Annotated in this window: 876 protein-coding genes, 39 tRNA genes, 3 rRNA genes, 1 other RNA gene, 18 pseudogenes, 11 riboswitches and 10 other annotated features (2 of these 958 cut by a window edge); of the genes and pseudogenes, 552 read left to right on the top strand and 385 right to left on the bottom strand. The window is 35.9% G+C overall.

What is annotated here, in order from left to right; genetic code table 11:
- A protein-coding gene (locus tag UtA1_RS14530; RefSeq protein WP_096551763.1) for an IS1182 family transposase crosses the window boundary here: on the top strand, nt 1–931 show its 3' portion. Its footprint begins 425 nt before the window's first position; 931 of the gene's 1356 nt are visible here — the last part of the coding sequence; the start codon falls outside the window, past its left edge; its stop codon occupies nt 929–931.
- Nucleotides 932–999: 68 nt separating this feature from the next.
- Here the strand turns inward: UtA1_RS14530 and UtA1_RS14525 are convergent.
- A pseudogene (locus UtA1_RS14525) lies at nt 1000–1335 on the bottom strand (sigma factor-like helix-turn-helix DNA-binding protein); the annotation flags it as partial.
- A 63-nt stretch (nt 1336–1398) separates the two neighbouring features.
- Between UtA1_RS14525 and UtA1_RS17700 the strand changes: the two are divergent.
- Nucleotides 1399–1683 carry a hypothetical protein gene (locus tag UtA1_RS17700; RefSeq protein ID WP_096551759.1) on the top strand — a complete coding sequence of 95 codons (285 nt, stop codon included), beginning with the start codon at nt 1399–1401 and terminating at the stop codon, nt 1681–1683.
- 315 nt (nt 1684–1998) lie between these two features.
- On the opposite strand, the gene UtA1_RS14515 is transcribed toward UtA1_RS17700, so the two are convergent.
- Complete coding sequence (locus UtA1_RS14515) at nt 1999–3201, bottom strand: transposase (protein ID WP_096550268.1); 1203 nt, start codon at nt 3199–3201, stop codon at nt 1999–2001.
- 228 nt (nt 3202–3429) lie between these two features.
- On the opposite strand from UtA1_RS14515, the gene UtA1_RS14510 reads away from it, so the two are divergent.
- The 8 genes from UtA1_RS14510 to UtA1_RS17930 all read left to right on the top strand — a co-directional run bounded on the left by UtA1_RS14510 (nt 3430) and on the right by UtA1_RS17930 (nt 13490).
- Complete coding sequence (locus UtA1_RS14510; protein ID WP_096551757.1) at nt 3430–5742, top strand: HelD family protein; 2313 nt, start codon at nt 3430–3432, stop codon at nt 5740–5742.
- Between the two features lie 646 nt (nt 5743–6388).
- A complete protein-coding gene (gene ltrA / locus UtA1_RS14505) occupies nt 6389–7645 on the top strand; it encodes a group II intron reverse transcriptase/maturase (RefSeq protein WP_096552558.1) in 1257 nt (418 codons plus the stop codon).
- Between the two features lie 239 nt (nt 7646–7884).
- On the top strand, nt 7885–8397 hold the full coding sequence (locus UtA1_RS14500) for a hypothetical protein (RefSeq protein ID WP_096551755.1): 513 nt from the start codon (nt 7885–7887) through the stop codon (nt 8395–8397).
- Between the two features lie 44 nt (nt 8398–8441).
- Nucleotides 8442–9062, top strand: coding sequence for a hypothetical protein (locus tag UtA1_RS14495; protein WP_096551753.1), 621 nt, complete (start codon nt 8442–8444; stop codon nt 9060–9062).
- On the top strand, nt 9062–9259 hold the full coding sequence (locus tag UtA1_RS14490; protein ID WP_096551751.1) for a hypothetical protein: 198 nt from the start codon (nt 9062–9064) through the stop codon (nt 9257–9259). Before UtA1_RS14495 ends, UtA1_RS14490 begins: the two co-directional genes overlap by 1 nt.
- A gap of 65 nt (nt 9260–9324) precedes the next feature.
- On the top strand, nt 9325–11874 hold the full coding sequence (locus UtA1_RS14485) for an AAA family ATPase (RefSeq protein ID WP_096551749.1): 2550 nt from the start codon (nt 9325–9327) through the stop codon (nt 11872–11874).
- 1 nt (nt 11875) lies between these two features.
- Nucleotides 11876–12907, top strand: a complete 1032-nt coding sequence (locus UtA1_RS14480) for an McrC family protein (protein WP_096551747.1) — start codon at nt 11876–11878, stop codon at nt 12905–12907.
- Nucleotides 12908–13409: 502 nt separating this feature from the next.
- Nucleotides 13410–13490 carry a hypothetical protein gene (locus tag UtA1_RS17930; RefSeq protein WP_331855368.1) on the top strand — a complete coding sequence of 27 codons (81 nt, stop codon included), beginning with the start codon at nt 13410–13412 and terminating at the stop codon, nt 13488–13490.
- Nucleotides 13491–13724: 234 nt separating this feature from the next.
- On the opposite strand, the pseudogene UtA1_RS14470 reads toward UtA1_RS17930, so the two are convergent.
- Both UtA1_RS14470 and UtA1_RS18075 read right to left on the bottom strand, forming a co-directional pair.
- Nucleotides 13725–14198: pseudogene (locus UtA1_RS14470) on the bottom strand (transposase); the annotation flags it as partial.
- A 28-nt stretch (nt 14199–14226) separates the two neighbouring features.
- Nucleotides 14227–14364, bottom strand: coding sequence for a hypothetical protein (locus UtA1_RS18075; RefSeq protein WP_408647299.1), 138 nt, complete (start codon nt 14362–14364; stop codon nt 14227–14229).
- A gap of 364 nt (nt 14365–14728) precedes the next feature.
- On the opposite strand from UtA1_RS18075, the gene UtA1_RS18070 reads away from it, so the two are divergent.
- From UtA1_RS18070 to UtA1_RS14460, 3 genes are all read left to right on the top strand, one after another.
- Nucleotides 14729–15259 carry an accessory gene regulator ArgB-like protein gene (locus tag UtA1_RS18070; protein WP_172597881.1) on the top strand — a complete coding sequence of 177 codons (531 nt, stop codon included), beginning with the start codon at nt 14729–14731 and terminating at the stop codon, nt 15257–15259.
- On the top strand, nt 15234–15398 hold the full coding sequence (locus UtA1_RS17310; RefSeq protein WP_172597880.1) for a hypothetical protein: 165 nt from the start codon (nt 15234–15236) through the stop codon (nt 15396–15398). Before UtA1_RS18070 ends, UtA1_RS17310 begins: the two co-directional genes overlap by 26 nt.
- Nucleotides 15399–15597: 199 nt before the next feature.
- Nucleotides 15598–16917 (top strand): sensor histidine kinase, encoded by a 1320-nt coding sequence (locus UtA1_RS14460; protein WP_096551743.1) that lies wholly within the window; start codon nt 15598–15600, stop codon nt 16915–16917.
- A gap of 78 nt (nt 16918–16995) precedes the next feature.
- Here the strand turns inward: UtA1_RS14460 and UtA1_RS14455 are convergent, their stop codons facing one another.
- The 3 genes from UtA1_RS14455 to brnQ all read right to left on the bottom strand — a co-directional run bounded on the left by UtA1_RS14455 (nt 16996) and on the right by brnQ (nt 19831).
- Nucleotides 16996–17349: a PilZ domain-containing protein gene (locus UtA1_RS14455; protein WP_096551741.1), complete on the bottom strand. Its 354-nt coding sequence runs from the start codon at nt 17347–17349 to the stop codon at nt 16996–16998.
- A 26-nt stretch (nt 17350–17375) separates the two neighbouring features.
- On the bottom strand, nt 17376–17909 hold the full coding sequence (locus tag UtA1_RS14450; protein ID WP_232019955.1) for an EAL domain-containing protein: 534 nt from the start codon (nt 17907–17909) through the stop codon (nt 17376–17378).
- A gap of 569 nt (nt 17910–18478) precedes the next feature.
- Nucleotides 18479–19831, bottom strand: a complete 1353-nt coding sequence (gene brnQ / locus UtA1_RS14445) for a branched-chain amino acid transport system II carrier protein (RefSeq protein WP_096551737.1) — start codon at nt 19829–19831, stop codon at nt 18479–18481.
- 275 nt (nt 19832–20106) lie between these two features.
- Between brnQ and UtA1_RS14440 the strand changes: the two genes are divergently transcribed.
- Nucleotides 20107–20766: a hypothetical protein gene (locus UtA1_RS14440; RefSeq protein ID WP_096551735.1), complete on the top strand. Its 660-nt coding sequence runs from the start codon at nt 20107–20109 to the stop codon at nt 20764–20766.
- A 136-nt stretch (nt 20767–20902) separates the two neighbouring features.
- On the opposite strand, the gene UtA1_RS14435 is transcribed toward UtA1_RS14440, so the two are convergent.
- Nucleotides 20903–22264, bottom strand: a complete 1362-nt coding sequence (locus UtA1_RS14435) for an IS4 family transposase (protein ID WP_096550514.1) — start codon at nt 22262–22264, stop codon at nt 20903–20905.
- A 272-nt stretch (nt 22265–22536) separates the two neighbouring features.
- Here UtA1_RS14435 and UtA1_RS14430 point away from each other — a divergent pair, with 272 nt between their 5' ends.
- The 4 genes from UtA1_RS14430 to UtA1_RS14415 are packed head-to-tail and all read left to right on the top strand — an operon-like array spanning nt 22537 to nt 26459.
- Nucleotides 22537–23580 carry an iron-siderophore ABC transporter substrate-binding protein gene (locus UtA1_RS14430; protein WP_016838627.1) on the top strand — a complete coding sequence of 348 codons (1044 nt, stop codon included), beginning with the start codon at nt 22537–22539 and terminating at the stop codon, nt 23578–23580.
- A 1-nt stretch (nt 23581) separates the two neighbouring features.
- Nucleotides 23582–24619 (top strand): FecCD family ABC transporter permease, encoded by a 1038-nt coding sequence (locus UtA1_RS14425; RefSeq protein ID WP_408647298.1) that lies wholly within the window; start codon nt 23582–23584, stop codon nt 24617–24619.
- The gene (locus UtA1_RS14420) at nt 24616–25647 is read left to right on the top strand and encodes a FecCD family ABC transporter permease (RefSeq protein WP_096551733.1); all 1032 of its coding nucleotides are present in this window, start codon (nt 24616–24618) and stop codon (nt 25645–25647) included. Before UtA1_RS14425 ends, UtA1_RS14420 begins: the two co-directional genes overlap by 4 nt.
- Nucleotides 25647–26459, top strand: a complete 813-nt coding sequence (locus UtA1_RS14415) for an ABC transporter ATP-binding protein (RefSeq protein ID WP_016838630.1) — start codon at nt 25647–25649, stop codon at nt 26457–26459. Before UtA1_RS14420 ends, UtA1_RS14415 begins: the two co-directional genes overlap by 1 nt.
- 326 nt (nt 26460–26785) lie before the next feature.
- Here the strand turns inward: UtA1_RS14415 and UtA1_RS14410 are convergent, their stop codons facing one another.
- Complete coding sequence (locus UtA1_RS14410; RefSeq protein WP_096551731.1) at nt 26786–27343, bottom strand: glutathione peroxidase; 558 nt, start codon at nt 27341–27343, stop codon at nt 26786–26788.
- A 127-nt stretch (nt 27344–27470) separates the two neighbouring features.
- Nucleotides 27471–27671, bottom strand: a complete 201-nt coding sequence (locus UtA1_RS14405; protein WP_096551729.1) for a cold-shock protein — start codon at nt 27669–27671, stop codon at nt 27471–27473.
- 272 nt (nt 27672–27943) lie between these two features.
- Between UtA1_RS14405 and UtA1_RS14400 the strand changes: the two genes are divergently transcribed.
- Complete coding sequence (locus UtA1_RS14400) at nt 27944–28522, top strand: nitroreductase family protein (RefSeq protein ID WP_016838633.1); 579 nt, start codon at nt 27944–27946, stop codon at nt 28520–28522.
- Between the two features lie 156 nt (nt 28523–28678).
- Here UtA1_RS14400 and UtA1_RS14395 read toward each other — a convergent pair whose 3' ends face one another.
- Together UtA1_RS14395 and UtA1_RS14390 are read right to left on the bottom strand one after the other, a co-directional pair.
- On the bottom strand, nt 28679–28951 hold the full coding sequence (locus UtA1_RS14395) for a hypothetical protein (protein ID WP_126434519.1): 273 nt from the start codon (nt 28949–28951) through the stop codon (nt 28679–28681).
- Between the two features lie 142 nt (nt 28952–29093).
- Nucleotides 29094–31190 carry a carbohydrate-binding domain-containing protein gene (locus UtA1_RS14390; RefSeq protein ID WP_096551727.1) on the bottom strand — a complete coding sequence of 699 codons (2097 nt, stop codon included), beginning with the start codon at nt 31188–31190 and terminating at the stop codon, nt 29094–29096.
- Nucleotides 31191–31632: 442 nt separating this feature from the next.
- On the opposite strand from UtA1_RS14390, the gene UtA1_RS14385 reads away from it, so the two are divergent.
- Entirely contained in the window at nt 31633–32856 is a 1224-nt protein-coding gene (locus tag UtA1_RS14385; RefSeq protein ID WP_408647297.1) for an IS110 family RNA-guided transposase, read from the top strand.
- A gap of 99 nt (nt 32857–32955) precedes the next feature.
- On the opposite strand, the gene UtA1_RS14380 is transcribed toward UtA1_RS14385, so the two are convergent.
- A protein-coding gene (locus tag UtA1_RS14380; RefSeq protein ID WP_408647289.1) for an IS3 family transposase occupies nt 32956–34091 on the bottom strand; the annotation gives its coding sequence in 2 pieces (ribosomal slippage) (nt 32956–33857 and nt 33857–34091; 1137 coding nt in all).
- Nucleotides 34092–35511: 1420 nt separating this feature from the next.
- On the opposite strand from UtA1_RS14380, the gene UtA1_RS14375 reads away from it, so the two are divergent.
- Nucleotides 35512–36651: an IS110 family RNA-guided transposase gene (locus UtA1_RS14375; protein WP_096549889.1), complete on the top strand. Its 1140-nt coding sequence runs from the start codon at nt 35512–35514 to the stop codon at nt 36649–36651.
- A gap of 571 nt (nt 36652–37222) precedes the next feature.
- Here the strand turns inward: UtA1_RS14375 and bioB are convergent.
- Genes bioB through bioD form a run of 4 tightly spaced genes read right to left on the bottom strand, consistent with a single transcriptional unit; the run spans nt 37223 to nt 40836 of the window.
- Nucleotides 37223–38221, bottom strand: coding sequence for a biotin synthase BioB (gene bioB, locus UtA1_RS14370; protein WP_096551725.1), 999 nt, complete (start codon nt 38219–38221; stop codon nt 37223–37225).
- Nucleotides 38218–38796, bottom strand: coding sequence for a biotin transporter BioY (locus UtA1_RS14365; protein ID WP_096551723.1), 579 nt, complete (start codon nt 38794–38796; stop codon nt 38218–38220). Before UtA1_RS14365 ends, bioB begins: the two co-directional genes overlap by 4 nt.
- On the bottom strand, nt 38793–40163 hold the full coding sequence (gene bioA / locus UtA1_RS14360) for an adenosylmethionine--8-amino-7-oxononanoate transaminase (RefSeq protein WP_096551721.1): 1371 nt from the start codon (nt 40161–40163) through the stop codon (nt 38793–38795). The genes UtA1_RS14365 and bioA overlap by 4 nt, the downstream gene beginning before the upstream one ends.
- A complete protein-coding gene (bioD, locus tag UtA1_RS14355) occupies nt 40135–40836 on the bottom strand; it encodes a dethiobiotin synthase (protein WP_096551719.1) in 702 nt (233 codons plus the stop codon). The genes bioA and bioD overlap by 29 nt, the downstream gene beginning before the upstream one ends.
- Before the next feature lie 353 nt (nt 40837–41189).
- Here bioD and UtA1_RS14350 point away from each other — a divergent pair, with 353 nt between their 5' ends.
- From UtA1_RS14350 to UtA1_RS14335, 4 genes are all read left to right on the top strand, one after another.
- A complete protein-coding gene (locus UtA1_RS14350; protein ID WP_096551717.1) occupies nt 41190–42890 on the top strand; it encodes an S-layer homology domain-containing protein in 1701 nt (566 codons plus the stop codon).
- A gap of 276 nt (nt 42891–43166) precedes the next feature.
- A complete protein-coding gene (locus tag UtA1_RS14345) occupies nt 43167–43514 on the top strand; it encodes a hypothetical protein (RefSeq protein ID WP_096551715.1) in 348 nt (115 codons plus the stop codon).
- 44 nt (nt 43515–43558) lie between these two features.
- On the top strand, nt 43559–44548 hold the full coding sequence (locus UtA1_RS14340; RefSeq protein WP_096551713.1) for a ketoacyl-ACP synthase III: 990 nt from the start codon (nt 43559–43561) through the stop codon (nt 44546–44548).
- Nucleotides 44549–44787: 239 nt separating this feature from the next.
- Nucleotides 44788–45468 carry a DUF554 domain-containing protein gene (locus UtA1_RS14335; RefSeq protein WP_016838643.1) on the top strand — a complete coding sequence of 227 codons (681 nt, stop codon included), beginning with the start codon at nt 44788–44790 and terminating at the stop codon, nt 45466–45468.
- A gap of 365 nt (nt 45469–45833) precedes the next feature.
- On the opposite strand, the gene UtA1_RS14330 is transcribed toward UtA1_RS14335, so the two are convergent.
- Nucleotides 45834–47585 carry a B12-binding domain-containing radical SAM protein gene (locus UtA1_RS14330; RefSeq protein WP_016838644.1) on the bottom strand — a complete coding sequence of 584 codons (1752 nt, stop codon included), beginning with the start codon at nt 47583–47585 and terminating at the stop codon, nt 45834–45836.
- Nucleotides 47586–47697: 112 nt separating this feature from the next.
- Nucleotides 47698–48189 carry a hypothetical protein gene (locus tag UtA1_RS14325; protein ID WP_016838645.1) on the bottom strand — a complete coding sequence of 164 codons (492 nt, stop codon included), beginning with the start codon at nt 48187–48189 and terminating at the stop codon, nt 47698–47700.
- A 265-nt stretch (nt 48190–48454) separates the two neighbouring features.
- Between UtA1_RS14325 and UtA1_RS14320 the strand changes: the two genes are divergently transcribed.
- The 3 genes from UtA1_RS14320 (at nt 48455) to UtA1_RS14310 (ending at nt 52458) form a co-directional block, all read left to right on the top strand.
- On the top strand, nt 48455–49225 hold the full coding sequence (locus UtA1_RS14320; RefSeq protein ID WP_096551711.1) for a metallophosphoesterase family protein: 771 nt from the start codon (nt 48455–48457) through the stop codon (nt 49223–49225).
- A gap of 150 nt (nt 49226–49375) precedes the next feature.
- Nucleotides 49376–51367, top strand: a complete 1992-nt coding sequence (locus UtA1_RS14315) for an ABC1 kinase family protein (RefSeq protein ID WP_016838647.1) — start codon at nt 49376–49378, stop codon at nt 51365–51367.
- A 203-nt stretch (nt 51368–51570) separates the two neighbouring features.
- Entirely contained in the window at nt 51571–52458 is an 888-nt protein-coding gene (locus UtA1_RS14310) for a 5'-3' exonuclease (RefSeq protein ID WP_096551710.1), read from the top strand.
- 44 nt (nt 52459–52502) lie between these two features.
- Here the strand turns inward: UtA1_RS14310 and UtA1_RS14305 are convergent, their stop codons facing one another.
- Nucleotides 52503–53021: a C39 family peptidase gene (locus UtA1_RS14305; protein ID WP_096551708.1), complete on the bottom strand. Its 519-nt coding sequence runs from the start codon at nt 53019–53021 to the stop codon at nt 52503–52505.
- Between the two features lie 323 nt (nt 53022–53344).
- Between UtA1_RS14305 and UtA1_RS14300 the strand changes: the two genes are divergently transcribed.
- The 6 genes and pseudogenes from UtA1_RS14300 to UtA1_RS14275 all read left to right on the top strand — a co-directional run bounded on the left by UtA1_RS14300 (nt 53345) and on the right by UtA1_RS14275 (nt 60494).
- Complete coding sequence (locus tag UtA1_RS14300) at nt 53345–54823, top strand: methyl-accepting chemotaxis protein (protein WP_016838650.1); 1479 nt, start codon at nt 53345–53347, stop codon at nt 54821–54823.
- 174 nt (nt 54824–54997) lie between these two features.
- Nucleotides 54998–56212 carry an MMPL family transporter gene (locus tag UtA1_RS14295; protein ID WP_096551706.1) on the top strand — a complete coding sequence of 405 codons (1215 nt, stop codon included), beginning with the start codon at nt 54998–55000 and terminating at the stop codon, nt 56210–56212.
- Between the two features lie 120 nt (nt 56213–56332).
- On the top strand, nt 56333–57688 hold the full coding sequence (locus UtA1_RS14290) for a transposase (RefSeq protein ID WP_096551704.1): 1356 nt from the start codon (nt 56333–56335) through the stop codon (nt 57686–57688).
- A 78-nt stretch (nt 57689–57766) separates the two neighbouring features.
- Nucleotides 57767–58657 (top strand): annotated as a pseudogene (locus UtA1_RS14285) (MMPL family transporter); the annotation flags it as partial.
- A 327-nt stretch (nt 58658–58984) separates the two neighbouring features.
- A complete protein-coding gene (locus UtA1_RS14280) occupies nt 58985–60007 on the top strand; it encodes an NAD(P)H-dependent flavin oxidoreductase (RefSeq protein ID WP_096551700.1) in 1023 nt (340 codons plus the stop codon).
- A gap of 70 nt (nt 60008–60077) precedes the next feature.
- Nucleotides 60078–60494, top strand: coding sequence for a hypothetical protein (locus UtA1_RS14275; protein WP_016838652.1), 417 nt, complete (start codon nt 60078–60080; stop codon nt 60492–60494).
- Between the two features lie 54 nt (nt 60495–60548).
- On the opposite strand, the gene UtA1_RS14270 is transcribed toward UtA1_RS14275, so the two are convergent.
- Complete coding sequence (locus UtA1_RS14270) at nt 60549–60869, bottom strand: thioredoxin family protein (protein WP_016838653.1); 321 nt, start codon at nt 60867–60869, stop codon at nt 60549–60551.
- 327 nt (nt 60870–61196) lie between these two features.
- Here UtA1_RS14270 and UtA1_RS14265 point away from each other — a divergent pair, with 327 nt between their 5' ends.
- The 5 genes from UtA1_RS14265 to UtA1_RS17300 all read left to right on the top strand — a co-directional run bounded on the left by UtA1_RS14265 (nt 61197) and on the right by UtA1_RS17300 (nt 67860).
- Nucleotides 61197–63581, top strand: a complete 2385-nt coding sequence (locus tag UtA1_RS14265; protein ID WP_096551698.1) for a 3-hydroxyacyl-CoA dehydrogenase/enoyl-CoA hydratase family protein — start codon at nt 61197–61199, stop codon at nt 63579–63581.
- A gap of 30 nt (nt 63582–63611) precedes the next feature.
- A complete protein-coding gene (locus UtA1_RS14260) occupies nt 63612–64787 on the top strand; it encodes an acetyl-CoA C-acetyltransferase (protein ID WP_016838655.1) in 1176 nt (391 codons plus the stop codon).
- Between the two features lie 38 nt (nt 64788–64825).
- On the top strand, nt 64826–66607 hold the full coding sequence (locus tag UtA1_RS14255) for an acyl-CoA dehydrogenase family protein (protein ID WP_016838656.1): 1782 nt from the start codon (nt 64826–64828) through the stop codon (nt 66605–66607).
- Nucleotides 66608–67076: 469 nt separating this feature from the next.
- The gene (locus UtA1_RS17305; RefSeq protein WP_172597780.1) at nt 67077–67220 is read left to right on the top strand and encodes a hypothetical protein; all 144 of its coding nucleotides are present in this window, start codon (nt 67077–67079) and stop codon (nt 67218–67220) included.
- 496 nt (nt 67221–67716) lie between these two features.
- Nucleotides 67717–67860: a hypothetical protein gene (locus UtA1_RS17300; RefSeq protein ID WP_172597780.1), complete on the top strand. Its 144-nt coding sequence runs from the start codon at nt 67717–67719 to the stop codon at nt 67858–67860.
- A gap of 284 nt (nt 67861–68144) precedes the next feature.
- Here UtA1_RS17300 and UtA1_RS14250 read toward each other — a convergent pair whose 3' ends face one another.
- From UtA1_RS14250 to UtA1_RS14225, 6 genes are all read right to left on the bottom strand, one after another.
- Nucleotides 68145–69017, bottom strand: coding sequence for an IS3 family transposase (locus UtA1_RS14250; RefSeq protein WP_096550742.1), 873 nt, complete (start codon nt 69015–69017; stop codon nt 68145–68147).
- On the bottom strand, nt 69014–69307 hold the full coding sequence (locus tag UtA1_RS14245; protein WP_172597841.1) for a helix-turn-helix domain-containing protein: 294 nt from the start codon (nt 69305–69307) through the stop codon (nt 69014–69016). The genes UtA1_RS14250 and UtA1_RS14245 overlap by 4 nt, the downstream gene beginning before the upstream one ends.
- Nucleotides 69308–69706: 399 nt before the next feature.
- Nucleotides 69707–70579 carry an IS3 family transposase gene (locus UtA1_RS14240; protein WP_096550421.1) on the bottom strand — a complete coding sequence of 291 codons (873 nt, stop codon included), beginning with the start codon at nt 70577–70579 and terminating at the stop codon, nt 69707–69709.
- Nucleotides 70576–70869, bottom strand: coding sequence for a helix-turn-helix domain-containing protein (locus UtA1_RS14235; RefSeq protein ID WP_172597841.1), 294 nt, complete (start codon nt 70867–70869; stop codon nt 70576–70578). The genes UtA1_RS14240 and UtA1_RS14235 overlap by 4 nt, the downstream gene beginning before the upstream one ends.
- Before the next feature lie 481 nt (nt 70870–71350).
- On the bottom strand, nt 71351–72457 hold the full coding sequence (locus tag UtA1_RS14230) for a hypothetical protein (RefSeq protein WP_096551696.1): 1107 nt from the start codon (nt 72455–72457) through the stop codon (nt 71351–71353).
- Nucleotides 72458–72468: 11 nt separating this feature from the next.
- Nucleotides 72469–73770, bottom strand: a complete 1302-nt coding sequence (locus UtA1_RS14225; RefSeq protein WP_016838658.1) for an SPFH domain-containing protein — start codon at nt 73768–73770, stop codon at nt 72469–72471.
- 191 nt (nt 73771–73961) lie between these two features.
- Between UtA1_RS14225 and UtA1_RS14220 the strand changes: the two genes are divergently transcribed.
- The 7 genes from UtA1_RS14220 to UtA1_RS14190 all read left to right on the top strand — a co-directional run bounded on the left by UtA1_RS14220 (nt 73962) and on the right by UtA1_RS14190 (nt 78506).
- Nucleotides 73962–74318 (top strand): arsenate reductase family protein, encoded by a 357-nt coding sequence (locus tag UtA1_RS14220; RefSeq protein ID WP_016838659.1) that lies wholly within the window; start codon nt 73962–73964, stop codon nt 74316–74318.
- A gap of 79 nt (nt 74319–74397) precedes the next feature.
- Complete coding sequence (gene gcvH, locus UtA1_RS14215; RefSeq protein ID WP_016838660.1) at nt 74398–74778, top strand: glycine cleavage system protein GcvH; 381 nt, start codon at nt 74398–74400, stop codon at nt 74776–74778.
- 114 nt (nt 74779–74892) lie between these two features.
- Nucleotides 74893–75234, top strand: a complete 342-nt coding sequence (locus UtA1_RS14210; protein WP_016838661.1) for a toprim domain-containing protein — start codon at nt 74893–74895, stop codon at nt 75232–75234.
- 12 nt (nt 75235–75246) lie between these two features.
- Nucleotides 75247–75549: a thioredoxin family protein gene (locus UtA1_RS14205; RefSeq protein WP_016838662.1), complete on the top strand. Its 303-nt coding sequence runs from the start codon at nt 75247–75249 to the stop codon at nt 75547–75549.
- A gap of 62 nt (nt 75550–75611) precedes the next feature.
- A riboswitch (SAM riboswitch) is annotated at nt 75612–75724 on the top strand.
- 178 nt (nt 75725–75902) lie between these two features.
- Entirely contained in the window at nt 75903–76928 is a 1026-nt protein-coding gene (locus UtA1_RS14200; RefSeq protein WP_096551694.1) for a methionine ABC transporter ATP-binding protein, read from the top strand.
- On the top strand, nt 76921–77589 hold the full coding sequence (locus UtA1_RS14195; RefSeq protein ID WP_016838664.1) for a methionine ABC transporter permease: 669 nt from the start codon (nt 76921–76923) through the stop codon (nt 77587–77589). The genes UtA1_RS14200 and UtA1_RS14195 overlap by 8 nt, the downstream gene beginning before the upstream one ends.
- A 62-nt stretch (nt 77590–77651) precedes the next feature.
- Nucleotides 77652–78506 (top strand): MetQ/NlpA family ABC transporter substrate-binding protein, encoded by an 855-nt coding sequence (locus tag UtA1_RS14190; protein ID WP_016838665.1) that lies wholly within the window; start codon nt 77652–77654, stop codon nt 78504–78506.
- Nucleotides 78507–78651: 145 nt separating this feature from the next.
- On the opposite strand, the gene UtA1_RS14185 is transcribed toward UtA1_RS14190, so the two are convergent.
- A complete protein-coding gene (locus UtA1_RS14185; RefSeq protein ID WP_026019096.1) occupies nt 78652–79554 on the bottom strand; it encodes a LysR family transcriptional regulator in 903 nt (300 codons plus the stop codon).
- Between the two features lie 553 nt (nt 79555–80107).
- Here UtA1_RS14185 and sufC point away from each other — a divergent pair.
- The 5 genes from sufC to sufB are packed head-to-tail and all read left to right on the top strand — an operon-like array spanning nt 80108 to nt 85291.
- The gene (gene sufC, locus UtA1_RS14180; RefSeq protein ID WP_016838667.1) at nt 80108–80893 is read left to right on the top strand and encodes a Fe-S cluster assembly ATPase SufC; all 786 of its coding nucleotides are present in this window, start codon (nt 80108–80110) and stop codon (nt 80891–80893) included.
- Between the two features lie 19 nt (nt 80894–80912).
- A complete protein-coding gene (sufD, locus tag UtA1_RS14175; RefSeq protein WP_016838668.1) occupies nt 80913–82217 on the top strand; it encodes a Fe-S cluster assembly protein SufD in 1305 nt (434 codons plus the stop codon).
- Nucleotides 82217–83443 (top strand): cysteine desulfurase, encoded by a 1227-nt coding sequence (locus tag UtA1_RS14170; protein WP_016838669.1) that lies wholly within the window; start codon nt 82217–82219, stop codon nt 83441–83443. Before sufD ends, UtA1_RS14170 begins: the two co-directional genes overlap by 1 nt.
- Nucleotides 83430–83873 carry a Fe-S cluster assembly sulfur transfer protein SufU gene (gene sufU / locus UtA1_RS14165; RefSeq protein WP_016838670.1) on the top strand — a complete coding sequence of 148 codons (444 nt, stop codon included), beginning with the start codon at nt 83430–83432 and terminating at the stop codon, nt 83871–83873. The genes UtA1_RS14170 and sufU overlap by 14 nt, the downstream gene beginning before the upstream one ends.
- 20 nt (nt 83874–83893) lie before the next feature.
- On the top strand, nt 83894–85291 hold the full coding sequence (sufB, locus tag UtA1_RS14160; RefSeq protein ID WP_096551692.1) for a Fe-S cluster assembly protein SufB: 1398 nt from the start codon (nt 83894–83896) through the stop codon (nt 85289–85291).
- A gap of 162 nt (nt 85292–85453) precedes the next feature.
- Here sufB and catA read toward each other — a convergent pair.
- From catA to UtA1_RS14130, 6 genes and pseudogenes are all read right to left on the bottom strand, one after another.
- Nucleotides 85454–86208 (bottom strand): annotated as a pseudogene (gene catA / locus UtA1_RS14155) (type A chloramphenicol O-acetyltransferase).
- 139 nt (nt 86209–86347) lie between these two features.
- Nucleotides 86348–87676, bottom strand: a complete 1329-nt coding sequence (locus tag UtA1_RS14150; RefSeq protein WP_096552554.1) for an MATE family efflux transporter — start codon at nt 87674–87676, stop codon at nt 86348–86350.
- Nucleotides 87677–87821: 145 nt separating this feature from the next.
- Complete coding sequence (locus tag UtA1_RS14145; RefSeq protein ID WP_096551690.1) at nt 87822–88406, bottom strand: helix-turn-helix domain-containing protein; 585 nt, start codon at nt 88404–88406, stop codon at nt 87822–87824.
- Between the two features lie 686 nt (nt 88407–89092).
- Nucleotides 89093–89689, bottom strand: a complete 597-nt coding sequence (gene cysC, locus UtA1_RS14140; protein WP_096551688.1) for an adenylyl-sulfate kinase — start codon at nt 89687–89689, stop codon at nt 89093–89095.
- A 12-nt stretch (nt 89690–89701) separates the two neighbouring features.
- On the bottom strand, nt 89702–90841 hold the full coding sequence (gene sat, locus UtA1_RS14135; RefSeq protein WP_096551686.1) for a sulfate adenylyltransferase: 1140 nt from the start codon (nt 90839–90841) through the stop codon (nt 89702–89704).
- A gap of 12 nt (nt 90842–90853) precedes the next feature.
- A complete protein-coding gene (locus UtA1_RS14130) occupies nt 90854–91558 on the bottom strand; it encodes a phosphoadenylyl-sulfate reductase (RefSeq protein WP_016839276.1) in 705 nt (234 codons plus the stop codon).
- 337 nt (nt 91559–91895) lie between these two features.
- On the opposite strand from UtA1_RS14130, the gene UtA1_RS14125 reads away from it, so the two are divergent.
- The 11 genes from UtA1_RS14125 to UtA1_RS14075 all read left to right on the top strand — a co-directional run bounded on the left by UtA1_RS14125 (nt 91896) and on the right by UtA1_RS14075 (nt 102774).
- Nucleotides 91896–92972 carry a sulfate ABC transporter substrate-binding protein gene (locus tag UtA1_RS14125; RefSeq protein WP_408647296.1) on the top strand — a complete coding sequence of 359 codons (1077 nt, stop codon included), beginning with the start codon at nt 91896–91898 and terminating at the stop codon, nt 92970–92972.
- A 189-nt stretch (nt 92973–93161) separates the two neighbouring features.
- Complete coding sequence (gene cysT / locus UtA1_RS14120; RefSeq protein WP_016839279.1) at nt 93162–93995, top strand: sulfate ABC transporter permease subunit CysT; 834 nt, start codon at nt 93162–93164, stop codon at nt 93993–93995.
- A 15-nt stretch (nt 93996–94010) separates the two neighbouring features.
- Nucleotides 94011–94886: a sulfate ABC transporter permease subunit CysW gene (cysW, locus tag UtA1_RS14115; protein WP_232019854.1), complete on the top strand. Its 876-nt coding sequence runs from the start codon at nt 94011–94013 to the stop codon at nt 94884–94886.
- Between the two features lie 14 nt (nt 94887–94900).
- Nucleotides 94901–95971: a sulfate/molybdate ABC transporter ATP-binding protein gene (locus tag UtA1_RS14110; RefSeq protein ID WP_016839281.1), complete on the top strand. Its 1071-nt coding sequence runs from the start codon at nt 94901–94903 to the stop codon at nt 95969–95971.
- Between the two features lie 333 nt (nt 95972–96304).
- Nucleotides 96305–97159, top strand: coding sequence for a DUF72 domain-containing protein (locus tag UtA1_RS14105; RefSeq protein WP_096551682.1), 855 nt, complete (start codon nt 96305–96307; stop codon nt 97157–97159).
- On the top strand, nt 97159–97980 hold the full coding sequence (locus UtA1_RS14100) for a sulfite exporter TauE/SafE family protein (protein ID WP_016839283.1): 822 nt from the start codon (nt 97159–97161) through the stop codon (nt 97978–97980). The genes UtA1_RS14105 and UtA1_RS14100 overlap by 1 nt, the downstream gene beginning before the upstream one ends.
- Before the next feature lie 22 nt (nt 97981–98002).
- A complete protein-coding gene (locus UtA1_RS14095; protein ID WP_016839284.1) occupies nt 98003–99367 on the top strand; it encodes a bifunctional metallophosphatase/5'-nucleotidase in 1365 nt (454 codons plus the stop codon).
- Between the two features lie 90 nt (nt 99368–99457).
- Nucleotides 99458–100555: an HD-GYP domain-containing protein gene (locus UtA1_RS14090; protein WP_016839285.1), complete on the top strand. Its 1098-nt coding sequence runs from the start codon at nt 99458–99460 to the stop codon at nt 100553–100555.
- Nucleotides 100556–100624: 69 nt separating this feature from the next.
- A complete protein-coding gene (yunB, locus tag UtA1_RS14085) occupies nt 100625–101380 on the top strand; it encodes a sporulation protein YunB (RefSeq protein WP_026019140.1) in 756 nt (251 codons plus the stop codon).
- 119 nt (nt 101381–101499) lie between these two features.
- Nucleotides 101500–102399, top strand: a complete 900-nt coding sequence (gene lipA / locus UtA1_RS14080) for a lipoyl synthase (protein ID WP_016839287.1) — start codon at nt 101500–101502, stop codon at nt 102397–102399.
- A gap of 42 nt (nt 102400–102441) precedes the next feature.
- Nucleotides 102442–102774, top strand: coding sequence for a YutD family protein (locus UtA1_RS14075; protein ID WP_016839288.1), 333 nt, complete (start codon nt 102442–102444; stop codon nt 102772–102774).
- A gap of 41 nt (nt 102775–102815) precedes the next feature.
- Here UtA1_RS14075 and UtA1_RS14070 read toward each other — a convergent pair whose 3' ends face one another.
- Entirely contained in the window at nt 102816–103082 is a 267-nt protein-coding gene (locus tag UtA1_RS14070) for a DUF3055 domain-containing protein (protein WP_016839289.1), read from the bottom strand.
- A gap of 87 nt (nt 103083–103169) precedes the next feature.
- On the opposite strand from UtA1_RS14070, the gene UtA1_RS14065 reads away from it, so the two are divergent.
- Entirely contained in the window at nt 103170–103619 is a 450-nt protein-coding gene (locus UtA1_RS14065) for a DUF86 domain-containing protein (RefSeq protein ID WP_016839290.1), read from the top strand.
- On the top strand, nt 103619–104383 hold the full coding sequence (locus UtA1_RS14060; protein WP_096551680.1) for a TIGR01457 family HAD-type hydrolase: 765 nt from the start codon (nt 103619–103621) through the stop codon (nt 104381–104383). The genes UtA1_RS14065 and UtA1_RS14060 overlap by 1 nt, the downstream gene beginning before the upstream one ends.
- 246 nt (nt 104384–104629) lie before the next feature.
- Here UtA1_RS14060 and UtA1_RS14055 read toward each other — a convergent pair whose 3' ends face one another.
- Nucleotides 104630–104866, bottom strand: coding sequence for a YuzB family protein (locus UtA1_RS14055; protein ID WP_016839292.1), 237 nt, complete (start codon nt 104864–104866; stop codon nt 104630–104632).
- 174 nt (nt 104867–105040) lie between these two features.
- Here UtA1_RS14055 and UtA1_RS14050 point away from each other — a divergent pair, with 174 nt between their 5' ends.
- On the top strand, nt 105041–106111 hold the full coding sequence (locus UtA1_RS14050) for an NAD(P)/FAD-dependent oxidoreductase (protein WP_016839293.1): 1071 nt from the start codon (nt 105041–105043) through the stop codon (nt 106109–106111).
- Between the two features lie 70 nt (nt 106112–106181).
- Here UtA1_RS14050 and UtA1_RS14045 read toward each other — a convergent pair whose 3' ends face one another.
- Nucleotides 106182–106511, bottom strand: coding sequence for a YuzD family protein (locus UtA1_RS14045; RefSeq protein WP_016839294.1), 330 nt, complete (start codon nt 106509–106511; stop codon nt 106182–106184).
- Between the two features lie 83 nt (nt 106512–106594).
- On the opposite strand from UtA1_RS14045, the gene UtA1_RS14040 reads away from it, so the two are divergent.
- Complete coding sequence (locus tag UtA1_RS14040) at nt 106595–106831, top strand: NifU family protein (protein WP_016839295.1); 237 nt, start codon at nt 106595–106597, stop codon at nt 106829–106831.
- Nucleotides 106832–106903: 72 nt separating this feature from the next.
- Here UtA1_RS14040 and UtA1_RS14035 read toward each other — a convergent pair whose 3' ends face one another.
- Nucleotides 106904–107617, bottom strand: a complete 714-nt coding sequence (locus UtA1_RS14035; protein WP_016839296.1) for a DUF2225 domain-containing protein — start codon at nt 107615–107617, stop codon at nt 106904–106906.
- Between the two features lie 145 nt (nt 107618–107762).
- On the opposite strand from UtA1_RS14035, the gene UtA1_RS14030 reads away from it, so the two are divergent.
- The 4 genes from UtA1_RS14030 (at nt 107763) to UtA1_RS14015 (ending at nt 111348) form a co-directional block, all read left to right on the top strand.
- Nucleotides 107763–108134 (top strand): HesB/IscA family protein, encoded by a 372-nt coding sequence (locus tag UtA1_RS14030; protein WP_016839297.1) that lies wholly within the window; start codon nt 107763–107765, stop codon nt 108132–108134.
- Nucleotides 108135–108315: 181 nt separating this feature from the next.
- Complete coding sequence (locus UtA1_RS14025; protein WP_016839298.1) at nt 108316–108813, top strand: NUDIX domain-containing protein; 498 nt, start codon at nt 108316–108318, stop codon at nt 108811–108813.
- Between the two features lie 272 nt (nt 108814–109085).
- Nucleotides 109086–110888 carry a carbon starvation CstA family protein gene (locus UtA1_RS14020; RefSeq protein ID WP_096551678.1) on the top strand — a complete coding sequence of 601 codons (1803 nt, stop codon included), beginning with the start codon at nt 109086–109088 and terminating at the stop codon, nt 110886–110888.
- A 130-nt stretch (nt 110889–111018) separates the two neighbouring features.
- Nucleotides 111019–111348: a YuiB family protein gene (locus UtA1_RS14015; protein ID WP_016839300.1), complete on the top strand. Its 330-nt coding sequence runs from the start codon at nt 111019–111021 to the stop codon at nt 111346–111348.
- Nucleotides 111349–111394: 46 nt separating this feature from the next.
- Here UtA1_RS14015 and UtA1_RS14010 read toward each other — a convergent pair whose 3' ends face one another.
- The gene (locus UtA1_RS14010) at nt 111395–111871 is read right to left on the bottom strand and encodes a divergent PAP2 family protein (protein ID WP_016839301.1); all 477 of its coding nucleotides are present in this window, start codon (nt 111869–111871) and stop codon (nt 111395–111397) included.
- A gap of 262 nt (nt 111872–112133) precedes the next feature.
- Here UtA1_RS14010 and UtA1_RS14005 point away from each other — a divergent pair, with 262 nt between their 5' ends.
- The 4 genes from UtA1_RS14005 (at nt 112134) to UtA1_RS13995 (ending at nt 115040) form a co-directional block, all read left to right on the top strand.
- Nucleotides 112134–113639 carry a leucyl aminopeptidase gene (locus tag UtA1_RS14005; protein ID WP_096551676.1) on the top strand — a complete coding sequence of 502 codons (1506 nt, stop codon included), beginning with the start codon at nt 112134–112136 and terminating at the stop codon, nt 113637–113639.
- A gap of 77 nt (nt 113640–113716) precedes the next feature.
- Complete coding sequence (locus UtA1_RS14000; protein WP_096551674.1) at nt 113717–113923, top strand: hypothetical protein; 207 nt, start codon at nt 113717–113719, stop codon at nt 113921–113923.
- Between the two features lie 262 nt (nt 113924–114185).
- On the top strand, nt 114186–114335 hold the full coding sequence (locus tag UtA1_RS17295; protein ID WP_172597788.1) for a hypothetical protein: 150 nt from the start codon (nt 114186–114188) through the stop codon (nt 114333–114335).
- A gap of 141 nt (nt 114336–114476) precedes the next feature.
- Nucleotides 114477–115040 (top strand): DUF5366 family protein, encoded by a 564-nt coding sequence (locus UtA1_RS13995; RefSeq protein ID WP_096551672.1) that lies wholly within the window; start codon nt 114477–114479, stop codon nt 115038–115040.
- A gap of 210 nt (nt 115041–115250) precedes the next feature.
- Here UtA1_RS13995 and UtA1_RS13990 read toward each other — a convergent pair whose 3' ends face one another.
- Nucleotides 115251–116939, bottom strand: a complete 1689-nt coding sequence (locus tag UtA1_RS13990; protein WP_232019852.1) for a transglycosylase domain-containing protein — start codon at nt 116937–116939, stop codon at nt 115251–115253.
- Nucleotides 116933–117100, bottom strand: coding sequence for a hypothetical protein (locus tag UtA1_RS17695; RefSeq protein ID WP_232019851.1), 168 nt, complete (start codon nt 117098–117100; stop codon nt 116933–116935). The genes UtA1_RS13990 and UtA1_RS17695 overlap by 7 nt, the downstream gene beginning before the upstream one ends.
- Before the next feature lie 264 nt (nt 117101–117364).
- Between UtA1_RS17695 and UtA1_RS13985 the strand changes: the two genes are divergently transcribed.
- Together UtA1_RS13985 and UtA1_RS13980 are read left to right on the top strand one after the other, a co-directional pair.
- Complete coding sequence (locus UtA1_RS13985; protein WP_016839493.1) at nt 117365–117952, top strand: peptidylprolyl isomerase; 588 nt, start codon at nt 117365–117367, stop codon at nt 117950–117952.
- Between the two features lie 17 nt (nt 117953–117969).
- A complete protein-coding gene (locus tag UtA1_RS13980) occupies nt 117970–118197 on the top strand; it encodes a hypothetical protein (protein WP_040764878.1) in 228 nt (75 codons plus the stop codon).
- A gap of 80 nt (nt 118198–118277) precedes the next feature.
- Here UtA1_RS13980 and UtA1_RS13975 read toward each other — a convergent pair whose 3' ends face one another.
- The 8 genes from UtA1_RS13975 to UtA1_RS13940 form a co-directional block, all read right to left on the bottom strand.
- The gene (locus tag UtA1_RS13975; protein ID WP_096551670.1) at nt 118278–119480 is read right to left on the bottom strand and encodes an MFS transporter; all 1203 of its coding nucleotides are present in this window, start codon (nt 119478–119480) and stop codon (nt 118278–118280) included.
- Nucleotides 119481–119543: 63 nt separating this feature from the next.
- On the bottom strand, nt 119544–120815 hold the full coding sequence (locus UtA1_RS13970) for a TRAP transporter large permease (RefSeq protein ID WP_016839488.1): 1272 nt from the start codon (nt 120813–120815) through the stop codon (nt 119544–119546).
- Complete coding sequence (locus UtA1_RS13965) at nt 120796–121293, bottom strand: TRAP transporter small permease (RefSeq protein ID WP_096551668.1); 498 nt, start codon at nt 121291–121293, stop codon at nt 120796–120798. The genes UtA1_RS13970 and UtA1_RS13965 overlap by 20 nt, the downstream gene beginning before the upstream one ends.
- A gap of 108 nt (nt 121294–121401) precedes the next feature.
- Nucleotides 121402–122439 carry a TRAP transporter substrate-binding protein gene (locus UtA1_RS13960; protein WP_096551666.1) on the bottom strand — a complete coding sequence of 346 codons (1038 nt, stop codon included), beginning with the start codon at nt 122437–122439 and terminating at the stop codon, nt 121402–121404.
- Between the two features lie 65 nt (nt 122440–122504).
- Entirely contained in the window at nt 122505–123548 is a 1044-nt protein-coding gene (locus tag UtA1_RS13955) for a DctP family TRAP transporter solute-binding subunit (RefSeq protein ID WP_096551664.1), read from the bottom strand.
- A gap of 182 nt (nt 123549–123730) precedes the next feature.
- Nucleotides 123731–124399, bottom strand: coding sequence for a response regulator (locus UtA1_RS13950; RefSeq protein ID WP_016839484.1), 669 nt, complete (start codon nt 124397–124399; stop codon nt 123731–123733).
- The gene (locus UtA1_RS13945; protein WP_096552548.1) at nt 124396–125880 is read right to left on the bottom strand and encodes an ATP-binding protein; all 1485 of its coding nucleotides are present in this window, start codon (nt 125878–125880) and stop codon (nt 124396–124398) included. The genes UtA1_RS13950 and UtA1_RS13945 overlap by 4 nt, the downstream gene beginning before the upstream one ends.
- Nucleotides 125881–126106: 226 nt before the next feature.
- A complete protein-coding gene (locus UtA1_RS13940) occupies nt 126107–127294 on the bottom strand; it encodes a MalY/PatB family protein (protein ID WP_096551662.1) in 1188 nt (395 codons plus the stop codon).
- A gap of 99 nt (nt 127295–127393) precedes the next feature.
- Here UtA1_RS13940 and UtA1_RS13935 point away from each other — a divergent pair, with 99 nt between their 5' ends.
- On the top strand, nt 127394–127654 hold the full coding sequence (locus UtA1_RS13935; RefSeq protein ID WP_016839481.1) for a DUF1871 family protein: 261 nt from the start codon (nt 127394–127396) through the stop codon (nt 127652–127654).
- A gap of 204 nt (nt 127655–127858) precedes the next feature.
- Nucleotides 127859–128230: a S1 domain-containing post-transcriptional regulator GSP13 gene (gene yugI / locus UtA1_RS13930; protein WP_016839480.1), complete on the top strand. Its 372-nt coding sequence runs from the start codon at nt 127859–127861 to the stop codon at nt 128228–128230.
- Between the two features lie 35 nt (nt 128231–128265).
- Here the strand turns inward: yugI and UtA1_RS13925 are convergent, their stop codons facing one another.
- Nucleotides 128266–129567: an AAA-type ATPase lid domain-containing protein gene (locus UtA1_RS13925; protein WP_016839479.1), complete on the bottom strand. Its 1302-nt coding sequence runs from the start codon at nt 129565–129567 to the stop codon at nt 128266–128268.
- 149 nt (nt 129568–129716) lie between these two features.
- On the opposite strand from UtA1_RS13925, the gene pruA reads away from it, so the two are divergent.
- The 4 genes from pruA (at nt 129717) to UtA1_RS13905 (ending at nt 134695) form a co-directional block, all read left to right on the top strand.
- Entirely contained in the window at nt 129717–131273 is a 1557-nt protein-coding gene (pruA, locus tag UtA1_RS13920; protein ID WP_172597921.1) for an L-glutamate gamma-semialdehyde dehydrogenase, read from the top strand.
- Nucleotides 131274–131732: 459 nt separating this feature from the next.
- Complete coding sequence (locus tag UtA1_RS17290) at nt 131733–131876, top strand: hypothetical protein (protein ID WP_172597779.1); 144 nt, start codon at nt 131733–131735, stop codon at nt 131874–131876.
- A 267-nt stretch (nt 131877–132143) separates the two neighbouring features.
- The gene (locus UtA1_RS13910) at nt 132144–133388 is read left to right on the top strand and encodes a Glu/Leu/Phe/Val family dehydrogenase (RefSeq protein WP_096551656.1); all 1245 of its coding nucleotides are present in this window, start codon (nt 132144–132146) and stop codon (nt 133386–133388) included.
- A gap of 143 nt (nt 133389–133531) precedes the next feature.
- On the top strand, nt 133532–134695 hold the full coding sequence (locus UtA1_RS13905; protein ID WP_096551654.1) for an iron-containing alcohol dehydrogenase: 1164 nt from the start codon (nt 133532–133534) through the stop codon (nt 134693–134695).
- Nucleotides 134696–134794: 99 nt separating this feature from the next.
- Here UtA1_RS13905 and UtA1_RS13900 read toward each other — a convergent pair whose 3' ends face one another.
- Both UtA1_RS13900 and UtA1_RS13895 read right to left on the bottom strand, forming a co-directional pair.
- Nucleotides 134795–135769, bottom strand: a complete 975-nt coding sequence (locus tag UtA1_RS13900; protein WP_096551652.1) for a cation diffusion facilitator family transporter — start codon at nt 135767–135769, stop codon at nt 134795–134797.
- A 14-nt stretch (nt 135770–135783) separates the two neighbouring features.
- Nucleotides 135784–136428 (bottom strand): MgtC/SapB family protein, encoded by a 645-nt coding sequence (locus UtA1_RS13895; protein WP_083839557.1) that lies wholly within the window; start codon nt 136426–136428, stop codon nt 135784–135786.
- A gap of 153 nt (nt 136429–136581) precedes the next feature.
- Here UtA1_RS13895 and UtA1_RS13890 point away from each other — a divergent pair, with 153 nt between their 5' ends.
- The 42 genes from UtA1_RS13890 to UtA1_RS13685 all read left to right on the top strand — a co-directional run bounded on the left by UtA1_RS13890 (nt 136582) and on the right by UtA1_RS13685 (nt 146249).
- Nucleotides 136582–137487 (top strand): DMT family transporter, encoded by a 906-nt coding sequence (locus UtA1_RS13890; RefSeq protein WP_096551650.1) that lies wholly within the window; start codon nt 136582–136584, stop codon nt 137485–137487.
- Between the two features lie 260 nt (nt 137488–137747).
- A 16S ribosomal RNA gene (locus tag UtA1_RS13885) occupies nt 137748–139300 on the top strand.
- Between the two features lie 304 nt (nt 139301–139604).
- A 23S ribosomal RNA gene (locus tag UtA1_RS13880) occupies nt 139605–142531 on the top strand.
- Nucleotides 142532–142654: 123 nt separating this feature from the next.
- Nucleotides 142655–142730: transfer RNA gene (locus UtA1_RS13875), tRNA-Thr, on the top strand.
- A 4-nt stretch (nt 142731–142734) separates the two neighbouring features.
- A tRNA-Lys gene (locus UtA1_RS13870) sits at nt 142735–142806 on the top strand.
- A gap of 65 nt (nt 142807–142871) precedes the next feature.
- Nucleotides 142872–142946, top strand: a tRNA-Gly gene (locus UtA1_RS13865).
- Between the two features lie 5 nt (nt 142947–142951).
- Nucleotides 142952–143040 (top strand) — tRNA-Leu (locus UtA1_RS13860).
- Nucleotides 143041–143056: 16 nt separating this feature from the next.
- Nucleotides 143057–143133: transfer RNA gene (locus UtA1_RS13855), tRNA-Arg, on the top strand.
- A gap of 12 nt (nt 143134–143145) precedes the next feature.
- Nucleotides 143146–143222 (top strand) — tRNA-Pro (locus UtA1_RS13850).
- 11 nt (nt 143223–143233) lie between these two features.
- A tRNA-Ala gene (locus tag UtA1_RS13845) sits at nt 143234–143309 on the top strand.
- A gap of 24 nt (nt 143310–143333) precedes the next feature.
- Nucleotides 143334–143407: transfer RNA gene (locus UtA1_RS13840), tRNA-Met, on the top strand.
- A gap of 6 nt (nt 143408–143413) precedes the next feature.
- Nucleotides 143414–143490 (top strand) — tRNA-Ile (locus UtA1_RS13835).
- 29 nt (nt 143491–143519) lie between these two features.
- A tRNA-Ser gene (locus UtA1_RS13830) sits at nt 143520–143612 on the top strand.
- A 20-nt stretch (nt 143613–143632) separates the two neighbouring features.
- Nucleotides 143633–143709, top strand: a tRNA-Met gene (locus UtA1_RS13825).
- A gap of 4 nt (nt 143710–143713) precedes the next feature.
- Nucleotides 143714–143789, top strand: a tRNA-Asp gene (locus tag UtA1_RS13820).
- A gap of 7 nt (nt 143790–143796) precedes the next feature.
- Nucleotides 143797–143869 (top strand) — tRNA-Phe (locus tag UtA1_RS13815).
- Between the two features lie 6 nt (nt 143870–143875).
- Nucleotides 143876–143949: transfer RNA gene (locus tag UtA1_RS13810), tRNA-Gly, on the top strand.
- A gap of 2 nt (nt 143950–143951) precedes the next feature.
- Nucleotides 143952–144028: transfer RNA gene (locus UtA1_RS13805), tRNA-Ile, on the top strand.
- 5 nt (nt 144029–144033) lie between these two features.
- Nucleotides 144034–144108 (top strand) — tRNA-Asn (locus UtA1_RS13800).
- A 3-nt stretch (nt 144109–144111) separates the two neighbouring features.
- Nucleotides 144112–144204 (top strand) — tRNA-Ser (locus tag UtA1_RS13795).
- 11 nt (nt 144205–144215) lie between these two features.
- Nucleotides 144216–144287 (top strand) — tRNA-Glu (locus UtA1_RS13790).
- Between the two features lie 77 nt (nt 144288–144364).
- Nucleotides 144365–144480 (top strand): 5S ribosomal RNA (gene rrf, locus UtA1_RS13785).
- The 16S, 23S and 5S rRNA genes sit together here with 38 tRNA genes alongside, the layout of an rRNA operon.
- Before the next feature lie 7 nt (nt 144481–144487).
- Nucleotides 144488–144563 (top strand) — tRNA-Val (locus UtA1_RS13780).
- Nucleotides 144564–144571: 8 nt separating this feature from the next.
- A tRNA-Thr gene (locus tag UtA1_RS13775) sits at nt 144572–144647 on the top strand.
- A 4-nt stretch (nt 144648–144651) separates the two neighbouring features.
- Nucleotides 144652–144723: transfer RNA gene (locus tag UtA1_RS13770), tRNA-Lys, on the top strand.
- Nucleotides 144724–144736: 13 nt separating this feature from the next.
- Nucleotides 144737–144821 (top strand) — tRNA-Leu (locus UtA1_RS13765).
- 12 nt (nt 144822–144833) lie between these two features.
- Nucleotides 144834–144908 (top strand) — tRNA-Gly (locus tag UtA1_RS13760).
- A gap of 5 nt (nt 144909–144913) precedes the next feature.
- A tRNA-Leu gene (locus UtA1_RS13755) sits at nt 144914–145002 on the top strand.
- Nucleotides 145003–145018: 16 nt separating this feature from the next.
- Nucleotides 145019–145095, top strand: a tRNA-Arg gene (locus tag UtA1_RS13750).
- A gap of 12 nt (nt 145096–145107) precedes the next feature.
- Nucleotides 145108–145184 (top strand) — tRNA-Pro (locus UtA1_RS13745).
- Between the two features lie 11 nt (nt 145185–145195).
- A tRNA-Ala gene (locus UtA1_RS13740) sits at nt 145196–145271 on the top strand.
- Between the two features lie 24 nt (nt 145272–145295).
- A tRNA-Met gene (locus UtA1_RS13735) sits at nt 145296–145369 on the top strand.
- Between the two features lie 6 nt (nt 145370–145375).
- Nucleotides 145376–145452, top strand: a tRNA-Ile gene (locus tag UtA1_RS13730).
- 29 nt (nt 145453–145481) lie between these two features.
- Nucleotides 145482–145574 (top strand) — tRNA-Ser (locus UtA1_RS13725).
- Between the two features lie 20 nt (nt 145575–145594).
- A tRNA-Met gene (locus UtA1_RS13720) sits at nt 145595–145671 on the top strand.
- A gap of 4 nt (nt 145672–145675) precedes the next feature.
- A tRNA-Asp gene (locus UtA1_RS13715) sits at nt 145676–145751 on the top strand.
- A gap of 7 nt (nt 145752–145758) precedes the next feature.
- Nucleotides 145759–145831, top strand: a tRNA-Phe gene (locus UtA1_RS13710).
- A gap of 6 nt (nt 145832–145837) precedes the next feature.
- Nucleotides 145838–145911 (top strand) — tRNA-Gly (locus tag UtA1_RS13705).
- Between the two features lie 2 nt (nt 145912–145913).
- Nucleotides 145914–145990 (top strand) — tRNA-Ile (locus UtA1_RS13700).
- A gap of 5 nt (nt 145991–145995) precedes the next feature.
- Nucleotides 145996–146070 (top strand) — tRNA-Asn (locus UtA1_RS13695).
- 3 nt (nt 146071–146073) lie between these two features.
- A tRNA-Ser gene (locus UtA1_RS13690) sits at nt 146074–146166 on the top strand.
- A gap of 11 nt (nt 146167–146177) precedes the next feature.
- Nucleotides 146178–146249, top strand: a tRNA-Glu gene (locus UtA1_RS13685).
- A gap of 101 nt (nt 146250–146350) precedes the next feature.
- Here UtA1_RS13685 and UtA1_RS13680 read toward each other — a convergent pair.
- Nucleotides 146351–147625, bottom strand: a complete 1275-nt coding sequence (locus UtA1_RS13680) for an ISL3 family transposase (RefSeq protein WP_096551648.1) — start codon at nt 147623–147625, stop codon at nt 146351–146353.
- Between the two features lie 417 nt (nt 147626–148042).
- Here UtA1_RS13680 and UtA1_RS13675 point away from each other — a divergent pair.
- The 7 genes and pseudogenes from UtA1_RS13675 (at nt 148043) to UtA1_RS13645 (ending at nt 156882) form a co-directional block, all read left to right on the top strand.
- Nucleotides 148043–149167: pseudogene (locus UtA1_RS13675) on the top strand (IS4 family transposase).
- Nucleotides 149168–149354: 187 nt separating this feature from the next.
- Nucleotides 149355–150296 carry a dipeptidase gene (locus tag UtA1_RS13670; protein ID WP_096551646.1) on the top strand — a complete coding sequence of 314 codons (942 nt, stop codon included), beginning with the start codon at nt 149355–149357 and terminating at the stop codon, nt 150294–150296.
- 243 nt (nt 150297–150539) lie between these two features.
- A complete protein-coding gene (locus tag UtA1_RS13665) occupies nt 150540–151919 on the top strand; it encodes an isochorismate synthase (RefSeq protein WP_016837030.1) in 1380 nt (459 codons plus the stop codon).
- The gene (gene menD / locus UtA1_RS13660; RefSeq protein WP_096551644.1) at nt 151912–153633 is read left to right on the top strand and encodes a 2-succinyl-5-enolpyruvyl-6-hydroxy-3-cyclohexene-1-carboxylic-acid synthase; all 1722 of its coding nucleotides are present in this window, start codon (nt 151912–151914) and stop codon (nt 153631–153633) included. The genes UtA1_RS13665 and menD overlap by 8 nt, the downstream gene beginning before the upstream one ends.
- A complete protein-coding gene (menH, locus tag UtA1_RS13655; protein WP_096551642.1) occupies nt 153621–154430 on the top strand; it encodes a 2-succinyl-6-hydroxy-2,4-cyclohexadiene-1-carboxylate synthase in 810 nt (269 codons plus the stop codon). The genes menD and menH overlap by 13 nt, the downstream gene beginning before the upstream one ends.
- Before the next feature lie 20 nt (nt 154431–154450).
- Nucleotides 154451–155269 carry a 1,4-dihydroxy-2-naphthoyl-CoA synthase gene (menB, locus tag UtA1_RS13650; protein WP_016837033.1) on the top strand — a complete coding sequence of 273 codons (819 nt, stop codon included), beginning with the start codon at nt 154451–154453 and terminating at the stop codon, nt 155267–155269.
- A 176-nt stretch (nt 155270–155445) separates the two neighbouring features.
- Nucleotides 155446–156882: an o-succinylbenzoate--CoA ligase gene (locus UtA1_RS13645; protein ID WP_096551640.1), complete on the top strand. Its 1437-nt coding sequence runs from the start codon at nt 155446–155448 to the stop codon at nt 156880–156882.
- 145 nt (nt 156883–157027) lie between these two features.
- Here UtA1_RS13645 and UtA1_RS13640 read toward each other — a convergent pair whose 3' ends face one another.
- The gene (locus tag UtA1_RS13640; RefSeq protein WP_016837035.1) at nt 157028–157981 is read right to left on the bottom strand and encodes a metal ABC transporter solute-binding protein, Zn/Mn family; all 954 of its coding nucleotides are present in this window, start codon (nt 157979–157981) and stop codon (nt 157028–157030) included.
- Nucleotides 157982–158089: 108 nt separating this feature from the next.
- A complete protein-coding gene (gene yidD / locus UtA1_RS13635; protein WP_096551638.1) occupies nt 158090–158323 on the bottom strand; it encodes a membrane protein insertion efficiency factor YidD in 234 nt (77 codons plus the stop codon).
- A 342-nt stretch (nt 158324–158665) separates the two neighbouring features.
- On the opposite strand from yidD, the gene UtA1_RS13630 reads away from it, so the two are divergent.
- The 4 genes from UtA1_RS13630 to UtA1_RS13615 all read left to right on the top strand — a co-directional run bounded on the left by UtA1_RS13630 (nt 158666) and on the right by UtA1_RS13615 (nt 160819).
- On the top strand, nt 158666–159109 hold the full coding sequence (locus UtA1_RS13630) for a Dps family protein (protein WP_016837037.1): 444 nt from the start codon (nt 158666–158668) through the stop codon (nt 159107–159109).
- Between the two features lie 100 nt (nt 159110–159209).
- On the top strand, nt 159210–159530 hold the full coding sequence (locus UtA1_RS13625) for a hypothetical protein (protein WP_016837038.1): 321 nt from the start codon (nt 159210–159212) through the stop codon (nt 159528–159530).
- Between the two features lie 46 nt (nt 159531–159576).
- A complete protein-coding gene (locus UtA1_RS13620) occupies nt 159577–160044 on the top strand; it encodes an NUDIX domain-containing protein (protein ID WP_016837039.1) in 468 nt (155 codons plus the stop codon).
- A complete protein-coding gene (locus UtA1_RS13615) occupies nt 160028–160819 on the top strand; it encodes an alpha/beta hydrolase family protein (protein WP_096551636.1) in 792 nt (263 codons plus the stop codon). Before UtA1_RS13620 ends, UtA1_RS13615 begins: the two co-directional genes overlap by 17 nt.
- Before the next feature lie 299 nt (nt 160820–161118).
- Here the strand turns inward: UtA1_RS13615 and pckA are convergent, their stop codons facing one another.
- A complete protein-coding gene (gene pckA / locus UtA1_RS13610) occupies nt 161119–162705 on the bottom strand; it encodes a phosphoenolpyruvate carboxykinase (ATP) (protein ID WP_096551634.1) in 1587 nt (528 codons plus the stop codon).
- 251 nt (nt 162706–162956) lie between these two features.
- A riboswitch (SAM riboswitch) is annotated at nt 162957–163068 on the top strand.
- 232 nt (nt 163069–163300) lie between these two features.
- Between pckA and metK the strand changes: the two genes are divergently transcribed.
- Nucleotides 163301–164497 carry a methionine adenosyltransferase gene (gene metK / locus UtA1_RS13605; protein WP_096551632.1) on the top strand — a complete coding sequence of 399 codons (1197 nt, stop codon included), beginning with the start codon at nt 163301–163303 and terminating at the stop codon, nt 164495–164497.
- A gap of 91 nt (nt 164498–164588) precedes the next feature.
- Here metK and UtA1_RS13600 read toward each other — a convergent pair whose 3' ends face one another.
- Entirely contained in the window at nt 164589–165101 is a 513-nt protein-coding gene (locus UtA1_RS13600; RefSeq protein WP_016837043.1) for a gamma carbonic anhydrase, read from the bottom strand.
- A gap of 123 nt (nt 165102–165224) precedes the next feature.
- On the opposite strand from UtA1_RS13600, the gene UtA1_RS13595 reads away from it, so the two are divergent.
- Nucleotides 165225–166019 (top strand): alpha/beta hydrolase, encoded by a 795-nt coding sequence (locus UtA1_RS13595; protein WP_096551630.1) that lies wholly within the window; start codon nt 165225–165227, stop codon nt 166017–166019.
- 163 nt (nt 166020–166182) lie between these two features.
- Complete coding sequence (locus UtA1_RS13590; protein WP_096551628.1) at nt 166183–167673, top strand: alanine/glycine:cation symporter family protein; 1491 nt, start codon at nt 166183–166185, stop codon at nt 167671–167673.
- Between the two features lie 19 nt (nt 167674–167692).
- Here UtA1_RS13590 and UtA1_RS13585 read toward each other — a convergent pair whose 3' ends face one another.
- Together UtA1_RS13585 and UtA1_RS13580 are read right to left on the bottom strand one after the other, a co-directional pair.
- Entirely contained in the window at nt 167693–168274 is a 582-nt protein-coding gene (locus tag UtA1_RS13585; RefSeq protein ID WP_096551626.1) for a class I SAM-dependent methyltransferase, read from the bottom strand.
- The gene (locus UtA1_RS13580) at nt 168271–169227 is read right to left on the bottom strand and encodes a TIGR01212 family radical SAM protein (RefSeq protein ID WP_016837047.1); all 957 of its coding nucleotides are present in this window, start codon (nt 169225–169227) and stop codon (nt 168271–168273) included. The genes UtA1_RS13585 and UtA1_RS13580 overlap by 4 nt, the downstream gene beginning before the upstream one ends.
- Before the next feature lie 212 nt (nt 169228–169439).
- Between UtA1_RS13580 and UtA1_RS13575 the strand changes: the two genes are divergently transcribed.
- The 7 genes from UtA1_RS13575 to cysI all read left to right on the top strand — a co-directional run bounded on the left by UtA1_RS13575 (nt 169440) and on the right by cysI (nt 178244).
- Complete coding sequence (locus UtA1_RS13575; RefSeq protein WP_016837048.1) at nt 169440–169643, top strand: hypothetical protein; 204 nt, start codon at nt 169440–169442, stop codon at nt 169641–169643.
- A 115-nt stretch (nt 169644–169758) separates the two neighbouring features.
- Nucleotides 169759–169971 (top strand) — a binding site (T-box leader).
- 143 nt (nt 169972–170114) lie between these two features.
- Complete coding sequence (gene leuS / locus UtA1_RS13570) at nt 170115–172529, top strand: leucine--tRNA ligase (protein ID WP_096551624.1); 2415 nt, start codon at nt 170115–170117, stop codon at nt 172527–172529.
- 465 nt (nt 172530–172994) lie between these two features.
- Nucleotides 172995–173762, top strand: a complete 768-nt coding sequence (cobA, locus tag UtA1_RS13565) for a uroporphyrinogen-III C-methyltransferase (RefSeq protein ID WP_096551622.1) — start codon at nt 172995–172997, stop codon at nt 173760–173762.
- Between the two features lie 15 nt (nt 173763–173777).
- Nucleotides 173778–174524, top strand: a complete 747-nt coding sequence (locus tag UtA1_RS13560) for a sirohydrochlorin chelatase (RefSeq protein WP_016837051.1) — start codon at nt 173778–173780, stop codon at nt 174522–174524.
- 34 nt (nt 174525–174558) lie between these two features.
- The gene (locus UtA1_RS13555) at nt 174559–174672 is read left to right on the top strand and encodes a DUF2292 domain-containing protein (RefSeq protein WP_408056479.1); all 114 of its coding nucleotides are present in this window, start codon (nt 174559–174561) and stop codon (nt 174670–174672) included.
- A 31-nt stretch (nt 174673–174703) separates the two neighbouring features.
- Complete coding sequence (locus UtA1_RS13550; RefSeq protein WP_096551620.1) at nt 174704–176500, top strand: assimilatory sulfite reductase (NADPH) flavoprotein subunit; 1797 nt, start codon at nt 174704–174706, stop codon at nt 176498–176500.
- Between the two features lie 13 nt (nt 176501–176513).
- Nucleotides 176514–178244 carry an assimilatory sulfite reductase (NADPH) hemoprotein subunit gene (gene cysI, locus UtA1_RS13545; protein ID WP_232019850.1) on the top strand — a complete coding sequence of 577 codons (1731 nt, stop codon included), beginning with the start codon at nt 176514–176516 and terminating at the stop codon, nt 178242–178244.
- 94 nt (nt 178245–178338) lie between these two features.
- Here the strand turns inward: cysI and UtA1_RS13540 are convergent, their stop codons facing one another.
- On the bottom strand, nt 178339–179589 hold the full coding sequence (locus UtA1_RS13540; RefSeq protein ID WP_096551616.1) for a BaiN/RdsA family NAD(P)/FAD-dependent oxidoreductase: 1251 nt from the start codon (nt 179587–179589) through the stop codon (nt 178339–178341).
- Between the two features lie 289 nt (nt 179590–179878).
- Here UtA1_RS13540 and asnB (UtA1_RS13535) point away from each other — a divergent pair, with 289 nt between their 5' ends.
- The 3 genes from asnB (UtA1_RS13535) (at nt 179879) to UtA1_RS13525 (ending at nt 184351) form a co-directional block, all read left to right on the top strand.
- Nucleotides 179879–181732, top strand: coding sequence for an asparagine synthase (glutamine-hydrolyzing) (gene asnB, locus UtA1_RS13535; RefSeq protein ID WP_096551614.1), 1854 nt, complete (start codon nt 179879–179881; stop codon nt 181730–181732).
- Nucleotides 181733–181999: 267 nt separating this feature from the next.
- Nucleotides 182000–183613 carry a putative polysaccharide biosynthesis protein gene (locus tag UtA1_RS13530; RefSeq protein ID WP_096551612.1) on the top strand — a complete coding sequence of 538 codons (1614 nt, stop codon included), beginning with the start codon at nt 182000–182002 and terminating at the stop codon, nt 183611–183613.
- 12 nt (nt 183614–183625) lie between these two features.
- The gene (locus UtA1_RS13525; protein ID WP_096551610.1) at nt 183626–184351 is read left to right on the top strand and encodes a pseudouridine synthase; all 726 of its coding nucleotides are present in this window, start codon (nt 183626–183628) and stop codon (nt 184349–184351) included.
- 68 nt (nt 184352–184419) lie between these two features.
- Here the strand turns inward: UtA1_RS13525 and UtA1_RS13520 are convergent, their stop codons facing one another.
- The gene (locus UtA1_RS13520; RefSeq protein ID WP_026018962.1) at nt 184420–184641 is read right to left on the bottom strand and encodes a DeoR family transcriptional regulator; all 222 of its coding nucleotides are present in this window, start codon (nt 184639–184641) and stop codon (nt 184420–184422) included.
- Nucleotides 184642–184933: 292 nt separating this feature from the next.
- On the opposite strand from UtA1_RS13520, the gene pepV reads away from it, so the two are divergent.
- The 5 genes from pepV to UtA1_RS13495 all read left to right on the top strand — a co-directional run bounded on the left by pepV (nt 184934) and on the right by UtA1_RS13495 (nt 190144).
- Nucleotides 184934–186325 (top strand): dipeptidase PepV, encoded by a 1392-nt coding sequence (gene pepV / locus UtA1_RS13515; RefSeq protein ID WP_096551608.1) that lies wholly within the window; start codon nt 184934–184936, stop codon nt 186323–186325.
- A gap of 13 nt (nt 186326–186338) precedes the next feature.
- Nucleotides 186339–187190: a D-amino-acid transaminase gene (gene dat / locus UtA1_RS13510; protein ID WP_096551606.1), complete on the top strand. Its 852-nt coding sequence runs from the start codon at nt 186339–186341 to the stop codon at nt 187188–187190.
- Between the two features lie 161 nt (nt 187191–187351).
- Entirely contained in the window at nt 187352–188329 is a 978-nt protein-coding gene (locus UtA1_RS13505; protein ID WP_096551604.1) for a nuclease-related domain-containing protein, read from the top strand.
- Between the two features lie 204 nt (nt 188330–188533).
- Entirely contained in the window at nt 188534–189187 is a 654-nt protein-coding gene (trmB, locus tag UtA1_RS13500) for a tRNA (guanosine(46)-N7)-methyltransferase TrmB (protein ID WP_096551602.1), read from the top strand.
- Nucleotides 189188–189283: 96 nt separating this feature from the next.
- Nucleotides 189284–190144: a YtnP family quorum-quenching lactonase gene (locus tag UtA1_RS13495; RefSeq protein ID WP_096551600.1), complete on the top strand. Its 861-nt coding sequence runs from the start codon at nt 189284–189286 to the stop codon at nt 190142–190144.
- A gap of 45 nt (nt 190145–190189) precedes the next feature.
- Here UtA1_RS13495 and UtA1_RS13490 read toward each other — a convergent pair whose 3' ends face one another.
- Nucleotides 190190–190504, bottom strand: a complete 315-nt coding sequence (locus UtA1_RS13490) for a hypothetical protein (protein ID WP_016837067.1) — start codon at nt 190502–190504, stop codon at nt 190190–190192.
- A gap of 225 nt (nt 190505–190729) precedes the next feature.
- On the opposite strand from UtA1_RS13490, the gene UtA1_RS13485 reads away from it, so the two are divergent.
- The 9 genes from UtA1_RS13485 (at nt 190730) to UtA1_RS13445 (ending at nt 200534) form a co-directional block, all read left to right on the top strand.
- On the top strand, nt 190730–191803 hold the full coding sequence (locus UtA1_RS13485) for a M42 family metallopeptidase (RefSeq protein WP_096551598.1): 1074 nt from the start codon (nt 190730–190732) through the stop codon (nt 191801–191803).
- Nucleotides 191804–192019: 216 nt separating this feature from the next.
- Nucleotides 192020–192541 carry a DUF84 family protein gene (locus tag UtA1_RS13480; protein ID WP_096551596.1) on the top strand — a complete coding sequence of 174 codons (522 nt, stop codon included), beginning with the start codon at nt 192020–192022 and terminating at the stop codon, nt 192539–192541.
- 110 nt (nt 192542–192651) lie between these two features.
- Entirely contained in the window at nt 192652–193167 is a 516-nt protein-coding gene (locus UtA1_RS13475; RefSeq protein WP_096551594.1) for a hypothetical protein, read from the top strand.
- 111 nt (nt 193168–193278) lie between these two features.
- Nucleotides 193279–194094, top strand: coding sequence for a DUF1444 domain-containing protein (locus UtA1_RS13470; protein WP_096551592.1), 816 nt, complete (start codon nt 193279–193281; stop codon nt 194092–194094).
- Nucleotides 194091–194708 (top strand): YtpR family tRNA-binding protein, encoded by a 618-nt coding sequence (ytpR, locus tag UtA1_RS13465; protein WP_096551590.1) that lies wholly within the window; start codon nt 194091–194093, stop codon nt 194706–194708. The genes UtA1_RS13470 and ytpR overlap by 4 nt, the downstream gene beginning before the upstream one ends.
- A 228-nt stretch (nt 194709–194936) precedes the next feature.
- Nucleotides 194937–197978 (top strand): DNA translocase FtsK, encoded by a 3042-nt coding sequence (locus UtA1_RS13460; protein WP_096551588.1) that lies wholly within the window; start codon nt 194937–194939, stop codon nt 197976–197978.
- 175 nt (nt 197979–198153) lie between these two features.
- A complete protein-coding gene (gene murC, locus UtA1_RS13455) occupies nt 198154–199461 on the top strand; it encodes a UDP-N-acetylmuramate--L-alanine ligase (RefSeq protein ID WP_096551586.1) in 1308 nt (435 codons plus the stop codon).
- A 138-nt stretch (nt 199462–199599) separates the two neighbouring features.
- A complete protein-coding gene (locus UtA1_RS13450) occupies nt 199600–200076 on the top strand; it encodes a DUF948 domain-containing protein (RefSeq protein ID WP_016837075.1) in 477 nt (158 codons plus the stop codon).
- Between the two features lie 17 nt (nt 200077–200093).
- Nucleotides 200094–200534, top strand: coding sequence for a YtxH domain-containing protein (locus UtA1_RS13445; protein WP_096551584.1), 441 nt, complete (start codon nt 200094–200096; stop codon nt 200532–200534).
- Between the two features lie 84 nt (nt 200535–200618).
- Here the strand turns inward: UtA1_RS13445 and UtA1_RS13440 are convergent, their stop codons facing one another.
- Nucleotides 200619–202775, bottom strand: coding sequence for a cell division protein FtsA (locus UtA1_RS13440; RefSeq protein ID WP_096551582.1), 2157 nt, complete (start codon nt 202773–202775; stop codon nt 200619–200621).
- A 174-nt stretch (nt 202776–202949) separates the two neighbouring features.
- Here UtA1_RS13440 and UtA1_RS13435 point away from each other — a divergent pair, with 174 nt between their 5' ends.
- The 3 genes from UtA1_RS13435 to UtA1_RS17285 all read left to right on the top strand — a co-directional run bounded on the left by UtA1_RS13435 (nt 202950) and on the right by UtA1_RS17285 (nt 205840).
- A complete protein-coding gene (locus UtA1_RS13435) occupies nt 202950–204035 on the top strand; it encodes a bifunctional 3-deoxy-7-phosphoheptulonate synthase/chorismate mutase (RefSeq protein WP_016837078.1) in 1086 nt (361 codons plus the stop codon).
- A gap of 181 nt (nt 204036–204216) precedes the next feature.
- On the top strand, nt 204217–205230 hold the full coding sequence (gene ccpA, locus UtA1_RS13430) for a catabolite control protein A (protein WP_096551580.1): 1014 nt from the start codon (nt 204217–204219) through the stop codon (nt 205228–205230).
- Between the two features lie 466 nt (nt 205231–205696).
- Nucleotides 205697–205840 carry a hypothetical protein gene (locus tag UtA1_RS17285; protein WP_172597787.1) on the top strand — a complete coding sequence of 48 codons (144 nt, stop codon included), beginning with the start codon at nt 205697–205699 and terminating at the stop codon, nt 205838–205840.
- A 74-nt stretch (nt 205841–205914) separates the two neighbouring features.
- On the opposite strand, the gene UtA1_RS13425 is transcribed toward UtA1_RS17285, so the two are convergent.
- The 3 genes from UtA1_RS13425 to UtA1_RS13415 are packed head-to-tail and all read right to left on the bottom strand — an operon-like array spanning nt 205915 to nt 208373.
- Nucleotides 205915–207081 carry an acetoin utilization protein AcuC gene (locus UtA1_RS13425; RefSeq protein ID WP_096551578.1) on the bottom strand — a complete coding sequence of 389 codons (1167 nt, stop codon included), beginning with the start codon at nt 207079–207081 and terminating at the stop codon, nt 205915–205917.
- Nucleotides 207078–207725: a CBS and ACT domain-containing protein gene (locus UtA1_RS13420; protein ID WP_096551576.1), complete on the bottom strand. Its 648-nt coding sequence runs from the start codon at nt 207723–207725 to the stop codon at nt 207078–207080. The genes UtA1_RS13425 and UtA1_RS13420 overlap by 4 nt, the downstream gene beginning before the upstream one ends.
- A gap of 15 nt (nt 207726–207740) precedes the next feature.
- Nucleotides 207741–208373, bottom strand: a complete 633-nt coding sequence (locus UtA1_RS13415) for a GNAT family N-acetyltransferase (RefSeq protein ID WP_096551574.1) — start codon at nt 208371–208373, stop codon at nt 207741–207743.
- Between the two features lie 166 nt (nt 208374–208539).
- Here UtA1_RS13415 and acsA point away from each other — a divergent pair, with 166 nt between their 5' ends.
- The 5 genes from acsA (at nt 208540) to UtA1_RS13390 (ending at nt 214630) form a co-directional block, all read left to right on the top strand.
- The gene (acsA, locus tag UtA1_RS13410; protein WP_408647295.1) at nt 208540–210270 is read left to right on the top strand and encodes an acetate--CoA ligase; all 1731 of its coding nucleotides are present in this window, start codon (nt 208540–208542) and stop codon (nt 210268–210270) included.
- Nucleotides 210271–210474: 204 nt separating this feature from the next.
- Nucleotides 210475–211509, top strand: coding sequence for an N-acetyl-gamma-glutamyl-phosphate reductase (argC, locus tag UtA1_RS13405; RefSeq protein ID WP_096551572.1), 1035 nt, complete (start codon nt 210475–210477; stop codon nt 211507–211509).
- A 31-nt stretch (nt 211510–211540) separates the two neighbouring features.
- The gene (gene argJ / locus UtA1_RS13400; protein WP_096551570.1) at nt 211541–212761 is read left to right on the top strand and encodes a bifunctional ornithine acetyltransferase/N-acetylglutamate synthase; all 1221 of its coding nucleotides are present in this window, start codon (nt 211541–211543) and stop codon (nt 212759–212761) included.
- Nucleotides 212724–213503: an acetylglutamate kinase gene (gene argB, locus UtA1_RS13395; protein ID WP_096551568.1), complete on the top strand. Its 780-nt coding sequence runs from the start codon at nt 212724–212726 to the stop codon at nt 213501–213503. The genes argJ and argB overlap by 38 nt, the downstream gene beginning before the upstream one ends.
- Nucleotides 213500–214630 carry an acetylornithine transaminase gene (locus UtA1_RS13390; protein ID WP_096551566.1) on the top strand — a complete coding sequence of 377 codons (1131 nt, stop codon included), beginning with the start codon at nt 213500–213502 and terminating at the stop codon, nt 214628–214630. The genes argB and UtA1_RS13390 overlap by 4 nt, the downstream gene beginning before the upstream one ends.
- A 56-nt stretch (nt 214631–214686) precedes the next feature.
- On the opposite strand, the pseudogene UtA1_RS13385 reads toward UtA1_RS13390, so the two are convergent.
- Together UtA1_RS13385 and UtA1_RS13380 are read right to left on the bottom strand one after the other, a co-directional pair.
- Nucleotides 214687–214985 (bottom strand): annotated as a pseudogene (locus UtA1_RS13385) (IS3 family transposase); the annotation flags it as partial.
- Between the two features lie 252 nt (nt 214986–215237).
- Nucleotides 215238–218087, bottom strand: coding sequence for a transglycosylase domain-containing protein (locus UtA1_RS13380; RefSeq protein WP_096551562.1), 2850 nt, complete (start codon nt 218085–218087; stop codon nt 215238–215240).
- 121 nt (nt 218088–218208) lie between these two features.
- Nucleotides 218209–218397: a binding site (T-box leader), on the top strand.
- Between the two features lie 118 nt (nt 218398–218515).
- Between UtA1_RS13380 and tyrS the strand changes: the two genes are divergently transcribed.
- Nucleotides 218516–219784: a tyrosine--tRNA ligase gene (gene tyrS, locus UtA1_RS13375; RefSeq protein ID WP_096551560.1), complete on the top strand. Its 1269-nt coding sequence runs from the start codon at nt 218516–218518 to the stop codon at nt 219782–219784.
- Between the two features lie 328 nt (nt 219785–220112).
- Here the strand turns inward: tyrS and UtA1_RS13370 are convergent, their stop codons facing one another.
- Nucleotides 220113–221474: an IS4 family transposase gene (locus UtA1_RS13370; protein ID WP_096551558.1), complete on the bottom strand. Its 1362-nt coding sequence runs from the start codon at nt 221472–221474 to the stop codon at nt 220113–220115.
- Nucleotides 221475–221635: 161 nt separating this feature from the next.
- Between UtA1_RS13370 and UtA1_RS13365 the strand changes: the two genes are divergently transcribed.
- Entirely contained in the window at nt 221636–221902 is a 267-nt protein-coding gene (locus tag UtA1_RS13365; protein WP_197722721.1) for a hypothetical protein, read from the top strand.
- A gap of 119 nt (nt 221903–222021) precedes the next feature.
- On the opposite strand, the gene rpsD is transcribed toward UtA1_RS13365, so the two are convergent.
- Complete coding sequence (rpsD, locus tag UtA1_RS13360) at nt 222022–222624, bottom strand: 30S ribosomal protein S4 (protein ID WP_016837096.1); 603 nt, start codon at nt 222622–222624, stop codon at nt 222022–222024.
- A 422-nt stretch (nt 222625–223046) separates the two neighbouring features.
- Here rpsD and UtA1_RS13355 point away from each other — a divergent pair, with 422 nt between their 5' ends.
- Nucleotides 223047–224897 carry a sensor domain-containing diguanylate cyclase gene (locus UtA1_RS13355; RefSeq protein WP_096551555.1) on the top strand — a complete coding sequence of 617 codons (1851 nt, stop codon included), beginning with the start codon at nt 223047–223049 and terminating at the stop codon, nt 224895–224897.
- A 44-nt stretch (nt 224898–224941) separates the two neighbouring features.
- On the opposite strand, the gene UtA1_RS13350 is transcribed toward UtA1_RS13355, so the two are convergent.
- Complete coding sequence (locus tag UtA1_RS13350; protein WP_096551553.1) at nt 224942–225421, bottom strand: GAF domain-containing protein; 480 nt, start codon at nt 225419–225421, stop codon at nt 224942–224944.
- 8 nt (nt 225422–225429) lie between these two features.
- Nucleotides 225430–226224 (bottom strand): histidinol-phosphatase HisJ, encoded by a 795-nt coding sequence (gene hisJ, locus UtA1_RS13345; protein WP_096551551.1) that lies wholly within the window; start codon nt 226222–226224, stop codon nt 225430–225432.
- Nucleotides 226225–226364: 140 nt separating this feature from the next.
- Here hisJ and ezrA point away from each other — a divergent pair, with 140 nt between their 5' ends.
- The 4 genes from ezrA (at nt 226365) to UtA1_RS13325 (ending at nt 230973) form a co-directional block, all read left to right on the top strand.
- Nucleotides 226365–228071 carry a septation ring formation regulator EzrA gene (ezrA, locus tag UtA1_RS13340; RefSeq protein ID WP_016837100.1) on the top strand — a complete coding sequence of 569 codons (1707 nt, stop codon included), beginning with the start codon at nt 226365–226367 and terminating at the stop codon, nt 228069–228071.
- A gap of 225 nt (nt 228072–228296) precedes the next feature.
- Entirely contained in the window at nt 228297–229436 is a 1140-nt protein-coding gene (locus UtA1_RS13335) for a cysteine desulfurase family protein (RefSeq protein ID WP_096551549.1), read from the top strand.
- A gap of 5 nt (nt 229437–229441) precedes the next feature.
- Entirely contained in the window at nt 229442–230650 is a 1209-nt protein-coding gene (thiI, locus tag UtA1_RS13330) for a tRNA uracil 4-sulfurtransferase ThiI (RefSeq protein WP_026018967.1), read from the top strand.
- 113 nt (nt 230651–230763) lie between these two features.
- Nucleotides 230764–230973 (top strand): alpha/beta-type small acid-soluble spore protein, encoded by a 210-nt coding sequence (locus UtA1_RS13325; RefSeq protein WP_016837103.1) that lies wholly within the window; start codon nt 230764–230766, stop codon nt 230971–230973.
- A gap of 176 nt (nt 230974–231149) precedes the next feature.
- Here UtA1_RS13325 and UtA1_RS13320 read toward each other — a convergent pair whose 3' ends face one another.
- Nucleotides 231150–232505, bottom strand: coding sequence for a transposase (locus UtA1_RS13320; RefSeq protein WP_096551547.1), 1356 nt, complete (start codon nt 232503–232505; stop codon nt 231150–231152).
- 209 nt (nt 232506–232714) lie between these two features.
- Between UtA1_RS13320 and mbcS the strand changes: the two genes are divergently transcribed.
- The 5 genes from mbcS (at nt 232715) to UtA1_RS13295 (ending at nt 238015) form a co-directional block, all read left to right on the top strand.
- Nucleotides 232715–234301: an acyl-CoA synthetase MbcS gene (gene mbcS, locus UtA1_RS13315; protein WP_096551545.1), complete on the top strand. Its 1587-nt coding sequence runs from the start codon at nt 232715–232717 to the stop codon at nt 234299–234301.
- A 173-nt stretch (nt 234302–234474) separates the two neighbouring features.
- The gene (gene sppA / locus UtA1_RS13310) at nt 234475–235476 is read left to right on the top strand and encodes a signal peptide peptidase SppA (RefSeq protein WP_096551543.1); all 1002 of its coding nucleotides are present in this window, start codon (nt 234475–234477) and stop codon (nt 235474–235476) included.
- Between the two features lie 13 nt (nt 235477–235489).
- Nucleotides 235490–236269 carry an RDD family protein gene (locus tag UtA1_RS13305; RefSeq protein ID WP_232019849.1) on the top strand — a complete coding sequence of 260 codons (780 nt, stop codon included), beginning with the start codon at nt 235490–235492 and terminating at the stop codon, nt 236267–236269.
- 133 nt (nt 236270–236402) lie between these two features.
- The gene (gene tpx, locus UtA1_RS13300; RefSeq protein WP_016837107.1) at nt 236403–236906 is read left to right on the top strand and encodes a thiol peroxidase; all 504 of its coding nucleotides are present in this window, start codon (nt 236403–236405) and stop codon (nt 236904–236906) included.
- A 170-nt stretch (nt 236907–237076) separates the two neighbouring features.
- Nucleotides 237077–238015, top strand: a complete 939-nt coding sequence (locus UtA1_RS13295; RefSeq protein ID WP_096551541.1) for a class I SAM-dependent methyltransferase — start codon at nt 237077–237079, stop codon at nt 238013–238015.
- A 59-nt stretch (nt 238016–238074) separates the two neighbouring features.
- Here UtA1_RS13295 and UtA1_RS13290 read toward each other — a convergent pair whose 3' ends face one another.
- The 3 genes from UtA1_RS13290 to istA (UtA1_RS13280) form a co-directional block, all read right to left on the bottom strand.
- On the bottom strand, nt 238075–239037 hold the full coding sequence (locus tag UtA1_RS13290) for an acyltransferase family protein (RefSeq protein ID WP_172597879.1): 963 nt from the start codon (nt 239035–239037) through the stop codon (nt 238075–238077).
- Nucleotides 239038–239137: 100 nt separating this feature from the next.
- Complete coding sequence (gene istB, locus UtA1_RS13285; protein ID WP_096551537.1) at nt 239138–239857, bottom strand: IS21-like element helper ATPase IstB; 720 nt, start codon at nt 239855–239857, stop codon at nt 239138–239140.
- On the bottom strand, nt 239845–241023 hold the full coding sequence (gene istA, locus UtA1_RS13280; RefSeq protein WP_456300782.1) for an IS21 family transposase: 1179 nt from the start codon (nt 241021–241023) through the stop codon (nt 239845–239847). Before istA (UtA1_RS13280) ends, istB (UtA1_RS13285) begins: the two co-directional genes overlap by 13 nt.
- A 96-nt stretch (nt 241024–241119) precedes the next feature.
- Between istA (UtA1_RS13280) and UtA1_RS13275 the strand changes: the two genes are divergently transcribed.
- Complete coding sequence (locus UtA1_RS13275; RefSeq protein WP_096551535.1) at nt 241120–242133, top strand: IS1595 family transposase; 1014 nt, start codon at nt 241120–241122, stop codon at nt 242131–242133.
- A gap of 10 nt (nt 242134–242143) precedes the next feature.
- On the opposite strand, the gene UtA1_RS13270 is transcribed toward UtA1_RS13275, so the two are convergent.
- The 3 genes and pseudogenes from UtA1_RS13270 to UtA1_RS13260 all read right to left on the bottom strand — a co-directional run bounded on the left by UtA1_RS13270 (nt 242144) and on the right by UtA1_RS13260 (nt 243543).
- Nucleotides 242144–242332, bottom strand: a complete 189-nt coding sequence (locus UtA1_RS13270; protein WP_096551533.1) for a hypothetical protein — start codon at nt 242330–242332, stop codon at nt 242144–242146.
- A gap of 99 nt (nt 242333–242431) precedes the next feature.
- Nucleotides 242432–242764: pseudogene (locus UtA1_RS13265) on the bottom strand (IS21 family transposase); the annotation flags it as partial.
- 332 nt (nt 242765–243096) lie between these two features.
- On the bottom strand, nt 243097–243543 hold the full coding sequence (locus UtA1_RS13260; protein WP_016837110.1) for a universal stress protein: 447 nt from the start codon (nt 243541–243543) through the stop codon (nt 243097–243099).
- A gap of 271 nt (nt 243544–243814) precedes the next feature.
- On the opposite strand from UtA1_RS13260, the gene UtA1_RS13255 reads away from it, so the two are divergent.
- From UtA1_RS13255 to UtA1_RS13225, 7 genes are all read left to right on the top strand, one after another.
- Entirely contained in the window at nt 243815–245017 is a 1203-nt protein-coding gene (locus tag UtA1_RS13255) for a transposase (protein ID WP_096550413.1), read from the top strand.
- 280 nt (nt 245018–245297) lie between these two features.
- The gene (gene ald / locus UtA1_RS13250) at nt 245298–246419 is read left to right on the top strand and encodes an alanine dehydrogenase (RefSeq protein ID WP_096551531.1); all 1122 of its coding nucleotides are present in this window, start codon (nt 245298–245300) and stop codon (nt 246417–246419) included.
- A 182-nt stretch (nt 246420–246601) separates the two neighbouring features.
- Nucleotides 246602–247774 (top strand): ABC transporter substrate-binding protein, encoded by a 1173-nt coding sequence (locus UtA1_RS13245; protein ID WP_096551529.1) that lies wholly within the window; start codon nt 246602–246604, stop codon nt 247772–247774.
- A gap of 42 nt (nt 247775–247816) precedes the next feature.
- On the top strand, nt 247817–248698 hold the full coding sequence (locus UtA1_RS13240) for a branched-chain amino acid ABC transporter permease (RefSeq protein WP_096551527.1): 882 nt from the start codon (nt 247817–247819) through the stop codon (nt 248696–248698).
- A 5-nt stretch (nt 248699–248703) separates the two neighbouring features.
- A complete protein-coding gene (locus UtA1_RS13235) occupies nt 248704–249654 on the top strand; it encodes a branched-chain amino acid ABC transporter permease (protein ID WP_096551525.1) in 951 nt (316 codons plus the stop codon).
- Entirely contained in the window at nt 249654–250427 is a 774-nt protein-coding gene (locus UtA1_RS13230; RefSeq protein ID WP_016837115.1) for an ABC transporter ATP-binding protein, read from the top strand. The genes UtA1_RS13235 and UtA1_RS13230 overlap by 1 nt, the downstream gene beginning before the upstream one ends.
- Nucleotides 250420–251136 carry an ABC transporter ATP-binding protein gene (locus UtA1_RS13225; RefSeq protein ID WP_016837116.1) on the top strand — a complete coding sequence of 239 codons (717 nt, stop codon included), beginning with the start codon at nt 250420–250422 and terminating at the stop codon, nt 251134–251136. The genes UtA1_RS13230 and UtA1_RS13225 overlap by 8 nt, the downstream gene beginning before the upstream one ends.
- Nucleotides 251137–251184: 48 nt before the next feature.
- Here the strand turns inward: UtA1_RS13225 and UtA1_RS13220 are convergent, their stop codons facing one another.
- On the bottom strand, nt 251185–252276 hold the full coding sequence (locus UtA1_RS13220; RefSeq protein WP_096551523.1) for a M24 family metallopeptidase: 1092 nt from the start codon (nt 252274–252276) through the stop codon (nt 251185–251187).
- A 137-nt stretch (nt 252277–252413) separates the two neighbouring features.
- Here UtA1_RS13220 and UtA1_RS13215 point away from each other — a divergent pair, with 137 nt between their 5' ends.
- A complete protein-coding gene (locus UtA1_RS13215) occupies nt 252414–253094 on the top strand; it encodes a metal-dependent hydrolase (protein WP_096551521.1) in 681 nt (226 codons plus the stop codon).
- 179 nt (nt 253095–253273) lie between these two features.
- Entirely contained in the window at nt 253274–254581 is a 1308-nt protein-coding gene (locus UtA1_RS13210; RefSeq protein WP_096551519.1) for a DRTGG domain-containing protein, read from the top strand.
- Between the two features lie 51 nt (nt 254582–254632).
- On the opposite strand, the gene UtA1_RS13205 is transcribed toward UtA1_RS13210, so the two are convergent.
- Nucleotides 254633–254941, bottom strand: coding sequence for a YtpI family protein (locus UtA1_RS13205; RefSeq protein ID WP_096551517.1), 309 nt, complete (start codon nt 254939–254941; stop codon nt 254633–254635).
- A 99-nt stretch (nt 254942–255040) separates the two neighbouring features.
- On the opposite strand from UtA1_RS13205, the gene UtA1_RS13200 reads away from it, so the two are divergent.
- The 8 genes from UtA1_RS13200 to UtA1_RS13165 all read left to right on the top strand — a co-directional run bounded on the left by UtA1_RS13200 (nt 255041) and on the right by UtA1_RS13165 (nt 265232).
- Nucleotides 255041–255985: a DHH family phosphoesterase gene (locus UtA1_RS13200; RefSeq protein WP_096551515.1), complete on the top strand. Its 945-nt coding sequence runs from the start codon at nt 255041–255043 to the stop codon at nt 255983–255985.
- A gap of 18 nt (nt 255986–256003) precedes the next feature.
- Complete coding sequence (gene dnaE, locus UtA1_RS13195; protein ID WP_096551513.1) at nt 256004–259078, top strand: DNA polymerase III subunit alpha; 3075 nt, start codon at nt 256004–256006, stop codon at nt 259076–259078.
- A 195-nt stretch (nt 259079–259273) separates the two neighbouring features.
- Nucleotides 259274–259921, top strand: a complete 648-nt coding sequence (locus UtA1_RS13190; protein WP_096551510.1) for a FadR/GntR family transcriptional regulator — start codon at nt 259274–259276, stop codon at nt 259919–259921.
- Nucleotides 259922–259941: 20 nt separating this feature from the next.
- The gene (gene accD, locus UtA1_RS13185) at nt 259942–260814 is read left to right on the top strand and encodes an acetyl-CoA carboxylase, carboxyltransferase subunit beta (protein WP_016837124.1); all 873 of its coding nucleotides are present in this window, start codon (nt 259942–259944) and stop codon (nt 260812–260814) included.
- On the top strand, nt 260807–261772 hold the full coding sequence (gene accA / locus UtA1_RS13180) for an acetyl-CoA carboxylase carboxyl transferase subunit alpha (protein ID WP_096551508.1): 966 nt from the start codon (nt 260807–260809) through the stop codon (nt 261770–261772). The genes accD and accA overlap by 8 nt, the downstream gene beginning before the upstream one ends.
- 182 nt (nt 261773–261954) lie before the next feature.
- Nucleotides 261955–262914 (top strand): 6-phosphofructokinase, encoded by a 960-nt coding sequence (gene pfkA / locus UtA1_RS13175; protein ID WP_096551507.1) that lies wholly within the window; start codon nt 261955–261957, stop codon nt 262912–262914.
- A gap of 23 nt (nt 262915–262937) precedes the next feature.
- On the top strand, nt 262938–264698 hold the full coding sequence (pyk, locus tag UtA1_RS13170) for a pyruvate kinase (RefSeq protein ID WP_016837127.1): 1761 nt from the start codon (nt 262938–262940) through the stop codon (nt 264696–264698).
- 144 nt (nt 264699–264842) lie between these two features.
- The gene (locus tag UtA1_RS13165) at nt 264843–265232 is read left to right on the top strand and encodes an FxsA family protein (RefSeq protein ID WP_016837128.1); all 390 of its coding nucleotides are present in this window, start codon (nt 264843–264845) and stop codon (nt 265230–265232) included.
- On the opposite strand, the gene UtA1_RS13160 is transcribed toward UtA1_RS13165, so the two are convergent.
- Nucleotides 265219–266196: an AI-2E family transporter gene (locus tag UtA1_RS13160; protein ID WP_232019848.1), complete on the bottom strand. Its 978-nt coding sequence runs from the start codon at nt 266194–266196 to the stop codon at nt 265219–265221. The genes UtA1_RS13165 and UtA1_RS13160 overlap by 14 nt on opposite strands.
- 259 nt (nt 266197–266455) lie before the next feature.
- Here UtA1_RS13160 and citZ point away from each other — a divergent pair, with 259 nt between their 5' ends.
- The 24 genes from citZ (at nt 266456) to UtA1_RS13035 (ending at nt 292436) form a co-directional block, all read left to right on the top strand.
- Nucleotides 266456–267571 carry a citrate synthase gene (gene citZ / locus UtA1_RS13155; RefSeq protein WP_096551503.1) on the top strand — a complete coding sequence of 372 codons (1116 nt, stop codon included), beginning with the start codon at nt 266456–266458 and terminating at the stop codon, nt 267569–267571.
- Nucleotides 267572–267678: 107 nt separating this feature from the next.
- A complete protein-coding gene (gene icd, locus UtA1_RS13150; RefSeq protein WP_096551501.1) occupies nt 267679–268944 on the top strand; it encodes an NADP-dependent isocitrate dehydrogenase in 1266 nt (421 codons plus the stop codon).
- Nucleotides 268945–269096: 152 nt separating this feature from the next.
- Nucleotides 269097–270664, top strand: a protein-coding gene (locus UtA1_RS18065) for an IS3 family transposase (protein ID WP_408647294.1) whose coding sequence is annotated in 2 segments (ribosomal slippage) — nt 269097–269733 and nt 269733–270664 — 1569 coding nt in all. Because the reading frame shifts where the segments join, the coding sequence is not laid out codon by codon here.
- A 96-nt stretch (nt 270665–270760) separates the two neighbouring features.
- On the top strand, nt 270761–271699 hold the full coding sequence (gene mdh, locus UtA1_RS13135) for a malate dehydrogenase (protein ID WP_096551497.1): 939 nt from the start codon (nt 270761–270763) through the stop codon (nt 271697–271699).
- Nucleotides 271700–271781: 82 nt separating this feature from the next.
- On the top strand, nt 271782–272219 hold the full coding sequence (locus tag UtA1_RS13130) for a MaoC/PaaZ C-terminal domain-containing protein (protein ID WP_096551495.1): 438 nt from the start codon (nt 271782–271784) through the stop codon (nt 272217–272219).
- Between the two features lie 57 nt (nt 272220–272276).
- Nucleotides 272277–272987: a response regulator transcription factor gene (locus tag UtA1_RS13125; protein ID WP_016837134.1), complete on the top strand. Its 711-nt coding sequence runs from the start codon at nt 272277–272279 to the stop codon at nt 272985–272987.
- Nucleotides 272984–274435: a two-component system histidine kinase PnpS gene (gene pnpS / locus UtA1_RS13120; protein WP_096551493.1), complete on the top strand. Its 1452-nt coding sequence runs from the start codon at nt 272984–272986 to the stop codon at nt 274433–274435. Before UtA1_RS13125 ends, pnpS begins: the two co-directional genes overlap by 4 nt.
- 551 nt (nt 274436–274986) lie before the next feature.
- Nucleotides 274987–275130 (top strand): hypothetical protein, encoded by a 144-nt coding sequence (locus UtA1_RS17280; protein WP_172597779.1) that lies wholly within the window; start codon nt 274987–274989, stop codon nt 275128–275130.
- A 256-nt stretch (nt 275131–275386) separates the two neighbouring features.
- Entirely contained in the window at nt 275387–276748 is a 1362-nt protein-coding gene (locus UtA1_RS13110) for an IS4 family transposase (protein WP_096549894.1), read from the top strand.
- A gap of 113 nt (nt 276749–276861) precedes the next feature.
- The gene (hflK, locus tag UtA1_RS13105; protein ID WP_016837136.1) at nt 276862–277830 is read left to right on the top strand and encodes an FtsH protease activity modulator HflK; all 969 of its coding nucleotides are present in this window, start codon (nt 276862–276864) and stop codon (nt 277828–277830) included.
- On the top strand, nt 277827–278876 hold the full coding sequence (gene hflC, locus UtA1_RS13100) for a protease modulator HflC (RefSeq protein WP_096551491.1): 1050 nt from the start codon (nt 277827–277829) through the stop codon (nt 278874–278876). The genes hflK and hflC overlap by 4 nt, the downstream gene beginning before the upstream one ends.
- A 112-nt stretch (nt 278877–278988) precedes the next feature.
- The gene (locus UtA1_RS13095; RefSeq protein ID WP_096551489.1) at nt 278989–279411 is read left to right on the top strand and encodes a DNA polymerase I; all 423 of its coding nucleotides are present in this window, start codon (nt 278989–278991) and stop codon (nt 279409–279411) included.
- Nucleotides 279412–279545: 134 nt separating this feature from the next.
- The gene (polA, locus tag UtA1_RS13090; RefSeq protein WP_096551487.1) at nt 279546–282173 is read left to right on the top strand and encodes a DNA polymerase I; all 2628 of its coding nucleotides are present in this window, start codon (nt 279546–279548) and stop codon (nt 282171–282173) included.
- A gap of 15 nt (nt 282174–282188) precedes the next feature.
- Complete coding sequence (mutM, locus tag UtA1_RS13085; RefSeq protein ID WP_096551485.1) at nt 282189–283061, top strand: bifunctional DNA-formamidopyrimidine glycosylase/DNA-(apurinic or apyrimidinic site) lyase; 873 nt, start codon at nt 282189–282191, stop codon at nt 283059–283061.
- Between the two features lie 13 nt (nt 283062–283074).
- Nucleotides 283075–283671: a dephospho-CoA kinase gene (coaE, locus tag UtA1_RS13080; protein WP_016837141.1), complete on the top strand. Its 597-nt coding sequence runs from the start codon at nt 283075–283077 to the stop codon at nt 283669–283671.
- A 287-nt stretch (nt 283672–283958) separates the two neighbouring features.
- Nucleotides 283959–284978 carry a glyceraldehyde-3-phosphate dehydrogenase gene (locus tag UtA1_RS13075; RefSeq protein ID WP_096551483.1) on the top strand — a complete coding sequence of 340 codons (1020 nt, stop codon included), beginning with the start codon at nt 283959–283961 and terminating at the stop codon, nt 284976–284978.
- Between the two features lie 317 nt (nt 284979–285295).
- Complete coding sequence (gene nrdR / locus UtA1_RS13070) at nt 285296–285760, top strand: transcriptional regulator NrdR (RefSeq protein WP_016837143.1); 465 nt, start codon at nt 285296–285298, stop codon at nt 285758–285760.
- A 19-nt stretch (nt 285761–285779) separates the two neighbouring features.
- Nucleotides 285780–287150: a replication initiation and membrane attachment family protein gene (locus tag UtA1_RS13065; RefSeq protein ID WP_096551481.1), complete on the top strand. Its 1371-nt coding sequence runs from the start codon at nt 285780–285782 to the stop codon at nt 287148–287150.
- 40 nt (nt 287151–287190) lie between these two features.
- Entirely contained in the window at nt 287191–288096 is a 906-nt protein-coding gene (dnaI, locus tag UtA1_RS13060; protein WP_232019846.1) for a primosomal protein DnaI, read from the top strand.
- A gap of 413 nt (nt 288097–288509) precedes the next feature.
- Nucleotides 288510–290441: a threonine--tRNA ligase gene (gene thrS / locus UtA1_RS13055; RefSeq protein WP_096551477.1), complete on the top strand. Its 1932-nt coding sequence runs from the start codon at nt 288510–288512 to the stop codon at nt 290439–290441.
- A 246-nt stretch (nt 290442–290687) separates the two neighbouring features.
- Nucleotides 290688–290834: a sequence feature (ribosomal protein L20 leader region), on the top strand.
- Nucleotides 290835–290926: 92 nt separating this feature from the next.
- Complete coding sequence (gene infC / locus UtA1_RS13050) at nt 290927–291430, top strand: translation initiation factor IF-3 (protein ID WP_126434571.1); 504 nt, start codon at nt 290927–290929, stop codon at nt 291428–291430.
- Nucleotides 291431–291462: 32 nt separating this feature from the next.
- The gene (gene rpmI, locus UtA1_RS13045; RefSeq protein WP_096551475.1) at nt 291463–291663 is read left to right on the top strand and encodes a 50S ribosomal protein L35; all 201 of its coding nucleotides are present in this window, start codon (nt 291463–291465) and stop codon (nt 291661–291663) included.
- A 53-nt stretch (nt 291664–291716) separates the two neighbouring features.
- Entirely contained in the window at nt 291717–292076 is a 360-nt protein-coding gene (rplT, locus tag UtA1_RS13040; RefSeq protein WP_016837149.1) for a 50S ribosomal protein L20, read from the top strand.
- A 90-nt stretch (nt 292077–292166) separates the two neighbouring features.
- Nucleotides 292167–292436, top strand: a complete 270-nt coding sequence (locus UtA1_RS13035; protein WP_016837150.1) for a DUF1294 domain-containing protein — start codon at nt 292167–292169, stop codon at nt 292434–292436.
- Between the two features lie 187 nt (nt 292437–292623).
- Here the strand turns inward: UtA1_RS13035 and UtA1_RS13030 are convergent, their stop codons facing one another.
- Nucleotides 292624–293007: a hypothetical protein gene (locus UtA1_RS13030; RefSeq protein WP_016837151.1), complete on the bottom strand. Its 384-nt coding sequence runs from the start codon at nt 293005–293007 to the stop codon at nt 292624–292626.
- Nucleotides 293008–293099: 92 nt separating this feature from the next.
- Here UtA1_RS13030 and UtA1_RS13025 point away from each other — a divergent pair, with 92 nt between their 5' ends.
- From UtA1_RS13025 to argF, 3 genes are all read left to right on the top strand, one after another.
- The gene (locus UtA1_RS13025; RefSeq protein ID WP_096551473.1) at nt 293100–293582 is read left to right on the top strand and encodes a dUTP diphosphatase; all 483 of its coding nucleotides are present in this window, start codon (nt 293100–293102) and stop codon (nt 293580–293582) included.
- An 11-nt stretch (nt 293583–293593) separates the two neighbouring features.
- Complete coding sequence (locus UtA1_RS13020; RefSeq protein ID WP_026018973.1) at nt 293594–294682, top strand: M42 family metallopeptidase; 1089 nt, start codon at nt 293594–293596, stop codon at nt 294680–294682.
- A 287-nt stretch (nt 294683–294969) separates the two neighbouring features.
- The gene (argF, locus tag UtA1_RS13015) at nt 294970–295935 is read left to right on the top strand and encodes an ornithine carbamoyltransferase (RefSeq protein ID WP_096551471.1); all 966 of its coding nucleotides are present in this window, start codon (nt 294970–294972) and stop codon (nt 295933–295935) included.
- Between the two features lie 641 nt (nt 295936–296576).
- Here argF and UtA1_RS13010 read toward each other — a convergent pair.
- Complete coding sequence (locus UtA1_RS13010) at nt 296577–297689, bottom strand: S-layer homology domain-containing protein (protein WP_096551467.1); 1113 nt, start codon at nt 297687–297689, stop codon at nt 296577–296579.
- A 198-nt stretch (nt 297690–297887) separates the two neighbouring features.
- On the opposite strand from UtA1_RS13010, the gene UtA1_RS13005 reads away from it, so the two are divergent.
- Nucleotides 297888–298310 (top strand): MarR family winged helix-turn-helix transcriptional regulator, encoded by a 423-nt coding sequence (locus UtA1_RS13005; protein WP_232019845.1) that lies wholly within the window; start codon nt 297888–297890, stop codon nt 298308–298310.
- Between the two features lie 32 nt (nt 298311–298342).
- On the opposite strand, the gene sspI is transcribed toward UtA1_RS13005, so the two are convergent.
- The 4 genes from sspI to nadB form a co-directional block, all read right to left on the bottom strand.
- Nucleotides 298343–298552 carry a small acid-soluble spore protein SspI gene (gene sspI, locus UtA1_RS13000; RefSeq protein ID WP_016837164.1) on the bottom strand — a complete coding sequence of 70 codons (210 nt, stop codon included), beginning with the start codon at nt 298550–298552 and terminating at the stop codon, nt 298343–298345.
- A gap of 130 nt (nt 298553–298682) precedes the next feature.
- Entirely contained in the window at nt 298683–299786 is a 1104-nt protein-coding gene (gene nadA / locus UtA1_RS12995; RefSeq protein ID WP_096551465.1) for a quinolinate synthase NadA, read from the bottom strand.
- Entirely contained in the window at nt 299786–300631 is an 846-nt protein-coding gene (gene nadC / locus UtA1_RS12990) for a carboxylating nicotinate-nucleotide diphosphorylase (protein ID WP_096551463.1), read from the bottom strand. Before nadC ends, nadA begins: the two co-directional genes overlap by 1 nt.
- The gene (gene nadB / locus UtA1_RS12985) at nt 300588–302177 is read right to left on the bottom strand and encodes an L-aspartate oxidase (protein ID WP_096551461.1); all 1590 of its coding nucleotides are present in this window, start codon (nt 302175–302177) and stop codon (nt 300588–300590) included. The genes nadC and nadB overlap by 44 nt, the downstream gene beginning before the upstream one ends.
- A 136-nt stretch (nt 302178–302313) precedes the next feature.
- Between nadB and UtA1_RS12980 the strand changes: the two genes are divergently transcribed.
- The 6 genes from UtA1_RS12980 (at nt 302314) to UtA1_RS12955 (ending at nt 310629) form a co-directional block, all read left to right on the top strand.
- Complete coding sequence (locus tag UtA1_RS12980) at nt 302314–303426, top strand: cysteine desulfurase family protein (protein ID WP_096551459.1); 1113 nt, start codon at nt 302314–302316, stop codon at nt 303424–303426.
- 20 nt (nt 303427–303446) lie between these two features.
- Nucleotides 303447–304208 (top strand): TrmH family RNA methyltransferase, encoded by a 762-nt coding sequence (locus tag UtA1_RS12975; protein WP_096551457.1) that lies wholly within the window; start codon nt 303447–303449, stop codon nt 304206–304208.
- A gap of 147 nt (nt 304209–304355) precedes the next feature.
- Nucleotides 304356–304584, top strand: a binding site (T-box leader).
- Nucleotides 304585–304706: 122 nt separating this feature from the next.
- On the top strand, nt 304707–305744 hold the full coding sequence (gene pheS, locus UtA1_RS12970; protein WP_096551455.1) for a phenylalanine--tRNA ligase subunit alpha: 1038 nt from the start codon (nt 304707–304709) through the stop codon (nt 305742–305744).
- Nucleotides 305745–305756: 12 nt separating this feature from the next.
- Nucleotides 305757–308162: a phenylalanine--tRNA ligase subunit beta gene (gene pheT / locus UtA1_RS12965; protein ID WP_096551453.1), complete on the top strand. Its 2406-nt coding sequence runs from the start codon at nt 305757–305759 to the stop codon at nt 308160–308162.
- A gap of 151 nt (nt 308163–308313) precedes the next feature.
- A complete protein-coding gene (galU, locus tag UtA1_RS12960) occupies nt 308314–309204 on the top strand; it encodes a UTP--glucose-1-phosphate uridylyltransferase GalU (protein ID WP_016837176.1) in 891 nt (296 codons plus the stop codon).
- A 195-nt stretch (nt 309205–309399) separates the two neighbouring features.
- Nucleotides 309400–310629 (top strand): glucose-6-phosphate isomerase, encoded by a 1230-nt coding sequence (locus UtA1_RS12955; RefSeq protein WP_408647343.1) that lies wholly within the window; start codon nt 309400–309402, stop codon nt 310627–310629.
- A 6-nt stretch (nt 310630–310635) separates the two neighbouring features.
- Here the strand turns inward: UtA1_RS12955 and UtA1_RS12950 are convergent, their stop codons facing one another.
- Nucleotides 310636–311097, bottom strand: coding sequence for a hypothetical protein (locus UtA1_RS12950; protein WP_126434509.1), 462 nt, complete (start codon nt 311095–311097; stop codon nt 310636–310638).
- Nucleotides 311098–311225: 128 nt separating this feature from the next.
- Between UtA1_RS12950 and UtA1_RS12945 the strand changes: the two genes are divergently transcribed.
- On the top strand, nt 311226–311765 hold the full coding sequence (locus tag UtA1_RS12945; protein ID WP_016837179.1) for a hydrolase: 540 nt from the start codon (nt 311226–311228) through the stop codon (nt 311763–311765).
- A gap of 126 nt (nt 311766–311891) precedes the next feature.
- Here the strand turns inward: UtA1_RS12945 and UtA1_RS12940 are convergent, their stop codons facing one another.
- A complete protein-coding gene (locus UtA1_RS12940; RefSeq protein ID WP_016837180.1) occupies nt 311892–312077 on the bottom strand; it encodes a hypothetical protein in 186 nt (61 codons plus the stop codon).
- 313 nt (nt 312078–312390) lie between these two features.
- On the opposite strand from UtA1_RS12940, the gene UtA1_RS12935 reads away from it, so the two are divergent.
- The 3 genes from UtA1_RS12935 to UtA1_RS12925 all read left to right on the top strand — a co-directional run bounded on the left by UtA1_RS12935 (nt 312391) and on the right by UtA1_RS12925 (nt 315228).
- Entirely contained in the window at nt 312391–312606 is a 216-nt protein-coding gene (locus UtA1_RS12935) for a hypothetical protein (protein WP_016837181.1), read from the top strand.
- A gap of 268 nt (nt 312607–312874) precedes the next feature.
- Nucleotides 312875–313483 (top strand): SafA/ExsA family spore coat assembly protein, encoded by a 609-nt coding sequence (gene safA, locus UtA1_RS12930; protein ID WP_096551448.1) that lies wholly within the window; start codon nt 312875–312877, stop codon nt 313481–313483.
- A gap of 242 nt (nt 313484–313725) precedes the next feature.
- A complete protein-coding gene (locus tag UtA1_RS12925) occupies nt 313726–315228 on the top strand; it encodes an ATP-binding protein (RefSeq protein ID WP_096551446.1) in 1503 nt (500 codons plus the stop codon).
- 94 nt (nt 315229–315322) lie between these two features.
- On the opposite strand, the gene rnhC is transcribed toward UtA1_RS12925, so the two are convergent.
- A complete protein-coding gene (gene rnhC / locus UtA1_RS12920) occupies nt 315323–316267 on the bottom strand; it encodes a ribonuclease HIII (protein ID WP_096551444.1) in 945 nt (314 codons plus the stop codon).
- A gap of 204 nt (nt 316268–316471) precedes the next feature.
- Between rnhC and zapA the strand changes: the two genes are divergently transcribed.
- The 17 genes and pseudogenes from zapA (at nt 316472) to UtA1_RS17685 (ending at nt 332831) form a co-directional block, all read left to right on the top strand.
- Nucleotides 316472–316732 carry a cell division protein ZapA gene (gene zapA / locus UtA1_RS12915; RefSeq protein ID WP_016837185.1) on the top strand — a complete coding sequence of 87 codons (261 nt, stop codon included), beginning with the start codon at nt 316472–316474 and terminating at the stop codon, nt 316730–316732.
- A 5-nt stretch (nt 316733–316737) separates the two neighbouring features.
- Nucleotides 316738–317283, top strand: coding sequence for a CvpA family protein (locus tag UtA1_RS12910; RefSeq protein WP_096551442.1), 546 nt, complete (start codon nt 316738–316740; stop codon nt 317281–317283).
- An 85-nt stretch (nt 317284–317368) separates the two neighbouring features.
- A pseudogene (polX, locus tag UtA1_RS12905) lies at nt 317369–319078 on the top strand (DNA polymerase/3'-5' exonuclease PolX).
- A gap of 27 nt (nt 319079–319105) precedes the next feature.
- A complete protein-coding gene (locus UtA1_RS12900) occupies nt 319106–321472 on the top strand; it encodes an endonuclease MutS2 (protein ID WP_016837188.1) in 2367 nt (788 codons plus the stop codon).
- A 5-nt stretch (nt 321473–321477) separates the two neighbouring features.
- Nucleotides 321478–321897 (top strand): DUF350 domain-containing protein, encoded by a 420-nt coding sequence (locus UtA1_RS12895; protein WP_026018975.1) that lies wholly within the window; start codon nt 321478–321480, stop codon nt 321895–321897.
- A 384-nt stretch (nt 321898–322281) separates the two neighbouring features.
- Nucleotides 322282–323973, top strand: coding sequence for a long-chain-fatty-acid--CoA ligase (locus UtA1_RS12890; protein WP_096551440.1), 1692 nt, complete (start codon nt 322282–322284; stop codon nt 323971–323973).
- A gap of 93 nt (nt 323974–324066) precedes the next feature.
- Nucleotides 324067–324651 (top strand): TetR/AcrR family transcriptional regulator, encoded by a 585-nt coding sequence (locus UtA1_RS12885; RefSeq protein ID WP_016837191.1) that lies wholly within the window; start codon nt 324067–324069, stop codon nt 324649–324651.
- Nucleotides 324652–324664: 13 nt separating this feature from the next.
- Nucleotides 324665–325435 (top strand): enoyl-CoA hydratase, encoded by a 771-nt coding sequence (locus UtA1_RS12880; RefSeq protein ID WP_096551438.1) that lies wholly within the window; start codon nt 324665–324667, stop codon nt 325433–325435.
- A 19-nt stretch (nt 325436–325454) separates the two neighbouring features.
- Nucleotides 325455–326228 carry an electron transfer flavoprotein subunit beta/FixA family protein gene (locus UtA1_RS12875; protein ID WP_016837193.1) on the top strand — a complete coding sequence of 258 codons (774 nt, stop codon included), beginning with the start codon at nt 325455–325457 and terminating at the stop codon, nt 326226–326228.
- 73 nt (nt 326229–326301) lie between these two features.
- On the top strand, nt 326302–327279 hold the full coding sequence (locus UtA1_RS12870; protein ID WP_096551436.1) for an electron transfer flavoprotein subunit alpha/FixB family protein: 978 nt from the start codon (nt 326302–326304) through the stop codon (nt 327277–327279).
- A 193-nt stretch (nt 327280–327472) separates the two neighbouring features.
- Complete coding sequence (trxA, locus tag UtA1_RS12865; protein WP_016837195.1) at nt 327473–327787, top strand: thioredoxin; 315 nt, start codon at nt 327473–327475, stop codon at nt 327785–327787.
- 147 nt (nt 327788–327934) lie between these two features.
- A complete protein-coding gene (gene uvrC / locus UtA1_RS12860) occupies nt 327935–329722 on the top strand; it encodes an excinuclease ABC subunit UvrC (RefSeq protein WP_096551434.1) in 1788 nt (595 codons plus the stop codon).
- Nucleotides 329723–329759: 37 nt separating this feature from the next.
- Nucleotides 329760–329944: riboswitch (Lysine riboswitch) on the top strand.
- Nucleotides 329945–330065: 121 nt separating this feature from the next.
- A complete protein-coding gene (locus UtA1_RS12855) occupies nt 330066–330494 on the top strand; it encodes an amino acid kinase family protein (protein ID WP_232019844.1) in 429 nt (142 codons plus the stop codon).
- A 291-nt stretch (nt 330495–330785) separates the two neighbouring features.
- On the top strand, nt 330786–331079 hold the full coding sequence (locus UtA1_RS12850; RefSeq protein ID WP_172597841.1) for a helix-turn-helix domain-containing protein: 294 nt from the start codon (nt 330786–330788) through the stop codon (nt 331077–331079).
- On the top strand, nt 331076–331948 hold the full coding sequence (locus UtA1_RS12845; RefSeq protein ID WP_096550742.1) for an IS3 family transposase: 873 nt from the start codon (nt 331076–331078) through the stop codon (nt 331946–331948). Before UtA1_RS12850 ends, UtA1_RS12845 begins: the two co-directional genes overlap by 4 nt.
- Nucleotides 331949–332002: 54 nt before the next feature.
- Complete coding sequence (locus UtA1_RS17690) at nt 332003–332275, top strand: amino acid kinase family protein (protein ID WP_331855360.1); 273 nt, start codon at nt 332003–332005, stop codon at nt 332273–332275.
- A gap of 67 nt (nt 332276–332342) precedes the next feature.
- Nucleotides 332343–332831, top strand: coding sequence for an ACT domain-containing protein (locus tag UtA1_RS17685; RefSeq protein WP_232019843.1), 489 nt, complete (start codon nt 332343–332345; stop codon nt 332829–332831).
- A gap of 20 nt (nt 332832–332851) precedes the next feature.
- On the opposite strand, the gene UtA1_RS12835 is transcribed toward UtA1_RS17685, so the two are convergent.
- Nucleotides 332852–333268: a YslB family protein gene (locus UtA1_RS12835; RefSeq protein ID WP_016837198.1), complete on the bottom strand. Its 417-nt coding sequence runs from the start codon at nt 333266–333268 to the stop codon at nt 332852–332854.
- 285 nt (nt 333269–333553) lie between these two features.
- On the opposite strand from UtA1_RS12835, the gene UtA1_RS12830 reads away from it, so the two are divergent.
- From UtA1_RS12830 to UtA1_RS12720, 23 genes are all read left to right on the top strand, one after another.
- Nucleotides 333554–334165 carry a succinate dehydrogenase cytochrome b558 subunit gene (locus UtA1_RS12830; protein ID WP_016837199.1) on the top strand — a complete coding sequence of 204 codons (612 nt, stop codon included), beginning with the start codon at nt 333554–333556 and terminating at the stop codon, nt 334163–334165.
- 50 nt (nt 334166–334215) lie between these two features.
- Entirely contained in the window at nt 334216–335976 is a 1761-nt protein-coding gene (gene sdhA, locus UtA1_RS12825) for a succinate dehydrogenase flavoprotein subunit (RefSeq protein ID WP_016837200.1), read from the top strand.
- 2 nt (nt 335977–335978) lie between these two features.
- Complete coding sequence (gene sdhB / locus UtA1_RS12820) at nt 335979–336761, top strand: succinate dehydrogenase iron-sulfur subunit (protein WP_408647293.1); 783 nt, start codon at nt 335979–335981, stop codon at nt 336759–336761.
- 261 nt (nt 336762–337022) lie between these two features.
- Nucleotides 337023–337469 (top strand): acyl-CoA thioesterase, encoded by a 447-nt coding sequence (locus UtA1_RS12815; RefSeq protein ID WP_016837202.1) that lies wholly within the window; start codon nt 337023–337025, stop codon nt 337467–337469.
- 71 nt (nt 337470–337540) lie between these two features.
- A complete protein-coding gene (locus UtA1_RS12810) occupies nt 337541–337762 on the top strand; it encodes a helix-turn-helix domain-containing protein (protein ID WP_016837203.1) in 222 nt (73 codons plus the stop codon).
- A 297-nt stretch (nt 337763–338059) separates the two neighbouring features.
- Nucleotides 338060–338854 (top strand): glutamate racemase, encoded by a 795-nt coding sequence (racE, locus tag UtA1_RS12805; protein ID WP_016837204.1) that lies wholly within the window; start codon nt 338060–338062, stop codon nt 338852–338854.
- Between the two features lie 261 nt (nt 338855–339115).
- Nucleotides 339116–339874, top strand: coding sequence for a ribonuclease PH (rph, locus tag UtA1_RS12800; RefSeq protein ID WP_096551432.1), 759 nt, complete (start codon nt 339116–339118; stop codon nt 339872–339874).
- Entirely contained in the window at nt 339874–340467 is a 594-nt protein-coding gene (locus UtA1_RS12795; protein WP_026018976.1) for an XTP/dITP diphosphatase, read from the top strand. The genes rph and UtA1_RS12795 overlap by 1 nt, the downstream gene beginning before the upstream one ends.
- Before the next feature lie 93 nt (nt 340468–340560).
- Nucleotides 340561–340890: a zinc ribbon domain-containing protein YjdM gene (locus UtA1_RS12790; protein ID WP_016837207.1), complete on the top strand. Its 330-nt coding sequence runs from the start codon at nt 340561–340563 to the stop codon at nt 340888–340890.
- A gap of 252 nt (nt 340891–341142) precedes the next feature.
- Nucleotides 341143–341652, top strand: a complete 510-nt coding sequence (locus UtA1_RS12785) for a metallophosphoesterase (RefSeq protein ID WP_016837208.1) — start codon at nt 341143–341145, stop codon at nt 341650–341652.
- Nucleotides 341653–341755: 103 nt separating this feature from the next.
- Nucleotides 341756–341829: transfer RNA gene (locus UtA1_RS12780), tRNA-Arg, on the top strand.
- An 856-nt stretch (nt 341830–342685) separates the two neighbouring features.
- Nucleotides 342686–343942 (top strand): group II intron reverse transcriptase/maturase, encoded by a 1257-nt coding sequence (ltrA, locus tag UtA1_RS12775; protein WP_096552535.1) that lies wholly within the window; start codon nt 342686–342688, stop codon nt 343940–343942.
- Between the two features lie 244 nt (nt 343943–344186).
- The gene (locus UtA1_RS12770; protein ID WP_232019842.1) at nt 344187–345455 is read left to right on the top strand and encodes an Nramp family divalent metal transporter; all 1269 of its coding nucleotides are present in this window, start codon (nt 344187–344189) and stop codon (nt 345453–345455) included.
- Nucleotides 345456–345469: 14 nt separating this feature from the next.
- Nucleotides 345470–346486 carry an NAD-dependent epimerase/dehydratase family protein gene (locus UtA1_RS12765; protein WP_096552533.1) on the top strand — a complete coding sequence of 339 codons (1017 nt, stop codon included), beginning with the start codon at nt 345470–345472 and terminating at the stop codon, nt 346484–346486.
- On the top strand, nt 346486–347532 hold the full coding sequence (locus UtA1_RS12760; protein WP_096551426.1) for a dihydrodipicolinate synthase family protein: 1047 nt from the start codon (nt 346486–346488) through the stop codon (nt 347530–347532). The genes UtA1_RS12765 and UtA1_RS12760 overlap by 1 nt, the downstream gene beginning before the upstream one ends.
- A 66-nt stretch (nt 347533–347598) precedes the next feature.
- Entirely contained in the window at nt 347599–348882 is a 1284-nt protein-coding gene (locus UtA1_RS12755; RefSeq protein ID WP_096551424.1) for a hypothetical protein, read from the top strand.
- The gene (locus UtA1_RS12750; protein WP_172597877.1) at nt 348860–349714 is read left to right on the top strand and encodes a Gfo/Idh/MocA family oxidoreductase; all 855 of its coding nucleotides are present in this window, start codon (nt 348860–348862) and stop codon (nt 349712–349714) included. Before UtA1_RS12755 ends, UtA1_RS12750 begins: the two co-directional genes overlap by 23 nt.
- A gap of 516 nt (nt 349715–350230) precedes the next feature.
- Entirely contained in the window at nt 350231–350374 is a 144-nt protein-coding gene (locus tag UtA1_RS17275; protein ID WP_172597780.1) for a hypothetical protein, read from the top strand.
- Between the two features lie 131 nt (nt 350375–350505).
- A complete protein-coding gene (locus UtA1_RS17925; RefSeq protein ID WP_331854537.1) occupies nt 350506–350793 on the top strand; it encodes a hypothetical protein in 288 nt (95 codons plus the stop codon).
- Between the two features lie 131 nt (nt 350794–350924).
- Nucleotides 350925–351278, top strand: a complete 354-nt coding sequence (locus tag UtA1_RS12730; RefSeq protein ID WP_096551420.1) for a DUF5643 domain-containing protein — start codon at nt 350925–350927, stop codon at nt 351276–351278.
- 69 nt (nt 351279–351347) lie between these two features.
- A complete protein-coding gene (locus tag UtA1_RS17270) occupies nt 351348–351485 on the top strand; it encodes a hypothetical protein (protein ID WP_168412600.1) in 138 nt (45 codons plus the stop codon).
- 442 nt (nt 351486–351927) lie between these two features.
- Complete coding sequence (locus UtA1_RS12725; protein ID WP_016837219.1) at nt 351928–352836, top strand: glycine betaine ABC transporter substrate-binding protein; 909 nt, start codon at nt 351928–351930, stop codon at nt 352834–352836.
- Nucleotides 352837–353161: 325 nt separating this feature from the next.
- Nucleotides 353162–354364 (top strand): transposase, encoded by a 1203-nt coding sequence (locus UtA1_RS12720; protein WP_096550268.1) that lies wholly within the window; start codon nt 353162–353164, stop codon nt 354362–354364.
- Nucleotides 354365–355108: 744 nt separating this feature from the next.
- Here the strand turns inward: UtA1_RS12720 and UtA1_RS12715 are convergent.
- Together UtA1_RS12715 and UtA1_RS12710 are read right to left on the bottom strand one after the other, a co-directional pair.
- Nucleotides 355109–355633 carry a hypothetical protein gene (locus UtA1_RS12715; RefSeq protein ID WP_016837221.1) on the bottom strand — a complete coding sequence of 175 codons (525 nt, stop codon included), beginning with the start codon at nt 355631–355633 and terminating at the stop codon, nt 355109–355111.
- Nucleotides 355634–355820: 187 nt separating this feature from the next.
- Complete coding sequence (locus UtA1_RS12710) at nt 355821–356852, bottom strand: hypothetical protein (RefSeq protein WP_096551418.1); 1032 nt, start codon at nt 356850–356852, stop codon at nt 355821–355823.
- A 281-nt stretch (nt 356853–357133) separates the two neighbouring features.
- On the opposite strand from UtA1_RS12710, the gene UtA1_RS12705 reads away from it, so the two are divergent.
- Nucleotides 357134–357637, top strand: coding sequence for a hypothetical protein (locus UtA1_RS12705; protein ID WP_126434507.1), 504 nt, complete (start codon nt 357134–357136; stop codon nt 357635–357637).
- Nucleotides 357638–357675: 38 nt separating this feature from the next.
- On the opposite strand, the gene UtA1_RS12700 is transcribed toward UtA1_RS12705, so the two are convergent.
- Both UtA1_RS12700 and UtA1_RS12695 read right to left on the bottom strand, forming a co-directional pair.
- The gene (locus UtA1_RS12700) at nt 357676–358134 is read right to left on the bottom strand and encodes a DinB family protein (RefSeq protein ID WP_016837225.1); all 459 of its coding nucleotides are present in this window, start codon (nt 358132–358134) and stop codon (nt 357676–357678) included.
- A gap of 27 nt (nt 358135–358161) precedes the next feature.
- Nucleotides 358162–359523, bottom strand: coding sequence for an IS4 family transposase (locus UtA1_RS12695; RefSeq protein WP_096550531.1), 1362 nt, complete (start codon nt 359521–359523; stop codon nt 358162–358164).
- Between the two features lie 320 nt (nt 359524–359843).
- Between UtA1_RS12695 and UtA1_RS12690 the strand changes: the two genes are divergently transcribed.
- Nucleotides 359844–360329 carry a hypothetical protein gene (locus tag UtA1_RS12690; RefSeq protein ID WP_096551416.1) on the top strand — a complete coding sequence of 162 codons (486 nt, stop codon included), beginning with the start codon at nt 359844–359846 and terminating at the stop codon, nt 360327–360329.
- Nucleotides 360330–360404: 75 nt separating this feature from the next.
- On the opposite strand, the gene UtA1_RS17265 is transcribed toward UtA1_RS12690, so the two are convergent.
- The 4 genes from UtA1_RS17265 to UtA1_RS12670 all read right to left on the bottom strand — a co-directional run bounded on the left by UtA1_RS17265 (nt 360405) and on the right by UtA1_RS12670 (nt 363305).
- A complete protein-coding gene (locus UtA1_RS17265; protein ID WP_172597779.1) occupies nt 360405–360548 on the bottom strand; it encodes a hypothetical protein in 144 nt (47 codons plus the stop codon).
- Between the two features lie 457 nt (nt 360549–361005).
- On the bottom strand, nt 361006–361752 hold the full coding sequence (locus UtA1_RS12680; protein ID WP_016837227.1) for an amino acid ABC transporter ATP-binding protein: 747 nt from the start codon (nt 361750–361752) through the stop codon (nt 361006–361008).
- Nucleotides 361753–361763: 11 nt separating this feature from the next.
- Nucleotides 361764–362420 carry an amino acid ABC transporter permease gene (locus UtA1_RS12675; RefSeq protein ID WP_016837228.1) on the bottom strand — a complete coding sequence of 219 codons (657 nt, stop codon included), beginning with the start codon at nt 362418–362420 and terminating at the stop codon, nt 361764–361766.
- A gap of 84 nt (nt 362421–362504) precedes the next feature.
- Nucleotides 362505–363305: an amino acid ABC transporter substrate-binding protein gene (locus UtA1_RS12670; protein ID WP_096551414.1), complete on the bottom strand. Its 801-nt coding sequence runs from the start codon at nt 363303–363305 to the stop codon at nt 362505–362507.
- A gap of 376 nt (nt 363306–363681) precedes the next feature.
- On the opposite strand from UtA1_RS12670, the gene UtA1_RS12665 reads away from it, so the two are divergent.
- The 6 genes from UtA1_RS12665 to UtA1_RS12640 all read left to right on the top strand — a co-directional run bounded on the left by UtA1_RS12665 (nt 363682) and on the right by UtA1_RS12640 (nt 367753).
- A complete protein-coding gene (locus tag UtA1_RS12665; protein WP_096551412.1) occupies nt 363682–364122 on the top strand; it encodes a GNAT family N-acetyltransferase in 441 nt (146 codons plus the stop codon).
- Between the two features lie 137 nt (nt 364123–364259).
- Nucleotides 364260–365024 carry a formate/nitrite transporter family protein gene (locus UtA1_RS12660; protein WP_096551410.1) on the top strand — a complete coding sequence of 255 codons (765 nt, stop codon included), beginning with the start codon at nt 364260–364262 and terminating at the stop codon, nt 365022–365024.
- Nucleotides 365025–365168: 144 nt separating this feature from the next.
- Nucleotides 365169–365414 carry a hypothetical protein gene (locus tag UtA1_RS12655; protein ID WP_096551409.1) on the top strand — a complete coding sequence of 82 codons (246 nt, stop codon included), beginning with the start codon at nt 365169–365171 and terminating at the stop codon, nt 365412–365414.
- Nucleotides 365415–365481: 67 nt separating this feature from the next.
- Nucleotides 365482–366285 carry an MBL fold metallo-hydrolase gene (locus UtA1_RS12650; RefSeq protein ID WP_096551407.1) on the top strand — a complete coding sequence of 268 codons (804 nt, stop codon included), beginning with the start codon at nt 365482–365484 and terminating at the stop codon, nt 366283–366285.
- A 614-nt stretch (nt 366286–366899) separates the two neighbouring features.
- Nucleotides 366900–367400, top strand: coding sequence for a CarD family transcriptional regulator (locus UtA1_RS12645; RefSeq protein ID WP_016838466.1), 501 nt, complete (start codon nt 366900–366902; stop codon nt 367398–367400).
- 146 nt (nt 367401–367546) lie between these two features.
- Nucleotides 367547–367753, top strand: a complete 207-nt coding sequence (locus UtA1_RS12640; protein WP_016838465.1) for a zinc ribbon domain-containing protein — start codon at nt 367547–367549, stop codon at nt 367751–367753.
- 218 nt (nt 367754–367971) lie between these two features.
- On the opposite strand, the gene UtA1_RS12635 is transcribed toward UtA1_RS12640, so the two are convergent.
- Complete coding sequence (locus UtA1_RS12635; RefSeq protein ID WP_172597876.1) at nt 367972–368922, bottom strand: TRM11 family SAM-dependent methyltransferase; 951 nt, start codon at nt 368920–368922, stop codon at nt 367972–367974.
- Nucleotides 368923–369110: 188 nt separating this feature from the next.
- On the bottom strand, nt 369111–369290 hold the full coding sequence (locus UtA1_RS12630) for a small acid-soluble spore protein H (protein WP_016838461.1): 180 nt from the start codon (nt 369288–369290) through the stop codon (nt 369111–369113).
- Nucleotides 369291–369426: 136 nt separating this feature from the next.
- On the opposite strand from UtA1_RS12630, the gene UtA1_RS12625 reads away from it, so the two are divergent.
- The gene (locus UtA1_RS12625; protein ID WP_172597875.1) at nt 369427–370155 is read left to right on the top strand and encodes a YqjF family protein; all 729 of its coding nucleotides are present in this window, start codon (nt 369427–369429) and stop codon (nt 370153–370155) included.
- 83 nt (nt 370156–370238) lie between these two features.
- Here the strand turns inward: UtA1_RS12625 and UtA1_RS12620 are convergent, their stop codons facing one another.
- Nucleotides 370239–370358: a YjcZ family sporulation protein gene (locus UtA1_RS12620; RefSeq protein WP_016838457.1), complete on the bottom strand. Its 120-nt coding sequence runs from the start codon at nt 370356–370358 to the stop codon at nt 370239–370241.
- A 269-nt stretch (nt 370359–370627) separates the two neighbouring features.
- On the opposite strand from UtA1_RS12620, the pseudogene UtA1_RS18125 reads away from it, so the two are divergent.
- From UtA1_RS18125 to UtA1_RS12610, 3 genes and pseudogenes are all read left to right on the top strand, one after another.
- Nucleotides 370628–370833: pseudogene (locus UtA1_RS18125) on the top strand (SDR family NAD(P)-dependent oxidoreductase); the annotation flags it as partial.
- Nucleotides 370831–370944: an SDR family oxidoreductase gene (locus UtA1_RS18055; RefSeq protein WP_408647291.1), complete on the top strand. Its 114-nt coding sequence runs from the start codon at nt 370831–370833 to the stop codon at nt 370942–370944. The pseudogene UtA1_RS18125 and the gene UtA1_RS18055, both read left to right, overlap by 3 nt.
- Before the next feature lie 215 nt (nt 370945–371159).
- Nucleotides 371160–371798, top strand: a complete 639-nt coding sequence (locus tag UtA1_RS12610) for an HAD-IIIA family hydrolase (protein WP_016838452.1) — start codon at nt 371160–371162, stop codon at nt 371796–371798.
- A 30-nt stretch (nt 371799–371828) separates the two neighbouring features.
- Here UtA1_RS12610 and UtA1_RS12605 read toward each other — a convergent pair whose 3' ends face one another.
- Nucleotides 371829–372290: a branched-chain amino acid aminotransferase gene (locus UtA1_RS12605; protein ID WP_096551401.1), complete on the bottom strand. Its 462-nt coding sequence runs from the start codon at nt 372288–372290 to the stop codon at nt 371829–371831.
- Nucleotides 372291–372554: 264 nt separating this feature from the next.
- Here UtA1_RS12605 and UtA1_RS12600 point away from each other — a divergent pair, with 264 nt between their 5' ends.
- From UtA1_RS12600 to UtA1_RS12585, 4 genes are all read left to right on the top strand, one after another.
- Entirely contained in the window at nt 372555–373670 is a 1116-nt protein-coding gene (locus UtA1_RS12600; protein WP_096549683.1) for an IS4 family transposase, read from the top strand.
- A gap of 197 nt (nt 373671–373867) precedes the next feature.
- A complete protein-coding gene (locus UtA1_RS12595) occupies nt 373868–374302 on the top strand; it encodes a DMT family transporter (RefSeq protein ID WP_096551399.1) in 435 nt (144 codons plus the stop codon).
- Between the two features lie 122 nt (nt 374303–374424).
- Complete coding sequence (locus tag UtA1_RS12590; RefSeq protein WP_096551397.1) at nt 374425–375423, top strand: NADPH:quinone oxidoreductase family protein; 999 nt, start codon at nt 374425–374427, stop codon at nt 375421–375423.
- Nucleotides 375424–375611: 188 nt separating this feature from the next.
- Nucleotides 375612–375800, top strand: a complete 189-nt coding sequence (locus UtA1_RS12585) for a hypothetical protein (RefSeq protein WP_016838445.1) — start codon at nt 375612–375614, stop codon at nt 375798–375800.
- Nucleotides 375801–375953: 153 nt separating this feature from the next.
- On the opposite strand, the gene UtA1_RS12580 is transcribed toward UtA1_RS12585, so the two are convergent.
- Nucleotides 375954–376073, bottom strand: coding sequence for a YjcZ family sporulation protein (locus tag UtA1_RS12580; protein WP_096551395.1), 120 nt, complete (start codon nt 376071–376073; stop codon nt 375954–375956).
- Nucleotides 376074–376560: 487 nt separating this feature from the next.
- On the opposite strand from UtA1_RS12580, the gene UtA1_RS12575 reads away from it, so the two are divergent.
- The 3 genes from UtA1_RS12575 to UtA1_RS12565 all read left to right on the top strand — a co-directional run bounded on the left by UtA1_RS12575 (nt 376561) and on the right by UtA1_RS12565 (nt 378251).
- Nucleotides 376561–377070 (top strand): hypothetical protein, encoded by a 510-nt coding sequence (locus tag UtA1_RS12575; protein WP_096551393.1) that lies wholly within the window; start codon nt 376561–376563, stop codon nt 377068–377070.
- A gap of 211 nt (nt 377071–377281) precedes the next feature.
- Complete coding sequence (locus tag UtA1_RS12570) at nt 377282–377701, top strand: universal stress protein (RefSeq protein WP_096551391.1); 420 nt, start codon at nt 377282–377284, stop codon at nt 377699–377701.
- A gap of 97 nt (nt 377702–377798) precedes the next feature.
- Nucleotides 377799–378251: a MaoC/PaaZ C-terminal domain-containing protein gene (locus tag UtA1_RS12565; protein ID WP_096551389.1), complete on the top strand. Its 453-nt coding sequence runs from the start codon at nt 377799–377801 to the stop codon at nt 378249–378251.
- A 206-nt stretch (nt 378252–378457) separates the two neighbouring features.
- On the opposite strand, the gene UtA1_RS12560 is transcribed toward UtA1_RS12565, so the two are convergent.
- On the bottom strand, nt 378458–379573 hold the full coding sequence (locus UtA1_RS12560; protein WP_096549683.1) for an IS4 family transposase: 1116 nt from the start codon (nt 379571–379573) through the stop codon (nt 378458–378460).
- 420 nt (nt 379574–379993) lie between these two features.
- On the opposite strand from UtA1_RS12560, the gene UtA1_RS12555 reads away from it, so the two are divergent.
- Nucleotides 379994–381622 carry an IS1634 family transposase gene (locus UtA1_RS12555; protein ID WP_232019841.1) on the top strand — a complete coding sequence of 543 codons (1629 nt, stop codon included), beginning with the start codon at nt 379994–379996 and terminating at the stop codon, nt 381620–381622.
- Here UtA1_RS12555 and UtA1_RS12550 read toward each other — a convergent pair.
- On the bottom strand, nt 381608–383260 hold the full coding sequence (locus UtA1_RS12550; protein WP_096552131.1) for an IS1182 family transposase: 1653 nt from the start codon (nt 383258–383260) through the stop codon (nt 381608–381610). The two genes, UtA1_RS12555 and UtA1_RS12550, sit on opposite strands and share 15 nt — an antisense overlap.
- A 248-nt stretch (nt 383261–383508) precedes the next feature.
- On the opposite strand from UtA1_RS12550, the gene UtA1_RS12545 reads away from it, so the two are divergent.
- The 35 genes from UtA1_RS12545 to UtA1_RS12370 all read left to right on the top strand — a co-directional run bounded on the left by UtA1_RS12545 (nt 383509) and on the right by UtA1_RS12370 (nt 418141).
- On the top strand, nt 383509–383838 hold the full coding sequence (locus tag UtA1_RS12545; protein ID WP_172597874.1) for a hypothetical protein: 330 nt from the start codon (nt 383509–383511) through the stop codon (nt 383836–383838).
- Nucleotides 383839–384423: 585 nt separating this feature from the next.
- On the top strand, nt 384424–385416 hold the full coding sequence (locus UtA1_RS12540) for a tetratricopeptide repeat protein (protein ID WP_096551383.1): 993 nt from the start codon (nt 384424–384426) through the stop codon (nt 385414–385416).
- A gap of 108 nt (nt 385417–385524) precedes the next feature.
- Nucleotides 385525–386817, top strand: a complete 1293-nt coding sequence (gene tig / locus UtA1_RS12535) for a trigger factor (protein WP_096551381.1) — start codon at nt 385525–385527, stop codon at nt 386815–386817.
- A 208-nt stretch (nt 386818–387025) separates the two neighbouring features.
- Complete coding sequence (gene clpX / locus UtA1_RS12530; RefSeq protein ID WP_096551379.1) at nt 387026–388300, top strand: ATP-dependent protease ATP-binding subunit ClpX; 1275 nt, start codon at nt 387026–387028, stop codon at nt 388298–388300.
- A 337-nt stretch (nt 388301–388637) separates the two neighbouring features.
- Nucleotides 388638–390956 carry an endopeptidase La gene (lon, locus tag UtA1_RS12525; protein ID WP_016838434.1) on the top strand — a complete coding sequence of 773 codons (2319 nt, stop codon included), beginning with the start codon at nt 388638–388640 and terminating at the stop codon, nt 390954–390956.
- On the top strand, nt 390957–391538 hold the full coding sequence (yihA, locus tag UtA1_RS12520) for a ribosome biogenesis GTP-binding protein YihA/YsxC (protein WP_016838433.1): 582 nt from the start codon (nt 390957–390959) through the stop codon (nt 391536–391538). It begins immediately after the preceding gene.
- 312 nt (nt 391539–391850) lie between these two features.
- Nucleotides 391851–393212, top strand: a complete 1362-nt coding sequence (hemA, locus tag UtA1_RS12515; RefSeq protein WP_096551377.1) for a glutamyl-tRNA reductase — start codon at nt 391851–391853, stop codon at nt 393210–393212.
- 108 nt (nt 393213–393320) lie between these two features.
- Nucleotides 393321–394145: a cytochrome c biogenesis protein CcsA gene (ccsA, locus tag UtA1_RS12510; RefSeq protein ID WP_096551375.1), complete on the top strand. Its 825-nt coding sequence runs from the start codon at nt 393321–393323 to the stop codon at nt 394143–394145.
- Between the two features lie 18 nt (nt 394146–394163).
- Nucleotides 394164–395093, top strand: coding sequence for a hydroxymethylbilane synthase (hemC, locus tag UtA1_RS12505; protein WP_096551373.1), 930 nt, complete (start codon nt 394164–394166; stop codon nt 395091–395093).
- On the top strand, nt 395086–395838 hold the full coding sequence (locus UtA1_RS12500; protein ID WP_096551371.1) for a uroporphyrinogen-III synthase: 753 nt from the start codon (nt 395086–395088) through the stop codon (nt 395836–395838). Before hemC ends, UtA1_RS12500 begins: the two co-directional genes overlap by 8 nt.
- Nucleotides 395838–396818, top strand: a complete 981-nt coding sequence (hemB, locus tag UtA1_RS12495; protein WP_096551369.1) for a porphobilinogen synthase — start codon at nt 395838–395840, stop codon at nt 396816–396818. The genes UtA1_RS12500 and hemB overlap by 1 nt, the downstream gene beginning before the upstream one ends.
- A 1-nt stretch (nt 396819) precedes the next feature.
- The gene (hemL, locus tag UtA1_RS12490) at nt 396820–398109 is read left to right on the top strand and encodes a glutamate-1-semialdehyde 2,1-aminomutase (RefSeq protein WP_096551367.1); all 1290 of its coding nucleotides are present in this window, start codon (nt 396820–396822) and stop codon (nt 398107–398109) included.
- A 128-nt stretch (nt 398110–398237) separates the two neighbouring features.
- The gene (locus UtA1_RS12485) at nt 398238–399107 is read left to right on the top strand and encodes a hypothetical protein (RefSeq protein WP_096551365.1); all 870 of its coding nucleotides are present in this window, start codon (nt 398238–398240) and stop codon (nt 399105–399107) included.
- A 254-nt stretch (nt 399108–399361) separates the two neighbouring features.
- Nucleotides 399362–399586, top strand: a binding site (T-box leader).
- A 55-nt stretch (nt 399587–399641) separates the two neighbouring features.
- A complete protein-coding gene (locus UtA1_RS12475) occupies nt 399642–402287 on the top strand; it encodes a valine--tRNA ligase (protein ID WP_096551362.1) in 2646 nt (881 codons plus the stop codon).
- Nucleotides 402288–402377: 90 nt separating this feature from the next.
- Nucleotides 402378–402680 carry a hypothetical protein gene (locus UtA1_RS12470; RefSeq protein WP_096551360.1) on the top strand — a complete coding sequence of 101 codons (303 nt, stop codon included), beginning with the start codon at nt 402378–402380 and terminating at the stop codon, nt 402678–402680.
- Nucleotides 402681–402841: 161 nt separating this feature from the next.
- A complete protein-coding gene (locus tag UtA1_RS12465; RefSeq protein ID WP_096551358.1) occupies nt 402842–404146 on the top strand; it encodes a bifunctional folylpolyglutamate synthase/dihydrofolate synthase in 1305 nt (434 codons plus the stop codon).
- Nucleotides 404130–405380, top strand: coding sequence for a bifunctional folylpolyglutamate synthase/dihydrofolate synthase (locus tag UtA1_RS12460; RefSeq protein ID WP_096551356.1), 1251 nt, complete (start codon nt 404130–404132; stop codon nt 405378–405380). Before UtA1_RS12465 ends, UtA1_RS12460 begins: the two co-directional genes overlap by 17 nt.
- A gap of 188 nt (nt 405381–405568) precedes the next feature.
- Nucleotides 405569–406210 (top strand): hypothetical protein, encoded by a 642-nt coding sequence (locus UtA1_RS12455; protein ID WP_016838420.1) that lies wholly within the window; start codon nt 405569–405571, stop codon nt 406208–406210.
- A gap of 95 nt (nt 406211–406305) precedes the next feature.
- The gene (locus tag UtA1_RS12450; protein WP_096551354.1) at nt 406306–406893 is read left to right on the top strand and encodes a Maf family protein; all 588 of its coding nucleotides are present in this window, start codon (nt 406306–406308) and stop codon (nt 406891–406893) included.
- 15 nt (nt 406894–406908) lie between these two features.
- Entirely contained in the window at nt 406909–407607 is a 699-nt protein-coding gene (gene radC / locus UtA1_RS12445; RefSeq protein ID WP_016838418.1) for a RadC family protein, read from the top strand.
- A gap of 351 nt (nt 407608–407958) precedes the next feature.
- Entirely contained in the window at nt 407959–408978 is a 1020-nt protein-coding gene (locus tag UtA1_RS12440; RefSeq protein ID WP_096551351.1) for a rod shape-determining protein, read from the top strand.
- Between the two features lie 12 nt (nt 408979–408990).
- Nucleotides 408991–409905 carry a rod shape-determining protein MreC gene (mreC, locus tag UtA1_RS12435; protein WP_096551349.1) on the top strand — a complete coding sequence of 305 codons (915 nt, stop codon included), beginning with the start codon at nt 408991–408993 and terminating at the stop codon, nt 409903–409905.
- Nucleotides 409905–410432: a rod shape-determining protein MreD gene (gene mreD / locus UtA1_RS12430; RefSeq protein ID WP_016838414.1), complete on the top strand. Its 528-nt coding sequence runs from the start codon at nt 409905–409907 to the stop codon at nt 410430–410432. Before mreC ends, mreD begins: the two co-directional genes overlap by 1 nt.
- A gap of 28 nt (nt 410433–410460) precedes the next feature.
- A complete protein-coding gene (locus tag UtA1_RS12425) occupies nt 410461–411126 on the top strand; it encodes a septum site-determining protein MinC (RefSeq protein ID WP_096551347.1) in 666 nt (221 codons plus the stop codon).
- 1 nt (nt 411127) lies between these two features.
- Nucleotides 411128–411925: a septum site-determining protein MinD gene (gene minD / locus UtA1_RS12420; protein WP_016838412.1), complete on the top strand. Its 798-nt coding sequence runs from the start codon at nt 411128–411130 to the stop codon at nt 411923–411925.
- Nucleotides 411926–412136: 211 nt separating this feature from the next.
- Complete coding sequence (locus UtA1_RS12415; RefSeq protein WP_026019083.1) at nt 412137–412688, top strand: peptidoglycan DD-metalloendopeptidase family protein; 552 nt, start codon at nt 412137–412139, stop codon at nt 412686–412688.
- Entirely contained in the window at nt 412661–413299 is a 639-nt protein-coding gene (locus UtA1_RS12410) for a M50 family metallopeptidase (protein WP_232019840.1), read from the top strand. Before UtA1_RS12415 ends, UtA1_RS12410 begins: the two co-directional genes overlap by 28 nt.
- Before the next feature lie 43 nt (nt 413300–413342).
- Nucleotides 413343–413420 (top strand) — a sequence feature (ribosomal protein L21 leader region).
- Nucleotides 413421–413432: 12 nt separating this feature from the next.
- Nucleotides 413433–413741 (top strand): 50S ribosomal protein L21, encoded by a 309-nt coding sequence (gene rplU / locus UtA1_RS12405; RefSeq protein WP_016838408.1) that lies wholly within the window; start codon nt 413433–413435, stop codon nt 413739–413741.
- A gap of 11 nt (nt 413742–413752) precedes the next feature.
- The gene (locus tag UtA1_RS12400; protein WP_016838407.1) at nt 413753–414109 is read left to right on the top strand and encodes a ribosomal-processing cysteine protease Prp; all 357 of its coding nucleotides are present in this window, start codon (nt 413753–413755) and stop codon (nt 414107–414109) included.
- A 5-nt stretch (nt 414110–414114) separates the two neighbouring features.
- Nucleotides 414115–414405 carry a 50S ribosomal protein L27 gene (gene rpmA, locus UtA1_RS12395; protein ID WP_026019082.1) on the top strand — a complete coding sequence of 97 codons (291 nt, stop codon included), beginning with the start codon at nt 414115–414117 and terminating at the stop codon, nt 414403–414405.
- A 138-nt stretch (nt 414406–414543) separates the two neighbouring features.
- Nucleotides 414544–415065 carry a Spo0B domain-containing protein gene (locus UtA1_RS12390; protein WP_172597873.1) on the top strand — a complete coding sequence of 174 codons (522 nt, stop codon included), beginning with the start codon at nt 414544–414546 and terminating at the stop codon, nt 415063–415065.
- Between the two features lie 4 nt (nt 415066–415069).
- Entirely contained in the window at nt 415070–416356 is a 1287-nt protein-coding gene (gene obgE / locus UtA1_RS12385) for a GTPase ObgE (protein ID WP_016838404.1), read from the top strand.
- A gap of 14 nt (nt 416357–416370) precedes the next feature.
- The gene (locus UtA1_RS12380; protein WP_016838403.1) at nt 416371–416826 is read left to right on the top strand and encodes an ACT domain-containing protein; all 456 of its coding nucleotides are present in this window, start codon (nt 416371–416373) and stop codon (nt 416824–416826) included.
- Between the two features lie 47 nt (nt 416827–416873).
- Complete coding sequence (pheA, locus tag UtA1_RS12375) at nt 416874–417749, top strand: prephenate dehydratase (protein WP_096551343.1); 876 nt, start codon at nt 416874–416876, stop codon at nt 417747–417749.
- A gap of 2 nt (nt 417750–417751) precedes the next feature.
- Nucleotides 417752–418141 (top strand): thiol-disulfide oxidoreductase DCC family protein, encoded by a 390-nt coding sequence (locus tag UtA1_RS12370; protein ID WP_331854511.1) that lies wholly within the window; start codon nt 417752–417754, stop codon nt 418139–418141.
- Nucleotides 418142–418241: 100 nt separating this feature from the next.
- Here UtA1_RS12370 and UtA1_RS12365 read toward each other — a convergent pair whose 3' ends face one another.
- Nucleotides 418242–418772, bottom strand: coding sequence for a transcription repressor NadR (locus UtA1_RS12365; RefSeq protein WP_016838400.1), 531 nt, complete (start codon nt 418770–418772; stop codon nt 418242–418244).
- A gap of 135 nt (nt 418773–418907) precedes the next feature.
- Between UtA1_RS12365 and UtA1_RS17855 the strand changes: the two genes are divergently transcribed.
- From UtA1_RS17855 to UtA1_RS12325, 8 genes are all read left to right on the top strand, one after another.
- Nucleotides 418908–420197, top strand: a complete 1290-nt coding sequence (locus tag UtA1_RS17855; RefSeq protein WP_408647290.1) for a LysM peptidoglycan-binding domain-containing protein — start codon at nt 418908–418910, stop codon at nt 420195–420197.
- Entirely contained in the window at nt 420198–421058 is an 861-nt protein-coding gene (locus tag UtA1_RS12355; protein WP_016838398.1) for a phosphotransferase, read from the top strand.
- A gap of 117 nt (nt 421059–421175) precedes the next feature.
- Nucleotides 421176–421796, top strand: coding sequence for a Holliday junction branch migration protein RuvA (gene ruvA, locus UtA1_RS12350; protein ID WP_096551341.1), 621 nt, complete (start codon nt 421176–421178; stop codon nt 421794–421796).
- A gap of 15 nt (nt 421797–421811) precedes the next feature.
- Nucleotides 421812–422816: a Holliday junction branch migration DNA helicase RuvB gene (ruvB, locus tag UtA1_RS12345; RefSeq protein ID WP_096551339.1), complete on the top strand. Its 1005-nt coding sequence runs from the start codon at nt 421812–421814 to the stop codon at nt 422814–422816.
- A gap of 13 nt (nt 422817–422829) precedes the next feature.
- Nucleotides 422830–423867, top strand: coding sequence for a tRNA preQ1(34) S-adenosylmethionine ribosyltransferase-isomerase QueA (gene queA / locus UtA1_RS12340; protein ID WP_096551337.1), 1038 nt, complete (start codon nt 422830–422832; stop codon nt 423865–423867).
- A gap of 53 nt (nt 423868–423920) precedes the next feature.
- Nucleotides 423921–425066, top strand: a complete 1146-nt coding sequence (tgt, locus tag UtA1_RS12335) for a tRNA guanosine(34) transglycosylase Tgt (RefSeq protein ID WP_096551335.1) — start codon at nt 423921–423923, stop codon at nt 425064–425066.
- 122 nt (nt 425067–425188) lie between these two features.
- Nucleotides 425189–425449: a preprotein translocase subunit YajC gene (yajC, locus tag UtA1_RS12330; protein WP_016838393.1), complete on the top strand. Its 261-nt coding sequence runs from the start codon at nt 425189–425191 to the stop codon at nt 425447–425449.
- Nucleotides 425450–425706: 257 nt separating this feature from the next.
- Entirely contained in the window at nt 425707–426357 is a 651-nt protein-coding gene (locus UtA1_RS12325) for a DUF421 domain-containing protein (protein WP_016838392.1), read from the top strand.
- On the opposite strand, the gene UtA1_RS12320 is transcribed toward UtA1_RS12325, so the two are convergent.
- Nucleotides 426328–427845 (bottom strand): putative polysaccharide biosynthesis protein, encoded by a 1518-nt coding sequence (locus UtA1_RS12320; RefSeq protein WP_016838391.1) that lies wholly within the window; start codon nt 427843–427845, stop codon nt 426328–426330. The genes UtA1_RS12325 and UtA1_RS12320 overlap by 30 nt on opposite strands.
- Here UtA1_RS12320 and UtA1_RS12315 point away from each other — a divergent pair.
- The 6 genes from UtA1_RS12315 to dtd all read left to right on the top strand — a co-directional run bounded on the left by UtA1_RS12315 (nt 427811) and on the right by dtd (nt 436636).
- Nucleotides 427811–428269, top strand: coding sequence for a post-transcriptional regulator (locus tag UtA1_RS12315; protein ID WP_232019839.1), 459 nt, complete (start codon nt 427811–427813; stop codon nt 428267–428269). The genes UtA1_RS12320 and UtA1_RS12315 overlap by 35 nt on opposite strands.
- Nucleotides 428270–428507: 238 nt before the next feature.
- Nucleotides 428508–430775, top strand: coding sequence for a protein translocase subunit SecDF (secDF, locus tag UtA1_RS12310; RefSeq protein ID WP_016838389.1), 2268 nt, complete (start codon nt 428508–428510; stop codon nt 430773–430775).
- A gap of 139 nt (nt 430776–430914) precedes the next feature.
- The gene (gene recJ, locus UtA1_RS12305; RefSeq protein WP_096551333.1) at nt 430915–433239 is read left to right on the top strand and encodes a single-stranded-DNA-specific exonuclease RecJ; all 2325 of its coding nucleotides are present in this window, start codon (nt 430915–430917) and stop codon (nt 433237–433239) included.
- 13 nt (nt 433240–433252) lie between these two features.
- Entirely contained in the window at nt 433253–433765 is a 513-nt protein-coding gene (locus UtA1_RS12300; RefSeq protein WP_016838387.1) for an adenine phosphoribosyltransferase, read from the top strand.
- Nucleotides 433766–433977: 212 nt separating this feature from the next.
- The gene (locus tag UtA1_RS12295; protein WP_096551331.1) at nt 433978–436173 is read left to right on the top strand and encodes a RelA/SpoT family protein; all 2196 of its coding nucleotides are present in this window, start codon (nt 433978–433980) and stop codon (nt 436171–436173) included.
- Between the two features lie 22 nt (nt 436174–436195).
- On the top strand, nt 436196–436636 hold the full coding sequence (gene dtd / locus UtA1_RS12290; RefSeq protein WP_096551329.1) for a D-aminoacyl-tRNA deacylase: 441 nt from the start codon (nt 436196–436198) through the stop codon (nt 436634–436636).
- 48 nt (nt 436637–436684) lie between these two features.
- On the opposite strand, the gene UtA1_RS12285 is transcribed toward dtd, so the two are convergent.
- Entirely contained in the window at nt 436685–438079 is a 1395-nt protein-coding gene (locus UtA1_RS12285) for an SH3 domain-containing protein (protein ID WP_232019838.1), read from the bottom strand.
- 274 nt (nt 438080–438353) lie between these two features.
- Nucleotides 438354–438578, top strand: a binding site (T-box leader).
- 58 nt (nt 438579–438636) lie between these two features.
- Between UtA1_RS12285 and hisS the strand changes: the two genes are divergently transcribed.
- From hisS to UtA1_RS12260, 5 genes are all read left to right on the top strand, one after another.
- Nucleotides 438637–439914: a histidine--tRNA ligase gene (hisS, locus tag UtA1_RS12280; RefSeq protein ID WP_096551327.1), complete on the top strand. Its 1278-nt coding sequence runs from the start codon at nt 438637–438639 to the stop codon at nt 439912–439914.
- A 19-nt stretch (nt 439915–439933) separates the two neighbouring features.
- The gene (gene aspS, locus UtA1_RS12275) at nt 439934–441703 is read left to right on the top strand and encodes an aspartate--tRNA ligase (RefSeq protein ID WP_096551325.1); all 1770 of its coding nucleotides are present in this window, start codon (nt 439934–439936) and stop codon (nt 441701–441703) included.
- A gap of 492 nt (nt 441704–442195) precedes the next feature.
- Nucleotides 442196–442402, top strand: a non-coding RNA gene (ssrS, locus tag UtA1_RS12270) — 6S RNA.
- Between the two features lie 137 nt (nt 442403–442539).
- Nucleotides 442540–443301 (top strand): tRNA threonylcarbamoyladenosine dehydratase, encoded by a 762-nt coding sequence (locus UtA1_RS12265; protein ID WP_096551323.1) that lies wholly within the window; start codon nt 442540–442542, stop codon nt 443299–443301.
- Between the two features lie 267 nt (nt 443302–443568).
- Nucleotides 443569–444090: a hypothetical protein gene (locus tag UtA1_RS12260; RefSeq protein ID WP_016838380.1), complete on the top strand. Its 522-nt coding sequence runs from the start codon at nt 443569–443571 to the stop codon at nt 444088–444090.
- A 209-nt stretch (nt 444091–444299) separates the two neighbouring features.
- On the opposite strand, the gene UtA1_RS12255 is transcribed toward UtA1_RS12260, so the two are convergent.
- Nucleotides 444300–445592: a replication-associated recombination protein A gene (locus tag UtA1_RS12255; RefSeq protein WP_096551321.1), complete on the bottom strand. Its 1293-nt coding sequence runs from the start codon at nt 445590–445592 to the stop codon at nt 444300–444302.
- 128 nt (nt 445593–445720) lie between these two features.
- Between UtA1_RS12255 and cymR the strand changes: the two genes are divergently transcribed.
- From cymR to UtA1_RS12235, 4 genes are read left to right on the top strand one after another with little or no spacing between them, the layout of a single operon-like run.
- Complete coding sequence (gene cymR / locus UtA1_RS12250; RefSeq protein WP_016839403.1) at nt 445721–446140, top strand: cysteine metabolism transcriptional regulator CymR; 420 nt, start codon at nt 445721–445723, stop codon at nt 446138–446140.
- A 35-nt stretch (nt 446141–446175) separates the two neighbouring features.
- Complete coding sequence (locus tag UtA1_RS12245) at nt 446176–447321, top strand: cysteine desulfurase family protein (protein ID WP_096551319.1); 1146 nt, start codon at nt 446176–446178, stop codon at nt 447319–447321.
- A 20-nt stretch (nt 447322–447341) separates the two neighbouring features.
- Nucleotides 447342–448463 carry a tRNA 2-thiouridine(34) synthase MnmA gene (mnmA, locus tag UtA1_RS12240; RefSeq protein WP_096551317.1) on the top strand — a complete coding sequence of 374 codons (1122 nt, stop codon included), beginning with the start codon at nt 447342–447344 and terminating at the stop codon, nt 448461–448463.
- Nucleotides 448464–448507: 44 nt separating this feature from the next.
- Nucleotides 448508–449176: a tetratricopeptide repeat protein gene (locus UtA1_RS12235; protein WP_096551315.1), complete on the top strand. Its 669-nt coding sequence runs from the start codon at nt 448508–448510 to the stop codon at nt 449174–449176.
- A 211-nt stretch (nt 449177–449387) separates the two neighbouring features.
- On the opposite strand, the gene hisA is transcribed toward UtA1_RS12235, so the two are convergent.
- The gene (gene hisA, locus UtA1_RS12230; protein WP_096551313.1) at nt 449388–450137 is read right to left on the bottom strand and encodes a phosphoribosylformimino-5-aminoimidazole carboxamide ribotide isomerase; all 750 of its coding nucleotides are present in this window, start codon (nt 450135–450137) and stop codon (nt 449388–449390) included.
- 139 nt (nt 450138–450276) lie between these two features.
- Between hisA and recD2 the strand changes: the two genes are divergently transcribed.
- The 3 genes and pseudogenes from recD2 to UtA1_RS12215 all read left to right on the top strand — a co-directional run bounded on the left by recD2 (nt 450277) and on the right by UtA1_RS12215 (nt 456115).
- Nucleotides 450277–452763 carry an SF1B family DNA helicase RecD2 gene (gene recD2 / locus UtA1_RS12225; RefSeq protein ID WP_096551311.1) on the top strand — a complete coding sequence of 829 codons (2487 nt, stop codon included), beginning with the start codon at nt 450277–450279 and terminating at the stop codon, nt 452761–452763.
- 455 nt (nt 452764–453218) lie between these two features.
- A pseudogene (gene asnB / locus UtA1_RS12220) lies at nt 453219–455066 on the top strand (asparagine synthase (glutamine-hydrolyzing)).
- Nucleotides 455067–455260: 194 nt separating this feature from the next.
- The gene (locus UtA1_RS12215) at nt 455261–456115 is read left to right on the top strand and encodes a helix-turn-helix domain-containing protein (protein WP_016839412.1); all 855 of its coding nucleotides are present in this window, start codon (nt 455261–455263) and stop codon (nt 456113–456115) included.
- A gap of 59 nt (nt 456116–456174) precedes the next feature.
- Here UtA1_RS12215 and UtA1_RS12210 read toward each other — a convergent pair whose 3' ends face one another.
- Complete coding sequence (locus tag UtA1_RS12210; protein WP_232019951.1) at nt 456175–456795, bottom strand: methyl-accepting chemotaxis protein; 621 nt, start codon at nt 456793–456795, stop codon at nt 456175–456177.
- Between the two features lie 223 nt (nt 456796–457018).
- On the opposite strand from UtA1_RS12210, the gene UtA1_RS12205 reads away from it, so the two are divergent.
- Nucleotides 457019–458290 (top strand): IS4 family transposase, encoded by a 1272-nt coding sequence (locus UtA1_RS12205; protein ID WP_096550285.1) that lies wholly within the window; start codon nt 457019–457021, stop codon nt 458288–458290.
- Nucleotides 458291–458465: 175 nt separating this feature from the next.
- On the opposite strand, the gene UtA1_RS12200 is transcribed toward UtA1_RS12205, so the two are convergent.
- Entirely contained in the window at nt 458466–459542 is a 1077-nt protein-coding gene (locus UtA1_RS12200) for a methyl-accepting chemotaxis protein (protein WP_232019837.1), read from the bottom strand.
- Nucleotides 459543–459936: 394 nt separating this feature from the next.
- Here UtA1_RS12200 and gltB point away from each other — a divergent pair, with 394 nt between their 5' ends.
- From gltB to UtA1_RS17255, 9 genes are all read left to right on the top strand, one after another.
- Nucleotides 459937–464412: a glutamate synthase large subunit gene (gene gltB / locus UtA1_RS12195; protein WP_096551307.1), complete on the top strand. Its 4476-nt coding sequence runs from the start codon at nt 459937–459939 to the stop codon at nt 464410–464412.
- Between the two features lie 22 nt (nt 464413–464434).
- On the top strand, nt 464435–465904 hold the full coding sequence (locus tag UtA1_RS12190; protein WP_016839415.1) for a glutamate synthase subunit beta: 1470 nt from the start codon (nt 464435–464437) through the stop codon (nt 465902–465904).
- Between the two features lie 16 nt (nt 465905–465920).
- Nucleotides 465921–467171, top strand: a complete 1251-nt coding sequence (locus tag UtA1_RS12185) for an LL-diaminopimelate aminotransferase (RefSeq protein WP_096551305.1) — start codon at nt 465921–465923, stop codon at nt 467169–467171.
- Between the two features lie 4 nt (nt 467172–467175).
- Nucleotides 467176–468051: a diaminopimelate epimerase gene (gene dapF / locus UtA1_RS12180; RefSeq protein WP_016839417.1), complete on the top strand. Its 876-nt coding sequence runs from the start codon at nt 467176–467178 to the stop codon at nt 468049–468051.
- 49 nt (nt 468052–468100) lie between these two features.
- Nucleotides 468101–469441, top strand: a complete 1341-nt coding sequence (gene glnA, locus UtA1_RS12175) for a type I glutamate--ammonia ligase (protein ID WP_016839418.1) — start codon at nt 468101–468103, stop codon at nt 469439–469441.
- A 21-nt stretch (nt 469442–469462) separates the two neighbouring features.
- On the top strand, nt 469463–469804 hold the full coding sequence (locus UtA1_RS12170; RefSeq protein ID WP_096551303.1) for a P-II family nitrogen regulator: 342 nt from the start codon (nt 469463–469465) through the stop codon (nt 469802–469804).
- 21 nt (nt 469805–469825) lie between these two features.
- A complete protein-coding gene (locus UtA1_RS12165) occupies nt 469826–471211 on the top strand; it encodes an ammonium transporter (RefSeq protein WP_096551301.1) in 1386 nt (461 codons plus the stop codon).
- A 533-nt stretch (nt 471212–471744) separates the two neighbouring features.
- Nucleotides 471745–471888: a hypothetical protein gene (locus tag UtA1_RS17260; RefSeq protein ID WP_172597780.1), complete on the top strand. Its 144-nt coding sequence runs from the start codon at nt 471745–471747 to the stop codon at nt 471886–471888.
- A gap of 495 nt (nt 471889–472383) precedes the next feature.
- Nucleotides 472384–472527, top strand: coding sequence for a hypothetical protein (locus tag UtA1_RS17255; protein ID WP_172597786.1), 144 nt, complete (start codon nt 472384–472386; stop codon nt 472525–472527).
- Between the two features lie 51 nt (nt 472528–472578).
- Here the strand turns inward: UtA1_RS17255 and UtA1_RS12160 are convergent, their stop codons facing one another.
- Nucleotides 472579–472821: a hypothetical protein gene (locus UtA1_RS12160; protein ID WP_126434503.1), complete on the bottom strand. Its 243-nt coding sequence runs from the start codon at nt 472819–472821 to the stop codon at nt 472579–472581.
- A gap of 17 nt (nt 472822–472838) precedes the next feature.
- Nucleotides 472839–473282, bottom strand: a complete 444-nt coding sequence (locus UtA1_RS12155; RefSeq protein ID WP_126434501.1) for a hypothetical protein — start codon at nt 473280–473282, stop codon at nt 472839–472841.
- Between the two features lie 10 nt (nt 473283–473292).
- Here UtA1_RS12155 and UtA1_RS12150 point away from each other — a divergent pair.
- The 3 genes and pseudogenes from UtA1_RS12150 to UtA1_RS12140 form a co-directional block, all read left to right on the top strand.
- A pseudogene (locus UtA1_RS12150) lies at nt 473293–473514 on the top strand (helix-turn-helix domain-containing protein); the annotation flags it as partial.
- A gap of 527 nt (nt 473515–474041) precedes the next feature.
- The gene (locus tag UtA1_RS12145) at nt 474042–476039 is read left to right on the top strand and encodes a methyl-accepting chemotaxis protein (RefSeq protein ID WP_096551297.1); all 1998 of its coding nucleotides are present in this window, start codon (nt 474042–474044) and stop codon (nt 476037–476039) included.
- 243 nt (nt 476040–476282) lie between these two features.
- Entirely contained in the window at nt 476283–478022 is a 1740-nt protein-coding gene (locus UtA1_RS12140) for an ABC transporter ATP-binding protein (RefSeq protein ID WP_096551295.1), read from the top strand.
- 392 nt (nt 478023–478414) lie between these two features.
- Here the strand turns inward: UtA1_RS12140 and UtA1_RS12135 are convergent, their stop codons facing one another.
- Nucleotides 478415–478555, bottom strand: coding sequence for a cyclic lactone autoinducer peptide (locus tag UtA1_RS12135; RefSeq protein ID WP_016839648.1), 141 nt, complete (start codon nt 478553–478555; stop codon nt 478415–478417).
- Nucleotides 478548–479117: an accessory gene regulator ArgB-like protein gene (locus tag UtA1_RS12130; RefSeq protein WP_016839647.1), complete on the bottom strand. Its 570-nt coding sequence runs from the start codon at nt 479115–479117 to the stop codon at nt 478548–478550. The genes UtA1_RS12135 and UtA1_RS12130 overlap by 8 nt, the downstream gene beginning before the upstream one ends.
- A gap of 663 nt (nt 479118–479780) precedes the next feature.
- On the opposite strand from UtA1_RS12130, the gene UtA1_RS12125 reads away from it, so the two are divergent.
- Nucleotides 479781–480854, top strand: a complete 1074-nt coding sequence (locus UtA1_RS12125; RefSeq protein WP_083839563.1) for a GHKL domain-containing protein — start codon at nt 479781–479783, stop codon at nt 480852–480854.
- Between the two features lie 12 nt (nt 480855–480866).
- The gene (locus UtA1_RS12120) at nt 480867–481598 is read left to right on the top strand and encodes a LytR/AlgR family response regulator transcription factor (protein ID WP_096551293.1); all 732 of its coding nucleotides are present in this window, start codon (nt 480867–480869) and stop codon (nt 481596–481598) included.
- Between the two features lie 212 nt (nt 481599–481810).
- Here UtA1_RS12120 and UtA1_RS12115 read toward each other — a convergent pair whose 3' ends face one another.
- Nucleotides 481811–483013, bottom strand: coding sequence for a YhgE/Pip family protein (locus tag UtA1_RS12115; protein WP_232019836.1), 1203 nt, complete (start codon nt 483011–483013; stop codon nt 481811–481813).
- Between the two features lie 212 nt (nt 483014–483225).
- Here UtA1_RS12115 and istA (UtA1_RS12110) point away from each other — a divergent pair, with 212 nt between their 5' ends.
- Genes istA (UtA1_RS12110) through istB (UtA1_RS12105) form a run of 3 tightly spaced genes read left to right on the top strand, consistent with a single transcriptional unit; the run spans nt 483226 to nt 485510 of the window.
- Entirely contained in the window at nt 483226–484350 is a 1125-nt protein-coding gene (istA, locus tag UtA1_RS12110) for an IS21 family transposase (RefSeq protein WP_232019835.1), read from the top strand.
- Between the two features lie 9 nt (nt 484351–484359).
- Nucleotides 484360–484758 (top strand): hypothetical protein, encoded by a 399-nt coding sequence (locus tag UtA1_RS17675; protein WP_232019834.1) that lies wholly within the window; start codon nt 484360–484362, stop codon nt 484756–484758.
- Nucleotides 484755–485510, top strand: coding sequence for an IS21-like element helper ATPase IstB (gene istB / locus UtA1_RS12105; RefSeq protein WP_016839664.1), 756 nt, complete (start codon nt 484755–484757; stop codon nt 485508–485510). Before UtA1_RS17675 ends, istB (UtA1_RS12105) begins: the two co-directional genes overlap by 4 nt.
- On the opposite strand, the gene UtA1_RS12100 is transcribed toward istB (UtA1_RS12105), so the two are convergent.
- Nucleotides 485507–486574, bottom strand: coding sequence for a YhgE/Pip family protein (locus UtA1_RS12100; protein WP_096551291.1), 1068 nt, complete (start codon nt 486572–486574; stop codon nt 485507–485509). The genes istB (UtA1_RS12105) and UtA1_RS12100 overlap by 4 nt on opposite strands.
- Nucleotides 486575–486675: 101 nt before the next feature.
- Nucleotides 486676–487248, bottom strand: a complete 573-nt coding sequence (locus UtA1_RS12095; protein WP_016838617.1) for a TetR/AcrR family transcriptional regulator — start codon at nt 487246–487248, stop codon at nt 486676–486678.
- 275 nt (nt 487249–487523) lie between these two features.
- On the opposite strand from UtA1_RS12095, the gene UtA1_RS12090 reads away from it, so the two are divergent.
- The gene (locus tag UtA1_RS12090; RefSeq protein WP_096551289.1) at nt 487524–488294 is read left to right on the top strand and encodes a sporulation protein; all 771 of its coding nucleotides are present in this window, start codon (nt 487524–487526) and stop codon (nt 488292–488294) included.
- A 111-nt stretch (nt 488295–488405) separates the two neighbouring features.
- Here the strand turns inward: UtA1_RS12090 and UtA1_RS12085 are convergent, their stop codons facing one another.
- Both UtA1_RS12085 and UtA1_RS12080 read right to left on the bottom strand, forming a co-directional pair.
- On the bottom strand, nt 488406–488783 hold the full coding sequence (locus UtA1_RS12085) for an aspartyl protease family protein (protein ID WP_016838615.1): 378 nt from the start codon (nt 488781–488783) through the stop codon (nt 488406–488408).
- Nucleotides 488784–488838: 55 nt separating this feature from the next.
- Nucleotides 488839–489519, bottom strand: coding sequence for a TerC family protein (locus tag UtA1_RS12080; protein ID WP_016838614.1), 681 nt, complete (start codon nt 489517–489519; stop codon nt 488839–488841).
- Nucleotides 489520–489681: 162 nt separating this feature from the next.
- Nucleotides 489682–489934: a binding site (T-box leader), on the top strand.
- 53 nt (nt 489935–489987) lie between these two features.
- Here UtA1_RS12080 and alaS point away from each other — a divergent pair.
- From alaS to mtnN, 12 genes are all read left to right on the top strand, one after another.
- Complete coding sequence (alaS, locus tag UtA1_RS12075; RefSeq protein WP_096551287.1) at nt 489988–492648, top strand: alanine--tRNA ligase; 2661 nt, start codon at nt 489988–489990, stop codon at nt 492646–492648.
- Nucleotides 492649–492751: 103 nt separating this feature from the next.
- Nucleotides 492752–493012, top strand: coding sequence for an IreB family regulatory phosphoprotein (locus UtA1_RS12070; RefSeq protein WP_016838611.1), 261 nt, complete (start codon nt 492752–492754; stop codon nt 493010–493012).
- A gap of 10 nt (nt 493013–493022) precedes the next feature.
- Nucleotides 493023–493445, top strand: coding sequence for a Holliday junction resolvase RuvX (ruvX, locus tag UtA1_RS12065; RefSeq protein WP_096551285.1), 423 nt, complete (start codon nt 493023–493025; stop codon nt 493443–493445).
- A gap of 114 nt (nt 493446–493559) precedes the next feature.
- A complete protein-coding gene (locus UtA1_RS12060; protein ID WP_016838608.1) occupies nt 493560–493871 on the top strand; it encodes a DUF1292 domain-containing protein in 312 nt (103 codons plus the stop codon).
- Nucleotides 493872–494003: 132 nt separating this feature from the next.
- A complete protein-coding gene (locus tag UtA1_RS17250; protein ID WP_016838607.1) occupies nt 494004–494522 on the top strand; it encodes a DUF1292 domain-containing protein in 519 nt (172 codons plus the stop codon).
- Between the two features lie 276 nt (nt 494523–494798).
- The gene (gene mltG / locus UtA1_RS12050; RefSeq protein WP_096551281.1) at nt 494799–495923 is read left to right on the top strand and encodes an endolytic transglycosylase MltG; all 1125 of its coding nucleotides are present in this window, start codon (nt 494799–494801) and stop codon (nt 495921–495923) included.
- A gap of 245 nt (nt 495924–496168) precedes the next feature.
- On the top strand, nt 496169–496801 hold the full coding sequence (locus UtA1_RS12045) for an O-methyltransferase (protein ID WP_096551279.1): 633 nt from the start codon (nt 496169–496171) through the stop codon (nt 496799–496801).
- A 6-nt stretch (nt 496802–496807) separates the two neighbouring features.
- Entirely contained in the window at nt 496808–497740 is a 933-nt protein-coding gene (locus UtA1_RS12040; protein WP_096551277.1) for a peptidase U32 family protein, read from the top strand.
- Between the two features lie 28 nt (nt 497741–497768).
- On the top strand, nt 497769–499034 hold the full coding sequence (locus UtA1_RS12035; RefSeq protein WP_172597920.1) for a peptidase U32 family protein: 1266 nt from the start codon (nt 497769–497771) through the stop codon (nt 499032–499034).
- A 323-nt stretch (nt 499035–499357) separates the two neighbouring features.
- Complete coding sequence (greA, locus tag UtA1_RS12030; RefSeq protein WP_408647342.1) at nt 499358–499822, top strand: transcription elongation factor GreA; 465 nt, start codon at nt 499358–499360, stop codon at nt 499820–499822.
- 148 nt (nt 499823–499970) lie between these two features.
- On the top strand, nt 499971–500663 hold the full coding sequence (locus UtA1_RS12025; RefSeq protein ID WP_016838601.1) for a YrrS family protein: 693 nt from the start codon (nt 499971–499973) through the stop codon (nt 500661–500663).
- Nucleotides 500664–500722: 59 nt separating this feature from the next.
- On the top strand, nt 500723–501415 hold the full coding sequence (gene mtnN / locus UtA1_RS12020) for a 5'-methylthioadenosine/S-adenosylhomocysteine nucleosidase (RefSeq protein WP_016838600.1): 693 nt from the start codon (nt 500723–500725) through the stop codon (nt 501413–501415).
- A 277-nt stretch (nt 501416–501692) separates the two neighbouring features.
- Here mtnN and sigK read toward each other — a convergent pair whose 3' ends face one another.
- Nucleotides 501693–502418, bottom strand: a complete 726-nt coding sequence (sigK, locus tag UtA1_RS12015; RefSeq protein WP_096551273.1) for an RNA polymerase sporulation sigma factor SigK — start codon at nt 502416–502418, stop codon at nt 501693–501695.
- Nucleotides 502419–502684: 266 nt separating this feature from the next.
- Between sigK and UtA1_RS12010 the strand changes: the two genes are divergently transcribed.
- From UtA1_RS12010 to UtA1_RS11960, 11 genes are all read left to right on the top strand, one after another.
- The gene (locus tag UtA1_RS12010; protein ID WP_016838597.1) at nt 502685–503203 is read left to right on the top strand and encodes a YqeG family HAD IIIA-type phosphatase; all 519 of its coding nucleotides are present in this window, start codon (nt 502685–502687) and stop codon (nt 503201–503203) included.
- Nucleotides 503203–504306, top strand: a complete 1104-nt coding sequence (gene yqeH / locus UtA1_RS12005; RefSeq protein ID WP_096551271.1) for a ribosome biogenesis GTPase YqeH — start codon at nt 503203–503205, stop codon at nt 504304–504306. Before UtA1_RS12010 ends, yqeH begins: the two co-directional genes overlap by 1 nt.
- Nucleotides 504307–504327: 21 nt before the next feature.
- On the top strand, nt 504328–505149 hold the full coding sequence (gene aroE / locus UtA1_RS12000; protein ID WP_096551269.1) for a shikimate dehydrogenase: 822 nt from the start codon (nt 504328–504330) through the stop codon (nt 505147–505149).
- Between the two features lie 17 nt (nt 505150–505166).
- Complete coding sequence (yhbY, locus tag UtA1_RS11995) at nt 505167–505460, top strand: ribosome assembly RNA-binding protein YhbY (protein ID WP_096551267.1); 294 nt, start codon at nt 505167–505169, stop codon at nt 505458–505460.
- 23 nt (nt 505461–505483) lie between these two features.
- Nucleotides 505484–506056, top strand: a complete 573-nt coding sequence (locus tag UtA1_RS11990) for a nicotinate-nucleotide adenylyltransferase (RefSeq protein WP_096551265.1) — start codon at nt 505484–505486, stop codon at nt 506054–506056.
- Nucleotides 506043–506597, top strand: a complete 555-nt coding sequence (gene yqeK, locus UtA1_RS11985) for a bis(5'-nucleosyl)-tetraphosphatase (symmetrical) YqeK (protein WP_096551263.1) — start codon at nt 506043–506045, stop codon at nt 506595–506597. The genes UtA1_RS11990 and yqeK overlap by 14 nt, the downstream gene beginning before the upstream one ends.
- A 68-nt stretch (nt 506598–506665) precedes the next feature.
- Nucleotides 506666–507013, top strand: coding sequence for a ribosome silencing factor (gene rsfS / locus UtA1_RS11980; RefSeq protein WP_096551261.1), 348 nt, complete (start codon nt 506666–506668; stop codon nt 507011–507013).
- Entirely contained in the window at nt 507006–507746 is a 741-nt protein-coding gene (locus tag UtA1_RS11975; protein WP_172597872.1) for a class I SAM-dependent DNA methyltransferase, read from the top strand. The genes rsfS and UtA1_RS11975 overlap by 8 nt, the downstream gene beginning before the upstream one ends.
- A gap of 75 nt (nt 507747–507821) precedes the next feature.
- A complete protein-coding gene (locus UtA1_RS11970) occupies nt 507822–508460 on the top strand; it encodes a helix-hairpin-helix domain-containing protein (protein ID WP_096551256.1) in 639 nt (212 codons plus the stop codon).
- Nucleotides 508461–508518: 58 nt separating this feature from the next.
- A complete protein-coding gene (locus UtA1_RS11965; protein ID WP_096551254.1) occupies nt 508519–509088 on the top strand; it encodes a ComE operon protein 2 in 570 nt (189 codons plus the stop codon).
- Nucleotides 509089–509293: 205 nt separating this feature from the next.
- Nucleotides 509294–511363, top strand: coding sequence for a DNA internalization-related competence protein ComEC/Rec2 (locus UtA1_RS11960; protein ID WP_232019833.1), 2070 nt, complete (start codon nt 509294–509296; stop codon nt 511361–511363).
- 55 nt (nt 511364–511418) lie between these two features.
- On the opposite strand, the gene UtA1_RS11955 is transcribed toward UtA1_RS11960, so the two are convergent.
- Nucleotides 511419–511583, bottom strand: a complete 165-nt coding sequence (locus UtA1_RS11955; RefSeq protein ID WP_016838586.1) for a YqzM family protein — start codon at nt 511581–511583, stop codon at nt 511419–511421.
- Between the two features lie 174 nt (nt 511584–511757).
- Here UtA1_RS11955 and holA point away from each other — a divergent pair, with 174 nt between their 5' ends.
- A complete protein-coding gene (holA, locus tag UtA1_RS11950; protein WP_096551252.1) occupies nt 511758–512768 on the top strand; it encodes a DNA polymerase III subunit delta in 1011 nt (336 codons plus the stop codon).
- A gap of 78 nt (nt 512769–512846) precedes the next feature.
- Here the strand turns inward: holA and UtA1_RS11945 are convergent.
- Nucleotides 512847–514197 (bottom strand): annotated as a pseudogene (locus UtA1_RS11945) (transposase).
- A gap of 521 nt (nt 514198–514718) precedes the next feature.
- Here UtA1_RS11945 and bioF point away from each other — a divergent pair.
- The 6 genes and pseudogenes from bioF to UtA1_RS11915 form a co-directional block, all read left to right on the top strand.
- On the top strand, nt 514719–515894 hold the full coding sequence (bioF, locus tag UtA1_RS11940; protein ID WP_096551248.1) for an 8-amino-7-oxononanoate synthase: 1176 nt from the start codon (nt 514719–514721) through the stop codon (nt 515892–515894).
- Nucleotides 515891–516586, top strand: coding sequence for an alpha/beta fold hydrolase (locus UtA1_RS11935; RefSeq protein WP_096551246.1), 696 nt, complete (start codon nt 515891–515893; stop codon nt 516584–516586). The genes bioF and UtA1_RS11935 overlap by 4 nt, the downstream gene beginning before the upstream one ends.
- On the top strand, nt 516576–517367 hold the full coding sequence (bioC, locus tag UtA1_RS11930; protein WP_096551244.1) for a malonyl-ACP O-methyltransferase BioC: 792 nt from the start codon (nt 516576–516578) through the stop codon (nt 517365–517367). Before UtA1_RS11935 ends, bioC begins: the two co-directional genes overlap by 11 nt.
- A 57-nt stretch (nt 517368–517424) precedes the next feature.
- A pseudogene (locus tag UtA1_RS11925) lies at nt 517425–518132 on the top strand (Mu transposase domain-containing protein); the annotation flags it as partial.
- Nucleotides 518132–518880, top strand: a pseudogene (istB, locus tag UtA1_RS11920) (IS21-like element helper ATPase IstB). The pseudogenes UtA1_RS11925 and istB (UtA1_RS11920), both read left to right, overlap by 1 nt.
- A gap of 45 nt (nt 518881–518925) precedes the next feature.
- Nucleotides 518926–519150: pseudogene (locus UtA1_RS11915) on the top strand (group II intron reverse transcriptase/maturase); the annotation flags it as partial.
- Nucleotides 519151–519229: 79 nt separating this feature from the next.
- On the opposite strand, the gene rpsT reads toward UtA1_RS11915, so the two are convergent.
- Nucleotides 519230–519490: a 30S ribosomal protein S20 gene (rpsT, locus tag UtA1_RS11910; RefSeq protein WP_016838584.1), complete on the bottom strand. Its 261-nt coding sequence runs from the start codon at nt 519488–519490 to the stop codon at nt 519230–519232.
- Between the two features lie 161 nt (nt 519491–519651).
- On the opposite strand from rpsT, the gene gpr reads away from it, so the two are divergent.
- From gpr to recO, 25 genes are all read left to right on the top strand, one after another.
- A complete protein-coding gene (gene gpr / locus UtA1_RS11905; RefSeq protein WP_096551240.1) occupies nt 519652–520680 on the top strand; it encodes a GPR endopeptidase in 1029 nt (342 codons plus the stop codon).
- Nucleotides 520681–520728: 48 nt separating this feature from the next.
- Nucleotides 520729–521532, top strand: a complete 804-nt coding sequence (gene spoIIP, locus UtA1_RS11900) for a stage II sporulation protein P (RefSeq protein ID WP_016838582.1) — start codon at nt 520729–520731, stop codon at nt 521530–521532.
- Nucleotides 521533–521834: 302 nt separating this feature from the next.
- Nucleotides 521835–523664: a translation elongation factor 4 gene (lepA, locus tag UtA1_RS11895; RefSeq protein ID WP_096551238.1), complete on the top strand. Its 1830-nt coding sequence runs from the start codon at nt 521835–521837 to the stop codon at nt 523662–523664.
- Nucleotides 523665–523785: 121 nt separating this feature from the next.
- A complete protein-coding gene (gene hemW, locus UtA1_RS11890) occupies nt 523786–524928 on the top strand; it encodes a radical SAM family heme chaperone HemW (RefSeq protein WP_096551236.1) in 1143 nt (380 codons plus the stop codon).
- An 89-nt stretch (nt 524929–525017) separates the two neighbouring features.
- A complete protein-coding gene (gene hrcA / locus UtA1_RS11885; RefSeq protein ID WP_096551233.1) occupies nt 525018–526052 on the top strand; it encodes a heat-inducible transcriptional repressor HrcA in 1035 nt (344 codons plus the stop codon).
- Nucleotides 526053–526064: 12 nt separating this feature from the next.
- Nucleotides 526065–526703 (top strand): nucleotide exchange factor GrpE, encoded by a 639-nt coding sequence (gene grpE / locus UtA1_RS11880; RefSeq protein ID WP_096551231.1) that lies wholly within the window; start codon nt 526065–526067, stop codon nt 526701–526703.
- Between the two features lie 46 nt (nt 526704–526749).
- Complete coding sequence (gene dnaK, locus UtA1_RS11875; protein ID WP_096551229.1) at nt 526750–528573, top strand: molecular chaperone DnaK; 1824 nt, start codon at nt 526750–526752, stop codon at nt 528571–528573.
- 372 nt (nt 528574–528945) lie between these two features.
- Entirely contained in the window at nt 528946–530079 is a 1134-nt protein-coding gene (gene dnaJ, locus UtA1_RS11870; protein ID WP_096551227.1) for a molecular chaperone DnaJ, read from the top strand.
- Between the two features lie 34 nt (nt 530080–530113).
- On the top strand, nt 530114–531049 hold the full coding sequence (gene prmA, locus UtA1_RS11865) for a 50S ribosomal protein L11 methyltransferase (protein WP_026019091.1): 936 nt from the start codon (nt 530114–530116) through the stop codon (nt 531047–531049).
- Nucleotides 531050–531096: 47 nt separating this feature from the next.
- A complete protein-coding gene (locus UtA1_RS11860) occupies nt 531097–531837 on the top strand; it encodes a 16S rRNA (uracil(1498)-N(3))-methyltransferase (protein WP_096551225.1) in 741 nt (246 codons plus the stop codon).
- A gap of 15 nt (nt 531838–531852) precedes the next feature.
- Complete coding sequence (mtaB, locus tag UtA1_RS11855; protein ID WP_096551223.1) at nt 531853–533184, top strand: tRNA (N(6)-L-threonylcarbamoyladenosine(37)-C(2))-methylthiotransferase MtaB; 1332 nt, start codon at nt 531853–531855, stop codon at nt 533182–533184.
- 146 nt (nt 533185–533330) lie between these two features.
- Nucleotides 533331–533984 (top strand): deoxyribose-phosphate aldolase, encoded by a 654-nt coding sequence (gene deoC, locus UtA1_RS11850; protein WP_096551221.1) that lies wholly within the window; start codon nt 533331–533333, stop codon nt 533982–533984.
- Between the two features lie 102 nt (nt 533985–534086).
- Complete coding sequence (gene rpsU, locus UtA1_RS11845; protein ID WP_016838571.1) at nt 534087–534260, top strand: 30S ribosomal protein S21; 174 nt, start codon at nt 534087–534089, stop codon at nt 534258–534260.
- Nucleotides 534261–534495: 235 nt separating this feature from the next.
- Nucleotides 534496–535821 carry an NfeD family protein gene (locus UtA1_RS11840; protein ID WP_096551218.1) on the top strand — a complete coding sequence of 442 codons (1326 nt, stop codon included), beginning with the start codon at nt 534496–534498 and terminating at the stop codon, nt 535819–535821.
- 2 nt (nt 535822–535823) lie between these two features.
- Complete coding sequence (floA, locus tag UtA1_RS11835; RefSeq protein ID WP_269471045.1) at nt 535824–536816, top strand: flotillin-like protein FloA; 993 nt, start codon at nt 535824–535826, stop codon at nt 536814–536816.
- A gap of 30 nt (nt 536817–536846) precedes the next feature.
- On the top strand, nt 536847–537284 hold the full coding sequence (locus UtA1_RS11830; protein ID WP_096551216.1) for a hypothetical protein: 438 nt from the start codon (nt 536847–536849) through the stop codon (nt 537282–537284).
- A 57-nt stretch (nt 537285–537341) separates the two neighbouring features.
- The gene (locus UtA1_RS11825; protein WP_016838567.1) at nt 537342–537596 is read left to right on the top strand and encodes a hypothetical protein; all 255 of its coding nucleotides are present in this window, start codon (nt 537342–537344) and stop codon (nt 537594–537596) included.
- Entirely contained in the window at nt 537580–538707 is a 1128-nt protein-coding gene (locus UtA1_RS11820; RefSeq protein ID WP_172597871.1) for a sporulation protein YqfD, read from the top strand. The genes UtA1_RS11825 and UtA1_RS11820 overlap by 17 nt, the downstream gene beginning before the upstream one ends.
- Nucleotides 538708–538709: 2 nt before the next feature.
- The gene (locus UtA1_RS11815) at nt 538710–539666 is read left to right on the top strand and encodes a PhoH family protein (RefSeq protein ID WP_016838565.1); all 957 of its coding nucleotides are present in this window, start codon (nt 538710–538712) and stop codon (nt 539664–539666) included.
- A 113-nt stretch (nt 539667–539779) separates the two neighbouring features.
- Nucleotides 539780–541903: an HD family phosphohydrolase gene (locus UtA1_RS11810; protein WP_096551211.1), complete on the top strand. Its 2124-nt coding sequence runs from the start codon at nt 539780–539782 to the stop codon at nt 541901–541903.
- An 8-nt stretch (nt 541904–541911) separates the two neighbouring features.
- Complete coding sequence (ybeY, locus tag UtA1_RS11805) at nt 541912–542394, top strand: rRNA maturation RNase YbeY (protein ID WP_016838563.1); 483 nt, start codon at nt 541912–541914, stop codon at nt 542392–542394.
- Nucleotides 542387–542737, top strand: a complete 351-nt coding sequence (locus tag UtA1_RS11800) for a diacylglycerol kinase family protein (RefSeq protein ID WP_172597870.1) — start codon at nt 542387–542389, stop codon at nt 542735–542737. Before ybeY ends, UtA1_RS11800 begins: the two co-directional genes overlap by 8 nt.
- A 20-nt stretch (nt 542738–542757) precedes the next feature.
- Nucleotides 542758–543159 (top strand): cytidine deaminase, encoded by a 402-nt coding sequence (locus tag UtA1_RS11795; RefSeq protein ID WP_016838561.1) that lies wholly within the window; start codon nt 542758–542760, stop codon nt 543157–543159.
- Nucleotides 543152–544066, top strand: a complete 915-nt coding sequence (gene era, locus UtA1_RS11790) for a GTPase Era (RefSeq protein WP_096551209.1) — start codon at nt 543152–543154, stop codon at nt 544064–544066. Before UtA1_RS11795 ends, era begins: the two co-directional genes overlap by 8 nt.
- Nucleotides 544067–544191: 125 nt before the next feature.
- Nucleotides 544192–544986, top strand: coding sequence for a DNA repair protein RecO (recO, locus tag UtA1_RS11785; RefSeq protein ID WP_096551207.1), 795 nt, complete (start codon nt 544192–544194; stop codon nt 544984–544986).
- A gap of 45 nt (nt 544987–545031) precedes the next feature.
- Here the strand turns inward: recO and UtA1_RS11780 are convergent, their stop codons facing one another.
- Nucleotides 545032–545511, bottom strand: a complete 480-nt coding sequence (locus tag UtA1_RS11780; RefSeq protein WP_096551205.1) for a hypothetical protein — start codon at nt 545509–545511, stop codon at nt 545032–545034.
- Nucleotides 545512–545677: 166 nt separating this feature from the next.
- Nucleotides 545678–547063 (bottom strand): glycine--tRNA ligase, encoded by a 1386-nt coding sequence (locus UtA1_RS11775; RefSeq protein ID WP_016838557.1) that lies wholly within the window; start codon nt 547061–547063, stop codon nt 545678–545680.
- Between the two features lie 382 nt (nt 547064–547445).
- Here UtA1_RS11775 and UtA1_RS11770 point away from each other — a divergent pair, with 382 nt between their 5' ends.
- The 13 genes from UtA1_RS11770 (at nt 547446) to UtA1_RS11710 (ending at nt 560620) form a co-directional block, all read left to right on the top strand.
- A complete protein-coding gene (locus UtA1_RS11770) occupies nt 547446–548084 on the top strand; it encodes a helix-turn-helix transcriptional regulator (protein WP_096551203.1) in 639 nt (212 codons plus the stop codon).
- Between the two features lie 11 nt (nt 548085–548095).
- Entirely contained in the window at nt 548096–548911 is an 816-nt protein-coding gene (locus tag UtA1_RS11765) for a pyruvate, water dikinase regulatory protein (protein WP_016838555.1), read from the top strand.
- A 219-nt stretch (nt 548912–549130) separates the two neighbouring features.
- Nucleotides 549131–550948, top strand: a complete 1818-nt coding sequence (gene dnaG, locus UtA1_RS11760) for a DNA primase (protein ID WP_096552518.1) — start codon at nt 549131–549133, stop codon at nt 550946–550948.
- A 31-nt stretch (nt 550949–550979) separates the two neighbouring features.
- The gene (gene rpoD / locus UtA1_RS11755; RefSeq protein WP_016838553.1) at nt 550980–552104 is read left to right on the top strand and encodes an RNA polymerase sigma factor RpoD; all 1125 of its coding nucleotides are present in this window, start codon (nt 550980–550982) and stop codon (nt 552102–552104) included.
- A 305-nt stretch (nt 552105–552409) separates the two neighbouring features.
- A complete protein-coding gene (locus UtA1_RS11750; RefSeq protein ID WP_096550285.1) occupies nt 552410–553681 on the top strand; it encodes an IS4 family transposase in 1272 nt (423 codons plus the stop codon).
- 525 nt (nt 553682–554206) lie between these two features.
- The gene (gene tnpA, locus UtA1_RS11745; RefSeq protein WP_096551201.1) at nt 554207–554656 is read left to right on the top strand and encodes an IS200/IS605 family transposase; all 450 of its coding nucleotides are present in this window, start codon (nt 554207–554209) and stop codon (nt 554654–554656) included.
- A 555-nt stretch (nt 554657–555211) separates the two neighbouring features.
- Nucleotides 555212–555355 (top strand): hypothetical protein, encoded by a 144-nt coding sequence (locus tag UtA1_RS17245; protein WP_172597779.1) that lies wholly within the window; start codon nt 555212–555214, stop codon nt 555353–555355.
- A 175-nt stretch (nt 555356–555530) separates the two neighbouring features.
- Complete coding sequence (locus UtA1_RS11735) at nt 555531–556091, top strand: hypothetical protein (protein ID WP_096551199.1); 561 nt, start codon at nt 555531–555533, stop codon at nt 556089–556091.
- A gap of 275 nt (nt 556092–556366) precedes the next feature.
- Nucleotides 556367–556711, top strand: a complete 345-nt coding sequence (locus tag UtA1_RS11730; protein ID WP_016839008.1) for a c-type cytochrome — start codon at nt 556367–556369, stop codon at nt 556709–556711.
- Nucleotides 556712–556800: 89 nt separating this feature from the next.
- The gene (locus UtA1_RS11725; RefSeq protein WP_096551197.1) at nt 556801–557499 is read left to right on the top strand and encodes a tRNA (adenine(22)-N(1))-methyltransferase; all 699 of its coding nucleotides are present in this window, start codon (nt 556801–556803) and stop codon (nt 557497–557499) included.
- On the top strand, nt 557496–558617 hold the full coding sequence (locus UtA1_RS11720; protein ID WP_096551195.1) for a Nif3-like dinuclear metal center hexameric protein: 1122 nt from the start codon (nt 557496–557498) through the stop codon (nt 558615–558617). The genes UtA1_RS11725 and UtA1_RS11720 overlap by 4 nt, the downstream gene beginning before the upstream one ends.
- 518 nt (nt 558618–559135) lie before the next feature.
- Entirely contained in the window at nt 559136–559582 is a 447-nt protein-coding gene (vrrA, locus tag UtA1_RS11715; RefSeq protein WP_172597869.1) for a VrrA/YqfQ family protein, read from the top strand.
- Nucleotides 559583–559648: 66 nt separating this feature from the next.
- Complete coding sequence (locus tag UtA1_RS11710; RefSeq protein ID WP_096551191.1) at nt 559649–560620, top strand: 4-hydroxy-3-methylbut-2-enyl diphosphate reductase; 972 nt, start codon at nt 559649–559651, stop codon at nt 560618–560620.
- Between the two features lie 172 nt (nt 560621–560792).
- Here UtA1_RS11710 and UtA1_RS11705 read toward each other — a convergent pair whose 3' ends face one another.
- Nucleotides 560793–561461, bottom strand: a complete 669-nt coding sequence (locus UtA1_RS11705) for a DUF2642 domain-containing protein (protein ID WP_096551189.1) — start codon at nt 561459–561461, stop codon at nt 560793–560795.
- Nucleotides 561462–561733: 272 nt separating this feature from the next.
- On the opposite strand from UtA1_RS11705, the gene UtA1_RS11700 reads away from it, so the two are divergent.
- The 3 genes from UtA1_RS11700 to dacB all read left to right on the top strand — a co-directional run bounded on the left by UtA1_RS11700 (nt 561734) and on the right by dacB (nt 565470).
- Complete coding sequence (locus tag UtA1_RS11700; protein ID WP_016839002.1) at nt 561734–563026, top strand: DEAD/DEAH box helicase; 1293 nt, start codon at nt 561734–561736, stop codon at nt 563024–563026.
- 16 nt (nt 563027–563042) lie between these two features.
- Nucleotides 563043–563930: a deoxyribonuclease IV gene (locus UtA1_RS11695; protein ID WP_016839001.1), complete on the top strand. Its 888-nt coding sequence runs from the start codon at nt 563043–563045 to the stop codon at nt 563928–563930.
- A 112-nt stretch (nt 563931–564042) separates the two neighbouring features.
- Nucleotides 564043–565470 (top strand): D-alanyl-D-alanine carboxypeptidase/D-alanyl-D-alanine endopeptidase, encoded by a 1428-nt coding sequence (gene dacB / locus UtA1_RS11690; protein WP_096551187.1) that lies wholly within the window; start codon nt 564043–564045, stop codon nt 565468–565470.
- 130 nt (nt 565471–565600) lie between these two features.
- Here the strand turns inward: dacB and UtA1_RS11685 are convergent, their stop codons facing one another.
- Nucleotides 565601–565873 carry a hypothetical protein gene (locus UtA1_RS11685; RefSeq protein ID WP_172597868.1) on the bottom strand — a complete coding sequence of 91 codons (273 nt, stop codon included), beginning with the start codon at nt 565871–565873 and terminating at the stop codon, nt 565601–565603.
- 86 nt (nt 565874–565959) lie between these two features.
- On the opposite strand from UtA1_RS11685, the gene UtA1_RS11680 reads away from it, so the two are divergent.
- The 5 genes from UtA1_RS11680 to UtA1_RS17240 all read left to right on the top strand — a co-directional run bounded on the left by UtA1_RS11680 (nt 565960) and on the right by UtA1_RS17240 (nt 569685).
- Nucleotides 565960–566700: a metal ABC transporter ATP-binding protein gene (locus UtA1_RS11680; protein WP_016838998.1), complete on the top strand. Its 741-nt coding sequence runs from the start codon at nt 565960–565962 to the stop codon at nt 566698–566700.
- Nucleotides 566701–566712: 12 nt separating this feature from the next.
- The gene (locus UtA1_RS11675; protein ID WP_096551186.1) at nt 566713–567549 is read left to right on the top strand and encodes a metal ABC transporter permease; all 837 of its coding nucleotides are present in this window, start codon (nt 566713–566715) and stop codon (nt 567547–567549) included.
- Between the two features lie 15 nt (nt 567550–567564).
- Complete coding sequence (locus tag UtA1_RS11670; RefSeq protein ID WP_096551184.1) at nt 567565–567978, top strand: Fur family transcriptional regulator; 414 nt, start codon at nt 567565–567567, stop codon at nt 567976–567978.
- Nucleotides 567979–568112: 134 nt separating this feature from the next.
- A complete protein-coding gene (locus tag UtA1_RS11665; RefSeq protein WP_016838995.1) occupies nt 568113–569048 on the top strand; it encodes an ABC transporter substrate-binding protein in 936 nt (311 codons plus the stop codon).
- Nucleotides 569049–569541: 493 nt separating this feature from the next.
- The gene (locus UtA1_RS17240) at nt 569542–569685 is read left to right on the top strand and encodes a hypothetical protein (RefSeq protein WP_172597780.1); all 144 of its coding nucleotides are present in this window, start codon (nt 569542–569544) and stop codon (nt 569683–569685) included.
- Nucleotides 569686–569784: 99 nt separating this feature from the next.
- Here UtA1_RS17240 and UtA1_RS11660 read toward each other — a convergent pair whose 3' ends face one another.
- Nucleotides 569785–571182 carry an MDR family MFS transporter gene (locus UtA1_RS11660; protein ID WP_040764757.1) on the bottom strand — a complete coding sequence of 466 codons (1398 nt, stop codon included), beginning with the start codon at nt 571180–571182 and terminating at the stop codon, nt 569785–569787.
- A gap of 191 nt (nt 571183–571373) precedes the next feature.
- Between UtA1_RS11660 and UtA1_RS11655 the strand changes: the two genes are divergently transcribed.
- The 12 genes from UtA1_RS11655 to UtA1_RS11600 all read left to right on the top strand — a co-directional run bounded on the left by UtA1_RS11655 (nt 571374) and on the right by UtA1_RS11600 (nt 582135).
- Entirely contained in the window at nt 571374–572978 is a 1605-nt protein-coding gene (locus tag UtA1_RS11655) for a spore germination protein (RefSeq protein ID WP_096551180.1), read from the top strand.
- The gene (locus UtA1_RS11650; RefSeq protein ID WP_096551178.1) at nt 572975–574069 is read left to right on the top strand and encodes a GerAB/ArcD/ProY family transporter; all 1095 of its coding nucleotides are present in this window, start codon (nt 572975–572977) and stop codon (nt 574067–574069) included. The genes UtA1_RS11655 and UtA1_RS11650 overlap by 4 nt, the downstream gene beginning before the upstream one ends.
- Nucleotides 574066–575268 (top strand): Ger(x)C family spore germination protein, encoded by a 1203-nt coding sequence (locus UtA1_RS11645; RefSeq protein WP_096551175.1) that lies wholly within the window; start codon nt 574066–574068, stop codon nt 575266–575268. Before UtA1_RS11650 ends, UtA1_RS11645 begins: the two co-directional genes overlap by 4 nt.
- Nucleotides 575269–575365: 97 nt before the next feature.
- A complete protein-coding gene (locus UtA1_RS11640) occupies nt 575366–575920 on the top strand; it encodes a bifunctional adenosylcobinamide kinase/adenosylcobinamide-phosphate guanylyltransferase (protein ID WP_232019832.1) in 555 nt (184 codons plus the stop codon).
- Nucleotides 575921–575931: 11 nt separating this feature from the next.
- A complete protein-coding gene (cobS, locus tag UtA1_RS11635) occupies nt 575932–576705 on the top strand; it encodes an adenosylcobinamide-GDP ribazoletransferase (protein WP_096551173.1) in 774 nt (257 codons plus the stop codon).
- A complete protein-coding gene (locus tag UtA1_RS11630) occupies nt 576678–577274 on the top strand; it encodes a histidine phosphatase family protein (protein WP_096551171.1) in 597 nt (198 codons plus the stop codon). Before cobS ends, UtA1_RS11630 begins: the two co-directional genes overlap by 28 nt.
- A complete protein-coding gene (locus UtA1_RS11625; RefSeq protein WP_016838987.1) occupies nt 577226–577639 on the top strand; it encodes a bifunctional adenosylcobinamide kinase/adenosylcobinamide-phosphate guanylyltransferase in 414 nt (137 codons plus the stop codon). The genes UtA1_RS11630 and UtA1_RS11625 overlap by 49 nt, the downstream gene beginning before the upstream one ends.
- Nucleotides 577640–577758: 119 nt before the next feature.
- Nucleotides 577759–577945, top strand: a riboswitch (cobalamin riboswitch).
- Between the two features lie 135 nt (nt 577946–578080).
- Nucleotides 578081–578311 (top strand): glutaredoxin family protein, encoded by a 231-nt coding sequence (locus tag UtA1_RS11620; protein WP_096552514.1) that lies wholly within the window; start codon nt 578081–578083, stop codon nt 578309–578311.
- Nucleotides 578308–578673, top strand: a complete 366-nt coding sequence (nrdI, locus tag UtA1_RS11615; RefSeq protein ID WP_096551169.1) for a class Ib ribonucleoside-diphosphate reductase assembly flavoprotein NrdI — start codon at nt 578308–578310, stop codon at nt 578671–578673. Before UtA1_RS11620 ends, nrdI begins: the two co-directional genes overlap by 4 nt.
- 2 nt (nt 578674–578675) lie before the next feature.
- Nucleotides 578676–580769 carry a class 1b ribonucleoside-diphosphate reductase subunit alpha gene (gene nrdE / locus UtA1_RS11610; RefSeq protein WP_096551167.1) on the top strand — a complete coding sequence of 698 codons (2094 nt, stop codon included), beginning with the start codon at nt 578676–578678 and terminating at the stop codon, nt 580767–580769.
- Nucleotides 580757–581737, top strand: coding sequence for a class 1b ribonucleoside-diphosphate reductase subunit beta (gene nrdF, locus UtA1_RS11605; RefSeq protein ID WP_016838983.1), 981 nt, complete (start codon nt 580757–580759; stop codon nt 581735–581737). Before nrdE ends, nrdF begins: the two co-directional genes overlap by 13 nt.
- 80 nt (nt 581738–581817) lie before the next feature.
- On the top strand, nt 581818–582135 hold the full coding sequence (locus UtA1_RS11600; RefSeq protein ID WP_016838982.1) for a heme oxygenase: 318 nt from the start codon (nt 581818–581820) through the stop codon (nt 582133–582135).
- Between the two features lie 105 nt (nt 582136–582240).
- On the opposite strand, the gene UtA1_RS11595 is transcribed toward UtA1_RS11600, so the two are convergent.
- Nucleotides 582241–582858 (bottom strand): hypothetical protein, encoded by a 618-nt coding sequence (locus UtA1_RS11595; RefSeq protein WP_096551165.1) that lies wholly within the window; start codon nt 582856–582858, stop codon nt 582241–582243.
- A gap of 308 nt (nt 582859–583166) precedes the next feature.
- Here UtA1_RS11595 and UtA1_RS11590 point away from each other — a divergent pair, with 308 nt between their 5' ends.
- Nucleotides 583167–583802: an alpha/beta hydrolase gene (locus UtA1_RS11590; RefSeq protein ID WP_096551163.1), complete on the top strand. Its 636-nt coding sequence runs from the start codon at nt 583167–583169 to the stop codon at nt 583800–583802.
- 283 nt (nt 583803–584085) lie between these two features.
- A complete protein-coding gene (locus tag UtA1_RS11585; RefSeq protein ID WP_096550285.1) occupies nt 584086–585357 on the top strand; it encodes an IS4 family transposase in 1272 nt (423 codons plus the stop codon).
- 369 nt (nt 585358–585726) lie between these two features.
- Here UtA1_RS11585 and UtA1_RS11580 read toward each other — a convergent pair whose 3' ends face one another.
- Both UtA1_RS11580 and UtA1_RS11575 read right to left on the bottom strand, forming a co-directional pair.
- Nucleotides 585727–587913: an EAL domain-containing protein gene (locus tag UtA1_RS11580; RefSeq protein WP_172597867.1), complete on the bottom strand. Its 2187-nt coding sequence runs from the start codon at nt 587911–587913 to the stop codon at nt 585727–585729.
- A gap of 275 nt (nt 587914–588188) precedes the next feature.
- Nucleotides 588189–588695, bottom strand: coding sequence for a hypothetical protein (locus tag UtA1_RS11575; protein WP_096551159.1), 507 nt, complete (start codon nt 588693–588695; stop codon nt 588189–588191).
- 130 nt (nt 588696–588825) lie between these two features.
- On the opposite strand from UtA1_RS11575, the gene UtA1_RS17845 reads away from it, so the two are divergent.
- Nucleotides 588826–588954: a hypothetical protein gene (locus UtA1_RS17845; protein ID WP_016838977.1), complete on the top strand. Its 129-nt coding sequence runs from the start codon at nt 588826–588828 to the stop codon at nt 588952–588954.
- A gap of 75 nt (nt 588955–589029) precedes the next feature.
- Here the strand turns inward: UtA1_RS17845 and UtA1_RS11570 are convergent, their stop codons facing one another.
- From UtA1_RS11570 to UtA1_RS11555, 4 genes are all read right to left on the bottom strand, one after another.
- Nucleotides 589030–589605, bottom strand: a complete 576-nt coding sequence (locus tag UtA1_RS11570; protein WP_016838976.1) for a 5' nucleotidase, NT5C type — start codon at nt 589603–589605, stop codon at nt 589030–589032.
- Between the two features lie 16 nt (nt 589606–589621).
- Nucleotides 589622–590722, bottom strand: coding sequence for a flavodoxin-dependent (E)-4-hydroxy-3-methylbut-2-enyl-diphosphate synthase (ispG, locus tag UtA1_RS11565; protein WP_096551157.1), 1101 nt, complete (start codon nt 590720–590722; stop codon nt 589622–589624).
- 96 nt (nt 590723–590818) lie between these two features.
- Entirely contained in the window at nt 590819–591151 is a 333-nt protein-coding gene (locus UtA1_RS11560; protein WP_096551155.1) for a LysM peptidoglycan-binding domain-containing protein, read from the bottom strand.
- Between the two features lie 42 nt (nt 591152–591193).
- Nucleotides 591194–591709, bottom strand: a complete 516-nt coding sequence (locus tag UtA1_RS11555) for a DUF1189 family protein (protein ID WP_096551153.1) — start codon at nt 591707–591709, stop codon at nt 591194–591196.
- 116 nt (nt 591710–591825) lie between these two features.
- Here UtA1_RS11555 and UtA1_RS11550 point away from each other — a divergent pair, with 116 nt between their 5' ends.
- Nucleotides 591826–592308, top strand: coding sequence for a DUF456 domain-containing protein (locus UtA1_RS11550; RefSeq protein ID WP_096551151.1), 483 nt, complete (start codon nt 591826–591828; stop codon nt 592306–592308).
- A gap of 157 nt (nt 592309–592465) precedes the next feature.
- On the opposite strand, the gene UtA1_RS11545 is transcribed toward UtA1_RS11550, so the two are convergent.
- Nucleotides 592466–593668: a transposase gene (locus tag UtA1_RS11545; protein ID WP_096550413.1), complete on the bottom strand. Its 1203-nt coding sequence runs from the start codon at nt 593666–593668 to the stop codon at nt 592466–592468.
- A 327-nt stretch (nt 593669–593995) separates the two neighbouring features.
- Here UtA1_RS11545 and UtA1_RS11540 point away from each other — a divergent pair, with 327 nt between their 5' ends.
- Entirely contained in the window at nt 593996–594601 is a 606-nt protein-coding gene (locus UtA1_RS11540; protein ID WP_016838971.1) for a superoxide dismutase, read from the top strand.
- A 472-nt stretch (nt 594602–595073) separates the two neighbouring features.
- Complete coding sequence (locus UtA1_RS17235; protein ID WP_172597779.1) at nt 595074–595217, top strand: hypothetical protein; 144 nt, start codon at nt 595074–595076, stop codon at nt 595215–595217.
- 108 nt (nt 595218–595325) lie between these two features.
- Here UtA1_RS17235 and UtA1_RS11530 read toward each other — a convergent pair.
- Nucleotides 595326–595571 (bottom strand): annotated as a pseudogene (locus tag UtA1_RS11530) (Lrp/AsnC ligand binding domain-containing protein); the annotation flags it as partial.
- A 139-nt stretch (nt 595572–595710) separates the two neighbouring features.
- On the opposite strand from UtA1_RS11530, the gene UtA1_RS17230 reads away from it, so the two are divergent.
- From UtA1_RS17230 to UtA1_RS11515, 4 genes are all read left to right on the top strand, one after another.
- A complete protein-coding gene (locus UtA1_RS17230) occupies nt 595711–595899 on the top strand; it encodes a hypothetical protein (protein WP_172597866.1) in 189 nt (62 codons plus the stop codon).
- 159 nt (nt 595900–596058) lie between these two features.
- The gene (locus tag UtA1_RS11525; protein WP_096551147.1) at nt 596059–596943 is read left to right on the top strand and encodes a patatin-like phospholipase family protein; all 885 of its coding nucleotides are present in this window, start codon (nt 596059–596061) and stop codon (nt 596941–596943) included.
- A gap of 64 nt (nt 596944–597007) precedes the next feature.
- Entirely contained in the window at nt 597008–597427 is a 420-nt protein-coding gene (locus tag UtA1_RS11520) for a pyridoxamine 5'-phosphate oxidase family protein (RefSeq protein ID WP_096551145.1), read from the top strand.
- Nucleotides 597428–597770: 343 nt separating this feature from the next.
- The gene (locus UtA1_RS11515) at nt 597771–599969 is read left to right on the top strand and encodes a penicillin-binding transpeptidase domain-containing protein (RefSeq protein WP_096551143.1); all 2199 of its coding nucleotides are present in this window, start codon (nt 597771–597773) and stop codon (nt 599967–599969) included.
- Nucleotides 599970–600075: 106 nt separating this feature from the next.
- Here the strand turns inward: UtA1_RS11515 and UtA1_RS11510 are convergent, their stop codons facing one another.
- The 7 genes from UtA1_RS11510 to msrA (UtA1_RS11480) form a co-directional block, all read right to left on the bottom strand.
- Nucleotides 600076–600840 (bottom strand): 3-hydroxybutyrate dehydrogenase, encoded by a 765-nt coding sequence (locus tag UtA1_RS11510; RefSeq protein WP_016838966.1) that lies wholly within the window; start codon nt 600838–600840, stop codon nt 600076–600078.
- Between the two features lie 22 nt (nt 600841–600862).
- A complete protein-coding gene (locus UtA1_RS11505) occupies nt 600863–602185 on the bottom strand; it encodes a GntP family permease (protein ID WP_096551141.1) in 1323 nt (440 codons plus the stop codon).
- A 212-nt stretch (nt 602186–602397) separates the two neighbouring features.
- On the bottom strand, nt 602398–603522 hold the full coding sequence (locus UtA1_RS11500; protein ID WP_096551139.1) for an IS4 family transposase: 1125 nt from the start codon (nt 603520–603522) through the stop codon (nt 602398–602400).
- Nucleotides 603523–604248: 726 nt separating this feature from the next.
- Nucleotides 604249–604848, bottom strand: coding sequence for a hypothetical protein (locus UtA1_RS11495; protein WP_096551137.1), 600 nt, complete (start codon nt 604846–604848; stop codon nt 604249–604251).
- 775 nt (nt 604849–605623) lie between these two features.
- Nucleotides 605624–607228 (bottom strand): ABC-F family ATP-binding cassette domain-containing protein, encoded by a 1605-nt coding sequence (locus tag UtA1_RS11490; protein WP_016838120.1) that lies wholly within the window; start codon nt 607226–607228, stop codon nt 605624–605626.
- A gap of 320 nt (nt 607229–607548) precedes the next feature.
- Nucleotides 607549–608205 (bottom strand): 2OG-Fe(II) oxygenase, encoded by a 657-nt coding sequence (locus UtA1_RS11485; protein WP_016838119.1) that lies wholly within the window; start codon nt 608203–608205, stop codon nt 607549–607551.
- 428 nt (nt 608206–608633) lie between these two features.
- The gene (gene msrA, locus UtA1_RS11480) at nt 608634–609152 is read right to left on the bottom strand and encodes a peptide-methionine (S)-S-oxide reductase MsrA (protein ID WP_016838118.1); all 519 of its coding nucleotides are present in this window, start codon (nt 609150–609152) and stop codon (nt 608634–608636) included.
- A 186-nt stretch (nt 609153–609338) separates the two neighbouring features.
- On the opposite strand from msrA (UtA1_RS11480), the gene UtA1_RS11475 reads away from it, so the two are divergent.
- Nucleotides 609339–610289, top strand: a complete 951-nt coding sequence (locus UtA1_RS11475; protein ID WP_016838117.1) for an LCP family protein — start codon at nt 609339–609341, stop codon at nt 610287–610289.
- 115 nt (nt 610290–610404) lie between these two features.
- Complete coding sequence (locus UtA1_RS11470; protein WP_040764551.1) at nt 610405–611574, top strand: AI-2E family transporter; 1170 nt, start codon at nt 610405–610407, stop codon at nt 611572–611574.
- Nucleotides 611575–611712: 138 nt separating this feature from the next.
- Here UtA1_RS11470 and UtA1_RS11465 read toward each other — a convergent pair whose 3' ends face one another.
- Nucleotides 611713–612876, bottom strand: coding sequence for an aminotransferase class I/II-fold pyridoxal phosphate-dependent enzyme (locus UtA1_RS11465; protein ID WP_096551135.1), 1164 nt, complete (start codon nt 612874–612876; stop codon nt 611713–611715).
- A 165-nt stretch (nt 612877–613041) separates the two neighbouring features.
- On the opposite strand from UtA1_RS11465, the gene UtA1_RS11460 reads away from it, so the two are divergent.
- Nucleotides 613042–613845 (top strand): ATP-binding cassette domain-containing protein, encoded by an 804-nt coding sequence (locus UtA1_RS11460; RefSeq protein WP_096551133.1) that lies wholly within the window; start codon nt 613042–613044, stop codon nt 613843–613845.
- Nucleotides 613846–614004: 159 nt separating this feature from the next.
- On the opposite strand, the gene UtA1_RS11455 is transcribed toward UtA1_RS11460, so the two are convergent.
- Nucleotides 614005–614799: an enoyl-CoA hydratase/isomerase family protein gene (locus tag UtA1_RS11455; RefSeq protein ID WP_096551131.1), complete on the bottom strand. Its 795-nt coding sequence runs from the start codon at nt 614797–614799 to the stop codon at nt 614005–614007.
- 323 nt (nt 614800–615122) lie between these two features.
- Between UtA1_RS11455 and UtA1_RS11450 the strand changes: the two genes are divergently transcribed.
- Nucleotides 615123–615548 (top strand): GatB/YqeY domain-containing protein, encoded by a 426-nt coding sequence (locus UtA1_RS11450; protein WP_096551129.1) that lies wholly within the window; start codon nt 615123–615125, stop codon nt 615546–615548.
- 128 nt (nt 615549–615676) lie between these two features.
- Nucleotides 615677–615835: a hypothetical protein gene (locus UtA1_RS11445; protein WP_016838111.1), complete on the top strand. Its 159-nt coding sequence runs from the start codon at nt 615677–615679 to the stop codon at nt 615833–615835.
- Between the two features lie 184 nt (nt 615836–616019).
- Here the strand turns inward: UtA1_RS11445 and UtA1_RS11440 are convergent, their stop codons facing one another.
- The gene (locus UtA1_RS11440) at nt 616020–617411 is read right to left on the bottom strand and encodes a nucleoside-diphosphate sugar epimerase (RefSeq protein ID WP_096551127.1); all 1392 of its coding nucleotides are present in this window, start codon (nt 617409–617411) and stop codon (nt 616020–616022) included.
- 798 nt (nt 617412–618209) lie between these two features.
- On the opposite strand from UtA1_RS11440, the gene UtA1_RS11435 reads away from it, so the two are divergent.
- The 6 genes from UtA1_RS11435 to UtA1_RS11410 all read left to right on the top strand — a co-directional run bounded on the left by UtA1_RS11435 (nt 618210) and on the right by UtA1_RS11410 (nt 624498).
- Nucleotides 618210–618404 (top strand): hypothetical protein, encoded by a 195-nt coding sequence (locus tag UtA1_RS11435; RefSeq protein ID WP_016838108.1) that lies wholly within the window; start codon nt 618210–618212, stop codon nt 618402–618404.
- 220 nt (nt 618405–618624) lie between these two features.
- On the top strand, nt 618625–619374 hold the full coding sequence (locus UtA1_RS11430; RefSeq protein WP_096551125.1) for an HAD-IIB family hydrolase: 750 nt from the start codon (nt 618625–618627) through the stop codon (nt 619372–619374).
- A 279-nt stretch (nt 619375–619653) separates the two neighbouring features.
- Nucleotides 619654–620022: a helix-turn-helix transcriptional regulator gene (locus tag UtA1_RS11425; protein ID WP_096551123.1), complete on the top strand. Its 369-nt coding sequence runs from the start codon at nt 619654–619656 to the stop codon at nt 620020–620022.
- A gap of 1175 nt (nt 620023–621197) precedes the next feature.
- The gene (locus UtA1_RS11420) at nt 621198–621524 is read left to right on the top strand and encodes a DUF485 domain-containing protein (protein ID WP_016838104.1); all 327 of its coding nucleotides are present in this window, start codon (nt 621198–621200) and stop codon (nt 621522–621524) included.
- Nucleotides 621521–623065 carry a solute symporter family protein gene (locus UtA1_RS11415; protein WP_096551121.1) on the top strand — a complete coding sequence of 515 codons (1545 nt, stop codon included), beginning with the start codon at nt 621521–621523 and terminating at the stop codon, nt 623063–623065. Before UtA1_RS11420 ends, UtA1_RS11415 begins: the two co-directional genes overlap by 4 nt.
- Before the next feature lie 233 nt (nt 623066–623298).
- Nucleotides 623299–624498, top strand: coding sequence for a branched-chain amino acid ABC transporter substrate-binding protein (locus UtA1_RS11410; RefSeq protein WP_096551119.1), 1200 nt, complete (start codon nt 623299–623301; stop codon nt 624496–624498).
- A 122-nt stretch (nt 624499–624620) separates the two neighbouring features.
- On the opposite strand, the gene UtA1_RS11405 is transcribed toward UtA1_RS11410, so the two are convergent.
- From UtA1_RS11405 to parE, 3 genes are all read right to left on the bottom strand, one after another.
- On the bottom strand, nt 624621–625523 hold the full coding sequence (locus tag UtA1_RS11405) for a DMT family transporter (RefSeq protein WP_096552512.1): 903 nt from the start codon (nt 625521–625523) through the stop codon (nt 624621–624623).
- 115 nt (nt 625524–625638) lie between these two features.
- Entirely contained in the window at nt 625639–628089 is a 2451-nt protein-coding gene (parC, locus tag UtA1_RS11400; protein WP_096551117.1) for a DNA topoisomerase IV subunit A, read from the bottom strand.
- The gene (parE, locus tag UtA1_RS11395; protein ID WP_096551116.1) at nt 628089–630062 is read right to left on the bottom strand and encodes a DNA topoisomerase IV subunit B; all 1974 of its coding nucleotides are present in this window, start codon (nt 630060–630062) and stop codon (nt 628089–628091) included. The genes parC and parE overlap by 1 nt, the downstream gene beginning before the upstream one ends.
- A gap of 413 nt (nt 630063–630475) precedes the next feature.
- On the opposite strand from parE, the gene plsY reads away from it, so the two are divergent.
- Together plsY and UtA1_RS11385 are read left to right on the top strand one after the other, a co-directional pair.
- On the top strand, nt 630476–631078 hold the full coding sequence (gene plsY, locus UtA1_RS11390) for a glycerol-3-phosphate 1-O-acyltransferase PlsY (protein ID WP_016838098.1): 603 nt from the start codon (nt 630476–630478) through the stop codon (nt 631076–631078).
- A gap of 25 nt (nt 631079–631103) precedes the next feature.
- Nucleotides 631104–631394, top strand: a complete 291-nt coding sequence (locus UtA1_RS11385) for a HesB/YadR/YfhF family protein (RefSeq protein WP_016838097.1) — start codon at nt 631104–631106, stop codon at nt 631392–631394.
- A 40-nt stretch (nt 631395–631434) separates the two neighbouring features.
- On the opposite strand, the gene UtA1_RS11380 is transcribed toward UtA1_RS11385, so the two are convergent.
- The 10 genes from UtA1_RS11380 to UtA1_RS11340 form a co-directional block, all read right to left on the bottom strand.
- The gene (locus UtA1_RS11380; protein WP_016838096.1) at nt 631435–631803 is read right to left on the bottom strand and encodes a hypothetical protein; all 369 of its coding nucleotides are present in this window, start codon (nt 631801–631803) and stop codon (nt 631435–631437) included.
- 154 nt (nt 631804–631957) lie between these two features.
- Entirely contained in the window at nt 631958–632191 is a 234-nt protein-coding gene (gene tlp / locus UtA1_RS11375; RefSeq protein WP_016838095.1) for a small acid-soluble spore protein Tlp, read from the bottom strand.
- A gap of 74 nt (nt 632192–632265) precedes the next feature.
- Complete coding sequence (locus UtA1_RS11370) at nt 632266–633192, bottom strand: VanW family protein (RefSeq protein WP_232019950.1); 927 nt, start codon at nt 633190–633192, stop codon at nt 632266–632268.
- 261 nt (nt 633193–633453) lie between these two features.
- A complete protein-coding gene (locus UtA1_RS11365; protein WP_096551112.1) occupies nt 633454–635457 on the bottom strand; it encodes a methyl-accepting chemotaxis protein in 2004 nt (667 codons plus the stop codon).
- A 216-nt stretch (nt 635458–635673) separates the two neighbouring features.
- Nucleotides 635674–636936, bottom strand: coding sequence for a group II intron reverse transcriptase/maturase (gene ltrA / locus UtA1_RS11360; protein ID WP_096552510.1), 1263 nt, complete (start codon nt 636934–636936; stop codon nt 635674–635676).
- Nucleotides 636937–637617: 681 nt separating this feature from the next.
- Nucleotides 637618–638268 (bottom strand): glycoside hydrolase domain-containing protein, encoded by a 651-nt coding sequence (locus UtA1_RS11355; RefSeq protein ID WP_096551110.1) that lies wholly within the window; start codon nt 638266–638268, stop codon nt 637618–637620.
- A gap of 108 nt (nt 638269–638376) precedes the next feature.
- Complete coding sequence (locus tag UtA1_RS11350) at nt 638377–639213, bottom strand: DMT family transporter (protein WP_016838091.1); 837 nt, start codon at nt 639211–639213, stop codon at nt 638377–638379.
- Between the two features lie 194 nt (nt 639214–639407).
- A complete protein-coding gene (locus tag UtA1_RS11345) occupies nt 639408–640130 on the bottom strand; it encodes an SIR2 family NAD-dependent protein deacylase (protein ID WP_096552508.1) in 723 nt (240 codons plus the stop codon).
- A 114-nt stretch (nt 640131–640244) separates the two neighbouring features.
- Nucleotides 640245–640400: a hypothetical protein gene (locus tag UtA1_RS17225; RefSeq protein WP_157782647.1), complete on the bottom strand. Its 156-nt coding sequence runs from the start codon at nt 640398–640400 to the stop codon at nt 640245–640247.
- A gap of 85 nt (nt 640401–640485) precedes the next feature.
- On the bottom strand, nt 640486–641373 hold the full coding sequence (locus tag UtA1_RS11340; RefSeq protein ID WP_096551108.1) for an alpha/beta hydrolase: 888 nt from the start codon (nt 641371–641373) through the stop codon (nt 640486–640488).
- A 581-nt stretch (nt 641374–641954) separates the two neighbouring features.
- Here UtA1_RS11340 and UtA1_RS11335 point away from each other — a divergent pair.
- The 3 genes from UtA1_RS11335 to UtA1_RS17220 all read left to right on the top strand — a co-directional run bounded on the left by UtA1_RS11335 (nt 641955) and on the right by UtA1_RS17220 (nt 645743).
- Complete coding sequence (locus UtA1_RS11335; protein ID WP_016838088.1) at nt 641955–642914, top strand: tyrosine-type recombinase/integrase; 960 nt, start codon at nt 641955–641957, stop codon at nt 642912–642914.
- Between the two features lie 820 nt (nt 642915–643734).
- A complete protein-coding gene (locus UtA1_RS11325; RefSeq protein ID WP_096551106.1) occupies nt 643735–645132 on the top strand; it encodes a hypothetical protein in 1398 nt (465 codons plus the stop codon).
- 467 nt (nt 645133–645599) lie between these two features.
- Complete coding sequence (locus tag UtA1_RS17220) at nt 645600–645743, top strand: hypothetical protein (protein ID WP_172597779.1); 144 nt, start codon at nt 645600–645602, stop codon at nt 645741–645743.
- Nucleotides 645744–645835: 92 nt separating this feature from the next.
- Here the strand turns inward: UtA1_RS17220 and UtA1_RS11315 are convergent.
- From UtA1_RS11315 to UtA1_RS11280, 8 genes and pseudogenes are all read right to left on the bottom strand, one after another.
- A pseudogene (locus UtA1_RS11315) lies at nt 645836–646695 on the bottom strand (MBL fold metallo-hydrolase).
- A 165-nt stretch (nt 646696–646860) separates the two neighbouring features.
- Nucleotides 646861–647805, bottom strand: a complete 945-nt coding sequence (gene metA, locus UtA1_RS11310; RefSeq protein WP_096551104.1) for a homoserine O-acetyltransferase MetA — start codon at nt 647803–647805, stop codon at nt 646861–646863.
- A gap of 93 nt (nt 647806–647898) precedes the next feature.
- Nucleotides 647899–648006, bottom strand: a riboswitch (SAM riboswitch).
- Nucleotides 648007–648070: 64 nt separating this feature from the next.
- On the bottom strand, nt 648071–648835 hold the full coding sequence (locus UtA1_RS11305; protein WP_096551102.1) for a hypothetical protein: 765 nt from the start codon (nt 648833–648835) through the stop codon (nt 648071–648073).
- Nucleotides 648836–648837: 2 nt separating this feature from the next.
- The gene (locus UtA1_RS11300) at nt 648838–652599 is read right to left on the bottom strand and encodes a DEAD/DEAH box helicase (protein ID WP_096551100.1); all 3762 of its coding nucleotides are present in this window, start codon (nt 652597–652599) and stop codon (nt 648838–648840) included.
- A gap of 112 nt (nt 652600–652711) precedes the next feature.
- Entirely contained in the window at nt 652712–653149 is a 438-nt protein-coding gene (locus UtA1_RS11295) for an acyl-CoA thioesterase (protein ID WP_096551098.1), read from the bottom strand.
- 270 nt (nt 653150–653419) lie between these two features.
- A complete protein-coding gene (locus tag UtA1_RS11290) occupies nt 653420–653998 on the bottom strand; it encodes a transcriptional regulator (protein WP_096551096.1) in 579 nt (192 codons plus the stop codon).
- Nucleotides 653999–654258: 260 nt separating this feature from the next.
- A complete protein-coding gene (locus tag UtA1_RS11285; RefSeq protein WP_096551094.1) occupies nt 654259–654552 on the bottom strand; it encodes a YxcD family protein in 294 nt (97 codons plus the stop codon).
- Nucleotides 654540–655010 carry a hypothetical protein gene (locus tag UtA1_RS11280; protein ID WP_096551093.1) on the bottom strand — a complete coding sequence of 157 codons (471 nt, stop codon included), beginning with the start codon at nt 655008–655010 and terminating at the stop codon, nt 654540–654542. The genes UtA1_RS11285 and UtA1_RS11280 overlap by 13 nt, the downstream gene beginning before the upstream one ends.
- A 278-nt stretch (nt 655011–655288) precedes the next feature.
- Here UtA1_RS11280 and UtA1_RS11275 point away from each other — a divergent pair, with 278 nt between their 5' ends.
- On the top strand, nt 655289–656269 hold the full coding sequence (locus tag UtA1_RS11275) for a diaminopimelate dehydrogenase (protein ID WP_016838077.1): 981 nt from the start codon (nt 655289–655291) through the stop codon (nt 656267–656269).
- A gap of 180 nt (nt 656270–656449) precedes the next feature.
- On the opposite strand, the gene acnA is transcribed toward UtA1_RS11275, so the two are convergent.
- The gene (gene acnA / locus UtA1_RS11270; protein ID WP_096551091.1) at nt 656450–659161 is read right to left on the bottom strand and encodes an aconitate hydratase AcnA; all 2712 of its coding nucleotides are present in this window, start codon (nt 659159–659161) and stop codon (nt 656450–656452) included.
- A gap of 303 nt (nt 659162–659464) precedes the next feature.
- A complete protein-coding gene (locus tag UtA1_RS11265; RefSeq protein WP_016838075.1) occupies nt 659465–660019 on the bottom strand; it encodes a hypothetical protein in 555 nt (184 codons plus the stop codon).
- A 332-nt stretch (nt 660020–660351) separates the two neighbouring features.
- Between UtA1_RS11265 and UtA1_RS11260 the strand changes: the two genes are divergently transcribed.
- Together UtA1_RS11260 and yfkAB are read left to right on the top strand one after the other, a co-directional pair.
- Nucleotides 660352–662268, top strand: coding sequence for a right-handed parallel beta-helix repeat-containing protein (locus UtA1_RS11260; protein WP_096551089.1), 1917 nt, complete (start codon nt 660352–660354; stop codon nt 662266–662268).
- Between the two features lie 135 nt (nt 662269–662403).
- On the top strand, nt 662404–663516 hold the full coding sequence (yfkAB, locus tag UtA1_RS11255; RefSeq protein WP_016838073.1) for a radical SAM/CxCxxxxC motif protein YfkAB: 1113 nt from the start codon (nt 662404–662406) through the stop codon (nt 663514–663516).
- Nucleotides 663517–663689: 173 nt separating this feature from the next.
- Here the strand turns inward: yfkAB and UtA1_RS11250 are convergent, their stop codons facing one another.
- Complete coding sequence (locus UtA1_RS11250) at nt 663690–665531, bottom strand: dynamin family protein (protein ID WP_096551087.1); 1842 nt, start codon at nt 665529–665531, stop codon at nt 663690–663692.
- Nucleotides 665532–665799: 268 nt separating this feature from the next.
- On the opposite strand from UtA1_RS11250, the gene UtA1_RS11245 reads away from it, so the two are divergent.
- Entirely contained in the window at nt 665800–666819 is a 1020-nt protein-coding gene (locus UtA1_RS11245; RefSeq protein WP_096551085.1) for a C39 family peptidase, read from the top strand.
- A gap of 344 nt (nt 666820–667163) precedes the next feature.
- On the opposite strand, the gene leuD is transcribed toward UtA1_RS11245, so the two are convergent.
- From leuD to ltrA (UtA1_RS11200), 9 genes and pseudogenes are all read right to left on the bottom strand, one after another.
- Nucleotides 667164–667757 (bottom strand): 3-isopropylmalate dehydratase small subunit, encoded by a 594-nt coding sequence (gene leuD, locus UtA1_RS11240; protein WP_016838070.1) that lies wholly within the window; start codon nt 667755–667757, stop codon nt 667164–667166.
- An 18-nt stretch (nt 667758–667775) separates the two neighbouring features.
- Nucleotides 667776–669188: a 3-isopropylmalate dehydratase large subunit gene (gene leuC, locus UtA1_RS11235; RefSeq protein ID WP_016838069.1), complete on the bottom strand. Its 1413-nt coding sequence runs from the start codon at nt 669186–669188 to the stop codon at nt 667776–667778.
- 15 nt (nt 669189–669203) lie between these two features.
- Nucleotides 669204–670301 (bottom strand): 3-isopropylmalate dehydrogenase, encoded by a 1098-nt coding sequence (gene leuB / locus UtA1_RS11230; protein WP_016838068.1) that lies wholly within the window; start codon nt 670299–670301, stop codon nt 669204–669206.
- A 129-nt stretch (nt 670302–670430) separates the two neighbouring features.
- Nucleotides 670431–671975: a 2-isopropylmalate synthase gene (locus UtA1_RS11225; protein ID WP_016838067.1), complete on the bottom strand. Its 1545-nt coding sequence runs from the start codon at nt 671973–671975 to the stop codon at nt 670431–670433.
- Nucleotides 671975–672988 carry a ketol-acid reductoisomerase gene (gene ilvC / locus UtA1_RS11220; RefSeq protein WP_016838066.1) on the bottom strand — a complete coding sequence of 338 codons (1014 nt, stop codon included), beginning with the start codon at nt 672986–672988 and terminating at the stop codon, nt 671975–671977. Before ilvC ends, UtA1_RS11225 begins: the two co-directional genes overlap by 1 nt.
- Before the next feature lie 112 nt (nt 672989–673100).
- A complete protein-coding gene (gene ilvN, locus UtA1_RS11215; RefSeq protein WP_016838065.1) occupies nt 673101–673622 on the bottom strand; it encodes an acetolactate synthase small subunit in 522 nt (173 codons plus the stop codon).
- Entirely contained in the window at nt 673619–675376 is a 1758-nt protein-coding gene (gene ilvB, locus UtA1_RS11210) for a biosynthetic-type acetolactate synthase large subunit (RefSeq protein ID WP_096551082.1), read from the bottom strand. Before ilvB ends, ilvN begins: the two co-directional genes overlap by 4 nt.
- Before the next feature lie 422 nt (nt 675377–675798).
- Entirely contained in the window at nt 675799–677469 is a 1671-nt protein-coding gene (gene ilvD, locus UtA1_RS11205; protein ID WP_096551081.1) for a dihydroxy-acid dehydratase, read from the bottom strand.
- Between the two features lie 459 nt (nt 677470–677928).
- Nucleotides 677929–679185: pseudogene (gene ltrA / locus UtA1_RS11200) on the bottom strand (group II intron reverse transcriptase/maturase).
- A gap of 1019 nt (nt 679186–680204) precedes the next feature.
- Between ltrA (UtA1_RS11200) and UtA1_RS11195 the strand changes: the two are divergent.
- Nucleotides 680205–680462: a GlsB/YeaQ/YmgE family stress response membrane protein gene (locus UtA1_RS11195; RefSeq protein ID WP_016838061.1), complete on the top strand. Its 258-nt coding sequence runs from the start codon at nt 680205–680207 to the stop codon at nt 680460–680462.
- A 66-nt stretch (nt 680463–680528) separates the two neighbouring features.
- Here UtA1_RS11195 and UtA1_RS11190 read toward each other — a convergent pair whose 3' ends face one another.
- Entirely contained in the window at nt 680529–681236 is a 708-nt protein-coding gene (locus tag UtA1_RS11190; protein ID WP_096551079.1) for a lytic transglycosylase domain-containing protein, read from the bottom strand.
- A gap of 258 nt (nt 681237–681494) precedes the next feature.
- Between UtA1_RS11190 and UtA1_RS11185 the strand changes: the two genes are divergently transcribed.
- Complete coding sequence (locus UtA1_RS11185) at nt 681495–682601, top strand: methionine biosynthesis PLP-dependent protein (RefSeq protein WP_096551077.1); 1107 nt, start codon at nt 681495–681497, stop codon at nt 682599–682601.
- Between the two features lie 123 nt (nt 682602–682724).
- On the opposite strand, the gene UtA1_RS11180 is transcribed toward UtA1_RS11185, so the two are convergent.
- The 4 genes from UtA1_RS11180 to UtA1_RS11165 form a co-directional block, all read right to left on the bottom strand.
- Nucleotides 682725–683360, bottom strand: a complete 636-nt coding sequence (locus tag UtA1_RS11180; protein ID WP_096551075.1) for an SCO family protein — start codon at nt 683358–683360, stop codon at nt 682725–682727.
- Between the two features lie 112 nt (nt 683361–683472).
- Nucleotides 683473–683625: a YvrJ family protein gene (locus UtA1_RS11175; RefSeq protein WP_016838057.1), complete on the bottom strand. Its 153-nt coding sequence runs from the start codon at nt 683623–683625 to the stop codon at nt 683473–683475.
- Between the two features lie 79 nt (nt 683626–683704).
- Entirely contained in the window at nt 683705–683917 is a 213-nt protein-coding gene (locus UtA1_RS11170; protein ID WP_016838056.1) for a DUF2922 domain-containing protein, read from the bottom strand.
- Nucleotides 683918–683935: 18 nt separating this feature from the next.
- Nucleotides 683936–684154 carry a DUF1659 domain-containing protein gene (locus UtA1_RS11165; protein ID WP_016838055.1) on the bottom strand — a complete coding sequence of 73 codons (219 nt, stop codon included), beginning with the start codon at nt 684152–684154 and terminating at the stop codon, nt 683936–683938.
- 133 nt (nt 684155–684287) lie between these two features.
- On the opposite strand from UtA1_RS11165, the gene UtA1_RS11160 reads away from it, so the two are divergent.
- Nucleotides 684288–684710: a DUF2621 domain-containing protein gene (locus UtA1_RS11160; protein WP_040764545.1), complete on the top strand. Its 423-nt coding sequence runs from the start codon at nt 684288–684290 to the stop codon at nt 684708–684710.
- 548 nt (nt 684711–685258) lie between these two features.
- Nucleotides 685259–685402 carry a hypothetical protein gene (locus tag UtA1_RS17215; RefSeq protein WP_172597779.1) on the top strand — a complete coding sequence of 48 codons (144 nt, stop codon included), beginning with the start codon at nt 685259–685261 and terminating at the stop codon, nt 685400–685402.
- 149 nt (nt 685403–685551) lie between these two features.
- Here the strand turns inward: UtA1_RS17215 and UtA1_RS11150 are convergent, their stop codons facing one another.
- From UtA1_RS11150 to UtA1_RS11140, 3 genes are all read right to left on the bottom strand, one after another.
- The gene (locus tag UtA1_RS11150) at nt 685552–686043 is read right to left on the bottom strand and encodes a CcdC family protein (protein ID WP_016838053.1); all 492 of its coding nucleotides are present in this window, start codon (nt 686041–686043) and stop codon (nt 685552–685554) included.
- A gap of 96 nt (nt 686044–686139) precedes the next feature.
- Complete coding sequence (locus UtA1_RS11145; RefSeq protein WP_016838052.1) at nt 686140–686511, bottom strand: response regulator; 372 nt, start codon at nt 686509–686511, stop codon at nt 686140–686142.
- A gap of 29 nt (nt 686512–686540) precedes the next feature.
- Nucleotides 686541–687257: a cytochrome c biogenesis CcdA family protein gene (locus tag UtA1_RS11140; RefSeq protein ID WP_016838051.1), complete on the bottom strand. Its 717-nt coding sequence runs from the start codon at nt 687255–687257 to the stop codon at nt 686541–686543.
- Between the two features lie 307 nt (nt 687258–687564).
- On the opposite strand from UtA1_RS11140, the gene UtA1_RS11135 reads away from it, so the two are divergent.
- On the top strand, nt 687565–688680 hold the full coding sequence (locus tag UtA1_RS11135) for an IS4 family transposase (RefSeq protein ID WP_096549683.1): 1116 nt from the start codon (nt 687565–687567) through the stop codon (nt 688678–688680).
- Between the two features lie 120 nt (nt 688681–688800).
- On the opposite strand, the gene UtA1_RS11130 is transcribed toward UtA1_RS11135, so the two are convergent.
- The 5 genes from UtA1_RS11130 to UtA1_RS11110 form a co-directional block, all read right to left on the bottom strand.
- Complete coding sequence (locus UtA1_RS11130; protein WP_096551073.1) at nt 688801–689268, bottom strand: GIY-YIG nuclease family protein; 468 nt, start codon at nt 689266–689268, stop codon at nt 688801–688803.
- Nucleotides 689269–689352: 84 nt separating this feature from the next.
- Nucleotides 689353–690555: a transposase gene (locus tag UtA1_RS11125; protein WP_096550268.1), complete on the bottom strand. Its 1203-nt coding sequence runs from the start codon at nt 690553–690555 to the stop codon at nt 689353–689355.
- A 92-nt stretch (nt 690556–690647) separates the two neighbouring features.
- The gene (locus UtA1_RS11120; RefSeq protein WP_096551071.1) at nt 690648–690935 is read right to left on the bottom strand and encodes a hypothetical protein; all 288 of its coding nucleotides are present in this window, start codon (nt 690933–690935) and stop codon (nt 690648–690650) included.
- A gap of 98 nt (nt 690936–691033) precedes the next feature.
- Complete coding sequence (gene rarD / locus UtA1_RS11115; protein WP_096551069.1) at nt 691034–691936, bottom strand: EamA family transporter RarD; 903 nt, start codon at nt 691934–691936, stop codon at nt 691034–691036.
- Nucleotides 691937–692134: 198 nt separating this feature from the next.
- Nucleotides 692135–693076, bottom strand: coding sequence for an alpha/beta hydrolase (locus UtA1_RS11110; protein WP_016838048.1), 942 nt, complete (start codon nt 693074–693076; stop codon nt 692135–692137).
- Between the two features lie 303 nt (nt 693077–693379).
- Between UtA1_RS11110 and UtA1_RS11105 the strand changes: the two genes are divergently transcribed.
- Nucleotides 693380–693691: a CotD family spore coat protein gene (locus UtA1_RS11105; protein WP_096551067.1), complete on the top strand. Its 312-nt coding sequence runs from the start codon at nt 693380–693382 to the stop codon at nt 693689–693691.
- A gap of 71 nt (nt 693692–693762) precedes the next feature.
- Here the strand turns inward: UtA1_RS11105 and UtA1_RS11100 are convergent, their stop codons facing one another.
- The 8 genes from UtA1_RS11100 to UtA1_RS11075 all read right to left on the bottom strand — a co-directional run bounded on the left by UtA1_RS11100 (nt 693763) and on the right by UtA1_RS11075 (nt 699434).
- Nucleotides 693763–694905: a toxic anion resistance protein gene (locus UtA1_RS11100; RefSeq protein ID WP_096551065.1), complete on the bottom strand. Its 1143-nt coding sequence runs from the start codon at nt 694903–694905 to the stop codon at nt 693763–693765.
- A gap of 193 nt (nt 694906–695098) precedes the next feature.
- On the bottom strand, nt 695099–695683 hold the full coding sequence (locus UtA1_RS11095) for a peroxidase-related enzyme (protein ID WP_232019831.1): 585 nt from the start codon (nt 695681–695683) through the stop codon (nt 695099–695101).
- 79 nt (nt 695684–695762) lie between these two features.
- Nucleotides 695763–696542, bottom strand: coding sequence for an SDR family NAD(P)-dependent oxidoreductase (locus UtA1_RS11090; protein WP_096551063.1), 780 nt, complete (start codon nt 696540–696542; stop codon nt 695763–695765).
- 189 nt (nt 696543–696731) lie between these two features.
- Entirely contained in the window at nt 696732–696845 is a 114-nt protein-coding gene (locus UtA1_RS11085; protein ID WP_016838041.1) for a YjcZ family sporulation protein, read from the bottom strand.
- Between the two features lie 81 nt (nt 696846–696926).
- Nucleotides 696927–697697: an NRDE family protein gene (locus UtA1_RS11080; RefSeq protein ID WP_016838039.1), complete on the bottom strand. Its 771-nt coding sequence runs from the start codon at nt 697695–697697 to the stop codon at nt 696927–696929.
- A gap of 79 nt (nt 697698–697776) precedes the next feature.
- Entirely contained in the window at nt 697777–697917 is a 141-nt protein-coding gene (locus tag UtA1_RS17210) for a hypothetical protein (RefSeq protein WP_016838037.1), read from the bottom strand.
- Nucleotides 697918–698136: 219 nt separating this feature from the next.
- Complete coding sequence (locus tag UtA1_RS17205) at nt 698137–698280, bottom strand: hypothetical protein (RefSeq protein WP_172597780.1); 144 nt, start codon at nt 698278–698280, stop codon at nt 698137–698139.
- A 563-nt stretch (nt 698281–698843) separates the two neighbouring features.
- The gene (locus tag UtA1_RS11075; protein WP_096551061.1) at nt 698844–699434 is read right to left on the bottom strand and encodes a carboxymuconolactone decarboxylase family protein; all 591 of its coding nucleotides are present in this window, start codon (nt 699432–699434) and stop codon (nt 698844–698846) included.
- A 192-nt stretch (nt 699435–699626) separates the two neighbouring features.
- Between UtA1_RS11075 and serC the strand changes: the two genes are divergently transcribed.
- On the top strand, nt 699627–700724 hold the full coding sequence (serC, locus tag UtA1_RS11070; RefSeq protein WP_096552506.1) for a 3-phosphoserine/phosphohydroxythreonine transaminase: 1098 nt from the start codon (nt 699627–699629) through the stop codon (nt 700722–700724).
- 407 nt (nt 700725–701131) lie between these two features.
- On the opposite strand, the gene proS is transcribed toward serC, so the two are convergent.
- Entirely contained in the window at nt 701132–702568 is a 1437-nt protein-coding gene (gene proS / locus UtA1_RS11065) for a proline--tRNA ligase (RefSeq protein ID WP_096551059.1), read from the bottom strand.
- A gap of 607 nt (nt 702569–703175) precedes the next feature.
- On the opposite strand from proS, the gene UtA1_RS11060 reads away from it, so the two are divergent.
- Nucleotides 703176–705167 (top strand): methyl-accepting chemotaxis protein, encoded by a 1992-nt coding sequence (locus UtA1_RS11060; protein WP_096551057.1) that lies wholly within the window; start codon nt 703176–703178, stop codon nt 705165–705167.
- A 200-nt stretch (nt 705168–705367) separates the two neighbouring features.
- On the opposite strand, the gene UtA1_RS11055 is transcribed toward UtA1_RS11060, so the two are convergent.
- From UtA1_RS11055 to UtA1_RS11020, 8 genes are all read right to left on the bottom strand, one after another.
- On the bottom strand, nt 705368–706528 hold the full coding sequence (locus UtA1_RS11055) for a cation:proton antiporter (RefSeq protein WP_096551055.1): 1161 nt from the start codon (nt 706526–706528) through the stop codon (nt 705368–705370).
- A 217-nt stretch (nt 706529–706745) separates the two neighbouring features.
- Nucleotides 706746–707372 carry a thiamine phosphate synthase gene (thiE, locus tag UtA1_RS11050; RefSeq protein ID WP_016837843.1) on the bottom strand — a complete coding sequence of 209 codons (627 nt, stop codon included), beginning with the start codon at nt 707370–707372 and terminating at the stop codon, nt 706746–706748.
- A complete protein-coding gene (thiD, locus tag UtA1_RS11045; RefSeq protein WP_096551053.1) occupies nt 707365–708180 on the bottom strand; it encodes a bifunctional hydroxymethylpyrimidine kinase/phosphomethylpyrimidine kinase in 816 nt (271 codons plus the stop codon). The genes thiE and thiD overlap by 8 nt, the downstream gene beginning before the upstream one ends.
- Before the next feature lie 2 nt (nt 708181–708182).
- Complete coding sequence (thiM, locus tag UtA1_RS11040) at nt 708183–708929, bottom strand: hydroxyethylthiazole kinase (protein WP_016837841.1); 747 nt, start codon at nt 708927–708929, stop codon at nt 708183–708185.
- A gap of 79 nt (nt 708930–709008) precedes the next feature.
- Nucleotides 709009–709110, bottom strand: a riboswitch (TPP riboswitch).
- A gap of 64 nt (nt 709111–709174) precedes the next feature.
- Nucleotides 709175–709277, bottom strand: a riboswitch (TPP riboswitch).
- A 139-nt stretch (nt 709278–709416) separates the two neighbouring features.
- On the bottom strand, nt 709417–710070 hold the full coding sequence (locus tag UtA1_RS11035; protein ID WP_016837840.1) for a reverse transcriptase-like protein: 654 nt from the start codon (nt 710068–710070) through the stop codon (nt 709417–709419).
- A gap of 813 nt (nt 710071–710883) precedes the next feature.
- On the bottom strand, nt 710884–711678 hold the full coding sequence (locus UtA1_RS11030; protein ID WP_016837838.1) for a carbonic anhydrase: 795 nt from the start codon (nt 711676–711678) through the stop codon (nt 710884–710886).
- 226 nt (nt 711679–711904) lie between these two features.
- Nucleotides 711905–712669 (bottom strand): YqhG family protein, encoded by a 765-nt coding sequence (locus UtA1_RS11025; protein ID WP_096551051.1) that lies wholly within the window; start codon nt 712667–712669, stop codon nt 711905–711907.
- Nucleotides 712670–712710: 41 nt separating this feature from the next.
- The gene (locus UtA1_RS11020) at nt 712711–714321 is read right to left on the bottom strand and encodes a DEAD/DEAH box helicase (protein ID WP_050988838.1); all 1611 of its coding nucleotides are present in this window, start codon (nt 714319–714321) and stop codon (nt 712711–712713) included.
- Between the two features lie 138 nt (nt 714322–714459).
- On the opposite strand from UtA1_RS11020, the gene UtA1_RS11015 reads away from it, so the two are divergent.
- Genes UtA1_RS11015 through UtA1_RS17200 form a run of 3 tightly spaced genes read left to right on the top strand, consistent with a single transcriptional unit; the run spans nt 714460 to nt 715425 of the window.
- The gene (locus tag UtA1_RS11015) at nt 714460–714960 is read left to right on the top strand and encodes a hypothetical protein (RefSeq protein ID WP_016837835.1); all 501 of its coding nucleotides are present in this window, start codon (nt 714460–714462) and stop codon (nt 714958–714960) included.
- A gap of 55 nt (nt 714961–715015) precedes the next feature.
- Nucleotides 715016–715222, top strand: a complete 207-nt coding sequence (locus tag UtA1_RS11010) for a hypothetical protein (RefSeq protein ID WP_096551049.1) — start codon at nt 715016–715018, stop codon at nt 715220–715222.
- Nucleotides 715223–715263: 41 nt separating this feature from the next.
- Complete coding sequence (locus UtA1_RS17200) at nt 715264–715425, top strand: hypothetical protein (RefSeq protein ID WP_168412189.1); 162 nt, start codon at nt 715264–715266, stop codon at nt 715423–715425.
- 175 nt (nt 715426–715600) lie between these two features.
- Here UtA1_RS17200 and UtA1_RS11005 read toward each other — a convergent pair whose 3' ends face one another.
- Nucleotides 715601–716716 (bottom strand): IS4 family transposase, encoded by a 1116-nt coding sequence (locus UtA1_RS11005; RefSeq protein WP_096549683.1) that lies wholly within the window; start codon nt 716714–716716, stop codon nt 715601–715603.
- Between the two features lie 244 nt (nt 716717–716960).
- Here UtA1_RS11005 and UtA1_RS17195 point away from each other — a divergent pair, with 244 nt between their 5' ends.
- The 5 genes from UtA1_RS17195 (at nt 716961) to UtA1_RS10995 (ending at nt 719139) form a co-directional block, all read left to right on the top strand.
- Nucleotides 716961–717101, top strand: coding sequence for a hypothetical protein (locus UtA1_RS17195; protein WP_172597785.1), 141 nt, complete (start codon nt 716961–716963; stop codon nt 717099–717101).
- A 174-nt stretch (nt 717102–717275) separates the two neighbouring features.
- The gene (locus tag UtA1_RS11000; protein ID WP_096551047.1) at nt 717276–717884 is read left to right on the top strand and encodes a hypothetical protein; all 609 of its coding nucleotides are present in this window, start codon (nt 717276–717278) and stop codon (nt 717882–717884) included.
- 275 nt (nt 717885–718159) lie between these two features.
- On the top strand, nt 718160–718282 hold the full coding sequence (locus tag UtA1_RS17840) for a hypothetical protein (protein WP_016837830.1): 123 nt from the start codon (nt 718160–718162) through the stop codon (nt 718280–718282).
- A gap of 70 nt (nt 718283–718352) precedes the next feature.
- On the top strand, nt 718353–718475 hold the full coding sequence (locus UtA1_RS17835; RefSeq protein WP_016837829.1) for a hypothetical protein: 123 nt from the start codon (nt 718353–718355) through the stop codon (nt 718473–718475).
- A 499-nt stretch (nt 718476–718974) separates the two neighbouring features.
- Entirely contained in the window at nt 718975–719139 is a 165-nt protein-coding gene (locus UtA1_RS10995; protein ID WP_016837828.1) for an aspartyl-phosphate phosphatase Spo0E family protein, read from the top strand.
- 117 nt (nt 719140–719256) lie between these two features.
- Here UtA1_RS10995 and UtA1_RS10990 read toward each other — a convergent pair whose 3' ends face one another.
- Nucleotides 719257–720030 (bottom strand): metallophosphoesterase, encoded by a 774-nt coding sequence (locus tag UtA1_RS10990; protein WP_016837827.1) that lies wholly within the window; start codon nt 720028–720030, stop codon nt 719257–719259.
- Between the two features lie 200 nt (nt 720031–720230).
- On the bottom strand, nt 720231–721433 hold the full coding sequence (locus UtA1_RS10985) for a transposase (protein ID WP_096550413.1): 1203 nt from the start codon (nt 721431–721433) through the stop codon (nt 720231–720233).
- A gap of 504 nt (nt 721434–721937) precedes the next feature.
- Between UtA1_RS10985 and proB the strand changes: the two genes are divergently transcribed.
- Together proB and UtA1_RS10975 are read left to right on the top strand one after the other, a co-directional pair.
- Nucleotides 721938–723023 carry a glutamate 5-kinase gene (gene proB, locus UtA1_RS10980; protein ID WP_096551045.1) on the top strand — a complete coding sequence of 362 codons (1086 nt, stop codon included), beginning with the start codon at nt 721938–721940 and terminating at the stop codon, nt 723021–723023.
- A 29-nt stretch (nt 723024–723052) separates the two neighbouring features.
- Entirely contained in the window at nt 723053–724318 is a 1266-nt protein-coding gene (locus UtA1_RS10975; RefSeq protein WP_016837825.1) for a glutamate-5-semialdehyde dehydrogenase, read from the top strand.
- A 147-nt stretch (nt 724319–724465) separates the two neighbouring features.
- On the opposite strand, the gene UtA1_RS10970 is transcribed toward UtA1_RS10975, so the two are convergent.
- The 5 genes from UtA1_RS10970 to UtA1_RS10950 form a co-directional block, all read right to left on the bottom strand.
- Complete coding sequence (locus UtA1_RS10970) at nt 724466–724798, bottom strand: YqzG/YhdC family protein (RefSeq protein ID WP_016837824.1); 333 nt, start codon at nt 724796–724798, stop codon at nt 724466–724468.
- A 226-nt stretch (nt 724799–725024) separates the two neighbouring features.
- Entirely contained in the window at nt 725025–726398 is a 1374-nt protein-coding gene (gene argH, locus UtA1_RS10965) for an argininosuccinate lyase (protein WP_096551043.1), read from the bottom strand.
- 177 nt (nt 726399–726575) lie between these two features.
- Nucleotides 726576–727784: an argininosuccinate synthase gene (locus UtA1_RS10960; protein ID WP_096551041.1), complete on the bottom strand. Its 1209-nt coding sequence runs from the start codon at nt 727782–727784 to the stop codon at nt 726576–726578.
- Between the two features lie 168 nt (nt 727785–727952).
- Entirely contained in the window at nt 727953–728705 is a 753-nt protein-coding gene (locus tag UtA1_RS10955; RefSeq protein ID WP_096551039.1) for an SDR family NAD(P)-dependent oxidoreductase, read from the bottom strand.
- 103 nt (nt 728706–728808) lie between these two features.
- Nucleotides 728809–729252 carry an RrF2 family transcriptional regulator gene (locus UtA1_RS10950; RefSeq protein WP_016837820.1) on the bottom strand — a complete coding sequence of 148 codons (444 nt, stop codon included), beginning with the start codon at nt 729250–729252 and terminating at the stop codon, nt 728809–728811.
- 204 nt (nt 729253–729456) lie between these two features.
- Between UtA1_RS10950 and hmpA the strand changes: the two genes are divergently transcribed.
- A complete protein-coding gene (gene hmpA, locus UtA1_RS10945) occupies nt 729457–730602 on the top strand; it encodes an NO-inducible flavohemoprotein (RefSeq protein ID WP_096551037.1) in 1146 nt (381 codons plus the stop codon).
- A gap of 370 nt (nt 730603–730972) precedes the next feature.
- On the opposite strand, the gene UtA1_RS10940 is transcribed toward hmpA, so the two are convergent.
- Nucleotides 730973–731911 (bottom strand): MBL fold metallo-hydrolase, encoded by a 939-nt coding sequence (locus UtA1_RS10940; protein ID WP_016837818.1) that lies wholly within the window; start codon nt 731909–731911, stop codon nt 730973–730975.
- Between the two features lie 138 nt (nt 731912–732049).
- Nucleotides 732050–732260 (top strand) — a binding site (T-box leader).
- A 64-nt stretch (nt 732261–732324) separates the two neighbouring features.
- Here UtA1_RS10940 and proC point away from each other — a divergent pair.
- Entirely contained in the window at nt 732325–733131 is an 807-nt protein-coding gene (gene proC, locus UtA1_RS10935) for a pyrroline-5-carboxylate reductase (protein WP_016837817.1), read from the top strand.
- A gap of 462 nt (nt 733132–733593) precedes the next feature.
- Here the strand turns inward: proC and UtA1_RS10930 are convergent, their stop codons facing one another.
- From UtA1_RS10930 to UtA1_RS10920, 3 genes are all read right to left on the bottom strand, one after another.
- On the bottom strand, nt 733594–733824 hold the full coding sequence (locus UtA1_RS10930; protein ID WP_016837816.1) for a hypothetical protein: 231 nt from the start codon (nt 733822–733824) through the stop codon (nt 733594–733596).
- Nucleotides 733825–733896: 72 nt separating this feature from the next.
- A complete protein-coding gene (gene rnz, locus UtA1_RS10925) occupies nt 733897–734853 on the bottom strand; it encodes a ribonuclease Z (protein WP_016837815.1) in 957 nt (318 codons plus the stop codon).
- A gap of 18 nt (nt 734854–734871) precedes the next feature.
- Nucleotides 734872–736077 carry a DNA polymerase IV gene (locus tag UtA1_RS10920; RefSeq protein ID WP_040764504.1) on the bottom strand — a complete coding sequence of 402 codons (1206 nt, stop codon included), beginning with the start codon at nt 736075–736077 and terminating at the stop codon, nt 734872–734874.
- 213 nt (nt 736078–736290) lie between these two features.
- Here UtA1_RS10920 and UtA1_RS10915 point away from each other — a divergent pair, with 213 nt between their 5' ends.
- Complete coding sequence (locus tag UtA1_RS10915) at nt 736291–736839, top strand: biotin transporter BioY (RefSeq protein WP_016837813.1); 549 nt, start codon at nt 736291–736293, stop codon at nt 736837–736839.
- A gap of 75 nt (nt 736840–736914) precedes the next feature.
- Here the strand turns inward: UtA1_RS10915 and UtA1_RS10910 are convergent, their stop codons facing one another.
- From UtA1_RS10910 to UtA1_RS10850, 13 genes are all read right to left on the bottom strand, one after another.
- Nucleotides 736915–738690, bottom strand: coding sequence for an S-layer homology domain-containing protein (locus UtA1_RS10910; protein WP_096551035.1), 1776 nt, complete (start codon nt 738688–738690; stop codon nt 736915–736917).
- Nucleotides 738691–738916: 226 nt separating this feature from the next.
- Complete coding sequence (locus tag UtA1_RS10905; protein WP_096551033.1) at nt 738917–739471, bottom strand: 5' nucleotidase, NT5C type; 555 nt, start codon at nt 739469–739471, stop codon at nt 738917–738919.
- A 15-nt stretch (nt 739472–739486) separates the two neighbouring features.
- On the bottom strand, nt 739487–740566 hold the full coding sequence (locus UtA1_RS10900) for an FAD-dependent monooxygenase (RefSeq protein ID WP_096551031.1): 1080 nt from the start codon (nt 740564–740566) through the stop codon (nt 739487–739489).
- Entirely contained in the window at nt 740553–741668 is a 1116-nt protein-coding gene (gene ribD / locus UtA1_RS10895; protein WP_096551029.1) for a bifunctional diaminohydroxyphosphoribosylaminopyrimidine deaminase/5-amino-6-(5-phosphoribosylamino)uracil reductase RibD, read from the bottom strand. Before ribD ends, UtA1_RS10900 begins: the two co-directional genes overlap by 14 nt.
- A gap of 11 nt (nt 741669–741679) precedes the next feature.
- Nucleotides 741680–742378: a GTP cyclohydrolase II gene (locus UtA1_RS10890; protein WP_050988840.1), complete on the bottom strand. Its 699-nt coding sequence runs from the start codon at nt 742376–742378 to the stop codon at nt 741680–741682.
- A gap of 446 nt (nt 742379–742824) precedes the next feature.
- Nucleotides 742825–743565 (bottom strand): 3D domain-containing protein, encoded by a 741-nt coding sequence (locus UtA1_RS17830; protein WP_096551027.1) that lies wholly within the window; start codon nt 743563–743565, stop codon nt 742825–742827.
- 234 nt (nt 743566–743799) lie between these two features.
- On the bottom strand, nt 743800–744015 hold the full coding sequence (locus UtA1_RS10880) for a hypothetical protein (protein WP_016837806.1): 216 nt from the start codon (nt 744013–744015) through the stop codon (nt 743800–743802).
- A gap of 184 nt (nt 744016–744199) precedes the next feature.
- On the bottom strand, nt 744200–744841 hold the full coding sequence (locus UtA1_RS10875; protein WP_096551025.1) for a precorrin-2 dehydrogenase/sirohydrochlorin ferrochelatase family protein: 642 nt from the start codon (nt 744839–744841) through the stop codon (nt 744200–744202).
- A gap of 138 nt (nt 744842–744979) precedes the next feature.
- Nucleotides 744980–745687, bottom strand: a complete 708-nt coding sequence (locus UtA1_RS10870; protein ID WP_016837804.1) for an ABC transporter ATP-binding protein — start codon at nt 745685–745687, stop codon at nt 744980–744982.
- Between the two features lie 5 nt (nt 745688–745692).
- Entirely contained in the window at nt 745693–746475 is a 783-nt protein-coding gene (locus UtA1_RS10865) for an ABC transporter ATP-binding protein (protein WP_096551023.1), read from the bottom strand.
- A gap of 11 nt (nt 746476–746486) precedes the next feature.
- Nucleotides 746487–747779 carry a branched-chain amino acid ABC transporter permease gene (locus UtA1_RS10860; protein WP_040764502.1) on the bottom strand — a complete coding sequence of 431 codons (1293 nt, stop codon included), beginning with the start codon at nt 747777–747779 and terminating at the stop codon, nt 746487–746489.
- 9 nt (nt 747780–747788) lie between these two features.
- The gene (locus UtA1_RS10855) at nt 747789–748775 is read right to left on the bottom strand and encodes a branched-chain amino acid ABC transporter permease (protein WP_016837801.1); all 987 of its coding nucleotides are present in this window, start codon (nt 748773–748775) and stop codon (nt 747789–747791) included.
- A 211-nt stretch (nt 748776–748986) separates the two neighbouring features.
- On the bottom strand, nt 748987–750192 hold the full coding sequence (locus UtA1_RS10850) for a branched-chain amino acid ABC transporter substrate-binding protein (protein WP_016837800.1): 1206 nt from the start codon (nt 750190–750192) through the stop codon (nt 748987–748989).
- Between the two features lie 266 nt (nt 750193–750458).
- On the opposite strand from UtA1_RS10850, the gene UtA1_RS10845 reads away from it, so the two are divergent.
- Complete coding sequence (locus UtA1_RS10845) at nt 750459–750752, top strand: MerR family transcriptional regulator (RefSeq protein WP_016837799.1); 294 nt, start codon at nt 750459–750461, stop codon at nt 750750–750752.
- Nucleotides 750753–750930: 178 nt separating this feature from the next.
- On the opposite strand, the gene lepB is transcribed toward UtA1_RS10845, so the two are convergent.
- Both lepB and UtA1_RS10835 read right to left on the bottom strand, forming a co-directional pair.
- Nucleotides 750931–751485, bottom strand: a complete 555-nt coding sequence (gene lepB / locus UtA1_RS10840; protein ID WP_096551021.1) for a signal peptidase I — start codon at nt 751483–751485, stop codon at nt 750931–750933.
- Between the two features lie 37 nt (nt 751486–751522).
- Complete coding sequence (locus tag UtA1_RS10835; RefSeq protein WP_016837797.1) at nt 751523–752293, bottom strand: ABC transporter ATP-binding protein; 771 nt, start codon at nt 752291–752293, stop codon at nt 751523–751525.
- A gap of 148 nt (nt 752294–752441) precedes the next feature.
- On the opposite strand from UtA1_RS10835, the gene UtA1_RS10830 reads away from it, so the two are divergent.
- Nucleotides 752442–753577, top strand: a protein-coding gene (locus tag UtA1_RS10830) for an IS3 family transposase (protein WP_408647289.1) whose coding sequence is annotated in 2 segments (ribosomal slippage) — nt 752442–752676 and nt 752676–753577 — 1137 coding nt in all. Because the reading frame shifts where the segments join, the coding sequence is not laid out codon by codon here.
- A gap of 375 nt (nt 753578–753952) precedes the next feature.
- A complete protein-coding gene (locus tag UtA1_RS10825; RefSeq protein ID WP_016837796.1) occupies nt 753953–754465 on the top strand; it encodes a methylated-DNA--[protein]-cysteine S-methyltransferase in 513 nt (170 codons plus the stop codon).
- Here the strand turns inward: UtA1_RS10825 and UtA1_RS10820 are convergent.
- The 23 genes from UtA1_RS10820 to mce form a co-directional block, all read right to left on the bottom strand.
- The gene (locus tag UtA1_RS10820) at nt 754445–755137 is read right to left on the bottom strand and encodes a DNA alkylation repair protein (RefSeq protein ID WP_096551017.1); all 693 of its coding nucleotides are present in this window, start codon (nt 755135–755137) and stop codon (nt 754445–754447) included. The genes UtA1_RS10825 and UtA1_RS10820 overlap by 21 nt on opposite strands.
- Before the next feature lie 60 nt (nt 755138–755197).
- On the bottom strand, nt 755198–755704 hold the full coding sequence (locus UtA1_RS10815; protein WP_016837794.1) for a DUF1648 domain-containing protein: 507 nt from the start codon (nt 755702–755704) through the stop codon (nt 755198–755200).
- A gap of 66 nt (nt 755705–755770) precedes the next feature.
- Nucleotides 755771–756247 (bottom strand): chemotaxis protein CheW, encoded by a 477-nt coding sequence (locus UtA1_RS10810; RefSeq protein ID WP_016837793.1) that lies wholly within the window; start codon nt 756245–756247, stop codon nt 755771–755773.
- Between the two features lie 23 nt (nt 756248–756270).
- Nucleotides 756271–757386 carry a M20/M25/M40 family metallo-hydrolase gene (locus tag UtA1_RS10805; RefSeq protein ID WP_096551015.1) on the bottom strand — a complete coding sequence of 372 codons (1116 nt, stop codon included), beginning with the start codon at nt 757384–757386 and terminating at the stop codon, nt 756271–756273.
- A 106-nt stretch (nt 757387–757492) separates the two neighbouring features.
- Entirely contained in the window at nt 757493–759025 is a 1533-nt protein-coding gene (locus UtA1_RS10800; RefSeq protein WP_096551013.1) for a cobyric acid synthase, read from the bottom strand.
- A gap of 14 nt (nt 759026–759039) precedes the next feature.
- Complete coding sequence (locus tag UtA1_RS10795) at nt 759040–759576, bottom strand: cob(I)yrinic acid a,c-diamide adenosyltransferase (protein WP_016837790.1); 537 nt, start codon at nt 759574–759576, stop codon at nt 759040–759042.
- A gap of 20 nt (nt 759577–759596) precedes the next feature.
- Nucleotides 759597–760376: a uroporphyrinogen-III C-methyltransferase gene (gene cobA, locus UtA1_RS10790; protein ID WP_016837789.1), complete on the bottom strand. Its 780-nt coding sequence runs from the start codon at nt 760374–760376 to the stop codon at nt 759597–759599.
- Between the two features lie 61 nt (nt 760377–760437).
- The gene (locus UtA1_RS10785; protein ID WP_096552500.1) at nt 760438–761805 is read right to left on the bottom strand and encodes a cobyrinate a,c-diamide synthase; all 1368 of its coding nucleotides are present in this window, start codon (nt 761803–761805) and stop codon (nt 760438–760440) included.
- Complete coding sequence (locus UtA1_RS10780; RefSeq protein WP_172597864.1) at nt 761805–762953, bottom strand: cobalt-precorrin 5A hydrolase; 1149 nt, start codon at nt 762951–762953, stop codon at nt 761805–761807. Before UtA1_RS10780 ends, UtA1_RS10785 begins: the two co-directional genes overlap by 1 nt.
- Nucleotides 762950–763729 carry a precorrin-4 C(11)-methyltransferase gene (gene cobM / locus UtA1_RS10775; RefSeq protein ID WP_096551011.1) on the bottom strand — a complete coding sequence of 260 codons (780 nt, stop codon included), beginning with the start codon at nt 763727–763729 and terminating at the stop codon, nt 762950–762952. The genes UtA1_RS10780 and cobM overlap by 4 nt, the downstream gene beginning before the upstream one ends.
- Nucleotides 763726–764430 carry a precorrin-2 C(20)-methyltransferase gene (gene cobI, locus UtA1_RS10770; protein ID WP_096551009.1) on the bottom strand — a complete coding sequence of 235 codons (705 nt, stop codon included), beginning with the start codon at nt 764428–764430 and terminating at the stop codon, nt 763726–763728. The genes cobM and cobI overlap by 4 nt, the downstream gene beginning before the upstream one ends.
- Nucleotides 764423–765631: a precorrin-6y C5,15-methyltransferase (decarboxylating) subunit CbiE gene (gene cbiE / locus UtA1_RS10765; RefSeq protein WP_096551007.1), complete on the bottom strand. Its 1209-nt coding sequence runs from the start codon at nt 765629–765631 to the stop codon at nt 764423–764425. Before cbiE ends, cobI begins: the two co-directional genes overlap by 8 nt.
- A complete protein-coding gene (locus tag UtA1_RS10760) occupies nt 765621–766730 on the bottom strand; it encodes a cobalt-precorrin-5B (C(1))-methyltransferase (RefSeq protein ID WP_096551005.1) in 1110 nt (369 codons plus the stop codon). The genes cbiE and UtA1_RS10760 overlap by 11 nt, the downstream gene beginning before the upstream one ends.
- 5 nt (nt 766731–766735) lie before the next feature.
- Nucleotides 766736–767374: a precorrin-8X methylmutase gene (locus UtA1_RS10755; RefSeq protein WP_096551003.1), complete on the bottom strand. Its 639-nt coding sequence runs from the start codon at nt 767372–767374 to the stop codon at nt 766736–766738.
- Nucleotides 767371–768147: a precorrin-6A reductase gene (gene cobK, locus UtA1_RS10750; RefSeq protein WP_096551001.1), complete on the bottom strand. Its 777-nt coding sequence runs from the start codon at nt 768145–768147 to the stop codon at nt 767371–767373. Before cobK ends, UtA1_RS10755 begins: the two co-directional genes overlap by 4 nt.
- Nucleotides 768144–769073 carry a sirohydrochlorin chelatase gene (locus tag UtA1_RS10745; RefSeq protein ID WP_096550999.1) on the bottom strand — a complete coding sequence of 310 codons (930 nt, stop codon included), beginning with the start codon at nt 769071–769073 and terminating at the stop codon, nt 768144–768146. Before UtA1_RS10745 ends, cobK begins: the two co-directional genes overlap by 4 nt.
- A 13-nt stretch (nt 769074–769086) precedes the next feature.
- The gene (gene cobJ / locus UtA1_RS10740) at nt 769087–770688 is read right to left on the bottom strand and encodes a precorrin-3B C(17)-methyltransferase (protein ID WP_096552498.1); all 1602 of its coding nucleotides are present in this window, start codon (nt 770686–770688) and stop codon (nt 769087–769089) included.
- Nucleotides 770689–770696: 8 nt separating this feature from the next.
- Nucleotides 770697–771551, bottom strand: a complete 855-nt coding sequence (locus tag UtA1_RS10735; protein ID WP_096550997.1) for an energy-coupling factor ABC transporter ATP-binding protein — start codon at nt 771549–771551, stop codon at nt 770697–770699.
- A 1-nt stretch (nt 771552) separates the two neighbouring features.
- A complete protein-coding gene (gene cbiQ / locus UtA1_RS10730; RefSeq protein ID WP_096550995.1) occupies nt 771553–772335 on the bottom strand; it encodes a cobalt ECF transporter T component CbiQ in 783 nt (260 codons plus the stop codon).
- Nucleotides 772332–772625 carry an energy-coupling factor ABC transporter substrate-binding protein gene (locus tag UtA1_RS10725; protein WP_096550993.1) on the bottom strand — a complete coding sequence of 98 codons (294 nt, stop codon included), beginning with the start codon at nt 772623–772625 and terminating at the stop codon, nt 772332–772334. The genes cbiQ and UtA1_RS10725 overlap by 4 nt, the downstream gene beginning before the upstream one ends.
- Before the next feature lies 1 nt (nt 772626).
- Entirely contained in the window at nt 772627–773373 is a 747-nt protein-coding gene (locus UtA1_RS10720) for an energy-coupling factor ABC transporter permease (RefSeq protein WP_016837775.1), read from the bottom strand.
- Between the two features lie 118 nt (nt 773374–773491).
- Nucleotides 773492–773670: riboswitch (cobalamin riboswitch) on the bottom strand.
- Nucleotides 773671–773876: 206 nt separating this feature from the next.
- Nucleotides 773877–775424 carry an acyl-CoA carboxylase subunit beta gene (locus tag UtA1_RS10715; protein ID WP_016837774.1) on the bottom strand — a complete coding sequence of 516 codons (1548 nt, stop codon included), beginning with the start codon at nt 775422–775424 and terminating at the stop codon, nt 773877–773879.
- 18 nt (nt 775425–775442) lie between these two features.
- Nucleotides 775443–775841: a methylmalonyl-CoA epimerase gene (gene mce, locus UtA1_RS10710; RefSeq protein ID WP_016837773.1), complete on the bottom strand. Its 399-nt coding sequence runs from the start codon at nt 775839–775841 to the stop codon at nt 775443–775445.
- Nucleotides 775842–775966: 125 nt separating this feature from the next.
- Here mce and prli42 point away from each other — a divergent pair, with 125 nt between their 5' ends.
- Entirely contained in the window at nt 775967–776059 is a 93-nt protein-coding gene (gene prli42, locus UtA1_RS17190; protein ID WP_172597863.1) for a stressosome-associated protein Prli42, read from the top strand.
- A gap of 232 nt (nt 776060–776291) precedes the next feature.
- On the opposite strand, the gene UtA1_RS10705 is transcribed toward prli42, so the two are convergent.
- The 9 genes from UtA1_RS10705 to UtA1_RS10665 form a co-directional block, all read right to left on the bottom strand.
- Nucleotides 776292–776732, bottom strand: a complete 441-nt coding sequence (locus tag UtA1_RS10705; RefSeq protein WP_096550991.1) for a BrxA/BrxB family bacilliredoxin — start codon at nt 776730–776732, stop codon at nt 776292–776294.
- A 118-nt stretch (nt 776733–776850) separates the two neighbouring features.
- Nucleotides 776851–777936, bottom strand: a complete 1086-nt coding sequence (meaB, locus tag UtA1_RS10700; RefSeq protein WP_096550989.1) for a methylmalonyl Co-A mutase-associated GTPase MeaB — start codon at nt 777934–777936, stop codon at nt 776851–776853.
- Nucleotides 777933–780080, bottom strand: coding sequence for a methylmalonyl-CoA mutase (scpA, locus tag UtA1_RS10695; RefSeq protein WP_096550987.1), 2148 nt, complete (start codon nt 780078–780080; stop codon nt 777933–777935). Before scpA ends, meaB begins: the two co-directional genes overlap by 4 nt.
- Nucleotides 780077–781771, bottom strand: coding sequence for a methylmalonyl-CoA mutase family protein (locus UtA1_RS10690; RefSeq protein ID WP_096550985.1), 1695 nt, complete (start codon nt 781769–781771; stop codon nt 780077–780079). Before UtA1_RS10690 ends, scpA begins: the two co-directional genes overlap by 4 nt.
- 132 nt (nt 781772–781903) lie before the next feature.
- Nucleotides 781904–783196 (bottom strand): dihydrolipoamide acetyltransferase family protein, encoded by a 1293-nt coding sequence (locus UtA1_RS10685; protein ID WP_096550983.1) that lies wholly within the window; start codon nt 783194–783196, stop codon nt 781904–781906.
- Between the two features lie 11 nt (nt 783197–783207).
- Complete coding sequence (locus UtA1_RS10680) at nt 783208–784191, bottom strand: alpha-ketoacid dehydrogenase subunit beta (protein WP_016837766.1); 984 nt, start codon at nt 784189–784191, stop codon at nt 783208–783210.
- 1 nt (nt 784192) lies between these two features.
- A complete protein-coding gene (locus UtA1_RS10675; protein WP_096550981.1) occupies nt 784193–785188 on the bottom strand; it encodes a thiamine pyrophosphate-dependent dehydrogenase E1 component subunit alpha in 996 nt (331 codons plus the stop codon).
- A gap of 32 nt (nt 785189–785220) precedes the next feature.
- Nucleotides 785221–786648, bottom strand: coding sequence for a dihydrolipoyl dehydrogenase (gene lpdA / locus UtA1_RS10670; RefSeq protein WP_096550979.1), 1428 nt, complete (start codon nt 786646–786648; stop codon nt 785221–785223).
- A gap of 36 nt (nt 786649–786684) precedes the next feature.
- A complete protein-coding gene (locus UtA1_RS10665; protein WP_016837763.1) occupies nt 786685–787785 on the bottom strand; it encodes a Glu/Leu/Phe/Val dehydrogenase dimerization domain-containing protein in 1101 nt (366 codons plus the stop codon).
- 289 nt (nt 787786–788074) lie between these two features.
- Here UtA1_RS10665 and UtA1_RS10660 point away from each other — a divergent pair, with 289 nt between their 5' ends.
- The gene (locus UtA1_RS10660; RefSeq protein WP_016837762.1) at nt 788075–788335 is read left to right on the top strand and encodes a DUF2627 domain-containing protein; all 261 of its coding nucleotides are present in this window, start codon (nt 788075–788077) and stop codon (nt 788333–788335) included.
- Nucleotides 788336–788391: 56 nt separating this feature from the next.
- Here the strand turns inward: UtA1_RS10660 and UtA1_RS10655 are convergent, their stop codons facing one another.
- The 27 genes from UtA1_RS10655 to UtA1_RS10525 all read right to left on the bottom strand — a co-directional run bounded on the left by UtA1_RS10655 (nt 788392) and on the right by UtA1_RS10525 (nt 812388).
- On the bottom strand, nt 788392–789957 hold the full coding sequence (locus tag UtA1_RS10655; RefSeq protein WP_096550978.1) for a FapA family protein: 1566 nt from the start codon (nt 789955–789957) through the stop codon (nt 788392–788394).
- A gap of 162 nt (nt 789958–790119) precedes the next feature.
- A complete protein-coding gene (gene spo0A, locus UtA1_RS10650) occupies nt 790120–790911 on the bottom strand; it encodes a sporulation transcription factor Spo0A (RefSeq protein WP_016837760.1) in 792 nt (263 codons plus the stop codon).
- Between the two features lie 264 nt (nt 790912–791175).
- Nucleotides 791176–792132 carry a SpoIVB peptidase S55 domain-containing protein gene (locus UtA1_RS10645; RefSeq protein ID WP_096550977.1) on the bottom strand — a complete coding sequence of 319 codons (957 nt, stop codon included), beginning with the start codon at nt 792130–792132 and terminating at the stop codon, nt 791176–791178.
- 145 nt (nt 792133–792277) lie between these two features.
- On the bottom strand, nt 792278–793996 hold the full coding sequence (gene recN, locus UtA1_RS10640) for a DNA repair protein RecN (RefSeq protein WP_096550976.1): 1719 nt from the start codon (nt 793994–793996) through the stop codon (nt 792278–792280).
- Between the two features lie 15 nt (nt 793997–794011).
- Nucleotides 794012–794461 carry a transcriptional regulator AhrC/ArgR gene (ahrC, locus tag UtA1_RS10635; RefSeq protein ID WP_016837756.1) on the bottom strand — a complete coding sequence of 150 codons (450 nt, stop codon included), beginning with the start codon at nt 794459–794461 and terminating at the stop codon, nt 794012–794014.
- Between the two features lie 107 nt (nt 794462–794568).
- Nucleotides 794569–795387 (bottom strand): TlyA family RNA methyltransferase, encoded by an 819-nt coding sequence (locus UtA1_RS10630; protein WP_096550975.1) that lies wholly within the window; start codon nt 795385–795387, stop codon nt 794569–794571.
- Complete coding sequence (gene dxs / locus UtA1_RS10625) at nt 795384–797285, bottom strand: 1-deoxy-D-xylulose-5-phosphate synthase (RefSeq protein WP_096550974.1); 1902 nt, start codon at nt 797283–797285, stop codon at nt 795384–795386. The genes UtA1_RS10630 and dxs overlap by 4 nt, the downstream gene beginning before the upstream one ends.
- A 92-nt stretch (nt 797286–797377) precedes the next feature.
- The gene (locus UtA1_RS10620; RefSeq protein ID WP_016837753.1) at nt 797378–798262 is read right to left on the bottom strand and encodes a polyprenyl synthetase family protein; all 885 of its coding nucleotides are present in this window, start codon (nt 798260–798262) and stop codon (nt 797378–797380) included.
- Between the two features lie 4 nt (nt 798263–798266).
- Nucleotides 798267–798494, bottom strand: a complete 228-nt coding sequence (locus UtA1_RS10615) for an exodeoxyribonuclease VII small subunit (RefSeq protein ID WP_016837752.1) — start codon at nt 798492–798494, stop codon at nt 798267–798269.
- Complete coding sequence (gene xseA / locus UtA1_RS10610) at nt 798487–799842, bottom strand: exodeoxyribonuclease VII large subunit (protein WP_096550973.1); 1356 nt, start codon at nt 799840–799842, stop codon at nt 798487–798489. The genes UtA1_RS10615 and xseA overlap by 8 nt, the downstream gene beginning before the upstream one ends.
- Nucleotides 799843–799949: 107 nt before the next feature.
- Nucleotides 799950–800837 (bottom strand): bifunctional methylenetetrahydrofolate dehydrogenase/methenyltetrahydrofolate cyclohydrolase FolD, encoded by an 888-nt coding sequence (folD, locus tag UtA1_RS10605; RefSeq protein ID WP_408647288.1) that lies wholly within the window; start codon nt 800835–800837, stop codon nt 799950–799952.
- A gap of 23 nt (nt 800838–800860) precedes the next feature.
- Nucleotides 800861–801244 carry a transcription antitermination factor NusB gene (gene nusB, locus UtA1_RS10600; RefSeq protein ID WP_096550972.1) on the bottom strand — a complete coding sequence of 128 codons (384 nt, stop codon included), beginning with the start codon at nt 801242–801244 and terminating at the stop codon, nt 800861–800863.
- Nucleotides 801245–801448: 204 nt separating this feature from the next.
- On the bottom strand, nt 801449–801583 hold the full coding sequence (locus UtA1_RS10595) for a YfhE family protein (protein WP_096550971.1): 135 nt from the start codon (nt 801581–801583) through the stop codon (nt 801449–801451).
- Nucleotides 801584–801654: 71 nt separating this feature from the next.
- On the bottom strand, nt 801655–803145 hold the full coding sequence (glpK, locus tag UtA1_RS10590; protein WP_096552494.1) for a glycerol kinase GlpK: 1491 nt from the start codon (nt 803143–803145) through the stop codon (nt 801655–801657).
- A 174-nt stretch (nt 803146–803319) separates the two neighbouring features.
- Nucleotides 803320–803733 (bottom strand): Asp23/Gls24 family envelope stress response protein, encoded by a 414-nt coding sequence (locus tag UtA1_RS10585; protein ID WP_096550970.1) that lies wholly within the window; start codon nt 803731–803733, stop codon nt 803320–803322.
- A 124-nt stretch (nt 803734–803857) separates the two neighbouring features.
- Nucleotides 803858–804844: an LLM class flavin-dependent oxidoreductase gene (locus UtA1_RS10580; RefSeq protein WP_096550969.1), complete on the bottom strand. Its 987-nt coding sequence runs from the start codon at nt 804842–804844 to the stop codon at nt 803858–803860.
- Between the two features lie 125 nt (nt 804845–804969).
- Nucleotides 804970–806346 carry an acetyl-CoA carboxylase biotin carboxylase subunit gene (gene accC / locus UtA1_RS10575; protein WP_096550968.1) on the bottom strand — a complete coding sequence of 459 codons (1377 nt, stop codon included), beginning with the start codon at nt 806344–806346 and terminating at the stop codon, nt 804970–804972.
- A 12-nt stretch (nt 806347–806358) separates the two neighbouring features.
- Nucleotides 806359–806877: an acetyl-CoA carboxylase biotin carboxyl carrier protein gene (gene accB / locus UtA1_RS10570; protein ID WP_096550967.1), complete on the bottom strand. Its 519-nt coding sequence runs from the start codon at nt 806875–806877 to the stop codon at nt 806359–806361.
- Between the two features lie 177 nt (nt 806878–807054).
- The gene (locus tag UtA1_RS10565) at nt 807055–807594 is read right to left on the bottom strand and encodes a SpoIIIAH-like family protein (protein WP_096550966.1); all 540 of its coding nucleotides are present in this window, start codon (nt 807592–807594) and stop codon (nt 807055–807057) included.
- Nucleotides 807591–807992: a hypothetical protein gene (locus tag UtA1_RS10560; protein WP_096550965.1), complete on the bottom strand. Its 402-nt coding sequence runs from the start codon at nt 807990–807992 to the stop codon at nt 807591–807593. Before UtA1_RS10560 ends, UtA1_RS10565 begins: the two co-directional genes overlap by 4 nt.
- A 204-nt stretch (nt 807993–808196) precedes the next feature.
- On the bottom strand, nt 808197–809108 hold the full coding sequence (locus tag UtA1_RS10555) for a stage III sporulation protein AE (RefSeq protein ID WP_096550964.1): 912 nt from the start codon (nt 809106–809108) through the stop codon (nt 808197–808199).
- 12 nt (nt 809109–809120) lie between these two features.
- Nucleotides 809121–809498, bottom strand: a complete 378-nt coding sequence (locus UtA1_RS10550; RefSeq protein ID WP_096550963.1) for a hypothetical protein — start codon at nt 809496–809498, stop codon at nt 809121–809123.
- Nucleotides 809499–809501: 3 nt separating this feature from the next.
- Nucleotides 809502–809705 (bottom strand): hypothetical protein, encoded by a 204-nt coding sequence (locus tag UtA1_RS10545; protein WP_016837737.1) that lies wholly within the window; start codon nt 809703–809705, stop codon nt 809502–809504.
- A gap of 110 nt (nt 809706–809815) precedes the next feature.
- Entirely contained in the window at nt 809816–810376 is a 561-nt protein-coding gene (gene efp, locus UtA1_RS10540; protein ID WP_096550962.1) for an elongation factor P, read from the bottom strand.
- Between the two features lie 16 nt (nt 810377–810392).
- Nucleotides 810393–811454: a M24 family metallopeptidase gene (locus tag UtA1_RS10535; RefSeq protein WP_096550961.1), complete on the bottom strand. Its 1062-nt coding sequence runs from the start codon at nt 811452–811454 to the stop codon at nt 810393–810395.
- Between the two features lie 14 nt (nt 811455–811468).
- Nucleotides 811469–811897: a type II 3-dehydroquinate dehydratase gene (gene aroQ, locus UtA1_RS10530; RefSeq protein WP_096550960.1), complete on the bottom strand. Its 429-nt coding sequence runs from the start codon at nt 811895–811897 to the stop codon at nt 811469–811471.
- Between the two features lie 38 nt (nt 811898–811935).
- Nucleotides 811936–812388 carry a hypothetical protein gene (locus UtA1_RS10525; protein ID WP_096550959.1) on the bottom strand — a complete coding sequence of 151 codons (453 nt, stop codon included), beginning with the start codon at nt 812386–812388 and terminating at the stop codon, nt 811936–811938.
- Between the two features lie 133 nt (nt 812389–812521).
- Between UtA1_RS10525 and UtA1_RS10520 the strand changes: the two genes are divergently transcribed.
- On the top strand, nt 812522–813454 hold the full coding sequence (locus UtA1_RS10520; RefSeq protein WP_096550958.1) for a DUF1385 domain-containing protein: 933 nt from the start codon (nt 812522–812524) through the stop codon (nt 813452–813454).
- A gap of 127 nt (nt 813455–813581) precedes the next feature.
- Nucleotides 813582–814343 (top strand): TSUP family transporter, encoded by a 762-nt coding sequence (locus UtA1_RS10515; protein ID WP_096550957.1) that lies wholly within the window; start codon nt 813582–813584, stop codon nt 814341–814343.
- 184 nt (nt 814344–814527) lie between these two features.
- Here the strand turns inward: UtA1_RS10515 and UtA1_RS10510 are convergent, their stop codons facing one another.
- Nucleotides 814528–817092, bottom strand: a complete 2565-nt coding sequence (locus UtA1_RS10510; protein WP_096550956.1) for a vitamin B12-dependent ribonucleotide reductase — start codon at nt 817090–817092, stop codon at nt 814528–814530.
- Between the two features lie 250 nt (nt 817093–817342).
- A complete protein-coding gene (locus tag UtA1_RS10505; RefSeq protein ID WP_096550955.1) occupies nt 817343–818176 on the bottom strand; it encodes a lipoate--protein ligase family protein in 834 nt (277 codons plus the stop codon).
- 104 nt (nt 818177–818280) lie between these two features.
- Between UtA1_RS10505 and UtA1_RS10500 the strand changes: the two genes are divergently transcribed.
- Nucleotides 818281–818667 carry a rhodanese-like domain-containing protein gene (locus UtA1_RS10500; protein WP_096550954.1) on the top strand — a complete coding sequence of 129 codons (387 nt, stop codon included), beginning with the start codon at nt 818281–818283 and terminating at the stop codon, nt 818665–818667.
- 158 nt (nt 818668–818825) lie between these two features.
- Here UtA1_RS10500 and gcvPB read toward each other — a convergent pair whose 3' ends face one another.
- From gcvPB to comGA, 10 genes are all read right to left on the bottom strand, one after another.
- A complete protein-coding gene (gene gcvPB / locus UtA1_RS10495) occupies nt 818826–820289 on the bottom strand; it encodes an aminomethyl-transferring glycine dehydrogenase subunit GcvPB (RefSeq protein WP_096550953.1) in 1464 nt (487 codons plus the stop codon).
- Nucleotides 820282–821628 carry an aminomethyl-transferring glycine dehydrogenase subunit GcvPA gene (gcvPA, locus tag UtA1_RS10490; RefSeq protein ID WP_016837726.1) on the bottom strand — a complete coding sequence of 449 codons (1347 nt, stop codon included), beginning with the start codon at nt 821626–821628 and terminating at the stop codon, nt 820282–820284. The genes gcvPB and gcvPA overlap by 8 nt, the downstream gene beginning before the upstream one ends.
- A gap of 20 nt (nt 821629–821648) precedes the next feature.
- Complete coding sequence (gcvT, locus tag UtA1_RS10485) at nt 821649–822749, bottom strand: glycine cleavage system aminomethyltransferase GcvT (RefSeq protein ID WP_096550952.1); 1101 nt, start codon at nt 822747–822749, stop codon at nt 821649–821651.
- Nucleotides 822750–822837: 88 nt separating this feature from the next.
- Nucleotides 822838–822918: riboswitch (glycine riboswitch) on the bottom strand.
- Between the two features lie 3 nt (nt 822919–822921).
- A riboswitch (glycine riboswitch) is annotated at nt 822922–823012 on the bottom strand.
- A gap of 126 nt (nt 823013–823138) precedes the next feature.
- Nucleotides 823139–823651, bottom strand: a complete 513-nt coding sequence (locus UtA1_RS10480; RefSeq protein WP_096550951.1) for a shikimate kinase — start codon at nt 823649–823651, stop codon at nt 823139–823141.
- Between the two features lie 186 nt (nt 823652–823837).
- Nucleotides 823838–824287 carry a competence type IV pilus minor pilin ComGF gene (gene comGF, locus UtA1_RS10475; protein ID WP_096550949.1) on the bottom strand — a complete coding sequence of 150 codons (450 nt, stop codon included), beginning with the start codon at nt 824285–824287 and terminating at the stop codon, nt 823838–823840.
- Nucleotides 824260–824571 (bottom strand): hypothetical protein, encoded by a 312-nt coding sequence (locus UtA1_RS10470; RefSeq protein WP_016837721.1) that lies wholly within the window; start codon nt 824569–824571, stop codon nt 824260–824262. Before UtA1_RS10470 ends, comGF begins: the two co-directional genes overlap by 28 nt.
- Nucleotides 824561–824986, bottom strand: coding sequence for a competence type IV pilus minor pilin ComGD (comGD, locus tag UtA1_RS10465; protein WP_016837719.1), 426 nt, complete (start codon nt 824984–824986; stop codon nt 824561–824563). Before comGD ends, UtA1_RS10470 begins: the two co-directional genes overlap by 11 nt.
- A gap of 15 nt (nt 824987–825001) precedes the next feature.
- Nucleotides 825002–825307, bottom strand: a complete 306-nt coding sequence (comGC, locus tag UtA1_RS10460) for a competence type IV pilus major pilin ComGC (RefSeq protein WP_096550948.1) — start codon at nt 825305–825307, stop codon at nt 825002–825004.
- A gap of 13 nt (nt 825308–825320) precedes the next feature.
- The gene (gene comGB, locus UtA1_RS10455) at nt 825321–826388 is read right to left on the bottom strand and encodes a competence type IV pilus assembly protein ComGB (RefSeq protein ID WP_016837715.1); all 1068 of its coding nucleotides are present in this window, start codon (nt 826386–826388) and stop codon (nt 825321–825323) included.
- On the bottom strand, nt 826361–827392 hold the full coding sequence (gene comGA, locus UtA1_RS10450; RefSeq protein WP_096550947.1) for a competence type IV pilus ATPase ComGA: 1032 nt from the start codon (nt 827390–827392) through the stop codon (nt 826361–826363). Before comGA ends, comGB begins: the two co-directional genes overlap by 28 nt.
- A 264-nt stretch (nt 827393–827656) precedes the next feature.
- Between comGA and UtA1_RS10445 the strand changes: the two genes are divergently transcribed.
- Complete coding sequence (locus UtA1_RS10445; RefSeq protein ID WP_096550946.1) at nt 827657–828358, top strand: helix-turn-helix transcriptional regulator; 702 nt, start codon at nt 827657–827659, stop codon at nt 828356–828358.
- A 111-nt stretch (nt 828359–828469) separates the two neighbouring features.
- Nucleotides 828470–828715, top strand: coding sequence for a DUF2626 family protein (locus UtA1_RS10440; protein WP_016837709.1), 246 nt, complete (start codon nt 828470–828472; stop codon nt 828713–828715).
- A gap of 150 nt (nt 828716–828865) precedes the next feature.
- Here the strand turns inward: UtA1_RS10440 and UtA1_RS10435 are convergent, their stop codons facing one another.
- Entirely contained in the window at nt 828866–829510 is a 645-nt protein-coding gene (locus UtA1_RS10435) for an MBL fold metallo-hydrolase (RefSeq protein WP_408647287.1), read from the bottom strand.
- A gap of 201 nt (nt 829511–829711) precedes the next feature.
- On the opposite strand from UtA1_RS10435, the gene UtA1_RS10430 reads away from it, so the two are divergent.
- On the top strand, nt 829712–829891 hold the full coding sequence (locus tag UtA1_RS10430; protein ID WP_016837707.1) for a DUF2759 domain-containing protein: 180 nt from the start codon (nt 829712–829714) through the stop codon (nt 829889–829891).
- A gap of 250 nt (nt 829892–830141) precedes the next feature.
- On the opposite strand, the gene UtA1_RS10425 is transcribed toward UtA1_RS10430, so the two are convergent.
- The 4 genes from UtA1_RS10425 to rpmG all read right to left on the bottom strand — a co-directional run bounded on the left by UtA1_RS10425 (nt 830142) and on the right by rpmG (nt 833372).
- Entirely contained in the window at nt 830142–832037 is a 1896-nt protein-coding gene (locus UtA1_RS10425) for an LTA synthase family protein (protein ID WP_096550944.1), read from the bottom strand.
- A 324-nt stretch (nt 832038–832361) separates the two neighbouring features.
- Nucleotides 832362–832577, bottom strand: a complete 216-nt coding sequence (locus UtA1_RS10420) for a YqgQ family protein (RefSeq protein WP_016839241.1) — start codon at nt 832575–832577, stop codon at nt 832362–832364.
- A complete protein-coding gene (locus tag UtA1_RS10415; protein WP_096552492.1) occupies nt 832574–833161 on the bottom strand; it encodes a 5-formyltetrahydrofolate cyclo-ligase in 588 nt (195 codons plus the stop codon). Before UtA1_RS10415 ends, UtA1_RS10420 begins: the two co-directional genes overlap by 4 nt.
- A 61-nt stretch (nt 833162–833222) precedes the next feature.
- On the bottom strand, nt 833223–833372 hold the full coding sequence (gene rpmG, locus UtA1_RS10410) for a 50S ribosomal protein L33 (RefSeq protein ID WP_016839239.1): 150 nt from the start codon (nt 833370–833372) through the stop codon (nt 833223–833225).
- Nucleotides 833373–833528: 156 nt separating this feature from the next.
- Between rpmG and UtA1_RS10405 the strand changes: the two genes are divergently transcribed.
- Nucleotides 833529–833918, top strand: coding sequence for a hypothetical protein (locus UtA1_RS10405; RefSeq protein ID WP_016839238.1), 390 nt, complete (start codon nt 833529–833531; stop codon nt 833916–833918).
- Nucleotides 833915–834409 carry a hypothetical protein gene (locus UtA1_RS10400; RefSeq protein ID WP_016839237.1) on the top strand — a complete coding sequence of 165 codons (495 nt, stop codon included), beginning with the start codon at nt 833915–833917 and terminating at the stop codon, nt 834407–834409. Before UtA1_RS10405 ends, UtA1_RS10400 begins: the two co-directional genes overlap by 4 nt.
- A 4-nt stretch (nt 834410–834413) precedes the next feature.
- On the opposite strand, the gene UtA1_RS10395 is transcribed toward UtA1_RS10400, so the two are convergent.
- Nucleotides 834414–835364: a LysR family transcriptional regulator gene (locus tag UtA1_RS10395; protein ID WP_096550943.1), complete on the bottom strand. Its 951-nt coding sequence runs from the start codon at nt 835362–835364 to the stop codon at nt 834414–834416.
- Nucleotides 835365–835544: 180 nt separating this feature from the next.
- Between UtA1_RS10395 and UtA1_RS10390 the strand changes: the two genes are divergently transcribed.
- Nucleotides 835545–836735, top strand: a complete 1191-nt coding sequence (locus tag UtA1_RS10390; protein ID WP_096550942.1) for an MFS transporter — start codon at nt 835545–835547, stop codon at nt 836733–836735.
- Nucleotides 836736–836756: 21 nt separating this feature from the next.
- On the top strand, nt 836757–837227 hold the full coding sequence (locus tag UtA1_RS10385) for a glutathione peroxidase (protein ID WP_016839234.1): 471 nt from the start codon (nt 836757–836759) through the stop codon (nt 837225–837227).
- 775 nt (nt 837228–838002) lie between these two features.
- Here the strand turns inward: UtA1_RS10385 and UtA1_RS10380 are convergent.
- The 10 genes from UtA1_RS10380 to UtA1_RS10335 form a co-directional block, all read right to left on the bottom strand.
- Nucleotides 838003–838572: an anthranilate synthase component II gene (locus UtA1_RS10380; RefSeq protein WP_096550941.1), complete on the bottom strand. Its 570-nt coding sequence runs from the start codon at nt 838570–838572 to the stop codon at nt 838003–838005.
- Nucleotides 838569–839945, bottom strand: coding sequence for an anthranilate synthase component I (gene trpE, locus UtA1_RS10375; RefSeq protein WP_096550940.1), 1377 nt, complete (start codon nt 839943–839945; stop codon nt 838569–838571). Before trpE ends, UtA1_RS10380 begins: the two co-directional genes overlap by 4 nt.
- A 60-nt stretch (nt 839946–840005) precedes the next feature.
- Nucleotides 840006–840217: a binding site (T-box leader), on the bottom strand.
- A gap of 75 nt (nt 840218–840292) precedes the next feature.
- Entirely contained in the window at nt 840293–840955 is a 663-nt protein-coding gene (gene phoU / locus UtA1_RS10370; RefSeq protein WP_096550939.1) for a phosphate signaling complex protein PhoU, read from the bottom strand.
- Nucleotides 840956–840972: 17 nt separating this feature from the next.
- Nucleotides 840973–841818 carry a phosphate ABC transporter ATP-binding protein PstB gene (gene pstB / locus UtA1_RS10365; protein WP_016839229.1) on the bottom strand — a complete coding sequence of 282 codons (846 nt, stop codon included), beginning with the start codon at nt 841816–841818 and terminating at the stop codon, nt 840973–840975.
- Between the two features lie 12 nt (nt 841819–841830).
- Nucleotides 841831–842712: a phosphate ABC transporter permease PstA gene (gene pstA / locus UtA1_RS10360; protein WP_096550938.1), complete on the bottom strand. Its 882-nt coding sequence runs from the start codon at nt 842710–842712 to the stop codon at nt 841831–841833.
- Nucleotide 842713: 1 nt separating this feature from the next.
- On the bottom strand, nt 842714–843658 hold the full coding sequence (pstC, locus tag UtA1_RS10355) for a phosphate ABC transporter permease subunit PstC (protein ID WP_096550937.1): 945 nt from the start codon (nt 843656–843658) through the stop codon (nt 842714–842716).
- 70 nt (nt 843659–843728) lie between these two features.
- Complete coding sequence (locus tag UtA1_RS10350) at nt 843729–844694, bottom strand: PstS family phosphate ABC transporter substrate-binding protein (RefSeq protein WP_096550936.1); 966 nt, start codon at nt 844692–844694, stop codon at nt 843729–843731.
- Between the two features lie 251 nt (nt 844695–844945).
- Nucleotides 844946–846208, bottom strand: coding sequence for a group II intron reverse transcriptase/maturase (gene ltrA, locus UtA1_RS10345; RefSeq protein WP_096552415.1), 1263 nt, complete (start codon nt 846206–846208; stop codon nt 844946–844948).
- A gap of 650 nt (nt 846209–846858) precedes the next feature.
- Nucleotides 846859–847059: a cold-shock protein gene (locus UtA1_RS10340; RefSeq protein WP_016839225.1), complete on the bottom strand. Its 201-nt coding sequence runs from the start codon at nt 847057–847059 to the stop codon at nt 846859–846861.
- A 252-nt stretch (nt 847060–847311) separates the two neighbouring features.
- The gene (locus UtA1_RS10335) at nt 847312–847599 is read right to left on the bottom strand and encodes a DUF1033 family protein (protein ID WP_016839224.1); all 288 of its coding nucleotides are present in this window, start codon (nt 847597–847599) and stop codon (nt 847312–847314) included.
- 88 nt (nt 847600–847687) lie between these two features.
- Here UtA1_RS10335 and UtA1_RS10330 point away from each other — a divergent pair, with 88 nt between their 5' ends.
- The 4 genes from UtA1_RS10330 to UtA1_RS10315 all read left to right on the top strand — a co-directional run bounded on the left by UtA1_RS10330 (nt 847688) and on the right by UtA1_RS10315 (nt 851590).
- Nucleotides 847688–849406 carry a globin-coupled sensor protein gene (locus UtA1_RS10330; RefSeq protein ID WP_096550935.1) on the top strand — a complete coding sequence of 573 codons (1719 nt, stop codon included), beginning with the start codon at nt 847688–847690 and terminating at the stop codon, nt 849404–849406.
- Between the two features lie 30 nt (nt 849407–849436).
- Nucleotides 849437–849709: an acylphosphatase gene (locus UtA1_RS10325; protein ID WP_232019830.1), complete on the top strand. Its 273-nt coding sequence runs from the start codon at nt 849437–849439 to the stop codon at nt 849707–849709.
- Nucleotides 849710–849881: 172 nt separating this feature from the next.
- Complete coding sequence (locus tag UtA1_RS10320) at nt 849882–850541, top strand: 5-bromo-4-chloroindolyl phosphate hydrolysis family protein (RefSeq protein ID WP_016839217.1); 660 nt, start codon at nt 849882–849884, stop codon at nt 850539–850541.
- Nucleotides 850538–851590, top strand: coding sequence for a toxic anion resistance protein (locus tag UtA1_RS10315; RefSeq protein WP_096550934.1), 1053 nt, complete (start codon nt 850538–850540; stop codon nt 851588–851590). Before UtA1_RS10320 ends, UtA1_RS10315 begins: the two co-directional genes overlap by 4 nt.
- Before the next feature lie 37 nt (nt 851591–851627).
- On the opposite strand, the gene UtA1_RS10310 is transcribed toward UtA1_RS10315, so the two are convergent.
- Nucleotides 851628–851825: a DUF6501 family protein gene (locus tag UtA1_RS10310; RefSeq protein ID WP_016839213.1), complete on the bottom strand. Its 198-nt coding sequence runs from the start codon at nt 851823–851825 to the stop codon at nt 851628–851630.
- Nucleotides 851826–852329: 504 nt separating this feature from the next.
- Between UtA1_RS10310 and UtA1_RS10305 the strand changes: the two genes are divergently transcribed.
- Nucleotides 852330–853088: an alpha/beta fold hydrolase gene (locus UtA1_RS10305; protein WP_016839212.1), complete on the top strand. Its 759-nt coding sequence runs from the start codon at nt 852330–852332 to the stop codon at nt 853086–853088.
- Nucleotides 853089–853316: 228 nt separating this feature from the next.
- Here UtA1_RS10305 and UtA1_RS10300 read toward each other — a convergent pair whose 3' ends face one another.
- From UtA1_RS10300 to UtA1_RS10270, 7 genes are all read right to left on the bottom strand, one after another.
- Complete coding sequence (locus UtA1_RS10300) at nt 853317–854054, bottom strand: amino acid ABC transporter ATP-binding protein (RefSeq protein ID WP_016839211.1); 738 nt, start codon at nt 854052–854054, stop codon at nt 853317–853319.
- 4 nt (nt 854055–854058) lie between these two features.
- Nucleotides 854059–854805, bottom strand: coding sequence for an amino acid ABC transporter permease (locus tag UtA1_RS10295; RefSeq protein ID WP_016839210.1), 747 nt, complete (start codon nt 854803–854805; stop codon nt 854059–854061).
- 131 nt (nt 854806–854936) lie between these two features.
- A complete protein-coding gene (locus UtA1_RS10290; RefSeq protein ID WP_016839209.1) occupies nt 854937–855800 on the bottom strand; it encodes a transporter substrate-binding domain-containing protein in 864 nt (287 codons plus the stop codon).
- Between the two features lie 103 nt (nt 855801–855903).
- Nucleotides 855904–856081, bottom strand: a riboswitch (Lysine riboswitch).
- 134 nt (nt 856082–856215) lie between these two features.
- A complete protein-coding gene (gene odhB / locus UtA1_RS10285; protein ID WP_016839208.1) occupies nt 856216–857463 on the bottom strand; it encodes a 2-oxoglutarate dehydrogenase complex dihydrolipoyllysine-residue succinyltransferase in 1248 nt (415 codons plus the stop codon).
- A 58-nt stretch (nt 857464–857521) separates the two neighbouring features.
- Complete coding sequence (locus UtA1_RS10280; RefSeq protein WP_096550933.1) at nt 857522–860326, bottom strand: 2-oxoglutarate dehydrogenase E1 component; 2805 nt, start codon at nt 860324–860326, stop codon at nt 857522–857524.
- 198 nt (nt 860327–860524) lie between these two features.
- Nucleotides 860525–861916: a HAMP domain-containing sensor histidine kinase gene (locus UtA1_RS10275; protein WP_016839206.1), complete on the bottom strand. Its 1392-nt coding sequence runs from the start codon at nt 861914–861916 to the stop codon at nt 860525–860527.
- Entirely contained in the window at nt 861913–862584 is a 672-nt protein-coding gene (locus tag UtA1_RS10270; protein WP_016839205.1) for a response regulator transcription factor, read from the bottom strand. Before UtA1_RS10270 ends, UtA1_RS10275 begins: the two co-directional genes overlap by 4 nt.
- A gap of 668 nt (nt 862585–863252) precedes the next feature.
- Between UtA1_RS10270 and UtA1_RS10265 the strand changes: the two genes are divergently transcribed.
- Entirely contained in the window at nt 863253–863801 is a 549-nt protein-coding gene (locus UtA1_RS10265) for a GNAT family N-acetyltransferase (protein WP_016839204.1), read from the top strand.
- Between the two features lie 469 nt (nt 863802–864270).
- Nucleotides 864271–864414, top strand: coding sequence for a hypothetical protein (locus UtA1_RS17185; RefSeq protein ID WP_172597779.1), 144 nt, complete (start codon nt 864271–864273; stop codon nt 864412–864414).
- Nucleotides 864415–864488: 74 nt separating this feature from the next.
- Here UtA1_RS17185 and UtA1_RS10255 read toward each other — a convergent pair whose 3' ends face one another.
- From UtA1_RS10255 to UtA1_RS10230, 6 genes are all read right to left on the bottom strand, one after another.
- Complete coding sequence (locus tag UtA1_RS10255) at nt 864489–865565, bottom strand: undecaprenyldiphospho-muramoylpentapeptide beta-N-acetylglucosaminyltransferase (RefSeq protein ID WP_016839360.1); 1077 nt, start codon at nt 865563–865565, stop codon at nt 864489–864491.
- 423 nt (nt 865566–865988) lie between these two features.
- Nucleotides 865989–866960 carry a CAP domain-containing protein gene (locus UtA1_RS10250; protein WP_096550932.1) on the bottom strand — a complete coding sequence of 324 codons (972 nt, stop codon included), beginning with the start codon at nt 866958–866960 and terminating at the stop codon, nt 865989–865991.
- A 229-nt stretch (nt 866961–867189) separates the two neighbouring features.
- Nucleotides 867190–868092 carry a CobW family GTP-binding protein gene (locus tag UtA1_RS10245; protein ID WP_096550931.1) on the bottom strand — a complete coding sequence of 301 codons (903 nt, stop codon included), beginning with the start codon at nt 868090–868092 and terminating at the stop codon, nt 867190–867192.
- Between the two features lie 72 nt (nt 868093–868164).
- Nucleotides 868165–869640: a lmo1851 family serine protease gene (locus UtA1_RS10240; RefSeq protein ID WP_016839357.1), complete on the bottom strand. Its 1476-nt coding sequence runs from the start codon at nt 869638–869640 to the stop codon at nt 868165–868167.
- Between the two features lie 185 nt (nt 869641–869825).
- Nucleotides 869826–870542, bottom strand: coding sequence for a purine-nucleoside phosphorylase (gene deoD, locus UtA1_RS10235; protein WP_016839356.1), 717 nt, complete (start codon nt 870540–870542; stop codon nt 869826–869828).
- A gap of 77 nt (nt 870543–870619) precedes the next feature.
- On the bottom strand, nt 870620–870847 hold the full coding sequence (locus tag UtA1_RS10230; RefSeq protein ID WP_016839355.1) for a YozE family protein: 228 nt from the start codon (nt 870845–870847) through the stop codon (nt 870620–870622).
- Nucleotides 870848–870966: 119 nt separating this feature from the next.
- Here UtA1_RS10230 and UtA1_RS10225 point away from each other — a divergent pair, with 119 nt between their 5' ends.
- Together UtA1_RS10225 and UtA1_RS17825 are read left to right on the top strand one after the other, a co-directional pair.
- Complete coding sequence (locus UtA1_RS10225; protein WP_096550930.1) at nt 870967–872763, top strand: methyl-accepting chemotaxis protein; 1797 nt, start codon at nt 870967–870969, stop codon at nt 872761–872763.
- Between the two features lie 114 nt (nt 872764–872877).
- Entirely contained in the window at nt 872878–873009 is a 132-nt protein-coding gene (locus tag UtA1_RS17825; RefSeq protein WP_269471044.1) for a hypothetical protein, read from the top strand.
- 308 nt (nt 873010–873317) lie between these two features.
- On the opposite strand, the gene msrB is transcribed toward UtA1_RS17825, so the two are convergent.
- From msrB to UtA1_RS10205, 4 genes are all read right to left on the bottom strand, one after another.
- Nucleotides 873318–873749, bottom strand: coding sequence for a peptide-methionine (R)-S-oxide reductase MsrB (gene msrB, locus UtA1_RS10220; RefSeq protein WP_096550929.1), 432 nt, complete (start codon nt 873747–873749; stop codon nt 873318–873320).
- Nucleotides 873742–874275 (bottom strand): peptide-methionine (S)-S-oxide reductase MsrA, encoded by a 534-nt coding sequence (msrA, locus tag UtA1_RS10215; RefSeq protein WP_096550928.1) that lies wholly within the window; start codon nt 874273–874275, stop codon nt 873742–873744. Before msrA (UtA1_RS10215) ends, msrB begins: the two co-directional genes overlap by 8 nt.
- Before the next feature lie 11 nt (nt 874276–874286).
- Nucleotides 874287–874865 carry a YpmS family protein gene (locus UtA1_RS10210; RefSeq protein ID WP_096550927.1) on the bottom strand — a complete coding sequence of 193 codons (579 nt, stop codon included), beginning with the start codon at nt 874863–874865 and terminating at the stop codon, nt 874287–874289.
- Nucleotides 874866–875068: 203 nt separating this feature from the next.
- On the bottom strand, nt 875069–875911 hold the full coding sequence (locus tag UtA1_RS10205; protein WP_096550926.1) for a DegV family protein: 843 nt from the start codon (nt 875909–875911) through the stop codon (nt 875069–875071).
- A gap of 165 nt (nt 875912–876076) precedes the next feature.
- Here UtA1_RS10205 and trhA point away from each other — a divergent pair, with 165 nt between their 5' ends.
- Complete coding sequence (trhA, locus tag UtA1_RS10200) at nt 876077–876718, top strand: PAQR family membrane homeostasis protein TrhA (protein ID WP_016839346.1); 642 nt, start codon at nt 876077–876079, stop codon at nt 876716–876718.
- Nucleotides 876719–877099: 381 nt separating this feature from the next.
- Here trhA and UtA1_RS10195 read toward each other — a convergent pair whose 3' ends face one another.
- The 16 genes from UtA1_RS10195 to UtA1_RS10120 all read right to left on the bottom strand — a co-directional run bounded on the left by UtA1_RS10195 (nt 877100) and on the right by UtA1_RS10120 (nt 893195).
- The gene (locus tag UtA1_RS10195; RefSeq protein WP_096550925.1) at nt 877100–878638 is read right to left on the bottom strand and encodes an acyl-CoA carboxylase subunit beta; all 1539 of its coding nucleotides are present in this window, start codon (nt 878636–878638) and stop codon (nt 877100–877102) included.
- Between the two features lie 38 nt (nt 878639–878676).
- Complete coding sequence (locus UtA1_RS10190) at nt 878677–879459, bottom strand: enoyl-CoA hydratase (protein ID WP_016839344.1); 783 nt, start codon at nt 879457–879459, stop codon at nt 878677–878679.
- On the bottom strand, nt 879437–880369 hold the full coding sequence (locus UtA1_RS10185) for a hydroxymethylglutaryl-CoA lyase (RefSeq protein ID WP_016839343.1): 933 nt from the start codon (nt 880367–880369) through the stop codon (nt 879437–879439). Before UtA1_RS10185 ends, UtA1_RS10190 begins: the two co-directional genes overlap by 23 nt.
- A 10-nt stretch (nt 880370–880379) precedes the next feature.
- Nucleotides 880380–880592: an acetyl-CoA carboxylase biotin carboxyl carrier protein subunit gene (locus tag UtA1_RS10180; RefSeq protein WP_096550924.1), complete on the bottom strand. Its 213-nt coding sequence runs from the start codon at nt 880590–880592 to the stop codon at nt 880380–880382.
- A 101-nt stretch (nt 880593–880693) separates the two neighbouring features.
- Nucleotides 880694–882049, bottom strand: coding sequence for an acetyl-CoA carboxylase biotin carboxylase subunit (locus tag UtA1_RS10175; RefSeq protein WP_096552488.1), 1356 nt, complete (start codon nt 882047–882049; stop codon nt 880694–880696).
- 20 nt (nt 882050–882069) lie between these two features.
- Nucleotides 882070–883707 carry an AMP-binding protein gene (locus UtA1_RS10170; RefSeq protein ID WP_096550923.1) on the bottom strand — a complete coding sequence of 546 codons (1638 nt, stop codon included), beginning with the start codon at nt 883705–883707 and terminating at the stop codon, nt 882070–882072.
- A 22-nt stretch (nt 883708–883729) separates the two neighbouring features.
- Nucleotides 883730–884872, bottom strand: coding sequence for an acyl-CoA dehydrogenase (locus tag UtA1_RS10165; protein WP_016839339.1), 1143 nt, complete (start codon nt 884870–884872; stop codon nt 883730–883732).
- 54 nt (nt 884873–884926) lie between these two features.
- Complete coding sequence (locus tag UtA1_RS10160) at nt 884927–885544, bottom strand: TetR/AcrR family transcriptional regulator (RefSeq protein WP_096550922.1); 618 nt, start codon at nt 885542–885544, stop codon at nt 884927–884929.
- A 106-nt stretch (nt 885545–885650) separates the two neighbouring features.
- A complete protein-coding gene (locus UtA1_RS10155; protein ID WP_016839337.1) occupies nt 885651–886304 on the bottom strand; it encodes a CoA transferase subunit B in 654 nt (217 codons plus the stop codon).
- 1 nt (nt 886305) lies between these two features.
- Nucleotides 886306–887013: a CoA transferase subunit A gene (locus UtA1_RS10150; protein ID WP_016839336.1), complete on the bottom strand. Its 708-nt coding sequence runs from the start codon at nt 887011–887013 to the stop codon at nt 886306–886308.
- Nucleotides 887014–887732: 719 nt separating this feature from the next.
- Nucleotides 887733–888212 (bottom strand): type 3 dihydrofolate reductase, encoded by a 480-nt coding sequence (folA, locus tag UtA1_RS10145; protein WP_096550921.1) that lies wholly within the window; start codon nt 888210–888212, stop codon nt 887733–887735.
- Between the two features lie 124 nt (nt 888213–888336).
- Entirely contained in the window at nt 888337–889293 is a 957-nt protein-coding gene (locus UtA1_RS10140; RefSeq protein ID WP_096550920.1) for a thymidylate synthase, read from the bottom strand.
- A 374-nt stretch (nt 889294–889667) separates the two neighbouring features.
- The gene (locus UtA1_RS10135; protein ID WP_096550919.1) at nt 889668–890030 is read right to left on the bottom strand and encodes a hypothetical protein; all 363 of its coding nucleotides are present in this window, start codon (nt 890028–890030) and stop codon (nt 889668–889670) included.
- Nucleotides 890031–890194: 164 nt separating this feature from the next.
- Entirely contained in the window at nt 890195–890803 is a 609-nt protein-coding gene (locus tag UtA1_RS10130) for a YpjP family protein (RefSeq protein ID WP_016839114.1), read from the bottom strand.
- Nucleotides 890804–891099: 296 nt separating this feature from the next.
- Nucleotides 891100–892227 (bottom strand): glycerate kinase, encoded by a 1128-nt coding sequence (locus tag UtA1_RS10125; protein WP_096550918.1) that lies wholly within the window; start codon nt 892225–892227, stop codon nt 891100–891102.
- The gene (locus UtA1_RS10120; protein WP_016839116.1) at nt 892224–893195 is read right to left on the bottom strand and encodes a 2-hydroxyacid dehydrogenase; all 972 of its coding nucleotides are present in this window, start codon (nt 893193–893195) and stop codon (nt 892224–892226) included. Before UtA1_RS10120 ends, UtA1_RS10125 begins: the two co-directional genes overlap by 4 nt.
- A 143-nt stretch (nt 893196–893338) precedes the next feature.
- Between UtA1_RS10120 and UtA1_RS10115 the strand changes: the two genes are divergently transcribed.
- The 3 genes from UtA1_RS10115 (at nt 893339) to UtA1_RS10110 (ending at nt 895282) form a co-directional block, all read left to right on the top strand.
- The gene (locus tag UtA1_RS10115) at nt 893339–894151 is read left to right on the top strand and encodes an EcsC family protein (protein ID WP_096550917.1); all 813 of its coding nucleotides are present in this window, start codon (nt 893339–893341) and stop codon (nt 894149–894151) included.
- Between the two features lie 102 nt (nt 894152–894253).
- Complete coding sequence (locus UtA1_RS17180; protein ID WP_172597862.1) at nt 894254–894400, top strand: hypothetical protein; 147 nt, start codon at nt 894254–894256, stop codon at nt 894398–894400.
- Between the two features lie 78 nt (nt 894401–894478).
- The gene (locus UtA1_RS10110; protein WP_145986159.1) at nt 894479–895282 is read left to right on the top strand and encodes a hypothetical protein; all 804 of its coding nucleotides are present in this window, start codon (nt 894479–894481) and stop codon (nt 895280–895282) included.
- Nucleotides 895283–895347: 65 nt separating this feature from the next.
- Here the strand turns inward: UtA1_RS10110 and UtA1_RS17175 are convergent, their stop codons facing one another.
- From UtA1_RS17175 to UtA1_RS10095, 4 genes are all read right to left on the bottom strand, one after another.
- Nucleotides 895348–895491, bottom strand: coding sequence for a hypothetical protein (locus UtA1_RS17175; RefSeq protein ID WP_172597780.1), 144 nt, complete (start codon nt 895489–895491; stop codon nt 895348–895350).
- Nucleotides 895492–895972: 481 nt separating this feature from the next.
- Nucleotides 895973–896764, bottom strand: coding sequence for a class I SAM-dependent methyltransferase (locus UtA1_RS10105; RefSeq protein WP_096550915.1), 792 nt, complete (start codon nt 896762–896764; stop codon nt 895973–895975).
- Nucleotides 896752–897183 carry a BrxA/BrxB family bacilliredoxin gene (locus tag UtA1_RS10100; protein ID WP_096550914.1) on the bottom strand — a complete coding sequence of 144 codons (432 nt, stop codon included), beginning with the start codon at nt 897181–897183 and terminating at the stop codon, nt 896752–896754. The genes UtA1_RS10105 and UtA1_RS10100 overlap by 13 nt, the downstream gene beginning before the upstream one ends.
- A 296-nt stretch (nt 897184–897479) precedes the next feature.
- Nucleotides 897480–898145 (bottom strand): M15 family metallopeptidase, encoded by a 666-nt coding sequence (locus tag UtA1_RS10095; protein WP_096550913.1) that lies wholly within the window; start codon nt 898143–898145, stop codon nt 897480–897482.
- A 327-nt stretch (nt 898146–898472) separates the two neighbouring features.
- Here UtA1_RS10095 and UtA1_RS10090 point away from each other — a divergent pair, with 327 nt between their 5' ends.
- A complete protein-coding gene (locus tag UtA1_RS10090) occupies nt 898473–898745 on the top strand; it encodes a Parvovirus coat protein VP1-like protein (RefSeq protein ID WP_096550912.1) in 273 nt (90 codons plus the stop codon).
- Nucleotides 898746–899033: 288 nt separating this feature from the next.
- On the opposite strand, the gene UtA1_RS17920 is transcribed toward UtA1_RS10090, so the two are convergent.
- Nucleotides 899034–899288, bottom strand: a complete 255-nt coding sequence (locus tag UtA1_RS17920; protein ID WP_197722719.1) for a hypothetical protein — start codon at nt 899286–899288, stop codon at nt 899034–899036.
- Between the two features lie 188 nt (nt 899289–899476).
- Entirely contained in the window at nt 899477–899773 is a 297-nt protein-coding gene (locus tag UtA1_RS10080) for a DNA-binding protein (RefSeq protein ID WP_096552486.1), read from the bottom strand.
- A 113-nt stretch (nt 899774–899886) separates the two neighbouring features.
- On the opposite strand from UtA1_RS10080, the gene UtA1_RS10075 reads away from it, so the two are divergent.
- Complete coding sequence (locus tag UtA1_RS10075) at nt 899887–900201, top strand: hypothetical protein (protein ID WP_096550911.1); 315 nt, start codon at nt 899887–899889, stop codon at nt 900199–900201.
- A gap of 86 nt (nt 900202–900287) precedes the next feature.
- Here UtA1_RS10075 and UtA1_RS10070 read toward each other — a convergent pair whose 3' ends face one another.
- From UtA1_RS10070 to UtA1_RS10060, 3 genes are all read right to left on the bottom strand, one after another.
- Nucleotides 900288–900401 (bottom strand): twin-arginine translocase TatA/TatE family subunit, encoded by a 114-nt coding sequence (locus UtA1_RS10070; protein ID WP_269471065.1) that lies wholly within the window; start codon nt 900399–900401, stop codon nt 900288–900290.
- Between the two features lie 81 nt (nt 900402–900482).
- Nucleotides 900483–902198 (bottom strand): GMC family oxidoreductase, encoded by a 1716-nt coding sequence (locus UtA1_RS10065; protein WP_096550909.1) that lies wholly within the window; start codon nt 902196–902198, stop codon nt 900483–900485.
- A gap of 13 nt (nt 902199–902211) precedes the next feature.
- Nucleotides 902212–902973, bottom strand: a complete 762-nt coding sequence (locus UtA1_RS10060; RefSeq protein ID WP_096550908.1) for a gluconate 2-dehydrogenase subunit 3 family protein — start codon at nt 902971–902973, stop codon at nt 902212–902214.
- Nucleotides 902974–903200: 227 nt separating this feature from the next.
- Here UtA1_RS10060 and tatC point away from each other — a divergent pair, with 227 nt between their 5' ends.
- Nucleotides 903201–903947 (top strand): twin-arginine translocase subunit TatC, encoded by a 747-nt coding sequence (gene tatC, locus UtA1_RS10055; RefSeq protein WP_096550907.1) that lies wholly within the window; start codon nt 903201–903203, stop codon nt 903945–903947.
- Between the two features lie 31 nt (nt 903948–903978).
- Nucleotides 903979–904194, top strand: coding sequence for a twin-arginine translocase TatA/TatE family subunit (tatA, locus tag UtA1_RS10050; RefSeq protein WP_096550906.1), 216 nt, complete (start codon nt 903979–903981; stop codon nt 904192–904194).
- A gap of 101 nt (nt 904195–904295) precedes the next feature.
- On the opposite strand, the gene UtA1_RS10045 is transcribed toward tatA, so the two are convergent.
- The 4 genes from UtA1_RS10045 to UtA1_RS10030 all read right to left on the bottom strand — a co-directional run bounded on the left by UtA1_RS10045 (nt 904296) and on the right by UtA1_RS10030 (nt 906905).
- Complete coding sequence (locus tag UtA1_RS10045) at nt 904296–904838, bottom strand: DUF402 domain-containing protein (protein WP_096552484.1); 543 nt, start codon at nt 904836–904838, stop codon at nt 904296–904298.
- Between the two features lie 503 nt (nt 904839–905341).
- Nucleotides 905342–905659, bottom strand: a complete 318-nt coding sequence (locus tag UtA1_RS10040) for a heme oxygenase (protein WP_096550905.1) — start codon at nt 905657–905659, stop codon at nt 905342–905344.
- 323 nt (nt 905660–905982) lie between these two features.
- Nucleotides 905983–906318 (bottom strand): DUF3784 domain-containing protein, encoded by a 336-nt coding sequence (locus UtA1_RS10035; RefSeq protein ID WP_096552482.1) that lies wholly within the window; start codon nt 906316–906318, stop codon nt 905983–905985.
- 14 nt (nt 906319–906332) lie between these two features.
- Nucleotides 906333–906905: a GNAT family N-acetyltransferase gene (locus tag UtA1_RS10030; RefSeq protein WP_197722718.1), complete on the bottom strand. Its 573-nt coding sequence runs from the start codon at nt 906903–906905 to the stop codon at nt 906333–906335.
- Between the two features lie 193 nt (nt 906906–907098).
- Here UtA1_RS10030 and UtA1_RS10025 point away from each other — a divergent pair, with 193 nt between their 5' ends.
- The 3 genes from UtA1_RS10025 (at nt 907099) to UtA1_RS10015 (ending at nt 910425) form a co-directional block, all read left to right on the top strand.
- A complete protein-coding gene (locus UtA1_RS10025) occupies nt 907099–907512 on the top strand; it encodes a YjdF family protein (RefSeq protein WP_096550904.1) in 414 nt (137 codons plus the stop codon).
- 298 nt (nt 907513–907810) lie between these two features.
- A complete protein-coding gene (locus tag UtA1_RS10020; RefSeq protein WP_096550903.1) occupies nt 907811–909025 on the top strand; it encodes an IS110 family RNA-guided transposase in 1215 nt (404 codons plus the stop codon).
- 284 nt (nt 909026–909309) lie between these two features.
- A complete protein-coding gene (locus UtA1_RS10015; protein ID WP_096549683.1) occupies nt 909310–910425 on the top strand; it encodes an IS4 family transposase in 1116 nt (371 codons plus the stop codon).
- Nucleotides 910426–910545: 120 nt separating this feature from the next.
- Here the strand turns inward: UtA1_RS10015 and UtA1_RS10010 are convergent, their stop codons facing one another.
- From UtA1_RS10010 to UtA1_RS09970, 10 genes are all read right to left on the bottom strand, one after another.
- Nucleotides 910546–910917, bottom strand: coding sequence for a hypothetical protein (locus UtA1_RS10010; protein WP_096550902.1), 372 nt, complete (start codon nt 910915–910917; stop codon nt 910546–910548).
- A gap of 144 nt (nt 910918–911061) precedes the next feature.
- A complete protein-coding gene (locus UtA1_RS10005; RefSeq protein WP_096550901.1) occupies nt 911062–912030 on the bottom strand; it encodes a UvrD-helicase domain-containing protein in 969 nt (322 codons plus the stop codon).
- 14 nt (nt 912031–912044) lie between these two features.
- Nucleotides 912045–912209, bottom strand: a complete 165-nt coding sequence (locus UtA1_RS17505) for a hypothetical protein (protein ID WP_197722717.1) — start codon at nt 912207–912209, stop codon at nt 912045–912047.
- Nucleotides 912191–914080, bottom strand: a complete 1890-nt coding sequence (locus UtA1_RS10000) for an ATP-dependent nuclease (RefSeq protein WP_197722716.1) — start codon at nt 914078–914080, stop codon at nt 912191–912193. Before UtA1_RS10000 ends, UtA1_RS17505 begins: the two co-directional genes overlap by 19 nt.
- 450 nt (nt 914081–914530) lie before the next feature.
- A complete protein-coding gene (locus UtA1_RS09995) occupies nt 914531–915439 on the bottom strand; it encodes an STM4504/CBY_0614 family protein (RefSeq protein WP_096550900.1) in 909 nt (302 codons plus the stop codon).
- Between the two features lie 18 nt (nt 915440–915457).
- On the bottom strand, nt 915458–915727 hold the full coding sequence (locus UtA1_RS09990; protein ID WP_096550899.1) for a hypothetical protein: 270 nt from the start codon (nt 915725–915727) through the stop codon (nt 915458–915460).
- Nucleotides 915728–916237: 510 nt separating this feature from the next.
- Nucleotides 916238–919423, bottom strand: a complete 3186-nt coding sequence (locus tag UtA1_RS09985) for a DEAD/DEAH box helicase family protein (protein ID WP_096550898.1) — start codon at nt 919421–919423, stop codon at nt 916238–916240.
- Between the two features lie 11 nt (nt 919424–919434).
- Nucleotides 919435–919650: a hypothetical protein gene (locus UtA1_RS09980; protein WP_197722715.1), complete on the bottom strand. Its 216-nt coding sequence runs from the start codon at nt 919648–919650 to the stop codon at nt 919435–919437.
- Nucleotides 919651–919745: 95 nt separating this feature from the next.
- Nucleotides 919746–921107, bottom strand: a complete 1362-nt coding sequence (locus UtA1_RS09975; RefSeq protein ID WP_096549894.1) for an IS4 family transposase — start codon at nt 921105–921107, stop codon at nt 919746–919748.
- Between the two features lie 141 nt (nt 921108–921248).
- Nucleotides 921249–922746, bottom strand: partial view of a site-specific DNA-methyltransferase gene (locus tag UtA1_RS09970; RefSeq protein WP_096550896.1) — the 3' portion only. The gene runs 1250 nt beyond the window's last position; the window shows 1498 of its 2748 coding nt (coding positions 1251–2748); its start codon lies beyond the right edge, outside the window; it ends in the stop codon at nt 921249–921251.

The following is a 922746-nucleotide window of genomic DNA, read 5'->3' as shown; positions in this document are numbered from 1 at the left end:
CACGCACTTTGAAGCCAGGGATCAAGCACCGCCAAAAGAAGAAAAGCCAAAGCCTGAACCTAAAAAGCGTGGACGCAAATCCAAAGAAGAGCGCGAACAATGGCTAAAAGAACAAGCTGAAAAAGAAGCCAATCGACCCCTTTACGATAAAAAGATGGAAGTTCAATTAGATGTTAGCTTAGATGAACTACGTACCGAAGTTCCCCAAGACCCAACGTGGGGGGTGAAGAAGAACTCGGAAGGCAACAATGTTTTTTGGTTTGGATTTAAAGGACACCTAGCTGTCGGAACATCAAGTCAATATATTCTACAGTCCATGTTTTCTTCGGGAAGTCTAAATGACGGTAAGGCGGCGATTCCGTTACTAAAAGGGATTGACGAACGCCTTTCACTTCCATCTTTGCGCTATCAGACCATGGATGCGGGTTATGATTATGAACCAATTTACGAACAGGTACACCGAATGGGCCAACAATCTGTTATTGCGTACAATAAGCGAAACGAAAGGGAACCCATCGGTTTTGATAAATACTTTGCCCCCACTTGTTTTAGAGAGCACTCCTATCGTTATGATAGCTTCGATAAGAAATACGAAACCTTAAAATATACAAGTCCGAAAGAGTGTAAAGAATGTCCACTAGCTAACGAAGGGATTTGCCAAAAGGTTTATAAAGTGAAAATCACGACAGATCTGCGAAGATATACCGCACCAGCGCGTGGTTCACAAGCATGGAAAAACATCTTCAAACGTCGCACCGCTGTAGAACGTGTGAATTCCTATCTTAAGGAGTTCTTTCAGCTTAACAATGTTCGCTATCGTACAGGAAAACGTGCGAAAGTTCACTTTGACATCGTAACACTTGTTTACAACGCTTCAAAACTCGCAGCAGATCGTATTAATGCACAATTGAATCAACAAAATGCTTCATGATTTCTGTTTTTAAAAATACAATTCAGAAATTCTGTATATCTGTGTATTTTTAAAAAGAGCAATTATGAAATTGACTCATGTATATCAATAATCTTTAATTGTTGCTTATGCATATTCACTTCACGCTTATTTTTGTTCTGTTTCATCATTTCGCGAATACGTTTCATCACTGTATTTGTTAAAGCTCTCTTTTTTCCATTACGCTTTTTATATGCTGGAGGCGTAACGTAATTATCTGTGATTGGTAAATTCCTTGTGTCTTGTTGTCTAGCTACTAGATCTTGCTCAATGTATTTTTTTACGGTATTACGAGACATTTTGAGCTTTTCTGCAATTTGACGTTGGCTCATATTGTGCTGATAGTACTCAATCAGTACTAATTGCTTTTTCTCCAAACTAATCACCTCTATATCCTCCTAACTATTTACAGTTAGGACTATTTTGATATAAAGTGGCTCTCATTTCAATTGCGTTGGCGGCTCATTTTTAGCTTAACAAAAACATACAAACAAATTATAAGTGATTTATTATCCTTATTTAAAGAAAATTTACTTTATTTGAATGAGTTAAAATATATTAATCGCTTTATTGTCAGTACAGCAAAGAAAAAAATAGTTGAAAAAGAAATGTTAACACAAATGTTAATCGAATATCTGAAATTATGTGTGAAAGATAATAAATTTATCGAATTTGATAGAGTAGGTTTTTACAATAATTTGATTAATATTATTAAAAATGAATTTGATAAGTAAGCGTAAAATAACGCCCACGAAAAAACACGTGGGCGTTATTTTACGCTTACTTATATACGTTTGGGATTATAATACGAATTTAATCATGATCTATACTCTTCACTGTTTGTTGCTATCTTTCTTCTTCTGTATCTCATTAATTTTTAACAAGTCTTAACTTCTATTAAAAATTGAGCATTTTGCAAAATTAGATTTTTTGGATAAAAGTATAAAAAATAAAGCACTCGACAAATAGCTACCAGCATGTTATTTTACAAAATATTACAATAATCCTGTTTTTGGGCATACCTGCAGAATTTTTCACATTGAATTTTTTTAAGCGGCTTTCTTCCCTTTATTTTCCTTTGCCATCGCTAGCGCTGAAACAAGTAATACAATAGCGTTCAGGTAAATATGGCTCTTTACTTTCTCAATTCCCCATACATGTAGGGAGTTCGACGTAAGGTAGCTTTTCATTCTTGAATTACAGCGTTCTACACTTGTCCTCTCGTTGTAAAGCTCTTTCCAACGTTTTGTATCACGGTGCGGATTGGAATATCGGCGCACATCCTTTTTGATGTCGACTTTTACCACCATTCCATAGTTGGAAGATGAACAGGCTGCCATTCCTAATGGGCAATCCACTTTGCCGGTTGCGTGAGGACATCTGAACTTGAGCTGGTCCTTATCAGCTCCCCAATAAGTCATTTCATAACCCATGGAACAACGCGGAGTTCCATTGGAAGAAATCCCTTCAGGAGGCTCTTTTTCGTTGCGCAAATTGAGCGGGATAATGGCTTGCGCTCCAATGTTTTTGGCTGATTCATAGTTTTTTAGTTGGTCATATCCGCCATCCATGATCAGAAATTCAATTTTGGATTTGGTACGCTCTGCCACTTGCTCGATTAATTCTGGTGCGACTTCTCCATCGTTCACATGGGCAGGGGTTACTTTTATGGCCATTGGCAGTTCGCTTGCGGTATCGACTGAAAGATGCATCTTATAGCCAAACCAGGTAATTTTATTGCCGAAGGAATCATATTTTGCGCCCCAATTGGCATTACCCGTTTGTTCACTACGCTTTTTGGGCTGTTTCTTTTCATAGGCATCAATGGCGGCACTGTCGATGGCCTGGTGGCTGCCGTCAATTATTCCTTCCTCCTGAGCTAACTGTACCAAGTCAAGGAAGATCTTTTCAGCCAGCTTTTTTTTGGTAAGTGCTGCAAAAACCCGGCTGAGAGTGGAGATAGACGGTGCGGGGCGATCAATCGATAAACCGCATTGATAACGGAAACGAAGGTCTTTATCCAATCGATGATGAAGGGCGGTAAAGGTGTCGATGCCTTCGAGTGGGGCAGCGATGAGAGCCCTTAGAATCCCTTCTCTGGAATGACCGTCAGCCCCTCGGGGTGAAGAACTTCTCAACTGTTTAGCATAAGGGCGTAAATCAAGCGAGCTAAAAAAGATAGGTAATTTCTCTTTTGACTCTAATTTTTGCAGTTCTTCAAAGGAAAATAGGCTTTCTTGTAGAATATACAAAGTGACTTCCTCCTTTTGAATTTTTTGTTGTTTCGTCACTTCAAAAATTCTACATTTTAGGGGTGAAGTCCTTTTTTATGTCTTTGAAATCCTTATGGCTCTTGGGTCAAAAAATATGCAAAATGCTCAATTATGTAAAATAATGTTTATAATGGTCGGAAATTTACAACTTATTAAATTTATTTCAGAATAATTCATTACTATCAATGGTTTCGGGGGAAAATTTCCATGGATAAAAAAGAATTACAACTAGAGCAAAAAAAACTAGATGAGACCATTCAACGGATAGAAGATCAAACATATTACATATGGGAGCTCCTTGAAAGAAAGAATACGTTATTGAAAGAGAAAGCGAGTTTAACAGGCGATGAAATAGCATATCGAAGAGGTATTAAGGATCAAGAATTATTAAAAAAGGCGAAAGAAGAACCTTACTTTGGACGTTTTGATATTGTTTCGGAAGAAGAAGGGGAAGAAACCTTTTATATTGGAAAGCAAGGGGTAAGAGATAAGGATGAAAACTTAATTGTCGTGGATTGGCGAATGCCGATTGCCTCTGTTTATTATAACTTTACCCCTGGACAACCTACGCAAGTATATACTGTAGAGGATGAAAAGACGAGGCGAAAAACAAAAATAACTGTAGACGTTGTAAGAAAAAGAGAGTTTACAATTAAAAATAAGAAAATAAAAAAGATTGTTCAACAAGTTGCTGAACCGAATAGTAGTCTGAATGTGACATTTACAGAAACAGGTGAAGAGCTGACAATCACTGACGATTTTTTAAGAGAGATATTAGAGCAAAGTGAGACAACAGGATATCTTAAGGAAATTATCGCTACGATTCAAAAAGAACAAGATAAGGCGATTAGACAACCGATTGATCGTAATGTGATTATTCAAGGGGTTGCAGGTTCGGGGAAGTCTTCCATAGCACTGCATCGTCTGTCATTTTTGTTGTTCAACAATAAACATATCAAACCTGAAAATGTGTTAATTTTAGGACCATCCAAATTATTTATTAGTTCCTTTAAAGGATTGCTTCCAGAATTAAACTTGGAAGGAATTCAACAAATGACTTTTCAACAGTTAGCTTTAACTATTTTAGAGACTATTTTAAAAGATAAAGTCGATTTATCATACAATTGGTATTTTGAAAATGTTTTATTTACTAGAGATTCAGATGATGAACGGAAAAGGATAGAATTTAAAGGTTCTGAATCATTGGCTCTTTTATTAGATATTTTTGTTGAAGAAATGAAGGACCAATATGAAAATCGTATTCAACCGATAACGATTTTTGATGAGCGTTTAGATAAAGAAACATTAAAGAAAATATTTGATGGATACAACTATTTACCTTTTGGAAAAAAAGTAGAGCGCTTTCTACAACATATAGAAAATCATTTCAAAAATGTAATGGAAAATAAAATCGACGAAATTACAAAACAATACGATTTTATCGTACACACGTTCTTGAAAAATGGCGGTTTAACACAAAACGAATACAATCAGTTAACTGAGCAAATAAAATCGATATATCAATATAAAGTTCGTCAGCTACAAAAGCAATTTAAAGAAACATTTTCTCTTTGGAAAGAGAAAATGATGTTGCCAGATCCAGTGTCAATCTATAAACAAGTGCTAACTTATGAAGTGTTGGATGCGTTTCAACATGAAGTTGGTTCAGATATTCCTCATTTATTTAAAAACTATATATTGGAGGAAATAACATACTTCGATTTACCTCCACTGTTGTACATTTATTTGTTGCTGTATGATAGACCGATTCAATATGCCCATATTGTCGTTGATGAAGCGCAAGATTTTAGCTATTTACATTTTGCCGTTCTTAATAAAATCACGAAAACGATGACAATACTTGGGGATAAAGATCAGTCTATTTATCTAAGGTACGGTCAATATGATTGGGACGAATTAATGGATTCTCTTTTTGCACGAGATCGGGATACAATTTTAACATTAGAAACTAGCTATCGTTCTACCAAGCAAATTATTGAAGTGGCTAATACAGTATTAGCCAATCAGTACGGTACGTCACATCAACCGATAACACCGATAAATAGAAATGGGGCCGCTGTTCAGTTTGTTGAAGTCAAGTCAGGACAAGACTTGCTTGACAATATTGTCTCAACAATCAAAGAATGGAAGAAACGATACAAAAGAATTGCCATTATTCATAAAGATGAACAGAAGGCGATGAGGTTGGCCCAATACTTAAAACAAGAGTATAAAAGTGATGTTGTGTATATTAGTCCAGATCAAGAGGTTGCTAAGCAATCCATCTCAGTCCTTACGTCTTACTATAGTAAAGGAATGGAGTTTGATGCAGTAATATTAGTCAATGTAAATGAAGAAAGTTTTCCAAAGGATGATTTACATGCTAGATTACTATATGTTTTAGTTACTCGTGCTCAGCAGGAATTAAGAGTGTTTTATCAAAATACTCCTTCTCCGTTGTTAGAAGGGCTAATTCATTCGGCACCAAAGGTAGTATCGAAATTTGATGATATTTTATAAATATGAATGATTTATATGAAAAGCAGAAAATGATTGTAAGAATTTTTCCCTCTATTTAGAAACTCTAAACAGAAGCTTTTTGCGCTTCTGTTTTTTTCGTGCGCCCGGCATGTACATGAACTATAGGGTGTAAGTCCCGAACCCCGAAGACAGAAGTAGAGGTTAGCCAAGAGCAAGGGTGTCCGTGGTGACGCGGAATCTGAAGGAAGCTGGAGGCAAAACACCGGTCCGAGGAACACGAACCTCATATAAGGCTAGGTATGATTGAGTGAGTTTGCGAAACAAAACAAAGCTCTTTCTGTCGAAGGTCATATCGAGTAAATGAGGCGGATAGATGGTGTGAAAGTGCATGTACTTACCCGGGGAGGTCTGATGGATACGTGAAGTACACTTCATAACCTACTTAGTGATAAGTAGCTGAACCATCAGAAGTCAGCAGAGGTCATAGTATTAGTTGGTCTAGAACAACTGAGAAGGACCGAACAATTAAGAGAGAATAGCCCTTGGCATTCAGTGAGTCATGATGAACACAGAAAACGTAGTACCTCACTTGAGGGAGGAAGCGGTGAATCCCGTGGGGGACCTCTTGGAGGGTGGAGTGACCACTGGCATAAGAAGACAAGCTATTCACGGAAGGAGAATAACGATGCTTTTGAATCAAATCCTGTCACGGGAGAATATGCTTCAAGCACTAAAACGTGTAGAACAGAATAAAGGAAGCCACGGAGTAGATATGATGCCCGTACAAAATCTACGACAGCACATAGTTGAAAACTGGCTATCGATTAAAGAAGCAATTCTCAAGGGAACTTATGAACCGATGCCAGTCCGCAGAGTCGAAATCCCGAAACCTGATGGCGGTGTTCGCTTACTAGGAATCCCTACCGTAACAGACCGTTTGATTCAACAAGCAATCGCCCAAGTACTTTCAAAAGTGTATGACCCTACATTCTCTGAAAACAGCTACGGATTTCGACCAAACCGAAGTGCTCATGATGCGGTGAGGAAAGCGAAAGAATATATAAGAGATGGATATCGATGGGTTGTAGATATGGACTTGGAGAAATTCTTTGATAAGGTCAACCATGATAGATTAATGGGTACACTCGCGAAGAGAATCCAAGATAAACCATTACTGAAATTGATTCGTAAGTATTTACAATCGGGCGTCATGATTAATGGTGTGGTGTCAAGCACATTAGAAGGAACTCCACAAGGAGGACCATTAAGTCCGCTACTATCTAACATTGTACTAGATGAACTAGATAAAGAATTGGAAAGAAGAGGACACAAATTCGTTCGATATGCGGATGACTGTAACATTTACGTGAAAAGTAAACGAGCAGGACTTCGCACAATGGCAAGTATCCAGCGATTTATTGAAGGAAAACTACGACTGAAAGTAAATGAAAAGAAATCAGCGGTCGACCGTCCATGGAAACGTAAGTTTCTAGGATTTAGCTTTACCTATCATAAAGAGCCAAAGGTTCGTATCGCAAAAGAAAGCCTTAAACGAGTGAAGAATAAAGTTCGTGAAATCACATCACGCAAGATGCCCTACCCGATGGAATACCGCATTCAGAAACTGAATCAATATCTAATGGGATGGTGTGGATATTTTGCGTTAGCAGACACCAAATCTATATTCCTTGGATTAGATAAATGGATTCGTAGAAGACTTCGAATGTGTCTATGGAAGAACTGGAAGAAACCGAAAACAAAGATACGCAACCTTATTCAACTTGGCGTACCACAAGGGCAAGCGTATGAATGGGGAAATACTCGGAAGAGTTATTGGCGTATTTCAAATAGTCCAATATTACACAGAACCCTTGGTAACTCCTATTGGAGAAACCAAGGGCTGAAAAGTCTTGAAGCTCGTTATGAAAACTTGCGTCAATGATCTTAATTGAACCGCCGTATACGGAACCGTACGTACGGTGGTGTGAGAGGACGGGAGTTAATCGCTCCCTCCTACTCGATTTTTTACGACATTATTCGACAACATTTTCTTACAAAATTAGCTAACATAAGCATGGTAAAACTTTACTGAACCTTTAGAATTATATAAAGCTTTTTTTCATTAAAAGAAAAACATGAATAGACTATTTACAAGAAAGAATGGAAAGGGGGAATAAAACAATGGGCGTGCTTTGCAAGGCCGATTATTATTATGGAGCATTACTCTCTGTACTCATTAATGGCGGTTTGGCGCCGGCATTATTTGAAAAAGAGAATGAAAGTCGTCAAATATATGAAGTATCGACGAATAATGATGATTACATGATTTATACAAAATATCATACTTCACCAACAGGATCAAAAGATTTTACATGGTCATTTACGTTTTCAGATCGTGAGCTGGAAGAGATTAAGAAATTAAAAGATGAGAATAAAAACAAGACACTCGTTTTTGCATTTATTTGCAGTCAAAAGCAGCTAAGCGATTACAATCAAGAAATTGCTGTCGTGTACTGGGACGAATTCACGGAATGTATCGATATGAACAAAAAAGACTATCGGGGAACCGCGCGCCTTTCTGTCAAATTGATGAAAGGGGCCAAAGCGCTGCGAATTTACGGCAGCAAAAGAGCTGACGTCCTGGATGGAAAAGATAACACAAAAATAGAAAGAAATCGGTTAAGCAGTTTGTAGTATAAGATTGGGGCCATTTAGAAAGTACAAGGAGAGGAATAAACATGTTTTCTATTAAACAGGAAATGAAAAAATTAGCACAAAAACATCCATTTTTTTCTTCAAAAGAAGCTTTTAAAAATTCATTAAAACATCAACTTCAAGAAAAGTTTTGCGTGATTGAAAACAAGGATTTTCATGGATGTGTAGTCGACCTTTGGGTGGAAGGCCCGAATTCCGAGCAACAACATGCGATATATTTAATGAATAAACTAGCTAGATTAACAATTAAGCTAGAAAATCAATTAATAGAATTAAAACATCACAATGCCCAAGATATTGGTCGTTATGATTTTCTTAAACAAGTGGAGAAACTCGAAAAGATTACAACTGGGCGGGATAATATCAAAGGGATTGCGATTCTATTAACAAATGACCATTTGTATTGGAGTGAGCCAACTAGAGCCAATACTGTTGACAGCTATTTTCGAATTCATGAAAACCGTATTCTGACTGGAGAATTGAAATGGCTGGAACATGCTTCAGCAGGAACTACGAAAGGTCGTGAAGCTCCGATCGTTATTAAAGGAACTTATAAATTACAATGGCAACATTATTCAACTGTTAGTAATGAAAAGCATGGAGAATTTCGATACTTAGCCGTTCATGTAGGAGAAGATAGATAATGAAAACAGACATAGGAGAATACATAGTTGGCGGATATTTAAAAGTCATCAAACAATGTGACTTTGTCGATTATAATGTTCGTATGCCAGGCGGTGGGCTGAGAGGATTGAGTGAGCTCGATGTTGTCGGATTAGATTTTAAAACAAAAACAGCGTATTTATGCTTAGTGAATAAGGATGATGATTGGCTGCCATGATAGAATGAATATAACACTTATCTAGAAATAGACTATTTAGTATTTGAGGTATGGAGGTATGATAGATGAGTTACGAATTACTAAAGAAACAGATGTTGAAAGATACATACATCGATATATCATTTAGAAAGTATTTACAATTTAAAGAAAGCGACACATATGATGAATCATACAAAATCGATATCTTGTCTCGTCTAAATGATTTCCTAAAAGGACAAGATATTAACGAATTTACTGTGCTTGATATTGTGAAAAAGCTGCAGAAAGAGAATCCTTCCTCTGGAAGTTTTGTACATTGGAGCAATATGGCTGATTTAGTGAAGTATGCTGAGGAGCGCCCGCATGAGGTTGCTATGTTGTTAAATCAGCTAATCTATTCATCTTTATCGGTTGAAGAGCGAATTGAATTGTTTCGGGAAAAGGGGAAAGCATATAATCCAAGCATTTCGCTTGGAGCACCGCTGTTTGCCTATTTGCTTGCCGCATTTGATTATAGAAAATACCCTCTGTACAAGCAAGAAGTGTTTACGGATTTAAAAAAATCATACGCGATTGAGATGAAGCTTGGAACCGTTGGTAACAACTATGAGACGTATTTACAAATGTGCGAAATTGCCCTTGAACACTTAAAGAACTCTTATCCTGATTTGACCATGCTTGATATTCAAGATTTCTTCTTTTGCAGTACGCAGTACAATCAGATTAAAGTTGAAAGTGCTGTCGAATATTTGTATGGATTAGCAAAAGAGTTAAGTAAATTTATGAAACAGCCAGAACTTATGCTAGAGGCGATATCAAAGCTAGATTCCGACACGCTTCACTTGCTCAGAGAACAGTACCGAAACACAGAAAAAATAAATCTTATTAAATTTATGGTTCTAGACAGAATCATTGAATTTGGGTCGATATCCATTGCTGAATTGGAAGAAATTAAAAATGATGTCAAAGCGAAATACGACACCAACATTTTGCAATCGTGGAATAACTTCACCATATTATTTCAGCTGTACTATGCGAATAAAAAGCAGAAAGTACAAGAAGAGCAACGTAAGATTCATGAAGCCATTCGTCAGCTGGAACCGTTTAAAGACTTGGATCTAGTAGAAGATAAAGTGTTGAATGGTTTCAACTGGAATCAAAATTTTGGATGTTCTGAGTGCTGGCTAGCTGTTTATGAAAAGGGACATACAAGTCATCGAACAGCACCACAATTCTTTTTATCTATTGATGAAAAGGGGATCCGTTACGGTTTACTTTATGGTGACCAGCATCCAAAAAGAGGACAAGCGAATTTATCATTTGAATCCAGTTCCGATTCGTTTCGATACGAAAACTTTTGCGAAAAAATGGTTGAAGTGTTAGAAGCATTTAAAGAAGACAACTTGACTACGGATAGGAGCGATCCAGATTCATTTATCAGTGTTGAAACTTGGATAGAGCTTCTTCAAAATGATTCTATTTTTGGCAAAAAAGATTTAGTGTATCTTCATAAAATGTACGAACTTGGAGGAGAAGCAACAGCTACCCAGCTAGCAGCTGCTCTTGGAAAGCATTCGGCTTCATTTAACTCACAAGTTGTGCAGCTTGCGAAACGAGTGATGGAAGCTACTGGCACAGCTCCGGTGAAAAGAGAAGATGGAACGATTTGCTACTGGTGCGTTCTGTTTGGAGGGGAGTATGACGAGAATCGGCATTTTATTTGGCGGCTGAAGCCTAATCTAAAAGAAGCTATTTCATCTTTACATGCCGATCAACCTTCGGGTGTATTAGAAAGCTATACAAAAGAAGATTTCTTAAGGCAAGTATTTATTGATGAAAAACAATATGATACGATTAAGGGCTTACTACAGTACAAGAAAAACATCATTTTGCAAGGGCCTCCTGGTGTTGGGAAAACATTTTTAGCAAAACGTCTTGCATATTCCTTAATGGGAGTTAAAGATGAAAATAGAGTTGAAATGGTCCAGTTCCATCAGAACTATGCTTATGAAGATTTTGTGATGGGATTTAGACCGGATGAACACGGTTTTTCTCTACAGTATGGTATTTTTTATGATTTTTGCCAACGTGCATTAGAAAATCCTAATAAAGATTATTACTTTATTATTGATGAGATTAATCGAGGGAATTTGGCCAAGATTTTTGGTGAATTGTTTATGCTTATTGAACATGATAAACGTGATGAATTTGTCACGATGGGTTATTCAAAAGATAAGTTTACCGTCCCTAGTAATGTATATATAATTGGGACAATGAATACAGCGGATCGATCATTAGCTCAGTTGGAAGTAGCTCTGCGTCGTCGCTTTGCATTTGTGACGCTAAAACCTGCTTTTAATGAGAAATGGAAGCGTGCCGTTCAGGCCTCAGGTGTTTCTGACCAAATGTTGGCGAGGATTTTATCTGCAGTTGAAAGGATAAATAACGAAATTGTGAATGATTTTCAGCTAGGGAGCGGCTATGCTATTGGCCATTCATTTTTTACAGCAAAACCTAAGCATATGGATGAAAATACATGGTTTGAAAGCATTTTAACTTTTGAAATTACTCCGTTATTAGAAGAGTACTTCTTTGATCGACCAGACATTGTTAGAGAACTGATTGAGGGAATATAGTATGAAGTCTGTATTAAAAGTCCCTATTCGCAATTTGTTTTGCTTACTCAGTTATGTGAATGAAATGCCAGAATTAATTGAGAGTTTGAATGATGTCGACGAAGACTTGATTACTTATGATTTCATTGCCAACCGATTTTTGTACGAAGTAGATCTTTTGCATCGTCGTGGACTTGTTAAGAATTATGTAACTAGGATTGAATCCACGAACCGACTTGGTGGGCGAGTCATTATGAATGAATCCATGCCGTACATTTTGTCAAAAAAGCCTACCGTCGTATGTGAGAAAGATGAATATTCAGCGAATATTTTATTAAACCAAGTAATGAAATCCACGTTAAGATCCATCTGTGTGAATCGTTATGTAAAAGAAGAAACAAGAAAGCGAAGTTTTCATTATTTAGAATTAATTTCTGAAGTGGATCCACTCCCAATAACAAGGGAAGTATTTTCTCGCATCTACTTTGGAAGACACGATGCGTATTATAAGCGTATGGTGCATATTGCTAAATTGCTGCATGAACTAACGCTGTTATCCCACAAACATGGTAACTGGAGTTTATTTTCAGCTGAACTAGATGAGAAATCGTTAAATCGCATTTTCGAGAAATTCTTGTTTAACTTTTACAGAATTGAGCAGAAAAAGTATCGAGTGTCCTCCGAAGTTATGCAGTGGAAGCTAGAGGGAAATCAAACCTACTTGCCAACGATGAAGACAGATGTCTCATTAACACATAAAAATGGCTTTGAGAAAATTGTAATCGATGCGAAGTTTTACAAAAATATCTTCCAAGAGAATTATGGAAAATCGTCGTTTCATAGCCACAATCTGTATCAATTGTTTACCTATTTGATGCATCAGCCAAAGGAGATTATCAACTTGAAAGGTATTTTGATTTATCCATTTAATGGGATTCAAATCAATGAATCGTTTCGTTGGGATGATCGCATGACGATGGAAATCATGATCATTAACTTAGAAGATTCATGGAAAGAGATTTATAAGAATCTCATGAGGATTATTGGGGAGTGAAATCTACTCATATTGGTGAACAGTGCACTGGCACGCCCCGAAGTATGTGGAGGAAGATTGTTAGAGTAAAAGAAAAAGAGAGCCCTCCAACTTCCCATCATGAACTTATCCCTATCAGTGGACAGTAAATAAAAAGGAACTTATTAGGCAGCTGTAGCCGGATATGCTTTAGGGCGACAGCTGTTTCATTTCGTTTGTATCCGTTCATTGTTGCAGAATTCAATGTATTGTGAAACTGCTTGCTTCAATTCTACAGCCGGTTCAAATTGATACATGTCTTTAAATGACTAAAAAAGTTCTCCATACAAGCATGATCTAAACAATTTTATTTTCTAGAAATACTTGCCCTTATATTGTCATATTTAAGTAGTGTGTGATTATTTTCTTGATGTGGGCTAAAATCCTTAGGCGCTAAAAAGCTAATGGAAGATAAGAAGTTAATCGCCGTTGAAAAGAAAATCGCACTCATGATTGGGATAAGAAAGAACAAGTCCAAGCACGTATGCGTTTATCTATTAAGAAGGTGCTCCAGAAACATGGGTATCCGCCGACAAAGAACCAAAAGCTGTTGAGGATGTATTAGAACAGGCGAAGTTACAGGCTGCAAACATGTAGGGAGATGATGGCTAACTTGTATCATTATGAGTTAGCCCTTCCTTTTATAAAAATACTCACTACCGTCGCATAAATGATGTCTGAATTTTCAGTTTTATTTTTTCTGGACTTTAGAGAAAAAACGAAAACACCTAAGCGAGGGTAGTAAACATCCAATTTTTTACTATAACCTATGACTTGTGCAACAACGACTGGCAAACCTTTATGGGACGCCGTCAACTTCGATTTTCCGTAACCAAATGTGTGCAGATTTCCATAAAGCTGTTTTCAAATATCGACTTATTTGTAACGTACTTCGGTTACTATTCGTGTTCAACTGGGCTAACACATTTAAACAGTATACAATCATCGCTACGTATACTTGGTTGTGTACGGCTTGTTTACTGTGGCCGTAGAACTTCTTGATATTCAAGTGTTGTTTCATCCATTTGAAAAAAAGTTCAATGGCCCAACGTGACTGATAGATTTCGGCGATTTCATCTGCATCCATATCAAAACGATTCGTCAGTAAATGAAGTTTATTTCCTTTTGTATCCAACAATTTGATGAGACGGAACGCGTTTTCAGAACGATTTTGCGTGGTTCCAATCACCACCATTTCATCGGAGAATACAGGCGAATCTTCAGGTAACGAAAATCGTTCTAACACACGGACGACAGCGTTTTCGCAAACTCTCGGTTTCATGTAATTGAGCATACAACAGTCATTTCAGAAATGAAGCCATATAAAGCTTCTTTGTATAGTAATCTAATTGATAGGCTTTCACCATATCGTCAAATAAGTTGAAATGAATTGGTGAAAACCGTTGTTCAAATGATGTTTTTCGTGTAAACTTATCCATGCTTTTGTCCTTTGTATTGGATTTGGATGGTTTACTACCACCCAACCATTATAAAGGATTTTTTTGTGTTTGGATTATATTTCAGAAAATTCGGTTTATTTGAAGGCGTTAAATTATTTTAATGCGACGCTAGTAGGAAAATATAGTTACAGAAAATTCAGATTTATTATGTCTATTGATATTTTTTATGAGAGCATAATGAATTCTAATATTCACCATTAAATGGACTGATGATAAAATAAGAGATGGAGGTGATGAATTAATAAATTTAAAATGAATACATCCAAATAAAGGAGGGAACAAGAAGATTTCTAGAATTGAAAATGCAATCTTTCATCTATTAGATCAAGAACATTTTTCTCATTTGGAAAAAGAAAAATTAAAATTAGGTATTCAAATCATTATCTCAGAGTCTTACAAGCTTATATTAATTTATTTATTGGCTTATTTATTAAATTGTATAGTTCCAACATTGATTGCGCATCTTACATTTTTCATATTAAGGCAAGTTTGTTTCGGCTATCATTTTAACAACCTAATTATATGCCTCGCTACTAGCATCATAGCATTTCCAATCACTATTAAATATTTAGCTGTTTATTACTCAATTATTCCTACATTCCTCTTATATATTATTTTTATCATCATACTAGTATTTATCTATAAACTTGCACCTAAAGGAACAGAAAAGCACCCGATTATCAATCAACATCATAAAAAATATTTGCGAAGAAAAATGGCCTTCCGAGTATTCATAATAGTTGGAATATTTTGTATTTCGACATTCGAAATAAAAGTTTTTATCGCTTATGGGGCTTTATTAGAATCTCTAATGTTACTATCTCAATCAATTAAGGGGGAGTATTTTTATGAAAATGAATTGGATGAATGTTAAAAATTTAATTTCTAAAATTGCGATGGTTGTAGTTGCTGTTGGAGGTACAGCTACGATTACTGGATGTACAACATTATTCCATGAGAAAAAGATTTCAAATGAGTTACTAGAAAATCATCCTTTTGCTACAAAAAAATAACTCCGTAAAATGTTTTTCCATTGTTTTCCGACTAACTCTATTAGTCGGAATTTTCTTCCTCTAATTTATAAGCCCTACTAATTTATACATAAATTAGTACAAAATTACGAAAATCCGTTGCGTTCATGTGTACTATCGTAATATAGTTATTATATTATTGATTCATTCCAGAATAGAATTATACATAGTAGGAGAAAAAATGAAGCTAGTATTGATAATGATTGAGTTAATCTTGATAGTGTGGGCAGTCACGTATACATCACAAATCAAATTGCGAATGAAGCAAATTTTATTTTTCGCCTTAACCGTATTTTGTCCTACAAGTTTTATTTTCTTATGGGTAGGTCAATGGCAAGGAATTATTTACTTTATTGTTAGTTCATTAATTTATTTCTTTTTACTCACAAAAAAATTTATTATACTAATACAACTTTGTTTCTTTATTATTATAGGTATCTTAGTAGATAATCTTGCCCAATATATTATGCAATCACTCTCAATTAACTTTTTACCTGGTGTCTTAGATCAATATTGTTTTTTTATTGTTTTATTTATTATTAGTGTCTTTATTTATCGATATTTTCACAAAAAATTTATTACATTGTTACCTGAAATAAAGAGTGCTATCAAATTTATTTTTTTTGTTGTGATTGTAACGATGGTCACTTTTTACATTAATATCTACTTAACAGATTATTTATCTAAAGATACAGTGTTAATATTCAATATCGTGATTCAGATTACGTATTTTGTAATCATGCTGTTTATACTTTCATTGACGATATTAAACATCAAAAAACAACATGATATTCAAAAAATAGAGTTTGAAAATAATCAGTTTAATAGTTATATGGAATCATTGGAATTAATTAATAATGATATGCAAAAATTTCGACATGATTACAACAATATATTGTTTACTATGCAAGGTTACATTGAAATTAATGATTTTGAGGGTTTAAAAGAATATTTTAAACAACATATATTCTCTACAGAAATGAACACATTAAAAAGAAATCAATTGTTAGCAAATTTATCGAAAATGAAGGTCACAGGAATTAAGGGTCTGCTTTTAACAAAGATTTTACAAGCTGAAAAAGAAAATATATCAATTAATATTGAAATTCCAGAAGATATTGAAGACTTTCATATGAATGTCATTGATTTAGCTAGAATTCTAGGAATCTTTTTAGATAACGCAATTGAAGCGAATTATCAATCCAATCAAAAAATTAATTTTGATAGTGAAATTGATATTGCATTTATTAAAACCAATGATGATTCGTTGATGATCATCATCGAAAATACATTCTATGATGAAGAGGTAGATTTAGAAAACATTTTCGAAGATGGATTCTCTACGAAAGGAAAAAATCGTGGAAAAGGATTAAGTAATGTGAAAAGTATTTTGAAAAACTATCCGAATGTTAAATTAAACACCACTGTAAATGACTATAACTTTACTCAAATTCTTGAAATAAAAAATATTCATTCAAAACTAATAAAAGTTGAGAGATAATCAAATAAGCAAAAAATATTGGGTTGGATAGGGGAGAACCTACCTAACCCAATTTTTTGATATCAAAAGTGTACATCATTAGTTTATTACAACGATATTGAAGTACTCATTAATATCGTCAACAATCGCTCTCTTGTATGGTGGTACCTTTTTATGATTTTTTGCTAAAGTTACAAATGTGTCAAGAATTATGGTGAACTTAGTTCTTTCTTCATCATTTTCAAAAATAAACTTAACACCATATTCCGCTAGATCTTCATTCACTTCTTCTTTCCAAACAATTTTCGCATTCAATAAAATGGACTCTTCAAGTAATTCTGTAATAAATTGGTAAAGAATGTCCGTACGGATTGGCAAATTAAGATTTGATATAAATCTAAGTCCTCCAGCACCGATTTCTGTAACTAATACTTTGGATACCCCGATATCCAAGTTCCGCTTTGCTATCGATGAGATTTTTAATTTTGCTTCAAGCGGGCAGTGGAAGTAAAACGATGATGTTTTCTTCTGTCTTGTATTATTTTTCCATCAAATGGTAAGTTATCCAAATCAGTAATTAGGCCATTTTCTTCTGCAATATTAATGAATTCACCAGGTAAGAGAAGCCCCCATTTTGGATGTCTACACCGAATTAACGCTTCAGCACCAGTGATTTGTTTAGTAGTTGTATCCACTAGAGGTTGAATGTAAAATTCTAATTCATTGTTTTCGATTGCCTTCTTTAAATCTCGTCCTATGGAATAATTTTTATAGGATTGGATACTATTTGTATGGGAGAGGATATGATACGTTCCTTTTCCTTCTTTCACAGCCTTTTGTAAAGCTACGCTAGAATTTCTTAATAACTCCAAGCTGGTTGTCCCATTTTCAGGGAAGATGCAAGCACCAATACTTACGGTAATATGAAGTTGGTATTCTTTTACAAAAAATGGATCGTTTAAGAAATTTGTAATTTGTTTAATTTTTTCTTTTAAAGCATCGATGGGCTTTATTTCTTTAATGAATAAAATAAATTCATCGCCGCCTGTACGTGCTACGAAATCCTGAGGAGATAAATACTATTTTAATTGTTTAGGAAGTTGTTTCAAAATTTCGTCACCTATTTCATTTCCGAGGGTATTGTTGAAGTAAGTAGCTTATATAAAAAGTGGAAAATCATTTATCGATACACTTTTTTGATTGAGAAAGTAAATGATGGAGAAAATTAAAATAAAAAAGAAGGGAGTTATGAATTGACTCCCTTCTTTTAAGGAAATATTACTTTTTTGTTAATAGATAGTCACCAAGTGGTAGAAGAAATACAATAAATAAAACTGTTAAAATAGTCAGTGCTTTTAAAATAGTAATTGCAACTTGGTCAAACATCCTTAGTAGCCTCCTTTCATTCACAAATTATGTTACCTTAAATGATAGTAATTTTCCATCTTATTTAGTTGGAGTAAACAATGTAAAAAATTTCTTGTTCCTGTTTTATCTATTCATCTGCTGACGTATTATTGTAATATTTCATTTCCAAACTTATCATTGTTAAAAAGGGCGCCATAAAGTGACGCCCCCTTTTTTATTGTGTCACGATTTGTTTTGAACCTTTTGGCCACAAAATTCCGATGATGAATCCAAAGGCAGCCGGCAACATCCAGCCTAGTCCAATATCATAAAGTGGCAAATAATCGGAATAAAATGACTTAATTGATTCGAACAATGAAATAGTTGTACTTGGTAAACTTGCAACTAATGTACTGTAACCATCAAATAAGCTTACACAGAAAGTGAAAAACATCGTTGAAGTATAGACACTTTGCTTATTTCCGTATAAAGGTGAGCAAAGGGTTAAAATAATTAGAACAATCGCTAATGGATACAATAACATTAATACAGGAATAGCGAATTGAATAATATTATTTAAACCAAAGTTCGCTATTGTAAATGATACAAGACATAAGATGAGTACGAACCATTTGTAACTAATTTTAGGATATACTTGGTTGAAAAACTCACTACAAGACGTTATCAATCCGATACTTGTTTTTAAACATGCAAGAACAATGATAATCGCAAGTAGTATTGCCCCATAATCACCGAAATAATATTGAGCGACTGCGGCAAAGATTTGTCCACCATTTTCGAAAGTGCCGATTGCCAAAACGCTAGATGCCCCCATATACGTAATAAGTCCATAAATGAGTGCCATCAATGCCATGGCAAATACGCCGGCTTTCAGAGTTGACTTTGCAATTTCTGTTTTATTTGTAATTCCTTGTCCTTTTATTGCGTTAATCACAACAATCCCGAAAGCCAATGATGCAAGAAGGTCCATTGTATTGTATCCTTCTTTAAATCCTGTTATAAATGCAAGGTCGCGATAATCGCCAATTGGTTGATCGAATGACCCCATTGGTTTTATGATTGCGATAATAATTAAAATGAATAAGAACAATAAAAAGGCAGGAGTTAAATATTTCCCAATATAATCGACGATTTTCGCTGGATTTAAAGAGAAGTAATAGACAATGGCAAAAAATACAAAACTAAAAATTCCTAACAACAATGTGCTATATTCGGGATTGATATATGGTTCAAAACCTACAACGAAAGGTACCGTTGCTGTTCGTGGAATTGCGAAAAATGGACCAATCGTTAAATAAAGAGCGATTGCAAAAATCACGCCGAACAGTGGATGAACTCTTCCAGCTAATTCCCGTAAACTATTGCTACCAGATAACCCAAAGGCAATGATTCCTAAGAAGGGTAACCCGATGGCTGTAATGAGGAATCCAATTAATGCAGGCCAAAAATTTGTACCAGCTAGTTGTCCCATTTGGATTGGGAAAATTAAGTTCCCTGCACCAAAAAACATCCCAAATAGCATTGTACCAATGACTGCATAAGTAGAAAATGAACTCATCTTTTTCATAATCTCTGCTCCTTCTAAGTTGAATAATTCTAATTTTAGCAACTTTTCAGAAAGGAATCTATGTAGATTGAAAAAGTAGGAAAATGAGGAATTTTCAATTTAGTTTTTAAATTGGGAATATTATCAAAATATATGGAGTTATCATTTGCAAAAAGGTAGAATGATATTGATATAATAAAATAGAAAAAATTCAGAATAATGTAAAATTAAACTTTACAAGAACTTTTGTTCGTGTTATTGTAATTGATAATAAAAGATGAAGAGGAGTTGTTTTCATGGAAAATAGAGACGAGGATCTCCATTTTCACAAGTTTTTTATTGAATCATCAAAGAAACAAAGAAATGCTCCAAATACTAACCCGTTTTTATTAGGTAAACAAACCGATTTTATATTAGAAGAATTTCAAAATAGTTATATACGAATTGATACTTCTATTGAAACAAATCCGGAATATCAATTGATTAATGGATGGACAAATATCATTCTCATGAATGAAGGCGCAAAAACGATAGGTTATCTAAACTTCAAAATTTACAACTCTTTTATAATGGATAAATCTGATTTGTTAAAGGTAGCCAAATCATTTTCAGATGAGGAATATACAATCATTTCTACTTTTAAAAAACATTTTCAATCTACCTTTGATGAAGGTTACATTAAGTTCCTAATAGTAAATGAAATATTCTTAAATAATGAATACCAGCAAAAGGGATACGAATTAAAAGTGATGGTAGAATTAATAAGCTTATGTCGTATTTTAGAAATTGACTACATCATTTCAAAACCTCTACCAATCATAAAAGAGAATTTTAATTACGGAAAATCCAAAAAACGAATGGCAAAAATGGCTTTTCTCAATAATAAACTAGTTTTTGATGTATATTATTTAGAGGAACAAGAACCAATCATTGTATTGGATATTAGCCGTATATGAAAACTATTTTTATGAAACACCATTTTACTCATTGACGATAGGGAGAAATGGTGTTTTTATTATGAAGGGATATTTTATTTTAATGTATGAAGGAATTATATTGAAATGAGTTATGAAATTCCCATTTATAAATAGCTCAACTTTCGCACACAGATATTGTCAGACATCTCTTGATGTAATTGGGTAAAGACGCAATCCATTCTTGTACTTTACTTTTAAATAATTCCATGTTCAAACAAACATTAGCTTCTGCTAATGTTTGGAAGATCGCTAATAATTGATTCAATGCACTCTCTAGATTCATATCTTTTACATCTTCACATAATAGAAAAAAGAGATTTCCAATCGTTTTAGGATCGTTGTTTTGTCTACGCTCCCACTCTAAGAGTATAAAGCGAGTAAACACAATCGTTGTATGACTAATCAACAGATCATACGAACGACCTTGAAATTCTTTTGCTAGGTTAAGCAATGATTTGGTACACTTGAAAAATGTTTCGATGTCCCAGCGCATCCCGTAAATACGCACAATTTCTTCATCTGAAAGTGTGGTATCTGTACTCAAAATGGCTAACCATTCACTCTTTTTATTGCGGTTACGCACGAATACAATCTTGACTTGTCGTCCTTTTGCAAGATGAACATGGATCGAACCGAGTAGGTCTTTCTTTTCCATGGTACGCTTTGCTTTTTTAAAGAGTTCATCCAGAGTATGGGCTTCACCATCTATGAAATAACGTTGTTTTAGCTGCTTGACCATACCAATGACAAATAAACCTTTATCCGTGATTTTTTCAATCAAAGGCTCATGCGTAAACCAAGTATCCATTAACACATAATCAGCTGTAATTCCTGCATTTAAGGCATGATCCAATAAAGCAGAGACAACGCTTGGCTTATCTTGTTGTGCTTCAAGACGACGCTTGTAGCCGGAAGTGCGTTTATCAATGGATTCATCGACCCCGTTAAGTTGATTTTCCTTTTTCGCTGAACTCAATAAAGCAAAGTCTACAGGTAGAAAAGAATATCCATCAGACCAACCAAGAGTAAGCAACTGAAACCCCTTATAGAATCGTTTCTCTGTATGATCAAATACTCGTGAAAGAAGTTCAACAGACTTGCTTCGGTTGCGTGAAAAGAGTGAATCATCAACAATAAACACCTTCACTCTGTTGTTTGATGTAAGCTTTTTTATACGTCCAGTAAGATCTTGACATAAGGAAAGTAAAAAAGTTCGCCAAGCATAAGTAGATGAATTTAGAAAACGGTAGATCGTATCTTTTTTAGGTAAGTCCACGGCTTTCTTACTTTGAAGTGCTTGAAACCAATTTTTATATTGGAAAACAAGCAAAAAAATAAGACGGAAAATAGATAAGCATGAATAACCAAATCCCTTAGTAATTCTCGCTTTTCTCAAATGTTTGCCTATATTTAATTCAGAAAATCTTCGTTCAAGTTCTTTTGGTAGTTGTGCAAAAGTATCTTTTTTCGTTATCATAATGGTGACACCTTCTTTGGTATTTGGTTTGTTCACCATAATTTTACCAAAAGATAGGTGTCTTTTTCTTTTAAAAAAATAAAATCAATAAAAAACAAGAGAAATAATGAAAGACGATATAAAACAGTCATATCAAGAGTTGCAATAAGATATTACTCTGCGAAAGTTGAGTAAATAGTTAATTAGTGATTGACAATCGGTTTGTAAAAATATTATATTATCATCGAAAATGATAATTATTATCAATTGCGAAATAAAAGAGGTGTACTAAGATGAAAAATAAAATATTCTCAATAGTTTTTACATTATTATTCATACTCTTGTTAGCAGGTTGTTCTGAACAATCCTCTAATCAATCAAATGGTGAAGAAAAAGAAACGAACACAAGTAATGAATCATCAGTAGAATATCCGATTGTCATTCAACATGCATTTGGTGAAACGGTAATTGAAAAGAAACCAGAACGAGTTGCAACTATCGCTTGGGCAAACCATGATGTTGCGCTTGCTTTAGGAGTTGTACCAGTAGGTTTTTCTGCTGCTAACTATGGCGTTCAAGATGATAGTGGCATGCTTCCATGGACAAAAGAAAAATTAAAAGAACTTGGTGTAGAAAAACCAAATATTTACCAAGATACAGATGGATTAGATTTTGAAGCAATTGCAGATAGTGAACCAGATGTTATTCTTGCGGCATATTCAGGCATTACAAAAGAAGAATACGATATTTTAACTGAAATTGCGCCAGTTGTTGCTTATCCAGAAACGCCTTGGGTAATATCTTGGAGAGATCAAATCTTATACAATGCAAAAGGTATGGGAATGGAAGAAGAAGGTAAACAACTGATTGCAGATACAGAAAACTTAATTAAAGAAAAGGTAAGCAAATATCCTGAATTAGCAGGAAAGAAAGCTGCTTTTGCGTCTATCAGTGCAGCAGATTTATCAAAATTCTATGTCTATACAACGCAAGACCCGCGCGGAGAGTTTCTTGAAGAGTTAGGAATGAAATATCCTGAAAGCTTACAAGAATTTATTGGAGATCCAAATAGTTTCTATATCGAAATGAGTGCAGAAAACGCAGATGCATTAAATGATGTAGACATTATCGTGACATATGGTGATGAGCAAACATTAAAAGCTCTTCAACAGGACTCAATTTTAGGAAAAGTACCGGCAATTCAAAAAGGTGCCGTTGTAGTCATTGGTGATAATACACCATTAGCAGCAGCTGGTAATCCGAATCCGCTTTCCATTGCGTACACCATCGATGAATATTTAAGTTTGCTTGCAGAAGCGGCAAAAAAGCTAAATTAATATGATGAAAACAACAACCTATAAAGAAAAAAAGCAAAACCTTATCCCGAAAAAATTGTTTGCACTGCTAATTGTACTAATTGTTTTGCTGGGTGTTTGCATCATTGCTTCATTATTATTTGGTTCTCGAATCATTAGTTGGACGGATATAATGGATGGACTATTCCATTCCCATGTAGATTCCCATGAAGCAAATGTTGTACGGCAAAGGGTTGTCCGCACCATTTTTAGTATTATGACCGGAGTCGCTCTCGGAGTTTCGGGTGCCTTAATGCAATCGGTGACCCGAAATCCGATTGCGGATCCAAGCATATTAGGAGTCAATACGGGGGCAGCCCTTTTTGTCGTATGTGGAATTGCGTTCTTTCATATTAGCTCTGCCAGTCAATATATTTGGTTTGCGATTGTTGGAGCAATGATTGCTGCAATATTTGTCTATTCCATTGGATCGATGGGAAGTGGCGGTGCAACACCATTGAAACTTGTGTTGGCAGGTGCCGCGACAAGTGCCATTTTGTCTTCGCTTGTTTCAGCGGTCATGATTCCGCGTACAAATGTTATGGATCAATTTCGATTTTGGCAAGTAGGTAGCGTGGGATCAGGCTCTTGGGATTCCATTTCAATTTTTCTCCCTTTCTTGTTAACAGGATGTATCATTGCTGTTATTACAGCTCCCGCATTAAATGCCATACTTTTAGGGGATGAGGTTGCTACTAGTTTAGGTGTACGGATTGGGTTCATTCGGCTAATTGCTGCATTTGGTGGCGTACTATTATGTGGTGCTGCAACAGCTCTTGCAGGCCCCATAGGATTTATCGGTTTACTTGCAACTCATGTTGTTCGATTAGTAATCGGACCGGATATGCGCTACATTATACCGCTGTCTGCTCTTACAGGAGCAATTATATTAACATTGTCAGATGTATGTGGAAGGTTGTTAGGTAGTCCTGGAGAATTAGAAGTCGGGGTTGTAACAGCCTTTATTGGTGCTCCTATATTAATTTTCATTACAATGAAATCGAAAGTTCGTGAAATATGATGAATGATACATTGAGTTTAATTCGATCAGCTCGTTCAAAAAGACAACGTCGCTTTGTAATTTTGACAGCATTACTGGGCTTAATCTCAGTAGTCTTATGCTTCATGATGCTGATGGTTGGTAACACGATTTATCCTGTAAAAGACGTAATACGGGTACTTTTTGGTGAAGAAGTAAAGGGTGCATCCTTTGCTGTCGGAACAATTCGGTTACCTCGAATGGTGGCAGGAGTGTTTGCAGGTTTCGCCTTTGGTGCTGGTGGTTATGTATTTCAAACGATGTTACGGAACCCATTAGCCAATCCCAATGTGATTGGGATTACGACAGGTTCAAGCGCTGCGGCTGTTTTTTGCATCGTTATTCTTCATGCCAGTCTTGCAACCATTTCAATCGCTGCCGTAATTGGTGGTCTATGTACAGTATTGATTATTTATTTTTTAGCAAAAGGGAGTTCCTTCTCCATTGGAAGATTGATTTTAATCGGTATTGGCATTCAGGCGATGTTAAATTCTGTTATTTCTTATTTACTGTTGATTGGGAATCAACACGATATACCAACGGCAATGCGCTGGCTGAGCGGCAGTTTAAATGGGTTGAAATTGGAAACTCTTTATCCACTCATTTTCACTGTCATTCTTTTGACTCCGATTTTAATTATGTACGGTAAGCAATTGGAGATGTTGGAATTAGGAGATCAAACAGCGACATCGATTGGAGTAAATGTAAATAGAACGAGAATCATGTTGATGATAAGTTCCGTATTGATGATTGCTTTAGCTACGGCAACAACAGGGCCAATTGCTTTCGTTGCATTTCTTTCGGGGCCAATTGCCAATAGAATCATGGGTACAGGCTTTTCAAATATCATTCCTGCCGGGCTTGTTGGCGTAATCCTAGTATTGGCTGGGGATTTAATTGGTCAACATGCTTTCGAAGCTAGATATCCAGTGGGTGTGATTACCGGTATCCTTGGTGCACCTTACTTGTTATATTTATTAGTTCGTTTGAATCGAAAGGGTGGATTGTAATGAAACCTACACACGTGCTTTCAGTTGAAAATCTGTTTGCAGGATACGATAAGAAGACCGTTCTGCAAGACGTAACCATCACTATTCCAAGCAATAAAATCAGTATAATTATTGGTGGGAATGGTTGTGGGAAATCAACATTATTAAAAACGATGGCAAGATTAATAAAACCTGACTCTGGCCAAGTATTGTTGGATGGAAAACCGATTCATCAAATTCCCACTAAACAATTAGCTCGTGTGTTAGGGTATTTACCACAATCACCTATCGTTCCAGAAGGAATTACGGTGGTTGATTTAGTGGGTCGAGGAAGATTTCCACATCATTCGTTTTTAAAAGGTTGGACGAGTCAAGATGATGATGCTGTAAGCGAAGCAATGGAAATCATGAACATTACCGATTTAGCCGATCGTTATATTGATGAACTTTCGGGTGGCCAAAGACAGCGTGTATGGATTGCAATGGCCCTTGCTCAACAAACGGATATTTTATTTTTGGATGAACCAACAACATATTTGGATATTACATATCAAGTAGAAATACTGGATATGCTTACAGATTTAAATCGAAAACGCGGCACAACGATTGTTTTGGTGCTTCATGATATCAATTTATCTGCCCGATATGCAGATCATATTTTTGCCTTTAAGCAAGGTAAATTAGTGGCAGAAGGGACTCCATCAGAAGTTATCAGTAGCCAATTAATTAAAGATATTTTTGGACTCGATTGCACTGTCGTTCAAGATCCTGTTTCATTATCACCATCAATCGTCCCAATTGGACGATATCATAATCATCTGGTGAAGAGTTAGATAGGGAATAGGGACTCGGGGTTGTCCAGAAAGTCGAACACTTTCTGAACAGCCTTACTTCTTATAGGAATATTCTCTTAAAAACTTTGCTTCTTCGGTGGTCAAATCAAACGCCCCCCACTAGCGCAGTCGCAATGTATCTGCGGCGAAAACTCTAGCGACAGCCGTAAAGGGGGCGTCTCAAAATGACTTTTCAGACCCCTTAAATTTCCTATTTTTCCTGGAATATAGGTGATATGGAATTTTAACAGCTTTTGCAAATAAAGAGCAAATTAGAATATCCCAAATCCTTTTCTAATCCGCTCATAAATTGACAATCCCATCATTTATGCAATAGAAGTTTTTATTGCGTCTTGAATTGCATTTTCCACATCTAGTATAGAATCGGTTGGTTCAAAGCGTTTCACTACATTTCCATTTGCATCCACAATAAATTTAGTAAAATTCCATCGAATGTTTTTTTCATCAAGGGCAAGAGGGGTACTTTCTTGAATTTTAGATTTTAGTATCTTTTCTTCAAAATTGATTCCGAACTCGCGGCATTCTGCTTGTTCTTTTAAATATTCAAATAGCGGATGAGCTTCTTCTCCGTTGACATGAATTACATCAAAAATCGGGAACGTTACACCGAAATTAATTTTACACATCCTTTCTGTTTCTCTTCCATCTTCAGGATTTTGTTCAGCAAATTGATTGCTTGGGAAACCTAGTATGATGAACCCCTGATTTACAAATTTTTCATACAATCTTTGTAAATCTTCAAATTGATATGTAAAACGGCAGTGGTTTGCAGTGTTTACGATTAACATCGTTTTATTGCGATAAGTTTCCATTGAAAGAATTTCACCGTTTGGTTTTTTTATAAGAAATTCATAAATAGACATGCTCAAATCCCCTTCATCTATCATTTAATTCTAACAATTATTATATAATAATTATTATAAAAGTCGAAAAATATGCTTATCAAATGGAATAAAAAAATCCTCTGCCTTTTGCAGAGGATCAACGTATTTATCGTTTCACAACGTTTGTTGCTTGAGGTCCACGGTTGCCTTCTTCCACTGAAAACTCAACTTTTTGACCTTCTTCAAGTGTTTTGAAGCCGTCTCCTTGAATTGCGGTGAAGTGGACGAATACATCGAATCCACCTTCAACTTCAATGAATCCATAACCTTTTTCTGAGTTAAACCATTTAACTGTACCTTCATTCATTTTAAAAAACCTCCAAATTTAATTTTTTATAATTACATTTTTAAACTAAAAAAATTCACACATTACAAAAAGTACCAAACGAACACGATTACTTTTTGTAATATGTGAATTCATTAGATAAAAGTTATATAATTATTAGTTCATAATAAAACAAAAAATAGATTTTGTCAAATGTTTTTCGTTACAAGAATCCGTGTTGATAAGCATTATTTATTAATTTTTCATTAATTTATGTTAATATAACAAGCGCAACTAAATAGGAGGGAATATAAATGGATTTTTTTGAAGCAGTGAAAAATCGCCGTTCTATTCGTGTATTGGAAGATGTAGCTGTTGTTCCAGATGAACAAGTTATTGAAATTGTAGAATCCGCATTAAATCATACACCAACTGCATTCAATGGACAGGAAACTCGCGTGGTGATTTTGTTTGGGGAAAATCATAAAAAACTTTGGAACGATACAGAAGAAATTGCCCGAAAGAAAACTAAGGAGGATTTTGCACGAATAGAGGAGCGAATTAATGGGTTTCGCAATGGTCATGGAACGATTTTATTCTTCCAAGACAGAGATGTAATCAGAGGTTTACAAGAAAAAATGCCTCAATTTCATGATGAGTTAGAAGTATGGTCTCAACAAAATCAAGGTATGCTTCAATATGTAGTTTGGACAGGGTTGGAAGCTGTAGGCTATGCAGCATCCCTTCAACATATGGAAATAAATATTCAACCGGAATGGAATGTTCCTGATAGCTGGAAGATTATTGCTCAAATGCCTTTCGGAAAACAAGTACAACCATTAATGGAAAAAGAAATAATTCCAGTCGAAAAGAAACTTATTGTCGTTAAGTAAAAGATTGCGAACGTTAAAGATAGGGGAAAGTGGCTGGCTGTGAGCTGATTTCTGTTTAGTTAGGAATGATGGAAAATTATTTCATCATCATAAAATGAGTAGCTTGCGAAAAGTCAATTAGGACTTGTTGCAAGCTTTTATGTTCAGTACACTCTTTCAATAATATTTTTTCCTCCCTTTCTGTTTTTGAATTTCTTGTGTTAAATATTGAACTTGTTTTTCAAGCTTTGCTATTCTTTCATCATATTCTTGAACTTTTTGTTGAGATTGTTGAAATTCATCTATGGAAAGTAGTTCTGCATAGGAAGAAATGATATCCCCTATTGTTGAAAGAAAAATTCCGATAATCCCTAATTTTATTGAGATATCTTCAGATGAGTTGGAGGATGTTGAATTCATCGGATTTGAATGATCATAATTTTTCATCATTCTTCCCCCCAATTCCAGTATCTTTTATATTATATGAATAACTATTGAATTGGGAACAGCAAAATCGAATATTAATGAAGTTTAGCTATCATTGCGAAGCATTACTATGAATGAAGGGCGTCGTAAAATTTGACGCCCTTTTTTATAGTGGAGCCCTCATTGGTTCGTTGTGAAAGAACAGATTGACTTCGCGATTTTCTTTAATAACATTATTCTCATGTAAAAAGGTCATTGGGGATGTTATCGTAAATTCCACTGAAAATTTCCCGTTTTGATAATTTGTATTTCGATAGAGTCCATCGATACTTTCACCAGATAAAATACCGCCATAATGAAGGGTATATGTTTGGTTCAATTTCAAATCAGGAGTGCTAATGACAATCGATTGGAATTCTTTTTCAGGTTTAACAGCAATAATTTCATTTTCCTTTGAATCGGTGATATAAAGGCTTGTATTTGCTTGTTGCTCTTTAAGAAAAGTCATCATAATTGTGTTTTGACTAGAATTATTGGAAACCCCTTGTGCTTTACCGTCGCTGCCCGCAGCTATGAGGATACCGCCTTCCATCAGAAATGTGTGGTCATAGTCTAATGGACCATTGTTGTTATTGGTTGGACCATAGACAATCACCGTACCACCTGTCATTCTAATGGAACCGTTCGAGTCGAGTCCGTCACCATCTGCATTGACGTATAAATAGCCACCTTCGATTAATAATAATCTTTCGTCATTGTTCGATTGATTTGTTTGTGAATTTTCGCCTTGTATATTCACTCCATCATCTTCCGCAAATACATGGTACGTTCCATCACGAATAATAATTTTTTTCCCTTCAATGCCTTCATAACTTTTTGCAATGTTTACATTTCCGCCTTCTAGTGTAACGGTATCATCAGCGTGAATGGCATCGTCTTCGGTAGAAATGTGAATGATACCATCTGATATAAAAATATCTTTACCATGAATGGCATCATCGAGTGAGTTGATGTTGAATGTTCCCCCCATAATCGAAATGCTTGTGCCTGCCTTAATTCCTTTTGTGCTTTTATTACTCGGAACTCGATTATTTTGAAGAATAGGTGAATTCATTTCTTCTTGTGGTAGTGGTTGTTTTACAGGATTGGGTGATGCCGTAGAAAATTGCGGTAGCATTGACCCGTTCATTTGCTTATCAGAGAAACTAGAAGAATCAGAGGGCATTGGTATGGAAATTTGTTGTAACATTTCGGGATTCGCTTGTAAAATGGCTAGCGCTTTATCGTATGTTTCCACGCCTTCCAATTGTTTTTTTACTTCATCAGAAACTTCAATATGATGAAGAAGATATTCGATTAATTCTCGATCATTAAAATTCGTCCCCGTTGATATTTCTTCAGATGTTTCAATTCTTTTTTGACCACCGCCACCTGTAGTAATAGTATATTTTCCTCCTCTGATAGCAACGATTTTTTCGCTTTGAATCCCATCGCCACCTGCATTGATTGTGAAGGTACCACTTTCTAATACGATATGACCTTTTGACTGAACTTCATGGTTGGTGGATTTTAGCCCATCACCGCCAACCGTTAAATTGATTATTGCATCTTTTATGGCTAGTAAGTCGCTTCCGATGATTCCGTCGTCAGGTGCGGTAATGTCGATGGTTCCTCCTGTTATTTTTAAATCGTCGTTGCAGTTAATGGCATCATTAAAGTGGCTTTTAATTGTTAAGGTACCGGGTCCGTTGATGGTTAAGTCATCTTTACTATAGATTGTAGCGGTTGGTTGATCTGTAACGTTTTCATAGACATACTCGGATGCATCCGTAAGGGTATTAATTGTATTTTCTTCAAGAGTGATGATGGTTTTATCTGCTTGTTTAATATATATTGGGGAAGTGGTAGATGAATGAATGGTGGCACCATTGAATACGAGGCGAACATTTCCGGAATCCTTAGTATCAACGATTATTTGCCCGTCATCCAGTGCACCTTCAAAGACATATGTGCCAGTTGTATAAATGAAAATTTGATTTCCTTCTACAACGGCTCCATCATTTCCATCGATTGTTGCAGTTATTCCTTTTAACTGAATCAAAGTAAACGTATCTTCTTGCCAAGGAGAGTAGTAGTCGCTTTTCTCATAAGAAACAAGTTTCGAGATGTCCTTTTGCTCCTCTACCGCTTTGTCTGTACATCCACAAATTAATAAAAAAGAACAAAGGGATAGGAACATGAATATCATTTGATTTTTCGCCATCAAATTCTCCTTTATTTTTACTAGGCTTACTAATAAATGGTTCTACTGTTTTATTTATGCTGTAAAATTCTTCTCATAACCTGCTAAGTTTGAGTTTTGAATGATTTTCAGTTACTTGTATTTCGAATGCAATTTCCGTCTAAGGAGGATAATAGTCAAAGGAGTAAACATAATAGTTAATCGATAAAAAACAATCATGAATTTTCATTCACAACCCTGGCATGAAAATGGATATTTCTTTCCCATAATGTAGATAACACAAACAGTTAACAATACGTAGGCTTTTATGGTGGATGATACCCTGAATAAAAAACTGTTTGAGTGGATTTGGTGAACAACCCATTGTTAGCTCATTCATTTGGAATGATGACTACGTACAGAAAAATGCTTATATTTCAAATTCACTCGCTGTTTGTGAATCTACTTTATGGGAGGGATTATATTGGATGTACTGATGACACGTTGTGCAGGATTAGATGTACATGCTGAAACAATTGTTGCTTGTGTCATGATTGGCGAACAGGACGATGAATTATTCATTGAAACAGAAACTTTCCCCACTTTAACAAAGGATCTCTTTCGTTTACTAAAGTGGTTGGAAAACCATGGCATTACGCACATTGCGATGGAGAGTACTGGAGTTTATTGGAAACCTGTTTATAACATTTTGGAGGATTACTTTGATATTACATTAGCGAATGCTCAAAGAATCAAGAATGTCCCTGGAAGAAAAACAGATGTTTCGGATGCAGAGTGGATTGCGAAGTTATTGCGTTATGGACTGATTGAAAAAAGTTTTGTTCCACCAGAAGATATACGAAACCTTCGTGATTTAACTCGGCTTCGTAAAAAATGGATCGGCCATTTGACTTCAGAAAAAAATAGGATTCTGAAAGTATTAGAATGCTCAAATGTTAAACTAAATTCAGTTATTTCAGATGTGTTTGGTGTTTCTGGAAGAAAACTTCTATCCAAATTAATTCAAAATGGATATGTTGATTCCATTGATGTAGAAAATAGTATTCACGGAAGAATGAAGCACAAAAAACAAATGATTACAGACTCTTTATTCGGTACTTTAAACGATCATCAAATCTTTCTAATCAAACAATCTTGGCAACACATCGTTTATTTAGAATCATTAATCAGCCAAATCGAGGAAAGAATAGATGAAATTCTGAAGAATTATAAAGAAGAAGTGGAGTTATTACTAACGATTCCGGGTATTAAAAAGGATTCCGCAGCAATTATTATTGCAGAGATTGGGGTGAACATGGAACAATTTCCTACCTCTCAACACTTAGCGTCTTGGGCCGGAGTTGCTCCAGGAAATCATGAAAGTGCAGGAAAACGAAAGTCAACTAAAACGACTAAAGGGAATCCTCATATCAAAACTGTACTGTGCGAAGTAGCATGGGCAATCTCTAGAAGTAGGAATCGTTGGTTAGCTGCTAAATATTGGTCGATTGCTGCAAGAAGAGGAAAGAAAAAAGCACTCGTTGCCATATCGCATCGAATGCTTCGAATCATTTACTCCATGCTAATTAATAAGGAGCCTTATAAAGAACTGGATCTACGTCAAGTTTTTGGACACAAAAAGATTAAGTTTTTTTGCACAACAACCATTCATGGATTGTTCCACATCCCATGTAGATTGTCAAAGTGAAAAGAGCCTTTGACAATCTACTTGGGACGTGGAGAAATAAACCCATGGCTGTTGTGCCAAAAAAAATGTGAAGGGGGGAAGTGTTCTGTACCCCATGTTTTACGCTGCTATTCGGCACATTTTTTCGTATTCATCCGGTGTCAAATAACCAATGCTTCCATGAATTCGTTTTCGATTATACCAACCTTCGATGAATTGAAATAACGCAATTCTCGCTGTCTCAAAGCTTTCGTATTTGGTTAGATACACTTCTTCTTTTTTCAATATGGCATGAAAAGATTCAATACAAGCGTTGTCATATGGACATCCTTTTCGACTAAATGACGGAACCATTTCATGTTTTTTTAGTAGTTTTTGAAAGGCTTCACTTGTATATTGTGTTCCTAAATCTGTATGCACGATAAGACCAGGATCGGGCTTTTGATCTTGAATCGCATTCTGAAGTGCTTCCAGCACAATTTCTGATGTCATGGTACGAGAGAATTTATATCCGACCACTTTTTTTGTATGTAAATCAAGAACGGACGCTAGATAACACCAACCATCACGAAGCGTATGGACATATGTAATATCAGCTACCCATTTTTCGTTGATTGTTGTTGTAGTGAAATCTTGATTTAATACATTTTCTCGTTCTTCTACGGGCTTTTGTGTTGGTGTTGGGCGGAATTTTTTTACAATACATGATTGGATGCCTGCTTGTTTCATCAAACGTTGAACTCGATTGATACTGCCTGTATAGCCTTCTTTTTTAAGTATTTCAAAGATTTTAGGGGCCCCATAACGACCCTTACTTTCTTTATGGATTGCTCGAATTCGTTCAAGCAGTTGTTCGTTGGCGACATGATAGCTATTCGGCTTCTTGTGAAACGATTGATAATACGTACTTTTAGGCATCTTTAAAACACGACACATCATTTGGATTGGATGATGTTCGCTTTCTTTTGTAATCAAGTCAATCAGTTCTTGCTCATCTATTTTCTCGCGAATATGGTCATAGCCTTTTTTAAGATTTCGATCTCCTGTTTTAATCGAAGATTTTCTTTTTGAATGGCTTCTATATCAGCCAAAGTTAATTCCTGTTCACATTCAATTGGAGAGAGTTGCTTAATCCATTTATAAATCGTTACTTCTGAAACACCATATTCGCTAGAGAGTTGACTGACTGGAGTGCCTGAGCGATAAAGCTCAACTACTGTTTGTTTAAATTCTTGATTATACCGTTTTTGACTCATGATTCGGACACAACCTTTCGTTAGTTTAATATTAATGACTTAACCAAGTTGTGTCCATAAATCTATACTACATCTAAACCTTTAATTAATTAGTATAACCAAAGAAGAATAAGTTTAAACAAAGTTACCTTCCATTAGGTAGCTCTGCTTTCTTATTGTCTTTTTTAGGTTATTTATATATTACCCTCAATAGATTGAAGCTATTCATGGGCTAAGTGGAATTAAATTATTTTCACAGAAACAGCCTAGAGTGACGGGAGATAATAGTCAAACTTCCGAAGATAATAGTCATTCACGAGAGGATAATAGTCAAAGGGGCAAACATAATAGCCAATCGATAAAAAAAGCCTCGAGCGATGGGAGATAATAGTCAAACTTCCAAAGATAATAGTCATTCACGAGAGGATAATAGTCAAAGGAACGAACATAATAGTCAATCGATAAAAATAGCCGCAAGCGATGGACGATAATAGTCAAACTTCCAAAGATAATAGTCATTCACGAGAGGATAATAGTCAAAGGAACGAACATAATAGCCAATCGATAAAAATAGCCGCAAGCGATGGACGATAATAGTCAAATTTCAGAAGATAATAGTCATTCACGAGAGGATAATAGTCAAAGGAACGAACATAATAGCCAATCGATAAAAAAAGCTGAGAGCAAAGGGAGATAATAGCCAAACTTCCGAAGATAATAGTCATTCACGAGAGGATAATAGTCAAAGGAGCAAACATAATAGCCAATCGATAAAAAAAGCCGTGAGCGATGGGAGATAATAGTCAAACTTCCAAAGATAATAGTCATTCACGAGAGGATAATAGTCAAAGGAACGAACATAATAGCCAATCGATAAAAAAAGCCGAGAGCAAAGGGAGATAATAGTCAAACTTCCACAGATAATAGTCATTCACGAGAGGATAATAGTCAAAGGAGCGAACATAATAGCCAATCGATAAAAAAAGCTGAGAGCAAAGGGAGATAATAGCCAAACTTCCGCAGATAATAGTCATTCACAAGAGGATAATAGTCAAAGGAACGAACATAATAGCCAATCGATAAAAAAAGCCGTGAGCGATGGGAGATAATAGTCAAACTTCCAAAGATAATAGTCATTCACGAGAGGATAATAGTCAAAGGAGCAAACATAATAGCCAATCGATAAAAAACAATCATGAATTTTCATTCACAACCCTGGCATGAAAATGGATATTTCTTTCCCATAATGTAGATAACACAAACAGTTAACAATACGTAGGCTTTTATGGTGGATGATACCCTGAATAAAAAACTGTTTGAGTGGATTTGGTGAACAACCCATTGTTAGCTCATTCATTTGGAATGATGACTACGTACAGAAAAATGCTTATATTTCAAATTCACTCGCTGTTTGTGAATCTACTTTATGGGAGGGATTATATTGGATGTACTGATGACACGTTGTGCAGGATTAGATGTACATGCTGAAACAATTGTTGCTTGTGTCATGATTGGCGAACAGGACGATGAATTATTCATTGAAACAGAAACTTTCCCCACTTTAACAAAGGATCTCTTTCGTTTACTAAAGTGGTTGGAAAACCATGGCATTACGCACATTGCGATGGAGAGTACTGGAGTTTATTGGAAACCTGTTTATAACATTTTGGAGGATTACTTTGATATTACATTAGCGAATGCTCAAAGAATCAAGAATGTCCCTGGAAGAAAAACAGATGTTTCGGATGCAGAGTGGATTGCGAAGTTATTGCGTTATGGACTGATTGAAAAAAGTTTTGTTCCACCAGAAGATATACGAAACCTTCGTGATTTAACTCGGCTTCGTAAAAAATGGATCGGCCATTTGACTTCAGAAAAAAATAGGATTCTGAAAGTATTAGAATGCTCAAATGTTAAACTAAATTCAGTTATTTCAGATGTGTTTGGTGTTTCTGGAAGAAAACTTCTATCCAAATTAATTCAAAATGGATATGTTGATTCCATTGATGTAGAAAATAGTATTCACGGAAGAATGAAGCACAAAAAACAAATGATTACAGACTCTTTATTCGGTACTTTAAACGATCATCAAATCTTTCTAATCAAACAATCTTGGCAACACATCGTTTATTTAGAATCATTAATCAGCCAAATCGAGGAAAGAATAGATGAAATTCTGAAGAATTATAAAGAAGAAGTGGAGTTATTACTAACGATTCCGGGTATTAAAAAGGATTCCGCAGCAATTATTATTGCAGAGATTGGGGTGAACATGGAACAATTTCCTACCTCTCAACACTTAGCGTCTTGGGCCGGAGTTGCTCCAGGAAATCATGAAAGTGCAGGAAAACGAAAGTCAACTAAAACGACTAAAGGGAATCCTCATATCAAAACTGTACTGTGCGAAGTAGCATGGGCAATCTCTAGAAGTAGGAATCGTTGGTTAGCTGCTAAATATTGGTCGATTGCTGCAAGAAGAGGAAAGAAAAAAGCACTCGTTGCCATATCGCATCGAATGCTTCGAATCATTTACTCCATGCTAATTAATAAGGAGCCTTATAAAGAACCTTTAATTAATTAGTATAACCAAAGAAGAATAAGTTTAAACAAAGTTACCTTCCATTAGGTAGCTCTGCTTTCTTATTGTCTTTTTTAGGTTATTTATATATTACCCTCAATAGATTGAAGCTATTCATGGGCTAAGTGGAATTAAATTATTTTCACAGAAAAAGCCGTGAGCAAAGGGAGATAATAGTCAAACTTCCGCAGATAATAGTCATTCACAAGAGGATAATAGTCAAAGGAGCGAACATAATAGCCAATCGATAAAAAAAGCCGAGAGCAAAGGGAGATAATAGTCAAACTGCTGAAGATAATAGTCATTCACGAGAGGATAATAGTCAAAGGGGCAAACATAATAGCCAAACGATAAAAAAACCTCTAGCGATGGGAGATAATAGCCAAACTTCCGAAGATAATAGTCATTCACGAGAGGATAATAGTCAAAGGAGCAAACATAATAGCCAACCGATAAAAACAGCCCAGAGTGACGGGAGATAATAAACAAGCTACATAAAATAATAGCCATGCCTCCAAAGAAAAAAGAGCGAAACAACTATTCGCTCTTATTCAATCATAGAAGGTATATTCCATTAAACATTTAATAATTCCTGTTGTTTTTCAGTGAGTTCAATTTCAAATCCTAAGTCCTCAAGCATCTTATAATCTTGATTTTTTTCTTGTCCTTCCGTTGTTAAGTAATCGCCGACGAAAATACTGTTTGCTGCGTAAAGTCCAAGCGGTTGCAGGGAGCGGAGATTTACTTCACGCCCTCCAGAGATACGGATTTCTTTTGTTGGGTTCAAGTAGCGGAATAATGCAAGCACTTTTAAGCAATAGCGTGGATTTAGCTCATTCGTCCCTTCCAGTTTTGTTCCCTCAATGGCATGTAAAAAGTTAACTGGAATTGAATCTGCATCAAGTGCTCGTAAAGCCCGAGCAATATCAACTACATCTTGTTTTGTTTCTTTCATGCCGATAATGGCGCCAGAGCAAGGTGAAAGGCCGTGTTTTTTCACGATATCGATCGTATTGATCCGGTCTTGGTACGTATGAGTTGTTGTAATGAATTCGTGATGTCTTTCTGAAGTATTAATGTTATGGTTGTATCGATCAACCCCTGCTTCTTTTAACTGTTCTGCTTGTTCCTCTTTCAATATCCCTAAACAAGCACATACTTTTAATCCGTACTTTTCTTTGATTTCTTTTACGGCTTCACTAACCACGTTCACATCTTTTCGAGTTGGACCGCGGCCGCTTGCAACAATGCAATAAGTACCAATTTTATTTTCAAAAGCAATTCTCGCGCCTTCTAAAATTTGTTCTTTTGTAATAAAAGGATATTTTTCGATAGGGGCTGTGGATTTTGAAGATTGAGCACAATAGCCGCAATCTTCAGGGCAGTACCCGCTTTTAGCATTCATAATCATGTTCAATTTTACTTTTTTGCCGAAGTAGTGTTTACGAATCGTAAAAGCTCCATGTAATAATGGCAGTAGTTCATCATCGTCAGCGTTCAAAATCTCCATTGCTTCTTCATTAGAAAGTTCTTTTCCGTTAATAACTTCTTGTGCTAAAGTTTGCCATTTCATTTAGGTACCTCCAATACATTGAACATTTTTTTATTTAATAAGAAGTAAATTCTTCTTGCAAACAGTCCAGTAACAATTGCTAATACAATGTCAACACCAACAGTGCTTAAAAAAGCAGTCATAAATACGGTTGATGCACTTGTTGGCATGTCCAGCAAGAAATTTAGTGCAAAGTATACGTATGGCGCACCAATTGCATAAATAACGAAAGTGCCGACTAAATTTGCAACAACAAATCGTAAGCGGGAAGGTTCTTCTCCTCCACGTTCAATAATGTATCCTATAATAAAAGCACCAGCAGCAAAGCCTACTAAATAACCGAAAGTAGGTTGCAATACATATGTCAGTCCTCCACCTTGAGTAAAGACAGGTAGCCCTGCTAAACCAACAAAGATATATACTAATTGACTTTGTAAACCTCTTTTACTGCCTAAAATAGAGCCAGCTAAAAAAACAATGACAATTTGCATTGTAAATGGAACGATTGGCAATGGAATTTTGATAAATGCTCCTATCGCGGTCAATGCAGCGAATATCGCTACTAATGTAAGTGAAAAAATCTGTGAATTTCTCATATAATTCCCACCTTTTTCTTTTTGAAAAATTCGATAATTTCTTCTTTGGCAGTATTAACCATCCATTCTATTTCCTCTTCAGAAATGATATATGGTGGCATGAAATATAAAATATTGCCAAGGGGTCTTAGCAAAATTCCTCTATTTAATGCTCTTTTATAAATTCGATAGCCAATTCGCTCTTCACTTGGGAGAGGGGTTTTTGTTTTTTTGTCTGCAACTAATTCAATTGCGCCAACAAATCCTGTTTGTCGATATTCACCGACATATGGTAGTGAATCGAAGGCTTCGTGTGCTAATTTATTTAAAAGTTTTGCTTTCTTTGCAATTTTTTCTAATACTTGCTCTTCTTCAAATATGGCAAGCACTTCTTGGGCCGCTCGCAATGCAAGTGGATTGCCTGAGTAGCTGTGGGAATGCAAGAAAGCTTTCATAGTTCCGTAATCGTCATAAAACGCATAGTAAATTTTGTTTGTTGTTAGCACTGCTGAAAGCGGCAAGTATCCTCCGGTAATGCCTTTCGATAAGCAGAGAAAATCCGGTGTTATATCTGCTTGTTCACATGCAAATAACGTTCCAGTTCTTCCAAAACCAACCGCAATTTCATCCGCAATAAGATGCACGTCGTATTGATCGCACAATGTCCGTAATTTTTTTAAGAAAACGGGAGGATACATATTCATGCCGCCTGCAATTTGAATTAACGGTTCAATAATGGCAGCAGAAAGAGTATCAGCATGCATCTTAAATTGCTCTTCTACAAACATTGCACAAGGAGCATCGCAAGTACCTGGATGTTCAGCAAATGGACAGCGATAACAATTTGGTCCTTCTGCTTGAACAACATTTAATAAAAGAGGTTGAAAAACTTTGTTATATAAATCTACCGCCCCGACTGACAAAGCTCCGAGCGTTTCTCCGTGATAAGCATTTGTAAAAGTTAAGAAGCGTTGTTTTTTTGGTTGTCCAGTTTGAGCACGATATTGAAAGCTCATCTTTAACGCTATTTCAATGGCAGCTGAACCGTTATCTGCAAAAAATACTTTTTCTAATCCATGCGGAGTTTTTTCAACCAGTTTTGTTGCCACATGTATAGCTGGTTCATGGGTAAAGTTCGCAAAAATTACATGCTCTAATTTTTTTGCTTGGTCGGCAATTGCCTTGCTAATGCGCGGATTGGCATGGCCAAATAAGTTGACCCACCAAGATGAAACAGCATCTAAATAGCGATTTCCTTGCTTGTCATATAGCCAAATGCCTTCACCTCTCTCTATAACGATTGGTGGAAATGTTTCATAGTCTTTCATTTGGGAACATGGGTGCCAAATATATTTAAAGTCAAGATCTTGTAGTTCGGAGTAATTCACGATTCATCAGCCTTTCGAAAATGGTTTCTTCATCAAAGCTTTCAATCGTTCGATTTCCTTCCACAACGACAAATTGTTGATGGGGAATAAAACGTTGTAAAGTTTGAATATTATTTTTTTCGATTTCACTATGTTCGTATTGGTTGATGACGATTCCGAGCAATTCAATTCCTCTTGCATTTAATGCGCCAATTGACAACAATGTGTGATTGATTGTGCCAAGTTTCGGATGAGTAACTAATACAACAGGTAGTTTCGAGCGTTGAATGATATCTAGTAAAGTTAAAGAAGTATGAGATTGCAGAGGTACATAAAGTCCTCCAGCCCCTTCACAAATCACAACATCATATTCATCCTGTAATTGTTCAATTTTATTGAGTATTTTTGCTCCGCTAATCCACTCTCCCTCAAGTTCTGCTGCATAATGAGGAGAAGCAGGAGCGGGGAAAGAATATGAATTAATGGAATTAGGCGATAATGGTTGCAAACTATAATTTAGGTAACTAGACGTATCATGATAGTAGGTTTTATTGTTCTTTTTCATGATGCCTGTTTGTACCGGCTTATAAGGAACCACTTTGAATCCTTTTTTTTGCAAATAGCGCATTAATAATGTGACAATAAAGGTTTTTCCTACATCTGTGTCTGTTCCAACGACCCAAAAATGGTTCAAAACATCACCTTCTTATGTTGTTTATTTTGTTAACTATATTAATTCATAAGTTAACACAATTTATTTTCCACGTAAATACCAATTTTTGAATTTTATATTCGAATAGGTTATTGGGAGGCTTCCATAAACAGAAAGTAATGGGTGTAAGAGAGAATACTATTTTGAAACAATATGGAACATTTCTTTTGTTTATACGGACTAATAAATAGGGGGTTAGAATTTGTATTATTTTCCAAACAAAAGATAGAATGGAATTAATTGCTGAAACTATCATCTATTTTGTAGAAAAGGTATAATTATCATATTGAAGCGAATGACGTTCATTTGATTAATGCAAATTGGAGGATTTTTCTATGAAAAAGAAAAAATGGTTGAATTTATTTACCGCAGCGACTGCTGTCACGATTGCTGCAACAGCAGTTCCCGTTGCTACAAGTGCGGCACAATTTTCAGATATAAAAGGTGACACTCATGAACAGGCAATTGTTCAATTAGTGGATGCAGGAATTATTAAAGGATATCCAGATGGAACATTTAGAGCTTATCAAGATTTAACGTGTTCCGATGTAGTAAAATTGATTGGTAGATTTGTAAAGAAACAAGGCTATGAAATTCCTAGCGATTATAAAACGAATATGCGCTTTTTAGACCTTTCTAAAAATACGGATGATGAGTTGCTTCAGTATGCAGCACTAGTAAAAGATGCAGGGATTTTTGAAGGGAATCGATTAAATCCAACACAAGCAATGACCCGTGAAGATATGGCGGTGATTTTAGCAAATACATTATCAAAAATTTATCAAGTTGACGTTCATCATTATGTTGATGCTCAATCTTTTGAAATTGAAGTGACGGATATACAAGAAGCGAAAGAAAATGCCCGTTCATCAATTCAAGTATTAGACTACTTTAACATAACGAATGTAAAAGAATTCAAACCAAAAGCTACTTTAAAGAGAGGGCAATTTGCTTCATTTTTGCAAAGACTGATAAACACTACGCTAACGGAAAAACTCTTCCAAGTGAAAACGGTTGAAGTAGTAGGGAACGAAATCGTAGTTCAATTTAATGAAGCAGTTAATTTGCCAACAACAACAAGTTCGAAGGAAATAGCAACATATTTCAAATTAGTAGGATTAGAGAATGAAGTATTTGCAAAAGGTGAATTAAATAAAGAGGGGGATTCATACACAATTACCCTTAATTCAAAAAATGAAGGAAACTATCGCTTCGAAATAAAAGGGGTACCTTCAAAATCAGGCAAAATTTTACCTGCATTTGACAAACGAATTAGTATTCAGAAAACTGAAGAACCAAAAGAAGAAACAAGGTTTGTAGTAGAAAGTGAAAAATTCGTTCTTGGAGTTACTCCAGATGGTCAAATAGTAGATAAATATGCTGCAAATATTAAGGTTTATGGCTTTGTGAATCATGATAAAGTCGAATTACCAAGCAGTGCTTACACCATTACAACGAATAGCAAATATTTAAATGTAGAAGGTAATAAAGTGACTGCGAATGTTGATGCCATTGAAGCAGATGGTATTTTAGATGAGGAAAATCAAACTTATAAAGCTGATATTTTCATCACCATTAACCAAACAGGCGAACAAATCAAGCATACTCTTACACTTTCAAGTGAAAAGGTAAAGGTAAATGGTAAATTCGTTTTAATCAATAAAAATTCTTTAAGTCAGAAAGAATTAAAAGAGATTGATATAGAAGTTTCAGAATATGGTTTAGTATTAACAGCAATGGATTTATTCAAAGAAATCTATGAAGAGGGTTATTTTGAAATAGAGGATCAATACGGTAAAGAAGCAAACTTTAATCCGAATACAGGGCTAGTTACCTTTGCAGACGGATCCTCACGGGAAATTCGTCCAATTATTACAAACATTAATACTACAAATGATCAATATGAAATCTCCTACAATGGAACAATAAACTTAATGATTGGTTTAGGAGAAAAAGGGCTATCCCGAGGAGACTCTTTCAATTTAAAATTAAGCATTGATGATGCAACGGTTATTGTAAAAGTTTATATGAGATAAATTTGTAATTAGGGATATTAAACTAGATTAGGGTTTAGTTTAATATCCCTTTTTTATTATGTTTCAAAAAAAATAGATAGTTATTTCTAACTTTTTAAAAAATTCCGCAATAGGTAATTGATATTTTTTGATGAACTTGATATATTACTATTGGTATAAATTGTTATACTTTAAAAAATAAAACTATTATACTTATAGTGTTATTGAATTATTAGGTATATAGTTTTATTTTTCTGATTTATTATTACAAATTTATTATTGGAAGGATGGAATAGTATGAGAGAAGGATTTTACTCTATTCAAGTAAATTCAGTGCAAAAAGTAGTGAATATGGTTGTAGGAGGCTCATTTTCTCCAGAAAAAGTGCAACAATTTTTAAATGAATACCATAAGAACCTTGATCCGATTCCAGCTAGTCAATATGAATTACGCTTTGATTGTCGTGATTTAAATGTTATAACGCAAGATATGATTCCACATTTACAAGGATGTTTCGAACTTTATAAAACTACAGGGTTTAAAAAAGTAGTTGTGGAAATTAAACAAAGTGCAATTATTAAAATGCAATTGAATAGAATTGCAAAAACTGTAGGTTTAGAGCCATTTGAAGTAGTTGAAGTATAATTGTTCTTCTCGTTTCAAAGTTGTATAGGAGGCTTTTAGTAAGCATGACGCATGTTCAAATAAAAGAAGTGGAAGTCTATCATCCAAATCATGTTGTAAATAGTCAGAAGTATATTGATTACTTTAAAGAAAATAAAGGGAAAGATATTTCTAATTTATTAGAAACTTTAGGAAGAAAGAATTATTATCAAATAAATAATTCGGAAGAAAATAGTATAACGATGGCAATCGACGCTTCTAAGCGAGTTTTAGAGAAAGCAGGAGTAGAAGGAAAAGATGTCGATATGATTATCTTTTCTTCCCAAGTACCTGAGTTGACATTCCCTACAAATGCAATTTTTGTTCATGAGGCAATTCAAGGGAAAAAAGATTGTATTGTTTACGACAGTAATGCTAACTGTGCAGGAATGACGATTGCGGTTGAACAAGCTTCCCGATACTTGTTAAGCAATCCCCACATCACCAATGCATTAGTAGTAGGTTCTGACTATTTGTCTATTGTTGCAAATCCGGATGAAGAAATTACATATGCTAGCTTTGGAGATGCTGCAGCGGCTGTATTTCTTGAAAAAACGGAAGAAGATACAGGGTTTATCGATGCAATTTACGAAACGGATTCTTCTTTTAAAGAAAATATTTTATATCCAGATCAAGGTTTTTCTAAATATGTATTGAATAAAGAGTTTCCTGGTTATATTCGTTGGCTTCCATTCGATGGTGCTGTTTCATTGCTGTATGCGTATGAAAAAATAGAAAAACTTTTGCATCGAAATAATTTACAAATTGAAGATGTGGATGCATTTTGCTTTTCACAATTTGCCCTATCAAATATCAAAAATCTTCAAGAAAGATTTAATATACCTGATGAGAAAATTATCTATATAGGAGACCAGTATGGTTATACTGGAACAAGCTCACCATTCGTCTCTCTTTATGAAGGAATTCAATCCAATCGAATTAAGCGAGGAGATATCGTATTGTTCTGGACAATTGGTGGTGGGCACGAATTTATTGCAATGCTTTATAAGTATTAATACATATTAGAAAAAATATAAAATGATAGCCCCGTAAAAGTTAAACACATTACGAAACTTTTACGGGGGTTATTTTTTGTACATTGATAATAGAAATATGTGTTAAAACTTTTTAAAATTCTATTAGTATAAAAGTAAAATATGCTTCCTAATATAAGTTGTGTTAAAATTCTTTAATATTACAAAATTCAAATATTATTAAAGGATAGTTTTGTTACTTTTGATGGGAGTGTTAAGTGATGATTGGCACAATCGTAAATACAATTTGTATTCTGGTAGGGAGTTTTGTAGGAAGCGCATTAAAAAAGGGAATTAAAGAAGAATATCAATCTGCATTATTTACAGCCATGGGGTTTGCCGCTACTGCTTTAGGAATCAATGCGATTGTTCAAAATATGCCGAATAGCAAATATCCGGTCTTATTTATTGTTAGTTTATCTGTTGGTGGTTTAATTGGGACCATTATTGATTTTGATGGGAAATTTAAGAATGTTGTTGATCGGTTTTCTAAAACAGATTTAAGTAAGGGCTTGTCTACAGCCATATTGCTATTTTGTATCGGTACTTTGTCGATATTAGGTCCGGTGGAAAGTGCTTTAAATAATAATCATACATACTTATTTACAAATGCTACGCTGGATTTAGTGACATCTATGGCTTTAGCTGCCACTTATGGAATCGGTATCGCTTTTGCTGCAGTTGTATTGTTTATTTGGCAAGGTTTGATTTATTTATGTGCAAAATATATTGAACCATTTTTAACAGCTGAACTAATGACGGAGGTTTCCATCGTAGGAGGCATTTTAATATTAAGCTCTGGATTATCGATTTTAGGTATTAAAGACAGCAAATCGTTAAATATGTTGCCAGCACTTTTTGTTCCTGTACTTTGGTTTATTGGATTAGCATTGTTTCAGTAAAAGTTAATGAATAGATAGAAGGAAGGATTTTCAATACTAGTGGGAGATTACCCAAATAAGTAGGGTTGCTATCTGAACGAGCTAAGGTGGTATATGCACAAGCAAGGGTGGTATTTGCACGAGCTGATGTATTATCTGCACGAGTAGGAGAGTTTTATGCACAAGCAAGGTAGTTATTTGCACAAGAAGCACCGTATCTTCACGAGTAAGAGTGCAATCCACACGAGCAATGAGAAAATCCATGTTTTAATAAAAAAGTAGCATAAACCATCATTGATAAACTCCCTATTAGATAAACAGTTTTATTTTTTTTACTGTCTACCTAATAGGGAGCATAACAAACATTCGGTTTGTACTACTATTTTTTATTTTATGAGGTTTTTTGGAAACGTTGCAAAGTATGGAGTAGTTCCTTGTCTGAAGAAGACAAACAAATACGTATCACTTTCAACAATTTTTCCTTTTTTATATTCATCATAATCTATACTAAATGGAACGATAAGTGAATGCTTCACAAGTTCCTTTTCATTAATCTGCAATTGGGCAAATTCTTCTCCAACAATATTAGGAGATTCAATTAATTTCTTATTTATTGCTTTCAATTCTTCTTTTGGAATTCGTTCTTCCCACCAAAGCTTTCGAGGGTGGAATTGTTGCTTCGATAAGAAATCGAGCTTCATTAAACTATGAACGATACCTAAATTCACGTTTGGTAACGTGCGTAAAAATTCATCCAATCTCGTAAATAAGTCCTCCAATTGATGACCTATTCTCGACCATCCTTTTTCTTCCCAGAAAGTACCAAAGTTTTGGAAGAAATCGAATGGGGTTTCAAATACTTCTGACACTAGGTATTCAATTGTATCGTCCATTCGATGAGCATTCCAATATTTTTCGAGCACATCTTCCGCTTGTTTGATGCGAATAATTTCATCAAAGCTTAATACGTTGTTTGATAAAATTTCATAAGGTGCGATATCAACATATGTATATCCAAACTTTTCGGCTTCAATTCGTAAACCTGTACCGCGCAATAGTTTTAAGAAGCCGAGCTGCAATTCCTCTGGACGCATCGCAAATACATCATTAAATGTTTTGCGGAAACTCTCATAATCTTCTTCAGGAAGTCCAGCAATTAAATCTAAATGCTGATCGATCTTCCCGCCTTCTTTCACCATTGTGACCGTTCTTTTTAATTTTTCAAAGTTTTGTCTACGTTTCACCAATTCATTTGTTAAATCATTCGTAGATTGGACGCCAATTTCAAAACGGAATAAACCTGCTGGTGCATTGTCATTTAAAAATTGAATGACTTCAGGTCGCATAATATCAGCAGTAATTTCAAATTGGAACACCACGCCAGGTACATGCTCATCAATTAAAAATTGGAACATGTCCATTGCATAACTGCGACTAATGTTAAAAGTTCGGTCAACGAATTTAATTGTTTTTGCACCATTGGCCATTAAATAACGAATATCGTCTTTTATTTTTTCCCTATTAAAATAGCGAACGCCTACTTCAATAGAAGATAAGCAAAATTGACAGCTAAATGGGCAACCGCGGCTTGTTTCAATATATTGAATGCGTTTTGAAATAGAAGCTCGATCTTCTTCAAAACGGAATGGGCTTGGAAGTTCCCGTAAGTCAATTTTCTTTGGCTGTGGATGAATATTCATTTTTCCATCTTGTAAGTAAGCAATGCCTGGAACTTCTTCTAGTGGGATTTCTCCATGAACATATCGTAGCAATTGTTTAAAAGAATATTCACCTTCCCCCATAATGATGAAATCAACAAGCCCTTCCAATCGTCGCAACCAATAATGCACATCATAAGAGACTTCCGGCCCGCCTAATACAATTTTTGTATGTGGGCTAACAACTCGCAGCATTTGAATAACCTTAATCGTTTCTTCGATATTCCAAATATAGCAACTAAAACCGACTAAATCGGGTTTTCTTTGATGAAGATCAGTCACAATATTTAATGTCGGTTCTTTTATCGTAAATTCTACAATCGTTGGGTCAAACTCCGGACGTGCGAATGCTTTTAAATAACGAATGGCCAAGTTCGTATGAATGTATTTGGCGTTCAAAGTTGTTAATAATATATTCATCAGTCGAACTCCTTTAAATCCTATTGGTAGAATGAAATACTTTGATTACCATCACTATTATACACTGATAACTCTAGACTATCTTGTATTAAAAAAAATCAGTCACTTTCATCTATTCATAAATGATTTTCACGTGGTGATTTTCAACATAATTTGGATCATCTAAAGACAAAATATATAATTCCATTTCTAAATCATTTTTAAATTCGGGAAATTCGATGTCTTCTAATTGTTGGATGACTAGTTTTGCAGTGGCTGCTTTTTGTGGTGAGATTTCCTGTTCCAATTGATAAATCGCTTCATCTACCATCCGATCATCTACTGATAGTCTTTGTGCTTGTATTTTCATTGTATCTTTTCGTTTATTTAAAATGTCAAACGTAATCGTGACAGTTTGTTTCGATTGTTCTTTGTTTTTCTTCATGTTTAATATGGTGATTTTTACATTTTCATTATCAACGACTAATTGGTTGATTTCTCTAAATTCGTGATTAGATTTTTTTCTATCGTTTTCTGGCGTACCTAAGTTTGCTTCTGAGGGTACACCACAAGCATACAATATGAAGATAGGCAAGAATAAGAAAATTAGAAACAACTTCCTCATAAGAATCTCCTTTACCAAAGAAATAGATTAATTTTCATTATGAAATAATGTCGTATAAACTATACGTGATTCGATTCGTATGAGTAAACATTTATAGAATAATTAAAATAATAAACTATTAGTCAATATGAAATTCTTAAATTGTATAGAATTTCGCGGAATATTCATATAATTCTGTAGTATAATTGAATAAAAATTGAACGGATTGAAAATTTTAGAAAACATTCAACTTTCTCTTTTGAGTGTTGAATAAAGAGGTGTATAAATGGATAAAGTATTTGCCATTGGAGATATACATGGAAGTTTTCATTTATTAGAGAAAGTATTGCAGTACTGGAAACCCGATGAAGAGATGCTTATTTTTTTAGGTGACTATATGGACAGGGGAAAGGATAGCTTAAAAGTATTGCGCAAAGTGATGGAGCTATCAAAAGATTATAAGGTGATTACGTTAAGTGGAAACCATGAACAAATCTTCTTGAACTGGTTAAAAAAGCCGAAAGAAATGGCAGAATTTTATTTCCATCCGAAAGTTGGAGGTGCAAGCACCATCCAAAGTTTTTATTCCGAATATTCCAGCGAACACGAACAAACTGTAGATGAAATGAATGTTGAACAAATAGTCGAATTTATCAAAACGCATTTTGAAGATGAAATTGAATTTATAAAAAATCTTCGTTTGTATTATTATTGGAATCCGTTTGTTTTTGTTCACGCAGGGATCAATGCAAAAGTAGAAGATTTTTTAGAAACAAGTACGGATGAATTTCTGTGGATACGTGAAGAATTTACGAAAGTCCCCCATAAAGCAAAAGAATATGTCGTATTTGGCCATACACCAACATTATTATTAAATGAAGATGGTTCGAGCAAAGTATGGATTTCACCTTGCCGTAAAAAAATCGGTATTGATGGAGGGGGAAATATTTATGAGGGTGGAAATATCCATGGGGTTCGTTTCCACAAAAAATCAACAGATATTGAAATATATTCTGTAAATGAAAGGGAGAGTATTACGAATTATTTTACATTATAGATAGGATTCACCTCCAAGTGAATCCTTTTTTGTATGAATTTCGTTTGGAAAATAGAAGAAATCAATTTAATAACAACGCTTAGGAATGACAAGAATGAAACTTTAGCCATACTAATTTTAATGGATATTCGATTGGAAGTGGTGAAGTGAATGAGTACAATTAGCGCACTTTTGCAAATATTAATTGTGTCAATCATTATATTTTTTATTAGCGGAAGGCTTATTGGTTCCAATGTGAACTTATTTAGAAGAGTATTGTCCGTCATCATCAGCGTCTCATTCACTACTTTTGTGTTTTGGTATACGTTTGTTCGGGAAAATGCACAATATCATACTGAAGATGGCGTTGTAAGTGTTGCAACGTTATTATGGATCGGAAGCATGTTGCTTATTTCCATGCTGATTTATTTATTCTTTGAGCTATTTGATCCGATTGCATTAGATGAAAATACTGGGCGTTATTCGGAAAAGAAGACGATTTTTAGGAAAGCATTGAATTATTGGCGTTATCAAAAGCGTCTACGAACGGTATTAAAAGTAGCTGTAACGAACGGCATTACAAGAACGGTAAAATATGCGCGAAGTCGCGATACAGATAGACAGTTAGCAATTGCATTGCGTTCTACTCTTGAAGAGAGCGGTGGCATTTTTATAAAGTTTGGACAAGTGTTATCAACTAGAAAAGAATTGTTTTCCCCAATCTTCATTGAAGAACTAAAAAAATTGCAGCAAAAAGTATCGCCAATGACCTTTGATGAAGTAAAAAGGATATTAAAAGAAAATTTTTCATGCGAAATCGATGAGGTCTTTTCTTTTTTTGACGAGAAACCATTAGCAGCAGCTTCCATTGGACAAGTTCATCGAGCGGTTTTAAAAAATTCTCATGAAGAAGTGGTTGTAAAAATTTTAAGACCGCAAGTAAAAACAATTATGAGGGAAGATTTAAGTATATTATTGGAATTTGCAGATTGGATTACGACGAAATCCCAGTGGGCTGAAAGTTTTGGGTTCAAATCGTTAGCAGAAGGATTTGCCAATTCAATGAAAGAGGAAACGGATTTCGAAATAGAAGCCCGCAATATGATCCAAATTCGAAATATATTAAAACGGAGTAAACTGAATGTCAAAATTCCACAAGTTTATGAAGAATTAAGTAATGAAAATATTTTAGTAATGGAATATGTAAAAGGTGTAAGCATTTCGGATTTAGATAAAATAGAGGATCTTTCCTTTGATCGAAAAGAGCTTGCGCGAACGATTGTTTATTCTTATTTAGAACAAGCGTTAATATCAGGAATTTTTCATGCTGACCCGCATCCAGGAAATATTTCTGTTAATCCAGAAACAGGGGAAGTAGCGATTCTTGACTTTGGAGCAGTTTGTCGATTATCAGGGCAACAACAAGAAGGATTAAAACTATTTTTCATGGGTATTCAGCAGGGAGATTCGTCGTTATTATACGATGCAATTTCCTTGCTAATCAAAAATAAAAATGAAATTAACCGTCAAGAATTGGAACAAGCGATTGGCCAAATTTTATTAAAAATAACATATGTTAATAAAGTTCCAACAGATGAAACGATTTATTCCATTTTTACAGTCATTAGAGAATCGGGGTTACAGTTTTATTCATCCGTCAGCTTGGCTCTCAGGGTAATCATTACATTAGACGGCACAATCAATATGATCGATCCTACTTTTAATATTTTTGAAGAAGCGAAGAAATTTACAAATGATTATATGAAATCTTCGTTAAGAAAACCGATTACAGAGCCAATTGAAACGATGGAGAAAATGCAAGAAGAATTGGCAATACTAATACCGAATTTGCGAAAAATTCCAAGGCGGATTGACCAATTAATTCGAAAAGTTGAAGATGGAAAAGTGATCTTGCATCACGACATCTTTTCGGATAAAACCAACTCCAAATTTGTGACGCAATTGTTTTCAAAATTTGTCTTATTGATGGTGGGCATTACATTTGGAATTATTTCAACAGCACTTCTAGCCATTTCCCAATTTATTGAAACTGCCTATGCGATTTATTTAAATACAGCAGCATATCTCGGATTATTTTTATGTTCCATTTTACTTGTACGATTATCGATTCAAGCAATTCGCGATATGAAACGGAGAGATTAATGAAAGCACTTTTCCCATATGCAATGAAATAGTCTAAACTGATAGGAGGATAATATGTTCTATTTTATGAACGTATTATCCTCTTCTTTTGTTTGTCAGCAGTAGCGTCACTTAGAATTGTAATAGGGAAGGAGAATTTTTCCGTCGCAAATGGGCTGTCTCAACATGTTATAATGAATGAAGTAGAAAGTGAGGATTTTTGAATGAATAATCAACCACATCTTTTAGTCATTGACGGAATGGCTCTATTATTCCGTTCTTTTTATGCCACGAGTGTAATGGGACATTTTCAATATTTACCGGATGGCAGACCATCAAATGGGGTGCAAGGTTTTGCACGACATGTTTTAACAGCCCAATCAATTATTAAGCCCAGCCATATTGCAATTTGTTGGGATATGGGAGCTAACACATTTCGCAATGAACTATTTGAAGGATACAAAACGAATCGAAGCGAGCCACCGGAAGAAATGATTCCACAATTTGACATGGCAAAGGAAGTTTCTGAGTGGATTGGCTGGAAAAACATTGGAGAAGCAGGAATGGAAGCGGATGATTGCATTGGTTCCATCGTTGAAAAATGGAAGGAAGAAGCCCAAATTACAATAATTAGTGGCGATAAAGATTTATTGCAATTATTGAATCCTTCGACGAACATCGCTTTTACAAAAAAAGGATATTCTGAGTATGATGTCTATACAATGGAACGATTTAAAGAGGAATATGCGATTGAACCTCATCAATTTGTAGATGTGAAAGCATTCATGGGAGATTCGAGCGACGGCTATCCAGGGGTCAAAGGCATTGGACCGAAAACAGCGCTGCAATTGATTCAAAAATACGGTTCTGTTGAAGGAGTATTACAAAATTTAGATGAATTAAAACCAGGTCAACGAAATAAAATTGCAGATAATCTGGAAATGTTAAAGCTTTCTTATCGATTAGCATCCATAGAAAAAAACATACCAATCAAAGAACGTTTAGAAGATCTCTCTGTACCTGAATATTCCGCTAACACTTTCAATCAACTAGCAAACAAGGGCTTTACATCCATTGCAAAACATGCCTATTCACTATATACATGTATATAAAGTATTGAGAAGGGACACAAACTTGTTTGAATGTTTGAGTCCCTTTATTTTTTCTTTCTTGGCTCAATTTTTACGAAGCTAATCACTTTATAGTTTTGAGAATAGGGAACTTTTCGTATTTGACTATCACGATTTATTCCCCCATTATCATGCACAATTAATAATAACTCATTTTGCTCAATTTCATAGCCAATGAAAGGAACCCAATGATAGGTAAAAGTAGGTTTTGATTTCCATTGTAGAGTAAAGTATTTATCAAATTTTATTGCTACTGGCCTGCCCTCATCGATTTGTTTCATCGCTTCCTTTAATGAACAGTTTTTTACAACCCAGTCCGTTCCTAAATAGTTTTGTAAATTTTTAATAAGCCTCCAGCGAAATAAACCGATTTTCGTTGTACCTAGCATTCGATAAAGGATATTTACATTCTGTGCAACATGTTTTCCAAACATAAATTTCAACATAACGAATATTGTAGTAGGTCCACAGGCAGAGTTTTGGTAGGCTGGATAAACTTCAGGGCTGAATTGAGACATTCCTTCTAAAGGTATGAACTTTTTCATAGCATCACCTTGTTCAATATTATAAGTAATATAAATTTTTTTGAAAGACTAGGGTAGTAATGAACATAAAATGATGATTGCACTAAGTCTTACTGCAAGTTTTATTGATATAATTTTCAGAATTAATAAGAAAAATTAGAAAAATGAAGGAATTTTTGGTAAGTATATCGAATAATAAAGCAGAGTTGTATTTCCTAGGAAATATACTCAACTTAAATAGTTCGAATCTTGCATCAAATCATCAGTTATAGTGATTTTTTGATGTTTTTATTTGCGTGAATAATCAAATAGTCCTTGCCACAAAAAGAAAGGGGAAGAATTGAATGTATCAAGATCAATACAACACTCACAGAGTTCATAAAGTCAATCTTCTACTAACTATTATTTTAGTATTTCTTATTTGTGTACCGATTGTTTCATCTAGGGGATTTGAAGAGGGAGCAATTATTATTGTAGCGGGCTTGATTGTTCTTGTGATGTCGATAATCACTTTCTTTTTACCAATCAATACATATGTAAAAGGCTTAACCATATCATTAATTCCAAGTATAGTGGTATTAGCACTCTTAATTTTGGATGGATTTTCTATTATTAAACACTATATTATTATTCTTACAATTGCGATGGTTACACTCTATTTTAAGAAAGAACTGATTTTAGCGTTAGGTCTTTTGCTAGATGTAGTATATCTCGTATTATTTTTCCTTTTGCCAGAAAACTTATTAGGACTGAATAACAATTTTTCTGGGTTCTTGACTGTCTTCTTTATCATAAATGCATTTATGGTTCTTTTATATTTGCTGATGAAATGGGGAAGACAACTGATTGTTGATGCATTTCAAAAAGAACTTGAAGCGAAAGAGGGAATGAATAAGTTAACATCCACTTTTGCATCCATCGAATCTGTATCTGATTTGCTTGATAACCATATTACAAAATTTAATACAGAATTAAATACGATCTTTAGTTCAAGTAAAGACATTGTACAATCAGCAGAACAAATGGGTACTAGTATACAAGAAGAGGCGAATAGTGTAAATATCATCAATGATTCAATGGTTCAATCATCAGAAAAAATGGGACAAATCGTTATCGTTGCTGAAGATATTGTAAAAAAATCGGAAAATATGAATAGAAAAGTACAAGAAGGTTGGAATAAAATCAATCAAGTAACTGATTATATGGATTCAGTTGGTACAACGATTAGCAATACAGTTATAACGGTTTCTGATTTGCAAACTAGTTTAGAAAGGGTAAATACATTACTCGAAAGTATAAAAGAAATTGCAGATCAAACGAACTTGCTTGCACTGAATGCTGCCATTGAATCGGCTCGTGCTGGTGAGCATGGAAAGGGATTCGCAGTAGTAGCGGAAGAAGTAAGAAAACTAGCTGAACAAAGTGCCCAAATGACAGAGAATATTAAATTGGTGACGGATGAATTATTCAACAAATCCAAAATAGCTCAAGAAAAATCAGCTCAAGGAGAAAGTGCGATTACGGAAGGTAGATTATTGCTTAAGGAAATTTCTCATTTCTTTGAAGAAATAAAAAGTACATTTACAGAAATTCATAATGGACTATCAATGGAAATGTCAGAAATCGAATTGGCAAATCATAATTTCTTTACAATTCGAAATCAAATTGAAAACGTATCTGCTATATCTGAAGAAAATGCTGCGTCAACGGAAGAAATAATCTCTACATTAGAAAATACACATGATTTAATCGCTTCTATACATTCATCAATAAACGAAATAAATGTATTAATTAAACAGTTGAGAGACTTGACAAAAAGTTAGTATTATCAGTTCTCTGGATTAGTTCATCGCGATGAATGGGAATGTTTACGATTAAAATTATTATTGTCCTCCTGTTAATTTCTTTTAGATTCTCAATAGGTATAATTTTACTTTAAGGCCCAAATAATAGATTTGAAAATCCAGATTTATTTGGCGAAAAAATAGGAAGACAATATGAAATTTATACAGACACTAACGGATAAAGTCGCTACAAAAAAAGGGGCTTGGATTACTATTGCCATTTGGTTATTAATCATGATTGTTATTAGTGCAGGACCTAAATTAAGCGACTATAAAACAACCAACTTTCAAGCATTACCAAATAATGCAGAATCCATTATTGCCCAAAATAAGTTAGATGAGTTTTTTCCTAATGATCAAGGAACACCAGGTATATATGTATTTCATAAATCAGATGGAGAGATAACCGTTGAAGAAGTTGGAGAAATTATTGATGGTATTAAAAAGGCCGATATTGAAGGAATAGAAACAATTGTAGACGTTTCGAAATTACCTCCTCAAGCATTATCGGCATTCATATCTGAAGATAAAACGACAATGATTGTTCCAATGAATTTAAAGAATGGCTTAGGAAGTTCCGATTATGCTGAAATTAATGATAAAACAACTGAGGTAGGTACGAAAATTGCAGAGGATTTAGGGGTAGATTTTTATATTACAGGACCTGCAGGTATTTCGGGTGACACAGTTAAACTGTTCGAATCTGCAGACTTCAAACTTTTATTTGCAACAATCATCATTATTTTAGTTTTATTAATTGTCATTTATCGTTCTCCTCTACTTGCTCTTATACCGCTTTTGGCAACGGTAGTCGTGTATCAAATTGTCAATCAAACCGTTGCATTGCTAGGTGCTGCAGGGCTAGAAATTAATAACTCGACAACTTCCATCATGAGTATTTTGCTGTTTGCAGCACTTATTGATTATTCATTATTTGTATTTTCCCGCTATCGAGAAGAATTGAATAAGCATGAAAATCAATTTGAAGCAATGAAAATTGCAATGCAGTCAACAGCAAAACCGGTGCTATTTGCAGCAGGTACGGTGCTCGCTGCAATGGTTATTTTAATTTTTGCAGACTTCCGAGAATATCAAAACTTTGCTCCAATTTTTGCAACTGCCATGATTATTATTATGATTGCTGCTATTACTTTTGTCCCAGCATTATTTGCTTTATTTGGTCGAAAAGCATTTTGGCCGAAAATTCCAAAGTATGGTGAGGAAAGTGAAGTAAAACATAGCATTTGGGGTCCTATTGCAAAGTTTGTCACATCAAAACCAGCACTAGTTGGGGTAGCAGTCATGCTGTTTTTGTTAATTACAGCAGCTAACATTATGAATATTAAATATGAATTTAATATGAGTTAATTTCATAATTCTCACCCCTTGATTTTCAAGGGATTCAAGACAATAAAAAATGGGTACCTCCCCAAATTTCGTTATAATGGTAGGTAACCAAACAAACCATACGAAAGAGGTGAGTACCCTATGACTATTGTAAAACAAATTTCTCTTTTTGACATCCATCAATTATTAGAAATGGAAAGTTCCCATCGTTATGATGCCATTTTTAGTGCTATCGACATTCAGCCTATATTTCAATTGTTTTCTAAAAAGACATTGAAAGGTGCACCACGTGAATTGAATTATGGTGCAATGATTCAATCGCTGATTATACGTATTGTCGAACGTATTCCAACTATCAAGGATTTAGTCAAACGTTTGGTCCATGATCCTTTATTTCGTTTCGACTGTGGATTCCTTGTGTCTGATGTCGTACCATCTGAAAGCTCTTATTCACGCATGATTCAAGTCATTAGTGAATCAGATGTGCTAGATAAAATGAACGATACACTCATCAAAACAGCGATGTTGGAAGGCTTTCTAAATGATGAACATGTCGCCATCGATGCGAGTCACTTTGAAGCTCGTGATGCGTTCACACCATCAGAAAAGAAAGCACCTAAAACTCCTAAAAAACGTGGTCGTAAAACGAAAGCTGAACGAGCTGTTTGGTTAGCCGAACAAGTAGAGAAAAAAGGAAATCAATCAACCTATGAAAAAGAACTGAAAGAACAGCTGGATATCCCATTAGAAACCCTTTGGAAGGATGTACCGATTGAGCCAAAATGGGGTGTGAAAAAGAATAGTAAAGGAAAAAATACATTCTGGTTTGGTTATAAAGCACATTTAGCTGTTTCGACGAAAAGTCAATATATCATCACTCGTTTGATGTCCTCAGGTAATTTAAGTGATTGTAAAGCTGCGATTCCATTATTGAAAAAACTTCATCACTTAGGAAACGGTCAATTTACAATAGCTATATTTGATGCTGGTTATGATGTTGAACCTATTTACCGTCAAGCCGTATCACAGTCCATGCGAGTCGTGATTCCTTACAACGTTCGCCGAGAAGGAGAATATATAGGATTCGATGAACATTTTCGTCCAACCTGTGTGCGTGAACATAGTTACCAATATGACAGCTTTGACGCTAAGTACAATACATTAAAATTCACACGTCCAAAGGAATGTGCAACTTGCCCATTACGAGAAGACACCCTTTGCCAAAAAGTTTTCAAAATCAAATGTGATATAGATATCCGTAAATTTACCTATCCAGCACGTGGGACAGAACGATGGAAACTGCTTTATCAAGAACGTACAGCAGTCGAACGCGTTAACGCTTATTTAAAGGAATACTTTCAATTAAACAATGTCCGTCATCGTACAGGAAAGAAAGCAAAAATGCATTTCAATCTGGTGACGTTAATTTATAATACCTGCAAACTAGCAGTTGATCGAATTAATGCTTTATTACAGCAACAAAACCAAGTTGCATAATTAAAAAAAAACAAAGTTTTTAGTATAGGGGTACTCTATACTTCAGAAATACTATGATTTATGAAATTGATTCATATGGTAAAAAATTTTCCTGAAGATTTACCTTCTCGTGTTGGTTTTGAAATCGTGGAAGAGAAGTTTAATAAAGGGGATTTAGCTCAAACAACTGTACTTGTTACCGGTGAAGACTTAACATTTGAAAAAATACAGGAAATTGCCCAAGATTTTTCTGAAGTTGAACAGATTGGTTCTGCTAGAGCTTCAGGAATTACCGATGATGGGAAACACGGGAAAATAACCATCTCGTTAAATGAAGATCCGTATAGTGTTGAAGCCATTGATTTTATTCAAGAGTTCCGTGAAGCCAATGCAACATATCGTTTATCCAATGACAAAAAAGTGGAATTAGAGTTTGCTGGTACAACGGCAAAATTAGTTGATGAAGAAGAAGTCAATAATCGTGATATTAAGATTATTTTTATTTTAGAAACATTCCTTATTCTAGTACTATTGCTCATTCTTACACGTTCTATTAAAATGCCGATTTATATGTTGGCAACGATTTTAATTTCCTATGCTTCTGCGTTAGGTTTAGGATTATTTTTGTTAGATTTATTCTTTGGATATGATGCAGTGTCAACTCGTGCACCGGTATATGCGTTTATCTTCTTAGTTGCATTGGGAATTGATTATAATATCATCATGGTCAGCCGTTTCATCGAAGAGCGGAAATATAAAAGTGTAAAGAATGCTTTAGAAATTGCTGTTCGAAACACAGGTGGAGTGATATCATCAGCAGGTGTGATATTAGCAGCAACCTTCGCAGCTTTAACGACAATGCCAGTAATCGATTTATTTGTTTTTGGCTTCATTGTCGCTGTCGGCATCATTATTGATACATTTTTAGTGCGAGGAATGTTATTGCCTTCTCTCATTTTATTCTTTGAACGAGATCAGAAGGGCGTCTGAAAAGTCATTTTCAGATGTCCTTTTTCAATTTGCACAAATGAATGATGAGAATATTTGTATACCCATAAATTGACAAAATATTTGTAAGATGTAAAGATAGTTGATAAAGAAGAAAAGACAAATCGTTAAGTTTTATTGTTATCAAAGAAGCGGCTCGACAATGGATGTGCAGAAACAATATCGCGATTTCCTAAAATACAACCACTTGAAGCATTTTCATTTTAAAGAGCTGTTCGGTCGTTTAAAAGGTTGAAGTTTGAAGTAACTCCTATAAATTTTTGTGAATGTCTAAAAGACTATATATTGATTGAAAGGAGTAGATATTACATGTTCAGCAACTTAAAATATCCAATAATTCAAGCGCCGATGGCAGGGGGGATTGCAACGGTCGATTTAGCTCTTGCAGTTTCACAAAATGGTGGACTTGGGTTTCTAGCAGCGGGTTATAAAACTCCAGAAGCAATCGAGCAGGAAATCATCAAATGCAAAGAAGCCGCTTTGCCTTTTGGGGTGAATATTTTTGTTCCTCAAAACGACTCCCTTGATGAGTCATTGTATTTGTATAAGGAGCGCCTTGAAGAAGATTTCCAAATTCCATTAACAATTCCAAAACCCGATGACGATTATTGGACGGAAAAATTGGAGTTAGTCAAGACGTATAAAGTCCCTTATGTTTCGTTTACATTTGGTTGTCCAACCAATGAAATCATTGAACAAATTAAAGAGAATGGCAGCTATGTAATCGTTACGGTGACCAATTTAGAGGAAGCAAAAATTGCTGTACAACAAGGAGCAGATGCAATTTGTTTACAGGGGATAGAAGCTGGAGGGCATCGAGCAACTTTTCAAAATGTGGATGAAGAATCTTATGTACCACTGATGGAATTCATATCTACGGTTCGAAAAGAAATGCCAGTTCCAATAATTGCAGCTGGAGGAATTATTAATGGAAAGGACATTCACCTCGCATTAAATGCTGGAGCAGATGCGGTGCAACTAGGTACAGCTTTCCTTTGTACAGAAGAAAGTGGAGCTAATCCAGTTTATAAACAGGCTCTTCAATCAGGAGAGTTTACAGAAACAGCTCTTACACGTACATTCTCAGGTCGACTTGCGCGGGGATTGAAAAATGAATTTATGGTAAAGTATGAAAGCATTGCACCAGCCATTTATCCCGCTGTCAATACATTAACGCAGCCGATTCGTGCAAAAGCATTGAAAGATCAAAACCCTCAAGCCATGTCACTTTGGGCAAGTACACGTTTTAAAGAGATTCAGTCAGGTACAGTAAAAGAGATATTTGACCGACTTATTAAAGAATTGGAGCTATGTCGCTCTTCATGTATTTAGACATAGGGGAAATTTGTTGTGACATATAATGATTGAAAATTCTTTCAATTTGTAGGCAAGGGGGACATTTGTGAAGAAAATTTGGCCATATGTATGGAAAATAATTTGGTTTGTTGGGTTAATTATTTTAACAATTATTAGTTATAATATTGAACAACATTTATCAAATAAAGTTCTTTATAACGTAACTCCATTAAATTGGAGTCATTTTATCATTCATTTTATTTGGGGGATTTATTTATCGCTTATTTGTATTAATAGATGGAAGATTCAGTTCAACTTTCCATTATTCATTTGCGTATTTATTCCTAGTTTTGTGTTATCGCTTTATCTTCCTTTAACTTCGGTGTCAATCATTAACATCCCTGTAGGTATGTGGTTTGCTAAAGTTTACTCTTCAGGATTGATTGAAATAGTAGCCGGTTTATCGTTAATGGTTAGCTTATTTTATCCTGCGAAAAATGAAAAAGAAAACATATTTTTATAGAAATTGAAAGGACATAACTTTTTTGATAGAAGTTATGTCCTAAATTTTTCAAAGTTACACCGTTTGCGCATCCAAAAATTGCGTTACATCTTCCGGTGTTTTGGCGTTGGCACTATGAAGGTGAGCTAATTTTTCACCGTTTTTATAAATTAATAAACTTGGAATTCCCAATACTTGATATTTTTCAGCCAGTTCTGGGAAATCATCGCGATTGATTTCGAACCATTCATACTGATTGTACTTTTCAATAATCGGATCAATAAACATGTTCATGCGTACACAATCAGGGCACCAACCTGCATAAAATTTAACTATCACTGGCTCGTCCTTGCTAATAATTTCATTAAATTGTTCAATTGACGTAATTTCTTTCAATTTTTTCGCCTCCTTACCTAGTAGTTTACACATTTTAGCGAATGTCGGAAAGAAATATGTTTGGAGTGTAAATAACAAACTATTAAAATATCAATTAATTTTTCGAAAATTTTAATAAAAGGATTGCGAAATTCTGTAAAATCATCTACACTAAATACAAGAATAGTTGCTTCATGTATTTTTTTTAAACTAGAAATGAATAGCCATTCATTTTCTTGAAAAAAACATCTTCAAATGAGGAATTGAATAAACTATGAATGAACAAAGGGGAAACTTATAGCGAAAATGAATGATTGTTCATTCAAAAGAGTGAAGGGGGAATTGTTTGTGACGTATAAAATTGAAAAAGTAGCAGTAATTGGATCTGGGGTTATGGGTTCCGGTATTGCAGCTCATTTAGTAAATATCGGTATACCAACATATATGTTGGATATTGTTCCAAAAGAACTAACGAAAGAAGAACAAGAAAAAGGATTGACACTTGAACATCCAACAGTGAGAAACCGCATTGTGAATAATGCTGTACAAAAATTGTTGAAACAAAAACCAGCTCCGCTAACTTCACCAAAAAATTTAGCACTGTTAACAGTTGGGAATTTAGAGGACGATTTAGATAAGTTAAAAGAAGTAGATTGGATTATTGAAGTAGTTGTCGAAAATCTTGATGTGAAGCGAAACTTATTCGAAAAAATAGAACAGGTGCGAAAGCCTGGTGCCATCGTTAGCTCAAACACTTCCGGAATCAGTGTAAATAAGATGGTGGAAGGCAGAACGGAAGAATTCCAAAAACATTTTTTAGGAACGCATTTTTTCAATCCGCCACGCTATCTAAAATTGCTTGAAATTATTCCTACTGAACATACATCGCCAGACGTTGTAACCTTTATGAAAAATTTTGCGGAAGATGTGTTAGGCAAAGGAGTTGTAATAGGTAAGGATACACCAAATTTCGTGGCCAACCGAATTGGTACGTATGGCTTGCATATTACACTCCATGAAATGCTAAAACGAGGATATTCAGTTGGAGAAGTAGATTCAGTAACAGGACCTTTAATTGGCAGACCGAAATCTGCAACTTTCCGGACACTTGATGTGGTAGGGTTGGATACGTTTATTCATGTGGCAAAAACAGTGTATGACCAAACTACTGGTGAAGAACAAAAAGTTTTTGAAGTTCCAGAACTGATTCATAAGTTAGTGGAAAGAGGAGCCCTCGGTGCAAAATCTGGTCAAGGTTTCTATGTGAAGAAAGGAAAAGACATTTACGAAATCGATCCAAACACGCTAGAGTATGTTCCACAAAAGAAATTAAAAGCTCCTTCCATCGAAATGGCAAAACAAACAAAAGGGTTAGATAACAAGTTAAAAACATTAGTATACGCAAATGACCGAGCTGGTGAACTACTGTGGAATATTTTTGCTCCAACATTGATCTATTCTGCAGAATTAAACGGCATTATTGCAGACAACATTGTGGAAATCGACAATGCCATGAAATGGGGATTCGGTTGGAGCCAAGGTCCGTTTGAAATGTGGGATGCAATCGGCGTAGAAAAATCCGTTGCGAAAATGGAAGAAGAAGGTCGCAATGTTCCTGAATTTGTGAAAAAACTATTAGCGAAAGGCTATAAATCATTCTATCAAGAAATAGATGGCCAATTAGCATTCTTTAATGGAGAAGATTATGAAATTATTCCTGTCAATGAAAAAGCAATTGATTTAAAACGTTACAAAAAACAGCACGGCGTTCTTAAATCAAACTCTGGTGCTAGTTTGATTGATATCGGGGACGGCATTTTACTTCTTGAATTCCATTCGAAATCAAATGCCATTGGATTAGACATCATTCAAATGATTAACTATGCAATCGATGAAGTAGAAGCAAATTACAAAGGGCTTGTCATCGGAAACCAAGGAAAGAATTTCTGCGTTGGTGCAAACCTTGGCATGATTTTAATGGAAGCGCAAGATGACAACATATTTGAACTTGATTATGTTGTGCGTGCATTCCAAAAAACGATGCGTCGCATTAAATATTCGAGAAAACCAGTTGTGGCAGCTCCGTTTGGCATGACACTCGGAGGTGGAGCGGAAGTTTGCTTGCCAGCAGCACGCATTCAAGCTTCAGCAGAAACGTATATGGGACTAGTGGAAGTTGGTGTTGGATTAATTCCAGGAGGCGGCGGAAACTTAGCTCTCTATGAAAAGGCATTGGAAGGTCTTCCAAAAGGTGTGGAAATTGATTATCAAGCCGTTGCGAATAAAGTATTTGAAACAATTGCGATGGCGAAAGTGTCCACTTCTGCGGAAGAAGCTCGAGAAAATAACTTCTTAAGTAATCAAGATGGCATTTCCGTAAATCCGGATCATCTTATTTACGATGCGAAGCAAGTAGCACTTTCCTTATATGAATCTGGTTATAAGCCACCAGTGAAAAAGAAAATCAAAGTGGTTGGTGCACCTGGTTATGCAACGATGTTGTTAGGAGCACAGAACATGTACACAGCAGGTTATATTTCAGAACACGATTTAAAAATTGCGAAAAAACTTGCTTATGTACTGGCTGGAGGCCTTGTACCATATGGAACGGAAGTAGATGAAGAATATTTGTTAAATTTAGAACGCCAAGCGTTTTTAGAGCTTGTGGCTGACCGTAAATCTCAAGAGCGTATGCAACATATGCTCGTAACTGGTAAGCCGTTGCGCAATTAATTCGGAAAAAGAAACAAAGGGGGATGTAATATGCGTGAAGCAGTTATAGTGTCAGGAGCGAGAACGCCAATTGGTAAAGCAAAAAAAGGGTCACTCGCTCAAATGCGACCAGATGATTTCGGCGCAATCGTAGTAAAAGAAGCCATTCAGCGTGCAGGCTATGAGGGAGAAATAGATGATTTAATTTTAGGATGTGCAATGCCTGAAGCGGAGCAAGGCATGAACGTAGCAAGAAATATTGGAGCATTAGCAGGACTACCAGATACAACTCCTGCGATTACAATTAATCGTTTCTGTTCTTCAGGTTTACAATCCATTGCATATGCAGCTGAAAGAATTATGCTTGGTCATGCGAAGGCTATTGTTGCTGGTGGAGTAGAGTCAATGAGCATGGTGCCAATGATGGGACACGTTGTTCGACCAAATCCAAAATTGGCAGAAGAAGCGCCACAATACTACATGAGCATGGGCCATACGGCGGAAGAAGTTGCAAAACGTTATGGTGTTAGCCGTGAAGATCAAGACGATTTTGCGGTGCGTTCTCACGAATTGGCTTATAAGGCGATTCAAGAAGGAAAATTCAACGATGAGATTGTTCCAATTGATGTTGTACAGCATTACGTTGATGAGAATAACACGTTAAAAGAAAAACGCTTTACATTTTCTATGGATGAAGGGGTACGACCAGATACATCGAAAGAAGTTTTAAGTAAACTGCGTCCAGCATTCAGTATAAATGGAACGGTAACAGCGGGTAATGCTTCACAAACTTCTGACGGGGCTGCAGCACTTCTTGTGATGGATCGAGAAGAAGCTGAAAAGCAGGGATTAAAACCGATGGCAAAATTCTTAAGCTTTGCAGTGGGCGGCGTTCCACCTGAAGTGATGGGAATTGGACCAATTGAAGCAGTGCCAAAAGCGTTAAAACTTGCAGGGTTAAAACAAGAGGATATCGACTTATGGGAACTAAATGAAGCATTTGCTTCTCAATCTATTCAAGTTATTCGTCATCTTGGTCTCGATCTTAATAAAGTTAATGTAAATGGCGGTGCGATTGCGTTAGGACACCCGCTTGGAGCGACGGGAGCAATATTGACGTTAAAGCTAATCCATGAATTAAGACGACAAGAAAAGAAATATGGCGTTGTTACGATGTGTATCGGTGGCGGTATGGGAGCTGCTGGCGTGTTGGAAGTTCTATATTAATCAATTTGTTAGCAATAAATCGATAGGGAGGAATTGACATGGTTCAAACAACAGATTTTGTAAAGGGTGGAAGTTTTTTAATTGAAGATGTAGATTTAGAAAAAGTATTTACACCTGAAGATTTTACTGAAGAACATTTAATGATTGCTAAAACGACGGAAGAGTTTGTAGAAAATGAAGTATTGCCGTTAATAGATAAATTGGAAAATCATGAATTTGAACACTCCGTAAAATTAATGAAACAAGCAGGTGAACTAGGGCTACTTGCTGCAGACATTCCTGAAGAATATGAAGGTCTTGGATTAGATAAAATTACATCAGCTCTTATCGGCGAAAAAATGTCTCGCGCAGGAGGCTTTAGCTTAACGCACGGTGCTCATGTAGGAATTGGATCATTACCGATTGTCCTGTTTGGAAATGACGATCAAAAGAAAAAATATTTACCGAAATTGGCTAGCGGTGAATGGATTGCTGCATACGCATTAACAGAGCCAGGATCCGGTTCAGATGCGTTAGGTGCAAAAACAACTGCGAAATTAAATGAGGCAGGAACTCATTATATTCTTAACGGTGAAAAACAATGGATTACGAACTCAGGCTTTGCAGATGTATTCGTTGTGTATGCGAAGGTAGATGGTGAGCATTTTACAGCATTCATCGTTGAACGTTCATTCCCTGGCGTTTCTGTTGGTGCAGAAGAGAAGAAAATGGGTATTAAATCTTCATCTACTCGTACATTGATTTTAGAAGATGTACCAGTTCCAGTGGAAAATGTATTAGGGGAAATTGGTCGAGGACATGTTGTGGCATTCAACATTTTAAATATCGGTCGTTATAAATTAGGTATTGGTACAGTGGGTGCATCAAAAAGAGCATTGGAGCTAGCAATCCAATATACAAATCAACGCAAACAATTTAACACACCGATTTCTAGCTTCAATTTAACAAAAGAAAAAATTGCGACAATGGCATCTGAACTATATGCTTCTGAATCGTTGAATTACCGTACAGTAGGATATTTCGAAGATCGTTTTAGCAAACTTTCTTCTGAAGAATTAAAAGATGGTAAAGCGGTAGCAAAAGCTGTTGCGGAATATGCAATTGAATGCTCGATTGCAAAAGTTGTTGGTTCTGAAACATTAGATTACATTGCGGATGAAGCAGTACAGCTTCATGGTGGATATGGTTTTATGTCTGAATATGAAGTGGAACGCATTTACCGCGACTCCCGTATCAACCGTATTTTCGAAGGAACAAATGAAATTAACCGTTTAATAGTACCTGGTACATTCATGAAAAAAGCATTGAAAGGAGAACTTCCTTTATTACAAGTTGCTCAAAACTTGCAACAAGAACTTCTCATGCTCATGCCTGAAGAGGTTAGCGATGAGCCATTAGCACAAGAAAAATATCTTGTGAAAAATGCGAAGAAAATTGGTATCTTAGCTGCTGGTGTTGCTGCTCAACGCTTCGGTACAAAACTTGAACAGGAACAAGAGGTATTGGTAAATATTGCGAATATCGCAAACTTTGTATATGCAATGGAATCAGCAGTATTACGCACTGCAAAAGCAATTGAACGCGACGGACTTGAAAAAGCGAAGCAAAAATTACTATATACTCAAATTTATTGCCAAGAAGCCTTTGCTGAAATTGAAAAAGAGGCAAAAGAAATTGTCATTGCTTCTGTTGAGGGAGATAATGCACGTATAACACTTTCTGCTTTACGTAAATTAACTCGTCACAATCCTTATAATTTAATCTTGAAAAAACGTGAAGCTGCTGAACGACTAATTGCAGCAGAAAAATATATCGTGTAATGGTAGAGAGCTGCTCACAAGTGAATCACTTGTGGGTAGCTTTTTTGGTGCGCCCGGCATGTACATGAACTATAGGGTGTAAGTCCCGAACCCCGAAGACAGAAGTAGAGGTTAGCCAAGAGCAAGGGTGTCCGTGGTGACGCGGAATCTGAAGGAAGCTGGAGGCAAAACACCGGTCCGAGGAACACGAACCTCATATAAGGCTAGGTATGATTGAGTGAGTTTGCCAAACAAAACAAAGCTCTTTCTGTCGAAGGTCATATCGAGTAAATGAGGCGGATAGATGGTGTGAAAGTGCATGTACTTACCCGGGGAGGTCTGGCGGATAGGTGAAGTACGCTTCATAACCTACTTAGTGATAAGTAGCTGAACCGTCAGAAGTCAGCAGAGGTCATAGTATTAGTTGGTCTAGAACAACTGAGAAGGACCGAACAATTAAGAGAGAATAGCCCTTGGCATTCAGTGAGTCATGATGAACACAGAAAACGTAGTACCTCACTTGAGGAAGGAAGCGGTGAATCCCGTGGGAGACCTCTTGGAGGGTGGAGTGACCACTGGCATAAGAAGACAAGCTATTCACGGAAGTTATGAAAACTTGCGTCAATTATCTTAATTGAACCGCCGTATACGGAACCGTACGTACGGTGGTGTGAGAGGACGGGAGTTAATCGCTCCCTCCTACTCGATGTGCGCCCGGCATGTACATGAACTATAGGGTGTAAGTCCCGAACCCCGAAGACAGAAGTAGAGGTTAGCCAAGAGCAAGGGTGTCCGTGGTGACGCGGAATCTGAAGGAAGCTGGAGGCAAAACACCGGTCCGAGGAACACGAACCTCATATAAGGCTAGGTATGATTGAGTGAGTTTGCCAAACAAAACAAAGCTCTTTCTGTCGAAGGTCATATCGAGTAAATGAGGCGGATAGATGGTGTGAAAGTGCATGTACTTACCCGGGGAGGTCTGGCGGATAGGTGAAGTACGCTTCATAACCTACTTAGTGATAAGTAGCTGAACCGTCAGAAGTCAGCAGAGGTCATAGTATTAGTTGGTCTAGAACAACTGAGAAGGACCGAACAATTAAGAGAGAATAGCCCTTGGCATTCAGTGAGTCATGATGAACACAGAAAACGTAGTACCTCACTTGAGGAAGGAAGCGGTGAATCCCGTGGGAGACCTCTTGGAGGGTGGAGTGACCACTGGCATAAGAAGACAAGCTATTCACGGAAGTTATGAAAACTTGCGTCAATTATCTTAATTGAACCGCCGTATACGGAACCGTACGTACGGTGGTGTGAGAGGACGGGAGTTAATCGCTCCCTCCTACTCGATTCTTTATAGAGTGAAGAATAACTGCACAAGCAAGGGTTGTATCTGCAGAATGGGTTATCTGCACGAGCAAGGGAGCTATCTGCACAAGTGAAGGGGGTATCTGCACGAGTAGAGATTGTATCTGCACAAGTGAAGGGGGTATCTGCACGAGTAGAGATGCTCATGCTCCTGTCAAGTAGACATTTTTATCCGCCCCGTATTAATCCAAATTTATGCTGCTTTTGTTCTATATTCCATCGGGCTCATTTTTAGTTTAGTTACGATACGTTTGGTGTTATAATAATTAATATAGTTTTCTACTGCTTCGTAAATTTCTCGTACAGTTTCGGGTTGACTAAAACATCCAAGTTCAACCTTCAGATGACTAAAGAAATTTTCAATGCAGGCATTGTCCCAGCAGTTGCCTCTGCGGGACATGGATTGAGTTATCTCCATCTCACGGAGATACTCTTGATAATCGGGATTAGTAAAGTGAGTGCCTTGGTCACTATGGAGAATCGCTCCTTTACTATATCCCCTTTTTTTAAGCATTTCTAAGGCGCGATACACTAATTTCATTTCCAAACTTGTCCCCATTGAATAAGCCACGATTTCCTCATTAAATAAGTCTTTAATGGCACAGAGATATACCCATTTTTGACGTCCTCTTTTCACGCGAATATACGTAATATCAATGGAAAACTTTACTCCTTCTCGAATGGCTTTGAAGTTACGGCTAAGAAGATTGGGAATTTTTCCATGAACACTTGGACGATATCTAAATTTCTTTTGGCGAATTTTGCATACCAATCCATATTTCCTCATTAAACGGGCAATCCGTTTTTCATTGATGACTAACCCATATTGTCTTTCCAATTCAATTTTGATTCGTTTTCTCCCCACAGTACCACGGTGATCGTTAAACACCTTTAGGATATAAGGGATTAACCGTTCATCAATTTGATCACGATGTTTTTCTCCATTTCTCTTTAACCATTTATAATAACCCGCACGGGATACATTGGCGATTTCCGCTAAAATAGAAATCGGATATTGTTCTGCGTAAGCGTGAATAAAGGCAAATTGTTGTTCTTTATCATTCACCCCTTTCTTAGATCTAACAACTTTTTTAAGTATTCGTTCTCCAACTGTAATAGAAGATATTTTTCTTCCAAAGATTTTTCAACAGGCGACTGTTTCTGTTTAGCTACTTTTTCTCTTTTGGTTAAGAGAGCTTCATAGCCTCCTTCTTTCACAATTTTCACCCATTCAGAGACTCTTCTCCGATGAATGTTATATATTTTAGCTACCTCTGTGGAAGAATACCCTTCGAAATATTTTTCAATGACTTGTTTTTTGAATTCAAATGTGTAATATCGATATTTTTTCGCCATTTCCATATCCTCCATTCATGTACGAAGTACGCCACCATTGACACCTACCTGATTGTCCGTAGTGATTGTAGATTGCAGATGATCTCAAAAAATAGCTCCTTGCGCTCACTCCGTTTGTCATTGTACTACGGACAGATCGATTCTAAGTACTTGTTGGCGGGGCCCCGACCCCATCCACCAAGTACTAAGAATCGTGGTAGGTGTCAATGGCATTGCAGCTACGCTGTGGCTTTTTAATAAACCCAATAAATTCCCACATTTTATATTTATTATGCTCATCTTATGGGCGCTTTAATGTGTAAACTTTACAGGTATAATAGCAAGGAGCTATCTGCACAAGTGGAGGTGTTCATGCTCCTGTCAAGTAGACATTTTTATCCGCCCCGTATTAATCCAAATTTATGCTGCTTTTGTTCTATATTCCATCGGGCTCATTTTTAGTTTAGTTACGATACGTTTGGTGTTATAATAATTAATATAGTTTTCTACTGCTTCGTAAATTTCTCGTACAGTTTCGGGTTGACTAAAACATCCAAGTTCAACCTTCAGATGACTAAAGAAATTTTCAATGCAGGCATTGTCCCAGCAGTTGCCTCTGCGGGACATGGATTGAGTTATCTCCATCTCACGGAGATACTCTTGATAATCGGGATTAGTAAAGTGAGTGCCTTGGTCACTATGGAGAATCGCTCCTTTACTATATCCCCTTTTTTTAAGCTTTTCTAAGGCGCGATACACTAATTTCATTTCCAAACTTGTCCCCATTGAATAAGCCACGATTTCCTCATTAAATAAGTCTTTAATGGCACAGAGATATACCCATTTTTGACGTCCTCTTTTCACGCGAATATACGTAATATCAATGGAAAACTTTACTCCTTCTCGAATGGCTTTGAAGTTACGGCTAAGAAGATTGGGAATTTTTCCATGAACACTTGGACGATATCTAAATTTCTTTTGGCGAATTTTGCATACCAATCCATATTTCCTCATTAAACGGGCAATCCGTTTTTCATTGATGACTAACCCATATTGTCTTTCCAATTCAATTTTGATTCGTTTTCTCCCCACAGTACCACGGTGATCGTTAAACACCTTTAGGATATAAGGGATTAACCGTTCATCAATTTGATCACGATGTTTTTCTCCATTTCTCTTTAACCATTTATAATAACCCGCACGGGATACATTGGCGATTTCCGCTAAAATAGAAATCGGATATTGTTCTGCGTAAGCGTGAATAAAGGCAAATTGTTGTTCTTTGTCATTCACCCCTTTCTTAGATCTAACAACTTTTTTAAGTATTCGTTCTCCAACTGTAATAGGAGATATTTTTCTTCCAAAGATTTTTCAACAGGCGACTGTTTCTGTTTAGCTACTTTTTCTCTTTTGGTTAAGAGAGCTTCATAGCCTCCTTCTTTCACAATTTTCACCCATTCAGAGACTCTTCTCCGATGAATGTTATATATTTTAGCTACCTCTGTGGAAGAATACCCTTCGAAATATTTTTCAATGACTTGTTTTTTGAATTCAAATGTGTAATATCGATATTTTTTCGCCATTTCCATATCCTCCATTCATGTACGAAGTACGCCACCATTGACACCTACCTGATTGTCCGTAGTGATTGTAGATTGCAGATGATCTCAAAAAATAGCTCCTTGCGCTCACTCCGTTTGTCATTGTACTACGGACAAATCGCTTCTAAGTACTTGTTGGCGGGGCCCCGACCCCATCCACCAAGTACTAAGAATCGTGGTAGGTGTCAATGGCATTGCAGCTACGCTGTGGCTTTTTAATAAACCCAATAAATTCCCACATTTTATATTTATTATGCTCATCTTATGGGCGCTTTAATGTGTAAACTTTACAGGTATAATAGCAAGGAGTTATCCGCACAAGCTAGAATGAATCCGTACGAACAAGGGAGCCAACCGCACAAGCAAGAGCACTATCCGCACAAGGTAAAGGATTATCAAAGAAAAACGTTACGAAAAAAGAGCGACTTGCAAACATATACATTTTCTCAAGCCGCTCTTCATTCTAATATGAATTCTCCATAAAAAAGAAATAACCTAATAGGACAAATAGAAGAAGGATGAAGATTGTGATTGTAACTTTAATAGGAGAGATTGGATATTCTCCACCGACTTTGCCCGTTTGGCCATTCACCATAAATTGATAGACTTTATCTCTGTATCGAAAAGTCGATAGCCACAAAGGCAACATCAAATGTTTATATGTAATATCAGAATGGACTGTTGAAAATCGTAAATTTTTAACTACATGGGCGCGATGTTTCCATAAAATATGTTGTGTAATTTGAGATTCTAGATAATGATGAATTTCATTTTTGGCGATTTTCCAGCCGTCATCAAGACCAATACTGTATCGTTCAGCTACAAAACCATGCAAATACTCTTTTTGGTATGGGCGAGCATTTGTTAAATAAAAAGGTTCCACTTTGCTTAAAATATGAGCATCGTAGCGAGTAGAAGCGAGAACAAGGTGATCATCAATAAATTCTTGATAAAATCCTCTTGTACGATACCAGTCAGTAACGGTTTGAGGTTTTCCATCCTTATCGTATACCGTTCTTCTTCTACCATATGTTGCTGTATACTGTGAAGCGGTCTTTGTATCAAAAGTCCAGTAAGGCAAATAGATGCCTGTAAATGCTTCGGCTTTAGCTGATTGTCTAGCCTCATTAGGAGCAAACCATCTCCCTTTTATCCATTTTTGAAAGTTTTCGTTTGCTTGTTCCAATGTTAATTGAAATGGAATAATTCCGTTAGGAGCGATAGAGTGATCGTCTTTAATTTCCATCACATGATTTGATCCGCAATAAGGACATACGTTGGCTACTTCCAACGTATCATAGACTAATTCAGCAGCGCAGGCATCACAAATCACTATCTTTTTTTCGGCTCCCCAACGGAAGCTACTTCTAGCCTCTGCTTGATGGAAATCTAGCTCATCTATTTCTAAATCAGCCTCTAATTCTGCATTTGGAATCTCTTCTGTATGATGACAATAGGGACAAACTAACTTGCCTGAAGCAGGATGAAACTTGATGGAAGCACCACAGGATGGACACTTCGCATCATACTCATCTACTTCAATGAACTCTTGTTTTTCATTGGTACTCATACCAATCCTCCTTATTTGCGATCGTTTTCATCAATCACATCTCCGCATTCAGGGCAGAATTTCGGTGTAAAGGATGGATCTTTTGGTTGCCATCCACATTTATCGCATGTCAGTGCAAAGTTCGCTGGCTTTGGCGAACCGCATTCATAACAAAACTTCCCCTTATTTTCTGTGCCGCATTGACAAATCCAAGTATTTGATGTTGGTCGTTTGTTTCCGCATTCGGTACAGAATTTTCCTTGATTTTTCGCACCACAACTACATTGCCAAACAACATTTTGAGGATTTTGATCGACGGGTTGTTGTTTTTCACCCATTTCAAATAAATCTTTTGCATTGACACCACCTGCTTGCTGAGCCATTTGCAGTCCTGCAAAACCGACAAAGGCTCCTCCTTGATTTTCTGCAGCTTTTCTCATTGCTTCACTTTGAGCGTCAATTATTGTTGCTCCAGCCATAGATGGATTTCTGAACACTGCACTTCTTTGGAGTTGTTTAATCATTTTTTCATCTTCTTCTGAAGCATTGACCGCACTAATACCAAACGAAACGATTTCGATGCCTCGCTTTTTCATCCATTTATCAGATAATACTTCATTTAATGCTTTTGCAATTTCTAACGTATGTTGTGGAAGTTCGCTATAGCGTATCCCCATTGCAGAAATTTTAGCAAAAGCAGGTTGTAATGCTGTTAATAGTTCTGAGCGAAGTTGACCGTCGATTTCAGAACGTTTAAATTCATTTTGAACATTGCCAGAGACGTTAGAATAAAAAAGAATTGGATCCACAATTTTATAGGAATATTCCCCGTGACATCGGATGGAAATATCGATATCTAACCCGATATTTCGATCAATAATCCGGAATGGAATCGGTGTGGGAGTACCATATTTATTACCTGAAATCTCCTTCATGTTAAAAAAGTATACTCGCTGATCTTTTCCAGGCTCTCCACCGAAACTTAAACGCTTTCCAAAAGACTCAAAACTTGCTTTAATTGATTCGTTTAAGTCTCCATAAAAGATGCTTGGTTCTGTAGAAAAGTCATATACGTATTCTCCAGGTTCAGAGCAAAATTCAACTATTTTTCCCTGATCGACAATAATCATGCATTGCCCTTCATTGACTGCTATTATCGAACCGTTGCTAATGATATTGTCGCTTCCTTTACGGTTAAAACTTCTTTTACCGCCTCGTTTTTTTCCTTTGGTTATTAATACATCTGCAGGAATAGAGTCACAGTAAAAATACTCTCTCCATTGGTCAGATAAAACGCCGGCTAATGCACCGACACCCGCTTTTAATAAGCCCATACCATTCCCTCCAATAATCAAAATTTACATATAATTCATTCTACTTTGATTCTCTTATGAATGCATTATTTTTATTGATGTTAAATATCACTAAAATTTATGAAAATTCATACTTGAACACATGATTTCAATCGTGCATGATAAAAATAAGAAAGATTTGAAAAATTATTTAAAAATAAGGAGCCAATGAAATGTCGTTGAAATTTATTCATTATCCTAGATGTACAACTTGTAAAAAGGCGCAAAAATGGTTGGATGATAATGGAATAAAATATGATGCTATTCATATTGTAGAACAAACCCCAACGAAAGAAGAATTAAAATCGTATTGGGAAAAAAGTGGACTACCATTAAAAAAGTTTTTTAACACATCTGGACAAAAGTATAGATCCCTTGGTCTAAAGGATAAACTAGGTTCGATGTCTGAAGAAGAACAACTAGAATTATTAGCTTCAGATGGCATGTTAATTAAACGACCAATTGTTACAGATGGTGAAAAAGTGACTCTTGGGTTTAAAGAAGAAGAGTTTGAACAGACATGGAAGTAATCATCTAAAATAGCTTGTTTTTGAAATTGAAATATGTCAAACTGAAAAAAAGATTACATATCAGATGGAGGGTAAAAGTATGTCAATACCAAAGGAATTACGTTATACGAAAGAACATGAGTGGGTAAAATTAGAAGACGGTAAAGTACGTGTTGGAATAACTGATTTCGCACAATCTGAACTTGGTGATATCGTATTCGTTGAACTTCCTCAAGTTGGAGACGAAATTCAAATGAATGAACCTTTCGGAAGTGTGGAATCAGTGAAAACGGTTTCTGAATTATATGCGCCTATTTCTGGTAAAGTTGTTGAGGTGAATACTGAGCTTGAAGATAGCCCAGAATTAGTAAATGAGTCTCCTTACGAAAATGCTTGGATGATTGTTGTTGAACCTGCAGATTCTTCTCAACTTGATGAATTACTTACTGCAGAACAATACGAAGAAATTATTTCTGAATAATCTGTCTAAAACGCCAGGGAAAGAACTGGCGTTTTTTTAAAATCAAAATATAATATGTAGACAACACTATTCATCGTTTCTTCAGTTCTTATATAATACGTGGGGTGAGTAAAAATGCATTACGAAAAATGTATCATTGTAGAAGGTCGTTCAGATATGTTGAAATTGGCCCCAATTTTAGCGGAAGATGTGAAGATTGTCTGTACAAATGGTACTATAAGTGAAGAGGCGTTACTCGAGCTTATTGAGCCCTATGAAGAATGTCAGCTATATACTTTTTTTGATGCCGATCAATCCGGAGAAAAACTAAGAAAATTAATGAAGAGAATTTATTCGGAGGCTACTCACCTAAATGTTCCAAGAACATATATGGAAGTTGCAAACGCACCACGAAAAGTGTTAGCTCAATTACTGAAAGAAGCGAGATTTTTAGTTCATAAAGAATATTTAGCATAGGAAATGATTGATATGGAAGAATGGACAATAGAGAATTGGGAAGAAAAAGTAAACGAAAATGATATCACAGCATTTTATTTATATACACCTATTTGCGGAACATGTAAAATTGCATCAAAAATGATGGAAGTTATTGAAGAACTTCTTCCACACATTCCGATTGGGAAAGGAAATATTAATTTTTTGGAAGAATTTGCATACGAACAACAAATCGAAAGTGTTCCTTGTCTACTTATAACAAAGGACGGAAAAGTGCATGAAAAAGTCTATGCATTTAAATCCGTACAAAACTTATATGAAAAGTTGATTTTATAGTTGACAGATGATAGATTACGTGTTACATTGTTTCCATAATTAAATAACCGAATAGCAAAAAACTCTTATTAAGAGTGGTGGAGGGAAGTGCCCTATGAAACCCGGCAACCATCATATCATTGATATGATAAGGTGCCAAATCACGCAAAGTATTTATTACTTTGAAAGATAAGAGGAAGTTTTACGATATCTAAGTAGGTTGTTCAACTTCCCTTCTACTTATCAAAGTAGAAGGTTTTTTTATTGAAATGAAAGATTGTATACATAACGCTATAGTCAAAGGGTAATAAAAAGTGTAAAATGCACAATTGTAATATCAATACATATTGCGGTTTATAAAGGAGTACTCAAACATGATTGAAGTAAAAAATGTCACAAAAATCTTTAAAACGAAAAATGGGGAATTAACCGCAGTTGATCATGTAAATTTGTCTATTCAAAAGGGTGAAATTTTCGGAATCATCGGATATAGCGGTGCCGGAAAAAGTACATTGATTCGCCTATTGAATGGACTCGAGAAACCAACGAGCGGTTCTGTCATAGTGAATGGTCTTGAAATTTCTTCAATTAAAGGAAAAGAGTTACGGCTTGCTCGCCAAAAAATCAGCATGATCTTCCAACATTTCAATCTTTTATGGTCAAGAACAGTCGCAGAAAATATTGCTTTTCCTTTAGAAATTGCAGGGGTACCAAAAGAAGAAAGAGAAAAAAGAGTTCACGAATTAATTGAACTTGTAGGTTTAAGTGGAAGAGCGGATGCTTATCCATCCCAGCTTTCCGGTGGACAAAAACAACGGGTTGGTATAGCAAGAGCATTAGCTAACAATCCAGAAGTATTGCTTTGTGATGAAGCCACAAGTGCTCTAGACCCAGAAACAACTGATTCAATTTTGCGATTATTATCAGATATTAATCAGCGTCTTGGGTTGACAATTGTTTTAATTACCCATGAAATGCACGTGATTCGAAAAATTTGCCATCGCGTTGCGGTGATGGAAGCTGGACGTGTCGTTGAACAAGGTGATGTTCTTGAAGTGTTCCAAAATCCTCAAGCTGAAATAACGAAAAACTTTGTGATGCAAGTTTCGGATTCAAGAGAATCAAAAGAATCCATTGAACACATTTTGAAAAATTATCCTTCTGGAAAATTAGTAAAATTAATTTTTGTTGGAAATACAACAGAAAGACCGATTATTTCATATTTAATTAAAGAGTTCCAGTTGGATATCAACATCCTTCACGGCAATATTTCACAAACGGTGAATGGCTCTTATGGAACGTTAATTGTTCAACTTGACGGTGATTCTGAAAATGTCGAGAAGGCTTTGGAAAAACTGAAATCGATGAATATTAAAACGGAGGTGATTACGAATGATTGAGGCATTATTTCCGAATGTAGATTGGACAAAAATGTGGGAAGCAACCTATGACACACTCTACATGACAGCTATTTCTACAGCAGTTACCTTCGTTCTCGGCATAATCATAGGTATACTGTTATTCTTAACAAGTCCACACCAACTTTGGGCTAACAAAATTGTTCATTTCTTGACGGGGTCCCTTGTGAATATCTTCCGTTCGATTCCGTTTATTATATTAATTATTTTATTAATTCCGTTTACAAAATTTTTACTCGGAACTATTCGTGGTGTAAATGCGGCTTTACCAGCGTTAATTATCGGTTCAGCGCCGTTTTATGCGCGTTTAGTATTAATCGCTTTACGCGAAGTAGATAAAGGTGTTATTGAAGCAGCAAGATCGATGGGTGCGAATACTTTCACAATTATATGGAAAGTATTAATTCCTGAATCCAAACCTGCGCTCATTTCTGGAATTACTGTCACAGCTGTTGCTCTTGTTGGTTATACAGCGATGGCAGGAATCATAGGTGCAGGCGGTTTAGGGAACTTAGCTTTCTTAGAAGGTTTCCAAAGAAGTAGAGAAGATGTCACGTTAATGGCAACGATTTTAATACTTGTCATTGTATTTGTCATTCAATGGATTGGTGATACGATTACTGCCAAAACGGACAAGCGCTAATTCAGGTGATGGAGGCGATTTGCCTTTCACATAAAATTTAATGGAGAAGGAGTAATGGAAGGATGAAGAAAGTATTATCATTTTTATTCCTATCAGTGCTTGTGCTAGTATTAGCTGCATGCGGTACAAGTTCAAATTCTTCAACTGATGAAGGAACAAACGACGATCAACAAGCAACAGAAAAAGTAACATTAAAAGTAGGTGCTTCACACACACCTCACGCAGTAATTTTAGAGAAAGCAAAACCAATCCTTGCTGAAGAAGGAATCGAGTTAGAGATTGTACCATATCAAGATTATGTTTTACCAAATCAAGATTTAAATAATGGCGATCTTGATGCAAACTATTTCCAACACATTCCGTATCTTGAACAAAAAGTTGCTGAAGAGGGTTATGATTTAGTAAATGCTGGTGGAATCCACATTGAGCCAATGGGGATTTACTCTAAAAAATATCAATCTTTAGATGAACTTCCTGATGGTGCAACAATTTTAATTTCAAATTCTATCCCAGACCATGGTCGTATTTTATCACTACTTGAAGCAAATGGCTTAATCACATTAAAAGAAGGTATCGATAAAACAAAAGCAACTTTAGAAGATATTGTTGAAAATCCGAAGAACTTAAAAATCGAAGCAAGCGATGCTCCTGAGATGATGGTTACTTATTATGAAAACAAAGAAGGAGATGCGGTTGTTATTAACTCTAACTTCGCAATCGATGCTGGAATTAACCCAGTGGAAGATTCAATCGCAATTGAAGGTTCAGAATCACCATATGTAAACGTAATTGCTGTACGTTCTGGCGATGAAAATAGAGAAGAAATTAAAAAGTTAGTGGAAGTATTGCGTACAAAAGAAATTCAAGACTTCATTCTTGAAGAATGGGGCGGCTCTGTAGTACCAGTGAGCGAATAATAAAACGAAATAACCTCCTAATCGAAAACGATTGGGAGGTTTTGCATGTTTAAGAGAATTAAATAAGGTGACCTTTGCCTTCTTGATTTTGAGTATGTTGGCCATTACGAAACAGTTCTTTAACAATGAAATTATGTTATATCCTCTATTGAAATTGATTTAATCTGGAGAAGAATGTTTGAACAAATTTGATAAATACTTGTTCTGAAGGAGCTAATTCTCTGTTTGTTGGATAAATAATTCCTACATTGCGGGTGATATTTGGATTATCGATTTTCATTTTGATAGTTAACCGTGGTGTAGAATCGTAGAAAGAACTTTCTGGCAATAATGTTACGCCAATTCCTGCTGCTACAAGCCCCTTTAAAGCATCCATATCTTCTCCCACCGAAGTGGCTATAGGAGAAAAGCCTGCTGATTTGCAAGCATCGACTACGACTTTATGTAAAATATATCCTTCAGGGAAAAGGACAAAGTGATCATGACGTAGTTCATCTAAATGAATTTTATCCCGCTTCGCCAGCCGGTGATTGGCAGGAAGCAATGCACAAATGTTTTCATTGAATAAAATCATTGAATCGATTGTTTCATCTTTCTTTGGTACCGGTCCTAAAAATGCAAGGTTTAATTCACGGTTTTTGACTGCCTCAATTAAATAGCGATAGGATCCTTGGCGTAGATGGAAAGAAACGTCAGGATATTCTTTTTTAAAGGCAGAAATAACTGTTGGGAGGACGTAACTTGCTAAACTAGTAGGGAAGCCAATTTTAATGGACCCCTTTTCAGGATCTAAATATTCTTCCACTTGCTTAACAGCATAATCAATAGCATTCAGAGCGGTAATTGCATGCTCTAAAAAAATTTTACCAATCGGTGTTAGTTTCACGTTTCTCCCTACACGTTCAAAAAGTGCTGTGCCAAGCTCTTCTTCTAGATTGGCAATTTGTCTGCTTACAGCTGATTGGGCAACATGAAGGTGTTCAGCTGCCTCGGAGATATGTTCCCGTTCTGCAACTTCAACAAAATATCGTAATTGACGTAATTCCAGTGTTCTCCCTCCTAATCATCTAAAAAATAGATGGGTTGATAAAAAAATATATACAATTTATATTAATGGAAAATGCCAATAATGTAAACGTTTAGGAAAAGGAACATTGTTGCATAGATTGTATATATCAGTCAAAGTCAAGGGGCATGAAAGGGCAGAAATTTGATTTACTACTACTTTAGAAATTTCTTAAATAACAATTATTTCAAAGGATGAATTTAAGAACTCTGAAAAGAAGCATAGACTGAATGCAATTAAAAAAATATATCGAAAGATGTTGGTTGATAATAGCTTTCTATTCAAAAAATTCTTTCATTAATAACTGTTCTCAATTACGATTTATTTATTGAAAATAAACATTCCTTCTTTTTACATTGTCTTGATTTGTTGTTAAGAATTTAATGTTCGGAAATTCTAATATTGATGAGGATTTTACTCAATGATGGGAATAAATGATTAAATGTTTTGCATGCTCACTTGTTTTCGGTTAAGATTAGAATGATAATAAATTAGAAATGGTATTACCATTTATAGCAAAAATGGAGGTATATAGATGTCAACATTAGTTATTAAGGATCTTCACGTTTCAATTGAAGGTAAAGAGATTTTAAAAGGTGTAAACTTAACAATTAACACAAATGAAGTACACGCAATCATGGGTCCTAACGGTACAGGTAAATCTACTTTAGCATCTGCTATTATGGGTCACCCAAAATACGAGGTTACTCAAGGAACAATTGAAATAGATGGACAAAACGTATTAGAAATGGAAGTAGACGAGCGTGCTAAAGCAGGTTTATTCTTAGCAATGCAATATCCATCAGAAATCTCCGGAGTAACAAACGCTGACTTCATCCGTTCAGCAATCAACGCACGCCGTGGTGAAGGTAATGAAATTTCCATTATGAAATTTATCCGTGAGCTAGATAAAACGATGGAATTCTTAGAAATGGATCCAGAAATGGCTCAACGTTACTTAAATGAAGGTTTCTCCGGTGGGGAAAAGAAACGCAATGAAATTCTTCAAATGATGATGATTAAACCTACATTTGCTATTTTAGACGAAATTGACTCAGGTCTTGATATCGACGCATTGAAAGTTGTATCTAAAGGCGTTAATGAAATGCGCGGTGAAAACTTCGGTTGCTTAGTGATTACTCACTATCAACGCTTGCTTAACTATATCACTCCAGATTACGTACACGTAATGATGCAAGGTAAAGTGGTGAAATCTGGCGGACCTGAGCTAGCTAAGAAATTAGAAGCTGAAGGTTATGAATGGATTAAACAAGAATTAGGTATCGAAGACACAGATGCAGTAACGGAAAAAGAAGCTTAATTTAGGAGGACGATTATCGATGACGGTTGAAACAAAATTGGCGTTATCAGCTAGTGAAGTCCGCTCGTTCTCTGAGTTAAATAATGAACCGAAATGGTTTACTGATTTACGTGCGGCTGCGATTGAAAAAGCTACTGATTTACCAATGCCTAAACCAGATAAAACAAATATTGAAAAGTGGGATTTTATCAATTTCCCTAAACATACGGTGAAAAGTGAATCTTTCACGATTGAGCAATTGCCTGAAGCAGTAAAAGATTTAATTGACATTGAACAACAAGAAAATCTTTATATTCAAAGAAACAACACACCGGTAGTTATAAAGCTTTCAGAAGAATTAAAAGCACAAGGTGTGATTTTCACAGACTTCTTAACAGCAGTTCGTGAACATGGTGATTTAGTACAAAAATATTTTATGACAACAGCTGTTAAATTAGATGAACATAAATTAACTGCTTACCATGCAGCATTAGTAAACGGCGGCGTATTCTTATATGTTCCGCAAAATGTTGTAATTGAAAAGCCGATTCAAGTTGTGTTCCTAAATGATGATGAAGAAGCTTCATTATTTAATCATGTATTAGTGGTTGCAGATAAAAATTCTTCTGTCACTTATGTAGAAAACTACTTATCAACAGTTGACAGTGCAAAAGGACAAGCGAACTTAATTGAAGAAGTTATTGCATTAGACAATGCACAAGTTTCTTTCGGTGCAGTTGATGTGTTAGCAAAAGGCTATACAACATATGTAAATCGCCGTGGACATTTGTATCGTGATGCAAAAATCAACTGGGCATTAGGATTAATGAACAACTCAGATACTATTTCTGAAAATATCACTCATCTTGTTGGTGATGGTTCAAGTGCTGATACAAAAACAGTTGTTGTTGGTACTGGAAGTCAAAAGCAAAACTTTACAACAGAAGTTCGTCACTGGGGTAAAAACTCTGAAGGCTTCATTTTAACTCACGGAGTAATGAAAGATGCTGCTCAATCTGTCTTTAACGGAATTGGTAAAATCGAGCATGGTGCTTCCAAATCAAATGCTCAACAAGAATCCCGTGTACTCATGCTTTCAAGTAAAGCTCGCGGTGATGCAAACCCAATTTTATTAATCGATGAAGATGATGTAATGGCAGGACACGCGGCATCTGTTGGACGAGTTGATCCAACTCAACTGTACTATATGATGAGCCGTGGTATTTCAAAAGAAGAAGCAGAGCGTTTAATCATCCATGGATTCCTTGCACCGGTTGTAAGCTCATTGCCAATTGAAGGAGTTAAGAATCAATTAACGAAGGTTATTGAAGGGAAAGTTCGCTAATGAATGAATTTCGAAAAGATTTTCCTATCTTAAATCAAGAAGTAAACGGTCATCCGCTCGTTTACCTTGACAGCGCTGCAACATCACAAAAACCTGTTCAAGTGTTGGAAGTTGTTCGTAAATATTACGATTTTGATAATTCCAATGTGCATCGTGGTGTTCATACGCTAGGAAACCGTGCAACGGATTCTTATGAAGGGGCGCGCGAGAAAATCCGCAAATTTATTAATGCTAAATCAACAAAAGAAATCATTTATACTCGAGGAACAACAACATCTTTAAACACGGTTGCTAGTGCTTATGGAAGACAAAATGTTCAAGAAGGTGACGAGATTGTCATCACATATATGGAACATCATTCCAATCTAATTCCATGGCAACAACTAGCGAAGGAAAAAAATGCAGTATTAAAGTACATTGATTTAGAAGAAGACGGGACAATCTCTTTAGATACTGTGAAAGAAACGATTACTCCAAAAACAAAGATTGTTGCAATGACGATGGCTTCTAATGTGTTAGGCACCATTAACCCGATTAAAGAAGTTGCTAAAATTGCGCATGAAAATGGTGCGGTAATGGTGGTTGACGGAGCCCAGGCAGCACCTCATATGCCAATTGATGTTCAAGATTTAGATTGCGACTTTTTAGCATTTTCTGGCCATAAAATGTGTGGGCCAACAGGTATCGGAGTACTATACGGTAAGCAGGAACTTTTAGAAAATATAGAGCCAATTGAATTTGGCGGTGAAATGATTGACTTCGTTGATTTATATGATTCTACTTGGAAAGAGCTTCCTTGGAAGTTTGAAGGCGGTACACCAAATATCGCTGGGGCGATTGGATTGGGAGCTGCAATTGATTATTTAACGAATATTGGATTAGATAAAATTGCTAATCATGAACATGAATTAATCGAGTATGCTTTATCTGAAATGGATAAAATTGAAGGCCTTCATATTTACGGTCCAAGAGATCCAAAAAAACGTTGCGGTCTTATTACTTTCAATTTAGATGGCGTGCATCCTCATGACCTTGCCACTGTACTTGATATGAGAGGAATTGCAATTCGTGCAGGACATCATTGTGCTCAACCGTTAATGAAATGGTTGAAAGTTTCTGCAACTGCAAGAGCGAGCTTCTATATTTATAACAATAAGGAAGATGTCGACGCTCTCGTTGAAGGATTGCGCGCAGCGAAGGAGTATTTTAACAATGTCTTTGAATAATTTAGATCAACTTTATCGTGCTGTAATTATGGAGCACTACAAAAAACCTCGCAATAAAGGGTACTTAGATGAAAATAATGTAACAGTGGATATGAATAACCCAACTTGTGGAGACCGCATACATCTTACGTTAAAAATCAATGATGGAATCGTGGAAGATGCCAAATTTGATGGTGAAGGCTGTTCGATTTCCATGTCATCTGCCTCTATGATGACAGAAATAATTAAAGGGAAAAAAGTGGAAGAGGCATTAAAATTAGCTGATATCTTCTCAAAAATGATGCTTGGAGAAGAAATTGATGAAGAAATTTTAGATGAATTAGGAGATATTGCTGCACTACAAGGCGTATCAAAATTTCCAGCTCGCATAAAATGTGCAACTCTTGCTTGGAAAGCGATGGAAAAAGGTGTAAGCAAAGAGATAGAATAACTTTGAACGGAGGAGAGAACATGGCAAAACAAATGCCGGATATTGGCGATTACAAATACGGTTTCCGTGATAAGGACGTTTCTGTATTCCGTTCAAAACGTGGATTAACCGAAGAAATCGTCCGTGAAATTTCAAAAATGAAAAATGAACCAGAATGGATGCTCGAGTCTCGCTTAAAGGCTCTTGAAATATTCTATTCAAAACCAATGCCACAATGGGGTGGCGACCTATCAGCTTTAGACTTCGATGAAATTACTTACTATGTAAAACCAACTGAAGCAACACAACGCTCTTGGGATGAAGTGCCTGAGGAAATTAAGCGAACTTTCGACCGATTAGGTATTCCGGAAGCTGAACAAAAATATTTAGCCGGAGTTTCAGCACAATACGAATCAGAAGTGGTTTACCACAATATGAAAAAAGATCTTGAAGAAATGGGAATCATCTTTAAAGATACAGATTCTGCTCTTCAAGAAAACGAAGAACTGTTCAAAAAATATTGGGGAACAGTCGTACCAGCATCTGATAACAAGTTTGCTGCTCTAAATACAGCAGTTTGGTCAGGTGGTTCATTCATTTACGTTCCACCTGGTGTGAAAGTGGAGACACCGCTTCAAGCATACTTCCGAATTAACTCTGAAAATATGGGTCAATTCGAACGTACATTAATTATCGTTGATGAAGGTGCCCATGTGCATTATGTTGAAGGTTGTACAGCACCAGTTTATTCAACAAGCTCACTTCACTCAGCGGTTGTTGAAATCATCGTAAAGAAAAATGCTTATTGTCGTTATACAACAATCCAAAACTGGTCTAACAACGTATATAACTTAGTAACAAAACGTACAATCGTTGAAGAAAATGGTACGATGGAATGGATTGACGGTAATATCGGTTCAAAATTAACAATGAAATACCCTGCTTGTATCTTAAAAGGTGAAGGTGCTCGTGGTATGACGTTATCCATCGCATTAGCGGGTAAAGGTCAACACCAAGATGCAGGTGCAAAAATGATTCACTTAGCACCAAATACTTCATCTACAATCGTGTCAAAATCCATTTCAAAACAAGGCGGTAAAGTAACTTATCGTGGTATTGTCCGCTTCGGTCCAAAAGCAAGCGGTGCTCGTGCAAATATTGAATGTGACACATTAATTTTAGACAATCAATCTGCTTCAGATACAATTCCATATAACGAAATATTTAATGACAATGTATCCCTTGAGCATGAAGCGAAAGTTTCTAAAGTATCAGAAGAACAATTATTCTATCTCATGAGCCGCGGTATTTCTGAGCAAGAAGCTACAGAAATGATCGTTATGGGATTCATTGAACCATTCACTCGCGAACTTCCAATGGAATATGCGGTAGAAATGAACCGCTTGATCAAGTTTGAAATGGAAGGTTCAATCGGTTAATGTGAGGAAAACCTTTGTATGTCAAGGGGCTATGAGGAAGGTATTTAATAAATAGTTATTTTGCCGATTAGAATTATCGTTTACTGTAGGAGGCGAACTTTATAAGTTCGTCTTCTTCTTTTTCGGTAATATTATGACGTAGCAATTTTTCGCTCGTTCAAATTAAACTAGACTGGAACCGTTTTTCAGGAAATATTCGAACGAAAAAAATAAGGTTAGTGGCATTAGAAAACCGACTGTAAAAGTACAGTCGGTTTTTTCTCAAATTATAAAAGCCAGTCATTAGGTGTATCTGCTAATTCCTGAATAGTATTCATAAACAATCCTGCATGATAGCCATCACAAACAGAATGATGTACTTGTAAAGATAGTGGTAAATAGATGGAATTACCTTTATGAATGAATTTTCCTGCTGTAATAATGGGGAGAAGGTAATTGCTATTATTATTGATATTTAAGTTAAACCCAGTGAATGAAGTCCACGGAATAATGGAAATAGAAAAAGTGTTTTCGGGTATAGGAGTTTTGGGAAACAATTTCCCTGTACCATTATATTGATCTAAATCAGAAAGGTATAGATTGTAAAACTCTTTAAAGTCATCTTTTACAGGAGTCCATATACCTGAGAATGTTTTAGAATCATTATCAAAAATTGTATAAATTGGGTCTAATCTATCCCAATAACCTAACTCTCCATTGCTATTATAACCAGTTCGAAAAGCTACATTTGAGTTTATCACCTTTGTCACTAAGAAAATAAATGCAGGATAGAATTTATATTTTTTCTCTTTTATGTTTCGGTATAACTCAGTAATCTCAATTTCTGTTGTTATACTAAAAGTTGTTTGTTGGTTCAAAAAATGATTAAATATCTCTTTTCTTTTCCAATTGTCTAAATCAATTTTATGAAAGTTCATTTGCTATGCCTCCTAAATTTTTAATATAAAGTAAATTTAGGAGGCTGACTTGTCTGCTTTCTTCATAAGAATCAATCCTTTTTTAAAGTCAATTTTATTGTATCATAAAATTGTAAAATAGCTTCTTTTATAGTAGGTTTTAATTAATTAATACATTAAGAGATTTCTTTTTCCAATAAACTTTGTAGTAAATAGATTGCGCCAAGAAATTGAATATGAACGCAACAGGATATGCGAGCCATATTCCTGCTATCCCAAGTCCTGTAAAATGTGATAGGGAGTATGCTACTGGGACTCCAATCAATAAAATACTTGTAATCGTAAAAATTGTTGGCCAAAGAACAGTACCTGTTGCCCTCATTGTTGCTGAGATTGCCTGTGTGTGACCCAAAATTAAATAACTCCAAAATGAGATGATAATCAGACCTTTTGCTATATTAATCGTATCAGAATTGTCTACAAAGATTCTTAAAATAGGTATTGGTAACAGGTAAAGAATAATAATTGGAATACTGCCAAGAACATAATTAAGAGTTATTGATATTTTTGTAATGTGTTTTATATTTGAAATGTTACCTGAACCTAAGGCTTGTGCAACAAATACTGAAATGGCAATGTATATACTCATTGCTGGTATTTGAACGTAACTTGCAATTTGATTCACGATTCCATATGCAGCCGTTGCATTGGATCCATAATCATTGACAAAAGTGATGACTGCAATTTCTGACAATGCGATTGTAACCATACTTATGCTTGTAGGAATGGCTAATTTCAGTAAAGTTTTCAATATCGGGCCTTTCAAGTGAAGATGTTTCAAAGTATAAGAATCTAATTTGAGTACATGATTTTTTTTGTGTAAATACACTAATAGAATCACGAATGTAATGAAATTGGATAATACAGAAGCATAAGCAGCACCGTTTAATCCGAATTCCGGTAAACTTAACCACCCTAGAACAAGAGTTGGAATCAAGGCCATATTTAAAAAGATACTAATTAATAAGAAATAAAAAGGTGTTTTTGAATCGCCAACACCTCTCATAAAAGTTGTATAGCACATATATAAGAAAGTAATAGGTAATGTTACAAATAAAATACGTGCATATTCTGCACTTGCAATCAAAATATTCGCAGGTGTTCCCATCCATTTTAAAATTTCTTCTGTAAAGAGCCCTCCGATTACGGCGACTGCAAAGGATATAATCATCGTAAATGCCAAAGTGACTCCAACAACTTCCTTCATTTTTAAGATATTTCCTCCACCGTACGTTTGCCCAATTAGAATGGAACTACCAGATCCAATTCCTATTGCAAAGGACATTAAAAAAAAGAATAGAGGGAAGAATGCAGAAAAAGCTGCCAAAGAATTTACTCCAAGTTTTTGCCCAATGAACATCATTCCAAATACTTGACCTAATGATTGAAAAGCACTTGCAAAAATGACAGGTATGAGGAAGGAAATCATTGGTTTTGCTAAGTCAATCGATTTATTTAAAGGTTCATTCAATTCATGCAACTCCTATTAGGTTTCATTCAAAAGAAGACCTCACTTTTGAAATATATGAACAAAGTGAGGGAGAAAAATAACCAGTATGAAGTTTAGCAAGTAATTATAAAATTTGGTAATATAAACCAAATTGAGTATCATACCATAATAGTTTGCTATGTTTATGTTTCGGGATACGTATTTGTATACCCCATTCAGGGTACTGTTTAATAATTTGAATTTGATCATCAGTAGCAATAGCAATAAAGGATATATAATGATCTTTTTTCATAGAATGATTGCTTGAAATAAACCATTCATTTTCAATTTCTGTAATTGATAGCTTTTCTTCGTCTGTTGCTTCCTTTGCTACTAATTGTTCTAATTTTCTCCCACAGCAAGACAGGGTTATATCTCCAGTTGCTAATACAATATTATTGCATGTTGGACAGACAAAAAAATTCGAATTTTTCATATTTCCTCCTACAAATTGATTAGAAGTTAATTCACCTTCTAAGATATTTTCTATATTGACTCCCAATAAGGTAGATAAACTTGGTAATAGTGAGATATCTGGACAACCATGTCCACGTTCCCATTTTGAAACTGTTCGATCGGAAATGTTCATTTGTTCAGCTAATTGTTTCTGCGTCAACCCTTTTTCTTTCCGCAAGTTATAAATTAATTCTCCAACTTTACGATTATCCATCTTTTCTCCTCCTGACCTATTTCCATCTTAGGGGGTTATATGTTTAGTATCAACAAACGCTCCGTAGAGTTAAAATTTTTCGTTGGCTAATATTAGGAAGAAGTTGACTAATATCGTGCTCCGATTGACTAATAAGTTCCCGAGAATGACTAATATCCGCAGACTGAAAGCTCAAATTTATTTCATTGGCTAATATTAGGAAGAAGTTGACTAATATCGTGCTACGAATGGCTAATAAGTTCCCGAGAATGACTAATATCTGCAGCCTGAAAGCTCAAATTTTTTCCATTGGCAAATAAAGGGAAGAAGTTGACTAATATCGTATTACGAATGGCTAATAAGTTTCCGAGAATGACTAATATCTGCAGACTGAAAGCTCAAATTTTTTCCATTGGCAAATAAAGGGAAGAAGTTGACTAATATCGTATTACGAATGGCTAATAAGTTCCTGAGAATGACTAATATCTGCAGCCTGGAAGCACAAAATTTTCTCGTTGACTAATATATGGAAGAAGTTGACTAATATCCTGCTTCGAATGGCTAATAAGTTTCCGAGAATGACTAATATCCGCAGGCTGGAATCTCAAAATTTATATTTTAAGAAAATTTAACATAAAAAGAAGCAGGGGAAAATAAGCCCTGCTTCTTTACTCTATATTGAGGGGGAGTTTTCTATACAATTTTTATTATTTGATATATCCTTTTTCAATTAAAAAATCAATCAATTGAGCTGTGCATTCCTCAATAGAATATTTTTCGCTATCTACAACAATTTCAGGATGATCTGGTGCTTCATAAGGAGCAGAAATGCCCGTAAAGTTCGGAATTTCATGATTTCGCGCTTTTTTATACAACCCTTTTGGATCTCTTCGTTCACATTCTTCAATAGAACATTTCACATATACTTCGATGAATTCACCCTCATCAACAAGGGATCTCACTAAAGCACGGTCTTCTTTATATGGTGAAATAAAAGCCGTCAACACGATTTGTCCGCTTTCCACAAATAGTTTTGAAACTTCACCGATTCGACGGATGTTTTCTTTTCTTGATTGTTCATCGAATCCTAAATCCTTATTTAAACCGTGGCGAATATTATCGCCATCCAGTACAAAGGCTTGATTTCCACGGTCAAACAATTCTTTTGCCAATGCGTTGGCAATGGAAGATTTTCCGGATGCAGATAAACCGGTAAACCAAAGAATGAAGCTGTGGTGGCCATTTTTCTTTCGGTAATCAGCTTTCGTAATCGATGTATTATGCCATACGATGTTTGAACTCATTGTAACAACTCCTTATGAATGAACTTCTTCACGAAGCCCGCGAATTAATACTTCTACTACTTCTTTGCGGCTGAATGTGCTTGGAGGGATCTCTCCATTACGCAACATTTCTCGTACTTTAGTTCCGGATAAAATGATACGAGAAGAAGCATCATGTGGACATGTTTTAGTTGTTGCCATGCCGTCGCATTCTGTACAATAGAAACTATGTTCAAATTTTAATGGTGTGATGCCGATTTCTTCTGGAGTGAAGTTGTCAAACATTTTTTGTGCGTCATATGTTCCGTAATAATTTCCGACACCTGCATGATCTCGACCAACAATAAAGTGAGTGCAGCCATAATTTTTTCGAACAAGCGCATGGAAAATGGCTTCTCTTGGTCCTGCATAGCGCATTGCTGCAAGGAATACGCCTAACTGCACACGGTCTTTTGGATAATATTTATCGAGCAATACTTCATAACTTTCCATACGAATTTTTGCTGGAATATCGTCTGACTTTGTTTCTCCTACTAAAGGATTTAAGAAAAGGCCATCCACGATTTCAAGAGCTACTTTTTGAATATACTCATGCGCGCGATGCACTGGATTTCTTGTTTGGAAGCCAACAACCGATTTCCATCCTTTTTCTTCAAATAAAGCGCGTGTTTCTTTCGGGTCGAACGTGTAGTCAGGGAATAATTTTTTTGTTTTCTTCACAAGCGTTACTTTTCCGCCAACATATACATTTGGACGTTCAAATAGTTTTTTCACGCCAGGGTGGTTTAAATCATCTGTTCCATATACATTTTTTGCTTCAATTGATTTATCGGGTGTGTAAATTTCATGAACTTCAATCGTACCGTATACTTCTCCATTAAATACTAATTTCGCTTTTTCACCAACTTTTAATGTAGCAGCAACTTCTTCTGTGACAGGTAATGTGATCGGAATGCTCCAAACAATGCCGCTAGCCAATCGCATGTTTTCGACAACACTTTTATAATCTTCTTGTGATAAAAATCCATCTAATGGACTGTAAGCGCCTACTCCGATTAACTCCAAATCACTTAATGCAATTCCATCTAGAGGAATTTCTAATTGCAGATGCTCGTATTTTTCATTTGGGTTAAATCGATTAATTAATTCTCCACCGTGGGGTTGAATTGTCATTGTTCCATCCTCCTAATCAACATGTAATCCGCATTCTGTTTTATTGAGACCTGCCCATCTTCCTGAACGCAAGTCATCCATTGTATAAGCTGGTTTTGTGCAATGAGCGCAACCAATACTCGGATACCCCTGGTCGTGAAGAGGGTTGTATGTTAGTTGATGTTTGCTTACGTAACGCCATACATCTTTCCATGTCCAATGAATGAGTGGGCATATTTTTATCGATTGAAATTTATTATCTTTGTTAATAAACTCCACATGTCTTCTCGTTTCAGATTGTTCACGGCGTAAACCAGATATCCATGCTTTTGCTCCTGTTAACGTTTCATGGAGAGGGATTATTTTTCGTATTTCACAACATTTATTCGGGTTAGTTTTCCAAAGTTCATCCCCATATAATTTCGCTTGTTCTTCTAAGGAAATAGAAGGCCTCTTTAACTCAATATTTAATTGGGGATATTTTTCTTTAACTTTTTCAATTGTTTCATATGTTTCTTTAAAATGAACATCCGTGTCTAAAAACACAATGTTCGCATCAGGCTTTACTTTTGAGATTAGATCAATTAACACAATGCCTTCGATGCCAAAGCTACATGCATAAATCACATCATCTCCGTAATGGTCATAGGTCCAATGTAAAACATTCAATGCCCCTTTATAAGTTTCATCCACTTCAAAATCTATCAATGAATCTTGCCATGTGTGATACGTTAGCATGCGATTCCTCCTTTCAATAAAAAAGAGGCGTTTTAATGTAAACAAAAAAGAGAATTTACATTAAAACGCCTCTAGTGTTCTAGTCAGCGTATCAAGTTATAAAAAATTTTAGAAATGTAATTTTATTTAAAGTATACTATTTTTATTGAATTTATCAATATTAAAAATGATTTTTTAAAATTTTATAAAACCATGTTGACTAATCGGAAAAATTGGATTATTGTATGTTTCAAAGAAAAAGAATAATGGTTTCATTCGAAAACCGATCAGACAAACTGAAGGTTGCTTATTTATTCCTTGGATTAAAAGGGGAATGTAAGCAACCTTCTATTATTTTATGAAAAGAAAAGGGGAGAATGAGATGAGAAAAAAACTTTTATTAGGAATTGCCTTACTTATTTTATTGTTAGCAGCATGCGGTAAACAAGAACAGTCAAATGATAATGCATCTACAAACAACAATGCGAGCGAAAACAATACTTCTAAACCAGTTGAGTTGCTAAATGTTTCTTATGACCCAACACGTGAATTATATGAAGAATTTAATAAAGAATTTGCGGCTTATTGGAAAGAACAAACAGGTCAGGAAGTAACAATTCAGCAATCTCATGGAGGTTCAGGAAAACAAGCAAGATCAGTAATTGATGGAATTGAAGCGGATGTTGTGACGCTTGCATTAGCTTATGATATTGATGAAATAGCACAAACTCGACAATTATTAAATGAAGATTGGCAAACAGAATTTGAAAACAATTCTTCACCATATACATCAACAATCGTTTTTTTAGTTAGAAAAGGAAATCCGAAAAACATTCAAGATTGGGATGACTTAACGAAAGAAGGCATTTCGGTCATTACACCTAATCCAAAAACAAGCGGTGGTGCACGATGGAACTACTTAGCAGCATGGGCGTTTGCAAATAAAAAGTTTAATGGTGACGAAACAAAAATAAAACAATTCATGAAAGATTTATATAGCAATGTTGAAGTATTAGACTCGGGTGCACGTGGATCTACAACGACTTTCGTAGAACGTGGTATTGGTGATGTGTTAATCGCATGGGAAAATGAAGCATATCTTTCTCTTGCAGAATTCGGGGAAGATGAATTTGAAATTGTGACACCTTCTTTAAGTATTTTAGCTGAACCACCAGTGGCAATTGTCGACAAAATCGTTGATAAAAAAGGAACTCGCGAAGTAGCAGAAGCTTACTTGAACTATTTATACAGCGAAAAAGGGCAAGAAATTGCAGCGAAAAACTTCTATCGCCCTCGTGATGAAAAAGTGTTGGAAAAATTTAAAAATCAATTCCAAACTTTAGAGTTAATTAATATTGATGAATTTGGCGGGTGGCAAGAAGCCCAGAAAACCCATTTCGCAGATGGCGGAACATTTGATGAAATTTATCAATAATACAAAATATATGCTTCTACGTAAAGTGTTAATTTTGGGATGGAATGAAATAAATTAACTTTGAATAAACCACCATCAACATCTGAACGGGAAGCATCATTTGAGAAAACTGAATTTTTCGAAATAAAAGCATAAAGGAGAAGTATGACTCCTCCTTTATGCTGAATCTTCATTATGGAGATGGTGAGAGTGGAATTATCATTAAAAAGAAGGAAAAAAACTACTATTATTCCTGGTTTTTCTTTGACCTTTGGATATACGATGCTTTATTTAAGCATGATTGTCCTATTGCCTTTATCGATGATTATTGTAAATACGCTATCAATGAGTTGGAGTGAATTTTACGAAACGATTACCCATCCTCGGGCAGTAGCCTCTTATAAATTAAGTTTTGGAACGGCTTTCGTTGCTGGATTAATCAATGTTTTCTTTGGAACGATGATTGCATGGGTGCTTATTCGATATGAGTTTCCAGGAAGGAAAATCATTGACGGTCTTGTTGATTTGCCTTTTGCATTACCAACGGCGGTTGCAGGGATTGCGCTTACAACACTGTATGCACCGAATGGTTGGATTGGGCAATTTTTTGATTTTAAAATTTCTTATACGCCGCTTGGGATTATTATTGCCCTCACATTTATTGGGTTGCCATTTGTCGTTCGAACGGTGCAGCCAGTCTTGCAAAATTTAAGTAAAGAAGTAGAAGAAGCTTCAGCCAGTTTAGGGGCAACTAGATTCCAAACATTTGTGAAAATAATTTTACCTGAACTATATCCAGCAATGATTACAGGTTTTTCGTTAGCATTTTCTCGAGCTCTTGGTGAATACGGATCCGTCGTATTTATTGCTGGGAATATGCCGATGAAAACGGAAATTACTCCGCTTATTATTATGACGAAGCTTGAACAATACGATTATGTTGGTGCAACAGCAATCGCAATTGTCATGTTATCGGGTTCGTTTATCATCCTGCTATTTATTAATTTCATTCAATGGCGAATGAATAGGAAATTTTATCATTAATGAGGAGGGCAAGTAATGACCAAACCATTGGAGGTAAAACAAGAAGTGCCCGTTGTTACAAGAACAACCAGTAACTCTTATTTTTTGAAAGAATCAGCAACTGTAAAGTGGTCATTGATTACGATTTCATTCCTTTATATTAGCCTATTTTTAATACTTCCGTTGATTTCGATATTTGTCACTGCCTTCGAAAAAGGTTGGGAAACGTATGTTGCATCGATTGTTCATCCAGATGCACTAGCAGCAATTAAACTAACTATTACCGTTGCACTGATTGTCGTACCATTGAATGCGATTTTCGGAATTGCAGCTGCTTGGTTGATTACGAAGTTTTCTTTTAAGGGAAAAAATTTATTAATTACGCTTATTGACTTGCCATTTGCCGTCTCCCCAGTAATTGCAGGTTTAATTTTTATTTTACTTTTCGGTGCTCAAGGATTGTTTGGTGAATGGCTCTTTGAACATGATATAAAAATTGTATTTGCATTACCGGGCATCATCCTTGCTACATTGTTCGTGACATTTCCCTTCATTGCAAGGGAGCTGATTCCTTTAATGCAAACACAAGGAGTAACTGAGGAAGAAGCTTCTATTTCGCTGGGAGCAAGCGGGTTGAAAACTTTTCTCTATGTCACGTTGCCAAATATTAAATGGGGATTATTGTACGGCTTAATATTATGTAATGCCCGTGCAATTGGTGAGTTTGGCGCTGTTTCTGTTGTATCGGGACATATTCGAGGATTAACTAATACAATGCCGTTGCATATTGAAATTTTATATAACGAATATCAATTTACAGCGGCTTTAGCTGTCGCTTCCATCATGTCAGTGTTAGCGATTATTACAATCATTATTAAAAATATTGTTTCATGGAAAGCTAAAGATGTGTAAGGTAGGGAGAGCTTATGAGCATTCAAGTAAAAAATGTATCAAAATCTTTCGGCTCATTTCAAGCGCTGAAAGATATTTCAGTTGATATCGAATCTGGTGAATTAATTGCACTACTAGGCCCCTCTGGATCTGGGAAAACCACGCTATTACGTATTCTTGCAGGGTTAGAAGGGCTTGATGAAGGAGCAATCTATTTTGATGGCGAAAATATTACAAATGTAAGTCCAAAGGAGAGAAAAGTCGGTTTTGTTTTCCAACATTATGCGTTATTCCGTCATATGACTGTGTTTGAAAATGTTGCATACGGATTAAAAGTGCGTCCGAGAAAAACGAGACCTTCCAAGCAAGAAATTGCAAAAAAAGTTAATGAATTATTGGAGCTTGTTAAACTTCAAAACTTTCAAGATCGATATCCTTCACAACTTTCTGGTGGTCAGCGTCAACGAGTTGCATTAGCGAGAGCACTTGCAGTCGAACCGAAAGTATTATTGCTCGACGAACCGTTTGGCGCTTTAGACGCAAAAGTGAGAAAAGAGTTGCGAAGGTGGCTGCGCCAACTGCATAATGAGTTTCACGTGACAAGCATTTTTGTTACCCATGATCAGGAAGAAGCACTTGATGTGGCGGATCGCATTATTGTCATGAATAATGGAAAAATCGAGCAAATTGGTACACCAGATGAAGTATATGAGAACCCAAAAAGTCCTTTTGTTTATGACTTCTTAGGAAACGTAAATATTTTTCGTGGACGTTTACAAAATGGAAAGCTAAGACAGGGGCAATTTGAAATCAGTGCTCCAAATTATCTTGATTCCCATGATGAGGCAGTTGGATATGTTCGTCCTCATGACATTCAAATTGAAAAAGAAAAAGTTGACAACGAAACAGTTGCCGCAAAAATCACGTTTATTCATATCGTTGGCCCAACTGTACAAATAGAATTAAAAAGGGAAGATAATGGTGAATTTTTAGAGGCTGAATTAACAAAGGAACATTATAAAAATCTAGAAATTCAAAAAGGGGATATCGTGTATGTTCGCCCAAAACAATTAAAAGTGTTCATACCGGAAGATTTCTCAATATAATAGTTATATTTTTATAGAGCAATTAATAATTTCTATCCGACGAGAAAACTAGAGGCCATCTAAGTAGCAATTGCTATTTTATGGTCTTTTATTTTTGCTAAATACGCTTTAGTTGGAATGCGTCAAATTAAATTATAGTTAAGAGTAAAAAATACGCTTATTAAATCATCCTATTTAATGAGTGTAATCATTCGTTCCCAAATTTCTTGAGACATGACCAAAGTAATCAAGTTGGAAAGAGTTCGATTTGCGTATTGCTTAATCGAACTTTTTTTGTATAATCGTTTATACTTTTTTATATACAACATAATGAGGTAAAATGGAGAGAAAGAAATGATAAAAATTGGTCTTACTGGATGGGGTGACCATCCTACAATATATCGTGAAAACTCCACAAAAAGAGATAGGCTTTTTGATTACAGTGGTCATTTCCCAATAGTGGAAGTAGATACATCCTTTTATGCAATTCCATCAGTGAAAAATGTTGAAAAGTGGATAGAGGAAACGCCAGAAAATTTCCAATTTATCGTGAAGGCATATCAAGGAATGACCGGTCATGGTAGAGATAATATTCCGTATCAAAACCGACAAGAAATGTTTGAAGCATTTCGCCAATGTGCCAATGCATTTCACAAGTCCAATAAATTAGCTATGGTACTAGTCCAATTCCCACCATGGTTTGATTGTACCTCTCAAAATGTAAAGTATATTGTATATGTTAAACAACAATTAGAAGAGTTTCCAATTGCTATTGAATTTCGTAACCAAACTTGGTTTCAAAGTGATAGAGAGGAAGCAACGATTCAATTTTTAAGAGAAAATGGACTAATTCATACCGTTTGCGATGAACCACAAGCCGGTATTGGTTCAGTGCCCTTTGTTCCGAAAGTAACAAATAAGAAAGTACTTGTCCGTTTGCATGGAAGAAATGTTTTTGGATGGCGTAATTCGGGTGCTCCTAATTGGAGAGAGGTTCGTTTTTTATACGACTATACAAAAGAGGAGCTAGAAGATTTAGCAAACAAAATAAAAGATTTGGAATCCAATGCGGAAGAAGTTTTTGTACTTTTTAACAACAATTCAGGGCATCATGCAGCAAGTAACGCAAAAATGTTTCAAGAAATTTTAAATATCAATTTTGAAGGTCTTGCACCGAAGCAATTAAATTTTTTTGAAGGGGAATTTTAATGGGATATTTACTTCTTTCCATCATCGCACTTTGTGCTGGAATATTAGGTTCGTTAGTTGGATTAGGGGGAGGGGTTATTTTAATACCAGCAACGCTTTTTTTCGGTATTAATTTAGGCTTTTTTCCTGACATTACTCCGCAGCGAGTCGTTGGTTTATCTGTAATCATGATGATTTTCATAGGTTTGTCTTCAACGATTTCATATATGAGATCAAAACAAGTGGATTTCATAAGCGGATTAATTTTTTTTATAGGTAGTGCACCAGGTACAATATTAGGCGCTTGGTTAAACAAAGGGTTGGATATTGATTCATTTAATTTATATTTCGGTTTTTTACTAATCGTTTTGTCAACAATATTGTTTGTACGAGATAAGTTAAAGCCCATTAACTGGTTTATTGATCACGGATTAAAAAGAAGTTTTACAGATCGCCAAGGCCAAAGTTTCGAATATGGCTATCCTATATGGTTTGCTGTTCTCTTTTCCTTCTTTGTCGGCATGATTTCAGGATTATTTGGCATAGGTGGAGGTTCATTACTTGTTCCTGCAATGGTGTTATTGTTCCGTTTTCCACCACATGTTGCAGTTGCTACTTCGATGTTTATGGTGTTTTTAACATCATTAGTCAACTCGATGAGTCATATATATTTAGGAAATATCCCTTGGCACTATACAATTCCCGTAATTGTTGGGGCTTATGTAGGTGCGAAATTAGGTTCAGCTTTAAACAAACGATTGAAATCAAAAACGGTTGTTCTTGTATTGCAAATCGTTATGGTATTAATCGGTATCCAATCGATTTTAGAGGGGCTATTTTAAATATTGAGAGATGGTGAATAGTTTGCTAGAAACGATTCATTTTTATCATACAAATGATTTACATAGCCATTTCGAATATTGGTTGCGTTCTCAATTTTTCATTCGAAAAGAACGCCTTGCCTACGCAGAACGTGGAGAACCTAGTTTTTTATTTGACATTGGCGACCATTTAGATCGTTCGAATATATATACCGAAGCAACGCTCGGTTTAGGGAACGTCAAACTATTAAATGAAGCTCAATATGATGTCGTTACAATCGGAAATAATGAAGGAATTACGTTAGATTTTGACGAACTTTATCATTTGTATGATGAAGCAAATTTTGAAGTAGTTGTCGCTAATTTAAAGGCAGCAAATAGAGAAAATCCGAAATGGCTAAAACCATATACAATCTTAGAGACTAAATACGGAACAAAAATAGGTGTAATTGGTGCTACAGCTTTTTATGAATTGTTTTATAAAGAACTTCAATGGGATATTGTAGAGCCGAGAAAAAAGATAATTTCTATTGTTAAACAGCTTAGGGAGCAAGTCGATATCTTACTATGTTTATCTCATTTAGGAATTACGGAAGATGAATTATTGGCTCAAGATTGTCCAGATTTAGATGTAATTTTTGGTTCTCACACTCACCACTTTCTTGAAACAGGTAAAATGGTAAATGGTGTTTTGCTCACTGGTTGTGGTAAATTCGGGGCATATACTGGACACTTAACGATTCAATTTGATCACCGCGAGCGAAAAATTATTCGGAAAGAAGAAAAGATTATTGATAATGCATTGTTACCTGAAATTGACGGGGAAGTGGAGTTTCTAGAACAGTTATCGAGCACTGGCAAGGAGTTAATGAGCGAAACGATTTTCCAAACAACGAAAAGTTATAATAAAGAATGGTTTCATCATTCCCAAATTTCTAGGCTTTTTGCAAAAGCAGTATTGGAACATACGGGTGCCGATTGTGCGATGTTTAATGCAGGAATATTTTTAGATGGCTTGAAAAAAGGTAATATTAGTAAATATGATATTCATCGAATTTTACCCCATCCCATTAACTTATGTGTTGTAGAAATAACTGGTAGACAATTGAAGGAAGTGTTTCTTCAAGCGAAGAATGATGAGTGGTCACAACTTGAGTTAAAAGGATTAGGTTTTAGAGGATTAATTTTTGGAAAAATATTAACGTATGATTTTTCGGTAAACAAAAATCGGGAATTAATTGTAAAAGGAGAAGTCAGTGACTTAAATCGAACATATCAATTAGCGACGCTTGATATGTTTACTTTTGGATATTTTTTCCCTAATTTTAAATATGCGAAAAAGAAATATTTTTTACCATATTTTTTGAGGGACGTTTTAATAGATTATTGTAAACGGTATTTAAATTGAAAATTTTTACTAAAATGTTCCTAAATGATATTACTGGCTATATAATATAATTTGGAATACTGAAATCGGCAGAATGGGGTAAACATTATTATGCGACTCATTTCTATTAATGCAGCAAAACCAGGAATGATAATGGGGAGAGCAATTTTTAACGAATCAGGACACCCATTAGTGCAGCGACATGTAAAAATGACCGAGGGCATTATACGAAGATTAAAGCAAATGAACATTCAATATATATATATTGAAGATGAAATTTCCAAGGACATTGTAGTGGAAGAGACGGTACCCCTAGAACTCAGAGCAAAAGCTGTATCGAATATTGAGCGTTCTTTCCGTCAAATGAAAGGATTAAATAGTCGTGATGCGGCTTTTGTTTTAGATAAGCAATCAAAAAAGTTGAATTTTTTAGTAGATGATTTGTTAAAAACGATATTTAGCAATAATGAAATGTTAACGATAATAACGGATACTTATCTTTATGATGAAGCGTTGTTCCAACATTCCTTTAATGTAACCCTTTATTCTCTTGCAATAGCGAAAGAACTCGGATACCCGTATGAAGATTTACGTACAATTGGAATTGGCGCATTATTACACGATGTAGGTAAAATGGTGCTGCCACTCGAAATTTTACATAAACCTGGACAATTAACTGATGAAGAATTTGCCATTATGAAACTACATACCCGTTACGGGTTCAATATTTTACGAAATTTACATACGGTTTCTTTATTAGTTGCTCATTGTGCCCTGCAACATCATGAACGTTTGGATGGCAGTGGATATCCAAGAGGATTAGTAGACAATGAAATTCATCCATATGCAAAGATTATTGCCGTGGCCGATGTTTTTGACGCGGTGACATCTAATCGGGTTTATCGCGATAAAATGTTGCCTTCGGAAGGAATTGACCTAATTGAATCTGATAGTGGCACACTTTTTGAAAAACGAGTGGTAGATGCTTTGATTAAAAGTGTTGTACACTATCCAAATGGAACGGTTCTTTGTTTATCGGATGGAAGAAGGGGAATCGTTGCAAAACAAAATACTAAACAATCCTCCCGTCCCTATGTTCGCATTTTTGAGGAAAACGGTATGTTATTAAAGTCTACGTATCTTTTAAATTTAGAAGAATTTCCGCAAGTTGAGATATTAAGAGTAGATACTGAATATTTACAGCCTTGAATAGTCATCTCCTCCTGTTCATAAAATTAGCTAGGAGGAGATTTTTTGTTTTCACGAAAACCTCGTAGAATGATGATTCGGTCACCGAATAGACGAAAAAAAAGAGCAAATCGTTTTGCATTATTTCTTATGAGCTTTGTATTCACTGTGATATTATTTTTATATTTTTTAAACTCTCGATTGATGCCAACCTATTTAGATTATGCTGAAGTACAAACATATAAAATCGCCTCGCATGTAGTAAGTAAGGCAATCAATGCAAGAACTTCAAGCGTGCTAGATGTGAATGAAATAATTGAGGACTTGCCTACGGAATCAGACTACATGTTGACAACGAAATTTAATACTGAAATTATTAACCAAGTCCGCGCGGAAACGACAGCCCTCGTAAAAGAACATCTAGAAATGGCGGAAAGGGGAGACTTGTCCCAGCTTCCTGAATTAGAAAATGTAGAATATGATGTTTCGGAAATTCAAAGAGGGGACGGCATTGTCTTTTTTGTTCCACTTGCTCAAGCGTTAAATCTGCCCCTATTAGGTAACTTAGGACCTAAAGTGCCAATACGTTTTCACATCATTGGAAATGTTTCGAGTGATGTTGCGACAACCATAACAGAGTTTGGAATCAATAATGCACTTGTAGAAGTGAACATTCGCTTAAAAGTAAATGTCCAAATCATCGTGCCATTTGCTAGTAAAACTGCTACTGTAGAACAAACGATTCCAGTCGCAATTGGACTAACTAGAAGCCAAGTTCCAAATATTTATACAAACGGTGGAGATGGTGCACAACCTTCTATTGAAGTCCCTGTTCCATATGAATAATAATAGAAAATAATATTAATGAACTTTATCGATATTGTTAGTTGTTGCAAAAGCATTAACATGATATATTGACAAGTAGGTTATACTATTTTTTCTTAATTGATAGGGGCTGATACGAAATGAGCAATAAAGAAATTTTAAGGAAACCCGAATGGTTAAAGATAAAGTTAAATACGAACGAAGAATATCGAGATTTAAAAAAATTAATGCGAGAAAATAACTTGCATACTGTTTGTGAAGAAGCACGCTGTCCAAACATTCATGAATGTTGGGGAGAGCGGAGAACGGCAACGATGATGATTTTGGGGGCTGTTTGTACCCGAGCATGCAGATTCTGTGCGGTTAAAACGGGACTTCCAAATGAGCTGGACTTACAAGAACCAGAACGTGTTGCTGATTCAGTAAAAATTATGAATTTAAAACATGTCGTAATCACAATGGTTGCGCGTGATGATTTAAAAGATGGCGGAGCAAGCATATTAGCTGAAACAATTCGCGCCATTCGACGTAAATCACCGCAAACTTCTATTGAAGTCCTACCTTCTGATTTAGGCGGGGTAGAGGACAATTTACGCATTGTCATGGATGCAAGACCAGATATTTTGAATCATAATATCGAAACTGTTCGAAGACTTACTCCGAGAGTCCGTGCTAAAGCAACGTATGACCGTTCACTAGAGTTTTTGCGCCGAGCAAAAGAAATGCAACCGGATATTCCGACAAAATCTTCTTTAATGATCGGACTCGGTGAAACATGGGATGAAATTTTAGAAGTAATGGATGATCTCCTTGCTAACAATGTTGATATCATGACAATCGGACAATATTTACAACCAACGAAAAAACACTTACCAGTTAAAAAGTATTATTCACCTCTAGAATTTGGAAAACTTCGAAAAATTGCGATGGAAAAAGGTTTCAAACATTGTGAAGCAGGTCCTTTAGTTCGTAGTAGTTATCATGCGGATGAACAAGTGAATGAAGCAACGAAAACTAGACAACTCCAAGCAGAGATGTAATGAAATAAAAAGTGATCTAGTCGTAGAATTGGAGGGGTTTGGGTGATTGTAGTCGAAGGAATTGGCTATGAGTTAATTGAAAATTATCGTGACGGTTTTCAAGACGAGGCATTTATAAATCGATATACGGACGTATTAGCGAAGTATGATTATATCGTCGGAGATTGGGGATATGGTCAACTTAGATTAAAAGGATTTTTTGATGATCGTAATCAAAAATCTACCTTTGATAATAAAATTAGCACCGTTCAAGATTATTTATTTGAGTATTGTAATTTTGGGTGTGCATATTTTATTTTAAGAAAAATTGGCCGAGTCCCACAAGAAAAGCTTGTATCAGCTCCGCAGGGGTATTCTCACGACAAAATAAAATAAGAAAATGAAGGCCATCTCCCTTGTTGGAGATGGCTTATTGATTATGACAATAATTCCATTAAATATTCTCTTAAATCTTCAGCCTCTTCTTCTGTTTTATTAAAAACATGTTCTAAATAGCCAGGTTCTTCTAAATCATCTGGTCCGATAATCGCAAATCGGCCAAATTGCATATCTAAAACAAGAACTTTTCCATAAAAACGTGTCGATTGCATAATCGCTAAATCATAGCGAAGTTTTTTTCCAGTAAAGCTGACAAATCTTGTCTTTGTATCTTCTATATCATCATATAAGAAAAATCGTTCCATCGCTGTTTTGGTCTCCTTCCAATACTACAGAATATGTTACTATAGAAGCGGGAAAACTATCAACTTTTTGAATTGGAGGCATTTGTCATGTATTTTGTTGACAGAAATAAAATTACGAGAACTTTATCATATTTAGATGAAATCATCGCCATTTTTGAACAGAAAGAAGATTGGTTAAAAGATGATATAACAAAATTAGCATTGGAACGCATTACACATAATGCAATTGAATCAGTCATCGACGTTGGAAACTTGATGATTGACGGTTTTATTATGAGAGATCCTGGCAGCTATGACGATATTATTGACATTTTGATTGATGAAAAAGTTATCGCAAGTGAAAAAGAAAAGCCATTCAAAGAATTAATCAGTTTACGCAAAAATATCGTCCGTGAATTTACACAAGTAGAAATTGAAAAGGTTTATGAAGTGTTAAAAAATACATTACCAGCGTTAAAAACATTTTCAAAAGAAGTAACGCAATATTTGGAAAATGAATTAGGACCAGTGTCCGCATTTTTACCGGAGGATCGTTGATGAAGCACTATCGAGCGTACTGTTTTGATTTAGATGGCACAGTATATCGTGGAAAAGAAGTTATTCCTACTGCCATCCAATTCATCCATCAATTAGAAGATAAACAGTTAGATTACTTTTTTGTAACAAATAATTCGTCGAAACCTCCTTCCCAAATTAAACAAACACTTCAGCAGTTCGGATTGAACGTTTCTGAAAAACAAATTTACTCAAGTTCATTAGTGACTGCAAAATATGTGAAAAAGCATTTTGGACAAGCTAAAGTATTTGTTATTGGCCAGGATGGAATCCGTTATGCACTTCAACAAGAAGGAATTGACATAGTGGAAGAAAATCCTGATGTAGTTGTAATGGGAATTGATCGAAAAATTGATTATGAAAAATTAACGAAAGCTTGTATTGCTGTTCAAAATGGAGCAACCTTAATTGGAACGAACGAAGATATTAAATTCCCAACAGAAAAAGGGTTCCATCCAGGGAACGGTTCTTTTGTTAAACTCGTTAGTCAAGTTTCTAATGTGGAACCAATGTTTATGGGGAAACCGTCGCCAGTTATGCTAGAAATGATACAGCAAGAATATGGCTATAACAAAAATGAGATGCTAATGATTGGAGATAATTACGATACGGATATTTTATGTGGTATTCGCTTTGGCTGCGATACTGTTCATGTCAATACGGGTGTCGTGAATACGGAGAAAGTTAAAGAAAAAGGGGTACAACCAACTTACTGCATTAATGATTTAAGTGAATTTGAATTATAAGCGTAACAAAAATTTGTCATAATAAATGATAGATATACGTTATAGCTAGTTGTCTTCTGCGGTACTCCTTTATAACTTGCATTTATCACATATAAAATGCGACGAGAGGGGGCATTTGATGTGGCCACCTGACTACCGTAGAGACAGCTTAAAAATATTCATAGTAAATATTTGAGCCTGACCAAAAAGTTTGTACTTTTGGTCAGGCCATTTTTCAATCTGTATCTAAACGAAATGATGACATGATTAAAAAAGAGGGTTGTCTTTAATATATTCATAAATCTTTTTCGTCAATTCTTCAGGAGTATCAGCTTCAACCATGTCTCCATTGACGAGAGCATATAACTTCTCTGAACACATTGTACAATAACTTAAACAACCGTATTCAAGAACATCTATATTTGGATCATTTTCCAATACATCATATGTTTCTTGAGAGCCCATTGCTAAATTCGAAATACAAAATTCTACTAACGGATTCACAAAGGTTCACCTCACTCAAAAAAATCCTACTCTTAAATTTTACATTCGTCAATGAAATAAACTTTATGTGAATCCTTTCACAAAAAACTATTGTGAAATCTCTCACAATGTAATATACTAATGTTTGTGTAAATTTAGTGAACTGCAAGCAATAAAAAAATAGGGGAGTTTTCTATGAAAAAACTTGTATTACTAGGCGGCGGTTATGGCAACATGCGTATTTTGCTTCGATTGCTACCTAACCAAATTCCAGAAGATACGATGATTACATTAATTGATCGCAATCCGTTCCATAGTTTAAAAACAGAGTTTTACGCACTTGCAGCGGGGACAACAACTGACAAAAAAGTACGAGTTGATTTTCCTGAACATCCAAGATTAGAAAAGGTGTACGGAGAAATTACAAAAATTGATCGTAAGGAAAAAACGGTTCATTTACAAGATGGAACGGTTATCCCATATGATGATTTAGTAATCGGTCTAGGCTGTGAAGATGATTATCATGGTGTACCTGGAGCAGAGGAGTATACATTGAGCATTCAAACGATAGCAAACTCTCGCAAAACGTTTGAAATGTTATGCGGCTTACCTCCAGGTTCTATCGTTGCAATCGTAGGAGCAGGATTGAGTGGTATTGAGATTGCTAGTGAATTAAGAGAAAGTCGCTCAGATTTACAAATTAAATTGTTTGACCGATCTTCTCGTATTTTACGTTCATTCCCTGAAAAACTAAGTAAGTATGTAAAAGAGTGGTTTGAAAAAAATAATGTAGAAATCGTTGCAGAATCTAACATTACAAAAGTGGAACCTGGAAAAATCTATAATCATGATGAAGTAATTGAAGCAGATGCCATTGTTTGGACAGCTGGTGTGCGTCCGGTGAAAATTGTTCGAGAAATGGATGCTGAAAAAGATAATAAAGGTCGACCACTTGTCAACCAATATTTCCATCTCGTTGATGATGAGCATGTTTTCGTTGTAGGAGACTGTGCTTCATCTGATTTGCCAGCCAGTGCACAACTTGCTGAAGAACAAGCTGAACGAATTGTTCGTGTGTTAAAACATCGCTGGAAAGGTGAAGCGTTACCAGAAAAAATGCCAGATATCAAATTAAAAGGATTTATGGGATCTTTAGGGAAGAAACAAGGATTTGTTTATATTGCGGATACAACGGTAACAGGTAGAATTGCACGTTTACTTAAGTCAGGATTGCTTTGGATGTACAAACGTCAAAACGATAACTAAATGAAAAATTCGCAAGTATTTTCCTTGTAATACTTGCGAATTTTTAACGTGAAGAAAACGTATGTTAATATTACTCGCTAGGCTCAAAACCTAATTTTTCTAAAGCTTTAAAAACCGGCTGTATTTGGATATATCCTTCTCCGACAACTTCATTGTTAATAAGTACTAGAGGATAAAAATATTCATCATTATGAATGCGTTCAGCATATTCTTGATCCCGTTTATCTGTTAGCGGTTCGTTGATATCAATGTAGCGAATTGTAAATGGTTGATTCGGATATTTCCGTTTAATCGCTGCTTCTAACCATTCGTAAGTGTCTTTGGATGAAGGTGCATTAACGCAACTTGCACAAAGAACGTCGGCACCAAAAACTTCAATAATTGGCATATTTTTATTCATATTATTACACCTTTCGTTACGATAATAATGGATTTTTTCTCTTGTTCACATTATAATAATTTTAATGAAAGGAGTCGAGGAATATGACAAATACTGAACAATTTGAACAAGTAAAAGAAGTTTTAGATAAATTACGCCCGTTCTTACTACGCGATGGTGGAGACTGCGAATTAATTGATGTGGAAGACGGCGTTGTAAAATTACGTTTACTAGGTGCATGTGGTTCATGCCCAAGCTCTACAATTACATTAAAAGCCGGCATCGAACGCGCATTATTAGAAGAAGTACCTGGTATTGTTGAAGTAGAGCAAGTTTTCTAATTGAAAAACGACTAAACTAATTGAAAACGGTGTACTCTTCTATTTAATATGAATAGTGAGTACACCGTTTTTTTATTCAGTAATTACATTTCCTTGATTTCGCTCTTCGCGAATGATTTGCCATTGTTCCTTAGCCATTTCTATTATTTTAGGTTCTCCACCATGTCGTTGATTTTCTATTACTCTTGAGAAGAATCTCGTTGCATTTGATATGTCCCCGATTCTTCGTGAAAGTTCAGCAATCAAGTACATAACACGGATTCCGCTCATTCCAGTGCTTAAATAGTCTTCTGTTGAGTAAGAATCCATATATAAATCTCTGGCAATTTTTAAAAAACGTATTTCTTGTTCTTTATTTTGAAGAGTACGATATAGCCAGCCAATTCGAAGAGCAAGACCTGCTCTTGCAATGAATTTTTCATTTTTTAAATTACCGCAAACGAGTGCGAGTTTATATGATTGTATTGCTTGGGCTATTGTACGTTCACCGCTAAAGCTGTGTGGAACCCATTTTTTCGTAATTTGCTCTTGAATTTTTTCCCGTGTACCTGGTGCAAAATATTTAGAAAAATCTTCGGTGAAGGAAAAGCCGCAGTGTTGACAAACAAATACATTGTAGTATAAAGGATTGACATTCGAATCAGAATAAATGGGACGAAAATCAGTTTCAGTATTTTCAACTTTTACGAACTTGGAACGAACTTTTAGGGTAGGAAATTTTTTTTCACAAAAAATACAAACTACTTTTTTTACATAAAAAGGGGAGATTTCTGTATGGTTTTCCATAATATACTACCTCCTGAGCAGTAGGTTATAAGACTATTATACTGGCAGATTCAATAAATGAGTTTAACAATAATGTGTATAAAGCAGTTTCATTGTCATATTCATGATTGCACTGTTATTATATTGTTTAAGGAAGGTGATTCGGATGAGTGCAGAAAAAAGAGTTATTGAATTAACAGAAGCAGCTGCATTTCGCGTAAAAGAGATGGCAAAACATAATGAGGAAGAAAGTTCTTATTTACGTTTAGCTGTTCATGGTGGTGGTTGTAGTGGTCTTACTTATGGCATGAATTTTGATCAAAATGTAAATGAAGATGATTATATCGATGAACAGCACGGAATTAAAATTTTAGTATCACAACAAGATGCCCCTATTTTAATGGGGACAAAAATTGATTATAAACAGTCGTTAATGGGCGGTGGATTTACGATCGACAATCCGAATGCCATTGCATCTTGTGGTTGCGGTTCATCTTTCAGAACAGCGAAAGTTACTGGCACACCGGAAGAATGTTAAAACGATTTATATTAATTGGGCTGTCTAGAAGAGAAATTTCTGGCGGCCTATTTTTATGAATTTTTTTAAGTGAACTAGGTGCTACTACCAAATAAGGAGATAGCTGAAAGTTTTATAGATATATTCAAATAGCTATAAGCGTTGTAAAATAGTGGTAAGTTTAAACAAAGGGTGAGTATATATGAAAAAAGAACGAGGAAAAGTATGGTTAGGTGCAGGAGCTGTTGTTGTCAATTCAGATGGAAAATGGCTCGTTGTAAAAAAGAGATATAGTGGATTAAAAGGAGTATGGTCAATTCCAGCAGGATTTGTGCAACTAGGTGAAACTGCTGATGAAGCAGCACTCCGGGAAGTAAAAGAAGAGACTGGGATTGATTGTATCGTAACCGGCATGGTTGGATTTAGAACGGGGGTTATAAGAGGAGAAGTAAGTGATAATATGGCCATTTTTGCTTGTAAACCAATTAATGAAGAGCAACCGATTTGTATTCAAGAACGCGAACTAATTGACGCCAAATGGCTTTCTGTCGAGGAATTATTAACTGGCGGAGAAGCTTCCATCATGCTACAAAACATGGCAAGTGATACTTTAATTCAGCATCAGCTATCAAAAAATGAGGGGATTAATCCAGGAGATTGGTTTCAATATACATCCTATCGTGTGTTTTTTAACAAGTAATCTTTGAAACTTTATTGAATAAATCAAAGAATAGGATAATAGTATAGTAAAAAAAAGAGATTGATTTTTTTGAAAAAATATAAAATAATGATAAAAAAATATTTTTTTGTAAAAGTTGTAATTTTTATACTATTACAAAAGAAATTTCATATTGTTTATTACATTTTCAACAATTTCTAAAGGGGGATTGGACAAGGGGGTTATTTTAAAATAGAAATCGATTCTGTTAGTAGTTATTCCAAGAAATAAATACTAAGGGATGGGGGAATTTTATGAATGGACTTTCTATTGTAATCGGTGCCATCTGTATACTCGTGATTGGATACCGATTATATGGTTATTTTTTTACAAAAAAAGTTTTGTTAATCAATGAAAAAACACCAACACCTGCCCATGAATTAAACGATGGGCAAGACTATGTGCCGACGAACAAATGGGTAGCATTCGGACATCACTTCGCCGCAATCGCTGCAGCTGGGCCGCTTGTTGGACCTGTACTTGCTGCACAATTTGGATATTTACCAGGTTTACTATGGTTGTTAATTGGTGCGGTGATTGGTGGAGCAGTACATGATGCCGTTGTATTATTTGCATCCATGCGCAAAAAAGGGAAATCCCTTTCTGAAGTGATGAAAGAGGAGCTGGGGCCGGTTGCAGGATTCTGTACAGGTCTTGCTATGTTATTCATCATTACGATAACAATGGCTGGTCTTTCCATGGTAGTGCTTGGTGCATTAGAAAGAAATCCGTGGGGAACTTTTGCAGTAGGAATTACAATCCCAATTGCTATGCTTGTTGGGATTGCCTATAAAAAGACTGGTAACTTAGTTGTAACATCTACGGTTGGATTCATTTTATTAATGATCGGCGTCTTTGTTGGACCGTATATTCAAGGAACAGTGCTTGGTGATTGGTTGACGTTAGATCGCCAAACTTTGGCGTTGATCTTACCGATTTATGCATTTTTTGCTGCGGCATTGCCGGTATGGTTTTTGCTTGCACCAAGGGATTATTTATCAAGCTTTATGAAAATTGGGGTATTTATAGCTTTAATTATTGGGGTATTTTTCGTTAACCCTGTTATTCAATTCCCAGCAGTAACAGAATTTATTCATGGTGGAGGGCCAATCATTGCAGGTCCTGTATGGCCATTTGTTTCAATTACCATTGCTTGTGGTGCCATTTCTGGTTTCCATGCATTCATTGGATCTGGAACAACGCCTAAGATGTTAGATAAATGGGAAGATATTCGCGTTGTAGGATTTGGAGCTATGCTAGTCGAAAGTTTAGTAGGGGTAATGGCGCTTGTTGCAGCTACTTCTTTGCATCCTGCTGATTATTTCGCAATCAATGCAGCTCCAGCAGTATTTGCCACATTAGGAATGGAAGTTGTCAACTTACCTCAATTATCACAAGCGATAGGTATTGATTTAGAGGGAAGAACGGGCGGTGCCGTATCCCTTGCAGTAGGGATGACACAAATTTTTACTGGAGTGCCATGGTTCACAGAAATGAGCGGTTACTTCTACCAATTTGTCATCATGTTTGAAGCGGTGTTCATCTTAACTGCAATCGACGCAGGTACTCGTGTAGCCCGCTACTTAATTCAAGATTTCTTAGGAGATGTCATCAAACCGTTACAACGGACAGATTGGTTGCCTGGTACAATCATTGCTAGTGCTTTAGCGTGTTTCATGTGGGGGTATTTACTGTACACAGGTGAAATTGGACCAATTTGGGCGTTATTCGGTGTATCTAACCAGCTAATGGCTTCCATTGGATTAGTTATTGGTGCAACAGTTGTATTAAAAATTGCAACAAAACGGATTTATGTTTTAACTTGTATTATTCCATTAGTATATTTATATATATCAGTAAATGTTGCAGGAATTTGGATGATCAAAAACGTGTACTGGAATCCAGCAGCATCTGGTTATTCTGTATTAAATGGCATATTATCCGTCATAATGTTGATTTTAGGTGTTGTTGTTGTGATTACGGCTATTAAATCATGGATTAATCTATGGAATAGTCCAAGATTTGTAAATGGTAAAGCGGTAGGAGAAGCAGTATAACATAAATTTAAGTCTAGCATTCTATAGTTGGAATGCTAGACTTTTAATTTTAATAATGATTTGTTTTTCCATTTGAAAGGACAACTTAATTAGGTTAAACTAGGTAAAGGAAAATGGAGGTTATACATACATGGGTGGTTCTGTATCAATTGTTCAATTAGTGATCTCGATTGTACTATTTTTTGTTATGTTTTTTGGAATCGGTTTCTTATTAAATATGCTTCTTCGTATGACATGGTTAATGACGATCTTATATCCGATTGTCGTTATTTTTATTATTGATGAAGTGAGTTTTTTAGATTATATATTCAAACCTACTGTCGCATGGCCTGCTTTGTGGGATAAAGTTTTATCTCTTCAAGTGGTGGATATCGCCATTTTGTCTGGTGGATTTGTAGGTACAATTGTTGCGGGTATTGTTATGATTATATTAAGAAAGAACGGTTATCGAATGTTTTAAAAAAGGATATATCCAAAAGTGAAAGACGCTTTTGGATATATCCTTTTTATATGATGAAAGAATAGAATATGAAGGAAATTAGAATACCAGTTATGGCACCAGATAATACTTCATTCGGCTTATGACCTAACAATGTTTTTAATTCTTCGTGTTTTTCATGTTCATGTTTATCAGTCCAATGTTTCATATCCCTAAAGAATATGGTTAACTCTTGGCGTATCTTGTTTAACATAGCTGCATGTTGACCTGCCTGATATCGTACGCCGCTAGCATCATACATTACGATTCCAGCAAACAATGCAGCAATGGCAAATACAGGTGAGTCAAAACCGGTCTCGTATCCGATTGCAGTAGCAAGACTTGTCACTGCAGCTGAATGAGAACTAGGCATGCCGCCTGTAGACGTTAAAAGAGACCAGTTAATTTCTTTTGTAAACAAAAAATGTATGGGTACTTTAATAAATTGTGCAAAAAAAATTGAGAATATCGCTAGAAGTAATGGTGCGTTTTGAAATATTGCCAAACCGTAAAAACCCTTCCTTTCACGTCTTTCCATAAGTATAGCATAACTAATATACAACAATTAACGTTTTGAAGTAAAAAATTTCTTAATTATTTAATTTTTTTGTTAGCGAAATTGTTTAGGATATGAGACAAATAAAAGGAACTTCAAAGCAATTTTGGCTTCATGATACTAGTCCACTTCTTAATAAAAATTGGGTTATACTTATAGTGGATAGATATATTGAAGCTCGTATACGATGAATTCTATTTGGAGGTTAAAGATGATTATTCAAAAAGAGAGAAAATCCTTTGAACAAATATCGACTGAATTGTTAATTGTGGGAGTTCAAAAAAACTGCGACCATATTAAAGGATGGAAAGAATTCGTATCATTTTACGGAGAACATGTTGAAAAATGGATTCGTACGGGAGATATCGAAACGGAGCGCAAAAAATTAACAAAGATTCCTTATTTGGGAGCTAATGAACATTTACAACGAATATTATTTGTAGGATTAGGTGATACGAAAACATTAACGCGTAATGAATTGCGAGACACATTTGGATTAGTGGGCAAAAAACTTCGGGAGATGAAAGCGAATCGATTTACGATTTGGTTAGAATCTTTTACAGCAGATCCTATTCAAGAAAAAGATATTGCGTTTTTATTTGCTGAAGGGAGTGGCATGGGTTTTTATCAAGTTCCCCATTATAAAACAACTTCTAATGAACCAGATGTTTATTTGGATGAAGTTCAATTCGTTACGAATGCAGATATTGATGAAATTGTTGAAAGCTACAAACTTGGAAAGATTTACGCAGATGCAGTGAATGAAGCAAGAACGTTGGTGAATTTGCCACCGAATATATTGAAAGCAACTGATTTAGCGGAATATGCTGTGAATTTGGCAAACAACTATGGCTTTGAAGTAGAAATATTAAATAAGGAACAACTCGAAGAATTAGGAATGGGAGGCATTTTAGCGGTAAATAGAGGCTCAACGAATGAACCGAGAGTTATTACATTAAAATATAAGGGAACAGAAGAATGGAAAGACGTAATTGGATTAGTTGGAAAAGGAGTAACTTATGATACAGGAGGCTACTCCATCAAATCGAAAACTGGAATGGTAGGCATGAAAGGAGATATGGGGGGAGCTGCATCGGTACTTGGAGCCATGAAAATTATTGGAGAAATGAAGCCAAAAAAGAATGTTGTCGCAGTTATTGGCGCAACTGACAACATGATTTCAGGAGATGCCTTTAAACCTGATGATGTCATCACGACTTACAGTGGAAAAACGGTGGAAATTAAAAATGCCGATGCAGAGGGCCGTCTCGTTTTAGCCGATGCAGTCACTTATGCAAAACAACAAGGAGCCGATTATTTAATTGATGTGGCTACGTTAACAGGCGGGGTCATCACAGCTTTAGGATATGATAAAACGGGCGCATTATCGAATAACGAAGCGTTTTTCGATGCTTTTATTGAAGCAAGTGTGAAAACTGGAGAATTTGTTTGGGGCATGCCGCTTACTGAAAGGGATAAAAAACGCATCCGTGATTCACAAATTGCAGATTTAAATAACTCTCCTGGAAGCGATGGACATATGATTTTTGCAGGTGGATTTGTTGGAGAATTTGTAGAAAATACACCGTGGATTCATTTAGATATTGCCGGGACATCTGATACTACAAAACCCCATGAGTTGGGGCCAAAAGGTGCAACAGGTGTGATGGTTAGAACACTTGCGACATTTATCAAAGATTTTACATTTCATATATGATAAATGTTCACATTAGGCAATTCACATAGCTTTGCCTCTTTTTCTTACATATGTTATCAAAGAAAAGGAGGTTTACTATGACTGGTTATCGCCATAATCAACGTCCTGGATACCATCATCGTGATGGATTTAGTAACTTTGGCTATCCGTTTATTGGTGGATTTTTAGGTGGATTATTAGGAAATGTCTTTTATCCACAGCAATTTTATTATCCACCTAGCTATCCATATTATCCTTACTATCCATACTACCCTCCGTTTTACCCGCCATTCCGCCGTTATTAAAAAAGGGGTGCGTTCAATCGCACTCCTTTTTGAGCTCTTTCTGTCGAAGGTCATATCGAGTAAATGAGGCGGATAGATGGTGTGAAAGTGCATGTACTTACCCGGGGAGGTCTGGCGGATATGTGAAGTACGCTTCATAACCTACTTAGTGATAAGTAGCTGAACCGTCAGAAGTCAGCCAAGGTCATCGTATTAGTTGGTTTAGAACTATTAAGAAGGACCGAACAATTAAGAGAGAATAGCCCTTGGCATTCAGTGAGTCATGATGAACACAGAAAACGTAGTACCTCACTTGAGGAAGGAAGCGGTGAATCCCGCGGGGGACCTCTTGGAGGATGGAGTGACCACTGGCATAAAGAGAACAGCTATTCAAGGAAGTTATATAAAAACTTGCGTCAATCATCTTAATTGAACCGCCGTATACGGGACCGTACGTGCGGTGGTGTGAGAGGACGGGAGTTAATCGCTCCCTCCTACTCGATTTCTTCTCTTGATAGATTGAAATTTTTTGTTATGATATGGTAGGAAAATACAATAAACGAGGCAAAGTACAATGAAAAATCCATACGTATATGGTTATTTACCATTATTTTCAATTATTCTGTATAGCCTAACTTTTGGAATTTTTACAGTAAGTAAGTCTATTCAACTTTTTCAATCTATTGGAATCTATAATGGCATGCGAGAATTTCTAACAGATGTAGAAATTCGGATGCTATTATTGTTTGTATTCTTCCTTTGCTTTTTCATGCTGTTTTCAGCTTTAAAATTGATTGGAGAAACGATTCACGAAATAGGGATGTTGTTTTTTTCAAAGGATTCAGAAGGGGGTGCTGTTAAAGCAGCACGCGGAGGATATGTACTTTTCTTTATCGGAAGCCTTATTAGCGCCTTTGCTGTCCAATCCTTTACTGCACTACTAATCATTTTTGCATTATCACTATTTTGTTTTTTCGTCTATTCAATCTATAAAATGAGCCAATATATGTCTTTATCTGGGATGATTGGATTAATCGCCTTTGAAATTCTCTTTTGGTCTTTTTTTATAACAGTCGTCATTTTTGTTTGTATGAAACTTTACAACGGGATTTTGGCGAGTTTGCCTTTTGCTAAATAAGGGATGGACACTCTTATGCTAATCTGATTGAAGCGAAAGGAAAGTTCCTGCCGTGTTCGCTTCGTCGCAATTTATCTGCGATGAAAGCAATATGAAAGTAAAGCTTTCCTGCGGGAATGGACATGAATAAGAGAGGAAAGCCCATGCCCGCGGAAAGCTTCCAGCTGAAGCGAAAATCTATGATAGAAAAATATCATCCAAATAGTCATTTTATTGGTTAATAATACGGTTAAATATGTTGAAATGAATTCGATCGTCTTCTAATTGAAGCATAGATGTTGGTTGATCATAGCCAATCCAAACGGCTGCGGTATATTCATTGGATAATCCAGCGATCCAAAAATCTCGATATTCGTTCGTAGTGCCTGTTTTTACCCCAATATAGGATGAATTTGCATGAATCCCTCTCCCTGTTCCACTTCGCACTACTTCGTTTAATAATGAACGCATGTATTGTACAGTTTGTTTAGACCATATTTGTTTCCGTTCCGATGGCCACTGATACAATATGTTTCCTTGTTGATCGGTAACTTTTCGAATTGCATGGGATTTAACGTAACTTCCATCGATAAAGCTTGTATATGCATCGGCCAATTCTAATGTAGTTACACCGTATGTTAGTCCACCTAATGCAGCTGCGTAGTTTTTATCTTGTTCTACAATCGATTTAAAATTGAATTGTTGTAAATATTGAAAGGCTGTCTCTATACCAACTTTTGAAAACAGACGAACAGCTGACGTATTCAAGCTATGTTTAAAGGCAGTTGAAATCGTTACATCGCCATAGATTGCTCCGCCGTAGTTTTGTGGACAAAACGCCCCAATGCAATATTTTCCTCCATTCACGATGGAGGAAGGTGAATAATTTGTTCTTTCAAATAGCGGTGCATATACAATTAACGGTTTAAAGGATGAACCTGGCTGTCTCGGAGCCTGATAAGCTCTATGAAAATCGAATTTATTGTAGTTTTTTCCAGCATACATACTCACGATTTCCCGCGTCTCATTTTCAATGACAACCGCGCTAGATTGCAAATTTTGAATGGTTAAAAGAGAATTAATTGATACATCATCTTTTGATTGTTTTTCAGGATCTAATGCTGTATGTATGATGATGCCAGAATAAAGAAGTTCATTGATTTTGTTATCTAATTCTTTTTGAAGCAGCAATTTTTCCTCTGGTGAAGCTTGTTGCAGCGCTTCGTTGTATCCCTCAGTTTCTGCAATTAATTGATTCAGTTCATGTAATACATACGTGCTGTAAGCAGGGAAGTTTTGCGTTTTTTCTTTTATGTTCAACCGAATGGGTTCTTCTTTATATTGTTTTGCTTCATCAAGGGAGATGACATTTTCTTTTGCTAGAAGATCAATTAAACGTTCTTGACGTGCTTTCGTATTGTCAAAATGCTTTAACGGATCATAAATAGAAGGGTTATTTGGTATAGCTGCAATAAAGGCGATTTCCGCAACGGATAAATGTTGTATTGGTTTTTGAAAATAATAGGTTGCAGCTGAATTAATACCATACACTTGATGACCGAAGTACATTTCATTTAAATACATTTCAAAAATGCTGTCTTTATCATATAGTTTTTCTAGTTCGTAAGCATACAACACTTCCATTAGTTTGCGTTCATATGTTTTCTCTTCCGATAAATAAAGCATTCGAACAAGCTGCTGGGAAATTGTACTGCCCCCTTGTTGAATAAAATTTTGTTCCGCATTGGTTATGACAGCCCTCATGATAGCACTTATGTCAAAACCGATATGTTGATAAAAATCTCGATCTTCACTCAAAATAAAAATTTGTTTAACGATTTCGGGTATTTCTTCTATGGGAATAGGATTTCTCCATTCCACGTAATCTTCGTTAAATAAATCTCCGTTTCGATCTAACATTTTAACAGGAAGCTGTTTTTTATTTCTGGGAGTTTGATTTGTTCCTGAATTTGTTCTTTATGATTTTGTGCTTTGGCTGCTTCTTCCCAAATTTTGTCTCCAACAACAAAAAGAAGAGGGAAGAGGCAAAGAATCATAAGATACCCTAACAATTGCCTCACATTTATTCCTCCTATTGCCTACAAGAAAGAATACCATATTTTTCATTAGAACAGTTCACTTTTCATATCATTACAACATGTTTATAAAGAAATTTCCGAAAAAGATGAATGAAAGAAAGAGGAGTATAACAACTTAAAATAAGTAGAAATAGAAGTGAAATAACTTAATTAGCGGAAAAAATTCATGTTTTATGGTAAACTGAAACGAGGAAAATAAGAAAATGTAGTCATCACTATGATTTTATTTATAAAGGAGAAGAAGAAATGTACCCACAATTAACGAAAGAATTAAACCCTGGAGAAATCTTAGTTGAAATGAAAACGACAATGGGGTCAATGAAAATAAAGTTGTTCCCAGAACATGCACCTAAAGCGGTTGAAAACTTTTTAGGTCATGCAAAGTCAGGTTATTATGAGGGTATTATTTTCCACCGTGTTATTGCTGATTTTATGATTCAAGGCGGAGATCCAACTGGTACAGGTATGGGAGGGGAATCCATTTGGGGAGAACCTTTCGAAGATGAATTCCATCCTGAACTGTTTAATTTACGTGGAGCGTTATCCATGGCGAATGCTGGTCCAAATACGAATGGTTCTCAATTCTTTATTGTACAAATGCCGCAAGTACCAAGTGATATGATTGGACAAATGGAACAAGCAGGTTTTCCAAAAGAAATCATTGAGGAGTATGCTCGTATTGGAGGAACACCTTGGTTAGACTATAAGCATACTGTATTTGGTCATGTTGTTGAGGGTATGGAAGTTGTAGATAAAATTGCCAATGTCGAAACAGATTTCCGAGATAAGCCGTTAGAAGATATTAAAATAGAATCAATTACAGTGCTTGAATAAGACGACAGAAAGAAGTGATGATTGTGCACTTGCTATTATTATATGGCGATTTTTTATATTTTCCGGAAGACAAAAAAGCATATATTCCAGCTGCAGTTGAATTGATATTGCTATTTGTACTTTGTTTTGCTGTCTTTTTCCTTGTAAAAAAAATATCAAAAATACAAGAAATGAAGACAAAAGAGTTGGAAAAGCGAATGTTGCGTGAGCGTAAACAAAATAAAGACACAATAATAAAAGAGTAGGGTTTGCTACATGAAAAGGCTGTCTAATAAGCATAAGCTTTTAGACAGCCTTGATTGTTTTAAACAACTTACTATTCACCTTATACACTATGTTTTTGGTGGAATCTTTTTAACGAAAAATTTAAAAAGATAAGATAAGAAATTGTTGTAGTGACAGTAATCAGTATGAACCCTTTCCATCCTAAATTATTATAAATGGGGGCAACCAAGGTGCTTCCTGATGCAACACCAATATAATAGGAAACTAAATAAAGACTTGATGCACTTCCTTTTAAATGGGTTGCAGTTTTGCCAACACTTGCTGCAGTTAGCGAATGGGCGGTGAAAAAGCCGAAACAAATTACACACAAACCGAGCAATACGATAAAGAGTGAAGAGTGCAATGTGCATAATACTCCGAATGATAATAAGCAGATTGCAGTAGTTCGTACTTTATCTAAAGTAAATTTATTTGATAGCCAACTCGCAATTGGAGCTCCTAATATTCCAAAGGCATAGGCAAAATACAAAAAGGAAATGGAGTCAAGCGACATTGAAAAAGGCGGTTCTGCCAATTGGAAAGGGAGGTATGTCCACGTTCCAGTAAATGTGACTTGTAATACAATACCTAATCCGAATAAAACAAGTAAATTTGGATTTTTTAAATGAAATCCAAAACCTCTAATATCTTCCCAAAAACTTACAGAACTTGGAACGAAATGTTTTGATCTTGGTAATGCAATCAGAACAAAAAGAAATACACCAAACCCAAAAATGGTAATAATCGTAATTGCTAATTGCCAACTGTAGTTTTCTGAAAGATACCCTGCAAGAAAACGTCCAATCATTCCACCAAGCGCATTGGTAGAAATGTAAATGGATGTTGCTAAATTTCTTACTTTCGAATCGATTTCCTCTCCGATATACGCAAGAGATGCTGCCGGAACTCCAGCAAGGGTGAAGCCTTGAATTAATCGCAATATTGAAATCATCCAATACTTTTCCACAAAAAGCATAACCAGAAAAGGAATGATAGATAAAAGAATAGAAAGTTTAATAAATAATACTCTTCCATTCCGATCCGATAAAAAACCTAAAACAATCAACCCTAGAATCAAAGATAAGGTTGCAAGCGACATGGTTAAACTAGAATAGGTTACGGATATTGCAAATTCTTTTTCAAATACAGGAATGAGTGGTTGAAAGGCATAGAAAGTTGCAAATATGAAAGTTGAAGCTAAACCGAGACTCGCGACAACTCGCCAATAACCCATTTCATTAATATGATACCCCTTTGTTTCCATACGTGAACACCTACTTAATGAAAATGCAACGGACACAGTAGGAAGTGTCCGTTATAACGTGAATTATTTTCCAATTCCAAATGGTAACCAAAGTGACAATTGTGGGAAGAGAATGACAACAACTAAGTATGCAATCATTAATACGATAAATGGAATAACTCCTCGAACAACCATTCCAAGTTTTTCCTTCGCTATACCTGCAACGACGAACAAGTTTAATCCAACTGGTGGTGTAATCATTCCAAGTTCTAAGTTGATAACCATGATAATAGCGAAGTGATATAAGTCGATGCCAAAATGTTTTAAAATAGGTAATAGAATTGGTAATGTAATTAATATGATGGATACAGCTTCTAAGAACATACCTAAAATAAAGAAGAGCAAGTTAACAATGAGCATGAAAATCCATTTGTTCATGCCGCTTTCCGCAATCCACGCTCCAACTTTTTGCGGAACTTGTTCGTTTGTGAGATATAATCCGAATAATGAAGCAGCCCCGATAATTAAGAAAATCATGGCTGTTACGTTGATGGATTCAACTAAGATTTGACGGAAATCTTTCCAACTTAGTTCGCGGTAAATAAAAATTGAAACGATGAGGCCATAAACAACAGCAATAATAGCAGATTCAGTCGGAGTTACAACCCCTGAGTAAATCGTACCTAAAATTAATACCGGCAAAAATGCACCCCAAATGGCTTTCAACGATTTTCGACCGCGTTCTTCCCAACTTGCTTTTTCATCGCCTTGATATCCCTGCATTTTTGCATATACAATCGCTGCTACAATTAATACAGCAAGTAACCCTAATCCAGGGATAACCCCGGCCATGAATAGTTTTCCAATCGATTCTTCCGATGTAATACCGTAAATAATGAGAGGTACACTCGGAGGAATTAAAATACCAAGAGTTCCTCCAGCAGCCACTAATCCGAGAGCGTATTTTTTCTCATATCCAGCAGCAACTAATGCAGGAATCATGATAGAACCAATTGCAGCTGCTGTTGCTGGAGAGGAACCAGAAATTGCTGCGAAAATCCCGCATGCAAGTAGTGTTACGACCGATAATCCACCAGGTAAGTGTCCAACCCAGGCACGTAATGCCTCAATTAAATATTTTGAAATTCCCCCACGAGCCATAATGGCACCTGCTAATACGAATCCAGGAATGGCCATCATAGGAAAGGAATCAAGTGCCGTAAACATGCGTTGCGGCATCATGTTCATATTAAAATCAGCCATGAATAACATTAATATGGTAGCTAGAGCCAAGCTAATAGCAATTGGAACACGTAAAAAAATCAATACAAAGAAACTAATTAAGAGGGTTAGCATAGTCTTCATCCTTTCTACGCAGAATGTTTACCAACCTTTCAATGAAACGAAGCAGGAAAAGCACTCCTGAGATTGGTAGTATTAGGTAAACAATCCACATAGGGACTCCTACATCTAGAGATACCATTCCGGAACTAATGCGAGCAGTGACTAAATTCCATCCGTAATATGTATAGATTAGGCAGAAAACAATCGATAGCACTGTCGCTAGTATATTGATGAAATACTTTCCCTTATTTCCTAAACGATCATATAAAATATCTACTTGAATATGTTGATTATGTTTTAGCGCCATACCAAATCCTAAAAATGTTCCCCAAATTATTGAATACCTTGCGACTTCTTCTACCCATGCTTGAGGATGATTTAAAAAGTAACGCATAACAACTCCGTAGAAGATCAATAATACACCGACGCCAAAAAAGATGCTGGCTAATATTTCTTCTAACCAAGTCCAAAGCTTCGATAATGCCTTCATTTGTTATCAACTCCCTTATAATGGAATACATATATGAAAAAAGATGGAGTGTCGAAATAAATTCGACACTCGAAAAAAATAGGGAAAAGACTGTGTTATAAGGATGAATTATTCAGCTAATGCTGTAATGCCATCGATTAATTCTTTTGTGATGACATCAGTAAATTCATCATAAACAGGTTGTAAAGCTTCTCGTAAAGCTTGGCGCTCTTCATCAGTCATTTCATAAACTTCAACAGTGCCTAAGCTTTTGATTTTTTCGAAGGATTTTTGGTTTTCTTCAGCTGCTAATTTTTGAGCGTATTCAGTAGCTTCACTAAGCGCTTCTTCCACTAATACACGTAAATCTTCAGGCATTGATTCCCAGAACGATTTGTTTACGAAAATTGCATAGTCAAGGCGACCATGTTGAGTTGTAGATAAATATTTTTGAACTTCATAGAATTTCATTGTATCAAAGTTGTTGAATGGGTTTTCTGCACCATCAACAGTTCCTTGTTGAAGAGCTGCGTAAGTTTCACCGAATGAAATTGTTGCAGAACCTGCACCTAATGATTCAAATTGTTTTTCTAATACTTGTCCAGCTTGTGTACGGAATTTCAAACCTTTGAAGTCTTCAGGTTTTACTAATGGATGTTTGTTGTTAGAGAAATGTTTGAAACCGTTTGGCCAGAATGCCATACCTTTAATATCGTTTTGTGCTAATTGCTGAGAGTTGAATAATTCTTGCGCTACTTCTGAATCAAAGAATTTTTGAACATGTTCTTCATCTTTGAATAAATATGGCATATCAACATATTGCCAACGTGGGTCGATTTTCACCATTTTTGTAACGGATGGAGCGATCATATGTACGTTCCCTGATACTAATGCATCAAGCTCATCCGCATCGCCGTATAATTGTGAAGATGGATAAACTTCAACTTTTACACGACCTTCTGTTTTTTCATCTACTAATTCAGCAAAGTAGTTAGCAGATTTACCTTTTACACTATCAACTGCAGTTACGTGTGAGAATTTGATAATAAGTGGGTTGTCAGCAGTGTAATCTTCACTGGATTTTGGTTCACTGCTTGAACTGCCGCCACATGCAGCAAGGACAAGAGCTAGTACCCCTAAAATAGTGGCTAATAGCCATTTCTTCATGTAATTATCCCCCTTAAATGTAGTAATGTTTTTATTGTAAAAAGAGCGCAAAGTCTCTTTTTTACCTATTTGACATATTTATATTTCGGAAGATTTTGAATGTAGTAATCCCCGTAATGTTGGGTGTAGTAGTGATATACGGGCGTAAAATGTTCTTCCCATTCTTTTTTCTCTTCCTCAGATAAATAATAGATTTGTATGCATTGGCATTCTTCAATTTCCTGCAGTCTTTTATCATTCAAATCTTCTGCAAGCTGCCATTGCCATTCTTGAACTTCATGAAGCGTCTCGGTAAAAAGTTCCTGATCTTCATCAGATAAACTTTCCCAAAAATCTAAATTAAATAGTAGAAAATAACCTAAATATCCATGATTTGAAATAGTTAAGTATTTTTGCAATGAATAAAAGTTTTTACTTGTGATATTTGTTAACGTATTTTCTTGTCCTTCTATATCACCTTTTTTCAGCGATTGAAAGACGGTATTAAAATCGATTTTTCTAGGAAAGGCGTCAACAATGTAATATTGTTGAGCTAAAATATCGCTCTGCATAATGCGCATCCGTATTCCTTTTAAATCTTGATAATGCTCGATCGGTCTAATGTCGTTGCTAATTTGTTTAAAACCGCTATCCCATAAACCAAGAGCGATAAGATTATGCATTTTTAATAAATCTTTTAATCGATTCCCGGCTTCACTTTCTGTAAATTCATGAACTTCTTCTAATGAATTAAAAGCATAGGGAAGATCGTATACAGAAAGTTCAGGAACCAAATCTGTCAACTTCGAAATAGCAGGAGCAATTAATTGGATATCTCCTCTTAAAAGGGCATCCAATTCTTCCACATCTTTATAAAGAGTTCCGTTTGAAAACACTTGTATTTCAATTCGACCGTTTGATCGTTCTTTAATGAGTTCAGCAAATTTTCTAGCTGCCATCCCTTTTGGTGTATCTTCACCTACGACATGGGAAAATCGGATGACAAGTCGCTCATCTTCACTTAACTGTTCTAAATCAGTGGGATAATCTTTTATTTGAGAGCACGCAAGAGTTAAAAATGGTATGACTAATAGAAAACAAAATAGAATTACTTTTATTGAATCTCTCATCGTTTTCCCCTTGAACTTGCTGTTTGATGTAGATAGTTTCATGTTATATGAAAAACGAAAATTCTCAATATTATGGTATTAATGGACGTTTTGTTCTTTTTGGTATACAACAGTTATTTTGAAATAATAACTGTTGTATTACATAGATGAAGGCAAAAAAATAAGAGCCTTGATAGCTCTTATTAAAGGGAATAATATTTTGTTGGACGACCCACTGTACCGTATTTTAAATCGATTTTGACTTCACTAATACTCGCAAGATAGTCTAAATATTTTCTTACAGTGACTCTCGCCATGCCTGTATTTTGTGCTAGTTGTTCAGCTGTGACGGGACCGTTGATTTCTTTTAATTTGTCGGTGATTTGTTTCATTGTAATTTCATTGAGTCCTTTTGGTAATTCTTTTTGAGACTCATAATACATGCCATAATAATCATCGATGTCATCTTGCTTAAGTTCGGTTTTCGTTGTTAATTTTTTTCTTGAGCGGGCATAATCTTCTAACGCTTGTTGGAATCTTTCTAAGCGGAAAGGTTTCACTAAATAGTCGAAAGCTCCTAAGCGTGTCAATTCTTGAACTGTTTTTGCATCTCTAGCTGCAGTAATCATAATAATATCAACTGGGAGGCGTTCTTGACGAATTTTGTAAAACAACTCTAACCCAGAAATATCTGGTAAATACATATCTAAAAGGATTAAATCAGGCGTTTTGTTCTTAATTTCTCGATAGGCTTGTTCACCTGATTGGGCTTCCCCAACTAAGTTAAATCCATTAATTTTCTTTAAAAAACTCTTATTTACTTCCAATACCATTGGATCGTCTTCCACAATTAAGACATTTATATTGGTCACAGTACATTCCTCCCAACTTGTACGATTATTGTTGTGCCAACACCAACCTCTGAAAAAATTTGAATTGTTCCATGATTGGACTCGATAATTTGCTTCACTAATGCTAATCCAATCCCATGGCCTTGTTTATTTTTCGTTGTATAACCATAATTAAAAATTTGTTCCACTGGTTCTTGAATTCCAACGCCATTATCTTGTACTTCAATATATAAATAATCTTGATCCCCTTGAATGAGAATATCTACATATCTTTCTTCTTTAGAAAGACATGCTTCCATTGCATTATCTAGCAAATTCCCAATAATAGTGATTAAGTCGCCACTAGAAAAACCTGTGACATAATCAAGCAAATAGGAATCGTCGCTTAATGTTAACTCAACACCTAATTCTTTCGCTCTTGAGAATTTTCCAATTAATAGTCCTTGAATGGAATAATCGTGTATTTTATCTTTAATTTTTTGAAAAACACTTTCTTCATCAGTAATTTCATCTAAGATTAGACTGATGGCTTCCTCATTTCGATTGAGTTGAATAAGCCCCGCAATACTATGTAATCGGTTTAAAAATTCATGGTGCTGAGCCCTAAGTGTATCCACTAAAGTTTTTACACCAGTTAATTCTTCAGCTAAGGTATGTGCTTCTTTATGGTCAGTAATGACGATGAGGGAACCAGCATTTTTATCATGTATTTTTAGTGGAAAAATTCGGACTAAGTACATTTGATTGAACAAAGATAGCGGTTTATAACTTTCTTGTTTTTCAAGGCGTTCTTCGGCTAACCAAGTATTTTTAAATACCTCTTTTAATGTTCCTTCCTTCGCAAAAAAATGAGTATATTTTCTAGCTAAATGATTCATATATGTAATTTTCCCTCGGCCATCTGTGGCGAGAATTCCAACATCCATTGCTTGCATAATTGCTGAACGTTCTTCCACGATACGAGCAATTTCATATGGTTCTAAGTTTAACGTTTGCCGTTTAATTAGATTGGCAATCAAGATCGATCCTATCAACCCAATCAGTAACCCCCAAAATAATGCGATAAAAATATCTAATTGATATTCTCCTACTAATTGGTACCATTTTGGCGTAATGATTCCGACTGTGATGACACCTACTTGTTTTGTAGCATCTGGATTCATAATAGGTACAAACGCACGAATCGAGAATCCTTGAACTCCGATTGCTTTTGAAATGTATTCGTGTTGTGACAAAGCTTCATTGTTTTTTATTTCTTCATTGATGGTTCCAATTTTACTTTCGGACGGATGAGAATATCGTACACCTTTCATATCGAAGATCACAATATAATCGACGTCCGTTGCCAATCGAATTCGTTCTGCAATCGGTTGAATAACTTCAAAACCTTCCTCTTTTCCAACGGTTTTTTGTACATCTTCTAGTTGGGCAACTGTACGGGCGATAGCGATTGCTCTAGATCCAAATTCTTTTTCAAAGGCGCCAGAAATATTATGAATCATAATAATTCCACTGGTTAAGATAGAAAATAACACGATAACAAAGGAAAAAATAAACATTGTTAATCGAAGAGGAAATCTTTTCATCACTTTATTGATTGTAACAACCCCATTTTCAAATAATTAAGAATTTATTTTTTCTTATTATATAATAAATAGAAGATTGAAAAAAGGTAACAAATAAAAAGACTCTAACCTTTAATAGGTTGAGAGTCTTTAATAAATGTTTTTATAATAAAGCTTTTTTGAATCGTTCAACACCGTCTTTTACTGTTTCAAATGGACATGCTAAATTGATACGAAGGAATCCTCGGCCAGCTTCACTATATTTTGTACCTGGTTCTAATGCGATTTTTCCTTTATTTATCAGACGATCCATCATTTCGTTTTCAGAAAGACCAGTTCCACGATAATCAATCCAAACGAGATAGGTGGCATGAGGACGAATGATTCGAATGCCATCCAACTTATTTAATTCTTGCTCTAAATAGTCAATGTTTTTGGAGACGTATTGAATCATGCGATCGAGCCATTCGTCACCTTTTTCATATACCGCTTGTACACCGCTAGCTGCAAGTACGTTCCAATCGTCTAGACCATGAGCCATTTTATTTTGAATTAATGCATTTCGTAATTGTTTATTTTCTGCTACGATAATCGCTGCATGAAGTCCAGCTAGATTAAATGTTTTCGTAGGGGCAATACATGCGACAATTTTTGCTTGTTCGGCACCTTCTACAGTCATAGTCGGGATATGTTTATGACCTTCAAAGACAATATCTGAATGAATTTCATCTGATATAAGTAAAACATCATATTTTATACATAATTGGATGAGTTTTTTCAGCGTGTCTTTTGACCAAACAACTCCAGCTGGATTATGTGGGCTACATAAAATATAAGCTTTTACACCTTTTTTAAATGCTTCCTCCAACTGTTCAAAATCATATTCATAAATATGCTCTTTACTTTCTACTAAATCGCATTCGATTATTTGGCGATTAAGGGCTTTTGGTATGCTGAAGAATGGTGCATATACCGGTGTTGAAATACATATTTTGTCTCCTGGTTCTGTGAAGGTTTCAATAATCGTAGCTATAGCAGGAACAACACCGCTATGGAAGATCAGGGCATCTTTATTTATATGCCAATTGTGGCGACGTTTGTACCATTGTTGGATGGCCTCTTTGCATTCGTCGCTGATGTAGGAGTAGCCGAAAATCGGATGATTTAATCGTTCTTTTATTGCGTCAATAACAATTTGGGGAACAGCAAAATCCATATCAGCAACCCACATTGGCAAAATATCAGAGTCATCTTCGACACGGTATTTTGCACGGAAGCGTTCTTTAAATTTGTCCCATTTAAAACTATTGGTGTTTCTTCTTTCATATATTTCATCGAACTGGATTGTCACAATTATCACTCTTTTCTATTTATTTTTTATCTTTAAATCTAATGATAATATGATATCATAAGAAGGAAAATAAAGAATAATTTGTGTTAGGTGAAATTCGTGGAAGACGTATTAATGAATAAAAAAGCGAAGCAAGCTTTAATGAAATGGGATCCCTTTCAAATGGGAGAAGGTGCTTATGAAATTGAAGCCAGCGATGTAGTTGCAGCGTTGCAAGCGATAGATGATCCCACAGAATTAGCAAAAGTAATTCAGAGAGTATACGAACACTCCTTTGAAATTTGGATTCCTTTCGAAAATTGTGTGGAAATGGCTTATCAATTAATTGCGATTAAATTTGAAGCTAAATGTATTATATAAAAAGTGATAAAAAGTGTCGCTCCTTTAAAAAAAGTCGACACTTTTTATTTTACTTTCAAAATTAATGTTATGATAAACTTTTATAAATTCATCAAAAAAAATTGGAAGCTTTTTTCAAAAAAAGGTGATTTTTTGTTTCGCCGTTACTCGTTATGTTATAATTTAACATGACATTTACGTAGTGAAAGAAAGTAGGAAAAAATTATGAAAAAAAAATATGAAGTAGGTGAAGTTGTAACAGGGAAGGTAACCGGGATTCAACCATATGGAGCTTTTGTGGCATTAGATGAATCAACACAAGGTCTTGTTCATATTTCTGAAATTACTTATGGTTACGTTCGAAATGTAGAAGATTTTTTTAAAGTTGGTGACATAATACAAGTAAAAATACTTGATATTGATGAACGTAACGAAAAAATTAGTTTATCTACCCGTGCTCTTCAAGACCCACCACCACAAAAGAAAATGGATAAGAATCCGAAAAAAACATTACAAGAACGTGTAAATGAACAGGATGCAAACGGTTTTCAGACGCTAAAGGAAAAACTTCAAGATTGGATTGAGAGAGGGCATTAAAAAAATCCCAAAAGCGAGTATGCTTTTGGGATTTTTTATATGTTTAATTTTCTTAGTCTGTATTGTAAATTTTGTCGTGTCATACCTAATGCTTGGGCAGTTTTTGTAATATTTCCTTCGTTCATTTCTAATGCATGTTGTAAATAATATTTTTCCACTTCTTTTAAATACTCGTTTAATGGCAATAATTCCCGATTTTGTTGAAGAAGGAAAAAATCCGGTTTTCTCATTTTTTCGTTTTGTTGTTGTAACTTAAACCGGAAATGTAATGGCAACATTTCGTATGTAACGTATTTTTCATTTGTAATCATCGAAGCGATTTCATCTAACAATAGTTCCAATTCCTTTAAATTTCCAGGCCAATCATATTCAAGAAACAATTCCATTACATCATTTGACAAACCTTGAATATTCGAATTAAAACGTTCGCGATGTCTTGAAAAGTAATCATTTACGAAAGGTTTAATGTCTTCTTTTCTAGTGCGCAAAGCGGGTATAGAAATGCTCATTGAAGCAAAATAATAATATAGGTCTTTCAGCAATTGATGATTGCCAATTAAATCAATTGGGTCTCCACCGACACTGCCAATAACCATATGCTTTTCTGGCGGTAGGCTTGTTAACAGTTTATGTAGTTCTTTTTGAGTGGAGAGGGAATAAAATTCAATTCGTTCAAAGAAAAATGTATATGATTTATCTTGTTTTAAATACGTTTTTAATCTTTCTAATTGATTTGGCCTTCTGCTGAAAAGAGTAACAAATTCATCGTTTTTCGGCTGAAGCTCGTGATGGATTCCTTCTGCTATTAAATCTTTTCCTGTTCCAGATTCTCCAATTAATAATACAGGAATACGGGCACGAGCTGCTTTTTTTGCGTTTTCTTTAACGATTTGCATCGGTTCAGAGATCGCAGTAATGACATCAAATGTTAATGGTTCCCCATATCGACGTAAAGGTTGATAAATAAGTTTTTCCAAAGAAGTGATATCACGGGCAAATTCTATGGCACCGATAAGTTTTTCCCCTTCGTAAATGGGGTACGTATCATTAATCGTGGTAATTTCATGACCATATTTATTAAAATATGTTTGTTTTACGTTGATCTCTTTGATTCCAGTTTTTAATACGCGCAACAACGTACTGTCATGGGAGCGAAATGCAAAAAGTTCTAAAATAGAACGATCGGTAATGTCTTCCACATCAAAACCTTCTATTTCTTTCATTTTTTTATTATATAAGATCGTTCTTCCTTCCGTATCAACAGCATGAATGCCAACTGAAACATGTTCTACAGCAAATTCATACAGTTTTAGAAGTTGTTTACTATTTAGAGACATCGTCAACACCCTCAAAAAATTTTTTTGATTATGTTATATAATATGTATTGAAAAATGCAATAATATTTTGCATTATTATATATATAAATATTCTATAGGTGCAAATATTTTTTGCATACTATTTATGTAATTTATTTTAAGGAGGAGTAATAATGATTCCCTACAAACATGAACCCCTAACTGATTTTTCAATTGAAGAAAATCGTCAAAAGTATCTTGAAGCATTAAAAAAAGTTGAAAGTGAATTAGGCAAGGATTATCCATTAATTGTTGGTGGAGAAAGAATTACAACGGAAGATAAAATTACTTCTTATAACCCTGCAAATAAAACGGAAGTTGTAGGTCGAGTTTCAAAAGCAAATAAAGAAATTGCAGAAAAGGCAATGCAAATTGCAGATAAAACGTTCAATACATGGAAAAAAGTAGATCCAGTTATCCGTGCAGAAGTTTTATTTAAAGCTGCAGCGATTGTTCGTCGCCGTAAATTTGAATTAGCGGCATGGTTAACAAAAGAAGCAGGTAAACCATGGGTACAAGCGGATGGAGATATTGCTGAAGGGATCGATTTCTTAGAATACTACGGTCGTCAAATGTTAGAAATTGCAAAAGGAAAACCGCTTGAAGAAAATCCTGGAACAATCAACAAATATGTTTATATTCCGTTAGGTGTTGGTGTTGTTATTTCACCATGGAACTTCCCATTTGCTATCATGGTTGGGACAACTGTAGCAGCTGCTGTTACAGGTAATACTGTACTTTTAAAACCAGCTTCTACAACACCAGTTATTGCTTATAAATTCATGGAAATCTTAGAAGAAGCAGGAATGCCACCAGGAGTTGTTAACTACATTCCAGGACCAGGTTCAGAAGTAGGAGATTATTTAGTAGATCATCCACGTACACGCTTTATCAGCTTCACTGGTTCTCGTGATGTTGGTATTCGCATCAATGAGCGTGCTGCCGTTGTTAATGAAGGACAAATTTGGCTTAAACGAGTAATCGCTGAAATGGGTGGTAAAGATGCGATTATCGTAGACGATGCTGAAAATGCTGATTTAGAATTAGCAGCTCAATCTATTGTAACTAGTGCTTTCGGATTCAGTGGTCAAAAATGTTCAGCATGTTCACGTGCAATCATTGTAGGAGATGAAGCTTACAATAAAGTTGTAGAACGAGTTGCTGAATTAACAAATGAACTTGTTGTAGGAGATCCTGCAAATGTTGAAACATATGTAAACCCAGTAATCGATGAAGGAGCATTTAAGAAAATTGCTGAATATATCGAGATTGGGAAGAAAGAAGGCCGCTTAGTTGTTGGTGGACAATATGATGATTCAAAAGGTTACTTCATCCATCCAACAGTATTTGCAGATGTAGATCCTAATGCTCGAATTATGCAAGAAGAAATCTTTGGTCCAGTTCTTGCAATAACAAAAGCAAAAGATTTTGATGAAGCACTTGAAATTGCGAATAATACAGTGTATGGTTTAACAGGTGCTGTCATTTCAAATAATCGTTTCCATTTACAAAAAGCTGCAGAAGATTTCCATGTAGGTAACTTATACTTCAACCGCGGATGTACTGCCGCAATTGTTGGATATCAACCATTTGGTGGATTCAACATGTCTGGTACAGATTCAAAAGCAGGTGGACCTGACTACTTGATTCTTCATATGCAAGCAAAAACTATTTCTGAAACGTTATAATTTAAAAAGCAGACGTTTTTACACGTCTGCTTTTTTAGTGCGCCTGGCATGGGTGTAATCTATAGGGTGTAAGTCCCGAACTGTGAAGGCAGAAGTAACAGTTAGCTTAACGCAAGGGTGTCCGTGGTGACGCGGAATCTGAAGGAAGCGAGCGGCAAACTTCCGGTCTGAGGAACACGAACTTCATATAAGGCTAGGTATCATTGGATGAGTTTGCTAAACAAAACAAAGTCCTTTCTGCCAAAGGTGGTACAGAGTAAATGAAGCAGATAGATGGAAGGAAAGATTACATTCTTACCCGGGGAGGTCTGGCGGATAGGTGAAGTACGCTTCATAACCTACTTAGTGATAAGTAGCTGAACCGTCAGAAGTCAGCAGAGGTCATAGTATTAGTTGGTTTAGAACTACTAAGAAGGACCGAACAATTAAGAGAGAATAGCCCTTGGCATTCAGTGAGTCATGATGAACACAGAAAACGTAGTACCTCACTTGAGGAAGGAAGCGGTGAATCCCGTGGGAGACCTCTTGGAGGGTGGAGTGACCACTGGCATAAAGAGAACAGCTATTCACGGAAGTTATAAAGACTTGCGTCAATCATCTTAATTGAACCGCCGTATACGGAACCGTACGTACGGTGGTGTGAGAGGACGGGAGTTAATCGCTCCCTCCTACTCGATTCAAAATGAATGATAAATAATTTGTTGAGCTAATAAATAAATAGGGAGAAAAAATGGTTGTACATATGGTAGGACATCATTAAAATGGAAATTACCAATACAATCAACTCGATTTATTTACAAAGTATGTTAATATGATGATGAGGTATCTTCTCAAAATATTAAATCATTGAGTTAAAAGAGGCGAGAATATATGTCTGAAAATGTAAATCTTCTTACTTCAACACAAGATGTGATTAAAGAAGCATTAAATAGGCTTGGATATGATGAAGCGATGTATGAATTATTAAAAGAACCGCTTCGCGTGTTAAAAGTGCGCATCCCTGTAAAAATGGATGACGGTACAACGAAAGTATTTACTGGTTATCGTGCTCAACACTCAGATGCGGTTGGTCCGACTAAAGGAGGAATACGCTTCCATCCAGATGTGACCGAGGATGAAGTGAAAGCGCTTTCCATGTGGATGACTTTAAAATGCGGTATTGTTGATTTACCATATGGCGGAGGTAAGGGTGGAATTGTTTGTGACCCTCGTCAAATGTCAATGGGTGAATTGGAGCGATTAAGCCGTGGGTATGTTCGTGCTGTGAGCCAAATCGTGGGACCTACAAAAGACATTCCTGCTCCAGACGTATTTACGAATGCCCAAATTATGGCATGGATGATGGATGAGTATAGTCGAATTGACGAGTTCAATTCACCCGGATTCATTACAGGAAAACCAATTGTTTTAGGCGGTTCACAAGGACGTGACCGTGCAACTGCAGAAGGCGTAACAATTGTCATCCAGGAAGCAGCGAAAAAACGCGGTATTGATATTAAAGGTGCACGAGTAGTTATTCAAGGTTTTGGAAATGCAGGTGGATTCTTGGCGAAATTCATGAGCGATCTGGGTGCAAAAGTCATTGGTATTTCCGATGCTTATGGTGCTTTATATGATCCAGACGGTTTAGATATCGATTACTTACTAGATCGTCGAGATAGTTTTGGAACAGTGACAACATTGTTTGAAGATACAATCACAAATAAAGAATTGTTAGAATTAGACTGCGATATTTTAGTTCCTGCAGCAATTTCAAACCAAATTACAGCTGAAAACGCGCCGAACATTAAAGCAAAAATTGTTGTCGAAGCTGCAAACGGCCCTACAACTGCAGAAGCAACAAAAATCCTAACTGAACGTGGAATTTTATTAGTACCAGATGTACTTGCTTCTGCTGGTGGGGTAACGGTTTCTTATTTTGAATGGGTTCAAAATAATCAAGGCTATTATTGGTCTGCTGAAGAAGTGAAAGAAAAATTGCACGAGAGAATGGTCAATGCATTTGAAAATGTTTACCAAACTGCGCAAAGCCGAAATATCGATATGCGTCTTGCTGCATACATGGTTGGTGTTCGCCGTACAGCTGAAGCTTCCCGCTTCCGCGGATGGGTGTAATATACAATTGAATCTTGATTTAGATTTTGCTTCTTGAAGAAGAATAACACCATTTTTCTGTATTGAAAAATGGTGTTATTTGTTTATTCGGATTTTAACTGGTAGTGGGAACTGTAAATTTGCTCATAAAGGAGAGAGTTTGAGTGAATAATTTTGTTTTTACTAATCCTGTTCGATTATATTTTGGGAAGGGTGAAATACGTAAATTAAAAAAAGAGCTTCCAAAATACGGGAGAAATATTCTGCTTGTTTTTGGAGGAGGCAGCATTAAGAGAAACGGGCTATATGATGAAGTGACTTCTATATTGAAAGAACTAGATTTGAACGTTTTCGAATTAAGCGGTGTAGAACCAAATCCAAGAGTTGAAACGGCTAGAAAAGGAATTGATATTTGTGAGAAAGAATCTATTGATTTTGTACTTGCGGTTGGCGGCGGTTCGGTTATCGATTGTTCTAAATTAATAGTTGCTGGAGCAAAAATGGAAGAAGATCCATGGGATATTGTAACGGAAAAAGTGAAGGTAAAAGATGCATTGCCTCTTGGAACAGTGTTAACGTTAGCTGCAACTGGATCAGAAATGAATGCAAATTCTGTTATTTCCAACGAAAAAACGAAAGAAAAATATGGATGGGCAAGCGGAAGGGTGTTTCCAAAGTTTTCTATTCTTGATCCGACATACACAATAACCGTGCCAAAAGATCAAACTGTATACGGTATTGTTGATATGATGTCCCATGTATTTGAACAATATTTCCATGATGCGGAAAATACATTGGTAATGGATGAATTGTGTGAAGGAGTACTCAGAACAGTTATCGAAACAGCACCAAAACTAGTAGATAATCTGGAAAACTATGAATTGCGGGAAACAATATTATTATCTGGAACGATTGCTTTAAATGGGATACTATCAATGGGATCAGATGGTGATTGGGCAACTCACGAAATCGAGCATGCCATATCAGCAGTATATGATATTCCACATGGTGGGGGGCTTGCGATTCTATTTCCAAACTGGATGAAACACGTAATGCATGTCAATCCACATCGTTTTGCTCGGCTGGCTACGAAAGTGTTTGGAGTAAATCCGTCTCATAAGACTGTAGAAGATGTTGCATATGAAGGAATTGAACGTTTAAGAGAGTTTTGGACATCTCTAGGAGCTCCAAGTTCACTTAAAGATTATTCTATTGATGATTCAAAGTTGGAATTATTAGTTGAAAAAGCAATGGCGAATGGTCCAATTGGACGTTTTAAAGTTCTTGAGAAGAACGATGTAAGAGAAATTTTGAGGATGTCTTTATAAATGGGTAGGCTGTCTAGTATTAGACAGCCTATTATCTTTAACAGTGTAATATATCATTGTATTAACATGATAATTCATTTTAGCGATTTCACAATTAAGTTATCCATTATTCTTTTTATGATATTTCCACTCTGTTATTCCGTCGTCTTTGTCAAAAGCGAGAGTTACTTTTGTAACGCCTTTTTGAGCCAAAATTAATTCAACTAAGTGATCTCGGACGCCATCTAAATAATCAAGAGATTGATGAGGATTGGTTTCTACAACGATTTCAACATGTAGAAACTCTCCTTCCTTTACAACTTCTAACCGTTCAATATCTTTTACATGGGGATCTTCCATTACTAAATTACCAATGTGTATTAACATTTCTTCATCTGTTTCGCCGATTGCACCACGAGCGTTGTCAAGGAATACTCGACCCACTACATAAAACATCATTACACCTATAATCATGGATACTAAACCTTCTAATGCGTAAAAATTCGTAAAATAAGCGATAATGATAGCTAGAAATGCTAGTACATTTCCCGCGGTAGCAACTGCATCTTCCATCCATACTAATTTTGTCGCTGGTTTAGCTCGGTTTAAATAAATAATTGATTTTGGAATTGCTCCTATACCGGAAGTTTCGATTCCTACTTCATGTAAAGTTTCTTTTGCAGCTTTTTGTAGAACAATGGCTTCCAGTATCGTTCCCAATAACAAAACACCAAGGGCGAATAGGATTCCATCTGATTGTTCTTTAGGATGTAAAAAATGATGGAGACCTTCTTTTACTGTTTCGTAAGAAAGTATTGCAACGATGATGACTGCTCCTAAACAAACAAGATTCACTACCCGCCCAAATCCATTTGGAAACCGTTTTGTAGGCGCCTTTTTTGATAAAGCAGAACCAATATAGACGAAAAATTGATTGGCTGCATCTCCTAATGAGTGCATCATTTCGGCAAACATGGCTACATTCCCTGTAAAAAAATAAGCTGCTCCTTTAATAATACCTAAAGTTAAATTCACAATTGCTGCAGATAATGATGGTTTATTTCCGTCTTTTAGTAATTTTATTATTTCTAACATCGATTTCCTCCAAATTAAGATAAAATTTCAATTTCAATTTTTTGAATATAAGGAAGTGCATGAAAGGTGTTAAAAACTGTATAAGTGTTATTTTTTAATAATGTGGAAAAACGAATATCAACTTCATAAGTCAGATTTTCGCCAGTAATGCGAATATTATCGATAACCATCCCGTTTTTTTTCATGAACTTTAGCAATTCCTCTATATTTTCTTTATGTGCAATCTTTGCTTTAAGAGAAAGTTCTCGCATCCTTATTCGTTTTGGCCCAATTTTTGTTAAAAAAGGTGCTACGATTTCAATACCGAAAACGACAATGATAACTGTTAATAATGCTTCTATATAAAACTCGGCACCGACAGCAATTCCAATTCCAGCCGCTCCCCAAACGATAGCAGCTGTGGTTAAACCTGTAATACTATCGTTTCCTTTTCTTAAAATGACACCTGCACCTAAGAAGCCGACTCCGCTCACAATTTGGGCTGCAAGTCTTAGTGGATCCATTGTGATGTTGATATCACCTCTAGGAGGGGTACTATATGCAGTATCAATCGAAATAATGGTTAATAAACAACTAAATGTAGAAATTACTAAGCTAGTTTTTAATCCCACAGGTTTTTTCTTTAATTCTCTTTCGATTCCGATAATTAAACTTAACATTGCAGCAAAGGCCAATTTAAATAAAACGACGCTGCGAATCGTTTCATGAAAAATGTGAAAGTACCCCAAGACATTTCCCCCTTTTTTTATTGTGCAAAAACATTAATCATGTAAAAATGGATATTGAATAAAGTAAAGTTAGGGGTAAATAAAATGGAAAAACCACCGATTCATCCATCTATAGCAATCATTATTGGTGTCATTTCGATTTCTTTTTCTGCTATTTTGGTAAAACTAGCAGATGCTGAATCGGGTGTTATCGCTTTTTACCGTATGCTATTTGCGGTGTTAATCTTGTCACCGATATTTTTAAAAAAACATGTACACGAATTAAAAATGTTAAATAAAAGAGATTGGTTGTTCTCTACAATTGCCGGAATCTTTTTGGCATTTCATTTTATACTTTGGTTTGAATCACTAAACTACACTTCGGTTGCAAGTTCTACGGTTCTTGTTACAATGCAGCCCTTATTTGCTTTTGTAGGAACATATTTATTTTTTAAAGAACGCATTACAATGCAAACAATATTGTCTGGAATTATTGCTATATCCGGTAGTGTTTTAATTAGTTGGGGAGATTTTAAAGTAAGTGGCAATGCTTTATTTGGAGATATACTAGCGCTTATTGCTTGTGGCTTAGTAACAGCATATTTTTTATTTGGACAAGATGTAAGAAAGAGATTATCCTTAATTACATATACGATGGTCGTATATTCTATTAGTACAGTTTGTTTATTATGTTATGTCATAATAAGAGAAGAGTCATTTGGTCCTTATCCAATGATGACATGGATATGGTTTTTGTTGCTTGCAATCCTTCCGAATTTACTTGGCCATTCACTTTTTAACTGGGCTATTAAATGGATAAGCACTACAGTTATTTCAATTGCAATATTATTTGAACCAGTTGGTGCATCAATTTTAGCATTGTTTATTTTTGGAGAAAAATTGATAGTTACACAAATTGTTGGTGGAATTATAGTAATTGCAGGAATTTTGTTGTTTGTACTAGATTTGAAAATGCTAAAAATTTTTTTCAAAAAAACTATTGACTCCTAATGAAATGTGTTTTAATATATAACATGTCCTTAGCGGACGAGATAAGTTTTGTAATAAAAAACAAAAAATAACAAAAAACATCTTGACAATAACAAAACAAGATGTTAAAATAAAAAAGTTGTTTCGACCGATAAATAACGAAACAAAAATGAACCTTGAAAACTGAACAACAAAACGTTAATGCAATAAATTGTCTAGTTGTTAACCCTCGTTGACAAACTAGATTCGGACATTAAATTTTTGAGCAAATCAAATTTTCTTTTATGGAGAGTTTGATCCTGGCTCAGGACGAACGCTGGCGGCGTGCCTAATACATGCAAGTCGAGCGAACCAATTGAAAGCCTTGCTTTCATGAGGTTAGCGGCGGACGGGTGAGTAACACGTGGGTAACCTGCCCTATAGACTGGGATAACTCGCGGAAACGCGTGCTAATACCGGATAAAACATCAAAGTGCATGCTTTGATGTTGAAAGATGGCTCCGCTATCACTATAGGATGGGCCCGCGGCGCATTAGCTTGTTGGTGGGGTAACGGCCTACCAAGGCGACGATGCGTAGCCGACCTGAGAGGGTGATCGGCCACACTGGGACTGAGACACGGCCCAGACTCCTACGGGAGGCAGCAGTAGGGAATCTTCCACAATGGGCGAAAGCCTGATGGAGCAACGCCGCGTGAGCGAAGAAGGTCTTCGGATCGTAAAGCTCTGTTGTAAGGGAAGAATAAGTGCAGTAGTAACTGGCTGCACCTTGACGGTACCTTACTAGAAAGCCACGGCTAACTACGTGCCAGCAGCCGCGGTAATACGTAGGTGGCAAGCGTTGTCCGGAATTATTGGGCGTAAAGCGCGCGCAGGCGGTCTCTTAAGTCTGATGTGAAAGCCCCCGGCTTAACCGGGGAGGGTCATTGGAAACTGGGAGACTTGAGTGCAGGAGAGGGAAGCGGAATTCCATGTGTAGCGGTGAAATGCGTAGAGATATGGAGGAACACCAGTGGCGAAGGCGGCTTCCTGGCCTGTAACTGACGCTGAGGCGCGAAAGCGTGGGGAGCAAACAGGATTAGATACCCTGGTAGTCCACGCCGTAAACGATGAGTGCTAAGTGTTAGGGGGTTTCCACCCCTTAGTGCTGCAGCTAACGCATTAAGCACTCCGCCTGGGGAGTACGGTCGCAAGACTGAAACTCAAAGGAATTGACGGGGGCCCGCACAAGCGGTGGAGCATGTGGTTTAATTCGAAGCAACGCGAAGAACCTTACCAGGTCTTGACATCCCGCTGACCGCTATGGAGACATAGCCTTCCCTTCGGGGACAGCGGTGACAGGTGGTGCATGGTTGTCGTCAGCTCGTGTCGTGAGATGTTGGGTTAAGTCCCGCAACGAGCGCAACCCTTGTCCTTAGTTGCCATCATTCAGTTGGGCACTCTAAGGAGACTGCCGTACAAATACGGAGGAAGGTGGGGATGACGTCAAATCATCATGCCCCTTATGACCTGGGCTACACACGTGCTACAATGGACGGTACAAACGGTCGCGAAGTCGCGAGACGGAGCCAATCCGAAAAAACCGTTCTCAGTTCGGATTGCAGGCTGCAACTCGCCTGCATGAAGCCGGAATCGCTAGTAATCGCGGATCAGCATGCCGCGGTGAATACGTTCCCGGGCCTTGTACACACCGCCCGTCACACCACGAGAGTCTGTAACACCCAAAGTCGGTGAGGTAACCCTTTCGGGAGCCAGCCGCCGAAGGTGGGACAGATGATTGGGGTGAAGTCGTAACAAGGTAGCCGTATCGGAAGGTGCGGCTGGATCACCTCCTTTCTAAGGATATTTACGGAAGCGTTAGCGTTTTGTGTTCAGTTTTGAAGGTTTATGACCTTCAAAGTTATAGTGTTGTTCTTTGAAAACTGGATAAACGACATTGAAAGCAAGCAATTTACTGTAAAGCGCAAACAACTAGGCTAACACGACGTAAATGCGACGTGGATTGAAAGCCGTAAGGGTTGCGAGACGCAAGCAAGACAAGGAAATGAGCGAGTGAGAACCGGAGTGTACTATATGCGTACATGAGGATTCGAACGAGCGAAATTGACGAAGTATTGCGCAGCGTATCGAAAACCGAAAAGGTTAAGTTGTTAAGGGCGCACGGTGGATGCCTTGGCACTAGGAGCCGATGAAGGACGGGACTAACACCGATATGCTTCGGGGAGCTGTAAGTAAGCTTTGATCCGGAGATTTCCGAATGGGGGAACCCACTGTTCGTAATGGAACAGTATCTTAACGTGAATCCATAGCGTTAAGAAGGCACACCCAGGGAACTGAAACATCTAAGTACCTGGAGGAGAAGAAAGAAAAATCGATTCCCTGAGTAGCGGCGAGCGAAACGGGAACAGCCCAAACCAAGAGGCTTGCCTCTTGGGGTTGTAGGACACTCTATACGGAGTTACAAAAGGATGGGTTAGACGAACCGTTCTGGAAAGGACGGCCAGAGAAGGTAAAAGCCCTGTAGTCGAAAATCCATCCTCTCCTGAGTGGATCCTGAGTACGGCGGAACACGTGAAATTCCGTCGGAATCCGGGAGGACCATCTCCCAAGGCTAAATACTCCCTAGTGACCGATAGTGAACCAGTACCGTGAGGGAAAGGTGAAAAGCACCCCGGGAGGGGAGTGAAAGAGAACCTGAAACCGTGTGCCTACAAGTAGTCAGAGCCCGTTAACGGGTGATGGCGTGCCTTTTGTAGAATGAACCGGCGAGTTACGATTACGTGCAAGGTTAAGCAGAAGATGCGGAGCCGCAGCGAAAGCGAGTCTGAATAGGGCGTTTTGAGTACGTGGTCGTAGACCCGAAACCAGGTGATCTACCCATGTCCAGGGTGAAGGTGAGGTAACACTCACTGGAGGCCCGAACCCACGCACGTTGAAAAGTGCGGGGATGAGGTGTGGGTAGCGGAGAAATTCCAATCGAACTTGGAGATAGCTGGTTCTCTCCGAAATAGCTTTAGGGCTAGCCTCGTGTGAAGAATACTGGAGGTAGAGCACTGTTTGGACTAGGGGCCCACCTCGGGTTACCGAATTCAGACAAACTCCGAATGCCAGCTATTTATACACGGGAGTCAGACTACGAGTGATAAGATCCGTGGTCAAAAGGGAAACAGCCCAGACCACCAGCTAAGGTCCCAAAGTAATCGTTAAGTGGAAAAGGATGTGGCGTTGCTTAGACAACCAGGATGTTGGCTTAGAAGCAGCCATCATTTAAAGAGTGCGTAATAGCTCACTGGTCGAGTGACGCTGCGCCGAAAATGTATCGGGGCTAAACGATTCACCGAAGCTGTGGATTCGTGCGTTGCACGAGTGGTAGGAGAGCGTTCTAAGTGCGTCGAAGTCAGACCGGAAGGACTGGTGGAGCGCTTAGAAGTGAGAATGCCGGTATGAGTAGCGAAAGATGGGTGAGAATCCCATCCACCGAATGACTAAGGTTTCCTGAGGAAGGCTCGTCCGCTCAGGGTTAGTCGGGACCTAAGTCGAGGCCGAAAGGCGTAGACGATGGACAACAGGTTGATATTCCTGTACCACCTCCCCGCCGTTTGAGTGATGGGGGGACGCAGGAGGATAGGGAATGCACGCCGTTGGTCGAGCGTGTCCAAGCAGCAAGGCGTGGAAGTAGGCAAATCCGCTTCCTAATATGCTGAGCTGTGATGGGGAGCGCGTTACGCGCGAAGTTCCTGATTTCACACTGCCAAGAAAAGCCTCTAGCGAGGCGGGAGGTGTCCGTACCGCAAACCGACACAGGTAGTCGAGGAGAGAATCCTAAGGTGAGCGAGAGAACTCTCGTTAAGGAACTCGGCAAAATGACCCCGTAACTTCGGGAGAAGGGGTGCTCATTGGGGTGCAAGCCCTGATGAGCCGCAGTGAATAGGCCCAGGCGACTGTTTAGCAAAAACACAGGTCTCTGCAAAACCGTAAGGTGAAGTATAGGGGCTGACGCCTGCCCGGTGCTGGAAGGTTAAGAGGAGGAGTTAGCGCAAGCGAAGCTCCGAATTGAAGCCCCAGTAAACGGCGGCCGTAACTATAACGGTCCTAAGGTAGCGAAATTCCTTGTCGGGTAAGTTCCGACCCGCACGAAAGGCGTAACGATCTGGGCACTGTCTCAACGAGAGACTCGGTGAAATTATAGTACCTGTGAAGATGCAGGTTACCCGCGACAGGACGGAAAGACCCCGTGGAGCTTTACTGTAACCTGATATTGAATTTCGGTGCAACTTGTACAGGATAGGTAGGAGCCGTAGAAGGGGGAGCGCCAGCTTCCCTGGAGGCGCCCTTGGGATACTACCCTGGTTGTACTGAAATTCTAACCCGCAAGCCTAATCGGCTTGGGAGACAGTGTCAGGTGGACAGTTTGACTGGGGCGGTCGCCTCCTAAAAGGTAACGGAGGCGCCCAAAGGTTCCCTCAGAATGGTTGGAAATCATTCGCAGAGTGTAAAGGCATAAGGGAGCTTGACTGCGAGACCTACAAGTCGAGCAGGGTCGAAAGACGGGCTTAGTGATCCGGTGGTTCCGCATGGAAGGGCCATCGCTCAACGGATAAAAGCTACCCCGGGGATAACAGGCTTATCTCCCCCAAGAGTCCACATCGACGGGGAGGTTTGGCACCTCGATGTCGGCTCATCGCATCCTGGGGCTGTAGTCGGTCCCAAGGGTTGGGCTGTTCGCCCATTAAAGCGGTACGCGAGCTGGGTTCAGAACGTCGTGAGACAGTTCGGTCCCTATCCGTCGTGGGCGTAGGAAATTTGAGAGGAGCTGTCCTTAGTACGAGAGGACCGGGATGGACACACCGCTGGTGTACCAGTTGTCTTGCCAAAGGCACCGCTGGGTAGCTATGTGTGGACGGGATAAGTGCTGAAAGCATCTAAGCATGAAGCCCCCCTCAAGATGAGATTTCCCATTGCATAAGCAAGTAAGATCCCTCAAAGACGATGAGGTAGATAGGTCCGAGGTGGAAGCACGGTGACGTGTGGAGCTGACGGATACTAATCGATCGAGGACTTAACCAATCATTTCAATGTCGTTATCCAGTTTTGAAAGAATAATTTAATTCGGAGGATTAGAGAGAAGATATCCCATTAAATTAGGAAATCACCAGTTCATTCTATTGTCCTCCATCGCTAAAAATATATGCCGGTGTAGCTCAATTGGCAGAGCAACTGACTTGTAATCAGTAGGTTGAGGGTTCGATTCCTTTCGCCGGCACCATCATGAGCCATTAGCTCAGTGGTAGAGCATCTGACTTTTAATCAGAGGGTCGAAGGTTCGAGTCCTTCATGGCTCATCCCGTTCACTTTAATATATTAACAATGATAAAATAATTAAAGATTAAGTATTCCACTTAATTTTGCGGAAGTAGTTCAGTGGTAGAACACCACCTTGCCAAGGTGGGGGTCGCGGGTTCGAACCCCGTCTTCCGCTCCAATAATGCCGGGGTGGCGGAATTGGCAGACGCACAGGACTTAAAATCCTGCGGTAGGTGACTACCGTACCGGTTCGACTCCGGTCCTCGGCACCATGTAAAATAGAAGTTAGCGCCAGTAGCTCAATTGGATAGAGCGTCTGACTACGGATCAGAAGGTTGTGGGTTCGACTCCTGCCTGGCGCGCCAAAAAAAGTGAACCGGGAAGTAGCTCAGCTTGGTAGAGCACTTGGTTTGGGACCAAGGGGTCGCAGGTTCGAATCCTGTCTTCCCGACCAGCAGGAACTACGGGGCATTAGCTCAGCTGGGAGAGCGCCTGCCTTGCACGCAGGAGGTCAGCGGTTCGATCCCGCTATGCTCCACCAAATTATAAATGAATAACAATTGACGGCGGTGTAGCTCAGCTGGCTAGAGCGTACGGTTCATACCCGTGAGGTCGGGGGTTCGATCCCCTCCACCGCCATCTTAAGGACCTTTAGCTCAGTTGGTTAGAGCAGACGGCTCATAACCGTCCGGTCGCAGGTTCGAGTCCTGCAAGGTCCACCAAAGGTTGAAAAGATAGATAAGAAACAAATGGAGGAATACCCAAGTCTGGCTGAAGGGATCGGTCTTGAAAACCGACAGGCGGGTCAAACCGCGCGGGGGTTCGAATCCCTCTTCCTCCACCATAACATAAAATAATTATTATCGCGGGGTAGAGCATTCTGGTAGCTCGTCGGGCTCATAACCCGGAGGTCGCAGGTTCAAATCCTGCCCCCGCAACCAAAGTGGTCCCGTGGTGTAGCGGTTAACATGCCTGCCTGTCACGCAGGAGATCGCGGGTTCGAGTCCCGTCGGGACCGCCATAAATACGGGTCGGTAGCTCAGTTGGTAGAGCATTTGACTGAAGATCAAAGTGTCGGCGGTTCGATTCCGTCCCGACCCACTTGATGCGGGTGTAGTTTAATGGTAAAACCTCAGCCTTCCAAGCTGATGTCGTGGGTTCGATTCCCATCACCCGCTCCAATGGGCCTATAGCTCAGCTGGTTAGAGCGCACGCCTGATAAGCGTGAGGTCGATGGTTCAAGTCCATTTAGGCCCACCATATATTCCGAAGTAGCTCAGTGGTAGAGCAATCGGCTGTTAACCGATTGGTCGTAGGTTCGAATCCTACCTTCGGAGCCATAAGGAGAAGTACTCAAGAGGCTGAAGAGGCGCCCCTGCTAAGGGTGTAGGTCGGGGTAACCCGGCGCGAGGGTTCAAATCCCTCCTTCTCCGCCATACATAGCCGTGGCCCCTTGGTCAAGTGGTTAAGACACCGCCCTTTCACGGCGGTAACACGGGTTCGAATCCCGTAGGGGTCATAAAAATAATAAAAAAAATAAAAAAATCTCTTGAAAAAGAGATTGAATATGATAAAATAATTCTTGTCCTTAATAAGTCTAGTGACGATGGCAAAGAGGATACACCCGTTCCCATACCGAACACGGAAGTTAAGCTCTTTAGCGCCGATGGTAGTAAGGGGCTTCCCCTTGTGAGAGTAGGACGTTGCTAGGCTTGATATGGAGGATTAGCTCAGCTGGGAGAGCACCTGCCTTACAAGCAGGGGGTCGGCGGTTCGATCCCGTCATCCTCCACCATGATATATGCCGGCGTAGCTCAATTGGCAGAGCAACTGACTTGTAATCAGTAGGTTGAGGGTTCGATTCCTTTCGCCGGCACCATCATGAGCCATTAGCTCAGTGGTAGAGCATCTGACTTTTAATCAGAGGGTCGAAGGTTCGAGTCCTTCATGGCTCATCAATAAACATTTGCGGGTGTGGCGGAATTGGCAGACGCACTAGACTTAGGATCTAGCGCCTTACGGCGTGGGGGTTCGACTCCCTTCACCCGCACCATTTAGAAAAATTGCGGAAGTAGTTCAGTGGTAGAACACCACCTTGCCAAGGTGGGGGTCGCGGGTTCGAACCCCGTCTTCCGCTCCAATAATGCCGGGGTGGCGGAATTGGCAGACGCACAGGACTTAAAATCCTGCGGTAGGTGACTACCGTACCGGTTCGACTCCGGTCCTCGGCACCATGTAAAATAGAAGTTAGCGCCAGTAGCTCAATTGGATAGAGCGTCTGACTACGGATCAGAAGGTTGTGGGTTCGACTCCTGCCTGGCGCGCCAAAAAAAGTGAACCGGGAAGTAGCTCAGCTTGGTAGAGCACTTGGTTTGGGACCAAGGGGTCGCAGGTTCGAATCCTGTCTTCCCGACCAGCAGGAACTACGGGGCATTAGCTCAGCTGGGAGAGCGCCTGCCTTGCACGCAGGAGGTCAGCGGTTCGATCCCGCTATGCTCCACCAAATTATAAATGAATAACAATTGACGGCGGTGTAGCTCAGCTGGCTAGAGCGTACGGTTCATACCCGTGAGGTCGGGGGTTCGATCCCCTCCACCGCCATCTTAAGGACCTTTAGCTCAGTTGGTTAGAGCAGACGGCTCATAACCGTCCGGTCGCAGGTTCGAGTCCTGCAAGGTCCACCAAAGGTTGAAAAGATAGATAAGAAACAAATGGAGGAATACCCAAGTCTGGCTGAAGGGATCGGTCTTGAAAACCGACAGGCGGGTCAAACCGCGCGGGGGTTCGAATCCCTCTTCCTCCACCATAATATAAAATAATTATTATCGCGGGGTAGAGCAGTCTGGTAGCTCGTCGGGCTCATAACCCGGAGGTCGCAGGTTCAAATCCTGCCCCCGCAACCAAAGTGGTCCCGTGGTGTAGCGGTTAACATGCCTGCCTGTCACGCAGGAGATCGCGGGTTCGAGTCCCGTCGGGACCGCCATAAATACGGGTCGGTAGCTCAGTTGGTAGAGCATTTGACTGAAGATCAAAGTGTCGGCGGTTCGATTCCGTCCCGACCCACTTGATGCGGGTGTAGTTTAATGGTAAAACCTCAGCCTTCCAAGCTGATGTCGTGGGTTCGATTCCCATCACCCGCTCCAATGGGCCTATAGCTCAGCTGGTTAGAGCGCACGCCTGATAAGCGTGAGGTCGATGGTTCAAGTCCATTTAGGCCCACCATATATTCCGAAGTAGCTCAGTGGTAGAGCAATCGGCTGTTAACCGATTGGTCGTAGGTTCGAATCCTACCTTCGGAGCCATAAGGAGAAGTACTCAAGAGGCTGAAGAGGCGCCCCTGCTAAGGGTGTAGGTCGGGGTAACCCGGCGCGAGGGTTCAAATCCCTCCTTCTCCGCCATACATAGCTGTGGCCCCTTGGTCAAGTGGTTAAGACACCGCCCTTTCACGGCGGTAACACGGGTTCGAATCCCGTAGGGGTCATAAAAAAACCGGCTTTTTGTCAAATGGTGTTGGTGAATAAATTTTAGTGACATTATTTGGTAATATGTAATCGGATGGCTTAGGGGAAATTCGAGGTTCCCCTAAGCTGTTTTTATTTTCGCTAAGTTTTGGGTAATGAATATTCGGTTTCTAAAGTGATAGAAGGATCGATAACCGAAAGAAATGCGTTTAATCACTTTGATTTTGTTATTAATCCCCTCTAAAATGCCGTTATTATAATCGTACTTTAGCGTATTCTCCACGTAATTTATGTATTTGTTGATTGTCTTGATGGCGGTTTTCATATAGCTGGAAACGCTGTTCCGTTTATTCGCCAAGGTTTTCTTCAAGAGCTCAAAGTCTTTGGTTTTGATGCAATGTCGAACGTATTGGTATAACTCATAGGACGCCTTTAATTCAGAATCCAGATTAATGATGTAGTGTAGAATATCCACCTCACACATGAGCTTTTTAAAGCAGTGATGATATTTGTAGTTTTTATAATCGAGTTTTGTTTGATCTTTCAGAAGGAGCTTCCAGTATTTTTTCAATTTATTGTAATTCTTTTTATCCCGATTCATGACGTTGATGCGCGTTTTGTTTAAAGCTCTGCTAAATAGTTGGAGGATATGGAATTTGTCGAGTACGATTTCCGCTTTAGGGAAAACTTCTTGGATTAAGGAAATATAAGGGCTGTACATATCGATGACAATCGTTTTTACCGCATCTCTCGCCTTCTTGGAATACCGTAAGAAATACTCTTTAAGGACATGTAATCTCCGGTCCTCCACGATATCCACAATCTCCCCCGTTTCAGAGTCGCAGAAAATAAAGGACATCGCTCCAGCTGCGGATTTCACTGATTTAAACTCGTCAAAACACAAATGCTTTGGAAGATAGTGATAATTCGGCTGATAGTAGCTATAAAAGCTGTCAATGACTCTACTGACAGTGGCATGAGAAACATTATGTTTCATTGCAATATCTTTTTCGGATATTTTATCTTTGGCGTTTAAAGCAATTGATACTTTGGTATTGTTGGAAATACAACAGTTTTTAGCCACGACGCTCGTTTTTAAAGTAAACGTGGAATGACAATGTTTACAGAAATAACGCTGTTTACGCAATTTTAAGTAGGTATGAAAACCTGAAATGCTAGGCATTTTAATGAGAGACGTTTTAAAACCGTGTTTAATGATTTGATCATCAAAGACATGTCCACAAGCATAACAAGCTTTTGGTTGATACGTTAACGTCCCATGAAAGACTTTCGCTTTTACTTTTTTGATCGTTTCGGTAGAACAAAAATTTTCATCAAATGTGATATTTTTGTCTTTTATATTGAGTAGGTTTCGTATAGAATGATGGTGAGACATGTGACACAACTCCTTTGGAAAATGTGTTTTGGCGATTACATTTTACCAGAGTTTTGTCACTGTCTCATTTTTTTGTTCAAAAAAATTGGTGCTGGTTTTTACTCACCAACAACAAATATTATAGAGCCGAAAAAACTTGGGATTGAAGGGCTATTCGTCGTGTGTACCAGAAGGGTGCGCATTTTTTTATTTATCTCACATATTTCGGGCTTATCATTTTTTGTGTAAAAAAATGGTGCTGGTTGTATCCACCAACACAAATATTATAGAGCCATAAATACTCACTAGTGTCGCATAAAAAATACCAATAGATATAATAAATCTGAATTTTCTGTAACTATATTTTTCTAAAAAAAAATCCTTTATAATGGTTTGGTGGTAGTAAACCTATCCAAATCCAATACAAAGGACAAAAGCATGGATAAGTTTACACGAAAAACATCATTTGAACAATGGTTTTCACCAATTCATTTCAACTTATTTGACGATATGGTGAAAGCCTATCAATTGGATTACTATACAAAGAAGCTTTATATGGCTTCATTTCTGAAATGACTGTTGTACGCTCAATTACATGAAACCGAGAGTTTGCGAGCTTTAAGTGACGCTGTTTTTTCTGAAGAATTACAACGTGCAACAGGTCTTCCATCGATTAGCTTTTCCCAATTAGGAAGACGAATCAACGCCATTCCAACGGTTTTCTTTCAATCGATTTTTCTTGATTTAGTGGCTCAAATTCATGAGAAAACACATTTTCAAAAGCGAAGAAAGCTGACAACGCCACTAAAAATCATTGATTCGAGTACGTTGCCACTGAATTTGACGAACCACAAATGGGCAGAGTTCCGAAAAACAAAATCGGGCGTGAAGCTTCACTTGCGTCTTGTATTCATGGAAAAAGGACTTTCTTATCCCGACAAGGCCGTACTGACAAACGCAATCGAACATGATCGTGGTCAATTAGAGGTATTCATTGATGATCAAGAATGCCTCTACGTGTTCGATCGGGGATACTTAGATTATGAGCGATTTGACCGTATGACGGATGATGGGTATTTCTTTGTTTCACGTTTACGAAAAAACGCTGTCGTCCGTGTGTTAGAACGATTTTCGTTACCTGAAGATTCGCCTGTATTCTCCGATGAAATGGTGGTGATTGGAAACACGCAAAAACGTTCTGAAAACGCGTTCCGTCTCATCAAATTGTTGGATACAAAAGGAAATAAACTTCATTTACGGACGAATCGTTTTGATATGGATGCAGATGAAATCGCCGAAATCTATAAGTCACGTTGGGCTATTGAACTCTTTTTCAAATGGATGAAACAACACTTGAATAGCAAGAAGTTTTACGGCCACAGTGAACAAGCCGTACACAACCAAGTATACGTAGCGATGATTGTATACTGTTTAAATGTGTTAGCTCAGTTGAACACGAATAGTGACCGAAGTACGTTACAAATAAGTCGATATTTGAAAGCAGCTTTATGGAAATCTGCACACATTTGGTTACGGAAAATCGAAAGGAAGAGCGTTCCTTAAAGGTTGATTTGTCGTTGTTGCACTCGTCTTAAGCTATAGGTAAAAAATGGATGTTTACTACCTTTATTTAGGTGTTTCGTTTTTCGCTAATTTTCCAGAAAAATAAAATCTGAAATTTCAAAACTTATTTATGCGACACTAGTGATAAATACTATAAAAACAAAAGAGTATGGGGAGTGGAGAATAGATGAAAGTAGTGGACCTACATTGCGATGTATTAGAAAAATTAGCACGATTTGAAGATGCCAATTTTCGCAATGATTCTAGAATAAATTCTAACTTTGAAAGATTAAAGGCAGGGAATGTAAAAATTCAAGTATTTGCAATATTTATCCATCCAGATATTCCTAGAGAGCAGAAATTTCAAGAAGCATTACGTCAGATTGAAGCCTTCCATAAATATGTATTGAAAGAGCCGGAAATGGTTCATATTAAAGATTGGAAGCAAATTGATGAGCTCGAAGAAGGGCAAATAGGAGCCGTATTAAGTTTGGAAGGCTGTGATGCCATAGATGATGATCTTGAAAAATTAAAGATCATTTTGGATGCAGGCGTTAAGATAGTCGGATTAACTTGGAATTATGAAAATAAAGTTGGCTATGGCACGTCAGAAGATTCTACAAAGGGTATAAAACCTTTTGGAAAAAAGGTAATTGAATTGTTAAATGAACGAGATATTATCATAGATGTTGCGCATTTAAATGAAAGAGGATTTTATGAATTATTACCGCTTGCAAAAAAAGTGATTGCTAGCCATTGTAATTCACGCACTCTCTGTGATCATCCAAGAAATTTAACGGATGAACAAGTGAAAATGCTTGTAGAAAAAGGTGGACGTATCCATGTTGTTTTTTATCCCCCATTTATAGAAAAGGAGAAGAAAACGACGACAATCGAAAAATTGGTTGAGCACATAAAATATTTAGCTAATTTAGTAGGAGTGGAACATATCGGTTTTGGTTCTGATTTTGATGGGATGGACCCATTGTCAGTAAGCAATTTATCAAATGCTTCTGAATTTCCAAATATCATTGAAAGGTTGCGTCAAGAGTTTACAGATGATGAGGTGAAATTATTTTCAGAAGAGGGATTTATGAATTATATAAGAAAATTAAATGCAACGACTTAATATAGAGATAGGGAAATAAAAACTATATACTCCTAAAATTGGAGATTTTAGGATAAAAACTTTATAAATAATTTCACAGAAAGAATAGTTGAAAGTATTATTATTAAACCTAAAAAAATGATATGATAAAATAGATATTGCATTGTTCGGAAAGGCAATCAGAATAATTATTTTAGGAAAGCAGAAATAAGATTCTGCTATTTTTATGGCAAATTACATTGCTTTTTTACGGAGGTTTTTTTCATGCATCAAAAGTGGTCTAAAACCACTGAAGTTGAAGTGGCATCAAATAAATTGTCCTTTTATATTGAAACGATTGAAGTGAATCAATTGTCCCCTTTAGCTTTTTATGCAGCAGGAGAACAGCAATATAGAGGGGAAAGGTTTTTTTGGCAAAATCGTGAAAAAACATTAACGATTGTTGGACTTGGACAAGCAATCGTATTGGAAAATAATAAAAATGGTCAACGTTTTTATGATATTGAGCATCAATGGAAAGAATTAACGAAAAATATTGTAATGGAAGAGCAGGAACCTCAACCTATTTTATTCGGAGGTTTTACCTTTGATCCGGAAAATAAAGAAAATGGTGAGTGGAATGATTTTCCTCAAAGTTATTTTACTGTAGCTACTTTTCAATTAATAAAACAACATGAGAAAACTTATGTCAGCATTCATTTGATTACAGAACAACAAGATTCTTCGATACATTTTGAAAAATTAAGGGAAGAACGGGACCGATTAATTCATGCAGCTCAAGTGAAAGAATTGAAAACATATGAAAAGCCGAAAATTCACTCGATTCATGAGCGAAATAAAGATTACTATTTCCATGCAGTTGAAAATGTTACCCATTTAATTCAAAAAAACGAAGCAGATAAAGTAGTAATCGCCCGTTCTTTAGAATTGGATTTTAAAGATGCGTTATCTTCGCCTCAAATCATTTATCAAATAATGAATGAACAGCCGGAAAGTTATTTATTTGGTCTTGAGCGGAAAAACTTACTATTTTTTGGTGCTACCCCTGAGCGTTTAGTAAAGGTGAAAAATCAGTATGCTTATTCTGCTTGTGTTGCTGGTTCTATCAAACGGGGAAAGACAGCAGAAGAAGATAAATTACTAGGGGAACAACTATTAAGTGATTCCAAAAACTTAAAAGAACATCAATATGTTGTCGATATGATTGAAAATATTTTTAGCAAACATTGTGAAGAGTATAAAGTGCCAAAGCGTCCTAAATTATTAAAAATTCGTGATATACAACATTTATATACGCCTGTTGAAGGAAAATTATTCAATCATGCAACAATATTGCAATTAGTAGAACATTTGCATCCTACTCCCGCGTTAGGTGGAGTTCCTAGAAATAAAGCGATGGAGATTATTCGTGAGTTCGAAAAAATGAACAGGGGATTATATGCAGGACCAATCGGTTGGATTGATGCTGATGGAAATGGAGAATTTGCCGTTGCTATACGATCTGCAGCATTAATTGATAAGAAAGCATACTTATATGCTGGCGGTGGAATTGTCGCAGATTCAAATCCAATGACGGAATATGAAGAAACGTTAGTAAAGTTTCGTCCGATGTTGCGGGCTCTAGGAGGACAATTTAATGAGTGAACGTAAAATTTTGACGGATTATGTGTATCAAATTGTAGCGTCTCTTGTCCAAAATGGTGTGGAAGATGTAGTCATTAGCCCTGGATCACGGTCAACTCCGTTAGCCTATGCATTTGCATCAACAAAAGAATTGAATCTGTATCGACAAGTGGATGAACGATCTGCGGCGTTTTTTGCGTTAGGATTGGCAAAGTCAAAAGGGAAACCAGTAGTATTACTGTGTACATCAGGTACTGCAGCTGCAAACTACTATCCTGCTATAGTGGAAGCAAAATATGCACGAGTTCCGCTCGTTGTCATTACAGCTGATCGTCCCCATGAATTGCGTGAAGTAGGGGCTCCACAAGCAATCAATCAAATTGATTTATATGGAAATCATGTCAAATGGTTTGCTGAATTTCCAATACCTGATGATAACAGTGTAACTCTGCCATTTGTTGAACGTCATATTGTACGAGCTGTCAATATTGCTAAGACTCATCCATTAGGTCCGGTACATATTAATATTCCGTTTCGTGAGCCATTGTTGATTGATTTTCAAAATGAATTACCAAAAAGATCATTTTTGGCAAGTTTCAATGGCACGATTACCCCACACTATGAAGCGATGAAGGCGCTATCATCGATTATCAAAGTAACACGAAGAGGAATAATCGTAATCGGTGAACTTGCACTTGGTACAAAGTTAGAATATTTATGGTCATTTATTCGAAAAGTACAATGGCCTGTTTTAGTTGAAAGTTTATCAAATATGAGAGCGAATATCCCAGAAGATTGTAAACAGTATGTCATTGCTACATATGATGCGCTCTTAAAAAGCGATGAGTTTAAAAAATTGGCAGTTTGCGATACAGTCATCCGTTTTGGTGCACAACCAGTTTCAAAATTTTTAACGATTTTTTTAATGGAATCAAAGCCAAAAAACTATATAGTAATCGATGAGGATCCGATGTTTCGAGATTCAACTTCCGTTTCAACACATTTTATCCATGCAACCATCGAATCATGGTTAGAGGAAATGATTATCCAGTCAACGATTAATGAATCATATTTTACTCTTTGGAAAACAGCTGATGATATAGCTAAAAAACATATACTTGCATATACTCAACATGAAAAAGATGAAGGGGCATTCGTTCGCTATTTGTTAGAACAATTGCCAGAAAAAAGTGATTTATTTGTGAGCAGTAGCATGCCAATACGAGATATTGATACTTTTTTGTTGCCTACTTCAAAGGATATTCAAATCTTTGCTAATCGAGGGGCAAACGGTATTGATGGAGTCATTTCAACGGCTTTTGGATTTTCGAAAGGGAGAGAAAATCGAAAAACGTATTTATTGATTGGAGATTTGGCAGCCTTACATGATATTAACGCGTTTCTATTAACCCGCTATCAACCGTGTAATATGACTATTTTTGTATTAAATAATGATGGTGGGGGGATTTTTTCCTACTTGTCTCAAGCAACCGTAAAAGAATACTATGAGGACTTATTTGGAACTCCGACTGCACTGAAATTTCAAGATGTAGCAAACATGTATGGAATGGACTATTTGCTAATCAACCATTTTGATGAAAAAGAAAAGATTTTTGAAAAAGGGGACAAACCATTAAGATTAATAGAAATTCGAACAAACCGAAATGAAAATGTTCAGGCACATCGAAAGTTATGGCAACATATAAATTCGGAGTTGAAAGAATGGCTACTTTAAATATTCGTGGAATACAGGTCAATGTGGAAATATGGAATGAGGGTGCAGAAGAAGTTCTTGTTTTGTTACACGGTTTTACTGGAACAACTAACACGTGGAATAAAGTAATTGAATACTTGCCAAATACAATAAAAATTGTCGCAATTGATCTAATTGGACATGGTAAAACGGAAGCGCCAAAAGATTCTTCACGATATTCTATGATTGAACAAGTGAAGGACTTGGAAGAAATATTTAATCAATTGGGATTACATTATTTTAACTTATTAGGTTATTCAATGGGAGGGCGAGTAGCATTATCATACGCAGTTCGCTTTCCTAAGCGGATTAAACAATTAATATTAGAAAGTTCATCGCCAGGTTTACATACCGAAGAAGAACAACTGGCTAGAAGACAGGCGGATGAATTATTGGCTGATGAAATTGAAGAGAAGGGAATTCAATGGTTTGTAGATAAGTGGGAAAACATCCCCCTTTTTGCATCCCAAAAGACATTACCTGAACAAATACAACAAGCGATTCGAGAAGAACGGTTAAGCCAATCAGAAGCGGGGCTTGCTAATAGTTTGCGTGGAATGGGGACAGGTGCCCAACCTTCATTATGGCGAAAATTAATTCGTCTGTCCTTTCCCGTTATACTCATAACTGGAGAATTAGATCAAAAATTCGTCCAAATTGCTGAACAAATGCTCGAACAGCTACAAAATGCGAAACATATTAACGTTCCTAATGTAGGCCATTCAATTCACGTGGAAAATCCGGAACAATTTGCTACAATAATTAAGGAAGTCTTATAAAATTCGGGGAGGTTACTCATATGACTCGTGAGTGGAAAACTTTACATACTTATGAAGATATAAAGTATGAATTTTATAATGGGATTGCAAAAATTACAATCAATCGTCCGGAAGTACGCAACGCATTTCGACCAAAAACGGTTGAAGAATTAATTGATGCTTTCTCCCGTGCTCGTGATGATGCAAATATCGGTGTTATCATTTTAACAGGTGAAGGTGATAAAGCATTCTGTTCTGGTGGTGACCAAAAGGTGCGCGGTCATGGTGGGTATGTTGGCGATGACAATATCCCACGATTAAACGTACTAGATTTACAACGACTAATTCGCGTAATTCCAAAACCAGTTATTGCGATGGTTGCTGGATATGCCATCGGTGGCGGACACGTATTACACGTAGTGTGTGACTTAACGATTGCTGCAGACAACGCTATATTTGGACAAACTGGTCCGAAAGTTGGTTCCTTTGACGCTGGATACGGTTCTGGCTATTTAGCACGCATCGTTGGACATAAAAAAGCTCGTGAAATCTGGTACTTATGCCGTCAGTATAATGCACAAGAAGCGTTAGAAATGGGATTAGTAAACACGGTTGTACCTTTAGAACAATTGGAAGATGAAACGGTAAAATGGTGTGAAGAAATCCTTGAAAAATCACCAACTGCCATTCGTTTCTTAAAAGCCGCAATGAATGCAGATACAGATGGACTTGCTGGACTTCAACAATTCGCTGGAGACGCGACGCTTCTTTACTATACAACGGATGAAGCAAAAGAAGGACGAGATGCGTTTAAAGAAAAACGTAAACCAAACTTTGGTCAATTCCCAAGATTCCCTTGATTTAGATATCGATAATTCGTTTTTGAAAATAGGCTGTCTTGAAAGTTTCTCCTTTCAAGACAGCCTTTTTCATTTTGGATGGATTTTGTAAATCATGATAACCAATGAGTCTGATTGTTAATTTTTATTTGTGAAATTTTTTTAGTAAAATGAAGGGGAGAAAGGGAGGAATTATAATGTACCCTAATTGGATTCTACAGCGAGCCTATTTAACGCCAAATCGAATTGGGTTATCTTTTGAAGGTAATTACTGGACTTTTGAAGAAATCAAAAAGATTTCTGTAAAACGTGCGGAACAACTAAAGGCATTAGGCATAGACAAGGGAAGCCGTGTTGCGATTCTTGGAGAAAATGATTCGAGTTTGATTTTTATTATGTATGGATGTATGCATTTACAATGTGAAATGGTGTTATTAAACCGTAAACTAACTACTAGTGAATTGGTTTATCAAATCAATGATGCACAAGTCTCAATGGTATTAGTTAATGACAATGATCTGTCATTACTGCCTGAAGATGTGAACTACTTGCGATTCTCTGAAATCGAAAATAGCGATTGTAAGCCAATTGAAATAAGCCGTGAATGGCCGCTGCAACAGACGATTTCCATTATGTATACGAGCGGCACAACAGGTTTTCCAAAAGGCGTGCGTCAAACGGTAGAAAACCATCAATCAAGTGCCGTTGCTTCAGTTTTGAATATCGGTTTATCCGAAAAAGATGTTTGGCTTTGTGCTGTACCTCTTTTTCATATTAGTGGATTTTCGATATTAGTTCGTTCTCTATTATACGGCAACGAAGTAAAGCTCTATCGAAAATTTGATCATGTACAAATTGCAGAGGATATTGTTTTCGGTAGGGTAACAAATGTTTCAGTGGTAGCGGTGATGCTTGAGCGAATTTTACATATCCTTGAAGAACGAAATCAGAAGGCATCTCCATCATTTAAGTTGATATTGGCAGGAGGTGGCCCTATTCCGAAAGATTATTTAATTCGTGCAGAACAGCGGGGATTGAAAGTATTGCAAACTTATGGGATGACGGAAACTTCCTCTCAAACAGCGACATTACCTGCGGAAGATGCTTTGCGGAAAATCGGTTCGGCTGGTAAACCATTATTTTTCAATCAGATTAAAATATTAGGAGCGGAAGGTCCTTACCAAGAAGGGGAAATTTGTATCCGAGGTCCACATGTGACGCCAGGATATATTGGACGTTACGAAGCGAAACCATCGACGGAAGACGGATGGTTACATACTGGTGATATAGGTTATGTAGATAACGAAGGATATTTATATGTCGTTGATCGCCGTTCAGACCTAATCATTTCCGGTGGAGAGAACATTTATCCAGCAGAAGTGGAAAACGTGTTAATGGGGCATCCTGCAATCAAAGAAGCGGGTGTTTGTGGAGTGGAGGATGCAACATGGGGACAAGTTCCAGTTGCTTTCATTGTATTGAAAAAAGATGTTTCACCTGATGAAATTAAAGAATATTGTTTACAACATTTAGCGAAGTATAAAGTACCAAAAGAAGTCTATGTGGTTGATGCATTACCAAGAAATGCTTCCAATAAATTGTTGCGTCGAAAATTAAAAGAATTGTTATCTTAATCTCCATGAGTAGTACAAGCTGGTTTGTACTACTTTTTTAATAGTGATGATTTGATAAGTTATCTATTCCATGCATTATGTACCTAATTTAAGGAAAAATAAGAGCGAATCGAAAGCTGCAGCCTTCTGAATCGCTCCCTTAGGATTAATAATTTAAAGCTTTTTCCAGCGTTTTTAAATTTTTCTTCATTAAAGTAAAGTAATCTTCATTGTTTTGAATATCTTCTTCTGTTAATACACTGAGGTTATGTAATATTAGTGATTCAGCACCAATTTCTTGTTGAATGACAGATGCTAGTTTTGATGATACATTTTGTTCGAATAATATATATTTTATTTGATGTTTTTTAGCAAGAGCAACAATTTCCGCAAGTTCCTTCTGGGATGGTTCGCTTTGTGAATTTAATCCAGCAACGGGGATTTGTGTTAACCCGTAATTTCCTGCGATATATCCAAAGGCTGCATGGGACACAAAAAATGTTTTGGATGAAGCATGACTTGCTAAGTCTTTATATTGTTGATCTAATTCATCGAGACGTTTTACTAATTGCTCATAGTTTGTATTGAACGTATTTTCTTGTTCTGGAAGAAGGTTGACAAGTTCATTTTTAATCGTCAATGCTATATCTTTAGAGATCGTAGGAGAGAGCCAAACATGTGGATCGACCTCTCCATGGTGGTGGTCGTGTTCATGTTCATGTTCATGTTCCTCGTGGGAATGTCCAACAGAAGTTTGTAGTTTTTGTTCATCAATTTTTTCTGCGACTGGAACAAATTTTACGTGTTCATTTGCCAATGATTTTTTCGCATTTTCCACAAAACTTTCTAAACCTAATCCAATATAGAAAAATACGTCTGCATCTGCTAAAGCGATCATATCCTTTTGTGTTGGTTCAAAAGTGTGCTCATTTGCTCCAGGAGGATAGATAGAAGAAACATTCACATAATCTCCACCGATTTGTTTTGCAAAATATTGTAGTGGGTATACAGTAGTATATATATTAATTTCGTTATTCTTTTCTTGATTCGATTCATTATTGGTGCAGGCAGTTAAAAGCAGCGTCATCGCTAGTAATGAGAGGAAAATCAAATTTCTCATTATATTTCTCCTTTTCATCAAATAGTAATGATTACGATTTATATAATTTTCACGAAATCAATAATACCATGAACAAGTGAATAAATACAATAAGAAAAACCTTCGAAATTAATTTTTTTTCGAAGGCCACTTTTCAGGTACGGGATCAAAACCCCCAGGATGAAAAGGATGACATTTTAAAATGCGGATTGTAGTAAGAATAAAGCCTTTAATAGCACCGTGCTTTTCAAATGCTTCAAGTCCATATTGAGAACAAGTCGGATAAAATCGGCAGGTTGGTGGTGTGAGTGGAGAAATAAATTTTCTATAAAATTGAATAAGCCAAATAAAAGGATATTTCATTGTTCGAATTTCTCATTCCTTACTTTACTTATTTAAAATCGACCTTTTCTTTTCATATGTATAAAGAAACCGATAGCACCAATCATTATGATGAAATACATAACGCCTACTAATATTAAGATACCAGACATATTCAATATCATCACCTCTACCTATATACTAACATAATTATTCTTCTGATTGTTGAATACAAGGTGAACATAATATTTGGATAAATTCAATAAAAAATATCATACTATATATGAACTGTTTTCTGAGATTTCATGCAATTGTAAAATTATAAAAACAATGTTTTTAGTATAATTAAAAAAGAAAGAAAAATCTGTAAAATGAGGTGAAATGATGTCAAACGATAAATTAATTGCCCAATTAAATGAATTAGTTTCAACATACTCAGTATTATATACTAAACTTCATAATTACCATTGGTATGTAACAGGTCCAAGCTTCTTTACATTACATGAAAAATTTGAAGAATTATACAATGAAATTACGGCAAATTTAGATGAAGTAGCAGAGCGTATTCTAACAAAAGGCGGAAAGCCAGTAGCAACATTAAAAGAGCATTTAGAATTATCGAGAGTACAAGAAGCTTCAGGTTCAGAAACATCAGAGGAAATGGTTCAAACAATAATTGATGACTTCCAATCCACTATGAAGCTGATTAAAGAAGCAATGGAAGAGGCGGCAAATCAAGGCGATGATCGTACAGAAGATATGTTGAACGCAACTTTCCAAAGTCTAGAAAAACATACATGGATGTTATCAGCGTTTTTAGGTAAATAACGGAATGTCTATCCTCAAGAGTTCAATGATAGAACTTTTGAGGATTTTTTATTCTTTTGAATAGCCCTAATTATATTTCACCATAATGAATATAAGGAGGGTGATTACTATCGAAAAGACAACGCTGTATGTGAACGTCTTAAACCAATCTTATAATTACATTCCTACCGGTGAACCTTGTGAGTTTAAGATTGAATTGGATCCGGATAAAGTGTTTATATTTAAAAAGCTATTTAATCAGTTAAACTCTTTAGAATTTGATAATGCAGTAAGAGCTCATTTACCATATCTTCCATACCATCTTGATGAAGAGAATGATGAAATTGATAATCGATTGAAAAAAATTTATGCTTTAATTCATGAGTTTGGCGATGAAAAAATAAAAGAATTTGTGGAACAATTGCCCTATTTCAATAATTGAATAGAACACATCCCTTCGCTACACTAAATGTATAGGAGTTGAAGGGATGTTTACTTTTTATGATTTAAACAATAATAAAGTCGAACTAAGTTTTGAAGGTCCTCCGTTTCCACTTGAGCCGAAGCATGTCCTGGTGCTTGTACAAAAAGATGGAAAATGGCTTTGTACAATCAATCAAAAACGGGGTGTGGAATTTCCTGGAGGTAAAGTGGAATTGGGAGAAACAATAGAACAAGCAGCTAAGCGGGAAGTTTATGAAGAAACGCTCGTACATATTACGGATTTGAAATTATTTGCCCATTATACTGTTTATGAAAAAATCCCATTTTGTAAAGCCGTATTTGTTGCAAAGGTGGCTCGAATCGAACCTTTTGTTCAACAATACGAAACGGTCGGGCGACTTTTTTTAACAACGGAGGAAGTATTACAACATCCATATGCAAGTTTTTATATGAAGGATGAAGGGATGAAAAAAATTTTGCAGGAAGTGAAACAACTTGAAAAAGAATGGTAGCATTGAATTAATTAGAAAATATCCTTCTCCTAATCCAAATGTAGAGCTTGAGGAAATCGTTTATTGGTCGGAAGGGCTTCGAGTGAAAGGATTGCTTGCTAGACCTATTGGAGATGGTTCATATGAAGCATTATTATATTTGCGTGGTGGATTGCAGTCGGTAGGAATGGTAAGGCCAGCTAGAATTGCGCAATTTGCCTCAAATGGGTTTATTGTATTTGCACCGTATTATCGTGGAAATCGAGGTGGAGAAGGTCGCGATGAATTTGGGGGCGATGACCGTCTTGATGCACTGCATAGCATCCAATTATTAAAAGAAATTGCCAATAATGATTCGGTACACCTTTTTGGTTTTTCAAGGGGAGGATTAATGGCTTTATGGATGGGGATTTTGAGTAAAGATATTCGGTCAATCGTCACTTGGTCGGGTGTAGCTGATTTGGCGGATTTGTACGAAGAACGGGTTGATTTAAGACGTACGCTAAAGAGACTTATCGGTGGATCTCCAACAAAATATCCGGAAATTTATGAAGAACGCTCACCAATTTATGAAGTGGACCGCATTCATGCACCGGTACTTATTATCCACGGTACTGAAGATTCCAATGTTAGGATTGAACAATCCTATAAGCTTGAAAGGGCGCTTAAGGAATCAGGAAAAGAATTTGAAACGTGGTATATGGCCAATTTGGCACACCATTTTCCACCTCATATCAATAGAGAAACGGTCCGTTCTATTTGCAATTGGATGAAAGAAAAAGGAAAGAAGCGATGATTTCAATTCACTCTTTTCCCTTTAATTATTGAAACACTTAGAACCGTTTTTCATTAAAGATTTATAAAAAATCCCATCAAAATTAAATGGCCTGATCAAAAAGTGTAATATTTTTTGATCAGGCTCAAATTCTTTATGATGATTATATTTTCCCTGCGTTGGTCACATCTGACGCGACTCCTTGTCGAAATTAATCTGCGAAGAATGCATGAGCATCAGTCGTAAAGAGAGGCGCCTCAATGACTTATTAGGCGCCTCTTTAATCTTAATATGAGTTTAGAATGGATGGAACGTTGATATTAAACCAATGGTCCACCTTTTTTCAAAATATCTTCTGATACGTTGTTAAATTTCTTGAAGTTTTCTTTGAATAAATCAGCTAAATAACGAGCTTTTTGATCGTAAGCTTCTTTATCTTTCCAAGCTTCACGAGGATCTAGCACTTCGCTTGGAACCCCTTCAATTGCAGTTGGGATGTGTAATCCGAAAATACCATCTTGTTTTGTTTCAACATCGTTTAATTTACCGCTGATAGCAGCACGTACCATTGCGCGAGTATATGAAAGCTTCATGCGGCTACCTACACCGTATTCGCCACCAGTCCAACCAGTGTTCACTAAGAATACTTGAACGTTGTGTTCATCGATTTTCTCACCTAACATTTCAGCATATTTTGTTGCTGGAAGTGGTAAGAAAGGAGAACCAAAGCATGTAGAGAATACTGGTTCAGGTGAAGTAACGCCGCGTTCAGTACCAGCCAATTTAGAAGTGAATCCGCTTAAGAAGTGGTACATTGCTTGTTCCTTCGTTAATTTACTGATTGGAGGAAGCACTCCAAAAGCATCAGCAGTTAAGAAGATAATTGTTTTCGGATGACCAGCAATAGAAGGCGTTACAATATTATCAATGTAATGAATTGGATACGCTGCACGTGTATTTTCTGTGAGGCTATTATCATCGTAATCAGGAATGCGTGATTCTGAATCGATTACAACGTTTTCTAACACTGTACCAAAACGAATGGCATTATAAATTTCTGGCTCTTTCTCAGCTGATAAATTAATTGTTTTAGCGTAGCAGCCACCTTCAATGTTGAACACACCGTTGTCAGACCAACCATGTTCATCATCACCGATTAATTTACGATCGCTGTCAGCAGAAAGAGTTGTTTTTCCAGTACCAGATAAACCAAAGAATAACGCTACGTCACCATCTTCTCCAACGTTAGCAGAGCAATGCATTGAAAGAATGCCTTTTTCAGGTAACAAGTAGTTCATGATACTGAAAATAGATTTTTTCATTTCACCAGCATATTCCGTACCACCGATTAATATAATTTTCTTTTCGAATGATACGATAATAAATGCTTCTGAGTTTGTTCCGTCAACAGCTGGATTCGCTTTGAAACCAGGTGCAGAAATAATTGTGAAATCAGCTGTATGAGAAGCTAATTCTTCTTTTGTTGGACGGATGAATAATTGATGACAGAAAAGGTTGTGCCAAGCATATTCATTTACTACTTGAATAGATAATTGAGATTCTTTATCTGCTCCAGCAAAGCCTTTAAATACAAATAACTCGTCTTTTTCTTTTAAGTAATTTAATACTTTTATATACAAGTTATCAAACACTTCAGCAGAGATTGGCTGATTTACACTACCCCAATCAATTTTATCTTTAATGCTTTCTTCTTCCACAATAAATTTATCTTTTGGAGAACGGCCTGTATATTTACCTGTCTCAGCAACAATTGCACCATCAATTGTTAATTTGGCTTCTCCACGAGTTACCGCCTTTTCAACTAATTGAGGCACTGGCAATTGAGTGTTTATATTTCCACCTTTTAATAATTCCTTCAGCTCATTTGCAATTTCTACTGAATTCATCGATTAAATACCATCCTTTTTTTATTTTTAGGAAAATTAATTGTTGGTTATATAATACAGAAATTAGTATAACACATTAGATGAAATAATCTATACTAATTCTTAAAATTATTTATGAAAATTTTTTGCTTGTAACAAGAGTACCTACTTATAAGTAAATTATAGAATACCGGGTTATGTCAAATTTGAGAAAAAGGAAAAAATATTTGACATTGTATAGTATATTACGTAACATGTTGGATGAACGGATACTCTTATCCAGAGCTGGTGGAGGGTTAAGGCCCTATGAAACCCGGCAACCTGCATTACTATAATAATGCGTGGTGCTAACCTGATGCAAGGGGTTCCCTTGAACGATAAGAGTGAAAGGTAGAATGTTTAGTTCCTTTCCTCATGCATGTGGATAGGAACTTTTTTTATTCAAGCACAAATGTCGTACTCATTCAACCTATAAAACCTATAAAAAGATAAAAATTTCTTAAAGCCTTTCATCATCTTCGCACTGTTCCTTACGGGCGAATGTTGCTAAGGCAAAATGGATAATGAGTACCGTATCATAGCAGAGATTCGTCTCGTAAATTTAGGAGGAAATTTAATGTCAAATCGTCGACTGTTTACATCAGAAAGCGTAACAGAAGGTCATCCAGATAAAATTTGTGACCAAATATCCGATGCAATATTGGATGCGATACTAGAAGAAGATCCAAATGCAAGGGTTGCTTGTGAAACAATTGTTACAACTGGATTAGTGCTTGTAACCGGAGAAATTACTACGACAACTTATGTCGATATTCAAAGTATTGTTCGGGACACTGTCGCAGAAATTGGATATACGCGTGGGAAATTTGGATTTGATGCAGAAAACTTGGCGGTGCTCACTGCAATCGGTGAACAATCACCAGATATTGCAGAAGGTGTAGACCAAGCCTTAGAAGCACGAGAAGGATATATGACTGATGAGGATATCGAAGCGATTGGTGCTGGAGACCAAGGATTAATGTTTGGATTTGCTTGCAATGAAACTCCAGAACTGATGCCTCTACCGATTAGTTTAGCTCATCGACTTGCAAGAAGATTATCAGAAGTTCGGAAATCAAAAGAGATTCCGTATTTACGACCAGATGGTAAAACACAAGTTACTGTAGAATATGATGAAAATAATGTACCTCGTCGCATTGATACAATCGTCATTTCTACTCAGCATGATGAAGGAGTTACTCTTGATCAAATTAAAGTAGATATGATGGAAAAAGTTATTAAGGAAATTGTTCCAATAGAGTTGATTGATGATGATACTAAATACTTCATTAACCCAACTGGCCGCTTCGTAATTGGTGGACCAAAAGGAGATGCGGGTCTAACTGGACGCAAAATTATTGTGGATACTTATGGTGGATATGCTCGTCATGGTGGAGGAGCATTTTCTGGAAAAGACCCTACAAAAGTGGACCGTTCTGCTGCCTATGCTGCGCGTTATGTAGCAAAAAACATCGTAGCATCTGGTCTTGCTGATCGAGTAGAAGTTCAATTAGCTTATGCAATTGGTGTTGCACGTCCTGTATCCATTTCAATTGATACTTTTGGAACAGGTAAAGTAAGTGAGAGCAAATTAGTTGAGTGGGTCAAAGAACTATTTGATTTACGACCTGCGGGTATCATTAAAATGCTAGATTTGCGTCGTCCAATTTATAAACAAACTGCTGCATATGGTCATTTTGGTCGCACGGATATCGATTTACCTTGGGAAAGAACAGATGTGGCCCAATTATTAAGAGAGAAGGCAGGATTATAATTATTTTATAAAAATGCAGGCAAATATGAACGCCTGCATTTTTATTTTTCAATGTAAATTTAATATTGTATAAATAATAATAACTTGAATTTTATTTCTTTAATGACTGATAATATTTTCCTTTTTCAACATATTCTTGAATAATGCGATCCATATCTTTACGATCTTCTTCTGTTACTTGACGGACGACTTTAGCAGGATTGCCCATAGCGACAGAATTTGGAGGGATTTTTTTACCAGGAGGTACTAAACTTCCAGCTGCAACGAGTGCTCCTTCTCCGATTTCAGCACCATCTAATATGATGGATCCCATGCCAATTAAAGCGCGTTTACGTACAATACAACTGTGTAAGGTAGCCTGATGACCAACGATGACTTCATCCTCTATGATTAGAGGGTTATTGGGACTTTGATGTAAACAACTTAAATCTTGGATGCTACAACGTTTTCCAATAATCGTTGGTGCAACATCTCCGCGAATCACAGTTCCAAACCAAATTGACGTATCTTCGCCAATTGTAACATCTCCAGTAATCGTTACATGGTCTGCTATAAATACAGAAGGATCGATATTAGGTTCTTTATCTTTATAAGGATAAATCATCGCAAAGCTCCTCATTTCTAAAGTATTATTATGTATATTATCCTAGCAAATAAGAAAATATTTGAAAATAGAACAAAACTAACTTGTAATGACAGAAGTATTAGTGGATTTAGGAGGAACGCTATGTGGAAGTGGGAAACTAAAGAGCAACCGAAAGCTGTTATAGTAATAATACATAGCGCTTTTGAAAACCACCGTTGGTATGCATGGTTAATAGAAAAATTGATGACGGAAGGTTATCATGTCGTGATGGGCGATTTACCAGGGCATGAAGAAGGGTCAAAATTTACGAGGGTTCATGATGAATTAATTGACGAATACTTACTTTTCATTAAACAGCTCATGAAAAGCGCTCTTCAATATCATTTACCAGTATTTATCATTGGACATGGCTTGGGCGGAACCCTTGCAATTCAATTTTTAAGGTCAACGAAGATGGAATGCGCTGGACTAGTATTAACTGCTCCGTGGTTACAGTTGCATAAACATTCCAATTTACTTACAAGTGCACTAGCAAGCATGAACATAGCACCAAGCAAAAAAGTGTCGATGGAGTTTGATAGACGATTATTTACTCGAAATTCTGATGGTTTTCTAGAGATGGAGGATGACGTACCATATCATTCCAATGTTACCGTTCGATGGTATCGAGACATTCAACAATTAATGAAAAATTTGATGACTCAGGATAAGACATTGTCATTGCCCATTTTGCTGTTTACCCCTAATCAAGATAAAGTGGCGGATTCAGAAACGGCGAGAAAGTGGCTATTATTGCAAAAAACAAGTGAATTTCAATATAAAGACTGGCCCCATAGTTATCACAATATTTTTCATGATTATGAAAGGGAAGAAGTATTTCTATACATGAGAGATTTTATGAATAATGTTCTACGATCTATAGGATATATAGTTTAATTGAATTATATTGAAATTGGAGGAATGTTCGATATGGACATTCCTTTTTTAATATAAAATTAATAATTTTTTTAAAAAAATGATATCAAAAATATTGATTGTTTTCATAAGTTTTTGTAATATAAAAAATATTCATGATACATAAATTTAAAGGGGTGTGTGTATGTTAGAAAATTTCTTAAACTGGATTAGCGGCATCCTTTGGGGGCCAATCATGATTTATGGGATTTTAATCGTAGGACTTGTGTTCTCGATTATGACCCGATTTGCTCAAATTAGAAAAATTAAAGAAATGTTTGTTTTAATGTTTACTGGAGAGAAATCAGAAGCTGGTGTTTCTTCTTTCCAAGCATTAACGATAGCGCTTTCAGGACGCGTCGGTACCGGAAATATTATTGGTACGGCCAGCGCTATTGCATTCGGTGGTCCGGGTGCGGTATTCTGGATGTGGATTACAGCATTTATTGGAGCATCAACTGCATATGTAGAATCAACATTAGCGCAAATCTATAAAACTAAAAAACAAGGGGTTTATCGTGGTGGACCAGCTTATTACATGGAAAAGGGGACTGGTAAACGCTGGTTCGGAGTAATGTTTGCGATTGCAGCCATTTTAGCGATGGCTATCTTGATGCCTGGAGTTCAATCAAATGCCATTTCCAGTGCAATGAACAACGCATTTAACATTTCACCTTGGATAACAGGTTTAATTACAATTGCTTTACTTGGTTTCGTTATTATTGGTGGAGTAAAACGAATTGCGAATGCAGCTCAAATTATCGTACCATTTATGGCGGTTGCATACCTATTAGTAGCAATTGTCGTGATTATCATGAATATTTCTGAAGTGCCTGCAGTATTCGGATTAATTATCCGCAGTGCATTTAGTGTAGATGCAACATTCGGTGGAATGATTGGTGCTGCCATTGCATGGGGGGTAAAACGCGCTGTTTATTCCAACGAAGCTGGACAAGGTACAGGACCACATGCTGCTGCAGCTGCGGAAGTATCCCATCCAGTTAAGCAAGGTCTAGTACAATCAGCATCTATTTATATTGATACGTTGCTTGTATGTTCCGCGACAGCGTTAATGATTTTATTCATGGGCACTTACAATACGAATGTGAATAATGCTGATGGAGAATTAATTGTTGAACATGTACCAGGGCATAGCTATACAGAATTTACTCAGCTTGCTGTTACTGGAGCATTCCCTGGATTAGATAATTTCGGTGCTGCATTTGTAGCCTTTGCGTTATTCTTCTTTGCATTCACAACATTAATGGCTTACTACTATATTGCAGAAACGAATGTTGCTTATTTATTCTCCGGACGCACAGAAGGAACGATTACTTGGATTCTAAAAATTGTAATGCTTGCTTCCGTATTTTACGGTTCAGTAAGAACATCAGATTTAGCTTGGCTACTAGGGGATATTGGACTTGGTTTAATGGTTTGGACAAATGTCATTGGAATTATTGTATTAGCGAAGCCTACCTTCATTGCTTTAAAAGATTATGAGGAACAAAGAAAAGCTGGAAAAGATCCTGTATTTGATCCTATTAAGCTAGGTATCAAAAATGCAGATTTCTGGGTAGAGCGTAATCAATCGAAAAATCAACAACAAGTAAATAAAGAAAAAGCAAAAATGTAGAAAAAGAAAAACTGCGGACTTATTTTAAGTCTGGCAGTTTTTTCATTTTCTCCAAAGCAATGATAAACGGAGGGTCGTTTTTTTGATTAATGAATTCATAGCGAAGAACGTGAACATATTTTTGAGGAAGAGATTTTACAAATTCAATCACCGCATCTCTTTCCTCTTTCCCACCTTCGTGACCATGGTAAATCACTAAAACAATCATGCCGCCAATCTTTAAAAGTGATAGTAATTGTTCAATTGCAGAAATAGTTGTTTCTCCTTTGGTGATAATGTCATGATTTCCACCAGGTAAGTAGCCTAAATTAAAGATAGCCCCCGCTACTTCTTCTTGGACATATTTAGTCAGTTGTTCGTGTCCATCTAAAATGACACGGGCTCTATGTTCTAATCCGTTTTCTTTTAATCGTTGAATTGTTACATCTACTGCTTGTTGTTGAATATCAAAGGCATAGACAAAACCTGTCTCTCCTACAAGATTAGCTAGAAATAATGTATCGTGGCCGTTTCCAGCGGTTGCATCAACGGCGATATCACCTTCATTAATTACAGATGATAATAAAGTTTTTGCGTAAGGTAAAACCCGTTCTAGCATTATTTGTTCACTTCCGCCTTATAATATTTTCCTTGCCAGGAGTTTCTACGTTCTAATTCAGCATCAATGCCGTTTAACACTTCCCATTTGTTCACGCTCCACATTGGACCAATCATTAACTCTATCGGTCCATCACCGGTAATGCGATGGATGATCATGTTTGGCGGAAGAATTTCTAATTGGTCTGCTACAAGTTTGATATACTCTTCTCTTTCAAGGAATTGCAACATGCCTTTTTCATATTGTTTTACCATCGGTGTTCCTTTTAATAAATGCAAGAGATGAATTTTGATGCCTTGAACATCTAACTTAGCCACTTCACGTGCCGTTTCCATCATCATATCGTAATCTTCTAATGGTAAACCGTTAATGATGTGGGTACAAACACGTATATTATGTTTGCGAAGTTTCTCGACTCCTTCAACATATGTAGCATAATCATGAGCTCGATTGATTAAATTCGCTGTTCTTTCATGTACCGTTTGCAGTCCCATTTCAACCCATAAAAATGTTCTTTCATTTAATTCTGCCAAATATTCTACGACGTCATCTGGTAGACAATCGGGGCGAGTAGCGATGCTTAAACCCATTACCCCTTCACAATTTAGTGCAGCTTCAAATTTCTCTTTTAAAACAGGTAGAGGTGCGTGAGTATTTGTATATGCTTGGAAATAGGCCATTGTTTTACCGTCTTTCCATTTATTCTGCATTTTTGCTTTAATTTTTTCGAATTGGACCGGAATTGGGTCAACTCGATCACCGGCAAAATCCCCACTGCCGGCAGCGCTGCAGAAAGTGCAACCTCCATAAGCCACTGTTCCGTCTCGATTCGGACAATCAAAGCCTGCATCTAATGCTACTTTATATACTTTATGGCCAAACTTATCACGCAAATATCGATTCCATGTATAGTAACGTTTCCCATCGGAAGGGAATGGAAATTGTTGCTCTGTCAATTGTTTCACTCCTTACTGGTATTCACGAAAACATTTGCATTTTGTTGGGTTAGATGTTGATTCATGAGCGGAATACCATTACACATTATAACATTGAAGAGGAAGCGTTGTAATCTTATTAATATTACTTATATGATTTATATTAAAATTTACAATATTAGTTATAATAGGTAATAATATATCAATCATGAAGAATAAAGGGGAGTTTAGGGTTGATATTTCAAATAATGGGGATAGGAAATGCTATTGGATTCATCATGTTCTTTTTTATTTATCTTCTAAGCATGATACTGGGTTTTTTCAAGCATTCCGCATTTTTTGCTCTAGCCATTATCGGATTTGGGGGAGCGGTTTATTACGTTGTTCGAATTGTTTCAAATATACTGAAGGAAATAAAGAAAAGAAATACAGAATAACTGTGAAAAACTAGCCATATGAGGAAATTTAGTCTAAAATAATATACATTAAGATTTGTATTCATAGGGCTTGTATAATTTCTATATTTCCATTAAAATGAATTCATTGAAAATATGTACGACTAGGAGAAGGAATAGTAGATTTTGACGCTTTAACAGAGAGCTAGCGGTTGGTGGGAGCTAGTAAGCAGACAAATCGAACTCGCCTTTGAGTCTGTTTTAGTGAAAAGTAGTAGCTAAAACCGTTCACCGCGTTAAGGGTATGAGCTGAGTGCATGTGTCACTAATTTGGGTGGTACCGCGGGAGTAACATACTCTCGTCCCTTCTCTTTGGGTTGGGGCGAGTTTTTTTATTTTTTTAAAAATTCCGTTAATTCTACCACTTTTAGGATAATATACGGATAGGCAATTTATTGTTTCACGTATGTAGTAAAAAAGGTTGCAATAAATTAGGTCAAGGAGGAAGTACCCGTGAGTTACAATCATCGAGAAATTGAGAAGAAATGGCAGACGTATTGGGCGCAAAATAAAACCTTTAAAACATTAAACGATAATTCGAAACCTAAATTTTACGCATTGGACATGTTCCCTTATCCATCTGGATCAGGTTTGCATGTAGGTCACCCAGAAGGCTATACAGCGACAGATATATTATCTCGTTATAAACGCATGCAAGGTTATGATGTCCTTCATCCAATGGGATGGGATGCGTTTGGACTCCCTGCTGAGCAATATGCATTAGATACAGGTAACGATCCTGCCGAGTTCACTCAACAAAATATCGAGAACTTCAAACGTCAAATTCAAGAATTAGGATTTTCATATGACTGGGATCGGGAAATCAATACAACAGATCCAGAATATTATAAATGGACACAATGGATTTTTATTCAATTATATAAACATGGATTAGCATACATTGATGAGGTACCTGTAAACTGGTGTCCAGCTCTTGGTACTGTGCTTGCCAATGAAGAAGTTATTGATGGTAAATCAGAACGCGGAGGGCATCCGGTAATACGTAAACCAATGAAACAATGGATGCTAAAAATTACAGCATACGCTGACCGCTTATTGGAAGATTTAGATGAGTTGGATTGGCCTGAAAGCATTAAAGAAATGCAACGAAATTGGATTGGCCGTTCAGAAGGTGCTGAAGTTACATTTACTGTACAAGGTACTGACAAACAATTCCGTGTGTTCACAACACGTCCTGACACATTGTTTGGAGCGACATATTGTGTTCTTGCACCGGAACATGATTTAGTAAAAGAAATTACGACTCCTGAACAAAAAGAACAAGTGGATGCTTATATTGAACAAGTACAATCTAAATCTGATTTAGAACGTACAGATTTAGCAAAAGAAAAAACAGGTGTATTTACTGGTGCTTATGCCATTAACCCAGTTAACGGAAAAGCTATTCCAATTTGGATTGCGGACTATGTGCTTTCTTCATATGGAACAGGTGCCATTATGGCAGTTCCTGCACACGACGAAAGAGACTATGAATTTGCGAAAAAGTTCAATTTACCAATCATTCCTGTTTTAGAAGGCGGAAATATTGAAGAAGAAGCGTTTACTGGAGATGGACCACATATCAACTCCGATTTCCTAAATGGTTTAGGAAAAGAAGATGCAATTAAGAAAGCCATCGAGTGGTTGGAAGAAAAAGGCGTAGGAGAAAGAAAAGTATCTTATCGTCTGCGTGATTGGTTATTTAGCCGTCAACGTTATTGGGGCGAACCAATTCCGATTATCCATTGGGAAGATGGCACAATGACAACAGTACCTGAGGAAGAGTTACCTCTTCGCTTGCCTAAAACAAATGATATTCGCCCAAGTGGTACAGGAGAATCTCCACTAGCAAATATTGAAGATTGGGTAAATGTAGTAGATCCGAAAACAGGTAAGAAAGGTCGTCGTGAAACTAATACAATGCCTCAATGGGCAGGGTCCAGCTGGTATTTCTTGCGCTATATCGACCCAAATAACAAAGAAAAACTTGCGGATGAAGAGCTTTTAAAACGCTGGTTGCCAGTAGATATTTACATTGGTGGTGCGGAACATGCTGTTCTTCACTTGCTATACGCTCGCTTCTGGCATAAATTCTTATACGATATTGGCGTTGTTCCAACGAAAGAACCATTCCAAAAATTATTCAACCAAGGAATGATTTTAGGAGAAAATAATGAAAAAATGTCTAAATCAAGAGGTAACGTTGTAAACCCTGACGACATTGTGCGAAGCCATGGTGCAGACACGTTGAGACTTTATGAAATGTTCATGGGTCCTCTAGATGCTTCTGTTGCATGGTCTACGAAGGGGCTAGATGGAGCAAGACGTTTCTTAGATCGAATTTGGAGACTATTTGTAAACGAAGATGGGACACTTTCTAATAAAATTCAAGAGTCCGATGATAAAACGTTGGAAAAAGTTTATCATCAAACAGTAAAGAAAGTGTCTGAAGACTACGATCACTTACATTTCAATACAGCAATTTCTCAACTAATGGTGTTCATCAATGAATGTTATAAAGTAGAAGTAGTACCAAAAGAGTATGCAGAAGGCTTTGTAAAAATGCTTTCTCCAATTGCACCACATATTGGTGAAGAACTTTGGTCAATTTTAGGCCATGAGGGTACGATTACATATGAACCTTGGCCAACTTATGATGAATCAAAACTCGTTGATGATGAAGTTGAAATTGTAGTTCAAGTTAACGGGAAAGTCCGCTCAAAAGTGAAAGTAGCGAAAGATGCATCAAAAGAACAATTAGAAGAAATTGCAAAAGAAGATGAAAAAGTGAAAGAACTTGTTGAAGGAAAAGAAATTGTTAAAGTGATTACCATTCAAGGAAAACTTGTCAATATTGTTGTGAAATAAAAAGCATTTGTTGAAAACAATGGCTCAAAAGTAAGAAACCTTTTGAGTCATTGTTATTTTTTATGTAAATAATTCTTACTAAATTTATAGAATTATAAAAATTCTATTGACTTATTAAGTTTGTAACCTTATTATTTATACCAAATTACTATGAATTAAAGTGCTGACTAGAAAACTAGAGGCCGTAATATTCTCCGGATGAACCATAAAGACACGAGTACTTGTGTTCAAGGGGATATTATGGCCTTTTTGTTAATGTAAGTTTTTAAATCGGGTTGTAATTGGTTTGGCTGATTTGAAAAAATGAATCCATTATTCTTAATTTGGAAAAAAGTATTGAAAAGCTATAGGGTATTTCGTAATATATAAAAAACATAAAACTTAGTTGTTTTATAAGAATTTAAGGTTTTTAGTATTCATGATTATCATTGATTGTATATTTCAGGAAAAACGTGAGGGAACAAAATGGGAAAAGTATATATTGTAGGGGCTGGTCCTGGCAGTGTCGATTTAATAACGGTAAAAGGTTTGAGATGTATTCAACAAGCAGATGTTATTTTGTACGACCGTCTTGTATCAAAAGAGTTGCTTACTTATGCGAAACCAAACGCTGAACTAATCTTTGTCGGAAAGTTACCAAAATTACATAATGTCATACAAGAAAGAATAAACCAATTGCTTGTACACCATGCAAAAAGAGGGAAAATTGTTACAAGGTTGAAAGGTGGAGACCCTTTCGTATTTGGGCGTGGGGCAGAAGAAGCAGAGGTCTTGAGGGAAGCGGGCATTCCGTTTGAAATTGTGCCAGGCATTACCTCTGGTATTGCTGCACCTGCATATGCTGGAATTCCTGTAACTCATAGAGATTTTGGTTCGACCTTTGCAATTATTACTGGTCATATGAGAGAGGGAAAAGACGAAGGAATTGATTGGAAAGGTTTATCAGAATCAGTCGATACGTTAGCAATTTATATGGGTATTGGTAATTTGCCATACATTACAGAGCAATTGTTGAAATATAAGCGAAATCCAACTATTCCTGTAGCTTTAATTGAATGGGGAACTACGAGCCATCAAAGAGTTGTTACGGGTACGTTAGAAACGATTGTAAGCATCGCTAGTGAAGAGAAAATAAAAAATCCTTCAATGATTATAGTAGGAGAAGTTGTAAACATGCGTGAAAAGATTGCGTGGTTTGAAGAATGTCAGTCGACTTTACGTGAAACTGTGTAAACAGGAGGGATGAAATTGCAAGCATTGTTGTATGTTGCTCATGGTAGCCGAGTAAAAGAGGGTGTAAAAGAAGCGATTCAGTTTATTGAAACAGTAAAATCCTATATCGATGTTGGCATTCAAGAATATTGTTTTTTAGAACTGGCAGAACCATCGATTTTAAAAGGAATAGAGCAATGTGTTTCGAAAGGAGCAACATGCATTACAGTAATCCCACTATTATTGCTTTCTGCAAATCATGCAAAAATCGATATTCCATCTGAAATCGAACAAGCAAAAAGACGATATCCTTTTGTTACCTTTACGATTGGAAAGCCTCTCGGCGTTCATGAAAAGCTTATTCATAGTTTACACAGCCGAGTAATGGAACAAAGTCCAGTAGACCCAAAGGAAACGGAGATTTTGTTGATTGGGAGGGGAAGCAGTGATCCAAGTGTACAGAAGGAACTAGGAGAAATTGCAAAACTCCTTCAACAAACATACGAATATGCAAAAGTTGATATTTGCTTTTTGTATGGTAACGGACCATCCTTCGACGAAAAATTAATGAAATTAAATGAAAGCAAAAATCGGGTATTCATAATTCCTTATTTATTATTTACAGGGTTATTAAAATTAGGCATTGAGAAAAGGGTAGCGAAACAAGGATTTTTGAAAGAACAAGTGGTGTTGTGTGAATGTTTAGGTTATGACGACAATGTGCGTCAAGTTTTCATTGAGAGAATTGAAGAATCACTATATTCATTTGTAGGGAGTGATTGAAATGGATAAAAAACAACAAAATTTTGAGAAGGCAATGGAAAGTATTAAAAAAATGATTAGCACAATGAATTACGGTTCAATCACTTTAATTGTTCAAGATAATTTTATTATTCAAATCGAAAAAAACGAAAAGATTCGATTGAAGTAAGAAAAGAATTTATTTTATCGAGGTGTGCAGAGTGTTAGAAGTCATCAATAGTCCATTTAATGAAAAACAAGTAAAGCAGTTAAATGAAGTGTTAGCAACGTTAACTCCCCAACAAAAAATTTGGTTAACTGGATATTTAACTGCAAGTGCGAACATTGGCGTTATAGAAGCTCCTAGAGAAATGACTCAACAAGCCGTTGCATCTTCCCCAATTCAAAAACATGTGACAATCCTTTATGCCAGTCAGACTGGAAACGCACAAAAACTTGCAGAAAAGTTTGGCGACCAGCTTCAACAGATAGGTTTAGAAGTTTCGGTTTCATCAATGAGTGATTATAAAACGAATGCATTGAAAAAAGCTCAATATTTACTGATTGTAGCAAGTACCCACGGCGAAGGAGAGCCACCAGATAACGCGATTGCTTTCCACAGCTTTTTACATGGAAAACGAGCGCCAAAATTAGATCATGTACAATACGCTGTACTTGCATTAGGCGACTCTAGCTATGAATATTTCTGTCAAACTGGTAAAGATTTTGATATTCAGCTAGAAAAACTAGGGGCAAAACGCCTAGTGGATCGGGTTGATTGTGATGTTGATTATGCAGAACAAGCAGAAAAGTGGTTTGGAGAAGTAAAGGAGAAATTGCATAGTGAATTTACACAATTTACTCCTTCTGAACAAGAAGCAGCAGCGACTGTATTACAAGAAGAGACGGAATATTCTCGCAAAAATCCTTTTGTTGCAGAAATCATTGAAAAGATTAATTTAAACGGGCAAGGTTCCAATAAAGAAACAATCCATCTGGAACTTTCTCTTGAAAATTCAGGAATTGCTTTTGAACCAGGGGATTGTTTAGCTATCATCCCGATTAACAATCAAACACTTGTGAACTCTTTAATTTCTGCATTAGGATTTGAGGCAAGCACAAAAGTCGATGTGGATGGAACATCTGTTACACTTGAAGAAGCGTTATTAAAGACATTTGAAATAACACTTTTAACAAAGCCGTTGATGAATAAAATCGCAGAGTATACGGAAAATAAAGATTTCCATGCATTAATCGAAAATCAGGAAACTTTAAAACAATTTATGAATGGTCGAGATTTATTAGATGTTGTGGAACAATTTGGATCATTTAATTGGGATGCCCAAGGTTTCATCAACTGTTTGCGTAAAATTCCTGCCCGACAATATTCCATTTCAAGCAGCTTATTAGCATATCCTGAAGAAGCCCATGTCACAATCGGTGTTGTTCGTTATGAAGTAGATGGTAGAGAAAGACTAGGTGTTTGCTCGACATATGTTGCCGATCAATTAGAAGTGGGAGATCAAGTACAAGTATATGTTCAGAAAAATCCAAACTTTAAACTTGTAGATGATGATACACCTATCATTATGATTGGTCCAGGAACAGGTGTAGCTCCTTTTCGCGCATTTGTTCAAGAGCGAGAAGAGCGCGGTGCTAGTGGAGAAAACTGGTTGTTCTTTGGAGATCAACATTTCGTAACAGATTTCCTATATCAAAGGGAATGGTTAAACTGGCTTAAATCTGGAGTGTTGACGAAACTTGATGTTGCTTTTTCTCGAGATCAAGAGGAAAAAGTATATGTACAACATAAAATGCTTAAGCATGCAAAAGAATTGTATGCATGGTTAGAAAAAGGGGCAGCTGTTTACGTCTGCGGTGATAAAAACATGGCAAAAGATGTGCAAGAGACGTTGCTCCGAATTATTCAACAGGAAGGCAACAAGTCGGAAGAAGATGCAATGGAATATTTAGAAGAATTGCGTAAGCAAAAACGTTATCAGCGGGATGTTTACTAAGGAGGAAGCAAACGTGACAAAAAAAATTGTGTTACCACCCCAAGAGGGAAAACCTAGTGATGTAGAGGAGATTAAGCAAGCAAGTAACTATTTGCGTGGAACATTGGCTGAATCTTTTCAAGATGAAGTTACATCCGGTATTCCTGATTGGGATAATCGATTATTAAAATTCCATGGAAGTTATTTGCAAGATGACAGGGATCAAAGGGTAGAAAGGGAACGTAAAAAATTAGAGCCGGCATACCAATTTATGGTGCGTTTGCGTATGCCAGCTGGAGTTGCAAAACCAAATCAATGGATAAAATTAGATGAACTGGCTGATAAATATGGAAACGGTTCAATCAAAATTACAACACGACAAACAATCCAATTCCATGGAATTTTAAAATGGAATATGAAAAAACATTTACAAGAGTTAAATAGTATTTTGCTTGATACAATTGCTGCATGTGGAGACGTAAATCGCAACGTCATGTGTAATGCAAATCCTTATCAATCTAAACTGCATCAAGAAGTATCTGATTACGCAGCAAAAATCAGCCAACATTTATTGCCTCGAACAAACGCTTATTATGAAATCTGGTTAGATCATGAAAAAGTTGTAGATACGCATGAGGAACAAGAACCTATTTACGGTGCTCTTTATTTACCACGTAAATTTAAAATTGGTATCGCTGTTCCACCTGCTAATGATGTAGATGTCTTTTCTCAAGATATCGGCTTAATTGCCATTGTTGAAAATGATGAATTGGTTGGTTTCAATGTGGCAATCGGTGGAGGAATGGGAATGACTCATGGGGATACAAACACTTATCCTCAGTTAGCGAGAATTATAGGATATGTTTCGAAAGATAAAATCGTTGATGTTTGTGAAAAAATTATGACTGTACAGCGAGACTACGGTAATCGTTCAGTACGTAAATATGCTCGCTTCAAATACACCATCGATCGACTTGGTTTAGAAAATGTGAAGAAAGAAATCGAAAAACGATTAGGATATGAATTTGAAGAAGCTCGTGACTTCCGTTTTGAACACACGGGCGATCGTTATGGTTGGGTTAAAGGGGAAGATGGTAAATATCATTTCACATTATTTATTCAAAATGGCCGTGTCCGCGATTTTGAAAATTATCCATTAAAAACCGCATTACGAGAAATTGCTGAAATTCATAAAGGTGAGTTTCGCTTTACAGGAAATCAAAATTTAGTCATTGCCAATGTAAGCCCAAGATCGAAAAAAAACATTGATAAAATCATTGAAAAATATCAATTAACGGAAAGTGACAATTACTCAGCTCTACGCAGAAATTCGATCGCTTGTGTTGCATTGCCGACTTGCGGATTGGCGATGGCTGAGTCTGAGCGGTATTTACCTACCCTTATTCAAAAAATTGAACCAATTTTAAAAGAATACGGCTTATTTGATCAAGATATTGTGATTCGGATGTCTGGCTGTCCGAATGGTTGTTCTAGAGCAGCTATGGCTGAAATTGGATTCATCGGAAAAGGTCCTGGAAAATACAATTTACATTTAGGAGGAAGTTTCCAAGGTACTCGACTTGCTAAATTGTATAAAGAAAATATAGGAGAAGAAGAAATATTAGCTACTTTAAGGCCGATTTTTGAACATTATGCAAATGAGCGGCTTGAAGGAGAGTATTTCGGAGATTTCGTCATCCGTGCTGGATATGTAGATGCAGTTACGGATGGAAGAGAATTCCATAAAGAGAAAACAAACGCATAAACATATTTTTCATTTCATTCTTCTGCCATGTCGAAAAGGGAATTAAGTAAAAAATTCTCTCCTGTTCGATAAGACATGGCAGAAGCAATGAAATTTATTTTCCTGCATTCATTCCTGCAATACGTCCTGTTACAAGAGCACTTGTAATATTATAGCCTCCCGTATAACCATGAATATCTAAAATTTCACCACAAAAATATAATCCCTTCTTTTTCTTCGAGGCCATCGTTTTAGGATCAATTTCCTTAATGGACACACCACCACCAGTAACAAATGCTTTTTCTAAAGGCAGCGTACCATGGACATCCATTGTAAACGATACAAGCTCATGAGCTAATTTTCGTATATGTTCTTGTGAAATTTCTGCGCAAGATTTTGAAGCATCGATATTTGCTCTTTCAAGTAAAAATAATAGCCATCTCTCAGGAGCTAACGGTTTTAATAAATTTTTTATCGATTTTTTCGGTTCCTTTTTTAGAAGTTGATTTAAGTATTGGAAACAAGTTTCTTCATTATAGTTGATTAAGGTTTGTATACGAATTTGAACAGGTGCACCACTATTTTTCTTTAATTCTTTCACAACAAATTGGCTACACCGCAATATGGCTGGTCCACTTATCCCAAAGTGAGTAAAGAGCATGTCCATTTGATGAGTAATAATGGGTTTTCCTTTTTTATTTAATACGGAAACCGCTACATCTCTTAATGATAAACCTTGCAAGTCCCGAGATTGAATAAAAGGCTCCTTCGATATAATCGGCACCTCTGTCGGGAATAATTCTGTAACTGTATGACCTGCTCGTTCTGCCCAAGGATATCCATCTCCAGTCGAACCAGTTTGAGGAACCGCTTTGCCGCCAACTGCCACGATTACTGTTTTTGAACGAATTTCAGAACCATCTTGTAGACGAACCCCTAAAACTTTTTCATCATCCATTAATATTTTGCTGACAGAAGTTTGTAATCGTATTTCTACGTTCAAACGTTTTAATTCACGCGTCAAGGCATCAACCACATCTTGTGCTTGGTTGGAGACAGGAAACATGCGCCCGTGATCTTCTTCCTTAAGCGGTACACCTAATCTTTCAAAAAATTGTATGATATCTTCGTTGTTAAAAATGGAAAAGGCGCTATAAAGAAAACGACCATTTCCCGGTATATGTTTAATGATTTCCTCAACAGGTAATCGGTTGGTAACATTGCAGCGACCGCCGCCTGAAATCGCAAGTTTTTTTCCAAGTTTATTTCCTTTTTCAATTAGCATTACTTTTTTCTTTTGTTCACCAGCCGCTATAGCAGCCATTAAACCGGATGGACCGCCTCCGATTACAATACAGTCGTACATAAGAAAATCTCTCTTTCATTTAGATTTTTTCATTTCATATTATACACGCTGGATGGATGAAAATATAAATCTTTTGGAATTGTAAAAAGGAATAGCATTTGGAAAAAATATAAGTAGCAAGTCCATATAGAAAAATTATCTAGAAATTGTCTAGCTTTGTCGAGTTTAGTACAATTGAGAAGATTCATTGAATCTTAAGTAGAATCGTTTTATAATCATAATTCGGTATGATTACGGAGCAATTTCTGATAAAATAATTTTGTTATGCAGAAAGTTGAGGCGAAAAGTAATGTGTGGATTTATTGGATATATACATGGAACGGAGAAAATAGACCATCACCAAACAATTGAAAAAATGATGGATACAATTATACATCGTGGACCAGACAGCGGAGGCATACATATTGATGAAAAAGTTTCCCTAGGATTTCGTCGTCTAAGCATCATCGATTTAACTGATGCAGCAAATCAGCCTCTCTATAGTGAGGATGGAAGCATCGTTTTGGTTTTTAACGGGGAAATTTATAATTTCCAACAATTGCGGGAAGAGCTAATTAATAAAGGCTATCAATTTAAAACAAAGTCAGACAGCGAAGTACTGATTTATAGTTACATGGAATATGGTGAAGAGTTTGTAAAACAACTGCGCGGTATGTTTGCCTTTTGTATTTGGGATAAAAACCGCAATCAAATGATGATAGCCCGCGATGGTTTTGGAATTAAGCCGTTATATTATACAAAAAATACAAAAGATAATACGTTCATTTTCGGATCTGAAATTAAATCATTTTTGCCCCATCCTTCATTTATTAAAGAATTAAATAAAGATGCTTTACGTCCGTACTTAACATTCCAATATTCATCTATGGACGAAACGTTCTTTAAAGGAGTTTATAAATTACGACCTGCCCACTACATGATTATTAAAGAGGGCAAAATCGTAAAAATGGAAAAATATTGGGATAAAAAATACCATGCGAAAGATGGCACGTTGGAACATTATGTTGAAGAAATCCAAAAAACAGTGAAAGAATCAGTTGAGGCCCACAAAATAAGTGATGTGAAAGTTGGTTCCTTTTTATCTGGAGGGATTGATTCCAGTTACGTAACTTCATTATTGCGCCCGAATACATCTTTCTCTGTTGGATTTAAAAATTACGAAAAAATGTTCAACGAAACGGATCATGCAAAAGAATTATCCGATATTCTCAATATCGAAAATAAACGCACATATGTATCTGCTGATGATGTATTTGAAAAACTGCCTACCATTCAATGGCATATGGATGAACCACAATCCAACCCTTCATCTGTACCGCTTTATTTCCTTTGTGAATTAGCGAGTAAAGATGTAACGGTTGTTTTATCTGGGGAAGGAGCAGACGAGATTTTCGGAGGTTATGAATGGTACCAACCTTCGAAGCGAATGGAAACCTATGAAAAAATTCCGTTTGGCTTAAGAAAAATCATTGGAGCTATTGCAAAGAAACTTCCGAAAAATAAATATACGAACTTCTTAATAAAAGGTGGACAAACAATCGAAGAACGCTTCATTGGGGAAGCGGTTGTGTGGGATGAAGAAGATGCCTTAAACGTATTAAAACCAGCTTATCGTACTGGCCCTAGTGTTCATTTAATAACAAAACCGATTTACGATGAAGTACCATATGAAGATGACGTAACGAAAATGCAATATTTAGATTTAAATCTTTGGTTGCCGGGAGATATTTTATTGAAAGCAGATAAGATGAGCATGGCTCATTCTTTGGAGCTGCGCGTACCGTTTTTAGATAAAAAAGTGATGGAATTAGCAAAAAACATTCCTACGAATTATCGTGTGAATGAAAAAGATACAAAATTTGCATTAAGGCTTGCTGCTTTAAAAGAGCTTCCTGAAGAATGGGCAAAGCGTCCAAAGCTCGGTTTCCCTGTTCCAATTCGCCATTGGCTTCGAGAAGAGAAGTATTATAATATGGTCAAAGAAGCCTTTCAATCTGATTATGCGAAGGAATTTTTTGATACGAATCAATTGATGAAATATTTAGATGAGCATTATCATAATAAAGCAAATCACGCAAGATACATTTGGACAGTATATGTTTTCCTTGTGTGGTATAAGCGTTTCTTTATTGATGAGAAATAAAAATAAATTGTTCATGAGGGTGTTTCGTACCGGTTTTCCCTGTTATTCGGGGAACCGGTGCGATTCTTTCAATGTTTATAGATTTTATAATTTCTGATAAAGGACTATCTCAAAAGAATATGAGGTAGTGCTTATTTTTTGATGTAAAATTATATACTATGATTATTTACTTGAATTAAAAAGAACTAATAAACTGCATAAACGTTAAAAATACATAATAATGAATGTGATGATTATAAAAAATCCTTTATAGAATGGATGAATTTGATGTCCTCTTTAATGAAAGGTACAGCTATATTAACAATCGGCATGTTTTTATCGAAAGTACTTGGATTAATCTATGTATTCCCTTTTTATGCAATTGTCGGAGAAGAAAACGTCATCCTCTACCAATATGCTTATATTCCATATACCATCATGCTGTCTGTTGCCATTTCCGGCGCACCAGTTGCAGTATCAAAGTTTGTAGCTAAGTATAATACGATTGGCGATTATGAAGCGGGACGGAAGTTGTTAAAATCTGGGCTGCTCACAATGATAATCACAGGATTTTTGACATTTTTATTATTAAACTTACTTGCATCACCGATTGCAGAAATCGTCATCCGAAGTGAAGAGCAAGTTTTCACAGTGGAACAAGTGGCATCAGTGATTCGATGGGTTAGTTTTGCTTTAATTGTCGTTCCATTTATGAGCTTGTGGCGTGGCTTTTTCCAAGGATATGGAATTATGGAGCCGACAGCATACTCACAACTAGTGGAACAAATTGTGCGCATTTTATTCTTACTTTGTGCTTCATTCATTGTGATGATCCTTTTAAAAGGGAAAGCTGAAACAGCTATTGCATTATCAGTATTTGCTGCCTTTATCGGAGCAATCGGAGGACTTTTCGTATTATTTTATTATTGGAAAAAATATCGACCTCAAATGAATGAGCTTAGAAGTCAAAGCAGCAGAAACTCTGACATTAAATTAACTGAAATTTATATGGAAGTGATACGCTATTCCATACCGATGATTTTCGTCGGAATCGCCAACCCTCTTTTCCAATTAGTCGATATGTTGACATTTAATAATGCGATGAAAAATATTGGGATGTCAGAAGTATCTGACCTATATTTAAGTATGATTAACTTTACAACTCACAAAGTAGTTATTATTCCCGTAATGCTAGCAACTAGCTTATCTTTAGCACTGGTACCAACGATTGCAAAATATTTCAACAGTGGTGAATTTCAATTATTGAAAGGGGCAATGGATAAGTCTTATCAAATATTATTTTTCATCACATTGCCTGCAGTAATTGGAATTGCATTATTATCTCATGAAATTTACTTCCTTTTGTATGCTCAAAGTGAAATGGGAGCGAAAGTGCTTGCTCACTATGCTCCAGTAGCGATTTTATTCGCTTTATTCCAAGTAACATCCGCACTTTTACAAGGCATTGACTTTCAAAAGTGGATTGTTTTCAGCTTGTTAACAGGTATTCTTATAAAGTTAGTGCTGAATACGCCGCTTATTGAAGCAATGCAAGCGGATGGAGCAATTCTTTCGACAGCAATTGGTTATTCCGTTTCGATTGCCATAAACATCATCGTTTTAAAGAAAGTATTAAATTATCAATCGAAAATTGTATTAAGACGCACTTTTCTCATTGTTATTTTAACAGCTGTGATGGCTGCTTGCGTGTTGTTGACGCATAAAGGACTAGTATGGTTATTTGGACCAGTTGATAGTAAATTGACCAGTTTAATTGTGGTATCCATTTGTGTCGCGATTGGCGTATATGTTTATGCATTTATAAGCTTTAAAACAGGGTTAGCTCAAAAATTATTAGGAGAGCGAATTTCTCGTATAGCAGGGAAATTCGGGTTAAAGTAGGTGTAGAAAATTATGCGTTTAGATAAAATACTCGCCAATTCTGGATTTGGCTCTCGAAAAGAAGTAAAACAGTTGTTGAAAAAAGAGCATGTGACGGTTGATGGGAAAGTTGTGAAAGATCCTGCCATGCACGTAGACCCAATGAGTCAAGAAATCTTTGTGCTCGGAGAAAAATTAGATTATAAAGAATTCATTTATTTAATGTTGAATAAGCCAAAAGGTGTTATTTCGGCAACGGAAGATCTTCGAGAAAAGACCGTGATTGACTTATTAAGCCCAATCGATCGACACTATCAACCTTTTCCCGTTGGTAGATTAGATAAAGACACTGTAGGATTATTGTTGTTAACGAATGATGGAAATTTAGCCCATCAGCTGTTATCACCGAAAAAACATGTGCCGAAAACCTACTATGCAAAAATTGATGGCGTCGTAACGGAAGAAGATATTTTGGCCTTCAAAGAAGGAGTCGTGTTGGATGATGGCTCGGTTACAAAACCGGGAGAATTGACTATTTTAAAGTCCGGAGATACTTCTGAAATCGAATTAACGATCTACGAAGGGAAATTTCATCAAGTAAAGAGGATGTTTGAAGCTGTCAATAAAAAAGTGATATTTTTAAAACGTTTATCAATGGGGAACTTAACATTGGATTCTAATTTAAAATATGGGGAATATCGTGAGCTAACAGATGAAGAAATAAAATCAATAAGAGAGTATGTGAATAAAAAAGAGTGACCCCGACGTAAGGTCACTCGTTCATTTTCTGTATGCAATATAATATAGCATATATTGTATTTCTATCTCTATGAAGTTAATTTTACTTTTTTCTTCGTCGTTGTCCATTTGCCTCTACTTGGACTTTCTACCAAGTTGTTAAAGGCTAACACATTCAAATCTCTTTGAATGGTGCGAGGAGTGATGTTAAACTCTTCAACTAAATCCTGTGTAGTTACTGTTCCATTCTCCCGAATGTACAAGTACACGTCTTTAATGCGAGTTAGCATTCTATTTGTAGCGGGTTTCATATTCATGAACCACTCCTTCATCTTAATTCACATGGCAAAGACCAGCGGACGACTAACAAATGACTGAGAGGTCTAAATTTCTGTCCTAGACATCCCCTTTTCAGAATTTTTTGTCAAAAAATACATTTGACAGAATCATTATAGCAATAAACTATTAATTTTTCCACAATTCAAAACGATATAAAGATAATTTTTGTGTTTTGTTATTCAAAGAATACGTTAATATAAAGGGGTTTATACCTTTCTAATTTTTTTTGAAACTCTTTAATTATTAATCAAAGAGGTGAAATACATGAACTTTTTGACATTAGCAGAACAAAGAAAAAACGAATTGATTGAAGGACTGCAGCAAATTATTCGAATTGAAAGTGTATTGGATGAAGAGAATAAAACGGAAGATGCACCATTTGGAAATGGACCTAAGAAGGCGTTAGAGTGGCTTCTTTCGAAAGCTTCAAAAGAAGGATTTAAAGTGAAAAATGTAGATCATTATGCAGGACACATTGAAATGGGAGAGGGAAAAGAAATTCTCGGTATTCTTTGTCATGTAGATGTTGTTCCAGCTGGTGATAATTGGACTTATCCACCATTTGAAGGGATCGTAAAAGACGGAAAGTTGTATGGCCGTGGTGCCATTGATGATAAAGGACCGACAATGGCGGCTTATCTTGCTATGAAAATGGTGAAAGATGCCGGTATCCCACTGTCCAAACGGGTTCGCTTAATTATAGGTACTGATGAAGAATCAGGATTCCGGTGTGTTGAACATTATTTCAAAAAAGAAGAAATGCCTGATATAGGTTTTGCTCCAGATGCAGACTTTCCTCTCATCAATGCTGAAAAGGGAATTGCTGTAATTCAGTTTTCTCAAACGAGTCCTTTGTCTCATAATGAGCAACTCGTTTCCTTTAAATCAGGTGATCGACATAATATGGTTCCTGATTTTGCAAAAGCGATAGTAAAAAATGTTTCATCTGATTTTGAAAAAGAATTCTATGAATATTTTAAACAATTTAATGAAGAAGCATCTTTCACTAGAGAGGGAGAACAGGTTATAATAGCGGTAACAGGAAAATCTGCCCACGCAATGGAACCTGAAAAAGGAATAAATGCTGCCGTTATGCTTGCGAAATTTTTAAAACAACATTTATCAACCGACGCAAGCAAAGCATTTGTTTCTTTTATTGTCGATGCTTTTAGTGATGTATATGGGAAAGCTCTAGGTTTCGATTATATAGACGAAATGTCAGGACCAACAACATTGAATGCTGGAGTAGTTTCTTTTGATTCAGAAAGAGGAGGAAATATACTCGTCAGCATGCGTTATTCTGTCACTTATCCATATGAAGAAAAAATTCGAGAAGCCACAGAGCGTTTATCGAAATATCCTTTTAATTTAACAGTAATATCAAATTCAAGCCCTCATTACATTCCTGAAGATGATGAATTGATTCAAACATTGTTAAAAGTTTATCGACGATATACTGGCGATGAATCTAAACCACTATCAACCGGTGGCGGAACTTATGCAAGAGTGTTGAAAAAAGGGGTGGCATTCGGCAGTTTATTTCCTGGAGAACCTGATGTGGCTCATCAAAAAGATGAGTATGTTGTCATTGACAACTTAGTGAAGTCTGCTGCAATATATGCAGAAGCAATTATTGAATTAGCAGCGAAAAAATGAAGGATGTGGGAAAATGGGATACACTTTATGGAATGACCAAATTGTGAAAGATGAAGAAGTCAAAATTGATAAAGAAGATCGCGGTTATCAATTCGGTGATGGCGTATATGAAGTTGTGAAAGTATATAACGGTGAAATGTTTACTGTAAAAGAACATATAGACCGATTATATGCATCAGCTGAAAAAATACGAATTACGATTCCATATACAAAGGATAAATTTCATCAATTTCTACATGAATTAGTGGAAAAAAATGAATTAAACACTGGGCATATTTATTTTCAAGTTACTCGCGGAACTTCGCCTCGTGCGCATCAATTCCCTGAGAATACTGTAAAACCAGTAATCATCGGTTATACGAAAGAAAATCCACGACCATTAGAAAATCTTGAAAAAGGTGTAAAAGCTACCTTTGTGGAAGATATCCGTTGGTTACGATGTGATATTAAATCATTGAACTTGCTTGGTGCAGTATTAGCAAAACAAGAAGCTCATGAAAAAGGCTGCTATGAAGCGATTCTACATCGAAATAATACAGTAACAGAAGGCTCTTCTTCAAATGTATTTGGAATAAAAGATGGTATATTGTATACGCATCCTGCAAACAATATGATTTTAAAAGGAATCACTCGCGACGTTGTCATAGCTTGTGCAAATGAAATTAATATGCCTGTAAAAGAAATTCCATTTACAACTCATGAAGCATTGAAAATGGATGAATTATTTGTAACAAGTACAACTTCTGAAATTACGCCGGTTATTGAAATAGATGGCAAGTTGATTCGAGATGGAAAAGTTGGAGAATGGACTCGTAAATTACAAAAACAATTTGAAACAAAAATTCCAAAACCGCTTCATATATAATCTGAATTGAGAATAGTTTAGTTTTGCTTTTAAACCACTAAAACAAAAGTATCCTCATACTTTGAGGGTACTTTTTTCATTTTTAAATGTGAGCGTTACTATGAATTTTTAAAGTAGTCATGTAAAATGAATTCGAGAGAGTATGTAGGAGAGTGTTTTCATTGGCTCAACTAATTAAACTACAGGATTATATTTCGAGATATCAAATTGATTTAACAAGATATCCAACACAATATGTCAGATTAAAAAGAACCCAATGGGAAAAGGTAAAACAACAATGGCTAACTGGAGAAGAACCATTATCTTGGGAACACATTGAAGAAGAACAATCGAACCGCTTCTCCTTTATAAAAAAATGGTTCAATCAAAAGCGAATAAAAGAACAAGAGGATATGGAATCTGTTGATGTCTCCCATGAAGCGATGTCGGATGAAGAAGGAGAGGTTGATGAAGAGTCCACTTTGTACTTTGAGCCACATATCGTTTATCATCCAGATAGTATTGAAGAGTTAAAACGTATGTTTCTTGATCAATTTTTCCATTTTCAAATAAAATGGGCGAGTTCAACGCTATTAGAAAAATCATATGTCGATCCTCGTTTTTTTAGAGACAGTTTTTTAAGAACAGTTCTTCAGCGTTTGCCTGATAATTATTTAGTATTTTACTATCCTGTTATTAAAATTAAAAAAGCGCCGATAGAACTGGATGTCATCATCTTAACACCGACCGAATGTTTATGTATCACGCTTGTGGAAGAAGAAGAGTCTGCTGTATATGTTGGTGACGGAGAACGATTCTGGACGAAAAAAGTAGGAAAAAGAAGTGAAAAAATGTTGAATCCGTTCATTCAATTAAATCGAATGGAAGCAATTGTGTCACAACTATTTAATAAGCATCAGGTAGATTTTCCGATTCGAAAAATATTGCTATCACGGAATGGCTATTTTGATTATTCGCTGACGCCTTTTAACGTTCAAATCATTGATAAGCGTGGGTATACAACGTGGTTACAGCAATTAAAATTCTCTCCATCTCCTTTGAAAAAAATGCAATTACAAGCGGCACATGCGATTTTGAATAATGTGGAGACAACTTCACATAGCCGCGATATTTTGAATCCTCAAAATTTGGAGCAGTAAAATAAACAACTACTTATTCGTTGATATACATAAAGAAGAAAGTGTAATAAATAAGAGTATCTCTATTCCTGGAAAAATTAATTTCTTTATGAACGGTTGTAATTGTTACATAATAATTTATTCTATAAATAGAAAACAATTATTTTTAAAAAGCATAGTTTGCATACGTAAAATGAATGAACAACATAGAAAGTAGGGTATAAAGTGAGATTACGTAATAAACCATGGGCGCGAGAATTTATTCAACAACATCCTGAAATGGTGATTCCGAATCCCGAAGAATATAAAGGGAAGTGGAATGAGCTTTTTGGAAATGATCGTCCGCTGCATATTGAAGTCGGTTCTGGAAGAGGGCAATTTATTGTTGGCATGGCTCAAGCCAATCCAGAAATTAATTATATTGGAATCGAATTATTTGATAAAGTTATTGTAAAAGCATTACAAAAAGCGTTGGAAGCAGGTTCGCCTCCCAATTTGCGATTATTGAGAGTGAACGCTGAAGAATTGGAGAAAATTTTTCAAAAAAATGAGGTACATCGCGTTTACTTGAATTTCTCTGATCCTTGGCCAAAGAAACGGCATGCAAAACGTAGATTGACTCATGAAAAGTTTTTGAAAATCTATGAGTCGATTTTGATAGATGAAGGTGAAATCCACTTTAAAACAGATAACCGAGGGCTTTTTGAATATTCATTGGTATCAATGTCCCAATATGGCATGAAGTTGAAAGATGTTTCTTTAGATTTACATGCAAATGAACCAGAAGATAATATACGAACTGAGTATGAAGAAAAGTTTTCTTCTTTAGGTCAGCCGATTTATCGATTAGAAGTTCAGTTTGTAAAGAAATCATTTTGATAATCTATTGAAACTTCCCTCACCATTTTTTGATAAATTCCAATTGAAGTTTCAATTGATTTCATAGACATTTTCATATTTTAGGGGGAGAAATGGATGGACAAACTACAGTTTCACGATATGACATTGACATGGTTAGATGGTGGCGTAACGTCACTAGACGGGGGTGCCATGTTTGGGGTTGTTCCAAAACCACTATGGTCAAGAAAATACCCAGTAAACGAAAAAAATCAAATCGAACTAGCCTGTGAACCAATTCTCATTCAATATAATGGAAAAAATTATATGATTGACAGCGGAATTGGAAATAAATTAAATGAAAAGCAAATCCGCAACTATGGTGTAACGGAACAGTCAAATATTGAAGAGAGCTTACAAAAATTGGGTTTGACAGTTGAGGTTATTGATGGAATCTTGATGACCCATATGCACTTTGATCATGCCAGTGGATTGACGAAATATGAAGGGGGCGAATTGGTTTCCACTTTCCCAAAAGCCAAAATTTATGTTTCCCAAATTGAATGGGATGAAATGCGCAATCCGAATATTCGTTCAAAAGCAACGTACTGGGCGGAAAATTGGGAGCCGATTCAAGACCAAGTTGTTACTTTTACTGACTTTATTGAAGTTGCACCAGGAATTGAAATGATTCATACAGGCGGCCATAGTGACGGACATGCCATTGTGAAATTGAAGCAAAAAGGCGAAACGTTAATTCATATGGCGGACATTATGCCAACTCATGCCCATCAAAACCCTCTATGGGTAATGGCATATGATGATTATCCAATGACAAGCATTTTTGCTAAAGAGAAGCTATTAAAAGAAGCTTATACGAATGGATATAAATTTATTTTTTATCACGATGCGTATTATCGTATGGTTCAGTGGGATGAATCAGGGAAAGACATAATTGATTCATTGAAAAGAAGTAAAGAAGCGAAAATTCAATTTTAAATAAAAAAGATGGGGTATCCCATCTTTTTTATTTAAAAGCATTGACTATGCTTTCTTTAGTTCAACGATTACTCCTGAACGAGCATCCGCTGCAAATTCAAAGTTTTCCACTTCACCATCTAATACTCTTGAAATACCGCCTCGATAAACAGGGATTGTCATAACCCCGTTATGATAATTTTCAGGCTTCATATAAATCCATGAACCATCGATAGGGCTTTCTTTTCTAAATTCATCTTTAATATTTTCCAATACTTGATTTGCATTCATAAACGGTTGTATACGTTCTGAAGCTTCTTTTATAATGACTGCCGCAGCTAAACCTGTTGTTACACCTAACATAAAATCACGTAAATTCATTAACTTTTCCCTCCTAATTTCCATTTTATCATGAAATCATTTTTTCAGTCTTCTGAAAGCAGGATAAATCGAATATATACTCTTTTCTATAAATAACTTAGATTTCCCTTTTTTAAGGATCCAATTCAATAAATCTTTTCGTTTAGAACAAACCTTTCTTAATTTCCAACGTTTTCAATTGATTATGTTAAAATAGAACGAGTAAATAATGAGGGAGTGTTCCGAATGAATGAAGAGACTTTACAATTATTTAAAACATTGACGGAACTTCCAGGGGCACCTGGAAATGAGCATTCAGTGCGAGCATTTATGCGTTCAGAACTCGAAAAATATGCAGACGAAATTGTACAAGATAATTTAGGTGGAATTTTTGGCTTGCGCAAGTCGGAAGAAAAGGATGCGCCCAAAATTTTAGTAGCGGGTCATATGGATGAGGTAGCTTTTATGGTAACGAGCATTACCGATCGTGGAATGATTCGCTTTCAAACGTTAGGGGGCTGGAATAGTCAAGTATTGCTTGCACAGCGAGTGATAATTTATACAAATGAACGAGAAATACCCGGAGTGATTGCATCTACTCCACCTCATTTATTGACAGAAGAACAACGTAAGAAACCAACGGATATAAAAGATATGCTCATTGATGTCGGAGCTGACAGTAAAGAAGATGCCATTAACATGGGGATACGTCCTGGACAATCCATTTTACCAGTTTGTCCATTTACAGTAATGGCCAATCCGAAAAAAATAATGGCAAAGGCTTGGGATAATCGATATGGTTGCGGACTAGCCATCGAACTTTTAAAGGAATTAAAAGATGAAAGAATGGTGAATCATCTTTATTCTGGTGCCAATGTCATGGAAGAAGTAGGGCTACGAGGTGCACAAGTATCCTCTTACATGATTCAACCTGATTTATTTTTTGCATTAGATGCCTCTGCTGCAAATGATATGACAAGTGAAAAGGAATTCGGCCAGTTAGGTAAAGGCGTATTATTGAGAATATACGACCCGACGATGGTAACTCATCGCACATTGCGAGAATTTATATTAGACACTGCAGAATCCAACCAAATTCCATATCAATATTTTGTATCACATGGTGGTACAGATGCTGGAAAAGTTCATACGATGAACGGCGGCATTCCAAGTGCGGTTATTGGCATTTGTTCTCGCTATATTCATACATCTGCATCCATAATTCATGTTGACGATTATTTAGCTGCGAAAGAACTATTAGTTAAGCTAATTCGAGCATTAGATCGTACGACTGTTGATACAATTCTTCAAAATCCTTAAATAAATTTCTTTATGTTCTATATAATTGGGGAATTTGTCCAAATGAATTTCTATTTGTTGATATGAGCGAAAGGCGGTGGTGTTCCTGCCCTTTCGCTTCCCCATGTAGCGAAAATCAACAGTTTGTTGTTTCTGTAACATACCTGTAAAAACAATGTAATGAATTTCTATGAAATAACTAGAACATAATAAAGTAAAGAGAAATGAGGGTGCAACATGAAAGTAGCAATTGGAACACATAACCGTGCAAAAGTAAAAGCGGTGCAAAACGTAATGAATACATATTTTGATGATATTGAATTTCTAGAAGTGGATGTTCCTTCAAATGTTTCCTCCCAACCATTTTCTGATGAAGAAACCCGACAAGGCGCTATTAACCGTGCTTTCAATACGTTAGAAGCAACGGGGGCAGAATTGAATTTTGGTCTTGAAGGCGGAGTTCGTGAAATAGATGGAATCATGTATTGTTGCAATTGGGGTGCACTGGCATTAAAAAATGGTCAAGTTTTGACTGCAGCTGGAGCACAATTTATGTTGCCTGAAGAAATTGCAAAAAAACTACGCGCGGGAAAAGAGTTAGGTCCTGTTATGGATGAGTATACGAATGAAAAAGATACGCGCCATCATAAAGGAGCAATTGGCGTATTAACAGCGAATTTGGTTGATCGGAAGGAAATGTTTGAACAGATCGTTACATTATTGATTGGACAATATCTTTTTACAAAAAAGGAGAGATAATGATTAAATTTTCCTGTTTTTTATCTATTATTCTAAAATTAGACTTTAAGATTGCACTCTATTTGATATCCTACTAAAATGTAGTATGGGTAAAGGAAGTGAAATGAAAAATGAAAAAATGGTTACTATTAACCATTAGCTGTATATCGTTGCTTGGATTAGCCGGTTGTGGAAAATCCGTAGAAGAGCAAATCAATACAGGTGTAGCTAGTGCACAAACAGTATTTGAAGAATCGCCAAGAGAACCAAATAAAAAGATTGGACAAATCGAGTTATACTTGCCATCAGGATATAGCATAAAAGAAACAGTTGATGAAAACAATTACATACTATCAAAAGGAAAAGATAAATATATTTTATTTGTGAATGTTAATGAAAAAGAAGATAGTCAGCTTCACTATGACTTATTGAAAAATAATTCAACGAAAAAAATAGTAAAAGAGCAACCAGTTGAACTAGATGGTGCTTTTGGATTTACAATGGTACTGGAACATGATGAAGGGCAATTCGAACTGATTGCTAGTAGCGGTGGTGTAAAAGTTTCTACGATATCCAATAATAAGCATATGGATAATAAGTTAGTAGAAATGATGTTAATTGCTCGTTCAGTAGAAGTACTGTACTAAAATTCATTCTAATCGACTGTCCAATGTTTCTTCTGATACAATAAACGTATGAAAATTAAAACGGTTCACTGAAGTGAGCCGTTTATTTGTGCACATAAGGAAGTGATTTTAGTGAAACCTGAGCAGCTTGTAGAAGAGTTAAAAAGACGATTAGGTATTGAAAGGTTTAATTGCTCGTACAATCGCAAAGATAATAAATTACGTTTAGATCATAAAAATCTTGGAAAAGGAATGGATATTAATCTTCCTGAGATTATCGCAAAATATAATGAGAGAAAAGAACAAGCGTTAGAAGATGTAGTCTATACGATTGAACAGACTTTTATTGCGATGGAAAAAGAGCAAGCTGAAGAAATACATCAATTATCTAACATATTCCCGATTATTCGTTCCACTTCTTTCCCATTGAAATCGAAAGAGGGGCATCCCTTCATTACGTCAGATCACACGGCAGAAACCCGCATTTTTTATGCTTTGGATTTAGGTACAACTTATCGATTAATTGATGAGTCAATGCTTTCGAAATTAAATGCAACTGGTGAACAAATCCGGGAAATAGCCCGCTTTGCAGTAAAAAAGTTGTCAACGAATGTAAAAAAAGATGAAGTAGCAGGAAACATATTTTATTTTGTTAATGAAAACGATGGCTATGATGCGAGCCGTATATTAAATGAAACCTTTTTAAAAGAGATGAGGGAAAAAATTAAAGGAGATATGACAATTTCCGTTCCTCATCAAGACGTGCTAATCATTGGGGATATTCGAAATGAAACAGGTTATGATGTGCTAGCCCAAATGACGATGCATTTCTTTTCAATTGGCCGTGTACCGATTACATCACTATCCTTCGTATATGATAATGGAGAGCTGACGCCGATTTTCATATTAGCAAAAAATCGAATAAAAAAGGAGACGAAAGATCAATGATTGTAGCGTACAATAAAGAACATGTAGGCGATGTTTTATTAGTGCAACTTACAACTGAGGAAGTTGTAACACCATCAGTAGAGCGAATAGGGGATGTAGCTCTTATCAAAGAAAAAACAACTGGTGAAGTGAAAGGGTTTAATTTATTTAATGCAAGTAAATATGTTGAATTGAATGTGAATGGTAATGTGGAAGTAACAGAGGAGCTTGTTCAAAAAATCCAATCTGCATTAAATAAAAATAATGTTGAGGTAACTATAAACGTTGACTTGTCACCAAAATTTGTTGTCGGATATGTGGAAGAGAAGGAAAAACATCCAAATGCAGATAAGCTTAGTGTTTGTAAAGTCAATGTAGGGGATGAAGTATTACAAATCGTTTGTGGAGCACCAAATGTTGAAGCAGGTCAAAAAGTGGTAGTTGCCAAAATTGGCGCGGTTATGCCTTCAGGAATGGTAATTAAACCTTCTCAATTACGTGGTGTAGATTCTTATGGCATGATTTGTTCAGCTAGAGAATTAGCAATTCCAAATGCTCCTCAAGAAAAAGGTATATTAGTTTTAGAAGAGGACGCTGAAATTGGTTCAGCATTTCAAATCCCTTCTACACTCTAAACATGGTTAGGACAATTTGTCCTAGCCTTTTTTAATTGAATGTTATTGTAATGTAAAGAATCTGCAATAAAACTTATGGTATTCTTTAGTGGCGAATACATAGTTCAAATGCATGAATTCGCTTACCAATACATATATGAAAGATGTAATTCTATAAAGAATGTAGCTTCATTACCGATTATTATCATATAATTATAAAAGGTATGATGTTAGAAAGAGTGATGATTGATGAATTGGCTCAAACGTACATTGAATAAGTTGTTATTTAAAGACGAAGTTGAAGATGAATATGACTATTATGAAGAAGATGAGTGGCAAGAACCTATATACGAAAAGAAAGAACAAAATCGAGCGAAATTTCGATTTCCATTAATCCCTGACGAAGAATTACAAGCGTCGGACCAGACCCCTCATCAACCAAAGTCTTATAATGATTTTATTTCAAATATCGAACCTCAACATCATAAAAATTCACTTGTATATGATGTGGAAGTGTCAAGAATCCATGAACTGTTAGAAATGCGAAAACAAAATAAGAAAAAAACAACAAGTGTCAGTTATGATATTACATCCCGACGTAATGAGCGTTTAATTGAGAAAACAATTAAAAGAGAAACTATACAAAAGGAACAACCAATTGTAAAAGAAAAAAGTCAACCACAACCAAGCCGGAAAAGATTTATTCCTACCGATGTACCTTCACCGGTGTATGGATTTCAGAAACGCAAGCCAATAAATGCTTTGTATACTCATACACAAGAACAAACTGACCAGAAATTTGAGATGAATACTGAAAAAGAAACTTCTCTTGAACAGTCGAAAGAAATAATTATAGCATCAGAAGAAGTAGCGAGCACTACTGTTGTTGAAGAGATTGACAAAAAGCTAGAACAAGTGAAGGAAGAAGTAGAACAATTCATCCATCAATCAAAAGAAGGATTTTCGATTACAATTGAAGAGGCAAGAAAGACAAAAGAATATGATGAAGAAAAATTAGTTCAGAATGATGGAGATGTACATCTAATAGTTGATAAAGAGAAAGAATTTTCTAATGAACCTCTAATCCTTACAGAACCAATAACAGAAGAAGCTCATATAATTGAAAATAATCATGGAAAAGCGATAGAAGCAATTGACGATTTAGAATCAGTTGAAACGAGTGAGGTTAACAAACAATTTGCATTAGGGTATCGAGAGAATGTGGAACCAACTGTTGAAAGTTCTTTACTTCAAGCGAATACGTTATTAGAAGCAGAACATGATGAAGACTTACAAGAGCAAATCGAGAAGGAACAAAATGAACCGTTGAACCTTCATGAAGATAGGGCTTGTGAAACGGGTGAACAAATAGAGGAAACACAACATACTGTCGATAAAGATGAATTCAATTCGATGAATGAAGTAGAGAGCATAAATCATTCCAATTTCCAAAATGAATATGAAACAGGCGATTCGTTGAAAGAGGATGAAGCAAATGGTCTTCAACAAATCTCTGAATCGCTCCGTTTAGAATCGGTATTGAACGAAGCACAACTTTCCAACAATCAAACTAGAATTGAAGATTTATTAAATGTACAAAAGGAAGTAGAAGAACCACTTTCCGATGATATTCAAATGGAGTTATCTAATAATAGTGAGATAAATGAGCCGGCTTTAGAAGAAGAACTCTCAAATGAATCGCATCCAATTACACAAGAACAACCTAAGACAAAACCAATACCATTTAATGTCATCATGTTAAAGTCTGATAAAGAAAAATTAGCAAAAAAACAGCAAGTGCAAAAAAAGGAGACAAACGACTTAAAGGAATCCCAACCAATTGAAATTCCTGAACAATTGGAGAAAAATCAAATTGAATATAAATATATGAAGCCGCCTTTAGAATATTTGGCACCACCGGAAGAATCGACAGAAGATCGGGAATGGATGGAACGTCAGGCGGAAACGCTTGTGGAAGCACTTTCTTATTTCCAAGTCAATGCGAATGTTGAATCCATTATGCAAGGGCCAGCTGTTACGCAGTTTGAAATCACAGTAAGTCATGGGACGAAAGTAAGCAAGATTCGAAATCTTGCAGATGATTTAAAGCTTGCTTTAGCTGCGAAAGATATACGCATACAGGCACCGATTCCAGGGAAAAACACCATTGGAATTGAAATTCCAAACCGCATTTCACGTGCAGTTCGACTATCTGAAGTCGTAAATAGTGAAAGTTTCTTACAATCGGAATCGCCTCTTGAAGCAGCCCTTGGATTAGATTTAACTGGTAAACCAGTAACGATTGACTTGCGTAAAATGCCTCATGGATTGATTGCTGGCGCAACTGGTTCGGGAAAGTCTGTGTGCATTAATTCTATCTTAGTTAGCCTGTTATTAAAGGCAGAACCAAGTGAATTGAAATTAATGTTAATCGATCCGAAAGTGGTGGAACTTGCACCGTTTAATCACATTCCGCATCTCGTCAGTCCAGTCATTACGGATGTGAAAGCAGCAACCGCAGCACTGAAGTGGGCGGTAGATGAGATGGAACGAAGATATCAACTGTTTGCCCATGCAGGTGTAAGAGACTTACCTCGATATAACAAACTTGTTGAACAAGAGGGGAAAAATAGTTTAAAACTGCCATATATATTAATCGTTATCGACGAGTTAGCCGATTTAATGATGATGGCTCCACAAGATGTGGAAGAATCCATTTGCCGAATTGCTCAAAAAGCGAGGGCTTGTGGAATTCATTTAATCGTTGCCACACAAAGACCGTCCGTTGATGTCATAACAGGATTAATAAAATCAAATATCCCAACTCGTATTGCTTTCTCTGTATCTTCCCAAATCGACTCAAGAACAATTTTGGACAGTCAAGGAGCGGAACGCTTACTTGGCCGAGGCGATATGCTTTATTTAGGAAACGGGATGACAGACCCTATTCGATTGCAAGGTACTTATGTTACGGATGATGAGATTGAAGAAATTATCGAGCATGTGAAAGAGCAAGGAGAGCCTGAGTATCTCTTTGAACAAGAAGAATTGCTTAAAAAAGTAGAGATGATTGAAGAACAAGATGAATTGTTCGAAGACGTTTGCCGCTTTGTGTATGAACAGGGTTCCGCATCAACATCTTCCATTCAGAGAAAATATCACATCGGATACAACCGAGCTGCCCGCTTAATTGAAATGCTTGAAAGTTACGGATTTGTATCTGAACAAAAAGGAAGTAAACCTAGGGAAGTGTATATTACAGAATCAGATTTAGCGGAATTATTCGATTGATTTCCCAAAACGCATCCGTATGAAAAAGAGGGGCCCGCCCCCTCTCAATTTTTTTCAAGACAAATGAAAAATAAATGCTATAATGTAATAGGTTTTTGATTAACTAAAAATGTATAAACTAGACATATATATAATATTTATTCATTAGGGTCAATCCCTGGGAGGTTTTTTGAACATGACAATTTATCATTTTACAGGAATAAAAGGTTCGGGAATGAGTTCACTAGCTCAAATATTGTTTGACTCCGGTGAATCGGTACAAGGATCGGATGTAGAAACATATTATTTTACCGAACAACCTTTAAGAGAAAGAAATATTAAAATATTAAAATTTGATTCAGATAATATTCAACCCGGAATGACTGTCATTGCAGGGAATGCTTTTTCTGATAGTCATCCTGAAATCGTACGAGCAAATGAATTAGGCGTTGAAGTTATTCGTTATCATAAATTTCTGGGTGAGTATATAAAGAAATTTACATCAATAGCGATTACAGGTGCCCATGGAAAAACATCGACCACCGGCCTAACAAGCCATGTGATAGGTGGATTTAAGCCAACATCTTATTTAATTGGTGACGGTACTGGATCAGGTAAAAAAGATGCATCTTATTTTGTTATGGAAGCTTGTGAGTATCGACGACATTTTCTAGCTTACCATCCGGACTATGCAGTGATGACCAATATCGATTTTGATCATCCAGATTATTTCTCTGGAATCGATGATGTATTTTCGGCATTCCAAGAATTAGCGTTACAAGTTAAAAAAGCCATTATCGCTTGTGGTGATGATCATTATTTACAAAAAATTCGTGCTAACGTACCGGTGATTTATTATGGATTGGGAGAACGGAATGATGTCATAGCAAAAAATATTGAAAAATCAACAGAAGGTACGAGTTTTGAAGTATATATTCGCAATGAATATTATGATCGATTTTTCATTCCATTGTATGGAGACCATGCAATTTTAAATTCATTGGCAGTCATTGCGTTATGTCATTATGAAGGAATCCCTGCAAACGTAATAAAAGAAAGAATAAAAACATTCAAAGGAGTAAAAAGACGTTTTACTGAGACGATAATTGGCAATAATGTTCTTGTTGATGATTATGCACACCATCCGACAGAAATTAATGCAACGATTCAATCAGCAAGACAAAAATATCCTGATCGAGAAATTGTGGCAATTTTCCAACCACACACATTCAGCCGAACAGAAGCTTTTTTACAACAATTTGCTGATAGTTTAAAAAATGCGGATTCGGTTTATCTTTGTGAAATATTCAGTTCAGCTCGTGAACAAAATGGCAGACTAACGATTGAAGATTTAGCTGCCATTATTGATGGTAGTGAAATACTTCACGCTGAAACAATTGATAAATTAAATAAACATCAAAATGCAGTTTTCCTATTTATGGGAGCAGGTGATGTTAATAAGTTCCAAAAGGCATTTGAATCAATACTGCAAATGGGTGCATAGTTCCTTTCAAGATGATACGAAAATTTTTCATATATCAAAAAAGGAGCTAATTCAATGCTCCTTTTTTTAGCAGAAGAAGGAATAATAAAAATTTTGTCGAATTATATAAACAACTCATCATTCTAGGAGGTCTTCAACATGGAAGTGATACTATATATTTCAGCACTTGTAGCAGCAATCGCTTTCTTAGTTCTTTGCATAAGCATTGGTGCGACATTATTCTCATTAAAAGGAATATTAAAAAGTATTGCAGGTACCATTGCAGGTATTGAAAAACAAATGGAAGGCATTACCCGTGAAACGACTTCTCTATTAGAAAAAACTAATACGTTAGCTGCTGATATTACAGAAAAATCAGAAAAGCTGAATTCTGTAGTAGATGCAGTTAAAAATATAGGCGTATCAGTAAACAATTTAAATAACTCGATTAATCAAATTACTGAATCCATTTCGAGAGAAGTAAGTAAAAATGAAGAAAAAATTGCTCAAGTAGTTCAATGGAGCAATGTGGCAATGGATATAGCAGAAAAATGGAAACAGCGAAAAGCCCAACAAGAAGTGGTGGAGGTAGTGGATAATACGAGTACGACGAAATATAAACGCCGTAAAAAGTAGATAAAGGGGGAAAATGTATGTCAGGGGAAAAACCAAATTATAACGAAGTAAAAAAACAACAGTTACCTCAAGAATCCCTAGTCCATGAAACTAGAGAGGAGGAAACAATCAATATGAAAGATTTCGTAATCGGTGCATTAGTTGGGGGAATTGTAGGAGCTGCTGTAGGATTACTACTTGCTCCAAAAACAGGAAAAGATTTGCGAAGTGATGTTGCGCAACAAGCAGTTAATATTCGACAAAAAGGGCTTGTTCTTTCATCAACAGCTAAAGAAAAAACTGTTCAACTTTCAAGTCAAATTAAAGAGCAGTCATCTCAATTAGTAGATAAAGTTAAAGCAAAAAAAGTAAAATCGCCACAAGTGATTGATGATGGTACGGTTTCTTATGAGGAAAATTTAAATGATGTTTATGATGGGATGGATATTTCAGAAATTGCTAGACCTTCATCTATCTAAGCGGAAAAAAGCAAATTGAGAAAACAATGAGTTTTCTCAATTTGCTTTTTTAATTTAGATTAAAATTTAGCATTCTTCCAGCCGTTATCCCATAGCTGGTTGTTCAATTAATTGAATTTCTAAAATATCGCCACCAAAAATTTCTGTGTCAAAAGAGCTTGGATTTCCGTTTCTAAGAATAATGAATTGTCCTCTAAAACCAGGAGGCATTTGCCAGTTGGAGAATTTAAAAACGTCTTGGAAAATCCAAGGGCTACCATCTTTATTCACCAATTGTAAAGAAGCACCGTTATACACAATTGTAGTTGGCTGTACGACTACACCATTCATGAGAACTTCATATTTTGTTTTTTTCAATTGTAATGGTTCATTTTGAAAAGTTACTGTAATAGAGTCTTCTAATGCAATATCTAATTGATCTAACACGACTCGAACTGTTGGCATCGTCGTTGGGGTTTGTATCGTTAATACATCCCCATCTTGAATTGGGTACGTTAATTTGGCAGGTTTACCATTCAATAAGAATGTGCCACTGTACTTTTGTAAATATACCGGTTGACCGTCAACTTTAACTAAAAACGTTTGGAATTGGATGACATCATGTCGGTTAATATGCTCTAAAAAGTCTTGTACTGTTTCAATAGGTTCAAAGATAATTTGATCTCGGTCTTTTATAGGAGTATCGAGGGATGCTCTTTCTCCGTTTAATTTTACAATTGGTTCAACAAAATATGTTTGTTCGTTGAAATTGATTTTTTTGGTGGATGCTTGGTCAATAATATCACGAATTGTAGCATGAGCATCTTTACCATCTTCTCCAGGGATGATAGTAATTTCATCCCCATCTTGAATTTTTGATTTAGTTGAAGCTTCTTGACCATTCACCAATATCGTTGCAGGATTTCCGTGTTCACCAGGAATGAAAATATCCCGGTCGTTGATGGTAATGGATATGCCTTGTCCTGGTTTACCATATAAATGTTTTGCACTTATCTTCGCAGCTAAAAAAGCATCGCTTACCGTCATTTCTTTCGTTTCAAATAGTCGAACAACCTGATCGTTCACTTTAACTGACATATATTGTATAGGAGATTTTTTAGCCGCAATCGCAATACCGATTGGAGTTACAAGATCAGGTCTTACTTCAATGGTTTCATCTTTTATTAAGTTCTGAATGGCACTAATATCCCGAACGGCTACACGATTTGCTGGCAATTGTAAGATTTTACAAAGTTCTTCAGGTAGTTTAGGTGTTAAACTTCCCCCTCCAATAAGCATAACAGCTTTTGGTGGAATTTGGTTGTTTAATCGCAATATTTCATTTCCGATGGCAGTTGCCAATTGTTTTATGGATGGCTCAATCGATTGAACGATTTCCACGCTTGGGATTTCTTGTTCAAATCCTAATATATCCTGAATCGTAATCATTTCTTCTGTATGTAATTTACGTTTAATAGATTCTGCGACAGGGAAGTCGAGTAAATATTGATCGCACAAACTTTCAGTAATTTCATCACCAGCTGTTGGAACCATCCCATAGGCCACAATTGTGTTATTATTTGTAATTGCGATATCCGATGTACCAGCACCTATATCGACTAACGCTACGTTTAATCGACGCATTGTTGGAGGAATTAAGACATTAATTGCTGCAATTGGTTCGAGGGTTAATGCCTCCATTTCCAAATCTGCTCTTTTTAATGCAGCAAATAGCGATTCAATTACTACTCGTGGTAAAAATGTTGCAATCACTTCAACTGTCGCTTCATTTCCCTGCTGATCCAAAAGACTCCCAATTTCTTGCCCATCAAGCTTGTAGTAAAGTACAGAATAACCAACACAATAATAATGATTTTTTTCATCTTTTTCATGTTTCTGAATAAGTTGAACTTGCGCTTGTTGTACAGCTTGTAATTCAAGTCTATTGATATCTTCTTGTGTAAAAATTGGCCGATTTTTAATATGAATTGTCACAAGAGCTTGTTCAGTTTTTAGTGCACGCCCTGCTGCAGCAACGTTCACTTTTGTTAAAGGACCGTGTTTTTTTTCTAATTCTGACTTCAATTCTTTTATTAATTCTGCCACGTATAAAACATTATGTATTTGGCCATCAATCATTGCCCGCTCTTTATGTTCTTTCATGAGTATATCCACAACACGGTACTGGTGATTTTCCTCTTCTAAAATAATTCCTACGACCGACCGGGTTCCGATATCTAAAGCAAATATTTTGGAACTCAATGCAACCGCTTCCTTTCTATTATTATCTTCATATACTTTAACGAGTTGAAGCGTTAAATTAAAAACGTGACATTCTGAATTTTCTTGATTATAATATGGATATTATCTTAAAATGTAACATACATTTCAGTCTTCTGAAAGTGTTGTATTTAAGTGGAGGAGGAGAATTAGGGAATGAGTGAAAAAAGATTAGAAGCACTTCGACAACAAATTGACGAACTAAATTTAGAGATTCTTCGTTTGATTAACGAACGTGCTGAAATTGTAAATGAAATTGGTAAAATTAAAGAAAAACAAGGCGTTACACGATATGACCCGTTACGTGAACGTCATATGTTAGATTTACTGAAAAAGCATAATAAAGGTCCGTTAAATCAAATGACGGTTGATTATATCTTTAAAACAATTTTTAAAACGGCTTTGAAACAATTAGAATCAGATACGAAAAAAGAATTGCTTGTGTCACGTAAGAAAAAACCAGAAGATACAGTGATTGAAATTAATAATGAAAAAATTGGAGTTGGCGAGCCAACATTCATCTTCGGTCCATGTTCAGTAGAATCATATGAACAAACAGCACAAGTAGCCGCTTCAATTAAAGCTAAAGGATTAAAGTTCATCCGAGGGGGTGCTTACAAACCTCGTACTTCTCCATATGACTTCCAAGGATTAGGCTTAGAAGGTTTAAAAATTTTAAAACGCATTTCTGAAGAATATGGATTAGCGGTAGTGACTGAGATTGTCACACCTGCTCATATTGAAGAAGCTTTGGATTATGTTGATGTCATTCAAATCGGTGCCCGAAACATGCAAAACTTTGAATTGCTAAAAGCAGTTGGTGAAACGAACAAACCAGTATTATTAAAACGTGGATTAGCTGCTACAATCGATGAATTTGTGCACGCAGCAGAATATATCATGTCTAAAGGTAATGAAAATATCATGCTTTGCGAACGCGGAATCCGCACTTACGAAAAAGCAACACGCAACACACTAGACATTTCAGCGGTTCCAATTTTAAAACAAGAAACACATTTGCCTGTATTTGTTGACGTAACTCATTCAACTGGACGCCGAGACTTATTATTGCCTTGCGCTAAAGCAGCTATTGCCATCGGGGCAGACGGTGTGATGGCGGAAGTGCATCCAGATCCATCAGTAGCATTATCCGATTCACAACAACAAATGGATTTACAGCAATTTGACCAATTCTTTGAAGAGCTTCAAAAATTCATGAAACAATATGAATATAAAGCTTAATGTTTTATACTATCCAATCACTAAGATTGGGTAGTTTTTTCTTACTCGAATATTTAGTGATAATTTACTAGTATTATATCTAAAATATTATATTTTTTTGAACTTTTCCTTTGTATTGAAATAATTAAGCAAAATATCGTATTATGAAGACAATAATAAAATGAAAAAGGAGGGAAAACCTTTGACTGTTACAATTTATGATGTTGCACGGGAAGCGAATGTTTCAATGGCAACAGTGTCACGAGTAGTAAATGGTAATCAAAATGTTAAGCCTTCTACTCGTAAAAAAGTGCTTGAAGTGATTGAACGTCTTGAATATCGTCCTAATGCGGTAGCAAGGGGACTTGCGAGCAAAAAAACTACAACAGTAGGAGTTATTATACCTGATATTTCAAACAATATATATGCTGAAGCAGCTCGAGGGATTGAAGATATTGCAACGATGTATCGATACAATATTATTTTGGCCAACTCTGACCAAAATGAAGACAAAGAGTTGTCACTGCTTGACACAATGTTAGGAAAACAAGTTGATGGAATTGTAATGATGAGCGACGCAGTTACACCGAAATTACTTCAGTCAATGGAAAATTCCCCTGTACCGATTGTTCTTGCAGGTTCAATTGATGAATCTCAAAAGTTACCTTCAGTTAATATCGATTATTTCCAAGCAACTTATGAAGCGGTAAATATGTTAATTACGAATGGACATAAACGTATTGCATTCGTTAGCGGACCGTTAAGTTATACAATCAACGCCAAATATAAGCTAGAAGCTTATAAAAAAGCATTGAAAGATGCTGGATTAGATGTGGATGAATCGTTAATTGTTGCTGAAGACAGCACGTATGACGGTGGAGTGGAAGCATGGAAAGAGTTAAACCAAATCGAAAATCCGCCGACTGCCTATTTTGCTGGAAGTGATGAATTAGCAATTGGAATTATTCATGCTGCACAAGATCACGGTATCAAAGTACCGGAAGATATTGAGGTCATCAGTTTTGAAAATTCGAAATTAGCTCGTATGGTAAGACCACAATTAACGAGTGTGGCACTACCTTTATATGAAATCGGTGCAGTATCAATGAGATTATTAACGAAATTCTTGAATAAAGAAAAAGTAGAAGATCAAAATGTTATTTTGCCTTATCGAATTGAAAAACGTGATTCAGTAAAAGAAAAACCCAAAAAATAAAAGAGTGTAGACAAAGTCTTAAATGATTTTGTCTACACTTTTTCGTGCGCCCGGCATGTACATGAACTATAGGGTGTAAGTCCCGAACCCCGAAGACAGAAGTAGAGGTTAGCCAAGAGCAAGGGTGTCCGTGGTGACGCGGAATCTGAAGGAAGCTGGAGGCAAAACACCGGTCCGAGGAACACGAACCTCATATAAGGCTAGGTATGATTGAGTGAGTTTGCGAAACAAAACAAAGCTCTTTCTGTCGAAGGTCATATCGAGTAAATGAGGCGGATAGATGGTGTGAAAGTGCATGTACTTACCCGGGGAGGTCTGATGGATACGTGAAGTACACTTCATAACCTACTTAGTGATAAGTAGCTGAACCATCAGAAGTCAGCAGAGGTCATAGTATTAGTTGGTCTAGAACAACTGAGAAGGACCGAACAATTAAGAGAGAATAGCCCTTGGCATTCAGTGAGTCATGATGAACACAGAAAACGTAGTACCTCACTTGAGGGAGGAAGCGGTGAATCCCGTGGGGGACCTCTTGGAGGGTGGAGTGACCACTGGCATAAAGAGAACAGCTATTCACGGAAGTTATAAAGACTTGCGTCAATCATCTTAATTGAACCGCCGTATACGGAACCGTACGTACGGTGGTGTGAGAGGACGGGAGTTAATCGCTCCCTCCTACTCGATTTATATGATGCTATTTTTTTCACTTCTGATGATATTTAATGCTTTTGTGAGCATTTGTGCATTTTTTTCTTCTATTTCCGCTTTTCTTGGAATTGGTTCAAATAATGGATTTGGGTCTTCCCACGTTGGAATGAGCGGCACCGGCGCCTCTTTTTGCCATTTGTTTAACCAAACTTCAGGCAGTTTTCCTGTTGGAATGGGGTAATCATTCATCTCTAGCCAAATCAGTGACCATGCCCGTGGCACAACTCGCCACATGTCATAACCGCCGCCACCAACGGCAATCCATCGTCCATCACAATATTCATGAGCCAATTCATGAGCGAGTTTCGGAATCTCTCGGTATATTTTCATGGAGGCATATAAATGAGTTAAAGGATCAAAATAATGGGCATCTGCGCCATTTTGGGTAAAAAGTACATCGGGTTTAAAATATTCAATGACTTCCCTTAAAGCTTTTTCGTACACCATTAAAAAACTATTATCCTCAGTAAAGGCTTCAAGAGGAAAGTTAAATGAAGTTCCATAACCTTGTCCATTTCCTCTTTCACTGATATTTCCCGTACCTGGAAATAAATATCTGCCTGTCTCGTGAATGGAAAATGTGCAAACGCTAGGATCATCATAAAATGTCCATTGTACACCGTCACCATGATGAGCATCTGTGTCTACATAAAGAACGCGAGCTTGATATTTTTCTTGTATGTAACGGATTGCAATCGAACTATCGTTGTATATACAAAAGCCACTTGCTCTTCCACGAAAACCATGATGCAAACCACCACCGAGATTTAAAGCATGTTTACTTTTTCCTTGCATTACATAATCTACCGCTTGCAATGTACCGCCGACAAGCAAACTACTTGCTTCATGCATGTTCGGAAATATCGGGGTATCTTCTGTTCCAATGCCGTATGGTTCTGCTTGTTCTGCTGTTATGAGGCCATGTCCTGCTTTTTTTACGATGTCGATATATTTTGGATCATGGACCAGTTCAAGTTCTTCATCAGTTGCTACTCTTGCTGGAATGATATCATCATCTGATAAGGCGTCAATGTTTTTTAGTAAATCAATAGTTAACAGTAACCGCTTATGGTTAAATGGATGGCTGTCAGAAAACTTGTAGCTTAATTGTTCTGGTGAGTATACAAATACTGCATTTTTCATAGATTCACCCCTGGCACATTAGGCCATAATACTTCAAAGCCGTTGTTTCGTAAATCAGTAATAATTGATAAAGGATTCATCATTCGAATGCGAATTGAAATGATGCGGCTATCATTGTTTTCTGTATCAGGAAATACTAAAATGCTTAACACATTTGCATGATGTTTTTTTATAAGTGTTAGGACATCTGCTAATGTTCCAACTTTATCTTTTAACCGAATATCAATTTTCGATGAAGGCTGATGTGCACCTGTTAATTCAATATAAGCATACAGTAAATCCGAAGATGTAACGATACCTACAAGCTTCCCTCCAGAAACTATAGGTAGGCAACTAATTTTTGATTCGTAAAATGTAATCGCTACATCTTCAACAAAATCAAGTGGATGACCAACGATGACATCTTTTACCATAAATTTTTCTAGTGGTGTATCATAAATAGTCGGATTATTTTCTTCTTTAAGACAAGAAGGTAATGCATTTTTGACGTCGTGTGATGTAATAAGACCAACGACATTTTCTTCATCATCTACAATGGGAATGTGGCGGATACTTTTTTCTCTCATCAATTTAAGGGCATCGTTTAATGTATCTTTCGGTGTAAGCGCATACACTTCTCTTTTCATAATTTGTTCGACAATCATACTCATCCTCCTAAATCAATACATGTATCGATGTTTAAATCGAAGTCTGTCAAATCGTTCGATGGAATCTTGATTCACTCGCTTGCCTATACGAACCATTAGGCAATTGGCTGGATGTGATGTTATTTCTGGATCATCGGTCGCACAATATTCAAAGCCAACTGTTTTCATTAAATTTTCCATCATATTTCGATATTGCCATACATTTAGTCCTGTACCTTTTAAATCCCAATGCCAATAATATTCTGTAGTAATAACTAAGTAATCTTCCATTTCATCTCCCATAAAGGAAACTTCTAATAGTTTTTTTCCTACCCCAGCTCCCCGATAGGATGGTATTACTTCAATTGCTCCCAATTCTAGCATATTTTCAATCTTATCCTCTGACCATCTCTCAAGTGGATCAGGATAAAGATATGTGACATAGCCGATGACGGTATTTTCATTGCGAGCGATAATAATTCTACCTTCTATTAATTTAGCTATCTCGATTAATGCCCTTTTTTGTTCCTGTGGAGGACGAAAAGAAGTTAAATTTTCATGAAATTCATATTGTTCTAGTGTTTCTGGCGGTATGGGCCCTTCGACGATGACGGTGCCATGAGGCGTTTTCAACTGCGCATTGTAATAATTTTTTATATGTTGCAATCAGCATCACCTCCGTTTTTCTATTACTAACATTATATGATAAATTCTGTGCATTAACGCAGAAATTTGTGAAAAATAAACAAATTAACTAAAAGTTAAAAATATTTTGCTAATTATAATGATTCGTTGTAAAATGTAAAATATCAAAAAAGAAAGGGGATATTTCATGGGGATGAAAACGACTGAGAAATTAGCAGTTGTTCACGGGGATTATCATCTAAAAAACTATGATGAAACATATGCTAATTTCGACTGGAAGGAAGTAGAGAAAGCATTTAGTTGGTATACGACGGGGAAACTAAATGCTGCTTACGAAGCAATCGATCGTCATGCAGAATCAGATCGAAAAAACAAAGTAGCTCTTTACTTTAATAACGGGGAACGTAAAGAAGCCTACTCATTCTATGATATGAAGCGCATGACGAACAAGGCTGCCAACGTGTTTAAACAGTATGCAAGCCTTGAAAAAGGGGATCGATTGTTTATCTTTATGCCGAGATCTCCAGAATTGTATTTTTCTTTGCTTGGTGCTTTGAAACTGGGGGTAATTGTAGGTCCGCTCTTTGAAGCATTTATGGAAGGAGCGGTATATGACAGATTGTCCAATAGCGAAGCAAAGGCAATCGTTACAACGAAAGAATTGTTGAACCGTGTGCCGCTTGATCGATTGCCGCACTTAGAAACGGTCTTTCTTGTTGGGGAACAAGTAGAAGAAAATGAAAAAATTGTTGACTTTAATAAAAAATTAGAAGAAGCTTCCAGCGATTTCGACATCGTTTGGGTTGATCGAGAAGACGGAATGCTTTTACATTATACATCCGGCTCAACGGGGGCTCCAAAAGGAGTATTGCATGTTCATAATGCAATGATTCAACATTATCAAACTGCTCGTTGGGTATTAGACTTGCGTGATGACGATATTTACTGGTGTACAGCAGACCCTGGATGGGTGACAGGTACTGCTTACGGTATTTTTGGTCCATGGTTGAATGGAGTAACGAATGTTATTATTGGAGGACGCTTTAGTCCTGATAGTTGGTATGGTGCAATTGAAGAATATGGTGTTACTGTATGGTACAGTGCCCCAACGGCATTCAGAATGTTAATGGGTGCAGGTACAAGCGTGTTAAAACAATATGATTTATCTTCATTACGACACGTGCTTTCTGTAGGAGAACCATTAAATCCAGAAGTCATTCGTTGGGGAATGAATGAATTAGGCTATCGCATCCACGATACTTGGTGGATGACAGAAACAGGTGGGCACATGATTTGCAACTATCCAAGCATGGAAATCAAACCAGGTTCCATGGGAAAACCAATTCCAGGTGTATACGCTACTATTGTTGATGATGAAGGAAATGAATTGCCGCCATATACGATGGGGAACTTAGCGATTCGAAAAGGATGGCCTGCCATGATGAGAGCCATTTGGAAAAATCCTGAGCGTTATGAACAATATTTCTTAAATGGAGAATGGTATGTTTCAGGAGATTCAGCATATAAAGATGAAGATGGATATTTCTGGTTCCAAGGTCGTGTCGATGATGTAATTATGACAGCTGGCGAGCGAGTTGGACCATTTGAAGTAGAAAGCAAATTGCTAGAACATCCAGATGTTATTGAAGCGGGTGTTATAGGAAAGCCAGATCCAGTTCGCGGAGAAATCATTAAAGCCTTTATTGCATTACGACCTGGAGTTGAACCGACAGAAGAATTGAAAGAGGAAATTCGCCAGTTTGTTAAAACGGGTTTAGCTGCCCATGCGGCACCTAGAGAAATTGAGTTTAGGGATAAACTTCCAAAAACTCGAAGTGGTAAAATCATGCGCCGCGTATTAAAAGCTTGGGAGTTAAATCTTCCAACAGGTGACTTATCGACGATGGAAGATGATTGATTCAATGAATTGCTAGAACACACCATGTGATTTGTTGAGCAAGATAATATTTATGCATCTACCGAAGGATGATTCATTTATAAATTAAGTGAATATCCTTCGTTTTTTGTTCTATAGAATTTTTCAAAAATATATAAAAATACATTTGACTTTATATTTATACATGTTTATACTATACATTATCTTACAGAAGAGGTGAGAATGATGAAGGTGGCAATCATTGGAGCTACTGGATATGGTGGATTAGAACTGATTCGGTTTTTACATAATCATCCTGAAGTAGAACGGATGGACTTGTTTACTTCTTCTGAAGAAGGAGTTATATTTTCGTCTAAATTTGGTCATTTATTGAATATTCAAGATGTCCCTTTACAAAAAATAGATTATGAGACTTTGATGAAATATGATGTTGTCTTTGCAAGTACACCTAGTGGAGTGACGAGCAAACTTTTACCTCCGCTTGTAGGAAGAGGACCAAAATTAATCGATTTATCTGGAGATTATCGATTAAAAAATCTACAAGACTATGAAAAATGGTATAAGAAAGAACCGGCTCCACCGGAAATTATAGAAAAAAGCGTATATGGTTTAACAGAATGGAATGAAAAGAACATTAAGGAGGCTGCTTTTATAGCAAATCCAGGCTGTTATCCGACTGCGGTACTCTTATCAATCCTTCCGCTAATTAAGAATGGTTTAATTGATCCTTCCTTCTTAGTGATAGACGCAAAAAGCGGAGTATCAGGTGCTGGAAATAAACCAACAAAAATGACGCATTTTAGTGAAACGAATGAAAACTTATCAATTTATAAGATAAATGAACATCAACATATTCCGGAAATAGAGCAAGCCATTGAAATGTTTACGAACGTTAAAGCAACCATTACATTTAATACGCATTTAGTGCCCATGACGAGGGGAATTTTAGCGACTTCCTATGCACCGGTGGCAAATGGAGTAACTACAAAAGATTTAACGGAATGTTTACTAGAAACGTATAAAAAACATCCGTTTGTTCGTGTGATTACCGATGCCGATACAATTGGAACGAGTCGAGTAAAAGGTTCGAACTATTGCGATGTGTTTGCAAAAGTAGATGAACGGACAAATCGGGCTACCATCATTGGTGTAATTGACAATTTAGTTAAAGGGGCTGCAGGGCAGGCAATTCAAAATATGAATGTTCAAATGAATCTGCCGCAAACGACTGGCTTAAATGTCGTACCATTGCTTATTTAATTTTGCGTTTGAGAGAAATGGAGGAGAAAAAATGGAATCTATAGTAGAGATGAAGCTATCAAGTAAAAATATTGTATCACCGAAAGGGTTTAAAGCTGCTGGAATCCATTGTGGACTTAAACATAAGAAAAAGGATTTAGCACTTTTATATAGTGAAGTACCAGCGAGTGTTGCAGGCGTATTTACAACAAACAAAGTGCAAGCTGCACCGATTAAAGTAACGAAAGAAGTTGTTTATGAAACGAAAAAAATGCAGGCGGTAATTGTCAACTCTGGTAATGCCAATGCTTGCACAGGAAAACAAGGGTTGCTTGATGCTTATGAAATGCAAAAATTAGCTGCAGAAAAATTAGGTATCGATCCTGAATTAGTGGGAGTTTCTTCTACTGGAGTTATCGGTGAGATGCTAAAGATGGATTACATCCGTGAAGGTGTGAAAAAAATTGAGATAGGAAATACATTGGAAAATGGCATCGATTTTGCACAAGCAATTTTAACGACAGATACGGTCATGAAAAACACAACTTATTCCACAACTATCGATGGAAAAGAAGTCGTAATTTCAGGTACAGCAAAAGGTTCTGGAATGATTGAACCAAATATGGCGACGATGCTTGGATTTATTACAACAGATGCGAATATCGAATCCGATGTATTACAAAAAGCGTTATCAGAAATTACAGACTTAACTTTTAACTGTATTACAGTTGATGGAGATACTTCAACTAACGATATGGTATTGGTGTTGGCGAATGGTTTAGCAGGGAATAACCCATTAACACCGGAACACCCAGACTGGAACAATTTTTATAAAACTTTACAAATGGTTGCAGAAGATTTGGCAAAAGCAATTGCACGAGATGGAGAAGGCGCAACAAAACTAATTGAGGTAGAAGTAGATGGGGCTGTTTCAGATGAAGAAGCACGAAAAATTGCAAAAACGGTTGTAGGCTCTCCATTAGTGAAGACGGCGGTATTTGGTTGTGACGCTAACTGGGGACGCATTATTGCGGCTGTTGGTTATAGTGGAGCAACAGTTGACCCAGACAAAATTATGATAAAAATTGGTGATAAAAAAATGGTGGAAAATGGTGAACCCGTTCCATTTAATGAAGAAGAACTAATAAAAATTTTAAAGGCAAATGAAATAAAAATTTATGTTTCATTAAGTCAAGGAGAAGGACACGGGTTTGCATGGGGGTGCGATTTATCTTATGACTATGTACAAATCAATGCAAGCTACCGTTCGTAAACGAATTGTCATTAAATTAGGTGGAAGTACATTAGAAGGCTTAAATGAGGCCTTCTTTTCCAATTTTAAAACATTACAAGAAGAAGGTTATGATATCATCATTACCCATGGCGGAGGTCCGGCCATAAACCGAGAATTGGAAAAAAGGAAAGTTTCATCGCATAAAATAAATGGTATTCGAGTAACAAATAGAGAGGCAATGGAAGTTGTTCAGTCGATTTTAATTGGCCAAGTGAATCCGAAACTCGTTTACGATTTAAATCGAGCAGGCATTCAAGCAATCGGTATAAACGGATTTGATATGAATCTTCTTCAGTGTGAATTACTAGACTATGAAACTTATGGATATGTGGGAGAAATAAAGCATATAAATACTGATATTATCGATATCCTTACCACAAAGAAAGTGGTGCCGGTCATTAGTTGCATCGGCGTTTCCGAAGAAGGACAAGGATTAAATATTAACGGTGATACAGTAGCTAGCGAAATTGCGTTGGCAGTAGGTGCTGAACGTTTACTGCTTGTTACAGATGTAGCTGGAATTCGCATTGGTGGAAAGTATCAAAAAGAAGTTACACCTGAACTCATTCATCGGTGGATTGAAGAAGGCGAAATTACAGGGGGGATGATACCAAAAGTAGAGGGAGCGATTCGAGTATTAAAAGCAGGCATCCCGAAAGTAGAAATCGTTGATGATACGTTAACAGGGACAACAATAATCAGTAAGGAGTTAGTAAAATGAGTGCACTTTTTAATACTTACGCAAGAAGACCCATTGCTCTTGTTGAAGGGAAAGGGACCATCGTCAAAGATCAAAATGGCAAAGAATATTTGGATTTTACAAGCGGAATTGCTGTATTATCATTGGGTCATGCTCATCCGGAACTTGTCAAAACAATTCAGGAACAAAGCGAGAAAATTTGGCATACTAGCAATTTATATCAAATACCGGGTCAGGAAAAACTAGCGCAATCACTCGTAAAGGATACACACTTTTCATACGCATTTTTCTGTAATAGCGGAGCAGAAGCAAATGAAGCGGCTATTAAGCTCGCACGTAAACATACTGGAAAACACCATATTATTACCTTTCAACAATCATTCCATGGCCGTACATTTGGTTCAATGAGTGCAACAGGACAAGGAAAAATTCATAACGGTTTTGGTCCGTTAGTGGACAAATTTACGTATCTACCATTTAATGATGTGGATGCATTAAAGAGTGTAATTGATGATACAGTTGCTGCCATCATGCTTGAAGTCATTCAAGGTGAAGGCGGGGTCAATGCGGTTACCGATGAGTTTGCTGAAGCTATTCAAGAGATTTGTTCAGAGAATGGAATTTTATTAATCATTGATGAAGTTCAAACAGGAATCGGTAGAACAGGTACCCGTTTCGCCTTCGAACAAACCCCTTTAAAACCGGATATTGTGTCAATAGCTAAAGGACTCGGAGGAGGATTTCCAATCGGTGGTATATTAGGAACAAAAGAATTGTTTGATACTTTTAGTCCAGGTACACATGGTACAACTTTTGGAGGAAATCCGTTAGCTGTTGCTGTTGCTCAAAAAGTTATTGACATTGTATTCCAACAAGAATTTTTAGATGAAGTAAAAAAGAAATCAGATTATTTTGGTGAAAAGTTAAAAGCAGCTTTCCATAATGGAGAATTTAAAGTTAAAGGTAGAGGGTTATTGATTGGTTTAGAAGGGGAAAATGAAGTGGCGCCAGCTATTAGTAAACTAGAAGAAGCTGGTTTATTAGTTTGTTCGGCTGGTACAAAAGTAATTCGATTATTGCCTCCTCTAACGGTAAGCTATGAAGAAATCGATCAAGCCATCGACATTTTAAAAAAGGTATTCGCATAAAAAGAAAGGGTGAACTGCTTCCTGTCAAATAGACAGTGTAAAAAATAAAAATGTTACTAAGCGGCTTGAGCCCTGTATTCTAAGGGACTTAAGCCGTTTAATTTTTTCTGATAACGGAAATTGTTAATATATTCATCAATCGATTGTTTCAGTGCTTGGTATGAATCATAGGTATTCAAATGATATTTTTCGCATTTGAATTTACTCCAAAAGGATTCAATTGGAGCGTTATCGATGCATGGACCCACACGAGACATACTTTATGTTCAAAAACTAATTGATAATTATTGGAATGACCCAATTCATAACTCACAATAGAACCATCATACAAATCAATAATGGCACTTAAAAATGAATCAGTTTTAACATGAACTCTTTAGGATACTTGTAAAAGGTCATAATGAAAGCCCCCTATTAGGTTAGATGAATTTTTATTTTTTCATCTGTCTACCTAATAGGGAGCATATCACTTTTTTTCAGACGCCCTCACTTATTTTTTTATAACACTTGTTCCTGCGATAGTGTTACAATTGGCGTCTTGAAATCATTTCAGACGACGTGTTTATAAATGATGATGTGGGTTGCCATTGTTGTGGAATAACAGTTTTTATTGATGGTTCTGGTCATTTTCTTCTTTTTCAGTTTCATTTTGTTCGTTGTCGTTTGGTTGTTCGTTTTCGTTATGATCGTCCTTAGGATTTTCTTGTAACGGTTCTCCTGCTTGCACGTTGGAAATGGCGGATTCTATTCCCGTAATATCAACTGCGACGACTCCGTATTTTCCTTTTCCAACAGTAATGCTGCGAGTATCACTTTTAACGGAAGCGATTAATTTTTTACCGCCGTCGGAAAGGTCGTAAACACGATAACCGACAACGTCATTGGAAGCGGAAGATGACCATGATAAAACATTTCCTTTAATTGTTGCATTTACTGGTTGAGGTGCAACTTGGTCTGCGTCAAAGCTCTTTGCAGATGCAACTTGGATTGATTGTTTTCCTAAGAGTTTATCAGGATTTCCGCCGAGACGGCCTAGTAATTTATCAACAAATTCTTTATTTAATGAAATTCCGCTAGAAGTATAAGTAAATTCAGATGGTGTTGAATCCAAAGCAAGATAAGATTCACCGTTGATGTTAACCGTTCTCGTTTCAGAAGAGATGAAGCTATTATCTACTTTGGATGGAACAAATTTACGAATAAACAAGTCATTTTGTACTAAACCAGCATTACTACATGCGTTTGATGGCGCCATTCCTGAGATGCCACAGAAGGATGCATGTACGACATCTTTCGGTTGTTGGAATCGCTCTTTCGTACCAATGAATTCGGGTTTTACATTGTAAGCCGCATTCATTAAAGTTGCCCATAATAAATTTACACGAGTACTTGGTTGGAAATATATATTGTTAAATTGATATAAAGTTCTCGGTTGGTCATAACCTAACCAAACCCCTAAAGAAACATTTGGATTGTATCCAACGAACCATACGTCTTTGTATTCTTGAGTTGTACCTGTTTTTGCTGCAAAGTCAGATGAGAATTTTAATGTACTGCGTGCTCTAGTACCAGTACCATATTCCAATACATCTCTCATCATATCAGTAATGATGTATGATGCTTCAGGGGAAAACACTTGAACTGGCTCTGGAGTGTGATTGTAAATAATATTGCCGTCTACATCTTCTATCCGATCAATCATATAAGCGTCAATAAATTTCCCACCATTTGCAAATGTGGCAAAAGCGTTTGTGTTTTCTTCCACTGTTGTTCCGTATTCTAATGCTCCGATAGAAGTAGCTAGATTAACAAAATCCCCTTCAGTTAATTTTGAGAATCCCATTTTCTTTAATAGCTCAGCAGGTCTTCTGTCGATAATTTGGTCGTATAAACGGATTGCTGTTAAGTTTTGAGAGTGAGCTAATGCTACCCTAGCCGGTATGATTCCCCGCTCTTCGTTTTGGATATAGTTAGTTGGAGCCCAGCCTTTATACTTGAATTTGACGTCAACAACAGGACTTCCTGCGCCAATCACACCATATTCGATCGCTGGACCATAAACAAGTAGCGGTTTCATCGTTGAACCATTCGGACGATATGCTTGAGTTGCATGGTTTAACTCGGTAATTTCAAAGTCTCTTCCTCCAACAAAGCTCAATATTTTTCCTGTCTTATTTTCGATTAGTATACTGCCTACTTGCACAGGAAGAGGGACTTCAACTTCTTGTTTTGTTTCTGGATCAATTTCTGTTTTCGTAAAAGTATGACCATAATATTGGAATTCCTTTGCTGCATTGTTCATTGCATCATATAAGTCTTTATCGATTGTCGTATATATGCGGTAGCCGCCTGAACGTATATCTCTGTCCGCAAGTATTATATATTTTTCGTAAAGATTTTCCTCTTCATCAAGACGTTTAGGATCGATGCCGTCTTTTTCAGCTAATACTCTTGCCATAATTTCTTTTGCCCGGCGTTCGATTTCAAAAGTTAGATATGGGTAATTTAACGTTTGTGATTCTGGTTCTTTGAAATCTTTTGTAATGTCATAGTTGAGAGCTTCTTGATATTCCTCTTCTGAAATATAGCCAACTTCTTTCATTCGATATAAGACGGTTTTCATTCGTTCGATTCCAGGTTGTAAACCTTCTGGACTTTTTAGTTGTCCTTTTTGCGTATAAGGAGTATGAGCAAAAGGTGCTTGTGGAATTCCGGCAATGTATGCAGCTTGCGGTAAATTTAAATCCTTTGCACTTACACCAAAAATTCCTTTCGCTGCTGTTTCCACTCCTGCAATATTCCGGCCAGAAGCATTTCTGCCATATGGAATAATGTTTAAATACGCCTCTAAAATTTCATCTTTTGTCATAAAATGTTCAAGACGGAATGCAAGCAACAATTCTCTCGCTTTTCGTTCGTATGACACTTCATTCGTTAATATTTGGTTCTTAATAAGTTGCTGCGTTAAAGTAGAACCACCAGTTTGGGTTGAAGCATTTGTAAAGTCTTGAATTAATCCTCGAAGTACCGCTTTTGGCACGATTCCATTGTGCTCATAAAAGTATTCGTCTTCCGTTGCAAGGACTGCCTGCACTAAAAGGGGTGATACTTGATCAAGCGTTGTTTTTTGTCGATCTAAATCTGTGCGAACTTTGCCTATGTAAATATTTCCGGCAAAATACATTTCACTAGTTTCTTCATAGTTATAAATTTGTTTTCGCATTTCTTCCTTCGTGTGCAGAGGCTCGTCTTTTACTAATGATGCAAAATAGCCTACTCCAATGGAAAATACAAATACAAAGCCGGTTAAAAAAAGTATCAAAAAGACGAGTCCTAGATTCCAAAGCACACTTAATGTAATGCGCAACTTGCTTGTATCTTTAGATGTAGCTATCGTTTCAATTTTTTCGTTTATTTGTATTAGTTTATTGATAAATTGTTGAAGCCACTCTCTCACTCAATCCCCTCCTAAAATCTTGTATATTATAGCACAATTCTATATAATCGGAGTATAGTTGTTGACAATGAAAATTTTACGAGTACAATATGACTTATAGTTTTTTATGATTTACATATATTTTCAAGCGTTGAAGAGATTGAAGTAGTGTTTTCATTCACTGTATTAGAGAGCTAGCGGTTGGTGCAAGCTAGTCATAATGAAGACATGAATTACGTTCTTGGAGCTTGAACGTTTTCCGCGATAAGGATGAATGAGTGGGAGATAGTTTCTCCAAGCTGGGTGGTACCACGTGAATAGCGTCCCTGCATGCATGATTGCATGCAGTTTTTTTATTGCAAAATTTCTTTGACCTAGCTTTGGTGAAATATGTATTGAACAAACTATATCCCTTTTCATTAATAAATACAAAATAGGAGGAATCAAGTATGACAAATGCGTTATTAGAAGATTTAAAATGGCGTGGTTTAATATATCAGCAAACTGATGAAGAAGGATTAGAAAAACTATTAAGTGGAGAAAAAATATCATTATATGTAGGGGTGGACCCAACAGCTGATTCCATGCACATTGGCCATATTGTGCCACTACTGACACTGCGTCGTTTCCAACAAGCAGGTCACAAACCTGTATTACTTGTTGGTGGGGCAACAGGAATGATTGGTGATCCATCTGGAAGATCTACAGAACGCCAACTTCTTACAAAAGAACAAATAGAAAAAAATGTTAATGGACTAAAAAAACAAATGGAGCGCATTTTTGAATTCGGTGATAGTGAAAACAGTGCTATTTTAGTGAATAACTATGAATGGATTAGCCAAATGAATGTCATCGATTTCTTGCGTGATTACGGAAAGCTTATTAATGTTAATTACATGCTTGCAAAAGATACCATTGCCTCTCGTCTTGAATCAGGTATTTCATTTACTGAATTCTCTTACACTTTATTGCAAGGTATTGATTTTAATTATTTATATGATCATTACAATGTGCGATTACAAGTTGGGGGTTCAGACCAATGGGGCAACATTACAACAGGTCTTGAAATCATCCGCAAAACACATAATGAAGAGGCTAAGGCTTACGGTATTACAATGCCGCTTGTTACAAAAGCGGATGGCACAAAATTTGGTAAAACGGCAAGCGGTGCAGTTTGGTTAGATCCTGAGAAAACTAGTCCATATGAATTTTATCAATTCTGGATTAATACAGCTGATGCGGATGTTGTTAAATATTTAAAAATCTTTACGTTCTTAAGCAAAGAGGAAATTGAAGCTCTTGCTGTATCTGTGGAAGAAGAACCACATTTACGCAAAGCGCAAAAGGTATTAGCAGAAGAAATGACAAAACTAATTCACGGCGAAGAAGCGCTCGAAACAGCAAAACGCATTACAGATGCACTATTCTCAGGGAATTTAAAATCACTATCTGCCAGCGAAATGAGAGATGCATTTAAAGATGTACCTACTGCAGAAATCACGAAAGAAGACAAAAATATTGTAGATTTACTAGTAGAAGCAAATATTTCACCATCAAAACGTCAAGCAAGAGAAGACGTAGCGAATGGAGCCATTTCTATTAATGGAGACAAAGTAACTGATGTAAATTACATTGTTGGTAGCAAAGATCGTTTAGACGATGAATTTACAATTATCCGACGTGGTAAAAAGAAATATCATATGGTTAAATACGTTTAATACTTGATAGAAATAAACGAGTAGGCTTGATTGACAAATGATGTCAATCAAGCCTTAATTTTTGTCCTTGTGAAAAAAATTCCACCCAATTAGATAGTAGATATAATGGGGTTTTGAAATTTTCTTTCATTAAGACTTACTTATTAATACCAAAATAGTAATAATGCACTTAATTCTACATAATATTTTATTGACATGTTACGAAACAATTAAACCAAAAAGATTAAAAATTGTAAATAAATGTAATTTTGTTATTTAACAATATTCACTTTAATAATGATGGTAATTGGAATCATTCGATTTATTGAATGTTCCATTTATGATTAACTCAACTTTCGCACACAGTAATATTTAAGCATTGCTTGATATAATTAGGTATAGTAACCAACCATTTATTCATTTGATTTTTAAAGATGTCCATGTTTAAAGAAACCTTGGCTTCCGCCAAAGTTTGGAAAAGGTCAATAAGCGATTGAAGGGCAGTAATAAAATCTATGTCTTTTACATCTTCGCAAAGGATGTAAAAAAGGTTGCCAATCGTCTTAGGATCCTCCTCTTTTCGCATTTGCCATGCAATGAGAATATATCGTGTAAAAACAATGGTTGTATGGCTAATTAACATGTCGTATGAACGACCCTGGAATTCTTTCCCTAAATTTAAAAAGGATTTATTGCATTTGAAGAAGACTTCAATGTCCCAACGCATGCCGTAAATACGAATGATCTCTTCATTTTCTAATGTTGTATCTGTGCTGAGAATGGCAAGCCATTCGCTCCGTTTATTACGGTTTCGTACAAATAGAATTTTTACTGGAATTCCATTGTCTAAAGTAGCATAAATGGATCCGAGAATGTCTTTTTTACCCATGTGCGTTTTTGCCAATTTGTAAAGTTGATTCAGTGTGAAACGTTCACCATCGTAAACGTATCGCTGCTTTAATTGCTTCACCATGCCAATGACAAATAACCCTTTGTTCGTAATCTTCTCAATTAAAGGCGCTTGTGTAAACCAAGAATCCATGAGCACATAGTCAGCTACAATCCCTTTTTCAAAGGCGTGATCAAGTAAAGCTGAAGCCACGTCCGGTTTTGATTTCAGAGCTTCCTGGCGACGCTTATAGCCAGATGTTCGTTTATCAATATTGGTATTGATTTCTTGCAGGCGATTTTCCTTTTTCGGTGAACTTAGAAGAGCAAAATCAATAGGAATAAAAGTAAAACTATCGGTCCAGCCAAGGGTAAGCATTTGAAACCCTTTCAAGTACTGATGCGTAGAGTGATCAAATACCCTGGCCAACAGTTCAACCGACTTACTACGGTTTCTTGAAAAGACAGAATCATCAATCACAAAAGCTGTGACACGATCTTTTGAAGTTAATGGCTTAAGCAGACGGATCATTTCGCTGCTTAATGAAAGCAGAAACTTTCTCCAATGATAGGTTGGTGTATTTAAAAAGCGATATACCGTATCCTTTCCGGGCAGATCCTGAGATCGTTTACTCATAAAAGCACGAAACCAGTTCTTATATTGGAAGACTAAAAGAAAAATCAGTTTGAAAACAGAAAGAGAAGAATACCCGGCAAGTTTCGTAATATTTGCTTTTCTTAAATGATATCCAATATTTAATTCGGAAAATCCTTGTTTGATTTCTTTTGGTAATTGCGCAAAGTAGTCTTTATTCGTTATCATAATGGTGGCACCTTTCTTTTGGATTTGGTTTCGTCACCAATATTTTACCAAAAGAATAGGTGTCTTTCTTTATGTTTTAAAAAATGTCAAATGATAATTTTGTACTTCCAAAACCCATTTACATCAAGCATTTAAACAAGATTTTGGACTGCGAAAGTTGAGTGATTAATTTATTTTTAATTTATACATGTTATGGAATCTTATTGTCTCTTACAGCATTTTTCCAGCGAGTATATACTCAAGGATTAAAACTGCATGGGTCAGATGTGATGATTGCATTACTAATGGTCATGATTGAAATTGCTATATTCCGTTATTTTTTATCGCTGATTAGAGTTTCGGTGTTTATCGGATATCGAAAAAAACGTTGCCAATGGGGGAAAATTACCCGAAAGAAACATAATAGCAAAACGATTGAATATACTTAATGCCTTGATATTAACAGATTTGTTTGTTTCACTATTAATTGAAATAAAGTTTTCCATATGAAAAAAGCCCTGAAACTTGATAACAAAGTTTCCGGGGCTTTTTGTAATAAAGCGATAAATCAGCGAGAATAGAACTCAACGATTAGAGATTCGTTAATTTCAGATGGTAATTCAGAACGTTCAGGATAACGAACGTAAGTACCTTCTTTTTTCTCTGCATCGAAAGTTAAGTATTCTGGAACAAAGTTGTTTGCTTCAATTGCTTCGTTTACAACTTGTAAGTTTTTAGATTTTTCACGTAAAGAAATTACTTGACCAGGTTTTACGCTGTATGAAGGAATATCAACACGTTGTCCATCAACAGTAACGTGGCCATGGTTTACTAATTGACGAGCTGCACGACGAGTGCGAGCAAGACCTAAACGATATACTAAGTTATCTAAGCGAGATTCAAGAAGGATCATGAAGTTTTCACCATGAACACCTTTCATTTTACCCGCTTTAACGAATAGGTTTTTGAATTGACGTTCGTTCATACCATACATATGACGAAGTTTTTGTTTTTCTTGAAGCTGTAAACCATATTCTGTTAATTTTTTACGTTGAGTAGGTCCGTGTTGACCTGGTGCGTAAGGACGTCTTTCTAATTCCTTACCAGTGCCGCTTAGTGAAATACCAAGGCGACGAGAGATTTTCCATGATGGTCCTGTATAACGAGACATCTTGTCTCCTCCTTTTGGTTTTTTTGTTGTAAAACAAAACCAGTTGTATCCGAACTTATGTGTATTTTATTTTCATGTATTTTCGCCCTAGCAGCCGTTAGGGTTACTCAATACACCTTCTAATAATCAGTGACTATTAGAGGAATAAAATACATTCACAAGTTTATACAACTGCTGCATTTATTTTACACGAAGGTAATTTTATAATTTTTTAGAACTTCAGTCAAGGGAAAATAATTGAATTGATAATGTTTAGAGATATTTCAACTGTTTTTTTCATAACATTAATCAATGATACAGAAAAGAGAAAATTTTATTTTACAATATGTCTTTAAAGCTAAAATATAAGTAGGAAATTAGTTTTAAAAAATGGTATAATTAATAGTATGTTGTTATCTTGTTAGTCAAGAAAAGGTGATTTCATGTCAGAAGATCGGCTGAAATTAATGGAATTTAAGTCGGAATTATTGAACCTTTCATTTAGCTCCATCGATGATGAGCGTGATTTGAAAGAATTTATCAATATGCTTAAAAAGTGTTTGGTACAACATTTTAATATAAAGAAATGCGATATTCTCTTCGTTGAAAATGATACGTTAAAGCAGTATAAAAGCGCAATTTCCATATTAGAACAGAGAGAGATACCGCAAATGGTCGAAGCTAGGGCTTTCATACCGCCATCTTTAAAGGAGCTTTTTGACTATCGTGATTTCACTGATATGGTGTTACTCAGAGAAGGAGAAAGAGTATTCGGATTATTATTATGTCAATCGAGTCCTACTTGGAAAAAGTTTTCTGAATCAGAAGTTTTTTGTGAATTCGTCGATAACATCTCAAAATTTCTTCGAGCATTCATTCATAATTTAGAAGTACGCACGAACGAAAAGAAATTTAAAAAATTATATAGTATGACGGATTTATTTCACTCTACGATGGATATCGACATCATATTAGAAAACGTGATTACCACAATCCAAGAAAACTATTCAGAATTTGAAGTAGAATTAATATTGTCGAATGATCAAGAACAGAAGACTTCCCTTAAAATTAAACAGTTTGACTATTTAAAAGAGCGCGCTGCAACAGTTGAAGCATTTGTATCGGGGAAAATTACGATTGAAAAATCAGAGGAATTAAACAGTTGTATTTTAAACGCACCGATAAAAGGGAGACAAGCAATTTACGGTATTTTCCAAGTGAAAGCACCAATCCAATATGTATTCTCCAGAAAGGAAAAGGAATACATTGCAATGCTTACACATACGGCGGGAAATGCATTAGAAAACGCAAAATTATATCATCAATCTCATCGTTTAATCGGTGATTTGCAACTAATTAATGAAACGAGTCATCGATTGAATTCAGAGCTAGATATAGTTGAAATGCTTACGTTTTTAAAGAAGCAGTTAATGAAATCTTTCCAACCTAACGAGTTATGTTTTGTGTTTGCGGAGAAGGAATGTTTTCAATTAGCAAATGCTTCTACCAGTTTATTTAAATCGGCTGAGGGCATTTTTTACATTGATTTTGTCGCAAAGCATTTTGAAAAATCGAAGGACTCTTTATTCATCGCAGATTTTAGCCGACTCATTTCAAGCGATCTGAAATTCAAGTCGATGATGGCCATACCGATGATTGCTGGACAAAAAATTATCGGCTTTAGCATTGTTTTACATGAAGACGCTTACTTTTTCTCTTTTGATAGCTTTAAATTAATGCAATCGTTAATCCATCACTCATCATTAGCGATATCGAATAATATTCTGAGACATAAATTGCAAGAAATGGTCGATCATGATCATTTAACGAAGCTTTATGCTAGATGTTATCTTGATAAATTTGTGAATCAATCATTAACAAACGATGAAAGCGGTATGTTTTTATTGCTTGATATTGATGACTTTAAACAAATTAATGACTCATTCGGTCATCAAGTTGGCGATCAAGTATTAATTCAAATTGGAGAAAAGTTAATCGAGGAAGTTGGAGAAAAAGGGATTTGTGCTCGATGGGGCGGTGAAGAATTAAGCATTTATGTGCCAAATATATCTGAATCGGAAGCATATCATCTAGCTAAAAAAATCGTGTCGCAAATTCCAAAAATAACTGTTCCTAAAGTGACTGTTTCAGCTGGATTAATTACTTGGCATAAACAAAATCGACCGGAATATCAGCAATTATTTTTGCAGGCGGATAAAGCTTTATATGCTGCAAAAAATAGCGGAAAAAATAAGGTTTGTATTTATGAGGATGTAAGGGCTTTGAGGCCATAAAAAATTACTACGTTCGTAAAAGTTACGAAAACGTAGTAATTTTTTTATAAATATTGGATTAATGTTTGGACAAATTTTTCTAATCCCAGCTTGTCATCGTTTGTAAAGCGATTTTTCAGTGGACTATCAATATCAAGGACGCCGATGATTTCATCGTTTTTTATTAGTGGAATGACAATCTCTGAATTACTTCGAGCATCGCATGCAATATGACCAGGGAATTGGTGAACGTCTTCTACGACGATCGTTTCTCTTTTCTGTACAGCGGTACCACATACGCCACGTCCTACTGGGATTCGTACACAAGCAGGCAATCCTTGAAATGGTCCGAGGACAAGTTCACCATTTTTCATTAAGTAAAATCCAACCCAGTTGATGTCTGTTAAAAATTGATTTAACAATGCACTAGCGTTGCTTAAATTCGCAATGATATCATCTTCTCCTTCGAGTAAAGCGGAGAGTTGCTTGGATAACATGTCATATTGCTCTTTGAGATTACCTTTATATTCAGTTTTCGTAAACATAGTACCTCCTATTTGTGGAAAATTTTTTCATAATGTTGATGCAAATCATTGATTGAGTGAGCATCAGATCCAAACACAAGTGGCAGATGTATCGATTTAGCATACTCAATCATTGGGAATGGTGGGTAAGGCTCTAAACAATATTTTTTGCTTAACCCTGCGCTATTTACATCCAGTTCGTATCCAAATGCCTTCATTTTATTTAATATTTCTTTAATGCGCTGTTCATCATCTACATGAACTTTATGGGCATGTTGAAATTTGTGGACTAGTGTAGGATGGCCGATGCGACGAGGTTTATATACACCAAGGTCCACATCAATTGATTGAATAACAGTATCATAATACAATTCATAAATCGCTTCAACACTTCCAACTTTTTCTACAAATTTCATAAATTCTTGTTCTGAATAATCGATGCAAACATATTCATCTTTCCATTTTAAAAAATGAACGGACAGGATGGCATCATCAAGAAAAGGACCAACACTATTTAATAAGTTTTTCGTTTCGTTTTCGTAACCAACAATATAATCCACTTCTAAACCTATATGAATGGTGATATCTTTTTCATATTGTTGTTTTAATTTGTGCAATGTATCTATATAAGTTGGCAATAAATCCGGTTTCATTCCGCTATCCTTTTCGGGTGTGGGATCAACAAAATTTGCTGGTAGAGGTGCATGTTCAGTAAACGTAATATCTGTAAATTGATGTTGAATTGCTTTTTCTATATATCCTTCCAGCGAATCAGCTGTTCCATGGGGACAAAAGGGAGTATGAATGTGCCCGTCTTTTTTCAATTTTTTTCAACTCCTTTTACTTTTAAATAGAATTATATTACTTTCATGAAATACTTCATTTTTTAAAACAAAAGTTTAAAAACATGGTATATTATATAACATATAGCCAATTTGCGTGAGTGTGGAATAGGAGGCTTACGATGAAGTATATCATCATTGTCATCATCGTACTATTAGCATTATTAACGTTCGGGCTAATCATCCGGAAAAAACATAATGCTGTAATAGAGCGACTGGAAAAAAAGAAATTACAAATTCAACATTATCCTATATTTGAAGAATTAACAAAGGTAAAAAATTTGAATATGAACGGTCAGACGGAAGAATTATTCGAACGTTGGCGAAATAAATGGACTGAAGTGGTAGATGTTGACATCATCAAAATTGATTCCATGTTGTTCGATGCTGAAGAATATATTGACCGGTTTAAATTTAAAAAAGCTTCGATGATTGAAAAAGATATAGAAGATTATATTGATAAATGTGATCAAATCAAAAATGAGATCTTATCTGAATTAGAAGAATTAATTGGCAGTGAAGAAAAGAATCGCATTGAAATAGAACAATTGAAGGAACTTTATCGTTCAGCTCGCAAAACTCTTCTAGCTCATCAATATTCCTTTGGTCCTGCGATTGAGAATTTGGAAAAAATGCTAGAAGAATTTCCTCAAAAGCTTGATGAATATGAAAAAATGACAGAAGAGGGAAATTATTTAAATGCTAGAGAAATTGTTCTTTTACTCAATGAAAAGTCGAAAAATATGTATGAATTGATTAGTGAAATCCCGTCATTATTAACAGAAATTCAAACTAAAATACCAGCATCAATCCATGAATTGAGAACCGGTCATCGAGAAATGGAAGAGCAATCATATTACTTACAGCATTTAGAATTAACAAAGAACCTTGACCGTATTGAACAAGAATTAAAGAAATTAGAAGAGGAATTAGCGAATTTAAATATTTCTTATGTGTCGACAAGAATCCAAGAAATCAATGATGAAATCGACAATTTTTACGATTTACTTGAAAAAGAAGTTTATGCAAAAAACTATGTCGATAAAAATTGCGATAGTACATACAAAACTTTAAATGAAGTTTTGAAAGCTACAAAAGAAGTAAGTACAGAAGCAGAATATGTGCAAAATAGCTATCGTTTGCCGGAAGAAGAGGCTGAAATTCCAAAACTCGGATTAAAACAATTGGAAGTGATACAAAAAAGATTTGAAGTATTGCTATCCCGTGTAAGAGAAGAAAAATCCGCATACTCAAGTTTGCAAGAAGAATTAATCGAAATTCGTAATGAAATTGAGCAAATTCAAGCGGTGCAAGATCAGTTTTCAAACCGGTTAAAGAATTTGCGAATTGATGAAAATAAAGCTCGAGCAAAACTTCAGTCTTTAAAGAAAATCCTGCAAGAAACAGACCGGATGTTACATAGAGCAAACATTCCGGGTATACCAGAAGAAATGGATGCTCGCTTAGAAGAAGCAGAAGAGCAATTATTTATTGTAATGCAAAGCCTCCAAGAAGTTCCGTTGAACATGAATTTGGTAAATAGCAATTTAGATCAAGCGGAAAAATGTATTCAAGATGTGCAAAAACATGCTAAAGAGATGATCGAAAATGTGATGTTAATAGAGCGCATCATTCAATATGGAAACCGATATCGTTCAAATCCAAGGGTCCATGAATTGTTGCTTCAAGCGGAAGAATCGTTCCACAATTTCCGCTATGTAAAAGCTTTGGAAGAAGCTGCAGAAGCTGTGGAACTGGCGGAACAAGGAGCAATTCAACGCATTCAAGAACTCGTTCAAGAAGAAATGTTCGAAAAAACGAAACATTAGTTTATGCACGGTAAGGTTATTCACGATATAATATTAATAACAAATTGCATTATCGGAAATTGATATTGCAATTTGCTGTTATCCATTCATTTGAAAGATTTTGGATAATCTTTTGATGCTAATAGTACACAATGAGAAGGTTGGTTGTCCGGAAAGTGTTCACTTTCTGAACAACCCTTTTCTTTTGAAATTGTCATAAAAATTATAAATAGAAGGTTGGTATTCATGATCTATTTTGACAATAGTGCTACAACGAAACCACATGATGAAGTATTACATACATTTCTTGAAGTAAATAAAAACTATTTTGCGAATCCTGCTTCAATTCATGCCTTTGGTGTGGAAGTAAATGAATTATTAGAAGCAGCAAGAAATCAAATTGCTCACATAATCAAAACAAAACCGGAACACGTTTTATTTACTTCAGGAGGAACAGAATCAAATAACTTTGCAATTTTTGGCGTTGCAAAAGAAAATAAGCATATTGGGAAACATATAATTACAACTGAAATTGAACACGCATCAGTGTTGGAAGCATATAAAACTTTAGAAAAAGATGGATACGAAGTCGAGTATTTATCAGTGGATAATAAGGGTGTAATATCCATAGATGAATTACGCAGGAAACTTCGAAAAGATACGATTCTTGTTAGCATGATGCACGTCAATAATGAGATGGGAGCAATTCAACCGATTGAGGAAGCAGCCAAAATCATTCACCAACATTCTCGTGCCATTTTTCATGTGGATGCAGTACAAAGTTTTGGAAAATTGGAAGTTCAATTTAACGGTGATGCCGGACCGGATATATTAACAATTTCGGGTCATAAAATCCATGGAATAAAAGGAACAGGAATCATCGCATTTCAAAGAAAATTAAACATTGCACCACTAATTGTAGGTGGCGATCAAGAATTTGGATTAAGAAGCGGAACTGTCCCTGTTCCACAAGCTGTTGCATTAGCAAAAGCTTGTCGAATTGCAACTGAACATCTACAAGAAAATTATGCAAAATTTACAAAGTGGCGAGATCATCTGATGGATTTTTTCAATACTTTCGGTGATCATATTTATTTACTCTCAACTAAAGAAGGGGCGCCACATATTTTGTCTTTTAGCGTGCGAGATTTAAAAGGCGAAGTGATAATTAATGCATTGCAAAAAAGAGGTGTCATTGTATCTACATCTAGCGCATGTTCTTCAAAACAAAAGAAAACAAGCCATGTTGTCGAAGCTTTAAATGTAGATTCTCACTTTAAAGAAGGGGTTATTCGAATAAGTTTTGGCGCAAAAAATACAGAGAAAGAAATAGAACAATTTAAAGAAATTTTTAAAGAAGTTATGAAAGAATTAAAAGGAGTATAAAAATGATGCTTTGGAATGAAATATTAATACGATATGGTGAACTCACTACGAAAGGTCGAAATCGTAAAGATTTTATTCACCGATTAAAAAATAATATCAAATATACTTTTTCTGATATTGCCCCTCTGACAGTTCAAGCAGAGCGGGATCGAATGTATATTAAGCTTGATAATGAAAAACAATTTGAAGTATTGATGGAAAAATTGCCTAGTGTGTTTGGTATTCAATCGTTTAGTCCTGTTGCTATATGCGATAGGGAAATTGAAAACATCCAACAGTTAGCCCAAAAAATAATGGATCGTTATAAAGATCAGCAAATCACGTTTAAAGTGGAAGTGCATCGATCAGATAAAACATACCCACTCAAAACATATGATATACAATTAGCAGTTGGAGGATTTTTATTAAAACATAATCCAAATTTATCAGTAAATGTTAAAAATCCTGATGTGGAACTTCGAATTGAAATTCGAAAAGAAGCAGCTTATTTAATGTCTGAAATCATTTATGGTGCAGGTGGTATGCCTGTAGGTTCGAACGGAAAATCGCTATTATTGCTTTCTGGAGGAATTGATAGCCCAGTAGCAGGATATTTAATGATGAAAAGGGGAGTAAGAATTGATGCCATTCATTTTTATAGCCCACCTTATACGAGTGAACAATCATTGCAAAAAGTAAAAGATTTAGCAAATGAATTAACAAAATTCGGTTCTTCTATTCATTTACATGTTATACCATTCACTGAATTACAAGTTTTAATTAAAGATTCAGTACCAAAAGAAATGTTAATGACAACAACACGCAGAGTGATGATGAAAGTTGCAGATCGTGTTCGTGAAGAAATTGGCGCTTTGGGGCTTGTTACAGGTGAAAGTTTAGGACAAGTAGCAAGCCAAACATTAGAAAGTTTAACGGCAATCAATGAAGTAACGAATACACCGATTCTTCGACCTTTGATTTCATTCGATAAGCTGGACATTATTGATATTGCTCAAAAGATTGGCACGTACGAAATCTCCATTAAACCGTACGAAGATTGCTGTACAATATTTACACCAGCAAATCCGAAAACAAGACCAAAAATAGATCGAGTAACTTATTTCGAATCTCAAGTAGATTTTGAAGAGTATATTGAACGAGCAGTGAAAAATCGCGAAATTTATACGTTGCCTGAAAAACGTATGAAAGTAGAGAAATTTAAGCATTTATTATAATATATAATAATTTTGTACCATCGAATCGGTAATATATGAACAATTTACCTCTCACCTTTTATGTATTAATTAATAATTACAGCACATTCTAAATGCACAAGGAGGTGAGAGAGATGGCTACAAACAACAACAGCAGCAGAAATAAACTTTTAGTTCCTGGTGCAAATGCAGCATTAGATCAAATGAAATATGAAATTGCACAAGAGTTTGGTGTTCAACTCGGACCTGAAGCTTCTGCTCGTGCAAACGGGTCAGTCGGAGGAGAAATCACTAAACGTCTAGTGCAAATGGCTGAGTCACAATTACGTGGAACTCAACAATAAGTAATACAAGGCTAGTAGCGTATGCTACTAGCTTTTTTTCTATAATTTATTTCATTCATTCTCAAAAAAATTACTTTTTAAACAAAAATATATATACTATTTGAATCAATTTCATAAATCATAGTTTTTCTGAAGTATAGAGTACCCCTATACTAAAAACTTCGTTTTTTTTTTAATTATGCAACTTGGTTTTGTTGCTGTAATAAAGCATTGATTCGATCAACTGCTAGTTTGCAGGTATTATAAATTAACGTCACCAGATTGAAATGCATTTTTGCTTTCTTTCCTGTACGATGACGGACATTGTTTAATTGAAAGTATTCCTTTAAATAAGCGTTAACGCGTTCGACTGCTGTACGTTCTTGATAAAGCAGTTTCCATCGTTCTGTCCCACGTGCTGGATAGGTAAATTTACGGATATCTATATCACATTTGATTTTGAAAACTTTTTGGCAAAGGGTGTCTTCTCGTAATGGGCAAGTTGTACATTCCTTTGGACGTGTGAATTTTAATGTATTGTACTTAGCGTCAAAGCTGTCATATTGGTAACTATGTTCACGCACACAGGTTGGACGAAAATGTTCATCGAATCCTATATATTCTCCTTCTCGGCGAACGTTGTAAGGAATCACGACTCGCATGGACTGTGATACGGCTTGACGGTAAATAGGTTCAACATCATAACCAGCATCAAATATAGCTATTGTAAATTGACCGTTTCCTAAGTGATGAAGTTTTTTCAATAATGGAATCGCAGCTTTACAATCACTTAAATTACCTGAGGACATCAAACGAGTGATGATATATTGACTTTTCGTCGAAACAGCTAAATGTGCTTTATAACCAAACCAGAATGTATTTTTTCCTTTACTATTCTTTTTCACACCCCATTTTGGCTCAATCGGTACATCCTTCCAAAGGGTTTCTAATGGGATATCCAGCTGTTCTTTCAGTTCTTTTTCATAGGTTGATTGATTTCCTTTTTTCTCTACTTGTTCGGCTAACCAAACAGCTCGTTCAGCTTTAGTTTTACGACCACGTTTTTTAGGAGTTTTAGGTGCTTTCTTTTCTGATGGTGTGAAAGCATCACGAGCTTCAAAGTGACTCGCATCGATGGCGACATGTTCATCATTTAGAAAGCCTTCCAACATCGCTGTTTTGATGAGTGTATCGTTCATTTTATCTAGCACATCTGATTCACTAATGACTTGAATCATGCGTGAATAAGAGCTTTCAGATGGTACGACATCAGACACAAGGAATCCACAGTCGAAACGAAATAAAGGATCATGAACCAAACGTTTGACTAAATCCTTCATTGTTGGAATTCGTTCGACAATACGAATAATCAGCGATTGAATCATTGCACCATAATTCAATTCACGTGGTGCACCTTTCAATGTCTTTTTAGAAAACAATTGAAAAATAGGTTGAATGTCGATAGCACTAAAAATGGCATCATAACGATGGGAACTTTCCATTTCTAATAATTGATGGATGTCAAAAAGAGAAATTTGTTTTACAATAGTCATAGGGTACTCACCTCTTTCGTATGGTTTGTTTGGTTACTTACCATTATAACGAAATTTTGGGAGGTGCCCATTTTTTATTGTCTTGAATCCCTTGAAAATCAAGGGGTGAGAATTATGAAATTAACTCATTTAGAATATTTTGATGATATTATTGAATATATTATAATTAGAATAATATTTTTATTTTTGAAAATTGAGGGGGAATTTGCTTGAAAAGAGAGGATTTACTAGCTCCAGAGAAATATAATATTGCAGATGAATTCGAAAAATGGGCAAAAGATGAAAACAAAGTGGCGTTACTGGTACACCATGAAGACGGTACGACAGAAAAAATCACGTTTGTAGAGTTATTAAAAAGAGCAAATAAAGTAGCAAATTTATTTAAAAAACATGGACTGACAAAAGGCGACGTTCTCCTTGTCATGGTTCCACGTTCTGCTGAAGCTTATGCTACATACATTGGTGCATTAAAAGCAGGGATTACAATTATTCCAAGCTCTGAAATGTTAAGAGCAAAAGATATTGACTACCGCATCGAACACTCAGGTGCAAAAGGAATTGTTGCTTTCTCAAATGAAATTTCTCAATTTGATGATGTAAAATCGTTAAATGGATTAAAACTTTTCGTTTACGGTGAAGCGAATGAACCGTGGATTCAAATAGAAAAAGAGCTTGAAAATTTATCCGATGAATTTAATGAAGTGCAAACGAAAAGTTCAGATGTTGCTTTCTTATCTTATACAAGTGGAACGACAGGAAATCCAAAAGGGGTTATTCATACTCATAGTTGGGGATATGCACATTTACGGACAGCAGCTGAGCACTGGCTCGGTGTAAAAGAAAATGATTTAGCTTGGGCGACAGCAGCACCAGGTTGGCAGAAATGGATTTGGAGCCCATTCTTAGCTATTTTAGGAAGCGGGGCAACAGCATTTGTTCATACAGGACGATTCGATCCAAAAAACTACTTGCAAATGTTGCAAGATTACAAGATTAATGTATTATGCTGTACACCAACAGAATATCGCTTGATGGCGAAAGTGGATGATTTAGAATCTTATGATTTATCCAATTTAAGAAGCGCTGTTTCTGCTGGGGAACCGTTAAACAGTGAAGTAATCAATAAATTCTTAAATGTATTTAACTTACAAGTTCGTGATGGTTATGGACAAACTGAAAATACATTGCTTGTTGGAACACTCCTCGGCATGAAACCAAAACCAGGATCTATGGGTAAACCAACTCCAGGAAATATTGTGGATATTATTAATAAAGATGGAGAACCAACAAAACCAGGCGAAGTTGGAGATATTGCAGTTCATTCTTCTACACCTGCATTGTTTAAAGGTTATTTAAATGATCCTGAGCGTACGCAAAGACAATTCCGTGGAGAATGGTATTTAACTGGTGACCGTGCATATAAGGATGAAGAAGGATACTTCTGGTTTGAGGGTCGTGGAGATGATATTATCATTTCTTCCGGTTATACGATTGGGCCTTTCGAAGTGGAAGATGCCCTTGTTAAACATCCAGCGGTAAAAGAATGTGCGGTTGTTGCAAGTCCTGATGAGATTCGAGGAAGCATCGTAAAAGCATTCGTTGTTTTAAAAGATCCATCTTTAAAGGATAGCCCTACCCTAGTTCAAGAGTTACAAGAGCATGTAAAAAATATTACTGCACCGTATAAATATCCGAGAGCAATCGAATTTATCGACGAGCTACCAAAAACAGCTTCCGGTAAAATTCGACGCGTAGAATTGCGTCAAAGAGAAATGCAAAAGCAAGTTCTAAAATAATTAATTAAATACTTATCTATTGCATGAAGTGATATCAAAGTCAAGGCGTTCAGAAACAATTACTTTCTGAATGCCTTTTTTTCATGTAATCTTATACTAGCATAGAAAAATTTATCATTTTTTTGAAACAATTGTTGTTGAAAAACGTATGTAAATTGAAGGAGGTAAATTAGATGAATTTAAAAAGATGGATAGCGTTAGGAGCAGCAGTTTTTTTGCTGATTGCATCAATCGCAATCAATACGTTAATGTCATTTCTCAAGAGTGACTTTTTAAGTGGATTTGAGACGCTTACGGATGTAGAACTTGCAGAGACGGTCCTCGAACCAGGGGCTTTTAATGAACGAATTGCTTTACTATCTATAGATGGAGTAATTCAAGATGTTGGTTCAAGTTCACCTTGGGTACCGCTTGAATATGATCACCAAATGTTTCTTGCTTCATTAGACCAAATTTTGGAAGATGATACAGTACAAGGTGTTGTATTATCTGTCAATTCACCAGGTGGTGGAGTTATTGAATCTGCTGAAATTCATGAAAGATTGCTAAAAATTAAAGAAAAAGGTATTCCAATATACGTTTCAATGGGATCCATGGCTGCATCAGGTGGTTATTATATTTCCGCTCCAGCAGACAAAATCTTTGCCCATCGTGAAACAATTACGGGTTCCATTGGTGTTATCATGCAAAGTTATAATTATGCAGAGCTAGCGAAAAAATTGGGTGTTGAATTTGAAACAATCAAATCCGGTCCACATAAAGATATGTTCGGTGGTACTCGACCTACGACAGAAGAAGAAAAAGCGATGATTCAAGAGATGATTAATGAATCTTACGAAGTATTTGTAGATATAGTAGAGCAAGGAAGAGGAATGACTGAAGCGGAAGTGAAAAAAGTTGCGGACGGACGAATCTTAGGTGGTAGTCAAGCGTTAAGAGCTGGTTTGGTCGATGAGCTTGGAAGTTTAGAGGATGCAATTCAGTCACTAAGAGAAGATTATGGATTGGAAGACGCTGAATTGTTCGAATATGAGTCAAATTTAGGTAGTTTTGCTTCTTTATTTACAATGAAACTGGGAACACTCTTTGGCCCTTCACCAGAAGAGCGGATGCTAATGAAATTGATGAATTCTTATGATGCACCACGATTAATGTATTTATATGGCCAATATTAAGGAGGGCTGGAATATGACGAGTTATAATCAAGATAATAACCGGAAAACTTCTGCCCATGAGTCGAATAATGACATTTTACAAAACAAACAAATGGAACAAAACTCAGCAAACGATCGAGACCAAGAGGAGCTTAAAATTGAAAATCCACACACTTCGGAAATTGCTCAAAAGTTCGTTGCAAATGAAGAAGAAATCAAAGTGGAGACAGATAAAGAAATTAAGCCTGATCAGCAAGCTGGTGTAGAGAAAGAACTAGAGCAAAAGGAAAAATTTCCAAAAACATTTTCAGAAACGGAAATCATTACAGAATATGAAGAAAAAACAGCTGGTTTTTGGATTCGTTTTTGGGCATTTATTACAGATGGTCTTATTGTTACAGCAATCGTCAGTATTTTAGTTAAACCAATTTTCTATATGATGGGTTGGAATTTATCTAGTTCCGTTTGGTATGCGCCTATTACGATTATTTCAGGATTTTTCTATTATGTATATTTTGTACTTATGACAAAGTTTTGGCAGCAAACTGTTGGCAAAATGATTTTCGGTTTAAAAGTAAAGTCACTGAAAGAACAAAAACTATCTTGGAGTACAGTATTGTTTAGAGAGTTAGTCTCTCGTTTTATTAACAATACAATTTGGCTTCCTTATATTGCTGTTGCATTTACTCCAAAAAATCAAGGACTACAAGATTATATAGCAGATACCATTGTGGTGCATGAAAAAGTGTATGTGAAAAATGAAAAAAAAGTTATAAAAGAAAAAATGATTGAATCAAATCATCAAACAGTATAGAGTTACTAAAACCATTCAGTGTCATGAAAATTTTAGACGCTGAATGGTTTTTAATTTTCAAGTTAAGTTATTTGCTTATACGTGAAGGTGTTTAGTAAGATGAAATAAGTAGAAAAGAAGGAGGAATATTCAAATGGCTGAAGTGACATTTAAAAATAATCCAGTAACATTGTTAGGAAATGAAGTGAAAGTTGGTGACATTGCACCAGACTTTACGGTGCTTGCCAATGATTTAACACCTGTAACATTAAAAGATTCTGAAGGTAAAATTCGCTTATTCGCTACTGTACCGTCTCTTGATACAGGTGTTTGTGATGCAGAAACTCGCCGTTTTAATGAAGAAGCAGCAAAATTAGGAGAAGATGTGGTTGTTTATACTGTTTCTGTTGACTTACCTTTTGCTCAAAAACGCTGGTGTGGAGCAGCTGGTATTGATCGAGTAGTGACAGTATCAGACCATAAAGACCTTTCATTTGGAAAAGCTTATGGAGTTGCAATTGAAGAGTTACGCTTATTAGCTCGTGCGGTGTTTGTTGTCGATCGTGAAGGTATTGTTCGATATGTAGAATATGTTCCTGAAACAACAAACCATCCAAATTATGAAGCGGCGATTAACGCTGTTAAAGAATTGATTTAACAATACGATGATGCAAGAAGTTCTTTTATCGTATATGATAGTTTTATGATAACAACTTTTTATGTAGACAAAGTCAAAGACGGCTTTGTCTACACTTATTTTCGACTATGTTCCTGTCGTTCTAATCGTAACTCCATAAAAAAATGGAAATTAATGAAAGGAAGAATTTGATGGAAAAGATAGAGCAAATATTTACCTTTATCAATAAAAAAACAGAGGAACTTGAAAAAACAGAGTCCTCTACATATTTAGAGAGTGTCTTAACAACTCTCAAGGGGATACTTGATGGAAAATATGAATTACCCTTTGAAGCAGCAACGAAGGAAGAAATGCGTAAAGCAATTCAGCTTTCTATATTAAAAGGAATGCGCGAATCTTCTCAACCAAATCACCAAATGACGCCAGATTCTTTAGGCTTATTAATAACGTATTTCGTTGAACAATTTTTTGAGGAAACATTAAAAGATGGAACAATTTCAATTTTAGACCCGGCTTTAGGAACAGGTAATTTAATGTTTACGATTATGAACAAATTGGATGGAAAAGTGTTCGCAACGGGTGTGGAAGTGGATGAATTGTTAATTCAATTAGCTGGGGAAATTGCAGAGCTTATTGAACAACCAATTCAGTTATACCACCAAGATGCGTTAAGACCATTACTAGTTGACCCTGTAGATGTGGTAGTTTGTGATTTACCAGTAGGATTTTATCCAAATGATGATATTGCAAAAAACTATGAATTAAGTTCTAAAGAAGGGATGAGTTACGCTCATCACTTATATATTGAACAAGCATTAAATTATACGAAAGATGGCGCTTATTTGATTTTTTTAATCCCTGCAACTTTATTTGAATCGGAACAAGCTGAAATGTTGCATAAATTTTTGAAGAAGTATGCGTGGATTCAAGCTGTGATGCAGCTTCCAGAAAACATCTTTAAATCCAAATTGCATGAAAAAAGCATTTTAATATTGCAAAAGAAAAGTGATACATTGAGGCCGCCAAAAGAAGTATTATTAGCGAAGGTGCCGAATTTATCCAATAAGCAAGCATTATTATACTTCTTTGAAAAAGTGAAAATTTGGAAAGAACAAAATGCGAGAAAATAGGAAATTTATAAAAAAAGAGGAGATGTCTAATTTTATAGACACACCCCGTTAAACACCTATTAAAATTTTTTGTACAATAACGTATCAACGAAGTGGACGACCGGTTTTCTTGACAAACAGTATACAATTAATAAGCTGAATACAAACAATAACCAATATTGGCTTGATTCTATGATATACGACTTTATTGAAGACTCACGGAAAACTCGAACAATAGCCATATGAAGCAAATAAATCACCATCGTAGATTGGCCGATGGATGTAAGATAGCATTGTTTTTTAGGAACGAGGGAAAAAAAGGTATACAACGCTAACAGCTGAATACCGTATGTACTTAATCTTATGAGTGCTGAATATTCTAAGAGATTCGTTATTTCTTCATATGGTCTTTTTCCAAATAACCAAAATCTGAAGTCGATTGGTACATAGAGAACTATGATGATAAAACCTACGATGGCAAGTACTGTGCCAATAAATACGTTGATTTTGGATTTTATTTTGACAAAATGCTGTTCTTTTAAATGAAATCCAGCTAAGAAAAACGGAAAGAAGAAAAAGGTGCGGGACAAACTTAAAAATTCATCCACTTCAGTATCATAGCCAATTAATAGAGAAATAAGAATTGCGATTGGAAGTCCATATTTTAATTTTCCAAAGAAATATAAGAGAATATTCCAAAATAACAAACTCATCAAAAACCAAAGTCCCCATCTTGGGATAAATAAACTATAACCTATCGAGTCTCCAAATATTAAATCATAGTAAAAAGTGTACAACACTTGAAAAATAATATAAGGGATGAGGAGTTTTTTGATGAGTTTTTTAAAATAGCCTTGTTCATAAACTTTTTTTGCAAAATAACCAGAAATTAAAATGAATGCTGGCATATGAAATGTATAGATGAAAAGATAAATATTTGCTAGAATCCTTTCATTTTCTATATACTCACTAATCATATGACCAAACACAACGAGGAAAATCAATATTGCTCTTGCATTATCAAAATATGAATTTCGTTTCAATAGAATCATTCTTTCTATATTTATTGTGATGTTTTTGGCAAGTAGAAAATGTATGAAATGGCAATTAAAAATGCATACATACACTTGCCAAATTCCATGGTTAACGTTGAGAGATTGAGTCTTTGTATCGGTGACTTTCACCATTGAAGATGATTAAATGAGAATGATGAATCAGCCGATCAATGACGGCCTCTGTTAAAATGGGATCGCCAAAGACATTATTCCATTGGCTAAATGGTAAATTGGTTGTCACAATGATGCTTTTGGTTTCATAACACATGGAAATAACTTGAAATAATAACTCTGCCCCCTGTTTATGCAATGGAATATAGCCCAATTCATCAAGAATCAAGAGATCCAACTTTTCGATTTGATTGAGAAATTTACCAAGGTTACCTTTTTCATTGGCCTCCAATAAAGCATTGACAATGGAGGCGGCCGTATAGAACTTCACTCTTTTTCCTTGTTTTTTCATCAAATTGAGGGCGATGAGAGTGGAAAGGAATGTTTTACCGGTTCCCACTCCGCCATAGAAGATAAGGTTTTCCTGATTTTTCGTAAACTCACCTTCTAAAATATAATCTTTTGTGATGCCTGGGGCTAGTTGAATCTCCCGCCAATCATAAGGTTTATTTGGAATTTTCGGCAATGTCGCCTGTTTTAGTAGTAAATTTATCCTTCTCTCATCTCGATGCTGCACTTCTCGTTCAAACAGCTTCAGTAAAAATTCCTCATTTGTTTCCGCATGGATGGTATGGTAATTGGCTGGAATCCAGCTTAATTTTAGTCTTTTGGCATATTCCTTAATCATTTGTTCCATGATGCCACATCTCCTTGGGATTCGAATAGGCGGTCATAATGCCTTACTCCTCGGATGGCTTCCGGCATATCTGGAACGTGTTTTTTCGGTTGAATTGGCTCTCGTATACCTCTTCCATTGATTAATTGATAAAATACCTGTTTAATCGATTCTACTTTCGGATGACCATACTGGGAGGCAATCCTCAAAGCCTGTGTCGAAACTTCGAAATCATGTTCTTTTAGTAAAACAGCTAGTAGTTGTAATGCTTCCTTCTTTTCTTGAACGGTACAATTGGAAAAATAATTTTTCCATTCTTCCGGCATCTTTTCATAGAAATCCGTATATTTTAATGCATTTGGCCTTTTGGCCATTAACGTAAGATATGGTTGCCATTTCATTGATTTTTGTTTTGTGCCATATAAACGCTCGTGCTTGATAATCAGCTCATGCTCTTCTGTTAAAATGGCAATCTCATGATAAGAGATCTTTGCCAAAACCTTTTGTTTGGCAAAACGGGGAGACGTGGAATATAAATTGTTTTCTAAATGGATGAAACCGTACTTATCAGCCGTGACCTGCTCATATCGGACACATTCAAATTCTTTGGCTGGCAATTGAAGAAATAACGCTTGTTCTTCTTCAAATAATTCAGCGATGAGTCGCTCCTTCTCATAATGCGGACGATTCCAGTCCTTCTCACATTTTTCCCATAAAGATTCATTAAAACTTTCTAGTTGATAGATTGTTTGTTCAGGTAAAAAGAAATTGTTTCGAATATATTTCACCTTTGATTCGACATTCCCTTTTTCATTTCCGCTGGCTGGGTTGCAGAACTCGCATTCAAAGCCATAATGTAAAACGAATCGTTGAAATGTCTCTGTCAATTCTCTTTCTCCGTTTGGCAAGATCGTTTTTACTGCAGGGGAGAGATTATCAAAACGAATGACCCTTGGAACCCTTCCCATATAGTGAAAGATTCGTTTTAATCCTTCCAAGAAACATTCTTGATTTTGAGCTGGCATGACTTGCACATAGGCAGCATTACTGTAAGGGAATGAAACGACCAGGTAAGGAAAATCGACGTATTTCCCCTGATAGAGAAAAGGAGCTTCTCCAAAATCAACTTGAGCCGTTGCAGGTTTCGATTCTAAAGGTAACGCAGCTGGTTCACTTTGTTCGAGCAGTTCTTGTTTTCTTTTGGCTGTTTTCGCATAAATTGTTGCTTTCTTGGGTATATGTATAAAGAGTTGATATTATAGACTTTAAGGAGGATGAAAGATATGTGGTTAGACGTTTATGAGGATTTTAGCGAATTAAGTAAATCAGAGCAGTTAGCACTTTTTGAAGCGATGAAGCAAGACTTATTCCCAGAAGAACCCGATAAAATCAATAAACTTCTAAAAAGTCTTCGTGAAGCACGATTTTCTTCGGGTTTAGGTTGTGTTCATTGTGGCAGCACAGATGTTAAACGGAACGGTAAATATCGCAGTCGCCAGCGTTATCTATGCAAAGATTGTGGAAAGTCGTTTAATGATATGACAAATACACCATTCTCAGGCTCACATTATCCTGAGAAGTGGGTTAAATATATTGAACTTATGGTCGAGGGATATACGCTACCTAAAATCGCTGACAAACTGCAAATACACATTTCTACTGCATTTTATTGGCGACATAAAATCCTATATGCATTAGGTAGTCAAGGTTTTAATCAATTACAAGGTATTGTTGAGAGTGATGAAACTTTCTTTCGTGAATCGTTGAAAGGTCAACGTCAAATAAATCATAGAAAACCTAAAAAGCGTGGAGAAAAAGATGGGAAAAGAGGGATTTCCAATCTTAAAATTGCTGTTGTAGTTGCACAAGACCGTAATGGAAATATCATTGCTCGAAAAGCAGGAACAGGACGTGTAAGAGCCGAGGAAATTGATAATGTGATAGGAGGGTATATTCACCCTTCTGCTTTGTTATGTACTGATACCGCAACTAATTACAAAAAATTTGCAAGAATTAAAGGCTTGCAACACGAAACAGTAAATGAACGACTAAAACAACGTGTGAAAAAGGGCATCTACCATATCCAACACGTAAATAATTTTCACAATCGTTTAAAAGGTTGGATGTACCGCTTTAAAGGTGTAGGAACTCTATATTTAGACAATTACCTTTATTGGTTCCGTTGGCTCGAATTAGGAAAGAATTTAGCATTTGATAAGCGTGTTGAACAAATGCTTATTTCAGCCTGTCAAAAATCGAATAAAATAATCGTTAACTCTTTAAGAGGAATAGCCTAAAGAAAAACCATCAGAGGGCGATGGTTTTTGCTTCAATGATTAAGATGATTATAGCCAAGATTAAAATAAATGTTAAGACTGCTCCTAAGACATTTTGGTTATGGGTGTCTTTTCCATTCTTTAACTTCTTTAAAAAAGTAGTAAAATTTAAAAACCATAAAGTGCCTAATAATGGTATAACAAATAACACAAATAGCATTAATGAACTCCTCCTTATTGTTATTTTTTGGATATTATTATTTATTATAGTATAAGATAACTTTTCCTATAAAAAAACAACAAAGTTTACGAAAACAGCCTTTCTTTTTGATACATAGAGCCGAACAGAACGATCTGAACCTGTAAATCCATATTCTTCTTTTAAGATTTCATACATTCGTTTCGCAGTTCTTCGATATTTTTTCTTCTTTGTCAAGTCCTCTTTAATCCATTGATCCAATATCGGTTTCACTGGATCCATCACTTTCGCTTTTCTCGTTTGTTTAACTTTTGAGGGACTGAAGTCTTCCATTTCCGCATACTTCTTCACTGTTCTTGGATCACGATTCATTCTTTTGGCAATATCGGAATAGGAACATCCTTTTTGGTTTGCTTCATATCTGATATAATGAATTTCAGCCACTGCTAACATCTCCTTGAATACCTCCCGTTGAACTGTTTTGTCCAACTAGGAGGGTAGTGTATTTGGGGAATGTTGGCAAGTGGTTTTTTGTTTTATAGGACCTGCATAAATTAATTGCCAAACGTTACATTTTTAGTTTGCCATAAACATTTATTGTGAACTCAAAGGAGTAGAAGCCAACTAAAAAAGCAAAATGAGCGTTATAGCGACGGTTAATTGAGAACAGATATAGTTGTATCATAATTCGACAAAAACTTCTATTGCAAAAAGATAACAAAAACTTTAAATCAAAAAAACCCTTTATGATTTCGAAATCATAAAGGGTTAAAATCTATACTAGATTAATTTTCAGGCGTGCGAACTACAAGAACATCACATTTTGCAGAGCGAACAATTGCTTCTGATACTGAACCGATTAAGAAACGTTCAACGGCATTTAGACCAGTAGCACCGCAGACAATTAAATCAGCATCTACTAATTTGGATAATTCTTTTGTAATGATTGTTTTTGGAGATCCGTATTCAATGATTACGTTCACATTTTTTACGCCAGCTTCTTCAGCTTTCTTTTTATATCCTTCAAGTAATTCTTCAGAGAACGCCTGTGCTTTTTCAGCGATTGAGCGATCATATGCTTCAATTGCTGCAAAAGAGCGAGTATCAATTACATTCACTAAGTTTAATTTTGCATCCTCGTTTTGTTTAGCGATTTCAGTTGCTTTTTTAAAAGCGTATTCTGCTTCTTTAGAACCATCCACAGCCACCACAATACTCTTATACTTTGTCATATTGTTTACCTCCTTTAACTATGTTTCTATTATATCAAATTTTCAGACAATGAGAATGCTATTTTAGTTAAAAATGAAAAACATTCACAAAATCTTCTAATTATTGTAAATGATTTTCTACAATACTGTAATTTTTTATATTTGAGCATTTTGCATATTTTTTGACCCAAGAGCCATAAGGATTTCAAAGACATAAAAAAGGACTTCACCCCTAAAATGTAGAATTTTTGAAGTGACGAAACAACAAAAAATTCAAAAGGAGGAAGTCACTTTGTATATTCTACAAGAAAGCCTATTTTCCTTTGAAGAACTGCAAAAATTAGAGTCAAAAGAGAAATTACCTATCTTTTTTAGCTCGCTTGATTTACGCCCTTATGCTAAACAGTTGAGAAGTTCTTCACCCCGAGGGGCTGACGGTCATTCCAGAGAAGGGATTCTAAGGGCTCTCATCGCTGCCCCACTCGAAGGCATCGACACCTTTACCGCCCTTCATCATCGATTGGATAAAGACCTTCGTTTCCGTTATCAATGCGGTTTATCGATTGATCGCCCCGCACCGTCTATCTCCACTCTCAGCCGGGTTTTTGCAGCACTTACCAAAAAAAAGCTGGCTGAAAAGATCTTCCTTGACTTGGTACAGTTAGCTCAGGAGGAAGGAATAATTGACGGCAGCCACCAGGCCATCGACAGTGCCGCCATTGATGCCTATGAAAAGAAACAGCCCAAAAAGCGTAGTGAACAAACGGGTAATGCCAATTGGGGCGCAAAATATGATTCCTTCGGCAATAAAATTACCTGGTTTGGCTATAAGATGCATCTTTCAGTCGATACCGCAAGCGAACTGCCAATGGCCATAAAAGTAACCCCTGCCCATGTGAACGATGGAGAAGTCGCACCAGAATTAATCGAGCAAGTGGCAGAGCGTACCAAATCCAAAATTGAATTTCTGATCATGGATGGCGGATATGACCAACTAAAAAACTATGAATCAGCCAAAAACATTGGAGCGCAAGCCATTATCCCGCTCAATTTGCGCAACGAAAAAGAGCCTCCTGAAGGGATTTCTTCCAATGGAACTCCGCGTTGTTCCATGGGTTATGAAATGACTTATTGGGGAGCTGATAAGGACCAGCTCAAGTTCAGATGTCCTCACGCAACCGGCAAAGTGGATTGCCCATTAGGAATGGCAGCCTGTTCATCTTCCAACTATGGAATGGTGGTAAAAGTCGACATCAAAAAGGATGTGCGCCGATATTCCAATCCGCACCGTGATACAAAACGTTGGAAAGAGCTTTACAACGAGAGGACAAGTGTAGAACGCTGTAATTCAAGAATGAAAAGCTACCTTACGGCGAACTCCCTACATGTATGGGGAATTGAGAAAGTAAAGAGCCATATTTACCTGAACGCTATTGTATTACTTGTTTCAGCGCTAGCGATGGCAAAGGAAAATAAAGGGAAGAAAGCCGCTTAAAAAAATTCAATGTGAAAAATTCTGCAGGTATGCCCAAAAACAGGATTATTGTAATATTTTGTAAAATAACATGCTGGTAGCTATTTGTCGAGTGCTTTATTTTTTATACTTTTATCCAAAAAATCTAATTTTGCAAAATGCTCATTTACAATTATGAATAATGTGAAGAAATTTGGAAGATAAATTTTTCAAAAAATAATTTAATTTTTTTTTAACAATTGATAGAATAGTGGTGATTGATTTTTTATTACGAATATTCAAGCAAAGGGTGGGAGTTTTCGTGAAAATTGGAATACCTAAAGAAATAAAAAATAATGAAAATCGTGTAGCAATGACACCTGCAGGGGTTGTAACTTTAACGAATGCTGGTCATGAAGTATATATTCAAAAAGGTGCTGGACTAGGCTCTTCATTCACTGATGAAGACTATATTGCTGCGGGAGCAAAAATTGTTGATACTGCTGAAGAAGCTTGGTCACAGGAATTAGTTTTAAAAGTAAAAGAACCAATTGAAAGCGAATACAAATATTTTTATGAAGGACAAATCCTCTTCACTTACTTGCATTTAGCACCTGAATACGAATTAACACAAGCGTTATTAGATAAAAAAGTAATTGGAATTGCATACGAAACAGTGCAATTACCAAATCGAGCATTACCGTTATTAACGCCAATGAGTGAAGTTGCTGGAAAAATGAGTGTCCAAATTGGGGCGCATCATTTAGAAAAATTAAATGGTGGTAATGGAATTTTATTAGGCGGTGTACCTGGTGTACCCCGAGGAAAAGTTACAATTATCGGTGGGGGAGTAGCTGGAACAAATGCTGCTCGCGTTGCTATCGGCATGGGTGCAGATGTAACAATTATTGAACTGAATCCGGATCGTTTACGTCAATTAGAAGATATCTTTGGATCTTCTGTTAAAACATTAATTTCTAATCCGTATAATATCGCAGAGTCTGTGAAACAATCAGATCTTGTAATCAGTTCTGTTCTAATTCCTGGTGCAAGAGCTCCTAAATTAGTAACGGAAGAAATGGTAAAACAAATGAAACCTGGTTCTGTTATCGTTGATATTGCGATCGATCAGGGTGGAAGTACGGAAATTACAGCGAACAACCCTACTTCTCACGATAAGCCAACATTTGAAAAATACGGTGTTTTACATTATGCAGTTCCAAACATTCCAGGAGCAGTTCCAAGAACATCAACAATTGCGTTGACAAATGTAACGGTTCCTTATGCGTTACAAATTGCCAATAAAGGATATAAACAAGCTTGTTTAGAAAATGAAGCACTGAAAAAAGGTCTAAACACGTTAAATGGATATGTTGTGTATAAAGCGGTTGCAGATGAGCAGCAACGCGAATATGTATTTGCTGATACACTGTTACAAGACTAATTATAACTATTTCAAATACTTGGGAATACTTATGTATTTCCAAGTATTTTTTTATTTTATTAGAAATTTTTATAAATAGAGTTTGTAATATTTTTAAAATTCAATTAATAGAATAATAAATAGAGATTTACATTACTCCAATAGTGTAAATTAATAGAATTGAATTTTTAGGGGGATTCAAAATGCAAAAGTTTCTAATTATTTTAGCAACATTCATGTTAATTCTATTAACAGCTTGTGGTAGTTCATCAACATCAACAAACAGCGGAGGACAAAGTAAAACAAGTATTGAAGACGAAACATCTGGAGAGGTAATTCAAGCAAAAATCGGGGTAATTTCATACCTATCTGGTGCAGGGGCTGCCTATGGAGAGGCGATTACACAAGGGTTGAAATTAGCTCAAAAGGAAATTAATGAAAAAGGTGAAGTGAATATTGAATTAGTAATTGAAGATTCTGCTGGTGAAGCGGAACAAGCGGTAAATGCCGGTCAAAAATTAATGGCCGATGATTCTATTCTTGCAATTATTGGACCAACGCTTAGTACGGAATTTTTCGCGGTTGCACCTGAAGCTGATTTAAACGGTATTACAATTATGGGTACATCTACAACAGCGGACGGAATTCCTGAAATTGGAGATTATGTATTCCGAAATTCAATTCCGGAAGCGTTAGCAATTCCTGCTGCAATGGAAAAAACAGTAAAAAGAACAGGAGCAAAAAAGGTTGCCATTATTTATGGGAATGATGATGCTTTTACAAAAGCGGGATTTGAAGTGATGAAAAGAACTGCGGAAGAAATGGGCTTAGAAATTACAACAATTGAAACATATCAAAAAGGTCAAAGCGACTATAAAGCACAGCTAACGAAAATCAAAAATACGAATCCAGATTTAGTTTTAGCTTCTGCTTTATATAACGAAGGAGCCGTTATTATCGATCAAGCGCGGAAGATGGGCATTACCGTTCCGTTCGTTGGAGGAAATGGATTTAACTCCCCTCAAGTTTTAGAAATTGCAGGCGATGCTGCAAACGGTTTAATTGTAGGAACACCGTATTTCGGGGATTCTACAGATCCAAAAATTGTTGAATTTAACAAAAAATACGAAGAGGAATATGGGAAAAAGCCTGACCAATTTGCTGCGCAAGCATATGATGCTCTTTATATTTATGCAGATGCATTAAAGAGAGCGGGAACAGGTGATGATCGAGATGCATTCCGAGATGCACTAGCTGAGACGAAAGATTTTGAAGGGATATTAGGACTATTTTCATTCAATGAAGTTGGTGATGTCGTGATGGATGTTACAGTTGTAGAAATAAAAGATGGGAAGTTTGTAGAATTCGAGGAATAACCTCGAATTCTACTTTTCCTTATATGAAAAGGGTGATGGTTATTGCTAATTGAACAGTTGATTAATGGGATTACATTAGGAAGTATTTATGCGATTGTCGCCCTTGGGTTTACTCTAGTTTTTGGCGTATTAGGCATCATCAACATGGCCCATGGCGAAATTTTTATGGTAGGAGCTTTTATTGGTGTATTGACGACGAGTGTATTAGGTTGGCCGTTGTGGCTTGCTTTTCTTGCGTCGATAGTCGTTACTTCCTTATTAGGTTATCTGTTAGAAATCTTCAGTTTACGCCCTCTTAGAGGGAAAAAGGGAGTATCCCATTTGGCTCCACTAATTAGTACGATTGGTGTATCAATCTTTCTTGAAAATTTATCTCATCATATGTTCGGAGCTGGAAATAAGCCATTTCGAACTGCTTTTGCAGAAATTCGTTTTGAAATTGGTTCAATAACAATTTATTTAGTACAAATTACGATTTTTGTTATTTCCGTCATATTAATGGTCGGATTATCCGTTTGGCTTTCAAAAACAAAAGCTGGTAAAGCCCTGAGAGCTACGGCAGAAAATTTAGAAACAGCAAGTATTCTTGGAGTGGATACGAAAAAAATCATCACATTAACGATGATTATCGCTTCCGGCATGGGAGGCATAGCAGGTATTTTAGTAGGTATGGCCTTTAACTCGGTAAGTCCACAAATGGGTTTATCTATGGGGTTAAAGGGTCTTGCCATCATTATTTTAGGTGGTATGGGCAATGTGAAAGGAGCAATGGTTGGGGGGCTAATCCTCGGTTTATCTGAAACGTTGCTTGTTGCTTATGGCGATTCGGGATATCGAGACGCTATCTCATTTATCATGATAATTCTTATTTTATTAATTCGACCACAAGGTATATTTGGATCCAAGACGGCAGAGGGCAGGTGATAAGAATGTTAGGAGAACTATTAAATCCATATTATTTACAAGTTTTATGTTTCATATTAATTAACATAATGTTAGCCCTTAGTATATATGTTCCGTTATCAAGTGGGCAGTTATCTTTAGGAAGTGCAGGATTTATGGGAATTAGTGCTTACACATCCGCCCTTCTAACGATTCATTATGAACTTCCACTTTATGTAACAATTTTAGTGGGTGCCCTCTTAGCAGGTGTAATCGGTATTATCGTTGGAATCCCATCATTAAGATTAACGGGTGTATATTTGGCAATTGCAACATTAGGATTTGGAGAAGTTATTCGTGTTCTCTTTGTCAATTGGGAAAGCTTGACGAAAGGCTCAGTTGGTTTAACTGGTATTCCTCAGTTGGGGAGGGAATTGCTAAAGTTTGCAAAAAGTATCGGAATAGAACCTAGTGCTCTAGGTTTGAAAAATAATCAATTTGTTTATTTATCCCTTGTTATCGTTCTATTCATAATCGTTTTATTCATTTTATGGTTTGTCATTCGTCAACAAAATTCAAGAATTGGACGAGCTTATTCTTCCATACAAATGGACGAAAAAGCGGCGGAGTCAATGGGAATCAATATCACTTACTATAAAGTATTAGCATTTGCACAAGGAGCTTTTATCGCAGGACTTGCTGGTGCACTATTTGCACATACAATTGGCTATATTTCTCCATCTGATTTTTCATATCATCGCGCAGTAGAAATTTTGATATTTACAGTCTTTGGCGGCAGCGAAGTAATAATTGGTTCCGTTTTTGGAGCAACCATTTTAACATTATTGCCTGAAGTATTACGTTTTGTAAGTGACTATCGATATATATTTTATGGAATTATGCTCGTGATTTTAATGGCTGTTCGCCCTCAAGGAATATTAGATCTTCATTTGTTTTATCGATTAAAAGGAAAACGTATTAAAAGGGGGACTAGCTAATGGTCCTTGAAGTGAAAAACATTACAAAACGTTTTGGCGGGATTACCGCATTAAAAAATATCTCTTTTACAATTCAACAAGGGGAAATTTATGGATTAATTGGTCCAAATGGTGCTGGTAAAACGACGATGTTTAATTGCATTACAAATATTGTTGAACCGACAGAAGGTGAAATTTTTTTTAATGGAGAAAAAATTACAAAACTAAAGCCATATAAAATAACCGAAAAAGGCATTTGTAGAACTTATCAAAATATTCGACTGTTTCCGCAAATGACAGCGTTACAAAATGTAATGGTCGGTGGGCATTCAAGAATTTCAGCGGGAGTCTTCAGAAGCGTAATTCGAACGAAATCTCAAAAGCAAGAAGAGAAATTATTAAAAGAAAAAAGTGAAGAATTATTAGAATTAGTTGGACTTGGTCAATTGAAAGACCAATTTGCAGAGAATTTAGCATATGGTCAACAAAGAAGATTGGAGATTGCTAGAGCATTAGCAAGCAATCCGACTTTATTGTTGCTTGATGAACCGGCAGCAGGCATGAACGAAACGGAAACGGATAATTTATTTGATTTAATAAAAAAAATACAATCTATGGGAATTACAGTACTCATTATTGAGCATGATATGTCGCTTGTCATGAGGTTGTGTGATCGAATTACCGTTCTGAATTTTGGTGAGAAATTGGCAGAAGGGACACCGGATGAAATTCAAAATAATGAAGCGGTGATTGAAGCCTACCTCGGTAAAGAGGAGGAAGAGACAATTGCTTAAGTTAACAAATATTGAAACTTATTATGGACAAATTCAAGCATTAAAAGGAATACATTTAGAAGTGGAAGAAGGAAAAATTGTAACACTTCTTGGAGCTAATGGCGCTGGTAAATCAACGACGATGCGAACAATTGCCGGCCTTATAAAACCAAAAAGGGGAACGGTAGAATTTTTAGGACAAAATGTAACGGGAATGCGTCCACACCAACTTTTGAGGAAAGGTATCTCCCTCGTTCCAGAAGGTCGTGCAATTCTATCCACCATGACCGTTTTAGAAAATCTTGAAATGGGCGCTTATCATCGTAAAGATCATGATGTGAAAAAAGATATACAAAATGTAATGAAACGATTCCCGATTTTGGAGGAGCGCCAATCACAGCTGGCTGGTACGTTATCTGGCGGCCAACAACAAATGCTTGCAATTGCACGTGCATTGCTTGCAAAACCGAAGCTATTATTATTAGACGAGCCTTCTATGGGGTTAGCTCCTCTAATTGTTGCGGAAATATTTAATATAATTAAAGAAATCAAAGAAGATGGAACGACGGTGCTGCTTGTGGAACAAAACGCAAAACAAGCATTGAAAATCGCTGATTATGGATATGTAATGGAGACAGGAAAAATAATTATTGAAGGACCTGCGGATGATTTACTCAAGGATGAGCGAATTGTCGAAGCATATTTAGGAAAGAAAAAAACGACCGTCTAAAATAAAAGAGCTTCCCAATGTCTAATAGACGTTGAGAAGCTCTTTCAATTATTGGATAATGATTAATTCTTTTGGATATTTCGTTAGGACTTCAACACCATTTTCCGTTACGACAACATCATCTTCTATACGAACTCCAGCCACATCGGATTTGTAAATGCCAGGTTCAATTGTAAATACCATGCCTGGTTTTAATTTCATTTCATTTGTTCCAGTAATTGATGGGAATTCGTGTACTGAAATGCCAAGACCATGGCCTAATCGGTGAGTATAATATTCACCATATCCTGCATCAGAAATTATATCCCGGGAAATTTTATCTAAATCCATGCAGCGAATTCCAGGTTTCACTGATTTTATGGATTCTTCGTTTGATTTTTTTACTGTTTCATAAATCTTTCTTTGTTCTTCGTTAATTTCCCCGAATGCAACGGTGCGAGTGATATCGGAACAGTATCCTTCGTAAATTACCCCTAAATCAAACAACACAAAGTCGCCTTTTTGAATAGTGCGATTTCCTGGAGTACCGTGTGGAGATGCAGCTTTTGGACCAGATAATACAGTCGTTTCGAAGGACATGGAATAACCTTTTTCCTTAATAGCACTTTCAATAATGTGAACAATTTCTAGTTCAGTAATACCTTCCTTGATGGCCTTTACACCGACATCAATTGCATAATCGGCTAATTCAGCGGCTTTTCTTAATTTATCCAGTTCTTCTTTATCTTTCATTACCCGAAGCTCGTTTATTTGATTATCAATTGGAACAAAACGAGCATTAGGGAAGAAGGCTTGTAGAGCTTCAAATCGTTCAACTGTTAAATGCCCTTTTTCAATAGCAATTGTTGAAATATTGTTCGTACGAGAATGTATTTCGTTCGCTAATATATTCCATGGTTGATCGGTATCACTATGACCAACAATATCAAATGACCAACCCGAAGATTTCACATCAGAGATTTCCATTTTCGGACATATGATGAACGGGTCTGCATTTTGAAAAATCGAAATACCTAGTAATCTTTCGTGGGGATTACTTTTAAACCCTGAAAAATAAAATACATTATCTGGATTTGTAACGAAGGCTATATCAATTTGCTGCTCCTTTAAGTAAGATTGGATATTTATCATTTTGCTCATTAGTCGTTCCTCCAAGTTTGGTTTATATATTACATAAAAGGAAATATAACAGTATTAGTATAGCAAAAAGAAGGAAAAAAGAAGGTTTTGTAGAAATATAAATGATGAAATTTTATTTATTTAAAGGGGGAAACATAATGGAAATTTCTTACCATGGTCATTCCGTCGTAAAAATTAAAACAAATGGCACAACGATTTTAATAGACCCGTTTATTACAGGAAACCCTTTAACTGATTTAAAAGTTGAGGAAGAAAAGCCGGATGTGATTTTATTGACACACGGTCATAATGACCATGTTGGAGATACGATAGCGCTAGCGAAAGCGCACAATTCGCAAGTAGTGGCGCTAAATGAGTTGGCAGTATATTTACAAAAACAAGGTGTCAATGCCCATCCAATGGGAGTTGGAGGAGCTTATGAATTTCCATTTGGTAAAGTAAAATATACGCTTGCTTTCCACGGTTCTACTTATGAAACTGAAACAGAAGTTGTCAATGCAGGAAACCCTGGTGGAATCTTGTTCTACGCGGAAGGTTTAACAATTTATCATGCAGGCGATACAGCGTTATTTGGTGATATGAAATTAATTGGTGACCGAAATGAAATTGATGTTGCCTTTTTACCGATTGGTGATAACTTTACAATGGGCCCTGAAGATGCGGCATATGCTGTGGAATTATTAAGACCTAAAACGGTTGTACCAATTCATTACAATACGTTCCCAGTCATTAAACAAGATCCGAATGACTTTGCGAAATTGGTGAAAAATAGTAAAGTTCAAATTTTAGAAGCAGGGCAAAAAGTAGAATTGCCTTAAACATATAAAACATAAAATCAAAAAGTTTTTTAAATGAATAGCAATAGAGAAAGTGAGTTATGGAGATTTTGTCGATTATTGTAAAATATCCATGACTACTTTCTCGATTTTTTTCTATACATAATTGAAAATATGTTACACTATGGGAGGAGAAAGTACGATGAAAATAGGTGATATCGATGTCCACAAAACATGAAAAAATATTGCAATATATCGAGTCACTTCCTATTGGCGAAAAAATATCAGTCCGACAAATTGCAAAAGAAATGCAAGTAAGCGAAGGTACGGCATATCGAGCAATTAAAGAGGCAGAAAATCGAAGTTTGGTGAGTTCTATTGAACGCGTAGGAACGATTCGAATTGAAAAGAAAAAGAAGGAGAATATTGAACGTCTAACTTTCGCGGAAATCGTCAATATAGTAGATGGACAAGTGCTCGGTGGAAAAGCTGGGTTGCATAAAACGTTGAATAAATTTGTCATCGGTGCAATGCAATTAGAAGATATGATGCGCTATACCGACCCTGGAAGTCTTTTAATTGTTGGTAACCGTTTTAAAGCTCATCACAACGCTTTAAAAACTGGTGCAGCAGTATTAATTACAGGTGGATTTGATACGACAGAAGAAAATAAAAGACTCGCGGATGAACTGGAGTTGCCAATCATCTCATCTAGTTATGATACATTTACAGTAGCAACGATGATTAACCGTGCCATTTATGACCAACTCATTAAAAAAGATATTTTGCTAATAGAAGATATTTATGTACGTTTGGAAGATACAGCAAAATTAAATGTCGGACAATCGGTTGCTGATTTTCATGCATTAAATGCCCACACAACGCACGGAGCATTCCCGGTTGTTTCAAAAAATAATAAATTAGTGGGGATTGTCACTGCTAAAGACGTGATTGGGAAAGATGAAAATGAATTAATTGATAAGGTAATGACAAAACAACCGATTTCCGTGTCAATGAAAACAAGTGTTGCTTCAGCAGGCCACCGAATGGTTTGGGAAGGGATTGATTTACTTCCTGTCGTGGATGATGATGGATATTTACAAGGTGTAATCAGCCGTCAAGATGTATTAAAGGCATTGCAAACGTCCCAACATCAACCGCAACATGGTGAAACGATTGATGATATCGTAAAAAGTGAAATGAAAGTGCTTGGTGAGGAAGAAGTAGTAGTTGAATTTACAGTAACGCCTCAAATGACAAACCAGTATGGTGCGATATCTTATGGTGCCTTTACAACATTGTTGACGGAAGTTGGATTAATTGCACTAAAAAGACGAAAACGTGGAGATGCGGTAGTAGAAAACATTGCAACTTATTATATTAAACCAATTCAAATGGATAATGTGTTAAAAGTTGTTCCACATATATTAGATATGAGTAGAAAATTCGTAAAAATGGATTTTGATGTTTATCACGAAGAAGCGCTTGTTGGAAAAGCGATGGCTACTTTCCAGCTGTTAGATCGTTAGTAAATGAAAAAGGTTGTCCAAAAGAAATTGGACAACTTTTTCATAAATCGATTATTGCTTATTTAATTCATATTCTTGTTGAACAAATTTTCCTTCATGTTTTGCACGTTTATAACTGTGATAAGATTCCATTAGTCCGACAACAACGAAAACAACACCAACTATATTACCTAATAATGTATCTTGAATAATAAAGGTATTTAAACCAAAAAATACAACGAAAAGACCTAAAGCAACACCGGCTTTCGCTTTATACCATTTTTTTTGTATCGGCAATGAAGTGCGAAATTGTTTCGTTTTATAGTAAAAATAGGCGGCAAATGAAACGATGATGAAAGTTACAAATAACGCATTTAACATTTTCAGAACCTCCTAAACAAACTAAAATTATTGTAACGATTTTTTTATAAAAATGCTAATATATTAAAAAATTTTTCAATAACTTTGGAGGGTACCAATTTGAAGCGACGAATCATTGATACTATTGAACAATATGATACAGTTATTATTCATCGACATATCCGTCCGGATCCTGATGCATACGGTTCACAATTCGGTTTAAAAACATTAATTAAAGATAATTATCCCAATAAAAAAGTGTATGCAGTTGGTACGCATGATGAATTATTATCCTACTTGGCTCATCCTGATGAAGTTTCCGATGAAGAATATAAAGGGGCTCTTGTCATCGTAACGGATACTGCAAATACTGAGAGAATTGATGATGATCGATATTCTAATGGAAATTTTCTCGTAAAAATCGATCACCATCCTAACGATGATGCATACGGAGATTTAGTATGGGTTGATACGGAATCCAGTTCCTGTAGCGAATTAATCTACGAATTGTATGAAGAAGGTCGAGAATACAAAGGATGGAAAATGTCTGAAGAATGTGCGAAATTTCTTTTTGCAGGCATTGTGGGAGATACAGGGAGATTTTTATATCCTAGCACAACTACTAAAACCTTTGAAGTTGCAGGGCAATTAGTTAATTATCAGTTCAATCGCAACGAAATCTTTAATGGCATGTATGAAATGGATCCAAACCTATTAAAATTGCAAGGATATGTATATCAAAACTTTACTATGGACGAAAATGGCGCTGCATATATTAAACTACCAAAAGAACTACTTGAAGAATACAAAGTCACTACTTCCGAAACTTCTTCTTTAGTAGGGTCACTAAGTAATATTAAAGGTGTTCGGGCATGGGCGTTCTTTGTTGAAGAACCTCATGAGATTCGAGTGCGACTGCGTTCAAAAGGTCCAATTATCAATGAACTCGCCAAAAAATACCATGGAGGTGGACATCCTCTAGCTTCTGGCGCAACTGCTTATTCATGGGAAGAAGTAGACCAAGTAATTGCAGATTTAAAACAACTTTGTAAAGAATATCAATAAATACAGGAGGGATGCAGATTGTCCATTTATCCACAAGTACGAACAAGTGCAGATTTATTAAAGAGTACGATTCGTTTGGAAGAACTCATCCCTTTTTTAATTGAACAAAAGGCAGAAGCTTGTGCAATCGTCAATACAAAATTGTACGGGCTTTTGCCTTTTTACCATGGATTAAAAAATGCAGGTATTCATCCGGTTATAGGTCTTACTGCTCGAGTGCAGTTTGATCACATCGTTCTTCCCCTTCTAATATACGCACAAAACAACGATGGATATAAAAACCTACTGAAGATATCTAGCAGCATTGCCATTAGAGATGATGAGTTATTGCCAATTCAGTGGCTAAAAGGATACTCTAACGGTATTGCCGTCGTAATTCCAATTATAAGTGATGATGCCAAATGGGTAGAGCATCCCTCTTCCATCGAACTGTTGCAAAAGTTATTCAAAGGGCGAATATGGTTAGGTATTTCAAGGCTTGAAGGAGAAAAGTCTCCTTTTGAAAATGAAGTCATTCACCTGAGTGAAAAATTGCAAATTCCTATCATGGCGATTCATGAATGTCTATATTTAAATCGAGAAGATGCCTTTAGTTATAGAGTTGCAAGAAGTATTGAAACGGGCGTTAAATTAAGCGAACAAGTACAAATCAATGAAAATTACAAACGACATTATACTCCTACTAAACATGATTGGCTCCACTGGTTTAATGACCGTGAAGAGTGGCTGCAAGAGAGCAGAAATATGCTTTTGAGTTGCCAAGTAGACATCGCTCAAAAAGGCCATATACTGCCAAAATTTCCTTTACAACAAGGACAAAGTGCGGAACAAGTATTGAGAATGTTAGCGTTGAAGGGATTAAAAGAGCGGTTAAAAACGAATGCACCAAATGAAATCTATATCCATCGATTAAATCATGAGTTAGAAATTATTTGTTCCATGGGTTTTGCTGATTATTTCTTAATTGTTGCAGATTTTATGAATTTTGCTCGCGGGCAGCAAATTTTAACTGGACCAGGGAGAGGCTCCTCAGCTGGTTCACTTGTGGCTTATTGCTTATACATTACCCAAGTCGACCCGATTCGTTACGGATTATTATTTGAGCGATTTTTAAATCCTGAGCGAGTAACGATGCCTGATATCGATATTGACTTTGTCGATACGAGAAGACAGGAAGTAATTCAGTATGTGGCAAAAAAATATGGGGAGAAGCATGTAGCGCAAATTATCACCTTTGGCAGTCTATCGGCAAAGGCTGTCGCTAGGGATGTAGCGAGAATGTTCAACTTTGAATCTGACACCCTTGAAATGATTTCTCGTCTCATTCCAAATAAATTAGGGATTACATTAAAAGAAGCATACCATACAAGTGAACCTTTAAGAAGATGGATTGAAGAGGAGTCTATTCGAAAACGTTGGTTTGAAACGGCGTTAAAATTAGAGGGATTACCTAGAAATGCTTCCACTCACGCAGCCGGTGTCGTGTTAAGTCCAGTTCCTTTAGTTGAGGTCGTTCCGATTGAAAAGGGACATGATGGGATTTTTATTACACAATGGCCTATGCAAGAAGTGGAGCAAGTAGGTCTATTAAAAATGGACTTTTTAGGTTTACGAAACTTAACAATGATTGAGCAAATTCAAAAAATGATTTACTATGCTCGAAATGAGAAAATTGATTTAAATGAAATCCCATTGGATGATCATAAAACCTTTGAATTGTTGCAAAAAGGGGATACAGCAGGCATATTCCAGCTGGAGTCGGAGGGAATGAAGAATGCTTTGAGGGAAATTGTACCTACACAATTTTCCGATATTGTTGCAGTAAATGCTCTGTATAGACCTGGACCAATGCAGTTTATTCCGATTTATGCAGCTAGGAAAAAAGGGGGGCAGTCCGTTGAGATGCCACACCCTGATTTAGAGCCAATTTTAAAAGAAACGTATGGCATCATAGTATATCAAGAACAGATTATGCAAATTGCCAACATTCTAGCAGGATTCTCACTAGGACAGGCTGATTTATTGAGAAGAGCGGTAAGCAAGAAAAAACGTGAGGTATTGGAAGAGCAAAGAATAGCCTTTGTCAACGGCGCAATCCATAAAGGATATAGCAAAGAGGTGGCAGAATCGGTATATCAACAAATTGTGCGATTTGCAGATTACGGTTTCGCGAAAAGCCACGCGGTTGCATATAGCATGATTTCTTATCAGATGGCCTATTTGAAAGCAAATTATCCAGCGGAATTTTATGCTGTCATGATGACCTTTGCCACAGGAAATCAAGAAAAATTATTCTCGTTAATAATGGAAGCGAGAAGCAAAGGTATATCGATACTACGGCCTTCCCTTCATAAAAGCAATCGGGTATTTTCAGTTGAAAATGGAAATATTCGCTACAGCTTATCAGCAATCAAGGGCGTTTCTCAAACGTTTTTACAAAAATTAATTTCTGCTCGAAAAGAACAAGGTAAATTTCATGATATATTCGATTTGGCTGTTTCCTTAAGCGGTAACTATTTCGCCCGTAAATGGATAGAGCCATTGATTAAAGCAGGTGCGTTAGACGATTTTGGAAAGAATCGAGCGACGCTTCTTGCAACGATTGAAGCAGCAGAAAAACATGCAAAAATAGTTCGGCCGACAGAGGAAGAAGATTTATTTACTTCACAAACCTCGCTATTTGGAAAACCGAAATATATGGAAGCAGCGCCGATTCCAAATAAAATGAAACTGGAATTCGAGAAGGAAGTCATAGGATTTTATTTATCGGAACATCCGGTTACAAACATCCGCCACAAACTACATGTGAATACAAATAGTTTTCTGTTGAATGGCCTTCCGCAAAACGCCTTAGTAAAACTTGTAGGAATAGTAGAGTCTATTCGTCAAATTCGCACAAAAAAAGGTGAACTGATGGCGTTTGTTCAAATTCAAGATGAATATGGATCGGTTTCAGCAACTCTGTTTCCGAAACAATATAATGAATGCCTAGGATGGATAAAAGAAGAGGTGCTAATCTATTTAGAAGGTAATGTAGAATATCGCTACAACCAACCTCAAATAAAAGTGAAAATGATAAGAAATGTTCAATAGCGAGATATTTTTGTTTGAATTTACAAAAACTGTGCGATTTTGCACAGTTTTTTCTTTACAAAGCAGAAAACATTTTGTAAACTGTACAAAAGTGGTCTGACCACTTTATGTGAGGATTTAAATGATAATGTTGGGGATTACTGTATTTTAGTAAACGATCGGTATAAGGGGTTGTTAAAACGTTTTGAGGTGAACATGGACACGAAACAAGAAAATAAAAAAGTCTTTTTAGAAATTGTTAGTAAATTAAAAGACATTATTATCACTGAAAAACTTCAACCTGGTGATAAGCTCCCCTCGGAAAGAGTTTTATCTGAAAAGTTAGGCGTTGGTAGATCTTCGGTAAGAGAAGCGTTACGAAGTTTAGAATTGCTAGGAATTATTGAGACCCGCCATGGCGGTGGTACTTTTTTAGCTTCCTCTCAACAATATCGATTAGTTGAATTACTAGCTACTTTTATATTGCAAGAAAATCAATCAATACGCGATGTTCATAAAACACGGGAAATTCATGAAAGAGAAGCGATACGAATTATTTGCTCCGATAAACGATTAAGACAACTTCCTGTTTGGGAAAGTTTATTTTTAAAAATTGAATTGGAAACAGAAGTAATTCGAGATCATATTTTACGTGAACTTCTCATTGCATCAGAAAATCGTTTAGCTCTTAGAATATGGATTCAACTTGTGGCTTATAGTGCCAATGCGTTAAAAAAAATGACGACGGAAGAAGAAAAGCCAATATTACAAAGGCTATTAAAATCTTTGCAGCTTGGTTATGAAAAAGAAGCTATTGAGGCATATACTGAATGGTTAGATTTTTTAAAATCGCATGAAGAATAAATATAGTAGGGGGAAAAATCGTGGCAATAAAAAGTTTGCTAAATTTAAATCGGAAAAAAACAAAAGGGGTTATTGTAAATTCTAAAAATGAAAGCTCATTTCCAGCAGATTTAATGACGAAATGCCCATCATGTCGAAAAATCTTTTTAACAAAAGAAATTGAAACGAATTTAAAAGTTTGTCCAAATTGCGACCATCATTTTAAAATGACTGCTTGGGAACGGATCGACTCCTTTTTAGATGTTGAATCATTTACGCCGTTTGATGAACACTTACGCACGACAAACCCTCTTAACTTCCCATCATATATAGAAAAAGTAGAAGCGGATATGAAGAAAACAGGATTATCCGAAGCGGTTTTAACAGGAAGCGGGACGTTAAAAGGGGAAGAGGTCGTTGTTGCTGTGATGGACTCTCATTTCCGCATGGGATCAATGGGATCTGTTGTTGGCGAAAAAATTACCCGTGCAATCGAAAAAGCTACGGAAATGCAAGTGCCATTCATTATCTTTACTGCGAGCGGCGGTGCACGAATGCAAGAGGGAGTTATTTCCTTAATGCAAATGGCCAAAACGAGCGTTGCTTTAAAACGTCACAGTGACGAAGGTTTGCTTTTCTTATCCATCATGACTGATCCAACTACTGGTGGAGTATCGGCAAGCTTCGCCTCACTAGGAGATCTCAATATTGCTGAGCCAAAAGCGCTTATTGGGTTTGCTGGGAGAAGGGTAATCGAGCAAACGGTGCGTGAGAAGTTGCCTGATGACTTCCAAACAGCAGAGTTCTTACTTGCACATGGTCAATTAGATGCTATTTTCCATCGAAAAGAGATGCGTGATAAGGTGGCAACAATCGTGAAATTGCACCGCAAAGGAGGAGTAACTCATGTCTAAACCGATGTCATTTGAAGAACCTATTATTAAACTGAAAGAAAAAATTGATGAGTTAAGGGAACTGGCAAAGAATGCGGATGTAGATATGTCCGATGAAATTAAAACATTGGAAGAACGATTGCGCCAATTGGAAATTAAAATTTATTCGAACATGGAACCGTGGAATCGTGTACAAGTAGCGCGAAACCCTGAACGTCCAACAACTCTCGATTATATAAAAGAAATTTTTACAGATTTTATTGAACTCCATGGTGATCGCTATTATGCTGATGATGAAGCGATTGTTGGAGGAATTGCCTTTTTTGATGGACAGCCGATTACTGTAATCGGTCATCAACGTGGTAAAGCAACAAAGGAAAATATTCGACGAAATTTCGGGATGCCCCATCCGGAAGGTTATCGAAAAGCGTTGCGTTTAATGAAGCAGGCGGAGAAATTCAGACGCCCTATTATTTGTTTTATTGATACAAAGGGCGCTTATCCAGGAAAAGCGGCAGAAGAGCGCGGACAAAGTGAGGCAATCGCCAAAAATCTGTTTGAAATGGCTGGTTTAAAAGTGCCTGTCATTAGTGTAGTAATTGGAGAAGGTGGTAGCGGCGGTGCATTGGCATTAGGAGTAACGAACCGCATCTATATGTTGGAAAATTCCACATACTCCGTTATTTCTCCAGAAGGTGCTGCTTCAATTTTATGGAAGGATGCTAGCCTTGCAAAACAAGCAGCAGAGGCAATGAAAATTACAGCTCAAGATTTAAAAGAAATGGGAATTATTGATGATATCATTCCTGAAGTTCCAGGAGGAGCACATCGTGACCCAGTATCACAAGCGAAAATCTTAAAGGAATATTTGAAAAAAGGGCTTGATCAATTAACTGCATTGTCGGAAGAGGAAATTATTCAAGACCGCTACGATAAATTCCGTAAAATGGGAGATTTTATTGAAGAAATTGTTCAATAAAATTACTAGACTTTCCACCCTTCTAATGACAAAATCCAATAGTGAGGATTTTGTCATTTTCCATTTTACATGAACAGTTTTATTATCGATGATAAATAATGGAATACATGAAAGTTTCTAGTTTCAATAGAAATTTTTTATGTTATTGTTAACATTATGAGCATTTGAATGGAGGGAGTAGGGTGAAAAGAATAGGTGTTTTAACGAGCGGCGGTGACTCACCTGGCATGAATGCAGCAATTCGTGCAGTTGTTCGAAAAGCCAATTATCATGGGGTTGAAGTCTTTGGAATATACCATGGATACGAAGGCTTTATAAAAGGTAAAATAGAGTTATTAGATTTAGGATCTGTAGGTGGGATTATTCAACGAGGAGGAACGAAGCTGTTTTCATCCCGTTGCCCAGAATTTAAAGAAAAGAAATATCAACTACAAGGTATTGAAAAAATGAAAGAAGCTGGAATTGAAGGCTTAGTAGTAATTGGAGGCGACGGTTCTTTCCGTGGAGCTTATGAGCTAACGAAATTAGGATTAGCATGTATTGGTGTTCCTGCAACGATTGATAATGATATTGCTGGTACAGAATTTACGATTGGTTTTGATACGGCACTCAATACAGTTGTCAGTGCAATTGATAAAATTCGTGATACTGCAACAAGTCATGAAAATACCTTTATTATAGAAGTGATGGGTAGAGATGCAGGTGACATTGCTTTATGGTCGGGACTTGCAGCCGGTGCAGAATCTGTTATTATACCAGAGGAGCCGTATGATTTAGATGATATTATTACGCGTATGAAGCGTGGAGAAGCGCGAAATAAAAAACATAGCATCATTATCGTTGCAGAAGGAGTTATGCCAGCCTCAAAACTTGCAAACATGCTAAAAGAAAAAGCTGGAATCGAAACGAGGATTACCGTGTTAGGGCATATTCAACGGGGAGGATCACCGTCAGCATTTGACCGGGTATTGGCTAGTCGTCTAGGTGCTCGAGCAGTCGAATTATTGTTGGAAGGGAAAACTAGTCGTGCAGTTGGTATAAAAAATCATCAAGTTTACGATTATGATTTACGGGAGATTTTTACAGCAAAACATAAAGCAGATACTAGTCTATATACTTTATCAAAAGAACTTTCAATTTAATCTAGAAAATGGAGAGAATGTATATGAGAAAAACAAAAATTGTATGTACTATAGGACCCGCAAGCGAATCTCCAGAAGTTCTTGAAGAACTTATTAAAGCCGGAATGAATGTTGCGAGACTTAACTTTTCGCATGGTACACATGAAGAACATGCTATGCGTATCGCAACAATCCGAGATGTAGCTAATCGATTAAATAAAATTGTCGGAATTTTGCTTGATACAAAAGGTCCAGAAATTCGAACACATTCAATGAAAAACGGGGAAGTTCACTTAAAAACAGGACAAGTCATCGATATTTCAATGACAGAAGTTCTTGGAGACGAAACATGTTTTTCCGTTACGTATGACAAATTAATTTATGATGTAAATCAAAACGATACAATATTGTTGGATGACGGATTAATTGCATTGCGCGTATTAGCGAAAGATTACGATAAAGGATTAATTCATACGATTGTTGAAAATGCCGGAGTGCTGAAAGATAAAAAAGGTGTGAACGTCCCTGGAGTTTCAATAAAACTACCTGGCATTACAGAGAAAGATGCGAAAGATATATTATTTGGAATTGAACAAGGAGTCGATTTTATCGCTGCTTCCTTCGTGCGAACAGCAAAAGATGTGCTGGAAATACGCGAATTGCTTGAACAAAATGGTGGCGGACACATTCAAATCATTCCTAAAATTGAAAACCGAGAAGGCGTAGATAACATTGATGAAATTATTGAAGTTTCTGATGGATTAATGGTTGCTCGCGGAGATTTAGGAGTGGAAATTCCTGCTGAAGAAGTGCCGCTCGTTCAAAAAGCATTAATTAAAAAGTGCAATCAAGTAGGAAAACCTGTCATCACGGCTACACAAATGTTAGACTCTATGCAGCGAAATCCGCGTCCGACTCGTGCGGAAGCAAGCGACGTGGCAAATGCAATCATTGATGGAACAGATGCCATTATGCTTTCAGGAGAAACAGCTGCTGGTCAGTATCCAGTTGAATCTGTGAAAACGATGAACAGAATTGCAGTATTTACAGAAAACTCGCTGGATTATCGTTCGATAGTACAAACAAGAAGTCGTGAAAAAGAGACAACGATGACCGAAGCCATTTCCCAAGCAGTTTCATACACTTCAATTAACTTAGGTGTTAAAGCGGTGCTTGCACCAACTGCGAGCGGAGTTACAGCAAAATTGATTGCTAAATACCGTCCAGGTGTGCCGATTATCGCCATTACAGATTCTCCTTCAACTGCTCAAAAATTGACGCTTGTGTGGGGCGTTAATCCGATTGTCACACATAAAGTAACGACAACGGATGAAATTTTAGAATTAGCTGTGGATGAAGCGTTGAAATATGGTTATGTAAATCACGGTGATATTGTTGTGATTACTGCGGGAGTGCCGGTAGGAGAATCAGGAACAACGAACTTAATGAAAGTCCATGTGATAGGTGATTTATTAGCTCGTGGACAAGGAATTGGTAAACAATCTGTCGTTGGAAAAGCGATCGTTGTGAAAAATGCTGAAGAAGCACAAGCTTATGATACGGAAGGTTGTATCCTTGTAACGGTTGGAACCGATCGGGAAATGATGTCGGTAATTGAAAAATGTGCGGGCATTATTACTGAAGAAGGTGGCTTAACAAGCCATGCCGCTGTCGTTGGTCTAAGCTTAGGCATCCCTGTCATTGTTGGTGTGAAAGAAGCAACATCAATCATTCGACATGGACAAGAGATTACAATGGATGCTGAAACTGGTGTTATCTATAAAGGTCACGCAAGCGTATTGTAAGCATTAGCATAATTGGGCTGTCTAAAAAGTAGAAAACTTTTTAACAGCCCAATTTATTGTTACGATATTATTGTAATTGAAACTTTTAGCCTAGCAATTTCGTATATATGGTAGTCAAAAAATTACTCTAATGGAGGGTATTATTTGAAAAAGTTATTTTCCATATGTATTGCGTTTGTTCTTATAGAGATTGCAATTTTCATTGTCGTCGGTAATTGGTTAGGCATCTTAAGTACATTGTTATTAATTGTATTAGCAAGTTTATTTGGAGCGATGTTAACAAAAAAGCAAGGATTGGAATCCGTACAAAATATTCAGAATAGCATTCGACGGGGAGAACCCCCAGGACAAGCGGTGATCGATGCATTTCTCGTATTTTTAGGAGGAGTATTATTTTTATTACCAGGATTTCTCACGGATATAATTGCTTTTACTTTGGTTCTTCCATGGACAAGACGTCTCTATAAACCGATGATCTTAGAATGGATTCGTAAAAAAATGAAAAACAGTGAGATGATTATTATCCAGCGATAGATTTTTGTTTGACTTTCACAGCTATCAATAATATAAATGGACTCAGCAATATACCATAAACCCCAAACAACAATATAGAGGCAGCGCTGATTAAAAATGTGTGGACTGTTCGCAATTGGAAAGTGGATGCCCATAATAATGATTCAGTTAGCTGCCTTGTTATTTGTATAAATACATAAAGAAAAACCAATGCTAAACTTACGAACTTATCTCCAATTGCAAAAAAGTATATGGCGATAGGAATGAGAAATAACCCAATTCCGAAAAATGGCAATACATCTGCAAAAGAGATTAGAAAGGCTTTGTTTATTGGATTTTCAAATTTTAGTAATGCCAGTCCAATACTAAGAAGGAAAAAGGTAATAATGAACAACTGAAATTCTACATATAAGAAATAGCTAAATAAGTTCATCGCCTTGGAGAAATATTGTTTCCATTCTTTACGATATGGTTTAGGCACATAGATAAAAAACCAGTATCGATTTCTTCTTGATTCAAACAAGGCAAAGAAGAAAGCCACTAGAAAAATAAAGAGCTCAAAAATGTATTGAAAAAAGTCTTGCAAATAACTAGCCAAACTCATAATAGCAGTATCGATATACGATAAAGACTCATTAAATATGTTTTCTAATACCACTAAATATTCGGAATCAAATAATTGAAGATTATCTACTTGTATTTTTATTTCTGGATAAATGGCAATAATACTTTGAATGGTGATATAAAAGAAGGAATAAATTGATAGGAAGATTAATAAAGATATAATGATGGCACTTATGATATATGGTAGTTTCAGTCGCTGATGGCAAAAGTGAATAATTGGATATAACATATATGCAAAAAATATTGCTAATGAAATGGGTAATACGAGCCAAAGGAAAATAAAATATAAAATCAGCACGAGCAACTGAATTACATTTTTATTCGAATAGGTTGAAAATTTATTTAATTGCAAATTTATCACCCCTAGTCCAAGTAATTATAATCTCGTTAACGTGGAATTATTCTCGTTTAAGTGGTGATTTTATTAAAAATACGATTTTTTCTTTATTTTTGAAAAATTATTCACAAAGCCGTCAAAATTTATTATAATTAACCATGTAAGCGATTTAATAATAGGTTCATTATGAGCGAAACGATCGTAAGTGTCATAGAAGAAAAAGAAAGCACTTACAATAAGTACTTACATTTTTTTTAAATTTAAAGAGAGGGAGCGATTTTATATGACAGCAACACGCGGTTTAGAGGGTATTATTGCAGCTGAATCAAAAATCAGTTCAATAATCGACGATACACTTACATATGTAGGTTATAGTATCGATGATTTGGCTGAAAATGCTACTTTCGAAGAAGTAATCTATCTATTATGGCACCAACGTCTTCCAAATAAAGAAGAATTAGCAGAACTTAAAAAACAATTAGCTGAAAATGCTGAAATTCCTCAACAAATTATCGATGTATTTAAATCAATGCCTCTAGATAAAGTTCATCCAATGGCTGCATTACGTACAGCGGTTTCTTTATTAAGTGCGTATGATGAAGAAGCTGACGTAATGAGTGATGAAGCGAACTATCGCAAAGCAATTCGTCTTCAAGCAAAAATTTCGACAATTGTAACAGCATTTGCTCGTGTACGTAAAGGTTTAGAACCTGTTGCTCCAAAACCTGAATTAGGATATGCAGCAAACTTCTTATATATGTTACATGGTAAAGATCCTGAGCCAATTGAAGTAGAAGCATTTGATAAAGCATTAATTCTGCATGCGGACCACGAATTAAATGCTTCAACATTTACTGCGCGCGTATGTGTCGCTACACTTTCTGACGTTTACTCTGGTATTACAGCTGCAATTGGAGCATTAAAAGGGCCGCTTCACGGTGGAGCTAACGAACAAGTAATGAAAATGTTAACTGAAATTGGTTCAATTGAAAACGTAGAACCTTACATTATGAACAAATTAAATAACAAAGAAAAAATCATGGGATTTGGTCACCGCGTATATCGCAAAGGAGACCCACGTGCTAAACATTTACGTGTAATGAGTGAAAAATTAACAGCATTAAGAGGAAAAACAGAATTATACGAAATGTCTGTGAAAATTCATGACATCGTAGTTGGACAAAAAGGTCTTCCAGCAAATGTTGACTTCTTCTCTGCATCAGTGTATGACTCACTAGACATTGAGCATGACCTATTCACACCAATCTTTGCAGTATCTCGTACATCTGGATGGCTTGCTCACATTCTTGAACAATATGCAAATAACCGCTTAATTCGTCCTCGTGCTGAATATGTTGGACCACAACGTCAACAATACGTTCCAATCGATGAAAGATAATTTTTTATTCTAATCTAATAAGAAAATTTTTAGAAAATATGCTAAAATACACTAGGACTGTGTTAAACGACACAGTCCTAGACTCATGAATATAGGAGGCAACATACATGACTAACGGTAAAATTACAGTAGAAAACGGTAAATTAGTAGTACCTAACAACCCTGTTATTCCTTTCATTGAAGGAGATGGTACTGGACCAGATATTTGGGCAGCAGCTCAACGTGTATTTGATGCAGCTGTTGAAAAAGCATACAATGGCGAAAGAAAAATCCAATGGTTGGAAGTTCTTGCTGGTGAGAAAGCATTCAATCAAACTGGTGAGTGGTTACCACAAGAAACTTTAGATAAAATTAGCGAATACTTAATTGCAATCAAAGGTCCTCTTACAACTCCTGTAGGCGGAGGAATTCGTTCATTAAACGTAGCATTACGTCAACAACTTGACTTATATGTGTGCTTACGTCCTGTTCGTTACTTCGAAGGTGTTCCATCTCCTGTAAAACATCCTGAACATGTTGATATGGTAATCTTCCGTGAAAACACAGAAGATATTTATGCTGGTATTGAATACGAAGCTCAATCAGAGAATGCAAAAAAATTAATTAGCATCTTACAAGAAGAATTTGGCGTAAATAAAATCCGCTTCCCTGAAAGTTCTGCAATTGGTATTAAGCCAATCTCTATCGAAGGTACTGAGCGCCTAGTTCGTGCTGCTATTGAATACGCTATTCGCGAAGGACGCAAATCAGTAACTTTAGTTCATAAAGGTAACATCATGAAATTCACTGAAGGCGGCTTCAAAAAATGGGGTTATGAATTAGCTGAACGTGAATTCGGTGATAAAGTATTCACTTGGGATCAATACGATCGCATTAAAGCTGAAAAAGGCGTTGAGGCTGCAAACGAAGCTCAAGCTGAAGCAGAAGCAGCTGGTAAAATTATCGTAAAAGATACAATTGCTGACATCTTCTTACAACAAGTATTAACTCGTCCGAAAGAGTTTGATGTAGTAGCTACAATGAACTTAAATGGTGACTACATTTCTGACGCATTAGCTGCACAAGTTGGTGGTATCGGTATCGCTCCAGGTGCAAACATCAACTATGTAACTGGTCACGCAATCTTTGAAGCTACTCACGGAACTGCTCCAAAATACGCTGGATTAGACAAAGTGAACCCTTCATCTGTAATTCTTTCTGGTGTGTTAATGTTTGAACACCTTGGTTGGAAAGAAGCAGCAGATTTAATTATCAAATCAATTGAAAAAACAATTGCTTCAAAAGTTGTTACTTATGACTTTGCACGTCTAATGGATGGTGCGACAGAAGTTAAATGCTCTCAATTCGCAGATGAATTAATTATAAGTTTCTAGAAGGAATAATATATCTTTTGTAGAATTGTATATTTAGGCTTACCGAGTAATCGGATTGAATTGGGCCGTCTCAACTAACAGATGATATGCTCCCTATTAGGTAGACAGATGAAAAAATAAAAATTCATCTAACCTAATAGGGGGCTTTCATTATGACCTTTTACAAGTATCCTAAAGAGTTCATGTTAAAACTGATTCATTTATATTTAACGGGTGATTATTCATTTGAAAAGCTTGCTCGTCAATATAAAATTCACCAAAGTACTTTAAAAGAATGGGTTCGAAAGTATGAAGCCTTTGGTGAAGCGGTCTTTCACTCTAACTTTTCTCCACGATGCTATACAAGAGAACAGAAGATTCAAGCGGTGGAGGATTATTTATCTGGTGAATATTCTTTACTCGAATTAATGAAAAAACATCAAATTTCAGGTAGAACTATTTTAATGAAGTGGGTGAAAAAGTATACTAGTCATTGTGATATAAAAGATTCGGGTAAAGGATTGAGTAAAACAATGACAAAAGGTAGAAAAACAACCCTACTAGAACGAATGGAGATAGTCGATTTTTGCTTAAAGCACCATAAAAATTATCAATTAGCAGCCCAAACTTATCAAGTTTCTTATCAACAGGTATACCAATGGGTGAAAAAATTTGAGTTACATGGAGAAGAAGGGCTACAAGATCGCCGTGGACGCACAAAATCAGAATTAACGACGGAAGAAAAATTTAAATTAGAAATCAAACGAATTGAACGCGAGAATGAACGTTTACGTGCAGAAAATCTATTTTTAAAAAAGTTAGAGGAAATCGAAAGGAAGTGTTGTTAACCCAAGTACGATTACAAACTCGATATGAGGCCATTCAAGAATTACATGAAACCGAACACTTATCTATCATTTTACTTTGTCACATCGCAGGCGTTTCACGAGCAGCTTATTATAAATGGCTGAAACGCACTCCATCAGCGCGTGAACAATTGAATGAATCACTGTTAGAGGGCATTAAAACACTTCACGAACAAGTCAATGGAATCTATGGTTATCGTCGCATGACCATCACCATTAATCGATACAGAAAAATGGCGAATGAGCCCCTTGTCAATGAAAAACGCATTTATCGTTTGATGAAAATTGCGAAGATTCAAGCAGTGATTCGAAGAAAACGAAAACGATATAAGAAATCACCTGTTCAACACGTAGCTGAAAATCGATTAAATCGCGAGTTTACTGCAGAAAAGCCCAATATGAAATGGTGTACAGATGTAACGGAGCTGAAATATGGGAACGGAAAAAAAGCCTATTTAAGTGCCATTATTGATTTGTATGATGGTTCTATTGTGAGTTATGAATTGGGTCATTCCAATAATAATCAATTAGTTTTTAAAACCATACGAAAAGCAATCCAAACCCTGAAACCTGATGAACATCCACTCGTACATAGCGATCGAGGATTCCAATATACGTCCAAAAAATATAAGGAAATTATAGACGAGGCACAATTAACACAAAGTATGTCTCGGGTGGGTCAATGCATCGATAACGCTCCAATTGAATCCTTTTGGAGTAAATTCAAATGTGAAAAATATCATTTGAATACCTATGATTCATATCAAGCACTGAAACAATCGATTGATGAATATATTTATTTTTATAACAATTTCCGTTATCAGAAAAAATTAAACGGCTTAAGTCCCTTAGAATACAGGGCTCAAGCCGCTTAGTAACATTTTTATTTTTTACACTGTCTACTTGACAGGGAGCAGTTCAGATTGAGACGACCCTTTTTATTTATTATTTTTGTGAAAGAGGTGTAATCCATGACTTTAAAAAGAAAAAAGATTTCTGTGATTGGAGCAGGATTTACTGGTGCTACGACAGCTTTTTTATTGGCACAAAAAGAATTGGGAGATGTTGTATTAGTCGATATTCCCGAAGCAGAAAATCCAACAAAAGGAAAAGCGTTGGATATGTGGGAAGCAGCACCGATTCAAGGTTTTGACTCTTATGTTATCGGGACATCAAATTACGAGAAAACAGCTAATTCAGATTTAGTCATCATCACTGCAGGCGTAGCACGAAAACCTGGAATGAGCCGTGATGATTTAGTACAAATCAATCAAAAAGTCGTAAAATCGGTAACAAAAGCAATCATGAAGTATTCTTCAGATCCAACAATTATTGTATTAACGAACCCAGTTGACGCGATGACGTATGTAGCATATAAAGAATCCGGTCTTCCGAAAAATAAAGTTATGGGACAATCTGGCATATTAGATACAGCACGATTCCGTGCTTTTGTGGCAGAGGAATTAAATGTATCTGTAAAAGATGTCACTGGTTTTGTTTTAGGAGGACATGGAGATACAATGGTGCCGCTCACTCGTTATTCTTACGTAGGTGGAATCCCTATTGAAACGTTGATTTCAAAACAACGACTTGAAGAAATTGTTCAACGAACTCGAGTGGGTGGAGGAGAAATTGTCAACTTATTAGGAAATGGTTCGGCATATTATGCCCCTTCAGCTGCATTAGTGGAAATGGCAGAAGCGATTATAAAAGATCAGCGTCGTATATTGCCAACAATTGCTTATTTAGAAGGGGAATATGGTTTTGAAGATATTTATTTAGGCGTACCAACTTTGATTGGAGCTAATGGTGTGGAGAAAATTTTCGAGTTAGAATTAACGGAAGAAGAGAAAGAAGCATTACAAAAATCCGCTGAATCTGTAAGAAATGTTATGAAAGCCTTATCTTAATTTGTGTCCTTTTATTGTGGCTATTTTCTGAAGAAACTGATACTATGTTACTAAAGTAACCAATTAGGGGGAATTTTTCGATTTGCTAAACGGGGCAAGAACCAAGATTGGCAAGAAAATTGATGAAATTGCTGTTGGTGAAAGGATTCACTTAGTTGAAACAATTGAAGATAAAGACTTGCTTATATATTTAGGGTTAACAAATGATAATAATCCATTATATATTCAGCATGAATATGCAAAAGATACATTTTTTAAAAAGCCAATTGTCCCAACGATTATGTTGAATGGAATCGTGACAAGTGCCATTTCTAAGCATTTACCCGGTCCAGGTTCGCATATTCGCGAGCAAAATATTATATACTTAGAACCGGTATATCATTATGAAACAATCGAATTTCTGCTAGAAGTCCAGCACATTGACTACGAAAATAATATTGTAAGTATTCAAGTAGATGCAATGAATAAAAGTCACCAACAAGTCTTACATGGCATATTAAAAGTTTTACCTCCAATATAAACAAATTACTGATTTGAAATGGGGGTTTCAAATCACAGGCAATATGGAGGATTAATCATGTCAACAAATCAAACAATTTTAGTTGTAGAAGATGAAGTATCGATTGCTACATTGCTAAAGTATAATTTAGAACGCGTCGGGTATGAAGTGTTGCTCGCTCACGATGGCAAAGAAGGGCTTGATATGGCCCTTGAGCACTTGCCGGATTTAATTCTATTAGATTTAATGTTGCCGACGATGGACGGGATGGAAGTTTGTAAAGAATTAAGGAGTCAAAAGAAAAATATCCCCATCATCATGTTAACGGCTCGTGATGATGAATTTGATAAAGTATTGGGACTTGAATTAGGTGCTGACGACTATATGACAAAACCTTTTAGTCCTAGAGAAGTAATTGCTAGGGTCAAAGCTGTGTTGCGCCGTTTCAATTCAAGTTTTCAAGAAGAAAAGAAAGAAAAAAAATATTATCATTTTGGAAAATTAGAAGTTTATCCAGAACGTTATGAAGCTTTTCTAGACAATCAACCACTTGAATTTACACCGAAAGAATTTGAGTTGCTTGTATACTTAGTGGAAAATAAAAATCGTGTATTGACTAGAGATCAATTGTTGAGTGCCGTTTGGAACTATGATTTTGCGGGTGATACACGTATTGTCGATGTTCATATAAGTCATTTGCGGGATAAAATAGAAGAAAACAGCCGGAAACCGAAGTTTATCAAAACGGTGCGAGGTATCGGTTATAAATTTGAGGAGCCTAAACAATGAAATCTCAAAGCAATCGATTGTTTTTCATCTTTATTATGCTAACGGGTTCAATTATAGCTGTCCTTGGTATTGTACTAGGTCAGCTATTTCCTTTCTATATGGAAAGTTATTTTATGAAAAACGATATTCCCTTTACAGAGGAACAAATTGAACAGATTAAGTATCAGCTAGCTTTTATTTTAGCGATTTTATTAACGTTTGCATTTTTATTAATCGCCTACATCGCAAATCGATTAATTAAAGAATTGCTCATTCCCATAGAAAATGTGACTGAAACAGCACGAGAATTGATTAAAGGGAATTATCGCGCAAGAACTTATGCCAGTGGACCAGCGACAATCATTGAATTGCGAAATTCCATTAATATTTTAGCGCGAAATCTTCAAGAAATTGAAAAAATGAGAGAAATAGAAGATGAGCGCTTGAAGACGTTAATTGAAAACATGGGTAGCGCCCTTATCATGATTGATAGGGAAGGGACAGTATCCATTGTTAATGGTCAGTTTTTGGAAGAATTTAATTTATCATTAAATGAAGTAAAGGGAAAAAACTTTTTAACTCTAGGTCTTCCTAGGGAATTGGAGAAATTTATAGACCATGTATTTTTAACAGAGCTTCCTTTTCGACAACAAATCGAAATAGAAATGAATAACGAAAAAATTTATGAACAAGTTTATGGGGCACCTGTTGTAGGAGATCACGGTCGCTGGTTAGGGATTGTCATCGTTATGCATGATATTACTGAGCTGATTCGTTTAGAACAGATTCGAAAAGACTTTGTGGCGAATGTTTCTCATGAACTTAGAACGCCGATTACATCGATTAAAGGTTTTTCTGAAACTTTGTTGGATGGTGCTTTTAAAGATGAAAAAATGCTGCTATCCTTTTTAGAAATTATTTATCAAGAAAGTAATCGACTTCAAATGCTAATACAAGACTTATTAGATCTATCGAAAATTGAACAACATGGCTATACAGTAAAATTAGTCCCAACAAGTTTAAAAGATGTGTTAATACGTGCCGTCGAAGTAACAAGCCCGAAAATGGATCATAAAAATATGGAGTTTGATGTTGATATTAAACGAGATGTGATGGTGCTGGGGGACAAAAACCGCTTAATTCAAATCTTTACAAACCTCATTGTAAACAGTATTACCTATTCCCCAAATCATACGGTCATAACATTGCGCATGAAAGAAAATGAACATTATGGAATTGTGGAAGTGGAAGATCAAGGAATTGGAATTGAGAAAAGTGAAATTCCACGCATTTTTGAGCGTTTTTATCGCGTTGATAAAGCACGAAGCAGAAATTCAGGGGGCACTGGGTTAGGGCTTGCAATTGTAAAACATTTAGTAGAAGCCCATCGAGGGAAAATAGAAGTAGAAAGCACTGTTGGCAAAGGAACTTGTATGCGGGTGATGATTCCCATTTATCGAGAAATTTAACATTCTCTTTACAATTTTGTTATGAAAGCTTCATACTCTACGTTTATTGTTCTAAATGAAACCCCCTTTTTAAATTTAGTAATTTGCCTAAATAAAAGAGCCGTCCGTTGTAGGCGGCTTTTTATTTTAGCGCGCCTGGCATGGGTGTAATCTATAGGGTGTAAGTCCCGAACTGTGAAGGCAGAAGTAACAGTTAGCTTAACGCAAGGGTGTCCGTGGTGACGCGGAATCTGAAGGAAGCGAGCGGCAAACTTCCGGTCTGAGGAACACGAACTTCATATAAGGCTAGGTATCATTGGATGAGTTTGCTAAACAAAACAAAGTCCTTTCTGCCAAAGGTGGTACAGAGTAAATGAAGCAGATAGATGGAAGGAAAGATTACATTCTTACCCGGGGAGGTCTGGCGGATATGTGAAGTACGCTTCATAACCTACTTAGTGATAAGTAGCTGAACCGTCAGAAGTCAGCAGAGGTCATAGTATTAGTTGGTTTAGAACTACTAAGAAGGACCGAACAATTAAGAGAGAATAGCCCTTGGCATTCAGTGAGTCATGATGAACACAGAAAACGTAGTACCTCACTTGAGGAAGGAAGCGGTGAATCCCGTGGGAGACCTCTTGGAGGGTGGAGTGACCACTGGCATAAAGAGAACAGCTATTCACGGAAGTTATAAAGACTTGCGTCAATCATCTTAATTGAACCGCCGTATACGGAACCGTACGTACGGTGGTGTGAGAGGACGGGAGTTAATCGCTCCCTTCTACTCGATTAACTTATATTAATAACTCAACTTTCGCACCTAAAAAATAAGCATTAATCATTGGTTTTATTGAAACCAGAGTTTATCAAATATATTCGTTGACAAATTTAAATAATCATGAAAAAACACCTCGTTCTTTGGTATAGTGTAATTGATGAAAAACACTACCATACAGAAGAGGTGTCCCCTATATGATAAACCAAAATAGCCAATTTAATCAACTACCAAAAGAACTTGACTCTGTTTTTTCTGAGCTTGAAATAAATAAGCATCTACGCCAAGCAGGAATTAAAAAATCGTTTGGCTTTAGCTGTTCTTACTTATTTCAACTTATTTTTTGTTTGATTTTTCAACATAGAAATTGGTTTTCCCTACTGGATTCAAAGAAAGCAGATCAATTTCCAGCTAAGGACGCTGTTTATCGTTTTTTAAACCAAGCAACGTTCAACTGGCGCCGCTTTTTATTACTATTGAGCACTTTTACCATTCGAAAAGTGGCAAGTCTTACGAATCGAACACGACCAAAAGTGTTCATTATTGATGATTCTTCCTATGATCGAAATCGCAGTAAAAAGGTCGAATTGCTCGCTCGTTGTTTTGATCATGCTTCACTTAAAATGCGCTTTTATAAAGGTTTTCGTATGCTTACTTTGGGTTGGTCAGATGGCCATACATTTATGCCAATTGACTTTTCTTTAGTCAGTTCGAGAAAGTCACAAATCAATGGTATTTCTGATCACATTGATAAACGCACATGTGGCTATAAACGTAGACAAAATGCACTTCAAACAGAGCCTGAACAGATTCCTGATATGATTAAGCGTGCATTAACGAGTGGAATCGAAGCCAGCTATGTTCTTATGGATTCTTGGTTTACCTTGCCACCACTTGTTAAAGCGATTGTCGATCAAGGATTAGATGTCATAGGGATGGTTAAAGAAACAAAACAACGCTATAACGTAAACGATAAAATGGTTTCACTAAAGCAACTTTATCGCTTAGCTGTACCTGTTCCATCCGGGAAAGGAGTTCTTCGTTCAATTCATACAACAATGGCTAACGGGACACCCGTTAAAGTGGTATTCATTCAAAATAGAAATAAGAAAAGTGAGTGGCTTGCCATCCTTAGTACCGATTGCACGCTCTCCGAACAAGAAATTGTGCGAATCTACGGAATGCGCTGGGATATCGAGGTTTTCTTTAAGACAACCAAATCCCTTTTAAAACTTGAAAAAGAGTTCCAAAGTCGTTCATATGATGCGCTTATTGCCCATACAACGATTGTATTTACACGTTTTATTGTACTCTCTTGGCAGAATCGTTGTAATACGGATGAACGAACAATTGGTGGTCTGTTTTATGAACTATGTGATGAAGTAAATGAACTTGATTGGGCTGTCGCATTGCAGCAGTTAATCGAGCTTCTTCAAGATGTAATAAAACAGACCAACAAGAAAATCAAAAAATTAATTCAAAGTCAACTAGAACAGTGGATATCCAACCTTCCTAGCTATATCAAGGCTTATTTGCCAATTTCAGTCTGCGAAAGTTGAGTTAATAAATAGACTATAATTTTATTAATTTTTTTCATTTCTGTGAAACTTTATTTGTAAATGTTACGTAAATTAGCTAATGTAATTTTAGAAAAGAAAGAGAGGGAGAGGTTATGAGTGTAAAAAGAGCGTTGCTTACAACAGGGTTAGCAATTATTTCAATTATAGGTATTATTGCGATATTTACTACTTGGTATACGGTCGATGAATCGGAGCAAGCCGTTGTTATCACGTTTGGACAAGCAACAGAAACCATTACAGATGCCGGTTTGCATTTTAAATTGCCATGGCCAGTACAAAAAGTAGAAATTCTTTCGAAAGAAACATATAGTTTACAGTTCGGTTATAAGACGACAAAAGATGGAGAAATAGTAACGAAAGATAGCGAAACGAAAATGATTACTGGGGATGAAAATATTGTACTCACCGATTTAGTTGTACAATATAAGATTTCTGATCCAGTGAAGTATTTATTCCAATCCGAAGACCCTAAACAGCTTCTACATCATGCTACTTCAAGTGCGATTCGTTCCATTATTGGAAGCTCAACAATTGATGAAGCATTGACGGATGGACGAGCAGATATCGAGCAAAAAACAAGGGACTTACTGGTATCTGTCATGGAAGATTACGATATCGGCGTGACGATCTTGGCAGTGAAACTACAAGACGTCGAATTGCCAAATGCGGAGGTTCGTGCTGCCTTCACAGCTGTAACGGATGCCCGCGAAACGAAAAATACTAAAATTAACGAAGCAAAAAAATATGAAAACCAAAAAATTAGCGAAGCTCAAGGGGAAAAAGATGCAATCATTTCCCGTGCAGAAGGGGAAAAAATAGCACGTATTCAACAGGCGGAAGGGGACGTAGCCCTTTTCAATAAACTTTATAATGCATATGTTGGAAACCGAGAAATTACACGCCAACGACTTGTGTTAGAAACATTAGAGGAAGTATTACCGGGTGCGCAAATTTACATTATGAACGATAACGGAGAAACATTAAAATATTTGCCGCTACAACCTCAAACTGTACAACAAAATACAGAAAAAGAGCGTAAAGAAGGAGGCGGTAGTCAATGAGCAACAATTACTATGACGGGGATTTAGAAAAGTTCATCCGCAACCTTTTTGGAAAGAAAAATAAGGAAAAGAAAAATAAAGAAGCGAACCATATTCCAAATGTTGAAATCATTAATAAAAAGCCATCATTCAATCCGAAAAAATATGGAAAGCTAGCAATCATACTTACCATAATAGTAGCCGTCATTGCAATTTTATTAGCAAATTTATATATTGTGAAAGAGAATGAATATAAAGTCGTTCGCCAATTTGGTGAAGTCATTAAATATCAAGATCAGCCGGGACTTTATATGAAAATTCCATTTATTCAAAGTGTCACTACATTACCGAAAAACTTAATGATCCATAACATGTCTGAAGAAGAAATCAATACGTTGGATAAAAAACGAATCATTATTGACAACTATGCGGTTTGGCGTGTGACAGATCCAAAATCTTTAATTACGAATGCGAGATCCTTAGTCAATGCAGAAGCGCGTATGGAAGAGTTCATTTATTCGGTGTTGCGCACGGAACTTGGACAAATCAATTACGATGATATTATTAATGATGAAAATTCTGATCGGGGCAGCCTCTCAGAAAAAATTACAACGAAAGTAAATGAATTATTGCAAACGGACAATTATGGAATAGAAGTTGTAGACGTTCGCATTCGCCGTACTGACTTACCAGAGGAAAACGAAGAATCTGTTTATAAACGAATGATTTCTGATCGAGAATCAATCGCTCAAAAGTATTTATCTGAAGGGGATGCAGAAAAAAATCGTATAGTGGCAAATACCGATCGACAAGTGCAAGAAATGATTTCGACAGCCAAAAAAGAAGCTGCTTTGATTATCGCTGAAGGGGAAGCAGAAGCTGCAAGAATCTATAACGAAGCTTTCTCAAAAGATCCGGAATTTTATCAATTGTATCGGACATTAGAAACTTATAAGAAAACGATTGGTGATGATACGGTTATTATTATTCCTTCAGATTCACCTTACGCCAAAATATTATCGGGCTACATTGAAAATAATGAGTTAGTAAATGGATTAAATGAATAATGGATTAGGGAAATTTTATTCCTTTGAGTGTATTAGCAATAATTACAACTTTATCAACCTATTAGCCTCATTATATAATACTATACAGTAATAATAGAATTGAGGCGAAAGGATGTACCGTTTAAATAAATGGATTCAAAACACATTGCTTGCTGTAATAATGGCATGCAGTATGACAGCATTATATTTTTCAACACCTTACGCTTTTTTAAAAATTAAATTATTTCATATCCCCGTTTTATTTATCATTATCTTCATCTTCTCTATCATTATTGCCGAAGATGTTCGAAATAGTTTTAAGAAAGTGTTCCGTTTTAACAATCGTGATAATAAACGCTCCATCTGGCAAGTGGGAGTTGGCATGATCTTTTACTTTACTCAAGTAGGGATTGTGGAAGTATTTTTCCGTTCTTGGATGGAGCCTGAATTAGGTGGCATGCCCCTTTATCTTGTGATTGCCTTCTTGAATGCCTTTATCATGACAGTTATTTATGAAGAAATATTTTATTTCGAAGAAATGAATCAAACGAATTAGAATGATCGCAAACTAAATAAAAAGTTAAGAAAAAAACACGTATTTGTCGTATTTCGGCAAATACGTGTTTTATAATGGGATTAACTGTGTAAAAGTAATGGAAGATGATTTATACGTTGAAGGAGTGCAAATGAGTGGGGAAAGAGAAATTATTATTACTAGATGGAAATAGTTTAGCCTACCGAGCATTTTTTGCATTACCCCTATTATCGAATGATAATGGGATTCATACAAATGCGGTTTATGGCTTTACAACGATGCTTCAAAAAATTTTAGAAGAAGAACAACCGACGAAGATGCTCGTTGCATTTGATGCTGGAAAAACGACGTTCCGCCATCAAACTTTTGAAGAATATAAAGGCGGGCGTCAAAAAACGCCGCCGGAATTATCAGAACAATTTCCGTATTTACAAAAGTTAATTGACGCTTATCGCATCAAAAGATACGAACTAGAAATGTATGAAGCCGATGACATCATTGGTACGCTAGCTCGACAAGCGGAAAAGGAAAACATCGATGTTGTCATTGTTTCGGGTGATAAAGACTTAACACAACTCGCTACAGAGAAAGTAAAGGTTTATGTTACTCGAAAAGGAATGACAGATATTGAACAATATACACCCGAACATATTCAGGAAAAATATGGACTATCTCCAATACAAATTATCGATATGAAAGGTCTTATGGGAGATGCATCTGATAATATTCCGGGAGTTCCTGGCATTGGAGAAAAGACGGCTATTAAATTGTTAAAGGAATATGGAACAATCGAAAATTTATATGAACAAATCGATGAAATGAAACAATCAAAAATGAAAGAAAAGCTTATCGCAAATGAAGAGCAAGCGAAAATGAGCAAACAATTGGCGACAATTAATACAAATGCACCAATTGAAATTTCTCTTAATGATTTAAATTATCCAGGTCCAGATCAGGAAGCGGTTCTTGAAGTATGGAAAGAGTTACAATTTAAATCGTTAATCGAAAAATCAGATTTTGAAATTGAAGAAAAAGAAACAGCTGCCCTTTCATTTAAAATCGTTCGTGAAATTGCGGAAGATCTTTTTACTGATACGATGGCTGTTCATGTTGAGCTGGAAAATGAGCATTATCATACATGTAATATATTAGGTTTTGGCTTTACAGATGGTTCAAATACCTTTTTCGTTCCCATAGAAGTTTTGCAAAAGAGCGAAAGACTAAAATCTTACTTTGAAGATGAAACGAAGAAAAAATATATGTCGGATTTAAAAGCTGCGCAATGTATATTAAAACGTCATGGCATCAATTTGCGAGGCGTGGAATTCGACTTGCTACTTGCATCTTATATTGTCAATCCTGCCATTTCAGGTGATGATGTAGCCACATTGGCAAAGGAATTTGGCTATACAGATGTGCGTTCCAACGAAGCTGTTTACGGAAAAGGGGCAAAATGGGCATTACCAAGTGAAGAAGTTCTTGCTGAACATGTTTGCCGAAAAGCATTTGCGATTTGGAGCTGTAAGGAACGGGTATCAAATAAGTTAAAAGAAAATGAACAGTTTGATTTGTACCATGATTTAGAATTACCTTTGGCTGTTATTTTAGGAAAGATGGAAAGCGAAGGAATTAAAGTTAATATTTCTACCCTTGAAACTATGGGACAAGAATTAGAAGATAAAATCGCGAAGCTTGAAACAGAAATTTATGAGTTGGCTGGTGAAACATTTAATATTAATTCACCAAAGCAGTTGGGAGTAATTTTATTCGAAAAATTAGGATTGCCGGTCATAAAGAAAACGAAAACAGGTTACTCCACGGCAGCGGATGTACTTGAAAAACTAAAGTCGGAACATCAAATTGTTCAGTTGATTTTAGAATATAGAACTCTTGCGAAATTACAATCCACTTATATTGAAGGATTAATCAAAGAAGTTCATCCAAAAGACAGCAAAGTTCATACTCGTTTTATGCAAGCATTAACATCAACAGGAAGGCTTTCTTCTACAGATCCGAACTTGCAAAACATACCGATTCGTTTAGAAGAGGGAAGAAAAATACGGAAAGCATTCGTACCTTCCCATGATGGATGGCTGCTATTTAGCGCCGATTACTCACAAATTGAATTGCGCGTGCTTGCACATATGTCGAAGGATAAAAATTTAGTGGAAGCTTTCAATCAAGGGATGGATATTCACACACGAACAGCAATGGAAGTATTTCATGTATCCCAAGACGACGTTACTTCTAATATGCGAAGAGCGGCAAAAGCGGTTAACTTCGGAATTATTTATGGAATCAGCGATTATGGACTATCCCAAAACCTCGATATTTCAAGAAAAGAAGCTGGAGAATTTATCGAAAAGTATTTTGAAAGTTTTCCAGGGGTAAAAGAATATATGGATAACATCGTGCAAGAAGCAAAATTGAAAGGTTATGTAACAACGATCTTAAACCGCCGACGTTATTTACCTGATATTACGAGCAAAAACTTTAATTTAAGAAGTTTTGCAGAGCGCACAGCAATGAATACGCCAATTCAAGGAAGTGCGGCAGATATCATTAAAAAGGCGATGCTAGATATTGACGCAAGATTGAAAGCAGAAGGGTTACAAGCGAAACTGCTTTTGCAAGTACATGACGAATTGATTTTTGAAGCGCCGAAAGAAGAAATTGAAAAGTTAGAAAAAATTGTACCAGAAGTGATGGAAAGTGCCATTTTACTTGATGTGCCATTAAAAGTGGACATCTCTTATGGTGAAACATGGTACGATGCAAAATAATAAGGAAGTGAAGACATGCCTGAATTACCAGAAGTGGAAGGGGTTGTTCGGGCACTATCCCCGAAAATAGAAGGTAAGACAATTTTAGAAGTTGCCCTATCTAAAACGGTTTGTGATGCTCATCAACAAGGAAAACAATGCATAGTGAAAAATATGGAGCCAAGGGAATTTGAAGAACAGATGCGCGGCATGACAATCAAAAAGGTGCTTCGCCGCGCCAAATATATCTTTATTGATTTAGAAAAAAATAATACACCATATCTTTTCGTTAATCATTTAGGAATGACTGGTGCTTGGTTTATTGTTGAGAACGAAAATGAAATTTTAGAAGAAAAGTTTCGAAATCATATTCATGCCACATTTCAACTATCTACTGGTGAATTGCTCATATTTTCAGATATTCGTAGATTTGGCGAATTGAGATTGCTAAATACAATTGATGAGCACCCACCTCTTTTACAAATGGCTCCTGAACCTTTTGATGAAATGGCATTAAACTACTTTTTAGAAAAATGTGAGCTTACTAAATATAAAAACAAACCGATAAAGGAAGTCATTATGGATGGACAAGTGATTTCCGGCTGCGGCAATATTTATGCAACGGAAGCGCTTTTTCGAGTAGGCATACATCCTGCGAGAAAGGCTGGGCGAATCAGTATAATGCGGAAAATCGCATTATTTGAAGAGATTCAGAAAGTTTTACTTGAAAGTATTGAAAGGGGAGGCTCAACAATCTCTGATTATCGCAATATCAATGGCGAAGCAGGCGGGATGCAGCATCGATTGAAAATGTATGGTAAAAAGGTTTGTCCAGCATGTAATGCAAGTACGAAATCGATGATTATCGGAGGAAGAACAAGCGTTTATTGTCCAAAATGTCAACGTTAAAAGGGTGTTATATATGATTATTGGTTTAACTGGAAGTATCGCAAGTGGAAAAAGTACAGTAAGCAACATGTTAAAAGAATATGGATTGCCAATAGTTGATGCAGATGTGGTGGCTCGTCTCGTAGTGGAGCCTGGCAGCGAAACGTTAAAGAGAATTGTTGAAGCTTTTGGAGAAGAGGTACTAACAGAGACGGGAGAATTAAATAGGCAAAAGCTAGGATCCATTATCTTCAATGATGAAGAAAAACGTCAAACGTTAAATGGCATTATTCATCCAGCTATTCGGAAAGAAATGTTGCGACAGCGGGATGAATATATCGCTAATGGTGAAAAAACCGTCATTATGGACATTCCATTATTATTTGAAAGTAAACTTCAACATTTTGTTGATAAAATTTTAGTCGTGACGGTATCGGAAGATGTACAATTGGAAAGATTAATGAAAAGAAATCAATTAACTGCGGAAGATGCAAAAGCCCGCATTCGTTCTCAGCTGCCATTAGCAGTAAAGGAACAAGGAGCCGATGCGGTTATAAATAATAATGGAACAATTGAAGAGACGCGAAAACAATTAGAGCATATTTTGAAAGAATGGGGAGTTCTTTCATAAGCTTTACATCGATTGATGATCAAATTATTGATTTCTAAACATTGTGTGAAGTGAATTTTTTCCATTTCATTTACGTAATGAAAACAGCAATCGATGGAAATGTTAGACTTTAAGCGGTAATTTTAAACAATTTTCTCATAGTAATACCTTTTTCCCTTTAATCATTTATTTTTCTGAAAATAATAACTTTTTTATTATTAGAATTATTGGTACACCTTTTATAATAATGTGCTATACTAATTGAGAAATAGTAAACATAATTGAAGTAAAACGGGAGGCTTATATTAATGACAGTTTCTATTGCAATTAACGGCTTTGGACGAATTGGCCGCATGGTGTTCCGACAAGCGATTGTTCAAGAAGATTTAAATATAGTGGCAGTTAATGCTAGCTATCCTGCAAAAACATTAGCACATATGGTTAAGTATGACACAATTCATGGACATTTTGATGGAACTGTAGAGTATGAGGAAGATGCTTTAATCGTCAACGGTAAACGTGTTCAATTAATTGCTGAACGCGATCCTGCAAAATTACCGTGGAAAGAACTTGGAGTAGACTTAGTTATCGAAGCAACAGGTAAATTCAATGATCGCGAAAAAGCAGCTCTTCATTTAGAAGCAGGTGCAAAAAAAGTAATTTTAACAGCGCCAGGTAAAAACGAAGACGTAACAATTGTAATGGGTGTTAATGATGATGTATTAGACGTGTCAAAACACCACATCATTTCAAATGCATCTTGTACAACAAACTGCTTAGCTCCGGTTGTAAAAGTGTTGCATGAACAATTTGGTATTGAAAACGGTTTAATGACAACAGTTCACGCATATACAAATGACCAAAAAAATCTAGACAACATGCATAAAGATTTACGCCGTGCTCGTGCATGTGGTCAAAGCATTATTCCAACTACGACTGGTGCAGCAAAAGCATTAAGTAAAGTAATTCCTGAAATGGAAGGAAAAATCCATGGTTTAGCTCTTCGTGTACCAACTCCAAATGTTTCATTAGTAGACTTAGTAGTCGACTTAAAACAAGATGTAACAGCTGAACAAGTGAACGAAGCTTTCAGAAAAGCAAGTGAAGGTTCATTAAAAGGTATCCTAAACTATAGCGAAGAACCACTTGTATCTGTTGATTACAATACAACAACATACTCATCTACAATTGATGCACAATTAACAATGGTAATGGGTACAAGAAAAGTTAAAGTAATGGCTTGGTACGATAATGAATGGGGTTACTCTGCACGCGTAATTGATTTAACGAAAAAAGTTGTAAAAGCACTTGAAGCGGTAACTGCATAATAAATAGTTGATAAAGTGTAGACATCGTCTGACAACGACTTTGTCTACACTTTTTTATATAATCTGTAGTTATGTAATATCACTTGATAAAATAATCTTTCATTACTATTTATATACAAAACTCCCGAAAAATATGCATTGAAAGTGCTACCAATCATTCTAATGAAATTCATTATAAATAACCTCGATTTTTGGTTGGAAGTATATTAAAATGAAAACCTATCATCTTCCATTAGAGATTATGTACTAGGAAAAGTGTTACTTCCTATGTTATTTGATATAATAATGTTAAATATACTAGACAGGGAGAAATTTTTATGAGATGTCCAAGTTGTTATTACAATGGAACGCGTGTCATAGATTCCAGACCCGTTGATGATAATAAAGAGATACGTAGACGTCGTGAATGCGAATCTTGCGGTTTCCGATTCACTACTTTTGAAAAAATAGAAGAAACGCCATTAATTGTAGTGAAAAAAGATGGGTCCAGGGAAGAATTTAGCCGAGAAAAAGTGTTAAGAGGGCTAATTCGCGCTTGCGAAAAACGTCCAGTATCATTAGAACAACTTGAACAAATCGTCTTTTCTATTGAAAAAGAATTAAGAAGACTAGGAAATTCGGAAGTAAGTTCTGTAGATGTTGGAGAAATGGTAATGGATGAGCTTGCAAAGGTGGATGAAGTGGCTTATGTTCGTTTTGCATCTGTTTACAGACAATTCAAAGATATTAATGTGTTTATGCAAGAGTTAACAGAATTATTGAATCGACAGCCAAAAAAGTAGTTATAGGGGGAAAGCAAAATTGGTTCATTTGTATAAAGAGCTTCAACCGAAGGATCATTTTGACATTATTCTCCCTCATTCTCTATCTTCCCATGAACGACAACTATTAACGCTTTTCTATCAGCCACTTACTGGTCCGGAACCTATTAGCCTATATTTAACTTTATGGGCAGAAGGTGAAGATGCTCATAGGGAAACTTTAAATCATTATTATTTAATGAATGTGTTAGATATGCCGATTGGTAAAGTGTTTCAAGCCCGTATTTCATTAGAAGCAATCGGTTTATTAAGAACATATCGAAAAGAAGAAGGAGAAAATCGTTTCTTTTTATATGAATTAGTGCGTCCTCTTGATGCAGAGACATTTTTTCAAGATCCGTTATTATCGATGTTTCTTTTCAGTAAAATTGGAGAACAAGCATACCGTAAACTTCGGAAACGATTCATCAAGCGAATGAACATGGATTCTTTTAAAGAAGTATCAAGAACATTTATGGATGTGTACAAACCCATTCATACGAATGTTCCCCAAGAATTCATCGAACCCAACCTAGAAACAAAAAATCGCAATTATCCATTCTATTATGAACAATTTGATTTTGCTTTATTGCAAGCTGGGTTATCGGAACAATTGATTCCTACCAGTGTATTTACAATTGAAGTAAAAGAATGGATTGCAAAGATAGCCTTCCTCTATCAATTCTCTCCACTTGATATGCAGAAGGTTGTTATTTTAGCGATTGATGATGAAATGCGAATTTCGTTAGATAGATTGAAAAAAGCTGCATCAGATTATTATAAATTAACGATTTCTAAAGAAGTGCCGAAACTTGAAAAAACTTTTGAAATGAAACCGCAAGAAATACAAAATCAGCCTTTAACGAAAGAACAAGAGTTAATTGATTACCTTGAAACAACCCCACCCGTTCAAGTGTTAAGAGACATTAATAACGGAAAAGAGCCAGTGCCATCTTCTGTCGAAATAGCAGAAGATTTAATATTGAAACATGGCATGCCCGTCGGAGTTGTCAATGTATTGCTTGAATATGTTATGCTAACTACAGACATGAAATTGCCACGCAAATATGTTGAACGAATTGCGGACCATTGGATGAGGAAAAATGTTCGAACGGCGAAGGAAGCAATGGAACTTGCTCGCACAGAACGGGATCAATATAATAAGTGGAAACAAGAAAACGAAGAGAAAAAGTCTTCTAATTTAAACTATAGAAAACAGCCATACAGAAATATAAGGGAAGAAAAGATACCAGAATGGTTCTATAAACGAAACGAACCTCGGAAAGAGGAAGAACAGTCCACAAAACAAAAAATTAACTTTGAAGAAGAACGTAAAAAAATATTGCAAAAACTTGGAGTTGTAGACGGGTAGGTGACCAACCATCGAATCGATCAAAAAATCTTTAAATAAAGTGCAAATTCCATCCTTTCAAGAAAGATACAATGCCATCCGAAATCAAATTTTAGAACATCCGAACGTTCAAAAATTTTTAAAAGAACATGATGATGTGGTTAATAAAGAGATGGTTGAACGCAGTTTAGCAAAGCTATATGAATATATTAGCCAAACGAGCGAATGTTGCAACTGCGGTTCGACAGAAAAATGCACTAATTATTTAAAAGGGTTTGTTCCAAAACTGTATATCGCTCAAAATTCCATAGATGTTGAATATGAACGATGCAAACAAAAAATCATTGAGGATGAACGCAGAGAAATTGAATCGATGATTTCAAGCATGTACATGCCAAAAGATGTATTATCTGCAACATTGAAAGATTTAGAGATTGATGATGAATCGCGGGTTGAAATACTTAATTATGCAGCTGATTTTGTTGCTCATATCAAAAATTCAGGGGAATTACCGAAAAAAGGTTTTTACTTGTATGGAGAGTTTGGTGTTGGGAAATCCTTTGTACTAGGTGCGATTGCCAACGAACTCGCCAGTTTAAAAGTCCCGTCAGTTCTTGTATTTGTACCTGAATTTTTAAGGGAATTAAAAAATTCCATCCACGATCAAACACTTCAGGAGAAAGTCGATTATGTGAAACAAGCTCCAGTATTGATGCTCGATGATATTGGTGCGGAATCATTAACAAGCTGGGCGAGGGATGAAATCTTAGGATCCATTTTACATTATCGAATGAGTGAGCAGCTACCAACCTTTATTACATCGAATTTAGATTATAAACAATTGGAAATTCATCTAGCAGAAACTTCTCGTGGTGAGATGGATGTAGTGAAAGCGGCAAGAATTATGGAGCGAATTAAAGCCGTGACGTTTCCTATTCGAATGATGGGAAGAAATAGGAGACTTTAAAAAGCTTTGTCTATTTCGATAGTTGCATTTCAAAAAAACTAAGCGTATACTTTCATTATGATGATGAAAAATATTTTGCGGTGAAGAGGACACGAAGTTTGTGAAACGGCTTATAGAGAGGGAAACCTAGGCTGGAAGTTTCCTAGTACGACGCAACACTTTACTACCTCGGAGCATTAGCGGGGAACAATCCGCTAACGTTTTCGGTACGTTACACCGACCTAGAGCTTCGTCTGAAATTTTATTTCGGAAGGAAGAAGGGTGGAACCACGAGCGATCGCGTCGTCCCTTTATTGGGATGGCGTTTTTTTATTTTAGGTTTCAACTGTTTAGCTTTATTAATTTTTGATTTCTATGAATACAGAATAGCTAAAAATTTTGCATCAAAAAATATAGTAAAGGAGAATTTGAGTATGTCTGAAGTGATTCAATTAACATTTCCAGACGGTGCTGTAAAGGAGTTTCCTAAAGGAACTTCTACTGATGATGTGGCAGCTTCCATCAGCCCAGGATTACGTAAAAAAGCGTTAGCAGGTAAAATCAATGGTAAGTTATTAGATTTAAAAACACCAATTGAGGAAGATGGTGCAATTGAAATCATTACACCAGAACATGAAGATGCATTAGAAATATTGCGCCACTCTACTGCTCATTTAACAGCTCAAGCAGTAAAACGTTTATTCCCTGGTGTGAAACTTGGGATTGGTCCTGTAATTGAAGGTGGGTTTTACTACGATATCGACTCACCAACACCAATATCTGCAGATGATCTTCCAAAAATAGAAAAAGAAATGAAAAAAATCATTTCTGAAAACCTTGAGATCGTACGTAAAAACGTTACTCGCGAAGAAGCGCGAAAAATTTATGAAGAAATCGGCGATGAATATAAATTGGAATTACTTGATGCGATTCCAGAAGGGGAACAAGTCTCTATATACTATCAAGGGGAATTTTTCGATCTTTGCCGTGGAGTGCACGTTCCATCTACAGGCAAATTAAAAGAGTTTAAATTGCTTTCTTTAGCTGGAGCATATTGGCGTGGTGATTCTAACAACAAAATGCTTCAACGTATTTACGGCACAGCATTCTTCAATAAAGAAGATTTAAAACAACACTTACAAATGCTTGAAGAGGCAAGAGAACGAGATCACCGTAAAATTGGTAAGGAACTTGAGCTATTTACTTTATCTCAAACTGTAGGGCAAGGGTTACCAATTTGGTTGCCAAATGGTGCAACAATTCGTCGCATCATCGAACGCTATATTGTTGATAAAGAAATCAGTCTTGGTTATCAGCATGTATATACTCCAGTGCTAGGTTCTAAAAGTTTATATGAAACATCTGGACATTGGCATCACTATTCTGAAGATATGTTCCCTCCAATGGAAATGGATAACGAAACACTTGTGCTTCGTCCAATGAACTGTCCACACCATATGATGGTGTACAAGAACAGCATGCACTCTTACCGCGAGTTGCCGATTCGAATTGCCGAACTTGGTATGATGCACCGTTATGAAGCATCTGGTGGTTTATCTGGATTACAACGTGTGCGCGGAATGACGTTGAATGATGCCCATATCTTCGTTCGTCCAGACCAAATTAAAGATGAGTTTAAACGAGTAGTTAACTTAATTTTAGATGTTTATAAAGATTTCGATATTAAAGATTATCGTTTCCGCTTATCTTACCGTGATCCAGAAGATACAGAAAAGTATTATGACGACGATGAAATGTGGGAACGTGCTCAAAGCATGTTAAAAGAAGCAATGGATGACCTAGGCCTTGAATATTTTGAAGCGGAAGGCGAAGCGGCATTCTATGGTCCTAAATTGGATGTACAAGTAAAAACTGCTATTGGTAAAGAAGAAACATTATCAACTGTGCAACTTGACTTCTTGCAACCAGAGCGCTTTGATTTAACATATATCGGAGAAGATGGAGAAAAACATCGTCCAGTTGTAATTCATCGTGGTATTGTATCGACAATGGAACGCTTTGTTGCATTCCTAATTGAAGAGTATAAAGGTGCGTTCCCAACTTGGTTGGCACCAGTTCAAGCAGTAGTGATACCTGTATCAAACGAAGTGCATTTTGATTATGCAAAACAAGTGGAAGAAACACTTCGTAAAGCTGGTATTCGCGTAGAATTGGATGTTCGTGAAGAAAAGTTAGGATATAAAATCCGTGAAGCACAAATGAAGAAAATCCCTTACATGTTGGTATTAGGAGATAAAGAAGTGGAAGCGAATGCGGTAAATATTCGCAGATATGGATCTAAAGATTCCGAAACAGTTCCATTCGAACAATTCCTTGAAGATATCAAAAAGGACGCAAGAGTGTAAACGGGATACAAAGATGATTTGTATTTTTGATTAGTGTGGAAGATGCCCGGAGCTTAGCAAAGGGCATCTTGATTTTTTAAAATGCTTTAGTTTATAATTCTAATCATTGCACGATAGCTAGTATTCGTTAAAGAATTTTGGATTTTAAAGTTTTCTATTTTTTCTTTCAAAGGAATGTATTGATAAAAAACTTGACATTCTAAAATATGAATGTTACGATAACAAAGGTTAAGAATACAAGTTTGTGGTTGAAAGTAGAGGCTGCCCGCTTCTCACCTGTTTCGACGCTTCAAGCAGTTGGCAGGTTTGGAATAAATGAAAAATGAATACGCTCTTTTTGCGTATTTTTCGGCGGGCGGACATCTTCTGAAATGTCCGTCTTTTTTTATGGACATAACAGAATCAACAGCGACGTTCAACCAGGGATGTTTCCAAACCGTGTATTCGCGACACAACCTTGGAGGTGGATTTTTATTAGCAAAGACATGTACGTCAACGAAGGGATACGTGCACGTGAACTTCGTGTAATTGATCAAAACGGTGAACAATTAGGAATTAAATCCCGTAATGAAGCGTTAGAAATGGCTGCTCGTGTAAACTTGGATCTTGTCCTAGTAGCACCACAAGCGAAGCCACCTGTCGCTCGTATTATGGACTATGGCAAGTTTAAATTTGAGCAGCAAAAGAAAGAGCGCGAGATTCGCAAAAATCAAAAAGTCATCCACATGAAAGAGGTACGTTTAAGCCCAACAATTGATGAGCATGACTTCCACACAAAACTTCGAAACGCAATCAAGTTCCTTCAAAAAGGAGATAAAGTAAAATGTACGTTGCGTTTCAAAGGTCGCGCAATTACGCATACAGATATTGGTCAGCGGGTATTAGATCGTTTTGCTGAAGAATGTGCAGAATATGCAACAGTAGAACAAAAGCCAAAATTAGAAGGCCGAAGCATGTTTTTAGTACTTGCACCAAAAAATGAAAAATAATGATTACGAAATAAGGTTTAGGAGGAAATACTATGCCAAAAATGAAAACTCATCGTGGCGCTGCTAAGCGTTTCAAAAGAACGGGTACAGGTAAATTTAAATTTGACCGTGCTTACGGTAGCCACTTAGCTGCAAATAAAACGACAAAACAAAAACGTCAACTGCGTAAAGCTAAAGTGATGACTGCAGGTGACTACCAACGCATTAAAACTTTACTTGCGTACAAAAAATAATTGAACGTTATATAAAAATTTAATTTTCGAGAGAATAGCAGGAGGTAATTAATATGCCACGCGTAAAAGGTGGAACAGTAACGCGCAAACGTCGTAAAAAAGTATTAAAATTAGCTAAAGGTTATTTCGGTTCAAAACACACTTTATATAGAACAGCAAATCAAGCGGTAATGAAATCTGGTTTATACGCATACCGTGACCGCCGTCAGAAAAAACGCGATTTCCGCAAATTATGGATTACTCGTATCAACGCAGCTGCTCGTCAAAACGGCCTTTCTTACAGCCGTTTAATGTACGGTTTAAAACAAGCTGGTATCGAAGTAAACCGCAAAATGTTAGCTGACTTGGCAGTAAACGATGCACAAGCGTTTGCTCAACTTGCTGAAGAAGCGAAAAAAGCAATTGCGAAATAAGAAATTGACTCATTTTTTCACGAATTTAAACAACAACTTTAAAGGCTGGTAGGACATCCTATCAGTCTTTTTCTTTTAGGAGAAGCGCATATGAATGAAATTCTTATTGTTTACATGATGATTCTATCAGCGATTTGTTTTACATTGATGGGGATTGATAAATCAAAAGCGAGAAAAAAGAAGTGGCGTATTTCAGAAAGAACATTATTGTTCGTTGCAATCATCGGAGGTGCCTGTGGTGGGCTAATCGGGATGTATCTATTCCGCCATAAAACGAAACACTCAGTATTTGCATTTGGATTGCCATTTTTGTCTGCAATACAGATTATATTAATCATGTATATAAATCGTTCATTCTAATTTGATGGAGTATGTTGTGATGATCCACTTCGCTCTTTAAAGAATTAAACGGCTTAAGCCCATAAAGATTTAGGGCTCAAGCCGCTTATTTTTCAAATGATTCACTCAACAGAGAGTTTACTAATATTATTTGGACAAGCCCCCTGTCCATCAACGAACAATTAAAACATTATTTAGAGGATGATTATTATTCTTCTTTCATCAATTTTTCAATAGGATTTTTCCAATTGATTTTCGCTTTAGGATAATTCATTAAAATTTCCTTCTCTAAAAATTTGAAATCATCTTTCGTCATACCGTGAAGTTTCATTGGATCATGCACCCAGACGAAAATCGAAACAACTTCAAAGGCATCTTCGGTTGTCCCTAAATATTTTTCACCTTCAAATAATGCCCCTTTATAAGAAATAAAGAAGTTTTTTCGTACATTTTTTACATCGTCATAAAAATAATATTGCCCCTTTTCATAGGCTTCATCTAATTTCCTTTTTGGATCTGTTAAGTAGCGAACAGCTTTATAAAATAAATAGATAATGAGGACAATAACTATAATGCGCAAAAGAAAACCCATAAAAGTTCCCCCTTGTATAAAAGGTATCATATCCTATACGATTAGGATAGATATATAGTTTCATTTTTTATAGAAAATGAGGGATAAAATTAATGGAATTTAAAGAACTTTTTAATATGCAAGCACAACTGGATTCATTTATTCAAAAAAATCAGCAAATCAACCGTGATGTGTTTTTAGAAAAAGGATTGGCGCTAACAATTGAACTAGCAGAGTTAGCAAATGAAACTCGCTGTTTTAAATTTTGGAGCACGAAAGGACCTTCTGAACGAGAAGTGATATTAGAGGAATTTGTAGATTCTATTCATTTTCTGCTCTCATTAGGAAATGAGAAAGGCTATCGATTAGATGCTTGGCCGGAAATTAAGAAAAAGGAAAACTTAACGACGTGGTTTTTACAAACACAAGATGTAATATTATCATTTATTCATAATCCGACAGAGGATAATTACTTGCAAGTGTGGAAATATTATGGAGTGCTTGCCTATAATTTAGGTTTCACATTGGATGATATTATCCAAGCATACATTGCTAAAAACGAGAAAAATTACGAGCGGCAACGCAATGGATATTAAGGAGGATATTCATAATGAATTTGGATCAAACTCTGCAAATGTTGAAAGATTTGACTGATGCAAACGGCATCCCAGGAAATGAAAAAGCGCCGAGAGCAGTAATGAAAAAATATATCGAACCGTTTGCTGATAAGATTGAGTATGACAATTTAGGAAGCTTAATTGCTGAAAAATGTGGCGATGAAAAAGGCCCAAAAATTATGATTGCCGGTCACCTAGATGAAGTCGGCTTCATGGTGTCTCAAATTGATGAAAAGGGGTTTATTAAATTTCAAACTGTAGGCGGCTGGTGGGCTCATGTTATGCTTTCTCAGCGGGTAACGATTACAACTCGTTCAGGAGAAGAAATCATTGGCGTAATCGGTTCAAAACCGCCACATATCCTGCCTCAAGAACAAAGAAAGAAAACTGTAGATATAAAAGACATGTTTATCGATGTTGGTGCATCTTCAAAAGAGGAAGCGGAAAGCTGGGGAATACGACCTGGTGACATGATTACCCCTTATTTTGAATTCAATGTGATGAAAAACGAAAAATTGTTACTCGCAAAAGCTTGGGATAACCGAATTGGCTGTGCCATTGCCATCGAAGTGTTGAAACGATTACAAAATGAAAAACATCCAAATATCGTGTATGGTGTCGGCAATGTACAAGAAGAAGTAGGTTTAAGAGGTGCGAAAACGTCCACGTTTAAAATCCAACCGGATATTGGCTTTGCAGTAGATGTTGGAATTGCTGGTGATACGCCGGGGATTACTGCAAAAGAATCGACATCGAAGCTAGGAGCAGGGCCGCAAATCGTTATTTACGATGCTTCGATGGTATCGCATAAAGGATTACGGGATTTTGTAATAGATGTTGCAGAAGAGAACAAGATTCCATATCAATTTGAAACGATGCCTGGTGGTGGAACGGATGGCGGTTCTATTCATTTAACTGGAAGTGGCGTACCAACCCTTTCCATTGGCGTTGCTACTCGTTATATTCATTCCCATGCATCCATTTTGCATCGGGATGATTTTGAAAATGCAGTAAAATTAATGGTCGAAATTGTAAAGCGGCTTGATTGGGATGCGGTGAATAAAATTAAATTTGATTGAGAGGATTAAACATCCTCTCTTTTTTATTGGCATTTAGAACGCTTGAAGTTATCTTTATGCATAACATGTACTATTATGAATAGAATGGAATGGATGTCGTTTTAATTTTTGCGCATAAATATTAATTAAAATCAAAAATAAACCAGTTTCGTTGAATTTTTATTCGTTTTGATTGAATATACCTTCGGTTGATAAAAAGATTAAAATATAATAAAAATACACTTGATTTAATAAATATGCAATTGTATAATGAATACAACCAAACGTTAAAGGAGCGGTAAGAATCAATGAAACTGTTGGAAGAAGTGCAGCTAAAGCCCGTTTCTAGTTTAAAGGGCAAAGATTTATTAACGCTGCTTGATTATACAAGTGAAGAAGTGCAAGAACTAATTAGTCTTGCAATAAAAATGAAAAAGGTAACGAAAAACGGAAGATGTCCAAAACTATTAGATGGAAAAATAATCGGAATGATTTTTGAGAAGAATTCAACTCGTACTCGTATTTCCTTTGAAGTAGGAATGCATCAATTGGGTGGAAAAGCGATTTTCTTAAATGCAAGAGATATGCAACTTGGTCGTGGTGAACCAATTTCTGATACTGGCCTTGTGCTTTCAGGGTATTTAGATGGCATTATGATACGTGCAAATTCCCACAAGATGGTAGAGGAGTTAGCTGAATACTCTACAATTCCTGTGATTAATGGATTAACGGATCTTTATCATCCATGTCAAGCATTGGCCGATATTGAAACAATCGTTGAAAATAAAGGAAAATTAAAAGGTTTAAAAACAGCTTATGTTGGCGATGGAAATAATGTTGCCCATTCGCTGGTAGTTGCAGCTGCCCATGTTGGAATGGATATTGTGGTTGCAACTCCAAAAGGGTATGAGCCAGATGAAATCATCATGAAGAAGGCTCAAGCGATTGCAGAGAAAAATGGCAGCACGGTTGTCGTAACAAATGATCCAATTGAAGCTGTGAAAGATGCAGATGTAATCTATACAGATGTATGGACTAGTATGGGGCAGGAAGAGGAAGCGGTTCAGAGATTAATAGACTTTAAAGGTTATCAAATCAATGAGGAACTTGTTGCTCATGCAAAACCTGACTTTATGTTCTTACATTGTTTGCCAGCTCATCGCGAAGAAGAAGTGGCAACATCAGTGATCGATGGACCAAATTCATACGTCTTCGAGCAAGCAGAAAACCGATTACATGCACAAAAAGCAGTATTGTTATCTCTTTTAGCATAATGAAAATAGAAGAGAATATGCATAGCTCTGCCCCGAAAGCGCAAGCGGCAGGGGCAAGCAGAAAACCGACTCCATGCCCAAAAAGCAGTGCTATTATCTCTATTAGCATAAAAAGAACAGAAGAAAATATGTTGTAGCTCTGCCCCGAAAGCGCAAGCGGCAGGGGCAAGCAGAAAACCGATTACACGCACAAAAAGCAGTATTGTTATCTCTTTTAGCATAATGAAAATAGAAGAGAATATGCTATAGCTCTGCCCCGAAAGCGCAAGCGGCAGGGGCAAGCAGAAAACCGATTACATGCATAAAAAGCAGTATTGTTATCTCTTTTAGCATAATGAAAATAGAAGAGAATATGCATAGCTCTGCCCCGAAAGCGCAAGCGGCAGGGGCAAGCAGAAAACCGACTCCATGCCCAAAAAGCAGTGCTATTATCTCTATTAGCATAAAAAGAACAGAAGAAAATATGTTGTAGCTCTGCCCCGAAAGCGCAAGCGGCAGGGGAAACTTTTATCTCTACTACTATGCAGATTAACATGTTTTCACTCGATGTGGATTTCTAGGTGGAATGAAGCATCGGTATAAATAAAAGATACAAGGCAATCCAGGAGGCGCTGGATTGCCTTTTTACATGAAGGAATATTTTATTTAGAAGACCGTTTCTTTAAATCAATTAATTGATAAACAATCGCATTTGTTTGCAAATCTTTCGTACAAATGTGGCCTAATTCTTTCGAATAATAATATTGGTAACCATCGGAACTAACAATTTCCATTACAGGATGAAAGGTTCCAGCAGGTGTTGTGATTTTTTCCGACATGCTGGTTACGACATACGTTACTGGTTGATACTCATCCTTAAATGAATAAGACCAACTCGTTCCACGTTTTACTGGATACGGAATATGAAAATCTGTGATAATTTCTTCATTTTCTAAGTAACCAGTAAAAGTGAAGCCTTTTTTATCGATGCGATTTACATAATGGATGTATTGATTGTTTTCGTCGGAAACTTGCCACCAATCCCCTAGTTCGTCAGATGAAAGATACGAAAAATATTCTCGAGCGGTATAGCCCTCATTTAATTCATATATGTACTGGTACTGTTTATTGTACCCAAATCCACTTGAAACAGGAATAAAATCAGGTTCAATAATCCGAGACATAAAAGTGGAAAAGTGAGCGCGAGTAAGAGGTTGAGAAGGCTTAAAAGTGCCATCTTCGAATCCCGTTGTAATGTTATTTGCAGCTAATATTTTGATTGCTTGATAGAATGTATGGTTTTTGGAAACATCTTTAAACTCTTGGTTTGTTGTACCTTTTAAATGAAATGCATTAACTAATACTTGAGCCATTTCACCGCGCGTAATGGGTTCAAAGGGTCTAAAAGTATCTCCTTTTGGAAAAATTCCTTCATCCACGACTGCTGCGATGGCCTTATAAGTAACTTCATCGATTTTTCCTAAATCTTGAAATCCTGGAGCTGGTCGATTCTCTACATTAAGATTTAATGCTCTTGTAATCATTAATGCAACTTGGGAATTTGTAACATTGTTAGAAGGTTTAAAGGTTTGATCTTGATAACCTTTAATAATTCCTGAATCCGCAAGAAATTCAATTTCGAATATTGACGGATGGCTTTCAGGAACATCTTTAAAAGTAGCAGCATCTCCATGATTTACTTTTACGCAAAAAATTAACATACAAATGATAAAACTACTCCATAGCCATTGTTTCCAATTGTAATGTACTCCCACTTCACTTTCCCTCCTTCAATACTAGTTTGGATAAACTTATGAAATAATGATATTTTTACTAATTCTCATACTAGTATAAACGCTCTCTTTTTTTTGGTAAATGACGAATTAGACCTATTCAGGTATGATAGTAGTATTTACAGTTGAATAATAAATTCATTATTGATATAGTTGCTAGTCTACAAAGGGGTGAGATGATTGAATGATCATAAGGGAGAATTGTTGTTTGATTTAATTAAAGGGAAATGGATGGTATTGAAAAAAATAAAGAAAGGAAAATGGCAAGATATTAGTGATATTTACATAACAAATTCAGAATTTGCTATTTTATCAATAGTTTATAAGGATAAGCCATTGATTTCTCATGTAGCGAAACAAGTTCATTTTACAAGGCAAGCAACCCATAAATTTATCAAACAATTAGAGCAAAAAGGTTTGGTGGAAACGAATAAAGCGAATTTGAGAGATAAATATATTGAACTGACACCTTCGGGAGAAGCTTGCTATGAAAAATATATCGCTTTAAAAAAAGAATTGGAGAATATCATTGCAGAACATATAGGGGAAGAACAACTAAAAAGCTTGAAGGAAATTTTAAAAATGGAATGGGGGTTATATTAAATAAGGGCATGGAGAATCCATTCTCCAGCCCTCTAATTTTGAAATGCTTTTGACAATGTTTCGGTAAACTTTGCATGCTCTTCTTCAGTAGAAGTTTGCCACCACTTTTCTAAAAAGACGCCGAGTCCTGGAAGTAGGTGCTCATCTCCCCGAGCGATTGCATCTTGAATTGTTTCCTGAAAATCTTGTGGGTTGTCTCCTTTAACATTTGCTGTAATGGCTTCTCTTATTTGAAAGTTCATACCATTCGCCTCCTCGAGTAGTAGTTTGTTACCACTCGATGAAATTATGCGTCATTTTCAATAACTCCTTGGAGAAACTTTTTTGGAGTAAAGTTCTTCTTAGCGCAACTTGCGTAATGTATATGTGATTTTATGCTAATTGAAGCATACGGTTTAATGACAACAATGCTTCTTCAGTTGTTTCTCGGTCCACTTTAATGACATTTCCTTGTTCACCATTTTCAATCATTTCAAGCGCCCAAAGGAAATGTGGCAAATCGATACGGTTCATTGTTAGGCAAGGGCACATATTTTCATTGAGTGAGATGATGTGCTTGTCGGGATGCTCAGCAATAATTCGTTTCACTAAGTTCATTTCTGTTCCGATTGCCCAACTCGATCCAGCAGGAGCATTTTTGATGGTTTCTACGATATATTTAGTAGAACCTGAAAGGTCTGCTGCTTGTACTACTTCAAAAGAACATTCTGGATGAACAATGACTGTCATTTCAGGATAGTTTTCTCGAACTTCTTGAACATTCTCCACTGTAAATCCTTGATGAACAGAACAATAACCATCCCATAAAATCACTTTTATGTCTTGGACATTGCCTTCATACTTGAATTCTCCAGAAATCGGATTCCATACAGCCATTTGTTCTAAAGAGATTCCTAATTCGTAGGCTGTATTTCTTCCTAAATGTTGGTCTGGTAAGAAAAAGATTCGCTCTTTTTGCGTAAACGCCCACTCCACCATTTTTTTGGCGTTGGATGAAGTGACACAAGCACCGCCATTCCGCCCGGTGAATGCTTTTATCGCAGCAGTTGAGTTGACATATGTTAATGGGATAATTGTATCGCCGAAAAGGGCTGTTAACTTCTCCCATGCTTCTTCCGTTTGATAAATATTTGCCATATCCGCCATTGAACAGCCTGCTCGCATATCGGGTAAGTAAACAATTTGCTCATCGGTTGTTAACATATCAGCTGTTTCAGCCATGAAGTGCACACCGCAAAATACAATATGTTTAGCTTGTTTATTTTTAGCAGCTACTTGCGCCAGTTGCAAAGAGTCGCCTATTGCATCAGCAAATTGGATTACTTCATCTTTTTGATAATGATGTGCAGGGATAAATAATTGATCACCTAATTTTTCCTTTATTTCACGAACTCTCTTTTCCATTTCATCACGAGACAAGCGACGATATTTTTCAGGCATCATACCTTGAGTTGGAAGTGTGCAAATTGTTGACATTATTCAACATCCTTTCTTTTTACTAATGCACTAATATCTAAAGCGTTAACCGAATGGGTAAGGGAGCCAAGGGAAATCCATTCTACGCCAGATTCTGCGTACTTTCGCAAATTGTCTAACGTAATGCCCCCAGAAGCTTCCGTTGTTATATGTTCTGGAACAAACGGCAACCATTGTTTAATTTCTTCAGGAGTTCGATTATCAAACATGATAATATCCGCACCAGCTTCAATTGCTTCTAACAATTGTTCTTTCGTTTCAATTTCCACTTCGATTTTTACCGTATGACCAATTTTTGATTTAGCTAATTGTACGGCCTTTGAAATGCTTCCAGCGAAAGCAATGTGATTGTCTTTTAACATAATGCAATCGTATAAGCCGCTTCGGTGGTTATAGGCACCGCCTGTCCGCACAGCGTATTTATCGAGCATTCTTAGACCTGGCATCGTTTTTCTGGTATCACATATTTTTGCATTTGTTCCTTTAGTTAATTCAACAGCTTTTCTTGCGTTCGTTGCGATGCCACTCATCCGTTGAATTAAATTTAAAATGACCCGTTCTCCGCTAAGCAAACTTTGTAAAGAACCCTCTATGATAGCGATTTGATCCCCCTTATGAAGTTCATCCCCATCTTCTTTCAGCAAGGTGATGTTAAGGAAAGGGTCGAGCAACTTAAATCCGGTTTCGATTATCGTAGCTCCACAAAAGATCCCGTCCTCCTTTGCATAAAAAGTAAAAGATCCTTGAGCTATACGGGAAAAGATGGTTTCGCTTGATAAGTCACCGTCTCCGATATCTTCATTAAAAAACTGTTTCAACATTTCTTGTAATTTGATTTTGTTCATAAATTCCGTCCCTCACATGTAATTTTCCTCGTTTGAAGATAATCCACTTATTTTGCCAATCCTCATTAATTGATGGAAAGTCATTACGAATATGGGAGCCACGAGATTCTTCTCTAGTAAATGCTCCTTGAACAATTAAAGAGGCGGTAATATGCATAAATAACTGTTCAATCGTTCGTCTGTCTAATGCATCAAAATTGACATTTGCAAATTCCTCATAGGCAGGCAACTGTTCAATTAAATCCGTTAACGCTTTTTTTTCTCTTACGATGCCAGCCTTTAGGAACATTTCTTTTTGTAAGACACTAGGTTGCATTAATTTTGGGATGTTGGACGATTTATTGTCAATTTTTCGAATCGTATAGTTGTTTTGACGGCTGCCGTTATTTAGCAAATGTTCTGCCATCAATTTTCCAAAGGTAATACATTCTAACAATGAATTGCTGGCTAGTCGATTTGCTCCATGGACACCCGTACAAGCGGCTTCACCAATGGCAAGAAGTCTTGGGATATTAGTCCGGCCGTAAACGTCGCTGACGATGCCTCCCATAAGAAAGTGGCTTCCCGGTGCAATGGGTATGCGCTGATTCGATAAATCAATCCCTATCACTTTGCAAATATTAGTAATCGTAGGAAACTTTTCTTCAAAGTACTCGATGTTCGAAATGTCGATATAAACTTCATGGCCATTTGTACGATGTTTATACATTTCGTAAGCGGTAATATGTCTTGGAGCTAAATCCGCAAGTGGATGAACTCTTTCCATAATTCGATTTCCATTTTCATCAACAAAATAACCGCCTGCTCCTCGAACTGCTTCAGAAACAAGTCCATGCGTTTTTCCATCCAAATAAATTAAGCTTGGATGGAATTGAATAAATTCCATATCAGCGATTTCGGCTCCTGCAAGGTAAGAAAGGGCAATCCCATCACCAAAGCTATCGGAACAATTTGAAGTATATTCATACAATGCTCCTACACCGCCAGTTGCAACAATCACGTATGAGGCTAAGTACGTAATATGATCTTCAAAAGATTTCGTTTTTACACCGATACATTCTCCATCATCATTAATGAGTAGTTCATAAGCCAACTCATATTCGTGAATTATGACGTTTTCAGGCAAAGAATCTACCAAAAAGTTTACTAGAGCTTTGCCCGTTGCATCGCCGCCAGAATGGATGATTCTTGGTTTGCTATGTGCTCCTTCAAGTCCAAGCAAAATCGAGCCATCAGGTGCACAATCAATAGGAAAATGATCGTTAATTAGTTGTTGAACAGTTTGTTTTCCTTCTTTTACAAGTTTTATTACATTTTCCACATCATGATGATGAAGGCCAGCAACAAATGTATCTTCTATGTGAAATCGGATGTTGTCTTCACTGCTTGTGACTGCAGCAATTCCTCCTTGTGCTTTGTATGAACTACCGTTTTTTATGTGATTTTTTGTGACAATGTGTACATCATACTTTTTTGCAAGGAGTTTTGCTGTTTGAAGAGCACTAATACCACTTCCTATAATGACAATGTCTGTGTTGATGATCATAGCATTACCTTCTTTACAGTTGTCTTGACACATATATTTACATAAAATAAATGATAAAACAAGCATTTTCATTCATAATTTCCGTTATGTAAAGTATGCTAAGAGTCCATAATTTTTGTAGAAATGGGGAATATCAATGATTTATCTAGATTATGCTGCGACAACCCCGATGATGGATGTAAGTATTGAGGCTTACAGTCTTGCTGCAAAAAGCGTATATGGTAATACATCCAGTTTGCATGATGCAGGTGGACAAGCAGCCTTTTTGTTAGAAAACGCAAGAGATGTTGTGGCAAATAAATTAGGCGTTAATCGGGACGGCATCATATTTACTGGAAGTGGTACAGAAGGGAATATCCTTGCAATAATATCTTTAGCCCGTGCAGGAAAAGGGAAACATATCATCACGTCAAGCGCAGAACACACGAGTGTACATGCAGCTATAAATACTCTAGAAAGAGAAGGTTATGAAATTACAAAACTACCGTTAACAAAACGAGGTATAGTTGATGTAAGCATGTTAGAACAATCGATTCGCCCAGATACTGTTCTCATTACAATCCAACATGTCAACTCAGAAATTGGTTCTATTCAACCGGTGAAAGAAATTGCCGAAGTTGCACAAAAATACAATATTTCATATCATGTAGATTGTGTTCAGTCCTTCTGTAAATTAGATGTAACGGAATTTTCAAAATTTGTTGATGGCATCACAGTATCCGCCCATAAAATTGGTGGACCAAAAGGCTGTGGTGCGGTATATTTAAATCCACGCAGAAGAATATTGCCACTTTTTCCAGGTGTGGCTCATGAAAGGGGCTTAAGAGGCGGTACTGTCGATACCCCAGCGGTTTTTGCTTTTGCCAAAAGCGTAGAGCATTACCAGTATGACTTCAATAAATTTTGGAGTTTGCGAAACCAATTAAAAGAATCAATAAAAGATACAAACTGCTATTTTATTGAAGCAGACGAAGCTCATCAACTCCCAAGCATATGTGGCTTATGTATGAAGGGGGCGGAAGGGCAATACGTGATGTTGCGATTAAATGAAGAAGGAATTTGCATTTCAACCGGAAGTGCTTGCGATATTAACAGTGCATCAGGAACAAAGGCGATACTTGCGATGGGGCATAGCTTATCGGAAGCACGTACATTTTTTCGAATCTCTTTTGGAATGGATACAACAGAAGAACATATTCATAGACTTAGTAAAGCATTAGTAAATTTAGATCAAGATGTAAAAAAATAAATAAAGGCGGTTTATCAATAATGAAACGCATAGAATCGGCTCAAAACGCTTATGTGAAACATTGGAAAAAGCTAGTTACCAATAGGAAAGAGCGAGAAAAAACAGGAGAATTTATTGTCGAAGGATTTCATTTAGTAGAGGAAGCGCTAAAAAATAAGGAGCAAGTCATTCAAGTCATTGTACGCGAAGGGGTTGAAATTCCCCGTGAATGGTCATTGAATGATGTAAAGATAGTGGAAGTAACGAATTCCATTGCGAAGGACATTGCAGAAACAGAAACTTCACAAGGTATATTTGCACATTGCAAACAAGCAATGATTTCGGAAACTGAACAGGCATCATGGAAAAAATTATTGCTTATTGATGCAGTGCAAGACCCAGGAAATATCGGAACGATGATTCGTACAGCGGATGCTGCTGGAATCGATGCGGTTGTTTTAGGAAAAGGCTGTGCAGATATATATAATCCAAAGACATTGCGTTCGGCGCAAGGATCTCACTTCCATATTCCGGTAATTCGCGGAAATTTAATGGATTGGGTTGAAAAATTAAAAGAAAGAAACATTCCTTTGTATGGAACTGCTCTTGAAAATGCAGTTGATTATAGAGAATTACATAAGTCAGGAAGTTTCGCCTTAATTGTAGGAAATGAAGGTAGCGGTGTTCAAAAGGAATTGCTCGAGCAAACGACTCAAAACGTGATGATTCCGATTTTAGGACAAGCAGAATCGTTGAATGTGGCGGTTGCTACAGGGATTTTATTATATCATTTCATCGATTAACGAACTCTTACTTTTGCTTCTCGATTGAAGTAAAAGTAAGAGTTTTTCATTAAACGGATTGGATAATTATACAAGGTAGATACTTGAAACATAATCCAATTTATCGTAGAATAGTCTAAGATTTTTCCAATCATATGTGAATAAAGTGGAAATGCGTTGGAGCGGGAAGAGTAAATATTCAAACACTGCATTTCAGGGAGCATAAGCCATGACTGGAAGCTTATGTATGCAGCGAATATTGAAGTTCACCCCGCGAGCAGCATCCAGGACCAGAGTAAAGCTCTGTAAAGGATTGCCGGAGAATGCCGTTATGTCAATGAAGTGATTGCATTTTGCAATAACTAGGGTGGTACCGCGAATGTTCCTCGTCCCTTGAATTGGGGCGAGGTTTTTTTTTTGATTTGTAACATGTGAGTATGTCACAAAAAATGTAAATTTTGTAACAAATAATGGTAATTATTCAAACAAAAAATATTTTTCATTTAAGGAGGTTACATGATGGAACAGCAACTAAAACAAATTGAGCAAGAAGCCATTGAGAAAATTGCTGCATGCATGAACTTAAAAGAACTGAATGATGTTCGTGTTCAATATTTAGGGAAAAAAGGGTCCATTACGGAAGTATTAAAAGGAATGGGGAAACTTTCTCCTGAAGAGCGTCCTAAAATGGGGGCTCTAGCCAATACAGTTCGTGAAAAAGTAACTGAAGCGTTGGAGCAACGTGTCAAAGTATTAGAAGAACAACAAATTCAAGAACAACTAGAAAAGGAATCCGTCGATGTAACACTTCCTGGACGTAAAGTGCGCCTTGGCAACAGACATCCTTTAACGCGTGTTGTTGAAGAATTGGAAGATTTATTCATCTCCATGGGATATGAAATTGCAGAAGGTCCAGAAGTGGAAATGGATTATTATAACTTTGAAGCATTGAATTTGCCAAAAGGGCATCCTGCTCGCGACATGCAAGATACTTTCTACATTACGGAAGAAACGTTATTACGTACGCATACATCGCCGGTGCAAGCTAGAACAATGCTTGCGAAAAAAGGCAAACCGTTCCGTATTATTTGCCCGGGAAAAGTGTATCGTCGTGACACAGACGATGCTACTCACTCACACCAATTTATGCAAATTGAAGGGCTCGTGGTAGGAGAAAACATTCGTATGAGCGACCTAAAAGGTACGTTAGATAAACTCGCGAAAAAAATGTTTGGTGAAGATCGAGAAATTCGTCTCCGCCCAAGTTTCTTCCCGTTCACAGAACCATCTGTTGAAATGGATATTTCTTGTTTCCGCTGTGGAGGAAATGGCTGTAACGTATGTAAACATACAGGATGGATTGAAATACTAGGTGCCGGCATGGTGCATCCTAACGTACTGAAAATGGGTGGATATGATCCGAAAAGATTCTCTGGTTTTGCCTTTGGTATCGGTGTAGAACGTATTGCGATGTTGAAATATGGTGTGGAAGATATTCGAAACTTCTATATCGATGACATTCGATTCTTATCACAATTCCGACGTACAGAAGGGTAAGGGGGTATTAATATGTTAGTTTCATTAAATTGGTTGCAAGAATATGTAGATACACAAGGGCTGTCACCTGAAGATTTAGCAGAAAAAATTACTCGTGCTGGAATTGAAGTCGATTCCGTCATCGATCGATCTCAAGGAATGACGAATATCGTTGTTGGTCATGTCGTATCAAAGGAGAAGCATCCAGATGCAGATAAATTAAGCATTTGCCAAGTAGATGTAGGTACGGATGTAAGACAAATTATTTGTGGTGCACCGAATGTGGAAGCCGGCCAAAAAGTAATCGTTGCATTACCTGGTGCAAAACTTCCGGGTGGAATCAAAATTAAAAAAGCGAAAATGCGCGGTCAAGAATCGAATGGAATGATTTGTTCATTGCAAGAACTTGGAATTGAAGGGCGCGTTGTACCAAAAGCATATTCTGAAGGAATATACGTTTTACCGGAAGATGCAGTTCCTGGCAGCGATGCTTTAGAATTAATCGGTTTACGAGATTCTGTATTGGAGCTTGGTTTAACTCCTAACCGTTCCGATGCACTTTCAATGTTAGGTGTAGCCTATGAAGTGGGAGCAATTTTATCGCAAGATGTCAAATTACCAGAAATTCAATATGAAACTTCAAACGAAAAAGCGGAAGATTACATTAAAGTTAAAGTAGAAGCTACTAAAGAAAATCCATTATACGCTGCAAAAGTCATTAAAAATGTAAAAGTGGCAGAATCGCCATTATGGTTACAGCATTATTTAATGGCGGCGGGCATTCGTCCACACAATAACGTAGTCGATATTACGAACTATGTATTGTTAGAATATGGTCAACCGCTTCATGCCTTTGATTACGATTCACTAGGCACAGGTGAAATCGTTGTTCGATTAGCGAATAAAGGCGAAAAAATTGTTACTTTAGACGATCAAGAGCGCACGTTACAGAGTCATCATTTAGTCATTACAAATGGAAAAGAACCTGTTGCTGTCGCAGGGGTAATGGGTGGTGCCAATTCGGAAGTAACAGAAAACACAACAACGGTTGTACTTGAATCAGCTTATTTTGTTGGTCATTCAGTTCGTCAAACTTCAAAAGATTTAGGATTGCGTTCCGACTCATCAGTTCGTTTTGAAAAAGGTGTCGATCCAAATCGAGTTTTAGAAGCTCAAGAACGAGCTGCACAACTTCTTAGTGAATTAGCTGGTGGAGAAGTATTAGAAGGTACCGTATTAGTTGATGAGCTTGATAAAACACCAGCGCGAATTGTAATTTCACCAGATGAAATTAATGCAAAATTAGGAATGAAAATCTCCCTAGAAGATATGATTTCCATCTTACAACGCTTAAAATTTGAGGTGGAAGCAGCACGAGGTTTATTAATCATTGATGTGCCAACTCGTCGACAAGACATTAAAATAGAGGAAGACATCATTGAAGAAATCGCAAGACTTTATGGTTACGATGAAATTCCAATGACATTGCCAGAAGGTAAAATGCATATTGGTGGCTTAACTCCGTATCAAGAAAAGCGCCGCATTGTGCGCAATTTCTTAGAAGGAGCTGGATTGTATCAAGCAATCACCTACTCATTAACTTCTGCTGAATTGTCTCAAAAATTTGCACTGAAAAAAGAAGAAACAACGAAATTGTTAATGCCGATGAGTGAAGACCGTTCAACTTTACGTCAAAGTTTAATCCCTCACTTATTGCAAGCTGCAAGTTATAACTTGGCGCGTCAAGCGGATTCTGCTAGTTTGTATGAGATTGGGTCTGTATTCCTCGGGAAGACGGAGGAAGGTTTACCATTTGAAGAAGAGCATGTTGCCTTTGTCATAACTGGCAAATGGGTAGACGATGCTTGGTTAGGGGATAAACGCAATGTAGATTTCTTCGCAGCAAAAGGCATTGTAGAGGGATTGCTTGAAAAACTAGGATTAACTGAACGAGTTACTTTTGAGAAAGCAGCAATGGACGGATTACATCCTGGCCAAACAGCAAATATATTACTTGATGGAGAACGTATTGGAGTAATTGGTGGTCTTCATCCATCAGAACGAAAAGAGTGGGATTTAAAAGATACGTATGTAGCGGAATTAAATTTACATGCTCTGTTGCGCACTGATGCAAAAGGAGTAGAATACGAACCGGTTCCACGCTTCCCACTTGTTACACGAGATATTGCCATTGAAGTAGATCGCTCTGTACCTGCTGGAGAACTTGAATCTATCATTCGTACATCAGGTACGAAATTATTAAAAGCTGTAAAAGTATTTGATGTATATGAAGGAGAAAATATCGATGCCAATAAAAAATCAGTAGCCTTCACATTAACATACTTTGATCCTGAAAGAACATTAACAGATGAAGAAGTAACAAATGCACATGAAAAAGTATTGAAAGCATTAAAAGAAGCTGGTGCTATAATTCGTTAAAGGTTTTAAAATTTATATATTTAAAGTAAGGCTGGATTTAGATTCCAGCCTATTTTTATCTCATCATTGCTCTTTGTGTTTAGTATGAGTGGAATGGGAAAATATTGTATAATTTTCTTGATGTAAACCAATGGATGAGGAGTGAAATTGCTTGAAAAAAATTAGAAAAGCCATCATCCCAGCTGCAGGTTTAGGAACACGATTTTTACCTGTAACGAAAGCCATGCCGAAAGAAATGTTACCGATTGTAGATAAACCAACCATTCAATATATTGTTGAAGAAGCGATTGCTTCGGGAATTGAAGATATTATCATCGTTACCGGAAAAGGAAAACGGGCGATTGAAGACCATTTTGATCACGCCTTTGAACTGGAGGCAAATTTAATTGAAAAAAAGAAGTACGATTTGTTAGAAAAAGTACGTGTATCATCGGATATTGATATTCATTATATCCGCCAAAAACAACCTCTAGGCCTTGGACATGCCATTTGGTGTGCCCGTAAATTTATTGGTAATGAACCTTTTGCTGTGTTGCTCGGAGATGACATCGTTCAAAGTGATGTTCCTTGTTTAAAACAATTAATCAATCAATATGAAAAAACCTTTTCTAGCGTAATTGGCGTTATGGAAGTACCTGATAGCGAAATCCATCGTTATGGTGTGATTGATCCAATTTCCACCGATTCACCGTTAATGCAAGTGAAAATGTTCGTAGAAAAACCAACAAAAGAAGAAGCACCTTCCAACTTTGCGATTATAGGACGTTACATTTTAACACCCGAAATTTTCCGCTACTTAGAACAAAAGAAAATGGGGAAAGGCGGAGAAATTCAATTAACAGATGCTATTGAGGAATTGAATACGATTCAACGTGTGTTTGCATATCGCTTTGAAGGAAAACGATATGATGTCGGCAATCAAATGGGATTCATTGAAACGACAATTGATTTTGCGTTGCAGCGTGAAGATTTGCGAGAAGAAGTAAAACGTTTCATTATCGATAAAGCGCAACAATTATCAATACAAACACGTTCCCATTAATGAAATGCTAAATGAAATAATAAATTATAAGTAGTGATTATGTTTAATTGATAATAGAGTTTTGTAAATCACGATGAAAAAATTTCAAGATTCTATAAGAATATTTAAAGTAAAAAAATAAGAAATGAGGCAATTCCATTGACAACTCATTCTGTTCAAACAACATTATTGAATTGTTTATTCGATTATCAAGATATGGAAGCATATAAAGATCGAGTTAAACAAATTCACTTTGAATTAGAAAATTCAAAGGATATGACTGGTTGGATTAATTATCCATTAATGGACCATAAGGCGTTATTTAATGAAATTGAGGATTTGAAAAGTGAAATATGCATAAATGCGGATGTGTATGTTGTAATTGGTATTGGTGGTTCATTTTTAGGAGCCCGTGCCGTTCAAGAAGCATTATCTCCTTATTTTGGTGTTCTCAAAGAGGGCATTGAGGTTATATACGTTGGTCATCATATGAGCGGGGCTTATTTAGAGCAATTAATTCATTATTTAGATGATAAAGAAATTTATATCAACGTCATTTCAAAATCTGGAAGCACGATGGAGACAGCTTTAGCATTCCGCGTGCTAAGACAGTATATGGAAAAACGCTATGGTGAAAATGCAGTTAATCGGATTATAGTAACAACAGACCCTGAAAGAGGAATTTTGAAAAATATAGCAGAAAAGGAAGGGTATAAACAGTTCGCTATCCCTTCGAATATAGGGGGCAGGTATTCAGTATTAACGCCAGTGGGGCTATTGCCACTCGCTGTATCTGGAATAGATATTCGATCTTTCATGGATGGTGCAAAAAATGCAGCTTTGGAATTAAAAGCGGTAGATTTAATGCGTAATCATGCATACCAATACGCAGTTATAAGAAATATCTTATATAACGAAGGGTACAGTGTGGAAATGCTAGCATCCTTTGAACCTTCATTAAAGAAGTTTCACGAATGGTGGATGCAGTTATTTGGTGAAAGTGAAGGCAAAGAAAGAAAAGGTCTATTTCCTACATGTGTTACGTTCTCCACTGATTTGCATGCAATCGGACAATTTATTCAAGAAGGAAGCCCCATTTTGTTTGAAACGCTTCTCCATTTCCATGAAATCGACGGGGATTATGACGTACCATATGATAGTCGAAATGAAGATGGATTAAATTATTTAGCAGGCCGCTCCTTTAACGAAATCAATGCAACTTCAAAACAAGGCACAGCCCTCGCCCATGCAGAAGGTGGAGTGCCAGTTATTCAACTAGAAATGCAAAAGCTTGATGCCTATCATCTAGGCTATTTAATCTACTTCTTTATGAAAGCATGTGCCATGAGTGCGAAGTTACTGGAAGTAAATCCTTTCGACCAACCTGGAGTGGAAGCGTATAAAAAGAAAATGCTTAAACTGTTAAAAAATGAACCATTAAAATGAATAATATTATTCTACATTGGATTCTTCTATATTTTCAATTGGTTTTGGTTTCATAACACCATAAAAAGCTCCAAGTATACCACTAATTGTATGGATTAATCCGAATGTATAGATATTAAAAAAGACTAGATTTTTCGAATTGTTAAATTCAGAGAAGTCTCCTTCTATTGATTGCACAGATGAAAAATACACAAATAATCCAAGAAGCAATATTCCACCGGCAATGCCTATAAATTTTTCTATTCTTTTTGCAGAGCTTGTTACAGTTAAGAAATAGCGAAAAGTGGTAATTAAACTCAATATAATAAAAGGGAATAAGAAAATGATGCCAATGAATCCTAAATTACCAGTTGCTCCTTTCGGTTGCACCTCATACAATTGACTAACGAGTACAAAACCGAAAAAGGAAATGGCGATACTTATAAGCCAGCTTAAACGAATCACATACATCATCCATTTCTTTTGCATTATTTTAAGGCTACTAGTATTATAACCTATCTTAAAAACATGTTCTTATTGAAAGAAAATTTATATACAAGGAAATACCAATATTTTGTAGAATTAAATAAAAGGAAGATTGAAGGGGGATGAGGAGTTTGTTGACGAAACAAGATACTGTACTTGTATTGATTGATATTCAAGGAAAACTTGCACGCATCGTGGACAACAGTGAATTTGTGATTCAAAATATCGCCAATATGGTACAAGGTGCTAAAGTGTTAGGTTTGCCTATTTTATGGCTTGAGCAGTATCCGAAAGGTTTAGGGCCAACTGTAGAAGAAATTTCACAGCATTTAGCAGATGAGAAACCAATTGAAAAGATTACGTTCAGCGCATATGATACACCGGAATTTGTCGCTGCACTTGAAGCAACAGGTCGTAAAAAAGTGTTAATTGCCGGTATTGAGACGCATATTTGTGTGTACCAAACGACAGCTCACTTGCTCCAAAATGGTTATGAAGTCGAAGTGTTAGCGGATTGCGTTTCTTCTCGTACAGCTTTAAATACACAAATAGGTTTAGAAAAAATGAAACAATGTGGAGCAAAAATAACGAGTGTTGAAATGGCATTGTTCGAAATGCAACAAATTGCTCGTGGAGATGAATTTAAAGCTATTAGTAAGATTATTAAATGATGATTGAGTGGTTGAAAATAAAAAATTATCATCCGATTTGGATGATAATTTTTTATTTTGAGGTATACCGTATTGTCTTTATTTATAGTCATATTATTGAATGCAGGAGGTTGTTTGTTTCATTTGTTATTCGTTATCCAAAAATTGATCATGTCGTTCACGGATTGATGGATTTTCTTTCTTTTTTGGAATATGAAATTCTTCTTCCATTCCAAATTCTTCGAGACTTGCTCCATTACTTCCCACAGATTGTTTGCCGCGTACAAAATCAAAATGGCGTCTATTGTTTTCTAAATCCATTCGATGATCCATTGTAGAACTCTCCTTTCGTTTTTAATATGAGCATTTTCAACGATGTTATGCATCTCAAAGTTTGTCATAAATTCCTCACAAGCGGAGTTTTAGGTGCACGTGTGTGAATGCTAAATGTACAAGATTGTGTATTAACCACACCAGTTTCACGAGTTAAGCTGGCAATCTCACAAACTGTATTAACTTAACTAATATATATCCATAATTATTTTTAATAAAATAATTTCATATTATTAATGAATAACTTATAGTGAGTAACAATATATTTTAAAGTGTGGATAGATTAATATGTGAAGTTTAGGAGGAAGGAACATTGTCAATTAATAAAGGGCAATTGATTGAGTTAATAGAAAATTTACCAAAGTCAGCACATATTACAACGTACTACTATTTAAAAGATTTAACGAAAAGTAGATTTGTACAATATGAAATAGAAGTTGAAGATTACTCATTCATCAATGAGCAAAATAAACAAATAGAAACGTACTGGATCGATGCTTTTATGGAGTATCATTTAGACTCGAAATAAAATAGCCTCCTATTTATAATCAAATAATTACCAATTCATAAAGAGATTGGTTGTTTCTAATATAAAAATATCTAGTAATTTATTCCTATTTCAAAAATATTTCAATAATTTTACGAGATAAAAAAGAAGAAACTTATTCTATCAAAGGGTTGGTAGATTAATATTTCAACGTAACAAAACTGTAAAAATCCTTCCAAAAATTTTGTGATGAATTCATCAATCATTCCTTTTATGATGAATTTACATCAAGAAGGAAGGATTGAAGGAAATGTACAAAAAATTAAAAAGAGGTGCAGGAGCACTTGTACTATCAATTGGATTATTAGTACCGGCAACGGCTTTAGCTGCAGGAACGTATACGGTTGTTTCAGGAGATTCGCTTTGGAAAATTGCTGTAAAAACACAAACAGGTGTACAAGAATTAATTAATGCGAATCCACAGTTAAAAAACCCTAATTTAATATACCCTGGTCAAAAAATTAATATCCCTGAAAAAGAAGGGTTGGCTTACGAAGAAGAAGTAGTACGACTTGTGAATGTTGAGCGTGCAAAAGCAGGTCTACCAGCATTAAAATCTGATTGGGAACTTGCTAGAGTTGCAAAACATAAATCTCAAGATATGCACGATAAAAAATATTTTGATCATACAAGTCCAACGTATGGTTCACCTTTTACCATGATGAAAAACTACGGAATCCAATATAAATCTGCGGGTGAAAATATTGCGATGGGTCAAAGCACACCAGAACAAGTGGTGAAAGCTTGGATGAACTCATCTGGCCATCGTGCAAACATCTTAAACAAAAACTTCACTCACATCGGTGTTGGTTACGTGAAGGATGGCCATTACTGGACACAAATGTTTATTCAAAAATAATGATAAAAGAGGCGCCTAAAAAGTCATTTTTAGGCGCTTTTCTTTACGTTTGCCGCTCACGCTTCATCGCAGATAGAGGTGCGTTTCATATGACCGTCGCAGAGAAATATAATACTAGAGCCTTACTAGAATGTGCAAACTTATTAGTCGGGCTTTTTATCATCAATACCATATTTTGCTTTCAAAGTAGTAATTTTATATAATTCACTTTAAAGTAGCTTTTTCATAAAGGGGATATTATTGTGAAGCCGATCAATTTATTTTCTTTGCTGAATGCAAAAGAAGATTTATATGAAACGAATTTTATACAATATCTGGAGCAGTTCGGAATCAACCCAAGAATCCGAACGAGTGAATTTTATGATTTACATGCTTTCGTTGAAGAGTTGAGAAAGAAATCTAAAGTTATACATATTTACAATGGTTATTACGTCGGCTATATGATTAAGCAAATCGGAAAGGAATTTGATTTATTAAGAATTGGGAAAGACTGTGTCATCAATATTGAATTGAAGCGGGAAGGAAATGTAGAAAAGATAACGAAACAGCTTGTACAAAACCGTCATTATTTAAAATTTCTAGATGTAGATGTATACAATTTTACCTATGTTTCATCAATCAACAGATTATATAAGTTAAACGAAAACAATCAAATTGAAGAAGTTGATTTTCACTTTTTAATTGATAAATTAATACAACAACAAATACAAGTCATAGAAAATTTAGATGATTTATTTGATCCGTCGAATTACTTAGTATCCCCATTTAATTCAACAGAAGCATTTATGGAAGATAAATATTTTTTAAGTGCCCAACAAAGTACATATAAACGAGAAATCATTCATGCCAAGCCGACGAATCAATCAAAAATATTTGCGATTGAAGGTGGCCCTGGTACAGGAAAATCCTTACTCACTTATGACATTGCGAAAGAGTATATTCGACAATCGAAAAATGTCATCATTTTTAACTGCGGACGATTAAATGGAGGACATTTGAAGCTAATTGAGGAATACAAATGGCCAATTGTGCCAATTAATAAGTTTCAAAAGGTCATACATAAAGAAACGGATTTATCAAAATATGACTTAATTATTTTCGATGAAGTACAGCGTTTATATATTCATAAATTACAGAGCTTCATTGATCTCTTAGAAAAATCAAAAACGAAATGTATATTCTCGTACGACCCTAATCAAGTATTAACAACTGTTGAAATGAGAAATAAAGTACCAAAAATCATCGAGACGACATTGAAACCTGTGAAGTATGAGTTAACAGAAGTTGTTCGATATAATAAAGAAATCCATTCATTTATTAAGAAGTTGTTTGATCTATCGACGGAAGTGCCTGTACAACAATATTCCAATGTGAGTATTCAATATTTCTCATCCATTCAAGCGACAAAGAGTTACCTATGTTTTTTACAGCAAGCTGGTTGGAAAGTGATTGATTTCACCCCTTCAAGGTTTATTGATCGCTCCAACAATCAAAACAATCCATTAGCAGTAACAACCGCTGACGTAATCGGGCAAGAATTCGATTATGTTGTAGCAGTAATTGATGATTCCTTTTACTATAAACCGAATCATAAATTAGCAGCCAAAATGAATTTCAAGAAGCCGTATTATCAACCGACGAAAATGCTTTATCAAAACATTAGCAGAGCGAGGAAAAAACTGCATGTAGTTGTTGTCAATAACTTAATTGTAATGGATAAAATTTTAAAGATTTTAAATGGTTAATATCACCCTATTTCTTACCAATTTGTACTTAGATGATTGGAATGAATAGCAATATAAAATGGTCGATTCCACAATCGACCATTTTGAATGTTAGTCATCTACTTGCGAAGTTTTCATAAATCCTTTTGGCTTTTTTAGTGTTCGCAAAATGCCATTTTGCGATAGAACGGAGAACATTTTCACCTTGCTGCAACAAAATTTTTGCTGCCATTTCATCGACCAAATGACTAGCGCCTTTTTGAAGGGGAAACCCAACAATGTCAGATAGGCGATCCATTTCGATTAAAAAAGCATAACGCGCTATGATGGAGGCGGCTGCAACAGCGATATGTTGCTGTTCAGCTTTTGTCGAAAAAAGAACGTTTTCGCGAATGATTTCTTTTTCATTTTGAATATATTGATAGTACGTGTCTCTTTCTGCAAATTGATCAATTAATATATAATCCGGTTTTTCCGGTGAAATTTTATGGAGCACATGTTTTAAAGCTTGATTGTGCAGCATGGCTTTCATTTTTCCTTGAGTTAAGCCGCGGCTTTGCAAATCGTTATACTTGTCATTGCGTAATGTTAAAAGGCTATGAACACAAGTTGCAATTAAATGAGGTGCAATTTCTCGGATTGCTTGATCGTTTAGTTGTTTAGAATCTTTTACTCCCAGTTCTGTTACTAGTTCAATTTTGTCATTTGGTACGTAGACAGCAGCGACTGTAATTGGACCGAAATAGTCTCCAGTTCCTGTTTCATCAGATCCAATAACAGACAATTTTGAAAAGTTTTCCGGAAGTGTATCTCCTATTGAGTTTATGTTTTGTTGATTGTTTTCATCAGTTAGAGCGAATTCGTTCAATCGGCTAGCTTCCCGTTGAGCTCCTAAACCCTGAAACATTACTTTTCCAGAACTGTATACGGTGATGGTTACATCGGGGAGTTTTGCTGCAAATACGACACCAGGTGCATTACGTTCTACCTTATGTTTTAAGTAATACGTTTCTATTTCATTGAGTTGTTGTGGTAATAATTTTAAGACGATATTGTTCATGATACGACCCTTTCTCCCAAGAAAGATTTAAATTGATTTTACCAAAAGGAGATTGAGAATGAAATTCTACAATATCCCTTTTAACTCTAGGTTGTATGACAACGAATAAAGATGATATGATAAACTTATTGATTCTAATAAAACATGAATATATGTAATCAACAGCTCCTATGAAAAATTATCGAGCTTCTAGGAGGTGCCCACTTGGCTGAGCAAGAGAAAAATAAAATAGAAGTCGAAATATATGGCCATACTTATAAATTAGTAGGTAATGAATCCATTGGTCATTTGCGATTAGTCGCTTCTATCGTAGATGATAAAATGAGGGAAATTAAATTACATAATCAATCTCTCGATACGACTCAACTAGCTGTGTTAACCGCAGTGAACAGTGTTCATGAGTTTTTAAAGCTCAAAGAAGAAGTTGAGAGATTAGAAGAAGAATTGAAAAAACTGAAGGGTTGAACTGCATGTTAGATATCATATTGCTTTTTGTTTTTGCTGCTAGTTTATTAATAGGAATGAAGCGCGGTTTTATCATGCAAGCAATTAATCTTGTTGGTTTTCTTGTTGCGTTAATCGTGGCTTACATTTACTATAAACCGCTAGCAGAAAAAATTGTGTTATGGATTCCATATCCGGGGTTGCAGCCGGACTCTTCTCTTACATTAGCGTTGGATGCATTGGATGTAGATAAAACATTTTATCGTATTATTGCTTTTGCGGTAATCTTCTTTGTTGTTAAACTTGCCGTGCAAATTGTTGCTTCGGTATTTGATTTTTTAACATTTTTACCAGTATTAAAATCTTTTAATCGCATTTTAGGGGCATTACTATGCTTCGTGGAATTTTATTTTATACTTTTTATTTTATTATATGTTTTCGCATTATTACCAATTGATGCTATTCAAAAACTCATGGGAAGTTCGTTTATTGCCAATTTCATGCTTGAACATACCCCAATCGTAACTCAATTATTCCAAAAACTATGGTATATTTATTTAGAAAATCAATAAACAACGAAATGATTGTCAAAAGTATCTTCCATCAACACAGCGGAGATACTTTTTTGCGGTTTAAAATAGAAAAAGGGTGGGACAGTTGAATAAAAAAATTGTCATTCGTACATTGGAAAAAATTGCGTTGTATTTGGAGCTTAAAGGAGAAAATCCGTTTAAAGTATCCGCCTTTCGAAAAGCGGCGAATGCATTAGAGTTGGATGAACGAAGTCTTGAAGAAATTGATGATTTTACGAAAATTAAAGGGATTGGGAAAAGCACGGGAGCAGTCATTGAAGAGCTGATTCAAACGGGAGAGTCCCAGCAATTAATCGAATTAGAAAAACAAATACCGAAAGGCTTAATCCCTCTATTAAAATTACCTGGCCTTGGCGGTAAAAAACTTGCAAAGCTATACCAGGAACTTGGAGTGGATAGTCGAGAAGCATTGAAGGAAGCTTGTGAATCCAAAAAGGTACGATCATTGCCTGGGTTTGGACCGAAAACGGAAGAGAAAATTTTGAAGGAACTTGAACAATTTGGAGAACGAACAGGAAGACTTCCTATTTGGTATCTTGAATCGGTTGTGAGAGAAATAAATCAACTACTTGCATCCATTGAAGAAATTGAACGATATTCTGTTGCCGGGAGTTTCCGTCGGGTAAATGAAACGAGCAAAGATTTGGATTTTGTCATTGCCACAAAAAGTCCTGAAAAAGTTAGGGAACAGCTTTTAAGTGAATTAACAATAAAAGAAATTGTTAGCAGCGGAGACACAAAAGTGTCTATCATATTGGATTTGGATGAGTTTGTCAATGTTGATTTTCGATTAGTGGCAAATGAAGAATTTATCACAACACTTCATCACTTTACCGGTTCAAAAAATCATAATGTTCGCATGCGTCAATTAGCAAAAGAACAAGGGAAGAAAATTAGCGAATATGGTGTGGAACAACCAGATGGACAAATCCTTACATTCCATTCGGAAAAAGAGTTTTTCGCTCATTTTGGACTTCCTTACATTCCGCCCGCTGTTCGCGAAACGGGACAAGAATTGGATCGGTTAAATGAAATTAAAGAATTGGTTACAATAGAAGATATTAAGGCTGATTTACACATGCACACCACTTATTCTGACGGTGCTCATTCCGTAGCAGAAATGGGAGAAGCGCTTATTTCAAAAGGCTATCATTTTGGAGTGATAACAGACCATTCTCAATATTTGAAAGTAGCGAATGGTTTAACACCGGAGAGGCTAAAAAAACAGCGTGAAGAAATTGAAGCTTTTAATGAAGCTCACCCTGATTTTACTTTATTTTCGGGAACAGAAATGGATATTTTGCCTGATGGTTCCCTCGATTATGATGATGACGTATTAAAAAATCTGGATTTTGTGATCGCCTCCATTCATTCAAGTTTTTCTCAACCTCAAGAAAAAATTATGGAACGATTATTTGCGGCGATTCAACATCCCTACGTTCATATGATTGCACATCCAACTGGTCGAATTATTGGTGAACGTGAAGGATATAATCCTAACGTTGAACAATTAATTCATTGGGCGAAAGAGTATGGGAAAATTTTGGAATTGAATGCTAGCCCATACCGATTAGATCTATGTATAGAACATTTGAAACTAGCGATGGAACTTGGTGTTCCTATTGCAATCAATACAGATGCCCATGCGATTGAACAACTTGATTATATGGAAATCGGTACAAAATATGCGCAAAAAGCGTAGTTGAAAAAAGAACTAGTTGTCAATACATGGAGCGTTGAACAGTTCAAAAATTTTATTCGGAAAAATAAGTAAACATATGTACAGACAGGAGTGTTCAGAGTGATTGCTGAACGAGCATTAAAAACCCTTGAATTCGATAAAGTGCGTGAGCAAGTGTCAGACTTTTGTACATCTTCCTTAGGGAAGCAACAAATAGAGCAGCTTGTGCCAGAGCCAAACTTTGAAAAGGTTGTTGAACTTTTAGAAGAAATGGATGAGGGACTAGCCATCCTACGGGTAAAAGGACATGTGCCAATGGGAGGTATTTTTGATATTCGTCCACATACAAAGCGGGCACAAATAGGCGGTATGCTAAGTGCAATGGAATTGATGGAAATTTCAAGTACTATTAGAGCAAGTCGAATTTTAAGAAATTTTATTGAAGATATCGAAAATGATGAAGAAATTCAAATACCACATTTTATTGAAAGAAAAAATAATATGCCGATTTTAACAGCGGTACAGCATGAAATTGATCATTGCATTGATGAAAATGGAACGGTGTTGGATTCCGCTAGCGTGGAATTACGGTCAATAAGACAACAACTGCGCTCAGAAGAAGCGAAAGTGAGACAAAAACTTGATAGTTTAACGAGAGGCCCTAACGCAGCAAAAATGCTTTCGGATACTATCGTAACAATTCGAAATGACCGTTATGTTATCCCGGTAAAACAGGAATATCGAAGCTACTACGGCGGGATTGTTCATGATCAATCTTCTTCAGGGCAAACTTTATTTATTGAGCCGGAATCAGTTGTGCAAATCAATAATGAAATTCAACGTTTAAAGGTTCGTGAAAAGGCTGAAATAGAGAAGATTTTACTTGCCCTTACGGAAAAAGTCCAAGAAGTAGCGAACGATTTATTTGAACTAGTTAAAATACTAGCGGATATCGATGTCATATTAGCGAAGGCGAAATACGGTGTGGCACAAAAATGCTCAAAGCCAAGCGTGAACAATGAAGGATATATTCGTCTAATACAAGCAAGACATCCCCTAATCCCAATGGATGTAGCGGTGCCGAATACGATTGAATTTGGTCGAGAATATACAGCAATTGTGATTACTGGGCCAAACACAGGGGGGAAAACCGTCACATTAAAAACGGTTGGATTGTGCACCTTAATGGCACAAGCGGGAATACCAATACCTGCATTAGACGGATCAGAGCTTTCCGTTTTCAGTCAAGTATTTGCGGATATTGGTGATGAGCAATCCATCGAACAATCGCTATCCACTTTCTCATCCCATATGGTGAACATTGTCGATATATTAAAACACTTTGATGAAAACTCGTTAATTTTGTTTGATGAACTTGGGGCAGGTACCGATCCGCAAGAGGGGGCGGCACTTGCGATATCAATTTTAGATGAAGTAGTGGATAAAGGGGCGCGCGTTATGGCTACAACCCATTATCCTGAATTAAAAGCATATGCGTATAACCGAAAAGGAGTTATCAATGCAAGTGTTGAATTTGATATTGAAACCCTTAGTCCTACTTATCGATTATTAATAGGCGTTCCGGGACGATCCAATGCATTTGAAATTTCGAAGCGTCTCGGCTTAAAAGATTCCATCATTAATCAAGCGAAATCTTATACAGGTACTGACCGTCGAGAAGTAGAGTCGATGATTGCTTCATTAGAAGAAAGCAGACGCCGCGCTGAACAGGAAGTAGAGGAAGCGCATGAAATTTTAGAAGAAGCACAACAATTGCATGCGCAGTTAGAAGAAAAATTGAGTGCATTTAACGAAAAGAAAGAAAGCCTTGAACAAAAAGCGAAGGAAGAAGCGCGGAAAATTATTGAGGATGCGAAAAAAGAAGCAGAACATATCATTAAAGAATTACGTGAAATGCAGCAAAATGCTAATCAAGTTATTAAAGACCATGAAATCATCGAAGCGAAAAAGCGTTTAGAAGACGCATTACCAGCAGAAAATCCAATTTTGAAAAAACAAGCGAAAATTCGTGAACGAGCACAAAACTTACAACCTGGTGATGAAGTAAAAGTATTAAGCTACGGTCAAAAAGGAACGCTAATTGAAAAAGTTTCCGATAATGAGTGGGTTGTGCAAATCGGTATATTAAAAATGAAAATGGATGAGTCAGACTTAGAATATGTGAAGCCAGAAAAAGAAAAACAAAGAATTACATTGACAACGGTGAAAAATCGCAATAGTCATGTTAAATTAGAATTAGACTTGCGAGGAGAACGGTTAGAAGATGCCATCATGAAAACAGAAAAATATCTTGATGATGCCCTACTTGCCAACTATAGCCGTGTAACAATTATTCATGGAAAAGGTACAGGGGCTTTACGCCAAGGAATTCAAGAATATTTGAAAAAACATAAACGAGTTCGTTCTTTCCGATATGGTGAAGCTGGTGAAGGTGGCTTAGGAGTAACTGTCGTTGAATTAAAATAAAGGGGATGGTGAATGTGGGTACAACTTTTTGGCAACATCCTTTAATAGAAACAGCAGGCTATTTTAGTGTTGTTGTATTATGTTTAATAGTTTCAATGGTCTTATTTGAAATGGTGACAAAATATAAAAATTGGGAAGAAATTAAAAAAGGAAATGTTGCCGTCGCCCTTGCTACTGGAGGAAAAATACTAGGTGTTTGCAATATATTCCGCTATTCCATTGAAAGGCATAATACTTTTTTTGAAATGATTGGTTGGGGGTTGTACGGGTTTATTTTGCTTATCATCGCATATTTTTTATATGAATTTTTAACCCCCCATTTCAATGTCGATCAGGAGATTGCAGCGGATAATCGTTCAGTTGGATTGATTTCATTCACCATTTCACTTGGACTTTCCTTCGTCATCGGTGCCAGCATCATTTAGGAGGTTCCAATGGACAAATTAGCAAAAGTGCTTATCGTTGTAGCTGTCTTATTTTTTATTATAGGATTTTATTATTTACTTTCACTATAATGGTTATTATTAAAATTTTAATACTAGTAGAAACGTTAACATGCGTTTCTACTAGTTTTTTTATTGTTACAAAGTTATTAATAGTTATATCAAAATAGTAAATAACCCTATTATTCGACATTTTTCGTCATAGAAAATAGTATTAAAATTATTGAATGAATAAGAAAAATTAAGAATTAAAGTAGAAAAAAATTATAATTCTAAAAAAATAGTTTGAAAGACCATTTCTTTTCAATTATAATAAATGTAACAATTGCAAGAAAATTTGAACATTTGCGCAAGGGGGATGTGTTGATGTCTAGTAAAATTTGGCTTAAACATTATCCTGCTGAGATACCGCATACGCTGGAGTATGAAGAAATTCCCGTCCAAACATTTTTGACAAGAGCATACGAAAAAAATCCAAAAAAATGTGCAATACATTTTATGGGAAGGGAATTGGATTATCAAGAGCTGTATGAATCAGCATTAAAATTTGCCAACTATCTTCGTTTTTTAGGGGTTGAAAAAGGAGATCGGGTAGCAATCATGTTACCAAACTGTCCACAGGCAGTTATAGCTTATTACGGTATTTTATATGCAGGAGGAATTGTCGTTCAAACAAATCCGCTTTACACAGAGAGGGAATTAGAGTATCAAATGCAGGACTCTGAAGCAAAAGTAATTTTGGCATTGGATATTTTATACCCAAGAATCATGAAAGTCATTCATCGAACACAAATTGAAAACGTTATCATCACGGGTATTAAAGATTATCTTCCATTTCCGAAAAATCTCGTATATCCTTTTATTCAGAAGAAACAATATGGCTTTAGTGTCAAAGTAGAACATCGTGGTTCCACACATTTATTCACGGAAATCATGAAGGTTGAAAAACCGAAACCAATTGATGTGCCTTTTAATTTTGAAGAAGATTTAGCCCTTCTTCAATATACTGGTGGTACGACTGGCGTTCCTAAAGGGGTAATGTTGACTCACAAAAATTTAATTGCCAATACAATGATGTGTGATGCATGGTTATATAAATGTGAGGAAGGAAAAGAAATTATATTAGGATTGCTTCCTTTCTTCCATGTATACGGCATGACTACAGTGCTGATTTTATCCGTCATGAAATCAAACAAAATGGTATTGCTTCCTAAATTTGAAGTGGAACAAGTGTTAAAAACCATTGATAAACAAAAACCTACTTTATTCCCTGGTGCACCAACAATGTATATTGGTCTATTAAACCATCCGGATTTATCTAAATATGATTTGTCTTCCATCAATGCATGTATAAGTGGTTCTGCTCCACTACCTGTGGAAGTACAAGAAAAATTTGAAGAAATCACTGGTGGGAAACTTGTAGAAGGCTACGGCTTAACGGAAACTTCACCAGTAACCCATGCAAACTTTATTTGGGGAAAACGAGTAGTTGGCTCGATTGGAGTTCCTTGGCCTGATACAGAAGCGGTGATTATGAAACCAGGAGAAAATGAAATTTTACCACCTGGAGAAGTAGGAGAAATCGCGATTCGTGGACCTCAAGTGATGAAGGGATATTGGAAACGCCCTGAGGAAACTGCAAAAGTGTTTGCAGATGGATGGTTCTTAACTGGAGATTTAGGATATATGGATGAAGAAGGATATTTCTATGTTGTAGATCGTAAAAAAGATGTCATTATCGCTGGCGGATTTAATATTTATCCGCGAGAAGTAGAGGAAGTATTGTACGAACATGAAGCGGTTCAAGAATGTGTTGTAGTTGGAGTTCCAGATCCATATCGGGGAGAAACGGTGAAAGCTTTCATTGTATTAAAAGAGGGTAAAACAGTGACGGAAGATGAATTAAATAAATATTGCCGCAATAATTTAGCTGCTTACAAAGTACCTCGCATTTATGAATTTAGAGATTCACTACCGAAAATAGCAGTAGGAAAAATTTTAAGAAGAACATTAATTGATGAGGAAAAACAGAAAGCTAAGGAGCTTCAAGCGAAATAGCATTAGTTATTGACAGAAAGTTCATGAAATTATAATATGAAAATATGAATGAATAATCATTCATATTTTCTAATTTTTTTGGTGGTGAACATCATGAATCGAGATAAACCGAAATACATGCAAATAATTGAAGCAGCAGTTATTGCGATTGCCGAAAATGGCTATCATCAAACACAAATTTCAAAAATTGCTAAACAAGCAGGTGTTGCAGACGGGACCATTTACCTGTATTTTAAAAATAAAGAGGATATTTTAATTTCCTTGTTTAAAGAAAAAATGAGAGTTTTTATTGAAAATTTAGAAGAAATCATTCAAACTGGTGCTAACGCCTCTGACAAACTATCAAAAATGATAGACAACCATTTTAGTGTGTTGGCCAATAATAAACACCTTGCGACAGTCACCCAATTAGAATTGCGCCAATCAAATAAGGAGCTTAGGTTAAAGATTAATGCAATTTTAAAAGAATATTTGAATCTTCTTGATAATATATTGGTAGAAGGCATGATGAATGGCGAATTTAATCCAACAATGGATGTGAGAGTTGCAAGACAAATGGTATTTGGAACAATCGATGAGACAATTACGTCTTGGGTGATGAATGATTTCAGATACAGCCTCTTAGATAATGCACCTAAAGTAAAGCATCTACTATTGAATGGTCTAAAAAATAATTAAAAGGAGTGTCTTCATGGAATTTCTAAAATGGAGAGCAGAAGACGGTGTTGCGATTGTAACAATCAATCGTCCGCCAGCAAATGCACTAGCACAACAGCTAATCCGTGAATTAGACGAATTGATGACTGAAGTTGAACATAATAATGATGTTCGAGTTGTTTTACTTCACGGTGAAGGACGTTTCTTTTCAGCAGGAGCTGATATTAAAGAGTTCACAGATGTTTCATCTGAACAACAGGCAGTAAATCTCGCAGAAAATGGACAAGCTGTTTTTGATCGCTTGGAATCTTTCCCAAAACCTGTCATCGCAGCAATTCATGGTGCCGCACTTGGCGGTGGATTGGAACTTGCGATGAGTTGCCATATTCGATATGTCGCTGAAGACGCGAAGTTGGGTCTTCCTGAATTAAATCTTGGAATTATTCCTGGATTTGGTGGAACACAAAGATTACCGCGATATGTCGGATTAGCAAAGGCTGCTGAAATGATTTTTACAGGAGAGCCGATTTCAGGGGCAGAGGCCGTACAATGGGGGCTAGCAAATACGGCTGTACCACAAGAAGAACTTTTACCGCAAGCATTAGAATTGGCGAAAAAAATTGCCAAAAAGAGCCCGGTTTCATTAAAAGCTGCTATTCATGCATTACAATACAGTAAGAAATCATTCGAAGAAGGAATCAAAGCGGAAGCAGAGCAATTCGGCATTGTATTTAATTCAGAAGATGCAAAAGAAGGAATTCAAGCATTTATTGAAAAACGCCAACCTACTTTTAGTGGCAAATAATTTTTAGGAGGTAATTTACATGAACATTTTCGTATTAATGAAACGCACTTTTGATACAGAAGAAAAAATCGTCATTCAAGATGGAAAAATTCAAGAAGACGGCGCTGAATTCATTATCAATCCATATGATGAATATGCCATTGAAGAAGCAATTCAAGTAAGAGATCAACATGGTGGAAAAGTAACGGTAATCTCCATCGGCAATGAAGAAGCGGAAAAACAACTGCGCACGGCTCTTGCAATGGGTGCTGATGAAGCGGTTTTAATCAATACAGAAGATGATTTGGACGAGCTAGACCACAGTGGTGCAGCTTATATTCTCGCTGAATATTTAAAAGACAAAGAGCCAGATTTAATCTTGGCAGGAAATGTTGCAATTGATGGTGGTTCTGGTCAAACTGGACCAAGAGTTGCTGATTTATTAGGCATTAATTATGTAACAACGATTACAAAATTAGAAATTGATGGAAATAACGTGAAAGTTGTTCGTGACGTTGAAGGAGATTCTGAAATTATAGAAACGAGCTTGCCTTTATTAGTTACAGCTCAACAAGGATTGAATGAACCGAGATATCCTTCTTTACCAGGTATTATGAAAGCGAAGAAAAAACCGCTTGAAGAGTTAGAATTAGATGATTTAGACATCGATGAAGATGATGTTGAAACAAAAATTGAAACAGTGGAAGTATTTTTACCACCACAAAAATCTGCTGGTCGCATCTTAGAAGGAGAACTAAAAGACCAAGTGAAAGAATTAGTAAATTTACTTCATACGGAAGCAAAAGTGATTTAAATTTTCTGAACAATTAGAATGGATTGAAGAGTATTAGATTTCATTAGATTCGTACGGTAATGGAGGGAAAACAATGGCAAAAAAAATATTGGTATTAGGAGAAGTACGTGACGGTGCTTTACGTAATGTTTCATTTGAAGCAATCGCTGCAGCAAAGCAAATCTCAGATGGTGGAGAAGTTGTAGGCGCGTTATTTGGCGATCAAGTAGCAGATCTTGCAAAGGAATTAATTGCATATGGAGCTGACCGAGCGCTCGTTGTGGAACATCCACATTTAAAAACATATACTTCAGATGGCTTCAGCCAAGCTTTATTAGCTCTTGTGGAACAAGAAAAACCTGAAGGAATCGTTATTGGGCATACGTCTTTAGGGAAAGATTTATCACCTAAAGTGGCATCTCGCCTGCAATCTGGATTGATTTCAGATGTAACAGAGATTGAAGGAACAGGCGATGATGCACTATTTGTACGTCCAATTTACTCAGGTAAAGCTTTTGAAAAAGTAAAAATTAAAGAAGGACTCGTGTTCGTGACAGTTCGTCCTAACAATATTGCGCCACTTGAACGAGATGAAAGCCGCACAGGAGACGTTCAATCTGTATCTGTAGATATTAAAAACTTGCGTACGATTGTAAAAGAAGTTGTTCGCAATGCAACAACAGGTGTTGATTTATCTGAAGCGAAAGTAATCGTGTCTGGCGGTCGCGGTGTAAAATCAGCAGAAGGATTTGAACCATTAAGAGAGCTTGCCAACTTACTGGGCGGTGCAGTAGGTGCTTCCCGTGGTGCTTGTGATGCGGGTTATTGCGATTATGCAATGCAAATTGGTCAAACAGGTAAAGTGGTAACACCAGATTTATACATCGCGTGTGGTATTTCTGGTGCAATTCAGCACTTAGCAGGTATGTCTAACTCAAAAGTAATTGTTGCAATTAACAAAGACCCTGAAGCAAACATTTTCAAAGTTGCTGATTATGGAATTGTCGGCGACTTATTTGAAGTCGTTCCGTTATTAATTGAAGAAATTAAAGCATTAAAAGTAAATTCTTAAAATCTAAAACTGGTAATCTCCTCACCACATCTCAAATCTCAGAGATGTGGTTATTTATTGTGAAAAAGTAAATCATTAAAGGAATTTGTTTGTTAGATGAACGGATTTCAATTTCTTAAAACACTTTACTACCCTTTGAATTTTTAACGTGCTATACTACTAAAAGATGTTACATTAAGGAGGCATTTTATAAATGGCAATTGTACATGCTACTGATCAAAACTTTTCACAAGAAATCTCTTCTGGTTTAGTATTAGTAGATTTCTGGGCAGCTTGGTGTGGACCTTGTAAAATGATTGCACCTGTATTAGAAGAACTCGATGCCGAAATGGGTTCAGAAGTGAAAATTGTAAAAGTTGATGTTGATAACAATCCAGCAACAGCTGCTGAATATCAAATTATGTCGATTCCATCTTTGCTTTTATTTAAAGATGGCCAATTAATTGCAAAAACTGTTGGCTTCCAACCAAAAGAAGCATTAGTTGAATTCATCAACAACAATAAATAATATTCAACCGAGCACAAAGAATTTGTTTGTGCTCGATTTTTTATTTTGGATATGATTATTGATTTAAAAGAAAACTTATCGATTTTTGCTTTAAGATATTCGTATAATAGAGTTAAAGTAGGTTGATTAAATGTAAGGTGATACTCCATGAATGAAACAATTCAAAATAAATTGGCGCTGTTACCAGATTTGCCTGGATGCTACTTAATGAAAGACCGACAAGGAACGGTTATTTACGTCGGAAAGGCAAAAGTCTTAAAAAATAGAGTTCGATCCTATTTTACTGGTTCCCATGATGGTAAAACTCAACTGCTAGTTAGTGAAATAGAAGATTTTGAATATATTGTTACTTCAAGTGATTTAGAGGCTTTAATTTTGGAGCTCAATTTAATCAAACAATATGATCCAAAATATAACGTAATGTTAAAGGATGACAAGAGTTATCCTTATATTAAAATTACCAATGAAATTTATCCAAGAATTATTACGACAAGAAAAGTGAAAAAAGACAAAGCTAAATATTTTGGACCTTATCCGAATGTATCTGCCGCGAATGAAACAAAGAAGCTCCTCAACCGCATCTATCCATTAAGAAAATGCAACCGACTGCCAGATCGAGTTTGTTTGTATTATCATTTGGGGCAATGTTTAGCTCCATGTGTTAAAGATATAGATCCGAAAATTTTTGAAGAAATGACAAATGACATCATAAAATTCTTAAATGGCGGCCATGAACAAGTAAAAAAAGAATTAGAGAAAAAAATGATGGAGGCTGCGGAAAAGCTTGAATTTGAAAGAGCAAAGGAATATCGAGATCAAATTCAATATATCGAAACGGTTATGGAAAAGCAAAAAATCGTTTCAGGAGACCAAACGAACCGGGACGTATTTGGATATGCAGTTGAAAAAGGGTGGATGTGTGTTCAAGTCTTTTTCGTTCGACAAGGAAAATTAATTGAAAGAGATGTTTCTGTATTTCCTATTTACCGTGATCCGGAAGAGGAATTTTTAACTTTTGTAGGGCGTTTCTATGATACAGAACATTTAAAGCCAAAAGAAATATTGATTCCAGAAACAATTGATAAAAGCATTTTAGAAAAATTATTAAATATAAGAGTATTGGTGCCAAAACGTGGCACAAAAAAAGAACTGGTGGATTTAGCAAAGAAAAATGCAATGCTTGCAATCGAAGAAAAATTCCAATTAATTGAACGCCAGGAAGAGAGGACAATTGGCGCTTGTCAACAATTAGGTGAGGCTCTAAATATTGAAACGCCTTATAGAATTGAAGCCTTTGATAACAGCCACATGCATGGAGCAGATCCTGTTAGCGCAATGGTCGTATTTATTAATGGAAAGCCGGCAAAAAAAGAATATCGCAAATATAAATTAAAAAATACGGCGAAACATGACGACTATGGAGCGATGCAAGAGGTGATTCGCAGGCGCTATACCCGTGTATTAAAAGAACAATTGCCACTTCCTGATCTAATTATTGTTGACGGTGGTAAAGGGCAAATTGAAGTTGCACGAGAAGTGTTGGAAGATGAGCTTGGATTATCAATTCCCATTGCAGGACTTGCAAAAGATGAGAAGCATCGAACATCTGAACTATTATACGGGGAACCACCTATGTCGATTCCACTGAAAAAAACAAGTGATGCTTTTTACTTGCTTCAGCGAATACAAGATGAAGTCCATCGCTTCGCTATTACATTTTTGCGGCAACAACATCAAACGAACGCTTTACGCTCTGTCCTTGATGAAATTGAAGGAATCGGTCCAAAACGGAAGAAACAATTACTGAGTCATTTTGGTTCAGTGAAAAAAATCAAACAAGCTTCTGTGGAAGAATTAATGGAAGCGAAAATGCCAAAAGTGGTTGCAGAAACAATCTATCAGTATTTCCATAATGACACATTGTCAAAGGAATAACTGTATGATAATGTAATTTTAAAAGTAAATAAGTTTAGATATAGATAGAGGTGCGAGATTCATGAGTACCTAACTGGAGGAGAGGAACAAGTCTGAAGAAGGTTAGGGAAAGGGGAGATTGCCGAAGCGGTAAATTTGCTTGTTCCAGTTTACTGGCTGGTTTTGCATTGAAGAAATGCAAGATTGTCAGAATCTAAATGGTTCTGGAGAGCTATCTCATAAAGTGTTTTCTGAAAATTGAGGCAGCTTTTCACCATCCTTTGTGAAGAGTTGCTTTTTTCTTTAATTATATAAGATTCGGAAACTTCATTTCATGGCTTGTGAAAATAAGGGGAGTGTAGCGATGATTAATATTGTAGTGAAGTTGGATGAATGGAATCTAGCATCACCTGAAAACATTGGAGAAATAGCAAAAAGACTCATCGAAGAGAAGAAGTTTGGACGCAATGTAGTAGCAGTCGTTCCATCCTCTCCACCTGTAAATGAGGGTTTGGAAAAAATTATTTACTCTTTATCGGATGCACCATCCGAAAGAGAGTTAGACGCAATCCATTCTACCAATAATCAAATTGCTAGCAGTTTGCTTTCCATCGCCATTCAAAAAAGAGGATTTAGAGCTGTTTCCCTTACAGGCTGGCAACTTGGAATGAAAACAACACGAAAATTAGCAGGAAATGCTCGCATACATCAAGTCGATGGTAATGTCATTATTGAACGGTTTAAAAAAGGCGAAATAATCATTGCTATTATACCTGTAAAGTTTACACATTAAAGCGCCCATAAGATGAGCATAATAAATATAAAATGTGGGAATTTATTGGGTTTATTAAAAAGCCACAGCGTAGCTGCAATGCCATTGACACCTACCACGATTCTTAGTACTTGGTGGATGGGGTCGGGGCCCCGCCAACAAGTACTTAGAAGCGATTTGTCCGTAGTACAATGACAAACGGAGTGAGCGCAAGGAGCTATTTTTTGAGATCATCTGCAATCTACAATCACTACGGACAATCAGGTAGGTGTCAATGGTGGCGTACTTCGTACATGAATGGAGGATATGGAAATGGCGAAAAAATATCGATATTACACATTTGAATTCAAAAAACAAGTCATTGAAAAATATTTCGAAGGGTATTCTTCCACAGAGGTAGCTAAAATATATAACATTCATCGGAGAAGAGTCTCTGAATGGGTGAAAATTGTGAAAGAAGGAGGCTATGAAGCTCTCTTAACCAAAAGAGAAAAAGTAGCTAAACAGAAACAGTCGCCTGTTGAAAAATCTTTGGAAGAAAAATATCTCCTATTACAGTTGGAGAACGAATACTTAAAAAAGTTGTTAGATCTAAGAAAGGGGTGAATGACAAAGAACAACAATTTGCCTTTATTCACGCTTACGCAGAACAATATCCGATTTCTATTTTAGCGGAAATCGCCAATGTATCCCGTGCGGGTTATTATAAATGGTTAAAGAGAAATGGAGAAAAACATCGTGATCAAATTGATGAACGGTTAATCCCTTATATCCTAAAGGTGTTTAACGATCACCGTGGTACTGTGGGGAGAAAACGAATCAAAATTGAATTGGAAAGACAATATGGGTTAGTCATCAATGAAAAACGGATTGCCCGTTTAATGAGGAAATATGGATTGGTATGCAAAATTCGCCAAAAGAAATTTAGATATCGTCCAAGTGTTCATGGAAAAATTCCCAATCTTCTTAGCCGTAACTTCAAAGCCATTCGAGAAGGAGTAAAGTTTTCCATTGATATTACGTATATTCGCGTGAAAAGAGGACGTCAAAAATGGGTATATCTCTGTGCCATTAAAGACTTATTTAATGAGGAAATCGTGGCTTATTCAATGGGGACAAGTTTGGAAATGAAATTAGTGTATCGCGCCTTAGAAATGCTTAAAAAAAGGGGATATAGTAAAGGAGCGATTCTCCATAGTGACCAAGGCACTCACTTTACTAATCCCGATTATCAAGAGTATCTCCGTGAGATGGAGATAACTCAATCCATGTCCCGCAGAGGCAACTGCTGGGACAATGCCTGCATCGAAAATTTCTTTAGTCATCTGAAGGTTGAACTTGGATGTTTTAGCCAACCCGAAACTGTACGAGAAATTTACGAAGCAGTAGAAAACTATATTAATTATTATAACACCAAACGTATCGTAACTAAACTAAAAATGAGCCCGATGGAATATAGAACAAAAGCAGCATAAATTTGGATTAATACGGGGCGGATAAAAATGTCTACTTGACAGGAGCATGAGCACATAGTCGCGGGCGGACAAGGTGTTGATGATGAGGGCAACATCACCCTTCTCGGAGCTGGAGGGACTGATGCAACAGCGGTAGCGATTGCAAAAAGCATTGATGCAGAACGTGTGGAAATCTATACGGATCTTGATGGGGTATATACAGGGGATCCTAATGTAGTTCAACAGGCTCGTAAATTGAAAGATATTACATATGATGAGATGTTAGAATTATCTTATTTAGGTTCGAAAATTGTTCATCCGAGAGGTCGAATTAGCAAAAAAATTTGATATACCAATTGTTGTTCGTTCGAGTACGAAAAATCTTCGAGGTACATTGATTAAGGGAGAGATTGAAATGGAGAGAAATTTAATTGTTCGTGGTGTCGCCTATGAATCAGATATTATCCGCTTTACTGTTGGATATGAATTACTAGAAAAATCTTCCCTTGCCAACTTGTTTAATACCCTAGCAAAGCATCATGTCAACGTAGATATTATTGTACAATCTGTGATGAGTGAAGTAAAACCGACAATATCGTTTTCAATTGTAAAAGAGGATTTAACAAATGCGGTAAAAGTGCTTGAAGAACATAAAGAGGAGTTAGGTTTTCAATTTGCTGATTTTGAAGTTGGTTTAGCGAAAGTGTCAATCGTGGGTTCGGGCATGGTTTCCAATCCAGGGGTAGCAGGCCGCATGTTCGCACGCTTATGTCAAGAAAATATCCCTGTTAAAATGGTTTCTACATCTGAAATTAAAGTATCTGTCGTTGTGCCACAAGATGATATGATTCGTGCAGCAAATGCACTGCATGATGAATTTAATCTTGCTGAGGAATGGGTATAAAAAGGGGCGAATAAAGCCCCTTAGCGTTCAATTTTTTCTTTTAAATCCATCTTTACTGTAAAAATTACTTCTAGTTGTTTTTCTTTTTTCTCTTCATAGCATTCCGTCAAAACACCTTTAAAGTTTTGGATTTGTTCGGCAATGAAGCCAGCTTCTAAGCGAAAATTTCTTTCATTAATCTTTAGCAACTCCGGTTCATTCGTCAAACTAAACACAAATCCGTCTTTCATTTCTTTTTCAAGGGTAAGATCACCCCATCCGGCATCTTTAAAAAAGGAAATGATTAAAGGAATATCGGTGCATGGAAATTTGCGAGCTAAATCTTTTCCTGCCCAATATAGAATATCTTTTTCATGCTTTCCTAAAATGGATGGCACTAAATAATCTCTTAGCAGTTCGTATCCAAATAAAGGAAACGAATCTTTCGACAATGACATATAATAAGAACCTCTTTCTAGAATTTTTCTTTTTTAACAACAGAGAATTTGAAAAAAGTTAAAATAGAGAAAAATAACATAATAGAGAAAAAATAGAAGGTTTTGTAGCGAATATTAGACAAATTTCGGAAAATAAATATGCACAACTAACCTTGACGGTAATAGTTCGTGGGGGTACAATGAACTTGTCATAATATTGTACCATTATGAATAAAACAGTCAATGCATAAAGCGTTTACAATTTGTGACGACTTATTGACTACTTATTTTAAGGGGGTATCAGTCTTGGCAAAAAATGAGTTTTACTGGCGCCGACTACATTCTTTACTTGGTGTTATTCCTGTAGGGCTATTTTTAGTGTTCCACTTGTCTCTAAACTTTACTGCAACAGGGGGAGAAGAGACATATAACAGTGCAACAGGAGTAATGGATTATATTCCAGGTCCACTATTATTACTTATTGAGTGGATTGTTATCTACATTCCTATTCTGTTCCACGGTTTATATGGAATTTATATTGCCTTTACAGCAACACCAAACAATAAGCGCTTCAGTACATTCCGTAACTGGATGTTCTTATTGCAACGACTTACTGGTGTGTTCCTAGTAATCTTCATTGCTTGGCACATGTTCCAAACTCGCATCCAAAAAGCATTTGGTGCGGAAGTAAGTTTTGAAATGATGGAAAAAATCGTTGCAAATCCATGGATGTTAGGATTCTACATTGTGGGTATCCTTTCCGCTACATTGCATTTATCTAACGGTTTATGGTCATTCTTTGTAAGCTGGGGTATCACACAATCAACACATTCTCAAAAAGTAGTTACGTGGATTACAATGGCATTTTTCGTCATCTTAAGCATTATCGGTGTATCTGCAATTCTAGCATTCGTATGATACAAGCATAGATAGAACGTCCAATTAGAAAAGAGGAGTGAGAAATAATCATGGCCAAAAAGAAATTAATCGTTGTTGGTGGCGGCTTAGCTGGTCTAATGGCAACGATGAAAGCAGCCGAAATGGGTACTGAAGTAGAACTATTCTCATTAGTTCCTGTTAAACGTTCACACTCAGTTTGTGCACAAGGTGGAATTAATGGTGCAGTAAATACAAAAGGTGAAGGGGATTCTCCATGGATCCACTTTGACGATACAATTTATGGTGGAGACTTCTTAGCGAACCAACCACCAGTAAAAGCCATGTGTGAAGCAGCACCTGGTATCATTCACATGTTCGACCGTATGGGAGTTATGTTCAACCGAACTCCAGAAGGTCTACTTGACTTCCGTCGTTTCGGTGGTACATTGCATCACCGTACTGCATTTGCAGGTGCGACAACAGGTCAACAATTATTATATGCGCTTGACGAACAAGTTCGTCGTTACGAAGTAGAAGGTTTAGTAACAAAATACGAACACTGGGAATTCCTTGGAATCGTTCTTGATGACGAAGGAGTTTGCCGTGGAATCGTAGCACAAGATTTAAGCACATCAGAAATTAAAGCATTCCGCTCTGATGCTGTAGTTATGGCAACAGGTGGTCCTGGTATCATCTTTGGTAAATCAACAAACTCAGTAATCAATACTGGTTCTGCAGCATCAATTGTTTATCAACAAGGTGCTTCATATGCAAATGGTGAGTTCATCCAAATTCACCCAACAGCAATTCCTGGCGATGACAAAAACCGTTTAATGAGTGAATCTGCTCGCGGTGAGGGTGGACGTATTTGGACATATAAAGATGGTAAACCATGGTACTTCTTAGAAGAAAAATATCCTGCATACGGTAACTTAGTACCACGTGACATTGCGACACGTGAAATCTTCGACGTATGCGTAAACCAAAAATTAGGTATCAATGGTGAAAACATCGTATATTTAGACTTATCTCATAAAGATCCACATGAATTAGACATCAAACTTGGTGGTATCATCGAAATCTACGAAAAATTCGTTGGTGACGATCCACGTAAAGTACCAATGAAGATCTTCCCAGCGGTTCACTACTCAATGGGTGGATTATGGGTTGACTACGATCAAATGACTGAAATTCCTGGTCTGTTTGCTGCTGGTGAATGTGACTATTCACAACACGGTGCAAACCGCTTAGGTGCTAACTCATTACTTTCTGCGATTTATGGTGGTATGGTTGCAGGACCTAACGCAGTTAAATATATGCAAGGCTTAACAAAACATGCGGAAGATTTACCACAATCTTTATATGATTCTTATGTAAAACAAGAGCAACAAAAATGGGATAACATCCTAAAAATGGACAAAGGTAATGAAAACGCATATTTACTTCACAAAGAACTAGGCGAAATGATGACTGACAACGTAACAGTTGTACGTTACAACGATCGCCTACAAAAAACATATGACACACTTGGTGACATGTTAGAGCGTTGGGAAAACATTAACATCCACGATACTCAAAAATGGAGCAACCAAGGTGCACACTTTACTCGTCAATTGAAAAACATGCTATATCTTGCACGAGTAATTACAAAAGGTGCGTTATTACGTAACGAGTCACGTGGTGCACACTATAAACCAGAATTCCCAGAACGTGACGACGAAAACTTCTTAAAAACAACTATGGCGAAATTTGATCCATCTACAGGTGAGCCAATTATTACTTACCAAGAAGTAGACGTTTCATTAATTCCGCCTCGTAAACGTGACTACTCTTCGAAAGGAGGTAATTAATCGTGACTACACAACAAGTGGAAACTGGAAAAACAGTAAGATTTAGAATTTTACGTCAAGATAATCCAAATGGTGCAAGCCGTTGGGAAGAATTCGAAGTACCTTACCGTCCAGGTATGAACGTAATCTCTGCATTGATGTACATTCGTCAACATCCAGTGACTGCTGATGGAAAACCAACAACACCGGTTACTTGGGACATGAACTGTCTAGAGGAAGTTTGTGGTGCTTGTTCGATGGTAATTAATGGCCGTCCACGCCAATCATGTTCTGCGTTGGTTGATCAACTTGAACATCCAATTCGCTTAGAACCAATGAAAACTTTCCCAGTTGTTCGTGACTTACAAGTTGACCGAAGCCGTATGTTCAACGCATTGAAAAAAGTAAAAGCGTGGATTCCGATTGACGGAAGTTACGATTTAGGAGAAGGTCCACGCATGCCTGAACGCAAACGTCAATGGGCATACGAATTGTCAAAATGTATGACTTGTGGTGTTTGTTTCGAAGCTTGTCCAAACGTTTCTGAGAAATCTAGCTTCATCGGTCCAGCACCACTTTCTCAAGTACGTTTATTCAATACACATCCAACAGGTGCAATGAACAAAGACGAACGTTTAGATGCAATTATGGGTGAAGGCGGACTTGCAAACTGCGGTAACTCTCAAAACTGTGTAGCTGCTTGTCCAAAAGGAATTCCTTTAACAACTTCTATTGCATCATTAAACAGAGCAACGACTGTACACATGTTCCGCAAATTCTTCGGTTCTGACCATATGGTAGACTAATATGTATTAGAAGCAGTCAAAATCGTTTATCGATTTTGGCTGCTTTTAATTTTTTTATAGAACAATTATCCAATTTTCATGATGCTGCATAGTATAGTAAGCAGTTTATTTCTGTACAGTTGCATTGCGAATCCTCTTTCAATAAAAAAATCCATCGTCATCCCCTTCCAATATTCGACATTTTCATTCATTTCCTCGATGAATCTACTATTGTATAATATTTATTATATAAGTAAAACATTGGTTAAAGGGGATGGGAAAATGAAAGAAATGTATATTGAAGATTTTGAACAATGGGAGAAGGAATTTACATTTTACACGGAAGAGATTGTTCGTTTTTCAGATGTTGATATGTATGGACATTTAAATAATGTTGTACCATTTTCATATTTTGAACATGCACGCATTGAATATTTTAAATGGCTGAATGTGAAGAACAATTGGGGTTCACAAGATGAGCAATGTATTCCAGTTGCGGCAGATTTGCAATGCGACTATTTAAAACAAGTTTATTACGGAGAAAAACTGCGAATTTATGTAAAAACAGCACGGGTTGGAAACTCCTCTCTAGATCTTCACTACATGGTAAAAAATGAAAAAGATGAAATCGTTTTAACTGGTAGAGGGGCTTTAGTACAAATCAACAAAGAAACTGGTAAACCTCATCGCTGGACTGAAGAACAAAAAGTAATATTATGTGGGAAATAGTTAAAATGCCCTCACAGCCTCCACCCTCATGACATACTTTACATAGAGAGGAGATAGGAGGGTGTTGCCTTATGAGTAGCCCGCAGCATCGTTCGCTTTTAACGAAAAGAGAGCGGGAAATATTTCAATTATTAATTTTAGATTATTCCACAAAAGAAATTTCACAAAAGTTGGGCATAAGCGAAAAAACGGTGCGTAACCATATTTCAAACACAATTCAAAAACTGGGCGTTTCTAGCAGGTCACAGGCACTGATTGAATTGCTAAGGCTTGACGAGCTTTCATTGCATTAATCGATTTAAGATAGTGGCTTTAAATCCTAAAATGAATTTTAAAAGGCTACAATCGTATTAGTGATGAAAAATACTTATTCAAAAAAATGTCAATTATTATCTGATATACAATTACAACAATCGGGCAGTTGCATGGATCAATGGCGCGATGTTTAACATGAGGGTATTCAAATAAAAAACTGTCTTTTCCTGTTCAATTGTATGAATAAAAGAATCATTGAACTTAGTAAAGAATTAGGTCAAAATAGAATAGATAATAATATATCATACAAATGAAATAGGATAGAGGCGGTATAAGTGAATGCCCCAATAGGCGTTATCGATTCAGGAGTAGGTGGCTTAACTGTTGCAAAACAAATTATCAATGTTTTGCCAAATGAAACGATTTATTACATTGGCGATACTGCAAGGTGCCCCTATGGCCCACGAAAAAGTGAAGAGGTTCTCGCCTTTACTATGCAGTTAGCAAAAGCGTTGGAAAAACAGAATATAAAACTCCTTGTTATCGCATGTAATACGGCAACGGCAGTAGCATTAGATGTTTTAAGAGAACAGCTCTCAATTCCAATAGTGGGCGTCATTAATGCGGGAGCCCGAGCAGCTGTAAAAAAAACGAAGCACAATCGAATTGTGGTTCTTGCAACAGAAGGAACAATTAAAAGTGGCGCATATGAACGTGCACTGCTTGCTTTAAATACGGAGGCGAAAATTATTCCTCTTGCGTGTCCGACATTTGTACCGCTAGTTGAAAGTGGAGAATATGAAGGACAATTTGCATTCGACCTTGTAGCGAATGGATTAAAGCCGCTTGAAAATAAAAGTTTTGACACAGTCATTTTAGGTTGTACTCACTATCCGATGATTCAACATCATATCGAAAAGGTAGTTGGACCTAATGTAACTGTTTTATCATCAGCAGAAGAAACTGCAAAAGAAGTAAAAGAGCTATTAACAAAACATCACTTACTCCGAAATGAAAATCATAAACCACATCATATTTTCTATGTGACCGGCTCGGTGCCCATTTTCCGTACAATTGCTGAAAATTGGTTAGAAATGAAACACTTAGATGTAAGAAAAATTCAATTTTAACAACTCAAAAAATCCATGATGCTCAAATCATTTTGAGTCTCATGCGATTCGGTACATCAAGCAGCAAAATCATTCGGTTATACCGAATTGCATGAGACATGAAGAAAGCTCGAAAGGCACTTTTCGAGCTTTTTTACTTGTAGTACAGTGCTACAAGCTATAAAGATTGTATGCCAAAAAAGTTTCAAAAATGTGCAATGACTTTTTTCTGGAGAAAATGTATGTTAATATATTGTGCGATTATTTGTAGGAGGAAAGTACATGCGAGTAGATGGAAGAGAAGTAAATCAATTAAGACCTGTAACAATCGAAACAGATTATTTAATTCATCCAGAAGGATCTGTTTTAATTCAAGTAGGTAATACAAAAGTAATTTGTACAGCTACGATAGAAGAGAAAGTTCCTAGCTTTCTGCGTGGGCAAGGAAAAGGTTGGATTACTGCAGAATATTCCATGTTGCCAAGAGCAACGCAAGAACGTACTATCCGTGAATCTTCACGAGGTAAAATCGGTGGACGTACGATGGAGATTCAACGTTTAATTGGACGAGCATTGCGGGCAGTTGTTGATTTAGAAGCGTTTGGAGAGCGGACTATCTGGATTGATTGCGACGTTATACAAGCAGATGGAGGAACAAGAACAGCTTCTATTACTGGGGCGTTCGTTGCATTAACACAAGCTCTTGCAAAGCGCCATAAAGAATCTCCATTTGAAAAGTTTCCAGTTACTGATTTTTTAGCAGCAACAAGTGTCGGATTTGTAGAACCGATTGGAGCGGTTTTAGATTTAAATTATTCAGAGGATTTTCAAGCAAAGGTAGATATGAATCTAGTAATGACTGGAAGCGGCAGATTCGTTGAAATACAAGGTACTGGGGAGGAAGAGACATTCTCTCGAGAAGAATTAAATACGTTGCTTGCTCTCGGTGAAAAAGGAATTCGAGAATTAATTGAAATACAAAAGTCCGTACTTGGTGAAGATGCAAAATTCATTCTAGAAGTTGGGGAGTCAAAAGAATGATGAAACAAGTTGTAATTGCAACGAAAAATAGAGGAAAAGCAAAAGATTTTGAAGCGATTTTCAAGCCGCTTCATTATGAGGTTGTAACAATGCTAGATATAGCGAGTGATATGGAAATTGAAGAAACAGGTACAACCTTTGAAGAAAACGCAATATTAAAAGCAGAAGCCCTCTCACAAGCCCTTGGTAAACTCGTTATTGCGGATGATAGCGGTTTGGCAATCGATGCTTTAGGCGGTGAACCAGGGGTATTTTCCGCCCGTTATGCGGGAGATCATGATGATGAAGCAAATATTCAAAAAGTGCTTGAAAAAATGCAAGGGATTCCGGATGAAGAGCGCACAGCACGCTTCGTTTGTGCCATCGCTATTAGCGGTCCAAACATCGAAACGAGAACATTCTTAGGCGCATGTGAAGGCAGAATTTTGCACAAAAAAAGAGGTACTAATGGTTTTGGTTACGATCCAATCTTTTACGTACCAGAATTAGGTCGTACTATGGCAGAACTTACACCAGAAGAGAAAGGTGCAATTTCCCACCGAGGAAATGCGATTCGGAAGTTAACAGAAGAGTTGCCGAATGTATTAAAATAAAGTGGACAGTTTGAAAATTTCCATAAACATTTGAAATCTCGTTAAGACTTCATTATAGTAGTAGGTAATGATGTAAATATGGAGGAAAAAGAAATGATACCAAACTGTCCAAAATGTAATTCAGAATATACGTATGAAGATGGAAACGTATTTATTTGTCCAGAATGCGCTCATGAATGGACTGAAAACGACCATACTGAAGAGGAAGGCTTGGTAGTAAAAGATGCTTACGGCAATCTTTTACAAGATGGCGATACAGTGACAATCATTAAAGATTTAAAAGTAAAAGGAAGTTCTTCCACATTAAAAATTGGCACTAAAGTAAAAAACATCAAGTTGGTAGAGGGAGATCACAACATCGATTGTAAAATTGATGGTTTTGGTGCAATGAAGTTAAAATCCGAATTTGTGAAAAAAGCTTAAAGTAAAGGGGCTCAAGCAGCCTCTTTTTTATTTAGGATAAAGTTGCGAGTATTTTAGTCACAAGTATTTAAGCAAATGTTGCAATTATTTAATGATATGCGAAACAAAGATTTACTTGTGTACATTAAGTAAAACAGCAAGTCGTATTTTGTCAGCAATTAACCTTTTACATTTCAAGCAGATTTTATTAAAATTTTTATTAGGCATATTTTTCATTACTTGGATGCAAAGTAAAAAATAAGGGTGGAGACAATGAAATTATTAGTGATGAGTGATACCCATGGGGATGCAGAAATCATACAAGTAGTTAAGGAGCGACATCCAGGAGTGGATGTGGTCATTCACTGTGGGGATAGCGAACTAGATTATCAACACCCATATCTAGAAGGAGTAAAGCGAGTTCGCGGCAATTGTGACCGGGATAGCCGGTTTCCTGAAGAATTGCAGTTTGAAATTGAGAATAAAAAAGTGTATGTAACGCATGGACATTTATTCAATGTAAAGTCGACAACCATGAATCTGTTTTATCGTGCAAAGGAAGTAGAAGCAGATGCGGTGTTGTTTGGACATTCCCATTTACTTGGTGCAGAATTGATAGACAATATTCTGTTTGTAAATCCCGGGAGCTTGTTAAAGCCTCGGGGCATTGATGAAAAGAGTTACGCAGTGTTAGAGTATAATGATTCAATTTGGAAAGTTACTGCGTATACGGATCAAGGGGAAGAAATATTTCAAAAAGAGTATCCATTGGAAGAATTATAAAATGGTTCGTAGTGTGAAAATTAGTTGAAAAAATTTTTAAAAACCCGTTGACATTTTCACACTACGCTAATATAATAAATATTGTCCTTTGGGAAAACAAAATGTCTCAGTAGCTCAGCTGGATAGAGCAACGGCCTTCTAAGCCGTCGGTCGGGGGTTCGAATCCCTCCTGGGACGCTACACAAAAGCCTTACTTCCTCAATGGTTGTAAGGTTTTTTTATTTATTCACAATTTTGAATTAATAATAATGTTCCATTATCAAACTGTCTCTTTAAAAATTAATCAAAATGAGATTCAGCCGTTGAACCGCTCTTGATATATAGTCACCATAAGTGTTCATTGTGGTCCTCATAGAAGCATGTACTAAACGATGTTGAATCGTCAGAAATTGGCATGGTGGAAACCGGCATTTGATGTAGCAATAAAATTAATCGAAAGCATAAAAAGAAAAGCAATCAACGAATAAAGTTGGTTGCTCTTTTTTGTGCGCCCGGCATGTACATGAACTATAGGGTGTAAGTCCCGAACCCCGAAGACAGAAGTAGAGGTTAGCCAAGAGCAAGGGTGTCCGTGGTGACGCGGAATCTGAAGGAAGCTGGAGGCAAAACACCGGTCCGAGGAACACGAACCTCATATAAGGCTAGGTATGATTGAGTGAGTTTGCAAAACAAAATAAAGCTCTTTCTGTCGAAGGTCATATCGAGTAAATGAGGCGGATAGATGGTGTGAAAGTGCATGTACTTACCCGGGGAGGTCTGGCGGATATGTGAAGTACGCTTCATAACCTACTTAGTGATAAGTAGCTGAACCGTCAGAAGTCAGCAGAGGTCATAGTATTAGTTGGTTTAGAACTACTAAGAAGGACCGAACAATTAAGAGAGAATAGCCCTTGGCATTCAGTGAGTCATGATGAACACAGAAAACGTAGTACCTCACTTGAGGAAGGAAGCGGTGAATCCCGTGGGGGACCTCTTGGAGGGTGGAGTGACCACTGGCATAAAGAGAACAGCTATTCACGGAAGGAGAATAACGATGCTTTTGAATCAAATCCTGTCACGGGAGAATATGCTTCAAGCACTAAAACGTGTAGAACAGAATAAAGGAAGCCACGGAGTAGATATGATGCCCGTACAAAACCTACGACAGCACATAGTCGAAAACTGGCTATCTATTAAGGAGGCAATTCTCAAGGGAACTTATGAACCAATGCCAGTCCGCAGAGTCGAAATCCCGAAACCTGACGGCGGTGTTCGTCTACTAGGAATCCCTACCGTAACAGACCGTTTGATTCAACAAGCAATCGCCCAAGTACTTTCAAAAGTGTATGACCCTACATTCTCTGAAAACAGCTACGGATTTCGACCAAACCGAAGTGCCCATGATGCGGTGAGGAAAGCGAAAGAATATATAAGAGATGGACATCGATGGGTTGTAGATATGGACTTGGAGAAATTCTTTGATAAGGTCAACCATGACAGATTAATGGGTACACTCGCGAAGAGAATCCAAGATAAACCATTACTGAAATTGATTCGTAAGTATTTACAATCGGGCGTCATGATTAATGGTGTGGTGTCAAACACATTTGAGGGAACTCCACAAGGAGGACCATTAAGTCCGCTACTATCTAACATTGTACTAGATGAACTAGATAAAGAATTGGAAAGAAGAGGACACAAATTCGTTCGATATGCGGATGACTGTAACATTTACGTGAAAAGTAAACGAGCAGGACTTCGCACAATGGCAAGTATCCAGCGATTTATTGAAGGAAAACTACGACTGAAAGTAAATGAGAAGAAATCAGCGGTCGACCGTCCATGGAAACGTAAGTTTCTAGGATTTAGCTTTACCTATCATAAAGAGCCAAAGGTTCGTATCGCAAAAGAAAGCCTTAAACGAGTGAAGAATAAAGTTCGTGAAATCACATCACGCAAGATGCCCTACCCGATGGAATACCGCATTCAGAAACTGAATCAATATCTAATGGGATGGTGTGGATATTTTGCGTTAGCAGACACCAAATCTATATTCCTTGAATTAGATAAATGGATTCGTAGAAGACTTCGAATGTGTATATGGAAGAACTGGAAGAAACCGAAAACAAAGATACGCAACCTTATTCAACTTGGCGTACCACAATGGCAAGCGTATGAATGGGGAAATACTCGGAAGAGTTATTGGCGTATTTCAAATAGTCCAATATTACACAGAACCCTTGGTAACTCCTATTGGAGAAACCAAGGGCTGAAAAGTCTTGAAGCTCGTTATGAAAACTTGCGTCAATGATCTTAATTGAACCGCCGTATACGGAACCGTACGTACGGTGGTGTGAGAGGACGGGAGTTAATCGCTCCCTCCTACTCGATTGATGGTATCCGCAAAAGTCTCCGAGCCTGTTCTTCTGAATTCATTAAAGTGCTTATAAAATCAAAGAAATTCAACTATTGATTTAAGGACAATTTTAGGTCGTGTTCGAGGACTAAGATTTTCAATAAAATTAAATTAAAGAAAATTCTGAATAAAAAGGGGGATGGAAGAAATGGTGATGAAGGACAAAGAGGTAAATGCTTCAATCTCTGGGAATCATCAAAATGGAGGAAATGGGTTTTTGAAATTTTTGAAAATTTTAGGTCCTGGTCTTATTACTTCGGCACTTGTATTAGGGCCAGGTTCCATCACATTAAACTCAAAAATTGGCGCAATTTATGGAACTGAATTAGTGTGGTCTATCATTGTCGCTGTCATCTTAATGGCCTGTTATACAGAAATGGCAGCAAGAATAGGGATTGCCGGAAAAGATACGTTTATTAATCTAGTGAAAGAAAAATGGGGGAAATGGGCAGGGATCATTATTGGAATTGGTGCATTTTTAGTTTGTTCTTCATTCCAAGCTGGGAATGCAATTGGAACGGGGATTGCGGTTGAAGCGATTACTGGTATCAGTTCAAAAGTTTGGATTATTGTAGGTACTTTACTTGGCGTAGCTTTATTATTTTTAACGCAATTTTATAAAGTGCTGGAAAAATTGATGTTGGCTTTAGTCATTTTGATGTTATTCGCCTTCTTAATTACGTTAATCATCGTAAAACCTTCGATTGTCGACATTTTTAGCGGATTTGTACCTAGATTCCCTGAAGGTAGTATGGCACTAGTAATTGCTTTAATAGCGACTTCATTCTCAATCGTAGGTGCTATCTATCAATCGTATTTAGTGCGTGAAAAAGGAGTAGGTCGAAAAGAGGTTCAAGAGAGTAAATTTGAAGCAATTTTCGGGATATTCTTATTAGGATTTATTTCATTCTTAATCATGATCACTGCTGCAACTGTATTAAAGCCTGAAGGAATTTTGGTGAACAATGCTATTGAAATGGCGGGTATTTTAAAACCATCATTTGGTAGTTTTGCAGTGTTTATTTTTGTACTCGGTTTATTCGGTGCTTCCTATTCATCATTAATAGGAAATGCCACAATTGGAGGCGGGCTACTGGCTGATGGTCTGGGGTTAGGGCACCAATTATCATCGATGAAAGTGAAAATAGCCATCATTATTGTAATGCTGTTTGGTTCGTTTATTGCTTTAATTTTTGACGGAAACCCTGTGAACTTAATTACTTTTGCTCAAGGTGTGACGATTTTTGTAGTTCCGTTTATCGCAATTGCCATTTTAGTAATCGCCAACTCAAAAGAAATTATGGGGGACTTGAAAAATAAATTGTTTAGTAATGTACTCGGTATTATTGGGTTATTGCTACTCATTTATTTAGCATTCAATAACTTCAAAAATATATTCTTATCTTAGGAGGAAAAGCAATGATTGCAACAGTTGAACAACTTGAAGAATTTATGTCTACTCCATCAAAAGCAATAATTGAGGATGTGAAAAAGTTAAATGGTGATTTTATTATCCTTGGGGTTGGAGGGAAAATGGGGCCAACTCTAGCCTATCTATTAAAAAATGCGATTAATGAAGCGGGGACAAATCAGCGAGTAATCGGTGTTTCAAGATTTTCAAATAAAGATTTAGAGACAAAACTAAATTCGAAAGGTATCGAAACAATTTCTTGTGATTTGTTAAATGATTCAGAGCTTCAACAACTACCTAAGGCCAAAAATGTCATTTTTATGGCGGGAAATAAATTTGGAACAGTTGGAAACGAACATTTTACTTGGGCGATGAACAGCTACTTGCCTGGACGTGTTGCCGAGCATTATAAAGATTCAAGAATCGTCGTATTTTCTACAGGGAATGTCTATCCGCTAACAGAAGTAAAAACGGGTGGCTGTGATGAGTCGGTTACACCTAATCCGGTGGGAGAGTATGGTCAATCGACTTTAGGAAGAGAGAGAGTATTTACGTATTTTTCTCATAAAAATCAAACGAAGATGTCCATTTTTCGGCTAAATTATGCAATTGATCTTCGTTATGGCGTGTTAGTGGAAATTGCAAAAGCGGTTTATCATAATCAACCGATAGATGTAACGATGGGGCATGTAAATGTCATTTGGCAAGGTGATGCCAATGAGTTTGCGATTCGGTCATTAATACATGCTTCTTCACCTCCGACAATTTTTAATGTGACGGGACCTGAATTGTTATCGGTACGTTGGTTAGCAAATGAATTTGCCAAAATCTTTGGGAAAGAAGCTAACATCGTTGGTGAAGAAGCGGATACAGCATTATTAAGCAATGCGTCGAAAGCACATCAAACTTTTGGTTATCCATCCGTTTCTGTAAAAGAAATGATTCAATTAATTGCCGATTGGATTCAACATAATGGTGAGCTTCTCAATAAACCGAGCCATTTCCAAGAGCGAAAGGGGCAGTTTTAATGTTAAGAGATGTGGTAAAAGAAAAATTAATGGATGGCGCATTTATACCTGCTCACCCGTTAGCATTATTTGAAGATAAATCTTTTGATGAAGAATCGCAACGTCTATTGACACGATATTATATCGAGTCGGGGGTAGATGGTGTAGCGGTTGGAGTTCATACGACACAGTTTGAGATTCACCAAGTTTTCGAGTTTTATCAACAAGTATTAAAAACAGCTATAGAGGAAATTTCTGCTCATGCAAAATCGGATTTTATTAAAATTGCAGGGGTCAGTGGGGAAATAGAGCAAGCGATAAAAGAAGCACAATTTGCAAAAGAAATTGGATATGATCTTGTATTATTAAGCAATAATGGGCTATTTCATTATACTGAAGAAGAATTGTTGCAACGAGCAAGGGAAATTGCATCTATTATTCCAATTATAGGATTTTATTTACAGCCAGCAGTTGGTGGCCGTATATTTACGACTGATTTTTGGAAACAGTTTTGTGAAATTCCGAATGCCTATGCAATTAAAGTCGCTCCTTTCGACAGGTATTTAACAATAGATGTGGCACGGGCGGTCTTACACTCAAGCCGTTGGAATGAGATTGCCCTTTATACAGGCAATGACGATTCAATAATTCATGATTTATTCACAGTATTTGAAGAGGAAGTCGATGGTGAAATTAGGAAGAAACGATTTGCCGGTGGATTGTTAGGTCATTGGGCAGTCTGGACTTCAAAAGCTGTGGAACTATTCCGTAGCATTAAAGAAGAACGGGAAAAAGATGTTATTCATTCCAAATGGATGAAGATTGCTCAAGAAGTAACCCATGCAAATGCAGCATTTTTCGATTCGCATAATCATTTTAAAGGAAGTATTGCAGGTATCAATGAAGTATTGCGCCGACAAGGATTAATTCGCTCGAATAAATGTTTAAGCGAACGGGAAGTGCTGAGCAAAGGACAGTTGGAATTAATTGATGAAGTTTATAAATTGTACCCTCATCTTCACGATGATGAATATGTAAAAAATTTTCTAAATAAGCAGTCAGTATAAGAAAATAGTAATCGAATGGTTTATGATTAAATCATTCGATTATTCTTTATTTGGAGGTTGAATGGGATGATCAAAATAGGCTTTATTGGGCCAACATGGATTGAAAAACTAATCAAAAAAAGTTTTTCAATGTTTCCGAATATTGAGGTAGTCTATCGATTTTCCGATGAAATTTACGATGCGATTACTTTTACAAAAGAGCTAATGAATAAAGTCGATTGCATATTGTATTCCAGTAGGACAACCTACTTATTAGTAAAAGATCATATAAATGATTCCATTGAATCCTATTACATCCCTTTAAAAGGTTCTGGTTTTTTTGAAGCTCTTTTTTACTTAATTAAAGATCATCCAATTCAATTTATTAGCATCGATGGATTAGCTAAAGAATATATACAAAGCGTGATCTGTGAAATTGAAGGAATTGATTATACAATTGTTGAACATTTAGGAATAGTAGAGGGATATGAAAAAATAGTACAACGTCATCTTGAAGCAATTGAAGGGAAATCCAATGTAGGAATTATTACTTCAATTAAGAAAGTGCAAGATGCCCTTAAACAATATCATCTTCCAGTCGTTTGGCTGAAACCGACGCAACAAGATATTATCGTTTGCATTGAACGAATTTTACTTTCTTCGACTCAAAGAAGAAAAAGAGAGAACCAAGTGATATACGGAAAATTCCTAATAGAATTTAAAGATCAAAATGTACAATCGCTAAATAAAAAAGCACGAGTGAAAAATAAGTTAGAAAAAGCCCTTTATCGATTTGTTGATGATATGTATGGCTATATTATTCCCGTGAGTGAAACTGAATATCATTTCATTGCTTATCGAGGCGATTTTGAACGAATAACGGAAGGCTATAAAGTTCTAAATATCTTTAAAGAAATCAATCAATATAAAGAGTTAAAGGTGATGTTAGGGGTAGGATTTGGTATGTCCATCCCTGTTTCAGTTTTCCATGCAGATGTGGCATTAAAGCAATGTCAGCAACATTCAACGAATATTGCGTTTATCGTCAATGAAGAACGTAATGTCATCGGGCCAATTATTATTAATATACCGACCGTTTATCAATTAACAGATCATGAGAAAGAATTTCAAACGAGGCAAATTGAAACAATTAAGAAATATTTATTGAAAAACAATTTAAATTATTTTACATCTGATGAGGTAGCCATTAATTTAAACGTTACAAAACGGACTGCCAATCGCATTATTTCAAATTGGCTAGATTCCAATTTAATTGAGTTTTTCGGTTTGGAAAAAGTAAATGGCAGAGGTAGACCTAGACAATGTTATGTCTTTAAGGAGGCAAGTTATGAAAATCGGATTAATCGGTAATGATACTTCCCATGTTGAAATATTTTCGAGTATGTTACATGATGAAAATCATCCTTTTTATATAAACGATGTGGAGTTTAGTGGTTTTATTGAAAGCTATTCTGAAGATTTGCCGATTAGTCGGGACCGAGCCAAAAAATATAAAAATGTATTACTATCCTATCATATACCAGAATTTGATGATGTTCAGACATTGAATGAAGAAGTAGATGCTTGGTGGATTATAACGGTTGACGGAAGAAATCATTTGCAATGGTTTGAAAAAATCGCCTCCTTTCAGAAACCCATATTCATTGATAAACCCATTACCATTGGGTTAGAGAATTTTGATCGGATGGTTGAGTTGGCTACACGATATGAAACGCCTATATTTTCATCTTCAAGTCTCAGATTTAGCGAACTATTAAAAGGCATTCATAAGGATGACGTTGAATTTCTCTATGGGTTTGGTCCTTTACCACTACAAGAGAAGATGCCAGGATATTATTGGTACGGCATTCATAGTCTAGAATGGATGGATGCTTTATTTGATTGTGATGTTCGACAACTTGAAAGAAAACGATATGAACGTTATGAAATTGTTGAATTTTTATTTCAGGACGGCAGACGTGCAATTTTTCGTGGGGATTATGAATGGCATGATCAGTTTGGCGGAGTTGTCCATTGCAAAGGATTGCCTCCAAAAATGCTTGAGTTTTGGAAAATGGAGAAATCTTATTATGTTTCTTTATTAGAAGAAGTATTGGAATTTTTTAAAAGTAAAAACCCTCCATTCAATATCCAACGTACGCGGAGAATCATTACTTGGATTGAAGAATTACAAAAGTTTTAGGTCAGTTCGGAATTTTATTACAAAGCCTCCTTCAAGTTAAAACATTTTCTATATAATGAAACATATCTCTCATGAAAGAGGATATGTTTTTTTGGTGCGCCCGGCATGTACATGAACTATAGGGTGTAAGTCCCGAACCCCGAAGACAGAAGTAGAGGTTAGCCAAGAGCAAGGGTGTCCGTGGTGACGCGGAATCTGAAGGAAGCTGGAGGCAAAACACCGGTCCGAGGAACACGAACCTCATATAAGGCTAGGTATGATTGAGTGAGTTTGCCAAACAAAACAAAGCTCTTTCTGTCGAAGGTCATATCGAGTAGATGAGGCGGATAGATGGTGTGAAAGTGCATGTACTTACCCGGGGAGGTCTGGCGGATAGGTGAAGTACTCTTCATAACCTACTTAGCGATAAGTAGCTGAACCGTCAGAAGTCAGCAGAGGTCATAGTATTAGTTGGTCTAGAACAACTGAGAAGGACCGAACAATTAAGAGAGAATAGCCCTTGGCATTCAGTGAGTCATGATGAACACAGAAAACGTAGTACCTCACTTGAGGAAGGAAGCGGTGAATCCCGTGGGAGACCTCTTGGAGGGTGGAGTGACCACTGGCATAAGAAGACAAGCTATTCACGGAAGTTATGAAAACTTGCGTCAATTATCTTAATTGAACCGCCGTATACGGAACCGTACGTACGGTGGTGTGAGAGGACGGGAGCTAATCACTCCCTCCTACTCGATTTTTTACGAGAGTGTTTTCAGCTTTTTTCGTTGGTATAAGTGAAAGGAGTGAAGCAAGTGAAAGATGTGATTTCGAAATTGAAGCTAAGACATGAAAAAGCACTTGCTTATGTTATTGATACATATATGCCTTATGTAAAGGCCATCGCTAAACAAATTTTAGAACAACCATGTGGAAACTGGGCGGTTGATGAATGTGAAACCACTTCCATTTTTTTCTGTTTTCGATATATGTCGATCGCTTTATATTTTGCAATTGTGCCAATCCATTTTTTTAATTCTTCTTCACTTCCCCTAAACTTGTCACTATTTTGCGAAACAGCTAAAAAAACATCATTTATCTGACACCTGAATTAAATGGACGATCGCCAAGCACTGTAAAACTAACTTGGAATCCTAGAAGTGTTTGGAATCATGATACAAATGAAAACTTTGAAGGTGATTGGGCATATGAATTTCACTTAAAAAAGATTGATGTGAAAGGAATAAAAGCCAATTATCGAGATTCGAAAAATGGTTTTACAATCTTTGTTCCTTCACTTGATATAACTGGCTATACAATCAATCTTCATTACAATATTCAGATGCCGTCCAATTACGCACTATACAATTTGCCGTATGTGACTGGTTTTGATGTGAAAGACGAGTTCGGTAATACTTACGAAATGATTACGAATTTGACAGGCAGTACGACGAAACACGCTGCGAAAGGGTCTTTTACGTTTGCAAACATTCAAAGCGGAACAAAAGAACTTATCATTACACCGAAACTTTACAATGATAATGAAGAAATCATCTTTGATTCTTTTGAAGTAACAATTACAAAATAATGATGTTGCTAAATTGTATACGCAATTTCACCTAAAGTTGTACAAAATAAGACAACGGAGGTGAAAAGGATGAAAAAGAAAAATAAAATGAATCTTAATTCGGGCAGTCAAAAATATAACAGAAGAAAAAGAGCAGAAGAGATAGCAAGAGAATTTGACCACAATGTTGCCAATAAACGAAACCGCAAGACGAATGATAAATCGTAATAAACAGTAACCAAAACCGTTTTGTCATGCTCCCAATTAGGTAAGTAATGAATGAACTGATTCCTAATTGGGAGATTTTTGATTATAAATCACCATTTCATTTTGCATGGTTGAATATTAAATAAATGGGTATATTTGAAAAAAATATAAAATAAATCAATCAAATTTAGTAAATTAGTACGAAATCCAATCGATTGGAACCCTATGCCTAGTAATGAGATATAAATCATGTTAACCTTACACTATCGGTCGGTTGGGCAAAAATAAGTTGATGAGAAGTTTTACCAGGCATTACAACGTACATCACAAAGTTTTATATCTGAATATTCGGTAAATTGAAGTTGGGTGTGCTTATTCAGTTGCAATGCATTATAAAACTTTTCGTATAGGATTGATTTTAACAACCTACCGAAATGATATTCATTTTGGAGGGGTAGATAAGATGAAATATGTGAAAACGATTGGTGCAACATTTGGAGTCGCCGCATCTTTAGTATTAGCAGGTTGTGGCGACAACACATCTCAGGGAACTCAAAGCAATGAAGAGCAAGTAAGTATTAGCCAAGCCCTCGATTATACAATAACGGGTATAGAACCGGGCGCTGGAATGATGCAATTAACAGAAATGGCGTTAAATGAATATGAAAATCTAAAAGGATGGAAAGTTTCAGAAAGTTCAACTGCTGGCATGTTGACGATGTTAGATAAAGCCATTCAAAGTGAGGAGCCCATTATTGTGACAGGTTGGAATCCTCATTGGAAATTTGCAACTTATGATTTGAAATATTTAGAAGATCCAAAAGGCACATTCGGTGAAGTGGAAAATATTAATACGATTGTTAGAAAAGACTTAAAAGAAGAACACCCAACTGCTTATGAAATGTTGGATCGCTTTTACTGGGAACCAGAAGATATGGAGCAAGTGATGCTAGATGCCCAAACAGTTACATTTGAAGAAGCTGCAAAAAAATGGGCAGAACAAAACCAAGAGAAAGTAAACGAGTGGATGGAAGGTTTACAATCCGTTAACGGTGAGAAATTTGAATTGGTGTCGACTCCATGGGAAACGGAAGAAGCATCAAGTCATGTTGTAAAATTTGTATTAGAGCAACTTGGCTATGATGTAACGATCACACCAGTAGATCCAATTATCATGTTCCAAGCAATTGCTAACGGGGAAGGGGATGCTTCAGTTGCTCCTTGGTTGCCTGTAACGCACGGATCGTTCTATGAACAATACAAAGATGATATAATCGATTTAGGCGAAAATTTGGTGGGGGCAAAAGTTGGATTAGTTGTACCAAGCTATATGGATATAGATTCTATTGAAGATTTAGAGCCAAAAGAATAAAAAAAGAGATATAGGCTGTCTAAATTTTTTAGACAGCCTAAAATATTACTTGCAATAAGGGTGAAAAACACGTACAGCGACACGGGTTACTAAGAATTGCTTATTAATTGCACTTATGATTTTCATCAATTCAGCAAACCCCATTGCCAAACACTTTTTAACGATTGATTCAATTTAATCAATCGCTTTTTTATTTTGAGCATTTTGCATATTTTTTGACCCAAGAGCCATAAGGATTTCAAAGACATAAAAAAGGACTTCACCCCTAAAATGTAGAATTTTTGAAGTGACGAAACAACAAAAAATTCAAAAGGAGGAAGTCACTTTGTATATTCTACAAGAAAGCCTATTTTCCTTTGAAGAACTGCAAAAATTAGAGTCAAAAGAGAAATTACCTATCTTTTTTAGCTCGCTTGATTTACGCCCTTATGCTAAACAGTTGAGAAGTTCTTCACCCCGAGGGGCTGACGGTCATTCCAGAGAAGGGATTCTAAGGGCTCTCATCGCTGCCCCACTCGAAGGCATCGACACCTTTACCGCCCTTCATCATCGATTGGATAAAGACCTTCGTTTCCGTTATCAATGCGGTTTATCGATTGATCGCCCCGCACCGTCTATCTCCACTCTCAGCCGGGTTTTTGCAGCACTTACCAAAAAAAAGCTGGCTGAAAAGATCTTCCTTGACTTGGTACAGTTAGCTCAGGAGGAAGGAATAATTGACGGCAGCCACCAGGCCATCGACAGTGCCGCCATTGATGCCTATGAAAAGAAACAGCCCAAAAAGCGTAGTGAACAAACGGGTAATGCCAATTGGGGCGCAAAATATGATTCCTTCGGCAATAAAATTACCTGGTTTGGCTATAAGATGCATCTTTCAGTCGATACCGCAAGCGAACTGCCAATGGCCATAAAAGTAACCCCTGCCCATGTGAACGATGGAGAAGTCGCACCAGAATTAATCGAGCAAGTGGCAGAGCGTACCAAATCCAAAATTGAATTTCTGATCATGGATGGCGGATATGACCAACTAAAAAACTATGAATCAGCCAAAAACATTGGAGCGCAAGCCATTATCCCGCTCAATTTGCGCAACGAAAAAGAGCCTCCTGAAGGGATTTCTTCCAATGGAACTCCGCGTTGTTCCATGGGTTATGAAATGACTTATTGGGGAGCTGATAAGGACCAGCTCAAGTTCAGATGTCCTCACGCAACCGGCAAAGTGGATTGCCCATTAGGAATGGCAGCCTGTTCATCTTCCAACTATGGAATGGTGGTAAAAGTCGACATCAAAAAGGATGTGCGCCGATATTCCAATCCGCACCGTGATACAAAACGTTGGAAAGAGCTTTACAACGAGAGGACAAGTGTAGAACGCTGTAATTCAAGAATGAAAAGCTACCTTACGTCGAACTCCCTACATGTATGGGGAATTGAGAAAGTAAAGAGCCATATTTACCTGAACGCTATTGTATTACTTGTTTCAGCGCTAGCGATGGCAAAGGAAAATAAAGGGAAGAAAGCCGCTTAAAAAAATTCAATGTGAAAAATTCTGCAGGTATGCCCAAAAACAGGATTATTGTAATATTTTGTAAAATAACATGCTGGTAGCTATTTGTCGAGTGCTTTATTTTTTATACTTTTATCCAAAAAATCTAATTTTGCAAAATGCTCATATTAGAAAAAGTATGGAAGATAACTTCTAACATTGATAATTTTTTATTTTGTAGCGGTAATCAAGAATTTATTGTTAGAAATTACAAAAAATACCAAGTAAACAGTTATACAAAAAGTCACTTATGACAGAAAAATCGTCAATTATGATATCAGTATTTCCATTATTACAAATTTAATGGATAATTGAGTTAATAGTGTAAAGAATATTTTTCGGCAAAGTTTTCTGGTAAAAAAGTATGTTTTTGATTCTAAAATATGACAATGTTTTCTAATTCCTTAATACTGCAATTATCGGAAGTACTATCATTCCACAGTCATATATTCTAGACTTTGCATTCCTTAATCGTATTCGCCAATTACGCAAAATCTAGAAGGATGGACAAGGATTAGATTAGCAAGTTTTACGTGCATTTTACCAACAATCATTTGCTGAATGAAGTATTCTTTACCTATTCATTACTAGTAATATAAACATATTTTCACAGGAAAAAAGGCAAGTAAAAAAGATATAATATTACTTGCCTTTTCCGATGATTGCTGAATAAAAAAGACATGGACAATTCGTCGCATGTCTTTTTTAGGGAGGTCATGATGTACATCAATGATTAAATGATGTATGAAAATACTTTGATTCCATTTGCTTTCTAACAATATAGATATGTTTTTCGTATCGACTCATCCAGTATTGGTAATAATTCACATTGCATCTTTTCATGAATTGTAAATATATCATTAAACTTTCATAAAGCGTATGAAAAAATTCTTTTTCGGGTAGTATTACCTGATGTGTAAGTTGATTTAATTTATCATTGATATGAAAAACGAATTGTCCATGTTCGTCTTTAGTAAAAACGTAAGTAATGGGTTTAGATAAGTCGGTGACTCTGGCGAAATCTTTAATTAAATAATTTTTCATCAGCAATAAATAAGTAACCCATGGTTCGATCGTTACAATCTGAAACTCAGTTAAAGAATTTTCATTGTAAATAATTTCAATTGAATATTGATTAAATGTATTAAAAATGTATTTTGAAATCATTTCTATGTTTATGTCATTATCTATTCGGACATATTGACTGTTGTTGGAATTGGGAATTAAAAGATGTGTAAAAATTTTCAGCATTGAACGACCTCCTAGGAGAACATTTCTAAATAAACAGCTTAAAATCTGTTCTGAAATTGTTTATATGATTTACTGCTATTTATTTAGAAATATTCAAATCAAAAAATTTCATCATGAAAATGAAATTACAAGCGATGAAATCATCATTAAATTAGATAACGACATGGCGAAGGAGTTTTATAAAATTTTATAAGAATAAAGTTAACTGTTCTTCCCCTTCGTTATTTTCCTCAATAGTATCTTCCATTTCTAATCGGATGTTTACATATTCATTTGGAATAAAGATACAATCTTCAACACCGATTTTTTCCATAAGTATTAAATTTCCCTTTTCTGTTTGTTCTAGAAAATGTTGAAGAATGGATGGAAAAATTCTTGGTCTTTTATGGACTCCGGCAGATAAAGAGCCATCTTGACCAAAGTAATCAATTAAGATGTGACATATTTCTAATGTGCTAGAGAAGCCGTTGAATACAAGTTGAAGTGCAATCATTTCTTTTGTTGGGTTTGGTGGGAGATTTTGACGAACTTTTTCCACTATTGCTTCCAATCTTCTATGTTCCCGCTCTATTTGTTGAAGCATTCGATTTTTTTCTTCCAACAGAGCTTTCATTAATGATTCTTCTTGCTGTTTTCTTACATTCCTTTCAATTTCACGCAATTTTCGATATAAACGATTTATTTGTCGATCTAATAAGGGGACGTTCGCATTGATATGGGCCTGAATATCTTCTGGTATTTCCATTCCGTCTAAATCTTCCAATATTTCATAGCCGTATTGGTTTTCTTTGATTTTTATGAGCAATTCATCCAGTTCTAAATGAATAATGGAAGCATCTTTAACAATGTCTCTTAAAATATTTTCATCGATGCCGAGAAATTGCATAAGATGATCTTCACCATAATCAATTCTTCTTCCGGTCACTACATGTTTTACAGTAAATACTCGTCTTAATTTTCTGTTGCAGGCACATCGGCCGAGGTAGTTGCCTTTTCCATAATCAATATAATCTTCAAGAATCCAGCTACTAGCATCTTTTTCAATCTCTACTAACGTGACATCTTGAGAACGAACGAGTGTTACTTTTTTATCGGCCATTATATTTAAAAATTTTGTTTTGAAGCCTTGTTTAACATGGTTTAAGAGAAAATCCAGTTGTTCTTTAGTTGCATAAGGGAAAAGGGATTCTCGTTCCTCTTTTGTTAATGGTGGTTTCATTTAACCTCTTCACCTTTCTTATACTTTAAGTTGATAATAAAGAGTACTATGAAAAGTGTCAAATGAAGGCATTTGATTTAGTTATGAATGAATTAAAAATTATGTACGGAAATTTTAAGATTATTGATATGGAGTAATTGAATGAGTAATAGAGATACTAATGATGAGAAAATAAATTATTCAAAAGAAATTTTATTTTAATAACAGGGAAACATGATTTCAAAAAGAAATATTTAAAATGGATACCTTCTGATAGAACAAATTCGAGAAAAAGAGGGGATATGATGAAAAGAAAAGTGATTGCATTAATTGTTACGATGTTTCTTTTTATCGTTCTTTTTATATCAGGTTATTTGTATTATTTAAATAATCCATATATGCAAATTCGTACTGAAATAACACCAATCGATGATGAAACTTATCAAACCCTTGGGACATTAGAATATGTCGAACACCCTGATCAGAAAAACTTCCGAAAAATGCTTTTTACGTTTAAATTTAAATATTCTAATCAAGTAGAAAACATTAATACGGAAATGTCTGAGTCAATTAGAAATTTATTATCATCAAATGTATACTGGACGGGAGAAGGTTTTGAATACGATAATATCGATAAAAAGGAGTATATTGTTCAAGAAGAAATCGTCCTTTATACGGGTGAAATAACTGAGGAAGAAATAAAAGAGCGTTTAAAAGAAGGTGTCTTTGTCGTAAAGTGGATAGAAGATGGAGAGGAGAAACAGAAAGAATATAATATCGGTGAAACAGTTATGTTCATACAATGATTAACAAACCGCCAGAAGATGGCGGTTTTCATCATTTTTTACTTTGTTTTCATAGTTTCAATCAATCGCTTCATTACTTGAATTTGTCCAACATGCATTGCTTCATGGAATGCTGCAAAAGCAGCCAATTCTCCTTTTGTTTCATTTCCAAATATACTTTTTGGCAGTTTTTCATTAAAGGTATTGGTATCGATTGATTGAATACGTTCCAGTTGTTCTTCAATTTGTTGCAGCAAAGTTTCAAGATATGGTACATCCATTGGCCAATCTGCTGGTTTGGTACCAGGACCAAATAATTTTTGATAACTTTTTGGTATCGTCACTTTACCGTTGAAGAGTAAAAAATCTGTAGTCATCAATACATGTCCTACTTGCCATAAAATATTGTTATTAAAACCTTTTGGAATTGTAGAATAGACCTCAGGTGTAATGTTTTCTAAAGTTTGCTTCAATACCATTCTTGTACGAGTAAATTGCATTTTAATATATTCTCCCATGAAAATTCCCCCTTAATTTATCTTTACTCAACTTTCGCACACAGATATTGTCAGACATCCCTTGATGTAATTGGGTAAAGACGCAATCCATTCTTGTACTTTACTTTTAAATAATTCCATGTTCAAACAAACATTAGCTTCTGCTAATGTTTGGAAGATCGCTAATAATTGATTCAATGCACTCTCTAGATTCATATCTTTTACATCTTCACATAATAGAAAAAAGAGATTTCCAATCGTTTTAGGATCGTTGTTTTGTCTACGCTCCCACTCTAAGAGTATAAAGCGAGTAAACACAATCGTTGTATGACTAATCAACAGATCATACGAACGACCTTGAAATTCTTTTGCTAGGTTAAGCAATGATTTGGTACACTTGAAAAATGTTTCGATGTCCCAGCGCATCCCGTAAATACGCACAATTTCTTCATCTGAAAGTGTGGTATCTGTACTCAAAATGGCTAACCATTCACTCTTTTTATTGCGGTTACGCACGAATACAATCTTGACTTGTCGTCCTTTTGCAAGATGAACATGGATCGAACCGAGTAGGTCTTTCTTTTCCATGGTACGCTTTGCTTTTTTAAAGAGTTCATCCAGAGTATGGGCTTCACCATCTATGAAATAACGTTGTTTTAGCTGCTTGACCATACCAATGACAAATAAACCTTTATCCGTGATTTTTTCAATCAAAGGCTCATGCGTAAACCAAGTATCCATTAACACATAATCAGCTGTAATTCCTGCATTTAAGGCATGATCCAATAAAGCAGAGACAACGCTTGGCTTATCTTGTTGTGCTTCAAGACGACGCTTGTAGCCGGAAGTGCGTTTATCAATGGATTCATCGACCCCGTTAAGTTGATTTTCCTTTTTCGCTGAACTCAATAAAGCAAAGTCTACAGGTAGAAAAGAATATCCATCAGACCAACCAAGAGTAAGCAACTGAAACCCCTTATAGAATCGTTTCTCTGTATGATCAAATACTCGTGAAAGAAGTTCAACAGACTTGCTTCGGTTGCGTGAAAAGAGTGAATCATCAACAATAAACACCTTCACTCTGTTGTTTGATGTAAGCTTTTTTATACGTCCAGTAAGATCTTGACATAAGGAAAGTAAAAAAGTTCGCCAAGCATAAGTAGATGAATTTAGAAAACGGTAGATTGTATCTTTTTTAGGTAAGTCCACGGCTTTCTTACTTTGAAGTGCTTGAAACCAATTTTTATATTGGAAAACAAGCAAAAAAATAAGACGGAAAATAGATAAGCATGAATAACCAAATCCCTTAGTAATTCTCGCTTTTCTCAAATGTTTGCCTATATTTAATTCAGAAAATCTTCGTTCAAGTTCTTTTGGTAGTTGTGCAAAAGTATCTTTTTTCGTTATCATAATGATGACACCTTCTTTGGTATTTGGTTTGATCACCATAATTTTACCAAAAGATAGGTGTCTTTTTCTTTTAAAAAATAAAATCAATAAAAAACAAGAGAAATAATGAAAGACGATATAAAACAGTCATATCAAGAGTTGCAATAAGATATTACTCTGCGAAAGTTGAGATCTTTACTATAAAATTTTAATGATATGACTAAAAACATTGAAAAATTTTTCACATAGTTTTAAATTTTACATTCTACTCTCTGCATGAAAGTAGTATAAACTGAAAGAGGGATAATTGGTTTGGAAATTTACTTTAAAGGATGAGAACATTGAAAAAAATTTTACTTGTTGCGTTCATACTCGTTTTATTAATTGGTGGGTTTTTTATCTATATTAAAGTGACACCACCATTAGTAACAGGAACGATTTTTAAGGGTCAAGATCATCATACCGTTGTAATTGCAATAGGGAATAAAGGGATTGGAGATTTGGAAATCACTAGTGTAAAAGTCAATAATCATGCGGATCCGAATGAAATAAAAATCCAAGTTAGCAATGCTTTGGTAGGTTTTGCAGGAACAATTGATGAAAATTCAGTTGCAGCTAGTCACATTCAATATTTCAACATCGAAGATATTTCCATTCCAAAAGGAACGATTCCGGAAGAACTGTTAAAGAAATTAGATGAAGGTTCAGCGACAGAAAAGGATACAATTTATGGATTAACTGTAAATCATCATGAAGATATTCATAATGTACATATCAAATATCGATATCTAGGAATATTGTTTAACGAAACTGTAGTGTTAGATTAAAATCGAGTAGGAGGGAGCGATTAACTCCCGTCCTCTCACACCACCGTACGTACGGTTCCGTATACGGCGGTTCAATTAAGATGATTGACGCAAGTCTTTATAACTTCCGTGAATAGCTGTTCTCTTTATGCCAGTGGTCACTCCACCCTCCAAGAGGTCTCCCACGGGATTCACCGCTTCCTTCCTCAAGTGAGGTACTACGTTTTCTGTGTTCATCATGACTCACTGAATGCCAAGGGCTATTCTCTCTTAATTGTTCGGTCCTTCTTAGTAGTTCTAAACCAACTAATACTATGACCTCTGCTGACTTCTGACGGTTCAGCTACTTATCACTAAGTAGGTTATGAAGCGTACTTCACATATCCGCCAGACCTCCCCGGGTAAGAATGTAATCTTTCCTTCCATCTATCTGCTTCATTTACTCTGTACCACCTTTGGCAGAAAGGACTTTGTTTTGTTTAGCAAACTCATCCAATGATACCTAGCCTTATATGAAGTTCGTGTTCCTCAGACCGGAAGTTTGCCGCTCGCTTCCTTCAGATTCCGCGTCACCACGGACACCCTTGCGTTAAGCTAACTGTTACTTCTGCCTTCACAGTTCGGGACTTACACCCTATAGATTACACCCATGCCAGGCGCACTATGACAAAAGGTCGTCTGAAAATAGACGACCTTTTCATTTCCAATTTTTATGTAAAAATGCTTTCGTACGTTCATGTTGAGGATGTTGGAAGAATTGTTCCGGCTCATTCGATTCAATTATTTCTCCGCCATCCATAAAGATCACACGATTTGCCACTTCTCTTGCAAAGCCCATTTCATGCGTTACGACAATCATCGTCATATGTTCTTCTGCTAAATCCTTCATGACTTTCAACACTTCTCCCGTTAATTCCGGGTCAAGGGCAGAAGTAGGTTCATCAAACAGCAGGATTTGTGGATTTAACATAAGGGCTCGTGCAATAGCAACACGCTGTTTTTGACCGCCTGACAGATTGCTAGGATAAGCATTCGCTTTATCGGACAATCCCACTTTTCGCAATAAATCCATACAGCGTTTTTCTATTTCTTCCATCGATTCGGATTTTCTAAGTTTCGGGGCTAAAATCAGATTTTCTTTAACAGTTAAGTGAGGGAATAAGTTAAAGTGTTGAAACACCATTCCCATTTTTCCTGTAATTTTTCGTATATCTGCTTGGTTAGCATATTGCCCATCTTTTACTAAAAAATCACCGTCGATACAAATACTACCGTTATCAATTTCTTCTAAATGAATTAAACTGCGTAACAATGTACTCTTTCCTGAACCTGAAGGGCCGATCATTGCAATAACTTCTTTTTTATCTACCGAAAATGAAATGGATTTTAATACTTCCTGGTTCCCAAATGATTTCTTCAAATTTGTAACTTCTATTAGCGCCAATTTTTTCACCTCTATTCGTATTTATATCGACGCTCTAACCATTTAAAGAATACCGTCAATATGAGTGTCATCGCTAAGTAAATTACTCCCGCAATAAAGTAAGGGACAATTGTAAACTCTCTGTTTACAGCTGTTTGTGCAAAGTGTAATAATTCTGGCACTGCAACTGCATAAAGTAGCGCGGTATCTTTGATGAGCGTAATGGATTCGTTGGCAACAGCAGGCAAGGCTACTCGAAACATTTGGGGTAATATGATGCGTGTTGTCGTTTGCCATTTTGTTAAGCCAAGTACTTTTGCTGCTTCATATTGACCTTTGTCGATGGAAATGAGCCCGCCTCTAAAGATTTCAGCAAAATAGGCTGCATAGTTTAATACGAATCCAATACAAGCCGCAACGAAACGATCAAATACTAAATATTCTCCTACCACAGGCAGCATCGGCAATCCGAAGCAGATTAACAAGAGCTGCAATAATAGGGGAGTGCCTCGCATGACGGTAATATATATTTGTGAAAGCCATGCAAGGGGCTTAAAACGGCTTTGTACCGCAAGTGTTAGAATAAATCCTAATGGAATTGATACAAGAATGGCAATGAAAAAGAGCAAAATGGTCATTTGAGCTCCTTCAAGCATCGGCCAAACAATCCGATTCCAGTAATCAACCATGATGTTTCCTCCCAAAAAATAAGAGTTCCATTGTCACATGGAAACTCTTATCGAAAATAATGACATTCTATTTTAGCATATATATTATTTTAATACTCGATCTTCACCGAACCATTTCTCAGATATTTCAGCTGCAGTACCGTCTTCATTCATTTCATCTAATGCTGCCTGCAGTTTTTCAAGTAATTCTTCATTTCCTTTTTTCACACCAACTCCATATTGTTCTGGAGCAAGTTCTTCTTCAAGAATTGTAAATGTATCTGGTTCTTGTGTCATGTAATATTCAACGACAACTTTGTCGATTACAACTGCATCAAGGCGACCATTTTTTAAGTCTGTTAATGCAAGTACATTATCTTTGTATTCATTTAAATTTACTTCATTGCTAATAGGATGTTCATTTAACGCATCCAATGCAGAAGACAATGCTTGAACTCCCACTTGTTTTCCAGCAAGTTCATTGATTTTTGTAATAGGAGAATCTACTAATGTTACAACAACTTGTGCGTTTTCTAAGTAAGGTTTTGTAAATAATACTTTCTGTTTACGTTCATCTGTTATAGTGTAACCGTTCCAAATTAAATCGATACGGCCACTGGATAATTCAGATTCTTTTGTAGTCCAATCGATTGGTTGGAACTCCACTTCAACACCCATTTTTTCTGCAGCAGCACGAGCCATGTCGATATCAAAACCAACGATTTCGTTTTGATCGTCACGGAATCCCATTGGTGCAAACTTATCATCGATACCAATTATTAAAGTTTCTTTATCTTTTGCTTCATCTTTTGTACCATTTGATTCTTCTTTAGATGATGAACCACACGCAGCTAATACTAAGATAATCAACGTCATGAAGAAAAATAAAGCTATTTTACGTTTCATGTAGTATACGCTCCTTATATTAGTAATCTAATTATTTAGTTGTTTAGTAAACTAAAGTGTATTAGCAAAAAATGTAACACGAAATAATGATTCGTGTTTTTAAAAACAAAATCTAATACATTTAGATTTACAGAATACCTTCGTATACTATAGTAACCGCCATTGAGGGTGATGTCTAGTTAAAAATTTAACAATCTTATAACATATTAATGTTTATTTTGATGAACTCTAATAAATATCACTCCATCTGTTTATTACCAAGTACTAATTATTTAGTATATTAGATTTTTTTTATATCAATTGAAAATACATGTATTTTTATATTAATAATGGTAAATTAATATACAGATTTTATTGAAAATGGGAAGGGGATAACATGAAGATTGAAGTAATTCGTGTGTCGACAGAGGAGCAATTAGAAAAAGCTTTTTCAATTCGAAAAGAAGTATTTGTTGAGGAACAGGGTGTTCCAATGGAAAGCGAAATAGATGAGTATGATAACCTTCTTTCTCCTTGCGAACATCTATTGATTGTTGTCGATGACAAGTCTGTTGGGGCTGGAAGAATACGCTTCGTAGATGGTTTTGGTAAATTGGAAAGAATTTGTGTATTGCAACCATATCGTAAATTTGGCATTGGAAAATTAATCGTGCAAGAATTAGAGAAGATGGCAAAAGAAAAAGACTGCCAAAAAGTAAAGTTACATGCACAATCTCATGCGAAAGTTTTTTACGAAAAGCTAGGTTATATCATTAATTCGGATGAATTTTTGGAGGAAGGTATCCCTCATTATTTAATGGTAAAATATTTTGAATAACATATTGTCTCCTAATAATAATTAAATCTATAAAAAGAATTAAAAATATTCTGAACAACTAATTTCCTAAATTTATAAAAATTAACGCGGGCTATCTAGCTCTTATTCTATAAAATAAAGGACTTGGGAGGTCTAACATGGATTACAGTCCTAAGGAAATAGCCCAAATCACCGTTCAAAAAGGGGAAGAAAAGGCGAATATGTCCCTTTTTCAAATGCTGATTTTAGGATTTTTAGGAGGGGCATTTATCTCAATGGGGTATCTGGCATTTATTCGGATAACGGGAACAATGCCTGATGAATGGGGGAGTTTTGTAACCTTCATGGGAGCAACTGTGTTCCCAATTGGATTAATATTAATTTTGTTAGCTGGTGGCGAATTAGTTACTGGAAATATGATGGCAGTTGCAATGTCCTATTTTGCCAAAAGGATTACTTTTACAAAGCTTTTAAGAAATTGGTTTTGGATTACCGTTTTTAATTTGATTGGTGCATTATTTGTAGCTTATTTTTTTGGACATGTCGTTGGACTAACGGAAGGAGATTTTTTAAACAAAACGGTAAGTACAGCATTGGCGAAAGTAAATGCAAGTTTTATTGAAGCTTTCGTTTCTGCAATCGGTTGTAATTGGCTTGTAGCGCTAGCTGTATGGTTGTGTTACGGAACGACATCATTTTCTGGGAAAATTTTATCCATTTGGTTTCCTATCATGATCTTCGTATTAATCGGTTTTCAACATGTTGTAGCAAATATGTTTATTATTCCTGCAGCTATTTTTGCAGGTGAAATGACTTGGGGTCAGTATATAACAAATTTTGTTCCTGTCTTTTTGGGAAATTCAGTTGGAGGAGCTATTTTTGTAAGTTTGTTTTACTATTTGGCTTATTTAAAAAATGTATGAGAATGCTGTTTGTTTTAATAGATTTTAATTTGCTTACATTGTGTACATCTAATGTAGCTTATGGATAAGATATTAAGCATTCTTTCCCTTGAAGGAATGCTTTTTTCTTTACATGTGAATAATGATGATTGAGGTGAATGAAGGATGGCACAATGCCCACTTTGCAATTCTTTGCAGGAATTAGAAGTATTTTGTCCAAATTGCAAGAATAGGTTGGAGGATTCAGGGAAGGTTTCCGATTATTTCGATCCTTATGGACATTATAATGACGAAGAGACGGTGAAAATGGGAGACGGTTATCCGAATACGGCACGGGACCAAGTTTGTCCACATTTAATGGTATGTCAAGAGTGTGGTTATGACGAAGTGCAATTCATTCAAGAAATCTGATGTTTACATAATACGCTACTGAAGTAATATACAACGTTCGATAAATGTGCAAATTGGAGTGGTTTAGTTGCTGCTAAAACAAAGTTTTTTCGAAAGCATACAAGGGGATGTTAAACTTTTTGAAGGGAAGAATGCATTTTCACAAGTCAAGTTAAACGTTTATTCATTTTACCAAGATGGTGTAGTCATTGACTGCGGAGCACATGTCATGAGAAAACATTTTATAGGATTTTATGAACCGCTCTCCATTGACCGCGTTGTGATTACCCATGCCCATGAAGATCATGAAGGTTGTGCGAAATATTTGAGTGATAAAGGTATACCAATATATTTGCATCCTATGTCAATTGAAAAAAGTAAGAAAAAAGCAAATTATATGTTATATCGAAAGTTTTTTTGGGGGATTCGGCCTCCATATCGTGCAAATCCCCATGAGGAAAGTTTCGAATCACGAAAATATAGATGGCGTGTCATTGAAACACCAGGTCATGCAGCAGATCATGTGTCATTTTTAAACGAATCAACTGGCCAACTATTTGCTGGTGATTTATTTGTCACTCCACGTACAAAGCTTATATTACGTGAAGAAAGTATACCGCAAATCATTCGATCAATCGAAAAAGTATTACAACTTGATTTCGGAGAAATGTTTTGTTGTCATGCAGGGTATATAAAAGATGGTAAAAAAGCATTTCGGCAAAAGCTCGATTATTTATATATGTTAACGGATCAGGTGAAAAGTTTATCAAAGAAAGGGTATTCTGTTGATGAAATTCATCAACAATTGTTCCCTCGAAAATATCAACTTTCTACAATCTCTAGAGGCGAGTGGGATTCAAAACATATGATTACTTCGATTTTATCGGAGTAGAATCGTAAATTGGTAATTTAATAGGAAAGAGCAAGAACCCAAGAAATGCGGTGATTTCAACATTTCTTGGGTTAATTTCATGATGGTATCATTTTTTTATTTCATGCATATAATATATGGTGTGCTGTTTCCGTAATAATCTTTTCATTAAAGCTGTTCGATTCCATATTCCTCACTAATACCCTCTTAACTTTATTTCAGCAATTCTTTTAGCAATGGAAAATTTCCTGAATATAAAAACTCCGCGTTCTTTAAATGAATAATATCTAAATGGAAACTTTTCCCATATTTTGTATAAAACTCATAGGATTTTTATGTAGAAGTTTCTATTTAATTATTGATGTGCTGATTATTTGTTAATCACACTGTATAGATAGACGTATTAATGTTATAAAATATGCCAATTTGAAATCATATCGGTACATTGCTTTCCTCGTTAATTGTATTGCTTCTTCTTATAAGCAGTTATATTAAACTCCTTTTTTACTTTTACTCGCCATTCAATCAATATCTTTCATGTAGAGATAGAGTGTAATAGGTTTAAATAGTCGGCTGAATGATGATTACAAACCTTAACGAAGTTGATAGGTATACATTTGCAGGGAGGATTTTTCATGTACCAAGTAGGTGAATATTTATTATATGGCGGTCACGGTGTTTGTGTAATTGATGATGTTGCAGAGAAACTTTTTTCTGGTAAAGAAAAATTATATTATGTCTTGCATCCTATTAGTTATCCAGATTTAAAATTATATTATCCTGTAGATGGTGACCAATCGAAATTAAAAAAAATGTTGTCAGCAGAAGAAGCAAAAAATTTAATGAATATTTTTAAACAACCTGCAAAAGAATGGATTGAAAAAAATACAGATCTCAATCAGTTTTTCAATTCCGTCATTAGCAGTGAAAATCGTAAAGAGCTAGCAGAATTATTGAATACGTTGTTAAGAAGAAAATTACAATTCGAAAATGAAGGAAAAAAGTTACCAATACAAGAAACAAAATTATTGGAAGAGGCAAGCAATCTTTTGTATAACGAACTAGCTATTACACTTTCAACGACAAAGGATGCCATATCAAAACAAATTAATGAAATGGTAGCTGCAAGTCAATAAATGAGGAAATAGATAAAACATCACCTTTTCCACTTAAGACAAAGGTGATGTTTTCCTTTTTCTATTAAGCTTTCAAATTGTTGAAACTATAGGGACATTGAAATCGTATAGAATAGAAAAGAATGGAAAGGAAAGTAGGGATAATTTTGCAAAAAAATGGGTGTATTAAATGTGGAAGTCGCAATGCAGCAACAAAGGAAGTAGCCATGTCGGGTACTGGTTTATCAAAAATGTTTGATATTCAACATAATCATTTCATTGTTGTTTACTGTAAAAGCTGTGGATATTCAGAATTTTATAATAAACAATCATCAACGGCATCGAACATACTTGATCTATTCTTTGGAGGATGATTTTAAAAGGAGAATAGTTTCAAAAAAATTAGTTGATATAAATTTAAAATAAAAAATCATCCGACAATCAAGAGCGGATGATTTTTCATTTACATTAATGAGCAAGTCAATTAATAAATCTTAAATCTAGTAAATACTTAATCATATTTTGCCAATATAAGAAAGATAATCATCATAAAAAACATTCTCATTAAGGATGAATCCCAAATGTAAAGAATTTATTCACACAATAAAATAAATCGAACAAAAGTTGATTTTTTTGCAACTGAGCGATCTGTTATAGTAAATCCAGCTTTTTGCACTAAATCATCAATCGGTTTGATGGAGACAAATAAAACCCGGTCAGCAATGCGCCGTGCGTGTTGAATGATATCGTATTCTTGTTCTGGTGAAAGATGAGAATAAATATTATATGGTAAATCCACAATTGCTACATCGTAATAATCTGTTACATCTGCAATGGAGCCTTTTGTCACAGTCGTTTCGTATCCAAAATAGGCGATATTTTCTCTTGCTCCAACACAAACGAGCGGACTAATATCTCTTCCGACAATATCAATATTCATAGATAACGCTTCGATTAATACTGTTCCAATACCGCAACAAGGGTCAATAGCTCGAATGCCTTCTGGTTCGGGAATTGCGATGTTAACAATCGCTCGAGCCACTCTCGTGCTAAGAGCCGTTGAATAACTGTTCGGCTTATGTAAATGTTTACGCCAAATTGATTCAGCTTTTGTCGCTTTTCCAAAATACCAACATTCATTTATGTAAAGCAAACCAAAAATAACATCAGGTTGGTTTAAATCTGGTTCTCCATCAATAGCCTGTCCAATTTGCCTTTCAATTTTTCGTCTTTCAGGATGATGGATTTTCTTTGTATTTCCGATATCCATTTTGTTAAGACATACGACTTTGTAAGAAGAATCCGTAAATTTTATACCATTAATGATCTGTTTTAGTTCCTCAAAACTATGTGCCTCAACATACACTTCTAAGAAATCTTCTATAAAAGGACTACGGCTAGGATTGATTTTACGATCGGTGATAATAAAATTTTGTTCAGTATCAATTCCAAATAAAGAGCGCCTTTCCATTCGACAAAGCTCAAATTCGTCAGGATGGTAAACAAAAGTATAAATATATTTCGGTTGCTTAATCAATTTCATCTTCCTTTTGAAAATATGTTAATAAAAAGAGACAGTCCATTTCGACCGTCTTGTTTGACATTCATTAAATATATCATATTTTTTTTAAAAACGTAAAAGTAAGTTGTTATATCTCGTTCTTTGCATTTGCGCCAATCATAAAAGTGCGCAACTATTTTGCGCACATTTACAATAATGAAAGAGGGATATCAATTTTCTAATAATTGTTCAACGGGTACTTCTTTTTCATTTTCTGGGTCATCTAAAGGATAAATACGGGCTGTTCCTTTCGTTTCATCAACATGCTGAATGTAGATGCGCTGTCCGTTATATAAAACATTTGCGATTGCACCTGATTCGGCGATTTCTTTTGCGCGTTGTAAATTCATGAAATAGCCTCCCGATTTCTCTATTCTAATATCATTATTAACAAGTTGAAAAATTTCATACTTTTCGCTTACTAGTCATAATTTCAATAAAAATTGTAAATATTATAGAAAAATCTATCGATGATTGAGGATGGATATGGGAGAAATTTATAATGCGAATAAAGATGTATTGCCAAAAAAAATCCCTTGGTTGATGAAACAAACTTGGACTGATATTTTATTTCTTCACTACCCAGTAAAAAAAGATGTATTAGAAGCACACCTTCCTCCAAATCTTATGCTTGATACATTTGAAGGACAAGGTTGGGTTACGATTGTATCATACTTGACGAAGGCGATTGTCATTCGTGGCATACCATCTGTTCCGATGGGTAGAGGAATTCCAGGGTTGAATGTGCGAACGTATGTAAAAGCTGGAAATAAACCAGGTATCTATTTTTTTCAGTTGGCGATTCGTCATAGGGTAACTGCCAAATTGGCAAAGGTGTTGTTTCATTTACCGTATATATACTTGGATATGTCGCTATTAAAATCAGAAAAGCAATTCCATTCTGAAAGCAGTAGAATCTATTCTTTACCATTCAAATGTCAATATAATGTTCATTCTCAAGCATCCCGTATGAAGCAAGGAACGTTAGGCGAATGGTTATTGGAAAGATATTGCTTTTATACAACAAATCCACAAGGAAAATTACTTCGTTGTGATATTTATCATGAACCGTGGATTGTTCATGATGTAGAGTTAATGGAAGTAGAACATAATATTTTATCAACAGCATTGAATATTAGTTCTAAAGCTATTAATCCAATTCCTCATTATTCAAAACAATTGAGTGTTCATATATGGCCTCTTATTTCAATTTAAAAGTCCCAACAAAAATTTCGTTGGGACTTATTAACTTTCATCGTAGTGTCGATTTGGGACAGGTGGTGGTATAATCGGAAGAATTAATAGAATCCTTTGAATCCTGCTCCAACGATAATTAGTAAAACAAATAACACTACGAGTAAAGCGAAGCCATTGCAATATCCACCGCCATAGCCGTAGTTATCGTATTTGTAACCCATTCAACTCACCCCCTTCTGAATCTAATGTATGAATTGCTTTGAAAGAGGGTAAGTACATTTGTGTAGATAAAGAGAGATTTTTATCTTATTATTTTTAATCATTTTCTAGTGCTCAATGAATAAGTAAACAAGTATCAAAAGGAGAATTAATGGAAAATGTAAATAGTTTCATAAAATTTACAAATTTATTAATCGGCGGAGCTTGAATAACTTTTTTGTAAAAATAAAATGAAAATTAAGTCAAAAAATGCAAAATCTGAGGGATGAAATTGAAATTACAAGATAAAGTAGCCATTGTGACAGGTGCAGCTTCAGGAATGGGAAAAGCGATTGCAGAGTTATATGCAAAAGAAGGAGCGAAAGTCATTACAATTTAAAAGGCGCAAAAGCGGTTGAGGAAAGTATTGCAGAAAATGGTGGCACTTGTATCGCTGTAAAAGCAGATGTATCTCAATTAGAAGATGTTGAAAACATGGAAAAACCAGAAGAAATTGCTCAAGTTGCCCTTTTCTTAGCATCTAAAGATTCAAGTTTTATGAATGGAACAGTAGTAGTTGTGGATGGCGGTTGGACTTCCGCATTCTAAAGAAGGTTGAATCATTTTCCTATTCCACACTAGTCGTAAAAAATTTTTTTTCTAATAAGCGAGTTTCTCCACATTTATAACCCACACCATTAATTGAAAATGGTGTGTTTTTTTGTTTCTTCATTTTGAATTTGGTATTGTTGTCCATATAAGAATGAATTGACGATCGGCAAAATTTAAATAAAAAGAAGCATATTAGAAAAGGGGATAGAAATGTGAGATACATTATTTTCGATTTTGATGGGACTCTTGCCAACTCTGCGGAAGTGTATGTGGATGCTTGGAATGCTTATGCAGAGAAATACAACTATTTGCCGTTAAAATTGGAGGATTTACAACAAATTCGACATCTTGACCATGCCAATAAAGCAAAAAAATATCAATTTCCAATGCATAAACTAACATTCATCTTACCAAAAATTTATCAATATTTTCATGAGCATATTCATGAAGTGAAGTTGTTTGATGGGGTAAAAGAAATGCTTGAGTCCATATCTTCTATGGGATATACAATTGCTATTTTATCTTCAAATAAAAAGGAAAATATTGAAGCTATTTTAAAACGAGAACAAATTTCAACCGTTTCTGAAGTGATTTCTGTAAAAAAGCTGTTTGGTAAAGATCGAGCGATGAAAAAGTTTATGAAGCATCATCAAATTACACCTCAAAGTATACTTTATGTTGGAGATGAATTGCGAGATATTGAAGCGTGCAACAAAGTGGGAGTGCCTTTTATGTGGGTTAGTTGGGGATTGGATAGTTTTGAGCTTATCATGAAGGAGAATCCAACTTATGTAGTCCATACGCCTAAAGAAATTGTGGAGCAATTAAGTAAGTTAACAATTACTACATAAATAGAAAAACCTCCCTCAAAATAGGGAGGTTTATTCGCTTATTTCAATTTGCTGCACTAAATTTTGAATAAAGTCGCATGTCAAGAATAGGGCTTGTTCAATGGTCATATCTTCTTGAAACCCTTCAATAAAATTCAGCGGTAAGTTGATTTCCCATAATCCTTCATCACCAGCAAATAAAGCGCTATAGTTTTTTATCGAATTGGTATGTAAGTGTTGTTCTAAAAAATTTTTTATTGTTTTCGTATGTTTCTTTTGAACTTTTAATCCAAATAAGGCCATATAAGTGCCAAATACATCATCCACTTCCATGGAAATAGCATCTACTTTTATTTCATCAAATACAGGGGACTGAATATAAAGAAATTCATTTAAATGATTTTTGAAATAAGAAATCGATGTATTTAAAAAAGATGCCGATTCTTTTTCAAGGATTTCTTCCGTTTCTTTATTACAACGTTCAATATATACTCGGCTTAAATCAATAGTCATTTTCTGTTACCTCCTTTATTCTTTTTCTAGTATAACCTACTTATAGGTGAAAATTCTTCTAAAGTATTATCGAGAAAGATTTATGAAGAACATATAACGTTACTTATAAATTTATATTTTTTTCCACTAGCATTGCACTAATTAAATCTGATGATTCAAAATACTAAGAATGTTCAATTTTTTATTGATTTCGAAACAAAAAAATCCTTTACAATGGAAGTACAGGTGGTTCCTGTCCAAATCCAATCGTAAAGGATAAACGTTATGGACAAGAATACACTAATTTCATCATTTGGTAAATGGGTTTCACCCATAAATATTCAAAAACTTAGCGAACAAGTCAAAGAATTGAAACAGGACTATTACACAAAAAAGCTGACAACAGAAGCCTATATTAAACTTTTATTGGTAGCCCAGCTGCTCGAATTTAAGAGCTTAGAGGAAATGAGTGATGCACTTGTAGACGAAGATCTTCAAAAAGCACTCGGATTTGAATCGATAAGTGCCTCTCAGCTATCCCGAAAAAACAATCAGATCAACCCACTAATTCTTGCAAATTTGTTCTTGGATCTTGTTTGGAAAATTCAACGGTACCATTATAAAACCGGAAAGAATATGCCACTGAAAATCATTGATTCAAGTACACTCCCGTTGAATTTGACCAATTATAAATGGGCAAAATTCCGTAAAACAAAAGCTGGTGTAAAGCTACACTTACGGCTCGTTTTCATGGATAAAGACACCGTCTATCCTGAAAAAGCAGTGATTACGACAGCAAAAGAACATGACCGAAATCAACTCGAAGTCCTAGTGGATGATAAAGAAGCCATGTATGTGTTTGACCGCGGTTATGTGGACTATGAACGTTTTGATCGGATGACAGATGATGGCTATTTCTTCGTTTCAAGACTGAAGAAAAACGCAGTCATTCGTGAAGTCTATACATTTTCACTTCCTGATGATTGTCACGTTCTATCCGATAAAATGGTCTACATTGGTACCACACAAAATCGTACTGAAAATGTCTTTCGTCTACTAGAAGTTATGGACACAAAAGGGAACTTACTTCGTTTCATCACCAACCGATTTGATTTAAAACCAGAAGAGATAAGTGATATTTACCGATCTCGCTGGGCTATTGAACTCTTTTTCAAATGGCTCAAGCAACACGTAGAAATTAAGCACTTTTATGGAATGAGTGAAACAGCTATTCAAAATCAAATTTTCTTAGCCCTTATCACGTATTGCTTACATGTTCTCATTCAATTGGAGATGAAAAGTAAGAAATCTCTACTTCGAATTACTCGTTGGTTAAAGAGAGCTCTGTGGAAACCAGCTTATGTTTGGTTGCGAAAATTTGATGGGCGAGCCAGTCCATAATCTCCCTTTTGTCGTTGTCGCTCTGGTTTAACTGTATATATTTACCAAATGGGCAGTGCCACCTTTCTTTAGGTTTTGTCTTTTTGGCACAAATTCACAAAAATTAATTAACAGAAAATTCTAACTATATTTATGCAATGCTAATGATTTTTTTCATAAATATAATTTAGTAGGGTTATAGTAAAGGGGAATTCAATATGATTAAATTGGTTGTTGCATTGCTTGCAACTATAGGTGGAGCGGCAGTTGCAGTGCAAAGTAAAGTTAATGGAGGGTTAGGTAAGCAAGTAGGATTAATTGAAGGTTCTTTTATTTCTTTTTTGATTGGTACGCTTGTTTTATTTTTCTTTACTATCTTTTTCGGAAAAGGAAATATATTTGCTATTACAGAAGTACCGAAATGGCAATTAATCGGCGGAATTTTAGGCGCAATTTACGTATCGATTCTTATTTTTTCAGTCAATAAAATTGGCGTTACCTCCACATTAATGGCTGTTGTGTTAGGACAAATTATTATTGGTGCCATGATCGATCATTTTGGATTTTTTGGAGGAGAGACATATCCAATCACTGGTAAAAAAATTATAGCAATTTTGTTATTAATTTTTTCGCTTTATTTATTTAATAAATAAATCATAAAAAAATTTTAGTCATCTTTCTAATATAAAGGAATCGGACATATCCTTATAAAATCTAACATATTATGAAAATTGTTAATAAATATAAAATAGAATTGAAGAAAGGAGAAATAGAAATGTCGCAATTTAAAGCATTAGTTGTTGATAAGCAAGGTGAAGATGTAACTTTAAATATTCAACAATTGTCCATTGATGATTTGCCAAAAGGAGAAGTATTAATTCGAGTTCATTATTCAGGTGTAAATTATAAAGATAGCCTTGCGAGCATCCCGAATGGAAATATAGTGAAAAATTATCCTTTCGTACCTGGAATTGATTTATCAGGAGTTGTTGTCGCTTCAGAGGATTCTCGTTTTAAAGAAGGGGATGAAGTAATCGCAACAAGTTATGAAATTGGCGTTTCCCATTATGGAGGATATAGTGAGTATGCCCGTATTCCTGCTGATTGGGTTGTACCGCTTCCGAAAGGTCTTTCTTTAAAAGAAGCGATGATTATTGGAACTGCAGGTTTTACTGCTGCCTTGTCCATTTATCGACTTGAGAAAAACGGGCTAACACCTAATCAAGGAAAAGTGCTTGTGACTGGTGCGACAGGTGGCGTTGGTAGTTTTGCTGTAGCGATTTTATCAAAACTAGGATATGAAGTCGAAGCAAGTACTGGTAAGAAAACAGAACATGAATTTTTAAAAAGCCTAGGAGCCGCATCTGTACTCTCTAGAGAAGAAGTAGTAAGCAACGGAAGACCAAAATCTTTAGCAAAACAAAGATGGATTGCAGCAATCGATCCAGTTGGCGGGGAGTCACTTGCATCAATTTTGAGCCAAATTAAACTCGGTGGTCAAGTGGCGGTAAGCGGATTAACAGGTGGAGCTAGTTTACCAACGACTGTATTTCCATTTATATTAAGAGGTGTCGATCTTCTTGGCATTGATTCTGCCTATTGCGACTATAGTACGAGAAAAGAAGTTTGGAATCGTTTAGCGACAGATTATAAACCAAAAAATTTACAAGATTTTCTATATAAAGAAGTGACGTTAGAAGAGTTACCTGATGCTTTCCCAATTTTACTAAAAGGACAAGCAAAAGGAAGAATTTTAGTAAATATAAATTCATAAACACTAAAATATAGGCTGTCTTAAATTTGAATTTTTAAGGCAGCCTATATTTGTTGAAATTTGCCTAAACTTGTGGTCATATTTTATTAGAAATGTCTTTTTTTTTTTAATAAATTGCTTTCATGATTAACAAGCTTATAAATTATTAAAGTATAATAGCTACGTAGAGAGAAAGAGAGGTGGCGTAGTTGAATCGAATTCAAATTGTAAAACAGAAGATTCAATATTTGGATGAGGCTGAAGCAAAAAGTATTTTATTATTGATTTATGCAAAATTAGATAGTGCTATTCATTATGGAGATGAAGAACTGATAAAAGAAACGGCAACTGAGATCTTTGATATGTATGAAAATCTGCCTCATAAAATGTTAAATTAATGAAATTCCATTTTGAACCACTCGTTGTTCAAAATGGAATTTTTCTATACAAAAAAACGACCTAAAGATATGGCTTTAGGTCGTAAAAAAGAAAGATGTTAGTAAGGGGAATTTATGGCGGACAGTGAAAGTAAAGAGGATTTACTGAACTTATTAATATCCATGATTATAGCAAGATCCTACAATGATTAGAAGGATGAATAATACTACAAGTAAAACGAAATCACACTTGTTTCCGAAGAATCCTCCTACTGAGCCGTAGTTTGAAGACATATATTTTCACCCCCTTTATTCGTACTTAATGTATGGCAAAATTTCATTGCCGTGTAGTACAAATGCGGAATTATTGTAAGTGATAAAAATTTGAACGGCTTATCTTATTGCCATCATCAGTGACACATTTTTTTATTTCAATTGTATATTGCTTGAAGAATGAAGGGTTGATTGTTCGAAAAAACTATATACAAATGTGGTTTTGTAACTGAAGGAAGATGATGATGAATCGACGGGCGAAAGATGATAAAAAAAGAATAATTGAGTTTGAAAGAAATAATGAAAATAGTGACTTTTTTCATTATTCGGTTATCCTCATTGGAATTTTTATTGTTATTAGCATGATTAAATTGATTATTTTTCAATAACAGTTCAATTGTGAGCATGATTATCATAAAATAAAATTAAAAAATGTTCATTTATTTCTATTTTTGTGTAAACGCTTACTTTTCAGTGTGTTGAAAAGGATTATAGGCAGGTGAACTCATTGCAAGAGGGTAAGGTTGTAAATTATTTACAATATAAATACGATAAATTAATTGGCGAACTACGTGAATATCCAGATTGTTTTGAATACATCATCATCAAAAATTATGAAAATGCATTCAATTTTCAGCGTACTGAGTGCATCCAAATGGATCGATGTTTTGTCCAAGTTATAAAATCTGGACCATCTTATGAAATGATTTCGTTTATTTTTTTTAAAGATGATTGGACAGTGTCTGAAATTCTATATTTTCTTTCTGAACATCGCATCGAAATGTTTCGCCCGATAACGGAACCTTTTGACATACAACATGCAAGTGAAATACTTGACGCAAAATTGTTTAATCAGCAACCTCTCGTTTTATATAAAAAGGGGAAAAGAAGCATTTGGTTGGATCCCAATATGTTAGACGAAGTGACAGAATTATATGAACAATACAATAAAATCAATTATACTGGACTAGCAACAGAAATCGACAAAGAAAAATTTCATATAGACTACTCTGAATAATTCTTATAACGCAAGAGGAAAGAGAGATTATACTTAAACCACGGTGCACCTTGCTTATATATTAGGGAGATGGTGTATTAATTTCGTTAGTTATTTTTCTACTTTTTATTATAGTATTTTTTGATTATCCAACTACTTTAGGAAATAGTCATGAAATATTCATATAGTTTTTTACAACTATTTGCTATATTTACATAAAGGAGTGAAAAGAATGGCGGCAATTTATCAAAAAATAGCTGTTGCAGTAGATTTTTCAGAAGGTTCAAAAAGAGCGTTAAAACAAGCAATTGAAATGGCAAAAAGTTTTCAATCTACTTTACTAATTATAAATGTAGTAGATACTAAATCCTTTGGCTCTGTTGCATCCTATGATTTAAAATACGCCGAAGAATTGAAAGAAAAGGCTAGGGAAGAATTAAACAAAATGAAATTAAATGCTGAACAAGATGGTGTAGCCAACGTGGAAATATTGGTAGAAGAAGGGGCTGCAAAAACGATTTTAACTAATGTTGAAGTCGATTTAATGGTTTGCGGTGCTACAGGATTAAATAAAATTGAAAAATGGTTGCTTGGTTCTGTGGCAGAACGCATTGTTCGTTATTCAAAATGTGATGTATTAATAGTCCGTTAATTCATGTTAAAACGATTTGTTGAATGTTCATGTTTTAAATTGTTCATGCATAAATTTAAATATTATACGATTATCTTCTTCATAAAGGAGAGAAATAATGTTAAACAAGCCATTCGAACAGTTTGAAATAGGCGAAACATGGACATCTAACGGGCGGACCATTACGGAAAGCGACCTTGTCAATTTTGCAGGAGTAAGCGGAGATTTTTTTCCGCTGCATATGGACTCAGAATATGCAAAGAATACGAGATTCAAACAACGGATTGCCCATGGTATGCTTGTATTATCCATAGGGACAGGCTTATTAGATATGGGCCCTAAGACAGTAGTTGCTTTTTACGGAATTGAAAAACTGAGATTTTTACAACCGACATTCATTGGGGATACAATCCATTTAGAATTAAGAGTAACTGATTTAGTTGATAAAGGTAATGGTACTGGCGTGGTCACGTATCAACAAGAAATAAAAAAACAGACAGGGGCAACGGTGATTGCTGCTGAATACAAATTTCTTATCAATACTGAAGGGGCGTCTGAAAAGTCGTTTTAGACGGCCCGTTTTATTTTCTGCAAACTTTCTGTTATGTAAAAATGTTTCTATAAATTATAGCATTAGCATTGCATAAATATAGTTAGAATTTTCTGTTAATTAATTTTTGTGAATTTGTGCCAAAAAGACAAAACCTAAAGAAAGGTGGCACTGCCCATTTGGTAAATATATACAGTTAAACCAGAGCGACAACGACAAAAGGGAGATTATGGACTGGCTCGCCCATCAAATTTTCGCAACCAAACATAAGCTGGTTTCCACAGAGCTCTCTTTAACCAACGAGTAATTCGAAGTAGAGATTTCTTACTTTTCATCTCCAATTGAATGAGAACATGTAAGCAATACGTGATAAGGGCTAAGAAAATTTGATTTTGAATAGCTGTTTCACTCATTCCATAAAAGTGCTTAATTTCTACGTGTTGCTTGAGCCATTTGAAAAAGAGTTCAATAGCCCAGCGAGATCGGTAAATATCACTTATCTCTTCTGGTTTTAAATCAAATCGGTTGGTGATGAAACGAAGTAAGTTCCCTTTTGTGTCCATAACTTCTAGTAGACGAAAGACATTTTCAGTACGATTTTGTGTGGTACCAATGTAGACCATTTTATCGGATAGAACGTGACAATCATCAGGAAGTGAAAATGTATAGACTTCACGAATGACTGCGTTTTTCTTCAGTCTTGAAACGAAGAAATAGCCATCATCTGTCATCCGATCAAAACGTTCATAGTCCACATAACCGCGGTCAAACACATACATGGCTTCTTTATCATCCACTAGGACTTCGAGTTGATTTCGGTCATGTTCTTTTGCTGTCGTAATCACTGCTTTTTCAGGATAGACGGTGTCTTTATCCATGAAAACGAGCCGTAAGTGTAGCTTTACACCAGCTTTTGTTTTACGGAATTTTGCCCATTTATAATTGGTCAAATTCAACGGGAGTGTACTTGAATCAATGATTTTCAGTGGCATATTCTTTCCGGTTTTATAATGGTACCGTTGAATTTTCCAAACAAGATCCAAGAACAAATTTGCAAGAATTAGTGGGTTGATCTGATTGTTTTTTCGGGATAGCTGAGAGGCACTTATCGATTCAAATCCGAGTGCTTTTTGAAGATCTTCGTCTACAAGTGCATCACTCATTTCCTCTAAGCTCTTAAATTCGAGCAGCTGGGCTACCAATAAAAGTTTAATATAGGCTTCTGTTGTCAGCTTTTTTGTGTAATAGTCCTGTTTCAATTCTTTGACTTGTTCGCTAAGTTTTTGAATATTTATGGGTGAAACCCATTTACCAAATGATGAAATTAGTGTATTCTTGTCCATAACGTTTATCCTTTACGATTGGATTTGGACAGGAACCACCTGTACTTCCATTGTAAAGGATTTTTTTGTTTCGAAATCAATAAAAAATTGAACATTCTTAGTATTTTGAATCATCAGATTTAATTAGTGCAATGCTAGTGAAATTATAGGTGTTCTTTAATTTTTGCGAAAAATTGTAACAATGTGGATATACGTAATTTAATCGCAGAAAGGGATGGACTCGATGGAATTTTGGTCGGAAGTGCTGGAACAAATTCGTTAAACTCAAGTTTGACACCATTTCACTACATGTGGATAACTAAAGGTGATTATACCAATAGTTATCCACTTTTTTTATCGAAAATATAATCATTATGTAGTGTTATGTGGATAACTTTTGTATATCCAATAATATGTAATATATGTTATACTATTAGTGCTATGTATATTCGAATTAATAAGCAAAAAAATAAAAATGGTTCTGTTCGTCAATATCTACAAATATGTCGTACATTTCGTGTAGACAATAAAGTTCGGCAACAAACGCTTTGTAATCTAGGGAGGTTAGAACATTTATTAGAGAATGGCTCTGTCGATAACATAATCGAGGGATTAGCCAAATTTTCAGAGCGTTACTTTGACCGAATTCACGGGCAAGGCTCTTCCTCTTCTGTCTCCGTGCTTTGGACAAAAGAGTTTGGGCCGGTTTATCTGTTCCGAAAGGTATGGGAAAAGTTAGGGCTTGGTCGGCTATTACGTAAAATCATGGATGATTCCGAGGCTGCTTCTCAGTATGACGAAGCCATTTTTGCCATGGTGTTAAACCGTCTCATGGATCCCAATAGTAAGCATTATATCTTCAAACAATGGATCGACACGATTTATGCAGAAGGTCTTTCAGACATCCAACTCCATCACTACTATCGTGCATTAGACTTCTTAAGTGAACAAAAAGAAAAAATTGAGGAACAACTTTATGGACATTTAACCGATTTAACCTCATTAGAAGTAGATATCGTGTTTTACGACACGACAAGCACCTATTTCGAAGGAGAGGAAGCAGACGAACTGCTGGCTCACTATGGTTACTCCAAAGATCATCGTGGAGATCGAAAACAAGTCGTGATTGGCTTATTAATGACCAAAACAGGGATTCCGATTGGGCATCAAGTCTTCCCTGGAAACATGCATGATACGAAGACATTTGGCATGGTGGTTGGAGATCTGAAGAAGCGCTATCCTATTCAGAAAGTCATTCTAGTGGGAGACCGCGGAATGGTTAGTGAAGCCAACTTAGATCAAATTCGTGAACTGGGCATGGAATATATTGTGGGTGTCAAATTACGAAAGTCGAAGAAAGCCCAAGAGCTATTATCCATCCGTGGGCCATATAAGAAGGTTCTCCCGAATCTAAAAGTGAAGTCAAAGAAAATCGATGGCGAAACGTATGTACTCTGTTACAATCCGGACGCTGAAGAACGTGATCGAGCGAGTCGTCAAGTCGTGTTAGAAAACCTTCAATCGAAGCTTGATGAACTCGGTCCATCTGGACTCGTCAAAAACCGTGCGTATTCCAAGTTTTTAACGATAGAAAAAGCATCGGCCAAAATTGATGAAGAGAAGGTATCCAATGATGAAAAGTTTGACGGAAAGTACGCCATTCGGACCAACTCGTCATTAACGGATGAAGAGGCAGCACTTGCCTATAAAGAGTTGTGGAGAGTGGAACAAGCCTTTCGTAACCTGAAGTCGAATCTAGAACTTCGCCCGATGTACCATCGAGTGGAATCTCGTATTCGAGGCCATATCATGGTTTGTTTCCTTGCGCTTGTCATGGAATCCTTTTTGGCCTATAAGCTAAAAGAAATAGGATGCCAAACAAGTGTAAAGGATATTTTGCATGATGTAAGCCAGATGAAGGCCTCGAAAATACGCGTGAATGGTGAAGAGCAAATCGTTCGTACAGAATTACAAGGTCAAGCAAATCTAGCATTTGAAGCACTTGTCACACAAGCGCCTCCTAGAGTATTAGAAAAAAACGGGGCTGGGACAAAACTAGCTTCTAGATAGGAAAAAGGAGAATTTGAGTTGGCTCAAATTCTCCTTTTTCCATTTATCCCCATTATTTTTGGTTAGTTGATCTTTGTTGGCCGTGTATTTTCGTAAATTCACGGCCATTAAGGCAATGCCCATTTCATTTTCCACTTTCGATTTTCCTCGAACGGAAAATCGAGTGAAACGCAAATTAGCCTTCAAGAATCCAAAAACTGGTTCTACGTCTATTTTACGTTGACGGAAAATAGAACCAGCTTTTTCTTCTGAAAGCTTCGCTCTTACATATTCTTTTTGTTGTTCCCATTTTTCATTCACCATGACCTTTCGGTGATTGCCTTCCTTTGCTTTTGTACATGATGAACGAAATGGACATCCTGAACAGTTTTCACATTCATAGATTTTCAATTCTCGTTTGAAACCGGTCTTATCGGTACGTACAGAACGATATCGGAAGGTTACTCGCTGCTGATTTGGACAAATGTAGGTATCACTTTCTTCGTCGTACATCCAATTGTCTGGATGAAATGGATTTTGTTTATATTTCTTCTTTTGTTCTTTCTCATACATGGTATATGGAATGAGTGCCTCACATTTTCGATTCGAAAGGATGTCTTCATAGTTTTGTTCACTACCATAACCAGCATCTGCGACAATATACTTTGGCAACGGAAAATAATCCTTTTCTATCTTATTCAAGAACGGAATTAATGTACGTGTATCAGTAGGATTTGGAAAGATGCTATAAGCTAGTGCGTATTGACCTTCTGTTGCGATTTGTACGTTGTATCCAGCCTTCAATTGACCGTTTTTCATATAGTCGTCTTTCATTCGCATGAACGTCGCATCTAAGTCTGTTTTGGAATAACTATTCCGTTCACCCAAGATTTCGAAGTCTTTTTGATACTTTTGTTTACGTAAAATCAAGTCAATCAACTGTTTGTACACTCGCTTCGGATATTTCCGTTCGCTTCTTAATGCTTTTCGTTCTGTGGCATCGGGCGATGTTTCTATCTTTTGGTCATATTCCTTAATGACTTCATCGACTTGTTGCACCATTTGAGCGAGTTCTTCAACGGACAGTTCTCCCTCATTTTCCCGCTCCATTTCAGGGATGATTTCTTTTTCTAATAGTTCGTTGTATAACTGATTGGACTTTTCAATTAAGTTTTGGTTGTATTTTTCAATGGATTTCTTCCATACGAAAGTAAATTTATTGGCATTCGCTTCAATCTTCGTACCATCGATAAAAATGGCTTCTTGATCGATTAACTTTTCTTCCACCAGTTGGCAACGGAATTGGACAAAACATTGACGAATTAATTCTTTTACTTCCGGATGCACACGAAAACGATTGATCGTCCGATAACTTGGTTCATATCCTTGTGCCAACCACATCATTCGTATACTGTCCTTTAATAGCGCTTCAATTTTTCGACCTGAAAAGACAGACTGCGAATAGGCACACAAAATAATTTTTAGCATCATGCGTGGATGATAAGCAGGACAACCTGTATTTCGAAGAAACGGCTGGAAGGCTTCATCTGGAATACTTTCAACTAAATGGTGAATGTGGAAGGCAATATCATTTTCTTGTAATTTTATTTCTAAATCTAGAGGCAAAACTAATTGATTCATGTTATAATATTTGAACATAAGGACCCTTCTTTCTGTTAGGTTTTGTGTGCTAACTTAATTTTAACAGAAGAGGTCCTTATTTTTTATTGAAAAAATGAAAAACAGCCCATGAAATTTCATTCCAAAATTTCATGGGCTGTTTCCATTTTAGAGGGGGTTTTGTCCCAGCCTCGTTGTGGGTAAAGTCCAAAACACCAGCATTTTCGGGCTTTTCTTTAGTGTACTCTGTCAAACTTGAGTTAAAAATTCCTAAAGCAAGCTATGATATGTGGTTTGCAAGAACGGAAGCAGAATGGAATGGGGACGTGTTATACATCCTTACAGAAAACCAAGTTTGTAAAGATTGGTTAAACAAGCGCTATAAAAAATTTATAGCGATTACAGTGGAAGAAATGACAGGGGAGAAAGTTCAAATACAAATTGTGAACAAAGATGTTAATGAACGAAAAATAAATTACAATCCAAAAGCTCCTTATGAAGAAATTAAAAACTTTATACTCCAACAAAATATCATGATTAATAGATTACAAAAAAGGGTCAGAGAGTTGGAAAAGAAAGTCGTCTATTTAGAAGCGGGAGATCGAATTGTGCGATAATTTCCTTTGAAAGTCGAATTGGTGAAGGAGGCGTCTGAAAAGTCATTTCAAGACGCCCCCTTTGCGGCTGTCGCTAGTGCTTTCGCCGCAGATAAATTGCGGCTGTCGCTAGTGCTTTCGCCGCAGATAAATTGCGGCTGTCGCACATGCTTTCGCTCTCCTGTATGATTGTACAATGTTTGATAATAAGCAATCATACCATTATTCCCCGAACAATTGTCCAAATAGCAAATATTTCGCCATAGTGTAATGGTTCATCTTTTGGATTTTTCCCTAAAATTCCACTATAATGCAACTTCAATTGATTTTCCGTATTAGTATGAATAAATGGGAAAAAAATCTATACAAAGCAGATTGTGCAATTAGATTCTAAAAATACTGCTATAATAATCACAATTGAGTTGGTAATGAATAATATTTATAGGGAATTTCCAAAAAAAACGTATTAATAGTGATGGCCGTTATAATTTTTTACTATAATAAGAATTGAATTGTTATAACTTACAATAATGGGAATGATGTTAGTAAAAAGCAAGTAAGTAGTAAGTTACGAATTATTTTGTATTGCATCATGGAGTGAAAAAAGTGAAAAATAAAAAAACTTCATATACGGCTTATGAAAATGTTGTCGTATTTCCAGGAACAGTAGAACGTCTCATTTTAGAAGCACAAAAATATATTAAAAAAAATCAATTTGAAACTGCGAATCAATATTTTGAAGAAGCTTTGAAATATACTGATGGCGATGAGTATGTATTGAGTTTATATGCTTATTCTTTATATGAAGCAAAATCTTATCTAAAAGCTAAAGAAGTATGTGAAAAGTTACTCAATATCGGACCAACGATGTATTTTGAAGTAATGGAATTATATTTAACCGTTTGTATGCAATTAAAGGAATATAAAAAAGTTGAAAAAATTATTACTTCACTATTGGAAGAAGAAGCGATTCCAACTGATAAAATCGACCAATTTAATAGGTTGAAAGAATTAAATGCGAATATTATTGAAAAAATGAATAAGCAAGATGATTTCACGATGATTGTCAAACAGCTAGAACCTGAACTCTATGAATTAGATGCTTTTTTATCTTTTTCTCATGCTGAGCAGGTGAATAAGTTGCATGAATTATCCCTTGCAAACATTAGACCAATCATCGTTCACTTAAAAAATATTGTTGAAAGTCACCGTACACATCCTTTTGTTAAAAGTCTTATTCTTATATTAATGAATGAGCAAAATATTGATATTGAATTAAAGATACGTAAATTTGACCGGATGATTGTGGTAAACCCATCAAAAATTGGGTTGCCAACAGAGTTATCACAATATAAAATGATTTCAAATATAGTTAGTGAAAAACTGCAACAAGAACCATCCGTTTTAGAAATGGTTGAATATTTAATTGCAAAACATGCAATTGTAACGTATCCTTTTGAGTGGTTGGATTTTCAATCAAATGAAGTAGCAGAATGTTATATCGATTTTGTATATCAGTTGTTTGGACAAGATAGTGAATTCAATCAAGAAATCTATCAGTTCATTCAAGAATTGGAAAAGCTATCAGAACTACAATAAGCATGAAAAATGTTGAAACTAGAGCTATTTATGATATACTAAAATGGTTGTCAAAATCGTATAAACAAATGCTTAAAATTTGTAATTTATTTTTGGAGGTATTTATATATGTCAGCAAAATGGGAAAAAAAAGATGGGAATACTGGAGTATTAACAATTGAAGTTCCTGCTGAGGAAGTAAATAAAGCATTGGATCAAGCGTTCAAAAAAGTTGTAAACCAAATTACAGTGCCAGGATTCCGTAAAGGAAAAGTACCACGTCAAATTTTTGAAAAACGTTTTGGTGTAGAAGCATTATATCAAGATGCTTTAGAAATAATTATACCAGAAGCATATTCAAAAGCTGTTGATGAAACAGGTATCTTCCCAGTAGATTATCCTGAAATTGGCGATTTTGATAGTTTTAAAAAAGATAAAGATTTTACATTTACTGCAACTGTAACTGTTAAACCTGAACCAAAACTAGGTGAATATAAAGGTTTAGAAGTGAAAAAATTAAGCACTGAAGTTACAGATGAAGAAGTGGAAGAACAAATCCAAAACTTATTAAACCGCAAAGCAGAATATGAAATTAAAGAAGATGAACCAATCGTTGAAGGCGATATTGCTGTAATCGACTTCGAAGGTTTCCTTGGCGATGAAGCATTTGAAGGCGGAGAAGGGGAAGACTATCCTTTAGAAATCGGTTCTGGCCAATTCATCCCTGGCTTTGAAGAACAATTAGTTGGCTTAAAAGCTGGCGAATCTAAAGACATCCAAGTAACATTCCCTGAAGAATATCATGCGGAAGAACTTGCTGGCAAAGATGCAACTTTCAAAGTAACTGTAAAAGAAGTAAAAACAAAAGTATTGCCAGAATTAAACGATGAATTTGCAAAAGAAGCAGATCCAGAAGTTGAATCAGTTGAAGAATTGCGCAACAAAATAAAAGAACAATTAGCTGAACAAAAGAAAAATGAAGCAGAAAGCACACTTCGCGATGAATTAGTGGAAAAAGCAGCTGAGAATGCTGAAATGGAAATTCCAGAAGCAATGATCCACAACGAAATTCACCGTATGATTGATGAATTTGCTCAACGCCTACAAATGCAAGGAATATCTTTAGACCTTTATTATCAATTCTCTGGTCAAACAGAGGAAGACTTGCATGAACAATTCAGAGAAGATGCTGAAACTCGCGTGCGCATTTCATTAACACTAGAAGCAATCGCTAAAGCAGAAAACATCGAAGTGACACAAGAAGATATCGACAAAGAGCTTGAAAAAATGGCTGACCAATTCAAAATGGATAAAGAAAAAATTATTACTGCTTTAGGCGGAACTACTGAAATGTTAGAAAATGATATTCGCAATCAAAAAACTGTAGAATTCTTAGTTGAGAATGCGAAAATTACTGAATAATTTATTCTTTCCTCATAAGGATTGTAATTAATTGAATAGTTCCAATAACAAGGTACGGCATATACCACCGTGCCTTGTTTTATACCAATGACTAAATAATTTTTGCATACATAAGCTATACAAAATATTCCATTAGCTTTGGAAACTTCTTATTTGCTAATGTGCTCAATATCCTGTAAGATTGTTGCTTGAATAGGGGTGAAGCAAATTGTTTAAATTTAATGATGAAAAAGGTAATTTAAAGTGTTCTTTCTGTGGTAAGCCACAAGAACAAGTGCGAAAATTAGTAGCTGGGCCTGGTGTTTATATTTGTGATGAATGTATCGAGCTATGTTCCGAAATCGTTGTTGAGGAATTAGGTACAGAAGAGGAAATCGATTTTCAAGATGTTCCAAAGCCAAAGGAAATTTTAAGCATCTTAGATGAATACGTTATTGGACAAGAGCGAGCTAAAAAAGCTCTTGCTGTTGCAGTATATAACCACTACAAGCGAATCAATTCAAATAGTAAATTAGATGATGTGGAACTATCTAAATCCAATATTATTTTAATTGGACCAACTGGTAGTGGGAAAACTTTACTTGCTCAAACTTTAGCAAGAATTTTAAATGTGCCATTTGCGATTGCCGATGCCACTTCATTAACCGAGGCTGGTTATGTTGGTGAAGACGTAGAAAACATCCTGTTAAAACTAATCCAAGCTGCTGACTATGACATTGAGCGAGCAGAAAAAGGGATTATTTATATAGATGAAATCGATAAAATTGCACGAAAATCAGAGAACCCTTCCATCACACGAGACGTATCTGGAGAAGGTGTGCAACAGGCATTATTAAAAATTTTAGAAGGTACGGTAGCTAGCGTTCCTCCTCAAGGTGGTCGTAAACATCCACATCAAGAGTTTTTACAGATTGATACAACAAATATCTTATTTATCGTTGGCGGTGCTTTCGATGGTATCGAAAGCATTATTAAACGTCGATTAGGTCAAAAAGTGATTGGCTTTGGTTCCGACATGAAAAATAAAAATGTGGAAAGCGAATCTTTACTTTCCCAATTAATTCCAGAAGACTTATTGAAATTTGGTTTAATTCCGGAATTTATTGGTCGCTTACCAGTCATTGCTTCACTTGAACAGTTAAATGAAGAAGCGCTCGTAAGAATTTTGACAGAGCCAAAAAATGCATTAGTGAAACAATATCAAAAAATGCTCGAATTTGATAATGTGGAATTAGAATTTGAAGAGGAAGCACTTCGAGCGATTGCGAAGGAAGCGATTGAAAGAAAAACAGGTGCCCGTGGACTTCGTTCCATCATTGAAAATACGATGCTTGATATGATGTATGAATTGCCATCACGCGATGATATCGTGAAATGTATTATTACAAAAGAAACGATTACGGACAAAGCGCAACCAAAATTAATTTTAAAAGACGGTACAGAATTAAAAGATTTGAAGGACAATAAAAAAACTTCCGCATAAAGTAGTTACAAGTAACAGTAATAATGACCATTAAAATAAAGAGCTGACTGCGAATTTGCTTATGCATATCTCGTTAGTCAGCTCTTTGTAACAAATATCAGAATTACATATTTTTACAAATACTTACAAATCATTTTATTGAGCGTCAAATTGTTCAAAATAACATTTTACCGGGAATAATAATTGATGTAACAGAGAATAGTAAATGCTGTTATGAAAGATTAAATTTATCGAAATTGCTATGTAAAACCAAGTGAAATGTTTTTAATTTTTCACATACTAAATTTGCCTAGAAGCGGGTGCATTCTTTAGTATCAAATGGAGGTGAATAACCCGCATGACTGAATTAAAGAAAAATGTACCACTACTTCCTTTGCGTGGACTGCTCGTATTTCCTTCAATGGTATTACATATCGATGTTGGTAGGAAACGTTCGGTCGCTGCATTAGAACATGCCATGATGAATGATAATAAAATCTTCCTAACGACGCAAAAGGATTTGCGGGTAGAAAAACCTGAAAAAGAAGATTTGTATATGATTGGGACTTATGTCTCTGTAAAACAAATGTTGAAATTACCGAACGGCACGTTGCGCATTTTAGTGGAAGGCATTTGTCGTGGGAAAATTGTTCATTACCAAGAAAACGATGATTTTACAACTGTAGATATTGAATTGCATGAAGATTCGAAAGAAAAAGACGTGGAAATGGAAGCGTTAATGCGCACAGTAGTTAATTATTTTGAAAAGTATGCGAAATCTTCAAATAAAATTACTGCTGAAACAATTGAATCTGTTTTAGACATCGAGGAACCAGGAAGACTAGCAGATATTATCGCTTCCCACTTACCATTTAAAATTTCTGAGAAACAAGAAGTATTAAGCATTTTCAATATTAAGAAAAGATTAGACCACTTAATGATTCGCTTGCATGATGAACAAGAAGTATTAAATTTAGAGAAGAAAATCAATACAAAAGTAAAGCAAGCGATGGAACGTACTCAAAAAGAATATTATTTACGCGAACAAATGAAAGCGATTCAAGCCGAGCTTGGAGATCGAGAAGGAAAAACAGGAGAAGTTGCTGATCTTCGAAAACGTGTTGAAGAATCCGGAATGCCTGAATCCACACAAAAAGTGGCACTAAAAGAGCTTGAACGCTATGAAAAATTACCGGCTGCCAGCGCAGAAAGCGGCGTCATTCGAAACTATATTGAATGGTTAGTCACAATTCCGTGGAAAGAAAAAACGGAAGATCGACTTGATGTTAATTTGGCAGAAGAAATTCTAAATCGCGATCATGATGGACTGGAGAAAGTAAAAGAGCGCATTTTAGAGTATTTATCTGTACGCCAATTAAAAAATTCCATTCGTGGACCAATTTTATGTTTAGTGGGACCACCTGGGGTAGGGAAAACCTCTCTAGCAAGATCGATAGCGGAGAGTTTAAATCGTAAATTTGTTCGCATTTCTCTTGGTGGTGTACGTGATGAATCTGAGATTCGCGGACATAGACGCACTTACGTTGGAGCGATGCCTGGTCGTATCATACAAGGAATGAAAAAAGCTGGTACAATTAACCCTGTGTTTTTATTGGATGAAATTGATAAAATGTCCAATGATTTCAAAGGTGATCCTTCAGCAGCAATGCTTGAAGTATTGGATCCTGAGCAAAATCACACTTTTAGCGATCATTACATCGAAGAACCTTATGATTTATCGCAAGTAATGTTTATTGCTACAGCGAATGATTTAAGCACAATTCCAGGACCACTATTAGATCGTATGGAAGTAATATCGATTGCTGGTTATACAGAGATTGAAAAAATCAAAATCGCTAAGAATCATCTTATTCCAAAACAACTTGATGAAAACGGTTTGAAAAAATCACAACTTATCTTTAAAGATGAAGCGATTGTTGATTTAATTCGATACTATACGAGAGAAGCTGGCGTTCGTGGTCTTCAACGTCAGATTGCTGCAGTTTGCCGAAAAGTGGCAAAAGTCATTGTTTCTGGCGAAAGAAAACGGGTTACTGTCAATTCGAAAACATTGATAGAAATGCTTGGTAAACATCGATTCCATTACGGTCAAGCGGAAACGGAAAACCAAGTTGGTGTAGCGACAGGATTGGCTTACACATCCGTTGGTGGTGATACACTTCAAATTGAAGTATCTTTAACACCTGGTAAAGGAAAACTGATTTTAACAGGTAAGCTTGGAGATGTGATGAAGGAATCTGCTCAAACTGCTCTTTCTTACGTTCGTTCTTTATCCAAACGCCTCAATTTGGATGCGGATTATTTTGAACAACATGATATTCATATACACGTACCTGAAGGAGCAGTACCAAAAGACGGTCCGTCAGCGGGAATTACTATTGCAACAGCACTTGTATCAGCCATTTCCAATAAACCTATCAAAAAAGAAGTCGGAATGACTGGAGAAATTACATTGCGAGGGCGAGTGCTTCCAATCGGAGGACTGAAAGAAAAATCGTTAGGAGCTCATCGTGCAGGATTAAAAATTATCATCATTCCTCAAGACAACGAGCGAGATATTGACGATATTCCTGAAGCAGTTCGAGAAGAATTAGTATTTAAACCGGTTAGATCGGCAGAAGAAGTGTTGAATATCGCCCTTGTTGGAGGTTTTTAAATGAAAGTTAGTCATGCGGAAATGGTAATTAGTGCTGTCAAACCGGAACAATATCCAGACGACGGTCTACCTGAATTTGCTTTGGCGGGCCGTTCAAATGTTGGAAAATCTTCATTCATCAATAAGATGATTAATCGAAAATCCCTTGCTCGTACGTCATCAAAGCCTGGTAAAACACAAACGTTAAATTTTTATAAAATCGAAAATCAATTGTTTTTTGTGGACGTTCCAGGCTATGGTTACGCCAAAGTGTCTAAGAAAGAGCGGGAAGCTTGGGGGAAAATGATTGAAAAATACCTTACTGGTCGAAGCGTATTACAGGCTGTTATTTTAATTGTTGATTTGCGCCATCCTCCAACTGCAGACGATCAAATGATGTATGATTTCTTAAAACATTACAATATTCCTGCGATTGTAGTTGCAACGAAAGCAGATAAAATTCCAAGAGGCAAGTGGGATAAACATAAAAAAGTGGTAAGAGAAACATTAGAAATGGAAAAAGGAGATCCAATCATCCTGTTTTCTGCGGAAACGGGAGTAGGAGTGGAAGAAACATGGACTGAAATACAAAAGTTCATGTGATTCCATACATAATTGAAAATGTTTATGAAGCTTATGAAACAGTAAGAACTTCCAATTTTATAAAGGTTGACCTAGCATCCTATAGGTCAACCTTTTATATATGTTCAAGAAGAGTAAATTGTCGGAATTTGTTGAATACTATGTATAAAGGTTATTATATTGAAACAGGAATCAAATTTTGTTATTCTTATATTAGAATTATTTTAAAGTAAAAAATCTTATTTCATAACTTTTTCATAATTAGCGTTTAGATAGCGCTTTCTTTATGTTAGAATAGAGGTTATGAAATAGTTCGTGAGAGGTGTTAAGTTCATGCACACACTAGTTGTAGGCTTGAATTATAGAACTGCGCCAGTCGAAATTCGTGAAAAGTTGTCGTTCATTGAAAGTGAATTACCACAAGCGATGGCTGCGTTAAAAAAAGAAAAAAGCATATTAGAAGACGTGATCGTGTCGACTTGCAATAGAACGGAAATCTATGCGGTAGTTGATCAGCTGCATACAGGACGTTATTATATAAAACGTTTTTTATCCAACTGGTTTAACATTCCGATTGAGGAATTTGAGAGCTATTTATTTATTCGTGAAAATGATCAATCGTTAGTACACTTATTCCGAGTAACTGCAGGAATCGATTCGATGGTATTGGGAGAAACTCAAATTCTTGGACAAGTCAAGAAAAGCTTTTTAGAGGCACAAGAAATTGGTTCGACGGGTACGATTTTTAACCGCTTGTTTAAACAAGCAATTACTTTTGCGAAAAAAGCTCATAAAGAAACGACGATTAACGAAAATGCCGTTTCAGTATCTTATGCTGCGGTTGAACTGGCAAAGAAAATATTTGGTTCCCTAAAAAATAAACATGTATCGATTTTAGGCGCTGGTAAAATGGGCGAGCTTGCTATGGAAAATCTGTATGGAAGCGGCGTTGGAAAAGTAACGGTATTAAATCGTACTTTTGAAAAAGCGGTGTCTTTAGCTGAAAAATTTGAAGGACATGCTAAATCGATTAAGGAATTGCAATGTACTTTGCTTGATACAGATATTTTAATTACATCAACAGGTTCAACAACGTATGTAATTGATTATGAACTAATGCAGTTTGTAGAGCGTTTACGCAAAGGAAAACCTTTGTTTTTAGTTGATATCGCAGTTCCACGAGATATCGATCCTAAAGTAGGCGAATTACCTAACATATTCTTATATGATATTGATGACTTACAGGGAATTGTAGAAGCGAATTTAGCAGAACGAAAACAGGCCGCTCAACAAATTGAAAAAATGATTGAACAAGAAATTGTTGAATTTAAAGATTGGGTTGCAACGCTTGGAGTAGTACCGGTTATTGCGGCATTGCGCAAAAAAGCAAATATGATTCAACAAGAAACGATGAAAAGTATTGAAAATAAAATGCCAAATCTAACTGAACGGGAACGTAAAATTTTAAATAAACATACGAAATCCATCATCAATCAATTGTTAAAAGAACCAATTCTTCAAGCGAAGGAAATTGCTAACTCTCCAAAAGCCAATCAAAAACTTCAATTGTATCAACAAATTTTTGGAATTGAAGAATTAGTTCAAGAAGAAATTCAAAGTCAACAATTGAAGTTAGAAACTGAAGAAGAACGAATTCAAGACGGAATTGAAAATCAACCAAAATTATCATTTTAAGTAAGAATTTTGAGGCGTTTTCGTATCGATGTGGTAAACTAATGATACGGAAGCGCTTTTGTTTTAAATTTTAATCATAATGACGTATAAGATGGAGAAGGGTTTCGTATGACTGAAGTGATGAGTAACCTTTACCAAATAATGGTTATACTATATGCGATAAGTATAATGTTTTATTTTGTCGATTATTTTTATAAAAAAGAAATCATTCGTAGAACTGCATTTTGGTTAGTATCCATTGTTTGGATATTGCAAACGGCTTTTATCGTATTAAGCGTGTTGGAGACTAAACGATTCCCTATATTATCGCTTTCTGAAGGGATTTATTTTTATGCTTGGTTACTTGTAACGCTGTCAATCTTCTTGCATTGCATAGCAAGAACAGATTTACCGGTGTTTTTTATTAATATACTCGGATTTATTTTTATGACAATTCGACTGTTTGCACCAAATAATTTGAATCCAGTATTAAAAACCATGGAATCTGAAATGCTGTTTATACATATTGGTTTTGCCATTTTATCGTATGCAGCATTTTCCCTTTCATTTGTCTTTTCAGTGCTATACTTAATTTTATACCACCTATTAAAAAAGAAAAAACATACAAAACTTTGGTCTCGTTTACCCTCCTTATCTCAAATGGCGACTTGGATGAATTATTCAATCATTATTGGCCTTCCAATCATGGTGATTAGTTTGCTATTAGGATTAGAATCGGCATTTATGAAAGTGGAGGGAGCAATTTCGTTTTTTGATGCAAAAATCATCGGTTCTTTCATAGTGCTTGTCATATATGTAGCTATCATCATGTTAAAGCAGCGAGGAATAATTACGGGACTGTCATTTGCTTGGACTCAAGTTTATGCTTATTTCGTTGTACTCATTAATTTCTTTTTGGGAAGTAAGCTATCCCAATTTCATTTATGGTATTAGCAGAAAGGTAGGTTCATCATGAGAAAAATTATTGTAGGTTCTCGAAAAAGTAAATTAGCATTAACCCAAACAAATTGGTTTATTAACGAATGTAAAAAAGCTGGTTTTCCTTTTGAATTCGAAATTAAAGAAATTGTCACAATAGGTGATAAAATATTAGACGTTCAATTATCAAAGGTAGGAGGAAAAGGATTATTCGTAAAAGAGATTGAAAAAGCATTGTTAGATAAAGAAATTGATTTTGCGGTGCATTCGATGAAAGATATGCCAGCAGTATTACCGGATGGTTTAACAGTCGGCTGTATTCCATTCCGCGAAGACCCTCGTGATGCCCTTATTTCAAAAAATCATATTAAGTTCAATGATTTACCAGAAGGGGCAGTTGTAGGGACAAGTTCTTTACGACGCAGTGCTCAACTATTACAAGTGAGACCAGACCTTGAAATCAAATGGATTCGAGGAAATATCGATACCCGATTGAAAAAACTTGAGACGGAAGGTTATGATGCGATTATTCTTGCTGCAGCAGGGTTAAAACGTATGGGATGGTCAAGCGAAGTTGTAACAGAATATTTGGATGTTGACATTTGCTTACCGGCTGTTGCTCAAGGAGCATTAGGAATTGAATGTCGTGAAGATGATGAAGAACTTTTAACAGAACTAGCGAAATTAACAGATAATAACACTAAGAAAGCGGTAACTGCTGAGCGCACGTTTTTAGCTGCGATGGATGGAGGTTGTCAAGTACCGATTGCAGGATATGCAACGGTTGATGGAGATGTCATCACGATAACGGGACTTGTGGCATCACCTGATGGAGCGATTTGTTACAAAGAAACAATTCAAGGAAATGAACCTGTAGAAATTGGAAATAAACTTGCTCAACTTTTAACTGATCAAGGTGCTTATGATTTAATCGCTAAGGTGAAGGCGGAGAACAATGCATAAACCTTTGGAAGGAAAAACGATAATCCTAACTGGTTCAAAAAAAACGTTGTCTATTATAGACGAAATCGATCAGCTTGGGGGAGAAGCGGTAGTTTGTCCGCTCATACAAACTGAAGAAGTAATTAGTATTGAGGACAAAGAGCGATTATTTTCTTGCCTAAACTATGACTGGCTTATTTTTACGAGTCAAAATGGTGTTGAGTTTTTTTATAAAAAAATAGAACGTCATCATTTTAACTTGGCACATTTTTCTAGTAAAATTGCTGCTGTAGGAGAAAAGACGGCCAAACTGTTAGAACAATATGGCTTTACGGTTCATTTCATGCCTACTATTTTCAGCGCTGATACATTTGTAAAAGAATTCCCTTTTGTAAGTGGTACGTCACCAAAATGTTTATTTATTAGAGGGGAATTAGCAAAGGACACCATAAAGAAAGGGCTGCCATTTCATATTGACGAATGGACGGTATATAAAACGATTGAAAATAGGAAATCCATTGAAACGCTAGTAAAGACGATTCAAACGAATAATGATCCAATTGTTATTTTTGCCAGTCCGTCAGCGGTAGATTGTTTCAATAAATTTGCAGTTTCACAAGTAGGATGGAACCAAATGAAAATCGCTTGCATTGGTCACATAACTAAAGGTGCCGTTGAAAAATATGGTGCCGTTGTTACATATTTTCCGAAGAAATATACGATGCAATCAGTTATTGAAGCGATTATAAAAGGAGAGGAATCATAATGTCACAATTTGAATTCAGAAGACATCGTAGATTACGTGCAAACGCTACAATTCGTTCTATGGTAAGAGAAAACCATTTACACAAAGAAGATTTAATTTACCCTATTTTCGTGATTGAGGGCGAAAACATTAAAAATCCAGTAAAATCTATGCCAGGTGTCTACCAACTTTCTTTGGATAATTTAGATGCTGAGATTGATGAAGTGGTATCACTTGGAATCCCATCAGTGATTTTATTCGGAATTCCTGCTGATAAAGATGCACAAGGAACAGGTGCTTTCCATGACCATGGAATTGTGCAAAAAGCGACACAACAAATTAAAGAGAGATATCCTCAATTGATGGTCATTGCAGATACATGTTTATGTGAATTTACTGATCATGGTCACTGTGGTTTAGTGGAAGGGGACAAAATTTTAAATGACCCATCCCTTGATATATTAGCTCGCACAGCTGTTTCTCAAGCGAAAGCAGGAGCTGATATCATTGCACCTTCCAATATGATGGATGGGTTTGTAGTGGCCATTCGCCATGCTTTAGATGAAGCTGGATTCCAAGATGTTCCAATCATGTCCTATGCTGTAAAATATGCTTCAAGCTATTACGGACCATTCCGTGAAGCAGCGGAAGGAGCACCGAAATTTGGCGACCGCAAAACATATCAAATGGATCCAGCCAATCGTTTAGAAGCGTTCCGTGAAGCTGAATCCGACATTGAAGAAGGAGCTGATTTCTTAATCGTTAAACCAGCTCTAGCTTACATGGATATTATTCGAGATGTGAAAAACAATTTCCCAGTTCCAGTAGTTGCATACAACGTATCTGGAGAATATGCGATGGTGAAAGCAGCAGCACAAAACGGCTGGATTGATGAAAAGTCTGTTGTGTTAGAAACTTTACTTGGAATGAAGCGTGCGGGTGCTGACTTAATCATTACTTATCATGCTAAAGATGTAGCTCGTTGGTTGGAGGAGAAGTAAAATGCGTACCTATGAAAATTCAGTGAAAGCATTTAAAGAAGCAGTAAATTTAATGCCTGGAGGGGTGAACAGCCCTGTTCGTGCATTCAAATCTGTTAATGCAGAACCGATATTTATTGAATCTGGGGAAGGTGCCATTATTCGTGACATTGACGGCAACGAATATATCGATTATGTGCTTAGCTGGGGGCCGTTAATTTTAGGGCACTCTCATCCAGAAGTTGTGAAAGCAATTCAAGAACAAGCAGCAAAAGGAACTTCTTTTGGTGCACCGACAGTATTAGAAAACAAATTAGCACAAATCGTTATTGAAAGAGTACCTTCAGTTGAAATGGTTCGTTTTGTTTCATCTGGAACAGAAGCGACGATGGCTGCTCTTCGACTAGCTCGAGGATACACAGGCCGTAACATTATAATGAAATTTGAAGGTTCTTACCATGGCCATGGAGATTCATTATTAATTAAAGCGGGATCAGGTGTTGCAACACTTGGTTTACCTGACAGCCCTGGCGTACCTGCAGACGTTGCAAAAAATACAACAACGGTTCCTTATAATGATTTAGAAGCAGTAAAAGCAACATTTGAAAAATTAGGTGACAACATTGCCGCGGTTATTGTAGAACCTGTTGCAGGGAACATGGGGGTTGTTCCACCGAAACCAGGATTTTTAGAAGGTTTACGTGAAATTACGAAACAATATGGCGCATTGCTTATTTTTGATGAAGTCATGACAGGATTCCGCGTCGATTATCACTGCGCTCAAGGTTACTATGGCATTGATCCAGATTTAACATGCCTTGGAAAAGTTGTGGGAGGCGGACTTCCTGTAGGTGCTTATGCTGGTAAGCGGGAAATCATGGAAAAGGTTGCGCCAAGTGGACCAGTGTATCAAGCAGGAACATTATCAGGTAACCCTCTCGCGATGACTGCTGGAATTGAAACATTATCCCGTTTAACACCTGAATCTTATGACTACTTTAAAAAATTAGGTGACCAATTGGAAGCTGGAATTCGTGAAGCCGCAACAAAATATAACATTCCGCATACAATAAATCGCGCGGGAAGTATGATTGGATTATTCTTAACAAATGAAGATGTAGTTGATTTTAAATCTGCCCAAACTTCCGATTTAACATTATTTGCTGAATTCTATCGACTCATGCTAGAAGAAGGAATATACTTACCACCTTCCCAATTTGAAGGATTGTTTATTTCAACTGCACATACGGAAGAACATATCGCAAAAACGGTAGATGCATTCCACAAAGTATTTGCAAAATTAGCTCGATAATAATTAGAGTGTCTTTTCCGTTGATAAGGAAGAGACACTCTTTTTTATTTTATAAAGTAATGAGGGATTTTTAATTCTTTAATCATACTTCCGATTCTCGGGCATAGAGTATTACGGGAGGGAAACATATGGCAAAAATCAATTGGGAAATGATGACGCAATTTATTTTTCCAGAAGCTTATGGGATTGTAGAAGAAGTTGTTTCGGTCCAAGTCATCCCGCGTTGGCAACAAACAGAATTAGAAGAATCTCTTCGTTTAACAGGCATTTATCATATTAAAGCAACAGTGAAGTTTAATCCAAAAATAAAGCCAGATTATAGCGAAGGTACGTTAATTGAACATTTAGATTTAAAAGGTGATGAAGGTTACTTTGAATACGCATTGCCTTTAGAAGTTGATTTACCTCGTGAGAAAGTTGCAAAAGATTGTCGACCAGAATTGCTTGTTGATGATATATCCTTTTTTGTATATGATGGCTCAAGCTGTACGTTTAAATGGGAAGTAAAATGCACATTTGATGAACCGGTAGTAGGTGCATTATTCCAAGTAGAATCTGAAGAGAAGGTAGCTGAACGAGTAGCCGTTGTGGCGGCTAATACAGGAGAAGTATTAGAAAGAGCCAAAACTGACCAGCCACCATCTACATTAGAACATCCACTAGTAAATGAACCATTGCAACAAACAACGATTGAAACTACTGACCATTCGTCGAAAATGAATGAAAATCAACAATTTTCGAATTCTGATGAATTTACTCTACATGAAAATCCGTCCATTTCCGTAGAACCACCTGAAGAATATAACTTTGTGGAAGAAGCAAAAAAAATTCGAAAAGAAACGGAAGAAGTAAAATTAGTTAATGAATCATCTAGTAAACTATTCATTGATGAAAAGTTTAAGATTCCTTCTGATTCAGATGACTTCTATAATGAGCTTTCTGAAAATTATAGCGTATTGAAATTTAGATCATATCCGTCCATAACAACCATGAAATGAGGGCAAGTAGAAATAGCAGTAATACATCACCTGTCGTAGGAATAAAAACGACGCGAATAGCTTGAAAAACTGTAATTGGGATACAAATGCTTTTTGCAAAAAAACGTATTTTTCGAAGCCAAGGCGGTAATAACCAAGGATTATAATTTTTTCGTCTTTTGTGGAATAATGACATGGAAATCACTCCTTTCATTTCCTTCAAACTTGAAAACTGCTGCTAAATTTTATACAATGATTTAAGCAGTTGAATACACATTGATGCGATGAACTGGAAGAGTAAAATGATGTTGCATGCTAAAGAGAGGAAACGGTAGCTGAAAAGTTTCCGCATGCACGCATTTGAAGGTAGCCATGGAGCAACTTTTATGAAATTGAAGTAGTAAAAGTCGGTTGAACACCGTTATCGAAATGAGCGCTATTTAGACATTTATTGTCTAAATGGAAAAAAGGTGGTACCGCGAAACTCCTTCGTCCTTTTTGGGATAAGGAGTTTTTTATTTTGCCAAAATTCAATCAACTAAAGGAGGAACATTCATGTCAGAAAACGTGACAATGCCAACTAAGTACGATCCAAATTCAGTTGAACAAGGTCGTTATAAATGGTGGCTAGAAGGGAAATTTTTCGAAGCAGATCCAAATAGTGACAAAAAACCATATTCCATTGTTATTCCACCACCAAACGTAACAGGAAAACTGCATCTTGGTCACGCTTGGGATACAACATTGCAAGATATTATTATTCGCATGAAACGGATGCAAGGATATGATGCATTATGGCTTCCAGGTATGGACCATGCTGGAATTGCAACACAAGCAAAAGTAGAAGCGAAGTTGCGTGAAGAAGGAAAAAGTCGCTACGATTTGGGTCGTGAAAAATTCCTTGAAAAAACGTGGGAATGGAAGGAAGAATATGCTAGCCATATTCGTGAACAATGGGCAAAATTAGGATTGTCATTGGACTATACAAAAGAGCGTTTCACATTGGATGAAGGTTTATCTGATGCTGTAAAAGAAGTGTTCGTACGTCTTTATGAAAAAGGATACATTTATCGCGGCGAACGCATCATCAACTGGGACCCGGAAGCAAAAACTGCTTTATCAGATATCGAAGTAATTTATAAAGAAATCCCTGGTGCCTTCTATCATATGAAATATCCGCTTGCGGACGGCTCAGGTTATTTGGAAGTTGCTACTACACGACCTGAAACAATGCTTGGGGATACTGCTGTAGCTGTTCATCCTGAAGATGAACGTTATAAACCGTACATCGGCAAAACAGTAATCTTACCGCTTGTCAATCGTGAAATTCCAATCGTAGCAGATGAATATGTGGATATGGAATTTGGTACAGGTGTTGTGAAAATTACACCAGCCCATGATCCAAATGACTTTGAAGTAGGAAACCGTCACAATTTAGAACGAATTTTAGTAATGAATGAAGACGGTACAATGAACGAAAATGCTGGCAAATATCAAGGTATAGACCGATTTGAATGCCGCAAGCAAATTGTGGAAGACTTAAAACAACAAGGCTACTTAATAAAAATTGAGGAACATACGCATTCCGTTGGACACTCTGAGCGTTCTGGGGCAATAGTCGAGCCTTATTTATCTAAACAATGGTTCGTAAAAATGAAGCCTCTTGCAGAAGCGGCATTGAAACTTCAACAAGATGAAGAAAATAAAGTGAATTTTGTTCCACCACGCTTTGAAAATACGTATATTCATTGGATGGAAAATATTAAAGACTGGTGTATTTCTCGTCAGCTTTGGTGGGGCCATCAAATTCCTGCTTGGTATCATAATGAAACGGGTGAAATTTATGTTGGAAAAGAACCACCTAAAGATGCGGAAAATTGGACGCAAGATCCGGACGTATTAGATACGTGGTTCTCTAGTGCATTATGGCCATTCTCAACAATGGGTTGGCCGGATACACATCATGAATTATATCAACGCTATTATCCAACAAATACGCTCGTTACAGGTTATGACATCATCTTCTTCTGGGTATCCCGCATGATTTTCCAAGGGCTCGAATTTACAGGAAACCGCCCATTTAAAGACGTGCTCATTCATGGCTTAGTTCGTGACGGGGAAGGACGTAAAATGAGTAAGTCCCTTGGAAACGGTGTAGACCCAATGGATGTGATTGACCAGTACGGTGCAGACTCTCTACGCTACTTCTTAGCAACCGGCTCTACACCAGGTCAAGACTTACGTTATACGAATGAAAAAGTCGAAGCGATTTGGAATTTTGCAAATAAAATCTGGAATGCATCTCGCTTTGCACTCATGAATATGAACGGTTTAAAATACGAAGAAATTGATTTATCCGGTGAATTGAGTGTTAGCGATAAATGGATTTTGACACGATTAAATGAAACGATTGAAAAAGTAACAGACTTAGCTGAACGTTATGAGTTCGGGGAAGTTGGGCGTGAATTGTACAACTTCATTTGGGATGACTTCTGTTCATGGTATATTGAAATGGCGAAGCTTCCACTATATGGAGACGATGAAGCGGCAAAACTTACAACTCGCTCCGTACTTGCGTATGTGCTTGACAATACAATGCGCCTACTTCATCCAATGATGCCATTCATTACAGAAGAAATTTGGCAACACCTTCCACATGAAGGGGAATCCATCACTGTTGCTGAGTGGCCAAAAGTAAGACCAGAATTTAATTTCAAAGAAGAATCTAATCATATGAAACTTCTTATGGACATTATACGTTCAGTTCGAAATATCCGTGCAGAAGTGAATACGCCAATCAGCAAAAAAGTTCCTTTATTTATTAAAGCGAAAGATGCGGAAACAGTAAAAATTCTAGAGGACAATAAAGCTTATATTGAGAAGTTCTGTAATCCAGAACAATTAGTGATTGGGGAACAGGTTGCAACACCTGAAAAATCGATGACAGCAGTTGTGACAGGCGCAGAGCTATTCTTGCCGTTAGCAGGGCTCATTAACTTAGAAGAAGAAATTGCACGTCTTGAAAAAGAGTTAGATAAATGGGCGAAGGAAGTAAAATTAGTATCTGGCAAGCTTTCCAACGAGAACTTCGTGAAAAAAGCTCCGGAAGCACTAGTTGCTAAAGAACGTGAAAAACTTGCTGACTATCAAGAAAAATATGATACAGTGAAAAAACGTTTGGATGAATTGAAGCAAATGTAATCATTTTTTTGATTTTGAAATTCGCTCAAGCTGAAGTATTTTTTCGGCTTGGCGAATTTTTTTCATGTGCCGGTGGAGTAATCTGTACAAGTGGAGGATTCAACCGCACGAGCAGGGGTGTTATCTACACGAGTATGGAATCCAACTGCACAAGTTTGTGTGTTATCTGCACAAGTGGAGGATTCAACCGCACGAGCAGGGGTGTTATCTACACGAGTATGGAATCCAACTGCACAAGTTTGTGTGTTATCTGCACAAGTGGAGGATTCAATCGCACGAGCAGGGGTGTTATCTACACGAGTATGGAATCTAACTGCACAAGCTAGTGTGTTATCTGCGCAAGCGGAAAATCCACTCGCACGAGCAAGGATGTTATCTGCACAAGTAGATTGATATTTACAGGACTTGGGGTTCTATCTGCGCAAACAAAAGATGTATCCTCACAAGCTAGTGAGTTATCTACATAGGCAGTTTATTTATTATCAAAAATCATTTCTTTGATGATACGCCATTCCTTTTGGAGTAAAATTATGATGGTTAGGAGGCGGGGTTATTTGTTTACATCAATGGAAGAATGTACGAATTTTATGTTTGGTTTAAAGGCTGAAAAGCATAAAGGGGAACCTTTTCAGGCAATGAACAAAATTTTGCCACTTATTAACAATCCCCATGAAAAAGTCACGTTCATACATATTGCTGGTTCGAATGGGAAAGGTTCTACTTTAAATTATTTAAAGGAAATTTTACAACATGCTCAATATAAAGTAGGAACCTTTACATCACCGCATTTAGAACGGGTGAATGAACGAATCACCATTAATGGTATAGATATTACAGATGAACGATTTTTATCCCTTGCGAATCAGCTATTTAAAATTATTGATGAACTGGGAGAGCATTATCCTAGCTTTTTTGAACTAATGACACTTATCGCGTTTATGTATTTTGCAGAAGAAGAAGTTGATATTGCACTTATTGAAGCTGGAATAGGTGGCCGTTTCGATTGTACAAATATCATCACACCATTATGTTCTATTATTACAACAGTATCTCTAGATCATACTGAAATACTTGGGGATACTTTAACAGAAATTGCCTATCAAAAAGCGGGGATTATTAAAAAAAATATACCTGTGGTTACCGCCGTTCAGGATGAAGAAGCAATGAATATTATTCGTCACGAAGCAGAACAAAAACTAGCTCCTATATTTGTTTATGGGGAAGACTTTTTCGTGTCGAATATTACGCTGAATACATCAAATCAGCATTTTACGTACCATTTAGGCAATGTGAAGTTAGATATATCATTAAAGATGATGGGTGCCCATCAAATCGTAAATGCCAGTTGTGCATTAACTGCAATAACTATACTAAGAAGTATCGGTTTTTCTAAGATTACAGATCATCACATTCAATCAGCATTAGAAAAAGCGTTTTGGCCTGGGCGCTTCGAACGGTTTGGTAAACAAGTTATATTAGATGGCTCTCATAATTCGGAAGGAACTAGGGCGCTCATTGATACTCTTATAAATCAATATCCAGACTATAAGTATAAGTTTATTTATTCTGTGATGAACGATAAAGATTATAAAGAGAGCATTTCCATGTTAGACAAAGTTGCAGAAGCGATTTATTTCACAGAGATACCTATACCGCGCGCTGCGAAAGCAAAGAATTTGGCAAGTTGTTCAGGGCATCCTTTTAAGGTTGTAAATGAAAACTGGAAGATGCTTATAGAACAGCAGTTGAAGAATCTGGAGAAAGATGAATTACTCATCATAACAGGTTCTATTTTATTCATTGCGGAAGTTCGGAAATATTTAAAGATGAAGGAAGAAGCGTATGATTCTCAATTTTGAACAATATAAAGAAAGATGGAATGTTCATAGTGACAGTATGATAAAACCGGGATTAGAGTCGATAAAAAGAGCGTTGACATTGCTTCATAATCCACAAGAAAAGCTTAAAGTAGTACATGTTGCAGGTACGAATGGAAAAGGTTCAACCATCGCCTTTTTAGAACAAATGGCGCTAAATCATGGACTATCCGTTGGAAAATTTATGTCACCATGTGTGGTGGATGTACACGATCAAATTCAAATAAACGGTAAACCGATTACACAGAAGCAAATGGACGTTGTTTTTCAACAAATGAAACACGCAGGAATCAGCGGATTATTAACGGATTTTGAGCTCCTTACATGTGCAGCGTTTCTTCATTTTGCTAATGAGCAAGTAGATTTAGTGCTTCTTGAAACGGGCTTAGGCGGATTAGAAGACAGCACAAATGTAGTCAATCCATTAGTTTCAATTATCACTAGCATCGCCCTAGAGCATACTCAAATTCTAGGTCATACGATTAAGCAAATTGCACAGCATAAAGCAGGAATTGTGAAATATGGGAAACCTGTGGTGATTGGGAAATTACCAGAAGAAGCTTTAACTGTTGTGAAACAAAAAGCCCATATTCAACAATCACCTTTGTATGCTTATGACGAGACGTTTACTGTTGAGGCAGATGAACAAGGGGAAAAGTATATAAATTTCAAGGAAAAAATAATAATTGAAAAACTCAAGAGAAAGTTGCTAGGTGCCCACCAAGGAGAAAATATGGCACTTGCAATTACTGCTTTTATAGAGATGGCGAAAATCTTACAAATTGAAGTTCAGATCGATTTGGTTCGACAATCAGTGGGTTGCACAAGTTTACCTTCTCGTTTTGAACAAGTGTTTCCGAATGTCTATTTTGATGGAGCCCATAATCCAGCTAGCATTGAGAAACTTATCGAAACGATTAAACAACAGTTACCAAATAAAAGGATTCGTTTCGTTCTAGGAATGGTTGCAGATAAAGATATTGAGAAAGTGTTGCGCTCCTTAGAAACAATTAGCGATGAATTTTATTTTGTCGATTTTCAAAATACTCGAGCTGCGAAAGCTAAAGATTTACTACATCTTTCAAAGGCGAAGAAAAAAGTAATATTGAAAGACTGTATCCCATTTATTCAATCAAGTGTAAATTTTGAAGGGATTACATTCGTGACCGGTTCCCTTTATTTATTAGCAGAAATACGCAATCAATTAAGAATATGATTTAATGTCTCAAGACCCTAGAAATCCTATTATATTGATAAACCCTTTTCTAATGGTTTCTTACAAATAATTATCTTTTAGATTTGTTCCATTATCATTTTCAATTAAAAATAAACATATGAAATAATATAGACATTGTTCGACTACAGATTTGAAATGGTGATTGTTGAATTGAAAAGGGTGATTCGATGAAATTTCCACATATCATTGGGCGACGAGAAATCGTAAGGGCTGCTCTATTAGGTTCTATTACAGGGATTGTAGGTGTTCTATTATTCATTCTTATACTAAATTCCATGAATTCAACTTATACCGAGCAGAAACATCAAAATGAATTAATTCCCGTTAGCTCGCAACAAACAGAAGAGAATGAAGAAGATGTGAAGGATGGCTACAGTGAGCAATTTTATGCCAATCAGCATGGAGTTTTTTCAAGTTTTGAAGCTGCAACAGATTTTGTATATGGCTATGCTAGTTTAAACACAAGCGCTGTCGTTGAAATTGATGGGAATTATTATGTTTGGTCCAGTGTTTCGACTACGAAAGAAGGGGTCGTGAAATCTGATGATCCTCCTTCCTTTGCCAAGCCTTTTACATTATCCGCTGCAGGTTGTTCTGAACCAGCTTTAAAAAATCTTCCTTCTTTACTGAAAAGTAATGATCCTGCAAAATTTAATTTTGAAGGTGTCGAAAATAAAGAAGATTTTCCTCCCGATTGGCAAACAATATCCTTCGCATTATCAAGTATATCAAGTGATTTATCAATCATTCGAATGCATCTGTTAGCCCACTATTTTACAGAAAATGACTGTTTGAAAATTAAATTTTAAAGATACAAACTGCAGTCAAATTTGTTATTTCCTAAAGTACGATGAATTTTTCAAAATCCCATTCCTAGGCTATATTATGTATAGGAGGAATGGAAATGAAATTTAGAACAAGTCATCAACTCGTTTTAGCGTCAGCCTCACCAAGAAGAAAAGAATTATTTGCAAAGCTAGGAGTCCCTTTTGAAATAATGGCGAGCAGCGTGGAAGAGACTTCAGTGCAAGCGAGGGACTTCAAAGATTATGTTCAAAAAGTGGCACTATTAAAAACGCAAGATGTTGCAAGTCATTGCCCTGGAAAAACAATTATTGGTGCAGATACTATCGTTGTGTTCAATGACGAGCTTCTTCACAAGCCAAAAACAAAGGAAGAAGCGATTCGCCATTTAGAAAAACTCTCATCGAATCGCCATCAAGTGATGACTGCTGTGGCTATCATAACAAAAGATCGGCAAGCGGAATCCTTTGTAGAAGTAACCGACGTATATTTTAAAAACCTGCCGAAACCGATGATTGAAATGTATGTTCAAACAAATGACCCTTTCGATAAAGCTGGTGGTTATGGGATTCAAACAGCTGGTGCATTATTTATCGACCGAATAGAAGGTGATTATAATACGGTTGTTGGACTTCCGATTGCATTCCTATTTGAAAAAATGATGGAATTAAAAATTATCGAACTATAGGGGGTATGTAATGATATGTCCATCGGCACTTTTCCTGATTTGATGATACGCGATTTACATATCGATGATCGTCCGAGGGAAAGGCTAATAAAACAGGGGCCGCAGAGCTTATCAAACCAAGAACTGATTGCTATCTTATTGAGAACGGGTACGAAGCAAGAGTCGGTCTTATCATTGGCAAATCGTGTGCTCAATTATTTTGAAAAATTACATGAATTAAAACATGCTACGTTGGAAGAAATTGTATCAATAAAAGGAATTGGTCAAGCGAAAGCGGTGCAATTATTGGCAGCAATTGAGCTAGGTAGAAGACTATCTCAAAAGCAAATGGATTCACGCTTTACGATTCGCTCACCAAAAGATGCCGCATCTTTTTTGATGCCTGAAATAGGCTCTTTACAACAAGAGCATTTTGTAGCATTGTATTTAAATGTGAAAAATCAGGTGATTCATAAGCAAACGATTTTCATTGGAAGCTTGAATTCGTCCATCGTCCATCCCCGTGAAATATTTAAAGAAGCTGTGAAACGTTCAGCTGCTTCAATTATTTGTGCCCACAACCATCCGAGTGGGAATGCAACACCAAGTCCCGAAGATATTGAAGTGACAAAAAGGCTTCAGGAAGCGGGATTTATAATTGGAATAGAACTAATTGATCATGTCATTATTGGTGATCATCAATACGTTAGTTTAAAAGAGCAAGGTTATATTTAATTCATAAGTCAAATATGACAGGTTGATTCCAAAAAAGTCGAAAGTCCCCCATTTTTTTGGATTTTCGGCTTTTTTCGTGACGATTTTATTTCAACGAACCTGTTTTCGTAAAGTTCGTCTAATAAAAGGTGGATTTGTAATGAGATTGTAATTTCAAATAATGTTTTTTTCATTGTTTCAATCGCTATTTCACAATACAATGATAAATGCGAAAATTATATGTGTTGCATGCAAAGCGGGTAAAAACTATTTGTAACACTATAATTTTTCGACATTATCCGCTATAATAAAACTTATGATTTTGGACAGTCTTAGAGAAAGAAAGGCGTAAATAGAAAGGAAGTACAAAACTTGTTTGGATTAGGACAAAAAGATGTAGGTATAGACCTTGGTACAGCGAATACTTTAGTTTTTGTTAAAGGAAAAGGAATTGTGTTACGTGAACCATCTGTTGTGGCGAAAAATACAAAAACAGGTGATATTGTTGCAGTCGGAAATGATGCGAAAAATATGATTGGTCGTACACCTGGCTCCATAGTAGCTATTCGACCAATGAAAGATGGTGTTATTGCAGATTTCGATATTACGACTGCGATGATTCAATATTATTTAAAGCAGGCGTTGAAAAATTCTAGTTCAAATTGGAAAAAACCAAATGTGATGATTTGTGTACCATATGGTATTACTTCTGTTGAACAGCGAGCAGTTATTGATGCAGCTCGCCAAGCAGGAGCAAAAGAAGCCTTTACAATTGAAGAGCCTTTTGCAGCTGCCATCGGTGCAGAACTTCCAGTTTGGGATCCAACTGGTTCTATGGTAGTTGATATAGGAGGAGGAACGACGGAGGTTGCCGTTATTTCCTTAGGTGGCATCGTGACAAGCGAATCTGTTCGAATTGCTGGGGATGCAATGGATCAAGCAATCATAAGCTATATCCGTAAAACATATAACTTAACGATTGGAGAAAGAACAGCAGAACAGATTAAGATGGAAATTGGTACAGCACGTGTTGATGAAATGGATGAAAAGATGGAAATTCGTGGCCGAGATTTATTGACAGGGTTACCGAAAACAATTGAAATTTCAGCTAGTGAAATTTCTGAATCATTAAAAGAAGCCGTTGCAGCTATAATTGATGGTGTGAAGAAAACATTAGAAAAAACCCCACCAGAACTTTCTGCAGACGTCATGGAACGAGGAATCGTTCTTACAGGTGGTGGAGCGCTCTTAAAAAATCTTGATAAAGTAATAAGTGACGAGACAAAAATGCCTGTATTTATTGCTGAAAATCCGTTAGATTGTGTTGCGTTAGGTACAGGAAAAGCGTTAGAACATATTGATTTAATTCGATCTCAGCAGTTGAAAAAATAAGGGGGGATAGCAATGCCACATTTTTCGAACAAAAAACTCATTATACTTTTAGTTGGTATGATTTTACTTGTGGCATTGATCAGCTTTTCATTACGCGATCGTCAAAATGCGACTCTCCCCGAACAATTCATTAAAGATTCAGTTGGCTTAGCACAAAGTGTTGTTGCTAAGCCAGCTAATTACATAACAGGTATCTTTTATAATATTCAATCATTATTAAATACTTATGAAGAAAACCAGCGCTTGAAAATGAGGTTGGAAGATTTTGCAGTTTTACAGGCAGAAGTAAATACTTTAAAGTCGGAAAACGAACAATTGCGGGAACTATTGGAAAAAAAAGATAGCTTACGAGATTACGATCCGCTTCGTGCAACAGTCATTGCAAGAAATCCTGATCAGTGGGAAGAAAAAATTATTATCAATAAAGGCTCTTCCCATGGTGTAAAGCAAAACATGGCGGTTATGACGACTAAAGGATTAATTGGTAAAATAAGCTTAGTTACTCCTTTTACTTCTGAAGTGGAATTATTGTATACAAACAATCCAAATTTCCGAGTTTCAGCAATGGTTCAAGGTGAAAAAGTGGTCGCTTTTGGCTTAATTGAAGGATATGACGAAGAGCGTAATGAATTAATATTAAAAAGAATTGATTCCAGTATAGAAATTAGTGTAGGTGAAAAAGTTGTTACTTCAGGTTTAGGAGGTATTTTCCCAAAAGGAATACTCATTGGAGAAATTACAGAAGTGACAACGGAAGACTTTGGTTTAACGAAAATGGCATATATACGTCCATCTGCTGATTTTTCAATGTTAGAAGAAGTCATTATTGCAAAGCGTAGTGCAACGGTCATCGACGGTTCTGATGGTGATGGAACAAATGCAGACTTAACAAATAATACGGGCATACCGGGTGAGGGTGAAGAATAATGTGGATCCGCTTAACGATTCCCTTTATTGCAATTGTATTATTTTTATTAGAACCTGAATTCGCATTGTTCTCACCGATTGAATGGAACGGGGAGATAATTTATTTAGTTCCTCGTTTTCTTATACTTTATTTAATTTTTATTTCTATTTATTACAGTCGCAAACGTGCGGTAACGTACGGTTTGTTTTTTGGACTCTTGTACGATGTGTTTTACATTGATATCATTGGTTTATACACTGTGTTGTACCCACTGGTATGCTATACAGCTGGTTGGTCTGTAAAATATATCCACCAACATTTAAGTATTACGACAATTCTGTCAGTAGTTTTAGTTGCATTGATGGAACTTATTTTATACTATTTCTTCCATTTTATTCAATTTACCACTTTGCCTTTTAAAGAGTTTTTATTGATTCGATTAATCCCTTCAATTCTAGCTAATTTACTCTACTTAATTATGCTTGGTTGGGCATTTAAATATTTAATAGATGCGCGAGTATTGCAAAAAGCTCGCGAACTATCTTAATTTTAATCAAGCGAGAGGTGTCACTCTTATGAAAAAACAGCTTGTCCATATGAAAGGGACAAAAGACGGTTTAGTGCTTCGGCTTGATGATCAGTGCGCCTACGCAGAACTGGTTGAAGAACTTGAGAAAAAAGTATCAGAAGGTGGAATTGATGGTAGAGTGAATGTCTCTCTCGATTTAGGCTATCGCTACCTTCTTGAACATCAAAAACAAGAAATAATTAAAATTATTGAGCAACCTGGTAAAATGGTCGTATCGAAAGTGTTTAGCAATGTCATTACAGTGGATGAAAACAATGCAAAAATTCAAGAAAATCAATGTGATACATATGTAGGCATTGTTCGTTCAGGACAAGTCATTCAAGCGCCAGGTGATATTATTATTGTTGGCGATGTCAATCCAAATGGAAAAATTGAAGCTGGTGGAAATATATTCGTATTGGGAAAATTAAAAGGCATCGCTCATGCAGGGATTGACGGAAATCGTGAGGCCATTGTAGCTGCCTCATGGTTCGAACCAACTCATGTTTACATAGCAGATGTGATTGAAGTGATGTCGAATGAAAAACCAATAATAAAAGAACATGCAGAGCAATTATTTGCATATATAAATAAAAATGGAAATATTTCATATGATCGATTACAAGAAGTGCGAAATATACGACCATTACTAAACACAAAAGGAGGTAGCTAATGTGGGGGAAGCTATTGTAATAACTTCAGGTAAAGGCGGAGTTGGCAAAACGACAACAACAGCTAACCTAGGTACTGCTCTAGCACTTCAAGGGAAAAAAGTATGCTTAGTGGATACGGATATTGGCCTCAGAAATTTAGACCTTGTTCTTGGTTTAGACAATCGCATCATCTACGATTTAGTAGATGTGGTTGAAGGGCGCTGCAAAATTCATCAAGCTTTAGTAAAAGACAAACGTGTAGACGATAAATTATTTTTACTGCCAGCTGCCCAAACAACTGATAAGAATGCCGTGACACCTGAGCAAATGAAAAGTTTAATTGAAGAATTAAAACGAGAATTTGAATATGTTTTAATTGATTGTCCTGCAGGGATAGAGCAAGGTTATCGCAATGCTGTAGCTGGTGCGGATAGCGCTATTGTTGTTACAACTCCAGAAATTTCTGCAGTGCGTGATGCAGATCGAATTATCGGTTTACTCGAACAAGAGCAAATTGATCCTCCGAAGCTTATCATTAACCGAGTTCGAAAAGATTTAATGAACCAAGGTGATGCAATGGACATCAATGAAATTACAACGCATTTATCCATTGATTTATTAGGAATTATAATCGATTGTGAGGACGTTATTGCTTCTTCAAATAAGGGTGAGCCAATCGTGATGGATCCAAATAATAAAGCTTCATTGGGGTATCGTAACATCGCTAGAAGAATTTTAGGAGAATCGGTTCCATTGATGACGCTTGAAGAACAGCATAAAGGAGTATTTAGAAAATTAATTTCAATCTTTTCAAAATAATACAGAGGAGAAAAAAGACTGTACAAAAAGGGTTCTGAAGCTTTGTGGATAGCAATTTAAATTGATTTCCGCAAAGTCGAGAAAGAATCAACAACTTATGTTAACTTTTTGAGCAGTCTTATTATTCATCCCTTTATTCTCATTTTTCAACATATAGAATCGTATTTTCATATTTTTCATATACTAAGGAAAAATGAGAATGGATGAGGGTATGAACAAAAAATGGAAATGGATTGCTTCATTTTTGCTTTGTACCGGTGTGCTGATTGGTAACTTCTTACATGAAACGGGAAGAATCTCCATTGATGTGAAAAAAATTGTATATAGTTCTGAAGATTTAACGTTCATGAGAAATGTTTTAAGGGAGATATTTGATAAGAAAGCACATGACACGATTGCTGTTTCCTCAGAGCCTATTAATCAAGAATTATTAACATTTGTACAAGTTAAGCCATACTTCAAAGGGTATTTATTTACCTACGAAGAATCGGTACCCTTAATTGCGATTGATCATGGTCTAGTCGTATATACGGGATATTCAAAAGATACGGGGAAAACGATTTCAGTATATTATGAGGATGATACGACTGTGACTTATGGAAATGTGGATTCTTTTTCATTGTTGCCTTACACATCTATTGAAAGAGGAGGCACAATCGGGAAAAAAGAGCCAGGGGATTTGTACATTCAAGTAGAGAAGGATGGGAACATTCTTAATTTAGAAGAAACATTACTATGGATGAAAGAGCATATGCGACCATGATGCGTATGACGATTCATCCATTATTTTTACCCCTTTTATTTGGCATGATACTTTATGGAAATGTTTCCTATTATGCACTTATTCTAACTTCATTATTAATTCACGAATTTGGACATATTCTAATGGCTTGGCTGTTAGGGGTAAAAGTCAAGCGATGTGTACTCATGCCGTATGGTGGGGAAATTGAACTTGAAGGTGGCTACTCGTTGTCGCCTCACAAGCAACTCCTTATTAGCTTAGGAGGACCTGTCGCTACATTTTGTTGTATGTTGATGGCTCCCTTTCTAGATCCTTTATTGGCCAAGCCTTTTATAAAAATTCAGATCGTTTTATTGTGCATCAATTTAATACCTGTATGGCCTCTCGATGGAGGAAGAATTGTTTTCGCGCTTATTTTACTTTTTTGTAAAAAAGCGAAAGTATATGAATTGTTTTTAGCAATCTCTTTCATACTAATTACGTTGACGGTAATCATTACATTTATTCTGTTGCCAAAAACACTATTTTTATTTGTTCTTAGTATTTTCTTATGGTTTCATATCATACAAGAATGGCGTTATCGAAAATACCGAATCGCCTTTGAAAAATATGTATTGAATCGATTGACTTAACACATTCAGTATGATAACATTTCATATGTTATTGTTTGTAGCACCTGTGCTACAACCGCTCTGGAAAGGTTATAAAGTATCATGATGATCACCTTTCTTACAGGCGAGTCTTAGACTAGAGGAGGTGCAAGTAATGTACGCTATTATCGAAACTGGTGGAAAACAGTATAAAGTTGAAGCTGGACAAGAAATTTACGTAGAAAAATTAGGTGTTGAGCCAAACGAGGTAGTAACTTTCGATAAAGTTCTTTTCGTTGGTGGCGAAACAGTGAAAGTTGGTACTCCAACTGTTGAAGGCGCAACTGTAACAGCGAAAGTTGTGAAAGAAGGCCGTGGTAAAAAAATCACTGTTTTCAAATACAAACCTAAGAAAAACTATCGTCGTAAACAAGGTCACCGTCAACCTTATACTAAATTAGTAATTGAATCAATCAACGCATAAGAGGTGACCGGATGATTACGGTAACCCTACATCACGACGAAAATCGCCGTGTATCTGCCTTTGAATTTTCTGGACATGCTGAATACGATGAATCAGGGAAAGATTTAGTATGTGCAGGTGCATCGACCATTGCGATTGGTACGGTCAATGCTATTTATGCACTATTAAATATTGAACCGAAAATCGAGCAGGCAAATGAAGGTGGAGGCTACTTAAAAGTAGACTTGCCAACGGATATAGATTCAGAAGTAGATGAAAAATTACAATTGATTGTGCAAGTAATGACTGCACAAGTTTATTCAATGGTACAAAATTACGGTCAATATATCCAAATCAACTACAGGCAAGTAGGAGGTGGAACACAATGAAATACTTGTTATCATTAGACCTTCAATTTTTCGCTTCTAAAAAAGGGGTAGGTTCTACTAAGAACGGTCGTGACTCTGAAGCAAAACGCCTTGGTGCAAAACGTGCGGATGGTCAATTTGTAACTGGTGGTTCAATTCTTTACCGTCAACGCGGTACAAGAATTTACCCAGGTGCTAACGTAGGCCGCGGTGGAGACGACACACTTTACGCTAAAATTGACGGAATTGTACGCTTCGAACGTATGGGGCGCGATAAGAAAAAAGTAAGTGTATACCCTGTTGCACAAGAAGCATAATTTGATTGATTATGAAAGGACTGCAAATGCAGTCCTTTTTTCTATCTAAAAAAACTCCTTCCAATAGAAGAAATATAAAGAAAAAATTGCTATACTTAAATAGGTATTGCCGAGCATTATTGGATGGGAGTGGGGAAATTGACTAAGCTAACTGTCAATGAAATATTAAGAGCAGCTAATCATGATTTTATTAATCAGTTGCAATTAATTAAAATGAACTTAGATTTAAATCGAATTGATGACGCAAAAAAGATTATAGAAAATTACTGTAATCATTATAAATCATTATCAATTTTAAATAGATTAAATTGTCCTAAAACCGTTGAATGGATTCAAACTTTTCATTATCGATTTCCCTCTATTGAATTAAAGTTAAAAATAGATGGAACGACTGCTCCAAAGGTGAAAAAAGATGAAGAAACTGTAGAATACTTAGAAAAGACGATTCAACATGTTTATCCTCATTTAGATCCATACAGTGAACAAGAGTTGTTGCTTACGATTGAATCCAAAGAGGAAATCTTACGAATCACCTTTGATTTACATGGAAAATGGAATATTAAACCTTTTAGCTCGGAGAAATATAGTAACAATTTGGACATTACCACTGAAAAAGAATCCATAAATGATTGGAAATATGTTTTAACCTTTAAGGAGTGAAATTATGTTTGTAGATCACGTAAAAATATATGTTAAGGGCGGAGATGGCGGAGATGGAATGGTTGCCTTTCGCCGTGAAAAATATGTACCGTATGGTGGTCCAGCTGGTGGAGACGGCGGAAATGGTGGCAATGTCGTCTTTGAAGTGGATGAAGGATTACGTACATTAATGGATTTCCGCTATAACCGCCATTTTAAAGCACCCCGAGGCGAAAATGGTATGAGTAAAGGGATGCATGGAAAAAATGCAAAAGATTTAATTGTAAAAGTTCCACCTGGAACGGTAGTGATCAATGAAGAAACTGGAAACGTCATTGCGGATTTAGTTGAACATGGACAACGCGCTATTATTGCAAAAGGGGGCAGAGGTGGCCGAGGAAATATGCGCTTTGCCACACCAGCAAATCCTGCACCTGAACTTTCGGAAAAAGGAGAACCTGGGCAAGAATTAAATGTTATATTGGAATTGAAAGTATTAGCAGATGTTGGACTTGTAGGATTCCCTAGCGTTGGGAAATCGACACTGCTTTCCGTTGTTTCCGCAGCAAAGCCAAAAATCGGTGCCTATCATTTTACAACGATTGTTCCAAATCTAGGAGTAGTTGAAACAGATGATGGTCGCAGCTTTGTCATGGCAGATTTACCGGGCTTAATTGAAGGAGCCCATCAAGGTGTGGGGTTAGGGATGCAATTCTTGCGCCATATTGAGCGAACTAGAGTAATTGTGCATGTTATCGATATGTCTGGAATGGAAGGACGCGATCCATTCGAGGATTATGTGACGATAAATGAGGAGTTAAAACAATACAATTTACGCCTTACAGAACGACCTCAAATTGTCGTAGCGAACAAAATGGACATGCCTGGTGCAGAAGAAAATTTAGTTGAATTTAAGAAGAAAATTGGCGACGACATAAAAGTGTTTCCAATTTCAGCGATTTCGCGAAAAGGGCTTAAACCATTATTACATGAAATTGCAGACCTATTAGAAGTAACTCCTCACTTTGAACTGCATGATATAGTTGAAGAAAGTGATGCAACTGTTTTATATAAACACGAGGCGAAAGAGCAAGAATTTGAAATTACTCGAGATGATGATGGAGCATATGTGCTTAGTGGATATACAATTGAAAGATTATTTAAAATGACTGACTTCAGCCGTGATGAATCGATTCGTCGATTTGCAAGACAGCTTCGTCATTTAGGTGTGGATGATGCATTAAGAGAACGAGGTGCAAAGGACGGAGATACAGTACGCATTTTAGATTATGAATTCGAATTTGTGGAATAGTAGGGGGGATGGTGATGAAAAATGTTGCTGAACAACGCTATTATTTAGTGCGGGAAGACGTGCTCACCGATGCCATGCAAAAAACATTAGAGGCAAAGCGATTGTTGGAGACAGGAAAGGTCAACTCCATATGGGATGCGGTAAGGCAAGTGGATCTTTCTAGAAGTGCCTTCTATAAATATCGGGATGCTGTCTTTCCCTTTCACTCCATCGTAAAAGAAAGAATTTTAACGATGATTATTCAGTTGCAAGACCAAAAAGGAACATTAGCAAAAGTATTGGAAATTATTACTGAAGCTCATTGCAATATATTAACCATTCATCAAACCATTCCGATTCAAGGTCGTGCCAATGTTACCCTATCACTAGACGTTACAAGTATGATGATGGACTTAAATGAATTAATCAAAAAAATGAATGAGTTAGAATTTGTCGAGTCTGCTGAAGTGATAAGCTCGGGGGCATTATAACTCATTCTTTAAAATAAGCCATTTATTGATTGATGGGAGGCTTAATGGTGGCAAACAATGAATGGAAGTACCGGATTGCCTATTTAGGACCGGAAGCTTCATTTACGTACTTAGCAACAAATTCACTTTTCCCGAATGAATGGAACATTGCTTATCGAACGATTCCAGAGTGCATTGACGCAGTAACAAATGATTTAGTGGATTATGCGGTTGTACCCTTGGAAAATGCTTTAGAAGGCAGTGTACCACTAACAATTGATTATTTATTTCATGAAGCAAATTTATATATCATCGGGGAAATTAAATTAAAAATTCAACAGCATTTAATGGTCAATAAAGCGCAAAAAGATAATTGGGAAAAACTAGAGGGTATTTATTCCCATTCACATGCTTTAGCTCAGTGCCATAAATATTTATTTTATCGTTTTAGCCATGTTCCGTTGCATCAAACTACCTCCACTGCGCAGGCGGCAAAAATGGTCGCTGAGAATCCTGATAAATGTATTGCAGCAATCGGCAATGCGTCTTCTGCTGAAAAGTATGGATTGGAAATTGTGGAACACAATATTCATGACTTCCATTTTAACCATACTCGATTTGTTGTATTATCAAAGCACAATACTCGTTTACCAATCGAAAAATCAGATGGTCAACCGAAAACGACGCTAATGTTGACGTTGCCTCAAGATGTTGTTTCCGGAGCGTTGCATCAAGTGCTCTCGGTTTTTGCCTGGAGAAAATTGAACTTGAGCAAAATTGAATCACGACCACTAAAAACGGGATTAGGAAACTATTTCTTTATTATTGATGTGCTTGCAGATGAAAGTGAACCGATGATGAGAGGAGCCTTTGAGGAGTTACATGCTCTTGGCTGTAAAGTGAAATCACTCGGAACTTATTATACATATAATGCATCGGAGTGATCATGTTGAAGTCAATCATCTTATTTGACGGTGAGTGTAACTTTTGCAGTCGAAGTGTTCATTTTATCATGAAACGAGACCCTCAAAAAAAATTTCAGTTTGCATCTCTACAAAGTGAAGTAGGAAAATTGTTATGTAATCAGTATCAAGTTCCAAAAGATTTAAATAGCATGATTTTAATTGAAAATCAACGTTATTATGCGAAATCATCGGCCGTATTGCGCATTTCTCTAGGGCTAGAAGGGTTTTGGAAAGTTTTTTCTATATTGATGATATTCCCACCTATTCTTCGGGATACAGTTTACGATTTTATTGCAAAACATCGTTATATTTTTGGAAAAAAGAGATCTTGTAAAATACCAAATAAAGAAGATATGGAAAGATTCATATAAACATAAACAGGCTGGTAGAAAGTAATATTGTTTTCTAACCAGCCTTAATTCTTAATAATTGTTCTGCCTATTACTTTTCCTTCAACAATTTTTTAAAGAACTATTCTTCTATCAAATACCCCTTTTCACGCAGCCTTTTTTCGGCTACTTCAATTTGTTCTTTTGTCGGCGCTGAAATGACATGTAAATGGGTTCCTTGCGTTAAGACAGAAAGGTAAGTTGCATTTGTTTCCTTCACTTTTTGAAGAAACTTTTCTACGTCAATGCGGGATGATAACATCATCGAAGCTGTAATTTCTCCATACACCGGATGTTCAACAATTACATTTTTTACTGTTACCCCACAATCTACAATCGTCAACAATTCATCTTCTGTTTCTTCAGCATTATGTATACAAACAATTTTTTTTTCAAATAAAGCCGTTGTATCGTCTTGATTCATATATAAATATCCTTGGCTTGTTGCAATAATCGGTTCATTTCGCGCTTTTAATAAATTCATGTCGTTAACAATCACTTGTCGACTAACATTTGCATATTTTGCTAATTGTGTACCTGTAATGGGCTCTTTTGAATTCTTTAGGATATTTAGCAATTCATTTCTCCGTTCTTCACCAAGCATTTTTTTCATACAATCACACCTCCTAATAAAATAATGTGTATACGGATAAGCCTGTTAAACATAGTTTAACACGAGGAGTAGTAAAGGGAATTATTTTTGTGTCTTTTTTGATTCATTGTCATATTATAAAACGAGAAAAGGAGGATGTTTGTGCGAACTCACATTGTTCAAAAAGGAGATACTCTTTGGAAAATTGCTAAGCAATATGGTATCGATTTTGAGGAGTTAAAAAGATTAAATTCACATTTAGCAAATCCAGATTATATTGTGCCTGGTATGGAAATTATTTTACCAGATGATCATTTAACTCAGAAACACTCGTATGGACATAAAGAAATGCCAGATAAAGCAAAAACGATTGAAACACCGCCAAAAGATAAAAAAGTAGAGATTCCACCGAAAGCCAAACCAATCGAAACACCACCGAAAAAACAACCAGTAGAAAAAGAAATGAAATTGCCGGAAATTCCTCCAACACCACCAGTACCACAAATTGTTCCGATGCCGATTCAACAAATGCATCCACACGAAAAGACAGAATTCCACTTTGATTTTGCACCACATCTGAATATTCAACGACACATGCAACATCCACAAATAATGCCAATCCCACAACCAGTTATGCCACAGCCGATTTTCATCAAAATTCCACAACCAGAAGGAATGAAAGAAGAAACGGAAAAAGAGAAGGAAAAAGTAGTAGAGAAAGAATATGTACCGGTTCCTCAAACTCACATTGAATATGTTCCGGTGCCACAACCTATTTTTATTCCATGCATGCCGCAACATCCTTGCAACTGTAAACCGCACAAAGTAGAGCGTTGCGGTTGTAGAGAAGCGCAAGACCATATGCAACATCATGCTCAACCGTATTTCACAAACCAACATATGTTGCCTCCATGCCCTGAATATCCAATGCCATATGGAATGGATTATCAACAAATGATGCCATATGGAATGGATTATTCACAAGGTATGCCATACTCCGGCCAACCAGCTCCGGATATGCAATACAGCTTCCCGTACGAAGCAGGAATGTATGACGGAAGTGAAGCAGAAAATCCTATGATGACACAAATGGCAACAGAATATCAGACAACTCAGAATGATGATACAGATTGGCTCTTTGAATCTACTTCACAAGATGAGCAAAAAGAAGGGGAAAAAACATTGAGTCAGGATTATAGTAGTCAAATGCAAGAAGGACATCAGGACTACAATGTTTTTGAACAAGCAACAATGCCATCATACGACTATTATCAAATGCCACAAGGATATCATCCTATGAATCAAGGGATGTATCCACCGATGTTTCAATCTATGCCACAATCAATGTATCCACAAATGAATCAAGGATTCGACCCAAGTATGCAGCAATATTATCCACCGAGAATAAATCCTTGTGCACCACATTTTAAACCGTGGTCATACTAAATGCAAATTAAAAATAATATTTGGAAGCAACATGCAGGTAACGAAACACTATTCATAAAAAAATATGATCAATTTCATGTATTTGAAAAAGTAGCACTAATTCATGAAGAATTAGAAAAAATTCAGTTTCCTTATATCATTCCATTAAAAAAATCAGAAGAGCCTTATTTGCTTGTTCAAAGTTGGCAAAAGAATAGTTATAGCGCGGATTTTTCCAAGACAAAACATAGAAAGAAAGCAGTGAAGATACTAAAGGCATTACACGAAACGAATGAACAGATTGAATGGAGCCATTATTCTGTCATTCCAAAACAGAAACTCATTCAAAAATGGAATGCTAGACTTGAACGGTTTTTATTGCAAGAAAATGAGCTGGTAAAATATTTGCGTCATCAATATTACGATATTGTTCTCTATGCGAATAAAGCGTTAAAAAAGATACGTCAAAACCCAGGTTCTTTTCCAACAAAGATGACATTGCTACATGGCGATGTTGTGCACCACAATTTTTTAATGACAAGAGATGGAATGAAATTAATTGATTTTGATTTAGCGGTTGTTGGCGATGCGGCGGAAGAGATGATTTTATGGATGCACCGGGCACTACCAAATGTAGATTATGATATTGAAACATTATTAAATGAAAATAAATATTTAAGGGAAATTTGTCTTTCAAAATTACATTACTTGCAATACCCTAATGAACTGTTAAGAGAATGGCAATATGTCTTGCATCTAGGTGATTATGAGAAAGATGCTTTCTTAGAATATATAATGCCATTTACAGAAAAGGCGTTAAGGCATTGGCCTGAACTGATGGCAACAACTGATAAAATTCAAGAAATGTTTGAAGTAGGATAAAATACGAGATTATGTTAATATAAAATAGAATAGTAAATAGTTGACCGTCATAAAAGACGGTCTTTCTTTTGTTTCAATATTGTGTTTATACCGACACTCCGAATGTGAGGAATGAAAATGTACGATTATATCATTGGACAAGTGACGCGCATTACACCTGAATATGTCGTCTTAGAACAGAGCGGGATTGGATACGCAATCATCACTCCGAATCCGTTTGCTTTTCGTGTGAATGAGGAAAAACAAAGAGTATTTGTACATATGCATGTAAGAGAAGATGCTCAGCAATTGTATGGTTTTAAAACGTTAGAAGAACGAGAATTATTCAAAAAACTTATACAAGTTTCCGGTATCGGACCAAAGAGTGCGTTATCAATTCTAGCAAGTGGCAATCCTTCGCATGTTATTACAGCCATTGAAATGGAAGATGAAAAGTATTTAGTGAAATTTCCTGGTGTCGGGAAGAAGACTGCTAGACAAATGATTCTAGATTTAAAAGGGAAACTTGGTTCGCTCCTTGAGCAAGTGAAACTTCCAAGTGCTGAAGATGAACTGCCGCTATTTGGTGTGAATCCATATCAACATGAATTAGAAGAAGCAATGTTGGCTCTTCATGCACTCGGATATTCCGGAAAAGAATTAGAGAAAATTAAGCCTTTATTAAGTGAAAAGGAAGATTTACAAACGACGGAAAATTATATGAAATATGCATTAAAACTTTTGTTAACGACAAAGTAACAAGGAGGGCGGCAAGTGAATCGAATCGTTTCAAGTGAAGCAAATGAATTGGATAACCAAATTGAATTATCTTTGAGACCTCAAAGGCTTTCTCAATATATCGGGCAGCATCAAGTGAAAGATAACTTAAAGATCTTTATTGAAGCGGCAAAATTCCGACAAGAATCGTTAGACCATGTGTTGCTATACGGCCCGCCTGGATTGGGAAAAACGACTCTAGCTAATGTGATTGCAAATGAACTGGATGTAAACATTCGGCTTACAAGTGGGCCTGCAATTGAACGACCAGGAGATTTAGCGGCTATTGTTAGTTCACTAGAGCCTGGGGATGTCCTCTTTATAGATGAGATTCATCGCCTTTCCCGAGCAATTGAAGAAGTGCTGTATCCAGCGATGGAAGATTTTTGCCTAGATATCGTCGTTGGGAAAGGGCATGACGCCCGCTCTATCCGATTGGACTTGCCGCCTTTTACATTAGTAGGAGCTACAACAAGGGTAGGTTCTTTATCAGCTCCTTTACGAGATCGTTTTGGTGTATTATTAAGACTTGATTATTATGATGAACATTCATTAATTGAAATTGTAAAAAGAAGTAGTAAACTGTTTGAAGTTGAGATTGATGACAGAGCTGCAGAGGAAATTGCAAGGCGTTCCCGCGGAACTCCTCGTATTGCTAATCGCTTGTTGAAGCGGGTAAGAGACTATGCACAAGTAATAGGGGATGGAGCGATAACCCTTGATCTTGCGAAACAAGCTCTTGAATTACTTCAAGTGGATCGATACGGTTTAGATCAAATCGACCATAAATTACTAAGAAGTATGATTGTACAATTTAATGGTGGACCCGTTGGATTAGATACATTAGCGGCTTCCATCGGAGAAGAACGCATCACGATAGAAGATGTGTACGAGCCATATTTAATGCAAATTGGATTTATTCAACGTACGCCACGAGGACGTGTGGCGACAAAATTAGCTTTTGAACATCTTGGTTATACTTATTACGATGAAACAAAGTAAAAGGAAGTTATGTATGAAAATTGAAGAATTTGATTTCAACTTACCAGAAGAATTGATTGCTCAAACACCACTAAAAGATCGTGCAGCAAGTAGATTGCTGATCGTAAATCCTTTTTCAAAAGAAATTGAACATCATCAATTTCCTCATATTGTAGATGAGCTTAATGCGGGTGATTGTCTTGTATTGAATGATACCCGTGTAATGCCGGCTCGACTTTTTGGCATAAAAGAAGAAACGGGAGCTCATATCGAAGTTTTATTGTTAAAACAATTGGAAAAGAATAGATGGGAGACATTAGTCAAACCTGCAAAGAGGGTAAAAATAGGCACGACAATTTCTTTTGGCGATGGATTGTTGCGTGCGACTTGTACGGACGTTCTTGAGCATGGTGGACGAATATTTGAGTTTAGTTACGAGGGCATTTTTTATGAAGTGTTAGAAAAATTAGGTGAAATGCCATTACCACCATATATTCATGAAAAATTGGAAGATCGAGAGCGTTATCAAACAGTTTATGCAAAAGAAATTGGCTCTGCAGCAGCTCCAACAGCAGGACTTCATTTCACTGAAGAAATTCTTGAAAAAATTCGCAATAAAGGGGTTGAAATTGTCTTTATTACCCTTCATGTTGGTCTTGGAACATTCAGACCTGTAAGCAGTGAAACAGTCGAAGAACATGAAATGCATTCAGAATTTTATAGCATAAGTGAAAGTGCTGCTGAAACGATTAATCGAGTGAAAGAACAAGGTGGCAATGTCATAGCAGTCGGTACTACATCTACAAGAACCCTTGAGACTGTCGCTTCCAAATATGATGGCAAAATCAAAGCGGAACAAGGATGGACAGATATATTTATTTATCCAGGCTATGAATTTAAATGTATTGATGGTTTAATTACGAATTTCCATTTACCTAAATCAACTTTAGTAATGCTTGTGAGTGCATTGGCTGGAAAAGAGACGATTTTCCATGCCTATAGTGAAGCGATTAAAGAACGATATCGATTCTTCAGTTTTGGTGATGCGATGTTTATTCGGCCAAAAGCATAACACTCAACAATCGAAGTACTGTTTATACTTTAGATGAAGAGAGGAATTTACAAATGACACAACCTGCAATTCGATATGAACATATAAAAACATGTAAACAATCAGGAGCAAGGCTAGGAATTGTCCATACGCCACACGGTTCCTTTGAAACACCAGCATTCATGCCCGTTGGAACCCAAGCTACGGTGAAAACGATGTCACCTGAAGAGTTAAAAGAGATGGGCGCGGGCATTATTTTATCCAACACGTATCATTTATGGCTCAGACCTGGTAACGAAATCGTAAAAGAAGCAGGCGGCTTGCATCAATTCATGAATTGGGATCGTCCTATATTAACCGATTCAGGTGGATTCCAAGTATTTTCGTTGAGCGACCTTCGAAAAATTGAAGAAGAAGGGGTTTATTTCAGGAACCATTTAAACGGAGATAAGCTATTTTTAAGCCCTGAAAAATCCATTCAAATTCAAAACGATTTAGGGGCGGACATCATCATGGCGTTCGATGAATGTCCACCATATCCAGCAACTTATGAATATATGTTACAGAGCGTGGATCGAACAACACGTTGGGCGAAACGATGCAAAGAAGCGCACCAACGTCCAAAAGAACAAGGGTTATTTGGTATTGTACAAGGTGGAGAATTTGAAGACTTAAGGAAACGATCTGCGGAAGCTCTTGTAGAATTGGATTTCCCTGGATATGCTGTAGGTGGATTGTCCGTAGGTGAACCAAAAGATGTGATGTATCGAGTGTTAGAATTTACAACACCGCTACTTCCTGAAAATAAACCACGCTATTTAATGGGGGTAGGTTCTCCGGATGCTTTAATTGAAGGAGCAATACGAGGCATTGATATGTTTGATTGCGTATTGCCAACGAGAATTGCTCGAAATGGAACGCTAATGACTTTCCAAGGCCGTCTAGTTATTAAAAACGCTCAATATGCAAAAGATTTCGGACCACTTGATCCAAACTGTGACTGTTATACATGTAAAAATTACTCAAGAGCTTATATTCGTCATTTAATTCGAACTGGAGAAATTTTTGGATTGAGGCTGACAACGTACCACAATCTTTATTTCTTATTGAGATTGATGGAACAAGTAAGACAAGCAATTAGAGAAGATCGATTGCTTGATTTCCGCAATGAATTTTTTGAGCAATATGGATTTAATAAACCAAATGCGAAAAACTTTTAAGCAAAGAAGCAAACTTTGAATAATTTAAGAAATTTTTCTAATAAAATAGAAAATAAAATCGATTTTTACCTTCGTTTTATACTATACTTATGAGGTGAGAGATAGAAAGGGGGATATACTGGATGCAAACATTATATAATTTATTACCAATCATTATCATGTTTGTTGCAATGTGGTTTATTTTAGTTCGTCCGGCTCAAAAACGACAAAAAGCGACACAAGAAATGCAAAATAATTTAAAGCGTGGAGATAAAGTCGTAACAATCGGTGGACTTCACGGTGAAGTAGATGCTTTAGAAGATTCTGCTGTATATCTTCTAGTTGATGGCAAAACTCGCTTAAAATTTGAGCGTCAAGCAATTGGACGAGTTATCAACGATTAATCCATAGACAACGAATAAAAGGGGGCGTCTGAAAAGTCATTTCAAGACGCCCTTTGCGGCTGTCGCACATGCTTAGCTGCAGATAAATTGCGGCGAGGATGCGCGTTTTGTGACCACCAGAGGAGCAAAGTTTTTTAAGAGAGTATTACTAGTAAGGAGTAGGGCTGTTCAGAAAGTGATTGACTTTCTGGACAGCCCTTTTTTTGTATAGTTGACAATCGCTTGGCCAACAATAGGAAAGAAAGGATGTGGGATGTATGGAAGTGTATTTACAAATTCTTTTCAGAACGGTCTTTTTATATTTGCTCGTGCTTGTCGTTTTTCGCCTCATGGGTAAAAGGGAAGTAGGCGAACTAAGCATTATGGATTTAGTGGTATTTGTGCTCATTGCTGAATGTGTTGCTTTTGCTTTAGATGATTTAGATAAACCGTTATTTGAAAATGTTTTTCCAATTCTTATTTTGCTCGCCATCCAGTATTTAAATTCGTTGATTGCATTAAAAAGTAAGAAAATCCGTGATTTAATTGATGGAGATCCATCGATAATTGTGGAAGATGGTGTTATTAATCAAGAAGAAATGAGAAAGCAACGATATAATTTAGACGATTTATTTCAACAAATGCGTGAAGAACGCATTCCTTCCGTACAGCAAATTAAATATGCATTTCTTGAACCGTCTGGTAGACTATCGATTTTCTTAAAAGATGATGACCCGCTCATCTTTCCACTGATTGTTGATGGATATATAATAGATCGGCATCTAAAATTCCTTGAAAAAGATAGAGAATGGCTGTTGGAAAACTTAAAAAAGAAGGGCTATGAAAAGCCGGAAGACATTTTTTATTGTTGTTATGAAAATTACGATTTGCACGTACAATTAAAGTCGACGAATAAGAATGGAACGTAAAAATCGAAAATCGCTCCATTTTAATTGATTTGTTACTAGTAGAAAGATTGTTAAAACAATAATGGTTAAAGCACTATTTGTCCAAAAATTAAAGGAAATTTTACTGAAAATATAACTTTGAATAATACAAGTAAGAATAAAAATCACATAAGGAATTGCAAAGAATCGGAAACCGGAACTAATCATTTTGTGCGCCCGTAGTGTTGCCATATGTAAAAAAGATGTTACTAATACACCAAATCCAATTGCGATAATTGCACCATATTCTTGAATAAATGGTTGAGATGCTAGTACAAACATGACGAATAATTTCCCGATTCCGCCATAAATGGAGTTCATCATGGCAGGTTTTGCTTCATCCATTGCTTGCAAAATGGAGTGTAGAGGGCTTTGGATATAATAAAAATAGAAAATTGGAGCTAAAATTTTCATAAATCCACGGTTCTCCTCTAAGTGAAAGAGCCGCATAGCAAGTTCATCACCGTGCAAAAAGAAATATGTCGCAGCGTAGGCACCAATGATGGATGAAAGGCGTAAACTTACTCCAATGCGATTATTCAGTAACCTTGTATTACTCCTTGCTACAGCATCGCTCACTGCTGGAATTAAAACGATCGCTAAAGCATTAGGAATAAAAGAAGGGAATAATAATAACGGTACATGTACACCAGAAATAATTCCGTATAAAGTCGTTGCTCCTGCAGCTGTCAGTCCTGCAATGGTTAATGCCTTCAAAAAGACGATTGGTTCCAAAAACCATGTGAATGTACCAAACAATCTGCTTCCTGCACTTGGAACGGCAATACGCAGTAAAGGCATTGCCGGATATGGTTTTTGTGAGGAGGGTTTTTTTAGTTTTTTCTTTTTCATGAAATAATGAATGTATAAATAAATAAACGAAATAAATTCACCAACTGCAGTAATTGCCATTGCATATGCAGCCGTTAATTCAGGGTTGTCCGGCACAACGAAAAATGGCAATGCTAAAGAGATTAAAACGATGCGTACCAGCTGTTCGATCATTTGGGACCAGGCTGTTGCTGAAATGATGGCAATACCTTGTAAGTATCCTCGAATTAAACCGGAAAATACAATAATTGGTACAGCCCCTAACGCAATATATAGCGTAATTTTTGTTCCTTTATTATGTAATAGCGTTTCTGCCAAATATGGAATAAATAATATAAGAATCGGTGTAAATAAGATAATGGATAAAATTGACCATCTAAATGCTGTTTTCATGACGGAATGAAGTTGTCCAATTTGGCGTTTTGCATATAGTTCTGCAATTACTTTCGCTACAGCAATAGGGATGCCTAGCTGTAATACTGAAACGAAGAAAATATACGCTGGATAGGCAGTCATATAAACTCCAACAGCTTCTTCGCCAGCTACCCTCATAAATTGCATTCTATAAATAAAACCGAATAGTTTTGACAAAAAAATGACAACTGTGAGAAAAATAGTTCCTCTAACAAATGATGCCATCCATACAATCCCTTCTCAATTATTCTATTATTCGTTACAATATTTGTATGCTTTCCTAAAAACAGTTAATACAGAACGATGGAGTGATTTGCCTATGGTCGAACATGAGCGCTTATTTTCAAAAGTTTTGCCTGTGCTTAAGAGCAAATTAGAAGAAATGAACTTAAACGGGTATGAAGGTATTACGATTGAAGAAATTTGGAATTATTGTCTTCAAAAAAAGTGGCGAAAGAAAAATTTGGATGAAATTCGAATTCATGAAGCCGTATCAACAATTTTTTCATTAAAAGCTTCAGAAATCGTGAATTATTTGCAAATCCAACAATTCCAAAGCACAAATTGGTTTTCTGAAGTAAATCAAGAAGAATTGAGAGAATTATTAAATCCTACAAATAATAACAATTCTGACAAAGAAAATGTATAGATTCGGTTTGACAGGTTGACTTTCGTGTTTCATAATTAGTTTGTTACATAAGAAAAGGAAAGGTATATTTTTGCAATAATTTCGATTGAGCTTATCCACTCCAAGTTTATTCTTCATTTGGTGGAAATATCACGAAAAAAATTTCGGAGTACTAATTCAAGAGATTATTGTAAAGATATGCTTGCACGTGTTTATGTATGTACAAGCTATTGTACATTGCATCAAGGAGGATTTATCAATGAATTCAAAAAGCCGGATCGTTTCCTTTGTACTGGCTGTAATCGTACTTTTTGGTGCGATGGGCTTCACAGTAAAAGGAGTATTAAAAGATGTAAAACTTGGACTTGACTTACAAGGCGGATTTGAAGTTTTGTATGAAGTTGAACCCTTAAAAGAAGGGCAAAAAATTACTCAAAGTATCGTAGCAGATACGACGACCGCTTTATCAAAGCGTATCGATGCTTTCGGTGTCAGCGAGCCGAGTATTCAGGTTGAAGGTGAGAATCGGATTCGTGTTCAGCTTGCTGGAATAGACGATCAATCATCTGCTCGGGAAATGTTATCAAGTACGGCGAATTTAACATTTCGTGATGTAAACGATAATTTACTGTTAGACGGTTCTGATTTGAAAGAAGGCGGTGCTGCGGCTTCCTTCGACCAACAAAATCGACCAATCGTTACATTAACGTTAAAAGATGCACAAAAATTTGCAGACATTACATCGAAAATTTCTCAAATGCCACCAGGTCAGAACTTACTTGTTATTTGGATGGATTTTGTTGAAGGAGAAGACTCATATAAAGAAGAAGCAACAAAGCCTGATCCGAAATTTATTTCAGCAGCGTCTGTAAAAGAAACTTTAAATACAACAGACGTTATGATTTCAGGGAATTTTACTGTTGAGGAAACGAAAAATTTGGCAAGTATGTTAAATGCGGGGGCACTTCCTGTAAAATTAACAGAAATTTATGCAACATCAGTGGGCGCTCAGTTTGGGGAACAAGCTTTAAATAGCACTGTATTCGCTAGTATTGTTGGTGTTCTATTAATTTTCATCTTTATGTTGTTTTACTATCGATTACCTGGTTTTATTTCGATTATCACGTTAACGGTATTTGCCTATTTAGTACTGCTTATTCAAAATTTAATTGGTGCAGTATTAACGTTGCCAGGTATTGCAGCTCTTGTACTTGGTATTGGTATGGCTGTGGACGCGAATATTTTAACAGCAGAGCGTATTCGAGAAGAAATACGTGTTGGTAAATCACCAAAAGAAGCATTCCAAATGGGATCTAAACTATCACTAAGCGCGATTATAGATGCACAATTAACAACATTACTAGCTGCGGTTGTACTTTTCTACTTTGGTACAAGCTCAGTTAAAGGTTTTGCGACAACGTTAATTATTTCCATTTTATTAAGTTTCTTAACATCAGTATGGTTATCACGTGTATTACTTGGATTACTCATTAAGAGTGGCAAATTCGATAATCCATTCTTCTATGGTGTTCGAAAATCAAAAATTCATGACGCTTCAGAAGGTGTAGAAACATTAGATTTAACAACAAACTTCGATCGCATTGATTTCGTTCATAACCGCAAAAAGTTTTATGCTATTTCAATGATTATTTTGTTGATCGGGGTTGTAATGCTTGGAATCTTTAAATTAAACTTAGGCATTGACTTCTCAAGTGGTACGCGAGTTGAAATACTTTCAAATGAGCCGACGACCCAAGAAGAAATGGCCGATTATTTAGAGAAAATCGGATTCCCAGCAGATGAATTAGTCATAAGTGGTGAAAATAAAGATACTGCTGTTGCCACTTATAAAAAAGATTTCACGCAACAAGAAACGTTAGATTTAAAATCAGCAGTGATGGAAGACTACGGTCATGAACCAAATGTAAGTACAGTTTCTCCAACAGTTGGTCGTGAACTCGTTAAAAATGCGATTTACGCTCTAAGTTTTGCCGCTCTTGGTATTGTCATTTATGTGGCATTCCGTTTCGAATGGAGAATGGGTGTAGGTGCAATTGTTTCACTATTACACGATGTATTCTTCATGGTGGCAATTTTCAGCGTATTGCGCTTAGAAGTGGACATAACTTTCATTGCAGCAATTTTAACCATTGTCGGTTATTCCATAAACGATACGATTGTTACCTTCGACCGTATTCGTGAAAATATCGACCATAAAGGCGAAATCAAATCGAAAGAAGAACTTGCCGAAATCATCAATAAATCCCTCCGTCAAACGATGGGACGTTCCGTAAATACAGTATTGACGGTAATCGTAGTTGTTGTTGCACTCTTAATTTTTGGTGCGCCAGCAATTCGAAATTTCTCAATCGCTTTACTCATTGGATTAGTAACGGGAATGTATTCCTCCATTTGTATTGCAGCACAACTATGGTATACACTAAAAGTGCGCGAAATGAGCAAAAAAGGTACGACAGTGAAGAAAAAAGAGAAGAAGCAATGGGGTTCAGACGAGCCAGTAGTTTAATAATCTATTTCAGATACTCTCTAGTTTAGGGAGTATCTTTTATTTATTATTGGAAGATAAACTTTACTAGATTAATATAAGTTTTTTATCCAATACTTATGAAATTTAGGTATAATGGACTTCGTGAGGATGTGAGGTAATGATACAATCATCAAAAAAATGGAAGATCCAAATTCCCGATGAAATGTTTGTTCAACAATTACAAAACAATTTACATATTTCTAGTTTGACTGCAAAAATATTAGCATCAAGAGTGAAGACACTAGATGAAGCTAGAAATATTATACATATGAAAGATGACCAACTACATAATCCTTATTTGTTAACGGGGATGAAAGAAGCGGTAGAACGAATTGAATTAGCATTACATCGAGGGGAAAAGATATTAATCTATGGAGATTATGATGCAGATGGTATTACGAGTACGTCCGTCATATTGCATACATTGCTTGATTTAGGAGCAGATGTAGATTTTGAGATTCCGAATCGCTTCACACATGGATATGGGCCAAACGAAGAATTGTTCAGATTGGCACATGAGAAAGGAATCCAACTGATTATTACTGTCGATAATGGAATTAGCGGCATCGAACCGATACGCATAGCAAAAGAGCTTGGTATGGATGTGATTGTTACAGATCACCATGAACCGGGAGAAGAGCTGCCGCCTGCAGACGTCATTATTCATCCGAGGGTACCAGAAGGGAAATATCCTTTTGGTGAATTGGCAGGGGTAGGCGTAGCTTTTAAGCTTGCCCACGCATTATATGGAGAGGTGCCTGAGCATTTGTTTGAATACGTTGCACTTGGCACAATCGCAGATCTTGTCCCCTTAACTGGAGAGAATCGATACATTGTTCGTAAAGGGTTAGAGAAATTGCGAAAGTCAAATCACCCATGGGTTCAAGCTTTATGTGAAGCATCAGGAGTAAAGCAGCATGAAATCGATGAAGAAATTATCGGTTTTTATTTTGGTCCTCGATTAAATGCTATAGGACGCCTAGGTGATGCAAAACCCGGTGTAGAGTTTTTAATGAGTGAAGATTTAGCAAGTGCCACAATGGGAGCTAAATTGCTAAATGAAAAAAATAATGAGAGAAAAGAGTATGTCAATTCGATTACTGAAGAAGCAATAGAAATGATTGAAAATAATCCGGATATTAGCAATTCTTCAGTGCTTGTCGTGGCAAAAGAAGGATGGAATCCGGGGGTAATTGGAATTGTTGCTTCCCGTTTAGTAGAGAAATATTATAAACCGACAATCGTGTTATCGATCGATTCAGAATTGGGATTAGCAAAAGGTTCAGGACGCAGCATCGAAGGATTTCATTTATACAATGAACTAGCAAAAAATCGGGATATTCTTCCGCATTTTGGCGGACATCCAATGGCTGCAGGTATGACGCTTTCAGCTGAACATATCGATGAATTGAGAGTACGACTTCATCAACAAGCATCAACATGTTTATCCGATGAAATGTTAACGCCGACATTATACATTGATGTTCCTATCGATTTAAGTGAAGTAACGGTTGAAGCAATTGAAGAATTACAGAAGTTGAAACCATTTGGTGTTGGATTTGAAAAGCCGATTTTTGCTATACAACAAGTTTCGATTCGTTCAATGCGCAAAATCGGTGCAAATGAGAACCATATAAAAATGGAATTGGAAGATGCATATGGAATTCTTGATGCAGTTGGTTTTAACAAAGGTTATTTATTCAATGAAATTTCCTATGGCGTGAAATTATCCATTGTTGGTGATTTGCAAATCAATGAATGGCAAGGTAGAAAAAAACCGCAATTTTTACTTTCGGATGTTCAGATACTTGAGTGGCAGTTATTTGATTATCGGGGAAAAGTAAATGCCAATCATTGGGTGGGAAGCATTCCTATTGAAGAATCATCCTTTATTGCTTTTCGTGAGGAAACAATTCAATATTTTCAAGCAGTCATACCATCCATTCAATTAGTTGAAGATGAAATTGACAATTCTCTTTCATCGTATATTGTATTATTGGATTTACCAAAACGTATTCATACAATGGAAAAGCTAATTGAAATTGCAAAACCGCAACGTATTTATGCGGTATTTTACACACCGAATTCCCAATATTTTAATGGCATGCCAACACGAAAGCATTTTGCTCAATACTATACATTTCTAAAAAATCGCCCATTCTTTAACTTAAACGAACATATTCATCAACTATCCAAACATTTTGGTTTAAATGTGGATACAATAAAGTTTATGACAAAGGTGTTTTTTGAGCTCGGTTTTGTTACAATAGAAAATGGTTTGCTTTCCGTCAATGAATTTGCAAGTAAACGTTCTTTAACTGAAGCTACCACATATCAATTGCGACAACAGCAAATCGAATTGGAACAAAAATTTTTATACTCAACTTATTCAGAGTTAAAACAATGGTTTGATAATCGAATGAAGGAATTATCTTATTCCTAAGGAGGAAAATGGAATGGATTTAAGGGAACATATTGCAATTGTACAAAACTTTCCAAAAGAAGGAATTAGTTTTAAAGATATTACGCCGTTAATGGATAACGGTGAAGCATTTAAATATGCGGTTGATCAAATTGTTGAATTTGCAAAAGAAGTGGGAGCAGATATTATCGTTGGGCCAGAAGCACGTGGATTTATTATCGGATGTCCTGTTGCGTATGCATTAGGTATTGGATTCGCTCCGGTGCGTAAACCAGGAAAATTGCCGAGAGAAGTAGTTAGTGTTGAATATGCATTAGAATATGGTACGAATGTACTTGCTATGCATAAAGATGCAATTTCCCCAGGACAAAAAGTGTTAATTATTGACGACTTACTAGCAACAGGTGGTACGGTGGATGCTACAATTCAATTAGTTGAAAAACTTGGTGGTACCGTTGCTGGTTGTGCATTCATTATTGAACTAACAGAATTAAATGGCCGCGAAAAAATTGGAAATTACCCGATCAAAACATTGCTTCAATATTGATTTCCCAAAAAGAATTCGCACTTTGAATAACTGTGCGGATTCTTTTACTTTAATAAGCAAAAATTTTTTTAAAAAATATTTTTCATCTGACAATGGTATATTATTTTGTTAGATAAACGCAATATGATAAGACTTGGCTTTACATTTTATTTATACTTTTTTACAATTAGTTTTATATATAAAACAGAAAAATTTTTGAAGGTGGACAAATCATGGCGAAGGAGCAAATTTTGACGCCCGAAGATGTATTTTCGAAAGTAAAAACTTATATGAATGATGAGCACGTCGAATTTGTGAAAAAAGCTTATGAAGTGGCAAAAGAAGCACATAAAGAACAAACCCGAAAGTCAGGGGAACCATATATTATTCACCCAATTCAAGTTGCTGGAATTTTAGCGGACCTTCAAATGGATCCACAAACAGTAGCTGCAGGATTTCTTCACGATGTAGTGGAAGATACCTCTGTTACTCGGGAAGATTTAGTAGCCGAGTTTGGTGAAGAAGTAGCTTTGCTTGTAGACGGTGTTACAAAACTAGGAAAAATTAAGTATTTATCGAAGGAAGAACAACAAGCGGAAAATCATCGAAAAATGTTTGTTGCGATGGCACAGGACATTCGTGTGATTTTAATTAAACTTGCCGACCGCCTTCACAATATGCGTACGTTAAAACACTTATCTACAGAAAAGCAACGTCGAATTGCGAAAGAAACGTTAGAAATTTTCGCTCCCCTTGCCCATCGCCTAGGAATTTCTAAGGTGAAATGGGAATTGGAAGATACGGCTCTTCGCTACTTAAATCCTCAACAATACTATCGAATTGTAAGTTTAATGAAAAGAAAGCGTACGGAACGGGAAGCGTATTTAGAAAATGTAATGGGCGAAATTCGCTCTCAATTAAATCAAGTTGAAATTGATGCAGAAATCTACGGTCGTCCAAAGCATATATATAGTATTTATCGGAAAATGGTTTTACAAAATAAACAGTTTAATGAGATTTATGATTTATTGGCTGTACGCATCATTGTAGATAGCATCAAAGATTGTTATGCGGTACTAGGAATCGTACATACACTTTGGAAACCAATGCCTGGTCGCTTTAAAGATTATATCGCTATGCCGAAACAAAACTTGTATCAATCCCTTCATACAACAGTCATCGGCCCTTATGGCGACCCATTGGAAGTGCAAATTCGTACGAAGGAAATGCACAAAATTGCAGAATACGGGATTGCTGCACACTGGGCATATAAAGAAGGCAAATCACTGAATCCAAGTAAGGAAAGCATCGATCAAAAATTAACTTGGTTCCGCGAAATTTTAGAATTCCAAAACGAATCTTCCAACGCAGAAGAGTTTATGGAATCGCTGAAGCTAGATTTATTCTCCGATATGGTTTATGTGTTTACACCAAAAGGAGACGTTATTGAATTACCTGCAGGAAGTGTTCCAATTGATTTTGCTTATCGAGTGCACACTGAGGTCGGAAATCGAACAATTGGTGCCAAAGTGAATGGGAAAATGGTACCGCTTGATACACCACTAAAAACAGGGGATATTGTTGAAATTTTAACTTCTAAACAATCTTTTGGGCCAAGTAGAGACTGGTTAAAAATTGCTCAAAGTTCTCAAGCGAGAAATAAAATTAAACAATTCTTCAAAAAGCACTTGCGTGAAGAAAATGTTCTCAAAGGAAAAGATTTAATTGAAAAAGAAATAAAAGCACAAGAATTTGATGTAAAAGAAGTGCTTTCAGAAGAAAATATTCAACGGGTTTTGAACAAATTAAATTTCACAAATGAAGAAGATTTATATGCAGCAGTAGGTGTAGGAGGAATTACACCTCAACAAGTGGTGAACCGCCTCGCTGAGAAAAAGCGGAGAGAGAGAGAGCAAGAAGAAGCTCTTGAAAAAATTCAAAAAGAAATGCAAAACCCGAAACAAAAGAAACAGAATGGTGAATTAGGTGTTATTGTAAAAGGCATCGATAATTTGTTAATTCGACTTTCTCGTTGCTGTACGCCAGTTCCTGGAGATGAGATTGTTGGATTTATTACAAAGGGTAGAGGTGTATCTGTTCATCGTATAGACTGTCCTAATGTTCAAACAGGTGGAGAAGATCGCCTAATTGAAGTGGAATGGGAGCATAGTGAAGCACAAGGGAAGAAAGAATATCCTGTTGATATCGAAATATCTGCATTTGATCGCCCAGGAATATTAAACGATGTTATGCATGCGGTTACAGAGACGAAAGTGAATATTTTAGCTGTTTCTGGTCGTGCTGCTCATGATAAAATTGCAACGCTTCATTTAACAATAGCTATTACAAATATTTCTGTATTACACAAAGTTGTAGAGAAAATTAAACAAATGCCAGATATTTATTCCGTACAGCGGGTTATTAATTAGTTGGTTTGAGGTGTGTTTGTCGATGAGAGTGGTCTTGCAACGTAGTAAAGAAGCAAAAGTAACAGTTAATGGAAAAGTAACGGGAAAAATTGACAAAGGATATGTTTTATTAGTTGGTATAACGCATACAGACACGATAGAAGATGTGAGATATTTAGCAAAAAAAGTAGCAGAGATTCGCCTCTTTGAAGATGAAGAGGGAAAAATGAATCACTCAATTAAAGAGCATGGCGGAGATATTTTATCTGTTTCTCAATTTACGTTATATGCAGATACGAAGAAAGGGAGAAGACCAAGCTTTGTAGAAGCAGCTCGACCTGAGCAAGCAGAGCCTTTATGGAATGCCTTTAATGATGCCTTACGTGAACAAGGTTTAAAAGTTGAAACAGGCATTTTTGGAGCCATGATGGATGTATCCCTTGTGAATGATGGTCCAGTTACAATTATTTTGGAATCGAAATAAAATAAATTGGCTTTCTAGAAAGATTGAACTTTCCAGAAAGCCAATTTATTATTTTAGCTGTGCATCAAAATATTGGAGTACCCCTTCATAAATGCCCATTGTTGCTTGTTCACGGAAAAGGTCAGTATTAATCAGTTTTTCCTCACTTGGATTACTTAAATAACCTAATTCTACTAATATCGCATTTTGTTTATTTTCTCGTAATACTAAATAGTTCCCTTGTTGCACGCCACGATCCCGCAATTTGATCTGACCTGATAATCCATCATGAACAAATTGTGCAAGAGACTCTTGATAAGAGTGGAAATAATATGTTGTAAAACCTGAGATTGTCCGATCTTCAGTTGCGTCATAGTGGATGCTTATAAACGCATCCGCAGCAAGTTGGTGGGCGAGTGATACACGCTTATGTAGACCCACATACACATCAGATTCCCTTGTTAAGTAAACTTCTGCTCCTGCTTGCTGCAATTTAGTTTTTAACAGTTCTGCCGTTTTTAATGTAATTTCTTTTTCAATTGTGTTCCTTAGACCAGCAGTTCCCTGGTCATTTCCTCCATGACCGGGGTCAAGCACAATGGTTACGCCATTAAGAGTGCCTTTCTTTCGATTATCTTTCTTATCTTGTTTTACGGATTGTTCGTTTGTCGAAACTACCCAACTTGCTACATAACCTGTTGCATCTTCAGAAAGTTGAATTTTATACCAATCATGTTCCTTATTAATGATATTAAATTGTTCTCCAGCCTGAACGTTCATGATTACGTCCGATGAAGTTGTGGGTTCTTTTCGAATATTTGTCCCATTGTAGATAATTGTAATGGTTTGTTCTTCTTTTTGTTCCTCTATCGAAGAATTGTCGAATGTGCCGTAAAAGCTATAAATCCAACCTTTCTTTCCATTAAAATCGATTTGAATCCAATGGTGGTCTCGAGCTAGAATTGCGAATTGTTCTCCTTTTTTCGCAATGCCCAATTTTTTCGATTTTAAGTTTGGTTTTTGTCTTACGATTACAGCATCGACAATGATTGTAAAATGATTTGATTCCTTTATTTCAGCCGATTCGGTTTTTTCACTCACCGTGTTATTTAATTCATCGATAGTACCTTCATTCATCGTGATAAATTCGGATGAAACCCATCCCGTCAATTGTTGATGCTGGATTTGAACCCACTCATTCCTTTCATTTAATACCACCACTTGCTCTCCAGTATGTAACTGACCTAGTACAGGAGCAGAAAGTGACGGCTCCAAACGAATATTTAATTGATTAACTTGGGCGATAGCATATTTTTCGACGTTATTTATTTGTTCTGATTGAGTTAGCCAGGATGCGACCCATCCTTTTTTCTCATTAACCTCTACATATAGCCAATCCCCTTGACGATCCAATACCTTCAATCTTTTGTTTTTTTCAAGGGTATCGATAATATCGAACGACAAACCAGGTCCTTCTCTCAAATGCAATTTTTCCGCAGATTCTTCATTGTTGGCTAATACGAAGCCTGAAAAATATGTAGTTATACAAGAAATGAGTATTACTATACAAAGAATAAGTATATTGCGCTTCATAAACATCCAACTTTCAAATAACAAATAATGTGAAAATCTCTTTATTTATTGTAAAATGTTATCCATGTATAAATCTATACTTTTTTGAAAATAGTTGACAACTTTTCGTTGCACAATTATGATTAAAATTAATGTGAAAATGTGTCGATAGCCTTTGAACAAGAGAGTAGCATTTACTGTATGTTCAGAGAGGGAAAGACTTTGGCTGCAATCTTTCCTACAGAAGGTATTTGCGAAGAACACTTGGGAGGCTTTTTCCTGAAATTTAAGTAGGGAAAAACGGAAACGGCCGTTATCCGTTATGAGGTGGGTGTGTTCATACACATCAACTAGGGTGGAACCGCGGAAGTGATATGCTTTCGTCCCTTGTTATAAGGGATGAGAGCATTTTTTTGTTCCAAAATTTGTTTATAGAAAGGAGATAGGAAATGGCTTTTAAAGTACCTAGAGGCACACAAGATATTTTGCCTGAAAACACACCTAAATGGCAAAAAATTGAATCCATTTTACGAGAATTAGCTCGCGTTTATCGATATAAAGAAATTCGCACACCTATTTTTGAACATACGGAGTTATTTCAACGAAGTGTAGGGGACACAACGGATATTGTTCAGAAGGAAATGTACACATTTGAAGACCGTGGTGGCCGTTCATTAACGTTGCGTCCAGAAGGAACTGCTTCTACGGTTCGTGCCTATGTCGAACATAAGATGTATGGAGCACCTGATCAACCAATTAAACTTTCCTACATGGGTCCAATGTTCCGCTATGAGCGTCAACAAGCTGGAAGATACCGTCAATTCGTTCAGTTTGGTGTTGAAGCGATTGGTAGTGCTGACCCTGCTATCGATGCAGAAGTCATTGCTTTTGCAATGGACATTTACCAAACAGTAGGTTTAAAAGATTTAAAATTAGTGATTAATTCTTTAGGGGATAAAGAAACGAGAGATACTCATAGAACAGCACTAATCAATCATTTCAAACCGCACATTCATGAGTTTTGTGATGATTGTAAAAATCGTTTGGAAAAAAATCCACTACGCATTTTAGACTGTAAAGTAGACCGCGAACACTCGCTTATGCAAACAGCTCCTAAATTAACGGATTACTTAACACCGACATCAAGAGAATATTTTGAACAAGTGAAGAAATATTTAGAAGTTCTAGGAATCGAATATGAAGTAGATCCAAATCTTGTTCGTGGTTTAGATTATTATACTCACACAGCCTTTGAAATAATGAGCACTGCAGAAGGCTTTGGAGCAATAACAACTCTTTGCGGTGGTGGAAGATATAATGGGCTAGTAGAAGAAATTGGCGGCCCAGATGTTCCAGGTATTGGATTTGCCTTATCGATTGAAAGATTGCTCCTTGCTTTAGAAGCAGAAGGGGTTGAATTAGAGTTAGATGACGCGCTTGATGTTTATGTCATTGCCCTTGGTGATGAGGCTAAATTAAAAGCTGTGGAATTAATTAGCTCTTTCCGTTTAAAAGGCATTTCTGCAGATATGGATTATTTGATGCGTAAAATGAAGGCTCAGATGAAATCTGCTGACCGTCTTCAAGCGAAATTTGTCGTGATTATCGGTGAAACGGAGCTTGAAGAGGGAGTTGTAGTTGTGAAACAAATGGAAACAGGAAACCAAGAAAAAGTAGAAATCAATGAAATCGTAAATTATCTGAAACAACATCTTTCTATAGATTAAAAAATTGGAGGAATAGAAAATGGCTCAAAGAACACATCATTGTGGAGTATTAAGAGAAGAACATCATGGACAACAAGTCGTTTTAAAAGGTTGGGTACAACGTCGTAGAGATTTAGGAAGTTTAATTTTCGTAGATGTTCGTGACCGCACTGGTATTGTACAAGTTGTATTTGGTGATGAAGCGCCACAAGCCCGCGAAATTGCAGATAAAATTCGAAGCGAATTTGTAGTCGAAGTAGAAGGAAAAGTTGTACTTCGTGATCCAAGCCAAGTAAATCCAAACATCGAAACTGGTAAAATAGAAGTTGTCGCAACGGATATTAAAATTATTAATACATCTAAAACACCTCCTTTTGCCATTGAGGATTATGTCGACATCAATGAAGATGTACGTTTAAAATACCGTTACTTAGATTTAAGACGTCCTGTTATGTATAACACATTTAAATTACGCTCTGATGTAACGCGTACAATCCGTAACTTCTTGCAAAATGACGGTTTCTTGGAAGTGGAAACGCCAATTTTAACAAAATCTACTCCAGAAGGTGCACGAGACTATTTAGTCCCATCTCGCGTGCATGAAGGAGAATTCTATGCATTGCCGCAATCACCACAATTATTCAAACAATTATTGATGGTGGCAGGATTCGAAAAATACTTCCAAATCGCTCGCTGCTTCCGTGACGAAGATTTGCGTGCTGACCGTCAACCAGAATTTACTCAAGTGGATATTGAAACATCTTTCATGTCCATGGATGAAATTATCGATATGACAGAACGCATGTTAGCTGCTGTCATGAAAGAAGTAAAAGGAATTGAAGTGCAAACTCCATTCCCACGCATCTCTTACCAAGAAGCGATGGATCGTTTTGGTTCCGATAAACCAGATGTTCGCTTTGGCTTAGAATTAATCAACCTTACGGACATTGTAAAAGATAGCAACTTCAAAGTATTTACGAGCGCGGTTGAAAAAGGCGGCGTTGTAAAAGCAATCAATGTTAAAGGGGCAAACGACAAGTTTACTCGTAAAGATATTGATGCATTGACAGAATTTGTGGCGATTTACGGTGCGAAAGGATTAGCTTGGATTAAAGTGACGGAAGAAGGTTTCACTGGTCCTATCGCGAAATTCTTTGAAGGTCAAATTGTAGAAGATATCAAAAATGCGACTGGTGCTGAACCTGGAGACTTATTATTGTTCGGAGCAGATGATGCTTCTATTGTTGCCGCTTCTCTTGGTGCATTGCGAAATAAACTAGGAAAAGAGTTAGGCTTAATCGATGAATCACAATTTGCTTTCCTTTGGGTAACAGATTGGCCATTACTTGAGTGGGACGAAGATGAAAAACGCTATACTGCTGCTCACCATCCGTTCACTCGTCCATTTGATGAGGATATTGAATTAATGGATACAAATCCAGATCAAGTTCGAGCACAAGCTTATGATATCGTGTTAAACGGTTATGAATTAGGCGGCGGTTCATTACGTATTTATGAGAGAGATTTACAAGAAAAAATGTTCAAACTTCTTGGATTTACAGAGGAACAAGCAAAAGAACAATTCGGTTTCTTACTTGAAGCGTTCGAATACGGTGTGCCGCCTCATGGTGGAATTGCGATGGGATTAGACCGTTTAGTGATGATTTTAGCAGGTCGCAACAACTTGAGAGATACGATTGCATTCCCTAAAACTGCTACTGCAAGTTGCTTGCTGACTGATGCGCCAAGCGAAGTTTCACCAAAACAACTAGAAGAATTACATTTAAAAGTGAATGTATTTAATAAATAAGCATAGAAAAGGGGGGGCTGTCCAGAAAGTCGAACACTTTCTGAACAGCCTTACTTCTTATAGTAATATTCTCTTAAAAACTTTGCTCCTCTGGTGGTCACATCAAACGCGCCTCCTCGTCGCAATGTATCTGCGGCGAAAGCTTTAGCGACAGCCGCAAAGGGATGCGTCTCAAAATGACTTTTCAGACGCCCCCTTCTTTGTTACTATCTTCCACGCTAAGTTTAGATAAATTATGATGAGAATAGTGAAACTTGTTTTGACTATCGCAGGAGCAAAGATTTATAAAAAACCATGATTATGAAGAGTGAGGGGGTCTGGAAAGATTTAGACTTTCTAGGCCCTTTCATATTTAAAAATATAAATGGATTTGATTTTTTTTCTTTTTTGCACGCAAAAAATCAAATTCTAATTAAAATAAACAAAAAATTAACACAATTTAATCTATATTCATTGAAATTTACTTCCGCTAATGTTATGATAATACCAACACGAATCCTGAAGTGTTTGTGAATGCCATATTAACAGTTTTGACCGAACAACAATAAAAAGGGAGCTCAATATTTTGACTTGGCAAACATGCCCCATCAGAACGCCAAAAGTATAGGGGACGTTTAAAAAGTCAGTGAGGGCACCCACCTGCGAGATAGCGGGTTCAAAACGGTGTTAATGACGCACTACGGCATCTTCGGGATTCGTCACGCTTCAAACTCCTCCATTTTGATGGAGGAGTTTTTGTTTGTTATTAATACTTTGGAAATATAAACGTATACACTTCTAACCAACACTTATGATATAATTCCGATGTGAAAAATTCGAATGAAAGGCAGAAAGGTATGTTACATCAATTTTCTAGAAACGAACTTGCGATAGGAAAAGAAGGATTAGATAGATTAAAAAATACAACGGTTGCAATTTTAGGGATTGGAGGAGTTGGCTCTTTTGCTGCGGAAGCATGTGCACGAAGCGGTATAGGGCGAATTATTTTAGTAGACAAAGATGTGGTAGATATCACAAATGTTAATCGCCAATTGGTTGCGTATTTATCAACGATTGGAAGACCAAAAGCAGAAGTTATGAAAGAACGAATTGCAGATATTAATCCAGAATGTGAAGTTATTCATTTACACATGTTTTATAACGAAGAAACGTATGAAAAACTATTTGAATATGATATTGATTATGTCATTGATGCCTCAGATACAATCATGTATAAAATTCATTTAATGAAAGAATGTTTAAAGCGAAATATCCAGATTATTTCCAGTATGGGTGCTGCAAATAAAATGGATCCAACAAGATTCCGCATTGCAGATATTTCAAAAACTCATACAGATCCAATGGCAAAAGTTATTCGTACGAAATTAAGAAAAGAAGGTATAAAAAAAGGCATAACGGTAGTCTTTTCCGATGAATCACCAATTGTCGTAAGACCGGATGTTGTTGAAGAAGTAGGGAATCCCGATGCGTCCATCCGTAAAGCTAAAATGCCCCCATCATCAAACGCTTTTTGTCCATCCGTTTGTGGGCTTATTTGTGCAAGCTGGGTAATCAACTCTGTATTAAAAGACATACCAATTAAGCGTGTAAAACAATAATTATCTAATTAGAATGAATAATGAAATAATTTTTCTAATAAAATAATGAGTGTGTGTAATCATAATGAAGAGACAATAGAAAATGGTAGCTTTTAAATTCTATCGAATCGTACTTTTTTATAAATACCCCCATATTCGGAAATTGCTATTAATGAAGCTAAAAAAACAGATTTAATACATTTTTTTCACGTTTTATTATTTCATTCAAAATAATAAGGATTTTATTGATATAGTAAAACTTAATACGAGCATACAAGGGGGTATTTTATGCCAAAAATTCAAATAAGAAATGACATATTGAATTTAGTCCAGCTTCAAGAAGAATTGGATGGGATTCTCTTCGATTATATTGATACTTCGCAAAAATGGGATTTGGCTTTTGAAGAGTTAAAACAGTTATTGGATGAATCGGTTACTTACTTCAAAAAATATGTGCAAAGAAAAGATGGAAGATTGCCGGAAAGCGATATGTATTGGTCTTTATTTATTGATATCGTAAGCAAAATTATATACTTCAAAACAATTGCATATATGAACCTTGTAAAGGAAATGACTGAGGAACAAAAAGAGCAAATAAAAAAATCTTTTCATGATGCAGCAAATTGTTTACCGGATGTTCAAGGACGCAATTTAGAATTTTTACAAGAGTTGAGCGAAACATATAATCAATTATTTCATGAAGAAGATGAATTTGAACGCTATTACCTTGATAAAAATAATGGTTTAAAAGACTGCATTCGTTTTTTCAATGAATTTTGCAATCAATATGGAAAGAATATTCTAAATTAATAAACATGGCTACCACTTGATGCTTTTTTTTGGAAAGTTAGGGAAACGGTAAAAATCGAACAACTTTACGTTGAAAACCAGGAAATATGAAACAGAGCGAATGGAAAAACTCATTGTTTTCTCCATTCGCTCTGTTTTTATGGACTTTTTAAACAAGCCCTTTTTACGATAAAATCTGAAAACAAATTCGGTTTATCTCAATTAAGGATTTACTGACTGTTATGATTTTTTAAGGATTTTAACTTTTCATAGATCGTTGCCATCCTTTTTTCTTCCCCTGCAATGACAGGGCGATAAAATTCCATATCTTGAAGTGTATCTGGTAAATATTGTTGATTTACCCAACCACCAAAAGTGCCTATTGGATAGTCGTGAGGGTACTGGTAACCAACGTGACCTAATGTTTTGGCTCCCGCATAATGAGCATCCCTCAAATGCATAGGAATATCCCCAGTTTTTCCTTCATGAATGGCTTTAATTGCAGCGTCTAATGCCTGATATGCGGAATTGGATTTTTCAGATAAGCACATTTCAATGACTGCATTGGCAAGGGGAATTCTCGCTTCAGGTAAGCCGAGTACTTTTGCTGCTTCTGTTGCTGCATATACATGGGCACCTACATGGGGATTCGCAAGGCCAATATCCTCATAAGCCATCACCAAAAGTCTTCTACAAACTGCAATTAAATCTCCATTTTCAAGCAAATGGGCTAAATAATATAAACTTGCGTTGACATCGCTTCCTCTCACAGATTTTTGCAAAGCGGACAATAAATTATAAAAATGCGTGCCACCTTTATCTCCATATACGCCGATGCGTTTCGCCAAGTGTTCGATAGTAGAATCTTCCACACGCACAATGTCATCTATTTCTTCTGAAGCATGAAAGACTGATTCTAACAAAGTTAAAGCTTTCCTAGCATCACCATTGGAAGCAATCGCAATTTTTTTTATTTGTTCATCATGAATATCAATTGAATATTTACCTAATCCTCGTTCTTCATCATGCAATGCGTTTTTTAACAGTTGGACAAGTTCCTCAAGAGTCAAACGTTTTAGTTGAAAAATCTCCCCGCATCGGGAACGAATTGCTGGATTGACATCGTGAAATGGATTTTCTGTCGTAGCACCGATTAAAATAATTGACCCATCTTCCACATGGGGTAATAATGTATCTTGTTGAAGTTTATTAAATCTATGAATCTCATCTAAAAACAGTATGACTTTTCCTGTGAGCCTTGCTTCTGATACAATTTGTTCAACATCTTTTTTTCCAGCAATCGTTGCGTTTAGAGGAAAGAAAGGTAAATTTGTGCTTCCTGCAATCGCATAGGCAATAGAGGTTTTCCCAATTCCTGGTTCGCCGTACAATAACATTGACGGAACATGTCCGTTTTGAATCATTTTATATAAAGCGGTATCTTTACCAATAATATGTTGTTGTCCAACTACTTCATCTATATTTCTTGGGCGCATTCGAAATGCCAATGGTTCATTTTGCATAGTACTTCCTCCGATGAACTTAAAAACTTTTCATTTATAAATTATAATAGACCTTTTCCAAGTGGAATAAAAGGTGTTATGTTATACTAGACGAAGAATATGGGAATAGAAATTTGAGGTGTAGTAAGATGAAAATTTCAACAAAAGGTAGATACGGTTTAACAATTATGATTGAATTAGCAAAACATTATGGGGATGGTCCACTCCCATTACGTAAAATTGCGGAAGAAAAAAATCTATCGGAGGCATACTTAGAACAATTAGTATCTCCATTACGTATTGCTGGTTTAGTAAAAAGTGTGCGCGGTGCATACGGCGGTTATTTGCTTGCCATTCCACCAAGTAAAATTTCAGCAGCCGATGTGATTCGTGTATTAGAAGGTCCAATCCAACCAGTGGAGGGAATTGAAGAAGAAGAACCACCACAACAACAGCTTTGGATTCGCATTCGCGATGCAGTAAAACAGGTACTTGATACGACAACGATTGAAGATTTAGCAAATTATACTGACGAGACAGAATATGACGGTTATATGTTCTATATTTAATTGCACATAAGAATAAAGGAGTTTATCGGCACATTATGCAAACGTTTTACTTAGATCATGCAGCAACTTCACCAGTTCATCCAGAAGTCATCAATTCTATGGCGGAAGTAATGGCTCGTGTGTATGGAAATCCTTCCAGCATCCATACAGCAGGACGATCTGCAAGAAAGGTATTGGACGAAGCGAGAAGTATTTTAGCTCAATCCATTGGCGCGAAAGATACAGAAATCATTTTAACCAGTGGTGGAACAGAAGCTGATAATACAGCAATATTTGGAGTAGCTCAAGCTTTAAAATCGAAAGGTAAACATATTATCACAACATCAGTAGAGCATCATGCTGTTCTACATGCATGTGAACAGCTAGAAAAAGCTGGTTTTGAAGTAACATATTTACCAGTAAATGAAAACGGTCGCATTTCTGTTGAATCTGTAAAAAATGCATTGCGAGATGACACGATTTTAGTAACGATTATGTATGGAAATAACGAAGTAGGTACGATTCAACCAATTAAAGAAATTGGTGAACTACTAAAAGACCATCAAGCGATTTTTCATACCGATGCTGTTCAAGCTTATGGATTAGAAAAAATCGATGTTAATGAATTACACGTTGATCTATTAAGTGTCTCAAGTCATAAAATTAATGGACCAAAAGGAATTGGCTTTTTATATCAACGGGAAAAAACGCCTTTCATCGCTACATTTTATGGTGGCTCACAGGAAAGAAAACGGAGAGCAGGGACGGAAAATGTACATGCTGCTGTAGGTTTTGCAAAAGCTGTTGAAATCTCGCAGCAGGAAATGGAAAAAAGACAGGAAACATATCTTCAATTTAGAATGATCTTCTTAAATGTATTAAATCGGGAACAAATTACTTACAAGGTAAATGGTGATCATGAATATTTCCTTAAACATATATTAAATATTAGTTTTCCAGGAATGGACGTTGAATCGTTCCTCGTGAATTTGGATATGGACGGTGTTTATGCATCAAGTGGTTCGGCTTGTACAGCAGGTTCCATTGACCCATCTCACGTGCTCTTTGCAATGTTTGGAAAAGGTGCTTCAGAGCTTCGTAATTCCATTCGTTTTAGTTTTGGTTTAGGATTAACAGAGAAAGATGTTGAAATTGCAGCAGAACGTACTGCCAAAATCGTGAAAAGAATGACAAATTCATAGAAATAGAAAAGGTGAAATATATGGTAGAAACTCGTGATCCATCACAAATTCGTGTAGTCGTTGGAATGAGCGGTGGGGTAGATTCATCTGTAGCTGCTTATTTGTTGAAGCAGCAAGGCTATGATGTAATTGGCATCTTCATGAAAAACTGGGATGATACCGATGAAAACGGTGTATGTACCGCAACGGAAGATTATGAAGATGTCATCAAAGTCTGCAATCAAATCGGCATCCCTTACTACGCGGTAAATTTTGAGAAAGAATATTGGGATAAAGTATTTACCTATTTTTTAGAGGAATACAAAGCTGGAAGAACTCCAAATCCCGATGTCATGTGCAACAAGGAAATCAAATTCAAAGCTTTCCTTGAGCATGCATTAAAGCTGGGTGCTGATTATTTAGCAACAGGGCATTATGCTCGAGTGGAAGAGCGAGAAGGAGAAGTCGTGTTATTGCGCGGCGTCGATCGGAATAAAGACCAAACATATTTTTTAAATCAATTGAATCAGCAACAGCTGCAAAAGGTCATGTTCCCAATCGGACATATTGAAAAGCCGAAAGTTCGACAAATTGCTGAAGAGGCTGGTCTTGCAACAGCGAAGAAAAAAGACTCAACAGGCATCTGTTTTATTGGTGAGCGCAATTTTAAAGAATTTTTAAGTAACTACTTGCCAGCGCAACCTGGTAAAATGGAAACCCTTGATGGCAAAGTTATGGGGAAACATGATGGGCTAATGTATTATACAATTGGACAAAGACACGGCCTTGGCATTGGCGGTGAAGGTGAACCTTGGTTTGTTGTGGGGAAAGATTTAAAACGCAATGTGTTATATGTGGGACAAGGATTCCATAATGAAGCATTGTATTCTACATCATTAATCGCAACAAATATGAGCTTCACATCCAATCAACCGAAACCAAAGAAATTTACTTGTACAGCTAAATTCCGCTACCGACAAGAAGATACTCCAGTAGAAGTGGAGCTTTTAGATGATCAAAAGGCACATATTACATTCCAAGTGCCACAGCGAGCGATTACGCCTGGACAAGCTGTTGTTTTATATGATGGGGAAGTATGTTTAGGAGGAGGAACAATTGATGAAGTATTAAAAAATGGTGAAAAATTAACTTATGTAGGATAATTGGCGGCTAAGTTGGTCGCCAATTTTTGATGAGAGGTGAAAACATGAACTATAATGAAGAAGGTATCAAAGCATTGCAGGAAGAGCGTTATGAAGATGCAGTGAAAGCTTTCACGGAAGCAATTGAACAAAATCCGGATGATCCAGTAGGCTATATTAATTTTGGGAATGTCCTTGCCGCAATGAACGAGATAGAGCGTGCAGAGAGATTTTTTCAAAAAGCGATTACTCTTGATGAAAAAGCAGCAACGGCCTATTATGGTTTAGCAAACTTATATTATAATTCGGAGCGATTTGTAGAGGCGGCAAAACTTTATCAAAAGTCGATTGAATATGGAATTGAAGGTGCCGATGCTTATTACATGTTAGGGAAAGCATTAGAAAAGGAAAATAAAGTAAAACTGGCACTTCCCTATATGCAACGAGCTGCTGAACTTGCGCCGGATGATATGCAAATTCGTTTAAGTTACGGCATTTTATTATGTAAGTTAGAGATGTTTGATTTAGCAAAAAAGGAATTGGAGTATGTCTTACATAATGATGAACAAAATGCCGATGCTCATTATAATTTAGGTGTGCTCTACGCCCTCTCGACAGAGGTTGCAAAAGAGGCGTTATATCACTTAGAACAAGCCTTTACAATTCAACCAGAACATGAACAAGCAAAATATATTTATGACATGGTAATGGAGCGCTTAAAGAATAAAAATTAGAATGTAGAAAGGCTATCTAGAAGTTAAGATTTCTAGATAGCCTTTTGAATTGGAAATTTTCTATACTAGCCGGTAGATACCCAACATTGATGTTAACCTCAAGCTTCATATTATTATTTGTTTCAGAAACGAAATTTATCTTATCACGATAATAGATGTCAAGTCGTTGTGATTGAATTTCTATTGGAAAATTCACTATAGCACTTCAAAATTATGACTTACAATAATTCACCACATCTCGATATGGCAAATCGCCTCCAAAAATATCTAATGCACTGCCGATCGTTACGTGCAATTTTCCTCCTGATAATTTTTTAAACCTTTCAAGATCTTGTAATGATCGAACTCCACCTGCATAAGTTGTTGGAATCTTTGTCCATTTCGCTAAATCCTGAACTAATTCTTCCTGCATTCCGCTTTTTTTCCCTTCCACATCCACGGCATGAATTAAAAACTCATCACAATATTGTTCTAGGAAGGAAATATTTTCCTGATTGATTTCAAAATCGCTGAATTTCGTCCATTTATCTGTTACCACATACCATTTCCCGTCTCGTTTTCGGCAGCTTAAATCAAGGACAATGTGTTCTTTTCCAATCTCTTGGACTAGACGTTCTAATCTTTCCATATCTAATTGTCCATCGTGAAATATGTATGATGTAACAATGACATGGCTGGCACCCGTATCAATCCATTTTTTTGCATTGTCCGCAGTGATTCCTCCACCGATTTGAAGTCCTCTCGGATATGCAGTTAAAGCAAATTGGGCTTGTTCTTCATTTCCAGGGCCTAACATGATAACATGCCCACCTGTTAAACCATCCTTTTTAAATAGTTCGGCATAATAGGAAGCATCTTTTTCAGAAATAAAATTTTCTACAACAGTTTCTTGTCCTAAAGTACTGCCAACAATTTGTTTGACTTTTCCATCATGCAAATCAATACAAGGTCTAAATTCCATAATGCACTCGAATCCCTTCAATAAGTATTTTTTATATCATATCATTGGTCTATTATTTAATCGAGAAGTGGAAGTTCCTATTTTGTTACACTCCGTAATAATGGTATCATATTAAAGAGATTTTTTCGGAGAGGAGCGTATGAAAGTGGAGGAAAACTTCACCATACTCAAAACGACAAAAACCTTTGTTTTAGGCCGGCCAATTGTTTCCATTTTTCATAACGCATCCAACATGTATTCTATTGTAAAAGTAAAAATTAAGGAAACCAATTTGCAATATACAGAAAAAGAAATCACAGTTGTAGGATATTTTCCAACCCTTGATGAAGAACATGACTATCGTTTTTTTGGAAGTTTGAAGCATCATCCGAAATACGGAATTCAATTCCAAGTAGAAATGTTTGAAAGGGAAGTTCCTGCAACTGAACAAGGTGTCATTCACTATTTATCGAGTGACTTATTTCCGGGTATTGGTCCAAAAACTGCTGAGTTGATTGTCAAAACGCTAGGGACTGATGCGCTGAAAAAAATGATGGAAAATCCACAAATTCTCGATGAAGTTCCAAGGCTTTCTGAAGAGAAAAAAATGACTATTCGCAGCACTTTAGAACAAAATTTAGGTTTGGATAAAATTATGATTCAATTGAACGAATGGGGATTCGGACCGCAATTAGGAATGAAAATATATCAAACGTATCGAGAAGAAACAATTCATTTGTTAACCGAAAATCCTTATCGTTTAATTGAAGAAGTAGAAGGGGTTGGATTTACAAAAGCCGATGAATTGGGCAGCAAAATCGGCATAACAGGAAACCATCCCGACCGAATTAAAGCAGCAGTCTTACATGTGTTGAATCAAGCTGCTTTATCTGAAGGGCATGTATATTTAGAAGCGGAACATGTATTGCCTGAGGTTAAAGGTATGCTGGAACAGAGCCAACCTGTAGAAATTCCTTTTGAGTCTATTTCAAAAGCGGTTATTGAATTGGAAGAGGAAGGGAAAATTTGCGGCGAAGAGACGAGAATTTACTTGCCATCCTTATATTTTAGTGAAGTTGGCATCGCCACTAAAATTTTGCAACTTTTAAAGCAAAATGAACAAAGTCAAATTTTTTCAAAAGACGAGATACGAAAAGCAATCGGAGAAGTCGAAGAACGTTTGGAAGTGACTTATGCAGAAACGCAAGCAAGAGCCATTGAACAAGCTCTAAACTCGTCCGTTATGATCTTAACAGGTGGGCCAGGAACTGGGAAAACGACCGTTATTCGAGGATTAGTTGAAGTGTATGCAGAACTTCACGGAATTTCCTTAGATCCTAAAGAATATGCGAAGAGGGAAGAACCGTTTCCAATTATTCTCGCAGCACCAACTGGTAGAGCTGCAAAAAGACTTTCGGAATCTACGGGTTTACCAGCGATGACAATTCACCGATTATTAGGTTTTAATGGTCAAGAAAAAGAGGAAGAATCAGATCGTGAAATCGAAGGCCGTCTTGTAATAATCGATGAAATGTCCATGGTAGATACGTGGTTAAGTCACCAATTGTTAAAAAGTATTCCTCTCAATGCTCAAGTGGTTCTTGTAGGAGATCAAGATCAATTGCCTCCGGTTGGACCTGGACAAGTATTAAAGGACTTATTAGCTTCTAAAGTCGTGCCAACCATAGAACTAACAGAAGTATATCGCCAAGCAGATGGTTCTACGATTATCGAACTGGCCCATCAAATTAAAAAAGGGCAAATTCCAACTAACTTTACTGAAAAAACGACCGATCGTTCTTTTATTAAAGCTTCAAAAGATCAAATTGCCAGCGTCGTCACACAAGTTGTAAAAAGTGCATTGGCAAAAGGTCAATCTATACGTGATATACAAGTGTTGGCACCTATGTACAAGGGGCCAGCTGGTATTGATTATTTAAATAAAGAAATTCAAGAGCTTGTGAATTCAAACGAGGATGGAACGAGAAAAGAAGTAAAGTATGGCGATACGATTTTCCGCATTGGTGATAAAGTTTTACAGCTGGTCAACCAGCCGGAAAGTAATGTTTTTAACGGTGATATTGGAGAAATTGTAGCAATCATAAAAGCGAAAGAAACGGTTGAAAAACAAGATATCGTTGTCGTTTCTTATGATGGCAATGAAGTGACGTATGAACGATCAGATTTAAATCAAATTACTCTGGCTTATTGTTGCTCCATTCATAAAGCGCAAGGCAGTGAATTCCAAACTGTGATTATGCCCATTGTTCGAAGCTATTCGAAAATGCTTCGTAGAAATTTGATTTATACAGGAATTACTCGTGCGAAAAATTATTTAATATTATGCGGAGAGCCAGAAGAATTCATGAAGGGAATTCAACGCACGGACGATTTGAAGCGTTTTACGACTTTGAGGGCCCGATTGAATCCCGCGAAGATGAATGATGATCGAAATCAGGAAATGAAGATGGAAGGGGAGAAGCTTGATGAACAAATCGTGCATCTTTCACCGGACGATTGCAATGAACAGCAGACGACAGGCGATACTACTTCCCTTCCTCCAGTCCTTAATGCGGAAACAGCACCTAAAATCCATCCGATGATAGGGATGGATGGTATCACCCCTTATGATTTTTTGGATGAATAAAAGGTTGTATACACTTTAGATAAAAAACCGAACAATTGCCTGAATCTCTGTTTCTGAGAGTTGCAACGTTCGGTTTTACTATTATATGTCAATAAAATGTTCTTTTCCAGTCATCCATTTTTTGCCCCTATCCGATTCAATGGCCATTTACCTGAATTGCGATGTATCCATGTTGGATCATCCCTTATGTACGATGTTATATATCAAATCGAGAATGTTTGTTAGCGATTTGAGAATTAAAAAGGATTTAAATGATATAAAAATATAGATTTATTTGAAAATTTTGTGTTTAGGTTTGATATAATTTAGAATTTAAATGCTGATTTTTGTAGTATTTACCAATTATTCATATGGATATTAGATAGGTTTCATTTAAAAATGAAATTGTTCTTTATAAACAAAAAATCATAAAATGAATAACAAGAAAAAATTATACTACGAAAGAGTGATGGATGATGTGTGGAATTACGGGCTGGATTGATTGGGAAAACAATTTGAAACATCAAGAAGTCACTATAAAAAAGATGACACAAACGTTAAACAAAAGAGGACCAGATGCCTCTAACATTTTTTGTGACACGCATGTTGCTCTTGGTCATACAAGACTGATCGTAGTAGATCCTGTTGGCGGTTCTCAGCCAATGTCGAAAACAAAAGGTTCTAATAAGTATACGATAGTTTACAATGGTGAGCTATATAATACTGAAGAACTGCGTAATGAATTGGTCAATCGGGGTTATTCATTTCAATCCCATTCTGATACGGAAGTATTGTTAACAGCTTATATCGAGTGGAAAGAAGAATGTGTTAAACATTTAAACGGTATATATGCTTTTGCTATTTGGGATGAGGAATGTGAAAAAATTTACATGGCGAGGGATCGGCTCGGTGTAAAGCCTTTGTTTTATAAATTTAGCGGAAAAAGCTTAATATTTGGTTCAGAATTGAAGGCAATTTTAGCCCATCCAAAAGTAAAATCCGAAGTTGATCGAGAAGGATTACAAGAATTATTTGGTTTAGGTCCTTCCCGAACGCCAGGGCACGGAATATTTCGAGGGATTAATGAATTAAGGCCAGCCCATTATCTTATTTTTGATCAACATGGCTTGAATATACAACGTTATTGGAATGTTAGAAGTACTAAACATGTTCATTCATTAGAAGAAACTATCGAAAATGTTCGTTTACTCATAAAAGATGCAGTTGAACGACAATTAGTTGCAGATGTTCCGGTTTGCACCTTTTTGTCGGGTGGTTTAGATTCAAGTGTTATTACCTCCATTGCTTCAAATTTTTTCAATAACCTAGAAAGAGGACCTCTTCATACCTATTCTATTGATTATGAAGAAAACAGTACTTATTTTCAAAAGAGTTTGTTTCAACCGGATGAAGACCGTCCATGGATTGAAAAAGTAGTTCAACATCTAGGTGTTGCTCATCATACGACCATTATTTCCCACGAACAACTTGCTGAAAAATTAAAGGAAGCTGTGATTGCTAAAGATTTACCTGGTATGGCAGATATTGATTCTTCTTTACTTTTATTTTCCGAAGAAATAAAAAAACATTTTACTGTGGCACTATCTGGTGAATGTGCTGATGAAATTTTTGGAGGCTATCCTTGGTTCTATAAAACAGAATTATTGAAAAACGATGGTTTTCCTTGGATGCAATCCGAATCAGAGAGACAAAATCTACTATTACCATACTGGCAAAATACATTGAAATTGAAAGATTATATAAAATTACGATATGAAGAAACGATCCAAGAAGTGCCGAAATTAGAAGGGGAAGAACCGAATGAAGCCCGACGCAGAGAAATGTTTTATTTGAATATGGTGTGGTTTATGTCGACATTGCTAGATCGAAAAGATCGAATGAGTATGGCTGCTAGTCTAGAAGTGCGGGTACCATTTGCAGACCATCGAATTGTTGAATATGCATGGAACATACCATGGTCAATGAAAATGCTAGGCGGAAGAGAAAAAGGATTATTGCGAAAAGCTCTAGAAGGCATTCTTCCAATGGATATTTTATACCGAAAAAAGAGCCCCTATCCTAAGACACATCATCCTAAATATACATAGCTAGTAACTGACATGTTGCGACAGATTATTCAGAAGAAAAACTCACCAATATTGCAACTCATTTCGAAAGAAAAATTAGAAGAACTGCTAGATTCCAACAAATCATTTAAAATTCCCTGGTTCGGCCAACTAATGACGGGCCCTCAACTTATTGCCCATTTGGTTCAAATGAATATTTGGCTTGAAAAATATAATGTAAATTTAGTTGATTTGTAAACGCTTTTTGAAATAATATTAAACTTTAATATATACGGATTTTTCATTCATTTTGTTTAAAATTTTTCCATCATTAAATCGTCTGACAAATGCAATTAGAAAATAATCCGATTGGGTTTGCCAAAGTCGTGTAGGGATTCAGAGATACTCTTGCACGCTGATGACAAACAGCGTAGAAAGGAAGGGGTATTATTATGTTAAATGTAAATCCTGATCAATTTGTTATCAAACCATCATTAGCAACAATTAATTGTGAACCAAATTGGCAGTGGAAGCGAAAAGCACCTATTCCAAATTATGATTTACTTTACGTTTGGAGTGGAAAAGGAACTTTAACATTAAACGGAAAAGACTTTAAATTACAAAGAGGTAGTTGTTTTCTATTTAAACCAGGTGATTGGACGACGGCAACCCAAGATCCAATGCATCCGCTTGTAATTACGTACATTCATTTCGACCTTGAAATCGAGCCGAATATGATACCAAAATCTTATCGAATTTTACAAGATCGGATTCATTTTGAGTCGCTTCTTTCTCAATATGTAAGATTATTTTTAGTGAAAACTTTTGCTGCAGATATCGAAGGAAAGTTGATATTAAAACAATTAATGATTCAACTGTTAAGGGAAGATCAACAGTCAGAAACAATACAAATAGAAGAAAGCACGGAAATGCAAAGTCAGTTGTTCTTTACAATCAGGGAAGTGGCAAATTATGTTCAACAACATCCCGGAAAAAATCATACAGTAGAAAGTTTAGCTGCTCGCGCTAATTTTTCGCCACGTTATTTTTCAAAAAAATTTAAAGAAATCATGGGGCAAACAATTCAATCCTATGTTGTTGAAACTCGAATAAAAAGAGCGGAGCATTTGTTGCATTATACAGGCATGACAGTAACAGAAGTAGCTGATGCTCTTGGGTATAATAATATTCATTTCTTTAGCCGACAATTTAAAGCATATACAGGGAAAAGTCCATCGGAAATTCGGACATTACCGAGAATAAGAAAATCAACGATAAAAGAAATCTCGCTAAAAAGAAATGCTTAAATAGATTATTCAAAAAAACCGACATTTCCAATACGGAATATGTCGGTTTATTACGTGTATTATATTTTAAATCGCTTCACTAACAGTTGAAGTTGCTCAGCCATTGTTGCCAATGTTGTAGCGGATGTAGTAACTTCTTCCATTGTAGCCAGTTGTTCTTCTGAGGCAGAGGAAATTTCTGTTGAATGTTTCGCATTTGTTTCGGCCATTTTTGCGATTTCTTCAATGGAAGAATTAATTTGTTCAATATTTGTTGTAATTTCTTCTGTTATAGAATTTAATTCTTGGGTTTGAGCTGTAACATTCTCAATAGATTTTACTATTTGTTCAAATGATTTTCCGGATTCTTCGGTTATTTCTAATCCATTTTTTGCAACTGAATTAACATTGCTTGTCATATCAACAGCTGTATCAATGTCTTTTTGGATGATATGGATAATTTCAACAATTTGATCAGCTGATGATTTTGATTGTTCAGCTAATTTACGTACTTCGTCAGCTACAACTGCAAAACCTTTCCCGTGTTCTCCTGCACGAGCTGCTTCAATTGCAGCATTTAATGCCAACAAATTGATTTGTGATGCAATTTCGGTAATGACATCAATAATTTTTCCAATATAATTTGAATTTTGTTCTAAGTTTTTCATTACCTCTAGTGTATCGGATGATGCATCATGAATATTTTTTACTTGGCCAACTACTTTTTGAATGTGGGTATTACCTAAGTTGGCTTGAGCCCAATGTCATCAACTTATATTTACAATTAATGGAAGTTTATTAAAATACCAATTTTTAATTTAATATTCACAAAGATAGGTAATAAGACTCTTGTGTTTTTAAAAAGTCCACCAAAATCGTTTTAGAAGCCAATTTTTGGTTAATAAAACGAGGATGGTGGTTTTTTTGAAATCAAAAAGTACTTTTTTAGGGGCAATTGAGATTACTCGAAAGATGCTGAATGATGTGATGTTTATGATTGAATCTCGAACAAAGGAAACGTACTTTACGCGAAAAGAAAAGAAGTTAAATTTCAAAAATACAATTTTATTTAATTTAAATTTTGTCAAAAAGAGTCTTCAGATTGAACTTGACGACTTTTTTGACAAGTTTAATTTATCAGATATTAGTATTTCTAAACAAGGCTATTCTGCTGCACGAAAGAAGGTTTCTCCCCTCGCTTTTGTAAAACTCTCAAAAGCGATTGTTAATTGGTATTATGAAGAAAATTCTTTTAAAACTTATCGTGGATTTAGGCTTTGCGCAATTGACGGAAGTGTATTACAAATACCTGACACCGAGGAACTTCGAAATTATTTTGGGTATGGAAGAAATCAAAGGTCAAGCTATGCAAGAGCTAGAGCCTCTTGTATCTATGATCTTGAAAATGGGATTATAATAACTTCTAAAATCGATCCTTATAAGGTAGCTGAGCGAGATAGTGCAAAGAATATGATTAAAGAACTCGTACAAACCGGATTGAAGAACGACCTAATTTTGTTTGATAGAGGTTATCCGTCAAGAGATTTTATCGCTTTTTTAGATGCCATTGGCATCAAGTATCTTATGCGATGTCAAAAAAATACGATAAAGGAAATTGTCGAAGCGAAGAAAGCTGATCAAATTATACAAATAACACATGAGGGCCAAGTGGTTAATGCTCGTGTAGTTAGGTTCTTACTAGATTCTGACACAGAAGAAATACTTGTCACAAATCTAATAGAGGAAGGCTTCAATATTTCTGAGTTCAAAACTCTTTATTTTAAACGCTGGGGAATTGAAACTGAGTATAATAACGTGAAAAATAAAATCGAAATAGAAAATTTTACGGGTGGTTCGAAAATCGCAATTGAACAAGATTTCTATGCATCAATATATTTATCGAATATGGTCAGTTTATTGAGAAATGATGCCAATGAAACAATTAATGAGGAGAGTAAGAAAAAAAGACGAAAACATGATTATCAAGTAAACACAAATATCTTAATAGGAAAATTAAAAGATAGGATGGTTCACTTATTATTAGAAGATTGTCCAATCAAAAGAGAGAGAATGTTTACAAAAATCATGAAAGTGATTATAAGAAATAAGACACCTATTCGGTTTGGGAGAAGCTACCCACGAAGGAATGGTCTGTCCTCAACAAAGTATCCCCTAAACCAAAAAAGGTGTCTATAAACAATACATAGGATAAATATAACCTATTTGTTTATTAAATGTAAATAAATTAGGGGCTTAAAAAATAAATATTTAAGCCTCGGGCATTCTATTGCCTTTTTTACCTAACTTTAGAAAATGATTAAAGCTATAAAGGATGATTTAATATTTTTAAAAGGAGGCAACCGGTGGTTGCCTAATAACTGTAAATTTTTGGTTCAATAACTTTATGACATTGGGCTTGAGCCATCATGACATTTGCGTTCTCGGCAACCGAACGAATAGAATCTGCAATATAATGCATTCCTCTTGTAATATCATGTATAGCTTCAGCACTCTCAGTTGTATTCTTACCTTGAATTTCTATTGTTTTTGCTACCTCTTGGATTGAGAGTACCACTTGATCGGTTACAGAAGCGGTTTGTTCAGAGCTAGATAATAATTCTTCTGAGGAAGCAGCGACTTGTTCAGAAGCCTCACTTACTTGACTAAGCATGGCTCGTAAAGAACCTAACATTTTATTAAAGGACAAAGCCATTTCACCAATTTCATCTTTAGTTTGAATTTGAATTTCTTTCGTTAAATCTCCTTCGCCCTCTGCAATTTCTTTCAGTTGATTATTGACGAGTTTAATTGGTTGAATAATTGAACGGATTAAGAATAACATTACAATCATTGTAATAATCCCAATAACTGCAATCGTCATTACAATATTAATTAATATTGTGTAAACATTTTTTTGTATTGATTCAATAGGTGTACCTGTTAGCCACATACCGATAATATTGTCTTTTCCATCTTTGATGGGTTGATACATTGTTAAATACAACTTGCCTGAAATATCGGCTTTTCCAATATAAACTTCACCTTTTTGAAGCACTGTTTCTAGAATGGCAGGATCGGCAGATGCACCAATTTTTCTTTCTCCGTTTACCTCAATATTTGTTGCTACAGTAGAATCATTTAAAAATATATTGGTAATACCACCAGTCGTCTCTCCGATTTTATCCAAGATTTTATTATTATCATTAATTTTAATAACGCCTTTATATAAGTTTCCTTCACGAACGTTCCAACTACCTGGATACTTTTCATCAATTATGCTTAAACCTAGTTTCGCTTCAACTGCAACTTTTTCCTCATAAATAGATAATAACTGTTTTTCAACTTGAATTTTTGCTACAAAACCAATTGAAAACATTAAGAATAAAATAACGAAGATTATTAAAATATTAAATTTCGTTTGGAGTTTCAATCTCTTAACAACGTTCATGATGCTCTCTCTCCTGAAAATATTGTAATTTTTATAGTAAAAATCTTACATCATTATAATATATTTATAAAATATTGTAAAAATATTTAGTATTTCGAAATAACTAGTAAATGATTAATTGTGTTACATATGAACTGTTAATTGATAAATAGAATACCTAGTAATTTAGAGGGAGTTTCATTTTTGGATTTTGCTTTGAATTAACGTATCCTCTCCTCCAGCAAAACACTTGGCATAAGTTCGACAAGTGTTTTTTTATTTCAAACATAAACCCGAAGAAAAGAAGAAGTGTAAAAAAGTGCAAAGATTCAACTTAATAGTCTAAATATTTTTGGTTTTAGACTTGTTAGGATGTATGTATAAGAAAACAGGAAGAATTAAGGGGTGCAGAAAAATGGATCAAGGATTAACACAAGGTTTATACAATCCACAATTTGAACATGACTCGTGCGGAATCGCCTTATTAGCGAATATCAAAGGTGAAAAATCACATTCACTTGTATCCCAAGCGTTAATTGCCCTAGAACGGTTAACTCATCGCGGAGGTCGAGATGATAAGGAAACGTTAGGTGATGGATCAGGCATTTTAACTGACATACCTCATGAATTATTTGAAAAAGAATGGGGAAAGCAGGGAAAACAACTGCCATCTTTAGGGGAATATGGTGTTATGATGATTTTTCTTCCAAAAGAGGAAACGAAACAAGAAGAATACAAGCAAAGAATTGAAGAAATTGTTGAAATGAACAGTTTGACAATTTTCGGATGGAGAACTGTACCAACAAACGATCAAGTATTACAAAATGAATTCATACAAACAGCCCCTTCAATTCATCAGTTATTTGTTATACCTACATCAGTTAATAGTCAAAATGATGATTTCGAAAGACGTTTATATATTGCCCGAAAAAAAATTGAAAACACCTTTAAACAATTCGAGCGTAATATTGATGCTTGTTATATTTCTAGTTTTTCATCGAAAACCATTGTTTATAAAGGGCTACTGTTACCGAATCAATTAAAAAATTTTTATGTCGATTTAACGAATGAAAATTACCAGTCTAAAATGGCAATGGTTCATAACCGCTTTAGTACAAATACTTTCCCGAGTTGGAGCAGAGCTCAACCAAACAGGATGCTCATGCATAACGGGGAAATTAATACTATTACCGGTAATGTAAACTGGATGTTTGCTCGAGAAGCAACAATGAAAACGGAAGTGTTTGGTGATGATTTGGAGGCACTTCATCCAATTGTCAATCTCGACGGCAGCGACTCTGCAATGTTTGACAATGTTTTAGAGCATTTAGTGATGTCCGGATGGTCTTTACCCCAAGCGATGATGATGATGATTCCGGAACCTTGGCAAAATAATAAATTACTTTCAGAAAAACAGAGAGCGTTTTATCAATATCATAGCTTATTAATGGAACCGTGGGATGGGCCAGCTGCAATGGGGTTCACAAACGGACACCAAGCAGGTGCTTGCCTTGATCGAAATGGTTTACGACCTGCTAGATTCATTTTGACGGAAGATGACTTTTTCTATTTATCTTCAGAAGTGGGAGTTGTCGACATACCAGAAGAAAAAATCGTCCAAAAAGGCCGCTTAAAACCAGGTCAAATGTTAGTAGTAGATTTCGAAAAGAAAGCCTTATTGTTCGATGAGGAGCTAAAACTGCAATTTATCAATGAACATCCATATGAACAATGGACAGCTGAAATGATTTTACCTATCGATAACATTCCTGCATTAAATGTAGAAACATCAAAAAATATGGATCGTACTCAAATAATTCGTCTCCAACGAGCATTTGGCTATACCTTTGAAGAATGGGAAAAATATATTAAACCTTTAGCAGTCCGTGGAGACGATCCAGTTGGTTCAATGGGGTATGATGGGCCACTCGCTGTATTATCCAAAAAACCACAACTATTATTCAACTACTTTAAACAACGATTTGCCCAAGTAACAAATCCACCAATCGATGCTATTCGAGAAGCGTACGTTACTTCAATGGAAGTGTATTTGGGCAGTGAAGGTAACTTATTAAAACCTAAAAAAGAAGACTATCAAAAAATAAAGTTAAAAACACCTATTTTGACTAAAAATGAATGGCTAAAAATTATTAGTTTCAATTTAAACGGTTGGAAAGTGTCTAAACTGTCAACTTTATTCCCTACTGAACAACCAGAATCGATGGAAATTTATTTGAAAAAACTTCTGAAAAACGCTGAAAAAGCTGCAAATGATGGATATCAATTACTTGTCATTAGCGACAGAGGTGTAAACAAACAAAATGCAGCCATTCCATCATTATTAGCTGTTTCCAGTGTCCATCACTACCTAATACAAAAAGGCCTTCGCAATAAAGTAAGCATTATTGTCGAATCAGGAGAACCGAGAGAAGTGCATCACTTTGCAGCACTACTTGGCTATGGAGCTAACGCTATTTATCCTTATTTAGTTTACGCATCCCTTTCACAATTGGAAGAAGCAGTAGATAACGATTTAATTGATAAGTATGTGAAAGGTATCACAAAAGGGATATTAAAAATCATGTCTAAAATGGGCATTTCAACGGTGCAAAGTTATATCGGTGCACAAATTTTCGAAGCAATTGGATTGAGTCGAGAAGTAATTGAAAATTATTTCCCTCGTACGATTTCTCAAATCGGTGGACTTGAATTAAATGATATTGCATTAGAGACAGTTATTCGCCATAAAGCTGCATGGGAAGATGATGAACTTTTATTGGAAGAAGGATCTGATTTCCAATGGCGAAAAAATGGTGAAGATCACCTTTATCGTCCTGAAACAATCCATACTTTACAGCTCGCTTGCCGTACAGGAAAATATGAACTTTACAAAAAGTATAGCGAAATGCTGTCGAAAGAAACGAATACAACGTTAAGAGGATTATTTGAATTAAAAAGTGATCGAAAACCAATTCCGATTGAAGAAGTAGAACCAATCGAATCGATTTTTAAACGATTTAAAACAGGTGCCATGTCTTTCGGTTCAATTAGTATAGAAGCTCATGAAGCAATTGCCATTGCAATGAATCGAATTGGCGGAAAAAGCAATTCAGGAGAAGGAGGAGAAGATCCAAACCGCTTTATTCCTTTGCCAAATGGTGATTCAAAATTAAGCCGCATTAAACAAGTGGCTTCCGGTCGATTTGGTGTAACAAGTCATTATTTAGTGAATTGTGATGAGATTCAAATCAAAATGGCTCAAGGTGCAAAGCCAGGAGAAGGGGGACAGCTTGCCGGCCATAAAGTGACAGAAGAAGTTGCAAAGACAAGAGGTTCTACGCCGGGCATTGAACTAATCTCACCACCGCCTCATCATGATATTTATTCGATTGAGGACCTTGAGCAATTAATTTACGACTTGAAAAACGCCAATCCCGAAGCGCGAATCAACGTAAAGCTAGTTTCCGAAAGTGGTGTTGGAACAATTGCTGCTGGTGTTGCAAAAGCTAAAGCCGATGTAATTCTCATCAGTGGTTATGATGGAGGAACAGGAGCAGCAGCAAAAACGAGCATTAAGCATGCTGGCCTCCCTTGGGAATTAGGGTTAGCAGAAGCACATCAAACATTAATGCTAAATGGCTTAAGAAACAAAGTAGTGCTCGAAACAGACGGAAAACTAATGAACGGTAGAGATGTAGTAATCGCCGCATTATTAGGAGCAGAGGAATACGGATTTTCAACATTGCCACTTGTATCGTTAGGGTGCGTCATGATGAGGGTTTGTCATCTAGATACATGCCCAGTGGGAATCGCAACTCAAAATCCAGTTCTTAGAAGAAAAATGATCGGAACTGCTGAACACGTTGTCCACCTAATGCACTTTATTGCGCAAGAAATTCGTGAATATATGGCGGAATTAGGCTTTAGAACAATAGAGGAAATGGTGGGAAGAACGGATATTATTCAGATTAAGAATGATGTGAATTGGAAGGAAAAGAAACTGGATTTATCTTCGTTACTCGTTAGCTATGATGGTGAACGTACAGCTACAAAAAGCCAAAATCACCAACTAGAAAAAACATTGGATTATGAAAAATTAATTCCATTAAGCAAGGAAGCTTTAAATCATAAGAAGCCAGTTCATATTGCTCTTCCTATTAAAAATACGAACCGCTCTGTCGGTACAATGCTTGGAAGTGTTGTTTCGAAAATACATGGAAGTGAAGGTTTAAATGAAGATACAATTCAAATTCACTTTACAGGATCCGCAGGCCAAAGTTTTGGAGCATTCATTCCAAATGGCATTACGTTGAAGTTGGAAGGAGAAGCAAATGACTATGTCGGAAAGGGATTATCTGGTGGAAAAATCATTGTAGCTCCTTCTTCAAATACAAAGATTGTTGCAGAGGAAAATGTCATCATCGGCAACGCGGCATTCTATGGTGCAACAAGCGGTAAAGCTTTTATTCGCGGTAAAGCAGGAGAAAGATTTTGTGTTCGAAATAGTGGAGCACTTGTTGTAGTCGAAGGTACAGGAGATCACGGCTGTGAATATATGACAGGTGGTAGAGTCGTAATTTTAGGGGAAGTTGGGAAAAACTTTGCAGCAGGTATGTCTGGCGGAATTGCTTATGTATATTCTCCAGCAAACAAATATTTTTACGAAAATTATAACGATGAGCTTGTATTACTTGAAACGATTGAAAGTGAAAAAGAAATCCAGTTTGTGCTTTCTTTAATCAAAGAACATGTTCAAGAAACGAATAGTCTTGTAGCGAAACGAATCATTCAAAATTGGAAAAAAGAAGTTTCGAATTTTATTCGTGTGATTCCTCACAAATATAAGCAGATTTTAGATGAACAAGAATTGTATTTATTAGAAAGTTACTAATTAAGAAAGTGTGGTGAACAAAATGGGAAAACCGACTGGATTTTTGGAGTATAAAAGACAAAATGCCCAGTATCGAAATCCACTAGAAAGACTTCAAGACTGGAAGGAAATATCAACATTACCTTCTGAAGACTTGTTAAAAACTCAAGCAGCTCGATGTATGGATTGCGGTGTTCCATTTTGTCAAAATGGCTCTACTGTAGGAGGAATGTCGACAGGTTGCCCGGTATTTAATTTAATTCCTGAATGGAATGAGCTTGTATACCAAGGTAAATGGAAAGAGGCTTATGAACGATTAAGCAAAACAAATCCATTTCCAGAGTTTACTGGAAGAGCATGTCCGGCTCCTTGTGAAGCTGGATGTGTCGCTTCCCTTTATGAAAGCTCCGTAACCATTAAAAGTATAGAGTGGGCAATCATCGAAAAAGCTTTTGAAGAAGGTTGGGTAACACCTGACATTCCAGAAAAACGAACAGGAGTAAAGATTGCGGTAATTGGATCTGGACCAGCTGGTTTAGCTAGTGCACATGAGTTAAATAAATATGGGCATTCAATAACAGTATTTGAAAGAGCAGATCGAATCGGAGGATTGCTCACTTATGGCATTCCAAAAATGAAAATTGAGCAACACGTAGTTGATCGTCGAATCCATCTGATGGAACAAGCGGGAATTACCTTCTTAACAAACGTTGAAGTTGGGAAAGATTATTCGATTGACCAATTACAATCAGAGTTTGATGCGGTCATTCTTTGCACAGGTGCAACGAAACCTCGTGATCTACAAATTAACGGAAGAAATTTAAAAGGGATCCACTTTGCGATGGATTATTTACACGCCAATACGAAAAGTATGCTGGATTCAGATTTTAAAAATGGTCAATATATTTCTGCTGAGGGAAAAGATGTGGTAGTAATAGGCGGCGGTGATACAGCAGTCGATTGTATCGCTACTGCTCTAAGACAAAATTGTAAAAGTGTCGTCCAATTCGATATTTATCCGAAACGTCCATCAGAACGTACGCCTGATAATCCATGGCCACAATATCCAATGACATATAAGTTGGATTACGGTCAAGAAGAAGCGCTAGCGAAATTTGGAGATGATCCAAGGCTATTTACAACTACTGCATTAGAATTTATTGGTGATGATAACGGTCAACTTGTTGCTGTGAAAAGTGTTGGTATGAAAACGACATTGAATGAAAAAGGAAAAAAAATTCGAGAACCGATACCAAATACAGAGAAAATGATACCTGCTCAACTAGTGTTACTGGCAATCGGATTTGAAGGACCAGAACAACAATTATTTGAACAATTAAATATTGATATTAAAAACTTGAAAAATAGTAGTGCTTACAAAACAAATATAGACAACGTGTTTGTTGCTGGCGATGCAAGACGTGGTCAAAGTTTAATTGTATGGGCAATTCAAGAGGGAAAAGAAGCCGCAAAATCTTGTCATCAGTTAATAACAAACAAAGTAAACCTATAATTTTAGGAGGGTTAAAGTGCAGACTGAAGATTATATACAACAATTATTTGCCGATCGAATTGGGGGTCCTTCATTCGGTTTAAAGGAAGAAATATTCAAATTTGAAAAAATTAAAAGAGCTAAAAGAATAGCCATTAAAGAAAAACCGGATATGGCTTTAATTGATTTGGGAGTCGGTGAACCTGATGCAATGGCAGACAAAAGAGTAGTTGAAAAACTATTCGAAGAAGCCTTAAAACCTGAAAACCGATTTTATTCAGATAATGGCATACATGAATTTAAAGTGGCTGCTTCCCGCTATATGTCAGAGGTATTTGGAGTAAATGGTTTAGATCCTGAAACAGAAATTAACCATGTTATTGGATCTAAATCAGGACTCAGTTTACTGCCAGCTGCTTTCATTAACCCAGGGGACATTACATTAATGCCATCACCATGTTATCCGGTGCTAGGAACTTATACAAAATACTACGGTGGCGAAGTTGTTTATCTTCCATTATTAAAAGAAAATAACTTTTTGCCTCGCCTTGATCAAATTGATCAAGAAGTATTAAAGAAAGCAAAACTGCTCTATTTAAATTATCCCAATAACCCAACTGGTGCAGTAGCGACGAAACAGTTTTTTGAAGAAGTTATTGAGTTTGCAAAAAGCAATCAATTAATCGTCGTCCATGATGCAGCATATGCCGCATTAATGTTCGACGGTGAGAAGCCACTCAGCTTTTTATCGGTACCTGGTGCAAAAGAGATAGGAGTTGAAATCCATTCCTTATCCAAGTCTTTCAATATGACTGGATGGAGAATCGGGTTTATTGCTGGAAATGCAAAATTAATAAAAGCTTTTCAAACGGTAAAGGATAACAGCGATTCTGGTCAATTTATTCCAATCCAAAAAGCTGCAAGTTACGCTTTATCCTACCCTGAAATAACCGAACAAACAGCAAATAAATATTCCCGTCGCCATGAATTACTAGTGAATATTCTTCGTGGGTGTGGTTTTCAAGTGGAAAAACCGAAAGGCTCTTTTTACTTATATGCTGAAGCTCCAATCGGGGTCAAAGATGGGCCTTCCTTTCAAACAGCGGAAGATTTTTCCCAATACCTTATTCGAGAACATTTGATTTCAACAGTTCCGTGGGATGATGCAGGGAGTTTCGTAAGATTTTCCGTTACCTTTGAAGCTAATTCAGAAGAAGAAGAACAGCAAGTGATGAAGGAAATTGAAAGACGATTGAAAGGAGTTCAGTTTATTTTCAAAGGAAGGTGATGAAATGTATTTTACAAAAATGCATGGTTTAGGAAACAATTATATTTTTATTAATTTACTAGAAAATACTTTGCAAGAACAAATACTTCCAACTCTAGCAAAAAATCTTTCTGATGTGAGATTTGGAATTGGTTCTGACGGGATGATTCTTATTTGCGATTCAAAAGTAGCCGACTTTCGAATGCGTATCTTTAACGCAGATGGTTCAGAGGGGAAAAATTGCGGAAATGGATTAAGATGTGTAGCGAAATATCTATATGATCATCAATTTATAGATTCAACGTGTTTTACTATAGAAACACTTGGCGGTATCGTTGAGGTTCACATTTCTCAAGAAAATACAAAAGAAGTGGAATTCGTCACAGTTGATATGGGTGAACCGAAATTGTTAAAAGGAATGATTCCAATGAAAGGTGACCCAACAACAAAGACTATCAATGAACCATTGACGATAGGAGGAAATGTTTACTACTTAACTTGTGTTTCAATGGGTAACCCTCACGCCATTATGTTTGTTGATGATGTTCATAATGTACCGTTAGAAACAATCGGCCCAATGATTGAATTCTCCGATTTATTCCCTGAAAGAGTAAATGTTGGTGTTGTAGAGGTAAAAAATGACAATGAAATCGACTATCGAGTTTGGGAAAGAGGCTCTGGTTTAACAATGGCTTGCGGTACAGGTGCTTGTGCGGCGGTTGTCGCAGCCACGCTCAATGGAAAACTGAAGCAAAACCAAGTAATAACAGTCCATCTTCCAGGAGGTGATTTAGAAATTCATTGGGATGAACATAACCACGTTTGGAAAAAAGGCAGAGCAGAATACATTTGCCACGGTGAAATAAAATTAGATTATTTCACAAAAGAAACAATGCTGTAACAAGCAATCAAATAAATGAAATTTCGATAGATAATAGGAGGAATTTAATATGAAAAAAAATTATACAAAAGAAGACATTTTAAAAATTGCTGAACAGGAAAATGTGCGCTACATTCGGTTACAATTTACAGATCTATTTGGAATTATTAAAAATGTTGAAATACCGCTTAGTCAATTACCAAAAGCTTTAGATAACAAGATTATGTTTGATGGTTCTTCTATTGAAGGATTTGTAAGAATCGAAGAATCAGATATGTATTTATATCCCGATTTAAATACTTGGCTTATCTTCCCTTGGGAAGCAGAACAAGGTAGAAAAATTGCACGTTTAATTTGTGATGTATATTTACCAGATGGTACTCCTTTCCCTGGTGATCCCCGTGGCGTATTAAAACGGGTACTAAAGGAAGCGAATGAACTTGGATTTACAGCAATGAACGTAGGTCCAGAACCGGAATTCTTTTTGTTTAAAGCAGATGAACATGGTAATCCAACAATGGAGTTGAACGACAATGGAGGTTACTTCGATTTAGCTCCAACAGATTTAGGGGAAAACTGCCGTCGTGATATTGTTCTTACCTTAGAAGAAATGGGCTTTGAAATTGAAGCATCCCACCATGAAGTTGCCCCTGGACAACATGAAATTGATTTCAAATATTCCGATGCAGTCGATGCAGCCGATCAAATTCAAACATTTAAATTAGTAGTAAAAAATATTGCTAGAAAACATGGTCTACATGCCACATTTATGCCAAAACCTCTCTATGGCGTAAACGGTTCAGGAATGCACTGTCACCAATCTCTATTCCGCGGTAAAGAAAATGCCTTCTTTGATGAGAAAGATGAATTAGGATTAAGTGAAACTGCTAAACAATATTTAGCCGGAATTTTAAAACATGCTTATAGTTTTGCAGCCATTACAAATCCGACAGTCAATTCTTATAAGCGATTAGTTCCTGGTTATGAAGCACCTTGTTATATTGCATGGTCAGGAAAAAATCGTAGTCCACTCGTTCGTATCCCAGCAAGCCGTGGTTTAAGTACCCGCATTGAATTAAGAAACCCAGATCCATCCGCAAACCCATATCTTGCCCTAGCTGTAATGCTGGCAGCTGGTTTAGATGGCATTAAAAATAAATTAACACTTTGTGACCCAGTAAACTCTAACATTTATAAAATGGATGAGGAACAATTAGATCAATTAAACATTCGCAGTCTACCAGCTAGTTTAAAAGAAGCGATTGACGCACTCGAACAAAATGAAGTCATTAAAGCTGCACTTGGCGAACATATTACAACGCACTTTATTGAAGCAAAACGTATTGAATGGGATGAATTTAGAATCAACGTGCATCCATGGGAACGTGAACGTTATATCACTTTATATTAACTACTTAAAGGAGGACGTTATATGAAAAAAGTTGAGGTAATTACGCGTCCAGAAGTGTTTAAAGAATTGCGAGATAATTTATTCTCAATTGGAGTCGGTGGCATGACCGTTACGGAAGCTGCCGGTACAGGCAAACAAAAAGGTGTGGAGGGGATGTTTCGAGGTACAACTTTTGAAATTAAAGTATTGCCAAAGTTGAAAATTGAATTGGTTGTAGAAGATGGGAAAGTAGATCAAGTGATAGAAGTGATTCAAAGAACATGCAAAACTGGATCGGTAGGTGATGGAAAAATTTTTATTATCCCTGTTGAAGAAGCAATTCGCATCCGAACAGGGGAACATGGTAAAGAAGCGATTATATAAGTTGAGAGGAGTCGAGTGAAGATGAAGAAAAAAATGCTATCTATTTTTCCATTATTATTGTTCGCTGCAATGCCAGCTTATGCACAAGCACCAACTGTTGAGTCGATAGAATTGTCTGTGAATCTAGTTTGGGTCATGTTAGGTGCTATATTAGTATTCTTCATGCATGCTGGATTTACTTTGGTGGAAACAGGATTTACGAGAGCAAAAAACTCGTTAAACATCATCATGAAAAACTTCTTAACGATTAGTATTGTTTCCATTTTGTATTATCTTGTTGGCTTCGGTTTGATGTTTGGTGATTCAGCTGGAGGTATGTTTGGAACAAATGGATTTTTCTTATCGGGAAGAGAAGATATCGACTTTTTCGTATTCCAAGCAATGTTTGCTGCAACTTCCATTACCATTATTTCAGGTGCTGTAGCAGAACGGATAAGAATCATGAGCTATATAATGATTGCTGTTGCAATGAGCATCATTGTTTATCCTATCATAGGCCATTGGGTTTGGTCAGGTGACGGATGGCTTGCACAGCTCGGATTTACAGATTTTGCTGGTTCCACAGTGGTGCACTTAACTGGTGCGATTGCCGCATTAACCGTTGTCATCTTCCTCGGGCCTCGTATCGGAAAATATACAGGTAAAAAGGTCAATGTGATTCCAGGCCATAACATACCTCTAGGTGCTTTAGGTGTATTCGTACTTTGGTTAGGCTGGTTTGGTTTCAACGGTGCAAGCACCCTTGCAGCAGATACAAGTTTAGTACCACATGTCATTGCAACGACACTACTTTCTACATCGGCAGCTTTTGTGACGTCTGCCGTTTATACAAAAATCCGCTTTGGAAAAATTGATCCGTCCATTTCACTAAATGGTGTACTCGGTGGATTAGTAGGGATTACAGCAGGTGCAGCAGATATTTCCATTCTAGGTTCAATTATAGTTGGATTCGTATCAGGTATTTTATTAGTAGAAGGTGTTCGTTTCTTAGATGCAAAAGTACGTGTCGATGATCCGGTTGGTGCTATTGCTGTTCATGGTATTTGTGGTATTTGGGGCACTCTTGCAATCGGATTGTTCTCGACAGCTAGCGGTTTATTCTATGGGTATGGAGCTTCTCAACTAGGCGTTCAAGCAATTGGAGTTTTAGCCGTTATCAGTTATACATTCTTAATTGTAAGTGTTGCAACAATTCTGATTAACTTTATTCATCCGATTCGTGTATCAAGCGAAGATGAAATTGCAGGTCTCGATTATTCTGAACATGGCTCTTATGCATATGAATGGAGTCAAACCTTGCTTGAAAGAGTAATCAATGGCAATGACGAAAAACCTGAACACGGTTTAGGTTTAGCCGATCGTTTGAATAATCTAGGACACGGGGTAGTAAAAAGTAAAACTTCTTAAGTTGTTTTGAGTGGGAAATTCATACAGTGGGTTAACATTGTTTTGCGATTCTATTGAAGATCTGGAGACAATACTTTCAGCCTGAGGAAGATTTCCTCAGGCTTTTTGATGGTGCGCCCGGCATGTACATGAACTATAGGGTGTAAGTCCCGAACCCCGAAGACAGAAGTAGAGGTTAGCCAAGAGCAAGGGTGTCCGTGGTGACGCGGAATCTGAAGGAAGCTGGAGGCAAAACACCGGTCCGAGGAACACGAACCTCATATAAGGCTAGGTATGATTGAGTGAGTTTGCCAAACAAAACAAAGCTCTTTCTGTCGAAGGTCATATCGAGTAAATGAGGCGGATAGATGGTGTGAAAGTGCATGTACTTACCCGGGGAGGTCTGGCGGATAGGTGAAGTACGCTTCATAACCTACTTAGTGATAAGTAGCTGAACCGTCAGAAGTCAGCAGAGGTCATAGTATTAGTTGGTCTAGAACAACTGAGAAGGACCGAACAATTAAGAGAGAATAGCCCTTGGCATTCAGTGAGTCATGATGAACACAGAAAACGTAGTACCTCACTTGAGGAAGGAAGCGGTGAATCCCGTGGGAGACCTCTTGGAGGGTGGAGTGACCACTGGCATAAGAAGACAAGCTATTCACGGAAGTTATGAAAACTTGCGTCAATTATCTTAATTGAACCGCCGTATACGGAACCGTACGTACGGTGGTGTGAGAGGACGGGAGTTAATCGCTCCCTCCTACTCGATTGCGCCCGGCATGTACATGAACTATAGGGTGTAAGTCCCGAACCCCGAAGACAGAAGTAGAGGTTAGCCAAGAGCAAGGGTGTCCGTGGTGACGCGGAATCTGAAGGAAGCTGGAGGCAAAACACCGGTCCGAGGAACACGAACCTCATATAAGGCTAGGTATGATTGAGTGAGTTTGCAAAACAAAACAAAGCTCTTTCTGTCGAAGGTCATATCGAGTAAATGAGGCGGATAGATGGTGTGAAAGTGCATGTACTTATCCGGGGAGGTCTGACGGATACGTGAAGTACACTTCATAACCTACTTAGTGATAAGTAGCTGAACCGTCAGAAGTCAGCAGAGGTCATCGTATTAGTTGGTTTAGAATTACTAAGAAGGACCGAACAATGAAGAGAGAATAGCCCTTGGCATTCAGTGAGTCATGATGAACACAGAAAACGTAGTACCTCACTTGAGGGAGGAAGCAGTGAATCCCGTGGGGGTCCTCTTGGAGGGTGGAGTGACCACTGGCATAAAGAGAACAGCTATTCACGGAAGTTATGAAAACTTGCGTCAATCATCTTAATTGAACCGCCGTATACGGAACCGTACGTACGGTGGTGTGAGAGGACGGGAGTTAATCGCTCCCTCCTACTCGATTTGATATAACTCGTGCGGATAGAGATCTCACTTGTGTACATAAAAAGGTCACTCGTGCGGATAGAGATCCCACTTGTGTACATAAAAAGATCGCTTGTGCAGATAGAGATTTCACTTGTGTACATAAAAAGGTCACTCGTGCGGATAGAGATCTCACTCGTGTACATAAAAAGGTCATTCGTGCGGATAGAGATTTCACTTGTGTATATAAAAAATTCACTCGTGCGGATAGAGATCTCACTTGTGTATATAAAAGGTCACTCGTGCGGATAGAGATCTCACTTGTGTATATAAAAAGGTCACTTGTGCAGATAAAGATTCCACTCGTGTACATAAAAAGGTCACTCGTGCGGATAGAGATCTCACTTGTGTATATAAAAAGGTCACTCGTGCAGATAGAGATTTCACTTGTGTACATAAAAAGGTCACTCGTGCGGATAGAGATCTCACTTGTGTATATAAAAAGGTCACTCGTGCGGATAGAGATCTCACTTGTGTATATAAAAAATTCACTCGTGCGGATAGAGATCTCACTCGTGTATATAAAAAGGTCACTCGTGCGGATAGAGATCTCACTTGTGTATATAAAAAATTCACTCGTGCGGATAGAGATCTCACTTGTGTATATAAAAAGATCGCTTGTGCAGATAAAGATTCCACTCGTGTACATAAAAAGGTCACTCGTGCGGTAATCAGGGAAGTGGCAAATTATGTTCAACAACATCCCGAAAAAAATCATACAGTAGAAAGTTTAGCTGCTCGCGCTAATTTTTCGCCACGTTATTTTTCAAAAAAATTCAAAGAAATTATGGGGCAAACAATTCAATCCTATGTTGTTGAAACTCGAATAAAAAGAGCGGAGCATTTGTTGCATTATACAGGCATGACAGTTACAGAAGTAGCTGATGCTCTTAAATAGGTTTGATGATTCCCTAAAACCAGTAGGCGACATTCATAAGTATGAATCGCTGCTTTTTTTATAAATTGTAAAAGTCTGATAATGTGACTTTAAAACTATTTAATTTTGTTTTATAAGAGATAAAATCATATTTTGGTAAGATGGAAAATTAGACTGATTACACTAAATATAAAATAAATCGATAATTCTAAAGTTTTACAAAATAAAGATTATAAAAGAATATATCAAAAAGTTAGAAATTTATATCGATATAATAATGGGTTTTTTTTCAGCAAGTGTTGATTTAGAAAAGAAGATATTTCTTTTTAGGATCAATGCATGAATTTTATATTTTAAATACTGGAGGTTAAATGAAGTATGAGAAGATCTTAATTATTTTCCCAAGATTTACTTTTAACATTAATTATCAAATTTATTCCAAACCCGTTAAGCTAAATAAATTAAACAACAAATAGAAAACAAAAATACAAAATCTTTTTAGGCAAAGGAGATGCCACTTTTCAACTAGGGGAGGACTATCAGTGAAAAAAGTTTCAAAAAAAATCAGCAAGTTTAGCTTTCGTAATTTTCATATAAAATTATTTATTTCCATTACAATTATTGTAATCCTTTCTTCTTTGCTAATTGGCACATTATCTTATCAAACATCCAAGGAAGAATTAAGAAACCAAATATTGGATAATGTTTCGGCTAATGTATCTAGAATCGATGATGTTATCAAGGATCTAATTCAACCGAAAATGACGGATATTCAAATATTGTCAAATCATATAAGAGGATCCCAATTTCAAGAATCCAATCATTCTGAAATACGTAAATGGCTGAAATTTTATCAAGAATCCCATCCCGAAATTGCTGGTGTCTATGTAGGAAATGAAGACGGAATATTTGTGAAGGAACCAGCACATTTAGCGGTTAAAGCTGGATACGATCCTAGAGAAAGAGATTGGTATATTCAAGCCATGGAGAATAAAGGAGAAACCTTTATTTCAGAACCTTATGTTGCTGCAAGTACAGGAAAAATGGTGATTACCATCTCCAAAGCTCTCGATGATGGCACTGGAGTTGCAGGAATTGACATCAATCTTGATAAGTTGGAAGAATTAGTGAAAAACATTCAAATTGGCAAGGCGGGATATGGACTCGTTTTAGACAAAAACAATAAATATATTGCTCATCCATCTGCTGAATTGGGAAGTGAAGCCATAGATTCGATTTACGACAAATTGTATGAGAAAGATAAAGGACAGGTTAATGGAGTATTAAATGGAGAATCCGTAATTTTACATTTCATTACGGATGAATTGACTGGGTGGAAAATCGGCGGACTGATTTATGAGAAAGAAATTGATGAAGCAAATGAAGCTATCTTACATTTATCATGGATTGTAGGAACTATTGCGATTATCTTTGGTATCTTTGCTGCTGTTTTCATCATTAAATCTTTAAGCAGACCGATTAAACAATTGGGTGATTTAGCCGTAAAAGTCAGTGGAGGGGACTTGACCCAATACGCAAAAATATCGACAAATGACGTGATTGGAAAGTTAGGAATGGCTTTTAATGAAATGATTGATGGGTTGCGTACTTTGACTCTTCAAATAGACGAAACAGCCGAAAAAGTCGCGGCTACATCGGAACAATTGTCTGCCAGCTCCGAAGAAACGACTGCAGCAACTGAACAAGTGTCCAATTCGATTCAAGAAGTATCGAAAAATGCAGAAGCGCAGACAAGTATGGTTGAGAATGTATCCCATATCTTTAAAAAAGTTTCGCAAGGAGTGGAGGACATCGCCGAACGTTCATCCAACGTGACGGAACTTTCACGCAAAGCTATTCAGGTGGCAGACATAGGCGGCCAAGCTGTTTCCAAAACGGTTGAACAAATGAAATCCATTCATACATCTGTTAGCCAATCACAGTCCATTATTCATTCTTTATATGATAGTTCAAAACAAATCAATGAAATTTTAAATGTAATTACTGGAATTGCCGATCAAACGAATTTGCTTGCTTTAAATGCGGCTATTGAAGCTGCCCGTGCAGGTGAACATGGCAAAGGATTTGCTGTAGTCGCTGATGAAGTAAGAAGCCTTGCCGAACAAACCCAATCATCAGCTAAAGAAATTCAGGAGATTATTAAGAAAATTCAAGATGATACGGAAAATACAGTAAAGATGATGAAACAGATTTCTGTAAATGTAGATGATGGGGTAGAGATTACAAGCGAAGCCATTGAACAATTCAACCACATTCTCCAAACAACGAAAGAAATTTCGCCGCAAATGGAAGAAGTTTCTGAAGCAGTGAAAGAAATGTCCAAAGCTCTTCAACATGTCAATGAAGAATTGGATGGTCTTGTGGAAGTGGCTCAAGGTAATAATGCGGCATCTGAAGAAGTTGTCGCAACAGTGGAAGAACAGTTGGCTGCGATGCAGGAAATTTCCGCTTCGGCCCAGTCCCTTGCATCAATGGCAGAAGAATTGAAATCTGTCACATCTAATATGAAATATCATTGATGAAGCAACTTCAATATTACATCTTGATGGCGTAATGAGAAAAGGGTTCTTTTCGATTCATCCATCAGTACAAACTGTTTTGAGTGACTAAATATTTTGGATGACGATGTAAATTAGGCAGGAGAGTTTAATCTTCTGCCTATTTTTCTTTTTAAAAAGTATTAGTCTAATTACAAATGTTATCCATTTGCAAAAAATTTTTGTATAATTCAAGATATGACTATCAAAAGAGAGGAAAAGAAGATGTTAAAGCATTTTTTTTCTTACTATAAACCACATAAACGATTATTTATCATCGACTTTTCATGTGCTGTCTTTGTGGCTATTTTAGATTTGTTTTTCCCAATTGCGGTGCAATGGTTTATTGATGTCTTATTACCTGAAGGCGATTGGGGAAAAATTGTACAAGTCAGCATTTTATTATTACTTGTTTACATTTTAAGCACCATCATGAACTTCGTTGTCAACTACTTGGGTCATAAACTAGGAATTAATATTGAAACCGACATGCGTCGCGATTTATTTAATCACATCCAAAAACAAAGCTTTAAATTTTTTGATAATACAAAAACGGGCCATATTATGAGCCGCATTACAAATGATCTTTTTGATATTGGTGAATTTGCGCACCATGGTCCAGAAGATTTCTTTATTGCAATGATGACATTTATTGGTGCGTTCATTATTATGTTCCAAGTAAATCCGACATTGACGTTTATTGCACTTGTTTTCACACCCTTTTTAATTTGGTTAGTGACTTACTGCAACAATAAAATGAACAATGCTTGGAAAGAAATGTATAGTAAAATTGCGGATGTTAATGGAAGAGTAGAAGATAGTGTTTCAGGAATCCGGGTTGTTAAATCATTTACAAACGAAGAATTTGAAATGAAGCGCTTTAAACAACAAAACGGATATTTCCGCGCTGCCAAACTATTTGCTTATAAAGTGATGGCAGGGACACACTCAAGCATCTATTTTATGACACGACTATTGACTTTAGTCATTTTAGTGGTAGGTGCTTGGTTGAGTTATAATGGCAAATTGACATATGGTGAATTAGTAAGTTTCGTATTATATACAAATGTATTAATTAAACCTATTGATAAAATTAGTGCATTACTTGAACTGTATCCAAAAGGAATGGCAGGATTTAAACGTTTCCGGGAATTACTGATGCAAGATCCGGAAATTCAGGATCGTCCCAATGCTGTAGCAGTTCCTCATTTACAAGGAAATATCTCTTTCAACAATGTATCGTTCCAGTACGATGAATCAAAGCCGGTATTACGGAATATTTCATTTAATATCCAAGCTGGCCAAACAATCGCATTTGTCGGTCCATCTGGAGCAGGGAAGACAACAATCTGTTCATTAATTCCCCGCTTCTATGATGTAAACGCAGGGGCGATTACTATTGATGGAATCGACGTACGAGATATCACACAAAAATCGTTGCGTGAACAGATTGGCATTGTACAGCAAGATGTATTCTTATTTACTGGTACAATTTGTGAAAATATAGAATACGGAAGACTAGGTGCAAGCTTTGAGGAAATACAAGCGGCTGCTGAGAAGGCTCATTTGAAAGAATTTATCGAATCTCTTCCAGATGGTTATGAAACGCAGATTGGGGAGCGCGGCTTAAAATTATCAGGAGGTCAAAAACAGCGTATAGCCATTGCACGTATGTTCCTAAAAAATCCGCCAATTTTAATATTAGATGAAGCCACTTCTGCACTGGATACTGAAACAGAAATGATGATTCAAAAATCTTTGAACGAGTTGTCCAAAAATCGTACAACATTAGTCATTGCGCATCGACTTGCAACGATTCGCAACGCCGATCGTATAATTGTTGTAACGAAAAATGGAATTGAAGAACAAGGCACTTATGAGGAACTAATTGCTTTAAATGGCGTATTTGCAAAATTGCATCATATCCAGTTTCAAAAAAATGAGGAGGAATTTATCTCTATCTAAAAGATTATTGGAGTTAATGGAGAAGCTGGGACAGAACTAAAATTGGCCTTCTTAAAATCGAATTATCATTAGCATTTCGATATTTAATTAAACCGAATGATATTGAAGCTCAGAATAGAGTTTCAATAATCGTTCGGTTTTTCTATTGGCTGAAAACCTTTTGTCTCAACTCTTTTCTTAATTAGCAATTATCTATTTTTTAGTCAAATTATCAAAAATCCCAGTAGCCATTCATTTCTAATATGTATTATTCCATATCTTCAATTTAATGAAAGAATAAGAAAAAAGGGAATCGTCTAAAAATTTAAAACGATCCCCTTTTTATGCTACACTTCCAAACAGAATTTTCTATCAACTTAGAAAACACTAATTCTTTTCTTAAAATAATACCATTAATTAAAAGGATTTTCTTTCTTTAAGCTTTCAGGAAGTTCTGGTTCATGAAAAACTAATGTACATCCCATAGTAGTTGCTGTATTAGCTAATAAAATAACCAAACCTGAAATTTTGCTGACAAGTAATTTTCTAAACATTCTCTTTACCTCCTACAAATTTTTGTGTTAATACAGAAATAAGTTGTAATGTTATTCCGTAAAAAATGAAAATTCTGCTGGAAGGTATAAATATGAAACAAAGCCATAAAACAAACAATCTAAAAGCTATTTTCTTTTTTAAATACTGTCTATGTTTATAATTAAAAACAGGACGTTTACTCGTACCAATTGGTGAAAAAATAAATAAAAATAAAGACATTGTACCAGTGAATAAAATCAACCATTCTATACTTAGATGAAAATCTTTTATGATGATTACACCAATTGGAAATGCAAGTATACTCATCAGTAAACAAACAATATTATTTTGAAAATGAAACCCCAAGCAAACTTGTCTCAAAATAAAAAATACAATGTGAGTGAAAAAAGTGATAAAAAAACAATCTAATAATATGGCGATCAGATAGATAATGATAATTTTCCAAATATCATTCAATATTAATCTCACGCCAAATTTTATTTTTTCTCTCTCTAAATTATTGTAATGTTCTAGAGTAAGCATATTGACTATTCGATTCTCAATATTCGATAGAAAATTCATAAACACCACCACATCATTATCTTAATGTAAATTTTGATTAAATGGAGTTTTATGTCATAAGTGTTTAAATTTTACTCCTAGATGTAACAAAAACTATTAAACTTAACGAGTATATTGCGAGTTTTACAGTCAAATAGTTATTGAACTTAATATATTTACAAGCATCTTCATTATTTTCTTTCATCTAAATTTTTTATTATAGGATTATGGTGTATAATGTGAAATGTGTGCTATTTTTTCGTATAAATATTTCCATAATCCTATTTCATTTATCTTAATTAGTGAATGTAAGTTGCGATAAATAATGTTTGGGATATGCCATCCCAAAATTACTAACATATAAAAATCACTATTTTTCAATCATGAAAAATAGTGATTTTCCAACTTATCCTTGATTAAAATAATACTCAAATCAATCAAACGAATTATTTTTTGATAACCCTATCATATATTCAAGGCTTAAAGGGGAGAGTTACAATTTCAGATTTACTTATTGTTAGTATTATTGAATTTACTGTAATCTGCCTATCGATTTTTTATTTTCAAAAAATAAAATTAAATCTATTTTCTGTTTCCATTAGTCTATCAATAGCTGTTATATCATTCGTTTCATTTTATTTTCTGGAATCATGGATTGCCATCATTATACTATTTGGTAGTATCGTGTTAGCTCTGATTTTTCACTCTAATTTATTTAAAATATGTATTGATTTATGTTTAATTATTTTCATCGGAATGATTTCAGACCACATTGCCCAACTGGTTTTAAATAAAAACAATAATGTCTTTTTCCACTCTCTAATCTTTGCACTTTGTTATGCAATATTATTTATAATCATTAATTTACTCATAAATTTATATAAACGAGATTATTTGCCCATTAATTTTATTACCAAGTTTCTCATCAGTATTTTATGTTGTGTAACTGTCATCGTCTTATATTTGAACATTTTTATTCCAACATCATACGAAGAATTGCAGCTAACAAGAATTAATCTAATCATTCAAATATGTTACTTAATTGTTATGTCATTTTTGTTCATCTTACTTATTTATAGTATCAACGAAACGAATAAATTAAAGCATGAGAAGATACAAAAAGCATTGTTTTCTCAATATATGAGTTCATTAAATGAAATTAATATTGAAATGCAAAAATTTCGTCATGATTATAAAAATATTTTAATTACAATGGAGAGATACATAGATAATAAAGATTTAGATGGTTTAAAAAAATATTTTAAAGAAAAAATCATAAATACTGAAAAAAATACACTATTAAAAAATTCCTTAATTCATGATTTAGGGAATTTAGAACTGATGGAACTAAAAGGATTATTACTAACAAAACTATTAACAGCTGTAGAGAAGAAAATTGATATACAAATCGAAATTCCAGAAAAAATCGATTCTATTTATATGGATATTATTGATTTATCAAGAATGATAGGGATTTTAATTGACAACGCTATAGAAGCAAGTATTGAATGTGAGAATCCCTTTATCAATCTTGCTATTATGAAAACAAATGATAATTCAGTATTAATGATTATTGAAAATAATTTCACCAATACATTAGATATTCATCAACTTTATAAAAATCATTATTCAACAAAAAAAGGAAACCGTGGCTACGGCCTAAACAATGTTAAGGATATTTTAAATAACTACCCAAATGTACTAATGAATACGAGCATTGAGGAAAATATCTTTATCCAAGAAATTGAAATAAGATAAAGGTGATGTTTCTTGAAGGTCATAATTTGCGAAGATGATTTAGAACAAAGACAATTTCTGCAGAATGTCATAAGAAGATATTCAAGTTTTCATTTGCCAAGTATTGAAATTGCATTATGTGCTTCAACACCAGAAGAAGTCATATCTTATATCGAAAATCATTCAGCTGAATGTTACATATTAGATATTGAATTGAATAGCAGTATCAACGGTTTAGAATTAGCTAGAATTATACGAAAACAAGATCCATTAGCAACTATTATTTTTGTAACGACCTTTGCCAATAAACTAAAATTAACCTTTAAATACAAAGTAGCAGCTCTTGATTTCATTATTAAAACGTCGAATCAACAATACCTTGCTAACAATATCATCGAAGCATTGACAACTGCATATCAACATTATTTGACACTTGGCCATAATAGTTCTACAAAAGTACTTCAAATAAAAGTAGGAGAGAATATAAAAAATATTCGTTATGAAGATATTTATTATTTTGAAACCTCTTCAATACCTCATAAAATAAGAGTGCATTCAAAAAATGGCATCTATGAGTTTTATGGAAAATTAAAAGATTTAGAGAAATTGGATCCAAGATTTTGTAGATCACATAACAGCTATCTAATAAATATTGATTATTTGCACGAATATGATGTAAAAAATAAAATATTAATAATGGAAAATGGACATGAATGCTTGGTTTCATACAGATATGCTAAAAATATTGTGAAACACTTAGTGTAATGGATGCGTAAAATGTGGGTTTCTAGAAAGTCGAAAACTTTGAACTGCTAACTGTCAAGTAGACAGTAATTCAAAATTGTTTAACGAATTCTAATCAATTATGATTATATGAAAAGGATAGATGAAGCAGGAAACCTGTTCATCTATCCTTTTTAAATGAAATGTTCAATGTGAATCCATTAAATAATTTAATAGATTTTCCTTCATACTATTTACTCATCCATTACTGCAGTCATTTCAACATCTTTTGATTTTTTTGTTGAAAGTGCAAAATATCCAATCGTAATGAGGATAAAGGCAGCCATGTAGCTTAATAGTATGAAGTTGTTCTGCCATAAGAATGAAATATCCCCACTTGAGATTGCAGCTTTAAAGGATTGGATTGAATAAGTCATTGGCAATAGTGCATTGATTGGTTGAAGTGTGTTTGGTAGCAACTCCATTGGGAATGTACCTGCACTTGTTGTTAATTGTAAAATTAATATAATAATCGCTATAAATCGTCCAGTGTCTCCTAATAATGTGACAAGCATTTGAATAAGTGTCATAAACACAATGCTTACAATTATGGAAGTTAGGATGAACAACGGAAGATTTACAACTTCTAGTTTTAATGCCAATAATAAAATGCAATCTACTAATAGTGCTTGAATGATACCGACAATGGCAATCACACCAAATTTACTACCAAACCAAGTGAAAGCATTTTTCGGTCGGATGACTGGTCGTTTTAATTCAAATACAATGGATAACATTAGTGCTCCTACGAATAAGCCTAGTGACATAAAATATGGTGAGAAGCCTGTTCCGTAATTTGGCACTTCATTTACTGCCTCTTTTTGAATAACAACCGGTTCACCCATCATGTCATACGTATCTTCATTTGCCTTAACTGAACCAGCTTCTTCAGCTCCATCAGCAAGTTTGTCAGCTAATTCCGTTGTACCATCTAACAATTTATCTGTGCCGGATTTTAATTGATTTGAACCATCTGCTAGTTGATTTGCACCGTCTTGAAGTTGACCTGCACCAGAAGTTAACTGTTTCATGCCTAAGCTTAATTCCCCAGCGCCATTTGTTAAATCAACTGAACCAGTATAAAGTTTATTTACACCATTTTGCAATGTTTGTTGTCCAGCATTAATTTGGTCAAGACCTGCAATTAATTGATCAAAGGCAGGGCCAGTTTGAGTTTTTAATTGCTCTTCAATACCATCAGCTGAAGAAAGCAATTGATTTGTTAGTGAAGTTTCAAATTGTGTTAACCCTTCTTTGAGTCCTTTGCTGATACCCGTAGAAATTTGAGGTTCTAATTGGGCTTTTAATTGGGTTTTATATTGCTCTTCAATTTGTTCCTTCGTAGGAACATTGCTTGCTAGCTGCGCGATAAAGGCAGCAGCTTGTTCTTCACTCATAATGTTGTTGGCAACGAGAGCAGCCTGAATTTGTTCTAAGTTTTGAGTTTGTGTTGATATGGTGTAAACGCTAAACTAGAATCAACAGTTTTCCACAAATAGAACTCAACAGAATTCCCCAAATAAGATTAAACAGTTTCCCCACCATCAATCACTTTCAAATATACTGTTACTAGTCTATTGAAAGTGAGGAATTAGGAGTGAACAGATTTATGCTTTACATCGAGATTCATCGTTTATACAAAGAGGGATTCTCCAAGAGTGCTATTGCAAGAAAACTAAATATTTCAAGAAATAGAGTGATAGATTATTTGAATATGAGTACTGATGAGTTTGAAGAATTTTTAAGTACATTACGTACAAGAGAAAAGAAACTAGACCCTTATCATGATCAAATTCTAGGGTGGTTGAAGGAACATCCTGATTTAACTGCTGCACAAGTTTATGATTGGTTGGAAGAAAAGTTAGGTTTCAGGGAAGTCGCTGAGAACACTGTACGAAATTATTTAAACGAAATGAGGGATTACTATCGGATTCCAAAGGTAAAGGTTCAGAGGACATATAGTGTAGTTCCAGAATTACCAATGGGAAAACAGGCTCAAGTGGATTTTGGACAAACTACCGTCAAAAACAGACAAGGTGAGAATAAAAAGTTGTATTTTATCGCATTTGTTTTATCACATTCAAGATATAAATATGTAGAATGGCTCGATCGACCTTTTCGTACTTCCGATATGATTCGAATGCATGAAAATGCATTTGAATACTTTGGAGGAATGCCAGAAGAAATGGTCTATGACCAAGATGCGTTATTAGCAGTTAGTGAAAATGCAGGTGATTTAATTCTTACAGCTGAATTTACTAAATATCATCATACCCGTAAATTTAATGTTTATTTATGTAGAAAGAGTGATCCGGAATCAAAAGGTAAAATTGAACAGGTTGTGAAATTTGTAAAAAATAATTTTAGCAAAAATCGAGTATTCGATCATCTTTCAGATTGGAATCAATCGTGCCACGCTTGGTTGAAAAGAACAGGAAACTATAAAGTTCATCATAATACGAAAAAGAGACCTTCTGAAGTGCACGCCCTGGAAAAGCAACACTTAAAGAAAGTCTCTGGTACTTACATTTTCGCAAATGTTTCAACTCCAAGTATAACAAGAAATATCCATAAGGACAATGTTATTCGTTATGAAGGAAATCGATATAGCGTTCCTAAAGGAACATATAGAGCAGATGCCCCAAATCTTGCTTATTTACAAGAAGAGGATGGTTGGTTAATTATTCGACTGAAAGAAACTGGGATGGAGTTAGCAAAGCACCGAATATCCTAAGGAAAAGGATTGATTATTACAGATCCCTCCCATCGGGAACATAGCACAAGTAAACGAGATCTTTTAATTCATCAAATTCAAGAAACATTCATAGATAAAGAGAATATTCAATGGTTAATACACAAATTGAAAGAACGATATCCACGTCATTTAGTGGATCAACTCAAAGTACTACAACAAGCCATCAGAATTTACCCAAATCATTGTGAGGAAGCTTTATCTGAAATGAAGAAACTTGGAATGACCAGTGCAAATGATTTTCGGGATATTGCACATGCATTATCTGTACAATATCAAAAAAGTTCACCTAAAATCGTTGAATTGAATGAGAAGTATAAAGATTTATCAGCACCAGAACGATCCGAAGACATTTATTTAAAAGTCTTATCTGGAGGTGAAAATGAATGAATCATCATCCCTATGAAATTTTACAAGATAAATGTCGTACCTTGCGCCTCGCTGAGACGGCTAAAGAATTACCGAATTTACTCCGTGAAGCTGAAGCAAAGAATTGGACATATCATGAACTGGTTTATGAAATCTTAAGCTATGAGATGCGATGTAGAGAGCAGAAAAATAATGAGAGATTAATGAAATGGGCAGAGTTCCCAGAAATATTGACGTTTGATACCTATGATTTGAAGGAACAAACAGCTCTTGGTGAAAAACAACTAAATGTATTAAAAGAACTGAATTGGATTGAAGAATTTTTTACTTTAATTTTGATGGGACCAACAGGAGCAGGAAAAACACATTTATCCGTTGCATTAGGAATACACGCTGTGGAGAGAGGATACAAAGTATCCTTTGTCTCCATGAATCAGCTTATGTATATTTTAAAAACAAAAGAATATATCAATAAATCTAAAATACGCTACAAACGTATTATAGCTTCGGATTTAATTATTATTGATGATGTCATGTACATGACTTACGAGACTCAGGAAGCCAATCTATTTTTCCAGTTTATCTATGATTTATATGATAAAGCAGCATTCATTCTAACCTCTAATAAAGGGCCAAATGAATGGGGAAAATTTCTTGGTGATCCTACTTTAACAACAGCTATACTTGACCGTTTATTACATAGGAGTGAAATTATCACTTTCGATAACGAAACGGATAGCATTCGTATGAAATACAGAAAGGTATTATTTTAATTTAGCAAACTGTTGAATCTTAATTGTAGAAAACTGTTTAAAATTATTTGTGGAAAATTGTTTAATTCTACTTGACGGTTACATATGGATTGTACTGCAAGTTGGCTTGATAGTTGATTGACAATTCCAGCTGTCAGTTGTGTTGAAAGTTCTGCAGATAATTGAGTTTCTAATTGATCGATTCCATTACTAATATTCTCAACACTATTTTTAAGATTTTCAGAAATTCCTGTAGCAACTTGAGCTGGAAGTTGATCTTTCATTTGTTTTAGGCCATCTTCTACTTGAGATGTTCCTTCGACAAGGGATGGAAGATTTTCGTTCACTTGACGAAGACCATCTTTCAATTGACTAGAGCCAGCAGCAATCGAGCTTGAACCATCACTTGCACGGTTTACGCCTTCTTTGAATTCAATCATTTTTGAAGCCAATGTTGCAAGATTGTCACTCAATGTTTTTGAACCATCATTTAAATCAGCTACACCATCTTTTAATTGGCTTGCTCCATCGCTTGCTTGGCTAATTCCATCTGCTAACTTTGAAATGGAATCAAACATGGTTTCGGAATAAGTTGAAATGATATTTTTGGAGATTTCCGCTTTGATTTCTCTCATGGCAGTTTCTCCAATTTGAGCTGAAAGGAAGTTTGTACTTTCATTCGGAACATATTTTAGTTCCAATTTTTTCGGTTCATCATCTAGAATCGTTGTTGCATTTTTAGAAAAATTTTCTGGTATTTCCACTAGCAAATAAAAATCTCGATTCTCTAAACCTTTATAACCTTCTTCCTTTGAAACTACTTTGAAATTAAACTGTTCACTGTCATTGAGTTTTTCAGCAAGTTCTTTCCCGATTTCCAACGTTTTTCCTTCAAATTCAGCACCGGAATCTTCATTGACAATGGCAACTGGCAAGTCTTCTAAGTGCGCATATGGGTCCCAAAATGCCCAAATAAACATTCCTGTATACAGTACAGGAACAAGCGCAACTGCTAAAACCGATATGAGAATTTTCCGGTTTGAAAGAAGAAATTTTAGTTCCGCCATAAATGACGATTTTTTCATTTTGTTACCTCCTGGAAGTAATGACTATTTTGTTCATTTGGTCATTCTTGCGTAATATATATAGGGTACTCTAATACATTGAGACCCTTAAAACCTTAAAGTTATTTAGCCAATCCATCAATGAAATATAATTTAAATAAATTAGATATTTCTTCTTTATCAATAGCTGGATGCTGCTTTTCCCAATCAAATATTAAAGCAACATACATTTTTAACATAACAAATGCTGTGATTTCAGGATTGCACTCTTTAATTTCACCACGGTCAATTGCTTCTTGTATAATTCCCTTCATGTAGTGAATGACTGCTTGTTCAACACGCTGTATTACTTCTGCTACTGCTTGTGTTCCCAGTTCTCTTTCTTCTTGAAAAAGTTTGATTGTGAGCTGATGAGACTGTCGAAATTCTAGAAGTCTTAATAATACACGATTAATATTTTCATCGAAGCTACTATTAGGATTAATGGCTTTTTCTGCTTCAGTTTTCATATCTTTAATAAGAGATGTAATAATTTCATCAAATAGTTCTTCCTTATTTTTAAAGAATGTATAAATTGTACCTTTTCCCACATTGGCAAGTTTCGCGATTTGATCCATCGTGGTTGCTTTGTATCCAAATAAAGAAAAGGATTTTTTTGCAGCTTCGAGTATTAATTGTTTTCTGTCAACGCTCAATACATTCACCTCACTTTAATAAATTATGACCAAATGAGAAAATTAGTCATTTGTTTCACGTAATGTACTTTACCACACAATATCTCCCTTTGCAAGTGTATTTACATGTTATGTAGTTTTTTTATTATCTTAGTAAATTCGCTGATTCGTAAGAAACGATTCAATAAATCAATCGTTATATGCTGTAAATCTATGTCAGAAAATACTTCACTGAAACTTTATCGAAAATAGAATCGTAATAATGGGGAAATTTCTTAAATGAAGGAGAGTAAACTATGTCATTTTTTAACAAAATGCTAGCATCTTTTGGTATTGGTTCAGCAAAAGTGGATACTCAGTTGGAGAAGTCTTCCTACAGTGCTGGTGAAACGGTGCGCGGTGAAGTAGAAGTATATGGAGGAAATGTTGCTCAACAAATCAATACGATTTATTTCACTTTATATACGACTTATATAAAAGAAGTCGATGATCGAAAAGTTTCGGTTCCATTTGCATTCCATAAATTCAAAATTAGTGATCCTTTTATGATTCAAGCAAATGAAACAAAAATCATCCCGTTTTCTTTCGTGCTGCCAGTAGACACACCTGTAACGATAGGAAATTCTAGAGTATGGGTGAAAACGGAATTAGACATTCAAAGCGGTGTGGATTCAACAGATAAAGACTTTATAGAAGTTCGTCCATCAAGATTGGCTTCTCATGTGTTAAATGCTTTACAACATTTAGGTTTTCGTTTACGAAAAGCGGAAAATGAACAAGTATCATTCCGATACCGAAAAAACTATCCTTTTATTCAAGAATTTGAATTTGTTCCAGTAACAGGGCCGTTTCGAGGTCGATTAGATGAACTAGAGATTGCTTTTCTTTCCCAAGAGGAAGGCTACGTGGAATTATTATTGGAAGTGGACAGAAGAGCAAGGGGACTTGGTGGATTGTTTGCTGAAATGTTGGATGTGGATGAAAGCCACGTGCGCGTTACATTTACAGAAGCGGATATGTACCATATTGAATCTAAGCTTCAACAAATTATTTCGAGATATTCATAATGTAAAAATCTATTATCTTTTATATAAAACAGAGATTGCCAACAGAATGAGCGGACTAGTGAAGTTAGGATCCTAGTTCGCTCGTATAACAGGCTATTTTTTCCTACATTTTCAGTGAGTTAGTAATTTTAAGTGTTTCAAATCTAAAACAAATTCACCGGATTTTAATATATCAAGTCCAATCAAACCTTGAATATTAAATCCTTGCAATGTGCCAAAATCAATATGAACATTAGGAAACGTCTTTTCGCCAATTTTTACATAATCCAATTTTTTCATAAAACTATATTCTACGCCACCGATTCCATAATGACGAACTAGCGAATCTCCGTTTTCAAAATAGATACCTATCTCTTGTACTGAATCAATATTGATAAAGGAATGGGAGGCACCTGAATCGATTGCAACTCGGCTTAACAATTTACTTTTCCCTTTATAGCAAATTTCAATTGTTGATAGCAATAAACCATCTTCAAAGAGAAGCTGCATATTTTACCTCCCAAAAGCTTTTATTTCCATTCTATTTCAATTTGTTAATCAATATTCAATTTGTACTTATATGTGTTTTATTTCTATTACGCAGAATAAAACCAATTGCAATAACGATGAATATTAATAATAATTGGAACAAGATTATAGGTAACGGATTTGTTAAATAAGGCTGAACATAAGCATCTTGAATAATCATTTTTGATGCAGTCCATGCAAGGACACCAGCACCTAAATAGATGAAAATAGGAAATTTTTCGATAATGCGAATGACAATTGTACTTCCCCAAACAATTATGGGAATAGAGATAAGGAGACCAAAGATGACTAGTAGCATATTTCCATAAGCTGCTCCTGCAACCGCAATAATATTATCAATGCCCATTAAAAAATCTGCTAACATGATTGTCCAAGCTGCACCCCAAAAGGATTTCTTTGATACGCGTATATCGGTATTTTCTTCAGTCACTAGCAGTTTTATCGCTATATATACTAACAATACGCCGCCAATAAATAGTAATCCATCAATTTCTAACAATTTCACTGCAAGCAGTGTAAAGATAATGCGCATAAAAATGGCAGCTAGCGTTCCAATGATAATAACCTTTTTTTGTTGTTTCGATGGCAGATTTTTTGCAACCATTCCAATCAATAATGCATTATCGCCAGCAAGAACAAGATCGATAAAAATAATAGACATTAGTGCAGTGTAAAATTCCATCGAAATAGTTTCCATATCTGCTCTCCCATCTATACTTTTTTGGAAAGTATATGTCCTACCATCCATGTTAAGAAGTAATTTACAAAGAAGGTATTTTTAATTGACATGAAATTATCGTTTTTTTATAATTTAGTGAGAATATTTCAATTCGTACTATGTATCATAAACAGCTTATACTTCAATACGATGATGGAGAGAGTACGTTTTTGTCCAGTGGAAAGAGAGAGATTCCGTAGGCTGAAAGAATCTTCACTAGTGGCAATTGCGGAAAGCTACTCCAGAGTGCAGTTAAAACCTGCCGTTCACTTACGTTACAGTGGCTAGAGTGACAGTTTCAAAATGAAACGGTTAAACGAGTATTTAGGTGTACGATATGAAATGAAACTGTAACGAGGGTGGTACCGCGAAATTTAATGTCTTCGTCCCTTATTGGGATGAAGGCTTTTTTTTAATTTCAAAAATATTAGTAGGAGGTAATATTGAATGAAAGCAGCAGACATTCGTCGCAAATTTTTAGATTTTTTTATTGAAAAAGGCCATGCAGTTGAACCATCAGCTTCATTAATTCCAGTGAATGACCCGTCTTTACTTTGGATTAACTCTGGGGTAGCGACTTTAAAAAGATATTTTGATGGTCGTGAAATTCCTGAAAATCCACGTATTACAAATGCTCAGAAATCCATTCGTACAAACGATATAGAAAACGTAGGGAAAACGGCTCGCCACCATACATTTTTCGAAATGTTAGGTAACTTCTCTATTGGTGACTACTTTAAGCGAGAAGCAATTCATTATGCTTGGGAGTTTTTAACAGATCCAAAATGGATGGGATTTGACCCAGAACTGCTTTCAGTAACAATCCATCCAGAAGATGAAGAAGCTTATAACATTTGGAAAAATGAAATTGGCTTACCAGAAGAACGTATCGTTCGCATTGAAGGAAACTTCTGGGATATTGGGGAAGGTCCATCCGGTCCAAACTCAGAAATTTTCTATGATCGCGGCCCAGAATATGGAAATGATCCAAACGATCCAGAATTATTCCCAGGTGGCGAAAATGAACGTTACTTAGAAGTTTGGAACTTAGTGTTCTCTCAATTTAACCACAATCCAGATGGCACATATACGCCGCTACCAAAACAAAACATCGACACAGGTATGGGTCTTGAGCGGATGGCTTCCGTTGTGCAAAATGTACCAACAAACTTTGATACAGATTTATTTATGCCAATCATTGAAAAAATTGAAGAGTTTGCAAACCGTCGTTACAAACGACCTGGTGAAATTGATTTGAAAGAAATTTTCAACAATAAAGAAGATATCAACACACCGTTTAAAGTAATTGCGGACCATATTCGAACAGTGGCATTTGCCATCGGTGATGGAGCGCTTCCATCAAATGAAGGACGCGGTTACGTAATTCGCCGTTTATTACGTCGTGCTGTAAGATATGCAAAACAAATCGGTATTGAAAAACCATTTATGTTTGAACTCGTTCCAACAGTTGGAGAAATTATGAAAGACTTCTATCCAGAAGTAAGTGAGAAAAGTGAATTTATTCAACGAGTTGTGAAAAATGAAGAGATTCGTTTCCTAGAAACATTAGATGGTGGCCTTGAAATTTTAAATGAAGTAATTGAACGTGAAAAGAAATTAGGGCGTAATGAAATACCAGGTGAAGACGCGTTCCGCTTATATGATACGTATGGATTCCCAATTGAATTAATAGAGGAATATGCTGAAGAACAAGGAATGACAATCGATTACGAAGGTTTTGAAGCGGAGATGGAAAAACAGCGTGAACGAGCAAGAAGTGCACGTGTTGATGTTGATTCTATGCAAGTGCAAAATGAAGTATTAACGAACTTAAAACAACCTTCCGTATTCGTTGGATATGAAGTGGCAGAATGTGACACAACCATTGTTGCTATGGTAGGAAACGGTCAGGAAGTAAATGTAGCTTCTGAAGGAGAAGAGGTATTAGTCATTTTAGCGGAAACACCATTCTATGCTGAAATGGGTGGTCAAATCGCTGATAAAGGTACTCTTGAGAGCGATACATTCAAAGCTGTTGTAAAAGATGTTCAACTTGCACCGAACGGGCAGCATCTTCATACAGTAATTGTTGAATCAGGTGAAATGCATCTTAACGATCATGTAAAGGCGCAAGTGAATGCAGAAGAAAGAAAACTGATTGTGAAAAACCATACGGCAACGCACTTATTGCACCGTGCTTTGAAAGACGTATTAGGTGAACATGTAAATCAAGCTGGTTCATATGTAGGTCCAGATCGTTTACGCTTTGACTTTACACACTTCGGACAAGCAACAAAAGAAGAGTTAGAAAAAATTGAACAAATCATCAATGAAAAAATTTGGGACGACATCGAAGTAGTTATTGAAGAAATGCCGATTGACGAAGCAAAAGCTCTTGGTGCTATGGCCCTCTTCGGCGAAAAATATGGAGATATCGTTCGCGTTGTACAAGTAAGCGATTATTCAATTGAGCTTTGCGGTGGTTTACACGTAAACCGCACATCTGAAATTGGATTGTTCAAAATCGTTTCAGAAGGTGGAATTGGTGCCGGGGTAAGACGTATTGAAGCTGTTACTGGTAAGGGGGCATATCTTGCAGTAAAAGAAGAAGAAAAAATCTTGCAAGAAGCAGCTGCACAATTTAAAGCAAATCCAAAAGACTTAGTAATGAGAATTCAAGGCTTACAAAGTGAATATAAAGAATTACAACGAGAAAATGAATCATTATCACAAAAATTGGCAAACCTTGAAGCAGCAAACGTTCTTGATTCAGCACAAAAAATCGGCGATATAACTGTTTTATCTACACGAGTAGAGGCAAAAGATAATAATCAACTTCGTCAAATGATGGATGATTTAAAAGTGAAGCTTGAAAAAGCAGTTATTGTTCTTGGAGCTGTTGAAGGAGATAAAGTCATGCTTTGTGCAGGTGTAACAAAAGATATTGCTGGTAAAGAATATCATGCAGGTAACATCGTCAAAACAGTAGCTGAGAAATGCGGAGGAAAAGGTGGCGGTCGTCCTGACATGGCAATGGCTGGTGCGAAAGAAGTTTCAAAACTTGATGAAGCCCTTCAATCTGTGTATGATTACGTTAAATCTATATAATAATTAAAAAGAAATCTATTTCACTGACTAATTGAATCAGTTATAATATAGAAAATGGAGCTAGAATTTCCAACTCCTTATTTCCGAAAGCGAGGTGCTGGTCTTGAGTTCGTTTGATCAAACAATGAAATTTAGCTTTCCAGAAGAATCAATGGAAGATGAAGTCAAGCAAGTAATGCTAAAAGTGTACTCTGCACTTGAGGAGAAAGGGTATAACCCGACAAATCAAATCGTAGGGTACTTGTTATCTGGTGATCCGGCATATATTCCTCGCCATCAAGATGCACGAAATTTAATTCGTAAACTTGAACGTGATGAAATTTTAGAAGAGCTTGTGAAATTCTATATTAGAAATAACAAATGAGGAATAATCAATGAGAGTAATGGGATTAGATGTCGGTACGAAGACAGTTGGCATTGCAATCAGCGATCCATTCGGTTTAACAGCTCAAGGAATTGAGACGATTCATATAGACGAAGAAACTGGCGAATTTGGGATTGAGCGAATTAAAGAGCTTGTAAAAGAGTATGGGGTTACCGAATTTGTTGTTGGATATCCTAAAAATATGAACAACACTGTTGGTCCACGAGGAGAAGCTTCCGAGAATTATAAGAAGCTTTTAGAAAATGCGTTTAATTTGCCAGTAACACTTTGGGATGAACGTTTAACAACAATGGCTGCTGAACGAATGCTCATTGAAGCCGATGTCAGTCGAAAAAAGAGAAAAAAAGTAATCGATAAAATGGCAGCGGTCATGATTTTACAAGGATATTTGGATAGTAAATCATTTAAATAAGATCCCATGTTGGGTGAATAAAGTGATTTCATCATGTTTTATACTTTCCTAAAGACAGTTATGTCGAGGGATAATTATATATTTTATTTATATTCTTAAAAAGAGGTGACCAACATGGTACATGAACATGATTATGAAGAAAGACATATTACTGTAATTGATGAAGACGGAAATGAGCAATTATGCGAAGTAATACACACTTTTGATTCTGAGAAATTCGGAAAGTCCTATGTATTATATACAATCGTCGGTGCGGAAGAAGATGAAGATGGTCAAATCGAAATTTTCGCTTCTTCATTTACTCCTGCTGAAAATGGAGAAGATGGAGAACTTCAGCCGATTGAAACGGAAGAAGAATGGGATATGATTGAAGAAGTATTAAATTCTTTGGAAGAAGAATTTGAACTAGAAGACGATGAAGAATAATCATATAAAGTAGGCAAAATTTTGCCTACTTTTTTCATGCTTATGATTGATTTACTTGTTAATAATATCGATTATTTTTCATGGAACGTTCCACACTAAACTTGAAAAGGTTATAAATATTAGGAGGAAAACATGGATCAACAATATTTTTATTTAACAACAGAAGATGGTGTAGAGATGAAATGCAAAGTATTATTTACCTTTGATACAGACGACCATTCTTATTGCATTTATACGATAATCGATGAAGATGGTAATGAAAGCGAAGAAATTTCAGCAGTACGATATGAACTTGATGAAAATTTAGAAATGACGAATTTTCAGGAATTGGAAACAGAAGAAGAGTGGGACATGGTTGAAGAAGTATACAATACACTAGTTGATACATTTTCTGAAGAAGAAAGAGACGCATTTATTGCAACGGATGAAGAAGGAAATGAAATAGAATGCAAAGTCATTTATCGATTTACATTAGATGAATTCGGAAAAAAATATGTCGTGTATACAACCGATGAAACGGAACCAATTGAAAACCTTTATGTTGCAAGCTACGTCGATTCGGAAGATGGTGAAATACAAGAAATTTTCCCAGTAGAGTCAGATGAGGAATGGAAAAAAATTGAAGAAACAGTTGAGTTTTTGAATCAATAACTCTAATCAATCCTTTTAGGCTGAAGAATTCCTGCGGTTTGATTTTTTCATACCGCAGGGAAACATGATAAAAGCATTTATTGAATGATCATGGTTATAAATTGTTGTTTGGAAATTCATATGTATTAAAAAGTTATAGATTGATAGAACTTTTTCTTGTGAAAAAACGTACAAATACATATACAAAACGAAAGAGTCAACCGAAAGCGCATTTCAATATTGTTAATTCTTTTATAATTTTATATCATATGTTAAGAGTCGCAAGGGGGGAAACCAGTGGAGCAAGAACAAAAGAAAAATGAAATAATGGATAAAGTAAAATTGCGTAAACAAGAAGGAAAAGTAGTTCGTCGAATTGTAACAACAGTAACGCTAATTATTTTGACGTTAATTGTAGTTGTTGGGTTATCTGGCACGTTATTTGTAAAAAGTGCATTACAGCCTGTTGATCCACAATCGGAAGAACAAATTCAAGTAGAAATTCCTATGGGCTCTGGGTTATCTACCATTTCAAAAATATTAGAAGAACATGGCATTATAAAAAATGCGACTATCTTTAAATATTACGCAAAATTTAATAATCAATCGAATTTTCAAGCAGGCAATTATACGATGTCGCCAAGCATGACTTTAGATGAAATTTTAGAAAGCTTGAAAACAGGAAAAGTATATAGAGAACCTGTATTAGCGATAACGATTCCAGAAGGATTAACATTAGAGCATATTGCTAACATTATTGAAAAAAAGACGAAATACACAAAAGAACAGTTTATGGAGAAGGTAAACAGCGAAGAATTCATTAATAGCATGATGGCTTCTTATCCTGAACTTATTACGGAAGAGGTATTGGATTCCAACATCCGTTACCCGTTAGAAGGATATTTGTTTCCTGCGACTTACGCATTCTATGAAGAAGATGTTACTTTAGATGATATCGTTATTCCGATGATTGAAAAAACAAACGATGTCATCAATGAGTATCAATCTTTAATTGCAGAAAAAGAGATGACAGTTCATGAGCTATTAACATTTGCTTCATTATTGGAAGAGGAAGCCACTGAAAAGACGGATCGCGAGACGATTGCAAGCGTATTTTATAACCGATTAGAAATCGGCATGCCTCTTCAAACGGACCCAACTGTATTATATGCATTAGGCGGACATAAAGAAAGAGTATTATATGAAGATTTAGAAGTTCAAAGTCCATACAATACTTATGTGAACCCAGGATTACCACCAGGTCCAATTGCCAATGCTGGTGTCGTTTCAATTGAAGCTGCTTTAAATCCTACAGATACTGATTATCTCTATTTCTTAGCGGATAAAGAAGGGAACAATCATTTCGCGAAATCATACGATGAACATCTACAAAACAAAAGTCTTTATTTGAATAATAAATAAAATGCAAAAATAGCAGAATTAACCATGTTGGTTAACTGCTATTTTTTATTCATTCAATTCCGATATTGGTAATCATTCGGTCAATAGTCTGAATTCTAAACTTTTCAATATGAAAATCGTAAAGAATGTTCGCTTTCCATTGATTTTCATGTTATGATTAGATGTGATTTTCCTATAGTGTAGTTGATTAAAGCCAACTCGTTTGGTTTTTTTTCTTTTTATATATAATCTGAAGGAGAGAAAACATGGAGTTTTCAGATCAGTTCATAGAGTCCTTCATTCATCCTCCGAATGAATTGCTGCAAAAAATGGAACAATATGCACAAAATCACCATGTTCCGATTATGAAAGCTTCGGCAATCGAAGTATTAACTCAAATATTGCGTATTCAACGACCGAAGACAGTTTTAGAAATTGGTACAGCAATTGGCTATTCGGCTATTCGCATTGCTGAAGCGGTGCCTGATAGCCGTATCGTTACAATCGAAAGAGATGAACAACGCGTCCAACTTGCTAAGCAGTTTATTGAGGAAAGTCACGTTGGAAACCGAATTACGGTGATTGAAGGAGATGCGTTAGAAGTAGATGTAACGAAGTTTCAATCTACTTTTGATGCTGTTTTTATTGATGCAGCGAAAGGGCAAAATATGCGCTTTTTTGAAAAATATTCTCCCCTAGTTCCGTCAGGTGGAGTCATTTATATTGACAATATTTACATGCACGGATTATCGGACATTCCATTGGAAGAAGTACCAAAACGAAAACGCTCGATGATTCGCAATTTAAAAGAGTTTACCGAGTGGATTAAAAACCATTCAGATTATTCTACGACCTTTGTCCCCGTTGGCGATGGTTTACTAATTTGTTTAAAGAGGTGAAGACATTTGAAAAAACCAGAATTACTCGTGACGCCTAAATCAATACCCCATATTAAAGAATTAATCGAGGCTGGTGCCGATGCATTTGTTATCGGTGAACAAAAATTTGGATTGAGACTTGCCGGAGAATTTTCCATTGACGAAGTAAAAGAAGCCACGCAAATCATCCACGAAGCAGGTAAGAAAGTTTATGTTTCTTGCAATGCTTTATTCCATAATAATCGCATTGATGCGTTGGATGAATATTTAAAACAATTACAACAAATTGGACCTGATGCGATTTTATTCGGTGACCCTGCAGTTCTCATGTCAGTTCGGGAATTTGGTATTACAATTCCTCTACATTGGAATCCAGAAACAACAGCAACAAACTGGTTCCAAGTAAATTATTGGGGAGAACGAGGAGCGAAGCGTGCAGTATTAGCCCGTGAGTTATCCCTTGATGAGATTTTAGAAATAAAAGAAAACTCCAAATACGAAATTGAAGTACAAGTACATGGGATGACTTGCATGTTCCAATCAAAACGGAAATTATTAGGAAACTATTTCCTTTACCGAGGAGAAGTAATGGAAATTGAAAATCGAAAAGAAAATAAAAACATGTTCTTACACGATAAAGAACGTAACAACAAATATCCGATATATGAAGACTTGAATGGAACGCATATTTTCTCACCAAATGATATTTGTTTAATTGATGAATTAACAGAGTTTTTCGAAGCGGGAATCGATTCGTTGAAGATTGATGGAATTTTGCAAACTGAAGAATATATTACGACAGTAACAAGCCTTTATCGACAAGCAATTGATGCTTATTTCGACGAAGGGGAAGATACTTATGATGAAATAAAAGATGAATTATTCGAAAAAATTAAAGCAATTCAACCGCCATTACGTCCATTAGATACTGGATTTATTTATAAGGAAACAGTTTATTAAGAAAGGGGGATCTCCATTGTTACAATTAATTGAAAATGAAAGCATTCGTGAAACAATAAATGGCAAACGCATTATTACGAAAAAGCCGGAATTACTTGCTCCTGCGGGTAGTTTAGAAAAATTAAAAGTAGCTGTACATTACGGTGCTGATGCAGTATTTATCGGTGGTCAAGAATTTGGATTGCGTTCCAATGCAGATAATTTCACCATTGAAGAAATGCGTGAAGGTGTTGAATTTGCAAAAAAATATGGTGCAGTAATTTATGTAACGACAAATATTTTTGCCCACAATGAAAATATGGCAGGCCTAGAAGAATATTTGCGTGCAATTGCTGACGTAGGTGTAAAAGGAATCATTGTAGCAGATCCATTAATTATTGAAACATGTAAAAGAGTAGCGCCAGAGTTGGAAATCCATCTTTCAACTCAGCAATCTTTATCGAACTGGAAAGCGGTAAAATACTGGAAATCTGAAGGTTTGGATCGGGTTGTTTTAGCCCGTGAAGTAGGTGCGGAAGAGATTCGTCTAATCAAAGAAAAAGTGGATATTGAGATTGAAACATTCGTTCACGGTGCTATGTGTATTGCATATTCTGGGCGTTGTGTGTTATCAAATCACATGACAGCTCGTGACTCAAACCGTGGCGGTTGTTGTCAAAGCTGCCGTTGGGATTATGACTTATATGAAAATGTAAATGGGGAAGAAAAACCTTTATTTAATGAAGGAGACGCACCTTTTGCAATGAGCCCGAAAGATTTAAAATTAATTGAATCCATTCCTCATATGATAGAATTAGGAATTGATTCATTAAAAGTAGAAGGGCGCATGAAATCCATTCATTACGTTGCTACGGTAATTTCAGTTTATCGCAAAGTGATCGATAGCTATTGTGCGGATCCGGAAAATTTCAAAATTAAAAGAGAATGGTTGGAAGAATTAGATCGTTGTGCAAATCGTGCCACAGCTTCAGCATTCTTTGAAGGCGAACCTAGCTATAAACAACAAATGTTTGGTTTCCATGCGAAGAAGCCGGAATGGGATTTTGCTGGATTTGTTTTTGATTATGATGAGGAAACACAAATGGTTACATTGCAACAGCGCAATTACTTCAAAACAGGAGATACGGTAGAATTCTTCGGTCCAGAAATCGATACATTTACTATGACAGTCGGTCAAATGTGGAATGAAGAGAATGAACCGATTGAGGTGGCGAACCACCCACTTCAAATCGTGAAATTTAAAGTCGAAAAACCACTTCACCGATACAATATGATGAGAAGAAAAAATAAATAAGAACAGCTCTTGAAACAAAACTCATAGTATAATATGATGAGTATGGTATTGATTCTTTTGCATGATTTTTACATTATTCACTATTAAATGACAATTTGATATATTGTTGAAATAAAATTCGGTTATTAGAAAGCGTCCGTTGGATTCTTCTAAATTGTCCAAAGGCAACATATGCTTTTCTAATAACCGGGTTTTATCATATATAAGAAATTTTTCTTCAGAAAAAGAAAACGATTGCATTACAAAATATGGTAATGTGATTGGATGAAAAAAGTGATGTTTCTTAAGGAGTGAGTGTCTTGTCAAACGAAAAACAATACCCAATGACTTTAGCGGGTAAAGAAAAATTAGAAAAAGAACTTGAATATTTGAAAACAGAAAAAAGAAAAGAAGTTGTAGAACGTATTAAAGTTGCTCGTGGTTTTGGAGATTTATCTGAAAACTCCGAGTATGATTCTGCAAAAGAAGAACAAGCATTTGTAGAAGGGCGTATTTCTGCAATTGAAAATATGTTGCGTAACGCAGTGATTATTGAAGAAAGCGAAGAAGATGCAGATATCGTTACCCTTGGTAAAGCGGTAACATTTATTGAATTGCCGGATGGCGAAGAAGAAGAGTATGTAATCGTTGGTTCTGCAGAAGCAGATCCTTTTGAAGGAAAAATTTCGAACGATTCTCCAATCGCGAAAGCATTATTAGGTCATAAAGTTGGAGATGTAGTGAAAATAACAACTCCTGGCGGCGAAATGGAAGTTAAAATCGTAGCAATTCGTTCTTCAAACGACTAATGGATAATAAAGTCGACAAATTTTATAAAAATTTGTCGACTTTTTCATTTGTAATATTCATATGACAACAATATTAAAAATTTAGTTGAAGTATTTGTTTATCTCAATTTCTTGGTAATATGGAAAAAGAAATATAAGGAGGAATCATATGGCGAAGGAAAAACAAGAATTAAATAGCCGTAGAATGAAACGTTATTCAGATAATAAACGAAAAATGAATCGTATACTCAATGTATTGATAGCCATTGTATTTACGTTAATTGTGATTAATATTTATTTCATCGTAAAAGATGATGAAGAAGATGAAGTGGCTAGAGAAGATACGAAAGTGGAAGAATTAAAAGAACATGAAGATAGTGAAGAATTGGAGGAGCAGGATAGTAAAAAGGATGAAGAAGAATCTTTAGACGCTTCAAATAAAAATGAAGAGCCAAATAATCTGCAAGAAGACAATTCGTCCATTCATGATGAAAACAATGATGAAATTATCGTGTCTACTTCCTCAGATGCCAATGTGGAAAAAGTCATTGTTAATAACAACTGGCAAGTGACGCCTACGAGACAAACTGGTGAGCACGTTTCTGCTTTTGAAGAGGGCCATGTAGATTATGAAGAAAAATTATTGACGATTCGAAATGCTGTGGAATTACAAGAAGATAATATTATTTATTGGTCTGTAAGAAATGATGGCACAGGAAAAGGGGCAGTTGCCGTTGTATCATCAAAAGATCAAACAGAAAAATATCGAGTTCACATAAAATGGATTGAAAATGCAGGATGGATTCCAATTAAAGTAGAAATACTAAAAAAAATTGATGGCACGTATGAAGTAATGAATTGACCACAATGGATATTTCCGTTAAGTTGGAATAGATGTGGATTTCAAGGAGGAATTAAAATATGAAAATTGCAGTTATCGGTGCAATGGAAGAAGAGGTTGAATTATTGCGAAAAGCATTAGAAAATAAAACCGTTACGACCATTGCAAATTGTGAATATACTACTGGTACATATAAAGGAAAAGATGTCGTTTTATTGAAAAGCGGAATTGGAAAAGTGAATGCTGCCATGTCCACAACGATTTTACTTCATCATTTTCAACCAGATGTTGTTATCAATACAGGTTCTGCTGGCGGCTATGACCCTGATTTAGAAGTAGGTTCCGTTGTAATATCAGATGAAGTTAGACACCATGATGTGGATTGTACTGTTTTTAAATATGAAATGGGGCAAGTACCGCAAATGCCACCTGCTTACAAAGCAGATGAAAAGTTAATGAAACTGGCTGTTGAGTCGGTAAAAGAAGTAGGGGAACATCAATATGGAGTAGGGCTCATTTGTTCCGGTGATTCATTTATGTATGACCCTGAACGAGTTGAAGCGGTTCGAAAACATTTTCCGCAAATGAAAGCATGTGAAATGGAAGCTGCTGCGGTTGCCCAAGTATGTTATCAATTTCAAACGCCATTTGTAGTCATTCGCGCCTTATCAGATATTGCAGGGAAAGAATCCGACATTTCATTTGATGAGTTTTTACCATTGGCGGCGAAACATTCAACTGCAATTGTTCTGAAAACGATAGAGAAATTATAAGGATTCTAGAAGGTCTTGACTGCATCATTTGGTAAAAAGTAATATATATGTAAGCTCGTTATGCATTTTTGGAGGAGGTAAAGGTATGATTTTAACATTAATGTTAGTTTCTGTAACAATTACTGCACTTGTTGGATTGATTGCTTGGTACGGTGCAAATGACGGTTCTGTAAAATCAAAATAAAAAACAATTAGCTCGTTTAAATTAATATTTAAATGAGCTTTTTCTATTTATATAAGAATTGAGCCGGCTCAACATTTGAGCTGGCTCATTGTTTTACTTTTTTTCCCGTTCTCTTTCTCTTTCATTTTGATTATGTTTAAATTGTTGGTACAATTTCACAAGAGCTCTTTTTTCAATTCGAGATACATAACTTCGGGATATGTTTAATTTTTTTGCAATTTCTTTTTGAGTTAAAGGTTCTTCATTATTTAATCCGTAACGGTAAATAATAATTTCCAATTCTCTCGTATCCAATGTATTGAGATACGTATACAATTGTTCGAAACTTTCTTTTTGTTCGATTTTTTCGATTGCAGGTTTTTCATCTAGTTGTAAGATGTCTCGTATTTGCAAAGATTGTCCCTCTTTATCCACCCCAATAGGTTCAAACAAAGATACATCTTTTTGCACTTTTTTTTGTGCTCGAAGGTGCATGAGTATTTCATTTTCAATGCAACGGGCTGCATATGTTGCGAGGCGAGTTTTTTTATCTGGTGTAAAACTGCTCACAGCTTTCATTAACCCGATCGTTCCAATTGAAATATAATCGTCCAATTGTTCGTGTGGGGGATGGAACTTTTTCACCACATGGGCAACAAGCCGCATATTCCGTTCAATTAAATCAAGTCGCGCTTGCTCATCGCCCGCTAAAAATCGTTCAATTGCTTTTGCTTCTTCTTCTGATGTGAATGGTTTATGAAATGCCTGACCTTTAAGGTATCCTAGAAATGCGGGAATATCTAACCAAAGCTGAATCAGTGATGCCAATATTCCGCTCAAGGAGGTCATCCTTTCCGCTTTTTTCGACATTATATGAATTGAAGTATGAAAAAATGCGTAACGACGCTTATTCTGTAGAAAAAAGTAAAATTCATAAGAAAAGGCTTGAAAGAACTGTTTAACATTTGATAGTTTAGTAAATGTTTCAATTGTTGTAGTATTATGTGAGGAGCATTGAGTTCCATCGTTATGTTCGTGCTACATAGGTTTCAAATTGAAGGTTATGCTATAATGGGAAATAAATTTTTGTAAGAGGGGAAAAGGTTTTGTATAAGTTATTTTTACCAAATGAATTTGTTGCATCAGTGTTTGAAATTACTCCAGAAAAATTAAAATCACTTGGAATTCGAGGTATAATAACCGATTTGGATAATACATTAATCGAATGGAATCGAAAGGAAGCGACGAAAGAAATTGCTGAATGGATGAGATTGATGCAAGAAGCAGGCATCCAAATCATCATTGCTTCCAATAACAACGAAGAAAGAGTAAAACGGTTTGCAGAACCATTGAAAATACCGTATATTTATCGTGCAAAAAAACCGCTTGGACAAGCTTATAAAGCTGCTCTTCATAAATTGCAATTAAATAGAAATGAAGTGGCAATGGTAGGCGATCAGTTGCTTACGGATATTTTAGGTGCAAAACGATTGCAACTTTATACTTTTTTAGTTCGACCTGTAGCGGAGTCGGATGGCTTTGTTACGCGCTTTAACCGTTTTGTTGAACGACGCTTATTTAAAGTATTAAAAAGAAAAGGAATTACGATGTGGGAGGAACAATAATGACAGAAATGCCAACTTGTATTGGCTGCGGTGTAAAAATTCAAACTGAAAATCCAGAAGAAACAGGCTATGCGCCGCCAAAAACGTTAGAAAAAGAAACAGTAATTTGCCAAAGATGTTTTCGATTAAAAAACTATAACGAGATTCAACCGGTACGATTAACTGATGATGACTTTTTGAGAATATTAAATGGCTTAGGTAATCATGATGGACTGATTGTGAAAATTGTAGATATCTTTGATTTTAATGGAAGCTTCATACCAGGAATTCATCGATTTGTTGGAAATAATCCGGTATTACTAGTAGCAAATAAATCGGATTTGTTACCGAAATCTGTGAAACGAGAAAAAGTGGTGCGTTGGCTAAAGAGAGCTTCACGAGAATTTGGATTACATCCTGTCGAGGTAAAACTAGTAAGTGCCCATAAAGGACACGGAATGGATGAAGTCATTGAAACAATCGATCAATATCGTGAAGGAAAAGATGTATTCGTAGTCGGTTGTACCAATGTAGGAAAGTCTACATTTATTAATCGCATTATCAAACGCGCTACTGGAGAAGGGAATTTAATTACAACATCTCATTTCCCTGGAACAACTCTAGATATGATTGAAATTCCAATGGAAGATGGAAAAGCAATTTACGATACGCCCGGTATTATCAATCATCACCAAATGGCTCATCATATTCATGAAAGTGAGTTAAAGTATATTACACCGAAAAAAGAAATTAAGCCAAAAGTGTATCAATTAAATGCTGAACAGACATTGTTTATCGGTGGACTAGCTCGATTTGATTTTATTAAAGGTAATCGCAACTCGTTTACTGTGTATGTATCAAACGAACTTCCAATCCATCGTACGAAATTGGAAAAAGCCGACGCATTATATGATGAACACCGAGGCAAGTTATTATCTCCGCCTTCGGAAGAGTTTATCAACCAATTACCTCCATTTGTTCGTCACGAGTTTTCGATAAAAGAAGGTAAAACAGATATCGTCATTTCCGGGCTAGGATGGATTACAGTGCAACAACCAAATGTTGTCGTTGCTTGTCATGCGCCTAAAGGTGTAGAAGTATTTATACGTCCTTCTTTAATTTAAGTATTGGAAGAGGGTTAGGTAATGAAGAAATGGTTTGCTGTTATTGGTGATCCGATCGCTCATTCAAAATCGCCGTTCATGCATAATACGTGGTTTCATGAAATGGGAATTGATGCGACTTACATTCCAATTCACGTGAAAAGTGAACAATTAGAGGAAGCCGTTGCTGCTTTAAAATTGCTAGGTGCTAGTGGATGGAACGTGACAATTCCCCATAAGGAATCCATTATACCTTTATTAGATGACATCGATCCGATTGCTCAAAAGATGGGGGCAGTCAACACAATTGTTAGACAAAATGATGGCTCATTAAAAGGTTATAATACGGATGGTGCTGGTTTTGTACATGCTTTAGAAGAGGCGGTCGGAAAGAACAAAGAGAAGAAAGTGCTTATGATTGGAGCTGGAGGAGCAAGCAGGGGAATTGCTTTTGCGTTGCAGCAATATGGTTATGAACAAATCCATATTGCCAATCGCACTGTTTCAAAAGCAGAAGCAATCATCCAAGAACTCGGTGAAGGGATTGCTCTTTCTCTTGAACAAGCAGAAAAACAATTAGATCAATATGGTATTATTATTCAAGCGACTTCTCTAGGGCTTTCAACTGGAGAAAACAAGCTCCCAATTTCATTGGATCAATTACAGGAGGGAACAATTGTTGCCGATATCGTGTATAATCCGTTAATGACTCCTTTCCTGTTAGAAGCTGAAAAACGACAAGCAAAGATTGTAACTGGGCTAGGAATGTTTATTCATCAGGGAGCAATCGCATTTAACCATTGGCTAGGTCAATATCCAAACACCGAAAAAATGATGGAGAAATTAATAGAGCAATTAAAATAGATTACTAGGAGGAACCTATGCTTACAGGTAAACAAAAAAGATTTTTGCGGGCAGAAGCCCATCATTTAAATCCGATCTTTCAAGTAGGGAAGGGCGGAGTGAATGAACAAATGCTTCGCCAAATAGAAGATGCTCTTGAAGCTAGAGAGCTTATTAAAGTTCGCATTCTAGATAATTGTGAAGAAGATAAACACGATGTAGCAGAAGCATTGGCTTCGGGAACAAATTCTGAACTTGTTCAATTAATTGGCCTTACAGTTGTGCTATATAAACCTTCAAAGAAAAATAAAAGAATTGAATTACCTAAATAAATTTTAAAGTCAGGTGTTCTTTAATGAAAAAAGTCGGCATATTAGGAGGAACTTTTAATCCTCCACATATCGGACATTTAATCATGGCAAATGAAGTGTATCATGCCTTACAACTTGATGAAGTCCGCTTTATGCCAAACGCAATTGCTCCACATAAAAAAAAGGAAGACGAATCAACTAATGAAAATCGTCTGCAAATGGTGCAATTACTAATAAAACCTTATAAAGAATTTACGGTGGAAACAATTGAACTAGAACGTGGTGGAGTTTCTTATACTTATGACACGATGGTGGCATTAAGAGAAAGAGAGCCGGATGTAGAGTTTTATTTTATTATTGGTGGAGATATGATTGATACCCTCCACACTTGGCATCATATCGATGAACTTGTTAAAATTGTTCAATTTGTTGGTATTAAGCGCCCTGGTGCCAAGTCGGAGACACCTTATAACATTATTATGGTAGAAGCTCCTGAAATAGCTTTATCTTCCACAATAATACGCGAACGGTTTGCCACAGGTGGAACATTAAGATTTCTATTACCACCAGAAGTGGAAGCTTATATTCGAAAGGAAGGTCTTTATGGAGCGAAGTGAATTATTGAATCGAATTAAATCTCGAATGCCAGAAAAGCGCTACATTCATACAATAGGAGTAATGGAGACGGCAATTCAATTAGCAGAACTATACGGAGCAGATGTAAAAGCAGCAGAAACAGCTGCCATTTTGCATGATGTTGCGAAATATGCAGATGAAGATTGGATGGAAAATATTGTAAAAGAACACGGTCTGGATTCGAGATTGTTAAATTGGGGGCCAGAAATTTTACATGGTCCTGTAGGTGCTTGGATTGCCGAACATGAATTTCATATATCCAATGAAGATATTTTAAATGCCATTCGTTTCCATACGACAGGTAGAGCAGGCATGTCGAAATTGGAGAAAATTATTTATATTGCCGATATGATTGAACCGAATCGATCATTTGATGGAGTAGAAAAGTTAAGAAATAAAGCACAACAAGATTTAAATCAAGCGATGTGTGCATGTATTCGTCATTCCATTGCCTTTTTAGTTCATACAAAGCAGCCGATTTTCCCTGATTCCATCGAATGTTATAATCATTATTATAAATAATTTGTTTAGCTTTTTTGACAATTCGAAAAAATAGATAGTAAATACAAAAGGAGAGGAATTGTGACTCAATGGCAGATTTGTTGCAAGTAGTTTATAAAGCATTAGACGATAAGCGTGCAGAAGATATCGTCATTTTAAATATGAAAAACATTTCATTACTGGCAGATTATTTTATTATTTGTCATGGAAATTCAGACCGTCAAATTCAAGCGATTGCTAGAGAAGTGAAGGAAAAAGCTGAAGAAAATGGCTTTGATGTTAGAAGAATGGAAGGATACGATTCTGCTCGTTGGATTTTAATCGATTTAGGTGATATGGTCGTTCATGTATTCAATAAGGACGAACGACAATTCTATAATTTAGAACGATTATGGGGAGATGCACCACAAATCGAAGTGCCGAGTGTCAGTGAATAGTTACGAACGTTTTGCCGAAGTGTACGATGTTCTCATGGAAGACATCCCATATGATCAGTATGTTAAGTGGGTTACTGCCTTTGCACCAAGTTCCAATTATCCCACATTATTAGATGTCGGATGCGGGACTGGTACATTATCGATACGGTTTAGTAAAGCGGGTTATCAAGTTAGTGGCATTGATTTATCTGAATCAATGCTTACAATTGCTCAAGAACGGTCCCAAAAAGAGGATTTGACGATACCGTTTTACCATATGTCAATGGATGATTTAGAGGGCTTTTCAAATATAGATGTTGTTGTCATTCCCATTGATTCAATCAATTACTTACAAAGTGAAAAACAAGTGAAAGAAACGTTCAAAAGAGTATATTCAACTTTACGTGTGGGAGGTCAACTATTTTTTGATGTCCATTCCATTTATAAAATGGATGAAATCTTTTTACAAAGCCCTTTTACGTATGATGACGGCGATATTTTCTATATCTGGTATACAGAAAAAGGGGAAGAAGAGCATTCTGTTGTTCATGACATCACATTTTTTGTAATGGAAGATTTAACGAATCTTTATGAGCGTTTTGATGAACAACATTATCAGAGAACCTTTTCAATTGAAACTTATGAAAATTGGTTAAAGGAAGTTGGTTTTTCACAAATATTTATAACTGCTGATTGGGAAGACCAATCACCTACCAACACGAGTGAACGTATTTTTATTCGTGCAGTGAAATGACATCTTTTCTTTAGAAGGTAAATCGAGTATCATAAAGGTGACTCCATATGATTTACCTTCTAGAAGGGGTGCTCTATGATTTTCCACGATTTCTTAAAGAAGTATGGAAAAATGCTTGTAGCACCTGGAATCCTTTGCCTATTCATTGCTATCTATTTACTTCAGCAAGACAGTTCGGATGACGCTGAATTCGTTTCAACCATTCCTCAACCACAAATTTTCGATGATATGGAAACCCTTCAATCGGAAGAATCCACTTCTACAAAAGTCATTGTTGATGTAAAAGGGGCTGTAAAATTTCCCGGCGTATATGAATTAACAACAGAAGATCGAATTATCGATGCCATTCAATTAGCGGGCGGTTATGAAGAAGAAGCTGATTCAAACTATATTAATCATGCACAAAAATTGCAAGATGAGATGGTTATTTATATACCAAAAAAAGGTGAACTTCTTCGGGATGAAGAATACCAACCGTTAGGACAAGCTCTTCAACAAAGCCATTCATCAAGCAAGAAAGAGTCGTTAGTAAACATTAACACCGCCGATGAGTCCAAATTAATAACTTTGCCAGGAATCGGTCCTTCAAAAGCTCAGGCAATCATCCAGTATCGTGAAGAACATGGACCGTTTAAAAAAATCGAGGATTTAAAAAGTGTTTCTGGCATCGGTGAAAAAACCTTTGAAAAATTGAAGGATTTTATCACGATATAACTAATATTTAATTATTTTCTTCTATACTAGTAAATAGAAATCATTTGGAGGTAATCATATGGAGCGCATTACTTGGGATCAGTATTTTATGGCTCAAAGTCATTTATTGGCTTTACGAAGCACATGTCCACGTTTGAGCGTTGGTGCTACGATTGTGCGGGATAAACGAATCATTGCGGGAGGTTACAACGGCTCCATATCAGGTGATGAACATTGTATTGATGAAGGTTGTTATATAAGAGATAACCATTGTGTGCGCGCAATCCATGCAGAAATTAACGCTCTATTACAATGTGCAAAATACGGTATTTCAACAAATGGAGCAGATATATATATCACTCATTTTCCTTGTTTGCAATGCACTAAAGCAATCATCCAATCTGGCATTAAAAATGTTTACTATGCTAGTGATTATAAAAATGATCCATATGCTATCGAAATATTAAATAAAGCCGGAGTAAATGTTGTTCATGTGCCGTTTAATAAATCAAAAATTGACTTTTTAAAAGACGAGAAATATCAAATAGTTTTAGATTTGTTGGAGAAGTTACGACAAAGTGGCGCCGATAAAGAAGAATTATCCTTATATGAAGAGAAGGTGAAGGAGTTATTTGATATTTCAACATAAGTGGATTTACTATGCCTTGTCGGTGCTCATTGCCTCCCTCAGTGCGCATGAGACCACATGGCTTTTATTGTTACTTATACCGCTAGTTTTGCATGCTTATTTGATAAAGTTTCATCCAGTGCAAATTACTATACTTTTATTTTGTAGTATTAGTATTTTTCTCTATTTCTCTACCCAATTAAAAGAAATAGAAAAGCCTATCATCTTGACGGGAATCTATACGTGGACGCATGAATATAAAGTAAATGGCGATAAGATAAAAGGGTTGATGAAAGATGAAAATGGTAGGAAAGTCTATGTGACATATAAACTCAGCTCTGAAGAAGAAAAACATATTTTCGAATCGATGCCTTTAGAAGGAAAGGGATTCTTAGTTGAAGGGGAAATGGTGGAACCTAATAGACCCCAACATCCCTATAGTTTTAATATGAAAAAGTATTTAAAAAGTAAAGGTGCGACAGGTATCTTCGAAATTCATAGGCTTCAATATATTGACACGAAATCATCTTTCCATCAAAAAATTCGTGTTATGCGTTTTCATTTGAAAAAACATATTGAAAAGACGTTTCCAACATCTCTTGCTCCTGAAGCAAAAGCTTTACTAATCGGTTTACAAGATGATGTGGATGATGAAACAACGAGGGCTTATCAAAAATTAGGTATTACTCATTTGTTCGCCATTTCGGGATTGCACATTGCAATTTTTGCTTTCATTATTTATGAAGGGCTGATTCGTTTGCGTATAAGGCAAGAGATTGCGACCATTCTTCTAATAATTCTATTGCCAATTTATGCGATTGTAGCAGGTGGAGCTCCTTCTGTTTGGCGGGCAGTAACTGTTCTGGAGTTGATCATCATTTCACGATACAAACGTCGCCTTGCAATAGATGATGCTCTTTCCATCAGTTTTATCGGTTTTGTGTTGATTGAGCCATGGGTCATCTATCAAGTTGGCTTTCAACTATCTTATTTAGCTACAGCTAGTTTAATTTATTCTAGTAGATTTTTGCATTCGATTAATTCTTGGTGGTTAAAATCGTTTTTCATTACTTTTGTTTGCCAGTTAATCGTTTATCCTCTATTGCTATATCATTTTTATGAACTAAGTATCTCCTCGTTTATCGTCAATCTATTTTATGTGCCTCTGTTTTCCTTTCTTATTTTGCCAATCAATATTGTTTTATTAATCCTTTCATTTATTCCAATTCCTTTATCCAATCTATTTTTTACAGTGTATGAACCATTTCGGCTTCTCATAACAAAATTTACTTTCGTACTACAATCTGTGCCTTACCAAATGTGGGTGCCAGGCAAACCTTCCTTATTTTTGATGATACTGGCTTATGTCAGTGTGTTGATGGCATTATACTTCATCGATTGTCGAGCAAAAATCCGATATATCGTGTTGGTATTACTAATTCCTGTATTTCTACTACATTTTAAAGGAAAAATAAACCCTCATTTAATTATTTCCTTTGTGGATGTTGGACAAGGCGATTGTATCGTCATCGAACTTCCTTTTCGAAAAAAAGTGTACATGATTGATACAGGAGGGGTTTTACGATTTCAACAGGAGGAGTGGAAAGAAGGTACTCGATATGAAGTGGGAAGACAAGTAGTCGTTCCGTATTTGAAAGGAAAGGGAATTTCAAGCATTGATACGCTTATATTAACACATGCTGATAGTGATCATGTGGAAGGAGCTGAAGAAATATTAAAAGAGATTCGCGTTCGAGAAATACATGTAACGCCTTCTTCTTTGAAAAAGCCAGTTATGAATGATTTAATGGTTGAGGCAAAGATTCAAAAAGTTCCTATTAAGGAACAAATGGCTGGAAATGCATGGCGTGATAGAGAAGTGATTTTTCAATATCTTTGGCCTTTTGATACGGATTATGAAGGGAATAATGGTTCGCTCGTTTTATATGTTCAACATGGTCATTTTCATGCATTGTTTACTGGGGATTTAGAAAAGGAGGGAGAACAAAAGCTGCTTTCAATATATCCTACTTTATCATCCATCGATTTATTGAAGGCAGGCCATCATGGTAGTAAGACCTCCAGCAGTGAAGAATTTATTCGACAATTACAGCCTGCAATCACGATTTTTTGTGCAGGAGAAAATAATCGATTTGGACATCCTCATAAAGAAGTTGTAGAACGATTTCAACGAATGGGATTAAAAACATTTACGACAGGGGAAGTTGGGACGATTGAAATTATCGCAAAAGCGCATGAAATGAAAATAAGAACCGTGACAACAACTATTGACTGAAAAGAAAAATAGAGTGTAGACAGAGGGAGAAACCTTGTCTACACTCTATTAAGTATTAAGCGACAGCATCAATAACTACGGCAATAATGAACATTAATGTGAAAAATAAGAATGATACCGTGAAACCAACCGCAGCATCAGTAGCTTCATTACGTTTGCAAGAAGCATTATCACCTTCGAATGGGTTATGTGTAACGAAATTTTCATTATGATTTGCCATATGATAACCTCCTACTCAAAGTCCATTATAAGTCAATAGATAGTAAAAAGCTATAAGAGATTATTGAATTTCTTTTTGATTTCTATTTCATTTTGACACATTTTATACAAAAAATACAGTTCTTCTCATAATTCGTGTATACTAATGGATACGAATTGTTTGGAGGTTTACGAAATGTTTACGAAAGCATGGAAAGAAATAGCAAATGGAAAAATCGCTCCAGTATATTGTATTTATGGCGAAGAAACTTACTTTATAGATGAAACAATTGAACGCATAAAAAAAGCCTTGAGTGTTCACGAGGAAGTGGAGATGACGATGTTTGACTTGGAAGAGTCACCGGTCGACTTTGTCATAGATGAAGCGGATACATATCCATTTTTATCAGATCGTAAATTAATCATTGCGAAAAATGCAACCTTTTTAAAAGCTGCCGAAAAAGGTTCGGAAAAAGTTGAGCATGACGTCAAGCGACTAGAAAACTGGTTAAATCATCCTTCCGATTTTGCAGTAACAATCTTTACAGCGCCATATGAAAAATTGGATGAACGAAAAAAAATCACAAAGTTGATGAAGGAATTATCCGTCATGCTTCATGCAGAAGCGCTAGGGGAAAAAGATTTAGCTGTTTGGATTCAAAGTGAGGTTGCGAGCTTTGAGAAAAAAATTGAAGACGAAGCTATAGACAAGCTGATTGAAATGGTTGGAGAAAATATGAATCAGCTTCAAAGGGAGATTGAAAAGCTTGTTCTCTATTTAGGCGAAGATAAAATGATTACAAGTGATTTAGTGGAAAATCTCGTAGCAAAAACCCTTGAACACGATGCGTTTAAAATGTTAAATGCTTACCTTGCTCATAACGTTTCAGAAGCGCTTCGAATTTATCATGACTTGTTGCGTCAAAAGGAAGAACCCATAAAATTAGTTGGTTTATTAGCAAACAATATACGGACGATGAATAACGTTTACTATTTACATAAAAAAGGTTATCCTCCGACACAAATTTCGAAACAATTGAAGATTCATCCTTACAGAGTAAAATTAATGCTAGAAAAAAGGGATCGTCCAAGTGAAGAGCGGTTATTGAAGGCGCTAAATGAACTTGCTGAAATTGATATCCTATTAAAAACAACTGGAGGAAACCGGGAAAGATATTTGGAAATGTTTTTATTAAAAAGTTTATAAATTGAATCAATTTCATAAATCATAGTATTTCTGAAGTATAGAGTACCCCTATACTAAAAACTTTGTTTTTTTTTAAAATTATGCAACTTGGTTTTGTTGCTGTAATAAAGCATTAATTCGATCAACTGCTAGTTTGCAGGTATTATAAATTAACGTCACCAGATTGAAATGCATTTTTGCTTTCTTTCCTGTACGATGACGGACATTGTTTAATTGAAAGTATTCCTTTAAATAAGCGTTAACGCGTTCGACTGCTGTACGTTCTTGATAAAGCTGTTTCCATCGTTCTGTCCCACGTGCTGGATAGGTAAATTTACGGATATCTATATCACATTTGATTTTGAAAACTTTTTGGCAAAGGGTGTCTTCTCGTAATGGGCAAGTTGCACATTCCTTTGGACGTGTGAATTTTAATGTATTGTACTTAGCGTCAAAGCTGTCATATTGGTAACTATGTTCACGCACACAGGTTGGACGAAAATATTCATCGAATCCTATATATTCTCCTTCTCGGCGAACGTTGTAAGGAATCACGACTCGCATGGACTGTGATACGGCTTGACGGTAAATAGGTTCAACATCATAACCAGCATCAAATATAGCTATTGTAAATTGACCGTTTCCTAAGTGATGAAGTTTTTTCAATAACGGAATCGCAGCTTTACAATCACTTAAATTACCTGAGGACATCAAACGAGTGATGATATATTGACTTTTCGTCGAAACAGCTAAATGTGCTTTATAACCAAACCAGAATGTATTTTTTCCTTTACTATTCTTTTTCACACCCCATTTTGGCTCAATCGGTACATCCTTCCAAAGGGTTTCTAATGGGATATCCAGCTGTTCTTTCAGTTCTTTTTCATAGGTTGATTGATTTCCTTATTTTCTCTACTTGTTCGGATAACCAAACAGCTCGTTCAGCTTTCGTTTTACGACCACGTTTTTTAGGAGTTTTAGGTGCTTTCTTTTCTGATGGTGTGAAAGCATCACGAGCTTCAAAGTGACTCGCATCGATGGCGACATGTTCATCATGTAGAAAGCCTTCCAACATTTTGATGAGTGTATCGTTCATTTTATCTAGCACATCTGATTCACTAATGACTTGAATCATGCGTGAATAAGAGCTTTCAGATGGTACGACATCAGACACAAGGAATCCACAGTCGAAACGAAATAAAGGATCATGAACCAAACGTTTGACTAAATCCTTGATAGTTGGAATACGTTCGACAATACGTATAATCAGCGATTGAATCATTGCACCATAATTCAATTCACGTGGTGCACCTTTCAATGTCTTTTTAGAAAACAATTGAAATATAGGCTGAATGTCGATCACACTAAAAATGGCATCATAACGATGGGAACTTTCCATTTCTAATAATTGATGGATGTCAAAAAGAGAAATTTGTTTTACAATAGTCATAGGGTACTCACCTCTTTCGTATGGTTTGTTTGGTTACCTACCATTATAACGAAATTTGGGGAGGTACCCATTTTTTATTGTCTTGAATCCCTTGAAAATCAAGGGGTGAGAATTATGAAATTAACTCAAATGAATGAATTTAACAAGTTTAAAGGAAGAGCTTTCTTCATTAACTGAAATAATTTACTTTGACTCCAATCAATATCTTCGTGAGAAATATATTTAAAGTTATGTCTCAATCGTGCGATAAAGGATGGAAATCACACTGGAGAAATCATCTCTTTAATTCGTCTTGGAGAAGCATTGAAAAAATTTAATGAAAAGGTTCTTATTCAACTAACGAATAAGAACAACCGAAGACCGCAATAAAGCGGTCTTTTTTTTCTTTTGATGAAGATCAACATTGAAAGAGCTTTGTTTTTAAAGAGATCATAAAAAAATTGTTCGAATGTTTTGTCTATGATACGATAATGTAAACTTTAAAATTATAAAGGTTTACAATTGGAGGAGGAGAGGGAGGTTTGTGGCAGGACAACATAAACGCGCAATTAGCAACACTGGAGAAGAAAGCACAAAAGCGGAAACTTCCGCGCATGGAGCGTTCGGATGAAGGTTGGGTGATCATGAACGGGCGAAAGTTGCTGAATCTCGCTTCCAATAACTACCTTGGCTTAGCGGATGACGAACGGCTCATCGAGGCGAGCATTCGTGCGATGCAAACATACGGTGCAGGCGCCACCGCCTCGCGCCTCATTGTCGGCAACCATGCGCTATATGAGGAAGCAGAAGCAGCGTTAGTGAAATGGAAAGAAACCGAAGCTGCTCTGATCATCAACAGCGGTTACACTGCCAACGTTGGCATTCTTTCCGCACTAGCAAGCCGTGAGGATGTCATCTTTAGCGATAAACTCAACCACGCCAGCATCGTTGACGGCGCCATTTTAAGCCGCGCCGAACTGAAGCGCTATCGCCATAACGACATCGACCATCTTGAAACGCTTTTGAAAAAAACACCTGTGCATAAGCTGAAAATCATTGTTACCGACACGGTTTTCAGCATGGATGGAGACATCGCTCCTCTTCGCGAACTCGTTGCCCTCAAAGAAAAATACGGCGCGATTCTCATGATCGATGAAGCTCACAGCAGCGGCATCTACGGAGAAAAAGGAGAAGGGTTGGCCCATCACCTCGGCATTGCTGAACACGTCGATATTCACATGGGAACCTTCAGCAAAGCGCTTGGCACATTTGGCGCCTATGTGACAGGAAAGAAATACCTCATTGACTATTTGATCAATCATATGCGCGCCTTTATTTTTACAACTGCCTTGCCGCCAGCGGTGCTCGGATCGATTCGAGCAGCGATTTCCATCGTCCAACAAGAACACGAACGCCGCACAAACTTGTTTACCCATAGCGATTACGTTCGCAACGAACTGAAGCGCCTCGGATTCAACATCGGCGCAAGCACAACGCAGATCGTGCCGATCATCATCGGTGACAACGAAAGAACCGTCCGTTTCAGCGAGAGGCTGCAAGAACGCGGCATTGCGGCTGTTGCGATTCGTCCGACAACCGTCCCAGAAGGCACCGCGCGCATTCGCTTCTCGCTCATGGCGACGCTTACGAAACAACAGATCGACTGGGCGCTCGAACAAATCGCCCTTGTCGGCAAAGAAATGGGTGTTATCGCATGAACATTGTTTTTATTCCAGGCTGGGGGATGAAAGGGGAGATTTTCGCTTCGCTCGCACGCTCTCTGCGTCATTTAGGAGATGTATCGTTCATTGAATGGGGCGGCATCGAAAGTATTTCCTCTTTTCGTGAACGTGCCAAACAAGCGCTCCATGCTCGTTCGGTGCTCATCGGCTGGTCGCTCGGCTCGCTCGTCGCTCTCGAAATGGCGCACGAGAACCCTAAACTTGTTTCTCATCTTGTTCTCATCGGCGGAACGAGCCGTTTTGTGACGGCGGCAGGCTACGACGCAGGATGGCATCCGCGCATCGTTGAGCGGATGAAAAAACAGCTTCAGCGCCATCCCGGTGAGACAATCAATGCTTTTTTGGCTTCTTTGCTGACGGAAGAGGAAAACGCCGACCTTTCCGATTATTTTCATCGCGACCGAACGAAGGAGCTGCTCATCGGACTTGATTATTTATTAACGGCGGATGCTCGTTTGCTTTTACCTGAAATTCATGTGCCGATGCTGCTCATTCACGGTGAACGAGATGCGATCTGTCCGCCGGATGCGTCGCGTCACATTGCCGCACATGCACGCGCGGCAACGCTCGCGCTTTTTTCAAACACAGGCCACGTTCCGTTTGTTACAAAAACGGAAGAATGTGCCCAACTCATTCAATGGTTTGTAGGTGAAAAAGATGATCGATAAACAATTACTGCAAAAACGGTTTAGTACGAATGCCCAAACATATGACCAATTTGCCAACGTGCAAAAAAAGATGGCGAATGCTCTATTCGGCCAAATCGTCATACGTCCTGAACGCATTCTTGAAATCGGCTGTGGAACAGGCTATCTCACCGAAAAGCTTCGCCGTCACTTTCCACACGCCCGCATCACCGCTGTCGACTTAGCGCCCGGCATGATTGCCGTCGCCAAACAACGCCTTGATGCTGAACAGATCAATTGGATTTGCGGCGACATCGAAGAAATCGAACTGTCCGAACGGTACGATCTCATCATCTCCAACGCGACATTTCAATGGCTCAACGATCTAGATCGCACGCTTTTGCGCCTCTATGACGCATTAAACGACGGCGGACAACTGGTTTTTTCAACATTTGGCGCACGCACGTTTCACGAGCTGCACACATCGTTCGCCTGTGCGCTTAAGACGCAAAATCTAAACGAACCGCTTCGCATCGGACAATCATTTCCAACACTAAATCAATTACTCGGCCGATGCCAGTGCACCATTCCATCCGCCGCCATCAGCGTAGCCGAAACGATCGAAATCGAACGCTTCCCATCCGTTCGCGACTTCTTCCTTTCATTGCGCAAAATCGGCGCCACAAACAGCACGACAGGTCGATATTGCCAGCGTCCATCCGTATTCAAAGCGATGATGCGTGAATACGAACATCGCTTTTCCGAAAACGGCCAGATCTTTGCGACATACCACTGTTTATTCATCGACATCACCCGTCTATGAGGCGGGTGTTTTTTACGAGAATGGTAGACAAAATGCGATCCTTTTTGTAGTTTGGTGTTTAGGACAGAATATTTAGTTTCGATTATCGAAAAATTAAATCAACGTCCTCATTATTTGAAGGAGAAAACACATCATGAATTGATGTTGGAAGGAAAAGCTGAACGTGCTGGTAGCTTAACAGCTGCACCATTCGATCCGGCAGAATTAATAGAACTACGTGTGGACAAATATAGTACTGTTACCTATCGGCACAACCGATATTCTGTACCTGAGGGGCATGTAGGAGAATATATTAAGTTAAAAGCTCGTGCTGAGGAAGTGCTTCTGTTTAGTGAAGGTGAATGTATCGCAAAGCATAAACGAAGCTGGCAAGTGCATGTCTGGGTGATGAATATTTACCACTATTTAAACACGCTACAAAAGAAAAAAGGTGCCTTAGTCCAAAGTGAATGTTTGAGCCAAGCACCAAAACAAATAAAAAATATCTACCAACGTTATTATATCGGAAATGAAAAAGGTTTTCTAGAGCTGCTTGTTTATACCAAAGAACGAGATTGCCTAGCAAGAGTATTAGAAGTCATTACTGAACTAGAAAAGAACCCTTTGGTTCAACTAACAACTGAAAAAATCATTTTCTTAGCAGAACAATCAGCGGAAGTACGTACTGTTCTAACTGGCCAAGATGATGTCGCCAGCCAATCCTTAGATAATCTCTCTTCATTAGCAGCGTTATTTCATTCTAAAGGAACAGGAGTGGTTCATTAATGGACAAGCAAAAAGAAATGATTGATATGTGCAAAGAATTACGTTTACCAAGTATTCGTTCTTTACTTGAACAGGAAGTCTTACTTGAACAATATACACAGCTGAGTTTCTTTATTTCGCTTTAAAACAAGAAATGGAGGATTGTTACGTACGAGCAAAAGCTAACCGAATTCGATTAGCCAATTTTCCAGAGAAAAAACTGTTAGAAGAATTAGATGTAGAGGCACTGCCGCAAAATGCGGCGGTCCGCCTTCCTCATTTGAAAGAGCTAAAGTTTATTCAGGACAAGCAGAATGTGTTATTAATTGGCTCACCTGGTACTGGTAAAACCCATCTTGCGATTGGATTAGGAATCGAGGCCTGTTTAGCAGGCTATAAAGTGTATTTCACGAGTGTAGCCTCACTTGTGAATCAATTAAAGGAAAGCCGTTCCGCAAGAACGTTACGCTCGTTTGAATTGAAATTTGAAAAGTATGATTTAGTCATCATTGACGAACTTGGCTACATTTCGTTCGATAAAGAAGGAGCAGAGCTTCTGTTTACGCACTTATCGTTACGTGCCGGTCGAGCAGCAACGATTATTACAAGTAACCTCACATTTGAACGTTGGGAAGAGGTCTTCCATGATCCAGTTTTAACCTCAGCGTTAACCGATCGACTCACGCATCGTGCACACATCATTAACATGATTGGTGGATCTTACCGAATTTTAGAAACGAAAGAATGGATGGAACAGAGCAACTTTTAGTGGCTCACATTTTAATTAACAATTGGCTCAAATTTAACTTGCGAAATACAAATGTGTCTATGGAAGAACTGGAAGAAACCGAAAACAAAGATACGCAACCTTATTCAACTTGGCGTACCACAATGGCAAGCGTATGAATGGGGAAATACTCGGAAGAGTTATTGGCGTATTTCAAATAGTCCAATATTACACAGAACCCTTGGTAACTCCTATTGGAGAAACCAAGGGCTGAAAAGTCTTGAAGCTCGTTATGAAAACTTGCGTCAATGATCTTAATTGAACCGCCGTATACGGAACCGTACGTACGGTGGTGTGAGAGGACGGGAGTTAATCGCTCCCTCCTACTCGATTAGTTAGCTTGAGCTAATTTTTTAGCAAGGCGTGATTTTTTACGGCTTGCAGCATTTTTATGAATGATTCCTTTGCTTACTCCTTTATCAAGAGCTCTTGTAGCTTGAATCACTAATTCTTGAGCGTTTTCAGCACCGCTTGCGATTGCTTGTTCAGCTTTTTTAACAGCAGTACGCATTGCTGATTTAGCTTGAGCGTTTGCAACGTTTGCTTTTTTCGTAGTTTTTACACGTTTAATTGCTGATTTAATATTTGGCATTTTTTCACCTCCTAGTTGAAATACGAGATGACAATTTTTCAAAAATATCATTTGTCAATACAACAAAAAACATTATACAAAAGGTAATCTATATTTGCAATACATAAATGCAAAGAATATTTACTTGACAGATTGAACATGATAGAGAAGAGGTGATAAAAATGCAAGAAATTATCTGGAATAGAACCGATTTAATTGATGAAACAGAAGAGGTTGTTCAACATCAAACGAAACAACAAAAAGAGAAACTAGATGATACAGAAGGAGTCAAATTTGAAGAATTTTACGAAAATCGAGTAAAAGTGACAAAGGTGACCGTCAATCAAGAAGGAGCTAAAGAGATTGGAAAAAAAGAAGGGCAATATTTTACCTTAACTGTTCCAACATTGAATATTGACGATCACGATGGTATGAAGCAGTTGGAAAAAGCATTTGTTAAATATATCGATGAAATTCATCAAAATATTAAGTTAACAAAGAAGAGTAAAATATTAGTAATTGGACTCGGCAATAAGACAATCACACCTGATGCGATAGGCCCGTTTACTATTGATGCAATGCAATCAAGACAGTTAGAAGAACATAATGAACAATTTATTTTATATGCTCCGGGTGTAACTGGGCAGACGGGGTTTGAAACGAGTGATTTTGTACTTGCATTAGCAGAAAAAATTCAACCCGATTTAGTTATCGCCATCGATGCTTTAGCAACGAGAGGAACAGCTAGATTATGTAAAACAATCCAAATAACTAATACCGGAATTCATCCAGGGTCAGGTGTCGGAAATCAGCGGGCAGAAATATCAAAAGAAGTGTTAGGTATTCCTGTAACCGCAATCGGTGTTCCAACGGTCGTTGATGCTACGGTTATTATTGCTGATGCGGTAGATAAGGTATTTCGTTCCATTGCGACAAAAATTCAAGAGAAAGACAAGCCTTCTGGCAAACTTTCTGTCACATCTTGGACATCGGATTCAAATTCAGATGTCGATTTAAATGTTGTTCGACCGATTTTTGGAGAATGGTCGACTTGGTCAAAGGCTGAACGAAGGCAACTATTTGAGGAAGTATTGTTATCTGGTTCGCAAAGACTTATTGTTACGCCGAAAGAAGTCGACATTTGGATGACGAAGTATTCGGTATTGATTAGCAATGGTTTATTTAATTGGGTAGAAGATAGATTGAACTAGTTCTAAAAATTCTCTTTCTTCCATATCGTAGTGGAAGGAGAGGATGCTATGATTAAAAAAATTCAAGGATTTGTACTGTTATTGCTTTTCTTTTTCTTGTTACCAATCATTACAGGACTATTACCTTTTCCAAACAACGAGAAATTTGTTCCTGCCACACCAGAAGAAAAGATAGTCTATGCATCGAATGATTTAGTAGTATCTGATGTTGTGCCTCCAAAAGATCCTTTTAAAGTGTTGCTCGTGTTTACCCATTCCCATGAAACGTATAAGCCTTTCGTGGAGAATGAAAAGGGAATGGTCGCTGTATACGATGATCATTCAAATTTATTTTCCATGCAAAGTTTGTTTGAAGATTATTTTCGGTTAAATGGAATTTCTGCGACAACTCTTGATGTAGATGTAATGAATGTCATGAAGCAGAATGGCAAAGCTTTTCATGAGGCTTATAAAACAGCTAGGCCATATATTGCCGAAGAATTAAAATCAAATCATTATGATTTGATTTTGGATATTCATCGAGATTCTACTTCTCGAAATAAAACAACGATTGTTCATAAAAATGTTTCCTATGCGAAAGTAGCTTTTGTTATTGGTGCAGAAAATCCAAATTATAAATCTAATAAAACGCTTGCTCAAGCCTTAAGTGATTCAATGAATCAAATTATACCAAATATTTCAAGAGGTATTATTGAGAAAAAAGGCAGCGGTGTGGATGGGGTATATAATCAAGATTTGGCAAAAGAAATGATATTAGTGGAGATTGGTGGCATTGATAATACAGAAGATGAAGTTTATCGTACGGTTGCCGTAATGGCGCAAGCGGTGGCGAATAGTATTGCAAAACAATAAATTTATATTTGCAAGTAGCGTTTAAGAGAATGGCTTTTAAACGCTATTTTTTATTTTCATAAGGCAATTATGATTATTTTATAGAATAAGAATAAAGATTCCCTTTATTTGCTTATCTTGTTTATTATTGTGCTTACGCCATACTTCATAGTATAATTCAACTTAGTTTATTGTAACTTTGTAAAATCATGTTGAAAAACAACACAAAATAGCTGTATATAGTGAAAGGTGAGAAGCCTCCTGCGAAACAATGATTTTGGTTAGATTCAAATCGCATGGAGGCATTTGTTAGGAGTGGAAATATGAATCGTGAAGAACGCTTAAAACGACAAGAACGCATTAGAAACTTTTCAATAATAGCTCATATTGACCATGGAAAATCTACATTAGCGGATCGCATTTTGGAGAAAACGAAAGCTTTAACAGAGCGAGAAATGAAAGAACAGCTACTAGATTCGATGGACATAGAACGAGAACGTGGAATTACAATTAAATTAAACGCTGTTCAGCTAAAGTATCAAGCAAAAGATGGGGAAATTTATATCTTCCATTTAATCGACACTCCAGGACACGTCGATTTTACTTATGAAGTGTCAAGAAGTTTAGCTGCATGTGAAGGAGCTATTTTAGTTGTGGATGCTGCGCAAGGAATTGAAGCGCAAACACTAGCAAACGTTTATTTAGCGTTGGATAATGATTTAGAAATATTGCCGGTAATAAATAAAATCGATTTACCTGCAGCTGATCCAGAAAGAGTTCGCAATGAAATTGAAGATGTGATTGGTCTCGATGCGGAAGATGCGGTGTTAGCGAGTGCAAAAGCAGGCATCGGTATTGATGAGCTTTTGGAGCAAATTGTTGAAAAAGTACCTGCTCCATCAGGAGATCCAGATGCACCTCTGCAAGCATTAATCTTCGACTCATTATATGATGCTTATAAAGGTGTTATTGTTTCTGTAAGAATCGTAAACGGAACAGTAAAACCTGGAGATAAAATTCGATTTATGGCAACAAATGCGGAATATGAAGTGGTAGAAGTAGGTGTACATACGCCGAGAGTGACTCCTGTTGAAGAGTTGACGGTTGGTGATGTAGGTTACATTACTGCTTCAATTAAGAATATTCATGACACGAATGTGGGGGATACAATCACCCATGCGGATCGTCCGGCGAAAGAACCTTTGCCAGGTTATCGAAAGCTAAATCCAATGGTATTTTGCGGCCTTTATCCAATCGATACAGCAAAATACAACGATTTACGAGACGCATTAGAAAAGCTTGCACTAAATGATTCTGCATTACAATTTGAACCTGAGACATCTCAAGCATTAGGTTTTGGGTTCCGCTGTGGTTTCTTAGGTTTATTGCATATGGAAATTGTGCAAGAACGCTTAGAAAGAGAGTTCCAGCTTGACCTTATTACGACAGCTCCATCTGTTATTTATGAAGTGGAATTAACGGATGGTTCAAAAGTTCGTGTGGATAACCCTTCCATGATGCCAGCACCACAAAAAATAAACCAAGTGTTAGAACCATATGTCAAAGCAACCATTATGGTGCCAAACGATTATGTTGGTGCGGTAATGGAATTATGCCAAAAAAAGCGTGGCACATTTATCAACATGGATTACATTGATTCAACACGAGTGAGCATCTTTTATGAAATGCCACTTTCAGAAATCGTTTATGATTTCTTCGATCACTTAAAATCGAATACAAAAGGTTATGCTTCATTCGATTATGAGTTAATTGGTTATAAACCTTCGAAACTTGTGAAAATGGATATTTTAATCAATGGTGATCAAGTCGACGCATTAAGCTTCATTGTACATCGTGATTTTGCGTACGAAAGAGGAAAAGTCATTGTTGAAAAATTAAAAGATATTATTCCGCGTCAACAATTCGAAGTACCTGTACAGGCGGCTATTGGAACAAAAATTATTGCCCGCTCTACAATTAAAGCAATACGTAAAAATGTGTTAGCGAAATGTTATGGAGGAGACATTTCCAGAAAACGTAAACTCCTTGAGAAGCAAAAAGAAGGTAAGAAGCGCATGAAGCAAGTAGGATCTGTTGAGATTCCGCAAGAAGCATTCATGGCAGTATTAAAAATGGATGACGAAAAGAACTAAGTTAAACAAAAATTTGGAAAAGCCATTCGATAATCGGGTGGCTTTTTATTTGTTACATTGAATTTTATGATTGAAACGGTACAATAGTAAGATAAATAGTGTTAAAGAAAGAAGGGATAGAATGGTTCGAGGAGTTTACATCCATATTCCTTTCTGTCATCAAATATGCAATTACTGTGATTTTAATAAAGTGTTTTTTCACAATCAGCCAGTAGATGAATATATTGAAGCAGTTGGGAAAGAGATTGCAATGGCTGTAAATAATATGCCGGAGCAATTTGAAAAGATAGAAACAATCTACTTAGGTGGAGGTACACCAACAGCATTATCTCCCAATCAAATCAGCCGTTTGCTAGAATTAATTGCAAAACATTTAAACATCGATGTAATAGAATTCACTGCTGAAGCTAATCCAGATGAATTAACAATAGAAAAATTAAGAGCATTGAAAAATGGTGGGGTCAACCGTTTAAGTTTAGGGGTTCAATCATTTGACCAACAACTTCTTCAAAAACTGGGGAGAACACATACCAATGATGATGTTTATAAAGCAATTGACAATGCGATTGCTGTTGGTTTTCAGAACATTAACATTGATTTAATGTACGGGCTACCTGGACAGTCAATTGAACTGTGGGAAGATACTTTAGAAAAAGCTCTTCTACTAAACTTGCCTCATTATTCTGCATATTCATTAATTGTGGAACCAAAGACTATTTTTTACATTCAGTTTTCAAAAGGAATGTTGCATTTGCCACCTGAAGAACAGGAAGCGAAAATGTATGATTTGTTGATGGAGCGTATGGAGGATAGCGGCCTTTCTCAATACGAAATTAGTAATTTTGCAAAGGAAGGTTTTCAATCGCTTCACAATAAAATTTATTGGGATAACGACGAATATGCAGGCTTCGGTGCTGGTGCCCATGGATATATGAATGGCATTCGCTACTCCAATTATGGACCTATCAAAAAATATTTACAATCCATCCATATGGGACAGCTGCCAATTCTTCATCGCCATCAAGTTTCGATTAACGAAAAATGTGAAGAAGAAATGTTTCTCGGATTACGAAAAAATGAAGGAGTTTCGTACCACCAGTTTGAAAAGAAAATAGGATTTTCATTAAATGAAAAATATGGTGAGATTATAAGCAAACTGATGGATGAAGGGTTAGTGATGGAAGAGGAAGGTCGAGTAAAACTAACAAGAAAAGGTCGTTTTTTAGGAAATGAAGTGTTTCAACAATTTTTATTGTACGAGTAGGTTATTTCGTTGACACTAATTCATAGTTTTGTTAATTTAATTATAGTATTAGCACTCTCTTTTTATGAGTGCTAACAGAGGTGGTTTCAATGTTAACTGATCGTCAATTACAAATATTGCAAGTAATCGTTGATGATTTTGTGATATCAGCTCAGCCTGTTGGATCACGTCAAATTTCCAAGAAAAAAGGAATTAATTACTCACCTGCCACAATTCGAAATGAAATGGCAGATTTAGAGGAGCTTGGGTATTTAGAAAAGACACATGTTTCTTCTGGACGTATTCCTTCAGAAAAAGGATATCGTTATTACGTAGATCACCTACTGCAACCGAAACGTATGTCTGTTCATGAAATAAATTTAATACAATCCATTTTTGAAAAACAAAAGGTTGAAATTGAACAAATCATACGTGAATCAGCAAGCATTTTATCCGAATTAACATCTTATACAGCGATTCTACTTGGTCCAAATGTAACGGATCATCGGGTTAAACGCTTTCAAATTATACCTCTTTCAAAACAAACAGCTGTTGCGATTATCGTAACAGATATGGGTCATGTAGAAAACCAAGTTATAGCATTACCTGAAGGTTTTGATGCTTCCGATATTGAAAAAACAGTTAACATTCTTAATGAAAGGTTAATTGGTGTGCCGTTAATTCATTTGCAAAGTAAATTAGAAAAAGAAACATATGAAGTATTAAAACAACATGTTCAGATGGCTGATTCCCTCATTCTTTCGTTAATAAAAGTTGCATCTGTGGAAAATGATAGTAAAATTTACTTTGGCGGAAAAACAAATATGCTGAATCAGCCGGAATTTCATGATTTAAATAAAGTCCGCCAGTTGATGGAATTAATGGATAAGAAAAACCAAGTAATTTCACTGTTTCAGCCAGTGAAACAGGGCATTACGATTCGAATCGGTTCTGAAAACAATCATATTGCAGTCGAAAACTGCAGTGTAATTACCGCTTCCTATACTGCTGGTGAAGAGCAGAGCGGAGCCATTGCCATTATCGGGCCAACGCGAATGGACTATAAGCGGGTCGTGACGTTACTTGATATTGTAAGAAGAGGTTTATCAAGAACTTTTTCGGAAAAATTGAATGATGGACAGTAAGGAGGATTATCAGTGTCCGAAACAACAGAAAACAAAGACCAACTAGAAGAAACAGTTGAAAACGGAGAAACAAAACAAACATTCAAAGAAGAAGCAACTTTCTCGAATTCAGAAGAATTAATAGACGAGGAAGTCGTGAATGTAGAAGAAGATACATCGGCTGATGAAAGTTCACAAGCAGAACTATCAGTAGAAGAATATAAAACAAAAATAGCCGAGTTAGAAGCAAAATTAGCAGAAGAAGAAAATCGTTATTTAAGATTAAGAGCAGATTTTGAAAATTTGCGTCGCCGTAGTCAGCTCGACCTGCAAGCGGCAGAAAAATATCGTGCTCAAAGCTTATTAACAGATTTATTACCGATAATTGATAACTTCGAAAGGGCGCTTCAAGTAAAAGTTACTTCAGAAGATGCTCAATCACTATATAAAGGAATTGAAATGGTTTATAATGCCCTCATAGATGCGACGAAAAAAGAAGGGCTAGAAGTGATTCCGGCTGTCGGTGAACCATTTGATCCAAATGTTCATCAGGCTGTAATGCAAGAATCAGATTCAGAAAAAGAATCTGGCATTGTCTTGAAGGAATTACAAAAAGGCTATAAATTGAAAGATCGCGTATTAAGACCTTCCATGGTTTCAGTAAATGAATAATTGAAATTTGAATGAAATTTGTGTGAAATAGGAGGCAAAATTCAATATGAGTAAAATTATTGGTATCGACTTAGGAACAACTAACTCTTGTGTGGCTGTATTAGAAGGTGGAGAACCTAAAATCATCCCGAACCCAGAAGGAAACCGTACAACACCTTCTGCTGTTGCTTTTAAAAATGGAGAACGTCAAGTAGGGGAAGTGGCAAAACGCCAAGCAATAACAAACCCAAATACAATTCTCTCTATTAAGTCTCACATGGGGACTGATTATAAAGTAAAGATTGAGGATAAAGAATACACTCCTCAAGAAATCTCTGCAATGATTTTACAATATTTGAAAAGCTATGCCGAAGACTATTTAGGAGAAAAAGTAACAAAAGCTGTCATTACAGTACCAGCTTATTTCAACGACGCACAACGTCAGGCGACAAAAGATGCTGGACGAATTGCGGGTCTTGAAGTAGAGCGTATCATTAACGAACCTACTGCTGCAGCTCTTGCATATGGTTTAGATAAATTAGATGAAGACCAAAAAATCTTAGTATTCGACCTTGGTGGAGGTACATTCGACGTATCCATTCTTGAACTTGGTGATGGTGTATTCGAAGTGCTTGCTACTGCAGGTGATAATAAACTTGGTGGAGACGATTTTGACAAAAAAATTATTGACTATTTAGTTGAAGAATTTAAAAAGGAACATGGCATTGACTTATCTAAAGACAAAATGGCAATGCAACGTTTAAAAGATGCTGCTGAAAAAGCGAAAAAAGATTTATCTGGCGTTACTTCTACACAAATTTCATTACCGTTCATCACAGCTGGCCCAGAAGGTCCTCTACACCTTGAAATGTCATTGACACGTGCGAAATTCGAAGAGTTAACAAAAGACTTGGTAGAACGCACAATGGGCCCTGTGCGTCAAGCACTTTCTGATGCTGGACTTTCTGCATCTGATATCGATAAAGTAATCCTTGTTGGTGGATCTACTCGTATTCCTGCTGTACAAGAAGCAGTTAAACGTGAAACAGGTCATGAACCACATAAAGGGGTAAACCCAGACGAAGTGGTAGCAATGGGAGCTGCTATCCAAGGTGGCGTAATCTCTGGTGACGTGAAAGATATCGTATTGTTGGACGTAACTCCGCTTTCATTAGGTATTGAAACAATGGGTGGAGTATTTACGAAATTAATTGAACGCAACACAACAATTCCAACATCAAAATCACAAATTTTCACTACTGCTGCAGATAACCAACCAGCTGTGGACATTCACGTTTTACAAGGAGAACGTCCAATGGCAGCAGATAACAAAACATTAGGTCGATTCCAATTAACAGATATTCCACCAGCTCCACGTGGTGTACCACAAATTGAAGTAACATTTGATATCGACAAAAACGGTATTGTGTCTGTTAAAGCAAAAGATCTTGGCACTGGCAAAGAGCAAAAAATTGTTATTCAATCGAACTCTGGTTTATCAGAAGAAGAAATTCAACGCATGATTAAAGAAGCAGAAGAGAACGCTGAAGCGGATGCAAAGCGTAAAGAAGAAGCAGACCTTCGAAATGAAGCAGACCAATTAGTGTTCCAAGTTGATAAAACAATTACAGATTTAGGCGATCAAATTACAGAAGATGAAAAGAAATCTGTGACAGATGCAAAAGAAGAGTTAACGAAAGCATTAAAAGAAGGTTCAATTGATGATATCAAGTCTGCAAAAGAAAAACTTGAAGGTGTTTTACAACCGTTAGTGATGAAAGTATATCAACAAGCTGCACAACAAGCACAAGCAAACAATGCTCAAGGAGAAGACAAAAAAGATGACGGTGTAGTAGATGCAGACTTTGAGGAAGTAAAAGACGATAAATAATAAATTGCCAATGATATAAGCGAAAGGCGGTTCTAATAAATAAACCCTCCTTCGTTGACCGCCTTTCGATTTGTATTGTCAATATTGGTTGATTGAATAATTGGAAAGCAAGAAAGTCAAAGCCGTTTTTGGTCTTTGACTTTTTCCATGATATAGACTGAATGATAGCATTATAAGGTAAAGTATCTTTCGCACACGCTTACATTAAAATAATGCAATTTTTAATGTAGCGTTTGTGGCAGATACATCATAGAAATAGAAAACTGTGTTAAATTTTTTCATCTTTTATTTGCATGGTTTAAATAAACTTCATTTCAATCTTTAGCATATATGATAAAATAGACCTTATGTAAAAGAGAGCGAGTGTGAGGTATGAAACGCGACTATTATGAAGTCCTTGGCGTAAGCAAAAACGCAACGAAGGATGAAATAAAAAAGGCATATCGAAAATTATCGAAAAAATATCATCCCGATCTTAATAAAGAACCTGGTGCAGATGAAAAATTTAAAGAAATTAGTGAAGCATATGAAGTATTAAGTGATGATCAAAAAAGAGCACAATATGACCAATTTGGCCATGCAGGTGTCAATGGACAAGGCGGTTTTGGCGGCGGAGGATTTAGTGACTTCGGTGGCTTTGGCGGTTTCGAAGATATTTTTGATACTTTCTTTGGTGGTTCAAGACGCAGAAGAGATCCGAATGCCCCTCGAAAAGGTGACGATTTACAATATCGTATGAACATTTCTTTTGAAGATGCAGTATTTGGTAAACAAACAGAAATCGAAATCCCGAGGGAAGAACAATGTGATACGTGTAACGGTTCTGGTGCAAAACCTGGTACTTCACCAAAAACATGTGATAAGTGTAACGGTACTGGGGAAATGAGCCAAGCTATTGATACTCCATTAGGCCGCATTGTCAACCGTCGTACTTGTAGCTATTGCCAGGGCACTGGTAAAATAATCGTGGAAAAATGTTTGACTTGTGCAGGAAAAGGAACTGTACAAAGAAGGAAAAAAATTAAAATTACTATCCCAGAAGGAATCGATGACGGTCAACAATTACGCGTATCTGGTCAAGGAGAACCAGGCATTAATGGTGGACCACCTGGGGATTTATATATTGTCTTTCGTGTTGGAAAACATCCTTATTTTGAACGAGATGGAGACGATATTTACTACGAATTAAAAATTACGTTCCCTCAAGCAGCTTTAGGGGATGAAATTGAAGTTCCAACAATTCATGGAAAAGTGAAATTAAAAATTCCAGCAGGTACTCAATCGGGCGCTCAATTCCGAATTAAAGATAAAGGTGTAAAAAATATTCATGGATATGGAAGAGGTCACCAATACGTGAATGTAAAAGTTGTGACTCCGACGAAATTAACAGAACGGCAAAAACAACTATTGCGGGAATTTGCTGAAATTAGCGGTGATATTCCTGAAGAACAAGGAAGTTCATTATTTGATAAATTGAAAAAAACTTTTAAAGGTGAAACAAAATAAGGAATAATGATAGAAAAGTGGAGTGTGATTGCAAGTGAAATGGACTGAATTATCAGTACTAACAACAACTGAAGCGGTGGAAGCGGTATCGAATATTTTTCATGAGGCTGGAGCAAGCGGAGTTGTCATTGAAGAATCTTCAGAACTTAGTAAAAATCGTGAAAATCAATATGGAGAAATTTATGAATTAAATCCCGATGATTATCCAGCACAAGGGGTGATCGTTAAAGCCTATCTTCCTGCATCCAGCTTCTTAGCGGAAACTATTGAGGAGATAAAACTTGCAATCGCAAATTTAAAGAATTTTGATATTAATGTCGGTGAAAATATATTAACAACTTGTGAAGTTCACGAAGAAGACTGGGCGACTGCTTGGAAACAATACTATCATCCAATTAAGGTGTCAGAGCGATTTACGATTGTACCTACTTGGGAAGATTATCAGCCAAAAAATTCAGATGAAATCATTATTGAGTTAGATCCTGGCATGGCTTTTGGTACAGGAACTCACCCGACGACGGTCATGTGTTTACAGGCTCTTGAAAAAACGGTGAAAGCGGGCGACGTAGTCATTGATGTTGGTACTGGTTCAGGGGTTTTATCCATTGCTTCAGCTCTACTAGGTGCAAATAAAGTGCATGCTCTCGATTTAGATCCTGTAGCTGTGAAGTCAGCACAAGAAAATGTTCAGCTAAATCATGTCGAGAAAATTGTGGAAGTGGAGCAAGGAAATCTATTAGAAAAGGTACAAACGGAAGCGGATGTTGTCGTAGCGAACATTTTAGCTGAAGTCATCATGACATTTACAGATGATGCATATTCGATTATCAAGCCGGGTGGATTCTTTATTACATCTGGAATCATCGGTGCGAAAAAAGAAGTTGTGAAAAGTGCTCTTGAAAAATCAGGTTTTATTATTGAAGAAGTATTAATGCTGGAGGATTGGGTATCCATCATTGCGAAAAAATAATTTTAGGAGTTGTCTTTAGGGCAACTCCTTACTTTTAGGAGGAAATAATGCAAAGGTATTTTGTTGATGAACCATTTAATGAACAAAAACAATTGACAATTACAGGCGAAAGTGCTCGGCATATTTCGAAAGTAATGCGCATACAAAAAGGAGACAAAATTATTGTCGTGCAAAAGGAAATTGCTTATCTTTGTACGATTCTTTCTGTTGGACAAGATGTGTTAGTAGAGCAAACGGGTGAAACGATTCCTTCTCCAGAAATGCCCATTCAAGTAGACATTGCTTGCGGTTTGCCTAAAGGAGATAAACTTGAATTTATAGCACAAAAAGGGACAGAGCTTGGCATGCATGCATTAATTCCTTTTGTAGCAGAACGATCCATCGTCAAATGGGATGAAAAAAAGAGCGATAAGAAAATCCAACGGCTATCCAAAATCGCTCAGGAAGCTGCTGAACAATCCCATCGAACATTTGTACCGATTATTTCCCCTCCTCTTTCATTTAAACAACTATTGGAAACATTTCCTTCATATGATGCAGTATTTGTTGCTGATGAAGAAGAGGCTAAGGGTAAGCGCACAAGATTTGCGGATCAGCTAAAAAAAGTGTATGATAGTGAATCGAAGTGCATTTTATTTATTTTTGGCCCAGAAGGTGGAATTTCAAGGAAAGAAATTGAACTTTTAAAAGAACATGGTGCACTCAGTGTTGCTTTAGGTCCAAGAATTTTACGTGCAGAAACGGCGCCATTATATGTCCTTTCTGCCATATCATATGAATTTGAATGAAAGAGGTGTGTTGCCTTGCAAACGGTGGCGTTTCACACATTAGGCTGTAAGGTAAATCATTACGAAACTGAGGCCATTTGGCAATTATTTAAAGAACAGGGTTACGAACGTGTTGATTTTGAAGAACAAGCAGATGTTTATGTCATAAATACATGTACTGTTACAAATACAGGAGATAAAAAGTCCCGCCAAGTTATTCGTAGAGCTATTCGTCAAAATCCGGATGCTGTGATATGTGTAACAGGATGTTACGCACAAACTTCACCTGCTGAAATTTTAGAAATTCCAGGTGTGGACATTGTGGTAGGTACGCAAGATCGAGTAAAAATGCTTGATTATATTGAACAGTACCGTAAAGAGAGACAGCCCATTAATGCAGTACATAATATTATGAAAAATAGAGTATATGAAGAATTGGATGTTCCTTATTTTACAGATCGCACTCGTGCTTCGTTAAAAATACAAGAGGGTTGCAACAACTTCTGCACTTTCTGTATTATTCCTTGGGCGCGCGGATTAATGCGTTCACGTGATCCACAAGCAGTAATCAAACAAGCACAAGCGCTTGTAGATGCAGGTTATTTAGAAATCGTGTTAACGGGTATTCATACAGGTGGATACGGTCAAGATTTTAAAGATTACAATTTAGCCCAATTGTTAAGCGATATTGAAGCAAATGTAAAAGGAATTAAACGTTTGCGAATTTCATCGATTGAAGCCTCTCAAATAACAGATGAAGTCATTGACGTATTGAGAAAGTCGAAAATCGTTGTGAATCATTTACACATTCCGCTCCAATCTGGTTCTGATACAGTATTGAAGCGTATGCGCCGAAAATATACAATGGATTTCTTCGCGGAAAGATTAAATAAATTAAAAGAAGCATTGCCAAATTTGGCAATAACTTCTGACATCATCGTTGGTTTCCCAGGTGAGACGGAAGAAGAGTTTATGGAAACGTACAACTTTGTAGCTGAACATAAATTTGCAGAGTTACACGTATTCCCATATTCAAAAAGAACTGGAACTCCAGCGGCAAGAATGGAAAACCAAATTGACGAAGAAGTTAAAAATGAACGAGTACATCGTTTGATTACATTAAATGATCAATTGGCGAAAGAATACGCTTCTCGATTCGAAGGGGAAGTATTGGAAGTTATTCCTGAAGAACATGTGAAAGAATTTGGACCAAACATGTTAGCCGGTTATACAGATAATTATTTGCGAGTTGTTTTTGAAGGAACGCCAGATCTCATTGGAAAATTAGTTAAAGTGAAGATTACAAAAGCGGGATATCCATATAATGAAGGTCAATTTGTTCGCGTATTAGAAGAACAAGTTCAATAATAATTCATTGCGCATTCTTGTACAGATACAGGAATGCGCATTTGTTTTATTCATTGAACAATTTTCACCTTAATATGAATGATTTTCGTATGTTATCATAAGGGCAATTGGACAAGAATAAATAATACATTAAAGGAGCAATTACAATGATAACAAATTATGCTTCATATATTGACCATACGTTGCTCTCACCAGATGCAACGAAAGAACAAATTGGAAAATTGTGCCAAGAAGCAAGAAAATATGGCTTTGCATCTGTTTGTGTGAATCCATATTGGGTAAAGTACTGTAAAAATTTATTGCAGGACACATGCGTTAAAGTTTGCACAGTCATTGGTTTTCCTCTCGGAGCTACAACGACGGAAACAAAAATAATTGAAACAAAACAAGCAATTGAACAAGGTGCAGATGAAATTGATATGGTCATTAATATCGGATTGCTTAAGACGCGTGATTATGAACGAGTGAAAGAAGATATTCAACACGTTATTGATGCTGCGGGTGGAAAAATTGTGAAAGTAATTATTGAAACATGTTTGTTAACCGATGAAGAAAAGGTGAGAGCATGTCAATTGGCAGTTGATGCTGGTGCCGCATTTGTCAAAACATCAACAGGATTCTCAAAAAGTGGAGCCACTGTAGAAGATGTCGCATTAATGCGAAAAACTGTTGGCCAACAAGTTGGAGTAAAAGCTTCAGGTGGAATTAGAAGTTTTTCTGATATGAAAAAAATGTTGGAGGCTGGAGCAAATCGTATTGGTACTAGCAGCGGAGTCAGAATTATTGAAGAAACTTTATAGGATTTCTATTGACTCAATATTTACAATACGATATAATTTTCGAGTACACAATTAACGCATGTTTTCTGTGTATTGACGTGTGTTCGGAGGGAGGGAAAAGAGATGACAAAAACTGTCGTAAGAAAAAACGAAACACTTGAAGATGCTCTTCGTCGCTTCAAACGAACTGTATCTAAAAGTGGTACAATTCAAGAGATTAGAAAACGCGAATATTATGAAAAACCAAGCGTAAGACGTAAGAAAAAATCTGAAGCTGCACGTAAACGTAAGTGGTAATCTAATTATACCCTTCGTTCGTAACACGCGTAAGATACACTTTAGCTTAGTAAATCATACCCTAGTATTTGTTAAACAAATACTAGGGTTTTTTGCATTAATACTTCAATCATTTACATACTTAACAGAGGAACAACAATTGATTTTCATGTACAATATAATTAATTATTAAATGAAAAATTTGAAACTTTTCATTCAATTGAGACGTAAACCATATTGAGGAAGGAGGGAACAGATGAATAAGCCGCACATTTTCCGATGGATTGTACTTCTAGCAGCTACATTGTTTTTCTTATTTCCGAATAACACTTTTGCGAAAGAAAAAGTATATCACATTCCTATAGAAAATGAAGTCGAAAGAGGTTTATATGAATTTTTAAAACGTTCCTTTAAAGAAGCGATTGAAAATAAAGCAGATGCTATCGTACTTGAAATACATACCCCAGGTGGCTATGTTGACGTCGCTTACGATATAGGAAAATTAATGGATGAGACGCCTGCGAAAATTATAGCATTCATTAACTCAAAAGCTCTTTCAGCAGGTGCTTATATCGCTCTTCATGCAGATGAAATCTACATGACACCAAATGCGACGATGGGAGCGGCGCAAATTATCGATATGAATGGAAATGCTGCAAGTGAAAAAGCGAATAGTGCTTGGATTAAAAATATGCAAGCTGCAGCAGAATCAACTAATCGAAATCCAGATTATGCACGAGCAATGGCGGATGCTAGCCTTGATTTGCCAGAATTGAATAGTCCGAAAGGGAAACTGTTAACATTAACAGCTGAAGAAGCTTATCGAATAGAATACTCTAATGGAACGGTTGAAAATTTAAATGAATTGTTAGCGAAAACAGGTTTTGAGAATAGCGAAGTTTTTTCCATTCATGAAACATTTGCTGAAAAACTGGCTAGATTTTTAACGAACCCGATTGTGGTAACGTTATTGTTAACAATCGCTTCTCTAGGTTTAGTGTTAGAACTATTTTCTCCTGGTTTTGGGGCACCGGGTATCATTGGTATAATTTCATTAATTTTATTTTTCTTCGGCCACACAGTAGCAGGTTTTGCTGGTTTTGAAACGATTATACTATTTATAATTGGTTTTGTTTTACTAATTGCTGAGCTATTTGTGCCTGGAGGAATTTTAGGCCTCGTTGGTGGTGCTATAATGATCATCAGTCTATTATTTGCTGGTGAAAGTATCGTTCATATGGCTTATTCAATTATCATAGCATTGGCAATTGCCATAATAGGAATGGTGGTATTAGTGAAGTTTTTCGGAAAAAATCTACATGTCTTTAGCAAACTCGTCTTGAAGGAGGCAACCTCCACAGAAGAAGGTTATGTATCCAATGTCAATCGCATTGATTTAATTGGGAAAGAAGGAATAACGATTACACCATTGCGTCCCTCTGGAACGGTATTAGTAGACGATGAAAGAATCGATGTTGTTTCAGAAGGTAGTTACATCGATTCCAACAAAAAAGTTAAAGTGATTGAAGTAGAGGGGTCACGCATTGTTGTTAGAGAAATAAAAGAGAAAGAGGGAGATTAAGCATGATGTTTATTGATGGTTTATTCGTCACTTCCATTGTTGGAATTGTCTTTGCAATCATTGTATTAGGAATTTTCTTTACATTCGTACCAGTAGGTCTGTGGATTAGCGCTTTAGCTGCTGGCGTGCGAGTAAGCATTTTAACTTTGATTGGAATGAGATTACGTCGAGTAATTCCTGGTCGTATTGTAAATCCATTAATTAAAGCTCATAAAGCTGGTTTAGATGTGACAATCAATCAATTAGAGTCCCATTATTTAGCTGGTGGTAACGTTGACCGCGTTGTAAATGCATTAATTGCTACGCAAAGAGCAAATATCGAATTATCTTTTGAACGTGCCGCTGCAATCGACTTAGCTGGTCGAGACGTATTAGAAGCGGTTCAAATGTCAGTAAATCCTAAAGTTATTGAAACACCGTTTATTGCTGGTGTTGCCCTTAACGGGATTGAAGTAAAGGCTAAGGCAAGAATTACTGTACGTGCGAATTTAGACCGTTTAGTCGGCGGTGCCGGTGAAGAAACCGTGATTGCCCGCGTGGGAGAAGGTATCGTTTCCACTATTGGTGCCAGTGAATCCCATTCAAAAGTTTTAGAAAATCCAGATTTGATTTCTCAAACAGTGTTGAAAAAAGGGTTAGATGCTGGAACAGCTTTTGAGATTTTATCCATCGATATTGCAGATGTGGATGTTGGTAAAAATATTGGGGCAGAATTGCAAATTGAGCAAGCTCAGGCTGATAAAAATATCGCTCAAGCGAAGGCGGAAGAACGTCGTGCAATGGCAGTAGCGAAAGAACAAGAAATGGTTGCTAGAACTCAAGAAATGAAAGCAAAAGTAGTAGAAGCTGAAGCACAAATACCGTTGGCAATGGCGGAAGCTTTACGCTCTGGTAATTTGGGAATTATGGATTATATGAATTACAAAAATATTCAAGCGGACACTGCAATGCGTGATTCTATTGCAAATGTGACGAAGAATCAACAAGAGGATTAAGAGATACTCCTCCAGAAAGGAGTGTTATAGTTGGAGAGTTTAATTCTATTTATCATTATAGCTCTAGTTAGTTCTTTTTTTAGCTCGTCAAAAAGACGGCATGATCAATCTACCCCTCCTATTCAAAAAGAACATCGTCAAAGACCAAAAATTGAAATCAAAACATTAGATGAATTTGCAAATGAAGTGATGAAACAATTAACGGAAGAAAAGGAAGTAAAACAGAGAGAATCCGTAATGGTAGATGAGAAGGAGCAAGAACCTTCACCAATACAACAACAAGTACAACCTGTGCCCAATAATGTCGAGTTAAAAGAACGTTCAAATCAAACTCCTGTCGTAACGAAAGAAACGAAATCTCATCCACAGGTAAGTCATAAACTTCCATTCTTATCTTCAAAAGAAGCGTTAAGGAATGCTATCATTACACAAGAAATTTTAGGACCACCAAAATCGAAAAAACGGTAAAAAATCATGTCCTCCCATTCCTAAGCATATACTTGGTGAAAGGGAGGGCAGTTTTTTTTGAAAAAATTATTCCAGATTGACCCTATAATTGAAATGATGAATTGTCGCCAATTACGAATGATAGGAAACTATAAATTTTTAGAAGCATCGGAGCATCATTGTAAGTTTTATTATGAAGGTTTTCTCGTGATGATTGAGGCTGACAAAGTACATATTAATGTACTAAAAGAAGAAGAAATTTTAGTACATGTTGATCAGTTAAAAAATTTTGAAATGAAGCGACAGGTGAATGAAAATGAAATTATACGATAGCCGCCCTGTAGAAATTCGTGTTTCTCGCAGTGGAAACGTACATGAATTGATTCGACGCTTACAACAAAATCGAGTGAAATTACGAGAAATAGAGTTTTTAGAGGATGAAGTCAAATTTGAAATTTCTAGAAAAGATGTGACTATTGTACGTTCATTGCGGAAAAAATTAAATTTGAAAGTAAAAATACGTTACCTGCAACAATCAAGGATTTTTCAAAAAACTGGTTGGACAATTATTGGAATAATACTGTTGATTTTCATCCCCATCATCTGTTCACAATTTATTTGGAAAGTTGAAGTGGAAGCAAGTACGCCAGAATTGAAGGCGAAAGTTGAAAAGATAATAGATGAAAAATTACAACTAGACAATCCTGTGTTAAAGCGAAAACTTGTATCCGATTTTGAAATACGACAAACCATTATGGAAGAAGTACGTGATCTTTCTTGGGTGCATATTATCAAAAAGGGAAGCAGTATGACGATTGTTCCCCAACTAGCACCAATAACGGAAAATAAAGAAAAGAAAAGCGACGGACTATATCATTTAGTTGCTTCGAAAAGTGGTGTGATAACTCATTTTAATATTACAAGCGGTGAGCGTCGAGTTATGCCAAATATGACTGTGTATAAAGGAGATGTTCTTGTATCAGGAGTCATTACTGTAGGTGAAGATGAATATATGGCTGTGGGTGCGCAGGGAGAAGTATATGCTGATTACTGGCTAGAAACGAGTTTTGAGATACCGAGGAAAGTCAAATACATTTCAGCCGCTGACAGCAAGTGGATATTTGGATTGAAAAATAGCGATGAAAAGGAGAAAGAGTTATCGTTTCAAAAAATCAAATTGCCAAATTGGATTTCAAATTACATCGAAATCAAAAAGACGCAAAATTATATTACAACTGTACAAGAACTGTCAGAAGATCAAATCGACTCATTTATTTTGCCGCTATTGCACGAAAAAATTTTAAAATCACTACCTCCAAAAACGATTATCAAGAAAGAAAATATTTTGCACGTTACCTTCGATGATGATAAAGTTAAAGGGAAAGTCCTTTTTTTGGTAAACGAAAATATTGCGAAAGAATATCCAATTAGTCAAGGAGATTAGATATGGCTGAAGAATTAACAGAGTTACATGTTGAAAACCCAAATGAAGCAATTATGCTTCTAGGAATGGGCGATGCTAATATAAAGTTAATTGAAGAATCATTTAATTGTCGTATCATTACTCGCGGTGAAATCATTCAAATTACAGGTGAAGTAGAACAAAAGAAGCAAGTAACATTGTTGCTAAAAGAATTATTAAAAGTTATTCGTAAAGGCATTAATATTGATTTAAGAGACGTTTCAAGTGCCATTGAAATGTTAAATAAAGGAACACTTGAATATTTTTCAGAGTTATATGACGTTGAAATAGGTAGAACTCATAATGGCAAGCCTATCCGTGCCAAAACGATTGGTCAACGTGAATATATAAAGGCTATTCGTTCTCATGATTTAGTTTTTGCCATCGGGCCTGCAGGTACGGGGAAAACATATTTAGCAGTAGTCATGGCAACACAAGCATTAAAAAATGGACATGTTAAACGAATCATTCTAACACGTCCAGCTGTAGAGGCAGGAGAGTCGCTCGGATTTTTACCTGGTGATTTAAAAGAAAAAGTTGACCCATATTTACGGCCATTATACGATGCCTTACACGATATTTATGGAACAGAACATACTCAACGATTAATTGAGCGGGGAACAATTGAAATTGCTCCACTTGCTTATATGCGTGGCCGTACGTTAGATGATGCTTTTGTTATTTTGGATGAAGCTCAAAATACAACCCATATGCAAATGAAAATGTTTTTAACTCGATTAGGATTTGGGTCCAAAATGGTTATTACGGGAGATAAATCTCAAATTGACTTACCGAAAAATGTAGAATCTGGATTGATGATTGCTGAACGAGTGTTGAAAAATGTGAAAGATATTCATTTTACCTATTTGGAAGCAGGAGATGTAGTAAGGCATCCTCTTGTGGCAAAAATTATTCAAGCCTATTTCGATCAAGAACTATAACAATGTGTACGCCAGTTCGTACACATTTTTTATTTACTAAAGAATCCAATTATACCAATGAAAAACGAACGAGAAATTGATAAACTATTAATATACAATATTGGGGGTGCGTTATGGATAAGCACTTAATAAAATTACTGGACATGTTCGGTTTTCGTGTATTACTGATTACTATATTATTTATTACTGGCCTATTACAGTTTTTTATCATGTTTGGCAATGTTCGAGGAGATACATATGATGTCCAACCATTTCAATTAGCTCCAGAAACAATACGAGCTGTGAAAACCGTAGAAGATACTGAGAAAACAGAGAAGGAAAGACAAGCAGCAGAAGATGCTGTGGAACCCGTATATGTCTTTGATGAAGAAATTGTCGATCATCGGGTGGCGCTTATTGAAACAATACATGAAATTATTTTGGACGTCCGAAAAGAAATTTCCGGAAATGGTACTAGAATATTATTGAAAGAAGAGCAAATTCAACTGCTTCAAGATAAATTAAAGGAAATCACTGAAAGTCAAACTTCCCTGCGATTCACAGATGAACATTTATGGACTTTTATCACTGTGGACGAAAAGGAATTAAGTAAAGCTCATACCACATTGATTCAACTAGTGAAAGATACTCTATCGGTCCCAATACGCAAGGAAAATGTCACATCCGTGCGCAATGAATTAGAATCAAAAATTCGTGCACATGAGAGTATTAGTAATTCCCTTATACCACCATTAGTTATTTTAGGAAGGGTAGCAGTTGTTGAAACTGAAACGTTGGATGAAGAAAAAACTGAAGAATTAAAACAACGAGCACGGCAAGCAGTTGAACCAACTCGTATTTTACAAGGTCAAATTATCGTACAAGAAGGCGAATTGATCGACAGAGAAAAATATCGACAGCTGGAATTATTAGGGATGACAAATAATAAGGCATCTATAAAACCTGTATTGGGACTAGCCATTTTAGTTATATTGCAAATGACTTTTCTTTATTTCTTATTTGACAAACTTAATATTGATGTGCAAAAAAAGAGAAAACAAGTTGTTGCAACGGTAATTGTTTATCTATTTTCAATCGGATTTATGGAACTTATTAATTTATTAGATGATTTTGAAGTCCAAATAGCCTTTTTATTTCCCTCTGCTTTAACGACTATGCTTGTAAGTTTATTAGCATCTCACAAAGTTGCAAGTCTAGTAACATTACTCACGGCCGCATCGGCAGGTGTTATATTCCAAGAAGGGTATTCGGCAGTATTGCAAATGGAAATTGCATTGTATATATTGCTTGGTGGCTATGCATGCATTTACTTTATGAAATCGATTGAAAATCGTTCTGATATATTAAAGGGTTGTGGAATTGTAGTTATTATTAATATATTATTTATTGCATTCTATTTATTAATGTCCCAATCCCATTATGAACCGTTAGAATTATTATTTTACGGAGTGGCAGCAGTAGTTTCAGGTTTGTTGTCTGGCGCTTTAACGATGGGATTGTTGCCATTCTTTGAATCAGCCTTTGGAATTTTGTCGACAATGAAATTAATCGAATTATCGAATCCAAATCATCCGCTATTGAAAAAAATATTAACCGAAACACCTGGAACGTATCATCATAGCATCATGGTCGCAAATTTAGCGGAAGCCGCTTGTGAAGCTATTGGAGCAGATGGATTGCTTGCTCGAGTAGGAAGTTATTATCATGATATTGGGAAGACGAGACGTCCTGCATTCTTCGTCGAAAACCAAATGTCAGGTATCAATCCACATGACTCGCTGCCACCGGAAAGAAGTGCAGAAATTATTATAGCCCATACAACTGATGGAGCAGAAATCTTACAAAAGCATAAAATGCCACAAGAAATTATTGATATTGCACTTCAACATCATGGCACAAGTTCGTTAAAATATTTTTTGCATAAAGCAAAAGAACAAGGCGTAGTAAAAGATGAGTCCATCTTCCACTATCCTGGACCAAAACCTCAAACGAAAGAAATTGCGGTCATTAGCATCGCTGATAGTGTAGAAGCGGCCGCTCGCTCCATGAAGCAACCTAATGCTGACAAAATTCGCAATTTAGTGCAATCGATTATTAAAAATAAATTAGAGGAACAACAATTTGATGAATGCGATATTTCCATTAAGGAGTTAAAAATAATTGAAGAAGTGCTTTGTGAAACACTAAATGGTACATTCCACTCTAGAATTGAGTATCCAAAAGAGGATAAAAATTAGGAGGAACTATGACTTTAACAATTGATTTTTTAGATGAGACAAATAAATTAAGCGATAAACATATCGAACTTGTTGAAAAATTGCTTCAATATGCTGCGAAACTAGAAAATATCAACAATGCAGAAGTTTCTGTTACCTTTGTAACTAATGAAAAGATACATGAAATAAATCGTGAATACCGTGACAAAGACCAGCCGACAGATGTTATTTCCTTCGCTCTAGAAGAAATGGGCGAAGGAGAAATCGAAATTATTGGAGTTGGAGAATTACCTCGTGTTCTAGGTGATATTATTATTTCTGTCGATCGAACGAGGGAACAGGCAGAAGAGTACGGGCATACATTTGAAAGAGAACTTGGTTTTCTTGCCGTACATGGATTTTTGCATTTATTAGGATATGATCATATGACGGAAGAAGACGAAAAAGTAATGTTTTCAAGACAAGAGGAAATTCTCACATCATACGGCTTAGGTCGTGATTTTCATGCGTAAATTTTTTCGTTCTTTCCACTATGCAATTGAAGGAATACGATTTGCAATGAAAGAACGAAATATGCGTATCCATGTTACTTGTGCTGTATTGGTTACGATTGCAGGCTTATGTTCGCAATTAAGTTCAGCGGAATGGCTGGTGTTAATCTTAACGATGGCCCTTGTGATTGCGTTAGAAATGGTGAATACTGCAATAGAAACAGTCGTCAATCTTGTTTCACCAGAATATCATGCTCTTGCAAAAGCAGCGAAGGATGTTGCGGCTGGTGCAGTGCTCATTTCCGCAATCGCAAGCATTTTCATTGGATTGATTATTTTTCTGCCTAAATGGTTTCTCATGTAATAGGAGGCGTATCCGTACATATGGATGTACAAAAGTTAATGAATGAAGCGAAACACGCCCGTGAAAAAGCCTATGCTCCTTACTCTAAATTTTCTGTTGGAGCCGCATTATTGACGAAGAGCGGGAAAATTTTTCACGGTTGTAATATTGAAAATGCTAGCTTTAGTATGACAAATTGTGCAGAACGAACTGCAATTTTTAAAGCCGTTTCAGAAGGGGAAACAAAATTTGAGGCAATTGCTGTCATTGCCGATACAAAAAATCCCGTTTCTCCATGCGGTGCATGTAGACAGGTAATGGCTGAATTTTGTTCACCAGAGATGCCTGTTTATTTAGCAAATTTACAAGGAAAAATACAAAAAACAACTGTAAAACAATTATTACCAAGTGCTTTTAATTCGGAGGATATGAAAGATGCATGACAATCATCGTTTTAAATCAGGATTCATTTCAATTATTGGTAGACCAAACGTAGGAAAATCGACATTTTTAAATCGTGTAATTGGCCAAAAAATTGCTATTATGTCGGATAAACCTCAAACAACTCGAAATAAAATACAAGGTGTATTGACGAGAGAAAAAAGCCAAATGGTATTTATTGATACACCAGGAATTCATAAACCGAAGCATAAACTAGGCGAATTTATGGTGAAGGTCTCTAAAAATACACTGCGTGAAGTAGATTTAATTATGTTTATGGTTAATGCAGAAGAAAAGATTGGCAAAGGCGACGAATTCATTATGGAATTGTTAAGTGAAACGAATACTCCGGTGTTTTTAGTGATTAATAAAATAGATAAAATTCATCCAGATGAATTATTAGAAATTATTGATGCTTATAGAGAAAAAATGGATTTTGCAGAAATCATTCCAATCTCTGCATTGGAGGGGAATAATGTAGAACGATTGCTAGAAACAATTGAAAACTACTTACCAGAGGGACCTCAATATTATCCAAGCGACCAAGTTACAGATCATCCAGAGCGCTTTATCATATCAGAACTGATTCGTGAAAAAGTCTTACATTTAACGAGAGAAGAAATACCTCATTCTGTAGCGGTTGTCATTGATAAAATTCGCAGGGATGAAAAAAATGAAAACCTCATTCACGTGAATGCCACGATTATGGTTGAACGGGATTCGCAGAAAGGGATTATCATTGGTAAAGGCGGCTCTTTGCTAAAAGAAGTCGGAACTCAAGCAAGAAAAGATATTGAAATGCTCCTAGGTTCAAAAGTTTATTTAGAACTTTGGGTAAAGGTTCAAAAGGATTGGCGAAATAAAATCACATACCTAAGAGACTTTGGATATCGAGAAGATGAATATTAAAATGTTTAAGAGTGCGTCTAATACCTTACGACGCACTCTTTATGAATATTTATTCATCGTCCTTTTATCGAAATCATTATTAAATAAGATTCTAGAATGCCTCAGTGAAAAGGGATGTGCAACAGATGCTAAGTAAATTAGAGGGCATTGTTTTAAAAACAAGAGATTATGGGGAATCAAATAAAATTGTTACACTGTTGACAAAAGAAGCTGGAAAAGTTGCAGTGATGGCTAGAGGTGCTAAGAAACCGCGGAGCAGGTTAGCGTCAATATCTCAAACTTTTATGCATGGTATTTTCATTGTACAACGATCTTCGGGTATAGGCACGTTACAGCAAGGTGAGCTTATCAATTCGATGCGACATATTCAAACCGATATATTACGAGCAGCTTATGCTAGTTACATTGTGGAAATGGTAGATCGATTAATAGAAGAGGGGAATCCGCAACCATTTCCTTACGAAGTGTTGAAACAAGCTTTATATGCGATTGAAGATGAGCATGATCCAGAAGCAATCGCATTGTTCGTTGATTGGAAGTTTCTTCCTTATGCAGGGGTAAGGCCTATTTTGCATCAATGTGCATCCTGTGGTGCGGTAGAAGGGGAATTTGCCTTTTCCTTTTCACAAGGAGGATTTCTTTGCCACCGTTGTTTTCATGTTGACCCCTATATTATTCGGTTAAGTCCAACACAATTAAAATTAATTCGCATGTTTGCTACTATTCCAATTGAGAAAATTGGAAAGTTGGAGTTAAAGCGTGAAACGAAACACTTTATCAAGAAAATTGTAACGACGATTTATGAAGAACAAACAGGTATGCGTTTAAAGTCTCGTTCATTTATTGAACAGCTTGAAAAATCAGAAGCTTTGTACTCGTTACAAAAAGACAATAAAGACAAAACAGGCGACAAACTTTAGACGCCTGTTTTTATTGAAATATATATTGTATTAATATTTCTATCATTATCTTAATTCAGCTAAAATAGGCATTAAATCTTCTTTAAAAGCTTGCCAAAATTTTTCCTCTAGCTCAGGAATTAGGATGTGTTTAACATTTTTCAATTTCAAATACAGCTTTTCAATTTTGTCATCGACAAGTCTCATTCGATGATTGATTTTCTCTCGTTCTTCTTCAATATTTAGAATAATAAAACTATCCATCAAAAGTTTAAGTTGATTATATTTTTTTATTGTACTTTCGTAAGCTTCTTTATGAAACACACCAAGCGATGTAGTAAGATCGATCTGTTTTCGGTGATATTGTGCCGCATGAAAATATTGTTGAATTTTCAAATTTGTATTGAATATTAATTGACTGTTGGAACTATTGGAAGGTACTTCTCGCTTTAATATCGCTGTCACAATATTCTTTAATTGGCTGAAAACGTCGCTAACTTGAAGTTCTTGTTGTTTCTTAAAACTTGTAAATGAACTAAACAGCATATAGCTCCCCCCTAATCCAAAATCCCTTAACTCAATTATACTAGAGGGGAGAAGAATATGTATATTAAATTCAGATAATTCTGATTTTAAAATAATGAACAACATATCATTAGACAAAAGAAAAAAAGCTGTACAATCATGTACAGCTTTCATCATGTAAGCAATATTAGAATTGTAAGTGTTTTTCAATATAAGCTTTTACATCCGCAATTGGCATGCGTACTTGCTCCATTGAATCTCGATGACGCACAGTCACTTGACCGTCTTCTTTTGAATCGAAGTCGTAAGTGATGCAGAATGGTGTTCCAATTTCGTCTTGGCGGCGATAACGTTTACCGATGGATTGAGATTCATCATAATCTACTGGGAAATATTTGCGCAATTCGTTCCAAACTTCAGTTGCTTCCTCTGACAGTTTTTTCGATAGTGGAAGAACTGCCGCTTTAAATGGAGCGATAACCGGATGGAATCTAAGCACTGTGCGTTTGTCTCCATCTTCTAGTTGTTCTTCGTCATATGCATCACATAGGAATGCCAATGTTACACGGTCTGCTCCGACAGATGGTTCGATGCAGTAAGGAACGTAACGCTCATTTGTAACTGGATCGATGTAAGTGAAATCTTCGTTTGAATATTGCATATGTTGCTTCAAGTCATAATCTGTGCGGTCTGCAATACCCCAAAGTTCGCCCCAACCGAATGGGAATTTATATTCGATATCTGTTGTAGCTTTCGAATAGTGGGATAATTCTTCTTCGGAATGATCGCGAAGGCGAATGTTTTCTTCGCTCATGCCCAAACTTAACAACCAGTTTTTACAAAATTCTTTCCAGTAATTTTGCCATTCTAAATCTTCACCAGGTTTACAGAAGAACTCCAACTCCATTTGTTCGAATTCACGCGTACGGAATGTAAAGTTACCAGGCGTAATTTCGTTTCGGAAAGATTTACCAATTTGTGCAATACCAAATGGAAGTTTTTTGCGCATAGAACGTTGAACGTTTTTGAAGTTAACAAAAATACCTTGAGCCGTTTCTGGTCTTAAATAAATTTCGTTAGAAGAGCTTTCTGTAACACCTTGGAATGTTTTAAACATTAAGTTAAATTGGCGAATTTCAGTGAAATCTTGTGCACCACAATCAGGGCAGGAAACATCATATTGCTTCATGATTTCTGCCATTTTTTCAAATGATAAGCCGTCAACGATAATTTCATCACCTTTTTGTAGAGCTGCTTCTTCTATTAACTTATCAGCTCGATGTCTTGCTTTACATTGTTTACAATCAATCATTGGGTCATTGAAGTTTCCAACATGTCCTGATGCTTCCCAAGTGCGTGGATTCATTAAAATTGCTGCATCAAGTCCAACGTTGTAAGGTGACTCTTGAACAAATTTTTGCCACCATGCTTTTTTAATATTATTTTTCAGTTCCACACCAAGAGGACCATAATCCCATGTATTAGCAAGTCCCCCGTATATTTCAGAACCTGGAAATACAAATCCACGTTGTTTTGATAAATTCACAATAGTTTCCATTGATTGAACAGCCATTTTTGTTCCTCCTATTTAATTTTATTTTTCATAATAATAATAGAAAAGCACCCGTCTCCGGGCCATAAGCCCGGGGACGAGTGCTGGAATACATAATTACACCCGCGGTTCCACCCCGATTGATTGCATTTCATTCATAGAATTGCAATCCTCTTTTTTTCATCATGGCTCGAGGCTGCCGTTTCTCTTTTCGTGTAGGCTTTCACCATCCCTACTCGCTGTTTGTTGAAAAGATACTTATAGTCCTGTCATTGCCCAAAATATTTGAATATAGTAATTTTTTAATTAGTTGTGACATTATTTTATCATGTAGGACTTTTCTTAGCAATTATAAAGAAAATAGTATATAATATTTAAGAAAAGTATAACACTAATTGAGGCGGTGAGTCCAATAGAACTCAATCAACGTCAAGATAAAATTCTGCAAATTGTTAAAGAGAAGGGGCCAATAACAGGGGAGAAAATTGCTGAACAATTAAACTTGACTCGAGCAACCCTTCGACCAGATTTAGCAATTTTAACAATGGCAGGGTTTCTAGATGCCAGACCTAGAGTCGGGTATTTTTATTCTGGCAAAAAAACGATGGCTTCTGTAACAGAGTCAATGATGAATTTAAAAGTTAAAGATTTCCAATCTATGCCAGTTGTTGTATCTGAGAATATGACAGCTTATGATGCTATTTGTCAAATGTTCTTGGAAGATGTTGGAACCTTGTTTGTGGTAGATGATCGATCCCGTTTGCAAGGTGTGCTTTCAAGAAAAGATTTACTTCGCACAAGTATTGGAACTCAAGCTATAACTAAGATTCCCGTTCATATTATTATGACGAGAATGCCGAATATTGTGTATTGTCATAAGAATGATTCACTCATTCATGTTGCTAAAAAATTGATCGAGCGACAAGTTGACTCATTGCCAGTTGTAGAAGAGAAAGAAGATGGGTTAGAAATTGTGGGTCGTATAACCAAAACCAATATTACAAAAGCTTTTATTTCATTAGCTGAGACGAATGATTTGTAAGAGGTGCTAATTTGAAAAACTTAAAAATCTTTGTCGTATCTGATTCTGTTGGAGAAACTGGAGAGCAAGTGGTTAAAGCAGCTGCTACACAATTTAGACCAAATTTTGATGGCATCATTATCCGAAGATTCCCACATATATCAAATGATGACCATATAAAAAACATTGTAGAAATTGCGGCGATGCAAGGTGCAATTATAGTGTATACATTAGTAGAAAAACAAAAACGTCAGTTAATGTATAATTTATGTCAACAAAATAACATTGATTGCATTGATTTATTAGGTCCTATTATTCATTTATTTAGTCATAGACTTGAAGAATATCCGTTAGAAGAACCTGGAATAGTTCATAAGTTAGACGATGACTATTTTCAAAAAGTAGAAGCGATCGAGTTTGCCGTAAAATATGATGATGGACGAGATCCGAGAGGAATATTATTGAGTGATGTGGTGTTAATTGGCGTATCTAGAACTTCAAAAACTCCACTATCACAATATTTGGCTCATAAAAGATATAAGGTAGCCAATGTTCCAATCGTTCCAGAAGTCGAACCGCCTGAAGAATTATTTCAAGTAGATCCAAGAAAATGTTTTGGTTTAGTGATTTCTCCTGAAAAACTAAACGTCATCCGTAAACAAAGGTTAATTGCATTGGGTCTAAGTGATGATGCGATTTATGCAAAAAGAGATCGCATTGAACGGGAAATTGCGCATTTTTATAAAGTGGTAGAAAAATTAGGTTGTCAAGTCATCGATGTTACAAATAAAGCTGTTGAAGAAACAGCGAATGACATCATTGAGCGACTAGAGCGTTTAAAAAAATAAGATAATTATTTACACCTCCAGATTATCGAGGAGGTTTTTTTTCATTTTTTTATAAATAAGTATAGAAAAATCATAAAGAATGTTTTATAATAATAAAATTGTGGTAAAAATATTTCTAACAAATAAATATTATAAAAAGTGAAGTTTTTTTGTCGCATTTTAAAGGAATTTTTAATTTTTTATCGAATTGTGTTATTTAGCAACAAAGTTGGTGATGGAATGATAGGCAAAATTCCTGAAGAATTAATTGAAAAAATCCGAACAGAATCGGATATCGTTGATGTAATCAGCGAATATATTCAGTTAACAAAAAGAGGGCGAAATTGGTTTGGATTATGTCCTTTCCACGGTGAAAATACACCTTCTTTTTCTGTTTCTGAAGACAAACAAATATTCCATTGCTTTGGTTGTGGTGCAGGGGGAAATGTTATAACCTTTGTCATGGATATCGAAAATGTATCCTTTCCTGAAGCGGTTTCTAAATTAGGGGAGCGCATCGGCATACATATTGATATCCAAAATCAAAGTATGGACAAAAATTTTCGCCGATATTCACCAAAAGAAGAAAATATGATAAATGCCCATCAATTTGTTGCTGAATTTTATCATCATTTATTGATGAACACAGAAGAAGGCGAAAAAGCATTAAATTATTTATTAAAAAGAGGATTTACAAGGGAAGATATCGAATCCAATGGTATAGGATACTCATTGCCAGTATGGGATTCAGTGACTGTATTACTAGAGCGAAAAGGTTTTTCGTTAGATGAAATGGTTGAATGTGGACTCATCATCCAAAAGGAAAATGACCATACTTACTTTGATCGCTTTCGAGGACGTATCATGTTTCCAATTCGCAACGAATTTGGAAAGGTGATTGGTTTTTCTGGTCGAATTCTTGAGGCAAATGAATCAGAAGCGAAATATTTAAATAGTCCAGAATCCCCGATTTTTCGAAAAAGTGAAGTTCTTTTTAATTTGGACAAGGCTAGAGCTTCAATTCGTAAAAAACGTCAAGTTATATTAATGGAAGGATTTATGGACGTGCTTGCTGCGCAAAAAGCAGGTATAGACAACGCTGTGGCAACGATGGGCACTTCCTTAACAAAAGAGCATATCACAAGGCTAAAACGCTTAGTTCGAAACGTAGTGGTTTGTTATGACGGTGATTATGCAGGTTGGGAAGCAGCGAAACGGGCCGCAGAAATGATTTACAACGAACAAATGGATGTTGAAGTTGTCGTACTACCCGATCAATTAGATCCTGACGAATACATTCGGAAGTATGGTTCAGAGTCCTTTGCACAGATGATTGAAAAACCACATGCATACATGGCTTTTATGATGATGTATGCACGACGCAATAAAAATTTTCAATTTGAAAATGATATTTTGCAATATATTCAAGAAGTGCTTGAGCATCTTGTTGGAAAATCATCGCCTATCGAACGAGAACTTTATATTAAAGAACTATCGAAAGAAACAAAAATATCGGAAGAAGCTATTTATGCACAATTCAGAAAATTAGATGCTGACTTTTCTAAAAATTATAAACGAGCTGAACAAAAAAATACAATATTTAGTGGCCAAATTCATTCCAAAAATTTAAATGCGACTGAACGTGCTGAAAGATTACTCCTTTCACATATGTTGTTTGATATGGAACTAGTGAAAAATATTTTACACAGTGATGATTCGCAACCATTTATTCATGATGAGTATATGGCAGTGTTTGTTCGCTTAATCGGCTTTTACGAAGAGCATGGCACTGCGGATTATCAAAGGTTTTTAGAAATTTTGGATGATGCAGAACTTCGAAAAATTGTTATGGAAGCTGCATTAATAGAGCGCGATCCAGAATTTAAAGAGGCTGAGATTGAAGATTGTTTAAAACAACTAAAAAAACATCGCATAAAGCTTGAAATAGAAAAACTCATGCACGATTCCCAAGAAGCTGAAAGAATGCATGAATATAAAAAAGCTTTAGAACTCGTCCAACGAATGATTGAACTGAAAAAAACATTATCTGCGATTTGAGTGATATTGGTTGTTATAAGGAGGAAGGTTTATGGCGGACAATATGTCAGAACGTTCAAGAGAAATTTTGGAAAAAAACTTGGAAGAAGCGAAAAATTTTCTTCGACAAAAAGCAAAAAATGATGGTATATCCATGGATGATATTTCAAAAAAATTAGATCCATTTGAATTGGAACCTGAGGAAATTTTTCATTTTGCTGAAGAATTAGAAAGCCAATATGATATTCGTGTGGAAGGAAAAGAAGAATTTGAAGAAGAAGCACTTGCGAAACAGGAAGCAAGTGAAGAAGAATTTGATTTGAATGATTTAAGCGTTCCTCCTGGTGTAAAAATCAATGACCCTGTCAGAATGTATTTGAAAGAAATCGGGCGTGTAGATTTATTAACTGCTGAAGAAGAAATTGAACTTGCAGAACGTATTGAGCAAGGTGATGAGGAAGCTCGTAAACGACTTGCGGAAGCAAACTTAAGATTAGTTGTTTCGATTGCTAAACGCTATGTAGGTCGTGGAATGCTTTTCTTAGATTTGATTCAAGAAGGAAATATGGGATTAATTAAAGCAGTAGAAAAATTCGACCATCGAAAAGGTTTTAAATTTTCTACGTATGCCACTTGGTGGATTCGTCAAGCTATTACGCGAGCAATTGCGGACCAAGCAAGAACGATTCGTATACCAGTTCACATGGTGGAGACGATTAATAAATTAGTCCGCGTCCAACGTCAATTATTGCAGGATTTAGGGCGTGAACCAACGCCAGAAGAAATCGCAGAGGAAATGGACTTAACGCCTGAAAAAGTTCGTGAAATATTAAAAATTGCCCAAGAACCGGTTTCATTAGAAACACCAATTGGTGAGGAAGATGATTCGCATTTAGGCGATTTCATCGAAGACCATGAAGCGCAATCTCCTGCTGACCATGCAGCATACGAACTGTTAAAAGAACAGCTTGAAGACGTTTTAGATACATTAACAGATCGAGAAGAAAATGTGCTTCGTCTTCGTTTCGGTTTAGATGACGGTCGTACACGCACTCTTGAAGAAGTAGGGAAAGTATTCGGGGTGACTCGTGAACGTATTCGCCAAATTGAGGCAAAAGCACTAAGAAAATTACGTCATCCATCTCGTAGTAAGCGACTAAAAGATTTTCTTGAGTAACATCATTCTGAGGAATGTAAGAGGTTGGGACAAAAGTAAAAACTCATCATTTTCTCTTAAAAGAAAATGATGAGTTTTTGATATTAAACTGAAAATTGATTTCCGTTCCGGGGACGCTTTCCACGGGCCCGACTCGAGCCCAATGTCATCAACTTATATTTACAATTAATGGAAGTTTATTAAAATACCAATTTTTAATTTAATATTCACAAAGATAGGTAATAAGACTCTTGTGTTTTTAAAAAGTCCACCAAAATCGTTTTAGAAGCCAATTTTTGGTTAATAAAACGAGGATGGTGGTTTTTTTGAAATCAAAAAGTACTTTTTTAGGGGCAATTGAGATTACTCGAAAGATGCTGAATGATGTGATGTTTATGATTGAATCTCGAACAAAGGAAACGTACTTTACGCGAAAAGAAAAGAAGTTAAATTTCAAAAATACAATTTTATTTAATTTAAATTTTGTCAAAAAGAGTCTTCAGATTGAACTTGACGACTTTTTTGACAAGTTTAATTTATCAGATATTAGTATTTCTAAACAAGGCTATTCTGCTGCACGAAAGAAGGTTTCTCCCCTCGCTTTTGTAAAACTCTCAAAAGCGATTGTTAATTGGTATTATGAAGAAAATTCTTTTAAAACTTATCGTGGATTTAGGCTTTGCGCAATTGACGGAAGTGTATTACAAATACCTGACACCGAGGAACTTCGAAATTATTTTGGGTATGGAAGAAATCAAAGGTCAAGCTATGCAAGAGCTAGAGCCTCTTGTATCTATGATCTTGAAAATGGGATTATAATAACTTCTAAAATCGATCCTTATAAGGTAGCTGAGCGAGATAGTGCAAAGAATATGATTAAAGAACTCGTACAAACCGGATTGAAGAACGACCTAATTTTGTTTGATAGAGGTTATCCGTCAAGAGATTTTATCGCTTTTTTAGATGCCATTGGCATCAAGTATCTTATGCGATGTCAAAAAAATACGATAAAGGAAATTGTCGAAGCGAAGAAAGCTGATCAAATTATACAAATAACACATGAGGGCCAAGTGGTTAATGCTCGTGTAGTTAGGTTCTTACTAGATTCTGACACAGAAGAAATACTTGTCACAAATCTAATAGAGGAAGGCTTCAATATTTCTGAGTTCAAAACTCTTTATTTTAAACGCTGGGGAATTGAAACTGAGTATAATAACGTGAAAAATAAAATCGAAATAGAAAATTTTACGGGTGGTTCGAAAATCGCAATTGAACAAGATTTCTATGCATCAATATATTTATCGAATATGGTCAGTTTATTGAGAAATGATGCCAATGAAACAATTAATGAGGAGAGTAAGAAAAAAAGACGAAAACATGATTATCAAGTAAACACAAATATCTTAATAGGAAAATTAAAAGATAGGATGGTTCACTTATTATTAGAAGATTGTCCAATCAAAAGAGAGAGAATGTTTACAAAAATCATGAAAGTGATTATAAGAAATAAGACACCTATTCGGTTTGGGAGAAGCTACCCACGAAGGAATGGTCTGTCCTCAACAAAGTATCCCCTAAACCAAAAAAGGTGTCTATAAACAATACATAGGATAAATATAACCTATTTGTTTATTAAATGTAAATAAATTAGGGGCTTAAAAAATAAATATTTAAGCCTCGGGCATTCTATTGCCTTTTTTACCTAACTTTAGAAAATGATTAAAGCTATAAAGGATGATTTAATATTTTTAAAAGGAGGCAACCGGTGGTTGCCTAATAACTGTAAATTTTTGGTTCAATAACTTTATGACATTGGACTCGAGCCTCCTCGGAGCTCGTTCCTCGCTCCTGCGGGGTCTCGAGTTTCGGGCTGTTCCCGTTGGAGTCGCCCCGTCACTCCAATCAATTTTCGTTGCATATCATTTTTTTACTATGCTTCTTCACTGATTCTTAATTAAATTAGCTATATGTCCCAACCTCTTTTTATTTGTGTAAAAAAGAAAACCCCCTGCTAGGCAGGGGGTTCCGTATAGCTTACAGCGAGGTATTAAAAAAGATCCCACTTGATGCTAAAATAAATTTCGGTTCGCCAACCAAATTTTAGTACCAAGGAGGGACCTATTATGTCTTCTGACACAAATAGTTTAGCACATACCAAGTGGAATTGTAAGTATCACATTGTATTTGCACCAAAATATAGAAGACAGATAATTTATGGAAAGATAAAGAAAGATATTGGACAAATATTAAGACAACTATGTGAAAGAAAAGGCGTAGAAATAATTGAAGCTACCGCATGCAAAGACCACATACATATGTTGGTCAGTATCCCACCAAAATTAAGTGTTTCATCATTCGTGGGATATTTAAAAGGAAAAAGTAGTTTGATGATATTCGATCTATTTTGGTGTAGAGGATTTTATGTGGATACGGTAGGCAGAAATAAAAAGGTAATTGAAGAATATATTCGAAATCAAATACAAGATGATATCATTGCAGATCAACTCAGTATGGAAGAATTCATCGATCCATTTACAGGTGAAGAGATAAAGCGAAAACCTAGGAAAAAATAAAAGAGACCCTTTAAGGGTCAGCTGGAAAAGTAGTGCAGTTGGCGAACCATTCGATGCCCCTTTAGGGGTTGGCCAGTAATAAAGGCTTCTAGCCGCAGAACAAACCACCCGTTCACACGGGTGGTTTTGATTAGTGCGCCTGGCATGGGTGTAATCTATAGGGTGTAAGTCCCGAACTGTGAAGGCAGAAGTAACAGTTAGCTTAACGCAAGGGTGTCCGTGGTGACGCGGAATCTGAAGGAAGCGAGCGGCAAACTTCCGGTCTGAGGAACACGAACTTCATATAAGGCTAGGTATCATTGGATGAGTTTGCTAAACAAAACAAAGTCCTTTCTGCCAAAGGTGGTACAGAGTAAATGAAGCAGATAGATGGAAGGAAAGATTACATTCTTACCCGGGGAGGTCTGGCGGATATGTGAAGTACGCTTCATAACCTACTTAGTGATAAGTAGCTGAACCGTCAGAAGTCAGCAGAGGTCATAGTATTAGTTGGTTTAGAACTACTAAGAAGGACCGAACAATTAAGAGAGAATAGCCCTTGGCATTCAGTGAGTCATGATGAACACAGAAAACGTAGTACCTCACTTGAGGAAGGAAGCGGTGAATCCCGTGGGAGACCTCTTGGAGGGTGGAGTGACCACTGGCATAAAGAGAACAGCTATTCACGGAAGTTATAAAGACTTGCGTCAATCATCTTAATTGAACCGCCGTATACGGAACCGTACGTACGGTGGTGTGAGAGGACGGGAGTTAATCGCTTCCTCCTACTCGATTGAAATTATAAAAAATTTTCTTTGATAATACTTTGTACGGATGTCGAAATATAGAAAATACTATACAATAATACATAAATAAACAAATTTGGTGAATGTTTATGGATAATCCGAAAAAACAAATCATAATCAATGAAATCTTATTTTGGAAGCAAAATAAGTTATTACCAGAACATTACTGCGACTTTTTAATGACACTTTATACTGAAGGTGAAGACATTCAACTTCAAAATCATATTAGTATTAAAAAATCAATTAAAATGAAAGAAAAACGTAAAAAAACAACTATTTCTTTATTAATAATGGCGATAACAGCAGCACTCTTAATACTCCTTTTCCTTATGACAGCATATTTTTATATCGCTGCTTTCATGGTCGGAATAATAGCAATACTTTTTCTTGTATATTCATACAAATTTGCAAAGAAGCATGATTTGATTGCTCCTATTTTGCAAGTAGCTGCGGCGCTATTAATTTTTGGAATTTCAGTAAAAGTTAGTTTAGTATATTTCGAAAATAATAATGTTGTACTTTATACTTTATTAGTAGCTAATTGTTTTATGTGGACGATTACAGGTATTAAATTAAAACTATTATATTTCACAATTTCTGGTGTATTAGGATTCATTATCATTATTGCATATCAATTGTTTTTCCTATAATTCCATCGAAAAGTAGTTTTTCATTTCGTTTTTTAAATATAATTTTTTGTTGAAAGGAAATAATAAAGACAATTGATAGAAAAAATGATGAATATATAATTATTCAATCGGAAATTTATTCTTTGGCTAAATTGTGAAAAAATGTCGAAATTGTTACATTCCTTGTAAAAGTTATGGTTTAGGTCTTTTCGTTTTAAGAAATATGAAGTACAATAATTGTTGTTGACTATATTCTATATTTATAGCATTGATGATTCTACAAGGGAGGTAAAGACATGAAAAATAATCCGATCGTTCCTTATATCCTCATTATGGCATTCGGTATCGCACTTATCTTCTTTATGTCATTAGATGGAGTTGGAAAACAAGCTGAATTAGCTGAAGGTGAACATGGAACAACTGAAGAAGGTGCAGGAGGAGATGAAGCACTAGTTCAAGCTTGTATTGGTTGCCACGGCGGCGACTTAAAAGGTGGTATGGGACCTTCATTAGTTGGACTTGATGCAGATCATATCGTTGACGTTTTAGAAAACGGTATTGAAGGAACTCCAATGACTCCAGGTCTTAAAACTGGTGACGAAGCTCGCGCGATTGCTGAGTACATCAGTTCATTAGAATAAAAAAATAAATCCTTAGTTGCAAAAGGCGACTAAGGGTTTATTTTTTTATATAATGAGAGTTAGAATTTTACAATAAAGGCGGGTACAACATGAATGCACAAAATCTTTCCAAACGACTAGAAAAAGTTGCTTCTTTTGTGCCAAAAGGGGCAATTGTTGCAGATATTGGTTCAGATCATGCCTATTTACCATGTTATTTAGTCCATAAAGGAATCATCCAAAAAGCTGTTGCAGGAGAAGTAGTGAAAGGACCCTATCAGTCAGCGTTAAAGAAAGTAAAAGAAGAAGGGTTAGAAAATCAAATTACTGTTCGACTTGCTGACGGATTAGAAGCAATTGAGAGCAGCGATCATGTTGATACAATCACGATTGCAGGAATGGGTGGTTCCTTAATCGTTTCTATTTTAGAAAAAAATCCTGAAAAACTCGAAACCGTTAATCGCCTCATCTTACAACCAAATATTCATGCACGCGTCATTCGACAATGGGCATTAGAAAACAAGTGGAAGATTATTGAAGAAGCTATAGTCGAGGAAGATCAAAAAATTTATGAAATCATCGTATTAGAACGAGGAAACATGGAATTAACTGAAGCAGAAATTTTCATGGGGAACATATTAATTCAAGAAAAATCAGAGGTATTTCTAAAAAAATGGTCGAATGAAGTAAACCATTGGAAAAAAGTACTTAAATCATTAGAAAATGCGGAGCCGACTCCTGAAATCGTTGAAAAACGTCAAGAATTACTTCATCAAATAGCACTAGTTGAGGAGGTAATCCATTCATGAAACAAGTTAATGGAAACGAAATCATTCAACTTTTTGAGAGCTGGTCACCGAAAAAACTTGCTTGTATGGAAAATGATCCCATTGGACTCGCAATAGGCACTTTAAATAAAGTAGTTACGAAAGTGCTTGTTACTCTTGATGTCAATCAAGAAGTTGCAGATGAAGCAATAGAGAAAGGGTGCCAATTAATTATTGCACACCATCCACCTATTTTCCGGAAATTGTCGAATTTAAGAACAGATACACCGAGCGGAAGACTATATGAAAAGCTATTGAAAAATGATATTGCTGTTTATGCAGCTCATACGAATTTAGATGTTGCTGAAGGCGGCGTCAACGATTTGCTGGCTGATGCTTTACAATTACAAAATCGTGAAATTTTAGAAAAAACGTATTCAGAACATTTAATGAAGTTAGCAGTGTTTGTGCCTGATGAGCATGCGGATGAACTTAGATATGTCCTAGCAAAAGCAGGTGCCGGGAAGATAGGGAATTATGATTCTTGCAGTTATTCAACGGATGGAAAAGGGCGTTTTCGTCCATTAGAAGGTGCCAATCCATATATCGGTGATGTTGGAGAGATCGAAGTAACCGATGAAGAAAAAATAGAAGTAGTATTTCCAACATCAATGAAAAACCGAATATTAAAAGCGATGTTAAATGCACATCCATATGAAGAACCAGCATATGATCTTTATACTCTAGCTCAAGAAACGAATGAATACGGTATTGGACGCGTCGGAATGTTGAAGGAACCTATGAGTTTGCGAGAATTTGCTGAATATGTAAAAGAACGACTACAAGTTCCAATGGTTCGTATAGTAGGGAATGAAAACAGTACAGTTTCAAAAGTTGCGGTACTTGGTGGAGATGGAAATAAATATATCCATATTGCAAAAAGAGCTGGTGCTGATGTATTTGTAACGGGAGACATGTATTTCCATGTTGCTCAAGATGCACAAGCGATTGGTTTAAATATTGTTGACCCTGGCCATCATGTTGAAAAAGTGATGATTAAAGGCGTTAAAGAAAAAATGACAAGCCTGTGTAAGGAGAATAAGCTTGATGTAGAATTTATTGAATCAGAAGTAAATACAGAACCATTTATTTTTATATAGGAATTTTAAAGTTACATGAGCGAATGAGAAAACAATTTGTTTTTCATTCGCTCAATTTTTATTTGAGTACAGAAAACAGGCGAGAAAAATTCGTATACGAAAGGTCCGATAATAGTCAAATATGTGACAATAATTGCCAATATCCAGTGGATAATAGTCAAACTTGTGAACATAATTGCCAAATGGATAAATAGAACTTTTGAAAAATAAGATAATAGTCAATTCGTTACAATAATAGCCAATCATGAAATAATAATCGTCATTCCTGTCATTTTAATAGTCAATCTAAAAAAAATAACCTCTGAAAAGTAAGATAATAGCCAAAACTTAACCGTTATTAGTCAAACTACTAAAGATAATAGTCAAATTTTGCAAATTAATTGCCAAATTCTAAGACATGAATTTTACCAACTTTTCAGCATAGCCTACTACCTGTTGCTGTACCTTTCAAAATGCATTTGCATATGATAGCTTTTAGAAAGCTTACGTCATTTGGAATAAACAGAAAGGAGATTTCTATGCGTCCACATCACTTTCCAAACCAAATGCCTCCAGGAAGACCTAATTTTTACGCACCAAGACCTCCTCAATACGGATTTAGACCAGGACCATATCCGCCACCAATGCCACCTGGTTTTCAACCACCAAAAGGAACAGCGAGATTGGACTCCATTTTAGAAACAGCTAATCGATTTTTAGCGACAGCACAAAGTTTTCAACCTTATATCCAACAAGCAGCGCCGATGCTTCGGAATTTGCCTGCACTATGGAAATTATATAAAGGGTTTCAAGGGCTTCCAACTCAAACTCAAGGGAAACAATCAAATGAGGAAGGAAAAAGACAAATATCACATTCAAATTATTCAAGACAAGAAAGAAGAAATGAAAAAAATCTAAAACAAGAGGAAATTAGTAGACCGTCAATTCCAAAAATCTATCAACCGCCGTTCGATTATTTTGAATAGAAACTTTGTAATAACACCATAGCTCCGTTATAATAAAGTTATGTACCAACAAAAGGAGTTGTCATGATGGAAGTCATTAAAATAAATCCTCGAGGCTATTGCTATGGTGTAGTTGATGCAATGGTTATTGCAAGAAATGCTTCATTAGATAAATCATTGCCAAGACCAATCTACATTTTAGGAATGATTGTTCATAATAAACATGTAACGGATGCTTTTGAAAAAGAGGGGATTATCACTCTTGACGGAAGCAATCGAAAAGAAATCATTGAAAAAGTAGATAAAGGGACTGTTATTTTCACTGCTCATGGAGTATCACCTGAAATAAGAGAAATGGCGAAAAGAAAAGGACTTGTAGCAATTGACGCTACATGCCCAGACGTAACAGTCACTCATGAATTAATCCGTGAAAAGACTCAGCAAGGATATGACATTATTTATATAGGGAAAAAGAATCACCCAGAGCCTGAAGGAGCAATTGGAGTTGCACCGAACCACGTTTATTTAGTTGAAAATAAACAAGATATTGACAATCTAAATTTACAAAATGATAAATTGCTAGTGACAAATCAAACAACTATGAGCCAATGGGATGTTAAGGATTTAATGGATTACATTAAAGAAAAATATCCCCATGTGGAAGAGCATAAAGAGATTTGCATGGCTACTCAAGTACGACAAGAAGCGGTAGCAAATCAAGCAGGAGAAGCGGATTTACTTATTGTAGTAGGAGATCCTCGTTCCAACAATTCAAATCGTTTAACTCAAGTTTCTGAAGAAATTGCAGGTACCCCAGCCTACCGCATTGCTGATATATCAGAGTTAAAAATCGAGTGGTTGATGGATATTGAAAAAGTTGCTGTTACAGCAGGTGCTTCGACACCAACTCCTATTGTGAAGGAAGTCATATCATTTTTAGAGAAGTTTGATAAAAATGATCCATCTACTCATGAAATAAAGCGTACTGTGACACTGGATAAAATACTTCCAAAAATTAAAGAACCAAAACCTGTTAACGTTATTCTTCCTAACGAGTAAAAGTGTTGCCAGTAGATGCTGGCATCACTTTTTCATTTTATCGCTAGTTTTATAAGCCGAAAGGGAAAAATGAATAATCTATCATATAATAATTATCGTTTAAATAGAATGTTAAGAATTATGTAAGATTTAAGTGAAATGAGTGCGAATAATTGAAAGTTTACTTAACTTTTTATACAGGATTGACAATTTGTATGTGTGAAAGATTGCAGTATATAGTATTTGACTTTCCATCTTTCATTTCAATGAATCGTCCCTCTACATGATTGATTTTTCCAATATGAGAAAAATCTTTGCCTAAATTTAAAATAACCAGTTGACCTTTTAATTCGGCAATTTGATCAGCAAATTGCTTTTTTAATGTTGGAAGCTTAATTTTCGATAAGGATAAGAATTCGGTTTCACTGATGCCGTAAGGAAGGTCATTTTTAATATGAGGTATTATCCATTTTAAATGTTTATTTGGAATGTACATAGTGTTATAAATGGGTGACTGAAATACAAAATAGTCATCCATTACAGACGTAATGACGCCATGTAGCGCTTCATTTCTTGTCACCATTAATTCTACGTGCAGTCCTTTTGCCATGGAAAGAATATTGAATAACGTCAAATCTTGATTGACTTTTGTAATAAATTGCGGTATTTCTGAAGGGGATTGAATATTATTTTCATTATCAATATCCCTTTCCAAAGTATATATATGGTCAGTTGGCAAATATACAAATTGATTATTTACGTGGATCACGAAAATTTCATCACTTGAATCAATTAAGGAGCCGTTAAATATTTTCCCGCCCATGATTTCAATGAAAACAACTTCATTATTTAAATGATGCATATGGTGCCCCTCCTATCTATTTACAATCAAGAACAAAAGTATTACTTTATGATATTTTTTTATTATTATTAATATTCCATTTTAATTAAACAATCGGTACATATTTCAACAATGAAAAAATTATGTATTATTATTTGCTTCCATTTGTTAGACAAAAAGTTTAATTGTTCCTATTTAATAATCGCTGTTGAAAGCATGATGAACGAAAGTTGTTTATTGTTCTTTAGAAAGTGTATTTGGTACAATAATATTCATGTTAGGAGGTACGAAAAATGTCGAACTTTACAGATTTTCAATTCAAACCATTTATTATGGATGCTATTCAAAAGCTCGGCTTTAAAGAACCAACTCCCATCCAAAAAGAGATGATTCCGTTAATATTGCAAGGGAAGAGTGCGATTGGACAAGCCCATACAGGGACAGGCAAAACCCATGCGTTTTTATTACCGATCGTTCAAAGAATAGATGTAGAGAATACAGAAGTCCAAGCAGTAATTACTTCACCAACAAGGGAATTAGCGACTCAAATTTTTGAACATCTAAAGCAATTGATAGAAGGCACTGAAATTTCCGCAAAATTATTAATTGGGGGTACGGACAAGCAGCGAACAATTGAAAAATTAAAAAATCAACCGCAAATCGTTGTAGGAACACCTGGGAGAATTCATGATTTAGTAAAGGAAAATGTTTTACTAGTTCACAAAGCATCTATTTTAGTAGTAGATGAAGCGGATTTAGCCTTCGATATGGGATTCATTGAAGAAATAGATGGATTTGCAGCTCGAATGCCTGAAGATTTAGAAATGTATGTGTTCTCTGCTACAATCCCTGTTAAATTGCAACCATTCCTCAAAAAATATATGGAATCCCCAGTACACATTCAAATGAACGATCGAAAACCGGTGGCGGAAGGAATCGAATTTTTCCTTGTACCGATTCGCTCTAAATCTCGTACGACTCGACTACTAGAAGTTTGTGAGGCGATTAATCCATTTTTATGTGTCATCTTCTGCAATACGCGAAAAACTGCTGAGGAAGTTGCAGACTTTTTAGCGGAAAATGGCATACGTACAGGACAAATACATGGTGATTTAACGCCTAGAGAGCGTAAAAAGATGATGAAGCAAATTCGAGATTTAGAGTATCAATATATCGTAGCGACAGATTTAGCTGCTCGAGGTATTGATATACAAGGTGTTTCTCATGTTATTAATTATGAAATACCTGAGGATTTAGAATTTTTCATCCATCGTGTAGGTAGAACAGCGCGTGCTGGACTTCAAGGCACAGCGATTACCTTATATGGACCGGACGATGAAAATGATTTAGCCCGAATTGAAAAAATGGGTATTCCATTTCAACAGAAAGATGTTAAAAACGGTGAATGGATTGAGTTAAAAGAACGGCACGCTCGAAAAAAACGAGTGAAACAGGAAAACGAGTTAGACCAACTCGCTAAAGCATTAGTGCGCAAACCGAAAAAAGTAAAGCCGGGCTATAAAAAGGCAATGAAAATGAAAATGGAACAGATTAAGAAGAGAGAAAGAAGAAAAAGAAATCGCTAGAAATGAGGGGAAGAGAATGTTAATTGGATCGCACGTATCCATGAGCGGCAAGAAGATGTTACTTGCTGCTAGTGAGGAAGCTGTATCATATGGATCCACGACCTTTATGATTTATACTGGGGCACCCCAAAACACAAGAAGAAAAGCTATTGAAGATTTAAATATTGAAGCAGGATTAAAGCATATGAAAGAACACGGTATCTCAAATATTGTTGTCCACGCACCGTACATCATTAACATTGCAAATACTGTAAAACCTGAAGTGTTTGCTTTAGGGGTGGAATTTTTGCAAAAAGAAATTGAGCGCACAGAAGCGATCGGTGCAACACAAATTGTTTTACATCCGGGTTCCCATGTAGGAGCAGGGGAAGAAAAGGGGATTAAAAAAATTATTGAAGGATTAAATGAAGTGTTGTCAGTCGATTCTCCTGTTCAAATTGCATTAGAAACAATGGCTGGAAAAGGATCAGAATGTGGCAAAAACTTTGAAGAAATTGCGATGATTATCGACGGGGTTACGAATAATGAGCGACTCTCCGTATGTTTTGATACATGCCATACTCATGATGCAGGCTATAATATTGTAGAAGATTTTGATGGTGTTCTAGAACAATTCGATAAAATCATTGGTCTAGACCGCATTAAAGTGGTTCATATAAATGATAGTAAAAATGAGAGAGGGGCAAGAAAAGACCGCCACGAAAATATTGGATTTGGCCATATCGGCTTTGATGTATTAAATTACATAGTACATCACGAAGCATTTAAAGAAATCCCAAAAATACTTGAAACACCTTGGGTAGGTACAGATTCAAAAAATAAAAAGCCACCATATAAAGAAGAAATTGAAATGTTTAAAACAAGTACATTTCAACCGGAATGGATTGAAGCATTACGCAACTAGGGACTGAAATAAGTCCCTTTTTTTAATGAAGGAAATTTTAAGTGAAAGTGACGATAAAAGAAGGCGTATACGAGCATAATAGAATGTAAAAGAATGGTTCAAGGTGGCTGCCATGATGAAAAAACAGTGTGTATTATGTATTGTTATCGTGTTTTTCTTTTTCCAATATCTTCATCCAAGCCAAGCGATGTCACTCCATGAAAAAATAACACACCATTTAGGTACAAAGGATATCAGCGTGTCCATTCGCGATTTAGAAACTGGAGAGCTATTATATACGAAAAATGGGGATATTGGAATGAAACCCGCGTCCACATTAAAATTGCTTACTTCAGCTAGTGCATTACATATATTGGGACAACAGCATCAGTTTGCAACAGAAGTTTATATTGATGGGAAAGTAAACAACGGGGAACTTCAAGGTAATCTTTATGTAAAAGGAAAAGGTGATCCTACTTTTCAAAAGAAACATTTTTTACAAATTGCAGATATTTTAAAGTTGTTAGGAATTTATTCGGTAAGAGGCAATTTATATGGCGATGATTTTTATTTTAATGGTGAAGCACTCTCTCCTGGCGTTTCAAAAGAAGATGAAAGTTTTTATTACGCATCAAGAATAAGCGCATTAACGATGTCACCGGACGGAGATTACGATGCAGGAACGCTCATTGTTCATGTAATCCCTACTTCCATTGGAAAAAAAACAGTCATACAAACGGAACCGAATGATAGTGGGATGATTTTATTGAACTACGCAATGACGGTTCCTTCGAATAAAAAAAATACTATCGAAATCATTCGTAAATATCATTCAAATGAGGTAGTAATTTCAGGAAATATTCCGTTAGGGGCATCTCATAAAGATTGGGTGACATTATATGACCCAACGCTCAACACGCTCGAGGCTCTCAAAATCACGTTGGAGGAAGAAGGGATTGCATTTTATGAAACATCTGTTGTTCGAAAATCTATACCTAAAAATGCAACGTTGATTTATAGAAAACAATCCCCCCCTCTGAAATATATCAACCATACATTCTTGAAATTAAGCAATAATAGCATTGCGGATATTTTAGTAAAGACAATGGGACAAAAAGTATATGGAAATGGAAATTTTGAAAATGGATTAAAGGTCATTCAACAATATGGCAAAGATTTAGGATTAAAAATGGAACAGTGGAAGTTTGAAGATGGTTCAGGGATTTCACATTATAACCGTACAACTGCTAATGAGTTAACGAACTTATTAGTAAAAGTTCAAGAAGAACCTTTTTTCCCGATCTTTTTTAGCAGTTTGCCTGTGGGAGGAGACACGAATCGACAAATCGGGGGATCGTTAAGAGAAAGATATTTAGGTGAACATTTGAAAAATCGAGTATTTGCCAAAACTGGCCACATTACTGGTGTATATACGTTAGCAGGATATGTAAAGGCTAATAGTGGGAAAATGTATGCATTTGCAATCATGACGCAATATCAAACAACTAACAAAATAAAAGACATTGACAAAGTTGTGGAATCGATTATTGAACAATACTAAACAAACATTTAAGAAAAAATAGGCTGTCTAGGAAGGAAAAACTTTCTAAACAGCCTACATTCGTTCACGATTGCCATTAGTATCTTTTTTGAACTAACTCATCGTTTTTTAAGTGCTTCTTGAGAGAAATTTAATTTCTTAAATCATCAAGCATTTTTTTATATTTTTTATACTTCTTAGAACCTAAAATCTGCTCGGCTTGTTTTAACACATTCTCAGGAATGCCTGTAATAAGCCAGGTGATGTTTGCTTGTTGGGCTAGTGGACGAAGTTGTTGGATTTCCTCAATCGTTAAATCCACACCATATTGTTTCGCCAATTTCCGAATTTCTTTATCGGATTTCGAAATTAGGGATTCCCAAAATTCAATCGCATTCATAACATCATCCTTTCCGTTCATCAAGCAAGAAACCTTTACAAAGAAAATTAAATCCCTTATACTAACAAAATGTAAATCGTAATGATTATGAATTAGAAAGAAGAGAAATGATGAAAAAAACTTTTGTGGAATTACAGAATGTTTCATTTAAATATAATTCGAGACTTGTATTAGATGATATTTCTTTTAATGTGAATGAAGGGGATTTTTTAGCGATTGTCGGACCGAATGGTTCTGGTAAATCTACTTTACTGAAAATCATTTTAGGATTATTGAAACCTAAAGGTGAAATAAAACTTTTTGGTGAACCATTCACTTCATTCCAACACCGTGAATGGATTGGATATGTTTCGCAAAAATCAAATGCCTTCAATTCTGCCTTTCCTGCAACGGTGAAAGAAGTTGTGCAAAGCGGATTAACGAAAAAAGTTGGTTTATTTAAAAAACTCCCAAAAGATACGATTAAAAGAGTAAATGATGCGTTAAGCGCTGTAGGAATGGATAAATTTATCAATCGTAATATCGGAGAATTATCCGGTGGCCAACAACAAAGAGTATTCATTGCTAGAGCATTAATTTCTGAACCAAAATTACTCGTATTAGATGAACCAACTGTTGGAATTGATATGAAAAACGTACAATCATTTTATGATATGTTAGGTGAATTAAATAAGAAACATAATTTAACCATTATTTTAGTGACGCACGACATTGAAACACCCTCCAATCAAATCAGCCATGTTGCTTTTTTAAATGGGAGAATTTTATTTTACGGAGACATCGAACAATACAATCAAATTTCAAAAGAACAAATTTATAAGTGGTACGGTCATTCCGTACGGGCGATGTAAGGAGAGAGGGCTATGATCGAAGCATTACTCAACTATGAATTTTTACAAAATGCCTTCATCTCTGGAATTATAATTGGTTTCATAGCTCCATTACTTGGAGTATTTATAGTTGTTCGTAGAATGTCTTTAATTGCCGACGCACTGTCCCACGTAACATTAGCCGGAATCACAGGAGGGTTATTTTTAAGTCAAAATATCGCTGCTTTCTTTTTTATTCATCCTATTTATTTTGGAATTGCGGCTAGTGTACTTGGTTCCATTTTGATTGAACGGTTAAGGGCTATATATAAACATTATGAGGAATTAGCCATTCCAATCATTATGTCTTGTGGAATTGGATTAAGTGCTATATTTATTTCTTTAGCAAAAGGTTTTAGTACCGATGTGATGGGGTATCTTTTTGGTACTGTTTCTGCTGTTTCAAGGCAAGATTTATTTGTTGTGATTACGATTGCGATTATTGTAATCCTATTTTTAGCTTTATTTTTTAAAGAGTTATTTGTCTTATCCTTTGATGAAGAATATGCGAATGCATCAGGGCTTCCATCAAAAATGATTCACCTATTATTTATGCTCGTTGTTGCATTGACGATTGCTGCTAGTATGAGGATTGTAGGAATATTGCTCGTTTCATCATTAATTACGTTGCCAGTTGCCAGCGCCATGCGATTGTCGAAAGGCTTTAAGGCGACGATAATATATTCTGTTTTATTTGGCGAATTAGCGGTTATTATTGGTTTAATATTGGCGTTTTACTTAAATCTTGCACCAGGTGGAACAATTGTCATAACATCGATCATCATTTTAGTGGTAGTAATCTTATTCAAGAAATGGTTTAAATTTGATTAGAAGGGAGTTACAGCTGTGAATCGGACACGAGCGTGGGAAATATTAAAAGCCCATGGATATAAAAAAACAGATAAACGTGAGCTAATATTATCAATGTTTGAGGAAACAGATAAGTATTTAACAGCTCGTGATTTATTGGAAGTATTAAAAAAAGACTATCCTGGAATGAGTTATGATACCATTTATCGTAATCTAGCAACATTTGTTGAATTAGGTATATTAGAAGAAACGGAATTCAATGGAGAGAGAAATTTCCGAATGCATTGCGAAATCGATCATCATCACCATCATTTTATATGCATGGAATGCGGAAATGTGAAGGAAGTTTCGTTATGTCCAATAGAAAAGTTGGAAGCAATACTTCCTGGATATACAATCGAATCCCATAAATTTGAAATCTATGGGAAATGTCCACAATGTAACGGATAATGTTTAAGCTTGAAAGGCGATACTGTCACTCCAGAAAAAAATATTTTTTATGGTAATACACCGAAATGATTTGAGAAGGAAGTTTTAGTTGAAAAAGTATAAAGAGAAAAGCAAATTGAAACGAGGGAAAAGAATTGAAGCGTATTTGGTTCTTAACTGTATTATTAATCGTGATACTAGCAGGCTGTGGCAACAATAAAGAAAATGGAACTTCACAGGAAACAGATCTACATAAATCCGATTATTTATATACAGTTGTTGATGACCGGGGAGTAGAAATTGCTTTCGAACAAGTACCTGAAACGGTCGTATCATTACAGCCGAGCAATACAGAAATTTTATATGAATTAGGTGTTGGTGATAAAGTTATCGGTGTTACAGAGTATGATAAGTGGCCAGAAGAAGTACAACATGTTGAAAAAGTTTCCGATATTACGACTGTCAATGTGGAGAGAGTAGTTGAGTTAAATCCTGATGTCATATTTGCTTATATCACTGGTGGAGAGGAACAATTGGAACAATTAGAAAGCATTGGTTTGAAAGTATTTGTAATCAAGCCAGCAAACTCCATTGATGATGTATATGGAGACATTCAGCAAATTGCTCAAGTCATGGGTGTTGAAGAAAAAGGGAATGAATTAGTAGAAAAAATAAAGGAACAGTTTGCAGTAATTAAAGAAAAAACAGCTTCAATTGAACAGAAAAAGAAAGTATATTTTGAAATTGCACCAGCTCCTGATATTTGGTCTATCGGATCAGGTACGTTTCAACAGGAGTTAATAGAAGCAGCGGGTGTTGAAAATATATATGCGGATCAACAAGGATGGTTCTCAGTTTCTGAGGAAGATATTATTAATCGAAATCCAGAAGCTATTATTACAACGGTCAATTTTTCTGATGATCCAACTGGAGAAATTAAATCTCGAAAAGGCTGGGAATCTGTACTTGCTGTTTTAAATAATGAAGTATATGTATTAAACCCAGATATTTTGGATAGACCAGGTCCACGAATTGCAGAAGCAACAGAAATAATTGCTCGGGCTATTTACCCAGAATTATTTGAAGATTAAAAGGCAGGGCTTTATCCCAATTTGTGCAAAAACGAGCGAATGGAGAAATTGTTTCCAATTCGCTCGTTTACGTGCGCCCGGCATGTACATGAACTATAGGGTGTAAGTCCCGAACCCCGAAGACAGAAGTAGAGGTTAGCCAAGAGCAAGGGTGTCCGTGGTGACGCGGAATCTGAAGGAAGCTGGAGGCAAAACACCGGTCCGAGGAACACGAACCTCATATAAGGCTAGGTATGATTGAGTGAGTTTGCGTAACAAAACAAAGCTCTTTCTGTCGAAGGTCATATCGAGTAAATGAGGCGGATAGATGGTGTGAAAGTGCATGTACTTACCCGGGGAGGTCTGGCGGATAGGTGAAGTTCGCTTCATAACCTACTTAGTGATAAGTAGCTGAACCGTCAGAAGTCAGCAGAGGTCATAGTATTAGTTGGTTTAGAACTACTAAGAAGGACCGAACAATTAAGAGAGAATAGCCCTTGGCATTCAGTGAGTCATGATGAACACAGAAAACGTAGTACCTCACTTGAGGAAGGAAGCGGTGAATCCCGTGGGAGACCTCTTGGAGGGTGGAGTGACCACTGGCATAAGAAGACAAGCTATTCACGGAAGTTATGAAAACTTGCGTCAATTATCTTAATTGAACCGCCGTATACGGAACCGTACGTACGGTGGTGTGAGAGGACGGGAGCTAATCACTCCCTCCTACTCGATTTTTTTAGGGCATAGCCTTTATAATTTAATTCACACTTTCCATCGGAGTTTTTTTCTTTTTTGATAAGAAGAAAGATAGAAGAAGTCCGACAAAAGCAAAAATGAGTGCCACTAGAAATGCGAGTTTAATTCCTTGAAAGATTTCATCGCTATTTGCTATCTGTTGCGATTTACCCAAACTCATCACCGAAACCAAGAGTGCAGTGAAAATTGAAGCACCAACTGTTCGAATGGTATTATGCATGGCTGTTCCATGGGCAATTAATGATTGTGGCAATGCATTAATTCCAGCAGTCATTAATGGCATCATTAGTAATGACATGCCAAGCATTTGAATGGAAAATATGACAGTAATGACGATAACGGATGTATCTTGGTTGATGAAGGTATATAAAATGGCCGAAAGAACCGTAAATCCAAAACCGACGATGGATAATCCTTTTGCCCCGAATCTGTCAAATAATTTCCCTGAAATTGGCGACATTGCTCCAGTGATGATCGCCCCCGGAAGAAGCATTGCCCCCGAAGTAAGTGCAGAACCTTGTTGAACATTTTGCACATAAATCGGCAAGATTGTTTCAATGCCGATTAACAACCCAAATACAACAATTGATAGGATTGTTGTGAGTGTAAATTCTTTTGACTGAAACACGCTAAAATTCAACATAGGTTGCTTTAACTTATACTGTCTTCGAATGAAGAATACTAAAGCAAATGCTCCAATTATAAGAGATGAGATGACATTTAAACTACCCCATCCATACGTACCTACTAAACTCGATGCGTAAAGTATACCTCCCCATCCAATGGAAGATAATATGACGGACAATATGTCGAGCTTTCTTTCCTTTTGTTCCGTCACATTTTTCATTAAAAAGATTGCTAATACCAGGACCACTAGTGTAAATGGCAAGACTGTATAAAATAATGATCTCCATGAAAAGTGATCAATGATCCACCCTGCAAGAGTTGGTCCAATGGCTGGAGCAAAACCTATCACTAAACCGCTCATCCCCATTGCAGTACCTCGTCTTTCCACGGGGAAAATTGAAAAAATGACTGTTTGCATTAATGGCATTAACATCCCCGCACCAATCGCTTGCACGATGCGAGCAACAATCAATAGCCAAAAGTGTGGTGTAATAGCACCGAGAAGTGTACCTAGTCCAAAAATACTAATGGCGGTAATTAGTAAAGATTTACTACTAAATTTTTCGATTAAGAATGCAGTAATAGGAATCATAATTCCGTTTGCTAACATAAATCCCGTTGTCACCCATTGAGCTTCGGTTGGGCTGATTGAGAATTCATTCATAATAGACGGTAAAGCAACAATTAACAATGTTTGATTAAGTAAAGAAACAAAGGATGCTGCAAGTAAAATGCTGACAATTAAACTACGATTATATGAAACATGATTCATAGTATCCAAAGCGGTAATACTCCTTTTAATGAAAGGGATTTTGTAATAAGAAAAGCTTAAAATATGTTGGTAAAGAAATCAAGCAAAGAAAGAATTGAACAATAACTAAGTGGATGAAGAAAAGATGTATGTTATTTCTATTTTGAGCCATAATAACAGCAAATGATGAAAGAATAGGAAGGTGATTCAGATTGTCACCGTTCTTTAAGAAAAGCAATCATTATGTAGACAGAACCCCAATATTTCCAGAAAGTCATATTGTCAATAAATACAAAGACAAACAAATCACAAATCGTCTTGAAGAAAATGTACAAATTTTTAAAGAAATATTTCAAAAAGATATGGATTTCTCTGTTCGGACATTTAAATTATTTCACGAAACACAATCTACAATTATTTATCTTAATTCATTAGCCAATAAAGACATCATTAATAACGATGTTATTAAACCCCTTCAAGATCATGAGATGGATGAAGAAAAAAATATAATTTTACCCCAATATATTATTGAGAATATACTCTTTTTTAATGATGTGAAAGCGATTAAAGACATACCGAAAATTATCAGCGCCATTGTTCAAGGAAAAGCGATTGTCTTTATTGATGGTATTCAAGAAGCATTGGAAATCGATGCAATTGAAAAAGAAAAAAGAAGTATAGAGGAGCCGGATACGGAGCGGGTTGTACGAGGACCGAGAGATGGATTTATTGAACAATTGCCTATCAATGTTGCATTGCTTCGATATCGCCTTCCCATTCCTGAATTCCGTGTAGAAGAAACGGAAGTTGGTACTCGTACAAAAACAAAACTCGCTGTCTGTTATATTGAGGATGTTGTAAATCCCACATTAGTGACAGAAGTTAAGAAGAGAATTGATGCAATTAAAATTGATGGGGTTTTAGATTCAGGTTATGTTGAACAGTTTCTCGAGGATAATCCAACATCTCCTTTCCCTCAGCTCATCAATACAGAAAGACCGAATAAAGTGGTTGGGAATCTTCTGGAAGGTCGCATTGCTGTATTAATGGATGGCAGTCCATCTGCATTAATTGCGCCTGCAACTTTTAATCAGTTTTATCATACAACGGAAGATTATAATGAGCATTGGATTATCTCTTCATTTGTACGATTTTTCCGAATCATAGCACTTGTTTTTTCATTGACCTTTTCTTCTTTGTACGTAACCGTCATTTCTTTTCATCCGGAATTGATACCGGCAAAATATGTTGTTGCAGCTTCCAGTGGAAGGCAAAGCATTCCATTACCGGTCGTCGTTGAAGTATTGTTGTTGGAATTGGCGATGGAAGTGTTGAGAGAAGCAAGTGTTCGAATGCCTCAACAAGTAGGTGGAGCCTTATCGATTGTAGGGGTACTTGTGGTTGGTCAGGCTGCTGTTCAAGCGGGATTTGTCAGCCCAATCTCCGTTGTAATTATTGGAATGTCCACAATCGGCTCCTTTGCTGTTCCAATTTATGATGCAGCCAATACTTTCCGCATGTTGCGTTTTTTGCTGATCATTTTAGCTGGTACACTTGGTTTATTGGGACTTGCCGTAGGACTCATGATCGTTGTCAATCATATGCTTTCTTTGCGATCCTTTGGTGTTCCATATATGGATCCATATGCACCATTAAATATAAAAGCTTTAAAAGATAGCATTATTCGAGCTCCATTCAATAAATTAAAAAGACGTCCATCCAACATTCATCCGAAGAATACCGTTCGTGTGGGAGAAACGGTGAAGGATTATACGAATTACAATTTCCTTGATGAAGAAGAAAGGGAAAAAATATGAAACATACAGATTCCATCAGTTCGATTCAATTAGCTGTCATAATTGCAAGTACAATCATCGGTGTATCTTTATTGGTATTACCTCGATTCATTGCTGCTGAAGTAGGAGAAGCAGCCATTCTTGCAAGTATCGTTGGAATACTCATCTCGTTAATTAGTGTGATTGCTATTACCCTATTAGCAAGGAAGTTTCGAGAACATACAATCATTGGATGTAATCGACTATTGTTAGGAAAATATTTTGGAAATTTATTTAATTACATGATTGTCATTGTGTTTATTGTCATTATGGGTCTTGAAGTAAGACAGTTTGCGGAAGTATTAGCAACTGGGCTTTTGCCCAATACACCCATTGAAATTTCCATTCTTATCATGATTATAATTTGTGCTTTAGTCGGTTATAGCAATGTTTCTACCTTCACCTATATTCACTTTTTTTATTTACCATTTTTATTAATTCCAATGTTTTTCTTTTTGTTTGCCCTAGAAGATATTGAAATCTATCATTTACTGCCGATTTTAGGCCATAATTTATCGGTGAAACAGTTTTTGTCTGGGGCCATCATCATGACGCAGGTCATAACGAATTATTTTGTTATTGCCATGTTGATACCGTATATAAAGGATTACGAAAATTGTGTTAAAAATGGAATTTGGGGATTCTTTTTAGGAGCATTAGCCATTCTTTATTGCATTGTGGTTTCTCTAGGGGTATTTGGTGCTAAGGAATTACAAGAAATGTATTGGCCTATTTTATCCCTTAGTCGAATTATCCAAATACCCGGAGAAGTTTTATCACGAATCGACGCCATTATTTTAATTACTTGGATTTTTGCTGTATTTACGACATTGCTTTCATATTACTTCGTGATTGTACGTGGCACTGCAGAGTTATTTCGTACAGATAAATATAGTTTCATTACAGTGCTCATGATTCCGGTAATTTTTGTTTTTGCGTTAATTCCAAATAATGTTTATGAAATATATGAATATGCTTCAAAAATTACTTATGTTGGTCTATTTCTATTTATTATACTCCCAGTTTGTTTATTAATCATTGGCCATTTTCGAAAAAGGACGGGAGTGCAATGAAAAGGTTTCAATTAAAATTCGCTTTTGTTCTGATTGCTGTCTTTTTGTTAAGTGGTTGTTGGGATCGTTATGAACTTGAAGAAAGGGCAAATATTTTAGCTTTATCGATTGATATTGCTGAAGAAGGTGAAGACATTGAAATGCCTGAAGTCACCCATTCGAAAGGAGAGTTTCCAGCAGAGGAAAAAATCATTTATAAAGTGGCAGCCCAATTAGCAGTACCAGGAAAAATTATGCTTGGACCCGAAGGAGGAGATACAAATTCCGCAGAGACTGATTGGCTGTTAGTAACATATGGATATTCAATGAAGGATGTATTATCCAATTTACAACAAGAACTTGCAGAAAAAATTTATTTAGGACATATTCAATTGATTGTTGTCAGTGACAAAATTGCAAAAAAAGGTCTTGAAGATATTATGGATTTTTTAAAAAGAGATTTTGAAGTAAGAAGAACTGCGTGGATTATGGTTACGGAAGGGGAAGCACTAGAAATATTAAATGCTACACCACCCATTCAAACAGTCCCTTCTTTATATTTAGCTAATACGTTAAGAGATGCTGTAAAGTTCGGAAAGTTACCGAAAGAGTATTTAGGGAAAGTGTGGATTGATTTTTCTGATGAAGGTGTGGATGCAATCATTCCTCTTGTAAAGCCAATGGGAGATCATATTTTAGTTGACGGACTCGTTTATTTTAAAGATTATCAAATGGTTGGTACGTTAACGCCAACGGAAACAGGAGCTATTTTAGCGCTGCAGGGAATAAATCCTGCTGGTTATTCTAATGTAATTGTACCTGGTGATAAAAAAGGGGTTTATCTTGTAAAGCCATTCAAAAGAATTTCAAAAATCTCAGTAGAAATTCAAGACGGAAAACCGAAAGTATTGATCGATGTCAAAGTAGAAGGTTTTGTTGAAGAACAACTTTATACGAATGATTTAAGTAAAGAAAAATTACAAGAACTTGAAAAATCAGCATCTGAGTTGGGAGGAAAAGCCTTAAATAGTCTAGTGAAAAAATTGCAGCAAGATGAATCGGATATACTTGCAATTGGTGCAAGGGTGCGTGCATATCATCCGAAATATTGGGAAGAAAATGTAAAAACAGAAGATGCTTGGCGTGAAATTTATAAAGAGATGGATATTCAAGTCAAAATGGATTATAAGATTTTGCGTGTCGGAATGGAATGGAAATGATAAATAAAATATATTTTTCGCAGGCTGTCCATAAAATGATATACTCATTTTGGACAGCTCTATTTTTGGGGGAAAATAGATTAGAGGAGGGGAGAGAATGGGAAAAATCATTTTTATTACAGGCGGGGTTCGAAGTGGTAAAAGTTCCTTTGCAGAAAGTGTGGCTGTCAAGTTTTTCGACCAAAATCAAAAAGGCCTCTATTATTTAGCTTCCGGTGTCCCCTTCGATGAAGAAATGAAAAGTCGAATAGTTCGACATCAAAAGGATCGAGAACGCTCGAAAAAGCCATGGTATACAATAGACGTAATTGATGACTTGCCTGTACAAAGGTTTCAAGAGAATGACATTGTATTATGGGATTGTATAACAACTTGGCTGAACAATATTTTATACAAGACCGAACATTTAAAAGAAGATCGATTACATAAAATACATCAATGGATAAATCAGTTTCAACAGGCAATAACGCAATGGAAAGAAAATGGTGTTATCATCTTAATTGTTTCAAATGAAGTGCTTGATGAAGTACCATCTTCATTCAAAGAAGTCCAACTATATCGAAAACTCCTCGGAACTCTTCATCAATGGATTGTCTCAATTTGTGATGAAGCATATGAGTTGGATTATGGTATTCGCGTACGCAGAAAATAGGCGGTGTTTTTGTGAAAAATATTATTGCAGGGTTATTATTATCTCTTCAATTTTTTACTTCTTTCCCCATTCGGAAGACACTTCCAATGAATAATAAAACTGTTACAGCTATGTTTGGCACAATGCCTTTCATTAGCTTCTTTATGGGGGTAATCGTTGTACTTGTCATTCTACTGAATGATGTTTATTTCAATTTTACTCCACTTTTCTTAGCAATTATCATTGTCATGATCAATATTATGATGACGGGTGGGTTGCATCTCGATGGTTGGATCGATTTAAGCGATGCTTATTTTTCTTATAGAGATAAAGAAAAACGACTAGAAATATTAAGCGATTCCCGTATTGGAGCTTTTGGTGCTATTAATCTAGTGCTCATTGTTCTACTGAAAATCGGCATATTTTATGAGTATTTACATCAGCGTCCAACAAACTTTTATTTATTTTTTATCATCTTACCTGTCTTATGTCGATTAGCAATATTGATTTATTTCAATCTGTCAGTAAATGTGAAGGAATCTGGATTGGCAGCCTACTTTAAAAAACATGTGAAGGCAAAATCGTTATGGATTTATATTGCGTGTTATATATTCATTATCCTCATAACAGGTTTTGTGTTAAATGAATATAAACTATTTGTTTTAACATTTAGCATGTTTGTGATGACTTGGATTTATCGGCATTGGACATATCGCCATTTTGGCGGAATGACGGGAGACTTGCTAGGTGCTTTATATGAAGGGATGGAATTGGCATTATGGGGAATGCTGTTACTGTTCATTTAATTCGGCATGAAAAAACGAAAGCGAATTTAGAGCGAAAATATATTGGATGGACGAATGAATCGATATACATACAAACAGCAAATTGTCAAGTACCGATTCATACTAAGGATGTATTTGGCAGTGACTTAAAGCGCTGCATAGAAACAGCGCAACTTTATTTCCCCGAGGCAAAATACCATCCTTTTTTTCAATTAAGGGAATTACATTTTGGAGATTTTGAAATGAAAACTTATGATGAATTAAAAGATAATCCAGCGTATCGGCAGTGGATTGATTCACCAGAGAAAGCTGCGCCACCAAATGGTGAATCTTTTGTTTCGTTTAAAGAACGGATTTTAAATTGTTTTCATCAAATCGTGAGCTGTGGTGGAGAATATGTGTTTGTCGTCCACGGTGGTGTCATTCGTGTTATCCTATCGAAATTTCAAAAAGAGAAAAGTTTTCAAGATGTTATTGCACAGCATCGGATGATTTATACCCTATGTTGGGACGATATTGAATCTTTGAAAGAGGGAAGAGAATGCAATCAGTTATTGGAGGCGCCTATAATGGTAAACGAAAATTTGTAAGTAACATGTTAAAAGAAATAGGTGCGAATCGCTGTTATTTTTATGAAGGCGAAATACCGGAAGGCCCTTTTACAAAAGATGAATACGTTATTATAGGTAGTTTTGAAAAAATGATTTTGCTCGTCCCGGATTTATCGGAAGATGAAATCGTATCACAAATAATGGGGAAATTAATGAATTTAGATTATAAGACAAACCTAATTTGTATTTGTACGGATATCGGACGTGGAATAGTGCCGCTTTCAAAAGAGGATCGTCATTTGAGAGATACTTGTGGTAGATTGTATCAACAACTTTTTGAGAAAAGTGAGAAAGTCATTCGCGTTTGGTATGGTATTCCTGAGATATTAAAAGAGGAAAATTAACCAACCGTTCTTAAGTTCTACGTATCGAGTGAATGATTTTAGTAGATACTGTATCATTTACCAAATAAGCTTGTAATTAACAATACTACATGTTACAATGAAACACGAAAACACAATATATAGCATTTCGTTTATTAGGTTCTACTATATATAGTAGATTAAAAGGGAAGTCAGTGAAAATCTGACGCTGTCCCCGCAACTGTAATTGCTGACGAAAAGTTCAAATCCACTGTACAAATTTGTATGGGAAGGGAACTTGGAGGATGAAGCATAAGCCAGGAGACCTGCCTAATAAACGTGAATTGCTCATTTCTTCGGGGGCTAGGAAATGGAAGCAAGACGGTCCATTTCCTAGTACCTGACTGTTTCCATTTCAAAGCCATACCGAAAAAGGTATGGCTTTTTTATTTTCATAAAAGAATGGTAGAAAGGGAGAAGGAAATGAAATTATATTCAAAAAAAGTTTGTCCAAAGTGTTTGTTAATGAAATACGAATTAAATCAACTTGGTTATGAAGGGAAATATGAAGAAATTTTGATTGATTACAATGAAGAAGCGAAAGAAAAATTATTGACTGCTGGATTTCTTTCTGTACCTGTAATCGAAATCGATGGAGAGCTAATGGGAGACATTGAAAATATGAAAAAATTCATTAGCAAGATCACAGTATGATTGCTTATGCTTCTCGAACTGGCAACGTGCGTTTTATCGTTCATCAATTAGAGTTACCACACATTGAAATTCGGGATGACCTTATATTAAATGATCCCTTTTTGTTGTTCACCTATACCGATGGATTAGGGGAAGTACCACAAATTGTGGAAAGGTTTTTACAACATAATGTTCGTTTCTGTAAGGGTGTTATTGCAAGTGGGAACTCGAATTTCGGCCATGCTTATTTTTGCCGTTCTGCTCATTTGATTAACGAAAGGTACGGAATTCCCATTGTTCAAAAGATAGAATTACGCGGATTTCAGAAAAATTATGATGCCATAATTGATTATTATAACAGAGTAATTCAAAAGGAGATTTAGTGATGAAAAGCTATTTAACTTTGAATAATGAAATTTTGAATCACTACCACCAAACAGGAAAAATTGATTTAGAGAAAGATCGAGAGGCTACTCGTCAATATTTTATCGAACATGTTAATCAGAAAATGCGGAAGTTTTCTAGTTTGGAAGAAAAGATTCGCTTTTTCATTGAAGAAGGATATTATGAGAAAGAATTTTTACAAAAATATTCTTTCGAATTTATAAATAAAATTTTTGACATTGCGTATTCTTATCGTTTTCGATTTCAAACATTTATGAGCGCGAGCAAATTTTTTGAAAGTTACGCAATGAAAAGTCGAGATGGAAAAGAAATTTTAGAAACTTATGAGGATCGGATGAGCATTATCGCCTTATATTTAGCGAATGGTGATGAATTGTTGGCAGAAAAAGCAATTCGTGCGATGATGGAGGCTTTTCAACCAGCAACACCAACCACACTGAATAGCGGTAAAAAAGCGCGTGGGGAATTGGTAAGTTGTTTTAAATTATCCATGGATGATTCGATGAATAGCATTGCAGAAAACCTCGGTTATTGTTTAGAACTCTCAAGGCTTGGCGGAGGGGTAGGGGTAAATTTAACGGATTTAAGACCTTTAGGTGATCCGATAAAAGGTATCGCCAATCGGGCAAGCGGTGTTATGCCCGTTGCAAAATTATTAGAAAATGCCTTTTCTTATTCCAATCAATTAGGACAACGGAATGGTTCAGGTGTTGCTTATTTAAATATTTTCCACGCGGATATTGAAGAATTTATTTCTTCTAAGAAGCCGAATGCCGACGAAAAAATTCGGTTACAAACTTTATCGACTGGTGTCATTATTCCAGATATATTTTTTGAACTGATGAAAAAAGATGAAGATATCGTTCTTTTTAGTCCTTATGATATTTATCGAGAATACGGAAAAAGAATGTCTGAAATAAGCATAACGGAAATGTACGGGGAGTTGTTGAACAACCCAAATATACGAAAGTTAAAGCAAATCAATGCTAGAAAACTATATACGGAAATCAAAAAGAGCCAATTCGAATCCGGATATCCTTTTGAAATATTTGATGATAATGTAAATAAACAACATCCACTAAAAAAACTTGGAAGAGTCAAAATGTCCAACCTCTGTACTGAAATTTTACAAGTTCAACAAACGAGCATCATTAATGATCAAGATACACCAAATGAATATGGATTAGACGTATCTTGCAATCTTGGATCATTAGATATTCACCATGCGACAAAGTTTCATGATTTTGAAGAGTTAGTAGATACAGCCATGCGTTTGTTAACACAAGTGTCTTTAATGACCAATATAAAAAACGTTCCATCTGTAAAAAAAGCAAACCAGATGATGCATTCTGTCGGATTAGGTGTTATGAATTTGCACGGACATCTTGTAACTCAAAATATATTATATGGTTCAAAAGAATCAATTGAATTTATCGATTACTTTATGGAAGCATTGAACTTCTTTTCATTAAAAGCATCGATGCTACTTGCGAAAGAAAAAGGTGAAACTTTTTACGGATTTGAAATAAGCGAATATGCAAATGGTCATTATTTTGAAAAGTACGTGAATAGATTGGAAAAGGAACCTAGTGAATTGGTGAAAAAAGCTTTAGGTAATGTTCCAATCATTACAAAAGAAATGTGGAGAAAATTGAAAGAAGATATAATGAAATACGGATTATTTAATGCTTATCGGTTAGCAATCGCACCAACCGGCTCGATTTCTTACGTTCGTTCTTGCACGGCATCCATTGCACCCATTACTGAGCGAGTAGAGATACGAGATTATGCAGATAGCCGCACGATTTATCCGATGCCATTTTTAAATAATGACAATCAACATTTATACGTAGAAGCATATGACATGAATGTCTATAAAATCATTGATTTATATGTCGCTGCACAAAAGCATGTTGATCAAGGTATCTCAATGACTTTATATGTAACAGACAAGTGGACGACGGAACAATTAGCGAAAGCCTATATTTATGCTTGGATGCGAGGAATCAAAACGGTCTATTATGTACGCCAACGATTACAATCACTGGAGGAATGTGTAGCATGTACAATTTAACATACGAAGCAGTCAATTGGAATCAGTCAGCAAGCAGTCTTGCTAAAATTTTTTGGGATCAACAATGGAAACAAATGTGGTTTCCAGAAGAAATTGCAGTTTCAAAGGATATTCAACAATGGAGAAATTTTGAGCATCAAGAAACATACAAAAAAGTGTTTGGTGGACTGACGCTGCTCGATACAATTCAAACAAATATCGGGATGAATGAAATAGCAAAATACAATCCCAATTTACAAGAAAAAGCTGTATTAACGGTATTTGGTGCCTTTGAAGCCATTCATGCGAAATCCTATTCGTATATTTTTACAACCCTTTGTCATAACGACGAAATCGAAGAAATTTTTCAATGGGTAAAAAAAAATCAACTATTACAATATAAAGCTTCAAAAATTGCCAATATATATTCGTCTATTAAGGAAAATGATTTAGTCAGCCTATGGAAAGCGATGTTTGCTTCCGTCATGCTCGAATCCTTTTTATTTTATTCTGGTTTTTTCTATCCGCTCTATTTAGGGGGACAAGGCATTTTAAGGAACAGCGCAGAGGTGATTTCGCTAATATTGAGGGATGAATCCATTCATGGGGTGGCTGTTGGAATATTCGCACAAAACATTTTTAATCAATTTTCTAAAGAACAACAAGATGAATTAAAAAATTGGGGCTATGAATTATTGCTAGATTTATATGATAATGAATTGCGTTATACAGATGAAATTTATCGAGGAACAGGTTTGGAAGATGAGGTGAAGGCGTATATTCGCTATAATGGGAATAAAGCATTAATGAATTTAGGGTTCGATACAATGTTTCCTGAAGAAGAAATTCATCCAATCGTGATGAATGGAATACGAAATGAAGGTTCCACATATGATTTCTTTTCTCAAAAGGGTTCCACATATGCCTTAGCAAAAGTAGAGCCTATCACGGATGAAACGTTCCATTTTGACATTTTGCTAGATGATTGAGGCTTATAAATTGCTGTTCGAATAAAATCATGTTCTAATAATTACAATGATTTCAAAAATAAAAAAGGAGTTTTGTTTTTATGTATACAGTAACTAATCGAATTAAAGTGAAAAAAGGCTTGGCAAAAAAGATGGCACCACTCTTCACGCAACCTGGTCCATTATTAACGTTTAAAGGATTTCGTAAAGTAGAAGTACTCGTAAGTACACAATTTGAAGACTACGATGAAATGAACGTCGTTATGTATTGGGATTCACTCGAAGAATTTGAGGCGTGGAGAGCAAGTGATGCATTTAAAGAAGCTCATAAACGTCCAAGCGGTAATAGCGAAGAAGCCCCTACACTCGAAAATGTAATCGTAATTTCTGAAGTTGTCTCAACATTAGAAAACAATTAATGATTAAATAGGAAAGAGGGTGTCTAGAAAGTCGAAAACTTTCTGGATACCCTCGCTTCTTATATATAGACCTTTGCTCCTGAAGTAAATCGAAACAAGATTTTACTATCCTCGTTTCAATTTTTCTTTTGCTAACCGTTCGAGATGTTTATTATATACTTTGTATGCTTCATCAATTGCATTTCTTATCATTCGATCAAATGAATTAGTAGAATGCAGTTCTTTCACAGCTGCCTTTACAAACTTCGATTGATCTTCTAAAAAGGATTGAATTTCATCTTCTGATCCTAAATGAGCATCAAAATAGATACGTTTTTTATTTCTTTCAATCATATATGTTAAATCATGTTTGATCATCACGCGTAAAATCCATTCGTTTAATCCTGTAGCTAGTTGGAGTGACATGATATAATATAATAGTTCTGGGCGATTTTCACGGAACTTTAATTGGTTAAAATGTACATTGTCTTGAAGAGCATTTAGTATAACGAAATTCGAGGAGTAGTATAGGGTTTTTTCAGCTGAGTGAATGATATTGTATTTATTGGGCAGCAATAAAAGCCAAATATTGAAGGCGATAATCCAAGCATCGATGATATTTAATGCGCCTTCTTTAACTAGATAATTGAATTGGCTATTTTGTTTCGCTAAATCAATAAATTTGTCTACATGATATTGCTCAATATATAGTATGCTTCGTTCTACTGTAATTTCCCTATACATTCCAAACACCCCTTTGCTAAGAATGTTGTTTTGTTTTCACCCAGTCAAAACAGACATTTTTAACCAACTCTACTAATAGTTTATCGTTTAAAAACTATTTTTCCAAATCATATTTCAAAAATCAGACAAATTTTTTAAAAATAATAAGAAAGATTTATGTTATCGACAAAATTTTTGATTAATATCAGTTATTTTTAGTAAATGAAACATACTATTTTTAAATAGAAATTAAGAATAAAATAATATTTTGGAAAAAAAGATTTGGGAATGAATCGTTGTAGGTAAGGGAAACTTGAGGAGGAAATAGAATGCAATCATTATATACATTCAAACATATTGAACCGAAAATTAATATTAAACAAAGTCCAGCTATTTTTTTATTTCATGGATTAGGAAGCGATGAAGAAGATTTATTACAAATCATAGGTGAAATAAAAGAAGTTTGCCATGTCTTTAGTTTAAGGGGACCAATCAGTCATGATCCAGGTTATGCCTTCTATACTTTTGTAGAGGAAGGAAAGCCTATTCAACCTGTTTTTGATAAAGTGATTGCTGTTACAAGAGATTTTATTTTACAAGCAATTAAAGAATATCAATTAGATCCGACGAAGATATGTATTGCAGGATTTAATCAAGGAGCAGTCATCGCACAAACATTATGCATCGTGATGGGAAATCAAATTAAAGCATGTGCATCAATGTCAGGGTTTTTACCAGATTTTGTGAAAGAACAATATCACAAAAATAAAATGGATGAAACGAAAGTATTCATTTCTCACGGGGAGTATGATTACGATTTTCCAATTATGTGGAGTGAAAAAAGTAAAGATTTTTTTGAGCAACATGGAGCGAAAGTTGTTTATAAAACCTATCCTGTAGGACACGGCGTTTCGCCAGAAAATATGAGAGATTTTGTTCATTTTATAATGGAAGAAATTAAATGAGGTTGGGACAAATCTAAAAAAACATCATTTTCTCCAAGGAGAAAATGATGTTTTTTTTGATATGTTATTAAAATTGATTTCCGTTCCGGGGACGCTTTCCGCGGGCCCGGCTCGAGCCCAATGTCATCAACTTATATTTACAATTAATGGAAGTTTATTAAAATACCAATTTTTAATTTAATATTCACAAAGATAGGTAATAAGACTCTTGTGTTTTTAAAAAGTCCACCAAAATCGTTTTAGAAGCCAATTTTTGGTTAATAAAACGAGGATGGTGGTTTTTTTGAAATCAAAAAGTACTTTTTTAGGGGCAATTGAGATTACTCGAAAGATGCTGAATGATGTGATGTTTATGATTGAATCTCGAACAAAGGAAACGTACTTTACGCGAAAAGAAAAGAAGTTAAATTTCAAAAATACAATTTTATTTAATTTAAATTTTGTCAAAAAGAGTCTTCAGATTGAACTTGACGACTTTTTTGACAAGTTTAATTTATCAGATATTAGTATTTCTAAACAAGGCTATTCTGCTGCACGAAAGAAGGTTTCTCCCCTCGCTTTTGTAAAACTCTCAAAAGCGATTGTTAATTGGTATTATGAAGAAAATTCTTTTAAAACTTATCGTGGATTTAGGCTTTGCGCAATTGACGGAAGTGTATTACAAATACCTGACACCGAGGAACTTCGAAATTATTTTGGGTATGGAAGAAATCAAAGGTCAAGCTATGCAAGAGCTAGAGCCTCTTGTATCTATGATCTTGAAAATGGGATTATAATAACTTCTAAAATCGATCCTTATAAGGTAGCTGAGCGAGATAGTGCAAAGAATATGATTAAAGAACTCGTACAAACCGGATTGAAGAACGACCTAATTTTGTTTGATAGAGGTTATCCGTCAAGAGATTTTATCGCTTTTTTAGATGCCATTGGCATCAAGTATCTTATGCGATGTCAAAAAAATACGATAAAGGAAATTGTCGAAGCGAAGAAAGCTGATCAAATTATACAAATAACACATGAGGGCCAAGTGGTTAATGCTCGTGTAGTTAGGTTCTTACTAGATTCTGACACAGAAGAAATACTTGTCACAAATCTAATAGAGGAAGGCTTCAATATTTCTGAGTTCAAAACTCTTTATTTTAAACGCTGGGGAATTGAAACTGAGTATAATAACGTGAAAAATAAAATCGAAATAGAAAATTTTACGGGTGGTTCGAAAATCGCAATTGAACAAGATTTCTATGCATCAATATATTTATCGAATATGGTCAGTTTATTGAGAAATGATGCCAATGAAACAATTAATGAGGAGAGTAAGAAAAAAAGACGAAAACATGATTATCAAGTAAACACAAATATCTTAATAGGAAAATTAAAAGATAGGATGGTTCACTTATTATTAGAAGATTGTCCAATCAAAAGAGAGAGAATGTTTACAAAAATCATGAAAGTGATTATAAGAAATAAGACACCTATTCGGTTTGGGAGAAGCTACCCACGAAGGAATGGTCTGTCCTCAACAAAGTATCCCCTAAACCAAAAAAGGTGTCTATAAACAATACATAGGATAAATATAACCTATTTGTTTATTAAATGTAAATAAATTAGGGGCTTAAAAAATAAATATTTAAGCCTCGGGCATTCTATTGCCTTTTTTACCTAACTTTAGAAAATGATTAAAGCTATAAAGGATGATTTAATATTTTTAAAAGGAGGCAACCGGTGGTTGCCTAATAACTGTAAATTTTTGGTTCAATAACTTTATGACATTGGGCTCGAGCCTCCTCTGATTCATTCCTTCACTCCTGCGGTGTCTCGAGACAAAGCAGGAGTCGCCCCGTTACTACAATCAATTTTTCGTTATATCAATTTTTTATCAAAACTCTTTCAACTGCCCCTTTAATTTTTTGTTTATGTCCCAGCCTCATTTTGAATTGATTAATTTTTCAGCTTCTACAATCGGCATTGGTTTATGGAAATAATAACCTTGACCTGTATGGCAACCAATTTGTACAAGGGTTTTATATTGTTCCAACGTTTCGATCCCTTCCGCTACCGCATGCATGTTTAAACTTTTTGCAAGTTGAACAATTGATTTTACGATTGCATACATACCTGAATCATGTATTTCATTAATAAACGATTTATCAATTTTAATTTCTGAAAAAGGCAGCCGTTGTAGATAACTTAATGACGAGAATCCGACTCCAAAATCATCAATCGAACTCTCATAGCCATGTTCCTTTAATTTTAATAAGATGTTCTTTGCTTTTTCAAAATCAAATAATTCAAAGTTCTCAGTAACTTCGATTTTAATAAATTTTGGGTCAATTTGATATTGGTGGACAAGGGTTAATAAATCATCTGCAAAAGAATCATGATAAAAGTGTACAGGTGATACATTGATGGATACAGGATACAATTGATGGCCTTGCTTCTTTCTTTCCCATTGCCATCGTAATACTTTTTCAAAAATAGCATGATCGATATCCCTAATTTTTCCGCTATGTTCGGCTATCGAGATGAATTCTGCCGGCGAAACGTTTCCAAGTACAGGAGAATACCATCTCGCAAGAGCCTCGAATCCAATAATTTCCTTTGTCAACAAATGGACTTTTGGTTGCAAATAAACGGAAAGTTCATCATTTTTTAATCCAGTTGTTAATTCGTTTAATACGTTCAGTTCTCTTTGTATTTGTTGATCGGTTTCTTTTTCAAAATAGGAAATGACAGTTCCTATTTTTTTTCTTGATTTTGTGATAGCAATATCTGCTTGCCGTATACTTTCATCAATCGACAGTTGTTGATGAAAATAACTAACGCCAATTTTTAATGATATAAACATTTCCCTTCCATTTACATCAAAAGGTTGGGAAGTGCATTCAATAATCTTATGAATGTAATCATCCACTTTATTTACAGGAATTACGCTCCCTAAAATAAATGTAGAATTTGAAAAACGACTAAAAATCGTTCGGTTTTTTTGAGTAATCATTTCAATGCGATGAACGATTTGTTTAATTAAACGGTCGCCAACTTTGCGCCCATACATATCGACTATGGAAGTGTATTCTCCTGGCTGTATTAATAAAATGACTCCTTCAACACCGTTTTGAATCCACTCGTTTAATTTTTTATAAAAATAATGGTAATTTGGAATTCCTATATTTATATCATAATAAGCTAATTGTTTTAATAGGTTTTTTTGTTTAAAATGTTTGACTGTCAAGGCGATAATAGGGGACAGTTTATTTAAAAAATCAATATCCGATTGTTTCAAATATAAATTTTTTTGAATATAGATCGTAAATGTGCCAATCATCTTTTTTTCGTTGTCGACAATTGGCTTTGACCAGCAATACTGAATGTTATAGGTTGAAATAATTTTCCGTAATTTTTCATAATCCTCTTGTGAGCTAATGGATTGTATATAAGATAAATCTTTCATATAAATTGCATTTTCACTATTACCCGTTGTTGGACTAACTTCCATTCCGACGAGGTTTTCTATCCAACTGAAGGGTATCGTGGGACTGGCAATAGCCTTTAATGTACCATCTTTTTGAAGAACATGAATAGCACAATAAACTTGTCTAATATAATTTTTTTCTACCTGTGCGGTTATTCGTTGAAGAATATCTTCTAGTTTACTATCCTTTCCTAATTCGACATATACTTCATGCTCAATTTTGTGAAGCATTTTTTCCAACATTTCGGATGTAATATCTTTGCATTGAATAAGCACAAAGGTTGCTTCTTTCTTGGAGTTTTGAATTGGTTGAATACTAAGCTGGTTCCAAAAAGCGGTACCATCTTTTTTGTAATGAATCATTGTTGTTTCATAGGTGAGCTTATTTAATATATGAAACTCCAGATCTTGTTCAGTTTCGGGAAGGGTATTTGGACCGCATAAACATGAAATATGCTTGTTTAATAATTCAGCCATATCATAACCAGTTAATTGGGCAAATGATTGATTGTAATACTTAATGGAAAGTGGTTGCCGTTTTAAATCAATGATTACAATTGGTTGCTGAAGTTGTTCACCTATCGTGTATAAATATGAATATAAATCATCATTTGTTAGGTCGATTTGTTCTTGTTTAAACATATACTTCCCACCGAATTTTGATAATACTGTAAAGTAATTATAACAAAAGTATTTATTGACATGCATTAATAATTTTTTGAAATAATGATAGTGTTTTATGTTTAATTTGTCGTATTTTTGGCAGAAGAGAATGGTATTTGAAAAGTTGAAATGGTTTTTCTAAAAATTATTATTTTTTAATAAAATTGTGGGTTTATGCATTTTATTTTGAATAAGTCATTAAAAAAATGTAGTACAAACCTTGTGATGGTTAGTACTACAAGAGTAAATTTTCATTACATTTTCTGTTGTAAATAAATATCGTATAAGTAATAAAGGTTTTCTGCTCCTTTTTCATCCACTAACAATTCTTCATTTAATTTCATGCTGACCGTTGTTTCATTTGAATTTAGCAGTCCATCTATAAATACTAATTCAATAAAAATTTTACCGCTCTTTGAGAGTTTTTCTTTTACATCATCCGTAAGCTGTAATTGTTCAAATAATGGTTCCTTCCATGTACCTTTTACTAGCAAAATATGCTTATTATGATTTTTTTCATATTCCCATTGGACATCACGTAGAATAGTTTTAAATAATTCGTCAACTGTAAATAATTCATCTTTATATTCAATCTCATACTCACGCAAAGTATATGCATCGATTGTTAGACCGCTTTTTGCTTTTTCTGCTTGTGTATGGATGCCAGAAACTGCCTCCTTTATGTCGCTGACGGAACTTTTGCAACCTATTAATAGAAACATAGCAAGTAGTAATACAACAGAAATATGTATGTTTCTCATTATAAAACCTCCTAGTGTTCAAACTATTGGCTATTTTCATCATAGCGAAAAAATTCATCGTTGTATTAGGAGATTTTAGAAAATTCCTTTACATTTCTTGTTTTTCAACTTTAATAGAAGGGAAGTTTTCATGAAAATCAATGATGAACTGCTGGAAAAATTAGGAGTGTATTTTGTATATCATGATATTTATAATCGATATGGAATTACTTTTGAAACATTTGTTGAACGTTGGGTGAGGGGAACATTAGAGATTTAAAACGAATAGCGTTCACAAAAAAATCGCTAGACGATGTCACAATTAGGTTGGACAAGTCTAGCGATTGAAATGTGGCTAAAAATGACGCTCAATCCATTCGTTTGCTTCTTTCCAATTATGAACTCGAATCACGTTGGAAGGGATAACTTTACGATTGTATGGCGTGTCAAATAACAGTACGGGAATTTGGAGTTCTTCTGCAAGTATCACCGCATTATCATGTTTATCTTCAAAAAAAACATCTACGCGATACTTTTTTGCAGCTTCCAATTTATCATGACTACCTATTAATTCAATATGATCATAAGGTACTTGATGCTGTTCAAACCATTTTTTCGTCACATCATATAAATGCAAGTCTCGAGCGGATATATAATACAATTCATATTGTTTATGCCAGTTGTTTAAGATTTGTTGAGCATCGTTTGCAATTTTGCTTACTGAATATAAATAAGGTTCATTTTCTTTAAACCAACGAGCAAACTCGTTTCGATCAACCGGATGGGGGAATGCGCTTAAAAAATCATATTCGATGACATCATCAAGTACGATGTTTGTATTGTATTGTTTATTTATATGTGGAATCAGCGTATCAGGAGTCGTTACTGTTCCATCAATATCAATACCGAAACGAGGCTTATTTTGCTTCATATGAACCCCCTAAGATTCAATTTGTTTTTTGTTCTCGTTCTGCTAACATTTCTGCAGCTAATTTATCGATTTCTTTTTTCAATTCTTCTACCATTGTTTCTTCTGGTACTTTTCGTACGGTTTTACCCTTCATAAAGAGTAATCCTTCTCCTCGAGCACCTGCGATTCCGATGTCTGCTTCTCTCGCTTCTCCCGGCCCGTTTACCGCACAGCCTAATACCGCTACTTTCAATGGTACATTCAGTTTTGAAATATACTCTTCTATTTCGTTAGCAATGGAAATTAAATCGATTTCGATTCGACCACATGTTGGACATGAAACTAAAGTAGCCATGTTTGATGCAAGACCAAATGCTTTCAATAATTCTCGAGCTACTTTTACTTCTTCTACTGGATCAGCAGAAAGAGAAATACGTAATGTATTGCCGATTCCTTTGGATAAAAGAGCACCTAAACCAGCAGCGGATTTAATTGTACCGGAAAAGAGCGTTCCAGATTCTGTAATACCTAAGTGCAATGGATAATCAAATGCACGTGCAGCTTTTTCGTAAGCTTCGATAGCAAGATTTACATCAGAAGCTTTCATCGACACGATAATATCATGGAAATCTAAATCTTCCAGTATTTTAATATGATGTAAAGCAGATTCAACCATTCCATCTGCAGTAGGATAGCCATATTTTTCTAATATATGGCGTTCTAAGGAACCTGCATTAACACCAATCCGAATTGGAACACCTCTTTCTTTTGCCGCATTCACTACGGCTTCAACCTTCTCGCGACGACCAATATTTCCGGGATTAATGCGTACTTTATCGATACCGTTTTCTATAGCCATCAAGGCAAGTTTATAGTTAAAATGAATATCCGCTACTAAAGGGATATGGATGCGTTTCTTTATTTCAGGAATCGCCGCTGCAGCTCGTTCATCTGGAACAGCAACACGTACTAGCTGACACCCTGCTTCTTCTAATCGTAAAATTTCAGCAACAGTAGCTTCCACATCGTGAGTTTTCGTTGTACACATACTTTGGATGATTAGTTCGTTACTACCGCCGATTGTTAAATTGCCGACACGTACTGGACGTGTTTTCGAACGATGAATAATTTCACTCATCAATAACTCTCTCCTTCTTGAGGTACTTTTTCCGTACCTTCACTTCCATTATTTTAGCAGTGTAAAATAGTGTCGACAAGGAAGAAACACGTTTTTTTATTTTTTACATTCATGGTTATTTGAGTAAATCGGTATTTTGATTAATTCACCTGGTGCTATGACTTGATTTTTTAAATATGGATTAAATTTATAAAAATCCGCCATTCGTTCTGGTACTGAAATTCTTTCATCTGTTGGATATTGGGCGAGTAACCCTTGTACAGTATCCCCTTCTTTTGTCATAACAGGTACTGTTTTTACAGCTAGTTGTTCATTGCATTGGCCAACGCTTTCAGAAAACGCGATTAATGGTACTGTTCCTTCAGTTAAATCTATTTTAATGACCGTAACGATTATGATGATGATAGATGTTAATAGAAAAAATCTCATATAAAAACCCTCCTTGCTCCACTATATGAAGCAAGGAAGGATTCAGAACTTCTTTTTTTCTATTTTTGGATATTTTAGTGATGCAATTATTAATAGAATGATGGTAATGAAGGCATTAACAACTGTTCCAAACCAACTAGATATATTCATAAATGAAAATAAGATAGATAGTAGTGTTGACCATGTAATTGCTAATGCGGTCGTTCTCCACATATGTCGATATTCCCCGCGACGATTGAATATTTTTAATAATAATGTTCCGATAGCTGCGTAAATGGTAATTCTCACAAATAATAAAACGGTAGAAGTTAAGAGTAATAAAAGAAGTGCAAAAGGATAGAGCAGCCATTGAATATCAGCAACATATTGTTGCAACCCTTCAAATTGAATAGTAGTTTTCGATACCCCTGTTAAAAATTGTATAAACGAAAAAATCGTAACAATCGCAATTAGAATAAATACATATTGAATTACTTTACCGATTGTTAATAGTCGATAAGCAGCTAGCTTGTTTGGTTGAAACAGGCTGTGTATGAATATTTGTAAATGAGTAACCATTTTCTTCTCCTCCATTGAGAGTTTATCATGAAATGAACAAAAGAAAAAACATACAAAAACATTTTATTGAAACTTTTTGCAAACCTGTCCGTAAACTGTATCATGGAGGGAAGAACTTGGAAATCATAGCTTGGTTGCTCATTATAATTTGTTTTATCGTGGCTTTTGTAGGATTAGTTTATCCAATCATTCCATCGGTATTATTTATACTATTAGGATTTATCGTTTATGGTTTGTTTTTCTCCTTTGCAGAACTTTCATGGTGGTTTTGGATCATCGAGATTCTGTTCGTGATTTTATTGTTTGTGGCGGATACTTTAGCGAATCTGATTGGCGTGAAAAAGTTTGGCGGAACGAAGGCTGGACTTTGGGGCAGCACGATTGGTTTATTAGCAGGACCATTTATCATACCATTTCTGGGCATTATTATCGGGCCATTTATAGGTGCAGTAATTGGGGAAATGCTAGTTGCGAAAAAAGCATTTAGCCAAGCGGTTCGAGCTGGTATTGGCTCGCTTGTTGGCTTCTTAACATCTGTTGCAACAAAAACGATGATCCAATTAGTGATGATTATTGTTTTTGTAATTGCAATCGCATAATATGTTTTTTGTATGAGCATTTTGCAAAATTAGATTTTTTGGATAAAAGTATAAAAAATAAAGCACTCGACAAATAGCTACCAGCATGTTATTTTACAAAATATTACAATAATCCTGTTTTTGGGCATACCTGCAGAATTTTTCACATTGAATTTTTTTAAGCGGCTTTCTTCCCTTTATTTTCCTTTGCCATCGCTAGCGCTGAAACAAGTAATACAATAGCGTTCAGGTAAATATGGCTCTTTACTTTCTCAATTCCCCATACATGTAGGGAGTTCGCCGTAAGGTAGCTTTTCATTCTTGAATTACAGCGTTCTACACTTGTCCTCTCGTTGTAAAGCTCTTTCCAACGTTTTGTATCACGGTGCGGATTGGAATATCGGCGCACATCCTTTTTGATGTCGACTTTTACCACCATTCCATAGTTGGAAGATGAACAGGCTGCCATTCCTAATGGGCAATCCACTTTGCCGGTTGCGTGAGGACATCTGAACTTGAGCTGGTCCTTATCAGCTCCCCAATAAGTCATTTCATAACCCATGGAACAACGCGGAGTTCCATTGGAAGAAATCCCTTCAGGAGGCTCTTTTTCGTTGCGCAAATTGAGCGGGATAATGGCTTGCGCTCCAATGTTTTTGGCTGATTCATAGTTTTTTAGTTGGTCATATCCGCCATCCATGATCAGAAATTCAATTTTGGATTTGGTACGCTCTGCCACTTGCTCGATTAATTCTGGTGCGACTTCTCCATCGTTCACATGGGCAGGGGTTACTTTTATGGCCATTGGCAGTTCGCTTGCGGTATCGACTGAAAGATGCATCTTATAGCCAAACCAGGTAATTTTATTGCCGAAGGAATCATATTTTGCGCCCCAATTGGCATTACCCGTTTGTTCACTACGCTTTTTGGGCTGTTTCTTTTCATAGGCATCAATGGCGGCACTGTCGATGGCCTGGTGGCTGCCGTCAATTATTCCTTCCTCCTGAGCTAACTGTACCAAGTCAAGGAAGATCTTTTCAGCCAGCTTTTTTTTGGTAAGTGCTGCAAAAACCCGGCTGAGAGTGGAGATAGACGGTGCGGGGCGATCAATCGATAAACCGCATTGATAACGGAAACGAAGGTCTTTATCCAATCGATGATGAAGGGCGGTAAAGGTGTCGATGCCTTCGAGTGGGGCAGCGATGAGAGCCCTTAGAATCCCTTCTCTGGAATGACCGTCAGCCCCTCGGGGTGAAGAACTTCTCAACTGTTTAGCATAAGGGCGTAAATCAAGCGAGCTAAAAAAGATAGGTAATTTCTCTTTTGACTCTAATTTTTGCAGTTCTTCAAAGGAAAATAGGCTTTCTTGTAGAATATACAAAGTGACTTCCTCCTTTTGAATTTTTTGTTGTTTCGTCACTTCAAAAATTCTACATTTTAGGGGTGAAGTCCTTTTTTATGTCTTTGAAATCCTTATGGCTCTTGGGTCAAAAAATATGCAAAATGCTCGTATAAAAAATCATCTAAAAGGAAATAGTGAGTTTGGTTGAAAAATAAGTGCGTCACTGGTAAAAGACAAACAATGGATTGATTTCAGCCAAAAGTATGAAAATCACTTAGAAAGAGCTAAATTATTGAATGACTACCTCTATTTTGATAATCTTATAGAGGTAGGAAATTACTGATTTATACAAAGGAGGAAATTCTAATGGCATTCGAATTACCAAAATTACCTTATGCTTACGATGCTTTAGAACCACACATTGATGCACAAACAATGGAGATCCATCATACAAGACACCACAATACGTATGTAACAAATTTAAATGCTGCTGTAGAAGGTACTGAATACGCTGATAAAGATTTAATCGAACTTATTTCAAATATCAATGCTCTTCCAGCTGATAAACAAACTGCAGTTCGCAATAATGGTGGCGGACATGCAAACCACTCATTATTCTGGGAAATTTTAACACCAGGAGGTTCAAAAACTCCAACTGGTGAGTTAGCTTCTGCAATTGATGCGAAATTCGGTAGCTTCGATGCATTTAAAGAAGAGTTTGCAAAAGCTGCTGCTGGCCGCTTCGGTTCTGGATGGGCTTGGTTAGTAGTAGATAACGGTGAATTAAAAATCACTTCTACGCCAAACCAAGATTCTCCATACATGGAAGGCCAAACACCAATCCTTGGATTAGACGTTTGGGAACACGCTTATTACTTAAAATATCAAAACCGTCGTCCTGACTACATTGCTGCATTCTGGAATGTAGTAAACTGGGACGTTGTAGCAGAAAAATACGCTGCAGCAAAATAATTGACTTTAAAAAAATGAGGAAAGCCTAAACATAGGTTTTCCTTTTTTTAGTGCGCCTGGCATGGGTGTAATCTATAGGGTGTAAGTCCCGAGCTGTGAAGGCAGAAGTAACAGTTAGCTTAACGCAAGGGTGTCCGTGGTGACGCGGAATCTGAAGGAAGCGAGCGGCAAACTTCCGGTCTGAGGAACACGAACTTCATATAAGGCTAGGTATCATTGGATGAGTTTGCTAAACAAAACAAAGTCCTTTCTGCCAAAGGTGGTACAGAGTAAATGAAGCAGATAGATGGAAGGAAAGATTACATTCTTACCCGGGGAGGTCTGGCGGATATGTGAAGTACGCTTCATAACCTACTTAGTGATAAGTAGCTGAACCGTCAGAAGTCAGCAGAGGTCATAGTATTAGTTGGTTTAGAACTACTAAGAAGGACCGAACAATTAAGAGAGAATAGCCCTTGGCATTCAGTGAGTTATGATGAACACAGAAAACGTAGTACCTCACTTGAGGAAGGAAGCGGTGAATCCCGTGGGAGACCTCTTGGAGGGTGGAGTGACCACTGGCATAAAGAGAACAGCTATTCACGGAAGTTATAAAGACTTGCGTCAATCATCTTAATTGAACCGCCGTATACGGAACCGTACGTACGGTGGTGTGAGAGGACGGGAGTTAATCGCTCCCTCCTACTCGATTTTTTGAAAAGATTATCGGTAAGTTTGACCGCGCCTAGATATTAAATTTCATCGTTGTTTGAACCTTGGAAAAAATGAAATGGTTGACGTTAGTTGCGTATGGACTTACATCATTGATAAACTCTTCTACCTTGGAAAAGCTTTCAAATTGCAGTTTAAGCATAAAGCATGCTTTTCCCGATATACGGTAACAAAACTCCACATTTGGCAGACCTTCTATAAAATTTTTAAAGGATTTATAATCTCCGTTTTTAACGGTTGCTTCTACTATACATTGGATAGAAGAGATCTGGATAAGAAGAGAATTTAAAGTAAGAGGCGAATCATTTGGGTTCGTCTTTTTTTACTATTTCAATGATGTAATTATTAGTGATTCATATTTCAGTATAAAATAATGGGTTTGTGACAAATTAAGTCCAATGGAGGTGACTACATTGTCAAAGAAGAAAAGAAATCAATTAGATCGGGAAGAGTATGGATATGGATATGATTTAAGTCCCGATGATTTAGATGTGATAGGTCAAAATGAAAAAGCAAAAAAAGAAAATCAAAATGAAAATAAACGTAAACCCTCTAGTAAGCAAAATCCTTCTATCTTAAATGAGTAATCAATATTACCAAAAATTCGCAAGCATTCCGAATAAACAGTCTACACTGTTATGGAACTTCCGAATTTTTTCTTATTGATTCGATTATTTTCGATAAATAGTTCTAAAATCCCTTATTTTTTCTTAAAGTATACCAATGAAAAATAAGGGAGAGAGAAAATGGAAATTGATGGTGTTTTTTCAGGTGGTGGAATAAAAGCTTTTGCGTTTGTTGGTGCCTATCAAGTTTTGAGTGAGAAGGGTTTTATCTTTAAAAGAGTCGCAGGAACGAGTGCTGGTTCAATTGTAGCTGCATTTATCGCGGCAGGGTTTACCGTAAAAGAGATTGAAAAGGCATTAGAAGAATTAGATACAAAATCGCTTCTTGATCCACCCAAATTTTCAAAAACTCTTCCTTTTATAAAATGGCTGAATTTATATTTTCGATTAGGATTGTACAAAGGAAAAGCGCTAGAAAGATGGTTGTACAAAAAACTAGCAGAAAAAGATGTGTATGCATTTGGGGATTTGCCAAAGGATTCGTTGAAAGTTGTCACTTCCGATTTAACGAATGGTCGCATAATTGTTATACCTGATGACTTGCATTTATATGGAAAGGATTGGAGAGATTTTTCTGTCGCAAAAGCGTTGAGAATGAGCTGTGGTATTCCTTTTTTCTTTGAGCCGGTCATGTTAAGTAATGGAAAAGGAGATTCCGTATTCGTCGACGGTGGTGTATTAAGCAATTTTCCATTATGGATTTATGATAACGGTAAAAGAAAAAGGCCATTACTAGGATTAAAACTAAGCAGACCAGAAGGAGAAATTCCACCACAGATAATTGATAATGGGTTAAATTTATTTGAAGCATTATTTAAGTCGATGATGAATGCCCACGATAATCGATATATCTCAAGAAAACACGAAAAAAATATTATCTTCATTCCTGTTGAACAATATAGTGCTACACAATTTGATTTAGATGATGATGCAAAAGAGCAATTAATTCAATTGGGAAGAGCAAGAACTGAAGAATTTTTAAAAAATTGGCGACCCGTTATTTAACAATCACATATTTTTAAGAATTTATGAAATACTAAAATTTAAAAGGTCAAATGGAGTGGTTGCAATGCCCAAAACAGATAAAGAAATTGCTGAAAAAATATTAAATAATCAGTTAATTGGAACAATGGCTACCATTGAAGGAGATAAACCTCACACTCGCTATATGACGTTTTATAACGATAATTTCACTTTGTATACGGTTACGAGCAAAAATACCCATAAAGTTGAAGAACTTTCGAAAAATCCATACACACATATTTTAATTGGTTATGATGGGAAAGGATTTGGCGATGCCTATTTAGAAATAGAAGGAAAAGCGGAAGTTTCATCCGATGAAGGAATGAAAGAAAAAGTGTGGAACAAAGTATTAAGATTTTGGTTCGATGGTCCAGATGATCCGAATATGGTAGTTTTAAAAATCGTTCCTTCTCAAATTCGCATCATGAATTCGAAAGGAAACGATCCGAAAATTATTCAATTTTAATTGATAGAACTATTGCTGATAGTCCTATAAAAAATAATATTTACTAAGTTAACAACATAAAAATGTTTGACGGCTTAGGCTTCACAATGTAGGAAGCTTGAGTCGTTTTCTATTTTATAGAAAAAGTTGATCAACGTTTATTTATTGATGTTTTTTAATTTTTATTAAACTAATCATCGAAGAATGTTTAATTTGAAAAATCCAAGTAATATCTTTATGTTAAAAAAGGAAACCTAAAAATAAAAAGAACCGTTACAAATCAAGAAGGGAATCTCCTTTTTTCTCAAACTTTAAAATGATATACTAAAGAGCATGTATGGGTTTTTTTGAAAGGGGGGGACATATGCGAAATGTAAAGAAAACAAACAATAAAGGAAACTCTCGTACCAGTCTTTCATTTCGAATGAACGTCCTGTTTATTTCGATTTTTGTTTTGTTCTCCATGCTCATTTTTCGCTTAGGTTATTTACAAATCGTAAAAGGAGAAGAATATGTTCGGGCAATAGAAAGAACGGAAGAAGTAGCGGTCAATACGAGTGTTCCCCGTGGAAGAATTTATGATCGATATGGAAGAATTCTCGTAGATAACGATCCGCAAAACGCCATTACATATACAAAGTTTCAATCAACGTCTCAAGAAGAAATGTTAGAAGTCGCTGAAAAATTGGCTATGCTAATTGAACAACCAACGAAACGAGTAACGCTTCGTGATAAGCAAGACTTTTGGATTTTAAAAAATACAGAAAAAGCCTATGCAAAAGTTTCGAAAGCAGAAGAGAAAAAAATAAAGGAAAAACATGAAGATGAGAAAAAGGCTCAAGCAGAAATCGACCAATTAGTGAGAGATCGAATTACCGAAGAAGAATTGGCGGAGCTAACGCCTTTTGATTTGGAAGTGTTAGCAATTTATCGTGAAATGTCTTCTGGATATTATTTGTCTCCACAAATTATTAAAAGTGAAAATGTATCCGATGAAGAGTTTGCACGTGTTTCTGAACGATTATATGAATTGCCAGGTGTCAATACGACGACCGATTGGAAAAGGGTGAAGTTAAGTTCCTTATCGGTATTAGGTAGAACAACAGTCCCTAGTAAGGGGATTCCAAAGTCTGAATTAAATTATTATTTAGCCCGTGGTTATTCTCGAAATGATCGGGTTGGAGAAAGTTATTTTGAATCGCAATATGAAGAATTACTTCAAGGCCATAAATCTGTTGTGAAAAATATTACGAACAAAAAAGGCGAAGTCATCGATATGATTACGACCTTTGAAGGGAAACCTGGGAATGATTTGGTAACGACGATCGATATTGAATTGCAAGCAGCTGCTGAAAAAATTGTTGAAGAGAAATTGCTGCAATTAAAATCGATGGGTGGATCTTCCTTATTGGATCGTGCCTTTTTCGTGATGATGAATCCGAATACTGGTGAAATACTGGCGATGGTTGGAAAGAAAATAGAAAAGGATCCAGAAACGGGAAAACCATATGTGATTGATTATTCTTACGGAACATTTACGACAGCTTATGAAGCCGGTTCAACGGTGAAAGCGGCTACTATATTAATGGGATATAAAGAGGGCGTTATAAAACCTGGTACAGTTTTAATTGACCAACCAATTAAGCTTGCAGGTACAAAATCGAAAAGTTCCATCTTCAACAGAGGTGGCCGCATTGCAATGAATGATTTAACAGCGTTAGAGCGTTCTTCAAACTCCTATATGTTCCAAATTGCTATGAAAATTGGTGGAGTAAACTATCGCTATAATATGGGGCTACAATTAAAAGAAGATGTTTTGAAAAAAATGAGAAATGGTTATGCTGAATTTGGTTTAGGTGTCAATACAGGAATTGATTTACCGAATGAATTTGCAGGATTCCAAGGAAAAATGGATACTCCTGGTAAAATTCTAGACTTAGCAATCGGACAATTCGATACGTATACACCGATGCAATTGGTGCAATATATTTCAACGGTAGCAAACGGTGGATATCGAGTGCAGCCAAGACTATTAAAAGAAATTCGTGAACCATCTAAAGATGGAAAAACTTTAGGGCCGTTAATTGAAGAAGTCCAACCGAAAATTTTGAATAGAATCTCAAATACTGAAGAAGAAATTAATCATGTAAAACAAGGGCTTCGCAGAGTATATATTGGCAGCCAGGGTACTGCCCGCGCTCAATTTGCAAATGCACCGTTTACAGCAGCAGGGAAAACAGGTACTGCGGAAGTAGTTTACTATGGTCCGATTCGAGAAAAATTTGGCACATTAACTCAAACAGTATCTCATGTTGGCTTTGCTCCATTTGAAAACCCTGAGGTTGCTTATGCTGTGGTGATTCCTTGGGTGACAACAAACTTTAGCCAATATATTTCACATAACAATCAAATTGCCCGAGAAGTATTGGATGTATACTTCGAATTGAAAAAGAAATATGCAAGTAGTAAAATCACTGACGAAACTGTGAAGAAAGAAATTTTACCTCCAACTACGAATGAAAAAATTGATGAGGATACAGAAGAACAAGTTGTAAATGAATAATAAACTTCAAACAACAATTCAAAAAGCAACATTTTCTCCCAAGAGAAGATGTTGCTTTAAATTATGTTAATTACTATTTCAATCTAAGTAAATGTTGAACATTCGCTTATTGAGCGGTATAACCTCCATCTAACACAACTGCTTGCCCTGTAATTCCTTTAGCGGCATCGCTAGCTAAGAAAAGCGCTAAAGAAGCAATCTCATCTACCGAAATTAGCCGCTTTTGAGGAACTAAAGGGTAAAGGACTTCTTCTAACACATTTTCAACTGCTATATTGCGAGTTTTCGCCAAATCTTCAAATTGTCCTCGAACTAAAGCTGTATCTACATAGCCTGGACATATCGCGTTCACAGTTATTTGATGCGGTGCTGTTTCTAATGCGGCTACTTTTGTTAGACCAATTACACCGTGTTTTGCAGAATTGTATGCTGACTTTCCAGCAAATCCAATTAAACCATTGATCGAAGCGATATTGATGATTCTGCCGAATTGATTCTTTTTCATATGTGGAATCGCATATTTCATCGTAATAAATGGAGCAGTCAACATAATTTTAATCATTAATTCAAATTTTTCGGTAGGGAAATCTTCAATGAACGCTACATGTTGTATGCCTGCATTGTTTATTAAAATGTCAATCGAACCGTATTTTTCAACAGTGAAATCAATTGCCTGTTTAATTTGTTCTTCGCTTGTTACATCACAGACAACACTTGAAACATTATCAGGTAATTCCTTTAATGCTTGGTCTAATTTTTCTTGATGAATATCCGAAATGACGACATTTGCACCCGCTTCCGCAAAGTTTTTTGCGATTTCAAATCCAATTCCCTGTGCACTTCCTGTAACAAAAAGTGTTTTTCCTTTCATGTTTGGACCTCCAACATTATTTTTATAAACCTAAAGAGAATAGAATGATTGCTAGAATAGTTCCGAGTAACGGAATAATTACTGTTAAAGCGCCCATTGCTGGATAAGCATCTTTATGCGATTCTTGTGCAATGGCAGTGATGGTTGTAACAACGTAACCACTATGTGGCAATGTATCTAAAGATCCTGAAGCAATGGCGATAACCCGATGCAACTGCTCCGGATTAACCCCCATATCTAAGTAATGTGGTGCAATTAATGGTAAAGCGATAGATTGACCGCCAGAAGATGAACCCGTTAGGCCTGCTAATACAGCAACAGCAATAGCACCACCAATAAGTGGACTGCCAGGGATGTTCGTCATATAATCAACTGTCGTTAAAAAGGCTTCTGTTTGTTTCACAACTCCGCCGTAACCAACCACAGCTGCTGTATTCGCAATGGCAATCACGGCTCCCAGTGCACCTTCTGCAATTGCTTTATCACGATTTTGCATATACTTGAAGCTAATAAGATAAGTTGTAATAATTCCACCTAGTAGAGCGATGATTAATGCCGATGTTCCTAACTTTTCATGGAAAATAAACGAAAACCCGAGCACAACGATTAATGGCAAAAGACTAAGTAAAGGACTAGGAAGTGCACGATTTTCCCCTTTATCTAGGTTATCTGCTTCTTTGGCAACAAATTTTTCACCTTTCGCAACAGCACGATTGACCATCCATTTTAGCCAAAAATACCCTGCGACTGCCATGAAAATGGCCACAATTAAGCTAACTTGCCACCCAGCGTATGGAGTCGTTCCTAAGTGTTGGATTGGAATCCAGTTTTGAATCTCCGGTGAACCAGCAGAAGTCATCGTAAACGTTACGGATCCCAATGCCAAAGCAGCAGGGATGAATCTTCTTGGTAAATTGGCTTCTTTAAATAGGCTTAATGCCATTGGGAATACTGAGAAGGCAACAATGAATAAACTAACACCACCATAAGTAAGAACAGCACATGCAAAAACAACTGCTAAAATGGCATGTTTAGCACCGATTTTTTCGATAATCCATTTTGAAACGCTATCTGCAGCACCGCTATCTTCCATCACTTTTCCGAATATTGCTCCCGCTAAGAACATGAGCCACCAAGAACTAATGAATCCCGTAAATCCGCCCATATAACTTGTGATAAAATCAGGAACTCCTTCAGCAGCTAATTGTGGGAAAATTGTAATACCGCTTAATATTGCTGCTATAAATGCTGCGAAAGGGGCTGCAATCAGCAAGTTTACGCCTCTCATCGTCAAATAAATCATTAATGCTAAACTACCTAGAAGCCCAATAAATCCTAATACCATAAAAAACCTCCTTTTTGTAAAATTCTAGAATTCTCAAGAAATTTCTTACATATTTTCAGAAATTCCCACTACCGTCGCATAAATGATGTCTGAATTTTCAGTTTTATTTTTTTCTGGACTTTAGAGAAAAAACGAAAACACCTAAGCGAGGGTAGTAAACATCCATTTTTTTACTATAACCTATGACTTGTGCAACAACGACTGGCAAACCTTTATGGGACGCCGTTTCCTTCGATTTTTCGTAACCAAATGTGAGCGGATTTCCACAAAGAAGCCTTTAAATAGCGACTAATTTGTAAGTAACTGCGTTCGCTATTCGTGTTCAACTGAGCTAAAACATTCAGACAGTACACTATCATGGCTACGTACACTTGATTATGCACAGCTTGTTCACTGTGACCGTAGAATTTTTTAATGTTCAGGTGCTGCTTCATCCATTTGAAGAACAGTTCAATCGCCCAGCGTGACTTGTAGATTTCAGCGATTTCAACTGCACTTAAATCAAAACGATTTGTCAGTAAATGAAGCTCATTTCCTTTTGTATCCTGCAATTTGAGTAAGCGAAACACGTTTTCAGAACGATTTTGTGGTGTCCCAATGACAACCATTTCATCAGAGAATACGGGTGAATCTTCTGGTAACGAAAAGGATTCTAACACTCGGACAACAGCGTTTTTACGCAAACGGGTCACAAAGAAATAGCCATCTTCCGTCATTTGATCAAAGCGCCCATAATCCAAGTAACCACGATCAAACACGTACATGCATTCTTTGTCATCCACGAATACTTCTAGTTGACCACGATCATGTTCGTTGGCATTCGTGAGTACGGCTTGATCTGGATAGGAGAGTCCTTTTTCCATAAAAACAAGTCGTAAGTGAAGCTTTACTCCTGATTTTGTTTTTCGAAACTCTGCCCACTTATGATGGGTCAAATCAAGCGGTAATGTACTCGAATCAATGATTTTTAGTGGCGTTGTCAGCTTTCTTCGCTTTTGAAAATGTGTTTTCTCATGAATTTGAGTCACTAAATCAAGAAAAATCGATTGAAAGAAAACCGTTGGAATGGCGTTGATTCGTCTCCCTAACTGTGAAAAACTAATCGATTCCAATCCCGTTGCTCGTTGTAATTCTTCTAAAAAGACAGCGTCACTCAACGCCCGTAAACTCTCGGTTTCATGGAGTTGGGCATACAAAAGCAGTTTCATAAATGAAGCCATATAAAGCTTCTTGGTATAGTGATTTAATTGATGAGTTTTCACTAGGTCGTCAAATAATGGACGATTAATCGGTGAAAACCATTGTTCAAATGATGTTTTTCGTGTAAACTTATCCATTATCGAAATTCCTTTATATTGGATTTGGATAGGTTTACTACCACCAAACCATTATAAAGGATTTTTTTGTGTTTGGATTATATTTCAGAAAATTCGGTTTGTTTGAAGGTGTTAAATTTTTTTAATGCGACACTAGTGAGAAATTCCTCATTAATACGTATGTAAAAGGGTAGAAATTATTCTCTAAAAATAGATGCATTATATTAAATAAGTCAAAAGTAACAGAAAATGATTTTCATAGATTTATATATATAAAATTAATCATATGATTGCGAAGCAGAGCTCAAATTTAATGAATGATTGCACAGCATAATATGCTTGATAAAGATTCTATTTTAAAAATTAAATTGCTATTGAAGAAGAATTTGGTAGAAGTTATACATGTATCATCCTATATAGCAACAATTATAAATGCCCACTAAGAAAATGAGTTTTACATGAAATACGTTGTCTCCATCAGAAAAACTAGGGAAACATATTTTGAGAAAATTGTACGAGATGCTCAGAAATACTGGAAATTTATATTCTAGATGGCTAAGGCGCAGAATAATGGGAGAAGAGGGTAGGGTTAGAACTAAAATGAACTTTCATAAAATTTAATATGTATTTTGTTATTTCAATAACAATAAAAACCGAACGATATTGAAACTAAATATAGAGTTTCAAAAAATCGTTCGGTTTTTCTATTCCTTTTGTCTGGTGATTGCTGAGTATTAAGTATAAACTTTAATCCATTGTAATGGATTCTAAAGTGGAAGTGACAATATATTTTTCGCCTTGATCTGTATTCATTATATATTCAGTTTTAATCTCTCCAAATCCTTCCGCGAAATATTTACGGTTTACATAGTTATCACCGTTTTCTTCAAATACAATTACATCTTCAAATGTTTTATATGGGGTTTCAACACTTATACCTGTGTCGACAATTTTCCAATTGCCGAACGTTGTACCGACTTGAATTGGTTTTGCAAAATAAGTTTCAATTGGCTGCATTGATTTGATTTCTTCTAATCCAGGGAAAGTTGCATCGTGGTCAACCGGTTCTTTGTAAATGATTTCAATTTTATCATCGCCGATTTTGTAAATATTCATCATGGTTACGCCGCCGTTATCGACAATCGTGCCTACATATTCTTTGTCCAACCAAGTTGTTTTTTCAGTATACGTTGCAAATTCATTCCCGTCTCCTAAGAACTTCGCAATGGATTTATCAGGTTTAAAAAATTGACTTAAGTCTTCATGATTATTTTCTGAAGCATTTTGATCGGTTGGGGAAACATCGTTTTGATTATTTGTGTTTTCTTGGGGTTGGCAGCCAATCAACAGGAACAAAAAGCAGAGAGAAAGATAAAAAGCCTTCAGTGTTATCGACTCCTTTCATTGGTTAGTATTTATCATTATATAGTTTTATATAAATTCAAACACTAAATCAATGATAATAATATTATGTAAACTAAAATAGGTTTATTTATTGAATGGCTATTATTTATAGAAATTTGACTATTATTTCTTGAAGAATGACTATAAAATCGATTATTTTGACTAATAAAACAAATTTTCGAAGTGAAAAATTAGCGATTGGCTAATATTGATGAAAATTTGACTATTATAACTGGAAGAATGACTATTAATTCGATTATTTTGACTAATAAAACAATTTTTTGAAGCGAAAAATTAGCGATTGGCTAATATTAATGAAAATTTGACTATTATAACTGGAAGAATGACTATTAAATCGATTATTTTGACTAATAAAACAAATTTTTGAAGCGAAAAATTAGCGATTGGCTAATATTAATGAAAATTTGACTATTATAACTGGAAGAATGACTATTAAATCGATTATTTTGACTAATAAAACAAATTTTTGAAACGGAAAATTAGTGGTTGGCTATTATCGATGTAAGTTTGACTAATATTTTTTAAAGAATGACTATTATATTCATCATTTTGACTATTAAATCGTTTGGTTTATCGTTGGAGCAAGCAACTTGCTAAGAATGTTGGTTATAATCCTATAAAGTGTTGTTGTTCACCTAATCTTAATGTATACACAAAAAAGGCTGTCGGAATAATATCCGAACAGCCTTGCACTAAATTACAATAATCCTTGCGCTTCTTTCCATTCAAGGAATTCGTCATATGTGCATTGTTTATCAAGAATAGTCCCGTCATCTTGAATTTCAATGACGCGGTTTGCTATTGTTTGAATAAATTGATGGTCATGGGATGTGAAAATCATAGCACCTTTAAAGGCAATTAAACCGTTGTTCAGAGCTTGAATGGATTCTAAGTCTAAGTGGTTTGTTGGTTCATCTAGTAGTAACACATTTGCACCAGAAAGCATCATTTTTGCTAGCATACAGCGAACTTTTTCGCCTCCGGATAACACGGAAGGTGATTTTTTCACTTCTTCTCCTGAGAAGAGCATACGGCCAAGGAAACCGCGTAAAAATGTTTCAGTTTGATCTTCTGGAGAGAATTGGCGCAACCAATCGACTAATGTTTTTTCAGTGCCTTCAAAGTATTTTGAGTTATCCATAGGGAAGTAAGCTCTTGAAGTAGTAACACCCCATTTAAAAGTACCACTATCAGCTTGTCGTTCTTCCATTAATATATCTAGCAATGCGGATTTTGCTAAAGGATTTCCTAGCAACACAATTTTATCGTCACGATTCATTATGAAACGAATATCTTTAAATAGCACTTGGCCATCTTGCGTTGCAGTTAAGCCATCTACAGAAAGACAGTCATTACCAATTTCTCGATTCATTTGGAAATTGATATAAGGATATTTACGACTGGATGGTTTAATATCCTCCAATTGTATTTTTTCGAGCATTTTTTTACGGCTAGTCGCTTGTTTTGATTTAGAAGCGTTTGCTGAGAAACGGGCAATGAATTCTTGCAACTCTTTAATTTTTTCTTCTTTTTTCTTATTTTGTTCTTGTGCCATTTTTAAAGCTAGTTGGGAAGATTCATACCAGAAATCATAGTTCCCCACATAAATTTGAATTCGTCCAAAGTCTAAATCAGCAATGTGTGTACATACTTTGTTTAAGAAGTGACGATCGTGCGAAACAACGATTACAGTATTTTCAAAGTTGATTAAAAACTCTTCCAACCAACGAATAGCTTTTAAATCTAAGTGGTTTGTTGGCTCGTCTAATAGCAGCACATCTGGTTTTCCAAACAGTGCTTGAGCAAGCAATACTTTAACTTTTTCTGAACCTTCTAAATCAGCCATTTTCATATAATGTTTATCTTCGCTAATGCCTAAACCGTGTAAGAGAGTGGCTGCTTCTGATTCAGCTTCCCAACCATTTAATTCTGCAAATTCTGCTTCTAGTTCGGCAGCACGCATGCCATCTTCATCTGAAAAATCTTCTTTCATATAAATGGCGTCTTTTTCTTTCATTACGTCATACAGGCGCTTATGTCCCATAATCACTGTTTCTAATACCGTATATTCGTCATATTCGAAATGGTTTTGTTTTAATACTGCTAAACGTTGGTCTTTCCCTATGATTACTTGACCTTCTTGTGGTTCGATTTCTCCTGATAATATTTTAAGGAACGTAGATTTTCCCGCTCCGTTTGCTCCGATGAGACCATAACAGTTCCCAGGCGTAAATTTAATATTTACATCTTCAAAAAGTTTGCGATCACCATAACGAAGACCTACATTACTTACTTGAATCATGTAAGTTCCTCCTTTAATACTACTTCGATGTGCAAAAAAGTTAAATTTTAACTTCTTTTTCTCTTTTACACATAATGGCACCATTATATCAAGAAGTGAAGGGAAAAGCTATAGAAGGTTTGGCATTCAACGATGAATTAGTTTGAAAGAATAGAATAAAAACAACGTAATGAAATGGTGACTGGTTACCAAAAATATAAGCAGAATTGGAATCATGAGTAATCCAATTCTGCATTTTTATGTAGGAAGGGGAATGCAAAAGGGGATTATAATGTATAGGCAATGACATTTAAGAAAAGAAGGGAATTTGTCATATTAAATTAATCGAGTTTCTTTCTTCTAAACCAAAGCGTTGCAATCCATTTTTCACCTATATTAACTGGAGCGCCGCCATGTAATGTTAATTCATTTAATGTTTGATTGTTGTAAAAGTATTCAAAATATACAGCCATTCCTTTTCTAGGATACACTTTTAATCCAAGTTTTGGGAAATAGGTTTCTCCGCCATCTTCCACATCACTTAAATATAAAACAACTGTACAAATTCGATTATTGCTTGCTGCTTTACTTGTTGCTGCGAAATAATCAAAATGCTCTTTATACTCTTGTCCAGGTTTGTAATTTAAAATATGCAAACCTTCCGCATGTTCAACAGGGATACCTACAATAGAAGAAATTCTTTTTTCAACTGTTGATACAAGGTCATCTTGAACATCCGACAAAAATGCTCCACTACTAGTTCGGATATCGCTAACAATTTTTTCTACACCAATTTTGGAACGTTGAAGACGATTTCTTGATAATTCAATTAATCTGTCACATTCTTCATCATCTAATACAGAACCCAGTACAACGACTAAAGGTTCCTCAAATTTTACCAATACATCAATTTCTCTGTCTTCTGTTTTGATTTTGTTTCCAGTGAAGTTAAAAATTGTTGGTTCATTTGAACGAGTATTTGTAACATATGTAGTCAATGCTCATTCCCTCCGATTAACTGGGATATAATGGAATAAAAAGGTATAAAAAGGAATATTGAAATGAATAATTAAATTTTACAATAATTTTCGCATTTTTTCACTACTGTTTTATAAAAAATGGATATGATCTAATCATTTTCACCTATAGCAATTTTGTTCTACGAAATGATATAGGTTACGAAAGTCTTTAGGTAATGAGTAGATCTAAATCCAATCCCAGTTACATTGAATGTTTCTATCGATTATTGAATAATACTTTTCACCATTTAAGATGAATATATAAATATTATGTAAACTAATTACCGATAAATAAAAAGGAAGTTTTTTAGTTAGGAAAGCAGGGAAGTAACTTTCAAATCATAATGAGCGTTTTTAAAAGAAATGAAAAGAGCGGCAAAAGTAACACACTTTTAACCGCTCAACATTTATTTATTCCAGTATTTTTTAATGAATTCATCTCTTCCGGATTTCTTCCGGTCTTCAAGGTAATGTTCGGGATTTTTCTTGTAATAATCTTGATGATATTCTTCTGCTTCATAAAATATCATGGCAGGTCGAATCTCAGTTACGATTGGCTTTTTGAATCTGCCGCTTGCTTCCAGTTCTTTTTTCGATTTTTCCGCTAAGATTCTTTGCTCTTCTGAATGATAAAATATAGCTGTTTTGTAAGATTCTCCGCGATCATGAAACTGTCCTCCATCATCCGTTGGATCGATTTGCATCCAATAAACTTCAAGTAGTTTTTCATATGGGAAAATATTCGGATTAAATTCGATTTGAACGACTTCTAAATGGCCAGTTTTCCCGGACTTTACATCTTCATATGTAGGATTTTCAACATGTCCTCCCATATAACCTGACGTTACTTTTTCAATACCTTCCCATTCAACAAATGGTTTTACCATACACCAAAAACATCCACCAGCAAATGTTGCTTTTTCCATTTTTTTCACTTCCTATTGCTTAAAATTCTTAACAATGTTACAAGATAACTTTATAGTATCAAATTTACAACTTTTATATACAAAAAAAGCTTTTCGTAAAATAGCATAGTATAATAATTGATATCGAACTTATCGTTTTGATTATCGTTATATTTTTATAAAGTTATATGTCTGAGGGGAATGAATATGGAAGAAAATCAAGTTCGTAGTAGAAGTGAAAAACGTTATAAGAAAAAACGTTTACGTAAAGGTAGAGTAATACTATTTTCAATTTTCATTGTGCTGATTGCAATCATTGCATATTCTATTCACCAATATCGTACGGGGTTAGAACTGGCTGGCGAAGAGAATAAAGAAGAAATAGAATTTACACCCGATGAACCTAAAGAAAAAATCGAGAATTATTTAATAATTGGTGTGGATAGTAGGGGAGAGGAAAAATCCCGATCCGATACGATGATGGTTCTTTCTTGGAATAAAGAAACCAACGATTTAAAGTTAGTTTCTTTCATGCGAGATATTTATGCAGATATACCAGGATATGATCGTTGGAAATTAAATACCGCTTATTATTTAGGTGGGGTACAACTGTTGAAGGATACATTGAATCATATGTTTGAAATCCCGATTCATCATTATATGGTGATTGATTTCAAAAGCTTTGAAGCGATGATTGATATTTTAGCACCAAATGGTATTGAAATAGAAGTTGAAAAAGACATGTCCGCTTATATTGGTGTAACCTTAACAAAAGGTTTGCAACGTTTAAACGGTAAAGAATTATTAGGATATGCGAGATTTCGACACGATGCTGAAGGCGATTTTGGAAGGGTAGAGCGTCAACAAAAAGTCATTGAAGCATTAAAAGACGAATTGTTAAAGCCGCAAAATGTTAAAAATTTACCAAAACTTATCGGTGCAGCACAAGGCTATATCATCACGGATATGTCTTCAGTAGAGGAACTAAAAACTGCTTTATCAATTGCAAAAGGTGGATCACCTTCCATCGAAAAGATGACAATTCCTGTAGAAGGGACATATCGATTTAACTCCTATCAACATGCAGGATCGGTCATTGAAATCGACTTGGAGGCCAATAAGAAAAAATTGCATGAATTTTTAAAAATAGGGGAGTAGAGAAGTTTTTTTCAGAAATTATTCATGATAAAATAATTTTGTCGAAATTTGATGAGGTGATTTTTTGGAAAAAGACAAAGAATTAGAGCAAGAAGTAAAACAAAATAAATATTCTATGTTTCAGACAACAAAATACATTCGATTTCTTGGAGGTAAAAATTTACTTTTCTCGCTAATCGTTCTTTTATTATTAGGCTGCGTAATTTTCGTTTTTAATAAAGTTTCGTTTATCTTTTATCCGATTCAAGTATTGTTTGAAGTAGTAATACTCCCAGGAGTTCTTGCTGTCATTTTATATTATTTATTTAGACCGTTATTGTATTTGTTGGAACGGTGGATCCCGAGAATTTGGTCAATTTTTTTAATATTCATTATTGCGATTAGCGCCATTACATTATTGGTATTACTTGTCTTTCCATTTTTGCGGGATCAATTTACGAATTTAGTACATGAGTTTCCTGTTTATTTCATGGCAGTTGTAGAAGGGACTGTTACGTTTTTAAATAATTCTGGTGTGAATGAACTATTCTCAAAATACAATATTGATTATGACCGAGTATTACTGGATGTAACGAACAATTTAATTACGACGGTAAGGGAAACTTTTGCGAATTTAGCAACTACTGTAGCGAGTGGCATCACAGGATTTGTTTCAACGGTAACGGGAATCGTTTTATCTTTAGTAACAGTACCGTTTATTTTATTCTATCTATTATATGAAGGAGAAAAATTCCCAAAATTCATTTTAAGTATTTTTCCTCCTCGCATGCGAAATGATGCATCCAAAGTGATGAAAGCAATGGATCATCAAATCAGTCATTACATACAAGGTCAAATTTTAGTTTCTTTCTGCATCGGCGTCATGATGACAATCGGATTTTTAATCATTGGGTTAGATTATGCGTTTTTACTTGGATTTTTAGCGATGATTACAAGTGTTGTGCCTTATTTAGGGCCAGCCATCGCCATCACACCTGCCATCATCATTGCAATCGTAAATTCACCATTGATGGTGTTGAAATTAATTATAGTATGGACGATAGTACAATTAATTGAAGGAAAGCTTATTACACCGAATATCATGGGTTCTTCATTAAAGATTCATCCAATTACGATTATTTTCGTATTATTAACAGCGGGTTCATTATTTGGTGTGGCTGGGGTCGTATTAGGAATTCCAGGATATGCCTTGCTGAAAGTGTTAGTGACATACATGTTCCAATTGTTTAAAAGGCGCTATAATCGATTTGAAGAAGATGAAACGAATAAATATCATGTAGAATAAATCGGCTATTTATTAGCCGGTTTTTTATTTTTTAGAAGAAATATCTTCGCATGACTAAAGTAATAAACGCTGCTCTAAATAAAGAAAAACTATCATTCAACTATTCAAGTGAATGATAGCTTATCAATTCGAATAATATTAAATTTTTAATTCGCGTAACCGTTCAATCGCTTCCTCTAATAATTCTTTTTCTTGAACGAGGGCAATGCGTACATATCCTTCTCCTTCAGATCCGAATGTAATTCCTGGGACCATGATTACTCCTGCTTGTTCTATAGTTTTAAATGCGAAAGACACACTATCAATGGAATAAGGATATTTCGCCCAAACAAACATCCCTCCGTTTGATGGGGCGTATTCCCAACCGATTTTTTCTAGCCCTTTTGTAATGACATGATGTCTTTCAGCAAATGTCTTACGTAAATGATCAGTGATAACTTCCGAATTGTCTAAAGCAAGTGCGGCAGTGGATTGAATCGGTTCAAAAATACCGTAATCTAAATTTGATTTCAATTGTTTCATAATATTTATCATTTCTCTATTGCCAACGATGTAAGCTACTCTGGCGCCAGCTAAGCTGAAACTTTTTGATAGAGAATTGATTTCTATTCCAACATCCTTTGCACCTGGAGCATTTAAGAAGCTGATTGGTCCCTCTCCAGTAAAGTAAAATTCTGAGTAGGCCGCATCATGTAGGACGATAATGTTATATTTTTTTGCAAATTCTACAACTTCCGTAAAATATTCGATAGTAGGCATTGCCGGAACAGGATTTCCTGGTAAATTCAAAATAAGCAATTTCGCTTGCTGGGCAATTTCTTCAGGAATTGCTGTTAATTCTGGAAGAAACCCTCTTTCTTTATTTAATGGTATGTAGTAGGGGCGGGCACTTGCCAAGTGAATGCCGGCAATATAAGCGACATAAGCAGGATTTGTCGTGAGAACGATATCGCCAGGCTCACAAAAGGCGATTGGTAAATGAACTAGTCCTTCTTGAGAACCCATTGTGAGTAAAACTTCTGACTCGGCATTAACATCTACTTTATTGACTCTCTTATAATAGCGTGCAACTGCCTCATTAAATTCCATTGTTCCTGTTAATGTGTACCCATAGGCAGCAGGATTTTTGCTTTTTTCCGCCATGTGATTCCGAAGCATTTCATGAGGTGGTAGATCTGGACTTCCAAGGCTCAAATCAATCATTTTCATTCCTTTTTCTTGATATGTTTTTGCATGATCCTTTAATTGACCGAATATTGCTGGTTGGAATAATGACATCTTCTTAGAAGGTACAATATTCAATAATAACACTCCTTAATTTTGACGAATTCGAATTTAAAAAATATTTTAACATATCTTTCAATACTTTTAATCTTTCTTCAATACAGTAAATATTAAGTTTTTTGATTTAATTAACAATTTTGTTTATGATACAAGAAAAATAATAAAAGTTTTGGAGATGAAAATATGAGAGTGTATTCCCTAAGTGGTCCAAGCGGTTCTGGAAAAAGCACGAGCGCTTTACAGTTTGCCCATGATCATCGAATTGAAGCAATCATTGATGATGGATTATTAATTAAGAACGGTCAAAAAATTGCAGGTACTTCAGCAAAATTTGAAAAAAATACGATAAAAGCTATTCGAAGAGCGATCTTTCAAGATGAATTCCATAGAAAAGAAGTAATGGATGCAATAAAAAAACATCATATTCAATCGATTTTAATTATTGGAACGAGCGATAAAATGACAAAAAAAATTGCTGAACAATTGAACATTGGTCCAATTCAACAGTTTTATTATATTGATAACATACGATCGAAAAATGAGATTAAATTAGCTCAATTTATTCGCTCGACTCAAGGTAAACATTTAATGCCCATTCCTTATCGTCAAGTAGAGCAAAATTTTTTTAAACGTTTTATTCAAAAAGGGTTTGATATTTTTTCAAAGAATCGGGTGAAATTAGGAGAAACGACGATTGTTCAACCTGATTTTCATCGTCAAACAATTGAAATATCACCGAATGTTTTTATTGATTTAATTCACTATGTTGTTTCGAATTATCCGGTTATCGCGAAAGTAGATTCTATACAATTCACAATGAAGAAATTGACGCCCAACATTTATATATCCCTTCAGATGAAAGCACCAGTACATTACGATGTGGTCAATGCTATCGAAGAATTGCAAAAGCAGATTTCCATTGAATTTCAACGCCATTTTGAATTTGAACCAATGCAAATGCAAATTTTTATTAAAGGAATAATGTAAAGGACTGTCCAAAAACTACAATACTTTTTCGGACAGTCTTACTATTCATTTTGTGTGAATTATATGAAAACATCTACTTGCAGTTATTGATTTTAGGCGAAAGGGAATCGATAGCCGTGATTTGGATTTACTAATGATTTTTCTAAAGCCCACAAAGCTTTAGTTTTTCCGTCTAAACTGAGGCATTCGTTTCTCAACGAAAGCACGTACTCCTTCAGGAAAATCCTCAGGATCGACAAAAGACGTGGAGCCTTGCCATAGAGCTGGAGTTGAGTTAACGCACTCTTTTACCGAATTTTTGACCGCCAGTAATGAAGCAGGGGACATGCTCGCCACTAGTTTTCCCAATCGAATAGAGAAACGGGTTAAATCTTTTTCAGGTACTAAGTAGTTTAACATACCGACTCTATATGCTTCCTCTGCTTTAAATGTACGGCCAGTGAAAACAAAATCTTTTGTCGTTGATGGGCCAACTAAATCAACGAGTCGTTTTGCAAACTTATTATTCAATGTAATGCCGAGCTTCCCAACCGGAATTCCCATGCGAGCTTTCTCAGAACCAATTCGTATATCACAAGCTAATGCAAGCTCAAGACCTGCTCCCATCGTTGGACCGTTAATGACACCAATTGTAGGGAGTGGTAAGTTTTCGATAGTCGAGATTGTATTTTCCATTCGAACAAAGGCCTCTTCAGCTTCTTCTAATGACATGCGATTGAATTCTTTTATATCTGAACCAGCAGTAAAATTCTCACCGGATCCTCGAAGAATTAATACTTTATTTTTTGGATTTTTTATAGATTGCGTAGCGATTTTTGCTAGTTGATCCCACATTTTTGCTGTCAAAGCGTTTTTTAATTGCGGTCGATGAATGGTGATAATGGCTAAACCAGCTGTTTCTTGATAGACAATTTTTGCTTCTTCTTCTTCGAGTCTCGTCGTACGAACTTGCATTCTCAATACCTCCTTTACATTAGTTTCATATTACTTGAATTAAGTAAATTATCCTACAGCTATTTCAATATTCACAATAAATTAAACAATTTTCAGAAATAATCGACAAATTTATTTAGTGAAGGGTAGGGAGGAGGAACAAAAAGAAATGAAACATTGTGATGACCATCTGCTCCAATCGCCGTAGTGATACTGCAAGCTCAATCGAGCACATATTTATATTAAATGTAGTGTTAGCCATTACAATGAATGTCTATTAATTAATATGGTTGAATATTTTTATTATAATGAAATACATAAAACATCAATAAAGGAGCATAATTATGTTGAAAAAAACAGTTTTTGAACAATTAAAACAAGCGATGAAAGAAAAAGATGTTGTGGCGAAAGGAGTTCTAACATTATTAAAATCTGCATTAGATCAAGCAGAAAAAGAAAAAGGCTCTGAACTTTCAATTGAAGAAGAAGTAGCGGTTATTCATCGTGAATTGAAACAGACTCAACAAGCGTTAGAGGGTGCAAAACAAGCGAGCCGTGAAGACTTAATTGAAAAAGAAAATCGTAAGCTGGAAATATTACAAAGCTTCTTACCAAAACAATTATCAGAAGAAGAAATTGTCAAAATTTTAGTGGACGCAGGTATTACAAAAGGAATGAATATGGGCGAGGCGATGAAAATTGCAAAACCGCTCCTTGCTGGCAAGGCTGATGGAGCAACAATCGCAAAAATGGTGAAAAACCTCATATAAGGTTAGCGAAGACTTGTTTAAATCATTAGACAAGTCTTTCATTTTACCGTTGACAGAAAATTAAAACTGTACTATATTAGAATCAAAATAAAATAGCTGTTATAGTACAATATAAAAGGGGGATATGTATGACAATTTATCAAGAAGGCTATGAGTATTATGTTTCAAAATGTGAGCAGTTTGGTCTTGAACCAATCAATTTTACTAACTTTATCGAACATTTGTCTCAAGAACAGTTAGACAGATTTAATGAGCATGCACGAATAATGAAAGAACAAGTTAAATAATTAGATAAAATCGCTAGATTATAGGAAAGAGGTTAATAATTTGGATATATTTAAAATTGAAGTCGATTAAAAGCCTCACTTGTTTTGTAACAACAAGTGAGGTATTTATTTGCACAAAATTGCAGTATGTAAAAAAATAACACCATTTTCATTAAAATGGCGTTCAAATAAAAAGATTATGAAGCTATTCATCCAATAAATCGAGTATACGATTGTATTCCGGGGCACCAATACAATCATAGTATTGGAAAAGTAAGTCGGAATTCACTTTGATTTTATCTTTATGATTTAAATACATCTGCTCTGTTAAAAAGCGAATAATTAATGGTACCGGTTTATCGTGATTAAATTGATTCATATGTTTTTCAATGAATTCTTCCGATAAAACACAACTTAAATTGTTTCCTAAGCATTCAAAGTCTACGTATTCTATATGCTCATTTAAAAATTCATCCGTTAAATGTTTATTATATAAACATACGATTTTCCAATCAATTTGGTCTTTATATCGGTTTAACCAATGGGGCTCTAAAATGGCACTAATTAATGAAATTTGTTTTGCATTGTATTTGTTAAATTGCTCATCCATTTCTTCATTTGTTGGCTTTTTATAGCCCATGTCATCATATAACTGGCAAGCGAGGGAAGGAATCCCTTTTACCATGTGTTCGCTGCCAGGCCATTTAAATGGACCGCGATCAAACTCAAAAAATTGGAAATCTATTTTTTCCTCTTCTTCCTCATATTCATCATCATCTATTAAATGAATGGTTGCATATTCACTAAAATAAGTGTCATCTTCAATAAATTCATCAATTTCATCTGCAAAATGAGGATTGATTTCTTCTTTTTTACGTATTAATTCGTCAACAATATATTTTTTAAATGAAGGAGTTAGTCTTGCGAGTACTGGATAATTATATTGCAGCGCGGCAACATCTACTAAATCTAAATGATCGATTAAATATTTTTCAGTGATTTGATCACATGCATAACATACATAAGCAAAATCTACATATTTTAAATATGGCTCAAATTCCGTTGGATGCAACTTTATTAAACTATATCTCCAGTAGCAATAATCCATTATAAATTTCTTTGATAAATGCGGATTGTCTCTTTGGATTTCTTCTGCACTTGTTTCATCAATAATCGGACCGTAATGAACAGGTATGGACGTGACATCAAAATCATCAGGTATGTTTAATTGTTCAAGGGTTTTTTTCGGATTAAATCGCTTTCGACGGCTTGAATGAGTTTTGATGGTATATGTCCCGATGGAACCTCTTTCGTCTAATAAAATATAGGATAATTCTTGTTTTTGATCTCTCGTTAACTTCGTATTTTTTGGAAATTTTACAGCAGCAAAATAAGTAATATCATCAAGATTGTAATAAAATTTATATTCGCCTTCACGAGTAAATTCAGACCGCGAATTATTTTTCTTCCAATATATTAACGCACCTAGAATAGGCGGATAATTTGAAAAATAGATGTTAGCAATTGAAAAAATATTATGAGATAAAGATTCATCATATATTGCTTTAATAAATTCGATTTTTTTAATTTTAAGCATGCTCGACCTCCATATTGTTATTATACCCTTTTAGGAATAATAACGTAGAATAAATTGTTTGAATAAATTGATGGAAAAAACAACAGTATCTCCATGTATATGTACGAATAGACTATCTTGTAAAGTTTATGAAAGTTATATCATAATCATGAATAATTTGCATTTAATTTTATTAATTTTAACAAATTCTTCATTTTGTTTGATTGAACATGAACAATAATTAAGTAAAAAATGATCATTTATAAAAAAATCATCCACGAAAGTTTGGATGATTTTTTATTCAAAATAGAACTTCTAAAAAAATGTTTTTAAATGGGACAGCAAATATGATTAGAAAAACCAGGTTGCTAGTTTTGTAACAGAATAATTTTCCTCGAAATTTGTAAGAGAGGCAATATAACTCAAGTGGGCAGATCAAAAAATTAAGGTAGAGGAAATTCATCCTAAATAATATTGATAGTCTTTTCATTGCTGAAGAAAATATTTTCGAGTTGATAAAAGGGAAGTGGGGAAGGGGAAGGACTAGCACGTAAAAATGATATGGTTACTCCAATTAAATTTGAAGGATTATATAAAAATTTTAGATAATACAGGAAGTTAGTGATTGTCTAATTACTGTTATTTTGCCTGTAGTTATTATTTTTATTTAATAGGAATAGGCATTTGTAGAAGGAGATTTACGTTAGATGTTTTCTATAAAAATGTGAAATTTTTTCCTTCATTTCTAGTACATATGACTCAAATCAATTATTAAAACTTGCATTTATTATAGTAACTTCAAGAATGGAGGTGAATGAAGTGATGGAAAAACACTTTAACAATTTAGGATTAGAATTCGGTGACACTATTTTGGTAGGAGGCAATGGTTTTTCAAACCAACAAGGAATCTTCATTGCATTCCAAGATAATTTCTTAGTTTGGGTAACTTTCATTAGCGGAGCAACAAGATTATTAAGTACAGATACTACTAACTTAACAATTGCTAGAGCATAATCTAATTAAAATATAAAGGGCGTCTCAATGCAATATGTAGGCGACCTCAATTTGTCGAGCGCTAGTTACACAGTTTCTGTAACTAGCGTATTTTGATTTGAACTACAGAGCGAAAAGCAGTGTATATGACATAAACAAAGATGTTGTTGGGATCTATTTACAAGTACTCTATTTTAGTCTACCATTAAAATGGTATTATTCCATAGAAAAGGTGAGTTCATTGATATATGTGTTCGATTTAGATGGGACGATTGTGTTTAATGGGCAACCGATATCAAAAACAATTCTTCAATCGTTAAAAAAGTTGAGGGAAGAAGGGCATGAAATCATTTTTGCTTCAGCGCGCCCCATTCGTGATATGCTGCCTGTAATAGATAAAGAATTTCATGATCTGACAATGATAGGCGGAAATGGTTCATTAATATGGAAAGAGGGAAAAGTGATAAAAAGTCACACATTTCCAAAGAAGGTAGTGGAAGAATTAAAAGAACTGATTAATCTGTATCAAGCTACTTATTTGATTGATGGGGAATGGAATTATGCTTATACTGGACCGAAAACACACCCAATTTTTCATAATATTGATCCAGGAAAATTAGCAAAACAAGTAAATATAGATTCTCTTGATAAAATTGTAAAAGTATTATTATTAACAGCTAATGATATGGATAAATTATCTGAACAGGTCTTAAAACTTGAAGTTTTTGTACATAGACATCGCAATGAAGATGTAATAGATATTAGTCCAAAGGGGATTCATAAAGGAAGTGCTTTAAAGTCATTGGGAATTGAGGAAAATACTTATATTGCATTCGGGAATGATGCAAATGATATATCCATGTTTGAACATGCATTCCATAACGTGATGATTGGTTCAAACGAACAACTAGCACCTTTTGCGAAGGAAAGTTTATCGATGCGCGGCGATGTTGAACAAGCAATCTCAGATAAAATCCTCTCATTATTATGATAACTGAACAATTGAAGTGCGTTTGAAAAGCAATTTTTAGTAGCCATTTGATGCTTATAAAGCAATAAATTTCGACCTGGAGAGAAATTTTAAAATCATATCATAAGTGGTTTGGCCTGACAAAAAGTTCGTCAGGCCATATTACTTTTATCAATAAACTCGTTTATTATATTCTTATAGAGGATGGTTCTGAAAAATCCTTTATTTATTGAAAACACTCGCTCCGAACGATTTATTAAAATCTAGTAAAAACACGTACAGCTATTATGGAGGGATAAAATGGGGAAAAGTACATTTGTCATTAAACAAAGAGCTTACTTAAAACTTTATATGCTTCATGCAGCAGAGAAGGGAAGACTTTATGGACTTCAAATATTAGAAGAATTACAAAATCATTTTAAAGATCTCGGTTATAAACCAACAAAATCTGAAATTTATAAGTCCTTGCATGAGTTGTTAAAAGAGGGCTATGTTGTTAGGGAGCCAATAACAAAAGAAGGAACAGAAATGCAGACGATTTATATTTATAGGCTGGGAGACAAAGAGAAGGTAAAAGCCTACAAAGATACGATTAAAGCTGACATCGACCGTTCAATTGCACTACTAAGTAGGGCTCTAAAAGATAATTATTCCCAGAAGAGAGGTTAAATAGAAAAAATCTGTATCTTACATTATGTATTATTTGATAACCTATCCTCTATTACTTATTTTAGTCCAAGCAAATCTCCGATGAATGAAATGTCTGATTTTAGAATTATTTATGACATACGGAACAGTATATAATATTGTTTGCTGAAAAGAGCCAGAGCAATTTATAACGAAATATAATATGGAGATGGAGTATATTTTGCTGCCACTGGAATGATCAAAACCTCAGTAGCATTTCTCTCGAGATAATAAATTTTCTACTTATAATATAGAGGTGGCCAAACATATCAATTTTAGTTTTGATAAGTAAAGATTGATGTTGGGAAATCACTTATATTTACGGTTAATTGGATTAAAATATCAAAAGTAAAGTGTTATTGAGGGTGATTCGTGTGTAAATCAATTAAGTAGAAAAATACTGGCAAAAATACATGTGGAAAGTCAAATTAAATAAAACTTTTGATAAACAATTAATCATCCGTCTTAATCTTTTGAAACCAACAAATTGATACTCAACCATTTATTGATTATTCAATGGGTGGGAAAGAATTCATATTTTATGGAATGAAAATAAACTAATTTTTTATTTCTGTTTTTAGTTTACATAATATATCTTATCGGAAGTTAAATCTCAAAATATAAGAATACTTGTAATAGTGAGACAGAATTGAAATAACTGTATTTATTTTACCTTAGTTTAAATTAATAAAAATTTAATAATATGAACTGTTAAATTAATAAAATGTTTCAGTTATACATAACTATTTATAGGATCATCATTATTTCACATATGTTGATCTTGTACTTTCCTATAATTGTTATTCCTTCAATAATTATTAACTTCTATTCACACCAATTTCTTCGGTCATTGTTCCTAACTTTTTTTCCCTTTTTTCTATTTTTTGTTTTTTTTCATTATCCTTCATTGTTATAATATCCCGAAAATATGTAAATTAATTGTCAAATAAATAGTTCTAACATACTGCTTATTTCTTAACTTTTGAAAAAAATTTCTCTTTTAATCTTGTTTTTTACTAAAAAAAATTGGAATATTTATAGAAAAAAGTTGTTGCAATTTTTTGAACTGTTAAATAAAATTAAAATTGTAAAATTCTTAAAAAAGAATTTTGCGCACACAAAGCAGCAAAAAAAATCAAAAATAAGGGGGTATGTTTATGGCGAAAGATAGCGGAAAGCAAATTGATTACGAAAGAATCGCCAAAATGGAATCGTTCAGACAGTTATCTAGAAAGAAAAACTCATTTCTCTGGACGATGGCAGTAATTTTCTTTGTCTTATACATGCTTCTTCCAGTTTTAACATCGTACACAGAAATTTTGCATCAAAAAGCAATTGGAGAAATTACGTGGGTATGGTTCTATTCATTTGGTCTCTTTATAATGGTTTGGGGACTGGCACACTTCTATGTTGGAAGAGCGAACAAATTTGACAAAGAAGCAAGAGAAATTATTGATGAATACGAAAGAGGTGCTGGTCAATGAGTCTTACTTCTATAGTCATGTTCTTAGCTATCGTTGCTGTTACTTTGTATATTACTTATTGGGCTTCTAAAAGAACCAGCACTGCAAGTGAATTCTATACTGCTGGCGGCGGCCTTAAAGGTTGGCAAAACGGACTAGCTATCTCGGGGGATTATTTATCTGCTGCATCATTCTTAGGGATTGCAGGTTCCGTTGCTTTATATGGATATGATGGTTTCTACTTCTCCATCGGTTATTTAGTAGCTTATTTAGTTGTATTATATATTGTTGCTGAGCCTTTACGAAATCTAGGTAAATTCACTTTAGCAGACATGATTACTGCTCGTTTCGATATGGTAAAAGTTCGTGGAGCAGCTGCATTAAGTACAATTGTTATCGTATTGTTCTACATGATTGCACAGCTTGTTGGTGCAGGTGCACTTATTCAGTTATTATTCGGTATTCCTTATTGGGTTTCTGTATTAATCGTTGGCGTCATGATGACAATCTATGTATTGTTCGGAGGAATGACTGCTACATCTTGGGTACAAATTATTAAAGCTGTTCTATTAATGTTTGGTACTGCTATTATTTCGATTCTTGTATTATTGAAATTTGATTTCAGTATTATTAGAATGTTCTCTGAAATGGCTACTGCTACCGAAGCAGGTGAAGCTTATTTAAATCCTGGTATGCTTTATAAGAGCGGTATTAATACAATTTCTACATTATTAGCATTAGTATTAGGTACTGCTGGTCTTCCACACATTTTAATGCGATTCTTCACAGTTAAAGATGCTCAAACTGCACGTTCTTCAGTAATTTGGGCTACTTGGATCGTTGGTATTTTCTATGTATTAACTATCTTCTTAGGATTTGGAGCAGCTGCATTCGTTGGTAAAGAAACTATTGTTGCTGCAAACCCTGCTGGTAACATGGCTGCACCATTACTTGCTGAAGCTTTAGGTGGAGATATTTTATTCTCATTCGTTTCAGCTGTTGCCTTTGCAACAATTTTAGCGGTAGTTGCAGGTCTAGTACTTTCAGGTGCTTCTGCCCTATCTCATGACATTTATGGTCAAATTGTTAAAAAAGGCAAAATTACTGAAAAAGAGCAAGTTATTGCTGCTCGTATTGGTTCATTAGTAATTTCCGTTATTTCTATTTTACTTGCATTAGGAGCTCAAACACTTAACGTTGCGTTCTTGGTATCATTAGCATTCTGTATTGCTGCATCTGCTAATTTACCAGTAATCATTTACACAATTTACTGGAAACGATTCAATTCTAATGGTGCTGTATGGGCTATCATTGGTGGATTAATTACTGCTTTAGTTCTTGTGGCAGTTTCACCAAACGTATGGAATCCAGAACCAGGTAAAGCGATTTTCGTAGGTACGCCATTAGTATCTTTAACAAACCCAGCAATTATTTCTGTTCCAGTTGGTTTCATTTGCGGTTGGATTGGAACTATTTTATCTAAAGAAACTGATTATGCAAAATATAGCGAAGTTGAAGTTCGCGCACAAACTGGTATTTCCGTTAATAAAGTCTCTCACTAATTCTAACCCTTTGATCCTTGAGTTTCATAACTCAAGGATTTTTTAATTGCATATCTTTTCCCCATTACTCCCCTACTCTTTTCTCCAATTGTTATTCTCTATTTAATTCTTATTATAGTAGAAATATTTTTATTTTTTTATTGCTAGATGGTATATATCACAAATCTGTCACATAAAGCTTTAATAACTTTAATTGGTATGCTGTTGGAATATGACGGGTTTGGAGGGATGTAATGTTGAAGAAAACTACCATTCTTATTTTAACTTTGCTTTTCTTATTTGGAATACTAGCAGGCTGTTCTACCAGCACATCGAATACTTCTAATAACACTTCCAATTCAACAAATTCTAAAGTCATCAAAATTGCTGCTCATGCACCAATGTCTGGTAGTAATGCTATCATTGGTGAAGCCATCAAATTAGGCGCTCAAATGAAATTAGAGGAAGAATTAGCGAAGTTTGAGGAAATGGGTTTTACATTACAATTGGAACCATACGATGATCAGGCAGATCCAAAAAAAGGCGTATCCAATGCCAATTTGATTGGAGCAGATGAATCTATTTACGGCGTTATCGGTCATTATAACTCTGGCGTATCGATTGCGGCTTCCGAAATATATGAAAAGTATTATGTTACAATGGTCAACCCTGCAAGTACAGCAACAGAAGTGACAGATCGGGGGCTGACAACAGTTAATCGCATCGTTGCAAGAGATGATCATCAAGGGCCTGCAGGAGCAAGATATGCGGTGAATGAATTGGGAGCAAAAAAGATTTTTGTTATTCAAGATAAAACAACATATGGTACAGGATTGGCAGACGCCTTTGTAGAGGAAGCTGAAAATCTAGGTGCTGAGATTGTAGGGTATGAGGGAATTACTGTTGGCGAAAAAGATTTCAATGGCGTATTAAACTTAGTGTTAAATAAAAAGCCTGATTTAATTTACTTTGGAGGTATTTTTGGCGAAGGTGGAATTCTTATAAAACAGGCACGTGAGAAAGGCATAACAATTCCAATTATGGGTGGAGATGCGCTCTATTCCTCAGCCCTTGTCGATATTGCAGGTGAAACAGTGAAAAATGTGTATATTACAAATATTGCTGGAGATGCGAGCTCTACAACAGAAGGTAAACAGTTTATTGAAAATTATAAGGCGAAATTTAATAAAGATATCGAGCCGTATTCTGCATATGCTTACGATGCAATGGGAGTATTTTTACAAGGATTAGAAAAAGCCATTCATGCCAATAACGGTGAGTTACCATCTAGAAAAGAAGTAGCAGAAGCAGTTCGATCCGTCAAAGATTATAAAGGCGTTTTAACAGACGTTTCTTTTGATGAAAAAGGCGATAATATCAACGCAAAATTGTATCTTTATAAATTTGATGAAGCAACTTATCCAGCCACATTTGTTGGTGAAATAAGCCAATAAAAAGACTTTTAACAACAAAACCAATTAGAAAAATAAACAATGCATTTTACTCAAAACAAAAAGAGGAAGGCAGATGAGCTTTCCTCTTTTTATCATTTTATTTAATTCGAAGGTTCCCTTCCCTACTCTCTCGATAAAATAACTATTGTTAGTAAAATGCATAACGATCCAATCCAATCAATCCATCCAAAAGCAACCCCTAAGAATGCTACTGATGTTAATGTTGCGGATAATGGTTCGAAACAAGCTAGTAAACTTGTTTCAGAAGCGCTTAAATATTTTAAGCTATCTAAATAAAAATAAAATGAAAGAACGGTTCCGCAAACAACGACAAATAAGAAAGCAAAGTTTGCCTCAATATGCCATTGTCCTTCAAATTGCCAAGGAGCTCTTATAATGCTAAAAACGATTCCCCCTATTAACATTCCCCAGCCAATGGTAATAAAGGATCCCCATTTTTTTAATAATTTAATTGGATAAATCGTGTAAAATGCTAAACCAAGGGCGGACAGAATCCCCCATAAAAAAGCTTCTTTTGAAATCGTTAATGTTTGAAAGTTTCCATGTGTGACAAGCAAAAAAGTTCCAAAAAGTGCTGAAAAAACTGCAATCAGTTCTTTTAATGTTGGTAGACGTTTGGCAATAATAAGATAATACATTGTCACTAATCCTGGACCTAAGTATTGTAAAACCGTTGCTGTTGCCGCGTTTCCGTGTTTGATAGCAGCTAAATATGTATATTGAACACCGATCATACCAAATATTCCGAAAATGACTAATGGAATGGCGTCATTTTTTTGTTTCCATATGTCAAAAATATGTTTTCCTTCTTTATTATAAGCAATGATTAATAATAACAATCCAGCAAGTAGTAACCGAACAGTTGTAAACCATTCTGTGTTGATATGTAAATGTTGAAACATATATTGGGAAACAGTACCGGATATTCCCCAAAACAATGCAGCAAGAATTACTAACGCCATTCCTTTCGAACGATGTTCAATGGATAACACTAATTTCCCCATAATGATTCCCCCAAAATAAACGATGATAACAATAGTAAACCGTTTTCGAAATTTTTTCAATTTAAAAGTGGACAACTCCATAATAGAGTCATCCACAATATTATGTTCTTATTGATTATAAATCCTTTATAACTTCTTGAATAGGTTTGAGAATTTTTACAAATAATAATTCACCATCGTTGTTTATATCGAATTTCAATGAACCATTTGAATAACGATCTGCTTTAGTGAGTTCAGAAATTGCAAATTTCTCTTGTACTTGTTTTTTCGTTACTACAAGTACCGAATCTTCTTCATTAACAACCAAAACGTTAAAGATACGGTGAGGATTTGTTTTTAATTCTTTCAATATGACAAGACCACGTTTAGCTCGGCCTGTTCGTTCGATTTCGGAAATACTCATCCGTTTGATTGCACCTCGATGGGTAACGACAAGTACATCTTGTTTAGCATCTTTTTCAATTACATTAACTGCGGCTAATATATCATCATCTTTTAAATTGATGCCTTTAACCCCACCTGTTTTGACACCCGTAATCGGTATTTCTTCCATGTTAAATCGTACTGTATAGCTTAAATATGATGTTAGGATAACATCCTTATCGGAAGATACAAGGTTTGCATAAATCATTTCATCGTCATTTTTTAGGTTCATTGACTTAATTGGTTTGGAGTATCGAGATACTTGATATTCAGCTAGACTCGAACGCTTCACTTGTCCTTGTTTTGATGCCGTTAATACATGTAAGTTTTCATCATCAAAGTTTTCAACGCCAATAGCACCTATTACTTTTTCGCCTTCTTCAATCGGAACAATACTTGAAATATGTTGACCTAAATCTTTCCAACGAATATCCGGCAATTCATGAACTGGTTGATAAATGTAGTTACCTTTATTCGTGAAAATTAATAGGTAATGTTGAGTATTCAATGTCTCTTCAAATAGTAAATAATCCGATTCTTTCATTGCAATATCTTCCGGGCTTGACGCTGCATAAGATCGTAGACTTGTCCGTTTTACATAACCATCTTTTGTAACAGTCACGACAACATCTTCGCTTGGCACTAAAACGTCTAGAGACAATTTGATTTCTTTAATTTCAGCTTGGATAGTGGAACGTCGAGGCTCGTCAAACTTTTTACGCAATTCTTGGATTTCTTTTTTAATGACCTTAATTAATTCTTTTTCACTACTTAATATTTTCGATAGTTTTTCTGTTGTTTTTTGTAATTCTTCATGCTCTTTTTGGAGCTGCGTAATATCTGTATTTGTTAAACGATATAATTGCAAGTTAACAATTGCTTCTGCTTGTGCTTCAGTAAATTGGAATTTCGATTGCAAATTGTTTTTTGCATCTCGTTTATCTTTAGAAGAACGAATTGTTTGAATGACGTCATCTAAAATGGATAAAGCTTTTATCAAACCTTCAACGATATGTAATCGATCTTTTGCTTTTTGAAGGTCAAATTTCGTCCTTCTTGTTACAACATCCTTTTGATGATCGATATATGCATCTAGCATTAATGGAAGTGTCATCATTGTTGGACGCCGATTATGAATAGCAATCATATTAAAGTTATATGTGATTTGTAAGTCTGTGTTTTTATATAGATAGTTTAAAATGGCTTCTCCATCAATATCTTTCTTTAATTCAATAACAATTCGGAGTCCTGCTGTTCGGTCGGATTCATCTCGAATGTCAGCAATCCCCTCTAAACGCTTGTCAAAACGCATTTCATCAATTTTCTTTACAAGTTGTGCTTTATTCACATCATAAGGGATTTCAGTGATGACAATTTGCTCTTTTCCACCTTTAATGGGTTCTATTGTTGCTTTGGAGCGAATAATAATTTTTCCTTTGCCTGTTTCATAGGCTTTTTTAATGCCATCAATCCCTTCTATGATTGCACCAGTAGGAAAATCAGGCCCCTTTATGACTGTCATTAAATCATCTACAGTACAATTTGGATGGTCTAGACGCATCAATATTCCATCTAATACTTCTGACAAGTTGTGAGGTGGTATATCTGTTGCGTAACCTGCAGAAATACCAGTAGCACCGTTTACAAGTAAGTTAGGAAGTTTAGCAGGAAGCACAGTCGGTTCAGTGTCTTGGTCATCAAAGTTTGGAACGAAATCGACTGTTTGTTTATCAATATCTTTTAGCATTTCTGCAGCTACAACGGAAAGGCGCGCTTCCGTATAACGCATTGCTGCTGGGGGGTCACCATCAACCGAACCGTTATTTCCATGCATTTCAATTAACGGATAGCGAGCTTTCCAATCTTGGCTAAGTCGTACCATTGCTTCATATACGGATGAATCCCCATGAGGATGGTAGTTACCAATAACATTACCGACTGTTTTCGCAGATTTTCGGAATGGTTTTTCATGGGTATTCCCTTCCCTATACATCGCATAAAGAATTCTACGTTGCACAGGTTTTAATCCATCTCGAGCGTCGGGGATCGCTCGATCTTGAATGATGTATTTACTGTAGCGACCAAAACGATCACCAATCACGTCTTCTAAAGTCAATTCATGAAATCGTTCGGTTGACGCCATTATTCTTCCTCCTTATGTTGGATGAAATCGGTTACTAAAGTATTTGTATCTTCTTCCATACCAAAATCTACATTGGATTCTATCCATTTACGGCGAGGTTCGACTTTATCACCCATTAAAGTTGTAACGCGACGTTCTGCACGGGCGCCATCTTCAATCGTTACACGAATCAGTGTTCTCGTTTCAGGATTCATCGTCGTATCCCATAATTGGTCCGCATTCATTTCGCCGAGACCTTTATAGCGTTGGATAACATAGCCCTTCCCTACTTTTTTAATTTTTTCTTGTAATTCATTTTCGGTCCAAGCATATTCAACAACTTCGTTTTTACCACTGCCTTTTGACACTTTGTAAAGCGGTGGTAAAGCTAAATAGACTTTTCCAGCTTCAATTAATGGGCGCATGTAACGATAGAAAAATGTCAGTAGAAGAACTTGGATATGGGCACCGTCAGTATCTGCATCGGTCATTATAATAATTTTATCGTAAGCCACATCCTCTAAATTAAAATCAGGACCTACTCCGGCTCCGATTGTATGAATAATGGTAGCAATCTCCTCATTTTTCATAATGTCCGTAAGTTTTGCTTTTTCTGTATTAATAACTTTACCGCGGAGTGGCAATATCGCTTGGAACCTGCGATCGCGACCTTGTTTTGCAGATCCCCCTGCAGAATCACCTTCCACGAGGTATAATTCATTTTTTTCGGGATTGCGAGATTGGGCAGGTGTTAACTTCCCAGAAAGAATTGTTTTAGCTTTTTTGCCCTTTTTACCGTTTCGTGCTTCTTCCCTAGCTTTTCTCGCTGCTTCCCTCGCCTGTCCAGCTCGAATTGCTTTCCGAACAAGAGATGCGGATAATTCTGCATTTTCTTCTAAAATATATAACAATTTTTCTGATAAAACAGATTCTACAGCAGTGCGGGCTTCGGGAGTTCCGAGTTTACTTTTTGTTTGGCCCTCAAATTGTAATAACCTTTCTGGAATTCGAACGGAAATGATGGCGGAAAGTCCCTCTCTTATATCGGTACCTTCAAGGTTTTTATCTTTTTCTTTTAATAAACCGACTTTTCGTGCGTACTCATTAAAGATACGAGTTAATGCAGACTTGGCACCAGTTTCATGAGTCCCGCCATCTCGAGTACGAACATTATTGACGAAGGAAAGAATAGTTTCGGAATACCCATCATTAAATTGGAAGGCAAATTCTACTTCTATATCATCATGATTGCCTTCCACATATTTTACTGGATGGATGACATCTTTTTCTTCATTTAAATATTCAACAAATGCTTGAATTCCGTTTTCATAGCAAAATACTTCCCGCTTTCCTTCTTCCCTTTCATCAATCAGTTCAATTGTCAAACCTTTTAAGAGAAAAGCTGATTCACGTAATCGTTCAGCTAATGTATCATAATTAAATTTTATTGTGGAAAATATCGTATCATCCGGTAAAAAGTGAACGAGTGTTCCAGTTTCTTTTGTCGTCCCAATTAATTCAAGGGTTGTTACCGGTTTTCCACCATTTTCAAAGCGTTGGCGATGAATTTGACCATCACGATAAATCGTTACTTCAAGAAACTTAGATAGAGCATTTACAACGGATGATCCCACACCGTGTAGACCACCGCTTGTTTTATATCCACCCTGACCAAATTTTCCACCAGCATGAAGCACAGTGAATATTATTTCAGGTGTTGGTTTACCTAATTTATGCATTCCTGTTGGCATTCCACGACCGTAGTCTCGAACGCTAATGGAATGATCTTTATGGATTTTGACGATGATATGTGAACCAAATCCAGCAAGGGCTTCATCCACTGCATTATCTACAATTTCATAAACTAAGTGATGAAGACCTCGGCTGTCAGTGGATCCAATATACATCCCTGGACGTTTCCGTACAGCATCCAAACCTTCTAATACTTGAATGGCATCGGCATCATATGTGATCCCTGTTTGATTTATTGCCAAATTAAATCCCTCCAAATACAAACATCCGTTCTGTATCACTAATCGTACAGAGAATCGTTCCATCTGTCAATCACTAGTACATTCGAGCATCCTTTTCATTTTAACAAATTTTTGAAAAGAAAAAAGAAAATTTTTCATAAAGTGTACTTTGTACTGTTTTCATCTTAAAAATAAAAGATTGCCTAATAAATATACTTGCCAACACAATCGCTTTATTTATTTTACAAAGGATAACATATATAATAAATGAAGACATTTCTTTGATTCACGATTAAACATATGATTTCCTTCCACTGTACTATATTTTTTCGCGAATAATAGAAAAAAGCGAAAATGACCTTTCTCTTATAAGAGAAAAAGTGTAAAATGATTATCGCTAATAGTAAAACGTTTATTTTGAAAGGAATCTTGGTATGATTAATGTAATAGCAGTCATTTGTGCGTATTTAATCGGTTCGATTCCGTCTGGATTATGGATTGGAAAAATTTTTTATAAAACGGATATTCGAGAATTTGGAAGTGGTAACTTAGGTGCTACAAATACATTCCGCGTATTAGGAAAAAAAGCTGGAATGGTTGTTACCATCATGGATATTTTAAAAGGTACAGTAGCAACGATACTACCAATGTTTCCGTTTTTCAGTGATACGATAGTACATCCTCTTATTTTAGGAGCAATAGCCGCGGTTGGACATATGTTCCCAATCTTTGCAGGTTTTCGTGGCGGAAAAGCTGTGGCAACATCAGGCGGTGTATTGTTAGGTTATTCATGGCCGTTTTTTATAATTTTAATCATCGGCTTCTTCATCAGTTTAAAACTGACGAAAATTGTTAGTTTATCGTCAATGGTTGTATCTGTCATAGCCGTGATTTATAGCATTATTTACTGGTTACTTACTGGTGATTACGCATTATTTATCTTAGTATTGATTTTAGCAACTTTTATATTTTATCGACATAAATCCAATATCAAACGCATCAAAGAAGGTACGGAACCGAAAGTTAAGTGGTTATAATGTTTTTCGAAAGGATTTGGCGTAAATGAAAATTATTATTTCGGATGAAGCGTTGGCTTGGTTCAAAGAAGAAATGGAAGTAGAATCAGGTGATTACATAAGGTTTTACGCTCGTTACGGTGGTTCTTCCCCTTTCCATGAAGCTTTTTCTTTAGGAATGAACCGTGAAAAGCCTCATAATATTGGGGTTGAAACGGTTGTAGATGGCATCCATTTTTATGTTGAAAAAGATGATGAATGGTTTTTCAATAATCATGACTTATATGTTTCTATTGATTCAAAAACGGATGAATTAATTTACGACTATAAAAAATAAAAAAAGGAAGTGGATCAAAAAATCCACTTTCTTTTTTACTTTAAAATTTTTTTATATCGATAACTTCTTTTTCGTATCCAAGTGCTATTACCATTTCGTTATATGCATTTAACACTTCATTATATAATAGGTTTACCTGTTCTTCATTTACTTCTCCATCCATCTCATAGCGTGCAGCATCAAATTGGCTACTAAATTCATTTAATTTCACTTTAAGAGTTTCTACTTGTTGCGATTGTCTCGCTTCCTCACTTGCATATGTATAAACATTAAATGAATGCTGGTTAGCAGTAAATTTTTCAATTAATTCGGTACGTTTTTTTCCTTTGACTGAAGCAATTTTTTTTAATTGTTTCATTAGATCCATTACATTACGGCTTTGATTTACGAGCGTTTCAACCATATTCATATGCAATGTCCCTCCCCAACATACTTAACTATTATCCACTTCATTATTTTATCAAAATTAAATGTAAATAGCATAAAATCTAGTACAAGTAAATAAAAAAAGCAATCATATTCAAATAAAAAAGAAACTGGCCTTTTGCCAGTTTCTCACGAATTTATACTTCTCCTCTTTTACGAGCAGCAGCTTCATCTTTAATTTCTTCACGGAAACCTTCGATTGCTTTACGGCGACGCTCATTCTTTTCTCTAATTTTTTCTCTTTCTTCAGGACCTGCAAATTCCATACTTGCTTCTGCTTCATGAATATTTTTAATTGTATTTTTCACCATTGTTTGTAATCGTTCTACGTTGTTTGAACGATTGTCTGGATTCGGTTTTCGATTTGCCATTGAATGCTCCTCCTCCTTCAAAAAATTCAGTATTAGTGTGAATCGAATAATATGAAATATGCATCTGGGATTGCTTAAGAATTTGGTTCCGATTCCATTAATTCATTTTTCAATAATTCCTCATATTCTTTTGAAGTTCTGATTTCAACCGTAATCGCCCCAGGTCTGTAATAAGCTTGAATGAGAAAAGGGATTCCGGTTGTATTTTGGAATTGGAAGTCTAAGCCTCCAAATGAAACCGTAGCATCTCTTCCTTTTGGAACGTATCCAACATCCATGGAATGATGATGTCTTTCGATAATTTTAATTGGAAGCTGATCAACAGCATTAAATAATGTGGAAGATGTTTGACATATGCCTCCACCAATTCCCATTACCAATTTTCCATTCACGATTTCAGGTGCTATTTGATAACCGTAAGCAATTTCTCTAGGTCCAACGACTGCATTAAAGGAAAATGTATCTTCGCTGCCAACAATGATGTTATGAATAGCTGCAGCTGAAATCTCGATGTTTTTACTTCTCCCTGCTTTATTTGGATTAAAGAATGTAGTAAAGGAAGCGAGTACAACTTCTTTTAAATGAGGAACATCAGTAAGTCGATAGTTGCTATCAGTAATCTTTAATGGGATTTCAATCTTTCCACCAGTAAATGAGCGCTTTAATATTTCATCTAACAACTGTGTAGTATTGACTTCAATTCTTGGGGAACCTTTAATAATTTCACCATCTTCATCAATTCGATCAAGGGACATTTCTTTGTAGTAATATGGTTCAATTTCATGAATCCATCGTTCCACTTCACTTTTAAAGATATTTAAGTCTAATTCGATGTCATAATCATACGGATGAAAGGAATGAACTATCTCCTTTGATTCGGGATCAATTATCTCGATGTTGATGGATTGATTATTAGAAAAAGGAAAATCAATCGTGGAAGCATTCACAAAAGGCTGGTTCAGATACATTAATAAACTGAAAAATACAAATAACTTCTTCATCAACTATCAACACAACCTAATCAATATTTTTATAATTATGTTTCCCTATTTGTACGGACTCATACAAAAAATGAGCAGTCTGAAAAATCATTTTGGATGGCTGATTGTCATGTACGATTTAGTCACAGATTAATTTTGCAGCGAGGGAAACTTGCATTGATTGTCGGAGGAGGAGAGATTTATATAAGTTAATTGTTATGAAGAAGTAAGGGTGTCAAGAATTTCTCTCGACACCCTAAGTAAATAAACAAGGAAAATAATTTAAAATTTAAACTTTTGCGCTGTTTCGTTTAATGTTTCTGCCATTTTTGCTAATTCATTTGCTGCCGAAGCAATTTCTTGCATTGTACCATGTTGCTGTTCTGATGCCGAAGCAATTTCTTGAATGCTGCTTGATGTTTGCATTGAGCTATTTAATACTTCATTAATGTGATGTACAATTCTTTCAACATGTTCTTTAATTGTTGAACTTTCATCTAAAATTTTATTCATTTGAGTGGAGACTTTTTTGACAGCAATCGTAATATTCGAAAACTCATTTCCTGCTTTATCGACATATTTCATTCCATCCTGAACCGCATTATTTCCTTCGTTCATTGCAAGAACAGAATCTGAAATTTCGCTTTGAATTTCTTGTATTAATTTACTAATTTGTCGAGAAGCATCACTAGATTGCTCTGCAAGTTTTCGAACTTCATCTGCTACCACGGCGAACCCTTTTCCATATTGACCTGCTCGAGCCGCTTCTATCGCTGCATTTAAGGCTAATAAATTTGTTTGATCTGCAATGTCTGTGATTACTGAAACAATCTCATTAATTTCATTCGATTTTTTACCAAGTAAATTAATTGCCTTTGTTGCAGTGTTTGTTTTACCTTCGATTGCTTTCATTTGGTTGATTGTTTCTTGAATGACTTCAGTACCTGTCATAGCAGCCATAACTGCATCATCTACATTATTATTCGTTTGTTGTATGTTTTCTGTTATCGCATGAACACGATTTGATATATTGGAAATAAGTTGGTTACCTCTTTCCATAAAACTTGTTTGTTCATCAGTACTAGCTGAAATTGTCTGAATGGATGCGGAAATTTGTTCTGTAGCAAGCAATGTTTCTTCTGAGCTTGCTGTAAATTCTTCGCTTGAAGCTTGTACTTGTTCAGTAGCCTTCTTAATTTCTGCTACTAAAAGTTTAACATTGTGAACCATATCATTGAAATGTTCTGTTAATTGGCCTATTTCATCTTTATTTTTACATTGAATTTTTTCGATATTTAAGTTCCCTGCTGCAACTTCGTTCATGCCTGCTGCAACTCGCAATATTGGTTTAGTAATCGTTTGAACAATCATGATGCTGAACAAGATAATAAAAATTGCTGAAATTCCAATAATGATATATACAGTATGCTGAATCGTTTTCGCTTCATTTAATACAATTTTTTCCGGCGTTTCTAAAATTAATCCAAAGCCAACTGATTCAATAGGAGCATGTGCAAATATGTATTGTTCACCATTTATACGAAGAGAAGAAATGTCCGAACTATTCAAGCTCTCTTTTAGAATATTGACTGTTCCTTGTTCAAGATTAGACTCATCAATATGTTTGCCAATTATTTCTTCATTATTAGCAACTTGGATATATCCTAAATTGTCAATTAAAACTAAATTAGAAGAAACATCTTCATCATTTTTTAATAGTGTGTCGACCAATATTTCAAAATTTGCAGAGCCACACATAATTCCTATTACATTACCGTTGTCATCTTTAATGGGTGTCGCCCCTACGATGATTCGATTACCGGTAGCTTTAGATATTAATACTTCAGAATATGTACTTTCTCCTTTTAAAGCAATTGGATAATAACTACGATCGGAATAATCAGATCCAATACTTTCAGGTTTTGAATGAGCTATAACGGTTCCATCCGTATTAAGCACAAACATCGTTTCAAATACTTTTGATCGCGCTTCAAGAGTTTGTAAATATGGAATCATACTTTCAGAATCCATCGATTTCATAACATCACTTTCTGCTGCAACTTGCATTTCTCCCATCTGTGCGGAAAACCATTGATTGACAAATTCCGCTTTACTTAACAAAAGATTGTGCATTGCTTCTTCTTCTTTTTTGACAGTAATTTTACTATTCATGTTTTGAATAACAAATGAAACTAGAATTAATGGAAGCACTGAAACCAGTAAAAACCAACCGATAAACTTCTTTTTAATGCTATACTTTGCATGTAAACTTTTAATTTCCCCCAAATGAACCCTCTCCCAATAAATATAATTTTTAGATTTTTCAATTTATTATATAACTAAAACGATTAGAAATAAATAACTTAATAGTAATTTAATGGTTGTAATTTATGTTCATTTTTTCTATTATTCTAACATAATTTTCAAAATCGAGTAGGAGGGAGCGATTAACTCCCGTCCTCTCACACCACCGTACGTACGGTTCCGTATACGGCGGTTCAATTAAGATAATTGACGCAAGTTTTCATAACGAGCTTCAAGACTTTTCAGCCCTTGGTTTCTCCAATAGGAGTTACCAAGGGTTCTGTGTAATATTGGACTATTTGAAATACGCCAATAACTCTTCCGAGTATTTCCCCATTCATACGCTTGCCATTGTGGTACGCCAAGTTGAATAAGGTTGCGTATCTTTGTTTTCGGTTTCTTCCAGTTCTTCCATAGACACATTCGAAGTCTTCTACGAATCCATTTATCTAATTCAAGGAATATAGATTTGGTGTCTGCTAACGCAAAATATCCACACCATCCCATTAGATATTGATTCAGTTTCTGAATGCGGTATTCCATCGGGTAGGGCATCTTGCGTGATGTGATTTCACGAACTTTATTCTTCATTCGTTTAAGGCTTTCTTTTGCGATACGAACCTTTGGCTCTTTATGATAGGTAAAGCTAAATCCTAGAAACTTACGTTTCCATGGACGGTCGACCGCTGATTTCTTTTCATTTACTTTCAGTCGTAGTTTTCCTTCAATAAATCGCTGGATACTTGCCATTGTGCGAAGTCCTGCTCGTTTACTTTTCACGTAAATGTTACAGTCATCCGCATATCGAACGAATTTGTGTCCTCTTCTTTCCAATTCTTTATCTAGTTCATCTAGTACAATGTTAGATAGTAGCGGACTTAATGGTCCTCCTTGTGGAGTTCCTTCTAATGTGCTTGACACCACACCATTAATCATGACTCCCGATTGTAAATACTTACGAATCAATTTCAGTAATGGTTTATCTTGGATTCTCTTCGCGAGTGTACCCATTAATCTGTCATGGTTGACCTTATCAAAGAATTTCTCCAAGTCCATATCTACAACCCATCGATGTCCATCTCTTATATATTCTTTCGCTTTCCTCACCGCATCATGGGCACTTCGGTTTGGTCTAAATCCGTAGCTGTTTTCAGAGAATGTAGGGTCATACACTTTTGAAAGTACTTGGGCGATTGCTTGTTGAATCAAACGGTCTGTTACGGTAGGGATTCCTAGTAAACGAACACCGCCGTCAGGTTTAGGGATTTCGACTCTGCGGACTGGCATTGGTTCATAAGTTCCCTTGAGAATTGCCTCCTTAATAGATAGCCAGTTTTCGACTATGTGCTGTCGTAGGTTTTGTACGGGCATCATATCTACTCCGTGGCTTCCTTTATTCTGTTCTACACGTTTTAGTGCTTGAAGCATGTTCTCCCGTGACAGGATTTGATTCAAAAGCATCGTTATTCTCCTTCCGTGAATAGCTGTTCTCTTTATGCCAGTGGTCACTCCACCCTCCAAGAGGTCCCCCACGGGATTCACCGCTTCCTTCCTCAAGTGAGGTACTACGTTTTCTGTGTTCATCATGACTCACTGAATGCCAAGGGCTATTCTCTCTTAATTGTTCGGTCCTTCTTAGTAGTTCTAAACCAACTAATACTATGACCTCTGCTGACTTCTGACGGTTCAGCTACTTATCACTAAGTAGGTTATGAAGCGTACTTCACCTATCCGCCAGACCTCCCCGGGTAAGTACATGCACTTTCACACCATCTATCCGCCTCATTTACTCGATATGACCTTCGACAGAAAGAGCTTTGTTTTGTTTCGCAAACTCACTCAATCATACCTAGCCTTATATGAGGTTCGTGTTCCTCGGACCGGTGTTTTGCCTCCAGCTTCCTTCAGATTCCGCGTCACCACGGACACCCTTGCTCTTGGCTAACCTCTACTTCTGTCTTCGGGGTTCGGGACTTACACCCTATAGTTCATGTACATGCCGGGCGCACAAAAGGAGAAAATTCTGCACTGAGCAGATTTTTCTCCTTATAAACAACACAAACGTATTTGAATATGATTTTAATAATGTTGTTCATAAATTGTTTTGTAAACCAAATTAACAATCGATTTTATAAATAAAAGTTAATACAACATTTCAAATAAACGGCTGTCCGCAATATTCGTATCGATTGGGCATACTTTTGAATCTCTACCATACTGCCATATCCATACATTTCCTTTACATGATACTTTTGTTGGATCGAATTTCGGTGCTAATTGTGCTTTCGTTACGCCAGGTGCTGGTTCTGCACTCCATAATATAGCTTGATTGGCAACGAGTTCATCATCGCTGACAGCTTGACAATAAGCATTTGCAAAGTTTCCTTCCGTCGGATCATGATAAAAGCCCGGTTTAAAATCAGTGTTATACAAGTAATTGACATAACCACGAATCCAATTGCTGTCTACTTCAAAAAACCGTTCAACATTTGCAAATATCGGAGTTCCCTTTCGAATACCGAGCCGTTTTGCATGATAAGACGCAAACATTGCAACCATTCTTCCTTCGTTCTCTCCAACTGCTCTTTTAAAATCGTTATATATTGGGAGTATCTTTGTTCCGCTATTGTGGAGCAGTTCAATTTCTTCTCGATCTAAACCTTCAGAAGCTCCTTCTACACGTGTTAAATATCTCCCCCAAAACTCAGGTTTCCCATAATTATTTAAAACACAATTGTAAAGGTCTGTCGTCACTTTTTGTGATGAATCAACACCCCAATGATAAGTAACCACTTCCGTACCTCTTTTCTATTAGTGTTTCCACTATTTATATATATTGAAATGTAGCAACAATTGTTCATAGAAATGAAAAATGAGGGCCGCATTTGACCCTCACTGAATTCATATCTTTGTAAAGATAATGCCCATCAATGCCGTGATTATCCCAACGATTTGATACAATTTTAGTTTTTCATGAAATACGACAAAACTTCCACAAACTACGACTAAGCAGCTTAATGATACGATGGAAAATACTATACTTGCAATTCCCGTTTGTAAAGCAAAGAAATAACAACTATATCCAATTACACTAATTATTCCTACCACAAAACCAATTTTTGCTTCCGGTGTCTGCCATTTCTCTTTTTGAATGAAGCTGTTAATCATTAAATAGACGGTACCTCCGCCGTACATGCAAATTAACATGTTGAGTGGCTGAATGTGCAAATATGTAGATGCTTTCATCAAGATACCGAGAACACCAAGTGAGAGAATGGCAAAGCTAATTCTCATCATCCAAGGTAAATATTCTATATGCATATGATTGGAAGGAGAATATTGAATCAAAACGGCTGAACAAATCATGATGATAATGCCAATCCATTGCAGGAGCGTAATATGTTCATGAAAAATTAATGCTGCGCTTAAAATAGGAATGATTGCATTCATACTAATTAATGAACTGGTGATGCTTGCTGGTCCTTTTTCAAAGGCTTTAGACATTTGAATATTGCCGTTTGTATTTAATATTCCGATTATCGCTCCAAGTACAACCGAAGCAAAGTTAAAATTATGTAATCCAACAATTAATCCATAAATCATTGTTAAAATAAAAGCAATCAAATAAAAATAAAGTTGAATATGTATTTTTGAGTACCCTTTAGTAGTACTCCATTTAAAAATCATATTATTTGCACCAAAACAAAACATGGTAGACAATGCTGCCCCGACCCACATAAGTAAGCACCTCTTGCAAAATTTAATTCATTCTATTTTAGGTTCTATACATTGAAAATTTCAATGATTTTTCAATCAATAATTTTCTTTATTTTCACCATATTTTCTACCTTATGTTATTTGCTATAATGATAACTCAAATAGAATGGACCCACCTCAAACCAATGGAGAAGGGTCCAGTACATAAAACAATATTAATAATTTTTTTCTAATCGCTCTTGTAAATTGATTAAAACTTCCTTGGCTTTTCCTTCTATTATACAATCAAAGTAGGTTGAATGATGTGCAATTTCTTTATTGATGTACACTTTTTTTCCTTTGGTCATCTTAGGAAGTTGGTTTACCGGATATACTTCCAAACTTGTTCCAATAACGATGACTAAATCTGCACTTTGAATATTTAATAATGCATAGTGCCATGCTCTTTCAGGAAGCATTTCACCAAATAACACAACATTTGGTCTTAAGTTTCCTTGGCAATGAGCACAATGTTCCTTGGCTAAAAAAGCTTCTTTTGAAGCGCTTCTTCCACACGAATGGCAACGAAATGTATAGATGGATCCGTGCAACTCTTCTACTTGGGTGTTGCCTGCTTTTGAATGGAATCCGTCGACATTTTGAGTAGCAATGTGTTGAAGGATTCCTCTTTTCTCCCAATCCGCAAGAATATAATGTCCTTCATGGGGAGAACATTTGTCCAGTAAATTAATTCTCATAGAATAAAATTCATGAAACAACGGATAATTGGATTCTAAAGCATCAACTGTTGCAACTTGCTGCGGGTCAGTTTTTGTCCACCAACCAGATGCAGAACGAAAATCGGGCACACCGCTTTCTGTTGACATACCCGCACCAGTCAATACAATTGTTTTTTTCGATGAACGAATCCATTCAACAACTGTTTGTATTTGGCTCAAATCCCCCACTCCTCTCTCCTATCCTTATCAATATTTATCTCATAAATTTTCCAAGAAGAAAATAAAAAAGTGCGATGGAAGTAGTGAATCCATTAAAATGTTTTATCGTACAGTTTATATATCTGCTCGTGCGGATAGATAAAACGCTTGTTCGTATGAATATGTCGCTTGTGCAGATAAATATATCCCTTGTGCAGATAAATATATCCCTTGTGCGGATGAAGATATTACTCGTGCAGATAAATACATCACTTGTGCAGATGCATACAAGTTCGCGCTGATGAAGCCTACTCTTGTTCAGTTAATAATTAAAAGTCTGTGCCAACATTACTTAACAGGCACAGACTTTTGTTCATCATCGTAGTAAAAATTCCGCAGTTATTTCATATCCCCGCATGTAATCTGGTGAACCCGGAAAACTTTGCATAAAACCATGAACGTTTCCATCAAAGCGAACAAGTTTTACATCAACACCAGTATTTTTTAATGTCTCTGCAAAATATTCTCCTTCATCACATAAAGGATCGTATTCCGCAACAAAAATTAAAGTGGGTGGCATTTGAGCTAAATACATATTATTTGTGTGAAGGGGGGCATAATAGGAAATAGATGTATCCTCAAGATTGGAGATATTCAAAGAATGCAATGTTAAATCAATTCCGTACTTTCCATTAAAAAGCATTCTTGAAATATGGGGACTGTTCTTTATATGTTGGTCTAATTGAATAATTGGATAATGTAACACTTGCTTTTTAAATTGGAAATTTTGCTGAATAGTGAAATCAAGAACAATACTGATGGCAAAATGTGCGCCCAAACTTGGACCGCCTATTGCAATATGATCCGAATGTCCTCCTAATTCTTCAGCGTGTTCTATAATCCATTTTGTTACGTTATAACAACGTTGAAGCATTGATGCTTTATCCGAATTCGTATCATAATCGACTGCAATCACTTTGTAGCCAGTTAAAGAACAAATCATTCGACAACTAACATCATGGCTTTCAACACCACCCGGAATAAAATCTCCTCCGGGGAAAAAAATGAAAATAGGATGTTTTTCCGCTTCATTTGGTGTATAAATGCGAATGGGAATCTCAGAATTCCCTACTTGAACAATTCGATCTTCCACTTGAAATACTTTTGGACGTTTTTCTAAAGGTGGATTTTTTACTTTAATCCCCGTTTTCCTTGCATCCGGATGTTGTTGGAAGTACTGTTCGATATATAAATGAATCGGCATTACTTCACTCCTTTCATTGACATAATTGTGATGGATTGCTCCATTCTAATCGATACACTGTACAATTAGAATGTCCAAATGAATAAAAGGATATGACAAATGAAAAAAACTAAGTATAGCCACTAAATCAAGTATCTATACTTAGCATGAAAAAATTGTGCTGCTTAACAAACTCACTATTTCAAATTTATCTCTATAGTTAAGGGAATCATCCTCATCGACGAAAATTTTCGCAATAAATCCACTTCAAATCGTTGATACTACTGGATTTTCACCCATTTTTTCATTAAAACCATGCACTCTCAGACGCATCGAAATCTAATTGAATGAATAACTCCCTTCAAAATGAGCTGTAAATCGTTTATACAGCACGTATTTAATAATGAAAATTATTCCTTTATTTTACTTTTAACTGCATATAATGTATATTATATGCAGTTAGATTTTTTTCATGGAAAAAGTATTTTTATTGAATCGGTACATTCGCACGTTTTAAAAAAATCGCATTCGCCTTAAACGAATACGATTTCGTGTTAATTACTCTTCCCTATTCCATTTTTTAGATGAAAGGAGGTTTTAAGATGAATACACAGGAAGCAAAAAATCAATTGGACTATTATGAAGATGAATTAGATATTTTTTATACGTATATGGAGGATTTAGGTTATTCGCCTCACACGATAAAATGCTATCTGTCTGATGTACAATCTTTTCTATTGTTTCTTCATGAAAAAGATGATCAATGTGTTCCACTCGATGAGGTTGGATCGAAGCATATTCAAGCGTATTTAAGGAAAACACAAAAAGGCAAAGCCAAAACAACTCGCAACCGAAGATTAATGTCTTTACGAACATTTTTTAAATCTCTTGTGAAAGCGGAAGAATTAACCGTAAACCCAGCAGCAGAAGTTGATTTAGCGAAAACAGAAAAGAATTCTCTTCCTACCTATTTAAATGATGATGAGCTTCGACTGCTTTTTAAATGTATTAAGCATGATCAATACTATATACGCAATAAATGCATTTTAATGCTTATGAGTCTAGCTGGATTACGTGTCATAGAAATACATAATCTGAATACAACAGATCTTATTCGAGATGAAGATGAGCCAGGGATTAAAGTATTAGGAAAAGGAAATAAATCCAGATATATTCCCTTACCTACTCCTTTGTTTAATTTACTTTTAGAGTACGAACGAATGTATAGACCTTTACCAAAACCTGAACATCAAAATGCTTTTTTTGTTTCGAAACGCGGAGAAAGAATTTCAAGAAGAAGAATACAAATGATTGCAGAAGATACTTTTGCTTCGTTAAAAAGTTTGCCTGATTTCACTTACTTACAAAACAAAAAGTTATCATCTCATAAATTGCGGCATACTTTCGGGACTAGACTTGTGCGCGGCGGAGTTGATCTTGTTACAGTACAAGAATTAATGGGACATACAAACTTGAGTACAACCCAAATTTATACGCACGTGAATAATAAACAAAAGCAAGAAGCGATGAGAAATCAAAACGTTGGGAAATTTTTTGAATGAGGTGTCTAGAAAGGTGAATACTTCCAGACACCCTTCACTTTTTATCGCAAGAGCAATGACTTCACAAAATTTAATACTATGAATAATAAATAAATTTTATTGCATCCATTCGTAATCTTCTCTCACATTCTTCGCAGCGGAAAATTTTACTCTTATTTTCCTTAAATAATTGATATTTTAAAGACCCCTCATATAAATTAAATTTTTGTTTGCAGCTAGAACAAATTACCTCATAGTAAATCATCGTTTTCCTCCTTAGTGAAATGTTTTTAGTTATGACTCCAAATAACATTGCTGAACATCTAACTATGGACTTCGCATAAACTTACCACAAGAAGTTTTTAAAAAAGATATGCATAACAACAATAATATGCTTTCAATTTTTAATGATCTAGGAGATTGCTGAACTTCTATGAGAGGAGTAATATGATAAACAGTATAATATTCAAAAATACCTTAATAGTTCCTTTTTAATTGCAAAGCTATGTAACCGTTTTCATCTTTAGATTTAATGTTACATTCTATTAGTTGATTATGATGGCATTTTCAATGTTTGTTGTTCCAATTTTTTACTTATAATTTAATTATAGAACAGTCATACAAAAAATGAAACTAAAGAGAATTCATGAAAATTTTCTGAATGGTTATCAATATCCTAACTGCTCATTTATTGATTCCTTATCAATAAATTCCATTTCTATTTAATTTGTTTACACAAAACATATATAAGACAAAATATATCGAATGAATATTCTAAGCACACACCCATTAGTCATTTGCCTCATATTCTAGACAAAAAATAAATTGAGGGAAGTGAACTATGGGAATTGAGTTGACGGCACTGCATTGGATCTATGTTGTGTTTATTGTATTGATTATCGGCTTTATGGTGAAACGCAGGGACACTACATTAATTTGTATAGTGGGTATTTTTTTGCTGTCTATTACAGCAACCGGAGATTTCGTTGCTTCCATCAGCAAAGTGTTTTCAAGCTTCATTTATGCCATCACCGAGTTATTATCGACCATCATCATCATTTGTGTGATTGTTGCCATGAGCCGCGTTTTACTGAAAACGGGCATTAATGAAGTAATGGTTTCCCCATTTGCAAAAATTATAAAGAATCCAACTTTAGCGTTTTGGACAATCGGAATTTTAATGATGCTAATTTCTTGGTTTTTCTGGCCTTCCCCAGCTGTTGCATTACTTGGTGCTGTTTTGTTGCCTGTTGCTATTCGTGCTGGACTCCCAGCTCTAGGTGTTGCGATGGCAATGAACTTGTTTGGCCACGGTATTGCCCTCTCTGGTGACTTTGTTATTCAAGGAGCGCCGAAATTAACAGCCGATGCAGCTGGACTTCCGGTTCATGAAGTCATTTCTGCAAGCATTCCTCTAGTGATTGTGATGGGGATTGTTACGACAGTTGTAGCATTTCTATTGTTAAAACGGGATATGAAGCGCGGTACGATTGACATGATTGGAAATTTTGATGGTGAAACTCAGGAACAAGAAGAGGTTGACACAAATCTTTTATCGATGAGACAAAAGCGAATATTTGCGATATTGATACCAATTGCCTTCTTATTAAATGTAGTGGCTATGTCTATATTTGATTTAACTGGTGGAGATGCGACAGCATTAATTGGTGGAACAACGTTAGCACTTCTATTACTCCTTTCAATGTTTGCCCATAAAAATGCTGGACTAGAAAAAACGACAAGTTATTTAATTCAAGGTTTCCAATTTGGTTTTAAAGTGTTTGGTCCTGTTATTCCAATTGCCGCATTCTTCTATTTAGGAGATTCTGGATTTACTCAAATCATCGGCAATCATTTACCAGAAGGATCTCAAGGCATCATTAATGATTTAGGGGTCGCACTAGCAGCGGTTGTGCCTTTAACCGCTGAAATTGCTGCAGTGACAGTTGCAGGAGTTGGCGCAATTACAGGGTTAGATGGCTCCGGATTTTCTGGTATTTCGTTAGTAGGTTCGATTGCTAATCTATTTGGTACAGTGATTGGTGAAGGAACTGCTACTCTTACAGCATTAGGTCAAATTGCAGCCATTTATGTTGGTGGTGGAACTTTAGTACCATGGGCTTTAATTCCAGCAGCAGCAATCTGTAATGTCAGTCCATTTGAGTTGGCTAGAAGAAACTTAATTCCAGTAGTAATTGGATTATTTGTGACGACAATTGTTGCGATGTTTTTAATATAAATAAAGAAAGAAACCGTATAACAAACGTTGCGGTTTCTTTCTTTCGTGCGCCCGGCATGTACATGAACTATAGGGTGTAAGTCCCGAACCCCGAAGACAGAAGTAGAGGTTAGCCAAGAGCAAGGGTGTCCGTGGTGACGCGGAATCTGAAGGAAGCGAGCGGCAAACTTCCGGTCTGAGGAACACGAACTTCATATAAGGCTAGGTATCATTGGATGAGTTTGCTAAACAAAACAAAGTCCTTTCTGCCAAAGGTGGTACAGAGTAAATGAAGCAGATAGATGGAAGGAAAGATTACATTCTTACCCGGGGAGGTCTGGCGGATATGTGAAGTACGCTTCATAACCTACTTAGTGATAAGTAGCTGAACCGTCAGAAGTCAGCAGAGGTCATAGTATTAGTTGGTTTAGAACTACTAAGAAGGACCGAACAATTAAGAGAGAATAGCCCTTGGCATTCAGTGAGTCATGATGAACACAGAAAACGTAGTACCTCACTTGAGGAAGGAAGCGGTGAATCCCGTGGGAGACCTCTTGGAGGGTGGAGTGACCACTGGCATAAAGAGAACAGCTATTCACGGAAGTTATAAAGACTTGCGTCAATCATCTTAATTGAACCGCCGTATACGGAACCGTACGTACGGTGGTGTGAGAGGACGGGAGTTAATCGCTCCCTCCTACTCGATTTTATATGCTTTTGTGAGTTAATGTTCAAAACCATCAACGTATCTTCCATCTTTCGGAATTGCCAATTCATCGAAGTGATGAACTAATTGGGCTAATCCATTTTCCAATTCTTCACCCGACATTGGAACACCGTGTCCACATAGTGCCACTCTTGGACGAAGATAAGCGAGTTTTGTAACGCTTTCTCTTGCTAATTTCCAATTCGTTGTAAAATATTTAGGCGGGCCAGAGATTTCCTTTTCTTGTACAAAAACTTTAAACAAAGACTCTTGTTTCACCGTAACGAACGCATCACCAGCAATTAGCGCACGGTCCCGTTCACGAAAAAGAGAGATATGACCTGGTGAATGTCCCGGTGTTGGAATCCACTTCCATTCAGGTAACATCGGGATTGTTCCATTTTTCGGCAGTGCATGAACAAAAGAATCTAACTGTATTGGCTGTTTAGGAAAGTATGGTGACATTCTCGCAACGAGTCCACGATCTACCGTAGGATCTGGATTTGGATAGCTTTGTTCTCCTATTAAAAATGGGATTTCTTCTTCATGGGCATATACTGGGACATTCCAATGTTTTACTAAATCAACAATTGCGCCAACATGATCAAAATGTCCATGGGTTAAAAGAATCGCTTTTGGGCGGGCATTTTGACCGAAACGCTGCTCAGCTTCTTCAATGATTGCATTAGCTGATTTCGGCATTCCCGCATCAACTAAAACCCATTGATTGTCTTTATCTGGATCACCAATAAAAAAACATTGACTACTTGGATTGTAAAATGATATAAATCCTCTGTAATGTTTAGCCCTACCCCACTTAATATAGAAGTGACGGGAATAAATTTATAATCATCACCATAATGTAGCTGTTCGGACATTTCATTACCCCCTTTACATATTATTGAGTATTTCCAATTATGAATTCTTTATTTGTTCAAGAACTTCATTTTGCACTCGCTATTGTCATTCATATGTATGAATTGTTTTATTAATAAAAAAACTGTAAAAATTCTTCCGTGGAAGAAGAATTTTTACAGTTTTCATTAAATATGATAATCAATTGGATCATGGCCGTCCACGAAATGCCAGTCATAAGGAGTTTCTTGGTAAACGTAGTAGTTCAACCAGTTGTAGAACAACAGATGGGCATGCGCTCTCCAACTATTTTTTGGCTCTTTTGTTGGATCATTGTTAGGGAAATAGTTTGCTGGTATTTCCACTGGTAAACCTTTCTTAATATCACGCTCATATTCTTCCTTAAGAGTTGTTGCATCATATTCCAAGTGTCCTGTAATCATAATGTGTTTATTATCTTTTGATTGAATGATAAAAGGTCCTACTTCTTCAGAATAGCTCAACAATTGTAAATCAGGATGTTGTTGCACTTCCTCTAAGGAAACTGACGTGTATCGAGAATGAGGTGCCACAAATTCATCATTGAAACCACGAACTAAATCGTTTGTTAAGTCTGTTATAGTGTGTGAATAGATGCCGGAACATTTTTTCGGCAACTCAAATTTCCCTATTCCGAAGTGATAATAGAGTGCTGCTTGTGCCGCCCAACATATATAAATGATCGATGTCACATTTTCTTCTGCCCAGTCTAAAATTTCAGTAAATTCTTTCCAATAATTCACTTCTTCAAATTCCATCCGCTCTACTGGCGCTCCTGTGATGACCATACCGTCAAATCGGCGATGCTTTATTTCGTCAAAGGTTTTATAGAACAATTCCAAATGGCTTTTTGACACATTTTTTGGCTCATATGAAGCTGTATTTAAAAATGTTACATTTGTTTGTAAAGGAGTGTTACCGAGTAAACGCAATAATTGTAATTCTGCTTTTTCTTTTTCAGGCATCAAGTTAAAAACCAAAATATTTAATGGTCGGATTTCCTGTGATAACGCACGGTCTTCTTCCATGACGAAAATCTTTTCATTTCTTAAAATTTCTCCAGCTGGTAAATTCTTCGGAATATTAATTGGCATTTCTCATGTCCCCCAATTCTACATTTAATTAATAAAAAACCCTCTCATTCCAGCATAGGAAATGAGAGGGTACAAACATTTCATGTACGCACTCTCTTATCTCCCAAGGCATAGCCTTGCTGGAATTAGCACCTTTCTAACAATCGTTAGAGGTTGCTGAAGCTTCATTGGGCCAAGTCCCTCCGCTTCTCTTGATAAGAAAGTTTTGAATCCTTATAAAATTAAGATAATCCTAACACATTTAATAGGGATTTGCAATATTAGGTTATTTTATTTTACTCTGCATTTTTGTTAGCCATTCCGAGCTCTCTTTCTCATTCAATTCTTGTTCTAATTGTTGATCCCAACTATTAAATAATGTATTCCATACGCGGATAAATAATTCCTTGTTTTCAGCGTTCCAAATAATGAATTCGATACAAGGGACATCATTTACTTGAGTATTTTCCATTGATAGTATGGATTTGATTTCTTGATGATCTTCTTCCAGTTCCGTCGCTTGCATGTTTTGTATTGCTTTCATCATAAAAGGTGCACTTACTGGCCCCTCTTCATTACGTATATAACGATAGATTTGTTCCGGAAAATCATCAAAGTCTAATACTTCCTCAATATCGCCTTCTACGATTTGATGATGTACAGGGCTATATAGTAGCTCTATTGCTACGGGTTCTAATTCCTCTTCAAATACTCCTAGAGAAAATTGTTTCATTCCTTTTTCGGTAAGTTGATAATAGTTATTTTCCCGTATCAACAACCCATTTTTTTGCATTTTCCGTAATAAATCTTCTATAAATAGTGGCTCTACCAGTAAAATTTCACTGAGCTGTTCAGCCCTTTCGAAAGTTGATTTTTGGCAAGAGAAAAGTAAGATTTTCATTAATATATCCATCGTCCTCTTTCGAACTGGCTGATAAGTGATTTCATACGTATGCATCGGAATACACCAAATATCCGTATGAATGATTAAAGCAGATTTTTCTTTTTCAAGCTTTTTTATTAATTGTTGCTGTATTTGATGGAGTTCCATGTTTATGTTAAGAACGTCTCCTTCGTTATTTTTCGAATACCTTGTTGTTTTTCCACTACTTCATATAGATATTGATACATTTCTTTAGTGTTCTTTGCTTTTGGTCGATTCATGAACATTTCTGAGCTGCCAATAATCATCAGTAATTCTCTTGCTCTCGATAATGCAACGTTTAACCGGCGGTAATCTTTTGCAAAACCGATTTCTCCATGTGGATTGTTTCGAACCATACTTAGTAGTATAACGTCCATTTCCATACCCTGGAATTTATCGACAGAGCCTGTCCGAATATGTAAATGGGACAAATTCAACTCTTCTATTAACAAATTAACTCGATTTACTTGCTCTCGATAGAAACTAATCACACCAACGGATTTTAAAGCATCATTTTCAAGTAAGCCTTGTTCTTTTGATTTTGCAGTTGCTTCGTTTAAATCGATTAATAGTTTCCGTATTGTTTCTAGTTCGGAAGAGTTAAATAAACTAGCGCCTTCCTTCATTCTTTCTTCAAAGTAATGTGGCTCGTTTGGTAGATCGAACCATAATAAATGTTCATGGCGTTTTACATAATTTCCATTTAATTTATGATCTCTTGCTTCATCAGAATTATCTAAACCACAATGTAAGGACTCGTTGCCGGTCCTATAAAATGGAGTGATGGTTTGCATAATCTTTTCATGCATTCTGTATTGAATTCCTAGCATTTTCTTATTTGTGCTAGGTAAATTTTTATATAGGCGTTCAAATAATGATTCTTCCAAAAGCTTCTCGAGTTCCCTTTTTTCTTCAAAAGTGTCGCTTTCTTTCATAACTACTTCCAATGTTTCTTCAAATGTATCGTCACCGATTAATGGTGGCAACTGATGGTGGTCGCCGACAAGAATAATTTTTTTCCCTTTTAACATTGGAAGTAATAATTCAGGCGGTGTTGCTTTTGATACTTCATCAATAATGACGACATCAAAAATAGGATAATTGTCCATAAAATCTTTATTTGCGGAAGCAACACAAGTTGTACCAATCACATTTGCATGTTTCACATATAGTTTTCGGATTTCATCTAAATCGTGTTCAGTAGAATTATTTAGTAATGAAAACCATTCTTTTTGAATTTCCTTTGTGATTGGCAACAGTTCAATTTGTTGATGTAATTTTTCAATTTTTAATTGGAAATCCTTAATTTTTTCTTTCGTTTGTTCCAGTTCGAACTCAGGATTTTGTTTTATGAGTTGTTGCAACTGTTCAGCTTTTTTCTCTAAAACAATGCCTTGTCGATGTAATTCTTTTAATTCTTTATGTATGGTCGATAATAATTCTCCACCATTGGAAAGTTCTTTTTCAATTGTGGCAATCTCTTGATTGATTTGAGCTTTTTCATGTTCATATGTTTGATAATTGGCTTGTTGTTCAGTTAGTGAAGAAATCTTTTCATTTAATGCGTCGATGATAACTTGTAACTCGTCAATAGATGGTATGAAATCTGTGTTTTCTATTTGGAAATTCTTTAGTTCTTGATGATATTGTTGAATCAATTGTTGCAGTTGCATCTCTTTTTGGCTTAACGATTGAATATGTTGTTCGCTAAGCCCTAATTGTAGTGAATATTGTTCCGCAACTTCCATTTTTAATTTTTCAAAAACGGTTTTCGATTCTTCTGCTAATCCTTTGAATTGCAATAATAGCTCATTGACATAAAGCCATCTGATATATAGGCCGCGTATAGAAGGAATTCCATTTTGGCGATTGATTTTTTGTTGTTTAAAAGCAAGCGCTAATTTATCTAGAAACTCATTCACTTCATGTAAAGAATATTGATGATTTGGCGGCAGCTGAACGGGCTCTATTTGAATTTTTAATGTTTTTTCATTGTATTCAATGGCTTTTTCAATCCGTTCAGAAATTTGCTTCGCGGGTTTTAATTTCAATATTTGTTGATAAATTTTGTCCATATCAAGCAGCAACTGATTAATGACAAACCCTCTTTTGATTCCATGAGTTTCAATAAATCCTTCTACTTCTTCTAATTTTTTATAAGATTGCAATTGGTTAAACGTATCGCTGAATTCCTCTTGTTTTCTTTTCAATATTGTGATTTCATCTACTACTCGTTGCCATTCAGCTTGTGCTTCATTCAATTTTTGTTCCACATGAACATAGTTGATTAAGTTTTCACTTTCTCGAATGTGTTTTTGTGCGTCTTTAATTTCTTGCTGAATTTGATTAAGACCTTTGCTTGCTATCGTTTCTTCGATTTCTCTGAGCTTTTCTGTCCGTTCGTTTAAAGAGTTTTGCAATGTTTCGATTGATTTTTCGGTTTTTTCTTTTTCTTTATTATTAGAGATAATTTGTTTCTTTAGCTCAGCAATCGACTCAAATATACCTTTTAATTCTTTCTCGGCTTCCTTTTTTCGCAAAATATCACGTTCAAGTTGAGCTACTTTTTCTGTTAGCTGTTCAATTTGCGTTTTGTAATCCTCTATTTCTTTTTGTAATAATTCTTCTTTATGCTCATGTTGGTTAATTTCCTTCGAAATGGCATCAAAGGTTTGTGTTTTCCAATATTCTGCAACATTTTCCTCAATAAATTTTTTGCCTTCTTCTTCAATGCTTTCTGTACGACCGTATCGTAAAATTCGAATATCTTTATTTGCTAGTAGTCTTCCAAGGGCATTATCAACAGCTAAATTTGATTGGGAGGCAATAAGCGTTCTTAGCCCCATTTTGACGTTTTGATAACAAATTTCAGAAATAACGGTTGTTTTACCTGTGCCAGGCGGGCCTTGAATGACAAATAAATCTTCAGCTTCTAGCGCACCCCTTACCGCTTCTCTTTGATATTTGTTTAAATTGTTATGGAATTCAATATCAAGATGGTTATTGCGTTGTGCTACGTTTGGAACATCTTCAAATAAAAAGTTTTCTAGATTAGGATTTGCGGCAAGTCCTTCTTTTAGTCGATCGAAGCCTTTTAAAAGACGATTTAACTGAGATTTTGTCGAGGCATTGCTAAAGGTGATGGAATCCGTATGAAAATCAAAAACATTTTCTTTTGCTAATTTACTTATTTGAGGAGCTAATTCAATTTCGATGGTTTGATGTTGAATATTTGTTTTGACAATTTCCCCAATTTCATTTTTTATGCCATGAACATAAGCGTTCATCCCTTTTAACGATTTCCACTCTTTATCGTGAATACCACGTACCTTTAATGAAACCGTTGAAAAGTCTGAACTGTAAGAAATGGATTGGATATTTGCCTCGATGTCATCGATGTTGGCATTTTTATATAAAACTTTTAAATAACCTTCCCAGCTTGAAATCCGTTTATTTACATAGTCGTATTTTTCTTGTGCTACAGGTAATTGAGCGATGGTTTTTATAAAGTGCTCTGAGTAAGAATGGCCATTGATTCTAGAAGGGACGAAATGGATTCGCATGCCCTTTCGTCTGTTTGTATCAACGGGTGTATGTTTACCCTTTGTTCGGAAACTTTTCGCTATAAGGCCATTTTTTATATCAAATACACAGTCTAAAATCACGACGCGTTCGTTCATTTTTTTCGATAATTTTTCATTTCGACGATTGTCAAAATAAATAGTAAGGGATAGGGATGTTTCTTCTATCGATTGTTTTTCTAAAAAAACAAAAAATGATGATTGTAAACTAAAAAAGGCATGTTCATCGGTAAAATGTTCCTTAATCGCTTCTCGGGCTGTGTTTGTTAAGACGATAAAACATTTTGTTAATTCTACAGTTTGCACCATGAACATCCCTCCTTTTTACTCACAATCGTCATTATATCAAAAATGATTCATCCAATATAGAATTATCGTTAAAAAGGAAAATGACTAGCCATAAAACTAGTCATTCATTTTATTAAGAAGTTTTTTCTTTTTTTGTTCGAGCAATTTCGTTATATTTTGAATCCCATTCAGGATCAACTTTTCGAAGTGGAACAGGTTTGAAATCGTCTTTTTTTACTAAGATATTTACAGTCGTGCCACTTGCGGCAACAGAACCATCTTCATGTAAAATTTCATAACCATATGTAGTCCGCAATTTGTCATGTTGTTCTACCCATGTACGTACTTTAGCAATTTGTCCATATCTCATTGATTTTTTATACTGGATGGATAAATCGATGACTGGCGAAACATAACCCATTTCTTCTAATTTTGCGTAGTTAAACCCTAAATCACGAATGAGTTGGGTTCTGCCCATTTCCATCCAAATAAGGTAGTTTGCGTGGTAGACAACCCCCATTTGATCGGTGTCCGCATAGCGGATTTCTACTTCTTTTTCGCTGAAAAACATGATATCACCTCTAAAACAGTATACCTCAATGAAATAATCATGCAAATGAGAGATGCGAGATATATCAATTTTTTCCATCTATATTTGGGGAGTTTTTTGGAAATAATACTGATACTTATACGATTTGCCTACTCTACAAAAATTGGATAGTGAGATACGATGAATATAAAGCTTCTAATGCGATATATTGGCAGCCTCTGGATAATTAAATATTATATTAAAATGAAAAAACTGATGTGAATGGACTATATCCTTCCATCAGTTTTTGTCTTAAAAACCAATTAATGTATTGATCAATTTGAGATCATTGAGAATATTTTCTTTATTGTTTTTGACATTTGTATACCAAGATTCAATAATTTCCATCGCTTTATCTTCAATTTGTTGATTTTTCTTAATTAAAGAAACAATCGTATCAATGAATTTAGTTCGCTCTTCATAAAACTTCGTACGCATTTCGAAATCTCTATTCACTTCCACCTGAAATACTTTACCAAGGCGGATGATTCCTAAATTTACATGTTGTTCAGCATAAAGGCTTGACCCAACATAAGCCAACTTTTCTTGAAACGAGACAGGTTCATCTTTAAAATAACTTGCCATTAAACTCTCTACTTCATTAGTTACAGATTTTAACTTATTAACTTGGGTTGGAGCGAGTTCTTTTGCTTGTTCAAAAATAGGTAACATTGCAAGGGTATCATCAAATAATTCCTTCACCTTTTGAATTCGTTCTGAATCATGAGGAAGGTTTAATTCATGGTGAATATTTTCAAATACATATAATCGTTGGAGATATCCTGTTAGTAAAACAATTCCGTTATACACTTTTCTAGCATCCATTGTCATATGAATCCCACTTTCATTTCAAATCTCTTTTTGAACATAACATAAAACAAATGAAAACAAAATAGTTGATTTTTATGAAAATTAATAAAATACGGATTTTTAGTTGTCGACATGAAATTGAAAGGGCCTGTCCAACAATTGTACTTTTGGACAGGATTACTGCTTATAAGTCAATTTGCATTCCCATATATTTGGAGCAAAGGAAAAAGCGACTTATGAAAAGAAGGCGTCTTGAAAAATCTCTCGAGACGCCTTCTCCGTTACCATTCAATATTTGCAATGATTCCTTCTTCATCGTGAAGTTCTAAAACAATTCGGGCTGACATTGCATCTCGATGCAATTGTTCCTCAATGTAAAGTCGAATTGCTGTAATGAAATTAACAGTGTTATAAGGTTCCATTTCGCCGTTTACATACGCTTCAGCTGTAAAACCACTAGCATCATCATACATCAACTCTACTTCCACATCTTCTGGATTGACATGTTTAAATTTAGCGTGGAATAGACAAACGGCATCAATGATCTCTTGTTCAGATAACGTTATCTTCTCCAATTTTCCGTAACCTCTTTTTCGCTTTTTCGTTTTATCATGAAATAAATTTTAATGATTAAATATGCAATCAATAAAATGGCACCGAGATTAATAACTAAGCCTAAGAGATTTCCTAGTAATCCCATGTCAGCAAATAGGCTTCCAAACAATAATCCAGCAAGTCCACCGATCATAAGACCTTTCATTAATCCACCGGAAGAAAAACCTCCCTTTTTCGTGGAAGTAGATGTATTATTGTCGTTTTTATTTGTTGTTGCTTTGTTAACGCTACCATTAGTACTAGCATCATCATTTGTCATGCGGTTTTTTGTTGCACCATTATTGCCGCTAAAACCTTTTTTGCCTGATTTGTAAGATTTGGCTTCAACAGTGAAGTCCCCACCATCGTGAAATACAACTGCACCAACATTTGAGAAAACTAATGCAAATGCAAGTACAATGGCTGAAAGTTTTTTCATTTTAAATCCTCCTATTTACATCTTTTGATGTCATACACTACCAGTATATCAAAATCATGATTGTGAACAAACTAAATACATATTTTAATTTTATAATTACATTTTAGTATACATAATAATATTATATAAACCTAATGATTATTTCTTAATAGTTTTATTACAATAATGATAAGATTATTATTCATGCAAAGAATTGTATAAAAATTTATTGTACAATGATGTTCAAAGAGGTAATATAAAAAATATATTTTTTGTTGTTTTAGGAGGTAGGAGAAGTTATGAGTAAAATTAGAATTGGGATTGTTGGTTACGGAAATTTAGGTCGGGGTGTAGAAGCGGCGATTCAACAAAATCCAGATATGGAATTAGTGGCGGTGTTTACGCGCCGAGATCCAAAAACAGTGGCTGTTAAATCAAATGTGAAAGTTCTTCATGTGGACGATGCACAATCTTATAAAGATGAAATCGATGTGATGATATTATGTGGTGGTTCTGCAACAGATTTGCCAGAACAGGGACCATATTTTGCTCAATATTTTAATACAATTGATAGTTTTGACACACACGCACGTATTCCTGATTATTTTGATGCTGTCAATGCTGCAGCTGAACAATCCGGAAAAGTTGCAATTATTTCAGTTGGTTGGGACCCAGGATTATTCTCTTTAAATCGCCTTCTCGGTGAAGTTGTATTACCTGTAGGAAATACATATACGTTCTGGGGAAAAGGTGTAAGCCAAGGGCATTCTGATGCAATCCGCCGAATTCAAGGTGTAAAAAATGCTGTACAATATACAATTCCTATTGATGAAGCGGTAAATCGTGTGCGCAGTGGTGAAAATCCTGAACTTTCAACACGTGAAAAACATGCTCGAGAATGTTTTGTCGTATTAGAAGAAGGAGCAGATCCTGCAAAAGTAGAGCATGAAATCAAAACAATGCCAAATTATTTTGATGAATATGATACAACTGTACACTTTATTTCTGAAGAAGAATTAAAGCAGAATCATAGCGGAATGCCTCATGGTGGATTTGTTATTCGAAGCGGTAAAAGCGACGAAGGTCATAAACAAATTATTGAATTTAGTTTGAATCTTGAAAGCAATCCGATGTTTACTTCTAGCGCTCTGGTAGCTTATGCACGTGCTGCATATCGATTAAGTCAAAATGGAGATAAAGGTGCTAAAACAGTGTTTGATATTCCATTTGGCTTACTATCTCCTAAATCTCCAGAAGATTTAAGAAAAGAACTTTTATAAAAGCTAATTGAACGAAACGGCTTCAGCTCGAAAATAATAGAGCGAAGCCGTTTTATTATGGTTGGCTTTTTTGACCGGAAAATCCCTTTTCCCCTTCTCCCCAACTTCTTGAGTCGCTTTCCCCCAACTATTCAAAAAAAGCAGGTTGAACAAGTCAACCTGCTTTCATATTGCTAGAAATTACTTTCCAGCTAATTTGTTTCTTAATACCATTTGTAGGATACCGCCATGACGGTAGTAATCTACTTCTACTTCTGAGTCGAAACGAGCTAATGCTTTGAACTCAGTTACTTTGCCGTCTGGAGAAACTGCAGTTACTGTTAAGATATCGCGAGGTTTTACATCGTCTGTTAAGTTAACAGAGATTGTTTCATCTCCTTTTAATCCTAAAGTTTCTGCGTTTTCACCAGGCATGAATTGAAGTGGTAATACACCCATCATTACTAGGTTAGAACGGTGGATACGTTCATAGCTTTGTGCGATAACTGTTTTAATACCTAATAAGTAAGTACCTTTTGCAGCCCAGTCACGGCTAGATCCCATACCATAGTCGTTACCAGCAAGAACTACTAAGCCAGTACCTTGTTCTTGGTATTTCATGCAAGCGTCATAGATGTATTCTACTTCGCCTGTTGGCCAGTAAGTTGTGAATCCACCTTCTGTACCAGGAGCAATTTGGTTGCGGATACGGATGTTTGCAAATGTACCACGCATCATGACTTCATGGTTACCACGGCGAGAACCGTAAGAGTTGAAGTCGCGGATTGCAACACCTTTTTCTTGTAGGTATTTACCTGCAGGAGTATCTTTACCAATTGCACCAGCTGGTGAAATGTGGTCAGTTGTAATAGAATCACCAAACTTCGCAATTACGCGCAAGCCTTTAAGCTCTTGAATTGGAGCTGGTTCTTTAGATAAACCTTGGAAGAATGGTGGGTTTTGGATGTAAGTTGAATTTTCATCAAATGTGTATAGAGACTCAGTTGATGTTTCAATTGCATTCCATTTTTCGTTTGCAGTGAATACTGTTTCGTATTCTTTCTTGAATAATTCAGGTGTAACGACTTTATTTAAGATGCCGTATACTTCTTCAGATGATGGCCAGATGTCGTTGAAGTATACATCTTTACCATCTTTGTCTTTCGCAATTGGATCTTTTTGTAGGTCGATATCTACAGTACCAGCTAAAGCATAAGCAACAACAAGTGGTGGAGATGCTAAGTAGTTAGCTTTTACTAATGGATGAACACGACCTTCGAAGTTACGGTTACCAGAAAGAACAGATGTTACAAATAAGTCTTTTGATTTAATTGCTTCTTCGATTTCTGGAAGTAATGGACCAGAGTTACCGATACATGTTGTACATCCGTAACCTACAGTGTTGAATCCGATTTGGTCAAGGTAATCTTGTAAACCAGAATCTTTTAAGTAACCTGTTACAACTTTAGAACCAGGTGCTAAAGATGTTTTTACCCATCTTGGTGGTTTAATACCAAGTTCAACCGCTTTTTTCGCAACAAGACCTGCAGCGATTAATACGTAAGGGTTTGATGTATTTGTACAAGATGTGATGGCAGCAATTGCTACAGCACCTGTAGGCATTTCTAATTCTTCGCCATCTTCAAATTTAATTGTTGAAGTTTTAGCAAATTCATCTTCTGTTAAGCCGAAACCTTGTACGCCCATTGGAGCTACAACCGCTTCACGATAACGTTTTTTCATTTCAGAAAGCGGGATTAAGTCTTGTGGACGTTTTGGACCAGAAAGGTTTGGTTCGATTTCGTCTAATTTGATTTCTAATACGTCTGTGTAAACTGGATCGAAGTTTGGATCAAAGAACATATCATTTTCTTTTAAGTATTTTTCAACAACTTGAACGTGTTCTTCATCGCGTCCAGTTAAACGCATGTAGTTTAGTGATTCATTGTCAATTGCGAAGAAACCGCAAGTTGCACCATATTCTGGAGCCATGTTGGAAATTGTTGCACGGTCTGCAAGTGGCAATGTAGCTACACCTGGACCGAAGAACTCAACGAATTTACCAACTACACCGCGTTTACGTAATACTTGAGTTACTTTTAATGCTAAGTCCGTTGCAGTAGCACCGTTTGGAAGTTTACCAGTCAATTTAACACCGATAACTTCTGGAATTGTGAAGTAAGATGGTTGACCAAGCATACCAGCTTCAGCTTCGATACCACCAACACCCCAACCAAGAACGCCAAGACCGTTAATCATTGTAGTGTGGGAGTCAGTACCAACTACTGAATCTGGGAATGCTTCGAATGTGCCATCTTCATTTTCTTTAACGTGAATAACTGGTGCTAAATACTCTAAGTTTACTTGGTGTACGATACCAGTTGCAGGTGGTACAGCACGGAAGTTATCGAATGCAGTTTGAGCCCATTTTAAGAATTTGTAACGTTCAGCATTGCGTTCAAATTCTAAATCCATGTTTGCTTGTAAAGCAGTTGGAGAACCGTATTTGTCAACTTGTACAGAGTGGTCAATTACAAGGTCAACAGGAATTTCTGGATTGATTTTTGATGGATCTCCACCTAATTCTTTCATAGCAGAACGTAAAGAAGCTAAGTCTACTACTACTGGTACTCCAGTGAAGTCTTGTAGAACTACGCGAGAAGGTTTGAATGGTACTTCTCCTTCTGGATCTGCACCTTCTGCCCATTTTGCAAGATTATTTACGTGTTCTTCTTTGATTACATAGTCATCATATTGACGTAGAACAGATTCTAATAATACTTTGATTGAATAAGGTAGGCGTGAAACTTTTGCAATGCCTGCTTCTTCTAAAGCAGCTAAACGGTAATAATAATACGTTTTACCATTTAACTCAAAAGAAGCACGACTGTTGTGTAAGTTGCTCTTTGTCATATGTAATCCCCCTATATAAATTTTGAAAAGGCTTGCTAGTTCTTTTCTCCATGACCAATCATAACTCACTTATCTTCATAAGTAAATTACATTAAAATTATGTTTTGTCATTAGAGATTTTTATGACCCATTTGGGCAATTAAATTTTATTCCAAAAGATTCAAGAATTCAACGATGTGTATAAAAATGCTACATTCATGAATTCTATGAATATTTTGGATAATGCTAATTATAGTTTATACTTAACAATAAAAAAATTAAAGAGAGATTTTCTATTAATTATTCCCTATTTCTAGTCAGTTATTATATTGATAATTCACTTAAGATTTCATCTTTATCATTTTTGACTACTATATGAAAATGTTCGGAATCTTGGAGTTTTTCCAAATCAACATACCAAATGAAATAATCATTTACCTTATATAAATCAATTGTTTCTTTTGGTAATGTTGAAAGATTGAGCAATGTTGCTTTTTCACCATTTACGATCACTTCTACTTGTCCTTCTTTATTTATTAATCCATATAGAATTTTTCCATCAGAATGAGCGGAAGTGATTTCATTTTCATTTAAACGCTTTGGCAGCTTTGCGTATACACCGTTACCGCTTGACCATCCTTTCAAATTTTTCTTTACTACACCCGTACCAAAATAGTTTCCATTGGACAAAAAGAAATATCGATGTTCTTTTTCTGTTTTCGGCCCTTCAATCCACTCATACTCTGCATCTTTTGGCAATGCTTCTTGCGGCGTGTCAAACCCTTCACCTGAAAATTGAATTGTAATCTGTTGGAACAAAAAGGCCAGAATTATGATTAATGCTGCAAATAATACCGCCCTTGTAAACCTGCTTCTCATGTATTTTCTTCCCTTCTTTAATTTTCATTGCGTCCTTATTTGAGAAAACCTTTAATATAAAAATTTAACATTTCATAAAATGAAGCGTACTCACCATTATGACTTAAATTTCAATACTTCTCACCACAACCCCAAATGGCTTTTATACACTTATTCAAGGAAATGACCACTTTACTCCTCTGTCCTTACTGAAGAAGGAATTAAATCCTTATACCATTTTAACGAAGACCCCTTATAACGACATCATTTTTTTACTTAGTTTCATTAAAAAAGGATTAGAATTCCAATTTTTTAGTGAGAATAGTTATATGTAAGTTTTTAGGAGGGGTTAAATGGTAATTCGTTTGTTTTACAATTTGATGTTTTCAAAATATAAAACACTAAAAGGTGCATTAGCTAAAGCGAGTAACGGTGAAGCAGTACAGCTGTTACCTAAAAAATATAAAGAATCAATTCAATTTGAAAAAGATATGACACTCATTGGTGATGGGAATGGTCAAACCGTTATTGAAGGAATGTTTATCATTCCCAAGAACGTTCGTATTACGTTTAAAAAAATGAAAGTTTCACCGACTGCCCAATTATATGTTGAGGGTGAAGCGATTTTTGAACACTGCATCATCGAAGGAAATGTGGATGTACTCATTACAGTAAACGGAGGATATTTAAAAGGTGTTAATAGCAATTTTAGAAAAGCAAAAGAAGTAGGAATCGCACTCCTAAATAATAGTAATGGTGTATTTATCAACTGCAAGTTTCATCATAATGGAAAAATGCAGCTTTTTGCAAAAAACTCAAAAGCTTTTTTAGAATCATGTGAATGTTCAAATGCTTTGAAAGGATTTTGGATCACAGATCAATCTTTTATGCAAACAAAGAAATGCCATTTGCACCATCACGCAGAAAAACAAATTTCAGTGGAAAGATCAACATACATGGATTTTAATAGTTCAATTGAACGTGGTGAAGGATTTGGAATTGTAGTCGAAGAAGCTTCAGATGTTTTTTTACATTCAACCATTCTTTACTCCCATAATGCTACTCAACTCTTTGTTGACAATAGTGTATTGAATGGAAAGCAATGCACAATTCAACATGGAAATGAATGCGGTGTCATCTTGCAAAATAGTGATGGAACACTATCCCATTGTGAGATTTCAAATCATCATAATATCAATGTTCAAGCAAGAAAAAAATCTAAAATGCAAATTGAGCGTTGTGAAATTCATTCAGGACATGAAAATGGATTATTAATAAGTAAAGAATCTATAGTCAATTGTAATGAAACGGTTATTAAAGATCATTTATCCGCTCAAGTGGCAATCACCGAAAAGTCGTTTTGTTCTATGAAAGATTGTTTAATTGTAAATGGCCGACACGTTGGAATATATGTAGAAAAAAAATCTGAGTGTATGCTCCTCCAATGTCAAATTACGCAAAACAACAATTCCGCTATTAATGTTGATCGCGGAATCATGAGAGTATACCGCTGTGAAATTTCAGAAAATAACGGAAACGGAATATTGGCAGTGACAAATTCATTGGTGGAAGTAGACGGGTGCAACTTTTATTACAACCAAATGCCCCATATTGCATGTAAATCAAAGGTAAAAATTTATTTAAGCAATTCGGATTTTCAACGTGGTAAAAGTATATTTCTGTTACATCGTTGTGAGATTTACGCAATTCACACGAAGTTTCATAATAGTATGAATGTACAAATTGAAATAAATGATCATTCCACTGCAAAATTCGAACATTGCCAAATATATAATGGAAAATCCTATGGAGTAAAGGTTTTGAAAGATTCAAACTTCTTTTTCTATCATAGTCAAATCTTCCAACATGATTTAGCTCAAATTGTTGTCAATGATAGTTCCGTTATATTGAATAATTCTGAGATTTATCAAGGGAAACGAAATGCTTTATTTATTCAAAACCACAGTGAAGTGTATATTCAAGAAAGTTTTATTTCGAAACATTTACAAGCTCAAATTTGGATTGATTACGAATCCATATTAGAGCTCATGAGTGTGCAATTAACAGATGGAGCGCATTCAGATTTACATGCGCAAAATCAATCAAAAATCTATGTAGAAAATAGCATTATTCGCAATGACAAATATCGCTATAATGTGCAAGCATTAAACAATTCAAAAATTGAAATCGTCAAAACCATCGTTGAAAATAAATACGGTGATGTGTACTATAGCGAAAATAATAGTTCCATCAATAATTCCGATTATTGATGGAATTTTTTGTTGTAGTTTAGCTAAATGTTTACTGATATATTATGAAAAATGTTCTATTTGCTGCAATTTTAGTTTTCGAAACTAGCAAACTATGAGAAAATAGTTAGTTGGAAAGGAAGAGATTCGAAAGATATGACTACTTTAGAAAAAATTACTCCAAATTATGATCCGTGGGAAAGTTATTTAGATGTTATGCAATACGGAAAACTTGTATTGTCGAATATTGAGTTTACAACAACTTATTTATGCAATATGCGCTGTGCTCATTGTGCGGTTGGATACACTTTACAAACAAAAGATCCAGATGCACTACCTCTTGAATTACTGTTAAAACGATTGGACGAAATTCCAACATTAAGGTCTTTGAGTATAACTGGCGGAGAGCCAATGCTTAGCAAAAAATCAATTCAACATTATGTGAAACCAATTTTACAATATGCCCATGAACGAGGAATTCGTACGCAAATTAATTCGAATTTAACCCTTGATTTAGAAAGATATTTGGAAATTGCGCCTTATATTGATGTGCTCCATATTTCTCACAATTGGAGTACGATTGATGAATTCGTTGAAACGGGCTTTGCGATGATGGATAGAAAACCAACTTATGAACAGAGAGCGAAATTGTTTGAACGTATGATTGAAAATGCTCGCGCTTTAAGTGAACAAGGTGTCATGGTTTCGGCGGAAACGATGTTGAACAAAAAAACGGTTCCATACATTGAACAGATTCATCATCAAGTAGTTCATGAAATGAAGTGTAAAAGGCACGAAATACACCCAATGTACCCATCCGATTTCGCTTCGTCATTAACAAGTCTTTCATTGGATGAAACACGCGATGCCATTCGCCATTTACTCGACATTCGAGATGAAAATACGTGGATGCTATTTGGTACACTTCCGTTTTATCATTGCAGTAAGAAAGAAGAAGATTTAGCATTGTTAAAACGATTAAAAGAAGCAAAAAATGTGACGTTGCGCAATGATCCGGATGGCCGTTCTCGTTTAAACGTCAATATCTTTACAGGAGACGTTATTGTCACTGATTTTGGTGACACTCCTCCTCTTGGAAATATTCAATCAGATTCATTAGTAGAAATCTTTGATAAGTGGTTGGATACACCTTTAGCAAAATCATTAAATTGCCATTGTCCAGCTGTGAAATGTTTAGGCCCTAATGTGCTTGTGAAAAACATGTATTATCCTAATGTAACATTTGAAAGTGGTTCAGCTAAGAAATAAAAATGGTGTCTAGAAAGTCGAAAGCTTTCTAGACACCATTTTACTTAATGAACATAAATCTTTGCTTCTGCGGTAGTCGAAACAAGTTTCTAATATCCTCATCGCAAATAAATTGGACTAAAGTTGCGCCACAGTTACAAAGGGACCGTCTTTTTCAGCCGACAATTTTGTGATTAATGATCGAAATTCAAAATCTGTTGAAAATCGATTGCCATCGGAATTGGAGGAATTTCGGATACTATATCTGATTCTGTTAAATTTAAAGGATAAAATGAATATTTTTCTTCAAAATCTACAGATATAGTGAGATTCTGTTCTATTGAGTCAATCGTAATATTAGATAATAATGCTTCGGTTGAAAAATCAACATTTGAAATATGATCGATTGTTGATAAAACATGATGAAGTTCTTCTTGTGAATATGGCAAAGATTCATTTTCTAATAATGGTTTCATTTCTTGCTGAAGAAATTCTTGTATTTCACGTATACATTGAAACTCATTTAATTTATTTACATATTTTTCTATATTCCTCTGCTGTTTTTTTCTGTTGCTATTTAATAAATGAGCTTTATTCATTATTTTTTCAAGTTGTTGTTGAGTTAAATCATTAATATGATCTTGGGTATTATATAAATCGTTAAGTAAATCAAGTTCAAGTCTTTTAATAGAATTATATGCATCTTTACACTTACACTGTAATTGATTCAGATGTTCTGCCTTCTTTAATAATAAATTGATTTCATTAGAATTGTCTTGAATTAATGGTTTTACAAACTTTTTACGTAAAAGCTTCTTTTCTTGTTTTTCAAAATATTGATATTCCAGCATATATTCACTATGAAGTTTTCGATATTCTCGCACTTTTTCATGATACTTTATTGCAAGTGTAACAAATAGATCAACTCTGTCGTCTTTTAAATATTTTTCAAATTCAAGAACTTGTAGTAACTGGTATAGCGTTTGAATATTTTTAAATATTTGGCTAATATGAGCATATTCTTTTTCATATTCAGATAAGATTTTTAAATCTCTTTCATAGCTTGAACGTTCTATCGTATTATTGAATGCTGCTAGATTTTTCATATAATTTGCAGCGGACAAATAAGGTTCGCGTTCCGGTATTAACTTTACTTCCCTTTCGAATAATTCAATCCACTGTTTAAATCGAAAGGCAATGTTTTTAGCCCTTTTTATGTTTTGCTTCGATAAATGGTTTATTTTAGTATGCAAGACGTTAATATGGCTATCAATATAAAGCTGCATATTATGGGATTTTTTTGCCTCCATCGCTTGTTGGATGGAAACACCAATAAATTCTTCGACGAAATCACCGTAGCGTTTTTTTTCAGATGCGATAAAATCTTCTATAATTTTGTCTTCATATTTGCTAGTGTTCAAAATAAAAAATGGCTTTTTCCCCATTTGATGAATCTTCTTTAATTGATCTAATTCTTCTTGTAATAACACTGTGTCATAATTCAATACCCAAAACACATCGTCTGCTCGCTGTATAAGCGTTTCAGATATATATAAATCCCCTTTTTGCCCTGCTTCCAACGGTGCCGAATCAATAAATATGACGTTCTTTAGTATTTCACAGTCAATATAAATCTCTATATAACTCAAATATTTTCGGAGAATATCCCCAACAAGTGTATTTGTATCAATGAATAGATGTAAATGTTTCATATCGAAATGAACAATTGTTCCATCTACAAATATTGCCTTTATTCTTTCTTTTTTTCCGTACCGAATCAAAGTATTTACATGCGTTCTGTTTCCTTCAGGCAGTATATTTCTACCAATGAGTGCATTGATTAGTGAAGTTTTTCCTGCTTTTTCCTTACCAATAAATAATACGATATATGGAGATTCAGCATCTTCAATCAGTTGTTTTAATTTATTGGAAGTATATTTTATATACGCATTTTTTTCTACTTTTGAAGAAAGTGTTTTTAATTTCTCAGTGAATCCGTTATTGGATTTTGTTAAAAAACTATTTTTTCCAATCATCGAATCAATCCTTTATCCTTTTATATAGTATAATTATATATGGTTTCTTTTATTGGAAATTGTATCTAAAGTGAAAATAAGAAAAGATGCTCACGGTTTTTTTACAAATTAGTCATTTGAACTTATTCGTTTTTTGGAAAAACAGAAATGTTAGTATTTTTTTTTTGATAAATGTAAAAATAATATAAAGTTTTGTAGGAAAATACGCTTAGGAATTAATAGTAAAAAAGCGATAACGTTTTTTGAGAATTACATTAGAGGTGGCATCATGAAGATAAGAAATCAATCAGCAATTTTATTCGGTATGTCCATCGCATTACTAACTGGTTGTGGAAGTATGATTGAGAGTGAAGAATTAAAGTTATCGAGCAATCAACAATATAGCCCAATGCAGCTTTCTATGGAATCACAAGAAGTGTTGACGGTTCAAACGGTGGAATTTTCTAGCAAAGAAAGCGTGGCCAAATTAGGGGTTGCATTATTTGATTTTGAAACAAAGCAAGAGATTGAGCGAGGAATTGTTGACCAAAACGGAATGGTTCATTTTGAGCAAGTATTTCCCGAAGTACTTTATGATATTGTTATTTATCGCATTACGGATCATGGAGAATGGATGGAGCAATCTCGAGAAAGTATTGTATTTAATCCTTCAAAACCCATTATACAAATTGAAACGTTCAATGTTTCACCTAAAGACAGTTTAAAGGTGCCAGTGGTACTGCAAAATCCTGAATTACCAAACGGTTGTGAAATTACATCATTGACTGCCATTTTAAATTACTATGGCATCAAAATGGATAAGCTTCAAATGAATGAATATTTACCTAAATCAAAAGTATATACAAAAAATGGCGTCACATATGGACCAGATCCAAATAAAGCATATGCTGGGGATCCGAAAGAAAAAGATGGCGGTTATTATGTATATGCTCCACCATTGGTAGATGTTGCAAATAAAGTATTAGCAGAAAACAATTTGGAATTCCGAGCATTAGATTTAACGAATGCCACGAAACAAGAACTAATTGACTATGTTAAATCTGGTGTTCCTGTATTAACATGGGTAACAATCGATTGGAAAGAACCACGCAAATTTAGTCATTGGGTAATTGAAGGAACAAATCAAAAGCATGGGGTTTATAAGAATTTACATGCAGTAGTGTTGACTGGTTATCAAAATGGAAAAGTGACGATTATGAATCCATTAACAGGCATCGAGAAAATTGATGAAAAAACATTTTTCCGTACCTATAAACAGTTAGGTTCCCATGCATTGGTAATATTGTAGCGATTGTAGCACTTTCATGTATTTTCTCATTTGAGACAAAAATTCATAAGATGAAGTTTTATGCGGTCTCTTTTTTGGAGCCGCATCATTTTTTTAAATTACACCAACAGTGAAGTTTTTTTGGATGCCAACAAAACTTTCTACTTCCTTATTAATCAATTTTATTTAGAAAAATTTTCGAGCTAAAACTCCTGTATTAAAGACTGATGACAATATATAAGTTCAACATTAAACGGTTTAAATAAGAGAATAGAGGGTATTTTTAGAGCTTTTTAAGAACAATTCTCAACCGTATTTTATTACATTAAAAAGAGCGTCCAAAATGACGCCCTTTTTTAATAAATTTATTTAAATACAATTCGTTTTTCTTCATATTCTTTAATTTTATCTTCATATTTAAATGTTAAAGCAATTTCATCCCAACCATTTAACAACATTTCTTTGTAGTATGGGTCGATGTTAAAGTGGTAAACTGCTCCATCTTCCCCTGTGACAGTTTGTTCAGATAGATTTACTTCCACTATATAAGGTTTTTGGAGTCCTTTCTCCAATATTTCGTCCACTTCTACTTCTTTTAATTTAACAGGCAAAATTCCATTTTTGAAGCAGTTGTTATGGAAAATATCTGCAAAGCTTGGAGCGATAATCACTCTAAATCCGTAATCCAATATCGCCCATGGTGCGTGTTCCCGGGACGAACCACAACCAAAGTTATCCTGTGCTACTAGAATTTTTGCTTCTTTATATTCGGGTTTATTTAATACGAAGTCTGAAATTTCATTTCCATTTTCGTCGTAACGCCAATGGTAAAACAAATATTTACCAAATCCAGTACGTTCAATACGTTTTAAAAATTCCTTTGAAATGATTTGATCTGTATCGACATTTTTTCGATCCAATGGTGCTATGACACTTTTGATGATATTAATTGGCTCCATTTTTAACCCGCCTTTCAATTATGCTTCTTGTTTTTGTTTCAAATATTCTCGGACATCGACGAAACGACCTTCGATTGCAGCAGCTGCTGCCATTGCTGGACTGACTAAGTGCGTACGTGCACCAGCTCCTTGACGCCCTTCAAAGTTTCGGTTGGAAGTGGATGCACAACGTTCTCCTGATGGAATGATGTCTTCGTTCATGCCAAGACAAGCGGAACATCCGGAATTGCGCCATTCAAAACCAGCTTCAATAAAGATTTTATCTAAGCCTTCTTCTTCAGCAGCTTTTTTCACTGAGTGAGAACCTGGAACAACGATTGCTCGAACGCCCGGTGCCACTTTCTTCCCTTTTACAATGCTTGCTGCTGTGCGCAAATCTGATAAACGGGAATTTGTACAAGAACCGATAAAGACGTGCTGAATTTCAATGGATGTAATTGGTTGCCCTTCTTCTAATCCCATATATTCTAGCGCTTTTCTTAAAGCTTGCTTATCTGTTTCGGATTCGTAATCATCTGCAGTCGGTACATTTTTTGTTACACCTGTCCCCATCGATGGATTTGTACCCCAAGTTACAACCGGTTCGATTTCACTTGCATCAATTTCAAGAACTTTATCATAGGTGCATCCTGGGTCAGATGCTAAACTTAACCAGTATTCAGCTGCTTTTTCAAATTCTTCTTTCGGTGCAAAACGACGACCACGTAAATATTCAATCGTTTTTTCGTCAGGTGAGATTAATCCTGCTTTTGCTCCAGCTTCAATGGACATATTACAGATTGTCATGCGCTCTTCCATTGAAAGATTACGGATGGCTTCCCCTGTAAATTCAATAATATGACCTGTACCTAAGCCAACTCCCCATTTTGCAATAATGGCTAATATGATATCTTTTGCAGTGACACCAAAACCTAGTTTTCCATTTACACGAACTTCCAAAGTTTTTGGTTTATTTTGCCATAATGTTTGAGTTGAAAGAACATGTTCTACTTCTGAAGTACCGATACCAAATGCTAATGCGCCAAACGCACCATGTGTGGAAGTATGGGAGTCGCCGCAAACGATTGTTTTCCCTGGTTGTGTCAAACCTAGTTCAGGTCCGATTACATGAACAATTCCTTGATCTGGATGGCCGATATCAGCGAGTTGAATTCCAAATTCTTCACAGTTTTTTGCTAATGTGTTAATTTGTTTTTTCGCAATAGGGTCATTGATTGTATAAATATCTTTCGTAGGGACATTGTGATCCATCGTTGCAAAACATAAATCTGGACGACGAACTTTTCGACCAGCAAGTCTTAATCCTTCAAAGGCTTGTGGAGAAGTTACTTCATGTATTAAGTGAAGATCGATATATAATAAATCTGGTTTCCCTTCTTCTCGATGTACAACATGTGATTCCCAAACTTTTTCAATAATATTTTTCGCCATCTTAACCACCAACCTTTAAATATATGATTCCATGATGCTATCAGCTACAAAACTTGTATCGATTTCAGCGATGACTTTGTCAGTCCATTCATCAGTTGTTAAAGCATGTTCTTTATCCTTCGCTAAATCCATTGTGAAGTAACCATCTTCGAATACAGCATTTACTGCACGTTCAATCTCTGCAGCTTCTTCTTTTAAACCAAAGGAATATTGAAGCATCATTGCCACTGAAAGAATCGCTGCTGCTGGATTTGCAATACCTAAACCTGCGATTTCAGGAGCGGATCCGTGAACCGGCTCGTATAGACCAAAAGAATCTCCCCGGATGGATGCAGATGGTAGCACCCCTAATGATCCGGTAATAACAGATGCCTCATCGCTTAAAATATCTCCAAACATATTATCCGTAACAACGACATCATAATGGCTTGGATTTGTGATAAGCTTCATGGCAACGGAGTCTACTAAGTTATGTTCCACTTCAACTTCTGGATATTGATGCTTTTTCTCCTCAACCACTTCACGCCATAAACGTGATGTTTCAAGAACATTTGCTTTATCTACCGAGCAAAGTTTACCTCGTCTTAATTTTGCAAGTTCAAATGCATTATCTACAATTCGTTCAATTTCTTTACGAGTATATATACTTAAGTCACTTGCTTCTGATTCTGTACGTTTCTTTTCTCCGAAGTATATTCCCCCAGTTAATTCACGGACAATCAATAAATCAACATTATCTGCAACTTCTCTTTTCAAAGGAGATGAATCAAGTAAACTTGGAAAAGCTTTTACAGGTCGCAAATTTGCAAATAAGTCAAAGGTTTTGCGAATTTGCAATAATCCTTTTTCTGGTCTTAATTCAGGAGGATTGTTATCCCATTTCGGACCACCTACAGCACCAAGTAAAATAGCATCGCTCTGTTTACAAAGTTCAATCGTATCTTCTGGAAGTGGAGTGTTAAATTGATCAATCGCAGATCCTCCGATTGATGCATAAGCTAATTGAAAGTCATGTTTATATCTTTTCCCGATAGCTTGAAGTACCCGAACAGCTGCTGCAACGACTTCAGGACCAATACCATCACCAGGAAGAACCGTAATTTTCTTTTCCATGTTATAAAACACCTTTCTATAGAGATTTAAAGAGTAAAGGAAAACCCAATGTTTAACAAACGCCATCAAATTTTTGGTTATTTGATGGCGTACGAAATGTATGTTAATACATTACTAGATTTAATAATTTTATATTTGAGCTACATGTTTCTTTACGAAGTTTTCGTGAATGATATGTCTGTTAATTGCGTCAATAAATGCATTAGCAGTTGCTTCAAGAACGTCTTGAGCTGAGTCGCGACCTGTTGTAGTGACGTCATTATAACGAATTTTAACAACGGCATCTGCTAAAGCATCTCGTCCTTTGCTAACAGATTTTACTTGGAAATCCAATACATTTACTTTTGTATCAACTAATTGTTCAAGCGTATTAAATATCGCTTCAACTGATCCGGCTCCTGTTGCTGCAAGTGTCTTAGTTTCCCCTTCAGGAGTAGTGACAGAAGCAGTTGCCGTTGGAATATTATCTGTACCATAAGATACTTGAACGCTATTTAATTCAAATTTTGCGATATTTTCAATTGAAACGGATTGTTCAGTTAGCAATGTAATTAAATCTTCTTCCGTAATCTCTTTTTTGCGATCTGCAAGCTTTTTGAATTCTTCAAAAGCTTTATTTAATTTTTCATCCGATAATTCGAAGCCCATTTTTTCAGCTCGATCACGGAATGCAGCGCGACCAGAGTGTTTACCGAGAACAAGTGGAACTTCTCCTTCTCCAACTAATTCAGGAGATATAATTTCATACGTTTCTTTATGTTTTAACACGCCATCTTGATGAATTCCAGATTCATGGGCAAAGGCATTTTTACCAACAACCGCTTTATTTGGAGGCACTAAGAATCCTGTTAAACGACTAACTAATTGAGATGTTCTTTTTATTTCTTTTAAATTGATGCCCGTTTCAGCTTGATAATAATCATTTCGAATATGAAGGGCTACCGCAATTTCTTCTAAAGAAGCATTTCCTGCACGTTCACCAATTCCGTTAATAGTACATTCGATTTGATCTGCACCATTTTGCATTGCTGCTAATGAATTGGCAACAGCCATTCCTAAGTCATCATGACAATGGGCTGAGAATTTTACTCTCTCTGAACCTCGTACATTTTCTTTTAAATATCTGAATAATTCACCATATTCTTGAGGTGTAGCATAGCCAACTGTATCGGGAATGTTAATTGTTGTGGCGCCAGCTTCAATAACTTTTTCGATAATGCGAACTAAAAATTCGCGATCAGAGCGGAAACCATCTTCTGCTGACCATTCAACAAGAGGAAAGAATTTTTTCGCATATTTTACTGCCTCTACCGCTTGTTCCACGACTTGATCAGGTGTTTTTTTCAATTTGTATTCCATATGGATTGGACTTGTTGCTAAGAATACGTGTACATGTGGCTGTTCAGCAACTTTCAATGCTTCCCAAGCGCGATCGATATCATGTTGTACACAGCGAGCTAGACCTGTGACGATTGAGTTTTTTACAGTGCTTGCGATTTTATTCACTGCATCAAAGTCACCAGGGCTAGAAGCAGGAAAACCTGCTTCTATAATCGTTACCCCAAGGCGTTCTAATTGTTTTGCAATTTCAATTTTTTCTGCGGTATTTAAGTTAATGCCAGGTGATTGTTCACCATCGCGTAAAGTTGTATCAAAAATATCAATCTTTCTCACTATTTAATCACTACCTTTCGATTTCCAGCGTTAATGAAAGGCATCATTTGACGCAACTCAGCACCCACTTTTTCAATTTGATGCTCTTTCTCTTTTTGTTTGTATTCGTTGTATTGTGGACGACCATTTGCATTTTCTTCTAACCATTCTTTTGCAAATTTACCACTTTGAATATCTTCAAGTATTTTTTTCATGTTAGCTTTTACATCTTCGGTAATTACACGTGGACCTGATACATAGTCACCCCATTCAGCTGTATCTGAAATTGAGTAACGCATGTTAGAGAATCCACCTTCGTAAATCAAGTCAACGATTAGTTTCATTTCATGTAAACATTCGAAATATGCACTTTCTGGTTGGTATCCAGCTTCAACTAATGTCTCAAAACCAGCTTTAATTAAGTGAGTTACCCCACCGCAAAGTACTGCTTGCTCACCGAATAAGTCAGTTTCCGTTTCTTCTTTGAACGTTGTTTCAAGAACGCCTGCACGAGCAGAACCAATTCCTTTTGCCCAAGCAAGAGCAAGATTTTTCGCATTGCCAGTAGCATCTTGATATACACCAATTAATGCTGGTACACCCGCACCTTCAGTGTAAGTACGGCGAACTAAGTGACCAGGTCCTTTTGGTGCCACTAAGAATACGTCCACATCAGCTGGAGGTACGATTTGTTGGTAGTGAATATTAAATCCATGAGCAAATACTAGTGCATTTCCTGGCTCTAAGTTTGGAGCAATTTCTGCTTCATACACTGCTTTTTGAACTTCATCTGGAAGCAAAATCATGATGACATCCGCTTCTTTTGAAGCCTCAGCAACAGTTTTTACTGCTAAGCCATCTTCTTTTGCTTGTTCTGCAGATTTACCTGGGCGAATACCTACGCGTACATCAAAACCAGATTCTTTTAAGTTTTGAGCGTGTGCATGCCCTTGAGAACCGTATCCGATTACTGCGATTTTTTTCTCTCTTAATACTGTTTCATCGATTTCGTTATGATAGTACATTTTTGTCATTTTAATTTCCCCCTAATAATTGTTAATTTTCAAAAGATTTATATTATTTCAATGTCAAAGATAGTTCTGAAAACTAACTTTGCATTGTGACGTTAAGACCACTTTATTCGCTTTATTTTAAAAGTGAAAGGGTTGGTTGATCATAGAAGTTTTGTTGTACTTCTCGTACTGTAGCAGTAACACCTGTTCGAGTTAATTCTTTGATGCCATATGGTCGAACAAGTTCGATAAAAGCATCGATTTTATCCGGATGTCCAATCACTTGATATGTGACTACATTTTTAGAGGTATCCACAATTTGAGGTCGAAATGGCTCAACAATTGCATTCATTTCCAGCCTTAAATTCGGCGGTGAAACAACTTTTACAAGTGCCAATTCGCGTAGAACAATCGCTTTGTCAGTAATGTCATTCACCTTTAAAACATCGATTTGTTTAGATAATTGTTTAATGAGCTGTTCCAGTTTGACATCATCTTCAATATTAACTACTAGCGTCATTTTTGAGATATTTGGCTGTTCTGTATGACCAACTGTAATGGATTCAATATTGAATTGTCTTTTCATTAACAATCCTGTTACGCGGTTCAGTACGCCGCTTTGATTGATAACATTTACAGTAATTACTCGTTTCAAATTCTTTTCACCCCTACCATTTCATGAAGCGCCTTACCCGATGGCACCATTGGATATACATTTTCTAATTGCTTTACTCGGCAATCAACAACCACCGGTTCATCGGAATTTATCGCTTCAGTTAAGATTTTTTCTGCTTCATCCATATTTCTAATGCAATATCCTTTTAGTCCATAGGCTTCAGCTAGTTTAACAAAGTCTGGTTGAACTGGCATTAAACTTTGTGAGTAGCGGCTTTCATAGAATAATTCTTGCCATTGACGTACCATGCCGAGCGCTGCATTGTTTATGATAATTACCTTTACTGGTAGGTTGAATTCTTTTAATAATGCAAGTTCTTGGGCTGTCATTTGGAAACCGGCATCTCCGACGATGGAGATTACTTTTTTATCCGGCTTGGCAAATTGAGCTCCAATAGCAGCTGGGAAACCGAATCCCATCGTTCCTAGGCCACCAGATGTCACCCATTGATGACTATGATTTTGAAGATAGTATTGAGCAGCCCACATTTGGTGTTGCCCTACATCAGTCGTAACAATAGCATCACCGTTAGTGATGGCGTGAATCATCTCGATTACTTGCTGTGGTAACATTTCTTTTTCATCTTCCACATACCAATATGGATACTCTGTTCTCATATTGTTTAAATAATCAATCCAACCTGCCGTATCTGGCGCTTTAAAATCATTTTTCAATAAAGATTTCAATGCTTCTTTAGCATCAGCAACAATTGGAATGTCTGTACGAATGTTTTTGCCAATTTCAGCTGGATCGATATCGATATGAATGATTTTTGCTTTCGGAGCAAATCGTGATGTATCACCTGTTAATCGATCATCAAATCGAGCACCGATATTAATAATTAAATCTGACTCCGTGATAGCATTGTTAGCTACGACTGCACCGTGCATTCCACCCATACCATAATTTAGCTCATGATTGCCCGGAATACTTCCTAATCCAAGTAACGTAGTAACCACTGGAAGTTTGTATTTTTCGACAAATTCTACGAGTTCTTCACTAGCGTTCGCAAATAGTACCCCTGCTCCAACAAGAACAACCGGTTTTTTTGCTTCACTGATTGCTTGAATAGCTTTCTGAATTTGCAAATAATTCGGTTTATAAGTTGGCTGATAACCTGGCAAGTAAACTTCATCTGGTACATTCGCTTTTGATTCATCAAAAATTGCGTTTGAAATATTTTTTGGCAAGTCGATGAGCACTGGCCCTTTTCTACCTGTATTTGCAATATGAAAAGCTTCTTTTACAATTCGTGGAATGTCGTTTACATCTTGGACTTGATAATTATGTTTTGTAATTGGTGTTGTAATTCCAATAATATCAGCTTCTTGGAATGCATCAGAACCAATTACATTTGTTGCCACTTGCCCTGTAAAAATGACTAATGGAATGGAATCAATCATCGCATCGGTGATTCCTGTTACTAAATTCGTTGCACCTGGACCGCTTGTTGCGATGACAACCCCTGGTTTATTTAAAACACGCGCATATCCTTCTGCTGCGTGGATTGCTCCTTGTTCATGACGAGTTAAAATATGTCGTATCGGATTTTTATACATTGCATCATATAAATGTAAAACTGCACCACCTGGATAGCCAAAGACGATATCAACACCTTGCTCTTGCAATGCTTGAATTAAAATTTCTGCACCATTTTTAGGTTTGTTTTCAATTTTTTGCATTTCTGCTGGTGTGGCATCAATTTTTGCGTTTGTTGACGCATTCGCAGTCATTGTATATACATCCTCCTTCTAAATCTCTAAAATAAAAAAGCCTTTTTCTCCAACGCAAAAGAAGACCTTTTGCGAAGGGATGAAAAAGACTTTTCATGGTACCACCCTTTTTCGTAGCGAAATCGCTACCTCTGCGAATAGCTGTAACATCCCATCTCATTGAAGAAATAAATCTTCAACTGCAACTTAGATGGGAAAGCTATTCATTGGTAACGGTGCACGAAATAGTGCCCGGAGCTATCTAATTGCATTACGCGTTTAATAGCTCACTCCGAGGGGATGTCGGATATAGTTGTATCATCGGCTTCCACCAACACCGACTCTCTGGTAGATACAATGCTCTATATCCTTTAACCTCATCATTGAGTTAAACAGTTATTTGCATATTTTTAATGTTCCTATTCATCTTAATTTTAAGAAAATTATATTTTCATAATGCCGCCTTTAGAAGCGTTTGTCACAAGTTTTGAATATCTTGCTAACCATCCGGTTTTGATTTTTGGTTCGAATGGTTTTAGTTTATTGCGACGATTTTCTAATTCTTCATCTGAAACTTTTAAGTTGATTGTGCGGTTTGGTAAATCGATTTCGATTATATCACCATTTTTAACTAAAGCAATAGGGCCATCTTCAGCTGCTTCAGGTGAAATATGCCCAATGGAGATGCCACGTGATGCACCACTAAATCGTCCATCTGTAATGAGAGCAACCTTCGTTCCAAGACCTCTACCGACTATAGCAGAAGTTGGAGCAAGCATCTCAGGCATACCAGGACCACCTTTCGGTCCTTCATAGCGAATCACTACTACGTGTCCTTCCCTTACCTTTCCTTCATCAATTGCAGCTAAAGCTTCTTCTTGAGAATCGAAAACAATCGCTTCGCCAGTAAACACTTTTATAGATGGATCAACAGCACCTACTTTAATGACAGAACCTTCAGGTGCAAGGTTTCCATAAAGAATTGATAAACCGCCAACTGGACTATATGGGTTATCTTTCGTTCGAATTACATCGGTATTTGTAATTTCATAGTCTTGAACAAGTTCACCTATTGTTTTACCTGCAACTGTAGGACGATCTGGATGAATGCAGCCAGGGATTTTTGTTAATTCGTTTATGATGGCACTTACTCCACCAGCCTTATTAATGTCATCCATCGAAATATCAGATGCTGGCATGATTTTTGCAATATATGGAACACGTTCAGCAATTTTATTAATGTCTTCTAAGTTATAATCAATTCCCGCTTCATTAGCGATGGCTAACGTATGTAATACCGTATTTGTAGAACCGCCCATAGCCATGTCTAAAGCAAAAGCATCGTCAATTGCTTCTTTTGTAATGATGTCGCGAGGACGAATATCTTCTTCAATCATGCGAATTAAATGTCTTGCTGCTTCACGAATAAGTTCTTTTCTTTGTTCACTCGTAGCAACGATTGTACCGTTGCCGGGAAGAGTAACTCCGAGCATTTCCATTAAACAGTTCATAGAATTTGCCGTAAACATTCCTGAACAAGATCCGCAAGTTGGGCAAGCATTCATTTCAATATCTTTAAATTCTTCTTCAGTCATTTGACCTGACTTATACGCACCTACTCCTTCAAATACTGAAGATAATGAAAGTTGTTTTCCTGTAGAACTTCTTCCCGCTTCCATTGGTCCACCGGAAACAAATATTGAAGGAACGTTTGTGCGAACTGCAGCCATTAACATTCCAGGCGTGATTTTGTCACAGTTTGGAATGAAAAAGACGCCATCAAACCAGTGAGCATTAATCACTGTTTCAGCAGAATCAGCAATGAGTTCACGGCTAGGTAAAGAGTAGCGCATTCCGATATGACCCATCGCAATTCCATCATCAACACCAATTGTATTGAATTCAAATGGAATTCCTCCTGCTTCAATGATTGCCTCTTTAACTTCTTCAGCAAATTCACGTAAGTGTACGTGACCAGGAATAATATCGATGTAAGAGTTACAAACACCGATAAATGGTTTACCTAAGTCTTTAGGTTTTACTTTCCCCGTAGCATATAGCAAGCTACGGTGAGGAGCACGATCAACTCCTACTTTAATCATATCACTTCTCATACTCTCAAACGCCCCTCACAAATACTAATATTTCCAATGTAGCGATAACGGGTAATAATCATTTCTCCGACTGATGGTTATAATAATTTCTTAAAGTTCTTTGGAAAAAGTGTCGGTGAAATTGTTGTCATAATAGTACATAAATGACCCTTTCGTCAACCATATTTTTTAAATTTTTTATAAAATTTCAAAAATTCAATTTTATTGCAAACGTTTTCTTTCTACGTTTTGTTGGAATTATTCTTATACTTTCAATTTTTTTCTGAATTTAATAAAAATAAATTTTTTTCAGATTCAACTATTATTATTGGAATAATAAACGATTTCATTTTGAGAAATTCGTGAAAAAGCGTTGTAAATAGAACTTTCTCAATGAAAAATCGAGTAGGAGGGAGCGATTAACTCCCGTCCTCTCACACCACCGTACGTACGGTTCCGTATACGGCGGTTCAATTAAGATCATTGACGCAAGTTTTCATAACGAGCTTCAAGACTTTTCAGCCCTTGGTTTCTCCAATAGGAGTTACCAAGGGTTCTGTGTAATATTGGACTATTTGAAATACGCCAATAACTCTTCCGAGTATTTCCCCATTCATACGCTTGCCCTTGTGGTACGCCAAGTTGAATAAGGTTGCGTATCTTTGTTTTCGGTTTCTTCCAGTTCTTCCATAGACACATTCGAAGTCTTCTACGAATCCATTTATCTAATCCAAGGAATATAGATTTGGTGTCTGCTAACGCAAAATATCCACACCATCCCATTAGATATTGATTCAGTTTCTGAATGCGGTATTCCATCGGGTAGGGCATCTTGCGTGATGTGATTTCACGAACTTTATTCTTCACTCGTTTAAGGCTTTCTTTTGCGATACGAACCTTTGGCTCTTTATGATAGGTAAAGCTAAATCCTAGAAACTTACGTTTCCATGGACGGTCGACCGCTGATTTCTTTTCATTTACTTTCAGTCGTAGTTTTCCTTCAATAAATCGCTAGATACTTGCCATTGTGCGAAGTCCTGCTCGTTTACTTTTCACGTAAATGTTACAGTCATCCGCATATCGAACGAATTTGTGTCCTCTTCTTTCCAATTCTTTATCTAGTTCATCTAGTACAATGTTAGATAGTAGCGGACTTAATGGTCCTCCTTGTGGAGTTCCCTCAAATGTGTTTGACACCACACCATTAATCATGACTCCCGATTGTAAATACTTACGAATCAATTTCAGTAATGGTTTATCTTGGATTCTCTTCGCGAGTGTACCCATTAATCTGTCATGGTTGACCTTATCAAAGAATTTCTCCAAGTCCATATCTACGACCCATCGATGTCCATCTCTTATATATTCTTTCGCTTTCCTCACCGCATCATGAGCACTTCGGTTTGGTCGAAATCCGTAGCTGTTTTCAGAGAATGTAGGGTCATACACTTTTGAAAGTACTTGGGCGATTGCTTGTTGAATCAAACGGTCTGTTACGGTAGGGATTCCTAGTAAACGAACACCGCCGTCAGGTTTCGGGATTTCGACTCTGCGGACTGGCATTGGTTCATAAGTTCCCTTGAGAATTGCCTTCTTAATAGATAGCCAGTTTTCGACTATGTGCTGTCGTAAGTTTTGTACAGGCATCATATCTACTCCATGGCTTCCTTTATTCTGTTCTACACGTTTTAATGCTTGAAGCATGTTCTCCCGTGACAGGATTTGATTCAAAAGCATCGTTATTCTCCTTCCGTGAATAGCTGTTCTCTTTATGCCAGTGGTCACTCCACCCTCCAAGAGGTCCCCCACGGGATTCACCGCTTCCTTCCTCAAGTGAGGTACTACGTTTTCTGTGTTCATCATGACTCACTGAATGCCAAGGGCTATTCTCTCTTAATTGTTCGGTCCTTCTTAGTTGTTCTAGACCAACTAATACTATGACCTCTGCTGACTTCTGACGGTTCAGCTACTTATCACTAAGTAGGTTATGAAGCGTACTTCACCTATCCGCCAGACCTCCCCGGGTAAGTACATGCACTTTCACACCATCTATCCGCCTCATTTACTCGATATGACCTTCGACAGAAAGAGCTTTGTTTTGTTTGGCAAACTCACTCAATCATACCTAGCCTTATATGAGGTTCGTGTTCCTCGGACCGGTGTTTTGCCTCCAGCTTCCTTCAGATTCCGCGTCACCACGGACACCCTTGCTCTTGGCTAACCTCTACTTCTGTCTTCGGGGTTCGGGACTTACACCCTATAGTTCATGTACATGCCGGGCGCACCAAAAAGACCCGACCAATAAGTTAACTTATTGGTCAGGTTCAAATAATCAAAATCAATATTTTAATGTTTTTGCTCCTGTGGTCGTCACATCCAACTATCCCTCATCATGAAAGCGTTAGCACCAGACGAAGGGGAAGTGCCTCAAAAGACTTTTCAGACTCCTCCCTTTTCTATTAACCTATTGGAACAATCGCAAAATCGATTGCTAAATTGAAAAATACGATTGTGTGAATGATAGCAAATATAATCCCCTGTCGATCTAAATTTCTTGTCATATTCATATAGATCCACCCCATCCCCCGTTAGTTTTGTCTTCTTTGTGAACATTATATGACATTTTTCATCATTTTGCAAAATATTCAAAAAATATTTTTTCGTTATTTCATTTAGACTAGTTTGTTTGCATATCTCAAAAGCATTTGAGCACACTAACATAATGAAGATGCATCATAAAAGGAGTGGAATTATTCATGAATTTTATTTGGTATTTAGTTATTGGTGGAGTAATTGGATGGCTGGCTGGGGTTATTGTCGGCAAAGATATCCCTGGTGGTATTATCGGAAATATTGTAGCCGGCATTGTTGGATCATGGATCGGTAGTGCATTTTTAGGAAACTGGGGCTGGGAAGTTTCAAACTTTTATGTATTTCCAGCTTTGATTGGATCCGTTGTATTGGTATTTATTGTAAGTCTAATCATGAAAGGGTTTAGAAAAGCGACGGATTAAAATACTGATTCACTTGTAAAATGATCATCCAATACAGGGATGATCATTTTACTATGGACCACTTTTTTAGCTTGAATTACTATTTGTGGCTGTTATCACTTCTTTTTCTAAAAGAGGACTAACACGCTCATATTGCTCATAATAATATAAAATTTTCTTCACATAATTATTGCTATGGTTATAATGATAAATCGCTTTTTCCATTTTCCCTTCCCTTACCCCGGCTTGAGATAAAAAATTGGCAGCACTAAATATTGCATCTTCAATATCAAATGGATCTGCCACCCCATCCCCGTTTGCATCAACTCCATAGCCGCCATATTTTTCTATGACTTTCGGATCGGTTTTTTCTGATTCCGGAATATTTCCCTTCCCAAGTCCATCACAAGTTGGATGACTCCATCCTACAAATGTACATGGCATAAATTGCATATGGCCTTCTGCTCCTACGGGTGAAATTAATGTGTTCATTGTTGAAAATCTCGTTTCAACTCGATGATGTGCAGCAAGTAATGTCCAAGGAACATTATATTGTTCACCGGCTTTCATATAAATTGGTATATATTCTGCTGGAATTTTTAAATCAAAGTCCTCTTGTATTTTTTCAATTTCAGTTGTTTCATTAGAATTAAATAAAGATAGTGATTTTAAATCTTCCCAAGCTAAATATGCAATGGAATATATGATTATAGATGCAGGAATGAGTAATATAATGAGGAATAGCTTCATTCCGGGGCTTATTAATGTTCTTTTCTTTTTCTTCTTTTTCGACATAATTTCCCCCTAAATCATAATGTTGTTTTTTCTCCCCTAAATAATGATTATATCCTAAAAATATAATAAAAATTAATTTTAAAAAACCATTAAAGTTTGATGAAAGTTAGAAAACAAATTTATAAATATTTAATTAATTCTATTAAATAACTAAGAAAAATCATGTTAATTTCTGAAACTATTGTTTTTAAATTTAGACCATGTTAAATTGTTAGATAACTAAAATTATTTAGTATTTTCAAGGAAAGAGTGACAGACATGACGAAAAATTCAATCGAAACAAAATTAGTTCAATTAGGAAATCAAAGTGACCCTAGAACTGGAGCTGTAAATCCCCCAATCTATCTATCTACAGCATACAAACACACCGGGATTGGAGAATCAACAGGTTATGATTATATTCGCACAAAAAATCCAACTCGGGAAATTTTAGAAAATGGAATAACAGAATTGGAAGGTGGAGATGCAGGATTTGCCTGTAGTTCCGGAATGGCCGCTATCCAATTAATTCTTTCAATATTTAAACCTGGTGATGAAATTATTTTGCCGGAAGATGTGTATGGAGGCACTTATCGTTTATTGAAATCATATAACGAGTTGTATAATATTCGACCTGTTTATTTTTCTAATGCGGAACAAGTAGAAGAGTTGATTAATGAAAAAACAAAAGCCATTTTCCTTGAAACTCCTACAAATCCACTAATGATTGAATTTGATTTAGATTACTTCAATCAAATTTGTAAAAAACATAATTTAATGTTTATTGTTGATAATACGTTCTACTCGCCTTATTTTCAACGCCCTATAGAACATGGTGCCGATATAGTAATGCATAGTGGTACAAAATATATTGCTGGACATAATGATACATTAGCTGGTCTTGTTGTTTCAAAAGGAAAAGAGTTAAGCGAAAAATTAGCATATAATCAAAATAGTATGGGTCTTGTACTTTCTCCTTTTGATAGTTGGTTAGTAATACGTGGATTAAAAACACTACATCTACGAATGAAACAACATGATGAAAACGCAAAAAGAGTCGTTAAATTTTTGAAAGAAGAACCTTTAGTAACGGATGTGTTATATACAGGTAAAGGCGGAATGCTTTCATTTAAATTACAAAAATCGGATTTAGTGAATCCTTTTTTAAAAAAAATGAAGCTGATTACTTTTGCTGAGAGTTTAGGCGGTCCAGAAAGCTTTATTACTTACCCTGCTACCCAAACACATGCTGACATTCCTTATGAAGAGCGTGTTGCTCGAGGAGTTGATGATTGTTTGCTACGTTTTTCCGTAGGTTTAGAAAATGCAGAAGATATTATTGCAGATTTAAAACAAGTATTTAATCAATTAAGAGAAGAACAATAAATTTTTGCTCAACAAAAAACCGAACTATTCAATTCTTGAAAAAATGATGCGGAATAGTTCGGTTTTCTTTATCTGTTTTGTGCGTAAGATAATTTTTCAAGAGTTTTTAATGGTTAATTTTAATTACTTCTTTTTCATGTTGTTAATTAGTGTCTCCATGTCGATTGCTATTTCATCATATGGGACAGCTTGACCGGAATTTTCCTCTTCTGAATAACCTGAATATAATTTTACAGCTACACCATTTTCATCAACCAAATAAAATGAGGAACCATGGATTACTTGATCGCCGTCTTCAGGCATTTTTACTAGAGTTTTAAACGATTTTAATGCAAATTGCTCGATGAATTTTTGATCATAACCAGTTAGTAAATGCCATTTTGATTCATCGGGTACAGTAAAGAATTTTAAATACTTCGAAAGCACTTCAGGAGTGTCTCTTGCTGGGTCTACTGAAAACCCAACGATTTTATAGTCCTCTAATCCTTTTTCTTTTAATTTTTCTTGTACGATTGACATATTTAACGTCATTGGCTGACAAATCGTGTTACAATTTGTAAAAATAAACATAGCAATCCAAGGTTGTCCCTTTAAGCTGTCTAATGTAACTGTTTCTCCTCGATGGTCAATCATCTTAAAATCTTCAATTTGGTACTCGATTGTCGGTTTAAAATTATAATTGCTACAAGCACTTAACACTATACTAACAATCAACATGATAGAAATAATAATAAAATTCCTTTTTTTTATAATCTTCATAAAGCCTCAACTCCCTTGGAATACTATGTTTATCATATAGGAAAGTAGTATAATAGTAAAAGCTTTTCCGCTTGAAAGGTTTTTAACAAATTTGTGAAATATTTTTCACTTTCTATCGTTCAAATACTTTTTCCCCATTGATGTTTTTCAATGATACGAGAACAGAATAAATGGCTTCAAGCTTAGCTTCGATTCGATGTAACAAATAAAAAGAAATGATAATAGGAAAACCAAGTTCTTGAATTAATGTGATCCATTGTTCCATCTATATAATCCCCTTTTTTAATATATTGATTAGAAAAATCGACAAAATCCAGTAAGGACTTTGCCGATTTTCATGAAAATTAAAGAATATCTGTAATCGTTTTATCAATCAGCCGTGCTTGTTTAACGCCCGCAAGTGGTGCTCCATCCAAATGAAAAACATCTTGATTAATTATCATTTGCATAGCATTGGATACATCTGTTGAAGTTAAATTTGGTTTTGGGTCGTTCAATGAGAGGGTTAAAATCTTTCCATTAGCTGCCTCAAATTTCATTTCAAGCACTGATGTCATGACATGTTACCTCCTTCATTATAAATCGATTTTTTCTGTTGTAGACAAAGTTGCATGAACGACTGGATAATTGGATAGTTGAATGAATGCTTGTACAACAGCTGCTAATTGTTCTGCTGTTACATTCGAGCGCACATTTTTGTAAGATCTAGAAGAGTAGACAACATCACCATATTCATCAATCCCCGTCTCATAAACGATTTTTAATGTTGCATTTTCAAACGTTAAGTTTGCCATTACTTATCCCCCCTTTCACTTATCCATATATCGAATTCATAAAAAAATAGAGACAACCTTAATGAAAAAATTTTTTACCTTGTTATAATGTTTTAGAGAGGAAAAAGAGGTGAACAAATTGGAAGGTTGGTTAATGTGGTTTCTCGTTTTTTGGAGTTTTGTAATGGTTGTATTAATGGCCATTGGCGGGTTTTTTATGTTCCGAAAGTTTTTAAAATCTTTGCCAAAAAAGGATGGAAAATCAGATTTAGATTGGCAAGATTACTATATCAAGAAGACTCTGCATTTATGGAATGACGAATCAAAGCAATTGTTAAATGAACTTGTTAGTCCAGTTCCCGAATTATTTAGACAGCAAGCTAAGGAGTCGATTGCTGGAAAAATTGGCGAACTTGCATTAAAAGAGCATGCCAAAACCATTACGCAAGAATTAATTATTCGAGGCTATATTATTGCAACTCCAAAAAGAGATCACAAGTTTTTGCGAAAAAAATTAGCTGAAATGAATATTGATGTAACGCCTTATGAAAAATATTTTGCGGAAAGCAAAAAATGATGGATATTTAATACCCTTATTATAGTACAAACCATCAATAAACTTTGAACAAATAATGAAGTATAAAAATGAGCTGGAACCAAACTAAAAAACATCATTTTCTCAAAAGAGAAAATGATGTTTTTAGTGCGCCTGGCATGGGTGTAATCTATAGGGTGTAAGTCCCGAACTGTGAAGGCAGAAGTAACAGTTAGCTTAACGCAAGGGTGTCCGTGGTGACGCGGAATCTGAAGGAAGCGAGCGGCAAACTTCCGGTCTGAGGAACACGAACTTCATATAAGGCTAGGTATCATTGGATGAGTTTGCTAAACAAAACAAAGTCCTTTCTGCCAAAGGTGGTACAGAGTAAATGAAGCAGATAGATGGAAGGAAAGATTACATTCTTACCCGGGGAGGTCTGGCGGATATGTGAAGTACGCTTCATAACCTACTTAGTGATAAGTAGCTGAACCGTCAGAAGTCAGCAGAGGTCATAGTATTAGTTGGTTTAGAACTACTAAGAAGGACCGAACAATTAAGAGAGAATAGCCCTTGGCATTCAGTGAGTTATGATGAACACAGAAAACGTAGTACCTCACTTGAGGAAGGAAGCGGTGAATCCCGTGGGAGACCTCTTGGAGGGTGGAGTGACCACTGGCATAAAGAGAACAGCTATTCACGGAAGTTATAAAGACTTGCGTCAATCATCTTAATTGAACCGCCGTATAAGGAACCGTACGTACGGTGGTGTGAGAGGACGGGAGTTAATCGCTCCCTCCTACTCGATTTGATTTCCGTTCCGAAACGCTTTCTAAGGATCGGAAACGAGCCTTCTCGTTCTAAAGGGTCCCTTTCCTATTACTTAATTTACTAAGTTTGATTTTTCGATTTTCTTATACTGAATGAACATGGCAATGCGCCATGGCCAGAGCATGGCAAAGGCAAGTATCCAAAACATGCCCGCTAATTCTCCAGGATCAAAAGAATCGGTTAATACAATTTTTCCAGCAATTCGTATCAATAACAAGCTTACCAAAATAATAAAAAATGCTTTGGAGCGTTTCATATAAATTTCATTGTTACGAATTTCAAATTTGGAAGTTGTAATTAAAACAATAGAAAAAATAATTCCTACTATAACAGCTTCCAATATTTGAAGAGGAGGTACACGGAACTCCTCGAATATAAACATTAATGCACCCGTAGACATAGCAATGGGCGGTATAAGGATTTTTTTTGCATTAACCGGTTTCTTTTGCGAACGCAATCTCATCATCATGATGAAAGTACCCATAAATATTGCCATTAACGTACTCGCAATAATGATATAGCGAGAAGGTATTGCTTCAAACATATAATCCCTCCTCGAAGAAATTACAACTTCAACACATTTGCTTAAAAAAACTGCCTGTTAACATTCAGGCAGTACCTTCATAATAATACCACATTATTATAATTCATATGTATCTAAGACTTTATTAACAATCATTTTTAATTGTGCTGCATCGAATGGTTTGGTAATAAAATCTTTTACCCCTATTTCAAGGGCTTCAACAATCAAGCGTTGTTGTCCTAATGCGGTAACCATAATAATGTTAGCGTTTGGAAAGTTACTTAGAATTTCTCTAGATGCTTCAATACCAGACATGATGGGCATCGTCACATCCATTGTCACTAAGTCCGGTTGATGGAGGTGAAATAGTTTTACGGCTTCTTCACCGTTAGTGGCCTCTCCTACTACATCAAAACCCCATTCAACAAATAGTTTTCTTACTGTTGTTCTCATAAATAATGCGTCATCCACAATTAATACAGAAGGCATTGACAAATCTCCTTTATTTCATCAGCATTCTAGAAACCAGTGAAACCGTCAAATATAGGCGATAAAATTCTAATAATTATATTCATGCCATCGAAGAATAATAATATTCCAACAGCGATCATTACGTAGCCACCGATTTTTACAATTTTATTGCTATATTTTCGTAGCCAACCAATTCTTGAAATGAAGAATGATAGAATAAAAAACGGAATTGAAAAACCTAAAACATAAGCAATCATGTACCCCATTGCCGAATTTGGATTTGTCATAGCAAGAGCAAAAATTGCTGCCAAAATCGGTCCAGTACATGGTGTCCATCCCGCAGCAAAGGCAAGGCCAATCAATGATGAACCTAAGTAGCCTGAAGGTCTATTTTTAAATTGTATTTTTCGATCTTTCATTAAAAAGTCGATATTTAGCCATCCAACGATCATTAGTCCGAAAAGAACAATTAATATAGCACCAATTTGGCGTATTAAATCTTGATAATTAATAAAAAAGTTTTCAATTGATAATAATCTTGCACCAAAACCTAGAACGACGAAAATAATTGAAAATCCTAGTAAGAAAAAGAGCGTATGAAGAATTGCTCTTTTTTGCAGCATGCCTTTATCATTTTTAATTTCATCATAACTCATACCTGTTATGTACGATAAAAATGCGGGATACAACGGCAATGTGCATGGAGATATGAAGCTTAAAAATCCTGCACCAAAGGCAAATAATATATTAATATTTGTTGCCATCTTTGTCTCTCCTTAGCAATTGATGTTTCTATCATATCAAATGTTGCTTAAAAAGTACTAATTTAAAAATTGAAAAATTATTAACAAATAATAATACATGATGTTGATGCATCGTTAATGATTATTAATAAATAATATATGCTGAAAAAATTTTGTTTATTTATTATCACTAGCATTGCACTAATTAAATCTGATGATTCAAAATACTAAGAATGTTCAATTTTTTATTGATTTCGAAACAAAAAAATCCTTTACAATGGAAGTACAGGTGGTTCCTGTCCAAATCCAATCGTAAAGGATAAACGTTATGGACAAGAATACACTAATTTCATCATTTGGTAAATGGGTTTCACCCATAAATATTCAAAAACTTAGCGAACAAGTCAAAGAATTGAAACAGGACTATTACACAAAAAAGCTGACAACAGAAGCCTATATTAAACTTTTATTGGTAGCCCAGCTGCTCGAATTTAAGAGCTTAGAGGAAATGAGTGATGCACTTGTAGACGAAGATCTTCAAAAAGCACTCGGATTTGAATCGATAAGTGCCTCTCAGCTATCCCGAAAAAACAATCAGATCAACCCACTAATTCTTGCAAATTTGTTCTTGGATCTTGTTTGGAAAATTCAACGGTACCATTATAAAACCGGAAAGAATATGCCACTGAAAATCATTGATTCAAGTACACTCCCGTTGAATTTGACCAATTATAAATGGGCAAAATTCCGTAAAACAAAAGCTGGTGTAAAGCTACACTTACGGCTCGTTTTCATGGATAAAGACACCGTCTATCCTGAAAAAGCAGTGATTACGACAGCAAAAGAACATGACCGAAATCAACTCGAAGTCCTAGTGGATGATAAAGAAGCCATGTATGTGTTTGACCGCGGTTATGTGGACTATGAACGTTTTGATCGGATGACAGATGATGGCTATTTCTTCGTTTCAAGACTGAAGAAAAACGCAGTCATTCGTGAAGTCTATACATTTTCACTTCCTGATGATTGTCACGTTCTATCCGATAAAATGGTCTACATTGGTACCACACAAAATCGTACTGAAAATGTCTTTCGTCTACTAGAAGTTATGGACACAAAAGGGAACTTACTTCGTTTCATCACCAACCGATTTGATTTAAAACCAGAAGAGATAAGTGATATTTACCGATCTCGCTGGGCTATTGAACTCTTTTTCAAATGGCTCAAGCAACACGTAGAAATTAAGCACTTTTATGGAATGAGTGAAACAGCTATTCAAAATCAAATTTTCTTAGCCCTTATCACGTATTGCTTACATGTTCTCATTCAATTGGAGATGAAAAGTAAGAAATCTCTACTTCGAATTACTCGTTGGTTAAAGAGAGCTCTGTGGAAACCAGCTTATGTTTGGTTGCGAAAATTTGATGGGCGAGCCAGTCCATAATCTCCCTTTTGTCGTTGTCGCTCTGGTTTAACTGTATATATTTACCAAATGGGCAGTGCCACCTTTCTTTAGGTTTTGTCTTTTTGGCACAAATTCACAAAAAATAATTAACAGAAAATTCTAACTATATTTATGCAATGCTAATGATTTATTATTATAAGAATAATTTACATCGCTTCCAAATCTTAAGTTCCATTGAGGTTCAAAACGATCGATGATCCAATTTTTCAATCGCTTCATTTCCTTTAAATCAGTTAACGGACATATTTGAAAATAAATAGTAGATTTTCTTATATGTTCAGCAATATTGGCATTAATATGACAATGAGTTGCAGTGCCATCTCGAAAGCACGACTTAGGAGAGATATTTCCAATATGTTGATTAAATCTTAATTTAAATGTATTGTTACAAATCCCTGCAAAAACTAGTTCATCGTTCTTAATCACTAAATAAACACCTTTTTTACTTAGCAAAGAATCGTTGCCTTTAACAATAAATTGGCAATAAGTTAAATCTCCATATTTATTTGAGCATTTTGCAAAATTAGATTTTTTGGATAAAAGTATAAAAAATAAAGCACTCGACAAATAGCTACCAGCATGTTATTTTACAAAATATTACAATAATCCTGTTTTTGGGCATACCTGCAGAATTTTTCACATTGAATTTTTTTAAGCGGCTTTCTTCCCTTTATTTTCCTTTGCCATCGCTAGCGCTGAAACAAGTAATACAATAGCGTTCAGGTAAATATGGCTCTTTACTTTCTCAATTCCCCATACATGTAGGGAGTTCGACGTAAGGTAGCTTTTCATTCTTGAATTACAGCGTTCTACACTTGTCCTCTCGTTGTAAAGCTCTTTCCAACGTTTTGTATCACGGTGCGGATTGGAATATCGGCGCACATCCTTTTTGATGTCGACTTTTACCACCATTCCATAGTTGGAAGATGAACAGGCTGCCATTCCTAATGGGCAATCCACTTTGCCGGTTGCGTGAGGACATCTGAACTTGAGCTGGTCCTTATCAGCTCCCCAATAAGTCATTTCATAACCCATGGAACAACGCGGAGTTCCATTGGAAGAAATCCCTTCAGGAGGCTCTTTTTCGTTGCGCAAATTGAGCGGGATAATGGCTTGCGCTCCAATGTTTTTGGCTGATTCATAGTTTTTTAGTTGGTCATATCCGCCATCCATGATCAGAAATTCAATTTTGGATTTGGTACGCTCTGCCACTTGCTCGATTAATTCTGGTGCGACTTCTCCATCGTTCACATGGGCAGGGGTTACTTTTATGGCCATTGGCAGTTCGCTTGCGGTATCGACTGAAAGATGCATCTTATAGCCAAACCAGGTAATTTTATTGCCGAAGGAATCATATTTTGCGCCCCAATTGGCATTACCCGTTTGTTCACTACGCTTTTTGGGCTGTTTCTTTTCATAGGCATCAATGGCGGCACTGTCGATGGCCTGGTGGCTGCCGTCAATTATTCCTTCCTCCTGAGCTAACTGTACCAAGTCAAGGAAGATCTTTTCAGCCAGCTTTTTTTTGGTAAGTGCTGCAAAAACCCGGCTGAGAGTGGAGATAGACGGTGCGGGGCGATCAATCGATAAACCGCATTGATAACGGAAACGAAGGTCTTTATCCAATCGATGATGAAGGGCGGTAAAGGTGTCGATGCCTTCGAGTGGGGCAGCGATGAGAGCCCTTAGAATCCCTTCTCTGGAATGACCGTCAGCCCCTCGGGGTGAAGAACTTCTCAACTGTTTAGCATAAGGGCGTAAATCAAGCGAGCTAAAAAAGATAGGTAATTTCTCTTTTGACTCTAATTTTTGCAGTTCTTCAAAGGAAAATAGGCTTTCTTGTAGAATATACAAAGTGACTTCCTCCTTTTGAATTTTTTGTTGTTTCGTCACTTCAAAAATTCTACATTTTAGGGGTGAAGTCCTTTTTTATGTCTTTGAAATCCTTATGGCTCTTGGGTCAAAAAATATGCAAAATGCTCATTTAAAAATTCTTTGTAAAAGAGGTCATGATTTTTTTTCATCTGATAAATAGCGATTCCAGCCGGAACATCTAAAAGTTCAGTATATTCCTTGATAACCTTTTCTTTTAAATGTTCATATCGTCTATGTTGAAGTAGTTCACGAATTGTTTTTTTATCAAACAAACGAAATAGTTCCTGAATGCCGGTTTCAATCAGTTCAATTCGAATGCGATGAAAAGGATATTCTCGATCCCCAACTTTTATGAACATGAACCAATCCCCTCCAAATAGCTAAAAAAACAAAAAAATCGAAATATTCCCAATCTACGCTTCATTATGGTAATTCGATAAAAACTAAATAATTCCTTTTACGCAAACTTACGTTTTTTTCGATTTTCCAAAACCGTAGATAAACTAAAGAGCAATATAGCTAGCCATATAAAACCGAAAGAAATCAACTCTATGTTTGTAAAGGGTTCTTTATATACAACGGTTCCCAAAATTAAAATAATAGTTGGAGAAAAGTACTGGATGAAGCCTAATATAGATTGTGGTAAAGCTTGAGCCCCTTTAGCAAATAAAATCAATGGGTAAGCAGTTACCAATCCCCCTAACATAAGAAAAACATCTGTTTTCCAATCGAATTGCAAAAATGACGTATTGTTAGTAAACATAAGAAAACCGTAATAAACTAGTGCGAAAGGTAAAATAAACAATGTTTCAATTGCTAATCCCCTTGTTGCATCGAGCTGAATTTTTTTCTTTAATGCACCGTAAACGGCAAATGAACAAGCAAGCCCCAATGCAACCCAAGGGATTTTCCCGTAACGAATTGTCATCAATGCCACTCCGATAAATGCTATAAAAACAGCTACGATTTGAGCTTTAGACAATTGCTCTTTAAAAAGGAATAGGCCAAACAATACGGTGATTAATGGATTTATATAATATCCTAAGCTTGTTTCGACTACATGTTCATTTGTTACTGCCCAAATATATAGGAACCAGTTACATGAAATGACAAAGGATGCTAGTAAAAGTAAGAAAAATGTCTTTTTTTCCTGCCATAACCATTTTAAATCTTCAATAAGTTTACTTTTTTGACCAATGATAAATATAAAAATAGTTGTAAAAATAAACGACCAAATAATACGATTTAATAATATTTCAATGCTATTGACGTGTTCTAATAACTTCCAATAAACAGGAAAGAATCCCCAAATGATATACGCTGCCATGGCACTAATCATGCCTTTTCTTTCTTCAAACATATTGATAATCAACCTTTCAATGATATGAATTAACTTACATACAAATTATAGCGATGGAAAATAATGAAGTAAATGTAATATCATACGAATACAATTCGTTATCTAGAGGGAATAGCTTATTAATAACGTTTCTGTATAGTTGATAAATTTAAAAAGTAAAAAATGACTAACTTGATTCAGTTAGTCATCGTGAAGTGTTTATTCATTTAGTGAACTAAGTGATGAAATGAAGAGCTGAATTTCATTAATTGTTTCCTTTATTTGACTTTGGAAATATTCATTTTTTGTGAAATAACTATGCACAAGTCCCTGAGCAATTCTTAATTTGACTTTTCCCCCTGAATCCTCCAATTTCTTTGCATAAGCAATCCCCTCATCTCTCAATACATCATTTTCGGCAACAATAATAAAAGCGGAGGGCAAGTTCGTCAAGTCCTTAGCTAGTAATGGAGAGACATATTGGTGATATGTTTCATCTTCATTGTTTAAATAATGTTGTTTAAACCACGCCATATCTTCTTTTAAAAGACCATATCCAACTGCAAATTCTTCATAGGATGCAGTGCTGAACGTCAAATCTGTTACAGGATATAATAATACTTGAGCATGAATTGTAGAACCTTGTAAATCTCTGTTTAATAAAGTGACGACAGTTGCTAAATTTCCTCCGGCACTATCTCCTGCTACTAAAATTTGATTGGTTCCATTCAAAAATTTTTTATTTTCAACTGTCCAAAGAAAAGCATCATAAGCATCAAAAACGGGCGTTGGAAATTTAAATTCAGGAGCTAAACGATAATTGACTGAAACCACAATTGATTTCGTTATTTCTGCTAACAATTCACAGGTTTCATTGCACGTTTCAATGCTATTTAACACCCATCCTCCTCCATGATAGTAAACAATAATTGGAAATGGCCCTTTCCCTTTCGGTGTGTAGATTCGTAACGTGATTGAATGACCATCTCTAACCGTAATTGAAACATCTTTTTTCGTTACATTGCTTAAACCCTCAGTACATTTTGTTCTTAAAAATTTTTCCCTTCTAGATCTTTCTTCAATTGGATTCATTGTGTATAACGGAACTTGGCGATTCGTTTCATTTAAATAACGGATAGTGTTTGGTAATAAGGTGGACATAGAGGATCAACCCTTTTTCCTTATATTTCTTATTGTATTACTATGATTTGATTGTACAATGAAATTCTAATTCAATCAACATAAATAGCTGAAGTATGCTGCACTATGTCATAATAATAACTTCTATCCATCAAAATTAGCAAAGAAGAAAATTTTAAACCTCTTTCAAACTAGCTCTCTAATAATAAATATAATTTTTTATTTCAAAATTTTATTTGTTCATCATAGGTATTAATCTAGTTTATTTTTTAAATCTTCCATATGTTATGGATGAATAAATAACTATTAAGGAGGTGAAAATAAATGTTTAATAGAAGACATCAACATCATCATATGAGACCGCAACCTATTTGTTGTCCACCAAATGTAATGCCAACACAAATTGCACCTGCTCAAGTTTCACCAACTCAAGAAGTTGTGAAAACGAATGTATTTAATACAATAGTTCCTCATTTCCATCCAGTGCACACAACAACAGTAAATCGACATATCTATCATCATCAACACTATTATCCAAGAACGTATTCAGAAGTGAATGAATATTATCAAACATCTCAGCAATGTGGTAGCCCTGAACCAAGGTGCTTCCCTCTACAAAGAAGATTTGGATATTAAATCCTAATAAATGACTGCACCCCTATTAAAGCAGCATAAAGCTTGCAAAGAGGTGCGGTTTTTTTATTTCATTACATCTTCTTTAACTTTTCATATTCAAGTTGAAGCTGTTCAATTCGTTTTCTACCTTCTTCGCGGCTTTGAATTGTTTCCGCTTGAATTTGTTTCGTTTCTTCAATTCCAGCCAAAATTGTTTTCCATGTATTTTCTATCGTTTCAATTTTAATACTTGGTTGGCTTGCAGTTCTAGCAATTTCCACACTGTTACGACGAATGTTTTCCGCATTTCTCAACAACATTTCATTTGTACGTTTATCTAGCTCTTGCATAGAGTCAGAAACTAATTTTTGACGTTGAATGGTTACTGCATGGATTAAACCTTGTTTAAAAATTGGGATTGTTGTTACAAATGCGGAATTAATTTTTGCAATCAAATGATTATTGCCTTGTTGCATTAAACGGATTTGCGGTGCTGCTTGGAAAGAAACTTGTTGTGCCATCTCTAAATCATAGCGCCGCTGTTCTAACAATTCGATAGCTCTCTGTAAGGATTCGAGCTCCATAATTGCTTCTTGATCCCCTTCATTTGATCGCATTTCTAATTTAGAAAGTTCCGGTTTTAAATCTTCCAGTTTTACTTCGATCGCTGCGATATGTTCGCTTAAACTTTTAAAATATTCAAGGTTTTGTTCGTACATTTGTTCAAGTTCGAGCGTATTTTTTTTCATTTCCTGTTCGTATTTCGTAATTTCTTGATAAATGACATCAATTTCTTTATTCATTGTATCGTATTTCGATAATATTTTTTGAAGTTGCTCTTTTCCCTTTCCAAACAGACGAGATAGAAAACCTTTCTTCTCTTCTTTGAAATCTTCCGGATCAAAACGAGACATGATTTTATTTAAATGATTGATGAGCTCACTAGATTTTTCTAATTTACTTTGTTTGATGGAAGCAAGCATCCGATCGGAAAACTTAGAAATGGCATTGGCGGTTTCCTTCCCGAATTCTAAAACCGCTATTTGATTTTTCCAGTCTATTTTTTCAGCAAGAGTACGAACGGCTGGATCTTTTTTTAACTCAATCTGTCTTTTACGCAATTGTGACTTTTCTTCTTCTGTTACAAGCTGAGGAGGAGCTTCAACAATTTCATGTTTTTCTTGTTTCAATTTTGCATCTAAATCTTCAAATAAAGGGTTTTTCATTTCTGACATGGCTTTCCTCCGTTCTTCAATGTATGTTACTCTTTCATTTACAGTTTACACTAACTTCTACAGTAATCATACGATTAAAGAAGTAGGAAAGTTTCATTTCGTTAACCACAAAGCAATAAAAGTATCACAACTTGTTAATAGAGCTCGATGAGCCAAAAAACCACGTTCTTGATTGAACGTGGTTTACGAATGATTAACGATTGTTTTGATTATGTTTAGGATTTGGAATTGCACCAATTGTACTTACCCAACGATTGGTGTAATTAAAGAAACCTACCACAAAAGCTGCTTCTAAAATCTCATGGTCGTTAAACCCAACTTCTCTCAACAAATCTACTTCTTTTGTTGTGATTTCGTCTGGATATTTCGTTGCACGGAAAGCGTAGTCACATAATGCTCTTTGTTTTTCTGTTAATTTTGCACTGCGGTAATTATACGTTAACGTGTCTACCCAAACTGGATCGTTTGTTAGTCTTCGTAACGTATCGCTATGAGTTGTCAAGCAATAGTTACAACAGTTCACCGATGATACAACAAGACCTATCATTTCTTTATCAATTAAATCTAAATACGTATTTTTCGTATTAAACAACGAATATTTAAAATCTAAAAAAGCTTTAAATTGAATCGCATTTAACGGCAAAACTTTAAATAAGTTGTTTACTACTCCTAATTTTTCTTCTTGCTTTTTGATGTTCTCTTCAAAATATTCTTGTAATTCTGGTGGTATTTCTTCTAATTTTGGCTTTTCTAAATAAGATAATTGTTCATCATACATTCCCATATTTCTCCCCACTTTTCTACTATAAGTTACTAATTAATTCATATGAATGATGTGATTACCTCTAGAACAAGGTTTATAATGTTCCTCCTGAACCACCGTCAATATTTATGGAAGTGCCCGTTACATAAGAAGCTGCATCAGAAACAAGAAATGTAATAACTTTTGCTGCTTCTTCTGTTTCGCCAATTCTACCAAGAGGAATCGATTTTCCAATTTCTTTAGAATATTCCTCCCATGAAGAATTTGGCATTTCTCTTTTCCATTTTTCTTCAATTTGCCTACTTCGAATAAGCCCGATACATACTGTGTTAACTCGAATATTATATTTTCCTAAATCTTTACTCATTGCTTTTGTTAATGCAAACCCTGCTGAACGACTAACAGTAGTTGGAAGGCTATTTTCACTTGGAGTTTTAGCGATTGACGCAGTAACGTTTACGATTGAGCCACCATATTCCTTTAAATATGGAAGTGCATATTTTGAACAATGAATTGCACCAAACAATTTTAAATTTAAGTCAGCAACCCAAAGTTCAGTGTCTACTTCTTCAAAAGAATAGGCAGCAGAAGTACCAGCATTATTCACCAAAATATTTAATTTGCCAAATTGCTTAACAGTTTCTTCAATTAAGCGTTTACAATCCTCTTCTTTTGTAACGTCCGCAACAATGGCAAGCACTTCTTTTCCCGTTTCCTTTTTTATCACTGTTTTTGCTTCTTCCAATGACGATTTGTTTCGAGCGCATATGGCAACATTCGCTCCTTCTTTAACTAATTGAAGTGCAGTATGTAGACCAATTCCTTTACTTGCTCCTGTGACGACGGCAACTTTACCTTGTAAATTTAGTTCCATTGTTCACTCTCCTTTACTTCTATTTTGCAAAATAAGAACAAGGTATGTAAATAGATACTTTATTGAAATTTCAAAATAATCAAATGAATATTTTCTATTTATTCTTAATCTTAATTGATTAGAACTTTCTTAGAAATAAAAAACTGATTCTAAAGTAAAAATTCTTTAGAATCAGTCTTTCTTAGAAAATTAACACCAACGTTTGAAATGTGTACCTACAATAATAAGTAGGATAAATAATACTACTAATAAAGCAAAGTTATTTCCATAATGGCCACCATAACATCCTCCGTAATAGCCCATGGATATCCCTCCCTCATCATTCGATACTCCAGTTTATGTGGAAACGATGAATGGGATAGGTACAAGTGCATAGATTAATATTTAAATTTTTTCTATTTTTATATGAAAACTTTTTTCGAAAAGAAATTTACCTTTATCAAATGTTCGTTCCACAAAAGTTATATTCCGATCCTCATCTATTAATAAGACGGTTGAACAACGAGTGCCATAATGGGGTAATTGAATAAATGCAGATGATAAATTTCTTTCCATCTCTAACCCAACACCTGTATTTGGTAACTGCTCATCTGGAGCGATTTCACGGTCCATGACAATTTCAAATAATTCATCGATATTTAATTTTCCGGTATTATTTTGTATATATTCTGCTAAGCGTGCCCTTCCTTTAACAACTTTTGGCCACGGAGTATTTAATGTATGATTACTGATGCTATGAGTCCCAGGTTGTATTTCATTTATTTCATTAAAGATATTATTATAGTGCAATAAATGCCCCTCATGCCAAACAATGACATTATATCCACCGTAATAATCTTTAGTTGTTACTAACTCATCTACAAAATCTTTTGGATGCCTCGTATCCTTCAAAAAATTTCGTACAATTTCTCCGCGTGAACGAGGCTTTGCAGGTAAACTCGGATTACGATAATTCGTAATAGCTGCAAAACGACCATTTCTAGATACTCCGAGCCATGTACCCATTTGAAGAAGATCTCTACCTGCCAAAATATCTGGTTCGTCTTCCCAAAAATGTGCAGGTTTTGCCGGGCGATCATAAAACTCATCCCGATTTGCTACAACAATTAATTTGTAAATTGGATGTTCTTGATAATGAAAATGTATTAAACACATGCTCCCAACCCTTTAACATTTTATTTATAAAAATAGTTTATCATTCATGAGCTATAATTTTACTATAAATTAAAATTGATTAGTTCTTCTTTTTTATTTCTTCTAAAATTGCTTCTAATATTTTATTTTTATGCCTTAATGCAGAAACCACACTCACCATAAACCAAATGATTAATAATGCAGGAATAACATAAAAGAGTATAGATACAATAATAGTCACAGCAATCCCCCTACTTTCCTTTGATTTCTTTCATAGGTCATGAAATAAAACAATAGAATTTTTATCATTATTTATAAGATAAATTTCACATGCTACATTTTCTAATACAAAAATTTTATATTTTTTATGAACTTGCAATAATCTAATCGAGTAGGAGGGAGCGATTAACTCCCGTCCTCTCACACCACCGTACGTACGGTTCCGTATACGGCGGTTCAATTAAGATAATTGACGCAAGTTTTCATAACTTCCGTGAATAGCTTGTCTTCTTATGCCAGTGGTCACTCCACCCTCCAAGAGGTCTCCCACGGGATTCACCGCTTCCTTCCTCAAGTGAGGTACTACGTTTTCTGTGTTCATCATGACTCACTGAATGCCAAGGGCTATTCTCTCTTAATTGTTCGGTCCTTCTCAGTTGTTCTAGACCAACTAATACTATGACCTCTGCTGACTTCTGACGGTTCAGCTACTTATCACTAAGTAGGTTATGAAGCGTACTTCACCTATCCGCCAGACCTCCCCGGGTAAGTACATGCACTTTCACACCATCTATCCGCCTCATTTACTCGATATGACCTTCGACAGAAAGAGCTTTGTTTTGTTTGGCAAACTCACTCAATCATACCTAGCCTTATATGAGGTTCGTGTTCCTCGGACCGGTGTTTTGCCTCCAGCTTCCTTCAGATTCCGCGTCACCACGGACACCCTTGCTCTTGGCTAACCTCTACTTCTGTCTTCGGGGTTCGGGACTTACACCCTATAGTTCATGTACATGCCGGGCGCACCAAAAAGAGACTCTACATTAGAAAAATGTGTAGAGTCTCATATCATTTTCTTATCACGTTATATGGCACGCTAAACATATTATCTCCATTATCTTCTATTTAGTGATTAAATTGTATATTGTGATGCCTTTCACTGCTTTATTAATCGTTATAACTTTCGTAAATATGCAGTAAATGTGCATAAGCACTTCCTGCTTTTAAAGCCGCTGTAACTAGTATTGCTTCAGCAATTTGTTCCTCTGACACCCCTAGTTTGATTGCATTATTTGTGTGGGAATTGATGCTTTGTGTACAGTGGATTGCATGAGCAACTGCGATAGCAAGCAGTTCTTTAAATCCATCAGTTAAAAAACCTTTTCCCATGACAACTTGAGAAAAATTAAAGTATGGTTGAAGTTTCGCTTTGAATGACTCTGTTTTATCATTCAAAGAATGTTCATGTTGATTTAAGGTTGTCTCTGCTTCAACTGCCATTACAACAAATATTGCCTCTATAAGTTCTTCTTGACATGCTCCTGCAATCTTTGCTTTTTTTGTATGAACATCTATACAATAGGGACATTTTGTGACATGGGCAATGGCGACTGCAATGATTTCCTTTTCTTTTTTCGTTAATGCCCCTGGTTTAAAAACCGTTCCATCAAATCTAGAAAAGGCTTTAAACTGTTCGGGCGCAAATTCTTTTAATTTCTTCATGTAATGATTTTTATTTTTTTCATAATAACTAGTCATTCAAATTGCTCCTTTATATTCGTAATAGAAAAATAACATAGCAGAAAATGAAATTCGAAATTGCAGAATTTTTATCAATTTAACATAAATTTTATGAATATCGGAATATTTCACTATTTCTTATAAAAATATTGTTCGATTTTATGGAAAAGAGTATATAATCAAACTATATTGCAATTTCAAGGAGTGTTTATCGTGAGTACAAACAAACGTGCATACAATTTTAATGCAGGACCTTCAGCATTACCCCTAGAAGTATTAGAAAAAGCACAACAAGAACTAGTAAACTATAACGGATCTGGCATGTCCATTATGGAAATGAGCCATCGAAGTAAAGATTACGATGAAGTTCATAACAATGCAATCAACCGTTTGAAAAAGCTCCTTTCCATACCTGATAATTACGAAATTCTCTTTTTACAAGGTGGAGCAAGTCTTCAATTCTCGATGATTCCAATGAACTTCTTAACAAAAGACAAAACAGCTAGCTATATTTTAACAGGATCTTGGTCAGAAAAAGCTTTGAAAGAGGCAACACTATTCGGTAATGCAGTCGTAGCGTCTAGTACGAAAGACAATGAATATCGAAATATTCCAAGTATTGAAGATATTCAATTTAATGCAAGCGATGCATATGTTCACCTTACATCCAACAATACAATTTATGGAACACAATGGAAAGAATTCCCGAATACAGGAGATGTTCCATTAATTGCAGATATGTCAAGCGACATTTTATCTCGCTCGATCGATGTGAATCAGTTTGGCATTATTTATGCAGGTGCTCAAAAGAATTTAGGACCTTCTGGTGTGACGGTAGTCATCATTCGCAAAGATTTAATTGAACAAGCAAATTCAGAAATACCGACTATGTTAAAATATAAAACACATGCGGATAAAAATTCTTTATATAATACTCCTCCAACATTTGGTGTTTACATGTTAGGAGAAGTTTTAAACTGGGTTGAAAATCAAGGCGGACTTGAGACAATTCAGAAACGCAACGAAGAAAAAGCAAAATATATCTATGATGTTATTGATGAAAGCAATGGATTTTATAAAGGACATGCGGAACCAAATAGCCGTTCTCTCATGAATATTACGTTCCGATTAGCTGATGAGGAATTAGAAAAGCAATTTTTAGCTGATGCAAAAGCTGCTGGTTTTGTCGGGTTAAACGGCCACCGCTCTGTTGGTGGTTGTCGAGCATCTACATATAATGCCGTACCAATAGAAGCTTGCATAGCTTTACGCGATTTCATGTACGAATTCCAAAAAAAACATCAATAAATAATTAATTATAAAAAGCGAATTGGAAAACACATCGGTTTCTCAATTCGCTTTTTATATACTTATTTTACTTCCTCTATTCTAAATTTTAAAAAATAAGTCAGGTAAATATTAGCAATCCTTTATAGGAAGTACGTGTTTTAATTTGAGGTGTTCTGTTTTTTTGGTGCGAGGATTAGTTATCGTATCAATGGATTATTTAGAACCAGGTTTAAATAGAAAATAGCTGGCGTTTTGCCTCCAGCTTCCTTCAGATTCCGCGTCACCACGGACACCCTTGCGTTAAGCTAACTGTTACTTCTGCCTTCACAGTTCGGGACTTACACCCTATAGATTACACCCATGCCAGGCGCACTAAAAAACGAGGCTGTAAATTTTCAACAGCCTCGTTTTACTTACGTAAGCAATTAATATGCTCTTCCGAACCATACTGTATGTTTTGCTTCTTTTCCACAATGAATGCAAGTGTGTTTCGTTGTAGGTGGGTTGAATGGAATATTGCGTGAAGTAAATTTTGTTTCTTCTTTTACTTTAGCTTCACATGCATCATCTCCGCACCAACCTGCAAGTATCCATCCTGGAATTGTTCCGTTTTTCTCGCTATTTTCAATATGTTCTTTTAATTGATCTAACGTATCAATATGCAAATGAGAATTTGCATCTCGGAAAGCTTTTGCTTTATCGTATAGACGTTTTTGCATTGTTTGTAATTCTTTCTCTACTGCTTCTACAACAGAATCGAGAGAAATTGTGATTTTTTCGTCTTCATCTCTAGCTTTTAAGATTGCTTGGTTGTTTTCTAAATCACGTGGTCCTAGCTCGATGCGAACAGGTACTCCTTTTAACTCCCACTCATTGAATTTAAATCCTGGTGATTGATCAGTATCATCTAATCGTACTCGAATCCCTTTATCTTTTAGAGCCTTAAAGATTTCATCTAATTTTTCAATGATTGCAGGATTTTTCTTCCATGGTCCAACAGGAATTAAAATTACTTGTGTTGGTGCAATTTTTGGCGGTAAAACTAATCCTTTTTCATCACCATGAACCATGATAACAGAACCGATTAAACGAGTAGATGTTCCCCATGATGTTGTATGGACGTGTACGTGTTTATTTTCTCGGTTTAAGTATTTAATGTTGAACGCTTCAGCAAATTTTGTTCCCAAATAGTGACTAGTACCTGCTTGTACGGCTTTACCATCTTTCATCATTGCTTCGATGGAGTACGTATCAACAGCACCTGCAAAACGTTCAGACGGTGTTTTTTGTCCATCATACACAGGGATGGCCAATACATTTTCTACAACATCTTTATAAATATTAAGCATCTGCATTGTTTCTTTGCGAGCATCTTCTTCATCTTCATGAGCTGTATGACCTTCCTGCCATAAAAACTCAGAAGTACGAATAAATGGAAGAGTCTTCTTTTCCCAACGGAAAACGTTAGCCCATTGGTTAATTAGTACTGGCAAATCACGATAGGATTTAATCCAATTGGAATATAAATGACCAATCATCGTTTCTGAAGTTGGTCTAAGTGCTAAACGTTCTTCTAGCTTTTCACCGGCAGCTTCTGTCACCCATGGTAGTTCTGGAGAGAAACCTTCAATATGATCTTTTTCTTTTTGGAAGAAAGATTCAGGTATTAACATTGGAAAATATGCATTACGATGACCCGTTTCTTTAAAACGTTTATCCATTTCAGACTGGATATGCTCCCAAAGTTCATAGCCATCCGGTTTAAATGCGATACACCCACGAACCGGCGTATAATCCATTAAATCTGCTTTTTGAATTGTGTCGATATACCATTTTGTAAAATCGTTCGTTTGTTGCGACATAGTCATCCTCCTTACAACAAAATAGCGTAAAGATGCCCGATTGAGGACGCCTTTACGCTGAATAGTAGTTCCCACCAACATTCGACATATATTGTAGTTTCAGATATTCAATGAAACCAATAAACGTCTTCTCCTTTTAAAGACATTAGGTGGTGATATAGCTCTCAGCGAATGCTATATTAACGGATTTTATTTGAAAAACGAATATTTATTTCTAATATAATGTACCAAATTAAAGCAATAAATACAATTACTATATAAAAATTTTGCTGAGGTAATGTTAAAAAGTTATACATTTGAAAACTTTTTTTCATCATTTAATATAGTTAAAAATTCTTGGACAATTCTGATAATATTCTCCTAAAAATTCGCAAAATTCAACCCTTTCAATTCTATGTAAAAATTTTGAAATGTTTGCAATAAAAAGATAGTTTTATCAATTATATGATGGGAAATTTCAATATATCCAAAATTTATTAAAAAATATATGAATAAAGTAGTATATTATTTTTTATTAATTTATGGTTTCATATAATCGGTAAATACTACTAGATTCGACAATCTTTAGTTCGAAGATTGTCATAATATGTAAATTGGAGGTTGAAAAATGAAAGTTTCCATTCGATGGAAAATTATTGGGATAGTACTTCTCGTCATTGTAATTGGTCTAGGTTCCCTATCAACAGCAAGTTCCATCTTAATATCATCTAAAACCGAAAATGCGGTCATCGATCAAAGTGAAGTACTAGTTAAAGAATTAACGAATTCCATTTCAACTTTTATTGATGGTTATGAAAAAAGCATTTTAAAAATGGCTTCAGACCAAGGTGTATTAGATTATTATAATCACTCAACAACGTTTAATGATGAAGCGGATCAAGCTTTTCGGGAACAATTAAAAAAATATTTAACCATTTACAACTCTGCTTCGTCCATTTACTTTACAGATGCAAATAAAATTATCACTGAACCACATTTCGATGAAATTTTTGATTTAGATGTAAATACCCGTTCATGGTATACTGAAGCAATTGCAAACCCAAATGAAGTGTTATGGTCCCCTCCGTATGTAGATGCTTCAACCGGGGAATACGCAATTGCAGGTTCAAAAGCAGTAGTGGAAGGAAATAAAGTTCTAGGTGTATTAGGAGTAGATATTTTACTATCAAGTTTGACAGAGGAAATCTCGAAAATCGATTTAGGCTTTGAAGGATATCCAATTATTTTCGATTCTTCGGGAGTTGCTATTGTTCACCCGACACTAACGGGGGAGAATTTAAGCAATCTAGAATTTGTTGAAAAGATTTTAAATGACGAAAATCAAAAAAATATTTTAAGAACGACAATTGATAATCAAGAAAATGTGATTGTTTATGAAAAAATTCCGACTTTAGGATGGACAGTTGGTGCTGTTTACAATGTAAAACAATTACATAGTACAGCAAATAGCATTCAAAATATGATTATTTTATTTACATTCATCATCTTAATCGCAATCTTTTTCGTACTGTATTTCAGCATTTCAAAAATTATCAAACCAATTTATTCCTTATGTACATCTATGGAAAAAGTTGCACAAGGCGATTTAACTGTACATATCGATACGAAGAGACATGATGAAATTGGTGAATTAGCAAATCATTTCAATAACATGCTTGAAGAAATGAAAAAAATCATTGGAGTAGTTCAGTCATCTTCAAGACAAGTGGAAGATCGTTCTCATCACTTAAGCGCCCTTGCTGAAGAAACGAATGCTTCCAGTGTAGAAGTAACAAATGCTGTGCGAGAAATAGCTATAGGCGCCACACAATCAAGTGAAAACGCAGATCAAGTAACTGTATCATCTGGGAAATTAGGAGACAAAATTAATCAAATGACTGAGCAATCGAAAGCGCTCAAAGGAATTACAAATGAAGCGAATGAATTGAATATTGAAGGACAAGAGAAAATGGACAATTTATTAAATTCCTTTGAAAATTCGAAATCAGAATTACACAATATGTCTATCTCTGTGTCTTCACTGGAAGAAAAAATTCATGCGATTGAATCTGTGATGGATACAATTTCTGAAATTTCGCAACAAACGAATTTACTCGCTTTAAACGCAAGTATTGAAGCAGCTCGTGCAGGCGAACATGGTAAAGGATTTGCTGTTGTAGCAGAAGAAGTACGTAAACTTGCCGAACAATCGGCTAAAGCAACGGAACATGTCAAATCAACAATACATGAATTGCAGCAAGAAGCAATTTCCGTCGTTAAACAAATGAATGAAATGCAAGATACATTCAAAGAACAAGGAACAGTTGTTGAAAATACAAGTATACTATTCCAAAATCTATCATCGTTAATTTTAAATATGGAACATACTTTTAAAACTGTTACGGAAGAAATCGATAGTATCATAAAATATAAAGATCGAGTTGTGGAAACAATTGAGGAAATGTCCATGACAGCACAATCAACTGCAGCAGCTTGTGAGGAAGTAAGTGCTGCTAGCGATGAGCAATTAAGAGCAATACATTCTGTTGCTGAAGCTTCAGAAGAACTAAACAAATTAAGCAAAGAATTATCAAAAACTGTAAGCAGATTTAAAATATAATAATAAAAGGGGCTGTTCAGAGTCGAACACTTTCTGAACAGCCTTACTTCTTATAGTAATATTCTCTTAAAAACTTTGCTCCTACGGTGGTCACATCAAACGCGCCGCCTCGTCGCAATTTATCTGCGGCGAAAGCGATAGCCGCAAAGGAGGCGTCTCAAAATGACTTTGATATGCCCCCTTTTTATTTTAATTATTTATTATGCTTGTTGCGCTTCTTCCCGTTTACCGAAGATTAGCTTTAATAATGGTGGAGTTACTAAAGTCGTAATAATGATGACTACAATCATTGCGCCATAAAACTCTTGAGATAATATGCCGCCAGTTAGTCCAATGGAAGCTAAGATTAATGCAACTTCTCCTCGGGAAATCATACCTGCTCCTATACCTGCGGAGGATTTCCAACCAAAGCCACAAACTTTTGCTCCAAGACCGCAACCGATAAATTTTGAAAGCACGGCAATAATAGAAAATACAATAATAAATACAATTTGATCTCCAATTCCATCAAAGCTCATTGGTAAACCAATGTTAATAAAGAAGAACGGTACAAAGATGCCATATGCAATTGGTGAAACACCGTGTTCAACTTCTTTTGCATATTTTGTTCTACTAATAGCAACCCCCATGAAATATGTACCGATAATGCCTGATACCCCAAGGAAATCAGCAAAATAAGCGAAGGCAAACAATAATATTAACCCCGCAGTAACAATCGGTTCAGTAATTTTAAATCCTTCAAAGAGATGCATAAACTTCGGCACAAGATATTTTCCAACAAAGTAAATGACAATAAAGAAGATAATTTGTTGAGCAATTACCCATGCGATATTTGTATCCGAGCCCACAAAAAATCCAATTGCAACAGCAATGAGAATTACTACAATTACATCATCGAGAACCGCTGCTCCAAGTAATGTAGCTCCTTCTCTACTATTTAACCATCCAATTTCCCGCAATGTTTGAACGGAAATACTTACGCTCGTTGCTGCGAGTAATAATCCTAAAAAGACCCCTTCAGAAGTTGGAATTCCAAATATTGGTGCAGCTCCCCATCCCATTAAAATCGGCATAATGACCCCTAAAACTGCCACTAGAGTTGCTGCTTTGGCATTTTTATTTAAGCTTTCTAAGTCTGTTTCAAGTCCAGCAAGGAACATTAATAATAATACTCCGATTTCACTGAACACATGAATTAATTCCGTTTGTTCTATCCATCCAAGAACAGCCGGCCCAAGAACGATACCCGCAATGATTTTGCCTAATACGGATGGTTGTCCTAGGCGAATGCTGATTTGACCAGCTATTTTCGCAACGAGCAACACGAGTACAATTTGTAAAATAAATTCAAATACATCCACAATAGTTACCCCCTTGTTGTAATAATAGATGGATGCAAAAAAAAGACATGGTGGTAGCCTTGTTGACAGACTCCACCATGTTTTGCTCCATATTCAAATACGTTTACTATTATAAACGAATTATATTATTATGTAAATTCCTTTTTTTCAGTTTATTTTTAAATTTTGTTATTCTATTTTGAGAAAAGTTACGATAGAATTACTTATTGTTATGATGTTACTTTCCCTTAAATTGCTGGACTGTCTGACTGCGATTATTGCTATTGCATATAGCGGAAATGACTGCTACTCCGTCAGCTCCTGCTTCTAATACCATATGTGCATTGAATGGAGTAATCCCTCCAATTCCGACAATTGGGAAATTCGGATACATTTTCCTTGCGTCCTTTAAAAAATCAACCCCAGCTGGCTTTTTGGCATCAGGCTTCGATTTCGTCTCGAAAATTGGACCAATCCCTACATAATCTGCCCCTCCTTCGACAGCTTTCACCATTTCTTCTTTATTATGAACGGAAACACCAATTATTTTGTGTTGAAACTTTTCGCGAATTTCTTCTATCGGTGTATCATCTTGACCAACGTGAATGCCATCTGCGTCGATTTTTAATGCAAGATCCACATCATCATTCACAATAAAAGGAACTCCATATTGCTTACAAAGGGATCGACATGCTCTTGCAAATTGTTCTAATTCTTTTCCCATTAACGGTTCATTTCCTTTTTCCCTTAGTTGAAAAATCGTAATACCTGCTTTTAAAGCATCTTCTAGCACTGATAGCGGGGACTCATTATTACAATTTTCCGTACCCATTATGAAGTAAACAGCTAAATCCGTTCTATTCAACAATTTCCACCTCTACTTTAGCACCAAAACGGTGAGCAAAGTGATTTGTTGGGCCATGTCCACGTCCGATATTTAGTGGATTTTCAATTGCCATTTGAACAAATTTTTTCGCTTCGATAACGGACTCTTTTAACGAAAGCCCCTTACCTAAATTTGCTGTAATAGCTGCAGAAAAAGTACACCCTGTTCCATGGGTATGTTTCGTATCAATTCGTTTTGATTTTAATTGAAAGAAAGAGCCGTCTTGAAAAAAGACCGTATCAACAGCAGATGGACCTTCCAAATGTCCGCCTTTCATTACTACACAATTAACACCAAGTTGCAAAATCTTTGCTGCTGCTTGTTGAATGTCATCTGCTGTTTCAATTTTCATACCTGTGATTGTCTCAGCTTCTGGAATATTAGGCGTTAATACGGTTGCTATTGGCAATAATTCATTTTTCATCGCTTGTACGGCCTCTTCTTGCAATAACGCTTGCCCACCTTTTGCAATCATCACTGGATCAACGACTATTTGAATATTTTTATCTATTAAATTTTTTGCAATCGTTTTAATAATATCTGCAGAAAATAACATACCTGTTTTTAATGCTTTCACTTCAAAATCTTGTAAAACTGTATTCAATTGTTGTTCCACAAATTCAGACGTTGCAGGATAAATACCTTCTACGCCTAATGTATTTTGAGCAGTCAATGCGGTAATGACAGATGTACCAAAAACATTTAGCTCCTGAAATGTTTTTAAATCCGCTTGAATGCCAGCTCCCCCGCCGCTATCTGAACCAGCAATTGTCAAGACAATATTCACAGTTATTCACCTCTTGAAATTTGATGTAATCCATTTAATATTTCAACTTGGAAGGAACCAAGGTATTTTTCTTTCGAAGCATTTTCAGCGACTTTTTTATAGTCAGCTAATACATTTCGAATATTTTCAAGTTTTCCTCCATCCAACGTTAATGCTGCAGCACAAATAGCACTTAATAAACAACCTGTTCCTGTAACTTGAGTCATTAACTCATGGCCACCACTAACTGGATAGTGTTCTATACCGTCAGTCACGAAATCTTCTTTTCCAGATACAGCGACAATTGCACCATACTTTTGAGCAGTTTCCTTAGCAACAAGGGTAATATCCATTTCTCCTTCTCCACTATCAACTCCTTTTGCTTGCCAATTAATTCCCGCAATTGCTGCTAATTCTCCAGCATTACATCGGATTAAATCAAATTTAATCTCTTTTAATAAATTTTTTGTAATTTCTTTACGATATGTTGTAGCCCCCGCCCCGACAGGATCAAGCACGACAGGAATGTTTAGTTCATTTGCTTTTTTGCCAGCTAATATCATTGCTTCTACTGAATTTTTATTTAATGTACCAATATTAATTAATAATCCGTTTGCAATAGCGACCATGTCTTCTACATCCAATGGCTCATCTGACATAACTGGTGAAGCTCCAATTGCAAGCAAACCATTTGCAGTAAAATTCGTTACAACGGTATTTGTAATACAATGAATTAATGGATTTTTTTTTCTTATTTTGATTAAGCTCATATATATCCTCCTATAATTGTAAAAATTTATGTAAAGAAAAAAGCTCCTTTGCACGGCGCAAAAGAGCTTTGAAAATAGAACACAATCTTTCATTGCTCCCTACGGCAGTGCTAACTGCATCAGGTTCTAAGGGTTAGGTGATATCACCTTCTCAGGCACTTGGCCACCCCTGCAATTATCATATGAAATAAAAAAACTCTCCAAGTTTGGAGAGCAACAATACACATAATCATAATAAAATTCATACGATAAGGTATTTTGCTCCCTACGGCAGTACTAGCTGCATCAGGTTCTAAGGGTTAGGTGATATCACCTTCTCAGGCACTTAGGCCACCCCTGCAAAATTTAATAATTTTTTTGTTGTTATGAAAATTATAACACATTTTCATTTTATTTTTTCAAATAATTTAATAGAATTTAAAAAGATTGCTAGATAAAACAGCTAAATCACTTAAATTCTAGATTGAATGTCACAAGTTTTTCTCGATTAATCTAACTCTATTTTTCCTTCAATTATGGTATTATTCAATGCTTGAGTTGCTAATCGATCGACTTCTTCATTCCCTTTTCGCGAAACTAATTTAAATTCAGATTTGATTCCTAGTTGATTTAATTTTTCATCAATTTTATTCGCCCAATTTGTTAATTCTTTTTCATAAATAGGCCATTCTCCACTCATTTGATTAATAACAACCTGTGAATCACCAATGAATCGAACAGTTTGATGATGAACGCCTATCATTTCTAACTCTAGAATACTTCCGTATAAAGCCGCATATTCCGCTTCATTATTAGATTTTAAGCCAAGTTGCATTAAATTTTTTCTAGTTCGATAAGATTTTCCGTTTTGTTCAAAATATATGGCAAATCCTAAACCGGCTTTTTGACTTTCTAAATCATAACCACCATCAAAATACACTGTCACATTGGATGGCTCAGTTTCGATTTCCTTTAAATATTTTTTTATTTCTTTAACAGACCATGTACTGTCATATTGATCAATAAAGGTCATATGTTTTACTTTTCCGGTTTTCTTTAATTCTTCTGCAATCAATAGGGCTTGAACTGGCGGCATTTCATCTGATCGAAAAGTTGTTTCCAATCCTTTATGATGATACGTCCATTCAATGGTTATTTTCATGAATATAACCTCCCTGTTCCTGTTTACTTCAACAATTCGATATGTGCACTAATGTAGGCTTTGGTTTTTAATTTTTTTTATGAAATGTAATCGAACATAACGAAACTTCAATCGCTTAATTCGATTATACATGATACGAAAAGATGAGCGGATGTTTGAATAATCTTCAATGAAATCGAGAATGACATGTTCAATCATAATGAAGAACCATAATGTAAGGAAAAGAACAAGGATTACACCATCAAATAATTTTGTGACTATCAAGTAATATGAATAGAAGAAGTATTTAATCGTTATAAAGATGAAGCTAACTGTGATGATAACTATTGGAATATATCGAAACAACAAAGTTTTTTTTGTGAAAACCATAAGGAGAAAACTTACAATACAACAAATCAAGACAAATATTACAGTTAACATATTAATAATCATTCAATTCACCTCACTATGCAACTGGATGAAGGAAATTACCACTTTTTTAGTTATTTTTTTCCTTTAATAACAAAAATATTCAATAACGTGAGGCATTTTTAAAACAGTAATCATAAAACGATTTATGAGCTTAATTAACACAAAAAGGAGCGATACCGCCCCTTTTTCTTTAACCATTTAAAAAATTCAAAATAATCAACCTGTAGAATCACTCCCTCACTTTATTACTACAGCTGATTAAAACATGAATGCTCAGAAAGTAGATGAGAAACAAATTGTTCTACAACTTTGCTGTATTGAACCATAAAATATTCAACATATTTATAAAGTGCTTTTCAATGTCAATCGTTCACATGGTTTGAGGAAATATCTTTAGGATATTTAATTGATAGTTATTTTAAAAATTTTCCTGTCATTCGTTGGTTGTATAGGTCGATTCGTATGACCGAAAACATCTCTAAACATTGTAATTTGTTCAATTGAAAATTCGATTGGCTCTTCAAATACAATCCAGTCAACCCCTTCTTTACAAGGAGGTGTCGTCAAAGAACCGGAATAGTAATACCCTTCCCTTACTTCAGGAATTAATTGTAATAAATTGAATGAATCCATTTCTTTTTCATTCATATTTTCATCTTGTATAAACTTCCATATTTCTTTAATTGCTTCGTTTTCTTCTCCAGATTTTATAAATACCGCTATTACAGCATGGTCGCCTTTTTCATTTTCGTGTACGAGATGTAATTCCATATCATAGTTTTGATTTTCGATTTGATGTTCACTTGGTAAATGGAAATGGAAGGAATGAAATTTGTATTGTTCATTATCAACCGAAATAAAACTTGTATTCGATTTCGAATATACTTTAAACTGATTTCTTTGTTTTATTAGTACAACAGGTTCCTTTTCATAATGTATGTTGATTTTTGGGGCATCTTCAAGAAGAACATTCTTGTATTCAATTTGTATAGGTGATTGCATTGTTCCTTTTTCACAAGCATGAACTTCTAATTCTTTTGAAATCTTTTTTTCTTCATCAGTATAAGAAACTTCTTTGAATGTATAGTCATTTTCTCCTGGTGATTGTTCAATAGTTGATTTTTGATAAGATAGATAACCAACTACACCAAGGCACAATGATAGCAAAAAAATCACAATATAATAGTTTAACTTCATCAATATTCCCCACCCATTTTTCCATTTTTTATTTAACTTAACCAAATAGATGATTGATTTATACTTCGGTCATGCTATATAGCACCATTCCCTTGTTTATAAACTTAATAGAGCTTGATTAAAAATACATACTTGCATGAGTGGGGAGCGGAGAGTCCAAGCCGCAAAAAAATAGTAGTACTTACCATAGCTTTGGTTAGTACTACGAAAATTAGAATGATTTCATTTATTTTAAGTAAAACAGTCCCCCGCTAACGATTTCAATTTTAATTCGAGGTTGAAATCGCTCTTCTAACGCTTTTTTCTCTATTTCATAAATTTCTGGTTTGTTTTCTACATCTTCATAAAAATGATCTAATATTTCTTGTTCCCTTTTCCATCGTTTTTTTGCCTCATCCGCCCAAGATAAATCATCATTTGCAATATAATTTTCAATTGCTGTTTCCAAACGTTCAATCGCCCTCATTGGAGAAACAATATAAGGTAGGCAATATGCGTTTTTTGGCAATTCATCCGTTAACTGCAACGCACATAATATATCTTGGAAGTCACTTTTGACGCTGCCATGAATTAAGTTAATTCCTAAAGAAAAGAGCAATTCCTTTGTTTGGTCTGTATGATAAGAAACTTTAAAATTTGCACCAATCCATGGAAATAAACTTGCTCCCTCAATATTCTCATACATTTGAACAAAACAGCCTAAGTCTTTCGTGGCTTGAAAAATTTGATGCATTCGCATCGACCCATAATGAATATATTCACCACGAATGTTTAAATTCTCTTTTTGTTTCGTAATAAAGGTTACTTTTAATGGGTTTGGCTCTCCTTTTGTACTTTCAATAAATTGCCAATAAAAAGGACGATTCATTATACGTTTATCAATATCAGCTGTTAATTGAACAGTTAAATAATCGGATGTTTCATCTTCAATTTTACAATTTGTCTCTATAAAAAATGTTCGTAAATAATGATGGATTTGTTCAGCTATCATTCTTTTGCTCCTCCCAATTCGAGAAGTTTGCATTGGAAAATTTATGTGAAGCCTAACTGATCTTCTAACCCGAAATCTTCAAAATGGAAATTTGGCACAAAACTTGGAGAATTGTATATTGGCTCTTCCACTTTGTTTGATAAGATATCATCTATTTCTCCCACAACTTTTTCAAAGACATCGATTTTATTTGTTAATAAGTCGATGATGCGATCTTCAATTGTATTTTGAATAGCTAAATTGTAAATATATACATCTGATTGTTGACCAAAACGGTGTACCCGGCCAATTCGTTGCTCAATTTTCATGGGATTCCAAGGTAAATCAAAATTTACAACATGATGGCAAAATTGAAGGTTAATCCCCTCGCCACCTGATTCTGTTGCTATTAATACGTCAGCGTAATCTTTGAATAATTGCCTCATCCAATCTCGCTTATTTTTACTAAACTTTCCGTTAAACAACACACTTTTAATTCCTTTTTGATATAAATACCATTGTAAATAGTGTTGTGTTGCTCTATATTCGGTAAAAATAATGACTTTATCTTTTGCCTTTTGAATAATTTCATAAGTTTTTTCTGCTTTTGAATTGATTTCTAAATTGGACATTTTCTCTATAATTTCTTCTATATAATCTATTTCATCTCTACTTTGCATCTTCTCTTTCATTTTCACTAATGTTAAATATGCTGCTTCTTTACTCGAGCACATTTCTTTTAATAGTGTTGTCATAGCAAAAGAATTGGCAAATACACTTGTGCGTTCCTTTAATTGTTGAATCATTTCGTAAACTTCTTTTTCTTCATCAGTAAATTGAATTGGAATTGTTTCAACATGTCTGCCAACCCACTCAATGCCCGTATCTTGCCGACGATTTCGAATCATCACTTGATTCACTAATTCTTTTAAGTATTCATCTTCCTGTAAGCCATTTTTCCCTTTTTTGAAATATGATTGGAAACTTTCTACATTTCCTAAGTGACCAGGTTTTAATAAGGAAACGAGATAAAAAATTTCAAAAATGTTATTTTGAATTGGTGTAGCAGTTAGCAATAAACAAAATTTCTTCTTTAATCCTTGTACAAATTGATATGATTGCGTTTTATTGTTTTTTAATTTGTGAGCTTCATCAATAATAATCATGTCATAGTTCTGTTCGTAAATCTTTTCCCGATATGGACTCCGTTTAGCCATATCCATACTCATGACAACAAAATCATATTGTTCGAAGGGAACATTCTTTTTTCGACAACCAATGGCAGGAATAAAAAATTTTGCGTTCAGTTCATCAACCCACTGAGTAAGTAATGATGCCGGCACTAAGATTAATGCTTTTTTTACCAGTCCTCTTAGAATATATTCCTTCAAAATTAAACCAGCTTCTATCGTTTTTCCAAGTCCAACTTCGTCCGCTAATATTGCCTTTCCATTCATTTTTTCAATAACCGTTCTTGCTGCATCTATTTGATGTTCGAGAAATTGTATGTTTGTTAAAAATTTCGGAGCTTGTAAACCTGAAAAATCTGTAATTAATTGATCTTTTACGACCTCATAAGCCATTTTGTATAGCATCCAATTATCCCAAGGGCCTCCCTTTTCAAGGCGACGTGCAAACTCCTCTTTCCATTCTGAGGATTTTTGAATCATCATGTCAGTTCACCTCTCTTATTGTTCATTAGGTTGTCCAAAATTTATAAACATATGATGATTCTATTGCCAATAAACCAACATTTTAGGATAAAAATTTTTCCCTTTCGCAAAATAAAAATTAGAAGCGAGGAGAAAGAAATGAAAAAATGGTTGTTCATCATCTTAATTGGAATATTTCTTTTGATTATTTTTTTTCCTGGATATTTTACGGATTATTCTCAATCTAAAGAATTTGAAGCATTGTATGAAACATTAGACGATAAATTTTTTCCTTTAGTAGATTGTATTAGTGATCACCTTAGTAAATCAGAAGAGAAAATGAATCAATTGCAATTTACAACGTTTTATGTATTAGAAGGAGGTATGGAAGAAAATTTAGAAATGCAACAAAAAATAGTTGAGTTGAAGAGTGAATTAATGAATTTTAATGTTCAATATCCAGATACCATTGCATTAAAAGAAAATGTTATTCAGCAATTGAACGTGTTAAAAAAATTGCTTGAAAAAATGTATAACGCACCACCCAATCTAGATGTAATGAACTTTCAGATGTTTCAAAATGAATATGAGAAAGATATTGAAATTCAATCACAATTGTTAGAAAAAATGGATTATATTTTAGAAAAAAATTACGAGTAAGTTCCAATTATAAAATAACCCGATAAGAGCAAATTAGGGCTAGGAGGTGAAGAATATGAGCAAAAATAATAAGAAAACGATTAACGAAAGAACTCACAATCCATTTGAAACTTATAAACACTTGCATAAAAACACAACTAGTCATGCTGAAAATCCAGAAGATCCAACAGTGGAAATTTCAGAAGAATTCGATTCAAAAGTAAAAAATAAAAACAATAAAACAAATCACGATAAAACTCAAAAAGCAAATAAAAATATTTAACCCTTTCTTTTTAATTCTCCTGTCCATTTGGAGGTTATCAAATGAATAAAAATCAAATTATTTTCATGAACCAGTCCCACCGCAACTTTAATATGTACATTGGTCATAAGGAAAAATTCGATTTTTTTAAAGATGTTATGTCAAAACAGCCTCCTACAGAAGATGAAAAAATTATTTCCCTTGATAATTATTTAAAAAAATAATTGTTAACTTTGTGAAAAATATTTTATGACATTAGCATTGCATAAATATAGTTAGAATTTTCTGTTAATTAATTTTTGTGAATTTGTGCCAAAAAGACAAAACCTAAAGAAAGGTGGCACTGCCCATTTGGTAAATATATACAGTTAAACCAGAGCGACAACGACAAAAGGGAGATTATGGACTGGCTCGCCCATCAAATTTTCGCAACCAAACATAAGCTGGTTTCCACAGAGCTCTCTTTAACCAACGAGTAATTCGAAGTAGAGATTTCTTACTTTTCATCTCCAATTGAATGAGAACATGTAAGCAATACGTGATAAGGGCTAAGAAAATTTGATTTTGAATAGCTGTTTCACTCATTCCATAAAAGTGCTTAATTTCTACGTGTTGCTTGAGCCATTTGAAAAAGAGTTCAATAGCCCAGCGAGATCGGTAAATATCACTTATCTCTTCTGGTTTTAAATCAAATCGGTTGGTGATGAAACGAAGTAAGTTCCCTTTTGTGTCCATAACTTCTAGTAGACGAAAGACATTTTCAGTACGATTTTGTGTGGTACCAATGTAGACCATTTTATCGGATAGAACGTGACAATCATCAGGAAGTGAAAATGTATAGACTTCACGAATGACTGCGTTTTTCTTCAGTCTTGAAACGAAGAAATAGCCATCATCTGTCATCCGATCAAAACGTTCATAGTCCACATAACCGCGGTCAAACACATACATGGCTTCTTTATCATCCACTAGGACTTCGAGTTGATTTCGGTCATGTTCTTTTGCTGTCGTAATCACTGCTTTTTCAGGATAGACGGTGTCTTTATCCATGAAAACGAGCCGTAAGTGTAGCTTTACACCAGCTTTTGTTTTACGGAATTTTGCCCATTTATAATTGGTCAAATTCAACGGGAGTGTACTTGAATCAATGATTTTCAGTGGCATATTCTTTCCGGTTTTATAATGGTACCGTTGAATTTTCCAAACAAGATCCAAGAACAAATTTGCAAGAATTAGTGGGTTGATCTGATTGTTTTTTCGGGATAGCTGAGAGGCACTTATCGATTCAAATCCGAGTGCTTTTTGAAGATCTTCGTCTACAAGTGCATCACTCATTTCCTCTAAGCTCTTAAATTCGAGCAGCTGGGCTACCAATAAAAGTTTAATATAGGCTTCTGTTGTCAGCTTTTTTGTGTAATAGTCCTGTTTCAATTCTTTGACTTGTTCGCTAAGTTTTTGAATATTTATGGGTGAAACCCATTTACCAAATGATGAAATTAGTGTATTCTTGTCCATAACGTTTATCCTTTACGATTGGATTTGGACAGGAACCACCTGTACTTCCATTGTAAAGGATTTTTTTGTTTCGAAATCAATAAAAAATTGAACATTCTTAGTATTTTGAATCATCAGATTTAATTAGTGCAATGCTAGTGATTTTATGAATAAAATGAGAAATACTTCACTAATCGTTTCTTTATGTGATTGAAAAGGAGTACAATGAAATCAAAGTTGATATATAAATATAATGGAGGCGTTAATGATGTGGGTCGTCACACTATTTGAGGAAGAAAATTTCCGCATTTATGAATTCGAAACGAAAGAAGAAGCAGTTAAAGCTATGGAAGAGTTACAATTGCCAGCAATCCTTTCCTTCACAAACTTGACTCTTGTAGCTTAAGTCATTTTCATAAATATTAGCAATCATTATTCGGAGCAAATAATGCTCCTTTTTTTTATGCTTTTTCTTGCTGAATATACCAATAAACGTCACTTTTTTATTTGCGAATTTTGGGAACGATAAAAGTGTAAGGTTAAAAATATTGAAAGCTAAAATCTTTGTGAGGTGATCAACATGAAAAAAAGATTTTATCTATTCACTTTCCTTTTAACCTTTGGACTTTTATTGTTCCCTTTAGGAGCAGAAGCTCATTATCATTCAAAATTTTTACAGGAATATGAACAGTTGGATAATGAAAAAAAGCAACAAGTGGATAAAATCTTAAATGATTTGCATTCTGAATTAGAAAATTTAGGTGTGAAAATTCCGCATTTAAATGCACATCTAACCTATTCTCAATTAAATGAAGAAACGAAAGAACAAGTAAAACAAATTATTAAGGAATTAGAAGAAGGTAAAATTACTTCTGAACAGGCAGATGAAAAACTGTATAATTTAGGCGTCATCTCCCCTAAAGATGAGAAATGTAAAATTTACGATGGACTAGATGAGGGAACAAAGCAAAAGGTAAAGGAAATTATGAAACAAATGAAAAGTGGATCCATTACGAAAGAGCAAGCAGAAGAAAAATTAAAGGAATTGGGCGTTGAAATGCCAAAAGAACCACAATTAGATGAAGAGACAAAAGAAAAAGTGAAACAAATTGTTGAAGAAGCGGAAAAAGAATTCGAAAATTTAGGTATTGAATTTCCAAAAGAATTTTATAAACGTATTCTTGAATAAATTGTACCAACAATCCAGCGAATTGTTACATTTTCGCTGGATTTTAAACTAATAGTAAATTTTATTAATAAAATGTATATTCATAAATTTTTGTAAATTTCTGATGAAAACGTCATCATATTGAACAATTTGTGAAATAATTCACTTTCTATTTTCTTTCTCATATATTAGGTGTACAATGAATTTGAAATTGATATATAACAATTTAACTGTTTATTAGAAAGCAGCAAATTGTTATATAACAAAATTATTTTGTGAAGGAGTTTGATCCCAAGATGTGGGTGCTTACTGTATTTGAAAAAAATTCTTATCGTATCTTTGAATTTATTGAAAAAAATGAAGCAACATTAGCACTTCAAAAATTCGGTCATTCAGCGTACTTGTCCTATACAAAATAATGAGTAGTTATAGTCATTGACAATAGATTATAAATAAATTATTTCTTGGTAAATTAAGGAGGCATTTTTTATGTGGGTTGTAACAGTTTTTGATGCAGACTCTTTCCGTTGTTTCGAATATGACTCTAAAGAAGAAGCAATTCGTACACTTGAAGTATATAAAAATAAAGCAATCTTATCATTCACAAATTAATGAGTATTCTTACATTTAGTCATTTAATAAAAGAGAGCCTGGCCAAAAAGAGCAAAACTTTTTGGTCAGGCTCAATTACTTATAAATATAATTCTTTCCCCTTTTAATGGTCACATCAAACGTAATCGTCGCTATTTTTCTAAGTTTGTATGCTTTGCTATCAGTCGTAAAGAGAGGCGATTCAAATCAACTTTTCAAGAGCCCAATCCTATTTAGAAATCCCCTTCTCTAATCTAAATTCATCACTTATAATCAATATCTCATCCCCTTCAACTTTGGATTTGGATGAGATTTCATTGAATTATATTATTACCTACAACAAAGATATATACCCCATTTTCTATTAGTTAATCCTATTAAATTGTGACAAATTTGTGAAAATCTATTTTTCCTCCACAATCCGACATTTTTTTTAATCTAAATAGTATACAATGAAGGAGCTTCAACACCATATATGAAAAATATCAAATTATGAACAATATTTACTGGAGGAATAAAAATGTTTAACACGCTGTATAAAAAAGTGTTAAAAGTTGTAATAGAAATAAAAAGAAAAGATATGTATCGAAAAGCACAAGAACTAGGATTCACCCATCCAAAAGTAGTAAATTGCAGCCAACAGTTAGACTATTTACTAAATAAGTATACAAAACAAGCGGCATAATTTATTAACTTAGGAATCATCCATTAAGTTAATTCGTTATTTATATAGGTTTATTATATATTTCTAAAAATACCCTTCAAAACCTTTTCTATAAGGTTTGATGGGTATTATTTTTCTTTATTTTAAAGGATTCTCTTTTGCACCTGAATAGTCTCTTTTAGCCTGAACAAATACAAATTCTTTTTCAGGATACCGATAAGCCGTTAACTTCCCTCCAAAAACAACTCCTTGATCAATATTAATTGTATTATTCATAATTAGCGGCTCTGGTTTTGGCTCATGGCCCCAAATAACAAGCAATGAACCTTTATATTGCTTATACCACTCACGACGTATTGGTTTCCCTTGTTCGTCCATGCCAGCAACATCGCCATAGCGGCAAAAATTTTTGATTCTATTGGATTCTTTACCGATAAATTCTTCTCGTATACCTGCATGCACACAAACGACTTTTGGATGCCCTTGATCTGTTAAGATATAATGTGAAGGTACGTTCATTAGTAAGTCTTTGAATTGATTTTTTAACTTTTTTGTTTTTTCTATACCATGTATTTTTTCATATTGATTAAATTCTTCTTCTACTTTTTCATCACCATGTTTTAACTGCACTTTTCTTCCATCTAGCCAACGGGCAATTTTCCAACCGTGATTACTATCAATCATATACGTGTTTACATTGTAATGTTTTAAAAAAAATTTCATCGTATCAATCGATTTTGGTCCCCTACTCATGATATCTCCAAGAGAAATAATTTTTCTCCCTTTTGGATGAGCGTATAATCCTTGTTCATTTTTTTCGTAACCTAATTGATGCAACATTTGAATCCATTCATCAAAACATGCATGGATATCTCCTATGATGTCTACTCCATTTCCTACTTCAATATACATTGATAGTTTGCCCCTTTATTTTTTAAATTTTTATAAATTATTGTATATTATTTAATGGAGCATTTTGCAAAATTAGATTTTTTGGATAAAAGTATAAAAAATAAAGCACTCGACAAATAGCTACCAGCATGTTATTTTACAAAATATTACAATAATCCTGTTTTTGGGCATACCTGCAGAATTTTTCACATTGAATTTTTTTAAGCGGCTTTCTTCCCTTTATTTTCCTTTGCCATCGCTAGCGCTGAAACAAGTAATACAATAGCGTTCAGGTAAATATGGCTCTTTACTTTCTCAATTCCCCATACATGTAGGGAGTTCGCCGTAAGGTAGCTTTTCATTCTTGAATTACAGCGTTCTACACTTGTCCTCTCGTTGTAAAGCTCTTTCCAACGTTTTGTATCACGGTGCGGATTGGAATATCGGCGCACATCCTTTTTGATGTCGACTTTTACCACCATTCCATAGTTGGAAGATGAACAGGCTGCCATTCCTAATGGGCAATCCACTTTGCCGGTTGCGTGAGGACATCTGAACTTGAGCTGGTCCTTATCAGCTCCCCAATAAGTCATTTCATAACCCATGGAACAACGCGGAGTTCCATTGGAAGAAATCCCTTCAGGAGGCTCTTTTTCGTTGCGCAAATTGAGCGGGATAATGGCTTGCGCTCCAATGTTTTTGGCTGATTCATAGTTTTTTAGTTGGTCATATCCGCCATCCATGATCAGAAATTCAATTTTGGATTTGGTACGCTCTGCCACTTGCTCGATTAATTCTGGTGCGACTTCTCCATCGTTCACATGGGCAGGGGTTACTTTTATGGCCATTGGCAGTTCGCTTGCGGTATCGACTGAAAGATGCATCTTATAGCCAAACCAGGTAATTTTATTGCCGAAGGAATCATATTTTGCGCCCCAATTGGCATTACCCGTTTGTTCACTACGCTTTTTGGGCTGTTTCTTTTCATAGGCATCAATGGCGGCACTGTCGATGGCCTGGTGGCTGCCGTCAATTATTCCTTCCTCCTGAGCTAACTGTACCAAGTCAAGGAAGATCTTTTCAGCCAGCTTTTTTTTGGTAAGTGCTGCAAAAACCCGGCTGAGAGTGGAGATAGACGGTGCGGGGCGATCAATCGATAAACCGCATTGATAACGGAAACGAAGGTCTTTATCCAATCGATGATGAAGGGCGGTAAAGGTGTCGATGCCTTCGAGTGGGGCAGCGATGAGAGCCCTTAGAATCCCTTCTCTGGAATGACCGTCAGCCCCTCGGGGTGAAGAACTTCTCAACTGTTTAGCATAAGGGCGTAAATCAAGCGAGCTAAAAAAGATAGGTAATTTCTCTTTTGACTCTAATTTTTGCAGTTCTTCAAAGGAAAATAGGCTTTCTTGTAGAATATACAAAGTGACTTCCTCCTTTTGAATTTTTTGTTGTTTCGTCACTTCAAAAATTCTACATTTTAGGGGTGAAGTCCTTTTTTATGTCTTTGAAATCCTTATGGCTCTTGGGTCAAAAAATATGCAAAATGCTCAATGAATAAAACACTTTATTCGTTAGAAATTTTTTAATTGTTGACACTTTTTAAAATTTCATGCATATTAATTAACAAATATACCACTAAATGTTTATATAGCAATCAGCTTAACGAAGATTAGTAAGCTGCACACTGTTGGAAAGAGAGCGATGTCCATAGGCTGAAAGACATCGTACAAATAAGAGCTGCTGAACCTGCTTCGCTAGCTTCTAGCTAAAACTAGACGCATGCTCAAAGCGTTATTTGAGGTAAAGTGGGATTATGTTGGCATAATCCAATTTAGGTGGTACCGCGGAAACTCCTTTTTCGCCCTAAAAATAAGGGCGAAAAAGGTTTTTTTATTTTAGTAGAAAGTTTTTAAGGATGGTTGTTGATGGAGAAGAAAAGAATTGTCGTTAAAATAGGTTCAAGTTCGCTTACAAATTCAAAGGGTGAAATTGACTATGTTAAAATGAAAGATCACGTTGACTCAATCTATCAAGTTGTCAAAGAAGGCCATGAAGTTCTTCTTGTTTCTTCTGGTGCGGTGGCGGCAGGATTTCGAAAACTAGGTTACCCTACTCGACCAGTCACTTTAAAAGGAAAACAAGCAGCTGCAGCTGTTGGTCAAAGTTTACTTATTCAACTTTATGCAGATCAATTTGCAAAATACGGAATCACAACAGCCCAAGTGCTTCTAACACGTACCGATTTTTCAAATAAAGAGCGTTATAAAAATGCTTTTGCAACTTTTAGTGAGTTGTTAGAACGTTCTATTTTGCCTATCGTAAATGAAAATGACACTGTTTCAGTGACAGAACTTACTTTTGGCGACAATGATATGCTTTCTGCCCTAGTAAGCGGGTTAGTACATGCAGATCAACTCATTATTTTGACGGATATTAACGGTTTCTATGACGATAATCCTTTAAAAAATCCAAAAGCTAAACGGATTCGTCATCTAACTGAAATTACGGATGACATGCTTCAACTAGCAAAAGGTGCTGGCTCCAAAGTGGGAACGGGAGGCATGCAATCCAAATTGCTAGCTGCTCGCACCGCTTTAAAAGCTGGTGTCAAAGTATTTATTGGAAAAGGAAGTGGACCAAATAAATTGCTCGATATTTTAAATGGTCATGGTGATGGAACGTATATTGATCGTGAACATCTAGCTATACTACCTAACCAAAAACAATGGATTTCTTTTACAGAAACAAAAGGAAAATTATTCATCGATAAAGGTGCTGAAGAAGCATTGTTATTAAGAGGAAAAAGTTTATTGCCTGCAGGGATTTTTCGAGTTGAAGGTGAATTTGACCGCGGTGATGTTGTGGAAGTCTATGGAGAATCAGGTCTGTTAGGTCGAGGAGAAGTGCTTTATTCCAGCAAAGAATTGGCTTTTGCTTGTGGTAAAAAAACCGAAGAACTTCACTCAGGATATATTGAAGTCATTCATCGAGATAAATGGGTAAAATTATAATATTTTTCTAGAATGAAGGAGGTATTTTCATGACACAATTTATGGTAGGTAGCGAAGTTAAAACAAAAGGTAAATTAGCGAAATTTGCAAGTTATTTAATGAATGTAAAAACAACAGAAGAAAAAAATGACGCATTAGCAAAAATTGCGGAACAGCTGCTTATTGAGAAAGATGCCATTCTTGAAGCAAATAAAAAAGATTTAGTAAGCGGAAAAGAAAATGGTTTAACCGATGCAGTACTAGATCGAATCATGTTAAATGAACAACGCATTCAAGCAATGTGTGAAGCTATATTTCAATTAATTTCCTTACCAGATCCAATCGGTGAAGTGTTAGAAAGTTTTACAAAAGAAAATGGATTAAAAATTGAAAAAAGACGAGTGCCGCTTGGAGTTGTATGCATGATTTACGAAGCCCGTCCAAATGTTACAGTTGATGCAGCTACATTATGTTTAAAAACTGGAAACGCTGTTATGTTGCGTGGAAGCTCATCCGCTAAACATTCCAATATAGCTCTTGTTTCATGTATACACCGTGCGTTAGAAAAATCCGCATTGCCGATTGATGCGGTTCAGTTGATTGAAGATACACGACATGAAACAGCTTCTGAATTATTCCATTTAAAAGAATATATTGATGTATTAATTCCTCGCGGCGGTAAAAAATTAATTGATTTAGTTGTAAAAGAAGCCTCTGTCCCAGTGCTTGAGACAGGAGCTGGAAATTGTCACATCTATGTCGATCAATCAGCAGACTATGAAATTGCTGAAAAAGTCATTATCAATGCGAAAACACAAAGACCTTCTGTTTGCAATGCAGCAGAAAGCTTATTAATTCACAAAGATTGGTTTAAACTGCACGGAAAAAAATTATTAACAAACTTAGAAAATGCTGGGGTTGAAATTATTGGGGACGAAAAAGTATGCGATGTGTTACCACATGCTACACTAGCATCAGACGAAGATTATGCAACGGAATATTTAAGTTTAACGATTAGTGTGAAGATTGTGAATAATGTTGATGAAGCAATAGATCATATCAATTATTATGGTACGAAACATTCGGAAGCAATTATCACAAATGATGAGAAAAGTGCTGAAATATTCTTAAACCGCGTTGATGCAACAAGCGTCTATGTAAATGCTTCCACACGCTTTACAGATGGATTTGAATTTGGGTACGGTGCAGAAATCGGAATTAGTACACAAAAACTTCACGCAAGAGGTCCAATGGGATTACCAGCTTTAACATCAACGAAATATTATATACGTGGAAATGGTCAAATTAGAGGATAAATAGTCCATCATAAAAATAACCTATCAATACAATGAAGTGTTGATAGGTTATTTTATCAATTTTGACATATTTAAGTTCTTTTCAACAGATTCAACAACATAACAAGGAGACTTGTCCAATTCTATAGAAGAATTTTGCACCAATTCTTAACGATCTGTTTCCCTATAGAGAATATCGATGACCTCTTCCGTTTCATTATCGAAAATAATATCAACATAGACGCCAAATTCACGATTGCCTTCTCTTAACCAAAGTTTAAATTTTTCCGTAGTAGTCTGATCTCCAATTTCTCTTCCGATATGGAGATAATCAATAATATTTGCTTGTGCATATTTCTCTTTTACCTTCTCCATAGCGATTCTTCCCCATTTTGCATAAGCAGGTGCAGTTTGTTGGGCATTGCTATCGGGAGAATCGGACATTATGTTGGCAACAAAGATTGTTGAAGCAATTAAGACAAGAGAAATGACGATTCTCAATGTGGTAACCTCCTTTTCCTTATTGTTTTCTATTTTGAGGAGGCTATTCATTAACACAATGACATAAAAAAGAGTCCACTGAAAAATCGTATTGAGACTCCCATTTACGGTGCTGATAATAGAAAGTTGTTTCGATTATCCCAGGAGCAAATTTATAAGAAATTATGATCATAAATAGTGAGAGTGTATAGAAAATTTTCGACCTTTCTATACACTCCCAAACAAATTAATTTAAACATGCTTTTGCTTTTTCGATTTGCACTCGAACTTGTTCAAAACCTGTCCCACCTTGAGAGAGACGACGAGAAACAGCCGCTTCAGGTTTAAGTACTTCATAAACATCTTCTTCAATCAGTTCACTTTCCGCCTTCATCTCATCTATGGACAAGTCTTGTAAGAAAATACCTTTTTGAATACAAGTAAAAACTAACTTTCCAGTCACTTCATGTGCTTTACGGAACGGCATTCCTTTTGTAGCGAGATAGTCTGCAAGTTCTGTGGCATTTGAAAAATCGCTATGTACCGCTTTGTGCAATCGTTCCGTATTAACAGTCATTGTTCGAACCATTCCTTCAAAGATCTTTAATGATCCTAAAATTGTTTGAAGAGTATCGAACATTCCTTCTTTATCTTCTTGCATATCTTTGTTATATGTTAATGGTGTTCCCTTTAACACCGTAAGTAAACCGATTAAATTCCCATATACACGACCCGTTTTTCCACGGATTAATTCTGCCATATCTGGATTTTTCTTCTGTGGCATGATGGATGATCCAGTAGAAAAGGAATCATCTAATTCGATAAATTTAAATTCATCAGTAGACCATATAATGATTTCTTCTGCAAAACGGGAAAGATGGGTCATGAGTAAAGATGAATTGGATAAAAATTCTACAATGAAGTCACGATCACTTACCGCATCCATTGAATTTTCATAAATTCTACTAAAACCTAACAAATCTGCAGTCAATTGACGATTAATTGGAAATGTTGTTCCAGCCATTGCACCTGCCCCTAAAGGTGAAATATCGATACGCTTCATTGATTCTTTAAATCGTTCTTTATCACGCTCTAACATCCAAAAATACACCATTAAATGATGGGCGAAACTAATTGGTTGTGCTCTTTGCATATGCGTATAACCAGGAGCAATTGTATCGATATGCTGCTCTGCTTTTTGTAAAATTGTTTTTTGGAAAGTTTCTATTAATTCGATTACTTCTTTTACTCGTTTCTTTAAAAATAAGTGAACGTCTGTCGCAACCTGGTCGTTGCGGCTTCGGCCAGTATGCAATTTCCCTCCAACAGGACCAATTAAATCAATCAACATTTTTTCAATGTTTAAATGGATATCTTCATTTTCAATTTTATATTCAAGCTCGCCATTTTCAGCACGCTTTTTTAATTCATTTAGTCCCCATTTAATTTTTTCCACATCTTCTTCCGGTAAAATACCTTGTACGCCGAGCATTGTTACATGAGCAAGACTTCCTTCAATATCTTCCATCACTAATTGCTGATCGAAACCAATGGACGCTCCAAATTCATCAACCCAGCTTTCTGCTGATTTTTGGAAACGGCCTCCCCAAAGTTTTGTCATTTGTTCCACCTATCCTTACTAAAAATAATGTTACAATTCATGTGAAAAAGAATAGCGAAGTAGTCTTGGTATGCTTGAGAAACCACCATTCTCAAGCACTTATTTTAAGAACAAGCCTCTTCTTCTCTAATCCTGTCTTAAAATAATCATACCTAGACCTCTTCGCACTCAACATAATTATTTACTGTTTACTTCTTTATTGTTCACTTGTGAAGCGACAACAGTTGGAAGACCCCAAAGTTCGATGAATCCAACTGCTGATGCATGATTAAATGCATCGTCTTTAGAGTAAGTAGCTAATTTTTCACTGTATAAAGAATTTGGAGATTTGCGTCCCTCAACAATTGCATGACCTTTAAATAATTTAACGCGAACTGTACCATTTACATATTTTTGCGTTTCTTTAATAAAGGCACAAAGTGCTTCACGAATTGGGTTAAACCATAAACCATCATAAATCACTTCAGAAAGTTTTTGTTCAATGATTGGTTTAAAGTGTGCTAATTCTTTTACTAATGTGATATCTTCTAATTCTTTATGAGCTGTTAAAAGAACTTTTGCACCTGGAATCTCATATACTTCACGCGATTTAATACCAACTAAACGGTTTTCAACATGATCAATGCGTCCAACACCATGTCGGCCAGCGATTTTATTTAACTCTAGAATTAAATCTGCCAATTTCATTTCTTGGCCATTTAATGCTACCGGTTTACCTTCAACAAATTCAATTTCTACATATTCTGGTGTATCTGGCGCATTTTCAATTGATACAGTTAAACCATATGCTTCTTCTGGAGGAGCTACCCAAGGATCTTCCATAACTCCTGCTTCATTTGCACGTCCCCAAAGGTTTTGGTCAATGGAGAATGGCGAATCAATTGTTGCAGGTACTGGTACGTTATGTTTTATTGCATATTCGATTTCTTCATCACGGCTCCAAGCCCATTCACGCACCGGCGCCAACACTTCCAAATTCGGATTTAATGCTTTAATAGATACTTCAAAACGAACTTGGTCGTTTCCTTTACCCGTACAGCCGTGAGCCACCGCATCCGCGTTTGTTTTGTTTGCAATCTCTACTAATTTTTTCGCAATTAATGGACGAGATAAAGCAGAGACTAATGGATATTTTTGCTCATACCAAGTATGTGCTTGTAGCGAAACAAGCGCATACTCCTCTGCAAATTCATCTTTTGCGTCAATAATATATGATTCAACAGCCCCAACTTGAAGAGCTTTCTTTTGTATAAATTCTAAATCTTTCCCTTCACCCACATCTAAACAAACAGCTACGACGTCGTAACCTTGTTCTTTTAACCAAGGAATCGCCACTGATGTATCAAGTCCACCTGAATAAGCTAAAACTACTTTTTTATTTGCCATATCAAATACTCCTTTGATAATGAATGTATTTTTATACAATTTTATAAAACTTTATACATGAATGTTATCAGATTATAATTTCAAATACAAGTGAATTTTTATAAGTTTGTAGAACATTTTATTACTTAATATAATTGTATAAAATTTAAATTTTTGCAAGATTTAAAATTATTTTTTTGTAAAGAATTTCTTACCTAATGTTTCAACAATTCTAGGGGCGACTGCATATAGCTTACTTGTAATAATTAATATTCGAGGCAAATTGATTTCTCTTGATGGCCGATCAATTAATTTTATAACTTCTTTGGCTACTTTTTCAGGACTCAATAATACCCCTTTTAGAGAATTTCTATATGAAGCTGATGATGAGGAAGCTTTATCTAAAAATGGAGTATCAATAGGTCCCGGATAAACAGCCGATACTTGTACATTGTGTGGTTCTAATTCCATTCTTAACCCGTTTGCAAATCCCGTAATTGCGTGTTTCGTTGCTGCATAAATACTCGCCTTTTTTGTTGCTACTTTCCCAGCTTGAGAACCAATAAATATAAAGTGACCAGAGCGTTTTTTTATCATTTTCGGTGATAAATTTTTCACCAAATACATTGGAGCTCTAACATTAATGTCTATCATCGCATCAATTTCTTTTTCTGAAAGTTTAAAAGCATATTCAAAAAATCCAACCCCTGCATTGATAATGGCGACATCGATATCAGGAAGTTCGCTGCATATTCGATGAATATCTTCTTTATTGCTTAAATCCCCTTTTATCACTTTTGCACCAAGTTTTAAAAGATGATTAAGCGCTTCCTCATTTCTGCCTGTTGCATATACTTCGTGTCCCCTCTTCAAGCATAATTCTGCAATCATTTTCCCTAATCCACTTGTTGCACCAGTAATAAAAATTTTTTTATTCTTCATAATCGGTATATTCCTTTCTTATTTGTTCAATTTTTTTATGATGGTATTCTATTCATGATTAATAGCAAAACAAAAAGGGATATCCAATAATGGACAATCCCTATTAATCAAGCTTCATTTGAAGTAAATTTGATAATTCTTCTTTCGAATGTAGAAAATCTGCTAATGTGTATCGATCCAACACATTTAAAAAAGCTTGCAAGGCTTCATACAGAACATGTTTTAATTGGCAAGAAGGAGAGATGATACAAAGAGGATTCTCACGATTAAAACAATCAACTATATGAAAATCTTCTTCTGTATGTCTTACAAGTTTTCCGATATTAATATCTTTCGGAGCAACTTTTAAGCGAATTCCTCCACCCCGACCGCGAATTGTTTCGATTAAACCTAATTGGCCTAAATCATAAGTCACTTTCATTAGATGATTTTTTGAAATATTATAACTATCCGCTATCTCTTGAATGGTGGATAGTTGGTCATTCCCTTTTAGACCTAAATATATTAAAACCCTTAAGGAATAATCAGTATATAAGGTTAACCTCAAAATTATGCACCACGCTTTTTCCATTTATAATTCGCATAACATTATACCATTTTTCAATAAATTAAGTTGTTTAAAAGAAAAAAAATTCGTTTTTAAAGATGTATTTTATATACATCAATTGTGGCAAAAATGTTAAAGATGTATCCAAAATATTGCTTATTATTTTTTTAATGTTTATAGTGTTTCTTGAAAGGACGTGAAAATATGTTATCACAAAAAACAATCGACATCGTTAAATCAACAGTACCAGTTCTTGAAAAGCATGGGGTGGATATCACGAAGCATTTCTATAAAAGAATGTTTACAAACCATCCTGAATTAAAAAATGTATTTAACCAATCGAACCAAAGAGAAGGAAGACAACCACAAGCCCTTGCAGCATCTGTGTATGCAGCAGCCGCTAACATTGATAATTTAGAATCCATTTTACCGGTTGTGCATTTAATAGCTCATAAACATCGAGCACTTGGTATCTTACCTGAACACTATCCAATCGTAGGAGAAAATTTACTAGCTGCCATTAAAGAAGTATTAGGTGATGCAGCAACGGATGAGATTATTGAAGCTTGGGCAGATGCTTACGGCGTAATTGCAAATGTCTTCATTCAAGTGGAAGAAGAGCTTTATCAACAAGCTGAAGCGAATGGAGGATGGCGTTTATTTAAACCATTTAAGGTAGTAAGAAAAGAACAAGAAAATGAACTTGTTACTTCTTTCTATTTAGAGCCGGAAGATGGGAAAGCGCTTCCACCTTATCAACCAGGTCAATACATCACAGTAAAAGTAAAAGCTCCTGGTGAAGAATATACAGCTCTGCGACATTACACTGTATCACAAGCACCGAATGGAAATATTTATCGTATTTCAGTAAAACGAGAAGCAAAAGGAGTCGTATCAAATTACATACATGATTATGTTGAAGAAGGAAGCACGCTACAAATCAGTGCACCTGCAGGTTTATTTACTCTACAACAAAACGATAACCCTGTATTATTTATAGGTGGTGGAATTGGCGTCACTCCACTTTATGCAATGCTTGATTCAATGGAGTTCGGCCGTAACGTAACATTTGTACAATCTGTTCGTAATGAAAAATTAGCTGTATTCCAAGACCAAATTCAAAAGAAAATTAATGAATTAAAAGGTTCGTACTTTGTGAAATATTCTGATACAGAAGGATACATTACAAAAGAAGATTTATCAAAATACATTCAAGAAAATACAGAAGTATATATATGTGGTCCTGAAGCATTTATGGAAACTGTAATTTCATACGTAAGAGAACTTGGTGTTTCTGAAGATCGTATTCACTTTGAATTCTTCGGACCAGGGCTTTCATTCAAAGCTTAATATTAAATCATTTTCCACCAAATCAAACCGAATTCATCTCAAAGAATAATTTCGTGGGTGTCTAGAAAGTTGAAAACGTTCTGACACCCTCATTTGTTTTTATTAAAATATTTTTCAATCTTTGCTTCTGTGAGTACAAATATACTTGCCATAAAGAGACCGTTTGAAAATGACTTTTCAAACGGCCCCTTCCATATCACATCATATTTCTTGTTTACTAACCTTTTCAGTATTCATTTAAGAATCGACTAGTATGTAAAACCAATCATGTTAACTTCAACTACTTTATAGAATAATAAATATGATTTAACCCTAGTAATCTTATCATTATTCTAGGTCTGAATAACAATTTTTCATGCAACATCTTTTGTTATAGCCTTGAATACAACTCATATTCTCCTACTTGCTCACATCGAATACGCTCATTTTTAACTAAAAGATCTAAATAACCTTGCGTCTTTGATAAAGTTAGCCCAAGTTGATAATCGTTAGCATTTGGGTATAATTCTTTCGTTACTTCATAAACAGTTTTTGGTTCATGTAAAATTTCATAAACTTGATTTGTTCGAAGCAAGTCTTTTTGGATTCTCACATCGACTAATTCTTTAACATCAACAATGTCATTACCGTGACCGGAATATAATTTAGTTATATCTAAAGAAGTTAAAAATTTTAATGATTCATGATACTGAATAAGTGATTTTGGTCTATCAAAAGATAAATCCACCGGTGGTTCAATAAGTGGGTTGGATGCGATTTTCTCTAATAACAAATCCCCACCTATGACTTCTTTTGATTTTTGATTATAAAAAATAAAATGGCTTTGAGCATGGCCAGGAGTATAATAAGCAATTAAACCTGGATGTCCTGGTATTTCATCTCGATCTTTTATAAATTGAGTTAATGGCGTGTTCCCATATAAATCCATTCTTCTTCGGATTTGAATGATTTTTTGAATATATTCTTCTGGAACTGCTTGCTTTTTTAACTGCAATTCATAAAAGTCATCGCGATATGATAATAATTCCTCTTTATTCATCCAATAATCGATATATTCATGCCCTAGTATTCTCGCATTTGGAAATGCCTCAATCCATCCAGCATGATCAGGATGGTGGTGAGTCAAAATCACTTGTTCAATATCACTTAATTGATATCCTGCATTTTTTATTCCATGAACGAGTGCTTCGTACGCAGTTGGTGTTTTCGTACCAACATCAAAAATAGAAAGCGCCTCACCTTTTACTAAAAAAGCATTGACATCTCCAACATCATAGGGAGTAGGTATGATAATTTTTGTTATTTCCATGTCTGTTCCCCCTTGTTTCTCTATCTCTCTGAATGAATACTTATTCATTTTATTTTACTTCTTTTTTTTTAATTAGTCCACGTCACTTAGTTGACATATTTTATCGAAATACATATAATTTCTGTAATAATTGAACAAAGTATTGCGATGATGAAGCCAAGTAAATGAATTGATGACTTCAGAGAGTGCTGCATTTGGTGAGAGTAGCATAGTCCTCTCAATTCATTGAACCTACTTCTGAGCAGTCATGAAAACATGACCGTTTCCCTTAGCGATAATAAGGGTTAGAGGTGTGCTATTTTTAGCAAACGAAGGTGGTACCGCGGAAACATGCGTTTTCGTCCTTTTTAATGAAGGATGAAAACGCATTTTTTATTGTTCATTATGGATAAAATATATCGGAGGGAAAAGGAATGCAAAAAATTGTATTTATGGGTGCAGGATCAATGGCAGAAGCATTAATTCATGGGTGGATCAAAAATGAAGTTGTTCCTGCTAACCAAATTTATGTAAAAAATCGTTCTAACGTTGAAAGATTACACGAATTAAGAAATATATATGGAGTTCACATTATTGAACAATTAGAAGAAATTAAAGATGCCGATTTAGTTATTTTAGCGATGAAGCCCAAAGATGCAAGAGTTGCTTTTGAATCGATTGCTCCTTATCTTTCCGAAAATACTGCAATCCTTTCTGTTCTTGCTGGAATTGCAATTGAAACAATTGAGAAAGCTCTAGGGGTTCGACCAATTGCAAGGGTCATGCCCAATACTTCAGCAGCAATCGGTATGGCAGCCAGTGGGATTGCATTTAATGAATATGTAACAGATTCACAAAAGTCTATTTATCTACAATTGTTAGAAGCAATTGGCATTGTCATTGAAGTGGAAGAAGATAAACTTCATGCTATCACGGCTCTTTCGGGAAGTGGCCCTGCTTATCTATATTATTTACTAGAAGCGTGGGAAAAAATTGGAGTAGAATTTGGCTTATCAAAAGAAACGGTTAGAAAATTAATGGTTCAAACGATTGCTGGTTCAGCAATGATGCTTCAAAAAGTTAAAGAAGAACCTGAAGTTCTTCGCAGAAAAGTGACAAGTCCTGGTGGAACAACTGAAGCTGGAATAAAAGCATTGGAAAACTTCCGATTTAACGAAGCCATTTATGCTTGTATTAAAAGTGCCGAAGCAAGATCTCGAGAACTCGCAAGGGGTGAGTAATTTTTGTTCTATTCTTTCTTGGGAAAATATCAAAAAATCCCTTGACTAGAAAAGAAATCTCCGTCGTTTCCATTAGTTGACTTTACAGTTAATATTGAAAGAAAATTCAAACTTTATCAACATTGTAAATGCTCCGATTACGGAGCATTTTATAATATTTAAAGAATATCAACCTTTTATCAATTATTTCCTAGGAAATGTATTTTTTTGCTATTTTATGTTGTCGAAATATATATTTTTGACTATTTACTTCGAAATATGTAAGGTTCCAAAAAGAATTTAGACATTTAAACTTGGGTTTTATCACCTACTAAAGTGCATTTTACCATGAAATTGCGAGTATGCTACTTAAGACTATTGACAAGGATTAGTACGAAATTTTGGAGTAGTAACAGAGCAGAATTCTACATAAAAAAATTTGGCTACCAAGAAAGAATTTTTCTTTCTAGATAGCCAAGTTTCTTATAACGCACCGCTTTTAATACGTTTTATAATCGAATAAGATGTATACATTGTAATAGGTAAAAAAATCGCTAATAGAATAATCCAAAAAGATAAAGCCTCAGCTGCTTTTAATTCTTCAAAGTTTGTAATGACAAAAAATATGATTCCAATCATTAAGCACCAAGCTAATAAGTTAGGAAAGACAACAAATAAACGCAGTAACCCCGGATTTATTTTTGGTTGATTCATACTCTCCCCTCCCAACAACATCATACAATAATTATCCTCAATCATTCTATTATTTTCTGAAATTTTAGGTGATTATTTATCTTCATTTCCTTCTGTTAACCTTCCATTTTTCCAATGAAAAAGAGAAAAATCATTTGCTACAAATACGTTAGGGAAAATATTTTTTGATTCTTTTATAATCTTATCTAAATCATGTGGTAAAAATCTTGCGCTGATATGGTTTAAAATTAGATACTTTGCAGCAGCCTCTTTTGCAATATTCGCAGCATCCACATTCGTCGAATGCCCATAATCTGCTGCAAGTTTTTTCGTAGAATAATCGAAAGTCGCTTCATGTATCACGATATCCGCATCTTTGCTTAATTCAATCGATTGATGACAATATTTCGTATCACCTAAGACTGTCACAACAAAGCCTTTTTTGCGTGGTGCAGTTACGTCTTTACTATAAACAATCGTTCCATCTTCTAATGTGACATCTTCCCCACTTTTCAATTTTCCAAGCATCGGACCTTTTGGAACTCCAAGTTTTAATGCCTTTTCAACTAATAGCTCACCAGGTAGCGGTTTTTGTTCAACACGAAAACCATAGCATGGTATGACATGCTCAAGTTGTTTTGCAGTCACAATAAATTGATCATCTTCAAATATTATCCCTTCATGAATTTCTACAAAATGTAAAGGATAGTTTAAATGCGTTTTTGTTAGTTGCAACGTGAATATAACCCAATCTTTTAATCCACAGGGTCCGTAAAGGGTCAACGGTGAAGTTTCCTCTCCTCCTAGAAAGGAACGGGAACTAAGAAAACCTGGTAAACCAAAAATATGATCTCCATGTAAATGGGTAATAAAAATTTTTTCAACTTTCCTTGGTTTAATAGTTGTATGTAAAATTTGGTGTTGCGTTGCTTCTCCACAATCAAACAACCAAATCGTTCCTCTTTCTTCAAATAATTTTAATGCAAGAGAACTTGTGTTTCGCTCTTTTGAAGGCATTCCCGCCCCTGTACCTAAAAACTGTAATTCCATGTTGAATCTCCATTCCTACTATTTATCGATTAAATCGTCAAAGAAATCTTTGCTAAAACTTGTTTTGGATGCATAACTTTTTTTCTTGACATCAATCCCTTTTTGTACAATACCTTTTCCGAACTTCTTTTCCATTGAATGAATAATTTCATAAATAGGCTCTTCTTTTGCAAATTGTTCAAAATTAAATATGGACAGTTGTTCAGCAAAATGTTTTTTATCGATTACGTTAGACACGGTCACTCCAAGAAGGCGGATTGGTGTACCATCCCATGCTTTCGAGAATAATTCCATTGCTTCGCGGAAAATATCTTTTTCTAAATAAATTGGATTTTGTACAGTTTTACTTTTCGATTGATTTTTCCAATGGCAGTCCCGAATTTGAATCGTAATAGTGGAACCGCATAAATTTTTTGCTTCCAATCTTTCTGCAACTTTTTCAGATAGTTTAAGAAAAGTTGTTTCGATATCTTTCATTTCGATGATGTCATATGGTAATGTAGTGGAATTTCCAACGCTTTTTGTATCATAAATTGCATTTGGATCCACTTCCCTTGTGTCAATCCCATTTGCTCTTCTTATTAGTCTAACTCCATTTTTACCCAATTTTTGTTTTAGTAACCTTTCATCGGCTTTTGCTAAGTCTCCAATTGTATAAATATTGAGTGTATGGAGTTTTTTAGCGGTACTCTCCCCTATCCCATGCATTTTTAATACGGGTAAAGGCCACAATTTTTCTCGTACTTCTCTTTTTCTTAATACCGTAATGCCCATGGGTTTTTTCATGTCTGAAGCTGTTTTTGCTAAGAATTTATTTGGCGCTATGCCGATGGAACATGGCAAATCTAACTCATTGAAAATTCGAAGTTGAATCTCTTTTGCGAGTTCTAATGGATGCCGTTCCTTCGAAACTTCTGTTACATCCATATATCCTTCATCAATTGAAACCGGTTCAACAAGATTTGTATAACTTTTTAAAATCGTAAATATTGCTTTGGAGGCTTCACGATATTTTGGAAAATCTGGAGGTAAGATGATTAGCTCTGGACAAGTTTTTAATGCTTCAGCTACATTCATCGTCGTATAAATCCCCTTTGCTCTCGCTTCATAGGAACTAGTTACAATAATGCCGCGCCGTTCTTTCGGATTGCCAGCGATGGCAATGGGTTTTCCTTTCAGTTCAGGATGATAGGCTTGTTCAACTGAAGCATAAAAGCTATTCATATCAACATGAAAAATCACTCTTGCCAAATTATCTCACCTCCAAAGATATTCCTTTCTGCAATATTTTATCATAAACTATTCCATTCCTCTTTTTCTTATATTTCACTTTAAATTATTATTTTCATAGATAAATTCGTATTGACTTTTGTAATAATGTTGGTTATTCTTTTTGTAAACCAATTATATAAACAGGTTAACAAAGGGGAGAAGACGGTGACTTCAACAAAAACTTATGGACTTGTATTAACAGCTTTTGGTGCAGCAATCATTGCTGTATTAGCTCAAATTACAATCCCACTTCCTTTAGTTCCAATTACTGGTCAAACTTTAGCAATCGGGCTTATTGTAACAATATTAGGATTAAAATATGGTACCCTTAGCGTACTTGTTTATTGTTTACTAGGCGCTATCGGTTTACCAGTATTTACAGGAATGTCTGGTGGGTTATCAATACTCGTTGGACCTACAGGTGGCTATATTATTGGCTTTATTCCAACTGCTTTATTCATGGGATGGTATTTAAATAAATTCGGATATACTTATATCCATGGCTTGATTGCAAACGTTTCGGGAATGATGATCACGCTTGCCTTTGGTACTATTTGGTTAAAATTCGTTGCCGATATGTCATTGTATGCGGCATTCATGGCAGGAGCAGCGCCATTTATACTGTTAGAAATGATGAAAGGTGTCATTGCTGCTTGGGTAGGAATTCTCGTTAGACATCGTTTATTGAACGCAAATTTATTAAAATTAGTTTAATTTGGTTTTGACCTTTTAAAGATACCCCTTCAAAATGTGAAAAACGAATGGCCATTATTGACCATTCGTTTTTAATTATTGTAATTCTTTTGAAGATTTAAAAAGATCATTTCCTTTTTTAATTAAATCTTTTAATTGGTCTTCGTATTTTTGTAAGCTCTTTAGTCCAGAATCTCGATAATTTTTCAGCACTTTTTCCGCGTCTTCAATAGCATCGGATACATTTCCACGAGCTTTAGTAACGCCTTTTTTATCCTTAACTGCCCTTTCCAATTCTTTAATTGCATCCTCTAATTCATCAATTGAATCTTTTAATTCAGCTTTAAAATAATCTTCACGGTTATCTTCTTTTTTATCAATTTCCTTTTCAATGTCATTGGAAAGACTTCTTGCCGTTTTGATTAAATCCTTTAATTCATTTTCTAAAGTTTTTAAGTCCACTCCAGCATCTTTCATAGAATCGTAAGCGTCTTCTGCTTTCATGATTGCTTCATTTAAATCTATCAGTTTGCTTTTCAACTCGTTTAACGAAACGTTAGATTTCAATACTTTTTTTCCTTTATCAATTACTTTTTCCAAATCTTTTTTTGTCTTTTTTCCCAATTCTTCGTAATAGTCTTTATCAAAAGTCTTTGCATATGCAGAGGCGTGGTCCCTTTTAGCTCTATTTATATCATATGCAAAAGAAATAATTGTTTGATCTAATTCTTTTTGATATTTTTCTTTAGCAGTCTGTAATATCTTTTCTGCATTATTCATTATCGAATCTAGATTTTTCAAAGCCTGTGATAATTTATTTTTTTGTATTTCATACTCTTCAATTAAATCTTCAAGTTCTTCTAATTCATCTTCAAGTTCATCAATTTTTCTCTCGATATCTCTAATTTTCTGTTTGTCTACTTCTTTTCGTTTTTCTTCTTTCTCTTTTTCTGATTTCTTTTTATCTATTTGCTTTTTTAAATATTGAATTTCTTCTTCAATTTCCTTAATATCTCCTATATCTTTTTTTACATCATTGAGTTTTTCCAGTTGTTTTTCTACTTCTTTTCTCGCATCTCTTAAATCGGTAATGTGAAACTCAATCTCTTTTTTCAAAACTTCTAGTTGTATATAATCGTCTACTTGCTCATTACCACCTTGATCTCCATTGTCATTATTATTTTCTTTATTGTTTTCATTTGAGTCTTCGTTATCGTCCCAACCTTTTAATGTGTCCCAATAATCTTCTTTGTCATCAGAACGTTTTAAATCGATTGTACGAGCAATAAATGTGATTAGATGAGCACGACCTACTCCATCATTCGGTTTAAATAAACCTTCATTAACTGTAATTCCTAATGATCCGATTGTTCCAATGTAAGAATAGTTTTCATCATTTTCTGGAACATCAGAAAATCGTTTTAATGTTGGAGCTTCCAATTCATAAGCTTTTACTAAAATTTTTGCCATTTCAGCACGAGTGATTTCCTCACCAGGTTTAAAATATTTCCCTTTATCAAATACACCGAGCTCAGTCAATTTTGCTATTGCTCCATAGTGAGGATTAGGAACATCCCCATATTGCTTTGGTACGTCTTTAAATCCAGGGTCTTTTACATTTTCCAAATCAAGCCCCATCGTTCTCGCAACGAAAGAAGCTGCTTGTGCACGATTCACATTTTGATATGGTCTGAATGTGTTGTCATCAAAACCTTTAACATAATCAAACTTTAAAAATTTTTTCAGTGGCTCAATATAGAAATCATCTGCTTTAATATCCTTAAATGGAAGTTCATTAGCACTGGCGGACATAGCACCAGCAGCGATTAAACAGGCGGCAATGGATGCGGCAATTTTTTTCTTAAATTTCATTTATATTACCCCTTTTCATTTATGTATTGATACATTTTCATCGATATCTTCTATATTATTTAAACGTATAGTAGAAGAAAAAGTTACAAAAATGTGTATAATTGTGAGTTTTTACCTATACACTTCATAATATCGACAAAATATTTCTTAACTGTATATACCTATTATTAAAATACCATAAAAAAACATACAATGAAAATTTTCCATTGTATGTTTTTAGGAAATATTATTCTAGTTTAAAGTTTTTCCAATCATATACTCTAGGGAAAGGAACATGTCCATTATAAGATTGATGCTTTACATAAACTTTTGTATTGGAATCTGTTAATGTCTCCAGTACAGCGGGTTTATCATCAAAATAAACATCCAAATTAAGCTTCTGAATGATCTCCAACTTTTCGTGATCCTTCATTCCGCAATAAAAATGTTCATCAATGACCGGAAAACCTCGATTTTTCATCCATTGTCGAGTTTTTTCACAATATGTTTTCGGTCTCGATGTGATATAAAAAATGGAATGCCCTTCTTTTTCAAGTTTACGGATAAAATCAATTGCCCCTTCAAAAACTGGACAGTCTGTAAAGTAAATTTCTTCCATTAACGAATTCCACATTACATGACCTTCATCTTCGTCTAACCCGAAAAGTTCATGAATTTCCACTCTTTTTAATTGATAAAAAAGAGCAATATCAATCTGTTTTCCTAATTTTTTATTATAAAGATGAAAAGCATGTTCTCGTAAGTTAATCAATGTATCATCTATATCAAAACCGATTTTCACTTTTCCCCTACTTTCTTAACCAATGATAATAAACTGGGTAGAAAAGTTTTTTTCCTTTTCTATTTGCAATTTTTGTAATTTTTTTACTTCTTCTTTTCTTTGTTTCTCACATTGGGATAAACGTAATTCATTTATATTTCCGGGATCAATACATTCAGATAACCGATCTGCATCTTTTAAAGCACTGTTTAATCCAAAGGCTCCAGTTGGTGTCATCGCATGACATGCATCACCTATTAACAGTATATTGTCTTTTCTCCATATTTCTGTGTGATTACTATAGACATCTAATAAGACAAAATCATCCCAAGTAGTAATATGTTTTCGAACCGATTCTTCTAATTCAGGAAATGCTTGAATCAATTTATCTATAAACAGTTGTATAGATTGTTTGCGGATTTTCGAAAAGGATCCCTGTGCAATGTTCCAGCCAATTTGCACATAACCCTTAGCTTGGGTAAATAATGATAATTGGAAACCATCTACTTCAGCCATTTTTATGGATGGTTGCCAATTGTCTGGTGCCGGTATTTTTGCCCAAAGTAAGTCATAGCCATGTTTACGTGTTATTGTTTCAATACCTGCTTTTTTTCGGACAGTGGAATATCTTCCATCAGCCCCTATAATCATCGAACTATGTATAAGGATTTCTTCCTTACCTCTTTTCCCTTTAATCCCAATGAAATGACCATTTTCATCTTTAAGTAAATCAATCACTTTTGTATTTGTCATGAGAGAAAAATTTTCGTATTTTTTTGCTTCTTCGATAATTACTGATAATAGATGTGCTTGCGGAACATGGATTCCTAAATGGCCAACTTGTTTCTCAGGTTGAATTGTTTTAAAGAGTTTTCCATTTTTCCAATATTCAATAACTTTCATTTTTAACAATCCGAGTTTTTCAATTTTTGAATACAGATTATGTTTCTTTAAAATATTTTCTCCCTCTTCATTCAAATGTTCACCTCGGAATTCCCTTGCAATTTCCTTATGTTGTTCAAGAAGGGTGACAGAAATCCCCTTCTTTGCTAATAGCAGTGCAAGTAGTGAGCCACTCGGTCCAGCACCCACAATCAATATATCAGTGAATATCATGTTGATCACCTAGTTTTGGATAAGCAATTATTCGTAAATCTTCTCCAACTTTATCGAATGAGTCAATTTCTACTTTTGCCGCTAAATTCATATTATCAACATCATCACCAGCTACCGGGGTAATGGAGTGGCGCCCTCCTAATATTTTTGGTGCAATGTAAATAATATATTTATTTACAAGTCCAGCTCTGATAAACGAGGCGTTTATTTCTCCTCCACCTTCAACTAACACATCTGTTATTCCATGTTTATATAATTGTTCCAACATTTCATCTAAACAGATACCCTTTTCATTTTTAGAACAGTATATAAAATGTACATTTTTCTTTTTAAGTTCCGCTATTTTGATTGGATCCGCACCGGTAGTTGTCACAATAATTGTTTCAGCTTCGTCATTTAAAACATTTGCATCCATCGGAATTTGTAAATGACTGTCTAAAATAACTCGAATTGGGTTTTTCCCTTTTTGATTGGGCAATCGTGTCGTCAATAGCGGATTATCTTTTAAAACGGTTCCTATTCCTACTAAAATCGCATCAACTTCATTGCGTAATTTGTGAACTTCAAGGCGGGCTGCTTCACCGGAAATCCATTTTGAATGTCCAGTATGCGTTGCGATTTTCCCATCTAATGTCATGGAAAATTTTGAAATAACGAAAGGACGATTTGTCAACATATTATGAATAAATCGTTCATTCAATTTTCTCGCTTCATTTTCTAATAAGCCTACTTCTACCTCAATTCCTGCTTTTCGAATGATGTCAACACCTTTACCCGCAACGAGAGGATTTGGATCAAGTGTCGCCACTACCACTCTGCTAACACCAGACTCTTTCACTAAATTTGCACAAGGAGGGGTTTTGCCATAATGAGAACATGGCTCTAGCGTGACATATAAAGTGGCACCTTTTGCATGCTCTCCTGCCATATGAAATGCATGAACTTCTGCATGGGCTTCTCCAGCTTTACGATGTATTCCTGTTCCTACGATAACCCCATCTTTTACTATGACCGCCCCAACAACAGGATTTGGATTTGTTTTGCCCTTTGCCGTTCGCGCTAAATTTAATGCTAATTCCATGTAATCACGATCCGTTAACACAATGACCCCTCCTAAAACAATTGTTTCTCTGGTATGTGACCTGCCTTTTTAATTTTCGTTTCTAAATAATAACGATTTGTTTCAGTTAAGCCGCCCCAAAGTGGAATATGTTTATCAGCTAATAGACCATGATGTTTTAACGCTTCCAGTTTTTTAGGGTTGTTTGTAATTAAAGTTACAGGTTTATTGCGAAGAGTCTCTAATACTTTAATTGCTTCTTCATAGGACCTTGTATCATCTTCAAAACCAAGTGCATGGTTGGCTTCTACTGTATCATAACCTTCTTCTTGCAATAAGTAAGCTAATGATTTTGAAAATAATCCAATCCCACGGCCCTCATGATTCGCTAAATAAAAGATTGCACCACATCCATGTTCAACAATCATTTTCATCGATTCATGTAATTGATAACCGCAATCACACCGTTGACTTCCGAAAATATCTCCAGTATGACAAATGCTGTGCATACGAATAAGCGCTTCCTCATCATTTTCAAAATCTCCGTAAACCAATACAGATGATTGTTGAGATTCTTGCAAGTTCGCACTTAAAATATAATTTAACACTTCTTCCTTTGTTGAAATGGGTTCATCTAGCTTCAACCAAGTATACCACTGGAATGTGGCTTCAAAATTATCTTGTTTTACAGGGAGTTTTACTGGGCCAACAAGACAAATTTGCTCATTTTCTTTATATGAAATTAACTGCATTTTTTTAAGCAAAATGTCATTCTTATTTAATAGTAGATTTTTCAATATTCATCACCTAATTCAACTAAATCTATTTAAAATTCCTATTTTATTAATAGGAATTAATCTTTGCCTTTTTTAATATAGCTGAAATAGGTTTAAAAAGCAAAAGAAGTGTTTTCCATGTTACTTTTTGTATAATAATAGAAATATTATTTAGATAAAACATTTTCGTACGAACTAATTGCTATTTTACATTTTTAATTTCGGCAGATTTTTCTTTATTATAAGAAGTGCTATTTTATCATTTTTATGCAATCATTGAACATGACTTTAAGGGGACAAAAGTCGACCAATTGTTATAATTTATTTGATTGTCAATATAATAAAAAATACACTTCATTTCTTAAATAATTGAAAGTGAAGTGTATTTTTTATGAGTTATTTTTTCATGATGATATGAAAGTTTAATCTAAAATTTTAATTTTTACCTTTTTTACTCCCCACTGCATTGCTTGATCATGGGAAGGGATGAATACATCAATTTTATTTCCTTTAATGGCTCCTCCAGTATCACCAGCAATTGCATAACCGTAGCCTTCCACCCATACTTTTGTACCGAGTGGGATAATGTTAGGATCAACAGCAATTACTTTCATATGTGGATTTTCTCGTAAATTTATCCCATAAGCAGTGGTACCAGAACATCCTTCACAGTATGCAGTATATGCTGTTGCTGTAACAGTCATTTCTTTTAATGACGGTTCATCTTCTTTTATCACTTGCTGAGTAGAGGTAGGTGATGCTTTCGTTTCTCTTTTCGGCAAGTAGCCACCCGTTGTGTCAGCTACAATAGAAATCGGTTTGTATTCTTTTTTGTATTTTTCGTCATTGTAAATAATCAATTTCTTACCAGGATGAATCAATGTATTGTCTAAATCGTTCCATTCCATTAATAAATCTAATGGTACTTCATGATTTAATGCAATGCGGAACAAGTTGTCCCCTTCCTTCACAGTGTATACAGTAAATAGTGGGGCTTTCATAAAAGCAATTTGGCGTGTAATTGCATCTTCCACCACTCCATTACCTAAAATGTTGGTGACAAAGTCGATTTCCCCTTCTTCCACTGATGTTTCTTTTGCATATGTCAATGATGTTGTAAACAATGTCAAACATAAAAGCATATATGCTGCAATTTTTTTCATACTTAGTCCTCCTTAACAAACAAACTTGCAATTCACTTTTTGTTAATACGAACTAAGTATTGTCCAAATATTTACATTTTTATTCATAATTTGATAAAAATGAAATAATACAGCTTTCAAACTAGTTGATAAAATGAGAGAAAGGGCTTGTATCAGAAAATTGCTTAGTTCAAAAAAGGTTCTGAATCGTTGTTACAAAAAATAAAATCCTCTAGAAAATCTCTAGAGGATTGTTTAATTTAGATATTCATCCGAACAGCTTGGGAACATATATATTCCTTGTATCATATGAAAATCATAATGTCTTTGTATAAATTTTTCTTGATATAAGTATTCCATTAAGGAGATTTCATGCTCATTTGCACTGCATAATACCCCTGAGACACTTAATCCATTTTTAAACGAAACACCGATGGGCTGGCCGATTAAATATTTTATTTTTTCAAACACGATTTGCCCCCTTTCTTACCTCATTGTATGCTTCTATTCAGTTAATTGGCTGTGTGGGCTATTTAAGAAATCTTTAGAGAGCAACTCATGTAAAATAAATGTTTAATCAATCAGTTCTTTCTACTATTGGTTTAGAACAACCTGAAACTTGTTCGTTAGTTTACATAATATATTTATTTCTGAATTAAAATGATTGTCCTTTTACTTGCTGCAACATTTCCTTAAATATTTCATTTCTTTTTATTATATCTCCTTCAACCGTAAGATTGTAAAATTTAGAATCCAATAATTGGGTTAAAAGTTTTTTCCTTAATGAACGATCAGCAATTTGATTTAAAACGATATGACGAGCGTAATCTAAAAATTCTATATAATCCTCAAATTTTTCATCAAATTGTTGTTCGAGATCTTTTTTAATTTTTTTTGCTAAACTAGGACTAGCACCGCCAGTAGAAATGGAGATGTTAAGTTTCCCTCTCTTTATGGTTGCTGGTGTAATAAAGTCACTATCTTTCGGATTATCTGCAAGCAACAAAAGTTGATGTTCTTTTTTATGGATTCGTATTTCATGATTTGTAGCTGAATCATTTGTTGTAGCAATAATGATATTTGCCTGTTCAATATCTATAGGTTCAAAAGTTTTTTCAATCCATTTCGCGTTATTATGTTTCATCCATTCCTTAATTTCTGGAATAATGGTTGGACTAATTATCGTTAAGTTTGCTTCTGTTCCCTCTAATCCTATTAGTTTTTGATAAGCAACACGTCCCCCACCGATTACGACAACATTTTTATCTTTTATATTCATCATGATTGGATAATACATGATTGACCTCCTCTGTTATATAATCATTCTTTTAAATTTTGTTTATTACTATAACCTAAAATTCATTATTAAATATAAAAATACACCATTTTTCTTTATTGAAAAATGATGTATTTTTGAACTAATAACTATCTTTATTTATGCAAGATATGCTTCTTTTACTTCTTCATTTTCAGCAAGTTCTTTTCCTGTTCCCGTTAAGACAATTTCACCATTTTGAATAACGTAACCTCGGTGTGCAATGCTTAATGCCTGATATGCATTTTGTTCGACTAACAAAATTGTAATGCCCATCTCATTCAATTGAAGTATGATTTCAAATATTTGTTCAACGACAATTGGAGCAAGTCCCATAGAAGGTTCATCAAGCATTAATAAATTAGGCTGCATCATCAATGCTCGACCGATTGCAAGCATTTGTTGCTCCCCGCCACTCATTGTTCCACCCTTCTGATTTATTCGTTCTTTTAATCTTGGAAAGTAAGTAAAGACATTTTCCATACGTTCTTCGATTACTGCTTTTCCTTTTACAGAAAATGCTCCCATAAGCAAATTTTCTTTCACTGTTAAATTGGCAAAAATTCTTCTACCTTCTGGTACGTGACTAATTCCCATCAATGTTGTTTCATGGGCTTGTTTGTTTGTGATATCTTGTCCATTGTAGAGTATCGCTCCTTTTTTCACTTTTGCTAAACCACTTATTGATTTTAATGTCGTTGATTTTCCCGCACCATTGCTCCCTATTAAAGTAACGATTTCTCCACGTTCTACTTGAAAACTTACCCCTTTTAATGCCTGAATTGCTCCGTAGTAGGTTTCAATATTGTTCACTTCCAAAACAGTCATTCCACTCACCTCTTTTGTAGTTCCAAAGCAGCTTTTCCTAAATAGGCTTCTATCACTTTTGGATTCGATCTTATTTCATCTGGATTACCTTCCGCAATTTTTTCGCCATGGTCAAGAACGACAATATGCTCAGAAATTTCCATAACTAATTTCATATCATGTTCAATTAAAATGACCGTTACATTGAATTCTTTTCCCATCCGTTGAATTACTTCGGTTAATTCCCGCGTTTCTCTTGGGTTCATTCCTGCTGCTGGTTCATCCAGTAAAAGTAATTTCGGTTTCGTTGCTAAAGCACGAGCAATTTCCAACTTTCTTTGGTTCCCATAACTTAGACTGCTCGCTTTTTCGTTTATAAATGGTTCCAGATTAAAATATTCCAAAAGTCGATAAGCTTCCACTTCCGCCTCTGACTCTTCTTTTCTTGTATTAGGTAGATTAAGAAAAATTCCTAATAGATTTCCTCTTAAATGGGTATGCATTCCAACTAATACATTTTCGATGACCGTCATTTCCCCGAAAAGACGGATATTTTGGAAGGTTCTGGAGATACCACGTTTAGCAACCTGATCCGGCTTTAATCCAACAATAGACTTGCCTTCTAGTAAAATTTCCCCTTCAGTAGGTTGATAAACTCCTGTAATCATATTAAAAAATGTCGTTTTTCCAGCACCGTTTGGACCAATTACCGCTGTAATGGAACCTTGTTTAACAGCCATTGAAATATTGGAATTGGCCGTTAATCCACCAAACTTCTTAGTTAAATTGGAAACTTCTAATATATTCATTGCTACACCCCCTAGGCTTGCACTCGATCTGTATCATTCGAACCTATATTGGATATTGCAGCTTTTTTCTGAGCTCTTTCTTTTATTTGTTCTACGTCAAACTTTTTATTCTTTGCAGGAATTAATCCCTTTGTTCGATAGATAGCAAAAATAACTAGTAGCACCCCAAAAATGAATCGTTGAAGTTTTGCAGGTGTTAATGCATCAGGAATTGTAATCACACCTTGTAAACTTAATTGATTCAGCCAATTCGTCAACTCCGTTAATACTTGCAAATTTAAAATTGTTACTAATGCTGCCCCTAAAATGGCTCCCGGAACACTACCCATTCCACCTAATACAACCATTACTAAAATCGTAAATGATTCTAGTAGTGTAAAACTTGTTGGATCTATAAATTGTTGCTTAGCTGCAAATACAACGCCCATGATACCCGAAAAAGAAGCACCTAAGGCAAAGGCGAGTAATTTTGTTTTCACTAACGGAATACCCATCGCTTGTGCAGCAATTTCGTTTTCTCTAACAGCCTTCCATGCACGACCTATTTTTGAATGTTCCAAACGATTTACTGCAAAAATCGTAAATAGTAAGATGAAGAGGACAATAAAGTAGTATTGATTTGGATAAATAATTTCCAATCCAAACAGATTTGGTGGTGTGATGGATGCAATCCCCATAGCACCGTTCGTAAAGTTAATTGGTCTATCTAAATTATTGAAAATAATTCGGATGATCTCACCAAAAGCAAGAGTAACTATAGCTAAATAATCTCCTTTTACCCGTAGCACAGGAACACCAATTAACACTCCGGCAATTGCTGCCATAATACCACCGATAATTAAAAAACCCCAGAAAGTACTACCACTTAATGGATATTCACCGAAGGGCATAAAGTTGGATGCCTGTGAAGTTGCAAAAATACTATACGAATACGCGCCAACCGCGAAGAACGCAACAAAGCCAAGATCTAATAATCCCGCCATCCCAACGACGATATTTAATCCAAGCGCCATCGCTATATAAATACCCACCATTGTTGCTACTTCCATATAAGAATGGAAGGCTGGTCCACCGCTAGACGCAAATGGTATAAGAATGAATAATAACCCTAACGCTATTAACCATTTCGTCACGACCTTTAAATTCATATAATAGAGAATTAATAGTGAAGACAGTAATAATAAGAATGAAACAACGGATTTTTGAGAGAAGTATAATGCGGATGAAGTCACGATGATGAAAAGGGTAAACAAAGTAATTTGAACAGATTTCTTTTGCAATAACATCGATAATTTTTCTTTCATTTCCATCACCTACACTTTCTCTGTTGCTGCTTTTCCTAACAATCCCTCAGGCTTGAAGAGCAGTACTAAAATTAAAATTGCAAAAGCAAATACATCTTTATATTCTGCTCCAAAAATGCCACCTGTTAATAAAGAAAGATTTGCAGAAGCAAACATTTCGATTAATCCTAATAAAAAGCCTCCAAACATCGCTCCACGAATATTTCCAATTCCACCCATTACTGCGGCTATAAAAGCTTTAATCCCTAAAATAAATCCAATGTAAGGGTCAATCGTACCGTATTGTATGGCAAAAAGCACTCCTGTTGCTCCTCCTAATGAAGAACCAATAAAGAAGGTAATGGCGATCACTTTATTTACATTAATAGACATTAGAGCTGCTGTTTCCCGATCCATTGAAACGGCACGAATCGCAGTTCCCCATTTCGTCTTATTGACAAAGAAATCTAGAGAAATCATCATACCAATGGCACAAATGAGCACTATAAAAAATGAAACTTTTAAACTTGCATCATTAAAAACTGATAAAAATGATGATACTGGTATTGTAATTTGTTTGGAAAATAAAGACGGTCCTGTCACAATATAATTTCCAGTCAAGATTTCAGCAACTATTCGAACAACATCTTGAAGAATGAAAGATACACCGACAGCTGTAATTAAGGCAACTAATCGAGGGGCTCGTCTCACCGGACGATAGGCAACTCTTTCAATACCCATTCCAAGTAAACCTGTACATAGTGCTGTTATAACTAATGCAATGATTAATAATAAAAGACTCGGTATCGATGAACCAAATCCCATTCCAAGAATGATGAGCAGAACAGCTGTTCCAATATAAGCACCCGTCATAAAAATTTCACCGTGAGCAAAATTGATTAATTGTAAAATGCCATAAACCATCGTATACCCTAGTGCTACAACAGCATAAACGCTTCCGAGTGTTAAACCATCAATTATCACTTGAGGTAAAGTTTGGAGCATCTCTTGAAACATAAAATTCCTCCAATCCGTTGTAAATTAAACTCGTGCTGTTTTATTCCCTCTCTTTTAGAAAAAAAGAGACGTCTGTAAAGGCAATTTAAGACGTCCTCCTTCGACGAGGTTAGTGACAAATTATATTGAGAACCATAGTAGCAATAATTTTTATTATTAGATAGGAAGGATGTCTAGTGTCCGGCTTTCTAGACATCCCCTTTCTGTCAGCTTATTGGCTTACTTCACCTACATACGATGCTGGATATTTTGCTTCCTCAAATTTATATAAATATACTTTTGCATTCTTGTTGTCTCCTTTTTCATCAAAAGAAACATCTGTGATGACTCCTTGATAATCAGTTATTGCTCTTACAGCTTCTACAACTGCTTCTTTCGGAGGAAGTTTGCCCCCATTTGCTTTAATAGCATTCTCTAAACCTTGTAAAAATACGCCCATTGCATCATATCCATAAGCCGAAAATGCTTCTGCTTCTTTATTGAATTTTGCTTTATAATCATCCATGAATTTTTTTCCTTCAGGGGTTGAACTTGTATCTCCAGCAACCGATGTAATGTACACATTCTTCACTGCTTCCCCAGCAATATCAACTAAACCTGAGGAGTCCATTCCATCGCCACCCATAATTGGTACATTTATTCCTTTATCACGTGCTTGTTTTATAATAATTCCACCTTCACTATAAATGCCTCCAAAGAAAATTAAATCAGGTTTTTTATTTAATGCTTGATTGATGACACCATTGTAGTCTTTTTCACCAACTGTAATTCCTTCATATCCAACGATTTCAGCACCTAATTTTTCCGCTTCTGCAACAAACGCATCAGCAATTCCTGTACCATAGGCTGTTTTATCTTGAATCACGAAAATTCTTTTTGCTCCTAATTCATTGACTGCAAATTGAGCACCAGCTGGTCCTTGGAAATCATCACGGGCAACAATACGATTCACAGTTTTTAGCCCACGATCCGTTACATCTGTCGCAGTACTTCCAGGATTCACCATTGTTATGTTGTATTTCTCGTATATTTCTGAAGAAGGAATCGTAACCCCTGAGTTAAAGTGACCAATTACTCCATAAATTGCATCATCTGCTCCTATTAAGTTGGCATTCGATACGCCTTTTTTTGGATCTGCTTGGTCATCATAAGGTTCCAATTGCAGTGTAAAGCCCATTTCTTCAAATCGTGATGCTTCTTCTTCCAATTTCATTTGAGCACCAAGTTTAATGGCTTCACCAATGATTGCATTACCACCGGATAACGGTGTATGGGTTGCAATTTTTATAACATTGGAATTAGCTCCAGTTTGTTCTGTTGTTGTTTGTTGACCGGATTGATTACTGGAACTTTGTGAACAGGCTGAAAGGATTACCAACAATAAAGCGCTGGCAAAAACAACAAGTAATTTTTTCATACATCTCCTCCTTTTGATAAATTGTTCTCTTGAAAATAATGCTAATTTTAGTATATTTTTTTACAATTTTGTGAACATCATCTTTGTAAGAACTCCTTACATACTTTTTTTATTAAACTTGCAACTTTTTTACATGTCGATTAATGAGATTTCTTGTAGAAACATTCACTATAAATATGATGTTAGTTTGGTATTTTTTTTCGAGCGGTTTAATAAATAGATATAGAGTTAAACATATAAGACTATCGGAAAGTGGGTAATGCTTGATGCCTCTACAAAATCATGCATATAAATATAAAAAGGTTATATCAATCGGCACTGTTAGTGAGCTTACAGGTTTGTCCCATAGGCAGATACGTTATTATGAATCTAGAAAATTAATTTTCCCCGAAAGATCAAAAACAGGTATTCGAAAATATTCCTTTCATGATGTTGAAATATTAATAGAAATTGCAAATCATTTAGAAGAAGGTGTGTGGACAAATGAAATTCGAGAAGAACTAAAAAAACGTCAAAACAATCATCAAATAAAAATAGAGCAACCATATAATACCTGTTGAGGCATTTTGAATTTTTAATATACTGTATTCTTATCTTTCCTACGTAATGACTAATTTTTTATTGTATTTGCATTATCATAATTGGAAAGTTGTTGAAAAAGGGTGTTTAGAAAGTCGAAAGCTTTCTAAACACCCTCTCTTCTTCTTAATAATGTTTAAGATTTATTTTGCAACATGTTTATTCATATGGATTAGAAAAATATTTCATGTTTTGTAGTGGATAAATTCTCAATTTAGATTCTCCAAAAACATCCTCTATTGGTATTAAACCATAATGCCGACTGTCATAACTATTCAAACGATTATCTCCTAATACAAATATATAGCCATCTGGCACTTTCTTTTCACCCGTCAAATCTTCCAATGTAAAATTTTCAGTCATGCGAATTTGATACTCAGCATTTCGTTTTACATATGGTTCTTCAAATTCTTTTCCATTGATAATTAATACATCATCTTTCATTTCAACCGTATCTCCAGGCAATCCTATGACCCGTTTAATATAATATTCATCTTCATAAGGTGCTTTAAAAACAATGTGATAAAATCGTTGGATTTTACTTATTTTGCTAACAATAATGACATCTTCATTTTCATATGTAGGTGACATTGAAGCACCATTTACAACAACGGGAGAAAAAATATATTCCCTACAGATTAAAGCAATGGTAATTCCCGAAACGAAAACAAAAAACCAAGATAGCAATTCTTTCCGAATGTTATTTCCCTTCATTTATCCTGCTCCTCGTAAACGACTTAAAATTGTCCAATTATTTAAATGCAATCCATGTACGATTCTGCTGTTCTTGTACGGATAGATCGCGACCAAAAAATTGAGATAAGTTTTGCTCGGTTAATAGATCATTTGCTAATCCTTTTGCATATACTTCCCCATCTTTTAGCAACAAAGTATGAGAAAAACAAGGCAATATTTCTTCTACATGATGAGTGACATAGATTAATGTTGGACAATATTCCTGTCGTGCAAGATTCCCTAAAAACGCTAGAAATTCCTCTCTTGCAATAACATCTAATCCATTACAAGGTTCGTCTAATATTAATATTTTCGGATTGGTCATTAATGCTCTAGCAATTAACACCCTTTGTTTTTCACCTTGAGATAGCAGGCCATATTGGGAACTTTCCAAATATTCAATTCCTAATTGTTTCATAAGCATATGTGCGATTTCCACATCTTTTTTTTCTACCGGTTCATATAGACCGATCGATGCGAATTTTCCGCTTAGCACAATGCTTAACACAGAATCAAATTCTCTTAACTGCTCTTTTAAAGAAGAACTGATAAAGCCAATTTCTTTACGCAATTCAGGAATATTTGTTTTTCCAAATTCTTGACCTAACACTTTTACTGTTCCTGAAGTAGGGTATAGATAGCCGGTGATGATATTGAGCAATGAAGTTTTACCCGCTCCGTTTAATCCAATGATGGACCAATGCTCCCCTTTATCTATATTCCAATTAATCTCTTTCAAAAGGATTTTGCCATTTCGTTTCACTGTTACATTTTTTAACTGTATCAATGTTCTTCCCCCATTTGTCCACCTTTATTAGTATTTTAATATTACAATAATTAAATATATAAAGAAAAGTAATAGATGTAGTATAGATTTATGGACACAACTTGGTTAAGTCATTAATATTAAACTAACGAAAGGTTGTGTCCGAATCATGAGTCAAAAACGGTATAATCAAGAATTTAAACAAACAGTAGTTGAGCTTTATCGCTCAGGCACTCCAGTCAGTCAACTCTCTAGCGAATATGGTGTTTCAGAAGTAACGATTTATAAATGGATTAAGCAACTCTCTCCAATTGAATGTGAACAGGAATTAACTTTGGCTGATATAGAAGCCATTCAAAAAGAAAATCTTCGATTAAAACAGGAGATCGAAATCTTAAAAAAGGCTATGACCATATTCGCGAGAAAATAGATGAGCAAGAACTGATTGACTTGATTACAAAAGAAAGCGAACATCATCCAATCCAAATGATGTGTCGTGTTTTAAAGATGCCTAAAAGTACGTATTATCAATCGTTTCACAAGAAGCCGAATAGCTATCATGTCGCCAACGAACAACTGCTTGAACGAATTCGAGCAATCCATAAAGAAAGTAAGGGTCGTTATGGGGCCCCTAAAATCTTTGAAATACTTAAAAAAGAAGGCTATACAGGCAGTATCAATCGAGTTCAACGTTTGATGAAACAAGCAGGCATCCAATCATGTATTGTAAAAAAATTCCGCCCAACACCAACACAAAAGCCCGTAGAAGAACGAGAAAATGTATTAAATCAAGATTTCACTACAACAACAATCAACGAAAAATGGGTAGCTGATATTACATATGTCCATACGCTTCGTGATGGTTGGTGTTATCTAGCGTCCGTTCTTGATTTACATACAAAAAAAGTGGTCGGATATAAATTCTCTCGTACCATGACATCAGAAATTGTGCTGGAAGCACTTCAGAATGCGATTCAAGATCAAAAGCCCGATCCTGGTCTTATCGTGCATACAGATTTAGGAACACAATATACAAGTGAAGCCTTTCAAAAACTACTAAAAAAACATGAAATGGTTCCGTCATTTAGTCGAAAAGGATGTCCATATGACAACGCTTGTATTGAATCTTTTCATGCCATATTGAAAAAAGAAGAAGTGTATCTAACCAAATACGAAAGCTTTGAGACAGCGAGAATTGCGTTATTTCAATTCATCGAAGGTTGGTATAATCGAAAACGAATTCATGGAAGCATTGGTTATTTGACACCGGATGAATACGAAAAAATGTGCCGAATAGCAGCGTAAAACATGGGGTACAGAACACTTCCCCCCTTCACATTTTTTTTGGCACAACAGCCATGGGTTTATTTCTCCACGTCCCAAGTAGATTGTCAAAGGCTCTTTTCACTTTGACAATCTACATGGGATGTGGAACAATCCATGAATGGTTGTTGTGCAAAAAAACTTAATCTTTTTGTGTCCAAAAACTTGACGTAGATCCATAACAATATTTTTAACTATTAATTTACTCCTATAATACATCGCTATTTTGATTTATCTTTTTATTATCATATTAATTTAAATACTTTATTTTTTTCAGATGAAGAATCGGAAGAAAAAGTATGTTACAGTTTACTTAATTTAGTATTTCATTTAGGAAAACGAGAAAGGGGTTATGTTATGAAACAAAAAAGCATTTACGCATCATCCATCAACCATTCATATATGGACTTATATATTGCCGCATCGGACAAAGGTTTAGTTTTTGTAGGGGCTCAACATTCTTCTATGGAAGAATTAAAACAGTATTGCCAAAAACAATATCCACATTGTGAAGTAGTTGAAAATGATCTATTCATTTCGCCCTATTCTTCCCAATTGATTGAATATTTAGATGGTAAACGCAAACAATTTACATTACCATTTGATATTTCTGGAACTCCTTTCCAACTACAAGTGTGGAATGAATTATGTAAAATTCCATTTGGCAAAACTGCTACCTATTCTGAAGTGGCAACGAATATTGGAAATCCAAAAGCAGTCCGTGCAGTAGGAGGAGCAATTGGAAGCAATCCATTATCCATCGTCATCCCTTGCCACCGCGTCATAGGTAAAAACGGAAGTCTTACTGGTTATAGCGGTGGACTGGATGTAAAAAAACGATTATTAGATTTAGAAGGTATTCCTTATTGATCTTTTCATTTTTCGTATGCTTTCCTTCACTTCTTTGCTGATACGATGAGACTCAATAATTTTTTGTAACGCTTTATTATAAGTAAAATCATCTAAAGAATTTTTTTGTAAAAATGATGTTGTTTCTTTGGGAAACTTTAAATAGGCAACGGATATCGCCCAAGCGACTGCCATTTTAACATAATAGCCGTCATGCTTGATGTCATCCCATATTTGAAATAATTCTTCAATATACTTTTCTTCAATAAAATAACTAAGGGACATCACGATGGCAAAACGTATTTCAAATTCGTTTTCTGAATGGAAATAGGAGGAAAGGATATTCCACACTTCTTCCCGATGCTTTTTTGTAAATTTTAATCCGACACAAAAACTATCACATACAGACCAATTATCTATTTTAGGTACAAACCACTTAATCCACTTTAGTCTTTCCTCTAATGGAATGTTTACTTGCCCGATCACCATGCCTTTTAGCATAATTTCTTCAAAATATTCCTCTGTTCCATTCAATAAAAAATCTTCCCAGTCGCTTTTTGAAATTTCTTTTGCTAATGCTCTTAACTTCGGAATGCGAACCCCAAGAATATTTTCTTGATTCGGTATTAATGTTTTTTGAAACAATTGATACTTCTGTTCAGACAATTCTAATAGTTCTTTCCGTATTTCCAATCAAATCAACTCCCATATTTCAACATTTCGTGTCATTCGGTATAGAAGTGTGGAAAATAATTATTTAATTTTGGATTGTTTATATATACCAATACCTATTGTAATAATGAGGGAAACGATAATCCCCGGAATAAACCAGATCCAAAGAAATTCGGTTTTACCTAATGCGATTTGTACAATTTGAAAATTAATCAATGCAAAAAGGATCATGCAAATATTTTTTATAATATTTAACATCTTTCGGCTATTTAAATAAAATTGTTCTGCATTTGATTCATTGATTCTTTCCGGATAATTATACATATGGGGAGCTTTTTCAAAAAGAGATGTTAACAATAAAACAAACATTCCAATGAATGGCAATATAATTAACTCATATTTTGAACCCCATCGATCTACTTCACCTTTAGCATTAAAATGTCCTGGTATTCGATCAGGAATTTGGCTCCACTGAAAAATAATAAACAAATTAGACAATATAAATAAACCAATACCAACGATATCACAGATTTTCTCCATTTTTGTTTTTGGTATATGAAGAATTGGTCGATATGGCGTTTTCATCATATTATTCCACCTTATATAAAAATAAAGCTAGAAAAGGCTAATGCCTTACTCTAGCAATTCTATATTTTATGAATTCATCTCTTTTTCCTCTTTCAATAAATGATGTAAATAATCAATAATTTCCCGAATTCCTTCTAATGAATTTATCAAAACGTCTGGATTCACAATCGTAATCATTCGATTTTCTAAATTGGCCACTGCTGTAAAATATTTTGTTTTAGAATAATTTACAAGCCCAACTTGTTGAATATCTTCATCAAGGAAATCTAATATTTCTTTTGCTTCACTCACAACTAATCCATAATTGACGATGTCCGTATTTAATACAATGATTCTCGCCAACGAATCCGTTGTTGGTTTGTTGTACAAAATAATATTAAAATCAAGGATAGGTATAAGCTCTCCACGAATTCGCGTAAAACCCACTAAATAAGTTGGCAAGTGAGGAATGGGGTTTATCTTTCCTATTTTTTCAATCGACACGACTTGATTAACAGGTATTGCGTATTCTTCATTTTCGCATCGATAAACGATTGTTTTCATGAACATCACCTCAAATTGAACAATTACTTGCAAGAACTTTTAACGATTTCTACTAATAAATCGGCTAATTTCTCCAATTCTTCAATAGGCATTCTTTCTTTTGTTGTATGAATATTTTCATAGCCTACCGATAAGTTTACTGTCGGAATTCCAAAACTTGAAATAATGTTTGCATCACTACCCCCGCCTGAAACGCCAATTTGAGGTGTACGGCCAATATTTCGGACAGCTTCGACTGCTATTTGCACCACTTTGTCTGATTCGTTTACTGAAAATCCAGGATACATGATTTGAACATCCACTTCTGCACGGCCGCCTAATTTTTCAGCAACTTTTTCGAAAGTCTCTTTCATATGTTTTGTTTGGTAATCTAATTTAGACTTTTGGATGGAGCGGGCTTCTGCTAAAATTAAAACTTCATCGCAAACGATATTTGTTGCCTTTCCACCTTCAAAACGACCGATGTTTGCCGTTGTTTCATGATCGATGCGCCCCAATTTCATTTCAGCAATCGCTTTTGCAGCTAGGGTGATGGCAGAGATTCCTTTCTCTGGTTCAACTCCTGCGTGGGCAGTTTTTCCGAATATCTTCACTTCAATTTTAGCTTGGAAAGGAGCTGCGACGACAATCCCCCCAACTTTTCCATCACTGTCTACCGCATATCCATACTTGGCGATAATCTTTTCCCGTTCCAATTCCTTAGCCCCACGAAGTCCATTTTCTTCACCAGCAGTAATTATGAATTGAATTGTACCATGCTCAATTGACTGTTCTTTAAGTCGACGGGCCATTTCAAATAGTGCAGCAATACCGGCTTTATCATCTGCACCTAGAATCGTTGTTCCGTCTGAATAAATATATCCATTATCCCGTATTTCAGGCTTAATTCCCTTTCCAGGAACGACTGTATCCATATGAACAGTAAAATAAATGGGTTCTATATCTTCTCTTCCATTCAATGTGGCTATAATATTCCCTGCACCATGACCATTTCGTGTATGGGCATCATCTTGATATACTGAAAAACCTAAATCCTCTAACTTCTTTATAAGTACTGGAGCAATTTTTTCTTCGTGTTTCGTTTCCGAGTCAATCTGTACTAATTCGATAAATTCATTTACTAAACGGCTGTTTCTCATCATCAAAACTCCTTTATCATACCTCTTTCATCATCATTCTACGCTTAGATGCTTAAGATTACAAATTTCTCCACTTATACTGAACAAATAAAAAAAATGGGACAAATTATATCCCATTTTTGATCTTCTTTTGATTTTCTAATAAAGAATAAATATATTCCATATTCAAATATTGCTGTACATGTTGTGCAAGTAAGTCGTAAGCTTGTTCTCGTTGTTCTTTATCGGATATTACATCCATTGATAATTCTTTTAAACCTTTACTTTTTCTAATTTCATTAAAGTAAGCTCTTGTAAAGGAACGATTTTGGAAAATTCCATGTAAATAAGTACCAATCACTTTCCCGTGATGAAAAATAATCCCATCACAAGATCCATCATCTAATTGTAAAAATGGTTGTACATTAGAGTCTTGCGTTACTTTTGTTTGACCTAAATGAATCTCGTAACCTTTCACATCAATTTCTTTATTAAAAAGCATTGGATGAATTTTCCCTTTCGTTTGGGTCGTGCGTTTATTTTTTTCAAAAGTCGTTTGAATCGGTAATAAGCAAAGACCTGTCGTTTCTTTTATATCGCTCTCCACAAAGTCAGGGTCAAACAACTTCTCTCCTAATATTTGATAGCCACCACAAATCCCAAATACCCGCGAACCATTCATAGAGCATTGCTGAATAGCCTCAAATAACCCCGTTTCTTTCAACCACTCTAAATCTGCTGTCGTATTCTTCGTACCAGGAATTATAATACAGTCAGGATTGCCTAAATCACTTGCATGACTTACAAAACGAACGCCTACATCAGGTTCATCAAATAGCGGATCTAAATCGGTGAAATTAGAGATTCTCGGCAATTGTATACAAACAACATCAATGAGAGAATCGTTCTTTTTCGGTCTTTTTAATTTTAACGTATCAAGGGCTAATGAATCTTCGGCTTCGATTTTCAAGTCAAAATATGGGATGACGCCAATGACAGGAATACCTGTATATTCTTCAAGCCATTTTATTCCGTTTTCAAGTATTTCAATCATTCCTCTAAATTTGTTAATAATTATTCCTTTTACAAGTTTTCGTTCATCTTCATCAAGCAATGCTAGAGTGCCAACAATGGATGCAAAAACGCCTCCTCGATCTATATCCGCCACAAGGAACACATCCGCATTGAGCATTTTCGCAACACGCATGTTAGCAATATCTCGATCTTTTAAATTAATTTCAGCAGGACTTCCAGCACCTTCTGCTACAATAATATCGTAGGACTGTTCTAGTTCTCGAATGGCCTTTTCAACAATTGGCAATGCCTGCAGCACAAAGTTATCTCTATAATTTGTAGCACTCATATCCATAAAATGTTTCCCATGAACAATGACTTCTGATACCATGTCTTGTTTCGGCTTCAGTAATATCGGATTCATCTTGGTTGTTGCGATTTCTCTAGCAGCTTCCGCTTGTACACCTTGAGCACGCCCAATTTCTCCCCCATCTTTGGTGACATAGGAATTCAGCGCCATATTTTGAGACTTAAAAGGTGCTACTTTGTATCCTGCATTTGAGAAAATGCGGCAAAGTGCGGTACAAAGCACACTCTTTCCCACATCAGAAGATGTTCCTTGAATCATAATTGAATTAGCACGCAAAAACGACCTCTCCTTTAAAATTCCAAGCCTTTTACTGCTGGAATCCCTTCATTGTAATAATGTTTCGTCGGTTCAATAGTTGAAACTAAATCTGCAATATCGATTAATTCTTGTTTTGCATTACGGCCTGTAATTACAACATGCATATGTTTTGGTCGGTTTTGAATGACGTTGATCACTTCATCTAATGGAATCACATCTTCAACTGGAAACTGTGTAATGCTTAGGGCATTGTTTAATTCATCTAATACTACAACGTCTACAGTTGAATCTTGAATGGCTTGTTTTGCTATTTCCCAACCTTTTTTCAAGGCTTCACGATGTTCCTCAGGTGTTTTTGTCCAAGTAAAACCGATTCCTAATTGTTCCATTGTCACCCCTAATTTTTTTAGAGCAAGGGCTTCACCATAAGTCCGTTCTTTCGATTTAATAAATTGTAAAAAACGAACGTTCATGCCGCGGCCAATTGCACGCAAAGTAAGACCTAAAGCTGAAGTTGTTTTCCCTTTACCATTTCCAGTATATATTAATATAAGTCCTTTTTGTTTCATCGATATTTCTCCTGTTTCTTTCATTCATTTACAGTGTTTTTCATATCATCTATATATTCTTCAAACCATTGGGCTTGTTCTCTGATACGTACCACTTCACCTACAATAATCATGGCAGGATTCCTAATCTGTGCTTTTACTGCTTGTTCAAAAATTGTTTCTAATGTCCCTGTAATCGTTCTTTGCCTTGTTGTCGTACCATTTTCAATTATTGCAACTGGGGTATCAGCTTTTTTTCCATGATGCATTAATTTATGACAAATATTTCTTAAATTACCTACGCCCATATAAAATGCTATTGTATCAATTCCGGAGAGGGAGTCCCAATTTAAATTATCAGAACCTTTATCTTTACTTCCGTGTCCTGTAACTAACGCAACAGTGGATGCATATTCACGATGGGTTAACGAAATTCCCGCATATTCGGCTGCTGCAACGCTTGCAGTAACGCCGGGCACAATTTCAAATGGTATTCCTTTCTTTTTTAATACTGCCGCTTCTTCTCCTACTCTTCCAAAAATACTTGGATCTCCACCTTTTAATCTGGTTACTACTTTTCCTTCTAATGCTTTTTGTACTAGAATTTCATGAATTTCCTCTTGGATTCGCATATGTTTTCCTGGAAGTTTTCCACAATATATAAGCTCTGCATTATATGGAGCATAATCTAACAATGCTAAGTTAATAAGCCGATCATATACAATGCAGTCAGATTGTTGAATACATTCAAGACCCTTAACGGTAATTAATTTCTCATCCCCAGGTCCAGCACCTACTAAATACACTTTTCCTAACCTCATATTTTCCCTCCCGAAACATTGTTGCTTCATATTTTTGTTCATCTTTTTCATTCTAAGATTATTAGATTGCATTTCGTTTCTGTTCTTGAAATTGTAAACATGCATTTATCCAGTTATCTACAAGTTTTGAATTGGAGGCGAAATGGAAATGAACATATCCTGCAATTAAAGAATGGAGAATGCAGCCAACTCGTTTTGCTCCAAATCGACTTTTCAATTCATAAGCTGGTGGATATAGTGAATTTGGCTGGAAAATTGAATAGTGGAATTCATGACCTTTCGCAACCTCTCCTTCTTTTATTAGGAAATTGTCATTCATGCCAAAAATTTCACGATATCCAAGGGCTGCAAGTGTGGACTGCATGGCTACTTTACCATCAATTACCCCAACCATTGGATAACTCATACCTTCTGTCGTCTCAATGGATTTTGTTAAATACATAAATCCACCGCATTCAGCAACAGTTGGAACACCTTTTTCAATCATTGCTTTGATGGATTGTTTCGACACTTCATTACTCGCTAACTTTTCAGCAAATTCTTCCGGGAAGCCTCCACCAATATATAAACCATCAACATCTTCCGGTACTGGATCATTTGCTAACGGTGAGAAGAAAAGAAGTTCTGCCCCTCGAGCTCGGAGCAATTGTAAATTTTCTTCATAATAAAAATTAAAAGCAGCATCTTTTGCTACTGCAATTTTCACATTCCCCTTTAAATTTTCTTCAAAAATAGAATGATTCACTTTTTCTAAGCTGTTTGTTTCAGAAATCGTTAGTAGTTTATTAAGATCAATCGTTTTTTCAACTTCTGTTGCCAGCATTTCAAAATAAGAATCTAAATCTCCCCGTTCAATAGCAGGAATTAACCCGAGATGCCTGCTTGGCAAGTGGAGTTCATTGTTTTTCTTCATATAACCAATCACAGGAATATGACATTCTTGTTCAATGGCAGCTTTTACAATGTTAAAATGGCTCTCACTTCCAACACGATTGGCTATTACGCCAACAATACGTGATGGTACATGGATTGTTTGAAAGCCTTTTACAATCGCAGCAGCACTTCTTGCCATACTTGCACAATCCACTACGAGAAGAACTGGACTCTCAGTAATGTCCGCAATATCAGCAGCAGAACCAGTATTTTCTAATGGATTTTTTCCATCAAAATACCCCATTACACCTTCAATAATTGTTATATCTGCATCACGACTATTGCGTTCCACAATATCGCGAATGACATCGTGGCTAAACATCCAACTATCAATATTTCGAGAAACTCGTTTTGTAACGGCAGTGTGATAGGTTGGATCAATATAATCTGGACCACATTTAAATCCTTGAACGACAAGATTTCGTTTTTTCAATGCCGCCATGATTCCGATTGTTAAAGTGGTTTTTCCAACCCCGCTCGATGTACCTGCAATCATTAATCTTTTTGCCACGGAAAATCCTCCTTATGCTCGAGTACCCCAACAGAAATTGTTACATTCCCACTTTTCTTTTTGACTAGAACTAGTGAATTTGATTGTAAATAACGTTTTGCTGCTGCTTCACTTACGGAATATGCTCCAGTATATTTATAAACCGTTTCTGATGGTTCTTCGATATGCATTTCATTCAATTCTTTAGCTGTGTACGTACAAAATTCCACATTTCTTTCGTTTACAACTTGCAATAAACCCTCTTCATCTTTCTTTAGATCAATCGTACAAATGGCTTTTACACTTTTTGATGAAAATCCTAACTCAAGCAACGTCTCTTCAATGACGAAATGAATTTCCTCCGCACTTGTTCCACGATTACAACCGATTCCTATTACAATTACTTTAGGCCTAAAAATAATGCCGTATTGTAAAATTGGTGTCTCTTCTGGTGTGAGTAACCGATGAGTAACAATTAGAGCACCGCTTGGTTTTGCATTGATTGCTTCCAAAATGGATTGATAAATTTTTATATTTTCTGGTAATGGGCGATCATATATCCACCATGAACGCTCTCCACTTTCCTGAACAACAGCAACATGTTCTTCGTTCACAACAGCTGCACTAACCTTCGTTAAATGTTCTTCTGAATCCCAAACCCAACCGAACCGAAAGCCAAATAAATCAACAGCGATAGTTTGCTGAACATCTGATGCCGTCGTAATCACAGGGTTTGCATGAAGCAATGCCGCGATTTCTCGCGTTAATTCATTCGCTCCACCTAGATGACCGGAAAGCACACTGATTACATTTTTACAACAATCATCTATAACAACAACGGCTGGATCAATTTTTTTATCTTTTATAAGAGGTGCTATCATGCGAACAACTGCACCGAGAGAAATAAATAAAATCAGACCTTTATATTTGTTAAAAATCGCTGATAACAGAATTCGAACATTGCCATCATATAGTTGGATGCTTAAGCTATCTTCATCAGCTTTACAAAACTTTTGCGGATAATAAAGGTCACAATTAGGAAAAAGTCCTTGTAATTTCCGAGCAATTTCTACACCATGTTTTGTTATAGCAACAACTGCATAATCATTTTTTTGATGAATGTTTGGAATTTCCTCTTCCACAAGTTGAATCACTTTGAAACTCCTTTCCGATAGCCATGAGTAAACTCGGCATCATAAAGCTTTGAGCGATACGTATCCTTTTCATAAAGGTTAGAGTCAAGTGCCCATCCTGCTAAAATCATGGCATGACTCCGAATGCCATTTTCTTTCATCGCTTGATCGAGATTCGCGAGTGTTGTACGAACGATTTTTTCATCTGGCCATGTAGCTTTTTGAATTACCGCAACGGGCGTGTCATCTTGCCACCCCGCTTCTTTTAATTCCTTCACTATTTTTTTCGTTAATGTTGCACTTAGGAAAAGAGCGATTGTACAATGATGGCTTGCTAAATCTTTTAATTTTTCTTTTTCCGGTACAGGTGTACGACCTTCAGCGCGGGTTAAAATAAGAGTTTGTGTTAATTCTGGAATCGTTAATTCTGCTTGTATTGCCGCTGCAGAAGCAAAAACAGAGCTTACACCAGGAATGATTTCTACCCCAATGCCTTCTTTTTTCAATAATGTTATTTGTTCAGCAATGGCACCGTACATCGATGGATCTCCAGTATGAATGCGGGCAACTAATTTATCACGTTTTACTCGATCGACTATGATTGAAACAATCTCTTCCAAATGCATTCCACTTGTTTTAATAATTTCTGCTTCTTTCTTTGCTTTGGCAATTAATTCTTCATTAACAAGGGAGTCTGTATAAAGAATACAATCTGCTTCTTGCAACATTTGTAATCCTTTTACAGTTATTAAATCGGGATCGCCTGGACCTGCTCCAATTATCCAAATTTTCTTCATTTGCGCACCACCATTAATGATAGATAATTTAAATCGGCACCTTCTAATTCGTTGATATTCCATAAGATTTCCTCGTCAGATGTAACTTTTGTAACTACATGTGCCTTGTTTTCTAATCCTAATTCTCGAAGCATTTCTAGCAACACATCAATAACCTTTGCAACTTTTAGAAATACTACAGCATCATGATTTTCAATTGCTTTTCTCATCTTTTCAACATCATCATTTGCGGGAATGATAGCCACTTGTTCATCACCATCCGCTAGTGGAATGGTTAATCGGGATACTGCACCGTTGACGGAGGAAATACCGGGTATGGAATGAATTTCTACATCGGGATATTTTTCCTTCATTACTTTCATTAGATGAATAAAAGTGCTATATAATAACGGGTCTCCTTCAGTAACAAATGCCACGTCTTTCCCTTGAGCAATTTTTTCATAAATTATATCAACGGCTTTATTCCATTCCCTCTCTAATACTTCCTCATTTTTCGTCATTGGAAATACAAGTCCTAACATTTCCTTTTCTTCAGGACGTATATAAACTTCTATAATCTTATACGCATAACTTTTTGAACCTCGCATTTTTTTCGGATAGGCTATTACAGGACATTCTTGAAGTTTCCGAAAAGCTTTAACGGTAAGTAATTCCGGATCTCCAGGTCCTACACCTATGCCATATAAAGCACCTTTACACATCCTCATCTTCCTTTCGTTTTGCACTTACAATAAACACAGGGTTTAATGGAGCGAATCGAGTCAACGATAATATTTGTTTACTTCTCGCAATTTGTACTTGGGTAACTTCTGTATGAAATCCTAACTTATAAAATATTTTGATAGATTCATATAAGTTTTCGATTGTTGCAGCATTTAGAACAATGCGGCCATTCTTGTTTAATCTTTCACAACATACGGTTAATAGTTCCTCCATGTTTCCACCCGTACCACCGATAAAAATAGCATCGGGATTCGGAAACTTTTCAAGGCCTTCTGGTGCTTTTCCGTGTACAACAGTGAAATCAACCCGAAATTTTTGTTGATTAAGAAGACAGTTTTTGATATCTTCTTCATTTTTTTCAATGGCAAAAATTTTACCTTCTTTTGCAATCTTCCCTGCTTCAATTGCAACGGAACCGGTGCATGTGCCGATATCCCAAACAATACTTTTTTCATGTAAATTCAATGCACTAATGGATAAAACACGAACTTCTTTTTTCGTGATTAAACCTTTCTCCGGTTTTCGTTGATAAAACTCTTCATCATCTATGCCAAGAGACCAATTTTTTGTTTGCTGAATTTTTACTAAAATTACAACATTTAAAGGGGAGAAGCTTGCTCGCTTCATTTCTTCAAGCGTCATTTTTCTGCAACGTTCTTTTTCTCCTTGCAAGTTTTCAGCAATATATGCTTCATATTCGGTCATTCCAAACTCTATTAAGTATGATGCTAGATTATTTGGCGAATTATTTTCATCCGTTAATATAATCACTTTGTCTTTTCCATCGATTTTTTGCGCTAGTCCTTTAATCGGCCTTCCATGAATACTGACAAAATAAGCATCATGCCAACTAATTCCGAACTTTGCGGCTGCAAGTTGAATTGAACTTACATAAGGATAAATTTCAACTGGAAGTTTTTTCGAAATGAGGCCTCCAATTCCATAGAACAATGGATCGCCAGAGGCTAAAATCACAATGTTTTGATTCCTATTTTCTAACTTTTCTATAACGCTCATTACTTTAGTTTTCAATAATATTTTTTCTCCATTAAAGTTTGGAAAAAATGATAATACTCTTTCTCCACCAACGAGAACTTCTGCACTTTCAATCCATTCGATGAGTTGTGGATGCAAACCTTGTGCACCGTTATCACCAATTCCAATCAATTTAATGGGCATCAATTATTTCCGCCTTTCCTAATAATTCACCTTTCATTGAATAAATCGCAGTTGAAACAATCAATCCGCCACCAACATGTTTTAAGATTTCTTTACAGCAAAGTTCTGATAATTTGTAAAAAAATTCCATACATCCTTGTTCTTTCATGATTTCCCCTACTTCATTTGCTGTATTTGCTTGAAGAATTTGTCTAACACTTTCATTGGTAGCGCCACTTTCTCTAGCAATGGATGCAAGAAATTCAAAATTGACTTGAGAACCTTTTGAATGAAGCATCATGGAACCTTGGGCAAGTTTTGAAAATTTTCCCATCATCCCGACTAAAGATACTTTCGGAATGCCTAATTGTTTGCACTGTTTCATTGAAAAACCAACAAAATCTCCCATTTCAATAAAAGCAACTTCAGGAAGCTCACTATACATGCTCATGGCAAATTTTTCACTTCTTCCACCAGTTGTAAAGACAAGATGTTCACTACCCGCTGCTTTTGCTACAGATATTGCTTGTACAATACTTGCCATATAAGCGGCGTTGGAAAAAGGAACGACTGTTCCCCTTGTTCCCAAAATTGAAATACCTCCAATGATGCCAAGACGACTATTTAATGTTTTTTTAGCAATTTCTTCACCCTCGGGGACAGTGATGATAATATTTACTCCGGTTTCAATTCCATATTGCTGTAAGACTTTTTCAACTTCTGTTTGAATCATTTTACGTGGAACGGGATTAATGGCAGCTAGTCCCACTTCAATTGGTAATCCAGGTTTTGTTACTCGGCCTACTCCCTTGCCGCCATCAATAAAAATTTCCTTGTCTTTTCTCCAAGAAACAGTTGCTTCAATAATTGCTCCATGAGTTGCATCAGGATCATCTCCACCATCTTTTATTACGGAACATTTTACTTCAATATCTCTTATTTCACATTTTTCGATTGAAAATTCAACATCTTTTCCCACAGGCAGATGAATCATTACTTTTTTTTGTTCTAGCTTTGTGATTAATGCGATTAATGCTGCTTTAGCACATGCTGTTGCACAAGCACCCGTTGTATAACCTTCCCTAAGTTCAGAAGGATCTTTTCTTTTCTGTTTTTGCATATACCTCACACCTGATCAGCTAAAATAGAAATAGCATTTAATGCGGCAACGGTTACCGTGCTACCTCCTTTACGACCAACATTTGTGATATAAGGTATTCCCTTTAGTTTTAAAAGTTCCTCTTTCGACTCAGCTGCGGAAACAAATCCGACAGGCATCCCAATAATTAAGTCGGGTTTTGCGATGCCTTCATTGATAAGGCGAATTAACTCTAATAAGGCTGTAGGAGCATTACCAATCGCATAAATTCCTCCTACATGTTCACGGATAGCTTTCCTCATGGACATAATTGCCCGTGTAACTCCTTCTTTTTTTGCTTCTTGTGCCACATCTTCGTCACCGATATAGCAATGCAAATCTCCGCCATATTTTTGAAATCGTTTCCTTCCTGAGCCGCTGACAATCATTTGAACATCGGCAATCACATGTTTTCCTTCTCGAATTGCTTTGATGCCTGCTTCAACTGCACCAGGAGAAAATACAACACTCCTTCCTAATTCAAAATCTGCTGAAGCATGAATAATTCGACGCACGACTTGCCATTCCAATTCAGAAAAATGATGTTCACCCATCTCTTCTTCAATAATGGCAAAACTATAATCATAAATTTTATTCGGTTCTACCGTAATTGGTTTAAAATTCATAGCACACCCTCGTTTCTTTGTATTTTTAAGAATTCTACAACTTCCTCCATTTTGTGAAACTCATTGCCAAATTGTATATTTGGTCTTGTAATCACAATCGTCTCAATCCCTAATTCTTTTGCAGCTTCTACTTTTTCATCAACAGCACCAACTTTTCCACTTTCCTTTGTTATCATGAGTGTCACTCCGAAATGCTTAAATAAGGCAGTATTTAACTCTTTTGTAAAAGGTCCTTGCATTGCTACAATATTTTTTTGAGGGAAGCCAAGTTGTTCGCATTTTTGCATATTATCGATTCGGGGAAGCATTCTGCAAATTACGCGAACATCATTTAGTGGCAATAATTTTTTCGCAAAGATTTCTAATGTTTTACTGCCGGTTGTTAACATGACAACTCCTTTTTTCTTTGCTGCGAGTTCCGCTGCTTCTTCGTAAGTTGAAACATAAATAATAGAGTCTTGTTCTAGCTTTGATTGTTCTCTTTCGTATCGTATATATGGGATTTTTAATTGTTCCGCTACGGATTTCGCTGTTTTATGCGCCTCCTCTGCAAAGGGATGACTTGCATCAACAATTGCAGTCACCCCATTTTTCTTTGAAAATTCAAACATTTTTTCTTCATTTAAGCGACCAACTCTTACATTGATTCCTTCATCAGTAAGTCTATTTGCAGCAGATTCTGTTACTACAGTGGCTATTAGGGGGAAGCCTTCCTTTTTTAACAAAATTGCTAACTCTCGTGCATCGCTTGTACCTGCTAAAAACAGAATCATGGTTTCACTTCCGTTTTTTCATGATGATGATGATGTTCATGGTCATGATGGTGGTGATGATGTTCATGGTCATGATGATGGTGATGATGTTCATGGTCATGATGATGATGAGAAATGAGTCCCAATTGCTTTAACCTTTGAATATTCTCCAAGTCCTTAACACCTTTTGAGTGTCCATTTAGTGCTTGATCCATTCGCTCAATGATCACTGATTTTAAAAGTGGATGATTTCCAAAATAATGTGCAATCTCTATTTTTACGTTCGGGTATTGTTCATTGAAACGCTCACAATATTTTTTCATTCGTTCGATTAAAATGCCTGTGAATAGAAAATATGGAAGCATAATTATTTTTTTTGCACCGAGTTTAATACAACGTTCAATACCCTCATCAACTAATGGTTCTGTCACTCCCATAAAAGCACTTTCTACTATTGGAACATCTAGTTTTTCCCATAAAAGTCTTGTAATCTTATAAAAATCACCATTTGCGTATTCATCGCTTCCACCACGAGCAATTAATAAAATCGCTGTGTCTTCATGTTTTGCCTGTGTATCAAAACCGATTTCTTGCAAACGCTCTAGTAAAATTTGAAGTATTTCTTCGTGAATTCCAACAACTTCACCATACGTAAATTTCACATGGGGATATTTATTTTGTGCTTCTACAATTTCAGCAGGAATATGAATTTTTGAATGTCCTGCATGTAGTAAAATAATCGGAATTACATATATTTCTGTTGCACCTTTTTCAACACAATAATCAATTCCTTGAGAAATGGTAGGTTCAGCAAATTCTAAAAAACAAGTCTCAACTAATAAATTAGCATCTATTAAAGGGGTTAATTGCTCCACAAATTCCCTTACTTCATTATTTCCTGCTTCTAACTTACTTCCATGTCCTACAAACAAAATGGCTTTTGTCATTATTTTCTTCCTCCTAATCTACACAAGGGATCGGTTGTAAATTCAATTTTGGTTCATTATCTTGATATTCGTAGCCTGCTAGCACTTTTTTCCGTTTAAAATATTTAAATAGTCTTTCATTTGGATGAGCATGTTCTTTATATTCCTCAATAATTTTTTCGATTAAATCAACTAATTGATCCGCTTCTAGTCCTTCTTCAATTAATTGTCCAGGATGGGCCGTACGCCCAACTGGTTTTGCCCCTAAAAACACATCAAACTTACCTTTTCGGTAAACGATTCCAATATCTTCCATAACTGCGTTGTAACAAGCCATTCCGCATCCATTAATACCGATCTTTAATTCTTTCGGCATGGCTTTTCCACCAAATCGTCTTTGAAGTTCTTCCGCGTATGGAATGGAATCAGCTTTTTCACCATCACAAAAATCACAAGCTTTTACCGTAACGACATTTCCAACCGGCATCACTAGCAATCCAACGTTTGATATTTGCTCTACTATTTTATTAGGATTATTGGTTGGAATACTTATGAGTAACTGATGATCCCTTGAATAGTCCATCCTTCCTTCATTTCCCACAATTTCTGCTAACAGCTGAAATTGCTCCGGAGTAAATCGTTTGTTTGCCACTCCAGGGCTTACCGCAAATTCAAAAATAGACATATTGCTTGGCTGTTCTACAACGAAATGTTGCTTTTGATCTAGCATGGCAATTGCTTCACATGCAAGTTGAAATGGCGTTTTTTGTTTAAATAGTTCACTTTCTTTCGACTCTAGATTTTCTAAAGACCAAGGTTCAGCTTCCTTTTTTAATCGTTCATGAGGTTTCAATGGTTGAATCTCGCTATCAAGCGTATATTTTCGTTTGTATCCTCTCGGTGTAATCATTAAGTCATCATACACAAAAGTGGAAGAATTTCCGATAATCACCGTTGTGAGCATACCAATCTCGTAATCTAGCATTTTTTCTAGCGTAGTAATTACAATATTTTGTCTCTCACGATAAGCACTCTTTACGAGTCCAACAGGCGTATTCGGTGACCGGTATTTTAATAAAATTCTCCTAGCCTCTACAATTTGTTTTGTTCTCCTACCGCTTTTAGGATTATATAAAGCAATTACAAAATCTGCTGCTGCCGCTGCTTCCAGTCTTTTTTCAATAATAGACCATGGCGTTAAATGGTCGCTTAAACTAATTGTGCATGAATCATGCATTATTGGAGCTCCAAGAAGGGAACCGCAAGAATGAACTGCAGAAATGCCAGGAATAACTTCAATTTCAACCCCGGTTTCTTTATTCCACCCTTGTTCAATGAGCACTTCATAAATTAAACCAGCCATACCGTATACACCTGAATCACCACTTGAAATGACCGACACATGGTGCCCCGCTTCAGCAAGTTTTATTGCCGCTTGTGCTCGTGATACTTCCTCTGTCATCCCTGTACTAATAATTTGTTGTTTGGAATCTAATAAATCTTTAATTAGCTCGACGTAAGTTTTATAGCCAATGATTGTATCACTAGCTTTGATTGCTTCAACTGCACGATAGGTAATGTGATTAGCATCACCTGGACCAAATCCGACAATGTAAAGCTTTCCCTTCAAACTCATCACCCCTTTTAATTCTTTGCCTTCATGAAACAATCATGAAGTACATCGATTACTTTTTCTTTTGAACGTACATCATCTAGTTTTGAAATGAGTCCTTGCATTTTCATCATTTGCGCAATTTCGAATATTATGGATGTTTCTAAATTTGCTTTTTTCACAATGTCCTTGTTTTCTTCAAACAAACGATAAAAAGCACCGTGATATAACATTTCTCCATGATGCATCACAACGACTTCGTCAGCCCATTCATAAGCAAAGTCAATATCATGAGTAGAAAGAATGAGTGTTCTCCCGTCACAATGAAGTTCGTTTAACAATTTTCGTATTTTCCTTGTGTAATAAATATCTAAAGATGCAGTCGGCTCATCTAATATGATGACTTCAGGATCCATAGCAAGAACTCCAGCGATGGAAACTCGCTTTTTTTGCCCAACACTTAAAAAGTGAATCGGTTTATCTAATAATGATTCAACATCTGTTTGATTAATTGCTTTCTCTATCAACGACTTTCGTTCCTGTTCTGCTAGATGTAAATTAAATGGCCCATAGGCAATATCATCCAAAACAGTTCCATTAAACAACTGGGTTTCTGGATTTTGAAAAACAATTCCAACCTTTCGTCTAACATTTAACAATTCTTTTTTTGAATAGGATAATGGTTGTCCTTTAAAATAAATTGTTCCGGAGGTTGGTTTTAATAAACCATTTAAATGCAATATTAAAGTAGATTTCCCTGCTCCATTACTACCTAACAAAGCAATTTTTTTTCCTTGATCAATTTGTAAATTTATTTTTTGTAAAGCTTCTGTTCCATCTTCATAGGTATAAGAAACTTCTTTCAATTCAAACAAAGGAGTATTCATTTTAACCAACTCTCCCAACGGTGAAATAAAAGACGATAATGAACAAATTCACTAACAACGTAAATATCCAACTACTTGTTGAAAAATGAAGTTCTCTTGAAATGACTGCTGAATAGCCATCTACACTTCTTGCATTTATCGCATTATTTAAGTCTTTCATTTCTTGAAATACCTTAATAAACAAAGCACTGATTATAAGCCCAATTGATTTGATAGAATTTAATAAAGAACTGTGACCTAACCTTGCTATTTGTGCAAGATAGATTGTCCTGCTGGAATCAAGAAATATAAATATAAATCGATACATTAATGCAATTAAATCCAATAAAGTAGTTGGTACTTTACAACACCTTAATCCATATAGAAAATCTTGAATCGTCGTAGATAAAATTAAAAAATACAAACAACTAATACTCGATAAAGCAACAACAAATAGCATCAATGCCTTTTCAACACTCGTTATCGAAATTGAAATCGTGACGGGACCAATAATAGATTGAAAAATGGCACCTTCTATAGGGTTAGTTGAAAAATTGAGTAAAATGACTAGTATACTTGAAATTAGAAATACCACTGGAATAAGCAATAACTTCAAATATACGCGAATCGGAACTTTTCCGATTATTAAAGTAATAACTGTCATGATGCAAAATATGAATATGGATGTAAGAACATGTTGAAATACGATATTCAATATTAATGGAATAAGAGCAAATCCCATTTTTTCGATTGGGTGTTTATTTCTTAAAGGTGATTGATAAGCGAAATATTCTAACATTCTCATTTCTGTATCTCTGCATTCCCGCCCCTATTCCGGCCTCGCATATATCCTATAAAGTAACCAATGAACCCTGCACCGATTGCTCCTTGTAGTACGAATAATAAACTTTCTATTTCACCACTAGGAGGCTCCCAAATACTTGAAAACCATGGTTCATAGGATTGGTTCAGTTCTGTAATTAATCCTTCCGCTTCTCCATCTGCACCACCATATTCTGCATCTCCGTTAACAATCAGCGGGACAATCATTAAAAAAATGATCAAAATTAATAAAAGCATATTCTTTTTTAACATCTTACTTCACCTCCTGGGGTTTCTTTAGTACTTGAAGTAACTTTAATTCTCTTTCGTTGTATTTCAATAAGAAATTCATCACCATTACTGAAATCAATCCTTCAATAATTGCTAATGGTACCTGTGTAACAGCGAATACGCCAGCAAACTTTACAAATGAAGCGAAAATTCCACCAACTTCAGATGGAAAGGCTAGTGCAAGTTGAATAGATGTAATGACATATGTACCTAAATCTGCTAATGTTGCTGCTGAGAAAACTGCTAGAGTAAAGGGCAAACCGATCCTATTGAAGCCTTTAAATACTCCATAGGCGATAAAAGGTCCAGCAATCGCCATCGAAAACGCATTGGCGCCAAGCGTTGTTAAACCTCCATGGGCTAATAATAATGATTGGAATAATAACACGATGGTACCTAAAACACTCATTACAAATGGTCCAAATAATACGGTTCCTAACCCAACACCCGTAGGATGAGAACAACTTCCAGTAACCGAAGGAATTTTTAATGCGGATAATACAAAAGTGAATGCACCCGATAAACCTAGTAATAACTTCGTCTCAGCATTTCTCTTTACTAAACTACTCATTTTCTTTAATCCAATGATTAAAAAAGGGAATGTAAGGAGCCACCAAAATATTGCCCACTTGATTGGTAAAAAACCTTCCATGATATGCATAGCAAAAGCTGTATTAGGAATGATTAATAATACTGCTAGAAAGTAAAGTATTTTGATTGAGACTTTCATAAAATTCCTCCTAAAATGAAAATTTGAAAATAAAAAAACACTGCCAAACTAGCAGTGTCCCACAATAAGACATAATAATCCAATCATGCCTATTCGTGTACCTATCCTCGTAGGACACTACCATCCACTCCATACGGCAGGTCTCCTGGCTTAGAGTCATCGCTACAAAATCGCCTTCCCGTTTGCACAGTGGCATTTGATTTTGAGCTCCTCTTCACAGTGGCGGGACCGCACTAGATTCTCACTAGTTTCCCTTTTAAGCTAATTTTCATTAGCACCGTATAGATTATTCAGTTGTTGAAATTTAGTTGAATTGTAGCATATTGTTTGAAAAATTTCTATATCTTTCTATAAATAAGACAAAATAATTACTAAATTCATATAATATTCATTACCTTTTGATATGAAATATTGTTAGAACCAATTTGAATTTTTGGAAAAATCGAAGTACAAACTGGGATTAGCTTGTGCTTCTAATGGTACGTAATTGGAAACTTTCACAATTATAGCGGAATATTTCCGTGTTTTTTCTTAGGTCTTGATTCTTCTTTATTTTCAAGCATTTCTAATCCTTGAATTAACTTAATGCGAGTTTCTCTTGGATCGATTACATCATCAACCATTCCAAGTGAAGCAGCAACATATGGATTAGCAAATTTTTCTTTATATTCCTCAATTTTTGCTTGGCGTGTAGCTTCCGGATCTTCTGAATTTGCAATTTCGTTCGCAAAGATGATGTTAGCAGCTCCAGCAGCACCCATTACGGCTATCTCTGCATTTGGCCAAGCGAATACTAAATCTGCACCAATGGCTTTTGAATTTAGCGCAACGTATGCTCCACCATATGCTTTTCGTAAAATGACTGTAATTTTTGGAACGGTTGCTTCAGAATAAGCATATAAGATTTTAGCACCGTGACGAATGATACCGCCATGTTCCTGTTTAACGCCAGGGAAGAATCCTGATACGTCTTCAAATGTAATGATGGGAATATTGAATGCATCACAAGTGCGAATGAAACGGGCAGCTTTATCGGATGAGTCAATATCAAGACCACCTGCTAAGGCCTTTGGTTGGTTACAAACTAATCCAACAGATTGTCCAGCAATACGAGCAAATCCTACAACAATGTTTTTCGCAAATTCAGAATGCACTTCCATGAAGGAACCTTCATCCACCACTTGTTCAATTACTTTACGAACATCGTAAGGACGTGTAGGTTCAATTGGAACAACGTCAATTAATTCAGGACGCCAATCGTCTCCTTCAGGGCGTGGTAATTTTGGTGCTTTTTCTTTATTACTTTGTGGTAAATAGCTTAATAATCTCTTAATTTGTTCAATCGCTTCTTCTTCAGAAGGGGCGCGGAAATGAGCGTTACCGCTGATTGTGTTATGCACTTTTGAACCGCCTAAATCTTCTGATGAAATTTTTTCTCCTGTAACCGCTTCAATTACTTTCGGACCAGTAATGAACATTTGGGATGTTTTATCCACCATTAAAATAAAGTCTGTAATTGCTGGAGAATATACAGCACCGCCAGCACATGGACCCATAATCACAGAAATTTGTGGAATAACCCCAGAATAAATCGAGTTGCGATAGAAGATGTGGCCATAACCGTCTAATGATAATACTCCTTCTTGAATACGGGCACCTCCAGAGTCATTGATGCCGATGAATGGCGCTCCATTTTTTGCAGCCAAATCCATCACTGCAGCAATTTTTTTCGCGTGCATTTCTCCTAATGCACCGCCGAATACTGTGAAATCTTGAGCAAATAAATAAACAGGACGGCCATTCACTTTACCGTATCCAGTTACAACACCGTCACCAGGGCCATTTTGTTCACCCATGCCGAAATCTGTTACTCTATGTTTTATAAATGGATTTATTTCAACGAAAGTGCCTTCATCCAGTAATAGATCAATACGTTCACGAGCTGTTAGCTTACCTTTTTCATGTTGCTTTTCAATGCGCTTGTCCCCACCGCCTAAATAAATCTCTCTTTTTCGGTCATACATTTCATCGATTTTATCTAACATATCCATGATTTCTTAACCCCTTTATCACTTTTTTTCATATAGTTCATATAAAACTCCAAAACTATCTTTTGGATGAATAAAGCATGCTTCAGCTCCCCCAGCTGCAGGTATAGGCTCTTCAGACAGAAGGCGAACTCCCTTTTCTTTTAATTCAGCCATTTTTTCTCGAATATTATCTACGCTAAAACAAATATGTTGAATTCCTTCTCCACGTTTTTGTATATGGTTATAAATCGCCCCTTCTTCACTTAAGGGTTGTAATAATTCAATATGTACATTCCCAGCATCGATAAATGCTACTCGTACATTTTGCGATGGAACCTCTTCAATTCTTTCTAATTTCAAACCTAAAACTTCAGTATAATATTTTACTGAATCGTCTAGGTTTTTTACTGCGATTCCAATATGATCGACTTTTTCCATCATGCCACCCCTTCTGTTATAGTACATAATCTATTGTAGCGAAATTACGAAATTTCCGCTACGTACTTGAGAAATTTTTCAGATTTGATAAACTAATCCTATGAAAAAAAGGAGAGAGCGAGAATATGAGCAACAAAAAATTTCAAAAAATAATAGTCTACACGATGATTGCAATCATGTTACTTTCAACATTGGCATTCGGTTTATCATTCTTCTAACATTCTTTACAGCGGTTACAAGATATGTAATCGCTTTTTTATTTTGAAAAAATGTATATCAACCAACAACACTGTACCACAACAGATACAATTTAAAAAATTTGATATAAAAATAAAATTAAATGATTTCTGAAAATATAGTAAGCAATTTTTCTATCTATTCATGAAATGAATAAGTTAGAATCCGCAATACTTGAATGATACGAGTATGCGGATTCTATTTTTGGTTTAATTATACTTCATCGCAATATTCTTCAAAATTGGCTTGTAAATTTGTAATAACTGACATTACATCATGTCCTTCTATTTCATGACGACCTATATCAGCGACAACTTTTCCGTCTTTCAGTAAAACAAAAGCTGGTGATGAAGGAATATGTTCGTCTCCAAAATGCGCACGTGCAGCAGCCGTTGCTTCTTTATCTTGTCCAGCAAAAACCGTTACTAGATAATCTGGACGTTTATCATAATGAATTGCACTTGCCGCTGCAGGTCGCGCAATACCTCCTGCACAGCCGCATACAGAATTAATCATGACAAGAGTAGTTCCAGGACGTGCAAAGGCCTTTTCTACATCTTCTGGGGTTCTTAATTGCTCATATCCAGCATTCTCCATTTCAGCTCGTGCAGTGGTAATAATTTCTTGCATAAATAAATCGTAATCCATACTCATACATTTCAATCTCCTTTCAAGTATTAATTTTAGCATAGAAGAAGGAAAAGTTAATTGCAAATACTTCAAAAGGATTCTCTGAAATGGGTTTTATACAGGGATTACAACCTAAAGGCAGTTACTGATTGGGGAACAATTTGTGTATGCCTTGCGTTACAGTTAATTTTCCTTGCAATATTTCTTCTTCCAGCTTTTTCACTAATTCTTTGTTTTCTTTATTACCAAAAAATGAATCAATTAGATGGTCTGTAATCATTGAATGGAACCAATCACTTGTTTGTTCTCGTCTTCTTGTGAACCAGTAGCTGGATTCTTTCATTTGTTTTTCAAACGATAAAATCATTTCCCAAACCTCTTCCAATCCTTTTTTTTCATAGGATGAAACAGGAACAGCTTTTGATTCCCAACCTGGAGTTGACGGTTGTAAGAAATGCAGGATTTTCCTATATTCTTGAACGGTTTTTTTCGCTTTTTTTACATTGTCTCCATCAGCTTTATGGACAACAATACCATCTGCCAATTCCATAATGCCTTTTTTCAAGCCTTGTAATTCATCACCTGCGCCTGTTAAGACGAGAAGAAGGAAAAAGTCAACCATACCACGAACATACGTCTCACTTTGCCCTACTCCAACAGTCTCAATTAAAATAATATCGTATCCAGCTGCTTCACAAAGAAGCATCGTTTCCCGCGTTTTTTTATGAACACCGCCTAAGGTACCGGCACTTGGTGAAGGACGTACAAATGCGTTTTGATGACGGCTTAAATGTTCCATTCGTGTTTTATCCCCTAAAACGCTGCCGCCGGAAATGGTAGAACTAGGGTCTATTGCAAGAACGGCAACTTTTTTCCCCATCTCGCAAAGCATTGTACCAAACGCTTCAATAAAAGTGCTCTTACCTGCTCCTGGAACCCCCGTTATTCCAATCCGAATACTGTTTCCTGTAAAAGGTAATAATTCTTGCAATAAATTTTGAGCCAGCACCTTATGTTCATGATTGGAACTTTCAATTAAAGTAATTGCTTTTGAAAGCGAAGTGCGCTTTCCTCCGCGCACTTCACTCGCTAATTGCTTTATATCAACTTGTTGTTGCCGCTTTTTTCGAAATTTTTTTGGCGCAACATATGACATTCCATCGTGTTTACTTTCAATACCTTTCATGACATATAGTGCAGTCTCTTCTGCGTTTTTTTCGCCCATCATTCAGACACTTCCTCATAACCTAATCGATGATAGATTTCTTCAATAATTTTAATCGCTGCAACTGGGATTACTGTACCTGGTCCAAAGATTGCAGATACACCCTTATCGTATAGGAATTGGTAATCTTGAGCAGGGATTACACCGCCAACGACAACGATAATATCTCCTCTACCTAATTTTTCTAATTCTTCAATTAATTCAGGTACTAACGTTTTATGGCCTGCTGCTAAAGAAGATACACCTACACAGTGCACGTCGTTTTCCACTGCCATTTGTGCCGCTTCTTGCGGTGTTAAGAATAGCGGTGAAATATCTACGTCAAACCCAAGATCAGCATAACCAGTAGCAACGACTTTTGCACCGCGGTCATGTCCGTCTTGTCCCATTTTCGCAATTAAAATACGCGGGCGACGACCTTCATTTTCTAGGAATTCATCTGTCATTTGTTTTACTTCTTCAATTAATTCATTATCGGAGAAGTTAGATGAATAAACACCTGAAATTGAACGGATAACTGCTTTATGGCGTCCGCAAACTTTTTCAATGGCATCGGAAATCTCACCAAGTGTCGCGCGAGCACGAGCAGCGTCAACTGCAACAGCAAGCATATTTTCTTCTCCTGTTTCTGCAGCTTTCGTTAAACGTTCAAGATGTCTTTGCACTTCTTCTTCATTTCTTTCTGCTTTCATTTTTTCAAGTCTTTCAATTTGTTTTTGACGAACTAGCGTATTATCAATATCTAAAATATCAATTGGTTCTTCAACGTCTAATTTGTATTTATTAACGCCAACAATCGTTTCCACTTTAGAGTCAATTTTTGCTTGGCGTCTTGCAGCTGATTCTTCTACTTTCATTTTTGGAAGACCTGTTTCAATCGCCTTAGCCATTCCACCCAGCTCTTCAATTTCTTTAATTAACTCCCAAGCTTTTTTCGTTAACTCATCTGTTAATTTTTCCACATAATAAGATCCGCCCCATGGATCGATGACTTTTGTCATAAGCGTTTCTTCTTGTAAGAATAATTGCGTATTACGTGCAATGCGAGCTGAGAAGTCTGTTGGAAGCGCAATCGCTTCATCCAAAGCATTCGTGTGTAAACTTTGCGTATGACCCATCGCAGCAGCATTTGCTTCAATTAACGTACGAGTTACGTTGTTGAATGGATCTTGTTCTGTTAACGACCATCCAGAAGTTTGGGAGTGTGTACGTAAAGCCAAACTTTTCGGATTTTTTGGATTGAATGTGCTCATCATTTGTGCCCAAATTCTTCTAGCTGCACGCATTTTTGCTACTTCCATAAAGTAGTTCATACCAATGCCCCAGAAGAAGGACAATCGTGGAGCGAAGGAGTCAATGTCGATGCCAGCTTTAAGTCCTGTTCGTACATATTCCAATCCATCTGCTAACGTATATGCTAATTCAATGTCCGCCGTTGCACCAGCTTCTTGAATGTGATAGCCGGAAATGGAAATAGAGTTGAACTTAGGCATGTATTTACTTGTATATTCAAAAATGTCAGCAATAATTTTCATAGACATTTCTGGAGGATATATGTACGTATTACGCACCATATACTCTTTCAAAATATCGTTTTGGATTGTACCAGCAAGTTTTTCCGGCGTTACTCCCTGCTCCTCAGCCGCTACAATGTAGAAGGCCATGATTGGAATAACGGCCCCGTTCATCGTCATAGAAACGGACATTTGGTCAAGAGGAATGCCATCAAACAAAATTTTCATATCTTCCACAGAGTCAATGGCAACGCCCGCTTTTCCCACGTCCCCTTTTACGCGAGGATGGTCGGAGTCATAACCTCGGTGTGTAGGCAAATCAAAGGCAACCGATAAACCTTTTTGACCCATTGCTAAATTTCTTCGATAGAATGCATTCGATTCTTCTGCCGTTGAAAAACCTGCATATTGGCGAACAGTCCATGGACGCGCTACATACATTGTTGGATATGGCCCACGGGTATTTGGTGCGATTCCTGGGAAGTCTTGTAAATGTTTTACGTCTTTTATATCTTCATTCTTATAAAATTCTTTTACTTCAATTCCTTCATTTGTTTTAAATGTATGAGATGGTTGAATTTGTTCACTTTTTATTACATCTTGTATATTGACAGAATGAAAGTTTGGTTTCATTGTTGTTGTACCCCCTTCAAGCTTTCAAGAAGCGCAGTGAGCTTTTCCACAATATTTTGACCTGCAAAAATAAATCCGTTTAAACCTTGAGATAACCAGTCTGTTTCTTCTTCTGGGAATTTCCCTGCAACATCTAAAATTAAGCCTTCTTTTTTACTTTCCAATAAAACTGGTACGATTTCTTTTGTTTGATCATTTGTAGCAGCAATCACTACATAATCAGCATCCGTTTGCTGTAACCAATTTTTTGCCTCTTCAATCGATTCAATTTCACCGGATTCTACAGGTACAACACCAGCTGTTGCGAAAAATCCTTCTACAAAGTCCGCTCGAGGTTTAAAGTCTTTTAATTTTCCGTAAGTGAGAATGCCGATTTTTGGATTCAATTGACTGTATTGCTCTCGAAGCATTTCAAATGGAATTGCTAAACGCTTAATATCTTTATATAACGGATTTGTTTCTGTTTGCAGCAGATCAGCTGGATTCGCATAAATGTTTGTACCAATTAACGAATGTTTTCTCGTTTCTACTTGACGAATACGCTCTTTATAGACTTCTTCAATAGCTGATTGTAATTTTCCGGATTTTTCGAATTCGTCAATGCCACCTGCTTCTTGAATTTGAAGGAATAATTCCCAAGCTTTTTCTACATATTCTGCCGTTAAAGTTTCTATGAAATATGAACCGCCTGCAGGGTCAAGAACATCATCAACAAATGATTCTTCTTTTAACACTAACACGACATTTCTTGCAATACGAACGGATTGTTCAGTCGGTTTTGTTAATACATCGTATGGGTGAACAGTAATGGCATCTGCTCCTCCGATTAACGCAGCAAAGGCTTCATTACCAGCACGGAGTAAATTTACGTAAATATCGTATTTAGAGAAACTGCGTAATGATGTTTCCACCAATACTGGAACTGGAACTGCTTCCGCATTGTATGCCGTAGCAAAGGCTTTCCATAAAACTTTAAAGGCACGCAATTTTGCAATTTCTTGGAAAAAATAAGTGTCAATTGCAAAATTTACGAAAAATTTATTTGCAAAGGATTCAAAGGATTCAGACTTCTCGGCATATTTTGCCCCTTGAGCTAGCGCAAGTGCAAGTTCTTGTACAATATGTGCACCATCGTTATGATAAGGAACTGTATTTGCCGCAAAAGTCCGAACCATCGGAAAATCATCAAGCATAATTGCTTCATTTGTAAGAACAAATCCTCTAACTTTTTCACGATCAGATTCTTGAATTTTTGAAAATACATTTAAAATCTTGTTTTCGTGTACGATTAATTTAAATGGATACTCAATTAAGTAATTAGCTAATTGAGTTAAAGCTTCTTCGTCCCATTCAAGGATTCTACTATCGATTGTAATGTAACCATTACCGCGATTAACACTATCTTTTATTTTATCAAAATATTCTTTTGTATTTTCAGCATAAATTGTTTGGGCAGCTTGAACAGATTTTGTAGCATTTAGCGCACGAATCGTGTTTACTTGTTTTTCTAATTGGTCCCCTAATTTTTCCACCAACATTTGTTGTGTATATAACGGTTGTAATATAACCCCTTCAATTGTTTTAGTAAAGAGTGATTCAAATGGCTTCCCCTTTAAAGATTTTATAGCTGTTTCTTTCCACTCTTCATAACTTGAGGATGGAAAATCGATCTCATGCATGTTGTTTGACATAGACTTCGCTAAACAGCTTCCCCCTTTTCATCAAATTATAAATTTTTATAATATTTATAATACATTAGAAACCGCTACCAATAAAGTCTAAAAATTAAAGAAAGCCTTGATTTACAAGGCTTTCTAGCACTTTTAATAAATATTCTTTTCATAATAATTTGTATTTTCGAGAATATCTTTTACTCTATTTAGAAATTTCCCACAAATGTAGCCGTCTAAAATTCGATGGTCAATTGACAAGCATAAATTCACTATATCGCGAATTGCAATCATATTATTAATAACGACTGGTCTTTTTACAATGGATTCCACTTGTAAGATCGCCGCTTGAGGGTAATTGATAATACCCATTGATTGTACAGAACCGAATGAGCCCGTATTATTTACAGTAAATGTTCCACCTTGTATTTGATCACTCTTTAATGTTCCGCTTCGAACACTTTGAGACAATTCATTAATTTCTTTTGCAATCCCTTTAATGGATTTGTCATCAGCATTTTTGATTACCGGAACAAAGAGGGCATCGTCTGTCGCAACAGCAATTGAAATGTTAATATCTTTCTTCTGGATAATTTTATCTCCAGCCCAAACAGAGTTAAGCATTGGATACTCTTTTAATGCTTGAGCAACAGCGTTGACAAAGAATGCAAAATATGTGATGTTGAATCCTTCTTTTTCTTTAAATTGTTTTTTAATGGAGTCACGATATTGTACAAGATTTGTTACATCTACTTCCATCATCAACCAAGCATGTGGAATTTCATGCTTACTTCTCACCATATTGTTAGCGATTGTACGACGAAGGCCAGATACTGGAATTTCCACATCACCTGCTTGTTTCTCAATGTGAATTGGTTTTGGTTGTACTGGTGATGGCGACGGACTTGTTTCTTGAGTTTGAACAGGCTCTTGTACTTGTCGTTCAACGGACGGTACGTTTCCATCTTTCATTGACTCAATAAAGTTTAGAACGTCTTTACGCGTAATGCGACCATTTAATCCTGTACCAGTTACCTGTTCTAAGTCTATATTGTGTTCGCTCGCTAATCTCAATACAGCTGGAGAATATCGATTTTTTTGTTTTGGAATGTTTTCCCCATAATTTGGTTCATTCACTTTTACTTTCACAGGTTCTTTCGTCGCATTGCGAATGGCTTCACTTATATTTGATGATTCTTTTTCCTCAACTACTTCAATCGTACAAATCACCGTTCCTACCGGATACGTCTCGCCTTCTTTACCATTTAATTCCTTGATAATGCCCGTGTAGGATGAAGGTACTTCCGCATTTACTTTATCCGTTAAAACTTCCGCTATAGGATCGTATTTATTTACATGATCTCCAGGTTTAACAAGCCATTTTTCAATTGTTCCTTCTGTAACACTTTCTCCTAATTGAGGCATGATAATTTTTTCAATTGACATACGTATCCCCCTTAAAAAGCGGCTAATTCCCGCATAGCCCGTTCAATTTTTTCAGGATTGATCATGAAAAATCTTTCCATCGTTGGTGCATATGGCATAGCTGGAACGTCCGGACCCGCTAATCTCATGATTGGTGCATCCAAGTCAAATAAGCAGTTTTCGGAAATGATGGCTGCAACTTCGCTCATGATGCTACCTTCTTTATTATCTTCCGTAACGAGAAGTACTTTTCCAGTACGGCTTGCAGCTTCAATGATTGCTTCTTTATCCAGTGGATATACCGTACGTAAATCTAAAATGTGCGCTTCTATTCCGTCGTCATGAAGGCGCTCAGCTGCTTGAAGGGCATAATTGACACAAAGTCCATAAGTAATAACAGTAATGTCGTCCCCTTCTCTTTTTACGTCTGCTTTACCGATTGGCAACACGTAATCATCAAGCGGCACTTCTCCCTTGATTAATCGATATGCCCGTTTATGTTCAAAGAATAAAACTGGATCTTCATCCCGAATACTTGCTTTTAGTAATCCTTTTGCATCATATGGAGTGGAAGGGATGACAATTTTTAACCCTGGTGTATTGGCAAATAGTGCTTCCACAGATTGGGAATGATATAACGCACCGTGGATACCACCACCATATGGAGCACGAACAACAAGCGGACAGCTCCAATCATTATTTGAACGATATCGGATCTTGGCTGCTTCAGAGACAATTTGGTTAACAGCCGGCAAAATGAAATCTGCGAATTGCATTTCAGCGATTGGACGCATTCCTACCATTGCAGCTCCAATGGCTACACCGGCAATTGCGCTTTCTGCTAGAGGCGTATCTAAAACGCGCCATTCACCAAATTGTTCATACAATCCTTGAGTGGCTTTAAATACTCCACCTTTTTTACCAACGTCTTCTCCTAAAATAAAAACGTTTTCATCTCTTTCCATTTCTTCTTTCATCGCCAAATTAATCGCTTCAATAAAAGACATTACCGCCATCTTATTCATCCCCTTCCCAATAAACATATTTCAACGCATGTTCTGGGGGAGCATAAGGTGCTTTTTCTGCATAATCTGTCGCATCATTCACAATTGCCATCACTTTGTCATTAATTTCTTCTAGAGTTTCTTTCGTTGCGACATTTGTATCGATTAAGTAGTTACCAAATAACAGCAACGGATCGTTTGCTTTTCCTTCTGCTACTTCCTCCCTAGAACGATATTTGTCATCATCATCGGAAGAGTGGCTCGTTAATCGATAAGTTACTGCTTCGATTAAGCTCGGACCTTCACCTTTAAGCGCACGATCAACGGCTTCTTTCATCACTTTATAAACAGCTAAAGGATTTTTGCCATCAACGGAAGCGCCGTGCATTCCATATCCAATAGCTCTGTCAGCCACGCGACCGCCCAATTGTTTTTCAACTGGTACAGAGATGGCATATTTATTGTTCTCTACCATGATGATAACTGGCAATTTATGAACGCCAGCAAAGTTTGCTCCTTCATGGAAGTCACCTTGGTTTGTGGAACCTTCTCCCAATGTTACAAAAGAGACTAATTCTTTGTTTTGTAATTTTCCTGCTAAAGCAACTCCTACAGCATGTGGTACTTGAGTTGCTACTGGAGATGATCCAGTTAAGATTCGATTCTTTTTATAACCAAAATGTCCAGGCATTTGTCTACCACCGGAGTTTGGATCTTCTGCTTTCGCAAACGCAGACAACATTAAATCCCTTGGTGTCATCCCAAAATGCAACACAACTCCCATATCACGGTAATATGGTGCAATATAATCCCTTGTTGGATTTAACGCAAAGGCAGCCCCTACTTGAGCAGCTTCATGGCCTTGACAAGAAATAACGAACGGAATTTTCCCAGCTCGGTTTAGTAACCACATACGTTCATCAAGTCTACGAGCTAAAAGCATTGTTTCATACATTTGTAACACATCGTTGTCTGATAAGCCTAATTGTGCATGATGTAAGTCGGACATCGATACACTCCCCTTTCACAAAACAGTTCTCATCATATATGAATCGCTTTTCCATCAACCGCTAAAGCAGCTTCATTTAAAATTTCGCTTAATGATGGATGCGGATGGATGGTTTCGCCGATTTCCCAAGGTGTTGCATCTAAAGTTAATCCTAATGCAGCTTCTGAAATTAAATTCGTTACATGCGGACCAATCATATGCACACCGAGTAAATCATCTGTTTCTCGATCTGCTATGACTTTAACAAAACCTTCTGTTTCACCATATACCACTGCTTTTCCAATTCCCTTAAATGGAAAGGTTCCTATTTTCACATCGTAATTTAACGATTTTGCCTCATCTTCAGTTAACCCAATGCTTGCAACCTCTGGGAATGAATATACGCATCTTGGAATGTTTCGGTAATTAATTGCTTTTTTCTTTCCGGATGCAATATGTTCCACCGCAATAATCCCTTCGTGAGAGGCCACATGGGCAAGCTGAACACCACCAATGCAATCTCCTATAGCGTATATATGTTTTTCTTTCGTTTGGTAAACATCATTTACTTTGATAAAGGAAGAATCCGTTTCAATCTCAGTATTTTCCAACCCTAAATTTTCAATATTTCCAATGCGGCCTATTGAAATTAACATTTTCTCCGCTTCAAATTTCTTTTCTTCACCGTTCACGTTTGCGTTAATTGTTACCGAATTATCACCTTTTACGATGGATGAAGGGGAGATTTCGGCTTTCGTCACGATGTTAATACCGCGTTTTATAAGCTGTTTTTCCATTTCTTTTGATATGGCTATATCTTCATTTGGCAAAATGCGATCTGCATATTCTAAAATTGTTACTTTCACGCCAAAATCGCTTAAACAAGAAGCCCATTCAATGCCAATTACACCGCCACCGATTATAATCATGGATGCTGGAAGCTCTTCCATTTCCAATATTTGATCGGAATTTAAAATCATTGTCCCATCATATTCAATTCCGTTAAATGGACGTGGCTTGGCTCCAGTTGCGATGATGATATTTTTAGGCAACAGCATTTCATTTTCAGACCCATCATTCATCTCAACTGATACCGTTCCCCCTGCAATCGGAGAAAATATGGATGGTCCTAAAAGTCTTGCAGTTCCGTAATAGCAATCAATTTTTCCTTTTTTCATTAACCCTTTGATACCTTGATGTAACTGTTCAATTACACTTTTTTTTCGTTCTTGTAATTGTTGAAGATTAAATTGAATGTTTGAAATTTGGATTCCATATTCTTTTGCATTACTAGCATCACGATACATTTCCGCACTTCGTAAGAATGTTTTCGTTGGAATGCACCCTCTATGAAGGCAAGTACCACCTAATTTTTCTTTTTCAACGATGGCAGTCTTTAAACCTAATTGCGCTGCTTTTATTGCTGCAACGTATCCCCCAGTTCCTCCACCAATAATGACTAAATCATATTCTCGAGCCAAAGCCATCCCTCCAAATCAATTTCATCTATAGCGAAATTATTTTTGTCTTCTACTTAAGATGTTTTTTTCCTTTTGTAAAAATTGTTTTCTTGATTTTAGTACACTGTTAATTCTTTCTTCAGCCAAACGATTAGCAGCTAAATAAGTTGGGATGTTTTCATCTTTTGAAATTTTAAAAATTTTTGTTAAAGAATCATAAATTGTTTCTACTCGTTTCATTGCTCTTTCTCTGTTATATCCGTAAAGTTCATCTGCAACATTAATTACTCCACCAGCATTAATTACATAATCTGGTGCATAAATGATTCCTTTTTCATGAAGAATTTGCCCGTGGCGAGATTCTTTTAACTGGTTGTTTGCACATCCAGCGATGACTTTTGCTTTTAATTGCGGTATCGTTTCATCGTTAATGATTGCACCAAGTGCACATGGTGAGAAAATATCAACATCTTGTTTGTAAATCTCATTCGGACTTACCGCAACTGCACCAAAGTCATTGACAGCTCGCTCTATTGCTTTTTCATTAATATCCGTGACAATCAGTTTTGCGCCTTCTTCATGCAAGTATTTACACAAGTTATATGCAACATTACCTAATCCTTGAACAGCAATTGTTTTGCCTTTTAGGCTATCATCTCCAAATGCTTCTTTAGCACTTGCTTTCATTCCCAAATAAACTCCGTAAGCGGTTACAGGAGATGGGTTACCAGATGAACCAAATGAAGGTGATACACCTGTTACATAATCTGTTTCTTCATAAATCAAGTCCATATCTTCAACAGTTGTACCAACATCTTCTGCTGTAATATAACGACCATTTAAACTTTGAATAAATCGTCCTAACGCGCGGAACATTTCTTCGTTTTTGTCTTTAGCTGGATCACCAATAATTACTGTTTTACCACCGCCAAGATTTAAGCCACTTACTGCATTTTTGTACGTCATACCTCTAGCAAGTCTCAATGCATCCTCGATGGCTTCTTCTTCAGATTGATAAGGCCACATGCGAGCGCCACCTAATGCTGGTCCAAGCGTTGTATCATGGATGGCGATAATCGCTTTTAATCCAGAATTTTTGTCCTGACAAAATACCAATTGTTCATAATCATATTTTTCCATGTACTTAAAGATTTCCATTCAAAAAACCTCCCTAAAAATATAATGGAGTAAAATCTCTAAAATTAGCGACAAATTTTCTACAATTTGCACTATTTTACTTTACAATACTTTTTATTTTTTAATTTATCAACTAGAAATATTGGAAAATATACTTTTCCTAATTTTCTGATTTTTTGTACTATTAAAAATTATAATTCTAATATAATTTTTATGACAAAAATGTGCAAAAGATTAGCAATTTTTTGTCGAAACTTGACACTATTTCTTGGCGATGTAAAATTGAATTAATTGCGAAGGAGGTTATTTCATGGCCCGATTAATTGCCTTTATCATTTTATTGATTCCCGCATTAATTGCTGGTGCAGGTATCAAGTTTATGCGCGATACTCTATACGGCATATTAAATTCCCCTTTTCCTTGGTTATGGTTCCAATTTCTTATAGGTCTTATCTTTAGCATCATCGGAATTGGATTTTTTGCGGGCTATTTATTGCATCGAGATCGAAAAAGGGGAAGAGTGGCTCCAAGGTTTCAAAAAAAGGATGAAACAAAAGAAATTAAACAATAGATTATTATATAAATAAAGCGTTCAATGAGAGACAAGTCCCTCCACTGAACGCTTTTTTATATATTTAATTCGCCAAATTCCAGTAAAAATTTCCCTTTTGTTGTCTTCGTTATTAAGGACGATTGTTTCCCTATTTGGATATAAGTACCAGGATACGCTTCTTTTTTAACAATGATTTCCTCTTTGCCGATGGATTTTATCGCTGCAATCATCTCTTGAATTTCATTGTCCAATTCAATTACTTGCTGCTTCTTATCTTCCAATACTTCTTTCATTTCTTTATAAACCTTCGCTTGAGCAGGTGTTAGCCGATTTTTTAATGCTGCTAGTTTCTCTATCTTTTCAGATAATTTCTCCATTTCTTCTTGTGTCGACTTTAATAATGCTGCTTTTTCTTGAATAATCTTGTAACCTTCTTGCCGATTCACTGATTGGATAATTAATTCCGTCCGCCTTTCCATCCGGTTACCCGATATAGCGGTCACAATAGTGTTTCTCGCAATTGCCTTGCCACCAATAATTTTTCCTTTCCGCTCATCCACTAAAATCGAATCAGCTTGCAATGAGGAGTTTAAAGAATAAAACCCGATGACAATATTTTTTTTCGCATATAAATTTGCTTCATTGACATGTTTTACGTAAATGTTGCCACCAGCTTTTACAGTTGTTTGACCTAATCCAAATATACCACCTTTTATGTAAATATCTCCTTCTCTAGATTGGATTAATTTCGCACCTGTAACACCTTCTGTACCCTCAATGGAAATATCACCCGTTGCAATGACACTAAAACCTTTTTGAACAGTTCCACTAATGCTAATTGAACCATCAAATTCAAGATTTCCTGTCTCTAACCCAACATCTCCATCGATTGGCAAATGATTATTAATCATTAATAATCCTTGTCTTTCCTCTACAACGCCTTTATTTAATGCCCGAATGACAATTTTTCCATCCTCTTCTACTTCATATGCAGATTTACGATCATACTTTAATGGTATATCTTTACCTGGAGGAGCTGGAATTTCTTCTCCGTAAACATTTTTTCCATTTATACCAGGTTGGGCGGGGATTTTCTCTCCTAACCAGTCATTTTCATTGATTTCAAATATAAAATTCATATCAAAATAATCAGCTTTTCCATCTTCCCTTATGACAGGTTTTCTCTCCGGAATCTTTATGTATGTAACCTGTGCATCTTCCCCTTTAATTGGTTCCGTTCCTTCAGCAATTACAATTGGTTTCCCGATCGTAATCGATTCTAGATTAAGCTCTTTTATTCCATGGACAATCTGTCTTTGAGTCAATATGTCATTTAGTTCTTTTTGAAATTGACTTGGATTTTCCAAAATGGTTGATTCATAAACAATAAGATGGGCTGTCATCTTATCTTTTGATACTTCAATTTCCATCGGAGGCAACCAGTAACCGATTTCGACAGGATTCGACACTTCTTCTTGTAGAGATTTTTTTAAATTCGAAAAATTTGACAGTTTCATTCGAGTAAGAGAGCCTAATATTTCATCGAATTGTTTAATTGGAAAACCCTTTTTATAGTTTTGAATATAAACTTTACCATTTTCTTCGATTAACTCAAAATAATCATTGGAAAATATACGCACATATGCTCACCTCTTGTACTATAATATAATTTTTTTATTTAAAGTGTAATACCTTTTATAAAATTAATACGATAAAGTAATAAAAAGTCACCTCAATAAAGAGGTGACAATTGGACGGAAAAGCTATTGTTAATAATAATATGACAATGACAGAAAATACGATTATGAAGCCACTAGTTCAATACGAATTTTATCAGCAATCATGGCAATAAACTCGCTGTTTGTAGGTTTTGATTTTAAATGATGGACTGTATATCCAAACATTTGAGAGATGGATTCATAATTTCCACGGTTCCATGCAACTTCAATGGCATGACGGATTGCTCTTTCAACACGAGAAGGAGTTGTACCAAATTTCTTTGCAATTTCCGGATATAAAATTTTTGTAACAGAACCTAACAATTCAATATCGTGATATACCATTTGAATAGCTTCTCGTAAATATGCATAGCCTTTGATATGCGCAGGTACGCCAATTTCCTTAATAATTGATGTAATCGTAGTATCCAATTGTCTCTGATTCACTTTTCCATTTGGTTCAGGCTGTAACACACTTTGTCTCTTGACAGTTTCACGCTTTTGGCCTGCGCAATGCAAAATTTTCTGAACGAGCTGATCAAACTCAAAAGGTTTTAACATAAAATAGGAAGCCCCGTATGTAACAGCCTGTTTCATTACATCTTCTTGTCCAAAAGCCGTCAACATAATGACTTGAGTATCGCGAAAACGATCATTTTTATACATTTCTTGAAGAACGCCTAAACCATCTAAATGGGGCATAATAATGTCCAACAACAAAATGTCTGGGTTATATTCTTCTAACATATTGAGACACAATTTACCGTTTGAAGCAGTTGCAACTATTTCAATGTCTGGATGATTTTCAAAGTATTGTTCCATTGTTCTTACTAAATCTCGGTTATCATCGGCAATTGCAACTCTAATTTTCGTCATGTAAAATCCCCCTTATAGCCTTCTCCCTAATATTGCATTTTTAATACTTATATGTCATAGTTTCCGTTTACTTGACACTATTCTTTTCGACATTTTATCGAAAAAACCTTTATCGAATTTAAAAATGAGAAGGTAGTCGTAATTTTTATGTATATTGTGACAGAAATCACCATTTATTTCTAATTGCATTTTTTCGTCATACAATGTTTTTAATTCGATTATCAAAAAAAGACTATACCAAAATGTTGGCATAGTCTTTTCGGCTTAATTTGGCTTCTTTTTTAACATCTCTGATAAGGTTATGGCTGCACCTCGAGCTGGTTGTTCGACAAACATATGTGTTACTGCACCAACAAATTTACCATCTTGCAAAATGGGACTTCCGCTCATCCCTTGTAATATGCCACCTGTTTTGGATAAAAGATTTTGATCGGTTATTTCAAATTGTAAAAAATTATCTTCTATCTTCACAATTTCAATTGTAAAGGATTCAACTTTTGACCCTTCAATAGCTGTAAGAAGTTCTGCTTTTCCTAATTGAATTTCATCATCATGCATAATCTCAATAGGCTTACGCATTATTTCTTTTACATCTAATTCCCAATTACCAAAAATACCATATATATCATTGGATGAAATATTTCCTAAACGTATATCGTCATGATTAATGACAGAAATTTTATAACCAGGATTTCCAGGGCTCGATTTTTTTATTTGCTCAATAGACGCTAAAAAAATAGAACCATCTGTAAATTCAGGTGGTTTATTTAATACACCGTCGATGATTTGATGACCTAATGCACCGTATTCTTTCGATTCAGGATCAATAAAGGTTAATGTACCGATGCCATCCGTTTCATCTTTTAGAAAGGGAAGTATATTATTTGCTTGATCGTTCGTTAGCGTAATGGTTCTTGTATGATTGGTCGATTGTTTAATGGTAAGGCTTATTTCCGAATCAGTCATGGATTCCTTCAACATCTCGATGGATTGTATTGGCTTTCCGTTGACTTCTTTTATAATATCACCTTTTTTTAACCATTGTCCATTTGGTAATAATACATCATGAGCTACATATATAAATGGTAATTCTAACTGTATCCCTATCGATTCACCCATCGGAATTAGCTTTTTTGCTTCGGCTGCTGCTGAAGGTGACAAAAGTGCAAGTGCGATGGTGAGCACAAGATAAGTCAACAGATTACACAAATGGCATTTCATAGTCCACCTCCTCAAATTGTTTGTAACATTACTATGTGTAACTGTTCTTTTAATAATGTGAGGTAAATATTTGTCGCTTAGGTACTTTCAAAATTAGTAAAAGTAGATTTTGTAATATAAGGAGTCATCAAATGATGACTCCTCCTTATTGCATCGAGGTAGAACTTTTTAATTGTTCTTTGATTTCATTTTTCTTTATAAGTGCCAATTGCAATAATTCTCGCGCATGTTGCAACGTTAATTCTGTAATTTCAGTTCCACTCATCATGCGACTAATTTCTTCTACCCGTGTATCATTTTCAATTACTTGAACTGTCGTAAAAGTACGGTTTTGTTCAACTTGTTTTGATATTAAGTAATGCTGATCTGCCATTGCTGCAACTTGAGGCAAATGAGAAATGCATAATACTTGTGAATTGAATGAAATATTGGCGATTTTTTCAGCAATTGCCTGTGCAACGCGGCCGCTTACACCTGTATCCACTTCATCAAAAATGATGGATGTAATTTGAGATTTCGATGAAAAAATGGTTTTTAATGCAAGCATTATTCTCGATAATTCTCCACCGGATGCAATTTTTGGCAAAGATTTAGGAGGTTCTCCTACATTGGTGGATATATAGAATGATATATAGTCTTTCCCATTTATGTCGAAATTATTTAAACGCTCAAACTGAACGATAAATTTCGCTTTTTCCATATGTAAATCACGAAGCTCATTCATTATGGCTTCACTCAATATACCTGCACATTTTTTTCGAACTTTCGTTAATTCATCACACAATTGGTCTAATTCAGATTCCATTTTTCTTAAATCTTGTTCTTTTTGTTGAATAGCTTCATCTCGATTTAATAGTGTGTTTAGTTCTTCTTTAATTTTTTCATAATATGTAATAATCTCTTTTACGGTACTTCCATATTTTCGTTTCATCATTTGATATTGTGCAAGCCGTGATTCTATTTCATTTAATCGTTCAGGGTCAAATTCAAGTTCATCAATGATATTTTTGATTTGATATGAAGCATCTTGCAACGCATAGAATGAAGATGATACAGCTTCAAAGGAATCATGAAATTGCTCATCTAATGAAACGATATCTTCCAAAGCGCTCATCGCTTCTCCAATACAATCTAGTCCTTTTAATTCTCCAGAAATTGCATCGTATGCATGAATGGCTCGTTCATAAATCTTATGAAAATTTTGCAATCGTTTCCGTTCTTCAAGTAAAGCCTCTTCTTCTTTTTCTGATAATTTTGCATCTTCTAGCTCTTGAATTTGGAATTGATACAAATCAATACGTTGAGCTGTCTGTTGTTCATCGATATTGATGGCATCGACTTCTTTTTTTAATAGACGATATTCATGATAGAGGCGATGATATTTGTCTTTGATTGGCTGGATTTGTTTTTCCGCAAATTGATCAAGTAAATCGATATGGCACTTCTCATCCATTAATTCTTGGCTTTCATGTTGTCCATGAATATCCACTAACGTGGAGCCGATATCACGTAAAATTGATAATGTAACAAGTTTTCCATTAACTCGACATACGCTTTTTCCGTTTTCATTAATATCTCTCCGTAATATAATGGTACCTTCTTCATGGTCTATACCGGCATCAGATAATTTTTCAAAAACAGGATGATTGTCGGAAACAAAAAACAAACCCGTTAATTCCGCTTTTTTTGCACCGTGTCGCACAAATTCTTGACTTGCTCGTCCACCAGCTAACAAATGAACAGCATCGATAATGATGGACTTTCCGGCTCCTGTTTCACCTGTTAGAACGGTTAATCCATCATTAAAGTAAACGGTTAATTCGTCGATAATGGCGAAATTACGTATATTCAGCTCTTTCAACAAACTGACCACCTCAAATTATATTAAATCTAAAATGCGTTGTTGTATGATTTCCCTCTGTCCTTCATCCCGTACGATGATGAGAATCGTATCATCACCGGATAATGTACCTAATACTTCCGGCCATTCTAGATGGTCAATCAAAACCGCAACAGCATTTCCGTTTCCTGGAAGTGTTTTCAACATTAAAAAGTGAGCAACGCCATCAATGCTGACGAAAGAATCGGTTAAAGCCCTTTGCAATTTTTGCAATGGATTAAACCGTTGATCTGCCGGTAAACTGTATTTGTATCGTCCATCAGGAAGTGGTACTTTCACTAAATGTAATTCCTTAATATCTCTTGAAACCGTTGCTTGTGTAACATTAAAACCTGCTTCTTTTAAAGCAGAAACTAGTTCATCTTGCGTTTCAATTTCATTGTTAGCAATAATTTCACGAATTTTCATATGCCTTTGACCTTTACTCATAAATAGCACCTCTTAATGTATATAAATGTATATTTATACTATCATTATAAGTTCTTATTCAGCAAGTAAAAATAGGGAATGACGATTGCCATTCCCTAGCATACAACTTAATTTAATTCTTGGTGAGCTAAGTCAACAACTTTTTGGAAATCAGTGAATGCCGAAACATGTTGTCCTTCTGATGGTTTTTGTAGATGGAATAAAAATTCAATATTCCCTTCCCCTCCCGTAATTGGAGAGTAGGTAGCATTTTTTACTACAAAACCAACATCTGTCGCCATTTTTGCAGTGTTTTCCAACACTTCTAAATGTGTTTTAGGATCACGAACAATGCCCTTTTTCCCCACTTTTTCTTTACCAGCTTCAAATTGTGGTTTGACAAGTGCCACTACATCACCGTTCGGAAGTAAAATGTTGTGCAAAACTGGTAAAATAAGCGATAAGGAAATAAAGGAAACATCAATCGTCGCAAAATCTGGTAATCCCTTTGTAAAATCTTCCGGCTTTGAATAGCGAAAATTTGTTTTTTCCATTACCGTGACACGTTCATCTGTTCTTAATTTCCAAGCTAATTGGTTGGATCCTACATCTAAGGCATAACAATGTTTAGCACCGTTCTGAAGAGCACAATCAGTAAATCCCCCAGTAGATGAACCAATATCTAGCATTAATTTTCCTTCCACGGACAAATCGAATTCTTGTAATGCTTTTTCTAATTTTAAACCGCCTCGACTAACGTATTTTAATTGTTCACCTTTCACTTCCAACGGCGCATCAATCGAGATTTTTTCTCCCGGCTTATCAATTCGCAATTCTTTTGAAAAAACAATGCCCGCCATGATTGCTCGTTTTGCTTTTTCCCGGGTTTCACATAACCCCCTCTGTACGAGAAGAACATCTACCCGTTCTTTCGGAGATTTCGTCATACGGTATTTTTACCTAACGATTTTTTAATTAAGGATTCAATGCGAGCAATTGTTTCTTCTTTTGTAATGTGCAGTTCTTCCAATAATAAATCGACACTGCCATGGTCCACAAAACGATCTGGAATCCCCATTCGTTCTATTTCAACTTGGTTGTATTTATTATCGCTGGCAAACTCTAATATGGCACTGCCAAATCCACCTTTTAATACGCCTTCTTCAATCGTTAATATCGGCATATTTTTCCCCATGATGTCATGAAGCATGTTGTCATCAAGTGGTTTGATAAATCGAGCATTCACTACTTTTACATGTATATTACGACTAGCTAACTCATCTGCAGCTTCTAAAGCCATCGAAATAGTCGTACCGAATGTTAAAATGGCTGCATCTTGACCTTCTCTCAGCACTTCCCAAGAACCAATTGGAATCGTTTTTAGCTCCTCATCAAGAGGAACGCCTACCCCATTGCCGCGGGGATAACGGAGAGCGATTGGTCCTTCATTATATTCAATAGCAGTTTTGACCATATGTTGCCCTTCGTTTTCATCTTTCGGCATCATGATTACGATATTTGGGATATGGCGTAAAAAGGCAATATCAAAAACACCTTGATGGGTATCGCCATCTGCACCGACAAGTCCCGCACGATCAATGCCAATGAAAACATTTAAATTTTGGCGAGCGATATCATGCAGTACTTGATCATATGCTCGCTGTAAAAATGTCGAGTAAATTGCTAAAAATGGCTTCATATTTTGTGTCGCTAATCCCGCAGCCATTGTCGTTGCATGCTGTTCTGCAATTCCAACATCGAAGAATCGATCTGGAAAATCTTTTTGAATACCTTCCATTTTCGAACCTACTGGCATTGCAGGTGTGATCGCTACAATACGTTTATCTTCTTTCATTAATTTTCGAACGGTTTCCGAAACTAAACTAGACCAAGAAGGGCCTTTCGCATTATTTTTGACGAAGGCTCCTGTTTCAATTTTATAAGGTCCTGTACCGTGCCAAGTACCAATTTTATCTTCCTCAGCCGGCTTATATCCTTTTCCTTTTTTTGTCACTACATGAACAAGAACTGGTCGATCTTCTACTTTTTTCGCATATTCTAACGTTTTTTCTAAAGCATCGAAATCATGGCCGTCAATCGGACCTAAATATTTAAAGCCCATTTCCTCAAAAAACACTCCGGAAACAACAAGATACTTTAAACTATCCTTCACACGATCAGCCGCATGAGCAAGTTTTCCACCAAAAACAGGCACTCGCTTCATCAAAGATTCTAATTCTTCTTTCGCCTTAGAATATTCCTTAGCAGTTCTTAATCGGCCTAAAATATTGTGCAATGCACCGACATTTGGCGCGATGGACATTTCGTTGTCATTTAAAATGACAATCATTCTTCTTCGATCGTGCCCAATATGATTCAATGCTTCTAGTGCCATTCCACCAGTTAAAGCCCCATCGCCAATAATCGGAACAATATAATTGTTTTCCTTCTTTATATCTCTCGCAATGGCCATTCCCATTGCTGCTGATAATGAAGTTGAACTGTGGCCCGTTTCCCATTCATCGTGCTTGCTTTCTGCTCGTTTTGGAAAACCACTTAACCCTTTATATTGACGTAATGTGTTAAATTCTCTTGCTCGTCCTGTCAAGATTTTGTGTACGTATGCTTGGTGACCTACATCCCATAGAAACTTGTCAAAAGGGCTATTAAAGGCTCTATGCAATGCAATAGTTAATTCAACTACCCCTAAATTTGGTCCGATATGTCCACCTGTAATTGAGCATTTTTCTATTAGAAAATCTCGAATGTCTTGAGCAAGTTCCTCTAATTGTTGCTTATTTAACTTTTTTAAAAAGGATGGACCAGTAATTGTCGTTAAATCCATCTCTCACACACCTTTTCATCAGTTTATTCACATCGAAGTTTTAACCATTATATCAAGCTAATATCAATGGCAAAAGCGATTTATTTTATCTATTAATTATTTCTGGATATGATATAGTTCGCAAATTCTCTTAATAATGTCGTGTCTTCCGATAAATTATCCAACGCGTTCAGAGCGTATTGATAATGTTCATTTAATTTTTGTTTTGCACCATCCAGTGTGAGTAGTGCAGGATAAGTACTTTTATTGCTCTCTTCGTCCTTTCCAGCTGTCTTTCCTAACTGTTCTGATGTGCCTTCCACATCTAAAATATCATCTTGTATTTGAAATGCGAGGCCAATATGTCGTGCATATTCTATTAACGCTTTTCGAGCTTCCATTGTTGCATCGGATAATACTGCACCCGCTTCAATGCTAAAACGAAGAATTGCTCCTGTCTTATTTAAATGGACTTGTTCCAGTTCCGATAAATTCAATTGACGGTTTTCACCATCTAAATCTAGAACTTGTCCCCCAACCATGCCTTCCGCACCGCTAGCAACACTTAATAAGTTGATTAATTCAACCTTTTTATCAGCAGAAATATTTTCCATTCGCGCTAAAACACCAAAAGCCAATGTATTTAAAGCATCTCCGGCAAGGGTAGCCATCGCCTCTCCGAATACAACATGATTCGTCGGTTTACCGCGTCTTAAATCATCGTTATCCATACTAGGTAGATCATCATGGATGAGGGAATATGTATGAATCATTTCAACCGCAGCACCAACAGTATAAACTTCTTTTTGTTTATAGTTAAACATTTCGGAAACGGCAACGACAAACAATGGACGAATTCTTTTTCCTCCTGCCCTTAACGAGTATAACATAGATTCTTTTAATGTATGCGGTGCAACTAATCGTTCCACTTGGTATTCAAGTTCACGGTTAATATAGTCAAGATGTTCATTTATAAATAGCTTTAAACGATTATTCATTGTATTATTCCTCTCCATTTGTTGGTTCGAAAGGCTTCTTCTCGCCATTTTCATTGACAATTGAAATCAATTGTTCTTCAGCATTTCTTAGCTTTTCGTGGCAGTATTTTGACAACTCCATACCCTTTTTATATAAGTCAATGGCTTCTTCTAGTGGAACATCTCCCTGTTCTAATTTACGAACAATCTCCTCTAATTCCGTCATTGCATCGGCAAATGTTTGTTTAGTCATCTTTTTCACCAACTTTTTCTTGAATTTCTATTACCTTTGCATGCACGATTCCATCCTGAAGATGGATCGAAAGGTCATCTTGTTTTTCTAATTGAGAGATCGATTTAACGACCTTTTCATCTTTATATGTAACGCTAAATCCTCTTTCCATAATTGTCAAAGGATTTAATGCTTGAAGGGTGCGAATCGTGTAATGGAAATTCTCTTTTTTTCGATTTAACGCTTGAAAAGCAGTTCTTGTCAACAAGTACGAAATTTGTTCTAATTGTTTCTTATAATAGACAATTGCATTTTGTGGTGAATGAATTTTTAACGTACCATCGAGTTGAGATAATTCATTTTTCTTTTTCATCAGGAACATTTGACTGGCTCGTTGTAAATTTATATCCGCTTGAATCAATCTTTCTGTAAAAGGCCGATACAACCGTTCAGGTTGAGATAAAGGATACGATTGTTGCAATTTATTAAGACGATTTCTTTCATAAATCAACTTGCTTCTTACGATTTGATGCATTTGGGATTGAAAAGCTAATATTCGTTGATATAGTTCCTGAATGTTCGGTACAGCAAGCTCTGCAGCGGCAGTCGGTGTTGGTGCACGGAGATCTGCAACGAAATCTGCAATCGTCGTATCTGTTTCATGACCCACTGCACTAATAATTGGTATACGACTCTCAAAAATCGCTCTTGCAACAATTTCCTCGTTAAAGGCCCATAAATCTTCAATGGATCCTCCCCCTCGACCTACAATCAGTACGTCAGCAAATCCTTGTTCATTCGCCAATTGAATATTTTTCGCTATAGATTGTGCTGCACCATTTCCTTGGACAAGGGTAGGATAAATGATAATTTCTGCAAGTGGATATCTTCTATTAATGGTTGTGCAAATATCGCGAATTGCTGCACCTGTTGTTGCTGTACATACACCGATTACTTTTGGAAATTTTGGAATTGGTTGTTTAAAGTTTGGATTAAATAATCCTTCTTTATGTAATTTTTCTTTTAATTGATTAAAAGCGATAAAAAGACTTCCGATACCATCCGGTTCCATCGATAGTACATATAATTGATATGAACCTTGAGCTTCGTAAACATTAACATCTCCACGTATAAAAACTTGCATGCCATCTTCAGGTTTGAATTTTAATTGGCTTGCATGTGTCCGGAACATCAGTGCATTAATTCGAGCGGCATCATCTTTTAAAGTGAAGTAAATATGCCCAGATGTATGTATTTTTACGTTGGATAGTTCACCTTTCACATAAACGTCTCGTAAGTGTGGATCCGCATCAAATTTTCTTTTAATATATCTCGTTAAAGCTTTCACTGTTAAATAAGAAGATGGCATCGTGTAACTCCCCTTTTGCAAGCCTGTTATAGTACAAAAATTGCAACCATTAGAAAAGCTGTTTTCCTAGAAAAACAGCTTTCTCTTTCATTGTACAATTTTTATCGTTATTTGTCGCCTAATGTTTTTTCTGCCGATTTAACTGTATTATACAGCAACATCGTAATCGTCATTGGCCCCACTCCACCTGGTACAGGGGTAATATATGAAGAGATTGGTTCCACTTCTTCATAGTTTACATCACCAACTAACTTGTTGTTTTCAACTCGGTTGATACCTACGTCTATAACGACAGCACCTTCTTTAACATGTTCACGCGTAATGAAATTCGGTCGGCCTACAGCGGCAATTAAAATATCCGCTTGCTTCGTAATAGAAGGTAAGTCTTTCGTTTTTGAATGGGTATATGTAACTGTTGCATCGTTTTGCAGTAACAGTTGGCCCATTGGTTTACCAACGATATGGCTGCGACCCACTACAACTGCATGTTTTCCTGCGATTTCGATGCCAGAGTACTCTAATAATTTCATAACGCCAAATGGAGTACATGGTAAGAATGTATCTTGCCCCAACATCATTTTACCAACGCTAACTGGTGAAAAACCATCGACATCTTTATCTGGTGAAATTGCGGCGATCACCTTATCTTCATTAATGTGTTTTGGCAATGGCAATTGTACTAAAATACCATGAATCTCTTTTCGTTCATTTAACGTGTGAATTTGCTCTAATAATTCTTCTTCATTTGTATTTTCTGGTAATTTAATCACTTCTGAATAAATGCCAATCGCTTCACATGAACGATGCTTATTTCGTACATACGTTTGAGATGCTGGATCTTCACCTACTAAAATAACAGCTAAACCTGGTGTTACTCCCTTTTCCTTTAATTCTTTCACTCTTTCTGCAATTGACTCGCGGATTTGTTGCCCTATTGCTTTTCCATCAATAATTTGAGCCACGATTCTTCCTCCCAGTAGTTTCTCTAATTTCATGGAACTTTTAAAAATGAATGTTCTTACTGTTCAACAAACTTAGAAAGTACTCCATTGACAAATTTGCTAGATTTGTCATCTCCAAAAGTTTTTGCTAATTCGATTGCTTCATCCAACACGACTGCTGAAGGTGTCTCATCCATATAAAGTAATTCATATAAGGCTAATCGCAAAATAGTTCGTTCTATTTTAGGCAAACGATATAACGACCAATTCTCCAATTTTTCTTCAAGTTGACGATCAATTTCTTGTAGTTTTTCAGTTACACCATATACTAACGTTTTAAAAAAAGGATTCATTTCATTGTCTTCTATTATATGACTAATTGCCTCTTCTAGCGTTAAATCGGTATTTTCTAACTGAAATAAAACTTGTAACGCTTTTTCACGAATCTCGTGCCGTTTCATAATTTAACTCCTTCATTTCTAACATTCGTACCTATTATAACTATTGTTTGCAAAAAATACATTAGCAAATCACAATTTGATAAAAATACAACAATTTCTATTATAACATTACTTTTTCAAGTTAAAGAAATAAAAAATTTTTATGGCGTACATGAAATGTAAAAAGCTCCATCAGCAATTCGACTAATGGAGCTTTAAAATTCTTTACATATTCATTTTGTTGTTGATGTTTTTTTCTGTTTCTTTTGCCTGCTTAAAATCTTTCTTGTAATGAACTTCTTGCGTTTTTGTTAATTTATTGTTTTTCTCAGATAATTTTTCGTGGATTGGCTTTTTCATTTTCTCTCTCCTTTCTCACTTATACTTCGTTAGTTTGAACGTTTGGAGGAGAGAAATTCTATTACCAATTTTTATTTGAAATATCTTGCCGCATTGACAGCTTTTTTCCACCCTTGATACAGTTTCTCCCTTTTTTCGGAACTCATATTTGGTTCAAATCTTCTCTCAAGATTCCAATATTGTGCAATCTCATCTTGATTTTTCCAAAAACCAACTGCCATTCCAGCAAGATAAGCAGCACCCAGCGCCGTTGTTTCATTCACAGAAGGACGCTCAACCTGCACATTTAATAAATCGGATTGAAACTGCATCAATAAATTGTTTTTCACAACGCCCCCATCTACCCGTAAAGACTTTAATGGAATTTCTGAATCCGATTCCATCGCACTGCACACGTCTTTCGTTTGATAGGCTAATGATTCCAAGGTTGCTCGAATGAAATGCTCCTTCGTCGTTCCTCGCGTTAAACCGAATATAGCGCCTCTTACATCGCTATCCCAATATGGTGTTCCAAGCCCAACAAAAGCAGGTACTACGTAAACCCCTTCTGTTGAATCAACTCTTTCTGCATAACGTTCGCTTTCACTGGAATGTTGAAACATGCGAAGTCCATCCCTTAACCACTGGATGGCAGAACCAGCTACAAAAATGCTACCTTCTAATGCATATTCCACTCTTCCATCGATTCCCCAAGCGATTGTTGTAAGTAGTCCATGTTTTGATTGTACAGCTTTTTCACCGGTATTCATCAACATAAAGCAGCCGGTACCGTATGTATTTTTCACCATACCTGGAGTGAAACATGCTTGACCGAATAAAGCTGCTTGTTGGTCACCAGCTATGCCACTAATCGGTACCTCAACTCCAAAAAAGTTCTTTTTTGAAACATATCCATAAACTTCTGAAGATGGACGAACTTTCGGCAGCATTGTACAAGGCACGTTTAATATTTCGAGCAACTCTTCATCCCATTTTAAATCGTAAATGTTATACATTAAAGTTCTAGAAGCATTGGAATAATCCGTCACATGTACAGATCCTTCTGTTAATTTCCAGATAATCCACGTATCAATTGTCCCGAACAGTAAGTCTCCTTTTTCAGCTTTTTCTCTTGTCCCTTCCACATGATCTAAAATCCATTTTACTTTCGTTCCTGAAAAGTAAGGGTCAATTAATAATCCTGTTTTATTTCGAAATAATTCGTTATAGCCTTTTTCATTCAACTCGTCGCAAATTTCTGCAGTTTGTCTTGATTGCCATACAATGGCATTATAGACCGGATTCCCGCTGTTTTTATCCCAAACAACCGTCGTTTCCCGTTGATTTGTAATGCCAATTGACGCAATTTGCTCTGGTTGTATATTTTTTTCAGATAAAACTGACGCAATTACCGATAAAACCGAACTCCATATTTCATTCGCATCGTGTTCGACCCAGCCTGGTTTAGGAAAATATTGATTGAATTCTTTTTGAGCAATATGAACAACTTCTCCATGTTTATTGAACAAAATTGCTCGTGTACTAGTCGTTCCTTGATCTAGAGATAAAATATATTGTTCCACATCCTTCACTCCTTCCACATTCCACCCATTGAATAATTTATTCTTGATGGATAGTAAAACTCCTTTGATTTCCATGAATTTCGATAACACATTTCAGAAAAATTGTTAAATAAAAAACATCAAAGGACAACTTTGATAGTCATCCATTTGATGTTAATAAATGCTTATATAATTCTAAAGGGAAATCTCCTCTTCGGCATTCGTTTCAAATTGAATTGCGGTAATGTGAACATTTACTTCGCTCGTCTCAATGGATGTCATGTTATAAATGGCTTGGCGAATGGCTGTTTGAATGTCTTTAGCTACTTTTGGAATTGAATTTCCGTATTTTATTGAACAATATACGTCAATCAGCATTTCCCCATCTTCGCTGATTGTTGCTTTAACCCCTTTTGAATGTACTTTTTTCCCAAATCGTTCAGCGACTCCAGATGCAAAATTACCGCGAGTAGATGCAACACCTTCTACTTCATTCGTTGCAATCCCCGCAATCACTTCAATGACTTCTGGGGCAACCTCAATTTTCCCAAGTTCTTCTTTGCCGGAAGGAGCAGGTTGTATAAATGCTTTTGCAGACTTTTCAGCCATCTTCTTCATCCTCTCTTTTCTTTCCAAAACTGTTTATCACAGTTCTCAAATTGTACCGATTAATGATTATTATACAAAATTTTCTTCATCCCCTGTACTAAAACAAAGAATTTCACGAAATATTCTAAGCCTGTTCTTTGAAACTTTGTGCAAGCAATTCAAAGGATCTTCTTCTTTTCTCCTGATCGTAAATCGGACCATTTACCATGATTTCATCAACAGCTCTTCTCTGAGCTATAAATTCCATGATTTGTTTATAAACAGTTTCTTTGGATCCCGCAAAAGTATACTTTAATGTGTGTAAAACTTGCTTTTTCTCTTCTTCGTTCCATAATTCATCCATGTTTGTAGGTGCGGGTGTTTTTCCACGCTTTCCTCGAATCATCCCTAAAAATTGCTGGTATAATGAGCTTGCTAAAAATTCTCCTTCGTCATCAGTATCAGCAACAAAAGCATTAATGCTGACCATCGTATAAGGAGCATCTAAAAATTGTGAAGGTCTAAAATTCCGGTGATATGTATCAATTGCATCGTCTAATAGATCCGGAGCAAAGTGACTTGCAAAAGCAAAAGGTAATCCTAAAACGCCTGCGAGTCTTGCGCTATATAAACTGGAGCCTAAAAGCCATATCGGAATATTTAAGCCTTTTCCAGGCACTGCAATAACCGCACGGTGTTCATCATCAAAATAGCTCATCAATTCATCCACTAATTCATCAAATTGATATGCTCCTGCCTCATCTCTTCTTAACGCTCTCGCCGTTAACATATCCGTTCCAGGTGCTCGTCCTAGTCCTAAATCGATTCTTCCCGGAAACATGGACTCTAATGTTCCAAACTGTTCAGCAATGACGAGCGGTGCGTGGTTTGGAAGCATGATTCCTCCTGCCCCTACACGAATTTTATTCGTTGCTCCTGCTAAATAACAAATGAGAACAGCAGTTGCTGAACTTGCAATTCCTTCCATATTATGATGCTCAGCTACCCAATATCGATGATAGCCACATTTTTCTGCAAGTTGAATTAATGCGCGGCTATGAAGAAAAGCATCCGCTGGAGTTTCACCTTCTAATACAGGTGCTAAATCAAGGACTGATAATTTCGGTAACATTATTTCACTCCCTTTCTCGTTAAACTTAGTATAGCGCTTTGTTAAGGAAAAAGCATAAAACACGCTTCTCCGAAAGTGGTTATTAAATAAAAAGAGCCTTCAAATTGAAGGCTCCGTAAGTTCAGTTAGGTTTTCACAGTTTCTATTTTTGTATTTAATACATCATTTTCTTCAAGGAATTTTGTATTGAATTTCCCTGATTTAAACACTTCGTTGTTCATTAAAGCATGGTGGAATGGTATCGTTGTGTGAATACCAGACCCTTCAACAACAAATTCGCTCAATGCACGATTCATACGAGCGATTGCTTCTTCGCGTGTATCCGCATGTACAATTAATTTTGCAACCATTGAATCGTAGTATGGCGGAATTGTGTATCCAGGATATACTGCGGAGTCGATTCGTACTCCAGGACCACCAGGTGTAATATATGTTTCAACTGTACCAGCAGCTGGCATGAAGTTTTTGTATGCATTTTCCGCATTGATGCGGCACTCAATAGCCCAGCCTTTTAATTGAATATCTTCTTGTGTCAATGTTAATTTTTCGCCGGAAGCGATTTTGAGCTGTTGCTGAACTAAATCGACGCCAGTAACCATTTCTGTTACAGGGTGTTCTACTTGAATACGAGTATTCATTTCCATGAAGTAGAACTTGTCCTCATTATAATCATAAATAAATTCGATTGTACCAGCACCTTCATAGCCACAAGCTTTTGCTGCCTTTACAGCAGCTTCCCCCATCTCTGCACGTCTTTCTGGAGATAATGCAGGAGATGGTGCTTCCTCAACTAATTTTTGCATGCGTCGTTGTACTGTACAGTCACGTTCACCAAGATGAATCACATTTCCATATGCATCTGCTAATACTTGGATTTCACAGTGACGGAAGAATTCGATGTATTTTTCTAAATATACACCAGGATTTCCGAATGCTGCTTGAGCTTCTTTTTGAGTAATTTCAATACCTTTTACTAACTCTTCTTCTGTACGAGCAACCCGGATTCCTTTACCACCGCCACCAGCAGTCGCTTTAATAATGACTGGATAGCCAATTTCAGCTGCCCATTTTTTACCTGTTTCAATATCAGGAACAATGCCTGTACCAGGTACTAAAGGTACTCCTGCTTCTTCCATTGTCGCACGGGCAACGTCTTTCATCCCCATGATGCGAATGGATTTGGAAGAAGGACCAATGAATTTAATGCCAGCATTTTCACATGCTTCAGCAAAATCTGCATTTTCTGCTAGGAATCCATAACCTGGATGTATCCCATCGGCACCCGTTTTCTCTGCAACGCTTAATACGGCTGGAAAACTTAAATAGGAATCTTTTGATAGTTTTGGACCGATGCAATATGCTTCGTCAGCAAGTTTTACATGTAAGCTATCACGATCCGCTTCAGAATATACTGCAACCGTTTGAATTCCTAATTCTTTACAAGCACGAATAATACGAACCGCAATTTCTCCGCGGTTAGCAATTAATACTTTTTTTAACATTTTGGTCACCTCTTATTCAGTAGGTTTCACTAGGAATAGTGGTTGACCGAATTCTACTAGCTGTTCATTTTTCACCAGTACTTCAACAATTTCACCTTTAACTTCTGCTTCGATTTCGTTAAATAATTTCATTGCTTCAACGATACATACAATTGTATCAGGTTCCACTTTGTCCCCTACTTTAACGTAAGGAGGTGAATCAGGTGATGGTGCTGCATAGAATGTTCCTACCATCGGTGAAGTGATTTTATGTAATGTAGGATCATCTAAATTTACAGGTTTTGCTTCAGAAGTACTTGCTGCAGGTGCTGCGCTTTCAGCTTGTGGTTTTACTTCTTCTTTTGGTTCTGCTTGTACCTGTGGTTGAGCTTGTTGTACAACAGTTTGTACTTTCGGTGCTACCACTTCTGTTACAACACCTTGATTTTTCTTTAATTTAATTTTTGCACCATCTACTTCATATATGAATTCGTCAAGAGATGATGAATCAACTAGTTTAATAATCTCACGAAGTTCTTGTACTTTAAACAATGTAGACACCCCTTCTTTTTATTCAATACAATAATCATTTTATATCCTTTCAACAGATTTTGAAACAATATTTTTTAATTTTCTATAAAATGAGCAAAAAACAGTGCTTTCGTTACGTAAACGAAGCACTGTTCATCTTCTGTTATACAACATCGTTTCTCCATTCAAAATTATATCTCAATAATAATTGGATTGAACGCTTACTGTCACATCTTGAATATCATTAATTTGTTGACGAACAACATAGATAATTTCACTCGCTTGAGCTTTCGAAATTTCATCGGATAATACTGTCACTTGTACTTTACCATCTTTTACATGTACTAATGCATCAGAATAGCCAAGATTTTCAATTAACATTTCAAGCATAGCCTCAGCAGATTCTCTCTTAATTAACTCATTCATTTGATTATATGCTTCATTTTTTTCCTCTGCAGAATATTCACTGGAAGCAATTTTTTGTTCTAATTGCTCTCTTAATTGGCTACGTTCATTAGCAATTTCCATTCTTAAATCTTCAAATAAATGGCTTTCAGATACTGTAGGCGTTGTTAATTTTTCATCTGCATTTGTTAAAGTTGTTTCTTCAAGGGTATCATCCGTAAAAATTGTCATTAAATCCACATTACGATTTGGTTCAAATACATAATACACTGAAATGACAGCAGCTAAACTCAATAATGTTAATAGCCAAACAGTTCTTCTTTTTACTTTCATTGTTCATCTCCTTTACTTTCCATCGGTACAATCATAATTCTGTGGGTAGGCATTTGCATAACTTTACTGATCGTTTCAAGAAGTTGCCTTTGGACTTTTGGATCCTTCGCACCTTCTGAAACAATGAGCAATCCTGATACAGTAGTGGTATTGTTACTTGAACGAAAATAGTTGCTTAAAGTTCCATCCGTATTTGAAGGATTTTCATCGTAATGAAAATAAACCTTTACTTGTCCAACACCTTCTATTTCACTTAAAGCTTGTTCAAGTCTACCTTCTGCTGAAACAGTATCATATCGCTCAACGGATGCATCACTCGTTGCTGAAATGTACGCAATGAACGCTAGAACTGCAATAGGTATAATTAATAGATTTAACTTTGTCCATTTCTTTTCCACCTCACGTTCTTAGTGCCCCCCTTCTCTCATGTTTCAAAACATTGTATGAATGAAGTACAAGCTCTATGCTTTATAGTTTGAGAATTTCTAATAAAGTTGTAATGACAATTAATAGAGTTGCTAGTTTGACATAGACCATAATTTCTTTTTCCTCAGCCAGTAATAGCAAGCACTTTCCTATTAGTATGATGGCGATTAATTTGATCAAAAGCTTTTTCCCACCCCGAGCTGCAAAATTACCATGAAGATGAGCCAAATGAAAACGAAAGCGATTCCTAATAGCATTGCTGAAGCGCATAAGACGAGTAATGACTTTCCAATATCATCAAGGAGACCGCTAATCGTTCCACCAGAAAAGGGCTCGACGATTGCAGCTAAAATTTTAAAAGTCATTGCATGAATCAACAGCTTTCCAGCCGGATAAAACGCGGCTATCCAAAATGCAGTCATAGCACTAAATCCCGCTAAAGTAGTGGCAGCAGATTGGTACTTTTGGAAGATTGAAAAACCTTCAACGATTAGTGAACCAACAATTGGAATCGTTTGTTCAATTACTTTTTTCACAGGGCTCGCAATCGCTTTATCTACGGTAAAAAAGGCAACTCCTGCAAAAGATAAAAATGCGACCATCAACAATAACGATGCTGTAATTAATGTCATGACGGTTCCTCGTATTAAATCGGAAGCTTTTGAAAAAGACATTTCGCCAATAAATCTTGTACAAAAATCCAGTAGCAGCGCGATGACGATTCCTGGAATAAGCACCTTTTGACATAACAATATTAAAAATTCAAATATCGCGATAACAATAGGACTCCAAGCTATGAAGGAAAATACTGCATTGAGCACAACGATAATGGACATGAGAATCGGTGTGATTGATAAAAAGAATTCGGCAGCGACATTCACAACTTCACCAATTAAACCGAATGACTCCATTACGGTTTGTCCAAGTGTCAACACGAGGACAATAATAAATAATGTATCTCCCCATTTTTTAAATTGCGGTACAAAAGCTTCTAATATCAGAAATAATATGGTGTATGTGACTACGAGTACAATGGATTTACCTGCAATTTTTAATGGATCGATAAAAATGTTCAATAGTTCATCCATTATGAAAGCCCCTTATTGAAGCTTATCTAGAATTGAAGAAAAACTAGAAAGAACTTTGGCAAACTCACCAACCCAATAAGATAGTAATGCGATCCGGACCGAAAACATGACGAATTCTCCCATCGTCTCATGCTCTTGTTCATCAAAAAGCATCTTAAAAAATATACCTAATTGATAAAAAAGAGCAGAATAGACAAGTTGAGGAACATATGGTACTGAATTTACATATGACAGGATTTGTCCAATTAATGGAAGTACAGATTTCGATAATAGAAAATGTAATATTATAAAAAAGAAGATGATGGCAATGAGCGAATGAAGTTTTGGGACCGTTTCTTTAATCAGTATGATAATGAGTAGTAGAATTACGGCATAAATCAAAATCGTCATATGTCAATTCGTTAACCATTGGAAAAATAGCATAATTTCACCGAAAAAAAGCCGTAAAAATCGGATTAGTTCTGCAGCCATGTATAGGTATGCGATAAAGAATATATAGAATGTAAATTCCTTCTTCCCAACTTGGTCAAAGAAAACATGTAACAGTGCAATAATTAGCCCTACTCCTGCCACCCTTAATACATCCTGTAATTCCATTTGACTCCTCCTTGTGAAAGCAATATATGAGCTTGTTCAAATAAATAGACCAAAGAACAATAAAAAAAGCGGACGTGCTTTTGACGTCCACTTAATTTTTATTGAAATTATTAGTTAGCGCGGGAAACATACGATCCATCAGAAGTGTTGATTACTAAAATATCACCTTCATTAACAAAGAATGGTACTTGTACGACAAGACCAGTTTCTAAAGTAGCTGGTTTAGAACCTCCAGAAGCAGTATCACCTTTGATACCTGGTTCAGTTTCAACTACTTTTAATTCCACAGTATTTGGAAGTTCTACCCCAAGCATTTCTCCTTGATATGACATAATGTAAACTTCCATATTTTCTTTTAAGAATTTTAATTCATAATCGATTTGATTTGCATTTAATTCGATTTGTTCATATGATTCTAAATCCATGAAAACATGGGAATCACCTTGTGCATATAAATATTGCATTTTGCGGTTTTCTACCATCGCTTTTTCAACTTTTTCACCTGCGCGGAATGTTTTTTCAGCTACGTTACCATTTCGTAAGTTACGTAATTTGGAACGAACGAACGCTGCTCCCTTACCAGGTTTTACGTGTTGGAAATCAAGTACTCGGTATAATTCTCCATCTACAATAATTGTTAGACCAGTACGAAAATCGTTAACTGAAATCATGAATATTCCTCCATCATTATAGAATAATTAAATCTTTCGTCGAATGAGTCAATCTCTCATTGCCCGTTGCTGTGATAACAATATCGTCTTCTATGCGAACTCCACCGATACCCGGCAAATAGACACCAGGTTCGACTGTCACGACCATATTAGGCTCTAATGTTTGATTATTACGATAGGAAAGAGCTGGACCTTCATGAATTTCTAAACCAATTCCGTGGCCAGTTGAATGTCCAAAAGCCTCTCCATATCCTTTATCTGTTAAGTAATCTCTCGCAATTTTGTCCGCTTCGATACCAGTCATGCCTGGTTTAATTTTTTCTAAAGCTAATAATTGCGCTTCCAACACGACATTATACATTTCTACCAATTTTGTATTAGGATTACCTACCGCAATTGTACGCGTCATGTCGGAAACATACCCATTATAAACGGCACCGAAATCAAGTGTGACAAAGTCTCCTTGCTCTATGATTTTGTTTGTAGCAACACCATGAGGTAAAGCGCTTCTTAGACCACTTGCGACGATGGTATCAAAGGATGAAGACGTTGCACCTTGTTTGCGCATGAAAAATTCGAGCTCATTCGATACTTCTAGCTCTGTAACGCCAGGTTTAATAAAGTTTAAAATGTGCGAAAATGCAGCATCAGCAATTTCACATGCAACCTTTATAATCTTAATCTCTTCATCAGTCTTAATCAAGCGAATTTTTTCAATTAATCCGGATAATGGTACTAGCTCCACATTCAACAGATTTTGAAAAGATTCATATTCTCCATAAGTTACTGTATCTCTTTCAAAACCTAATGTTTTAATTTTACATTCATCAACAAGCTTCTCTACTTCTTTTAGTATGGAACCTTCCTGCTGAATAATGCGAAATTCTTTCACTTGATGATTTGCTTGCTCCGTATAGCGAAAATCAGTAATAAATACCGCATCGTTTTTTGTTACAAGGGCTGCACCGCTCGATCCTGTAAAGCCTGTCATATATCGGCGGTTGTATGGATTTGTAATAAGCAATGCGTCCACATGATGACTTTCCAATTCTTTTCGTAATTTGTCTAGTTTATTCATGGACTTTTCCTTCCTTATTTTTGTAAAAACTTTCGTAATGCCAATTCATATCCAAATGTTCCAAGACCACAAATTTGACCAACACATTCTGCCGCAAGTAGGGATTTATGACGAAATTCCTCCCTTTTATGTATGTTAGAGATATGAACTTCAATAACTGGTACGCTAATACTTGCAATGGCATCTCTAAGTGCGACGCTTGTATGCGTGTAAGCTCCCGGATTAAATACAATCCCGTTAACTCCTGTATCCTCCGCTTCATGTATCCAATCAATTAATTGTCCTTCATGATTGGATTGTTTAAATTCCAGTTCCGCATTAAATTCTTTCACCAAAGCAACGCATCTTTTTTTTACATCTTCCAAAGTTTCTAAACCGTAAATTTCTGGTTCCCTTTTACCCAGTCGATTTAAATTAGGCCCGTTTAACACTAACAACTTCATCGCCGATTCTCCTTTAAAATTAGAGGAAATTACCACTTTTATTTTATCACAGACTCCTTATACGGCAACCTATTTCGTTCCAAATGAGCTTGATAATGGAAAGAAGCTGTTTCAATAATAAATCTGGCCGTTATCACCACCATTACAATAAATGGAATGGACAGTTTTTTAAAAGAAGATAATTCTGCTGGTAAATCGTAAATAATCCATTCTGCAATAATGGCAAAAAGTCCACCTATGACAAGAGAAGTAATAAATGGAGGCACATTTTGTACATATTGCATGATCAAATAAATTATTAAATTTACGACAAAAATCAAAACCGCTAAAATAAGCCAGTTGATAAACGGATGACTACCTTCAAAAATTTCATATTTTTTGGAAAATCCAATGGGATTCCATTGAATGAATTTGAAAAATGATAACATTTTTAAACTAACTGTAAGAAAAATCGATGCAAATAAACTAGTAATGAACGCTAAATACAACATGCCAACCACTCCTTTTTTTATATATTTTTACCAATATTGATTTTTCGTATGCGTACGCTAGTACAATTGCTGAAAATTTAGTACAATAAAAAAAGTTGATAGAAAGAAATATTGTTAGAGAGTGGTGTCAGCTGTGGGCAATCAAACACCTATTTATGGAGGACAGGCGCTACTTGAAGGGGTCATGTTCGGAGGAAAAGAACATACCGTTTCCGCAATTCGCCGAAACGATCAATCCATTGAATATTACTATGCGAAAAAACCTAAAAAGCCTTGGATGCAAAAGCTTAAAAAAATTCCTTTCATCCGAGGAAATATAGCCATTATTGAATCCGCTGGAATCGGTTCTAAACATTTACAATTTTCTAGTGATCGTTACGATGTGACGCCCGGCGAAGAGGAAGATGGCCAGGAATTATCAAAGCTAGAAATGATATTCGGCGTTGCAATTGTCGGGATTCTTTCTTTTTTATTTGGTAAATTTGTCTTTACTTTAGTTCCCGTTTTTATTGCCGAATTATTTTCTCCATGGGTTTCCGGTAAATATCCACAAATCTTTTTGGAAACTGGCATTAAACTAATTTTGCTTCTGATTTATTTATATTTCATCTCGTTAACGCCTATCATTCGTCGAGTTTTTCAATACCATGGAGCCGAACATAAGGTCATTAATTGTTACGAAAACGGAATTGAATTAACAGTTGAAAATGTGCAAAAACAATCAAGATTACATTACCGTTGTGGTTCAAGCTTCATTTTATTTACGGTCATTGTCGGGATGTTCATTTACTTATTCTTCCCCGTTGATCCATTATGGTTCCGTGTGCTGATTCGTATCTTATTAATCCCTGTCGTATTAGGCGTTTCCTATGAGGTATTGCAATTTACTAATTCTTTAAGAGATATACCAGTATTATGCTATTTAGGATATCCAGGATTATGGTTGCAATTATTAACAACAAAAGAACCGGATGATGACATGGTAGAAGTTTCAATTGCTTCCTTTAAGAAACTACATGAAATCGAAAACAATCCAGAAATCATCGCCCAATTGAATCACGACTAATCAATGAAATGACGTCACAGCATATGATTGCTGGAACGTCTTTTTTGTACCAAAAAAAACAAAATATTTACTCTCCCCTACCAATTCGGTAACATTACTTTTATAAAAAAATATGGGGGATAGAGAAATGGAAATTGATGTCATAACCGTAATACTTCTTATATTTTTTGGTTTTTTAGGAGCTTTTTTAAATGCCATTGTAGGTGGCGGAGGTTTAATAACCGTACCAGCACTGATGTTTGTTGGACTCCCGCCAGCTAGTGCCATCGCAACGAATAAATTAGCAGCAACGATGGGAAATTTAACAAGCACTCTAACATTCCTAAAAGCTGGTAAAGTAGATATGAAACTGTTAGGGCCAATTGTTCCTTTCGTTTTTATCTTTTCCATGCTTGGTGCCTGGACCGTTCATTTATTGGATCCAGCAATTTTAAAACCCCTTGTGATTATCATGCTGCTTCTAGTTTTCATTTACACAGTAATAAAAAAAGACTGGGGGCAAATTGAAAAGAAAAAAGAATTGACGTGGAAACGAAAAATCGTTTTCCTTTGTTCTTTACTCGCCATCGGATTTTATGATGGTTTTTTTGGTCCAGGAACAGGTTCTTTTATCATTTTTGTATTTTTAATGATAGGTTTTGATTTTTTACAAGCATCAGGAAATGCAAAATTATTAAACTTTACTAGTAATCTTGCAGCATTAGTGATGTTTTTCATACTCGGGGAAGTATTGTTCATCTACGGAATAATCATGGGGATTTCCATGATATGTGGTGCCTATGTAGGAACAAAGTTTGCATTGAAACAAGGAACTACTGTTGTTCGTATTTTATTTATCGTCACGACATTAATTTTACTAGCGAAAAATAGCTATGATTATTTTTTCTAATGATCGTTTGCTGATTTTCGCAAATTAGAAAATATAAAAACAGCTTAGGGGAACCTCGAATTTCCCCTAAGCCATCCGATTACATATTACTAAGTAATGTCACTAAAATTTATTCACCAACACCATTTGACAAAGAACCATTTTTTATTGGTCACACACTTTTTACAGTATGACTTTGTCATAATTATAAACCACATTTTAGTTGGGCACCACATACGGTACATGTGTTGCATCCACCAATTTCTTCTACTGTTCCTTGGCGGCAAACTGGGCATGTATCTCCTACTTCTGAACCGATGTTCACGTTTGTTTGTTGAAGCGGAGCAATTGTTTCTAACAATACGACTGGCTTTTCAACAGGCTCATCCTGCAATTCTTCAAATGTTAACTGCTCTTCTTGCGTCATTTCCGCTTTTAATGTTAACACTTGCGAATCACGGCTACCGTCAACGTAAACCGTTCCACCTTTTGCTCCACCTCTATATAAACGTTCATAAACTTTTTCTACTTGTTCCACCGTGTATCCTTTCGGTGCATTTACCGTTTTAGAGATAGATGAATCTACCCAACGTTGAATGATACATTGAACATCTGCATGAGCTTCTGGCGTCAAATCCATCGCTGTTACAAACCAGTGAGGTAAGTGATGTTCATTTACTTCAGGATGCTTTTCTAAGTATTCTTGAACAATTTCTGCTTTTACTTCGATGAATTTTCCTAGGCGACCAGAACGATAATATGTGAAAGAGAAATAAGGTTCTAAACCAGTTGCAACTCCCACCATAGTACCTGTTGAACCAGTTGGAGCAACAGTTAACAGATGGGAATTTCGGATGCCATATTCAAGTACCCCTTGACGAATATGTTCTGGCATGCGTTTCATGTAACCAGTATTAATGAATGCTTCACGTAAGCGTTTCGTTTCCTCTTCTGTTTCACCTACTAAGAATGGGAAGCTGCCACGTTCTTTTGCTAGTTCAATGGACGTTTCGTAAGCAGTTGTCGCAATCGTTTCGAAAACTTGATCGACAAGCTTGTTTCCTTCTTCTGAACCATATTCTTTTTCGCAGTAAATTAGTAGATCAGCTAAGCCCATTACTCCAAGACCGATACGTCGCTCACCTAGAGCTTGTCTACGGTTTTCTTCAAGGAAATACGGAGTTGCATCAATGACATTATCTTGCATGCGAACGCCAACGCGAACTGTTTCTTTTAATGCCTCAAAGTCCACTGTTTTTTCATCTTTCAATGCAAATTGAGCTAAATTCACTGCTGCTAAGTTACATACTGAATACGGCGCAAGCGGTTGCTCACCACAAGGGTTTGTCGCAACAACTTTTTGGCCATAAGCGCGGGCATTTGTCATTTCATTGGCATTATCGATGAAGAAAATACCTGGTTCTGCAGCATAAGTTGCACATATATTAATTAATTTCCAAAGTTCTCGTGCTTTAATTTTGCGATAAGTGCGCACTCCGTAACCGAGAGCTTCCCACTCGCGCACGTCACCAATTTTGTGCCATTTCTCATTGTAAATTGCCATTTCTTCCGGCGTATAGTTTTCTACATCTGGGAATCGAAGCGGGTATTCTTCGTCTTTTTCAACCGCTTCCATAAATTCATTTGTAATAGTAACAGAGATATTGGCACCTGTTAAAAAGTCTGGATTATGCACAGTGTACGTTCCGCCATCGCGAAGCTTTGTTTCCGCTTCTTTAATAATTGCTTCGCTAAATCCTCCTAAACCAGGGATGTTTTTATAGTTTAGGATTCCTTGATACATCGCTTCTTCAAGCGGCGTTAATGGTTTGAATTTTAATTTTTCTTTCGCATGGCGAACGATTGATTCATCTTCCATATTTTCAATTAAATAGCGCAAAATGCGAGGATTTTGCATTTTGGAAATGATAAATTCAACAATATCTGGATGCCAATCAGCGAGCATGATCATTTGTGCTCCCCGACGCGAACCACCTTGTTCGACAAGATGTGTAAGTTTCGCAATATCATCAAGCCATGATACAGAACCGCTTGATTTTCCATTGACCCCTCTTGCAAGCGTATTGCGAGGTCTTAGTGTTGAACCGTTTGTACCAACACCGCCTCCGCGGCTCATAATTTCCATTACCTTTTTGCGATGTTCACTAATACCTTCTCGGCTATCTGGAACGAAAGGCATTACATAGCAGTTGAAGTATGTGACTTGCGTTCCTGAACCTGCACCGTATAGAACTCGTCCAGCCGGCACGAACTTTAAAGAAGCTAATTGCTCGTAAAATTTTTGGAACCATTCATTGCGTTTTTCTTCTGTTTGTTCAACAGCCGATAAGCCTGTTGCATTTCGTTTCGCAATTTGTTCATAAAAAATTTCTAGAGGCTTTTCAATAACATCTAGAGAACGAACGATGATGCCTGTTTCTTGTTCTTTTGGATCATCGAGTACATTTCTGTATTCTTCTTCAATTAATACTTCTGCTTTATTAGCATTCCAATCAATTGATTGGATATAACCTAATCCTCGAGCTGGAAACTTTGGATCTTCTTTAATTGTTAATACAACAAAATCTCCAGGTTTTAATGTTTTCTTTTCCGTATCCTTGAATGAGTATCGGTCAATCATGACTAATCTCGATACACCTTTATGCGTTATATGCATATCTGGAGTAATTGAATGAACTTGTGGAAATTGTTCAATATCTTTGTTTAGTTGATCAATGAGGATGGTCGTATAAGAATCTACCATTACCATCTGCCAGCCTCCCTTAGCACATATATAATTTATCTATCATTTCCTATATATAAACAATAAAACACAATATATTGTATGTCTAGTAAAATGAACATACAATATATTGTTTCGTTCTACTTAGAAAAGATTACCTCATAACTAGAATCGATTCAAGGGGTTGACAAATAATAATTTCTATGAATCTTAGAAATTTCTAAGTTTGGAGCTGATTATTAAATTTTAGTCACGATTTTTGAACGATAATTTTTAATTACTTTCTGAAATTCCATTCATCATTTGCATATTTTTCTTCTTCTAATTTTTTCACATATTCCTTTTGTTCTTCTGTTAATTCATATGGAACAAGTTCAATTTGTAAAGCTTCTTCAAATCCTTTTTTGAATGCATGAATGCATTCCTCAATAGTGATGCGTCGTGTTGATAAACGGTTAATTGCAACTGCTCTTTCCGGCAATTGTTTTCGCATCCGCTCTTTTGCCTCTTCGGAAGGGAATTTGAACAGAGACAACAGCTTGTCCTCATCGAGATCCAATAAAATCGCACCGTGCTGTAAAACGACACCCTTTTGTCTAGTTTGCGCACTTCCAGCAACTTTCTTTCCTTCTACAACGAGTTCATACCAGCTTGGAGCATCAAAACAAACTGCACTTTTTGGTTTTTTCAATGCTTCTTGTTTTTCCTCCGTATCAGGGATGCTGAAATATGCATCTAACCCTAAATTGTGGAACCCTTTTAACAAGCCTTCGCTTAAAAAACGATAAGCTTCTGTAACCGTTTCAGGCATATTTGGGTATTGTTCTGTAACGATGATGCTATATGTCAATTCGCTGTCATGAAGAACTGCTCTTCCACCAGTAGGTCTCCGAACAAAGCCAATATTTTGCGTTTTTAAAGCATCAAAATCAATGTCTCGATGTGCTCTTTGGAAATATCCAATAGAAAGGGTTGGCGGATTCCACTCGTAAAATCGAATTACTGGTGGAATTTCGCCTCTACTATGAAAATCGAGTAATGCCTCGTCTAATGCCATATTATAAGAAGGACTGCATGGTCCTGAATTAATGAAATACCATTTCGTTTTCAACTTGTTTTCCTCCTCACAACTTTTTTTATTGTATCAAACTGAATGGACGAATGCCAATTTCTTATTTATAATGTTCTATGTAAATAGAAAGGAGAATTTTAGAAGTGGCGACAGTATTATATACGATTGCAACAATCCTAGGACTTATCATTATCTATGTTTTAGTAAGTTCATTCCGTTTGAAAAAATCTGTTACTAATTTGACGCAAGAAGAATTTATTAAAGGATATCGAAAAGCTCAATTAATCGATGTTCGAGAAACAAAAGAATTTGATTCTGGTCACATTTTAGGAGCACGTAATATCCCTTTTACTCAATTGCGTCAACGTTACAAAGAAATTCGTCCAGATCTTCCTGTATATTTATATTGTCAAAATATGACAAGAAGTTCTAGGGCAGCTCTTTTCTTAAAGAAAAAAGGTTACAATCAATTGTATCAACTTCAAGGCGGTTTCAAAACTTGGACTGGTAAAATTAAAACAAAAAATTAGTTTGCCTGTTGAAATTCCTATATTTAAAGAAATGACATGATTCGCCAACAACATTTATGATATTTTACTCATGTCATATATCATCTTTAAAATAGCTAGTTTTAAAAGTAGTAAAAAATATCCATGAGATGCACTCATGGATATTTTTATTTTGAACGCTATTGTTTTTGATAACGCAAAATTGGATTTCTAGCAGCTTGAGTTTCATCTAATCGACTCACAACAGTTGTATGTGGTGCTTCTTGTACAATAGACGGATTCTCTTCCGCTTCTTTTGCGATTTGGATCAGTGCATCACAGAACGCATCTAATGTTTCTTTCGATTCTGTTTCTGTAGGCTCAATCATCATTCCCTCTTCCACATTTAATGGGAAGTAAATTGTTGGTGGATGATAACCGAAATCAAGTAGTCGTTTCGCAATATCCAACGTACGAACACCCAGTTTCTTTTGACGTCGACCGGATAAAACAAATTCGTGTTTACAATGACGATCATAAGGAAGGTCAAAGTAAGGTTGTAGTTTGCGCATCATGTAGTTCGCATTTAATACTGCATATTCTGTTACTAATTTTAATCCTTCAGGACCCATTGAACGAATATACGTATAAGCACGCACATTGATGCCGAAGTTTCCGTAGAATGGTTTTACACGGCCAATGGATTGTGGACGATCATAATCAAAATGGAACGTGCCATCTTCTTTTTTCACTAATACTGGTTTCGGCAAGAATGGAATTAAATCTGCTTTTACCCCTACAGGACCAGAACCAGGACCTCCACCGCCGTGTGGACCTGTGAATGTTTTGTGTAAATTCAAGTGTACACAGTCAAATCCCATATCTCCCGGACGAACTTTCGACATGATCGCATTTAGGTTGGCTCCATCATAATACACTTTGCCGCCCACACTGTGGACGATTTCGGCAATTTCAATGATATGTTCTTCAAATAGACCGAGTGTATTTGGATTTGTCAGCATAAGTGCCGCTGTATCTTCCCCAACTACTCGACGTAAATCTTCCAAGTCAACTAAACCATTTTCATCCGATTTTACTGTAATTGTTTCAAATCCAGCAACAGTAGCACTAGCTGGGTTTGTTCCGTGTGCAGAGTCTGGAACGATTACTTTATTACGATGACCTTCCCCATTTGCTTCATGGAAAGCACGAATCATCATTAATGCTGTCCATTCTCCATGCGCACCCGCAGCAGGTTGTAATGTAACTTCATCCATACCTGTAATTTCTTTTAAAGCTGTTTGAAGTTCGTACATTAATTCCATTGCACCTTGAACTGTTGACTCGTCTTGTAACGGGTGAATATTTGCGAATCCAGAGAAGCGGGCGACTTCTTCATTAATTTTTGGATTGTATTTCATCGTACAAGAACCTAGTGGATAGAATCCAGAATCTACGCCATGATTGCGGCGAGATAATGCTGTATAGTGGCGCATAATATCCAATTCTGAAACTTCCGGTAATTCAGCAGGTTCTTCACGCAAATATTCTTGTGGAATTAATTCTGATAATTCTACCTCTGGCACATCTAATTCTGGCAAGCTGTAGCCGATGCGCCCTTCCTTCGATAATTCAAAAATGAGCGGTTGATTTTCGTTATGCATTGTAAGCCCCCATTTCTTGCACTAATTGATCAATCTCTTCTTTCGTACGCAATTCTGTAACGGCAATAAGTACATGGTTTTCAAGTTCAGGATAATCGCGGCCTAAATCATAACCACCGATAATGCCTTTTTCTAATAATCTTTTGTTTAATTCACTCACTGGTTTGTTTACTTTTACAACGATTTCGTTGAAGTGAGCACCTTGGAATGGAACTGTAAATCCAGCTTGCTCAAACGCTGTTTTTGCATAACGAGTTTTCACGATGTTTTGCTTTGCCATTTCTTGAATACCGCGTTTACCTAAAGCTGTCATAGTAACGGATGCAGCAAGAGCAAGCAATGCTTGGTTCGAACAAATGTTAGAAGTTGCTTTTTCACGGCGAATATGTTGTTCGCGAGCTTGTAATGTTAATACGAAACCGCGACGTCCGTCTTGGTCTACTGTTTGTCCTACTAAACGGCCAGGCACTTTACGCATTAATTTTGAAGTCGTAGCAAAATAACCGCAGTGTGGTCCTCCAAAACTTTCAGGAATACCAAATGGTTGTGCATCCCCTACAGTAATGTCAGCTCCAAGTTTTCCAGGAGGCGTTAACACACCTAATGCTAATGGGTTTGCAGAAACAATGAATAATCCTTTCGCTTCATGTACTAGCTCACCCATTGTTTTCAAGTCTTCAATTTGACCAAAGAAGTTAGGATACTGAACCATAACAGCCGCAGTATCTTGATCAATCATACCTTTTAATGCTTCAATATCTGTTACTCCATCTTTCATTGGCACATTTACTACTTCGATTGATTGGCCATATGCATAAGTTTCTACAACAGTACGATATTCAGGATGGATTGCTTCAGATACTAACAATTTTTTACGTCTTGTTGAGCCAGCAGCAAGCATCCCTGCTTCTGCAAGCGATGTTCCGCCATCATACATGGAAGAGTTTGCTAAATCCATACCTGTTAATTCGGCAATCATTGTTTGGAATTCAAAAATAGCTTGTAGTTCACCTTGTGAAATTTCCGGTTGATATGGTGTATAAGCAGTATAGAATTCAGACCGAGAAATAACATGGTCCACAATAACAGGTTTGTAGTGATTGTATACACCTGCACCTAAGAATGAAACAGCTGTTTCAGTGTTGATATTTTTATCTGCTAAAGCTTTTAGTTCTTTTAATAGCGCAGATTCAGATGCTGCTTCTTTAATATTATAAAGCCCTTTAAAACGCACCTCTTCAGGAATATCCGCAAATAATTCATCAATGCTTTCTACTCCAATGGTAGAGAGCATTTCTTGTTTGTCTTGTTCCGTTATTGGAAGATAACGATGCTTCATTGTTTGACCTCCATTAATTTTTATTTTTCACGTTTATAAAATGGCTTCGGCACAACATGTGCTTTTACCTTTTTATTGCGTAGTTCTACTTCCACTTCTGTACCAATTTCAGTATATTGAATATCTAATAAAGCAAGTCCTAAATTACGTTTCGTACTAGGGATTTGTGTACCAGTTGTAACTTCTCCAATTTCAGTGTCGCCTTTAAATACTTTATAGCCATGGCGAGGAATCCCTTTATCAATCATTTCAATACCAACCAGTTTTCTTGAAAGCCCTTGTTCTTTTTGGTTTTTAAGAGCTTCTTTACCGATGAAATCCGCATCTTTTTGAAGTTTTACTGCAAAGCCGATGCCTGCTTCTAATGGAGAAATATTTTCTGATAATTCTTGTCCATAAAGCGGTAAGCATGCTTCAAAACGCAACGTATCACGTGCTCCAAGGCCGCATGGTATCAATCCATCTTCTTTTCCTGCTTCTAATAGTTTATTCCACAATGCTACAATTGAATTTGGCTCCCCGTATAATTCGAAGCCGTCTTCACCTGTATATCCGCTGCGTGATAACAATACAGAATAACCACTAACTTGAACAGATGCTTTAAATTGGAATGGTTTTAATTCAGATAAGTTCACATCTGTTAATGTTTGCAAGATTTTTTCTGATAGAGGTCCTTGAAGTGCAATTAAGGCATATTCATCTGATTGATTTATAATCGTTACATCGCCTTCTGCATGCTTTTTCATCCATTCAAAGTCTTTTTCAATATTTGCCGCATTGACAACAAGCAAGTATTGGTCATCGCCAAGATTATAGACGATTAAATCATCTACAACCCCACCATTTTCATAGCACATCACATTATATTGTGCGCCGCCAACTGGAATTTTTGAAATGTCATTGGACAATAATTTTTGAAGATAGCCGAGAACATCTTTCCCTTTTACAAAAATTTCTCCCATATGGGATACATCGAAAAGTCCAGCACGATTTCTTACAGCTTCATGTTCATCCTTTATTGATGAAAATTGAACAGGTAATTCCCATCCACCAAAATCAATCGTTTTTGCACCATATTTCGCATATTCATCAAATAATGGTGTTCTCTTTAATTCTCCCATCGTGAAACCTCCCTCATTAATTAACAATTTACTACCAATATCTTTAAACTAGGCAAAAAGGACAGAAAATCCCCTTTTTAAAGGAATTCTCTGTCCTTGCACCTGAAAGTTACACCTATTATAAAATAGGCTTTCCCCTTGGGTGGCTGTTATTCAGCACTCTCCAGAGTTGCGTCCCGTACGAGTCTTTTTGCCTGAGAGATTCATAGTTCTACTACTTGCTCCTTCGGCGACGTAAAAACGTTCTCTCCCCGCACAATCATCCGCACCATATGAAATTTTTCAACAAACAGACATCTTTGCCTATATCCTAACATTGAACGTAATAGAAGGCAATCATTTTTTAAAATTCCTTAAAAAAACGAACATTTTTAAACAACAACACCTTATCATTCGCCTTTTAGTCGATTCACTTGAAAAGCAATATAATTTACCACTTGGCGAATTGTTCGATCTTTTGTAAGGACACGGATGTGAGCGGCTCTTTTATAAAATTTTCTCCTATAATAATATAGTCGTTCCAGTTCTTTTTTAGTCGAACGTTGTGCAATTGGTCGATTTTTGTCATTTTTTATTCTTTTATAAATGTCTTCAAATGATGCATCAAGAAAAAAGATTAAACCTGTTCTTCTCATTATTTGTCGATTTTCTTGTCTCATTGGAACGCCGCCACCAGTCGCAATAATGCAAGCTTCGTCACGAAAGTTTTTTAAAAATTCAGTTTCTAAATTTCTAAAATATTCTTCTCCAAACTTTTCAAAAATTTCTGGAATCGACATGCCTTGTTGTCTGACGATTTCTTTATCCATATCATAAAAGGGCAATCGTAGGGCATAGCTTAATTGGCGTCCGACTGCACTTTTTCCGCACCCCATAAACCCTACTAAGTAAATCTTTCGCATAATTAGACACCTTTCTACTAAAACTCTGCGGTTTCTCCAAGTAAATTTATCGTAGCACGAATGTTTATGTTTTCCAATGAATTTATAATAGAAAATTGAGTTAAGTAGGTTGAACTGTAAAAAATTACAACAGTGATAAGAAAAAACAAAAAGACAATGGCAACGGGAAATATCATGCCTTTTTCGTTATTTATGATATTGTACAAGTAACGCTCTCTCCTTTACAATACCATTCAAGAATTCTACTTTTATCGTTACAATATTGTTTGAAAGGGAAAACTCGGCATGCCGAATACCAATTAATAGTGGCACATAACCTTGATCATTGATTTGCAAACGAATCACATCTGTAATCTTGTTTATTTTTATCGTTTTTGTGGAAGAGTCTATGATATATAATGAATTATTCATTATATAAATATCCTCTGCATCAAGCAAATATTGTTGTAAATCATGAATAAAGATTTCCCATTTAATTTGTTCTTCTGCCACGATCGTGTTGTGCCATTGTTGAATTAATAGATAAAAAATAAAAATTACTTGAGCGAGTAACGAAAAAATCACCAATTGAAACAGCGCCTCGATAAATGTAAATCCATTTCCACTTCTTACAATTCGCCATCGCCATTGATGCATTTGTATCGTACCCCATCTAAATTGTTAAATCGTACACAAACCGCATCTGTTTGAAAATACCAAGCATATTCTACGTTGTCGATCCATTTTTTCCCTTCGAAAATACCGGTATTTTTAGCAATAATAACTGCTTCATAGGCCACTTGGGATGCATGTAATTCCAACGATTGATTGTATAGAGAATGCTGAAGTTGAAAAATGAACGGAATAAAACTTATGGCTACTATAATAATCATAAGCGTTAGCAACGATTCTAACATGGAAGTCCCCTTTTCATTCCACATAACGAATTCGTCCTTTATTGATATTAATGACAATATGTTTTTGTCCGAAAGGAGTGTAAAAAGTGAATTTCCCAAAATTTTTTACATTTCCATCTGGATCAATTCGAAGAGTTAATAAATTACTATACTGATCAAACTCAATGATTTCCGGTAGTTTTCTCTCTAAAATCACTTCATCTAGTTGATGGTATATTCTATAAGTATCTTGATTTACAAAAGAAACAAAACAGCTCCTTTGCTTTTCCAAGGCCAACATTTGTGCCATTTGAATGTCTAATGTAAATTGGTGGAAAAACTGTTCCACAACCATTTTTTCTGTCATTTTAAAAGAAAAGGTTGTCCCTAACATACCAACCAATACGACAATCATTAAAACGAATAATATTTCTAATAGCGTATACCCCTGTTCTTTCAATAGCTCTATGCTCCTTTATTGATTGATTAATGTCACAGTTCCATCCGTCTCAATGGTAAATCCCTTGCCATTCGGACATTTATCCATCCCCTCTCTTAAGTATCCCTTGTTTACTAACTGATCTAATGTAGGGATGGTTTTGTATTCAATTTTGTATGATTCTACCTGCCCTTGTACCATGCGGATATATGCTTCACAACCTTTATCATCAATCGTATTCCGATGTTTCGTTACGTTTGGAACAGTTACTAATATTAAGATAGATATAATAAATAGCACAATTAACATCTCAATTAACGTAAAACCTTTTTGATTTTTCATGATTTCACCTCTATTACATGATTTCGACTAAGTCATACATCGGCAGCAGTATACTTAAATACGCTGCAACAATGCATATCGCTATCAAAATAAAGAAAAGAGGTTGAATGCTCGCCAAGCAAAATTTGATGGTCGATTGGATCCTCTCATTTAGCAATTCGCTGAATATGAGCATTTCCCGGCCTAAGTATCCATTTTTTTCACCGTGTTGAATCAATTCATCAAACTTTGGCATAAACAGTTGAAGTATCTTCACAGCCTCTGACAATGAATCACCGAACTTCACCCTTTGTTTCAATAGTGCTGTGATATATGATAAGTGGCGACTTATTTGTTGTTGTTCTAAAATAGACAATGCTTGTTGAAGTGATATACCTGATACTAATAAACTTCCAAGCAAATGAGAGAATTGTCTTGTTAAATTCACTTGATAAACATACTTCACTATAGGGATTTTCATAATGATGTTTAGTTGATGAGCGATTTCTTTTTTTCGAATGGAATGAATTGAAATAAATATCAAGAATAACGAAATAATGAAGAGGAGTATGAGAAAATCTGGTATATGAAGCAATACAACAGCGAAGTTTATACTATTGACCTTTTCTGAATGATTTGAAATCACGAGTTGCTCTATGTTTGGTAAAAAATAACTTCGAAACAATATAAAAACCATTGTTAATAAAATCATCAAGAAAGCGGGATACATTAGCAACTTCACAATTTTCCGCTGAGTATCTTCTTGAAATTTTATTTGCTTACTTACGTGGTGCAATGATTCAGCCAAATCCCCTTTTTCTTCTGCAATAGCTATCAATAATAAAAAATGTTTTGGAATTGAAAGTTGTTGTAAAATATCCACTGCCGATGAACCGTTATTGAACTGTTGTTGTAATAAAGCATTCCACTTTTCCAATTCTTTAACGTGATAAGGAAGTAACATAAACAAGGCATCTGAAAATGTATATCCTTCTTTCAGTAATATGCTTGTCCTATTTAGGAGCGATGGAACATCCCGAACTTTCTCCTTATAATTTCTTTGAATGGGGAAATTCATTCTTTCGCTGATTTGCTGTAGCACGACAAATCCCCCAATTCTTCAATTGCAGCTTTTTGGAATTCCAATGTTTCCTCAACTGGCAAGTGATATTCAATTCCTTGCGCTGTATTTATAATTGCTTCTTGTAAAATATCTTCCGACAAAATTTCATAAATTGCTTTCCTGCTATCGCTATCATGTAACTGAATTAAACATTGGGCAATAATTGCAATCAAAGCTTGCCGAATTTCTTCTATGGAAACATTTAAATCCATTAAACGATATAGACAATTCACCGAATCTTTTGCATGTATAGTTGATAGCACCAAATGACCGGATAATGCAGCACGCATGGCGATTTCTGCAGTCTCTTCATCCCTGATTTCACCAATCATAATGACATCGGGCGAATGTCTTAAAATTGCTTTTAAACCAGCTGCATATGTAATACCTGCAAGCTCATTTACTTGAATTTGAAGCATATACGACTGGCTGCTTTCCACTGGATCTTCGAGAGAAATTACATGTCGCCCTAATGTGTCACTGCAATATTTTGCTAATGAATATAATGTCGTAGTTTTGCCCGATCCTGTGGCGCCACAAAATAATATCAATCCTTGTCGATTGGAAATCAATCTCAATAATTTTTCTGCTGAATGGCGATCGTAACATAATGAAGCAATCGGATATGAGGCATTTTGTAAAAACAAACGGATAACGAGGCTTTCTCTTTTATATACGGAAGGTAAAGTAGAGACTCGGAAGGCATACAAACGATTGGAAAACATTTCTTCAAATGAACCGCTTTGCGGCTTTCGCTTTTCACTAATATCTAAAGAAGATTTATATTTGAAAAAGGAAATCATTCGATCCCCTAATTCAATTGGGAAATGACCTGCAGGAAATAATTTTCCATATTTGCGAAACTGAATGGTGTAATGGTTTGGAGTTGGCTCAATTAAAATATCACTAGCTCCGAAATGTAAAGCTTTTAACAATAATTGAGTTGATTTTGTTTCAATAACGGACTCCACTTTCAAACGCATCACCACTTCCCTATATTCGTGACCGCTGAATTTAGCAATAGTATAAGACGAAGTTTATATTTGGAAAAGGCTTTTTCTTAAAATTTTTATTTGACCCCTTTTTTCTGTTGAAACTTTATTTTTGAAAAGTTTATGGCAGATTTTATTACAAATTTTGAATATTTTGCTAATCCCCAATAATCACCACGTATTTTCACTATCATTTTATTAATAATAAAGCTAAAATTGAAGTAGCATAAATATTACTGAAGGTGGGATAACAACATGTTGCATCCATTAAAAATTACGAGTACTTTAGCAGATGAAACTCGTTTTCAAATATATGAATACATGTTGCAACAAAAAAAAGCATTTACTGTACAAGATATTGCAGATAAATTTAATATACATCCAAATGTGGCAAGATTGCATTTAACGAAATTATCGGAGATCCATCTCATCACTACTGATTTTTTTAAATCAGGTAAAGGTGGAAGACCTGGTCGAATTTATCAAGTATCTGAACAAGGGGTTGAGTTGACTCTCCCAAAACGAGATGAAAAACATCTCGTTAAATGGGCACTTCAACTTGTATGTGAGTTGGGACAAGATGCATTGAAGACAGCGAAAAAAATTAGTTATCAAGATGGCTTAAAAGAAATTCAAAAAAGATTATCAAAGATAACTAAACCTCTTAGCTTTGAAGAAAAATTAGAAATCTTATCTGAAGCTGCTCTACTAGTTGGCTACATTCCAAAAATTGTAGATACTGCTGAAGGAAAGAAAATTACGCTAACGATTTTTAACTGTCCATATAGAAGTCAAATAAAAGAACATAGCGATATAGTATGTGAACTACATAAATCATACTTACAAGGTCAAATCGACACACTATTTGAAAAAAATGAATTTGTTCAATTTGAAAGTATGGTTCACGATTGCGATTTTTGTAAATATGAAATATTTGTGCCAAATGTTGCTCTGTAAAAGATACACTTGATTGTCACAAATCTATCGAAGTATCAGTTTACAATATTGTCAATTATCATTTATAATAAACATTGAGATTATTGTGTCGTACAAAAGGAGGGATTTGACATGGCTAATATGTATAAAGTTTTAGCATTCTGGACAGGTATTTTTGCCGTAATGTTCTATCTTGGTCATATGATTGAGGTTTCGCTATTATTCGTAGGTAATTCTGTATTATTCTTATTATTAGGCTTCTTAAACCTTTCAGAACGCATGTACATGTACATTTTCGGAGCTTATTTGACAATATTCTTTGCTGGATTTACTTATTACACAACGTTTATCCACGTACCGGGTGGACTTGGACACTAATAAATCAGAAATGGGGCTGTCTCAAAAGTCATTTTGAGGCGGCCCTTTTTGCGACGAGGATAGTGGAAGTTTGTTTCGACTATCACAGGAGGAAAAAGCAAGCAAGGGTGCCTGGAAAATTCTCGACTTTCTAGACACCCTCTTATTAAGTTAAAAGCCATGTAAAAATGGATTCGTATCCATTTCATGAGCTGGTGTTGTATAGCCTCCATGTCCCGGATAAATAATAAAATCATCAGGCAGCACAAGCAGCTTCTCATGAATGGATTTTAATAACACTTCCAGTGAACCACCAATTAAATCTGTTCGACCGATGCTTCCTTGAAACAGCGTATCGCCTACAATTGCAAACCCATCGTCTTCGAAAATATATGAAATGCTTCCTGGGGAATGTCCTGGCGTAAATACCGCATGAAATTTCATGCATCCTACTTCAAAAGTCTGCTCTTTTTCGATGATATAATCTGCCGATTGCAGACGGTACGTTGGAAGATCCGCATATTTTCCTGAACCATTTTTATTTGGGTCCATTAACCAATCCTCTTCTTCTTTATGAATATAAACAGGAATATGAAAAGCCTGTCTTAATTCATCGACAGCACCTATATGGTCAAAATGAGCATGAGTTAAAAAGATGGCTAGTGGTTTCAACTGTTGAGACTGAATAGTAGAAATGATTCTATTTCCTTCTTCGCCTGGGTCAAAAATGATGCATTCTTTTGATTGGTTGCTCACTATATAGCAATTTGCTTGCACTGGACCGACACTTAATGTTTTAACATCCAACAATCTCATCACCTCTAGCGTATTATACTATGGTTTGGAAAAAATGAACATTGCCAACTAATTCATTTCTAACTATTAAACGAATCAATCGTTGTTCATATAAACGTCACTTTTAAAACTCGACATTTTATGACTGTTGCTATAAAATAGAGAAGGAATATTGTTTTACCGACATACTCTTTGGATGTCGAAAGGAGTGTAATATTTTTCATGAACTTATTAATGGTTATTTTCGGTTTAATTGCAATTCTTTCATTAGTTGCGGCATTCCGCGCAATCAAAGACAAAAACGTTTTAGCAATTATTTTTGGATTAGCATCTGGAGTAGTGTTTGGTTGGTTTGTCATCATGACTGTATTATACCAAGGCTATCCACCAGTACATCACTAATGAAAAGAAATAAAAAACGAGGTGCATTGCCGCATCTCGTTTTTTATTTAAATTAATTTTTTAAAAGGAAAAAGGTTTCTAGAAAATCAAAGCATTCTAGAAACCCCCACATTCTATAATCATAGCCCTTATAACTCTTTTCTGCTACAGAAGCAGAAATAAGTCTCTGCTATCCTCTTTGCCATTACTCTGTAGCTAAGCATGCACCACAGTCGAAAGTGACCGTTTAAAACGGTCACTTTATCAACAATTATTTAACCGCTTCAGATATTAAATTTCCAGTTTCTTCATCATAGAAGCGTAATAAGTCACCATTGATGATTTTATCTGAATATCCAAGCTCTTTTTGAGCTCGTTCAATATAAGGTGCACATCCTTGAATATCCACCTTCTCTCCTGTTGCACGATCGAAGCATGTTTGATCCGCAAATACATACTGATCCGTCACAAAGCGTCCATCACGGAAGATGACAAAGTCTTCGTGTTCATCAGAGAACAAGTCTGCACCTAATTGCATATCATTGGAAGTGTCAATTCCCAACAAATGTAAAATGGTTGGTCTTAAGTCAATTTGACCTCCAACCTTTTCGATGATTCGCCCGTCACCAGATCCCGGAACGTGAATGAATAGCGGCACTGACTGCAACAATGCGCTATCGTATGGCGTAATTTCTTCTTTTTCTAAGTACATAGCCATCGCTTTATTATGGTTTTCAGAAATTCCATAGTGATCTCCGTACATAACAATAATGGAATTTTCATACAACCCTTTTTCTTTTAAATGTTCAAAGAATAATTTGACCGCCTCATCCATGTATCGCACAGTTTGGAAATAACGGTTTAACGTACCTGAATTAGAGTTGTACTCAGGAATCATTTTATCTTCTTCATCCAATGTGAATGGGAAATGGTTTGTTAATGTAATTATTCTTGTATAGAACGGCTGCGGCATTTCAGTCATAATTTCCGCTGATTGTTCAAAGAATGGAATGTCTTTTAATCCCCAGTTTACAGAATTATCTTCGTTTACTTCATAGCTATCAATATCATAGAATTTTTGCATTTTTAATGATTGATATGTCATATCACGATTCCAGAAAGATTTATTGTTTGCGTGCATGACACTTGTAAAATATCCATTTTTCCCTAGCTTTTCAGCCATCGAATTAAACGTATTTCCACTATGCGTAAAGAATACAGCACCACGGTCTAAACCAAACAGTGAATTTTCCAATAAGAATTCAGCATCACTTGTTTTGCCAAGTCCTGTTTGATGATAGAAATTATTAAAGTAATACGTATCTTTATCGTGAATTAAGGAATTCAAGAATGGTGTAACTTCGTATCCATTCATGTCATTTTGCAAGACAAAACTTTGCAATGATTCCAGTTGAATGACAATCAAATTTCGACCTCGATATTTACCAAACATATCTTCATTAATGGCTGCTTGGTTTGCTTGAACATAGTTATTGACTTCCACTAGTTCGCTCCCATCGGCAAGAGCACGTTGAGCGGAAGATTTTGATTGAATGTAAATATCATATAAATGATAATTATAAGTTCCAATATTTTTTACTAGTAATTCGCGGTCAAAACTACGAGTTAAAAGCTGTGGCCGTTCTGTTTCAGAAAGACCTAAATTTAAAAATAACACAGCTAATGATAGGACAAAATATGCGCGACGAACTTCTTTTCGAACGCTATATAATGTCTCCATTTTTGGTAAGTATTTAATTGCCAACAAAATAACAAATACATCAATAAAGTATAAAAGATCCTTAAAATTAAGTATTTCAGCTACAGACGTTCCTAATTCTCCGAAATTGCTTGTTTGGAATAATACAGGAAGCGTAATAAAATCGTTGAAGAATCGATAGAAAGCAACATTTGTATAAAGTACAATACTTAACACCATACTTGTAATGACAATCCAACGATTCCGCGCCTTTTCTGTTTTGAAAAATAAAGATATTCCGTAAGCAAAAAGTAAAAAGCTAAGAGGATTTATAAATAAAATGAACTCTTGCATTCCATTTTCTAAATCGAATTCAAAGCTGGTTCGATAGACGATTGCAGTCTTAATCCAAGTTGCGATAATGGCTACTATTAAAATCGTATGTTTAGGCCATTTCCATGACTTCATCTTGCATCCTCCTCTTCTTACGTATTCAAAGTCACAACATTCGCACATATACTTCATATATTTAGAAGAAGGCAAATAATATCTTAATCTTTTTCTTGCCATTATTCAATGAATTGCACTACGAAAAAATTAAAAGAAATTAGGTTATAAAAATTATATATTACCTTTCCTTTACAAACCCCCAAAAATATTTACGTCTTTTTTACAAAAAGGTTCCCAAAAATAAAACAGTGGCTTCTACACTGTTCTTATGAAAATGACTTAACAAGTCTACACCTTTTTAACAATTGATTCAATCATTATTTTTTTCTTTTATTGGCTATATTAGTTATTTAATTTCATTTTTCTTTCTTCTTCTTTTTTTATTTCGTTTCGAATTATCAATAGAGCCGATTGGAATTCTTTTGGATCGATAACTTGCGACTTATATAATTCGCGTATTTCATCTTCCATCATCATCAAATCCCCTAAGCGATCTCCTGTATAAATAAACGATCCATATTGCTTCAATATGTTGCGAATATCGAGTATCGTTTTCATTCAGCTATCTCCTTTCGATTGTTGGCACAATGTATGAGAGCTTTTTCAGTAATAATGAAATCAACTGGAATATCATGAGATTCTTTTGGCAATTCTTCGACAATTTGTAAATGAAAAGCTAGAGATATCTTATGCCCATTATAATTCGTTAAATACCGGTCGTAATAACCGCCTCCATAACCAATTCGATACCCAAGCTGATCAAATACAATCCCTGGTACAATCATTAAATCAATTTCTTCAGGAGATACATAAGTTGTTTTTTCTGGTATAGGTTCTTGCAAATCTATATATACCGTTTCCAGCTGAGAAAAGCTAGTGATATGATAAAAATCCATTGTTCGTGTTTTTGGATTGCATTTTGGAACAGCTACTCGCTTACCAAGTTGCCAACATGCCTTAATTATTTCATAAGTATCCACTTCAGGCTGTCTTGAAATAGTCAACGCAATCGTATGGCATTGTTCTAGGATGGGTTCATTGAATAAGCGCTTTTTTATCATTTCGGAAAGTAAATGATATTGATTATTGGACATTTGGTTTAAAGAGGATTTAATAGTATTTCGCCATTCTTTTTTGTTCATTTCAATCAATCCTTTGCTTATAAGTAAAAAGCCAAAACCGGAATTGGTTTTGGCAAAATCATTACTTCGTTTCACGGTGAAGAGTGACTTTCTTCTCGCGAGAGCAATATTTTTTTAGTTCTAGACGTTCTGGATTGTTACGTTTATTTTTTGTAGAAATATAATTACGTTCTCCACATTCTGTGCAAGCTAATGTAATGTTTACGCGCATTATTAACCCTCCCACTCTCTATCATGAATTTATATATAAGCATGATTTATACGACTAAGTCATTATAACATAAATTGAAAAAAAATCTAGCGTCATTTATTAATTAAAATCCTTATGTTAAAATAATTCAAAAATGTAAAATTCGGAGGAGCGATTGTGGAACTATCAACGTTACTAATCATCATCGGCATTATTTGTATTATTGCATCTTTTTTCCTAAAAGATACATCAAAAAAATTAGAACGAGATGTTGAAGAATTGTCTCTGCAATTTTATCAAGAAACAAACGGAATTAAAAGAAGATTAAAAGTGATCGAAGAAGAATTATTACTCGAGCCTTCTTTTAAAGTAAAGCCGGCGACAAAACCTATTACAACTAAATCAGAAAATGTACCCAAACAACCGAATAAGCCGGTCAATCAAATTTTAGTTCGACAAGTCATCGAATTAAATAAGCAAGGATACCCAATTAGTGAAATCAGCAAAATGTCAACATTATCTGAAGAACAAGTTCTACATATTCTTAATCACGGAGGTCAATCATGAAAAGATCGACTGTTCGTGGGTTTGGCCTTGCTTGTTTAGTCATCGGCATCCTTTATACAGGGATGGATCGTTTCTCTCATACAGAATCAGAGTCAAAGGAAATTGCTAATTACGAAGAAAAAATTGCACAGCTAGAATCCCAATTAAAATTAGCAAAACAACAATTACAAGAACTTGAAAATCAATCATCTTCCAATTCAACCGAAACGCAAGATGAACCCGAGGTAAATAATGAGCCTTCTGAAACGACTACATCGACACAACAGGAGAATGTAGTAGAAGGCATTCTATATATTTATTCCGGCCTAACACCTTATGAAGTTTCAAAAAAATTGGAAGATATGGGCGTTATTAAAAATGCGGTTGAAATGGAGTTATTTTTAGCACAACCGGAATATGCCCGCTCAATTCAAAAAGGGCAATTTAAAGTCAATTCCACGATGACCATTGAAGAAATTGCTAATTTAATTACAGGCAAACAAAATTCTTAATTCATCAACCCAAACGGATGGAAGATGATTCTGTTTGGGTTTTATTAATAAAAAACTCTCGAACATATTCAATAAATTGCTTTACTGCTCCACTCATATAACGATTTTTTAAATAGCTTAGTCCAATTTCCCTTTTGCAGTCTTTAGCATCTACTTGTATGATGTGTACATTATATTGGTCTAGCCCTTTAATATGTGGAATTAACGAAACTCCTAAGCCGCTCTCCACAAGCCCGGCAATGGTATGTACTTCTTCCCCTTCAAAAGCAACATTTAATTGAAACCCTTCTCGTTTAAAAATCTCATCAACATATTTCCTCAATGAATTTCCTTTTTTGATAGAAATGAAAGGCTCCATTGCAAATTCAGCAAGCTTGACTTTTTTCCGATTTTTTAATGGATGTTGTTTCGGAACAATTAAAAATAACTCCTCTTCCCATAATTTTTCCCAATGGACGTCTTTACTAGTTTCAAGAGAAGATACTAAACAAATATCAAGCTCTCCCGTTTCCAATTTTTTCATAATGACACTAGAATTGCTTTGAGTTAATTGAAAACGCATATGAGGAAATCGCTTTTTCGCTTTCATCATTAAGGATGGAATAACTTCGAGCCCCAACGTATGCATAAATCCTAATGAGACTTCACCAACATCAGGTGTCACAAGGTTGGTTAAATCTTCTTTTGCCCGTTCGATTTCTTTTAAAATCAGATTCGTTCGTTCTAGGAAGAATTTCCCGTATCGGTTTAATTTAATGGAGCGGCCATTTCGATCGAAAAGTTCAACTCCTAAATACTCTTCCAGCATAGCAATCGATTTACTGAGGGCAGGCTGGCTTATATGTAAAGTTTCTGCTGCTCGCGACATATTTTCATATTTTGCAACAGTTTGAAAATAAATGAGTGCATTGATATCCAATTGATTGTCCCCTTCTCCTTCATATTCTTTATCCAAATTATAGCATGTCCGAAAGATGTCACAATGAAATGGCATATTTTAAAGATACATCTACTTATAACTCAAAGTTATTAGTGAAATAAAAACTATGAAATTACTATTTTAGAAAATCACCATTATAATTATCGGTAAATTGATTGTTCAAAAAAATGTCAAAATTAAAAGAGGCGAAGAACAGTGTATATCCAAAAAGGAACTCGAGAATTTACATTAACGAATTTAGCATTGTTTGCAGCAGGATTTATTATTTTTGCAAACTTATACATTACGCAACCTTTATTTCCGCAATTTTCTGAAGAATTCCATGTTTCACCTGCTGTAGCCAGTTTATCATTATCAGCTTCTACTGTCGCCCTATCCTTTAGTTTAATTTTATTTGGATCATTATCGGAAGCTTGGGGACGAAAGCGATTAATGACCTTTTCCATCTTTGTAGCATCGTTCATAACTATTGTGCTAGCATTCTCTCCTTCTTTTGAAATTTTATTGTTATTGAGAGTCATACAAGGCATTGTTTTTGCGGGAATTCCTGCCATTGCGATGGCCTATTTAGGAGAAGAAATGGATCCTTCTAGTCTAGGTATTGCAATGGGACTATATATAAGCGGAAATACAGTTGGTGGCCTTAGCGGGCGGATTATCATGGGAACGGTAACAGATTTATTTTCGTGGCAAGTAGGAATGCTTTTTCTTGGTATTTTAAGTTTAATTGTGAGCTTCTTTTTCGTATGGGCATTGCCGGCATCTCAACACTTTGAACCAAGACCTTTACAATTAGCTTCCTTGACGAAATCACTATTTTCCCATTTAAAAGATCCAGGTTTAGTCTGCTTGTTCGGAATTGCATTCACATTAATGGGGGGATTTGTCACTTTATATAACTATATTAGTTATAAATTGCTAGATGAACCTTACAACCTAAGTACAACTATCGTTGGCTGGATTTTTATAGTTTATTTAGTTGGAACTTTTAGCTCTGCTTGGTTTGGTAGTTTATCGGATCGGTTTGGGCGTCAAAAGGTGCTGTTAGTCGGGATTATGATTATGTTATCGGGAGCTTTATTAACACTTCCCGTCAATTTAATAATTAAAATACTTGGGATTGTTGTATTTACTTTCGGCTTTTTCGGGTCACATTCCATCGCAAGTTCTTGGGTAAGCAGCCGGGCAAAAAGCAATAAAGCTCAAGCCTCTTCCCTTTACTTATTTGCCTACTATTTTGGTTCAAGTGTTGGTGGAACAACAGGTGGATTCTTTTGGTCTAGTTTCGGATGGAACGGGGTAATCGCATTCATCAGTGCGTTTATCATTACTTCTCTCCTATTAGCTGTTATACTGAATTTAAGCAGTAGAAGAACTGAGAATTAATAGTGAAAGTGAGGAGCTCTCATGGAATTTTACGATATCGAAGTAACAACTGCTAAGGGAGAAACATATCCATTAAGCCGCTATAAAGGACAAGTAATGTTAATTGTGAACACTGCATCTAATTGCGGTTTTGCTCCACAATTTGATGAACTAGAAAAAATTTATCAAAAATATAAAGATCGTGGGTTTGTCGTTTTAGGATTCCCCTCCAATCAGTTTAAACAAGAATTAGACTCTGCAAAAGATGCGGAAGAAGCATGTCGAATCAATTACGGGGTGACATTCCCAATCCATGAAATTGTAGCAGTTAACGGAGAAGAGGCACACCCTTTATTTAAATTTTTAACCCGTAATACAAAAGGCGTTCTCGGTTCGAAAGTAAAGTGGAATTTTACGAAATTTTTAGTGGATCGAAACGGTGAAGTAGTCGCTCGTTTTGCCCCGATGGATAAACCATCCAAATTTGAGAAAGAGATTGAGAAATATTTATAATAACGCTTTATATTTCTGGAATGGCTATTATAACGTGCAGATTGACCATTATCCTATTGGTATTGACTATTTTTTGCTTGACTTTGGCTATTATCACTTCTTTATATCGGCATGTTCAGCTCATTGACAAATTTGGCCATTTTCCTATTGAGTTTGGCTATTATTTTCTAAACTTTGGCTATTATCGCTTCTTTCTATAGGCATTTTTATCTGATTGACTATTATCATCACAAATTTGGCCATTTTCCTATTGAGTTTGGCTATTATTTTCTAAACTTTGGCTATTATCGCTTCTTTCTATAGGCATTTTTAGCTGATTGACTATTATCATTACAATTTTGGCCATTTTCCTATTGAGTTTGGCTATTATTTTCTAAACTTTGGCTATTATCGCTTCTTTCTATAGGCATTTTTAGCTGATTGACTATTATCATTACAATTTTGGCCATTTTCCTATTGAGTTTGGCTATTATTTTCTAAACTTTGGCTATTATCGCTTCTTTCTATAGGCATTTTTAGCTGATTGACTATTATCATCACAAATTTGGCCATTTTCCTATTGAGTTTGACTATTATTTTCTAAACTTTGGCTATTATCTTTCAATCAATAATCGTTTTCTTCATAATTGGCTATAACTGTCACAATTTTGACTATTATCCTCCTCAGATTGACTAATATGAATTGAAGTTTGACTAATAACCATCTATTAGGACTATTATCTTCAATAAAATAACAGGCTTTCTAGAACGTTATACATTCTAGAAAGCCTTTTTACTATGCATTCGCTAAAAACGCCTTGACGATATGATTTCCGCTTGGTGTACCGATTGACTCAGGGTGGAATTGTACGCCATAGATAGGTAGCTGTTTATGTTGAATAGCCATAATTTCTCCATCATCTTTTGACGTTGCAATTACCTCAAAGTCTTTACTTAATGTCGTAGGTTCAATGACTAATGAATGATAACGCATCACTTCTACATCATTAGAACACTCTTTGAACAATCCCTTTCGTTCATAGTTTAATAGCGACGTTTTTCCATGCATGATGCGGTTTGCTTGCACAATCTCACCGCCAAATGCGGCACCGATAATTTGATGCCCTAAACAAACACCAAGGATTGGAAACTCCGTGTACAGTTCTTTTACAACATTGACCGTTTGAGGAATATCATCAGGTCTTCCGGGTCCTGGCGATAATACAATCGCTTCAGGCTGCATTTCACGAATTTCGTCAATCGTGATGTCATCGTAGCGAATAACCTTCACTTCTTTTCCGAGCGAGGCAATTTGTTGATATAAATTGTATGTGAATGAATCGTAATGATCAATTAGTAATATCATCGCTCTACCTCCAACAAAGCCTTCATTTTATTCAGTGTCTCTTCATATTCAGATTGCGGAATGGAATCATACACGATTCCTGCCCCAGCTTGCACATATGCTTTTTCGTCTTTTACGATCATCGTACGTATCGCAATTGCCAAGTCTAAATTGCCATTGATTGAAATATAACCAATTGCCCCTGCGTAAACCCCTCTTTTTTGTTGTTCCAGTTCATTGATAATTTGCATGGCGCGAATTTTCGGAGCTCCGGAAACCGTTCCAGCAGGCAAGCAACTAGTAATGACATCCACTACATGAACATCATCTCTTTTTTCACCGATTACTTCGGAAACAATATGCATTACATATTTATACTTTTCTATTTTCATATATTTTGAAACGTTCACTGTACCGACCTTCGAAACCCGCCCCAAATCGTTTCGACCTAAATCAACGAGCATGCGATGTTCCGCAAGTTCTTTCTCATCACTTAGAAGAAGTTCCTCTAATTTTCGATCATCTTCCTTTGTTTTTCCACGAGGTTTCGTTCCAGCAATCGGATTCGTCTTAATGAATCCATCGGTGATTTTTACTAAACTTTCTGGGGAAGTACCCAAAATTGTATAATCATCAAACTCTAAATAGAACATGTATGGTGATGGATTCGAAGTACGCAGACTTCGGTATAAAGAAAAAGGATTTCCTTTAAAATCGGACGAAAAACGTTGAGATAATACAACTTGAAAAATGTCACCACATTCAATATAATTTTTTGCTTTTTCTACCATATTAACAAATGTTTCTTGATCAATGGATGGACGAAATTCAACTGTACTTTTTTCTACTTCAATAAGCGTAGTACCATTTTTCAATTGTTCTTCAATCTGATGGATGTATTCATCCATCTCCTCTCTTGTTTTACCTTCTTGGAATAAATCAATGGCCACGATCGATACTTTTTGTAGTAAATGATCGATGACAATAAATCGATTATAAAACAGAAGATGCACATCTGGCATATTCAACTCATCTGGTAAGAGAGGTCCGATTTTTTCAGTATAAAAAGCCGTATCATAACTAAAATAGCCAATTGCCCCTCCAAAGAAGGAAAAAGGAAGTGGTTCATTGGAAATAGGGATTAAATCTCTCAACTTTTGAAAGACCGAACCTTCCCTCTTTTCCTCCTCCCCTTCTTTCCTAAACAAGTAACTCTCTTTATTGCCAATTAATTCTGCAATCGGATCATAGGCAATAAAGGAATATCTTCCACTTTCCTCATGTTTCGCAGCAGATTCAAATAATACTTTATTTTTTCCTGAGACACTAAGGAAAACAGAAATAGGAGTCATCATATCTCCCTGTAAAGTTTTCATTACATAATTTACTGTCATCTCTACCTTCTCCTCTCAACTCAACTAACTAAGCTATCAAAATAAAAAACTCCCCTAAAATTAAAGGACGGGGAGCCGTGGTACCACCTTTATTGACATAAGAAGACTTATGTCCACTCAAAGTTTGTAACGTAAACGATACGCTAGCACCTACTAAACTTTCAATGCTAGAGCTAGAAAACCCATTCGTATTATGTCTTGCACTAGCTCGCACCAACCGCTAGCTCTCTTAGCCAATCCATAATACTACTCTTTTTCATCATCGCTTCCGTATTTGGTTGAAATCATTTTATTATAAATTTTTTCATTATTCAATAAAAACCCTTTTGAAAAGTTAGAATACAACATTAACGGTTTAAATCTAAGTAAAGTCCTTTTTTCAAATAGAGGATATATTCTGCGATATTCGTTGCCAAATCCGCACAACGCTCAATAAATCGGCATACAAAAGATAAATACGTGATTTGCGAAACACTTTCAGGACTAATGGCAGAAAGTTTCATTAAATGTGCAATCATATTTCCATACATTTCATCGATTTGATCATCCATTTCAGCAATTTCTTTTGCATTTTGGACATTTTCTTCCACAAATGCATTAACGACTTGCCGAAGCATCGATATCGTTTTATAGCACATATCTTCCATTAACTCTACTGACGTAATAAATCGTTCCTCCCCAATGCGAATGGCTCCCTTTGATATGTTCACTGCATAATCTCCAACCCGTTCCATATCTGAAGCAGCTTTTAATAAAACGATAAGACGACGAAGATCTGTTGCAACAATTGGTTGTTGTTTGGTCAGAAGGAGCACTACTTTATTATGAATCTCTTCTTCCATCTTGTTCATTTCCACATCTTCTTCTATTATTCGTTTTGCTAATTCCATATCTTTTTCAATAAATGCTTGAAACGATAATTCAAATTGATGAATACTTTTATCGCACAAAGTTAAAAATGCTTGTTGCACAGATTCCAATTCTTTGTCCAATCTTTCTCGAATACTCACGCACCCATCACTCCTTATTAGCCGAAACGCCCTGAAATATAATCTTCTGTACGCTGATCACGTGGTGTTGAGAATATTCGATCTGTGATGTCAAATTCCACTACTTCTCCATTTAAGAAAAAGGCTGTTTTGTCTGAAATCCGGGCCGCTTGTTGCATATTGTGTGTCACAATAATAATGGAGTAATTCTTTTTTAAGTCCTGAATGAGGTCCTCAACTTTTAATGTAGAAATTGGATCAAGGGCAGATGTTGGTTCGTCCATTAAAATGACATCTGGTTCAATCGCTAGACACCGTGCAATACAAATACGTTGTTGTTGTCCTCCTGATAAACCATAAGCATTGTGATGAAGACGATCTTTCACTTCATCCCAAATCGCTGCACCTCTCAATGACCTTTCTACAATTTCATCTAATATTTTTTTATTTTTAATGCCATGAATTCGCGGCCCATAAGCGACGTTATCATATATGGATTTCGGGAAAGGGTTTGGTTTTTGAAACACCATCCCAACTTTTGTACGCAATTCTTCTACTGCATAATCAGCAGCAAATATATTGCGACCACGGTATAAAATTTCTCCGCTTATTTTCACTGATGGAACAAGTTCCACCATACGGTTCAACGCTTTAATAAAAGTTGATTTTCCGCATCCTGAAGGCCCGATGATGGCAGTCACTTCATTTTCTTGAACGTTAAATTGAATATCTTTTAACGCATGGTGCTCACCATACCAAAGATTAAAATTGTTCGCATAGAAAACGGATGCTTTACTGTTTGTCTGGAAATTTTCATTGACTTTGAACTGCTTTTCAACAACACGCAAAGGTTTCAGTTCATTGTTAATCATTGTTTGTACCACTTTCACCCATCCTTAATATCGTTTTTGGAATTTATTTCGAATCAACACGGCAATCGAATTCATCAGCACAAGGACAATCATCAACACAATAATTCCCGCTGCAGCAACATATTGAAATGCTTCTTGCGGGCGTTTTGCCCAATCGTAAATTTGCATCGGCAAAGCTGTAAATTCACTAAGCAAACCAGTAGGCAAGAAATGGATAATTACAGGGATTCCGATTACAACTAATGGCGCTGTTTCTCCAATTGCACGAGATAAAGCTAAAATGCTTCCCGTCAAGATTCCCGGTATGGCAGATGGCAATACAACTCGAGTAATCGTTTGCCATTTGGTTGCGCCCATACCATATGAAGCTTCCCGCTGTTCTTTTGGTACAGCACGGATCGCTTCTTGTGCAGCTACAATAATGACAGGCAAAATTAATAAACTCATCGTTAATCCAGCAGCTAGAATACTTTTTCCTAAACCAAACATGCGGACAAAAATGGTTAATCCTAATAAACCAAAGACAATTGATGGTACACCAGCTAAGTTGGATATATTTGTTCGAATAAAATCATTAAATCTATTATTCTTTGCATACTCTTCCAAATATATTGCTGTTGCCACCCCAAGTATGATGGAAGTTGGAGCTACAACGAGCATCATACAAATCGAACCAATTAATGCCGCTTTTACTCCAGCTTTTTCAGGAAAACGTGAACCGAAATTGTTAAAGAAATCCCAATTTATGTATCCCGCTCCTTGAGATATTATTCTTACAATTAATACAACGAGGGTTAACAATGCAAAAGAAGCAGCAAGGAAAAATATTATTTTCCAAATTTTATTTTTTCTTAATCGAGACTGCATACGCTTCATGACGACGGTATCGTCAATGTATTTCGTCATATCAATATTCCTCCCTGAAGCGTTTCGAAATATATTGAGCTACTAAGTTCATCAATAAAGTGAATATAAACAACGTAAATCCAACTGCATACATAGAATAGTAAATTGTTGTGCCGTAACCTGCATCACCAGAAGATACTTGTACGATATAGGCTGTCATCGTTTGAATTGAACCCGTGATATTGAAATCAAAAGTTGGGGTTGCACCGCCGGCGAGGGAGACAATCATCGTTTCACCGATAGCCCGAGAAATGCCCAATACAATGGATGCAACGATGCCGGATAACGCTGCAGGAAGTACAACTTTTAACGAAACTTCGAGCTTTGTAGCACCCAGCGCGAGAGCTCCTTCTCGAATAGCATTTGGTACAGAATTCATGGCATCTTCCGATAAAGAGATAATGCTAGGTAAAATCATGATTCCCACTACGATCCCTGGACTAAGAGCATTAAATAATTTCAGCGACGGTATCAAAGTTTGTAATATCGGTGTGACAAACGTCAGAGCAAAAAAACCATAGACAATGGTCGGTACACCTGCTAATACTTCCAAAATCGGTTTCATGATTTTTCGAGTTTTGTCAGAAGCATATTCACTTAAATAAATTGCTACTGACAAACCTATCGGAACAGCTACACCTATTGCAATCAGCGTCACTTTGAATGTTCCTAATATGAGTGGTAAAACACCAAAGGATGGACTGCCACTTGAAAATGGATACCATTCTGTTCCAAATAAAAACTCGACAATTGATACTCTCCTAAAAAACTCAAAGGTCTCGAAAATTAATGTAAAGACAATGCTCAATGTGGTAACAACAGAAATCAGTGCTGCTAATAGGAGTAAAATAAGCATTATTTTTTCAATGATTTTTTTGCCCTTTTTATTTCGAGATTTCTCAATCAATTGTTGGATTGATTGCTCTTTCTCAATGCTTTGAGCCATTTCATAATCTCCCTTCTAACCCTGCAAAGTGTGTGGGTGAAAGCCCCCCACACACTAACAATCTAAAGGATTATTTAAATTGTTCTAACGTTTTCAGCTCTTCTCTATACTTATCATCAGGTAAACGCACATATCCAACAGCTTCAGCCATGTCTCCAGCGTTTTCTAAAGTGAATTTCATAAAATCGTAAAATGATTCATTCTCAATGATTTTTTTATTGTTTACGAATACAAATAACGGACGAGAGAGCGGCGTGTATTCCCCGTTTTCAATTGTTTCATTTGATGGTTCTATACCGTTCACGCGTACCGCTTTTAATTTATCTTGATTTTCCAAATAGTAAGCATAGCCAAAGAATCCGATCGCGTTTTTATCAGAAGCAACGCCTTGAACAATTACGTTATCATCTTCAGACAATTGAGCTGATCGAACTAAATCTTCACCTTCCAAAATCACTTCGTCGAAATAGTCAAAGGTACCTGAATCTGTTCCTGGTGCATAGTAGACAATTTCTTCATCTGGCCAAGATGGATCAAGATCAGACCATTTTTTCACTTTTCCGTCTTCAATCCAAATTTCTTTTAATTGTTCAATTGTTAAATCCGTAGCCCAATCGTTATCTGAATTAATTACGACAGTGATTCCGTCATAAGCAATTTCAAATTTTGTATATTCAATACCCGCATCTTTTAAAGCTTGAGCTTCTTCTTCTTTAATTTCTCGTGAAGCATTTGAGAAATCCGTTTCGCCGGCGATGAATTTTTCAAATCCTCCACCAGTTCCAGATACCCCTACAGATACTTGTACATTTGGTTCAACAGCAGCATATTCTTCCACAAGCGCTTCAACAATAGGGGCAACAGTTGAAGAACCATCACCTGTTACAGAGCCTGCTAATTGTGCTTCTCCATTTTCTGCTTGTTGTGGTGTATTTCCAGCATTTGTGCCAGCTTCATTTTTTTCTCCGCCACATGCTCCAAGTAGTAATGCAGAACTTACCATTGCAGTCATCGTTAAGAACTTCCACTTTTTCATCTGAAATTTCCTCCATCGTTTAATAGTTTAATTCTCACTACATTTCCCACTATAAAATTCATATATTGATCTTGTTTAAAGGAATTGTTAAGAGATTGTAAATTTGCACTACTTTTGGATGCAGAAAATGTTAAGATTGCAATTTAAAAGAAAGAGGAATTTTTACTAAAAACAGAAATCGAGTAGGAGGGAGCGATTAACTCCCGTCCTCTCACACCACCGTACGTACGGTTCCGTATACGGCGGTTCAATTAAGATAATTGACGCAAGTTTTCATAACGAGCTTCAAGACTTTTCAGCCCTTGGTTTCTCCAATAGGAGTTACCAAGGGTTCTGTGTAATATTGGACTTTTTGAAATACGCCAATAACTCTTCCGAGTATTTCCCCATTCATACGCTTGCCATTGTGGTACGCCAAGTTGAATAAGGTTGCGTAACTTTGTTTTCGGTTTCTTCCAGTTCTTCCATAGACACATTCGAAGTCTTCTACGAATCCATTTATCTAATTCAGGGAATATAGATTTGGTGTCTGCTAACGCAAAATATCCACACCATCCCATTAGATATTGATTCAGTTTCTGAATGCGGTATTCCATCGGGTAGGGCATCTTGCGTGATGTGATTTCACGAACTTTATTCTTCATTCGTTTAAGGCTTTCTTTTGCGATACGAACCTTTGGCTCTTTATGATAGGTAAAGCTAAATCCTAGAAACTTACGTTTCCATGGACGGTCGACCGCTGATTTCTTTTCATTTACTTTCAGTCGTAGTTTTCCTTCAATAAATCGCTGGATACTTGCCATTGTGCGAAGTCCTGCTCGTTTACTTTTCACGTAAATGTTACAGTCATCCGCATATCGAACGAATTTGTGTCCTCTTCTTTCCAATTCTTTATCTAGTTCATCTAGTACAATGTTAGATAGTAGCGGACTTAATGGTCCTCCTTGTGGAGTTCCCTCAAATGTGTTTGACACCACACCATTAATCATGACGCCCGATTGTAAATACTTACGAATCAATTTCAGTAATGGTTTATCTTGGATTCTCTTCGCGAGTGTACCCATTAATCTGTCATGGTTGACCTTATCAAAGAATTTCTCCAAGTCCATATCTACAACCCATCGATGTCCATCTCTTATATATTCTTTCGCTTTCCTCACCGCATCATGGGCACTTCGGTTTGGTCTAAATCCGTAGCTGTTTTCAGAGAATGTAGGGTCATACACTTTTGAAAGTACTTGGGCGATTGCTTGTTGAATCAAACGGTCTGTTACGGTAGGGATTCCTAGTAAACGAACACCGCCATCAGGTTTCGGGATTTCGACTCTGCGGACTGGCATCGGTTCATAAGTTCCCTTGAGAATTGCTTCTTTAATCGATAGCCAGTTTTCAACTATGTGCTGTCGTAGATTTTGTACGGGCATCATATCTACTCCGTGGCTTCCTTTATTCTGTTCTACACGTTTTAGTGCTTGAAGCATGTTCTCCCGTGACAGGATTTGATTCAAAAGCATCGTTATTCTCCTTCCGTGAATAGCTGTTCTCTTTATGCCAGTGGTCACTCCACCCTCCAAGAGGTCCCCCACGGGATTCACCGCTTCCTCCCTCAAGTGAGGTACTACGTTTTCTGTGTTCATCATGACTCACTGAATGCCAAGGGCTATTCTCTCTTAATTGTTCGGTCCTTCTCAGTTGTTCTAGACCAACTAATACTATGACCTCTGCTGACTTCTGATGGTTCAGCTACTTATCACTAAGTAGGTTATGAAGTGTATTTCACGTATCCATCAGACCTCCCTGGGTAAGAATGTAATCTTTCCTTCCATCTATCTGCTTCATTTACTCTGTATCACCTTCGGCAGAAAGGACTTTGTTTTGTTGTGCAAACTCATCCAATGATACCTAGCCTTGTATGAAGTTCGTGTTCCTCAGACCGGAAGTTTGCCGCTCGCTTCCTTCAGATTCCGCGTCACCACAGACACCCTTGCGTTAAGCTAACCGTTACTTCTGCCTTCACGGCTCGGGACTTGCACCCTATAGATTACATCCATGCCAGGCGCACACAAAAAAACATCATTCTCTGTTAGAAAATGATGTTTCCAAATCGAAAATAAAAAGAGGCGTCCAAAAATGGATGCCTCATCATATTTAAGTTCGTTTATAATTATAATTTAACAACGTTAGCAGCTTGAGGTCCGCGGTTGCCTTCAACCACTTCGAATTCCACTTTTTGACCTTCATCAAGAGTTTTGAAACCTTCACCTTGAATAGCTGAGAAGTGTACGAATACGTCGTTTTCGCCTTCAACTTCGATGAATCCAAAACCTTTTTCTGAGTTAAACCATTTTACTGTACCTTGTTTCATTGAAAAAAACCTCCAAAAAAATAAAAATATTTTTACAATATGGAATTGTTTTTATTACCAGAATAAAAAAATTCACATATTACGAAGAGTACCGACAAAAACACCGATCACTCTTTGTAATATGTGAATCACTTGTTTCCGGCCTTACAATTCAATTGTATTTATATTATACCACCATATTACAAAATGTCAAACGATTTTTATACAGATTTGAAATCGTTCTCGAATGGATCGGGATATATTTTGTTACTATTATTGATTATATTCAAGTTGTTGCACAATTATACCATGAAAAATTTGTAATTCATCATCACAAGCTTCACAATAAGTTTTTTCATCTTCCGACCAAAAGGCAAAATACTTTCCTTCCCTGCTCTCCTCATGGTCAAATTTTTTTCTAAACACATTAAGAGTTTCTTTTATTGCAACTTCAAATTGTTCTTTCGTATCAAAAACTTCTTCTGACACAATATGTGATTCCCAACCTTCAAATTGCCACCAAGGTTCAAAGTCTGCCTTCATATAAATAATTTTATACACGTTGAAAAACCCCATTCTTTTCATAATAAAAAATATGTTAAAATATCTATAACTTGGTAATTTTTGAATCGAAAGGAAGGACTTAAGTATGGTTTTAACATTTAAACCAAGAGTTCATTTAAACGATTTATTAGAACGTGGAACTGATATAGAAGCATCAGGACGTTTTTTAAAAACCTTACAATATAATCATTTTACAAAAAAGGATCAGCAAAATTTACAAGAATTATTTAAAAAAATTGTAAACTTCACTCCAACAATGAGCAATATTTTTCAACGCTATTTAAAAGAAATTTCACCGAAAGGCGAAAATCCTATTCCAGAAGAAAAAATTGAAAAATATTTGCAACAATTTTTTCTTAATGAACGAAATGATGAGTATGTACAAAATGCGATAAAATTTTTTCACTTATTCAGAATACATAATTTTGAAACTGGAAAATTAATCGTATTATTTAATCAATTCTCCTTTTACATTAGTACTCACATTTTACATAACTTTGGTATGAAACCTCATAAAGCATTGGAATATTTGCGCTCATTAAACGCTGCAATGAATGTAGAGCAAGAGTTATTGGTAGAAGTATTAACAGAAAGAATGATCGAAAATGTCATTACAGAAATTTCTTCGCTAATTGAATCCAATACGAAAATCATCTACATGAAAGATTTAATTCAACGCGTTGATCAACAAACAACGGAAATTCAAAATTCCACCGCAGCAATCGAACAAGTTTCCGCTTCGATTGGAGAAGTTGCCCGTGCTTCATCGCAAATATCTGAGAAAACGACGGATTCAGTAAGCAATGTTATCGACGGAAAAAATACAATTGAAAAAGCGTTAAATGATATTTTTCAAACGGATAATACGTTCCAACAAATTGTTAAATCATTCCATCAATTACAAAACTATGTGAACGAAATTGATAGTATCGTCACAATAATAAACGAAATTGCAGACCAAACAAATTTACTAGCACTTAACGCTTCTATTGAGGCAGCTCGTGCTGGTGAACATGGGAAAGGTTTCTCTGTTGTGGCACAAGAAGTACGAAAATTAGCTGAAGGAACAGTGAACGCATTAAATGAAGTATCACAAAATGTCGATGCATTTAAACAATATTCAAATATGGTTTCCGATTCCATTGCAGATGCTTCACAGAAGATTAAAGAAGCTACTTCAGAGGCAAAACAGTCGTTACCTTTATTAAACTCAATTGTACATGCAATTGAAAGTATTAAACATGATGTTGCCAGCACTGCTTCCATTACTGAAGAACAAGCTGCTGCCGTTGATGAAATTACTAAACGTATGTCTGAAATGGCCAATCTTCAAGAACAAATTCATAGCTTAGGTAAACAAACGTCTGAAAGTATATTTGCACTAAGTAAAGAAATGATGCGTTTCCGAAATGACATTATCAATAATAACCCTGTTCGCTTATCCAGTACCGCCCTTTTACAATTATCAAAAACTGATCATCTATTATGGAAATGGCGGGTATATAACATGATTTTAGGAGTTGAAGAATTATCACCAGAAGAAGTTTCCTCCCACCAAGATTGCCGTTTAGGAAAATGGTATTATGCAAATGACACCCAAGCTAAATTTAAACATGTAGAATCTTTCAAAGAATTAGAGTACGTTCATAAGCAAGTTCATATTGCTGCAAAAAATGCAATTTTGGAATTAAGTAGAGGAAATCGACAACAAGCAGAAATCCATTTGCAAGAAATCGAAAAAGCTTCTGAAAAAGTCATTCACTATTTAAATGATTTAATTCATATGTTGAAAACCCACGGCTGAATGAAAATTTAATTGATTGTAGGTGGAGTGATGGCAAAGAGGGCGCACATTATAATCAATGTCGCTGGAAAAAGATTTGGCAACCGATTTTTCATTCAACAGAAGGCGTTAGAATTAGGATTAAAAGGGAATTTTCGTATAAATGAAAACGATCAGCTTGAAATCGATGTGGAAGGGAAAAATCAATCTATTGATGAATTTTTGCATTTTATTCAAAAAGGTGAAAATCTAAAATCAAGTTTGTCAATTGTAATTTTTGATGATATACAAGGATATGACAAATTGAATTTTGAATTGCTGTAATTTGGACGTTTTTTAAACGTCCAATTTTTTGTATTTCCCCCATTCCTTCTCTTTAAAAATATGTGAAAAAAGTAGTATCATTTAAATAGAGAAATGATAAATTCAAATAAGTTTTTGAAACTTTTATTCCCCACCGAACGTATTTATACTAAGAACACGAGGAGGTACGCATATGCTGGGGGTAAGCAACTTCATCATACGACATTTACTCAATTTTTTCTTTAGTTTTACAGTTTTTATCATATTAGTTGTTCAATTAAATATCAGTTTTCTGAATGGATTAATCATACCGATTGCATCCATTCTAACTTATATAGTTAGTAATTATATCATTAAATCTGTTCAAAAATATAAAAAGACGAAAGCACTCGGCTTTACCCGTTCAGAATATAATCATATTGAATCCCAATTAAAACAAGCAAAAAGCCACATAAATTTATTAACACAGCAATATATTCGAGTGCGTTCCATTCGTTCTTTTAAATTACTAAATGAAATGACAAAGTTGTCTAGAAGAATAGTCAATATCGTTCAAACAAATCCGCAAAAATTTTACACAGTTGAAGATTTCTTCTATTCTCACCTGCCTTCAGCTGTGCAATTGAGCAAAAATTACGCAACGTTAGTACAACAGCAAATTAAAGATGCTGATGTGCATATCGCTCTTGAAGAGGCTCGAAAAGCGATGAAAAAATTACAAAGTTCGATGGAAGATGACTTAAAAGCTGCTCTTGCATCTGATTTAGAAAATTTAAAATTGGAGTTGGATTATGTCAAACTCGAGCATGAAAAAAAACAAAAGCAAATAGAATTTGGGAGGGAAAATCAATGATGGAGAAAAAGAGCTCAGAAGGTTTTGAACTGTTCCCAAACGAGAGCTCTTTTTCTATTGTGGAGAGTAAAGTATTCCCTACCCTTACTGAAGAAGAGCAGTCAAAAGCATTATATTTAGCAAGCGAGCTAGATAGTACTTGCTATGAAGCCATTGTTCGTTTTGGTGAAGAAGTTCAAAAATCCCTAAAACATTTTACCCATCAATTATTAGTTCAAGTACAAAGAAACGATACTTCACCAATTCGAGAGATTTTATCGACCTTAATTGAACAGTTGGATTCAATGAATCTCGATCAATTCAACATTCAAGATAAAGGATTTTTAAGAAAACTATTTAAACGAAAAACTTCCATTCAACAAATCGTTTCCCAATACAATCGCTTAAGTAAGCAAATCGACCGTCTAACGATTCATTTAAAACGAGCTCAAGAGAATTTATTGACGGATAACAATATGTTAAATAAGTTATATGAAAAAAATGAAGAATATTTTCAAGAAATCAATTTGTACATTGCTGCTTTGGAAATGAAAAGACTTGACCTTCAAAAGCAGTTGCAAATGGTGGAAACGGATTATAACGATATGGACAACCCCATGATGAGGCAAAAGTTACTCGATATGAAAAATGCGGCGGAATGGCTAGATCGAAGAATGTATGATTTACAAATATCGCGGGAAATAGCTATTCAAACTGCTCCCCAAATTCGCATGATTCAATCAACCAATGAAATGCTCATTGAAAAAATTCAGTCATCTATATTATCAACAATCCCTTTATGGCAATCTCAAATTTCCATGCTCGTCAACCTCAATCGCCAACATCGTGCAAATGCGACAAGTCATCATTTAATGAATACTTCAGAGAAGTTAGCGATGAAAAGCGCTGAAATGACGAGCATTACCGAAAGTCATGTAGAACTGAATCATTTAAAAGAAACGCAAATACAGCTTATCGAATCAATCGAAGAAACATTGCAAATTCAAGCCGACCGGAACGAAAAACAACAATTGATTGAACAAACCATCCATGAAATAGATGGCAAGTAAAATAGCACGAGTGATACAAAACACTCGTGCTTATTATTTATTCGAAGTACTCCTTATAATACCCGCCTACTTTTCCAGTATTATCAACTATAAAAATAAATTCTTCTGTTTCATTTTTCACTTCATATTCTTTCCCAACAGTTAACACGTTAGATACTAAATATTTTTTCGCATTTGTATTCACACATTTTACTGTACGAATAGTAGGTGCGTCCTTCCATTTTAAGTGTAGCATTATCATACCCTCTCTCTTCATTAAACTATCGTTTACAATTATATCATCTAATTGCCAAGTACATACATGAAAGTTTTCAAAACCATCTCTCATGAACTTCTTGTCCAGTTAACACATTTATTTTAACAAATACTGATGGATTTTGTCGTCCATTAGGTAATTTCGATTTACTTAATTTATCGTATGCTTATTTATGATTCTTTATTAATAAAAATATGGTTTAAATCTGTTGTAGTAGAATTTTAGATAAATCCATTTCTTGAGCACTAGCAACTTTTCTTCCCTTTCCTTTTAAAAAATATTCGCCAACCATCACCAGTAAGCCTTATTGAAACTTTTCCAAACATAAGTACAGTTGTCACGGTACATTTCTGTGCAATTTACATATAATAATGAAAACGTTATTTTCCATTCTGGTTGATAAATTTGTTGTTATTTGCAAAGACTATCAAGTGAACCATCCCTGTGATTTCTCAACATACGCTGATGAAATAGGTGATCGTGATGTTAAACTACTTAGATGTTGGGACAGGTGAAGAAATAGTCTTTATTCATGGATTAGGAAACCGCATACAAGCTTGGGCTCCCCAATTGGAACTGACTACACAATATCGATTAATTATCATCGAATTAAGAGGACATGGTGACTCTCCAGAAAAGGAAAATATCAATGTCGAATTTTTTGCAAAAGACATAATTGAAGTATTAGATTATTTAAATATCGAAAAAGCACATTTTGTTGGTTTATCACTCGGTGGAATCGTTGCACTAGAAATATGTAAGCGTTTTAAAAAGCGTGTAAAATCACTCATTTTATGTAATACAACTTACTATATTCCTACTTTGCTTGGGAATATTACTCTTGAAAAAACAAAACGATTTTTAAAAAAATCGTCACTCGAACAACTGAATGAACGGCTCATCAAAAAATGTTTATACAATCCTGAAGAACAAAAGGTTTATGAATTAGCAAAGAATGCTTTTCACATTCGAGAAGATACGTATTTAAAATCCGTTCAATCAGCTTTTGGAAGAAACTATTTTTATGATTTGTTGACCATTAATGTGCCAACACTGATTATTGGTTCACTAGAAGATAAAGTTGTACCTATTCAAAATGCCTATCTGATGCATTACATGATTAAGTCTTCCAATTTAATTATTTTTGAAAATACAGGACATTTGTCGAATATCGAGCGACCAGAACTATTCAATTTAGCCATTGCTCAACATATCAAACAATTTCAAAATAAAGTAAGTTAAAAAGGGGGCGTCTAACAAGTCATTTTGAGACACCCCCTTTGCGGCTGTCGCTAGCGCTTTCGCCGCAAATAAATTGCGCTGTCGCTAGTGCTTTCGACGCAGATAAATTGCGACGAGGAGGCGCGTTTGATGTGACCACCGCAGGAGAAAAGTTTTCAAGAGAATATAACTATTAAGAAATAAGGCTGTTCAGAAAGTGATTGACTTTCTGGACAGCCCCGTTCCATCTTATTTATTTAATGTTCGTCTTAAGAACTCTTTTGTTCTTTCGTGTATTGGGTTGACTAGTACTTGTTCAGGAGGCCCTTCTTCAACAATGACCCCTTTATCCATAAATACGACTCGATCTGAAACTTCTTTTGCAAATTCCATTTCATGGGTAACAATTAACATCGTATTTCCGGCCTTCGCAAGGTCTCGCATAACCTTTAGTACTTCCCCTACCATTTCTGGGTCAAGGGCAGAAGTCGGTTCATCAAATAGCATCACGTCTGGATCCATTGCTAAAGCTCTTGCAATTGCAACCCTCTGTTTTTGTCCACCTGAAAGTTGTCGAGGTCGCGCATTCTTATAGCGATCCATTCCAACAATCGTTAAATATTTCATCGCATTGTTTATGGCTTCCTCTTTTGAACGTTTCAATACTTTTACTTGTCCGACTATACAATTCCCTAATACATCCAAGTTATTAAATAAGTTAAACTGCTGGAATACCATACCTAAGTGCGTACGATATTTTTCTTTATTGTAACCTTCCGTTAAAATATTTTCTCCATTAAAAATAATCTCACCGCCTGTAGGAGTTTCCAGCAAGTTAATGCAACGCAATAATGTGGATTTTCCTGATCCTGAAGCTCCAATTAACGTTACAACTTCCCCTTTTCTTACTTGGAAATTGACATCTTTCAATACTTCATGATTGCCGAATGTTTTATTTAAATGTTTGATATCAATGACCACTGTCATAGCATTACTCACCATCCTTTATCGGCTTGTTTCCTGTCACAAGCTCCACTCGGTACGAATCAGGTCCATCCATTTTCTTCTCAAACCAAAGAAGAATACGAGTTACAGTGAATGTCATAATGAAGTACAATACGCAGGCAATTAAGAATGCTTCTGCATAACGATATGTACTACCCGCAACAGAGTTCGTTGTAAAGAATAATTCAACTACACTAATGACACTTAGTACAGAAGAGTCCTTTATATTCATAACGAGCTGGTTACCAGTCGCTGGTAAAATATTTCGAGCTACTTGAGGAAGGATAATATAGAACATTGTTTGAAAATGATTCATACCAATCGCTTCACTGGCCTCGTATTGTCCTTTATCGATTGAAACAATTCCACCTCGCACATACTCTGCCATATAAGCACCTGTATTTAAGCTGATAACAATTAGACCAGCAACAAAGCGATTTAATTGAATATCAATGGCATAGAGTCCGTAGAACACAACCATCGCTTGTACCATCATTGGAGTGCCACGGAATAGTTCAACATAGCAAGTTAGTATAAAATTAATAGTTTTTAATGCATATGTTTTAAAGGATTTTTTTTGCAATGGAATCGTGTGCATAACCCCGATGAAAAATCCGATAATCGCACCAAAAATCGTACCTAATATCGCAAGAATTAATGCAATCCATGCTCCTCGCAAAAACAAATCCCAGTTATTCTGAAAAATATTCCAAACTGTTTCTAAGAAAGACATAAAGAAATCCCCTTATTGTTTTTTTGTTCGCACTTAGAAGAATTAAAGTTAAGCACAGTAAATAACTTTACAGGGAAGGAAAATGGAAAAAGGTTGTCTTATAGAAAATCTCAAGACAACCTTTCACCACACTATTGTTGTGATGGTTGATTTTTAATAGCTTCTTCCATGATTTGATGACGTTCATCTTCCGTAATACCAGCTAAAATTTCGTTAATTTTATCTTTTAAGTCCGAACCTTTTTTCAAGCCAACAGCGATTGCTGTATCAGATTCATCAGCCTCAAATCCGTCTTCTGGAACAATGTAAGTAAATCCTTCAATTGCTGCCTCAGCAGACATCCCTTCTGGACGTTCTGAAATATAAGCATCAATTGCACCAGAAGATAATTGGATTCGCATTTGGCCAAAATCTGTAGCTGGTACTTGTTTATTAACGCCAGTCATTTGATCGATTACTTTGTAGTGAGTAGTACCTTGTTGTGCTGTTACTTTAGCCCCTTCAAAATCATGAATCGATTTTGCATTTGCATATGGACCATCTTTTTTCACAACAATTACGAAATCACTCGTATAATAGTTGTCTGTAAAATCGATTACTTCCATGCGTTCAGGAGTAGGTGACATACCCGCAATAACTGCATCAATTGCACCAGATTGTAATGATGGAATTAAACCATCCCAGTCAGTTTTTACAATTTGAAGCTCCATCCCTAATCCTTCAGCAATACGTTTTGCGATTTGAACATCGTAACCGTTTGCAAACTCTTTAGAATCTGCAATAGGAACTGCTCCATTTGAGTCATCTTTTTGAGACCAGTTAAATGGTGCATAAGCAGCTTCCATACCTACTCTTAATACACTTTTTGACTCGGATGAAGATTCTGAATCTTTTTGTGATTCTCCACCTGTTGATTCTTTGTTTCCTGAACCACATGCTGCAAGAACGAGAACCGTCATCATGGTTATGAAAAGTAGCAATAATTTCTTTTTCATCTTAATTCCCCCTGTCTCTGTTTAGCTTAGCTTCACAAATAAAAAGCGACCTAAGAAGAACTTAAGGTCGCATCAATTTGTTAGACTAATACCTCTAGTTCCACTTTGGAATAGCACACCTTACATATAAACATGTAAGACAGTGTTACAGTTATTCACTGTAACCCCAGCATAGTTATCTGAGCAAATAACTACACTTCGGCGATATTTCCTTCTTTCCCACTTCTTCACTCGCTCAAGCTCCATGAGAAACTAATAAATACCGCGCCTCTACCCTACCAAGTGAGGCTAGAATATTCAATTGTTAAGAGAAGCATAACCTAAATGGTGTTTACTTGTCAATAACAAATAGGAAAAGTTTAATAGTACCAAATATACTCCCCAAAAATAGTTGGGGAGTATATTATACATTTTCTTATGAATTTAGAAGTAAATCTTCAGGATTTTCGATTAATTCTTTAACTGTTTTTAAGAATCCAACTGAATCTTTACCATCAATGATTCGATGATCGTATGAAAGTGCCACATACATCATTGGACGAATTTCAACTTGGCCGTTTACAGCTACTGGACGGTTTACAATTGAGTGCATACCAAGGATACCTGCTTGCGTACCATTGATAATCGGTGTTGAAGCTAATGAACCAAAGATACCGCCATTTGTAATTGTAAATGTTCCGCCTTGTAAATCAGAAATTGCTAATTTCTTTTCACGTGCTTTTTGAGCAAGTTCTGCAATTTCTCTTTCAATTTCAGCGAAGTTTTTGCGATCTGCATCACGTACAACTGGAACTACTAAACCTTCTTCTGTAGATACCGCAATACCGATATCATAAATGTTAAATTTATGAATTTCATCACCAACAATTTGTGCATTTACATAAGGGTATTTTTTCAATGCAGCAACTACTGCTTTTGTGAAGAATGACATGAATCCAAGTTTAATACCATTCTCATTCACAAATTGTTCTTGCTTACGTTTACGTAATTCCATTACATTTGTCATGTCAATTTCGTTGAATGTTGTTAACATTGCCGTATTTTGTTTAACTTCAAGAAGACGTTTTGCAATTGTTTGACGTCGACGGCTCATTCTTTCAACTGTAACGCGAGATTCATCTACAGTTACAGCAGGTGCTACAGGTTGTGCTGCTTGCACTGGTTGTGCTGGTTTAGCAGCATGAGCAGCAACATCTTGTACACGAACTCGGCCTTGTGGGTCTACTGGTGAAATTGCTGCTAAATCAATGCCTTTTTCACGAGCAAGTTTACGTGCAGCTGGTGAAGCTACTACGCGCTCATTAGATGTTTCCTCAACAACCGGTGCAGCTTGTGCTGGTTGTGCTTGAGGAGCTTGTGGTTGTTCCTCTTTAACCGCTTCTTTTGCAGGTTCTGCTTGAGGTGCTGGAGTAGGTTCAGCTCCACCTTCAACAGGCTCAACGATCGCAATTGTTTGGCCAACTAATACTGTATCGCCTTCTTCAGCTAAAATTTGAGTTAATACTCCTGCTTCTTCAGAAATAATTTCTGCATTTACTTTATCTGTTTCTAATTCAACAATGAATTCGCCTTTCTCAACGCGATCTCCAACTTTTTTCACCCATTGTGCAATTGTACCTTCCGTAATCGATTCTGCTAATTCAGGGACTTTAATTTCAGCCACTTTTTATATCCTCCTTTAATTCTCAACACTGTTAAATCTTAACGTAAATTATGCAAGATTACAAATCTGCTAAAGCGTCGTTAATTACTTTAGCTTGAGCAACTTTATGTGAGTCCATGTCACCTTCTGAAGTAGAAGACATTTCTGGACGTCCAACATAACGTACTTTTTTGCCTTCAGCTAATTCAAATAAGTATTCTAAGGCAAATTTCCAAGGACCTTGGTTTCTAGGTTCCTCTTGTACCCAAACAATTTCTTTCGCGTTAGGGTATCTCGCAATGATTTCAGAAAGTTTTTCCATCGGGAATGGATATAATTGTTCAATGCGAAGGATGTGAAGTTTTTCGAATCCTTCACCGTCTTTAATTGCTTCTGCTAAGTCAATTGTCACTTTACCAGAAGCTAAAATAATGCGTTCCACTTTTTTAGGATTTTGTCCGAGTCCTGGTTGTTCAATGACTTCCTCGAATTTTCCTTCAGATAATTGCTCTAATGTAGCTGCAGCTAATGGATGACGCAATAATGATTTTGGTGTTGCAACTACTAATGGACGCACTCCTTCAGTTCCAAGCATTTTCGCTTGTCGACGTAATAAGTGGAAGTAGTTTCCGGCATTTGAACAGTTTGCAACAATCCAGTTATTTTCAGCACATAATTGCAAGTAACGTTCAATGCGTGCTGCAGAGTGTTCTGGACCCTGTCCTTCCATACCATTTGGTAATAAAAGAACTAATCCAGATTTAAGACCCCATTTAGAACGAGCAGCTGTAATGAAGTTATCAAACATTACTTGAGCCATATTTGCGAAGTCCCCGAATTGTGCTTCCCAAATTGTTAATGCTTTCTCATTTTCCAGGTTATAACCATATTCATAACCCACGATTGCCGCTTCTGTTAATGGAGAATTGAATACACTAAAGGAAGCTTTAGCTCCTGAAATATTGTGTAATGGCGTCCATTCAGAACCGTTATTTTTATCATGTAGTACTAAATGGCGTTGCGAGAAAGTACCACGTTGAGCATCTTGCCCAGTCAGACGAATTGGGTTTCCTTCACGTAAAATTGATGCAAATGCCAATGTTTCTGCATGACCCCAGTCAATTTTTCCTGTTTCTAGCGCTTCAACACGTCTTTTTAGAATTCTTGCCAATTTGTTTTGAGGCTCAAAGTTTTCAGGCCATGCTAACAGTTCTTCGTTAATTTGTTTTAATTCCTCAGCAGAAACACCTGTTTCTAATTGTGGATAAGGTTGTTTCACCTCTTCAGGAATTTCCACTTCGAGATGATGACCCTTTTCTTCGCCTACTGCTTTAACATGATCGTAACTTTTTTGCATTTCGCCATAAATTTCTTGGTTTAGCTGTTCTACGAATTCTTTTGTTACAATACCTTCATTTACAACTCGTTCACCATAAAGTTCACGAACTGTAGGATGTTTATCAACAATTAAGTATGTTTTTGGATTTGTTACAGTCGGATCATCAGTTTCATTGTGTCCAAATCTGCGGTAACCAATTAAGTCAATTAAAATATCTTTACCGAACATTTGACGATATTCAAAAGCAAATTTTGCTACTTGAATTACTGCTTCAGGATCATCTGCATTCACGTGCACTATAGGAATACCGTACCCTTTTGCTACGTCTGATGAATAGTGTGTTGAGCGAGAATCGTAATATTCTGTTGTAAATCCAATCATGTTATTGGAGATGATGTGGATGGATCCGCCAGTAGAGAATCCTTTTGTTCCAGCATAGTTAAATGTTTCTTGTACGATTCCTTCACCGCTAAATGCTGCATCTCCATGAACAAGAACCGCTAGTGCTTTTGATGTATCTTGCACTGGTTCTCCAGGATTAGATGTATCTTCTTGTGCTGCTCTCGTTGAACCAGTTACAACAGGGCTAACTACTTCTAAGTGTGAAGGGTTATATGCAAGTTTTACCGTTAATCCAGATGGTTTGTGATAAGTTGCACCCATGTGATATTTCACATCACCAGTCCAACCTTTTGTAATTTCAATTGAACCATCTTCAGGGAAGAAGTAATCGTTTGGAACGTGTGCGAAATCTGCAAACATCATAGCGTATGGCTTGTTTACGATGTGTGTTAATACATTTAAACGTCCGCGGTGTGCCATACCGATTTGTAAAAATTTCATTTGATCTTTTTCTGCGGATTTTACGATTTCATCAATTAAAACTACTAATGTATCTAAACCTTCAATAGAGAATCTTTTTTGACCAACGAATGTTTTATGAATGAATTTTTCAAAGTTTTCAACGCGAGTAAGTTTTTCTAATACGGCTTTTTTCTCATCTGCAGATAGTTTTTGTTTGAAGAATCCTGATTCAATTTTTGATTGAATCCAATTTCTTTCGGATTGATCTTCTACATGTGCATATTCGAATCCGATTTTTTCAGTGTAAAGTGAACGTAAATAATCAATCGCTTGTTTACCGTTGGAAACGTTTGCAGGGACATTATTTAAGAATAGTGAAGCAGGTAATTCAGCTAAATCTGCATCTGTTAATCCGTATGCTTGAGGCTCAATTTTTGAAAAATCTAATGGACGGTCTTTCAGTGGGTATACGTCCGCTCCATAATGCCCAAAAGCTCGTATTGCATCTGCTAATTTTACAGCTGCCAATACTTTGTTAAAATCTCCTGTTTGAGCCACTTGCGCACCACTTGAAGTTTCTTCTAGTACTGGAGCACCAAATTGTTGGAATAATGAAGCCAATTCCGAATCAACTTCGTCAGGGTTTTGTAAGAACAGTTCATATTGTTCCATTACATACCCTAAGTTCGGTCCAGAAAATACTGACCAAGGAGATCCAGTTGTAATTACATTGTTCGACATGAGAAAAACCTCCAAATTTTGCTAATAGCAATTACATTTTAAATAGAAAGTATAAAAATCATTCTTCTATTAATATAAATTTATATAACAATTTGAGAAGAACCTTTTTTCCATTTCAATCTTACTACTCTTCATAAAAAATACAACTATTTTTCACAAATTTAGATGAAATTTTTTGAATGGAATTAAAAAAATGTTTTAAGTAGGTAAACGTAATGTAAAAGTTGTGCCCTTTCCTACTGAACTCGATACATCCATTTCAACTTGATACTTGTTTGCCAACATTTTTGAGATGCTTAAACCTAGTCCAGTTCCACCTCCATTACTCCGCGAACGATCCACGCGATAAAATCGATCGAATATAAAAGGTAAATGTTCTCTTGAAATGCCGATACCATTATCTTGTATCGTCATAAAAATATTTTCTGTAAAATAATGAACATGTATTTGGATAATGGGTATATTTTCGTTATATCGAATTCCATTTTCGATAATGTTTCTTACAATTTGTGCAAACGCATTCTCTGATATTTGTGCCATCCTTTTTTCGCCATCGAACACCACATTCATTTTAGCATTTGAATAAACAACTTCAAGTTCTTCAATTACGGTATTTAAAACTTTTTCTATATCACAGGAAGCTTCTTCTTTTCCTTCATTTCGAGCCAAACTTAATAATTCCTCAATCATTTTCTTCATGCGTTGAACTTCATCTATTGCCAAATCCAGCGATTCTTCCAACACTTGTGGATCATCCTTACCCCATCGCTTAATTAAAGACAGGTGTCCTTCAATCGCTTGAATGGGTGTGCGAAGTTCATGAGATGCATCTGAAACAAATTGTTGTTGCCGCATAAAAGTTACTTCCAATTCATTCATCATGGAGCGATAAATTTTTAGTAAATCACCAATCTCATCATCATGATGATAAGTAAAATGAATATTTTCTTGAAAACCTTTTTCTTTTACTCGAGTCATGGAATTCCGCAAATCTTTTAATGGCTTCATTATTATATGAACCAAATAATGACTCATAGTTACTGCAATGAACAATGCACCGATTCCTGCTATTATCAAAACCGTCAACACATAACGCATCATGGAGTGAAACGTGTCAAGCGGGTGTATTAATTGAATAATTCCTTGAAAAAATCCGATTTGAACTAAACGATTCACAACAATGACTTCTTTATGATCTAGCGATAGTTTCTCAACGACAGTTTTCTGTATTTCATCAATCGGATAATTGATGTTTGCACTAGGCGAGTAATCATTAATCCTCAAAACTTCATAACCATCCATATTATATAGACGAACCGTTTGATTTTGATGAACAATTGACTTCAATAACCCTGTATTGTCTTTCAATTCATTGATTGAAATTGATTGGCCTTGGGTATGAAAAAAATCCGTTAAATCATCAACAGTTCGGACTGCATTTAATTCCTCTTGATGGATGAGCCAAGTATAGAGTGCAAAATAGATGATGATACAAATCGTCGCATAACTAAAAAATATGACTAGTGAAGTAGATAACGTCCATTTTTGTTTTAATGTTAGTTGGAACATTGATTGTTTAATTTTTTTCATTCTCTCACCACATACCCAACGCCACGAATTGTTTCAATATACGGTTCTTTTTCTGTCTGTAATTTTGAGCGTAGATGGCGAATATAAACATCTACTACGTTTGTTTCCACTTCCATATTATGTCCCCATACTTTATCTAATATTAACTCTCGAGTACATACTCGGTTTTTGTTTTCACACAACAATTTCAATAAATCATACTCAGTTTTGGTTAAATCTAATTTTTTCCCTTCAAACATTACTTTATAGGATGCGGTATCAATTTCAAGGTCTCTTACTTTAATGACTTTTCGTTGTTGTTCACCCCAATTGGCTCTTCTTAAAACAGAGCGAATTCGAGCTAATAATTCTTCAATCGCAAAAGGCTTAACAATGTAATCATCCGCACCGGCATCCAATCCTGATACTCTGTCCGTAACCGCATCACGAGCCGTTAATAAAATAATCGGCACATCGGAATTTGCACGAATTCGCCGACAAACTTCAACACCATTGAGACTAGGTAACATCACATCAAGCAATATGCAGTCGAAAGGTTCATTTAGCGCTTTTTGTAAGCCTTCTCTGCCATCACTGCATGTTGTCACATCAAAATGTTCATGAATAAGTTCCAATTCAATAAATCGGGCTATACTTTTTTCATCTTCCACTAACAATATTTTTTTCATTTTAATCACCTTTCATAAAGGTATAAATTTATAAAAAATGGTTATATTACCAAATACAAGACACCCCTAACACTTTTTTCACAAAGAATATATCCTTAAACTTTGAAAGCCACAATTTAAGTTTACCTTAAATTGTGGCTCTTTTTTTAATGAATTGGATCGAATTTTCCTCATAATCTGTAATCGCCCTACGATTGAAAAAGTTATTTCATCCTTGTAACTTTTTTCCCTAATCTGCATATTTTACGTTTATGCCCTATATCGATACAAATTTCGATAAATTTACCTAGTTTTAGAGTTATTCAATCTAGGTATTATATAAATAAAACATCTATAGTTTTCAATTTTGAGAGATGTTATGCTAAATGAATCTATTTTAACCATTAACAATTTCATTTATTGAAACATCGATGGTTTTTTTATAAAATATTTCTTATTACGTTCACAAACTTTACACAGAAAATACTGGTTTTTTTCAAACAAAATCTTGTAAGAACGATTATATTTATTATAAGATATACTGGTCAAAATTTTTTTAGAATATTAGAACGGGAAAACTATGGATGCATGTCTATAGTTTATAACGTCTAAACTTTTAGGTTTTTGGTGTCGTTGCTCTTCGTGTTATTGGAAATTTTTTGCAACTATCCTAAAAAGGAGGCGTTTACATGCTGAAACATCGAGATTTATTAGAAACTAATGAATTGTATCAATTACTCATACACCCGTCGGTTTTCCCGTATGTTCGTCATAAAGCGACGAGCCCAGAGGAATATCTATTTATGACTAAACAAATTATTGAAGAAGAGGCTTTAGGCAAAACGATATCAAGAACGATTCTTGATGAATGGGGTCAACCCATTGGAACAATAAGTTTGTATGATATTGAAGATGGCGCTGGATTTTTAGGCACTTGGATTGGCGCCCCATTCCAAGGAAAAGGATACAATCAGATAGCAAAAAAAGAATTCTTATCCGAAATATTTTTCAAATATAATTTCCATACCGTTTTTTTAAGAATTCGGAAAGAAAATGAAAAATCGAAACGTGCCTCCTTAAAGTTGCAATATGTAATTTCCGCTAATGAATTACATCCAACTTTATATGAGGAAATTAATGCTGGCGAAGCAAAATATGATTTATATAAAATTCCAAAAGATTTATTTTATTTAGTAACGGCTCATGAGCAAGAAGATACGGAAGAACAAGTAATTTAATAAATGAAATCAACACCAAATCTCAAAAAGGAGATTTGGTGTTTTTAGTGCGCCTGGCATGGGTGTAATCTATAGGGTGTAAGTCCCGAACTGTGAAGGCAGAAGTAACAGTTAGCTTAACGCAAGGGTGTCCGTGGTGACGCGGAATCTGAAGGAAGCGAGCGGCAAACTTCCGGTCTGAGGAACACGAACTTCATATAAGGCTAGGTATCATTGGATGAGTTTGCTAAACAAAACAAAGTCCTTTCTGCCAAAGGTGGTACAGAGTAAATGAAGCAGATAGATGGAAGGAAAGATTACATTCTTACCCGGGGAGGTCTGGCGGATATGTGAAGTACGCTTCATAACCTACTTAGTGATAAGTAGCTGAACCGTCAGAAGTCAGCAGAGGTCATAGTATTAGTTGGTTTAGAACTACTAAGAAGGACCGAACAATTAAGAGAGAATAGCCCTTGGCATTCAGTGAGTCATGATGAACACAGAAAACGTAGTACCTCACTTGAGGAAGGAAGCGGTGAATCCCGTGGGAGACCTCTTGGAGGGTGGAGTGACCACTGGCATAAAGAGAACAGCTATTCACGGAAGTTATAAAGACTTGCGTCAATCATCTTAATTGAACCGCCGTATACGGAACCGTACGTACGGTGGTGTGAGAGGACGGAGTTAATCGCTCCCTCCTACTCGATTTTATTTTTCATATTTTAAAATTAAATTTACCATTTCTTTCGGAGTTTTCGGTCTTTCCGCTTTCGCCATCGCTTCTAAAATGGATTCTTTATTTTGAATTAATGTTTGAAGGGATTCCAAAAATGTTTGCTTCGTTAAATTTTCTTCTTCCAATACTTCCGCAAAACCTTGATTTTTAAATAATTTTGCATTTAAAATTTGATCGCCTCGGCTTTTTGCGGATGATAACGGAATAAGTAACATTGGTTTTTTCAGTGCTAAAAATTCAAAGATGGAATTTGAACCTGCACGCGATACAACGAAATCTGCCGCGTTAATTAAATCTGGTAATTCCGATGTCACGTATTCGAACTGCTTATATCCTTTTAATTCTAATAAGGATGAATCAACATTCCCTTTACCACAAAGGTGAATGACGTTGTAGTCCTTTAAAAGCTCTGGTAGATTGCTTCGGATTGCGTCATTTAACACGACGGAACCTAAACTACCACCCATAACAAGCAACACCGGCTTTTTGCTTTCAAATTGACAAAGTTTTAATCCCCTCATTTTGCTTCCTTTAAACAGCTGTTCCCGAACAACAGAACCGGTACATGTTGCTTTATTCGCAGGTATATATTTTAATGTTTCCTTAAAAACCGTAAAAATATGAGAAGCAAAAGGTTGAGCTAATTTATTTGCAAGACCTGGCGTCACATCCGATTCATGAATGACTACTGGAATATTCAACAATTTTGCTGCAATCACAACTGGTACGGAAACGAATCCACCTTTAGAAAAAACAATGGAAGGTTTCACTTTTTTTATAATCGAAAACGCTTGACCGATTCCCGCTAAAACTTTAAAAGGATCTGTGAAGTTTTTTAATGAAAAATATCTTCTTAATTTACCACTTGAAATGCTATGGTAAGGAACTTCAGGAAAACTATCAGTAATTAATTCCTTTTCAATACCATGATGTGAACCGATGTAATGAACTGTGTATCCCTCCGCTTGAAGAGAAGGAATGATTGCCTCATTTAACGAGACGTGACCAGCAGTTCCCCCACCAGTTAAAACGATTGTTTTTTCGCTCACAAAAATTCTCCTATTCTCATGAAACTACGTTATGTTCAAACTTCTTGTTTACATTATGCTTCATTAAAGCAGTACATGAAGCCACCAACACTGATTTTATCATAAAACACGATAGAAACAACGGAATTTCACATTTGGATAAAATGATGCTTCTGTTATGGAGAGTTAGGCACTTTCAGTAGTTTATTAGCTAATCCCAATAAATGAAGCGTTACTCTATGTGATATTGGTCATTCTTGGGTACATATTGGCCAAATCCGACAATATATTGACCAATCCCTCACATTTATTAGCCAATCCACATAAATGAAGCTTTCACCCATGCGATAAATTCTCCTGTACTTATTTCTTAAAACTTTTCCATACGAAAAAAGCTCAAAAAAATCATCCATCAATTAGATGGATGATTTTCACTCGTTTTCGTTACATTTGGATAAATTGTTGTGTCCAGTAGTATCCATTTTCAACGAAACCTACACCAATATGTGTGTAATTGGCATTTAAAATGTTTGCTCTATGGCCTGGAGAATTCATCCAAGCATTAACTACCTGTTCAGGAGTTCTTTGACCTTGAGCAATATTTTCACCTGCAGCACGATATTGAATGCCTGCCGCGCGCATTTGATCAAATGGGCTACCGTATGTTGGGCTTGTGTGAGAGAAATACCCTAAATTCGCCATATCTTGAGATTTTGCCTTGGCTACTGCCATCAATGGCGCATACATCGTAAGCGGTTTTAAACCTGCTTTTGCCCGTTCGGCATTCGTTAACTCCACTACTTGACGTTCAAATTCAGATACTTGGTTAGTAGGTTGAGAGATTGTTGGTTCTTCTTTTACCTCTGGTGTTTGAACAGGTTGACTAGGAGTTGTTGGCGCTGGTGTGACAGTTTTTTCACCATTAAAGTTTGATTGATATTCTTTTAGATATTGATCCAATATTTGTTTTAACTGTTCGTTATTTAACCCTTTATTTGAAGGTGTTTCTACATTTTGCTCTACTGGAGTTGAAGGATTATGTTGTTCCTTTTGACTTGGAGAATTTACACCTTCTTTTTGTGTAGGCACTGTTGGTTTTGTTTCATTTACTACCGGCTTTTCTTGTTTTTCAGATTGATTAGGTTGTTTCGTTGCTTTATGCAACTGTGAAATAATTTTTTCTGCTGTATTTTTCGCCAGTTGAATTGTTTCTGGCACATTTTTTAATGGCACTTCTGTTAACGCTAATTCTTCAATTGTTTTAACAATGATGCCATTTTTATTTTCAAATTTAATTACTTGAACGTTTCCGAATAGATGTCCAGATTTTCCCTCTCCTAAATCAGCTGCACTTACTTGAGGTATAACCGTTGCAAATAAAAATAATGCGCAAAAAGTAATGAACCATTTTTTCATTATCGTTCTCCCCTTTCTGTCCTCTATCATAAAGGAGAAAATTTGAAAAAAATGGTCCATATGTTGGTAGAAAAACCAAATAATTTTCGAATCAAAGATATAAAGAGTTTTCAGAAAAATAAATATACAGCATTTTACAGCAATAAAATATATTTCTAACAAAAATCTATTGACAAATAGAAAGAATGATAGAAATAAGTCATTTTTATTACGAATTTTACATCTTTAACTATTCTTTCTTTTCACCAATCACTGATATAGATTGTACATCTTCGCCAATCATCACAATTTTTGGCGGCATATTCATATATTCTGGCATCCATTGAACTAAACCATATGCATATTGGAATAACATTGGATATTGCATTCCTTCAATGGGTACATAACCTTTCATACGATAAACTGTCGGCGGAAGTCCCCTAACCCATTCTTCAAATTCTTCTTGAGTAAAGCCTTTTTGAAATTCAATCACTCGAGAACTTAAATGCAAATGTCTGCCGATTTGAGCCGGTTCTATTTCTTTATTTAATGCTGTAGCTTGCATGTTTTTCAGTAATTTCAAAGGAACTCGTCCATTTGTTGTTTGCAATATAAACGCATTGGGATTAAGTCCTTGCAATTCAAACACAACGTTTGCTTTTTCCGCTTCTGTTAATAAATCGCTCTTATTGGCAAGAATCAAATGAGCATGGCGAATTTGTTCCAAAAAGAGGCTTCTTGCTTGTGGAGTGAGCTGTTCACGCTCTAACCATCGTTTACTGTCTGCTACCGTGACAATCCCCTTAATATTTAACAGTTCAGCAAATAACGGAGAATATACGGCATCCAACGCTTCTACAGGATGTGCAGCTCCCGTTGTCTCAATAATCAGCACATCAAAATCTGCTTCGTAAAGCAATGTTTGAATTTGAGCTTCCGTTTTCTCTCCACCAGTACAACAAATACAACTGTCAAGTATTTCCTTTAACGGAACTTCATCATCCACTGCTTGAGAATCAAAAGGAATTTCCCCAAGTTCATTCATAATAACGGCTGGTTTATAGCCTTCTTCTTTCAATTGGCGTAAAACGTCCACCAACATGGAAGTTTTACCGCTTCCTAAAAATCCGCTAAATAAATAAACGTCTTTCACGTGATATTCCTCCATTCATAAGAGAAGAGCTGTCATTCAATGTTAAGAATGCAGCTCTTTTCATTGTAACCATTATTGAACTTGTAGCAATTCTTTTGCTTTTAAAATGTGTGGATCTTCTTTTTCAATTTTTTCACGTAATGCATCCATTAATTCATACGTTGTATCTCCTGAAATTTTACCTGTACGTTCTAGCCCTTTGTCCTTTTGGAACTGAAGTACTGCCGCTTCTGTTGCAGCATCAAAAGTAGTGTCGATAGTTCCAACGCTATATCCAAGGGCATCAAGCATTTGTTCCGCCGCTTTTACATAATTCGATACAACGCCTTTTTGTAATTCATTTTTAGGATCGACATAAGCAATACTCATATATTCAGGATAAGGCACTTCTACATCTGGTTTGATTCCTTTTTCATGAATCCAGTTCCCTTTTGGCGTTAACCATTTGCCCGTCGTATATTTTAAATTTGAACCATCTGGCATTTCAGTCACCGTTTGAACAGTCCCTTTTCCAAAAGAATTCAAACCAACAATTTTAGCATTAGCTGATTCTTTTAAAGCTCCTGCTAGTATCTCAGAAGCAGAAGCACTTCCGTTATCTATTAACACCACAATTGGAAATTTATATTTTTTTCCGCCTTCACTTAACACAACTTCTGGCTCACCTTTGCGCCCTTGTAATTGGACAATCGGTTTACCTTCTTCAATAAATAAGTTTGAAATTTCAATCGCAGCGTTTAAATATCCACCAGGATTTTGTCTTACATCTAATATGATGCTCTTCATACCTTCTGCTTCAAATTGTTCAAGAATCTTCAGTAATTCTTCATAAGTCTTATCACTGAAAGAAGTAATTTGAATATGAGCTATTTTGTCCTCTCCCATTTCACCATATACCGTTTCAATCGGTATTTCATCGCGAATAATTGTCATTTCAATTAATTCATCGGATTCTCCCCGCTTGATTGTTAAGTTGACAGGAGTTCCTTTTTGGCCGCGAATTAAGAGCACTGCTTCAGTAGCACTCATTCCTTGTAAACTTTGTCCATCTACAGATAATATAATATCTTCAGGTAATAGCCCTGCTTTTTCAGCTGGTGAATTTTTTATGGGCGAAACAACAACAATATTTCCATTTCGTTCTTGAATTTCTGCACCGATTCCTTGAAAACTCGATGAAAGATCAGAATTAAATTGTTCTGCTTCTTCTTTTTCCATGTAATCAGAATATGGATCGTCTAGTGCGTCAAACATACCATTAATGGCACCGTGAATAATTTTTTCATCATCTATTTCCGTATAATATTTTTCTTTTAGTTCATCATAGGCATCGTATAGCTGTGAAAATTCTTCTCTTTCAACTGGAACCGCTACTTCTACAACTTTTTCATCTCCAAAAGTTAATGCAAATATCGTTAATACTGATGTGAAAAGAATTGTTAAAAACATCATCATAATAAAAGTAAATGGTTTTAACCGAATAAATCTCGTAGCTGGTTTGACTTGTTCTTGTTGTATTTCTTTCTCTTGTTGATTTTGTTCTTCCATAGTTTCACCACTCTCATATACACTTTCTTTTACGATATTTCCATATTAACAGTTTCAAGCTTTTCCGAAAAGAAAAAGACTGTCAATATTTAATGACAGTCAACATATTTTTAGTTTCATTGAATTTATATGTGACAGCAATATCCAATATTTAAATTCTATATCAAAATGTTAATAAATATTTTTTAGATGGCTGATTCATTTTCTATTGCAGCTTCTAACGCCACTTGAATCATATCATTAAACGTTGTTTGCCTTTCTTCTGCAGTCGTCATTTCGCCTGTCAAAATATGATCTGAAACTGTCAATACGGAAAGGGCTTGTCTTCCGTACTTAGCAGCTAATGTGTAAAGGGCTGCTGTCTCCATTTCCACTGCTAAAACCCCATAACGCGCTAACTTTTCATTTTGATTTTCATCTGAATAAAACATATCAGCTGTAAAAACATTACCAACTTTCAAATTCAAACCAGCTTTCAATCCAGCGTTATAAGCTTTTAATAGCAAATCAAAATTAGCTGTAGGCGCAAAGTCAATTCCATTAAAAATAATTTCATTCATTTTGGAATCTGTGGAAGCGGATTGGGCTAAAATCACATCCCGCACTTTTACATCTTTTTGCAGAGCGCCACAAGTACCAACGCGAATTAATTTTTTTACTCCATAATCTTGCATTAATTCCGTAATATAAATAGAAATGGACGGAACCCCCATTCCCGTTCCTTGCACAGAAATTCTGTGACCTTTATACGTTCCTGTAAATCCAAACATGTTGCGCACTTCATTATAGCATGTCGCGTTTTCTAAAAATTTTTCTGCAATATATTTTGCTCGTAACGGATCTCCAGGAAGTAAGACAATATCTGCAATTTCTCCAGGTTTCGCATTAATATGAATACTCAATGGCTTCCCCTCATTTCAATGATTTCAAACTAAAATATACTTATTTTTCAAAAATTATGCAATGAATAATTTGTTACTCATTCACCATCATTTTTCATGCGATAAATTTCCCATAGTTCGTCAAAAGCATTCGTGGATAAATCATCATCTGCTAATGTTTCAATGTAACTGGACAGCTCTTCAAAAGAACGGCTAATTTTGGGAAAACTGTGATCTTGAAACATTTTCTCAGCAAACCGAGTTTTTGGATCCGATAAATCTCCTCCACGATAAGAAAGGACAAATTGATAAAAACTTTGACTCATTCAGTACCTCCCGCCTATCTAGTTAAATTTATGTAGGACTTTTTAACATTTTATAGTAGAATAGATTTGAAGATAGCAATACATGGAAACAGCATTTTTTAAAGGGGATGTTTACAAAAATGACCGTAAAAGTACAGAAAATGAATAATCAATCCACAAAAAAAGTTCAAGCAAAAGGGAAAAAACACCAAACGAAAAGTCCTACGAAAGGCCGTTTCTATCACACAATTCGTGGTCGAATTGTACTGACCTATGCAATACTCATTACAATTATCGTTATCATGCTTATTCTATCCTATATTAACATAACTAGACTACAACAAAACTTAAATCATTTTGCAGAAGTAAACTTAAAGGAACAAAGGGAAATCAATCAATTAGCAAATGACATTGCGAATTTGACGATTTTTGAACAAGCGTTTCTCATTTACGGGGATGAAGGAAACTTAAATAAATATAATACAACAAAGCAATTAATTGAAAATCAACTCAACGAACTTAGCAAAAACTTTGAACATCGCCCGGAAGAATTCCAGCTTGTCAGTTACATTCAACAATTTTTTCGCTCATATTTGTACGCATCTACAGGAATTATTGAAACAAGACAATATTACAGTTATGAACAAGCCGTTCGTTTAATGGAAAGAAGTGAAGGACCTGCCATTAAAAATAATATCGAAAAACATGCTGATGAGTTGTTGCATTTATTAGAAGACAAAAACGAAAAAACGATCAAAGAAATCGAAAAATTTGCAAAATTCTCGCGCATCGCCTTCATCTGTCTATCATCATTTTCATTGTTTATCGCTGTTTTCTTTAGTTATCTGTTATTCCGTTCTATTCGAATCAATACAGCGAAAATTAATCATTCCATTCTTGATATCGCCCATGCTGGAGGAGATTTAACGAGACGGGTGAAAGTAGCGACAAAAGATGAATTTGCTGAAATTGCCCACTCCACAAACTTGTTAATCGAATCAATTTCAAAATTAGTAAAAAAAGTGGCCAGCTTAGCTGAGCATGTTTCATCTAGTTCTCAAGAATTAATGGCATTAGCAGAAGAAAATGCAAAATCAATTGATGAAATTGCAAGTTCTACCCATGATATTGCAAATGATTCCAGCTCGACAATCGAACGAATGAATGAAGCTGCATTAAAAATGAAAGCACTTGAACAGTCAATGGTTGAATTAAATGATGAAGCATATGAAGTTCAAAAAGCAGCAAAAGAAATGCAATCAGCTGCTCAAAACGGCAGCCAATCAGTAAAAGATTCGACAAATGTCATTCATTTCATTGAAGACACGATGAAAAACACTACTTCAACAGTTGAAGCCCTAGGACAAAAATCAAAAGATATTACATCCATCATCTCAACGATAACAGCTATTGCAGAACAAACAGATTTGCTTGCTTTAAATGCAGCAATTGAAGCTGCTCGTGCTGGAGAACATGGAAAAGGTTTTGCAGTAGTAAGTAATGAAGTGAAGAAACTCGCCATCCAATCGCAAGAAGCAGCAAAAGAAGTGGCAAAAATTGTTCATTCTATTCAAGATGAAATTAATACGATTGTCATGCAAAATGCAAAAGGCGTAGAATCCATTTCTCGCGGTGTGGAAGTAACGAATGAAACAAATGAAGTATTAAATGGCATCCTATCTCAAACAAATAAGACAACACATATTATTATTTCGATGGTTGAAAAGATTAGTTCTACTTTAAAAATTGTCAATGACTTGACAACATCTTTCCAAGAAGTCAATGCTCTCAGTCAAAACACAAGCCTTGCAACGGAAAGATCGGCACATGCTGCGATGCAAGGTTCCGCTGCAATGGAGGAAATCAATGCCAGTGCAGTAGAACTTGCAAAACAGGCAGATGATTTAAGAAATCTAGTTAGCGAGTTTAAAATATAATAGGGACTTTTAACAAAAATAAAAAAATTCGCTATTTACCATGTAGATAGCGAATTTTTTTTATTTTTGGTTAGACTTTTCATAGATAGAGATAATTCTTTATAGAAAAAACTGATGTTATGGAAGAATACAGAAAAAGATGGGCGCATTCCTTTGAGTGAAGATTCGATTGATGTTCATGTAACGGTTGATAAATTGAAATCCGGAAGATCAATGTTCAAAGATACGCTTAAAGAGTATCCGTAAAGGCATCTTCTTTCTAAATGATGTCAAAAAAGTAGGGCTGTCCAGAAAGTCGAACACTTTCTGAACAGCCTTACTTCTTACTAGTAATATTCTCTTAAAAAACTTTGCTAATGCGGTGGTTACATCAAACGCGCCTCCTCGCCGCAATTTATCTGCGGCTAAGCATTTGCGACAGCCGCAATTTATCTGCGGCGAAAGCGATAGCGACAGCCGCAATTTATCTGCGGCGAAAGCGATAGCGACAGCCGCAAAGGGGGCGTCTCAAAATGACTTTTTTCAGACGCCCCCATTTTCTAATAAGTACATGTTTATTCCTCAAATAACTTCAAAAACTCTCCGTAGCCCTCTTCTTCCAATTTCTCTTTTGGAATAAAACGCAAAGCGGCAGAGTTGATGCAATAACGAAGCCCACCTAACGCTCTCGGCCCATCAGGAAATACATGACCTAAATGAGAATCTGCCGTTTTGCTGCGAACTTCGATGCGGCGCATACCGTGGGACAAATCCAATTTCTCAACGATTTCACTCGCATCAATAGGTTTTGCAAAACTTGGCCAACCGCAACCTGCATCAAACTTATCTTTGGAACTAAAAAGCGGCTTGCCTGATACGATATCCACATAAATACCTTCTTCAAAATGTTGGTCATATTCATTTTGATAAGGCGGTTCTGTACCATTTTGTTGCGTCACATAATATTGCATTGGTGTTAACTGTTTTAATCGTTCTTCTTTATTCATTCATATCCCCCCAATGTTGTTTAATAAATTGAGCTCTACCAGATCCGATAAAATACCGTTCATAATGTTGCGGGTTTTTCTTGTAATAATCTTGATGATATTCTTCAGCTGGATAAAATGGTTTTGCTGGAAGAATTTTTACGACAATCGGTTTATCAAACTTTCCCGACTCTTCTAGACGCTTTTTAGATTGTTCTGCAATTTTTCGCTGCTCTTCATTATGATAAAAAATAGCCGTTGTATAAGACTCCCCACGATCAAAAAATTGTCCTCCCGGATCAGTCGGATCAATTAATGTCCAATAAATCTCCACTAATTTTTCATATGGAAAAACTGCTGGATCAAAGGTAATTTGTATTGCTTCTACATGACCCGTTGTCCCGGAACAAACTTGTTGGTATGTGGGATTTACCACATGGCCCCCTGTATATCCCGATACAACTTTTTCAATCCCTTTTAGTTGATCAAATGGCTTGACTAAACACCAAAAGCATCCTCCAGCAAATGTGGCTAGTTCCGTTGGCATTTTGTTCACTCCTATTCATTTGGAATCACGATTTCTAATAGTATTCGATTATTTTTCAAATCAATTTCTTTTGCTTTCACCCTTGCACCAGAAGATAGCGATAAGTTTGATAAATCCACAAATATTTCTTGTGAATCAGGTCGTATAATCATCCATTCAGGAAAATCAATGGCTTCATTCATTAACTTCAATACCATCGAAGAAGGGAGATTTAAACTCCCTACATTCACTTCTGATTGAACTAAATGAATATTGCCATGTTCATTGACAACTGGATCGAATTTCATGGAAACAGGTACAGTAATCCCAAATGCAATAATCTCACTGGAAATCTGAATAGCATCATTTATCTCTAAATCCACCGGTAATGACGAATTTTTTAATTCTTGCGCTAAATATTTAATGGCCATTTTTTCAAAATCTTCCGCTGTCGTTTCAACATAAATGACACTATCTGTAGGTTTTAGAGACGTTTCTTTAGGGGAAGGAATTGCTGTTTCCACAGATGAAGTCGCCCAGTAAATAACGAATGCCAATAATAATACAATGGAACCTGATAAAATAAAAAAGGCGACTTTCCAAACATTCATTTATCTGACACTCCTATTCAATCTTACAAATGATTCTATCAGCACTAATCTTTTAGTATGCATCATACTCTATTAAATATACATGCATTTGTAATCTTTATTATAAGTTGATTGGAAAATTTAATAAAAGAATACGCTTGTAAACATAAAAAAAGTGTCTACTCCCTTCGACAGGTTGTTGACACTTCGATTCCAATATTTAGTTATTCTGCAAAAAACACTAATGCAATGGCTCCTCGACCGACGTGAGCACTAACGATTGGAGACGTAACCGTTACTTCAATATCACAAAATCCCGATTGTTCAATCAGTTCTTTTAACGGTGCTCCTACATTTTCCATCCCACCTGCATGAGAGATGCAGATCGATTTTACCTGTTTCCCTGTGATATGTTTTGTATACTCTTTAAACATATATTTTACCACTTGACTATAACTTCTTACTTTGGCAACAGGTAGATACTCACCTTGTTCTAGTATAGCAATAGGTTTAATGTTCAATAATGAGCCTAATAGCGCTTTTCCCTTCCCTATTCGGCCACCTTTGACTAGATTCGTTAGCGTATCTAAATAAATATACATTTTAGTATTGGCGCGAACTTCTTTCAACCTTTCGATGATGTCATGGACAGAAGCTCCAACTTCTCTCATCCGCACCGCTTCCCGCACTTGGATTGCTAATGCAGAGGCGATGAATTGTGAATCAAATATGGTTACCTTTGCATTGGCGATTTGTGCTCCTTGTTGAGCTGAGCTTAATGTGCCGCTTAAATTGCCAGCAACGTGTATTGAAATGATTTCATCGCCATCTTTTCCTAATTTTTCATAAATCTCTGCAAATTGGCCTGGCGCTGGCTGTGAACTTTTCGGTAATTCCTTTGCTTGATCCATCATGTCTAAAAATGGTTCAGGATGAATCTCCACCCCATCAACGTATGTTTTTCCATCAATGTGCACCGTCAGAGGAACAATATGGATATCTTTTTCTAACGCCTCTTCTTTTGAAATATCACTTGATGAATCCGTCACAATATGAATCTTTCCCACTTGCACACTTCCTCTAGCTAATTTGAATTATTATATAAAGTGATGATCCCGGTTGTAAAGATGACAACTGTCATAACTTTCATGGGTATTTGAAATATGTGACAAATGATAGTGTTGTATTGAAATGTATTCATGTAACCTATTCATTATTAGGAGAGTGATAAGATGAACAATATCCATCAAATTGATTACAAAAATTGGAAAGAAGAATTTTGGAATGCCATCACTCACGGAATTGGATTACTTTTAAGTATTCCTGCTTGTGTTTTGTTAATATTATTGGCTGTGCATAATGAAAGCGTCGTACAAATTATTTCCTACTCCGTCTTTGGTGCATCGTTAATTGTGTTATTTTGTATGTCCACTTTATTACATAGCATGCCGGAAAAATATAAAAAGTTTTTCTCCATTCTCGATCATTCCTCGATCTATGTATTAATTGCAGGAACGTATACTCCGTTTTTGTTGATTGCTGTAAACGGAACACTTGGACTTGTACTATTATGTATTATTTGGTCCATTGCCTTGTTTGGAATTGTGTTTAAATGCTTGTTTATTCACCAATTTGAAACTTTTTCTTTAATATTATATTTGGCAATGGGATGGCTTATTATGTTTGCTATTAAACCGCTCTATGCATTTTTACAGTTAGAAGGTTTTATTGTACTTCTTGCCGGAGGATTGTTTTTCACAATAGGTTCCATTTTTTATGCTTGGAGAAAACTTCCTTATAATCACGCAATTTGGCATTTATTTGTCATCGCAGGATGTACGTGTATGGTGGTTTGTGTGGCGGTTTATTTGTAACAAAAAGATGATGAGGCGGATAATAGTCAATTCAAATGAGATATCCGTCAAATGAATCCATCTAATAGCAAATTCACTAAAATGAGACTGCAATGAACAGATATTAACCAAATCCGCTATGATAATAGTCAATTCAAAACAGATATTAGCCAAATAGATCCATTTAATAGCCAACCATTAAAAATGCGATGGTTATGAAGCAGATATTAGTCAAAGTCGTCTCGATAATAGTCATTTTAAATCAGATATTGGCCAAATGAATCCTTTTAATTGCCATTTAACTTAAAGAAAGTGCATTCCAAACTTTAATGGAAAATAGTCAAATAATGGCCATTCTTCAAAAAGAAAAAAGTGCGAAATAGTTCGCACTTTATTCCATTATCAAACTGGACTTACTCCATGTTTACGCTCTGAGAATACGAGATATTTTGAAGAATAAGCATGAAGTCTTGCAGTCAACACTTGACGCAACTCATTTGGCTCGATGACATCGTCCACGATTAATTCTGAAGCTAACTTATAAATGTCGATTTCTTCACGATATTCATTTCGTTTTTCTTCAATAAATGCTTGTTGTTCTTCTTTTGGCAGTTGAGCTATCTTATTCGCATAAACCGCATTCACTGCCGCTTCAGGTCCCATAACTGCAATTTGCGCTGTTGTTAATGCAATCACACAATCAGGTTCAAAAGCAGGACCTGCCATTGCATATAATCCAGCACCGTATGCTTTTCTCACAATGATTGTAATTTTTGGAACTGTCGCTTCACTCATCGCAAAAATCATTTTTGCTCCATGGCGAATGATTCCTTGTCTTTCCACTTGAGTACCAATCATAAATCCTGGTACGTCCGCCAAGAAGATTAATGGAATATGGAAAGCATCACATAGGTTGATGAATTTAGCCGCTTTATCAGCAGAATCGTGGAATAATACTCCGCCTTTGACTCTCGGTTGGTTCGCTACAATTCCAACCGCTTGTCCATCAATCCGCGCAAAACCAGTAATGAGTTCTGCTGCAAACAGCTTTTTCACTTCACAGAACGAACCTTCATCAATGATTCGATCAATTAAATCATACATATTGAAAGGTACGTTTTGATTTTTTGGAATGATCTCCTCAATTGTTTTTTCGAATTGAGCTGGCAATTTTGGTGCTTGTACTGGAGGTTTTTCGCGATAATTATTTGGGAAGTAGCTTAAATATTTTCTTGCGTATTCAATCGCTTCTTGTTCCGTCTTTGCAAGAACGTCTCCACAACCAGATACAGAGCAATGCATTTTTGCTCCGCCCATTGTTTCTAAATCTACTTTCTCACCAATTACCATTTCAGCCATTCGAGGAGAACCTAAATACATGGATGCATTACCATCCACCATGATGACCACATCACAGAATGCCGGAATGTAGGCGCCACCTGCTGCAGATGGACCAAATAATAAACATACTTGAGGTACTTTACCCGATAGCTTTACTTGGTTATAAAAAATGCGCCCCGCTCCTCTTCTTCCTGGGAACATTTCCACTTGGTCAGTAATACGAGCTCCTGCAGAGTCAACTAAATAAATGATTGGACAAGCTAGTTTCTCAGCAGTTTCTTGAATGCGCAAGATTTTTTCAACTGTTCTTTTACCCCATGATCCTGCTTTTACCGTTGAATCATTGGCCATAAAACAAACTGTTTGTCCATGGATTTTGCCTATCCCAGTTACAACTCCATCTGCCGGCAAATCTCCCGCCATTACGTTTGCAAATATGCCATCTTCAATTAATACATCCTCATCAAAAAGCAATTTAAGTCGATCGCGTACAAATAATTTCCCTTGCTCTTTATTTTTTTGATGGTATTTCTCATGTCCACCTTTTTTAATTTCTTCTATTAAATCTGCGTGGGATTTTTTTGTTACCGTATCACCCATGAATGAATCCTCCTTTGGCTCTGAAAGCGTAAATTAAGTTATCTTCCTACATATTGAGGTTGTCTTTTTTCTTGGAATGCTACTAAACCTTCCATACGGTCTTCAGTGTATAGCAACTCGTTATATGCAAGTTCTTCGATTTTTAATCCCGTTGTTAAATCGACTTCAATCCCTTTATTAATGGCAATCTTTGCTTGAATAAGTGATAACGGTGCATTTTTGGCAATTTCTCTAGCCAGTTCTGTCGCTCTTTTTAGTAAATCTTCTTTTTCAACGACTTCGTTGATGAGATTGATTTCAAGGGCTTCGCTTGCTGTAATTCTTCTTGCTGTATAAATTAATTCTTTCGCCTTTCCAAGACCAATTAAACGAGGTAAACGCTGCGTACCACCAGCACCTGGAATAATGCCTAAGGAAACTTCCGTTAAGCCCATTTTTGCCTCACTGCTGGCAATGCGAAGATCGCACGCTAGAGCTAATTCCAATCCGCCGCCGAAAGCAACGCCGTTTAAAACAGCGATGACTGGTTGTGGCAGAGCTTCTACTCGATTGACCGTACTGCCAATGAGTCTTACTGTTTCACGAACTTGTTGTTCGTTCATATTTTTGCGCTCTTTTAAGTCTGCCCCAGCGCAAAAGGCTTTATCACCACTGCCGGTAATTAATACAACACGAATTTCTCGATTTTTAGCAACCTCATCCAAACATTCATTGAGGTCCGTCAATAATTGAATGGACATCGCGTTTGCTGCTTCTGGCCTATTTAACGTAATGAGACCAATGCCCTTTTCGATTTCGTTAAACTGTACGAGCGTTGTCAACGTTAGCGCTCCTTTCATTTCTTGCAATTTCCATTTGCTTTGAAACTAATTTCTTACCAATTTTTTCTTCAATGAAAAATGCTGATTCGATCAGTGCTTCTTGATTAACGCCAGTTTCGATGTTCATGGCAGAAAGCATGTATAATAAATCCTCAGTGGAAACATTTCCTGATGCTCCTTTTGCATATGGACATCCACCAAGCCCACCAGTTGAACTATCGAATGTCGTAATACCCATTTCTAAAGATTTCACTACATTTGCGAGAGCCGTACCTCTCGTATCATGGAAATGCATGGCAAATAGATTTGATGGGAAGTGTTTTAATAATGTAGAAAGTAAACTTTCCACTTGCGTTGGAACCCCGACGCCAATTGTATCTCCTAATGAAATTTCATAAACTCCCATTTCCGCTAATCGGTCCACTACTTTTAACACCTGTTCTGGTGAAACAGGTCCATCATAAGGACAAGCAATCACCGTTGAAACGTATCCGCGCACTTTTACATTTGCTTTTAACGCTTCATCCACAACTTCTTTTAATACAGGAAACGTCTCATCAATCGTTTTATTAATATTGCTTTTATTATGGCCTTCACTAGCGGACATAAACACACTGACTTCATTTACGTTGCAAGTTAAAGCCCTCTCAAGCCCGCGAATATTCGGAACTAAGGCAGCATACGTTACTCCCTTTTCTCGATTGATTGACTTTAATACTTGCTCACTGTCAGCTAATTGTGGAATCCACTTCGGATGAACGAAGGAGGATACTTCAATATAGTCTAATCCTGTTTTACTTAATAAGTTGATCCAATCCACTTTGTCTTGTGTCTCAATGAACTTGGATTCATTTTGCAATCCATCTCTTGGACCAACTTCTTTAATTGTCACTTTCGTTGGAAGATGCATCCTTTTCACCCTATTCGATTTCTAAAATGTCATCATCTATGTTAATAAAATCGCCTTCTTGAACAAAGATTTTTTTCACAACTCCTGCTGCTTCAGAAGCAATCGGAATTTCCATTTTCATTGATTCTAAAATTACAACATCTTGTCCTTCTTGTACTTGTTCCCCTTCAGATACAACAATTTTCCAAACTGTTCCTGCCATATTTGCTTTTACTACTGTCATCATAATCCCTCCAAATATTATTACTAACGAAATGAAAAAATATTGAATAGCTGTTCAATGATGGAAAGAAAAGCTATTATCATTGAACAGCTTAAATTTACTTACTTAACCTGAAATTCAGGTAGATAATATTCATCTACAAAACTTGTAGTAATATTACCTTTTCTAAATTCTTCGTGACTTGCAATTTTCATAAGCATTGGAATATTTGTCTTAATTCCTTCTAGTTTGTATTGTTTCAATGCTTCAACTAAACGTTCACATGCTTTTTCGCGCGTCTCACCGAAACAAATCAATTTGCCAATCATCGGGTCATAGAATGGCGTAACCGCTGATCCTGATTCAACAGCACAATCGTTTCGAATTCCTTCCCCTTCAGGCAATTCCAGTAAAGTAATTGTCCCCGGTGAAGGATAAAACGTTACTGGATCTTCGGCATAAATTCGCGCTTCAATCGCATGTCCTTTCATCTTGATTGAATCTTTCGAAATCTCCAACGGCAACCCTTCTGCAACCCGAATTTGTTGTTCTACAAGGTCAATTCCCGTAATTTCTTCCGTTACAGGATGTTCCACTTGCAATCGAGTATTCATTTCTAAGAAATAGAAATTTTCTTTGTCATCTACTAAAAACTCAAAAGTTCCAGCATTAGTATAGCCAATATACTTCGCTGCCTGAACAGCTGCTTCTAACATTTTTTCTCGCGTTGCATCTGAAATTGTTGGAGATGGTGCTTCCTCAATCACTTTTTGATTTCGACGTTGGATTGAACATTCTCGTTCAAAAAGCGGTACTACATTTCCATGTACATCGGCGATAATTTGCACTTCTACGTGGTGAGGATTTTCAATGTATTTTTCAATATACATCGTGCCGTCACCAAAATAAGACTGTGCTCGCTTTTTATTGCCTTCAAAGGCTTTTGAAAGTTCATCGCTATTATTAATTCGTTGCATGCCGATGCCACCGCCGCCGCTAGAAGCTTTTAACATTAACGGATAGCCAATTTGATCTGCTATTTTGACTGCTTCTTCTACGTTTTCAATAGCAACGTCTACCCCTTCGATAATTGGTACCCCTGCTTCTTTCATTTTAATCCTTGCTTCTAACTTACTTCCCATTGCAGCGATTACGTCATGTTTCGGTCCGATAAAAACAATGCCTTCTTCTTCACATCGTTTTGCAAAATTGGGATTTTCAGAAAGTAAGCCATAACCGGGATGAATCGCATCGACATTTGCATTTTTAGCAACTTCTATTATTTTTTCAATATTTAAATAACTTAAAGAAACAGGGGGTTTACCAATTTCATACGCTTCGTCGGCTTCTCGAACGAATAGGGATTCACGATCTGCCTCCGAATAGACCGCTACTGTACGAATATTCAATTTTTTGCAGGTACGAATAATTCTTCTAGCAATTTCTCCGCGGTTTGCAATTAATATTTTCTTAAACATCGGCATACTTCTCCTTCCTACTAGTGTACAAGTTTTGCAGTAAATTGTTCTCTCAACTTATATTTTTGAATTTTTCCTGATGCTGTCATTGGATATTGGTCTACGAAGAAGATATATCTAGGAATTTTATGTTTAGAAATTTTTCCATTGCAAAACTCGCGAATTTCATCTTCCGTTGCTGTTTCACCTTTCTTTAAGATGATAAATGCAGCCACTTCTTCTCCATACTTTTCATCTGGCACACCAACGATTTGTACGTCATAAATTTTTGGATTTTTATATAAAAACTCTTCAATTTCACGAGGATAAATATTTTCTCCACCGCGAATAATCATATCTTTCAAACGGCCTGTAATTCGCACATAGCCGTTTTCATCCATTGTAGCAAGGTCCCCTGTGTGAAGCCAGTTATCTTCATCAATGGCTTCTTTTGTGGCATCTGGATTATTATAGTAACCTTTCATCACGTGATAGCCACGCGTACAAAGTTCACCTTGCGTATTAGGCGGCACTTCTTTACCAGTAGTTGGATCAATGATTTTTACTTCCACATTCGGTAAAGCTCGCCCTACTGTACCCACTTTTAAATCAAATGGATCGTCTGCGCGTGTTTGTGTAATTACTGGTGAAGATTCAGTCTGTCCATAGCAAATCGTAATATCTTTCATATTCATTTTTTGAATAACAGCTTTCATTACTTCTTCAGGACAGTTGGAACCAGCCATTACACCTGTACGTAGTGATGATAAATCAAATTCATCAAAATTAGGTAAATTCAATTCACTAATAAACATCGTTGGTACACCGTGTAAGGCAGTACATTTTTCTTTCTCCACCGTTTTTAAAACTTCCACTGGATTATATTCTTGAATCGGCACCATCGTACCGCCAACGCTTACAATGGCCAATGTTCCAATGACGCATCCGAAACAGTGGAAGAACGGAACTGGAATACATAGGCGATCTTCATTAGTCAGCTTCATACTTTCTGCAATATTAATGGCATTGTTTACGATATTGTAATGTGTTAACATAACACCTTTCGGGAATCCTGTTGTTCCGGAAGTATACTGTAAATTAATGACATCATCATAGTGAAGAGAAGCTTTTCTTTGTTCTAATTCTTCATCCGACACTTGATCTGCCAGTTTAATGACGTCACTCCAGTTGTATACTCCGTCGAATTGGTTTTCGCTTATAATAATGACATTTTTTAACATCGGCAAACGTTTTGAATTCAACTTGCCTGGTTTGGAAGTTTTCAACTCAGGGCAGATTTCATAAACCGTATCAATAAAGCGGTGATCTTTGTATTGCTCGATTAAAATCAATGTTTTGGAATCGGATTGCTTTAATAAATATTCAAGTTCTGCAGTTCGGTAATTTGTATTGACCGTTACGAGCGGAGCACCCATTTTGCCAGTAGCAAATTGTAATGCTACCCACTCTGGTACGTTTGTTGTCCAAACGGCGATATGATCACCCTTTTCAATTCCAAGGGCCATGAGTGCTTTCGCTACTTGATCAGACCAAGCATCAAATTCTTTATACGTTAATCGTAAGTCTCGGTCTGAATAGACAACTGCCTCCTTATTAGGATATTTCTCCGCTTGCTCCTCCAACAATTGACCAATAGTTTTATAAACAAGATCAGCCATTCAGTTCCTCCTTCAAATTTTTTTAGCAACCTATTAATCTAGATATTACTAATCTTTGAACTTCAGAAGTTCCTTCACCAATTTCCATTAATTTAATGTCACGTAAATGTCTTTCCACATCGTATTCTTTCATGTAACCATAGCCACCGTGAATTTGAATCGCTTGGTTACATACTCTAAAGCCCATTTCCGATGCGAAAAGTTTTGCCATTGCTGCCTCCTTTCCAAATGGTTTATTGTTGTCTTTCAACCATGCTGCCTTATATACCATGTTGCGAGCTAATTCTATTTCCATTGCCATGTCAGCTAATTTAAACTGAATGGCTTGGAATTTAGAAATCGGTTGGCCAAATTGATATCTTTCTTTTGCATATTTCAACGCTTTTTCATAAGCGGCTTGAGCAATCCCTACAGAAAGAGCTGCAATGGAAATTCGTCCACCATCTAATGTTTGTAAGAATTGGCTAAATCCTCGTTTCGGATCACCTAACACGTTTTCTTTTGGTACACGAACATTTTCTAATACAATCTCACAAGTGTTAGATGCACGAACACCCATTTTGTCATAATCGCAACGAATTTTTACGCCAGGAGCATCAGTAGGAACAATAAGAGATGTGATGATTTTCTTTCCATCTTCTCTTTTACCTGTTACAGCTGTTACAATTACTTGTCTAGCGTATCCAGCATTCGTAATCCATTGCTTTTCACCGTTGATGATATATTCATCACCAACTAGTTCAGCTTTCGTTTGAGTACCACCTGCGTCAGATCCAGCATTTGGTTCTGTTAAACCAAAGGAACCAAGTGTTTCTCCTTTCGCCATTGGAACAAGCCATTTTTGCTTTTGCTCTTCTGTTCCGAAATAATAAATAGGAGATGCACCCAAACTGATGGCAGCAGCGTAACTTAGTCCTGTACCGCCACAAGCTTTTCCGATTTCTTCAACCGCAATCGCGTAAGAAATCGTGTCTCCTCCTGAACCGCCGTATTCTTCCGGGAACGGAATACCTAGTAGTCCAAGTTCACCCATTTTCTTAAATGTTTCAATTGGGAATGTGGAATTTTCATCATGTTCTCTTGCATACGGTTTAATTTCTTTTTCTGCAAAATCTCTTACCATTTCTTGAATCATTAATTGTTCTTTTGTTAATTCGAAATTCATGAACATTTCCCCCTATTTTTAAAACCGACTAGTCGGTTTGTTTTTGACCTATGGTTATTCTATTAATTGATTTAATTGTTTAGCTTCAACCAATCCTTGCTCTGTGACAATTGAGCGGAGGATTAAATCTTTGAAAATGGCTGTAATTTCTTCCATAGTCATTGGTCCATCTTGCTTAAACCATTTGTAAGTCCAATTGATCATGCCGATTATCGCCATTGTTACAATATTGGCTGGCAATTCATTTCGAAAATCTCCACTTTCTTGGCCTTCAACAATCACCTTTTCAAGCAACTTTCGATAGCGATCTCGTTTTTCATTGATAACTTGTTTAAATTCATGATTTAGATAAGCGCTTTCTTCGTAAAAAACTGTAATGTACGGTTTATACATGTCAAAAACTTTAATGAATGAATTCAGTATGGCGGATAATCTAGAAATCGGCGTTTTATTCTCCGTGTAGGAAAGTTCCGCTTTTTCTATCACATAGGAAATAAATACATCATGGATTTCATATAGCAACTCATCTTTTGACTTATAATTGTGATAAAATCCGCCTTTCGATGTTCCCGCTTCTAAGACGATTTTATCTACCGTGACTCCGTGATAACCATGTTCCTGAAATAAGTGCAATGAAGTTTCTAAAATTCGTTCTTTAACTGATTTTTTCATTTTTTTCCGCCTTTCGGTTTCACGTTTGAACCAAGCGCTAATAGAAATATATTTATTTTCTTAGAATTTCATGACATAAAACATATAAATTTCAACAAAAAATTTTTTACCACTCTATAAGATTTGGTGAAATGCTATATTCAGCTTCTGTTTTGCTCTTTAATTCTTCCAAGGAAATGTCCTTTGATTTTTCTATTAAAACCATTCCTTCTTCCGTGAAATCAAATACAGCTAATTCCGTAATTAAACGGTCCACTACACCTTGACCTGTAAGCGGCAAAGTACATTCTTTTCGTACTTTTGGCTCTCCTTTTTTGGACAAGTGCTCCATGATTACAACGACGCGTTTCGCCCCTTGCACTAAATCCATCGCACCGCCCATTCCTTTTACCATTTTTCCTGGAATCATCCAGTTAGCCAAATCACCCTTTTCAGACACTTCCATTCCACCTAAAATCGCTAAATCAATATGTCCACCGCGAATCATGGCAAAGGATTCAGCACTATCAAAAAATGCTGCGCCTTTTACAGCAGTTACCGTTTCTTTACCTGCATTTATTAAATCCGGATCCACTTCATCCTCTGTCGGATATGGACCAATACCAAGTAAACCATTTTCAGATTGTAATAAAACTTGATAATCGCTTGGAATTTCATTGGCGACAAGCGTCGGCATACCGATACCAAGATTAACATTCATGCCATCTTTTATTTCTTTCACAGCGCGTTTCACAATTTTCTCTCTAGTTGTGAGAGTCATCTTAATAAACCTCCTCTTTTTTTCGCGTTGTCTTTCTTTCAATCCGTTTTTCGTAGTGGTCGCCAACTAAAATACGTTGAACGTAGACGCTAGGCGTATGAATTTGATCAGGATCTAATTCCCCTACTTCAACCAGTTCTTCTACCTCTGCAATCGTAATTTTTCCAGCCATTGCAGCTAAAGGATTAAAGTTTCTTGCTGTTTTCCGGTAAACTAAGTTTCCTAATTTATCGCCTTTCCATGCTTTTACAAATGCAAAATCACCCACGATTGCTCTTTCTTCGATATACGTTTTTCCATCAAATACTTTTGTTGGCTTTCCTTCTGCAATAGGTGTCCCAACTCCTGTTGCTGTATAGAATGCTGGAATACCGGCACCTCCAGCACGAATTCTTTCTGCTAGTGTACCTTGAGGTGTTAATTCAACTTCAATTTCCCCATTTAAAAATTGTTGTTCAAAGGTTTTATTTTCCCCTACATAGGAAGCGATGATTTTAGAGATTTGCTTATTAGCAAGCAGCAATCCAAGTCCCCAATCATCTACTCCACAGTTATTGCTGACAACCGTTAAATTTTTTGTTCCCTTTCTTAAAATGGCTTCTATCGCTTTTTCAGGGATGCCACATAATCCAAATCCACCAACGATAATGGTATCCCCATCTTTCAAGTCTTGGATGGCTTCATCAAAAGATGTAAAAACTTTTGACATGTTGTGAGTCCTCCTTTATCTTTTTAGCAACTAAATATATCTATATTTTAAAAATATGTGTAATAGAATAGTTTTATACTAAATTTTTATTAGAAAAATAAATTATTATATTAATATTCTGAAAAACGTTTCCATTCCAAAACTAATGATGATGTATGATGAAATAGTGAAAATCATACCATCACCGTCATGGATGAATCAAATTCCTTAATACCCTAAAGAAGAAAATTAAAACACGAAGGAGAAAATTTTGAAAAAATTAAGATTGTTTTCAATTGTTTTTATTATATTTCTTTCAATCATTTTGTTCAATAAATTTCTTATCCACTCTTTTCAATCGACAATATCACTCCAAAAGGAGCAATAGAAAAATGGGAAAAATTGAAGTTGTAGGTGTTTCTATTTGGTATATTACTACACCTGAAAATGAGGGAATGAAATAAGCAGATGAAAACATTATGTTCAAAAGTTAGGAATTCAAGGAAAAGGATGGAGCTGGTCTTTTTTGAAAAGGATGGAGAACGTTTCATTGCTATTAACTCAAATGTGGAGGAAAGAGTATGTACTTGTTAAAGTACATCGTAAAACGAAAAGTATATTAGAAAACTAACAGATACTATTATTAAATATTATTCAGAAGTAGATTTTTTGAAGTTCCATTTTTTGATAATTGACAATTTCACAATTACAAAAAGAGCGCCAAATTCTTAGACGCTCCTTTAATCATTTTTTTCATAAACTAAATATTGAAACGTATATCCTTCATCGGCTTTAAAAACTTCACTTGATGAAACGATTTTCCATTCTTCACCGTATGCCGGAAAGTATGTATCACCTTTAAATTCATGATTAATAAGTGTAATATACAATCGATCTGCAATCGGCAATGCAATTTTAAAGATTTGTTCTCCGCCGATAACCATGATCTCCTGAGCATCACCCGCAAGTTTCAATGCTTCATCGAAACTTGAAACCACTTCAATCCCTTCATGAGTATATTCTTTGTTTCTAGTTATCACAATATTTCTTCTCCCAGGCAAAGGCCGTCCAATAGATTCAAATGTTTTTCTCCCCATAATAATTGGTTTTCCCATTGTTTTTTCTTTAAAATATTTTAAGTCCCCAGGTAAATGCCAAGGCATTTGATTTTTATATCCAATTACTCGATTATTGTCATGTGCTACAATTAGTGAAATCATGTTCTCTCTCCTATTTTAAATTTCATTTTATTTTTACCTTGATTCCATGATTTTCAGTAAAATTTCTTCATACATACTAGTCATTTCTTTTGTAGCATTTATCAAATCAAATACATTATTACTCTTAAACTGCTACAGGCGCTTTGATGGTTGGATGTGGGTCATACCCTTCAATCGACAAGTCATCCAACTCGATATCAAATACCGATTTTTTCTCAGGATTAATTTTTAGCGTCGGGAGGGCTTTCGGTTCTCTAGAAAGCTGTTCCTTCACTTGTTCTATATGATTTAAATAAATATGTGTATCGCCAAAGCTATGAATAAACTCTCCTACTTCAAGTCCGCATTCATGAGCGATTAAATGCGTCAACAATGCATAAGAAGCAATATTAAACGGCACACCTAAAAACACGTCTGCACTACGTTGATATAGTTGACATGATAATTTCCCTTCTGCCACATAAAATTGGAATAACGTATGGCAAGGTGGCAGCGCCATTTCATCCACTTCAGCTGGATTCCATGCAGAGACAATTAATCGGCGGGAATTTGGATTTCGCTTAATTTGCTCAATCACATTTTTTAATTGGTCAATCGTTTCACCGTTGTCATTAGGCCAACTTCTCCATTGTTTTCCATATACCGGACCTAATTCACCATATTTTTTTGCAAATTCATCATCCGTTAGTACTTTTACATGGAAGATTTTCATTTGCTCATCTAACACTTTCGCAAACTCTTCATCCTTTGCTGCACGTAATCCGAAGTCGGTCATATCCGGTCCATTATACTCATTTGATTCAACCCACTTTTTAAACGCCCATTCATCCCAAATGTGGTTATTATGCTCGAGTAAATAGCGAATATTTGTATCTCCTTTAATAAACCATAACAATTCGCTAGCAATCAGTTTAAAAGGTACGCGCTTCGTAGTTAATAATGGAAAACCTTTGCTTAAATCAAAGCGCATTTGATAACCAAAAATGCTGATTGTTCCTGTCCCTGTTCGATCTTCTTTCTTCACTCCCGTATCTAAGATATGTTGCAATAAATCTAAATACGCATACTCAGGATGGCGCATATCAATACACTCCCATCTATGTAAATTCTAGTTCGTAATCATTTTTCCAAACTTACAGCAATTTATGAAATAATATTGCGTCATCGAAAAAAGAACTTTTCTTATCATATCATAAAAGAAAAAAGATTGGTTTCAAAATGAAAAATGAATGGATTTGTAAAATGTTGCATATAATTACTTTCTAAACATATCTTCAATCGGAGGGATTATAATGGATGCAGATTTTTTAATTGGTATCGGACTTATTTTATATACAATATACTTAACAACCCTTTGCTTTACAAATTAACAATAAAAAAAACGAAAAGCTGATTCAATGAACTCGAATCAGCTTCTCCATTTGTCTTTTACCAAATGTCCTCATTGGAACTATTTCATTTTATCATTCCCATAATTGATAACAATATTTTTGCATCGTTATTCAAATTTTTTAGTGTATTTTCCCTTAATAATAATTGTTCTTTTTCTCTTAAAAATATCTTTAATCCGCTAATATCGAATCGACTTGCATAAGTATTAATGACAGTAATGGCATGTAATTCATCTTTTGTTAACGTTTGTTCCACCGATTCAAATTTCTGCTGAACAAATAAAAGAATTTCCCGAGCATTACTGTTAAGCAAATGTCTATTCTCATAAACAGTATCAAAGTTTTCCTCTATGTATCTACGAGCTGTACCATAATCTAATGCATCAACAGCGCCATTTATCCTAATAATCAAGTTACTCAACAACACTACTAAAGACCTCCTTGACATAATAACATATCGGTATAATAGTAGTATTGTTTAGCCTATTTTTTAAGAAATTGGATATAAAATGAAAAAAAGATATATTTGACAATATATCCCCAATTTTTGAAAATAAAAAAATACCACCCATTTTTAGGTGGTATTGGATATTAAGAAAGCCATTTAGGTGGAGTATTTTTAGAATAGTAAATATCCCCAATCGTATGATGGGATGCAAAGTGATCCTCGTGAGTATGATAATGGAAGTTGTAATAATATCCTTCTTGAGGACGCTTTTCCGTACGAACATGGAATCGAAGTAAGTCTTTTCCGCTTATACCATCCGTAATATGAAATATTTTTTCAGAATAATTTCCGCCCGGTTTTTCAGAAATTGTTAAATAACGTTTTGATTCATCATCCAAATTTGATAAGGTAGTAGAAATAATTCTTTCTATATTTGGGAAAATCTGTTGTTCGAATTCATCTTCAATCACCGGCGTAATTTTTGAACCAAATTTTATGTATGATTGTTCACGTGCAAGATGAATAATTGAATCAATTGGATCAATTGATTCAATCGACTCGTTACTTTCTTCTATATAAGATTCTTCAATACTTTCATTTGCTTCTTCAACATTTTTATAATCGGAACTTGGCGTTCGATTAGAGTCTTGTCCATTTTCTAATACATCCCAAATGGAATGATCAGGCGTAATGAACCCTAATGTTAATAAGGCAACGGTAAATACGAGTGCTTTTTGCCACCACTTTTTCAAGGACCTCACCAGCTTTCTATACAAATCTACTATCATTATTTACGATTTTCTATGAAAAAGGTTTCCTAATTTAAGTTTTCATAGTAAAATTACTAGGGAATCGACCATTGTTTTCTATTAAGGAGGGATAAGGAATGGCCTCAATTACTATTGCCATTGGTCTTGTTCTTTATTTAGGATACTTAACTTCATTCTGCTTTTCTAAATAAGTCATGAAAAAAGCTGCGTCTCGTGGCTTTTTTTGTTTATCGGAGGAGCACTGCTATGAATCTTTGAGAGTAGCAGTGCAGTTACACTTAAATTCTCAGCAACTCTGCGATATTCTCAACTAGTTCCAACACAAGTTGTTTTGCATCTTTCATTGATTCTTCTATCGAACTCGGTCCTTTACATATTGAGAAAGCCGCGGATAATCCTAATTCTCTTATTTCATTTCTCGATAATTCAATATTGCCGCAAACCGCCACAACCGGGATATGATGCTGATTGGCAAGTTCACAAATTCCTTTGATTACTTTTCCATTAAGGGTTTGATGATCTAGTTTCCCCTCCCCTGTTATAACGAAATCCACCGTAGGAAGCAACTGATCTAATTGTAAATATTCTATTAATATGTCAATGCCTTGTCTAATTTGCGTTTTAAAAAGTGCCAAAAAGGATGCAGTAATTCCCCCAGCAGCACCAACGCCTTCGCGACTTACAATCTCCTTACGAAATTCTTTTTCTAATACGTTTCCATAATGTTCAAGGATTCCATCAATTTCGTTTAAACGCTCTTTGGCAATGCCTTTTTGCGGTCCGAATACGAAAGTCGCCCCCTGCTCTCCACAAAGAGGATTATTTACATCCGTCGCCAAAATAAATTCACATTCAAATAGCCTCGGATCAACCTTTTGTAAATCAAGTGAAGCAATTTTTTGGATATCCGTTAATGATTCAATTTCTACAGGTTTATTGTGAACATCTCTGAACGACACGCCCAATTCCAAAAGCATCCCAACACCCGCATCATTCGTAGCACTACCGCCAAGGCCGATAATAAAGGTACGACAGCCTTTATCTAAACCATATAAAATAAAATTTCCTACCCCGTAGCTAAATGATTGATAGGGATTTCGTTCATCTTCCGATACAAGTGTTAACCCTGTACTTTTTGCCATCTCGATAAACGCCGTTCGTTTTTGTAAGTCAAACGCCATTTTTCCTTGAATCGTTCTCCCCAACGGATCTTTGACGTTTACCAACTCCACTTGGAATGGATGCACAGAACAGATGCTTTCTAAAAAACCTTCTCCTCCATCAGAAATCGGAACTTCGATTACTTCTGCATCCATGACCTTGTTCATCCCATGGCGAATTGTTTGGCACAATTCAATTGATGAAAGAGAGCCTTTAAAGGAATCCGGTGCAACTAAAACTCTCATATTTTCAAACCTTTCGTCACAGGCGTAATCGGTTCTTTACCCGATAACACATTGGCAATATTGTTCGCAGCGAGTTCCGCCATTTTTGTTCTCGTTTCATATGTAGCACTGCCAATATGAGGAAGCAAGATGACATTATCTAATGCCAATAACCCTTCCACAATTTTCGGTTCATGTTCGTACACATCGAGTGCCGCCCCAGCGATTTTTCCTTCTTTTAAATGTTCATATAACGCTTGTTCATCAATTAATGACCCACGGGATGTATTAATTAAATAAGCATCTTTTTTCATGAGATGTAATTCTTCTCGCCCAATCAAATGATAAGATTCTTCATTTAATGGTGCATGGATTGTGATATAATCGCACTCTTTTAACAACGTTTCCAAATCGACATATCGTGCATTGTATTCTTGTTCCTTTTCTTTCGGCAACGGATTTCGATTATAATAGTAAACCTTCATATTGAATCCTTTTGCTCTTTGACATACAGCTGACCCAATTCTCCCCATCCCTATGATGCCTAATTTCTTTCCATATACCATATTGCCGATAAATAAATGCGGAAGCCAGCCGGTAAACTTCCCTTCTCGAACGAAATGATCGGCTTCAACAATTCTTCTTGCTATTCCAAGAATCAGTGCCCATGTAAGGTCTGCCGTTGCATCATTTAGAACATCTGGCGTGTTTGTTACGACGATGCCACGTTTTTCCGCAGAAGCAATATCGATATTGTTATAGCCAACACCGCAATTGCCGATAACTTTTAACTTTGATGCTTGTTGTAAAATGTCATCTGTAATGAAATTGTTGACCATCGAAAGCACGGCATCTTGATCTTTTATTTTTTCGAGTAACGCTGGCCCATTCAACGTTTCTTCCTTTTCCCAAACTTCCACTTCACCCACAGATTTTAATATGTTTAATGCTGAATCACTAATTTTACTCGTCACAAAAATCTTAAACATTTCTACCACTCCTCTTCTACATACATACATATTCTCGGTTTTTTTTAATAATCCTTCTGTCGAAACTTTTTCGAAAAGGAACTCGTATAAAGTAGGAAACCGCTACAAATAATGCATGGTTAAAACGAATAGGAGAATGAATATTGGAAACAAAGGAGCAATTATTGGCCTATTTACAAGAGATTGAAGCATGGGAAAAGAAACAAAAAGATTTATTTTTTTGGGAAAAAATCGGTAGAATCCCCTTTAAAATTTTAGATAAATTGACACCAAAATGGATTCAAAAAAAAGTTGCTGAATTAGTGGATGAATTAGGAAGCTACATTCAAACAGGCGGAAAATATTTAGTCAGTGAACAAGCTATCATTAAAAGAATCAATCAACATTCCTCTGTTAAAAATATCCACTCGATAGAAGAGATTCGAAATTTGCCGATTGAAGAGATGAAAAAGATTTCCGAGCAGCTTTCGAAAAACCGCGCAGCAATTGCAACGGTGCAAGGAGCTTCAACGGGAGTAGGCGGATTATTTACTCTTGTCGTCGATATTCCTGTGATATTGGGAATTTCCTTGAAAACCCTTCAGGAAATTGCCATAATTTATGGATATGATCCAAATGATAAAATAGAACGCATATTTATCGTGAAATGTTTGCAATTTGCAAATGCAGATATTGTTGGAAAGGAAGCCATCTTAAAAGAATTGTCGGAAATGGATAAACAATCCTCTACGGATGTAATCCAGCAATTAAAAGGATGGCAAGAAGTGTTTTATACGTTCCGTGATCAATTTGGTTGGAAAAAATTCTTCCAAGCGATACCAATTGCCGGCATACTATTCGGAGCTTTCGCCAATAAAGGTATGATTGAAAACATCGCAGAAACTGGCAACATGCTTTATCGGAAAAGAAGAGTGAAGGAAAGATTAAAAGAATTGTCTGTTGGAGAGTTTCGATGAATTTTTTCATAACGCACCGATTTGGATCTAGCGAAAATAAAAGCGCGTTGGCGACATCATGTTTCGATGAATTCTTCATTACGCATCGATTAGGGGGAAATCATGAAGAAAAATATAATATTTACAATAAAAGTTGCTGAATTGTACTATGAACAACTACAAAAGGAAATTCAATCCAGTGGGTTAACAGTAGAAGAATGGTTTAAGCAAAAAATAGAACAATTACAAAAAGACACTCGATCACAATAATGGGCGAGTGTCTTTTTATATGGAAAATGAATGAAAATACGCTTAGTAAATGTGTAAAAGTAGATTGGAAACATCTATTTGGAGCATGGTGAATATTTGATCAATACAAGTTATACTGCTCCATTCGCACGAGAAAGCTTGTTCCTATACGCACGAGTGAGGGCTTCTTCTGCACATGTTGGGATGCTATATATACGAGGGAGTACTTTATCTGCACTAGTTGAGATTCCATACGCACGAGTGAATACTTTATCTACACAAGTTGGTCTCCCATACGCACAAGCGAACACTTTATCTGCACTAGTTAATTTCTCATACGCACGAGTGAATACTTTATCTACACAAGATGAAATCCCATACGCACAAGCGGCTACTTCATCTACACAAGTTAAGATACCATACGCACAAGCGAACACTTTATCTGCACTAGTTAGTATCCCATACGCACGAGTGAATACTTTATCTACACAAGATGAAATATCATTCGCACAAGTGAATACTTTATCTGCACTAGTTAATTTCTCATACGCACGAGTGAATACTTTATCTACACAAGATGAAATCCCATACGCACAAGCGGCTACTTTATCTACACAAGTTGGTCTCCCATTCGCACAAGCGAATACTTTATCTACACAAGTTGATTTCCCATTCGCACAAGCGGCTACTTTATCTACACAAGTTGATTTCCCATTCGCACGAGTAAATACTTTATCTACACAAGTTGGTCTCCCATTCGCACAAGCGAATACTTTATCTACACAAGTTGATTTCCCATTCGCACAAGCGACTACTTTATCTACACAAGTTGATTTCCCATTCGCACAAGCGACTACTTCAATCATAATATTTACTACTCCCCATCCGCACCTAATCGAGTAGGAGGGAGCGATTAACTCCCGTCCTCTCACACCACCGTACGTACGGTTCCGTATACGGCGGTTCAATTAAGATAATTGACGCAAGTTTTCATAACTTCCGTGAATAGCTTGTCTTCTTATGCCAGTGGTCACTCCACCCTCCAAGAGGTCTCCCACGGGATTCACCGCTTCCTTCCTCAAGTGAGGTACTACGTTTTCTGTGTTCATCATGACTCACTGAATGCCAAGGGCTATTCTCTCTTAATTGTTCGGTCCTTCTCAGTTGTTCTAGACCAACTAATACTATGACCTCTGCTGACTTCTGACGGTTCAGCTACTTATCACTAAGTAGGTTATGAAGCGTACTTCACCTATCCGCCAGACCTCCCCGGGTAAGTACATGCACTTTCACACCATCTATCCGCCTCATTTACTCGATATGACCTTCGACAGAAAGAGCTTTGTTTTGTTTGGCAAACTCACTCAATCATACCTAGCCTTATATGAGGTTCGTGTTCCTCGGACCGGTGTTTTGCCTCCAGCTTCCTTCAGATTCCGCGTCACCACGGACACCCTTGCTCTTGGCTAACCTCTACTTCTGTCTTCGGGGTTCGGGACTTACACCCTATAGTTCATGTACATGCCGGGCGCACCACAAAAAAGAGCGAACTTGCCATATTCGCTCTTTTTATACTTTATACACTTGCTGTAATCAGCAATTAATTTTTTCTAATACTCCGTAGTGGAATTTCGATGTCAAGCGCACTTTTCGCTCAAAACCCAAGTCTTCAAAATGAGTTGAACGAAAATGAGCTTTTAACACCACCCGCTTTTTCGCCACACGATACGCTTCCTTCACCCATTCTTCCGTTAATGGATGATGGCTGCCGACTTCTCTTAGTGATTCAAAGTTATTTGATTCTTCAATGGTCTCCTCAAACATCGGATCAAGATATACAACATCAAAGGAACGATCTGGCTGTTTCTTTAAAAATTCAACTGCCTCAGCATGAATAACCTGAATCCGCTCCATCGCTTGTTTTAGCACTGGGTCTGTCGTTTCATATTCTTTTAATCCTCTCCGGACAAGATAAGAAATGATAGGCTCTACTTCCACACCTACCACTTTTCCACTTTCGCCAACAGCAAAAGAAGCAATAATCGCATCTGAACCAATTCCTAATGTACAGTCAAGAAATGAATCGCCCGGTTTCAGCCCACAAGACTCAATAAACGGCTCCGTTTCCCCTCTCTCTAATCGCTTCAAACGAAAAGCGGCCGTATCAGGATGAAAAAAGAAAGGCGTTGAAGAGCCTTTTACATAATACTCGAACCGATTTTTTCCGGCAACAATCACATTGGCTTGATAAAGATTGCCAATTTTCGCAACAGAACGTTTCTTTCGCGGAACATAACGAACATGAAGTTCTTCGCTAATTTGTTTTGCCAACTGAAAAGACTCTTCATCTGGCCTCCCTGCTGTCGTCACAATTACTTTCCGCATGCTTGTTTTAACACGCCCGTAATATGGTCACGGATTTGTTCCACTGAAAAACCTTCAATTTGTTCTCTTGGAATAAAGTATTCCAATTGTCCATCACGTAAAATAGCAATGGATGGGGAGCTTGGCGGAATATCTTCAAAGTATGCACGCATAACCGCTGTTGCTTCGCGGTCTTGTCCAGCAAATACCGTCACTAAGTGATCTGGTTTAATTTCTTTAATTGCTTCTCTTACTGCTGGACGTGCACTTCCAGCCGCACAACCACATACGGAGTTAATCACAACAAGCGATACCCCTTTCGCTGTTGCCATAAATTCATTGACTTCATCTGCTGTTGTTAATTCTTTAAATCCAACGTCCACCAATTCTTGACGCATTGGCTTCACGATGGCTTGCATGTATTCTTCGTAAGCGTTCATCGTTTCGCACCCTTTCATATTTTTTTGCAAAACTTATTATATCAAGGTTTTGCATAGTTTGACAGAAACTTGCTTTTATATTTTTTTAATTATTGAAACCTACCTTTTGAGAGAATAACACACGGAAAGGACAACCAATTGATTTTAATTAAAGGTTGTCCTCTAGATTAGTGGTAGAACATAATTCTTCCTTTTCTAAGTAGCCATTCACTGTAAAAAAATAGATGAACACAGGTGTTTCACCCGTTCACCCACTATTTTTTCATATAAAGTGTATTTATCAAAGCTTCATCGCTCTACTTTTTATTCCTTCTTTGCTGAATCGTAATATATAAACCGAGTAATCGATCAGCTGTCATTTTTTTATTTCGAAGGTCATCTAAGTGATACGATTGAATGAGTCCTTCTTTAACTGCTTGTTCCAGCATTTGTTCAGCTGCTGAATACATCGTCGGTGATTTTGGATCCCACACGCCTGCTTCCCCCTTTTCAATATCTTTTTCATCGATAATGAGCTGCACTTTTAACTTGCTCGTTGTTGGCACAATCACCGTACCTTCTAATTTATAACCCTTTGGCATCGTCCAAGATGGAGTTACTTCAAAATGAGGACGATCGACACTGCCGACCCAATCTCCACCCCAAGTAATGCCCAGTTTTCGAGCAATGGCGCCAACTTTATTCAACGTAGTCACATCGTAAAGATCTTTAGGTGGTGCTACTGCGATATCCCACGCTAAGCGGCTTGTGTGTCTGCTGTTTAAGGTCCATGTGATTATTGGGCCTGGACGACTACGACCTTGCTGATATAAATAATTTTGTCGTTCCTGCGTTCGGTAAGTTTCTGTAATAAAAATATCTCGAATCCCCGCTTTATAGCATTCTTGAAACAGCAACTTGCAAGCAGTTTGTGCTACGGGCAATAGTTGAGACAAATCACGAATCACTGTTGTTACACTCATGTAATTCACCACCCTTCTGACTTATATATATCCAAAACTCTCTAAAAAGTGCCGGCAAGTTTAAAATTTATAGTTTTTTATTGCGATCCATATTACTTATTTATAAATAAAAAATAGAGCTGCTCCTTAGCATATCCATTACAAAGAGCAGCTCTTCTCCTATTTATTTGCAATTGAGTTTATAAGTTTTCATTTTAATTTGATAGACACTTTTTACCCTCTTAATCTTATAAAGTTATGGAAGATTTATATGTATGCCCTACTCAATCTTCATTTTTGCCATAGTATAAATATGTACTAGTTATATTGGAAATGGGGGGATATTAAATGTTCCAACGTCGTAGATCGCCATTCGGTTTCTGCTATCCTGGTTATCGTTACTGCGGACCGGGTTGTTCTGGACCGGATGCACCAACAAATCCCGTCGACTTTTGTTGTTTACAACACGATATTTGTTACGCAATGTACGGACCATGCCGCTATTGTGATGATTTGTTTCAACAATGTTTAGCACCTTATAAACATCCTTACTACGGCAGAATGGCACGGGATGCAAGACTATTCTCTAACGTCATGAAAATTCGTAACTTCTTTTTCTAGTAAGGGCTAAAGGACGTTTTTCATACTGAAAAATTTTAGGAAAGAGCAATATTAAAAAACAGCCTTTTTATAAAAAGTGTCTTTTTTTATGTCTACAATCGCCTCTTTCAATTTAATGAAAAAGCGTACCTTTAATCAGTACGCTAATTATACAAAGTTATTCGCCTGACAAATGCGCTGCGCTGCATTGCCATCTCCAAATACTTGAGGTTGTGCATGATTCAAGCAGTCTAATTTTCTGGATGCCTTTTCCATAATCGAATGAACATTGATTGGACATAAACTATTTCAACCATTTTCTAACGTTTCAATCGTAAGCGCCAAATATCCCATATTGTCTTTCCAATTCAATTTTGATTCGTTTTCTCCCCACAGTACCACGGTGATCGTTAAACACCCCAATAGCTGGATGAACTTTTCTTCATAGGTTGTCCAGCTGGCGGCGCGTGTAAAGATGGGACAGCCTATGGCACGGGCTTGCGCTTCCAAAAATTCAGGTGACAATCGGTGGGAGTAGGAGAAGTGATCCGTTTCATCCAGCATCCCGATCAGTCCAACCGGTTCTCCCGCTTGCATGGCTTTATATAAAAAGCGTACTGTCCTTTCCCCCGCTGAAGGATACGATAAATTTTTTATTCTTTACTTTCGTAATCCAATCATTCACTGCACATACAGCCTTTCTTTCTATTATAAATTTTTCATCATGCCGGGCTTGGTTGGATCATTCAAAATTATTTTTGTTGTTCCATCCCTAGATTCATTAACCATTCACGCAATTGGGCCTTTGGATAATACACTTTGCCATTAATCAAAATATGCGGAATGTCAGGATGTTCCTGAATCAATGATTTTGCATCTTCTTTGGAAATCCCCATAAAATAATGCACGTCCCGTTCATTGATCAGTTCGTAATCGTCATCATCCAATGAATCCAGTACATCGGGTCTTTTGAAATTCTTTAAACCTTCCCCAATAAAATATCCAGCTGCCGCAATTCCCAATGCTAAAATGAAATAATTCCAGTCCAACCCTTTTCCTCCTTTGATAACGATGTTAATAACCATATTTTACCACATTCTCCAATGTAAATTCAATGTGTATTTGTATCCAAAGAGGAAAGCAGATTTGATGAAAATATTGTGTGGGATTTTCTTCAAATATTGGCTTGTATTCGCATAAAAGAGGGAATCATTTTCTTCTGCTCAAAAAAAAGGATCTATATGCACCAATTGGGATTCCATCTGCACGAAAAGGGTCTCTATATGCACGAATTTGGATTCTATCCGCACCAAAGGGGTTACCATATGCACGAATTGATACTTTATCCGAACCAAATGTTGTACCATCCGCACCAAAGAGGTTATCAAACGCACGAATTGATACTTTATCCGAACCAAATGCTGTACCATCCGCACCAATTAAGTTTATATACGCACGAATGAAGGGAACTCTATAATTTAAACTGCCTTCCCCTCATCCAAATCCATTGAAAACGAAAAAGGCCACCCGGAAAACTGGCCGTTTCCAGGTAGCCGCGCCATCTTACTCATCTCTTTGATTCTCTTCCACGATTTTCTTTGTCCCATTTTTAAATTCCCTTAAGGTTTCCCCGACTGCCCTACCCAATTGGGGCAATTTACTTGGGCCAAATAACAAGATGGCTATGAATAAAATAATGATGAGTCCCGGTATTCCAATGGAGGGTAGACTCAAACAATCACCGCCTCATTCAAAACATTAAACCAATAATCCGCCCTTTTGCAGATATAAATCAATTCCTTCAGTCGCGCGATATGCCAATGCCCCCACCGTATCTGTCGGATTGTAGCCGGAGTTGTGGGGGAATGCGCTGGCCCCCGGAATGAAGACGTTTTCAAAATCCCACATTTGCAAATAATTATTCAATACACTCGTCTCCGGGCTGGACCCCATGATGGCGCCACCGGTATTGTGGGTGGATTGATAAGGAACGATATTATAAGGCCCCAACGTTTTTCCTGCTTGAATAATGTCCGCGCCCATCTCTTTCATGATTTTTTCCGTTTGTTCCCCTAAATACGCCACCAGCTGACGATCCTGCTCTTCAAAATCAAAGGTGATCCGCAATAACGGCAGTCCGAAAGCGTCTTTATAAGTCGGATCCAAATCGAGATAATGGTGCCGGTATGGCAAACTTGCTCCTTGGGCACCGACGCTTAATACACTGTTGGCATATTTAATGGATTGTTTTTTAAACTCCGCGCCCCAGGATGGCGTACCAGGAGGCGTCCCATTGTTGGCGATCGGTCTTCTGCCGGTCTGGGTGATGGAAATATTGGCCCCGTGGAGGAAGTTCAAATCCGAATGGTCGAAGTTGTCGCCATTGAAATCATCAAGACAAGCCCCCAATGCTCCTGCGCCGGCATACAAATTGAATTGTTTATTCTCAAAGAAGCCCTGTGCGGATGCGCCGAATGTTTGATAGCAGTAGTTTTTGCCGACCACCCCTGTACCCGTGTTCGGATCATATGGTTTGCCCATTTTTGAAATCAACAGGAGCCTCACATTATTTAACGCATAGCTCGTAATGCCCACCACTTCCGCAGGTTGGATATATTCTTCCCTTGTGATCGTATCAATATATTTGACTCCAACCGCTTTTCCATCTTGATGGAGGATCTCCACCACATTGGCGTGCGTGCGCAATTCAAAGTTGCCTGTGTTCAACGCAACCGGAATCACCGTATTCAGCGGATCGGCTTTTGCGGCATATTCACAGCCGAAACGTTCGCAGAAACCGCAGTATTGGCAAGCTGGACGCGAGATGTTGTCCGGATTTGTGTAGTTTTCGGATAAATTGGCGGAAGGCATCATGTATGGGTGCAAGTTTAATTTTTTCGCTGCTTCGAAGAATAATTCGAGGGCTGGGGTTTTCTTCATGGGAGGAGTCGGGAATGGATTGGATCTCGGTGCGCCTAATGGAGCTTCATCTCCTGAAACGCCGATCGCTTTTTCGAACTGGTCGTAATATTTTTCAAATTCATCATAGGTGATGCCCCAATCCTGCAACGTCATTTCTTCCGGTATTTTGGACTTTCCGTACCGTTCCACGGTTTTTGTATATATTTCAAAATCGTATGGCAAGAAACGGAAGGTTTGTCCGTTCCAATGCGTTCCGGCACCCCCCACATTGTTCCCCAATAGGAAGGAACCGTATTGTCTCATCGGCAATGCCCGCATTTTAAGATTGTTGCGGAATGTAACTGTTTCTGTTGAAAGATCCTGCATCATTTCGAATCGGTGGGCAAACCGCAATTCATCATGCATCATTTGAAAGTCGGCAAGCGTCTGATTTTTCCCCCGCTCCAAACCGACGACTTTATATCCCTTTTTCGACAATTCCGCTGCCAAAATTCCACCTGTCCATCCCATTCCGACAAGCACGACATCCGTTTTTTTCAATTCTTTCGCCAATCACAATCACCTTTCATGAATGATGTTGGGAATGTAAACTTTGCGGTTCAATCACAACAAATTCGTCTTTATCGATAATGTCTGCAAAACTCATTTGATGTCCCGGAAATTTTTTCATTCTCCATCCTTCCATATTGCGGTTTCCACCGTATAACGGATCGGCATACACGCCTTCCAAAGTCGCACTGCGCAACAGCGAGAAGAAATAGGATGAAGAAACCCCTTTGATTTCGACTTCCCCTTTTTCAAAAGCTTGTAAAATCTCATCTTGCTGTGAACCTTCCAAGCTGGTGAAAGATTGGTTGAATCGTTTCTTTGCTTCGTTTTGGAGAGCTTCAATGCCCAATCGGAAAATTTGTTGTTTGTTCAAGTGCCCTTGATACCCCTGGGTCGGTTCGCCCGGATAGAAAGGTCCTTGCCGATATTCTTTGGAACCAGTCCCCCAGGCACCCGCCAACTGATGATCGATGAAATAAGAAACCAATAATTCCTTTGCTCCCGGGCCATTTTCATCTTTCGGGAAAATCCTCTCCGCCGCCGCATCGATTACGGCGTGTTCCGTTGGGGTAAAAAACATGAGCGCTTTGTTATACTCGGTTGTCTCAACGTGGTGATCCCCTTTTGGCGTTTCCTTGGAGGAAGACATATTCGCAGCGATCGTTCCTACGATCCCGCCGCCCAGTGCCATGCCCCCAATGGCCAATCCTGCACCTTTCAAAAATTCTCTTCTGGAAACCAAACAGATACCCCCCTTTTTCTTCACCTTATGGTTCATGAAATCCACTACCTGCACGATTCCAACGAACTGAAGCCGCTCCCCTTCCGAACCACTCCTTTTACACTACTGTTCAGTTCCTATTTTAGTAATTGGAAGTATTATGTATGACCTAAAAATTCAAAAAAATTTCAATTTCAAAATGAATAATGAATAGAAAAGCGCTTCCATTCATTAAATGTATTAAATCCTGGTTCAAGCGAATTTAAAGCGGGTGATAGAAAATAATGGAAGAAAAAGAACAAACCGTCATTGACCATTTGGAGGAATTGCGGAAGCGGTTGATCCTCGTTACGGTTCTATTTATCGGATCGCTTGCGGTAGGGTTCTGGTTTGCACCAAACCTGCTTCAACTATTGAAAAATCAACCTTCCGCGGCTGGAGTGGAATGGAATCTGTTTGGTTATACGGATGGCATCATGATCTACCTGAAATGTGCGTTTATTTTGGCGATTTTGGTCACCTTACCGATGGCCTTGCTTCAAATTTGGTTGTTTGTAAAACCCGGTTTGACAGAAAGGGAAGCAAAATACACAATGACCTTCATCCCGGCCTCGTTTCTCCTATTTTTAGTGGGCATCAGTTTCAGTTATTTCATTTTATTTCCGATGATGCTCGAATTTTTATCGAAAATTAATACTTCCATTGGGGCGACGGAAACCTATGGAATCAATCATTACTTTTCGTTGCTGTTCAATTTGACGATTCCTGTCGGCGCCGTTTTTGAATTGCCCATCGTGATTTTATTTTTAACGAATGTGGGGATTGTGACACCGGAAAAATTGAAGCGGATGAGAAAAGTGGCCTATTTCATCTTGGTGGTGGTCGGCGTGTCCATCTCGCCGCCGGATTTTATTTCAGATTTTTTGATTATTATTCCGTTATTGCTATTGTTTGAAATCAGCATTTTCATTTCCGGCTGGTCGATGAAGAGAAGAAATATGAAACAAGTGATGAATCAAAGCGGCTCATAAAGTTAATGAATATCGAATGGAGGGATTGTGGATGCCAAATATCGGTGTACCTGGATTGATTGTCATTTTGGTGATTGCCCTGATCATTTTCGGGCCAAAAAAACTGCCGCAATTGGGAAGGGCGGTCGGCGAAACATTGAGGGAATTCAAATCATCGACAAAACACATTGTCGATGAAGTGGCGGAAGAATTCAAACTGGAGGAGGCAAAAGAAGAAAAGAAAGAAAAAAGTACGGCGGCGAATTAATGGATGGCGGAGGGAGTTCTTAAAGATTATGCTTTTGGAACTCCCGCTTTCATTTAAAATAGGGCACCCCAGTTTGTGTATGCCGGCAATATCCGGTGTAATCAAACGATAGAACACTTAGCAGAAAGCTCTTTATACCCATTTTCTAATATGGGAATAAATTTTTTATGGCTATAAATACTTTGGGATTCCGCAATAGTTTGCGAGAGGACATCGCCGATCGAACTTAATAAAGTTTCCAATGCCCCTTTAGCGAAGCCATTCTCAAATGTTTCAAAGGGTTCCGGCAATTCCTCTTCATCCAAAATAAAATGCTCCCCATTTGGCAGCGCCAGGACATCAATAATCAAATCTTCAAATACGACCATACCCTCTTCGAATTTTGTATTCTTTACAATGTTAAAATACGAAGCTAAATAATGTCCTGAATGATCTCTCCAAAAATACATATTATATGGACGATCCAACCAATAATAAGCAGTTGTATAACTCCCCACCGGAATGGTCAGTTGAAAATCATCCACTTTAATGGTAAAAGGTTCTTCTATCAGATGAAATAAAACGATACGGCGATTTTGGGAATTTAGTAAATGGCATTTATACTCAACCACTTTCGCATCATATCGTATTTTTCTCTCGATCATTTTCTTCCATTTATTTCGATTTCCAGCGAAATTACTCAAAGCCTAACTTCCTTTCAAAGATCTCCATTATCAGCTTATCAATACATCAAACGGTTTTAAAGAATGATTTCAAAAATGAGCTTTCTACTGAATAAACGCGCACTTTGCGTGAAGGAACAAACTAATTAAAGAATTCTGTAATACTCGTTTTCTATGTATGATTCCGATGATGGTTGAATAGGATGAATAAGAAGGAGGTTCTTTATCCCCCGATTAGTGTTGAGCAAATAAGGACAAGGCTTTTGAGGTGAAAAGGATGACAACCGCTTTACAAGACCGGTATTTTGCGAACCGGAATGATGATTTACAGGCATTTGAAACCATCCATTATGTGCACGCTGTAAATTATTAACTTGCTTTGACATAATGGAAACCGGCATCTTCCAGGCCATGCCCCGGATCATTGAGGTGAAAAAAATCGGGAGGCCAGGCAGAAAGAATCCGCCTGACCTCCCGTAATTTCATTATGCTTTTTCCAAAGTGGAAGCAACTTCTGAAATGATAATTTCACTACCTAAAATTGGAGATACCTCACTGGAGTTTTCCGGTCCTCGATGGGCCTCTCTGAATGCATCACTTTTTCTCCAGCGGTTAAAGTCTTCGATTGTTTCCCAATACATATTGACATTCAATTCATCATATTCTGTAAGATTTTTTGTAATGAGGACTTCCACTTTCACAAAACCTTCCATTTCTTGTAAAGCCCCTGGTCTTGTAAAAAATGGCGCCATTTTTTCCGCAAAACCTGTTTTTGTTTTAATTTTATTTGTGACAACGATCATTGTGATTTCCTCCTGATATTTTACAGATGTTTTATAAAAATCTTTTGCGGCCTAAAGCGTGGTAGAAAGGTTTTTATCCCCTTTTCGATTCACTACATCGCAATGATGGACTTTTTTTCCATCAGATTCTTATTAAGTTCTATAGTCGTAATTGACTATGTTTCGATTGTAATACTATTACCGCAAATACTCAAACATGATTATTCATAATCATAATATTAAAATTTTTTCAAATAAAAAAGAGCGGCTCGCCATTGAACTGCTCCTTTGGTTGTTATAAAAAAATCTTCTCCCGATTTACTCAATTTATACATTTGGAAATTTTATGGTTTCCTATATTTCTTAAAGGCTTTTTTTGGATCAAGATGAACATCTTTGAAAAAAAGGATCAGCCAAATGACAATGGCGAGGAATGCACCATACTGACTGAGAAAATATCCGAAAAGGGCCCCTGATAATAAAAGGATGGACCAAAGAAAAAGGGAATTTCTCATATCGATGCTCATTTTCTTTTGATCATAGTTTGCTTGTTCCTCTTTGGACAGCGTATTAAATCCACTAATGAGCATTGCGCCTTTTTCTTTTAATAGCGCAAAAATCATCGAGATCATTCCAAAGACCACTGCAAGTAGTAGACAGATGATTGTTCCGATATTCATAGGACTCTTTCCTTTCATAATTGCGATTGAGTTTCAACACTGCAAAGAATGGATTCCTTTTTCAAAGCAATCCATTCTTCTCTTGTAATTGCATAAACCTTTGTGATTCCATTTACTTTATCAGGAAATTCCTCCACCAGTTTCATTCCCGCCGAAATCGCAGTACGATATGAACCGGCATTTGTGTGCTTCATATATGAATAAAGAATTTGAAACGGAGTATTTGTGAAAGCCCAGTCGATCACCGCTTTTGCGGCTTCAGTTCCATATCCTTTTCTCTGCATATCTTTTCGTATATGATAACCGATTTCCGGTTTGATGTTCCCGCCAATCTGCTGCATGGTCAGTCCGCAATCTCCAATTAATTCCCCTGTTTCTTTTAATACAACCGCCCATAATCCAAAAGAGAAAATTTCATATCTTTCAATATTCCGATGAATCCATTCCCTCACTTTGGTTTCATCAAAAACATTCGGATAGTGTTGCATCACTTCGGGGTCTCCCAAAACGGCAAACAATGCGTCAAAATCCTGTTCTGTCATTTCTCTAAGAATTAATCTCTCTGTTTCAATCATCTTTTTTTCCATATGTACGGCTCCTCACCCATTGAAATTGGGGTTTGTTTTTATTTCGTTGTAACTGTTATCATAAATAATGGAATGAAAAAACACAATCCGGTTGGTAGTCCGGATACATCAATCGCCATATTGATGTCAGTAACCTTCCCTTCCTCGGGTTGTCCATCATTCCATGATTCATTTTTTAGAGGAGGGAGTCGTCATGATATTGACGATTTATTATGATGGCCAGTTTTGGATTGGAGTGATTGAATATCACGAAAACGGAAGATTAAAGGCGTATCGTTACGTATTCGGCACAGAGCCCAATGATACGGAAGTATGGGAATTTGTGAATAATCGGTTGCCTAAAATCATTCAAAGCAGGAAACAAATTGGAATTGCCGATCGGAAAAAGCTGAAGAAAAAAGTGAATCCGAAACGCCTTCAACGGAAAGTCGCCAAAGAAATGCAAAAAAGCGGGATTTCCACCAAGGCGCAGGAGGCAATAAAAAAAGAAATCGAGCAACGCAAACGGGAAACGAAGAAACTCCAAAAAGAACGCAACGAAGCACTTAAACAAAGAAAATGGGAATTAAAAAAACAAAAAGCGAAACAAAAGCATAAAGGCCGCTAGACTGTTCATTTAGAGATGAAGCGAAAAGTGCGCAACTTTTTCCTGTACGTACTGATAAAACATACTAAGATTAGTAGTACAAACCAAGGCCAAGGTTTGTGCTACTATTTTTTATAGTAGAAGTGAAGAAAAGTCGACCAGCCTCAGGGATCTTTGAATCCGTATTAAAAACTGGCTAACTTCACACCCTTATGCGAATCAGTTTAGTATGTTGGGTCCATAGAGATCGTGTATAAGAAAGTGGAATCGATAAGGTAATGTGAAGACTTCTATGAATTGGCAAAGAAGGAGTAATGGAATGAAACATGTTATTGGATTAGATGTTAGTAAAGGAAAGAGTACAGTAACGATCTATGATAGTTATCGTCAGTGCAAATATGAAGGTGAAATCAATCATACACGAAGAGATTTTGAACAATTGCATAAGCGAATAGTAGATATTACATCACTTGATGACCAAGCACCAGACATTGTATTTGAAGCAACAGGTGTTTATTCAAAACCGATTGAAGCATTTTTAAAAGATTACGGTTATGCATATTGTCGGATGAATCCCCTTGAAGCGAACTTACAAATGGCGAAGATGCGTCGACATAAAACCGATATAAGCGATGCTCATGAATTAGCCAAAACACATTTTAAAATGGAGAGAGAACCAACCTATATCCAAGATGATTATTATGAGCAGATGCGTGCATTGACACGTTATTATGATGAAATTGATGAAGAAATGATTTTATTAAAAAATCGTATGCATTCCATTTTACAATTGAGTTTTCCAGAATTAGAAAAAATACTGACACCAAATTCTGCACTATTTTTAAATATAGTACAACTATACCCTCACCCAACACTTGTTTTAGCTCACTCTAAAACTGTCATTAAGAATCGCCTAAAAGCGAATACAAGAAAGAACCTTTCTTTAGAACGTGCAGAGAAAAAAGCAATTGCTTTATTAGAAGCTGCTCAAAATAGTTATCCAGCGATTAAATCTACCGATGTGCGATGTGAACAAGTCCGTGATTACGCAAATCGAATAGCAGAATTAAAGGATAAAAAAGAAGCACTTGTCCAACAAATGATTACTTTATCAAAAGATCGAAAAGAGTATATTGTTTTACGTTCCATCCCTGGTATCGGTGATTCTACTGCTTGTAGATTAATTGGGGAAATGGGTGATATTCGTCGCTTTCAAAATGCTAAACAATTGAATGCTTATGCGGGAATTGATATTATGCGCTATCAATCGGGGAATACACAGTATCATGATCGTATTAATAAAAGAGGTAACAAACACTTGCGAAAGCTTTTATATTTTATGGTGTGTGCCATGATTATGAAGAAGAAAGATAAACCGAATCATTTTGTAGATTACTATTATAAATTAAAAACACAACCTCAGAGAAAGCCTCATAAGGTTGCGATTATCGCCTGTATCAATAAATTTTTAAAAGTGACGTTCCAGTTACTGACACATGGCATTTTATACGATTATGAAACTGCCTTAAGTTAAATAATCGATTAACTACACTATACCATAAATGACCTTTCGAAAAAATTAAAAATCGTTAGGTCTTTTTGGCATGCCAAAATTTAGTTGTAGTTGTGAGGGGGTACCCCCTCACAACTACAACTAAAATAAAAACATATACAAATTCACTAGCATTGCACTAATTAAATCTGATGATTCAAAATACTAAGAATGTTCAATTTTTTATTGATTTCGAAACAAAAAAATCCTTTACAATGGAAGTACAGGTGGTTCCTGTCCAAATCCAATCGTAAAGGATAAACGTTATGGACAAGAATACACTAATTTCATCATTTGGTAAATGGGTTTCACCCATAAATATTCAAAAACTTAGCGAACAAGTCAAAGAATTGAAACAGGACTATTACACAAAAAAGCTGACAACAGAAGCCTATATTAAACTTTTATTGGTAGCCCAGCTGCTCGAATTTAAGAGCTTAGAGGAAATGAGTGATGCACTTGTAGACGAAGATCTTCAAAAAGCACTCGGATTTGAATCGATAAGTGCCTCTCAGCTATCCCGAAAAAACAATCAGATCAACCCACTAATTCTTGCAAATTTGTTCTTGGATCTTGTTTGGAAAATTCAACGGTACCATTATAAAACCGGAAAGAATATGCCACTGAAAATCATTGATTCAAGTACACTCCCGTTGAATTTGACCAATTATAAATGGGCAAAATTCCGTAAAACAAAAGCTGGTGTAAAGCTACACTTACGGCTCGTTTTCATGGATAAAGACACCGTCTATCCTGAAAAAGCAGTGATTACGACAGCAAAAGAACATGACCGAAATCAACTCGAAGTCCTAGTGGATGATAAAGAAGCCATGTATGTGTTTGACCGCGGTTATGTGGACTATGAACGTTTTGATCGGATGACAGATGATGGCTATTTCTTCGTTTCAAGACTGAAGAAAAACGCAGTCATTCGTGAAGTCTATACATTTTCACTTCCTGATGATTGTCACGTTCTATCCGATAAAATGGTCTACATTGGTACCACACAAAATCGTACTGAAAATGTCTTTCGTCTACTAGAAGTTATGGACACAAAAGGGAACTTACTTCGTTTCATCACCAACCGATTTGATTTAAAACCAGAAGAGATAAGTGATATTTACCGATCTCGCTGGGCTATTGAACTCTTTTTCAAATGGCTCAAGCAACACGTAGAAATTAAGCACTTTTATGGAATGAGTGAAACAGCTATTCAAAATCAAATTTTCTTAGCCCTTATCACGTATTGCTTACATGTTCTCATTCAATTGGAGATGAAAAGTAAGAAATCTCTACTTCGAATTACTCGTTGGTTAAAGAGAGCTCTGTGGAAACCAGCTTATGTTTGGTTGCGAAAATTTGATGGGCGAGCCAGTCCATAATCTCCCTTTTGTCGTTGTCGCTCTGGTTTAACTGTATATATTTACCAAATGGGCAGTGCCACCTTTCTTTAGGTTTTGTCTTTTTGGCACAAATTCACAAAAATTAATTAACAGAAAATTCTAACTATATTTATGCAATGCTAATGACTGCTGGTAAACAGTTTTTATCTTTTCATATCCCCAAAAGTCTACGATTTCATTCATTAATTCTAAGAAGTCAGCTTCATCTTTTTGAACAGAAAACCCCATTAACTTTTTCTTACAGGTTGATATCAATGTATCTAGTGATTTGTAAAGTTCACCTATATTTTCAAACTCATCATGATCATCAATACCATGTATTAAAAACGAAAATTCGGTTAGAAACATCCATTTGTCTGCATTACGTTCATTTGCTAAATATAAGACACTTAAAAGGAGTTTAACTATATCTTCCTTCAATAACTCTTGAAACTTTCCTTCATCTCTTGAACGAATATTTAATTCATTCAATTTATCCTGGATTTTACATGTATAACTAGATAAACTCCGCTTCACAAGAATAACAATTTCACGTGGATCAACATTAGATTGAATTAAATTTTTTATTTCATTAGCTATTTTCTCTGCCTCTTGATCACAATCATCAAAATAATACTAATTAGCCTCTCCATCTTGCATATTCCATCTGTCATTAGCTTGAATATGAGCTTTTTCTTTATTAAGTAGTGGATATAAAGATGTTTGAAGCTGAATTAGTCTTGGAGCGGAACGATGATTCATTAAAAGCTCTATTTCAGTACTTTTAAAATCATGTTTAAAAGCTTCGAACACGTCTGTTTTTGCTCCTGCCCAAACCATAATTCTTTGTTTGCTATCGCCTACGGCAATAAGTTTAACTGAAGATTGTAAGAAACATGTCCTAACTAATTCATATTGGATGAACGTAGTGTCTTGAAATTCATCTAAAAATACATGACTATATGTAGCATTTAACGCTCTTAAAATCAAAGGATTCGTTCTGATTAAATACTCAGCTAATATTGAAATCATCGAAAAAGTTACTTGAGACTTTCCTGTTTCATTATCAATTAGTAAGTCGTACCACAAGTTTTTAAGTGTCTGATTCTTATGAGGCAAAGATATCTCTTTCTTTATTGTTGCATGCATTATTTTGTTTAACTTCGATTTTTTATAATGAATTGCATCTGGGAAATGTTTAATAAATATCTCTTGTAATATCTCATCATTTGCAATTTCATATTCTTGTGAAGGTCTATATTCTTCTGGAATTGCTAACCGAAACTGATCAACAATAAATTTAGCAAAACTATCAAAGGTCATTGAATCAAATCTTTTGGAAAGCTCTTTTCCACAACGTTTTTCAACTCTCTCAGCTAAATTAGACTTTGCATCTTTTTTAAAACTAATAGCTAAAATCTTCCTTGGATAGGGACATGTATTAGTTTGTAATAAATAACATGCTTTTTGTGCTAATAACTCGGTTTTTCCCGCACCCGGTCCAGCTACAACAAGCAAGTTTTTATTAGACACAACAGCTTCTAATGCAGCATCTTCTAAGCATACTCCTTCAGGTTTCCAATCAGCAGGATTCACAAACTTCATATAAAACCTCCCTCCTATTCCTCTATTTTTTTCACAACGGCATCTATAAGACGTTCTAAAGGCTCAGGTAATTGTAATTTGGAGAAATCTAATTTTTCAAGAGCTCGCATATGAGTTACAGGTTTACTTTTGGATAAAAAAAAGTAGTTATACCAAATCATTAGTTGTTTTTGAGCCATACTATAAGTTCTTCCGTCCCCCCATTTTGTTTTAATGTTATATGTATATCAGAAGTTAATCGTTCTTGATATTCTCGGGAACTATAATCTTCATCACTAAGGTCAGCTATTTTCTTAGTTACATTATTAATTTTTAATCTAGGTCCCTCGTTTTTATCTAAAGAGTCTATATATTCCTTATAGTATTTTTCAAGCAACATGAAGTCTAAATCTAATGGATAGGAAAAATAAACGTTGTTATCTTCTAATAACCTAATCCAAGGATTAACTATTTTATCCTTGTAACCTTTCAATTTTTCTATTTGTTCTAAGTCCTCGTTTAAAAAATCCGCTCCACCTTCAATGGTTAACAACTTTTCTTTTGGAAATCCGTTCTCAATTAATTGTTCTATTGCGTATTTAATTCTTCCCCATCCACCACCTTGTCTTTCACGATCAAAATCAAGGAGTGTTATATGTGGGATGTCTAAATCTTTTAATAACTTCCAAAAATGATTAACATGCCGTCCACCAAGTGGAACAATTGATATACCTTGGACATCAATATCACGTCCCAGAGAAGCTAATATTTTCTTAATAACATATTCTTCACTATCACCTTCACCTAATATAACAAGTTTAGCGAAATACAACTCCGGATAAGCCTCCACTGCACCTTTGACATACTTAAAGCAGTCAGATTCTTTTTCAGGTAATCTTATTTCTTTTATTACAGATGATCGTCTCTCATTACATATCCTAAAATGACGAATGCTCTTACAGTCTACTCGTTTTATAATTGCTGGCGAGTGTGAGGTCAAAATGGTTTGAGCATTTTCTTTTGTCGAAATGTCAATTAAGTTTTTCACAACTTTTCCGAGCAAATGAGGAGCAATGTGATTTTCAGGTTCTTCGACTGCCACGATTGTTAAAACGGGTGGAATTATGTTAAAAGAGCGTTGATTATCCCCTATTTCAGAAAGTGCCTTGTTTTCAATTTCCAATAAAGTATTTACCATCGACAAATAAAATAAAGATCGTAATCCGTCCCCAAGTTCATTTACACTATAATCTCTTTCAGTTTCTGTAGGAAAAAATTTAAGCTCCACTCTTTTCAGAATCGTTTCCATGTCAGTACTATTAAATGTTAAAGCGGCTTGATTATATCGATTATCTCCATGATATTTGTTCCAGTATTGTTGTATCGCTGATTTAAGAGTATTAATACCTTTTTCATTATTGAAAAGGTTATCTAATTCAGCAGTCTTTTGCCTTATATTATCAACTGTTCCCTCTGTCCAGTTAATTCCATTCAAAATACGATACAGTATAGATCCTGAAGCATTTTTCAGTTGTTCATTTGGATCACGCAAGGCGGGAACATAAATACACTTAATATTTGACAAAATTGCTTTCGTAGCCCGTTTCTTATGTTGCTCTTCGATTTCACTATCTTCTGATACAGTAACAAAATAAATTTGACTATCTATATTACCTTCAAAACTATTCCCTCTTTCCCAAGTAGCTTCTAATCGAATTCGTATATAAGGAGGTTTACCAACATCCTCTACCACAAAGTTTTCAAAAAACGTTGGAATGCTATATGTTATAAAACCATGATTATCTTGTAATTCTGGAAACTCAAACACCACTTCAATATATAGTTCACATCTATCCATTTCATCTGGTTTTTTATCAAAAGGCAAATGAAAATCTGAGCGTGTCAATGAGTTATTTCCTTCACCAAATAGCTTTAATAATGCATGAATAAGAGCCGTCTTCCCAGAACTATTATTCCCAATAAAAGTAGTCAACTTTTCAAATCGCACAACTGTTTCTTCATCACCACCAAATGAGCGAAAATTTTTCACTTTTAATTTTGTTAGCTGCACCCAAAACACCCTCCAAAAAAAAGAATTAAGCGTATGTAACCAACGAACAACATTCGCGGTGATAGGCATCTTTCCAAAAAATTCTATCAAATTCTTTTAGTTTATCTTAGCTAATTTTATAAGAAAATATTGTCGAATCCTGTCATAAAAACAAAAAAAGGCGAACAGCGACAGGAACTGTTCGCTATTTATCTACCGCCATATTCATCCAATTGAGCGATTATGGAGATGGCTAAAAGAAACAGTCATTTCCAATCGGTTTCATTCCACAAGTTCTTCGATTGAAGAAGCCATGAACTCGTTTTTGAGCGAGATTTCCAAAAGTCCAGACGATGTATTGCGCCGGATAGGTATCGCCTAAGTTTCGTGTCGAAAAGTTAAATCAGTTTTATATAACTTTTTATAATATAAAGAGCAGAAATTGAGATAGAAAGCTTATTCATTTCATCCTCACTTAGATGCTTTATAGCAATCTATCAGAAATAAGATGTTGGTTGCGCACAAATGCAACGCGTATGCAACCAAATGACGTGGAACCTCTTTTTTCTTCTCTCCTTGCCCATGTCCACTTGTACGATTCCTAATAGTCGAAAGTCCTTCCAACGTAGTTTTCAATGAAGTCAAGTGTGTTTGGAGGCTTTTATCAACGATCCCATTTTCAAATAAAGCATTAATCAATTTTGATGCTGTATCCCTTCCATCATATGACCATTTTTTGCGAACTAAAATTGTTTTCATTACGCTTTCAAAAGCCTTCATAGCCTCTATAATTGCCTCTTTATCATTTCCTTTTCGAAAATGCTCGTGTGCTTTCATAAACTCATCAGATGCTCCTTCGAATCCCTCGTCAAATAAACGCTGAATGGCAGGCTCTACAGCTTCTCTGTAAATGTAATCAGAATCAACACGAACAATATTGCCTTTTACGTATTGATAACCTAATCCATGTTCACGAAAACGTTGGTTTAGCTCCAAAATTGCATCATCGGGAGTTTGTACGACCCCCATTTCTCTCCATTTATATTCCAACTCTCTGATTGCAACATCAATTACTCGAAATGTTAACTCAATAATGTCGAGGACTCTTTCTATTTTCAGTTCATTTAGAATAAAGTATTGACATTTAATAAAAGGATTATCGCCACCACGGTCGCTTAACTCGAAAACACCGTATTCTTTGCAAAGTAATTTGTGTATTTGAGCCCACAACCTCATTGATTCTGAGTAGGGTTCTGCTCCAATCGCATCACTCCATATATGTATAACTTGTACACGAAATTCTTTTGGAAAGTCATCATACTTAAATATTGGATCCATGTCTTTACGATTTCTCTTTGAAAAAATATCTAATATACCCATTCTATTTTCACCTCAAAATTAATCTTCTAGTCCAAGTGATTGGCTATTCTTATTAATATTAAATAACTGAGACAACTGATCATTTATTGAATCTTCCCCATATTCAATTTTAGAAATTAATTCTCTAATCATATTCCTCAATTGGATAATATTTGTAGCAAGATAACCATCCATTTTTGCATTAGATAACTCATAAATTCTACCTTTTTCAAGGTCTTTAAGTTTATTTTTAATATCCTGTACCTCTCTAGTATACTTATTAATGATGTCAATCTTTTTCTCTTTCATTCTATATAACACTCCTTGTATAATATAGAATTTTTTATTGAATGGACTATAAATTCTCCTTTTTTCTTTTCTTCTTTGATTTGTAATATTTCATGTCATGCGAAAATAAAAGAAGAAACAAGAGGACTATATTTTCTCCTTCTCGTCTTAACCATTCATTCTCAGCCTGTCAAGTGCTTCCCTTGACAGGCTTTCGGAGTCCTGAGACTCTTGGAAAAGACGAGAAAAGAAAAGGAACCAGAACCGTTTAGCCCTGATTTCTCATGCTTAACCGATTTTGTATTGTCTACTTTTCGGATCGCAATGCACAGGCACGCACTCCTGAAAGTTCCGCCTTTTTTCTTAGCTTCTTAATCTGGTTTTTTTATCCTGCAATTTCATTGCCATTCTCCTAACAAAAACTTTTATTATGCTAAAAAAGCAGAAGTGCTCTTGACATCTAACACTTCTGCTCTCTCAAAGTTGTTTTATTTTGTCAACATCAACGCTTACAAACAACTCTCTATTCGATTAGGAGCCTTCTACTTCGCCTGCTAATATCTTTTTAATCATCTTGTCAATGTATGTTTCTTTATCGTCATATTGGAATAAAATATTTCGTTCTTCCATTTCCTCTTTAGAAAGCTTATACCCTGTATCTATAAGATCAGCGTGAAGCGTATTTGATATGATAAAAGAGTTTAAAATAATCGATTTATCATTCAATTTTGTTTCCATCTCTTTGATAGTGCGATAGAAATTCAGCTTTCCGTCTGTTATAGAATGATACTTAATTCCTTTCGGGTCAGCAAATGTAATGTATTGCTTGTTATTGTACAGTATCCAGATAATAAAATCTGGATAAAAACCGCCGGCTTCAAAGAATCCTATGCCGCGTCCTCTGGTTTGGTTTCGGAGTAAATATAGTTCTTTGTCTTTAAAAAACTCCTTGTTTTTCTCGTAATAATTTTTTAAATCTATAACAAATTGGTATTCGTCTTCATTCAATGCTACCGGCTTTACTTTTATCGCTGACGTTTTGCCTTCTAGAGAAATAAGCGGTTGATATAAATGCTGTTCGACAGAAAAAACTTTTAACTGTCCAAATTCAAGATTTGGTAATTCTTTTTTCTCAATTGCTGCCTTCAGCTTTTTCAGTTCTTCCAGCATACTTTGTTCATTAGCTTCTAAAGTCAATTGGTATTCATTAACAAAATTTTTATCAGTTTCATCTAGTTCATAATATTCCATATGAGGAGCTTCCCACTCTTTTTTAGCATTCAAATATTGCTTTTCACAATATTTCTTGAGCAAAGCAATAGCTATTTCTTCCCAACGTTTTACTTTCTCAAAACGCGAAAACTCAAGCTCTCGTTCCGGAATAAGAAGAATATACCATGAATTGTCTAACAATAACTCCCTTAGCCGTTCTTTAGATAACTGTAAATTATACCATGAACGTTCGTTCTTGAATCGTTGCATTTCAAAATAAATGGTATCCATATTCATAAAAGCAATATGAAATGGCTTAAAGGTTGTTTCATTTAGTGTCGCTATTTGTGTTTCACGAACGTTTGTTGTTTTACTATCACGGAATTGAATTTTTGGATACCAATTCACTATAATTTTTTCACTAGTAGGAACTGGTGTACTCGGCTTTGCCAATTCTGTTCTTGGTCCCTGCTTTTTAAAATTAATTCCTTCTTTAAGACGGAGGGCTTTTAATTTGAGTTTTCTTTTTTTGTATGTTTTAAGAACCGGTAGTGTAATTTCTTCGTACTCAGTTTCCGTCTTTATTCCTTCTTCCTCTAACATTTCTTTAAATTGCTGCATGTAATCTGCCCGAATGCCAAAAATATTTAATGTTTCAACAAACTTTAAGTATTTAAGATTTGGGACTTGAGGAATTTCTCCCTTTAAGGCATCACTTCTTTTTAAGCTAAATTTATATCCTTTTAAACGGACTCCTCTTCCAAACAATTGTATGACTTGGGTTCCTTCTTTTTTACCAATATTCATGAGACCCATTGTACTTACTCGCCAACTGCTCCATCCTTCGGTAAATTTTTTAGAACCAATTAATACATTTATAGTTGAATCTTTTTTATCAATCTTATGAAAGTATGACTCAGAAAAGTCCCGTTCTGTTGTTACTAATTCAGGATATTCTTCACATAGATTCCATAACTGCGGAGCGTCACCGACGTTAATAATTCCAAAAGGTTCATGTTCTCCGAGCCTTAAAGCCAGTTCGTTTTCTTGGCCTTTTAATTTTTCAATTCTCAAAGTTGTTTTTGCCATTGTGGAATTGAAAACGATCTTTAAAATATCATAATAAATTTCTTGAGGTTCCAATCCTAATGCCTTTAAATATGGGAAAGAGTTTCTAAATATTTCTTGTCCTTTAGTATCTAATAATCCCGGTTTTCCACTTAATAAGGCTTTAAGCAAATCAATACTTTCTTTTTCTTCTTTAACAAATCGGGAAATAAATAACAAAATGTCAATAACATCAGATACTTTTCGACCATTTTGTGTTCGCAAAGCATTTACGCTACCACCGACAAATATCCATAAAGGCTTTTCCAATAAAAAAGGACGATACGCCACTTCATTATCCATATAAATTTTCATTTGCTGATAAAACGATAATAAACATGATGTTAAATAAAGATGCCGTATACTTTCATCTTTGTCATTTTCCAAATTTAAAATTCGATATTCTTTTCCGTACCCATCAGCATGAAAATAGCGATAAGAATAATCAAATAAAATACATTTTGAATACTCATCTATGAGTTCTTTTTTCTTGCTTACTGCTTGTCCAAAAGTTGCTGAATACTCAAATGCAAATCCCTGTTCACTTAGTTTCTCGCGCTTAGTTTTCCAGTCTTCTCCACTGGAGCCCCGATGTCCTTCATCAACTAGAACAAGATTATTCCCCTCAAATGTATCAATGGCTACCGTTTTTTCTCCTGCTTCGTCTTTTATCTTGTGGATATCGATAATTGAAACTTCCTTACCTCGGAATAAACCGTCTTGTTTTTTATCAAATAATACAGCTTGAATACCTGACTTTTCAAATTCCCTTAAATGCTGTATTGATAAGTCCTCACTTGGAGTAAGAAGAATAATTTGTCCTAGTTCATCTTGGCGATGATTTTTATAGAAGTAGTGTTGATATTGTTTAATATTTACGTGCATCAACAATGTTTTTCCAGAACCAGTTGCGTTCCAAAAAGCTAACTTTCTTAAATCAGCTTCTTTATACGGAGATGGAGATAGTTGCTCTTTCTTTGGGAGTTCTTTATTAAACTCCTCAATTAAACCATTTAAATCATTAAGTAACTGTTCCCTTTGATGAAAATAGCGATCTAAATATATTTCAGTAAAAAGCAATGAAAGATATTGAAAATATTTCCATTTTATTCTTTCCTCACGCTTTTCACTTATCTCAAAAGTATAGCGGACAATATTTTCATCATATTGCCTTAGCATTTCCTTTGTAAGATTTTCCCGTTCAATCAGTCTGGAAGTTAGATGATGATAAAATCGCGAAACATTATCAACATCTAGCTCTTCTAGCGAGGCATCTTTCATATCTTTGGTTAGACTTTCAAAGCTATCTGCTTCGAAAAGACGAAGCAGATAGCGGTTAAGTATCAACTGGTCACTCAAAAGGAACTTTTTCTTATTAGTTGCACTTTTTTTGGTCATTTTTTCACCACCTATACATCACGAACATCAAACATAAGACGCTTAAATTCTTCTTCAATTAAAACAACTTTCCACTTGTTCTCTTCCAATTTTAAGTTTTCAAGATGGTTATCCCCGTTAACGTAAATACGGTCAAACTCTGAATCACGAGTGTTGTAACCTTGTTTTACAAAAAACTTTTCTAAATCTTCATTTGTTGTTTCAAGAAGATTGCGCCATATAATCAAAACTTTCTCACCTGAACGCAGTTCACCTTTTATCACTTGAAAACCGCGAATAAAATCCAATTGTTTAACATGCAAACCTAACAAATAATTAAATCTCAACTTTCGCAGACTGAAATTGGCAAATAAGCCTTGATATAGCTAGGAAGGTTGGATATCCACTGTTCTAGTTGACTTTGAATTAATTTTTTGATTTTCTTGTTGGTCTGTTTTATTACATCTTGAAGAAGCTCGATTAACTGCTGCAATGCGACAGCCCAATCAAGTTCATTTACTTCATCACATAGTTCATAAAACAGACCACCAATTGTTCGTTCATCCGTATTACAACGATTCTGCCAAGAGAGTACAATAAAACGTGTAAATACAATCGTTGTATGGGCAATAAGCGCATCATATGAACGACTTTGGAACTCTTTTTCAAGTTTTAAAAGGGATTTGGTTGTCTTAAAGAAAACCTCGATATCCCAGCGCATTCCGTAGATTCGCACAATTTCTTGTTCGGAGAGCGTGCAATCGGTACTAAGGATGGCAAGCCACTCACTTTTCTTATTTCTATTTTGAATGAATACCACTTTAACGGGTGTCCCGTTAGCCATTGTTGTATGAATTGAACGAAGAACTCCTTTCCCGGATGGAACAGGTACAGCTAAGCGATAAAGTTGCTTTAGTGAAACCATTTTATCGTTTACGTTATAGCGTTGTTTTGTTTCTTTAACCATCCCTATGACATCTAATCCTTGATCGACAATCGCTTTAACAAGTGGTGGCAAGGTAAACCAAGAATCCATAAGAACATAGCTGGCTTCGATTCCACTCGTTAATGCACGCTTAATCATATCAGGAATCTGTTCAGGCTCTGTTTGAAGTGCATTTTGTCTACGTTTATAGCCACATGTGCGTTTATCAATGTGATCAGAAATACCATTGATTTGTGACTTTCTCGAACTGACTAAAGAAAAGTCAATTGGCATAAATGTATGGCCATCTGACCAACCCAAAGTAAGCATACGAAAACCTTTATAAAAGCGCATTTTAAGTGAAGCATGATCAAAACAACGAGCGAGCAATTCGACCTTTTTACTGCGATTTCGATCATAGGAAGAATCATCAATAATGAACACTTTTGGTCGTGTTCGATTCGTAAGACTTGCCACTTTTCGAATGGTAAAAGTGCTCAATAGTAATAAAAAGCGGCGCCAGTTGAACGTTGCTTGGTTTAAAAAACGATAAACAGCGTCCTTAGCTGGAAATTGATCTGCTTTCTTTGAATCCAGTAGGGAAAACCAATTTCTATGTTGAAAAATCAAACAAAAAATAAGTTGAAATAAGTAAGAACAGCTAAAGCCAAACGATTTTTTAATTCCTGCTTGGCGTAGATGCTTATTTATTTCAAGCTCAGAAAAAACAGAGTCAAGTTCTTTTGGTAGTTGATTAAATTGGCTATTTTGGTTTATCATATAGGGGACACCTCTTCTGTATGGTAGTGTTTTTCATCAATTACACTATACCAAAGAACGAGGTGTTTTTTCATGATTATTTAAATTTGTCAACGAATATATTTGATAAACTCTGGTTTCAATAAAACCAATGATTAATGCTTATTTTTTAGGTGCGAAAGTTGAGTTAAATGTTTCAACTAAGTCAACTTTTTGAATCTTTGTCTCTGTTCCATTTGTAATTTTCATTTTATAATCAAACGGATTTTTAAACTCGTCTAAATTTAACAATGAGGCACTTCCTTCTGCTTCAATATCAAGCATGTAAGAAAGTATATAGTCTTCTCTAGCTTCGGGGGACATATATTCGTCAATTACTGTTTGTTGTTGTTCAGTACGCTTTAATTCAATATTGTTAAGTGCGTCTTCATATGACTCTAATCGCATATATTTAAACATATGACTTATACCTTCACGAGAAACAGGATTTCCATCTTTCCAATCTCTAGAATAAATAGCTTTTTGAATACGTGGCTTTAGAACTGTATCAAAGTATTCTCCCATTTCGACCAGTAAATATCTCCGCTCTCTTGAGTCATCTCTTATTAAATCAATCACTGCATGTCCAGTTGTTCCAGAACCAGCAAAATAATCCATTATTAATGGGTTCTCGATATCATAAGTTGATGCATCAATCAAATCTTTAACTGTATATAGTGACTTAGGATAAGGAAAAAGACCTTTGTTTCCAAATAAATCAGAAATTAAGTTAGTCCCGTAAGTTCCAGCGTTATATCTCTTATCAGTCCAATTACTAAACAAAGTGGTTCTTCTATCAGTATTAATAACAACTTGATAAATCGTGTAATTTTCACTGCACTTTAGTAAGTTTTTCTCTAGTGCTTTCAAAGCGCCTTCATAAGATAAACGCCACACCCTTTCACTTCCGTCTCTGCTTATAGGGTAAATTCTTAACCATCCCTCTGCTGTTTTACCTTTTGGATAATCATTTCCAACAGGTGGTTTTTCTAAGCCTTTTACTTCATAAGTTTTTTCGTCAACTAAAACAGCATAAAAACTATTTGGCCTACCGTACCTAAAATTATTTTCAGCTGTCCCACTTCTCATAAAACTTCGTAGTTCTATTGAATCTTCTTTCGGGCTACCACTTAAAATATTTTGATTTTCTGGAATCATTATAATTGCATATTCATGAGTTCTTGATATGTTAGAACCGCCACTTCCTTGAGGATGATGATTAACTATTACCATATTTCTATCGTATCCTAGGAAGATACTATCCGCTAATTGGCTTAGATTTATTAACTCATAATCATCTATTGCCATAATAAAAACACCATCATTACGAAGAAATTTTTTCGATAGAGAAATTCTGTTTTCCATAAGAGTCAACCAAGAAGAATTTTTAAAATTATTCTTGTATATAATTTCTGATGGTCCAGTATTGTATGGAGGATCGATATATATACTTTTCACTGTGTTATTATACTTTTCTTTAATTAAATTTAATGCTTGAAAGTTTTCAGCATGTATCAGTATCCCTTCAATTTGTTCATCTAAATCATCAAAGTGGGACAACAGTTTGTTAACAAATTCTCTACTAAAAAATTTAGTATCAATTACTAAATACTGATTCTGT

The sequence above is a fragment of the Ureibacillus thermosphaericus genome (genome assembly GCF_002370195.2).
GTDB classification, from domain to species: domain Bacteria; phylum Bacillota; class Bacilli; order Bacillales_A; family Planococcaceae; genus Ureibacillus; species Ureibacillus thermosphaericus.
This window is presented reverse-complemented; position numbering and strand designations above follow the sequence as displayed.

Bases quoted from the DNA above. Each gene is read 5' to 3' on its own strand.
- UtA1_RS11810 (WP_096551211.1), top strand. From the start codon at position 539,780: ATGGATAAGCACTTAATAAAATTACTGGACATGTTCGGTTTTCGTGTA.
- UtA1_RS10170 (WP_096550923.1), bottom strand. From the start codon at position 883,707: ATGGCTGATCTTGTTTATAAAACTATTGGTCAATTGTTGGAGGAGCAA.
- UtA1_RS10785 (WP_096552500.1), bottom strand. From the start codon at position 761,805: ATGATTGCAGGTACATCGAGCGGGGTTGGAAAAACCACTTTAACAATC.
- UtA1_RS10240 (WP_016839357.1), bottom strand. From the start codon at position 869,640: ATGGAAGAACAAAATCAACAAGAGAAAGAAATACAACAAGAACAAGTC.
- recO (WP_096551207.1), top strand. From the start codon at position 544,192: ATGCTAAGTAAATTAGAGGGCATTGTTTTAAAAACAAGAGATTATGGG.
- nrdF (WP_016838983.1), top strand. From the start codon at position 580,757: ATGTACAATTTAACATACGAAGCAGTCAATTGGAATCAGTCAGCAAGC.
- UtA1_RS13245 (WP_096551529.1), top strand. From the start codon at position 246,602: ATGCAAAAGTTTCTAATTATTTTAGCAACATTCATGTTAATTCTATTA.
- UtA1_RS14340 (WP_096551713.1), top strand. From the start codon at position 43,559: ATGACGCATGTTCAAATAAAAGAAGTGGAAGTCTATCATCCAAATCAT.
- UtA1_RS10755 (WP_096551003.1), bottom strand. From the start codon at position 767,374: ATGAATTTTAAACCAATTACGGTAGAACCGAATAAAATTTATGATTAT.
- UtA1_RS12955 (WP_408647343.1), top strand. From the start codon at position 309,400: ATGGAAGCATATAAAGATCGAGTTAAACAAATTCACTTTGAATTAGAA.
- UtA1_RS17255 (WP_172597786.1), top strand. From the start codon at position 472,384: ATGATGAACACAGAAAACGTAGTACCTCACTTGAGGGAGGAAGCAGTG.
- UtA1_RS14300 (WP_016838650.1), top strand. From the start codon at position 53,345: ATGTATCAAGATCAATACAACACTCACAGAGTTCATAAAGTCAATCTT.
- UtA1_RS13645 (WP_096551640.1), top strand. From the start codon at position 155,446: ATGTACCCTAATTGGATTCTACAGCGAGCCTATTTAACGCCAAATCGA.
- UtA1_RS12785 (WP_016837208.1), top strand. From the start codon at position 341,143: ATGAAATTATTAGTGATGAGTGATACCCATGGGGATGCAGAAATCATA.
- UtA1_RS14025 (WP_016839298.1), top strand. From the start codon at position 108,316: ATGAAAAAAGAACGAGGAAAAGTATGGTTAGGTGCAGGAGCTGTTGTT.
- UtA1_RS10090 (WP_096550912.1), top strand. From the start codon at position 898,473: ATGTTCCAACGTCGTAGATCGCCATTCGGTTTCTGCTATCCTGGTTAT.
- UtA1_RS12485 (WP_096551365.1), top strand. From the start codon at position 398,238: ATGGCAAAAATCAATTGGGAAATGATGACGCAATTTATTTTTCCAGAA.
- UtA1_RS11185 (WP_096551077.1), top strand. From the start codon at position 681,495: ATGACGAAAAATTCAATCGAAACAAAATTAGTTCAATTAGGAAATCAA.
- UtA1_RS13480 (WP_096551596.1), top strand. From the start codon at position 192,020: ATGAAAGTAGCAATTGGAACACATAACCGTGCAAAAGTAAAAGCGGTG.
- UtA1_RS12130 (WP_016839647.1), bottom strand. From the start codon at position 479,117: ATGAATTTTCTATCGAATATTGAGAATCGAATAGTCAATATGCTTACT.
- leuB (WP_016838068.1), bottom strand. From the start codon at position 670,301: ATGGAAAAGAAAATTACGGTTCTTCCTGGTGATGGTATTGGTCCTGAA.
- UtA1_RS11725 (WP_096551197.1), top strand. From the start codon at position 556,801: ATGAATGCACAAAATCTTTCCAAACGACTAGAAAAAGTTGCTTCTTTT.
- UtA1_RS13995 (WP_096551672.1), top strand. From the start codon at position 114,477: ATGAAAAATCCATACGTATATGGTTATTTACCATTATTTTCAATTATT.
- msrA (WP_096550928.1), bottom strand. From the start codon at position 874,275: ATGCCAACGGAACTAGCCACATTTGCTGGAGGATGCTTTTGGTGTTTA.
- ltrA (WP_096552415.1), bottom strand. From the start codon at position 846,208: ATGCTTTTGAATCAAATCCTGTCACGGGAGAACATGCTTCAAGCACTA.
- recJ (WP_096551333.1), top strand. From the start codon at position 430,915: ATGATACAATCATCAAAAAAATGGAAGATCCAAATTCCCGATGAAATG.
- UtA1_RS11720 (WP_096551195.1), top strand. From the start codon at position 557,496: ATGAAACAAGTTAATGGAAACGAAATCATTCAACTTTTTGAGAGCTGG.
- UtA1_RS10040 (WP_096550905.1), bottom strand. From the start codon at position 905,659: ATGATCGTTGTCACAAATAAAATTAAAACAAAAACAGGTTTTGCGGAA.
- istB (WP_096551537.1), bottom strand. From the start codon at position 239,857: ATGGAACAAATGATTAAGGAATATGCCAAAAGACTAAAATTAAGCTGG.
- dtd (WP_096551329.1), top strand. From the start codon at position 436,196: ATGAGAGTGGTCTTGCAACGTAGTAAAGAAGCAAAAGTAACAGTTAAT.
- UtA1_RS11730 (WP_016839008.1), top strand. From the start codon at position 556,367: ATGAAAAATAATCCGATCGTTCCTTATATCCTCATTATGGCATTCGGT.
- UtA1_RS10430 (WP_016837707.1), top strand. From the start codon at position 829,712: ATGAACTTATTAATGGTTATTTTCGGTTTAATTGCAATTCTTTCATTA.
- UtA1_RS11795 (WP_016838561.1), top strand. From the start codon at position 542,758: ATGGATGTACAAAAGTTAATGAATGAAGCGAAACACGCCCGTGAAAAA.
- rph (WP_096551432.1), top strand. From the start codon at position 339,116: ATGCGAGTAGATGGAAGAGAAGTAAATCAATTAAGACCTGTAACAATC.
- rplU (WP_016838408.1), top strand. From the start codon at position 413,433: ATGTACGCTATTATCGAAACTGGTGGAAAACAGTATAAAGTTGAAGCT.
- UtA1_RS14280 (WP_096551700.1), top strand. From the start codon at position 58,985: ATGTTCAGCAACTTAAAATATCCAATAATTCAAGCGCCGATGGCAGGG.
- nadB (WP_096551461.1), bottom strand. From the start codon at position 302,177: ATGATCATCAACACAGACATTGTCATTATAGGAAGTGGTATTAGTGCT.
- UtA1_RS17215 (WP_172597779.1), top strand. From the start codon at position 685,259: ATGATGAACACAGAAAACGTAGTACCTCACTTGAGGAAGGAAGCGGTG.
- asnB (WP_096551614.1), top strand. From the start codon at position 179,879: ATGTGTGGATTTATTGGATATATACATGGAACGGAGAAAATAGACCAT.
- ahrC (WP_016837756.1), bottom strand. From the start codon at position 794,461: ATGAGTAAAGGTCAAAGGCATATGAAAATTCGTGAAATTATTGCTAAC.
- efp (WP_096550962.1), bottom strand. From the start codon at position 810,376: ATGATTTCAGTTAACGATTTTCGTACTGGTCTAACAATTATTGTAGAT.
- deoC (WP_096551221.1), top strand. From the start codon at position 533,331: ATGATAACAAATTATGCTTCATATATTGACCATACGTTGCTCTCACCA.
- UtA1_RS11385 (WP_016838097.1), top strand. From the start codon at position 631,104: ATGAAAATTATTATTTCGGATGAAGCGTTGGCTTGGTTCAAAGAAGAA.
- UtA1_RS10975 (WP_016837825.1), top strand. From the start codon at position 723,053: ATGACACAATTTATGGTAGGTAGCGAAGTTAAAACAAAAGGTAAATTA.
- UtA1_RS09985 (WP_096550898.1), bottom strand. From the start codon at position 919,423: ATGACCAAAAAAAGTGCAACTAATAAGAAAAAGTTCCTTTTGAGTGAC.
- UtA1_RS10955 (WP_096551039.1), bottom strand. From the start codon at position 728,705: ATGAAGAATAAAAAAATTTTTATTACTGGTGCAACAAGTGGATTAGGG.
- proC (WP_016837817.1), top strand. From the start codon at position 732,325: ATGCAAAAAATTGTATTTATGGGTGCAGGATCAATGGCAGAAGCATTA.
- UtA1_RS11415 (WP_096551121.1), top strand. From the start codon at position 621,521: ATGAGTCTTACTTCTATAGTCATGTTCTTAGCTATCGTTGCTGTTACT.
- gcvPA (WP_016837726.1), bottom strand. From the start codon at position 821,628: ATGAAGCATCGTTATCTTCCAATAACGGAACAAGACAAACAAGAAATG.
- UtA1_RS12760 (WP_096551426.1), top strand. From the start codon at position 346,486: ATGTTAAGAGATGTGGTAAAAGAAAAATTAATGGATGGCGCATTTATA.
- UtA1_RS14435 (WP_096550514.1), bottom strand. From the start codon at position 22,264: ATGATAACGAAAAAAGATACTTTTGCACAACTACCAAAAGAACTTGAA.
- metA (WP_096551104.1), bottom strand. From the start codon at position 647,805: ATGCCAATTAATATTCCGAAGAATTTACCAGCTGGAGAAATTTTAAGA.
- UtA1_RS14400 (WP_016838633.1), top strand. From the start codon at position 27,944: ATGGATTTTTTTGAAGCAGTGAAAAATCGCCGTTCTATTCGTGTATTG.
- UtA1_RS14320 (WP_096551711.1), top strand. From the start codon at position 48,455: ATGGATAAAGTATTTGCCATTGGAGATATACATGGAAGTTTTCATTTA.
- UtA1_RS10225 (WP_096550930.1), top strand. From the start codon at position 870,967: ATGACCGTAAAAGTACAGAAAATGAATAATCAATCCACAAAAAAAGTT.
- UtA1_RS12475 (WP_096551362.1), top strand. From the start codon at position 399,642: ATGTCAGAAAACGTGACAATGCCAACTAAGTACGATCCAAATTCAGTT.
- UtA1_RS11660 (WP_040764757.1), bottom strand. From the start codon at position 571,182: ATGAATCATGTTTCATATAATCGTAGTTTAATTGTCAGCATTTTACTT.
- UtA1_RS10660 (WP_016837762.1), top strand. From the start codon at position 788,075: ATGGCCCGATTAATTGCCTTTATCATTTTATTGATTCCCGCATTAATT.
- UtA1_RS11620 (WP_096552514.1), top strand. From the start codon at position 578,081: ATGAAATTATATTCAAAAAAAGTTTGTCCAAAGTGTTTGTTAATGAAA.
- UtA1_RS14220 (WP_016838659.1), top strand. From the start codon at position 73,962: ATGTCGTTGAAATTTATTCATTATCCTAGATGTACAACTTGTAAAAAG.
- nrdE (WP_096551167.1), top strand. From the start codon at position 578,676: ATGAAAAGCTATTTAACTTTGAATAATGAAATTTTGAATCACTACCAC.
- UtA1_RS11935 (WP_096551246.1), top strand. From the start codon at position 515,891: ATGAACATTGTTTTTATTCCAGGCTGGGGGATGAAAGGGGAGATTTTC.
- UtA1_RS13335 (WP_096551549.1), top strand. From the start codon at position 228,297: ATGATCTATTTTGACAATAGTGCTACAACGAAACCACATGATGAAGTA.
- UtA1_RS17250 (WP_016838607.1), top strand. From the start codon at position 494,004: ATGGATCAACAATATTTTTATTTAACAACAGAAGATGGTGTAGAGATG.
- UtA1_RS11965 (WP_096551254.1), top strand. From the start codon at position 508,519: ATGGAGCGCATTACTTGGGATCAGTATTTTATGGCTCAAAGTCATTTA.
- sufC (WP_016838667.1), top strand. From the start codon at position 80,108: ATGTCAACATTAGTTATTAAGGATCTTCACGTTTCAATTGAAGGTAAA.
- UtA1_RS11175 (WP_016838057.1), bottom strand. From the start codon at position 683,625: ATGGAACAATGGATCACATTAATTCAAGAACTTGGTTTTCCTATTATC.
- UtA1_RS11860 (WP_096551225.1), top strand. From the start codon at position 531,097: ATGCAAAGGTATTTTGTTGATGAACCATTTAATGAACAAAAACAATTG.
- metK (WP_096551632.1), top strand. From the start codon at position 163,301: ATGTCAAATCGTCGACTGTTTACATCAGAAAGCGTAACAGAAGGTCAT.
- UtA1_RS10760 (WP_096551005.1), bottom strand. From the start codon at position 766,730: ATGCAAAAACAGAAAAGAAAAGATCCTTCTGAACTTAGGGAAGGTTAT.
- UtA1_RS14125 (WP_408647296.1), top strand. From the start codon at position 91,896: ATGAAAAGAAAAGGGGAGAATGAGATGAGAAAAAAACTTTTATTAGGA.
- prli42 (WP_172597863.1), top strand. From the start codon at position 775,967: ATGAGCAACAAAAAATTTCAAAAAATAATAGTCTACACGATGATTGCA.
- UtA1_RS13970 (WP_016839488.1), bottom strand. From the start codon at position 120,815: ATGCTAACCCTCTTAATTAGTTTCTTTGTATTGATTTTTTTACGTGTT.
- UtA1_RS10690 (WP_096550985.1), bottom strand. From the start codon at position 781,771: ATGTCAAACAACATGCATGAGATCGATTTTCCATCCTCAAGTTATGAA.
- ispG (WP_096551157.1), bottom strand. From the start codon at position 590,722: ATGAGTGAAATTATTCATCGTTCGAAAACACGTCCAGTACGTGTCGGC.
- ybeY (WP_016838563.1), top strand. From the start codon at position 541,912: ATGACTTTAACAATTGATTTTTTAGATGAGACAAATAAATTAAGCGAT.
- UtA1_RS10025 (WP_096550904.1), top strand. From the start codon at position 907,099: ATGATATTGACGATTTATTATGATGGCCAGTTTTGGATTGGAGTGATT.
- UtA1_RS13945 (WP_096552548.1), bottom strand. From the start codon at position 125,880: ATGATTCATAATATTTCTGGCGCCTTTGAAAAAGAATTTGGATCTAGA.
- yajC (WP_016838393.1), top strand. From the start codon at position 425,189: ATGCAAACATTATATAATTTATTACCAATCATTATCATGTTTGTTGCA.
- UtA1_RS12940 (WP_016837180.1), bottom strand. From the start codon at position 312,077: ATGGATCATCGAATGGATTTAGAAAACAATAGACGCCATTTTGATTTT.
- argC (WP_096551572.1), top strand. From the start codon at position 210,475: ATGAAGGTGGCAATCATTGGAGCTACTGGATATGGTGGATTAGAACTG.
- UtA1_RS11840 (WP_096551218.1), top strand. From the start codon at position 534,496: ATGAATAAGCCGCACATTTTCCGATGGATTGTACTTCTAGCAGCTACA.
- lepB (WP_096551021.1), bottom strand. From the start codon at position 751,485: ATGAAGGGAAATAACATTCGGAAAGAATTGCTATCTTGGTTTTTTGTT.
- UtA1_RS17930 (WP_331855368.1), top strand. From the start codon at position 13,410: ATGCGTTTATCTATTAAGAAGGTGCTCCAGAAACATGGGTATCCGCCG.
- UtA1_RS10230 (WP_016839355.1), bottom strand. From the start codon at position 870,847: ATGAGTCAAAGTTTTTATCAATTTGTCCTTTCTTATCGTGGAGGAGAT.
- UtA1_RS14235 (WP_172597841.1), bottom strand. From the start codon at position 70,869: ATGGCGAAAAAATATCGATATTACACATTTGAATTCAAAAAACAAGTC.
- UtA1_RS10805 (WP_096551015.1), bottom strand. From the start codon at position 757,386: ATGAGAAACAGCCGTTTAGTAAATGAATTTATCGAATTAGTACAGATT.
- thiI (WP_026018967.1), top strand. From the start codon at position 229,442: ATGCTTTGGAATGAAATATTAATACGATATGGTGAACTCACTACGAAA.
- pheS (WP_096551455.1), top strand. From the start codon at position 304,707: ATGGAACAGCAACTAAAACAAATTGAGCAAGAAGCCATTGAGAAAATT.
- UtA1_RS11025 (WP_096551051.1), bottom strand. From the start codon at position 712,669: ATGATAGCTGAACAAATCCATCATTATTTACGAACATTTTTTATAGAG.
- UtA1_RS13325 (WP_016837103.1), top strand. From the start codon at position 230,764: ATGGCTACAAACAACAACAGCAGCAGAAATAAACTTTTAGTTCCTGGT.
- UtA1_RS17920 (WP_197722719.1), bottom strand. From the start codon at position 899,288: ATGCTGGATGAAACGGATCACTTCTCCTACTCCCACCGATTGTCACCT.
- UtA1_RS11695 (WP_016839001.1), top strand. From the start codon at position 563,043: ATGTTAATTGGATCGCACGTATCCATGAGCGGCAAGAAGATGTTACTT.
- UtA1_RS11475 (WP_016838117.1), top strand. From the start codon at position 609,339: ATGGAAGAAAATCAAGTTCGTAGTAGAAGTGAAAAACGTTATAAGAAA.
- UtA1_RS14255 (WP_016838656.1), top strand. From the start codon at position 64,826: ATGGTTCAAACAACAGATTTTGTAAAGGGTGGAAGTTTTTTAATTGAA.
- rpoD (WP_016838553.1), top strand. From the start codon at position 550,980: ATGGCGGACAATATGTCAGAACGTTCAAGAGAAATTTTGGAAAAAAAC.
- UtA1_RS10860 (WP_040764502.1), bottom strand. From the start codon at position 747,779: ATGAAAGAAAAATTATCGATGTTATTGCAAAAGAAATCTGTTCAAATT.
- UtA1_RS12645 (WP_016838466.1), top strand. From the start codon at position 366,900: ATGTACCAAGTAGGTGAATATTTATTATATGGCGGTCACGGTGTTTGT.
- UtA1_RS14040 (WP_016839295.1), top strand. From the start codon at position 106,595: ATGACAAATACTGAACAATTTGAACAAGTAAAAGAAGTTTTAGATAAA.
- UtA1_RS11970 (WP_096551256.1), top strand. From the start codon at position 507,822: ATGATTTTCCACGATTTCTTAAAGAAGTATGGAAAAATGCTTGTAGCA.
- UtA1_RS14230 (WP_096551696.1), bottom strand. From the start codon at position 72,457: ATGAGTACCAATGAAAAACAAGAGTTCATTGAAGTAGATGAGTATGAT.
- UtA1_RS11150 (WP_016838053.1), bottom strand. From the start codon at position 686,043: ATGTTTGAAGCAATACCTTCTCGCTATATCATTATTGCGAGTACGTTA.
- UtA1_RS12255 (WP_096551321.1), bottom strand. From the start codon at position 445,592: ATGCAAAATGAACCATTGGCATTTCGAATGCGCCCAAGAAATATAGAT.
- tgt (WP_096551335.1), top strand. From the start codon at position 423,921: ATGACACAACCTGCAATTCGATATGAACATATAAAAACATGTAAACAA.
- UtA1_RS10815 (WP_016837794.1), bottom strand. From the start codon at position 755,704: ATGATGAAAACGCCATATCGACCAATTCTTCATATACCAAAAACAAAA.
- UtA1_RS17685 (WP_232019843.1), top strand. From the start codon at position 332,343: ATGGAGAGAAATTTAATTGTTCGTGGTGTCGCCTATGAATCAGATATT.
- UtA1_RS11705 (WP_096551189.1), bottom strand. From the start codon at position 561,461: ATGCATCATTTAAATAATGAAGTTGTTTTCATTGAAATCATGGGCGGG.
- sufU (WP_016838670.1), top strand. From the start codon at position 83,430: ATGTCTTTGAATAATTTAGATCAACTTTATCGTGCTGTAATTATGGAG.
- UtA1_RS17185 (WP_172597779.1), top strand. From the start codon at position 864,271: ATGATGAACACAGAAAACGTAGTACCTCACTTGAGGAAGGAAGCGGTG.
- UtA1_RS10515 (WP_096550957.1), top strand. From the start codon at position 813,582: ATGGAAATTGATGTCATAACCGTAATACTTCTTATATTTTTTGGTTTT.
- lon (WP_016838434.1), top strand. From the start codon at position 388,638: ATGACTGAATTAAAGAAAAATGTACCACTACTTCCTTTGCGTGGACTG.
- UtA1_RS10870 (WP_016837804.1), bottom strand. From the start codon at position 745,687: ATGACTGTTTTGGAAGTGAACAATATTGAAACCTACTACGGAGCAATT.
- UtA1_RS10525 (WP_096550959.1), bottom strand. From the start codon at position 812,388: ATGTTGTATTTAGCGTTCATTACTAGTTTATTTGCATCGATTTTTCTT.
- argF (WP_096551471.1), top strand. From the start codon at position 294,970: ATGAAACTGTTGGAAGAAGTGCAGCTAAAGCCCGTTTCTAGTTTAAAG.
- UtA1_RS11405 (WP_096552512.1), bottom strand. From the start codon at position 625,523: ATGGGGAAATTAGTGTTATCCATTGAACATCGTTCGAAAGGAATGGCG.
- UtA1_RS10545 (WP_016837737.1), bottom strand. From the start codon at position 809,705: ATGGAATTACAGGATGTATTAAGGGTGGCAGGAGTAGGGCTAATTATT.
- UtA1_RS14060 (WP_096551680.1), top strand. From the start codon at position 103,619: ATGAAGCACTATCGAGCGTACTGTTTTGATTTAGATGGCACAGTATAT.
- UtA1_RS11275 (WP_016838077.1), top strand. From the start codon at position 655,289: ATGAGTAAAATTAGAATTGGGATTGTTGGTTACGGAAATTTAGGTCGG.
- accC (WP_096550968.1), bottom strand. From the start codon at position 806,346: ATGTTAAAAAAAGTATTAATTGCTAACCGCGGAGAAATTGCGGTTCGT.
- UtA1_RS14090 (WP_016839285.1), top strand. From the start codon at position 99,458: ATGCGACTCATTTCTATTAATGCAGCAAAACCAGGAATGATAATGGGG.
- leuC (WP_016838069.1), bottom strand. From the start codon at position 669,188: ATGGCGAAAAATATTATTGAAAAAGTTTGGGAATCACATGTTGTACAT.
- UtA1_RS12570 (WP_096551391.1), top strand. From the start codon at position 377,282: ATGGCGGCAATTTATCAAAAAATAGCTGTTGCAGTAGATTTTTCAGAA.
- yqeK (WP_096551263.1), top strand. From the start codon at position 506,043: ATGGAGCGAAGTGAATTATTGAATCGAATTAAATCTCGAATGCCAGAA.
- UtA1_RS12500 (WP_096551371.1), top strand. From the start codon at position 395,086: ATGCATAAACCTTTGGAAGGAAAAACGATAATCCTAACTGGTTCAAAA.
- UtA1_RS12355 (WP_016838398.1), top strand. From the start codon at position 420,198: ATGCAAATTAAAAATAATATTTGGAAGCAACATGCAGGTAACGAAACA.
- cobK (WP_096551001.1), bottom strand. From the start codon at position 768,147: ATGATTCTGTTTTTAGCAGGTACAAGCGATGCACGAGAGTTAGCAATT.
- coaE (WP_016837141.1), top strand. From the start codon at position 283,075: ATGATTATTGGTTTAACTGGAAGTATCGCAAGTGGAAAAAGTACAGTA.
- ltrA (WP_096552510.1), bottom strand. From the start codon at position 636,936: ATGCTTTTGAATCAAATCCTGTCACGGGAGAACATGCTTCAAGCACTA.
- UtA1_RS13900 (WP_096551652.1), bottom strand. From the start codon at position 135,769: ATGTTAGAAATAATAAAATTACTAAAAGACGGAAATAAACCATCATTA.
- thiM (WP_016837841.1), bottom strand. From the start codon at position 708,929: ATGAGCTTAATCAAAATAAGAAAAAAAAATCCATTAATTCATTGTATT.
- UtA1_RS11590 (WP_096551163.1), top strand. From the start codon at position 583,167: ATGCAATCATTATATACATTCAAACATATTGAACCGAAAATTAATATT.
- pepV (WP_096551608.1), top strand. From the start codon at position 184,934: ATGAACTTTTTGACATTAGCAGAACAAAGAAAAAACGAATTGATTGAA.
- UtA1_RS10920 (WP_040764504.1), bottom strand. From the start codon at position 736,077: ATGAATAGCTTTTATGCTTCAGTTGAACAAGCCTATCATCCTGAACTG.
- spoIIP (WP_016838582.1), top strand. From the start codon at position 520,729: ATGATTAAAAAAATTCAAGGATTTGTACTGTTATTGCTTTTCTTTTTC.
- UtA1_RS12565 (WP_096551389.1), top strand. From the start codon at position 377,799: ATGTTAAACAAGCCATTCGAACAGTTTGAAATAGGCGAAACATGGACA.
- UtA1_RS13980 (WP_040764878.1), top strand. From the start codon at position 117,970: ATGATTGTGCACTTGCTATTATTATATGGCGATTTTTTATATTTTCCG.
- hemA (WP_096551377.1), top strand. From the start codon at position 391,851: ATGCACACACTAGTTGTAGGCTTGAATTATAGAACTGCGCCAGTCGAA.
- yihA (WP_016838433.1), top strand. From the start codon at position 390,957: ATGAAAGTTAGTCATGCGGAAATGGTAATTAGTGCTGTCAAACCGGAA.
- ltrA (WP_096552535.1), top strand. From the start codon at position 342,686: ATGCTTTTGAATCAAATCCTGTCACGGGAGAATATGCTTCAAGCACTA.
- UtA1_RS12425 (WP_096551347.1), top strand. From the start codon at position 410,461: ATGAAAAAACAGCTTGTCCATATGAAAGGGACAAAAGACGGTTTAGTG.
- UtA1_RS12715 (WP_016837221.1), bottom strand. From the start codon at position 355,633: ATGCTGAAAATTTTTACACATCTTTTAATTCCCAATTCCAACAACAGT.
- UtA1_RS12140 (WP_096551295.1), top strand. From the start codon at position 476,283: ATGTTAAAGCATTTTTTTTCTTACTATAAACCACATAAACGATTATTT.
- UtA1_RS10620 (WP_016837753.1), bottom strand. From the start codon at position 798,262: ATGAATAATCGTTTAAAGCTATTTATAAATGAACATCTTGACTATATT.
- UtA1_RS14065 (WP_016839290.1), top strand. From the start codon at position 103,170: ATGTATTTTGTTGACAGAAATAAAATTACGAGAACTTTATCATATTTA.
- UtA1_RS14335 (WP_016838643.1), top strand. From the start codon at position 44,788: ATGATTGGCACAATCGTAAATACAATTTGTATTCTGGTAGGGAGTTTT.
- UtA1_RS11515 (WP_096551143.1), top strand. From the start codon at position 597,771: ATGCGAAATGTAAAGAAAACAAACAATAAAGGAAACTCTCGTACCAGT.
- dnaJ (WP_096551227.1), top strand. From the start codon at position 528,946: ATGAAACGCGACTATTATGAAGTCCTTGGCGTAAGCAAAAACGCAACG.
- dapF (WP_016839417.1), top strand. From the start codon at position 467,176: ATGTATTTTACAAAAATGCATGGTTTAGGAAACAATTATATTTTTATT.
- UtA1_RS12300 (WP_016838387.1), top strand. From the start codon at position 433,253: ATGGATTTAAGGGAACATATTGCAATTGTACAAAACTTTCCAAAAGAA.
- yunB (WP_026019140.1), top strand. From the start codon at position 100,625: ATGATGATTCGGTCACCGAATAGACGAAAAAAAAGAGCAAATCGTTTT.
- UtA1_RS11140 (WP_016838051.1), bottom strand. From the start codon at position 687,257: ATGGCAACAAATATTAATATATTATTTGCCTTTGGTGCAGGATTTTTA.
- UtA1_RS11500 (WP_096551139.1), bottom strand. From the start codon at position 603,522: ATGGATAAGTTTACACGAAAAACATCATTTGAACAATGGTTTTCACCG.
- UtA1_RS14485 (WP_096551749.1), top strand. From the start codon at position 9,325: ATGAGTTACGAATTACTAAAGAAACAGATGTTGAAAGATACATACATC.
- UtA1_RS14415 (WP_016838630.1), top strand. From the start codon at position 25,647: ATGAAACCTACACACGTGCTTTCAGTTGAAAATCTGTTTGCAGGATAC.
- ruvX (WP_096551285.1), top strand. From the start codon at position 493,023: ATGAGAGTAATGGGATTAGATGTCGGTACGAAGACAGTTGGCATTGCA.
- UtA1_RS10290 (WP_016839209.1), bottom strand. From the start codon at position 855,800: ATGAAAAAGAAATTATTGCTACTTTTCATAACCATGATGACGGTTCTC.
- UtA1_RS11800 (WP_172597870.1), top strand. From the start codon at position 542,387: ATGCGTAAATTTTTTCGTTCTTTCCACTATGCAATTGAAGGAATACGA.
- UtA1_RS12590 (WP_096551397.1), top strand. From the start codon at position 374,425: ATGTCGCAATTTAAAGCATTAGTTGTTGATAAGCAAGGTGAAGATGTA.
- UtA1_RS10580 (WP_096550969.1), bottom strand. From the start codon at position 804,844: ATGTTACCGAAATTATCAGTCCTTGATTTAGCACCTGTATTAGAAGGT.
- UtA1_RS11645 (WP_096551175.1), top strand. From the start codon at position 574,066: ATGAAAAGGTTTCAATTAAAATTCGCTTTTGTTCTGATTGCTGTCTTT.
- UtA1_RS12025 (WP_016838601.1), top strand. From the start codon at position 499,971: ATGGCGAAGGAAAAACAAGAATTAAATAGCCGTAGAATGAAACGTTAT.
- argJ (WP_096551570.1), top strand. From the start codon at position 211,541: ATGGAATCTATAGTAGAGATGAAGCTATCAAGTAAAAATATTGTATCA.
- UtA1_RS11300 (WP_096551100.1), bottom strand. From the start codon at position 652,599: ATGGTGCAAACTGTAGAATTAACAAAATGTTTTATCGTCTTAACAAAC.
- UtA1_RS09995 (WP_096550900.1), bottom strand. From the start codon at position 915,439: ATGGGTATATTAGATATTTTTTCAAAGAGAAATCGTAAAGACATGGAT.
- UtA1_RS12890 (WP_096551440.1), top strand. From the start codon at position 322,282: ATGTCTAGTAAAATTTGGCTTAAACATTATCCTGCTGAGATACCGCAT.
- UtA1_RS10150 (WP_016839336.1), bottom strand. From the start codon at position 887,013: ATGTCAAAAGTTTTTACATCTTTTGATGAAGCCATCCAAGACTTGAAA.
- UtA1_RS14430 (WP_016838627.1), top strand. From the start codon at position 22,537: ATGAAAAATAAAATATTCTCAATAGTTTTTACATTATTATTCATACTC.
- UtA1_RS11100 (WP_096551065.1), bottom strand. From the start codon at position 694,905: ATGTCAGAAATGAAAAACCCTTTATTTGAAGATTTAGATGCAAAATTG.
- UtA1_RS10250 (WP_096550932.1), bottom strand. From the start codon at position 866,960: ATGAAAAAATGGTTCATTACTTTTTGCGCATTATTTTTATTTGCAACG.
- UtA1_RS14395 (WP_126434519.1), bottom strand. From the start codon at position 28,951: ATGATGAAAAATTATGATCATTCAAATCCGATGAATTCAACATCCTCC.
- hflC (WP_096551491.1), top strand. From the start codon at position 277,827: ATGAGCAACAATTACTATGACGGGGATTTAGAAAAGTTCATCCGCAAC.
- UtA1_RS18055 (WP_408647291.1), top strand. From the start codon at position 370,831: ATGGAAAAACCAGAAGAAATTGCTCAAGTTGCCCTTTTCTTAGCATCT.
- UtA1_RS10005 (WP_096550901.1), bottom strand. From the start codon at position 912,030: ATGAAGTTTGTGAATCCTGCTGATTGGAAACCTGAAGGAGTATGCTTA.
- UtA1_RS14170 (WP_016838669.1), top strand. From the start codon at position 82,217: ATGAATGAATTTCGAAAAGATTTTCCTATCTTAAATCAAGAAGTAAAC.
- UtA1_RS13965 (WP_096551668.1), bottom strand. From the start codon at position 121,293: ATGAAGGCATTATCGAAGCTTTGGACTTGGTTAGAAGAAATATTAGCC.
- UtA1_RS14490 (WP_096551751.1), top strand. From the start codon at position 9,062: ATGAAAACAGACATAGGAGAATACATAGTTGGCGGATATTTAAAAGTC.
- UtA1_RS14350 (WP_096551717.1), top strand. From the start codon at position 41,190: ATGAAAAAGAAAAAATGGTTGAATTTATTTACCGCAGCGACTGCTGTC.
- UtA1_RS11080 (WP_016838039.1), bottom strand. From the start codon at position 697,697: ATGTGTTTAATACATTTTCATTATCAAGAACATCCAATTTACAAATTA.
- UtA1_RS11560 (WP_096551155.1), bottom strand. From the start codon at position 591,151: ATGAGATTTTTTCTATTAACATCTATCATCATCATAATCGTTACGGTC.
- yidD (WP_096551638.1), bottom strand. From the start codon at position 158,323: ATGAAATATCCTTTTATTTGGCTTATTCAATTTTATAGAAAATTTATT.
- UtA1_RS13035 (WP_016837150.1), top strand. From the start codon at position 292,167: ATGAATGAAATTCTTATTGTTTACATGATGATTCTATCAGCGATTTGT.
- UtA1_RS11290 (WP_096551096.1), bottom strand. From the start codon at position 653,998: ATGACAATGGATGCTAGAAAAGTGTATAACGGAATTGTTTTACTAACA.
- yqeH (WP_096551271.1), top strand. From the start codon at position 503,203: ATGACAGAAATGCCAACTTGTATTGGCTGCGGTGTAAAAATTCAAACT.
- UtA1_RS11780 (WP_096551205.1), bottom strand. From the start codon at position 545,511: ATGCTGTTTAGTTCATTTACAAGTTTTAAGAAACAACAAGAACTTCAA.
- comGC (WP_096550948.1), bottom strand. From the start codon at position 825,307: ATGAAAAATCAAAAAGGTTTTACGTTAATTGAGATGTTAATTGTGCTA.
- UtA1_RS10995 (WP_016837828.1), top strand. From the start codon at position 718,975: ATGTTTAACACGCTGTATAAAAAAGTGTTAAAAGTTGTAATAGAAATA.
- dat (WP_096551606.1), top strand. From the start codon at position 186,339: ATGGGATACACTTTATGGAATGACCAAATTGTGAAAGATGAAGAAGTC.
- UtA1_RS14460 (WP_096551743.1), top strand. From the start codon at position 15,598: ATGAAGCTAGTATTGATAATGATTGAGTTAATCTTGATAGTGTGGGCA.
- UtA1_RS11505 (WP_096551141.1), bottom strand. From the start codon at position 602,185: ATGGTATTAGGATTTATTGGGCTTCTAGGTAGTTTAGCATTAATGATT.
- UtA1_RS14050 (WP_016839293.1), top strand. From the start codon at position 105,041: ATGAAAAAACTTGTATTACTAGGCGGCGGTTATGGCAACATGCGTATT.
- UtA1_RS11675 (WP_096551186.1), top strand. From the start codon at position 566,713: ATGATCGAAGCATTACTCAACTATGAATTTTTACAAAATGCCTTCATC.
- UtA1_RS11580 (WP_172597867.1), bottom strand. From the start codon at position 587,913: ATGTTTAAACAAGAACAAATCGACCTAACAAATGATGATTTATATTCA.
- sdhA (WP_016837200.1), top strand. From the start codon at position 334,216: ATGGCCAAAAAGAAATTAATCGTTGTTGGTGGCGGCTTAGCTGGTCTA.
- UtA1_RS10280 (WP_096550933.1), bottom strand. From the start codon at position 860,326: ATGTCGAACAATGTAATTACAACTGGATCTCCTTGGTCAGTATTTTCT.
- UtA1_RS12665 (WP_096551412.1), top strand. From the start codon at position 363,682: ATGAAGATTGAAGTAATTCGTGTGTCGACAGAGGAGCAATTAGAAAAA.
- UtA1_RS11085 (WP_016838041.1), bottom strand. From the start codon at position 696,845: ATGGGCTATTACGGAGGATGTTATGGTGGCCATTATGGAAATAACTTT.
- nrdI (WP_096551169.1), top strand. From the start codon at position 578,308: ATGATTGCTTATGCTTCTCGAACTGGCAACGTGCGTTTTATCGTTCAT.
- UtA1_RS14245 (WP_172597841.1), bottom strand. From the start codon at position 69,307: ATGGCGAAAAAATATCGATATTACACATTTGAATTCAAAAAACAAGTC.
- UtA1_RS12325 (WP_016838392.1), top strand. From the start codon at position 425,707: ATGGAAGTGTATTTACAAATTCTTTTCAGAACGGTCTTTTTATATTTG.
- UtA1_RS13210 (WP_096551519.1), top strand. From the start codon at position 253,274: ATGTCCACAAAACATGAAAAAATATTGCAATATATCGAGTCACTTCCT.
- dacB (WP_096551187.1), top strand. From the start codon at position 564,043: ATGATGAAAAAACAGTGTGTATTATGTATTGTTATCGTGTTTTTCTTT.
- hisS (WP_096551327.1), top strand. From the start codon at position 438,637: ATGGCTTTTAAAGTACCTAGAGGCACACAAGATATTTTGCCTGAAAAC.
- UtA1_RS10855 (WP_016837801.1), bottom strand. From the start codon at position 748,775: ATGTTTCAAGAGATGCTCCAAACTTTACCTCAAGTGATAATTGATGGT.
- UtA1_RS13520 (WP_026018962.1), bottom strand. From the start codon at position 184,641: ATGAAACCCGCTACAAATAGAATGCTAACTCGCATTAAAGACGTGTAC.
- UtA1_RS11440 (WP_096551127.1), bottom strand. From the start codon at position 617,411: ATGCTTAAAATTAAAAAAATCGAATTTATTAAAGCAATATATGATGAA.
- UtA1_RS10045 (WP_096552484.1), bottom strand. From the start codon at position 904,838: ATGATCGAGAGAAAAATACGATATGATGCGAAAGTGGTTGAGTATAAA.
- UtA1_RS12895 (WP_026018975.1), top strand. From the start codon at position 321,478: ATGGTGAATGTGGGTACAACTTTTTGGCAACATCCTTTAATAGAAACA.
- leuD (WP_016838070.1), bottom strand. From the start codon at position 667,757: ATGGAGCCAATTAATATCATCAAAAGTGTCATAGCACCATTGGATCGA.
- UtA1_RS13075 (WP_096551483.1), top strand. From the start codon at position 283,959: ATGACAGTTTCTATTGCAATTAACGGCTTTGGACGAATTGGCCGCATG.
- UtA1_RS13275 (WP_096551535.1), top strand. From the start codon at position 241,120: ATGTGGTTAGACGTTTATGAGGATTTTAGCGAATTAAGTAAATCAGAG.
- UtA1_RS10295 (WP_016839210.1), bottom strand. From the start codon at position 854,805: ATGTCTTTCTTAGAAACAGTTTGGAATATTTTTCAGAATAACTGGGAT.
- UtA1_RS12400 (WP_016838407.1), top strand. From the start codon at position 413,753: ATGATTACGGTAACCCTACATCACGACGAAAATCGCCGTGTATCTGCC.
- UtA1_RS10195 (WP_096550925.1), bottom strand. From the start codon at position 878,638: ATGGGTGATACGGTAACAAAAAAATCCCACGCAGATTTAATAGAAGAA.
- spo0A (WP_016837760.1), bottom strand. From the start codon at position 790,911: ATGACGAAAATTAGAGTTGCAATTGCCGATGATAACCGAGATTTAGTA.
- UtA1_RS11170 (WP_016838056.1), bottom strand. From the start codon at position 683,917: ATGACATCAGTGCTTGAAATGAAATTTGAGGCAGCTAATGGAAAGATT.
- UtA1_RS10030 (WP_197722718.1), bottom strand. From the start codon at position 906,905: ATGGAAAAAAAGATGATTGAAACAGAGAGATTAATTCTTAGAGAAATG.
- UtA1_RS14345 (WP_096551715.1), top strand. From the start codon at position 43,167: ATGAGAGAAGGATTTTACTCTATTCAAGTAAATTCAGTGCAAAAAGTA.
- cobA (WP_016837789.1), bottom strand. From the start codon at position 760,376: ATGAGGTTAGGAAAAGTGTATTTAGTAGGTGCTGGACCTGGGGATGAG.
- UtA1_RS11445 (WP_016838111.1), top strand. From the start codon at position 615,677: ATGACAATTTATCAAGAAGGCTATGAGTATTATGTTTCAAAATGTGAG.
- UtA1_RS10415 (WP_096552492.1), bottom strand. From the start codon at position 833,161: ATGAACAAAAAAGAATGGCGAAATACTATTAAATCCTCTTTAAACCAA.
- scpA (WP_096550987.1), bottom strand. From the start codon at position 780,080: ATGAAACCAAACTTTCATTCTGTCAATATACAAGATGTAATAAAAAGT.
- mreC (WP_096551349.1), top strand. From the start codon at position 408,991: ATGCCACATTTTTCGAACAAAAAACTCATTATACTTTTAGTTGGTATG.
- UtA1_RS10795 (WP_016837790.1), bottom strand. From the start codon at position 759,576: ATGAAACAAAAAGGACTTATATTAATATATACTGGAAATGGTAAAGGG.
- UtA1_RS12885 (WP_016837191.1), top strand. From the start codon at position 324,067: ATGAATCGAGATAAACCGAAATACATGCAAATAATTGAAGCAGCAGTT.
- UtA1_RS12725 (WP_016837219.1), top strand. From the start codon at position 351,928: ATGAAATATGTGAAAACGATTGGTGCAACATTTGGAGTCGCCGCATCT.
- UtA1_RS14310 (WP_096551710.1), top strand. From the start codon at position 51,571: ATGAATAATCAACCACATCTTTTAGTCATTGACGGAATGGCTCTATTA.
- rpmG (WP_016839239.1), bottom strand. From the start codon at position 833,372: ATGCGCGTAAACATTACATTAGCTTGCACAGAATGTGGAGAACGTAAT.
- acsA (WP_408647295.1), top strand. From the start codon at position 208,540: ATGGGGATGAAAACGACTGAGAAATTAGCAGTTGTTCACGGGGATTAT.
- dnaG (WP_096552518.1), top strand. From the start codon at position 549,131: ATGATAGGCAAAATTCCTGAAGAATTAATTGAAAAAATCCGAACAGAA.
- sppA (WP_096551543.1), top strand. From the start codon at position 234,475: ATGAATTTAAAAAGATGGATAGCGTTAGGAGCAGCAGTTTTTTTGCTG.
- UtA1_RS10445 (WP_096550946.1), top strand. From the start codon at position 827,657: ATGTTGCATCCATTAAAAATTACGAGTACTTTAGCAGATGAAACTCGT.
- UtA1_RS11120 (WP_096551071.1), bottom strand. From the start codon at position 690,935: ATGTTCATAAAAGTTGGGGATCGAGAATATCCTTTTCATCGCATTCGA.
- UtA1_RS10385 (WP_016839234.1), top strand. From the start codon at position 836,757: ATGGAATTTTACGATATCGAAGTAACAACTGCTAAGGGAGAAACATAT.
- UtA1_RS14420 (WP_096551733.1), top strand. From the start codon at position 24,616: ATGATGAATGATACATTGAGTTTAATTCGATCAGCTCGTTCAAAAAGA.
- mdh (WP_096551497.1), top strand. From the start codon at position 270,761: ATGACTTTAAAAAGAAAAAAGATTTCTGTGATTGGAGCAGGATTTACT.
- UtA1_RS09990 (WP_096550899.1), bottom strand. From the start codon at position 915,727: ATGAAAGAGAAAAAGATTGACATCATTAATAAGTATACTAGAGAGGTA.
- UtA1_RS10960 (WP_096551041.1), bottom strand. From the start codon at position 727,784: ATGGCAAATAAAAAAGTAGTTTTAGCTTATTCAGGTGGACTTGATACA.
- UtA1_RS13460 (WP_096551588.1), top strand. From the start codon at position 194,937: ATGAATTGGCTCAAACGTACATTGAATAAGTTGTTATTTAAAGACGAA.
- UtA1_RS12660 (WP_096551410.1), top strand. From the start codon at position 364,260: ATGGATTACAGTCCTAAGGAAATAGCCCAAATCACCGTTCAAAAAGGG.
- UtA1_RS10550 (WP_096550963.1), bottom strand. From the start codon at position 809,498: ATGACGATTTTGATTTATGCCGTAATTCTACTACTCATTATCATACTG.
- UtA1_RS12870 (WP_096551436.1), top strand. From the start codon at position 326,302: ATGGCAAAAAAAATATTGGTATTAGGAGAAGTACGTGACGGTGCTTTA.
- UtA1_RS11010 (WP_096551049.1), top strand. From the start codon at position 715,016: ATGAGCAAAAATAATAAGAAAACGATTAACGAAAGAACTCACAATCCA.
- UtA1_RS13495 (WP_096551600.1), top strand. From the start codon at position 189,284: ATGGACAAACTACAGTTTCACGATATGACATTGACATGGTTAGATGGT.
- UtA1_RS10825 (WP_016837796.1), top strand. From the start codon at position 753,953: ATGAAACAAAAAAGCATTTACGCATCATCCATCAACCATTCATATATG.
- nusB (WP_096550972.1), bottom strand. From the start codon at position 801,244: ATGAAACGGCACGAGATTCGTGAAAAAGCGTTACAAGTTTTATTTCAG.
- tatC (WP_096550907.1), top strand. From the start codon at position 903,201: ATGGAAGAAAAAGAACAAACCGTCATTGACCATTTGGAGGAATTGCGG.
- UtA1_RS14225 (WP_016838658.1), bottom strand. From the start codon at position 73,770: ATGGGCTTATTAAAAGCGGGTGTCGGTGCATTAGCCGGCGTTTTATCT.
- UtA1_RS17830 (WP_096551027.1), bottom strand. From the start codon at position 743,565: ATGAAAAAAATTGCAGCATATATGCTTTTATGTTTGACATTGTTTACA.
- UtA1_RS12410 (WP_232019840.1), top strand. From the start codon at position 412,661: ATGGATGAAAGAGCATATGCGACCATGATGCGTATGACGATTCATCCA.
- hmpA (WP_096551037.1), top strand. From the start codon at position 729,457: ATGTTATCACAAAAAACAATCGACATCGTTAAATCAACAGTACCAGTT.
- UtA1_RS12790 (WP_016837207.1), top strand. From the start codon at position 340,561: ATGATACCAAACTGTCCAAAATGTAATTCAGAATATACGTATGAAGAT.
- cbiQ (WP_096550995.1), bottom strand. From the start codon at position 772,335: ATGAGAATGTTAGAATATTTCGCTTATCAATCACCTTTAAGAAATAAA.
- UtA1_RS11035 (WP_016837840.1), bottom strand. From the start codon at position 710,070: ATGAAAATAACCATTGAATGGACGTATCATCATAAAGGATTGGAAACA.
- UtA1_RS14495 (WP_096551753.1), top strand. From the start codon at position 8,442: ATGTTTTCTATTAAACAGGAAATGAAAAAATTAGCACAAAAACATCCA.
- UtA1_RS10175 (WP_096552488.1), bottom strand. From the start codon at position 882,049: ATGTTTAAGAAAATATTAATTGCAAACCGCGGAGAAATTGCTAGAAGA.
- UtA1_RS14425 (WP_408647298.1), top strand. From the start codon at position 23,582: ATGATGAAAACAACAACCTATAAAGAAAAAAAGCAAAACCTTATCCCG.
- UtA1_RS11370 (WP_232019950.1), bottom strand. From the start codon at position 633,192: ATGAAGAAGTTATTTGTATTTTTCAGTTTATTAATGTATCTGAACCAG.
- UtA1_RS11280 (WP_096551093.1), bottom strand. From the start codon at position 655,010: ATGAAAAAACTTTCAGCCATTGTACTTGCATTTGCATTAGTTTTCTCA.
- UtA1_RS11625 (WP_016838987.1), top strand. From the start codon at position 577,226: ATGCAATCAGTTATTGGAGGCGCCTATAATGGTAAACGAAAATTTGTA.
- UtA1_RS11295 (WP_096551098.1), bottom strand. From the start codon at position 653,149: ATGTTTTTCAGCGAAAAAGAAGTAGAAATCCGCTATGCGGACACCGAT.
- UtA1_RS11490 (WP_016838120.1), bottom strand. From the start codon at position 607,228: ATGATTCAAGTAAGTAATGTAGGTCTTCGTTATGGTGATCGCAAACTT.
- sspI (WP_016837164.1), bottom strand. From the start codon at position 298,552: ATGAACTTTCAAATAAGAGAAGCCATTACAGCAAATGTTAAAGGAGAC.
- UtA1_RS10100 (WP_096550914.1), bottom strand. From the start codon at position 897,183: ATGAACGCTTACGAAGAATACATGCAAGCCATCGTGAAGCCAATGCGT.
- UtA1_RS10535 (WP_096550961.1), bottom strand. From the start codon at position 811,454: ATGAATAAACTAGACAAATTACGAAAAGAATTGGAAAGTCATCATGTG.
- UtA1_RS11075 (WP_096551061.1), bottom strand. From the start codon at position 699,434: ATGACTAGTTATTATGAAAAAAATAAAAATCATTACATGAAGAAATTA.
- UtA1_RS10845 (WP_016837799.1), top strand. From the start codon at position 750,459: ATGCCTCTACAAAATCATGCATATAAATATAAAAAGGTTATATCAATC.
- UtA1_RS11180 (WP_096551075.1), bottom strand. From the start codon at position 683,360: ATGAAGATTATAAAAAAAAGGAATTTTATTATTATTTCTATCATGTTG.
- UtA1_RS13260 (WP_016837110.1), bottom strand. From the start codon at position 243,543: ATGACAAAGTATAAGAGTATTGTGGTGGCTGTGGATGGTTCTAAAGAA.
- msrA (WP_016838118.1), bottom strand. From the start codon at position 609,152: ATGGAAAAAGCAACATTTGCTGGTGGATGTTTTTGGTGTATGGTAAAA.
- UtA1_RS12625 (WP_172597875.1), top strand. From the start codon at position 369,427: ATGGGAGAAATTTATAATGCGAATAAAGATGTATTGCCAAAAAAAATC.
- UtA1_RS12060 (WP_016838608.1), top strand. From the start codon at position 493,560: ATGGTACATGAACATGATTATGAAGAAAGACATATTACTGTAATTGAT.
- pheT (WP_096551453.1), top strand. From the start codon at position 305,757: ATGTTAGTTTCATTAAATTGGTTGCAAGAATATGTAGATACACAAGGG.
- UtA1_RS11630 (WP_096551171.1), top strand. From the start codon at position 576,678: ATGGGGAATGCTGTTACTGTTCATTTAATTCGGCATGAAAAAACGAAA.
- UtA1_RS10900 (WP_096551031.1), bottom strand. From the start codon at position 740,566: ATGATATTCACTGATATATTGATTGTGGGTGCTGGACCGAGTGGCTCA.
- recD2 (WP_096551311.1), top strand. From the start codon at position 450,277: ATGAAAGTGGAGGAAAACTTCACCATACTCAAAACGACAAAAACCTTT.
- UtA1_RS12875 (WP_016837193.1), top strand. From the start codon at position 325,455: ATGAACATTTTCGTATTAATGAAACGCACTTTTGATACAGAAGAAAAA.
- trhA (WP_016839346.1), top strand. From the start codon at position 876,077: ATGAACAATATCCATCAAATTGATTACAAAAATTGGAAAGAAGAATTT.
- UtA1_RS10425 (WP_096550944.1), bottom strand. From the start codon at position 832,037: ATGAAGTCATGGAAATGGCCTAAACATACGATTTTAATAGTAGCCATT.
- UtA1_RS13910 (WP_096551656.1), top strand. From the start codon at position 132,144: ATGTCTGAAAATGTAAATCTTCTTACTTCAACACAAGATGTGATTAAA.
- acnA (WP_096551091.1), bottom strand. From the start codon at position 659,161: ATGACAAAGAGCAACTTACACAACAGTCGTGCTTCTTTTGAGTTAAAT.
- UtA1_RS10160 (WP_096550922.1), bottom strand. From the start codon at position 885,544: ATGAAAAAATCAGTTAAAGAACGAATTTTAGAAACTTCATTGCACTTA.
- UtA1_RS10440 (WP_016837709.1), top strand. From the start codon at position 828,470: ATGGCTAATATGTATAAAGTTTTAGCATTCTGGACAGGTATTTTTGCC.
- UtA1_RS12880 (WP_096551438.1), top strand. From the start codon at position 324,665: ATGGAATTTCTAAAATGGAGAGCAGAAGACGGTGTTGCGATTGTAACA.
- UtA1_RS10510 (WP_096550956.1), bottom strand. From the start codon at position 817,092: ATGGTAATGGTAGATTCTTATACGACCATCCTCATTGATCAACTAAAC.
- infC (WP_126434571.1), top strand. From the start codon at position 290,927: ATGTACGTCAACGAAGGGATACGTGCACGTGAACTTCGTGTAATTGAT.
- UtA1_RS11165 (WP_016838055.1), bottom strand. From the start codon at position 684,154: ATGGCAAACTTAACGTTTGAAAATGCAACATTAAAAATCGTTTATGAG.
- UtA1_RS13270 (WP_096551533.1), bottom strand. From the start codon at position 242,332: ATGCTATTTGTGTTATTTGTTATACCATTATTAGGCACTTTATGGTTT.
- UtA1_RS10645 (WP_096550977.1), bottom strand. From the start codon at position 792,132: ATGAAATGCCATTTGTGTAATCTGTTGACTTATCTTGTGCTCACCATC.
- UtA1_RS13295 (WP_096551541.1), top strand. From the start codon at position 237,077: ATGGAAAAGATAGAGCAAATATTTACCTTTATCAATAAAAAAACAGAG.
- UtA1_RS10310 (WP_016839213.1), bottom strand. From the start codon at position 851,825: ATGCTACACTTAAAATGGAAGGACGCACCTACTATTCGTACAGTAAAA.
- hemC (WP_096551373.1), top strand. From the start codon at position 394,164: ATGAGAAAAATTATTGTAGGTTCTCGAAAAAGTAAATTAGCATTAACC.
- UtA1_RS10420 (WP_016839241.1), bottom strand. From the start codon at position 832,577: ATGAAAACGATACTCGATATTCGCAACATATTGAAGCAATATGGATCG.
- menH (WP_096551642.1), top strand. From the start codon at position 153,621: ATGGCTACTTTAAATATTCGTGGAATACAGGTCAATGTGGAAATATGG.
- dnaK (WP_096551229.1), top strand. From the start codon at position 526,750: ATGAGTAAAATTATTGGTATCGACTTAGGAACAACTAACTCTTGTGTG.
- UtA1_RS11700 (WP_016839002.1), top strand. From the start codon at position 561,734: ATGTCGAACTTTACAGATTTTCAATTCAAACCATTTATTATGGATGCT.
- UtA1_RS14000 (WP_096551674.1), top strand. From the start codon at position 113,717: ATGACTGGTTATCGCCATAATCAACGTCCTGGATACCATCATCGTGAT.
- UtA1_RS10595 (WP_096550971.1), bottom strand. From the start codon at position 801,583: ATGAAAAAGCCAATCCACGAAAAATTATCTGAGAAAAACAATAAATTA.
- hemL (WP_096551367.1), top strand. From the start codon at position 396,820: ATGCGTACCTATGAAAATTCAGTGAAAGCATTTAAAGAAGCAGTAAAT.
- UtA1_RS10480 (WP_096550951.1), bottom strand. From the start codon at position 823,651: ATGCGAAAGATTTACTTAGTAGGGTTTATGGGGTGCGGAAAAAGTGCA.
- rpsT (WP_016838584.1), bottom strand. From the start codon at position 519,490: ATGCCAAATATTAAATCAGCAATTAAACGTGTAAAAACTACGAAAAAA.
- UtA1_RS12045 (WP_096551279.1), top strand. From the start codon at position 496,169: ATGGAGTTTTCAGATCAGTTCATAGAGTCCTTCATTCATCCTCCGAAT.
- UtA1_RS17825 (WP_269471044.1), top strand. From the start codon at position 872,878: ATGTTATGGAAGAATACAGAAAAAGATGGGCGCATTCCTTTGAGTGAA.
- obgE (WP_016838404.1), top strand. From the start codon at position 415,070: ATGTTTGTAGATCACGTAAAAATATATGTTAAGGGCGGAGATGGCGGA.
- UtA1_RS14295 (WP_096551706.1), top strand. From the start codon at position 54,998: ATGAAATTTATACAGACACTAACGGATAAAGTCGCTACAAAAAAAGGG.
- UtA1_RS13220 (WP_096551523.1), bottom strand. From the start codon at position 252,276: ATGAGCAAAATGATAAATATCCAATCTTACTTAAAGGAGCAGCAAATT.
- UtA1_RS13925 (WP_016839479.1), bottom strand. From the start codon at position 129,567: ATGTCTCTAAATAGTAAACAACTTCTAAAACTGTATGAATTTGCTGTA.
- UtA1_RS13355 (WP_096551555.1), top strand. From the start codon at position 223,047: ATGTCAGAAGATCGGCTGAAATTAATGGAATTTAAGTCGGAATTATTG.
- UtA1_RS13990 (WP_232019852.1), bottom strand. From the start codon at position 116,939: ATGTTAGATCGAAACGGAGATTTATTTAACGAAGATTACGTGGAATGG.
- UtA1_RS11005 (WP_096549683.1), bottom strand. From the start codon at position 716,716: ATGGACAAGAATACACTAATTTCATCATTTGGTAAATGGGTTTCACCC.
- UtA1_RS17240 (WP_172597780.1), top strand. From the start codon at position 569,542: ATGATGAACACAGAAAACGTAGTACCTCACTTGAGGAAGGAAGCGGTG.
- mnmA (WP_096551317.1), top strand. From the start codon at position 447,342: ATGGTAGAAACTCGTGATCCATCACAAATTCGTGTAGTCGTTGGAATG.
- UtA1_RS14195 (WP_016838664.1), top strand. From the start codon at position 76,921: ATGATTGAGGCATTATTTCCGAATGTAGATTGGACAAAAATGTGGGAA.
- cymR (WP_016839403.1), top strand. From the start codon at position 445,721: ATGAAAATTTCAACAAAAGGTAGATACGGTTTAACAATTATGATTGAA.
- UtA1_RS11105 (WP_096551067.1), top strand. From the start codon at position 693,380: ATGTTTAATAGAAGACATCAACATCATCATATGAGACCGCAACCTATT.
- UtA1_RS14100 (WP_016839283.1), top strand. From the start codon at position 97,159: ATGGGATATTTACTTCTTTCCATCATCGCACTTTGTGCTGGAATATTA.
- UtA1_RS17835 (WP_016837829.1), top strand. From the start codon at position 718,353: ATGTGGGTTGTAACAGTTTTTGATGCAGACTCTTTCCGTTGTTTCGAA.
- UtA1_RS10875 (WP_096551025.1), bottom strand. From the start codon at position 744,841: ATGTATTATCCAATCATGATGAATATAAAAGATAAAAATGTTGTCGTA.
- UtA1_RS12675 (WP_016837228.1), bottom strand. From the start codon at position 362,420: ATGGTTGATTACTGGAATCGGATTGTTTGGCCGATGCTTGAAGGAGCT.
- UtA1_RS12605 (WP_096551401.1), bottom strand. From the start codon at position 372,290: ATGACTATTGATTTAAGCCGAGTATATATTGAACGTTGTAATAAAGAA.
- UtA1_RS17195 (WP_172597785.1), top strand. From the start codon at position 716,961: ATGATGTGGGTCGTCACACTATTTGAGGAAGAAAATTTCCGCATTTAT.
- UtA1_RS13985 (WP_016839493.1), top strand. From the start codon at position 117,365: ATGTACCCACAATTAACGAAAGAATTAAACCCTGGAGAAATCTTAGTT.
- UtA1_RS12710 (WP_096551418.1), bottom strand. From the start codon at position 356,852: ATGAAACCACCATTAACAAAAGAGGAACGAGAATCCCTTTTCCCTTAT.
- UtA1_RS11455 (WP_096551131.1), bottom strand. From the start codon at position 614,799: ATGCAAGTTCGTACGACGAGACTCGAAGAAGAAGAAGCAAAAATTGTC.
- UtA1_RS12950 (WP_126434509.1), bottom strand. From the start codon at position 311,097: ATGCAAAAGAAATGGATGATGTATGTGATTCGTTTAAGCTGGCTTATA.
- UtA1_RS13425 (WP_096551578.1), bottom strand. From the start codon at position 207,081: ATGAAAAATGCAGTATTTGTATACTCACCAGAACAATTAAGCTACAAG.
- UtA1_RS11410 (WP_096551119.1), top strand. From the start codon at position 623,299: ATGTTGAAGAAAACTACCATTCTTATTTTAACTTTGCTTTTCTTATTT.
- UtA1_RS10630 (WP_096550975.1), bottom strand. From the start codon at position 795,387: ATGACGAAATCTCCGAAAGAACGGGTAGATGTTCTTCTCGTACAGAGG.
- UtA1_RS10325 (WP_232019830.1), top strand. From the start codon at position 849,437: ATGGCAAAGAGGGCGCACATTATAATCAATGTCGCTGGAAAAAGATTT.
- UtA1_RS12085 (WP_016838615.1), bottom strand. From the start codon at position 488,783: ATGCAGCTTCTCTTTGAAGATGGTTTATTGCTATCAACAATTGAAATT.
- UtA1_RS14305 (WP_096551708.1), bottom strand. From the start codon at position 53,021: ATGAAAAAGTTCATACCTTTAGAAGGAATGTCTCAATTCAGCCCTGAA.
- mtnN (WP_016838600.1), top strand. From the start codon at position 500,723: ATGAAAATTGCAGTTATCGGTGCAATGGAAGAAGAGGTTGAATTATTG.
- UtA1_RS12165 (WP_096551301.1), top strand. From the start codon at position 469,826: ATGAAGAAAAAAATGCTATCTATTTTTCCATTATTATTGTTCGCTGCA.
- UtA1_RS10685 (WP_096550983.1), bottom strand. From the start codon at position 783,196: ATGTCAATTGAAAAAATTATCATGCCTCAATTAGGAGAAAGTGTTACA.
- UtA1_RS11335 (WP_016838088.1), top strand. From the start codon at position 641,955: ATGAATACACAGGAAGCAAAAAATCAATTGGACTATTATGAAGATGAA.
- UtA1_RS14510 (WP_096551757.1), top strand. From the start codon at position 3,430: ATGGATAAAAAAGAATTACAACTAGAGCAAAAAAAACTAGATGAGACC.
- UtA1_RS14205 (WP_016838662.1), top strand. From the start codon at position 75,247: ATGGAAGAATGGACAATAGAGAATTGGGAAGAAAAAGTAAACGAAAAT.
- UtA1_RS13390 (WP_096551566.1), top strand. From the start codon at position 213,500: ATGAGTGCACTTTTTAATACTTACGCAAGAAGACCCATTGCTCTTGTT.
- UtA1_RS10850 (WP_016837800.1), bottom strand. From the start codon at position 750,192: ATGAAAAAATTACTTGTTGTTTTTGCCAGCGCTTTATTGTTGGTAATC.
- UtA1_RS13540 (WP_096551616.1), bottom strand. From the start codon at position 179,589: ATGTACGACTGTATTGTAATCGGAGGCGGTCCATCCGGTTTAATGGCT.
- UtA1_RS10585 (WP_096550970.1), bottom strand. From the start codon at position 803,733: ATGGCTGAAAAGTCTGCAAAAGCATTTATACAACCTGCTCCTTCCGGC.
- UtA1_RS10565 (WP_096550966.1), bottom strand. From the start codon at position 807,594: ATGAAAGTAAAAAGAAGAACTGTTTGGCTATTAACATTATTGAGTTTA.
- UtA1_RS11520 (WP_096551145.1), top strand. From the start codon at position 597,008: ATGCCCAAAACAGATAAAGAAATTGCTGAAAAAATATTAAATAATCAG.
- UtA1_RS10265 (WP_016839204.1), top strand. From the start codon at position 863,253: ATGCTGAAACATCGAGATTTATTAGAAACTAATGAATTGTATCAATTA.
- UtA1_RS14190 (WP_016838665.1), top strand. From the start codon at position 77,652: ATGAAGAAAGTATTATCATTTTTATTCCTATCAGTGCTTGTGCTAGTA.
- UtA1_RS10665 (WP_016837763.1), bottom strand. From the start codon at position 787,785: ATGGAAATCTTTAAGTACATGGAAAAATATGATTATGAACAATTGGTA.
- UtA1_RS10715 (WP_016837774.1), bottom strand. From the start codon at position 775,424: ATGGATATGTTAGATAAAATCGATGAAATGTATGACCGAAAAAGAGAG.
- UtA1_RS11380 (WP_016838096.1), bottom strand. From the start codon at position 631,803: ATGAATATGGTTGAAACGCTCGTAAATCAAAGCCGTAATGTAATGGAT.
- UtA1_RS11820 (WP_172597871.1), top strand. From the start codon at position 537,580: ATGAAATTATACGATAGCCGCCCTGTAGAAATTCGTGTTTCTCGCAGT.
- UtA1_RS12190 (WP_016839415.1), top strand. From the start codon at position 464,435: ATGGGAAAACCGACTGGATTTTTGGAGTATAAAAGACAAAATGCCCAG.
- UtA1_RS13530 (WP_096551612.1), top strand. From the start codon at position 182,000: ATGTCCTCTTTAATGAAAGGTACAGCTATATTAACAATCGGCATGTTT.
- gcvPB (WP_096550953.1), bottom strand. From the start codon at position 820,289: ATGCATAACGAAAATCAACCGCTCATTTTTGAATTATCGAAGGAAGGG.
- UtA1_RS13450 (WP_016837075.1), top strand. From the start codon at position 199,600: ATGGAAGTGATACTATATATTTCAGCACTTGTAGCAGCAATCGCTTTC.
- UtA1_RS10745 (WP_096550999.1), bottom strand. From the start codon at position 769,073: ATGACAAAAGCCATTTTGTTTGTAGGACATGGAAGTAAGTTAGAAGCA.
- UtA1_RS11540 (WP_016838971.1), top strand. From the start codon at position 593,996: ATGGCATTCGAATTACCAAAATTACCTTATGCTTACGATGCTTTAGAA.
- folD (WP_408647288.1), bottom strand. From the start codon at position 800,837: ATGAAATTAGAGAAACTACTGGGAGGAAGAATCGTGGCTCAAATTATT.
- UtA1_RS13960 (WP_096551666.1), bottom strand. From the start codon at position 122,439: ATGAAGAAATGGCTATTAGCCACTATTTTAGGGGTACTAGCTCTTGTC.
- pckA (WP_096551634.1), bottom strand. From the start codon at position 162,705: ATGAATTCAGTAGAAATTGCAAATGAGCTGAAGGAATTATTAAAAGGT.
- rarD (WP_096551069.1), bottom strand. From the start codon at position 691,936: ATGTTTGAAGAAAGAAAAGGCATGATTAGTGCCATGGCAGCGTATATC.
- hflK (WP_016837136.1), top strand. From the start codon at position 276,862: ATGAGTGTAAAAAGAGCGTTGCTTACAACAGGGTTAGCAATTATTTCA.
- hrcA (WP_096551233.1), top strand. From the start codon at position 525,018: ATGTTAACTGATCGTCAATTACAAATATTGCAAGTAATCGTTGATGAT.
- UtA1_RS10990 (WP_016837827.1), bottom strand. From the start codon at position 720,030: ATGTATATTGAAGTAGGAAATGGAGTAGACATCATAGGAGATATCCAT.
- UtA1_RS17290 (WP_172597779.1), top strand. From the start codon at position 131,733: ATGATGAACACAGAAAACGTAGTACCTCACTTGAGGAAGGAAGCGGTG.
- UtA1_RS10180 (WP_096550924.1), bottom strand. From the start codon at position 880,592: ATGACAGTAGTAAAAGCAAATATGGCAGGAACAGTTTGGAAAATTGTT.
- UtA1_RS11425 (WP_096551123.1), top strand. From the start codon at position 619,654: ATGGGGAAAAGTACATTTGTCATTAAACAAAGAGCTTACTTAAAACTT.
- UtA1_RS11015 (WP_016837835.1), top strand. From the start codon at position 714,460: ATGAAAAAATGGTTGTTCATCATCTTAATTGGAATATTTCTTTTGATT.
- UtA1_RS12545 (WP_172597874.1), top strand. From the start codon at position 383,509: ATGTGGTTTGCAAGAACGGAAGCAGAATGGAATGGGGACGTGTTATAC.
- UtA1_RS10095 (WP_096550913.1), bottom strand. From the start codon at position 898,145: ATGAGTGTAACAACAGTGATTCGTGATTTGTCTCAACTATTGCCCGTA.
- safA (WP_096551448.1), top strand. From the start codon at position 312,875: ATGTACAAAAAATTAAAAAGAGGTGCAGGAGCACTTGTACTATCAATT.
- dxs (WP_096550974.1), bottom strand. From the start codon at position 797,285: ATGGATTTAACGACAATTACTGGTCCATCCTTTTTAAAAAAGTTAAAT.
- UtA1_RS13555 (WP_408056479.1), top strand. From the start codon at position 174,559: ATGGAAAGTATTAAAAAAATGATTAGCACAATGAATTACGGTTCAATC.
- citZ (WP_096551503.1), top strand. From the start codon at position 266,456: ATGACAGCAACACGCGGTTTAGAGGGTATTATTGCAGCTGAATCAAAA.
- UtA1_RS12090 (WP_096551289.1), top strand. From the start codon at position 487,524: ATGTCATTTTTTAACAAAATGCTAGCATCTTTTGGTATTGGTTCAGCA.
- aroQ (WP_096550960.1), bottom strand. From the start codon at position 811,897: ATGAAGTTGTTAGTGTTAAACGGGCCTAATTTAAATCGACTGGGTAAA.
- UtA1_RS11450 (WP_096551129.1), top strand. From the start codon at position 615,123: ATGTTGAAAAAAACAGTTTTTGAACAATTAAAACAAGCGATGAAAGAA.
- UtA1_RS12705 (WP_126434507.1), top strand. From the start codon at position 357,134: ATGATGAAAAGAAAAGTGATTGCATTAATTGTTACGATGTTTCTTTTT.
- UtA1_RS12170 (WP_096551303.1), top strand. From the start codon at position 469,463: ATGAAAAAAGTTGAGGTAATTACGCGTCCAGAAGTGTTTAAAGAATTG.
- UtA1_RS10320 (WP_016839217.1), top strand. From the start codon at position 849,882: ATGCTGGGGGTAAGCAACTTCATCATACGACATTTACTCAATTTTTTC.
- bioB (WP_096551725.1), bottom strand. From the start codon at position 38,221: ATGAAATGGCAAACTTTAGCACAAGAAGTTATTAACGGAAAAGAACTT.
- cobJ (WP_096552498.1), bottom strand. From the start codon at position 770,688: ATGAGTTTGAAGGGAAAGCTTTACATTGTCGGATTTGGTCCAGGTGAT.
- UtA1_RS10305 (WP_016839212.1), top strand. From the start codon at position 852,330: ATGTTAAACTACTTAGATGTTGGGACAGGTGAAGAAATAGTCTTTATT.
- UtA1_RS11030 (WP_016837838.1), bottom strand. From the start codon at position 711,678: ATGAAGTTAAACTATTATATTGTGATTTTTTTGCTATCATTGTGCCTT.
- UtA1_RS13955 (WP_096551664.1), bottom strand. From the start codon at position 123,548: ATGAGAGATTCAATAAAAGTAATTCTATTTTGTTTTCTATTAGTCATA.
- UtA1_RS14200 (WP_096551694.1), top strand. From the start codon at position 75,903: ATGATTGAAGTAAAAAATGTCACAAAAATCTTTAAAACGAAAAATGGG.
- UtA1_RS12100 (WP_096551291.1), bottom strand. From the start codon at position 486,574: ATGAAAAAATCGTCATTTATGGCGGAACTAAAATTTCTTCTTTCAAAC.
- hisA (WP_096551313.1), bottom strand. From the start codon at position 450,137: ATGGAATTTAGACCTTGTATTGATTTGCATGATGGAAAAGTCAAACAA.
- sufB (WP_096551692.1), top strand. From the start codon at position 83,894: ATGGCAAAACAAATGCCGGATATTGGCGATTACAAATACGGTTTCCGT.
- accA (WP_096551508.1), top strand. From the start codon at position 260,807: ATGTCTAAACCGATGTCATTTGAAGAACCTATTATTAAACTGAAAGAA.
- cobI (WP_096551009.1), bottom strand. From the start codon at position 764,430: ATGTGTAAAGGTGCTTTATATGGCATAGGTGTAGGACCTGGAGATCCG.
- proS (WP_096551059.1), bottom strand. From the start codon at position 702,568: ATGTCGCAACAAACGAACGATTTTACAAAATGGTATATCGACACAATT.
- UtA1_RS13370 (WP_096551558.1), bottom strand. From the start codon at position 221,474: ATGATAACGAATAAAGACTACTTTGCGCAATTACCAAAAGAAATCAAA.
- UtA1_RS14145 (WP_096551690.1), bottom strand. From the start codon at position 88,406: ATGGATAATCGTAAAGTTGGAGAATTAATTTATAACTTGCGGAAAGAA.
- xseA (WP_096550973.1), bottom strand. From the start codon at position 799,842: ATGCCATCTTCTTATTTAACAGTGAAAGCTTTAACGAGATATATTAAA.
- UtA1_RS12320 (WP_016838391.1), bottom strand. From the start codon at position 427,845: ATGGCATCATTTGTTAGAGGAACTATTTTTCTCACAGTTGTCATTTTT.
- alaS (WP_096551287.1), top strand. From the start codon at position 489,988: ATGAAAGCAGCAGACATTCGTCGCAAATTTTTAGATTTTTTTATTGAA.
- UtA1_RS11990 (WP_096551265.1), top strand. From the start codon at position 505,484: ATGAAAAAAGTCGGCATATTAGGAGGAACTTTTAATCCTCCACATATC.
- rplT (WP_016837149.1), top strand. From the start codon at position 291,717: ATGCCACGCGTAAAAGGTGGAACAGTAACGCGCAAACGTCGTAAAAAA.
- UtA1_RS11350 (WP_016838091.1), bottom strand. From the start codon at position 639,213: ATGTGGGTCGGGGCAGCATTGTCTACCATGTTTTGTTTTGGTGCAAAT.
- UtA1_RS12580 (WP_096551395.1), bottom strand. From the start codon at position 376,073: ATGTCTTCAAACTACGGCTCAGTAGGAGGATTCTTCGGAAACAAGTGT.
- mce (WP_016837773.1), bottom strand. From the start codon at position 775,841: ATGGAAAAAGTCGATCATATTGGAATCGCAGTAAAAAACCTAGACGAT.
- UtA1_RS12215 (WP_016839412.1), top strand. From the start codon at position 455,261: ATGTTAAATGTAAATCCTGATCAATTTGTTATCAAACCATCATTAGCA.
- UtA1_RS11190 (WP_096551079.1), bottom strand. From the start codon at position 681,236: ATGTCGAAAAAGAAGAAAAAGAAAAGAACATTAATAAGCCCCGGAATG.
- UtA1_RS14325 (WP_016838645.1), bottom strand. From the start codon at position 48,189: ATGAGGAAGTTGTTTCTAATTTTCTTATTCTTGCCTATCTTCATATTG.
- cobM (WP_096551011.1), bottom strand. From the start codon at position 763,729: ATGAAGAAAATTTGGATAATTGGAGCAGGTCCAGGCGATCCCGATTTA.
- UtA1_RS10015 (WP_096549683.1), top strand. From the start codon at position 909,310: ATGGACAAGAATACACTAATTTCATCATTTGGTAAATGGGTTTCACCC.
- bioC (WP_096551244.1), top strand. From the start codon at position 516,576: ATGATCGATAAACAATTACTGCAAAAACGGTTTAGTACGAATGCCCAA.
- UtA1_RS11340 (WP_096551108.1), bottom strand. From the start codon at position 641,373: ATGCCGATTCATTTATATATCGAACAGTACTTCCAACAACATCCGGAT.
- UtA1_RS14330 (WP_016838644.1), bottom strand. From the start codon at position 47,585: ATGAATATATTATTAACAACTTTGAACGCCAAATACATTCATACGAAC.
- UtA1_RS13110 (WP_096549894.1), top strand. From the start codon at position 275,387: ATGATAAACCAAAATAGCCAATTTAATCAACTACCAAAAGAACTTGAC.
- cobA (WP_096551622.1), top strand. From the start codon at position 172,995: ATGGGAAAAGTATATATTGTAGGGGCTGGTCCTGGCAGTGTCGATTTA.
- icd (WP_096551501.1), top strand. From the start codon at position 267,679: ATGACTAACGGTAAAATTACAGTAGAAAACGGTAAATTAGTAGTACCT.
- UtA1_RS14130 (WP_016839276.1), bottom strand. From the start codon at position 91,558: ATGCTAACGTATCACACATGGCAAGATTCATTGATAGATTTTGAAGTG.
- msrB (WP_096550929.1), bottom strand. From the start codon at position 873,749: ATGAATAAAGAAGAACGATTAAAACAGTTAACACCAATGCAATATTAT.
- trpE (WP_096550940.1), bottom strand. From the start codon at position 839,945: ATGACAGTAAATTATGTAATGAAAACTTTACAGGGAGATATGATGACT.
- rpsU (WP_016838571.1), top strand. From the start codon at position 534,087: ATGACAAAAACTGTCGTAAGAAAAAACGAAACACTTGAAGATGCTCTT.
- floA (WP_269471045.1), top strand. From the start codon at position 535,824: ATGATGTTTATTGATGGTTTATTCGTCACTTCCATTGTTGGAATTGTC.
- comGF (WP_096550949.1), bottom strand. From the start codon at position 824,287: ATGCATCAATGGCGATGGCGAATTGTAAGAAGTGGAAATGGATTTACA.
- greA (WP_408647342.1), top strand. From the start codon at position 499,358: ATGACTTTAGCGGGTAAAGAAAAATTAGAAAAAGAACTTGAATATTTG.
- UtA1_RS13670 (WP_096551646.1), top strand. From the start codon at position 149,355: ATGAAAGTAGTGGACCTACATTGCGATGTATTAGAAAAATTAGCACGA.
- UtA1_RS14070 (WP_016839289.1), bottom strand. From the start codon at position 103,082: ATGGAACGATTTTTCTTATATGATGATATAGAAGATACAAAGACAAGA.
- folA (WP_096550921.1), bottom strand. From the start codon at position 888,212: ATGATTTCACTAATTGTAGCACATGACAATAATCGAGTAATTGGATAT.
- UtA1_RS10680 (WP_016837766.1), bottom strand. From the start codon at position 784,191: ATGGCGGTAATGTCTTTTATTGAAGCGATTAATTTGGCGATGAAAGAA.
- UtA1_RS14405 (WP_096551729.1), bottom strand. From the start codon at position 27,671: ATGAATGAAGGTACAGTTAAATGGTTTAACTCAGAAAAAGGTTATGGA.
- UtA1_RS17285 (WP_172597787.1), top strand. From the start codon at position 205,697: ATGATGAACACAGAAAACGTAGTACCTCACTTGAGGGAGGAAGCGGTG.
- UtA1_RS12245 (WP_096551319.1), top strand. From the start codon at position 446,176: ATGCAAACGTTTTACTTAGATCATGCAGCAACTTCACCAGTTCATCCA.
- UtA1_RS10940 (WP_016837818.1), bottom strand. From the start codon at position 731,911: ATGGAAATAACAAAAATTATCATACCTACTCCCTATGATGTTGGAGAT.
- pnpS (WP_096551493.1), top strand. From the start codon at position 272,984: ATGAAATCTCAAAGCAATCGATTGTTTTTCATCTTTATTATGCTAACG.
- UtA1_RS13125 (WP_016837134.1), top strand. From the start codon at position 272,277: ATGTCAACAAATCAAACAATTTTAGTTGTAGAAGATGAAGTATCGATT.
- UtA1_RS12635 (WP_172597876.1), bottom strand. From the start codon at position 368,922: ATGAAATTGATTAAGCAACCGAAATATATTTATACTTTTGTTTACCAT.
- UtA1_RS12835 (WP_016837198.1), bottom strand. From the start codon at position 333,268: ATGTCATTGTCGAAAGATTCGTTTCCTTTATTTGGATACGAACTGCTA.
- ilvD (WP_096551081.1), bottom strand. From the start codon at position 677,469: ATGAGAAGTGATATGATTAAAGTAGGAGTTGATCGTGCTCCTCACCGT.
- UtA1_RS12695 (WP_096550531.1), bottom strand. From the start codon at position 359,523: ATGATAACGAAAAAAGATACTTTTGCACAACTACCAAAAGAACTTGAA.
- UtA1_RS11090 (WP_096551063.1), bottom strand. From the start codon at position 696,542: ATGGAACTAAATTTACAAGGTAAAGTTGCCGTCGTCACAGGAGCAAGT.
- murC (WP_096551586.1), top strand. From the start codon at position 198,154: ATGACAATTTATCATTTTACAGGAATAAAAGGTTCGGGAATGAGTTCA.
- UtA1_RS14015 (WP_016839300.1), top strand. From the start codon at position 111,019: ATGGGTGGTTCTGTATCAATTGTTCAATTAGTGATCTCGATTGTACTA.
- UtA1_RS11525 (WP_096551147.1), top strand. From the start codon at position 596,059: ATGGAAATTGATGGTGTTTTTTCAGGTGGTGGAATAAAAGCTTTTGCG.
- aspS (WP_096551325.1), top strand. From the start codon at position 439,934: ATGGCTCAAAGAACACATCATTGTGGAGTATTAAGAGAAGAACATCAT.
- UtA1_RS13890 (WP_096551650.1), top strand. From the start codon at position 136,582: ATGGAAAAACCACCGATTCATCCATCTATAGCAATCATTATTGGTGTC.
- UtA1_RS13445 (WP_096551584.1), top strand. From the start codon at position 200,094: ATGTCAGGGGAAAAACCAAATTATAACGAAGTAAAAAAACAACAGTTA.
- aroE (WP_096551269.1), top strand. From the start codon at position 504,328: ATGAAGAAATGGTTTGCTGTTATTGGTGATCCGATCGCTCATTCAAAA.
- UtA1_RS13975 (WP_096551670.1), bottom strand. From the start codon at position 119,480: ATGGAAACAAAGGGGTATCATATTAATGAAATGGGTTATTGGCGAGTT.
- glnA (WP_016839418.1), top strand. From the start codon at position 468,101: ATGAAAAAAAATTATACAAAAGAAGACATTTTAAAAATTGCTGAACAG.
- UtA1_RS11260 (WP_096551089.1), top strand. From the start codon at position 660,352: ATGGTAATTCGTTTGTTTTACAATTTGATGTTTTCAAAATATAAAACA.
- UtA1_RS13630 (WP_016837037.1), top strand. From the start codon at position 158,666: ATGTCAAACGATAAATTAATTGCCCAATTAAATGAATTAGTTTCAACA.
- UtA1_RS13485 (WP_096551598.1), top strand. From the start codon at position 190,730: ATGAATGAAGAGACTTTACAATTATTTAAAACATTGACGGAACTTCCA.
- UtA1_RS14110 (WP_016839281.1), top strand. From the start codon at position 94,901: ATGAGCATTCAAGTAAAAAATGTATCAAAATCTTTCGGCTCATTTCAA.
- trxA (WP_016837195.1), top strand. From the start codon at position 327,473: ATGGCAATTGTACATGCTACTGATCAAAACTTTTCACAAGAAATCTCT.
- UtA1_RS12795 (WP_026018976.1), top strand. From the start codon at position 339,874: ATGAAACAAGTTGTAATTGCAACGAAAAATAGAGGAAAAGCAAAAGAT.
- comGA (WP_096550947.1), bottom strand. From the start codon at position 827,392: ATGCGTTTGAAAGTGGAGTCCGTTATTGAAACAAAATCAACTCAATTA.
- ytpR (WP_096551590.1), top strand. From the start codon at position 194,091: ATGATTGTAGCGTACAATAAAGAACATGTAGGCGATGTTTTATTAGTG.
- sufD (WP_016838668.1), top strand. From the start codon at position 80,913: ATGACGGTTGAAACAAAATTGGCGTTATCAGCTAGTGAAGTCCGCTCG.
- tatA (WP_096550906.1), top strand. From the start codon at position 903,979: ATGCCAAATATCGGTGTACCTGGATTGATTGTCATTTTGGTGATTGCC.
- UtA1_RS17300 (WP_172597780.1), top strand. From the start codon at position 67,717: ATGATGAACACAGAAAACGTAGTACCTCACTTGAGGAAGGAAGCGGTG.
- UtA1_RS12295 (WP_096551331.1), top strand. From the start codon at position 433,978: ATGGCGAAGGAGCAAATTTTGACGCCCGAAGATGTATTTTCGAAAGTA.
- UtA1_RS12080 (WP_016838614.1), bottom strand. From the start codon at position 489,519: ATGGAAACTATTTCGATGGAATTTTACACTGCACTAATGTCTATTATT.
- tig (WP_096551381.1), top strand. From the start codon at position 385,525: ATGTCAGCAAAATGGGAAAAAAAAGATGGGAATACTGGAGTATTAACA.
- queA (WP_096551337.1), top strand. From the start codon at position 422,830: ATGAAAATTGAAGAATTTGATTTCAACTTACCAGAAGAATTGATTGCT.
- UtA1_RS13490 (WP_016837067.1), bottom strand. From the start codon at position 190,504: ATGAATTTACGTGATTTTATGTTAGGTGTAACAACAGGTTTAGCTGCG.
- lepA (WP_096551238.1), top strand. From the start codon at position 521,835: ATGAATCGTGAAGAACGCTTAAAACGACAAGAACGCATTAGAAACTTT.
- UtA1_RS10330 (WP_096550935.1), top strand. From the start codon at position 847,688: ATGGTTTTAACATTTAAACCAAGAGTTCATTTAAACGATTTATTAGAA.
- UtA1_RS13680 (WP_096551648.1), bottom strand. From the start codon at position 147,625: ATGTCTCACCATCATTCTATACGAAACCTACTCAATATAAAAGACAAA.
- UtA1_RS11595 (WP_096551165.1), bottom strand. From the start codon at position 582,858: ATGTATAGGGAAATTACAGTAGAACGAAGCATACTATATATTGAGCAA.
- UtA1_RS13620 (WP_016837039.1), top strand. From the start codon at position 159,577: ATGTTTACTTTTTATGATTTAAACAATAATAAAGTCGAACTAAGTTTT.
- ltrA (WP_096552558.1), top strand. From the start codon at position 6,389: ATGCTTTTGAATCAAATCCTGTCACGGGAGAATATGCTTCAAGCACTA.
- UtA1_RS17265 (WP_172597779.1), bottom strand. From the start codon at position 360,548: ATGATGAACACAGAAAACGTAGTACCTCACTTGAGGAAGGAAGCGGTG.
- istB (WP_016839664.1), top strand. From the start codon at position 484,755: ATGAATCATCATCCCTATGAAATTTTACAAGATAAATGTCGTACCTTG.
- UtA1_RS17180 (WP_172597862.1), top strand. From the start codon at position 894,254: ATGAAGAAAAATATAATATTTACAATAAAAGTTGCTGAATTGTACTAT.
- argH (WP_096551043.1), bottom strand. From the start codon at position 726,398: ATGACAAAACTTTGGGGAGGCCGTTTCCAAAAATCAGCAGAAAGCTGG.
- UtA1_RS13095 (WP_096551489.1), top strand. From the start codon at position 278,989: ATGTACCGTTTAAATAAATGGATTCAAAACACATTGCTTGCTGTAATA.
- UtA1_RS12265 (WP_096551323.1), top strand. From the start codon at position 442,540: ATGTTACATCAATTTTCTAGAAACGAACTTGCGATAGGAAAAGAAGGA.
- UtA1_RS10210 (WP_096550927.1), bottom strand. From the start codon at position 874,865: ATGAATGTTTGGAAAGTCGCCTTTTTTATTTTATCAGGTTCCATTGTA.
- UtA1_RS17505 (WP_197722717.1), bottom strand. From the start codon at position 912,209: ATGGCTCAAAAACAACTAATGATTTGGTATAACTACTTTTTTTTATCC.
- UtA1_RS10035 (WP_096552482.1), bottom strand. From the start codon at position 906,318: ATGAATATCGGAACAATCATCTGTCTACTACTTGCAGTGGTCTTTGGA.
- UtA1_RS17175 (WP_172597780.1), bottom strand. From the start codon at position 895,491: ATGATGAACACAGAAAACGTAGTACCTCACTTGAGGAAGGAAGCGGTG.
- UtA1_RS11775 (WP_016838557.1), bottom strand. From the start codon at position 547,063: ATGGCTGTTCAATCAATGGAAACTATTGTGAATTTATCAAAACAACGT.
- UtA1_RS12370 (WP_331854511.1), top strand. From the start codon at position 417,752: ATGTTGAAGTCAATCATCTTATTTGACGGTGAGTGTAACTTTTGCAGT.
- UtA1_RS12810 (WP_016837203.1), top strand. From the start codon at position 337,541: ATGAGTAGCCCGCAGCATCGTTCGCTTTTAACGAAAAGAGAGCGGGAA.
- UtA1_RS12595 (WP_096551399.1), top strand. From the start codon at position 373,868: ATGATTAAATTGGTTGTTGCATTGCTTGCAACTATAGGTGGAGCGGCA.
- hemW (WP_096551236.1), top strand. From the start codon at position 523,786: ATGGTTCGAGGAGTTTACATCCATATTCCTTTCTGTCATCAAATATGC.
- UtA1_RS10380 (WP_096550941.1), bottom strand. From the start codon at position 838,572: ATGATATTACTAATTGATCATTACGATTCATTCACATACAATTTATAT.
- UtA1_RS11735 (WP_096551199.1), top strand. From the start codon at position 555,531: ATGGATAATCCGAAAAAACAAATCATAATCAATGAAATCTTATTTTGG.
- UtA1_RS14030 (WP_016839297.1), top strand. From the start codon at position 107,763: ATGAGTGCAGAAAAAAGAGTTATTGAATTAACAGAAGCAGCTGCATTT.
- UtA1_RS10615 (WP_016837752.1), bottom strand. From the start codon at position 798,494: ATGACTAAACAAACATTTGCCGATGCAATGACGGAATTAGAGGAGATT.
- UtA1_RS17200 (WP_168412189.1), top strand. From the start codon at position 715,264: ATGAATAAAAATCAAATTATTTTCATGAACCAGTCCCACCGCAACTTT.
- UtA1_RS12380 (WP_016838403.1), top strand. From the start codon at position 416,371: ATGAAAAATGTTGCTGAACAACGCTATTATTTAGTGCGGGAAGACGTG.
- UtA1_RS10930 (WP_016837816.1), bottom strand. From the start codon at position 733,824: ATGAATCAACCAAAAATAAATCCGGGGTTACTGCGTTTATTTGTTGTC.
- UtA1_RS12815 (WP_016837202.1), top strand. From the start codon at position 337,023: ATGAAAGAAATGTATATTGAAGATTTTGAACAATGGGAGAAGGAATTT.
- UtA1_RS13665 (WP_016837030.1), top strand. From the start codon at position 150,540: ATGCATCAAAAGTGGTCTAAAACCACTGAAGTTGAAGTGGCATCAAAT.
- mreD (WP_016838414.1), top strand. From the start codon at position 409,905: ATGTGGATCCGCTTAACGATTCCCTTTATTGCAATTGTATTATTTTTA.
- UtA1_RS10555 (WP_096550964.1), bottom strand. From the start codon at position 809,108: ATGGATGAACTATTGAACATTTTTATCGATCCATTAAAAATTGCAGGT.
- UtA1_RS13600 (WP_016837043.1), bottom strand. From the start codon at position 165,101: ATGATTTATCCTTATAAAGATAAAGAACCTAATATCGATCCTTCTGTA.
- UtA1_RS14365 (WP_096551723.1), bottom strand. From the start codon at position 38,796: ATGAGAAATTCACAGATTTTTTCACTTACATTAGTAGCGATATTCGCT.
- UtA1_RS13640 (WP_016837035.1), bottom strand. From the start codon at position 157,981: ATGAGAAATTTGATTTTCCTCTCATTACTAGCGATGACGCTGCTTTTA.
- ezrA (WP_016837100.1), top strand. From the start codon at position 226,365: ATGAAGTATATCATCATTGTCATCATCGTACTATTAGCATTATTAACG.
- UtA1_RS13595 (WP_096551630.1), top strand. From the start codon at position 165,225: ATGTGGAAGTGGGAAACTAAAGAGCAACCGAAAGCTGTTATAGTAATA.
- UtA1_RS17230 (WP_172597866.1), top strand. From the start codon at position 595,711: ATGGAGGTGACTACATTGTCAAAGAAGAAAAGAAATCAATTAGATCGG.
- UtA1_RS14260 (WP_016838655.1), top strand. From the start codon at position 63,612: ATGCGTGAAGCAGTTATAGTGTCAGGAGCGAGAACGCCAATTGGTAAA.
- UtA1_RS13230 (WP_016837115.1), top strand. From the start codon at position 249,654: ATGGTCCTTGAAGTGAAAAACATTACAAAACGTTTTGGCGGGATTACC.
- UtA1_RS11420 (WP_016838104.1), top strand. From the start codon at position 621,198: ATGGCGAAAGATAGCGGAAAGCAAATTGATTACGAAAGAATCGCCAAA.
- UtA1_RS13525 (WP_096551610.1), top strand. From the start codon at position 183,626: ATGCGTTTAGATAAAATACTCGCCAATTCTGGATTTGGCTCTCGAAAA.
- tyrS (WP_096551560.1), top strand. From the start codon at position 218,516: ATGACAAATGCGTTATTAGAAGATTTAAAATGGCGTGGTTTAATATAT.
- UtA1_RS17220 (WP_172597779.1), top strand. From the start codon at position 645,600: ATGATGAACACAGAAAACGTAGTACCTCACTTGAGGAAGGAAGCGGTG.
- tpx (WP_016837107.1), top strand. From the start codon at position 236,403: ATGGCTGAAGTGACATTTAAAAATAATCCAGTAACATTGTTAGGAAAT.
- UtA1_RS11555 (WP_096551153.1), bottom strand. From the start codon at position 591,709: ATGGTTACTCATTTACAAATATTCATACACAGCCTGTTTCAACCAAAC.
- nadC (WP_096551463.1), bottom strand. From the start codon at position 300,631: ATGAACAAAATCAAATTACAAGAAATGTTGAAACAGTTTTTTAATGAA.
- UtA1_RS12135 (WP_016839648.1), bottom strand. From the start codon at position 478,555: ATGTTTAGAAAATTACTTGTCAGCAAAATTTCAGGTTTGGTTATTTTA.
- secDF (WP_016838389.1), top strand. From the start codon at position 428,508: ATGAATTCAAAAAGCCGGATCGTTTCCTTTGTACTGGCTGTAATCGTA.
- UtA1_RS10890 (WP_050988840.1), bottom strand. From the start codon at position 742,378: ATGCAGTTAATTTCATATAAAGAAAATGAGCAAATTTGTCTTGTTGGC.
- pstC (WP_096550937.1), bottom strand. From the start codon at position 843,658: ATGGCTCAAAGCATTGAGAAAGAGCAATCAATCCAACAATTGATTGAG.
- UtA1_RS11510 (WP_016838966.1), bottom strand. From the start codon at position 600,840: ATGAAAGGAAAAACACTTTTTGTTACAGGAAGTGCACAGGGAATTGGA.
- rsfS (WP_096551261.1), top strand. From the start codon at position 506,666: ATGGCAGATTTGTTGCAAGTAGTTTATAAAGCATTAGACGATAAGCGT.
- UtA1_RS11470 (WP_040764551.1), top strand. From the start codon at position 610,405: ATGTTTCAGACAACAAAATACATTCGATTTCTTGGAGGTAAAAATTTA.
- menD (WP_096551644.1), top strand. From the start codon at position 151,912: ATGAGTGAACGTAAAATTTTGACGGATTATGTGTATCAAATTGTAGCG.
- cbiE (WP_096551007.1), bottom strand. From the start codon at position 765,631: ATGCCCATTAAATTGATTGGAATTGGTGATAACGGTGCACAAGGTTTG.
- UtA1_RS14480 (WP_096551747.1), top strand. From the start codon at position 11,876: ATGAAGTCTGTATTAAAAGTCCCTATTCGCAATTTGTTTTGCTTACTC.
- UtA1_RS12365 (WP_016838400.1), bottom strand. From the start codon at position 418,772: ATGAAAAAAATGCTTGGTGAAGAACGGAGAAATGAATTGCTAAATATC.
- UtA1_RS13475 (WP_096551594.1), top strand. From the start codon at position 192,652: ATGAAAAAATGGTTACTATTAACCATTAGCTGTATATCGTTGCTTGGA.
- cysW (WP_232019854.1), top strand. From the start codon at position 94,011: ATGACCAAACCATTGGAGGTAAAACAAGAAGTGCCCGTTGTTACAAGA.
- UtA1_RS10105 (WP_096550915.1), bottom strand. From the start codon at position 896,764: ATGCGGAAAGTAATTGTGACGACAGCAGGGAGGCCAGATGAAGAGTCT.
- ilvB (WP_096551082.1), bottom strand. From the start codon at position 675,376: ATGACTGCGAATGCGTCAACAAACGCAAAAATTGATGCCACACCAGCA.
- UtA1_RS14290 (WP_096551704.1), top strand. From the start codon at position 56,333: ATGACTATTGTAAAACAAATTTCTCTTTTTGACATCCATCAATTATTA.
- UtA1_RS17845 (WP_016838977.1), top strand. From the start codon at position 588,826: ATGAAAATCAATGATGAACTGCTGGAAAAATTAGGAGTGTATTTTGTA.
- gpr (WP_096551240.1), top strand. From the start codon at position 519,652: ATGCAAGAAATTATCTGGAATAGAACCGATTTAATTGATGAAACAGAA.
- yugI (WP_016839480.1), top strand. From the start codon at position 127,859: ATGAAAAAAAAATATGAAGTAGGTGAAGTTGTAACAGGGAAGGTAACC.
- UtA1_RS10315 (WP_096550934.1), top strand. From the start codon at position 850,538: ATGATGGAGAAAAAGAGCTCAGAAGGTTTTGAACTGTTCCCAAACGAG.
- UtA1_RS14035 (WP_016839296.1), bottom strand. From the start codon at position 107,617: ATGGAAAACCATACAGAAATCTCCCCTTTTTATGTAAAAAAAGTAGTT.
- vrrA (WP_172597869.1), top strand. From the start codon at position 559,136: ATGCGTCCACATCACTTTCCAAACCAAATGCCTCCAGGAAGACCTAAT.
- UtA1_RS12235 (WP_096551315.1), top strand. From the start codon at position 448,508: ATGAACTATAATGAAGAAGGTATCAAAGCATTGCAGGAAGAGCGTTAT.
- UtA1_RS12200 (WP_232019837.1), bottom strand. From the start codon at position 459,542: ATGAACGTTGTTAAGAGATTGAAACTCCAAACGAAATTTAATATTTTA.
- UtA1_RS11570 (WP_016838976.1), bottom strand. From the start codon at position 589,605: ATGAAGCAAAATAAGCCTCGTTTCGGTATTGATATTGATGGAACAGTA.
- UtA1_RS13305 (WP_232019849.1), top strand. From the start codon at position 235,490: ATGACGAGTTATAATCAAGATAATAACCGGAAAACTTCTGCCCATGAG.
- UtA1_RS11110 (WP_016838048.1), bottom strand. From the start codon at position 693,076: ATGTCCACCTTATTACCAAACACTATCCGTTATTTAAATGAAACGAAT.
- UtA1_RS10350 (WP_096550936.1), bottom strand. From the start codon at position 844,694: ATGAAAAAGTGGAAGTTCTTAACGATGACTGCAATGGTAAGTTCTGCA.
- UtA1_RS11815 (WP_016838565.1), top strand. From the start codon at position 538,710: ATGGCTGAAGAATTAACAGAGTTACATGTTGAAAACCCAAATGAAGCA.
- UtA1_RS13030 (WP_016837151.1), bottom strand. From the start codon at position 293,007: ATGGGTTTTCTTTTGCGCATTATAGTTATTGTCCTCATTATCTATTTA.
- UtA1_RS10185 (WP_016839343.1), bottom strand. From the start codon at position 880,369: ATGCATCTTCCAACGAAAGTGACAATTAAAGAAGTTGGTCCAAGAGAT.
- cysC (WP_096551688.1), bottom strand. From the start codon at position 89,689: ATGAGTTCAAACATCGTATGGCATAATACATCGATTACGAAAGCTGAT.
- UtA1_RS11095 (WP_232019831.1), bottom strand. From the start codon at position 695,683: ATGTATGATGAACAATTATCTTATTTAGAAAAGCCAAAATTAGAAGAA.
- UtA1_RS10435 (WP_408647287.1), bottom strand. From the start codon at position 829,510: ATGAGATTGTTGGATGTTAAAACATTAAGTGTCGGTCCAGTGCAAGCA.
- UtA1_RS17270 (WP_168412600.1), top strand. From the start codon at position 351,348: ATGAAAAAGAAAAATAAAATGAATCTTAATTCGGGCAGTCAAAAATAT.
- UtA1_RS14210 (WP_016838661.1), top strand. From the start codon at position 74,893: ATGCATTACGAAAAATGTATCATTGTAGAAGGTCGTTCAGATATGTTG.
- gcvT (WP_096550952.1), bottom strand. From the start codon at position 822,749: ATGGGAGAATTAAAGAGAACACCATTATTTGATGAATATGCGAAATAT.
- UtA1_RS12460 (WP_096551356.1), top strand. From the start codon at position 404,130: ATGATTCTCAATTTTGAACAATATAAAGAAAGATGGAATGTTCATAGT.
- UtA1_RS13590 (WP_096551628.1), top strand. From the start codon at position 166,183: ATGTTAGAAAATTTCTTAAACTGGATTAGCGGCATCCTTTGGGGGCCA.
- tlp (WP_016838095.1), bottom strand. From the start codon at position 632,191: ATGGCAAATCGAAAACCGAATCCAGACAATCGTTCAAACAACGTAGAA.
- UtA1_RS13435 (WP_016837078.1), top strand. From the start codon at position 202,950: ATGAGTGAAAAAAGATTAGAAGCACTTCGACAACAAATTGACGAACTA.
- UtA1_RS14005 (WP_096551676.1), top strand. From the start codon at position 112,134: ATGATTATTCAAAAAGAGAGAAAATCCTTTGAACAAATATCGACTGAA.
- UtA1_RS12755 (WP_096551424.1), top strand. From the start codon at position 347,599: ATGATCAAAATAGGCTTTATTGGGCCAACATGGATTGAAAAACTAATC.
- uvrC (WP_096551434.1), top strand. From the start codon at position 327,935: ATGAATGAAACAATTCAAAATAAATTGGCGCTGTTACCAGATTTGCCT.
- UtA1_RS13190 (WP_096551510.1), top strand. From the start codon at position 259,274: ATGGACACGAAACAAGAAAATAAAAAAGTCTTTTTAGAAATTGTTAGT.
- nadA (WP_096551465.1), bottom strand. From the start codon at position 299,786: ATGTCAACAATTTGCACACTTCCAACTCAAGGTATGATGCCTGAAAAA.
- UtA1_RS11305 (WP_096551102.1), bottom strand. From the start codon at position 648,835: ATGGAACTCCATCAAATACAGCAACAATTAATAAAAAAGCTTGAAAAA.
- hemB (WP_096551369.1), top strand. From the start codon at position 395,838: ATGTCACAATTTGAATTCAGAAGACATCGTAGATTACGTGCAAACGCT.
- UtA1_RS17245 (WP_172597779.1), top strand. From the start codon at position 555,212: ATGATGAACACAGAAAACGTAGTACCTCACTTGAGGAAGGAAGCGGTG.
- UtA1_RS11650 (WP_096551178.1), top strand. From the start codon at position 572,975: ATGAAACATACAGATTCCATCAGTTCGATTCAATTAGCTGTCATAATT.
- UtA1_RS17260 (WP_172597780.1), top strand. From the start codon at position 471,745: ATGATGAACACAGAAAACGTAGTACCTCACTTGAGGAAGGAAGCGGTG.
- rpmI (WP_096551475.1), top strand. From the start codon at position 291,463: ATGCCAAAAATGAAAACTCATCGTGGCGCTGCTAAGCGTTTCAAAAGA.
- argB (WP_096551568.1), top strand. From the start codon at position 212,724: ATGACTATGTACAAATCAATGCAAGCTACCGTTCGTAAACGAATTGTC.
- proB (WP_096551045.1), top strand. From the start codon at position 721,938: ATGGAGAAGAAAAGAATTGTCGTTAAAATAGGTTCAAGTTCGCTTACA.
- UtA1_RS12750 (WP_172597877.1), top strand. From the start codon at position 348,860: ATGAAAATCGGATTAATCGGTAATGATACTTCCCATGTTGAAATATTT.
- UtA1_RS12260 (WP_016838380.1), top strand. From the start codon at position 443,569: ATGCCAAAAATTCAAATAAGAAATGACATATTGAATTTAGTCCAGCTT.
- era (WP_096551209.1), top strand. From the start codon at position 543,152: ATGCATGACAATCATCGTTTTAAATCAGGATTCATTTCAATTATTGGT.
- UtA1_RS12415 (WP_026019083.1), top strand. From the start codon at position 412,137: ATGAACAAAAAATGGAAATGGATTGCTTCATTTTTGCTTTGTACCGGT.
- UtA1_RS13420 (WP_096551576.1), bottom strand. From the start codon at position 207,725: ATGATTGTCGAACAAATTATGAAAAGAGAAGTGTATGCGCTTACACCG.
- UtA1_RS12975 (WP_096551457.1), top strand. From the start codon at position 303,447: ATGAAACGCATAGAATCGGCTCAAAACGCTTATGTGAAACATTGGAAA.
- UtA1_RS12560 (WP_096549683.1), bottom strand. From the start codon at position 379,573: ATGGACAAGAATACACTAATTTCATCATTTGGTAAATGGGTTTCACCC.
- UtA1_RS18075 (WP_408647299.1), bottom strand. From the start codon at position 14,364: ATGGATAAGTTTACACGAAAAACATCATTTGAACAACGGTTTTCACCA.
- yfkAB (WP_016838073.1), top strand. From the start codon at position 662,404: ATGACTACTTTAGAAAAAATTACTCCAAATTATGATCCGTGGGAAAGT.
- UtA1_RS14020 (WP_096551678.1), top strand. From the start codon at position 109,086: ATGAATGGACTTTCTATTGTAATCGGTGCCATCTGTATACTCGTGATT.
- UtA1_RS10400 (WP_016839237.1), top strand. From the start codon at position 833,915: ATGAAAAGATCGACTGTTCGTGGGTTTGGCCTTGCTTGTTTAGTCATC.
- UtA1_RS10705 (WP_096550991.1), bottom strand. From the start codon at position 776,732: ATGAGTATGGATTACGATTTATTTATGCAAGAAATTATTACCACTGCA.
- UtA1_RS10275 (WP_016839206.1), bottom strand. From the start codon at position 861,916: ATGAAAAAAATTAAACAATCAATGTTCCAACTAACATTAAAACAAAAA.
- UtA1_RS10735 (WP_096550997.1), bottom strand. From the start codon at position 771,551: ATGAATACTCCTTTGTTTGAATTGAAAGAAGTTTCTTATACCTATGAA.
- UtA1_RS11245 (WP_096551085.1), top strand. From the start codon at position 665,800: ATGAAGATAAGAAATCAATCAGCAATTTTATTCGGTATGTCCATCGCA.
- rpsD (WP_016837096.1), bottom strand. From the start codon at position 222,624: ATGTCTCGTTATACAGGACCATCATGGAAAATCTCTCGTCGCCTTGGT.
- UtA1_RS11710 (WP_096551191.1), top strand. From the start codon at position 559,649: ATGGAAGTCATTAAAATAAATCCTCGAGGCTATTGCTATGGTGTAGTT.
- meaB (WP_096550989.1), bottom strand. From the start codon at position 777,936: ATGATGGGCGAAAAAAACGCAGAAGAGACTGCACTATATGTCATGAAA.
- UtA1_RS17305 (WP_172597780.1), top strand. From the start codon at position 67,077: ATGATGAACACAGAAAACGTAGTACCTCACTTGAGGAAGGAAGCGGTG.
- UtA1_RS17295 (WP_172597788.1), top strand. From the start codon at position 114,186: ATGATGAACACAGAAAACGTAGTACCTCACTTGAGGAAGGAAGCGGTG.
- yhbY (WP_096551267.1), top strand. From the start codon at position 505,167: ATGCTTACAGGTAAACAAAAAAGATTTTTGCGGGCAGAAGCCCATCAT.
- UtA1_RS12770 (WP_232019842.1), top strand. From the start codon at position 344,187: ATGGAAGAAATGGTGATGAAGGACAAAGAGGTAAATGCTTCAATCTCT.
- UtA1_RS10300 (WP_016839211.1), bottom strand. From the start codon at position 854,054: ATGACAGTGGTCATTGATATCAAACATTTAAATAAAACATTCGGCAAT.
- UtA1_RS10340 (WP_016839225.1), bottom strand. From the start codon at position 847,059: ATGAAACAAGGTACAGTAAAATGGTTTAACTCAGAAAAAGGTTTTGGA.
- UtA1_RS10020 (WP_096550903.1), top strand. From the start codon at position 907,811: ATGAAACATGTTATTGGATTAGATGTTAGTAAAGGAAAGAGTACAGTA.
- menB (WP_016837033.1), top strand. From the start codon at position 154,451: ATGACTCGTGAGTGGAAAACTTTACATACTTATGAAGATATAAAGTAT.
- UtA1_RS17280 (WP_172597779.1), top strand. From the start codon at position 274,987: ATGATGAACACAGAAAACGTAGTACCTCACTTGAGGAAGGAAGCGGTG.
- UtA1_RS10725 (WP_096550993.1), bottom strand. From the start codon at position 772,625: ATGTTAAAAAAGAATATGCTTTTATTAATTTTGATCATTTTTTTAATG.
- UtA1_RS10270 (WP_016839205.1), bottom strand. From the start codon at position 862,584: ATGAAAAAAATATTGTTAGTGGAAGATGAAAAAAGTATAGCCCGATTT.
- thrS (WP_096551477.1), top strand. From the start codon at position 288,510: ATGTCTGAAGTGATTCAATTAACATTTCCAGACGGTGCTGTAAAGGAG.
- UtA1_RS13215 (WP_096551521.1), top strand. From the start codon at position 252,414: ATGGAAATTTCTTACCATGGTCATTCCGTCGTAAAAATTAAAACAAAT.
- UtA1_RS12910 (WP_096551442.1), top strand. From the start codon at position 316,738: ATGTTAGATATCATATTGCTTTTTGTTTTTGCTGCTAGTTTATTAATA.
- UtA1_RS11000 (WP_096551047.1), top strand. From the start codon at position 717,276: ATGAAAAAAAGATTTTATCTATTCACTTTCCTTTTAACCTTTGGACTT.
- UtA1_RS10675 (WP_096550981.1), bottom strand. From the start codon at position 785,188: ATGTCCGACTTACATCATGCACAATTAGGCTTATCAGACAACGATGTG.
- pstA (WP_096550938.1), bottom strand. From the start codon at position 842,712: ATGACGAAATACATTGACGATACCGTCGTCATGAAGCGTATGCAGTCT.
- UtA1_RS11160 (WP_040764545.1), top strand. From the start codon at position 684,288: ATGTGGTTTCTCGTTTTTTGGAGTTTTGTAATGGTTGTATTAATGGCC.
- UtA1_RS17235 (WP_172597779.1), top strand. From the start codon at position 595,074: ATGATGAACACAGAAAACGTAGTACCTCACTTGAGGAAGGAAGCGGTG.
- UtA1_RS13320 (WP_096551547.1), bottom strand. From the start codon at position 232,505: ATGACTATTGTAAAACAAATTTCTCTTTTTGACATCCATCAATTATTA.
- UtA1_RS10810 (WP_016837793.1), bottom strand. From the start codon at position 756,247: ATGAAAACAATCGTTTATCGATGCGAAAATGAAGAATACGCAATACCT.
- UtA1_RS17855 (WP_408647290.1), top strand. From the start codon at position 418,908: ATGTTTGTGCGAACTCACATTGTTCAAAAAGGAGATACTCTTTGGAAA.
- gltB (WP_096551307.1), top strand. From the start codon at position 459,937: ATGGATCAAGGATTAACACAAGGTTTATACAATCCACAATTTGAACAT.
- nrdR (WP_016837143.1), top strand. From the start codon at position 285,296: ATGAGATGTCCAAGTTGTTATTACAATGGAACGCGTGTCATAGATTCC.
- UtA1_RS12115 (WP_232019836.1), bottom strand. From the start codon at position 483,013: ATGAGTGAAGAACAAGCTGCTGCCTTTATCGCGCAGCTAGCAAGCAAT.
- UtA1_RS14150 (WP_096552554.1), bottom strand. From the start codon at position 87,676: ATGATTTCCTTCCTCATACCTGTCATTTTTGCAAGTGCTTTTCAATCA.
- UtA1_RS13205 (WP_096551517.1), bottom strand. From the start codon at position 254,941: ATGTTAAATGCGTTATTTGTAACTTTCATCATCGTTTCATTTGCCGCC.
- ccsA (WP_096551375.1), top strand. From the start codon at position 393,321: ATGACTGAAGTGATGAGTAACCTTTACCAAATAATGGTTATACTATAT.
- UtA1_RS13025 (WP_096551473.1), top strand. From the start codon at position 293,100: ATGGAATTTAAAGAACTTTTTAATATGCAAGCACAACTGGATTCATTT.
- UtA1_RS14500 (WP_096551755.1), top strand. From the start codon at position 7,885: ATGGGCGTGCTTTGCAAGGCCGATTATTATTATGGAGCATTACTCTCT.
- UtA1_RS11325 (WP_096551106.1), top strand. From the start codon at position 643,735: ATGGGAATTGAGTTGACGGCACTGCATTGGATCTATGTTGTGTTTATT.
- UtA1_RS11680 (WP_016838998.1), top strand. From the start codon at position 565,960: ATGAAAAAAACTTTTGTGGAATTACAGAATGTTTCATTTAAATATAAT.
- UtA1_RS12630 (WP_016838461.1), bottom strand. From the start codon at position 369,290: ATGAATTTACAACGCGCAAAAGAAATCGCCGAATCAGGTGCAATCGCA.
- UtA1_RS12700 (WP_016837225.1), bottom strand. From the start codon at position 358,134: ATGGGAGAATATATTAAAATGCAATTTACTCGTACAAGAATGGTATTG.
- UtA1_RS17840 (WP_016837830.1), top strand. From the start codon at position 718,160: ATGTGGGTGCTTACTGTATTTGAAAAAAATTCTTATCGTATCTTTGAA.
- UtA1_RS12600 (WP_096549683.1), top strand. From the start codon at position 372,555: ATGGACAAGAATACACTAATTTCATCATTTGGTAAATGGGTTTCACCC.
- UtA1_RS10120 (WP_016839116.1), bottom strand. From the start codon at position 893,195: ATGTTTAAGATTTTTGTGACGAGTAAAATTAGTGATTCAGCATTAAAC.
- ilvC (WP_016838066.1), bottom strand. From the start codon at position 672,988: ATGACAAAAATGTACTATCATAACGAAATCGATGAAACAGTATTAAGA.
- UtA1_RS10865 (WP_096551023.1), bottom strand. From the start codon at position 746,475: ATGAATATATTAGAAGTTTCCAATTTAACTAAGAAGTTTGGTGGATTA.
- UtA1_RS14045 (WP_016839294.1), bottom strand. From the start codon at position 106,511: ATGAATAAAAATATGCCAATTATTGAAGTTTTTGGTGCCGACGTTCTT.
- UtA1_RS10165 (WP_016839339.1), bottom strand. From the start codon at position 884,872: ATGAATTTCGAATTAACAAAAGAACAATTAATGATTCAAGAAATGGTA.
- UtA1_RS12850 (WP_172597841.1), top strand. From the start codon at position 330,786: ATGGCGAAAAAATATCGATATTACACATTTGAATTCAAAAAACAAGTC.
- pyk (WP_016837127.1), top strand. From the start codon at position 262,938: ATGAGAAAAACAAAAATTGTATGTACTATAGGACCCGCAAGCGAATCT.
- UtA1_RS17275 (WP_172597780.1), top strand. From the start codon at position 350,231: ATGATGAACACAGAAAACGTAGTACCTCACTTGAGGAAGGAAGCGGTG.
- UtA1_RS10140 (WP_096550920.1), bottom strand. From the start codon at position 889,293: ATGCGCCATCCTGAGTATGCGTATTTAGATTTATTGCAACATATCTTA.
- plsY (WP_016838098.1), top strand. From the start codon at position 630,476: ATGATTAATGTAATAGCAGTCATTTGTGCGTATTTAATCGGTTCGATT.
- rnhC (WP_096551444.1), bottom strand. From the start codon at position 316,267: ATGAACAATATCGTCTTAAAATTATTACCACAACAACTCAATGAAATA.
- UtA1_RS10910 (WP_096551035.1), bottom strand. From the start codon at position 738,690: ATGAAATTTAAGAAAAAAATTGCCGCATCCATTGCCGCCTGTTTAATC.
- UtA1_RS14410 (WP_096551731.1), bottom strand. From the start codon at position 27,343: ATGTCTATTTATGAATTTCTTATAAAAAAACCAAACGGTGAAATTCTT.
- UtA1_RS11250 (WP_096551087.1), bottom strand. From the start codon at position 665,531: ATGATTGGAAAAAATAGTTTTTTAACAAAATCCAATAACGGATTCACT.
- UtA1_RS12855 (WP_232019844.1), top strand. From the start codon at position 330,066: ATGATTAATATTGTAGTGAAGTTGGATGAATGGAATCTAGCATCACCT.
- UtA1_RS12450 (WP_096551354.1), top strand. From the start codon at position 406,306: ATGAAATTTAGAACAAGTCATCAACTCGTTTTAGCGTCAGCCTCACCA.
- rnz (WP_016837815.1), bottom strand. From the start codon at position 734,853: ATGGAATTACAGTTTTTAGGTACAGGGGCGGGAATGCCTTCAAAAGAG.
- UtA1_RS17310 (WP_172597880.1), top strand. From the start codon at position 15,234: ATGAAAATGAATTGGATGAATGTTAAAAATTTAATTTCTAAAATTGCG.
- UtA1_RS14105 (WP_096551682.1), top strand. From the start codon at position 96,305: ATGATAAAAATTGGTCTTACTGGATGGGGTGACCATCCTACAATATAT.
- ruvA (WP_096551341.1), top strand. From the start codon at position 421,176: ATGTACGATTATATCATTGGACAAGTGACGCGCATTACACCTGAATAT.
- UtA1_RS10155 (WP_016839337.1), bottom strand. From the start codon at position 886,304: ATGACTCTCACAACTAGAGAGAAAATTGTGAAACGCGCTGTGAAAGAA.
- UtA1_RS14440 (WP_096551735.1), top strand. From the start codon at position 20,107: ATGGAAAATAGAGACGAGGATCTCCATTTTCACAAGTTTTTTATTGAA.
- UtA1_RS10720 (WP_016837775.1), bottom strand. From the start codon at position 773,373: ATGAAAGTCTCAATCAAAATACTTTACTTTCTAGCAGTATTATTAATC.
- parC (WP_096551117.1), bottom strand. From the start codon at position 628,089: ATGGCGTCAACCGAACGATTTCATGAATTGACTTTAGAAGACGTGATT.
- UtA1_RS12555 (WP_232019841.1), top strand. From the start codon at position 379,994: ATGTATATTCGAATTAATAAGCAAAAAAATAAAAATGGTTCTGTTCGT.
- UtA1_RS11195 (WP_016838061.1), top strand. From the start codon at position 680,205: ATGAATTTTATTTGGTATTTAGTTATTGGTGGAGTAATTGGATGGCTG.
- UtA1_RS13350 (WP_096551553.1), bottom strand. From the start codon at position 225,421: ATGTTTACGAAAACTGAATATAAAGGTAATCTCAAAGAGCAATATGAC.
- UtA1_RS12550 (WP_096552131.1), bottom strand. From the start codon at position 383,260: ATGTTCAAATATTATAACATGAATCAATTAGTTTTGCCTCTAGATTTA.
- UtA1_RS14315 (WP_016838647.1), top strand. From the start codon at position 49,376: ATGAGTACAATTAGCGCACTTTTGCAAATATTAATTGTGTCAATCATT.
- UtA1_RS11020 (WP_050988838.1), bottom strand. From the start codon at position 714,321: ATGATGATTCAAAAATCCTCAGAATGGAAAGAGGAGTTTGCACGTCGC.
- gcvH (WP_016838660.1), top strand. From the start codon at position 74,398: ATGTCAATACCAAAGGAATTACGTTATACGAAAGAACATGAGTGGGTA.
- UtA1_RS12620 (WP_016838457.1), bottom strand. From the start codon at position 370,358: ATGGGTTACAAATACGATAACTACGGCTATGGCGGTGGATATTGCAAT.
- lipA (WP_016839287.1), top strand. From the start codon at position 101,500: ATGAGCAATAAAGAAATTTTAAGGAAACCCGAATGGTTAAAGATAAAG.
- UtA1_RS13235 (WP_096551525.1), top strand. From the start codon at position 248,704: ATGTTAGGAGAACTATTAAATCCATATTATTTACAAGTTTTATGTTTC.
- UtA1_RS12980 (WP_096551459.1), top strand. From the start codon at position 302,314: ATGATTTATCTAGATTATGCTGCGACAACCCCGATGATGGATGTAAGT.
- UtA1_RS09975 (WP_096549894.1), bottom strand. From the start codon at position 921,107: ATGATAAACCAAAATAGCCAATTTAATCAACTACCAAAAGAACTTGAC.
- UtA1_RS14390 (WP_096551727.1), bottom strand. From the start codon at position 31,190: ATGGCGAAAAATCAAATGATATTCATGTTCCTATCCCTTTGTTCTTTT.
- UtA1_RS10470 (WP_016837721.1), bottom strand. From the start codon at position 824,571: ATGTGGAATGAAAAGGGGACTTCCATGTTAGAATCGTTGCTAACGCTT.
- mutM (WP_096551485.1), top strand. From the start codon at position 282,189: ATGCCTGAATTACCAGAAGTGGAAGGGGTTGTTCGGGCACTATCCCCG.
- istA (WP_232019835.1), top strand. From the start codon at position 483,226: ATGCTTTACATCGAGATTCATCGTTTATACAAAGAGGGATTCTCCAAG.
- UtA1_RS11600 (WP_016838982.1), top strand. From the start codon at position 581,818: ATGTATACAGTAACTAATCGAATTAAAGTGAAAAAAGGCTTGGCAAAA.
- UtA1_RS11135 (WP_096549683.1), top strand. From the start codon at position 687,565: ATGGACAAGAATACACTAATTTCATCATTTGGTAAATGGGTTTCACCC.
- sat (WP_096551686.1), bottom strand. From the start codon at position 90,841: ATGACAATTCAACCCCACGGTGGAGAATTAATTAATCGATTTAACCCA.
- brnQ (WP_096551737.1), bottom strand. From the start codon at position 19,831: ATGAAAAAGATGAGTTCATTTTCTACTTATGCAGTCATTGGTACAATG.
- UtA1_RS17205 (WP_172597780.1), bottom strand. From the start codon at position 698,280: ATGATGAACACAGAAAACGTAGTACCTCACTTGAGGAAGGAAGCGGTG.
- radC (WP_016838418.1), top strand. From the start codon at position 406,909: ATGTCCATCGGCACTTTTCCTGATTTGATGATACGCGATTTACATATC.
- UtA1_RS11640 (WP_232019832.1), top strand. From the start codon at position 575,366: ATGGGAAAAATCATTTTTATTACAGGCGGGGTTCGAAGTGGTAAAAGT.
- UtA1_RS11265 (WP_016838075.1), bottom strand. From the start codon at position 660,019: ATGAGAAGCAGGTTTACAAGGGCGGTATTATTTGCAGCATTAATCATA.
- UtA1_RS10125 (WP_096550918.1), bottom strand. From the start codon at position 892,227: ATGAGAGTTTTAGTTGCACCGGATTCCTTTAAAGGCTCTCTTTCATCA.
- UtA1_RS11060 (WP_096551057.1), top strand. From the start codon at position 703,176: ATGAAAGTTTCCATTCGATGGAAAATTATTGGGATAGTACTTCTCGTC.
- UtA1_RS11460 (WP_096551133.1), top strand. From the start codon at position 613,042: ATGAGAGTGTATTCCCTAAGTGGTCCAAGCGGTTCTGGAAAAAGCACG.
- UtA1_RS11575 (WP_096551159.1), bottom strand. From the start codon at position 588,695: ATGAGAAACATACATATTTCTGTTGTATTACTACTTGCTATGTTTCTA.
- UtA1_RS13895 (WP_083839557.1), bottom strand. From the start codon at position 136,428: ATGTTAAGTTTAATTATCGGAATCGAAAGAGAATTAAAGAAAAAACCT.
- tnpA (WP_096551201.1), top strand. From the start codon at position 554,207: ATGTCTTCTGACACAAATAGTTTAGCACATACCAAGTGGAATTGTAAG.
- UtA1_RS12670 (WP_096551414.1), bottom strand. From the start codon at position 363,305: ATGAAACGTAAAATAGCTTTATTTTTCTTCATGACGTTGATTATCTTA.
- UtA1_RS10060 (WP_096550908.1), bottom strand. From the start codon at position 902,973: ATGAACCATAAGGTGAAGAAAAAGGGGGGTATCTGTTTGGTTTCCAGA.
- UtA1_RS11955 (WP_016838586.1), bottom strand. From the start codon at position 511,583: ATGGCAAATCATAATGAAAATTTCGTTACACATAACCCATTCGAAGGT.
- UtA1_RS11145 (WP_016838052.1), bottom strand. From the start codon at position 686,511: ATGCCTTCTGTATTAATTGTGGATGACGCATTATTTATGAGAACAACA.
- UtA1_RS12655 (WP_096551409.1), top strand. From the start codon at position 365,169: ATGGCACAATGCCCACTTTGCAATTCTTTGCAGGAATTAGAAGTATTT.
- UtA1_RS12455 (WP_016838420.1), top strand. From the start codon at position 405,569: ATGAAATTTCCACATATCATTGGGCGACGAGAAATCGTAAGGGCTGCT.
- holA (WP_096551252.1), top strand. From the start codon at position 511,758: ATGTTTACGAAAGCATGGAAAGAAATAGCAAATGGAAAAATCGCTCCA.